The 905,490-nt window shown below is 69.8% G+C and carries 866 protein-coding genes, 10 tRNA genes, 1 other RNA gene, 5 pseudogenes and 3 riboswitches (2 of these 885 running past the window's edge); of the genes and pseudogenes, 332 read left to right on the forward strand and 550 right to left on the reverse strand.

Annotated features, from left to right (window positions below; genetic code table 11):
* From ruvB to pdxS, 6 genes are all read right to left on the reverse strand, one after another.
* Positions 1 to 620 carry the 5' portion of a Holliday junction branch migration DNA helicase RuvB gene (gene ruvB / locus SB754_RS08505; RefSeq protein ID WP_410781892.1) on the reverse strand. Its footprint begins 418 nt before the window's first position, so 620 of the gene's 1,038 nt are visible here — the first part of the coding sequence; its start codon is at positions 618 to 620; its stop codon lies beyond the left edge, outside the window.
* Positions 617 to 1,240: a Holliday junction branch migration protein RuvA gene (ruvA, locus tag SB754_RS08510; protein ID WP_410781893.1), complete on the reverse strand. Its 624-nt coding sequence runs from the start codon at positions 1,238 to 1,240 to the stop codon at positions 617 to 619. Before ruvA ends, ruvB begins: the two co-directional genes overlap by 4 nt.
* Positions 1,237 to 1,827, reverse strand: coding sequence for a crossover junction endodeoxyribonuclease RuvC (gene ruvC, locus SB754_RS08515; protein ID WP_410783291.1), 591 nt, complete (start codon positions 1,825 to 1,827; stop codon positions 1,237 to 1,239). Before ruvC ends, ruvA begins: the two co-directional genes overlap by 4 nt.
* A 15-nt stretch (positions 1,828 to 1,842) precedes the next feature.
* Positions 1,843 to 2,607, reverse strand: a complete 765-nt coding sequence (locus tag SB754_RS08520) for a YebC/PmpR family DNA-binding transcriptional regulator (RefSeq protein ID WP_410781894.1) — start codon at positions 2,605 to 2,607, stop codon at positions 1,843 to 1,845.
* Between the two features lie 88 nt (positions 2,608 to 2,695).
* On the reverse strand, positions 2,696 to 3,307 hold the full coding sequence (gene pdxT, locus SB754_RS08525; RefSeq protein ID WP_410781895.1) for a pyridoxal 5'-phosphate synthase glutaminase subunit PdxT: 612 nt from the start codon (positions 3,305 to 3,307) through the stop codon (positions 2,696 to 2,698).
* Positions 3,297 to 4,202 (reverse strand): pyridoxal 5'-phosphate synthase lyase subunit PdxS, encoded by a 906-nt coding sequence (gene pdxS / locus SB754_RS08530; protein WP_410781896.1) that lies wholly within the window; start codon positions 4,200 to 4,202, stop codon positions 3,297 to 3,299. Before pdxS ends, pdxT begins: the two co-directional genes overlap by 11 nt.
* A gap of 88 nt (positions 4,203 to 4,290) precedes the next feature.
* Between pdxS and SB754_RS08535 the strand changes: the two genes are divergently transcribed.
* Positions 4,291 to 5,601 carry an aminotransferase class I/II-fold pyridoxal phosphate-dependent enzyme gene (locus SB754_RS08535; RefSeq protein WP_410781897.1) on the forward strand — a complete coding sequence of 437 codons (1,311 nt, stop codon included), beginning with the start codon at positions 4,291 to 4,293 and terminating at the stop codon, positions 5,599 to 5,601.
* Positions 5,602 to 5,653: 52 nt separating this feature from the next.
* Positions 5,654 to 6,505: a pyridoxal kinase PdxY gene (gene pdxY, locus SB754_RS08540; RefSeq protein ID WP_410781898.1), complete on the forward strand. Its 852-nt coding sequence runs from the start codon at positions 5,654 to 5,656 to the stop codon at positions 6,503 to 6,505.
* 198 nt (positions 6,506 to 6,703) lie between these two features.
* Here the strand turns inward: pdxY and SB754_RS08545 are convergent, their stop codons facing one another.
* Together SB754_RS08545 and thrS are read right to left on the reverse strand one after the other, a co-directional pair.
* Positions 6,704 to 7,315, reverse strand: coding sequence for an HIT family protein (locus SB754_RS08545; RefSeq protein WP_410781899.1), 612 nt, complete (start codon positions 7,313 to 7,315; stop codon positions 6,704 to 6,706).
* Positions 7,303 to 9,285: a threonine--tRNA ligase gene (thrS, locus tag SB754_RS08550; protein ID WP_410781900.1), complete on the reverse strand. Its 1,983-nt coding sequence runs from the start codon at positions 9,283 to 9,285 to the stop codon at positions 7,303 to 7,305. The genes SB754_RS08545 and thrS overlap by 13 nt, the downstream gene beginning before the upstream one ends.
* Positions 9,286 to 9,516: 231 nt before the next feature.
* Between thrS and SB754_RS08555 the strand changes: the two genes are divergently transcribed.
* On the forward strand, positions 9,517 to 11,745 hold the full coding sequence (locus SB754_RS08555) for a GH25 family lysozyme (RefSeq protein WP_410781901.1): 2,229 nt from the start codon (positions 9,517 to 9,519) through the stop codon (positions 11,743 to 11,745).
* An 81-nt stretch (positions 11,746 to 11,826) separates the two neighbouring features.
* Here the strand turns inward: SB754_RS08555 and SB754_RS08560 are convergent, their stop codons facing one another.
* Together SB754_RS08560 and SB754_RS08565 are read right to left on the reverse strand one after the other, a co-directional pair.
* Entirely contained in the window at positions 11,827 to 13,023 is a 1,197-nt protein-coding gene (locus tag SB754_RS08560) for an RNA polymerase sigma factor (protein WP_410781902.1), read from the reverse strand.
* Complete coding sequence (locus SB754_RS08565; RefSeq protein WP_410781903.1) at positions 13,008 to 13,382, reverse strand: YciI family protein; 375 nt, start codon at positions 13,380 to 13,382, stop codon at positions 13,008 to 13,010. The genes SB754_RS08560 and SB754_RS08565 overlap by 16 nt, the downstream gene beginning before the upstream one ends.
* 295 nt (positions 13,383 to 13,677) lie before the next feature.
* Between SB754_RS08565 and SB754_RS08570 the strand changes: the two genes are divergently transcribed.
* From SB754_RS08570 to SB754_RS08595, 6 genes are all read left to right on the forward strand, one after another.
* The gene (locus SB754_RS08570) at positions 13,678 to 14,097 is read left to right on the forward strand and encodes a hypothetical protein (RefSeq protein WP_410781904.1); all 420 of its coding nucleotides are present in this window, start codon (positions 13,678 to 13,680) and stop codon (positions 14,095 to 14,097) included.
* 204 nt (positions 14,098 to 14,301) lie between these two features.
* Entirely contained in the window at positions 14,302 to 14,457 is a 156-nt protein-coding gene (locus SB754_RS08575; RefSeq protein WP_410781905.1) for a hypothetical protein, read from the forward strand.
* A 147-nt stretch (positions 14,458 to 14,604) separates the two neighbouring features.
* Positions 14,605 to 17,658, forward strand: coding sequence for an FtsX-like permease family protein (locus SB754_RS08580; RefSeq protein ID WP_410781906.1), 3,054 nt, complete (start codon positions 14,605 to 14,607; stop codon positions 17,656 to 17,658).
* On the forward strand, positions 17,655 to 20,348 hold the full coding sequence (locus SB754_RS08585) for an FtsX-like permease family protein (protein ID WP_410781907.1): 2,694 nt from the start codon (positions 17,655 to 17,657) through the stop codon (positions 20,346 to 20,348). The genes SB754_RS08580 and SB754_RS08585 overlap by 4 nt, the downstream gene beginning before the upstream one ends.
* Positions 20,345 to 21,256: an ABC transporter ATP-binding protein gene (locus SB754_RS08590; protein ID WP_410781908.1), complete on the forward strand. Its 912-nt coding sequence runs from the start codon at positions 20,345 to 20,347 to the stop codon at positions 21,254 to 21,256. Before SB754_RS08585 ends, SB754_RS08590 begins: the two co-directional genes overlap by 4 nt.
* Positions 21,243 to 22,001: an ABC transporter ATP-binding protein gene (locus tag SB754_RS08595; RefSeq protein ID WP_410781909.1), complete on the forward strand. Its 759-nt coding sequence runs from the start codon at positions 21,243 to 21,245 to the stop codon at positions 21,999 to 22,001. The genes SB754_RS08590 and SB754_RS08595 overlap by 14 nt, the downstream gene beginning before the upstream one ends.
* Before the next feature lie 45 nt (positions 22,002 to 22,046).
* Here the strand turns inward: SB754_RS08595 and SB754_RS08600 are convergent, their stop codons facing one another.
* Positions 22,047 to 22,469, reverse strand: a complete 423-nt coding sequence (locus SB754_RS08600) for a hypothetical protein (protein WP_410781910.1) — start codon at positions 22,467 to 22,469, stop codon at positions 22,047 to 22,049.
* Positions 22,470 to 22,526: 57 nt separating this feature from the next.
* Between SB754_RS08600 and SB754_RS08605 the strand changes: the two genes are divergently transcribed.
* Together SB754_RS08605 and SB754_RS08610 are read left to right on the forward strand one after the other, a co-directional pair.
* The gene (locus tag SB754_RS08605) at positions 22,527 to 22,973 is read left to right on the forward strand and encodes a GNAT family N-acetyltransferase (RefSeq protein WP_410781911.1); all 447 of its coding nucleotides are present in this window, start codon (positions 22,527 to 22,529) and stop codon (positions 22,971 to 22,973) included.
* A gap of 38 nt (positions 22,974 to 23,011) precedes the next feature.
* Positions 23,012 to 23,542 carry a LysM peptidoglycan-binding domain-containing protein gene (locus SB754_RS08610; RefSeq protein ID WP_410781912.1) on the forward strand — a complete coding sequence of 177 codons (531 nt, stop codon included), beginning with the start codon at positions 23,012 to 23,014 and terminating at the stop codon, positions 23,540 to 23,542.
* Position 23,543: 1 nt separating this feature from the next.
* Here the strand turns inward: SB754_RS08610 and SB754_RS08615 are convergent, their stop codons facing one another.
* Positions 23,544 to 24,080 (reverse strand): hypothetical protein, encoded by a 537-nt coding sequence (locus SB754_RS08615; protein WP_410781913.1) that lies wholly within the window; start codon positions 24,078 to 24,080, stop codon positions 23,544 to 23,546.
* A 172-nt stretch (positions 24,081 to 24,252) separates the two neighbouring features.
* Between SB754_RS08615 and SB754_RS08620 the strand changes: the two genes are divergently transcribed.
* On the forward strand, positions 24,253 to 24,441 hold the full coding sequence (locus SB754_RS08620) for a hypothetical protein (RefSeq protein ID WP_410781914.1): 189 nt from the start codon (positions 24,253 to 24,255) through the stop codon (positions 24,439 to 24,441).
* Between the two features lie 76 nt (positions 24,442 to 24,517).
* Here SB754_RS08620 and SB754_RS08625 read toward each other — a convergent pair whose 3' ends face one another.
* A complete protein-coding gene (locus SB754_RS08625) occupies positions 24,518 to 24,784 on the reverse strand; it encodes a hypothetical protein (RefSeq protein WP_410781915.1) in 267 nt (88 codons plus the stop codon).
* Positions 24,785 to 25,167: 383 nt separating this feature from the next.
* Between SB754_RS08625 and SB754_RS08630 the strand changes: the two genes are divergently transcribed.
* The 4 genes from SB754_RS08630 to SB754_RS08645 all read left to right on the forward strand — a co-directional run bounded on the left by SB754_RS08630 (position 25,168) and on the right by SB754_RS08645 (position 27,408).
* Positions 25,168 to 25,593, forward strand: a complete 426-nt coding sequence (locus SB754_RS08630) for a hypothetical protein (RefSeq protein WP_410781916.1) — start codon at positions 25,168 to 25,170, stop codon at positions 25,591 to 25,593.
* Between the two features lie 431 nt (positions 25,594 to 26,024).
* Entirely contained in the window at positions 26,025 to 26,372 is a 348-nt protein-coding gene (locus SB754_RS08635) for a hypothetical protein (protein WP_410781917.1), read from the forward strand.
* A gap of 269 nt (positions 26,373 to 26,641) precedes the next feature.
* Positions 26,642 to 26,896, forward strand: a complete 255-nt coding sequence (locus SB754_RS08640) for a hypothetical protein (protein ID WP_410781918.1) — start codon at positions 26,642 to 26,644, stop codon at positions 26,894 to 26,896.
* 62 nt (positions 26,897 to 26,958) lie between these two features.
* Positions 26,959 to 27,408, forward strand: coding sequence for an HIT family protein (locus SB754_RS08645; RefSeq protein ID WP_410781919.1), 450 nt, complete (start codon positions 26,959 to 26,961; stop codon positions 27,406 to 27,408).
* 120 nt (positions 27,409 to 27,528) lie between these two features.
* On the opposite strand, the gene SB754_RS08650 is transcribed toward SB754_RS08645, so the two are convergent.
* The gene (locus SB754_RS08650; protein ID WP_410781920.1) at positions 27,529 to 28,158 is read right to left on the reverse strand and encodes a nucleotidyltransferase domain-containing protein; all 630 of its coding nucleotides are present in this window, start codon (positions 28,156 to 28,158) and stop codon (positions 27,529 to 27,531) included.
* Positions 28,159 to 28,234: 76 nt separating this feature from the next.
* Between SB754_RS08650 and SB754_RS08655 the strand changes: the two genes are divergently transcribed.
* On the forward strand, positions 28,235 to 28,651 hold the full coding sequence (locus tag SB754_RS08655) for a hypothetical protein (RefSeq protein ID WP_410781921.1): 417 nt from the start codon (positions 28,235 to 28,237) through the stop codon (positions 28,649 to 28,651).
* A gap of 204 nt (positions 28,652 to 28,855) precedes the next feature.
* Here the strand turns inward: SB754_RS08655 and SB754_RS08660 are convergent.
* The 3 genes from SB754_RS08660 to SB754_RS08670 form a co-directional block, all read right to left on the reverse strand.
* A tRNA-Val gene (locus tag SB754_RS08660) sits at positions 28,856 to 28,930 on the reverse strand.
* A 26-nt stretch (positions 28,931 to 28,956) separates the two neighbouring features.
* Positions 28,957 to 29,027 (reverse strand) — tRNA-Cys (locus SB754_RS08665).
* A 67-nt stretch (positions 29,028 to 29,094) separates the two neighbouring features.
* A tRNA-Gly gene (locus tag SB754_RS08670) sits at positions 29,095 to 29,167 on the reverse strand.
* 157 nt (positions 29,168 to 29,324) lie between these two features.
* Here SB754_RS08670 and SB754_RS08675 point away from each other — a divergent pair.
* Positions 29,325 to 29,397: transfer RNA gene (locus SB754_RS08675), tRNA-Val, on the forward strand.
* A gap of 177 nt (positions 29,398 to 29,574) precedes the next feature.
* On the opposite strand, the gene SB754_RS08680 is transcribed toward SB754_RS08675, so the two are convergent.
* On the reverse strand, positions 29,575 to 29,811 hold the full coding sequence (locus SB754_RS08680; protein WP_410781922.1) for a hypothetical protein: 237 nt from the start codon (positions 29,809 to 29,811) through the stop codon (positions 29,575 to 29,577).
* Positions 29,812 to 30,263: 452 nt separating this feature from the next.
* On the opposite strand from SB754_RS08680, the gene SB754_RS08685 reads away from it, so the two are divergent.
* The gene (locus SB754_RS08685) at positions 30,264 to 31,238 is read left to right on the forward strand and encodes a LuxR C-terminal-related transcriptional regulator (RefSeq protein ID WP_410781923.1); all 975 of its coding nucleotides are present in this window, start codon (positions 30,264 to 30,266) and stop codon (positions 31,236 to 31,238) included.
* Positions 31,239 to 31,249: 11 nt separating this feature from the next.
* Here SB754_RS08685 and SB754_RS08690 read toward each other — a convergent pair whose 3' ends face one another.
* The 5 genes from SB754_RS08690 to SB754_RS08710 all read right to left on the reverse strand — a co-directional run bounded on the left by SB754_RS08690 (position 31,250) and on the right by SB754_RS08710 (position 36,165).
* Positions 31,250 to 31,858 (reverse strand): GNAT family N-acetyltransferase, encoded by a 609-nt coding sequence (locus tag SB754_RS08690; protein ID WP_410781924.1) that lies wholly within the window; start codon positions 31,856 to 31,858, stop codon positions 31,250 to 31,252.
* Positions 31,859 to 31,892: 34 nt separating this feature from the next.
* Positions 31,893 to 33,179 (reverse strand): ammonium transporter, encoded by a 1,287-nt coding sequence (locus SB754_RS08695; protein WP_410781925.1) that lies wholly within the window; start codon positions 33,177 to 33,179, stop codon positions 31,893 to 31,895.
* A gap of 128 nt (positions 33,180 to 33,307) precedes the next feature.
* Positions 33,308 to 34,591, reverse strand: coding sequence for an ammonium transporter (locus SB754_RS08700; protein ID WP_410781926.1), 1,284 nt, complete (start codon positions 34,589 to 34,591; stop codon positions 33,308 to 33,310).
* Between the two features lie 205 nt (positions 34,592 to 34,796).
* Complete coding sequence (locus SB754_RS08705; protein WP_410781927.1) at positions 34,797 to 35,231, reverse strand: SufE family protein; 435 nt, start codon at positions 35,229 to 35,231, stop codon at positions 34,797 to 34,799.
* Between the two features lie 34 nt (positions 35,232 to 35,265).
* Positions 35,266 to 36,165 carry a sulfurtransferase gene (locus tag SB754_RS08710; RefSeq protein ID WP_410781928.1) on the reverse strand — a complete coding sequence of 300 codons (900 nt, stop codon included), beginning with the start codon at positions 36,163 to 36,165 and terminating at the stop codon, positions 35,266 to 35,268.
* A gap of 160 nt (positions 36,166 to 36,325) precedes the next feature.
* Here SB754_RS08710 and zapE point away from each other — a divergent pair, with 160 nt between their 5' ends.
* Positions 36,326 to 37,381 (forward strand): cell division protein ZapE, encoded by a 1,056-nt coding sequence (gene zapE / locus SB754_RS08715; RefSeq protein ID WP_410781929.1) that lies wholly within the window; start codon positions 36,326 to 36,328, stop codon positions 37,379 to 37,381.
* Here the strand turns inward: zapE and SB754_RS08720 are convergent.
* Positions 37,347 to 38,546 carry an alpha/beta hydrolase family protein gene (locus SB754_RS08720; RefSeq protein ID WP_410781930.1) on the reverse strand — a complete coding sequence of 400 codons (1,200 nt, stop codon included), beginning with the start codon at positions 38,544 to 38,546 and terminating at the stop codon, positions 37,347 to 37,349. The two genes, zapE and SB754_RS08720, sit on opposite strands and share 35 nt — an antisense overlap.
* A 101-nt stretch (positions 38,547 to 38,647) precedes the next feature.
* On the opposite strand from SB754_RS08720, the gene SB754_RS08725 reads away from it, so the two are divergent.
* From SB754_RS08725 to SB754_RS08740, 4 genes are all read left to right on the forward strand, one after another.
* Positions 38,648 to 39,259 carry a DUF3000 domain-containing protein gene (locus SB754_RS08725; RefSeq protein ID WP_410781931.1) on the forward strand — a complete coding sequence of 204 codons (612 nt, stop codon included), beginning with the start codon at positions 38,648 to 38,650 and terminating at the stop codon, positions 39,257 to 39,259.
* A complete protein-coding gene (locus SB754_RS08730) occupies positions 39,252 to 40,448 on the forward strand; it encodes an HRDC domain-containing protein (protein ID WP_410781932.1) in 1,197 nt (398 codons plus the stop codon). The genes SB754_RS08725 and SB754_RS08730 overlap by 8 nt, the downstream gene beginning before the upstream one ends.
* 74 nt (positions 40,449 to 40,522) lie before the next feature.
* Positions 40,523 to 41,731 carry a thiolase family protein gene (locus SB754_RS08735; RefSeq protein WP_410781933.1) on the forward strand — a complete coding sequence of 403 codons (1,209 nt, stop codon included), beginning with the start codon at positions 40,523 to 40,525 and terminating at the stop codon, positions 41,729 to 41,731.
* 3 nt (positions 41,732 to 41,734) lie between these two features.
* Positions 41,735 to 43,873, forward strand: a complete 2,139-nt coding sequence (locus SB754_RS08740; RefSeq protein WP_410781934.1) for a 3-hydroxyacyl-CoA dehydrogenase NAD-binding domain-containing protein — start codon at positions 41,735 to 41,737, stop codon at positions 43,871 to 43,873.
* Between the two features lie 71 nt (positions 43,874 to 43,944).
* Here SB754_RS08740 and SB754_RS08745 read toward each other — a convergent pair whose 3' ends face one another.
* The 3 genes from SB754_RS08745 to dxs all read right to left on the reverse strand — a co-directional run bounded on the left by SB754_RS08745 (position 43,945) and on the right by dxs (position 47,503).
* The gene (locus SB754_RS08745) at positions 43,945 to 44,925 is read right to left on the reverse strand and encodes an aldo/keto reductase (RefSeq protein WP_410781935.1); all 981 of its coding nucleotides are present in this window, start codon (positions 44,923 to 44,925) and stop codon (positions 43,945 to 43,947) included.
* Entirely contained in the window at positions 44,922 to 45,323 is a 402-nt protein-coding gene (locus tag SB754_RS08750; protein WP_410781936.1) for a MerR family transcriptional regulator, read from the reverse strand. Before SB754_RS08750 ends, SB754_RS08745 begins: the two co-directional genes overlap by 4 nt.
* 122 nt (positions 45,324 to 45,445) lie before the next feature.
* On the reverse strand, positions 45,446 to 47,503 hold the full coding sequence (dxs, locus tag SB754_RS08755; protein ID WP_410781937.1) for a 1-deoxy-D-xylulose-5-phosphate synthase: 2,058 nt from the start codon (positions 47,501 to 47,503) through the stop codon (positions 45,446 to 45,448).
* 71 nt (positions 47,504 to 47,574) lie between these two features.
* Between dxs and SB754_RS08760 the strand changes: the two genes are divergently transcribed.
* Positions 47,575 to 48,285, forward strand: coding sequence for a DUF1345 domain-containing protein (locus SB754_RS08760; RefSeq protein WP_410781938.1), 711 nt, complete (start codon positions 47,575 to 47,577; stop codon positions 48,283 to 48,285).
* A gap of 65 nt (positions 48,286 to 48,350) precedes the next feature.
* Positions 48,351 to 49,949, forward strand: a complete 1,599-nt coding sequence (locus SB754_RS08765) for an MFS transporter (protein ID WP_410781939.1) — start codon at positions 48,351 to 48,353, stop codon at positions 49,947 to 49,949.
* Here SB754_RS08765 and SB754_RS08770 read toward each other — a convergent pair.
* Genes SB754_RS08770 through SB754_RS08780 form a run of 3 tightly spaced genes read right to left on the reverse strand, consistent with a single transcriptional unit; the run spans position 49,946 to position 52,631 of the window.
* Positions 49,946 to 51,682: a SulP family inorganic anion transporter gene (locus SB754_RS08770; protein ID WP_410781940.1), complete on the reverse strand. Its 1,737-nt coding sequence runs from the start codon at positions 51,680 to 51,682 to the stop codon at positions 49,946 to 49,948. The genes SB754_RS08765 and SB754_RS08770 overlap by 4 nt on opposite strands.
* A gap of 47 nt (positions 51,683 to 51,729) precedes the next feature.
* The gene (locus SB754_RS08775; protein WP_410781941.1) at positions 51,730 to 52,197 is read right to left on the reverse strand and encodes a DoxX family membrane protein; all 468 of its coding nucleotides are present in this window, start codon (positions 52,195 to 52,197) and stop codon (positions 51,730 to 51,732) included.
* Positions 52,194 to 52,631, reverse strand: a complete 438-nt coding sequence (locus tag SB754_RS08780; protein WP_410781942.1) for a DM13 domain-containing protein — start codon at positions 52,629 to 52,631, stop codon at positions 52,194 to 52,196. Before SB754_RS08780 ends, SB754_RS08775 begins: the two co-directional genes overlap by 4 nt.
* Before the next feature lie 145 nt (positions 52,632 to 52,776).
* On the opposite strand from SB754_RS08780, the gene SB754_RS08785 reads away from it, so the two are divergent.
* Together SB754_RS08785 and SB754_RS08790 are read left to right on the forward strand one after the other, a co-directional pair.
* Positions 52,777 to 53,508, forward strand: a complete 732-nt coding sequence (locus SB754_RS08785; protein ID WP_410781943.1) for a response regulator transcription factor — start codon at positions 52,777 to 52,779, stop codon at positions 53,506 to 53,508.
* A complete protein-coding gene (locus SB754_RS08790) occupies positions 53,502 to 54,656 on the forward strand; it encodes a sensor histidine kinase (protein ID WP_410781944.1) in 1,155 nt (384 codons plus the stop codon). The genes SB754_RS08785 and SB754_RS08790 overlap by 7 nt, the downstream gene beginning before the upstream one ends.
* A 651-nt stretch (positions 54,657 to 55,307) precedes the next feature.
* Here the strand turns inward: SB754_RS08790 and SB754_RS08795 are convergent.
* The 4 genes from SB754_RS08795 to SB754_RS08810 all read right to left on the reverse strand — a co-directional run bounded on the left by SB754_RS08795 (position 55,308) and on the right by SB754_RS08810 (position 59,640).
* On the reverse strand, positions 55,308 to 56,090 hold the full coding sequence (locus SB754_RS08795) for a hypothetical protein (protein WP_410781945.1): 783 nt from the start codon (positions 56,088 to 56,090) through the stop codon (positions 55,308 to 55,310).
* A complete protein-coding gene (locus SB754_RS08800) occupies positions 56,087 to 56,656 on the reverse strand; it encodes an RNA polymerase sigma factor (protein WP_410781946.1) in 570 nt (189 codons plus the stop codon). Before SB754_RS08800 ends, SB754_RS08795 begins: the two co-directional genes overlap by 4 nt.
* 841 nt (positions 56,657 to 57,497) lie before the next feature.
* The gene (locus SB754_RS08805) at positions 57,498 to 57,944 is read right to left on the reverse strand and encodes a hypothetical protein (RefSeq protein ID WP_410781947.1); all 447 of its coding nucleotides are present in this window, start codon (positions 57,942 to 57,944) and stop codon (positions 57,498 to 57,500) included.
* 988 nt (positions 57,945 to 58,932) lie between these two features.
* On the reverse strand, positions 58,933 to 59,640 hold the full coding sequence (locus SB754_RS08810; protein WP_410781948.1) for a hypothetical protein: 708 nt from the start codon (positions 59,638 to 59,640) through the stop codon (positions 58,933 to 58,935).
* Positions 59,641 to 59,865: 225 nt separating this feature from the next.
* Here SB754_RS08810 and SB754_RS08815 point away from each other — a divergent pair, with 225 nt between their 5' ends.
* A complete protein-coding gene (locus SB754_RS08815) occupies positions 59,866 to 60,474 on the forward strand; it encodes a hypothetical protein (protein ID WP_410781949.1) in 609 nt (202 codons plus the stop codon).
* Between the two features lie 224 nt (positions 60,475 to 60,698).
* Here SB754_RS08815 and SB754_RS08820 read toward each other — a convergent pair whose 3' ends face one another.
* The gene (locus SB754_RS08820) at positions 60,699 to 60,959 is read right to left on the reverse strand and encodes a hypothetical protein (RefSeq protein ID WP_410781950.1); all 261 of its coding nucleotides are present in this window, start codon (positions 60,957 to 60,959) and stop codon (positions 60,699 to 60,701) included.
* Positions 60,960 to 61,169: 210 nt separating this feature from the next.
* Between SB754_RS08820 and SB754_RS08825 the strand changes: the two genes are divergently transcribed.
* Both SB754_RS08825 and SB754_RS08830 read left to right on the forward strand, forming a co-directional pair.
* Positions 61,170 to 61,670 carry a hypothetical protein gene (locus SB754_RS08825; RefSeq protein WP_410781951.1) on the forward strand — a complete coding sequence of 167 codons (501 nt, stop codon included), beginning with the start codon at positions 61,170 to 61,172 and terminating at the stop codon, positions 61,668 to 61,670.
* Positions 61,671 to 61,723: 53 nt separating this feature from the next.
* Positions 61,724 to 62,131: an ASCH domain-containing protein gene (locus tag SB754_RS08830; RefSeq protein ID WP_410781952.1), complete on the forward strand. Its 408-nt coding sequence runs from the start codon at positions 61,724 to 61,726 to the stop codon at positions 62,129 to 62,131.
* Positions 62,132 to 62,187: 56 nt separating this feature from the next.
* Here the strand turns inward: SB754_RS08830 and SB754_RS08835 are convergent, their stop codons facing one another.
* The 6 genes from SB754_RS08835 to SB754_RS08860 form a co-directional block, all read right to left on the reverse strand.
* Entirely contained in the window at positions 62,188 to 62,643 is a 456-nt protein-coding gene (locus SB754_RS08835; protein ID WP_410781953.1) for an NUDIX domain-containing protein, read from the reverse strand.
* A 37-nt stretch (positions 62,644 to 62,680) separates the two neighbouring features.
* On the reverse strand, positions 62,681 to 63,178 hold the full coding sequence (locus tag SB754_RS08840) for a GNAT family N-acetyltransferase (protein WP_410781954.1): 498 nt from the start codon (positions 63,176 to 63,178) through the stop codon (positions 62,681 to 62,683).
* A 52-nt stretch (positions 63,179 to 63,230) separates the two neighbouring features.
* Positions 63,231 to 63,674 carry an NUDIX hydrolase gene (locus tag SB754_RS08845; protein WP_410781955.1) on the reverse strand — a complete coding sequence of 148 codons (444 nt, stop codon included), beginning with the start codon at positions 63,672 to 63,674 and terminating at the stop codon, positions 63,231 to 63,233.
* A gap of 143 nt (positions 63,675 to 63,817) precedes the next feature.
* Complete coding sequence (locus SB754_RS08850; protein WP_410781956.1) at positions 63,818 to 64,864, reverse strand: hypothetical protein; 1,047 nt, start codon at positions 64,862 to 64,864, stop codon at positions 63,818 to 63,820.
* Between the two features lie 104 nt (positions 64,865 to 64,968).
* Positions 64,969 to 65,244 carry a hypothetical protein gene (locus tag SB754_RS08855; protein ID WP_410781957.1) on the reverse strand — a complete coding sequence of 92 codons (276 nt, stop codon included), beginning with the start codon at positions 65,242 to 65,244 and terminating at the stop codon, positions 64,969 to 64,971.
* A 246-nt stretch (positions 65,245 to 65,490) separates the two neighbouring features.
* Positions 65,491 to 65,937, reverse strand: a complete 447-nt coding sequence (locus SB754_RS08860; protein WP_410781958.1) for an HTH domain-containing protein — start codon at positions 65,935 to 65,937, stop codon at positions 65,491 to 65,493.
* A gap of 169 nt (positions 65,938 to 66,106) precedes the next feature.
* Here SB754_RS08860 and SB754_RS08865 point away from each other — a divergent pair, with 169 nt between their 5' ends.
* The 3 genes from SB754_RS08865 to SB754_RS08875 all read left to right on the forward strand — a co-directional run bounded on the left by SB754_RS08865 (position 66,107) and on the right by SB754_RS08875 (position 68,829).
* Complete coding sequence (locus SB754_RS08865; protein ID WP_410781959.1) at positions 66,107 to 66,811, forward strand: ASCH domain-containing protein; 705 nt, start codon at positions 66,107 to 66,109, stop codon at positions 66,809 to 66,811.
* Between the two features lie 242 nt (positions 66,812 to 67,053).
* Positions 67,054 to 67,812, forward strand: a complete 759-nt coding sequence (locus tag SB754_RS08870) for a nucleotidyltransferase domain-containing protein (RefSeq protein ID WP_410781960.1) — start codon at positions 67,054 to 67,056, stop codon at positions 67,810 to 67,812.
* A gap of 66 nt (positions 67,813 to 67,878) precedes the next feature.
* Positions 67,879 to 68,829 (forward strand): NAD-dependent epimerase/dehydratase family protein, encoded by a 951-nt coding sequence (locus tag SB754_RS08875; RefSeq protein ID WP_410781961.1) that lies wholly within the window; start codon positions 67,879 to 67,881, stop codon positions 68,827 to 68,829.
* A gap of 85 nt (positions 68,830 to 68,914) precedes the next feature.
* Here SB754_RS08875 and SB754_RS08880 read toward each other — a convergent pair whose 3' ends face one another.
* A complete protein-coding gene (locus SB754_RS08880; RefSeq protein ID WP_410781962.1) occupies positions 68,915 to 70,003 on the reverse strand; it encodes an epoxide hydrolase family protein in 1,089 nt (362 codons plus the stop codon).
* Between the two features lie 19 nt (positions 70,004 to 70,022).
* Here SB754_RS08880 and SB754_RS08885 point away from each other — a divergent pair, with 19 nt between their 5' ends.
* Positions 70,023 to 70,511 carry a hypothetical protein gene (locus SB754_RS08885; protein WP_410781963.1) on the forward strand — a complete coding sequence of 163 codons (489 nt, stop codon included), beginning with the start codon at positions 70,023 to 70,025 and terminating at the stop codon, positions 70,509 to 70,511.
* Here SB754_RS08885 and SB754_RS08890 read toward each other — a convergent pair.
* Positions 70,463 to 70,909, reverse strand: coding sequence for an HTH domain-containing protein (locus tag SB754_RS08890; protein WP_410781958.1), 447 nt, complete (start codon positions 70,907 to 70,909; stop codon positions 70,463 to 70,465). The two genes, SB754_RS08885 and SB754_RS08890, sit on opposite strands and share 49 nt — an antisense overlap.
* Before the next feature lie 536 nt (positions 70,910 to 71,445).
* On the opposite strand from SB754_RS08890, the gene SB754_RS08895 reads away from it, so the two are divergent.
* Complete coding sequence (locus SB754_RS08895; protein ID WP_410781964.1) at positions 71,446 to 71,604, forward strand: hypothetical protein; 159 nt, start codon at positions 71,446 to 71,448, stop codon at positions 71,602 to 71,604.
* A 260-nt stretch (positions 71,605 to 71,864) separates the two neighbouring features.
* Here the strand turns inward: SB754_RS08895 and SB754_RS08900 are convergent, their stop codons facing one another.
* The 3 genes from SB754_RS08900 to SB754_RS08910 form a co-directional block, all read right to left on the reverse strand.
* Entirely contained in the window at positions 71,865 to 72,491 is a 627-nt protein-coding gene (locus SB754_RS08900; protein ID WP_410781965.1) for a hypothetical protein, read from the reverse strand.
* An 86-nt stretch (positions 72,492 to 72,577) separates the two neighbouring features.
* Positions 72,578 to 73,237, reverse strand: a complete 660-nt coding sequence (locus SB754_RS08905) for a histidine phosphatase family protein (RefSeq protein ID WP_410781966.1) — start codon at positions 73,235 to 73,237, stop codon at positions 72,578 to 72,580.
* A gap of 63 nt (positions 73,238 to 73,300) precedes the next feature.
* Positions 73,301 to 73,735, reverse strand: a complete 435-nt coding sequence (locus SB754_RS08910) for a MarR family winged helix-turn-helix transcriptional regulator (protein ID WP_410781967.1) — start codon at positions 73,733 to 73,735, stop codon at positions 73,301 to 73,303.
* A gap of 45 nt (positions 73,736 to 73,780) precedes the next feature.
* Here SB754_RS08910 and SB754_RS08915 point away from each other — a divergent pair, with 45 nt between their 5' ends.
* A complete protein-coding gene (locus tag SB754_RS08915; protein WP_410781968.1) occupies positions 73,781 to 74,692 on the forward strand; it encodes an NAD-dependent epimerase/dehydratase family protein in 912 nt (303 codons plus the stop codon).
* A gap of 59 nt (positions 74,693 to 74,751) precedes the next feature.
* On the opposite strand, the gene SB754_RS08920 is transcribed toward SB754_RS08915, so the two are convergent.
* Complete coding sequence (locus tag SB754_RS08920) at positions 74,752 to 75,438, reverse strand: TetR/AcrR family transcriptional regulator (protein ID WP_410781969.1); 687 nt, start codon at positions 75,436 to 75,438, stop codon at positions 74,752 to 74,754.
* 89 nt (positions 75,439 to 75,527) lie between these two features.
* Here SB754_RS08920 and SB754_RS08925 point away from each other — a divergent pair, with 89 nt between their 5' ends.
* Together SB754_RS08925 and SB754_RS08930 are read left to right on the forward strand one after the other, a co-directional pair.
* Positions 75,528 to 75,962, forward strand: a complete 435-nt coding sequence (locus tag SB754_RS08925) for an SDR family oxidoreductase (RefSeq protein WP_410781970.1) — start codon at positions 75,528 to 75,530, stop codon at positions 75,960 to 75,962.
* 14 nt (positions 75,963 to 75,976) lie between these two features.
* Positions 75,977 to 76,363, forward strand: coding sequence for a hypothetical protein (locus SB754_RS08930; protein ID WP_410781971.1), 387 nt, complete (start codon positions 75,977 to 75,979; stop codon positions 76,361 to 76,363).
* Between the two features lie 49 nt (positions 76,364 to 76,412).
* Here the strand turns inward: SB754_RS08930 and SB754_RS08935 are convergent, their stop codons facing one another.
* Positions 76,413 to 76,871, reverse strand: coding sequence for a MarR family winged helix-turn-helix transcriptional regulator (locus SB754_RS08935; protein ID WP_410781972.1), 459 nt, complete (start codon positions 76,869 to 76,871; stop codon positions 76,413 to 76,415).
* 70 nt (positions 76,872 to 76,941) lie between these two features.
* Here SB754_RS08935 and SB754_RS08940 point away from each other — a divergent pair, with 70 nt between their 5' ends.
* Positions 76,942 to 77,319 (forward strand): cupin domain-containing protein, encoded by a 378-nt coding sequence (locus SB754_RS08940; protein WP_410781973.1) that lies wholly within the window; start codon positions 76,942 to 76,944, stop codon positions 77,317 to 77,319.
* A gap of 73 nt (positions 77,320 to 77,392) precedes the next feature.
* Here SB754_RS08940 and SB754_RS08945 read toward each other — a convergent pair whose 3' ends face one another.
* The 6 genes from SB754_RS08945 to dut form a co-directional block, all read right to left on the reverse strand.
* Entirely contained in the window at positions 77,393 to 77,746 is a 354-nt protein-coding gene (locus SB754_RS08945; RefSeq protein WP_410781974.1) for a hypothetical protein, read from the reverse strand.
* A 115-nt stretch (positions 77,747 to 77,861) separates the two neighbouring features.
* Positions 77,862 to 80,675 carry an aconitate hydratase AcnA gene (gene acnA, locus SB754_RS08950; protein WP_410781975.1) on the reverse strand — a complete coding sequence of 938 codons (2,814 nt, stop codon included), beginning with the start codon at positions 80,673 to 80,675 and terminating at the stop codon, positions 77,862 to 77,864.
* 140 nt (positions 80,676 to 80,815) lie between these two features.
* The gene (locus SB754_RS08955; RefSeq protein ID WP_410781976.1) at positions 80,816 to 83,191 is read right to left on the reverse strand and encodes an HAD-IC family P-type ATPase; all 2,376 of its coding nucleotides are present in this window, start codon (positions 83,189 to 83,191) and stop codon (positions 80,816 to 80,818) included.
* A 31-nt stretch (positions 83,192 to 83,222) separates the two neighbouring features.
* A complete protein-coding gene (locus SB754_RS08960) occupies positions 83,223 to 84,029 on the reverse strand; it encodes a DUF3159 domain-containing protein (RefSeq protein ID WP_410781977.1) in 807 nt (268 codons plus the stop codon).
* 9 nt (positions 84,030 to 84,038) lie between these two features.
* Complete coding sequence (locus tag SB754_RS08965) at positions 84,039 to 84,710, reverse strand: DUF3710 domain-containing protein (RefSeq protein WP_410781978.1); 672 nt, start codon at positions 84,708 to 84,710, stop codon at positions 84,039 to 84,041.
* Positions 84,707 to 85,165: a dUTP diphosphatase gene (dut, locus tag SB754_RS08970; RefSeq protein WP_410781979.1), complete on the reverse strand. Its 459-nt coding sequence runs from the start codon at positions 85,163 to 85,165 to the stop codon at positions 84,707 to 84,709. The genes SB754_RS08965 and dut overlap by 4 nt, the downstream gene beginning before the upstream one ends.
* A 39-nt stretch (positions 85,166 to 85,204) precedes the next feature.
* Between dut and SB754_RS08975 the strand changes: the two genes are divergently transcribed.
* Positions 85,205 to 85,651: a DUF3093 domain-containing protein gene (locus tag SB754_RS08975; protein ID WP_410781980.1), complete on the forward strand. Its 447-nt coding sequence runs from the start codon at positions 85,205 to 85,207 to the stop codon at positions 85,649 to 85,651.
* 25 nt (positions 85,652 to 85,676) lie between these two features.
* On the opposite strand, the gene SB754_RS08980 is transcribed toward SB754_RS08975, so the two are convergent.
* Positions 85,677 to 85,970 (reverse strand): DUF4193 domain-containing protein, encoded by a 294-nt coding sequence (locus SB754_RS08980; RefSeq protein ID WP_285116440.1) that lies wholly within the window; start codon positions 85,968 to 85,970, stop codon positions 85,677 to 85,679.
* A gap of 204 nt (positions 85,971 to 86,174) precedes the next feature.
* Between SB754_RS08980 and sepH the strand changes: the two genes are divergently transcribed.
* Positions 86,175 to 87,293 (forward strand): septation protein SepH, encoded by a 1,119-nt coding sequence (gene sepH / locus SB754_RS08985; RefSeq protein WP_410781981.1) that lies wholly within the window; start codon positions 86,175 to 86,177, stop codon positions 87,291 to 87,293.
* A 138-nt stretch (positions 87,294 to 87,431) separates the two neighbouring features.
* Here sepH and SB754_RS08990 read toward each other — a convergent pair whose 3' ends face one another.
* On the reverse strand, positions 87,432 to 88,553 hold the full coding sequence (locus tag SB754_RS08990; protein ID WP_410783292.1) for an alkaline phosphatase family protein: 1,122 nt from the start codon (positions 88,551 to 88,553) through the stop codon (positions 87,432 to 87,434).
* A gap of 128 nt (positions 88,554 to 88,681) precedes the next feature.
* Here SB754_RS08990 and SB754_RS08995 point away from each other — a divergent pair, with 128 nt between their 5' ends.
* On the forward strand, positions 88,682 to 91,168 hold the full coding sequence (locus tag SB754_RS08995) for a DNA topoisomerase (ATP-hydrolyzing) subunit A (protein ID WP_410781982.1): 2,487 nt from the start codon (positions 88,682 to 88,684) through the stop codon (positions 91,166 to 91,168).
* A gap of 123 nt (positions 91,169 to 91,291) precedes the next feature.
* Here SB754_RS08995 and SB754_RS09000 read toward each other — a convergent pair whose 3' ends face one another.
* Positions 91,292 to 93,391, reverse strand: coding sequence for a type IIA DNA topoisomerase subunit B (locus SB754_RS09000; protein ID WP_410781983.1), 2,100 nt, complete (start codon positions 93,389 to 93,391; stop codon positions 91,292 to 91,294).
* Between the two features lie 205 nt (positions 93,392 to 93,596).
* Between SB754_RS09000 and SB754_RS09005 the strand changes: the two genes are divergently transcribed.
* The 3 genes from SB754_RS09005 (at position 93,597) to SB754_RS09015 (ending at position 95,683) form a co-directional block, all read left to right on the forward strand.
* A complete protein-coding gene (locus tag SB754_RS09005; RefSeq protein WP_121261337.1) occupies positions 93,597 to 93,833 on the forward strand; it encodes a hypothetical protein in 237 nt (78 codons plus the stop codon).
* A gap of 67 nt (positions 93,834 to 93,900) precedes the next feature.
* A complete protein-coding gene (locus SB754_RS09010; RefSeq protein WP_410781984.1) occupies positions 93,901 to 94,590 on the forward strand; it encodes an alanine racemase C-terminal domain-containing protein in 690 nt (229 codons plus the stop codon).
* A 10-nt stretch (positions 94,591 to 94,600) separates the two neighbouring features.
* Positions 94,601 to 95,683 (forward strand): alanine racemase, encoded by a 1,083-nt coding sequence (locus SB754_RS09015; RefSeq protein WP_410781985.1) that lies wholly within the window; start codon positions 94,601 to 94,603, stop codon positions 95,681 to 95,683.
* Positions 95,684 to 95,775: 92 nt separating this feature from the next.
* Here the strand turns inward: SB754_RS09015 and SB754_RS09020 are convergent, their stop codons facing one another.
* The 5 genes from SB754_RS09020 to SB754_RS09040 all read right to left on the reverse strand — a co-directional run bounded on the left by SB754_RS09020 (position 95,776) and on the right by SB754_RS09040 (position 101,714).
* Positions 95,776 to 96,492 (reverse strand): type 1 glutamine amidotransferase, encoded by a 717-nt coding sequence (locus tag SB754_RS09020; protein ID WP_410781986.1) that lies wholly within the window; start codon positions 96,490 to 96,492, stop codon positions 95,776 to 95,778.
* Positions 96,489 to 97,763 carry a MurT ligase domain-containing protein gene (locus SB754_RS09025; RefSeq protein WP_410781987.1) on the reverse strand — a complete coding sequence of 425 codons (1,275 nt, stop codon included), beginning with the start codon at positions 97,761 to 97,763 and terminating at the stop codon, positions 96,489 to 96,491. The genes SB754_RS09020 and SB754_RS09025 overlap by 4 nt, the downstream gene beginning before the upstream one ends.
* 4 nt (positions 97,764 to 97,767) lie before the next feature.
* The gene (locus SB754_RS09030; RefSeq protein WP_410781988.1) at positions 97,768 to 99,117 is read right to left on the reverse strand and encodes an RNA polymerase sigma factor; all 1,350 of its coding nucleotides are present in this window, start codon (positions 99,115 to 99,117) and stop codon (positions 97,768 to 97,770) included.
* Positions 99,118 to 99,355: 238 nt separating this feature from the next.
* The gene (locus tag SB754_RS09035) at positions 99,356 to 100,687 is read right to left on the reverse strand and encodes an MFS transporter (protein WP_410781989.1); all 1,332 of its coding nucleotides are present in this window, start codon (positions 100,685 to 100,687) and stop codon (positions 99,356 to 99,358) included.
* Between the two features lie 97 nt (positions 100,688 to 100,784).
* Positions 100,785 to 101,714, reverse strand: a complete 930-nt coding sequence (locus tag SB754_RS09040; protein WP_410781990.1) for a proteasome assembly chaperone family protein — start codon at positions 101,712 to 101,714, stop codon at positions 100,785 to 100,787.
* A gap of 92 nt (positions 101,715 to 101,806) precedes the next feature.
* Between SB754_RS09040 and SB754_RS09045 the strand changes: the two genes are divergently transcribed.
* The 3 genes from SB754_RS09045 (at position 101,807) to sucB (ending at position 106,379) form a co-directional block, all read left to right on the forward strand.
* A complete protein-coding gene (locus SB754_RS09045) occupies positions 101,807 to 103,309 on the forward strand; it encodes a leucyl aminopeptidase (protein WP_410781991.1) in 1,503 nt (500 codons plus the stop codon).
* Positions 103,310 to 103,412: 103 nt separating this feature from the next.
* Complete coding sequence (gene lpdA / locus SB754_RS09050; protein WP_410781992.1) at positions 103,413 to 104,786, forward strand: dihydrolipoyl dehydrogenase; 1,374 nt, start codon at positions 103,413 to 103,415, stop codon at positions 104,784 to 104,786.
* Between the two features lie 78 nt (positions 104,787 to 104,864).
* The gene (gene sucB, locus SB754_RS09055) at positions 104,865 to 106,379 is read left to right on the forward strand and encodes a 2-oxoglutarate dehydrogenase, E2 component, dihydrolipoamide succinyltransferase (RefSeq protein ID WP_410781993.1); all 1,515 of its coding nucleotides are present in this window, start codon (positions 104,865 to 104,867) and stop codon (positions 106,377 to 106,379) included.
* Positions 106,380 to 106,384: 5 nt separating this feature from the next.
* Here sucB and SB754_RS09060 read toward each other — a convergent pair whose 3' ends face one another.
* Positions 106,385 to 107,962, reverse strand: a complete 1,578-nt coding sequence (locus tag SB754_RS09060; protein WP_410781994.1) for a hypothetical protein — start codon at positions 107,960 to 107,962, stop codon at positions 106,385 to 106,387.
* A 115-nt stretch (positions 107,963 to 108,077) separates the two neighbouring features.
* Here SB754_RS09060 and lipB point away from each other — a divergent pair, with 115 nt between their 5' ends.
* The 3 genes from lipB to SB754_RS09075 all read left to right on the forward strand — a co-directional run bounded on the left by lipB (position 108,078) and on the right by SB754_RS09075 (position 110,481).
* A complete protein-coding gene (gene lipB, locus SB754_RS09065; RefSeq protein WP_410781995.1) occupies positions 108,078 to 108,737 on the forward strand; it encodes a lipoyl(octanoyl) transferase LipB in 660 nt (219 codons plus the stop codon).
* Positions 108,734 to 109,723 carry a lipoyl synthase gene (gene lipA, locus SB754_RS09070; protein WP_410781996.1) on the forward strand — a complete coding sequence of 330 codons (990 nt, stop codon included), beginning with the start codon at positions 108,734 to 108,736 and terminating at the stop codon, positions 109,721 to 109,723. Before lipB ends, lipA begins: the two co-directional genes overlap by 4 nt.
* A 62-nt stretch (positions 109,724 to 109,785) precedes the next feature.
* Complete coding sequence (locus SB754_RS09075) at positions 109,786 to 110,481, forward strand: DUF4191 domain-containing protein (protein WP_410781997.1); 696 nt, start codon at positions 109,786 to 109,788, stop codon at positions 110,479 to 110,481.
* Positions 110,482 to 110,571: 90 nt separating this feature from the next.
* Here SB754_RS09075 and SB754_RS09080 read toward each other — a convergent pair whose 3' ends face one another.
* A complete protein-coding gene (locus SB754_RS09080) occupies positions 110,572 to 110,994 on the reverse strand; it encodes an RDD family protein (protein WP_410781998.1) in 423 nt (140 codons plus the stop codon).
* 160 nt (positions 110,995 to 111,154) lie between these two features.
* Here SB754_RS09080 and glnA (SB754_RS09085) point away from each other — a divergent pair, with 160 nt between their 5' ends.
* From glnA (SB754_RS09085) to SB754_RS09095, 3 genes are all read left to right on the forward strand, one after another.
* Positions 111,155 to 112,579, forward strand: coding sequence for a type I glutamate--ammonia ligase (glnA, locus tag SB754_RS09085; protein WP_410781999.1), 1,425 nt, complete (start codon positions 111,155 to 111,157; stop codon positions 112,577 to 112,579).
* Between the two features lie 172 nt (positions 112,580 to 112,751).
* Entirely contained in the window at positions 112,752 to 113,180 is a 429-nt protein-coding gene (locus SB754_RS09090) for a YciI family protein (RefSeq protein ID WP_410782000.1), read from the forward strand.
* 25 nt (positions 113,181 to 113,205) lie between these two features.
* Positions 113,206 to 114,447 carry an RNA polymerase sigma factor gene (locus SB754_RS09095; RefSeq protein ID WP_410782001.1) on the forward strand — a complete coding sequence of 414 codons (1,242 nt, stop codon included), beginning with the start codon at positions 113,206 to 113,208 and terminating at the stop codon, positions 114,445 to 114,447.
* A gap of 99 nt (positions 114,448 to 114,546) precedes the next feature.
* Here the strand turns inward: SB754_RS09095 and SB754_RS09100 are convergent, their stop codons facing one another.
* Both SB754_RS09100 and glnA (SB754_RS09105) read right to left on the reverse strand, forming a co-directional pair.
* Positions 114,547 to 117,570 carry a bifunctional [glutamine synthetase] adenylyltransferase/[glutamine synthetase]-adenylyl-L-tyrosine phosphorylase gene (locus SB754_RS09100; protein WP_410782002.1) on the reverse strand — a complete coding sequence of 1,008 codons (3,024 nt, stop codon included), beginning with the start codon at positions 117,568 to 117,570 and terminating at the stop codon, positions 114,547 to 114,549.
* Between the two features lie 10 nt (positions 117,571 to 117,580).
* Complete coding sequence (gene glnA, locus SB754_RS09105) at positions 117,581 to 118,918, reverse strand: type I glutamate--ammonia ligase (protein ID WP_410782003.1); 1,338 nt, start codon at positions 118,916 to 118,918, stop codon at positions 117,581 to 117,583.
* A gap of 99 nt (positions 118,919 to 119,017) precedes the next feature.
* Between glnA (SB754_RS09105) and panB the strand changes: the two genes are divergently transcribed.
* Entirely contained in the window at positions 119,018 to 119,869 is an 852-nt protein-coding gene (gene panB, locus SB754_RS09110; RefSeq protein WP_410782004.1) for a 3-methyl-2-oxobutanoate hydroxymethyltransferase, read from the forward strand.
* A 30-nt stretch (positions 119,870 to 119,899) separates the two neighbouring features.
* Here panB and SB754_RS09115 read toward each other — a convergent pair whose 3' ends face one another.
* The gene (locus SB754_RS09115; protein WP_410782005.1) at positions 119,900 to 120,109 is read right to left on the reverse strand and encodes an SPOR domain-containing protein; all 210 of its coding nucleotides are present in this window, start codon (positions 120,107 to 120,109) and stop codon (positions 119,900 to 119,902) included.
* A gap of 12 nt (positions 120,110 to 120,121) precedes the next feature.
* Here SB754_RS09115 and map (SB754_RS09120) point away from each other — a divergent pair, with 12 nt between their 5' ends.
* From map (SB754_RS09120) to SB754_RS09135, 4 genes are read left to right on the forward strand one after another with little or no spacing between them, the layout of a single operon-like run.
* Positions 120,122 to 120,988 carry a type I methionyl aminopeptidase gene (gene map, locus SB754_RS09120; protein ID WP_410782006.1) on the forward strand — a complete coding sequence of 289 codons (867 nt, stop codon included), beginning with the start codon at positions 120,122 to 120,124 and terminating at the stop codon, positions 120,986 to 120,988.
* A gap of 59 nt (positions 120,989 to 121,047) precedes the next feature.
* Positions 121,048 to 121,881: a polyphosphate--glucose phosphotransferase gene (ppgK, locus tag SB754_RS09125; protein WP_410782007.1), complete on the forward strand. Its 834-nt coding sequence runs from the start codon at positions 121,048 to 121,050 to the stop codon at positions 121,879 to 121,881.
* A 5-nt stretch (positions 121,882 to 121,886) separates the two neighbouring features.
* The gene (locus SB754_RS09130) at positions 121,887 to 124,433 is read left to right on the forward strand and encodes an ATP-binding protein (RefSeq protein WP_410782008.1); all 2,547 of its coding nucleotides are present in this window, start codon (positions 121,887 to 121,889) and stop codon (positions 124,431 to 124,433) included.
* On the forward strand, positions 124,430 to 125,137 hold the full coding sequence (locus tag SB754_RS09135; protein ID WP_410782009.1) for a response regulator: 708 nt from the start codon (positions 124,430 to 124,432) through the stop codon (positions 125,135 to 125,137). Before SB754_RS09130 ends, SB754_RS09135 begins: the two co-directional genes overlap by 4 nt.
* Positions 125,138 to 125,160: 23 nt before the next feature.
* Here the strand turns inward: SB754_RS09135 and rnpB are convergent.
* The 4 genes from rnpB to SB754_RS09155 all read right to left on the reverse strand — a co-directional run bounded on the left by rnpB (position 125,161) and on the right by SB754_RS09155 (position 129,080).
* Positions 125,161 to 125,531: RNase P RNA component class A (rnpB, locus tag SB754_RS09140), an RNA gene on the reverse strand.
* A gap of 70 nt (positions 125,532 to 125,601) precedes the next feature.
* Positions 125,602 to 126,336: a zinc ribbon domain-containing protein gene (locus SB754_RS09145; RefSeq protein ID WP_410782010.1), complete on the reverse strand. Its 735-nt coding sequence runs from the start codon at positions 126,334 to 126,336 to the stop codon at positions 125,602 to 125,604.
* A gap of 28 nt (positions 126,337 to 126,364) precedes the next feature.
* A complete protein-coding gene (locus SB754_RS09150; protein ID WP_410782011.1) occupies positions 126,365 to 127,183 on the reverse strand; it encodes a Nif3-like dinuclear metal center hexameric protein in 819 nt (272 codons plus the stop codon).
* Positions 127,184 to 127,193: 10 nt separating this feature from the next.
* Positions 127,194 to 129,080 (reverse strand): purine-cytosine permease family protein, encoded by a 1,887-nt coding sequence (locus tag SB754_RS09155; protein WP_410782012.1) that lies wholly within the window; start codon positions 129,078 to 129,080, stop codon positions 127,194 to 127,196.
* A 70-nt stretch (positions 129,081 to 129,150) separates the two neighbouring features.
* On the opposite strand from SB754_RS09155, the gene SB754_RS09160 reads away from it, so the two are divergent.
* Positions 129,151 to 129,957, forward strand: coding sequence for a thymidylate synthase (locus SB754_RS09160; protein WP_410782013.1), 807 nt, complete (start codon positions 129,151 to 129,153; stop codon positions 129,955 to 129,957).
* Positions 129,954 to 130,436, forward strand: coding sequence for a dihydrofolate reductase (locus tag SB754_RS09165; protein WP_410782014.1), 483 nt, complete (start codon positions 129,954 to 129,956; stop codon positions 130,434 to 130,436). The genes SB754_RS09160 and SB754_RS09165 overlap by 4 nt, the downstream gene beginning before the upstream one ends.
* A 45-nt stretch (positions 130,437 to 130,481) precedes the next feature.
* Here SB754_RS09165 and SB754_RS09170 read toward each other — a convergent pair whose 3' ends face one another.
* Positions 130,482 to 131,126: a DUF1345 domain-containing protein gene (locus SB754_RS09170; RefSeq protein WP_410782015.1), complete on the reverse strand. Its 645-nt coding sequence runs from the start codon at positions 131,124 to 131,126 to the stop codon at positions 130,482 to 130,484.
* Positions 131,127 to 131,188: 62 nt separating this feature from the next.
* On the opposite strand from SB754_RS09170, the gene SB754_RS09175 reads away from it, so the two are divergent.
* Entirely contained in the window at positions 131,189 to 132,487 is a 1,299-nt protein-coding gene (locus SB754_RS09175; protein WP_410782016.1) for an aminotransferase class I/II-fold pyridoxal phosphate-dependent enzyme, read from the forward strand.
* Between the two features lie 2 nt (positions 132,488 to 132,489).
* Positions 132,490 to 132,996, forward strand: coding sequence for a GNAT family N-acetyltransferase (locus SB754_RS09180; RefSeq protein WP_410782017.1), 507 nt, complete (start codon positions 132,490 to 132,492; stop codon positions 132,994 to 132,996).
* A gap of 7 nt (positions 132,997 to 133,003) precedes the next feature.
* Here SB754_RS09180 and dhaM read toward each other — a convergent pair whose 3' ends face one another.
* The 4 genes from dhaM to trpD form a co-directional block, all read right to left on the reverse strand.
* A complete protein-coding gene (gene dhaM, locus SB754_RS09185; RefSeq protein WP_410782018.1) occupies positions 133,004 to 133,693 on the reverse strand; it encodes a dihydroxyacetone kinase phosphoryl donor subunit DhaM in 690 nt (229 codons plus the stop codon).
* Positions 133,690 to 134,331: a dihydroxyacetone kinase subunit DhaL gene (dhaL, locus tag SB754_RS09190; RefSeq protein ID WP_410782019.1), complete on the reverse strand. Its 642-nt coding sequence runs from the start codon at positions 134,329 to 134,331 to the stop codon at positions 133,690 to 133,692. The genes dhaM and dhaL overlap by 4 nt, the downstream gene beginning before the upstream one ends.
* A gap of 71 nt (positions 134,332 to 134,402) precedes the next feature.
* Positions 134,403 to 135,401 carry a dihydroxyacetone kinase subunit DhaK gene (gene dhaK / locus SB754_RS09195; RefSeq protein WP_410782020.1) on the reverse strand — a complete coding sequence of 333 codons (999 nt, stop codon included), beginning with the start codon at positions 135,399 to 135,401 and terminating at the stop codon, positions 134,403 to 134,405.
* A 23-nt stretch (positions 135,402 to 135,424) separates the two neighbouring features.
* Positions 135,425 to 136,474, reverse strand: coding sequence for an anthranilate phosphoribosyltransferase (trpD, locus tag SB754_RS09200; RefSeq protein ID WP_410782021.1), 1,050 nt, complete (start codon positions 136,472 to 136,474; stop codon positions 135,425 to 135,427).
* 132 nt (positions 136,475 to 136,606) lie between these two features.
* Here trpD and SB754_RS09205 point away from each other — a divergent pair, with 132 nt between their 5' ends.
* The 5 genes from SB754_RS09205 (at position 136,607) to SB754_RS09225 (ending at position 142,110) form a co-directional block, all read left to right on the forward strand.
* Positions 136,607 to 137,251: a heme-copper oxidase subunit III gene (locus tag SB754_RS09205; RefSeq protein WP_410782022.1), complete on the forward strand. Its 645-nt coding sequence runs from the start codon at positions 136,607 to 136,609 to the stop codon at positions 137,249 to 137,251.
* Between the two features lie 23 nt (positions 137,252 to 137,274).
* On the forward strand, positions 137,275 to 138,129 hold the full coding sequence (locus SB754_RS09210) for a c-type cytochrome (RefSeq protein WP_410782023.1): 855 nt from the start codon (positions 137,275 to 137,277) through the stop codon (positions 138,127 to 138,129).
* Positions 138,130 to 138,177: 48 nt separating this feature from the next.
* Positions 138,178 to 139,245 carry a Rieske 2Fe-2S domain-containing protein gene (locus SB754_RS09215; RefSeq protein WP_410782024.1) on the forward strand — a complete coding sequence of 356 codons (1,068 nt, stop codon included), beginning with the start codon at positions 138,178 to 138,180 and terminating at the stop codon, positions 139,243 to 139,245.
* On the forward strand, positions 139,242 to 140,858 hold the full coding sequence (locus tag SB754_RS09220) for a cytochrome b (RefSeq protein WP_410782025.1): 1,617 nt from the start codon (positions 139,242 to 139,244) through the stop codon (positions 140,856 to 140,858). Before SB754_RS09215 ends, SB754_RS09220 begins: the two co-directional genes overlap by 4 nt.
* Positions 140,859 to 141,060: 202 nt before the next feature.
* A complete protein-coding gene (locus tag SB754_RS09225; protein WP_410782026.1) occupies positions 141,061 to 142,110 on the forward strand; it encodes a methyltransferase domain-containing protein in 1,050 nt (349 codons plus the stop codon).
* Positions 142,111 to 142,732: 622 nt separating this feature from the next.
* Here the strand turns inward: SB754_RS09225 and SB754_RS09230 are convergent.
* From SB754_RS09230 to SB754_RS09250, 5 genes are all read right to left on the reverse strand, one after another.
* Positions 142,733 to 143,155 carry a cytochrome c oxidase subunit 4 gene (locus SB754_RS09230; RefSeq protein ID WP_410782027.1) on the reverse strand — a complete coding sequence of 141 codons (423 nt, stop codon included), beginning with the start codon at positions 143,153 to 143,155 and terminating at the stop codon, positions 142,733 to 142,735.
* A gap of 2 nt (positions 143,156 to 143,157) precedes the next feature.
* Positions 143,158 to 144,906 carry a cytochrome c oxidase subunit I gene (ctaD, locus tag SB754_RS09235; protein WP_410782028.1) on the reverse strand — a complete coding sequence of 583 codons (1,749 nt, stop codon included), beginning with the start codon at positions 144,904 to 144,906 and terminating at the stop codon, positions 143,158 to 143,160.
* Positions 144,907 to 144,915: 9 nt separating this feature from the next.
* Entirely contained in the window at positions 144,916 to 145,812 is an 897-nt protein-coding gene (gene coxB / locus SB754_RS09240; protein ID WP_410782029.1) for a cytochrome c oxidase subunit II, read from the reverse strand.
* Positions 145,813 to 145,966: 154 nt separating this feature from the next.
* Complete coding sequence (gene erpA, locus SB754_RS09245) at positions 145,967 to 146,323, reverse strand: iron-sulfur cluster insertion protein ErpA (protein ID WP_410782030.1); 357 nt, start codon at positions 146,321 to 146,323, stop codon at positions 145,967 to 145,969.
* A 76-nt stretch (positions 146,324 to 146,399) separates the two neighbouring features.
* Positions 146,400 to 147,878, reverse strand: coding sequence for a dipeptidase (locus tag SB754_RS09250; RefSeq protein ID WP_410782031.1), 1,479 nt, complete (start codon positions 147,876 to 147,878; stop codon positions 146,400 to 146,402).
* Positions 147,879 to 147,919: 41 nt separating this feature from the next.
* Between SB754_RS09250 and SB754_RS09255 the strand changes: the two genes are divergently transcribed.
* A complete protein-coding gene (locus tag SB754_RS09255) occupies positions 147,920 to 148,513 on the forward strand; it encodes a DUF3043 domain-containing protein (RefSeq protein WP_410782032.1) in 594 nt (197 codons plus the stop codon).
* Between the two features lies 1 nt (position 148,514).
* The gene (locus tag SB754_RS09260; protein ID WP_410782033.1) at positions 148,515 to 149,471 is read left to right on the forward strand and encodes an RNase H family protein; all 957 of its coding nucleotides are present in this window, start codon (positions 148,515 to 148,517) and stop codon (positions 149,469 to 149,471) included.
* Here SB754_RS09260 and SB754_RS09265 read toward each other — a convergent pair.
* From SB754_RS09265 to hisD, 3 genes are read right to left on the reverse strand one after another with little or no spacing between them, the layout of a single operon-like run.
* Positions 149,439 to 150,482 carry a quinone-dependent dihydroorotate dehydrogenase gene (locus tag SB754_RS09265; RefSeq protein WP_410782034.1) on the reverse strand — a complete coding sequence of 348 codons (1,044 nt, stop codon included), beginning with the start codon at positions 150,480 to 150,482 and terminating at the stop codon, positions 149,439 to 149,441. The genes SB754_RS09260 and SB754_RS09265 overlap by 33 nt on opposite strands.
* Before the next feature lie 43 nt (positions 150,483 to 150,525).
* On the reverse strand, positions 150,526 to 150,996 hold the full coding sequence (gene nrdR / locus SB754_RS09270; protein ID WP_410782035.1) for a transcriptional regulator NrdR: 471 nt from the start codon (positions 150,994 to 150,996) through the stop codon (positions 150,526 to 150,528).
* A 16-nt stretch (positions 150,997 to 151,012) separates the two neighbouring features.
* Positions 151,013 to 152,323 carry a histidinol dehydrogenase gene (hisD, locus tag SB754_RS09275; RefSeq protein WP_410782036.1) on the reverse strand — a complete coding sequence of 437 codons (1,311 nt, stop codon included), beginning with the start codon at positions 152,321 to 152,323 and terminating at the stop codon, positions 151,013 to 151,015.
* Positions 152,324 to 152,382: 59 nt separating this feature from the next.
* Here hisD and SB754_RS09280 point away from each other — a divergent pair, with 59 nt between their 5' ends.
* Positions 152,383 to 152,913, forward strand: a complete 531-nt coding sequence (locus tag SB754_RS09280) for a flavin reductase family protein (RefSeq protein WP_410782037.1) — start codon at positions 152,383 to 152,385, stop codon at positions 152,911 to 152,913.
* Between the two features lie 31 nt (positions 152,914 to 152,944).
* On the opposite strand, the gene dnaE is transcribed toward SB754_RS09280, so the two are convergent.
* From dnaE to SB754_RS09385, 21 genes are all read right to left on the reverse strand, one after another.
* Entirely contained in the window at positions 152,945 to 156,460 is a 3,516-nt protein-coding gene (dnaE, locus tag SB754_RS09285) for a DNA polymerase III subunit alpha (protein WP_410782038.1), read from the reverse strand.
* 35 nt (positions 156,461 to 156,495) lie between these two features.
* Complete coding sequence (locus SB754_RS09290) at positions 156,496 to 157,416, reverse strand: RluA family pseudouridine synthase (protein WP_410782039.1); 921 nt, start codon at positions 157,414 to 157,416, stop codon at positions 156,496 to 156,498.
* A complete protein-coding gene (gene lspA / locus SB754_RS09295; RefSeq protein WP_410782040.1) occupies positions 157,417 to 157,989 on the reverse strand; it encodes a signal peptidase II in 573 nt (190 codons plus the stop codon).
* A gap of 31 nt (positions 157,990 to 158,020) precedes the next feature.
* On the reverse strand, positions 158,021 to 158,842 hold the full coding sequence (locus SB754_RS09300) for a DivIVA domain-containing protein (protein WP_410782041.1): 822 nt from the start codon (positions 158,840 to 158,842) through the stop codon (positions 158,021 to 158,023).
* A 148-nt stretch (positions 158,843 to 158,990) separates the two neighbouring features.
* The gene (locus tag SB754_RS09305; RefSeq protein WP_410782042.1) at positions 158,991 to 159,287 is read right to left on the reverse strand and encodes a YggT family protein; all 297 of its coding nucleotides are present in this window, start codon (positions 159,285 to 159,287) and stop codon (positions 158,991 to 158,993) included.
* Between the two features lie 90 nt (positions 159,288 to 159,377).
* Positions 159,378 to 159,905, reverse strand: coding sequence for a cell division protein SepF (locus tag SB754_RS09310; protein ID WP_410782043.1), 528 nt, complete (start codon positions 159,903 to 159,905; stop codon positions 159,378 to 159,380).
* 64 nt (positions 159,906 to 159,969) lie between these two features.
* On the reverse strand, positions 159,970 to 160,671 hold the full coding sequence (locus SB754_RS09315) for a YggS family pyridoxal phosphate-dependent enzyme (RefSeq protein WP_410782044.1): 702 nt from the start codon (positions 160,669 to 160,671) through the stop codon (positions 159,970 to 159,972).
* Positions 160,637 to 161,824, reverse strand: a complete 1,188-nt coding sequence (gene ftsZ, locus SB754_RS09320) for a cell division protein FtsZ (RefSeq protein WP_410782045.1) — start codon at positions 161,822 to 161,824, stop codon at positions 160,637 to 160,639. Before ftsZ ends, SB754_RS09315 begins: the two co-directional genes overlap by 35 nt.
* A 144-nt stretch (positions 161,825 to 161,968) precedes the next feature.
* On the reverse strand, positions 161,969 to 162,913 hold the full coding sequence (locus SB754_RS09325; protein WP_410782046.1) for an FtsQ-type POTRA domain-containing protein: 945 nt from the start codon (positions 162,911 to 162,913) through the stop codon (positions 161,969 to 161,971).
* Between the two features lie 12 nt (positions 162,914 to 162,925).
* Positions 162,926 to 164,371 carry a UDP-N-acetylmuramate--L-alanine ligase gene (gene murC, locus SB754_RS09330; RefSeq protein WP_410782047.1) on the reverse strand — a complete coding sequence of 482 codons (1,446 nt, stop codon included), beginning with the start codon at positions 164,369 to 164,371 and terminating at the stop codon, positions 162,926 to 162,928.
* 66 nt (positions 164,372 to 164,437) lie between these two features.
* Positions 164,438 to 165,508 carry a UDP-N-acetylglucosamine--N-acetylmuramyl-(pentapeptide) pyrophosphoryl-undecaprenol N-acetylglucosamine transferase gene (locus tag SB754_RS09335; RefSeq protein WP_410782048.1) on the reverse strand — a complete coding sequence of 357 codons (1,071 nt, stop codon included), beginning with the start codon at positions 165,506 to 165,508 and terminating at the stop codon, positions 164,438 to 164,440.
* Positions 165,505 to 166,767: a putative lipid II flippase FtsW gene (ftsW, locus tag SB754_RS09340; RefSeq protein ID WP_410782049.1), complete on the reverse strand. Its 1,263-nt coding sequence runs from the start codon at positions 166,765 to 166,767 to the stop codon at positions 165,505 to 165,507. The genes SB754_RS09335 and ftsW overlap by 4 nt, the downstream gene beginning before the upstream one ends.
* On the reverse strand, positions 166,724 to 168,295 hold the full coding sequence (murD, locus tag SB754_RS09345) for a UDP-N-acetylmuramoyl-L-alanine--D-glutamate ligase (RefSeq protein WP_410782050.1): 1,572 nt from the start codon (positions 168,293 to 168,295) through the stop codon (positions 166,724 to 166,726). Before murD ends, ftsW begins: the two co-directional genes overlap by 44 nt.
* Positions 168,292 to 169,407 (reverse strand): phospho-N-acetylmuramoyl-pentapeptide-transferase, encoded by a 1,116-nt coding sequence (gene mraY / locus SB754_RS09350; protein WP_410782051.1) that lies wholly within the window; start codon positions 169,405 to 169,407, stop codon positions 168,292 to 168,294. Before mraY ends, murD begins: the two co-directional genes overlap by 4 nt.
* Complete coding sequence (locus tag SB754_RS09355) at positions 169,404 to 170,846, reverse strand: UDP-N-acetylmuramoyl-tripeptide--D-alanyl-D-alanine ligase (protein WP_410782052.1); 1,443 nt, start codon at positions 170,844 to 170,846, stop codon at positions 169,404 to 169,406. The genes mraY and SB754_RS09355 overlap by 4 nt, the downstream gene beginning before the upstream one ends.
* Positions 170,847 to 172,391 carry a Mur ligase family protein gene (locus SB754_RS09360; RefSeq protein WP_410782053.1) on the reverse strand — a complete coding sequence of 515 codons (1,545 nt, stop codon included), beginning with the start codon at positions 172,389 to 172,391 and terminating at the stop codon, positions 170,847 to 170,849.
* Positions 172,392 to 172,402: 11 nt separating this feature from the next.
* Complete coding sequence (locus SB754_RS09365) at positions 172,403 to 174,145, reverse strand: peptidoglycan D,D-transpeptidase FtsI family protein (RefSeq protein ID WP_410782054.1); 1,743 nt, start codon at positions 174,143 to 174,145, stop codon at positions 172,403 to 172,405.
* Positions 174,146 to 174,161: 16 nt separating this feature from the next.
* Entirely contained in the window at positions 174,162 to 174,818 is a 657-nt protein-coding gene (locus tag SB754_RS09370) for a hypothetical protein (protein ID WP_410782055.1), read from the reverse strand.
* Entirely contained in the window at positions 174,815 to 175,801 is a 987-nt protein-coding gene (gene rsmH / locus SB754_RS09375) for a 16S rRNA (cytosine(1402)-N(4))-methyltransferase RsmH (protein ID WP_410782056.1), read from the reverse strand. The genes SB754_RS09370 and rsmH overlap by 4 nt, the downstream gene beginning before the upstream one ends.
* Before the next feature lie 118 nt (positions 175,802 to 175,919).
* Positions 175,920 to 176,351: a division/cell wall cluster transcriptional repressor MraZ gene (gene mraZ, locus SB754_RS09380; RefSeq protein WP_410782057.1), complete on the reverse strand. Its 432-nt coding sequence runs from the start codon at positions 176,349 to 176,351 to the stop codon at positions 175,920 to 175,922.
* Between the two features lie 259 nt (positions 176,352 to 176,610).
* Positions 176,611 to 176,991, reverse strand: coding sequence for a DUF3040 domain-containing protein (locus SB754_RS09385; protein WP_410782058.1), 381 nt, complete (start codon positions 176,989 to 176,991; stop codon positions 176,611 to 176,613).
* 78 nt (positions 176,992 to 177,069) lie between these two features.
* Here SB754_RS09385 and SB754_RS09390 point away from each other — a divergent pair, with 78 nt between their 5' ends.
* Positions 177,070 to 178,209, forward strand: coding sequence for a polyprenyl synthetase family protein (locus SB754_RS09390; RefSeq protein ID WP_410782059.1), 1,140 nt, complete (start codon positions 177,070 to 177,072; stop codon positions 178,207 to 178,209).
* 9 nt (positions 178,210 to 178,218) lie between these two features.
* Here the strand turns inward: SB754_RS09390 and SB754_RS09395 are convergent, their stop codons facing one another.
* Complete coding sequence (locus SB754_RS09395; RefSeq protein ID WP_410782060.1) at positions 178,219 to 178,560, reverse strand: Rv2175c family DNA-binding protein; 342 nt, start codon at positions 178,558 to 178,560, stop codon at positions 178,219 to 178,221.
* Positions 178,561 to 178,711: 151 nt separating this feature from the next.
* Here SB754_RS09395 and SB754_RS09400 point away from each other — a divergent pair, with 151 nt between their 5' ends.
* Complete coding sequence (locus SB754_RS09400; protein ID WP_410782061.1) at positions 178,712 to 179,845, forward strand: LysM peptidoglycan-binding domain-containing protein; 1,134 nt, start codon at positions 178,712 to 178,714, stop codon at positions 179,843 to 179,845.
* A gap of 87 nt (positions 179,846 to 179,932) precedes the next feature.
* Positions 179,933 to 181,834, forward strand: a complete 1,902-nt coding sequence (gene pknB, locus SB754_RS09405; RefSeq protein ID WP_410782062.1) for a Stk1 family PASTA domain-containing Ser/Thr kinase — start codon at positions 179,933 to 179,935, stop codon at positions 181,832 to 181,834.
* 103 nt (positions 181,835 to 181,937) lie between these two features.
* On the opposite strand, the gene SB754_RS09410 is transcribed toward pknB, so the two are convergent.
* From SB754_RS09410 to SB754_RS09420, 3 genes are all read right to left on the reverse strand, one after another.
* Entirely contained in the window at positions 181,938 to 183,266 is a 1,329-nt protein-coding gene (locus SB754_RS09410) for a class II 3-deoxy-7-phosphoheptulonate synthase (RefSeq protein ID WP_410783293.1), read from the reverse strand.
* Positions 183,267 to 183,374: 108 nt separating this feature from the next.
* Positions 183,375 to 184,064, reverse strand: a complete 690-nt coding sequence (locus tag SB754_RS09415) for a lysophospholipid acyltransferase family protein (RefSeq protein ID WP_410782063.1) — start codon at positions 184,062 to 184,064, stop codon at positions 183,375 to 183,377.
* Between the two features lie 28 nt (positions 184,065 to 184,092).
* Positions 184,093 to 185,043: an ROK family glucokinase gene (locus SB754_RS09420; protein WP_410782064.1), complete on the reverse strand. Its 951-nt coding sequence runs from the start codon at positions 185,041 to 185,043 to the stop codon at positions 184,093 to 184,095.
* A gap of 146 nt (positions 185,044 to 185,189) precedes the next feature.
* On the opposite strand from SB754_RS09420, the gene SB754_RS09425 reads away from it, so the two are divergent.
* Entirely contained in the window at positions 185,190 to 187,019 is a 1,830-nt protein-coding gene (locus SB754_RS09425) for an AMP-dependent synthetase/ligase (protein WP_410782065.1), read from the forward strand.
* Position 187,020: 1 nt separating this feature from the next.
* Here the strand turns inward: SB754_RS09425 and SB754_RS09430 are convergent, their stop codons facing one another.
* From SB754_RS09430 to SB754_RS09450, 5 genes are all read right to left on the reverse strand, one after another.
* On the reverse strand, positions 187,021 to 188,058 hold the full coding sequence (locus SB754_RS09430; RefSeq protein ID WP_410782066.1) for an endonuclease domain-containing protein: 1,038 nt from the start codon (positions 188,056 to 188,058) through the stop codon (positions 187,021 to 187,023).
* A 260-nt stretch (positions 188,059 to 188,318) separates the two neighbouring features.
* Complete coding sequence (locus SB754_RS09435; protein WP_410782067.1) at positions 188,319 to 189,164, reverse strand: NAD-dependent epimerase/dehydratase family protein; 846 nt, start codon at positions 189,162 to 189,164, stop codon at positions 188,319 to 188,321.
* Positions 189,165 to 189,187: 23 nt separating this feature from the next.
* A complete protein-coding gene (def, locus tag SB754_RS09440) occupies positions 189,188 to 189,679 on the reverse strand; it encodes a peptide deformylase (protein WP_410782068.1) in 492 nt (163 codons plus the stop codon).
* Between the two features lie 36 nt (positions 189,680 to 189,715).
* Positions 189,716 to 191,083 (reverse strand): AAA family ATPase, encoded by a 1,368-nt coding sequence (locus SB754_RS09445; RefSeq protein WP_410782069.1) that lies wholly within the window; start codon positions 191,081 to 191,083, stop codon positions 189,716 to 189,718.
* A 95-nt stretch (positions 191,084 to 191,178) separates the two neighbouring features.
* Entirely contained in the window at positions 191,179 to 194,583 is a 3,405-nt protein-coding gene (locus SB754_RS09450; RefSeq protein WP_410782070.1) for a pyruvate carboxylase, read from the reverse strand.
* 79 nt (positions 194,584 to 194,662) lie between these two features.
* On the opposite strand from SB754_RS09450, the gene SB754_RS09455 reads away from it, so the two are divergent.
* On the forward strand, positions 194,663 to 195,472 hold the full coding sequence (locus tag SB754_RS09455) for a ParA family protein (RefSeq protein ID WP_410783294.1): 810 nt from the start codon (positions 194,663 to 194,665) through the stop codon (positions 195,470 to 195,472).
* 143 nt (positions 195,473 to 195,615) lie between these two features.
* Here SB754_RS09455 and SB754_RS09460 read toward each other — a convergent pair whose 3' ends face one another.
* From SB754_RS09460 to SB754_RS09490, 7 genes are all read right to left on the reverse strand, one after another.
* Entirely contained in the window at positions 195,616 to 196,167 is a 552-nt protein-coding gene (locus SB754_RS09460) for a MerR family transcriptional regulator (RefSeq protein ID WP_121261500.1), read from the reverse strand.
* A 134-nt stretch (positions 196,168 to 196,301) separates the two neighbouring features.
* Positions 196,302 to 196,991, reverse strand: a complete 690-nt coding sequence (locus tag SB754_RS09465) for a MerR family transcriptional regulator (protein WP_410782071.1) — start codon at positions 196,989 to 196,991, stop codon at positions 196,302 to 196,304.
* Positions 196,991 to 197,497 (reverse strand): FHA domain-containing protein, encoded by a 507-nt coding sequence (locus tag SB754_RS09470; RefSeq protein ID WP_410782072.1) that lies wholly within the window; start codon positions 197,495 to 197,497, stop codon positions 196,991 to 196,993. The genes SB754_RS09465 and SB754_RS09470 overlap by 1 nt, the downstream gene beginning before the upstream one ends.
* The gene (locus SB754_RS09475; RefSeq protein WP_410782073.1) at positions 197,490 to 198,122 is read right to left on the reverse strand and encodes a CDP-alcohol phosphatidyltransferase family protein; all 633 of its coding nucleotides are present in this window, start codon (positions 198,120 to 198,122) and stop codon (positions 197,490 to 197,492) included. Before SB754_RS09475 ends, SB754_RS09470 begins: the two co-directional genes overlap by 8 nt.
* A gap of 27 nt (positions 198,123 to 198,149) precedes the next feature.
* Positions 198,150 to 198,980 carry a DUF72 domain-containing protein gene (locus SB754_RS09480; RefSeq protein ID WP_410782074.1) on the reverse strand — a complete coding sequence of 277 codons (831 nt, stop codon included), beginning with the start codon at positions 198,978 to 198,980 and terminating at the stop codon, positions 198,150 to 198,152.
* Positions 198,980 to 199,369, reverse strand: a complete 390-nt coding sequence (locus SB754_RS09485) for an RNA-binding S4 domain-containing protein (RefSeq protein ID WP_410782075.1) — start codon at positions 199,367 to 199,369, stop codon at positions 198,980 to 198,982. Before SB754_RS09485 ends, SB754_RS09480 begins: the two co-directional genes overlap by 1 nt.
* A 1-nt stretch (position 199,370) precedes the next feature.
* Positions 199,371 to 199,847, reverse strand: a complete 477-nt coding sequence (locus tag SB754_RS09490) for a hypothetical protein (RefSeq protein ID WP_410782076.1) — start codon at positions 199,845 to 199,847, stop codon at positions 199,371 to 199,373.
* A 32-nt stretch (positions 199,848 to 199,879) separates the two neighbouring features.
* Between SB754_RS09490 and SB754_RS09495 the strand changes: the two genes are divergently transcribed.
* Positions 199,880 to 200,386: a hypothetical protein gene (locus tag SB754_RS09495; protein WP_410782077.1), complete on the forward strand. Its 507-nt coding sequence runs from the start codon at positions 199,880 to 199,882 to the stop codon at positions 200,384 to 200,386.
* Here the strand turns inward: SB754_RS09495 and SB754_RS09500 are convergent.
* The 3 genes from SB754_RS09500 to SB754_RS09510 all read right to left on the reverse strand — a co-directional run bounded on the left by SB754_RS09500 (position 200,308) and on the right by SB754_RS09510 (position 202,632).
* Complete coding sequence (locus tag SB754_RS09500; protein ID WP_410782078.1) at positions 200,308 to 201,147, reverse strand: DUF1295 domain-containing protein; 840 nt, start codon at positions 201,145 to 201,147, stop codon at positions 200,308 to 200,310. The two genes, SB754_RS09495 and SB754_RS09500, sit on opposite strands and share 79 nt — an antisense overlap.
* Before the next feature lie 38 nt (positions 201,148 to 201,185).
* Complete coding sequence (locus SB754_RS09505; RefSeq protein ID WP_410782079.1) at positions 201,186 to 201,575, reverse strand: VOC family protein; 390 nt, start codon at positions 201,573 to 201,575, stop codon at positions 201,186 to 201,188.
* Positions 201,576 to 201,687: 112 nt separating this feature from the next.
* A complete protein-coding gene (locus SB754_RS09510; RefSeq protein ID WP_410782080.1) occupies positions 201,688 to 202,632 on the reverse strand; it encodes a DnaJ domain-containing protein in 945 nt (314 codons plus the stop codon).
* A 137-nt stretch (positions 202,633 to 202,769) separates the two neighbouring features.
* Between SB754_RS09510 and SB754_RS09515 the strand changes: the two genes are divergently transcribed.
* Positions 202,770 to 203,150 carry a glyoxalase superfamily protein gene (locus SB754_RS09515; RefSeq protein WP_410782081.1) on the forward strand — a complete coding sequence of 127 codons (381 nt, stop codon included), beginning with the start codon at positions 202,770 to 202,772 and terminating at the stop codon, positions 203,148 to 203,150.
* 38 nt (positions 203,151 to 203,188) lie between these two features.
* Here SB754_RS09515 and SB754_RS09520 read toward each other — a convergent pair whose 3' ends face one another.
* Genes SB754_RS09520 through SB754_RS09545 form a run of 6 tightly spaced genes read right to left on the reverse strand, consistent with a single transcriptional unit; the run spans position 203,189 to position 208,379 of the window.
* Positions 203,189 to 204,070 (reverse strand): prenyltransferase, encoded by an 882-nt coding sequence (locus tag SB754_RS09520; RefSeq protein WP_410783295.1) that lies wholly within the window; start codon positions 204,068 to 204,070, stop codon positions 203,189 to 203,191.
* Complete coding sequence (locus SB754_RS09525; RefSeq protein WP_410782082.1) at positions 204,064 to 204,402, reverse strand: lycopene cyclase domain-containing protein; 339 nt, start codon at positions 204,400 to 204,402, stop codon at positions 204,064 to 204,066. The genes SB754_RS09520 and SB754_RS09525 overlap by 7 nt, the downstream gene beginning before the upstream one ends.
* Positions 204,399 to 204,725 (reverse strand): lycopene cyclase domain-containing protein, encoded by a 327-nt coding sequence (locus tag SB754_RS09530; RefSeq protein ID WP_410782083.1) that lies wholly within the window; start codon positions 204,723 to 204,725, stop codon positions 204,399 to 204,401. The genes SB754_RS09525 and SB754_RS09530 overlap by 4 nt, the downstream gene beginning before the upstream one ends.
* A complete protein-coding gene (gene crtI, locus SB754_RS09535) occupies positions 204,722 to 206,314 on the reverse strand; it encodes a phytoene desaturase family protein (RefSeq protein ID WP_410782084.1) in 1,593 nt (530 codons plus the stop codon). Before crtI ends, SB754_RS09530 begins: the two co-directional genes overlap by 4 nt.
* A complete protein-coding gene (locus SB754_RS09540) occupies positions 206,311 to 207,282 on the reverse strand; it encodes a phytoene/squalene synthase family protein (protein WP_410782085.1) in 972 nt (323 codons plus the stop codon). The genes crtI and SB754_RS09540 overlap by 4 nt, the downstream gene beginning before the upstream one ends.
* Positions 207,279 to 208,379, reverse strand: coding sequence for a polyprenyl synthetase family protein (locus tag SB754_RS09545; protein WP_410782086.1), 1,101 nt, complete (start codon positions 208,377 to 208,379; stop codon positions 207,279 to 207,281). The genes SB754_RS09540 and SB754_RS09545 overlap by 4 nt, the downstream gene beginning before the upstream one ends.
* A gap of 75 nt (positions 208,380 to 208,454) precedes the next feature.
* On the opposite strand from SB754_RS09545, the gene SB754_RS09550 reads away from it, so the two are divergent.
* Positions 208,455 to 209,099 (forward strand): MarR family winged helix-turn-helix transcriptional regulator, encoded by a 645-nt coding sequence (locus SB754_RS09550; RefSeq protein WP_410782087.1) that lies wholly within the window; start codon positions 208,455 to 208,457, stop codon positions 209,097 to 209,099.
* Between the two features lie 33 nt (positions 209,100 to 209,132).
* On the opposite strand, the gene SB754_RS09555 is transcribed toward SB754_RS09550, so the two are convergent.
* Positions 209,133 to 210,644, reverse strand: a complete 1,512-nt coding sequence (locus tag SB754_RS09555) for an SDR family oxidoreductase (RefSeq protein ID WP_410782088.1) — start codon at positions 210,642 to 210,644, stop codon at positions 209,133 to 209,135.
* 93 nt (positions 210,645 to 210,737) lie between these two features.
* On the opposite strand from SB754_RS09555, the gene SB754_RS09560 reads away from it, so the two are divergent.
* A complete protein-coding gene (locus tag SB754_RS09560; protein ID WP_410782089.1) occupies positions 210,738 to 211,079 on the forward strand; it encodes an ATP-dependent DNA ligase in 342 nt (113 codons plus the stop codon).
* Positions 211,080 to 211,148: 69 nt separating this feature from the next.
* Here the strand turns inward: SB754_RS09560 and SB754_RS09565 are convergent, their stop codons facing one another.
* Complete coding sequence (locus SB754_RS09565) at positions 211,149 to 212,060, reverse strand: sigma-70 family RNA polymerase sigma factor (protein WP_410782091.1); 912 nt, start codon at positions 212,058 to 212,060, stop codon at positions 211,149 to 211,151.
* A gap of 303 nt (positions 212,061 to 212,363) precedes the next feature.
* Here SB754_RS09565 and SB754_RS09570 point away from each other — a divergent pair, with 303 nt between their 5' ends.
* Positions 212,364 to 213,785 carry an MFS transporter gene (locus SB754_RS09570; protein WP_410783296.1) on the forward strand — a complete coding sequence of 474 codons (1,422 nt, stop codon included), beginning with the start codon at positions 212,364 to 212,366 and terminating at the stop codon, positions 213,783 to 213,785.
* 64 nt (positions 213,786 to 213,849) lie between these two features.
* Here SB754_RS09570 and SB754_RS09575 read toward each other — a convergent pair whose 3' ends face one another.
* On the reverse strand, positions 213,850 to 214,815 hold the full coding sequence (locus SB754_RS09575) for a DNA topoisomerase IB (RefSeq protein ID WP_410782093.1): 966 nt from the start codon (positions 214,813 to 214,815) through the stop codon (positions 213,850 to 213,852).
* On the reverse strand, positions 214,812 to 215,693 hold the full coding sequence (locus SB754_RS09580) for a Ku protein (protein ID WP_410782094.1): 882 nt from the start codon (positions 215,691 to 215,693) through the stop codon (positions 214,812 to 214,814). Before SB754_RS09580 ends, SB754_RS09575 begins: the two co-directional genes overlap by 4 nt.
* An 88-nt stretch (positions 215,694 to 215,781) precedes the next feature.
* Here SB754_RS09580 and SB754_RS09585 point away from each other — a divergent pair, with 88 nt between their 5' ends.
* Complete coding sequence (locus SB754_RS09585; protein WP_410782095.1) at positions 215,782 to 218,202, forward strand: ATP-dependent DNA ligase; 2,421 nt, start codon at positions 215,782 to 215,784, stop codon at positions 218,200 to 218,202.
* A 35-nt stretch (positions 218,203 to 218,237) separates the two neighbouring features.
* On the opposite strand, the gene SB754_RS09590 is transcribed toward SB754_RS09585, so the two are convergent.
* The gene (locus SB754_RS09590) at positions 218,238 to 219,542 is read right to left on the reverse strand and encodes an MFS transporter (protein WP_410783297.1); all 1,305 of its coding nucleotides are present in this window, start codon (positions 219,540 to 219,542) and stop codon (positions 218,238 to 218,240) included.
* Between the two features lie 89 nt (positions 219,543 to 219,631).
* Complete coding sequence (locus SB754_RS09595; protein WP_410782096.1) at positions 219,632 to 220,075, reverse strand: hypothetical protein; 444 nt, start codon at positions 220,073 to 220,075, stop codon at positions 219,632 to 219,634.
* Positions 220,076 to 220,134: 59 nt separating this feature from the next.
* On the opposite strand from SB754_RS09595, the gene SB754_RS09600 reads away from it, so the two are divergent.
* Positions 220,135 to 221,685, forward strand: coding sequence for a bifunctional phosphatase PAP2/diacylglycerol kinase family protein (locus SB754_RS09600; protein ID WP_410782097.1), 1,551 nt, complete (start codon positions 220,135 to 220,137; stop codon positions 221,683 to 221,685).
* A 16-nt stretch (positions 221,686 to 221,701) separates the two neighbouring features.
* Here the strand turns inward: SB754_RS09600 and SB754_RS09605 are convergent, their stop codons facing one another.
* Together SB754_RS09605 and SB754_RS09610 are read right to left on the reverse strand one after the other, a co-directional pair.
* Positions 221,702 to 222,214: a mycothiol transferase gene (locus SB754_RS09605; protein WP_410782098.1), complete on the reverse strand. Its 513-nt coding sequence runs from the start codon at positions 222,212 to 222,214 to the stop codon at positions 221,702 to 221,704.
* A 103-nt stretch (positions 222,215 to 222,317) separates the two neighbouring features.
* Positions 222,318 to 223,490 carry a citrate synthase gene (locus tag SB754_RS09610; RefSeq protein WP_410782099.1) on the reverse strand — a complete coding sequence of 391 codons (1,173 nt, stop codon included), beginning with the start codon at positions 223,488 to 223,490 and terminating at the stop codon, positions 222,318 to 222,320.
* A gap of 6 nt (positions 223,491 to 223,496) precedes the next feature.
* Between SB754_RS09610 and SB754_RS09615 the strand changes: the two genes are divergently transcribed.
* Positions 223,497 to 224,855 (forward strand): citrate/2-methylcitrate synthase, encoded by a 1,359-nt coding sequence (locus tag SB754_RS09615; RefSeq protein ID WP_410782100.1) that lies wholly within the window; start codon positions 223,497 to 223,499, stop codon positions 224,853 to 224,855.
* Positions 224,856 to 224,957: 102 nt separating this feature from the next.
* Here the strand turns inward: SB754_RS09615 and SB754_RS09620 are convergent, their stop codons facing one another.
* Genes SB754_RS09620 through SB754_RS09630 form a run of 3 tightly spaced genes read right to left on the reverse strand, consistent with a single transcriptional unit; the run spans position 224,958 to position 227,604 of the window.
* Positions 224,958 to 225,617, reverse strand: coding sequence for a methionine ABC transporter permease (locus SB754_RS09620; RefSeq protein WP_410782101.1), 660 nt, complete (start codon positions 225,615 to 225,617; stop codon positions 224,958 to 224,960).
* On the reverse strand, positions 225,614 to 226,657 hold the full coding sequence (locus SB754_RS09625; protein WP_410782102.1) for a methionine ABC transporter ATP-binding protein: 1,044 nt from the start codon (positions 226,655 to 226,657) through the stop codon (positions 225,614 to 225,616). The genes SB754_RS09620 and SB754_RS09625 overlap by 4 nt, the downstream gene beginning before the upstream one ends.
* The gene (locus tag SB754_RS09630; protein WP_410782103.1) at positions 226,657 to 227,604 is read right to left on the reverse strand and encodes a MetQ/NlpA family ABC transporter substrate-binding protein; all 948 of its coding nucleotides are present in this window, start codon (positions 227,602 to 227,604) and stop codon (positions 226,657 to 226,659) included. Before SB754_RS09630 ends, SB754_RS09625 begins: the two co-directional genes overlap by 1 nt.
* 220 nt (positions 227,605 to 227,824) lie before the next feature.
* On the opposite strand from SB754_RS09630, the gene SB754_RS09635 reads away from it, so the two are divergent.
* Genes SB754_RS09635 through SB754_RS09645 form a run of 3 tightly spaced genes read left to right on the forward strand, consistent with a single transcriptional unit; the run spans position 227,825 to position 230,387 of the window.
* Positions 227,825 to 228,082 carry a BatC protein gene (locus SB754_RS09635; RefSeq protein ID WP_410782104.1) on the forward strand — a complete coding sequence of 86 codons (258 nt, stop codon included), beginning with the start codon at positions 227,825 to 227,827 and terminating at the stop codon, positions 228,080 to 228,082.
* Positions 228,082 to 229,461, forward strand: coding sequence for a cupin domain-containing protein (locus SB754_RS09640; RefSeq protein ID WP_410782105.1), 1,380 nt, complete (start codon positions 228,082 to 228,084; stop codon positions 229,459 to 229,461). The genes SB754_RS09635 and SB754_RS09640 overlap by 1 nt, the downstream gene beginning before the upstream one ends.
* A complete protein-coding gene (locus tag SB754_RS09645) occupies positions 229,458 to 230,387 on the forward strand; it encodes a sucrase ferredoxin (RefSeq protein ID WP_410782106.1) in 930 nt (309 codons plus the stop codon). The genes SB754_RS09640 and SB754_RS09645 overlap by 4 nt, the downstream gene beginning before the upstream one ends.
* 16 nt (positions 230,388 to 230,403) lie before the next feature.
* On the opposite strand, the gene SB754_RS09650 is transcribed toward SB754_RS09645, so the two are convergent.
* From SB754_RS09650 to SB754_RS09700, 11 genes are all read right to left on the reverse strand, one after another.
* Positions 230,404 to 230,826, reverse strand: coding sequence for a VOC family protein (locus tag SB754_RS09650; protein WP_410782107.1), 423 nt, complete (start codon positions 230,824 to 230,826; stop codon positions 230,404 to 230,406).
* Between the two features lie 133 nt (positions 230,827 to 230,959).
* Positions 230,960 to 231,364 (reverse strand): helix-turn-helix transcriptional regulator, encoded by a 405-nt coding sequence (locus SB754_RS09655; RefSeq protein ID WP_410782108.1) that lies wholly within the window; start codon positions 231,362 to 231,364, stop codon positions 230,960 to 230,962.
* A 33-nt stretch (positions 231,365 to 231,397) separates the two neighbouring features.
* A complete protein-coding gene (locus SB754_RS09660) occupies positions 231,398 to 234,949 on the reverse strand; it encodes a TM0106 family RecB-like putative nuclease (RefSeq protein ID WP_410782109.1) in 3,552 nt (1,183 codons plus the stop codon).
* Positions 234,950 to 235,047: 98 nt separating this feature from the next.
* Positions 235,048 to 235,614, reverse strand: coding sequence for an HhH-GPD-type base excision DNA repair protein (locus SB754_RS09665; RefSeq protein WP_410782110.1), 567 nt, complete (start codon positions 235,612 to 235,614; stop codon positions 235,048 to 235,050).
* A 4-nt stretch (positions 235,615 to 235,618) separates the two neighbouring features.
* On the reverse strand, positions 235,619 to 235,837 hold the full coding sequence (locus tag SB754_RS09670) for an SCO4848 family membrane protein (protein ID WP_410782111.1): 219 nt from the start codon (positions 235,835 to 235,837) through the stop codon (positions 235,619 to 235,621).
* A gap of 25 nt (positions 235,838 to 235,862) precedes the next feature.
* On the reverse strand, positions 235,863 to 236,774 hold the full coding sequence (locus SB754_RS09675) for an SseB family protein (protein ID WP_410782112.1): 912 nt from the start codon (positions 236,772 to 236,774) through the stop codon (positions 235,863 to 235,865).
* Entirely contained in the window at positions 236,758 to 237,504 is a 747-nt protein-coding gene (gene priA / locus SB754_RS09680) for a bifunctional 1-(5-phosphoribosyl)-5-((5-phosphoribosylamino)methylideneamino)imidazole-4-carboxamide isomerase/phosphoribosylanthranilate isomerase PriA (protein ID WP_410782113.1), read from the reverse strand. The genes SB754_RS09675 and priA overlap by 17 nt, the downstream gene beginning before the upstream one ends.
* A 62-nt stretch (positions 237,505 to 237,566) precedes the next feature.
* Entirely contained in the window at positions 237,567 to 238,208 is a 642-nt protein-coding gene (gene hisH, locus SB754_RS09685) for an imidazole glycerol phosphate synthase subunit HisH (protein WP_410782114.1), read from the reverse strand.
* Positions 238,205 to 238,807: an imidazoleglycerol-phosphate dehydratase HisB gene (gene hisB / locus SB754_RS09690; RefSeq protein ID WP_410782115.1), complete on the reverse strand. Its 603-nt coding sequence runs from the start codon at positions 238,805 to 238,807 to the stop codon at positions 238,205 to 238,207. The genes hisH and hisB overlap by 4 nt, the downstream gene beginning before the upstream one ends.
* Positions 238,804 to 239,952 carry a histidinol-phosphate transaminase gene (locus SB754_RS09695; protein ID WP_410782116.1) on the reverse strand — a complete coding sequence of 383 codons (1,149 nt, stop codon included), beginning with the start codon at positions 239,950 to 239,952 and terminating at the stop codon, positions 238,804 to 238,806. Before SB754_RS09695 ends, hisB begins: the two co-directional genes overlap by 4 nt.
* A gap of 71 nt (positions 239,953 to 240,023) precedes the next feature.
* Complete coding sequence (locus SB754_RS09700) at positions 240,024 to 240,404, reverse strand: LysM peptidoglycan-binding domain-containing protein (protein ID WP_410782117.1); 381 nt, start codon at positions 240,402 to 240,404, stop codon at positions 240,024 to 240,026.
* Positions 240,405 to 240,651: 247 nt separating this feature from the next.
* Here SB754_RS09700 and lexA point away from each other — a divergent pair, with 247 nt between their 5' ends.
* Positions 240,652 to 241,329, forward strand: a complete 678-nt coding sequence (gene lexA / locus SB754_RS09705) for a transcriptional repressor LexA (RefSeq protein ID WP_410782118.1) — start codon at positions 240,652 to 240,654, stop codon at positions 241,327 to 241,329.
* Between the two features lie 6 nt (positions 241,330 to 241,335).
* Here the strand turns inward: lexA and SB754_RS09710 are convergent, their stop codons facing one another.
* The 4 genes from SB754_RS09710 to hflX all read right to left on the reverse strand — a co-directional run bounded on the left by SB754_RS09710 (position 241,336) and on the right by hflX (position 246,927).
* Complete coding sequence (locus SB754_RS09710) at positions 241,336 to 241,686, reverse strand: metallopeptidase family protein (protein WP_410782119.1); 351 nt, start codon at positions 241,684 to 241,686, stop codon at positions 241,336 to 241,338.
* Between the two features lie 89 nt (positions 241,687 to 241,775).
* On the reverse strand, positions 241,776 to 244,124 hold the full coding sequence (gene metE, locus SB754_RS09715) for a 5-methyltetrahydropteroyltriglutamate--homocysteine S-methyltransferase (protein ID WP_410782120.1): 2,349 nt from the start codon (positions 244,122 to 244,124) through the stop codon (positions 241,776 to 241,778).
* Positions 244,121 to 245,101 (reverse strand): methylenetetrahydrofolate reductase, encoded by a 981-nt coding sequence (locus tag SB754_RS09720; protein WP_410782121.1) that lies wholly within the window; start codon positions 245,099 to 245,101, stop codon positions 244,121 to 244,123. The genes metE and SB754_RS09720 overlap by 4 nt, the downstream gene beginning before the upstream one ends.
* Positions 245,102 to 245,391: 290 nt before the next feature.
* On the reverse strand, positions 245,392 to 246,927 hold the full coding sequence (gene hflX / locus SB754_RS09725; protein ID WP_410782122.1) for a GTPase HflX: 1,536 nt from the start codon (positions 246,925 to 246,927) through the stop codon (positions 245,392 to 245,394).
* 64 nt (positions 246,928 to 246,991) lie between these two features.
* On the opposite strand from hflX, the gene SB754_RS09730 reads away from it, so the two are divergent.
* Entirely contained in the window at positions 246,992 to 247,603 is a 612-nt protein-coding gene (locus SB754_RS09730) for a class I SAM-dependent methyltransferase (RefSeq protein ID WP_410782123.1), read from the forward strand.
* 134 nt (positions 247,604 to 247,737) lie between these two features.
* Here the strand turns inward: SB754_RS09730 and dapF are convergent, their stop codons facing one another.
* From dapF to dapA, 13 genes are all read right to left on the reverse strand, one after another.
* A complete protein-coding gene (gene dapF / locus SB754_RS09735) occupies positions 247,738 to 248,616 on the reverse strand; it encodes a diaminopimelate epimerase (protein WP_410782124.1) in 879 nt (292 codons plus the stop codon).
* 10 nt (positions 248,617 to 248,626) lie between these two features.
* The gene (gene miaA / locus SB754_RS09740) at positions 248,627 to 249,547 is read right to left on the reverse strand and encodes a tRNA (adenosine(37)-N6)-dimethylallyltransferase MiaA (protein WP_410783298.1); all 921 of its coding nucleotides are present in this window, start codon (positions 249,545 to 249,547) and stop codon (positions 248,627 to 248,629) included.
* 101 nt (positions 249,548 to 249,648) lie between these two features.
* Positions 249,649 to 251,289: a tRNA (N6-isopentenyl adenosine(37)-C2)-methylthiotransferase MiaB gene (gene miaB / locus SB754_RS09745; protein ID WP_410782125.1), complete on the reverse strand. Its 1,641-nt coding sequence runs from the start codon at positions 251,287 to 251,289 to the stop codon at positions 249,649 to 249,651.
* A gap of 61 nt (positions 251,290 to 251,350) precedes the next feature.
* The gene (locus tag SB754_RS09750; RefSeq protein ID WP_410782126.1) at positions 251,351 to 252,166 is read right to left on the reverse strand and encodes a regulatory protein RecX; all 816 of its coding nucleotides are present in this window, start codon (positions 252,164 to 252,166) and stop codon (positions 251,351 to 251,353) included.
* Positions 252,167 to 252,197: 31 nt separating this feature from the next.
* The gene (gene recA, locus SB754_RS09755) at positions 252,198 to 253,271 is read right to left on the reverse strand and encodes a recombinase RecA (RefSeq protein ID WP_410782127.1); all 1,074 of its coding nucleotides are present in this window, start codon (positions 253,269 to 253,271) and stop codon (positions 252,198 to 252,200) included.
* Between the two features lie 173 nt (positions 253,272 to 253,444).
* Complete coding sequence (locus tag SB754_RS09760) at positions 253,445 to 253,669, reverse strand: DUF3046 domain-containing protein (protein WP_410782128.1); 225 nt, start codon at positions 253,667 to 253,669, stop codon at positions 253,445 to 253,447.
* Positions 253,670 to 253,751: 82 nt separating this feature from the next.
* Complete coding sequence (locus SB754_RS09765) at positions 253,752 to 254,063, reverse strand: helix-turn-helix domain-containing protein (RefSeq protein WP_410782129.1); 312 nt, start codon at positions 254,061 to 254,063, stop codon at positions 253,752 to 253,754.
* Between the two features lie 159 nt (positions 254,064 to 254,222).
* Positions 254,223 to 254,744: a CinA family protein gene (locus SB754_RS09770; RefSeq protein WP_410782130.1), complete on the reverse strand. Its 522-nt coding sequence runs from the start codon at positions 254,742 to 254,744 to the stop codon at positions 254,223 to 254,225.
* Complete coding sequence (pgsA, locus tag SB754_RS09775) at positions 254,731 to 255,354, reverse strand: CDP-diacylglycerol--glycerol-3-phosphate 3-phosphatidyltransferase (RefSeq protein ID WP_410782131.1); 624 nt, start codon at positions 255,352 to 255,354, stop codon at positions 254,731 to 254,733. Before pgsA ends, SB754_RS09770 begins: the two co-directional genes overlap by 14 nt.
* Before the next feature lie 5 nt (positions 255,355 to 255,359).
* Positions 255,360 to 258,197, reverse strand: coding sequence for a DNA translocase FtsK 4TM domain-containing protein (locus SB754_RS09780; RefSeq protein ID WP_410782132.1), 2,838 nt, complete (start codon positions 258,195 to 258,197; stop codon positions 255,360 to 255,362).
* Positions 258,198 to 258,267: 70 nt separating this feature from the next.
* Positions 258,268 to 258,759, reverse strand: a complete 492-nt coding sequence (locus SB754_RS09785) for a GNAT family N-acetyltransferase (RefSeq protein ID WP_410782133.1) — start codon at positions 258,757 to 258,759, stop codon at positions 258,268 to 258,270.
* Between the two features lie 75 nt (positions 258,760 to 258,834).
* Entirely contained in the window at positions 258,835 to 260,511 is a 1,677-nt protein-coding gene (locus SB754_RS09790; protein ID WP_410782134.1) for a ribonuclease J, read from the reverse strand.
* A gap of 74 nt (positions 260,512 to 260,585) precedes the next feature.
* Entirely contained in the window at positions 260,586 to 261,563 is a 978-nt protein-coding gene (gene dapA, locus SB754_RS09795) for a 4-hydroxy-tetrahydrodipicolinate synthase (protein ID WP_410782135.1), read from the reverse strand.
* A 79-nt stretch (positions 261,564 to 261,642) separates the two neighbouring features.
* Here dapA and SB754_RS09800 point away from each other — a divergent pair, with 79 nt between their 5' ends.
* From SB754_RS09800 to SB754_RS09815, 4 genes are all read left to right on the forward strand, one after another.
* Positions 261,643 to 262,083 (forward strand): TlpA family protein disulfide reductase, encoded by a 441-nt coding sequence (locus tag SB754_RS09800; RefSeq protein ID WP_410782136.1) that lies wholly within the window; start codon positions 261,643 to 261,645, stop codon positions 262,081 to 262,083.
* Positions 262,070 to 262,549, forward strand: a complete 480-nt coding sequence (locus SB754_RS09805; RefSeq protein ID WP_410782137.1) for a DUF4395 domain-containing protein — start codon at positions 262,070 to 262,072, stop codon at positions 262,547 to 262,549. Before SB754_RS09800 ends, SB754_RS09805 begins: the two co-directional genes overlap by 14 nt.
* A 172-nt stretch (positions 262,550 to 262,721) precedes the next feature.
* A complete protein-coding gene (locus SB754_RS09810; RefSeq protein WP_410782138.1) occupies positions 262,722 to 263,147 on the forward strand; it encodes an OsmC family peroxiredoxin in 426 nt (141 codons plus the stop codon).
* Between the two features lie 14 nt (positions 263,148 to 263,161).
* Positions 263,162 to 264,058 carry a TIGR01777 family oxidoreductase gene (locus tag SB754_RS09815; RefSeq protein ID WP_410782139.1) on the forward strand — a complete coding sequence of 299 codons (897 nt, stop codon included), beginning with the start codon at positions 263,162 to 263,164 and terminating at the stop codon, positions 264,056 to 264,058.
* A gap of 25 nt (positions 264,059 to 264,083) precedes the next feature.
* On the opposite strand, the gene SB754_RS09820 is transcribed toward SB754_RS09815, so the two are convergent.
* A complete protein-coding gene (locus SB754_RS09820; RefSeq protein ID WP_410782140.1) occupies positions 264,084 to 264,551 on the reverse strand; it encodes a tetratricopeptide repeat protein in 468 nt (155 codons plus the stop codon).
* A gap of 46 nt (positions 264,552 to 264,597) precedes the next feature.
* On the reverse strand, positions 264,598 to 265,404 hold the full coding sequence (locus SB754_RS09825; protein ID WP_410782141.1) for a 4-hydroxy-tetrahydrodipicolinate reductase: 807 nt from the start codon (positions 265,402 to 265,404) through the stop codon (positions 264,598 to 264,600).
* A gap of 109 nt (positions 265,405 to 265,513) precedes the next feature.
* Here SB754_RS09825 and SB754_RS09830 point away from each other — a divergent pair, with 109 nt between their 5' ends.
* Positions 265,514 to 266,008 carry a GNAT family N-acetyltransferase gene (locus tag SB754_RS09830; RefSeq protein ID WP_410782142.1) on the forward strand — a complete coding sequence of 165 codons (495 nt, stop codon included), beginning with the start codon at positions 265,514 to 265,516 and terminating at the stop codon, positions 266,006 to 266,008.
* A 19-nt stretch (positions 266,009 to 266,027) separates the two neighbouring features.
* Here the strand turns inward: SB754_RS09830 and SB754_RS09835 are convergent, their stop codons facing one another.
* On the reverse strand, positions 266,028 to 266,630 hold the full coding sequence (locus SB754_RS09835; RefSeq protein ID WP_410782143.1) for a histidine phosphatase family protein: 603 nt from the start codon (positions 266,628 to 266,630) through the stop codon (positions 266,028 to 266,030).
* Positions 266,631 to 266,669: 39 nt separating this feature from the next.
* The gene (locus SB754_RS09840) at positions 266,670 to 268,028 is read right to left on the reverse strand and encodes a M16 family metallopeptidase (protein ID WP_410782144.1); all 1,359 of its coding nucleotides are present in this window, start codon (positions 268,026 to 268,028) and stop codon (positions 266,670 to 266,672) included.
* A 139-nt stretch (positions 268,029 to 268,167) separates the two neighbouring features.
* On the opposite strand from SB754_RS09840, the gene SB754_RS09845 reads away from it, so the two are divergent.
* Positions 268,168 to 268,752, forward strand: a complete 585-nt coding sequence (locus SB754_RS09845) for a TetR/AcrR family transcriptional regulator (RefSeq protein WP_410782145.1) — start codon at positions 268,168 to 268,170, stop codon at positions 268,750 to 268,752.
* A 344-nt stretch (positions 268,753 to 269,096) separates the two neighbouring features.
* Here the strand turns inward: SB754_RS09845 and SB754_RS09850 are convergent, their stop codons facing one another.
* The 8 genes from SB754_RS09850 to SB754_RS09885 form a co-directional block, all read right to left on the reverse strand.
* Positions 269,097 to 270,269 carry an aldo/keto reductase gene (locus SB754_RS09850; protein WP_410782146.1) on the reverse strand — a complete coding sequence of 391 codons (1,173 nt, stop codon included), beginning with the start codon at positions 270,267 to 270,269 and terminating at the stop codon, positions 269,097 to 269,099.
* 146 nt (positions 270,270 to 270,415) lie between these two features.
* Positions 270,416 to 271,240 (reverse strand): HpcH/HpaI aldolase/citrate lyase family protein, encoded by an 825-nt coding sequence (locus SB754_RS09855; RefSeq protein WP_410782147.1) that lies wholly within the window; start codon positions 271,238 to 271,240, stop codon positions 270,416 to 270,418.
* Complete coding sequence (locus SB754_RS09860; protein ID WP_410782148.1) at positions 271,237 to 271,779, reverse strand: MaoC family dehydratase; 543 nt, start codon at positions 271,777 to 271,779, stop codon at positions 271,237 to 271,239. Before SB754_RS09860 ends, SB754_RS09855 begins: the two co-directional genes overlap by 4 nt.
* Entirely contained in the window at positions 271,779 to 272,426 is a 648-nt protein-coding gene (locus SB754_RS09865; RefSeq protein WP_410782149.1) for a CoA transferase subunit B, read from the reverse strand. The genes SB754_RS09860 and SB754_RS09865 overlap by 1 nt, the downstream gene beginning before the upstream one ends.
* The gene (locus SB754_RS09870) at positions 272,423 to 273,199 is read right to left on the reverse strand and encodes a CoA transferase subunit A (protein WP_410782150.1); all 777 of its coding nucleotides are present in this window, start codon (positions 273,197 to 273,199) and stop codon (positions 272,423 to 272,425) included. The genes SB754_RS09865 and SB754_RS09870 overlap by 4 nt, the downstream gene beginning before the upstream one ends.
* A 52-nt stretch (positions 273,200 to 273,251) precedes the next feature.
* Entirely contained in the window at positions 273,252 to 274,457 is a 1,206-nt protein-coding gene (locus SB754_RS09875) for an acyl-CoA dehydrogenase family protein (RefSeq protein WP_410782151.1), read from the reverse strand.
* Complete coding sequence (locus SB754_RS09880) at positions 274,454 to 276,592, reverse strand: acetyl/propionyl/methylcrotonyl-CoA carboxylase subunit alpha (RefSeq protein ID WP_410782152.1); 2,139 nt, start codon at positions 276,590 to 276,592, stop codon at positions 274,454 to 274,456. The genes SB754_RS09875 and SB754_RS09880 overlap by 4 nt, the downstream gene beginning before the upstream one ends.
* Before the next feature lie 5 nt (positions 276,593 to 276,597).
* The gene (locus tag SB754_RS09885; protein WP_410782153.1) at positions 276,598 to 278,205 is read right to left on the reverse strand and encodes a carboxyl transferase domain-containing protein; all 1,608 of its coding nucleotides are present in this window, start codon (positions 278,203 to 278,205) and stop codon (positions 276,598 to 276,600) included.
* 134 nt (positions 278,206 to 278,339) lie between these two features.
* Here SB754_RS09885 and SB754_RS09890 point away from each other — a divergent pair, with 134 nt between their 5' ends.
* Positions 278,340 to 278,963, forward strand: coding sequence for a TetR/AcrR family transcriptional regulator (locus SB754_RS09890; RefSeq protein WP_410782154.1), 624 nt, complete (start codon positions 278,340 to 278,342; stop codon positions 278,961 to 278,963).
* Positions 278,964 to 279,113: 150 nt separating this feature from the next.
* Positions 279,114 to 281,711: a penicillin acylase family protein gene (locus SB754_RS09895; RefSeq protein ID WP_410782155.1), complete on the forward strand. Its 2,598-nt coding sequence runs from the start codon at positions 279,114 to 279,116 to the stop codon at positions 281,709 to 281,711.
* A gap of 119 nt (positions 281,712 to 281,830) precedes the next feature.
* Here the strand turns inward: SB754_RS09895 and SB754_RS09900 are convergent, their stop codons facing one another.
* From SB754_RS09900 to SB754_RS09915, 4 genes are all read right to left on the reverse strand, one after another.
* Complete coding sequence (locus SB754_RS09900; protein ID WP_410783299.1) at positions 281,831 to 283,129, reverse strand: citrate synthase; 1,299 nt, start codon at positions 283,127 to 283,129, stop codon at positions 281,831 to 281,833.
* A 220-nt stretch (positions 283,130 to 283,349) separates the two neighbouring features.
* Positions 283,350 to 284,468 carry a succinyldiaminopimelate transaminase gene (dapC, locus tag SB754_RS09905; protein WP_410782156.1) on the reverse strand — a complete coding sequence of 373 codons (1,119 nt, stop codon included), beginning with the start codon at positions 284,466 to 284,468 and terminating at the stop codon, positions 283,350 to 283,352.
* A gap of 2 nt (positions 284,469 to 284,470) precedes the next feature.
* Entirely contained in the window at positions 284,471 to 284,791 is a 321-nt protein-coding gene (gene fdxA, locus SB754_RS09910; protein WP_121261659.1) for a ferredoxin, read from the reverse strand.
* A 38-nt stretch (positions 284,792 to 284,829) separates the two neighbouring features.
* On the reverse strand, positions 284,830 to 285,219 hold the full coding sequence (locus tag SB754_RS09915; protein WP_410782157.1) for a hypothetical protein: 390 nt from the start codon (positions 285,217 to 285,219) through the stop codon (positions 284,830 to 284,832).
* A 98-nt stretch (positions 285,220 to 285,317) separates the two neighbouring features.
* On the opposite strand from SB754_RS09915, the gene efeU reads away from it, so the two are divergent.
* Genes efeU through efeB form a run of 3 tightly spaced genes read left to right on the forward strand, consistent with a single transcriptional unit; the run spans position 285,318 to position 288,747 of the window.
* Positions 285,318 to 286,181, forward strand: coding sequence for an iron uptake transporter permease EfeU (efeU, locus tag SB754_RS09920; RefSeq protein ID WP_410782158.1), 864 nt, complete (start codon positions 285,318 to 285,320; stop codon positions 286,179 to 286,181).
* Positions 286,182 to 286,216: 35 nt separating this feature from the next.
* On the forward strand, positions 286,217 to 287,398 hold the full coding sequence (gene efeO, locus SB754_RS09925) for an iron uptake system protein EfeO (RefSeq protein WP_410782159.1): 1,182 nt from the start codon (positions 286,217 to 286,219) through the stop codon (positions 287,396 to 287,398).
* On the forward strand, positions 287,395 to 288,747 hold the full coding sequence (efeB, locus tag SB754_RS09930; RefSeq protein WP_410782160.1) for an iron uptake transporter deferrochelatase/peroxidase subunit: 1,353 nt from the start codon (positions 287,395 to 287,397) through the stop codon (positions 288,745 to 288,747). The genes efeO and efeB overlap by 4 nt, the downstream gene beginning before the upstream one ends.
* Positions 288,748 to 288,751: 4 nt before the next feature.
* Here the strand turns inward: efeB and SB754_RS09935 are convergent, their stop codons facing one another.
* The 3 genes from SB754_RS09935 to SB754_RS09945 form a co-directional block, all read right to left on the reverse strand.
* Complete coding sequence (locus SB754_RS09935) at positions 288,752 to 289,213, reverse strand: hypothetical protein (RefSeq protein WP_410782161.1); 462 nt, start codon at positions 289,211 to 289,213, stop codon at positions 288,752 to 288,754.
* A 190-nt stretch (positions 289,214 to 289,403) separates the two neighbouring features.
* Positions 289,404 to 291,329, reverse strand: coding sequence for a translational GTPase TypA (typA, locus tag SB754_RS09940; RefSeq protein WP_410782162.1), 1,926 nt, complete (start codon positions 291,327 to 291,329; stop codon positions 289,404 to 289,406).
* A 117-nt stretch (positions 291,330 to 291,446) separates the two neighbouring features.
* Complete coding sequence (locus SB754_RS09945) at positions 291,447 to 293,300, reverse strand: ABC transporter ATP-binding protein (RefSeq protein ID WP_410782163.1); 1,854 nt, start codon at positions 293,298 to 293,300, stop codon at positions 291,447 to 291,449.
* Positions 293,301 to 293,365: 65 nt separating this feature from the next.
* Between SB754_RS09945 and SB754_RS09950 the strand changes: the two genes are divergently transcribed.
* Complete coding sequence (locus tag SB754_RS09950; protein ID WP_410782164.1) at positions 293,366 to 293,995, forward strand: PH domain-containing protein; 630 nt, start codon at positions 293,366 to 293,368, stop codon at positions 293,993 to 293,995.
* A gap of 32 nt (positions 293,996 to 294,027) precedes the next feature.
* Here SB754_RS09950 and SB754_RS09955 read toward each other — a convergent pair whose 3' ends face one another.
* The 3 genes from SB754_RS09955 to SB754_RS09965 all read right to left on the reverse strand — a co-directional run bounded on the left by SB754_RS09955 (position 294,028) and on the right by SB754_RS09965 (position 298,552).
* Positions 294,028 to 295,038 (reverse strand): ABC transporter permease, encoded by a 1,011-nt coding sequence (locus SB754_RS09955; RefSeq protein WP_410782165.1) that lies wholly within the window; start codon positions 295,036 to 295,038, stop codon positions 294,028 to 294,030.
* Positions 295,038 to 296,570, reverse strand: coding sequence for an ABC transporter permease (locus tag SB754_RS09960; protein WP_410782166.1), 1,533 nt, complete (start codon positions 296,568 to 296,570; stop codon positions 295,038 to 295,040). Before SB754_RS09960 ends, SB754_RS09955 begins: the two co-directional genes overlap by 1 nt.
* 191 nt (positions 296,571 to 296,761) lie before the next feature.
* The gene (locus SB754_RS09965) at positions 296,762 to 298,552 is read right to left on the reverse strand and encodes an ABC transporter family substrate-binding protein (protein ID WP_410782167.1); all 1,791 of its coding nucleotides are present in this window, start codon (positions 298,550 to 298,552) and stop codon (positions 296,762 to 296,764) included.
* 231 nt (positions 298,553 to 298,783) lie between these two features.
* On the opposite strand from SB754_RS09965, the gene SB754_RS09970 reads away from it, so the two are divergent.
* Positions 298,784 to 299,593, forward strand: a complete 810-nt coding sequence (locus tag SB754_RS09970; RefSeq protein WP_410782168.1) for a CPBP family intramembrane glutamic endopeptidase — start codon at positions 298,784 to 298,786, stop codon at positions 299,591 to 299,593.
* Positions 299,594 to 299,739: 146 nt separating this feature from the next.
* Here the strand turns inward: SB754_RS09970 and gcvP are convergent, their stop codons facing one another.
* From gcvP to gcvT, 3 genes are read right to left on the reverse strand one after another with little or no spacing between them, the layout of a single operon-like run.
* A complete protein-coding gene (gene gcvP, locus SB754_RS09975) occupies positions 299,740 to 302,655 on the reverse strand; it encodes an aminomethyl-transferring glycine dehydrogenase (RefSeq protein WP_410782169.1) in 2,916 nt (971 codons plus the stop codon).
* Between the two features lie 15 nt (positions 302,656 to 302,670).
* Positions 302,671 to 303,045, reverse strand: coding sequence for a glycine cleavage system protein GcvH (gene gcvH, locus SB754_RS09980; protein ID WP_410782170.1), 375 nt, complete (start codon positions 303,043 to 303,045; stop codon positions 302,671 to 302,673).
* A 2-nt stretch (positions 303,046 to 303,047) separates the two neighbouring features.
* Positions 303,048 to 304,253 (reverse strand): glycine cleavage system aminomethyltransferase GcvT, encoded by a 1,206-nt coding sequence (gcvT, locus tag SB754_RS09985; protein WP_410782171.1) that lies wholly within the window; start codon positions 304,251 to 304,253, stop codon positions 303,048 to 303,050.
* Positions 304,254 to 304,315: 62 nt separating this feature from the next.
* Positions 304,316 to 304,419: riboswitch (glycine riboswitch) on the reverse strand.
* Positions 304,420 to 304,514, reverse strand: a riboswitch (glycine riboswitch).
* A 146-nt stretch (positions 304,515 to 304,660) separates the two neighbouring features.
* On the opposite strand from gcvT, the gene SB754_RS09990 reads away from it, so the two are divergent.
* From SB754_RS09990 to SB754_RS10030, 9 genes are all read left to right on the forward strand, one after another.
* Positions 304,661 to 305,392 (forward strand): NUDIX hydrolase, encoded by a 732-nt coding sequence (locus SB754_RS09990; protein ID WP_410782172.1) that lies wholly within the window; start codon positions 304,661 to 304,663, stop codon positions 305,390 to 305,392.
* 2 nt (positions 305,393 to 305,394) lie between these two features.
* Positions 305,395 to 306,684 (forward strand): quinolinate synthase NadA, encoded by a 1,290-nt coding sequence (gene nadA / locus SB754_RS09995; RefSeq protein ID WP_410783300.1) that lies wholly within the window; start codon positions 305,395 to 305,397, stop codon positions 306,682 to 306,684.
* Between the two features lies 1 nt (position 306,685).
* Positions 306,686 to 308,266, forward strand: a complete 1,581-nt coding sequence (gene nadB / locus SB754_RS10000; protein ID WP_410782173.1) for an L-aspartate oxidase — start codon at positions 306,686 to 306,688, stop codon at positions 308,264 to 308,266.
* Positions 308,260 to 309,114, forward strand: coding sequence for a carboxylating nicotinate-nucleotide diphosphorylase (gene nadC, locus SB754_RS10005; RefSeq protein ID WP_410782174.1), 855 nt, complete (start codon positions 308,260 to 308,262; stop codon positions 309,112 to 309,114). Before nadB ends, nadC begins: the two co-directional genes overlap by 7 nt.
* Positions 309,111 to 310,253, forward strand: a complete 1,143-nt coding sequence (locus SB754_RS10010; protein ID WP_410782175.1) for a cysteine desulfurase family protein — start codon at positions 309,111 to 309,113, stop codon at positions 310,251 to 310,253. Before nadC ends, SB754_RS10010 begins: the two co-directional genes overlap by 4 nt.
* A 204-nt stretch (positions 310,254 to 310,457) precedes the next feature.
* Positions 310,458 to 311,942 (forward strand): MDR family MFS transporter, encoded by a 1,485-nt coding sequence (locus SB754_RS10015; RefSeq protein WP_410783301.1) that lies wholly within the window; start codon positions 310,458 to 310,460, stop codon positions 311,940 to 311,942.
* 10 nt (positions 311,943 to 311,952) lie between these two features.
* A complete protein-coding gene (locus tag SB754_RS10020; protein ID WP_410782176.1) occupies positions 311,953 to 313,017 on the forward strand; it encodes an ADP-ribosylglycohydrolase family protein in 1,065 nt (354 codons plus the stop codon).
* A complete protein-coding gene (locus tag SB754_RS10025) occupies positions 313,010 to 313,939 on the forward strand; it encodes a PfkB family carbohydrate kinase (RefSeq protein WP_410782177.1) in 930 nt (309 codons plus the stop codon). Before SB754_RS10020 ends, SB754_RS10025 begins: the two co-directional genes overlap by 8 nt.
* A gap of 44 nt (positions 313,940 to 313,983) precedes the next feature.
* The gene (locus SB754_RS10030) at positions 313,984 to 314,379 is read left to right on the forward strand and encodes a DUF488 domain-containing protein (RefSeq protein ID WP_410782178.1); all 396 of its coding nucleotides are present in this window, start codon (positions 313,984 to 313,986) and stop codon (positions 314,377 to 314,379) included.
* Positions 314,380 to 314,426: 47 nt separating this feature from the next.
* Here SB754_RS10030 and SB754_RS10035 read toward each other — a convergent pair whose 3' ends face one another.
* The 5 genes from SB754_RS10035 to SB754_RS10055 form a co-directional block, all read right to left on the reverse strand.
* A complete protein-coding gene (locus SB754_RS10035) occupies positions 314,427 to 316,367 on the reverse strand; it encodes a glycoside hydrolase 5 family protein (protein ID WP_410782179.1) in 1,941 nt (646 codons plus the stop codon).
* A complete protein-coding gene (locus SB754_RS10040) occupies positions 316,364 to 317,203 on the reverse strand; it encodes a carbohydrate ABC transporter permease (protein ID WP_410782180.1) in 840 nt (279 codons plus the stop codon). Before SB754_RS10040 ends, SB754_RS10035 begins: the two co-directional genes overlap by 4 nt.
* Positions 317,196 to 318,179: a carbohydrate ABC transporter permease gene (locus SB754_RS10045; RefSeq protein ID WP_410782181.1), complete on the reverse strand. Its 984-nt coding sequence runs from the start codon at positions 318,177 to 318,179 to the stop codon at positions 317,196 to 317,198. Before SB754_RS10045 ends, SB754_RS10040 begins: the two co-directional genes overlap by 8 nt.
* A gap of 93 nt (positions 318,180 to 318,272) precedes the next feature.
* Complete coding sequence (locus SB754_RS10050) at positions 318,273 to 319,577, reverse strand: ABC transporter substrate-binding protein (RefSeq protein WP_410782182.1); 1,305 nt, start codon at positions 319,575 to 319,577, stop codon at positions 318,273 to 318,275.
* A gap of 256 nt (positions 319,578 to 319,833) precedes the next feature.
* Positions 319,834 to 320,865, reverse strand: coding sequence for a LacI family DNA-binding transcriptional regulator (locus tag SB754_RS10055; protein ID WP_410782183.1), 1,032 nt, complete (start codon positions 320,863 to 320,865; stop codon positions 319,834 to 319,836).
* Positions 320,866 to 321,113: 248 nt separating this feature from the next.
* Here SB754_RS10055 and SB754_RS10060 point away from each other — a divergent pair, with 248 nt between their 5' ends.
* Complete coding sequence (locus SB754_RS10060; RefSeq protein ID WP_410782184.1) at positions 321,114 to 322,529, forward strand: NAD(P)/FAD-dependent oxidoreductase; 1,416 nt, start codon at positions 321,114 to 321,116, stop codon at positions 322,527 to 322,529.
* A gap of 164 nt (positions 322,530 to 322,693) precedes the next feature.
* Here the strand turns inward: SB754_RS10060 and SB754_RS10065 are convergent, their stop codons facing one another.
* Positions 322,694 to 324,358, reverse strand: a complete 1,665-nt coding sequence (locus SB754_RS10065) for a PucR family transcriptional regulator (protein ID WP_410782185.1) — start codon at positions 324,356 to 324,358, stop codon at positions 322,694 to 322,696.
* A 92-nt stretch (positions 324,359 to 324,450) separates the two neighbouring features.
* Between SB754_RS10065 and SB754_RS10070 the strand changes: the two genes are divergently transcribed.
* From SB754_RS10070 to SB754_RS10085, 4 genes are read left to right on the forward strand one after another with little or no spacing between them, the layout of a single operon-like run.
* Positions 324,451 to 325,950 (forward strand): CoA-acylating methylmalonate-semialdehyde dehydrogenase, encoded by a 1,500-nt coding sequence (locus SB754_RS10070; RefSeq protein WP_410782186.1) that lies wholly within the window; start codon positions 324,451 to 324,453, stop codon positions 325,948 to 325,950.
* Positions 325,951 to 325,965: 15 nt separating this feature from the next.
* Entirely contained in the window at positions 325,966 to 327,381 is a 1,416-nt protein-coding gene (locus SB754_RS10075) for an aspartate aminotransferase family protein (RefSeq protein ID WP_410782187.1), read from the forward strand.
* Between the two features lie 40 nt (positions 327,382 to 327,421).
* Complete coding sequence (locus tag SB754_RS10080) at positions 327,422 to 328,549, forward strand: NYN domain-containing protein (RefSeq protein WP_410782188.1); 1,128 nt, start codon at positions 327,422 to 327,424, stop codon at positions 328,547 to 328,549.
* A gap of 41 nt (positions 328,550 to 328,590) precedes the next feature.
* Positions 328,591 to 329,526: an NADP-dependent oxidoreductase gene (locus SB754_RS10085; RefSeq protein ID WP_410782189.1), complete on the forward strand. Its 936-nt coding sequence runs from the start codon at positions 328,591 to 328,593 to the stop codon at positions 329,524 to 329,526.
* A gap of 12 nt (positions 329,527 to 329,538) precedes the next feature.
* On the opposite strand, the gene SB754_RS10090 is transcribed toward SB754_RS10085, so the two are convergent.
* The gene (locus SB754_RS10090) at positions 329,539 to 329,862 is read right to left on the reverse strand and encodes a hypothetical protein (RefSeq protein ID WP_410782190.1); all 324 of its coding nucleotides are present in this window, start codon (positions 329,860 to 329,862) and stop codon (positions 329,539 to 329,541) included.
* 1 nt (position 329,863) lies between these two features.
* On the reverse strand, positions 329,864 to 330,241 hold the full coding sequence (locus SB754_RS10095; protein ID WP_410782191.1) for a hypothetical protein: 378 nt from the start codon (positions 330,239 to 330,241) through the stop codon (positions 329,864 to 329,866).
* Positions 330,242 to 330,326: 85 nt separating this feature from the next.
* Here SB754_RS10095 and SB754_RS10100 point away from each other — a divergent pair, with 85 nt between their 5' ends.
* The 4 genes from SB754_RS10100 to SB754_RS10115 all read left to right on the forward strand — a co-directional run bounded on the left by SB754_RS10100 (position 330,327) and on the right by SB754_RS10115 (position 333,821).
* Entirely contained in the window at positions 330,327 to 330,572 is a 246-nt protein-coding gene (locus SB754_RS10100) for a hypothetical protein (protein ID WP_410782192.1), read from the forward strand.
* Between the two features lie 31 nt (positions 330,573 to 330,603).
* Complete coding sequence (locus SB754_RS10105) at positions 330,604 to 332,004, forward strand: MFS transporter (RefSeq protein ID WP_410782193.1); 1,401 nt, start codon at positions 330,604 to 330,606, stop codon at positions 332,002 to 332,004.
* A gap of 69 nt (positions 332,005 to 332,073) precedes the next feature.
* Positions 332,074 to 332,760, forward strand: a complete 687-nt coding sequence (locus tag SB754_RS10110; RefSeq protein WP_410782194.1) for an MgtC/SapB family protein — start codon at positions 332,074 to 332,076, stop codon at positions 332,758 to 332,760.
* A 389-nt stretch (positions 332,761 to 333,149) separates the two neighbouring features.
* Positions 333,150 to 333,821, forward strand: a complete 672-nt coding sequence (locus tag SB754_RS10115) for an alpha/beta family hydrolase (protein WP_410782195.1) — start codon at positions 333,150 to 333,152, stop codon at positions 333,819 to 333,821.
* A 1-nt stretch (position 333,822) separates the two neighbouring features.
* Here the strand turns inward: SB754_RS10115 and SB754_RS10120 are convergent, their stop codons facing one another.
* Positions 333,823 to 334,284, reverse strand: coding sequence for a phage tail protein (locus SB754_RS10120; protein WP_410782196.1), 462 nt, complete (start codon positions 334,282 to 334,284; stop codon positions 333,823 to 333,825).
* A gap of 86 nt (positions 334,285 to 334,370) precedes the next feature.
* On the opposite strand from SB754_RS10120, the gene SB754_RS10125 reads away from it, so the two are divergent.
* Positions 334,371 to 334,712, forward strand: coding sequence for an antibiotic biosynthesis monooxygenase family protein (locus SB754_RS10125; RefSeq protein WP_410782197.1), 342 nt, complete (start codon positions 334,371 to 334,373; stop codon positions 334,710 to 334,712).
* A gap of 9 nt (positions 334,713 to 334,721) precedes the next feature.
* Here SB754_RS10125 and SB754_RS10130 read toward each other — a convergent pair whose 3' ends face one another.
* The gene (locus SB754_RS10130; protein WP_410782198.1) at positions 334,722 to 335,606 is read right to left on the reverse strand and encodes a formylglycine-generating enzyme family protein; all 885 of its coding nucleotides are present in this window, start codon (positions 335,604 to 335,606) and stop codon (positions 334,722 to 334,724) included.
* A gap of 141 nt (positions 335,607 to 335,747) precedes the next feature.
* On the opposite strand from SB754_RS10130, the gene SB754_RS10135 reads away from it, so the two are divergent.
* Together SB754_RS10135 and SB754_RS10140 are read left to right on the forward strand one after the other, a co-directional pair.
* Positions 335,748 to 338,051 (forward strand): arylsulfatase, encoded by a 2,304-nt coding sequence (locus tag SB754_RS10135; RefSeq protein WP_410782199.1) that lies wholly within the window; start codon positions 335,748 to 335,750, stop codon positions 338,049 to 338,051.
* 49 nt (positions 338,052 to 338,100) lie between these two features.
* A complete protein-coding gene (locus SB754_RS10140) occupies positions 338,101 to 338,943 on the forward strand; it encodes a hypothetical protein (protein WP_410782200.1) in 843 nt (280 codons plus the stop codon).
* A 13-nt stretch (positions 338,944 to 338,956) separates the two neighbouring features.
* Here SB754_RS10140 and SB754_RS10145 read toward each other — a convergent pair whose 3' ends face one another.
* The 4 genes from SB754_RS10145 to SB754_RS10160 form a co-directional block, all read right to left on the reverse strand.
* Positions 338,957 to 340,168, reverse strand: a complete 1,212-nt coding sequence (locus SB754_RS10145; RefSeq protein ID WP_410782201.1) for a toxic anion resistance protein — start codon at positions 340,166 to 340,168, stop codon at positions 338,957 to 338,959.
* Positions 340,169 to 340,292: 124 nt separating this feature from the next.
* Complete coding sequence (locus tag SB754_RS10150) at positions 340,293 to 340,937, reverse strand: hypothetical protein (RefSeq protein WP_410782202.1); 645 nt, start codon at positions 340,935 to 340,937, stop codon at positions 340,293 to 340,295.
* A gap of 160 nt (positions 340,938 to 341,097) precedes the next feature.
* A complete protein-coding gene (gene ychF, locus SB754_RS10155) occupies positions 341,098 to 342,171 on the reverse strand; it encodes a redox-regulated ATPase YchF (RefSeq protein WP_410782203.1) in 1,074 nt (357 codons plus the stop codon).
* Positions 342,172 to 342,195: 24 nt separating this feature from the next.
* Complete coding sequence (locus SB754_RS10160) at positions 342,196 to 342,942, reverse strand: class I SAM-dependent methyltransferase (RefSeq protein WP_410782204.1); 747 nt, start codon at positions 342,940 to 342,942, stop codon at positions 342,196 to 342,198.
* A 143-nt stretch (positions 342,943 to 343,085) separates the two neighbouring features.
* Here SB754_RS10160 and SB754_RS10165 point away from each other — a divergent pair, with 143 nt between their 5' ends.
* On the forward strand, positions 343,086 to 343,667 hold the full coding sequence (locus SB754_RS10165) for an exonuclease domain-containing protein (protein ID WP_410782205.1): 582 nt from the start codon (positions 343,086 to 343,088) through the stop codon (positions 343,665 to 343,667).
* 139 nt (positions 343,668 to 343,806) lie between these two features.
* Positions 343,807 to 345,207 (forward strand): DNA recombination protein RmuC, encoded by a 1,401-nt coding sequence (locus SB754_RS10170; protein ID WP_410782206.1) that lies wholly within the window; start codon positions 343,807 to 343,809, stop codon positions 345,205 to 345,207.
* A gap of 90 nt (positions 345,208 to 345,297) precedes the next feature.
* Here the strand turns inward: SB754_RS10170 and glpX are convergent, their stop codons facing one another.
* A complete protein-coding gene (gene glpX / locus SB754_RS10175; RefSeq protein ID WP_410782207.1) occupies positions 345,298 to 346,299 on the reverse strand; it encodes a class II fructose-bisphosphatase in 1,002 nt (333 codons plus the stop codon).
* Positions 346,300 to 346,513: 214 nt separating this feature from the next.
* Between glpX and fbaA the strand changes: the two genes are divergently transcribed.
* Together fbaA and SB754_RS10185 are read left to right on the forward strand one after the other, a co-directional pair.
* A complete protein-coding gene (gene fbaA, locus SB754_RS10180; protein ID WP_410782208.1) occupies positions 346,514 to 347,542 on the forward strand; it encodes a class II fructose-bisphosphate aldolase in 1,029 nt (342 codons plus the stop codon).
* 68 nt (positions 347,543 to 347,610) lie between these two features.
* The gene (locus SB754_RS10185; RefSeq protein ID WP_410782209.1) at positions 347,611 to 348,255 is read left to right on the forward strand and encodes a DUF6264 family protein; all 645 of its coding nucleotides are present in this window, start codon (positions 347,611 to 347,613) and stop codon (positions 348,253 to 348,255) included.
* Between the two features lie 66 nt (positions 348,256 to 348,321).
* Here SB754_RS10185 and SB754_RS10190 read toward each other — a convergent pair whose 3' ends face one another.
* The 3 genes from SB754_RS10190 to SB754_RS10200 all read right to left on the reverse strand — a co-directional run bounded on the left by SB754_RS10190 (position 348,322) and on the right by SB754_RS10200 (position 351,813).
* Entirely contained in the window at positions 348,322 to 349,527 is a 1,206-nt protein-coding gene (locus SB754_RS10190) for an MFS transporter (protein ID WP_410782210.1), read from the reverse strand.
* A complete protein-coding gene (locus SB754_RS10195) occupies positions 349,524 to 350,621 on the reverse strand; it encodes an L-tyrosine/L-tryptophan isonitrile synthase family protein (RefSeq protein WP_410782211.1) in 1,098 nt (365 codons plus the stop codon). The genes SB754_RS10190 and SB754_RS10195 overlap by 4 nt, the downstream gene beginning before the upstream one ends.
* A 160-nt stretch (positions 350,622 to 350,781) precedes the next feature.
* Positions 350,782 to 351,813 (reverse strand): 4-hydroxy-3-methylbut-2-enyl diphosphate reductase, encoded by a 1,032-nt coding sequence (locus tag SB754_RS10200; protein WP_410783302.1) that lies wholly within the window; start codon positions 351,811 to 351,813, stop codon positions 350,782 to 350,784.
* Positions 351,814 to 351,925: 112 nt separating this feature from the next.
* On the opposite strand from SB754_RS10200, the gene xseA reads away from it, so the two are divergent.
* From xseA to SB754_RS10225, 5 genes are read left to right on the forward strand one after another with little or no spacing between them, the layout of a single operon-like run.
* Positions 351,926 to 353,209 carry an exodeoxyribonuclease VII large subunit gene (gene xseA / locus SB754_RS10205; RefSeq protein WP_410783303.1) on the forward strand — a complete coding sequence of 428 codons (1,284 nt, stop codon included), beginning with the start codon at positions 351,926 to 351,928 and terminating at the stop codon, positions 353,207 to 353,209.
* Position 353,210: 1 nt separating this feature from the next.
* Positions 353,211 to 353,498, forward strand: coding sequence for an exodeoxyribonuclease VII small subunit (locus SB754_RS10210; RefSeq protein ID WP_410782212.1), 288 nt, complete (start codon positions 353,211 to 353,213; stop codon positions 353,496 to 353,498).
* Positions 353,495 to 354,154: a DUF4245 domain-containing protein gene (locus tag SB754_RS10215; protein ID WP_410782213.1), complete on the forward strand. Its 660-nt coding sequence runs from the start codon at positions 353,495 to 353,497 to the stop codon at positions 354,152 to 354,154. The genes SB754_RS10210 and SB754_RS10215 overlap by 4 nt, the downstream gene beginning before the upstream one ends.
* A gap of 35 nt (positions 354,155 to 354,189) precedes the next feature.
* Entirely contained in the window at positions 354,190 to 354,786 is a 597-nt protein-coding gene (locus SB754_RS10220; RefSeq protein ID WP_410783304.1) for a carbonic anhydrase, read from the forward strand.
* Between the two features lie 36 nt (positions 354,787 to 354,822).
* Complete coding sequence (locus SB754_RS10225) at positions 354,823 to 356,229, forward strand: class II fumarate hydratase (protein ID WP_410782214.1); 1,407 nt, start codon at positions 354,823 to 354,825, stop codon at positions 356,227 to 356,229.
* A 108-nt stretch (positions 356,230 to 356,337) separates the two neighbouring features.
* On the opposite strand, the gene SB754_RS10230 is transcribed toward SB754_RS10225, so the two are convergent.
* The 3 genes from SB754_RS10230 to SB754_RS10240 form a co-directional block, all read right to left on the reverse strand.
* Positions 356,338 to 357,657 carry a PhoH family protein gene (locus SB754_RS10230; protein ID WP_410783305.1) on the reverse strand — a complete coding sequence of 440 codons (1,320 nt, stop codon included), beginning with the start codon at positions 357,655 to 357,657 and terminating at the stop codon, positions 356,338 to 356,340.
* A 270-nt stretch (positions 357,658 to 357,927) separates the two neighbouring features.
* On the reverse strand, positions 357,928 to 359,046 hold the full coding sequence (locus SB754_RS10235) for an aminotransferase class V-fold PLP-dependent enzyme (protein ID WP_410782215.1): 1,119 nt from the start codon (positions 359,044 to 359,046) through the stop codon (positions 357,928 to 357,930).
* Between the two features lie 25 nt (positions 359,047 to 359,071).
* The gene (locus SB754_RS10240) at positions 359,072 to 359,857 is read right to left on the reverse strand and encodes an isoprenyl transferase (protein WP_410782216.1); all 786 of its coding nucleotides are present in this window, start codon (positions 359,855 to 359,857) and stop codon (positions 359,072 to 359,074) included.
* An 88-nt stretch (positions 359,858 to 359,945) separates the two neighbouring features.
* On the opposite strand from SB754_RS10240, the gene trhA reads away from it, so the two are divergent.
* On the forward strand, positions 359,946 to 360,791 hold the full coding sequence (trhA, locus tag SB754_RS10245; RefSeq protein ID WP_410782217.1) for a PAQR family membrane homeostasis protein TrhA: 846 nt from the start codon (positions 359,946 to 359,948) through the stop codon (positions 360,789 to 360,791).
* Positions 360,792 to 361,261: 470 nt separating this feature from the next.
* Here the strand turns inward: trhA and greA are convergent, their stop codons facing one another.
* Positions 361,262 to 361,753 carry a transcription elongation factor GreA gene (greA, locus tag SB754_RS10250; RefSeq protein ID WP_410782218.1) on the reverse strand — a complete coding sequence of 164 codons (492 nt, stop codon included), beginning with the start codon at positions 361,751 to 361,753 and terminating at the stop codon, positions 361,262 to 361,264.
* 110 nt (positions 361,754 to 361,863) lie between these two features.
* On the reverse strand, positions 361,864 to 362,265 hold the full coding sequence (locus tag SB754_RS10255) for a DUF4307 domain-containing protein (protein ID WP_410782219.1): 402 nt from the start codon (positions 362,263 to 362,265) through the stop codon (positions 361,864 to 361,866).
* Between the two features lie 116 nt (positions 362,266 to 362,381).
* Between SB754_RS10255 and mca the strand changes: the two genes are divergently transcribed.
* The 3 genes from mca to SB754_RS10270 are packed head-to-tail and all read left to right on the forward strand — an operon-like array spanning position 362,382 to position 364,005.
* Positions 362,382 to 363,236, forward strand: a complete 855-nt coding sequence (gene mca / locus SB754_RS10260) for a mycothiol conjugate amidase Mca (RefSeq protein ID WP_410783306.1) — start codon at positions 362,382 to 362,384, stop codon at positions 363,234 to 363,236.
* Entirely contained in the window at positions 363,233 to 363,529 is a 297-nt protein-coding gene (locus SB754_RS10265) for a hypothetical protein (protein WP_410782220.1), read from the forward strand. The genes mca and SB754_RS10265 overlap by 4 nt, the downstream gene beginning before the upstream one ends.
* Positions 363,526 to 364,005: a hypothetical protein gene (locus tag SB754_RS10270; RefSeq protein ID WP_410782221.1), complete on the forward strand. Its 480-nt coding sequence runs from the start codon at positions 363,526 to 363,528 to the stop codon at positions 364,003 to 364,005. Before SB754_RS10265 ends, SB754_RS10270 begins: the two co-directional genes overlap by 4 nt.
* Positions 364,006 to 364,009: 4 nt before the next feature.
* Here SB754_RS10270 and SB754_RS10275 read toward each other — a convergent pair whose 3' ends face one another.
* Positions 364,010 to 366,118, reverse strand: a complete 2,109-nt coding sequence (locus tag SB754_RS10275) for a cell wall-binding repeat-containing protein (protein WP_410782222.1) — start codon at positions 366,116 to 366,118, stop codon at positions 364,010 to 364,012.
* Between the two features lie 142 nt (positions 366,119 to 366,260).
* Entirely contained in the window at positions 366,261 to 366,890 is a 630-nt protein-coding gene (locus SB754_RS10280) for a LysE family translocator (protein ID WP_410782223.1), read from the reverse strand.
* A 110-nt stretch (positions 366,891 to 367,000) separates the two neighbouring features.
* Here SB754_RS10280 and SB754_RS10285 point away from each other — a divergent pair, with 110 nt between their 5' ends.
* Complete coding sequence (locus tag SB754_RS10285) at positions 367,001 to 367,513, forward strand: Lrp/AsnC family transcriptional regulator (protein ID WP_410782224.1); 513 nt, start codon at positions 367,001 to 367,003, stop codon at positions 367,511 to 367,513.
* Here SB754_RS10285 and ilvA read toward each other — a convergent pair.
* The 6 genes from ilvA to SB754_RS10315 all read right to left on the reverse strand — a co-directional run bounded on the left by ilvA (position 367,486) and on the right by SB754_RS10315 (position 374,191).
* Entirely contained in the window at positions 367,486 to 368,745 is a 1,260-nt protein-coding gene (ilvA, locus tag SB754_RS10290) for a threonine ammonia-lyase (protein WP_410782225.1), read from the reverse strand. The genes SB754_RS10285 and ilvA overlap by 28 nt on opposite strands.
* A 50-nt stretch (positions 368,746 to 368,795) precedes the next feature.
* Positions 368,796 to 370,058 (reverse strand): AI-2E family transporter, encoded by a 1,263-nt coding sequence (locus tag SB754_RS10295; protein WP_410782226.1) that lies wholly within the window; start codon positions 370,056 to 370,058, stop codon positions 368,796 to 368,798.
* Between the two features lie 90 nt (positions 370,059 to 370,148).
* Positions 370,149 to 371,231: an ABC transporter ATP-binding protein gene (locus tag SB754_RS10300; RefSeq protein WP_410782227.1), complete on the reverse strand. Its 1,083-nt coding sequence runs from the start codon at positions 371,229 to 371,231 to the stop codon at positions 370,149 to 370,151.
* A 1-nt stretch (position 371,232) separates the two neighbouring features.
* Complete coding sequence (locus tag SB754_RS10305) at positions 371,233 to 372,090, reverse strand: ABC transporter permease (protein ID WP_410782228.1); 858 nt, start codon at positions 372,088 to 372,090, stop codon at positions 371,233 to 371,235.
* Positions 372,078 to 373,076 (reverse strand): ABC transporter permease, encoded by a 999-nt coding sequence (locus tag SB754_RS10310; protein ID WP_410782229.1) that lies wholly within the window; start codon positions 373,074 to 373,076, stop codon positions 372,078 to 372,080. Before SB754_RS10310 ends, SB754_RS10305 begins: the two co-directional genes overlap by 13 nt.
* Positions 373,055 to 374,191, reverse strand: coding sequence for an ABC transporter substrate-binding protein (locus SB754_RS10315; RefSeq protein ID WP_410782230.1), 1,137 nt, complete (start codon positions 374,189 to 374,191; stop codon positions 373,055 to 373,057). The genes SB754_RS10310 and SB754_RS10315 overlap by 22 nt, the downstream gene beginning before the upstream one ends.
* 139 nt (positions 374,192 to 374,330) lie before the next feature.
* Between SB754_RS10315 and SB754_RS10320 the strand changes: the two genes are divergently transcribed.
* From SB754_RS10320 to SB754_RS10330, 3 genes are all read left to right on the forward strand, one after another.
* A complete protein-coding gene (locus SB754_RS10320) occupies positions 374,331 to 375,542 on the forward strand; it encodes a winged helix-turn-helix domain-containing protein (RefSeq protein ID WP_410782231.1) in 1,212 nt (403 codons plus the stop codon).
* Positions 375,543 to 375,552: 10 nt separating this feature from the next.
* Positions 375,553 to 376,002 carry a hypothetical protein gene (locus SB754_RS10325; RefSeq protein WP_410782232.1) on the forward strand — a complete coding sequence of 150 codons (450 nt, stop codon included), beginning with the start codon at positions 375,553 to 375,555 and terminating at the stop codon, positions 376,000 to 376,002.
* A gap of 64 nt (positions 376,003 to 376,066) precedes the next feature.
* Positions 376,067 to 376,846, forward strand: coding sequence for a hypothetical protein (locus SB754_RS10330; RefSeq protein ID WP_410782233.1), 780 nt, complete (start codon positions 376,067 to 376,069; stop codon positions 376,844 to 376,846).
* Positions 376,847 to 377,092: 246 nt separating this feature from the next.
* On the opposite strand, the gene SB754_RS10335 is transcribed toward SB754_RS10330, so the two are convergent.
* From SB754_RS10335 to SB754_RS10345, 3 genes are read right to left on the reverse strand one after another with little or no spacing between them, the layout of a single operon-like run.
* Entirely contained in the window at positions 377,093 to 377,827 is a 735-nt protein-coding gene (locus SB754_RS10335) for an ABC transporter permease (protein WP_410782234.1), read from the reverse strand.
* Positions 377,824 to 378,639, reverse strand: coding sequence for an ABC transporter ATP-binding protein (locus SB754_RS10340; protein WP_410782235.1), 816 nt, complete (start codon positions 378,637 to 378,639; stop codon positions 377,824 to 377,826). The genes SB754_RS10335 and SB754_RS10340 overlap by 4 nt, the downstream gene beginning before the upstream one ends.
* Positions 378,640 to 378,672: 33 nt before the next feature.
* Positions 378,673 to 379,299: a TetR family transcriptional regulator gene (locus SB754_RS10345; protein ID WP_410782236.1), complete on the reverse strand. Its 627-nt coding sequence runs from the start codon at positions 379,297 to 379,299 to the stop codon at positions 378,673 to 378,675.
* Positions 379,300 to 379,472: 173 nt separating this feature from the next.
* Here SB754_RS10345 and SB754_RS10350 point away from each other — a divergent pair, with 173 nt between their 5' ends.
* Positions 379,473 to 380,039, forward strand: coding sequence for a LemA family protein (locus SB754_RS10350; RefSeq protein WP_018191575.1), 567 nt, complete (start codon positions 379,473 to 379,475; stop codon positions 380,037 to 380,039).
* Between the two features lie 7 nt (positions 380,040 to 380,046).
* Positions 380,047 to 380,934, forward strand: a complete 888-nt coding sequence (locus SB754_RS10355) for a M48 family metalloprotease (protein ID WP_410782237.1) — start codon at positions 380,047 to 380,049, stop codon at positions 380,932 to 380,934.
* A gap of 111 nt (positions 380,935 to 381,045) precedes the next feature.
* Here SB754_RS10355 and SB754_RS10360 read toward each other — a convergent pair whose 3' ends face one another.
* From SB754_RS10360 to SB754_RS10375, 4 genes are read right to left on the reverse strand one after another with little or no spacing between them, the layout of a single operon-like run.
* A complete protein-coding gene (locus SB754_RS10360; protein ID WP_410782238.1) occupies positions 381,046 to 382,359 on the reverse strand; it encodes a D-arabinono-1,4-lactone oxidase in 1,314 nt (437 codons plus the stop codon).
* Positions 382,356 to 383,648, reverse strand: coding sequence for an amino acid deaminase/aldolase (locus tag SB754_RS10365; RefSeq protein WP_410782239.1), 1,293 nt, complete (start codon positions 383,646 to 383,648; stop codon positions 382,356 to 382,358). Before SB754_RS10365 ends, SB754_RS10360 begins: the two co-directional genes overlap by 4 nt.
* A complete protein-coding gene (locus SB754_RS10370) occupies positions 383,648 to 384,904 on the reverse strand; it encodes an MFS transporter (RefSeq protein WP_410782240.1) in 1,257 nt (418 codons plus the stop codon). Before SB754_RS10370 ends, SB754_RS10365 begins: the two co-directional genes overlap by 1 nt.
* The gene (locus SB754_RS10375; protein WP_410782241.1) at positions 384,901 to 385,542 is read right to left on the reverse strand and encodes a TetR/AcrR family transcriptional regulator; all 642 of its coding nucleotides are present in this window, start codon (positions 385,540 to 385,542) and stop codon (positions 384,901 to 384,903) included. The genes SB754_RS10370 and SB754_RS10375 overlap by 4 nt, the downstream gene beginning before the upstream one ends.
* 152 nt (positions 385,543 to 385,694) lie before the next feature.
* On the opposite strand from SB754_RS10375, the gene SB754_RS10380 reads away from it, so the two are divergent.
* On the forward strand, positions 385,695 to 387,944 hold the full coding sequence (locus SB754_RS10380) for a hypothetical protein (protein WP_410782242.1): 2,250 nt from the start codon (positions 385,695 to 385,697) through the stop codon (positions 387,942 to 387,944).
* A 10-nt stretch (positions 387,945 to 387,954) separates the two neighbouring features.
* Here the strand turns inward: SB754_RS10380 and SB754_RS10385 are convergent, their stop codons facing one another.
* Positions 387,955 to 388,326 (reverse strand): YchJ family protein, encoded by a 372-nt coding sequence (locus SB754_RS10385; RefSeq protein WP_410782243.1) that lies wholly within the window; start codon positions 388,324 to 388,326, stop codon positions 387,955 to 387,957.
* Between the two features lie 345 nt (positions 388,327 to 388,671).
* Here SB754_RS10385 and SB754_RS10390 point away from each other — a divergent pair.
* Positions 388,672 to 388,745: transfer RNA gene (locus tag SB754_RS10390), tRNA-Leu, on the forward strand.
* A 77-nt stretch (positions 388,746 to 388,822) separates the two neighbouring features.
* Here the strand turns inward: SB754_RS10390 and SB754_RS10395 are convergent.
* The 10 genes from SB754_RS10395 to SB754_RS10440 all read right to left on the reverse strand — a co-directional run bounded on the left by SB754_RS10395 (position 388,823) and on the right by SB754_RS10440 (position 399,077).
* A complete protein-coding gene (locus SB754_RS10395) occupies positions 388,823 to 390,232 on the reverse strand; it encodes an FGGY-family carbohydrate kinase (RefSeq protein ID WP_410782244.1) in 1,410 nt (469 codons plus the stop codon).
* Positions 390,229 to 391,740 (reverse strand): FAD-binding oxidoreductase, encoded by a 1,512-nt coding sequence (locus SB754_RS10400; protein ID WP_410782245.1) that lies wholly within the window; start codon positions 391,738 to 391,740, stop codon positions 390,229 to 390,231. The genes SB754_RS10395 and SB754_RS10400 overlap by 4 nt, the downstream gene beginning before the upstream one ends.
* Before the next feature lie 43 nt (positions 391,741 to 391,783).
* Positions 391,784 to 392,560, reverse strand: coding sequence for an SDR family oxidoreductase (locus SB754_RS10405; RefSeq protein ID WP_410782246.1), 777 nt, complete (start codon positions 392,558 to 392,560; stop codon positions 391,784 to 391,786).
* A 3-nt stretch (positions 392,561 to 392,563) separates the two neighbouring features.
* On the reverse strand, positions 392,564 to 394,042 hold the full coding sequence (locus SB754_RS10410; protein WP_410782247.1) for an NAD-dependent succinate-semialdehyde dehydrogenase: 1,479 nt from the start codon (positions 394,040 to 394,042) through the stop codon (positions 392,564 to 392,566).
* Positions 394,039 to 394,971 (reverse strand): NAD(P)-dependent oxidoreductase, encoded by a 933-nt coding sequence (locus SB754_RS10415; RefSeq protein WP_410782248.1) that lies wholly within the window; start codon positions 394,969 to 394,971, stop codon positions 394,039 to 394,041. Before SB754_RS10415 ends, SB754_RS10410 begins: the two co-directional genes overlap by 4 nt.
* Before the next feature lie 41 nt (positions 394,972 to 395,012).
* Entirely contained in the window at positions 395,013 to 395,579 is a 567-nt protein-coding gene (gene fae, locus SB754_RS10420) for a formaldehyde-activating enzyme (RefSeq protein WP_410782249.1), read from the reverse strand.
* Positions 395,579 to 396,517: a glycine betaine ABC transporter substrate-binding protein gene (locus SB754_RS10425; protein WP_410782250.1), complete on the reverse strand. Its 939-nt coding sequence runs from the start codon at positions 396,515 to 396,517 to the stop codon at positions 395,579 to 395,581. Before SB754_RS10425 ends, fae begins: the two co-directional genes overlap by 1 nt.
* A gap of 61 nt (positions 396,518 to 396,578) precedes the next feature.
* Entirely contained in the window at positions 396,579 to 397,352 is a 774-nt protein-coding gene (locus SB754_RS10430) for an ABC transporter permease (RefSeq protein WP_410782251.1), read from the reverse strand.
* On the reverse strand, positions 397,349 to 398,362 hold the full coding sequence (locus SB754_RS10435) for an ABC transporter ATP-binding protein (RefSeq protein ID WP_410783307.1): 1,014 nt from the start codon (positions 398,360 to 398,362) through the stop codon (positions 397,349 to 397,351). The genes SB754_RS10430 and SB754_RS10435 overlap by 4 nt, the downstream gene beginning before the upstream one ends.
* Positions 398,363 to 398,408: 46 nt before the next feature.
* Positions 398,409 to 399,077 carry an ABC transporter permease gene (locus SB754_RS10440; RefSeq protein WP_410782252.1) on the reverse strand — a complete coding sequence of 223 codons (669 nt, stop codon included), beginning with the start codon at positions 399,075 to 399,077 and terminating at the stop codon, positions 398,409 to 398,411.
* Between the two features lie 120 nt (positions 399,078 to 399,197).
* On the opposite strand from SB754_RS10440, the gene SB754_RS10445 reads away from it, so the two are divergent.
* A complete protein-coding gene (locus SB754_RS10445; protein WP_410782253.1) occupies positions 399,198 to 400,046 on the forward strand; it encodes an IclR family transcriptional regulator in 849 nt (282 codons plus the stop codon).
* 79 nt (positions 400,047 to 400,125) lie between these two features.
* Here SB754_RS10445 and SB754_RS10450 read toward each other — a convergent pair whose 3' ends face one another.
* The 8 genes from SB754_RS10450 to hisS form a co-directional block, all read right to left on the reverse strand.
* Complete coding sequence (locus tag SB754_RS10450; RefSeq protein ID WP_410782254.1) at positions 400,126 to 401,544, reverse strand: NAD(P)/FAD-dependent oxidoreductase; 1,419 nt, start codon at positions 401,542 to 401,544, stop codon at positions 400,126 to 400,128.
* Between the two features lie 39 nt (positions 401,545 to 401,583).
* On the reverse strand, positions 401,584 to 402,906 hold the full coding sequence (locus tag SB754_RS10455; RefSeq protein WP_410782255.1) for a S8 family serine peptidase: 1,323 nt from the start codon (positions 402,904 to 402,906) through the stop codon (positions 401,584 to 401,586).
* Positions 402,907 to 402,910: 4 nt separating this feature from the next.
* The gene (locus SB754_RS10460) at positions 402,911 to 403,426 is read right to left on the reverse strand and encodes a DUF501 domain-containing protein (protein ID WP_410782256.1); all 516 of its coding nucleotides are present in this window, start codon (positions 403,424 to 403,426) and stop codon (positions 402,911 to 402,913) included.
* 4 nt (positions 403,427 to 403,430) lie between these two features.
* Positions 403,431 to 403,964: an FtsB family cell division protein gene (locus tag SB754_RS10465; protein ID WP_410782257.1), complete on the reverse strand. Its 534-nt coding sequence runs from the start codon at positions 403,962 to 403,964 to the stop codon at positions 403,431 to 403,433.
* A gap of 123 nt (positions 403,965 to 404,087) precedes the next feature.
* A complete protein-coding gene (locus tag SB754_RS10470) occupies positions 404,088 to 404,336 on the reverse strand; it encodes a hypothetical protein (protein WP_410782258.1) in 249 nt (82 codons plus the stop codon).
* A 224-nt stretch (positions 404,337 to 404,560) separates the two neighbouring features.
* On the reverse strand, positions 404,561 to 405,841 hold the full coding sequence (gene eno, locus SB754_RS10475; protein ID WP_410782259.1) for a phosphopyruvate hydratase: 1,281 nt from the start codon (positions 405,839 to 405,841) through the stop codon (positions 404,561 to 404,563).
* 74 nt (positions 405,842 to 405,915) lie between these two features.
* A complete protein-coding gene (locus SB754_RS10480; RefSeq protein WP_410782260.1) occupies positions 405,916 to 406,506 on the reverse strand; it encodes a DUF1349 domain-containing protein in 591 nt (196 codons plus the stop codon).
* A complete protein-coding gene (hisS, locus tag SB754_RS10485) occupies positions 406,503 to 407,795 on the reverse strand; it encodes a histidine--tRNA ligase (RefSeq protein ID WP_410782261.1) in 1,293 nt (430 codons plus the stop codon). The genes SB754_RS10480 and hisS overlap by 4 nt, the downstream gene beginning before the upstream one ends.
* Positions 407,796 to 408,267: 472 nt before the next feature.
* Here hisS and SB754_RS10490 point away from each other — a divergent pair, with 472 nt between their 5' ends.
* Genes SB754_RS10490 through SB754_RS10505 form a run of 4 tightly spaced genes read left to right on the forward strand, consistent with a single transcriptional unit; the run spans position 408,268 to position 412,277 of the window.
* Complete coding sequence (locus tag SB754_RS10490) at positions 408,268 to 409,323, forward strand: iron-siderophore ABC transporter substrate-binding protein (protein WP_410782262.1); 1,056 nt, start codon at positions 408,268 to 408,270, stop codon at positions 409,321 to 409,323.
* Positions 409,324 to 409,331: 8 nt separating this feature from the next.
* Entirely contained in the window at positions 409,332 to 410,390 is a 1,059-nt protein-coding gene (locus tag SB754_RS10495; protein ID WP_410782263.1) for a FecCD family ABC transporter permease, read from the forward strand.
* Between the two features lie 20 nt (positions 410,391 to 410,410).
* Positions 410,411 to 411,460 (forward strand): FecCD family ABC transporter permease, encoded by a 1,050-nt coding sequence (locus tag SB754_RS10500; protein WP_410782264.1) that lies wholly within the window; start codon positions 410,411 to 410,413, stop codon positions 411,458 to 411,460.
* Between the two features lies 1 nt (position 411,461).
* Complete coding sequence (locus SB754_RS10505) at positions 411,462 to 412,277, forward strand: ABC transporter ATP-binding protein (RefSeq protein WP_410782265.1); 816 nt, start codon at positions 411,462 to 411,464, stop codon at positions 412,275 to 412,277.
* 114 nt (positions 412,278 to 412,391) lie between these two features.
* Here SB754_RS10505 and SB754_RS10510 read toward each other — a convergent pair whose 3' ends face one another.
* Positions 412,392 to 413,105, reverse strand: coding sequence for a MazG family protein (locus tag SB754_RS10510; RefSeq protein ID WP_410782266.1), 714 nt, complete (start codon positions 413,103 to 413,105; stop codon positions 412,392 to 412,394).
* Between the two features lie 111 nt (positions 413,106 to 413,216).
* Between SB754_RS10510 and nhaA the strand changes: the two genes are divergently transcribed.
* The gene (gene nhaA, locus SB754_RS10515) at positions 413,217 to 414,374 is read left to right on the forward strand and encodes a Na+/H+ antiporter NhaA (protein ID WP_410782267.1); all 1,158 of its coding nucleotides are present in this window, start codon (positions 413,217 to 413,219) and stop codon (positions 414,372 to 414,374) included.
* Between the two features lie 52 nt (positions 414,375 to 414,426).
* Here nhaA and mfd read toward each other — a convergent pair whose 3' ends face one another.
* From mfd to SB754_RS10535, 4 genes are all read right to left on the reverse strand, one after another.
* Positions 414,427 to 418,044 (reverse strand): transcription-repair coupling factor, encoded by a 3,618-nt coding sequence (gene mfd / locus SB754_RS10520; RefSeq protein ID WP_410782268.1) that lies wholly within the window; start codon positions 418,042 to 418,044, stop codon positions 414,427 to 414,429.
* 58 nt (positions 418,045 to 418,102) lie between these two features.
* A complete protein-coding gene (locus tag SB754_RS10525) occupies positions 418,103 to 418,807 on the reverse strand; it encodes an alpha/beta fold hydrolase (protein ID WP_410782269.1) in 705 nt (234 codons plus the stop codon).
* 340 nt (positions 418,808 to 419,147) lie between these two features.
* Positions 419,148 to 419,762 carry an aminoacyl-tRNA hydrolase gene (gene pth, locus SB754_RS10530; RefSeq protein WP_410782270.1) on the reverse strand — a complete coding sequence of 205 codons (615 nt, stop codon included), beginning with the start codon at positions 419,760 to 419,762 and terminating at the stop codon, positions 419,148 to 419,150.
* 9 nt (positions 419,763 to 419,771) lie between these two features.
* Positions 419,772 to 420,380, reverse strand: coding sequence for a 50S ribosomal protein L25/general stress protein Ctc (locus SB754_RS10535; protein WP_410782271.1), 609 nt, complete (start codon positions 420,378 to 420,380; stop codon positions 419,772 to 419,774).
* Between the two features lie 245 nt (positions 420,381 to 420,625).
* Here SB754_RS10535 and SB754_RS10540 point away from each other — a divergent pair, with 245 nt between their 5' ends.
* Together SB754_RS10540 and SB754_RS10545 are read left to right on the forward strand one after the other, a co-directional pair.
* Positions 420,626 to 421,063: an SRPBCC family protein gene (locus SB754_RS10540; RefSeq protein WP_410782272.1), complete on the forward strand. Its 438-nt coding sequence runs from the start codon at positions 420,626 to 420,628 to the stop codon at positions 421,061 to 421,063.
* Positions 421,056 to 421,586 (forward strand): MarR family winged helix-turn-helix transcriptional regulator, encoded by a 531-nt coding sequence (locus tag SB754_RS10545; protein WP_410782273.1) that lies wholly within the window; start codon positions 421,056 to 421,058, stop codon positions 421,584 to 421,586. The genes SB754_RS10540 and SB754_RS10545 overlap by 8 nt, the downstream gene beginning before the upstream one ends.
* Here the strand turns inward: SB754_RS10545 and SB754_RS10550 are convergent.
* The 4 genes from SB754_RS10550 to SB754_RS10565 all read right to left on the reverse strand — a co-directional run bounded on the left by SB754_RS10550 (position 421,583) and on the right by SB754_RS10565 (position 425,027).
* Entirely contained in the window at positions 421,583 to 422,089 is a 507-nt protein-coding gene (locus SB754_RS10550) for a gluconokinase (protein ID WP_410782274.1), read from the reverse strand. The genes SB754_RS10545 and SB754_RS10550 overlap by 4 nt on opposite strands.
* A gap of 108 nt (positions 422,090 to 422,197) precedes the next feature.
* Positions 422,198 to 423,061 carry a sugar phosphate isomerase/epimerase family protein gene (locus SB754_RS10555; protein WP_410782275.1) on the reverse strand — a complete coding sequence of 288 codons (864 nt, stop codon included), beginning with the start codon at positions 423,059 to 423,061 and terminating at the stop codon, positions 422,198 to 422,200.
* Positions 423,058 to 424,188 (reverse strand): Gfo/Idh/MocA family protein, encoded by a 1,131-nt coding sequence (locus SB754_RS10560; RefSeq protein WP_410782276.1) that lies wholly within the window; start codon positions 424,186 to 424,188, stop codon positions 423,058 to 423,060. The genes SB754_RS10555 and SB754_RS10560 overlap by 4 nt, the downstream gene beginning before the upstream one ends.
* Positions 424,185 to 425,027: a sugar phosphate isomerase/epimerase family protein gene (locus SB754_RS10565; protein WP_410782277.1), complete on the reverse strand. Its 843-nt coding sequence runs from the start codon at positions 425,025 to 425,027 to the stop codon at positions 424,185 to 424,187. The genes SB754_RS10560 and SB754_RS10565 overlap by 4 nt, the downstream gene beginning before the upstream one ends.
* A gap of 209 nt (positions 425,028 to 425,236) precedes the next feature.
* Here SB754_RS10565 and gndA point away from each other — a divergent pair, with 209 nt between their 5' ends.
* Positions 425,237 to 426,694 carry an NADP-dependent phosphogluconate dehydrogenase gene (gndA, locus tag SB754_RS10570; RefSeq protein WP_410782278.1) on the forward strand — a complete coding sequence of 486 codons (1,458 nt, stop codon included), beginning with the start codon at positions 425,237 to 425,239 and terminating at the stop codon, positions 426,692 to 426,694.
* Positions 426,695 to 426,803: 109 nt separating this feature from the next.
* Positions 426,804 to 427,154 (forward strand): hypothetical protein, encoded by a 351-nt coding sequence (locus tag SB754_RS10575; RefSeq protein ID WP_410782279.1) that lies wholly within the window; start codon positions 426,804 to 426,806, stop codon positions 427,152 to 427,154.
* Positions 427,155 to 427,237: 83 nt separating this feature from the next.
* Here SB754_RS10575 and SB754_RS10580 read toward each other — a convergent pair whose 3' ends face one another.
* The 3 genes from SB754_RS10580 to SB754_RS10590 all read right to left on the reverse strand — a co-directional run bounded on the left by SB754_RS10580 (position 427,238) and on the right by SB754_RS10590 (position 429,790).
* Positions 427,238 to 428,215 carry a ribose-phosphate diphosphokinase gene (locus tag SB754_RS10580; RefSeq protein ID WP_410782280.1) on the reverse strand — a complete coding sequence of 326 codons (978 nt, stop codon included), beginning with the start codon at positions 428,213 to 428,215 and terminating at the stop codon, positions 427,238 to 427,240.
* Positions 428,216 to 429,688, reverse strand: a complete 1,473-nt coding sequence (gene glmU / locus SB754_RS10585; RefSeq protein WP_410782281.1) for a bifunctional UDP-N-acetylglucosamine diphosphorylase/glucosamine-1-phosphate N-acetyltransferase GlmU — start codon at positions 429,686 to 429,688, stop codon at positions 428,216 to 428,218. It abuts the gene before it with no gap.
* A 30-nt stretch (positions 429,689 to 429,718) separates the two neighbouring features.
* Positions 429,719 to 429,790, reverse strand: a tRNA-Gln gene (locus SB754_RS10590).
* 68 nt (positions 429,791 to 429,858) lie between these two features.
* On the opposite strand from SB754_RS10590, the gene SB754_RS10595 reads away from it, so the two are divergent.
* Both SB754_RS10595 and SB754_RS10600 read left to right on the forward strand, forming a co-directional pair.
* Complete coding sequence (locus SB754_RS10595; RefSeq protein ID WP_410782282.1) at positions 429,859 to 430,362, forward strand: MarR family winged helix-turn-helix transcriptional regulator; 504 nt, start codon at positions 429,859 to 429,861, stop codon at positions 430,360 to 430,362.
* A gap of 73 nt (positions 430,363 to 430,435) precedes the next feature.
* The gene (locus SB754_RS10600; RefSeq protein ID WP_410782283.1) at positions 430,436 to 432,934 is read left to right on the forward strand and encodes a CDP-glycerol glycerophosphotransferase family protein; all 2,499 of its coding nucleotides are present in this window, start codon (positions 430,436 to 430,438) and stop codon (positions 432,932 to 432,934) included.
* Between the two features lie 118 nt (positions 432,935 to 433,052).
* On the opposite strand, the gene SB754_RS10605 is transcribed toward SB754_RS10600, so the two are convergent.
* Together SB754_RS10605 and SB754_RS10610 are read right to left on the reverse strand one after the other, a co-directional pair.
* The gene (locus SB754_RS10605; protein WP_410782284.1) at positions 433,053 to 434,708 is read right to left on the reverse strand and encodes an acyl-CoA dehydrogenase family protein; all 1,656 of its coding nucleotides are present in this window, start codon (positions 434,706 to 434,708) and stop codon (positions 433,053 to 433,055) included.
* 40 nt (positions 434,709 to 434,748) lie between these two features.
* Positions 434,749 to 435,609, reverse strand: a complete 861-nt coding sequence (locus SB754_RS10610) for an Abi family protein (protein WP_410782285.1) — start codon at positions 435,607 to 435,609, stop codon at positions 434,749 to 434,751.
* Between the two features lie 167 nt (positions 435,610 to 435,776).
* Here SB754_RS10610 and SB754_RS10615 point away from each other — a divergent pair, with 167 nt between their 5' ends.
* Positions 435,777 to 437,573 carry an ABC-F family ATP-binding cassette domain-containing protein gene (locus SB754_RS10615; protein ID WP_410782286.1) on the forward strand — a complete coding sequence of 599 codons (1,797 nt, stop codon included), beginning with the start codon at positions 435,777 to 435,779 and terminating at the stop codon, positions 437,571 to 437,573.
* A gap of 124 nt (positions 437,574 to 437,697) precedes the next feature.
* Positions 437,698 to 440,547 carry an AAA family ATPase gene (locus tag SB754_RS10620; RefSeq protein ID WP_410782287.1) on the forward strand — a complete coding sequence of 950 codons (2,850 nt, stop codon included), beginning with the start codon at positions 437,698 to 437,700 and terminating at the stop codon, positions 440,545 to 440,547.
* Between the two features lie 162 nt (positions 440,548 to 440,709).
* Here SB754_RS10620 and SB754_RS10625 read toward each other — a convergent pair whose 3' ends face one another.
* Genes SB754_RS10625 through metG form a run of 4 tightly spaced genes read right to left on the reverse strand, consistent with a single transcriptional unit; the run spans position 440,710 to position 445,061 of the window.
* On the reverse strand, positions 440,710 to 441,645 hold the full coding sequence (locus SB754_RS10625) for a 4-(cytidine 5'-diphospho)-2-C-methyl-D-erythritol kinase (protein WP_410782288.1): 936 nt from the start codon (positions 441,643 to 441,645) through the stop codon (positions 440,710 to 440,712).
* A gap of 52 nt (positions 441,646 to 441,697) precedes the next feature.
* On the reverse strand, positions 441,698 to 442,549 hold the full coding sequence (gene rsmA / locus SB754_RS10630; protein WP_410782289.1) for a 16S rRNA (adenine(1518)-N(6)/adenine(1519)-N(6))-dimethyltransferase RsmA: 852 nt from the start codon (positions 442,547 to 442,549) through the stop codon (positions 441,698 to 441,700).
* Positions 442,546 to 443,475, reverse strand: coding sequence for a TatD family hydrolase (locus tag SB754_RS10635; protein ID WP_410782290.1), 930 nt, complete (start codon positions 443,473 to 443,475; stop codon positions 442,546 to 442,548). The genes rsmA and SB754_RS10635 overlap by 4 nt, the downstream gene beginning before the upstream one ends.
* A complete protein-coding gene (gene metG / locus SB754_RS10640) occupies positions 443,472 to 445,061 on the reverse strand; it encodes a methionine--tRNA ligase (RefSeq protein WP_410782291.1) in 1,590 nt (529 codons plus the stop codon). Before metG ends, SB754_RS10635 begins: the two co-directional genes overlap by 4 nt.
* A 190-nt stretch (positions 445,062 to 445,251) precedes the next feature.
* On the opposite strand from metG, the gene SB754_RS10645 reads away from it, so the two are divergent.
* Both SB754_RS10645 and SB754_RS10650 read left to right on the forward strand, forming a co-directional pair.
* A complete protein-coding gene (locus SB754_RS10645; RefSeq protein WP_410782292.1) occupies positions 445,252 to 445,497 on the forward strand; it encodes a hypothetical protein in 246 nt (81 codons plus the stop codon).
* Positions 445,498 to 445,541: 44 nt separating this feature from the next.
* Positions 445,542 to 445,934, forward strand: a complete 393-nt coding sequence (locus tag SB754_RS10650; protein WP_410782293.1) for a type II toxin-antitoxin system VapC family toxin — start codon at positions 445,542 to 445,544, stop codon at positions 445,932 to 445,934.
* A gap of 37 nt (positions 445,935 to 445,971) precedes the next feature.
* On the opposite strand, the gene rsmI is transcribed toward SB754_RS10650, so the two are convergent.
* Entirely contained in the window at positions 445,972 to 446,790 is an 819-nt protein-coding gene (rsmI, locus tag SB754_RS10655; RefSeq protein ID WP_410782294.1) for a 16S rRNA (cytidine(1402)-2'-O)-methyltransferase, read from the reverse strand.
* A 58-nt stretch (positions 446,791 to 446,848) separates the two neighbouring features.
* Here rsmI and SB754_RS10660 point away from each other — a divergent pair, with 58 nt between their 5' ends.
* From SB754_RS10660 to SB754_RS10670, 3 genes are all read left to right on the forward strand, one after another.
* Positions 446,849 to 448,462 (forward strand): dolichyl-phosphate-mannose--protein mannosyltransferase, encoded by a 1,614-nt coding sequence (locus SB754_RS10660; protein ID WP_410782295.1) that lies wholly within the window; start codon positions 446,849 to 446,851, stop codon positions 448,460 to 448,462.
* Between the two features lie 67 nt (positions 448,463 to 448,529).
* Positions 448,530 to 450,122, forward strand: a complete 1,593-nt coding sequence (locus SB754_RS10665) for a protease pro-enzyme activation domain-containing protein (protein WP_410782296.1) — start codon at positions 448,530 to 448,532, stop codon at positions 450,120 to 450,122.
* Positions 450,123 to 450,162: 40 nt separating this feature from the next.
* Entirely contained in the window at positions 450,163 to 451,188 is a 1,026-nt protein-coding gene (locus SB754_RS10670) for a YeiH family protein (RefSeq protein WP_410782297.1), read from the forward strand.
* 128 nt (positions 451,189 to 451,316) lie between these two features.
* Here the strand turns inward: SB754_RS10670 and SB754_RS10675 are convergent, their stop codons facing one another.
* Complete coding sequence (locus tag SB754_RS10675) at positions 451,317 to 451,898, reverse strand: class I SAM-dependent methyltransferase (protein WP_410782298.1); 582 nt, start codon at positions 451,896 to 451,898, stop codon at positions 451,317 to 451,319.
* A 51-nt stretch (positions 451,899 to 451,949) separates the two neighbouring features.
* On the opposite strand from SB754_RS10675, the gene SB754_RS10680 reads away from it, so the two are divergent.
* The 7 genes from SB754_RS10680 (at position 451,950) to SB754_RS10710 (ending at position 460,611) form a co-directional block, all read left to right on the forward strand.
* Positions 451,950 to 455,342 carry an AfsR/SARP family transcriptional regulator gene (locus tag SB754_RS10680; RefSeq protein WP_410782299.1) on the forward strand — a complete coding sequence of 1,131 codons (3,393 nt, stop codon included), beginning with the start codon at positions 451,950 to 451,952 and terminating at the stop codon, positions 455,340 to 455,342.
* A gap of 160 nt (positions 455,343 to 455,502) precedes the next feature.
* Positions 455,503 to 455,742: a helix-turn-helix domain-containing protein gene (locus SB754_RS10685; RefSeq protein ID WP_410782300.1), complete on the forward strand. Its 240-nt coding sequence runs from the start codon at positions 455,503 to 455,505 to the stop codon at positions 455,740 to 455,742.
* A complete protein-coding gene (locus SB754_RS10690) occupies positions 455,735 to 456,244 on the forward strand; it encodes a Clp protease N-terminal domain-containing protein (protein WP_410782301.1) in 510 nt (169 codons plus the stop codon). The genes SB754_RS10685 and SB754_RS10690 overlap by 8 nt, the downstream gene beginning before the upstream one ends.
* Before the next feature lie 225 nt (positions 456,245 to 456,469).
* Positions 456,470 to 457,492 carry an ATP-binding cassette domain-containing protein gene (locus SB754_RS10695; RefSeq protein WP_410782302.1) on the forward strand — a complete coding sequence of 341 codons (1,023 nt, stop codon included), beginning with the start codon at positions 456,470 to 456,472 and terminating at the stop codon, positions 457,490 to 457,492.
* Complete coding sequence (locus SB754_RS10700; RefSeq protein WP_410782303.1) at positions 457,489 to 458,307, forward strand: ABC transporter permease; 819 nt, start codon at positions 457,489 to 457,491, stop codon at positions 458,305 to 458,307. Before SB754_RS10695 ends, SB754_RS10700 begins: the two co-directional genes overlap by 4 nt.
* Before the next feature lie 351 nt (positions 458,308 to 458,658).
* On the forward strand, positions 458,659 to 460,044 hold the full coding sequence (locus SB754_RS10705) for an L-serine ammonia-lyase (protein ID WP_410782304.1): 1,386 nt from the start codon (positions 458,659 to 458,661) through the stop codon (positions 460,042 to 460,044).
* 78 nt (positions 460,045 to 460,122) lie between these two features.
* The gene (locus SB754_RS10710; RefSeq protein WP_410782305.1) at positions 460,123 to 460,611 is read left to right on the forward strand and encodes a glutathione peroxidase; all 489 of its coding nucleotides are present in this window, start codon (positions 460,123 to 460,125) and stop codon (positions 460,609 to 460,611) included.
* 25 nt (positions 460,612 to 460,636) lie between these two features.
* Here the strand turns inward: SB754_RS10710 and SB754_RS10715 are convergent, their stop codons facing one another.
* A complete protein-coding gene (locus SB754_RS10715; protein WP_410782306.1) occupies positions 460,637 to 460,927 on the reverse strand; it encodes a hypothetical protein in 291 nt (96 codons plus the stop codon).
* Positions 460,928 to 461,027: 100 nt separating this feature from the next.
* Here SB754_RS10715 and SB754_RS10720 point away from each other — a divergent pair, with 100 nt between their 5' ends.
* A complete protein-coding gene (locus tag SB754_RS10720; RefSeq protein ID WP_410782307.1) occupies positions 461,028 to 461,441 on the forward strand; it encodes a TraR/DksA family transcriptional regulator in 414 nt (137 codons plus the stop codon).
* Positions 461,442 to 461,482: 41 nt separating this feature from the next.
* Here SB754_RS10720 and SB754_RS10725 read toward each other — a convergent pair whose 3' ends face one another.
* Together SB754_RS10725 and SB754_RS10730 are read right to left on the reverse strand one after the other, a co-directional pair.
* Entirely contained in the window at positions 461,483 to 464,419 is a 2,937-nt protein-coding gene (locus SB754_RS10725; protein ID WP_410782308.1) for a helix-turn-helix transcriptional regulator, read from the reverse strand.
* A 52-nt stretch (positions 464,420 to 464,471) separates the two neighbouring features.
* Complete coding sequence (locus SB754_RS10730) at positions 464,472 to 464,720, reverse strand: hypothetical protein (protein WP_410782309.1); 249 nt, start codon at positions 464,718 to 464,720, stop codon at positions 464,472 to 464,474.
* Positions 464,721 to 464,834: 114 nt separating this feature from the next.
* Between SB754_RS10730 and SB754_RS10735 the strand changes: the two genes are divergently transcribed.
* Positions 464,835 to 465,437 (forward strand): NADPH-dependent FMN reductase, encoded by a 603-nt coding sequence (locus SB754_RS10735; RefSeq protein WP_410782310.1) that lies wholly within the window; start codon positions 464,835 to 464,837, stop codon positions 465,435 to 465,437.
* Positions 465,434 to 465,871 carry a hypothetical protein gene (locus SB754_RS10740; protein ID WP_410782311.1) on the forward strand — a complete coding sequence of 146 codons (438 nt, stop codon included), beginning with the start codon at positions 465,434 to 465,436 and terminating at the stop codon, positions 465,869 to 465,871. Before SB754_RS10735 ends, SB754_RS10740 begins: the two co-directional genes overlap by 4 nt.
* A 30-nt stretch (positions 465,872 to 465,901) precedes the next feature.
* On the opposite strand, the gene SB754_RS10745 is transcribed toward SB754_RS10740, so the two are convergent.
* On the reverse strand, positions 465,902 to 466,933 hold the full coding sequence (locus tag SB754_RS10745) for an aldo/keto reductase (RefSeq protein ID WP_410782312.1): 1,032 nt from the start codon (positions 466,931 to 466,933) through the stop codon (positions 465,902 to 465,904).
* A gap of 48 nt (positions 466,934 to 466,981) precedes the next feature.
* On the opposite strand from SB754_RS10745, the gene SB754_RS10750 reads away from it, so the two are divergent.
* A complete protein-coding gene (locus SB754_RS10750) occupies positions 466,982 to 467,485 on the forward strand; it encodes a metallophosphoesterase family protein (protein ID WP_410782313.1) in 504 nt (167 codons plus the stop codon).
* 34 nt (positions 467,486 to 467,519) lie between these two features.
* Here the strand turns inward: SB754_RS10750 and SB754_RS10755 are convergent, their stop codons facing one another.
* Complete coding sequence (locus SB754_RS10755) at positions 467,520 to 469,064, reverse strand: methyltransferase (RefSeq protein ID WP_410782314.1); 1,545 nt, start codon at positions 469,062 to 469,064, stop codon at positions 467,520 to 467,522.
* 222 nt (positions 469,065 to 469,286) lie between these two features.
* Here SB754_RS10755 and SB754_RS10760 point away from each other — a divergent pair, with 222 nt between their 5' ends.
* From SB754_RS10760 to SB754_RS10775, 4 genes are all read left to right on the forward strand, one after another.
* Complete coding sequence (locus SB754_RS10760; RefSeq protein WP_410782315.1) at positions 469,287 to 469,562, forward strand: acylphosphatase; 276 nt, start codon at positions 469,287 to 469,289, stop codon at positions 469,560 to 469,562.
* A gap of 112 nt (positions 469,563 to 469,674) precedes the next feature.
* A complete protein-coding gene (locus SB754_RS10765; RefSeq protein ID WP_410782316.1) occupies positions 469,675 to 470,586 on the forward strand; it encodes an aminodeoxychorismate lyase in 912 nt (303 codons plus the stop codon).
* 132 nt (positions 470,587 to 470,718) lie between these two features.
* The gene (locus tag SB754_RS10770) at positions 470,719 to 471,054 is read left to right on the forward strand and encodes a hypothetical protein (protein WP_410782317.1); all 336 of its coding nucleotides are present in this window, start codon (positions 470,719 to 470,721) and stop codon (positions 471,052 to 471,054) included.
* A gap of 13 nt (positions 471,055 to 471,067) precedes the next feature.
* Positions 471,068 to 471,679, forward strand: coding sequence for a dihydrofolate reductase family protein (locus SB754_RS10775; protein WP_410782318.1), 612 nt, complete (start codon positions 471,068 to 471,070; stop codon positions 471,677 to 471,679).
* Here the strand turns inward: SB754_RS10775 and SB754_RS10780 are convergent.
* From SB754_RS10780 to SB754_RS10845, 14 genes are all read right to left on the reverse strand, one after another.
* Positions 471,657 to 472,436: an alpha/beta hydrolase gene (locus SB754_RS10780; protein WP_410782319.1), complete on the reverse strand. Its 780-nt coding sequence runs from the start codon at positions 472,434 to 472,436 to the stop codon at positions 471,657 to 471,659. The genes SB754_RS10775 and SB754_RS10780 overlap by 23 nt on opposite strands.
* Complete coding sequence (locus SB754_RS10785) at positions 472,433 to 473,233, reverse strand: HpcH/HpaI aldolase/citrate lyase family protein (protein WP_410782320.1); 801 nt, start codon at positions 473,231 to 473,233, stop codon at positions 472,433 to 472,435. The genes SB754_RS10780 and SB754_RS10785 overlap by 4 nt, the downstream gene beginning before the upstream one ends.
* Complete coding sequence (locus SB754_RS10790) at positions 473,230 to 474,417, reverse strand: CaiB/BaiF CoA transferase family protein (RefSeq protein WP_410782321.1); 1,188 nt, start codon at positions 474,415 to 474,417, stop codon at positions 473,230 to 473,232. The genes SB754_RS10785 and SB754_RS10790 overlap by 4 nt, the downstream gene beginning before the upstream one ends.
* Positions 474,414 to 476,438 carry an SUMF1/EgtB/PvdO family nonheme iron enzyme gene (locus SB754_RS10795; RefSeq protein WP_410782322.1) on the reverse strand — a complete coding sequence of 675 codons (2,025 nt, stop codon included), beginning with the start codon at positions 476,436 to 476,438 and terminating at the stop codon, positions 474,414 to 474,416. The genes SB754_RS10790 and SB754_RS10795 overlap by 4 nt, the downstream gene beginning before the upstream one ends.
* Complete coding sequence (locus SB754_RS10800; RefSeq protein ID WP_410782323.1) at positions 476,413 to 477,357, reverse strand: ribokinase; 945 nt, start codon at positions 477,355 to 477,357, stop codon at positions 476,413 to 476,415. Before SB754_RS10800 ends, SB754_RS10795 begins: the two co-directional genes overlap by 26 nt.
* Positions 477,354 to 478,733: an ADP-ribosylglycohydrolase family protein gene (locus SB754_RS10805; RefSeq protein ID WP_410782324.1), complete on the reverse strand. Its 1,380-nt coding sequence runs from the start codon at positions 478,731 to 478,733 to the stop codon at positions 477,354 to 477,356. The genes SB754_RS10800 and SB754_RS10805 overlap by 4 nt, the downstream gene beginning before the upstream one ends.
* On the reverse strand, positions 478,733 to 479,887 hold the full coding sequence (locus SB754_RS10810) for an ADP-ribosylglycohydrolase family protein (protein ID WP_410782325.1): 1,155 nt from the start codon (positions 479,885 to 479,887) through the stop codon (positions 478,733 to 478,735). The genes SB754_RS10805 and SB754_RS10810 overlap by 1 nt, the downstream gene beginning before the upstream one ends.
* Positions 479,888 to 479,928: 41 nt before the next feature.
* On the reverse strand, positions 479,929 to 481,221 hold the full coding sequence (locus SB754_RS10815) for an ABC transporter substrate-binding protein (protein WP_410782326.1): 1,293 nt from the start codon (positions 481,219 to 481,221) through the stop codon (positions 479,929 to 479,931).
* Positions 481,222 to 481,244: 23 nt separating this feature from the next.
* On the reverse strand, positions 481,245 to 482,120 hold the full coding sequence (locus SB754_RS10820) for a carbohydrate ABC transporter permease (RefSeq protein ID WP_410782327.1): 876 nt from the start codon (positions 482,118 to 482,120) through the stop codon (positions 481,245 to 481,247).
* Positions 482,117 to 483,067: a carbohydrate ABC transporter permease gene (locus SB754_RS10825; protein ID WP_410782328.1), complete on the reverse strand. Its 951-nt coding sequence runs from the start codon at positions 483,065 to 483,067 to the stop codon at positions 482,117 to 482,119. Before SB754_RS10825 ends, SB754_RS10820 begins: the two co-directional genes overlap by 4 nt.
* On the reverse strand, positions 483,064 to 484,107 hold the full coding sequence (locus SB754_RS10830) for a LacI family DNA-binding transcriptional regulator (RefSeq protein WP_410782329.1): 1,044 nt from the start codon (positions 484,105 to 484,107) through the stop codon (positions 483,064 to 483,066). Before SB754_RS10830 ends, SB754_RS10825 begins: the two co-directional genes overlap by 4 nt.
* A gap of 127 nt (positions 484,108 to 484,234) precedes the next feature.
* Positions 484,235 to 486,094 (reverse strand): thioredoxin domain-containing protein, encoded by a 1,860-nt coding sequence (locus SB754_RS10835; protein ID WP_410782330.1) that lies wholly within the window; start codon positions 486,092 to 486,094, stop codon positions 484,235 to 484,237.
* Positions 486,095 to 486,227: 133 nt separating this feature from the next.
* The gene (locus SB754_RS10840) at positions 486,228 to 486,638 is read right to left on the reverse strand and encodes a hypothetical protein (RefSeq protein ID WP_410782331.1); all 411 of its coding nucleotides are present in this window, start codon (positions 486,636 to 486,638) and stop codon (positions 486,228 to 486,230) included.
* A 9-nt stretch (positions 486,639 to 486,647) separates the two neighbouring features.
* On the reverse strand, positions 486,648 to 488,219 hold the full coding sequence (locus SB754_RS10845) for a long-chain-fatty-acid--CoA ligase (RefSeq protein WP_410782332.1): 1,572 nt from the start codon (positions 488,217 to 488,219) through the stop codon (positions 486,648 to 486,650).
* 187 nt (positions 488,220 to 488,406) lie between these two features.
* Between SB754_RS10845 and SB754_RS10850 the strand changes: the two genes are divergently transcribed.
* A complete protein-coding gene (locus SB754_RS10850) occupies positions 488,407 to 488,859 on the forward strand; it encodes a YbjN domain-containing protein (protein WP_410782333.1) in 453 nt (150 codons plus the stop codon).
* A 52-nt stretch (positions 488,860 to 488,911) separates the two neighbouring features.
* Positions 488,912 to 492,778 (forward strand): ATP-dependent RNA helicase HrpA, encoded by a 3,867-nt coding sequence (hrpA, locus tag SB754_RS10855; protein WP_410782334.1) that lies wholly within the window; start codon positions 488,912 to 488,914, stop codon positions 492,776 to 492,778.
* 134 nt (positions 492,779 to 492,912) lie between these two features.
* Here the strand turns inward: hrpA and SB754_RS10860 are convergent, their stop codons facing one another.
* The 7 genes from SB754_RS10860 to SB754_RS10890 all read right to left on the reverse strand — a co-directional run bounded on the left by SB754_RS10860 (position 492,913) and on the right by SB754_RS10890 (position 501,119).
* Complete coding sequence (locus SB754_RS10860; protein ID WP_410782335.1) at positions 492,913 to 493,692, reverse strand: SDR family oxidoreductase; 780 nt, start codon at positions 493,690 to 493,692, stop codon at positions 492,913 to 492,915.
* Between the two features lie 62 nt (positions 493,693 to 493,754).
* A complete protein-coding gene (locus SB754_RS10865; RefSeq protein WP_410782336.1) occupies positions 493,755 to 494,528 on the reverse strand; it encodes an amino acid ABC transporter ATP-binding protein in 774 nt (257 codons plus the stop codon).
* The gene (locus SB754_RS10870; protein ID WP_410782337.1) at positions 494,525 to 495,508 is read right to left on the reverse strand and encodes an amino acid ABC transporter permease; all 984 of its coding nucleotides are present in this window, start codon (positions 495,506 to 495,508) and stop codon (positions 494,525 to 494,527) included. The genes SB754_RS10865 and SB754_RS10870 overlap by 4 nt, the downstream gene beginning before the upstream one ends.
* A gap of 5 nt (positions 495,509 to 495,513) precedes the next feature.
* Positions 495,514 to 496,413, reverse strand: a complete 900-nt coding sequence (locus SB754_RS10875; protein WP_410782338.1) for an ABC transporter substrate-binding protein — start codon at positions 496,411 to 496,413, stop codon at positions 495,514 to 495,516.
* A 203-nt stretch (positions 496,414 to 496,616) separates the two neighbouring features.
* On the reverse strand, positions 496,617 to 497,528 hold the full coding sequence (locus SB754_RS10880; RefSeq protein WP_410782339.1) for a sulfurtransferase: 912 nt from the start codon (positions 497,526 to 497,528) through the stop codon (positions 496,617 to 496,619).
* Between the two features lies 1 nt (position 497,529).
* On the reverse strand, positions 497,530 to 498,519 hold the full coding sequence (locus SB754_RS10885) for a ribonucleotide-diphosphate reductase subunit beta (RefSeq protein WP_410782340.1): 990 nt from the start codon (positions 498,517 to 498,519) through the stop codon (positions 497,530 to 497,532).
* A gap of 113 nt (positions 498,520 to 498,632) precedes the next feature.
* Complete coding sequence (locus SB754_RS10890; protein WP_410782341.1) at positions 498,633 to 501,119, reverse strand: ribonucleoside-diphosphate reductase subunit alpha; 2,487 nt, start codon at positions 501,117 to 501,119, stop codon at positions 498,633 to 498,635.
* Positions 501,120 to 501,383: 264 nt separating this feature from the next.
* On the opposite strand from SB754_RS10890, the gene SB754_RS10895 reads away from it, so the two are divergent.
* Both SB754_RS10895 and SB754_RS10900 read left to right on the forward strand, forming a co-directional pair.
* The gene (locus SB754_RS10895) at positions 501,384 to 502,595 is read left to right on the forward strand and encodes an MFS transporter (protein WP_410782342.1); all 1,212 of its coding nucleotides are present in this window, start codon (positions 501,384 to 501,386) and stop codon (positions 502,593 to 502,595) included.
* A 315-nt stretch (positions 502,596 to 502,910) separates the two neighbouring features.
* Positions 502,911 to 503,801: an endonuclease domain-containing protein gene (locus SB754_RS10900; protein ID WP_410782343.1), complete on the forward strand. Its 891-nt coding sequence runs from the start codon at positions 502,911 to 502,913 to the stop codon at positions 503,799 to 503,801.
* Positions 503,802 to 503,878: 77 nt separating this feature from the next.
* On the opposite strand, the gene SB754_RS10905 is transcribed toward SB754_RS10900, so the two are convergent.
* Positions 503,879 to 504,859, reverse strand: a complete 981-nt coding sequence (locus SB754_RS10905; protein WP_410782344.1) for an aldo/keto reductase — start codon at positions 504,857 to 504,859, stop codon at positions 503,879 to 503,881.
* 28 nt (positions 504,860 to 504,887) lie between these two features.
* Positions 504,888 to 505,532 carry a TetR/AcrR family transcriptional regulator gene (locus tag SB754_RS10910; RefSeq protein WP_410782345.1) on the reverse strand — a complete coding sequence of 215 codons (645 nt, stop codon included), beginning with the start codon at positions 505,530 to 505,532 and terminating at the stop codon, positions 504,888 to 504,890.
* Positions 505,533 to 505,589: 57 nt separating this feature from the next.
* Here SB754_RS10910 and SB754_RS10915 point away from each other — a divergent pair, with 57 nt between their 5' ends.
* From SB754_RS10915 to SB754_RS10925, 3 genes are all read left to right on the forward strand, one after another.
* Positions 505,590 to 506,345, forward strand: coding sequence for an SDR family NAD(P)-dependent oxidoreductase (locus SB754_RS10915; protein WP_410782346.1), 756 nt, complete (start codon positions 505,590 to 505,592; stop codon positions 506,343 to 506,345).
* Between the two features lie 75 nt (positions 506,346 to 506,420).
* On the forward strand, positions 506,421 to 507,587 hold the full coding sequence (locus tag SB754_RS10920; RefSeq protein WP_410782347.1) for an acyl-CoA dehydrogenase family protein: 1,167 nt from the start codon (positions 506,421 to 506,423) through the stop codon (positions 507,585 to 507,587).
* A gap of 61 nt (positions 507,588 to 507,648) precedes the next feature.
* Positions 507,649 to 508,761, forward strand: coding sequence for a M24 family metallopeptidase (locus SB754_RS10925; RefSeq protein WP_410782348.1), 1,113 nt, complete (start codon positions 507,649 to 507,651; stop codon positions 508,759 to 508,761).
* 56 nt (positions 508,762 to 508,817) lie between these two features.
* Here the strand turns inward: SB754_RS10925 and SB754_RS10930 are convergent, their stop codons facing one another.
* Complete coding sequence (locus SB754_RS10930) at positions 508,818 to 509,237, reverse strand: DUF3054 domain-containing protein (protein ID WP_410782349.1); 420 nt, start codon at positions 509,235 to 509,237, stop codon at positions 508,818 to 508,820.
* A 234-nt stretch (positions 509,238 to 509,471) separates the two neighbouring features.
* Between SB754_RS10930 and SB754_RS10935 the strand changes: the two genes are divergently transcribed.
* The gene (locus SB754_RS10935) at positions 509,472 to 512,345 is read left to right on the forward strand and encodes an aminotransferase (RefSeq protein ID WP_410782350.1); all 2,874 of its coding nucleotides are present in this window, start codon (positions 509,472 to 509,474) and stop codon (positions 512,343 to 512,345) included.
* Here the strand turns inward: SB754_RS10935 and SB754_RS10940 are convergent.
* Positions 512,284 to 513,246, reverse strand: coding sequence for a LysR family transcriptional regulator ArgP (locus SB754_RS10940; RefSeq protein WP_410782351.1), 963 nt, complete (start codon positions 513,244 to 513,246; stop codon positions 512,284 to 512,286). The two genes, SB754_RS10935 and SB754_RS10940, sit on opposite strands and share 62 nt — an antisense overlap.
* Positions 513,247 to 513,315: 69 nt before the next feature.
* Here SB754_RS10940 and SB754_RS10945 point away from each other — a divergent pair, with 69 nt between their 5' ends.
* Positions 513,316 to 513,915, forward strand: a complete 600-nt coding sequence (locus SB754_RS10945; protein WP_410782352.1) for a LysE/ArgO family amino acid transporter — start codon at positions 513,316 to 513,318, stop codon at positions 513,913 to 513,915.
* A 77-nt stretch (positions 513,916 to 513,992) separates the two neighbouring features.
* On the opposite strand, the gene SB754_RS10950 is transcribed toward SB754_RS10945, so the two are convergent.
* The 4 genes from SB754_RS10950 to galU all read right to left on the reverse strand — a co-directional run bounded on the left by SB754_RS10950 (position 513,993) and on the right by galU (position 516,992).
* Positions 513,993 to 514,068: transfer RNA gene (locus SB754_RS10950), tRNA-Ala, on the reverse strand.
* Between the two features lie 58 nt (positions 514,069 to 514,126).
* Positions 514,127 to 515,206, reverse strand: a complete 1,080-nt coding sequence (locus SB754_RS10955; protein WP_410782353.1) for a hypothetical protein — start codon at positions 515,204 to 515,206, stop codon at positions 514,127 to 514,129.
* A gap of 124 nt (positions 515,207 to 515,330) precedes the next feature.
* Positions 515,331 to 515,993, reverse strand: a complete 663-nt coding sequence (locus SB754_RS10960) for a GNAT family N-acetyltransferase (RefSeq protein WP_410782354.1) — start codon at positions 515,991 to 515,993, stop codon at positions 515,331 to 515,333.
* Positions 515,994 to 516,014: 21 nt separating this feature from the next.
* Positions 516,015 to 516,992 carry a UTP--glucose-1-phosphate uridylyltransferase GalU gene (gene galU / locus SB754_RS10965; RefSeq protein ID WP_410782355.1) on the reverse strand — a complete coding sequence of 326 codons (978 nt, stop codon included), beginning with the start codon at positions 516,990 to 516,992 and terminating at the stop codon, positions 516,015 to 516,017.
* Positions 516,993 to 517,051: 59 nt separating this feature from the next.
* Between galU and SB754_RS10970 the strand changes: the two genes are divergently transcribed.
* Positions 517,052 to 517,636 (forward strand): 5-formyltetrahydrofolate cyclo-ligase, encoded by a 585-nt coding sequence (locus SB754_RS10970; RefSeq protein WP_410782356.1) that lies wholly within the window; start codon positions 517,052 to 517,054, stop codon positions 517,634 to 517,636.
* A gap of 15 nt (positions 517,637 to 517,651) precedes the next feature.
* Positions 517,652 to 517,792 (forward strand): annotated as a pseudogene (locus SB754_RS10975) (FmdB family zinc ribbon protein); the annotation flags it as partial.
* A 14-nt stretch (positions 517,793 to 517,806) separates the two neighbouring features.
* On the opposite strand, the gene SB754_RS10980 reads toward SB754_RS10975, so the two are convergent.
* Complete coding sequence (locus SB754_RS10980; protein WP_410783335.1) at positions 517,807 to 518,022, reverse strand: hypothetical protein; 216 nt, start codon at positions 518,020 to 518,022, stop codon at positions 517,807 to 517,809.
* Between SB754_RS10980 and mscL the strand changes: the two genes are divergently transcribed.
* Positions 518,015 to 518,452, forward strand: a complete 438-nt coding sequence (mscL, locus tag SB754_RS10985) for a large-conductance mechanosensitive channel protein MscL (RefSeq protein WP_410782357.1) — start codon at positions 518,015 to 518,017, stop codon at positions 518,450 to 518,452. The genes SB754_RS10980 and mscL overlap by 8 nt on opposite strands.
* A 342-nt stretch (positions 518,453 to 518,794) precedes the next feature.
* On the opposite strand, the gene SB754_RS10990 is transcribed toward mscL, so the two are convergent.
* The 5 genes from SB754_RS10990 to SB754_RS11010 form a co-directional block, all read right to left on the reverse strand.
* The gene (locus tag SB754_RS10990) at positions 518,795 to 519,109 is read right to left on the reverse strand and encodes a hypothetical protein (protein ID WP_410782358.1); all 315 of its coding nucleotides are present in this window, start codon (positions 519,107 to 519,109) and stop codon (positions 518,795 to 518,797) included.
* 19 nt (positions 519,110 to 519,128) lie between these two features.
* The gene (locus SB754_RS10995; protein ID WP_410782359.1) at positions 519,129 to 522,884 is read right to left on the reverse strand and encodes an AAA family ATPase; all 3,756 of its coding nucleotides are present in this window, start codon (positions 522,882 to 522,884) and stop codon (positions 519,129 to 519,131) included.
* Between the two features lie 156 nt (positions 522,885 to 523,040).
* Positions 523,041 to 523,610, reverse strand: coding sequence for a hypothetical protein (locus tag SB754_RS11000; protein WP_410782360.1), 570 nt, complete (start codon positions 523,608 to 523,610; stop codon positions 523,041 to 523,043).
* Between the two features lie 54 nt (positions 523,611 to 523,664).
* Positions 523,665 to 524,966 carry an MFS transporter gene (locus SB754_RS11005; protein ID WP_410782361.1) on the reverse strand — a complete coding sequence of 434 codons (1,302 nt, stop codon included), beginning with the start codon at positions 524,964 to 524,966 and terminating at the stop codon, positions 523,665 to 523,667.
* On the reverse strand, positions 524,963 to 525,631 hold the full coding sequence (locus tag SB754_RS11010; RefSeq protein ID WP_410782362.1) for an ArsR/SmtB family transcription factor: 669 nt from the start codon (positions 525,629 to 525,631) through the stop codon (positions 524,963 to 524,965). Before SB754_RS11010 ends, SB754_RS11005 begins: the two co-directional genes overlap by 4 nt.
* An 86-nt stretch (positions 525,632 to 525,717) precedes the next feature.
* Here SB754_RS11010 and SB754_RS11015 point away from each other — a divergent pair, with 86 nt between their 5' ends.
* Positions 525,718 to 527,163, forward strand: a complete 1,446-nt coding sequence (locus SB754_RS11015; RefSeq protein WP_410782363.1) for an MDR family MFS transporter — start codon at positions 525,718 to 525,720, stop codon at positions 527,161 to 527,163.
* Between the two features lie 258 nt (positions 527,164 to 527,421).
* Here SB754_RS11015 and SB754_RS11020 read toward each other — a convergent pair whose 3' ends face one another.
* A complete protein-coding gene (locus SB754_RS11020; RefSeq protein ID WP_410782364.1) occupies positions 527,422 to 528,192 on the reverse strand; it encodes a class I SAM-dependent methyltransferase in 771 nt (256 codons plus the stop codon).
* 155 nt (positions 528,193 to 528,347) lie between these two features.
* Between SB754_RS11020 and SB754_RS11025 the strand changes: the two genes are divergently transcribed.
* Both SB754_RS11025 and SB754_RS11030 read left to right on the forward strand, forming a co-directional pair.
* On the forward strand, positions 528,348 to 529,250 hold the full coding sequence (locus SB754_RS11025; RefSeq protein ID WP_410782365.1) for a DsbA family protein: 903 nt from the start codon (positions 528,348 to 528,350) through the stop codon (positions 529,248 to 529,250).
* Positions 529,251 to 529,476: 226 nt separating this feature from the next.
* Positions 529,477 to 529,800 carry a hypothetical protein gene (locus tag SB754_RS11030; protein ID WP_410782366.1) on the forward strand — a complete coding sequence of 108 codons (324 nt, stop codon included), beginning with the start codon at positions 529,477 to 529,479 and terminating at the stop codon, positions 529,798 to 529,800.
* A 74-nt stretch (positions 529,801 to 529,874) separates the two neighbouring features.
* On the opposite strand, the gene SB754_RS11035 is transcribed toward SB754_RS11030, so the two are convergent.
* Positions 529,875 to 530,495 carry a TetR/AcrR family transcriptional regulator gene (locus tag SB754_RS11035; RefSeq protein WP_410782367.1) on the reverse strand — a complete coding sequence of 207 codons (621 nt, stop codon included), beginning with the start codon at positions 530,493 to 530,495 and terminating at the stop codon, positions 529,875 to 529,877.
* A gap of 142 nt (positions 530,496 to 530,637) precedes the next feature.
* Here SB754_RS11035 and SB754_RS11040 point away from each other — a divergent pair, with 142 nt between their 5' ends.
* From SB754_RS11040 to SB754_RS11050, 3 genes are read left to right on the forward strand one after another with little or no spacing between them, the layout of a single operon-like run.
* Positions 530,638 to 531,234 (forward strand): DUF6230 family protein, encoded by a 597-nt coding sequence (locus tag SB754_RS11040; protein WP_410782368.1) that lies wholly within the window; start codon positions 530,638 to 530,640, stop codon positions 531,232 to 531,234.
* Complete coding sequence (locus SB754_RS11045; protein ID WP_410782369.1) at positions 531,225 to 531,713, forward strand: DUF6114 domain-containing protein; 489 nt, start codon at positions 531,225 to 531,227, stop codon at positions 531,711 to 531,713. The genes SB754_RS11040 and SB754_RS11045 overlap by 10 nt, the downstream gene beginning before the upstream one ends.
* Complete coding sequence (locus tag SB754_RS11050; RefSeq protein ID WP_410782370.1) at positions 531,710 to 532,441, forward strand: hypothetical protein; 732 nt, start codon at positions 531,710 to 531,712, stop codon at positions 532,439 to 532,441. The genes SB754_RS11045 and SB754_RS11050 overlap by 4 nt, the downstream gene beginning before the upstream one ends.
* Positions 532,442 to 532,639: 198 nt before the next feature.
* On the opposite strand, the gene SB754_RS11055 is transcribed toward SB754_RS11050, so the two are convergent.
* Positions 532,640 to 533,260: a DUF1992 domain-containing protein gene (locus SB754_RS11055; RefSeq protein ID WP_410782371.1), complete on the reverse strand. Its 621-nt coding sequence runs from the start codon at positions 533,258 to 533,260 to the stop codon at positions 532,640 to 532,642.
* Positions 533,261 to 533,496: 236 nt separating this feature from the next.
* Here SB754_RS11055 and SB754_RS11060 point away from each other — a divergent pair, with 236 nt between their 5' ends.
* Positions 533,497 to 534,150, forward strand: coding sequence for a class I SAM-dependent methyltransferase (locus SB754_RS11060; RefSeq protein ID WP_410782372.1), 654 nt, complete (start codon positions 533,497 to 533,499; stop codon positions 534,148 to 534,150).
* Between the two features lie 24 nt (positions 534,151 to 534,174).
* On the opposite strand, the gene SB754_RS11065 is transcribed toward SB754_RS11060, so the two are convergent.
* Positions 534,175 to 534,516, reverse strand: coding sequence for a YciI family protein (locus SB754_RS11065; RefSeq protein ID WP_410782373.1), 342 nt, complete (start codon positions 534,514 to 534,516; stop codon positions 534,175 to 534,177).
* Positions 534,517 to 534,597: 81 nt separating this feature from the next.
* Positions 534,598 to 536,046 carry a rifampin monooxygenase gene (rox, locus tag SB754_RS11070; protein WP_410782374.1) on the reverse strand — a complete coding sequence of 483 codons (1,449 nt, stop codon included), beginning with the start codon at positions 536,044 to 536,046 and terminating at the stop codon, positions 534,598 to 534,600.
* Between the two features lie 251 nt (positions 536,047 to 536,297).
* Here rox and SB754_RS11075 point away from each other — a divergent pair, with 251 nt between their 5' ends.
* The gene (locus tag SB754_RS11075; RefSeq protein WP_410783308.1) at positions 536,298 to 537,368 is read left to right on the forward strand and encodes a restriction endonuclease; all 1,071 of its coding nucleotides are present in this window, start codon (positions 536,298 to 536,300) and stop codon (positions 537,366 to 537,368) included.
* Between the two features lie 25 nt (positions 537,369 to 537,393).
* Here SB754_RS11075 and SB754_RS11080 read toward each other — a convergent pair whose 3' ends face one another.
* The 6 genes from SB754_RS11080 to SB754_RS11105 form a co-directional block, all read right to left on the reverse strand.
* Positions 537,394 to 538,824 (reverse strand): HNH endonuclease signature motif containing protein, encoded by a 1,431-nt coding sequence (locus SB754_RS11080; RefSeq protein WP_410782375.1) that lies wholly within the window; start codon positions 538,822 to 538,824, stop codon positions 537,394 to 537,396.
* 288 nt (positions 538,825 to 539,112) lie between these two features.
* Positions 539,113 to 540,138, reverse strand: a complete 1,026-nt coding sequence (locus SB754_RS11085; protein ID WP_410782376.1) for a C-terminal binding protein — start codon at positions 540,136 to 540,138, stop codon at positions 539,113 to 539,115.
* Entirely contained in the window at positions 540,135 to 541,094 is a 960-nt protein-coding gene (speB, locus tag SB754_RS11090; RefSeq protein ID WP_410782377.1) for an agmatinase, read from the reverse strand. Before speB ends, SB754_RS11085 begins: the two co-directional genes overlap by 4 nt.
* Positions 541,095 to 541,104: 10 nt before the next feature.
* Positions 541,105 to 542,751 carry a thiamine pyrophosphate-binding protein gene (locus SB754_RS11095; protein WP_410782378.1) on the reverse strand — a complete coding sequence of 549 codons (1,647 nt, stop codon included), beginning with the start codon at positions 542,749 to 542,751 and terminating at the stop codon, positions 541,105 to 541,107.
* Positions 542,741 to 544,414 carry an amidohydrolase gene (locus SB754_RS11100; RefSeq protein WP_410782379.1) on the reverse strand — a complete coding sequence of 558 codons (1,674 nt, stop codon included), beginning with the start codon at positions 544,412 to 544,414 and terminating at the stop codon, positions 542,741 to 542,743. The genes SB754_RS11095 and SB754_RS11100 overlap by 11 nt, the downstream gene beginning before the upstream one ends.
* Positions 544,415 to 544,417: 3 nt before the next feature.
* The gene (locus SB754_RS11105) at positions 544,418 to 545,764 is read right to left on the reverse strand and encodes an MFS transporter (protein ID WP_410782380.1); all 1,347 of its coding nucleotides are present in this window, start codon (positions 545,762 to 545,764) and stop codon (positions 544,418 to 544,420) included.
* Between the two features lie 200 nt (positions 545,765 to 545,964).
* On the opposite strand from SB754_RS11105, the gene SB754_RS11110 reads away from it, so the two are divergent.
* Complete coding sequence (locus tag SB754_RS11110; RefSeq protein ID WP_410782381.1) at positions 545,965 to 546,918, forward strand: Lrp/AsnC family transcriptional regulator; 954 nt, start codon at positions 545,965 to 545,967, stop codon at positions 546,916 to 546,918.
* 119 nt (positions 546,919 to 547,037) lie between these two features.
* On the opposite strand, the gene SB754_RS11115 is transcribed toward SB754_RS11110, so the two are convergent.
* The 3 genes from SB754_RS11115 to SB754_RS11125 all read right to left on the reverse strand — a co-directional run bounded on the left by SB754_RS11115 (position 547,038) and on the right by SB754_RS11125 (position 548,800).
* Positions 547,038 to 547,181 carry a hypothetical protein gene (locus tag SB754_RS11115; protein ID WP_410782382.1) on the reverse strand — a complete coding sequence of 48 codons (144 nt, stop codon included), beginning with the start codon at positions 547,179 to 547,181 and terminating at the stop codon, positions 547,038 to 547,040.
* Between the two features lie 234 nt (positions 547,182 to 547,415).
* Entirely contained in the window at positions 547,416 to 548,048 is a 633-nt protein-coding gene (locus SB754_RS11120) for a hypothetical protein (RefSeq protein ID WP_410782383.1), read from the reverse strand.
* A gap of 275 nt (positions 548,049 to 548,323) precedes the next feature.
* Complete coding sequence (locus SB754_RS11125) at positions 548,324 to 548,800, reverse strand: hypothetical protein (protein ID WP_410782384.1); 477 nt, start codon at positions 548,798 to 548,800, stop codon at positions 548,324 to 548,326.
* A gap of 156 nt (positions 548,801 to 548,956) precedes the next feature.
* Here SB754_RS11125 and SB754_RS11130 point away from each other — a divergent pair, with 156 nt between their 5' ends.
* Positions 548,957 to 550,657, forward strand: coding sequence for an esterase/lipase family protein (locus tag SB754_RS11130; RefSeq protein WP_410782385.1), 1,701 nt, complete (start codon positions 548,957 to 548,959; stop codon positions 550,655 to 550,657).
* A gap of 15 nt (positions 550,658 to 550,672) precedes the next feature.
* Here SB754_RS11130 and SB754_RS11135 read toward each other — a convergent pair whose 3' ends face one another.
* The 4 genes from SB754_RS11135 to SB754_RS11150 form a co-directional block, all read right to left on the reverse strand.
* On the reverse strand, positions 550,673 to 551,020 hold the full coding sequence (locus tag SB754_RS11135; protein ID WP_410782386.1) for a LysR family transcriptional regulator: 348 nt from the start codon (positions 551,018 to 551,020) through the stop codon (positions 550,673 to 550,675).
* A gap of 10 nt (positions 551,021 to 551,030) precedes the next feature.
* Complete coding sequence (locus SB754_RS11140; protein WP_410782387.1) at positions 551,031 to 551,258, reverse strand: RNA-binding S4 domain-containing protein; 228 nt, start codon at positions 551,256 to 551,258, stop codon at positions 551,031 to 551,033.
* A gap of 28 nt (positions 551,259 to 551,286) precedes the next feature.
* On the reverse strand, positions 551,287 to 551,781 hold the full coding sequence (locus tag SB754_RS11145; protein ID WP_410782388.1) for a peptidoglycan-binding domain-containing protein: 495 nt from the start codon (positions 551,779 to 551,781) through the stop codon (positions 551,287 to 551,289).
* Between the two features lie 119 nt (positions 551,782 to 551,900).
* Complete coding sequence (locus SB754_RS11150; RefSeq protein ID WP_410782389.1) at positions 551,901 to 552,125, reverse strand: hypothetical protein; 225 nt, start codon at positions 552,123 to 552,125, stop codon at positions 551,901 to 551,903.
* 175 nt (positions 552,126 to 552,300) lie between these two features.
* On the opposite strand from SB754_RS11150, the gene SB754_RS11155 reads away from it, so the two are divergent.
* From SB754_RS11155 to SB754_RS11165, 3 genes are all read left to right on the forward strand, one after another.
* Positions 552,301 to 552,939 (forward strand): class I SAM-dependent methyltransferase, encoded by a 639-nt coding sequence (locus SB754_RS11155; RefSeq protein WP_410782390.1) that lies wholly within the window; start codon positions 552,301 to 552,303, stop codon positions 552,937 to 552,939.
* Between the two features lie 79 nt (positions 552,940 to 553,018).
* Positions 553,019 to 554,215, forward strand: a complete 1,197-nt coding sequence (gene dinB, locus SB754_RS11160; RefSeq protein WP_410782391.1) for a DNA polymerase IV — start codon at positions 553,019 to 553,021, stop codon at positions 554,213 to 554,215.
* A gap of 167 nt (positions 554,216 to 554,382) precedes the next feature.
* Positions 554,383 to 555,432: an FRG domain-containing protein gene (locus SB754_RS11165; protein ID WP_410782392.1), complete on the forward strand. Its 1,050-nt coding sequence runs from the start codon at positions 554,383 to 554,385 to the stop codon at positions 555,430 to 555,432.
* Positions 555,433 to 555,570: 138 nt separating this feature from the next.
* Here the strand turns inward: SB754_RS11165 and SB754_RS11170 are convergent, their stop codons facing one another.
* From SB754_RS11170 to SB754_RS11200, 7 genes are all read right to left on the reverse strand, one after another.
* Positions 555,571 to 556,698 (reverse strand): hypothetical protein, encoded by a 1,128-nt coding sequence (locus SB754_RS11170; protein WP_410782393.1) that lies wholly within the window; start codon positions 556,696 to 556,698, stop codon positions 555,571 to 555,573.
* Between the two features lie 47 nt (positions 556,699 to 556,745).
* Positions 556,746 to 559,751 carry an SIR2 family protein gene (locus tag SB754_RS11175; RefSeq protein ID WP_410782394.1) on the reverse strand — a complete coding sequence of 1,002 codons (3,006 nt, stop codon included), beginning with the start codon at positions 559,749 to 559,751 and terminating at the stop codon, positions 556,746 to 556,748.
* Between the two features lie 176 nt (positions 559,752 to 559,927).
* Positions 559,928 to 562,465, reverse strand: coding sequence for a restriction endonuclease (locus SB754_RS11180; RefSeq protein ID WP_410782395.1), 2,538 nt, complete (start codon positions 562,463 to 562,465; stop codon positions 559,928 to 559,930).
* Positions 562,458 to 564,044, reverse strand: a complete 1,587-nt coding sequence (locus tag SB754_RS11185; protein WP_410782397.1) for an Eco57I restriction-modification methylase domain-containing protein — start codon at positions 564,042 to 564,044, stop codon at positions 562,458 to 562,460. Before SB754_RS11185 ends, SB754_RS11180 begins: the two co-directional genes overlap by 8 nt.
* Positions 564,041 to 564,682, reverse strand: a complete 642-nt coding sequence (locus SB754_RS11190; RefSeq protein ID WP_410782398.1) for an N-6 DNA methylase — start codon at positions 564,680 to 564,682, stop codon at positions 564,041 to 564,043. Before SB754_RS11190 ends, SB754_RS11185 begins: the two co-directional genes overlap by 4 nt.
* Before the next feature lie 209 nt (positions 564,683 to 564,891).
* Positions 564,892 to 565,680: a hypothetical protein gene (locus SB754_RS11195; RefSeq protein ID WP_410782399.1), complete on the reverse strand. Its 789-nt coding sequence runs from the start codon at positions 565,678 to 565,680 to the stop codon at positions 564,892 to 564,894.
* A gap of 210 nt (positions 565,681 to 565,890) precedes the next feature.
* Positions 565,891 to 566,346, reverse strand: a complete 456-nt coding sequence (locus SB754_RS11200) for a phage integrase central domain-containing protein (RefSeq protein WP_410782400.1) — start codon at positions 566,344 to 566,346, stop codon at positions 565,891 to 565,893.
* A 974-nt stretch (positions 566,347 to 567,320) separates the two neighbouring features.
* Between SB754_RS11200 and SB754_RS11205 the strand changes: the two genes are divergently transcribed.
* The 3 genes from SB754_RS11205 (at position 567,321) to SB754_RS11215 (ending at position 574,976) form a co-directional block, all read left to right on the forward strand.
* On the forward strand, positions 567,321 to 567,641 hold the full coding sequence (locus SB754_RS11205; protein WP_410782402.1) for a trypco2 family protein: 321 nt from the start codon (positions 567,321 to 567,323) through the stop codon (positions 567,639 to 567,641).
* A 1,074-nt stretch (positions 567,642 to 568,715) separates the two neighbouring features.
* Positions 568,716 to 570,725 carry a tetratricopeptide repeat protein gene (locus SB754_RS11210; protein ID WP_410782403.1) on the forward strand — a complete coding sequence of 670 codons (2,010 nt, stop codon included), beginning with the start codon at positions 568,716 to 568,718 and terminating at the stop codon, positions 570,723 to 570,725.
* A 1,668-nt stretch (positions 570,726 to 572,393) separates the two neighbouring features.
* Complete coding sequence (locus SB754_RS11215; RefSeq protein ID WP_410782404.1) at positions 572,394 to 574,976, forward strand: AAA family ATPase; 2,583 nt, start codon at positions 572,394 to 572,396, stop codon at positions 574,974 to 574,976.
* A 13-nt stretch (positions 574,977 to 574,989) separates the two neighbouring features.
* Here the strand turns inward: SB754_RS11215 and SB754_RS11220 are convergent, their stop codons facing one another.
* Entirely contained in the window at positions 574,990 to 575,496 is a 507-nt protein-coding gene (locus SB754_RS11220; RefSeq protein WP_410782405.1) for a hypothetical protein, read from the reverse strand.
* Here SB754_RS11220 and SB754_RS11225 point away from each other — a divergent pair.
* Positions 575,495 to 576,658, forward strand: coding sequence for a tyrosine-type recombinase/integrase (locus SB754_RS11225; protein ID WP_410782406.1), 1,164 nt, complete (start codon positions 575,495 to 575,497; stop codon positions 576,656 to 576,658). The genes SB754_RS11220 and SB754_RS11225 overlap by 2 nt on opposite strands.
* A 279-nt stretch (positions 576,659 to 576,937) precedes the next feature.
* Here the strand turns inward: SB754_RS11225 and SB754_RS11230 are convergent, their stop codons facing one another.
* Positions 576,938 to 577,531 (reverse strand): nuclease-related domain-containing protein, encoded by a 594-nt coding sequence (locus SB754_RS11230; protein WP_410782407.1) that lies wholly within the window; start codon positions 577,529 to 577,531, stop codon positions 576,938 to 576,940.
* A 553-nt stretch (positions 577,532 to 578,084) separates the two neighbouring features.
* Between SB754_RS11230 and SB754_RS11235 the strand changes: the two genes are divergently transcribed.
* On the forward strand, positions 578,085 to 579,782 hold the full coding sequence (locus SB754_RS11235; RefSeq protein ID WP_410782408.1) for a DUF262 domain-containing protein: 1,698 nt from the start codon (positions 578,085 to 578,087) through the stop codon (positions 579,780 to 579,782).
* 77 nt (positions 579,783 to 579,859) lie between these two features.
* Here the strand turns inward: SB754_RS11235 and SB754_RS11240 are convergent, their stop codons facing one another.
* The 7 genes from SB754_RS11240 to SB754_RS11270 form a co-directional block, all read right to left on the reverse strand.
* Positions 579,860 to 581,065 (reverse strand): hypothetical protein, encoded by a 1,206-nt coding sequence (locus tag SB754_RS11240; protein WP_410782409.1) that lies wholly within the window; start codon positions 581,063 to 581,065, stop codon positions 579,860 to 579,862.
* Positions 581,066 to 581,556: 491 nt separating this feature from the next.
* Positions 581,557 to 581,721 (reverse strand): hypothetical protein, encoded by a 165-nt coding sequence (locus SB754_RS11245; RefSeq protein ID WP_410782410.1) that lies wholly within the window; start codon positions 581,719 to 581,721, stop codon positions 581,557 to 581,559.
* Between the two features lie 254 nt (positions 581,722 to 581,975).
* Complete coding sequence (locus SB754_RS11250; RefSeq protein WP_410782411.1) at positions 581,976 to 583,829, reverse strand: DUF4209 domain-containing protein; 1,854 nt, start codon at positions 583,827 to 583,829, stop codon at positions 581,976 to 581,978.
* Positions 583,830 to 584,141: 312 nt separating this feature from the next.
* Positions 584,142 to 584,213 (reverse strand) — tRNA-Arg (locus SB754_RS11255).
* A 24-nt stretch (positions 584,214 to 584,237) separates the two neighbouring features.
* Positions 584,238 to 584,753 carry an HNH endonuclease gene (locus SB754_RS11260; RefSeq protein WP_410782412.1) on the reverse strand — a complete coding sequence of 172 codons (516 nt, stop codon included), beginning with the start codon at positions 584,751 to 584,753 and terminating at the stop codon, positions 584,238 to 584,240.
* A 380-nt stretch (positions 584,754 to 585,133) separates the two neighbouring features.
* Positions 585,134 to 586,045, reverse strand: a complete 912-nt coding sequence (locus tag SB754_RS11265; protein ID WP_410782413.1) for a C40 family peptidase — start codon at positions 586,043 to 586,045, stop codon at positions 585,134 to 585,136.
* 223 nt (positions 586,046 to 586,268) lie between these two features.
* On the reverse strand, positions 586,269 to 586,961 hold the full coding sequence (locus SB754_RS11270) for a metal-dependent transcriptional regulator (protein ID WP_410782414.1): 693 nt from the start codon (positions 586,959 to 586,961) through the stop codon (positions 586,269 to 586,271).
* 131 nt (positions 586,962 to 587,092) lie between these two features.
* Here SB754_RS11270 and serC point away from each other — a divergent pair, with 131 nt between their 5' ends.
* Positions 587,093 to 588,208: a phosphoserine transaminase gene (gene serC, locus SB754_RS11275; RefSeq protein ID WP_410782415.1), complete on the forward strand. Its 1,116-nt coding sequence runs from the start codon at positions 587,093 to 587,095 to the stop codon at positions 588,206 to 588,208.
* An 8-nt stretch (positions 588,209 to 588,216) separates the two neighbouring features.
* A pseudogene (locus tag SB754_RS11280) lies at positions 588,217 to 588,372 on the forward strand (DUF2530 domain-containing protein); the annotation flags it as partial.
* On the opposite strand, the gene SB754_RS11285 reads toward SB754_RS11280, so the two are convergent.
* Positions 588,301 to 589,251 (reverse strand): DUF3027 domain-containing protein, encoded by a 951-nt coding sequence (locus SB754_RS11285; RefSeq protein ID WP_410782416.1) that lies wholly within the window; start codon positions 589,249 to 589,251, stop codon positions 588,301 to 588,303. The pseudogene SB754_RS11280 and the gene SB754_RS11285 overlap by 72 nt on opposite strands.
* Positions 589,244 to 589,624, reverse strand: a complete 381-nt coding sequence (locus tag SB754_RS11290; protein WP_410782417.1) for a cold-shock protein — start codon at positions 589,622 to 589,624, stop codon at positions 589,244 to 589,246. The genes SB754_RS11285 and SB754_RS11290 overlap by 8 nt, the downstream gene beginning before the upstream one ends.
* A 52-nt stretch (positions 589,625 to 589,676) precedes the next feature.
* Between SB754_RS11290 and SB754_RS11295 the strand changes: the two genes are divergently transcribed.
* The 3 genes from SB754_RS11295 to SB754_RS11305 all read left to right on the forward strand — a co-directional run bounded on the left by SB754_RS11295 (position 589,677) and on the right by SB754_RS11305 (position 593,738).
* Positions 589,677 to 589,976, forward strand: coding sequence for a hypothetical protein (locus SB754_RS11295; RefSeq protein WP_410782418.1), 300 nt, complete (start codon positions 589,677 to 589,679; stop codon positions 589,974 to 589,976).
* 24 nt (positions 589,977 to 590,000) lie between these two features.
* Entirely contained in the window at positions 590,001 to 591,932 is a 1,932-nt protein-coding gene (locus SB754_RS11300) for a helicase-associated domain-containing protein (protein ID WP_410782419.1), read from the forward strand.
* A gap of 162 nt (positions 591,933 to 592,094) precedes the next feature.
* Positions 592,095 to 593,738, forward strand: coding sequence for a DNA repair helicase XPB (locus SB754_RS11305; RefSeq protein WP_410782420.1), 1,644 nt, complete (start codon positions 592,095 to 592,097; stop codon positions 593,736 to 593,738).
* A gap of 329 nt (positions 593,739 to 594,067) precedes the next feature.
* Here the strand turns inward: SB754_RS11305 and SB754_RS11310 are convergent, their stop codons facing one another.
* From SB754_RS11310 to SB754_RS11325, 4 genes are read right to left on the reverse strand one after another with little or no spacing between them, the layout of a single operon-like run.
* A complete protein-coding gene (locus SB754_RS11310; RefSeq protein WP_410782421.1) occupies positions 594,068 to 594,946 on the reverse strand; it encodes an aminoglycoside phosphotransferase family protein in 879 nt (292 codons plus the stop codon).
* Entirely contained in the window at positions 594,933 to 595,706 is a 774-nt protein-coding gene (locus SB754_RS11315) for a pyrimidine reductase family protein (protein WP_410782422.1), read from the reverse strand. The genes SB754_RS11310 and SB754_RS11315 overlap by 14 nt, the downstream gene beginning before the upstream one ends.
* On the reverse strand, positions 595,699 to 596,610 hold the full coding sequence (gene folP / locus SB754_RS11320; RefSeq protein ID WP_410782423.1) for a dihydropteroate synthase: 912 nt from the start codon (positions 596,608 to 596,610) through the stop codon (positions 595,699 to 595,701). Before folP ends, SB754_RS11315 begins: the two co-directional genes overlap by 8 nt.
* On the reverse strand, positions 596,597 to 597,817 hold the full coding sequence (locus SB754_RS11325; protein WP_410782424.1) for an NAD(P)/FAD-dependent oxidoreductase: 1,221 nt from the start codon (positions 597,815 to 597,817) through the stop codon (positions 596,597 to 596,599). The genes folP and SB754_RS11325 overlap by 14 nt, the downstream gene beginning before the upstream one ends.
* Positions 597,818 to 597,943: 126 nt before the next feature.
* Between SB754_RS11325 and SB754_RS11330 the strand changes: the two genes are divergently transcribed.
* Positions 597,944 to 598,636 (forward strand): response regulator transcription factor, encoded by a 693-nt coding sequence (locus SB754_RS11330; RefSeq protein ID WP_410782425.1) that lies wholly within the window; start codon positions 597,944 to 597,946, stop codon positions 598,634 to 598,636.
* Positions 598,637 to 598,712: 76 nt separating this feature from the next.
* Complete coding sequence (locus SB754_RS11335; protein WP_410782426.1) at positions 598,713 to 600,431, forward strand: ATP-binding protein; 1,719 nt, start codon at positions 598,713 to 598,715, stop codon at positions 600,429 to 600,431.
* Here the strand turns inward: SB754_RS11335 and SB754_RS11340 are convergent.
* Positions 600,428 to 601,003: a TetR/AcrR family transcriptional regulator gene (locus SB754_RS11340; RefSeq protein WP_410782427.1), complete on the reverse strand. Its 576-nt coding sequence runs from the start codon at positions 601,001 to 601,003 to the stop codon at positions 600,428 to 600,430. The genes SB754_RS11335 and SB754_RS11340 overlap by 4 nt on opposite strands.
* A 110-nt stretch (positions 601,004 to 601,113) precedes the next feature.
* Here SB754_RS11340 and SB754_RS11345 point away from each other — a divergent pair, with 110 nt between their 5' ends.
* Positions 601,114 to 602,364 carry an amidohydrolase family protein gene (locus SB754_RS11345; RefSeq protein ID WP_410782428.1) on the forward strand — a complete coding sequence of 417 codons (1,251 nt, stop codon included), beginning with the start codon at positions 601,114 to 601,116 and terminating at the stop codon, positions 602,362 to 602,364.
* A 6-nt stretch (positions 602,365 to 602,370) separates the two neighbouring features.
* On the opposite strand, the gene SB754_RS11350 is transcribed toward SB754_RS11345, so the two are convergent.
* The 8 genes from SB754_RS11350 to SB754_RS11385 form a co-directional block, all read right to left on the reverse strand.
* On the reverse strand, positions 602,371 to 604,335 hold the full coding sequence (locus tag SB754_RS11350; RefSeq protein ID WP_410782429.1) for a hypothetical protein: 1,965 nt from the start codon (positions 604,333 to 604,335) through the stop codon (positions 602,371 to 602,373).
* A 234-nt stretch (positions 604,336 to 604,569) separates the two neighbouring features.
* Positions 604,570 to 604,791, reverse strand: a complete 222-nt coding sequence (locus tag SB754_RS11355; protein ID WP_410782430.1) for a hypothetical protein — start codon at positions 604,789 to 604,791, stop codon at positions 604,570 to 604,572.
* Between the two features lie 112 nt (positions 604,792 to 604,903).
* Complete coding sequence (locus SB754_RS11360) at positions 604,904 to 605,170, reverse strand: hypothetical protein (RefSeq protein ID WP_410782431.1); 267 nt, start codon at positions 605,168 to 605,170, stop codon at positions 604,904 to 604,906.
* A gap of 59 nt (positions 605,171 to 605,229) precedes the next feature.
* A complete protein-coding gene (locus SB754_RS11365; RefSeq protein WP_410782432.1) occupies positions 605,230 to 605,433 on the reverse strand; it encodes a hypothetical protein in 204 nt (67 codons plus the stop codon).
* 150 nt (positions 605,434 to 605,583) lie between these two features.
* A complete protein-coding gene (gene groL / locus SB754_RS11370; protein WP_410782433.1) occupies positions 605,584 to 607,203 on the reverse strand; it encodes a chaperonin GroEL in 1,620 nt (539 codons plus the stop codon).
* Positions 607,204 to 607,383: 180 nt separating this feature from the next.
* Entirely contained in the window at positions 607,384 to 607,587 is a 204-nt protein-coding gene (locus SB754_RS11375) for a cold-shock protein (protein ID WP_115695343.1), read from the reverse strand.
* A 169-nt stretch (positions 607,588 to 607,756) separates the two neighbouring features.
* A complete protein-coding gene (locus tag SB754_RS11380) occupies positions 607,757 to 608,317 on the reverse strand; it encodes a LytR C-terminal domain-containing protein (protein ID WP_410782434.1) in 561 nt (186 codons plus the stop codon).
* 21 nt (positions 608,318 to 608,338) lie between these two features.
* On the reverse strand, positions 608,339 to 608,644 hold the full coding sequence (locus tag SB754_RS11385; RefSeq protein WP_410782435.1) for a DUF3263 domain-containing protein: 306 nt from the start codon (positions 608,642 to 608,644) through the stop codon (positions 608,339 to 608,341).
* 191 nt (positions 608,645 to 608,835) lie between these two features.
* Between SB754_RS11385 and msrB the strand changes: the two genes are divergently transcribed.
* Both msrB and SB754_RS11395 read left to right on the forward strand, forming a co-directional pair.
* A complete protein-coding gene (gene msrB / locus SB754_RS11390) occupies positions 608,836 to 609,258 on the forward strand; it encodes a peptide-methionine (R)-S-oxide reductase MsrB (RefSeq protein WP_410782436.1) in 423 nt (140 codons plus the stop codon).
* On the forward strand, positions 609,258 to 609,854 hold the full coding sequence (locus SB754_RS11395; protein WP_410782437.1) for a nitroreductase family protein: 597 nt from the start codon (positions 609,258 to 609,260) through the stop codon (positions 609,852 to 609,854). The genes msrB and SB754_RS11395 overlap by 1 nt, the downstream gene beginning before the upstream one ends.
* Before the next feature lie 12 nt (positions 609,855 to 609,866).
* Here the strand turns inward: SB754_RS11395 and SB754_RS11400 are convergent, their stop codons facing one another.
* Genes SB754_RS11400 through SB754_RS11420 form a run of 5 tightly spaced genes read right to left on the reverse strand, consistent with a single transcriptional unit; the run spans position 609,867 to position 614,519 of the window.
* The gene (locus SB754_RS11400) at positions 609,867 to 610,817 is read right to left on the reverse strand and encodes a DMT family transporter (RefSeq protein ID WP_410782438.1); all 951 of its coding nucleotides are present in this window, start codon (positions 610,815 to 610,817) and stop codon (positions 609,867 to 609,869) included.
* Between the two features lie 37 nt (positions 610,818 to 610,854).
* Positions 610,855 to 610,977, reverse strand: a complete 123-nt coding sequence (locus SB754_RS11405) for a hypothetical protein (protein WP_410782439.1) — start codon at positions 610,975 to 610,977, stop codon at positions 610,855 to 610,857.
* A 10-nt stretch (positions 610,978 to 610,987) separates the two neighbouring features.
* Positions 610,988 to 612,352, reverse strand: a complete 1,365-nt coding sequence (locus tag SB754_RS11410) for a dihydrolipoamide acetyltransferase family protein (RefSeq protein ID WP_410782440.1) — start codon at positions 612,350 to 612,352, stop codon at positions 610,988 to 610,990.
* Positions 612,349 to 613,410 carry an alpha-ketoacid dehydrogenase subunit beta gene (locus tag SB754_RS11415; protein WP_410782441.1) on the reverse strand — a complete coding sequence of 354 codons (1,062 nt, stop codon included), beginning with the start codon at positions 613,408 to 613,410 and terminating at the stop codon, positions 612,349 to 612,351. Before SB754_RS11415 ends, SB754_RS11410 begins: the two co-directional genes overlap by 4 nt.
* Positions 613,407 to 614,519 carry a thiamine pyrophosphate-dependent dehydrogenase E1 component subunit alpha gene (locus SB754_RS11420; RefSeq protein WP_410782442.1) on the reverse strand — a complete coding sequence of 371 codons (1,113 nt, stop codon included), beginning with the start codon at positions 614,517 to 614,519 and terminating at the stop codon, positions 613,407 to 613,409. Before SB754_RS11420 ends, SB754_RS11415 begins: the two co-directional genes overlap by 4 nt.
* Positions 614,520 to 614,647: 128 nt before the next feature.
* On the opposite strand from SB754_RS11420, the gene SB754_RS11425 reads away from it, so the two are divergent.
* The 4 genes from SB754_RS11425 (at position 614,648) to SB754_RS11440 (ending at position 618,119) form a co-directional block, all read left to right on the forward strand.
* Positions 614,648 to 615,076, forward strand: a complete 429-nt coding sequence (locus SB754_RS11425) for an Lrp/AsnC family transcriptional regulator (protein WP_410782443.1) — start codon at positions 614,648 to 614,650, stop codon at positions 615,074 to 615,076.
* Between the two features lie 202 nt (positions 615,077 to 615,278).
* Entirely contained in the window at positions 615,279 to 616,463 is a 1,185-nt protein-coding gene (locus tag SB754_RS11430) for a thiolase family protein (RefSeq protein WP_410782444.1), read from the forward strand.
* Positions 616,464 to 616,494: 31 nt separating this feature from the next.
* Positions 616,495 to 617,241, forward strand: coding sequence for an enoyl-CoA hydratase/isomerase family protein (locus SB754_RS11435; protein ID WP_410782445.1), 747 nt, complete (start codon positions 616,495 to 616,497; stop codon positions 617,239 to 617,241).
* On the forward strand, positions 617,238 to 618,119 hold the full coding sequence (locus tag SB754_RS11440; protein WP_410782446.1) for a 3-hydroxyacyl-CoA dehydrogenase family protein: 882 nt from the start codon (positions 617,238 to 617,240) through the stop codon (positions 618,117 to 618,119). Before SB754_RS11435 ends, SB754_RS11440 begins: the two co-directional genes overlap by 4 nt.
* On the opposite strand, the gene SB754_RS11445 is transcribed toward SB754_RS11440, so the two are convergent.
* The gene (locus SB754_RS11445; RefSeq protein ID WP_410782447.1) at positions 618,094 to 618,495 is read right to left on the reverse strand and encodes a PaaI family thioesterase; all 402 of its coding nucleotides are present in this window, start codon (positions 618,493 to 618,495) and stop codon (positions 618,094 to 618,096) included. The two genes, SB754_RS11440 and SB754_RS11445, sit on opposite strands and share 26 nt — an antisense overlap.
* 66 nt (positions 618,496 to 618,561) lie before the next feature.
* Here SB754_RS11445 and paaZ point away from each other — a divergent pair, with 66 nt between their 5' ends.
* A complete protein-coding gene (paaZ, locus tag SB754_RS11450; protein WP_410782448.1) occupies positions 618,562 to 620,637 on the forward strand; it encodes a phenylacetic acid degradation bifunctional protein PaaZ in 2,076 nt (691 codons plus the stop codon).
* A gap of 85 nt (positions 620,638 to 620,722) precedes the next feature.
* Here the strand turns inward: paaZ and SB754_RS11455 are convergent, their stop codons facing one another.
* Entirely contained in the window at positions 620,723 to 621,316 is a 594-nt protein-coding gene (locus SB754_RS11455; protein WP_410782449.1) for a TetR/AcrR family transcriptional regulator, read from the reverse strand.
* A 72-nt stretch (positions 621,317 to 621,388) separates the two neighbouring features.
* Between SB754_RS11455 and paaA the strand changes: the two genes are divergently transcribed.
* From paaA to SB754_RS11485, 6 genes are read left to right on the forward strand one after another with little or no spacing between them, the layout of a single operon-like run.
* Complete coding sequence (gene paaA, locus SB754_RS11460; protein WP_410782450.1) at positions 621,389 to 622,375, forward strand: 1,2-phenylacetyl-CoA epoxidase subunit PaaA; 987 nt, start codon at positions 621,389 to 621,391, stop codon at positions 622,373 to 622,375.
* Positions 622,372 to 622,659, forward strand: coding sequence for a 1,2-phenylacetyl-CoA epoxidase subunit PaaB (paaB, locus tag SB754_RS11465; RefSeq protein WP_410782451.1), 288 nt, complete (start codon positions 622,372 to 622,374; stop codon positions 622,657 to 622,659). The genes paaA and paaB overlap by 4 nt, the downstream gene beginning before the upstream one ends.
* Positions 622,656 to 623,528 (forward strand): 1,2-phenylacetyl-CoA epoxidase subunit PaaC, encoded by an 873-nt coding sequence (paaC, locus tag SB754_RS11470; protein ID WP_410782452.1) that lies wholly within the window; start codon positions 622,656 to 622,658, stop codon positions 623,526 to 623,528. Before paaB ends, paaC begins: the two co-directional genes overlap by 4 nt.
* Positions 623,522 to 624,004, forward strand: a complete 483-nt coding sequence (gene paaD / locus SB754_RS11475; protein ID WP_410782453.1) for a 1,2-phenylacetyl-CoA epoxidase subunit PaaD — start codon at positions 623,522 to 623,524, stop codon at positions 624,002 to 624,004. The genes paaC and paaD overlap by 7 nt, the downstream gene beginning before the upstream one ends.
* A 10-nt stretch (positions 624,005 to 624,014) precedes the next feature.
* Entirely contained in the window at positions 624,015 to 625,103 is a 1,089-nt protein-coding gene (paaE, locus tag SB754_RS11480; RefSeq protein ID WP_410782454.1) for a 1,2-phenylacetyl-CoA epoxidase subunit PaaE, read from the forward strand.
* A gap of 27 nt (positions 625,104 to 625,130) precedes the next feature.
* Complete coding sequence (locus SB754_RS11485; protein WP_410782455.1) at positions 625,131 to 625,901, forward strand: enoyl-CoA hydratase/isomerase family protein; 771 nt, start codon at positions 625,131 to 625,133, stop codon at positions 625,899 to 625,901.
* A 95-nt stretch (positions 625,902 to 625,996) separates the two neighbouring features.
* On the opposite strand, the gene SB754_RS11490 is transcribed toward SB754_RS11485, so the two are convergent.
* Positions 625,997 to 627,334, reverse strand: a complete 1,338-nt coding sequence (locus SB754_RS11490) for a maltokinase N-terminal cap-like domain-containing protein (protein ID WP_410782456.1) — start codon at positions 627,332 to 627,334, stop codon at positions 625,997 to 625,999.
* A 75-nt stretch (positions 627,335 to 627,409) separates the two neighbouring features.
* Positions 627,410 to 628,852: a peptidoglycan DD-metalloendopeptidase family protein gene (locus SB754_RS11495; protein ID WP_410782457.1), complete on the reverse strand. Its 1,443-nt coding sequence runs from the start codon at positions 628,850 to 628,852 to the stop codon at positions 627,410 to 627,412.
* Between the two features lie 128 nt (positions 628,853 to 628,980).
* On the opposite strand from SB754_RS11495, the gene lepB reads away from it, so the two are divergent.
* Positions 628,981 to 629,715 (forward strand): signal peptidase I, encoded by a 735-nt coding sequence (gene lepB, locus SB754_RS11500; protein WP_410782458.1) that lies wholly within the window; start codon positions 628,981 to 628,983, stop codon positions 629,713 to 629,715.
* Positions 629,716 to 629,735: 20 nt separating this feature from the next.
* On the opposite strand, the gene SB754_RS11505 is transcribed toward lepB, so the two are convergent.
* Positions 629,736 to 630,683 (reverse strand): siderophore-interacting protein, encoded by a 948-nt coding sequence (locus tag SB754_RS11505; protein ID WP_410782459.1) that lies wholly within the window; start codon positions 630,681 to 630,683, stop codon positions 629,736 to 629,738.
* 184 nt (positions 630,684 to 630,867) lie between these two features.
* Between SB754_RS11505 and SB754_RS11510 the strand changes: the two genes are divergently transcribed.
* Complete coding sequence (locus SB754_RS11510; RefSeq protein ID WP_410782460.1) at positions 630,868 to 631,212, forward strand: YciI family protein; 345 nt, start codon at positions 630,868 to 630,870, stop codon at positions 631,210 to 631,212.
* Entirely contained in the window at positions 631,209 to 632,762 is a 1,554-nt protein-coding gene (locus SB754_RS11515) for a carboxylesterase/lipase family protein (RefSeq protein ID WP_410782461.1), read from the forward strand. Before SB754_RS11510 ends, SB754_RS11515 begins: the two co-directional genes overlap by 4 nt.
* A gap of 14 nt (positions 632,763 to 632,776) precedes the next feature.
* On the opposite strand, the gene SB754_RS11520 is transcribed toward SB754_RS11515, so the two are convergent.
* Complete coding sequence (locus tag SB754_RS11520) at positions 632,777 to 633,358, reverse strand: alpha/beta hydrolase (RefSeq protein WP_410782462.1); 582 nt, start codon at positions 633,356 to 633,358, stop codon at positions 632,777 to 632,779.
* Positions 633,359 to 633,499: 141 nt separating this feature from the next.
* On the opposite strand from SB754_RS11520, the gene SB754_RS11525 reads away from it, so the two are divergent.
* Positions 633,500 to 633,928 carry a hypothetical protein gene (locus SB754_RS11525; protein ID WP_410782463.1) on the forward strand — a complete coding sequence of 143 codons (429 nt, stop codon included), beginning with the start codon at positions 633,500 to 633,502 and terminating at the stop codon, positions 633,926 to 633,928.
* Here SB754_RS11525 and SB754_RS11530 read toward each other — a convergent pair.
* From SB754_RS11530 to SB754_RS11540, 3 genes are all read right to left on the reverse strand, one after another.
* Positions 633,903 to 634,259: a hypothetical protein gene (locus SB754_RS11530; protein ID WP_410782464.1), complete on the reverse strand. Its 357-nt coding sequence runs from the start codon at positions 634,257 to 634,259 to the stop codon at positions 633,903 to 633,905. The genes SB754_RS11525 and SB754_RS11530 overlap by 26 nt on opposite strands.
* Before the next feature lie 61 nt (positions 634,260 to 634,320).
* Positions 634,321 to 634,393 (reverse strand) — tRNA-Thr (locus SB754_RS11535).
* A 41-nt stretch (positions 634,394 to 634,434) separates the two neighbouring features.
* Complete coding sequence (locus SB754_RS11540; RefSeq protein ID WP_410782465.1) at positions 634,435 to 635,340, reverse strand: DsbA family protein; 906 nt, start codon at positions 635,338 to 635,340, stop codon at positions 634,435 to 634,437.
* Between the two features lie 310 nt (positions 635,341 to 635,650).
* On the opposite strand from SB754_RS11540, the gene SB754_RS11545 reads away from it, so the two are divergent.
* Positions 635,651 to 636,745, forward strand: a complete 1,095-nt coding sequence (locus tag SB754_RS11545; protein ID WP_410783309.1) for an ABC transporter ATP-binding protein — start codon at positions 635,651 to 635,653, stop codon at positions 636,743 to 636,745.
* Between the two features lie 103 nt (positions 636,746 to 636,848).
* Positions 636,849 to 638,150, forward strand: a complete 1,302-nt coding sequence (locus SB754_RS11550) for a DUF4032 domain-containing protein (protein WP_410782466.1) — start codon at positions 636,849 to 636,851, stop codon at positions 638,148 to 638,150.
* 79 nt (positions 638,151 to 638,229) lie between these two features.
* Here SB754_RS11550 and rlmB read toward each other — a convergent pair whose 3' ends face one another.
* From rlmB to SB754_RS11575, 5 genes are all read right to left on the reverse strand, one after another.
* Positions 638,230 to 639,249 carry a 23S rRNA (guanosine(2251)-2'-O)-methyltransferase RlmB gene (gene rlmB, locus SB754_RS11555; RefSeq protein ID WP_410782467.1) on the reverse strand — a complete coding sequence of 340 codons (1,020 nt, stop codon included), beginning with the start codon at positions 639,247 to 639,249 and terminating at the stop codon, positions 638,230 to 638,232.
* Positions 639,246 to 640,679: a cysteine--tRNA ligase gene (cysS, locus tag SB754_RS11560; protein WP_410782468.1), complete on the reverse strand. Its 1,434-nt coding sequence runs from the start codon at positions 640,677 to 640,679 to the stop codon at positions 639,246 to 639,248. Before cysS ends, rlmB begins: the two co-directional genes overlap by 4 nt.
* 25 nt (positions 640,680 to 640,704) lie before the next feature.
* Positions 640,705 to 641,085, reverse strand: coding sequence for a nuclear transport factor 2 family protein (locus SB754_RS11565; RefSeq protein WP_410782469.1), 381 nt, complete (start codon positions 641,083 to 641,085; stop codon positions 640,705 to 640,707).
* Positions 641,086 to 641,229: 144 nt separating this feature from the next.
* The gene (gene ispD / locus SB754_RS11570; RefSeq protein ID WP_410782470.1) at positions 641,230 to 642,387 is read right to left on the reverse strand and encodes a 2-C-methyl-D-erythritol 4-phosphate cytidylyltransferase; all 1,158 of its coding nucleotides are present in this window, start codon (positions 642,385 to 642,387) and stop codon (positions 641,230 to 641,232) included.
* 175 nt (positions 642,388 to 642,562) lie between these two features.
* The gene (locus SB754_RS11575) at positions 642,563 to 643,045 is read right to left on the reverse strand and encodes a CarD family transcriptional regulator (RefSeq protein WP_410782471.1); all 483 of its coding nucleotides are present in this window, start codon (positions 643,043 to 643,045) and stop codon (positions 642,563 to 642,565) included.
* Positions 643,046 to 643,184: 139 nt separating this feature from the next.
* On the opposite strand from SB754_RS11575, the gene SB754_RS11580 reads away from it, so the two are divergent.
* A complete protein-coding gene (locus SB754_RS11580) occupies positions 643,185 to 643,691 on the forward strand; it encodes a hypothetical protein (protein ID WP_410782472.1) in 507 nt (168 codons plus the stop codon).
* Positions 643,692 to 643,790: 99 nt separating this feature from the next.
* Here SB754_RS11580 and SB754_RS11585 read toward each other — a convergent pair whose 3' ends face one another.
* On the reverse strand, positions 643,791 to 644,474 hold the full coding sequence (locus SB754_RS11585; RefSeq protein WP_410782473.1) for a response regulator: 684 nt from the start codon (positions 644,472 to 644,474) through the stop codon (positions 643,791 to 643,793).
* Positions 644,471 to 645,622: a sensor histidine kinase gene (locus SB754_RS11590; RefSeq protein WP_410782474.1), complete on the reverse strand. Its 1,152-nt coding sequence runs from the start codon at positions 645,620 to 645,622 to the stop codon at positions 644,471 to 644,473. Before SB754_RS11590 ends, SB754_RS11585 begins: the two co-directional genes overlap by 4 nt.
* 192 nt (positions 645,623 to 645,814) lie before the next feature.
* Here SB754_RS11590 and phoU point away from each other — a divergent pair, with 192 nt between their 5' ends.
* Positions 645,815 to 646,471, forward strand: a complete 657-nt coding sequence (gene phoU, locus SB754_RS11595) for a phosphate signaling complex protein PhoU (protein ID WP_410782475.1) — start codon at positions 645,815 to 645,817, stop codon at positions 646,469 to 646,471.
* Between the two features lie 92 nt (positions 646,472 to 646,563).
* Here the strand turns inward: phoU and SB754_RS11600 are convergent, their stop codons facing one another.
* Both SB754_RS11600 and SB754_RS11605 read right to left on the reverse strand, forming a co-directional pair.
* On the reverse strand, positions 646,564 to 646,983 hold the full coding sequence (locus SB754_RS11600; RefSeq protein ID WP_410782476.1) for a 2'-5' RNA ligase family protein: 420 nt from the start codon (positions 646,981 to 646,983) through the stop codon (positions 646,564 to 646,566).
* Positions 646,984 to 647,036: 53 nt separating this feature from the next.
* Positions 647,037 to 647,786 carry a phosphoglyceromutase gene (locus SB754_RS11605; RefSeq protein ID WP_410782477.1) on the reverse strand — a complete coding sequence of 250 codons (750 nt, stop codon included), beginning with the start codon at positions 647,784 to 647,786 and terminating at the stop codon, positions 647,037 to 647,039.
* A 78-nt stretch (positions 647,787 to 647,864) separates the two neighbouring features.
* On the opposite strand from SB754_RS11605, the gene SB754_RS11610 reads away from it, so the two are divergent.
* Entirely contained in the window at positions 647,865 to 648,686 is an 822-nt protein-coding gene (locus tag SB754_RS11610) for a class I SAM-dependent methyltransferase (protein WP_410782478.1), read from the forward strand.
* Between the two features lie 27 nt (positions 648,687 to 648,713).
* On the opposite strand, the gene SB754_RS11615 is transcribed toward SB754_RS11610, so the two are convergent.
* The 3 genes from SB754_RS11615 to SB754_RS11625 all read right to left on the reverse strand — a co-directional run bounded on the left by SB754_RS11615 (position 648,714) and on the right by SB754_RS11625 (position 650,970).
* Positions 648,714 to 649,829 (reverse strand): YgfZ/GcvT domain-containing protein, encoded by a 1,116-nt coding sequence (locus tag SB754_RS11615; RefSeq protein WP_410782479.1) that lies wholly within the window; start codon positions 649,827 to 649,829, stop codon positions 648,714 to 648,716.
* A 12-nt stretch (positions 649,830 to 649,841) separates the two neighbouring features.
* Positions 649,842 to 650,450: an FABP family protein gene (locus SB754_RS11620; protein WP_410782480.1), complete on the reverse strand. Its 609-nt coding sequence runs from the start codon at positions 650,448 to 650,450 to the stop codon at positions 649,842 to 649,844.
* Between the two features lie 169 nt (positions 650,451 to 650,619).
* Positions 650,620 to 650,970, reverse strand: a complete 351-nt coding sequence (locus SB754_RS11625) for a hypothetical protein (protein WP_410782481.1) — start codon at positions 650,968 to 650,970, stop codon at positions 650,620 to 650,622.
* A 195-nt stretch (positions 650,971 to 651,165) separates the two neighbouring features.
* Here SB754_RS11625 and SB754_RS11630 point away from each other — a divergent pair, with 195 nt between their 5' ends.
* The 10 genes from SB754_RS11630 (at position 651,166) to pstB (ending at position 662,275) form a co-directional block, all read left to right on the forward strand.
* Positions 651,166 to 651,852 carry a DNA-binding response regulator gene (locus SB754_RS11630; protein ID WP_410783310.1) on the forward strand — a complete coding sequence of 229 codons (687 nt, stop codon included), beginning with the start codon at positions 651,166 to 651,168 and terminating at the stop codon, positions 651,850 to 651,852.
* Positions 651,821 to 652,720, forward strand: coding sequence for a mycothiol synthase (gene mshD / locus SB754_RS11635; RefSeq protein WP_410782482.1), 900 nt, complete (start codon positions 651,821 to 651,823; stop codon positions 652,718 to 652,720). The genes SB754_RS11630 and mshD overlap by 32 nt, the downstream gene beginning before the upstream one ends.
* 81 nt (positions 652,721 to 652,801) lie before the next feature.
* On the forward strand, positions 652,802 to 655,012 hold the full coding sequence (locus tag SB754_RS11640; protein WP_410782483.1) for an RNA degradosome polyphosphate kinase: 2,211 nt from the start codon (positions 652,802 to 652,804) through the stop codon (positions 655,010 to 655,012).
* Positions 655,009 to 655,950 carry an NUDIX hydrolase gene (locus SB754_RS11645; protein ID WP_410782484.1) on the forward strand — a complete coding sequence of 314 codons (942 nt, stop codon included), beginning with the start codon at positions 655,009 to 655,011 and terminating at the stop codon, positions 655,948 to 655,950. The genes SB754_RS11640 and SB754_RS11645 overlap by 4 nt, the downstream gene beginning before the upstream one ends.
* A gap of 202 nt (positions 655,951 to 656,152) precedes the next feature.
* Positions 656,153 to 657,100 carry a hypothetical protein gene (locus tag SB754_RS11650; protein WP_410782485.1) on the forward strand — a complete coding sequence of 316 codons (948 nt, stop codon included), beginning with the start codon at positions 656,153 to 656,155 and terminating at the stop codon, positions 657,098 to 657,100.
* 107 nt (positions 657,101 to 657,207) lie between these two features.
* On the forward strand, positions 657,208 to 658,059 hold the full coding sequence (locus SB754_RS11655) for a L,D-transpeptidase (RefSeq protein ID WP_410782486.1): 852 nt from the start codon (positions 657,208 to 657,210) through the stop codon (positions 658,057 to 658,059).
* Positions 658,060 to 658,216: 157 nt separating this feature from the next.
* Positions 658,217 to 659,311, forward strand: a complete 1,095-nt coding sequence (gene pstS / locus SB754_RS11660; RefSeq protein WP_410782487.1) for a phosphate ABC transporter substrate-binding protein PstS — start codon at positions 658,217 to 658,219, stop codon at positions 659,309 to 659,311.
* A gap of 99 nt (positions 659,312 to 659,410) precedes the next feature.
* The gene (gene pstC, locus SB754_RS11665) at positions 659,411 to 660,358 is read left to right on the forward strand and encodes a phosphate ABC transporter permease subunit PstC (RefSeq protein ID WP_410782488.1); all 948 of its coding nucleotides are present in this window, start codon (positions 659,411 to 659,413) and stop codon (positions 660,356 to 660,358) included.
* Positions 660,358 to 661,449 carry a phosphate ABC transporter permease PstA gene (gene pstA / locus SB754_RS11670; RefSeq protein ID WP_410782489.1) on the forward strand — a complete coding sequence of 364 codons (1,092 nt, stop codon included), beginning with the start codon at positions 660,358 to 660,360 and terminating at the stop codon, positions 661,447 to 661,449. Before pstC ends, pstA begins: the two co-directional genes overlap by 1 nt.
* 46 nt (positions 661,450 to 661,495) lie before the next feature.
* Positions 661,496 to 662,275, forward strand: a complete 780-nt coding sequence (pstB, locus tag SB754_RS11675) for a phosphate ABC transporter ATP-binding protein PstB (protein WP_410782490.1) — start codon at positions 661,496 to 661,498, stop codon at positions 662,273 to 662,275.
* 84 nt (positions 662,276 to 662,359) lie between these two features.
* Here pstB and SB754_RS11680 read toward each other — a convergent pair whose 3' ends face one another.
* The 3 genes from SB754_RS11680 to SB754_RS11690 all read right to left on the reverse strand — a co-directional run bounded on the left by SB754_RS11680 (position 662,360) and on the right by SB754_RS11690 (position 664,572).
* Positions 662,360 to 663,148 carry an anti-sigma factor gene (locus SB754_RS11680; protein ID WP_410782491.1) on the reverse strand — a complete coding sequence of 263 codons (789 nt, stop codon included), beginning with the start codon at positions 663,146 to 663,148 and terminating at the stop codon, positions 662,360 to 662,362.
* Positions 663,145 to 663,705 (reverse strand): ECF RNA polymerase sigma factor SigK, encoded by a 561-nt coding sequence (sigK, locus tag SB754_RS11685; protein ID WP_410782492.1) that lies wholly within the window; start codon positions 663,703 to 663,705, stop codon positions 663,145 to 663,147. Before sigK ends, SB754_RS11680 begins: the two co-directional genes overlap by 4 nt.
* Before the next feature lie 237 nt (positions 663,706 to 663,942).
* Positions 663,943 to 664,572 (reverse strand): DNA-directed RNA polymerase subunit beta, encoded by a 630-nt coding sequence (locus SB754_RS11690; protein WP_410782493.1) that lies wholly within the window; start codon positions 664,570 to 664,572, stop codon positions 663,943 to 663,945.
* A 56-nt stretch (positions 664,573 to 664,628) separates the two neighbouring features.
* Here SB754_RS11690 and SB754_RS11695 point away from each other — a divergent pair.
* The 3 genes from SB754_RS11695 (at position 664,629) to SB754_RS11705 (ending at position 666,224) form a co-directional block, all read left to right on the forward strand.
* Positions 664,629 to 664,701, forward strand: a tRNA-Lys gene (locus SB754_RS11695).
* Positions 664,702 to 664,877: 176 nt separating this feature from the next.
* Positions 664,878 to 666,083 (forward strand): MFS transporter, encoded by a 1,206-nt coding sequence (locus SB754_RS11700; protein WP_410782494.1) that lies wholly within the window; start codon positions 664,878 to 664,880, stop codon positions 666,081 to 666,083.
* 18 nt (positions 666,084 to 666,101) lie between these two features.
* The gene (locus SB754_RS11705) at positions 666,102 to 666,224 is read left to right on the forward strand and encodes a hypothetical protein (protein WP_410782495.1); all 123 of its coding nucleotides are present in this window, start codon (positions 666,102 to 666,104) and stop codon (positions 666,222 to 666,224) included.
* Here SB754_RS11705 and SB754_RS11710 read toward each other — a convergent pair.
* The gene (locus SB754_RS11710; protein ID WP_410782496.1) at positions 666,208 to 667,485 is read right to left on the reverse strand and encodes a chloride channel protein; all 1,278 of its coding nucleotides are present in this window, start codon (positions 667,483 to 667,485) and stop codon (positions 666,208 to 666,210) included. The two genes, SB754_RS11705 and SB754_RS11710, sit on opposite strands and share 17 nt — an antisense overlap.
* A gap of 86 nt (positions 667,486 to 667,571) precedes the next feature.
* Here SB754_RS11710 and SB754_RS11715 point away from each other — a divergent pair, with 86 nt between their 5' ends.
* Positions 667,572 to 668,108 (forward strand): transporter, encoded by a 537-nt coding sequence (locus tag SB754_RS11715; protein ID WP_410782497.1) that lies wholly within the window; start codon positions 667,572 to 667,574, stop codon positions 668,106 to 668,108.
* Between the two features lie 42 nt (positions 668,109 to 668,150).
* Here SB754_RS11715 and SB754_RS11720 read toward each other — a convergent pair whose 3' ends face one another.
* A complete protein-coding gene (locus SB754_RS11720) occupies positions 668,151 to 668,762 on the reverse strand; it encodes a DUF4232 domain-containing protein (protein WP_410782498.1) in 612 nt (203 codons plus the stop codon).
* Positions 668,763 to 668,866: 104 nt separating this feature from the next.
* On the opposite strand from SB754_RS11720, the gene SB754_RS11725 reads away from it, so the two are divergent.
* A complete protein-coding gene (locus tag SB754_RS11725; RefSeq protein WP_410782499.1) occupies positions 668,867 to 669,961 on the forward strand; it encodes a calcium:proton antiporter in 1,095 nt (364 codons plus the stop codon).
* Here the strand turns inward: SB754_RS11725 and SB754_RS11730 are convergent.
* Positions 669,936 to 670,523, reverse strand: coding sequence for a TetR/AcrR family transcriptional regulator (locus SB754_RS11730; protein ID WP_410782500.1), 588 nt, complete (start codon positions 670,521 to 670,523; stop codon positions 669,936 to 669,938). The two genes, SB754_RS11725 and SB754_RS11730, sit on opposite strands and share 26 nt — an antisense overlap.
* Positions 670,524 to 670,621: 98 nt before the next feature.
* Here SB754_RS11730 and SB754_RS11735 point away from each other — a divergent pair, with 98 nt between their 5' ends.
* Positions 670,622 to 671,326, forward strand: a complete 705-nt coding sequence (locus tag SB754_RS11735) for an SDR family oxidoreductase (RefSeq protein WP_410782501.1) — start codon at positions 670,622 to 670,624, stop codon at positions 671,324 to 671,326.
* Here the strand turns inward: SB754_RS11735 and SB754_RS11740 are convergent.
* On the reverse strand, positions 671,305 to 672,240 hold the full coding sequence (locus SB754_RS11740) for an aldose 1-epimerase family protein (RefSeq protein WP_410782502.1): 936 nt from the start codon (positions 672,238 to 672,240) through the stop codon (positions 671,305 to 671,307). The genes SB754_RS11735 and SB754_RS11740 overlap by 22 nt on opposite strands.
* Before the next feature lie 16 nt (positions 672,241 to 672,256).
* On the reverse strand, positions 672,257 to 673,042 hold the full coding sequence (locus SB754_RS11745; protein ID WP_410782503.1) for a DeoR/GlpR family DNA-binding transcription regulator: 786 nt from the start codon (positions 673,040 to 673,042) through the stop codon (positions 672,257 to 672,259).
* Positions 673,043 to 673,125: 83 nt separating this feature from the next.
* Between SB754_RS11745 and galT the strand changes: the two genes are divergently transcribed.
* Genes galT through SB754_RS11760 form a run of 3 tightly spaced genes read left to right on the forward strand, consistent with a single transcriptional unit; the run spans position 673,126 to position 676,341 of the window.
* A complete protein-coding gene (gene galT, locus SB754_RS11750) occupies positions 673,126 to 674,331 on the forward strand; it encodes a galactose-1-phosphate uridylyltransferase (protein WP_410782504.1) in 1,206 nt (401 codons plus the stop codon).
* A complete protein-coding gene (gene galK / locus SB754_RS11755; RefSeq protein WP_410782505.1) occupies positions 674,328 to 675,488 on the forward strand; it encodes a galactokinase in 1,161 nt (386 codons plus the stop codon). Before galT ends, galK begins: the two co-directional genes overlap by 4 nt.
* A gap of 46 nt (positions 675,489 to 675,534) precedes the next feature.
* Positions 675,535 to 676,341, forward strand: a complete 807-nt coding sequence (locus SB754_RS11760) for an MBL fold metallo-hydrolase (protein ID WP_410782506.1) — start codon at positions 675,535 to 675,537, stop codon at positions 676,339 to 676,341.
* Positions 676,342 to 676,442: 101 nt separating this feature from the next.
* On the opposite strand, the gene SB754_RS11765 is transcribed toward SB754_RS11760, so the two are convergent.
* From SB754_RS11765 to glyA, 3 genes are all read right to left on the reverse strand, one after another.
* Positions 676,443 to 676,925 carry a YbaK/EbsC family protein gene (locus SB754_RS11765; RefSeq protein WP_410782507.1) on the reverse strand — a complete coding sequence of 161 codons (483 nt, stop codon included), beginning with the start codon at positions 676,923 to 676,925 and terminating at the stop codon, positions 676,443 to 676,445.
* A complete protein-coding gene (locus SB754_RS11770; RefSeq protein WP_410782508.1) occupies positions 676,922 to 677,803 on the reverse strand; it encodes a bifunctional methylenetetrahydrofolate dehydrogenase/methenyltetrahydrofolate cyclohydrolase in 882 nt (293 codons plus the stop codon). Before SB754_RS11770 ends, SB754_RS11765 begins: the two co-directional genes overlap by 4 nt.
* Positions 677,804 to 677,901: 98 nt before the next feature.
* Entirely contained in the window at positions 677,902 to 679,227 is a 1,326-nt protein-coding gene (gene glyA / locus SB754_RS11775) for a serine hydroxymethyltransferase (protein ID WP_410782509.1), read from the reverse strand.
* A gap of 33 nt (positions 679,228 to 679,260) precedes the next feature.
* Positions 679,261 to 679,358: riboswitch (ZMP/ZTP riboswitch) on the reverse strand.
* Between the two features lie 135 nt (positions 679,359 to 679,493).
* Here glyA and SB754_RS11780 point away from each other — a divergent pair.
* Positions 679,494 to 681,014: a beta-N-acetylhexosaminidase gene (locus tag SB754_RS11780; protein WP_410782510.1), complete on the forward strand. Its 1,521-nt coding sequence runs from the start codon at positions 679,494 to 679,496 to the stop codon at positions 681,012 to 681,014.
* 36 nt (positions 681,015 to 681,050) lie between these two features.
* Here the strand turns inward: SB754_RS11780 and SB754_RS11785 are convergent, their stop codons facing one another.
* Positions 681,051 to 682,295, reverse strand: a complete 1,245-nt coding sequence (locus tag SB754_RS11785) for a hypothetical protein (protein ID WP_410782511.1) — start codon at positions 682,293 to 682,295, stop codon at positions 681,051 to 681,053.
* Between the two features lie 213 nt (positions 682,296 to 682,508).
* Between SB754_RS11785 and SB754_RS11790 the strand changes: the two genes are divergently transcribed.
* A complete protein-coding gene (locus tag SB754_RS11790) occupies positions 682,509 to 683,186 on the forward strand; it encodes an alpha/beta fold hydrolase (RefSeq protein ID WP_410782512.1) in 678 nt (225 codons plus the stop codon).
* A gap of 54 nt (positions 683,187 to 683,240) precedes the next feature.
* Here the strand turns inward: SB754_RS11790 and SB754_RS11795 are convergent, their stop codons facing one another.
* Positions 683,241 to 683,810, reverse strand: coding sequence for a TetR/AcrR family transcriptional regulator (locus tag SB754_RS11795; protein ID WP_410782513.1), 570 nt, complete (start codon positions 683,808 to 683,810; stop codon positions 683,241 to 683,243).
* A gap of 76 nt (positions 683,811 to 683,886) precedes the next feature.
* Between SB754_RS11795 and SB754_RS11800 the strand changes: the two genes are divergently transcribed.
* Together SB754_RS11800 and SB754_RS11805 are read left to right on the forward strand one after the other, a co-directional pair.
* On the forward strand, positions 683,887 to 684,243 hold the full coding sequence (locus SB754_RS11800; RefSeq protein WP_410782514.1) for a DoxX family protein: 357 nt from the start codon (positions 683,887 to 683,889) through the stop codon (positions 684,241 to 684,243).
* Between the two features lie 31 nt (positions 684,244 to 684,274).
* The gene (locus tag SB754_RS11805; protein ID WP_410782515.1) at positions 684,275 to 684,829 is read left to right on the forward strand and encodes a dihydrofolate reductase family protein; all 555 of its coding nucleotides are present in this window, start codon (positions 684,275 to 684,277) and stop codon (positions 684,827 to 684,829) included.
* A 49-nt stretch (positions 684,830 to 684,878) separates the two neighbouring features.
* On the opposite strand, the gene SB754_RS11810 is transcribed toward SB754_RS11805, so the two are convergent.
* Genes SB754_RS11810 through SB754_RS11820 form a run of 3 tightly spaced genes read right to left on the reverse strand, consistent with a single transcriptional unit; the run spans position 684,879 to position 688,003 of the window.
* On the reverse strand, positions 684,879 to 685,787 hold the full coding sequence (locus SB754_RS11810; RefSeq protein ID WP_410782516.1) for a carbohydrate ABC transporter permease: 909 nt from the start codon (positions 685,785 to 685,787) through the stop codon (positions 684,879 to 684,881).
* Positions 685,784 to 686,740, reverse strand: coding sequence for a carbohydrate ABC transporter permease (locus tag SB754_RS11815; RefSeq protein ID WP_410782517.1), 957 nt, complete (start codon positions 686,738 to 686,740; stop codon positions 685,784 to 685,786). The genes SB754_RS11810 and SB754_RS11815 overlap by 4 nt, the downstream gene beginning before the upstream one ends.
* A 21-nt stretch (positions 686,741 to 686,761) precedes the next feature.
* A complete protein-coding gene (locus tag SB754_RS11820) occupies positions 686,762 to 688,003 on the reverse strand; it encodes an extracellular solute-binding protein (protein WP_410782518.1) in 1,242 nt (413 codons plus the stop codon).
* A gap of 369 nt (positions 688,004 to 688,372) precedes the next feature.
* Here SB754_RS11820 and SB754_RS11825 point away from each other — a divergent pair, with 369 nt between their 5' ends.
* From SB754_RS11825 to nagA (SB754_RS11850), 6 genes are read left to right on the forward strand one after another with little or no spacing between them, the layout of a single operon-like run.
* A complete protein-coding gene (locus SB754_RS11825) occupies positions 688,373 to 689,272 on the forward strand; it encodes an SIS domain-containing protein (protein WP_410783311.1) in 900 nt (299 codons plus the stop codon).
* A gap of 59 nt (positions 689,273 to 689,331) precedes the next feature.
* Positions 689,332 to 690,267, forward strand: a complete 936-nt coding sequence (locus SB754_RS11830) for an ROK family protein (protein ID WP_410783312.1) — start codon at positions 689,332 to 689,334, stop codon at positions 690,265 to 690,267.
* Positions 690,264 to 691,175, forward strand: a complete 912-nt coding sequence (locus SB754_RS11835; protein ID WP_410782519.1) for a 1-phosphofructokinase family hexose kinase — start codon at positions 690,264 to 690,266, stop codon at positions 691,173 to 691,175. Before SB754_RS11830 ends, SB754_RS11835 begins: the two co-directional genes overlap by 4 nt.
* 60 nt (positions 691,176 to 691,235) lie before the next feature.
* Positions 691,236 to 692,111 (forward strand): class II fructose-bisphosphate aldolase, encoded by an 876-nt coding sequence (locus SB754_RS11840; protein WP_410782520.1) that lies wholly within the window; start codon positions 691,236 to 691,238, stop codon positions 692,109 to 692,111.
* A complete protein-coding gene (locus SB754_RS11845; protein WP_410782521.1) occupies positions 692,108 to 692,893 on the forward strand; it encodes a DeoR/GlpR family DNA-binding transcription regulator in 786 nt (261 codons plus the stop codon). The genes SB754_RS11840 and SB754_RS11845 overlap by 4 nt, the downstream gene beginning before the upstream one ends.
* A complete protein-coding gene (nagA, locus tag SB754_RS11850) occupies positions 692,890 to 694,044 on the forward strand; it encodes an N-acetylglucosamine-6-phosphate deacetylase (RefSeq protein WP_410782522.1) in 1,155 nt (384 codons plus the stop codon). The genes SB754_RS11845 and nagA (SB754_RS11850) overlap by 4 nt, the downstream gene beginning before the upstream one ends.
* Positions 694,045 to 694,125: 81 nt before the next feature.
* Here nagA (SB754_RS11850) and SB754_RS11855 read toward each other — a convergent pair whose 3' ends face one another.
* The 5 genes from SB754_RS11855 to SB754_RS11875 form a co-directional block, all read right to left on the reverse strand.
* Entirely contained in the window at positions 694,126 to 695,346 is a 1,221-nt protein-coding gene (locus tag SB754_RS11855; RefSeq protein WP_410782523.1) for an MFS transporter, read from the reverse strand.
* A 157-nt stretch (positions 695,347 to 695,503) separates the two neighbouring features.
* Positions 695,504 to 696,052, reverse strand: a complete 549-nt coding sequence (locus SB754_RS11860) for a cysteine hydrolase family protein (RefSeq protein ID WP_410782524.1) — start codon at positions 696,050 to 696,052, stop codon at positions 695,504 to 695,506.
* Between the two features lie 43 nt (positions 696,053 to 696,095).
* Complete coding sequence (locus SB754_RS11865) at positions 696,096 to 697,562, reverse strand: purine-cytosine permease family protein (protein ID WP_410782525.1); 1,467 nt, start codon at positions 697,560 to 697,562, stop codon at positions 696,096 to 696,098.
* 48 nt (positions 697,563 to 697,610) lie between these two features.
* Positions 697,611 to 698,027, reverse strand: coding sequence for a PIN domain-containing protein (locus SB754_RS11870; RefSeq protein ID WP_410782526.1), 417 nt, complete (start codon positions 698,025 to 698,027; stop codon positions 697,611 to 697,613).
* Positions 698,024 to 698,239: a hypothetical protein gene (locus tag SB754_RS11875; RefSeq protein WP_410782527.1), complete on the reverse strand. Its 216-nt coding sequence runs from the start codon at positions 698,237 to 698,239 to the stop codon at positions 698,024 to 698,026. Before SB754_RS11875 ends, SB754_RS11870 begins: the two co-directional genes overlap by 4 nt.
* Before the next feature lie 72 nt (positions 698,240 to 698,311).
* Between SB754_RS11875 and purU the strand changes: the two genes are divergently transcribed.
* The 3 genes from purU to nagA (SB754_RS11890) are packed head-to-tail and all read left to right on the forward strand — an operon-like array spanning position 698,312 to position 700,759.
* Positions 698,312 to 699,175: a formyltetrahydrofolate deformylase gene (purU, locus tag SB754_RS11880; protein WP_410782528.1), complete on the forward strand. Its 864-nt coding sequence runs from the start codon at positions 698,312 to 698,314 to the stop codon at positions 699,173 to 699,175.
* 22 nt (positions 699,176 to 699,197) lie between these two features.
* Complete coding sequence (locus tag SB754_RS11885; protein WP_410782529.1) at positions 699,198 to 699,560, forward strand: YrdB family protein; 363 nt, start codon at positions 699,198 to 699,200, stop codon at positions 699,558 to 699,560.
* Complete coding sequence (gene nagA / locus SB754_RS11890) at positions 699,557 to 700,759, forward strand: N-acetylglucosamine-6-phosphate deacetylase (RefSeq protein WP_410782530.1); 1,203 nt, start codon at positions 699,557 to 699,559, stop codon at positions 700,757 to 700,759. The genes SB754_RS11885 and nagA (SB754_RS11890) overlap by 4 nt, the downstream gene beginning before the upstream one ends.
* Positions 700,760 to 700,865: 106 nt before the next feature.
* On the opposite strand, the gene nagB is transcribed toward nagA (SB754_RS11890), so the two are convergent.
* From nagB to SB754_RS11925, 7 genes are all read right to left on the reverse strand, one after another.
* Positions 700,866 to 701,651 (reverse strand): glucosamine-6-phosphate deaminase, encoded by a 786-nt coding sequence (gene nagB / locus SB754_RS11895; RefSeq protein ID WP_410782531.1) that lies wholly within the window; start codon positions 701,649 to 701,651, stop codon positions 700,866 to 700,868.
* Positions 701,651 to 702,553 (reverse strand): ROK family protein, encoded by a 903-nt coding sequence (locus SB754_RS11900; protein ID WP_410782532.1) that lies wholly within the window; start codon positions 702,551 to 702,553, stop codon positions 701,651 to 701,653. The genes nagB and SB754_RS11900 overlap by 1 nt, the downstream gene beginning before the upstream one ends.
* Positions 702,550 to 704,184, reverse strand: coding sequence for a glycoside hydrolase family 3 protein (locus tag SB754_RS11905; RefSeq protein WP_410782533.1), 1,635 nt, complete (start codon positions 704,182 to 704,184; stop codon positions 702,550 to 702,552). Before SB754_RS11905 ends, SB754_RS11900 begins: the two co-directional genes overlap by 4 nt.
* The gene (locus SB754_RS11910) at positions 704,181 to 705,074 is read right to left on the reverse strand and encodes a carbohydrate ABC transporter permease (protein WP_410782534.1); all 894 of its coding nucleotides are present in this window, start codon (positions 705,072 to 705,074) and stop codon (positions 704,181 to 704,183) included. The genes SB754_RS11905 and SB754_RS11910 overlap by 4 nt, the downstream gene beginning before the upstream one ends.
* Positions 705,071 to 706,030 carry a carbohydrate ABC transporter permease gene (locus SB754_RS11915; protein ID WP_410782535.1) on the reverse strand — a complete coding sequence of 320 codons (960 nt, stop codon included), beginning with the start codon at positions 706,028 to 706,030 and terminating at the stop codon, positions 705,071 to 705,073. Before SB754_RS11915 ends, SB754_RS11910 begins: the two co-directional genes overlap by 4 nt.
* A gap of 128 nt (positions 706,031 to 706,158) precedes the next feature.
* Positions 706,159 to 707,508, reverse strand: coding sequence for an extracellular solute-binding protein (locus tag SB754_RS11920; protein WP_410782536.1), 1,350 nt, complete (start codon positions 707,506 to 707,508; stop codon positions 706,159 to 706,161).
* Positions 707,509 to 707,605: 97 nt separating this feature from the next.
* The gene (locus SB754_RS11925) at positions 707,606 to 708,790 is read right to left on the reverse strand and encodes an ROK family transcriptional regulator (RefSeq protein WP_410782537.1); all 1,185 of its coding nucleotides are present in this window, start codon (positions 708,788 to 708,790) and stop codon (positions 707,606 to 707,608) included.
* Between the two features lie 98 nt (positions 708,791 to 708,888).
* Here SB754_RS11925 and SB754_RS11930 point away from each other — a divergent pair, with 98 nt between their 5' ends.
* On the forward strand, positions 708,889 to 709,683 hold the full coding sequence (locus SB754_RS11930) for an SDR family NAD(P)-dependent oxidoreductase (protein ID WP_410782538.1): 795 nt from the start codon (positions 708,889 to 708,891) through the stop codon (positions 709,681 to 709,683).
* Between the two features lie 43 nt (positions 709,684 to 709,726).
* Here SB754_RS11930 and SB754_RS11935 read toward each other — a convergent pair whose 3' ends face one another.
* Entirely contained in the window at positions 709,727 to 710,752 is a 1,026-nt protein-coding gene (locus SB754_RS11935; RefSeq protein ID WP_410782539.1) for an aldo/keto reductase, read from the reverse strand.
* Between the two features lie 133 nt (positions 710,753 to 710,885).
* Between SB754_RS11935 and SB754_RS11940 the strand changes: the two genes are divergently transcribed.
* Positions 710,886 to 711,497, forward strand: a complete 612-nt coding sequence (locus SB754_RS11940) for a TetR/AcrR family transcriptional regulator (RefSeq protein WP_410782540.1) — start codon at positions 710,886 to 710,888, stop codon at positions 711,495 to 711,497.
* A gap of 162 nt (positions 711,498 to 711,659) precedes the next feature.
* Here the strand turns inward: SB754_RS11940 and SB754_RS11945 are convergent, their stop codons facing one another.
* Positions 711,660 to 712,874, reverse strand: coding sequence for an NADP-dependent isocitrate dehydrogenase (locus tag SB754_RS11945; protein WP_410782541.1), 1,215 nt, complete (start codon positions 712,872 to 712,874; stop codon positions 711,660 to 711,662).
* 145 nt (positions 712,875 to 713,019) lie between these two features.
* On the opposite strand from SB754_RS11945, the gene SB754_RS11950 reads away from it, so the two are divergent.
* From SB754_RS11950 to SB754_RS11960, 3 genes are all read left to right on the forward strand, one after another.
* On the forward strand, positions 713,020 to 713,472 hold the full coding sequence (locus tag SB754_RS11950) for a GNAT family N-acetyltransferase (RefSeq protein WP_410782542.1): 453 nt from the start codon (positions 713,020 to 713,022) through the stop codon (positions 713,470 to 713,472).
* Complete coding sequence (locus SB754_RS11955) at positions 713,456 to 713,818, forward strand: MGMT family protein (RefSeq protein ID WP_410782543.1); 363 nt, start codon at positions 713,456 to 713,458, stop codon at positions 713,816 to 713,818. The genes SB754_RS11950 and SB754_RS11955 overlap by 17 nt, the downstream gene beginning before the upstream one ends.
* A gap of 64 nt (positions 713,819 to 713,882) precedes the next feature.
* Positions 713,883 to 714,305, forward strand: coding sequence for a hypothetical protein (locus tag SB754_RS11960; protein ID WP_410782544.1), 423 nt, complete (start codon positions 713,883 to 713,885; stop codon positions 714,303 to 714,305).
* 63 nt (positions 714,306 to 714,368) lie between these two features.
* Here the strand turns inward: SB754_RS11960 and SB754_RS11965 are convergent, their stop codons facing one another.
* From SB754_RS11965 to SB754_RS11995, 7 genes are all read right to left on the reverse strand, one after another.
* On the reverse strand, positions 714,369 to 716,264 hold the full coding sequence (locus tag SB754_RS11965) for an ATP-binding cassette domain-containing protein (protein WP_410782545.1): 1,896 nt from the start codon (positions 716,262 to 716,264) through the stop codon (positions 714,369 to 714,371).
* On the reverse strand, positions 716,264 to 717,409 hold the full coding sequence (locus SB754_RS11970; RefSeq protein ID WP_410782546.1) for a peptidoglycan-binding protein: 1,146 nt from the start codon (positions 717,407 to 717,409) through the stop codon (positions 716,264 to 716,266). The genes SB754_RS11965 and SB754_RS11970 overlap by 1 nt, the downstream gene beginning before the upstream one ends.
* A gap of 133 nt (positions 717,410 to 717,542) precedes the next feature.
* On the reverse strand, positions 717,543 to 718,454 hold the full coding sequence (locus tag SB754_RS11975; RefSeq protein WP_410782547.1) for a hypothetical protein: 912 nt from the start codon (positions 718,452 to 718,454) through the stop codon (positions 717,543 to 717,545).
* A gap of 68 nt (positions 718,455 to 718,522) precedes the next feature.
* Positions 718,523 to 718,915, reverse strand: coding sequence for a peptidase inhibitor family I36 protein (locus SB754_RS11980; RefSeq protein WP_410782548.1), 393 nt, complete (start codon positions 718,913 to 718,915; stop codon positions 718,523 to 718,525).
* 463 nt (positions 718,916 to 719,378) lie between these two features.
* On the reverse strand, positions 719,379 to 721,205 hold the full coding sequence (locus tag SB754_RS11985) for a sensor histidine kinase (protein ID WP_410782549.1): 1,827 nt from the start codon (positions 721,203 to 721,205) through the stop codon (positions 719,379 to 719,381).
* Between the two features lie 4 nt (positions 721,206 to 721,209).
* The gene (locus SB754_RS11990; RefSeq protein ID WP_410782550.1) at positions 721,210 to 721,893 is read right to left on the reverse strand and encodes a response regulator transcription factor; all 684 of its coding nucleotides are present in this window, start codon (positions 721,891 to 721,893) and stop codon (positions 721,210 to 721,212) included.
* 4 nt (positions 721,894 to 721,897) lie between these two features.
* Positions 721,898 to 722,245: a response regulator transcription factor gene (locus SB754_RS11995; RefSeq protein WP_410782551.1), complete on the reverse strand. Its 348-nt coding sequence runs from the start codon at positions 722,243 to 722,245 to the stop codon at positions 721,898 to 721,900.
* 182 nt (positions 722,246 to 722,427) lie between these two features.
* Between SB754_RS11995 and SB754_RS12000 the strand changes: the two genes are divergently transcribed.
* Positions 722,428 to 723,348 carry a hypothetical protein gene (locus SB754_RS12000; protein WP_410782552.1) on the forward strand — a complete coding sequence of 307 codons (921 nt, stop codon included), beginning with the start codon at positions 722,428 to 722,430 and terminating at the stop codon, positions 723,346 to 723,348.
* A gap of 112 nt (positions 723,349 to 723,460) precedes the next feature.
* Here SB754_RS12000 and SB754_RS12005 read toward each other — a convergent pair whose 3' ends face one another.
* From SB754_RS12005 to sucC, 10 genes are all read right to left on the reverse strand, one after another.
* A complete protein-coding gene (locus tag SB754_RS12005; protein WP_410782553.1) occupies positions 723,461 to 725,275 on the reverse strand; it encodes an ABC transporter ATP-binding protein in 1,815 nt (604 codons plus the stop codon).
* Complete coding sequence (locus tag SB754_RS12010) at positions 725,272 to 727,104, reverse strand: ABC transporter ATP-binding protein (RefSeq protein WP_410782554.1); 1,833 nt, start codon at positions 727,102 to 727,104, stop codon at positions 725,272 to 725,274. Before SB754_RS12010 ends, SB754_RS12005 begins: the two co-directional genes overlap by 4 nt.
* Positions 727,105 to 727,506: 402 nt before the next feature.
* Positions 727,507 to 728,706 carry a dimethylargininase gene (gene ddaH, locus SB754_RS12015; protein ID WP_410782555.1) on the reverse strand — a complete coding sequence of 400 codons (1,200 nt, stop codon included), beginning with the start codon at positions 728,704 to 728,706 and terminating at the stop codon, positions 727,507 to 727,509.
* A 24-nt stretch (positions 728,707 to 728,730) separates the two neighbouring features.
* A complete protein-coding gene (locus SB754_RS12020) occupies positions 728,731 to 729,786 on the reverse strand; it encodes a Glu/Leu/Phe/Val dehydrogenase dimerization domain-containing protein (protein WP_410782556.1) in 1,056 nt (351 codons plus the stop codon).
* Between the two features lie 121 nt (positions 729,787 to 729,907).
* On the reverse strand, positions 729,908 to 731,506 hold the full coding sequence (gene purH / locus SB754_RS12025) for a bifunctional phosphoribosylaminoimidazolecarboxamide formyltransferase/IMP cyclohydrolase (protein WP_410782557.1): 1,599 nt from the start codon (positions 731,504 to 731,506) through the stop codon (positions 729,908 to 729,910).
* The gene (purN, locus tag SB754_RS12030; RefSeq protein ID WP_410782558.1) at positions 731,503 to 732,096 is read right to left on the reverse strand and encodes a phosphoribosylglycinamide formyltransferase; all 594 of its coding nucleotides are present in this window, start codon (positions 732,094 to 732,096) and stop codon (positions 731,503 to 731,505) included. Before purN ends, purH begins: the two co-directional genes overlap by 4 nt.
* A gap of 9 nt (positions 732,097 to 732,105) precedes the next feature.
* Positions 732,106 to 733,416: a DUF6350 family protein gene (locus SB754_RS12035; RefSeq protein ID WP_410782559.1), complete on the reverse strand. Its 1,311-nt coding sequence runs from the start codon at positions 733,414 to 733,416 to the stop codon at positions 732,106 to 732,108.
* Positions 733,417 to 733,471: 55 nt separating this feature from the next.
* Positions 733,472 to 734,860: a hypothetical protein gene (locus SB754_RS12040; protein ID WP_410782560.1), complete on the reverse strand. Its 1,389-nt coding sequence runs from the start codon at positions 734,858 to 734,860 to the stop codon at positions 733,472 to 733,474.
* A gap of 137 nt (positions 734,861 to 734,997) precedes the next feature.
* Positions 734,998 to 735,885 (reverse strand): succinate--CoA ligase subunit alpha, encoded by an 888-nt coding sequence (gene sucD, locus SB754_RS12045; RefSeq protein ID WP_410782561.1) that lies wholly within the window; start codon positions 735,883 to 735,885, stop codon positions 734,998 to 735,000.
* A gap of 16 nt (positions 735,886 to 735,901) precedes the next feature.
* Positions 735,902 to 737,065, reverse strand: coding sequence for an ADP-forming succinate--CoA ligase subunit beta (sucC, locus tag SB754_RS12050; RefSeq protein WP_410782562.1), 1,164 nt, complete (start codon positions 737,063 to 737,065; stop codon positions 735,902 to 735,904).
* A 233-nt stretch (positions 737,066 to 737,298) separates the two neighbouring features.
* Between sucC and SB754_RS12055 the strand changes: the two genes are divergently transcribed.
* Positions 737,299 to 738,813: a hypothetical protein gene (locus SB754_RS12055; RefSeq protein WP_410782563.1), complete on the forward strand. Its 1,515-nt coding sequence runs from the start codon at positions 737,299 to 737,301 to the stop codon at positions 738,811 to 738,813.
* Positions 738,814 to 738,894: 81 nt separating this feature from the next.
* Positions 738,895 to 739,710 (forward strand): oxygenase MpaB family protein, encoded by an 816-nt coding sequence (locus SB754_RS12060; protein ID WP_410782564.1) that lies wholly within the window; start codon positions 738,895 to 738,897, stop codon positions 739,708 to 739,710.
* On the opposite strand, the gene SB754_RS12065 is transcribed toward SB754_RS12060, so the two are convergent.
* The 3 genes from SB754_RS12065 to SB754_RS12075 form a co-directional block, all read right to left on the reverse strand.
* Entirely contained in the window at positions 739,707 to 740,753 is a 1,047-nt protein-coding gene (locus tag SB754_RS12065) for an FUSC family protein (protein WP_410782565.1), read from the reverse strand. The two genes, SB754_RS12060 and SB754_RS12065, sit on opposite strands and share 4 nt — an antisense overlap.
* The gene (locus SB754_RS12070) at positions 740,750 to 743,299 is read right to left on the reverse strand and encodes an ATP-dependent helicase (protein WP_410782566.1); all 2,550 of its coding nucleotides are present in this window, start codon (positions 743,297 to 743,299) and stop codon (positions 740,750 to 740,752) included. The genes SB754_RS12065 and SB754_RS12070 overlap by 4 nt, the downstream gene beginning before the upstream one ends.
* Before the next feature lie 91 nt (positions 743,300 to 743,390).
* The gene (locus tag SB754_RS12075) at positions 743,391 to 744,497 is read right to left on the reverse strand and encodes a glycerophosphodiester phosphodiesterase family protein (RefSeq protein WP_410782567.1); all 1,107 of its coding nucleotides are present in this window, start codon (positions 744,495 to 744,497) and stop codon (positions 743,391 to 743,393) included.
* A 60-nt stretch (positions 744,498 to 744,557) separates the two neighbouring features.
* Between SB754_RS12075 and SB754_RS12080 the strand changes: the two genes are divergently transcribed.
* Positions 744,558 to 745,148, forward strand: a complete 591-nt coding sequence (locus tag SB754_RS12080; protein ID WP_410782568.1) for a hypothetical protein — start codon at positions 744,558 to 744,560, stop codon at positions 745,146 to 745,148.
* 50 nt (positions 745,149 to 745,198) lie between these two features.
* Positions 745,199 to 745,993 carry a Bax inhibitor-1/YccA family protein gene (locus SB754_RS12085; protein ID WP_410782569.1) on the forward strand — a complete coding sequence of 265 codons (795 nt, stop codon included), beginning with the start codon at positions 745,199 to 745,201 and terminating at the stop codon, positions 745,991 to 745,993.
* 74 nt (positions 745,994 to 746,067) lie between these two features.
* Here the strand turns inward: SB754_RS12085 and guaA are convergent, their stop codons facing one another.
* The 7 genes from guaA to SB754_RS12120 form a co-directional block, all read right to left on the reverse strand.
* Positions 746,068 to 747,654: a glutamine-hydrolyzing GMP synthase gene (guaA, locus tag SB754_RS12090; RefSeq protein ID WP_410783313.1), complete on the reverse strand. Its 1,587-nt coding sequence runs from the start codon at positions 747,652 to 747,654 to the stop codon at positions 746,068 to 746,070.
* Positions 747,655 to 747,688: 34 nt separating this feature from the next.
* Complete coding sequence (locus SB754_RS12095) at positions 747,689 to 748,138, reverse strand: DUF3817 domain-containing protein (protein WP_410782570.1); 450 nt, start codon at positions 748,136 to 748,138, stop codon at positions 747,689 to 747,691.
* A 4-nt stretch (positions 748,139 to 748,142) separates the two neighbouring features.
* Positions 748,143 to 748,934, reverse strand: a complete 792-nt coding sequence (locus SB754_RS12100) for an SURF1 family protein (protein WP_410782571.1) — start codon at positions 748,932 to 748,934, stop codon at positions 748,143 to 748,145.
* Between the two features lie 56 nt (positions 748,935 to 748,990).
* Complete coding sequence (locus SB754_RS12105; protein WP_410782572.1) at positions 748,991 to 750,379, reverse strand: cation:proton antiporter; 1,389 nt, start codon at positions 750,377 to 750,379, stop codon at positions 748,991 to 748,993.
* Between the two features lie 6 nt (positions 750,380 to 750,385).
* Positions 750,386 to 750,919 (reverse strand): cation:proton antiporter regulatory subunit, encoded by a 534-nt coding sequence (locus SB754_RS12110; RefSeq protein ID WP_410782573.1) that lies wholly within the window; start codon positions 750,917 to 750,919, stop codon positions 750,386 to 750,388.
* A gap of 113 nt (positions 750,920 to 751,032) precedes the next feature.
* The gene (locus SB754_RS12115) at positions 751,033 to 752,865 is read right to left on the reverse strand and encodes a glycerol-3-phosphate dehydrogenase/oxidase (protein WP_410782574.1); all 1,833 of its coding nucleotides are present in this window, start codon (positions 752,863 to 752,865) and stop codon (positions 751,033 to 751,035) included.
* Between the two features lie 41 nt (positions 752,866 to 752,906).
* Positions 752,907 to 754,025 (reverse strand): GuaB3 family IMP dehydrogenase-related protein, encoded by a 1,119-nt coding sequence (locus SB754_RS12120; RefSeq protein WP_410783314.1) that lies wholly within the window; start codon positions 754,023 to 754,025, stop codon positions 752,907 to 752,909.
* A 91-nt stretch (positions 754,026 to 754,116) separates the two neighbouring features.
* Here SB754_RS12120 and SB754_RS12125 point away from each other — a divergent pair, with 91 nt between their 5' ends.
* Positions 754,117 to 755,274, forward strand: a complete 1,158-nt coding sequence (locus SB754_RS12125) for a MalY/PatB family protein (RefSeq protein ID WP_410782575.1) — start codon at positions 754,117 to 754,119, stop codon at positions 755,272 to 755,274.
* A gap of 100 nt (positions 755,275 to 755,374) precedes the next feature.
* Here the strand turns inward: SB754_RS12125 and guaB are convergent, their stop codons facing one another.
* From guaB to groES, 3 genes are all read right to left on the reverse strand, one after another.
* The gene (gene guaB, locus SB754_RS12130; protein ID WP_410782576.1) at positions 755,375 to 756,877 is read right to left on the reverse strand and encodes an IMP dehydrogenase; all 1,503 of its coding nucleotides are present in this window, start codon (positions 756,875 to 756,877) and stop codon (positions 755,375 to 755,377) included.
* A 91-nt stretch (positions 756,878 to 756,968) separates the two neighbouring features.
* Positions 756,969 to 757,910, reverse strand: coding sequence for an EamA family transporter RarD (rarD, locus tag SB754_RS12135; RefSeq protein WP_410782577.1), 942 nt, complete (start codon positions 757,908 to 757,910; stop codon positions 756,969 to 756,971).
* A 276-nt stretch (positions 757,911 to 758,186) separates the two neighbouring features.
* On the reverse strand, positions 758,187 to 758,483 hold the full coding sequence (groES, locus tag SB754_RS12140; RefSeq protein ID WP_018191921.1) for a co-chaperone GroES: 297 nt from the start codon (positions 758,481 to 758,483) through the stop codon (positions 758,187 to 758,189).
* A gap of 132 nt (positions 758,484 to 758,615) precedes the next feature.
* On the opposite strand from groES, the gene SB754_RS12145 reads away from it, so the two are divergent.
* The gene (locus SB754_RS12145) at positions 758,616 to 759,803 is read left to right on the forward strand and encodes a THUMP-like domain-containing protein (RefSeq protein WP_410782578.1); all 1,188 of its coding nucleotides are present in this window, start codon (positions 758,616 to 758,618) and stop codon (positions 759,801 to 759,803) included.
* Between the two features lie 25 nt (positions 759,804 to 759,828).
* On the opposite strand, the gene SB754_RS12150 is transcribed toward SB754_RS12145, so the two are convergent.
* From SB754_RS12150 to glmS, 8 genes are all read right to left on the reverse strand, one after another.
* Positions 759,829 to 760,452 carry a DUF4190 domain-containing protein gene (locus tag SB754_RS12150; RefSeq protein ID WP_410782579.1) on the reverse strand — a complete coding sequence of 208 codons (624 nt, stop codon included), beginning with the start codon at positions 760,450 to 760,452 and terminating at the stop codon, positions 759,829 to 759,831.
* Between the two features lie 124 nt (positions 760,453 to 760,576).
* On the reverse strand, positions 760,577 to 761,662 hold the full coding sequence (tsaD, locus tag SB754_RS12155; RefSeq protein ID WP_410782580.1) for a tRNA (adenosine(37)-N6)-threonylcarbamoyltransferase complex transferase subunit TsaD: 1,086 nt from the start codon (positions 761,660 to 761,662) through the stop codon (positions 760,577 to 760,579).
* Positions 761,659 to 762,093 (reverse strand): ribosomal protein S18-alanine N-acetyltransferase, encoded by a 435-nt coding sequence (rimI, locus tag SB754_RS12160; protein WP_410783315.1) that lies wholly within the window; start codon positions 762,091 to 762,093, stop codon positions 761,659 to 761,661. Before rimI ends, tsaD begins: the two co-directional genes overlap by 4 nt.
* Positions 762,094 to 762,167: 74 nt before the next feature.
* Positions 762,168 to 762,788: a tRNA (adenosine(37)-N6)-threonylcarbamoyltransferase complex dimerization subunit type 1 TsaB gene (gene tsaB / locus SB754_RS12165; protein WP_410782581.1), complete on the reverse strand. Its 621-nt coding sequence runs from the start codon at positions 762,786 to 762,788 to the stop codon at positions 762,168 to 762,170.
* 9 nt (positions 762,789 to 762,797) lie between these two features.
* Positions 762,798 to 763,328 (reverse strand): tRNA (adenosine(37)-N6)-threonylcarbamoyltransferase complex ATPase subunit type 1 TsaE, encoded by a 531-nt coding sequence (tsaE, locus tag SB754_RS12170; RefSeq protein WP_410782582.1) that lies wholly within the window; start codon positions 763,326 to 763,328, stop codon positions 762,798 to 762,800.
* Positions 763,325 to 764,452 (reverse strand): alanine racemase, encoded by a 1,128-nt coding sequence (alr, locus tag SB754_RS12175; protein ID WP_410782583.1) that lies wholly within the window; start codon positions 764,450 to 764,452, stop codon positions 763,325 to 763,327. The genes tsaE and alr overlap by 4 nt, the downstream gene beginning before the upstream one ends.
* Positions 764,440 to 764,796, reverse strand: coding sequence for a holo-ACP synthase (locus SB754_RS12180; protein WP_410782584.1), 357 nt, complete (start codon positions 764,794 to 764,796; stop codon positions 764,440 to 764,442). The genes alr and SB754_RS12180 overlap by 13 nt, the downstream gene beginning before the upstream one ends.
* 4 nt (positions 764,797 to 764,800) lie before the next feature.
* Entirely contained in the window at positions 764,801 to 766,651 is a 1,851-nt protein-coding gene (glmS, locus tag SB754_RS12185; protein WP_410782585.1) for a glutamine--fructose-6-phosphate transaminase (isomerizing), read from the reverse strand.
* Between the two features lie 66 nt (positions 766,652 to 766,717).
* Between glmS and coaA the strand changes: the two genes are divergently transcribed.
* Both coaA and SB754_RS12195 read left to right on the forward strand, forming a co-directional pair.
* Positions 766,718 to 767,656 carry a type I pantothenate kinase gene (coaA, locus tag SB754_RS12190; RefSeq protein WP_410782586.1) on the forward strand — a complete coding sequence of 313 codons (939 nt, stop codon included), beginning with the start codon at positions 766,718 to 766,720 and terminating at the stop codon, positions 767,654 to 767,656.
* A gap of 78 nt (positions 767,657 to 767,734) precedes the next feature.
* Positions 767,735 to 768,043, forward strand: coding sequence for a helix-turn-helix domain-containing protein (locus SB754_RS12195; RefSeq protein ID WP_410782587.1), 309 nt, complete (start codon positions 767,735 to 767,737; stop codon positions 768,041 to 768,043).
* Positions 768,044 to 768,156: 113 nt separating this feature from the next.
* On the opposite strand, the gene glmM is transcribed toward SB754_RS12195, so the two are convergent.
* The 3 genes from glmM to rplM are packed head-to-tail and all read right to left on the reverse strand — an operon-like array spanning position 768,157 to position 770,543.
* A complete protein-coding gene (gene glmM, locus SB754_RS12200; protein WP_410782588.1) occupies positions 768,157 to 769,518 on the reverse strand; it encodes a phosphoglucosamine mutase in 1,362 nt (453 codons plus the stop codon).
* Positions 769,519 to 769,545: 27 nt separating this feature from the next.
* Positions 769,546 to 770,043, reverse strand: coding sequence for a 30S ribosomal protein S9 (gene rpsI, locus SB754_RS12205; protein WP_410782589.1), 498 nt, complete (start codon positions 770,041 to 770,043; stop codon positions 769,546 to 769,548).
* 53 nt (positions 770,044 to 770,096) lie between these two features.
* On the reverse strand, positions 770,097 to 770,543 hold the full coding sequence (rplM, locus tag SB754_RS12210) for a 50S ribosomal protein L13 (protein ID WP_410782590.1): 447 nt from the start codon (positions 770,541 to 770,543) through the stop codon (positions 770,097 to 770,099).
* Positions 770,544 to 770,798: 255 nt separating this feature from the next.
* Between rplM and SB754_RS12215 the strand changes: the two genes are divergently transcribed.
* Together SB754_RS12215 and SB754_RS12220 are read left to right on the forward strand one after the other, a co-directional pair.
* Entirely contained in the window at positions 770,799 to 772,013 is a 1,215-nt protein-coding gene (locus SB754_RS12215) for a sensor histidine kinase (protein WP_410782591.1), read from the forward strand.
* Positions 772,010 to 772,645, forward strand: a complete 636-nt coding sequence (locus SB754_RS12220) for a response regulator (protein ID WP_410782592.1) — start codon at positions 772,010 to 772,012, stop codon at positions 772,643 to 772,645. The genes SB754_RS12215 and SB754_RS12220 overlap by 4 nt, the downstream gene beginning before the upstream one ends.
* A gap of 9 nt (positions 772,646 to 772,654) precedes the next feature.
* Here the strand turns inward: SB754_RS12220 and truA are convergent, their stop codons facing one another.
* The 37 genes from truA to SB754_RS12405 all read right to left on the reverse strand — a co-directional run bounded on the left by truA (position 772,655) and on the right by SB754_RS12405 (position 797,609).
* A complete protein-coding gene (truA, locus tag SB754_RS12225) occupies positions 772,655 to 773,521 on the reverse strand; it encodes a tRNA pseudouridine(38-40) synthase TruA (protein WP_410782593.1) in 867 nt (288 codons plus the stop codon).
* Positions 773,511 to 774,536 carry a GNAT family N-acetyltransferase gene (locus SB754_RS12230; RefSeq protein WP_410782594.1) on the reverse strand — a complete coding sequence of 342 codons (1,026 nt, stop codon included), beginning with the start codon at positions 774,534 to 774,536 and terminating at the stop codon, positions 773,511 to 773,513. The genes truA and SB754_RS12230 overlap by 11 nt, the downstream gene beginning before the upstream one ends.
* A gap of 107 nt (positions 774,537 to 774,643) precedes the next feature.
* Positions 774,644 to 775,243 (reverse strand): 50S ribosomal protein L17, encoded by a 600-nt coding sequence (gene rplQ / locus SB754_RS12235; RefSeq protein ID WP_410782595.1) that lies wholly within the window; start codon positions 775,241 to 775,243, stop codon positions 774,644 to 774,646.
* A 74-nt stretch (positions 775,244 to 775,317) separates the two neighbouring features.
* Positions 775,318 to 776,316: a DNA-directed RNA polymerase subunit alpha gene (locus tag SB754_RS12240; RefSeq protein ID WP_018191943.1), complete on the reverse strand. Its 999-nt coding sequence runs from the start codon at positions 776,314 to 776,316 to the stop codon at positions 775,318 to 775,320.
* A 120-nt stretch (positions 776,317 to 776,436) separates the two neighbouring features.
* On the reverse strand, positions 776,437 to 776,835 hold the full coding sequence (gene rpsK / locus SB754_RS12245; RefSeq protein WP_018191944.1) for a 30S ribosomal protein S11: 399 nt from the start codon (positions 776,833 to 776,835) through the stop codon (positions 776,437 to 776,439).
* A 38-nt stretch (positions 776,836 to 776,873) separates the two neighbouring features.
* The gene (gene rpsM, locus SB754_RS12250; RefSeq protein ID WP_018191945.1) at positions 776,874 to 777,248 is read right to left on the reverse strand and encodes a 30S ribosomal protein S13; all 375 of its coding nucleotides are present in this window, start codon (positions 777,246 to 777,248) and stop codon (positions 776,874 to 776,876) included.
* 150 nt (positions 777,249 to 777,398) lie between these two features.
* Positions 777,399 to 777,512 carry a 50S ribosomal protein L36 gene (gene rpmJ / locus SB754_RS12255; protein WP_018191946.1) on the reverse strand — a complete coding sequence of 38 codons (114 nt, stop codon included), beginning with the start codon at positions 777,510 to 777,512 and terminating at the stop codon, positions 777,399 to 777,401.
* Positions 777,513 to 777,594: 82 nt separating this feature from the next.
* Positions 777,595 to 777,816: a translation initiation factor IF-1 gene (infA, locus tag SB754_RS12260; RefSeq protein WP_011186713.1), complete on the reverse strand. Its 222-nt coding sequence runs from the start codon at positions 777,814 to 777,816 to the stop codon at positions 777,595 to 777,597.
* 178 nt (positions 777,817 to 777,994) lie between these two features.
* A complete protein-coding gene (gene map / locus SB754_RS12265) occupies positions 777,995 to 778,825 on the reverse strand; it encodes a type I methionyl aminopeptidase (protein WP_410782596.1) in 831 nt (276 codons plus the stop codon).
* Between the two features lie 34 nt (positions 778,826 to 778,859).
* Positions 778,860 to 779,474, reverse strand: coding sequence for an adenylate kinase (locus tag SB754_RS12270; RefSeq protein WP_410782597.1), 615 nt, complete (start codon positions 779,472 to 779,474; stop codon positions 778,860 to 778,862).
* The gene (gene secY / locus SB754_RS12275) at positions 779,471 to 780,793 is read right to left on the reverse strand and encodes a preprotein translocase subunit SecY (protein ID WP_115697821.1); all 1,323 of its coding nucleotides are present in this window, start codon (positions 780,791 to 780,793) and stop codon (positions 779,471 to 779,473) included. The genes SB754_RS12270 and secY overlap by 4 nt, the downstream gene beginning before the upstream one ends.
* Positions 780,794 to 780,869: 76 nt before the next feature.
* The gene (rplO, locus tag SB754_RS12280; protein ID WP_410782598.1) at positions 780,870 to 781,547 is read right to left on the reverse strand and encodes a 50S ribosomal protein L15; all 678 of its coding nucleotides are present in this window, start codon (positions 781,545 to 781,547) and stop codon (positions 780,870 to 780,872) included.
* Positions 781,547 to 781,732: a 50S ribosomal protein L30 gene (rpmD, locus tag SB754_RS12285; RefSeq protein ID WP_018191951.1), complete on the reverse strand. Its 186-nt coding sequence runs from the start codon at positions 781,730 to 781,732 to the stop codon at positions 781,547 to 781,549. The genes rplO and rpmD overlap by 1 nt, the downstream gene beginning before the upstream one ends.
* Positions 781,732 to 782,445 (reverse strand): 30S ribosomal protein S5, encoded by a 714-nt coding sequence (gene rpsE, locus SB754_RS12290; RefSeq protein ID WP_410782599.1) that lies wholly within the window; start codon positions 782,443 to 782,445, stop codon positions 781,732 to 781,734. Before rpsE ends, rpmD begins: the two co-directional genes overlap by 1 nt.
* Entirely contained in the window at positions 782,442 to 782,813 is a 372-nt protein-coding gene (rplR, locus tag SB754_RS12295) for a 50S ribosomal protein L18 (protein WP_410782600.1), read from the reverse strand. The genes rpsE and rplR overlap by 4 nt, the downstream gene beginning before the upstream one ends.
* Before the next feature lie 2 nt (positions 782,814 to 782,815).
* Positions 782,816 to 783,352 carry a 50S ribosomal protein L6 gene (rplF, locus tag SB754_RS12300; protein WP_410782601.1) on the reverse strand — a complete coding sequence of 179 codons (537 nt, stop codon included), beginning with the start codon at positions 783,350 to 783,352 and terminating at the stop codon, positions 782,816 to 782,818.
* A gap of 6 nt (positions 783,353 to 783,358) precedes the next feature.
* Positions 783,359 to 783,757, reverse strand: a complete 399-nt coding sequence (gene rpsH, locus SB754_RS12305) for a 30S ribosomal protein S8 (RefSeq protein WP_410782602.1) — start codon at positions 783,755 to 783,757, stop codon at positions 783,359 to 783,361.
* A gap of 100 nt (positions 783,758 to 783,857) precedes the next feature.
* A complete protein-coding gene (gene rplE, locus SB754_RS12310) occupies positions 783,858 to 784,445 on the reverse strand; it encodes a 50S ribosomal protein L5 (RefSeq protein WP_410782603.1) in 588 nt (195 codons plus the stop codon).
* Positions 784,445 to 784,804, reverse strand: coding sequence for a 50S ribosomal protein L24 (gene rplX, locus SB754_RS12315; protein WP_374009690.1), 360 nt, complete (start codon positions 784,802 to 784,804; stop codon positions 784,445 to 784,447). Before rplX ends, rplE begins: the two co-directional genes overlap by 1 nt.
* Before the next feature lie 3 nt (positions 784,805 to 784,807).
* Positions 784,808 to 785,176 carry a 50S ribosomal protein L14 gene (gene rplN / locus SB754_RS12320; protein ID WP_018191958.1) on the reverse strand — a complete coding sequence of 123 codons (369 nt, stop codon included), beginning with the start codon at positions 785,174 to 785,176 and terminating at the stop codon, positions 784,808 to 784,810.
* A gap of 54 nt (positions 785,177 to 785,230) precedes the next feature.
* A complete protein-coding gene (gene rpsQ / locus SB754_RS12325) occupies positions 785,231 to 785,536 on the reverse strand; it encodes a 30S ribosomal protein S17 (RefSeq protein ID WP_018191959.1) in 306 nt (101 codons plus the stop codon).
* Positions 785,536 to 785,865, reverse strand: a complete 330-nt coding sequence (gene rpmC, locus SB754_RS12330) for a 50S ribosomal protein L29 (RefSeq protein ID WP_410782604.1) — start codon at positions 785,863 to 785,865, stop codon at positions 785,536 to 785,538. The genes rpsQ and rpmC overlap by 1 nt, the downstream gene beginning before the upstream one ends.
* Positions 785,865 to 786,284, reverse strand: coding sequence for a 50S ribosomal protein L16 (gene rplP, locus SB754_RS12335; protein WP_018191961.1), 420 nt, complete (start codon positions 786,282 to 786,284; stop codon positions 785,865 to 785,867). Before rplP ends, rpmC begins: the two co-directional genes overlap by 1 nt.
* 2 nt (positions 786,285 to 786,286) lie before the next feature.
* On the reverse strand, positions 786,287 to 787,063 hold the full coding sequence (gene rpsC / locus SB754_RS12340; protein ID WP_410782605.1) for a 30S ribosomal protein S3: 777 nt from the start codon (positions 787,061 to 787,063) through the stop codon (positions 786,287 to 786,289).
* On the reverse strand, positions 787,063 to 787,473 hold the full coding sequence (rplV, locus tag SB754_RS12345) for a 50S ribosomal protein L22 (protein WP_410782606.1): 411 nt from the start codon (positions 787,471 to 787,473) through the stop codon (positions 787,063 to 787,065). Before rplV ends, rpsC begins: the two co-directional genes overlap by 1 nt.
* 25 nt (positions 787,474 to 787,498) lie before the next feature.
* Positions 787,499 to 787,780 carry a 30S ribosomal protein S19 gene (rpsS, locus tag SB754_RS12350; RefSeq protein WP_018191964.1) on the reverse strand — a complete coding sequence of 94 codons (282 nt, stop codon included), beginning with the start codon at positions 787,778 to 787,780 and terminating at the stop codon, positions 787,499 to 787,501.
* A gap of 12 nt (positions 787,781 to 787,792) precedes the next feature.
* On the reverse strand, positions 787,793 to 788,632 hold the full coding sequence (gene rplB / locus SB754_RS12355) for a 50S ribosomal protein L2 (RefSeq protein WP_410782607.1): 840 nt from the start codon (positions 788,630 to 788,632) through the stop codon (positions 787,793 to 787,795).
* 24 nt (positions 788,633 to 788,656) lie between these two features.
* A complete protein-coding gene (gene rplW, locus SB754_RS12360; RefSeq protein WP_410782608.1) occupies positions 788,657 to 788,953 on the reverse strand; it encodes a 50S ribosomal protein L23 in 297 nt (98 codons plus the stop codon).
* The gene (gene rplD, locus SB754_RS12365) at positions 788,953 to 789,615 is read right to left on the reverse strand and encodes a 50S ribosomal protein L4 (protein ID WP_410782609.1); all 663 of its coding nucleotides are present in this window, start codon (positions 789,613 to 789,615) and stop codon (positions 788,953 to 788,955) included. The genes rplW and rplD overlap by 1 nt, the downstream gene beginning before the upstream one ends.
* A gap of 3 nt (positions 789,616 to 789,618) precedes the next feature.
* Positions 789,619 to 790,293, reverse strand: coding sequence for a 50S ribosomal protein L3 (rplC, locus tag SB754_RS12370; RefSeq protein ID WP_410782610.1), 675 nt, complete (start codon positions 790,291 to 790,293; stop codon positions 789,619 to 789,621).
* A gap of 14 nt (positions 790,294 to 790,307) precedes the next feature.
* Positions 790,308 to 790,616, reverse strand: coding sequence for a 30S ribosomal protein S10 (gene rpsJ / locus SB754_RS12375; RefSeq protein WP_018191969.1), 309 nt, complete (start codon positions 790,614 to 790,616; stop codon positions 790,308 to 790,310).
* A gap of 426 nt (positions 790,617 to 791,042) precedes the next feature.
* The gene (locus SB754_RS12380; RefSeq protein ID WP_410782611.1) at positions 791,043 to 792,014 is read right to left on the reverse strand and encodes a hypothetical protein; all 972 of its coding nucleotides are present in this window, start codon (positions 792,012 to 792,014) and stop codon (positions 791,043 to 791,045) included.
* A 561-nt stretch (positions 792,015 to 792,575) separates the two neighbouring features.
* Positions 792,576 to 793,769 (reverse strand): elongation factor Tu, encoded by a 1,194-nt coding sequence (gene tuf, locus SB754_RS12385; protein WP_410782612.1) that lies wholly within the window; start codon positions 793,767 to 793,769, stop codon positions 792,576 to 792,578.
* A gap of 115 nt (positions 793,770 to 793,884) precedes the next feature.
* Positions 793,885 to 795,999 carry an elongation factor G gene (fusA, locus tag SB754_RS12390; RefSeq protein ID WP_410782613.1) on the reverse strand — a complete coding sequence of 705 codons (2,115 nt, stop codon included), beginning with the start codon at positions 795,997 to 795,999 and terminating at the stop codon, positions 793,885 to 793,887.
* A gap of 84 nt (positions 796,000 to 796,083) precedes the next feature.
* Positions 796,084 to 796,554, reverse strand: coding sequence for a 30S ribosomal protein S7 (rpsG, locus tag SB754_RS12395; RefSeq protein WP_410782614.1), 471 nt, complete (start codon positions 796,552 to 796,554; stop codon positions 796,084 to 796,086).
* On the reverse strand, positions 796,554 to 796,928 hold the full coding sequence (gene rpsL / locus SB754_RS12400) for a 30S ribosomal protein S12 (protein ID WP_011186743.1): 375 nt from the start codon (positions 796,926 to 796,928) through the stop codon (positions 796,554 to 796,556). The genes rpsG and rpsL overlap by 1 nt, the downstream gene beginning before the upstream one ends.
* A gap of 384 nt (positions 796,929 to 797,312) precedes the next feature.
* Positions 797,313 to 797,609 carry a WXG100 family type VII secretion target gene (locus SB754_RS12405; RefSeq protein ID WP_374009678.1) on the reverse strand — a complete coding sequence of 99 codons (297 nt, stop codon included), beginning with the start codon at positions 797,607 to 797,609 and terminating at the stop codon, positions 797,313 to 797,315.
* Between the two features lie 154 nt (positions 797,610 to 797,763).
* On the opposite strand from SB754_RS12405, the gene SB754_RS12410 reads away from it, so the two are divergent.
* Positions 797,764 to 798,534: a hypothetical protein gene (locus tag SB754_RS12410; protein ID WP_410782615.1), complete on the forward strand. Its 771-nt coding sequence runs from the start codon at positions 797,764 to 797,766 to the stop codon at positions 798,532 to 798,534.
* Here SB754_RS12410 and SB754_RS12415 read toward each other — a convergent pair.
* The 4 genes and pseudogenes from SB754_RS12415 to SB754_RS12430 form a co-directional block, all read right to left on the reverse strand.
* Positions 798,491 to 799,123, reverse strand: a complete 633-nt coding sequence (locus SB754_RS12415; protein ID WP_410782616.1) for a hypothetical protein — start codon at positions 799,121 to 799,123, stop codon at positions 798,491 to 798,493. The genes SB754_RS12410 and SB754_RS12415 overlap by 44 nt on opposite strands.
* Entirely contained in the window at positions 799,120 to 799,740 is a 621-nt protein-coding gene (locus SB754_RS12420; protein ID WP_410782617.1) for a hypothetical protein, read from the reverse strand. Before SB754_RS12420 ends, SB754_RS12415 begins: the two co-directional genes overlap by 4 nt.
* A 29-nt stretch (positions 799,741 to 799,769) precedes the next feature.
* Positions 799,770 to 801,146, reverse strand: a pseudogene (locus tag SB754_RS12425) (putative T7SS-secreted protein); the annotation flags it as partial.
* Complete coding sequence (locus tag SB754_RS12430; protein ID WP_410782618.1) at positions 801,128 to 801,433, reverse strand: hypothetical protein; 306 nt, start codon at positions 801,431 to 801,433, stop codon at positions 801,128 to 801,130. The pseudogene SB754_RS12425 and the gene SB754_RS12430, both read right to left, overlap by 19 nt.
* A gap of 138 nt (positions 801,434 to 801,571) precedes the next feature.
* On the opposite strand from SB754_RS12430, the gene SB754_RS12435 reads away from it, so the two are divergent.
* The gene (locus tag SB754_RS12435; RefSeq protein WP_410782619.1) at positions 801,572 to 806,086 is read left to right on the forward strand and encodes an FtsK/SpoIIIE domain-containing protein; all 4,515 of its coding nucleotides are present in this window, start codon (positions 801,572 to 801,574) and stop codon (positions 806,084 to 806,086) included.
* Between the two features lie 32 nt (positions 806,087 to 806,118).
* Here the strand turns inward: SB754_RS12435 and SB754_RS12440 are convergent, their stop codons facing one another.
* From SB754_RS12440 to SB754_RS12535, 20 genes are all read right to left on the reverse strand, one after another.
* Complete coding sequence (locus SB754_RS12440) at positions 806,119 to 806,613, reverse strand: hypothetical protein (RefSeq protein ID WP_410782620.1); 495 nt, start codon at positions 806,611 to 806,613, stop codon at positions 806,119 to 806,121.
* 14 nt (positions 806,614 to 806,627) lie between these two features.
* Complete coding sequence (locus SB754_RS12445) at positions 806,628 to 807,806, reverse strand: hypothetical protein (RefSeq protein ID WP_410782621.1); 1,179 nt, start codon at positions 807,804 to 807,806, stop codon at positions 806,628 to 806,630.
* 106 nt (positions 807,807 to 807,912) lie between these two features.
* Positions 807,913 to 808,656, reverse strand: coding sequence for a hypothetical protein (locus tag SB754_RS12450; RefSeq protein WP_410782622.1), 744 nt, complete (start codon positions 808,654 to 808,656; stop codon positions 807,913 to 807,915).
* Positions 808,657 to 808,658: 2 nt separating this feature from the next.
* Positions 808,659 to 809,387 (reverse strand): hypothetical protein, encoded by a 729-nt coding sequence (locus SB754_RS12455; protein ID WP_410782623.1) that lies wholly within the window; start codon positions 809,385 to 809,387, stop codon positions 808,659 to 808,661.
* Entirely contained in the window at positions 809,384 to 810,433 is a 1,050-nt protein-coding gene (gene pilM, locus SB754_RS12460; protein ID WP_410782624.1) for a type IV pilus assembly protein PilM, read from the reverse strand. The genes SB754_RS12455 and pilM overlap by 4 nt, the downstream gene beginning before the upstream one ends.
* Positions 810,434 to 810,455: 22 nt before the next feature.
* A complete protein-coding gene (locus SB754_RS12465) occupies positions 810,456 to 811,295 on the reverse strand; it encodes a prepilin peptidase (protein ID WP_410782625.1) in 840 nt (279 codons plus the stop codon).
* Positions 811,296 to 811,300: 5 nt separating this feature from the next.
* A complete protein-coding gene (locus tag SB754_RS12470) occupies positions 811,301 to 813,061 on the reverse strand; it encodes a hypothetical protein (protein ID WP_410783316.1) in 1,761 nt (586 codons plus the stop codon).
* On the reverse strand, positions 813,061 to 813,795 hold the full coding sequence (locus tag SB754_RS12475; protein ID WP_410783317.1) for a prepilin-type N-terminal cleavage/methylation domain-containing protein: 735 nt from the start codon (positions 813,793 to 813,795) through the stop codon (positions 813,061 to 813,063). Before SB754_RS12475 ends, SB754_RS12470 begins: the two co-directional genes overlap by 1 nt.
* On the reverse strand, positions 813,795 to 815,189 hold the full coding sequence (locus tag SB754_RS12480; protein ID WP_410782626.1) for a prepilin-type N-terminal cleavage/methylation domain-containing protein: 1,395 nt from the start codon (positions 815,187 to 815,189) through the stop codon (positions 813,795 to 813,797). The genes SB754_RS12475 and SB754_RS12480 overlap by 1 nt, the downstream gene beginning before the upstream one ends.
* A gap of 103 nt (positions 815,190 to 815,292) precedes the next feature.
* Positions 815,293 to 815,745: a type II secretion system protein gene (locus SB754_RS12485; protein WP_410782627.1), complete on the reverse strand. Its 453-nt coding sequence runs from the start codon at positions 815,743 to 815,745 to the stop codon at positions 815,293 to 815,295.
* 176 nt (positions 815,746 to 815,921) lie between these two features.
* Complete coding sequence (locus tag SB754_RS12490) at positions 815,922 to 817,136, reverse strand: type II secretion system F family protein (RefSeq protein ID WP_410782628.1); 1,215 nt, start codon at positions 817,134 to 817,136, stop codon at positions 815,922 to 815,924.
* Between the two features lie 11 nt (positions 817,137 to 817,147).
* On the reverse strand, positions 817,148 to 818,278 hold the full coding sequence (locus SB754_RS12495) for a type IV pilus twitching motility protein PilT (protein WP_410783318.1): 1,131 nt from the start codon (positions 818,276 to 818,278) through the stop codon (positions 817,148 to 817,150).
* Positions 818,279 to 818,763: 485 nt separating this feature from the next.
* Positions 818,764 to 820,428 (reverse strand): GspE/PulE family protein, encoded by a 1,665-nt coding sequence (locus tag SB754_RS12500; RefSeq protein WP_410782629.1) that lies wholly within the window; start codon positions 820,426 to 820,428, stop codon positions 818,764 to 818,766.
* Positions 820,429 to 820,731: 303 nt separating this feature from the next.
* Positions 820,732 to 820,956: a hypothetical protein gene (locus SB754_RS12505; protein ID WP_410782630.1), complete on the reverse strand. Its 225-nt coding sequence runs from the start codon at positions 820,954 to 820,956 to the stop codon at positions 820,732 to 820,734.
* Between the two features lie 200 nt (positions 820,957 to 821,156).
* Entirely contained in the window at positions 821,157 to 825,032 is a 3,876-nt protein-coding gene (gene rpoC, locus SB754_RS12510) for a DNA-directed RNA polymerase subunit beta' (protein ID WP_410783319.1), read from the reverse strand.
* A 51-nt stretch (positions 825,033 to 825,083) separates the two neighbouring features.
* Positions 825,084 to 828,581 (reverse strand): DNA-directed RNA polymerase subunit beta, encoded by a 3,498-nt coding sequence (gene rpoB / locus SB754_RS12515; protein WP_410782631.1) that lies wholly within the window; start codon positions 828,579 to 828,581, stop codon positions 825,084 to 825,086.
* Positions 828,582 to 828,869: 288 nt separating this feature from the next.
* Entirely contained in the window at positions 828,870 to 829,961 is a 1,092-nt protein-coding gene (locus tag SB754_RS12520; RefSeq protein WP_410782632.1) for an SDR family oxidoreductase, read from the reverse strand.
* Positions 829,962 to 830,118: 157 nt separating this feature from the next.
* Positions 830,119 to 830,790: a response regulator gene (locus SB754_RS12525; RefSeq protein WP_410782633.1), complete on the reverse strand. Its 672-nt coding sequence runs from the start codon at positions 830,788 to 830,790 to the stop codon at positions 830,119 to 830,121.
* 49 nt (positions 830,791 to 830,839) lie between these two features.
* The gene (locus SB754_RS12530; protein ID WP_410782634.1) at positions 830,840 to 831,973 is read right to left on the reverse strand and encodes a sensor histidine kinase; all 1,134 of its coding nucleotides are present in this window, start codon (positions 831,971 to 831,973) and stop codon (positions 830,840 to 830,842) included.
* 7 nt (positions 831,974 to 831,980) lie between these two features.
* Positions 831,981 to 832,511: a hypothetical protein gene (locus SB754_RS12535; RefSeq protein WP_410782635.1), complete on the reverse strand. Its 531-nt coding sequence runs from the start codon at positions 832,509 to 832,511 to the stop codon at positions 831,981 to 831,983.
* 151 nt (positions 832,512 to 832,662) lie between these two features.
* Here SB754_RS12535 and SB754_RS12540 point away from each other — a divergent pair, with 151 nt between their 5' ends.
* Positions 832,663 to 833,544 (forward strand): spermidine synthase, encoded by an 882-nt coding sequence (locus SB754_RS12540; RefSeq protein ID WP_410782636.1) that lies wholly within the window; start codon positions 832,663 to 832,665, stop codon positions 833,542 to 833,544.
* Between the two features lie 37 nt (positions 833,545 to 833,581).
* On the opposite strand, the gene SB754_RS12545 is transcribed toward SB754_RS12540, so the two are convergent.
* From SB754_RS12545 to SB754_RS12560, 4 genes are read right to left on the reverse strand one after another with little or no spacing between them, the layout of a single operon-like run.
* Positions 833,582 to 834,484 carry a biotin-dependent carboxyltransferase family protein gene (locus SB754_RS12545; RefSeq protein ID WP_410782637.1) on the reverse strand — a complete coding sequence of 301 codons (903 nt, stop codon included), beginning with the start codon at positions 834,482 to 834,484 and terminating at the stop codon, positions 833,582 to 833,584.
* Entirely contained in the window at positions 834,481 to 835,098 is a 618-nt protein-coding gene (locus tag SB754_RS12550; protein ID WP_410782638.1) for a 5-oxoprolinase subunit B family protein, read from the reverse strand. Before SB754_RS12550 ends, SB754_RS12545 begins: the two co-directional genes overlap by 4 nt.
* A complete protein-coding gene (locus tag SB754_RS12555) occupies positions 835,095 to 835,856 on the reverse strand; it encodes a LamB/YcsF family protein (RefSeq protein WP_410782639.1) in 762 nt (253 codons plus the stop codon). The genes SB754_RS12550 and SB754_RS12555 overlap by 4 nt, the downstream gene beginning before the upstream one ends.
* Before the next feature lie 10 nt (positions 835,857 to 835,866).
* A complete protein-coding gene (locus SB754_RS12560) occupies positions 835,867 to 836,523 on the reverse strand; it encodes a CGNR zinc finger domain-containing protein (RefSeq protein WP_410782640.1) in 657 nt (218 codons plus the stop codon).
* 249 nt (positions 836,524 to 836,772) lie between these two features.
* Here SB754_RS12560 and SB754_RS12565 point away from each other — a divergent pair, with 249 nt between their 5' ends.
* Positions 836,773 to 837,381 carry a GNAT family N-acetyltransferase gene (locus SB754_RS12565; RefSeq protein WP_410782641.1) on the forward strand — a complete coding sequence of 203 codons (609 nt, stop codon included), beginning with the start codon at positions 836,773 to 836,775 and terminating at the stop codon, positions 837,379 to 837,381.
* Positions 837,382 to 837,498: 117 nt separating this feature from the next.
* Here the strand turns inward: SB754_RS12565 and SB754_RS12570 are convergent, their stop codons facing one another.
* The 7 genes from SB754_RS12570 to SB754_RS12600 all read right to left on the reverse strand — a co-directional run bounded on the left by SB754_RS12570 (position 837,499) and on the right by SB754_RS12600 (position 841,959).
* Positions 837,499 to 838,104, reverse strand: a complete 606-nt coding sequence (locus SB754_RS12570) for a C39 family peptidase (protein WP_410782642.1) — start codon at positions 838,102 to 838,104, stop codon at positions 837,499 to 837,501.
* A gap of 5 nt (positions 838,105 to 838,109) precedes the next feature.
* Complete coding sequence (locus tag SB754_RS12575) at positions 838,110 to 838,622, reverse strand: SprT-like domain-containing protein (protein WP_410782643.1); 513 nt, start codon at positions 838,620 to 838,622, stop codon at positions 838,110 to 838,112.
* A 66-nt stretch (positions 838,623 to 838,688) separates the two neighbouring features.
* The gene (locus tag SB754_RS12580; RefSeq protein WP_410782644.1) at positions 838,689 to 839,129 is read right to left on the reverse strand and encodes a hypothetical protein; all 441 of its coding nucleotides are present in this window, start codon (positions 839,127 to 839,129) and stop codon (positions 838,689 to 838,691) included.
* A 174-nt stretch (positions 839,130 to 839,303) separates the two neighbouring features.
* Positions 839,304 to 840,470 (reverse strand): PQQ-dependent sugar dehydrogenase, encoded by a 1,167-nt coding sequence (locus SB754_RS12585; RefSeq protein ID WP_410782645.1) that lies wholly within the window; start codon positions 840,468 to 840,470, stop codon positions 839,304 to 839,306.
* A 15-nt stretch (positions 840,471 to 840,485) separates the two neighbouring features.
* Complete coding sequence (locus SB754_RS12590) at positions 840,486 to 840,788, reverse strand: DUF427 domain-containing protein (protein WP_410782646.1); 303 nt, start codon at positions 840,786 to 840,788, stop codon at positions 840,486 to 840,488.
* Positions 840,789 to 840,829: 41 nt separating this feature from the next.
* Entirely contained in the window at positions 840,830 to 841,465 is a 636-nt protein-coding gene (locus tag SB754_RS12595) for a 2-phosphosulfolactate phosphatase (protein WP_410782647.1), read from the reverse strand.
* Complete coding sequence (locus SB754_RS12600; protein ID WP_410782648.1) at positions 841,462 to 841,959, reverse strand: EVE domain-containing protein; 498 nt, start codon at positions 841,957 to 841,959, stop codon at positions 841,462 to 841,464. The genes SB754_RS12595 and SB754_RS12600 overlap by 4 nt, the downstream gene beginning before the upstream one ends.
* Positions 841,960 to 842,059: 100 nt before the next feature.
* Here SB754_RS12600 and SB754_RS12605 point away from each other — a divergent pair, with 100 nt between their 5' ends.
* Genes SB754_RS12605 through SB754_RS12620 form a run of 4 tightly spaced genes read left to right on the forward strand, consistent with a single transcriptional unit; the run spans position 842,060 to position 845,146 of the window.
* Positions 842,060 to 842,434 (forward strand): hypothetical protein, encoded by a 375-nt coding sequence (locus SB754_RS12605; RefSeq protein WP_410782649.1) that lies wholly within the window; start codon positions 842,060 to 842,062, stop codon positions 842,432 to 842,434.
* Positions 842,431 to 843,816: an RNA polymerase sigma factor gene (locus tag SB754_RS12610; protein ID WP_410782650.1), complete on the forward strand. Its 1,386-nt coding sequence runs from the start codon at positions 842,431 to 842,433 to the stop codon at positions 843,814 to 843,816. The genes SB754_RS12605 and SB754_RS12610 overlap by 4 nt, the downstream gene beginning before the upstream one ends.
* A gap of 53 nt (positions 843,817 to 843,869) precedes the next feature.
* Positions 843,870 to 844,463, forward strand: a complete 594-nt coding sequence (locus tag SB754_RS12615) for a hypothetical protein (RefSeq protein ID WP_410782651.1) — start codon at positions 843,870 to 843,872, stop codon at positions 844,461 to 844,463.
* On the forward strand, positions 844,460 to 845,146 hold the full coding sequence (locus SB754_RS12620; RefSeq protein ID WP_410782652.1) for a DUF1684 domain-containing protein: 687 nt from the start codon (positions 844,460 to 844,462) through the stop codon (positions 845,144 to 845,146). Before SB754_RS12615 ends, SB754_RS12620 begins: the two co-directional genes overlap by 4 nt.
* 19 nt (positions 845,147 to 845,165) lie before the next feature.
* Here the strand turns inward: SB754_RS12620 and SB754_RS12625 are convergent, their stop codons facing one another.
* Positions 845,166 to 847,403: a HelD family protein gene (locus tag SB754_RS12625; RefSeq protein WP_410782653.1), complete on the reverse strand. Its 2,238-nt coding sequence runs from the start codon at positions 847,401 to 847,403 to the stop codon at positions 845,166 to 845,168.
* A 264-nt stretch (positions 847,404 to 847,667) separates the two neighbouring features.
* Here SB754_RS12625 and SB754_RS12630 point away from each other — a divergent pair, with 264 nt between their 5' ends.
* Positions 847,668 to 849,278: a DEAD/DEAH box helicase gene (locus SB754_RS12630; protein WP_410782654.1), complete on the forward strand. Its 1,611-nt coding sequence runs from the start codon at positions 847,668 to 847,670 to the stop codon at positions 849,276 to 849,278.
* A gap of 241 nt (positions 849,279 to 849,519) precedes the next feature.
* Here SB754_RS12630 and SB754_RS12635 read toward each other — a convergent pair whose 3' ends face one another.
* Positions 849,520 to 850,101 carry an NUDIX hydrolase family protein gene (locus SB754_RS12635; RefSeq protein WP_410782655.1) on the reverse strand — a complete coding sequence of 194 codons (582 nt, stop codon included), beginning with the start codon at positions 850,099 to 850,101 and terminating at the stop codon, positions 849,520 to 849,522.
* 115 nt (positions 850,102 to 850,216) lie between these two features.
* Here SB754_RS12635 and SB754_RS12640 point away from each other — a divergent pair, with 115 nt between their 5' ends.
* From SB754_RS12640 to SB754_RS12650, 3 genes are all read left to right on the forward strand, one after another.
* Positions 850,217 to 850,867, forward strand: a complete 651-nt coding sequence (locus tag SB754_RS12640) for an alpha/beta hydrolase (protein WP_410782656.1) — start codon at positions 850,217 to 850,219, stop codon at positions 850,865 to 850,867.
* A gap of 63 nt (positions 850,868 to 850,930) precedes the next feature.
* Positions 850,931 to 855,685 carry a DEAD/DEAH box helicase gene (locus tag SB754_RS12645; RefSeq protein ID WP_410782657.1) on the forward strand — a complete coding sequence of 1,585 codons (4,755 nt, stop codon included), beginning with the start codon at positions 850,931 to 850,933 and terminating at the stop codon, positions 855,683 to 855,685.
* A 12-nt stretch (positions 855,686 to 855,697) separates the two neighbouring features.
* Positions 855,698 to 856,474: a DNA-formamidopyrimidine glycosylase family protein gene (locus tag SB754_RS12650; protein WP_410782658.1), complete on the forward strand. Its 777-nt coding sequence runs from the start codon at positions 855,698 to 855,700 to the stop codon at positions 856,472 to 856,474.
* Positions 856,475 to 856,511: 37 nt separating this feature from the next.
* On the opposite strand, the gene SB754_RS12655 is transcribed toward SB754_RS12650, so the two are convergent.
* On the reverse strand, positions 856,512 to 857,120 hold the full coding sequence (locus SB754_RS12655; RefSeq protein WP_410782659.1) for an NADPH-dependent FMN reductase: 609 nt from the start codon (positions 857,118 to 857,120) through the stop codon (positions 856,512 to 856,514).
* A 78-nt stretch (positions 857,121 to 857,198) separates the two neighbouring features.
* Between SB754_RS12655 and SB754_RS12660 the strand changes: the two genes are divergently transcribed.
* The 3 genes from SB754_RS12660 to SB754_RS12670 all read left to right on the forward strand — a co-directional run bounded on the left by SB754_RS12660 (position 857,199) and on the right by SB754_RS12670 (position 860,160).
* Entirely contained in the window at positions 857,199 to 857,744 is a 546-nt protein-coding gene (locus SB754_RS12660; RefSeq protein WP_410782660.1) for a hypothetical protein, read from the forward strand.
* A 22-nt stretch (positions 857,745 to 857,766) separates the two neighbouring features.
* A complete protein-coding gene (locus SB754_RS12665) occupies positions 857,767 to 858,297 on the forward strand; it encodes a MarR family winged helix-turn-helix transcriptional regulator (RefSeq protein WP_410782661.1) in 531 nt (176 codons plus the stop codon).
* Positions 858,298 to 858,417: 120 nt separating this feature from the next.
* Entirely contained in the window at positions 858,418 to 860,160 is a 1,743-nt protein-coding gene (locus tag SB754_RS12670) for an LCP family protein (protein WP_410782662.1), read from the forward strand.
* A 15-nt stretch (positions 860,161 to 860,175) separates the two neighbouring features.
* Here SB754_RS12670 and poxB read toward each other — a convergent pair whose 3' ends face one another.
* Positions 860,176 to 861,909 (reverse strand): ubiquinone-dependent pyruvate dehydrogenase, encoded by a 1,734-nt coding sequence (gene poxB / locus SB754_RS12675; RefSeq protein WP_410782663.1) that lies wholly within the window; start codon positions 861,907 to 861,909, stop codon positions 860,176 to 860,178.
* Between the two features lie 132 nt (positions 861,910 to 862,041).
* Between poxB and SB754_RS12680 the strand changes: the two genes are divergently transcribed.
* Both SB754_RS12680 and SB754_RS12685 read left to right on the forward strand, forming a co-directional pair.
* Positions 862,042 to 862,671, forward strand: a complete 630-nt coding sequence (locus SB754_RS12680) for a ScbR family autoregulator-binding transcription factor (protein ID WP_410782664.1) — start codon at positions 862,042 to 862,044, stop codon at positions 862,669 to 862,671.
* 251 nt (positions 862,672 to 862,922) lie between these two features.
* A complete protein-coding gene (locus SB754_RS12685) occupies positions 862,923 to 863,303 on the forward strand; it encodes a DUF3566 domain-containing protein (protein WP_410782665.1) in 381 nt (126 codons plus the stop codon).
* On the opposite strand, the gene SB754_RS12690 is transcribed toward SB754_RS12685, so the two are convergent.
* Positions 863,284 to 863,802 (reverse strand): TetR/AcrR family transcriptional regulator C-terminal domain-containing protein, encoded by a 519-nt coding sequence (locus SB754_RS12690; RefSeq protein ID WP_410783320.1) that lies wholly within the window; start codon positions 863,800 to 863,802, stop codon positions 863,284 to 863,286. The two genes, SB754_RS12685 and SB754_RS12690, sit on opposite strands and share 20 nt — an antisense overlap.
* Before the next feature lie 152 nt (positions 863,803 to 863,954).
* On the opposite strand from SB754_RS12690, the gene SB754_RS12695 reads away from it, so the two are divergent.
* The 4 genes from SB754_RS12695 to SB754_RS12710 are packed head-to-tail and all read left to right on the forward strand — an operon-like array spanning position 863,955 to position 866,243.
* Positions 863,955 to 864,611: a biotin transporter BioY gene (locus tag SB754_RS12695; RefSeq protein WP_410782666.1), complete on the forward strand. Its 657-nt coding sequence runs from the start codon at positions 863,955 to 863,957 to the stop codon at positions 864,609 to 864,611.
* The gene (locus tag SB754_RS12700) at positions 864,608 to 865,318 is read left to right on the forward strand and encodes an energy-coupling factor ABC transporter ATP-binding protein (protein WP_410782667.1); all 711 of its coding nucleotides are present in this window, start codon (positions 864,608 to 864,610) and stop codon (positions 865,316 to 865,318) included. Before SB754_RS12695 ends, SB754_RS12700 begins: the two co-directional genes overlap by 4 nt.
* On the forward strand, positions 865,312 to 865,923 hold the full coding sequence (locus SB754_RS12705) for a CbiQ family ECF transporter T component (RefSeq protein ID WP_410782668.1): 612 nt from the start codon (positions 865,312 to 865,314) through the stop codon (positions 865,921 to 865,923). The genes SB754_RS12700 and SB754_RS12705 overlap by 7 nt, the downstream gene beginning before the upstream one ends.
* Positions 865,920 to 866,243, forward strand: a complete 324-nt coding sequence (locus SB754_RS12710) for a CHY zinc finger protein (RefSeq protein WP_410782669.1) — start codon at positions 865,920 to 865,922, stop codon at positions 866,241 to 866,243. The genes SB754_RS12705 and SB754_RS12710 overlap by 4 nt, the downstream gene beginning before the upstream one ends.
* A 141-nt stretch (positions 866,244 to 866,384) precedes the next feature.
* On the opposite strand, the gene SB754_RS12715 is transcribed toward SB754_RS12710, so the two are convergent.
* Positions 866,385 to 871,157 (reverse strand): ExeM/NucH family extracellular endonuclease, encoded by a 4,773-nt coding sequence (locus SB754_RS12715; protein ID WP_410782670.1) that lies wholly within the window; start codon positions 871,155 to 871,157, stop codon positions 866,385 to 866,387.
* A 165-nt stretch (positions 871,158 to 871,322) separates the two neighbouring features.
* Here SB754_RS12715 and SB754_RS12720 point away from each other — a divergent pair, with 165 nt between their 5' ends.
* Together SB754_RS12720 and SB754_RS12725 are read left to right on the forward strand one after the other, a co-directional pair.
* Positions 871,323 to 872,198: a LysR family transcriptional regulator gene (locus SB754_RS12720; protein WP_410782671.1), complete on the forward strand. Its 876-nt coding sequence runs from the start codon at positions 871,323 to 871,325 to the stop codon at positions 872,196 to 872,198.
* Between the two features lie 117 nt (positions 872,199 to 872,315).
* Positions 872,316 to 872,801 (forward strand): DUF805 domain-containing protein, encoded by a 486-nt coding sequence (locus SB754_RS12725; protein ID WP_410782672.1) that lies wholly within the window; start codon positions 872,316 to 872,318, stop codon positions 872,799 to 872,801.
* A 16-nt stretch (positions 872,802 to 872,817) separates the two neighbouring features.
* Here SB754_RS12725 and SB754_RS12730 read toward each other — a convergent pair whose 3' ends face one another.
* On the reverse strand, positions 872,818 to 873,300 hold the full coding sequence (locus SB754_RS12730) for a hypothetical protein (RefSeq protein WP_410782673.1): 483 nt from the start codon (positions 873,298 to 873,300) through the stop codon (positions 872,818 to 872,820).
* Between the two features lie 87 nt (positions 873,301 to 873,387).
* On the opposite strand from SB754_RS12730, the gene SB754_RS12735 reads away from it, so the two are divergent.
* On the forward strand, positions 873,388 to 873,738 hold the full coding sequence (locus SB754_RS12735; RefSeq protein WP_410782674.1) for a DUF2200 domain-containing protein: 351 nt from the start codon (positions 873,388 to 873,390) through the stop codon (positions 873,736 to 873,738).
* 3 nt (positions 873,739 to 873,741) lie between these two features.
* Here SB754_RS12735 and SB754_RS12740 read toward each other — a convergent pair whose 3' ends face one another.
* The gene (locus SB754_RS12740) at positions 873,742 to 874,008 is read right to left on the reverse strand and encodes a hypothetical protein (protein ID WP_410782675.1); all 267 of its coding nucleotides are present in this window, start codon (positions 874,006 to 874,008) and stop codon (positions 873,742 to 873,744) included.
* A 142-nt stretch (positions 874,009 to 874,150) separates the two neighbouring features.
* Between SB754_RS12740 and SB754_RS12745 the strand changes: the two genes are divergently transcribed.
* Together SB754_RS12745 and SB754_RS12750 are read left to right on the forward strand one after the other, a co-directional pair.
* Positions 874,151 to 875,335, forward strand: a complete 1,185-nt coding sequence (locus SB754_RS12745; protein WP_410782676.1) for a toxic anion resistance protein — start codon at positions 874,151 to 874,153, stop codon at positions 875,333 to 875,335.
* A 31-nt stretch (positions 875,336 to 875,366) separates the two neighbouring features.
* Positions 875,367 to 875,540, forward strand: coding sequence for a hypothetical protein (locus tag SB754_RS12750; RefSeq protein ID WP_410782677.1), 174 nt, complete (start codon positions 875,367 to 875,369; stop codon positions 875,538 to 875,540).
* Between the two features lie 7 nt (positions 875,541 to 875,547).
* Here SB754_RS12750 and SB754_RS12755 read toward each other — a convergent pair whose 3' ends face one another.
* The 3 genes from SB754_RS12755 to SB754_RS12765 all read right to left on the reverse strand — a co-directional run bounded on the left by SB754_RS12755 (position 875,548) and on the right by SB754_RS12765 (position 878,642).
* The gene (locus tag SB754_RS12755) at positions 875,548 to 876,213 is read right to left on the reverse strand and encodes a class I SAM-dependent methyltransferase (protein WP_410782678.1); all 666 of its coding nucleotides are present in this window, start codon (positions 876,211 to 876,213) and stop codon (positions 875,548 to 875,550) included.
* Between the two features lie 271 nt (positions 876,214 to 876,484).
* Positions 876,485 to 877,492, reverse strand: a complete 1,008-nt coding sequence (locus SB754_RS12760) for an alpha/beta fold hydrolase (RefSeq protein ID WP_410782679.1) — start codon at positions 877,490 to 877,492, stop codon at positions 876,485 to 876,487.
* Between the two features lie 82 nt (positions 877,493 to 877,574).
* Positions 877,575 to 878,642, reverse strand: a complete 1,068-nt coding sequence (locus SB754_RS12765; protein WP_410782680.1) for an NAD(P)H-dependent flavin oxidoreductase — start codon at positions 878,640 to 878,642, stop codon at positions 877,575 to 877,577.
* 79 nt (positions 878,643 to 878,721) lie between these two features.
* Here SB754_RS12765 and SB754_RS12770 point away from each other — a divergent pair, with 79 nt between their 5' ends.
* Positions 878,722 to 878,931 carry a hypothetical protein gene (locus tag SB754_RS12770; RefSeq protein ID WP_410782681.1) on the forward strand — a complete coding sequence of 70 codons (210 nt, stop codon included), beginning with the start codon at positions 878,722 to 878,724 and terminating at the stop codon, positions 878,929 to 878,931.
* Positions 878,932 to 878,975: 44 nt separating this feature from the next.
* Here the strand turns inward: SB754_RS12770 and SB754_RS12775 are convergent, their stop codons facing one another.
* Complete coding sequence (locus tag SB754_RS12775) at positions 878,976 to 879,839, reverse strand: helix-turn-helix transcriptional regulator (protein WP_410782682.1); 864 nt, start codon at positions 879,837 to 879,839, stop codon at positions 878,976 to 878,978.
* A 101-nt stretch (positions 879,840 to 879,940) separates the two neighbouring features.
* On the opposite strand from SB754_RS12775, the gene SB754_RS12780 reads away from it, so the two are divergent.
* Positions 879,941 to 880,624, forward strand: coding sequence for an SDR family NAD(P)-dependent oxidoreductase (locus SB754_RS12780; protein WP_410782683.1), 684 nt, complete (start codon positions 879,941 to 879,943; stop codon positions 880,622 to 880,624).
* Between the two features lies 1 nt (position 880,625).
* Here SB754_RS12780 and cls read toward each other — a convergent pair whose 3' ends face one another.
* On the reverse strand, positions 880,626 to 882,095 hold the full coding sequence (gene cls / locus SB754_RS12785; RefSeq protein ID WP_410782684.1) for a cardiolipin synthase: 1,470 nt from the start codon (positions 882,093 to 882,095) through the stop codon (positions 880,626 to 880,628).
* Positions 882,096 to 882,282: 187 nt separating this feature from the next.
* On the opposite strand from cls, the gene SB754_RS12790 reads away from it, so the two are divergent.
* The 6 genes from SB754_RS12790 to SB754_RS12815 all read left to right on the forward strand — a co-directional run bounded on the left by SB754_RS12790 (position 882,283) and on the right by SB754_RS12815 (position 887,646).
* Complete coding sequence (locus tag SB754_RS12790; RefSeq protein WP_410782685.1) at positions 882,283 to 883,401, forward strand: hypothetical protein; 1,119 nt, start codon at positions 882,283 to 882,285, stop codon at positions 883,399 to 883,401.
* Between the two features lie 116 nt (positions 883,402 to 883,517).
* Positions 883,518 to 884,660 carry a glutathione-independent formaldehyde dehydrogenase gene (locus tag SB754_RS12795; protein ID WP_410782686.1) on the forward strand — a complete coding sequence of 381 codons (1,143 nt, stop codon included), beginning with the start codon at positions 883,518 to 883,520 and terminating at the stop codon, positions 884,658 to 884,660.
* Positions 884,661 to 884,837: 177 nt separating this feature from the next.
* Positions 884,838 to 885,749: an ABC transporter ATP-binding protein gene (locus tag SB754_RS12800; RefSeq protein ID WP_410782687.1), complete on the forward strand. Its 912-nt coding sequence runs from the start codon at positions 884,838 to 884,840 to the stop codon at positions 885,747 to 885,749.
* Positions 885,746 to 886,567, forward strand: coding sequence for an ABC transporter permease (locus SB754_RS12805; RefSeq protein ID WP_410782688.1), 822 nt, complete (start codon positions 885,746 to 885,748; stop codon positions 886,565 to 886,567). Before SB754_RS12800 ends, SB754_RS12805 begins: the two co-directional genes overlap by 4 nt.
* A 49-nt stretch (positions 886,568 to 886,616) precedes the next feature.
* Entirely contained in the window at positions 886,617 to 886,997 is a 381-nt protein-coding gene (locus SB754_RS12810) for a hypothetical protein (RefSeq protein ID WP_410782689.1), read from the forward strand.
* 211 nt (positions 886,998 to 887,208) lie between these two features.
* Positions 887,209 to 887,646, forward strand: a complete 438-nt coding sequence (locus SB754_RS12815) for a VOC family protein (protein ID WP_410782690.1) — start codon at positions 887,209 to 887,211, stop codon at positions 887,644 to 887,646.
* A 6-nt stretch (positions 887,647 to 887,652) separates the two neighbouring features.
* Here the strand turns inward: SB754_RS12815 and SB754_RS12820 are convergent.
* Positions 887,653 to 887,844: pseudogene (locus tag SB754_RS12820) on the reverse strand (DUF4287 domain-containing protein); the annotation flags it as partial.
* Between the two features lie 25 nt (positions 887,845 to 887,869).
* Here SB754_RS12820 and SB754_RS12825 point away from each other — a divergent pair.
* From SB754_RS12825 to SB754_RS12870, 10 genes are all read left to right on the forward strand, one after another.
* Positions 887,870 to 888,040 carry a TetR/AcrR family transcriptional regulator C-terminal domain-containing protein gene (locus tag SB754_RS12825; RefSeq protein WP_410783321.1) on the forward strand — a complete coding sequence of 57 codons (171 nt, stop codon included), beginning with the start codon at positions 887,870 to 887,872 and terminating at the stop codon, positions 888,038 to 888,040.
* A 48-nt stretch (positions 888,041 to 888,088) separates the two neighbouring features.
* Positions 888,089 to 888,553 carry a GNAT family N-acetyltransferase gene (locus tag SB754_RS12830; protein WP_410782691.1) on the forward strand — a complete coding sequence of 155 codons (465 nt, stop codon included), beginning with the start codon at positions 888,089 to 888,091 and terminating at the stop codon, positions 888,551 to 888,553.
* A 51-nt stretch (positions 888,554 to 888,604) separates the two neighbouring features.
* Positions 888,605 to 889,189 (forward strand): cyclodeaminase/cyclohydrolase family protein, encoded by a 585-nt coding sequence (locus SB754_RS12835; RefSeq protein ID WP_410782692.1) that lies wholly within the window; start codon positions 888,605 to 888,607, stop codon positions 889,187 to 889,189.
* Positions 889,186 to 890,115, forward strand: coding sequence for a bifunctional methylenetetrahydrofolate dehydrogenase/methenyltetrahydrofolate cyclohydrolase (locus SB754_RS12840; protein WP_410782693.1), 930 nt, complete (start codon positions 889,186 to 889,188; stop codon positions 890,113 to 890,115). The genes SB754_RS12835 and SB754_RS12840 overlap by 4 nt, the downstream gene beginning before the upstream one ends.
* Complete coding sequence (locus SB754_RS12845) at positions 890,115 to 890,528, forward strand: hypothetical protein (protein ID WP_410782694.1); 414 nt, start codon at positions 890,115 to 890,117, stop codon at positions 890,526 to 890,528. Before SB754_RS12840 ends, SB754_RS12845 begins: the two co-directional genes overlap by 1 nt.
* A 145-nt stretch (positions 890,529 to 890,673) precedes the next feature.
* Positions 890,674 to 891,351 (forward strand): flavin reductase family protein, encoded by a 678-nt coding sequence (locus SB754_RS12850; RefSeq protein ID WP_410782695.1) that lies wholly within the window; start codon positions 890,674 to 890,676, stop codon positions 891,349 to 891,351.
* A gap of 60 nt (positions 891,352 to 891,411) precedes the next feature.
* A complete protein-coding gene (locus tag SB754_RS12855) occupies positions 891,412 to 892,059 on the forward strand; it encodes a DedA family protein (protein ID WP_410782696.1) in 648 nt (215 codons plus the stop codon).
* Positions 892,056 to 893,303: a sensor histidine kinase gene (locus tag SB754_RS12860; RefSeq protein ID WP_410782697.1), complete on the forward strand. Its 1,248-nt coding sequence runs from the start codon at positions 892,056 to 892,058 to the stop codon at positions 893,301 to 893,303. The genes SB754_RS12855 and SB754_RS12860 overlap by 4 nt, the downstream gene beginning before the upstream one ends.
* Positions 893,300 to 893,971, forward strand: a complete 672-nt coding sequence (locus tag SB754_RS12865; RefSeq protein ID WP_410782698.1) for a response regulator — start codon at positions 893,300 to 893,302, stop codon at positions 893,969 to 893,971. The genes SB754_RS12860 and SB754_RS12865 overlap by 4 nt, the downstream gene beginning before the upstream one ends.
* A 119-nt stretch (positions 893,972 to 894,090) precedes the next feature.
* Positions 894,091 to 895,539, forward strand: a complete 1,449-nt coding sequence (locus SB754_RS12870) for an acyltransferase family protein (protein ID WP_410782699.1) — start codon at positions 894,091 to 894,093, stop codon at positions 895,537 to 895,539.
* 274 nt (positions 895,540 to 895,813) lie between these two features.
* Here the strand turns inward: SB754_RS12870 and SB754_RS12875 are convergent.
* The 6 genes and pseudogenes from SB754_RS12875 to SB754_RS12900 all read right to left on the reverse strand — a co-directional run.
* Positions 895,814 to 897,208 (reverse strand): annotated as a pseudogene (locus tag SB754_RS12875) (Ig-like domain-containing protein); the annotation flags it as partial.
* 358 nt (positions 897,209 to 897,566) lie between these two features.
* Positions 897,567 to 901,607 (reverse strand): hypothetical protein, encoded by a 4,041-nt coding sequence (locus tag SB754_RS12880; protein WP_410782700.1) that lies wholly within the window; start codon positions 901,605 to 901,607, stop codon positions 897,567 to 897,569.
* 135 nt (positions 901,608 to 901,742) lie between these two features.
* Positions 901,743 to 902,249 carry a hypothetical protein gene (locus tag SB754_RS12885; protein WP_410782701.1) on the reverse strand — a complete coding sequence of 169 codons (507 nt, stop codon included), beginning with the start codon at positions 902,247 to 902,249 and terminating at the stop codon, positions 901,743 to 901,745.
* The gene (locus SB754_RS12890; protein ID WP_410782702.1) at positions 902,242 to 902,904 is read right to left on the reverse strand and encodes a hypothetical protein; all 663 of its coding nucleotides are present in this window, start codon (positions 902,902 to 902,904) and stop codon (positions 902,242 to 902,244) included. Before SB754_RS12890 ends, SB754_RS12885 begins: the two co-directional genes overlap by 8 nt.
* Positions 902,905 to 902,915: 11 nt before the next feature.
* Positions 902,916 to 903,446, reverse strand: coding sequence for a signal peptidase I (locus tag SB754_RS12895; protein WP_410782703.1), 531 nt, complete (start codon positions 903,444 to 903,446; stop codon positions 902,916 to 902,918).
* Complete coding sequence (locus SB754_RS12900) at positions 903,419 to 904,072, reverse strand: SipW-dependent-type signal peptide-containing protein (RefSeq protein WP_410782704.1); 654 nt, start codon at positions 904,070 to 904,072, stop codon at positions 903,419 to 903,421. The genes SB754_RS12895 and SB754_RS12900 overlap by 28 nt, the downstream gene beginning before the upstream one ends.
* Positions 904,073 to 904,498: 426 nt before the next feature.
* Between SB754_RS12900 and SB754_RS12905 the strand changes: the two genes are divergently transcribed.
* A complete protein-coding gene (locus SB754_RS12905) occupies positions 904,499 to 904,624 on the forward strand; it encodes a hypothetical protein (RefSeq protein ID WP_410782705.1) in 126 nt (41 codons plus the stop codon).
* A gap of 295 nt (positions 904,625 to 904,919) precedes the next feature.
* Here SB754_RS12905 and SB754_RS12910 read toward each other — a convergent pair whose 3' ends face one another.
* Positions 904,920 to 905,490 carry the 3' portion of a class I SAM-dependent methyltransferase gene (locus SB754_RS12910; RefSeq protein ID WP_410782706.1) on the reverse strand. 227 nt of this gene lie beyond the right edge of the window, so 571 of the gene's 798 nt are visible here — the last part of the coding sequence; the start codon falls outside the window, past its right edge; its stop codon occupies positions 904,920 to 904,922.

Consider the following 905,490-nt stretch of genomic DNA (forward strand, 5'->3'; position numbering starts at 1 on the left):
GCCTCCCGGTCGATGTCGAACTCGAGCATGGAGGCCGCGCGCGACAGCACTTGCGTCAATTCCGCTTCGTCGTAGAACTCCAGGTGAGCGGTGAATCCGAAACGATCGCGCAGTGGGTTGGGCAGGAGGCCGGACCGCGTCGTCGCGCCGACGAGCGTGAACGGAGCGAGGTCGAGCGGGATGGAGGTGGCGCCCGCGCCCTTGCCCACCATGATGTCGATGCGGAAGTCCTCCATGGCGAGGTACAGCATCTCCTCCGCGGAACGCGCCATGCGGTGGATCTCGTCGATGAACAGCACTTCGCCGGGGGTGAGCGACGACAGCAGCGCCGCCAGGTCGCCGGCGTGCTGGATGGCCGGCCCGCTGGAGAGCCGGAGCGGACGCTCGCTCTCGTGCGCGACGATCATCGCCAGCGTCGTCTTGCCGAGCCCAGGCGGGCCGGCGAGGAGGATGTGGTCGGGCGTCCGCTCCTGCATCCGCGCCGCGGTCAGGAGCAGCTGCAGCTGGCCCCGCACCTTGACCTGGCCGACGAACTCGGCGAGTGACCGCGGCCGCAAGGCGCCCTCGAACGCGAGCTCCGACTCGGACTCCAGCTCCGGCGCGGTCAGGTCGTCGCTCATCGCACACCCTGCGGCGCGGCGGGACCGAGCCGCGCGAGCGTCAGCCGCAGCAGCGCCTGGACGGTGTCGCGCTGCTTCTCGTCGGTGTCGGAGACGACATCGGAGACCGCCTCGGCCGCCACGCGCTCCGGCCAGCCGAGGCCGACCAGCGCGACGAGCACGCTGTCGGGGACGGAGGACGGCGAACCGGACGTCTTCGCGACGGGAGCAGGCCGGCGCACGGCGGCCAGCTTGCCGGTGAGCGAGACCACGATGAGCTTGGCCGTCTTCGGGCCGATTCCGGACACCTTGCGGAAAGGTGCGTCGTCATCAGCGGTGACGGCAGCCGCGATGTCGTCGGGCGAGAGCACCGAGAGGACGCCGATCGCCGATTTGGGACCGACTCCGGACACGCCGTTGAGAAGCTCGAACACCTCCAGCTGCTCCCGGTCGGCGAAACCGAAGAGCTGCAGCGCGTCTTCGCGGACGATCAGGGAGGTGTGGAGGAACGTCTCCTCGCCGACGCGCAGGGAGAGCACGTGCTCGGGAGTGAGCTGCAGGGCGAAGCCGACGCCGCCCACCTCGATCACGGCGGTGCCGCCGCTCGCCGAGAGCACGGTACCGCGGAGGGAGGAGATCACCGTGCCAGCCTACGGGGAGCCGCCGACGCCCGGCTGGAGCGCTCCGCGGCGCGCCACGCCTGCTGCGCGGGAGTGAGGGAGGTGTCCGCTGCGCCGCCTGCGTCCGGAGCCACCGGACCGCCGCGCCAGGCGTGGCAGATCGCGATCGCCAGCGCATCCGCCGCGTCCGCGGGCTTCGGCGCCTCGTCGAGGCCGAGGATCCGAGCGACCATCGCCTGCACCTGCTTCTTGTCCGCCGATCCGTAGCCGGTGATGGCGGCCTTGACCTCGCTCGGCGTGTGCAGGCCGACCGCCAGTCCGCGCTTCGCCGCGGAGTGCAGAGCGACCCCGCTCACCTGGGCCGTGCCCATCACGGTGCGGAGGTTGTGCTGCGCGAAGACGCGCTCGATCGCCACCACGGCCGGCCGGTGCTGGTCGAGCAGCAGCTCGATGCCGGCGCCCACGGCGAGCAGGCGCTCCTCGAGCGCCATGCCGGGCGGGGTGCGGATGACCGTGACATCGACGAGCGTGGCACGGCGGTCCGGACGCACGTCGACGATCCCGACGCCGCAGCGCGTCAGACCCGGGTCGATGCCGAGCACCCGGATCGTCACGGTCGCCGCCTACTCGTCGTCGTCGTCGAGCTGCGCCTGCACCTCGGGGCTGATGTCGAGGTTCGTGTAGACGTTCTGCACGTCGTCCGAGTCTTCGAGCGCGTCGATCAGGCGGAAGACCTTGCGGGCCACCTCGGCGTCGGCGTCCACGTTGACCGTTGCGACGAACTCCGCGTCGGCCGAGTCGTAGTCGATGCCGGCCTCCTGCAGAGCGGTGCGCGCCGCCACCAGGTCGGAGGCCTCGGTCACCACTTCGAAGCTCTCGCCGCGGTCCGTCACGTCCTCTGCGCCGGCGTCGAGCACCGCTGCGAGGACCGTGTCCTCATCCACGCCGTCGGCGTGCGGGACGACGATGACGCCCTTGCGGTGGAAGTTGTACGCGACGCTTCCCGGGTCGGCCATCGTTCCGCCGTTGCGGGTCATGGCCGTGCGGACCTCGGCCGCAGCGCGGTTCTTGTTCTCGGTGAGGCACTCGATCAAAAGGGCGACGCCGCCCGGGCCGTAGCCCTCGTACATGATCGTCGCGTAGTCGATCGACTCGCCGGTCAGGCCGGCGCCGCGCTTGATGGCGCGGTCGATGTTGTCATTGGGCACCGAGGTCTTCTTGGCCTTCTGCACCGCGTCGACGAGCGTCGGGTTTCCGGACATGTCGGCGCCGCCGGTCTTCGCCGCCACCTCGATGTTCTTGATGAGTTTGGCGAAGGACTTCGCGCGGCGGGCGTCGATCACCGCCTTCTTGTGCTTGGTCGTTGCCCACTTGGAATGCCCGGACACTGGTGCTCCCTCATCGTACCTGCTGAAAACTCGTCCATTCTAAGGCGAGCGCGCCCTCCGGTCCCTCACCGTTCCCGGAGGGTCGGAGTCACGCCGCGGTCCGCGCCGCTTGGCGGACCTTCTGCAGGAAGTACTCGTGGAAGCGGGTGTCCCCCGTGATCTCCGGGTGGAACGAGGTTCCCAGCAGGTTGCCCTGCTCGACGGCGACCACCCGGCCGTCGTCGACGCTGGCGAGGGCGGTCGCCCGCTCCCCCACGCTCTCCACGATCGGCGCCCGGATGAAGACGGCGTGCATCGACTCCTCGCCCACCGCGGGGATGTCGAGATCCGTCTCGAAGGAGTCCACCTGCGAGCCGAACGCGTTCCGCCGCACCGCGACATCCAGTCCGCCGAGGCTCTGCTGGCCGGCGATGCCGTCGAGGATGGTGTCGGCGAGCATGATCAGCCCGGCGCACGTTCCGTAGACCGGCAGGCCGTCAGCGATCGCCGCCCGCAGCGGACCCGCGACACCGAACGCGCGCGACAGCTTGTCCATCACACTGGATTCGCCGCCCGGGATGACGAGCCCGTCGATCTCCCCGAGCTCGGAGGCGCGGCGGACGGGAACGGCCGCAGCGCCCAGCGACCGCAGGACCTTCAGGTGCTCCCTGAAGTCGCCCTGCAGCGCGAGGACGCCGACCGTCGCGCCGTTACCAGCCACGCTCGGCGAGGCGGTGCGGAGCCGGCAGGTCGGCAACGTTGATGCCGACCATGGCCTCGCCCAGGCCGCGCGACACCTCCGCGATGACCGACGGGTCGTCGTAGAAGGTGGTCGCCTTCACGATCGCGGCGGCCCGCTGCTCCGGGTTGCCCGACTTGAAGATGCCGGAGCCGACGAACACGCCGTCCGCGCCGAGCTGCATCATCATGGCGGCGTCGGCGGGAGTGGCCACGCCGCCCGCGGTGAAGAGCACGACGGGAAGCTTCCCGGTCTCGGCGATCTCGCGGACCAGCTCGTAGGGAGCCTGCAGCTCCTTGGCGGCGACATACAGCTCGTCCTTCGTCATCGCCGTCAGGGCGTTGATCTCGGACCGGATGGTGCGGATGTGCTTGGTCGCCTCCGAGACGTCGCCGGTGCCGGCCTCGCCCTTGGAGCGGATCATCGCCGCGCCCTCGTTGATGCGGCGGAGCGCCTCACCCAGGTTCGTCGCACCGCAGACGAAGGGAACAGTGAACCCCCACTTGTCGATGTGGTTGACGTAGTCGGCGGGCGAGAGCACCTCCGACTCGTCGATGTAGTCGACATCGAGCGCCTGCAGGACCTGCGCCTCGACGAAGTGGCCGATGCGCGCCTTCGCCATCACCGGGATGGACACCTCGGCGATGATGGCCTCGATCAGGTCGGGGTCGCTCATCCGGGCCACACCGCCCTGGGCCCGGATGTCGGCGGGAACGCGCTCCAGCGCCATCACGGCGACCGCGCCCGCGTCTTCGGCGATCCGCGCCTGCTCGGGCGTGACGACGTCCATGATCACGCCGCCCTTGAGCATCTCGGCGAGGCCGCGCTTGACCCGGCTCGATCCGAATGCGGTGCCCTGCTCGCTGTCTGTCATCATCGCCCTCTCGTGGTACAAAAACGGTTTTGGCCTATGCCGAAGATATCATCCCGTTCCCCGCTCGGTAGACTCGCAAACCGGAGGGGACATGGACCAGCAGACCATCACGGGCACCACCGCGTCCGAGATCGCCGCGAGCGTACGCGCGCTGCACGAGCGCGGCGCGCTGCGGACCGGTGACGCCCTCCCACCCGTTCGGGAGCTCGCGGCGCAGCTCGGCGTCAACCGCAACACCGCGGTCGCCGCATACCGCCTCCTGGCCCAGGCGGGGGTCGTCACCGCCCGCGGCCGGGCCGGCACCGTCGTCGCCGGCGTCACCGCGGTCGCCCAGGAGGGCTACGCGCCCGACAGCGTCCTGCGCGACATCGGGACGGGAAACCCGGACCCTCGCCGTATCCCCGACCTCTCCCGCGCCATCGCCGGTGCGGTCGGCCGGCCGGTCCTCTACGGCGAGCCGGTCATCGATCCGGCGCTCGAGGAGCGCGCGCTGACGTGGGTGCGCGCCGACCTTCCGGACCGCCCGCTCCGCATCACGGTCACCAACGGCGCGGTGGATGCCGTGGAACGGCTTCTCGCGCAGGCGCTGCTCCGCGACGACGCCGTCGCCCTGGAGGACCCGTGCTTCCTGGCGAGCATCCACACCGTCCGGCTCGGCGGCTATCGGGCCGTTCCGGTGCCGGTCGATGCGGAGGGCATGACGGTGGAGGGGCTACGCGGGGCGCTCGAGGCCGGCGTACGGGCGATCATCTGCACGCCCCGGGCGCAGAACCCGACAGGCGCGACCCTCTCCCCCGCCCGGGCCGCGGAGCTGCGCGAGGTGCTCGCCGAGCACCCCTACGTCCTGATCATCGAGGACGACCACTTCTCGATGCTTTCCCAGCGGCGGTACGAGACGCTGATCGGCCCGGAGCACCGGCGATTCGCCCTGGTGCGCTCGGTCTCGAAATCGCTCGGACCGGACATGTGCCTCGCCGTCGCCGCGACGGATCCGGAGACGGCCGAACGGCTCTCCTTCCGGCTGAGCCCCGGGACCACCTGGGTCAGCCACATCCTCCAGCGCCTCGTGCTCGCGCAGCTGGACGACGAGAGCGTCGTCGCGGAGGTCTCCGCCGCCGGACGCCACTACGCCGAGCGGAATGCCGCGTTCGCCGCGCGCCTCAGCGAGCGCGGCCTCCCGACCGAGGCGCGCGACGGCCTCAACCTGTGGGTGCCGCTGCCCCTCCCGGCGAAGGTCGTGGCCGACCGGCTGATGCGCCGCGGCTGGTTGGCGCGGACGGGCGACGAGTTCCTGCTCGGCGAACGTCCGGAGCCGTCGCACCATCTGCGGCTCACCGTCCACGACCTGACCGAGGACGAGGTGGCGCGCCTGATCGACGACCTGGCCGACGCTTCCCGCTGACCGGGGCCGGCCGACGGCTTGTCGTGGCCCGGCGAGGTGAGAGGATCGAAGGATGAAGATCCTCTCGATCCAGTCCGCGGTCGCCTACGGTCACGTCGGAAACTCGGCCGCCGTCTTCCCCCTGCAGCGCATCGGCGTCGAGGTCCTGCCCGTCTACACGGTGAACTTCTCCAACCACACCGGCTACGGCGCGTGGCGCGGTCCCCTGATCTCGCCGGACGACGTCCGCGACGTCATCACAGGCATCGAGGAGAGGGGCGTGCTCGGTGAGATCGACGCGGTGCTCTCCGGCTACCAGGGCAGCGAGGGCATCGGCGACGTCATCGTGGACGCGGTCGCCCGGGTGAAGGCGGCCAACCCCGACGCCGTGTACGCGTGCGACCCGGTCATGGGCAACGCCAAGTCCGGCTGCTTCGTCGCGCCGGCCATCCCGGTACTGCTGCGCGAGCGAGTGGTGCCCGTCGCCGACATCATCACGCCCAACCAGTTCGAGCTGGGATTCCTCACCGAGACCTCGCCGGACACCCTCGAGTCGACGCTGGAGTCGGTGGATGCGGCGCGCGCGATGGGCCCGCGCACCGTGCTGGTCACCAGCGTGGAGCGCCCCGACGCTCCGGAGGACACGATCGAGATGCTGGCCGTCGACGACGCCGGCGCGTGGATCGTTCAGACGCCGCGCCTCCCGATGAAGGCCAACGGCTCGGGCGACGTGACGGCGGCGCTGTTCACGGCGCACTACGTCCGCACCGGCGACGCGGAGCTGGCGCTGCGTAAGACCGTGTCCAGCGTGTTCGACCTGCTGACGCGCACCCTCGAGTCGGGCTCACGTGAGCTGCAGCTCGTCGAGTCGCAGGACTCCTACGCGAACCCGCGCGAGCAGTTCGCCGTAATGCGCGTCCGCTGACGACGCGGCCTCCCGTTCACGATTCGTGACGAATCGGTACTCCGGCGCGGCTGAAGCCCACATTCGTCACGAATCGGCCCCCGCACATTCGTCACGAATCGGTGCTCTGGCTCGGCGAAAGCGCACATTCGTCACGAATCGGGGCTCTGGCTCGGCGAAAGCGCACATTCGTCACGAATCGGGTGAGGCGCGGGAGCGTCAGGGGCGCGGCCAGGCGGCGGCGATGGAGGCGCGGACGTCGCCGAGCAGCTGGGGCAGCGCCTTCGTCTTGGCAATGATCGGCAGGAAGTTCGCATCCTGAGCCCACCGGGGCACGATGTGCTGGTGGAGGTGCGCGGCGATTCCCGCCCCGGCGATCGCGCCCTGGTTCATCCCGATGTTGAAGCCGTCGTTCCTGGAGACGTCGCGGATGACGCGCATCGCCGTCTGGGTGAGGCTGCCGATCTCGGCGACCTCCTCCGGCGTCGCCTCGTCGTAGGTGGCGATGTGGCGGTACGGGCACACCAGCAGGTGGCCGCTGTTGTACGGGAAGAGATTCAGGAGGGCGTACGCGTGCTCTCCGCGCGCCACGATCAGCGCATCCTCGTCGCTCAGGGTCGGGGCGACGCAGAACGGGCAGTCGTCCTTGCCGGGCTGCTGACCATGCTGGATGTACACCATCCGGTGAGGGGTCCACAGGCGCTGGAACTCGTCCGGGACGCCGACCAGGTACGACGGGTTGTCCACACGGACGTCCTCCTCGGGGACGGGTCCGGAATCCGACCCGTCCCCGAGGGCACCGTCATACGAACCGAGGTTCAGTCGAGCCATGCCGTGTCGACCAGTTCGTGGCTCTCGATGCTCCCCACGATCCGCTCGATCGCCTCGTCGACCGTGACGCCGTTGCGCTGCGTGCCGTCGCGGAAGCGGAAGCTGACCGTGCCGGCCGAGGCGTCCTCCTCGCCGACGATCAGCTGGAACGGCACTTTGGCCTTGGTGTGCGTGCGGATCTTCTTCTGCATGCGGTCGTCGGAGTGGTCGACCTCTGCGCGAACGCCGCGGGCTTTGAGCCGCGAGATCACGTCGTCGAGGAACGGCGCGTACTGGTCGGCGACGGGGATGCCGACGACCTGCACCGGCGACAGCCACACCGGGAACGCTCCCGCGTAGTGCTCGAGCAGGATCGCGAAGAACCGCTCGATCGACCCGAGCAGCGCGCGGTGGATCATCGCCGGCTGCTTGCGCGTGCCGTCGGCCGCGTTGTACTCCAGCTCGAACAGTTCGGGCTGGTTGAAGTCGAGCTGGACGGTGGAGAGCTGCCAGGTGCGGCCGATCGCGTCGCGCGCCTGGACCGAGATCTTCGGGCCGTAGAAGGCCGCCCCGCCCGGGTCGTCCACGAGCTCGAGGCCCGACTCGATCGCCACCTCGCGGAGGGTCTCGGTCGCGGTCTCCCAGCTCTCGTCGCTGCCGACGTACTTGTCCGGGTCCTTCGTCGAGAGCTCCAGGTAGAAGTCGGTCAGACCGTAGCCGCGGAGCGTTTCGAGCACGAACTCCAGCTGGCGGGCGACCTCGTCCTTGATCTGGTCCTCTGCGACGTAGATGTGGGCGTCGTCCTGGGTGAGGCCGCGCACGCGGGTCAGCCCGGACAGCGTCCCCGACTTCTCGTAGCGGTACACCGTCCCGAATTCGGACAGGCGGAGCGGGAGCTCCCGGTAGCTACGGCCTCTGGCACGGAAGATCAGGTTGTGCATCGGGCAGTTCATGGGCTTCAGGTAGTAGTCCTGGCCCTGCCGTGTGATGTTGCCCTCCGCGTCGCGCTCCTCGTCCAGGTGCATGGGCGGGAACATGCCGTCCTTGTACCAGTTCAGGTGCTGACTGGTCTCGAAAAGGTGCGCCTTGGTGATGTGCGGCGTGTTCACCATCTCGTAGCCGTTCGCGATCAGCCGATCGCGCATGTAGTCCTCGATCTCCTTGCGGATGATTCCACCACGGGGGTGGAACACCGCGAGGCCCGAGCCGATCTCCTCCGGGAAGCTGAAGAGGTCGAGCTCGGCTCCGAGCTTGCGGTGGTCGCGCTTGGCGGCCTCCTCCATGCGGGTCTGGTAGGCACGCAGCTCGTCCTTGCTCGCCCAGGCGGTGCCGTAGACGCGCTGCAGCTGCTTGTTCTTCTCGTTGCCGCGCCAGTAGGCGGCCGCGACGCGGGTCAGCGCCCAGCCGTTGCCGATCATGCGGGTGTTCGGGAGGTGCGGGCCGCGGCAGAGGTCCTTCCAGACCGTCTCGCCGGACTTGGGTTCGACGTTGTCGTAGATGGTCAGCTCCCCGGAGCCCACCTCGACGCTCTCGCTCTCGTCGAAGGCGTTCGTGTCGCCGTGCTGGGCGCCGCCCTTCAGGCCGATGAGCTCCAGCTTGTAGGGCTCGCCGGCGAGCTCGGCACGCGCCTCTTCGTCGGTGACGACGCGGCGGACGAACCGCTGGCCCGCCCGCACGATGCGCGACATCTCCTTCTCGAGAGCCTTCAAATCCTCCGGAGTGAACGCCTCGGCCACGTCGAAGTCGTAGTAGAACCCGTCGGTGATGGGCGGCCCGATGCCGAGCTTCGCCTCCGGGTTGATCGCCTGAACCGCTTGCGCGAGAACGTGCGCAGTGGAGTGGCGGAGGATGCTGAGCCCGTCCGGCGACTCGATCGTGACCGGCTCGACGCTGTCGGTGGTCGTGACGGTCGTCGCGAGGTCCTTCAGCTCACCGTTGACGCGCATTGCGACAACGGAACGGTCGGTGAAGAGCTCGAAGCCGTCGGCCACCTGTCCACTCCTTGATCGAGGGTCGAAATGAGAACCCTCCAACTCTAGCCGGGTGCGGTTGGCCGCAATCGCGCCCTGTCCGCAAGCGACACGGCGTGTGGCCCATACGGGTGCATGCGCTCGAATGGACCACCGTCGTAGACTGATCGGACTGCCCTGCCCGAACCGCATCCGGACGGACCCGACCGACTGGACACCACACCTCCGAAGATAAGAGCGGATGTCCACCCCATGAGAATCGGTATCCTCGCGACCGGAGCCCTGCTCCTGTCCCTCATCGGCGCCGCGCCGGCCCAGGCGGCGACGCCGGAACCGGGCCCGACGCCGTCCGCGACGAGCACGTCCTCCCCTGCGGCGACCTCCGACTCGACGGACACACCCGCCACGTCGGCACCGACGCCGGCCCCGACGGCCAGCGCTCCGGCGTTCCCATCGGCCGCCCCCGCGGCCGACCCGCCTCTCGCGGAGCAGAACGCTGCGGGCGACCACGCCATGGGTTCGACCATCGCGGCCGCTGAAGGACCCGCAGCCAGCGCCCGCATGGTGACGCCGAAGGCGGCGCTCGGTGTGAGCGGCGTTGCCGGCATGGACATCAGCGGATGGCAGCCGACCGTCGACTGGAACGCGATGTGGGCCAACGGCGCACGCTTCGTGTACATCAAGACGACGGAGAGCACCGACTACCAGAGCTCGCACTTCGCGTCGCAGTGGGCCGGCGCGACGAGCGTCGGAATGATCCGCGGCGCCTACCACTTCGCCACGCCCAACACGACCGACGGTGCGACGCAGGCCCGCTACTTCTACGCGCACGGCGGCAACTGGGCTCCGGACGGCCGGACCCTTCCCCCGCTGCTCGACATCGAGTACGCGACCGACGGCAGCGGCACCTGCTGGGGGCTCTCCACGACCGCGATGTCGGTGTGGATCGCCGACTTCGTCCACACGATGAAGGCGCTCACCGGCATCGAGCCGGCGATCTACTCCACCGCGAACTGGTGGAACCAGTGCACCGGCTCCAACAACACGTTCGGCGCCTACCCGCTCTTCGTCGCCCGCTACGGCACCACCACCCCGGGCGCCCTGCCCGCGAGCTGGCTCAACTGGACGATGTGGCAGTACGCCAGCTCGGGCGTCTTCGCCGGAGACCAGGACATCTTCAACGGCAGCTACGCGCAGCTGCAGGCGTTCGCGTACGGCGCGCAGAGCCACCCGCCGATCGGGTCCTACGACACGGCGACCGTCTCCTCCGGGGCCCCCTTCTCGGTGACCGGCTGGACGATCGACCTCACCAACCTCGCCGCGTCCACGCAGGTCCAGATCACCTGGAACACTCCAGCCGGGATCACGACCACAACGGTCGCGGCCAACGCCAGCCGTCCTGACGTCGGCAACGCCTACCCCTCCGCCGGCAACGCCCACGGCTTCACTGCCCAGGCGCCCTGGAGCGGGTACGGCCAGTACGGCGCCTGCATCACCGCCGTCGCCCTCCCCGGCGACCGGGCCGGCAACGGCGACCTCGGCTGCAAGACAGCGTTCGTCTCGGCGGTGACTTCCTCGATTCCGACCCCCACCCGCATGGCAGGGTCCGACCGGTTCGCGACGGGCGTCCAGGTCTCGCAGAAGGCCTTCCCGACCGCCGGAGTCCCGGTGGTCTACATCGCCTCCGGCCTGGACTTCCCGGATGCCCTGTCCGCAGCTCCGGCCGCCGGCGCTCAGCACGGTCCCGTCCTGCTGACCATGCCGGGCGCGGTTCCCGACACCGTCCTCGCGGAGATCCAGCGGCTCAAGCCGGGGAAGATCGTCGTGGTCGGCGGAACGGCCGCCGTCGCAGACGCTGCGGTCAACCAGCTGAAGGCCCTCGCCCCGGTCACCCGCATCGGCGGCGTCGACCGGTACGACACGTCCCGTCTGGTGGCCGCGTACGCGTTCCCGAACGCCACCTCCGCCTTCGTCGCCGCGGCCAACAGCTACGCGGACGCGCTGTCGGCGGCGCCCGTCGCAGCCAAGAAGAACAGCCCGCTGCTGCTCGTGAACGGCGGAACCATCGATGCGCCGACGCAGGCGTACCTCACCGCGAAGTCGGTCCGGACGCTGACCCTGATCGGCGGCTCGGATGTCGTCGGCGACGTCTGGGTCTCCCAGCCGCAGAGCGCAGGCTCGACGGTTACCCGCATCGGAGGTTCTGACCGCTTCGGCACCAGCTCCCTGCTGGCCGCGTCCGGCTACTCGGCGAACGGCGCCTCGACGGTGTACGTGGCCTCGGGTGTCGCCTGGCAGGATGCGCTGGTCGCCGCCGCGGCGGCCGGCTCCGCCTCCCGCCCGCTGCTGCTGGTCCGCCCGGGCTGCGTGCCCCGGCTGATCGGTGACCAGATGGCGCGCATGGGCACGACCGCGATGAATATCACCGGCGGTACGGCGGTCCTGACGTCCGACGTCGACAGCCTGCAGGTCTGCTACTGACCGCGGCGCTTCGCCACTGACGCGATGCGGCACCCTGCTCCGGCGGGGTGCCGCATCTGCCGGCGGTCTATGTCGGATTGGTCAGGGCAGCCGCGCGCTGAGGTAGTCGCGCACCGCGGGATCGGTCGTGAGGCTCACGGCCTTCGCGAAAGCGTCCGCTGCCGCATCTGTCCGCCCTGCTGAGGCGAGCAGGTGTGCGCGAGCCGCCCAGTAGGGCTGGAAGACCGGCTCGTCGAGCGCGTCGAGAAGCGCGAGCCCGGCGGCGGGGCCATCGAGTCGAGCCACCACCACCGCGAGCGACACCCGACCTCCCAGCGACGGGGCGACCTCCATGAGCCGCAGGTGCAGCGCTCGCAGCGCCTTCCAGTCGGTGGTTCCCGTCGAGGCCCTCGCGCAGTGCACCGACTGGATGGCCGCCTCCAACTGGAAACGCCCCACGTTTCCGAGCGCATGGGCGCGGCGGAGCAGTCCCTCGCCGTGGGCGATGAGGGCGGCATCCCACAGTCGCGAGTCCTGCGACTCGAGCGGCACGAATGCACCCGCCGGAGTGCGCGCCGGGATGCGGGCGATCGAGAGGGACAGCAGCGCGGCAAGACCGAGCACTTCCGGGTCCGGGAGGAGGGTGGCCAAGACGTCGGCCAGATACAGGGCCTCCCCAGCGAGCGAGTCACGCACGGTCGTGCCTGAGACGGTCTGCCAGTCGATCGCGTACGCGCCGTAGACCGCCTCCAGCACAGGAGGCAGGCGGGCCGGCATGTCGTCGCGGGACGGGACGACGAACGGGATGCGGGCATCCTTGATGCGTCGTTTCGCCCGGACGAGCCGTTGGGCCATCGTGGTCGCGGGAATCGCGAAGGCCGTCGCGATATCGGCGGCCTCGAACCCGAGGACGACCTGGAGCATGAGAGGCGTCCGGATGGCGGGGTCGATCGCCGGGTGCGCGCAGACGAACATGAGCTCCAGGCGCTTGTCGGGGATGCGGTCGGGGTCTATCACGTCGAGTTCGGCCTCGGCCGGTACGACCAGGGTGACCGGGGTTGCAGGACGCTTGAGGGCATCCAGCCAGCGGTTCTTCGCGACGGTGACCAGCCAGCCCTCGGGATTGTCCGGGATGCCGGACGTCGGCCACGTCCGCAGCGCGCGTTCGAAGGCGTCGGCAAGCGCATCCTCGGCGGCGGTGATGTCGCCGGTGCGGGCGGCGAGCACGGCGATGAGTCGCCCGTAGGACGACCTCGCCGCCTCCTTCGCCCGCGCGGCGGCCGCTAGGTGCGGTTCCACTGTCCGCCGCTGAAGTACACCGCGGTCGGCCGGATCTCGACGGTGCCCCACTGCGCCGCCGGGCATTTCTCGGCCCAGGCGAGCGCGGCATCCAGATCGGGTACGTCGATGAGGAAGATTCCGCCCAGCTGTTCCTTGGTGTCGGCGAAGGGACCGTCCTGAACCTGCAGCGCGCCGTTTCGCAGGGCGACGGTCGTGGTCGCGGTGACGGACTGCAGCACGTCGGCGGCGACGAGCACACCGGCCGAGTCCAGCGACTTCGCGTAGTCGTCGAAGGCGGCCTGCGCCTCCGCGAGGGCCTCGGCGGACAGTTCTGCACCACCGGCCTCGGAGTAGTTGAGCAGGAGCGAGTATCGCATCAGTCGTCTCCTCCCTCAGCGAGCGGTCGGTCGGTCGCGATGATCACGATATCCCGGCCCGGAGCGTGCGCGACTCCATTGTTATTCATGGTGTTGGCGATGATTCTCGACATCGATGTTCCTTCCGTCAGGTGATGCCTTCAGAAGTGTGACGATCGGGGGACCGCCCGATCGACAGGCGGATCGCGGACCCGAGAATCAGCATCTAGCCAACCGCCAACGATCGGCCGCATCATTCAGCGACAGTGACATGTGGCGCGCATCCCGGATGGCGCGCCGAGGGGGTCGGGTAACGATGACTGGAACGCAGCAAGCGCACAGTGCCACCCAGCGCACCGGCTGGGCCGGCTGGGTGTACTTCGCAGGGATCGTGCTCCTGATCGGCGCAGCGATCGACATCTTCTACGGCCTCATGGCGATCATCGGGCCGGACACGGCGTACTTCGTCGGGCCCCAAGGCAGAGTCGCTTCGTTCAGCGTCGCCGGGTGGGGCTGGTGGTCGCTGATCATCGGCCTGGCCATGGTCGTACTCGCCTTCTTCCTGCTGACCGGCCGCACCTGGGCTCGCATCCTCGTGACCATCGTCGTCGCGATCAACGCGGTGAGCCACGTGATGTCGCTGCCCGCCCAGCCCTGGTGGTCACTGATCATGATCGGGCTCGATGTCCTGGTGATCTACGCGGTCACGGTGCATGGACGGGAAGTGCGAGCCTGATCGTTATTTGATCAGTCTGCTGAGGTCTAGCCAAGCTTGACATCTAGGCGCACACTAGGCGCACTCGGCACTTCCAGCGCACTGACGACCGGTACGGGTGCCGAGTCATTGAGGAGGGGGAACGACGTGGCCGTCCATGCAGCTGTAGAGCACGAACCACGCGCCGACGAGCCGGCGCCTGTCCCGTATCTGCGAAACGGGCAGATGATCTCACTCGTTCGGTGGAACCGCATCGCGGGCGACTGGAAGTACACGACCATCGTGGTCGAGTACGCGGGTCGCGACGCGACCACCTGGCAGGTCGTCGCACAGGGCAAGTCGATCATCCTCGACCGAGCGGAATGGTCGATCTTCAACTGAGGTGTGGCGTGCGCCCCCGCAGATAGGGACGCCTGTCCTCTCGCTGATAGCGTGTCGGCGGGGGGGTGGTCCAATGCGTCGGGCGGAACGAGACCGGTGAGGCGTGGTCCGGCGGACGGGCAGCCCGGTCCAGTTCGCCCGTTCTGGGTGGTTCGGAGCCGGGCCCAGCGCGGAACGCTCGTCTCGACGGGACTCGTCGTCGTCATCGTCGCGTTCCTGGCATCGGTGATGACGGGCCTCGCGCTGCGGTCGCCGGACTCTGCGGTTCGGGCGACGCTGGCGCACGAACCGGCCACCGTGACGTCGCTCGCTGTGCAGACGTCGCAGGGGTCCGACCCGGAGGGGCAGGCGTCAGCCGTCCGTTCGATCCTCCGGCACGAGTTCCGCGGCGTGCCGCTGCGCACCTCCGAGAGCGCATTCGTGCCGGGTGCGAACGTCGCAGGCGGAGGGTCCGCGATGCTCCTGGTGGCGACCGATCAGCTGCGGGAGCGCGTACGCCTGACCTCCGGCCGCTGGCCGGCCTCCGCTCCGGACCCCGCGACGACCGCCGAGGCGGCCATCGACGAGGACTTCGCCAAGACCCACCATCTGACGGTCGGCGACCGCGTCAGATTCGCCGGACCGGACGAACCCGTCGACGTCCTGGTGACCGCGATCTGGCGTCCGTCCGATCCGGCCTCGCCCGATTGGCTGGGCCTCAGTGCAGGGACAGGCGGAACCGACGGCCGGGCTATCGTCGCGGACGACGTGGCGCGTGAAGCGGGCGACGGCACCTCGGTCCAGTGGGTGCTCACGCCGGACGCCGGCCGGGTCACCGCCGCGCAGCTCCCGCGCCTGCACGCTGCGTTCTCCACCCTGGTCGATACGCTGAGCGACGACTCCACCGCAGCCGCGAGCCCGTTCTCCTCGGCGGGCGGAGCTCTGGCCACGACGACGGCGATGCAGCGGTCCGTCGTGGCGCTGCGTGCCGTCATCCCGATCCCGCTGAGTGTGCTGGCGGTGTGCGCGGTGGTAGCCCTGGCGCTGCTCGGGCGTCTGCTGGCAGACGCACGCCGCGCAGAGACCCGCCTGCTCCGCTCCCGTGGCGCGACGCTTCCCGTGCTCGCGGGCGCAGCCGCCGTCGAATCCGGAGTGGTCGCGCTGGTCGGGGTGGCGCTGGGCGCGGCCGGCGCGCAGGCGGCCCTGCTCACGCTGACGGGCGGCCCGGCGGCCGGAATGGCCGGCGTCGTCGACGTTGCACTCCCCCCGCTCGCCACCCTCCTCTGTGCCGTAGCGACGGCCACGGCGACCGCCGTACTGTCGGCTCGTTCGCTGACCGACGCCCCAGGCGCCGTCGAGGCCGGTCGCGGCCGCACGGTCATCTCCGGGGGCCTGGCCGCACTCGCGCTCATCGCTGCGGCGGTCGCGCTGTGGCGTTTCGTGGTCTTCAGCTCGTCCGCCGGTTCGGCCGAGGGCACGGGCGGGATCGATCCCGCCGGTGTCGTGGCCCCTGCCGCCGTGCTCTGCGCCATCGCCCTGCTCGGGCTGTCGCTGTTCGGGCCGGCGGCCGGCGCCGTCGAACGCCTGGCAGGGCGGGGGCGCGGAGCAGCGAGTGTGCTTCCCGCCCGCCAGGTCGGGCGGGGACTCGCGCTGTTCTCGGGACCGGTCGCCCTCATCGTGCTCACCGTCGGCGTACTGACCTTCGCCGCGGGGTACGCAGGAACCTTCTCGGGCTTCCTGCGCGACTCCACGCTGCTGACCACCGGCGCCGCCGCGCGCGCGGACCTCGGGGTGGCAGGCAGCCCGCACGACGCGGGAGACCTGTCCGTCGGCGCCGACCTCGCGGCGCATGGTGCGAAGGTATCCCCCGCCATCGTCGACGACGGCACTGTGGGAGACACGGATGCCGCGGTCGTGGTCGTCGACACCGCCCGGCTGCCCGGACTACTCCCGGTCGGTGCATACCTGATCGACACGAAAGGGCTCGCCGCGACGCTGTCGGAGCGGTCGGATCTTCCTGGGGCGAACCTCCCCGCCGACACGCGCTCCGTCGCGCTGCGGGTCACGACCGCGGTGGACGCGGGCACTGCGACGCCCACCGCCCTCACCGCGTGGATGGCCACCGACGCTGGTGAGGCGGTGCCGGTGACCACCTACGCCTCGCCCTCCGGCGATACCGTGCTCGACCTCCCGAGCCGGGTGGGGCGACGTCTCGTCGCCGTGGACGTCACGACCGACGCAGCGGCCGCCGTCAACCTCACCGTCCGGGTGACAGGCCTCCCGGTCGCGTCGGCCCCGGCCGGCCCGTGGACGACCGCGCCGGAGGCCTTCAGCGCGGATGCGGACTTCCGGCCGTCGGGCGCGGCGTCGGCGACCGCCGCCTCCGCGGACGGGACGGCGACGGTGCGCTTCGTTCCGGAGGCCGACCCGGCGCTCCGGGTGGCCGTCACCGGCGCGCTCGCCGCCGACGATTCGCTCCGCGTCGGTCAGGAGATCCAGGTGAACAGCCCGATCGGCGCTCTGACGGCCACCGTCACCCGGATCGTCGCTGCGCTGCCCGGCACGACCTCAGAGCGCGCCGTGCTCGCCGACTACGGATCGGTGACCGCGCACCTGCTGCGTACCACTCCGTCTGTGGCCCGCGCGACCTCGGTGTGGGCGACAGGGGTGGATGGAACCGGCTCGGGCGGCACAGGCCAGAGCGACGGCGCCGCCCGGGCTCTCGCCGCGATTGCGGGCCGGGACGCCGTCGTCACCACCGCGGACGGCGACTTCGTCGCTCGCTTCCTGAGCGGCGCCGTCCTGAGCACCTGGCTGGGCACCGCAGGATGCGGCCTACTCGCTGTCGCTGCGGTCGCGGCCGCCGTATCGTCCGCTCTGCGCCGCCGCCGAGGCGAGGTCGTCGTGCTCCGCGCCGTGGGGCTCTCGGCGAAGCAACAGGCGTGGACGCGACGGCTGGAGGTCATCGGCGTGGCGACCGCCGCAGCGGTCTTCGGGCTGGCCGGAGGTGTCGTCGTCGTGTTGCTGGTCGGCAACACGCTCGCCCGGCTCTCGGTGGTGACCGCACCGTCGACCCTGTCGGTGCACGGCCAGGTCGATCCGCTCGGGATGGCCGCCGGCCTGCTCGCGCTGGTGGCCGCCCTCTCTGCCGCCGTCTGGGCGTACGGACGAGCAGTGCGCCGCCAGGCGCATGACACCGGTTACCGGGAGGAGACCCGGTGAGCGCCCGACCAGTCTCCGGCCTCCGGCTGTTCCTCCGCTCGCTGCGTGCGTTCGGCGGCGGATTGGCGGTGCTCGCTGTGGTCGCCTTCCTCAGCGCGACGGCCCTCGCTGCGTGGCCGCGGGTCAGCAGCGAGATCGTGGGCGGCGAGCTCCGGCACGAGCTGCAGCAGGCGGGCGCGGGCGGCAGGGACATCACCACCACCGTCCGTACCGGCGCGTTCACCGGCGGGCCGGCCGTCGACCCTGTGCGTCTGTGGGAGCGGCTGCCCGCGATCGCGACGACGGTGCGGGCCGGGATGACGCCCTCCCTTCGCGCCGTCACCGCCTCGGGCGATGTGGCCGCGCGGAGCACCGATGTCGCGATCTCCGGCCCGGCAGGCGCGGCGAGCAACAGCATCTACTCCGTCACTCTGGAGGCGTACCCCCACCTGCGGGGAAGCGCCCGGCTGGTGGACGGCGAGTGGCCGACGACGACCGTCACCCCGGACGGCCCGGTCCCCGTCGTCCTGACCGCGACCGCCGCCCGGTTGCTCGGCTGGCGGATCGGGGAGGTGCGGGAGAGCGCGCCGTCTGCACAGGGGACGATCATGCTCCGCCTGTCTGGCACCATCCGGCCGAGGGATGCGTCGACCGACTTCTGGGACCTCGACCCCGCGCGCGCCCGGGGGCACTTCGTCGATGGCGGCGACTCGGGCAAGCAGTACGGCGGAGTCGCGTGGGTGGCGCCGGAGGCGTGGCCGGCGGTCGCCCCGCGGCTGGACATGACGATCGCGTCGATCTGGTTCCCGGTGCGTCCGGAGCGGTTCACGGCGGAGACGCTGGCGTCGGTCCGCGGGTCGCTCGGCAGCCTCCTGGCCTCGCCGCATTCCGCCGGCGTCGACGGCGCCACCGTCTCCCTGGCGGTCGCCACGGCGATCCAGCGGCCGCTCGACGACTTCGTCGCCCGGGCGCAACCGGCCCAGACCCTGTTCGCGATCCTCGTCAGCGGTCCGCTGGTCGTCGCCCTGACCGTGCTCGCGCAGGGCGCTCGGCTGGTGGTGGAGCGTCGGAGGGGCGGTCTCGCACTCATGACAGCCCGCGGAGCCTCCCCGCTGCGGCTCCGCACCGAGGTGGCCGCGCAGGGGCTGCTGGTCGCCGCGCCGGCCGCAGCTCTCGGGCTGCTGGTCGCCGTGCTGCTCACGCCGCAAGCGGTCCCGCTGGCGTCGCCCGTCTGGCTCGCCCTCCTCTGCGCCGTCCTGCCCGCGGCCGCGCTGGTGCTCGCGGCCGGGCCACTGGCACCCTCCGTCGCGGAGGCGAAGCGCTGGCGCTGGGCGTGGGTCGCCGAGACAGCCGTCGTCGGCCTGGCCGTCCTCAGCGTGGTGCTGCTCGCCCGGCGCGGGCTGGCGCCGACGGCCTCCGGGATGGACGTGGACCCGCTGACGGCGGCCACACCCGTGCTCGTCGCCCTCGCCGCCTGTGTGGTGGTGGTGCGGCTGACCCCATACCCGATCGGGTGGATCGCCGGCGGCCTGCGGCGCGGCCGGGGACCTGTCGCCTTCCTGGGCGCTTCCGGCGCGCAGGGCGCGCGGGCCGGCCTGATGTGGCCCGTGTTCACCCTTGTCGCCGGAGTCAGCATCGCCCTCTTCTCGGTCAGCATGCTGGCCACCGCGACCGCCGGGGTGACCGAGGGGGCACGGGTCAGGGTCGGCGCGGACCTCTCGCTGACTGCCGCCTCAGCTCTCAGCCAGGAGCAGCTGGAGGCTGTCCGCACGACGCCGGGCGTCGATCGCACCGCGACCGTCGACTGGGCCGGTGGGGTCACGTTGACGGCCGGTGGAACGTCCTCGGACGTCTCCGGCTACCTCGTCGACCCGCGGGACCTGGATGCGGTGCAATCCGACCTGCCCGTCGAGGCACGACTGTCCACGGCGCTGAAGGGCGGGATTCCCGGGAGGACCGCGGCCGTGCTCGGCGGCTGGACGAGCCGGATCCCGATCACCAGCGCCCTCGTCGTCACCACCGGGACCAACGTCCATCTGGGGGTGAGGGAGCTCGACTTCGTCCCCGGCGTCTACGTGCGCGACGCCCAATGGGTCTACCTCGATTCGACGATCGTCCCCGCCTCCAGCGGCATCACCGGCCGGCCGCAGACCGTGCTCGTGAAGCTGACGCCGGGGGCGGACGCGTCGCGCGTGCACTCGGCCCTGGCCCGGATCGGAGGACCGAACGCAGTGATCGGCGACGCGACCGCCGAGCGTGATGCCCTGCACAGGTCGCCGCTCGTCTCCGGGACCGAGCAGGTCGCCCTCCTCTCGATCGCCCTGACCGTTGTGCTCTGCATCGCGGCGCTGCTGCTGACCCTCGTGCTCAACACCTCCGCGCGGGTGCGCCTGGTGGCGACCTTGCGCACCATCGGGTACAGCTCGCGTCAGACGGCCGGTGTTCTCGCCTGGGAGTTGGGTCCCGTCCTGGCGGTCGGCATCGTCGCGGGCGCCGTCGTCGGGCTCGCACTCCCGGCGATCGTGCTGCAGCCGCTCGACCTGCGCGGCTTCACCGGGAGCCCGGTGCAGCCCCCGGTCGTCCAGGACCCGGTGCTCGCCTCGGCCGCACTTGCCGGCTTCGTCGTCGTCGCCGCCCTGGCCACTCTGCTGGCCCTCGCCACCGCACGTCGCCGCTCGGCGGCCGCCGTGCTCAGGAACGGAGAAGAATGACCACCGTGACCGCACGCGCCGAGGCCGCCATCGACTGCACCGACCTCGTCCGCATCTTCACAGCCGACGGTGTGGAGGTCCAGGCACTGCAAGGGCTCACCCTGCGGGTCGAGAGCGGGGGGCTCGTCGCCATCGTCGGCGCCTCCGGCTCCGGCAAGTCGACTCTGCTCGGCATCCTCTCGGGGCTCGACAAGCCGACAGCCGGCTCGGTCAGCGTCGCCGGACGGGACCTTCTCGCACTGCGCAACCGCGAACGGGTGGACTACCGCCGCCACACCGTCGGTTTCGTCTGGCAGCAGACCTCCCGCAACCTGCTCGGCTACCTGACGGCCCGCGAGAATCTCGCCTTGGCCATGTCGGTGGCCCGGACCTCCGGTCGCGAGCGGCGTGCGACCGAACTGCTCGACCTGCTCGAGGTGGCCCACTGCGCCGACCGCCGACCGACCGAGATGTCGGGAGGCGAGCAGCAGCGGGTCGCCATCGCGGTGGCGCTCGCGAACGAGCCGCACGTGCTCCTGGCGGACGAACCGACCGGCGAGCTGGACGAGGCCACCAGCGCCGAGGTGCTGGAGGCGATGCGCGGCGTCAACCGGGAGCTCGGCGTGACCACTCTCATCGTCACCCACGACCCGACCGTCTCCGAGCACGTCGCGCGCACCGTCCAGATCCGCGACGGCCGGACCGCGACCGAGGTGCTGCGCCGCACCGGCGTCACCGAGGAGGGTCACGAGCACACGGTGGCCGAGGAGTTCGCCGTTCTGGACCGGGTCGGTCGGCTGCAACTCCCCCCGGAGTACCTGACGACGCTCGGCATGCGCGACCGGGTGCGCTTGGCCCTGGAGCAGGACCACGTCGGCGTGTGGCCGCACGCGGACGACGAGAGGGAGACCGACCGTGACGATCGCTGAGACGGAGCAGGGCACGGCGACCGAAGCGGGCACCCCGCTGCTGGTGGCCGAGGACGTGGCCCGCACGTTCGAGACCGATGCCGGCACGGTGACCGCTCTCGCCGATGCGAGCCTGACGGTGCACCCTGGCGAGCTGGTCGTCGTGAAGGGCCGCTCCGGGTCGGGCAAGACCACCCTCCTGAACGTGCTCAGCGGCCTCGACCGGGCGACGAGCGGGCGCATCGAGCTCGACGGCATCGACCTCTCGACAGCGTCGGAGGCGCAGCTGGTCAAGCTGCGACGCAGGACCACCGGCTTCGTCTTCCAGTCGTTCGGGCTCGTCTCCGTGCTCTCCGCGGCCGAGAACGTGGAGCTGCCGCTCCGGCTGCTGGGGGTGGACCCGGCCACCCGGGACCAGCGCGTCGCGGAGGTTCTGGACAGCGTCGGACTGTCCGGCCACGCCCGGCAGCGGCCGACCGAGCTCTCCGGTGGCCAGCAGCAGCGCGTCGGCATCGCGCGGGCACTCGCGGGCGATCCACGCATCCTCTTCGCCGACGAACCCACCGGCCAGCTCGACAGCGTGACCGGCCGCGCGATCATGGATCTCCTGGTCGACCTGGTCCACGGCCGAGGCATCGCCGCGGTCGTCACCACGCACGACCCGCTGTTGATGGCGCGGGCGGACCGCGTGCTCGAGCTGCACGACGGGCGTCTGGCGAGCGACGCCCGGCGCCGCGGACGCCACGCGGCAGCTCCCGCCGGTTGAGAACGCGCTCGCGGTGTGCTGGCGTGCGGCTGCGGGAACCGTATCTCAGCCCAGCTGGATCTCCACCGGCTCGTACGACCACGGCCCCGGGCACTGGCCCCACAGGCCCGTGCGCTCAGAATGGACGGGGATGTCGTGCACGGCGTCATGGAGCACCGCCGCACTCGTGGCCACGACCACGCGTATGGTCGCCGGCTGCACGGTCGTGCTGTCGAGGAACGGTGCCCGCTGCGGCACTCGATGGCTGCCGTCCCGGCCCGCGCGCACTGCGGCCGGCTCGCAGTTGCTTCCGAAGCACGCCGAGACAGTTGCGTCCGGGGGAAGCGTTCCCTGGAACTCCAATGCGACAGGTGACGTGTCCGCGTAGCCGATCGCAGGGCACGCGTTGAGTGTGCACCCCGACAACGCGAGTGCCGCCACCAGGCCGGCCGCGCTTGCAGCGGTGACTCTTCTCGTGCGTCGTCGCATGCCAGCAGGGTAGCGGTAACGCTCCCCCAGCCGGCCGAAATCGGTAGCGTGATCGCTATGGCCTCCGACCAGCTCAGCATCCACGTCGCCGACTCGCTCTCCGATGACGACCTCTCCGCCATCGAGCGGCTGCTGCCTCAACTGTCGTCGACGGCGACCTTCGACCGGGGTCGCGTCGAGTCGATGCTCGACCACGACGGCACGGACCTCATCGTCGCTCGCGAGGGCAGCCGGATCGTCGGCATGGCGACGCTCGCGTCGTTTCCGCTGCCGACCGGTGTCCGCGGACATCTCGACGACGTCGTCGTGGATCAGGAGCTGCGCGGGCACGGCATCGCACGCCTGCTCCTCGAGGCCGTGATCGAGCTCGCCCGCGAGCGAGATCTGCGAACGCTCGATCTGACGTCACGGCCCAGCCGGGAGTCCGCAATCCGGCTCTACGAGTCGGTGGGCTTCCAGCGACGCGACTCGATGCTCATGCGCTACGAGGGCGAGCTCTCGTAGCGCGCCCTACACTGGCGTTGTCGACGATCGGGGGGATCATGCTACGGCGACTTGCCGCAACGGCACTGGCCGGCGTGCTTCTGCTGGCTGCCACAGGGTGCACCCCGACCTTCAAGACGCCGATCATGCGGCACGTCGTCACGCACGCCGCGACGCCCACACCGGCGGCGTCCCTTCCGCCGACGGCCGCCCCGACGCCCGTGGCAACCGCAGTGGGGTGCCACGGCTGGGGCTTCTGGGCTCGCGACTACTACAGCGAGGCGCAGCAGCCGGTCGACTGCGGGCCGATCGAATACGCCACCGGAACGGCGAAACTCGACGACAAGGGCGTGCCGGTCTCTTACGTCGTCGCCCCGGGCGACATCTGGGAGTTCATCGCCAAGCGCTTCGATGTCGGAACCGCCTATCTCACTGCCATCAACGCGGTGCGACGCGATCCAGCCTCCATCGTCTACGTCGGAGACACGGTCAACCTCGACCCCGCCACCATCACCACCGTGGGCGATCAGAACGGTGTCGTGTTCCATCACGACGATCGCCTTCCCGATCCGCACGTTCCCCAGCACTGACTCAGCCGGCCGGACCGGGCTCCATCGGTGTGACCGTTAGCGTGCCACTGCCGAAGGGGAACGGGAACAGCACGGTCCCGCCCACGGTCGGCATGGGCGAGGTCTGGAACCACAATGACGCGACGAGCATCGACACGACGGCGAGCGCGACCACGACGATCGCCCCACGGTTCATCGTCCGCAGCGCGGCCTCCACATCGGCAGCGCGCGCGGCCCGACTCAGAACGACGATGACGGTCAGGGCGATGGCCAGGTAGATCACCGGGCTCGGCTGCAGCGCAAGCGTCACGCACTGCGGCTGCACGGTGGTCGGGTCGCCGTTGCCATCCAGGTAGCCGCCATCGGTGGTGAAGCCTCCAGGACAGCTGCCCTTCGACCCCACGAGTGCGGAGTACAGAATCGCCGCACCGAGCGCCCACATCACCAGCGCCCGCGCCCGCTTCAGTATCGGGCCGGCCGGACGGCCGGAGGCAGCAGCGGATGATTCCACTCCCGCCGGCGCATCGCTCTCCCGCTCTGCACGCGAATCTGTCTCCATCGACGCCCCCCTCGACTCGTGCTGCCATCCTGGCATGCGGCTGGAGAATCGTCATCTCGGCGACTGAGAGACCGAACGTCCTTCTGCCCGGTAGCCTGGGGTGCATGCGGGGGCGAATAGTGGTGTGGGGGCTGCTCGGGGTAGCGGTGATCTTGCTGGTCAACGTCCCGTGGTGACGTCGATGCTGCTGGTCGCACTCGCGTCATGCGCGAGCCCCCCGCCGGCCGGCCAGATGTGCGACGACACTGTCGAACTCGCGTCGCCGACCCCATCATGGCTTCCGCTCGCCATCACGGCAGCGTTCATCGTGGTCGCTTTCGTCGTGACGTTCGTGCGGGTGCGCAGGCGTCGCCGTTCGTGAGTTGCGATCGCACGTACGACGTGGTTGCTCCGCTGTCCGCGTCAGAGGAGGCCGGTACCGCAACAGTCTCCGACAGTTAGTCCGGGTTGCTCCACGGCACAGCGATCACCTGCACGTCATCCTCGTGAACAATGCGTCCAGGGTCGGACGACTCCACGCGTTCCCACGCCACCTGATGTGAATCCAACAGTTCCGTGTACAGCCATGTCTTCTCGATCAGGTCAATGGCGAAGATTTGAACCAGGCCACCGCTCCTGGATTCACCGCGCGGTCGTAAACGGCCGGGTCGGCCGGCGCGGGCACCGAATACGCGGCCTCGAACCAGTTGTTGCTCCGCCTCCACCGTTCGTACTCCTCGTCGCTCAACGTCCCGGAACGAGCAAGACCGTTGGCTAGCGCGAAGACACCCACGCGCACTCCCCGCACATTCGGTGTCGTCGAGCGGAATCGCACGTAGAGGGCACCGGACATCGAGCTCACCCTAGTCGCACTTCATCGGCGGTCGCACCGCCGCCCGGTAGCCTAGGGCGCATGCGGGGGCGAATCGTGATCTGGGAACTGCTCTGCACATGCTAGGCACCCCAACAGAAATCCACGTGTACCGCGGTGACTCGATCAATGAGGATGGGGCAACCATTGCGTAGTCGGCGCGGAGCGTCCGTTGTGATCGGCGTCCTGGCGGCGGCTCTCCTCGCCGGTTGCGCCCCCTTGTTCCCCGCGTGCTCCATGCCCGACATCCGCCCGCCTCACATCACCGTCGACACGTCGATCTGGCTCCGTCTGCATCCGGGCGGCACGGTCCACGCATGTTACGCCGGCTCCTGCGACCACGAAGACGGAACCAGGCCGACGTTCGAGGTCCTGGTTCCGAACGAGGCGGACCACACCAAGGAGCACAACCTGGCGGTCACGCTGACCGACCAGACGGGCACGACGACCGAGACCGCACGAATGGCGCTCAAGCTCGTCCCAGGGCCGAAGGGTGCGGCATGTCCCATGCCCGACCAGTGGAGCCGCCAGGTCCTCATCGGGACAGACGGACGCATCCAAGTGGGCGGCGCCGACGACGGTCACATCATCGTCCCGACCGCGCAGAGAGACTTGGAGGGCGTGCTCGGTGAGGACCGGTCACGTCATTCCGCCGACGGATGACTCATGAGTCCGCCGCCGATAGCGTCGACCATATGCATCGACGAGTAGCCATGGCTGCGTCCCTCCTGTTGATGGGCGCCCTGCTGACCGGGTGCAGCGCTTTTCACGATCTGACATCGGGCAGCTCACACGACGACGCGGACGGACCTCAACAGACGTGCATCCCTCGAGGCGCCGCGCCGGATCCGTCCCCGACACCAACACCGACGCTCGACCCGCACGTCGCCGAAGAGGTCAGGTCGACGGTCGCCGCTGTTCGCACGCTCCCTGGCGTCGACGACGTATCAGAGAAGGCCGGCAACACTCCGACCAGGTCACCGGACCCTGACCGACCGACCTGCATCCTCGTCGAGAATCACTTCTCGTCGACGCTCTCAGTGGTCATGTCTCCCGACGCAACACCGTCCGAATCTGGATCGGTTCCGTCGACCATGGCAAAGCACCTCGCCTGGACAGGAGTCAGTCTGACGCTTACGGTTCCGGCCGGCACAGGGCATGTGGCGACCGTCATCCACTACAACCGGGCGTTCGACCAGACCATCACCAGTGAAGAGGCCACAGAGATCGCCGAAGGCCTGGCGACCATCGCGGCGACGCCGCAGGTGATGACGGTCGAGGCGTCGATTCCGTACACCATGCGCGTCGACTACGGCACGCTGACCGTGACGGTCGAGCCGTCAGACGAGGCGACGCTCGCAAGCGTGAGAGACCTGATCGGTACGACCGTGTTCCGGGACACGACGCTGCACGGTTCCTTCCACAACGGCGCCAAGCCCTGACCGCGCGGGCGGAGGGCGCGTGCATCCACTGCTGCGCCTCGTCGGTGACCGCATCATCGCCGACGTCTTCCCAACCACACGTGCGGCAGGCCCTCGGTGAAGAGCTCAACGACACCGGCTCGCCGGTCTGAAGCGCTGAAGATTGGGCCCACCGGTGTCCCACGAGCACTCGCTGTCCACGTCGCCGTGGGCGGGGAGAACCATGTGGCGATCGTAGACGCCGGAGTACCATCGGGCTTCGCGATCCGCGCCGTCGCTAGAGTCGTCTCATGGGGGAATCGAAGACCGAGTCGCGATGGTTCCGCATCGCCTTCGGCCGACCGAGGCTGTGGAACGGCGTCGTCCACCTCGTCGTAGCGGTGGTCTGGCTCGTGGTCACCGTCTCAGAGGACCGGAACGGCTGGGGCTATCTGCTAGTCACGATCTGGGGGCTACTTGGAGGGGTCGTGCTGGCGGTCGCCGTGCATGACGCTCGGCATGGCAGGGGTGCCTACGCCCAGCCTGTCTCACACAGCGAGGAGTGAGACCGCGTCGGCACATCGCTGCTCGGGATCGTGAGATCGGGCTCGCCAGGTAAGTTGAAGCCATGTCGGAGAACCGTTCAGCATCCGAACAGCGATGCGTCTTCTGCACAATCGCGGCAGGCGATGTCGACGCCAGCCGGGTCTACGAGGACGAGGTAGTTGTGGCCTTCATGGATACGAACCCGGTAACCCCAGGACACCTGCTCGTCGTGCCACGTGAGCACGCCGTCGGGTTCGAAGACGTCGACGATGCAACGAGCACGCACGTCTGGAGAATCGGCCATCAGATCGCACGAGCCCTCCGCCGTTCGAGCATCTCGAGCGACGGCATCAACATGTTCGTCGCTGACGGCGAGGCCGCTTTCCAGACGGTCTTCCACTTTCACCTCCACGTCATCCCTCGCTCGCCGGGCGATGGCTGGAGCATCAACGCCGTGTCGCATCGGCGCGACTGGTCGCTGCTCGAGAGTGACGCAGCAGCAATCAGGGAAGCAATCCCGTCGATACGCTGACCCCATGACCACGACGCCCCGCGATCTCGAGAACGAGCTGGAAGTGTCCGCCACGACCGTCCGCGCCTCCTTGCGGGAGGAGTGCCGGGAGCACCCACCCGCCGCATGAGCGAATCACCATCAGCTGTTGTGCTGTCGACCGATGCGTTCGATCCACTGGTGCGCGGGGTGCGAGATCGAAAGCCCGTGAAGCAGCCAGTCAAGATCCCCAGCACCCAGTTTCGGAAGACAGCGTTCGAAATCGAAGTCATCCTTCTGCCGTACATTCTTCGCCTTCAGGAGCAGCTGCACCTCCGGCCGAAGGTAGGTCACACCGGAGTGCTCCCAGAGGCAGTCGGCCAAGGGCCGGGTGATGCGCTCATCACGCTTGAAAGTCCAGGTGCCGTTCTCGACCGATTCGAGCATCACGTCGTATTCCCGAGGCTCTGCCCCGCTCGGCCGTAGCCAGAGGTTTCCAGTGCCCACAGGGAGCCGCGTCCTCGAACCCCCAACGAGAGGCGTCAGACTTCCCGCTGCCGCCCAGGCGTCCAGGTGGGGGGAGACGAACTCGATGAACTCCCCGAGCGACCCTCGCGGTATCCCCAGGTCGAGGTCGCCGTGGTTGCGCGATGATCCGACAAACGCGTCGATGGCCCAACCGCCGGCGACCCACCACTGCCCCTCGTAACCCGCCAGCTGAGCCATGGCGTCCTCGGGGCTCCTGCTTCGCCAAGGACCGTGGAGGCGGACAACCTGGTCGTGATCAAGCACGCTGTCATCGTAGAGCTGGGAAATGAAACAGCGATCTGTAGGATCACCGCAGATGTCATTGTCGACAGGGGGAACCATGAACAACCGCTCTCGCGCCTTCAGCACCACAGCGATCGCCGCCTTCGCTCTAGCCATCGGCCTTGCGGGGTGCTCCGCTCTTCCGAGCCAGGAAGCGACCGCATCCGGTGGTGTTGCCTGCTTGAACCTGCGCTCGACCGCCACCAACCTGGAGGCACTCCGAGCGTGGTGCCTCGACCATCATGACGCGGCTCGCGCGGCGGGCTGGGTGACCGGGATCGAGAACTCGCTGGAGGCGGGTGCGTCGCCCGACACGGCGACGTCCTCACGTGTCCGTGACGCCGCTTCTCGGCTCGACGAACAGGTCAAGCTCCTGTCGGGGCCCGACAGCGAGACTGCGATCGCGCAGCTGCCCGATGTCATCAACAGCGTTGTGGACGAGTTGAAACCTGTTCGGGACGCTGTCTGTGGCTGATGCAGCAGCGAGCGAGCAAGCAGCGAGACCGCCTGTACCCCTGCTGGGATGTGCGGGGAGGCGATCACCCCGGCGCCACGCATCACCGTCGATGTGAGTTCCTGGGACACCCCGCCCCGCTACGCCGGCGGCTACCTCCGACGCCGAGTGCAAGGCGGACGCTTCAGGAACGACAAAAACCCCCGATTTCTCGGGGGCTTCTCTTGGTGGGCGATACTGGGATCGAACCAGTGACCTCTTCCGTGTCAGGGAAGCGCGCTACCGCTGCGCCAATCGCCCGAGCCTGAACGTGAAGCTCAGGATCGAGGTGGATACGGGATTCGAACCCGTGTATACGGCTTTGCAGGCCGCTGCCTCGCCTCTCGGCCAATCCACCGAACGCCACAACACGGAAAAAACCGTACCGTACCTGAGAGGCCCGATCCGTAGACCGGGCCGACTCGAGCGGATGACGAGACTCGAACTCGCGACCCTCACCTTGGCAAGGTGATGCGCTACCAACTGCGCTACATCCGCATTTCGTTCCGCAGTTCCCTGCGGCACTTGAAAGACTCTATCCGATCCACGCGCGCTTGACAAAACCGATGACGCCGTCCGGGTGTGTCGATCGACGGGCCGGTGTCGATGTGCATCGGGACCCGTGATTCGGCTAGTATCGAATCTCGCAGCCCACGGGCGATTGGCGCAGTTGGTAGCGCGCTTCCTTCACACGGAAGAGGTCATCAGTTCGAGTCTGGTATCGCCCACAACAAAAAAAACCCCGGTTCGCCGGGGTTTTTTCTTTTGCCGTTGAGGTCGCCGTCGAACGAGGTGCCAACAGCCCCACGACTGTTTCGAGCGGTATCCCCGATCAGCGTCCGAAATCGGGCCGCGGCACCGCCAGGAGGGACCGTGACGGTGCCGCGACCCCTCGACTCCCCCGCTTAGACAGCACCCGTCCCCAAAGGGCACTTCCATCGACCTGGCGCGCAGGGCGTTGGTGGCAGTCCCGGCGCGACGAGGGCTTCGGCCGGTCCGACGAAATCCCTGATCTTCGCAAGCTCGACCACGCCGACTTTGATTTTTGCCTCGGCGGTTACCGGCGCGGCGAGAGTGAGGGTGAGCGCTGCCAACCCCGCCAGGGTGGTCGCCAATGCTCGGGTCCTGATGTTCACAGCCATGATGTTCGCCTCCGGCCTCATGCTGCGGCCGATGCGACGCCTGCGACGATACGCAGTTCTTCCAATGGTGTCCGCGGTGACGCGAAGGCAGGCTCCGGGTGAGAGGAGGTGATTGGGATGCTTCTCGGGATCACCGCGATAGCGGTCGGAGCCTGTTTCTGTCTTGGGCCGACACCACTTCCGGAAGCTGTGCCACTCCCACCGGACACGTTGACAGCGCATGTGGTCGCACCGGCGGATGGGATTCCCACTCGATGCCTGACCGGCTCCCGAGCGTGGGCGCACACCCTTGCCGCATGCCCGCGCATGCCGGACCAGGTTCTCCGGACCGAAAGAGCGAAGCCACTGCTTCTCGGGCGGGCCTGGTGACAGCAGATCGGCGCTCGCGCACGCGGCGCGCGCCTGCGACCATTGTGATGATTCCCGGACGCGTGTCGCGCGCGGGGGCTTTCATGACTGGATTCGACATACAAGTGGGTCACCTCTTAGAGGCACGCACCCGCGAAGAACTGGTGCAGGCGGCGGCCGAGGACGCCTCCTCGCTGGTCAGCGCCGACGGCGCTCGGGTAGCGGCGATCACTCTCGGTGCCGCGGTCGGGTATTCGGTGCTCGCTCAACGCTCCACCGGCGCTGACCCATCCCCGGCGGTTCGAGCAGCGCCTCTCGCGCACCCTCTCATCGAGCACTACTACCGGACGCGTACGACCGGGTGGGTGAGTATTGAGGACCTGCTGCCGGGTCGCGCCTGGACAGAGCATCCGCTCTACCGTGAGGTGTACCGGCCAGCGGGGCTGCGATCCCAACTTTCCGGCGCGCTTCACGTGGACGCCGGCGTGGTCTACTCGTTGTCGCTGAACCGTGCCGGCCGAGACTTCTGCGACGACGAACGGGAGAACATGGACCGGTACCGACTGCTCTGGTCCAGAGCCTGGGCCCGTGTCGACGAGCTGGTCGCGGCCGTGACTGTCCGTGCCGCGCTCGAGCGGGGGCTCACCGAGGACGGCGGCCTACTGATCCTCTTCGATGAGGCGCATGACGGTGTCGTGTACATGAGTGACGGGTTCGCCGCCGTGGCCGCAGACTTTCCGGACGAGTTCGCGCTCATCCGAGACACATCGTGGGCGGGCGGCAGGGAGCGTCGAGTGTTCAGTCTGGGTGCTGGCCGGCAGCTCACACTGACCGCTTCGCGGGCCGACGGGCTGACCCTGGTCCGTGGTCACGTCGGTGAACGGCTCGGGTTGACGAACAGAGAGGTAGAGGTCCTCACAGCTGTTGCCACCGGGGCGACGGCCGCGGCGATCGCCGACCATCTCGGGGTGAGCGTGTCCACAGTGAATAAGCACCTCGAGCACGTGTACGTGAAGCTCGGAGCTCACGACCGCGTCACCGCGGTGGCGACCGCCAAGAGTCACGGGGTCTTCGACTAGCTGCTGCTCCTTCAGGCAGGGACGTCCCGCCACATCGTCGTCACCGGCGCGCCGTCGAGCACCGCGCGGAAGCCTCCGACCGGACGGAAGCCGGCGCGCTCGTAGCGGTGGTCGTTGGCGGGGTTCGTCGATTCCAGGTACGCGGGCACGCCCTCCGCGCCGAAGCGCGCAAGCGTGTCCGCGAGGAGGCGCTGGCCGATCCCGCGCCCGCGGTGGTCGGGGTGCGTCGCCAGGAGGCTCAAGTACATGTGCGGCGTGTCGTGCGGATGGGAGTCCTCGAACAGCGTCCAGAGGCGCTGGTAGGCCTCGAAACGGTCGGGCGTGAGGGTGCGCTCCATCAGGGCGTCCACATCCTCCGCCTGCTGGTCGGTGAGCTCGTCGGTGCCCGGCGGGATCCAGACGGCGACGGTGGCCGCCTCGCCGGCGGGGCCGTCCACGAGCCAGACGGAGCCGTGCGGGATGGCGCCGAGCGCGAAGAACCGCCAGAACGCCTGCAGGTGGTCCGTACCGCCGTCCGGAGCGGCGAGAGCGGGTCCCCAGACGGGGTCGTCTCGGAAGGCGAGCGCGATGGTCGTTGCGACGGCGTCGACGTCGTCCGGTCCCGCGATGCGTGCATCCATACCGGAACTGTAGCGAGCAGGCAGGCGTCCGGACTCAGCCTGCGGCGCCCGGGTCGGCCGTGTCCGCCATCGACGACGCCGTGCTGTCCCGGCGGGCCGACCGTCCGACACCTGCACCCGCACCAGCACCGGCACCCGCACCCTCCCGCACGCCCGCACCCCGACCGCCCGCGAAGCGGACCCGCGTCAGCCCGAGGGTGAACCGCAGCGCCAGCGCCAGGACGGCCGACACCGCCGTGGCGTACAACAGCACGCCCATCCCGGCGATGCCCTGGGCGATGAACAGGTCGAAGTTGCCGCTGTCCACCATCCCGCTCCCGCTCGCGAAGAGGCCGGGGAAGAGCAGCCCGACCAGCCCGCCCACGATCGTCACGACGCACAGGGTCAGGGACGGGCCGAACCGGGCACGGGCGGCGAGGTCGACCATGGTCGCGCAGGCCAGCGCCGACAGCGCACCGACGAGCATCGCCCAGCCCAGCGTGAGCACGCCGGAGGCGGCGGTCACCGAGACGAGGCCGGCGAAGGCGCCCCACAGGGCGCTGCTGAGCGTCGGGCGGCGCAGCAGGACGGCATCCACCAGCATCCACATCAGGACACCGGCCGCGGAGGCGACGAACGCTCCGGCTGCCATCAGCGGCGCGTAGGCGTCGAGGGCGCCCTCGGAGCCGACGACCAGTCCCAGCCAGCCCACCCACAGCGCCCCGCCCCCGAAGGCCACCAGCGCCGGCCGTGGAACGCGGACCGGCTGGTGCTCCCCTCGCCCGCAGGCGAACAGGATGCCCACCGCGCTCCCGCCCGCGGCGACCACCGGAAGCGCTCCCCCGAAGTCGATGACGTGGAGGCCGGCGACCGCCCAGCCGTCGTCGAGCGAGAACACGCCGTACGCGACCGGGAAGGCGACGAGCGGCAGCCAGAGGACGGTGAAGACCGTCCACGCCCGCAGGGTCAGCCGGGAGGCGACGGCGACACCGACGATCGCGACGCAGAGCACCAGCAGAGCGATGAGGTACCCGGCACGGGCGGCGGGATACGGCGACGATGTGGCCGGGTGGATTCCCGCCACCGACGACATCCCGAGGTCGGGCCTCCCGAGCAGGTGCGGGACGAGCGGCGAACCGGTGACCATGCCGTACCCGCCGAGAGCGGCGAGCGGGACGGTGACGGCGAGACCGAGGAGGACGAACCGGAAGGCCCGGGCCGCACGCGCCCGTCCGGCCATCCCCCCGACGTAGAACGCGAGGCCGAAGGCGGCGAGCAGCACCAGCGCGCCGCAGAAGAACAGCAGCAGCGCATCCACCTGGTCCGGTGTCGCCCGCGCCATGTGCTCCCTCGCTCCGATGTCCTGCTTACCCTACCGACCCTGTCGATCCCGAAAGACGAGCGCAGACGCGCCGACGGGGCGCCGCCTCTCGGCGACGCCCCGTCGTTGTGCGGTCGGGCGACGGTCGGTCAGACCGTCTCGAGCGAGTAGCCTTCCTCGCCGTGCACCACGGTGTCGACGCCGGCCAGCTCGTCCTCGTTCTTGATCCGGAAGCCCATGGTCTTCTGGATGACCCAGCCGATCGCGTAGGCCAGGACGAAGGAGTAGATCAGCACAGAGAAGGCGCCGACGGCCTGGACACCCAGCTGCTGGAAGCTTCCGCCGTAGAGCAGGCTGGAGAACTTGTCCGTCGCCTCGCCCTTGCTGTTGTAGACGTGGGTGAAGCCGAAGAAGCCGATCCACAGGGTACCGATGAGGCCGCCGACCAGGTGGATGCCCACGACGTCGAGCGAGTCGTCGAAGCCGAGGCGGAACTTCAGGTCGATGGCCAGGGCGCAGACGGCGCCGGCGACGAGGCCCAGCAGGATCGCGAAGCCGGGGGTCAGGATGTTACAGGCCGGGGTGATCGCGACGAGACCCGCGACCGCACCGGATGCCGCACCGATGGAGGTCGGCTTGCCGTCCTTGAGCTTTTCGACGATCAGCCAGCCGATCGTCGCGGCGGCGGGAGCGGCCAGGGTGTTGACCCAGGCGATCGCGGCGACACCGTCGACCGCGGCCTCCGAGCCGGCGTTGAAGCCGAACCAGCCGAACCACAGCAGCGCGGCGCCGAGGAGCGTCAGCGGCACGTTGTGCGGCTTCGACATCCCCTTCTGGAAGCCGACGCGCTTACCGAGCACCAGAGCGAGCGCCAGGCCCGCCGCACCGGCGTTGATGTGCACCGCGGTGCCACCGGCGAAGTCGTTCACGTGAAGCACGGAGGCGATCCAGCCGTCCTGCAGGTTGAACACCCAGTACGCGACCGGGAAGTAGACGACCGTGACCCAGATGCCGGCGAACACCATCCACGAGCCGAACTTGGCGCGGTCGGCGATGGCGCCCGAGATCAGGGCGACGGTGATGATCGCGAACGTGGCCTGGAAGCCGGCGAACGCGAGACCGCCGAGGTCGGGGGTGATGCCGTCCTTGCCCATCAGGCTGGACAGGAACCAGTCCGGCGTGCCGAGCCAGTGTGGGATGGAGGCCGGGCCGAACGACAGGCCGTAACCGTAGACGACCCAGAGGACGCCGACGAGGGCCATCGCCCCGAAGCTCATCATCATCATGCTGATGACGCTCTTGGCGCGGACCATGCCGCCGTAGAAGAAGGCGACACCGGGGGTCATCAGGAGGACGAGGGCTGCGGCTACCAGGAGCCACAGGGCGTTGACCGTCCCTGCGTCCGCGTAGTCCGCTGCTGTGTGGAGCACCATGCGAATCAACTGCCTCTCTGTGCAAGCCCCGCGGGGTGACGCGATCCCGATCCGGGTGGGGGGCGCTTTCGGGGTGTGGCCAGTTTCGGGCCGACAGGTTTCGACAGAGGGATGGTCGTGTTTCGCGAGTGTTACGCATCCGGTCGACGTGTAAACACTGTGTTTCGGGAGGCTGCCGATGTGCTCGGCAGGCGAATCGGGCGGATCAGGCGGCGAGCTTGGCCCGGACCTGCCGCTTGGCGCGGCCGAGGAGGGCGGACATGCCGCGGATGCGGAGAGGCGACACGGCCTGCGTCAGCCCGAGCGTCTGCGGGTAGTCGTCGGGCACCGCGAGGACCTCGTCGGCGGTCAGGCCGGCGAGGCCCTGCACAAGGATGGAGGCGAAACCGCGCGTCGTCGGCGCTTCCCGCGGAGCGGTGGCGAAGAGGTGCACGACGTCGTCCGCATCCACCTCGACGAAGATGAACACGGGCGCCTGGCACTCCTCCACCCGCTCCAGCAGGTCGGGGTGGTCGCGGTAGCGCTCGGGCAGCTCCGGCAGCTCGTCGGAGAACTCCAGCAGCAGCTGGAGCCGGTCGTTCTGCTCCAGTGCCTGGAAGTCGTCGCGGATCTCGGCGAGCGCGCCCGTCAGTTCGGTCATCCCTTAAGGCTACGTCCGATTCCGGGACGCGCGGTCAGCGCGCAGAGACCTCTCCCGGCTCCGAGCCGATGACGATCGGGACGCGCACGGCCGAGCCCCACTCCGTCCACGAGCCGTCGTAGTTCTTGACGTTCTCGAAGCCGAGCAGGTGGGTGAGCACGAACCAGGTGTGGCTGGAGCGCTCGCCGATTCGGCAGTAGGCGATCACGTCGTCGCCGGGCTTCAGCCCCGCGCCGTCGAGGTAGACCTCTTCGAGCTCCGCGCGGCGCTTGAAGGTCGCGTCGGGAGCGGCGGCCTTGGCCCACGGAACGGACTGCGCCGACGGGATGTGCCCGGCGCGGAGCGCTCCCTCGGTCGGGTAGCCGGGGATCTCGGTCCGCTCGCCGCTGTACTCCTCCGGCGAGCGCACGTCGATCAGGGGCCGGCCCAGGTGGGCGAGCACGTCCTCCTTGAAGGCGCGGACAGTGCGGTCGTCGCGCTCGACGACCGGGTAGTCGACGGCGGGAGGCTGCGGCACCTCGCGGGTCAGCTCGCGGCCCTCCGCGATCCACTTGTCGCGTCCTCCGTCGAGCAGGCGCACGTCCTCGTGGCCGAACAGGGTGAACACCCAGAGCGCGTAGGCGGCCCACCAGTTGTTCTTGTCGCCGTAGATGACGACGGTGGTGTCACGCCCGATGCCCTTGGATCCGAGCAGCTCGGCGAAGCGCTCGGGGCTGACGTAGTCGCGCACGACGGGGTCGTTGAGGTCGGTGTGCCAGTCGACCTTGACCGACCCGGGGATGTGGCCCGTGTCGTAGAGCAGCACGTCCTCGTCCGATTCGACCACCGCGAGCCCCGGTTCGCCCAGGTGCGCGGCGAGCCATTCGGTGGTCACCAGCCGCTCCGGGTGCGCGTATCCGGTGAACTCGGGCGACGGGTCGGTCTCGATGGTCATGCGCGTGTGTCCTCCAGGGATCGGTCGGGGTCCGTGTCCAGGGTCCGTCCCGCCGGGCGGGACTAGGCTGGTGAGCCTGCGACAGCTGCGAACCTACGTCCAGCGTAGGCGGCCGGGAACGGCCGCGGTAAGACTTCGACACAAAGGTGCACACCCCGCCATGACCCTCGAGCAGACCGGCGCCCTCCCCCGCCTCGCCGACCGTTCGCCCCAGATCACGGGCGCCGAGATCGCCGCCAGCCTGGTCCCGCCGTCGCAGTTCGAGCGGGCGACGTTCGAGTCGTATCGGCCCGACCACGACTACCCGTCGCAGGCGGAGGCCGTCTCCACCCTGAAGCTGTTCGCCAAGACCTGGGAGCCGCAGCGACCCGCAGGGCTGTTCAGCCGCAACCGGCGCAAGGTGGAGGCGATGAAGCCGGGCGTCTACCTCGACGGCGGGTTCGGCGTGGGCAAGACGCACCTCCTGGCCGCCCTCTGGCACGAGGCGCCCGGACCGAAGTACTTCGGCACGTTCATCGAGTACACCGCGCTGGTCGGCGCCCTCGGCTATGCCGGCGCGGTCGACCTGCTGCGCGGCTCCACCCTCATCTGCATCGACGAGTTCGAGCTCGACGACCCGGGCGACACGATGATGATGACCCGGATGCTCGGCGAGCTGGTCGCCTCCGGAACCCGCATCGCCGCCACCAGCAACACGCCGCCGAACGCGCTCGGCGAGGGCCGCTTCGCTGCGAGCGACTTCCTCCGAGAGATCCAGTCGCTGTCGTCCAACTTCGAGACCATCCGCATCGACGGTCTCGACTACCGGAGGCGCGACACGACGGGCAACGCCGTCACGGTGGAGCCGGGAGAGTACGAGCGCGTCGTCGCCGCCATCGCCGGGCGCGGCGAGACGGTGACGAGCGACGCGTTCCAGGACCTCATCGCCCACCTGGCGACGGTCCACCCATCCCGCTACATCAAGATGCTCGACGACGTGGACGTGATCGGCTTGACCGGCGTGGAGGTTCTGCACGACCAGATGGCGGCGCTCCGGCTGGTGGCGTTCATCGACCGCGTGTACGACGCCGAGATCCCGATCGTGCAGACCGGCGTGCCGCTCAGCGAGGTGTTCGACGACGAAATGCTCGGCGGCGGCTACCGCAAGAAGTACCTGCGATCGACGTCGCGCATGATCGCGCTCACCGCCGGGGAGCTGCCACCTCACGACGAGTGAGCCAGGCGGCGATCGAGGCGGTCCACTTGGCCTCGTCGTAGTTCCACAGCTTGGTGTGCAGGGCGACGTCGAACGGCACCAGCGTGACGATGTCGCTGCGCGCCTCGGCGAGCGCCCGCGACCCGGTGGACGGCACGAACGCGTCGTCGTCGCTGTGCAGGATGAGCATCGGGAGGCTGAGCTCCGACGCCCGCGCGACGAAATCCATGCTGCGCAGGTCGATCGGTGCGCCCTGCCCGGTGATGGGCCCGCTCCATTCCGCCTCGATGAGGCGCATGGCGGCGCGGGTCATCGCGTCGGGCAGGCGCAGGAGGTTGCCCTGGTACTCCAGCGTGTCGACCCAGTCGATCACGGGCGACTCCAGGACGATCCCGGTCACGTGCTCCATCGCGTGCGACCGCGTGATGGTCTGCAGCACCACCGCTCCGCCCATCGACCACCCCATCAGGACGATCGAGCGCGCCCCGTGGTCGACGGCGTAGCCGATGGCCGCCTCGATGTCGCGCCACTCCGTGCCGCCCAGGCCGTAACGCCGGTCGACGCTCTCGGGGGCGTCCCCGTCGTTGCGGTAGGAGGCGAGCAGGGAGGTGAACCCGGAGTCGTGGAAGACGCGGACCGCGCGCAGTCCCTCCTGCCGGGAGGCGCCCCAGCCGTGCACCTGGATGACCCAGCGTCCGCTCTCGGCGTCGTCGGGCGCCGGGAAGACCCAGGCGGGCGCCTGCCCGAGCTCGGTCGGAATCTCCACGCTCATCACCGGGAGGCCGAGCTCGTCCGGCCGCAGGTAGTAGTAGCCGCTGATCCGGGCTCGGCCGGTCCGCAGCTCGCCGAACTCGACCCGCTCCAGCTCGCGCGTGACCGTGCCGTCGCCGCGCTCGATCAGGCCGCCGAGCTTGGCGTAGCCGGTGTCGCCTCCCCACCACATCCCGAAGCGGCCGGGCATCGAGGCGTCCGGCGTCTGCCGCAGGGTCACCGTCCCGAGCGTCTCGTCGAAGCCCCGGATGGTCTGGTTCTGCGGGCGGCGCCGCACCGGCGTGATCACGGTGCGGGCGACCCGTGTCGTGGCCCAGGCGGCGAGTCCGGCTGTCGCCAGCACCAGTCCCCCGGCGACCACCGCCGCGGTGCCGAATGCCCTGCCGACCGTCGATCCCGCACTGCTCTCCGCCATAGTGTGCAGCGTACCGGCGGCCGCCCGGAGCCGCCCCCAGGACTTCCCCAGGCGGCGTGCCGTACTGACAGGACACGCCAAAGGCTTCTAGTGTTCGAAGCGTGCCGACACCGACATCCCCACCGCAGCAACCGGCGGAGTTCGCCACGGCGCTGCAGTCCATCCGTGCCGCAGTGTCGCGACCCGAACTCGTGATCGAGGAGATCCCCGCGCCCGCGCAGCTCGCCCCGTACTCCGTGGCGCTGGCCGCCGACGTGCGACCGGCCCGGCACGGCAGCGACTCGGACCTCGGCACTGGGCGCTTCATCCTCCTCTACGACCCCGACGAACCGGAGGCGTGGGGCGGGCCGTTCCGCATCGTCTGCTTCGCCCAGGCCCCGCTGGAGACCGACATCGGGCTGGACCCGTTCCTCGCCGACGTGGCCTGGTCCTGGCTGGTGGATGCCCTGGATGCGCGCCAGGCCCGCTACACCGCCGCGAGTGGTACCGCTACCAAGATCATCTCCACCGGCTTCGGCGAGCTCGCGGCGCAGGGCGACGGCTCGCAGATCGAGCTGCGCGCATCCTGGAGTCCGCTCGAGTCCGACGTCTCGGCTCACGTCGAGGGCTGGGGCGAGCTGCTGTGCATGCTCGCAGGACTCCCGCCGACCGCCGAGGGGGTCAGCCTCCTCAGCACGAGGGGCACGACGCCGAAGAAGGCGACGCGTGGCTGATCACACCGTCATCGACAGTCGCGACGCGTACCTCTCGGCTGTCGACCGCATCGTCGCGGGCAACGGTCCGATTGCCGTCGACGCCGAGCGGGCCAGCGGCTTCCGGTATTCGCAGCGTGCGTACCTCATCCAGGTGTTCCGCCGCGGCTCCGGTACGTTCCTGTTCGACCCTCCGGCGATCGGCCGCTTCGACGAACTGAACGATGCCATCCACGACGACGAGTGGGTGCTGCACGCGGCCACGCAGGACCTCACCTGCCTGCGGGAGGTCGGCCTCGACCCCTCCATCGTGTTCGACACCGAGCTGGCGGCACGACTTCTCGGCATGCCGCGCGTCGGGCTGGGAACCGTCGTGGAGGAGCTGCTCGGCATCCACCTCGCCAAGGAGCACAGCGCGGCCGACTGGTCGACGCGTCCCCTGCCCGAACCGTGGCTCAACTACGCAGCCCTGGATGTGGAGCTGCTGCCCGACCTGCGGGACGCCATCGCGCAGCTCCTCGAGGAGGCCGGCAAGACCGACATCGCGCGGCAGGAGTTCGCCGACGAACTGGTCCGCGAGCTCGTCCCCGTGCGCCACGAGCCGTGGCGCCGGCTGTCCGGCATCCACTCCATCCGCGGGATCCGCAACCTGGCCGTCGCCCGTGAGCTGTGGCTCAGCCGGGATGCGCTTGCTCGCGAACTCGACACCGCACCCGGACGGCTCGTGCCGGACGCCTCGCTGACCGCCGCCGCGAAGGCCATGCCCGAGAGCAAACGCGCCCTCGCAGCCCTCCGCGAGTTCACCGGGCGGGCCAGCCGCTCCGAACTCGACCGCTGGTGGGCCGCCATCGAGGCCGGCCGCACCACCGAGGACCTTCCCGTGCTCCGCGGGAACGGCGACAGCCTCCCCCCGCCGCGCGCCTGGTCGGACCGCAACCCGGAGGCCGACGCCCGGCTGAAGGCCGCGCGCGCCGCCCTGACGGCCCTGTCGGAGGAGCGGTCCATCCCCGTCGAGAACCTGCTGACGCCGGACACGCTGCGCCGTGTCGCGTGGACCCCTCCCGCCGAGATCACCGCGGAATCCATCGCCGAAGCCCTCAGCGCGCACGGCGCCCGCCCCTGGCAGGTTGCCGCAACCTCACAGGTGATCGCCCAGGCTTTTGTAGATGGCACCCAAAGCCCCGACGAGGGGTCCGCGCCCGCTTCGTAGGAAGGATCAAACGATTCTTTTCGTGCACAGCGGTGTACCTAGGATCGTTCCCGACCTTGATTTGGGAGGGCACTGTGGCCGATAGGAACGAAGTCGTGTTCGTCGACGGAGTCCGTACTCCGTTCGGACGAGCCGGCGAAAAAGGGCAGTACTGGAACACCCGCGCGGACGACCTCGTCGTGAAGGCGATGATCGGACTGCTCGAGCGCAACCCCCAGGTGCCCAAGGACAGGATCGACGACGTGGCCATCGCCGCCACGACGCAGCAGGGCGACCAGGGCCTCACCCTCGGCCGCACCGCCGCGCTCCTCGCCGGGCTGCCGAAGTCGGTCCCCGGATTCGCCATCGACCGGATGTGCGCCGGAGCGATGACCAGCGTCACCACTCTCGGCTCCGGCATCGCCTTCGGCGCCTACGACCTGGTGATCGCGGGCGGCGTCGAGCACATGGGCCGCCACCCGATGGGCTTCGGCGCCGACCCGAACCCGCGCTTCCTCTCCGAGAAGATGGTGGCGGAGGACGCGCTCAACATGGGCATGACGGCCGAGCGCATCCACGACCGCTTCCCTGCGCTCACCAAGGAGCGCTCCGACCGGTTCGCCATGCGCAGCCAGCACAAGCTCGCCGCCGCGTACGAGGCGGGCAAGATCCAGCCGGACCTCGTACCCGTCGCCATCCGCTCGGAGTCGGGCTGGGGCCTCGCCACGCAGGACGAGGGGATGCGCCCGCAGACCACGCTCGAGGGCCTCGCCACGCTGAAGACCCCGTTCCGTCCCCACGGCCGGGTCACCGCCGGCAACTCGTCGCCGCTGACCGACGGCGCCACCGCCTCCCTGCTCGCGTCGCACGACGCCGTGAAGGAGCTGGGGCTCACGCCGAAGATGCGGATGGTCAGCTTCGCCTTCGCCGGTGTCGAGCCGGAGGTCATGGGCCTCGGGCCGGTGCCGTCGACCGAGAAGGCGCTCCGCAAGGCGGGCCTCTCCATCGACGACATCGGGCTCTTCGAGCTCAACGAAGCGTTCGCCATCCAGGTGATCTCGTTCCTCGACCACTTCGGCATCGACGACGACGACCCGCGCGTCAACAAGTGGGGCGGCGCGATCGGGATCGGCCACCCGCTGGCCGCGAGCGGCGTCCGCCTGATGATCCAGCTGGCGCGCCAATTCGAGGAGCACCCGGAGGTCCGCTACGGCATCACCGCGATGTGCGTAGGCCTCGGCCAGGGCGGCACCGTGATCTGGGAGAACCCCAACTACGACAAGCGCGCCGCGCGGAAGGGCTGACCTGTGACGGACTACAGCACGATCGACTTCTCCCCCCTCGCCGACCTCACCGACGACGAGGTCGTCACCCACTCCTTCGTGAAGGATGTGCGCCTCCCCAGCGGCAAGAACCTCGCCCTGGTCACGCTCGACAACGGTCGCGACCACACCCGCCCGAACACGATGGGACCGGCGACCCTGCTGGAGCTCGGCAAGACTTTCGACGAGCTGACCGCCCGCGCTGCGCGTGGTGAGATCGACGCGGTCGCCGTCACCGGCAAGCCCTTCATCCTCGCCGCCGGGGCCGACCTCAGCCGAGTGAGCGACATCCCCAGCGTGGAGGTCGCGAAGCTCCTCCCGCAGCTGGGCCACTACGTGCTCGGCAAGCAGGCGACCTTCGGCGTCCCGTCGTTCGTCTTCACGAACGGCCTCGCGCTGGGCGGCGGCGTGGAGATCGGACTGAACGCCGACTACCGCACCATCGACCGCAATGCGGCCGCGTTCGCGCTGCCGGAGGTCTTCCTCGGCCTCATCCCGGGCTGGGGCGGCGCCACCATCCTCCCGAACCTGATCGGCATCGAGAACGCCCTGAAGGTCGTCGTCGAGAACCCGCTCAAGCAGAACCGCATGCTGAAGCCGCAGGAGGTCTTCGACCTCGGGATCGCGGACGCCATCTTCGACTCGGTGAACTTCCTCGAGGACTCCCTGCTGTGGGCGGACTCGGTGCTCACCGGCGCGACGGTCGTCAAGCGGCCGAACGAGCCGGGCAAGCTGGAGCGGATGGTCAAGTGGGATGCCGCCATCGGCATCGCGCGCAAGATGCTCGAATCGCGCATCGGCACCGTCCCGAAGTCGCCCTACAAGGCACTGGACCTGCTCAAGGCGGCCAAGTCGAACGACCGCGCGGCGGGCTTCGCCCTGGAGGACGACGCACTCGCGGAGCTCATCGCGGGCGACCAGTTCCAGGCCAGCATCTACGCCTTCAACCTGGTGCAGAAGCGCGCCAAGCGCCCGGCAGGCGCCCCGGACAAGAAGGTCGCGAAGAAGGTCACCAAGATCGGCGTCATCGGCGCCGGCTACATGGCCAGCCAGTTCGCGCTGCTCTTCGTCCGCCGCCTCCGGGTCCCGGTGGTCATCACCGACCTGGACCAGGCGCACGTCGACAAGGGCGTGGCGTACATCCACGAAGAGATCGGCAAGCTGCAGGAGAAGGGCCGCATCTCCCCCGATGAGGCCAACCGCCTGCGCGCCCTCGTCACCGGCACCACCGACAAGGCCGACTTCGCCGACTGCGACTGGGTCATCGAGGCCGTCTTCGAGGAGCTGTCGGTCAAGCAGGACGTCTTCGCCGAGGTGGAGCCGTTCCTCTCCGAGGAGGCCGTCATCGCGACGAACACGTCGTCGCTGTCCGTCGAGCAGATCGGCGCGAAGCTGAAGTACCCGGAGCGGTTGGTCGGCTTCCACTTCTTCACCCCGGTCGCGGTCATGCCGCTGATCGAGGTCGTGAAGACGCCGCACACCGACGAGGCGACGCTGTCGACCGCCATGGTGACCGCGGCCGCGCTCAAGAAGAACGCGGTGATCACCGCCGACACGCACGGCTTCGTCGTGAACCGGGTCCTCGCGAAGATCCTCGGCGACGCCATGCACGCGGTGGACGACGGGACGCCGTTCGAGGTGGTCGACGAGGCCATCGCGCCGCTCGGCCTCCCGATGCCGCCGTCCGTCCTGCTCGACCTGGTCGGCCTGAAGGTCGGCGCGCACGTGCTCGACACCCACCACGCGGCGTTCCCCGACCGGTTCTACCGCTCGGAGAACCTCCACAAGCTCGCCGAGTACGGCACGCTGCTGGAGAAGGACGCCAAGGGCAAGGTGAAGGGCCTCGACAAGGGCGCGGCGAAGATCGTCGCCGGCGGCAAGAACCCGTGGACGAAGGAGCAGATCCTGCGGACCCTGGAGGACGGCCTGGCCGACGAGATCCACCGCATGCTCGTCGACGACCACGTGGTCGAGGCGCCGGAGGACATCGACCTCTGCATGATCCTCGGCGCGGGGTTCCCGTTCCAGATGGGCGGGATCACGCCGTACCTGGACCGCGTGGGGGCGTCCGAGCGCGTGTTCGGGGACACGTTCCACCACCCGCCGATCAAGGGCGTCGCGTAGGCGGACGATCCACTGGTCCCGACATGCCGTCACGGTTTCGATCGTGACGGCATGTCGGGACCATTCGTTTGTCAGCGGTTGAGCGGGGACATGTCCGGGTACCGGTCGCCCACCGGCGCCGCCACGGCATCCAGCCGGGCCAGCTGCTCGGGGCTGAGCTGCAGGTCGGCCGCGGCCACGTTCTGCTCCAGGTTCGCGACCTTCGTGGTGCCGGGGATCGGGGCGATGTCGTCGCCCTTCGAGAGCAGCCACGCGAGCGCCACCTGGCCCGGCTTCGCGCCCACCTCGCGCGCCACGTCGTCCACCTGCTCCACGATGCGGATGTTCGACTCCAGGTTGTCGCCCTCGAAGCGCGGGTTGAACCGCCGGAAGTCGTCCTCGGACAGCTCGTCGAGCGAGCGGATGGTCCCGGTCAGGAACCCGCGGCCGAGCGGCGAGTACGGGACGAAGCCGATGCCGAGCTCGCGCACGGTGGGCAGCACCTCGGCCTCCGGGTCGCGCGTCCAGAGCGAGTACTCGGTCTGGATGGCCGTGACCGGGTGCACCGCGTTCGCCCGGCGGATCGTCGCAGGCGCCGCCTCCGACAGCCCGTAATGCCGGATCTTGCCCTCCTCGATCAGCTCCTTCAGCGCCCCGACCGTCTCCTCGATCGGCGTGTCCGGGTCCATCCGGTGCTGGTAGTACAGGTCGATGTGGTCGGTCTGCAGGCGCCGGAGGGAGCCCTCGACGGAGAGGCGGATGTTCTCAGGCGACCCGTCCATCCCGCGCTCGTCGTTCTCGCGGTGCTTGATCGTGCCGAACTTCGTGGCGATGACGACACGGTCGCGGCGCCCGTCGGCGAACGCCTTCGCGAGCAGCTCCTCGTTCGTGTACGGGCCGTAGATCTCGGCCGTGTCGAAGAAGGTGACGCCGAGGTCCATCGCGCGGTGGATGGTGGCGATCGAGCCCGCCTCGTCGGTGCCCGCGCCCGTGTAGAACGCCGACATGCCCATGCAGCCGAGGCCCAGCTGCGAGACCTCCAGCTTCTCCGTTCCCAGTGCGATCTTCTTCATGCGTGCTTCCCTTCCGTGGCCTCTCCGACCTGCTGCCGGTAGAGGCCGATCTTGTAGTCGATGGCCGCCAGGCTCGCCGTCATCTCCTCCAGCTGCCGGACGACCGCCATGCGGTGCAGCAGGAGCAGCTCGAGCCGCTCCGGCTCCGTCCCCCGGCCCTGCCGCGCGAGCAGGACGTACTCGCGCATGGTGGCGATCGGCATCGCGGTCGACCGCAGCCGGGTGAGGAACGTCACCCACGTGACGTCGGCCTCGGTGTAGCGCCGGTGGGTCGAGGATGCGCGTTCGACGGGCGAGAGCATCAGCCCCTCGCGCTCGTAGTAGCGCAGCGTGTGGGTGGTGAGTCCGGTCCGCTCGGCGACGTCGGAGATCGACATCGCCGTTCGTGTATCGGTCATACCGCCACGATAGAACTTAGAGCGCACTCGAAGTCAATGCGCGCCACCGAGTGGTGAGTCGATGCTCCTATTTCCGTCGAGTGGTGACTCGATGTCGCCACTCGGCGGAGAGGGGGGGTGATTCAGGCGCGGCGCTTCTTGGGGGCGTCGGCCCGCGATTCGTCGGACGCGTCGGACGCGTCGGCCGTTGAGGGGGCGGAGGCGTCGGAAGAGGCGGCGTCCCCGGCGGAAGCTGCAGAATCGGCATCGGCGGAAGCGGCGTCCGCGGGCGCGTCGGCCGGGAGGGGGCGGGCGATGGGGACGCGGCTGCCGAGCACCTGGGCGACGAGGTCGCGGGCGATCTTCTGCGGCGTGAGCCCGGCATCCTCGAGGATCTCGTCGCGGGACGCGTGCTCGATGAAGGCGTCGGGCAGGCCCAGCTCGTCGACGGCGGTGTCGATGCCCGCCTCGCGCAGGTCCTGACGCACCCGGGTGCCGATGCCCCCGACGCGGATGCCGTCCTCGATCGTCACCACGATGCGGTGCTCCGCGGCCAAGGCCAGGATGCTCTTCGGCACCGGGACGACCCAGCGCGGGTCGACGACGGTGGCGCCGATGCCCTGCGCGGCCAGACGGTCGGCGACCTTCAGGCCCAGGTCCGCCATGGGTCCGACCGTCACGAGGAGCACATCTTTGCGGTCGCCCTCGCGCAGCACGTCGACGCCGTCCTCCAGCCGTCGTACCGCGTCGATGTCGGGCTGGACCGCGCCCTTGGGGAACCGGAGGACGGTCGGGGCGTCGTCGACGGCCACGGCCTCCCCCAGCTCCTCCCGGAACCGGGTGCCGTCGCGCGGTGCGGCCAGGCGGATGTCGGGCACGACCTGCAGGATCGCCAGGTCCCAGATGCCGTGGTGGCTCGGCCCGTCCGGGCCCGTCACGCCGGCGCGGTCGAGGACGAAGGTGACGCCCGCCTTGTGCAGCCCGACATCCATGAGCACCTGGTCGAAGGCGCGGTTCATGAAGGTGGCGTAGATCGCGACGACCGGATGCAGTCCGCCGTAGGCGAGGCCGGCCGCGCTGGTGGCGGCGTGCTGCTCGGCGATTCCCACGTCGTGCACGCGCTCGGGGAACCGTTCCGCGAGGCGGTGGAGGCCGGTGGGCCGCAGCATCGCCGCAGTCACGCCGACGATCTTCGGGTCCTTCTCGGCGAGGCGCACGATCTCGTCCGAGAAGACGTCGGTCCAGGCCTGTTTGCTGGAGCTGCCGGTCGGCTCGCCCGTCTCCGGGTCGATCTGCCCGACCGAGTGGAACTGGTCCGCCGCGTCGCGCAGGGCCGGCTCGTAGCCGCGGCCCTTCTGCGTGATGGCGTGGACGATGACCGGGGCTCCGTAGTTCTTCGCCTGGCGCAGCGCCTCCTCCATCGCCTGGAGGTCGTGGCCGTGCACCGGTCCGATGTACTTGATGTCGAGGTTCGAGTAGAGGGCCTCGTTGTTGACGAAGCGGCTCAGGAAGCCGTGGAGGCCGCCGCGGACGCCTCGATAGAACGAGCGGCCGGGGGTGCCGAGCTTGTCGAAGGCGCGACGGGAGGTCAGGTACAGGTTGCGGTAGCCCCTCCGCGTCCGCACCGTGTTCAGGAAGCGCGCCATGCCGCCGATCGTCGGGGCGTAGGAGCGGCCGTTGTCGTTGACGACGATGATGAGCCGGCGGTTGTTGTCGTCGGAGATGTTGTTCAGCGCCTCCCACGTCATCCCGCCGGTGAGGGCGCCGTCGCCGACCACGGCGATGACGTGGCGGTCCTTCTGGCCGGTGAGCTCGAAGGCGCGCGAGATGCCGTCCGCCCAGGACAGCGACGAGGAGGCGTGCGAACTCTCCACGATGTCGTGCTCGGACTCCGACCGCTGCGGGTAGCCCGCCATCCCGCCCCGCTGGCGCAGCTTCGAGAAGTCCTGCCGCCCCGTCAGCAGCTTGTGGACGTACGACTGGTGACCGGTGTCGAAGACGATCGCGTCCCGCGGTGAGTCGAAGACCCGGTGGATGGCGATGGTCGTCTCGACCACGCCGAGGTTGGGCCCGAGGTGGCCGCCGGTCTTCGCCACGTTCGCGACCAGGAACGCCCGGACCTCGGCGGCGAGCTGGACGAGCTCACGGTCCGTGAGGCGGTCGAGGTCGCGCGGACCGTGGATGGTCTCGAGAATGCCCATGAATTCGAGTCTAGGCTCCGATTGCGGTCACGTCGGCTCCGCTGTCCTCTCTGCTCTGGCAGGGTTGCACGGTGCGACGAACATCACGGGGAGCCGGCCGCCGCCGTGCCCGCGGGTGGACCGCAGTGTCCCTGTTGTCGAGCCTGCTCGTCCAGGTCGCGATGGCGGCACTCGGCTGGGTCTTCCTCGCGGCTCCGGATGGACAGTCGGTTCTCGCCTGCCTGCTCCCGTGGTGCCTCCTCGGCACGGGCTACCTGGTCGTGGCGCTCGTCGTCCTGACCGCCCTCAGCCGGCGGACCGGCGCGGTGGAGGCGCGACCCTTGCTGGTGCGGAGGCCGGCTCGCGTCCTGACCGGCGTGATGACGACCACGACGGCGCTCGTGGGGATCGGCGCCGCCTTCCTGGTTCTCGCCGGCAAGTGGGACCCGGCCGTCGCCGCCCTTCTCCAGCTGTCCGGCCAAGAGGCGATGGCGGCCAAGGTGATCGGCGTCTGGGCGATGCTCCTCGCCTGGGGCTTCCTGCATTGGGGCTTCGCGCAGGGCTACTACCAGCGGTACCACGCGACACCGGAGCCGACTCTCGCGTTCCCGCGGACCCCCTCCCCCAGCATCGTGGACTTCGCCTACTTCTCGTACTGCATCGGCGTCAGCTTCGCCGTCTCCGATGTGGAGATCCTCGGGCGGCGGATCCGCTGGCGCGTGACGTGCCACTCGGTGCTGGCGTTCCTCTTCAACGGACTGATCGTCGTGCTCGCCGTGAACACCATCCTCGGGAGCCCCTGACAGGCGTCTGGTGCCTCGAGGCGGCCGCTCGCTACGATCGCCGCAACGGCCGGGAGGAGCACGACATGGCTGGACGATGGGGTGCGGTCACGGTTCTCGGCGCAGCACAGTTCGTGATGGTGCTCGACAGCACCGTGATGAACGTCTCGATCTCGCAGGTCGTGGCCGACCTCGACTCCACCATCGCGGCGATGCAATCGGCGATCACCTTCTACACGCTGACCATGGCGGCGTTCATGCTGCTGGGCGCCAAGCTCGGCGAGCGCTGGGGCCGGCGGCGTGCGCTGGTCATCGGATCGATCGTCTACTCGATCGGATCGGCGACGACTGCTCTCAGTGTGAACGCGACGATGCTGTTCATCGGGTGGTCGATCGTCGAGGGGTTGGGCGCGGTGCTCGTGATCCCGGCCATCGCCGGGCTGGTCGCCGACAACTACAGCGGGCACGCCCGCGTCACCGCGTTCTCCATCATCGGAGCGTCCTCCGGCGTCGCCGTCGCCGTGGGGCCGCTGGTGGGCGGATTCGTGACCACCTACGCCAGCTGGCGGTACGTCTTCGCCGCCGAGGTGGTCATCATGGCCGTGGTGCTCATCTTCAACAAGGTAGTCCGTCGCTCGGGCGACCCGCTCCCCACCCGCATCGACGTGCTGTCCGTGATCCTGTCCGCCCTGGCGCTCATCCTCATCGTCTACGGCCTGCTGCAGACCAAGGTGTGGGGGTGGATCCTCCCGACCTCCGATACACAGATCCTGGGGCTCTCCCCTGTCCCGTTCATCATCGCCGTCGGGGGTGTGCTGCTGTGGCTGTTCCTGCGCCGCCAGGGCGTGCTGCGTCGCAACGGCAGGGCGCCCTTCCTGAACACCGACATCCTGACCGTCCGGCACCTGCGCGCCGGGGTCGGCAGCATCGGTCTGCAGTACGCGGTCACCGCGGGCCTGTTCTTCATCGTGCCGGTCTATCTGCAGTTCACGCTGGGGCTGAATGCGGTCTCCACGGGGATCCGGGTGTTCCCCCTCTCGATCGCACTCGTCCTGTTCTCGATCATCGGCACAGCGCTCGCCCGCCGGCTCTCGCCCAAACGGATCGCGCGGATCGGACAGCTCCTCCTGGTGTTCGCGTCACTGGTCTTGCTGTTCTCGATCGACCCGGAGCTGAAGAACGGCGTGTTCGCGACGGGCATGTTCCTCGCCGGAGCCGCGCTCGGCCTCCTCGCCTCGCAACTCGGCAACGTCACCATGTCGGCGGTGGATCGCAGCGAGCTGAGCGAGGCCGGTGGAGTCCAGGGCGTGTTCCAGAATCTGGGTTCCTCGCTGGGGACGGCGATCCTCGGCTCCATCATGATCGCCGCGCTCGGCTCGCTGTTCCTCGGCGGGGTCGCTGCGAGCGACCTGCCGAACGACGTGCAGACCCAGATCAGCCGGAGCACCGAGAGCGGCGTCCCGATCGTCGCCGTGTCCGAGGTTCCCACGATCGCTCACGACGCCGGGCTGAGCGACCAGCAGGCGCAGCAGCTGGGCGACCTCTACCAACAGGCCCAGCTGCAGGCGCTGCGTCTCTCCTTCGCGGTGCTGACGTTGATCTCGCTCTCGGCGCTGGCGTTCTCCCGCAACCTCCCCGATACGGTCGCCGCCGCCGAGAAGGAGGAGGCGCCGGTCTCGGGTTAGGGGCCCACGTCACCCCGCCTGGCCGCGATCCATGCCTCCGCGTCGTCCACCGCCCGCTGGAGTGCCTCCCGCCGCCACGGCGTACTGCGGTAGACGTCCTCCGGCCCGATCGGAGCGGCGAGGTGAGGCGATCGAAGCTCTGCGGCGACCGCATCCGAGGAGACGATGAGCTTCAGGCGGCAGCGTGCGGCGGCCAGGCCGGCCGCGTACCGGGTGAGCGTCTCCGCCTGTGCGAGCCCGACCTGGTCGACTCCGCGCAACCGGAGGATCACGACCGTGTCGTGAGTGCCCTCCCCGGCGGCGGGGAGCTGCCGCTCGAGCGCCGGCGCGCTGCCGAAGAACATGCTCCCGTACGGCTGGAGGATCACGACCGCACCTGTCGGCAGCACGGCGTCCGGGTCGGTCTCGCGCAGCCGCCCGGCCGGGTCGCCGCGCAGCTGCCGGACGAGCAGCCGGTTGGAGGCCTCCACGACGTACAGCAGCAGCCCGAGGGCGACGCCCGCCAGCACCGCGTACTGGATCGGGATGAGCAGTGTCAGCACGAACGTGGTGACCATCACCACCGTCTGCAGCCAGCCCGTCTTCCACACCGACTGGATGCGGGCGGGGTTGACCGTCTGGACCCCGACGACGATCAGGAGCCCGGCGAGCGCCGGCATGGCGATGTAGCCGACCACGCCGGGCAGCAGCACGATGACGACGGCCATGACGGCGCCCGCCACCAGGAGCGACCGCCGGGTGGCCGCACCCGCCGCCGCGTTGATGGCCGTCGCCGACATCGACCCTCCGACCGGCATCCCCTGGAACAGTCCGGACAGCAGGTTCCCGACGCCCTGACCGACGAAGTCGCGGTTCGAGTTCGACGGGATGCCGGACGGGTTCGGATAGGCAGCGGCCACCGCCGCGCCCTGGACGATTCCGATGAAGGCCAGCGAGACCGCGGAGGCGAGCAGCATCGGCACATCGGCGAACGACGGCAGGGTCGGAGCCGGGAGGGAGTTCGGCAGCTCAACGACGTCGTGGACGAGTGCCACCGGCTGGCCGCCCCACGCCGGGAGGAGCACGGCCACGATCGAGCCGACCGCGATCGCGATGACCATGCCCATGGATCCGAGCCGCGTCCGGCCCAGCAGGACCACCCCGGCGATGGACAGCACGCCGACCAGCACGGTCGGGAGGTGGAACTGGCCCGGCGACAGCAGCAGCGTCACGGCCCGCACGACCCGGTTCGGCCCTGTTCCTGCGTGGCCGGTCAGATTCTCCAGCTGACCCAGGACGATGTTGACGCCGATCGCGCTGATGAAGCCGGTCATCACTGCGGTCGGCACGAACCGCAGCACCCGGCCGGCGCCTGCGAGCCCCGCGACGATCATCACCGCACCGGTCAGCAGCGACAGTGTAAAGAGCGCCGCACCCGGGTCGGGGGTGGACGCGAGGGGCGCGTCGCTCACCACCAGTGCCATTGCGCCCGTGGCCTGCACGGCCAGGAGGCCGCTGGACGTCACGAGCGCCGCCCCCGCCATCCCGAACAGGTAGGCGTAGAGCCCGGCGATCGGATTGACGCCGGCGAGCACACCGGCCGCGAGGCCGTCCGGAACGCTCTCGATTCCGAGCACGAGGCCGGCGACGGCATCCCGGCGGATCGTTTCGGGCCGGACCAGCCTCCGCAGCAGCGCGGCAGGCCCGCGTGCTGGGCGGCGCTGCGGGTGGCGCGGTTCTCGTGTCGCGCTCATGCCTCACCCCCCGCAGCACCGCGCACGGGGCGCCGGTCGGCCAGATGCTATCCCGCGGGAGCTCTCCGCCGAAACCACCCGATGAGCGTCTGAACCGAGAAGCGGGAGGCCGCCTTCGGCCAGATCAGGACCGCGACCGAGAGCGCCGCCATCACCGGGTACTCCCAGATCAGCTGGTCCGAGGACCAGTACAGCAGGAGGGTGAACACGGAGATCACTGCGGCGAGCCGGGTGAATACGCCCAGGACGAGGGCGATCCCGAGCGCCGTCTCCAGCAGGGGGATCATCACGCCGAACAGCCCGGAGGCCGGCTCCATGACCGTCGACGCGAACAGGCGGAAGTACGGCGGCACGCGGGTGTTCGTCTGCGCTCCACCCGCCACCAGGAGGATGTCCTTGCCGGCGAACCCGGCGTGGTACTTCAGCAGCCCTTCGTTCAGCCACAGGACGCCGAGCACCACCCGGGCCAGGCCGGCGAGCGCCGGCCCGGCCCAGGGACGGGGCGTCGCGATCATGACAGCGCGGCCGCCCCGAACACGGCCTTCGCCTTGTCGCAGTGGATGACCACGTCCGTGTACGACCCGGTGTCGATGCCGGCGAGGTCGAACGTCTGCGACGCCTTGTCGAACGCGACGCCCGAGATCTCCTTCCCGGCCGTCACGGCGGCCTCGTCCGTCCCGGAGGTCAGGTAGACGTGCAGGTCGGGTCCCTCGCTGGAGGAGAAGCCGGAGAGGACCAGCTTCCCGCCGCTGATGCTCGCCGTCCCCGCAGCGGACTGCCCGTTGAGGCCGCTGAACGATCCCGAGCGGGAGTCCGTTGCGGCAGCGGTCGAGGACGGCGACGAGCTCGCCGAGGGGCTGGTCTCCGCCGTGCTCTGCGTGGCGCTGCAGGCCGTGAGCGAGAAGGCCATCGCGACGATGGCCGCGCCGGTGATCAGTGTCTTACGCATGTGGTGTCTCCTGTTCGATGCTCCGAGGAGGCTCTCTGCCTCGTCGGCGAGACTGAAGCTAACGAGATCGGTGCGACCGGCGGGGGAAGATATCAATTCCGTAAGAAGTGCCACGCCGGGCTTCGGCAGAGCGGAGACTCATCAGGTGAGAGCCGAACCAGCCCCGATCGTGGTGCTCGTCGAAGACGATCCGACCGTGCGCGACGTGGTCGTCGACTACCTGGGCTCCGCCGGTTTCGAGGTCCGCCCCTACGCCGACGGCCGGACCGCTCTCGTCGCTGTCCGCTCCTCCCTCCCTGATGTGCTCGTCGTCGACCGGATGCTGCCCGGCCTCAGCGGCGACGAACTGTGCCGTGCCGCCCGCTCGATCGCGCCGGCCCTGCCCATCCTGATGCTCACCGCCCTCGACACGGTCGACGACCGGATCGAAGGACTCGAGCACGGCGCCGACGACTATGTGAGCAAGCCGTTCGCTCTGCGGGAGCTCCAGCTGCGCGTGGAGGCCATGCTGCGACGCCGCCAGGCTCCCGGGGCCATCGCCCCGCTGCGTGCCGGTCCGTTCCGCGTCGACCCCGCGCGCCGCCGCATCCACTCCGGCAGGCGCGAGATCGCACTGACCACGCGGGAGTACGAACTCCTGCTCTTCTTCCTGCAGAACCGGGATCGTGTGATCGCCCGCGACGAGATCCTGCGGGACGTCTGGGGCTGGGGCGCCGGCGATGCGTCGACGGTCACGGTCCACGTCCGCCGCCTGCGCGAGAAGATCGAGCCGGATCCGCGTTCTCCCCGCTACCTGCTCACCGAGTGGGGCGTCGGCTACCGGTTCGCCGTGGACGCGGACGCGGACGCCGGCGTGGAGGCGGGTGCGGGATGCTGAGCCTCGCCGACCTGCAGCTGATCGGCTGGACGACGATCTGCTGCACCGCCGCCGTCACCCTCCTCGCGCTCCTCGCGCTCCGCCTGTCCCGGCGCGCACCGATCGCGACGCGCTTCGCGATCGTCGTCGTCGCGCCGGTCCTCGCCATCGCCGCCTCCACCATCGCCATCGCGGCCGAGATGTACTTCTCGCAGCACGACCTCCATGTGCTGCTCTGGGTGGTCGCGATCTCGGCCGTGATGAGCCTGGCCGCCGCCTGGCTGGTGGGGCGCGCTGCGCGACGGTCGCTCCGCGCCCTGCGCGATTCGGCACGGCGGGTCGGGGACGGGCACATCGTCGAGGCACGGACGGCGGAGTCGCGGGAGCTGTCGGAGCTGTCCGGTCAGCTGGCCGACGCCTCCCAGCGGCTGGCCGCAGCTCGGCGGCAGTTGACGGAGCTGGATGCCGCACGGCGCCGGTTCTTCGCCTGGATCTCGCACGACCTCCGCACTCCGCTCACCGGCGTGAGCGCGCTCGCGGAGGCGCTGGACGAGGGCATGGCCGACGATCCGGCGGCCTACGTCCTCCGCATCCGCCAGCAGACGGCCGCGATGACACGGCTGGTCGACGACCTGTTCGAACTGTCGCGCCTGGAGAGCGGGGCGATGCGTCCCTGCCGCGAGCCCGTCGACCTCGGCGACATCGTCTCCGACGCGGTGGCGGATGTGCGCCACCTGACGGCGGGCAGCAGCGTAGGGATCGTGCAGGGCGAGGTGGAGTCGGCGACCGTCAACGTGGACCCGCACCTCGTCAATCGCGTGATGGTGAACCTGCTGACGAACGCCCTGCGCCATGCGCCTCGCGGCACATCGGTGTCGGTCGCCACCCGGCGCACCGAGGACACTGTCGTGCTCAGCGTGACCGACGAGGGTCAGGGGGTGCCCGCAGAGGACCTCGCCCGGATGTTCGAGGTGGGATGGCTCGCCGACAGCGCGAGGACGCCGACGGAGGCCGCACCCACCGGCGGTTCCGGCCTGGGGCTCGCGATCGTCCGCGCGATCGCCGACGCGCACGGCGGCCGGGCCTGGGCGGAGCACACGCCCGACGGTTTCCGGCTCGCGGTCGCGCTGCCCGCGGCGGCTGCTGTCGCCGAGATCCGGCCGGCGTAGCCGAGGTCGTCGGTGCTCTGTCGCGTCCGCGCCGAGTAGTGCTTTTTCGGCGACATCGTGCGCCCTGGTGGAGCTGCGGATGCGGCCGGCGAGCCCGATTCGGGTTGTAGCGATTGAGGCACCATCAGCGGGCATATCTGCGGGCGGGTCTTACGGGAATCGTCGGCCTGGGGCGATTCCGCCTCCGTCGAAACGAGGACGGCATCCGTTTGGGGGGCCCGTTGATCGACCGGCTTGCGGGCGGTCCGCTTGGGACGGTCGAGGACCCAAGCGCAGGCTTAGTGACGGTGGGTGAATCTGGCGTAGCTTTGCGTGCGTGGAGAGCCCTTCAGAGCGACACGACTTCGCCCTTCAAGCACGAGCTCTGCCGTCGGTTCGCAGGTGTCGCCGTGCGGCGGTTCTTGTTGGAGTCGTCGGCGCGTGTGTTGCGCTTGTCTGGCCGCTGGTCGCCGGCCTCCTTGGGCTCCCTGGGTGGGTGTTGGGGATAGCCTCCCCCGGGGCGGGCGCAGTCATAATCAGCGCGGGAGGTTTATGGGTCGCTGCCGAGGCCATTCAACGTCGCGCGATCGCTACATGGGTTTCGGCCACGGAGACTCGTCGATCGGATAGGGATTAAGATGCCCTCCGAACGATCCGCTTGCGGGCGTGTTCCTATTGGCCAACGTGAAAGGTGCCGACCTTGGTGGTGCCGTCTGATTTGAAGACGGGGATGTCGCCGCCGTGGTGTGTCTCCTGCCAGTCGAGCGCCTGTTGGGGACTTGTGAAGCTCCTCGAGGCCGTGGTCCCGTCGATGTCCTCGAGGTCTTTGCGGTACACGTAACCGTCTTTGCCGTTCGTGGCCGTGACGGCGATCAGATCTGGTGTTCCCTTCTCGTTCTGCACGCCGTAGCTCTGCCCCGAGGCGTTCTTCGCCCATGCGGTGGTACTCACGCTGACCCAGGTGAGTGTCGCTGTCCAGCGCAGCGTTGGGGTCGACGTCGTGATCGTGAAGGATGTGCCGCCTTGGTCGAGTTGTGACATTTCGAGGCACGCGGTCGTCCGGTTCGAGCCGGAGGTGGTTGTGGCCGTGAGATCCGCCGGCGAAATGGTCACAGAGGAGCCGCCGCGACCGAGTTCGATCGACCCTGCGTCGAACGCGGTCAGGCTGAGGGACACTTGGGTTGCTCCTTCCGGCTTCGGGCCGAGTTGAATCGTGGCCGTTCCGGTATGCGTTACCGTGACCGGCGAAGCAAGGTCGAAATGCGCCGGTGCGCCCGGCAGTAGATCCAGCTGCGCCGCCAGCGCCGTGCCCCCACCCAGCAGCCCCAGGGCGAGCACAGCGCCTACGCCCCACCGCCACTTCAACCGGCGTCGCCACTGCGGCGCGGATTCAACCTGCTGGATCAGCACATTCCGAAGCCCGTCGGAGAAAGTCGAGGTCATCAGCTCGGTCACCGCCTGGTCCCTTCTTCCGTCACCGCAAGCTGTCGCGACACGGTGTACGCCTCCTGCAGCCGGGCACGCATCCGTTGCAAGCGTGTTCGCGCGGCACCCGCACGGATACCCAGAGCCTCAGCGGCCGCGGCCACTGAATAGCCCTCGATCGCCGTCAGCACGAGCAAAGCGCGATCCGCGTCCGGCATCCTCCGCAGCTCTTGAACGAACCCGGCGTGGTCGACCGAATCGTCGACAGCCTCGAAACCGGCGGCGCCGTCGTCGCTGCCTCGGGGCAGCGCGTCGATCAGCTTGCGGTAACGACGGACGCTCCGCGCATGGTTCTTCGCCGCGTTCGACGCGGTCACCAGCAGCCACGGCAGCACGGAACCGCCCACCAGACGCACCTGTCGGCGACAGCGCCACAACTCCAGAAATGCTGACGCCGCGACATCCTCCGCATCGTGCCGATTCCCACTCAGCCGTAACCCGAGACGAAAGACCCGCTCGCGATGACGGTCGTACACGACCGCGAACGCGCCGGAGTCGCCGGCGCATGCATCCGCCCACTCGTCGGCCTCGCTCATAGAACCCCCACACCAAGAAGTGTCCGGCAAAGGCCAAAACGTCACAGATACGCCCCGCCGGGTCATGTGCGGTTAGGGATCCGTCTATGGGCGCGGCTGGCTTACTCGACGATCCATAGACATAGACCGCTAAGTGGTCTGATTACATAGACCGCTAAGTGGTGTGATGCGATTTAAGAAGGTGGGAAAAGTACCGACCGAACTCGCTGTCGTCTGCGAACTGTGAAGGGTCTAAACCCTCAGATCGCCTGTACTCCGCCCACAAAGTATTCCCTGCTGGCCCCCACGAAGCAGGTCCACATCCGCAGCACCAGGGAAACTCCTTCGTCATCCAGCCGAGGACGAAGCGCACACGTGCGTCGATCACGGCCGGTGATGCGAGGTAAGCGAACAGCTCGGGGAAGAGCGAGTTGTCGTCATCGTAAGCCGGTAGGCCCGTCAGAAAGTCCGGCTCGCTGCAGGACCACCACTCGATAAATGCGAGGCGGAGTGCCGTTTCCTTATCGTGGGGCGCCGTTTTCCATCGCTCAATTAGAGCGTGGCGCGACGCGGCCAGAGCGCCAGGACGCTCAAGCGCGATCGCGTCGATTAGCGACAACGGTTGATTTCCCTGCATTTCCTGATCCTAGGGTGTTGCGCGCGAATCGGACCGCCCGCAAGCCGGGCTGCTACCGGACACTTCGGCGAGCCATTGCGAATGCGACGCCAGCCATGATGAATCGAATCGTCCCTGCCGGCGCCGGGCCGGTGACATCGGGGGCTTCGGGCATCGGACGGTGTTCGGTCACCGGGCGTGCCTCGAAACCGGTCTGAAGCCGATCCGCGACCGTCTGGCGGGCCATCAGTCCAGTTCCGCCGGCTGGCGGAGGAGTGCGGCGTCCCAGATGATCCCCATACCTGTGATCCAGATCGCCATCCCATAGCCGCCCCACGCGTTCGGCCGGAGCCCCGGCTCTGACCCGAACGTGACGGAGAGGACAATGTTGAGGACGGCTGCCAAGAAGACGGCGACGCTCACGGCGAGCGGCCGGCCCGAGAGCGACCTCGTGTACTTCCGAACCGTGCGATAACCGGACGCGGGGCCCCTCATCTGAAAAAGTCGGCGCGATCCCCACACCCGAAGGATCACGACGAACTGCACCGCCCAGTAGGCCAGCGCGACGAGCACGACGGCCAGACCGACGTACTGGTTTCGAAGGGGTGGGACAGCCAGGGCGAGCAGCCCCAAAACCGCAGCCACGGTGACGATTACCGCCCCTACCCGGCGGAATGCCGTTTTGCGGGTCATGGAACCTCCGAGCTGATTCTAGGGATCATGGGCGCGGTCACCAGCCGGTGTCGCAGGTCCGTGAGCTCCCCCAGCTGTCGCCGGGGGTCTGGAACGTGGCACTCACACTGAGCGCGTTCGTCGGGACGACGAGGTTGCTGGTCCAGTTCCCGCTCGCGCTGCTGCGAGATCCGGAGCAGGTTCCTCGGCGGACGATGGAGCCTCGTGAGCGAGTAGCTGGCACGCCGCCGCCCGTTGACCCGGCCCCGGGGAGCGCTCACCGATCGCTCACCGGGCATCTTGGCTAGTGAGCCAAGGCGAGACGGATTGCGTCGCGAACCCGACTAACTTTCGTTTGCCAGTAACGCCCACACGACGATCCAGGCCAACGCTGCGGCCCCAAAGATTGACAACCACAGGGTCGGAGGCGAACCCGGGACAAGAACCGCAAGGATCCATCCAGCGATGAACGCCGCTATGGCGAAGGCCCCGACGAACACGGCGGCCCTTACCTTTGTGGTGTCTTTTTGGGGAACGATGCCCTGCAACCATTCGACAATCGGTTCCCGGAATATCACAACGAGTACGGCCCCTAGAAGCGGACAGGCGATGCTCAGTACGTTGATGAAGGGGTTTGTTGCATCGAACAATCGCACTCACCAAGTCCCTATCATGTTGTCTTAACCGGCCGACCGCGGTCCGGCGGCTATACCGCTTGCGTTGAGGGTTCTCTTGATCAGCGCCGCTGTGGATTCGGCCTCTGAGGTACCTCACCGATTATGGCGGTTCCGGGACCTTCCCAAAGGTAAGGAGCACAGAGGGACTGGATTCGTTCGTGCCGGTCGGTCATCGCACGCCCGCAGGTGGATGGGTCTGCGGGCGGTCCGCTTGGGACGATCGTCGACGTAGGCGAAGCCTCAGTGGCGGTGGGTGAATCTGGCGAAGCTTTGCGTTCGTGGAGAGCCCATCAGAGCGACACGACTTCGCCCTTCAAGCACGAGCTCTGCCGTCAGTTCGCAGGTGTCGCCGTGCAGCGCTTCTTGTTGGAGTCGTCGGCGTGTGTGTTGCGCTTGTCTGGCCGCTGATCGCCGGCCTCCTTGGATTTCCCTGGGTGGGTGTTGGGGATAGCCTCCCCAGGAGCGGGCACGGTCATCATCAGCGCGGGAGGTTTATGGGTCGCTGGTTGACCTGGCCCCGGCGAGCTTTCACCTGCTGCGACCGTGAAAGTCAGAAATAGGTCTGCCGCGTCAGCGTTGGCTTCATCCTTGGTCTTTCGCCTCACTGCGCGTTGCGCGCCAACGAACCGAGTAGACGGGGGCAGCCAGGTGAGCACCGCCGCAGCAAATTGAAGAAGCGCCGATAGTGCTACCGCCAGGTCTCGGAGCAACGGGAACGAGGAGGCCAGATACAGAATGGCGATGACACTGAGGAACGCGCGGGCTACGTATGAGCCTCGGATGGTCAAGAACATCAGCAACACCGGCAAGCTCAGCCAGGCCGCTTCCACCACGATGAATATCGTCAGCAGTGTCGCCATTGTGGGAAGAGGAGGCACGTGCCCTTGAGGTGTGCCTGTAAAAATGCTGGCCCCAGTAAAACCGTGAACCGACAGCGCGACAACAACCGTAATCACACCCATGACGGCGTCGACAACAATGAGACAGCCTGCCGCGAGCAGCGTCCGTGGTGCCCGCGCCAGCCCCAATGCATTGAGCACGGTTGACCCCCTTCCTCAGTGTGCGACTGCAATCAGCGCGGTGAAGACACCCATCGTCAGCAGTTCAGGGCCACCCAATCAAACCATCACCGCGCTGCGCTGCGTCGCGCAAAGCGGACCCCCGATCCTAGGGGCGCCGAACGAATGAGCTGTTGGCCGATAGGCCAGCCATCACCGGACATTGAGCGACGGCTAAATCCGATCGAGCGGAGGTAGCCATCGTTGATGGCTGTTGGGGTCAACCAGTTGGAGTTTGATCAGGACCCGAGCCCCAACCATCGCCACTTGGCCGGCAAGAGGCCGCCATATCAGTACGGTGGCCATGTGGCTGAGGGAAACGACCTGAGCCCGGAGGAGAGCGATCTGCTCGCGGGCACTGGGTACGACGACGTCTCGTTTGTCTGGGCGCTGATCCATCTCGGCATCATGACGAACCCGCCGCCGACTCCCCACTGGCGACCAAGCGACGAAGATATTGCGGCGGCCTTTGCCGCCTTTGAAAAGCTCAGCGACATGGGTCTGATCAGCGTCGGACGAATGGATTACATCGACGGAGGCCGGCCCGGTCTTCCCTTACCCCTTCGCCACGTTCCCGAAACTCTTGAGGCCGTCAGAGCACGGGTTCAGACCGCCGTGTCAACCGCCAAGGAGGCGACCGATTGGGAATTCGCTTGCTGGATAGTCGCGACAGACGAAGGTCTAGCCGTCGCCGGAGCTAGCAAAGCGAATCGGCCAGACGAAGGTCAGTCCGTCATCGAAGCCAGCCAAGGGAGTCGGCCCGCACGAAAGTGCTCGGTCAGGACTATCTTTTCCGGACGCCTTTTCAATCGTTGAACTCGAGAATCGGCCGGAGTGCCCGATGCTGAGACACCCGTACGGAGCCTCGAACAGGGCTGAACCCACGGGACGGCCGCCCGGTAAACGATCGTTGAACGTGCCTCGGCGAAGGTTGACTTGAGGTATCGGTGGCTGTCTATGTGAGGCCGGATCGGACTACACCGTCGGAAGATCGCTCGCTGGGACTGCTTGTCGAGGCCGCGACGCCCCGACGATCATGCTCAACAGCCCCAGGCAGCGATGCCGTATGTAGCCGCCGTGAGCGCGTCGTTACCTACCTGCGACCGGACCGATCCGGCGCCATCGATGCGCTCCCAGTCGCAAACGGTGCCGATCGGCCACCAGCTTCGGGTTTCGCGCACAGACCCTCCGACGTCGGTCGGAATTGCTGCGGCCGGCGAGGGGCCAAAACGAGCACATGAGTTCTTCGACGCGTAGCCGAGCTGGGCCATGATCATCAGGATGAAGATGACGAGCAGCAAGCTCCCCACTGGAAGCAGCGCCGCGCTCTCTCGACCCCTCCCCAACCAACGGCTCACGTCGTCCACGCTAATCACAACCACGCCGCTAAGCGTCCGCCGAGCGGATGACCCGCCCCAGATAGCCACGCCGTCCCGTTCGCGGATCGGCTTACGCACGCTGTCTGCCTCATCTGACGGTCCATCACCGCAACGATGTGAGAGGGCACTGGCATGATCGCTCTTGTGGACACGTCCTACTTCCTCAACTCTGCGCATGACCGTGTACTGCGTCTGGGCTTAGAACGGTCAGTAATCGTCGCTCTGGCGAGTGCCCAGCAGCTCTCCTTAGCCGCAGGCAACGCAGATCCGGAGATCTCGGCCGCCTTGGCGATGGGCTGGGATCGGGACGTCGAAGCGTCGGCGCGGGCTTCGGTGGCGAGTGACTTGGGGCGGCGTCCCGACGTGGATGACGACGTGGTTGCGGCCACGATCTATGCTCTCGGCGCGTCCCTCGGCTCGCTCGATGACGCATGGTGGGCCGTCGCCCGCTTTATCGACGCGGCATTTGACCGTGTGCAGTACGACCAACACGAAACGACATTTCGTTCATTGGACGAAGACGCTTCCCAGCCGGAGGTTCGTAGAGAGCTTGACTGGTTGGACCGGACTCTCACCATCGCGGAAGCCTCCGCAGATTCCCTCGAGCTCACCCGTCAGCTCCGGGTGTCTTGACTGCCCGCAAGGGATCGGCTATCGGACAGAACCAGAGCTGCTTAGCTGTTGTGATGGACGACGAGCTCCCCTCAATCGAATTCGCCTTTCCTGGCCCACTCCGTGATTCCCTGATCAGCGCCATCGAGTCGGGAGCAAAGACCTCCACAAGCTCACTCATGCGTGAGTACGAGGTCGGTGCTGAGGCTCTGCCTGCCGTCGGAGGCCGAGGCGCGGTCGTCGACTCAAACGGCCAGCGCGTAGCCGTGATCGAGACCACGGCAGTCGAAATCGTCCTCCTACAAGACGTTCCGCTAGAGCACGCCCTTGCGGAGGGCGAGGGATACTCTTCCGTGTCGGACTGGCGCGAAGGTCACACCCGCTTTTGGACCTCAGCGGCCATGCGCGCCGAACTCGGCGAGGATTTCGAGCTGACCGGTACTTCGCTGGTGGTACTCGAGCGGTTCGTCATAGTCCAATAGCCGATCCCACAGGGGGGCACGGTAGTCCCACCGGCTATGGTGGGCGCCCCAGAGGGTCAGTTTGAGTTGGGGCTGTCGGCTATCACCCGGTCGATCCAGTGACGGCGCACAAGAGTCTGGATCGCGTCGCGCTCGAACCAGCCCAGCTCCAGCAGTTCTTCCGGATCAGGGGTGGCCGGGCTCAGCAATTCGCAGTCGTAGGCGGTGGTCACATACCCGACCTGATCGCCGTTCGGATAGGTGACCATCATCGGCTGACCCCCGTACACGCCAACGATCCCGCGGACCCGAATATGGGCTCCAGTCTCCTCCAACACCTCGCGCAAGAGTGCGTCGGACGGCTCCTCGCCCGGTTCCACGCCGCCCCCGATGAGACTCCAGTCCCCTGAGTGACGATGCCGGGCGAGCATGAATCGGTCGCCCTGGCGGATAACGGCGGTAACGCCCGGCAGGAGCAGGAAGGCGTTCCCGATCCGCGAGCGAATCGAGGCAACGTACTCCGACATGGGCATCCCGAAGAGTCTACGGATGCGGGCCCCGTTATGTACGTCAGGGTACGGCAGAGCGCACCATGCGGAGTTCGCGGATACCGCCGTCGATTTGAACGGTGCCGTCGAATTCGAATCCGTTTTTGCGGTAGAACGCGTGTGCTCGCGGGTTGGGGTCGGCGACCCACAGCTGCGCCGGTTTCTTGCTCAGCACGGCCTCGAGCAAGGCGGCGCCAGCGCCCGAGCCGTGATTCATGTTGAGGACGTAGAGCGTGTAGAGCTGCAGCGCAGGTTCCATAAGCTCACCCATGCTCGGCCCCGAGGACGCCAGCCCGATCAGCTCGCCGTCCCGTTCTGCAATCGCGATCGTCGTCGAGTAACGCGGGTCGGTGATGAGCGCGGTCCACATGCGCTCGCGACGCGATACGAACTCCGGGTCGTCCAGCACGTCGTCGGGAACGACACCTCGATACGTCTCTTGCCAGGAACGGACGTGCAAGCGAGCCATAGCGGCCACGTCCTCAGCCACCGGCACTCGAATGGTGAACGGCAAGGTCATCAGCCGATCGTACAGATTGGATAGCTCACCCGCGGCGACCGCTAGTCGATGGCTAGTGGGTATCGAAGACCTCCATCAGCAGAGCGGCTAGATTTTCCGGGTACACAGTCTCGTCCGTCGTTTCGATCTCTCGCAGCGACCACCAACGGGACTCCCGCATCACGGCCCGCTCGAGGACTGTCCAGCCGCGCGTGTCGATTTCAAAGGTCGGCACGACAACGTAAAAGTAGACCTCTCGCTGCTGAAAGGTCTCGCCGGTGAACTCGAACGTAGTCGCGCGCCGGTGGATAGGCCCGAGCGGCTGCTCGACCTCCAAGCCGGTCTCCTCGCGGAGTTCTCTGCTTGCAGCCTCGATCACGGTCTCGTCGCCCTCGACACCGCCGCCTGGCGTGAACCACCACGTCCCCGCCTCGGGGCGCGCCGGGTCACCGCCGCGGAGGAGGAGGGTCTGGCCCTCCTCGTTCACGACCACCACGCGGGCTGCCAAGCGTTGCACAAGGAGAGGCTACCCGGGCCAAGCGGCGCTGTCAGGGCGACGCCAAGGTCCTTCTCTGTCGCGTCCGCGAAGCGCCCGTTGGGGGCTCGGCAATTGACGCACCCCGCTATCGGTCGGGGAGCACTGAGGGCCCGATCGGGTCGTTAAGGTTTGGGCTTCACCTCGAGGCGCCAGCGCAGCCAAGAGCGGTCGCTCAACCGATTGAGTTGGCTCCCACGCGAAACGAAGACCGGCCCCAGGTCGCCCTCGGGAAGTCTGTCTAGTTGTAGCTTTCCCGCACCGCGCTCGTCGAAGCCGCCTTCGTGAAGTTCGCCGATGGCGACGCGGTCCTGGTCGCCTCCGTAACCGCCGAAAAGCGCGCACACCTGGCCGCTAACGAGAATGTTGTCGGCGCCTTCCATGCCAACGCGGTGAACGGTCACGTCGCCGCCGCGGTCAATCTGGACTATCGGAAAGTCAGTGTATGTGCACGCTATGGCCCGGTCGTCAGTCACGTTGAGCGCGTAGCACTCGGAGATAACGTCCTCCGGTGCATCCGGGTCCTGGAGCGACCTAGGCGCGTAGTCCCAGACCTTGGTCAGCGAAGTATCGAACCGCGCGATACCCCAACACCCAGGTGTCTCGGGTCCAGGGTGGTTCCATCCATAATTTCCGTAGACGCCTTCATCGGAGTAGCCGACCCAGATTTCTCCAGTGCTCGTGGCCTGAAGATGCCGAATTCCCCCGCCAATCGTGTCCGCGACAATTTCGTGTCCGTGGTCGTCGATGATGACGGCATTGCGGTCTGCGCCGCTGGAGCGCCACTCACAGTCGGAGGTTGCGATCACAAAACCGCCTAGTAGTGGTTGAACGAATAAGGCGCCGCCGCGCCACGTTCGAGCCGCGGTTTCTACGACCTCGAACACCTCTCGCTCACGCTGGCGGGAGACGTACCATCGATCGGGTCTTCTTCCCGAAGCCCACACCACAGTCGCATGGTTGTCAACATCGATGGAATAGCCGACCGTGGAGCAGTCGTCCGTGGGTGGGACGAGGGTAACAGGGTCAAGAGGGACGATTTCGGCGTGGCGGCCGGAAGAGAGGGCGGCCCCGAATGAACGATGCGAGTCTGACAGCCGTGCGGCTTTCACCGCGGACTCAAGATGGAACCCTTCTACGTGTCGTCGGAACGGCACCTCACTGTCAGCCATATTGGCAAAATCCTGTCACAAGCGGATTCTCAAAGCACGGCAGCCGAGAGTGGCACTCCTGACTGCTCGGCGGCACCGACGGGCGAAGCTACCCACTGGCGGGATTACCGGCGTGCGTCTTCCGGCTGGTCGCGGCGACCGGCTCGGAGGCCGAGCACCCACCCGCCGACACCGGCGACCAGGAGTAGGCCGACGATCGCCAGGACAGCGCCGCCCACGCGCTCCGGCCTCAGCGGTGTCACGCACTGCATCCCGCCCATCCCGCCGACGCAGGCGAACCATCCGTTCGGCGCAGGCGAGGTCATCAACAGCCCTCCACCGACGAGCACCATGACCGCAGCTGCGCTAAGCAGCACCCACATCCAGATTCGCCCCCGCATGTGCCTAGGCTACCGGGATGCTCCCTGGAGAAGCAGAGCAGAACCACTGAGCCGGCGAACGAACACCGCACGTAGCAGGATCGCCTGCGCACGCGCGGTGGGCTCTGCTCACTGATTTCGGTCGAGGAGTGAGTGATTTCTTTGTGCCAGGCAGCTGGCGCAACCACGACGCGATTGAGGAGCCTAGTGGCCAGGCCACCGCATCACCACGAAGGCAGTCCATCGATCGGCCCAGGTTCGGGCTCATTATCGCTCCCCGTCGGGTGCGGCGTTCAACACGGCGTGGAACAGGTAGTAGGCCCGCACGGCAAAGTGAAACGTGAACTCCCATGGAGCGGTTGCCGGGTCGGCGAGGAAGGATTGCACGTCTTCCACACTGGTCCGCGTCAGGAGAGCGATGTTCTCGTGACTTAGCTCGAATTGAGCGGACAGTGTCTCGATGATCGCGCGGAGGCGCTCATAATCGCCGATCTCTGCTCCCCAAGTCAGCTGCCCGGCGAGAGTGGACACCCGCCGGATCTCATCTTCCGAGAATTCGCTTGCAGCCGTTGAGAGGCCCGGCTGGAGATCCAAGAGCCTTTGCAGGCGGCCTGGCGCGATGCCAGTGATTGCTGCAAGAGCTCCCATGGAGATGCACCCGTCCGCAACGAGCCGCCGCAGTTCGTGCCCGACGTCCATTGCCTGCACTGTCACGACGATGATCCTCCTGGTCGATTGCTCGGTGTGGTTATGGGGGCGGGGCCGACGCTACTCGTGCGTCGACCCTGCACCCAGGTTCTTTTTACGGACAGAAGTGGCCGGATCGTCCAAACGGGCGGGGACGACGACAGCGCTTCATCTGCGTGCCTGCCAGTATTGAGCCGTGCAACCGCTTCAGTCTGAGCTTCGCGTCATCGAGACCGCCGAAGCGCTCGCAAGCACTCTCGGAGGGGACCCGAACCACACGGTGGCCGCGGCCGCACTGGACACACAGGGGCGCATCCACTCCGCCGTGAACGTGCACCACTTCACGGGGGGCCCGTGCGCGGAACTCGTTGTTCTCGGCGTGGCCGCCGCGGCCAACGCCGGCCCACTTGTCGCAATGGCGGCAGCAGGCGATCGTTCTCGCGGGTTGATCCCGCCGTGCGGACGTTGCCGCCAGGTGATGCTCGACCTTCACCCGGACCTTCTGGTCGCTGTTCCTAGTGATGTGGGGCCGCAGATGCAGCCGATCGCCAAGCTCCTGCCCGACACGTACTTCTTCCCCGACTCGGATGCCGAGCGAGTCTTACGGTTCAATAGGCGCTACTACGAGGCTGTCGCGGAGGGCACCAAGACCTCGTCTGTGCGCTGGGAGGAACTCATACCCTCCGGTCCAGCAATCTTCTATTTCGAGGACGACGACCGCCCGGCACTCAAAGGCGAGGTGCTCGCGGTCAATAGGTATCGTCTCGACGAGCTGACTCCTGAAAGGCTGCGCCTGAGCGACGGCGACACCGTCGAGAGGTACATCCGGGGCCTCCGCCAGCACTACCCCGCCATGCCCGACGATGCCCGGGTCGACGTCGTCGACTTCGAAGTGCGCTAGCGAGGGCCATCCTCAGCGGTCAGCTCGATACGGGACGGCGGCCAGTCACGGTAAAGCCGGCGCCCTCCAGCTGGTCCAGCAGGTCGCGTGTTTGCCGACCGAGGAGGATGTCAACACCCGAGCCGCCAGCCGCCCCACCCCGGATCCTATTGGTGCGAAAAAACCGCGTCCACGGCGCACGCACGATGCCCGATCGGTTTGCCGGCGTCGACTATGACGTTCGCTTGCGCTTGGCTTGAGTCATGTTCACTCCTGCCGAGCGCGAGGGAATCCGGGCCGCTCTGATTGATTGGGCCGCCGAAGATCCGGCCATCGCCGGTGCAGCCTTGGTGGGCTCCGCTGCGCGCGATGCGGAGGACAACTGGTCCGACATCGATCTGGTGTTGCAGTTGACTCCCGGCGCGGACGAACCTGCGGTCGCGCGCGCGTGGACGGACCATCTCAGGGCACTTGCGCCGGTGGCCGACACGTTCGACCTGTTCGCCGGTGGTGTGCGGTATCGCGCGTTCCTCCTCGAGTCGTCACTCCAGGTAGATCTGTCGTTTTGGCCCTTCGAGCAGTTTCGTGCCACCGAGGGACCGTTCCGGCTGCTCTTCGGGACGCCAGGGACAGCTTCGGAGCCCGCCCCTCCTGACCTGGACGGCGTCATCGGCATGGGCTGGCTCTACGTGCTCCACGCCCGTTCGGCAGTGGCGCGGGGCAGGATGTGGCAGGCCACGCTCATGCTGGACGAGCTGCGCGACACGGTCGTGACGCTCATGTGCCTGCGGAACGAGTTGCCGTACCGGCACGGCCGGGGAGTCGATCACTTGCCTGATGATGACCGATCGAAGCTTGAGTCCAGTAGGGCGGCCCACATCAACAGCGCGGATCTCGATACCAGCCGGCGCAGGCTCACGAGGCTGTTCCTCGAAGAGATTCAGCTCATCGACCACGAGCGCGCCGGACGGCTCCAAGGCGCATTCGATCAACTCCTGACCCCGCTTCGGGTTGCGCGCTGAGGGATGGGCTGCCGTGCGCCGGCATCTGTTCTAGGCCGGTGATGTGCGTTGGTAGGCTCCGTCCTTGTGTCTTCAACATCTCGACGCGCAGTCATTCTCGGCGGGACCGGCGCGATAGGCGGTGCGACAGCGCAACGTCTTGTCGAGCGCGGCTGGAGTGTCGATGTCACCGGGCGCACCCCTGACGGAATGCCCGACGAGCTTGCGGAGCTCGGGGTCCGCTTCCATGCCGTGGATCGCTCGGATACGCGGGCGCTGTCCCGGCTCGTCGGCGCCGGGAGTGACCTTCTGGTCGACCTCGTCGCGTACACGGGTTCTCACGTCGTGGACGCGCTTCCCTTTTATCGCGATAGCGGCTCGATAGTTGTTGCATCTTCCCGCGCGGTATACGTGGACGAGGGCGGGCGACACATCAACGGGGACGAACCACCACGGTTCCCCGTCCCCATTCTCGAAACCAATTCCACGCTGGCGCCGGCGGCGCCAGGCACGAACCCGTATTCCCGGGAAGGCTACGCGCCGTGCAAGGTCGCCATGGAGAGGATGGCGCTAGACAGCGGGCTGCCGGTAACAGTCATTCGCCCGTCGAAGGTTCACGGTCGGTGGGCGCGCAACGCCCGCACCCGCGCCATCATCGAGCGGATGCTCGCCGGCGATGACCGCATCGAGCTCACCCGGCGCGGCGAGTCCGTCGACCACCTCACGGCAGCGGTAAACGCGGCAGCCCTCATCGAGGCGGTTGCGGATGCCCCCGGAGCCCGCATCCTCAACATCGCGGACCCGGACCCGCTGACCGCGATCGAGATTGTCGAAGCGATCGCAGCCGCGATCGGCTGGGAAGGCCGCATCGTCGGCCTCGATGTCGGAGCACCCGGCGGCGAACATCCATGGAGCGCAGTTCACCCCATCGTGCTTGACACCACGGCTGCTACAAAGCTCGGCTACCGGCCCATCGCTCCCGGGCGCGCGTTACTCGCCACGGAAGCAAGCTGGGTCGCAAACACTCACCGAAGGTGACCCGGTCACGCCATCTATCGATGGCTGTCCGCGGACTCCATTCGTCGATGCTCCAACTGGCGTCCGCACCGGCGGGCACGCAGCGTCACGAGAACATTCCGAAGAAGTCCCGCAGTTCCTGCGCGTAGAGCTCGGGCACTTCGAACGGAGCGAAGTGACCGCCGCGTTCCGGCCGCGTGTATCGCACGACGTTGCTCGTACGCTGGGCCCACTCCCGCGGCGGCTGGATGATGTCACCGGGGAAGATCGAGTAACCGGTGGGAACTTCGATGCGGCGCAGGGCCTGCTCCGGCGGGGTCTGCGTCATCGCCTGGTACATGCGCATCGAAGCGCCGATTGTGCCGCTGAACCAGTAGATCGAGACGTTCGTAAGGACTTCGTCCATCGTGTACGTGCTGATGCCCTGCTCGCTCCAGCCATTGAGCTTCTCGACAATCCAGGCGGCAAGGCCGACCGGCGAATCCGTGAGCGCGAACGCCGGGGTGTCCGGCTTTGTGCGGTGCAGCTGCGCGTACGCTCCCTCGGCCGCATTCCACGCGAAGGCTGAGGCGAGCCATTCACGCTCGGCAGGGCTGAGCGCGGACGGATCGATCCCAGGCGCGGGCAGCCCGGCGCTCATACGGTGCACAGCGGTGACCCGTCCCGGGTGATCGAGCGCGAGGAACCCGGCCACGCCCGACCCGATATCGCCGCCGGCAACGAAGAACTTCTCGTAGCCGAGCCTGGTCATGAGGCGGCCCCAGAGCGCCGCGACCTGGCGCGCGTCCAACGGCTCCCCGACAGGGGCATCCGAATACCCGTAGCCCGGCATGTCGGGGACGACGAGATTGAAATCGGCTGCCAGCAGCGGAATGACCTTGAGATAGCGCCAGAACGAGTCCGGCCAGCCGTGAGCCAACAGCAGCGCAGGCGCGTCAGGGCCGGCAACGGAATGAATCACATGGATGCCCTGCCCGTCGAGCTCGACAAACGTGCGCGGCAAACGGTTCAACTCGACCTCCTGCGCTTCCCAATCGAAGCCGTCCGTCCAGTAAGTGACGAGCTCACGAAGATAGACCGGGTCGACGCCGAGCTTCCACTCGGGATCGCCCGGCAACGCGGGCCAACGCGTGGCGCGAAGTCGGCGACGCAGATCTTCGATGGCTGCAGGGTCAGTGCGCGGGGCATATTCCACGGCACTCACCCTAGGCCCAGTGATCAGCGCGACGCTGGCAGATGGTGACCTCAAGATCGAAGACGCGTGCCGCGACGGCATAGCCGGCCGAGGTCACCATCGCCAGTCGCACAGTACCCCGGCGCTCGAAGTCGAGGCAGGCAGCTGGCGCAACCGTGACGCGATTAAGGAAGTTCTCGTCGCGATTGAGGAAGTTCTCGTCCCGGTCCACGAGATTGGCGCGAGCCACTATAGCTTCGTGCGCGTCCGATACTCGGAGGCGGCAGCGGCGCTCGCAAGCCTCGGCGGTGCGGATCAGGTGTCACTGAACAGTACGGCCGTACGGGAGTTGCTCGAGCAGGATCTTGAGGCCCTGCGAGCGGCGGACCTCTTCCTACTCGTGCTGCCTGCGGGGCAAGCCGCCCACATGGAGGCGGGAATTGCGTTCGGCCTCAGCAAGCCCTGGCAGGTTCGGGCTCATTATCGCTCCCCGTCGGGTGCGGCGTTCAACACGGCGTGGAACAGGTAGTAGGCCCGCACGGCAAAGTGAAACGTGAACTCCCATGGAGCGGTTGCCGGGTCGGCGAGGAAGGATTGCACGTCTTCCACACTGGTCCGCGTCAGGAGAGCGATGTTCTCGTGACTTAGCTCGAATTGAGCGGACAGTGTCTCGATGATCGCGCGGAGGCGCTCATAATCGCCGATCTCTGCTCCCCAAGTCAGCTGCCCGGCGAGAGTGGACACCCGCCGGATCTCATCTTCCGAGAATTCGCTTGCAGCCGTTGAGAGGCCCGGCTGGAGATCCAAGAGCCTTTGCAGGCGGCCTGGCGCGATGCCAGTGATTGCTGCAAGAGCTCCCATGGAGATGCACCCGTCCGCAACGAGCCGCCGCAGTTCGTGCCCGACGTCCATTGCCTGCACTGTCACGACGATGATCCTCCTGGTCGATTGCTCGGTGTGGTTATGGGGGCGGCGAGGATGGCCCGTCTCGGCGTCGCCGGCTTGAGCAGCAAGACCATGCCGAACATAGCCGCAGCTGAGCTTGCGAGCCATACAAATGTCGCGGGCCAGTTGCTGTTGACGACGGTCTGTGGGCCGACCCGATCGTCGGGCGAGTCATAGGTGCAATTGACGCCGAGAGGGAACCATGTTCGCTCTCCCGTGGTGACGGTCGATTCGAAGTAGGGCCCTCCGGCATCCGGGCGCGGAGCGGACCTAGTGCATTGGATCGCAGGCGCTTCCTTGCCATCGAGCGTCACGCCGACCACTAGAGCGCTCAGCGCAAGGACTCCGAACGCCAACGCTAAAACCAATCCCAGCAATCGTCGGAGTATCGGCCTCATCGTCTCAACAGTAGCTTTCGCAGCGAGCATGAGCGCCTGAAGACCGGTCGAAGTCGTGCACGATGAGCGATGGGCGAGCGGCCCTCCCGAACGCCGTCGGCCGCTCGGTAGCGTGGCGGTATGGACTTCCTCTTCCTCGGCGCCACCCTTGTCTTCGTGCTCGCGACCATCAGCATCACAGGCGCACTGCGAACGATCCGGGACGCAGCAGTGCGGACAGCAGCCGCGACCGAGTCCCTATTGGAGCTGGAGCGTTCGCGGGAGGCGACACGCCCCTGAGGCGGTCGGCAATCGGCATTCGCGCGGTGGCGGCGATCGACATCGCCGGGAAGGGTGCCTCTGATGCACTTTGGCCAGGTCGCCCCGTCATCGTGGACGACCTTCTACGGTGGATGGGTGAGCGAAGTTCTTCTCAGCGGCCAGCTCGTCTGCAAGAACCACGATGAGGCACGAATCGTCACCGTTCATCTGCCTGAGCACATCGAACGTACTCGAGCCGAGACCGGGTGTGTCCCCCCGTATCAGGTGTCCGTATCTTGTCAGCCGGTCGCAGAGTGGCGCCGGGCGAACTCGATGCGGATGTGCTGCAGTGCGTCACGAGGGACGACCGCGGTAAGGACCGTGTCGCTTGAGAGCTCTGCCCCGATGGCGTACACGAACGGATCGGTGTCGATTTCCAGTGCTGGCATCTCGACACCTTCGACCGTGACGACCGCATCCCGGTTGACAGTCTTCTCGGTGAGCGGCGAGATGAAGCGGTCGATGCCCATGTCACCCAGCCCGAGTTCTTCGCGGAACTGGTTCATCAGGATGTGATCGGCGTGGTCGATGAGCAGGCGCGTCGGGGTAGAGAACTCGGATGCGTCTCGCGTCCACGTGGTCCGCACGGCTTCCCACAGCATCGGGTATCGCCTCCGTTCGGCCATCTCGATCAACCAGGCCGGCCGGGGTTGCGGAGCCGGCTCGTCGAGAGCGCGGCGAGTCGGTTCGTCGAGTTCGGCGAGGTTCACCGGGTCGGATCGATCACCGGGATTGCGCCACAGCGTGTAGTTGATGCTCACCGACAGCTGAGAGAGCCCCGTCATTCCGTGCTGTGACATGGTGTTCTCCATCTCGGCATCCTCGAGGGTCGGCTGTGGCACGAACCCGATGATGGGGACGGGCATGAGCTTCACCTTCTCCGCCTGTGCAACACGCGGGTCGGGAGCATCTTCCGGAAGGAAACCCCCGAAGTGCATCGGCGCAGTCCCCATCAGCTCCACCAATCCGACGCTCGGAACCCACCGGGCTCATGAGCTGCATCGTGCTGACCACCCGCACCGTGCGATGCCGCGGCAGTTCCTCTCATGCTGAACCTCCGATCGGACGCCACGACGAGAGAGCTCGCCACGTGCGGGCGTCGAACGTGAAATAACTCCCCATGCCGGGTTGGTCGAGGTCTCGATTGATCGGCGTCGCGCTTGAGGCTGGCCAGCAAGAGCCCGCCCACGCCGCCGTGCGCAATGAACGCGATGGTCTCATCCCCCGCCAGGTCGGTTTGTCTTCGCACGGCGCTCTCGATTCGGCGCTGTGCGTCGATCGCGCGCTCCCAGCCGCGAACCGACTCATGTGGGCGGTCGAAGAACGCGTCGACCGTCGACTGGAACTCGCGCGGTTCGAGGTACCCGGTCGCACTGCGGTCCAATTCGCCCAGGTCACCATCCACAGAGACGTCGACTCCCCACGCCCGAGCGACAATACCGGCGGTATCCAGTGCTTTCCCCTCCGAGCTGCTGACGACCCGCGTGAAGCCGGACTGCACGTTCGGAACACGTGCAGCGCGTGCTCTTCCCGCTGGCGACAGGGCCCAGTCCTCGATCCGGGCGGTCGGGTCGATGAGCACTTCCGGATGAGTGATGACCGAGCACCGCATCGGACGACAATACACAACCGGGCAACCGGTCGGCATCCCCTATCGGCGCTGCAGCCGCGACAGCTACCGGGTACCGAGCGAGCCGCTCCGGTTGTCGATGATGGCGTGTAGTGCCGTCCTGAACGCCGCTCGGTCGCGCGGGTCTATAGGAGAGAGGAACTCTCGGTCCATCTCCTCGCGAACGCTTCGGTCGCGGGCCAGCAGTTCGTGTCCGTCGGTCGTGAGCGAGACCACGTTCTTTCGGCGGTCCGTGGAGAGTGGGACGCGAGAGACCAGGCCGCGTTGTTCGAGAGTTTCGAGGAGTTGCGCCATCGTGGTGCGGTCTACACCCAGTTCGGCCGCGAGCTCCAGTTGGGAGCCGCCGACGACCTCCTGGATCTGGGCAAGGACTCCGCACTCCCGGGCGGTTGCACCGATGGCCTCATATTTCTCGGCCGCCAAACCCTCGTATGCCAGGTATGCGTGCTTGAGCAGGAAACCGATTCGATCGAGAGCCATGGCGCAATCTTACAGGCCTCCTGATCGTCAGCTAGAGTGACGACTGTGATTCTCGTAACCAGCGGCCTCGGCTTCATCGGCTCCCATCTCACCCACGCCCTCCTCGAGGGCGGGCACCACGTCCTTGCCACTACGCACAGCCGCCGGCAACCCGTTTCCTTCCTGAGTGGGCGAGAGGGACTGACGGTCGCTCAACTTGACGTGCTCGATCAGGATCAGTGGGATGAGCTTGGATCACGTTTCCAGGTCGACGCCGTCGTGCACCTCGTCGCGACACATGGTGTCGGCGACCCGCTCGATGACCTGGCAGCGGACTTACGGGGTTTCGCCAACGCGATCCGCTTCGCGCGCAGCGCTAGCGTCAGCCGCCTCGTCTATGCAAGCTCGATCGGGGTCTATGCAGGAGTGGAACCGCCCTACCTCGAGGACATGCCACTGCCCCCGCTCGCGCCCCATGGGGTCGCGGCGGCGAAGAAGTCGCTCGAGCTCGCCGCAGACCTCGCTCGCAACAGCGGCGCTGTAGAGCTCGTCGGGCTGCGCATCGGAGGAGCGTGGGGCCCGCTGGGCAACCCCACCTCGCGCTTCATCGGACTGCCGCGGCTCCTGCACGCCGCCATTGCCGGTAAGCCGCTGCATCTGGACGCCGACGTGTCCTGCGACCTCATCTACATAGAGGACGCTGCACAGGCGATCGTTTCGGTGCTCACTACACCGAAGTTGAACCACTCGATATACAACATCGGCAGCGGATCTGTCGTCTCGGATCAGGAAGTCGCAGATGCCATCCGCCAGTTGATTCCCAGGGCGTCGCTGTCGATCTCGCCCGACGCACCCCGCTACCACGTCGGGCCGCTCAACATCGACAAGCTAGCCGCCGATACCGGGTTCACTCCCCGAATCACGACGCAAGACGGGCTCAAGACGTATACCGAGTGGCTGCGTACGGCAGCCCGCTGACCGGCCCGCATTGGCGCCGGTGCCGCTGTCGGCCGTGAGCGGCCGGGTCGCACTCACCGTCAGACGCGGCCGTGCCTCTTCGCGGTCAACCCGGAGATGATGACCTGTATCGCGAAGTCGCGGCGGCGGTGCTCGTCGGCTGCAGTGAGTGCAGGCGCAAGCCGCCTGACCCGGGGGAACCGCTCGGGATCGGCCGTCGCATAAGCGGCGAGAACGTCATTCTCCTGCCCGCTCGTACCCCTGCCTTCCCGGTGGCGCACGGTGCGTTCCACGGCCGTGGCAACGGCGAACTGGGCGATGAGGTCGATCGCGAGCGCCGCATCCTCATCGCTGATACCACCGGCCTCCATGAGCGCCAGTTCGTGCTCGGCCAAGCGCAACGCACCGGGCAAGGTCGGGACTGTGCCGAGCGCGACGACGCCGATGCCGGGATGGGACTCCAGGGCGTGGATCGTATTCACGATCGTGGCCGACAGCGCCGCTTCCCAACCCCCAGCTGCGACCTCGACGAGCTCGACAGTGCCATAGACCTCGTCGAGCGCGTGCTCCAACAGTGCGTCCCGGCTGGCGAAGTAGGCGTAGAGCGAGGCCGGACCCGTGTTCACCGCCGCAGCGACATCGCGGAGCGTCACAGCGTCGACACTCCGCTCCCGGATCAGCGCCAATGCCGCGTCGAGAATCGATCGCCGCGACAGCGGCGCCTTCGCGGGGCGGCCGCGACGAGAAACCGGCTCGGGGAACTGCATCCTCTCACTATAGCGAATTGACACGAACAGCGTTTTTGACGAACAATGTTCGCGAACGATGTTCGTGAATACGTGTCCGAGGAGGATTCATGTCGGTGCGGGTGGTCGGTGCAAGTGGTTCAGTGGGCAGTCGGGTCGTCGCCGGCCTCCTGGAACGCGGAGAACGCGTCCGGGGAACGAGCCGTGACCCGCAGAAGGTGAGGCTTCCGGACGAGGTCGAGGTGGTGCGCGCCGACCTCGACGACCCGACATCCTTCGCGTCCGCGCTGAACGGGGTGGATCGCGTGTTCCTCTATGCCGACCTCGATGAGCCCGACCCGTTGATCGCCCAGTTGACGCGCTCAGGGACACAGCACGTGGTGTTGCTGTCTTCCTCGGCTGTGACGTTCCCCGGCGCAGAGGAGGACTTCAACGGATCCCGATTCTTGCGTGTCGAGCGAGCCATCGAGGCATCCGGACTGGGTTTCACTTCCTTCGAGCGGGCGGATTCGCCAGTAACGCTGCCCGCTGGAGTTGGAGCGTGAAGGGACAGAGCGCGGTGGCGCTGCCGTATCCGGACGCAGTTCAGGCGCCCATCCATGAGGCAGACATCGCCGACGTCGCGGTGGCGGCGCTCACCGGGGACACGCTACTGAACGCGAAGCCCGTGCTCACCGGTCCGGAGCGGTTGAGCCTCCGTGAACAAGTGGCGACGATCGGCGCCGTGATCGGTCGTGAGCTCTCCGTCATCGAGCAGAGCGAAGCGGAATCGGCCGCGATGCTCTCTCAGTACGTACCAGAGGTCTGGGTTCGTCAAATCATCACGGACTGGCGTGAGGCGGTTGGCGCCACGCCGGATATCTCGGATGAATACACCCGGATCACGGATCGGCCGTCCCGCACGTTCCGGGAATGGGTCATCGACCACGCCGACCTCTTCCGCTGAGATTCCGGGCGGCCGGGAAAGCCGATCGCGGCATTATCGACCTGCTCACTCAGAGCCAATCGGACACGTCGGTCATCGATCGTCTTCCGTGATCGGTGGCCGCAAGCGTGCGGATGGTGATGTCGACATTGTTGTCGCCGACGGTTTCGCGCCAGCTCCCTACCAGCTTCGTCAAGATCCGTCCGGACTCGGCCAACATCGCGTTTCCGCGCGCGGTGGGTTCCAGGCGCCGCTCACGTCGGTCGTGAGGATTGATCTCGCTGCGCAGCAGACCGAGCGCGCCGAGGGCCTGGGCGGTCTTTGCAGCCGCCTGCTTGGAGACACCGAGCCGTTTGGCGAGTTCGGTCGCCGTGCATCCCCTGCCCACCGCCTGCATGGCCATTCCGTGGATGGCCCGCACATCGCCGAACCCCCGCTCGGCCAGGCGGCGATGCAACTCGTCGATCAACCCTCGGAAGCTCGCCAGAAGCAGAAAAGGAACCACGTTGTCAGGCAGGTCGTCTTCCACGAAGCCACTCTATCTTGACGGTCAACGTCATTGACCATTATCGTCAACCTTATTGACCGATTGGAGCGACATGCTTCTGACGAAGCCAGACGATGCAGAAGAATTCACCGTGCACGGCGTCCTATTCCGTTCATACGCGCGCTCGGCAACCGGCGCCAGCACACTCGGGGCATGGCAGGCGACCTTTCCTCCGAATACGCCCGGCGTTCCGCACCGCATGTCGGTCGAGGAGGTGTTCCGCGTTCTGTCCGGCAGAGTGCAGGCGGAAATCGGCGACGAGCGTGCCGAATTGCTTCCCGGCGACGCCGTCACCATTCCGGCAGGATCCCGCTTCCGCGTCAGCAACGAGACCGACGAACCCGCGACCGCTTGGATCATCACCCCACTCGGAATGACATTCACCCTCGAAGGGACCACGGATACGGTCCGTCCGCCATGGGCCCAGTGACCGCTGGGCGTTGCCCACGTCCTTTCGGACGCACGACGCCCCTATCGTCCGCCGAGCGACGCGAAGAGACCAGTCACCGGAGCAGGGGCCGAAGCCGATCTTCCGTCACAGGGAACGACACCGTGTAGAAGATCTGGGTTGCGTTCATATCGCCCCAATCATCCTTCTTCACACGAACCGCAGACGGCGATACCTCGGCGATCCGCACCCGCAGCCAGGAGCCGTCATCCAGCCGCAACTCGTGCGGGTCGGCAAGATAAGCCAACCCGAGTTCGTCGAGAGTCTCTTCCGCGAGCAGCCAGTCCACGACGCCCGTCCGCGGACGGCCCAACACATCGATCGCGACGAACCCCGAATCCACGGGCTTCATCCAGCCCACTCGCTCTCCATCGTCTGGGCGTCGATGTTCGATCCAGTCCTCTTCCACGTCTCAACAGTAGCGATCGCTGTTCGAAGCTCGCCCCCGGGCGATCTCGTTCCGCGAGTGCACGGGGGAGGCCCGGGACCCGACGGTCCCGGGCCTCCCCCGTGGATGCTCGACCTCAGACGAGGCTGCGCAGCACGTACTGCAGGATGCCGCCGTTGCGGTAGTAGTCGGCCTCACCGGGGGTGTCGATCCGGACCACCGCGTCGAACTCGACGGCCTTCTTGCCCGCGGGCGACTGCTCGCTCGGCTCGGCCACGACGTGCACGGTCTTCGGCGTGACGCCCTCGTTCAGCTGCTCGAGGCCGCTGATCGAGAACACCTCGGTGCCGTCGAGTCCCAGCGAGTCGGCTGACTCGCCGGCCGGGAACTGCAGCGGGACCACGCCCATGCCGATCAGGTTCGACCGGTGGATGCGCTCGAAGCTCTCCGTGATGACGGCGCGCACACCGAGGAGGCTGGTGCCCTTCGCCGCCCAGTCGCGCGACGACCCGGAGCCGTACTCCTTGCCGCCCAGGATGACGAGCGGGGTGCCCTGCGCCTGGTAGTTCTCCGAGGCGTCGTAGATGAACGACTGCGGGGCGTCGGGCTGGGTGAAGTCGCGGGTGTAGCCGCCCTCCACGCCGTCCAGCAGCTGGTTGCGCAGACGGATGTTCGCGAACGTTCCGCGGATCATCACCTCGTGGTTGCCGCGGCGCGAGCCGTAGGAGTTGAAGTCCTTGCGCTCGATGCCGTGCTCGGTCAGGTACCGGCCGGCCGGGGTGTCCGCCTTGATGGAGCCGGCGGGCGAGATGTGGTCGGTGGTGACCGAGTCGCCCAGCTTCGCGAGCACGCGGGCCCCGACGATGTCGGTGACCGGCGTCGTGTCGAGGGTCATGCCCTCGAAGTACGGGGGCTTACGGACGTAGGTGGACTTCTCGTCCCACTCGAAGATGGAGCCGGTCGGCGTGGGCAGCGACTTCCACCGCTCGTCGCCTTCGAACACGGACGCGTACTGGTGGACGAACATCCCCTCGTTGATCGACGAGTCGATGGTCTCCTGCACCTCTGCTGCGTCGGGCCAGATGTCCTTGAGGAAGACGTCGTTGCCGTCGGAGTCGGTGCCCAGCGGGTCGACCTCGAAGTCGAAGTTCATCGAACCGGCGAGCGCGTACGCGATGACCAGCGGCGGGCTCGCCAGGTAGTTCATCTTCACGTCGGGGTTGATACGGCCCTCGAAGTTCCGGTTGCCCGAGAGCACCGCCGTGACGGCGAGGTCGTTGTCGTTGACCGCCTGCGAGATCTCGTCGAGCAGCGGGCCCGAGTTGCCGATGCAGGTGGTGCAGCCGTAGCCGACCGTGTAGAAGCCGAGGGCCTCCAGGTCTTTCGTCAGTCCGGCCTTCTCGTAGTAGTCGGTGACGACCTTGGAGCCCGGGGCCAGCGTGGTCTTGACCCACGGCTTCGCCTTGAGGCCCTTCTTCGCCGCGTTGCGCGCCAGGAGGCCGGCGGCGAGCATGACCGACGGGTTGGAGGTGTTGGTGCACGAGGTGATCGCCGCGATGGCGACCGCGCCGTGGTCGAGGACGAAGCCCTCGCCGTTCTCCGCCAGCGTGACCGGGGTCGGGTTGGAGGCGACCTTCGGAGCGTGGCTGTGGTGGGTGTGCACGTGAGTGCTGTTCGAGTCCTCCGGCGAGAGCTCGCCGGGGTCGGAGGCCGGGAACGACTCGGAGATGGTCAGGTCGACCAGGTCGTGCGAGACGTCGGCGTAGTCGACGAGGTCCTTCTCGAACTGCTCCTTGGCGTGGTCGAGCTCGATGCGGTCCTGCGGGCGCTTCGGGCCGGCGATCGACGGCACGACCGTGGACAGGTCGAGCTCCAGGTACTCGCTGTACACGGGCTCGATGGACGCGTCGTGCCACAGGCTCTGCGCCTTCGAGTACTCCTCGACCAGCTGCACCTGCTCCTCGCTGCGGCCGGTGAGGCGCAGGTAGTCGAGGGTGACGTCGTCGATGGGGAACATGGCGGCAGTGGAGCCGAACTCCGGGCTCATGTTGCCGATAGTGGCGCGGTTGGCGAGCGGGACCTCGGCGACACCGGCGCCGTAGAACTCCACGAACTTGCCGACGACGCCGTGCTTGCGCAGCATCTGCGTGATGGTCAGCACCACGTCGGTCGCGGTCACACCGGTCGGGATGGCGCCGGTCAGCTTGAAGCCGACGACCTTCGGGATGAGCATCGAGACAGGCTGGCCGAGCATGGCCGCCTCGGCCTCGATGCCGCCGACGCCCCACCCGAGCACGCCCAGGCCGTTGACCATGGTGGTGTGCGAGTCGGTGCCGACGCAGGTGTCCGGATAGGCGAGAAGCTCGCCATCGATCTCGCGCGTCATGGTCACGCGGGCCAGGTACTCGATGTTGACCTGGTGGACGATGCCGGTTCCCGGCGGGACGACCTTGAAGTCGTCGAAGGCAGTCTGACCCCAGCGGAGGAACTGGTAGCGCTCACCGTTGCGCTCGTACTCGAGGTCGGTGTTCCGCTCCAGAGCGTCGGGCTGGCCGAACAGGTCGGCGATGACGGAGTGGTCGATGACCATCTCGGCCGGCGCGAGCGGGTTGATCTTCTTCGGGTCGCCGCCGAGGGCGGAGACGGCCTCGCGCATGGTGGCGAGGTCGACGATGCACGGGACGCCGGTGAAGTCCTGCATGATCACCCGGGCGGGCGTGTACTGGATCTCGGTGTTCGGCTCTGCCGCCGGGTCCCACTCCCCCAGAGCACGGATGTGCTCTGCGGTGATGTTCGCGCCGTCCTCGGTGCGGAGCAGGTTCTCGAGCAGCACCTTGAGGCTGAACGGAAGCCGCTCGTAGCCCTCCACGGTGTCGATCCCGAAGATCGTGTAGTCGCGCGATCCGACCGTCAGGGTCTTCTTCGCACCGAAGCTGTTCACTGCAGACACAATGGCCTCTCCTTCATTGGCAGGCGATGTTCACGCACGCCTCGTCCATCCTCGTCGTCCGTCGAAGCGCCTTTCCAGCAAGGTAAGCCTAAATGAGCACCAGGGGAAAGTATCTTGACGTCGAGATAAATCTACCACGTTCACTGCCTGTCGAAGACCAGGGCGCGCCGCTTCGCGAAGCGGTAGAACAGCTCGATTCCCGCCGCCCCCACCGCACCGACCGCGACCCCCCAGGCGAGTGAGGCATCCAGCCGCACGTGCATCTCGAAGAACGAGGAGGTGAACGGGATGACGCACACCAGCACGAAGGCCGCGGCGACCGCGGCGAGCAGCAGCCAGCGGATGCCCGTCAGCGGCCTCGTCAGCACGCACAGGATCCACAACGAGACGCAGAACAGGGCGACCGTCGTGACGCTCCTCGCCTCGTGCAGCGGGATGCTGCGATACAGCGGCGCATACGCCACGATCGCGGTCACGCCGGCGATCAGGCCGGTCGGCACCGAGTACTTGAGGATGCGCCCGAGCACGCCGGGCGTGTAGATCCGCTTGTTCGGCGCCAGCGCCAGGAAGAACGCCGGGATGCCGATGGCGAGCGATGACACGAGGGTCAGCTGGCGCGGCAGGAACGGGAACGGCCAGAGCAGCACCGCGCTCACCAGGGCCAGCAGGATGCCGTAGGTCGTCTTCGCCAGGAAGATGTTGGAGACCCGCTCGACGTTCGCGATGACGCGACGCCCGGAGGCCAGGACGTCGGGCAGCCGGTCGAACCGGTCGTCGAGCAGCACCACCTTCGAGACCGCCTTGGTCGCGGCCGTACCACTGCCCATCGCGATCCCGAGGTCTGAGTCCTTCACCGCCATGGCATCGTTGACGCCGTCGCCGGTCATCGCGACGGTCCGGCCGCGGTCCTTGAGCAGCCGGACGGCGGTGCGCTTCTGGTCGGGGCTGACGCGACCCAGCACGGCGGCGCGATCCAGCGCCTCCGCGAGCTCGTCGTCGGTGGTGAGGGTGGACGCGTCGATCGCCTCGCCCTCCAGCTGCAGCTCGCGTGCGATGGCCGCCACGGTGACGGGGTTGTCGCCGGACATGACGACGACACGCACCGACTGGTCGCGGAAGTAGGCGAGTGCCGCGCTCGCCTCCGGTCGCAGCGTCTCAGCGAGCAGGACGAGCAGCGCCGGTTCGACACGCGTACCGGTGAGCGGCGTGTGCAACTCGGCGGGCAGCGGGTCGACCGCGCGCGCGAGCGCGAGCGTGCGGAGACCCGTCGCCGCGAGTTCCATCGCGCGCGCCGACTCCTCCGGATGCCCGTCCAGCACACGCTCGGGCGCTCCGAGCACCCAGCCGCTCTCCTCACCCTCGACGGTCATGACGAGACCGCTGTACTTGGTCACCGAGCTGAACGGGATGCGGCGCGTCACGCGGAAACGGTCGCTCCGGAATCGCGAACCGAGGATGCCGGAGGTCGCGTTGCCCGCCTCGTCCGACCCGAACGCGGCGAGCGCCGTCTCGGCGAGTTCCGCCTCCACCCGGTCGCCCAGAGCTTCGGTGCCGTGCAACGAGAGCTCACCCGTCGTGAGCGTCCCGGTCTTGTCGAGGCACAGCACGTCGACACGGGCGAGCACTTCGACGGCGGCGAGCTCCTGCACCAGCACCTTGCGGGTCGCGAGCTGGATCGCGGCCACCCCGAAGGCCAGGCTCGTCAGCAGCACCAGCCCCTCCGGGATCATGCCGACCACGGCCGCGACAGCGTCGACGAGCGCCCGGCGCCAGTGATCGTCGTGGAAGAGGTCCGCGAAGCCGCCGTAGGTCAGCACTCGGCCGACCAGCGTCACGATGATCAGCGGCCCGAGGATCCACGAGAGGTAGACGAGGATGCGGTTGGTCGCCTCGCGCAACTCCGAGCGGACCAGGGAGTGCTTGCGGATCTCGCTGGTGAGCTTGCTGGCGTAGGAGTCGGCGCCGACGGCGGTCACCACGGCGAGACCGGTTCCGGTGACGACGTGCGACCCGGAGAGCAGCGGCGCTCCGTCGTCTTTGAACATCGGGTCGGACTCGCCGGTCAGCATCGATTCGTCGAGCGACAGGCCGGTGCTCTCGACCACCACGGCGTCTGCGGGCACCTGGTCGCCCGGGCGCAGGACGAGGAGGTCGTCGAGCACGACGTCTTCGAGTGCCACGGTCGTCACCTCGCCGTCGCGGCGCACCCGGCTGTGCGGGGCGGCGAGCAGCGCGGCCCGGTCGAGGACCCGCTTGGCGCGATACTCCTGCACGATCCCGATCAGCGCGTTGACGACCACGATGCCGAAGAAGAAGCCGTCACGGAGGTCGCCGAGCAGCAGCACCGCGACGAAGCAGGCGGTGAGGATGCCGTTGAACAGCGTCAAGATGTTCTCGCGCAGGATGTCGCCGAGCGACCGCGAGCTGGGCTGGGTCTGCGTGTTGGCGCGACCCGCGGCGACGCGTTCGGCGACCTGTGCGGTGGTCAGCCCCTCCTGCGTACCCGCGTCCAGCATCCGTCCCCCTCCGTCGCCTCGCGCGATCGTTCTACTTGGTAGGACGCGCCGCCGCGCCCTTCGTGACGGGTTTCTGCGGGAACTGGCCCTTCACGACGAACCAGGTCACGAGCAGCAGCGGCGCGTACAACGGGACGCCCATCAGAAGCTTCGTCAGCGCGAGCGCGCTCGTCGCGGCGTCGGTGTGCGCCAGGTAGAGCGGCACCTGCACGACCAGCCGGGCAGCGAAGAGCAGGAACCACAGGAACGTCAGCGCCTGCATGACCCGGAACTTCCGCTTGTCGCGACGCCAGGCGACACCGTCGCCCATCAGGTACCCGGCGGCCAGGCCGATCACCGGCCAGCGGACCAGGATCGAGATCAGGATGCCGGCAGCGTAGGCGGCATTGGTCCAGATCCCGAGCAGGAAGTTGTCTTCACCGCGCCCGGTGATGAGCGCCAGGATCGCCGAGATGCCGACGCCGATCAGCCCGGCCATCGCCTGGGTGACCGGAGTCTTCCCGATGACGCGCACCACCGTGAACACGACTGCCACGGCGACCGAGCTGACGATCGAGACGGGCACGTTCTGCGTGAACGTGAAGAGCACGAGGAAGACCAGCCCGGGCAGGATCGTCTCGCACAGCCCGCGGATGCCGCCGAGCGCGCCGAGGAGCGCTGCTCCCGTCGAGGTGTCCGTCTCGGCGAGCTGCCCCAGTCCGGACCGGCGTGCGGCCGCCGCGATGCTCTCGCCGAGCGCGGGAGCGGGTGCCGGGCTCGCCCCGTCCGACGGCGCCTCAGTGTGCGCCCCGGTGTGCGCGTCCGGCGCTTCCGCCCCCGGACGGTCCTGATCGGTCATGGCGGCGCCCTAAAGAGAGGAGTAGTCGTTCTCTGTGCCCGCAGTGGGTGCGGCGGGCATCCGGAGCGGGATGAGGTCGCGCGGCGGCATCGGCACCGTCCCGCGGACGACCACGATGCTCCGGAACAGGTCCTCGACGAGGGCAGCAGCCTCGGGCTGCACCGCAGCGTCTCCCGCGATGACACCGCGGAGGAACCAACGCGGGCCGTCCACGCCGACGAACCGTGCGACGCGCGTCTCCACCGGACCGCCCTGCGGGGCGGCGACCGGGATCTCGGCGACGAGCTCCGGCCCGAAGGCGCCGTCGCGCTCGGTGACCCGGCCGCCCTGACGCTGGATCTGGTCGGTGATCTGGTCGCGGATCTCGTGCCAGAGCCCGGACGAGCGTGGGGCCGCGAACGGCTGCACCTGGAGGGTGGATCCGGCGTAGTCGAGGCCGACGGCGACGACCCGCTGGGTCTCCTCCTCGACCTCCAGGCGCAGGTGCAGGCCCTCGCGCGGGAGGATCTTCACTCCCCCGAGGTCGACGTAGGGGCGGACCGGGTTGGCCTCGCTCTCGTCGAGCGGCCCCTCGGTCGCACGGTCCTCCGGAGCCGACTTCTCGAACTCCGGGGCGTCGCCCTGCTGCTCGAGTTCGACGCCCTCGTCGGACCCGCGCGGGGTGTCGCTGATGTCGCTCACGCGTGTTCTCCTGCCTCGGTCACGGTGTACCCGGACGAGCCGAAGCCCGCTGTGCCGCGGTGGCTGTCCGGGAGGGTGTCGACGGGGATGAACCGGGCACGCGTGACCGGCATGACGATCAGCTGGGCGATCCGGTCGCCGACGGCGATATCGTACGGCATCGACCTGTCCGTGTTGAGGAGGGTCACCCGGATCTCGCCGCGGTACCCCGCATCCACCGTGCCGGGCGCGTTGACGATGGTCAGGCCGTGCCGCATGGCGAGACCGCTGCGTGGGACCACGAAGCCCGCGTACCCCTCGGGCAGGGCGATGGAGACCCCGGTCGGCATCGTGAAGCGCTCCCCCGGTCCCAGCACGGCGGCCTCGGCCGCGCACAGGTCGGCCCCGGCGTCATCCGGGTGGGCGTAGGTGGGAGGGAACGAGGCGATGATCGGGACGTCGACGGTATCGGTCACGTGTCGAGGGTAGTGCAGAAGTCTGATCGAATAGAGGTCATGGACCTGTACCGAGAGCGACTGTGGGCGACCCCCTGGCTGTTCATCTCCACCCTGCTCGTGATCCCCGCCATCATGCTCGTCTTCGCACCGATCAACTTCGCCGTGGGAGTGGTGCTGGCGATCGTCGTCTACGCCGCGTGGGCGATCTTCCTCGTCGTGACGGCGCCGGTGATCCGGGTGACCGAGGACGAGCTGGTCGCCGGGCACGCCCGCATCCCGCTCGGTCTCGTCGGCGCGCCCACCGCGTACCAGGGCGACGACGCCACGCAGGAGCGCGGTCGCCGGCTCGACGCCCGCGCCTGGCTGCTCATCCGCGGCTGGATCAAACCCGTCGTGAAGGTCCCGCTCCTCGACCTGGACGACCCGGCGCCCTACTGGCTGCTCTCAACAAGAAACCCGGACCAGCTGGTCCGGGTTCTCGGTGAGGCTCGACCCGCCTCCTAGGCGGTGTCGTCGGGAGGGCGTCGCGTCAGGCGGCGCACTCCACGCAGATCGGTCCGAGCTTGGTGTCGTGATCGATCTGCGAGCGGTGCTTCACCAGGAAGCAGTTCACGCAGGTGAACTCGTCCGCCTGGGGAGGCAGCACGACGACGTCGAGATCGAGGTCAGAGAGATCGGCACCGGGGAGCTCGTAGCCGCCGGGATTGTCGGCGTCCTCGACGTCGACGACACCCGACATCTTGTCCGGGACACGCTCCTTGAGGGCCTCGATCGACTCGGAGTCGTCCTCGGTCTTCCGCGGTGCGTCGTAATCCGTTGCCATGCCCATCCACTTCTCGTCGTAACGGCCGATTCTCGCAATCGGCGGCCATAGTTTGCATCAATCACCCCCGAATAGCAAAACCGCTCGGGGGCTTCTCAGCGATTGCTCGGTGTGCAACTTCCGGCACGCCCGTTGTATTCCCCGGATTGCCTTGTTCCGCGTGCGATCCTGGGGCGGTACGAACGAGCTCGGAAGGCAGTCCACATGCAGGATCTGAAGGTCATCGGGGTCGAGAACGGCGCACTCGTCGCCGTCGGCGACGACGGTGAGCGTTTCCGCATCGCCGTCGACGAAACGCTGCAGTCGAAAGTCAGGCAGGTGCGCCAGGAGGCGCCCGCCGACGCCCCCAAACTCTCTCCGCGCGAAGTCCAGGCGCACATCCGCTCCGGCATGTCCGCAGAGGACGTCGCGGCGGTCACCGGCGCCCCGCTGGAGTACGTCCAGCGCTTCGAGGGACCGATCCTCGCCGAGCGCGAGCACATCGTCGCCAGCGCCCTCAGCGTGCCCGTGCACACCACCGATGCCGTCGACCCGCTGGGCGAGGCCGAGACCTTCGGTTCGGTCATCCGCGACCGGCTCGCGTCGCTCGGCGTGTCCGGTGAGCGCTGGGCGAGCTGGAAGGATAGCGAGACCGGCTGGATCGTGAAGCTCGAGTTCACGGCCGACACGATCGACCACGACGCCCGCTGGTCCTACGACGCCCGCAAGCACGGACTCGCCCCCCTCAATTCGGAAGCGACCACGCTGTCGCAGGCGGGCGAGCTGCGCGGAGGCGCTCTGATCCCGCGGCTGCGCGCCGTGCTGCCCCACGAGGGCGAGCCGGACAGCTCCCGCTTCGACAGCGGTGCCTTCACCTTCCCCGCTCCGACGCCCGACCTGCTCGGCCCGGAGATCACGGCGCCCATCGAGCCGCTGACCCAGACCCGCGCACCCGGCGCCAACAACTCCATCCAGGTGTCGGCCATCAAGCGCGCCGACGACGGAGCGCCCCGCGACCTGCACCAGACGGCCGACCTGCTGGAGGCGTTGCGGCGCCGCCGGGGCGAGCGCGAGGCCGCCACATACGACGACCGGCCGTCCGCCGAGGATCCGATCCCCGTCGAGCCGCCCGCCACTCCGGCTGCTCCCACGTCGCCGTTCCGTGTCGTCGACGAGCGCCCTCCGGTCTCCGAGCAGCCGCCGCTCCCCCTCGACGTTCCGGCGCCCCCCGCGTCGCAGAACGACTCCGGCCCGCAGCCCTCCGGCCGCAAGAAGGGCCGCACCGCGATGCCGAGCTGGGACGAGATCGTCTTCGGCGCGCGCACCGACGACGACCTGGCCTAACCCCCTCCGCTCTCTCCCATTTCGTCGAAGTGCACCTTGTTGCGCACCCATACGGCGTGTCGCACGCAACAACGCGCACCTCGACGAAGCGGGATGGGACGGGGACGGCGGGGACGGCGGGGACGGCGGGGATGGAGGCTACGCGGCGGCGCCGAAACGGAGCAGCGGGACCCGCGTCTCCTCGGCGGTGAGCGAACCGTGCTGGCCGACCATGTTGCGGCCGGTGCGCTGCGGATCCCGGCCGTCGTAGTAGGCGATGCGTTTACGCGCGGCGACCAGCACGTCGCCGATGCGCGGGACGACCTCCGCGTCGACCGCCGGGCCGAACCAGCCGGCCTCGATGGCCTCCGCGCGCGTGGCGACCCAGGAGCGGTCGCCCTCGGCGGCGCGCCAGCGCTCGGCCACATCCGTCGGCGAGGCATCCTGGGCCGTGTAGAGGTGCAGCAGCCGCGGCTCGCCCGCGATGTCGGCCACGCCCTCCAGAAGTTCGGGCGCGGTGTCGTACAGGATATGGCCGCTCTCCGGCACGTCGACGACGCCGTGGTCGGCGGTCAGCAGGGCGCCGCGTCCCGGTCCGAGCCGGCGGGCGAGGGAGGCGACCTGGGCGTCGAGCGTCTCCAGTGCGGCCGTCCAGTCGGCCGACTCCCACCCGCGGGCATGCGCGAGCTGATCGAGCTCCGCCACGTACAGGTATGTCAGCCCCGGACCCGCCGCCACGACGTCGGCGGCCACGGCGAACCGGCCCTCCAGGGACTGAACGCCGACGAACTCCGCCCCGCGCAGCACGGCCGCCGTGAAACCGGACCCCGCGAACTTCGGCAGACCGATCGCGCGGGCAGGGATGCCCTGCTCGACCGCGCGCTCGAAGACCGTGCGCGACCGCTGCCAGGTCGCCGGATCCATCCGCGCATCCCAGCCGGACAGCTGGTTCGTCAGCCGGCCGGCGGCATCCCGCACCCGGTAGCCGACCAGCCCGTGCGTGCCGGGCGTCGTCCCGGTGGTCAACGTCGCCAGCGCGGCGGCCGTCGTCGTCGGGAAGCCCGCATCGATCGTCGTGGTCTTGCCGAGCATCGGCGCGAGCGTGCGTGCATGGCCGGCGCGGGCCCGCAACGACGCGGCGCCCAAACCGTCGACGACGATCACGACGAGGTGCTCCAGGCGCGGGAGGCCGAGGTCGTTCTCCGCGCCGCCGAGAGCCGCCAGCGAACTCGGCAGAACCGTGGCGAGGCTCGCTCGGCTGGTGAACGCGGCCGGTAGCATGGGGGGCATCCGGCCCAGTCTGGCACAGGCCGCGCACGACCGGATGAGCCGCCCCCGCGCTCCACCCGAGCCGCGCTTCACCCGACGCACGCGCTCCACCCGAGCCCCGACCTGCACAGAATGCACGAATGACACCAGCAGACGACCAGCCCGCCGCCGCGACGACGGAACGCATCGAAGACGTCGACGTCACGACCGAGATGCAGGGCTCCTTCCTCGAGTACGCCTACTCGGTGATCTACTCCCGCGCCCTCCCGGATGCTCGCGACGGCCTGAAGCCGGTGCAGCGCCGCATCCTGTACATGATGACTGAGATGGGTCTGCGGCCAGACAGAGGTCACGTCAAGTCGGCCCGCGTCACCGGCGAGGTGATGGGAAAGCTGCACCCGCACGGTGACAGCGCCATCTACGACGCGCTCGTGCGGATGGCGCAGGACTTCACCCTCCGCGTTCCGCTGGTCGACGGGCACGGCAACTTCGGCTCCCTCGACGACGGCCCCGCCGCCGCCCGCTACACCGAGGCGCGCCTCGCGGCGGCCGCGCTCGCCATGACGGAGGACCTCGACGAGGACGTCGTCGACTTCGTTCCCAACTACGACAACCAGTTGATGCAGCCCGATGTGCTGCCGGCGGCCTTCCCCAACCTCCTGGTGAACGGCGCGAGCGGCATCGCGGTCGGCATGGCCACCAACATGGCGCCGCACAACCTCATCGAGGTCGTCGGCGCCGCCCGCCACCTGCTCGCCAACCCGGACGCCACCCTCGACGACCTGATGGAGTACGTGCCCGGCCCCGACCTTCCGGGCGGCGGGACCATCGCCGGGCTCGCCGGCGTACGCGACGCGTACGCGACCGGGCGCGGCAGTTTCCGGATGCGGGCGAAGGTCACGGTGGAGTCGATCACTGCGCGCAAGAGCGGCCTCGTCGTCACGGAGCTCCCGTACCTCGTCGGCCCCGAGAAGGTCATCGAGAAGATCAAGGACGGCGTCAACGCCAAGAAGCTGAACGGCATCTCCGACGTCACCGACCTCTCGGACCGCCAGAACGGCCTCCGGCTCGTCATCGGCCTCAAGACCGGGTTCAGCCCGGAGGCCGTGCTCGAGCAGCTCTACCGGTACACGCCGCTGGAGGAGGGCTTCGCGATCAACAACGTCGCCCTCGTCGCGGGCGGCCCGCAGACCCTCGGCCTGCGCGAGCTCCTCCAGGTCTACCTCGACCACCGCGTCAGCGTGGTCACCCGGCGGTCGCAGTTCCGTCTCGCCCGGCGGCAGGAGCGGCTGCACCTCGTCGAGGGCCTGCTCATCGCCATCCTCGACATCGACGAGGTCATCCAGGTCATCCGCACCTCCGACGACACGGAGCAGGCGCGCGGACGGCTCATGCAGGTGTTCGACCTGAGCACGCTGCAGGCCGACTACATCCTCGAGCTGCGGCTGCGGCGGCTGACCAAGTTCAGCCGCATCGAGCTGGAGACCGAGCGCGACCAGCTGCGCGCAGAGATCGCCGAGCTGGAGGCGCTGCTCGCGTCGCAGCAGCGCATCCACGACCTGGTATCGGACGAGATGGAGCAGGTCGCCGCCCGCTTCGGGACCCCGCGTCGCACACTGCTGACCGAGGCGAAGCCCTCCATCGCGGGGGCCTCGCGCAGCAAGGCCGCGACCGTGCAACTCGAGGTCGCCGACGTGCCGACGCGCGTCTACCTCTCGACGACCGGGCGCATCCTGCGGGTGGATGCCGTCGTGGGCGCCGCCGACGGCGAGGGCGGGCTGGACCGCATCCAGCCACCGGCCCGCCGCAGCAAGCACGACGCGATCCTGTCGCAGCTCGACACGACCAGCCGCAGCGAGATCGGCGCCGTGACGAATCGTGGCCGGCTGATCCGCTTCTCCCCCGTCGACCTCCCGGGCGTGCCGGCGAACTCCATCCAGCTCGGCGCCGGCGTGAAGATCGGCGACTACCTCGCCCTCGCCGACAAGAAGGAGCGCATCCTCGCGATCGTCGGCCTCGACTCGGAGCGCACGATCGCGCTCGGGACGAAGCAGGGCGTGGTCAAGCGCGTCACCGCGGGCGACTGGGCGAACAAGCCGGAGTTCGAGGTCATCGGGCTGAAGGCCGGCGACGAGGTCGTCGGCGCGACGACGGTGACGGACGAGGACGAGCTGGTGTTCGTGTCCAGCGACGCGCAGCTGCTGCGCTTCGCGGCCTCCAGCGTGCGGCCGCAAGGACGCGCGGCCGGCGGCATGGCGGGCATCAACCTCGGCTCAGGCGCTCGGGTGATCTACTTCGGCGCTGTCGCCGCGGGTGAGGCGGAGGAGGCGGTCGTCGCGACGATCGCAGCCAGCGACGCCACGCTGCCCGGCGCGGACCCGGGGACCGCCAAGGTGAGCGACTTCTCCGAGTTCCCGGCGAAGGGGCGCGCCACCGGCGGCGTGCGCGCGCAGCGGTTCCTGAAGGGCGAGAGCGAGCTCGTGCTGGCGTGGGCCGGCCGCGGACCGGCGCTGGCCGTCGCGCCCGACGGCGTCGCGCGCACCCTCCCCGAGGGCGGTTCGCGTCGCGACGGCTCCGGCACCCCGCTCGACACCGTCGTCGGCTCCATCGGCCGCCGCATCGCCTGACCTGCTTCGCCCCGCCCCCGCCCCCGCCGCCGCCGTCGAGTCCTCAAAAACTGCACGCGACACGCCGTGCGGCCGTGCACTTTGTGAGGACTCGACGGTGGGGGCGAACCCCGCAGGCGCGGGTCAGGCGTCGATGCGGGCGCGACTGAGGTCGTCGGCGCCGGCGATGATGAACTCCTTGCGCGGGGCGACGTCGTTGCCCATCAGGAGCTCGAACACCCGGTTCGCCGCCTCGGCGTCGGGGACGCGCACCCGGCGCAGCGTGCGGTGGGCGCGATCCATCGTGGTGGTCGCCAGCTGGTCCGCATCCATCTCGCCGAGTCCCTTGTAACGCTGGATGGGCTCCTGGTACTTCTTTCCGCGCTTCTTCAGGTCCGAGAGCACCGCCTGCAGCTCGGCCTCCGAGTACGTGTAGATCGTCTCGTTGGGCTTCGACCCCGGGTTCACGACCACGACGCGGTGCAGCGGCGGGACGGCGGCGAACACGCGGCCCTCCTCGATCATCGGGCGCATGTACCGGAAGAACAGTGTCAGCAGCAGCGTGCGGATGTGCGCGCCGTCGACATCCGCGTCGGACATGATGATCACCTTGCCGTAGCGCGCCACCGACAGGTCGAAGCTGCGCCCCGAGCCCGCGCCGATGACCTGGATGATGGCCGCGCACTCGGCGTTCGACAGCATGTCCGAGATGGACGCCTTCTGCACGTTGAGGATCTTGCCCCGGATCGGCAGCAGCGCCTGGTACTCGCTGTCGCGGGCGCGGCGAGCCGTGCCGAGGGCCGAGTCGCCCTCCACGATGAACAGCTCGCTGTTGGCGACGTCGTTGGAGCGGCAGTCCACCAGCTTGGCCGGGAGGGAGGACGTCTCGAGCGCGTTCTTGCGACGCTGTGTCTCCTTGTGGGCGCGCGCGGAGATGCGCGACTTCATCTCGGCGACGACCTTGTCGAGTACGAGTGCCGACTGCGCCTTGTCATCGCGCTTCGACGACCCGAACCGCTCGGCCATCGCCTTCTGCACCACGTTGGCCACGATGGCGCGAACGGCGGGCGTGCCCAGGATCTCCTTGGTCTGACCCTCGAACTGCGGTTCCGGGAGGCGGACGGTGAGCACGGCGGTCAGCCCAGCCATCACGTCGTCCTTCTCGAGCTTGTCCGTTCCCGCCTTCAACCGCCGGGCGTTCAGCTCCACCTGCTGGCGCAGGAACTTCAGGAGGCCCTGGTCGAATCCCGCCTGGTGGCTGCCGCCCTTCGGCGTGGCGATGATGTTCACGAAGCTGCGCATGACGGTGTCGTACCCGGTCCCCCAGCGCAGCGCGATGTCGACCTGGCAGTCGCGCTTCAGCTCGGTCGGCACCATGGCGCCGGTGTCCGACAGCACCGGAACGGTCTCGGTGAACTGCCCCTCGCCGGTCAGTCGCCACGTCTCGGTGATCGGGCTGTCCGGCGCGAGGAAGTCGACGAATTCCGAGATCCCGCCCTCGTAGCGGAAGGTGGCCAGCCCGGCCGGCTCGGCGCCGGCAGCGCCCGGGCGCTTGTCGTCGATGGAGAGCGACAGCCCGGGGACCAGGAACGCCGTCTGCCGGGCGCGCCCGATCAGGTCGTCGGTGGAGAACTCCGCGCCCTTGGTGAAGATCTGGCGGTCGGCCCAGTAGCGGATGCGCGTACCGGTGACGTTCTTGCCGACCTTGCCGACGACGCGCAGCTCGCTGCCGCTGACGAACGGCGAGAACGGGCTGTCCGGGCTGGGAGCGCCCTTCTTGTCGTCGAAGATGCCGGGTTCGCCGCGGTGGAACGACATCGCCCAGGTCTTGCCGTCGCGGTCGACCTCGACGTCGAGGCGCTCCGAGAGCGCGTTGACGACCGACGCGCCGACGCCATGCAGGCCACCGGAGGCGGCGTACGAGCCACTGCCGAACTTGCCGCCCGCGTGCAGCTTGGTGAAGACGACCTCCACGCCGGAGAGTCCGGTCTTCGGCTCGATGTCGACGGGGATGCCGCGAGCACTGTCGCGCACCTCCACGCTGTCGTCGGCGTACAGGATGACCTCGATGCTGGAGCCGTGCCCGGCCAGCGCTTCGTCGACCGAGTTGTCGATGATCTCCCAGAGGCAGTGCATGAGACCCCGGGAGTCGGTGGAACCGATGTACATGCCGGGTCGTTTGCGGACGGCCTCCAGCCCCTCGAGCACCGAGAGGTGCCTGGCCGAATAGTCCGAACTCGCCACGAGCGCTCCTTGTGGATCGGTGCGCCCATCCCGCGGGCGCGCGTGCTCTCCCAGCGTACGTGGCCGACGGCGAACCATACGTCACGACACCCGTCGGGCCGGGAGGCTACGCGTTGAGCGAAATAGCAGGCGATACGCCACGACTTGCCGGGTATCCGTGGTTCTATAGACGTACCGAGTCCGGTTGCGACGGAAGGAGCATCACATGTCGACAGTAACCTCGGAGAACGGGGCCGTTGACGAGCTCGCATCGGGGCCGCAACTGACGGCCGCGGATCGTTGCGACAGCTGCGGAGCCCAGGCGTACATCCGGGTCGTCGTGAACAACGGCGAGCTGCTGTTCTGCGCTCACCACGGCAAGAAGCACCAGGAGAAGCTCTCCCAGATCGCCCACAGCTGGCACGACGAGACCGCCCGTCTCTTCGAAGAGCAGCGCGCGTAACGCGCAGCTCGCGAAGCGCGGGGCTGACCGGAGGATGGCGACCAGTACAGGTGTGCCCAGCAGAGGCGTGCGCCGACGCGCTCACATCGACCTCGACACCATCCGCCTGACGGCAGCCTCCACCGCTTCGCCGCTCCCCGACTGCACCGCCGATCTCCGCGCCGACGCGTACGGCCACGGGCTCATCCCCGTGGCACGTGCGCTGACGGATGCGGGGGTCGGCGGTTTTCTCGTCTCCCGGGTCGAAGACGCTGCGGCCATCGCCGACGAGGCCTGGCCCGTGCGCCTGGAGGTCGGAGCGGCAGAACCCGGGCGCACCCTTCTCGGTCCCGAACTCTTCGGCCTCGACCCCGCACGCCCCACGCCGCCGGCGATGCGCCTGGAGGGCGAGGTCATCGCCGTGAAGCAGGTCCCTGCCGACCGGGGCGTCTCTTACGGCTACACGTACCGCACCTCCCGCCCCACCACCCTGGTGCTGGTCGCGCTCGGCTACGCCGACGGCATCCTCCGGGTGGCGTCCAACAAGGCCCCCGTGAAGGTCGGGGACACCGTCGGGCGGATCACCGGCCGAATCGCCATGGACCAGTTCGTCGTCGACGTCGGCGATCCGGGAGCCCAGCCTGGCGATCCTGTCGTGCTCTTCGGCGACCCCGCGCTCGGCGAGCCGACCGTGCTCGACTGGGCCGACGCCCTCCGCGTCGCCGCGCCGGTCATCACCAGCCGCCTCGGCCGCCGCATCGAGAGGACTTACCCGTGAGGACGCCCGCATGACCATCGTGGACGCCGTCGCCGAGCCGCTCCCCCGCGCGGTGATCGACCTGACCGCGCTGCGGCACAACGTCGCGCACCTCACCGATCTGATCGCCCCGGCCGAGACCATGCTGGCCGTCAAAGCGGACGCCTACGGCCACGGCCTCCTGCCCGTCGCCGAAGCGGGACTCGCCGCCGGTGCGACCTCCCTCGCTGTGCTGGAGATCCCGGCGGGCCTCGTCCTGCGGAGCGCCGGCATCACCGTCCCGCTGCTCGCCTGGCTGCACGGGCGTGACACCGACTGGCGCGCCGGCATCGAGGCCGACATCGAGCTCGGCATCTCGGCGCGCTGGCAGCTGGAGGCCATCGCCGCAGCGGGCGCCGACCGCTCGGCGGTCGTGCACCTCAAGGTCGACACCGGACTGAGCCGCAACGGCGCCACCCGCGAGGAGTGGCCCGGACTGGTGCAGGCCGCGCTCGACCTCGAGCGGAACGGCGTCGTCCGCATCCGCGCCGCCTGGTCGCATCTCGCGGACGCCTCGATGGCCGACGACGAGGCGGCGCTGGCCGAGTTCCGCGAGGCCGTTGCGGAGGCGGAGGCGCTCGGCGCACGGTTCGAGGCGCTCCACCTCGCCGCCAGTTCCGCGGGCATCCGGATGCCGGAAGCCCGGTTCTCGTTCGTCCGCTTCGGCATCGCCGCCTACGGCTTCTCGCCCTTCGACGACTCCACCGGTGCGGAGCTCGGCCTCATCCCGGTGATGCGGCTGGAGGCTCCTGTCACCGAGGTCCACGTCGGCGGCACCACGCACGCCCGGCTCGGGATCGGCTACGGCGACGGCGTCCCCACCCTCGGCATCGCCAAGACGTCCGTCCAGCTGGGCGGCCGCCGGTGCCCCGTCATCGACGTCTTCGCGAACAGCATGCTGGTGGATGCCGGACCGCACCGCGTGGAGGTCGGCGACACCGCCATTCTGTTCGGCCCCGGCACGGACGGTGAACCCACCGCCGAGAAGTATGCCGACTGGGCCGAGACGATCGCCGACGAGATGGTCACCGGCGTCGCCGCCCGAGTCCCCCGCGTCTACGTCAACGTCGAGTAGCGACATCTCCTCACCACTCGACGTGGATAGGAGCAACGACTCACCACTCGCGGGACGGACGGGAGCGCGACGGACGGACGGGAGCGGGACGGTCAGAGGGAGACGTTGAGGCGATCGGCGATCGCGCGGCGCGCGTTCGTCGCGTAGCGGTCGACGCGCTCGGTCTGCGGGACGGGCGCCGGCTCGCCGCGCAGAGCGGTGCCGAGCAGGCGGTCGGCCAGCGCAGGGTTCATCGGGAGGATGGGACCGTGCAGGTGGGTGCCGATCGACGACCCGACAACCACGCCCTCCGTCTGATCGCCGTTGCCGATCCCGCTGACCACGCGGCCCAGCGGCTCGGCGCCGTCGAGGACCGTCCGGGCGGAGTGGTTCTCGAACCCGGCGATCGTGCTCCCGTCGGCCAGCCGGACCACGATCTCACCGACGTGGCGAGCCGAGCCCAGCGCGGCCCGCGTCGGAAACACGGCAGCGCCCGCCAGCACCTCACCCTCCGGCGTCTCCAGCTCCGCGCCGAGCAGCTGCCAGCCGCCCGCAATGGCGAGGAACGGCACCCCGGCGTCGCGCCAGTCGCGCAGCCGCGACGCGATGCGCAGCACGTCGTCGTGGACGGCGCGCTGGGCCGAGAGCGGCCCGGATCCGATGTGCACGATATCGGCGCTCGCGGGCAGGTCGTCGCCGACCGCGTGGGCGACGACGTCCACGTCGATGCCGCGCCAGCGGGCGCGCTCGGCCAGCGCCAGCACGTTGCCCGCGTCGCCGTTGATGCCGAGCTCGGCCGGATAGAGGTGCAGGATGCGCAGGACGGTCATCGCTCTCCGCCCTCCAGGTCGAGGAAGCCGAGCTGCTTGCGGATGAGCATCATCTGCTCGTAGTTCACGATCATGGTCTTTGTTCCGCGCGACGGCTTGGGGAGGGCCAGGAACGCCTGCAGCGCCGGCTTCAGCTCCGGGACCACCTGGTCCACGTCGATCCCGGCGTAGGCGAAGCGGGTCGCGAACTGCCACGCCTTCGTGCCGGAGACGACATCCACGTGGCTGAGCTTGGAGAGGTCGATGTCGTACACCCAGGACGGATCGGGCGTGCCCTCGTCGACCGCTACGAACACCTGCTCCGGCGACTCCGCCAGATAGTCCAGGTTGAGCTGCAGGCTCGGCGGGTTCTTCATCATGATGATCTCGACGTCCTCATCGCGGACCTTCAGCGTCTCGCCGCGGCCGTAGACGGTGCGCAGGGCCGCCATGGCCGCCACCACCCGGTTCGCCTCGAACCGGTCGCCCAGCAGTCGCCGGGCCATCGCCGTCGCGCCCGCCGCATCCACGGCGTAGTGCAGACCGCGCGCGGGCAGGCCGATGCGGAGGCTCTCGCCGCCGATGGTGAGCTGGGCGCTCTGCACCTCGAGCTTGCTGACGAAGACCGACGGGATGGGGAGGCTGCCCTCGGCCCGCCCGGCCAGGTCCTTGACGTTCGCCAGGCCGTTCGGGGACGCCTCGATGAGGGAGGGCGCGACGGCGAACGTACTGACGTCGCCGCCCTGCGCGCTCAGCTCGGCGCCCACGCGGGCGAGGCTGTCGTCGTCGGCGTTCACCACGACGAAGTCGGAGGAGCCCTCAGCGATCGAGCGCAGCATCCCGATGACCCGGGTCGGCTCGTAGAACCGGTTGAGCTGGTCGATCTGCACGTTGAGCAGCAGAGAGCCGCGGGGCTTCAGCACGCGCGCCAGGTCGACGCCGTAGGCCTCGTCCACCTCGATCACGCCGACATCGCCGCGGACGTAGCCGTCGAGCGGGACGTCCGCGAGCAGCGCGGACGCGATGCCCTGGGGCAGGTTTCCGCCCGACGGGTTGGTGAAGACCTCCAGCCCGTGCTCCCGCAGGATCGCGGTGAGCATGTTGGTGGTCGTCGATTTGCCGTTGGAGCCGGAGACGAAGACGACGCCGAGCGGAAGCCGGCTGACCGCGCGCTCCAAGAACTTCGGGGCGATGGCCAGGGCGACACGGCCGGGGACCGCGGAGCCGCCTCCCCGCAGGCGCAGAAGCCAGCGGGCGAGGCGGCCGGCGAGGACCGCCAGTCGGTAGCGCACCGGCTTACTCGAGGTAGTCGCGCAGCGACTGCGAACGCGACGGGTGACGCAGCTTCGCCATCGTCTTCGACTCGATCTGGCGGATGCGCTCGCGCGTCACACCGAAGGTGTCGCCGATCTGGTCGAGCGTCTTCGGCATCCCGTCGCCGAGGCCGAAGCGCATGCGGATGACGCCGGCCTCGCGCTCGGAGAGCGAGTCGAGGAGGCTCTCCAGCTGCTTCTGCAGCATGGTGAAGCCCACCGCGTCGGCCGGCACGACCGCCTCGGTGTCCTCGATCAGGTCGCCGAACTCGCTGTCGCCGTCCTCGCCGAGAGGGGTGTGCAGCGAGATGGGCTCACGGCCGTACTTCTGCACCTCGATGACCTTCTCCGGGGTCATGTCGAGTTCCTTCGACAGCTCCTCGGGGGTGGGCTCGCGGCCCAGGTCCTGCAGCATCTGGCGCTGCACGCGGGCCAGCTTGTTGATGACCTCGACCATGTGCACCGGGATGCGGATGGTGCGGGCCTGGTCGGCCATGGCGCGGGTGATCGCCTGACGGATCCACCAGGTGGCGTAGGTGGAGAACTTGAAGCCCTTCGTGTAGTCGAACTTCTCGACGGCACGGATGAGGCCCAGGTTGCCCTCCTGGATCAGGTCGAGGAACTGCATGCCGCGGCCGGTGTAGCGCTTGGCCAGGCTGACCACGAGGCGCAGGTTGGCGCCGAGCAGGTGGCTCTTGGCGCGCTGACCGTCGCGGGCGACCCACTTCAGCTCGCGCTCCAGCTCCTTGGTGAGGTTGGGCGTGTTCGCGAGCTTGTCCTCCGCGAACAGACCGGCCTCGATGCGCATGGCGAGCTCGACCTCTTCGGCCGCGTTCAGCAGCGGGACCTTGCCGATCTGCTTCAGGTAGTCCTTGACCGGGTCGGCCGTCGCACCGGTGATGGTGGTCGAGTAGACCGGGATGTCGTCCTCTTCGTCGACGGCGCGCAGAACGAGCGCGTCGGTCGGCAGCGGGATCTCGACGGCCGGGATGGCAGCCGTCGGGGTCTTGTCGTCGGCGTCGCTGTCGTCAGCGTCCGCGTCTTCCGTCTCGGCCTCGTCGGTCTCGGTGTCGTCGGCCGCAGCCACGACCTCCTCCTCGTCGATCTCGACCTCGGCGTCGTCGGTGAGCTCGTCGTCGTCTGCGCCGGCCTTGCCCTTGGTGGAGGCGCCCTGCTTCTTCGCAGTCGTCGCCTTGGCCGGGGCCTTCGCCGCCGTCTTCTTCACGCCCGCCTTCTTGGCTGCGGGCTTCGCCGTCTCGTCCGCTGCGACGATCGTGGTCGTGTCGACCTCGACCTCCGCTTCGCGGGTCTTCGTTGCTGCACGGGTTGCCATGTGAACACCTTTCATACCAAGCGGAGAGGGCCGGGATCCTGACGGCCGAGCCTGGCTCAGGGTTTGCGTGCGGACACTACTAAGACCCATGTCAAGTCCGGGATGAGGCGCCGGGCATCGTCGAATGCTCCAGCCCCGGGACATGAACGGGTCCAGACGTCAATTATTGCACGTTCCACGCGTTCCCCCGACCAGTTCGGCCAGTTCTGATGGATCCGCTCGGCATCCCCCACGCCCGCTACAACGCTTCGTCTCCGCCGCGCCTTCTCCACGCTCCGACAAGTGCAACCCACAGAGGGGCCACTTCTATTCCCTCTTCCTCCAGCAGACGGCGCCGTGTGCGCCTCCTCGCCCGCACCAGGAAGCCCACGCCGACGCCGACGATCACGTACTGGATGGCGAACGCCCAGCGGAAGTGATCCAGCTGGTAGAGCTGTGCGTCGGCGTCCGAACCGTGCGCCTGGACGTCGAGCGAGACCCCGATCAGGAACATCATCACGAAGCTGGCGAGGAAGCCGCCGACGTTGACGATGCCGTTCGCCGATCCGAGGCTGTGCAGCGGGTTGAAGGTGCGCGCGAAGTCGAAGCCGATCAGCGAGCCGGGGCCGCCGATCCCGATCGCCGCGATGAGGACGATGACCGTCCAGAGCGGCGGCTCCCCCGGCCAGAGCAGCACCAGCGTCCACGCGGCGGCCATCAGCGCGACGATGCCGAGCACCAGGTTGCTGCGCCGCATCGGGAATCGCGCGGTCAGGATGCCCAGGATGGGGCCGGAGATCAGCCCGGCGCCCACGAGCACGGTGAGGAGGGCGGAGGCTTCGGCCGGCTCGATCCCGATGGCGAAGACCAGGAACGGGATGCCCCACATCAGGCTGAACACGGTGCCGGAGGACTGGGTCACGAAATGCGACCAGAAGCCGAGCTGCGTCCCCGGGCGGGCCAGGCTGATCCGCAGCTGCCGGAGCGAGTCGGCCCAGGTCGCCGGGCGCGGGCCCTCGCTCGCGCCGACCGGTCGGTCGGAGACCGCCACCGCGATTCCGATGAGTGCTACGACGGAGAGGGCAGCAGCCGACAGGAACGCGACCGTCCACCCCGACAGGTGCAGGAGGAGCGCGAACGGCACGGCAGACAGCACCTGGCCGAGCTGGCCCACGTTGCCGATCCACTGCGAGAGCTGCGGCACGATCCGGCCGCGGAACCAGGAGTTCACGAGCCGCATCAGCGAGGTGAAGACGGTGGCGTCACCCGCGCCGACGAGGATGCGGCCCACGATCGCGATGGCGATGCTCGGCGCCAGCGCCACGGCGACCTGGCCGACGACCATCAGCGCGGTGCCGACCAGCATCAGCACCCGCGAGCCGATCCGGTCGATCAGCACGCCGACCGGGACCTGCATGCCCGCGTAGACGATGAGCTGCACGACCGCCAGGGTGGAGAGGATGGACGCGGAGACGTGGAAGCGGTCGGTCGCCGCGACCCCGGCGACGCCGATCGTCGTGCGCTGCATCACCGCGATCAGGTAGGCGAATACGCCGATCCCGTAGACGACCCAGGAGCGACGCGAATTCACCGCACGATCCTACGCCCGACCCGGAGGCCGCCCCAGCCGCGGCAGGCCGCGCGCGCGGCCGCTGTGCGCTCAGCGCTCGCCGGTCAGCGCTCGCCGGTCAGCGGTCGCCGCGCCCGTTCTCCTCGTCGCCGTGACGGCGGAACGCGAGGAAGTTCTCCAGTTCGGCCGCGATCTCGTCGGCGCTCGGGAGCTCTCCGTCGCTGTCGGTCAGCGGCGAGCGCAGCTGCGTGTCCTCCATATAGGAGTCGTGCCGCTCCTCCAGCGTGCCCACCAGCCGGCCGAGCTCCGGGTTGCCGGCGACCTGCTCGTCGATGTTGGCGATGAAGTCGCGGTCCTCCTGCCGTAGCCGGTCGGTCGGGAAGATGAGCCCGGTGGCCGCGCTGATCGAATCGAGGGCCGCCACCGCCGCAGCGGGGTACTCCGTGTCGGCGAGGTAGTGCGGGATGAGCAGGATGAACCCGGCGATCGGGTACTCCAGCTTCTGGAGGCGGTACTCCAAGAGGTGCAGGGCGTTGGCCGGCACCTGGGTGTGGGGCTTCCAGATCGACATCGAGTCGATCAGCTCCGTGCGGTTGCCGCTCACGGTCACCCCGATCGGGCGGGTGTGCGGGACCGGCATCGGGATGGAGTGCACCCAGGTGATGCTCTTCACCTTGTAGCGGTCGATCAGGCCGAGGACGGCCTCCGTGAAGGCCTCCCAGCGGAAGTCCGGTTCGAACCCGGAGAGCAGGAGGAACGGCTGGCGCAGCTCGTCGTACGCGAGGTACAGCTTGAGCGTCGCCGGCTGGTAGTCGGTCAGGTGATCCTGGTCGAAGTAGATGATGGGGCGCCGGGCGCGGTAGTCGAGCAGGATGTCCGCGTCGAAGGTCGCGACCACCTGGTTGTCGAGGGTGCCGAGCAGATAGGTGCCGAGCTGGCTCACGCCGGAGCCGGCGTCGGCGAAGCCGGTCAGGCCCGCCACCAGCGGCAGTCCCTCGGGCACCTCCGGTGCCGGATCGAGCTCGTACAGTTCGCCGGGGTCACGCATACTCCAACTCTAGAGCGGACCCCGCCGACCGAGCCCGGCCGACGGCCCGCTGCGGGAACGCCCACAGCGAACACCCGCGTTAGGGTCGAGTCATGACCGTTCCAGCGCTGACCGTGACCACTTCCACCGCCCCAGCGACCACCGCCGACGTCGTCGTGGTGGCCGCCCGCATCTCTCGGGACACCGTGTCCGTCCTGTCCGGGTCGCGGCGCGAGGAGCTCGGTCGGCAACTGCACGAGGTGGGTTTCTCCGGCGGCAAGGACGAGCTGGTGCGGCTGCCTGGAAGCGGCGACGGGCCCTCCCTCGCCGTGATCGGGCTCCCGGAGGGCGGCGAGGACGCGCTTCGTTACGCCGCGGGAAGCGCGGTGCGGCAGCTGGCCGGCACGACGGCCGTCGTGCTGGACCTGCCCGTCGGAACGGCCGGCGAGCTGGGTGCTGTGCTGGAGGGCGCCGCCCTCGGCGCGTACGCCTTCACCGAGTACCGCGAGAAGAGCAGAGCGGCCGCCAAGGATCCGGTGGCTTCGATCGAGGTCGTCGCAGCGGACGTCGAGGGGGACGTGGACGCGGATGCGGACGCGCTCGTCTCGCGCGCCGTCGCCGTGGCGGAGGCCGCGGCGCTGGTGAAGGACCTGGTCAACATGCCTCCGCTCGACCTCTACCCCGAGACGTTCGCGGAGCGTGCCCGCTCGGCCGCCGCCGACCTGCCCGTCGCGGTCGACGTCTGGGACGAAGAGCGGCTCGCCGCTGACGGCTTCGGCGGCATCCTCGGCGTCGGGCAGGGCTCCACGCGTCCTCCACGGCTCGTCAAGGTCACCTACGCACCGGAGGGCGCGTCGCGGCATGTCGCCCTGGTCGGCAAGGGCATCACGTTCGACTCGGGCGGACTGTCGCTCAAGCCGCCGACGGGGATGGTCGGCATGAAGTACGACATGACCGGCGCGGCCACCGTGCTGGCCGTGGCGCTGGCCGCCGCCCGGCTCGCCCTGCCCGTGCGGGTCACCGCCTGGCTGTGCCTTGCCGAGAACATGCCGTCGGGGTCGGCGATCCGCCCGAACGACGTGCTGCGCATCCGTGGGGGCCGCACCGTGGAGGTGCTGAACACCGACGCCGAGGGGCGCCTCGTGCTCGCCGACGGCCTGGTCGCAGCGAGCGAGGAGCGTCCCGACGCGATCGTCGACGTCGCCACTCTGACCGGCGCCGCCATGGTCGCGCTGGGCACCCGCTACGCCGCCGTCATGGGCTCCGACGATCTGGTCGACGACGTGCTCGATGCGGCCAAGGCGACCGGCGAGCTGCTCTGGCCGATGCCGCTGCCGGGCGAGCTGCGAGCCACCATCAACTCCGACGTCGCGGACATCGCCAACGCCAACCCGGGCAACACCGCGGGCGGCGCCCTGCTCGCGGGAGTCTTCCTGCAGGAGTTCGTCGGGCGCACCGGCGACGAGGACGACGCTCCGCGCATCCCGTGGGCACACCTCGACATCGCCGGCCCCGCGAAGAGCCCCGCTGCCCCATACGGGTTCACCGGCAAGGGACCGTCCGCCGTCAGCGTAAGGGCGCTCATCCGTCTGGCCGAGAGCTTTTCCGGGAGGTAGTAGGGTCGTATGGGCGGGAAATCCCGCCCATCAACGCGCCCCCGGAGCCATCATCTCTGGGCGGCTTCGTGTCACATGATCTGATGCGCGAGGGAGTAGCTGGGTGTCTGAGCAGAACTTTGACATTGTGGTGCTCGGCGGTGGGAGTGGAGGCTACGCAGCAGCGCTGCGTGCGGCCGAGCTCGGTTTCACCGTCGGCATGATCGAGAAGGACAAGGTCGGCGGCACCTGCTTGCACCGCGGCTGCGTCCCGACGAAGGCGCTGCTCCACGCGGCAGAGGTCGCCGACTACTCGCGCGAGTCGTCGAAGTACGGCATCGTCACGCAGCTGCAGGGCATCGACATCAACGGTGTGACCGAGTACCGCCAGGGAATCGTCGCCAAGAAGTACAAGGGCCTCCAGGGCCTCGTGAAGGCCCGCGGCATCACGGTCATCGAGGGCGAGGGTCGTCTGACCTCCCCCACCACCGTGCAGGTCGGCGACGACACGATCGTCGGCAAGAACATCATCCTCGCCACCGGCTCCTACTCGCGGTCGCTTCCCGGTCTCGAGATCGGCGGCCGGGTCATCACCAGCGAGCAGGCCCTCGAGCTCGACTTCGTCCCGAAGAAAGTCGCGGTGCTCGGCGGCGGCGTGATCGGCGTCGAGTTCGCCAGCGTCTGGAAGTCCTTCGGCTCCGAGGTCACGATCATCGAGGCCCTCCCCCACCTGGTCCCGAACGAGGACGAGTCGATCAGCAAGTCGCTGGAGCGCGCGTTCCGCCGCCGTGGCATCGACTACCGCCTGGGCATCCGCTTCCAGGGCGTCACCCAGGACGAGAACGGCGTCGTCGTCACCCTCGAGAACGGCGACACCGTCGAGGCCGACCTGCTGCTCGTGGCCGTCGGCCGCGGCCCGCTGACCCAGGGTCTCGGCTTCGACGAGGTCGGCGTCACCATGGATCGCGGCTTCGTCATCACCGACGAGCGCCTGCACACCAACATCCCGGGCGTCTACGCCGTCGGCGACATCGTCCCCGGCCTGCAGCTCGCGCACCGCGGCTTCCAGCAGGGCATCTTCGTCGCGGAGGAGATCGCGGGTCTCAACCCGATCGTCATCCCCGACGTCAACATCCCCAAGGTGACCTACTGCGACCCGGAGGTGGCCTCCATCGGCCTCACCGAGGCCAAGGCCGCCGAGAAGTACGGCGCCGACAGCGTGTCCAGCTACGACTACAGCCTGGCCGGCAACGCCCGCAGCGAGATCATCGGCACCAACGGAAGCGTGAAGGTCGTCCGCCTGAACGACGGCCCCATCCTGGGCGTGCACATGATCGGCGGCCGCGTCGGCGAGCTGATCGGCGAGGCGCAGCTGGCCGTGAACTGGGAGGCGTACCCGGAGGACATCGCTCCGCTCATCCACGCGCACCCCACGCAGAACGAGTCGCTCGGCGAGGCCTTCCTGTACCTCTCGGGCAAGCCGCTGCACACGCTCTAGGACCATCAGCCGGGTCCGCCGCGCGCGGACCCGGCTGCAATAAGCTACTGAACGATCAGGTTTGAAGGAGAAAAGCTCATGAGCGAATCCGTCAGCCTCCCGGCGCTCGGCGAGAGCGTCACGGAAGGCACGGTCACCCGCTGGCTGAAGAACGTTGGCGACCGTGTCGAGGTGGACGAGCCCCTGCTCGAAGTCTCGACCGACAAGGTCGACACCGAGATCCCGTCGCCGATCGCCGGCGTCATCGAGGCGATCCTGGTGCAGGAGGACGAGACGGTCGAGGTCGGCACTGCGCTCGTGACCATCGGCGACGGTTCCGGCGCCGGCGCCGAGGCACCGGCCGCGCCGGCCGCTGAGGCCGCACCGGCGGAGGCTGCTCCCGCCGAGGCCGCGCCCGCCGAGCAGGCTGCTCCGGCTGAGGCTGCTCCCGCCGAGGCCGCGCCCGCTGAGGCTGCGCCTGCCGCGGCTCAGGAGGCTGCTCCCGCTCCTGCCGCCCCCGCTCAGGAGGCCGCCCCGGCCCCGCAGGCCGCTCCGGCTCCCGCCGCGACGGCTCAGGAGGCCGCACCGGCTCCTGCCGCTCCCGCCCCTGCTGCTCCCGCAGCACCGGCCCCGCAGGCCGCGCCGGCTCAGCAGGCTCCCGCTCAGCAGGCCCCGGCCGCGCAGGCTCCGGCCTCCTCGGGCGCTCACGCCGGCAACGCCGGCTACGTCACGCCGATCGTCCGCAAGCTCGCGAACGAGCAGGGCGTCGACCTGTCGACCGTCACCGGCACCGGTGTCGGCGGGCGGATCCGCAAGGAGGACATCCTCCAGGCCGCCGCTCCCGCTCTGTCCGAGTCCGGCGCCACGACGGCTGCCGCTCCGGCTCCGGAGGTGTCGCCCCTCCGCGGGACCACGCAGCCGATGTCGCGCCTCCGCAAGGTGGTCGCCGAGCGTGCCGTCGTCTCGATGCAGTCGAGCGCGCAGCTCACGAGCGTCGTCGAGGTCGACGTGACCAAGGTCGCCGCCTTCCGCGACCGCGTGAAGGGCGACTTCCTCGCCAAGACGGGCACGAAGCTCTCCTTCCTGCCGTTCTTCGCCCTGGCCGCCGCCGAGGCGCTGAAGACGTACCCCGTCATCAACGCGACGGTCGACGGCGACAGCATCGTCTACCCGGACCACGAGAACATCTCGATCGCCGTGGACACCGAGCGCGGCCTCCTCACCCCGGTGGTGCGCAACGCGTCGGACCTCGACATCGCGAGCCTCGCGACCGAGATCGCCGACCTGGCGCAGCGGACCCGCGACAACCGCCTCAAGCCGGACGAGCTCGCCGGTGGCACCTTCACGCTGACGAACACCGGTTCGCGCGGCGCCCTGTTCGACACCCCGCTCGTCTTCCTCCCGCAGGTCGCGATCCTGGGCACGGGCATCGTCACCAAGAAGCCGGTCGTCATCTCGGCCGACGGTACGGATTCGATCGCGATCCGCTCGACCGTCTACCTGGCGCTCTCGTACGATCACCGCATCGTGGACGGCGCCGACGCGGCCCGCTTCCTGGTCGCGGTGAAGAACCGCCTCGAGGGTGGCAACTTCGAGGCCAACCTCGGAATCTGACCCCCTCACGGGTACACCGCCCGTAATCGCCAGCCGGCCTCGCTCCTCACCAGCAGGAGCGAGGCCGGTTCGCTGTGCGGGGTGCGGGCGGTGTCCGGCACCACGCTCACCAGCGCGGCGTCGCCCCAGCGCTCGACGAGACTGAGCGCCGCCCCCCTGTAGTCGCGTGCCTGTGCTGCTGTTGCGCTCCCCGTCGCGGCCGCCTCCTCATCCATCAGGGCCGCATCACCGTCCAGCAGGCGGCTCAGGCAAGCGGGGAGCACGGGTCGCACGGCGAAGCACGCATACCGGGCGTCGAGCACCGCCCGAGCGGCGTCGACCGGGTCGTCCGAACCGAGCTCCTCCCCCGGCCGAGCACCGTCCTGCCGTGAGGTCGCTGCCGGCGCAGCCGCAGACGGCGACCCAGCGCCGGTCGGCGACGCAGCGCCAGCCGACGGCGCAGCCGTGGACGGCGACCCAGCGCCGGTCGGCAACTCAGCGCCGGTCGGCAGCCCAGCCGCGGACGGCGACGCAGCGCTGGAACGCGGCGGATGCGACGAAGCGGTCGGACCCGCGGGCGCCGCGGCTGCGCGCTCCGCCGGCGCCGCGGGCAGGAGCGCGACGATCGCCAACCCCACCCCCGCGGGCACGAGCGCCGCCACGACGAGCGCCGGGCGACGACGAGCCCAGCCCACCAGCCGACGGGTCAGCTCACGCACCGGCTCGCCGTCCAGTAACTCGAGCAGCCTCCCCGCCCTCGCGGCGCCTCGGCCGCCCGGCGGGCGCCGCAGGGCCGGTCCACGGGCGAGCCCCGCATCCTGATCCGGTTCCGCCACGAGCCCGACGTCGACGGGCTCCGGCGGAACGGCGGCGAGCACCGCCTCCTCGACGGCCGGCCAGCGCCCTCGCCGCAGTCCCGACTCCACTGCCGAGAGCAGCAGCATGCCCGAGCCGTCGCTCACCCGGAGACACACCACCCGCGCAAGAGAATGGAACGCCTCCGCGTCGGCGATGGCGGCGTCGGGCCCGAAGGGACGGACGTCGTCCATCCCGTCGAGGGCCGGGCAGCCGTCGCGGGCGAACACCACACCATCGACGGAGAGGTCCGGGCCGGCCCATCCGCTCCGATGCAGCGCAGCGACACCGGCGGCGACGCCCAGCAGCACTGTGACGGCCTCACCACCGCGAAGACCGGATTCACGGTCGAGCAGCGCGTGCAGCTCACCGCCGCCCGAGTGCTGCAGCAGGACGCCTTCGACCTCCCTCCCCCGCACCGGATGGCACGGCAACTCCCGAACGACTCCGATCACATGCTCCGACTCGGCAGCACGCCGAGCAGTGATCTCCTGCCCGTTCGATCCGGGCGGACGCTCCCGCACGCGCAGCGAGAGAGTCCCGGGAAGGCCCGCTCCGCGAACGACGAGACGCACCTCGGGAGGGGCCTCAACCGCTCGGGACGATTCCGCCATCGGCTCTGTCCTCCACCCTTCGTCGCGCGCCAGCGCGGAGGCGGCGCGCCTCAACTCGACGAGGGTGAGGGCCTGCGAGCGGGATGCGGTGGAGCGGGATGCCCTGGAGCGGGACGGCTGACTGGTTCGGTTCACCCGTCCATCCCATCCCGAACCCACCGCTCGACCGCCCCGGCCCGAAAATCCGTGCAGAAGTCCCCGACGACGCGCCGTGTGAACGACTCCGTCCGCACGTGCATAGACTGAGCGGGTGACCACGTATGACGTCACGGGGCTAAGCGCCAACTCCGTGCCGTATCTCGAGGCCCTTCACCAGCAGCGTGCCCTGCACGCCGCTGTCGTCGCAGGCCGGGCGCCCGATACCGTCATCCTCCTCGAGCACTCCCCCGTGTACACGGCTGGGAAGCGCACTGCTCCGGACGAACGCCCGAGCGACGGAACCCCCGTCGTCGACGTGGACCGGGGCGGAAAGATCACCTGGCACGGGCCGGGGCAGCTCGTGGGGTACCCGATCCTCCGTCTCCACGACCCCATCGACGTCGTGAGCTACGTCCGCGCCCTCGAACGGGTGCTGATCGACGTGCTCGCGCGCCTGGGCGTCACCGGCGTCCAGATCGAGGGCCGATCCGGGGTGTGGATGCGTCCGGAGCACAATCCGGGAGCGGAGCGCGACGAGAAGATCGCCGCCATCGGCATCCGCGTGGCCGAGGGCGTCACCATGCACGGCTTCGCCCTCAACTGCTCCAACGACCTCGACGCCTACGAGCGGATCGTCGCCTGCGGCATCCGGGATGCCGGCGTCACCACGATCTCCCGCGTGCTCGGACGAACCGTGACGCCGCAGGACGTCGCGCCACTCGTGATGGACGCCTTCGATCTGGAGTTCACCGCCGCGGAGGTCATCGCGTGAGCGCCGTGCCCGAGGGGCGCAGGATGCTGCGCCTCGAGGTCCGCAACGCCCAGACGCCGATCGAGCGCAAGCCCGAGTGGATCAAGACGAAGGCGAAGATGGGACCCGAGTACCGCCAGCTGCAGAGCCTGGTGAAGTCCGAGGACCTGCACACCGTCTGCCAGGAGGCCGGCTGCCCCAACATCTACGAGTGCTGGGAGGACCGCGAGGCGACCTTCCTGATCGGCGGCTCCCAGTGCACCCGCCGGTGCGACTTCTGCCAGATCGACACGGGCAAGCCGGCCGAGTTCGACCGTGACGAGCCGCGCCGTGTGGCCGAGTCGGTCCAGCGCATGGGTCTCCGGTACGCGACCGTCACGGGTGTCGCCCGTGACGACCTGGAGGACGAGGGCTCCTGGCTCTACGCCGAGACCATCCGCGAGATCCACCGCCAGTCCCCCGGCACCGGCGTGGAGATCCTGGTGCCCGACTTCTCGGGAAATCCCGAGTACCTCGGAGAGGTCTTCTCGGCCCGTCCGGAGGTCTTCGCGCACAACGTCGAGACCGTTCCGCGGATCTTCAAGCGCATCCGCCCGGCCTTCCGGTACGAACGCTCGCTGGATGTCCTGACTCAGGGCCGCAACGCCGGGCTGATCACGAAGTCCAACCTCATTTTGGGCATGGGCGAGGAGCGTCAGGAGGTCAGCACGGCCCTCCGGGATCTGCACGACGCCGGGACGGACATCATCACGATCACGCAGTACCTTCGGCCGAGCCCGCGGCACCTGCCGGTGGCTCGGTGGGTGCACCCCGACGAGTTCGTCGAGCTGAAGCAGGAGGCGGAGGAGATCGGCTTCCTCGGCGTTCTCGCCGGACCTCTGGTGCGCTCGTCCTACCGTGCGGGGCGCCTCTGGGCGCAGTCGATGCAGGCGAAGGGACGGCCGGTGCCAGACGAACTGCGGCATCTCGCGGACGCCTCCCTCGGCTTCGCGCAAGCCGTCTCCTGATACCGCTCTCCCGGCAGCGAACGGGTCGTCTGGAACACCGCCGAGCCGGTATCCTTGGTGCTATGGCAAAGGACAAGTCCACCAAGGAGCCCGGCCGTCTGAAGCAGATGTGGCAGGTGTTCCAGATGACCCGCCGGTACGACGACCGCGCGGTGCTCTACATCGCCCTCGGGGCTGTCCTGCCGATTATCCTCGGCGTGGTGGTCGCGGTGTTCCTCTCCGGAGGCAACGTCTTCACCATGGTGCTGTGGATCCTCGCGGGCGTCCTCGCCGGCGTGCTGATCGCACTGATCATCCTCGGCCGCCGAGCGGAGCGCGCCGCCTACTCGCAGATCGAAGGCCAGCCGGGCGCGGTGGGCGCCGTCCTGCGCTCCTCGCTGAAGCGCAGCTGGCGCGGGTCCGAGATGCCGGTGGCAGTCAACGGAAAGACTCAGGATGCGGTCTACCGGGCGACGGGCCGCGGCGGTGTGGTGCTGATCAGCGAAGGGCCGATCACACGCACCAAGCGCATGGTCGACGAGGAGCGGCGCAAGGTCAACCGCGTGCTCCCCAACGTCCCCGTGACGATCATCAGCGTCGGCCCGGACGCCGACTCGGTGGCGCTGCACAAGGTGCCGCGCACGCTGGCGAAGATCAAGCCGACCCTCACCAAGGCCGAGGTGCTGGCGATCAGCAACCGCCTCCAGTCCATGGAGAACCAGATGCCCATCCCGAAGGGCATCGACCCAATGAAGGTCCGGGCGCAGCGCGCCCGCTGACCCCGGGTCCTCCGACCTCCATCGAGTACACGAAAACTGCACGGAATTCAGCCGAATCCGTGCAGATTTCGTGTACTCGACGGTGGTTCGTCAGGCGCGGATGAGGACGGTTCCGGCGATCTTGTCGTGGAAGCCGCGCTGGTCGGAGTCCCAGACCAGCGCCGGGATGGCGATGCAGAGCAGCAGCGTCCGGACGATCGGGCGCCACACGCCGACCCACCCTCCCTGGAGGGCGACCACGCGCATTCCGAAGACGCGGTGGCCGATGCTGCCGCCGATGGTCGGGATGAAGACGATCTGCAGCAGCGCGAACAGGCCGATCGTCGCCCAGGAGTCGTAGCGGAAGAACGCGAACGACAGGAACGACGCGATCGCCCAGTCCACGGCGATCGCCCCGATGCGGCGCCCGACGCGCCCCACCGACCGCGGACCCGCCTCCGGGAGCCCGAGGCGCTCGCCCGGGTAGCGGCTGGGGGCGATGTCGCCGGGGCGACCAGCGGAGTTCTGCGGCACCCGCCGAGTCTACCGAGCGCCGCCTGGGCATCCCGGCCGGGGGTACACGTAACATGCCGGAAACATTTGCGTCACCCCGGGGAAACGGCCTCCCCCTACCGTTGACGGGTGGGCTGCATGCGCAGTCCGGTCACCCGCAAAGCCATTGGGAGTCGTCCGAATGTTCCGTGATTCTTCCGAGGTGCTCAAGTTCATCAAGGACACCGACGTCAAGTTCCTTGATATCCGCTTCACCGACCTTCCCGGTGTCCAGCAGCACTTCAACATCCCCGCCGCAACCGTCGACGAGGAGTTCTTCTCCGTCGGCCAGCTGTTCGACGGCTCCTCGATCCGCGGATTCGCGTCGATCCACGAGTCCGACATGCAGCTCATCCCGGACGTGTCGACCGCGTACATCGACCCGTTCCGTGCCGAGCGCACGCTGATCATGGTGTTCGACATCTACAACCCGCGCAACGGCGAGATCTACGCCAAGGACCCGCGCCAGGTCGCCAAGAAGGCGGAGAAGTACCTCGCCTCCACCGGCATCGCCGACACCGCGTTCTTCGCCCCGGAGGCGGAGTTCTACATCTTCGACGACGTCCGCTACGAGGTGAAGCAGAACTCGAGCTTCTACTCCGTGGACTCGGAGGAGGGCGCCTGGAACTCGGGCCGCGTCGAAGAGGGCGGCAACCTGGGAAACAAGACCCCGTACAAGGGCGGCTACTTCCCCGTCAGCCCCGTCGACAAGCAGGCCGACCTGCGCGACGACATCTCGCTGAAGCTGATCGACGCCGGCCTCATCCTGGAGCGCGCGCACCACGAGGTGGGCACCGGCGGCCAGGCCGAGATCAACTACCGCTTCGACACGATGGTGCACGCGGCCGACGACATCCTGAAGTTCAAGTACATCGTCAAGAACACCGCCAACGAGTGGGGCAAGACCGCGACCTTCATGCCGAAGCCGCTGTTCGGCGACAACGGCTCGGGCATGCACACTCACCAGTCGCTCTGGAACGACGGCAAGCCGCTGTTCTACGACGAGGCGGGCTACGGCGGGCTCTCCGACATCGCCCGCTGGTACATCGGCGGCCTGCTGAAGCACGCCCCGGCGGTCCTGGCGTTCACCAACCCGACCGTGAACTCGTTCCACCGCCTGGTCCCCGGCTTCGAGGCCCCGGTCAACCTGGTGTACTCGGCAGGCAACCGCTCGGCGTCGATCCGCATCCCGATCACGGGCAGCAACCCGAAGGCGAAGCGCATCGAGTTCCGCGCGCCCGACGCCTCCGGAAACCCGTACCTCGCGTTCGCCGCCCAGCTCATGGCGGGCCTCGACGGCATCAAGAACCGCATCGAGCCGCACGAGCCCGTCGATAAGGACCTGTACGAGCTCCCGCCGGAGGAGGCCCGCAACATCCCGCAGGTGCCGGCGTCGCTCGGCGAGGCCCTCGACGCGCTCGAGGCCGACCACGACTTCCTCACCGCGGGTGGCGTCTTCTCCCCCGAGCTGATCGAGACGTGGATCGAGTACAAGCGCGAGAAGGAGATCAAGCCGCTCGCGCAGCGTCCGCACCCGTTCGAGTACGAGCTGTACTACGGCGTCTGAGCCGCGTCCGCGCACCCACGGAAGGGCCGCATCCCCACTCGGGATGCGGCCCTTCCGCTTTTTCGTGAACGCTCCAGAAATCTTTTCGAGAGCCTGTCGACCTTTTCGTCCGCCGTTCGACACGATGGTAGGAAGGTGCGAGAGAAGCACCCCGCGACTGAGGGAGACACCCATGAAGTACATGCTGATCATGCGCTCGGACGACACCGCCAAGGCGGCCTACGAGGAGATGGACTTCAACGAAGTCATCACCAAGATGGGCCAGTACAACGAGCAACTGATCTCAGCGGGCGTACTGCTGGCCGGTGACGGGCTCGCGGACGACGTCGCCACGACCGGCTTCGTCGTCGACTTCTCGACGACGCCGCCCGCAATCACCGACGGCCCCTACGGCGAGACGCACGAGCTGTTCAACGGCTTCTGGATCCTCGAGGTGAGCTCGAAGGAGGAGGCCGCGGAGTGGGCGAGCCGCTGCCCGCTCGGCCCCGGCTCGAAGCTGGAGGTGCGGCGGGTGACCGACGAGAGCGACTTCGCCGCCTTCGCCGACAACGAGTACATCCAGAAGGAGGCCGAGTGGCGCGCGGCCGCCGACAAGGCCTGAGCGCGGCCACCGAGGTCTGCGCCCTATGAACGGGATCCCGGCACGGGTCGACGCCGTCTGGCGCATCGACGGAGCGCGCGTCGTCGCGACTCTGGCGAAGCTGACCGGCGACGTCGGCCTCGCCGAGGATCTCGCCCAGGAGGCTCTCGTCGAGGCGCTGAAGCAGTGGCCGAGGGATGGCGTGCCCGAGAACCCGGGCGGCTGGCTGACAGCGGTCGGCAAGCGCCGGGCGATCGACCACTGGCGGCGGCGCGAGCGGCTCGACGATCGCTACCGGGCGATCGCGGCGACGCTCGACGAGGCGGCCGACGATCGCTGGGAGCCGATCGACGATGATGTGCTGCGTCTCGTCTTCACCGCGTGCCATCCTGCGCTGTCGCGGGAGGGGCAGGTCGCACTGACCCTGCGCATCGTGGCGGGGCTCAGCACCGCGGAGATCGCGCGGATGTACTTCGTCCCGGTCGCCACGGTGCAGCAGAGGATCGTGCGGGCGAAGAAGACGATCGCCGAGGCGCGCATCCCCTTCGCCTCCCCCGAGCCGTCGGAGTGGAAGGAGCGGCTGGCCGGTGTGCTCGGTGTCGTCTACCTCGTCTTCACCGAGGGGTATGCAGCGACCAGCGGACGCGAGTGGATGCGTGCGGACCTGGCGAACGAGGCCCTGCGGTTGGGCCGCATGGTCGCCGCCCTGCTGCCGCGGGAGCCGGAGGCGCACGGCCTCGTCGCGCTCATGGAGCTGCAGGCCGCGCGTTTCCCCGCCCGCACCCGTCCCGATGGCACGCCGGTGCTGCTCACGGAGCAGGATCGCACCCGGTGGGACCGGGCGCAGATCACCCGCGGTCGGGCAGCGCTGGCGCGGTGCGACAGCCTGGGCCGTGGCCGAGGCCCGTACGCCCTCCAGGCGGCGATCGCGGAGTGCCACGCGGTCGCACCGAGCGCAGCCGAGACCGACTGGGACCGCATCGTGGTGCTGTACGAGGCCCTCGGGCGGATCGCACCCAGCCCGGTGGTGGAGCTGAACCGGGCGGCGGCGGTATCGATGGCGACCGGACCCGCCAACGCGCTGCGGATCGCCGACGACCTGGCGGCCCAGGGCACCCTCCGCGGGTCGCACCTCCTCCCGAGTGTCCGCGGCGAGCTGCTCGCCCAGCTCGGCCGCACCGACGAGGCGGTGGCAGAGCTCACCGCGGCCGCCCGCCTCACCGCCAATGAGCGCGAGCGCGACGTCCTCCTCGCGAAGGCAGCCCGCCTCCGCACCCCCCACGCCTGACCGCCCCCCACCGTCGAGTACACGAATAGTGCACGTCTGAGCCCGGAAATCGTGCAGTATTCGTGTACTCGACGGTGGGCGGAAGCGGGTCGAGGGCGGTCAGCCGGTGGGGGCGGGGCGCTGCGGGAGGCCGTAGAAGGCGCGCTCGAAGACGGCCCGGGCGCGACGGGTGACCGCGAGGTAGTCCTCCTCGAGGCGGGAGGCCGAGCCGGGCGGGTACTCCAGGAGCCGGGCCACCCCGTCGAGGGCGACCCGGTCCGACGGCAGTACGTCGGCCGTCTTGTTCGTCCACAACGTCATCGCCGAGCGGGTCCGCGACGCGAACACCCAGGCGTCGCGCAGCCGGGCCGCATCCTCCTCGGTCACGAAGCCGTGCGCGGTCGCGGCGGCGAGGGCATCCAAGGTGGAGGGCGTGCGCAGCTCGGGCACGGACGCCGCGTGCTCGAGCTGGATCAGCTGCACGAACCACTCGACGTCGCTGAGCGAGCCCCGGCCGAGTTTGAGGTGGCGCGACGGGTCGGCGCCCTGCGGCAGCCGCTCGTTCTCGACGCGCGCTTTGATGCGCTTCACCTCGCGCACCTCCTGCTCCCCGATCGCCGCGGGGTAGCGCACCTCGTCGGCCAGCCGGTCGAAGTCGGCGAGCAGCCCCGCATCCCCGGCGACGCCGCGTGCCCTCAGCAGCGCCTGCGCCTCCCAGGTGAGCGACCAGCGCCGGTAGTAGGCCCGGTACGACTCGAGCGAGCGGACCGGCGGCCCGTTCTTCCCCTCCGGGCGGAGGCCGATGTCGAGGTCGAGGGGCAGCCGGTTGTCCTCGGTAAGCCGGTTGAGCTCGGACACGATCGCCAGGGCACTGCGGTTCGCTGCCTCCTGTTCGGCGGCGAGCGGACGGAACACGTACATGACGTCGGCATCCGATCCGAAGCCGAGCTCCCGTCCGCCGAAACGTCCCATCCCGATGACGGCGAACTCCAGCTGGTCGGCGTCCGCCCGCGCGGCCCGGATGGCCTCCAGGACACCGCCGATGATGTTCTCGGTGACGGCTGTCAGCCCCTGCGCGAGCTCCTCGATCGTGGCGAAGCCGAGGATGCCGGAGACGGCCAGCCGCAGCACCTCGCGACGGCGCATGGCCCGCAGTGCGGCGGCCGCCGTGTCCACGGACTCGTGGCGCGCCAGGATCGCCGCGGTCTCTTCCCGCAGCAGGGCGGCGGGTCGCGGGCGCAGCTCGTCCTCGGTCTCTAGCCAGGCCACGGATTCGGGGATGCCGCCCAGCAGCTCGCCGGCGAACCGGGAACCGGACAGCACGCGAGTGAGGCGTTCGGCCGCGCCGGTGGAGTCGCGCAGCATCCGGAGGTACCAGTGCGTTCCGCCCAGGTCTTCGCTCAAGCGGCGGAAGGTCAACAGCCCATAGTCGGGGTCGGGGCCGTCGGCGAACCACTGCAGCATGACCGGCAGCAGGTGGCGCTGGATGGTCGCCCTCCGCGAGACGCCGGAGGTGAGTGCCGCGATGTGGGCGAGCGCACCACGCGGGTCGCGGAATCCGATCGCCGCGAGGCGCGCCTCGGCCTGTTCGCTGGTGAGGCCGACTCCCCCGGCCAGCCGGGCGTCCTCGGTGGACGTCGACGCGACGGCGCTCAGCAGCGGACGGTAGAACAGGCGCTCGTGCAGTCCGCGCACGCGGTGCTTGATCTCGTTCCAGACGACGAGCAGCTGGTCCGCGTTCGGCGCGAGCCCGGTGGCACGGGCCAGGATGCGGACGTCGGCCTCGTCGCGGGGCATCAGGTGCGTGCGGGTGAGCCGGCGGAGCTGCAGCCGGTGCTCCATCAGGCGGAGGGCGCGGTAGTCCTGCGAGAAAGAGGCGGACTCCTCGCGGCCGATGTAGCCCTGGGCCCCCAGGGCGGCGAGAGCCGAGAGCGTGTCGCGCTGCCGCACCTGATCGTCCGCCTGGCCGTGGACGAGCTGCAGCAGCTGCACCGTGAACTCGACGTCGCGGAGGCCGCCCGGCCCGAGTTTCAGCTGGTAGTGCACCTCGTCGTCGGGGATGTTGTCGGTGACGCGCTCGCGCATCCGCTGCACGGACTCGACGAAGTTCTCACGGGAGGCGCTGCTCCACACCTTCGGGGCGAGCGCGGCGACGTAGCGGTCGCCCAGCGTCAGGTCGCCGGCGAGCGGCCGGGCCTTCAGCAGCGCCTGGAACTCCCATCCCTTCGCCCAGCGGTCGTAGTAGGCGATGTGGGAGTCGAGGGTCCGGACGAGCGCGCCGTCCTTTCCCTCCGGCCGGAGGTTGGGGTCGACCTCCCACAGCCCCGGCTCGATGGCCGGCTCGTGGATGCCGCGCATGGTCAGCATGGCGAGCCGCGTCGCGATGTCGACGGCGCGGCCAGGCTCGAGCCCCGCCTCCTCGACGCCGTCGGTGACGAAGATGACGTCGACGTCGCTGAGGTAGTTGAGCTCGCGGGCGCCGGCCTTGCCCATCCCGATGACGGCGAGCGGGGTCGCGCGCACCTGCTCCTCGGGGAAGCGTCCGGGGCCGGTGCCCGCCGTCATGCGTCGGGCGACGGCGAGGGAGGCGTCGAGCGCCGCGGCGGCCAGGTCGCTGAGCGTCGCGGCGACGGCGTCGAGCCCGGCGACCGGGTCGGCCTGCTCGAGGTCGAAGCTCGCCAGCTGCACGAGACGGCGGCGGTAGCGGATGCGCAGCGCGGTCCAGGCGCGCTCGTCGGCCTCCGCGGCCAGTCCATCCACCGCACCCACCGCCTCGAGCAGGTCGTCGCGCAGCTCGTCGGCAGACGGGAGGGTAGTGACGGGATGCGCGAGCGCCGCGAGCTCGTCCGGCTGCCGCAGGAAGAACTCCGCGGCGCCCTCCGATGCGCCGATCACGCGGAAGAGTCGCCGAGCGTCCTCCTCGGCGCCGAACGCGACCGGCGCCTGCGCTGGAGCCTGGCGGAACAGCCGGAGCGCCGAGGAGAGCGCAGTGTCCGGGTCCGCGGCGACCGAGATCGCGCCGATGAGCGCCTCCGGGTGAAGACCGGTCAGCTCGCCGAGCTCGTCCAGCTGGTCCCTGACCGAACTCAGCCCCACGAACCCGGCACGCGCCAGGGCCGTGAGGGAGAGCTGCTGCCGGTTCACGACGGAACGGTCAGAGGATCTCGAGGTTCGACCGCAGCTCGTACGGGGTGACCTGCGCCCGGTACTCGGACCACTCGCGGCGCTTGTTGAGCAGGACGTAGTTGAAGGCCTGCTCCCCCAGCGTCTCGGCGACCAGTTCCGACTCCTCCATCAGAGAGATGGCGTGGTCGAGGCTCGCCGGCAGCTGGCTGTAGCCGAGCGCCCGGCGCTCCCCGTCGGAGAGGGCCCAGACGTTGTCCTCGGCCTCGGGGGGGAGCTCGTACTGCCCCTCGATGCCCTTGAGACCCGCCGCGAGCAGCAGCGAGAAGGCCAGGTACGGGTTCGCCGCGGAGTCCATCGCCCGGTACTCGACCCGCGAGCTCTGGCCCTTGTTGGGCTTGTAGAGCGGGACGCGGACCAGCGCGGACCGGTTGTTGTGGCCCCAGCTGACGAAGCTCGGGGCCTCGTCGCCGCCCCAGAGGCGCTTGTAGGAGTTGACGAACTGGTTGGTCACGGCCGTGATCTCCGGGGCGTGGCGGAGCAGCCCGGCGATGAAGTGGCGGCCGATCTTCGAGAGCTGGTACTGCGCTCCTGGCTCGAAGAAGGCGTTGGTGTCGCCCTCGAAGAGCGACATGTGGGTGTGCATCCCGGAGCCCGGGTGGCCTGAGAGCGGCTTCGGCATGAAGGTGGCGTAGACGCCCTGCTCGATGGCGACCTCTTTGATGACCGTGCGGAAGGTCATGATGTTGTCGGCGGTGGTGAGCGCGTCGGCGTACCGCAGGTCGATCTCGTTCTGGCCCGGTCCCGCTTCGTGGTGGCTGAACTCGACGGAGATCCCGAGGTCTTCGAGCATCCGCACGGAGCGGCGGCGGAAGTCGTGCGCCGTGCCGCCGGGGACGTTGTCGAAGTACCCGGCCGAGTCGACAGGCTCCGGGCCCTCCTGGCCGAACGCCGACGACTTGAGCAGGTAGAACTCGATCTCGGGATGCGTGTAGAAGGTGAAGCCACGATCGGCCGCCTTCTCGAGCGTCCGCTTGAGCACGTTGCGCGGGTCGGAGACGGCGGGCTGGCCGTCGGGGGTCGTGATGTCGCAGAACATGCGGGCGGTCGGGTCGACCTCCCCGCGCCACGGCAGGATCTGGAACGTCGTCGCGTCGGGGAGTGCGAGCAGGTCGGACTCGTACGCGCGGGTCAGTCCCTCGATGGCGGAGCCGTCGAAACCGAGGCCCTCGCTGAAGGCTCCTTCGACCTCGGCGGGGGCGATGGCGACGGACTTCAGCGTGCCCACGACGTCGGTGAACCACAGCCTCACGAACTTGACGCCACGCTCCTCGATCGTGCGAAGAACGAAGTCGCGCTGCTTGTCCATCCTGCCCCTTTCCTCGGCCGCTCCCAGACTACTGGTTCCCGCCCCCTCCGCCCGCGACGCCGTCCCGTACCGTCACCGCGCCGTCACTAGACTGACGGCATGAGTGAGCAGTCGCCTGTGCCCTCCGTCCATCCCGCCACGTCGTCGATGCAGGCGCTGAAACGGGTTCGGACCCGGCACTTCCAGGCTGCGAAGGAGGAGGGCTCCCCCTTCACCGGCCTCACCAGCTACGACATGCTGACGGCGCAGATCTTCGACGAGGCTGGGATCGACTTCCTGCTGGTCGGCGACTCCGCCGGCAACAACGTCCTCGGTTACGACACCACGCTGCCGGTCACGGTGGACGACCTCATCCCCCTCACCCGCGCGGTCGCGGGAGCCGTCAAGCGGGCGTTCGTCGTCGCGGACATGCCGTTCGGCTCTTACGAGACCGGCCCGTTGGAGGCGCTGCACACCGCCGTGCGGTTCATGAAGGAGACCGGCGCCCACGCGGTGAAGCTGGAGGGCGGCCGACGCAGCGCCGAGCAGATCCGGCGCATCGTCGACGCGGGCATCCCGGTCATGGCGCACATCGGCTTCACGCCGCAGAGCGAGCACGGACTGGGCGGCCACCTCGTCCAGGGCCGCGGCGACGCGGCGGATCAGGTGCTCGCCGACGCGCACGCGGTCGAGGAGGCCGGCGCGTTCGCCGTCGTGCTGGAGATGGTGCCCGCGGAGGTTGCCAAGCGGATCACCGCCGAGCTGCGCATCCCGACGGTCGGCGTCGGAGCGGGCCCCCACGTGGATGGGCAGCTGCTTGTGTGGACGGACTGGGCCGGGTTCACAACCGGCCGGGTGCCGCGCTTCGTGAAGCAGTACGCCGACCTCAAAACAGTGCTGTCGGACGCCGCCCGGGCCTACAAAGCGGACGTGCAGGGCGGGACCTTCCCCACCGAGGAGCACAGCTTCTAGGGGGCGAGCCGTGCAGGAGGGGCGGGGAACCTAGCGGTTGTCGGCCGCGTCCTCCTCGGCCCACTTGGCGGAGTTCTCGCGCAGCTTCTCGAGCGCGTGCTCGGCCTCGTCACGGGTGTCGAACGGGCCGACCCGGTTCGGCGCCGGGGACAGGAAGCCCTGCTCGACCTCGCCGGTCTTCATGTTGTACCAGTACTTGTGCTCAGCATCCTGCGTGATGCCGTACTCGTCGCTCGTCATAGAGTTGATGGTATGCCCAAGGATTCCGCCGGTCACCTCCTCCCGGGTCGGGTCACCGCGATGCGTCCGGTGCCGAGCCGCATCCCGCGCCCGGAGTACGTGGGCCGTCCCGGGCCCGCGCCCTACACGCGCGGCGACGTCTACACGCCGGACGAGGTGGAGTTGATCCGCGAGTCCGGCCGGATCGCTGCTCAGGCCATCCAGGCGGTCGGCGACGCGGTCCGCCCTGGTGTGACGACCGAGGAGCTGGACGCGATCGGTCACGAGTTCCTGCTCGCCCACGACGCCTACCCGTCGACGCTGGGCTACCGCGGCTACACCAAATCGATCTGCAGCTCGATCAACGAGGTCGTCTGCCACGGCATCCCGGACGACACCGTCATCGACGACGGAGACATCGTCAACATCGACATCACCGCGTACAAGAACGGCTTCCACGGCGACAGCAACCAGACGTTCATCGCAGGGACCGCCTCCGAGGAGGTCGCACTGCTGGTCGAGCGGACCCGGGAGGCGCTGAACCGCGGCATCAAGGCCGTCGCACCGGGCCGCCAGGTGAACGTGATCGGCCGCGCCATCGAGTCGTACGCGAAGCGGTTCGGCTACGGCGTGGTCCGCGACTTCACCGGGCACGGCGTGGGCGCCGCGTTCCACTCGGGGCTGATCATCCCGCACTACGACGCCGCTCCGGCCTACGACGACGTGATGGAGCCCGGGATGGTGTTCACGATCGAGCCCATGCTCACCCTGGGAACTCACGAGTGGGAGATGTGGCCGGACGATTGGACGGTCGTCACCCGCGACCGCAGCATCACCGCCCAGTTCGAGCACACCCTCGTCGTGACGGAGCGCGGTGCCGAGGTGCTCACGCTCCCCTGACGGCCGGGGCGGCGCCGACGACGACACCGGATGGCGGCGCGGAGCGGTAGATTCGACCCATGACTTCGCAGAAGCACGCGATCGGCATCGACATCGGCGGCACGGGGATCAAAGGGGGCCTGGTCGACCTGACGACCGGCGAGCTGGTCAGCGACCGGGTCAAGCTCCCCACTCCCGCGGGCGGCAAGCCCGACGACATCGTGGAGACCACGAAGGAGATCGTCGAACAGCTGGCGAAGGAGGAGCCGGACGCCCCGGTCGGCGTCTGTTTCCCCGCGATCGTCAGCCACGGCGTCACCCTCTCCGCTGCCAACGTCGCCAAGGACTGGATCGGGCTGCACGCCGAGAACCTGTTCGAGAAGGCCCTCGGCCGCGACATCCACTTCGTCAACGACGCCGACGCCGCCGGCTACGCCGAGACGCGCTTCGGCGCAGCGAAGGGCAAGGACGGCCTCGTCATCATGACCACGCTGGGCACCGGAATCGGTTCCGCCCTCATCTACGACGGCATCCTCATCCCGAACGCCGAGCTCGGCCACCTGGAGGTCGACGGCCACGACGCGGAATCGCGTGCGGCCTACTCTGCCAAGGAGCGCGAGGACCTGAGCTGGGAGAAGTGGGCCAAGCGCCTGCAGAAGTACTACTCCACTGTCGAGTTCCTCTTCACGCCCGACCTCTTCATCGTGGGCGGTGGCGTCTCCAAGAACTACCAGGAGTTCCTCCCGCTGCTGAAGCTGAAGACGCCGATCGTCCCCGCCGTGCACCGCAACAACGCGGGCATCCTCGGTGCCGCGGCGCTGGCCGTCCGCGGCGAGCGCCGTGACCAGGGCGAGCGCGGACGCAGCGGCGAGGTAGCGACGCCCGACGACGCGCCCGCGCCCACCCCGGCCTGACGCTCATGGCTCGCGGCCGCCTGCGGGTGATGCTCGGAGCGGCCCCCGGCGTGGGCAAGACCTTCGCGATGCTCGAGGAGGGCGAACGCCTGCGCGAGCTGGGCACCGACGTGGTGGTCGCCGTGGTCGAGACCCACGGGCGGACGGCGACGGCCGCGCTGCTCGACGGGCAGGAGGTCGTACCGCGCCGCCTCGTGGAGCACCGCGGCGTGACGCTCAGCGAGCTCGACCTGGATGCCGTCCTCGCGCGGCGCCCGCAGCTGGCGCTTGTCGACGAGCTCGCGCACACCAACGCCCCCGGCTCCGGGCACGACAAGCGCTGGCAGGACGTCGAGACGCTGCTGGAGGCCGGGATCGACGTGATCTCGACCGTCAACATCCAGCACATCGAGTCGCTCAACGACGTCGTCGAGCAGATCACCGGCGTGCCGCAGCGGGAGACCATCCCGGACGCCGTCCTGCGCCGGGCGGACAGGATCGAGCTGGTGGATCTGGCGCCGCAGGCGCTGCGCGACAGGCTGGCCGAGGGCGTCGTCTACCCGGCCGCGCGGGTGGACGCGGCCCTGTCGAACTACTTCCGTCTCGGCAACCTGACGGCGCTTCGCGAGCTCGCGCTGCTGTGGCTCGCCGACGAGGTGGACAGCGCACTGCAGCAGTACCGGGCCGAGCACGGCATCGCCGGCACGTGGGAGGCGCGGGAGCGCGTCGTCGTCGCGCTGACCGGCGGGCCGGAGGGCGAGACCCTGCTTCGGCGCGGAGCCCGGATCGCCTCCCGCAGCTCGGGTGGCGAGCTGCTCGCCGTCCACGTCAGCAGCCAGGACGGCCTCCGCGAGGCAGCGCCGGGCGTTCTCGCCGCCCAGCGCGCTTTGGTGGAGCACCTCGGCGGCAGCTACCACCAGGTGGTCGGGGACGACATCCCGCGCACCCTGGTGGAGTTCGCGCGCGGCGAGAGCGCGACGCAGCTGGTGATCGGCGTCTCGCGGCGCAGCCGGCTGAACGCGCTCCTGACGGGCCCCGGCATCGGCGCGACAGTGATCCGCGAGTCGGGCGACATCGACGTCCACATCGTGTCGCACGCGCGCGCAGGAGGCCGCTTCTCGCTCCCGCGTCCGCGCGGCGGCCTCACGGTGCGACGCCGGGTCTACGGCTTCCTTCTCGCCCTCATCGCCGGCCCGCTGCTGACGTTGCTGCTGACCAGCGTCCGCTCCGGCGAGTCCATGACCGCCGACGTGCTCAGCTACCAGCTGCTGGTCGTGCTCGTGGCGCTCGTCGGCGGCATCTGGCCCGCCCTGTTCGCGGCCCTGCTGTCCGGTCTGACTCTCGACTTCTTCTTCGTGGACCCGCTCTACACGATCACGGTGGGCGAGCCCCTCCACCTCCTCGCGCTCATCCTGTTCGTCGTGATCGCCGCGCTGGTCAGCCTGGTCGTCGATCAGGCGGCACGCCGCTCCCGGGCGGCGCTGCGGGCAGCGGCGGAGGCGGAGCTGCTCGCCACGGTGGCCGGCGGTGTCATCCGCGGCGAGGATGCGGTGCAGGCGCTCGTGACCCGCACGCGCGAGGCGTTCGGGCTGACCAGCGTGCGCCTGGTCGCGACCGGCGCCGACGGCACGGAGGAGGTGCTGGCGTCCGACGGGGAGGTGTCCGAGTCGACGCCGGCGCAGCGTCTGCCCGTTCGCACCGGCCAGGAGGCGCGCGGCGGTCAGGACGCGCGAAACGCACCGGCTCCCCTGGGCTCGCTGGAGCTGCGCGGCCGAGACCTGGAGGCCGGGGACCGGCGGCTGCTCTCCGCGATCGTGGCCCAGCTGGAGGCTGCACTCGAGCACCGGGAGCTCTCGGCCGCCGCCGCGGAACTCGCGCCCCTCGCCGAGGCCGACCGGGTGCGCACCGCGCTGCTCGCCGCCGTCGGCCACGACCTGCGGCGTCCGCTCGCGGCGGCGACGGCCGCGGTCACCACCCTGCACCAGTCGGACCTCGGCCTCAGCCCGGACGACCGGGAGGCGCTGCTCGAGACCGCCGAGGACAGCCTCCAGAGCCTCGCGTCCCTCGTCACCGACCTGCTCGACGCCAGCCGCGTGCAGGCCGGAGTGCTGGCGGTGTCGCTCGCGCCCACCGAGCTGGACGACGTGATCCTCCCGGCTCTCGACGAGCTCGGGGTGGGGCCGGGCGACCTGGAGCTGGACCTCTCCCCCGCGGTGCCGCCGGTCCTCGCCGACGGGGTGCTCCTGCAGCGGGTGATCGTGAACCTGCTCGGCAACGCGCTCCGCTACAGCCCGGCGGGAACCCGGCCGGTGCTCGCCGCCAGCGAGTTCGCCGGCATGGTGCAGCTGCGGGTGATCGACCGCGGGCCGGGCATCCCGGCGGAGCGTCGGGAGGCGGTGTTCGCGCCGTTCCAGCGGCTCTCCGACACCGACAACGACTCCGGGATAGGGCTCGGCCTCGCCCTGTCGAAGGGCTTCGTGGAGGGGATGGGCGGCACGCTCGACGTGGAGGACACGCCGGGCGGCGGCCTCACCATGGTCGTCTCCCTCCCGGAGGCTGGAAGGGACGCATGAAGATCCTGATCGCCGACGACGACCCGCAGATCCTCCGGGCGCTCCGCATCCTCCTGACCGCACGCGGCTACCAGGTGCTGACGGCGAGGACAGGAGCCGAGGCGCTCTCGGTCGCGGTGGACGAGCACCCGGACCTCGTCATGCTCGACCTCGGGATGCCCGAACTGAACGGCATCGAGGTCATCGAGGGTCTGCGCGGCTGGAGCAGCGTGCCCATCCTCGTCGTCTCCGGCCGCACAGGGTCCGGCGACAAGGTGGACGCCCTGGACGCGGGCGCCGACGATTATGTCACCAAGCCGTTCGCGGCCGACGAGCTGCTGGCGCGCATCCGCGCCCTCACCCGGCGCCAGACGACCGCGACGGACGAGCCCGTCGTGGTCTTCGGGGACGTCACCGTGGACCTCGCCGCACGCCAGGTCACCCGGCGCGACGGCGACCAGGGAGGCGACTCGAGGCCTGTGCGGCTCACCCCGACGGAGTGGCAGATCCTCGAGCTGCTGGTGCGGAACCCGCGCCGCCTGGTGACCCGCCAGTCCCTCCTCACCGAGGTGTGGGGGCCGCAGTTCACGAAGGACACCGGCTACCTGCGGCTCTACCTGGCGCAGCTGCGCAAGAAGCTCGAACCGGAGCCGTCGCGCCCGCGCTACCTGCTCACCGAGCCCGGGATGGGCTACCGGTTCACGCCCGACGGCGACGCGGCCTGACCAGCTCTGACGAGCCGAGCGAGGGAATGGGCCGGCTGATACGCCGGGTTCTGTCACGGTGCCTCAGGCACCGCGGACGGCCATCTATCTCGGGACGACGTTGCCGCCGCCCTCCAGCGGTCTACCCGGGGACGAGACGAGCAGCCTCATGGTCCCCTGTCCGACCTTGCTCCGGGCGAGGTTTACCCAGCCGGCCGGGTCGCCCCGGCCGCTGGTGGTCTCTTACACCACCGTTTCACCCTTACCGCAGGCTTGCGCCTGAGGCGGTCTGCTTTCTGTTGCACTTTCTCGCGGGTTGCCCCGGGTGGGTGTTACCCACCGCCCTGCTCTGCGGAGCCCGGACGTTCCTCGGCGGCCCGCTGACGCGGACCGACGCGACCGTCTTGCCGACCCATTCCGGCCTCAACCCTAGCGCAGGCGGCTCACGCGGCCAGCAGCAGCGAGAAACGGTCGGCGCAGCAGGCTCAGAGCCCGGAGTCCTCCCCGCGGACCAGGATCGCCCCGCTGTCCGGGCAGAGCACCACATCGTCGGCCGCCGCGCGGCGGATCTCCGACAGGTCGGACCCGGTGAGCTTCACGTTCGAGCCCATCGAGACTCCGCGGATCAGGGCGGCGGCGCCGATGCCGTAGCGGGCGCGCTGCCGCTCGTACAGCTCGATGAGGTCGGCCGGCAGCGCTTCAGCGATCGTCGCACGGTCGGCGGCGGCGGCCTTCCGCTGCGCGTCCAGCTTGCCGCCCTCCTCGTCGCGCTGCGCTTCGAGCGCCTTGACTCGTTCGCCCAGCTCGGCGCGCTCGGACTCCACGCGGCCGAGCGCCTCCTCCAGGCCTTCGACCCGCTCCATGACGGTCAGCTCGATCTCTTCGAGGTCGTCCTTGCGCTTGGCGAGCGAGGCGAGCTCGGCTTCGAGGGCCTGCACGTCCTTCATGGATGCGCTCTGCTGCACGCGGTCGCTGTCTCGCTTGACCCGCGCCTCCACGATCTCGACGTCCGACTCCACGCGTTTCAGTTCTGCGCGGGCGTCCTCCAGCTCGCCGGTGGCGGCGATCCAGCGGGCGCGCAGCGCCTCGACCTCCGGCTGGAGCTTCGCGAGCTCGGCATTCTGCGGGAGGTTCTTGGTGGCGTGCGCGAGCTGCGCCAGGCGGGTGTCGGCGGCCTGCAGGCGCAGGAGCTCGTTCTGGTCGGCGGGGCTGGCTTTCACGATGCGGTGCTTCTTTCGTGCGGGGCGGTCATTGCAGGATGGCGAAGTCCCAGGGGTCGGTGCGCAGTTCGCTCACCACGACCTCCACGTCGGGAAGGGCGGCGCGCAGCTGGTCGGCCGCGGTGTCGAGCCACAGCCACTCGCTCGCCCAGTGGGACACGTCGAGCAGAGCGGGGCCGCCGCCGAGGGCGGCCTGCTCCCGCGCTTCGGACGCCGGGTGGTGGCGGAGGTCCGCGGTGATGTAGACGTCGGCCTCCCGGACGGCGGGCGACCCGAGCAGCGAGTCGCCTGCGCCTCCGCACACCGCGACGCGACGGACGGGCTGGTGGTAGTCGCCGGCCGCCCGGACACCGCCGGCGGTCGGCGGGAGGAGGTCGGCGACGGCACGCGCCAACGCGCCGAGTGTCGTCGGCTGGGCGAGGTCTCCCACCCGACCGATGCCGGTGACACCGTCGGAGGCCGGAGAGATCGGGGCCGTATCGTTCAGGCCCAGCCGGGACGCCAGCACAGCGCTGGTGCCGCCGGCGACCACGTCGGCCGTCGTGTGGGCCGCGTACAGCGCGACGCCGCCGCGGATCAGCGCCGCGAGCAGGGCGCCCTTGTAGCGGTCCTCCGCGATGCTGGTCACCCCCCGCAGGAGCAGCGGATGGTGGGCGATCAGGAGGTCGGCGCGCAGCTCGACGGCTTCGTCGACGGTCGCAGCGACGGCGTCGACCGCGAGCAGGATGCGCTCGACCTCGGCCGCCGGGTCGCCCGCGACCAGTCCCGGCGCATCCCACCCCTCGGCACCCGAGAGCGGCCAGAGCTGCTCGATGGTGTCACGGACGGAGGCGAGGGTGTGCGGCACGTCGATCAGCCTACGGGATCTGCTCCTGACGGCGGATGGCGGGCGACGCCGAGACCAGCGCCCCGAGCAGGCCGATCGCGAGCGCGACCAGCACTCCGATGTTGCTCGTCGCGATGCCCGCCTGCGGATCGACGCCGATCAGCCGGAACAGGTACCCCTCCCAGGCGAGCCAGCGGAGGGGCGAGCTCACCATCCCGAGCCCGACGACCGTCCCGGCCAGCAGCAGTGCCAGGTTCGTCCAGCGCCAGTCCGGGTACGCGCCGCCGCGCGTGAGCAGCGACTGCTGGTGGAACCGTCGGGTGCGGAGCATCATCTCCCCGGCGAAGACGCCGACCCAGGCGGCGACGGGGACCGAGATCGCGGTCGGGACCCCGCGGACGACGGCCGAGAGATCGGTCACCGTGGCGGCGAGCACCCCGCCCACGACGGCGATGGCCACACCGGCGATCAGCGTGTTCCCGCGTCGGCCGAATCGCGCGCCGGCCGCATCCAGTGTGAAACCGGTCGAATAGAGGGTGAGCACCAGGGCGGAGATGAGCGACAGCATCACCGCGAGGAGGAGCGGCACAGGGAACCAGTCCGGCAGCCCGAGGGAGGTCAGCGCGCTCACCGGGTCGCGTGCGAGCTCCCCGGCCAGCGCCGGCTGCGATGCGGCGAGCAGGCCGCCGTACGACACCAGGACGAAGGGCGGAACACCGGCGCCGAAGGTCGCCCACAGCATCGCGGCACCCCCGGACGACAGCGGACGCTGGTACCGGGCGACCTCCGCGCTGCTCATCGCCCAGGCGAGGCCGACGTAGCTGAACACGAGGACCGCTCCGGTGACGACGTGCGTCCACAGCGCATCCGGCACGGCCAGCGCCCGCGTCATGTCCACATGCCGCCAGGTCGCGGTCACCATGAGGACGATCAGCACGGCGGAGGCGATGGTCAGGACGAGTTGCACGCGGGCCACCAGCCGGTAGCCGACGTAGGCGACGCCGACGGCGACCAGGATGGTCACGGCGAGCGCGATCGTCGTCGCGCCGGCACTGTTGCCCGGCCACCGCTCCGGGGTCATCAGCGCACCGGCCGCCGAGCCCGCCAGCCAGAGCAGCACGGACCCCCAGAACAGCTTCACCACGAGCGCGAGGACCGTGGGGACGATGTTGCCGCGGATCCCGAAGGACGCGCGCGAGACCACCAGGGTCGGCTGCCCGCTCCACTTGCCCGCCAGCGTGCCGACCCCCAGCGGCAGGAAGGACAGCGCCACACCGACCAGGGTCGCGACGAGCAGCTGCCGCAGGTTCAGACCGAGGACGAAGAGCGTGGCGCCGACGCCGATGCTGATCAGGGAGGAGGTGCCGGCGAACCACAGCCAGAACATCCGGGAGGCGCCGCCCACCCGGCGGTCCACCGGTGTGGGCTCGAGGTCGGTCAGCTCGGGGGCGAGGAGGGAGCTGCCTGCGTGGCGGCCGCTCGTCGCGGTGGCCGCGTCATCGGCGGAGGCCGCGTCATCGGCGGAGGCGGGCCGTTCCCCTGTGGGCGGGGACGGCGAGGCGGGCGGCGCGGGCGGGGCGGGATCCGTGGGCGCGACCTCCGCCTCCCCATCCGGCGGTGCGACGGCCGAGTGAGGCGGGGCCACCGGAAGAAGGGGGACGGGCTCGGAATCGCGCGGGGCGAGGTCGGCGGGGACGAGATCCAGCGGCTCCGCCCGGGCGACGGTCTGAAACGTGGGAGGGGCGACGGGTTCGGGCGCAGGCTCCGGCTCGGTGTCCGCGTGACTGTCCGCAACCTGCGCCTGGGCCTGCGGTGTCCCGACGATCGGGATGGCGGTCGTGATCCGCGCCACTTCGGCCTCCAGAGCGCTGGCGAGCTCCTCGTCGCTGTGCCGCTCGCCGCGCCCGTGCCGCTCCATGACGCCACACTACGACGCGCCGCACCCGCGGCAAGAGAGGCGGACCACGCAATCGAAGTACCATCGGAGCGTGACCCCGACAGCGACCCCGTACGAGGACCTCCTGCGCGACGTGCTTTCCACGGGCGCCCACAAATCGGACCGCACCGGGACGGGGACGCGCAGCGTCTTCGGCCGCCAGCTGCGCTTCGACCTCTCCGAGGGATTCCCGCTCATCACCACCAAGAGGGTGCACTTCAAATCGATCGCGTACGAACTGCTCTGGTTCCTGCGCGGCGAGAGCAACGTGGGCTGGCTGCGTGAGAACGGGGTCACCATCTGGGACGAGTGGGCCGATGAGGAGGGCGAGCTCGGCCCGGTCTACGGCGTGCAGTGGCGTTCGTGGCCGACGCCCGACGGCCGCCACATCGACCAGATCCAGCAGGTCATCGACACCCTGAGGACCGATCCCGACTCGCGACGCATCATCGTCTCGGCGTGGAATGTCGCGGACATCCCCGACATGGCCCTCGCACCGTGCCACGCGTTCTTCCAGTTCTACGTCGCCGACGGCCGCCTCTCCTGCCAGCTCTACCAGCGCAGCGCGGACATGTTCCTCGGCGTCCCCTTCAACATCGCGAGCTATGCGCTGCTGACGATGATGGTCGCGCAGCAGGTCGGCCTCGAACCGGGAGAGTTCGTCTGGACCGGCGGCGACGTACACATCTACGACAACCACGTCGAGCAGGTGACGGAGCAGCTGACCCGCGACCCGTTCCCCGCGCCCCGCCTGCGGTTCGCCCGGAAGCCGGACAGCATCTTCGACTACCGCTTCGAGGACTTCGTCGTCGAGGACTACCAGCACCACCCCGCCATCCGCGCGGCGGTCGCCGTATGACGCTTGCGCTGATCTGGGCCGAGGCGCACGACGGCGTCATCGGCGCAGGCGGGGTCATGCCGTGGCACCTCACCGAAGACCTGAAGCACTTCAGAACGCTGACCGGCTCGGATCCGGTCATCATGGGCCGCCGCACCTGGGAGTCCCTCCCCGAGCGCTACCGCCCCCTCCCCGGCCGCCGGAACGTCGTCGTGACCCGGCAGACCGGATGGGAGGCGCCCGGCGCCGAGGTCGTCCACTCCCTCGAGGAGGCGCTGTCCGCCACCGGTGACGCCCCGACCGTCTGGGTGACCGGAGGGGCCGAGCTCTACCGGCAGACCCTCCCCCGTGCCGACCGGCTCGAGGTGACCGAGATCGACCTCGACGTCGACGGGGACACCCGGGCTCCGCAGCCGGGCGACGGCTGGACCGTCGAGACCGGCGACTGGCTGACCGGATCGAACGGGATGCGCTACCGCTTCGTCACGTACACGCGCTGACGCGCGGGCGCACTGACGCGCGGGCGACGATCGGCCCCCGGCGCCTCAGCCCAGTCCGGCGACCAGGTTCACCGTCGCCGCGACGATGACCGTCCCGAACACGTACGACAGCAGGGTGTGCCGCAGGATCGCCCGCCGGATGTACGAGCTCCGGATGTTCGTGTCGGAGACCTGGAACGTCATCCCGAGCGTGAACGACAGGTAGGCGAAGTCGCTGTAGCGCGGCGACTCCTTCTGGTTGAAGTCGATCCCGCCGCCCGTCCGGTAGTACATCCGGGCGTAGCGGAGGGCGTACAGCGTGTGCACCAGCGTCCAGGAGAGCGCGACGCTCAGCACCGAGAGCAGTGCGACGCCGAGCTGCTTGCCGCCGCTGAGGTGCTTGGCGTCCACCAGGATGTAGACCACGGCGAAGATGCTGGCTGCGGCGGCGAGGAGCAGGACGAAGTCCGCGGTCCGGCGACCCGGGTCCTCCAGCGTCGCGTGATCCTTCGTGGCCTGGCTGTCCAGCCTCCACACCGCCAGCCAGACCCAGGTGATGTACACCAGGCAGGCGGCGGCCCATCCGGCGATGATCGCGTAGTGCCAGGCGTTCAGCAGGCCGGCGGCGATGCCGACCACCACGCCGGCGGCGATCGCCGTGGTCATCCTGGCGCCGGTCCGGCCCCGGCCGCGGTTCAGTTCGTCCGTCACACTCCGGATGCTCGCACACCCGGCTGAGCGGACCGGTGCGCACCGCCGGTACGATCGATGACGTGACCTCCGCACCGCTCTCGCCGTCCCCCCTGGCCGACCTCGACGCCGCGTCGCTCCGTGAGGCGCACGCCTCCTTCGCGCGCGCCTACGACGAGCTGAAGGCCGCAGGCCTCTCGCTCGACATCACGCGCGGAAAGCCGTCAGCCGAGCAGCTCGACCTCTCGAACGACCTGCTCCACCTGCCGGACGGCGCCTTCCGGGATGCCGCGGGCACCGACCTCCGCAACTACGGCGGCCCCAACGGTCTGCCGGGGCTCCGCGCGATCTTCTCGGACGCGCTGCGGGTGCCGGTCGCCCAGCTGCTCGCGCTCGGCAACTCCAGCCTCACTGTCATGCACGACACCATCGCGCAGGCGCTGCTGCACGGCGTCCCGGGCGGCGAGCTGCCCTGGGCGAACCAGTCGATCAGCTTCCTGGCGCCCGTTCCGGGCTACGACCGGCACTTCACCATCCTCGAGCGCTTCGGCATCCGGATGATCCCGGTCCCGATGAACGAGAACGGACCCGACATCGAGGCGGTCGCCTCTCTGCTGGCAGCGGACGACAGCATCAAGGGCATGTGGTGCGTGCCCGTGTACTCGAACCCGACCGGCGCCGTCTACAGCGAGGAGGTCGTCCGCGCCCTCGTCTCGCTGCCCGCGGCGCCCGACTTCCGCCTGTTCTGGGACAACGCCTACGTCGTGCACCACCTCAGCGACGACAGGCCCGAGCCGATCGACGTGCTGGCGCTGGCCGCCGAGGCCGGCAACCCGGACCGCCCGCTGATCTTCGCCTCCACCTCCAAGGTCACGTACCCAGGAGCCGGCGTCGCGTTCTTCGGGGCGTCGGAGGCCAACGTCGCCTGGTTCCAGCACAACTCGGCCGCGCAGAGCATCGGCCCGGACAAGATCAACCAGCTGCGCCACGTGCAGCTCCTGAAGGACGCCGACGGCCTGGTTGCACACATGGAGAAGCATCGCGCGATCCTCGAACCGAAGTTCGCCGCCGTCGACGCGGTCTTCGGCGAGCGACTGCTCCCCTGGGCCGCCGGCGCGTGGAACGCGCCGAAGGGCGGCTACTTCGTGAGCCTCGACGTCGTCGACGGCTCCGCGAGGCGGGCGATCCAGCTGGCGAAGGAGGCCGGCATCGCGGTGACGCCGGCGGGGTCCACCTTCCCCTACGGCGACGACCCGCGGGACGCGAACATCCGCATCGCTCCGACGTTCCCGCCGCTCGGCGAGCTGACGACCGCGCTCGACGGGCTCTGCACGGCGATCCTCCTCGCCGCGGCGGAGACCCTGCTCGACGGCCAGGAGTAAGAGTGACGAGCTGGGTCGTCCGGCCGAGCACCGAGGACGACTGGCAGGCGTACCGCGCGCTGCGGTTCGAGATGCTCGAGGATGCGCCGATCGCGTTCCTCGAGACGCTGGAGCAGGCACACCGTCACCCCGACGAGCACTGGAAGCGTCGCGCAGCCAACACGTCGGCGACCTCCCGGCTGTTCGCCGCGGTCGCCGACGACGGCCGGTGGCTGGGCAGCATGGGCGGCTACCAGTCCACGCCCACGTCCGACCCGTACCTCGTGGGCGTCTACGTCAGCCCCGCCTGGCGCGGCCGGCACCTCGGGATGACGGGCGCCCTGCTCGACGCGGTCATCGACTGGGCGCGCGGGAGAGGTCCGCGCCTGCTCCTCGAGGTGCACGAGGACAACCAGGCGGCCATCCGCTCGTACCTGAGCCGCGGGTTCGTCTTCACCGGGCGCACGCAGCCGTACCCGCTCGACCGTACGGCGGACGAGCGGGAGATGGCTCTCCCGCTCGTCCCGTGACGTCCGGTCAGACCTCGCCGAAGCCGGTGTCGACCAGGTCGGCGAGGGCGTCCACAGCCGGGCGGCCCTCCGGATCGTCGGTCGCGATCCGCGCGGTCGACCCTGCCGTGAGCCCGAGGGACATGATGCCGAGGAGGCTCTTCGCGTCCTTGCCGTTGACGGTCACCTTCGCGGGGAAGGTGTTGGCCAGCTTGACGAACTCGGCCGCAGGCCGGGCGTGCAGCCCCTCCGGGTTGCGGACGAGGACTTCGCGCTCGTAGGGGCCGGAGGCGGCGGGCTCCGCTGTTGCGGCCGACGCAGCCCCGCCCCACGCGTCGACCGCACCCCGCGCCGCAGCGACGACCGCATCGAGGTCACCGCCGGACTCGGCGGCGACGGCGGCCGCCACACCGCCCTCCACGAACGGCACATCCACGACGCGGACCTGCGCCCTCTGCCCCTCGTCGAGCATGTCGAGGACCGTCTCGGCGGTCAGCAGCGCGGAGCCCAGGTCGCTGACGACCACGACCCCGTCACCGCTGTCGGCCTCCGAGACGCCGGCCATCACCTTGGTGAAGCTCGTCCCGATCCCGCCGTCGTCGGTCCCTCCGGCGGCGACCAGACGGACTGAGCCCGCCATCTGCCCGGCGAGCTGGACCATCCCCGCCGCGATCTGCTCGCTGTGCGAGACGAAGACGATGCCGACCTTTCCGGTCATCCCGCGCTCTCCGCGGTCTCCGCCGCCGCACGCAGCAGCAGCGCCGTCGACTGTGCGCCGGGATCCCGATGACCCGCGGACCGCTCGCCGAGGTAGCTCGCCCGTCCCTTTCGGGCGACCAGCGGCTCTGTCGCCTGGGCGCCCTTCTCGGCGGCCTCCGCCGCAGCGGCCAGGATGCCCGGAGCCGAAGCCCCGGACTCCTGTGCCGCACGCGCCGCATCCACCGCAGGCGTCCAGGCGTCGATCATCGTCTTGTCGCCGGGCTCCGCCTTGCCGCGCGACACGATCCCGTCGCGCGCCGCAGCCAGGGAGGCCACCAGAGCGCTCTCGTCGATCGCGTCCGCGTCGCCCAGCGGCTCGGCCGCCTTGAGGAACGCCGTGCCGTACAGCGGGCCCGACGCACCTCCGACCGTCGAGATCAGGGTCATGGCGACCGACCGGAAGGCGGCGTTCGGCGTCGCGTCGTCCGGGAGCTTCTCGAGGGCGGCCACGGACGCGCGCAGACCGCGGTCCATGTTCTCGCCGTGGTCCCCGTCGCCGATCTCGCGATCGAGCGTGTTCAGCTCCTGCTTGCGCCCGCCGATGGAGTCCGCGGCCGCGGAGATCCATGCTCTGACCCAGTTGGTGTCCAGCGTCATCGACGCCTCCCTGTCATCATCGGTTCGTCACTGTCGATTCGTCACTGTCGGTTCGCGGTCGCCGGTTACGGCTACAGTCCCCAGCGGAGCGCGGCGGTGTGGACCGGCGCGTCCCAGAGCTGCGTGAGCTCGTCGTCCAGCTTCAGCAGCGAGATCGACGCGCCCTGCATCTCCAGCGAGGTGACGAAGTTGCCCACCAGCGACCGGCTCAGCGTGATCCCGCGCTCGTCGAGGACCTCGGCCGCACGCCGGAACAGGATGTAGAGCTCGGACAGCGGGGTCCCGCCCATCCCGTTGACGAACAGCAGCACCGGGGAGCCGTCGAACGAGAGGTCGCTGAGGATCGCATCCATCATCCGGTCCACCAGCCGGTCGGCCGGCTCCAGCTTGATGCGCTCGCGGCCCGGCTCGCCGTGGATGCCCACGCCGAACTCGATCTCGTCCTCCGGGAGCACGAAGCCCGGCTCGCCGGCGTGCGGCACGGTGCCGTCCGTGAGCGCCAGGCCGATCGACCGGACGTTCGCGTTCACCCGCTCGGCGACGGCGGTCACCGTGTCGAGGTCGTCTCCGCGGTCGGCCGAGGCCCCCGCGATCTTCTCGACGAGGACCGTGCCGGCGACGCCACGGCGGCCCGCCGTGTAGAGGGAGTCCTGCACGGCGACGTCGTCGTTCGTCACGATCGAGCGCACAGTGATGCCCTCGGCGGCGACCAGATCGGCGGCGGTCTCGAAGTTCAGGACGTCGCCCGTGTAGTTCTTCACGATGTGGAGCACGCCCGCTCCGCCGTCGGCGGCCTTCGTCGCCTCGACGATCGGCATCGGGGTCGGCGAGGTGAAGACCTCGCCCGGTACCGCCGCGTCCAGCATCCCCGTGCCGACGAAGCCGGCGTGGAGGGGCTCGTGACCGCTGCCTCCGCCGCTGACCAGACCGACCTTGCCCTGTACGGGGCCGTCGGCCCGTGAGACGAAACGCGGTTCCTGGGACACCCTCACGATGTCCGCGTGAGCCCTGCCGAACCCCGCGAGGGACTCGGCGACGACGTCGGGTACGTCGTTGATGAGCTTCTTCATCGAAACCCTTCCTTCCACTGCTGTCAGTGCGTCGCCGCAACCCATTCGTCGAGCTTCGAGGCCGCGGCCCCGGAGTCGATCGCCTGAGCCGCGACCGCCATTTGCGAACGGAACCGATCCAGGATGGATACCTGGACCCTCGACGGGTCGGACGCGAGCTCGTAGGACACGAGCCCGGCTGCCGCGTTGAGCAGGACGATGTCGCGCACGGGGCCCTCTTCGCCCGCCAGCACGGCACGTACGACCGCCGCGTTGTACGCGGCGTCCTTCCCGAGCAGATCGTCGATCCTCGCGCGTGGGATTCCCAGATCGCGCGGGTCGATGTCGTGCTCGGTGACGAGGCCCCTCGAGACCTCCCAGACGTGGCTGTGACCGGTCGTCGACAGCTCGTCGAGCCCGTCGTCGCCCCGGAAGACCAGCGCGGTCGCGCCGCGGGTCTGGAACACGCCGACGATGAGCGGGATGCGGTCCAGGGTCGCGACGCCGACGGCCGACGCCTCCGGCCGCGCCGGGTTGCACAGCGGGCCCAGGTAGTTGAAGACGGTCGGCACGCCCAGCTGGGCGCGCACCGGTCCGGCGTTCGCGAAGCCCGGATGGAACGCGCTCGCGAACGCGAAGGTGATGCCGGCGCGGTCGAGCACCTCGGCGACGCGCTCCGCCGACAGCGTCAGGTCGATCCCGAGGGCCGCCAGCACATCCGACGAGCCCGACGAGGAACTGGCAGCGCGGTTGCCGTGCTTGATGACCGGCACACCGGCGGCCGCGGCGACGATGGAGGCCGTGGTCGACACGTTCACGGTGCCGAAACGGTCGCCGCCCGTGCCGACGATGTCGAGCGCCATCGGGTCGACGGGGAGCGGGACGGCGTGGTCGAGGATGGCGTCGCGGAAGCCGACGATCTCGTCGACGGTCTCGCCCTTCGCGCGCAATGCGATGAGGAAGGCGGCCAGCTGGGCGTCGGTCGCCTCGCCGATCATCACCTGATCCATGGCCCAGGCCGCGTCCGCCACGCTCAGGTGCTCCCCTGCCAGGAGAGACGTCAGCACGGACGACCAGGACTGCGTGTGGACCATGCTGCGATCCTATCGGCGGGCGACACGCCACGGCGATACCGGCCGGTTGGGCACGAATGAGGCTGCCCTAACCGGAAATCCGGTCGATTCAAGCCCCCTGAGTGGGAAAACCATGGGTTCTTTTCAGCCATAATGGGTTACGTGACGAGCACCTCCCTTTCTCCCTCAGCGAGTGCGCCGGCGATCAACCGGCCCAATGTCGTGGCCGTCGGCACGATCGTCTGGCTGGGCTCGGAGGTGATGTTCTTCGCGGGCCTGTTCGCGATCTACTTCACCCTCAAGTCCACGTCCCCCGATCTGTGGGCCGCTGAGACGCAGCACCTCAACATCCCGTACGCGGCGACCAACACGCTGGTCCTCGTGCTCAGCTCGGTCACCTGCCAGTTCGGCGTGTTCGCCGCCGAGCGCATGCAGCCGCGCCGGTCGGGCTCCGTGGTCCAGTTCTGGCGCTGGGGAATGGTGGAGTGGTTCACGCTCACCTATCTGATGGGCGCGGTCTTCGTGTCGGGCCAGGTCCTCGAGTACGCGACCCTGGTCTCCGAGGGCATCTCGCTCAGCGCCAACGCCTACGGTTCGGCGTTCTACCTGACCACGGGCTTCCACGCCCTCCACGTGACGGGCGGCCTCATCGCCTTCCTGCTCGTCATCGGCCGCGCTTTCGCGGTCAAGATCTTCGGCCACAAGGAGGCGACCAGCGCCATCGTGGTCTCCTACTACTGGCACTTCGTCGACGTCGTGTGGATCGGGCTGTTCGCGGTCATCTACATCATCCGATAGGAAACAGGAGCGTACTTCACCCCATGCGTCCCCCTCTCCGCGGCACAGCACAGTCCCGCAGCACCGCCAAGCCGGCCCGGAAGGCGAAGGCCTCCCGCAAGGCCGGCCGTCGTCATCCCCTGGCCACCGTCGCGCTCCTCGCGATCGGCCTCGGGCTGACCGGCGGCGCCTACGCCGCGTTCACCACCACGACGGCGTCCGCCGACGAGCCCGTCGCCGCCGCGAGCCAGAGCTCGGTCGACCAGGGCAAGAAGCTCTTCCAGTCGAACTGCGCCACCTGCCACGGCCTCGACGCGCAGGGCACCTCGGTCGCGCCGAGCCTCATCGGCGTCGGCGCGGCGGCGGTCGACTTCCAGGTCGGCACCGGACGCATGCCCATGGAGATGCAGGGCCCGCAGGCCCAGGAGAAGCCGGTCCAGTTCACCGACGACCAGGTCAAGGCACTCGCCGACTACGTCGCCTCGCTGGCTCCCGGCCCGTCCATCCCCGAGCAGAAGTACCTCGACGGCAAGGGCGACGCCGCCCACGGCGCCGAGCTCTTCCGCATCAACTGCGCGATGTGCCACAACGTCGCAGGCGCCGGCGGCGCGCTCACCGAGGGCAAGTACGCACCGCCGCTCACCGGCGTGAGCGCCCAGCACATCTACGAAGCCATGGTGACCGGTCCGCAGAACATGCCCGTGTTCAACGACCTCAACATCACGCCGCAGGGCAAGGCCGACATCATCACGTACCTGAAGTACATCCAGAAGAACCCGTCCCCGGGCGGCTTCGAGCTGGGGAACCTCGGCCCGGTCGCCGAGGGACTCTTCCTCTGGATCTTCGGTCTGGGCGCCATCGTCGCCCTCACCGTGTGGATCACGGCGAAGTCCAACTAGGTCCGACGAGCCGGCACACAGGCACGACACAGCGTAAGAAGGAGAGCAATGGCACAGGACGACAACGGCGGTCACGAGCTGACGCCCGCGCGTTCGTCTGAGGAGCACCGGACCGGAGACCCCGGTACCGCGGTGATCATCCGCGACGCGGTCGAGAACCCCGGGTTCCCGCCGCACCGACCGCGCGTCACCGACCTCGACCCGCGTAAGGAGCGGCGCGCCGAGCGCACCGTCTACACGCTCTTCTACCTGTCGATCGCGGGTTCCGTCTGGGCGGTCGCCGCGTACCTCGCCTTCCCGATCGTCGACGGCGACCCCGGCTCCGTGCGTCTGAACAACCTGTTCATCGGCATCGGCGGCGCGCTCGCCCTCCTCGCCCTCGGCATCGGCGCGGTGCACTGGGGCAAAGCCCTCATGCACGAGAAGGAGGGTGTCGACCTTCGCCACCCCGTCCGGGGCAGTGAGTCGACCACCGAGCGGGCGGCGGAGATCTTCCGCCAGGCCGACGAGGAGTCCGGCTTCAACCGCCGCACCCTGGTGCGCAACAGCCTGATCGGCGCGCTCATCGCCTTCCCGCTTCCCGCCGTCGTCCTCTTCCGCGGCCTCGCGCCGGCGAACGTAGACCCGGTGGAGGCGCTCTCGCAGACCATGTGGGCCAAGGGCGTCCGCCTGACCCGCGACCCGACCGGCACCCCGATCAAGGCGTCCGACGTGACGCTCGGCAGCGCCTTCCACGTGATCCCCGAGGGCCTGAACGAGTCCTCGGACAAGTTGGAGCAGAAGGCCAAGGCGGCCGTGCTGCTCATGCGCCTCAAGCCCGAAGACCTGCACGTCTCCAAGGGCCGTGAGAACTGGAACTACGACGGCATCGTCGCCTACTCCAAGATCTGCACGCACGTCGGGTGCCCTGTGGCGCTCTACGAGCAGCAGACCCACCACCTGCTCTGCCCGTGCCACCAGTCGCAGTTCGACATCACGCACGAGGCGCAGGTCATCTTCGGACCGGCGAAGCGGCCGCTGCCGCAGCTGCCGATCACCGTCGACGCCGATGGCTACCTGGTCGCCCGCAGCGACTTCCACGAGCCCGTCGGCCCGAGTTTCTGGGAGCGCCATTGAGCACCACGACCGCCGCACCCGCGGCAACGACTCAGGCCACGAAGGGTGGCTTCACGGCGGCAGCCGCGAACTACCTCGAAGACCGCACCAGCATCTCGGGCGCCGTCAAGGAGTTCGGTCGCAAGATCTTCCCTGACCACTGGTCCTTCCTCCTCGGTGAGATCGCGCTCTACAGCTTCATCGTCATCCTGCTGTCCGGCACCTTCCTGACGTTCTTCTTCCAGGCCTCCATGGCCGAGGTGGTCTACAACGGCTCGTACGTGCCGCTGAAGGGCATCGAGATGTCCTCCGCCATGCAGTCGGCGCTGAACATCTCGTTCGAGGTCCGCGGCGGCCTCCTGGTCCGCCAGATCCACCACTGGGCCGCGCTGCTGTTCGTGGCGGCGATCGGCCTCCACATGCTGCGCATCTTCTTCACTGGCGCCTTCCGCAAGCCGCGCGAGCTGAACTGGGTGATCGGCTTCGTGCTGTTCATCCTGGCCATGGCCGAGGGCTTCACCGGGTACTCGTTGCCGGACGACCTGCTCTCCGGCAACGGCCTCCGCATCATCGACGGCCTCGTCAAGGGCCTCCCGGTGGTGGGCACCTGGATCTCGTTCCTGCTCTTCGGCGGCGAGTTCCCGGGCAACGCGATCGTGGGCAGGCTCTACACGCTCCACATTCTCCTGCTGCCCGCGTTGGTGGTGGCCTTCATCGCACTGCACCTGATGTTCGTGGTCATCCACAAGCACACGCAGTACGCGGCCCCCGGGCGCACCCAGGGCAACGTGGTCGGCTACCCGGTCCTCCCGGTGTACGCGGCGAAGGCCGGCGGCTTCTTCTTCATCGTCTTCGGTGTCGTCACGCTGCTCGCGTCGCTCTTCACGATCAACCCGATCTGGCTCTACGGCCCGTACGACCCCTCCCCGGTGTCGGCCGGTACCCAGCCGGACTGGTACATCGGCTTCGCCGACGGCGCGCTGCGTCTTGTCCCGCCGGGCTGGGAGTTCGTCTGGCTCGACCGGACCTGGTCGTTCAACATCATCGTCCCGGTGGCGATCCTCGGACTGTTCATCGTGACGGTCATGTTCTACCCCTTCCTCGAGGCGTGGATCACAGGCGACAAGCGCGAGCACCACATCCTGGACCGTCCGCGCAACGCGGCGACCCGCACCGCTGTCGGTGCGGCCGGCGTCACGTTCTACGCGGTCTTCTGGGCGGCAGCGAGCTCCGACATCATTGCGACGCACTTCAAGCTCACGATGGAGGGCGTCATCCACACCCTCCAGGCGCTGCTGTTCATCGGCCCGCTCATCGCCTACGTGGTGACGAAGCGCGTCTGCCTGGCGCTGCAGAAGAAGGACCGCTCGATCGCCCTCCACGGCTATGAGAGCGGCCGCATCGTGAAGCTGCCCGGCGGCGAGTTCATCGAGGTGCACGAGCAGCTGAGCGACTACGAGCGCTGGCGTCTGGTCTCCTTCGAGAGCTACGAGCCGCTGATGCTGCGCCCGAACCGGCGCGGCAAGATCACGGCCACCGAGCGGATGCGCGCTGGCCTGTCCCGCTGGTTCTTCGAGGACCGCCTCGTTCCGCCGTCCCGCGGCGAGCTCGAGTCGGGACACGATCACCACTGAGCACCCACCACGCGGTAAGCGCCGGCGCGAACGAACGCGCCGGCGCTTTCGCATATCCGCCGATCGCGTGCTTTCTGTGACCGCTGAGTCCGTCGGTCGTGCCCGTCGGTTGTCCCCGTCCGCTGTCCCCGTCCGCTGTCTCCGCCCGCTGTCTCCGCCCGCTCCTTCGTGACACGCCCATCCACTAGCTGAAAGGTCCGCCATGTCCGTCGACCTGCCGCGTCTCGCATCGTGGCTGCGCTGCCCCGTCTGCGGGGCCGACCTCGAGCCGGTGGACCGCCTCACCATGGGCTGCAAGAACGGCCACCGCCACGACGTCAACAAGCGCGGCTACGTCTCCCTGCTCGGCAGCGGCACCAAGCTCGTAGGCGACACGGCCGAGATGCTGGACGCTCGGGACCTGGTGCTCGAAGGCGGCGCCTACTCCCCCATCGCCGAGGCGGTCGCCTCGACCGTGGCTGCGGCAATCGGAGGCGCCGAGGCGGTCGCGTCGACCGTGGCCGCGGCAATTGGAGGCGCCGACCCGATCTCAGCCGCCTCCGGTGTCGCCCCCGGCGCCGCCGGTGTCGCTTCGAGGGCGACCGGCTCCAGGCCGGGGACGCGCATCCTGGACGCTGGTGCCGGCACCGGCTACTACCTTCGCGCCGCGCTGGCGGCTGTACCGTCGGCTGCCGGCCTGGCGCTGGACCTCTCCCCGCAGGCCGTCGCCCGCGCCGTCCGGTCCTCCGGCCGGGTGGACGGCGTCGTCGCCGACACCTGGCGCCCGCTGCCCGTGCGCTCATCCATCGCGGACGCCGTGCTCGACGTGTTCGCCCCCCGGAACCTCCCCGAGTTCCACCGCGTCCTCCGCCCGGGCGGCGCCCTCGTCGTCGTCGTACCGCGCGCCGACCACCTCGCGTCGCTGCGCGTCGACGGCACCATGTTGGACATCCCGTCCGACAAGGCGGAGGACGTCATCCGCGCTTCAGAGCCCCTGTACGCCCTCCACAGCCGCGAACCGGTCGCTTACGACCTGGCAGTTCCCGGAGCCCTCCGAGCGGCTCTGGTGGGCATGGGGCCCTCCGCCCGTCACGCCGACGCCCACCACGTCGACGCCCGTGACGCCGACGCGCGCCACGCCGAAGCGCGCCACGCCGCCGCGCACCACGCCGACGCCCGTGACGCCGACGCGGAGTCGCCCTCGGCTGACAGCGACCTCGCTGCAGACAGTACCCGCGTCTCCGTGGATGTCCTGCGCCTCACCCGCCGCTGACCGACGCCCGCCTCGCCCGCATCCATGGGACGCAACACACCGCTACGCAAAGCGGATAGCGGCGTGTTGCGACCCACAGATCGGGCCAGCAACGCCAACTACTGGTCCCGACACGCCGCTATGCCCGCCCCCGTAACGGCATGTCGGGACCAGTAGGTTGCGCCGCGCGTGCCGCGCCCGCAATAGGCGCACCGCCTTGCCCGCATCCATGGGACGCAACGCGCCGCTACGCGAAGCGGATAGCGGCGTGTTGCGACCCACAGATCGGGCCAGCAACGCCAACTACTGGTCCCGACACGCCGCTATGCCCGCCCCCGTAACGGCATGTCGGGACCATTAGGTGATATCCGGCAGATACGGAGCGCGGACTGCACCACACGAAGGGCGGGCACCGGCCGCAGGGCGGGCACCGGCCGCAGGGCGGGCACCGGCCGCAGGGCGGGCACCGGCCGAACGGCGGGCACCGGCCGAACGGCGGGCACCGGCCGAACGGCGGGCACCGGCCGAACGGCGGGCACCGGCCGCAGGGCGGGCACCGGCCGCAGGGCGGGCACCGGCCGGGGACGCCGCGAGGGCCGCCTCCCGGTGGGAGACGGCCCTCGGCGTGGTGCGGGGAGGTGGGTCAGCGGGCGAAGTAGCCGCGGTAGTACTCGTAGACCCAGCCGACGATGCAGACGAGGCTGAAGGCGACACCGATGAAGCAGATCCAGATGCCGACCGCGAGGCCGAGGATCACCAGCGCGGCGCCGAGCGCCAGCGAGAACGGCCACCAGCTCCACGGGCTGAAGTGCCCGAGCTCGGGGTCGCCGTCGTCGATGTTGGCGTCGAGGCGGTCCTCGGGCAGCTCAGCACCCTGCGCGGCGTGCGAACGACCCACGTAGAAGGCGATGAACGCGGACAGGATGGCCGCGAGCAGCATGCCGATCGTGCCCACCCACTCGACGTTCTTGTGCATCGCGTCGAGGAGGTTCCACAGCGTGTAGACGATGGAAGAGAGGAGGAAGAAGATCGAAAGGATCCAGAACATCACCGCATTGGCGCGCATGGTTACCTCACCTCGTCATTCGCGACATCGTGAACGGGGGCGTCGGGGGCGTCCTTCGCAGGACCCACACCGATCGGGATGCCCGCCTCGGGGTGGTTCAGGTCGAACGCCGGCGACTCGGAACGGATCCGCGGGATCGACGTGAAGTTGTGCCGCGGCGGCGGGCAGCTGGTCGCCCACTCGAGCGAACGGCCGTAGCCCCACGGGTCGTTGACCATGACCTTCGGAGCGTTGCGCGCCGTGAGGTACACGTTCACGAAGAACGGGATCATCGAGATCGCGAGGATGCCGGCGCCGATCGACGACACCTGGTTCATCCAGGTGAACCCGTCGGACGGCAGGTACGTCGCATAGCGTCGCGGCATGCCGACCACGCCCAGCCAGTGCTGGATGAGGAAGGTGGTGTGGAAGCCGATGAACAGCAGCCAGAAGTGCCACTTGCCCAGCCGGTCGTTGAGCATCTTGCCCGTCCACTTCGGCCACCAGAAGTAGAATCCGGCGAACATGGCGAACACGACCGTGCCGAACACCACGTAGTGGAAGTGCGCGACCACGAAGTACGTGTCGGACACGTGGAAGTCGAGCGGCGGCGAGGCGAGGATGACACCGGTCAGACCACCGAAGGTGAAGGTGATCAGGAAGCCGATCGACCACAGCATCGGCGACTCGAACGTGAGCGAACCGCGCCACATCGTGCCGATCCAGTTGAAGATCTTCACGCCCGTCGGGACCGCGATGAGCATCGTCATCAGCGAGAACCAGGGCAGCAGCACCGAGCCGGTGACGTACATGTGGTGAGCCCACACCGTGACCGACAGGGCGGCGATCGAGATCGTCGCGTAGATCAGGGTCTTGTACCCGAAGATCGGCTTGCGGCTGAACACCGGGAAGATCTCGGACACGATGCCGAAGAACGGCAGCGCGATGATGTACACCTCGGGATGGCCGAAGAACCAGAACAGATGCTGCCAGAGCAGGGCTCCGCCGTTGGCCGCGTCGTAGATGTGGGCGTCGAACACGCGGTCGGCCGCCAGGGCGAACAGCGCGGCAGCCAGCACCGGGAAGGCCATCAGCACGAGGATCGACGTCACCAGGATGTTCCAGGTGAAGATCGGCATGCGGAACATGGTCATGCCCGGTGCACGCATGGTGATGACGGTGGTGATGAAGTTCACCGCGCCGAGGATGGTGCCGAAGCCGGACAGGCCGAGGCCCAGCACCCAGAGATTGCCGCCGATTCCTGGCGAGAACGTCGTACTCGACAGTGGCGCGTAGGCGAACCAGCCGAACGACGCCGCACCCTGCGGGGTGAGGAAGCCGGCGACCGCGATCAGCGAGCCGAACGAGTAGAACCAGTAGGCCAGCGCGTTCAGTCGCGGGAAGGCGACGTCGGGCGCGCCGATCTGCAGCGGCATGAGCACGTTGGCGAAGCCGGCGAAGAGCGGCGTCGCGAACATCAGCAGCATGATCGTGCCGTGCATCGTGAACAGCTGGTTGTACTGCTCCTTGGTCTGCACGACCTGAAGGCCGGGCTCGAACAGCTGGGCGCGGATGATCAGCGCCATCACGCCGCCGATGAGGAAGTACACGAACGACGAGATCAGGTACATGTACCCGATCGTCTTGTGGTCCGTCGACGTGATGTAGTTCACGAGGATGTTGCCCTTGCGCTCCACACCGTTCGCGGTGAGGAACGTGGGCGCAGGCCGGGGAGCGGTGGTGGCTCCCGGCGCCGGTGCTGTCGTCGTCATCAGTGCGTCCTACTCGTTGCCCTGGGCGCCCGAGGGGGCGACCGTTCCTGGCAGGTTCTGGTTGCGGTCGTACTCGGAGCCCAGCTGGCCGGTGTAGCCCTGGTCCTTCAGGCTCTGGATGTGGGCGTCGTAGTCGGACTGCGACACGATCTTCAGGTTGAAGAGCATGGCCGAGTGGTACTCGCCGCAGAGCTCGGCGCACTTGCCCACGAAGGTGCCGGTGCGGCTGGTGGTCTCGAAGTAGAGGTAGTTGGTCTTGCCCGGGATGACGTCTTTCTTGTACAGCATCGCGGGGACCCAGAAGGAGTGGATCACGTCGCGCGAGTCGAGCTGGATCGTGATCTTCTTGTTCTCGGGCAGGTACAGGGTCGGGATCTTGCCCTCCTGGACCGAGCCGGGGGTGGCGCTGTTGTCATCCGGCTGGACCTGGACGCCCGGGTCGTACACGTTGTCGGTCACGTAGTTGAAGTCCCACGCCCACTGCTTCGCGTAGACCTGGATCTTGAGGTCCGGGTTCGCGTACGGCTTCTCGATCGCTGCCTGGTCACGCGCCGTGAAGGCGAAGAAGCCGAGCACCAGGATGAGCGGCACGATCGTGTAGAAGATCTCGATCGGCATGTTGTAGCGCAGCTGCACCGGGAGGCCGGTCTGGCCCTTGCGGCGGCGGTAGACGATGACCGCCCACAGGATCAGACCCCACACGACGATGCCGACGATGAGGAGGACGATCCAGCTGGTCACCCACAGGCCGCTGATGCGCTCGGTGTGGTTCGTGACGGGCGGCTCGCCCTCGACGAAGCCCGGGAGGAATCCGTGCAGCTGGGCCTGAGTGCAGCCCGCGAGCGCCACGACGAGCGTCGCGGCGATCGGGATGGCAGCCCATCGGAGACGGCGATTGTGACGCACCGGTGACCTTTCGAGTGACTACTGGGACAGTTCACATGCAACTGTATGTGGCTGTCTCTACCCTACTCCGACTGACACCCTGATCCGAACAAAAGGGCCGCCCACGGAGGGGCGGCCCGTTGTCGATTCCTGTGTTATACGACTGCTTCTCGACTCAGTGGAACGAGTCTCCGCAGGCGCACGAACCGGTCGCGTTGGGGTTGTCGATCGTGAAGCCCTGCTTCTGGATCGTGTCCTCGAAATCGATGGACGCGCCGTCGAGGTAGGGAACGCTCATCTTGTCGACGATGACCTCCACACCGTCGAAATCGACGGTCGCGTCTCCGTCGAGCATCCGCTCGTCGAAGTACAGCTGGTAGATCAGACCCGAGCAACCGCCGGGCTGGACGGCGACGCGCAGACGCAGGTCGTCGCGGCCCTCCTGCTCGAGCAGGCTCTTGACCTTGGCGGCCGCGGTGTCGGTCAGGCCGACTCCGTGGGCCTTGGTCGCGGTCAGCGTTGTGTCGGTCATGGGACTCCTCACAAGGATGGTTCGGACTTCGGAAGGAAATCTGCGTCGATTGTACGACCTGCAGCCGCGAATCCGCTCAGTTTCCGCTGCGCCCGTTGAGGCGCGCCAGCAGGAGCGCCTCGCTGAGCACGGCACGCTTCAGCACGCCGAGGTGGAGGGACTCGTTCGGGCTGTGCGCCCGGGTGTCCGGGTCCTCGACGCCGGTGACCAGGATCTGCGCGTCCGGGAAGTCGCGCACCAGGTCGGCGATGAACGGGATGGAGCCGCCGATGCCGGTCTCGACGGCCTCCGTGCCCCAGCCGTCGGTCATGGCGCGCTTCGCCTCGGTCGCCGCCCAGCCGGCGGTGTCGACGAGGAACGGATCGCCGAGGTCCACGTCGTCGATCTCGAGGTGCGCACCGAAGGGGGCGTGCGCGGTGAGATGGCGTTCCAGAGCCTCGTAGGCCTGCCGCGCGGGCTGCCCGGGCGCGACCCGCGAGCTGATCCGGACGGCGACGCTCGGCAGGAGCGTGTTGGAGGCGTTGGCGACGGTCGGCGCGTCGATCCCGGTCACCGTGATGGTCGGCTGCGACCACATCCGGGAGAGGATCGGCCCGGTCCCGATGCTGGTCACGCCGGGGAGGAAGGCGGCGTCCGCCGCCAGCTGCTCCTCGGTGAACGCCGGCGGCTCCGCGGCCTCGGCGTAGGAGGTCAGGCCGTCGACGGCGACGGAGCCGGCGTCGTCGTGCAGCGTGGCGAGGAGCCTGACCATCGCGAGCATCGCATCCGGTGCCGCGCCGCCGTACATCCCCGAGTGGGAGGCGTGCTCGAGCGTCGAGACGGTGAGCTTGAAGGTGACGTTGCCGCGGAGGGAGACAGTGAGCGCCGGGGTGTCGATGTCCACGTTGTCGGAGTCGGCGACCACGATGACGTCCGCGGCGAGAGCGGCGGTGTTCTGCTCGAGGAAGTTCGCGAACGACCGCGATCCGAACTCCTCCTCGCCCTCGATGAAGACGGCGAGACCGAGGTCGAGGTCGTCGCCGAACGTCTCGCGGAGCGCACGCACGGTCGCGACGTGCGTCATGACCCCGGCCTTGTCGTCGGCGGCTCCCCGCCCGTACAGGCGGTCGCCGCGCACGGTCGGCTCGAACGGCGGGGTCTCCCAGTTCGCCTCGTCGCCCTCGGGCTGCACGTCGTGGTGCGCGTAGAGCAGCACCGTCGGGCGGCCGTTGCGCGCGGCCCGGGTGGCGAGCACGGCCGGCTGACCGAGCGTGTCGCCGTCGCCGATGGGCGCCTGCTTGATCTCGACCCGGTCGAAGACGGCGGTGTCGGTGAGGAGCGCTGCGACGGCCTCGGCGCTGCGGCGGACGTTCGCCGGATCGAAGGCGGACCACGACACCGAGGGGATGCGGACCAGCTGCGAGAGGTCGGCGATGGTCGCGGGCAGTCCGGCCTCGACCGCGGCGCGGACAGCCTGCTCGGCTGCGGCGGACGTCTCGGTGAAGGTGTCAGAGCCGGCTGAGGCGCCGGTCGGCGCGTCGGCGGGCGAAACGGGGGTCTGCTGGCTCTCTGTCATGCGGGTAATCTTAAGCCGACCCCACTAGCGAAGGCTCGAAGTTGGCAAAGCGACAGAACCCGGCCGAGGCGGAGACGCCCGCGACCGAGACCCCCGAAGAGACGGCCGCCCGGCTGAAGCAGGGCAAGGGCGCTCCGACGCCCTCGCGCCGCGAGCAGGAGGCCGCCCGCAAGCGCCCGCTCGTGCCCACCGACCGCAAGGAGGCCGCGCGCGTGGCCCGCCAGAAGCAGGCGGAGGCCCGCGAGAAGGCGCGTATCGGGATGGCCGCCGGCGATGACCGCTATCTGACCGCACGCGACCGCGGCCCGCAGCGCCGGTACGTGCGCGACTACGTCGACGCCCGCTTCTCGATCGGCGAGTTCCTCATCCCGGTCATGCTGATCGTCATCGTCCTGACCTTCCTTCCGGTGGCAGCGCTTCAGGTCTACGGCCTGTTCGCGCTGTGGGGCTTCTTCCTCATCGCCGTGATCGACTGCATCGTGCTGGGCTTCCTCGTCCAGCGGCGCATCGGCGACAAGTTCGGCAAGACGAAGGTGGAGCGCGGCCTGCGCTGGTACGGCGCGATGCGGGCCCTGCAGCTGCGGATCATGCGACTCCCGAAGCCGCAGGTCAAGCGCGGCCAGTTCCCGAGCTGACGTGACGATCGTCGCAGCGGCGGACGGCTCCGCTCTGGGCAATCCCGGGCCGGCCGGCTGGGCCTGGTACGTGGACGACGACCACTGGTCGGCAGGCGGCTGGCCGCACGGCACCAACAACCAGGGCGAGCTGATGGCCGTCATCGACCTCCTGGAGGCGACGGCGCACCTCGGCGAGGACCTGCACATCTTCTGCGACAGCCAGTACGTCATCAACGCGGTGACCAAGTGGATGCCCGGCTGGAAGAAGAAGGGCTGGCGCAAGGCCGACGGCGCACCGGTGCTCAACCGCGAGCTTCTGGAGCGGCTGGACCGCGCACTGCAGGGCCGCCGTTACCGGTTCGAGTGGGTCAAGGGACACGCCGGACACGACCTGAACGAAGCGGCAGACTCGCGCGCCCGGGCTGTGGCGACCGCCTACCAGAAGGGCGATCCGATCCCGATCGGCCCTGGCTGGCGCGGCTCCGCTCCGGCACTGGATGTCGCCGAGCCGGAAACCACGGCCGCGACACCGCCCGCGCCCGAAACAACGGCCGCAACCGAAACCACGCCCGCGCCCTCCGCTCCCCCGTCCGACGCCCTCGAACTGGACCTGTTCGACGCGCTTCCCGCCGATGAGACCGACGAGCAGCTCGTCGCCCGCCTGGAGCGCGAGCTGCTCGAGCCGGCCATCCGCTCCGACGCCTCCCGCCTCGCCGAGCTGCTGCATCCCGCGTTCGAGGAGATCGGCCGCTCGGGTCGCCTGTGGGCTCGGGATGCGATCATCTCCGAGCCGGCCGTCGACGACGCTCCGGCCGGAGACATCGAGGTGCTCGGCGTCGACCGTGTGGCCGACGGTGCGCTGCTCCTCACCGCCCGGACGACGGATAGCCGCGGTGCGACGCTGCGCAGCTCGCTCTGGGTGCGCAGCTCCGGACGCTGGCGCCTACGCTTCCACCAGGGCACGCCGGAGGCGTAGCAGCCCGCGGTTGATCTGCCGGGCCCACAGCGGTCCGCGGTAGAGGAACGCCGTATAGCCCTGCACGAGCGTCGCCCCGGCGTCCAGCCGCTCCTGCACGTCTTCGGCCGTGTCGACGCCGCCGACGGAGATGACGCACAGCTCGGGCGGGACGACGGAGCGGATGAGCCGCAGCACCTCCAGCGACCGCGCAGCGAGCGGCGCACCGCTCAAACCGCCCGCGCCGGCGGCAGCGACGACCGCGGAGTCGGTGCGCAGGCCCTCCCGCGCGATGGTCGTGTTGGTGGCGATGATGCCGGCGAGGCCGAGCTCGACGGCCAGCCGCGCGATCCGCTCCACCTGCTCGTCGGTCAGGTCGGGGGCGATCTTGACCAGCAGCGGCGTCTCCCCCGCCGCACCCGCAACGGCCGTGAGCAGCGGGGCGAGCAGCTCCAGCTCCTGGAGGCCGCGAAGGCCCGGAGTGTTCGGCGAACTGACGTTGACCACCAGGTAGTCCGCGACGGGAGCGAGCGCCCGGGCGCTGGTCAGGTAGTCGTCGGTGGCGTCCTCGACAGCGACGACGCGCGACTTGCCGATGTTCACGCCCAGAACCGGACGCCGCCGCGCGCGGCGGACGCGCAGCAGGCGGTTCGCCGCCTCTCCCGCACCACGGTTGTTGAAGCCCATCCGGTTGATCACTGCGCGATCCGGGATGAGGCGGAACAGGCGCGGCTTCTCGTTTCCGGGCTGGGCGAGGGCGGTGATCGTCCCGACCTCCACGTGGCCGAACCCGAGGGCGCCGAGGCCGAGCACGGCCTCCCCGTCTTTGTCGAAGCCGGCCGCGACGCCGAACGGCGAGTCGAACCGCAGGCCGAGAGCCTCCACCGCCAGCGACGGATCGGGCGCCGTGAAGCGCCGCGCCAGTCCGCCGAGACCCACCGCCGGGAGGGCGCGGATCACCACGAAGGCGAGGTGATGGGCCCGCTCGGGGTCGAGCCGGGACAGGATGAGGTCGAACAGTGCGCGATACATGCCGGTTCGAGAATACCGGCTGGACGGCCCGGCCGCTTCCTCGCTAGTTCGCCTCGACCGGCTCCGGGTAGTGCGCCAGGCGCAGCGAGCGGATGGCCTCCTCGAAGTCGTCGAGGGAGTCGAAGGCCTGGTAGACGCTCGCGAAGCGCAGGTACGCGACCTCGTCGAGTTCGCGCAGCTCGGGCAGGATGGCCAGCCCGATGTCGTTCGCCTCGATCTGCGACGCGCCGGTGGAGCGGATGGTCTCCTCCACCTTCTGGGCCAGAACGGCCAGGTCGGAGTCGGTGACCGGGCGCCCCTGGCACGCCTTGCGGACACCGAGGACGATCTTCTCCCGGCTGAACGGTTCGGCCACACCGCTGCGCTTGATCACGCTCAGGCTCGCGGTCTCGGTGGTCGAGAAGCGGCGGCCGCACTCGGGGCACTGCCGCCGGCGGCGGATCGAGAGCCCGTCGTCGCTCGTCCGCGAGTCGATCACGCGGGAGTCGGGGTGGCGGCAGAAGGGGCAGAACATGGACGAATTCTATCGCTCAGCGGGTGCGGAACCGCTGGGTGACCGCTTCTCCGTGCGCGGGGAGGTCCTCCGCCGTCGACAGGGCGACGATCCGGTCGGCGACCTCGCTGAGCGCCTCGCGGTCGTAGCGGACGACCTGCTGCGGCCGGAGGAACGAGTACGCGCCGAGACCCGGCGAGAATCGGGCCTGGCCACCGGTCGGGAGCACGTGGTTCGAGCCGGCGAGGTAGTCGCCGAGGCTCACCGGCGAGGTCGGGCCGAGGAAGATGGCGCCCGCGTTGTGGATGGAGCCGAGCAGCGCATCCGGGTCGGCCGTCTGCAGCTCGAGGTGCTCCGGCCCGTACGCGTCGCTGAACGCGGTGGCGGCGGCCAGGTCGTCGACCAGGACGACGGCGGACTGCGGTCCGCCGAGTGCGGTGCGAACGCGCTCAGCATGCTTGGTCGCATCGGCCAGCCGGGCGACCTCGGCGACGACGCGCTCAGCGAAGGCCGGGCTGTCGGTGACGAGCAGGGAGGCGGCCGCCTCGTCGTGCTCCGCCTGGCTGACGAGGTCGGCGGCCACATAGCCGGGGTCCGCGGTCTCGTCGGCGATGACCAGGATCTCGGTGGTGCCCGCCTCCGAGTCGATCCCCGTCTGCCCGCGGATGAGGCGCTTCGCGGCGGCCACGTAGATGTTGCCGGGGCCGGTGATGACCTGGACGGGCTCCAGCCCCAGCTCCTCCACGCCGTACGCGAGGGCGCCGATCGCACCGGCGCCGCCCATGGCGTAGACCTCGTCGATGCCGAGGAGTCCCGCAGCGCCGAGGATGGCCGGGTGGACCGCTCCCCCGAACTCGCGCTGCGGCGGGCTGACCAGGGCGACGGAGGTGACGCCCGCCACCTGCGCGGGCACGGCGTTCATGACGACGCTGGACGGGTAGGCCGCCTTGCCGCCCGGCACGTAGAGGCCCGCGCGCTCGACCGGCTGCCAGCGCTGCACGATCGTGGCGCCCGGGCCCAGGACGGTCTCTGCACCGGACGGGACCTGCGCGGCGGTCGCCTCGCGAACCCGCTCGATCGCCTCCTCCAGCGCCTCCCGCACGTCGGCGGGCAGAGCCGCGACGGCCGCGTCGATCGCGGACTGCGGCACGCGCAGCTCGGAGGGGGCGCCGCCGTCGAAGCGGTCGGCCTGGTCGCGCAGGGCGGCGACCCCGCGCTCGCGGACGTCGGCGATGAGGTCGGAGGCGACCGACATAGCGACCTGCACATCCACCACCGGGCGGGGGACGAGGCGCTGGAAGGCTGCGCGAGTAGGCTGGACGCCGCGGAGGTCGATGGTCTGGATCATGGCCCGACCAGCCTACCGAAAAGAAATCTTCCAGCCCGACTGGAGCTTGTAACCCACATATGAACAGCGCATCCCCCGACCCCACCGATGGCGCCGTCACCGACGCGACGCCCGACCTCGCCGCCTTCCGCCAGACGTTCCGCCGTCATGCGGCCGGGGTCGCGATCGTGACCGCCCAGACCGCGGACGGGACCCCCGTCGGCTTCACGGCGACCTCGCTCGCCTCGCTCGCCGCCGTCCCGCCGCTCGCGACGTTCAACATGGCGCTCTCCGCGTCGAGCTGGCCGGCGATCGCAGAGACCGACCGGGTCGTCATCCACACGCTCGGGGTGCGCAACCGCGGGACGGCGCAGATCCTGTCCGGCGACAACCACCAGCGTTTCATCGGCGACCACTGGTACCGCGGACCGCACGGGCTCCCCGTGATCAAGGACACGACGGCGTGGATGGTCGGGCGGATCATCGAGCGGGTGCAGGTGCACAACAGCGCGGTCGTGATCGTGCAGATCGAGCAGGGCGAACTCGGCGAGGACGACGCGCCGCTCGTCTACCACGAGCGCACGTACTGGCGCCCCGGCACCGCCGTCTGACGCGACCGGCGCGCGCCGAGTGGTTCAGGCGTCAGACCAGGCAGTTGGGGCCGAGGAGGCCCTTCAGCTCGCCGTAGAGGTCGGCGCTCACGGTGACCGGCTTCGGGACCTCGAAGACGCGCGCCACCTGCCCCTTCACCAGACGCAGCCGCACTTCGCTCTCACCGGGGTGACGGGCGAGGACCTCGCTGAGCGACAGCACCGTCTCGGTCGTCGCGCGCTGGTCCGGCATGGTGATGGTGAGCGGCCCCGTGTCGTTCGCCTGGCCCAGATCCGGTGTCATCAGCGAGAACGCGTGCAGGTTCATGCCGTCGTCGCGCAGGCTCACCCGGCCGCGGACGACGACGATGGCGTCGCCCTGCAGCATCGAGGAGTACTCCTGGTACGCCTTGCCCATGAACATGACGGTCAGCTCGCCGCCGAAGTCCTCGACCTGGATCATTCCGTACTGGTTGCCCGACGCCTTCGCCACGCGGTGCTGCACGCTCGTCACGAGCCCGGCGATGGTGACCGTCTCGCCGTCCTGGATGCTCTCAGAGCCGACCAGCTCGGCGATTCCGGTGCTCGCCAGTTTGGCCAGCTGCAGCTCGAGTCCGGCGAGGGGATGGTCGGAGACGTACAGCCCCAGCATCTCGCGCTCGAACGCCAGCTTGTCGCGCTTGGCCCACTCCGGCCGCTGCGGGATGTGGTGCTGCGTCTGCGCCGCCTCGTCCTCGCCCCACAGGCTGTCGAAGTCGAACCCGACGTCGCCGTTGGCCTCGTTGCGCTTGATCTTGACGGCGGACTCCACGGCATCCTCGTGCACTTCGACGAGCGACCGCCGGGTGTGGCCCAGCGAGTCGAACGCGCCGGCCTTGATCAGCGACTCGACCGTCCGCTTGTTGGCGGCGTGGATGGGCACCTTGTTCAGGAAGTCGTGGAACGACTCGAAGCGGCCCTTGCTCTCGCGGGCCTCCCGGACGCCCTCGACGACGTTCGCGCCGACGTTGCGCACCGCGCCCATGCCGAAGCGGATGTCCGTGCCGACCGCGGCGAAGTACAGGTTGGACTCGTTGACGTCCGGCGGCAGCACCTTGATGCCCATCCGGCGGCACTCGTTGAGGTAGAGCGCCATCTTGTCCTTCGAGTCGCCGACGCTGGTCAGCAGCGCGGCCATGTACTCCGCCGGGTAGTGCGCCTTGAGGTAGGCGGTCCAGTACGAGATGACGCCGTATGCGGCCGAATGGGCTTTGTTGAACGCGTAATCCGAGAACGGGAGCAGGATCTCCCACAGCTTGTTGACGGCGTCCATCGAGTAGCCGTTGGACTGCATGCCCTCCGAGAAGCCGGCGAACTGCTTGTCCAGCTCGGACTTCTTCTTCTTGCCCATCGCGCGGCGCAGGATGTCGGCCTGGCCGAGCGAGAAGCCGGCGACCTTCTGCGCGATCGCCATCACCTGCTCCTGGTAGATGATGAGGCCGTAGCTGGTCGAGAGGATGTCGGCCAGCGGCTCGGCCAGCTCCGGATGGATGGGCGTGATCGGCTGGAGGCCGTTCTTGCGGAGCGCGTAGTTGGTGTGCGAGTTCGCGCCCATGGGACCGGGGCGGTACAGCGCGATGAGCGCCGAGATGTCCTCGAAGTTGTCCGGCTTCATCAGGCGCAGGAGGGAGCGCATCGGCCCGCCGTCGAGCTGGAACACGCCCAGCGTGTCGCCCCGCGACAGGAGTTCGTACGCGGGCCGGTCGTCGAGGGCCAGGTCTTCGAGCACCAGCTCTTCCGCGCGGTTGTCGCGGATGTTGTCGAGGGCGTCGTTGATGATGGTGAGGTTGCGGAGCCCCAGGAAGTCCATCTTGATCAGGCCGAGCGACTCGCAGGCCGGATAGTCGAACTGGGTGACGATCTGGCCGTCCTGCTCCCGCTTCATGATCGGGATGACGTCGATCAGCGGGTCGGACGACATGATCACGCCGGCGGCGTGCACGCCCCACTGGCGCTTCAGGTTCTCGAGCCCGAGCGCGGTGTCGAAGACGGTCTTCGCCTCCGGGTCGCTCTCGACGACCGCGCGAATGTCGACGGCCTCCTTGTAGCGCGGGTGGTCCTTGTCGAAGATCCCGGTGAGCGGGATGTCCTTGCCCATGACGGGCGGCGGCATCGCCTTGGTGAGCTTCTCACCCATCGAGAACGGGAAGCCGAGGACGCGGCCGGAATCTTTGAGCGCCTGCTTGGCCTTGATGGTGCCGTAGGTGACGATCTGGGCGACGCGCTCCGAACCGTACTTCTCGGTCACATACTTGATGACCTCGCCGCGACGGCGGTCGTCGAAGTCGACGTCGAAGTCGGGCATCGAGACGCGGTCGGGGTTCAGGAAGCGCTCGAAGATGAGGCCGTGCTGCAGCGGGTCGAGGTCGGTGATCCGCATCGCGTACGCGGCCATGGAGCCGGCGCCGGAACCGCGGCCCGGTCCGACGCGGATGCCGTTGCGCTTCGACCAGTTGATGAAGTCGGCGACGACGAGGAAGTAGCCCGGGAAGCCCATCTGCGAGATCACGCCGATCTCGTAGTCGGCCTGCTTGCGGACCTCGGGGGTGATGCCGTTCGGGTAACGCTGGTTCAGGCCCTTCTCGACCTCTTTGACGAACCAGGTCTGCTCGGTCTCGCCCTCGGGGACCGGGAAGCGAGGCATGTAGTTGGCGGCGGTGTCGAACCGCACGTCGCAGCGCTCCGCGATGGCGAGCGTGTTGTCGCAGGCGTCGGGGTAGTCGCGGAAGAGCTGGCGCATCTGCTCCGGCGTCTTCAGGTAGAACTCGTCGGCGTCGAACTTGAACCGGTTGGGGTCGTCGAGCGTCGAGCCGGACTGCACGCAGAGGAGCGCCGCGTGGCTCTTGGCGTCGGCGGCATGCGTGTAGTGGAGGTCGTTGGTCGCGACCAGGGGCAGGCCGAGGTCTTTCGCGAGCCGGATGAGGTCGGACATGATGCGGCGCTCGATGCCGAGCCCGTGGTCCATGATCTCGGCGAAGAAGTTCTCGGGGCCGAAGATGTCGCGGAACTCGGCAGCGGCGTCCCGTGCCGCCTCGTACTGGCCGAGCCGCAGCCGCGTCTGCACCTCGCCCGACGGGCATCCCGTCGTCGCGATGATGCCCTTCGAATAGCGGCTGAGCAGTTCGCGGTCCATGCGGGGCTTGAAGTAGTAGCCCTCCATCGACGCGTAGGACGACAGCCGGAAGAGGTTGTGCATGCCCTCGGTGGTCGCGGCGAGCATCGTCATGTGGGTGTACGCGCCGGAGCCCGAGACGTCGTCTCCCCCGCCGTCGCCCCAGCGGATGCGCGTCTTGTCGGTGCGGTGCGTGCCCGGCGTAAGGTAGGCCTCCGTGCCGATGATCGGCTTGATGCCGGCGTCGGTGGCGGTGCGCCAGAAGTCGAACGCGCCGAACATGTTGCCGTGGTCGGTGACCGCGACGCCCGGCATGCCCTGCGCGGCCGCGGCCTCGACCAGGGGCTTCACGCGTGCCGCGCCGTCGAGCATCGAGTACTCGCTGTGGACGTGGAGGTGGACGAAGGAGTCGGACATCGCTCTAAGCCTACGGCCGACGTCCGACGTCGCGGTCACGACTCTCGGAGGATGTCCAGCGCGTGCTGCAGGTCGGCGGGATAGGTCGTCGTGAAGGTGACCCACTCCCCCGTCGCCGGGTGGTCGAAGGCGAGCTGCACGGCGTGCAGCCACTGCCGGGTGAGGCCGAGTCGTGCGCTCAGCACGGGGTCGGCGCCGTACATCGCATCGCCGACGCACGGGTGGCGCTGCGCGGCCATGTGCACGCGGATCTGGTGCGTGCGCCCGGTCTCCAGGTGGATCTCCAGGAGGCTCGCGGACGGGAACGCCTCGATCGTCTCGTAATGGGTGACGGAGGGCTTGCCGCCGGCGACGACGGCGAACTTCCAGTCGGAGCGGGGGTGGCGTCCGATCGGGGCGTCGATCGTGCCGGTCAGCGGGTCGGGGTGGCCCTGGACGACGGCGTGGTAGATCTTCTCGACCGTCCGGTCGTGGAAGGCGCGCTTGAGAACCGTGTAGGCGTGCTCGGACTTGGCGACGACCATGAGGCCGCTGGTGCCGGCGTCCAGCCGGTGCACGATGCCGGCGCGCTCGGCGGCGCCCGACGTCGAGATGCGGAACCCGGCGGCGGCCAGCGCACCGAGGACGGTCGGCCCCTCCCACCCCACGGAGGGATGTGCGGCCACGCCGACCGGCTTGTCGATCACCACGATGTCGTCGTCGTCGTGCACGATCGTCAGCTCGGGCACCGCGATCGGGACGATCTCGACGTCGGACTTCGGCTGCCACGTGACCTCGAGCCACGACCCGGCGCTCAGCCGGTCGGACTTGCCCGCCTTGCGGCCATCCACCGTCACTCCGCCCGCCTCGGCGATCTCGGCGGCGAAGCTGCGCGAGAAGCCCAGGAGCTTGGCGAGCCCCGCATCGACGCGCGAGCCCTCGAGCCCGTCCGGGATGGGGAAGCTCCGTGACTCCATCTACGCCTGCGGCTTGTCGTCGTGCGGTTCGGGGGCCGGCTCCTCGGCAGTAGCCGGGTCGCCCTCCTCGGCGGTCGCCGCGTCGCCCTCCTCCACCTCGTCGTGCGCACGCCGCCCGTCCAGTCCCACACCGCGCAGGGTGAGGATGAGGAACAGCACCATGCTCGACACGATGGCGACATCGGCCAGGTTGAAGATCGCCGGCAGAAGCGGGATCTGCAGGAAGTCGACCACGTGCCCGACACCGAAGCCCGGCGAACGGAACAGGCGGTCGGTCAGGTTTCCCAGCAGACCCCCGAGAAGGAGGCCGAACAGCACCGCCCACGCCGTCGAACGGATGCGCGGGGCGTACCAGATGACGAAGCCGAGCACGCCGATCCCGACGATGGAGAAGATCCACGTGGATCCGCTGCCGATCGAGAAGGCGGCGCCGGCGTTCTTGACGAAATGGAACTGGAGCAGCTGGCCGAGGACCTCCAGCTGCTGGCCCTCGTACAGGTTCGAGACGACCAGGACCTTGGCGATCTGGTCGATGAGGTACACGCAGAGCGCGACCACCGCCAGGACCGCCAAGGCCCTGATGCTGACCTTGGGCCGGGAGGGACTAGCCTCCAAAACCGGGGAAGACCGGGGGCTGGCCCTGGTTGCTCGAGTCGTCGGAGCCGCCGGCCGAGACCGGGGCGGGGACGGCGTTGGCGGAGGCGGGCGACGCGGCGCGTGCTCCCGCGTTCTGGCCGCTGCCCTGGACGGGCGCGTCGAGGTCGCGCAGCTGGCCCTCGATGTAGCTCTTGAGGCCCTTGCGGTAGTCGCGCTCGAAGGTCCGGAGCTCGTCGATGCGGCGCTCGAGGCCCGTGCGCTCCTGGTCGAGGGCGCTGATCTGCGCGCGCTGCTTCGACTCGGCCTCTGCGACGATGCGGGCGGCGGTGGCGTGGCCCTCGGCGATGAGCTGGTCGCGCTTCTCGACGCCCTCGCGCACGTGCTCCTCGTGGAGACGGCGGGCGAGCTGGAGGAGGTTGTTGGTGGCGTTCGGGTCGTTGGCGTCGTCGGTCGGCGCCGGAGCCTGGTAAGCGGGCGCCGCCTGGGCCTGCTGGGCGGCCTGTGCGGCCTCCTGCTGGGCCTGGGCGAGGCGCTGCTTCAGCTCTTCGTTCTCGCGCTGCAGACGCTCGGTCTCGCCGTTGTCGGACGCGGGGACGGGAACGGGTGCCGCGGCGGGGGCGCCGCCCTGGCCGGCGCTGCGCTGCAGCTCGGCGATCCGCGAGTCGGCGGCCACGAGGCGCTGCTTGAGCTCCTCGTTCTCCTGGTTCAGACGACGCAGCTCGACGACGACTTCATCGAGGAAGTCGTCGACCTCGTCCTGGTCGTAGCCCTCGCGGAACTTCGTCGGCTGGAACCGCTTGTTGACTACATCTTCCGGAGTCAGCGCCATGGCAAGCCACCTTAGATCGTGAAATTGGAACGGGAACGCGTGCTGCCAACGCTAGCAAAGCGGGTGGCGGTCGCGCACTCCGCCGCACGGTCCGCGCGTCGGCTCGTCAACGATACAACGAGGCATCCGGCCAGACCGGGAGCGACGCTCAGCGGAATCCCAGGGTGACGTACAAGCCGATGATGACCACGAGCATCGTCAGGCTCCACCCGAAGTCGATCGCGACGGGGCCCATCGACAGCCGCGGGATGATCCGGCGGAAGAAGCGGATGGGCGGGTCCGTCACCGCGTAGGTCGACTCCGCCAGGACCAGGCCGAAGCCGCGCGGACGCCACTGCCGGGCGAACACCCGCACCAGGTCCAGCACGAAGCGCGCCCACATCACGAAGAAGTAGATGAGCAGCGCGTAATAGAGCACGGTCGCAAGGATCGAGACGACAAACACCCTCCCAGTATGGACGAAAGCGCACCGGCTCCCCTGGGAGGGTGCCGGTGCGCTTCGAGCGTCGAGTCGGGAGGGTGTCCCTGGCGGAGGTCAGGCCTGCGCGAAGAACGACGCGTCGACCTCGGCGTCCTGCCCGCCGTGCTCGCCGGAGACGACGACGTGGCTGGGCGAGAGCAGGAACACCTTGGGGGTGACCCGCTCGATCTTGCCGTAGAGGCCCTGCGACAGGCCGCTGGCGAAGTCGATGAGGCGGCGCGCGTCTCCCTCGCTCATCTGCGAGAGGTTGATGATCACCGGGATGCCCTCGCGGAAGGACTCGGCGATCGCCTGGGCGTCGCGGTACTGGCGGGGGTGGACCGTGAGGATCTCGTTCATTTCCTGTACCGATGCATTCCGTGCGGTGGACGACTTGCGCAGCGGCGTGACCGGAGCGCGGCCGGCCGCAGGCGCGACCGGAGCGGGGTGGGGGACGGCCTGGACCGGCGAGGCGGCCGGGGTGTGGACAGGGGTCTCGCGCCGGGGCTGGCTGTGGGCCTGCTCCTGCTGCTGCTCCTCGTACTCCAGCTCCTCGTCGGCGAGGCCCAGGTAGACCATCGTCTTCTTCAGCGGGTTGGCCATCGCTTCCTCCGTACAGACCTGCGCGCCGACGCCTCGCCACGCGTTTCGAACTCTTGTTTCGAGATTAACGAAGCTCCGGCCGATTCCCGGTAATGGCGGTCCCGATCCGAAGGTGTGTCGCGCCCGCCGCGATGGCCTCGCGGTAGTCCTGCGACATGCCGGCGGAGATCGCTGTGGCGTCGGGAGCGAGCGCGCGGACGCGGTCGGAGGCGGTGCGGACGCGGTCGAACGCGCGAGCGGGCTCCTCGCCGAGCGGGGCGACGGCCATGACCCCGAGCAGACGCAGCCCCTGCGTGGCGAGGACGTGCTCCACCAGCGTTTCGAGGTCGCGGTCGGCGACGCCGCCGCGCGCGGGATCGTCGGTCAGATTGAGCTGCACGAAGGCGTCGATGTCGCCCTCCTCGGAGGCCAGAGCGTCCACCAGGGACACCCGGTCGACCGAGTGGATGACCGAGGCGTAGCGCCGCGCCTGGCGCGCCTTCTTGCTCTGCAGCTGCCCGACGAAGTGCCAGCGGAGGTCGAGGTCGGCGAGCTCCGCCGCCTTCTCCTGAGCCTCCTGGTGCCGGTTCTCCCCCACGTCGTGCACGCCGAGCCCGGCGAGCTCGCGCACCAGCGACGCCGGGTGGAACTTCGTCACGACGATCGTGGTGAGCTCCTCCGGGCGACGGCCCGCGGCCCGGGCGGCGTCGGCGACGCCCTCCCGGACCGCGGCGAGCCGCTCGGCGAGCCCGTTACTTGAGGAAGTCGGGGATGTCGAGGTCGTCATTCTCGTCGTCGAACGCCGGGTCCTTCTGGGGTGCGGTCTCGGCCACCGGGTTCTCGCCGGTCTGCCAGGCGTCGGTGGAGGCCGGGGCGGGGATCTCGCCGGCCTCGACCTCGGCGGAGGACTGGAGCTGCGACTGCTCGGAGCCCGCTTCGACGAAGCTGGCTCGGCGCGCGTCCGCGGCCGCGACTGCCGTGCGGGAGTTGGGCTCGCCGCCGTCGAATCCGGCCGCGATCACGGTCACCCGCACCTCGTCGCCGAGGGTGTCGTCGATCACCGCACCGAAGATGATGTTCGCCTCGGGGTGCACCGCCTCCTGGACGAGCCGGGCCGCGTCGTTGATCTCGAAGATGCCGAGGTTCGACCCGCCCTGGATGGAGAGCAGCACGCCGTGGGCCCCGTCGATGGAGGCTTCGAGCAGCGGAGAGGCGACCGCCAGCTCCGCGGCCTTGATGGCACGGTCGGCGCCCCGCGAGGAGCCGATGCCCATGAGCGCGGATCCCGCGCCCTGCATGACCGACTTGACGTCGGCGAAGTCGAGGTTGATCAGACCGGGGGTCGTGATCAGGTCGGTGATGCCCTGCACACCGGCGAGGAGCACCTGGTCGGCGGTGGAGAACGCCTCCAGCATGCTGATGCCGCGATCGCTGATCTCGAGGAGGCGGTCGTTCGGCACCACGATGAGGGTGTCGACCTCTTCTTTCAGGCGCTGCACGCCCGACTCCGCCTGCTGCTGGCGGCGCTTGCCCTCGAACGAGAACGGCTTGGTGACGACACCGATGGTGAGCGCGCCGATCGACTTGGCGATGCGGGCCACGACGGGCGCGCCGCCCGTGCCGGTCCCGCCGCCCTCGCCCGCGGTGACGAAGACCATGTCCGCGCCCGCCAGCGCCTCCTCGATCTCCTCCGCGTGGTCCTCGGCGGCGCGTCGGCCGACTTCCGGGTCCGCGCCGGCGCCCAGGCCGCGGGTGATCTCCCGGCCGACGTCGAGCTTCACGTCGGCGTCGCTCATGAGCAGCGCCTGCGCGTCCGTGTTGATGGCGATGAACTCGACGCCGCGGAGGCCGAGCTCGATCATGCGGTTGACGGCGTTCACGCCGCCTCCGCCGATGCCGACGACCTTGATCACGGCGAGGTAGTTCTGTTGTGCTGTCACGTCCGGCCTCCACGGGAACCTTCAACCTCAAGTTGAGGCTTAAAGTCTTGCTGAGTATGCAATTCTCGATCCGACGTTAGGTGCGCGCGCGCTCCGCCCGGGGAACCCGGTAGGCGTGTCGGAAAAGTGCCGTTCAAACGCGCCCTAACCCGTTGTCACACTGTGCGGCGACGAGACGTCGTAGCGGGACGATCCGGCCGCGCTCTTGAGCAGCGCTGCGAGGTCTGCGGCCTTCAGACCCGAGTCCTCCGCGCTCCCCCAGACCACTGTCGCACCACTGCCGCGCAGGGTGAAGCTCACGTCGTCCTTCGTCTTCGCCGCGATGGTGTCCACCTGCGCCCGCACATCGGCGGGAAGCGCGCTGAGCACACCGGCCGCGGCGGCGAAGCCCGAGTCGGCGTCGACATCCGCAGCCCCGCCGCTGGCGGCGATGAGCGGGTAGCCGTCCGGCCGCTTCTCGCTGCTCGAGATCGGCACCTTCGCCGCATCCACCAGCGTGTAGGCGTTGCCACGCTGGATCACTCCGACGGGCTGGCGCTCGACCACGCGCACGACGATCGAGTCCGGCGGGTGGCTCTCCACTGTGTAGCTGCGGATCAGCGGGAAGGCCGCGAGATCGCTCGAGATCCCCGCCTGGTCGAGCAACGGCAGCGGCGTGCCGAGCTGGTCGTCCAGCTTCTTCTCGACCGCTGCCGCATCCAGCCGGGAGGTGCCGGTGACCTGGATGTGCCGCAGCGCGAGCAGCGGAGAGAACGCGATCAGCACCACGGCCAGCACCAGCGCGGCGACGACGCCTGCAGCGCCCAGCCAGGCGAGCCGGCGGCGGCGGGAGCGCTTGGTGAAGCGGCGGACCTCGCCCTTCTCCACGCGCTTCCGCTCGCGGCGGGCCGCGCGGAGGGCGCGGTCGATCTCGCGGTTGGTGGGAAGGCGCGAATACGGGGAGGCGTCCGTGCGCCGGGCGGTCTCCGCCTCGGACGGGTGTGCGGGCGCCACGATCGGGATGGGCTCGGTGACCGTTCCGACCGATCGCGACGGCGCGGGTTGCGGCGCCCGGTCAGCCGTGCGGTCGTACCCCTGGGGTCGCTTCACCGAAGGTCCTCGTCACTCCGTCGCAGCGGCGGTCGCGGCAGCGGTGTCCGGGTGCTCCCGGCGGAGCGCATCGAGCAGCTGCGGGACGATGCGGTAGACATCGCCGCAGCCGAGGGTAATCACGTAGTCGCCCTCGCGCGCGATCTGCGCCGTGTGGTCGGCCGCCTGCTGCCAGTCGGCGATGAAGGCGACGTGCTCGGGATGCTCGAACCGGTCCGCGACCAGGGCGCCGGTGACACCCGGCTCCGGGTCCTCCCGGGCACCGTAGACGTCGAGCACCACGGTCTCGTCGGCGTAGCGTTCGAGGGTCTCGGCGAACTCCTTGGCGAACAGCCGCGTGCGGCTGTACAGGTGCGGCTGGTGGACGGCGATGATCCGGCCGTCGCCGACGACGGTGCGCGCGGCCGAGAGCGCGGCGGCGACCTCGGTTGGGTGGTGGGCGTAGTCGTCGTACACGCTGACGCCGGCGACCATGCCGTGCAGCTCGAACCGGCGCTCGGTGCCGCCGAACTCGGCGATGGCCGCCAGAGCGGCCGCCGGCTCGAATCCCAGGCCGGTCAGCACGGCGAAGGCGCCGCCCGCGTTGATGGCGTTGTGGCGGCCCGGCACGCGCAGGCGTGCCGTATAGTCGTCGCCCTGGTAGCGCACGGCGAACGACACCGGGCCGTCGGTGACGATCGAGTGGACGCGGACGTCGGCATCCTCGGCCTCGCCGAAGGTGATCACGCGCTTCTCCGGCGCCTGCTCGCGGAGCCTGCCGGTGACGTGCACGGCGCCCGGGTCGTCGGACGACACGACGACGAACTCGTCGGCCTCCCGGGCGAACGTCACGAAGGCGTCCTCGAAGGCCTGCAGCGACCCGTAGTGGTCCAGGTGGTCGGGGTCGACGTTCGTGATCAGGGCGACCGCCGTGTCGTACAGCAGGAACGAGCCGTCCGACTCGTCCGCCTCCACGACGAACAGCTCCCCGGTGCCGGTCTGCGAGCTCTTGCCGAGGGAGGCGATGACGCCGCCGTTCACGAAGCTCGGGTCCTCCCCCAGCCCGAGCAGGCCGGTGATGATCATGCCCGTGGACGTCGTCTTGCCGTGGGCGCCGGCGACGGCGACCAGGCGGGAGCGGTTGATCAGCCAGGCGAGGGCCTGCGACCGGTGCAGCACAGGAAGCCCCTTCGCGAGCGCGAGCTGGTACTCGGGGTTGTCCTGCCAGAGTGCACCGGTGACCACGAGCGTGTCGGCGTCGCCGACGTTCGCGGCGTCGTGCCCGATCGCGACGGTCGCGCCCAGGCTCCGCAGCATGTCGATGTTGGCGGAGTGGCGCACGTCGGAGCCGGTCACCGTGTAGCCGGCCTCCAGGAACAGGCGGGCGATGCCGCTCATCCCGGAGCCGCCGATGCCGACGAAGTGGAGCGAGCCGAGCTCCTCCGGAAGGGCGAGGGTCAGGTCGGGCTTGATCGTCACGGGTGCAGCTTTCGGTTACGCGAGAAGGTCTCCATCAAGTATCAGGCTACGCGGCGAAGGTCCGGATCAGCCGAGGGCGCTCCGGACGAGCGCGACCATGCGGTCCGAGCCGTCCCGGACGCCCGCGGAGGCGGCCCGGCGGCCCATCTCGGCCACCCGGTCGCGGTCGGCGAGCAGCGGGAGCAGCTGCGCATCCACCCAGGCGGGCTGGAACTCCGCGTCGTCGACCAGCACGCCGCCGCCGGCGCCGATCACGCCGGCCGCGTTGTAGCGCTGCTCGCCGTTCCCGATCGGGAAGGGGACGTAGACGGCGGGGAGGCCGAGCGCGGCGAACTCGCACACGGTCGCGGCTCCCGCCCGCGCGACGGCGACCTCCGCCAGGGCGAGGGCCAGATCCATCCGGTCGCAGTAGTCGAGCAGGCGGTAGCCGTCGACGCCGGGGTCGGTCAGCTCGCCGCGGCCGCCCTGGATGTGCAGCACCTGCCAGCCGGCCGCCGTCAGCTCTTCTGCTCGGGCGGCGATGGTCTGGTTGATGCGGCGGGCGCCGAGCGAGCCTCCGGTCACCAGCAGTGTGGGGCGGTCCGTGGACAACCCGAACTCGGCGGCGGCCTGCGGACGGGCGGCCGCCCGGTCGAGCTGCTCGATCTCGGCGCGCAGCGGCATGCCGACGAACGTTGCGTGCGGGAGCGGGGTGTTCTCGAAGGCGACGCCGACCCACGGGGTGTAGCGGGCGCCGAGGCGGTTCGCGAGCCCGGGCCGGGCGTTGGCCTCGTGGAGGATGAGTGGCACCCCCTCGCGGCGAGCGGCCGAGTAGGCGGGCGCCGCGGCGTAGCCGCCGAAGCCGACCACGGCGTCGATGCCGCGGGTGCGGATCAGCTCGCGGACCGACGCGATCGACCGGCGGTACTCCCCCGGGAACCGCAGGGCGGCGGCATTCGGACGGCGTGGGAACGGCAGCTTCGGGATGGTCGCCAGCTCGTAGCCGCGCTGAGGCACGAGCCGCGCCTCCAGCCCCTCCTTCGTGCCGAGGACGAGGACTTCGGCGGCGGCATCGTCACGACGGAGCCGGTCGGCGACGGCGAGCAGCGGATTGACGTGGCCGGCGGTGCCACCGCCGGCCAGGAGGTAGCGCGTCACCGGCGCGCACCCGCCTGGTCCGCCTCCTGGGCGGCGAGCGAATCCCGGTGGGACTGGCGCGCGAAGGACAGCACGATTCCGATGGCGATCATGGAACTGATCATCGCAGTTCCTCCTGCAGAGATCAGTGGGAGCGGCACCCCGAGCACCGGGATCACCCCCAGGACCACGGCGATGTTCACGAACGCCTGTCCGATCAGCCACACCATGATCGCCGCCGTCGTGATGCGCGCGAACGGATCGGTGGACGCGTGGATGATCCGCAGGAAGACGATGGCGAGCATGACGAACAGGAGCAGGACGACGACGGCGCCGATGAGCCCGAGCTCCTCGCCGATGATCGCGAAGATGAAGTCGGTGTCGGCCGCGGGCAGCCACGACCACTTGGAGTGGGAGTTGCCGAGGCCGACGCCGAAGATTCCGCCCGACGCGAGGGCGTAGAAGCCGTTGTTGATCTGCCAGTCGACATCAGGGTTCGCCACGCTGGCGCCACCGAAGTAGGCGGAGATGCGCCCCACACGACTGGCACTGGACAGCGCCACGAAGATTGCCGCCACAGCGACGAATCCCACGCCCGTCGCCAGGTAGCGCAACCGCACGCCGGCGAAGAACAGCGCGCCGAGGATGAGGGCGGCCATGATCATCGTCGTGCCCAGGTCGCCGCCCAGCGTCACCAGGGCGACCGCGCCGCCGGCGACAGGAACGACCGGGATGGCGACGTGCTTCCACTGGTCCAGAACGTCGCGCTTGCGGGCCAGCACGACGCCGAGCCAGACGACCAGGGCCAGCTTGATCGCCTCCGACGGCTGCACAGTCAGCGAGCCGATCTTCAGCCAGTTGCGGTTGCCGCCGATCTCCATGCCGAGCGGCGTCAGCAGAACGAGCACCTGCAGGAAGCAGGCGGCCGCCAGGAAGAACCAGATGGACTTCTTCCAGAAGGTGCGCGGGATGCGCGACACCACGAACATGAGCGGGAGGCCGACCAGCGCGTAGGCGCCCTGCGACCAGAACCGCGTGAAGAAGTTGTCGCTGTCGGTGTGCGACTCGACAGCGGAGGAGGACAGGACCATGACGAGCCCGAAGACCACCATGAACAGCGTGACGCCCAGCAGCAGGAAGTAGTTGGCCGACTCGGACGTCATCGCCCGGCCGAGCTGGATGCGCGTGGTCAGCGCGCTGAGGCGCTCGCTCCTGCCGGGGGTTTCGGGCTTGCCGTCAGTCCTGCCCTGGACGCGGACGCGAGGCGGACTCGTCGTCATCCGCCTCACCTCCCAAGTACTCGTGGACGGCCGCCTGGAAGCGGCGGCCGCGTTCTGCATAGTCGGCGAACTGGTCCATCGACGCCGCCGCCGGAGCCAGCAGCACGGTGTCTCCCTCGCGGGCGAGACCGCCGGCCAGCCGCACCGCCGTCGGCATGACCTGTTCAGTCTCGTCGGCCTCCACCTCGAGCACCGGAAGGTCCGGCGCGTGTCGCCGGAATGCGGAACGAAGCGCCTCGCGGTCGACGCCGATCAGCACCGCTCCGCGGAGTCGGCCGACGTGTGCGCCGACGAGGGCATCCACATCCACGCCCTTCAGCAGGCCCCCCACCAGCCAGACCACCGACGGGTACGCGCGCAGCGAGGCATCGGCGGCGTGCGGATTCGTCGCCTTGGAGTCGTCGACCCAGTTCACCCCGGCCTCCGCCCGCACCAGTTCGATGCGGTGGGCGTCGAGCCGGAACGCGGTGAGCACGTCGCGGATGGTCTGCGGGAGCACGCCGTAGGACCGCGCCAAGGCGCTGGCGGCGAGGATGTTCGCGACGACGTGCGGCGCGTCGAGGCCCGCCTCGTGCAGCTCGTCGAGAGTGGTCAACTCGATGGCCGAGTTCGCCCGGTCGTCCAGGAACGCCCGGTCGCACAGGATGCCGTCGACGATCCCGAAGTCGCTGGGGCCGGGGACGCCGAGCCCGAAGCCGATCGCGCGGGCGCCCTCGACGACCTCGGCCTCCTCGACCATGCGGAGGGTGTTGTCGTCGGCCTTGTTGAAGACGCAGGCGACCTGCGTGTTGTCGTAGACCTTCGCCTTGGCGGCGATGTACGCCTCGACGGAGCCGTGCCAGTCCAGGTGGTCGTCGGCGATGTTCAGGCACGCGGCCGAGAAGGGCGACAGCTCGCCCCCGGCGTTCCGGTTCACCCAGTGCAGCTGGTAGCTGGACAGCTCCACCACCAGCACGTCGAATCCCTCGGGGTCGCGGATCGCGTCGAGAACCGGGACGCCGATGTTTCCGCACGGCGCGACCCGGTTGCCGCCGGCCAGGATCATCGTCGCGGTGAGCTGCACGGTGGTCGTCTTGCCGTTGGTGCCGGTGACGCAGATCCAATCCGCCGGTCCCTCAGCGCCGTCCGGGCGCGCGACCTTGTCGCGCAACCGCCAGGCCAGCTCGATGTCGCCCCAGACGGCAGTGCCGCGCTCCTGCGTCCACAGCAGCAGCGGGTGGTCCCAGTGGAAGCCGGGCGACACGATGACGAGCTCGGGGTCGAAGGCGACGAGGCGCTCGGGCGGCGTGCTCAGCTCCGGCTGCTCGACGAGTTCCGCGCCGATGACCTCCAGCAGCATGCGTCGTTCGTCGTCGGCCTTCGCCGCGACGACCAGCACCTGGGCGCCGAGCTCTGCGAGCGTGTCGGCGACCGAGAATCCGGTCACTCCGAGGCCGTAGACGGCGACGCGCAGGCCGCTCCAGTCCGCACGCCAGCTGGTCAGAGCGGCGAGCCGCTCTGCCACGGAGTCGTTGCGCGGGTCGGTCACGTGGCCAGCCACTCGAGGTAGAACGAGCCGACGCCTGCGGCGACGAGGAGGCCGCCGATGATCCAGAAGCGGACCACGACCGTCACCTCCGCCCAGCCCTTCAGCTCGAAGTGGTGGTGGATCGGGCTCATCAGGAAGATGCGCCTGCCGTGGGTCAGTTTGAAGTACGCGCGCTGCAGGATCACCGACCCCGCCTCGATGACGAAGAGGCCGCCGATCAGGACGAGCAGCAGCTCCGTGCGGCTGAGGATGGCAAGGGCCGCGACGGCGCCGCCGAGGGCCAGGGAGCCGGTGTCGCCGAGGAAGATCTGCGCGGGAGACGTGTTCCACCAGAGAAAGCCGACGACGGCGCCCACGATCGCCGTCGCCACGATGGCCAGGTCGAACGGGTCGCGGACGTCGTAGCACTTGGCCACGTTCTCGACGCTCAGCTTGACGCTCGCGCACGACTGGATGTTCTGCCAGAAGCCGATGATGATGTACGCGCCGATCGCGAGGATCGAGGCGCCGGAGGCCAGCCCGTCCAGACCATCGGTGACGTTGACGCCGTTGGAGGTTGCGGCGACCAGGAAGTTGATCCAGATCAGATAGAGCCCGTAGCCCACCAGCACGCCGATGACGCCGAACTTGGTGATCGACCCGAAGTCGATCGCCGGCAGGTCCCGGATGAACGACACGGTCATCGTCGCCGGGGTGTACCCGTTGCCGTTCGGGAACCGGATCGCCAGGAAGGCCCAGACGGTCGCCACGATCACCTGACCGGCGACCTTCGCCCAGCCGGTCAGGCCGAGGCTCCGCTCCCGCCGGGTCTTCAGGAAGTCGTCGATGAAGCCGACGACGCCGAGCCCCACCATCAGGAACAGCACCAGCAGCGAGGAGACGCTCGTACTGTCCCCGGTCAGCAGCAGCGCGGTGAAGTAGCCGAAGAGCGTGCCCAGGATGACGACGATGCCGCCCATCGTGGCGGTGCCGCGCTTGGCATGGTGGCTCTGCGGACCATCGTCGCGGATGAACTGCCCCCACTGCAGGCGACGGAACAGCCGGATGAACAGGGGCGTCAGGAAGAGCGTGAACGCCATCGACAGCGCTCCGGAGGTCAGGAGGGCTTTCACGAGAACGTTTCTCCCAGTCGGTCGCCGAGGAATCGCAGCCCGGCCGAGTTCGAAGACTTCACCAGCACGGTGTCGCCCGGTCGGAGGTCGGCCGCCAGGTGGTCGAACGCGGAGTCCTGCGACTCGAAGTAGAGCGACTCGCCGTCCCACGAGCCCTCGTTGATGGCCGAGATGTGCATCCGCCGCGCCGCAGGCCCCACGATGACCAGCTGGTCGATCCCGAGCCGGACGGCGAGCAGACCGATGCGGTCGTGCTCCTCGCCGGAGAACTCGCCCAGCTCGCTCATCTCGCCGAGCACGGCGATCGTCCGGCCTTCGGGCTCGGCGATCTGGGCAAGCGTCTTGAGCGCGGCGGCCATGGAGTCGGGGCTGGCGTTGTAGGCGTCGTTGATGACGGTCACGTCGCCGTTGCCGAGGACCTCCATGCGCCACCGCTCTGCCGTCTCGACCGTCTGGAGGGCGGCGACGATGGTGTCGATGTCGACGTCGAGGACGTGCGCGGAGGCCGCGGCCGCCAGCGCGTTCATGACGTGGTGCTCGCCGAGCACCTGGAAGCGCACGGGACGCGACGGACCCTCTCCGCCGTCGCGCGACGGCAGGTGCAGCGTGAAGGACGTGCCTCGGCGATCGGAGGCGATGTCGGTCGCACGCACGTCGGCGCGCTCGTCGAGACCGAACCACAGCACGCGGGCGACGGTCTTGTCGGCCATCGTGGCCACCCGCGGGTCGTCGATGTTGAGCACTGCCACATCCGAGTCGAGAAGGTCGGTGACCATCTCGGTCTTCGCCTGCAGCGTCTTCTCGATGCCTCCGAACTCACCAGCGTGCGCGAGACCGACCTTGAGCACGACGCCGACGTCCGGACGGGCCATGCGCACCAGCCGGGCGATCTCGCCGATCCCGCTCGCGCCCATCTCGGCGACGAGGAACTGCGTCTCCTCGGTCACCTGGATCATGGTCACCGGAGCGCCGACCTCGTTGTTGAACGAGGCGCGCGGAGCGATGGTCGGGCCGACCTGCTCGAGCACGGCGCGCAGCAGGTTCTTGGTCGTGGTCTTGCCGTTGGAGCCGGTGATGCCGACGATCTTCAGGAGGCCGAGGGCGCGGACCCGCGCGATCACCTCGGTTGCGAGGTCGCCGAGCGCCACGACGGTGTCGTCGACGAGGAGCTGCGGCACGGGAAGGTCGAGCGGGTGGTCGACGACGAGCAGCGCGGCGCCGGCCTCGACGGCCTGCGGGGCGAACAGGTGACCGTCGGTCACCTCGCCCGGTTTCGCGAAGAACACGGTGCCGGAGACGACCTCGCGCGAGTCGGTGGTCGAGAGTCCGGTGATGACCGTCTCGGGGGTCGCGTCGGTGCCGTCCGGAAGGCGGGCGCCGTCGAGCAGCAGCGTGCCGCGGGTGGCCGATGCGATCTCGGCCAGGGTGAGGGCGATCATCTACAGCCACCCGGCCTCTCGCAGGGCGAGACGCACGTCTTCGCGGGCGGAGTAGGGAAGCCGCTGTCCGGCGACCTCCTGGTAGTCCTCGTGGCCGGGGCCGGCGTAGAGGACGACGTCGCCCTCCCCCGCCAGGGACAACGCCGTGCGGAACGCGGCGCGCGGGTCGGGGACCTCGTACAGCTCGAGGTCGGGAACGGCGGTGCGGGCTCCGTCGAGGAGGGCGGCGCGGATCGTCGCCGGGTCCTCCCAGCGCGGGTGGAAGTCCGTGATGACGACGGCGTCGGAGCCACGGGCCGCGATCGCGCCCATGTCGGTCCGCTTCGTGGTGTCACGGTCGCCGTCGGCGCCGAACACCATCACGATGCGGCCGTCGGTCACCTTGCGCAGAGCGCCCAGGGTCGACAGGAACGCGTCGGGGCTGTGGCCGTAGTCGATGAAGACGACGGGACCGCGGTCGCCCGAGAGGCGCTCCGCACGGCCGGGAATGTATGCGTCGATGCCTCCGTCGCGCTCCAGCGCCGCTCCGATCGCGTCGAGGTCGTAGCCGGACTCGACCAGCATGACGATGGCGAGGGCGGCGTTGGCGGCGTTGTACGCGCCCAGCAGCGGGATGCTCGTTTCGAGGCGGCGCCCGTCGGGGCCCTCGAGGGCGAACGCCGTACGGGCGATGGTCTCGTCGAGCACGGTCAACATCCACTCGGCGTCCGAGCCGGGCGAGCTGGACAGGGTGGCCACCGGGATGCGCGACTGCTCCACGAGCTGGCGCCCCCAGTCGGAGTCGACGGTGACGACGCCGCGGCGGGCGCGGTCGGGCTGGAACAGCTCCAGCTTGGCGGCGAAGTAGTCGTCCATCGCCGCGTAGTCGTCGAGGTGGTCGTGGCTGAGGTTGGTGAAGCCGACCACGTCGAAGACGATCCCGTCGACGCGGTGTCGGCTCAGGGCCTGCGCCGAGACCTCGATGGCCGCGGCGCGGACGCCCTCCTCGCGCATCCGGGCCAGCAGAGCGTGCAGCTCGCTCGCCTCCGGAGTCGTGAGCTTGCTCGTGATGACCGTGTCGCCGATGCGGCGCTCGGCGGTCGAGCTGAGACCTGCGACGACCCCGAGCTGGCCGAGGATGGCGTTGAGCAGGTACACCACGCTGGTCTTGCCGTTGGTGCCGGTCACGCCGAACAGCGTGGCGGAGTTCTCGTCGGTGCGGTAGATCCAGGCCGAGACGGCGCCGAGGGCGGCGCGCGGGTCGGGCGTCACGATGACGGGCAGGCCGGAGTCTGCCGCGAGCTCCGCGCCCTCCTCGTCGGTGAGCACCGCGACGGCCCCCGCCTCGGCGGCGGCCGAGGCGTAGCCGGCCCCGTGCGCATTGCGGCCGGGGACCCCGACGTAGAGGTCGCCGGGCTCGACCGCGGAGCTCGCCAGGGCGGCACCGGTCACCTCGACACCGTCGAGGTCACCACGGCAATCCAGCCCGAATTCCGCTACCAGCTGGGCGAGCGGACGGGCGACGGGATGCTCGGGGCGCAGAGAAGAGGGCGCCGGTCCTGTCACGAGGCTCACTTTCAGTAGTAGGGCGGATAGCCGGCCGGGCTGGACGTCGAGGGCTTCACCCGGTAGGTCTTCAGCACCTGACTCATGATCGTGTGGAACAGCGGAGCGGCGGCTGCCGACGAAGTAATGGTAGTCGGGTATCCGAGGTTGACCGAAACGACGTACTGCGGATCGTCCACCGGAGCGACGCCCATCACGGACACGTAGTACGACGGCAGGTACCCGCCTTTGCCGTCCGGCTGCTGGGCCGTTCCGGTCTTCGCGGCGATGCGGTAACCGGGGATCTGCAGCTGCTTCTTCAACTCGCCGTCGGTCACCACCGACTCCATCATCCCGAGCGTCGTGGCGGCCGCCTGCGGGGACACGACCTGCGTCGGCTTGGTGTTGGGGACCTCGGTCACCGAGCCGTCCGGGTGCTCGCAGCCCTCGACCATCGACAGCGGGATGCGAGTGCCGCCGTTGGCGAGCGCCTGGTACGCGTCGACCATCTGCAGCTGGGTCGCCGAGAGGCCCTGGCCGAACATCGTCGCGTACTTGGTCTGGTCGTCCCAGTCCTTCACCGGGTGGAGCACACCGTCGGACTGGTCGGGGTAGTCGAGGCCGGTCGACTCGCCGATGCCGAACTTCTTGAGATAGTCGTAGCGGGTCTGGTCGCTGAGCGCCTTGCCGAGCTGCGACATGCCCGTGTTGGAGGACATCATCAGCACACCGGTGAGGGTCAGGCGCAGCGGGTCGTGATAGCCGGAGTCGTGCAGGTCGGCGCCATTGCCCGACTTCCACTCGTAGGGGGCGAGCACCGGCGTGCTGGGCGACGCCTTGCCCTGGTCGATCAGCATGGAGGCGGTGAGCGCCTTGAACGTCGACCCCGGCTCGAACGGGTCGGTGAAGGGCTGGAGGCGCCAGAACGACGGATCGGTCGCGTTGATGTTGTTGGGGTCGAGGGCCGGCCACTGGGCGATCGCCTTGATCTTGCCCGTCTTGGCCTCGGCGACGGTGACGTAGCCGAACTTGGAGCCGGTGGCGCTCACCTGCTGCGCGAGGGCCTGCTCGGCGAACCATTGCAGGTCTCCGTCGATGGTGAGCTTCAGCGTGCCGCCGTCCTTGGCCTGCTTCTGCACCACGGTGCTGCCCGGGATGGCCACGCCGTCGGCGCCGCGCTGGTAGGTCTCCTCGCCGTTCTCGCCCGCCAGGCAGCCGTTCTCGCTGGCCTCGAGCCCGGCGTCGCCGCCCTCGGACAGGAAACCGACGAGGTTGCCGGCGACCGCGCCGTTCGGGTAGCTGCGCGCCTGCTTCTTGGTGAAGGTGAGCCACGGGTACGGGAGTTTGTCGAGCTTGTCGAAGGCTGCGACGTCCATCCCCGATTTGATCAGCACGTACTGCGACTTCGGGTTGTCTTTGACTGCCGCGTCGATCAGCGCGACGACAGCGTCGCCGCCCTGGCCGGTGATGGCGCCGATCTTGGCCGCGGCCTCGACCATCTTGTCGCGGCCTCCCGCGATCGCGTCCTTCGGCGAGGCCGCGGCGGTGTACGTGTAGATCGTGGTGGCCAGCACGGTGCCGTCGCTGTCGACGATGTCGCCGCGATTGCCCAGCAGCGGAGTCGTCACCTCTTTGGCCGTCACCGACTGCTTCTGCAGCTCGTCGGCCCGGACGACCTGGATGTCGACGAGCTTGGCTCCGAGGATGCCGACGGTGGCCGCGACGGCGAGCACCGTCACGGCGGTCCTCCGCCGCAGCATCTTCCTGCTGACCATGCTCCTCGTCCCGTCGTCAGTGCGTCACCGGGGTCGGCAACGCTCCCTGCAACGGTACGGTCGGGGCGGTCGTGGGCGCGGTCGCCGCTCCCGAAGTCGTGGAATTCCCAGCCTGTCCGGTCGCTGTGGAGGAGTTGTTCGGTTGCTGAGCCTGCGTCACGAGCGGCACACCCGCCAAGAGCGAGTTGGGCACCAGGTTGCCCTGGGTGCCGGTCACGGTCCCTGCGGCCCCGTTGGCCGGCAGCGGCGCTCCGAGCACGGCCCCGTCGGACAGCCGCAGGTACGCCGGGCTGCTGTTGCTGACCATGCCGAGCGCGTTCGCGTTCGCCGCCAGGTTCTGAGGCGAGGACACCCGGTTGAGGTCCTCCGACACCGCCTGGTACGAGCGCTGCAGCTCGGTCTGCTTGTCCTGCAGCGAGTTCAGCTGGTACGCACCCTGCGAGATACCGATGCTGAGGAGCAGCTGCGCCACCACGATCGCGAGCAGCGCGCCGACCGCGATCGCGGCATACAGCGCGCGCGGACGCGCCCGCCTCTGCGCCCGGGTGGGGACGACCTCGAGGTGGGTGCGGGCCGGCTCGTCCACCGGGGACGGGAGGGCGCCGCCGTGCCACAGCGCGGACGGACGCTTGCGGGTGGGCGCCGGAACGGCCTCTGCCAGGGTGGTGCTCACGGGCGCCTCCTCGTCTGATCGGTGCTGGATGTGGCGGGGCGGACCCGCTCGGCCGCGCGCAGGCGCACGGGGGTCGCTCGCGGATTCGCTGCCTTCTCGTCGTCGTCCGCGAGCTCGGCGCCGCGGATCAGGAGCTTCAGTTCCGGTCGGTGCTCGGGGAGCTCGACCGGCAGGCCGGCGGGAGCGCTGGAGACCGACCGGGCCTGCAGCTCGCGCTTCACGATGCGGTCCTCGAGCGACTGGTACGCCTCCACGACGATCCGGCCGCCGACGCTCAGGGCATCGATGGCAGCGGGGATGGCGCGCTGCAGCACCGAGAGCTCCTGGTTGACCTCGATCCGCAGCGCCTGGAACACGCGCTTCGCGGGGTGCCCCTGCCGCTGCAGCGCGACCGGCGTGGCCTTGATGATCAGGTCGACGAGCTGTCCTGAGCGCTCCAGAGGCTCACGCTCGCGCGCCTCCACGATGCGGGAGGCGTAGCGGCCGGCCAGCTTCTCCTCCCCGTAGTCCCGGAAGATCCGGCGGAGGTCGGCCTCCGAGTACTCGGCCAGCACGGTCGCCGCGGTCAGCTCGCTCGTGCTGTCCATCCGCATGTCGAGCGGCGCGTCCTTCGAGTACGAGAACCCGCGCTCCACGCGGTCGAGCTGGAGGGACGAGACGCCGAGATCGAACAGCACCCCGTCGATCGCGTCGAAGCCGAGCCCCTCCACCGCCTCCCGGATGCCGTCGTAGACCGTGTGCACCAGGTGGACGCGGTCCCCGAAGCGCTCGAGGCGCTCCCCCGCTATCGCCAGAGCCTCTGGATCCCGGTCGAGACCGACGAGCGTGATGTCGGGGAAGCGCTCCAGGATGCCGGCGGAGTGGCCGCCCATGCCGAGGGTCGCATCGACGAAGACGGCGCCCGGCTTGGCCAGCGCGGGTGCCAGCAGCTCGATGCAGCGCTCGAGGAGGACCGGGGTGTGGATTCTGTCGTTGTCGCTCATGACGTTTCCGGTTCGGCCGCCCCGCCCCTGGTTCCGGATCCCCATCCATCCCGACCTGACACCGGGGAAGTGGCGTCAGGGCGTATGGCTGGGAGTCCGGCGTCAGGGACGCGAACGGTCAGAACAGACCGGGGATCACCTCCTCCTCCGTTGTCGCGAACGCGGCCTCCTGCTCGGCCAGGTAGGTCTCCCAGGCGGTGGCGTCCCAAATCTCTGCGCGGCTGCCCGCGCCGATCACGACCAGGTCGCGATCGAGTCCCGCATACGAGCGAAGCGCGGAGGGGATGGTCACCCGGTTCTGCTTGTCCGGGACCTCTGCGCTCGCCCCCGAGAGGAAGACGCGCAGGTAGTCACGGGCCTGCTTGCTCGTCACCGGCGCCTGACGGATCTTCTCGTGGAGCGATTCGAACTCCGCCTTGGAGAACACGTAGACGCAGTGCTCCTGGCCGCGGGTCAGGACGAGGCCGGACGCGAGTTCATCCCGGAATTTGGCCGGCAGGATGATGCGCCCCTTCTCGTCCAGTTTGGGGGCATGCGTACCGAGGAACATCGGCTGCCACCCCCACTCTCCCGGCCCAGGTTGCGGTGTGCCTCCACTTTACTCCACTCTCATCCACAAAGCACCACATTTGCGCCGAATTGCCCCGAACTGGGCACGTTGTGCCCCGGAACGACGCGGAAGAACCCGGTGGAGGGAAATGGAGAGGCCGGGAGGCATCGGGGGCGGACCGAGGCACGAAAAAAGGGCCGATCCGAAGATCGGCCCTGCGTTGGAGAGCTGGTGGAGGGCTGTGGAAGCTGCCCGGGGGCTAGCTCTCGCCGCCGTCGTTGCGCTTGTCCCAGCGGTCGTTCATGCGATCCATGAAGCCCGGGTGGCCACCGCGCGCCTTCGCGCCCTTGGTCTCGGTCGTGCCCGGCTCGACGGCGACGCGTTTGCCCGGCGCGATCGCCAGCAGCACGCCGGCGAACATCACGATGAAACCGAGGATCCCGACCAGTGGCTGGCGGAACCACACGCCGACGACCAGGACGATCACCCCGACCACGGCGAGCAGGATTCCGAGAACGATCGAGCGGTAGGCGGGACGAGCCCGCTTGCCTCCGACCTTCGCTACGAAGTCTGCGTCGTTCTGATAGAGACTGCGTTCCATCTCTTCGAGGAGGCGCTGCTCATGTTCCGAAAGCGGCATCCGATTCCCCCTCTTTCTCGCGGGTTCGAGGCTTAGTGTGCCTGATTCTAGCCTCGCCGGTCTGGCTAGGCTAGGCGTGTGTCAGAAAGCATCCGATTCGTCGACCTCATCCAGTCCAGAATCGATGGATTCTTCGATACGCGCGCCTCCATTCTCGTCTCCATCGCCGATGAGCTCTCTCCGGTGGCGGCGTTCTCAAGGGATTTTCTCAGCGGCGGGAAGCGCTTCCGGGCGCTGTTCTGCTTCTGGGGGTGGCAGGCCGTCCGGACGTTCGGGGAGGACGCGGGGACTGCGCCCGATGGTTCCGAGGCCGGAGCGGTGATCGCGGGCGGCCCTCTGGACGCCGTGGTGTCGGTGGCGAGCGCGCTCGAGCTGTTCCACGCCGCAGCGCTGGTCCACGACGACCTGATCGACAACTCGGACACGCGGCGGGGAGCGCCCGCCGCGCACAAGCGGTTCGAGAGACTGCACGACCAGGAGGGGTGGGGCGGCTCCGGCGCCTCGTTCGGGACCGGCGCGGCGACGCTCCTCGGCGACCTGCTCCTCATCCTGAGCGACGAGCTGTTCGACGAGGGCCTCACCCAGCTCGTCAGCGCAGCGGCCCGGCGTGCGGCGCGTGCGGAATTCAACCGGATGCGACTGGATGTGACCGCCGGGCAGTACCTCGACATCTTCGAGGAGATCGGCTGGGCCGGCCGGCCGGACGCCGATCAGCTGGCCCGTGCGGAACGGGTCATCGTCTACAAGTCGGCCAAGTACTCCATCGAGTCGCCGTTGCTCATCGGAGCGAGCCTCGCCGGCGCGACGATCGGTCAACTGGACTCCCTGCGCTCCTTCGGCCTCCCGCTCGGGATCGCCTACCAGCTGCGGGACGACCTGCTCGGGGTCTTCGGCGATGCGGAGGTCACCGGTAAGCCGAGCGGCGACGACCTGCGCGAGGGCAAGCGGACGGTGCTGATCGCGCTCACGCGCCAGGCCGTCCCGTCCGGCGCCCGGGCGACTCTCGACGAGCTGCTCGGGGATCCGGACCTGACACCCGAGCAGATCCGGACCATGCAGCTGACGATCCGCGAGTCAGGGGCGGTGGAGACGGTCGAGCGGATGATCGCCGACAATGTCGAGCGCGCCATGGCCGCCCTCGACCGATCACCGCTCGGAGCTGCGGCCAAGGCGCAGCTGCGTGAGCTGGCGATCGCGGTGACGCGCCGCAACGCGTGACGCCGTCGGTCAGGCGAGAGCCTGGGCGACCCGGCGGACCTCGGCTTTGCGGCCGGCACGCAGCGCTTCGATCGGCGACGTGCCGAGACTCTCCTCCACCTCGAGCAGCCAGTCGACCGCCTCGTCGTCACTGAAGCCGTCGTCACCCAGCACGATCAGCGTGCCGTGCAGCTCGCTGAGCGGCTGACCGTCTTTCAGGAACAGGGCAGGGACCTTGAGGACCCCGTCGATCCGCTTGGCGCCGAGGTGGCGGTCCTCGATGAGACGACGGACCCGGCTCACGCTCAGGCCCAACTGCTCGACGAGGTCGGGGACGGTCAACCACTCCGTGGTCTGGACGTTCTCGCTCACCCCTCCAGCGTGCCATGAGTCGCGCGGCAGTGCACGCACGAGCAATTGTTACGATCAGGTAAACTCACATCACATGCGTCACTTCTGTTGACTCCTTTTATCTTCTGTGTCAGCGTGGGGAGTCGTCGTGCCACTCAAACAGGGGGTTCCCATGGCCTTGGCAGACACCGGCAGGATCCGCGGAGTCCTGGGCACCGTGCCGATCGCGATCGCGAGCTCGCTCGCGGTCACGCTCAACCTCGTCACCCCCGCCCAGGCGGCGCCGCCCGCCGAGCGCTCCACGGACCGCGGCGGCGACACCGGGGATGCCGCCGGATCCTCCCGCTCGACTCTCGTGAGCACGATCGCGCCGCACGCCGGGACATCGGAGGCGGACACCCGCCTCGCCGCCGCCCCGGCCGTCTACCGGGTGCAGTCGGGCGATACGGTCTCCGGAATCGCGACACGCTTCGGCCTCTCGACGGCCGCCGTGCTGGCCATGAACGGCCTCAGCTGGAAGAGCCTGATCTTCCCCGGTCAGGTCCTCGCCCTCGCGGGACCGGCCGCAGCACCTGCTCCCGCTGCGCCGGTGCCCGCTGCGCCGGCCCCCGCTCCCGCCGCACCGGCTGCTCCGTCCGCCGGCACGACGTACACCGTCGCCCGCGGAGACACCGTCAGCGGGATCGCCGGTCGTTTCGGCGTCACCACGCGCGCCGTGCTCGCCGCCAACGGCCTCAGCTCGTCGAGCCTCATCTTCCCGGGGCAGAAGGTCCGCATCCCGGGCATGACCACCGCAGCGCTGAACACACCGGTCGCCGCTGCACCCGCGGTCGCCCCCGTGGTGGCGCCCGTGGTGGCGCCGGCGCCCCTCCCCTCGGCCACAGCCGGGCAGGTCATCGCACTCAGCGACGAGATGCGCGCCAACGCTCAGCTGATCGTGCGCATCGGACGGCAGCAGGGAGTGCCGGACCAGGGCATCGTCGTCGCCCTCGCTGCGGCCGCGCAGGAATCGGGCCTCCGCAATGTCCGCTACGGTGACCGCGATTCGCTCGGACTGTTCCAGCAGCGGCCGAGCACCGGATGGGGAACGCCGGAACAGGTGCTCGACCCGACCCGTGCGACGCTCGCGTTCTACGGCGGGGCAGGAAACCCCAACCCCGGCCGCACCCGCGGACTGCTCGACATCCCCGGCTGGAGCCGGATGAGCGTCACCCAGGCCGCGCAGGCCGTCCAGCTCTCCGCCTTCCCCGACGCCTACGCCAAGTGGGAGACCTCCGCGCGCGCCTGGCTCGCGCAGCTCGGCTGACCCGCGAATGTCACAGCCGGGTCACAGCCCTCGCGCCCACCGGTGTTTTGCAGGGTTCCCGCATCCCTCTTTCTCTAGACTCGATTTGTGACCACGAGCCAGACCGACCCGATGATCGGCCGTCTCATCGACGGCCGGTATCAGGTGCGCTCACGGATCGCCCGCGGCGGGATGGCCACGGTCTACCTGGCGACCGATCTGCGCCTGGAGCGCCGCGTCGCGATCAAGATCATGCACGGCCACCTGGCCGACGACTCCACCTTCAAGAGCCGCTTCGTGCAGGAGGCGCGCTCGGCCGCGCGGCTCGCGCATCCCAACGTCGTGAACGTCTTCGACCAGGGCCAGGACTCCGACATGGCGTACCTGGTCATGGAGTACCTGCCCGGCATCACCCTCCGCGACCTGCTCAAGGACTACGGCAAGCTGACGCCAGAGCAGACCATCGACATCATGGAGGCGGTGCTGTCCGGCCTTGCCGCCGCGCACAAGGCGGGCATCGTGCACCGCGACCTCAAGCCCGAGAACGTGCTGCTCGCCGACGACGGCCGCATCAAGATCGGCGACTTCGGCCTGGCCCGCGCCGCCAGCGCGAACACCGCCACCGGCCAGGCCCTGCTCGGCACCATCGCCTACCTCTCCCCCGAGCTCGTCACCCGCGGCGTCGCGGACGCCCGCAGCGACATCTACGCGCTCGGCATCATGATGTACGAGATGCTGACCGGCCAGCAGCCCTTCCAGGGCGAGCAGCCGATGCAGATCGCCTACCAGCACGCGAACGACGCCGTGCCTGCGCCCAGCGCCAAGAACCCGGCCGTGCCGGCAGAACTCGACGAGCTCGTCCTCTGGGCGACCGAGAAGGACCCGGAGCGCCGCCCGCGCGACGCCCGCGAGATGCTCGACCGGCTCCTGGAGGCCGAGAAGTCGCTGCGCGGCGAGGCGGTCCTCCAGCCCACCATGGTGCTTCCGCCCGCGTTCGAAGTGGATGCCGGCGACACTCAGATCATCAACCCGGCCATCCGGCAGCAGGTCGCCTCCAGCACCCCGGCGGCGACCGCGACGCTGACGGCCGCCGCTGCGAAGCGCCGCTCCAAGGGCTGGTGGCTGTTCGCACTGGTCATCGTGCTCGCCGGCGTGGCGGCCGGGACCGGCTGGTACTTCGGTGCGGGCCCCGGATCGCTGGTGGCGGTGCCCAACGTCGTCAACGCCGCACCGGATGCGGCCACCGCCCAGCTGACGAAGCTCGACTTCAAGGTCGCCCAGGCTCCCGAGTACAGCACAACGGTGGCCAAAGGGATGGTGTCGAGCACCGATCCCGGCGCCGGTGCGCCCGCCGGGCGGGGCAGCACGGTCACCCTCCGCATCTCGCAGGGCCCGAAGCCGGTGACCATCCCTGCCCTGGCCGGTCAGAGCGTCGACGCCGCTAAGAGCGCGATCACCGGAGTCGGCGCGAAGGTCGGCGACATCGCGCAGCAGTTCGACGCGAAGGTCCCCGCGAATACGGTGATCTCGGCCACGCGGGCCGACAACGGCGCCGACATCTCGGGTGGCGGACCGTACTTCGAGGCCGCCTCGGTCAACCTTGTCGTGTCGTCGGGGGCCATCCCGGATGTCGCAGGAAAGTCGGTGAAGGATGCGTCCAGCATCCTCAGCAAGGCCGGGCTCCTGACCTCCGCCGGCCCGGAGAGCTACAGCGACACGGTGTCCGACGGCGACGTCATCTCGGCCCAGCCGCAGCACGAGCCTGTGCGCCCCGGCGACACGCTGCTGCTGGAGACGTCGAAGGGGCCGGAGCCGGTCACGGTTCCCGATGTGGTCGGCAAGAACTGGGCGGATGCCAAGAAGGCGTTGAGCGACGCCGGCTTCCAGCTCAAATACAGTGCCATCGCCGATGTCGCACCGAGCGCGTTCGTGGTCTCCAAGATCTCCCCGGGCGCGGGCACCCAGCAGCCCAAGGGCTCCACCATCACGGTCAACTTCGCCGGCTTCTAGCCGCGGCCGCGTCTCAGCACCGGCGATGCGTCGATGGGACGCAACACGCCGCTATCCGTGTCGGATAACGGCGTGTTGCGTCCCATAGATAGGGCGACGCGGGTCAGGCCTGCGAGAGCTCCTCGGCGACCAGGAAGGCCAGCTCGAGCGACTGCATGTGGTTGAGGCGAGGGTCGCAGAGCGACTCGTAGCGCGTGGCCAGGGTGGCCTCGTCGATGTGCTCGGAGCCGCCCAGGCACTCGGTCACGTCGTCCCCGGTCAGCTCCACGTGGATGCCGCCCGGGTTGGTGCCGGCGGCGCGGTGCGCCTCGAAGAAGCCCTTGACCTCATCCACGACGTCGTCGAACCGCCGCGTCTTGTAGCCGGTCGGCGTCGTCAGCCCGTTGCCGTGCATGGGGTCCGTCACCCAGAGGGGCTTCGCGTCCGACCGCTTGATGGCTTCGAGCAGCGGCGGCAGCGCATCCCGGATCGTGCCGGCGCCCATGCGCGTGATGAAGGTCAAGCGCCCGGGCTCGCGCTCCGGGTCCAGCTTGTCGATCAGGCGCAGCATGTCGTCGCGCGAGGTCGTCGGGCCGAGCTTCACGCCGATCGGGTTGCGCACCCGCGACAGGAAGTCGACGTGCGCCCCATCGAGGTCGCGCGTCCGCTCGCCGACCCAGACGAAGTGCGCCGACGTGTTGTACGGCGTCCCGGTGCGGGAGTCGATCCGCGTCATCGGCCGCTCGTAGTCCATCAGCAGCGCCTCGTGGCTGGAGTAGAACTCGACGCGTTTCATCTCTTCGAAGTCGGCGCCCGCCGCCTCCATGAACTTGATGGCACGGTCGATCTCACGGGCGAGGCCCTCGTAGCGCTGGTTCGCCGGGTTCGCCGCGAAGCCCCTGTTCCAGCTGTGCACCTGCCGCAGGTCTGCGAAACCGCCCTGCGTGAAGGCGCGGATGAGGTTCAAGGTGGAGGCAGCCGTGTGGTACCCCTGCACGAGCCGTCGCGGGTCGGCCTGGCGTGACTCCGGCGTGAAGTCGTAGCCGTTGACGATATCGCCGCGGTAGGCGGGAAGGGTGACCCCGTTGCGGGTCTCGGTGTCGCTCGAGCGCGGCTTGGCGAACTGGCCGGCCATGCGACCCATCTTGATGACGGGCACGGAGGCGCCGTAGGTCAGGACGACGGCCATCTGCAGGACCGTCTTCACCCGGTTGCGGATGGCGTCGGCCGTCGCACCCGCGAAGGTCTCGGCGCAATCGCCGCCCTGCAGCAGGAACGCCTCGCCCTGCGCCGCGCGCGCCAGGCGGGTGCGCAGCTGGTCCACCTCGCCGGCGAACACCAGCGGAGGCAGAGTGGCGATCTCGGCCGATGCGGCGGCCGCGGCCTCGGCATCCGGCCACTGCGGCTGCTGCTTGATGGGGAGCGTGCGCCAATACTCCAGGCCCTCGATCACGGACTCGTCAGGTCGCACGACGGGCTCTGTGGTCTGTAGCACTGGTCTTCCGCTCACTCGAGGATGGATGGGATATCCGAGCCTATCGCGAAAGGCTGAGGGGCCGTCCTACTGTGACAGCGTCGCCCGCTTCTCCTTGACCGTGCTGGCGTACACGTCGACGTACTCCTGGGCGCCCAGGCGCTGCAGCTCGTACATGATCTCGTCGGTGACGGAGCGGAGGATGAAGCGGTCGCCCTCCATCCCGTCGAAGCGCGAGAAGTCGAGCGGCTCGCCGACGATGATGCCGATCCTGCCGACCTTGGGGAGGCGCGTGCCGATCGGCATGATCTTGGCGGTGTCGACCATGGCGACGGGCACGACCGGGACGCCGGCCTCCAGGATCATCCGGGCGACGCCGGTGCGCCCCCGGTACAGACGCCCGTCCGGACTGCGCGTGCCCTCCGGGTAGATGCCGAGGATCTCGCCCCGCGCCAGCACGCCGAGGCCCGTGTTCAGCGACGCCTCGGACGCCTTGCCTCCCGAGCGGTCGATCGGCAGCTGTCCGGTGGCGTTCATGAAGGCCTTGGTCGCCCAGCCCCTCAGGCCGCGCCGGGTGAAGTAGTCGCTCTTGGCGAGGAACGAGACGTGCCGCTCGACCTCGAGCGGCAGGAAGATCGAATCGATGAACGAGAGGTGGTTGCTGGCCAGGATGACGGCGCCGTCGGCAGGGATGTTCTCGAGGCCGATGACCCACGGCCGGAAGATGCCGCGCAGGATCGGCCCCACGACCACGTACTTCATCAGCCAGTAGAACATCGCTCCGAAGCCTATCCCCGCCGGTCGCCTAGATGGAGGAGGCGTGGAGGCGCGCCAGGTCGGCCGCACCGACCACCCCGGCGTCGTTGACGAGCTCGGCGATCGCGAACTCCGGCTCCGGGTGGAACCCGCGCGCCGGCAGGTTCTCGAGGTACGCCTGGCGGATCGGGTCGAGCAGGAGCTCACCGGCCTGCGCGACACCGCCCCCGAAGACGAAGAGCTGCGGGTCGAGGATGGCTCCGAGGCTCGCGCACGCCTGGCCCAGCCAGTCGCCCAGCTGCCGCAGAGCGGCCAGCGCGCCGGGGTCGCCGGCGGTGATCAGGGCGCTGATGTCGAGGCCGCTCAATGCCCCGGTGCGCGCCCGGACGTCGGCGAGGCCCTGACCGATTCCGCCGGCGTCGGCGAGCTCGTTCGCCATCCGCTGCAGCGCTCGCCCCGAACCGTACTGCTCGATGCAGCCGTGCGCCCCGCACCCGCAGGGCAGCCCGCCGGGGACGACGCGCATGTGCCCGATCTCTGCGCCCGCTCCGAAGCCTCCACGGAACAGGCGGTCGTTGCTGACGATCGCGCCGCCCACGCCCGTGCCGATGGTGAGGACCACCATGTCCGAGACGAGACGGCCCGCGCCGTACCGGAACTCGGCCCAGCCGGCGGCGTTCGCGTCGTTCTCGATGAGGACCGGGAGGTCGATCCGCTGCTCGAGCTTCTCGCGGAACGGCTCGTGGCGCCAGCTGATGTTCGGCGCGTAATAGACGGTGGACTGCGCGGCGTCGATGAAGCCGGCGGCCGCGACCCCGGCGCCCGCGATCTCCTCCGGACCGTCCGACAGCCGTTCGATCATCTCGACGACGGCGTTCTCGATCTCCTCCGGCCGGCTCGCGTCGGTCGGGACCCGGTCCTCGCGGACGATCGCGCCGAGCTCGTCGACGACGGCTCCCGCGATCTTGGTCCCGCCGATGTCGATGCCGATCGCGTGCACGTAATGCCTTCCTGCAGGATGCGGGCTGAGGGGGTGAGGTCGCCGGCGCAGAGGAGCCTCCCGGCAGGACCATCTAGAGTGTAATCAACCCCTCCGGCCGAAGCCATTCGGCCGGACGCCCGCCCGCCGGTATCGAGGGAGCTACCGTGAAACAGATCGACACACCCACACTCGTCCCCGCCGACCCGGAGGCCAACGCCACCGACCTGCTGGTGCAGCGGCTGGCAGAGACCCCCGACGCGCCGCTGTTCAGCCTGCCGGACGGAGACGGGTGGAAGGACATCACGACCGCCGAGTTCCACCGTCAGGTGATCGCTCTGGCCAAGGGACTGGTCGCCGCGGGCATCCAGCCGGGCGACAAGATCGGGCTGATGTCGAAGACCCGGTACGAGTGGACGCTGATCGACTTCGCGACCTGGTTCGCCGGAGCGGTGCTCGTCCCCATCTACGAGACGTCCTCCCCCACGCAGATCCAGTGGAACATGTCGGACTCCGGCGCCATCGCGGTGTTCCTGGAGACCGCCGAGATGCACGCCCGCTTCGACGAGGTGCACCCGGAGCTCCCGCTGATCGAGACGGTGTGGCAGCTCCACCTGGGCGACCTCGACAAGCTCGCTGCGGCCGGCGTCGACGTGCCCGACGACGAGATCGAGCGCCGCCGCCGGATCGCGAAGGGGTCCGACATCGGCACCCTCATCTACACCTCCGGGTCGACCGGCCGGCCGAAGGGCTGCGTGCTCACCCACTCCAACTTCGTCGAGCTGTCGCGCAACTCGGCCGAGGCGCTGAAGGAGGTCGTGCAGCAGCCGGGCGGAGCATCCACGCTCCTGTTCATCACGACCGCGCACGTCTTCGCGCGCTTCATCGCCGTCCTCTGCATCACCGGCGGCGTGAAGGTGGGCCACCAGGCCGACACCAAGCAGCTGCTCCCCGCGCTCGCCAGCTTCCGCCCGACGTTCCTGCTCGCCGTGCCGCGGGTGTTCGAGAAGGTCTACAACTCGGCGGAGCAGAAGGCCGAAGCGGGCGGCCGCGGCAAGATCTTCCGCGCGGCCGCCGAGGTGGCCGTCGAGCACTCCAAGGCGGTCGAAGCGGGCTCCGTCCCCTTCGGCCTCAAGCTGAAGTTCGCCCTGTACGACCGGCTCGTCTTCTCGAAGCTCCGGGCCGCCATGGGCGGGCGCGTGAAGTACGCCGTGTCGGGATCCGCGCCGCTCGGGTCGCATCTCGGCCACTTCTTCCACAGCCTCGGCATCAAGGTGCTGGAGGGCTACGGACTGACCGAGACGACCGCTCCTGCGACCGTCAACCGGCCCGACCTGTTCAAGATCGGGACTGTGGGCCCGGCCCTCCCCGGTGTCGACCTGCGCCTGGCCGACGACGGCGAGATCCAGGTGCGCGGCATCAACGTCTTCCAGGAGTACTGGAAGAACCCGGAGGCGACGGCGGCGGCGTTCGACGACGGCTGGTTCCGCACGGGCGACATCGGATCGTTCGACGCGGACGGCTTCCTGACCATCACCGGCCGCAAGAAGGAGATCATCGTCACCGCCGGCGGCAAGAACGTCTCCCCCGCGGCCCTCGAGGACCCGATCCGGGCGAATCCGCTGGTCGGGCAGGTGATCGTGGTCGGCGACCAGAAGCCGTTCATCTCCGCGCTGGTGACCCTGGACACCGAGATGCTGCCGACCTGGCTGGCGAACAACGGCGAGGACAAGGACATGACGCTCGCGGAGGCGTCGGTCAACCCGGCCGTGCACGCCGAGATCCAGCGCGCCATCGACCACGCGAACGCCGGCGTGTCTCGCGCGGAGAGCATCCGCAAGTTCGTCGTGCTGGCGACCGAGCTGAGCGAGGCGAGCGGGCACCTCACCCCCAAGCTGAGCATCAAGCGCAACGTCATCCTGGCCGACTTCGCGGACGTCATCGACGGCCTCTACAGCGACAACCCGCGCACCGAGGGCTTCTCGCTCGCGCACTGAGTCACCGCCACACGGGTTTCGCCGATTCGTGACGAATGTCGCGAATCGCGCGCTTCCCGCCCGCCGATTCGTGACGAATGTTGCGAATCGCGCGCTTCCCGCCCGCCGATTCGTGACGAATGTTGCCTTTCGCCGGCGCATTGGCCAGATTCGGCACGAATCGGACGAGGCGCGCGAGGAAGGCGTCCCTGTCGGCGAAGAGGTCGGTTGCCGTGACTCGGACCACGCGCCAGCCCTGAGCCTCGAGGAGTTCCCGGCGCTCGATGTCACGATGCCACTGCCTCCGGTCGGAGCGGTGCCCGTCACCCTCGTACTCGAACGCGATCCGCCTGGTCGGGATGCTGAGGTCCGGGTGGAGCGTCAGGCCGGTTCCCTGGATCGGCACCGGCCTGTTGACCTCGAGCTCGTCGGCGATGCGGTCCTCCAGGAACAGCCTGAGCAGCGTCTCGGGGCGCGAATCCGCCCCGAAACGGATGCGCGGCAGCGCCCACGCCCGGGCGGGCGCTCCTTTCGTCCGGAAGAGTTCGCGGGAGAGAGCCTCCAGCTCCTCCAGTTCGGCCAGCGCGGGACGCGTCCGGGCCCCGACCAGATGGTCCCCCGCCGCGACCAGATCCTCCCGGTCGATCGCGCCCGAGAGCTGGCACCACACGTGCGCGGGCGCACTGACCGGCAGGCCATCGATCATCCGGCCCGAGACGCGACGGAGAGTGTGGCCGGTCATCCCGCGGCCGCGCGGAGGCCTGCGCGGAAACTCGACCGAGACGTGCAGTCCGTCCGGCGGCTGCGGGGCGGGGAGCGGCACACCGAGCAGCGCCGCGGCGGTCCCGTGGCTGAAGAACGCTCGCTCAGGAAGAAGGGGGAGAGCCGCCTCGCACAGCTGACGAAGGCTGCTCGGCGCCACCGAGACGTGGATGGAGTGGAACGGATGGTGCAGGTCGCGAGCCCGGAGCCGATCGGCGGGGACGCCGTGGCGCCGCGCGTCAGCGGGAGTGAACGGGACTCCGACGAGAGCCGCAGGCAGGGGTTGTGGGGTGCGCATCCCTCATGGTCGCGCCCTGCTCGAACCCGCGAGCGCGCTCGTTCGAATCTGTGGAGACAGCATCGTTCTCCACATCCCCTCCCCTCCCGATTCGTGACGAATCCGCCGTATCGCGCCGCCGAGGCGCCGATTCGTCACGAATCGGGAACTCGCCGGGTGCGCCCTGATTCGTGACGAATGTGCGGAAAGGGGGCACGATAACGCGGATTCGTCACGAATCGGGAGAAGACGGGGAGGGACGGAGGGAGGAGAGAGGAGGCTCAGACCTCGTCGCGCCAGGAGTGCTCGGGGGCGTAGCCGAGGATGCGGCGGGCCTTGTCGATCGACAGGAGGGTGTCGTTCGTGCCCAGGGCGCGCTTCAGCGGGACGCCGGGGAAGACCTCCGCGACCAGCTCGTCGTTGGGGCGGCTCATGACGGTGTCGGCGGCGGCGATGATAAAGCGGTCGAAGCCGGTGGTGTCCCACTCGAGGGCACGGCGGATGGCCTGGGCTCCGTCGCGGCCGTCGATGTAGCCCCAGAGGTTCCACTTGCGCGCCTGGGCGTCCTCGTCGAACGCGGGGAAGGCGGCGTAGTCCTCCGGGTCCATCACGTTGGAGAACCGCAGGGCGACGATCTTCAGCGCCGGGTCCCAGCGCACCAGCTCGATCGCCATCTGCTCCTCGAGGTGCTTCACCAGCGAGTAGGTGCTCTCGGGACGTGCGGGATAGTCCTCGTCCACCGGTATGTAGGGCGGCGGCACGTCGAACGGCAGCCCGAGGACGGTCTCGCTCGAGGCGTAGACGACATTGCGGATGCCCGCCCGGCGCGCAGCCTGGAACACGTTGTAGGTGACCCGGATGTTGTTGTGGAAGGTCGCCACCTCGCTCAGGATGCCCGGCGCCGGGACTGCGGCCAGGTGCACGATGGCGTCGAACCCGTCGTGCTGGTCGTTCACCCCGAGGATGGCGTCCACCGTCTGACCGAAGTCGGTCAGGTCGACCCGGACGAACCCTGGACCGCGTTCGCCCGTCGCATCGAGGGAGACCACCTGGTCGCCCGCCTTCCGCAGCTCGCGCACCACAGTGCGCCCGAGCTTGCCCGATCCTCCGGTGACCGCGATTCGCATACGGCCAGTCTAGGCGTGTGCGCCTAGAACCAGTCGGACTCGCGGATCTGCTTCATCGCCTCACGGCGGCTCTCCTTGTCGAGCCGGTCCAGGTAGAGCTTCCCGTCGAGGTGGTCGGTCTCGTGCTGCAGCGCCTGGGCCAGCACTCCGGTCCCCGACACTTCCACCGGCTCGCCGTTCAGGTCGATCCCGGTGACCCGGGCGAACGGGTAGCGCAGGGTCTTGAACCAGAGCCCCGGCACCGAGAGGCAGCCCTCGTCGATCAGCTCCGGCTCCCCCGACACCTCGACGAGGACGGGGTTGATGATGTAGCCGACCTCGCCATCCACGTTGTAGCTGAAGGCGCGCTCGTTGACGCCGATCTGCGGGGCGGCGACGCCGGCGCGGCCGGGCGGCAGGACGCTGTCCACCAGGTCTTCGACCAGCCCGCGCACACCGTCGTCGATCTCGCTGATCGGGTCGGACGGGGTCTTCAGCACGGGATCGCCGAACAGGCGGATCTGACGTTCGGTCACAGGTACTCCTCGAGAGAACGGGGACGGTCGGGCGGCTCAGTCGCGCTCGGCGGGCAGGCCCTCGACCACGAGGGCGGCCAGCGTGCGCGCCGAGAGGCGGGTGAGCGGCTTGAGGTCCTTCCACGACACCACGGAGCCGGCGGCGAGCTGCGGGTCGTACGGCACCCGGACGATCTCGCGCACCCGTGAACGGAAGTGCGCCTCGATCTCCTCCAGCTTCACCAGGTTGGTCGCGTGCGTCGCGGTGTTCAGCGCGACGATCGCGTTGCGCACCAGCTCGCCGTAGCCGTTGGCCTCCAGCCAGGTGAGGGTCTCGGAGGCGAGCCGCGCCTCATCCACACTGCCGCCGGAGACGATGACGAGGGAGTCGGCGCGCTGGAGGGTCGCCCGCATGACCGAGTGCACGATTCCGGTGCCGCAGTCGGTCAGGACGATCGAGTAGAACCGCGCCGACAGGTCGGCCACGACGTTGTAGTCGTTCTCGTCGAACGCTTCCGAGAGCATGGGATCGGTGTCCGACGCGAGGATGTCGAGGCGCGTCTCGTCACGCGAGACGAGAGCGGAGAAGTCGGTGAAGCCTCCGATGCTCGCCGCCTTGTGCACTACATCGCGCACCGTCGACCGGGTCTGCCGGGGGACGCGCTCGGAGAGGGTGCCGCGGTCCGGGTTCGCGTCGATCGCGATGATGCGGTCCTCGCGGGCGGAGGCCAGCGCCATCCCGAGCAGCGTCGTCACGGTGGTCTTGCCGACGCCGCCCTTGCGGGTGAGCACGGGCACGAAGCGGGCGCCGCCCTCCAGTTGCTTCTGGATGCGGTGGTCGAGCTCCTTGCGGGCGCGGACCTTGGCGGAGTCACCCAGGTTCACGGTGCGGAAGGTGACGTTGTAGACGAAGCGCTGCCACGGCCCTTCGGGGCCCGGCCGGGTCTTGCGGTTGACCTCCAGGAGGCGATCGGCGGTCAGCATCGCGGCCGGTTCCGGCTGGACCGACTGCTCGCCGCGCAGGCGATCGCGCCGGGAGCCGGCGAACGGCTCGCTCGAGGGCAAGGGCGGCGCATCCTCGGCCACGGCCGCGGCGGCAGGACCGTCGCCGGCCTCACCCGCGGACGCGGCCGGCGTGGTCGCCAGCCGGGACGCGACGATCGCGACCGACATGGTGGTCGGCTCGCTCGGAGAGGCGACGAAGCCCGGGTCGACCGGGACCTCGTCGATCGCCACCGCCGCCTCGTCCTCCGGGATCTCGGGCGGAGGCGCCGGCGGCAGGTCCACGGCGATGCTGAGAGTGGATTCCACGTCGAGCGACCCGGCCGGCTCGAAGGCGGCGGCCGGCGTCAGCTCGTCGTCGGCCGGCACCAGCTCGCGCGGTGCGCGCGGCTCCGGGGTGTCGGCGTCATGACCATCTGCCACGTCGTGCGTTCTCCTTCTGCTGCGGGCGGGTCCCGCGAATCGTCATTGTAGGCCGTCGCGCCGTTCGGCGTCGCGACGGGGGTCGTGAGCCCGTCTCAGGACGGCTGGATGACCACGATCAGGTCGCCCGCGTCCACCTGCTGCGTCTTCGGGATGGCCAGCCGTTCGACCGTGCCGCCGACGGGTGCGGTGATGGCCGCCTCCATCTTCATGGCCTCGATCGAGGCGACGGCCTGGCCCGGTGCGATGGTGTCGCCCACGGCCACCTGGAGGGTCACCACGCCCGAGAACGGCGCCGCGACCTGACCGGGCTTCGCCGTATCCGCCTTCTCGGCCGCTTTCGACTCGACGACGATGCTGCGGTCGCGCACGAACACCGGCCGCAACTGGCCGTTGAGCGTGGTCATGACCGTCCGCATGCCCTTTTCGTCGGCCTCCCCGATGGCCTCCAGGCCGATGTACAGCCGCACGCCGCGGCTGAACTCGATCACGTGCTCGCCGCCCTGCGCCAGCCCGTACAGGTAGTCGAGGGTGTCGACGACGGACAGGTCGCCGAACAGCTCGCGCATCTGCTCGTAGATGCGCGTCGGCGCGGGGAACAGCAGGCGGTTGAGGGTCGCGCGACGCTCCTCGCTGTCGCCCTCGAGGGCGGAGGCGTCGTCGGCGGACAGGTCCTCCACGCCCACCTTGACGGTCTTGCCGGCCAGCACCTTGGTGCGGAACGGCTCCGGCCAGCCACCGGGCAGCTCGCCCAGCTCGCCGGCCATGAAGCCGACCACGGAGTCTGGAATGTCGTAGTTCTGCGGGTTCTCGGCGAAGTCGTCCGGGTCCGCCTTGACGGCGGCCAGGTGCAGCGCCAGGTCGCCCACGACCTTGGACGAGGGGGTCACCTTCGGGATACGGCCCAGGATGCGGTTGGCGGCGGCGTACATGTCCTCCACCAGCTCGAAGTCCTCGGCCAGGCCGAGGGCCTTCGCCTGCTGACGCAGGTTGGAGAGCTGGCCGCCGGGGATCTCGTGCTTGTAGACGCGACCGGTGGGGCCGGGAAGTCCCGACTCGAAGGGCCGGTAGACCTGGCGCACGGCCTCCCAGTAGGGCTCGAGGTCTTCGACCGCGGCCAGCGAGATGCCCGTGTCGCGCTCGGTGTGCGCGAGGGCGGCGACGAGGGCGGAGGCGCTCGGCTGGCTGGTCGTGCCGGCCATCGGCGCGCTCGCGACGTCCACCGCGTCGGCACCGGCCCGCGAGGCGGCCAGCAGCGTCGCGAGCTGACCACCCGGGGTGTCGTGCGTGTGCACGTGCACGGGCAGGTCGAACCGCTCGCGGAAGGCCGCGACCAGCTTCTCGGCGGCGGACGGCCGCAGCAGCCCCGCCATGTCCTTGATGGCGAGGATGTGCGCGCCGGACTCGACGATCTGCTCGGCGAGCCGCAGGTAGTAGTCCAGGGTGTACAGGTCTTCTGCCGGGTCGAGCAGGTCGCCCGTGTAGCAGACGGCGACCTCGGCGATGGAGGTGCCCGTGGCGAGCACGGACTCGATCGCGGGTCGCATCTGCGAAACGTCGTTGAGGGCGTCGAAGATGCGGAAGATGTCGACACCGGTGGCCGCGGCCTCCCGGACGAAGGCGTCCGTCACCTGCGTCGGGTACGGCGTGTAGCCGACGGTGTTGCGGCCGCGCAGCAGCATCTGGATGTTGATGTTCGGCAAGGCCTCGCGCAGTGCCGCCAGGCGGTCCCACGGGTCCTCGCCGAGGAAGCGGAGGGCGACGTCGTAGGTCGCCCCTCCCCAGGCCTCGACGGAGAGCAGCTCGGGGGTCATCCGTGCGACGTAGGGGGCGACGGCCAGCAGATCGCGCGTGCGGACGCGAGTCGCGAGCAGCGACTGGTGGGCGTCGCGGAACGTCGTCTCGGTGACCGCCAGTGCCGTCTGCGCGCGCAGGGCCTCGGCGAACCCGGCCGGGCCGAGTTCGAGCAGGCGCTGACGCGAGCCCGCGGGCGCCGGGGCGGCGAGGTCGATCGCGGGCAGCTTCTCCGCCGGGTCGGCCAAAAGCGGGCGCGGGCCGTTCGGCTGGTTGACGGTGACGTCGGCGAGCCAGTTCAGCACCTTGGTGCCGCGGTCCTTCGACGCGCGGCCCTTGAACAGCTCCGGGCGCTCCTCGATGAAGGAGGTCGAGACATTGCCCGCGATGAAGTCCGGGTCCTCCATGACGGCCTGCAGGAACGGGATGTTCGTGGCGACGCCGCGCACGCGGAACTCGGCCAGCGCGCGGCGGGTGCGCAGCACGGCGGCCGGGAAGTCACGGCCTCGGGTGATGAGCTTCGCGAGCATGGAGTCGAAGTGCGGGCTGATCTGCGCACCCGGGTTGATCGTGCCGCCGTCGAGGCGGATGCCCGCTCCGCCCGGCGAGCGGTAGGTGGTGATCTTGCCGGTGTCGGGTCGGAAGTTGGCGGTCGGGTCCTCGGTGGTGATGCGGCACTGCAGCGCCGCGCCGCGCATCTGCACGGTCTCCTGGCTGAGGCCCAGGTCTGCAAGCGTCTCGCCGGCCGCGATGCGGATCTGCGACTGCACGAGGTCGACGTCGGTGATCTCCTCCGTGACCGTGTGCTCCACCTGGATGCGCGGGTTCATCTCGATGAACACGTGCTGGCCGGCGCGCTCCCCCGCGGTGTCGAGGAGGAACTCCACGGTTCCGGCGTTCTCGTAGCCGATGGAGCGGGCGAAGGCGATCGCGTCGCGGTACAGCGACTGGCGGATGTCCTCCGACAGGTTCGGGGCCGGAGCGATCTCGACCACCTTCTGGTGGCGGCGCTGCACGGAGCAGTCGCGCTCGAACAGGTGCATGGTCTCGCCCGTGCCGTCGGCGAGGATCTGCACCTCGATGTGACGCGGGCGGAGCACGGCCTGCTCCAGGAACATGGTCGGGTCGCCGAACGCGCTGTCGGCCTCCCGCATCGCCTCCTCGAGCGAGGCGCGCAGGTCGGCCTTGCTGTTCACGCGGCGCATTCCGCGCCCGCCACCGCCGGCGACGGCCTTGGCGAAGATCGGGAAGCCGATGTCGTCGGCGCCGGCGATCAGCTCGTCGATGTCGCGCGACGGCGGCGTGGACTTGAGCACGGGGACGCCGGCGGCGATGGCGTGCTCCTTGGCGGTCACCTTGTTGCCGGCCATCTCGAGGACCTCTGCGCGCGGGCCGATGAAGGCGATGCCGGCCGCGCGGGCGGCCTCGGCGAGCTCCGGGTTCTCGGAGAGGAAGCCGTAGCCCGGGTAGATCGCGTCCGCACCGGACTCCTGGGCGACGCGGATGATCTCCTGCACGTCGAGGTAGGCGCGCACCGGGTGCCCCGGCTCGCCGATCTGGTACGCCTCGTCGGCCTTGAGGCGATGCATCGAGTTGCGATCTTCGTACGGGAACACGGCGACCGTCTGGGCGCCGAGCTCGTACGCGGCCCGGAAGGCTCGGATGGCGATTTCACCGCGGTTGGCAACGAGGATCTTTCGGAACATGGGGACCTTTCGAGCAGGGGTCGACACCACACAGCAAACGGTTAGGTTCTCTAAGACTAGTGAAGGTAACGTGGCTCTCGTGCACGTACTCAGCGTTAGCTCCCTCAAGGGCGGTGTCGGAAAGACGACGGTGACGCTCGGGTTGGCGTCGGCGGCGTTCGCGAAGGGACTCCGGACGCTGGTGGTCGATCTCGACCCGCAGTCCGACGTCTCCACCGGCATGGACATCCAGGTCGCCGGTCACCTCAACGTCGCCGATGTGCTGGCCTCCCCCAAGGAGAAGATCGTGCGTGCCGCGATCGCTCCGTCGGGCTGGACGAAGGGCCGTTCCGGCACCATCGACGTCATGATCGGGAGCCCGTCGGCGATCAACTTCGACGGCCCGCACCCGAGCATCCGCGACATCTGGAAGCTCGAGGAGGCGCTCGCGAACGTCGAGCACGACTACGAGCTCGTGCTGATCGACTGCGCGCCCTCCCTGAACGCCCTCACGCGCACCGCGTGGGCCGCCAGCGACCGTGTCGCGGTGGTCACCGAGCCCGGCCTGTTCTCGGTCGCGGCCGCCGACCGCGCGCTGCGCGCGATCGAGGAGATCCGCCGCGGACTGTCGCCGCGCCTCCAGCCGCTCGGCATCATCGTCAACCGCGCGCGTGTGCAGTCGCTGGAGCACCAGTTCCGCATCAAGGAGCTGCGCGACATGTTCGGCCCGCTCGTGCTCTCACCGCAGCTGCCCGAGCGCACCTCGCTGCAGCAGGCGCAGGGCGCGGCGAAGCCGCTCCACGTCTGGCCGGGCGAGAGCGCCCAGGAGATGGCGCACAACTTCGACATGCTGCTCGAGCGCGTGCTCCGCACCGCTCGCCTCGGCGAGTACGCGACCGCCCAGTCCTGACGCTCCGCACCCTCACGCCCCCGCCGTCGCTCCTCCGTCGCCCGCTGGTGGTCCCCCGCCGTCGAGTACACGAATTCTGCACGCGACACGCCGCGCAGGCGTGCAAAAAGTGTGGACTCGATGGTGGGCGGGATGCCCCGAGGTCAGGAGGCGCGGGTGCGGGCTGCGCGGCGAGCGGCGAGCTCGTCCATCGCGTCGGACTGCGTGTCCAGCTCGACCAGGCTCGTCTCGACCTCGCGGAGGACCTTGCCCACGGCGATGCCGAAGACACCCTGGCCGCGGCTGACCAGGTCGATGACCTCGTCGTTGGAGGTGCAGAGGTACACGCTCGCGCCGTCGCTCATCAGGGTCGTCTGCGCGAGGTCGTTGACGCCGGACTCACGCAGCTGATTCACCGCTGTGCGGATCTGCTGCAGCGAGATGCCGGTGTCGAGGAGGCGCTTCACCAGCTTGAGCACGAGGATGTCGCGGAAGCCGTAGAGGCGCTGCGAGCCGGAACCGGCCGCGCCGCGAACCGTCGGCTCGACGAGACCGGTGCGCGCCCAATAGTCGAGCTGGCGGTACGAGATGCCGGCCGCGCGCGCCGCGACGGCGCCGCGGTAGCCGTTGACGTCGTCCATCTCGGGCAGGCCGTCGGTGAACAGGAGACCGAGGTCGTACCGGGAGGCGCCATCGTCACGACTCAGTTCGCTCATGATGTTCGCCTCTCACCCGGGATAGTGGATCGCGCGCCGCAACCGCGTCGCTTCATCCACGGTACCCATGCGGCGGTCGCCGGGCAACGACATCCGCTCTTTCGATCTCGGCGTGTCGAGGTGATCGTCGGTCGTCACGGACGCAACCGGGCGATGGACGACCGGATGATGCTCCCGCGCACCACGTCGAGCTGCGCCGCGATCTCGCGGGCCAGCTCGGCCGTTCGCGCCTTGCTGCTGACGTCGTTGCGCCGCGCGATCGGCACCAGAGCGGTCTCGATCAGGCCGATCTCGCGCTCGGCGGCGGCCCGGAACCCGCGGAGGTGGCGCGGCTCGATACCGCTCCTCCGCAGTTCGGCCAGCGCCCGCAGGACGGTCAGCGCCTCGTCGCCGTAGACGTCGGAGGCGGGAAGGAGCGACGCGCTCACGGCATCCTGCAGCAGGTCGGCGTCGGCGCCCGCCTCGCGCAGCAGCTCATCGCGACGATACCGGCGCGAGCCCAGGATGGACCCGGCCGGCGCGCTGCCCGGGAACACCGGGTCGAGCCCGGCGTCGAGGTCGGCGAAGTACTTCTTGATCACCTTCAGCGGGAGGTAGTGGTCGCGCTGCATGCCGAGCACGGCCCGCAGCCTGTCCACGTCGGCCGGCGAGAACTTGCGGTAGCCCGAAGCGGTGCGCGACGGCGACACCAACCCGCGCTCCTCGAGGAAGCGCAGCTTCGAGGACGACAGGTCCGGGAACTCGGGCGTCAGCCGAGCCAGCACCTGGCCGATGCTGAGGAGGGCCGGAGCATCGCCGGCGGCCCTCTGAGCCGGCCGCGCCACTAGCCGTTCGCCGCTGCGGCGAGGTCGTGACGCGACGCGTAGAAGGTGAGACGGAACTTGCCGATCTGCACTTCGGCGGCGTCGGCGAGCTGCGCGCTCTCGATCCGGACGCCGTCGTAGTACGTGCCGTTCAGGGACCCGAGGTCGCGGACCTCGAACGAGGTCCCGCGGCGCGTGAACTCCGCGTGGCGGCGGGACACGGTCACGTCGTCGAGGAAGATGTCGGCGTTCGGGTGGCGGCCCGCGGTCGTCACGTCGGCGTCGAGCAGGAAGCGCGCACCGGCGTTCGGTCCGCGGCGCACGATCAGCAGCGCGGAACCGGTCGGCAGCGCCGCGATGGCTTCCTGCTCCTCCGGCGACACTTCGCCGGAGGGGTACATCTTCGAGATGAACTCCTCGCCGAAGCGCGCGGTCGTGTCCTCGTTGGCCGCCGCGTCCCGCAGGGGGTTCCGGGCGGCGTCGTCGGCTTCGCTGTTCTCAGCGTTCGGGTCAATGTCTTCAGGCACCGTCAACCTCCTTGCGGTCCAGCGTATCCGATGCAGCGCCGCTGTCATCGGCCGGAAGTCGGATGACACGTGCCGTCTCGCGGATATAGACGACTCCCGCCCACCAGTAGAGGAAGGCGCCCCACAGCGCGAAGGCCCAGCCCAGGGGCAGCGAGAACGGCGCGACGGGCGCGAACGCCTCCCCCAGCATTAGCAGCGGGAGGGCCCAGAACAGGCAGAATGTGGCGACTTTTCCGAGGTGGTGCACCGGGAGCGGGCCGAAGCCGTGGTTGGCGAGGATGACGCCGAGCACGGCGAGCATCACATCCCTCGCCACCACCACCAGGAACAGCCACCAGGGGATGACTTCGCGCCAGCACAGGCCGATCAGCGCGGCGAAGATGTACAGCCGGTCGGCGGCGGGGTCGAGCAGCTGCCCGAGACGCGACACCTGGTTCAGCGTGCGCGCCAGCCAGCCGTCGAGGAAGTCGGTGATGCTCGACACCACGAGCACCAGCAGGGCGAGCCCGTCCTGGCCGGTGATGATCAGCCAGAGGAAGACCGGCACGAGGGCCAGCCGGAAGAAGCTGAGCACGTTCGGGACGGTCCAGACCCGCGAACTCACCACCGCGCTTCCACCCTCCACGCTGACGAGTCTAGTGAGCGCCCTCTCTCAGTGCGGACGGGGTGTCCACATGGCGAGCCGGTCGCGCAGGCCCATCGCGTCGTACGGCGCGCGCACCTTCACGTCGTTGTCGAAGTAGGCGTACACGTCCATCCCGCGCGACAGCCAGCCGCCCAGCTCCTCCGCCCACCGGTCCAGGGACTCGTCGGTGTACCCGCTGGTGTAGAGCTCCTCGTCGCCGTGCAGCCGGACGTAGGCGAAGTCGGCGGTCAGGTCGCGGATGACCGGGTAACGCCCCGCGGTGTCGGCGAGCACGATCGCGACGCCGTGGGCACGGGCGAGCTCCGCGAAGGCGGGGACGTCGAAGGAGGTGTGGCGCACCTCCACGGCATGCCGCAGCGGCCGGTCGGCGTCGGCGGCTGCGTGCGTCCTGTCCTCGTCGAGCGTGGCCTCTCCGGCGAGGACGGCGGCCTGTGCGGTCGTCCGCGGCAGCATGGCGAGGAAGGCGTCCACCTCGCCGGCGTCGAACTGGAGGGTCGGCGGGAGCTGCCAGAGCAGCGGTCCGAGCTTCGGCCCCAGCGCGAGGACGCCGGAGGCGAAGAAGTTGGCGAGGGCCGTCCGCGCGTTCCTCAGCCGCAGGATGTGGGTGATGTAGCGGCCGCCCTTGACCGCGAAGACGAACTCCTCCGGCGTGTGCTCGGCCCAGGTACGGTAGCTGGAGGGGCGCTGCAGCGAGTAGAAGCTGCCGTTGATCTCGATGGAGTCGAGCCGCTCGGAGGCGTACTCGAGCTCCAGCCGGTGCGGCAGCTTGGGCGGGTAGAAGACGCCGCGCCACGGGGCGTAGGTCCAGCCCGAGATGCCGATGCGGGCGAGCGCCATCAGCGGCCCCTGAGCTGGTCGAGCAGCCGCCGTTCCCGTTTGGTCGGGCGCCCGGCTCCGCGTTCGCGGACGACGGTGGCGGGCGTCTCTGTGCGCTCCGGCGGCGGTGGAGTCCGGTCCTCGAAGCAGTCGGCGGCGATGGCGGCGCCGACGCGTTTCACGATCAGCCGCCGGGCGATGTAGATGTGCTCGGTCCCGCCCACGAACGCGCGCACCTCGTCGCCCACCTTGACGGGCTGGGCGGGTTTGGCGCGTTCGCCGTTGACTTTCAGGTGGCCGGCCTTGCACGCGTCGGAGGCCGCCGAGCGCGTCTTGAACAGCCGGACCGCCCAGGCCCAGGAGTCGACACGGACGCTCTGCGGTCCGCCCGTCGCCGCGGTCCCCGGCATGTCAGACCGCCGCGGGCGCCTTCGGGGCGCCGGTCGTCTCCTCGGACAGCGACGCCTTCCACTTCACCAGGCTGCGCACGGTGCGGCTGCGGTCGGAGGCGAGCTTCTCCATGACGTCCGCCGGCACGAAGTAGTTGACCGCGACCCAGCCGCGAACGATCTCCGACCGGTCGTCGGCGAGCATCCGCAGGATGTCACACGGGGTCGCCTCGTTCTTCGCGACGCAGCCGCGCACGCCCTCGTCGGGGTCCTTCGCCAGGGTGAGGAAGAGGTCCTCCGGGGTGTTGTAGCTGCTCGCCACCGCCTCCCGGATCTTGGGGTTGGCCTCGGAGGCCAGCAGCCGGAGCCGGCGGAGCTTGCTTTCGGTCACCTCGGGCGCCGGATGCAGGGCTGCGGCCTCCTCGGCGGTGAGCATCGCCGGCCGGTGGGTCCGCATGGCCTGACGCTGGGCGGGGGTGTTGAACCGGATGCACGACATATTCCCACCGTAGCCCGGGTTACCGTGTTTCTATGGAAACACTCCTCGCGCGGCTGGACCGCATCGCGGGAGGCCGTCACGCGGGCTACACGGTGCCGGATGAGGGCCGCACGCACCCGCGCACGCGCCGGGCGTTCACGGTCGTCGGCTGGCTGCTCGCCGCCGAACTGGTGATCGGGCTGTCGGCGGTCGTGGTCGCGGTCGTCCTGACCCTCGACGGCGTCGCCGTGGCGTTCCCGGTGTGGATGCGGTCGGTCATCGTCCTCGGAATGACGGCCACGCTGTTCTACTTCGCCTGGCGCGCCGCGAAGGGCTACTACTGGGCCTACTCGCGACTGCGGCTCTTCGCCAAGATCTTCCCGGTGGTCACCCTCGTGATCGCCGCCATCCCTGGTCTCTACCCGCTGTGGATGGTGACGGAGCAGATCGTCTTCAGCCTGATCCTGATCGGGGTGGCCGACTACCTCGACTCCGACCACATGCGCGCGGTGTTCCCGCGGCCCGGGAACCAGGGCACGACCGGCGACGTCCGCGCCTGATACTCCGCGTACTCCGGGTACCGCGAGCGCGTGATGCTCTCGGTGAACACCGTGGAGCCGATGAAGAGGCCGGTCAGCAGCAACGGACCGATGACCGTCCACTGCAGCACCGAGCCCGCGGCGACGCAGCCGATGAGGAACAGCACCCACCACTGCGCCTGCTCGAAGAAGAAGTTCGGGTGCCGTGAGAAGCGGAACAGGCCGGTCTGCAGGAACCGCGGCGAGGGCGTGCGGCCAGCGGCGGACTCCGCCTTCTTCCACTGATGGAACCGCCACTGCTGCTGGTCGGCGATGGTCTCACCGGTGAGGAAGGCGACGAACACCGCGGCGAGCACGATGTCGAGCGGGTTGAGGGGCGAGCGGTGCTGGTACGCGGTCCAGGCGGGCAGCGCGATCAGCAGCAGGAGGATGTTCTGGTAGACGACGATGAAGAACAGGTTGAACAGCTGGAAGGCGGCAGGGTGCATCCGGCCGCGCAGCACCTCCCACCGGTAGTCCTCGCCGCCGGGCTTGTAGCCGCCCTTCCTGGCGAAGTTGAAGGTGAGCCGCGCGCCCCACAGGGTCACCAGCACGGCCATGAGGTCGAGCCGCGGGTCTGCGAGTCCGGCCGCCCCGGCGAAGACCCACACGTAGACGACCGGCACGATCGACCAGATCCGGTCGACCCAGGAGTGCTCCCCCGTGATGAGCGACAGCACCCAGGTGGCCGCGCAGGCGGCGGCGAGGATCCACAGACAGACGATGAACGGCTCCACGACCACATCCTAGGGCGAGGAGAGGACGTGCACCCGGCGCGACGTCAGTTCTGGAGCACGGAGAGCACGTTGCCGGCGGGATCGCGGAACCAGGCGATGTCCGGCCCGCGGTTCGCGGCGCGCCCGCGCAGCACGCCCTTCTCGTCGGTCGGCAGGTTCGGGTCGTCGTAGATGGCCGTCGCCACGCCCGCCGCATTCAGCTCGTCGACCGCTGCGTCGATGTCGGCCACCACCAGGTTCAGGATGGTGAAGCTCGCCGGCTCGTGGTCGGGCTTCGGGTAGATGAAGACGTGACCGCCCGTTGGGAGTTCCAGGTCGAGGTTGCCCATGGAGCCGTCCGAGACGGACAGCCCCAGGGTGTCGCCGTAGAACGCCTTCGCCGCGGGGATGTCGTCGACGCTGAAACCGCTGAAGATCTCGAGTGGAGTGACCATGGGCTCCACTCTGCTCGGGGAGGCGTCCCCGCGTCTAGAGGTTTCGGTGCCCTGGGGAGAAGCGCCAAGGGGAGAAGTGCCCTGGGGAGAGGTGCCCTGGGGAGAAAGGGGCTCAGACGAAGCGGACGGCCTCCTGAAGCCGGGTGCGCAGTTCGAAGGCCCGATCGACGCTCTCCCGGCCCGCGGCGTTGGCCCCGTCGCGCAGCACCCGTGGCAGGAGCGAGCGCCGGACGACCATCGAACCGGCCAGCCGCCCGCGGCGCACGACGTCGAACGGCACGTCGAGGTCGCCGTCGGGCACTACGACGATCAGGCCGGTGAACCGGACGCCCGCCTGGCGGCCGAAGCTCTTGGCGGCCCGGTGCAGCTCGTGGAACGGCTCCTCATCCGGCCCGATCCCCGCGCCGACGAGCTCGCCCTTCGCCAGCTTCACCGGGCCGCCCCAGTCGGCCGAGCGGACGGCGAACAGCCCGGCCGGGCCGAGCACGATGTGGTCGAGCTTGGCGTCGGTGGAGGGATGCACGGCGACGTCGTTCCAGATGGTGAAGCCGATGCCGAGCCCTGTCACCGCGCGGGCGGTCGCCTCCTCGGCGAGCGCCCCGGCGAGCAGCCGGCGGATCTCGGGAGGCGCCGAGCGCACCAGGGCGGGATCGTACGGGTCCGGATCGCCGGCGCCGCGCCCCATCCACTCGCGCATCAGGCCCAGGAACCGCTCCCGGGAGCGCCCGCCGGGGTGGCCGTAGCTGCGGGCGCGTACCGTGGCGCCGGAGGACGGGCGCGCGCTGTGCATGGTCGCGCTGAAGCCGCCACCCGCCGAGTCGCCCGCGACGGCATCCACGGTGATGCTCTCTCCTCGGTCGTAGCGGGCGCGGTCCTCCGGGTCGCCGATGAGCTCCCACGCGTGCTGCACGGACTGGAAGGCGGCGGCGGTCCCTCCGGTGTCCGGATGCGTCTCACGCAGCAGGCGCCGGTACGCCCGGCGCAGCTCGTCGTGGCTCACGTCGGGGTGCACGCCGAGGACCTCGTACGGGGTGGGCGAGGCCGGGGAGTCGCTCATCGCGCGGTGATCTCTTTCGGTCGGTGGATTTCCGACCCTAGCGCGCGGATCCGCGAAATCGCCGAATTCCCATTGCGGCCGGAAACTGACCGCATGCCCGGATAGCGTGAAAGCAACCGATCAGGAAGGCACAGACCATGACCATCAGCGACTGGCGCATCGAGCTCATCATCCTCCCCGTCACCGACGTCGACCGCGCGAAGGCGTTCTACGTGGACACGCTCGGCTGGAACGCCGACCACGACCACCGCGTGTCGCCGACCGTGCGCTTCGTCCAGGTGACGCCTCCTGGGTCCGCCTGTTCGATCGCGTTCGGCGAGAGCCTGACTGAGATGACGCCAGGCACGATGTCCGGCCTGCAGGTCGTGGTCCCCGACGCGGATGCGGCGCTCGCCCACCTCCGGGAGCACGGGGTCGACGCGCGGGGCGTCGCCGATCTGGCGTGGGGCCGGTTCGTCGACTTCGCCGACCCCGACGGGAACGCCTGGACTTTGCAGGAGCTGCCCCAGCGCGGCTAGCAGGTCGCGGCCGGCAGGGCGTGGAGAGCAGGGCGCGGCTAGCGCACCTGCGCCCACAGGATCAGCAGCAGCGTCACGGCGAAACCGCACGCGTAGTTGATCCACAGGAAGCGCCGCCAGCCGCGGTTGGCGCTGGTCGCCTGCGCGTCCGGAACGCTCCAGAAGGGCGCCGCCGTCGCGATGTACGGGAGGGCGAGCACCGCCGCGAGCGGTCCGGGCCACGGGGTGAGCAGCATCGCCGCTCCGGCGAGCGCCCAGGCGGCGATCGCCAGGCGCACGGTCGCTGCCGCGCCGATCGCGGTCGCCACGGAGGCGATGCCGGCCTCCCTGTCGGGGATGACGTCCTGCACGGCACCGAAGGCGTGGCTGCCGACACCCCACAGGAAGAACGCCAGGAGCACCAGCCAGAGCCCTGGCGTGAACACCGCACCGGCGAGGACCAGGCCGTACACCGCGGGGCTCACGAAGTGGATGCTGGAGGTGGCGGAGTCGAGGAACGGGATCTCCTTGAAGCGGAGCCCCTTCACCGAGTACGCGACCACCGCGAACAGGGAGACCGCGAGGACCAGCCAGGAGAGCGGCGAGCCGACGATCACCAGGTAGACGACGAACGGCAGCGTGGAGACGACCGCGGCGACGAGCGTGCGCCGATGCGCCGACCGGTCGAGCAGCGCCCCCTCCGCTCCGCCCTTGCGCGGGTTGCGCAGGTCGGACTCGTAGTCGAAAACGTCGTTGATCCCGTACATCGCCAGGTTGTACGGGATGAGGAAGAAGACCGTCCCGACGACGAACGTGGCGTCGATCCGTCCGGTGGTCAGCAGGTACGCGGCGGCGAACGGGAAGGCGGTGTTGATCCAGCTGAGCGGGCGGGAGGCGAGCAGCAGCTGGCGGACGGGTGAGGGGGCCACGGCGGTCACGATCCGGTCCCCCGCCGCCGTCCGGGCTGCCGGCGGGTCAGCAGCCACAGCGCCGGCAGGAGCAGCACCGCAGCGAGCGGGTAGGCGAAGTCCTCCACCGGCACGAGCCCCAGCTTGGCGCCGGTGATGTGCGCGTCGGCGTAGGTCATGAAGCCGGCGATGATCATCAGGTTATCGAAGACGGCCGTCAGCACGAGCACGATGGCGGCGGCGATCGTCACCGGCAGCCACCAGCGCCGCAGTAGCCGGCGGCGGTCGGGCGCCACGGCCAGAGCCACGGCGAGCACGACGCCGGCGACGAGGAGGAACACGAGGCTGAGCGGGGCGTACGTCATCCGTCGCTCCCCCGGCGGTCGAGGACGGTCCGCGCGCCGAACACCAGGACGAGCGTCAGGTAGCAGAGGAACAGCAGGAAGAAGACTTCCTCCAGCGGCAGCTCCGGCGCCAGGACGATTCCCGTCATCAGCCGCGAACCGCCGCGGGCGAAGACGCCGAGGGCGATGCCGGCCGCATCCCAGATCAGGAAGAAGACGAGGCCCAGTCCGAGCACGAGGGAGGCGCGGCGCGCGTCCCTCCAGAACACCAGCCGGAAGCGGGCGTCCAGCAGCACCATCGCCCCGAGCGCGACCAGCAGGCACGCCAGGTAGACGATGCTCACGACACGCGCTCCGCCTGCGGACTGGGGAGCGGCTCCGGAAGCGGACCGGCTCCGCCGTCGCCGCGGAGGCGCTTCACGACGAGCTCCGCGCTGATCAGGCACATCGGGAGTCCGATGCCCGGGATGGTCGAGCAGCCCGCGTAGAACAGCCCGTCGACCGTCTTGGAGGCGTTGCCGGGGCGGAAGAAGGCGCTCTGCCGGAGGGTGTGCGCCGGCCCGAGTGCGCCTCCGCGCCAGGCGTTCAGGTCGGTGGCGAAGTCCTCGGGTCCGACGGTGCGGCGGACGACGATGCGTTCGGCGAGGTCCGGGATGCCCGCCCAGGCGGCGATCTGTGCGATCGCGGCATCGGCCGCGTGCTCGATGGCGCGGTCGCCGGCGCCGTCCAGGCCACCGGCGCCGAGCGACACGTCGGCCGGCACCGGGATGAGGACGAACAGGTTCTCGTAGCCCTCTGGGGCGACAGTGGGATCCGTCTCGCTGGGCATGCAGACGTACAGCGAGGCCGGGTCCGGGATCCCGGGATCGGGCCCATAGATCGTCTGGAAGTTCGCCTCCCAGTCGGTCGTGAAGAAGAGGTTGTGGTGGGTCAGCTGCGGCAGCCTCCCACGGACCCCGAGCATCGCGAGCACCACGCCGGGGCCCGGGTCGCGCCGATCCCAGGTCTCCTCGGGATGGGTGCGCAGCGCCAGCGGCAGCAGCGCGGTCTCGGTGTGGTGCAGGTCGGCGCCGGAGACGACGATATCGGAGTGAAGGGTGTGCGGCCGGCCCGCCGCATCCCGGTAGTCGACGCCGGTCGCGTGGGCCCGCCCCGAACGCTGCGCGGTCCGGATCGCCGTGACGCGTGCGCCCGTGATCAGGTGCGCTCCTGCCCCGGAGGCGAGCGACGCGATCCGCTCGATCAGCCCGGCGAAGCCGCCGAGCGGGTACCGGACGCCGTCGTCGAGGTCCAGGTGGCTCATCAGGTGGTACATGCTCGGAGCCCGGCCGGGAGAGGTGCCGAGGAAGACCGCCGGGTAGCCGAGCACCTGGCGCAGCCGGTTGTCGCGGACGAATCCGGCCGCGTAGCGGTCGAGAGGTTCGAGCAGCAGGCGTGCCAGGCGCGGCAGACGACGCAGCAGGTCGGGCGCCAGCAAGGGCCGGAGGTCGGCGAACGTGCTGTACAGGAAGCGGTCGACGGCCATCCGGTAGGTGTCGGCGGCGCCCTCCAGGTAGCGGTCGAGGGCGGCGCCCGCCCCGGGCTCCACGCTCTCGAACACCGCGCGGTTGGCCGCCCCGTCGGCGTGCAGGTCGAGCGGCGGACGGCCATCCTCAGAGAACAGGCGGTAGCCCGGGTCGAGGGTCACCAGCTCGAGCTGCTCCTCGGCGGAGGTGCCCATCAGCCGGAAGAAGTGGTCGAACACCTCGGGCATGAGGTACCACGACGGCCCGGTGTCGAAGCGGAAGCCGTCGTGGTGCAACGACCCCGCCCGGCCGCCGAGTCCCTCGTTCTGCTCCAGCAGCGTGACGGCGTGGCCCTCGCGCGCGAGCAGAGCGGCGGTGGCGAGCCCGGCGATCCCGCCGCCGATGACCGCGACGCGTCGCCCGGTCATGGCCGGGACCCGTTCCGGGCGGCCGAGGCGGGGACGATCGAGGGTGCGCCCGCACTCGCCACGGACCCCCGCTGCACGGCCGCGACCGCGGTCGCGCGGGCGAGGATGGCCAGCTTGACCCGGGTCGGGACGCTGACGCGCCGGCTCAGCAGCTCGCTCGCCGGCGTCTCGCGGATGCGGTCGCTGAGCTCGGCGAAGAGCCCGTGGGCGGCCGTGATCGCCCGGCGGCAGTTGGCCGGCAGCTCCGGGATGACGTCGGCGGCGGCTCCCAGATCGCAGTCGATGTCGACGACAAGGGCGAGCTTCTCGCGCTCGGTCAGCCGCGCCGGGTCGATGCCCGGGAAGTAGCTGCGGCCGAGCTCGGCCCAGTCCACGGCGAGATCGCGGAGGAAGTTGATCTTCTGGAAGGCCGCGCCGAGCCGGCGGGCGCCGGCCTCGAGCCGGAGCCGCACATCGTCCGGGACGGGCGCGTCGGCCAGGAACACCTTCAGGCACATCAGCCCGATCACCTCGGCGGACCCGTAGATGTACGCGCGCAGCTCGTCGGCGGCGAAGTCCACCGGGCTGAGATCCCGCCGCATCGAGGAGAAGAACGGCCGGGTGAGCTCGACGCCGATCCCGGAGGCTCGCGCGGTGACCGCGAAGGAGTGGACGACCACGTTCGCGCTGTAGCCGGTGCGCATCGCCCGCTCGGTGTCGGCCTCCAGAGCGTCGAGCAGTTCGCGCTGGTCATCGACCCCGAGACCCGCCTCCGCGGCCGCGCCGTCGACGATCTCGTCGGCGACCCGGACGAGCGCGTACACGTCCTCCACCTGCCCTCGCACCCGCTGGCCGAGGAGCCGCGTGGCCATCCCGAACGACGTCGAGTACGCATTGATGATCGTGGCCGCGCCCGCGTGGGCGGCCCCGGTGTAGGTGGCGAGGTCCGTCGGCGGTGTGCCGGTCGGAGCCTCCGGTGCGCGAGTCATGCGATCCTCCCGATACACGAGCGTGCCACGTCGGTCAGCGGTTGGGATAGGGCTGCCGGGATGGCGGGATCGTCGAGCAGGGCGACGGCGCCCTCCACATGCTGCGTGAGGAGATCCTCCACGAAGCTGCGTGCCCCGCACGCCTCCAGGACCGCGGCGAGTGCGGCCGCCTCGCGCGGGGCGAGGTCGGCGCTCCCGAGCGACGGCGCCACCTCCTCCCAGCGCGATGTGCCGCGCGCGTAGGCGATCAGGGAGGTCTCCTTGCCCTGCCGGAGGTCGCTGACGATGCTCTTCCCCGTCACGTCCTCGCTGCCGAACACGCCCAGCAGGTCGTCGCCGAGCTGGAAGGCGATGCCGACCAGGCGACCGTACTCCGCCAGCGGGGCCAGCAGCTCCTCTCCTCCTCCGGCCAGCAGGGCCCCCGTCATCAGAGGCCCGGAGACCGAGTACGCGGCGGTCTTGTGCTCCGTCATGGCGAGGACGTCATCCAGTGTCGGCGCATCGGGGCCGAGACGTTCGGCCAGGGCGACGTCGGCGAGTTCGCCCGCTGCGGTCACGAAGACCGCGTGGTCGAGGATCTCGAGCAGGCGCTCGCGGGTCCACTCGTCGGCGTCGACCCGGGCGAGCACGGAGGAGGCGGCGTGCAGCAGCAGGTCGCCGGCGAGGATCGCGCCCGCCTCACCCCAGCGGCGGCCGCGGGCGGAGTCGGCCCCGCGCGCCACCGCGTCCGACGAGAAGGAGCCGGTCACGTTGGGACGGCCGCGGCGGACGGTGTCGCCGTCGATCACGTCGTCGTGGAGCAGGAACGCGGTGTGCAGCAGCTCGTAGGCGACTGCGGCGGTGCACGCGCTGTCGTCGTCCGCGCCGCCGAGGCCGCGGTACGCGGTGAGCACGAAGCGCGGGCGGATCCGTTTGCCGCCCTCAGCGGCGTCGCGCGCGCTCTCCCACAGCCGGCGGTAGGAGGGGGCGTAGGCCGAGGCCGCGGAGATCCGCTCTGCGAAGAACTGCGAGAGCCGGGCTTCGACGGCGGCCAGGGCGATGTCGATTCCGGGGCGGACCGCCACGGGAGTCCGTGTCTCGGAGTGCAGCTGTGTCATGCTCGGCGCTCCCTTGCCTAGCTTGGATAGCAAATAACTTAGCACGATTCTTACATTCGGGAATAGGATGTTCCCATGACTCCGGCCCGGAACGACGCGCACACCGATGCGCGGCGCGACGCACGACGCATCTCCGCTTCGCTGACCGACCCCCGGATCATCGACCCCCGGCAGGAGCTCGTCCGCCACGACGACCTCAGCGAGGAGGAGCTCGCGCAGATCGTCCGCGTGCTCACGGCGATGCGGGAGTGGCGCGAGGCCGACCAGCGGCTGAGCTTCGCCTCCCGGACCCACATGAAGCTCAACGAGACCGACATGCGCGCGCTGCGCTACATCATCGCGTCGATGAACAGCGGAGTCCCGGTCACCGCGGGCGCGCTCTCCGACCACCTCCACATCTCCACCGCCTCCACCACCAAGCTGCTGGATCGGCTGGAGCGCGCCGGACACGTCGAGCGGCGACCGCACCCCACGGACCGTCGCGCCGTCACGGTCGAGATCACCCCGGAGACCCACCGCGAGGTGCGCCGCACCATGGGGCTGCAGCACGCCCGGCGGTTCGAGGTGGTGCGGTCGCTGACCCCGCAGGACCGCGACACCGTCACGCGCTTCCTGCAGGACCTGAGCGCGACGACGCTGGCCCAGGCCGCGGAACCGGCATCGGCATCGGCATCGGCATCGGCCGAGCTCGACGGACACCGCCCGTCGAGTGGTGACTAGCTGTCGCAACTCGTCCGAAATAGGCGCATCTGCTCACGGCTCGACGGATGACGGATCGGGCCGGGTCACGCGGCTGGCCGCCTTCGGGTTCTCCGCCTCGTAGACGATGCGGTTCGCCATGCCGTTGAAGGTCACGCCGTGGAACGGCAGGATCGAGAACCAGTACAGCCGGCCCGAGAGGCCGCGCGGGAAGAACACCGCCCGCTGACGGTACTGCGAGCCGCCGCCCTCCCGGGGCCGGACCGCCAGCTCCAGCCAGGCACGACCGGGGACCCGCATCTCGGCGCGGAGCCGCAGGCTCCTTCCCCGCTCGATGCGCTCCACCCGCCACCAGTCGAGCGCGTCGCCGGTGTTGAGGTGGTCGGCGTCACGGCGCCCTCGGCGCAGCCCGACGCCGCCGACGAGCTTGTCCGCCCAGCCGCGCAGCGCCCAGGCGAGCGGGAATGAGTACCAGCCGCGCTCCCCGCCGATGCCCTCGACGACGCGCCAGAGGAGCTGCGCGTCGGCGGTGGAGTCCCGCTCGCGCAGGTCCGTGTACACGGTGTGACCGGACCAGTCCGGGTCGCTGGGCAGTGGGTCGCTCGGCGCGCCGGCGACGGACGCGTCCTGCCAGCTGGTCTCGACCTGGCCGGAACGCTCGCGCGCCAGGGCCAGCCGGACCGAGCGCCGGTAGCCGGTCAGACCCTCCGGAGGCGGCGGGATGACCGTGTCGATGGCGTGCTCGCGCATCACGCAGTCGTACTGCAGCGACTCGATGATCGGCACGGCCAGACTGCGAGGGATGGGAGTCACGAGGTTCACCCACTGCGACGCCAGCCAGGGCGTGAACACCGGCAGCGCTGCGATCGGGCGCTGCGGGAGCCCGGCCTCGAGCGCGTACGCGTTCATCATCTGCCCGTAGCGGAGGATGTCGGGACCGCCGATGTCGAAGGCGCGCGACACCTCCGGCGGCAGGTCGGCCGCGGCCAGCAGGTAGTGCAGGACGTCGCGGATGGCGATCGGCTGGATCCTGTTCCTCACCCAGCGCGGCGCGGGCATGTACGGCAGCACCTCGGTGAGGTGGCGGATCATCTCGAAGGAGGCCGAGCCGGAGCCGATCACGACGCCGGCCTGCAGCACGACCGTCGGCACACCCGAGTCGAGCAGGACGCGCCCCACCGCGACGCGCGAGCGCAGGTGACGCGAGAGCTCCCCGTCCGGGTGGAGGGCGCCCAGATAGACGATGCGCCGCACCCCCGCAGCTCGCGCGGCCTCCGCGACGGTGCGCGCTGCGTCGGACTCCTCCTCGTCGAAGTCGCCGCGCGCCCGCATCGAGTGGACGAGATAGTAGACGACATCCACGTCGGCGGCCGCCCGCTCGACCGCCGCAGGATCGTGGAGGTCGCCCTCCACCACCTCCACGTCGCCGGACCAGGGCACGTCGGTCAGCTTCTGCGGCGAGCGCGCGAGCACCCTGACCGCGTGCCCGCGGGCGAGCAGCCGGGGTACGAGCCGACCGCCGATATAGCCGGTCGCACCGGTGACGAGGACGCGGGAGGGAGCCATGGCGCCGAGGGTACGCCCGGATGCTGCGGCGCGGATGTTCGTGCAACGAATGCGGGTACGAGGATTCCGCGAACGTCATGTACGTTTTTGCGCATGGGCAAGCTCATCTACGGCGGAACCACCGAGATCGGTTTCGAGGACCGGGTCCTGGCGCACCTGCAGATCGTGATCGGGCTGAAGCTGCGGCGCAAGGAGGGGTTCTTCTTCTCGTGGCGCGACGAGCAGAACGTCGGCGACGGCCGCAGCGCCATCTGGATCGATCCCGCCATCCCCCTGCTGTTCCGCTACAGCGGAGGCCGTCATCCCCGCATCAACAAGAGCTGGCTGGAGCAGTTGACCCTCTCGTCGAACAGTTCGCAGGGCCTGCAGCTGACCGAGGAGATCGGCGCGCTCGGAGCCGACGAGGTCGACGCCGACTCCCCGCCCGGCCGCTGACCTCCCCCTGGACACGGAACGGCCCCGCACCGGATGGGTGCGGGGCCGTTCGCCGTTCGTACTGGCGGCTCAGCGGAGGTATTCGAGCAGCTCCGGGCAGCGCAGGCGCTTCAGGCTGCGGGTCTCGAGCTGGCGGACGCGCTCGCGCGTGATGCCGTAGACCTCGCCGACCTCGTCGAGCGTCATCGGCTTCTGCCCGTCGAGACCGAAGCGCATCCGCACCACCTTGGCGTCGCGCGGCGGGAGCTCCCGGAGGCGCTCCTCCAGGTCGCGGTGGCGGAACTCCACCTCGACGGCCTCCGGCGGGCCGGGGAAGTCGTCGTCCTCGATCAGGTCGCCGAGCTCGGCGCCCTCGTTCTCGCCCACCGGCACGGCCAGCGAGACGGTTTCGGAGTCGCTCATCTGCAGCTTGTGCACCTCGGCGGGGTCGAGGTTCGACGCCTCGGCCATCTCCTCCAGCGTGGGCGTGCGGCCCAGCTCTCCGCCCAGGTCGCGGCGGATGCGGTCCAGCTTGTCGATCTTCTCCACGGTGTGCACCGGGATGCGGATCAGGCGGGCCGTGTCGGCGATCCCGCGCAGGATCGACTGGCGGATCCACCAGGTGGCGTAGGTGGAGAACTTGTTGCCGGTGCGGTAGTCGAACTTCTCGACGGCGCGCACCAGGCCGAGGTTGCCCTCCTGGATCAGATCCATGACGGGGAGGCCGCGGCCGGCGTAGCGCTTGGCGATGCTGACCACCAGGCGCAGGTTGGCTTCGATGAAGCGCTCGAACGCACGCTTGCCGTCGTCGGCGAGGTACTGCAGTTCGCGCTTCTCGCGGGGCGTCAGTCCGGGGCGGACGGCCAGCCGCTCTCCGGCCAGCACTCCCACCTCGATCCGCTTGGCCAGGGCGACTTCTTCGTCGGCGGTCAGCAGGCGTGTCCGGCCGATGGAGTTGAGGTAGTCGCGTACCGGGTCGTTGGTCACTTCGAGCGTCGTCATCGTGTCATCCCATTCAGCCCGCGTACTCACGGGCACTGCCATCGTTGGTGCTCTCAGTCGGGTGTCCCGCAGACCATTTCTGGTCGGTGGGTCGTTAGCAACGATAAGCAGTGGCCCCTATCCCCCAACAAGGGGTTGACAGCAATGCTCGGGGTACGCTAATCGCGGTTCGGTGTGCGAAAAACGCATTTGTCAAGGCTCTGCCGGGGTACACACAGCACTCGTACAGTCCACCGGGTGACTGCTCACACGGACAACAAGGCGGCGTCGCTGAAGACGATCCGCACGACCATACCCGCACGCTTGGACCGTCTCCCCTGGTCCAAGTTCCACTGGCTCGTCGTCGTCGGGCTCGGGACGGTGTGGATCCTCGACGGGCTCGAGGTCACCATCGTCGGGGCGATCGGCAGCCGGCTCACCGAACCGGACAGCGGCCTCGGCCTGACCACCGCGCAGGTCGGTCTCGCCGCCGCCATCTACGTCTCCGGAGCCTGTGTCGGCTCCCTGGTGTTCGGCTACCTGACCGACCGATTCGGCCGGAAGCGGCTGTTCATCATCACCCTCGGCCTCTACCTGGTCGCGACGGTGCTGACGGCCTTCTCGTTCGCCCCGTGGATGTTCTTCCTGTTCCGGTTCCTCACCGGAGCGGGCATCGGAGGCGAGTACGCGGCCATCAACTCCGCCATCGACGAGCTCATCCCGGCCCGGCGCCGCGGCATGGTGGACCTCGCCATCAACGGCTCCTACTGGCTCGGCACGGCGTTCGGCGCGGTGCTGACCGTGTTCCTGCTGAACACGGCCATCTTCCCGCCGGACATCGGCTGGCGCATCGCGTTCGGCCTCGGCGCGGTGCTCGGCCTGGTCATCCTGCTGGTGCGCCGGAACGTGCCGGAGTCGCCGCGCTGGATGTTCATCCACGGCCGCGACGAGGAGGCCGAGAAGCTGGTCGGCGAGATCGAGGAGGGCGTGGAGGAGGAGACCCACGACCACCTGGAGAAGGTGCCGGACGACCGCGGCATCGAGATCCACCAGCGCCGCTCGACCGGTTTCGGGGAGATCGTCCGGGTGGCGGTGACCCAGTACCCGAAGCGGTTCGTTCTGGGCCTGTCGCTGTTCATCGGCCAGGCGTTCCTGTACAACGCCGTGTTCTTCACATACTCGCTCGTGCTGACCAAGCTGCTTCACGTGCCGGACGACGTGGCGCCGTGGGCGCTCGTCCCGATCGCGGTCGGCAACTTCCTCGGGCCGTTCCTGCTCGGCCGGCTGTTCGACTCGGTGGGCCGCCGCTTCATGATCACCCTGTCGTATGTCGGAAGCGGCGTGCTGCTGGTGGGCACGGCCATCCTGTTCGACGCGGGTGCACTGGACGCGTTCTGGCTGACGGCCTGCTGGATGGTCGTCTTCTTCTTCGCCTCGGCCGGAGCCAGCGCCGCCTACCTGACGGTGAGCGAGATCTTCCCGATGGAGACGCGGGCCATGGCGATCGCGTTCTTCTACGCGGTCGGGACCGGCATCGGCGGCATCATCGGCCCGATCCTGTTCGGGAACCTGATCGGCGGCGGCATCTCGGCGGTCTGCGTCGGCTACTTCATCGGCGCAGGGCTGATGATCGCGGCGGGGCTCGTGGAACTGTTCCTCGGCGTAGACGCGGAGGGCAAGTCCCTGGAGGACATCGCCGCTCCCCTGTCGGCCTCGACGAAGGCGCAATCGCCCTCCCGACGCTGACGAACTGCTGGTCCCGACATGCCGTTACGCCGGGAGGGTAACGGCATGTCGGGACCAGCAGTTCTCAGGAGAGCAGCTCCAGGAGGGCCGGCTCGGGAGCACGGCCGCCGGAGACGTCGATGACCTCGCCATTGCGGTAGCGGTCGAAGATGCGCGGGTCGATGTAGCTGTTGCGGGCGATCGCCGGCGTGTTGCCGAGCGCGGCGGCGGCCTCGTTGACCGCCGCACTGATCCGCTTCTTGCGCTGGCCGTCGGAGCCCGCGACACCCAGCTCGGCGAGGGCCTGCGCGGCGACGATGGTGCCGTGCAGCGTGCGGAAGTCCTTCGCGGTGAACTCGCCGCGCGTCTGCCGCCGGATGTACTCGTTCAGCGACGCCGGGCGGATGGTGTGCCAGGTGCCGTCCTTCCACGACAGCAGGCGGGAGCGCTGGCCGCGGAGCGCCTGGATCTGCCGGAGCAGCTCGGCGAGGTCCTCGTCGCTGATCGTGCTCGTCCAGCGCTGCGCCGACTTGGCCGGGAAGGTGAGCGTGATCTCGTCCCCGTCGATCCTCACATGCCGGCAGAGCAGCGTCGTGAGGCCACGGCTTCCGTTCGCGTGCAGGTACTCCTCGCTCCCGATGCGGACGCTGCCCAAGTCGATGATGCGGAACGCGGCGGCGAGGATGCGGTCGCGCCCGAACCCCTCCTGGCGCAGGTCCATCGTGACCTTCCGGCGGGCGGAGGGCAGCGTCTCGGCGAGCTGCGCCGCCCGCTCGAACTTGACGCGGTCCTGGTGCAGCCTCCAGGAGTCGTGGTAGCGGTACTGACGCCGGCCCGCTCCGTCGGTGCCGACGGCCTGGATGTGCCCGCGGGCGTCCGGCGAGATCCACACGTCCTGCCAGGCGGGAGGGATCACCAGCCCCCGGATGCGCTCCAGCTCGCGCTCGTCGACGATCCGGTTTCCCGCCTCGTCCTCGTAGACCGGCCCCGAGTCGGTCATCCTCCGGTGGTAGCCGGGGCCGGACGGGTTGCTGCGTTTCAGCCGCGTCACGCGGGCTTCTTCGCCGACTTCTTGGCCGGCTTCTTCGCTGCGGGTTTCTTCGCGGCGGGTTTCGAGGTCGACTTCGAGGTCGACTTCGACGACCGGCTGCGTTCGACGCTGCGCTGCAGCGCCTCCATCAGGTCGATGACCTCGCCGCCGCCCTTCTTCTCGGCCTCCTCCTCGCCGAAGGTGGCAGCGGTGTCGACGCTGTCGCCCTCCTCCAGCTTCGCGTCGATGAGCTTCTTCAGCTCCACCTGGTACTCGTCGGTGAACTTCTCCGGCTCGAAGTCGCCGGCGAAGCTCTCCATCAGGGCGCTCGACAGCTGCAGCTCGCGGTCCGAGATGCGCGGGGACTGGTCGAGCGACGGGAAGTCGGCCTCGCGGATCTCGTCGTGCCAGAGCAGGGTCTGCAGCACGAGCACGTTGCCGCGGACGCGCAGCGCGGCCAGCCGGGTCTTCTGGCGGAGGGCGAACTCCACGATGGCGGTCCGCTCCTCGTCCTCCAGCGTCTTGCGCAGCAGCGCGTACGCCTTCAGCGACTTCGAGTCCGGCTCCAGGTAGTAGCTGCGGTCGAACATCAGCGGGTCGAGCTGGTCGTTCGGCACGAACTCCACCACGTCGATCTCGCGGCTGCGCTCAGACGGGAGCGACGAGAGGTCCTCCGGCGTGAGGATGACGGTCCGCTCCCCGTCGTCGTACGCCTTGGCGATGTGCTCGTACGGGATCACCTTGCCGTCGATCTCGCAGCGACGCTGGTAGCGGATGCGGCCGCCGTCCTCGTCGTGCACCTGGTGCAGCGGGACGTCGTGATCCTCGGTTGCGCTGTACACCTTCACGGGCACGTTCACGAGTCCGAAGGTGATGGCGCCCGTCCAAATGGCCCTCATGTGCCCATCGTGTCCGGACTCAAGCCGCTTTTCAAGCAGCGATCAGGGAATCCACCGGTCGGAGACGCCCCGGGCGTACGGTGTGCCTATGGCCGCCCAGGACACCGAGGTCGTCGAGATCGACGGCCGCCGCCTCAAGCTGACCAACCTCGACAAGGTGATGTACCCGGAGACCGGGACCACCAAGGCAGACATCTTCGCCTACTACAACGCCGTCGCCGACGCCATGATCCCGCACGTGCGCGACCGCATTGCGACCCGCAAGCGCTGGGTGCACGGCGTGGGAACGCCCGACGACCCGGCCGAGGTGTTCTTCCAGAAGAACCTCGACCCCGCCTCCACGCCCGACTGGGTGCGCACGGCTTCCATCACCCACAAGACCAGCACGAACACGTACCCGCTGGTGAACGACCGCGCGACACTGATCTGGCTCGCGCAGATCGCTTCGCTGGAGATCCACGTGCCGCAGTGGCGCATCGACGGAAGCGGCGAGCGCGCCAATCCCGACCGGCTCGTCCTCGACCTCGACCCGGGCGAAGGCGTCACCCTGGCGGACTGTGCAGAGGTCGCCCGGCTGGCGCGCCCCATCCTGACCGGAATGGGGCTGGAGCCGTTCCCGGTGACCTCGGGCTCGAAGGGCATCCACCTCTACGCCGCACTGGACGGGTCGCAGACCAGCGACCAGATCTCGGCCGTCGCCCACGAGCTCGCCCGGGCGCTGGAGGCCGACCACCCCGACCTGGTCGTCAGCGACATGAAGAAGTCGCTGCGCGCCGGCAAGGTGCTGGTCGACTGGAGCCAGAACAACGGCGCCAAGACGACCATCGCGCCGTACTCGCTGCGCGGCCGCTTCGAGCCGACGGTCGCAGCGCCGCGCACCTGGCGGGAGCTGGCCGCGAAGGATCTGCACCACCTGGACTACCGCGAGGTGATGCAGCGGCTGAAGCGCCGGGGCGACCCGCTCGCCGAGCTGGACGGGCACGGCTCGCACGCGTCGCAGCCGGACCGGCTGTCCACCTACCGGTCCATGCGCGACGCCGGGAAGACGCCGGAGCCGGTGCCGGAGGAGCGACCGGAGGCTCGCGAGGGCCGCTCGTTCGTCATCCAGGAGCACCACGCCCGGCGCCTGCACTGGGACTTCCGGCTGGAGAACGACGGCGTCCTGGTCAGCTGGGCGCTGCCGAAGGGCACGCCGACCGACACGAAGCAGAACCACCTGGCCGTGCACACCGAGGACCACCCGCTGGAGTACGGGAGCTTCGCGGGCGACATCCCGCACGGCGAGTACGGCGCCGGCCACGTCGAGATCTGGGACCAAGGCGACTACGAGTTGGAGAAGTGGCGCGACGACGAGGTGATCGCGACGCTGCACGGGCAGCCGGACGGCGGGCTCGGCGGCGTGCCGCAGAAGTTCGCGCTGATCCGCACCGCACAGGGCGGAGACCAGAAGAACTGGCTGATCCACCGGATGAAGCCGGACCACGAGGAGGCGCACGCCGCCGCACCGGCCCGGGCGGAGCGGACCCCTGGACCGCCCATAACGGACGCACCGGTCTCCCCCATGCTCGCCACCCTCGGCTCGGCGGCCGACATCGCGGACGAGGACGAGTGGGCCTTCGAGATGAAGTGGGACGGCATCCGAGCGATCGCGGAGATCCGCGGCGGCCGGCTCCGCCTCACGACCCGCAACGGGAACGATGTGACCGTCACCTACCCCGACCTGGAGGGCCTGGTCGGCCTGGCAGGCGAGCACGACCTGGTCCTCGATGGCGAGATCGTCACCCTCAACGCGCAGGGCCGCCCCGACTTCGGCCTGCTGCAGACGCGGATGGGGCTGACCCGCCCGGCGGACGTGCAGTCCGCGCTCAAGCGCGCGCCCGCGCACTACATGGCCTTCGACGTGCTGGAGGTCGACGGGCAGAAGCACACGCGAGACCCCTACGACGAGCGACGCGCGCTTCTCCGGGAGGTGCTGCAGCCGGGACGCGGCGACCCGGTGCAGGTCCCTCCCGCGTTCGACGGCGACCTGCAGCACGCCATCGACTCCAGCCGGCAGCTCGGCCTCGAAGGGGTCATGGCCAAGCGCCGCGACGGCACGTACGCCACCGGCCGCCGCTCGCGCACCTGGATCAAGATCAAGCACCACCTGACCCAGGAGGTCGTCATCGGCGGCTGGACGCCCGGCAACGGCCGCCGCGCGAACACCATCGGCGCCCTCCTGCTCGGCATCCCGGACGGCGACACGCTGCGCTACGTCGGCAAGGTCGGCACGGGGTTCAGCGACCGCGCCCTCGACGACCTCACCGCGAAGCTCGCGCGGCACGAGCGGAAGACGAGCCCGATGGAGGGCGTCCCGTCGGCGGACGCGCGCGGCGCTCACTGGGTACGGCCGGACATCGTCGGCGAGGTGGAGTTCGCCGAGTGGACGGGACCCGGCAGGCTGCGGCAGCCGTCATGGCGGGGCCTGCGGCCGGACAAGCAGGCCGAGGAGGTCGTGCGCGAGAGCTGAGGCGACGCGGCCGGCCTGCGAGAGTCTGCGCGCGGCTACGGCGTCGGCGCGAGCGCGTCGTAGCGCCGGAACGACCCCTGGATGCGCACGACGACACCGACCAGCACCACGATCAGCAGACCGCCGAGCAGCGGAGGGAACCACAGCGCGCCGGTGAGCGCCAGCACGCCGATGTAGAGGTCGCCGAGCCGCGGACCGCCGGTCACCACGACGGTGAACACCCCCTGCAGCCGCCCGCGCATGACGTCTGGCGCGGACGCCTGCAGGATCGTCATCCGGAAGATCGAGCTGACGTTGTCGGCCGCGCCCGAGGCGGCCAGCATCACCGTCGCGACCAGCAGGGCCGGGAGGTTCGCCTGCGCGAGCGAGGCGCCGCCTCCCGCCGTGCCGGTGAAGGCGACGACCGCGAGCACGATCCCGAAGCCCAGGACGCTGGCGCCGTAGACGGTGATGGCCCGCTCGACCGCGCGGCCCTGCCAGCGCACGCCGCCGAGGCGACCGGAGAAGACGCTCGACACCAGGGTGCCGACCGCGCCGGCCGCGGTGAGGATGCCGACCGTGATCGGGCCGCCGCCGATCAGCAGGGCGCCGACAGCCGGGAACAGCGCCCGCGGCTGTCCGAAGGTCATGGCGATCACGTCGAGCACGAACGTCATGCTGAGGTTGGGCGCGGTCCGCAGGAACCGCAGCCCCTCCAGCACGGAGGCCAGGCCCGCGCCCTTCCGCTCGCCCTCCGGGACGATGGCGGGCAGCGTGAAGATGCCGAGGAACGCGGCCGTGAAGAGCACCGCATCCACCGTGTAGGTCCAGGGGATGCCGACCGTCGCGACGAGCAGACCGGCCAGGGCCGGACCGACGGTGACCATGACCCCCATGCTGATGCCGCCGAGCGCACTGGCGGCGGGAAGCAGGCGGACGGGCAGGAGGCGCGGGGTGATCGCCTGACGGGTGGCCCCGATCATCACACCGGCGACGGCGTTGACGGTCGTGATCACGTACAGCGGCCAGACGACGGACACGTGCGTCCAGGCGAGCAGCGCGAGCGACGCCGTCGACAGCCAGGCGACGATCGCGGTGATCAGGGCGACCTTCCGGCGGTCGAACGCGTCGGCCAGCACGCCGCCGTACAGGCCGAACACGATCATCGGGACGAGCGCGAACAATGCCACCAACGCGACGGCCAGCGTCGAGTGCGTGAGATCGAAGATGTGGAGCCCCACGGCCACGACGGTCATCTGCGTGCCGATGCCCGAGATCGCGCCGCCGAGCCAGAGGCGCGCGAACGCGGGTGACTCGCGCAGCGGCGAGAGGTCGACGAAGTGCCGGTGGTGCTCGGGCAGCGTCGGACCACTCGCCGCCGACGGAGTCGCCGGAGCGCTCGGGTCGGCGGAGGCGGTGGGGTCGGCGGTGCGGTCCGCCGGCTCCGCGGTCAGAACCGCGGCTGCTTGCTGAGGCGGACCGCCGCGGTGGAGAACACCACGCCCGCCAGCATGATCACGACGGTGATCGCCTGGAGCAGCACCTGGAAGAACGGAGCGAACGGGGTGACCGAGACCCAGAGCCAGAGGATGGCGCCGATCAGGGTGACCACGTAGCTGAACGTGCGACGGGCATACAGCGCGTTGAGCGACACCACGGTCGCAGCGACGGTCACCTGGAAGAACGGCAGGAACGCGTCGGCGTTGCCCGACCAGGTCGCGACCAGGCTGATGATGCCGATGACCAGCGACACCAGCACGACGAGAGTGGCGAGGAGGTTGCCCAGCGCACTCGGCAGGGTGGTGCTCAGGCTGCGGACCAGCGTGCCGTGCTCGTCGCTGCCGACGGCGTCGCGCTGCTGCTCATTGGGCTGGGAGATGACGTGCGTGCTCACGCCGTCGATCCTACCGCGGGCCCGCGGGGTCTGCCGGACCGGCAGCGTACATTTGCGGCATGGCCGCCTCCCGTCGCCGAGCCCGCTCGCGCCTCCCGCTCCCCGACCGCATCCGGCGCATCGATGCGGACGTCGCCGCCCGCATCAACGCCCGGACGACCGGGCCGGCGTCCGACCGGTTCTGGCGGGGCCTCACCCTCTTCGCGAACCACGGAAAGCTCTGGTTCGCGGCGGCCGCCGTGCTCCTGGCTCTCGGCCGGCCGCGCGCCGCCGCACGCGGACTCGCGTCGCTCGGTCTCGCCAGCCTCGTCGCGAACCTGGTCGGCAAGCGCCTCGTCGGCGGCGAGCGGCCGGCGCTGACCTCCATCCCCCTCGCCCGCCGCCTCCAGCGCTCTCCCACCTCGCCGTCGTTCCCGTCGGGCCACACGGCGAGCGCCGCCGCGTTCGCGATCGGTGTCGCGCTGGAGTGGCCCGCGGCCGGGGCCGCGCTGGCGCCGCTCGCCGCCGGGGTGGGCTACTCGCGGCTGCACACGGGCGCGCACTGGCTCTCCGACGTCGCGGGAGGTGCGGCGATCGGAGCGGGCGCCGCCCTGGCGCTCAAGGCGCTCGCACCGGCCGTGAAACGGGGCGTCCCGCGCGACCCGCCCACGGCCCGCATGGTCGAGCTTCCCGCGACCGAGACCGGCGAGGGCGTCTTCATCGTGGTCAATCCGGGCTCTGGGCGGGGTCTCGGACGCCCGGAGGCCGGTCCGCTGCTGCGCGAGAAGCTGCCGCGGGCGCGCATCCACGAGCTCGCTGAGGGGGACGAGATCGCGGAGCTGGTCCAGCGCGACCTCGGCTCCGCCACTCCCCCCGCGGTGCTCGGCGTGTACGGCGGAGACGGTACGGTCGCCGCCGTCGCCCGGCAGGCGATCGAGGCAGGGCTGCCCCTGCTGGTCTTCCCCGGCGGGACCTTCAATCACTTCGCCAAGGCTGCGCTGCTCGACTCGGTCGACGCCGCCCTCGACGCCCTGGCCGCGGGCAGCGGACGGGAGGTCGACGTCGCCGACCTGACCTTCGCAGACGGGCGCGAGGTCACGGTGCTCAACACGGCCTCCGTCGGCATCTACCCCTCGTTCGTCGAGGAGCGCGAGAAGCACGAGAAGCGCCTCGGCAAGCCGCTCGCGGCCCTGCTGGCGGCGATCCGTGTCGTCCGGCGCGGCGACCCGCTGCAGGTGCAGATCGACGGTGAGCCGCGCGCCGTCTGGTCGGTCTTCGTCGGCGTCGACCGGTACTACCCGGTCGCGGTGGCCCCGATCGAACGCCGTCGGCTGGACGACCACCTGCTCGACGTGCGCATCCTGTTCGCCGGCGGGACGCCGCGCACCCGTGGCGCGGTCGCCCTCGCCTTCGGAGGAAGGACGGACGCGCTGGCCGCCCGCCTGCCGTTCCTGCAGGGGCCGCCGGCGCTGGAGGCGCGGACCGTGCGCGAGATCACGATCGCGGCGGACGGCGACGACCCGGGCTACGCGCACGACGGCGAGGCGTCCACCGAGACGCCCGGGGAGCCGAAGCGGCTGACGATGCGGATGCGGCCGGCCGCTCTTCGGGTTTACTCGCCGCGGGCGTGAACCGGGGCCCGCGCGGTCAGCGGCGCTCCAGGACGCCCTTCACGTAGGCGGCCTGGCCGGCGTGCTGCAGGTCGTCGGAGATCACGCTGACCAGACGCACGGCGAGGGTGACGGGCGGATCCCAGTTCGTGTCGACGACGCGGCCCAGGTCGTCGTCGCCGATCGTCCGCAGGAACTCCTCCGTCCGACGGTGCACGGCTTCGTGGTAGCCGATGAGGTCGGTGGCGCTCGCACGCGCGAGCTCCGCCACGTCGTCGGAGCTGTGGCCGTACCCGGTGTCCGAGACGTCGAAGGGGAGGCCGAAGCGCTCCGCCCATCCCTCCTCCGTCCAGGCTTGCGGGCGGCCGGCGACGTCGGCGACGTGGTCGTCCTGGATCCGGGTCAGGTGCCAGACCAGCCAGGCGATGGAGTTGGCGTCCGGGTCCACCCGGCCGCCCAGCATGTCCGCGTCGAGCCCGCGGACGGTGCTCCGCACCAGGCCGGCGATCCGCCCGAAGGCGTCGATCAGAAGTTCGCGGCTCGCGGTCACGTGTTCTCCTCTCCCCTGCGCACCGTGCGTCTTCGCACCATACGCCGCCGCGAGCGCGCTTGCGGGTGCCGCCACGCGTGCCGCAGTGCGTGCCGCCGCAGCGTCAGGAGGTGGCGGGCACCCGCGCAGGCAGCGGCTGCGGCGCCGCCGGACCGACGTAGCGCGACGACGGGCGCAGGATCTTCCCGTCGGCCGCCTGCTCCAGGATGTGCGCCGTCCAGCCGACGACGCGAGCGGCGGCGAACGTCGGCGTGAACATCGAGCGTGGGAGGCCGCACAACTCCATAACGACGCCGGCGTAGAACTCGACGTTGGTGTGCAGCTCGCGGCCCGGCTTGAGCTCCGCGAGCAGCTCCTGCACCCGCCGCTCCACCTGGACCGCGAACTCGACCCGCGGTCCGCCCAGGCCTTCGGCGAACTCCCGCAGCATCCGTGAGCGGGGGTCCTCCGTCCGGTACACCGCGTGCCCGAACCCCATCACGCGGCCGCCCTCCGCCAGGGTCCGGTGCACCCACTCGTCGGTGCGGTCGGGCGTCCCGATCTCGTCGAGGGTGTCCAGCGCGCGGCTCGGCGCGCCGCCGTGGAGCGGTCCCGATAGGGCGCCGAGCGCTCCGCCCACCGCCGAGGCCAGATCGGCGCCGGTGGAGGCGATGACGCGGGCAGTGAACGTGGAGGCGTTGAAGCCGTGGTCGATGGCGGCGGTCATGTACGCACTCAGGGCCCGCTCGTGCTCACGGTCGGGCACACGCCCGGTGACCAGGTACAGGTAGCCGGCGACGGAGGCCAGGTCGTCATGGGGCGCGAGCGGCTCGCGTCCCTCGGCGAGCGCATGGAGGCTGGCCAGCAGCACCGGCGTGACCGCGGCGGCGCGGACGGCGTCGTCCAGGCGTTCCACCGGGCTCTCGTCGTACAGCGGCCGGATCCGGTCGGAGGCCGCGACCGCGGCGAGCGCCATGCGCAAGCCTGCCAGCGCGTCGCCCGCGGCCGTCAGCCGGGCGATCGACGGCAGCAGCGCCCGGACGTCCTCGGGAATGGTCCGGGCCGCGGCGATCCTGGCCCGGAACGCCTCCAGCTCGTCGGTGCCGGGCAGCGCGCCGAACAGCAGGAGGTGCCACGCCTCGTCGAAGGTGCGCTCGCGCGCCAGGTCCACCGCCGAGTACTGGCGGTAGTGGTAGAAGCCCTCGTGCCCGCGAACGTCCCCGAGCTCCGTGCGCGCGGCGACGACGTTCGTGAGGCCGCGCGGAACGTCGATGAGAGTGTCGTCCATCCTGTCCATATCGGTATGGTGAACTGGATTGAACACATCGTCAACGTTGATCGGATCAACATGGATGTCCTCCCGCGACTCACCGCCGAGCAGACCGCGGAACGTCTCGGCGTCAAACTCGAGACGCTGTACGCCTACGTGGCGCGCGGACGCCTGAGCCGCGAGCGGACCGCCGACGGGTCGAGCTTCGATCCGCTCGAGGTGGAGCGGTTCGCCGCAGCACGGCGGCGGCGTCCGGCGGTCGGCGGCGGCCACTCCGAGGGGCGGCCCCTCATGGTCATCGAGACGGGGTTCGCCCTGATCGAGGACGGCGAGCTGTACTACCGCGGCCGTCCGGTCGCCGAGCTTGCGGACGAGCCGTTCGAGACGGTTGCCCGCTGGGCGCTGGCCGGGGAGTGGGATGCCGGGGCGCGGTTCTCGCCGCCGGCCGGGATGGAGGCGGCACGCGCGGTCGCCGCCGCCCTGCCCGCTGCCGCCGGGGATCGCGACCGGCAGCTGGTCGCCGTGACCGCGTTGGCCTCGGCGGACCCGCTGCGCGCCTCCCTCGACCCGGCGACGGTGGCCACGGCCGCGGAACGGCTGGTGGCCGCGATGGTGGAGGTGCTGCCCGGGCGGGCGGGCGGAGGGGGCGGAGCGGACGTTGCAGACGGTGTTGGCGGCGCAGACGGCACAGACGGCGCAGACGGCGAAACTCACAGGAGTGCGTCCGCCGATGGCCTCCATCCGCTCCCGAAACGGCTCTTCTCGCGCCTCGCCACGCCCGCCTTCCCCACTGCAGGCGACCATCCCGACGACGGGGATGTCGCACTGCTCAACGCCGCCCTCGTCCTCCTGCTCGACCACGACATCGCGGTGTCGACGCTGGCGGCCCGAGCGGCGGCCTCCGCCCGGGCGACACCCTACGGGGTGGTGGTCGCGGGGCTCGGGGCGCTCGACTCCCCGCTGCACGGCAACGCCAGCCGGGCGGCGTACCGGCTGCTGGAACGGGTGCGCAGTGGCGAGGACGCGGCGCGAGCCGTCGCCGACACCGTGCTGACGGCGCACGGACCGGTCCCCGGCTTCGGGCAGCCGCTGTATCCGCAGGGAGACCCGCGGGCGCGCATCCTGCTCGGGATGCTCGCCGCCGACTCACGGCACGCCGCCGTCACCTCCGCCGTGGAGGCGGTGACCCGCGTGCTGCGCGACCGGACGGGCGCGCGTCCCAACGTCGACCTCGCCCTCGGCGCGCTGGCGCTGGCCTGCGGGATGGGCGACGACGCCGGCGAGGTGGTGTTCGCCACCGCCCGGACGGTGGGCTGGCTGGTGCACGCCCTCGACGAGTACGGCCGCCCGCCCCTCCGCCTGCGTCCCGTCGGCCGCTACGTCGGCCCCTGACCGCGGGCTCGCGCGCCCGGGCGATCGAGTGGTGACTCGATGCTCCTATTTCCCGCGAGTGGTGACATGATGTCACCACTCGCGGGAAGGATGGACGTCGCGTCAGCGGCGCAGGGCCTTGCGGGCCAGCCAGTTGCCGAGGAACTGCGCCGCCTGCACCAGCACCACGATCGTGATCACGGCGATCCACGTGACGGCCCAGTTGTAGCGCTGGTAGCCGTACGAGATCGCGAAGTCGCCCAGGCCTCCGCCGCCGATGCTGCCCGCGATGGCGGACAGGTCGACGATCGCCACGAAGATGAACGTGTACCCGAGGATCAGCGGGCCGAGCGCCTCGGGGATCAGCAGCGTCGTGATGATCCGCCACGGACTCGACCCCATCGCCCGGGCCGCTTCGATCACGCCGGGCTCGATGGTGACCAGGTTCTGCTCCACGATGCGCGAGATGCCGAACGTCGCCGCGATGGTCATCGGGAAGATCGCGGCCGGCGTGCCCAGGAAGGTGCCCAGCACCAGCTGCGTCAGCGGCGCGATCGCGGTCATGAAGATGATGAACGGGATGGGCCGGATGAAGTTCACGACCACGTTGAGGACCGTGAACAGCGCGCGGTTCTCCAGCAGCCCGCCGCGCCGCGTCGTGTACAGCAGCACACCGAGCGCGAGCCCGAGCACGCCGCCGAGCACGAGGGTCGCGACGACCATCCACAGCGTCTGCCCGATGGACTGCAGGTACACCGGCCACAGCGTCGACCAGTCGGTCATGCGGCCACCTCCTCGACCTCGGTGACGGCGCGGAGCTCGGCGATCAGCGCATCCACGTCGGCCGGCTCACCGAGCAGCTCGAGCGTCAGACTGCCGAACGAGCGGCCCTGCAGCGCCGAGATGCCGCCGTAGACGATCTCGAAGCGCACGTTGTGGCGGCCCACCGCGTCGGAGAGCACCGACCCGAGCCGGCCGTCGTCCTGGATGCGCGCCGAGACGATCCGCCCCGAGTGCTTGCCGCGCAGGCGCTCGATGTCCGCCTCCCCCGGCTGGTTGCGCAGCACGGTGCCGACGAAGCGCTGAGCCGTGGGGGTCTGCGGGTTCGAGAAGACCTCGAAGATGCTGCCCGACTCGATCACCCGTCCGGCATCCAGCACAGCGACGCGGTCGGCGATCGACCGCACCACCTCCATCTCGTGCGTGATGACCACGATGGTGACGCCGAGCTCCTCGTTGACGCGTTTCAGCAGGGCGAGCACGTCGGAGGTGGTCTCCGGGTCGAGGGCGCTGGTCGCCTCGTCGGCGAGCAGGATGTCCGGGTTGGTCGCCAGAGCGCGGGCGATGCCCACCCGCTGCTTCTGGCCTCCCGACAGCTGGTCGGGGTAGCTCCACGCCTTGTCGGTGAGCCCGACGAAGGCGAGCAGCTCGGCCACCCGCTGCTTGCGCTTGTCGGCCGGCCAGCCCGCGACCTTGAGCGGATACGCGACGTTGCCGAACACGGTCCGCGAGCGGAACAGGTTGAACTGCTGGAAGATCATCCCGATCCCGGCGCGGACCCGGCGCAGGTCCCGCTCCTTCAGCGTGGTCAGGTCTCGGCCGTCGACGATCACCGACCCGGAGCTCGGATGCTCCAGTGCGTTGATCAGCCGCACCAGCGTGCTCTTGCCCGCACCCGAGTAGCCGATGATGCCGAAGATCTCGCCGCGGCCGATCGTCAGGTCGAGATCGTCGACCGCCGGAACCGCGGCGTCACCGGAGCCGAAGCTTTTGGTGACGCCGCGGAACTCGATGATCGGCGCTGCGCTGTCGCGAACCGCCACTACTGGGCCGCCCGGATGGTCTTCTTGAGCCCGTCGAGGATGCCGGTCAGGTCGGAACCGCTGCGGTCGACGATCACGGCGGTGTTCTTCGACTCCGCGAGAACCGAGTCGGTGACGGCCTTGCTGTGGTAGAGCTTCACGATCTTCTGGTAGGTCGCGTTGTCCTTGTCCTTCGCGCGGGCCACGAACGCGTTGATGTACGGCTCGGCGGTCTTCGACTTCGGGTCGTCCTGGAACAGCGCCGACTTCGGGTCGATGCCCGCGGTGAGGGCGAAGTTGTTGTTGATGATCGCGCCGTCGGCGGAGCCGAGCGCCGGAGCCGTCTGCTCTGCGGCCACGGGGATGACGGTCACCGTGGAAGCCGAGGCGTCGATGTCGGCCGGCGTGGCGAGCGTGTTGCCGCCGTTCTTCAGCTTCAGGAGGCCGGCCTTCTGCAGCACGAGCAGCGCGCGCGCCTGGTTGGTGGCGTCGTTCGGGATGGCGATCGTGCCGCCCTGCGGGATGTCCTGCAGGCTCTTGTGCTTGGTCGAGTACAGCGGCAGCGGAACGACCAGCGTGGAGCCGACGGGCACCAGGTCCTGCTTGGCCTGCACGTCGTAGTTGGCGAGGAACTGCAGGTGCTGGAACAGGTTCAGGTCGAGCTGGCCGTCGGCGAGCGCCGGGTTCGCCTGCGTGTAGTCGCGGAAGTTCACCGTCTGGATGTCGATGCCCTCCTTGGCCGCCGCCTTCTTCAGCACGCCCCAGTACGGCGAGGACGCTTCGGTGGTGCCGATCTTGACCGTGACGGTCTTCGCGGTGGCGGCTCCGGAACCGGTCAGGTTCACGACGACGAGGACGACCGCGACGATGACCGCGACGACGGCGATGCCGATGCCGACGAACCAGCCGGTGCGGGAGCGCTTCGGCTTCTCCGGCAGCGCGGGGGTGGACGGGGTGGCGTCGGACATGGCTGTGCCTCTCGTGAAGGTGGGGGTGGGGGTGGGCCGGCGCTCGGTTGGCGGCTCCTTCGAGCCTCCCCCGAGCGGCCAGGCGCGTCAAAACGTCTTGCGAAATATGACGCGCGCCGTTCACCCGGGCACTCTTACGACGGGCGTGGGCCGCGCGTAGTGTGAGTCGCGTCGGCGCGCCTGCGGGCGCTCTGCGGACGACGGAACGACGGGAGACGGCATGAGCGACATCAACGACGACGACATCAGCACCGAGGCGGTCGGCGGCGGCGAAGGCCCCGCGGACGGCGGAGCCAGCGCGGGCGGACACGACGGCGGAGCCGACGGCTCGGCCGGCGGCGGCGGGGAAGGCCCTGCAGATGGCGGAGCCAACGCGGGCGGACACGACGGCGGAGCGGACGGCTCGGCGGGCGAAGGCACCGCCGACGGCGGCGCGAACGCCGGCGGACACGACGGCGGAGCCGACGGGTCCGCTTAATGACGACGGACGGGCGCGGACCGGGCGACCGGTCCGCGCTTTCGCGTTGCGTGCCGGTCGACCGGGAGCGGTTCGCCACCGAGAAGTGGGGGCGCAGTCCGGTGTTCACCCGCGCCGCTGACCTGTCCGGAGGGTTCTCCGACCTGTTCAGCCTGGATGCGGTGGATGAGCTGGTGTCGTCCCGCGCCCTCCGTACGCCGTTCGTCCGGATGGCGAAGGAGGGCGCCGTGCTCCCGCCGTCGCGGTTCTCGGGGCCGGGAGGTTTCGGCGCCGAGGTGGGCGACCAGCTCGACTCCGCGAAGGTGCTCACCGAGTTCGCGGACGGCGCCACGCTCGTGCTGCAGGGGCTGCACCGCACCTGGCCTCCGATCGCCGAGTTCTCGCGGCGTCTCGCGTCGGAGCTCGGGCATCCCGCCCAGGTGAATGCGTACATCACCCCGGCGTCGTCGCGCGGATTCGACCCGCACTACGACGTGCACGACGTCTTCGTGCTGCAGATCGCCGGCGAGAAGCACTGGCGGATCCACGAGCCGGTGCACACGGATCCCCTGCGCGACCAGCCGTGGAGCGATCACCGCGACGAGGTGGCGGCGCAAGCTGCGGGTACCCCGGCGATCGACGAGACGTTCCGGCCGGGCGACGCTCTGTACCTGCCGCGGGGCTGGATCCACTCCGCCGAGGCGCTGGGAGGCGTCTCCGTTCACCTGACCATCGGCGTGGCGGCGTACACGCGGAACGACGTGGTGCAGGAGGCGGTGGCTCGCGCCGCGGACACCGCTGCACTCCGCGCTTCGCTCCCACTGGGTTTCGACCCGTCGGATCGCACCGCGGTCGAACCCGTGGTGGAACAGACGGTGGAGGCGCTCATCGCAGCGCTCGGCGATCCCGCGACCCGCTCCGCGATCGTGGATGCTGTGGCGGACAGCCTGCGCCGACGCGGTCGTGCCGACTCGCCGCCCGCACCCGTGCGGCCATTGGCGACCCTCGCCTCCGCCGACGCGCTGGGTCCGCAATCGAGGGTCGTCGCCCGTCCTGGGCTCTCCGCCGACGTGACCGTCGAGGTGGAGACGGTGACCGTCCGGCTGCCCGCCAAGCGGGTGGCCCTGCCGATCGCCGCCCTGGGGGCCGTCGACCGGCTGCTCGACGGTCGCCCCGTGGCGATCGCGGAACTGCCGCTCGACGAACGATCGGCGGTGGTGGTGGCCCGGCGGCTCCTGCGCGAGGGGGTGCTCGTGGTCGCGGATGGCGCCGTCGCGGGTGCTGATGCGGATGCCGATCCCGACACATACGCCGCCGGGGATGCCGCGGACGATGCCGGTGTGTCGTCGGACGGCGAGCGGAGCGCCACGGCCGACTTCGGGACCGCGACGGCCACGTGACAGACGCAGCTCCCTCCGGTGATGCCGGCGCGCTGCCCGGCTGGCTGCCGTGCAGCGATCGGGCGGTCGACCGGCGCGACCCGCTGCCCGGTACGGCGGGGTTCGGCGAGCGGTGGCTGCTCGTGGAGATCGAGAGCGCCTGGGGACGCCACGCGTTCTTCGACTCCGCCCTGGACCCCGCACTCGGCGCCGCGATCGTCTCCCGAGCAGAGGAAGCAGGGATCCGGCCCCTGGCCATCCGCCGCACCCGGCTGCGCGCCCCGCTCCGGAGGGAGCAGTCGTCGTGGCGCTGGGCGCTGGTGGACTGCCGCCCGGGGCGCGAGAGCATCCGCTGGGGGCGCGTCGACGACCCGGAGGAGCTGCGGGCGCTCCCCCTCGACGGCTCCGCCGGCGAGCCGAGCGACGCTCCTCTCTACGCCGTCTGCACGCACGCCCGGCACGACCAGTGCTGCGCCGTCCGCGGCCGCCCGGTGGTGGAGACCCTGGCCGCAGCGCATCCCGAGCTGACGTGGGAGTGCTCGCACCTCGGTGGCGACCGGTTCGCCGCGACGATGATCGCCTTCCCGCACGGGCTGCTCTACGGTCGCCTCCTGCCCGACGAGGCGCTGACGGTGGTGGAGCGCCACGCCGAAGGACGGGTGGTGGCGGACCGGCTCCGCGGCCGCACCTCCCTCACCACGGTGGCGCAGGCAGCGGAGGCGTTCGCGCGGACAGCGACGGGCGATGATCGGATCGACGCCTTCCGGGTGGCGGGCGAGCACCCGCATCCCCACGGCTGGAGGGTCGAGCTGGCCCATGGCGCCGACCGGCTCACGGTCGAGGTGGGCGAACAGCTGTCGGAGCCGATGCTGAGCACCTGCACCGCGACGATCGCCCACCCCGTGCGCGAGTTCGTGCCCGTCTCGGTCTCAGCGGCCGGAGTGTGACGGACGTGGGGTCTGCTCAGGCGTTCTGAGGAGCAGGCGCCGACTGCAGGATCCGCACCATGTTGCCGGACGGATCGCGGAAGGCGCAGTCGCGCGGACCCCACGGCTGGTCGATCGGCTCCTGGAGGACTTCGGCTCCGGCCGCGCGCACGCGCTCGAATGCGGTGTCGAGGTCGTCGGTGCGGAACACGATCGGGCTCATCGAGCCTTTCACGACGAGTTCCTGGAGGGCGTCGCCGTCGGCCTTCGAGCGGCCGGCATGCGGGTCGCTGAGGACGACGGCGGCGCCTTCGTCGCCGGCGACGCCGAGGGTGATCCAGCGGTGTTCGCCGGAGTGGACGTCTTGGATGACGTCGAGGCCGAGGGCGTCGCGGTAGAAGGCGAGCGACTCCTCGGGGTCGAGGACGGTGATCTGCGAGTACTGAAGTGAAACGGTCATGATTCGACTCTAGGAACGACGCAACGGGCGCGCTTCTCCAAAACTGCTTTGTCTGGAGAAGTCGCCGAATGAGCCTTCTGTGGAGGGAATCGGCCGCACCGGCCGCATCGGCCCCATCGGCCGCACCGGCCGCTCAGGCGCGCGAGCGCACCGGCCGGGTCCGCTGCTTCGCGATGCAGTCAGGCATGGCCCGCACGGCATCGTGCTCGCGGGTCCTGTACTCGGTCGGCGTCATCCCGACGACCTCGGTGAATTTGGAACTGAACGAGCCGAGTGAGGTACAGCCGACGGCCATGCAGGCGTCGGTGACGCTCATCCCGCCGCGCAGCAGGGCCATCGCCCGTTCGATGCGCCGGGTCATGAGGTAGCTGTAGGGGGTCTCGCCGTACGCGGCCCGGAACCGGCGGGAGAAGTGCGCAGGCGACATGAACGCGCGGGAGGCCATGGTCGGCACATCGAGCGGCTTGGCGTAGTCGCGGTCGATCAGATCCCGTGCTCGGCGCAGGTGAACGAGCGTCTGCAGCTCCTCCGGTGACACGGGTCGAGCGTAACACCGGCGCGCGAGGCCCGGTCAGCCCCCGATCGGCAGCGCGGCCCGCGCGTCGAGGGACTGGTCGACGGTCTCGACCAACCGGATGAACGCGCTCAGCTCCCCCACCCCGGCAGGCGTGGTCGGGAGGAATTCGGTCAGCTCCGGCGAGTGCACCAGGTAGGCCGCCCACTTGGCCCGGGAGATCGCGACGTTGAGGCGATTCTTCATCAGCAGGAACGACATCCCGCGCGGGACGTCGGCCGCCGAGGATGCCGCCAGGCTGACGATCGCCACCGCCGCTTCCTGCCCCTGGAACTTGTCCACCGTGCCGACGCGCACCTCCCGGAAGCCGGCGGCGTCGAGGAGCGCCCGGACTTCGGCGAGCTGGGCGTTGTAGGGGGTGACGACGATGACGTCCTCGCCGGAGAGCGGGACGTCGTCGCGACCGACCGCGGGGTCGCTCCAGGAGCGGCCGATCAGGTCGGCTACGAGATCCACGACCGCACGGGCCTCCTCCGGCGACGCGGTCGAGTTGCCGACGTGCAGCACCGGCACGGGATGGAGCCCGGGGGCCACGCCGGTGAGCTCGCGCTCCGACGCGCACGCGTGGGCGCGCAGCTTGCCCTCGTAGGACAGCGCGGACACCGCCGCCGCGAGAGCCGGATGCATGCGTCGTGTCTCGGCGAGGAAGTACCCCAGCTCGGGCGGAAGCACGTCGTGGCCGTCGCTGACCCAGCCGAGAGCGGATCCGTCGACGGGCTCGGGATGCCTGCCCTGGCTCACCTGCGGCAGCTGCTGCGGGTCGCCGAGGAGCAGGAGGTTCTTCGCCGCGACGCCGACGGCGACGGTGGATGCGAGCGAGAACTGCCCGGCCTCGTCCACGACGAGCAGGTCGAGGCTGCCGCGGGGGATGCGCGCGGTGCTGGCGAAGTCCCAGGCCGTTCCCCCGACGACGAAGCCCCGCTCCTCGTTGACGCCGGCGAACTCCAGGTGACCGTTCGTCGGAAGGGCAGTGAAGCGGTGAGCGGAACCGGCGTCATCGCCGTCGTCGGGACCGGCGGCGGTGCCTGCAGCGGCGCCGGCACTGGGCGTCTTCCCGACCATCGCGGCGTCGAGCCCGGCGTCGACCACGCGGTCGAGCAGGTTCTCGACCACGGCATGCGACTGCGCGACCACGCCCACCTTCCACCCGTGGTCGGCCACGAGCCTCGCGATGACGTGCGCGCCGAGGTACGACTTGCCTGTCCCGGGCGGCCCCTGCACCGCGAGGTACGACCGGTCCAGGTCGAGCAGGCTGGCCACCACGGCGTCGATCCGGCCCTCCCCTTCTCCTCCGTGCTCCGTCGGGTCGGGGACCAGCGATCCGGACCGCGTTCGCGGCGGCGTGCGGCGCAGCAGGTCGACGGTCGGGTCGACCGGCCAGGTCTCGTGATGGCGCGCGATGAGCAGCGCGGTCCCCCACTCGCGGATCGCCTCCGCCAGCCGGCGCGAGTCCGGCGGAGCGGACGGCGTGAGCGCACTGGGCAGGTCGGCGTACGGCGCAACCTCGGGGGGAAGCGTCTCGCGCACGACGATGGAGCCGTCGTCGAGCGCGTCGATCACGGCGACGGTGCGCGCGGCGCGGGCCCCGGGCTGCGCCCGCGGCTGCCGGAACGGCCCGGGGTACTCGTAGAGCAGGTAGGGGCCGCTGCGCTCGCTGAGCCGCACGGAACTCCCCGCTCCCCACGGGCCGCTGAGCAGAAGCTCGCGGCGCTCCACACGCTGGCCCTCATCGAGGTACCAGTCGCGCAGCACGGACGCGCGTTCGACCACGAGCACGTCCCGGGTCTCGCCCCACTCCTCGATCGGCTGGATCAGCCGGGCGAAGTGCGACTGCCAGAACGTCTTCTGCTCACGACGATGGAAGTCGATCGCAGCAGCGGCAAGCGCCATCGCCCGCCGATCCGCGGAGCGGTGCGGGTCGAGCGGGTCTCCGGCGAACGCCAGCAGCCCGGCGCGCAGCGGCGATTCGTCCGGCGCGAGCTCGGCCTCTTCGGCCGGTGCGGCACCGATCGGGATGCCGTTCTCGCTTGCGCGCGCGAGCAGCCAGTCGCGCAGTCGCAGCGTGGAGACGCAGTCGTAGCGGTTGTAGTCGCCCAGCTCGTCGAGCAGCCGTTGCGCCTCGTCGAGGCGCCCGAGCGCGAGCAGGTCACGGGCGTTCGCGTACTCGGTGATCGAGTCGGCGCCGTTGGTCACTTCGCTCTCGCGCAGGCGGTCGCCCATGTAGAGCGGCTCGAGCTTCTTGATCGAGTACGACCGGGATCCGACGCGGACCGCCTTGCGCACGAGCGGGTACAGGTCGACGAGAACATTCTCGCGCAGGAGCCCGTCCACCTCCTCTTCGCCGACGCCATGCCGGGCCGCGAGCGCGAGCAGGTGCGTCTGCTCGTAGGCGGCGTAGTGGTAGATGTGCATGCGGGGGAAGCGCGCGCGCCGCTCACGGACGAACTCGAGGAAGGCCTCCAGCGCAACCCGCTCTGCGGCGAAGTCGTGCGCCCAGAAGGCAGTGAACCGCTCCTCCTGGTCGACCATCCCGAACAGGTAGTCGAGGTTCCAGCGCTCTCCGGCGCCTTCGGTGTACAGCGGGTCGCCCTCGAAGTCGAAGAAGAGATCGCCCTCGTCGGGATGCGGCAGCACGGCCAGCACTGGCGCATTGAACACGCGGACGGGAGGCGGGCCGCCCGGCTCCGCCTGCAGCTGCAGGCGGGCCTGCTCGCGCAGTCCATCGAGGGTCCCCTCCGGGACACCCTCCACCGGACCGGTGGAGGCCGCCAGAGCGTCGATCGTGCCGAGCCCCGCCGCGAGCAGGTGCTCGCGCTGGGTCACCCGCATGCCGGCGACGAGCAGCACATCACGCGTCGTCTGCACCTCGGCGTCGCACGTGTCGCAGCGCCCGTCGACGGTGAACCGCGGATCGCCCCACGCCACCGGTCCCTCGTCGGCCGCGTGCTCAGCGACGATCGCGAGCAGGCGCTCGCGCCGCTTGCGGTACACGGGCTCGATGTCGTGCAGCGCGTGTTCGCTGACAGAGCCGTCGCCGAGGAGCAGTTCGACCGTCTCGTCGACGTCGACGCCCATCCGGCGCAACTGGTCTGCGTAGGCCGCCAGCTGCAGTAGAGCGGTGACGCGCGCGCTGCGCGCCAGCTTGGAGTCTTGCACCCGGTAGCGGCCATCCGGCAACCGGACGACGAAGTCGGCGAACCCGACGAAGGCGCCGTCGAAGAACGTGGCCTGAAAGACGACGTCGGCCCCGCGCTCGAACGCCTCGGCCGTGCGCCGGACCGCCTCGGTCAGCGTCTCGGCGGTCAGCTGCGCTGGCCGCTCGATCTCGGCGACGCCGCTGCCGAACTGCTCGCGGTACCGCTCCAGGATGCGGTGCTCGTGCTCGTCGCCCATGCGGGACGAGCGCACGTACATCGGGTCTTCGATCTCTTCGGTCTTCTCGAGCCGCCCGAGCTTGACGTCGAGGGTGCGCAGAAACGCGAACTCGCACTTCGACGCCTCGGTGAGGTCGCTGGCGCTCGTGACGATCACTCCGTCGAGCAGGAACACGGCGACCTCCTTTCAGCGCGGATTCTTCGGCCTACCGGTTGTCTGGCATCCCGGCTCTGACGAGAGTATCGGCGACCACCGACACGGGAGATCGGCCGTCAGTGCCCCTTCGCCGCCGCCTTCGCCGCGCGCTTGTGCTCGCGCACCCGCGTCAGCGAGTCGGCGTCGACGATGTCGGCGACCGAACGGTGGCCGGGCAGTCCGTAGTCGCCGGCCGCCGCCTCCCATCCGGCCGGATGCACGCCCTTCTGCTTGCCGAGGAGCGCGAGGAAGATCTTGGCCTTCTGCTCGCCGAACCCGGGCAGCGCCTTGAGCCGGCGCAGCACCTCGGGCCCGTCGGGGTCGTCCCTGGTCCAGATCGCTGCGGTGTCCCCGCCCCAGTCGGAGACGATGGCCGCGGCGAGCGCCTGCACCCGGCCCGCCATCGAGCCGGGGAACCGGTGCACGGCCGGGGTCTGCTTCATCACCTCGGCCAGCTTCTCGGGGTCGATTGCGGCGACGGTCGCGGGATCGAGCGCACCGAGCCGATCGCGGAGCTTCGCAGGACCGGCGAACGCCGTCTCCATCGGGATCTGCTGGTCGAGCAGCATTCCGGTCAGGAGTGCGAAGGGCGACTCGTCGAGCAGCGCGTCCGCCTCGGGGTCGCCGGTGATGTGGAGGGCCATGCGCTCAGCCTGCCACCAGCAGGAGCACGCCCGCCACTGCGGACAGGACCGCCAGGAGGAGGGCGACGCCGAGCAGGACGCCGTGGACGATCAGGAAGGGGGTCGCGCGCCCCGACGCGTCCCGTGCCCGCTGATCCTTCCGCACGCGCGTGAAGAATCGCGGCCAGGCGAAGACGTTGAAGACGGCGTTCAGGAACAGGACGATGGCGGCGAAAGCGGTCATGATGCGTCCAGCCTAAGCACACCCGTCAGTCGGCGGAGGCGACCAGCTGCACCCGCAGCGAGTCCACCCGAGTGGCGATCACGTCGTCCGCCGCCCAGCGCTGCGCGAGACGGCCGAGGATGGCGTCGAGCTCCTCGCGCGTCAGTCCGGCGGCCAGCGACAGCCGCACCACCAACTCCTCCCCCGCCAGCCGGCTCTGCGGGTCGCCCGCGATGAGGTCGACGTCGTGCACGCCGAGCTCCGAGCCGATGGAGGCGCGGAACGCCTCGAGCACAACAGGGTCGCGATCGCTGGGCACCCAGGTCACGCCCTGCGCGAGCGCCCAGACCGCCGGTCGTCGCACGACGAACTCGGTCTTGGAGGTGGGGTCGAGCACGATCAGCTCCGTGCCCTCCGAGGCGGCCGCGAGCGCCGCCCTCCGTCCTTCCGCCGGCACCGGACGGGCCGCCGGGTTCCACGCCTGCAGCGCCGTGACGGACGAGAACACCGGCTGCACGTTCCGCCCGTCGGGGCCGGCGACCGTCACGATGGACAGCTCCTGCGTCTTGTCGACGATCATCCCGGCGTCGTTCGCGCCCTCCTCGCCCAGCTCGGCGACCAGCGGGATGAGCAGTCGCGCGTCGCGCAGCGCATCCACCACGACCTCCGCGCCCACCTCACCCGCGCGAAATGCCGCCAGCGCGCCGAGGAGGGCCGCCGGCGCGGAGCCGTCGTCCTCGCCGAACGGGTTGTCGTCGAAGGCACGGCCCTCCCAGGGCTGGCCGGCAGAGTCCGCGAGGGAGGCTGCGAAGCCGGCCAGGCGTGCAGCGCCGGTCTCGCTCGGTCCGCCCGACGTGCCGTCGTGGCCGCCCGGCGTGCCGTCGTGGCCGACTGCGCCGTCGCCGTCGTGGCCGACTGCGCCGTCACCGGTCTGGTCGCTGTCAGCGTCCCGCGACATCCAGCGCCTCAGGGAGGGTGAACGCGCCCGCGTACAGCGCCTTGCCGACGATCGCACCCTCGAGCCCGAGCGGCACGAGCTCGCGCAGCGCCGCGATGTCGTCCAGGTTCGAGATGCCGCCGGAGGCGACCACCGGACGCTCCGTACGGTCGAGCACCTGACGCAGCAGGTCGATGTTGGGGCCGCGCAGCGTGCCGTCCTTCGTCACGTCGGTGACCACGTAGCGGGCGCAGCCCGCGTCCTCCAGCCGGTCGAGCACCTCCCAGAGGTCGCCGCCTTCACGGGTCCAGCCGCGTGCGGCGAGCGTCGTGCCGCGCACATCCAGGCCGACGGCGATCGCCTCGCCGTACTGGCTGATGGCGCTGGCCGCCCACTCCGGGTTCTCCAGCGCAGCGGTGCCGAGGTTGACCCGGGTCGCGCCCGCCTCGAGCGCCTGCTCCAGCGAGGCATCGTCGCGGATCCCGCCGGAGAGCTCGATGCTCACCCCGTGCACCTGGTGGATGACGCGCTTGAGAATGGACCGGTTCTCACCGCGCCCGAACGCCGCGTCGAGGTCGACGAGGTGGATCCACTCGGCGCCGGCATCGGCCCACTCGGCCGCCGCGTCGACGGGGTCGCCGTAGCTGGTCTCACTGCCCGCCTCGCCCTGGGTGAGGCGCACGGCCTTGCCGTCGGCGACATCCACCGCGGGCAGGAGGACGAGTCGGGGCGTGCTGATGAAGTCGGTCATGTGCTTCCTCGTGTCGGTCCGCGACGTGCGGACGGCTAGGGCGGACGGCTGGGCGGTGTCCGTCAGAGCGAGCGGACCCAGTTGCGCAGCAGCTGGATGCCGGCGCGCCCCGACTTCTCGGGGTGGAACTGCGTCGCGCTGAGCGGCCCGTTCTCGACGGCGGCGACGAACGGCGCGCCGTGCTCGGCCCAGGTCACCTTCGGCTTCGGGAAGGGCGGCTCGGGGTCGAGCGTCCAGTCCTGCGCGGCGTACGAGTGGACGAAGTAGAAGCGCTCGTCCTGCAGCCCCGAGAACAGCACGGAGTCCTGCGGCGCGCGCACGGTGTTCCATCCGATGTGCGGCACGACGTCGGCGCGCAGCAGGTCGACCGTGCCCGGCCACTCCCCCAGCCCGTCGGTCGTCAGGCCGTGCTCGACGCCGCGCTCGAACATCACCTGCATCCCGACGCAGATCCCGAGAACCGGTCGCCCGCCCGCGAGCCGGCGGTCGACGACCTCGTCGCCGTGGGACGCGCGCAGCGCCTCCGCGACCGCCGTGAACGCTCCGACGCCGGGCACGAGCAGGCCGTCGGCCTCCTGCGCGCGGCGGCGGTTGCCGGTCAGCTCGACGTCCGCGCCCGCGGCTTCGAGGGCCTTGACGGCGGAGTGGACGTTCCCCGACCCGTAGTCGAAGACGACGACACGTGGAGTGCGGCCCTCGGTCACAGCGCACCCTTGGTGGACGGGATGCCCTGCACAAGCGGATCCAGCGCCTTGGCCTGGCGGAACGCGCGCGCGAACGCCTTGAACTCCGCCTCGGCGATGTGGTGCGGGTCGCGGCCGCCGAGGACGGTGATGTGCGTCGTCAGGGCGGCGTTGAACGAGATCGCTTCGAAGACGTGACGGACCATCGAACCGGTGAAGTGGCCGCCGATGAGGTGCAGCTCGAAGCCGGCCGGTTCGCCGCCGTGCACCAGGTACGGCCGCCCGGAGATGTCGACGACAGCCTGCACGAGCGCCTCGTCGAGCGGCACCAGGGCGTCGCCGTACCGCGAGATGCCGGACTTGTCGCCCAGAGCCTCCCGGATCGCCCGGCCCAGGACGATGCCGATGTCCTCCACCGTGTGGTGCACGTCGATGTCGGTGTCACCGGTGGCGCGGATGCGCAAGTCGGTGAGCGAGTGCTTCGCGAACGCCGTCAGCAGGTGGTCGTAGAAGGGGACGCTCGTCTGGATGTCGGACGCTCCCGTCCCGTCGAGGTCGAGGCTCAGCGCGATACTGGACTCGCTCGTCTCCCGCGTGACCGTGGCGGTGCGATTCGTCATGCGTCCGAGTCTACCGGGGCGGCCTGGGACCGTTCGGGGGCCTGCTCCTCGCGGACGGCGGCGGTCGAGGGCCGGCCCAGCGCCGCCAACGCGTCGAGGAACGTCGTGGTCTCCGCCTCCGTGCCCGCCGTCACGCGCAGGTGGTGCGGGATGCCGACGTCGCGGATCAGGATGCCGCGCTCGGCGAGCGCCTCGAAGGTCGCGTGCGGGTCGTCCACCCCGCCGAAGAGCACGAAGTTGCTCCCGGAGCGGTGCGGCGTGTAACCGAGACGATCGAGCTCCGTGACGAGCCGGTCGCGCTGCGCGCGGATCTCGCCCACCATGGCCAGCATCTCGTCGGAGTGGGCGAGGGCGCCCAGAGCCGCCGCCTGCGTCAGGGCCGACAGGTGGTACGGCAGCCGGACCAGGCGCAGCGCGTCGATCACGGCTGGGTCGGCCGCCAGGTAGCCCACTCGGGCGCCGGCGAACGCGAACGCCTTGCTCATCGTGCGGGAGATGAGCAGGCGCGGGCGCCCGGGCAGCAGAGTGAGCGCGGAGGGCACGCCGTCTGGCAGGAACTCGGCGTACGCCTCGTCGACCACCACGATGCCGCGGGCGGCGGCGTAGGCGGCCTCGATGGTCTCGAGCGCCAGCGGGGTGCCGGTCGGGTTGTTCGGGGAGCAGAGGATGACGATGTCGGGATCGAGGGCGCGGATCTGCTCCGCGGCCGTCTCGGGCGACAGCTCGTAGCCCGCGTCCCGCGTGCCTGCCAGGTACTCGGTGCCTGTTCCCGACGCCAGGAGCGGGTACATGGAGTAGGTGGGGGCGAACCCGAGCAGAGTGCGGCCCGGACCGCCGAAGGCCTGGAGGATGTGCTGCAGCACCTCGTTGGACCCGTTCGCCGCCCAGATCTGCTCGGCGGTGAGGCCGTGCCCGAGGTAGCGCGCGAACGCCTCCCGCAGTTCGGTGAACTCGCGGTCGGGGTAGCGGTTGACTCCGCCGACGGCGGCGGCGACCCGCGCGACGATATCGGCGGCAACATCCTCGGGAACCGGATGAGTGTTCTCGTTCACGTTGAGCGCGACGGGCACCGGACGCTGGGGAGCGCCGTACGGCGAGCGACCACGAAGGTCGTCCCGGATCGGCAGCTCGGAGAGAGAAGTCACCGTTCAATCGTAGTCAGCGCGAGAGCCCTGACGTCCCTGGATGACGAACGTGGAGCCTTCGTGAGGTCGGGCTACTTCGCGTACTTGGTCGGCACCGCGAGCTGCTGCCCGGGAGAGACGACAGCCGACTCCAAGCCGTTCAGCGACACCAGGTCGGCGATCACGTCGCGCGGATCGGCGTTCGGGGCGACGCGCTCGGCGACCGACCAGAGAGAGTCGCCCGACTCCACGGTGACGTACTGGAAGCTGACGTGCGTCTGCTCGCCGTTGGCGACCGCGCCGCCGCCGTTCAGGGCGAAGACGAGCGCGCCGATGACCAGCGGCAGGGCGACGAGCGCCGAGAGGACAGCGCGACCGCGACGGGTGAGGCGCAGGCGTACGCGCGCTCCCTCGGGCAGCGGCGGTACCGCACGCAGGGCGGGAACCGACTCGCTCATCAGTACTGCACTCATGGCCGTGACCTCCTCAGACTCGCGGGTGCGAAGCTGTGTTCCGAATGTATCTTCGAATGTCTGAATCCGCAAGGTACCCTCCACTGAGGAAATACCCGAGGAAATCGGCGACACGCTCGAACACATGTTTGTCTTCCCCTTCTGACGCGGATACAGTTTCGACTGTCTGAGAACATCAGATCAGGTACCACCGACATTCGTGCCGGGGAGCGATCCCGGACGACGCCGACGCCAGGAGAGGACGCCCGTGTCGAATGAGAACCAGGCCCGCGGGGGCACCCGCCGCCGGAAGAACCTCAGCGACAAGCAGCTCGCCATCCTGGATGTGATCCAGCGGTCGGTGAGCCAGCGCGGCTATCCGCCGAGCATGCGCGAGATCGGCGACGCGGTCGGGCTGTCCTCGCTCTCCTCCGTGACCCACCAGCTGAACCAGCTGGAGCTGAGCGGCTATCTGCGGCGCGACCCCAACCGGCCGCGCGCGCTCGAGATCCTGATCGACCTGCCCTCGGCGGGCCCGACGCCCGACTACGAGAACCAGACGCCCGTCGGCGACGCCGCCATGGTGCCGCTCGTCGGCCGGATCGCCGCGGGCATCCCGATCACGGCGGAGCAGCAGGTGGACGAGGTGTTCCCGCTCCCCCGCCAGCTCGTCGGCAACGGCGAGCTGTTCATGCTGAAGGTCGTCGGGGAGTCGATGATCGACGCGGCGATCTGCGACGGCGACTGGGTCGTCATCCGCGCGCAGAACACCGCCGAGAACGGCGACATCGTCGCGGCGATGCTCGACGAGGAGGCGACGGTCAAGGTGTTCCGTCAGCGCGACGGGCACACCTGGCTGCTGCCGCGCAACTCCAACTTCGAGCCCATCCTCGGCGACTTCGCGCAGGTGCTCGGCAAGGTTGTCGCGGTCCTCCGCGCCGTCTGACTGCTCCTACGCCCAGCCGAGTTCGCGCAGGCGGTCGTCGGAGAGCCCGAAGTAGTGCCCGATCTCGTGCACGAGCGTGACGTGCACCCGCGCCCTCAGCTCCTCCACGGTGGAGGCCGACGCCTCCAGGTTGTTGCGGAACAGGGTGATGCGATCCGGCAGCTCGCCGAACCCGTACACCGAGCGCCGGGTCAGCGGCCGGCCGCTGTACAGGCCGAACAGCCGCGGCCGTGCCCCCCACGGCTGGTCCTCGATCAGGATCGCGACGTTCTCGAGCGGGCCCACCATGTCGTCCGGCAAGGACTCGAAGATGTCGTCGACCATCCGCTCGAACTCGTCGTCCGCGATGCGCACCATGGGCTCATCCTCACACGCCACGGACGCCTCCGGCCCCGGTTCGCTGTACGCGTACCGGGGCCGGAGGCGGGCGATGAGCCCGAAGAGGGTCAGGCCGTGACGGAGGCCCGCTCCCGGACGCCGCGCGTCGCCTCGATGATGTTGCGGAGCGATGCGACCGTCTCGTCGTAGCCGCGGGTCTTCAGGCCGCAGTCCGGGTTCACCCAGAGCTGGCGGCCGGGGATCGCGTCGAGCGCGGTCTCGAGCAGCTCGGTGACCTCCTCGACCGACGGGACGCGCGGCGAGTGGATGTCGTAGACGCCCGGCCCGATGCCGTGCTCGAAGCCGGAGCGCTGGATGTCGTGCACGACCTCCATGCGGCTGCGTGCCGCCTCGATGCTGGTGACATCGGCGTCGAGGTTGCGGATCGCGTCGATCACCACGCCGAACTCCGAGTAGCAGAGGTGCGTGTGGATCTGGGTGCGGTCCTCGACGCCCGACGTGGCCAGGCGGAACGAGCCGACCGACCACTCCAGGTAGTCGTCCTGCGCGGCCTTCTTCAGCGGCAGCAGCTCGCGCAGCGCCGGCTCGTCCACCTGCACGACGCGGATGCCCGCCTCCTCCAGGTCGGCGATCTCGTCCCGCAGCGCGAGGGCGACCTGCCGGGCGGTCTCGCCGAGCGGCTGGTCGTCGCGCACGAACGACCACGCCAGGATGGTCACCGGACCGGTCAGCATCCCCTTCACCGGCTTCTCGGTGAGGCTCTGCGTGAAGGCCGACCAGTCGACCGTGATCGGCGCCGGCCGGGACACGTCTCCCCAGAGGATGGAGGGGCGCGTGCAGCGCGAGCCGTACGACTGCACCCAGCCGTTCTGCGTCACCGCGAACCCGTCGAGGTTCTCGGCGAAGTACTGCACCATGTCGTTGCGCTCGGGCTCGCCGTGCACGATGACGTCGATGCCGATCTCCTCCTGCAGGTCCACCACGCGCTTGATCTCGTCGCGCATGCGGCCCAGGTACTCCGCCTCGCTGATCAGTCCCTTGGCGAGCTGCGCGCGCGAGCGGCGGATGTCCGCGGTCTGCGGGAACGAGCCGATGGTCGTCGTGGGGAGGAACGGGAGGCCGAGCGCCTCGTCCTGCGCCGTCTGCCGGTCGGCGTACTCGCCACGGCGGAAGTCGGCTTCGGTCAGCGCCGCCTCGCGCTCGCGCACGGCCGGCACCCGGACGCCCGGCGCGGACGCGCGATCGGCCAGCGCCGCGGTCGCAGCGGTCAGCTCCTCCTGGATGGCCTCGTGGCCGTCCACGATGCCGCGCGCGAGCACGGCCACCTGGGCGACCTTCTGGTCGGCGAAGGCGAGCCAGGTCTTGAGGCGAACGTCCAGCTCCGGCTCGTCGTCCACGTCGTGCGGCACGTGCAGCAGCGAGGTGGAGGTGGAGACGGCGACATCGGGGCTGAGCGAGAGGAGCTCGGTCAGCGCGCCGAACGCAGCCTCCAGGTCGCCGCGCCAGATGTTGTGGCCGTCGATCACGCCGCCGACCAGGGTCTTCGTGGCGAGGGCGGAGGCCGTCGCCGCGTCGAGCCCTGTGGGGATCGAGCCGCGCACCAGGTCGAGCGAGATCGCTTCGACCGGGCTGGCCGCAAGCGGCGCGAGCGCGTCGTCCAGACTGCCGTACGGCGCCGCGACGAACAGCGCCGGACGGTCGGCGGAGCCACCCAACGTGCCGTAGGCGGTGGTCACCGCGGCGAGCACGGCCTCCCGCGACTCGTCGATGCTCTCGCTGACCAGGGCCGGCTCGTCGAGCTGCGCCCAGGGCGCGCCGGCGGCGGCGAGGCGGGACAGCAGCTCCGCGTAGACGGGAAGCAGGTCGGCGAGGCGGGACAGCGGACGGAAGCCCTCCGGCGCGTCGTCGCTCGGCTTGCTCAGCAGCAGGAACGTAACGGGGCCGACCACGACAGGGCGGGTCACGAAGCCGGCAGCGCGCGCCTCCTCGAACTCGCGCACGATCCGGTCGGAGGCCAGACGGAAGCCCGTCTCCGGGCCGATCTCGGGCACCAGGTAGTGGTAGTTGGAGTCGAACCACTTGGTCATCTCGAGCGGCGGGTTCTCGCCCTCGCCACGGGCGATCGTGAAGTAGCCGGCCAGGTCGACGGAGCCGTCCGCGGCGGCGAGGGAGGCGAAGCGCGACGGGAGGGCTCCGACGGTGACCGCCGCATCCAGCACCTGGTCGTAGAAGCTGAAGCTCTCCGGGATGGATGCGTCGGCACGGCCGAGGCCCAGCGACGCGAGGCGCTCGCGGGTGGTCGCGCGCAGCTCGGCGGCGGTCGCCTCCAGCTCCTCGGCGGAGGTGGAGCCGGCCCAGAACGCCTCGACGGCCTTCTTCAGCTCGCGGCGGCGCCCGATGCGCGGGTAGCCGATGATCGTGCCCGCCGGGAAAGGCGTGCGGGTGGTGTCGGTCATGCTGGTTCCTTTTCGGTGGCCGATTTCTCGGGGGTGGGACAGGCAGGACGGTCCGGGGACGCCAAGGCGCCGATCCGGTCGAGCACGGACAGGACCGCCTCGTGCTGGTTGAACGTGTACAGGTGGAGTCCGGGAGCGCCGCCGTCGAGCAGGCGCTGCCCGAGACGCGCGGCCCAGGCGATGCCGATCTCGCGACGGCCCTCGTCGGTCGGCTCGACCTCCAGCTCGATGGCCAGGTCGCTGGGGAGGTCCTCGCCGCTGAGCTCGAGCATCCGCTTCAGACGGGCGGGGCTGGTGACGGGCATGATGCCCGGCAGGATGGGGAACGCCACGCCCGCTTCAGCGGCGCGCTGCGCGAAGTGGAGGTAGTCCTCCGCGTGGAAGAAGAGCTGCGTGATCCCGAGGTTCGCCCCGGCCGCCTGCTTGGCGAGCAGCGCGTCGATGTCCTGCGAGACCGACCGCGACGACGGGTGCCCGTTCGGGAAGGCGGCGACGGCGATCTGCACGTGCTCGCGGTGCTCCAGGACGGCGCGGGCAGGAAGGCCGGGAACCGGGAGCTCGCCGTACGGCACGCGCTCCGCCTGCACCCGGTGGATGAGCTGCACCAGCTCGGCCGTGGTGCGGATGTCGCCGATCGGGTCGACTCCCTCGGGCAGGCCGACGGGAGGGTCGCCGCGCACGGCCAGGAACCGGCGCACACCGGCATCCAGGAACTCGCGGATCAGCCGGTTCGCCTCCTCATGCGACGAGCCGACGCAGGTCAGGTGCGCCATCGGGCTCACGTCGGTGTGCTCGATGATGTACCGGAGCACCTCCAGGGAGGCCGTCCGCGAGGAGCCGCCCGCGCCGAACGTCACCGAGATGAAGTCGGGGTGCGCGGCCGCCAGACGGTCGATCGTGGCGGGAAGAGCGGCGGCGGCGCGCTCGTTGCGCGGAGGGTACAGCTCGAAGGAGTACCGGGCCTCGGTACAGCTCATGGGCTCCTCGAATGGTCGGACAGCGGCACGGGACGTCCCGCGCACTGCGTCGGAACACAGTGCGGGGTCGCACGGGCGGGTGCCGGGCTCGGCTGTCGCACCACGTCAGCGGTCGCCCGCTGCGGTTGAGAGGAAATCTAGCAACGCGAAAGGCCGGACGGAATCGTCCGTGTCATGCTTCGACACATCGATCCCGTCCGGCCTTCGTTCACATTCGTGACGAATGTGGCCTCCCGCTCACTGATACCCCACATTCGTGACGAATCGGGGGGCGACCTCGGAGGGTACGGCTAGGTGGTCGCCGTCACCTCGAACGGCTCGAACGCCGCGTGGTACTCGGGCATGATCCGCGCGGTGACGCGGGTGCCCTCCTCCACATACTCGGTCGAGATCACCCGGCCGCGCTCGTGGAGGGCGGAGATCAGATCTCCGCGGTCGTACGGAACGACCAGCTCCACCTCCAGGGACGGATCGGGCAGCAGCCGCGCGATGGCGGCGAGGATCTCGTCGATCCCCTCGCCCGTCCGCGCCGAGGCGAAGATCGCCCCCGGCTCGAGACCGCGCAGCACCAGGCGCTCGTCCTCGGGGATCAGGTCGGCCTTGTTGAAGACCACGATCTCCGGGATGTCGCGGGCCCCGACCTCGCCGATCACGTCGCGGACCGTCGCCAGCTGCGACGCCGGGTCCGGGTGCGAACCGTCGACGACGTGCAGGATGACGTCGGAGTCGGCGACCTCCTCCAGCGTCGAGCGGAACGCCTCCACCAGCTGGTGCGGCAGGTTGCGCACGAAGCCGACGGTGTCGGCCAGCGTGTACAGACGGCCGTCGGCGGTGACCGAACGGCGCACCGTCGCATCCAGGGTCGCGAACAGCGCATTCTCGACGAGCACGCCCGCCTTGGTGACGCGGTTCAGGAGGCTCGACTTGCCGGCGTTGGTGTAGCCGGCGATCGCCACCGACGGCACCGAGTTGCGGTTACGGTTGGCGCGCTTCGCCTCGCGGGCGGGCTTGAAGCCGGCGATCTGCTTGCGCAGCCGGGCCATCCGGGTGTGGATGCGGCGGCGGTCCAGCTCGATCTTCGTCTCACCGGGACCACGGGAGCCCATACCGGCGCCCGCGCCGCCCACCTGGCCACCGGCCTGGCGGGACATCGACTCGCCCCAGCCGCGGAGGCGCGGGAGCAGGTACTCGAGCTGTGCAAGCTCTACCTGCGCCTTGCCCTCACGGCTCTTGGCGTGCTGGCTGAAGATGTCGAGGATCACCGCGGTGCGGTCGATCACCTTCACCTTCACCACGTCCTCCAGTGCGCGGCGCTGGCTCGGCGCGAGCTCGGTGTCGGCGATCACGGTGTCCGCTCCGAGAGCGGCCACGATTCCGGCCAGTTCCTCGGCCTTTCCGCGGCCGAGGTAGGTGCTCGCGTCCGGGTGCGGTCGGCGCTGCAGCATCCCGTCGAGGACCGCCGCGCCGGCGGTCTCGGCGAGTGCGGCCAGTTCGCGCATCGAGTTCTCTGCGTCCTGCAGGGAGCCCTGCGAGTAGACGCCGATGAGCACCACGTTCTCCAGCCGCAGCTGCCGGTACTCCACCTCGGTGACGTCCTGCAGCTCGGTCGAGAGACCGGAGACGCGGCGCAGCGCCGCGCGCTCCTCCCGGTCGAACTGCTCTCCGTCATGCGAGCCACCGTCCACGGCGTCGCTCTGCAGTGCCTGGGCGCGAGCGCCGGCGCTTCCGCCGAACAGCGTCACCGCTGCGTGGTTGCGCTCGGTCGCGAGCACACGTGCGACCACGTCGTCTGCGTCGTGCTCGCGGATATCGGTCTTATCAGTCATTCATTCCCCTGATCCGGGTCAACCCTAGTTCGTCTTGTACTTCTGTGTCCTGTACGGTCTGCATATGGCCAGCGGAGATCACTACTTTTCCCCGGCGCCCGAGAGCGAGGTGAACCTGCGGCCGTTCACCGTACGCCTCGCCGGGCAGACGTACGAGCTGGTGACGGCCAACGGGATCTTCAGCCCCGAACGCGTCGACACGGGTACGCGAGTGCTGCTGGACCATGTCCCCTCAGCGCCGCCCGGAGGTCAGCTCCTCGACCTCGGCTGCGGCTGGGGGCCGCTGGCTCTCACACTTGCTCTCGAATCCCCTCATGCGACGGTCTGGGCCGTCGACGTCAACAACCGAGCGCTGGATGTGGTGCGCAGGAACGCGCAGAAGCTCGGCCTCACCAATGTAAACCCGGTGACGCCCGAAAATGTTCCCGCCGACGTGCGCTTCACGACGATCTGGTCGAACCCGCCGATCCGGGTCGGCAAGAACGAGCTCCACAACCTCCTGGAGCGCTGGCTGCCCCGGCTGGAGCCGGGATCGGACGCCTGGCTGGTCGTCCAACGGAACCTGGGAAGCGACTCCCTGCACCGCTGGATGGACACGACGTTCCCGGACCTGACGACGACCCGCGCCGCCACCTCCAAGGGCTACCGCGTCCTCCGCGCCCGCGCCCACCCCTGACCCGCACCGCGCCGCCTCCGCCCGCGCACCGCTCCCGCCCGCGCGCCCCTTCCGCCCTCCGTCGAGTACACAAAAACTGCACACGACACGCCGCGCAGGCGTGCAGTTTTTGTGTACTCGACGGAGGGCGGAGGTCAGGCGAGGGTGAGGGTGCCGGTGAAGGTGAGCTCGGCGGGGCCGGAGAGGCCGACGTGCTCGCCGTCCTCGGTGGGGAACATGCGGACGCCGACGGTGCCGCCTGGCACGTCCACCCGCCACTGGTTCGGCGCGCCCTCGCCCGCCCAGTAGCGGACTGCCAGCGCGGCCGCGGCGGCGCCCGTTCCGCAGGACAGGGTCTCGCCGCTGCCGCGCTCGTGCACGCGCATGCGGATGCGGCCGACGCCGTCCTTGACCAGCGGGTCGTGCGGGACGACGAACTCGACGTTCGCCCCGTGCTCCGGCGCAGGTTCGAGGTGCGGGATGTACGTCAGGTCGGCGGCGTCGAGCTCCGAGTCGTCTGCGACGGCCACCACGACGTGCGGGTTGCCCATGTCGATGCCGAGGCCCGGTCGCGCTACCGGCAGTTCCTTCGCACGCACGAGCGGCTCGCCGCCTGCGAGGTCCCACCGGCCGAGGTCGACCTGGAAGCCGTTGGTGCTGCGCTGGACATCCCGCACTCCGGAACGCGTGCCGATCGCGAGCGTCCCGCCCTCGGGGAGCTCGGCGAGGCCGGTCTCGAGCAGGTAGCGGACGTAGACGCGGATGCCGTTGCCGCACATCTCGGCGGGAGACCCGTCGGCGTTGAAGTAGTCCATGAACCAGGTGGCGCCGTCGTCCTCGGCCAGTGCGGCCTCCCCCTCGGGGAGATGTGCCGAGCGGACTGCACGGATGACGCCGTCGGCGCCGACGCCGAAGTGGCGGTCGCAGATCTCGGCGATCTGCGTCGCGGTCAGCGGCAGGCGCCCCTCCGGGTCGGAGTACAGCACGAAGTCGTTGCCGGTGCCCTGGCCCTTGGTGAACTGGAGTGTCGCCATGCGTTCCAGCCTAGCGATCGGCGGCAGGGAGACCGTCGACCAGGGCCAGCGCGGACTCCACCAGCCCCGGGTCGTCGTAGTCGAGCCAGTGGATGCCCGGGTAGCGCTTGAACCAGCTGACCTGCCTGCGTGCGTAACGGCGGGTGAGCTGCTGCGTCTGCGCGATCGCCTCCTCCCGGCCGACCTCGCCGCGGAGCTCCGCCAGCGCCTGGGCGTAGCCGATGGCGCGGCGGGCGGTCATCCCGCGGTCCAGCCCGCGCGGGAGCAGCTCGGAGACCTCGCGGAGCAGACCGTCCGCCCACATGCGCTCGACGCGCGCGTCGAGGCGCTGGACGAGTTCGTCGCGGGGAGCCGCGAGGCCGATGATGACGGTCGGTTCGTGCCAGGGCGAGGGCTCCTCCGGCAGCGCACCGGTGACGGATGTACCGGTGAGCTGCGCGACCTCGAGCGCCCGGACGATGCGGCGGCCGTTGCGCGATCCGATCCGACGTGCCGCCTCGGGGTCGAGTTCGGCGAGGCGCTCGAAGAGCATCCCGGGCCCGTGCTCGGCGAGTTCTGACTCCAGGCGCGCGCGGAGTTCGGGATCCGTGCCCGGGAACTGCAGGTCGAAGACGACGCTGGACACGTAGAGTCCGGATCCCCCGACGAGCAGGGGAACAGCGCCCCGCTGCAGGATGTCCGTGATCGTGGCGCGCGCCTCCGGCTGGTAGCGGGCGACGGTGGCCTCGTCGGTGACGTCGAGCGCGTCGAACAGGTGGTGCGGGATGCTGCGCCATTCCGCGGGAGGGAGCTTGGCCGTCCCGATGTCCATGCCGCTGTACAGCTGCATGGCGTCGGCGTTGACCACCTCGGCACTCCGGCCGCGCTCGCGAAGCGCCTCGGCGAGAGCGAGCGAGAGGTCGGTCTTGCCGGTCCCCGTCGGCCCGACGATCGCGACGAGCGGCGCGGCGGGTGCGCCAGATGCAGCGGGCGCGGCGGGTGCCGGCTCTGCGGGCGCCCGCTCGCGGGGCGGCGGCTCGGCGGGCGCCGGGTTCAGCGTTGCCCGTCCGTCGGGTCGTAGATCGGCATGGTGCCGACGCCGGGCGAGGTCAGCGGCTCGCGGCTGCGCGGCGACGGGAGGCCGACGCGGAGTTCGGGCAGGCCCAGCGGCACCCGTCCGGCCGCTGCACCGGAAGCGCCCGCGGCGCCTGCGCCGTGCGCGGGTACGGCGCACGAGTCGGCCTCGGCGCGGTCCCAGGCGTCGCCGGCACGGGTCCGGCGGATGCGGAGGGGAGCTCCGTCACCGGAGTCGGCGAGGAGGTAGTGCGGTGCTGCGTGCGTAACGCGAACGGTCACGACATCGCCGGGGCGCGGAGTCTCCGACCCGGCCGGGACGTCGAAGTGGACGAGCCTGCTGTCGCGCGCCCGGCCGCTGAGACGGCGGGTGTCCGCGTCTTTGCGGCCTTCGCCGTTGGCGACGAGGAGTTCGACCTCGCTGCCGACGAGCTTCTGGTTCTCTTCGAGGGAGATGCGCTCCTGGAGGGCGATGAGCCGGTCGTAGCGGTCCTGCACGATCTCTTTCGGGACCTGGTCCGCCATGGTGGCAGCCGGTGTGCCCGGGCGGATCGAGTACTGGAAGGTGAACGCGGAGGCGAACCGGGCGGCTTCGACGACCCGCAGCGTCTCCTGGAAGTCTTCCTCGGTCTCGCCGGGGAAGCCGACGATGATGTCGGTGCTGATGGCCGCGTCCGGCATCTTCGCCCGGACCCGGTCGAGGATGCCGAGGAACTTCTCGGACCGGTAGGAGCGGCGCATGGACCGGAGGATGCGGTCGGAGCCGGACTGCAGCGGCATGTGCAGCTGCGGCATGACGTTCGGCGTCTCGGCCATGGCGTCGATCACGTCGTCGGTGAAGGCGGCGGGATGCGGGCTGGTGAAGCGGATGCGCTCGAGACCGTCGATCTGACCGGCGGCGCGGAGCAGCTTGCTGAACGCCTGGCGGTCGCCGAACTCGACGCCGTAGGAGTTGACGTTCTGGCCGAGGAGCGTGACCTCGATGGCCCCGTCGTCGACGAGCGCCTGGATCTCGGCGAGGATGTCGCCCGGCCGACGGTCCTTCTCCTTGCCGCGCAGCGACGGGACGATGCAGAAGGTGCAGGTGTTGTTGCAGCCGACCGAGATGGAGACCCACCCCGAGTAGGAGGAGTCGCGCTTGGTCGGCAGCGTGGAGGGGAACGTCTCGAGCGATTCGAGGATCTCGATCTCGGCGGCGTCGTTGTGGCGCGCACGCTCGAGGAGGCTCGGAAGCGCGCCCATGTTGTGGGTGCCGAAGACGACGTCGACCCAGGGCGCCTTCTCGAGGATGACGTTCTTGTCCTTCTGGGCGAGGCAGCCGCCGACGGCGATCTGCATGCCCTCGTGGCGCCTCTTGACCCCGGCGAGGTGACCGAGGTTGCCGTACAGCTTGTTGTCGGCGTTCTCGCGGACCGCGCAGGTGTTGATCACGACGATGTCGGCTTCCTCGCCGTTGGCCGGAACGTAGCCGGCCGCCTCGAGCGACCCGCTGAGTCGCTCGGAGTCGTGGACGTTCATCTGGCAGCCGAATGTGCGCACCTCGTACGTGCGTGCCCGGCCGTCGGAACGGACCGCCGCCTCGGACGGCTGGATGACGCTGCGCTGTTCCACGATGCTCATGATGGCGACAAGTCTACGTTTTTTGGACTACGGGGTTTTCCGGCCTCACGGGTCGCTGCGGCTACTGGAACCGCACGCCCGATCCGCCCCGGGACCGACGACCGGCGAACGCCGCATCCATCGCCTGGCGCACGATGTCGGACGCGTAGCCCTTGCGCGCAAGGAACCCGTGCAATCGCCGACGCGCCGTCTCGTCGTCGTAGGTCGACAACTGCCCCATGCGTTTCACGGCAAGCTCGGTCGCCCGTTCCAGCTCATCGTCCTGCCCGATGTCGGCCAGCGCGGCCTCGATCAGTTCGGGCGCGACGTGCCGGCGCTTGAGCTCCTGCTCGATCGCCGTGCGGCCGAGGCCTTTCCGGCTGTGCTGCGTGAACGCGAGGCTCACCGCGAGGGAGGCGTCGTCGATCACACCCAGCGCTTCGAGCCGGTCGAGCTCAGGGCCGTAGACCTCCGGCTCGATTTCACGGCGAGTGAGCACCTGCTCGAGCTCCCACCGCGACATACCGCGGCGGGCGAGCTGCCGGATGGCGAGACCGCTCGTCTTGCGAGTCTGCCGCGCGGCCTCTTCATCGACCTCGTCTGGAAGGCTCGCCGCTGTCTGCCGTTCGGCGCCCCACGTGTTGTTCCACCCGCCGTCGGTGACGACGGGCAGCACTGCCGCCGGCTTCGCTGTGCCAGCCTTCGGTGTGCCCGCCTTCGGTGTGCCCGTCTTCGCAGTGGCAGCCTTCGCTGTGCCCGTCATACCTGCGCCGCGACGAGACGGGTGGTCCTCGCCGCCGCGACCGCGATCGGCCGCGGGTCGCCGAAGCGGCGTCACAGGAGCGAGTCGCTCCCCCTCGGCCGCTCCGTCGCCGGACGAATCCGCAAATCTCACCACGCGAAGCTCCTTTGGGAGGCGACGGGCACGATCAGGCGCCCTTGCGAGCCTGCAGCTTGTCTTCGATCGACCCGACGTTCGACGGAGCCTCGGCAACGGCGTTCGGATCGGCCACGATACCGAGCTTGATCTTGATCTTCTGCTCGATCTCGGCGGCGATGTCCGGGTTGGCGATGAGGAAGTTGCGCGAGTTCTCTTTGCCCTGACCGAGCTGGTCGCCCTCGTAGGTGTACCAGGCACCCGACTTCTTGACGATCGCGTGCTCGACACCGAAGTCGATCAGGCTTCCCTCGCGCGAGATGCCGACGCCGTAAAGGATGTCGAACTCCGCCTGCTTGAAGGGCGGCGCCATCTTGTTCTTGACGACCTTGACGCGGGTGCGGTTGCCGACCGCGTCGGTGCCGTCCTTCAGGGTCTCGATCCGGCGGATGTCGAGTCGGACGGAAGCGTAGAACTTGAGCGCCTTGCCGCCGGCAGTCGTCTCGGGGCTGCCGAAGAACACGCCGATCTTCTCTCGCAGCTGGTTGATGAAGATCATCGTGGTGTTCGTCTGGCTGAGACCACCGGTCAGCTTGCGCAACGCCTGGGACATGAGGCGCGCCTGGAGGCCGACGTGCGAGTCGCCCATCTCTCCCTCGATCTCGGCGCGCGGCACCAGCGCTGCAACGGAGTCGATGACGATGATGTCGATGGAACCGCTTCGCACGAGCATGTCGGCGATCTCGAGAGCCTGCTCACCGGTGTCCGGCTGCGAGACCAGGAGGGCGTCGATGTCGACGCCGAGCTTGCGGGCGTACTCCGGGTCGAGCGCGTGCTCCGCGTCGATGAAGGCAGCGATGCCGCCCGCACGCTGCGCGTTGGCGATCGCGTGCAGCGTCAGAGTGGTCTTACCCGACGACTCCGGGCCGTAGATCTCGATGATCCGGCCGCGTGGAAGGCCGCCGATACCGAGCGCGACATCGAGCGCGATCGATCCGGTGGGGACGACCTCGACGGGGGCGCGCTCGTCGCTGCCCAGTCGCATGACGGAGCCCTTGCCGAACTGACGGTCGATCTGCGCGAGTGCGGTCTCTAGGGCCTTCTCGCGGTCTGCGGGTGATGGCATTGCGGTTCTCCTTCGTGGGCTTCGCTACGGTTCGACTCTAGGAGTGACGTCCGACACTCGAAGCGAGGGACGCGCGATCTGTGGACAACCGGTTTTCGACTGCCGTTGTGAAGAAGTGTAACCAGTTCCGAACATATCTTCGAGAGTCGGGAACCGGCGTGTCGCACACGCGATCAGCGCTGCGGAGCCGGCTTCCCCGCGCCATACCAGCGCGACGACGGGACGCCCGTCTCTTTGCACAACGCGATCCAGACCTCCCGCGGCGGGAGTCCGGCCGCGATCGCCTCGTTCGCGGTACGGCCGCCGAGTTCGGCCAGGACGAGATCGGTCAGCAGGGTCTGACCGTAGGAGCTGCCGAATTCGTCGGAGACGGCACGCTGGAACTCGCTGAGCTTCATGGTTCCTTAACTTCGGAAGAACGGATGAGTGGGTAAACGAAAGGCGCCCCGCGAATCGCGGGGCGCCCTCAGAGTATTCGAATCAGCGGGCGACCAGGTCGGTGTCCATCGCGTGGACGAACTCGTCCGGAACCGTGTCCGGGATCACCGGCTCGAGGCCCTCGAGTACCGCGATGCGGTCCCCGACCTCGCGCATGATGACCGAGACCGGCGTTTCGAGCGCATCAGCCACGGAGGCGAGGATCTCACTCGACGCCTCCTTCTGTCCGCGCTCGACCTCGCTGAGGTAGCCGAGCGCAACGCTCGCCTTGCTTGCGACCTGGCGGAGCGTACGACCCTTTTGCAGGCGGAAGTCCCTGAGCACGTCGCCGATTTCCTGACGTACAAGAATCATTCGGAGCCTCCCTCTCTATCCCTGCCGACGTATCGATGGGATACGAACTGTACCGCATCCCTGACCTTCACGATATCGAGGGCTACTGGGCTTTTCTTGTGAATGCAGCAGGTGTAACCAGACCGAAACACCGCGTATTCCCGCGGTAATACGCCATCTTCAGCCAGCCGTTATGCCGAGCTCGGCGGCCAGGGCCGCGACGGCTTCGCGGACGGTGCGGCGACGGATGGCCTCACGGTCGCCGGACAGCTCCAGAGCGAGCGAACGCGTGCCCTCTGTCGTCGCGATACCGACGAACACCGTGCCCACCGGGCGCCCTCCCTGCGGGTCCGGACCGGCGACTCCCGTGGTCGAGAGACCGAGATCGGCCGCGCGCCCGCCGACGGCCAGGCGCTCACGGACCCCGGACGCCAGCTGCCTCGCCACCTCGGGATGGACCGGTCCCTCAACAGCCAGCAGGTCGCCGTCCACGCCGAGCAGAGTGTGCTTGAGCTCGGTCGCGTAGACCACCGCTCCGCCCAGCACGACGGCGGAGGCGCCGGGCACGCTTGTGAGTTCGGCCGTCAGCATCCCGCCGGTCAGCGACTCGGCGACCGCGATCGTGAGCCCTCGGTCGATCAGCGCCCGGACGACGGAAGCCGTCGGCGAGTCGACCGCTGCCGGCACGTCAGGCGACGGCATGCTTGGCCCTCCGCCCCTTCCACGCCTGCCAGAGGTAGTCGATGCCGGTCCAGACGGTGAGGATGACTGCGGCCGTCATCAGGACACCGTTCACCCAGAAGATCCAGTCGCCGAAGACGGTCCAGAGCGGCACGAGAGCGAACGAGATCGCGACGGACTGGACGATGGTCTTGATCTTGCCGCCCCGCGATGCGGCGATGACGCCCTGGCGGATGACGACGAAACGGTAGATCGTGATGCCGATCTCGCGGACCAGGATGACGACGGTCACCCACCACGGGAGTTCGCCGAGGATCGACAGCGCGACGAGCGCTCCCCCGGTCAGCACCTTGTCGGCGATCGGGTCGAGCAGCTTGCCGAGGTCGGTGACCAGACCGTTGCGCCGGGCGAGTGCGCCATCGACGCCGTCGGTCGCGATGGCGAGGATGAACAGTACGGCGGCGGCCCACCGCAGCCAGCCGTCGTCTCCGCCGTCGGCGAGCAGCATCCAGACGAAGAGCGGGGCGAGCAGGATGCGCACGATCGTGATCGCGTTGGGCAGGTTCCAGTTGCTCACGCGCTTCGCTCCGCCGTCCGCCGCTGCGGGCGGAGGCGTGTCGGGCACCGACATGCGGTCTACTCCCTGTCGGTCAGCTGCCAGGCGTCCTCATCGGAGTCGCCCTCGACCTCAGGATAGCCCGCCGTCATCTCGGCCACCGGGTCGGCGCCGTAGCGGTCGTCGGGATCGCCGGCGGGTGCCGCCGTGGGAGCAGGCGCGGTCGTCGGGAGCCCGGCCGGCGCTGCGGATGCGGGAGCGGACGCCGCCGGTTGCGCCGGCGCGTCCCCGCCGCGCAGCCGCGCGATCACCTGGGGCAGCTGCTCGGCGGTCACCAGAACGTCTCGCGCCTTCGATCCCTCGGACGGGCCGACGATCTCTCGCGACTCGAGCAGGTCCATGAGCCGCCCCGCCTTGGCGAAGCCGACCCGCAGCTTGCGCTGCAGCATGGAGGTCGAGCCGAACTGCGACGACACGACCAGCTCGGCGGCCGCGAGCAGCAGCTCGAGGTCGTCGCCGATGTCCGAGTCGATCTGCTTCTTCTCGGCGCCGACGGTGACATCCTGCCGGTATTCGGGGCGCGCCTGGCGGGTGACGTGCTCGACGACCTTCTGGATCTCGTCCTCGTTGACCCAGGCGCCTTGCACGCGGAGGGCCTTCGAGGCGCCCATCGGGAGGAACAGCGCGTCGCCCTGCCCGATCAGCTTGTCGGCGCCCGGCTGGTCGAGGATGACGCGGGAGTCGGTGACGCTCGTCACCGCGAAGGCCAGCCGGGACGGGACGTTCGCCTTGATCAGTCCGGTGACGACGTCGACGGAGGGCCGCTGCGTCGCGAGCACCAGGTGGATGCCCGAGGCACGCGCCAGCTGGGTGATCCGGACGATGGAGTCTTCGACGTCGCGCGGCGCGACCATCATCAGATCTGCGAGCTCGTCCACCACCACCAGGAGGTACGGGTACGGCTTCAGCTTCCGCTCGCTTCCCGCGGGCAGCACGATCTCGTTGTTGACCACGGCGCGGTTGAAGTCGTCGATGTGGCGGAACCCGAAACTGGCCAGGTCGTCGTACCGCATGTCCATCTCCTTCACGACCCACTGCAAGGCCTCCGCGGCCTTCTTCGGGTTCGTGATGATGGGCGTGATCAGGTGGGGGACGCCGCCGTAGATGGTCAGCTCCACCCGCTTCGGGTCGATGAGGACCATCCGCACCTCGGACGGCTTCGCGCGCATCAGGAGGCTGGTGATCATCGAGTTGACGAAGCTCGACTTTCCGGATCCGGTCGAGCCGGCGACGAGCAGGTGGGGCATCTTCGCGAGGTTGGCGACGACGTAGCCGCCGCCGACGTCCTTGCCCACCCCGATCGTCATCGGGTGGACGCTCTTCGTCGCCGCGGGCGAGCGCAGCACGTCGCCGAGCGACACGATCTCGCGGTCGGTGTTCGGGATCTCGATGCCGATCGCGCTCTTACCCGGGATGGGCGACAGGATGCGGACCTCGTTGCTCGCGACCGCGTACGAGAGATTCTTGCTGAGCGCGGTGACCCGCTCGACCTTGACGCCGGGGCCCAGCTCGATCTCGTACTGGGTGACCGTCGGGCCGCGCGAGTAGCCGGTGACCTTGGCATCCACGCCGAACTGCGTCAGCACCTCGGTGATGGCGGCGACGATCTCGTCGTTCGCGCCCGAACGGGTCTTGGCCGGCGTGCCTGCGGACAGCATGGAGGCCGACGGGAGGTTGTAGGGCGCGGCGGGTTGCGGGAGGACCGGCGCACCCGCTGCCTCCTCGTCGAAGTCGTCCGCGCCTGCTTGGAAGCCGGGCAGCACGGCGCCCGCGCCGGGCACGCCGGCCGACGGAAGCGGCGCCACCGCGGTCGGGGGCTGCTCGCCGGTGAAGCGCTGCAGCGCGTCTTCGGCGTGCGCGAGCTCGCTCAGCACCTCGGTGTTGTAGTGGTCGCTCGCCGGGTCCGGCTCGAGGGCCGTGGCGAACTCGCCCTTGCCGCGCTCCGGCGTGCCGAAGACGTCGGTCAGGGCGTCGGACGGCGCTTCGTAGTCCGGGTCCTCTTCGCGCTGGGACTTGTTGCGCCGCCACCAGGGCAGGTTGCCCTGCGCCTCCGGCTCGTCGTCGACGCCGTCGAGCTCCACCTGCTTGGAGCGGGTGTCCTTGGCGGCCTCCTTGGCCTCCTGACGCTCGTCTTCGGTCGGCAGCTGCGCACCGAAGAGGTACGCGTAGAGCTCGCGGACGCGCGCGGGCAGCTTGTTGGGCGGGGTCTTCGTGATGATGAAGAGGCTGAGGACGAGCAGCACGATGATCACGGCGCCCGCCCCCCACGGCGTGATCACCAGCGACAGCGGTGCGGCGATCAGCCAGCCGAGCACACCGCCCGCCTGGGCGAGTGCGGCCATGCCGTCGCTCGGCGACGGATGCGGACTGAACAGGTGGCACAGCGCCGAGACCATGAGTAGCAGGATGCTGAGGCCGATCCCGATCCGGGTGTTGTCGTGCACCGAGCTGGGATGGCGGAACAGCCACGCGGCGAACAGCACCATCACGACGGGGAGGGCGAAGGCGACCCGGCCGAACAGGCCGCCGAACGTCCAGGCGTCGAGCATCCGGGCGACCTGGTCGTTGATCAGGAACCACTCGACGACCGCTCCGACGATCGCGAGCAGCACGAGGAAGAACGGGAAGCCGTCTCGGCGCTCCTCTTTGCTCAGCTTCTCGGGACCGAGGGCGCGGAAGGCGGCGCCGGTCAGGTGCGCCAGGCCCATCCAGGCACGGATGAGCGGGCTGGGCCCCGCGTCGGCGGCCGGGTAGGCGACCGTCTTCTGCTGAGCGGTCTTCGACGCCGGCTTGCGCGCGGTCGACCCGCCGCGACCGGAGTTCCGGGCGCGGGAATTCGACTTGGTGCTCGTGGCCATGGGCACAACGGTACGTCGTGCCCCCGTCATCTCCGGGGATACCGCGCCAGCTTGTGGAAAATCCGGTTGCTCAGCGAACGGTGCGCACCATCGTGTCGGCGTCGTCGCCCGAGGCGACCGTGACGAAGCCCTCGCTGACGTAGAGGCGCTGGGCGAAGTTCGCGCGCTCCACGCTCAGGCTGAGCCGGGCGTGCCCGCGTGCAGCCGCTTGCCGGGCGAGCTCCCGCAGGAGCGCCCTCCCGACGCCCTGCGCCCGCCACGGCGGGTAGACACCGAGCGTGAGCTCGGGAACGCCGGATGCGACGAAGCCGTAGCCCGGCTCGTTCGCCGGGAACAGCCGGGCCCAGGTGGCCCCGACCGCCACTCCTCTGGCGTCCTCCGCGACGCAGCCGAAGTCGCTCGGCCGCTGCCAGCCGGCGATGTAGCGCCGCACGGACGCGTCTTCGAGGACGGTCACACGGGTGCGGGAACGCACCGGATTCCAGTTCGACGCCTCCACCAGCATGTCGGCGAGCACGCGCGCGTCCGGGCCGACGGCCGGGCGGATGTGGAACGCGTTCATGGACGAACGCTACCCGCCCCGGTGTTTCGGGCGGGTAACGATCGGGACGGCATCCCGTGCACTACCTCGGTTCGGCTACGCCTCGATGACGAGCGGGACGATCATCGGGCGGCGGCGGTAGCTCGTGTTCACCCAACGGCCGACGGTGCGGCGGACCACCTGCGAGAGCGCATGCGAGTCGCGGACGCCGTTGTGGGCGGCCTCCGACAGCGCGGCGGCGATCTTCGGCTTCACGTCGTCGAACACGGCGTCGTCTTCGGCGAAACCGCGCGCGTGCACCTCCGGGCCGGTGACGATGCGGCCGGTCGCGGCCTCCACGACGACGATGATGGAGATGAAGCCCTCCTCGCCGAGGATCCGGCGGTCCTTCAGGTCGGCATCGGTGATCTCGCCGACGCTCGACCCGTCGACGTAGACGAAGCCGAGGTCGAGCTGTCCGACGACGCGGGCGACGCCGTCGCGGAGGTCGACGACCGAGCCGTCCTCGGCGAGGATCGTGTTCTCCTCCGGAACGCCGGTGTCCATGGCGAGCCGCGCGTTCGCAACCAGGTGGCGGTACTCGCCGTGCACCGGCATGACGTTCTTCGGCTTGAGGATGTTGTAGCAGTAGAGCAGCTCGCCGGCGGCTGCGTGACCGGAGACGTGGACCTTCGCGTTGCCCTTGTGGACCACGTTCGCGCCGAGCTTGGTCAGGCCGTCGATCACGCGGTAGACCGCGTTCTCGTTGCCGGGGATGAGGCTCGACGCCAGGATGACGGTGTCGCCGTGGCCGACCTCGATCTGGTGGTCGAGGTTGGCCATCCGGGCGAGCACGGCCATCGGCTCGCCCTGCGAGCCGGTCGACATGTAGACGATCTCGTCGTCAGGCAGGTCGGCGGCCTTCTTGTAGTCGATCAAGACGCCATCCGGCACCTTGAGGTAGCCGAGCTCGGCGGCGATGGTCATGTTGCGGACCATCGAGCGACCCAGGAGGGCGACCCTGCGGCCGTTGGAGGCGGCCGCATCCAGAACCTGCTGGACGCGGTGCACGTGGCTGGAGAAGCTGGCGACGATGACGCGGCGCGGGGCGCGCGCGATGACGGTGTCGAGCACCGGCCCGATGGACCGCTCCAGCGGCGTGAAGCCGGGGACGTCGGCGTTCGTGGAGTCGGCCAGGAAGAGGTCGACGCCCTTCTCGCCCAGCCGGGCGAAGGCGCGCAGGTCGGTCAGCCGGTCGTCGAGCGGCAGCTGGTCCATCTTGAAGTCGCCGGTGTGCAGCACGACGCCGGCCGGCGTGGTGATGGCGACGGCGAGCGCATCCGGGATGGAGTGGTTGACCGCGACGAACTCGAGCGAGAACGGCCCGAGCTGCTCGACCTGGCCCTCTTTGACCGTGAGGCTGTACGGCTGGATGCGGTGCTCCTTGAGCTTCGCCTCCACCAGGGCGAGCGTCAGGCCGGACCCGATGAGCGGGATGTCGCGCCGCAGCTTCAGCAGGTACGGGACCGCCCCGATGTGATCCTCGTGGCCGTGCGTCAGCACGACGCCGACCACGTCGTCGAGCCGGTCGCGGACCGGGGCGAAGTCGGGGAGGATGAGGTCGACGCCCGGCTGGTCCTGCTCGGGGAACAGCACGCCGCAGTCGACGATGAGGAGCTTGCCCTCGTATTCGAAGACCGTCATGTTGCGGCCGATCTCTCCGAGACCGCCCGTCGGGATGATGCGGAGCGTTCCGGGTTCGAGTGCAGGCGGCGCTGCGACGGGATTGGGCATGTGCCCTCCTCTTTCTGTGTTTCGAGTGCGGGGCTTCACGCTCCCGCGATGTCATCGGCCGCCCGAGGCGGCCGTCAGCGTGTGGTCCCGGCGATCTTCGGGAGCGCGCCGCCCGCTGCCGCATTGCGGTCGGGGCGGAAGTTCGAGAAGTCGACGCCGGGGATGTCCTTGACGAGGTCGAGCTCGTCTTCGATCTGGGCGGCCTCCCACTCCTCCGGCCCGACGAGCGGCAGGCGCACGCGCGGGCTGGAGATGCGGCCGAGGCCGTGAAGGATGTACTTCGCCGCGACCGTGCCGGGCACGTGGGTCATCACCGCGCGCACCAGCGGTTCGAGCTTCATGTGGGCGGCGGTCGCGGTGGCGAGGTCGCCGGCGTTCACCGCATCCACGATCTGCCGGTACGGGGTCGGGGCGATGTTCGCGGTGACGCCGATGAGGCCGCTCGCGCCGATCGCCAGGTGCGGGAGCACGTTGGCGTCGTCGCCCGAGAAGTACATCAGGTCGGTCTGGTTCAGCACGCGGCTGACCTCGCTGAAGTCGCCCTTCGCGTCCTTGATCGCGAGCACGTTCGGGTGCTTCGCGATGCGCAGGATCGTCTCGTACCTGATGGGCACGCCGGTGCGGCCGGGGATGTCGTACAGGATGACCGGGAGGTCGGTGGAGTCGGCGATCATCCGGAAGTGGGTCAGGATGCCCGCCTGCGTGGGCTTGTTGTAGTACGGCGTGACGACCATCACCCCGTCGGCGCCGGCCTTCTCGCTCTGCTGGTAGAGCTGGATGGCGTGCGCCGTCTCGTTCGAGCCGCCGCCGGTGATGATCTTGGCGCGGCCGTCGGCGACCGACTTGCCGACCTCGACCAGCCGCAGCTTCTCGTGGTCGGTCAGTGTCGACGTCTCTCCGGTGGTGCCGGTGACGACGATGCCGTCGGCGCCGGCCTGGATGACGTCGTCGATGTGCTTCTCGGTCGCGGCCCAGTCCACTTCGCCGTCGGCGGTGAACGGTGTGACCAGGGCGACGAGCACCTGACCGAACGGGTTCGCGGAGGAAGACATGGCACCAGGCTATCGGGTCGCCGTCACGGGGAGACACAATCCGTGCGCTGGGGATGACTCGCCGCGTAGCGTCTCGCCTGTGAACGGATTCGCAGCGCTCGGCGTCCTGCTCGGGCTCATCGCCGTCGTGACGGCCGCGGGCCTCGCCTGGCGCGCGACCACGGGTCGCGTGCGCACGCGAAGCAACGGGGAGATCGTCGAGCCCGCCGACGTCGACGCCGAGGCGTTCGGCCGGCGGGCGACGCTCCTCCAGTTCTCGACCGACTTCTGCGCCCCCTGCCGTTCCACCGCTCGCGTGCTGGGCGGCACCGCGGACCAGCTCGACGGCGTGCGCCACGTGGAGGTCGACCTCACGCACCGGCCGGAGCTCGCCGGTCGCTTCGGCATCCTGCAGACCCCCACCACGCTCGTGCTCGACGCCGGAGGCGCCGTCCGTGCCCGGATCGGCGGCGCCGTCCGCCCGGACGCCGTCCGCGCCACCCTCCACACCATCCTCGGGAGCGACCATGCCTCAGCCTGAACCTGCCGGACCCGCTCGCGGGATCGACCCGCGATCCCCCCGCTTCGGCGCGGGGATCACCGCCGTGCTCCTCCTCGTCGACCTGTTCCTCTCCCTGGTCGGCGCGACCGCCGCGGCGTTCGTGCTGCTGCTCGCCATCGCCCTGCTGTTCGCCTGGGGCGCCTTCGCCGGCGTGCAGCGGCATCCGTACGGCCTGCTCTTCCGCAGGATCGTGCGGCCCCGGCTGGCCCCGCCGTCCGAGCTGGAGGACCCCGCCCCGCCGACGTTCGCCCAGGCGGTCGGCCTGCTGGTGACCGGCCTCGGCCTCGTCCTCCACCTGGCCGGCGTGCCGCTCGCCCTCCCCATCGCCGCTGCACTGGCGTTCGCCGCTGCGTTCCTCAACTCGGCCTTCGGGTACTGCCTCGGCTGCCAGCTCTATCTGCTGCTGGTGCGGGCGCGCCTGATCCGCCACCGCGCCGACGCCTGACGCCATCACGGCTGACGCCATCACGCCTGACGCCATCACGCCTGACGCCATCACGCCTGATGCCCGCGCTCAGCAGGGAATCCGCCGAACGCCGGGTGACGCTGTCGGACCCCGTCAGTAGTGTGGATCGGGCCGGCCGCGCACGGCGGTCGTGCATTTCGAGGAGGTCTCCATGGCAGTCACCAGCGAATCCACCACCGTCTGGAACGGCGATCTGACGAGCGGATCCGGCACGGTCACGCTCGACTCGTCGCACGCCGCCGAGCTCTCGGTGAACTGGAAGGCGCGCTCGCAGGGCGGCGCCGAGGTCACCACGTCGGAGGAACTGCTCGGTGCCGCGCACGCGGCCTGCTTCTCGATGGCGTTCTCCAACGTGCTGGCCCAGTTCGGCAACGCGCCGGAGAGCATCCAGACGACGGCCGCAGTGACGTTCGACCCGGCCGAAGGCATCACCGGCAGCCACCTCCGGGTCAGCGCAACGGTGCCCGGCCTGTCCGAGGAGGACTTCCAGCGCCTTGCCGACGAGGCGAAGAGCACCTGCCCGGTCTCGCGGGCGCTGGTCGGCATCCCGATCACCCTCGACGCGTCACTGGCCTGAGCGGCGATCGCGCGATGCGGGTCCTCCTCGCCGGCGCGTCCGGCATGATCGGCGGCGAGCTGCGCGCGCAGCTCGACGCCGCAGGTCACGAGACCCGGCGGTTGGTCCGGCGCGAGCCGTCCGGTCCGGACGAGTTCGCGTGGGATCCGACGGAGCGGACGATCGACGTCGCGCTGTTCGACTGGGCGGACGCCGTGATCAACCTGTCCGGCGCCTCCCTCCAGCGGCTGCCGTGGACCCGTGCGACCAAGCGCCGCATCCTCTCGTCCCGGCTGCAGGCCACCGGGACGCTTGCCGATGGGATGCGGGCAGCCGCGGAGCCGCCGTCCGTCTTCGTCAGCGGTTCGGCGGTCGGGTATTACGGCGACCGGCCGGGCGTCGAGCTGACCGACACCGCGACCAAGGGCACGGGGTTCCTCTCGGACGTGGTCGACGCCTGGGAGGCGGCCGCGCGTCTCGCGCCACCCGCGACCCGCGTGGTGTTCGCCCGCACCGGCGTGGTGATCGGCAACGGCGGCGCGCTGAAGCCGCTGCTTCCCCTGGCCAAGGCCGGGCTGGCCGGACCACTCGGCACCGGACGCCAGCACTGGCCCTGGGTGAGCCTCCACGACGAAGCCGCAGCGCTCGTGCACCTGCTCGACTCCCGGCTCGACGGGCCGGTCAACATCGCGGGTCCGACGCCGGCCACGGCCGGCGAACTGGTGCGGGCACTCGCCGAGGCGGTGCGACGGCCCTACTTCGTCCCGGTCCCCCGCTTCGCGATCGAGCTGGCGCTGCAGGACGCCGGCCGCGAACTGCTCCTCGCCGACCAGCTGGTCGTTCCGCAGAAGCTGCTCGACGACGGGTTCACGTTCCGCGATGCCACCGTGCAGGATGCGATGGACCGGCTGGTGGAGGTGCGCGCGGCCTAGGAGGTGCGCGCCGCGTAGGCGCCGGTCACGGCGTGGGCTGCCGCCCGGCCTTCGCGTCGGCGCGCTCGAGCCGGATCGCCTGGCGGAGCGCCTCGCGCGCACGCCGACGGTCCCCCGAGGCGTCGTAGGCGAGCCCCAGCCGGAACCAGGCGCGCCAGCTCTCGGGCGCAGCCTCCACCTCGGCGCGGTACTGCGGGAACTGCTCGTCGGCCGCGTCGCGCAGCGGGCGTCCGCTCGCCCGGGTCGGCAGGTCCTCCACCGGGAGGTTGCCCTCCGCATCCAGCTGCCGCACCATGCGCTCGGTGCGGACGCCGAACAGCAGCTCCCGGCCGATCGCCCACGCTGCGACGAACGGCAGCACGAACAGGGCGACGCCCATCGCGATGCCGATCGGCTCACCGGTCGCGATGAGCAGCACCGCCCGCTGGGTGACGAGCACGAGGTACACGAGCAGGAGGACCGCCATCAGCACGGCGGCCAGGCGGTTCCTCATCGCAGCCCGTTCCTCATCGCGTCGGGTTCCGCGTCGGCTGGCTTGCTCATCGGGTCGGGTCGGTGCCGTCGTCGCCGGCGTCGCGGACGGTCGGTCGCGGCGGCTCGCCGTCCGGTTCGGCGATGCCGAGGTCGATCAGGCTGTCGAGCCCGACCGTCACACCGGTCGCCGTCGCGGCGGCACGCAGGGCGAGCAGGATGCCCGCCTCGTACGCCTGGGGGCCGATCACATCGTGCCGGATGGTGAGCTGCTCCCCCGGGCCGCCGACGATCACCTGCTGCTGCGCGCCGGCGCCGCGCATCCGGAGGCTGTGGATGGGCACGCTGGCGACCTGCTGGCCGCGGGCGCGCTGGTCGGAGTGGGGGGCCTCCACCGGACCCTTCGCCGCACGGGCCGCGCCGATCAGCTCGGCCGTGCGCACCGCGGTTCCGGACGGCGAGTCGACCTTGCCCGCTCCGTGCATCTCCACGATCTCGATCGAGTCGAAGAACCGGGCGGCGACGGTGGCGAACGCCGTGCCCAGCGCCGACCCGAGCGAGAAGTTGGGGATGACGACCGCACCGCGGCCCTCGTGCTGGGCGACGCGGCGCTCCAGGTCGAGGATGCGGTCCGCCGACCATCCCGAGGTGCCGACCAGGACGTTCAGGCCGTGGTCGACAGCGAAAGCGACGATCCCCGGACTGACCTGGGGCAGGGTCATGTCGACCAGCACGTCGGCGCCGAGCATGTCGTCGAGCGCCGAGTGGGAGCCGAGACGTGCGACCAATTCGAAGTCGTCGGCCTGCTCGATCAGGCGAACCGCGACGCTTCCCAGTTTTCCGCTCGCCCCGGCGACGGCCACGCGTATGCTCACTCCCCCAGCCTACCGTCGGCCGCATCCACGCCCGCCGTGGATGCGCGGCAAGGGCTACGCGGCCAGGGCTACGCGGCCAGCGATACGCGGCCGGGGATACGCTGGGGCGATGGTGTCTTTCGCAGACGTCGCCGTCACCGACGCGACCGCCCACCGCATGCTGTCCGACTACTTCGCCGAGCGGGCGGAGACGTTCCCGACCGCGCAGGGCGCATACCGCACGTCGTTCCCCGACCCCGGCCAGTTCGTGGCGCCGAACGGGGTGTTCCTGCTCGCCTACGACGAAGGCGTCGAGGTCGGCTGCGGCGGCATCCGGGAACTCCGGGTCCCGATCGACGAGACCGAGGACGGCGCACAGGTGGTGCGCTACGAGATCAAGCACCTGTGGGTCACGCCGTCGCGGCGCGGCAACGGGTACGGCCGCGCCATCCTCGTAGAGCTGGAACTGCGTGCCCGCGGGTTCGGGGCGACGGAGGTCGTGCTCGACACGAACGAGAGCCTGGAGGCCGCGGGCGGCCTGTACCGCTCGCACGGCTACGAGAGCATCCAGCCCTACAACGACAACCCCAACGCCACCGACTGGTTCCGGAAGCCCCTCACCTGACCGCGAGGACGGAGAGCGCTCAGACGGGCTGGAGCTCGGGGAGGCCGGTGCGCAGCTCGACCGGCAAGTGCCCGAGGTCGTTGTGCACGACGAGAACGGGCGGCTTGGCCGAGCGCACACGGATGATGGTCAGACCGCAGTTCGCCTGATTCAGCCCCAGCCAGCGCCAGTCCGGAGCATCGAAGACGTGCCGGACGAACCATCCGATGACGAAGTTGTGCGTCACCAGCAGATCGTGCCGGTCGCCCATGGCCGGTGTCAGGAACTCGTGGACGGCGTCGTCCATCTGGGCGTGACCGGCCTCGATCTCGGCCTCCGTCACCGGGCCGAAGAACGACTCGAACGCCTTCGGCATGTCCGGCGTCGGCCCCGACGGGATGCAGTCGAAGAGCAGGCTCGACGGCTGCGGGTCGAGCGCGGGCATCCGCTCGGCCATGATGGCGGCGGTCTCGGCGGCCCGGTTGAGCGGCGAGTGGTACATCGAGGTGAACGGGATGCCGCTCAGGCGCTCCGCGATGAGCTGTGCCTGGCGCTTGCCGCGCGGCGACAGCGGGCCGTCCGGCAGGCCGTGCTCGGCATCCTGCTGCTCGCCGTGACGGACGAGGTAGAGGTAGTGGGGCACGAGGTGGACCTTTCAGGGGTGGAACAGGGAGGAGGCGGATCAGGGAGCGAGACCGGCGAACGTGTCGTCGGTGACGCTCCCGACCGCAGCGACGGAGACCGGCCGTCCCGCCAGATCGGCGGCGAGGGCCCGCACATCGTCGGCGGTGACGAGGTGCAGGCGGCGGAGGCTCTCATCCAGGTCGGCGAATTCGCCCAGGGTGATCTCGGCCCGTCCGAGCCGCGACATGCGGGTGTCGGAGTCCTCCAGGGCGAGGGCAGCGCCGCCCGACAGCTGGCCGACCGCGCGCCGGAGCTCGTCCGGTGTCACGCCGCCGTCGGCCAGACGGCGGAGCTCATCGAGCATCAGCTCCGTCACCTGGCGCGCCTTCGCGGGCGCGCATCCCGCGTACAGGCCGAAGACGCCGGCGTCGGAGTAGGAGCCGGAGAACGAATAGACGGCATAGGCGAGGCCGCGGCGCTCTCGCACCTCCTGGAACAGGCGGCTCGACATCCCCCCGCCCAGGACCGAATTGAGGACGCTCATGGTCGTCCGCCGTTCGTCGGTGGCGACGATCCCGGGCATGCCGACGAACACGTTCGCCTGCTCGGTCGGGCGCTGGACGGTCACGATGGCGCTGCCGCGCTCGATGGAGGCCGACCCCGCAGCCCGGCGATCCACCGGCTGCGCGGGACGGTCGAGGTCCCAGCCCGCCGCGACCAGTGCGCGCTCGACGCCGGCGACCAGCAGGTCGTGGTCGACCGCGCCGGCGGCGGTGACGACCAGGTCTTGTGGCCGGTAGTTGGCCTGATAGTGCTCCCAGACGCCGTCGCGTGTTGCGGCGCGGATGGTGTCCGGGCGGCCGCCGATGGGACGGCCGAGGGGGTGGTCGCCGAGCACGGCCTGGAACATCCGCTCGTTCGCCACATCGCCCGGGTCGTCCTCCGCCATGGAGAGCTCCTCCAGGATGACCCCGCGCTCGTTCTCGAACTCGGCCGGGTCGAGGACGGACGACGTCAGCATGTCGCCGATCACCTCCACCGCCATGGCGAGGTCGCGGTCCTGCACCTTGGCGTAGTAGCAGGTGTACTCCTTGGCGGTCATCGCGTTGTGCTCGCCGCCCACCGAATCGAACGAGACCGCGATGTCGAGCGCTGTGCGGGTGCGCGTGCCCTTGAACAGCAAGTGCTCGAGGAAGTGGGTCGAGCCGAGGGAGCCCGGGTGCCCCGGGATCCCGTCGCTCTCGTCGCGCGAGCCGACGGCCACCCAGTAGCCCAGCGTCGCGCTGCGGGCCCCAGGCACCTGCTCGCTGAGGATGCGGATACCGCTCGGCAGAACCGTCCGGCGGACCAGCGCATCACCGGAAGCGGCGAACGAGAGGTCGGCCAGACCGAGGGGGAGGTCGACTGCGCTGTTCATCCCCTCCACCCTACGCCAGAGCGGCGGCGGCCCCATGTTGGCAAAAAGAGGACAAACAGACTCTTCTGTCTACTGTTATACTCTGAGAACCACACAGCCTGGAGGCTGCCCCGCCTCCCCAGCAGAAGGAGTCGTCCGGATGGTCGTAAGTGCCCGAGCGACCATCCGGCCACCCGCGCCGTCGAAGGTCAAGATCCTCGCCACGGCGGATCAGCTCTTCTACCAGGAGGGCATCCACACCGTTGGCGTCGACCGCATCATCGCCGGTGCGCGCGTGACCAAGGCGACGTTCTACAAGCACTACCGGTCGAAAGACCTGCTGATCATCGCCTACGTGGAGGGCCGCGACCGCCAGGTGCGCGAATGGTTCGCCGAGCAGGAGGCCAAGCACCAGGACCCGCGCGACATCGCCCGCGCCCTGGTCGACGCCATCAACGAGGAGGCGGTGGACCCCGGCTTCCACGGCGACCCGTTCATCAACGCCGCCGCGCAGTTCTCGGACGAGAACGATCCGGTGCGCCTCGCCGTCACCGCCCACCGCGACTGGTACGCCGACCGCATCGAGGAGCTGTTCCGCCAGATCGGCCACCCGCGGCCCGGCGACGCGGCCGACGACCTCATCCTCGCCCGCGACGGAGCGCTCGCCGGCGGCTACGTGGGCGACCCCATCGCGGCAGGCGCTGCGCTGCACCGCGCGCTCGACCGCATCCTCGCCGAGGCGTAACCCCGCGCGCGCCGACCGCGCGCCCGGCGGCCGCCGCCGCGTCCACGCGCGCCCGTCGCCCGCCGCCGTGTCCACGCGCGCCCGTCGCCCGCCGCCGTGTCCACGCGCGCCCGTCGCCCGGCGCCCCGTCCGCGCGCCCTCCGCTCCGCATCCATGGGACGCAACACGCCGTTACGTCTCGCGCATAACGGCGTGTTGTGTCCCACGGATCGAACGAGTGGTCCCGACATGCCGTTACGGCGCATGTTGTGGCGGCATGTCGGGACCAGTAGATGGAGGGAAGCGGCGCCGCGGCGCGGCGGCGCGCAGCGGCGGCGCGCAGCGGCGGCGCGCAGCGGCGCGCGCTACTCGGAGACGCGGTCGAGGTCGAGCATCTGCGCGCGGGTGAGGCGGATGCCCGCCGCCGCCATCAGCGCGTCGACCTGGTCGGGGCGGCTGGCGCTCGCGACGGGTGCGGCGATCGTGCGCTTGGCGAGCAGCCAGGCGAGCGCGATGCTGGCCGGCGCGACGTGGTGCTCCCCTGCGATCCGGTCGAGGACCGCGAGCACGCGCTGCCCGCGCCGGTTGACGTAGGCGGACGCGCGGACGCTGCGGGCGCCCGCGGTGAGGTCGCTCTTGGTGCGGTACTTGCCGGTCAGGAACCCGTTCGCGAGCGCGTAGTACGGCATGACCGCCAGCCCCTGCGCGGCGGCCACGATCCGCGGCGCGCTCTCGAACTCGGTGCGGTGCATCAGGTTGTACTGGTTCTGGATCGCCACGAACTTCGGGAGACCGGCCGAGGCCAGGATGCGCGCCTCGATCAGGCGGTCCGCCGTGAAGTTCGATGCGCCGAGGTAGCGCACCTTGCCGCTCTCGATCAGCCACTCCGCCGTGGCGAGGCTGTCCTCCAGCGGCGTCTCGGGGTCGTCCTCGTGGAAGTACAGCAGGTCGATGTGGTCGGTCCCCAGCCGCTCCAGCGACGCCTCGACGGCGCGGACGATGCTGACCGAGCCTAGCCCCGGATTCTCCTGGTGGCGGCCGACCTTGGTCGCCACGACGACGCGGTCGCGGTTGCGGCGCTCGCGCATCCACGAACCGATGAGGAGTTCGCTGCGGCCGCCGACGTAGCTGTCGGCCGTGTCGATGAAGTCGCCGCCGAGCTCCGCGAAGCGGTCGAGGATGGCGAGGGAGGTGTCGCCGTCGGCCGTCCAGCCGAACACGCTCGCGCCGAGGGACAGCGGGTACACCGCGAGGTCGCTCTCGCCGATGCGGCGGCGGGCGATGATCGACAGCGGACCCGTGCTCTCGATGGCCGGGTCGATGTCGACGACGCCGGTGGGAGGATCCGCGGTGCCCGCGCGAGCGAGGTCGCGGGACGCGTCGGCCGGGCGCCCGGCAGCGGGCGCGACCGCGGGATCGACAGCAGGCTCAGCGGCCGGCGAGGCGGGTCGCTCCGTCGTCCGCGCTGCGGCCTGGCGCGCCTCGGCGCTGCGGAGGCCGACCGACTCGAGCAGACGCAGGGGAAGCAGCTGTGGCATCTCTCCCCCTCCCCTCGGAACCGTGCTCACTCGAATCGATTCGAGAACGGTCGATTCCCTAGTGAACACTTGCAGATTACGGCATGCCCCCGACTCTCTCGTGACGAAACGGGTGAACCTCCGGGGAAACCTTGGTCACGGTTTCATCACGATCGCCGGAGTACCGCCCGGGCGTGCGCGAGCACCGGTCCGTCGACCATCTTCCCGGCGTGCCGGAACACTCCCCCGCCCGCCGCTTCGGCCGCCTCGAGCAGTTCTCGGGCGGTCTCCACCTCCTCCGGAGAGGGCCGGTAGGCGGCACGGATCGTCTCCACCTGACCCGGATGGATGCACGCGGTCGCCGCGAAGCCGACAGCCACCGCATCCTCCGCTTCTGCCGCGAGCCCGGCCTCGTCCGCGATGTCGAGGTGCACCGTGTCGATCGCGTGCGCTCCCCCCGCAGCCGCTGCCAGCAGCACAGAGGATCGGGCATGGCGGGCGACGTCCCGATACGTGCCGTCGGCATGCCGGCTGGAGGTTCCACCGAGCGACGCGACGAGGTCCTCCGCGCCCCACATCAGCGCGAGGACGTCGGGATGCCGCGCGAGCTCCGGCGCGGCCAGCACACCGGCCGCCGTCTCGCAGAGCGCGATCACGGAGTACCCGGCGAGCGCCGCCAGGTCAGCCACTCTCTCCGCCTTCGGCAGCATCACGACCCGATACGGCGTGGAGGCCAGCGCCGACAGGTCCGCCCGGAAGTCGTCAGAACCCGCCGCGTTTACCCGGACGATCACGCGCGCGGGATCCAGGTCCGACGCGGTGAGCGCCTCCCGGGCCGCCGGGCGACGGGACGGGTCGACCGCATCCTCCAGATCGAGGATGACCGCGTCCGCCCGCTCCAGCGCCTTGCCGTAGCGCTCGGGCCGGTCGGCCGGGCAGAACAGCAGCGCAGGGCCCCACGGAAACAGCCGCACCGAGTCCGCGTCGCTCACAGGATCCCGTCCGGCGCGTCGGCCCCGGGGTCGAGCGCGTCGCCGTCCGCGCCCGGGTCATCGGGGACGGCGTGCGCGTCCCGGCACCACACCATCACCTGGCGCGTCGCCGTCGCGACGACCACGCCGTCCTGGTTGCGGCCGGTGTGCTCCAGGGTGACGATGCCCTGTCCCGGACGGGAGGCGGACAGCCGCTTGCCGAGCACCACGGTCTCCGAGTACAGCGTGTCGCCGTGGTGCAGCGGGTGCGGGAACGCCACCTCGCTGAAGCCCAGGTTCGCGACGATGGTCCCCTGCGTGAGCTGCGTCACCGATGCGCCGACGATGGTGGCGAGCGTGAACATGGAGTTCACCAGCCGCTCCCCGAAGGGCTGCCGGGCCGACCACGCCGCGTCGAGGTGCAGGGCCTGCGTGTTCATGGTGAGCGTCGTGAAGAGGACATTGTCGGCCTCCGTCACCGTCCGCCCCGGCCGGTGCAGGTAGCGCGTGTCCGGCTCGAACTCTTCGTAGTACAGGCCGCGCTGCTCGATCTCGCGCATCAGGCCGCCTCCTCGAGCTCTACGTGGAGGGGCGCGCCGGTTGCGGCGACCACCTCGTCGACGGTGACCCCGGGGGCGACCTCCCGCAGCACCAGCCCCTCATCGGTCACGTCGATGACGGCGAGGTCGGTGATGATCCGGTCGACGCACCCGGTGCCGGTCAACGGGAGGGTGCACTCGGTCAGGATCTTCGGCCGGCCCTCCTTGTCGACGTGCTCCATCATGACGATGAGCCGCTTCGCGCCGAACACCAGGTCCATTGCCCCGCCCATCCCCTTCACCATCTTGCCGGGGATCATCCAGTTGGCGAGGTCGCCCTTCTCGGACACCTCCATCGCGCCGAGGACCGCGACATCCACGTGACCGCCGCGCACCATCCCGAACGACAGCGACGAGTCGAAGAAGGCGGCGCCGCGGTTCACCGTCACGGTCTCCTTGCCGGCGTTGATGAGGTCGGGGTCGACCGCATCCTCGCCCGGGTAGGGCCCGACGCCGAGCACGCCGTTCTCGGAATGCAGGATGACCTCGACGTCCTCCGGGATGTAGTTCGGGATGAGCGTGGGCATGCCGATCCCGAGATTGACGTACTGGCCGTTGACCAGCTCGCGCGCGACCCGGGCGGCGAGTTCGGTGCGGGTGAGGCTCATCGTGCGCTCCCTTCCGTCGACGGCGCCGCAGCGACCGTGCGCCGCTCGATCCGCTTCTCCACGCCCGGCGCGTGCACCACCCGCTGGACGAAGATGCCCGGGCAGTGCACCGTGCCGGGGTCGAGCTCGCCCGGCTCGACCAGCTCCTCCACCTCGGCGATGGTGACGACGCCGGCCATCGCGGCCAGCGGGTTGAAGTTCATCGCCGCCGCATGGAAGACCAGGTTGCCGTGCCGATCGCCCTTCGCGGCGTGGACGAGGGCGAAGTCGGGGCGGAGGGACCGCTCCAGCACGTACTCAGCGTCGTCGAAGGTGCGCACCTCCTTGGGCTCGCTGGCCACGGCGACCGAGCCGTCGGCCGCATACCGTCTCGGGAGGCCGCCGGTCGCGATCTGGGTCCCGACGCCCGCGGGCGTGAAGAACGCGGGGATGCCCGCTCCGCCCGCCCGCAGCTTCTCGGCGAGCGTGCCCTGCGGGGTGAGCTCCACCTCCAGCTCGCCGGAAAGGAACTGCCGGGCGAACTCCTTGTTCTCCCCCACGTACGAGCTGATCATCTTGCGGATGCGGTGCTCGGCGAGCAGCAGGCCCAGACCCCAGTCGTCGACTCCGCAGTTGTTGCTGACCACCTCCAGGTCGGTCGTGCCGTCATCGAGGAGCGCCTGGATCAGCGCACTCGGGATGCCGCACAGCCCGAACCCGCCGACAGCGAGCGTGCTCCCGTCGGGGATGTCGGCGACCGCCTCCGCGGCCGTCCGCACCGTCTTGTCGATCATCCGTCCTCCTCCTCGAGGTCGCGTGCCGTCGGTCCGGTCGTCTCCCGTCAGGCTAGGCGGTGAAGCCGAGCGCGCGCGAGATCACCATGAGCTGCACCTCGGTCGTGCCCTCGCCGATCTCCAGGATCTTCGAGTCGCGGTAGTGCCGCGCCACCGGGTTCTCGTTGAGGAAGCCGTAGCCTCCGAAGATCTGGGTCGCGTCGCGGGCGTTGTCTATCGCGGCCTCGCTGGCGACGAGCTTGGCGATGGAGGCCTCCATCTTGAACGGCTTGCCGGCCATCAGCTTGAAGCAGGCGTCGTAGTAGGCGAGGCGCGCGGTCTGCACGCGGGCCTGCATCCGGGCGATCTTGAAGGCGATGTGCTGGTTGGATCCGATCGGCCGGCCGAAGACGTTGCGGCTCTTCGCGTAGCGGATGGCCTCCTCCAGGCAGCCTTCTGCGGCGCCCGTGCACAGGGCGGCGAAGGCGACGCGGCCCTCGTCCAGGGTCTGGACGAAGTTGGCGTAGCCGCGGCCGCGCTCCCCCAGCAGGTTCTCCTCGGGAACGTGCACGTCGGTGAGCGTCAGCGGGTGCGTGTCGGAGGTGTGCCAGCCGACCTTGTCGTACACCGGTTCGGCGACGAAACCGGGCGTGCCCGACGGGACGATGATCGCCGAGAGCTCCTTCTTCATGGAGCCGTCGGCACGGCGCTGCTCGCCGGTGACGGCGGTGATCGTGACCAGCCGGGTGATGTCGGAGCCGGAGTTCGTGATGAACTGCTTGGTCCCGTTGATCACCCACTCGCCGTCGCGCAGCTCGGCGGTCGTCTTGGTGCCGGACGCGTCGGAGCCGGCCTCCGCCTCCGTCAGGCCGAAGCCGGCGAGCGCCTCACCGCGGGCGAGCATCGGCAGCCACTGCTGCTTCTGCTCCTCGGAGCCGCTGCGGAAGATGGGCATCGCACCCAGCCCGACGCCCGCCTCCAGGGTCACGCCGATCGACTGGTCGACTCGGCCGAGCTGCTCGACCGCGAGGCAGAGGGACAGGTAGTCCTTGCCCTGGCCGCCGTACTCGACCGGGAACGGGAGGCCGAACAGGCCCATCCGCCCCATCTCGGCGATGATCTCGTACGGGAGGCTGCGCTTCGTGTCGTACTCGTAGGCGGCGGGAGCGACGACGGTGTCGGCGAAGTCGCGCACCTGGTCGCGCAGGCGGCTCTGCTCCTCGGTGAGCCCGTATCCGGCGACCTCGGTGTCGCTTCGGCTCTCCAGCTGAATGCTCATGGTGTTCCTCTCTCTGGGCTGCTGATCCCGCCCACCGTCGAGTCCTCACTTTCTGCACGCTCCGACGGCGTGTCGTGTGCAAGAAGTGCGGACTCGGCGGTGGGTGGGAGGTCGGTGGGTGGGAGGTCTACGCGCGCGACCAGCTGGTCGAGGCGGACGAGGTCGCCGGGGGCGACGTGGAGCGTGACGGTCCCGGCCACGGGGGCGACGAGGCGGTGCTCCATCTTCATGGCCTCGACCACGACGACGGTGTCGCCGGCCTCGACGGAGGCCCCAGGGGCGACGGGCACGGCGACGACGGTGCCGGGCATCGGCGAGCGGAGCTCGGGATGCGCGGCGGCGTCACCGAGGTCGAGGGCGGCGAGGCGCGCGGCGAGCCGCTCGGCGCGGTCGCGGAGGCGGAGCGGACGGGCACGGCCGTCACGGGCCAGCCACACGGTGGCGCCGTCGCGGGCCGTGTCGAAGCGGATGGTGCTCCCGTCGAGTTCGAGGAGGGCGACGGCCGGCTCTCCGGCGCGCTGCGGAGCGCGGAGTCGGAGGGAGGCGGCCACCGCCGCGCCGTCCGCGACGCGCACCTGGGCGGCGTCGGGCGGCCCGGTGACGGTCACCGTGACGCCGTCGACGTCGTACCGGACGGGGCGCGCGCGGCCGAGCCGCCATCCCGACGGGGTCCCCCACAGCGACGAGACGAGCGACGCCCCCTCCTCCCACCGCTCCGCATGCGCCAGCAGCGCCGCCGCGATCAGCTCGTCCTCGCCGGCCGGCTCGGGCGAGCGCTCGGAGAACCGCCGGTCGATGAGCGTGGTGTCCATCCGTCCGGCGACGACGTCCTCGTCCGAGATGAGGTCGACCAGCCAGGAGACGTTGGAGGCCGAGCCGAGGATGCTCGTGCCGGCGAGCGCCGCACGCAGCCGCGCCAGCGCCTCCGCCCGGTCGTCGCCCCAGGCGATGACCTTGGCGAGCATCGGGTCGTAGTCGGTGACGATCGGGATGCCGGCGGCGATCCCGCTGTCCACCCGCACGCCCTCGCCGGACGGCTCGCGCAAGGCGAGCACGCGACCGGCGGCGGGCAGGAAGCCCCGCTCCGGGTCCTCCGCATAGACGCGGGCCTCCACGGCGTGGCCGCGCAGGTGAACGTCGTCCTGCCCGAAGGAGAGCGGCTCTCCCGCGGCGATCCGCAGCTGCTGCTCGACCAGGTCCAGCCCGGTCACCAACTCGGTGACGGGATGCTCGACCTGGAGGCGGGTGTTCATCTCCATGAAGAAGAACTCGTCCGGCGACTCCGCCGACACCAGGAACTCGACCGTGCCGGCCCCCGTGTAGCCGACGCTGGCGGCGACCCGGCAGGCGGCCTCGCCGATGCGCGCGCGGGTGGCGGCGTCCAGCAGCGGAGACGGTGCTTCTTCGACGACCTTCTGGTGGCGGCGCTGCAGCGAGCACTCGCGCTCCCCCAGGTGGACGATGCCGCCGTGGCGGTCCGCCAGCACCTGCACCTCGATGTGCCGCGGGGAGGACACCAGCCGCTCCAGGAACAGCGTGTCGTCGCCGAACGCCGCGGCAGCGACGCGGCGTGCCGTGCGGAGCGCCTCGGGCAGATCGCCGGCAGCGGACACGGCCTGCATGCCCTTTCCTCCGCCGCCCGCCGACGGCTTGACCAGCACCGGATAGCCGATGTCGGCCGCCGCGGCGATCAGCTGCTCGTCGGTCAGTCCCGGCTCGGCGATCCCCGGGATGGTCGGCACGTCGTATTCGGCCACCGCGTGCTTCGCGGTGATCTTGTCGCCCATGACCTCCAGCGCGTGAACCCCCGGGCCCACGAAGACGATCCCGGCGCGCTCGCACGCCTCGGCGAGCGCCGGATTCTCGGACAGGAAGCCGTACCCGGGATGGACGGCCTCGGCGCCGGTGCGCCGCGCAGCCTCCACGATCGCGTCGACGCTCAGGTAGCTCTCCCGCGCGGGCGCGGGACCGATGCGGACGGCGACGTCCGCGAGCGGGACGTGCGGCGCATCCCGGTCCGCGTCGCTGTAGACGGCGACAGAGCGGATGCCGAGACGCCGGAGCGTGCGGATGACGCGACACGCGATCTCGCCGCGGTTGGCGACGAGCGCGGTCCGGAAGGGGGTGGCGGTCATCGCGGTCACATCCGGAAGAGGCCGAAGGCCGTGTCAGGGAGCGGCGAGCGCGAGACGACGTCGAGGGCGAGGCCGAGCACCGTGCGGGTCTCTGCGGGGTCGATGACGCCGTCGTCCCAGAGCCGGGCGGTCGAGTAGTAGGGGTTGCCCTGCTCCTCATACTGCGCGGCGATCGGGGCGCGGAACGCGGCCTCCTCGTCGGCGGGCCACTCCTCGCCGCGCCCTTCGAGCTGGTCGCGCTTGACGGTCGCGAGCACGCTTGCGGCCTGCTGGCCGCCCATCACCGAGATCCGGGCCGCCGGCCACATCCAGAGGAAGCGGGGCGAATACGCGCGGCCGCACATCGAGTAGTTGCCGGCGCCGAAGGAACCGCCGATGACGACCGTCAGCTTCGGCACCCGGGTGGTGGCGACGGCGGTGACCATCTTGGCGCCGTTCTTGGCGATGCCGCCCGCTTCGTAGTCGCGGCCGACCATGAAACCCGAGATGTTCTGCAGGAAGAGCAGCGGGATGCCGCGCTGGTCGCACAGCTCGATGAAGTGGGCGCCCTTCAGCGCCGACTCGCTGAAGAGCACGCCGTTGTTGGCGACGATTCCGACGGGATACCCGTGGATGCGGGCGAAACCGGTCACGAGCGTCGTCCCGTACTCGGGCTTGAACTCCTCGAAGCCGCTGCCGTCGACGATCCGGGCGATGACCTCGTGCACGTCGTACGGCGCCTGCACGTCCACCGGGACGACGCCGTACAGCTCGGCGGGGTCGGCGGCCGGCTCCTGGGTCGGCCGAACCATCCAGGCCGGAGCGGCCGGCGCAGGAAGGGTGGCGATGATGTCGCGGACGATGGACAGCGCGTGCTCGTCGTCCTCCGCGAGGTGGTCGACGACGCCGGAGGTGCGGGCGTGGAGGTCGCCGCCGCCGAGCTCCTCGGCCGTCACGACCTCCCCGATCGCCGCCTTCACCAGCGGCGGGCCGCCCAGGAAGATCGTGCCCTGGTTGCGGACGATCACGGTCTCGTCGCTCATCGCCGGCACGTACGCGCCTCCCGCGGTGCAGGAGCCGAGCACGGCGGCGATCTGCGGGACCTTGGCGGCGGACAGCCGGGCCTGGTTGTAGAAGATGCGGCCGAAGTGGTCGCGGTCGGGGAACACCTCGTCCTGCATCGGGAGGAAGGCGCCGCCCGAGTCCACCAGGTAGATGCAGGGCAGCCGGTTCTCGAGGGCCACCTCCTGCGCGCGGAGATGCTTCTTGACCGTCATCGGGTAGTACGTGCCGCCCTTGACCGTCGCGTCGTTGCAGACCACCATCACGTGACGGCCGGCGACCAGGCCGATGCCGGCGATGACGCCGGCGGCGGGGCTCTCGTCGCCGTACATCCCGGTGGCGGCGAGCGGTGCGAGCTCGAGGAAAGGGCTCCCCTCGTCGAGGAGGGCGTCGATGCGCTCGCGGGGCAGCAGCTTGCCGCGGGCGATGTGCCGCTCGCGGGCCCGCTCCGGGCCACCGGCCGCGGCGGTCGCGAGCCGTCGTCGGAGGTCGGCCACCAGCTCGCGCTGGGCCGCGTCGTTCTGCTCGAACCGGGCGTCCGTGGCGGACGCCTCGCTGGTCAGGGTCGGCATTCTGCTCCGTGTCGTCATCGACAGTCGGTTAGTGGTCACTAACTCGGTTTTTAGGTTAGTGTTCATTAACCGAAAAGTCCAGCGCTGCGGCGAGGACACAGACAGCACCGAGGACACAGACAGCACCGAGGACGATGACCCAGACCGGACCCGCCACTCCCCTGGAGCGGCCCACCCAGCGCAGCCAGGCCAAGGCCGACCGCCGGGCGGCGCTCCTGGCCGCCGCCGCGACACTGTTCGCCGAGCGCGGCTTCAACGGCGTCTCGATCGAAGACCTGGGCTCGTCCGTCGGCGTCAGCGGACCCGCCGTCTACCGCCACTTCTCCTCCAAGCAGGCCGTGCTGGAGGCGCTGCTCGTCGGCGTCTCCGAGCGCCTCCTCGCCGGCGGTCAGGACGTGGAGCAGGCCGGACCCGGCGCGGACGACGCCCTGCGCGCGCTGATCGGCTTCCACATCGACTTCGCCCTCGGCGAGCCGGACACCATCCGCGTGCAGGACCGCGACCTCGACGCGCTCCCCGATCCCGCCCGCCGCCAGGTGCGGCGACTGCAGCGCCGCTACGTCGAGGTGTGGATGCGCGTGCTCGGCGAGCTGCACCCCTCCCTCACCGACGACGAGCTGCGCGTGCGGGTGCAGGGCACGTTCGGCCTCCTCAACTCCACTCCGCACACCGCCCGCATCGGCTCCGCGCAGGTCGCGCCCGACGCCGTCCGCCCCGTCCTCGAGCGGATGGCCTGGGCCGCGCTGACCTCCGCCTGAGCGCCTGCTCTTCCCGTCGAGTGGTGACATGATGTCGCCACTCGGCCCGGCTTCGAGCATCCACTCACCAGTCGGCCCTCGGCGACGCTCCGTCACCTGCATGGGCTACAGTCCCAAGGAACGGCGGCACCGGCCCGACGAAGGAGCGATGTGGGCGACGACACCCCCCGGCTGAGACGGCACCACCGGGTCCTGCGGGTCGTCGGTCTCGTCGTCGCGGTTCTGCTCGTGCTCGTCGTGATCGCCGGTGGTGTCGGGATCTGGACGGTCACCCGGTCGTTCCCGCAGACGTCCGGGACGGTGGACGTGCCCGGCCTCACCAAGCCGGTGACCGTGTCCCGCGACGACGCGGGCGTCCCGCAGCTCACGGCCTCCACGGCCGACGACCTCTTCCGGGCGCAGGGCTTCGTGCACGCGCAGGACCGGTTCTGGGAGATGGACTTCCGCCGCCATGTCACAGCCGGCCGGCTGTCGGAGATGTTCGGGGCGAGCCAGGTGCCGACGGACACGTTCATCCGCACCCTGGGCTGGCGGACGGTGGCCGAGCAGGAGGTGAAGCTCCTCGACCCGACGTCGCTCCGCTACTACCAGGACTACGCCGATGGGGTGAACGCCTACCTGACGTCGCACTCGGGCGCCGAACTGTCGCTGGAGTACGCGGTACTGGGGCTGCAGAACCCGTCGTACAAGCCGGAGCCGTGGACGCCCGCCGACTCGGTGGCGTGGCTGAAGGCGATGGCGTGGGACCTGCGGTCCAACCTCGACGACGAGATCGACCGCGCGCTGCTCGCCACCAAGCTGAAGCCGCAGCAGATCGCGGAGCTGCACCCCCGCTACCCGTACAGCACCCACCCGACGATCACCGACCAAGGCGGCGGCAACCCGCGCACGGTCACGCCGGACGCGAAACAGGGCGCGACGGCGGCCGCCGACGCGTCCTCGGCCTCGTCGACGGACCCGGCGGCGTACGCCTCCCAGCTGGAGCAGGTCGCGGCCAGTGTGGATGCCCTCCCTCAGCTGATCGGCCCGGCCGGTGACGACATCGGCTCGAACTCCTGGGTGGTGGCCGGATCGCACACCGCGAGCGGCAAGCCGCTGCTGGCGAACGACCCGCACCTGGGTGCCGCCCTCCCCTCGGTCTGGTACCAGATGGGGCTGCACTGCGAGACGGTGAACGCCGCCTGCCCGTTCGACGTGGCCGGCTTCAGCTTCTCCGGGTTCCCTGGCATCATCATCGGGCACAACGACCGCATCTCCTGGGGCTTCACCAACCTGGGTCCGGATGTCGCCGACCTGTTCGTCGAGAAGGTCACCGGCAACACCTACGAGTACGACGGCAAGCAGCTGCCGCTGCAGAAGCGCACAGAGCGGATCCGCGTAGCCGGCGGCGCGGACGTCACGATCACCGTCCGGTCGACTCTGCACGGACCCATCGTCACCGACATCGGGGACGACTATGCCGTCATCGCGAAGGACCAGGCCGGCAAGCTGGGCGTTCCCGCTCAGCAGTACCAGCTCTCGCTCGCCTGGACGGCGCTGACCCCGGGGAAGACCGCGAACGCGATCTTCGCCTTCGACGCCGCTCGCGACTGGGCGGGCTTCCGGGCAGCCGCGGAGCAGTTCCAGGTGCCGTCGCAGAACCTGGTCTACGCCGACGTAGACGGGCACATCGGTTACCAGGCGCCGGGCCTCATCCCGGTCAGGGCCGGGGGCGACGGCACCATGCCGATGCCGGGATGGACCAGCCGCTACGGGTGGACGGGCACCATCCCGTTCGACCAGCTGCCGTCGGTCCTCGACCCTCCCGCCGGCTACATCGTCACCGCCAACAACGCGGCGGTGGGACCGGCCTACCCGGTGCTGCTCACGGCCGACTGGGACCACGGCTACCGGGCCAACCAGATCGAGCTGCGGCTGGCTCGCCTGTTCGGTCAGGACAAGAAAGTCACCGCTGCGGACATGTCGGCCACCCAGGGCGACACCTATGACGCCAACGCGGCGAACCTGGCTCCGGTGCTGCAGAAGGTCGCCACAGGTCCCACCGCATCCAGCGACCTGCAGCAGGCCGGGCGTCTGCTCGACGGCTGGGACCACCGGGACACCGGCGACAGCGCAGCGGCCGCGTACTTCGCCGTGTTCTGGAAGGAGCTGCTGCACGACATGTTCGGCCGAAAGCTCCCGGCCGGCACCGCCCCGACCGGGGGAGACCGCTGGTTCGCCGTCGTGCAGTCGCTGCTCTCGCAGCCGGACTCGGCGTGGTGGGTCGACTCCGACCTGGGGACGACCGACCGTGACTCGATGATCGCCTACGCGGCCGACCGCGCGTGGGGCAAGACCCGCACCCTCCTCGGCGGCGACCCCGCGTCGTGGCGCTGGGACACCCTCCACACGCTGACGCTGAAGAACGCCAGCCTCGGCGAGTCGGGCGTCGCTCCCGTCGAGTGGCTGTTCAACCGCGGACCGTGGCACGTCGGGGGCGGCTCCAGCGTCGTGGATGCGACCGGCTGGGACGCCACCGTCGGGTTCACCGTCGACCGCCTCCCGTCGATGCGGATGGTGGTCGACATGAGCGACTTCGACAAAAGCACCTGGGTCAACCTGACCGGAGCCTCCGGACACGCGTTCGACGCGCACTACACCGACCAGACGGACCTGTGGGCCACCGGCCGGACGCGCCCCTGGGCGTTCTCGGCCGCCGCCATCCGCGCCGCCGCCACCCAGACCCTCACCCTCCGCCCGCCCCGCTGACCGCGCATCCGCCTCCACTGGATCGACTGGTGAGTGGATGCTCGAATCCGGGCCTAGTGGCGACATCATGTCACCACTCGGCGGGAGGAGGGCGGAAGAGGGCGGGAGAGGCGGGAGGGTCAGCGGTCGAGCGTGCGCTCCGGCGAGCCGACGTACAGCTGCTGCGGACGGCCGATTTTCGTCTGCGGGTCGAGATTCATCTCGCGCCAGTGCGCGATCCAGCCGGGAAGGCGCCCGATGGCGAACAGGACGGTGAACATCCGCGTCGGGAAGCCCATGGCCTTGTAGATCACGCCCGTGTAGAAGTCGACGTTCGGGTAGAGCTTGCGGTCGATGAAGTACTGGTCGGCCAGCGCGACCTCCTCCAGCTCCTTCGCGATGTCGAGCAGCGGGTCATGCACGCCGAGGGCTTCGAGCACCTCGTCGGCCGACTGCTTCACGAGCCGGGCGCGCGGGTCGAAGTTCTTGTAGACGCGGTGCCCGAAGCCCATCAGCTTGACGCCGGACTCCTTGTTCTTGACCCGCTCCACGAACTTCTGGACGCTTTCGCCCGAGTCGCGGATGCCGGCGAGCATCTGCAGCACCGCCTCGTTGGCGCCGCCGTGCAGCGGGCCGTAGAGGGCGTTGATGCCGGCCGAGACCGATGCGAAGAGGTTCGCCTGGGTGGAGCCGACGAGGCGGACCGTCGAGGTCGACGCGTTCTGCTCGTGGTCCTCGTGGAGGATGAGGAGGCGCTCCAGCGCGCGCGACAGCACCGGGTTCACCTCGTACGGCTCGGCGAGCGTGCCGAAGTTGAGCCGCAGGAAGTTGTCGACGAAGCTCAGCGAGTTGTCCGGGTAGAGGAAGGCCTGGCCGAGGCTCTTCTTGTGGGCGTACGCCGCGATCACGGGCAGCTTGGCGAGGAGGCGGATGGTCGACAGCTCCACCTGCTCCGGGTCGCTGACGCTGAGCGAGTCCTGGTAGAAGGTCGACAGCGCCGACACCGCGCTCGACAGCACCGACATGGGGTGCGCGTCGTGCGGGAGCGCGTCGAAGAAGCGGCGCAGGTCTTCGTGCAGGAGGGTGTGGCGGCGGATGCGCTCGTCGAAGTCGGCGAGTTCGCTCTCGGACGGCAGCTCGCCGTGGATGAGCAGCCACGCCACCTCGAGGAAGGTGGACTTCTCGGCCAGCTGCTCGATCGGGTAGCCGCGGTAGCGCAGGATGCCCTGCTCGCCGTCGATGTACGTGATCGACGAGCGCGTGGCGGCCGTGTTGACGAAGCCGTAGTCGAGGCTGGTGAACCCGGTCTGCTTGGTCAGCGTCGAGAAGTCGATGCTCGACGCGCCGTCGACGCTCGGCCGGACCGGGAACTCGGCCGTGCCGCCCGGGTAGCTGAGCGACGCCGTCACCGTCTCCGGCTGAGCCGTCGCCGGCTCCACCGGGGCCTCCGCCCTCTCGGTGCCCGTGCTCTCGGTGCCCGTGCTCTCGGTGCCGAGTCCGCTCACAACGCCTCCTGGTGGGATTGTCGCCTAATGGCTGGTCGATGGGCGCGCCGGTTGTGGCAGCGCTGCGTCAGATCCCCCCGGTGGGCGGCCTGCCGATACAGCCTAACGAACCTCAGCGACAACTGTGGCATCGGGCAAAGGGCCCGGGAAGCCCTTAGAGGGAGTCTCCAAAGGCGCGCAGCCGGTCGGCTGCGGCCGCCACGCGTTCGTCGGTCGCCGTCAGCGACAGCCGGACGTGCTGCGGGAAGAACTCGCCGTAGAAGTGCCCCGGCCCGGCGAGGATGCCGATGCTCGCGAGCCGGCCGATGCTCTCCCAGGCGTCGCGCCCCTCGGTCGCCCAGAGGTACAGGCCGCCTTCGCTGCGGTCGATCCGGAACCCGGCCGCCTCGAGCGCGGGCTTCAGCACCTCGCGCCGCGCGCGATACAGGGCCCTCTGCGCCTCCACGTGATCCTCGTCTCCCAGGGCGGCGACCATGGCCGCCTGCAGCGGGGCGGGAAGCATCAGGCCGGCGTGCTTCCGGACGTTCACCAGCCGCGCGATGTTCGCACTGCATCCCGCCACGAAGGCGGCGCGGTAGCCCGCCAGGTTCGACTGCTTGCTGAGCGAGTAGACGGCGAGCACGTTCTGCCGGTTCTGCCCGATCACCCGGGGGTCGAGGATGCTGGGCACGCGCTCGGCATCCCACGGCGCGTCCCAGCCGAGCTCGGCGTAGCACTCGTCGCTCGCGATGTAGGCGCCGAGCTCGCGGGCGCGTGCGACGGCGGCCCGCAGCTCGGTGACCGACAGGATGCGGCCGTCCGGGTTGCCGGGCGAGTTCAGCCAGACCAGGCGCGTCCCCTCCGGCCACGCGGCCGGGTCGTCCTCCGCCACCGCAGTCGCGCCGGCGATCGCGGCGCCGATGGCGTACGTCGGGTAGGCGGCACGCGGGTGCACGACGATGTCGCCCTCCCCCAGCCCCAGCAGGAACGGCAGCAGGGCGACGAGCTCCTTGGAGCCGATGGTGGGCAGCACGTTGTCGACCGTCAGCCCGCGGACGCCGCGGCGGCGCCCGAACCAGTCGACGATGGCCTCGCGGAGCGCCGGCGTGCCGACCGTCTGCGGGTAGGCGTGGGCGTCGGTCGCGCGTGCCAGCGCCTCCCGGATCACATCGGGCGTCGGGTCGACCGGCGAACCGATCGAGAGGTCCACGATGCCGTCGGCGTGGGCGCGTGCCTGCTCGGCGTACGGCGCCATGAGGTCCCAGGGGTAGTCCGGGAGCTCCTGCAGCGCCATCGTCAGTGGGCCTGGGGAGGCAGCGCGGCGATGACCGGGTGGTCCTTCTGGATCACGCCGACCTTCGAGGCGCCGCCCGGTGAACCGATGTCGTCGAAGAACTCCACGTTGGCGCGGTAGTAGTCCTTCCACTCCTCGGGCAGGTCGTCCTCGTAGTAGATCGCCTCGACCGGGCAGACGGGCTCGCAGGCGCCGCAGTCGACGCACTCGTCGGGGTGGATGTACAGCGACCGTTCGCCCTCGTAGATGCAGTCGACAGGGCATTCGTCGATACAGGCCCTGTCTTTGACATCGACGCACGGGAGAGCGATGACATAGGTCACAGTGGTTCGGATCCCTTCACGAGAGCTACCCTGCTAGCTTATGCCGTCGCGCCAGGGGTGGAGTCCGCGGAGCGGCGTCCGCGCACGTCCGGCCAGGCGACGGCGACAGCCGCGATCAGGATGGGCCCGACCAGCCAGATCTGCCCGGCGAGGTTGTTCGGGATCAGCACCGAGCCGCCGGCGCTCTGCTGGGTGAAGAGCAGGATGACCGCGATCGCGCCCAGCGCGGCCAGCAGCGCGGGCAGGCGGCTGTGTCCGAGCAGCCGCAGCCCGACGAGCAGCGCGGCGAACGCGAGGAGCGCGCCGATCAGCCCGAGAGGGATGGGGATGCCCCAGGTCACGGAGCTCTGGTGCGCGATCGTGCCGATCGCGCCGAATACAGCGCCCGTGAGCACAAGGAGGATGCCACTGACGATCCGGCTGAGCATTCTCGCATCCTAGCTGGACACTTTCCGGGTCGTGTCATACGCTCGATGGGTAAGGTTAGCCTTACCAACCTCCTCCCCCGATATCGACAAGGTCCCCCGTGCTCGCGAACTATCTGATCGGCCTCCGCGAAGGCCTGGAGATGGCGCTCATCGTCACCATCCTGGTCGCCTACGTCGTCAAGGTCGGCCGGTCCGACGTGCTCTCGAAGCTGTGGATCGGCGTCGGCATCGCCCTCGTCGTCCCGCTCGGCATCGGCGCAGCGCTCACCTGGGGCCCCTACGGCATGAGCTTCGAGGCGCAGGAGATCCTGGGCGGCTCGCTCTCGCTCGTCGCGGTCGGCTTCGTCACCTGGATGGTGTTCTGGATGGGCAAGGCCGCCCGCACCATGAAGTCCACCCTCCACAACCGCCTCGACTCGGCGCTCGTCGGCGCGGGCTGGGGCGTCATCCTGCTCGCCATGCTCAGCGTCGGCCGCGAGGGCATCGAGACCTCGCTCTTCGTCTGGGCGACGGTCGCGAGCACCGGAGGCACTTGGGAGCCCGCCGTCGGCGCACTGCTCGGCCTGCTCACGGCTGCTGTGCTCGGCTTCCTGCTCTACCGGGGCATCGTCAAGATCAACCTCGGCGCGTTCTTCACCTGGACCGGGGCCTTCCTGATCCTCGTCGCCGCCGGCGTCTTCGCGTACGGGCTCGGCGACCTCCAGGAGGCCGGACTGATCCCGGGAGGCGGCGCGCACGCCTACGACATCAGCGGGCTCATCCCCTCCTCGAGCTGGTACGGGACGCTCGCCGCGGGCATCCTCAACTTCAACCCGTCGCCGACCTGGCTGCAGGTCGTCGGCTGGGTGGCCTACCTCGCCGTCGTCGGCTTCTTCTACGTCCGACAGCACCGCGCCTCGGGCAAGCCGGCCGCGGCCGCACCGAAACCGTCCGCCGCGGCCCACACGCCGATCGCGTCCTGACGCCCGTCACCCTCCCGAGAAAGCACAGCACACCCATGCCCCGACTCCGTCCGCTCGCCGCCGTCACCGGGACCGTCGCCGGAGCCGCCGCCCTGGCGCTCGCGCTCACCGGCTGCGTCCCCAACAAGGCCGACGCGACCGCAGAAGCCATCGCCGTGACGCTGTCCGACACGGCCTGTACGGTGTCGACGAACACGGCGAAGGCCGGCCCGATCACCTTCCAGGTGACCAACACCGGCGCCGACGTGAACGAGTTCGAGCTGCTCGCCACCGACAAGCTGCGTATCGTCGGCGAGAAGGAGAACATCGGCCCGGGGACGACCGTGAACTACGTCGTGCAGCTCGAACAGGGCGACTACTTCTCGGCCTGCCGGAAGGGCATGGTCGGCAACCCTACGCACGTCGCCGCGTTCACGGTCACCGCGGGCTCCGGCACGACCGTCTCCCAGAGCGAGAGCAAGCAGGTCGCGCAGGCCGTGAGCGACTACACCGGCTACGTCAAGGACCAGTCGGGCGCGCTGCTCACCGCCACCAAGGCGTTCGCCGCCGCGTACGCGGGAGGAGACGACGCCGGAGCGCGGTCCCAGTACGCCTCGGCCCGCTCCTACTACGAGCGGATCGAGCCGACGGCCGAGCAGTTCGGCGACCTCGACCCGGCGCTCGACCTCCGCGAGGCCGACCTCGCGCAGGGCCAGACGTGGACCGGCTGGCACCGCATCGAGAAGGACCTCTGGGCCCCGGCCGGCTACACCCCCGCCGACGCCGCCACCCGGACGCAGCTGGCCGACCAGCTGGTCGCCGACACGCAGAAGCTGTACGACCTGGTTCACGCGAAGGGCTTCACCCTCACCATCGACCAGATCTCCAACGGCGCGATCGGCCTGATGGAGGAGGTCGCCGGCTCCAAGATCACGGGCGAGGAGGAGGCGTTCTCGCACACCGACCTGGAGGACTTCCAGGCCAACCTGGAGGGCGCCCAGGTCGCCTACGGCGTCGTGCGCGACCTCGCGTCGAAGAAGGGCGGCGCGGGCGCTGATGTGGTGAGCAAGCTCGACAGCGAGTTCGCCACCGTCGCGAAGACCCTCGCCCAGTACAAGAGCGGCGACGGCTTCGTCAGCTACACCACGCTCAGCACCGACCAGGTGAAAGAGCTCTCCGACCAGGTCAACGCGCTCAGCGAGCCGCTGAGCCGGCTGACCTCGATCATCGTCAAGTGACGCAGCACCCCAGCGAGGAGGCCGGGCTCCCGGAGGTGGAGGAGGCCTCCGGTCGTCCGGCGCGCCCGGCGCGTCCGTCCGACTCCCGCCCCGGCCTGTCCCGCCGCGGGATGCTGGGGATCGCCGGCGCGACCGTCGGCGCCGGGCTGGTCGGCATCGGCGCGGGCGTCGCCGCCGACCGCGCGGTGCTCGGCGCCACCGCTCCGGCCTCCACCACCTACCCCTTCTACGGCGCCCACCAGGCGGGCATCACGACGCCCGCGCAGGACCGCCTCCACTTCGCCGCCTTCGACACGTCGCCCGGACTCGACCGCGCCGGCCTGATGGAGCTGCTTCAGGACTGGACGGTCGCAGCCGCCCGGATGACGCAGGGCCGCCCGGCCGGGAAGTACGGGCCTGCCTCGGGACCCTCCGACGCTCCCCCGGACGACACCGGCGAGGCGCTCGACCTGCCCCCCGGAGGTCTGACGCTCACGTTCGGCTTCGGTCCGACGCTGTTCCGGACGGCCGCGGGCGAGGACCGCTTCGGCATCGCCTCCCGCCGCCCGGAAGCGCTCGTCGACCTGCCGCGCTTCCCCGGCGACGCGCTCATCGACGCGATCAGCGGCGGCGACCTCTGCGTGCAGGCGTGCAGCGACGACCCGCAGGTCGCCGTGCACGCCATCCGCAACCTGTCGCGGATCGCCTTCGGCCGCGCCGCCATCCGCTGGTCGCAGCTCGGCTTCGGCCGCACCTCCTCCACCTCGCGCGCGCAGGCGACCCCGCGCAACCTGTTCGGCTTCAAGGACGGCACCGCCAACATCAAGTCGGAGGACCAGTCGGTCGTCGAAGACCAGGTGTGGGCGTCCGGCGGCGACGGCGCCGGGTGGATGGCCGGCGGCTCGTACCTCGTCGCGCGCAAGATCCGCATGATGATCGAGACCTGGGACCGGCAGCAGCTCGGCGAGCAGGAGCGCATCGTCGGCCGCGACAAGGGCGAGGGCGCCCCGCTCTCCGGCGGCAGCGAGTTCACGACGCCCAACTTCCTCGCGCTGGCGAAGGACGGCGGCACGAAGATCGACCCCGACTCGCACGTCCGCCTCGCGCATCCCACCATGAACGACGGCGCGCAGCTGCTCCGCCGCGGCTACAACTTCGTCGACGGCAACGACGAGCTGGGCCGGCTCAACGCCGGGCTGTTCTTCATCGCGTTCCAGCGGGACCCGCGGAAGCAGTTCATCCCCATCCAGCAGCGACTCGCCGGGAACGACCTGATGAACGAGTACCTCCGCCACGTGGCATCGGGAGTGTTCGCGGTGCCGCCGGGGGCGAAGGACGGGTCGTTCGTCGGGGCGGGGCTGTTCGCGTAGGTCCTTACGGGGTCGGTGACGGGCTGGGCGCCTTGCCCTTCGAGACCGAGTAGTTGGCGACCCAGCCGTTGCTGCCGGCGTCCGTGACGACGACGAGCACGCCGTAGGTGCCGTTGCTGAAGGTGCCGGTCCCCCCGCCGTTCGACCCCTGGGCACCGAAGTCACCGCTGAAGCCAGCGTCAGTGAGCTGCTTCGCGATGCCGGTATACGCCTCCCCGCCCGGCACCTTCACCGTGACGTTCCACACCTTGTCGTCGCCGGAGCCGAGCGCGGCCGCGAACACGACGTCGCCGCTGGCGAGCGGCACGTCCTTCGGGAAGTCGGACGGGATGTTCGTCCCGCCGACGTCGACGTTGCCGCCGGACACGTCCTTGACGACGCTCTGGAAGCTGCACCCGCTGAGGGCGGGAGCGGCGCCGAGGAGGAGCACAGCGAGGACCGGGACCGCGAGCAGACGACGTTTCATGCCTCCCATTCTCCCGCCCGCCATCCGCGCCCGGGTTGCGCGATCCCTCCATTCGCCGAAGTGCACCGTGTTGCGGGTGACACGCCGTGGAGGTGCGCAACAAGGTGCACCTCGGCGAAACGACCCCGGAAACGGGAACGGCGCCCGGACGGAACGGATCCGTCCGGGCGCCGTGGGGCGCGGGGGCGCGTCAGACGGCGGCCGCGTCCTGACGCTTCAGGCGGGCCGCAGCGCGGCCGCGGGCGGTCGCGTCGAGCTCCACCTTGCGGATGCGGACGGCCTCCGGGGTCACCTCGACGCATTCGTCGTCGCGGGCGAACTCCAGGCACTCCTCCAGGGTCAGCTGACGCGACGGAGTCATCGACTCGAAGTTGTCGGCCGTCGACTGACGCATGTTGGTCAGCTTCTTCTCCTTGGTGATGTTCACGTCCATGTCGTCGGCACGCGAGTTCTCACCGATGACCATGCCCTCGTAGACCTCTTCTGTCGGGTTCACGAAGAAGGTCATGCGCTCCTGGAGGGCGATGATGGCGAACGGGGTGACCACGCCGGAGCGGTCTGCCACGATCGAGCCGTTGCTGCGTGTCACGATGTGACCGGCCCACTCGTCGTAGCCGTGCCCGATGGCGTTGGCGATGCCGGTGCCGCGGGTGGTCGTCAGGAACTCGGTGCGGAAGCCGATGAGCCCGCGCGACGGCACGATGAACTCCATGCGGACCCAGCCGGTGCCGTGGTTCGCCATGTTCTCCATGCGGCCCTTGCGCGCGGCGAGGAGCTGCGTGATCGCGCCCAGGTACTCCTCCGGCGCGTCGATGGTGAGGTGCTCGTACGGCTCCTGCAGCTTGCCGTCGACGCGCTTGGTGACGACCTGCGGCTTGCCGACGGTCAGCTCGTAGCCCTCGCGGCGCATCTGCTCGACCAGGATGGCCAGCGCGAGCTCGCCGCGGCCCTGGACCTCCCACGCGTCCGGACGGCCGATGTCGAGCACGCGGAGCGATACGTTTCCGATCAGCTCGCGGTCGAGGCGGTCCTTCACCATGCGGGCGGTGAGCTTGTGGCCCTTCACCTTGCCGACGAGCGGCGAGGTGTTGGTGCCGATGGTCATCGAGATGGCGGGCTCGTCGACGTGGATCGCGGGAAGCGGGCGCACATCCTCCGGGTCGGCCAGCGTGTCGCCAATCATGATGTCGGCGAAACCGGCGACGGCGACGATGTCGCCGGGGCCGCCGGACTCGGCCGGGTAGCGGTCGAGCGCCTTGGTCATCAGCAACTCGGTGACGCGGACGTTGTGCACGTCGCCGTCGTGGCGGACCCAGGCGACGGTCTGGCCCTTCTTCAGGGTGCCGTTGAAGATGCGGAGCAGCGCGAGGCGGCCGAGGAACGGCGAGGCGTCGAGGTTGGTGACGTGCGCCTGCAGCGGCGCCTCCGGGTCGTAGCTCGGCGCGGGGATGTGCTCGAGGATCGCCTCGAACAGCGGCTCGAGGTCGTCGTTGTCGGGCAGGTCGCCGTTGGCCGGACGGTTGTGGCTGGCGGCCCCTGCACGACCGGACGCGTAGACGACCGGCACGTCGAGGATCGCGTCGAGGTCGAGGTCGGGCACGTCGTCGGCCATGTCGCTGGCGAGGCCGAGCAGCAGGTCCTGGCTCTCGCCGACGACCTCCTCGATGCGGGCATCGGCGCGGTCGGTCTTGTTGACGGCCAGGATGACCGGGAGCTTGGCCTCGAGCGCCTTGCGCAGCACGAAGCGGGTCTGCGGCAGCGGGCCCTCGGACGCATCCACCAGCAGCACGACGCCGTCGACCATGGAGAGACCGCGCTCGACCTCTCCGCCGAAGTCGGCGTGGCCGGGGGTGTCGATCACGTTGATGGTGATCGGGCCGTTGGGGGCGTGGACGCCGTTGTACGAGATCGCCGTGTTCTTGGCGAGGATGGTGATGCCCTTCTCGCGCTCCAGCTCGTTGGAGTCCATGGCGCGCTCTTCGACGTGCGCATGCGCGTCGAAGGAGTTCGTCTGCTTGAGCATGGCGTCGACCAGCGTGGTCTTGCCGTGGTCGACGTGGGCGACGATCGCGACATTGCGCAGATCATCGCGGCGGGCGACGGCGTTCTCGGACATGCTTAAGGACTCGACTCTCGTCAGAAGGAAGAAGGGGAACGGTCCATTCTATCGTGGATCCGCTCCCCTTCTCCTGTGTCCGCTGTCAGCGAGCGCGTCGCGCCCGCCCAGCGAGGCCTACAGCCCGCGCGCCGCGGGCGGCTCCGGGTCAGGCACGACGGTGGTCGGCGCGGTCTCGTCGGCGCCGGCGGCGAGCAGTTCCAGCCGCAGGGCGCGGCGGGCGCGCTGCTGGTCCGGGTCGGGGAGCGGGACCGCGGCGAGGAGGCGCTGTGTGTACGCCTCCTTCGGGTAGCGGAGGATCTCGTCGCGCGTCCCCACCTCGACCAGACGGCCGTGGTGCATCACGGCGATGCGATCGGCCAGCACGTCGATGACGGCGAGGTCGTGCGTGATGAACAGGCACGCGAAGTTCATCTCCTTCTGCAGCACCTGCATCAGCTCCAGGACGCGGGCCTGCACGGAGACGTCGAGCGCGCTCGTCGGTTCGTCGGCGATGAGCACCTGCGGCTTCAGCGACAGCGCGCGGGCGATGCCGACGCGCTGCTTCTGGCCACCGGAGAGCTCGTGCGGGAACCGGCTGCGGTAGGCGCGCGGCAGCTCGACGCTGTCGAGCAGGCGGTCGACCTCCTTCGAGAGCTCAGCGCCCTTGAGACCCTTCGCGAGCCGCAGCGGCTCGCCGATCGAGTCGGAGATCTGCAGACGCGGGTTCAACGACGACGACGGGTCCTGGAAGACGATGCCGACGTTGCGGTGCAGCTTCCGGATCTCGTCGCGGCCGGCGTTGCTGATGTCCTGCCCAGCGACCACCAGCTGACCGGAGTGGATCGGCAGGAGGCCGATCGCCGCGCGGCCGAGCGTCGTCTTGCCGGAGCCCGACTCGCCCACCAGGCCGACGACCTCGCCCTCGTGGATCTTCAGGTCGATGTTGCTCGCGGCGCGGAAGGCCGGCACGCGGCCGTGCTTCGGGTACTCGATGGCGACGTCGCGGAAGTCGACCACGACCTCCCGCTTGTCCATCTCGGACTTCTCGTGCTCGGCCTGGGCGGCGCGCTCGTTGGCGCGGATCCGCTCGGCGAAGGCGGCGTCCGGGTTCTCGGTGCCCGCGGCGAGGGCCGCGGTGGTGTCAATCTCCTCGTCCTCGCGCTGACCCAGGTGGGGCACAGCGTCGAGCAGCGCGATGGTGTACGGATGCTGCGGCGCGGCGAAGACCTCGGCGACCGTCCCGGACTCCACGATGTCGCCCTTGCGCATCACGACGATGTTGTCGGCCAGGTCGGCGACGACGCCCATGTCGTGGGTGATGAGCAGGATGGCGCTGTCGAGCCGGTCGCGGAGGCTGCGCAGCAGCTCCAGGATCTCGGCCTGCACGGTCACGTCGAGGGCGGTCGTGGGTTCGTCGGCGATCAGCAGCTTCGGGTCGCACGAGATCGACTGGGCGATCATCGCGCGCTGGCGCTGGCCGCCGGACAGCTGGTGCGGATAGGAGTTGAACGCCTTCTTCGGATCGGGCAGCTCGACCATGGCGAGCAGCTCGAGCGCGCGTTCCTTCGCCTCGTGCGGCGACATCCCGAAGTGGATGCGGAGCGTCTCGACGATCTGGAAGCCCACGGTGTACACCGGGTTCAGCGCCGTCATCGGCTCCTGGAAGATCACCGCAACCTGGCGACCGCGCACCCGGCGCATCTGCGGCTGGCTCAGGCCGGTCAGCTCGCGACCGTCCAGCTTGATCGACCCGCGCACGCGGGAGTTCTGCGGCAGGAGGTCGAGGATCGCCATCGAGCTCGCGCTCTTGCCGGAGCCGGACTCACCGACGATGGCGAGCACCTCGCCCGCCTTGATCTGGTAGTTGAGCTTCTTCGCGGCCGGCACCCACTCGCCGTCCACACCGAAGTCGACGGAGAGGCCGGTCACCTCGAGGACGGGGCCGCCGGTCGCAGGCGTCGTCCGAGCCGGGTTGGTCTCAGGTCTCATTCGTGGTTCCTTTCGGGGGCGCGCTCTGCGTCGGAGGAGAACATCGGGAATGAGAGCATGGAGCCATGCCCTACGTCTCCCCCGCCGAGCGCGAGATTTTCGTGTCCCGGTTCAACCGGGTCCTTGCCGTGCTGATCTGGGCGGCCGCTGCCGCCCTGACCATCGGCCTGCTGGTGAGCGTCCGCGACGCCCGGCTGCTGTACATCGTCCCGGTCGCGCTCTTCGCGTTCATCGCCTGGGCCATGCTGTGGCGCCCACTGCTCGTCGTCGGTGACGACGACGGCCTGACGATCGTCAACGTGACGCGTACGATCCGGATTCCGTGGGAGGCGCTGATCGCGGTCGACACCAAGTACGCCCTCACGCTCTACACGCCCGGGCACAAGTTCCCGGTGTGGTCCGCGCCGGCCCCCGGCACCACCCGCACGCTCCGGGCGACCCGCAGCGAGACGAAGGGCCGCGTCGGCCGGCCGGGCGTCGAGGACAGCCTGCGCCGCCCCGGCGACCTGCTGGCGACCGAGTCGGGCGCCGCTGCCGAGGTGGTTCGCCGTCGCTGGGCGGCCCTCCAGCAGTCGGGAGCGGTCGAGGCCGGCCGCGCCGACGAGACGCCCGTGGGCATCCGCTGGCACATCGGTTCGCTCGTGGCGCTGGTGCTGCTCGCGGCGGGCAGCGTCGCCGCCCTGCTCCTGGCCTGAGGCGGCCAGGAGCAGCGCGGCGGGGGCGGTGGTCACAGCACGTCCTCCGCGAGGGCCGCTCCGGTCCTCGGCGCGCGGTCGTCGCCTTCGCCCTCCTCCGGCTCCTGCTCGCGCATCTTGCGCAGGTTGAAGCGGCGGTGGCGCGGGTCGAACGCGTCGCGCAGGCCGTCTCCGACGAAGTTGACGAGCAGCGCCAGGGTGACGATGAACCCGCCCGGCCACCAGAACAGCCAGGGCCGCGTCTGGAACGCCGACTGGTTGGAGCTGATCAGGAGGCCGAGCGAGACGTCCGGCGGCCGGATCCCGTAGCCGAGGTACGACAACGCGGTCTCGAGCAGGATGGCGGAGGCCATGATCAGGGTCGAGGCGACGATCACCACGCCGATGGCGTTCGGCAGGATGTGCTTGAAGATGATGCGGGCGTCCGAAGCGCCGGCGACGCGCGCCGCCTCCACGAACTCCCGCTCGCGGAGCGACAGGAACTCGCCGCGGACCAGTCGGGCGATGCCCATCCACGAGAAGAACCCGAGCATCAGCGCCAGGAAGAAGGCGCCCAGTCCGCCGAATGCGTGCCCGACGACCGAGCCGATCACCAGCGCAGGGATGACGATGAAGACGTCGGTGATGCGCATCAGGATGGCGTCGACGACACCGCGGAAGTACCCGGCTACGGCGCCCACGACGACACCGGCGACGCTCGCGATCAGGCCGAGGACGACCATGACCAGGATCGAGTTCTGGATGCCGCGCATGGTCAGCGCGAAGTAGTCCTTGCCGATGCGGTCCTGCCCGAACGGGTGCTCCCACGTCGGCGCGCCCTGCTTCACCTGGTCGTTCAGCTCGACGTAGTTGTACTTCCACCACCCGTGGATCGGCCCGAGGCCGATCGCCGAGATCGAGAAGAGCAGGATGAGGATGAACAGGATGGCGCTGCCGACAGCGACCTTGTTCGAAAGGAACCGCTTCCAGACCAGCTTGCCCTGACTGACCGGAGGCGCGGTGGGCGCCTCCAGCTCGTCGGCGATACGTGTGTTGTCGGACATTATCGGACCCTCACTCTCGGGTCGAGTGCGGCGTACGCGAGGTCTGCCAGGAAGTTGAACAGGATCGCCATGGCGGCGATCACCAAGAAGTAGGCCATGACCGGATTGAGGTCGCCGCGCTGCAGTCCGGCGTTGAACAGCGAACCCATCCCGGGGATCGCGAACACCCTCTCCGTGATGACAGCGCCACCGAGCAGCGCGCCCACATCGAAGGCGACCAGGGTCGTGATCGGGATCAGCATGTTGCGGAAGGCGTGGCGCACCACGACCGTCCGCTCCGGCAGGCCCTTCGCGCGGGCGGTGCGGATGAAGTCCTGGTTCAGGACCTCGAGCATCCCGGCCCGCGAGTAGCGGGTGTACGAGGCGAACGAAATCAGCAGCAGCGCGATCGTCGGGAGCACCAGGTGCGTGAACGTGTCGAGCCCGGTGACCCACATGTCGCCCTCGAGGCCCGGCGTCGAGGAGCCGACCGTCGCGATCGGGCGGCCGTTGGTGTCCTGGAAGTACTGCGGCCAGGCCTGCATGAAGCGGTCGACGATGATCAGGAACCCGGACACCAGCGTGACGATCACGGCTACGCGCATGTTCTGGCCGCGGTCGTAGCCACCGACGAACCACCCGATCGCGAGGGTCACGACGATGGCGACGATCGCGAGGATCACGATGGTGGCGACGGTCGAGACGTCGAACAGCGGCTGCAGGGCGAAGTAGCAGACGAGGCTGACCGCCCCGGCGATGGCCGCCGAGATGAGGGCGCGCCTGTTCTGCAGCCCCGAGATGAGCGCGGTCGCGCCGACCACGGTCGCAGCGATCAGGAGGATCATCACCACCGGGCCGAGGCCGGGGACGAGGAACCAGTTCATCGCCGACATCAGCAACAGGACGCCCGCCGTCGCCACGCCGGAGATGACGAAGGTGAGCAGACGCCGCCTCCGATCACCGCCGACGAGCGACTGCCAGATGAGGCCGGCGACCACCCCGATGATGACCGCGACCCACCACGGGATCGTGGGATGCGCGAGGAAGTTGTTGAAGCCGATCGCGACGAACTCCTTGAGGAGCACGGCCACGAGGAACGCCGGGAGCGAGTACAGGAAGAAGCTGAGGAACGTGACGACGTTGTCGAGTCCGCTGTACTGCCGGAGGGCGGTGACGATGCCGATGGTGACACCGAGGAGGATGGCGAGGATCAGGGCGAAGGTGACCAGCTGCACCGTCGAGCCGAGCGCCTGAGGCAGGATGTCCGTCACCTGGGCGTTGGAGACCGTCGATCCGAGGTCGCACGCGTTGGCGAACGGGATGAGGCACTTGGCGGCGCCGCCGAGCCACAGCAGCCAGCGCAGCGGCGGCGGGACATCGAGCTGGAGCAGCTGGATGCGCGCATTGATCAGCTGCGTCTTGTTGGGGGAATTGCTGCTTCGCAGGTCCTGGAGCGGGTCGGCACTGTAGGCCACCAGCATGTACATCAGGAACGAGGCGGCGATGATGATGAGCACTGAGACCAGGAGGCGTCTCAGGATGAAACTCGCCATAGGTTCAAAACCTTCACTGACAGGACGCGCCGATCGGGGGTGCGGCGGAGGGGGGTTGCCGCCAGGCGCGTATCTCACGGGGTGGACGGATCGCGTCCACCGACTACATGATACGGGGCGTCGGCCGAGACCGACGCCCCCCGCAGGCAGAGTGCCCGGGGTTCACCCGGGCACTCTGTCTTACGGAGCTGTTACTTCGAGGAGGACGACTTGACCGACCACTCCCAGAAGTTCCAGAACGGGCCGGACTGCCCGCCGTTGTACTTGACGCCGTCGACGCGCGACGTGGCGCCGAAGACACCCGGCAGCTGGAACAGCGGGAGCCCGTAAGCGTCGCTGAACGTCTGCTTGTCGATCTGGTACTCGATCTTCGTCAGAGCATCCTTGTCGAGGGTGGTCTGCGACTTGAGGGCCAGGTCGTTGGTGCCGGTGTAGCGGTTGTAGTTTCCGCCACCCTGCGAGGAGAACACCTGCGGCAGCTGCGAGGTGCCTGCGCCCGGGCTGATCCAGCCGAAGAGCGAGGCGTCGTAGTCGCCACCCGGGAGCAGCTTGCTCCAGTCGGGCGAGCCGGCGTCGACGACCTTGAAGCCGGCCTTGGCGGCCGAGGCCGAGATCGCCTGGAACTCGTCGACACGGTTCGGGTTGTTCGTGTTGTACAGGATGCGCACAGTCGGGGTGGCACCGGCGAGAAGCGCCTTGGCGCCATCGATGTCGACCTTGCTGTACTTGTCGGAACCGTTCTGCTTGACGCTACCGGCGTACTCCGACTGGTTCGGCAGGAAGATCTGCGAGTCCAGGACCTTCGCCTTCGGGTCGACCGGGGTGACGATCGAGTCGAGGATCTGCTGACGCGGGATCGTCTTCAGGAACGCCTCGCGGACCTTCGGGTCGGCGAACACCTGCGAACCGAAGTTCAGGTCGAGGTGGTCGTACGACACCTGGGCGCCGGTCAGGACCTTCGCGCTGGTCTGCTTGAGCGCGGTGATCGTGTCGGCGGACGCCTGGGGGTTGATGACGTCCACTTCGCCGTTCTGGAGAGCGGTCACCTGGGCGTTCGCGTCCGGGATGATGCGGAACACGATCTTGTCCACGCTCGGCTTCAGACCGCCGGCGTAGTACTTGTTCTGCGTCATGGTGAGCGACTGGCCCGGGGTCCACGAGGAGACGACGAACGCGCCGGAGCCGACCAGGAGGTCCTTGTCGGTCGGGAACGCGGTCACGTCGTAGCCCGTGTTGACGAAGTCCGCCGCCTTCTTCAGCGAGGCGTCAGGGGCGGCCGGGTTCGCCGGGTCGCCCTTCGGCAGGCCCTTGAGCAGCTTCGTCAGGTCGGCGGCCGACGACAGGCCCGCCTTCTTGGCGACGATGTGCGCGGGCTGCGCGATCGGGTTGACGAGCTCCCAGTCGACGTACGGGGTGCCGTACTTCAGGGTGATCGTGCGGTTGTCGTTGCTGATCGTCGGGAAGTCGGTGGTGTCGAGGCCAGCGGTCGACCCTGCGTACGTGAAGTACTGGGTGCCGGTGGTGACGTTGCCGTCGCTGTCGAACTTGGCCGAGTCGTAGTGGCCGGACTGGATCGCCCAGGCGAGCACCATGTCGTCAGCGGTGACGGGCTGGCCGTCGGACCACTTGTCGTCCTTGTTGAGCGTGTACTTGACGGTCAGCGGGTCATCCGAGGTCTTCTCGAACGTGCCGAACTTGTCGTCGTGGACGATCTTGTAGTTGTTGTCGAGGTACTGGAAACCCGTTCCGTACGACCCGTCGAGGTACGCGACCTGTCCGTTCGTGTCGAGGTTGCCCTGAGGCGTCTGCGAGTTGAACGAGGTGAAGTCGTTGACGACCGCAACCGTCACGGTGCCGCCCTTGGCAGCGGACGAGGTGCTGGTGCTGCCGGACGTGGTGCAGGCCGACAGTGCGAGTGCTGCGACGCCTGCGACGGCGACCGCGCTGACCGCGTACCTCACCCTTCTTCCGTTGATGTGCAATGTTCCTCCTGTGCGAAGTGTGCGTCGGGCCAGGCGTGCGAGAGTGCCTGTCCCGCGCGGGATAAGAATGACCCTAGGTATCGTGGGGAGCGATTGCAAAACAGCGCGGCAAAACGTTACATAGTGGTAACTCAGTCGCCGGATTCGTGCACGAAGCGCACAAAAACGATGGATTCGGCCGTGCAATGCAACGATCCGTCCGATTCGCCGCGGGCCTGGCAGGATGCTCCTATGAGCGAGACGCGGACGTGGTCCGGCGAGACCCCGGTGAGCCGCGAGAGCCGTCCGCGGCTGTGGTGGGAGATCGCCATCGTGCTCGGGCTGTCGCTCGGGCAGTCGGCCGTCTACTCCATCATCACCATCGTCGACCGTGCCACCCAGAGCACCCCGCTGTCGCAGCAGAAGGCGGAGGTGAACCCGAGCCAGTCGCCGCGCGAGGTCTTCGACTTCCTCTACCAGGTGCTCGGGAACCTTTTCCCGCTGTTCGCCGTGGCACTCGTGATCTACCTGCTGTGGCAGCCGCAGCGGAGCGGCTTCCGCAGGATCGGCCTCGACCTCACGCGCCCCGGCAGCGACCTGGGCGGCGGGGTGCTGCTGTTCTTGGTGATCGGCGTGCCGGGCATCCTGTTCTACGCGCTCGGCCGTGTGCTCGGGCTCACTGTCACCGTGGAGGCCTCGACGCTGAGCGCCCACTGGTGGACGGTTCCGGTGCTGATCCTGGCCGCGCTCCGCGCCGGGCTGCAGGAGGAAGTGATCGTCGTCGGGTACCTGTTCACCCGCCTGCGGCAGGTCGGCTGGGGGCAGGGCGCCTGGGGGAAGTGGACGATCATCCTCGCGGCGGCCCTGCTGCGCGGCAGCTACCACCTCTACCAGGGCTTCGGACCGTTCGTCGGCAACGCCATCATGGGCGTCGTCTTCGGCTGGTGCTACACGCGCTGGGGCCGGGTCATGCCGCTCGTGATCGCCCACACGATCATCGACATCGTCTCGTTCGTCGGCTACCCCCTCGCCGTCGCCCTCTGGCCCGCCATCTTCGCCTGAGCCTCCCTCCCGGGCCGCTGCGCCCACCGTCGAGTACACAAAAACTGCACGGATTTCGGCGGATTCCGTGCAGTTTTTATGTACTCGATGGTGGGCGGCTGGATGGTGGGCGGCTCGATGGTGGGCGGCTGGGGCGCGGGAGGGGGTCAGGCGAAGGCCTCGGGGGGCGGGCAGGCGCAGAAGAGGTTGCGGTCGCCGTAGGCCTGGTCGATGCGGCGGACGGGGGGCCAGTACTTGTTCCGCACAAGGGACGGGACGGGGTAGACGGCCTGCTCGCGCGAGTAGGGGTGGCTCCAGTCGGAGGCGACGACAGACTCCGCGGTGTGGGGCGCGTTGCGCAGCGGATTGTCGTCCGAAGGCCAGTCCCCCGCCGCGACGGCGTCGGCCTCTTCGCGGATCGCGATCATCGCGGCCACGAAGCGGTCAAGCTCCGCCAGGTCCTCGCTCTCGGTCGGCTCCACCATCAGCGTGCCGGGTACCGGGAACGACATGGTCGGCGCGTGGAAGCCGTAGTCGATCAGCCGCTTGGCGACATCGTCCACGGTCACGCCGGTGCGCTCGGTGAGCAGACGGAGGTCGAGGATGCACTCGTGCGCGACCAGGCCGTCCTCCCCCGCGTAGAGCACCGGGAAGTGCTCCCGCAGGCGGGCCGCGACGTAGTTCGCCGCGAGCACGGCCGCACCGGTGGCGTCCTTCAGCCCCTCGGCCCCCATCATCCGGACGTACGCCCAGCTGATCGGGAGGATGCTCGGGCTGCCGTACGGCGCCGCCGAGACCGGCGCGCCGCCGTGCTCGATGCGATCGCCGCCGGCCAGCGGGTGCGTCGCATCCTGAGCGAGCGGATGCCCGGGCAGGAACGGCGCGAGGTGCGCCTTCGCCGCGACCGGGCCGACCCCTGGACCGCCGCCGCCGTGCGGGATGCAGAACGTCTTGTGCAGGTTCAGGTGACTGACGTCGCCGCCGAAGTCGCCGAACCGGGCGTAGCCGAGCAGGGCGTTGAGGTTGGCGCCGTCGACGTACACCTGACCGCCGGCGTCGTGGACGGCTTGAGTGATGGCGACGACCTCGTGCTCGTAGACGCCGTGCGTCGACGGGTACGTGATCATCAGCGCCGCCAGCGTGTCGGCGTGCTCCGCGATCTTGGCGCGGAGGTCGTCGAGGTCGACGTTGCCGAGCTCGTCGGTCGCCACGACGACGACGCTCATGCCGGCGAGCACCGCCGAGGCGGCGTTGGTGCCGTGGGCGGACTGCGGGATGAGGCACACCGTCCGCGCGAGGTCGCCGCGGGAGCGGTGGTAGCCGCGGATCGCGAGCAGTCCGGCCAGCTCGCCCTGGCTGCCCGCGTTGGGCTGCAGGGAGACGGTGTCGTAGCCGGTGACGTCGGCCAGCCAGCGCTCCAGCTGGTCGATCAGCTCCAGCGAACCGGCCACATCGGCGGCCGGGGCGAAGGGATGCAGCGCCGCGAACTCGGGCCAGGTGACGGCCTCCATCTCGGTGGCCGAGTTGAGCTTCATGGTGCACGAACCGAGCGGGATCATGCCCCGGTCGAGCGCATAGTCGCGGTCCTGCAGCAGCCGCAGGTAGCGCATCATCGCGGTCTCGGAGTGGTGCGTGTTGAACACCGGGTGCGTCAGGTACGCCGACTCGCGGGCGAGCGCCGGGTCGAACGCGGCGTCCGCGCCGAACATCAGGGTGGCCTCCCCCTCGACCGTTCCGCCGAGGACCCGGATCAGGTCGGCCAGCGGGAACGTGCCGTCGCGCAGGTCGGCGGCCGACTCCTCGTCGAGGCTGAGGGAGACGAGGCCCGCGTCGGTGGCGTGCAGCAGCAGGCCGCGGTCGTGCGCCCGGGCGACGACCGTCGCTGCGTCGTCGACCTCCACCTGGAGGGTGTCGAAGAACGAGCGGGAGACGACCTCCACGCCGGCCTCGCGCAGCGCCTGAGCGACGGCGACGGCTGACAGGTGCACCTGGCGGCCGATCGCGCGGAGCCCGGCGGGGCCGTGGTAGACCGCGTACATCGCCGCCATCACCGCGAGGAGGACCTGCGCCGTGCAGATGTTGGAGGTGGCCTTCTCGCGGCGGATGTGCTGCTCGCGGGTCTGCAGGGTGAGCCGGTACGCGGGCTTGCCCACCGCATCCTGGGAGACGCCGACCAGGCGCCCGGGCAACTGGCGCTCCAGCCCCTTCCGGACGGCCATGTAGCCGGCGTGCGGCCCGCCGAAGCCCATCGGGACGCCGAAGCGCTGGCTGGTGCCGACGGCGACGTCCGCCCCCAGCTCGCCCGGAGCGCGCAGCAGGGTCAGAGCGAGCAGGTCGGCGGCGGCGACGATGACCGCGCCCGCCTCCTTGGCCGTGCGGATGGCGGCCGACGGATCCCAGACCCGCCCCGACGCACCCGGGTACTGGACGAACAGCCCGAACGCGTCCGACAGCTCCGGCGCATCGGCCGGGAGGGAGGCGAGGTCGAGCACGACGAGTTCGATGCCTACCGCCTCCGCCCGGTTCCGGAGCAGCGCGAGCGTCTGCGGGAACGTGTCCGCGTCGACCACGAACTTCGCCGACTTCGCCCGGGAGGCGCGCCGCGCCAGCAGCATCCCCTCGACCACCGCGGTCCCCTCGTCGAGCATGGACGCGTTGGCCGTATCCAGGCCCGTCAGGTCGGAGACCATGGTCTGGAAGTTGATCAGCGCCTCCAGCCGGCCCTGCGAGATCTCCGGCTGGTACGGCGTGTACGCGGTGTACCAACCCGGGTTCTCGAGCACGTTCCGCTTGATCACGGCGGGCGTGATCGTGCCGTAGTAGCCGAGGCCGATCAGGCTGCGGTTGACCGTGTTGCGCGCAGCGAGGGCACGCAGCTCGCGCAGGGCGGCACGCTCGCCCAGCGGAGCGGGCAGGACGGAGGTGCGGTCGCCGTCCACGCGGATGGAGTCGGGGACGGCCGCGCCGACGAGATCGTCGACGGATGCCCACTCGCGGGAGGCCGCCGCACCGATCGCAGACAGCATGGTGCTCTGCGCGTCGCCATCGGTGCCGATGTGACGCGAGGGGAAGAGGTCGGTCATGAAGGGGTCGGAACCTTACTCGCCGGTGAGGGCGGCGTACTCGTCGTAGCTCAGGAGGTTGTCGGGGAGCTCGGTGAAGCGGACCTTGACCAGCCAGCCCTCGCCGAACGGGTCGGAGTTCACGAGCTCCGGGGCGTCGACCACGGCGGAGTTCGCCTCGGCGACGGTGCCGTCGACCGGAGCGAACAGCTCGCCGACCGACTTGGTCGACTCGATCTCGCCGACCACGCGACCGGCCGTCACGTCGCTGCCCTCCTCCGGGAGCTCGACGAACACCACGTCGCCCAGCTTCTCGGCGGCGTAGGAGGTGATGCCGACGGTCGCGACGTCGCCCTCGACCAGGAGCCACTCGTGCTCGGGGGTGTACTTCAGGTCTCGTTCTGCGGCCATGGCTAGCGCTTCTTTCTGCTGTAGAAGGGGAGGGCGGTGACGGTGAACGGGAGGCGCATGCCGCGCACATCCACGTGGAGCACGGTGTTCTCTCGGGCGACCTGCGGCGCGACGTACGCCATCGCGATCGGCACGCCGAGCGTCGGCGACAGGGCGCCGGAGGTGACGACGCCGACCTCGGCGTCGTCGCCATCCGCGACGTCCTTCGCGAAGACCGGGTAGCCGGCGCGGGCGGCCCGTTTGCCCTCTCCGGTCAGGCCGACGAGGACCCGCGCCTCCGGGTCCGGGCCCTCCTCGCTGGCGGCGCGACCGACGAAGTCGGTGTCCTTGCCGAGGTTGACGACGCGTCCGAGACCGGCCTGCGCCGGCATCGTGCCGAGGCCGAGCTCGTGGCCGTACAGCGGCATCCCCGCTTCGAGGCGGAGGGTGTCGCGGCTGGCGAGACCGGCGGGCACCAGGCCCTGCGCGGCGCCCGCCTCGAGCAGAGCGTCCCACAGGGCGCCGGCGTTGTCGGGGGCGACGTACAGCTCGAAGCCGTCCTCGCCGGTGTAGCCGGTGCGGGCGATGAGGACGGGATGCGTCTCGAACTCGGCCGGGAGCGACCAATAGTACTTGAGCGCGGAGAGTCGCTCGCCGAAGTCGCCGCCGCCGAGGGCACCGTCGTCGGCCGCGAGCCCGGACGTCGCGAGCAGGATGGAGAGCGCGGCGGGACCCTGGACCGCGATCAGGGCGATGTCGTCCGACTCGTCGAACACCTCGACGTCGAACGGCGCGGTGCGGTCGCGCAGCTCCTGGGCGACTGCGTCGCGGTTGGACGCGTTCGCGACCACCATGTAGCGGTCCTCGCCGGTGCGGTAGACGACGAGGTCGTCGATGATCCCACCCGAGCGCGACAGCAGGAGGCTGTACTTGGCCTGGTCCTCGGCGAGCGCAGAGAGCTTGCCGGCGAGCGCGTAGTCGAGCGCCTGTCCGGCCTCCGGTCCGAGCAGGACGATCTCGCCCATGTGAGAGAGGTCGAAGAGGCCGGCAGCGGTGCGCACGGCGTGGTGCTCCGCCAGGTCGGACGAGTAGCGGACGGGCATCTGCCAGCCCGCGAAGTCGGTGAAGGAGGCGCCGGCCGCGACGTGCGCGTCGTGGAGCGGCGAGGTCCGGTCGCCGGGCTGCTGGTCGGTCGTCTGCCGGTTCGGGGGCAAGCTCTGGGAGGTCATGAGTTCTCCGATTCGCCGGCCGAGCGGCCGGGGGCTGCGGGGGCGTTGTCGCCCCCGGGAAGAACTCCCCCTCTGTCATCCGGCCTGAGAGTTTCACCGCGGCCCGGGGGTCGCGGCTTTCACCGTGGGCGAGGACGGCGGGCGCCGTCCTGCTTTTCAGAGTGGCCAGTCCGATGCGGTACGCGTACCTGAGAGATTGTCGGGGAGGATTGCTCCTTCGGTGCCGCCCGCTCGCGCGTGCGACTCTCCCGCATCGACCTGATTGGCCCGGTATTCAGTTGGATGTCCGGCCAGCATATCCGGTTCCATCGCGCCGCGCGCCTCCCGCCCCGTTTGGTGTTCGGGTGGAGGCGACACTAAGATGGACGCAGAGTTACAGTCAACATGACCATTAGTTCGGAGCGACCATGACGGAACGGCACGAGCACGCGAGCGCGATGCTCGCGGTCTCGACGGTCATCTTCGCGCTCCGCAGCGACGAGGAGACCGGCGGAGAGCCGCAGATCTGGCTGCCGCTGGTGCGCCGCATCCGCGAGCCCTTCGACGGCCGCTGGGCCCTCCCCGGCGGCCCGCTGCGCGTCGGTGAGGACCTCGCCTACGCCGCCGCCCGAACCCTCAACGACACCACCGGACTCGCCCCGAGCTACCTGGAGCAGCTGTACGCGTTCGGCGACGCCGACCGCTCCCCCGGCGCCGAGCGCGTCGTCTCCGTCGTCTACTGGGCCCTGGTCCGCAGCGACGAGGCGGAGCGCGCGAGGGTCGGGCAGAACGTGCGCTGGTTCCCCGCCGACGAGCTCCCGGAGTTGGCCTTCGACCACAACACCATCGTCGAGTACGCGCTCTGGCGGCTGCGCACCAAGATGGAGTACGCAGCGGTAGCTCTCGCGTTCCTCGGCGAGCGCTTCACGCTGGCCCAGCTGCGGGGCGTGCACGAGGCCGTGCTCGGCCGTCCGCTCGACCCCGCCAACTTCCGCCGCACCATCGAGGCGTCCGGCACCGTCGTCGCCACCGACGAGTACCTGACCGGCACACCGCACCGTCCGCCGCGGCTGTACCGCTACAACGACCGGATCGACCTCGCCGATGCGGGGCCGCTCCCCCGGCAGCAGCATCCGTTCGAAGGAAGAAGCGAATCATGACCATGGCTTCGGTCGACACCACCATCCGCCTCATCGCCGCCGGGCAGCTGGACGGCGAGACCTGCACGCCCGAGCTGGCCGAGGCGCCCTGGGAGTTCGACGCGCTCGCCCCCTCGTACGGGCCGGGGGCCTCCGTCGCCGACCCCATCCCGGCGAACGCGCCGCGGCAGGGCGAGCTGCCCGAGGAGTACCGCACGGCCACCGCGCAGGAGCTCGGCGACCGCATCCGCGCCGCCAAGCAGACCCTGGGCGACCGGGTCGCGGTGATGGGCCACTTCTACCAGCGCGACGAAGTGGTGCAGTACGCGGACTTCGTCGGCGACTCGTTCCAGCTCGCGAATGCGGCGAAGGCACGGCCGGAGGCGGAGGCGATCGTCTTCTGCGGCGTCCACTTCATGGCCGAGACCGCCGACATCGTGTCCCGCCCGGAGCAGCGGGTCATCCTCCCGAACCTGGCGGCCGGATGCTCGATGGCCGACATGGCCGACCTCGACTCCGTGCAGGAGTGCTGGGAGCAGCTCGAGGAGCTGTACGGCACAGAGCCGGACGCGGACGGCCGCGTTCCGGTCATCCCGGTCACCTACATGAACTCGTCGGCGGCGCTGAAGGCGTTCTGCGGCGAGCACGGCGGGATCGTCTGCACCTCCTCCAACGCTGCCACCGTGCTGGAGTGGGCGTTCGAGCGCGGGCAGCGCGTCCTCTTCTTCCCGGACCAGCACCTCGGCCGCAACACCGCGAAGGCGATGGGCGTGCCGATCGAGCGGATGCCGCTGTGGAACCCGCGCAAGGCCTGGGGCGGCACCGACGCCCAGACGCTGCAGGACGCGCGCGTCATCCTCTGGCACGGCTTCTGCTCTGTGCACAAGCGCTTCACGGTCGGCCAGATCGAGCACGCGCGTGCCGAGTTCCCGGACGTCCGCGTGATCGTGCACCCCGAGTGCCCGATGGATGTGGTGGACGCCGCCGACGAGTACGGCTCGACCGACTACATCGTGAAGGCGATCCAGGCGGCGCCGGCAGGGTCGACCTTCGCGATCGGCACCGAGATCAACCTGGTGCAGCGACTCGCCGCGCAGTTCCCGCAGCACACGATCTTCTGTCTCGACGCGGTCGTCTGCCCGTGCTCGACCATGTACCGCATCCACCCCGGCTACCTGGCCTGGGTGCTGGAGGGGCTGGTGCGCGGCGAGGTGCTCAACCAGGTGACCGTGCCGGAGGCCGTCGCCGCGCCCGCACGGGTGGCGCTGGAGCGGATGCTGGCGGCACGACCCGACACGACGATGGCGGCCTGACATGGGCCGCGTGGTCGTCGTCGGGAGCGGGATCGCCGGGCTGTCCGCGGCCCTGCGGGCGAACACCCTCGGCCACGACGTGACAGTCGTCACCAAGGCCGGGGCGAGCGACGGCAGCACCCGGCACGCGCAGGGCGGGATCGCCGCTGCGCTGTTCCCGGACGACAGCGTCGACGCGCACATCGCCGACACCGTTCGCGCCGGCGCCGGGCTGAACGTCCGGGAGGCGGTCGAGGCGCTGTGCTCCGACGGCCCGCTGCGGGTCGGCGAGCTGATCGCGCTGGGTGCCGAGTTCGACCGCGACGGAGACGCGCTCGCCCGCGGACTGGAGGCCGCGCACTCGTCGGCCCGCGTCCTCCACGCCGGTGGGGATGCGACGGGCGCCGAGCTGGAACGGGCGCTGATCGCCGCGGTGCATGCCGCGGGCATCCCGGTCGTCGAGGGGGCATTCCTCGACGACGTGATCGTGGAGGACGCGCGCGCGACCGGGGTGTCGCTGCGGATCGGCGGGGCGCCGCTTCGGCTCGCGGCCGACGCCGTGGTGCTCGCGACGGGAGGCTGGGGCCGGCTCTACGCGCACACCACGAATCCTCCGGTCGCCACCGGCGACGGGGTCGCGGCCGCCTGGCGGGCCGGAGCTGTCCTCGCCGATCTCGAGTTCACCCAGTTCCACCCGACGGCCCTGTACAGGCCCGACGCCGGCTCGGCGGGCGCCTTCCTGGTGTCCGAGGCCGTCCGCGGTGAGGGAGCAGTGCTGCGCAATGCCCGCGGCGAGCGCTTCATGACCGACGTGCATCCCGACGCCGAGTTGGCGCCGCGCGACGTGGTCGCCCGCGGTATCGCGGTCGAGATGGCGGCGCAGGGCGGCCGTCCCGTGCTGCTCGACGCCACCGCGCTCGGCGGTGCGTTCCTCGCCCGCCGCTTCCCCACCATCGACGCCGCCACGCGTGCTGCGGGCTACGACTGGGCGGCGCATCCCATCCCCGTCACGCCCGCCGCCCACTACGCCATGGGCGGCGTCGCGACGGACACCGAGGGCCGGACGACCGTGCCCGGGCTCTTCGCCGTCGGCGAAGTCGCCTGCACCGGCACGCACGGCGCGAACCGGCTCGCCTCGAACTCGCTGCTGGAGGGACTCGTGTACGGCCACCGGGCTGCGGAGGCCGTCGACCTCCCGTGGACCGACGAGCCGCCCGCGTGGGTGCGGGAGGCCGCGGTCGCGAGCCCGTCGCCGGCCACGCGCGCCGCCTCCCGGCCGTTCGACCGCGCCCGTCTCGGCGACCTGCTCTGGGAGGCTGCTGGAGTGCATCGTGAAGGCGCACGCCTTTCCGCGGCGGCTGCCGAGCTGGCCGCAACGGCCCTTCCTGAGCCGGGCGAGGATGCCGACCTGCTCACTCTCGGCCGTCTCGTCGTCGCCGCCGCGCTCTCCCGGGAGGAGTCGCGCGGAGCCCACTTCCGCTCCGACTTCCCGCTGCCAGCCGAGGGCGCAGCGGCGCACACGGTCCTGATCCCCTCCTCTTCTTCTGCTCCGTCCGCGGCCCTCACCCGGCCGACCCGATCCGAGGTTCCCGCCGCATGCTGACCCGCCACATCATCCACACCGTCGTCCAGGCCGCCCTCGTCGAGGATGCGCCCTGGGGCGACCTCACCAGCGGGCTGCTCATCCCGGAGGAGGCGGTCGCGACGGCGCGCCTGGTCGCCCGCGAGCCGGGGACCTTCGCCGGCGGCGAGGTGTTCGCCGCCGCGATGACGCTCACCGACCCGGCGATCGAGGTCGAGCTGCACGTCGCCGACGGCGCCGTCTTCGCCGCCGGGGACGCCCTGGCGACGGTGAGCGGCCCGGCGCGCTCCGTCCTCCAGGGCGAACGCGTCGCCCTCAACTTCGTGCAGCGGATGAGCGGCATCGCCACCCTGACCGCCGCCTTCGTCGCCGAGGTCGCCCACACCTCCGCCCGCATCGTGGACACGCGCAAGACCACTCCGGGGCTGCGCGCCTTCGAGCGCCACGCGGTCCGGGCGGGCGGCGGGCACAACCACCGCTACTCGCTCTCGGACGCCGTCATGGCGAAGGACAACCACCTGGCCGTGCTCACCGCGCAGACCGGCCTGTCGGTGACGGAGGCCCTGCTGCGGGTGCGCGCGGAGCTCTCGCACACCACCCATCTGGAGGTGGAGGTCGACCGGATCGACCAGATCGGGCCGGTGCTCGCCGCGGGAGTCGACACGATCATGCTCGACAACTTCAGCGTCGACGAGCTGCGAGAGGGCGTCGCGCTCGTCGGCGGCCGCGCCATCGTGGAGGCGAGCGGCAACGTCAGCCTCGCCACCATCCGGAGCATCGCCGAGACCGGCGTGGACGTGATCTCCGCCGGGGCGCTGACGCACAGCGTCCGCTCGCTCGACCTGGGTCTGGACGTGGTGGTCGAGTGATCTACCTCGACGCCGCCGCCACCTCCCCGGTCCGCCGGGAGGTGCTGGAGGCGATGTGGCCGTACCTGACGGGCGACTTCGGCAACCCGTCCAGCCACCACACCGTCGGCGAGTCTGCTGCCCGCGGTCTGGCGGACGCGCGGGCGGGCGTCGCCGCGTGGCTCGGGTGTCGGGCCTCAGAGGTGATCTTCACCTCCGGGGGGACGGAGGCCGACAACCTCGCCGTCAAGGGGATCGCGCTGGCGAACCCGCGCGGGCGGCACATCGTCACGACGCGCATCGAGCACGAGGCGGTGCTCGAATCGGTCGATCAGCTGGTGCGGCTGCACGGGTTCACGGTGACGTTCGTGCCGGTGCGACGCGACGGGCTGGTGTCGCCCGACGACTTCGCCGCGGCGCTGCGACCGGACACCACGCTCGCGTCCGTGATGCTCGCCAACAACGAGGTCGGGACGGTGCAGCCGGTCGCCGCGCTGGCGGCGCTCGCGCACGAGCGCGGCATCCCGTTCCACACCGACGCGGTGCAGGCGGCGGGATGGCTGCCCCTCGACGTCGGCGCGCTGGGGGTGGACGCGCTCAGCGTCTCCGGGCACAAGATCGGTGCGCCGAAAGGCGTCGGGGCGCTGTTCGTGCGTGCGCGGATCCCGCTGGAGCCGCTGCTCAGCGGAGGGGGGCAGGAGCGCGGCCGGCGGTCGGGGACGGAGAACGTGGCCGGCGCTGTGGCACTGGCCACGGCCGCGCGGCTCTCGTCGGACGGGCTGACTGCCCGGGCGGACGCCGCGGCTGCAGCCCGGGACGCGTTCGTGGCGGCGGTGCAGGCCGCGGCGCCGGGCGCCTCCCTGACCGGGCATCCGACCTCGCGGCTGCCGGGAACGGCGTCGTTCGTGTTCCCGGGGACGAACGGGGAGGCCGTACTGCTCGAGCTGGAGCGGCGCGGCGTGATCTCGTCCAGCGGATCGGCGTGCGCGGCCGGAAGCGAGGACGCCTCGCACGTGCTGCTGGCTCTGGGCTACCCGGAGGATGTGGCGCGGACCGCTGTGCGGTTCTCGTGGGGGCCGGAGGTGTCCGCAGAGCAGCTCGCCGCGGTCGCGCCCGCCGTCGGCGAGGCCGTGCGGGCGGTGGCGGGTCTGGCGGGCTGAGGCCTCCCCGGGTCACGAGTGCGGTGCGGCGTCACGACTGCGGCGGGGCGCCGCGGCGCACTCGTTACGCGACGTAGCAGTCAGGGTGTGTGGATGGCCTCCACCGTTCTGCGGAGAGCGAACTTCTCCACAGTTCACACGCGGGACACCCACGGTGTCGGCGGCCATCGATACTGTGGACCGGTGACTGAGAAGACCTCACCAGTGCCTTCCGTCGACGCCGCCGCGCTCGACCGATCAGCCGCGCCGTCCGCGCCCGTCCGCATCGCCCCGCGCGATCAGCGGGTGATCTGGCTGCTGCTCGCAGCCACGTTCGTCGTGATCCTCAACGAGACGATCATGACCGTCGCCATCCCGAAACTGATGGACGACCTCCACGTCGACGCCCTGGCCGCCCAGTGGCTGTCGACGGCGTTCATGCTGACGATGGCGGTCGTCATCCCGATCACGGGCATCCTGCTGCAGCGCTACACCACGCGGCAGATGTTCATCGCCGCCATGTCGCTGTTCTCGCTCGGCACGCTGTCCGCTGCGCTCGCTCCCGGATTCGGCGTGCTCGTCGCCGCCCGCGTGGTGCAGGCCTCCGGCACAGCCATCATGATCCCGCTGCTGATGACGACGCTGATGACCCTGGTCCCCCCGGCGCTCCGCGGGCGCACGATGGGGAACGTCTCGATCGTCATCTCCGTCGCCCCGGCGATCGGCCCGACCATCTCCGGGCTGATCCTCAACTTCCTGGCCTGGCGGTGGATCTTCCTCATCGTGCTGCCGATCGCGCTCGTCATGCTGCTGATCGGCATGCGCTTCGTCGAGAACGTGAGCGAGCCGCAGAAGGTCCGGATCGACGTGCTGTCCGTGATCCTGTCCGCCTTCGGATTCGGTGGGCTGGTCTACGGACTGACGCTCTCCGGTGAGTCCGGCGCCGCCTCGGCGAGCCCGCTGATGCTGTGGGGCTCGCTCACGGTCGGCGTGATCGGACTGGCCGCCTTCATCACACGGCAGCTGATCCTGCAGCGGAAAGACCGGGCACTGCTCGACCTGCGGACGTTCCGCTTCCCGATCTTCACGGTGTCCATCGTGCTCATGGCGATCACCACCGCGTCGATGTTCGGCGTGATCATCGTGCTGCCGCTGTACCTCCAGCACGTGCTGCACCTCGACACGCTCGCCACCGGTCTCATCCTGCTTCCCGGTGGCCTGATCATGGGACTCGCGGCCCCGTTCGTCGGGCGACTGTACGACCGGTTCGATCCGCGCGTGCTCGTCGTGCCGGGCTCCATCCTGGTCAGCCTGGTGCTGTGGGGACTCACCATGGTGACCGAGCACACGCCGGTGGGCATGGTCATCGCGGCTCACGTGACGATGAGCCTCGGGCTCGCGATGATGTTCACGCCGCTCTTCACCGCCGGTCTCGGGGCGGTGCCGCCGCACCTGTACTCGCACGGCAGCGCCATCCTGGGCACCATCCAGCAGGTGGGAGGCGCGGCGGGGACGGCGCTGCTCATCGCCGTGCTGACGCTGCAGTCCACCGCGCTGGCGGCAAGCGGAGCCTCGGTCGATGCCGCGCAGGCCGGAGGGATCCGGGCCGCGTTCGTCGCCGGGGCGATCATCTCGCTCTTCGCGGTGGCGGGGTCCTTCTTCCTGCGCAAGCCGGCTGACGTGCCCTCCGAAGCGGTTTTGGCGCACTGAGGCGGGCCCGGTGAGAGACACCGCGCGCGCCCGGGCGCTCGCCGCACTCCAGGGGCTGGCGCTCGGCGACGCGCTCGGCATGCCGACGCAGTCGATGTCCCGCGACCGCATCGCCGCCGACCACGGACGCATCCGGGGCCTCGTCGCCGCCGGACCGCACCAGCAGATCGCGGTCGGGATGCCCGCCGGCTCCATCACCGACGACACCGAGCAGGCGATCCTCCTCGCCCGGCTGCTGATCGACGGCGACGGGACGGTCCGGCCCGGTGCGCTGGCCGGTGAGCTGCTCGCCTGGGAGCGGGCGATGGATGCCCGCGGCTCGCTCGACCTCCTCGGCCCCAGCACCCGGGCGGCGTTGCAACGTCTCCAGGACGGTATGCCACCCGAGGAGGCCGGCCGCTTCGGCGCGACCAACGGCGCGGCCATGCGGATCGCCCCGCTGGGCATCGCCGTCGCCGTCGAACCGCTGCGCGACTTCGTCGACGCCGTCGTCGCCGTCAGCGCCCTCACCCACAACACCGGCATCGGGATCGCCGCCGCGGCCGCCGTCGGCGCGGCCGTCAGCGCGGGCGTCGACGGCGCCGAGACCCCCGAAGCGCTCGACGTCGCGGTCGCGGCCGCCCGAGAGGGCGCGCGCCGCGGCCACTGGGTGGCCGGTGGCGACATCGCCGCGCGGCTGGAGTGGGCGGTCCCCTACCTGCTCGGGCTGCGACCGGACGAGCAGGACGACGCCCTCGCCGACGTCATCGGCACCTCCGTCGCCGCGCAGGAGTCCGTCGTGGCGGCACTCGCGCTCGTCGCCGTGACGGCCGCGAACAGCGGCCCCGCGAACAGCGGCCCCGCGCGACCCGACCCGACGCATCCCGACCCCGACGCGGCGTGGGACACCCTGTGCCGCGCAGCCTCCCTCGGCGGCGACACCGACACGATCGCCGCCATGGCCGGCGCCGTGCTGGGCGCGACGGGGGCCGCCGACTGGCCCCGGACGGCGCTCGACACCGTCGTGCGCGTCAACTCCCTCCACCTGGAGCCGCTCGTCGACGGACTCCTCCGCGTACGGAGGCGGCATGCCTGACGGACGCCTGCTCTTCACCGGGACCGTGGTGGTCGACCTGCTGCTGCGGGTGGATGCGCTCCCCGAGCGCGGCGGCGACCTCCTCGCCTCCGAGGCGCGCATGGCGGCGGGCGGCGGCTTCAACGTGATGGCCGCCGCCGCTCGGGACGGCGCCGAGGTCGTCTTCGCCGGCCGCTCCGGAACGGGCCCCTTCGGCGAGGTGGTGGCCGAAGCGCTGTGGCGAGAGGGCATCTCCGTGGCGAACCCGCCGCACGAGACGGCGGACAACGGCTACTGCGTCGTCCTGGTCGACGACGAGGCGGAGCGCACCTTCGTGACAGCCCCCGGCGCCGAAGGGATGCTCAGCCGCGCCGACCTCGATACGGTCCGGCCGCGGATCGGCGACATCGTCTACGTGTCCGGCTACAGCCTCGCCCATGCCACGGCCGGTCCCGCCGTCGCGGGCTGGATCGGCGACCTCCCCACGGAGACGACGGTCGTCTTCGACCCGTCCCCGCTGGTCGGCTCGCTCGACCGGGAACTGCTCGAGGCGGTTCTGCGCCGCACGGACGTCCTGAGCGCGAACTCCCGGGAGGCGCGGCTGCTACGCGCCCACGCCCATCCCGCCCCCGCCGCCGGCGCCCTGCGCGGGATGCTGCGCGAGGGAGCGGTCGCCGTCGTCCGCGACGGCGCCTCCGGCTGCTGGCTCGCCGGCGACGACCCCGCGCCCACGCACCTCCCTGCGTTCACCGTCGACGCGGTGGATACAACCGGAGCCGGCGACACCTTCGGCGGGGTGCTCGCCGCAGCCCTCGCCCGAGGCGCCAGCGCACTCGACGCCGCCCGGCGGGCGAACGCGGCCGCCGCCATCTCCGTCACACGGCAGGGTCCGGCGACGGCGCCGACGGCCGCCGAGACCGACGCCCTGCTGTCCGGGGCCTGATCAGCAAGCGCCGGCCGTCCGTCGCACGCGAACGAAGGAGCCTCATGATCACCGTGAAGCGCATCTACGAGCCCGCCGAGCCGGACGACGGCTACCGCATCCTGGTCGACCGCCTCTGGCCGCGCGGCATCAGCAAGGAGCGCGCCCGCCTCGACCTGTGGCTGAAGGAGGTGGCGCCGTCGACGGAGCTGCGGCGATGGTTCCACCAGGACACCTCCGCCGAGGCGCAGACCTTCGACGAGTTCCGCACCCGCTACGAGCACGAACTGGACAGCAACCCCGCAGTGGCCGAACTCCGGGAGCTGGCCAACGCCCACCCCCGGATCACCCTCCTCGTCGCGGCCCGCAACCCCGACCTCGACCACGGCACCGTGCTCAAGCAGTATCTCGCCTCCCGCCCCGCCGTCGAGTCCTCAAAAAGTGCACGCAACACGCCGTGAAGACGTGCACTTTTTGAGGACTCGACGGTGGGGCGGAACGGGCGCGGTCAGTCGAGGGTGAGAAGGCGGAGGGCGGTGCCGTAGGGGGCGAGGGTGAGCGTGGCGGACGGCTCGCCGTCCAGCGTGCTCAGCGCGCCGGCGGGGACGGACGGGGTCACCGTCGCCTCGGTCTCGTGCTGCGAGACGAAGACGACGAAGCGGCGGCCGTCGTCGTGCACCAGCGTGTCGGCGAAGACCCGCGGGTCGTCGACCAGGACGTCCCGCTCCGCGTCGGCCAGGACCGCGAGCGCGTCGTACAGCCGCCAGGTCTCCTCCGGGTTCACCCGGGCCTGCACCGACGCGAAGAACTCGAGCGGATACGCGCACAGCACCGCGCGCCCCGGACCGTGGTCGTTCACCACGATCGCCGGGCGGCCGTGCGCGTCGACCGCCACCACGCGGCCGGACGTCGCCCGCACCGGGAGGTACGTCCGCCCGTTCTCGTTGCCCGCCACCGCGAACCGCAGCTCGGCTCCGGCCTCGAGCGACCCGAACGCCTCCGTGAACCGCAGGACGACCGTGTCGTCCGTCACCGGCTCGGCCAGCCCGTAGACGCTGTCCATCCGCACGCCGAACAGCTCCTCGGTGTGCGCCCACCACGGCCCGCGCTGCACGCCGCTCGGTCCATGCGAATAGGACGCGTACACCGTCGCGCCGTCGCGAGCCAGCGCGACCAGCTGCTCCCACGATGTCGCGCAGAGCTGCTTCACCGACGGCAGCAGGTACAGCCCGTAGCCGACCGGCAGACCGCCGTCCTCCTTCTCGCGGACGACCGCGACCGGGATGTGCGCCTCATGCGCGGCGACGTACGCCTGCTCGCCGGTCGCCACGATGTGCGCCCGCTCCTCCTCCTGCGTGAAGGGGTAGTCCTCCGCGAGGTGCGAGGGGACGACGAGGGCAGCATCCACAGGGGCGCGCCGCACGGACGGGAGGTCGATCGCCGCGAGGTCCGCCGCGAACCGCGCCAGCTCCCGCAGCGGGGGCTTCGGCGCGCCGTGCCGGTCGGTGATCCCGAAGTGCATCTCGAAGGGATGGTGCGAGTACGGCCGCTGGTCGGCGAGGTCGTCGTAGTCGGTGTTGTTCCAGGCGATCCACCCCGTCGCTCCCGCCAGCAGCGTCGAGTACAGCAGCTGCCGGTAGTAGGAGGCCGCACCCTCGTCGGACACGAAGTCGCTGGTCAGCCCGAACTCCTCCATGATCATGGGGAGGCCGTTGGTCGCGGCGAGCTCGGCGATGTACGCGGCCTTCAGGTGCTGGCGGATCCGGTCCGTCTCCATCCGGTACACGTGCGGGCCGATGAAGTCGGTGTACTCCGCCAGGTCGCGCACCGAGAACCCGTTGTCGTGCCCGGTGGTCTCGATGCCCCAGGCGCCGTCGCCGACCGCGACCGGCTGCGTCCCGCCGCCGGCGCGCACCGCGTCCACCAGCAGCGACGCCCACGCGTCGACGATCGGGCGCGGAGCCTCCCCGCCGTAGATCGGCACCTCGTTGGTCAGCAGCCAGCCTGCGACGGCGGGATGCGCGGCGAAGCGCGACGTCAGCTCCCGCACGTACCAGGCCTGCCGCCCGACGAACCAGACGTCGCGGTACAGATCACGGCCGTCACGCCAGGCCGGGTCCCAGTTCTCCCCCGACATGTGCCCGACCAGGAAGGTCGGCACCGTCGTCATCCCGGTCTCGATGTGCGCGTCGAGGAAGTCCGCGAAGTTCGCGACGCACTGCTCGTCGAGCGAGTCCGGGGTGGGATGGAAGTCCGGCCAGTAGAAGAAGGAGCGGGTCATGTTCAGCCCGTGCTCGGCCAGCACCCGCAGCTCCTCGCGCACGACCTCCGGGTCGTAGCGCGTCCACATCAGCGGGCCTCCGGTGCGCGACCAGAAGTTGGCGCCCAGCCACACCACGGGCGCCTCGCCGACCTGGAGCACCGGCGAGGGACGGGCGATCCGCGTCACTTGACCGCGCCTGCGGTCAAGCCTGCGACGAAGTTGCGCTGCAGCAGCAGGAACGCCACGACGATCGGGATGGACACCACCAGCGAGGCGGCCATGATCTGGTTCCAGTAGACGTTGGTCTGCGTGGAGTACAGCTGCAGGCCGACGGCGAGCGTCCTGTTCTCGTCCGTGGTCATCACCGACGCGAACAGCACCTCGCCCCAACTGGTCATGAACGAGTAGATCGCCACAGCGATCAGCCCTGGCCGGGCAGCGGGGAGGACGACGTGCCAGAGGGCGCCCATCGGGCCGGAGCCGTCCACCTTCGCGGCCTCGTCGAGGTCGCGCGGGATGCCGTCGAAGTAGCCGGCGAGCATCCAGATCGAGAACGGCAGCACGAACGTGAAGTACGTGATGATGAGGCCCCAGCGGGTGCCGACCAACTGGATGCCGGTCGCCTGGTTGATGTTGACGAAGATGAGGAACAGCGGGAGCAGGAACAGCACACCCGGGAACATCTGCGTCGAAAGCACCGTCGTGGTGAACACGTTCCGCCCTTTGAACCGGTAACGGGACACCGCGTAGGCGGCGAACACGGCGATCACCAGCGAGATCAGCGTGGCCGCACTCGAGACGATGAGGCTGTTCACGAAGTACGACGCCAGCGGAACGGTCGACCACATGTCGATGAACGGCTGGAAGGTGATGTTCTGCGGCCACCAGGTGAAGGACGCCTGGACCTCGGACAGCGGCTTCATGGACGACGTCACCATGACCCAGAGCGGGACGACGGTGAAGACCGTCAGGACGGCGATGACGACCCAGCGGAAGACATGGGAAGAGGCTGTTTCACGCATCGCGGTTCCTCCGATTCACGGCGAGCAGGTAGATTCCGGTGACGATCAGCAGGAAGAACAGCAGCAGCACGCTCATCGCCGCTCCCGAGCCGAAGTTCCAGGTCAGGAACGAGGCGTTGTAGATGTGGAACGAGATCAGGTCGCCCGACGCCGGCTGGGCGGTGCTCCCGAACAGGACGTACGGAGTGTTGAAGTCGTTGAACGTCCACAGGAACATCACGAGCAGCAGCACTGAGTTCACCGGGCGCAGCATCGGGAGGGTGATCGCCCGCCACTGGCGGAACGGCTTCGCCCCATCCACAGCGGACGCCTCGTACACCTCGGCGGGGATCGACTGGAGGCCGGCCATCAGCATCAGGAACGCGAACGGCCAGAGGCGCCAGATCGCGACGATGACGATCGCCCAGAAGGCGTTGTTGCCGATCAGCCAGAACGGCTTGTCGCCCGAGAACCCGAGCGTGTCGAAGAAGAAGTTGTTGACCGCGCCGGTGTCCTTCTGGAACATGAATTTCCAGGTGATGATGCCGGCGTAGAGCGGAAGGGCGTACGGCACCAGGAACAGCGTGCGGAAGAAGGCGCGACCCCGGAACCGGCCCTGCAGGGCGACGGCGGCGGCCATCCCGAGGACCCAGGAGAGGCCGACGACGAGGATGGTGAAGCCGACGGTCACCATGAACGAGTGCAGCAGGCCCGCACCGACGGAGCCGCTGAAGTCGAGGGCGACCGCGTAGTTCTTGAGGCCGACGAACGGCGCCTCGCCCCAGTTCGCGATGTAGAACTTGGTGAGCTGGAGGAAGCTGATCCAAATGCCCGTGAGCATCGGGATGACGTGGATGAGCAGCTCGAAGACGATGGCCGGGGCCAGCAGGATGAACGGCAACCACCATCCCTTCGGGCGGCGGCGCTTGGGCGCGGGAGGGGCGGCGGGCGCCGGCACGGTCTGTGCGGGGCCTCGGACGTCTGTCGTCGTCGACATGGGTCTCCTTACAGGTGGGGCTGGTCACCGGGCGGGACGCGGCGGCCGCTGTTCGGCCTCCGCGCCCCGCCCGACGAGCGGAGCATCAGGGGATCAGCCGCCGAGCGACTGCTTGACCTGGTCCTGCGCGTTCTGCAGCGCCGTCTTGATGTCGGCGTCGGAGACCGTGCTTCCGGTGGCGATCTTGGCGAACATGTCGTTCATCGCCTTGCCCACCGTGTTCTCGAACTGGTCCTCGGCCGGCACCAGAGGCAACGGCTTGGACATGTCGTTGTAGATCTTCTGGAAGGTCGCGGCCTCATCGGCGTTGTCCGTGAAGGTCGGCTTGACGCCGTCCAGAACGGGGAGGGTCGCGTACGGCTTCGCCAGCTTGCTCTGGGTCGACTCGCTCGTCATGTACTTGACGAACTTGAGGGCCGCATCCTTGTTCTTCGTGTTCTTGAAGATCGACAGGTTGATACCGGCCGGGAAGGTCGCGATCTTCTTGGCGCCGTCCGGAGCCGGGAACGGCACCACGCCGTACTGGTCGCTCTTCATGCCGTTGGACACGATCGACGCGTCGGCGTTGTTCTGGCTGAGGATCATCCCCACCTTGCCCGTGGCGAAGTCGTTGACCGCCTGGACGCCGTTGTCGTACTGGGCGTTGGACGGGTTGACGACCTTGTCGGTCTGCATCAGGTCGAGGTAGCGCTTGATGCCGTCGACGTTGGCCTGGCTGGTGAACGTCGGGTTGCCCTTGCTGTCGAACCACTCGCCGCCGTTCTGCGCCGAGTTGATGAAGGCGAAGTGGACGTTCTCGGTGTAGCTGCCCGCTGCGAGCGAGAAGCCGTAGGTGGTGCCGTTGGTGATCTTCTTGGCGTCGGTGACCAGCTCCTCCCAGTTGGTCGGCGGCTGCACGCCGGCGTCGCTGAACATCTTCTTGTTGTAGTAGAGGCCGTAGGCGAGGCCGTACAGCGGGACGCTGGTGACGGGCTTGCCTTCCGCGCCGCCGGTCTTGAGCGCCGTCGGGACGAACTTGTCGCTGCCGCCGATGGCCTTCATGTTGGTGTCGTCGAACGGCAGGAAGGCTCCGGTCGCCTGCAGGGAGGCGGCCCAGGTGTTGCCGATGTTCAGGACGTCGGGACCCTGGCCGGAGGTGACCGCGGTCTGGATGCGCGTCTGCAGGTCGTTCCAGCCGATGACCTCGAGCTTGACCTTGACGCCGGACTCCTTGGTGAACTCGTCGAGGACCGGGGTGAGGACCTGCTTGTCGTTGTCGAGGCTGGTCCCCTGGTTGCTCGCCCAGTAGGTGATCGTCGAGCCGCTGGCCGACGACCCGGATCCCGAGCTGCTGCAGCCCGCGACCACGAGCGAGACCGCTGCGGCTACTGCCGCTGCGGCGATGGCGCGTTTCCTCATTGTGACTCCTTCGTCTCTTGATGGGGGCGCTGCCGGTCTGCTGCGAGGGCCTGCGGCGGTGCGCCAGGGGAAGCCTAACTTAACCGGTTCATCTGTCAAGACCGACTTCGCCTCGTTCGAGGGTATACCGTCCGGTACCCCTCCCCGACCGCTTGAACTCCCTTCGCCGAAGTGCACGTCGTTGCGCACTCGTACGGCGCGTCGCACGCAACAAGGTGCACCTCGACGGGGACGGGGGCGGACGGGACGGGACCGGTCAGCGGGCGGCGGGGGCGGGTGCCGGGGTGCTCGTGGCGCGCGGGACGAGGCGGCTGGCGCGGGCGCGGCGGTCGAGGGCCGGCGTCCCGGCGAGCTGGTCGAGCAGGAGGCGCGTGGAGCGGCGGCCCTGCTCCTCCGGGTACCGGTCGAGGGCCGTGATCGGGCGGATGCCGAGCCGGCAGAGCAGCGAGTCGTCCCAGCTGACGATGGCGACGTCGTCCCGGCCGGCGCGCGTCAGCACCGACTGGGCCCCGAGCGCCAGGAGGTCGTTGGAGGCGAGCACCGCGGTGATCGACGGATCGTCCGGCAGCAGCCGCTGCGCGATCCGTTCGCCGGACTCCATCGAGTAGTCCGACACGGCGAAGACGAACTCCAGCCCGACCTCGCGGCCGCGCGACGCGACCGCGTCGCGCCGGTCCTGCTCGTGCTCGAACTCGGAGGGACCGGCGATGTGCAGCGCGCGCCGGTGGCCGAGCGACGCAAGGTGGTCGACCAGCAGCTCGGCGTCGGAGCGCGCGTCGTAGACCAGCACCTTCCCGGGAGCGAGCTCTTCGCGATTGCCGTGCAGCACGAAGGCGAGGCCGAGCTCGTCGAGCAGCGCCGGCCTCGGGTCGTCGAAGGTCAGGTCGAACAGCATCACGCCGTCCACCCGCGCTTCGGCGCTCCACCGGCGGTACGCCGCGACCTCCTGGCCGGCGTCCGCACCGACCACGCGGAGCAGCAGCGACTGCCCCGTCTCGGCGAGTTCGCCCTCCACACCGGCGAGCAGGCCCATGTAGTACGGCTCGGCTCCCAGCAGGCTGGGGTCCCGGCGGAGGACGATGCCGATCGTGTCGGAGCGCGCCCGCGAGAGTGCACGCGCCGACGAGCTGGGATGCCATCCCAGCTGCTCGGCGAGCGCCAGCACCCGCTCGCGCGTCTCGTCGCTGACCCCGGGGAGGCCGTTGAGCGCATAGGACACCGACGCCTTCGACAGACCCAGCCGGTCGGCCAGCCCTGCGATGGTCACGCGTCCAGCTCCGTTGCTCACGGCCGCCTCCTTCATGCTGCGCGGCCAACAATACTTGTTCGCGCGTCCGGCGCATCCCGAGGTTCTCGGCAGAGGCACGGCAGAGGCGCGGCCGAGGCACGGCAGAGGCGCGGCCGAGGCACGGCCGGCTGCGCGGCCGAAGCACAGCCGGCGGCGCGGCCGGCGGCGTCGCTGCCGCCGGACGGAATGGACGGCCCGGCAGCTCTTTTGCGACGAACGGGAGGCGCCACTTCGGGCAGAATGACGGCGTGAGCCCCTCCCCGACCAGCACCGTGTTCGAGCGACAGCAGCCGGACGAAGCGGTCGTCCGGCGCGCCCTGGCCCCCACCCGGCAGGCGGTGTTCTGGACGGAGGACGCACCCGGTGATCCGTACCCCCGCCTCACCGGCGACCACAGCTGCGACCTGGCCGTCGTCGGTGGCGGCTACACCGGACTCTGGACCGCCCTCCTCGCCAAGCGGGAGGACCCGTCCGCTCGGGTCGTGCTGCTGGAGGGCCGGCGTGTCGGCTGGGCAGCCTCCGGCCGCAACGGCGGGTTCTGCGAGGCCAGCCTCACGCACGGCGAAGAGAATGGCCGTACCCGCTGGCCCGGCGAGTTCGACGAGCTGCAGCGGCTCGGGATGCGGAACCTGGACGAGATCGAGTCGACGGTCGACGAACTGGGCCTGGATGCCGAGTTCGAGCGCAACGGCGCCCTCGATGTGGCGACCGAACCCCACCAGGTGGAGTGGTTGCGGGAGGCCGAAGGACCGGAGGCGACCCTCCTCGACCGGGAGGCGGTGCGCGCCCTCGTGCACTCCCCCACCTACGAGGCGGGCCTGCTCCGGCGGCGCGACTCGGCGCTGGTGCACCCGGCGAAGCTGGCCAGGGCGCTGGCCCGCGCGTGCGTCGCGGCCGGGGTGGAGATCTTCGAGAACAGTCCGGTGCAGAGCATCGGCGACGGGACCGTCCTGGAGACGCCGACCGGCACCCTCCGGTCGCAACGGACCGCCCTCGCGACCAACGTCTTCCCGAGTCTGCTGCGGCGGAACCGCCTCTCGACCGTGCCGGTCTACGACTACGTGCTGATGACGGAGCCGCTCAGCGCGGCGCAGCGGGCCTCCCTCGGCTGGGAGGGCAGGCAGGGCATCGGCGACTCGGCCAACCAGTTCCACTACTACCGGCTGACCGCGGACGACCGCATCCTGTTCGGCGGCTACGACGCGGTGTACCACTACGGTGGGCGCGTCCGGTCGGCGTACGAGGACCGGCCGCAGACGTTCCGGCGCCTGGCGAGCCACTTCTTCACGACCTTCCCGCAGCTGGAGGGCGTGACCTTCACGCACCGCTGGGCCGGCGCGATCGACACCTCCAGCCGGTTCTGCGCGTTCTTCGGCTCGGCTCGGCAGGGCCGGGTGGCCTACGCGCTCGGGTACACCGGACTGGGAGTCGCGGCCACGCACTTCGGCGCGCAGGTGATGCTGGATCTCCTGGCCGGCCGCAGCACCGAGCGGACCGAGCTGGAGATGGTGCGGACGCGGCCGATCCCGTTCCCGCCCGAGCCGGCGGCCTCCCTCGGCATCAACCTCACCCGGTGGTCGCTCGACCGGGCCGACCACCGCGCCGGGGACCGCAACGCGTTCCTCCGCACGCTCGACGCCGTGGGCCTCGGCTTCGACTCCTGACCCGCCGCGTGCCGCCCGGCGGACCCGCTCACCGCTGCCGCCCACCGCTGCAGCTACGTCTGCTGGTCCCGACATGCCGTTACGCCCCGAGGCGTAACGGCATGTCGGGACCACTAGACGCATCCGTGAGACGGGCGGGAGCGGGCGGGCGGGCGGGGGCGGCGTCACGCGCCGGTGCGGCCCCGGGCGAGCACGGCGGCGTGGAGGGCCGCGACGGTCTCGCCGTCGTCCAGGTCCATCCCGAGCAGGTCCTCGATGAGGGCGATCCGCTGGTAGAACACCGACCGGGAGAGGTGGCTCGCCGCGGCCGCACGGGTGCGGTTGCCGGGGTGCGTCAGGTACGCGCGCAGCACCTCCACGAGGTCGCCCCCGGTGGCCAGGTCGTGCTCGATCAGCGGCCGCAGCAGCTGCTCGGTGTGCTCCAGCAGCCGCGGGTCGCTCCCGAGCGCGTTGACCAGCCGCAGCAGCGGGCGGTGCTGCACGCGCTGGACCACGGGCCGGCGGCCGAGCCGCGTGTCGGGAGGCGCCGCCGTGCCGGACGCCAGCTCGACCGCCTCCTCCAACGACGACAGGAGGCCGGTGATCCCGCGGGCCTCGGAGCCGACCGCGACGACGGCCGCCGGTTCGTCGAGCCGCACCGCCGCCACCGCCTCGGCGATGGCCTCGAACAGCCCGTCGGCGAGCGACCGCCCCTGCCGGGCGGACACCGCGACGACGAGCGTCCCGGCCTGCTCGGGATGCCGCCCGGCGACCGCGTCAGCCCCTCCCGCCCGCGCCGCCTCCACCGCGCGGACCGCCGCCGGGGCCGGGAGGGTGCCCGACCGCAGCCGGACCGCCGCGCCCGCCACCGTCCGGTCGGCGAGCGGGAAGCCGGCCGCCTCGAACCGCGCGGTGACCCCGCCCTCCCCCGCGAACCGCCGCCCGAGCAGCGCGGACAACAGGGCGTCGTGGCTGCGCCGGGTCCACTCGTCGCCGTCCCGGTCGGAGAGCCGGCTGAGGGCCAGAGCGACCGCGGCCTGTTCGAGCACGTTGGAGCGTCCGGCGGGATGGGCGTCGCCGGGCAACGCGACGAGATGACCCCAGCGCATGCCGCGCGCCTCCACCGGGACGATGGTCCAGCCGTCGCCGGGGCCGCGGTGCGCCGCCCGGGACCGCTGCTCCCAGTCCGCCAGCTCCGCCTCGCCCTCGCGGTGCCCGGCGTCGAGGCCGGCCGCAGCGATCACGCGGTGGCTGGTGTCCTCGAGCACCACGGGCGAGTCGAGCACGCGTGCCGCCTGCTCCACGATGAAGTCGGCCGGGCTTCCGCGCAGGCTGAGGTCGGTGAACAAGGCATGGATGTCGTCGCGAGCCCGCAGCGCGCCCATCTGCTCGGCGATGATCCGGGCGTGGACCGCCTCCGTGATCGCGACGAACCGCGCCTCACGGTGGAGCACCACGAACGGCAGCCCTGCCGTCTGGAACTCCCCCACGAGCGCCGCGGGCGCGGCCGGCATCGGCGGCCCGAGCTCGAGCACCAGCCCGGCGACGTCTGACTCCACGAGCACGCGTCCGAGCCGCCGCAGCGCCGCCTCGTCGGACGGCCAGCCGACCCCGGTCGCGAGCAGCAGCTCGCCTCCGGATCCCAGCCGGGCGGCCTCCTCCGTCTCGGCGACGTGCACCCACCGCACCGGCGCGTCGAGCCGCTCGCGGCCGGTCAGCACCTCCGGCAGGGCGCGCGCGACCGGTTCCATGCGGAGGATCTCGCGCACCGTCGGCAGCACGGAGACCGCCGACGACCGGCTCTCCGGACGAACTGTTCGGCCCGGCTCCGGGTCCCGACGATCTGGCATCGCTCTCAGCGCCTCCGCTCTGTGATCATGGGGAGACCAGCCTACTGTCACCACCGGGCAGAACGTCCGGACCGATCCACCTGGAGGACCCCGTGGCCCTGATCCGCCACTTCATCGCCGGCGAGGACTTCCCCGCAGACCCGTCCGTGCAGCCGGACCGCACGGGCCCCGTCTTCAACCCGGCCACCGGCGAGCGCCAGCACGAGGTCGCCCTGGCCGATGCGGACCAGACCGCGCACGCCATCGCCGCAGCGAAGGCCGCCTTCCCCGCCTGGCGGGCGACCAGCCTGACCAAGCGCGCCGACGTGATGTTCCGCCTCCGTCACCTCCTCACGGAGCGCCGCGACGAACTGGCAGCGATCGTCACGTCCGAGCACGGCAAGGTGCTCTCCGACGCCGCCGGTGAGATCGGCCGCGGACTCGAGAACGTGGAGTTCGCCTCCGGGCTGATCGACAAGCTGAAGGGCGAGTACAGCGAGCAGGTCTCCACCGGCGTCGACGTGCACAGCGTCAAGCAGCCGGTCGGCGTCGTCGGCTGCATCACGCCGTTCAACTTCCCGGTGATGGTGCCGCTGTGGATGGTCGCGAGCGCCATCGCGTGCGGCAATACGGTCGTACTGAAGCCGAGCGAGAAGGACCCGGGCGCCTCGGTGTTCCTGGCCAAACTGTTCCGCGAAGCCGGTCTGCCGGACGGCGTGCTGAACGTCGTGCACGGCGACAAGGAGGCGGTGGACGCCCTCCTCGACTCCCCCGATGTCGCCGCGGTCAGCTTCGTCGGTTCGACCCCGATCGCCCGCTCGATCTACCAGCGCGCCTCTGCCAACGGCAAGCGCGTCCAGGCCCTGGGCGGCGCCAAGAACCACATGGTGGTGCTGGAGGATGCGGACATCGACGCCGCCGCCGACGCCGCCGTCTCCGCCGCCTACGGTTCGGCCGGCGAACGCTGCATGGCCGTGAGCGTCGTCGTCGCGGTCGGCGACGTCGCCGACCGGCTGGTGCCGGCCATCCACTCGCGTCTCGACGCTCTGCGCATCGGCCCCGGCACCGACGCGGCCAGCGAGATGGGCCCGCTGATCACCCGGGAGCACCGCGACAAGGTCGCCTCCTACGTCACCGGAGCCGCGGCCGAGGGCGCGACGGTCGTCGCCGACGGCACCGAGCGCTCCTTCGAGGGCGACGGATTCTTCGTCGGTGTCAGCCTCCTCGACCACGTGAAGCCGGGCATGAAGGCGTACGACGACGAGATCTTCGGCCCGGTCCTGTCGGTCGTCCGCGTCGACTCGTACGAGGAGGCGGTGGAGCTGGTCAACGCCAACCCGTACGGCAACGGCGTCGCGCTGTTCACGCGCGACGGCGGCGCGGCCCGCCGCTTCGAGTTCGAGGTGGAGGTCGGGATGGTCGGCATCAACGTGCCCATCCCCGTCCCGGTCGGCGCATACTCGTTCGGAGGCTGGAAGAACTCGCTGTTCGGCGACTCCCACATCTACGGGCCCGAGTCGTTCCACTTCTACACGCGCAGCAAGGTGGTCACCACGCGGTGGCCCGACCCGGTGCACTCGCGCATCGAGCTGGCGTTCCCCGGCAACGCCTGAACGAAGGGGCACACCGTGACCGACACCATCCACACCTCCACCCGAACCGGATACACCGATCGGCACGGCGTCGAGCATCCCTTCGGCGACGAGGCCGCCGAGCGCCAGGTGCGCGCCGACGACCGCGGGCACGTGTTCCACTCGTGGAGCGCTCAGGCGAAGATCGACCCGCTGCCGATCGCCGCGGGCCAGGGCTCGACGTTCTGGGACTACCAGGGCACCGTGTACCTCGACTTCAGCTCGCAGCTGGTGAACCTCAACCTCGGCCACCAGCATCCCGACCTGGTCGCGGCCATCCAGCAGCAGGCCGGCCGGCTGGCCACCGTGCAACCGTCGATGGCGAACGACGTGCGCGGCGAGCTCGCCCGCCGGATCGCCGAGGTCGCGCCGGGGACCCTGAACTCGGTGTTCTTCACCAATGGAGGCGCGGACGCGAACGAGTACGCGGTGCGGCTCGCGCGACGGGTCACCGGACGCCGGAAGGTGCTCTCGATGTACCGCTCGTACCACGGCGGCACCTCGACCGCCATCGCGCTGACCGGCGACCCGCGGCGCTGGGCGAACGAGCCGAGCGACCCCTCCGTCGCCCACTTCTTCGGCCCCTACCCGTACCGCTCGGCGTTCCACGCGACCACCCCCGAGGAGGAGACGCAGCGCGCTCTCGAGCACCTCGAGAATGTGATCGTCCTGGAGGGTGCCGGCACCATCGCCGCGCTCATCCTGGAGACCATCGTCGGCACCAACGGCGTGCTCGTCCCGCCGCCCGGCTACCTCGCCGGCGTGCGCGAGCTGTGCGACCGCTACGGCATCGTCTACATCGCCGACGAGGTCATGGTCGGCTTCGGCCGGGTCGGCGAGTGGTTCGCGGTCGACGCGTTCGACGTCGTCCCGGACCTCATCACCTTCGCGAAGGGCGTCAACTCGGGCTACGTGCCGCTCGGCGGCGTCGTCATCTCGGATGCGATCGCGTCGTTCTTCGACGACGTGGCGTTCCAGGGCGGCCTGACCTACTCCGGCCATCCCCTCGCCTGCGCCGCCGGCGTCGCGACCTTCGAGGTGTTCGAGCGCGACGGCATCCTGGAGCGCGTCCGCGATCTCGGCGAGCGCGTGGCCGAGCCGGAGATCACGTCGTGGCTCGACCACCACCCGTCGCTCGGAGAGGTGCGCGGCCGCGGCCTGTTCTGGGCGCTGGAGCTGGTGCGCGACCGGGAGACGCGGGAGCCGCTGGTGCCGTTCAACGCCGCGGGCGCGGACGCCGCCCCCATGGCGGAGGTCGCGGCGGCCTGCAAGGCGGCCGGAGTCTGGCCGTTCACCCACTTCAACCGGATGCACATCGCGCCGCCGCTGGTGATCGAGGAGGACGAGCTGCGCCGCGGTCTCGCCGCGATCGACGCCGCCCTCGACGTCGCCGACCGCTACGCGGTCAGCTGATCGGCGGCCGGCGTGCACCTGCCCCGGCTATCGTGGCAGCATGAGTGAACCTGGAGACGGCCGCGTCGCGGTCTACATCGACTTCGACAACATCGTCATCTCGCGTTACGACCAGGTCCACGGCCGCGGCAGCTATATGCGCGACCGGCCGAAGTCCAGCTCTACGCCGCCGAAGGCCACCTTCGCCGAGAAGCTGGCGGAGGCACGCGTCGACCTGGGTGCGGTGATCGACTTCGCCTCCTCGTTCGGGACGCTCGTGCTGACCCGCGCCTACGCCGACTGGTCGTCGGCGGTCAACGCCGAGTACCGCGGCCAGCTGGTGGGCCGCGCCGTCGACCTGGTGCAGCTGTTCCCGGCCGCCGCCTACGCCAAGAACGGCGCCGACATCCGGTTGGCTGTCGACTCCGTGGAGGACCTGTTCCGGCTGCCCGAGCTCACGCACGTCGTGATCGTCGCGGGCGACTCCGACTACATCCCGCTGGCCCAGCGGGTGAAGCGGCTCGGCCGCTACGTGATCGGGATCGGCGTGGCGGGATCGACGGCCAAGTCGCTCGCCGCGGCCTGCGACGAGTTCGTCAGCTACGACGACCTGCCCGGCATCGCCCGGGACGAGGCCGCCGACGCCGAGGAGGCGGAGGTCGAAGCCGAGGAGGCGGAGCTGGATGCTGCCGCCGCCACCGCGCAGCCCGCGGCCGAGCCGTCCGCTGCGGCGGGCTCCGAGACGGGCTCCGAGACGGCAACGGTCGCGGAGGGACAGGGCGACGGCGACGCCGACGGCGCGCCGGCCGGGACGAAGCGGCCCACCCGGCGCGGCGGCCGCAAGCGCGCCCCGGCGTCGGAGGCCGTCGCCGATCCCGCCGAGGAGCAGCAGGAGGACCCTCAGCACGTCGCCACGCGGCTCCTAGCCCGTGCGATGCAGCTCGGCCACGAGAAGGACGACTCGCCGTGGCTGCACAGCTCGACGGTGAAGGGCCAGATGAAGCGGATGGACCCGTCCTTCAGCGAGAAGGCGCTCGGCTACCGGTCCTTCAGCGACTTCATCAAGTCCCGCAGCGACCTCGTCGAGCTGGACGACAGCTCCACCGCCCAGATGCTGCGCCTGGCGCCGACCCGGTCCCGCCGGGCGCGCCACAGCGGCCGCGCGGCCGACCCGGTGTCCGCATCCTGACCCTCTTGAGCAGCCACAGCACGGGGAGTTGACTGCCGAACATGGCACGACAGTGGACAGCAACGCAGTGGGGCGGACCGGAGACCTGGGAGTTCAGGGAGGTCGACGTCCCCGAGCCGCAGCACGGTGAGGTGACCATCCGGGTCACCGCGGCCGGTGTGAACCCCGCCGACTACAAGCACGTCTCGGCGCCGCGGGAGGGCCTCGAGCTCCCTGTGCCCATCGGCTACGAGGTCGCCGGGGTGATCGCGGCGATGGGCCCCGACACCGAGCTGGCGTCCGGTGGAGGCGCCGTCGGCGACCCCGTGGTCGCGTTCCGCATCCAGGGCGGGTACGCCACCGAGGTGACCGTCCCGGCGAAGGACGTGTTCGCCAAGCCGCCTCGGCTCGCCGACGAGGAGGCCGCCAACCTGCTCCTGGTCGGCACCACCGCCTCCCAGATGCTGTCCGTCACCGATGTCCGCGCCGGGGAGACCATCCTGGTCCACGGCGCGTCGGGCGCGGTCGGCGTGAGCATCCTCCAGCAGGCGGCCGAGATCGGCGCACGGGTCATCGGGACGGCCAGCGAGGCCAGCTTCGCGCGTGTGCGCCGCTTCGGCGGCCTCCCCGTGGCGTACGGTCCGGGGCTGGCGGAGCGGGTCGCGGAGGCCGCCCAGGGCAGGATCGCGGCCGCACTCGACACCGTGGGCACGGACGAAGCCGTCGACGTCTCGCTGCAGCTCGTCCCCGACCGCATCCGGATCGTCACCATCGTCGCGGCACAACGTGCCGAACAGGAGGGCTTCCACGCCGTGTTCGGCGCCCAGCCGGAGAGCCAGGCCTACCGCGACTCGGTGCGGGCGCACCTCCTCGAGCTCGCCGGAACCGGCCGGCTGCAGGTGCCCGTCGCGCGGACGTACCCGCTCGCGGAGGCGCCGGACGCGCTGGCGTTCCTGAAGGAGGGCCACCCGGGCGGGAAGCTGGCGCTGATCCCCTAGCGCCCGGTTCCCCTAGCGCTTGGCGAGGATGTCCTCCGCCTCCTCCTCCGAGACGACGACCATGCCCCCGGTCCGCTGACTGCTCTGCAGCAGCACCTCGAGCCAGCGCTCGTTCAGCCGGGGAGGCGCTGGCCGGGAGAACACGAAGGCCATCGGCACTTCGCGACTGATCCAGAGGCTCACCCGTCCACCGCCGAGATCGACGGGGATCTGCCAGTTCAGCAGGAAGCTCTCGTGCCGGCGGAGCTTGGTGACCACCGCGATCTTGACGTGCGAGAGTGTTCGCTCATCGAACTCGTACTCCTGGGCGGCGTGTCCGTAGATCAGGCGGGCCATGTCAGTCGGCCTCTGGCCGCCTGGCGCGTTTCGCCTTGCTGTCGCGATAGCTGCCGGCCGGGACCTCCTCGCGGATCTCCGCACGCAGGGAGTCCTCCAGGACGAGCCCGACGTTGCTGTTCGCCCGCTCGCTCAGCATGGTGAGCCAGTCGCGGTTGAGCTCCGGGAGCTCCGGGCGGGCGAACACGAACTGGACCGAGATCGAGGGGTCGAGCCAGATGGAGCGGAGGATGCCCTCCGAACCGGCCGTGCGGTCCGTCCAGATCAGGAGGAAGCCTTCACGCCGGCGGAGCTTGGCCTGAATGACCGCCTGGAGGTGGGCCAGCACCCGGTCGTCGAATGTGAAACCATCCGCACCGTCGTAGATCAAGGTTCCCACGGGTGTCCCTTCTGTCGACATCACTTTCCCGAACGTGCCGCGCGCCGTCAAGCCATTCTCTCCCGGTCCGCCGTAAAGTCCGGTCATGGACGCTCTCACGCGAACCATCAAAGCGGCCCTCCTCTACGAGGACGGCCGGACCCTCGACAGCGTCGTGGTCGTGCCCCTGATCGGCGGGTGCCCGCCCGGCGAGATCCGCGTGGCCACCACCTTCGCCGGCGCCCTCGCCTACGACGTGTACGAGCTGGCGGACGAAGAGCAGTACTCCTCCATGCCGGCCTACCCCTACCGCTCCACCGTCCCCGTGACAACCGAGGACCTGAAGGACTGACCTCTGGCGACTTCCGGGTAGCGTGGATGGAGTGACACGCTCCGACGACCGCGCCCGGCCGCGCACGGGATGGGCGGTCGGAGCTCTGAGCCTCGGCACCCTCCTCAACCCCCTCAACTCGTCGATGATCGCCGTCGCACTCGTGCCTCTGCAGCACGACTTCGGCGTGGATGTGACAGCCGTCACCTGGGTGATCACCTCCTTCTACCTGGCGTCGGCGGCCGGGCAGCCGCTGATGGGCCGCCTCGCCGACCGGTTCGGGCCTCGACGACTGTTCCTGTTCGGGATGGTCGTGGTGGCGCTCGCCTGTGCCGCAACGCCGTTCTCCGGGTCCTTCGTGGCGGTGTGCGCCGGCCGCGTCGCGCTGGCCATCGGAACGGCGACCGCGTTCCCCTCGGCGATCGCGATGCTCCGGCCGCTGGCCGCGCAGTCCGGGGTGGGGACCCCACGACTGCTCGGGCGCATCCAGATCGCCAACACCTCCGGCGCTGCGATCGGCCCCGTGCTGGGCGGGCTGCTGGTCACCTTCCTCGGCTGGCAGGCGATCTTCTGGGTGAACGTCCCGCTCGCAGTGCTGACCTTCTTCGGCGTCAGCCTGTTCGCGCCGCGCGACGCCGAGCGGGAGAGGACGCCGCTGGGCCGGACGCTGGCCGAGTCGGACATCCCCGGCATCCTGCTCTTCATCGCCACGCTCACCTCACTGCTGGTGTTCCTGCTCGACCTGCACCCGCAGCCGTTGTGGTGGCTGCTGCCGGTCTGTGTGATCGCCGCCGGCCTGTTCGTCTGGCGGGAGCTGCGCACCGCGCACCCGTTCCTGGACCTGCGGCTGCTCGCCGCCAACCGGCGGCTGCTGATGGTTTACCTGTGCTTCGCCATCTTCAACGTCGTCTACTACTCGGCGTTCTTCGGCCTCCCCCAGTACCTGCAGACGCATGACGGCTACTCGGCCGGCGTGGCGGGGCTGCTGATGTTCCCGCTGGCGGCCGTGACGATCGTCGTCACGCCGCTCGCCGCGCGCGCGATCGAGTCCGTCGGGCTGCGACCGACCCTGATCTCCGGTGCGATCGCTCTGGTGATCGGTGCGGCGCTGCTGGGCGTCGCCGCGCTGACGCCCGCGCCGTGGGCGGTGCTGCTGCTCACCGCAGCCCTCGGCATCCCGTACTGCATCGTGAGCATCGCGATGAACCAGGCCCTCTACTCGTCGGCCCGCCCGGAGGACAGCGGCGTCGCTGCGGGCATCTTCCAGACGTCGCGCTATGTCGGCGCGATCGTCGCGACCACCCTGCTCGGCCTGCTCTTCAGCGGCGGGACGACGGCGAGCAGCTGGCTGACGGCCGTCGCCGTCGCGACGGGGCTCGCGGTCGTGCACCTGGCGCTGCTGGTGTTCGTCCGTCCGGGCCGCCGTCGCGACGAAGCTGCCGCCACGGGGTAGTCCCGCGGGTAGTCCCCCGGGTAGTCCCGCGGGTAGTCCCAGGAGGGTCGCTGATCCTAGACTCCGCTCATGACGCTCTGGCTGGGCGGGACGCAGCTGGTGACGCAGCTGCTGCTGCTCGCTCTGGCCTTCGCGCTCTCGGCGATCATCGGTGTCGAACGGGAGAGGAGGCTGAAGAGCGCAGGACTGCGCACGCACATCCTCGTGGGGCTCGGGTCTGCGCTGTTCACCCTCGTGTCGGCCTACGGCTTCGTCTCACTGGGGCTTCCCGCGACCGACCCATCGCGCATCGCCGCGCAGGTCGTCACCGGGATCGGGTTCGTCGGCGCCGGCGTGATCTTCGTGAACCGCGGCAACGTCGTCGGGCTGACCACCGCAGCGTCCATCTGGGTGACGGCGGCCGTCGGGATGGCGTGCGGCGCCGGCCTGCCCCTGCTGGCCGTCGCCGGAGCAGCACTCCACCTCATCGCCGTCGGAACGCTGCCGATGGCCGAACGGGTGCTCCGCGGGACCTCCTGGAACACCGTGATCGTGCTTGCCCGGCCCGAAGGCGACACGCTGGCGCGCGTGCTCGACGCGTGCGACTCCGCCGGCGCCCGTGCCCGGGTCGACGGGCTGCGGCACATCGCGCAGCCGGACGGCATCGAACTGCGGATGGGCGTCCGGGCGAGCCCCGCCGCCACGCAGCGGCTCATCTCAGCGGTCGCAGCCGTGGACGGGGTGTCGTCGGTCCAGGTGGACCGGCCGCTGTCTTGAGCCACGCGTGCTGAGCCCGCGCGTCCTGAGCCCCCGCTTGCTGAGCCCGCGCGTCCTGAGCCCCCGCTTGCTGAGCCCGCGCGTCCTGAGAGCCGGGGACTGCGTCAGGCGACGAGCGTCGTCGCGCCGGGCGGAGCCTCCCTGCGCCTCGTCGACGACCGTGGGCACAGCGGGTTCGTGCAGCCCACCGGGACCGCGACGACCGCCCACGCCCCGCGTGACGTCGGGACCAGCCTCTTCTCCGCGGAGATCGGCGCTCCGCATTCCGCGCACACCCGTGCGTCCATCACCATATCGATCAACCCCATCCGAGCAACGGCGCCCGCATCACCACCTCCATGGTCCGCCGAGCGGCGAGCGGAAGCAAGGGCTGCGGTAGCGTCGATGCCATGCGACTCGACGGTCTGCGACTCGACGTTCCGACCACGGTCGGCCCCGGGAGGCTGACGGTGGCCGAAGCCGAGGATCCCGTCGCGGTCCTCTGGCTCGGCCACGGCGCCGGCGGAGGGATCGAGGCGGTGGACCTGGCGGCGCTCGCCGCAAAGCTGCCTGCGCTCGGGGTCACCGTCGTGCGCTACGAGCAGCCCTGGCGGGTGGCCGGGAAGCGCGTGGCGGCGCGCCCGGCGACGCTCGATACGGCATGGCTGGAGACCGCCCTGCGTGTTCGGGAGCTGGCGGACGGCCTGCCGCTCGTCGTCGGCGGGCGCAGCGCCGGAGCCCGCGTCGCCTGCCGGACCGCCGCCTCCACCGGTGCCGCCGGCGTCGTCTGCCTGGCCTTCCCGCTGCACCCGCCCGGCACTCCCGAGAAGTCACGGCTGGACGAGCTGCGACAGCCGTCGGTCCCGGTGCTGGTGCTGCAGGGCGGACGCGATCCGTTCGGGTCGGCGTCCGATCTGAGCGCCGAGCTCGGAGCTGCCGACGGCATCCGGGTCGTGGAGGTGCCCGGCGCCGATCACGGCATGAAGGTGGCCGCCGCGGCGCCTCTCCGCCCGGCCGGCGTCCGCGAACTGCTGATCGATACGGTCGCCGGGTTCGTACGCGACCTCGGCCAGCGGCGTTGACTCAGTACTGGCCCTTGACCACGAAGTAGGAGCCGCGGATCGTCCCGGCGAGCTTCGACTTCTGGCGGGCGAACTTGAAGGCGGACAGCTCCTCCGGCACCTCCATGCCGTCGGAGAGCTTGAAGCCGACCGCGCGCTTTCCGGCGTCGGCGACCGTCCAGAGCAGGTTGATGGAGAGCCCGGACTCGTAGAACACGTACGTCCAGTCGATCCCCTCGACCTCGAACCGCGTCGCCTCGAGAGCCGGCGACGCGATGACGATGTCGCGCTCCTCCTTCAGGACGCGGGTCACGCGCTCGACCGCTTCGGCCTCCTCCTGCGCCGTCCCCACCGTGAACTCGTGCTGGTACTTGTTGCGGAAGTAGCGCGCCTCGTTGGCCCGCAGGCCGGCGAGCGCGTCGGCGACAGGAGACGACTCCAGTCCGACGGTGGACACGTTCTCGAAGTCGACGACGTACGGCATAGACCCTCCCGGTTCGCGGTGCTCGCACCAACCTAGCGCGACCGGTGGCGCCTCCGCACGGGCCTGGCCGCAGCTAGGATGCGGGCATGAGCGCCGCCCCCGTCTACACGTCGACCTTCATCTTCGACACGAAGGAGTACGACGACGACTTCCACCGGCTCAACGACGAGATCGCGGAGCGCGCCCGCAGCATCCCCGGCTTCCTCGGCGAGGAGGCGTGGGAGAACCCGGAGACCGGACTCCACTCGGAGGTCTACTACTGGGACAGCCTCGACGCGCTGCAGCAGCTGATCGGCATGGAGACCCACCGCGAGGCGAAGCGCCTCCACGAACGCTGGATCGGCCCCTACCGCGTGGTCATCGGCCAGGTGCTCAGCACGTACGGGCAGCCCGGGCTCGGGCTGGAGCACGTGCCGGCCGAGGCGTGACAGCTCGCGTCACCGGGCGCAGCGGAACCCGATGTGCGTCATCGACGTGTCCTCGGTCTGCGGCGAGCGCGCGGCGGGACGGTAGCGCAGGCAGTAGTCCGGCGAGCACAGGTGGGAGCCGCCCTTGAGGGCGCGGCGGGGAGGATCGGCCGCCGGGTCGGAGGCGAACAGCAGCGGGCGCGCCCCGGCGTCCACGCTCCCCCGGCCGGCCGGGAGGTGCCGCGGCGTGAAGAAGCTGCTCGTCCACTCCCAGACGTTGCCGGTCATGTCGACGAGGCCGAAGGCGTTGGCCGGGTAGGAGCCGACGGGACTCGTGCCGCCCCAGCCCGCCTTCTCGTAGGGGAACCGGCCCTGCCAGTGGTTCGCGAGCGGCTCGGCTGCGTCGTCCTCGTCGCCCCAGCTGAACGTCGCCTGGTCGAGCCCACCCCGTGCCGCGAACTCCCACTCCGCCTCGGTCGGCAGGCGCTTCCCCGCCCAGTGGGCGTAGCTCGCGGCATCCTCGAAGCTCACCTGCACCACCGGGTGGTCCGCGCGCTCGTCGACCGACGACCCCGGGCCGGAGGGGTGCCTCCAGTCGGCGCCGGGGACCCACCTCCACCACTGCCGCCAGTCGCGCAGGTCGACCGGGCCCCGCGTCATCGTGAACACCATCGAGCCCGGGGCGCGCTCCTCCTCGGGGAGCTCCGGGAACTGCTCCTCGCTCAGCGGACGCTCGGCGGTGGTGACGTAACCGGTGGCGTCGACGAAGGCGGCGAACTGCGCGACGGTGACCGGCGTCGCATCCAACTCGAACGGCTCGACGGCGACCTCGTGGACCGGGCCCTCCTCCGGGTAGAAGCGGTCGGAGCCCATCCGGAAAACGCCGCCGTGGATCGAGATCATCTCCGGGGCCATCCGCTCCTCCTTCGTCTGCCTTCAGCCATCATGGACCGGCCGCACCGCTGTTGTCGCCTCAGTGAATGCTGTCTGGTGCCACCGGACGTACCCGCCCTACCATGTGGCTGCTTCCACCCCGACGACGGCAAGGAGCCCTCGATGAGCGACACTGATGCACTTCCCTTCCCGCCGACGCCGTCCGCCAGCGTCGCCGGACCGACGCTGGCCGAATCGACGTACCAACGGCGGACCACCCCGCGCCGGCTGCCCGCGGATGCGCCCAACTTCCTCATCGTGCTGATCGACGACGCCGGACCCGGCCTCCCCGACACGTTCGGCGGCGAGGTCCACACACCCGCGCTTTCGCGGGTCCTGGAGACCGGTGTCGGCTTCAACCGCTTCCACACCACGGCCATGTGCTCCCCCACTCGGGCGTCGCTGCTCACCGGACGGAACCATCACCGCATCGGCAACGGCCAGATCGCCGAACTCGCGAACGACTGGGACGGGTACGCGGGCGAGATCCCGACCAGCAGCGCGCTCTGCGCCGAGGTGCTGACCCAGTACGGGTACGCCACGTCGGCCTTCGGGAAGTGGCACAACACCCCCGCGCTGGAGACCAGCGCCACCGGGCCGTTCCACAACTGGCCGTCGGAGCGGGGCTTCGAGTACTTCTACGGCTTCCTCGCGGGCGAGGCGTCGCAGTACGAGCCGAATCTGGTCCGCAACACGACCTCCGTCGCACCGCCCAAGACGGCCGAGGAGGGCTACCACCTCAGTGAGGATCTCGCCGACGACGCCATCCACTGGCTTCGCAACCAGAAGGCGCTGCAACCGGACAAGCCGTTCTTCATGTACTGGGCGTCGGGCTGCCTGCACGGCCCGCACCAGGTCATGCAGGAGTGGGCCGACAAGTACGCCGGGAAGTTCGACGACGGCTGGGACGCCTACCGGGAGCGCGTCTACACCCGGGCCAAGGAGCTCGGCTGGATCCCCGAGGATGCTGAGCTCACACCGCGTCACGAGACGATGCAGGCGTGGGAGGACGTTCCGCTCGACGAGCGGCCCTTCCAGTCCCGGTTGATGGAGGTCGCGGCCGGCTTCGCCGAGTACACGGACGTGCAGGTGGGTCGCCTCCTCGACGAGCTCGACGAGCTCGGATACGCCGAGAACACCGTGGTCATGTACATCTGGGGCGACAACGGGTCCTCCGCCGAGGGGCAGAACGGGACCATCAGCGAGCTTCTGGCGCAGAACGGCATCCCGACCAGCGTGCCGATGCACATCCAGGCGCTGGAGGGACTGGGCGGACTGAGCGCCCTCGGCACGCCGCGCGTCGAGAATCAGTACCACTCCGCGTGGGGCTGGGCCGGGAGCACCCCGTACAAGGGGACGAAGCTGCTCGCCTCCCACCTCGGCGGCACCCGCAACCCGCTGTGCGTGTCCTGGCCGGCCCGGATCGCGCCGGACCGCACGGCACACACACAGTTCACCCACTGCGTCGACATCGTGCCCACCGTGTACGAGCTGGCCGGCATCCGCCCGCCCCGCACGGTCGGCGGCGTCCCGCAGCTGCCCATCGACGGCTCCAGCTTCGCCGACGCGCTCTTCGACGCCGACGCCCCGACCCGCCACCGCACCCAGTACTTCGAGGTGATGGGCAGCCGAGCGATCTATCACGACGGGTGGATGGCGTCCGCATTCGGCCCGCGCGTGCCCTGGCTGCCCGGCCTCCCGGAGGGCATCAGGGAGTGGACGCCCGACCACGACACCTGGGAGCTCTACGACCTCGACCACGACTGGAGTCAGGCGCACGATCTCGCAGAATCGCACCCCGACAAGCTGGCGGAGCTGCGCGAACTGTTCGCGGCCGAGGCGGCCAGGAACAGCGTCTTCCCGATCGGCGGCGGCCTCTGGATCCCCATCTTCCATCCTGAGCTGCGGATCTCGACGCCGTACCGGGAGTGGAACTTCACCGGGGATGTGGAGCGGGTCCCCGAATTCATCGCACCGGCGCTCGGCAACCGGGCGAACACCGTCGACATCGACGCCGTGGTCGGCGACCCCGCCGAGGGGGTGCTCTACTCCCTCGGCGGCGTGGGCGGCGGACTCGCCTGCTACCTCGACGACGGCCACCTGGTCTACGAGTACAACCTCTTCCTCATCCAGCGGACCAGGATCCGGTCGGGGGGCCGCATCTCGCCGGGCGCCCACCGCATCCGGATCGAGACGACCGTCGTCGAGCCGCGGCCGGCCAGCCCGCTGGGGATCGCCGTGACCCTCGACGGGGAGGAGTTCGCGTCCGGCGTCGTACCGGTGAGCGCGCCGCTGATCTTCACGGCGAACGACTGCCTCGACATCGGACGCACCCTCGGCGGCTCGGTGTCCACCGCGTACGCCGAGCGTGCGCCGTTCCCGTTCACCGGGCGGATCGGGAGGGTCGGAATCCGGTACACGTCGTGACCTTCGTCACGGGCTCCCCATCCCCAGGTTCGAGTGTTTGGATGAGCGCGTGGGGCTGGACAGGCTGAGCAGTGCGGGAACGGACTCCGATGCGGAGGCGCTCCTGCGCGAACTCGTCGACAGCGTCACCCGTTCGCTCCCGGCCGACGTCGCCGCGAGCGCGCTCGTCGTCGAACGCACCCGCTCGCTCTCCGACCGGGTGGCCCACCGACCCGGCGCCATCACCCGGATACGGCTGTCCGGCCCCTCCGAGACGCTGTCCCTGAAGCGGGAGCCCGGACCTCGCTGGACGGCCGAGGTCGAGCAGCACTACGGCACCGTTTCGCTCTCGACCCGCACGATCACCCTCCCTCACTGGCTGACGGCGTTCGCCCAGCTCGTCGCCCGGCTGGCGGTGCGCGCCGCGGAAGAGTCAGCGGATTCGGCGCGTGCGCTGCAGACGCTGGGGATCCTGCCGCCCGGCTCCGAGATCCACGTCGACGACGCGAACCTCGCACAGGACCTGCTGACCCTCGCCGCCCGTATCGGCCGTCGCGTGCCGGACGAGGCCGTGGCGGCCGTCGGGCGCATCGGCGGACTGCTCGCCGAGACCCTTCCGCGGGTGGCCGGGACGGGCGAACCGGAGGTGATCGTACGGGTGGCGGCGACCGTCTACCTCCCCGACACGCTTCGGGCGTACCTGGCACTGCCTGCCGAGTGGGCTGCCGAGCATGTGCTGGCCGGCGGACTCACCCCGGCTCAGGCGCTGATTGCCCAACTCGACGCGCTCGAATCCGCTGCTCGCACGATGAGGGACGCAGCGGTCGAGCAGGACGCGTCGGCCCTGCTGATCAACGGCCGCTTCCTGGCGGACCGGTTCGCCGGGTCGAGACTGAAGCTCGACCTTCCCTGACGGGCGCCGGCAGTCAGCTCGTGCCGGAGCGCGACCGGTCCAGGTAGCTCTGCGACCGGGCCACCTGCTGCTCGAGCGCATCCACGGTGACGGCCATCGCCTCCACCGCCTTCGCGCGGTACCCGTCGATGGCGTCCATCGTCGCGAACACGTTGTCGAAGGCGCGCTGCAGAGTGGCGACGCTCACGCCCGACGACGAGGCCTGATCGTGCACCATCGCGGTCTGCTGCTTCAGCAGCTCGCTCGTGCTCTCGATCATCGAGTCGGTTGTGTCGTTGAGGGCGGCGATCTGGTCGAGCACCAGCCGCTGGTTCTCGAGGCCGTCGGCGACGACGACGGCGGTCCGCAGAGCCGAGACGGTCGTCGTGCGCGCGCGCTCGACAGCCTTGATGAGCTCCGCGTTGTTCTTGCGCAGCACATCGAGCGCGAGGTAGCCCTGCACCGATACGGCGATCTGCCTGGTCAGGTCCTCCCGGCGCTGACGGATGGGGAACAGGGCGTCCGCGGTCATCGCGTCGGCCCGCCCGGGGTCGGACGCTCTCAGCTCCGCGATGCGGGCGGCGGTGGCGACGTCGAGCGCCGCGGTGAGGGCGTTGTACTCGGCGAGCGCACCCATCGTCGTCCAGAGCGATTCGCGCTCGTGCTCGATCGCGGCGTTGTCCTTCAGAAGCTCGTCCTGGCTGGAGATCAGGGCCCGGATGATGGCGTCCAGCTGCTTCTGCGCCGACTGGTACCGCTCGAAGTAGCGCGTCAGCTTGCGCCCTCCCGGGATGCGGATCAGCGCACGCTTGGGCGCGCTCAGGTCGGCCCGGCCCGGGTCGAGGTCGGTGACGGTCGTCCTGAGGTCCTGAAGCGCGCGTGCCACCTGCGCCTGCGGATCCGCCGCTGCGCCACGACCGCGGGCGGCGGCGAGCGAGGACGCCGGCCGCTCCAGCATCCGGTTCGCCATCTCCGCCGACGAGCGGATCTCCCGGTCCCCCAGACGCGTGATGTCGACGACCTTGCGGGTGAACTCCGGGCTGCCGGGCTGCAGCTCAGCCAGCTCATCCACGAAAGACTGCGCTTTGTCCTGCAGTTCGGCGCGCTTCCCCGGTGGGACCGCGACCATGCCGATCGCCTGCTCCTCCTGGATCTCCGGGACGGCAGCGGGCGGAGTGAGCACGATGTCGGTGCCGTCCGGCGCCTCCAGCGGCGTGGACGGCTGGTTCTCCTCGAGTTCGGACATGCGCGCCTCCTCCCGGGAGCGGCAGCGCCCCCTGGTCAAGAGTAGAACGGGAAGGCGTGCCGGCCGTGGGGGAATTGTCTCGGCTACTTGGGCATCGGCACCGACGGGTGCGCCACCCTCCCGGTCAGTCGCAGACGTCGATGACGTCGTTCCTGCTCGTCGAGAGCATGCTGATGACGGTTCGCGCGCCAGACGGTGCCGCGGCGACCTGGAACACGAGGTAGCGTCCACCGGACGGTCCGTCCGCATACGTGGTGTAACCCATCGAGTCGTCGTACCTGGAGTGGGTCTTCTGAATGCTGGGGTATGCAGCCAGGAGATCGGACTCCGTCGACCCGATCCGGATCCCCGCGTCGGTGGAGGGTGACGACGAGACAACCGTTTCCGACGGTTCACGCACCGCGAACTGCGCGTACGAGAAGGTCGGGTCCGGCACCGCAGTCCCCCGCGAATCCTCTTGCATCACCGAGATGTTGATCGCAGCGGGCGGCGCCTCCGGGTCAGTCCAATACCCGGGCGGGCAGTCGACCGTGTCTTCCACGGGCACAAGGCCGGCCGCGGACGCAAGGGCGGCCAGCGACTGACCGACACGGACGTCGGCGACCCGGTCGAACCCCAGAATCCAGGTGCTCGGGTCGGCAGGATTCTGAGTCGGTGCCGGAGTCGCGGACTCGATGGCAGTGGGGGTGGGATCTTGTGTCACCGTCGCGCTGGGGCTCACCAGCACGGCCGGGGCCGCTGACGCACATCCGCCGAGAAGCAGGACCATGGCGATCGATGCTGCTCCAGCAACTGTTCGTGGCTTCACGTTTCCTCCGATAGGCGTTTACCTACTGATGTCCGGTCGGGTCGACATGGTTCCATTTCACGTTCGCCGCAGAACGACCCCTGCATCCTGTGCTCAGGAGTAGCAGGAAACCCCAGATCAGCTACACGTTGAAGCGGAACTCGACCACGTCGCCGTCCTGCATGACGTAGTCCTTGCCCTCCATGCGGGCCTTGCCGCGGGAGCGTGCCTCTGCGACGCTTCCGGCCTCCATCAGGTCGTGGAAGGAGATGACCTCCGCCTTGATGAAGCCCTTCTCGAAGTCGGTGTGGATGACGCCGGCCGCCTGGGGGGCCTTCCAGCCCTTGTGGATGGTCCAGGCGCGCGACTCCTTGGGGCCCGCGGTGAGGTAGGTCTGCAGGCCGAGGGTGTCGAAGCCGATGCGGGCGAGCTGGTCGAGGCCGGACTCCTCCTGGCCCGTCGAGGCGAGCAGCTCAGCGGCGTCGGCGGCCTCCAGGTCGATCAGCTCGGACTCCAGCTTGGCGTCCAGGAAGACGGCCTGGGCGGGGGCGACGAGTGCGGCGAGCTCGGCGCGACGGGACTCGTCGTTGAGCACGTCCTCGTCCACGTTGAAGACGTAGATGAACGGCTTCGCGGTGAGCAGGCCCAGCTCGCGGACCGGCTCCAGGTCGATCGACGACGTGGAGAGCGGCTTGCCCGAGTTGAGGTACTGGATCGCCTCGCGCGCGGTCTCGAGCACGATCGGCTCCAGCTTGCGGCCCTTGACCTCCTTCTCGTAGCGCTGCTCCGCCTTCTCGAGGGTCTGCAGGTCGGCGAGGATGAGCTCCGTGTTGATGGTCTCCATGTCGCCCGCCGGGTCGGTCTTGCCCGCGACGTGGACGACGTCGGCGTCGCTGAAACCACGCACCACCTGGGCGATCGCGTCGGCCTCGCGGATGTTCGCCAGGAACTTGTTGCCCAGGCCCTCACCCTCGCTCGCGCCCTTCACGATGCCCGCGATGTCGACGAACGACACCGGCGCGGGGACGATCCGCTCGCTGTGGAACAGCTCGGCGAGCTGATCCAGCCGCGGGTCGGGCAGGTTCACCACGCCGACGTTCGGCTCGATGGTCGCGAACGGATAGTTCGCGGCGAGCGCGTCGTTCTTGGTCAGCGCGTTGAACAGGGTGGACTTGCCCACGTTGGGCAGTCCGACGATTCCGATAGTGAGAGCCACGGTCGTCCATTCTACGGGCCGGGCTCAGCCCTCCCGGGTGGCGCGGTAGGAGCGGGTGACATACGGCAGCTCGAACGTCTCGCGACCGGCCAGATCCGGATGCTCGCGCATCAGACGCCGCAGGGACTGGATCACCGCGGCCTGACCGTCCGCATCCTTCGTGATGAAATAGCTGCGGGACCGGGCCAGATCGAGCAGGCCGTCATGGCTGAGCGCCTGCACCCAGTGGGTCTCGTGCTTCTCCAGCGGGCCGAACGGCGGCGCCAGGACGGGGTCGCCCTCGTCGTCGAATGCCGCCGATCCTGCGTCCATCAGCTCGCCCAGCTCGCGCACCCAGCCGACGCTCTCGTCGCGTTCGTTCCAGCTGAGGCCGAGCCGGCCGCCGGGCCGGAGGACGCGGGCCACCTCCGGGATGGCGCGGTCGGCATCCACCCAGTGCCACGCCTGAGCGACGAGGACCAGGCCGAAGGCGGCGTCCGCGAACGGGATGCGCTCGGCGGTACCCTCGTGCGCGTCCACCTCGGGCAGACGCTGGCGGAGCACGCGCAGCATTTCGGGCGACGGGTCGACGGCAGCGACGTCAAGCCCGCGTTCCGTGAGGTCGGCTGTGAGCTTGCCGGTGCCCGCACCGAGGTCGAGAACAGGACCCTCGACGCCGTCCGTGAGCCAGCTCACTGCGTCGGCCGGGTAGGACGGCCGGGCGGCGTCGTACACGTCGGCGGCCCGGTCGAAGGAGGCCGCGTGGAGGTCGAGCTGTCGACGGGAGCGCATGCCGCCGATGGTACGCGGGCCGGGTCGCCGCCGCCCGTCCTTCTCGCCGAAGGCGGGGACGAGGGAGGGGTCGGAGGGGGCGGATGGGGCGGCGCGCGGGCGGGATGCGGGGCGGCGTCGGTGGGCCGTGTCAGCATGACGACGTGACCCTGGATTTCACCGCCATCGACTTCGAGACCGCCAACTCCTCCCCCGCATCGGCCTGCTCGGTCGGGCTGGTGAAAGTGCGGGACGGCAAGGTGGTCGACCGAGCGGGGTGGCTGATCCGGCCGCCGCTGGGGCACGACCACTTCCAGGAGTGGAACGTCCGCATCCACGGCATCCAGGCCCACGAAGTGGCCGACGCGGCCGGCTGGGTGGACCAGCTGGCCGACCTCGTCGAGTTCGCGGAAGACGACCACCTGGTCGCGCACAACGCCGGGTTCGACATGGGCGTGATCCGTGCAGCCTGTGCCGCCACACTGGTCGCCTGCCCCGAATACAGCTACCTCTGCAGCCTCCAGGTCGCACGGCGGACCTACTCGCTGGAGTCGTACCGCCTCCCGGTCGCGGCGATGGCGGCGGGCTTCGAAGGGTTCCACCACCACGACGCGCTCGCGGATGCGGAAGCCTGCGCGGCCATCGTCATCCACGCCGCCCGCCGGCACGAGGCCGCGACGATCGCCGACCTGTCCGCGCTGACCGGGGCGCGGCTCGGGCGCATCGGCGTCCCCGTCGCCGCCTGAGCGGTCCGGCACCAGCTCCGCCTCCGGTTGGCCGCCGAGTGGTGACATGATGTCGCCATTCGCGCCGGATTCGAGCATCCACTCACGACTCGCGGCCCTGGCGGAGTCCAGTGTCGGAGGGCGCTGACACACTGAGGACATGGACATCCTCGCCCTCCTCCTCGGCCTCCTGATCGGGCTCGTCGCCGGCGCCGTCGGCGCGGGCATCGCCGTCATGCGGCTGATCCGCACCCGTGCTGCGGCCGAGCCGGCGACCCCGGTGATCGACCCGGCCGTGCTGGCCGCTCAGCACCAGGCCGAGCTGGCGGAGCTGCGGGCGGCGGAGGCCGCGGTGCAGTCCGAGATCCGCGCCGACCTGGCCGCGGCGCACGGGCGCGTCGATGCACTGCAGGAGCAGCTGCTCACCGCCCAGCTGCAGTACCGCGAGGCGGTCGAGCGGCACCGGGCGGAGGCCGAAGCGCGCGCCGCGCAGGAGCGCGCGGAGAGCAAGGTGCTGCAGGCGCTCGCTCCTGTCCGCGAGAGCCTCAGCGACATGCAGCGCAAGGTGGTCGAGCTGGAGACGCAGCGCAACCAGCAGCACGGCCAGCTCGCACAGCAGCTACGGTCGGCGGCCGAGTCGGAGGAGCGGCTGCGGAGCACGGCCGAGGCGCTGGCCTCAGCGCTCCGCTCCAACAGCACCCGTGGTGTCTGGGGCGAGACGCAGCTGCGCAGCGTGGTGGAGGCCGCCGGCCTCCTCGAGCGGGTCGACTTCGACGTGCAGTCGAGCATCCACTCCGAGTCGGGCGCAGGGCGTCCCGACATGATCGTGCGGCTGCCGGGCGGCAAGAGCATCGCGCTCGACGCAAAGGTCCCGTTCAACGCCTACCTGGAGGCCAGCCAGATCCCGGCGACCGCGACCGGATCCGAGGGGGCACAGCGGGAGGCGCTGCTCAAGCAGCACGTGAAGGCGGTGCGCGACCACATCACGGCCCTCGGCAACAAGGCCTACTGGACCGGCCTCGAGTCGTCGCCGGAGCTCGTGATCGCCTTCATCCCGAGCGAGTCGCTGGTGTCGTCGGCGCTGGAGGCGGACCCGTCCATCATGGAGTTCGCGTTCGGCAAGCGGGTGGCGCTCGCGTCGCCGGTGACCCTGTGGTCGGTCCTCAAGACGGTGGCGTTCAGCTGGCAGCAGGATGTGCTCACGCAGGAGGCCAAGCAGCTGTTCGACCTGAGCCGCACGCTGTACAGCCGCCTGGCCACGACGGCCGGCCACATCGAGAAGCTGGGCCGGTCGCTGGAGCGGACGGTCAAGGACTACAACGGCTTCGTCGGCTCGTTCGAGCGGCAGGTCTTCCCCGCTGCCCGCAAGCTCAATGCGCTCGACGAGACGAAGGTGATCGGCGTCCTCGACGGCATCGAGGAGGCGCCGCGCGAGCTGACCGCCTTCGAGCTGGTCAGCGAACTCGAACCGCGCGACATGCACGGCATCGACAAGCTGGCGATCGAGGAGCAGGAGCGCGCCCACGCGCTGGAGGCCGAGCAGAACTCCGGCGCGGCGTAACCCCTGCTCCCGATTCGTCACGAATCCTGCGAATGCCGCGCCGAAAGGCCGCATTCGTCACGAATCGGGAGGCTCTTGACGCGGAGACCGTCAGAGCTGGTGCGGCTCCAGCCACTTCTCCGCCAGGTGGTCGGCGATCACGCGGCGAGCGGTGCCCGACTTCGAGCGCAGCACGATCGACTCGGTGCGGATGATCGGCCCCTTGCGGCGCACACCCTCGACCAGCCCGCCGTCGGTCACGCCGGTCGCGACGAAGAACGTGTTGTCGCCCTTCACCAGGTCGTCCGCGCCGTACACCTTGTCCATGTCGAGACCGGCGGCCTCCCCGGCAGCGCGCTCCGCCGCATCCTTCGGGGCGAGCCGCCCCTGCATGAATCCGCCCAGCGCCTTGATCGCACACGCCGTGGTGATGCCCTCCGGGCTCCCACCGATCCCCACGCACATGTCGATGCGCGACTCGTAGCGTGCAGCATTGATCCCGCCCGCGACATCCCCGTCGAGCAGCAGCCGCGTCCCGGCGCCGGCCGCGCGGATCTCCTCGATCAGCCCTTCGTGGCGCGGCCGATCCAGCACGGCGACCCGGATCTCCCCCACCGGCTTGCCCTTCGCCTTCGCCAGCTCGCGGATGTTGTCGCCGATCGACTGCGACAGGTCCACGACTCCGCGCCCCTCCGCGCCGGTGACGATCTTCGACATGTAGAACACGGACGACGCGTCGAGCATGGTGCCGCGGTCGGACACGGCGATCACCGAGAGCGCGTTCTGCCGGCCGGCCGCGGTGAGCGACGTCCCATCGATCGGGTCGACCGCGATGTCCACGGCAGGTCCGCGGCCGTTGCCGACGTGCTCGCCGTTGAACAGCATGGGCGCGTTGTCCTTCTCGCCCTCGCCGATCACGATCACGCCGTCGAAGTTGACCGTCCCGAGGAACTTGCGCATCGCATCCACCGCAGCGCCATCGGCCGCGTTCTTGTCGCCGCGCCCGATCCACGGGGTGGCCCGGATGGCCGCCGCTTCTGTCGCGCGCACCAGCTCCATGGCCAGGTTCCGGTCCGGGTGCGTGAAGTGGGGTGCGCTGTCGGTGCTGGTCATGATGGGTCCTCCCGGACGGATTCGGAACGTCGTCGTCGATGCCGGCGCGGTCGGTCCGTCCGGACGGTGCCAGTGTATCCGCCGCCCCTCGCCCCGTCAGCGGATGTGCACGGATGTCCACGGCCGCTGCGCGCACACCGACACCGCCGCGTCCGGGCTCCGGGCGCCTCGGTATGATGAGGGCGTTCGACACCCCGAATCACAAGGAGCTGTAATGCCCATCGCCACGCCGGACCAGTACGCAGAGATGCTCGACAAAGCGAAGGCCGGCGGCTTCGCCTACCCGGCGTTCAACGTGTCATCGTCGCAGACGATCAACGCGGTGCTGCAGGGCCTGACCGAAGCGGGCAGCGACGGGATCATCCAGGTGACCACCGGCGGCGCGGACTACTTCGCCGGCCAGACCGTCAAGGCACGCGCGACCGGCGCGCTCGCCTTCGCGAAGTTCGCCACCGAGGTGGCCAAGAACTATCCCGTCACCGTTGCGCTGCACACCGACCACTGCCCGAAGAACGCGCTCGACGACTTCGTCCTACCGCTCATCGCCGCCTCCGAGGAGGAGGTGCGCGCCGGCCGCAACCCGATCTTCCAGTCGCACATGTGGGACGGCTCGGCCGTGCCGCTGGACGAGAACCTCCAGATCGCGCAGGAGATGCTGAAGCGCACCAAGGCCATCAATGCCATCCTCGAGGTCGAGATCGGCGTCGTCGGCGGCGAGGAGGACGGCGTCCGCCACGAGGGATCGAACGAGGCGCTCTACACGACCCTAGCCGACGCCGAGAAGGCCGTCGACGCGCTGGGTCTCGGCGAGAACGGCCGCTACATGGCCGCACTCACCTTCGGCAACGTCCACGGCGTCTACAAGCCGGGCAACGTGAAGCTGCGCCCGGAGCTCCTCAAGGAGATCCAGGACGGCCTGACCGAGAAGTACGGTCACGGCCCGAAGCCGCTCGACCTCGTCTTCCACGGCGGCTCCGGCTCGACCGACGAGGAGATCGCCGAGGCTGTCCGCAACGGCGTCGTGAAGATGAACATCGACACCGACACGCAGTACGCGTTCACCCGCTCCGTCGCCGGCTACATGTTCGCCAACTACGACGGCGTGCTCAAGATCGACGGCGAGGTGGGCAACAAGAAGGCATACGACCCGCGCGCCTGGGGCAAGGTCGCCGAGACGGGCATGGCCGCCCGGGTCGTCGAGGCGACCCAGCAGCTCGGCTCGGCCGGACACTCCGGCAAATAGCCGCACCGGGCGGCGGTCGTCAACGACGCCCGCCGCCCGCTCCACCACCGATGAGGAGGCCGCCCGGGATGGCCGAGCAGGAACCGCAGCCGGACGACCGGCCGCGGCCGCAGTATGGGGAGCTGGCCCCGCCCGGTTGGGTGTGGCACCCGCCGGCGGACGCCGACCGCTTGGACACGTCCCGGCCGCTGGAGCGGGAGGACGAGTTCTCCGAGGCGGCGCCCACCGGGGTTCCCGTTCAAGGGTTGCGCCCACCGACCGGAGCGCACCCTGTGGGAGCACCGGAGCAGACCGCGCACGGGAACGTCCCGCCCGGCGCCGCCCAGCCGGCGCCCACCTGGAACCTGACACTGACGATCCTGCTCGGCGTCTTCGGCTTCTTCGGGATGTCGTACTCGATCGCGACGTTGCAGGCCATCCCGGCATCCATGCAGCTGCTGCACAGCACCAACGGCCTCGGCGATTACACACCCGCCCCTGTCGTCGGCACGCTCGTCCTCGTCGGCTCGATCCTGATGGCCGTCATCTGGGTCGTCTCGGCGGTCATCACCGCACTGCTGCTGGTCCGGCGCCGCCTGGCCTTCTGGGTGCCGCTCGTCGCGGGCATCATCGCGATGGTCGTGCTGCTGATCTTCGCGGGAGCGGTGCTCGCGACCGACCCTGTACTGCTCGGGTTCTACAGCGGCACGACGGCGCCGACGCAGACGCCGTAGGACCGCTGATGCGGTCAGGCGCAGGAACCGTAAGCTCCCACTGATCTGCGGCTCGGACCGACTCTCTCAGACCATGGTGCGGGACGGAGCGTACCGCCGGACCACGATCAGAGCGACTGTGACGCCCGCGGCGACCAGAGCGAGCACGGCAGCCGCCACGAACGCCAACCTCTCGTACCCGAGCGCGGCCACAGTTAAGCCGGCGACCGCGCTCGCCAGACCTCCCCCCACGTTCAGCACCAGGTCGCCTCGGCCCTGGGCACGTAGTCGGCTCGATCGCGCAACGTTCGAAAGGGCTACCGACGACGAGACCATACCGATCGACCAGGCGAGCCCCAGGCATGCTAGGCCGACTCCGAAGCCGACGAGATCCTCTCCGGCGAGGATGAGTATCCCGCAGGCCATCGAACCGAGGACCAGTCCCACGACGCCTGCCGCCCCGCTGCCGACCCGGCGTACCAAGACGCCGAACACCGGGCTCGCAGCGTACATGGCGACAAGGTGCGCGCTCATCACCGCTCCGACCCCGGCGCCCCCCACACCGACGTGTTGGAGGTGGACGGGGGCCATGCCCATCAGCGCGATCATCGCCATGTGACCCGCGGCGAGGACTGCGATGGGAATGACGGTGGCAGCAGGTCCGGCGGCTGCTGCACGCGGAGTCGGCTGCGTTTGAGCGCTCCCTTCGGCGAGGACCTCGCCGACTCGAGGCATCCGCAGTTGAGCCGCGACGAGGGCGGCGCATCCATAAAGCACGGCAACAACGACGAAGGGGATGGAGGGGCGGTCCTGTCCACCGACGACAGCGACCAGGTTCGGTCCGATCAGCGATCCGAGCGTCGCGCTCGCCAGCACGATGGCGACCTTCCGTGGTCGCGCTGCTGACGTTTCGGCCATGTCGGCCGCCGCATATCGGAGCGCAAGCGCCGCCACCGTCCCGGCTCCCACGCCGGCCAGCCCGAACAAGAAGAGGGCGAGCGCATGGGTGGCCGCTCCCGCGGCCGCGACGCCTGCTCCGACCGCTGCAAAAAAGAATGCGGTCACCAGTGAAGCTCGGCGTCCCCGCCGGGAGGCGAGACCAGCAACGGGTACGGACAACGACGCTGCGCCGATGATCGCGCTGGTTTGTCCCCACCCAGCGACCGACTGCGACCCGGCGATGACCGTCGCCGCGGGGCCGCTGACCGTGAGGATCAGTCCCGCGGCGGCGGAAGCGAGCACCTGGGCGAGGGTAAGACCGGCAAGACCGTGAAGCCGACGGGATGCGCTCACATCTCCTCGTAGTAGAACGGCGCGTCATCCCCCGCCACGAAGACGGCGCGATACTTCTCGAAGTCCTGATAGACCACGGCTTCATATTCGGTGATGATCCGCCCATCCTGCCGCGCGATGCCGACTCCATGCCAGGGAGAGATCGTGGTGGCAGGATCCGCGATCCGAGGAGAATACTGCGACGGCTTGGGGTGCACAGTCCCACGGAGCGCACCCCAGAACGCTGAGCCGATCACATCTGCGGCTTTGAGCTTCGTCATCAACACCGCGTACTCGAAAGCCGTGTGCTCGGCGCGCTCCCTGGTTATGTCCTCCGCTTCTGCGAAGAACGCCGCCAGGTCGACGTGGGACCACCGACCACTTTTGTACAGTTCGGAGAGCGCCGAGGATATCGCGACGGTGTTGGTTCCCTGCCGCAACGCTCGCACAAGGTCGGAACGAGCGGCGAAAGACGGCGAATCCCAGAGGGTGCGGACAGCGTGCCGCGCTTCTGTATCCATCGCCTCCAACTCAGACGATCGGGCAGCGATCAGGTCTTGGAGGTCGACTGTGCGGATTTGCCCGCGCGCGCCCAGTAGTCCGATCAGCTTCTCCAGGTCCGCACCATACGTCATGGCCTCGTCGTCGCTGTATCCGTAGAACGGGCGATAGGCCCGACCATCAAGGATCAGCGTGAACAGCAGCCCCGGAGGGTAGACATGTTTAACCGCGTCTAAAATGTTCTTCAGCAGCTGCAACGCATACAGCTCACCCAAGTCCGGGCTCACGCGCCGATGAGCCGCAGGATTGTGGGGACGGCCCGCAAACGAGGGCAGCACGATCTCAACGGGTGCTCCAACGCGTAGGACCCGATCGAGCTTGCGCAAGGCATCCCCCGCCGGATCGAGCAGATCCGCTTCCTTACCTTTCCTGAAGCGTGGATGGTTGAGCACACCGACGATCTCGTTCGCTGTCGCGGACCCCGAGACGCTGAAATCCGCCAGCCCGTGCTGAGCCTGAAACGCGTCGACATCGAAGCGTGGGATCGTCCGCGAAGGGATGGACGTCCATCGTCGTGCGGCCTCGAGGAGCTTCCACGGGTCTGTTCTCTCCAACCCGCTGGCGTGTACGAGATGTGAGCGAATGTGTCGACGGGAATGCAGTCGAGGTGCAGAGCAGGTGCGAGTGCCATGCCAGCACGTTAGCGAACGGACGATTTCTCAAACAAGCGTATGCATTAAAAGTAGTGCATCTATAGCGGACGCAGGAGCGCGCTCAGCGCCCGCGGCCGCCGAGCGCCCGCGCGTCCTGCTTGCCCGTGATGTCCTTGCGCAGCTCCTTCGGCAGCGAGAACATGAGGTCCTCCTCCGCCGTCTTGACCTCCTGCACGTCGAGGTAGCCGGCGGCCGCGAGGTCGTCGAGCACCTCCTGCACGAGCACTTCGGGCACCGAGGCGCCACTCGTCACGCCGATGGAGGCCGCGCCGTCGAGCCACTCCTGCTTGATCTCGCTGGCATAGTCGACCCGGTAGGCCGCCTTCGCGCCGTACTCGAGGGCGACCTCGACGAGGCGGACCGAGTTGGAGGAGTTCGCCGAGCCCACCACGATGACGAGGTCGGCCTGCTCGGCGACCTTCTTGATCGCCACCTGGCGGTTCTGCGTGGCGTAGCAGATGTCGTCGCTGGGCGGGTCCTGGAGGTTGGGGAAGCGCTCGCGGAGGCGGCGCACGGTCTCCATGGTCTCGTCCACGGACAGCGTCGTCTGCGAGAGCCAGACCACCTTGTCGGGATCTTTCACCTCGATCGAGTCGACGTCGTCCGGTCCGTTCACGAGGGTGACGTGGTCGGGCGCCTCGCCCGCGGTGCCCTCCACTTCTTCATGACCGGCGTGACCGATCAGCAGGATCTCGAAGTCGTCGCGTGAGAACCGCACGGCCTCGCGGTGCACCTTGGTAACCAGCGGGCAGGTCGCGTCGATCGCACGGAGCCCGCGCTCGGAGGCCGCGTTGACGACCGCGGGCGAGACGCCGTGCGCCGAGAAGACCACGTGCGAGCCGGTCGGGACCTCATCCACCTCATCGACGAAGATCGCGCCCTGCTGCTCCAGCTCGGAGACGACGTGCACGTTGTGGACGATCTGCTTGCGCACGTAGACCGGCGCACCGTAGAGGTCGAGCGCCTTCTCGACGGCGACCACGGCGCGGTCGACGCCGGCGCAGTATCCCCGGGGTGCGGCCAGCAGGACCTTCTTATGTCCGACGACCGGGTTATCCTGAAGCCGTCGCCTGGCGCCGGGAATGCGCGGCATCGGGAGGCTGATGGTTGCGTCGCTCACACGTCGATCCTACGTGAGCGCGCTGAGCACGGAATGGGAGCACCCGGTGAGCCAGACGACGGCGGGGCCGACCGCCACGGTCGCCATGCAGGCCGCTCCCCCGACGGCCGACGCTCCGTGGCCCGTCGCGCTGCTCAGCAGCAAGATCAAGGGATGGATCGACCGGCTCGGCACGGCCTGGGTCGAGGGCGAGATCACCCAGTGGGGCGTATCGGGCGGCAACGTCTACGGCAAGCTGAAAGACCTGAACGAAGACGCCACGATCAGCTTCACCATCTGGTCCTCGGTGAAGGCGCGCATCCCGGCCGACCTCAAGCAGGGCGACCGGGTGGTCGCCGCGATCAAGCCGAACTTCTGGGTCAAGGGCGGCACCCTGACCATGCAGGTCTACGACATGAAGCACGTCGGCCTCGGCGACCTGCTCGAACGGCTGGAGCGCCTCCGCCAGCAGCTCTCCGCCGAGGGTCTGTTCGCCGTCGAGCGCAAGAAGCGCCTCCCCTTCCTCCCGCACACCATCGGGCTGGTGACCGGCAAAGACTCGGACGCCGAGAAGGATGTGCTCCGCAACGCGCAGCTGCGCTGGCCGCAGGTGCGGTTCCGGGTCGTCCACTCGGCCGTGCAGGGCGAACGGACGGTGACGGAGGTCGTCTCCGCGATCCGGACGCTCGACGCCGACCCCGAGGTGGAGGTCATCATCGTCGCGCGCGGCGGAGGAGACTTCCAGAACCTCCTGGGTTTCAGCGACGAACGGCTGGTGCGCGCAGCGGCCGCCGCCCTGACGCCGATCGTCAGCGCGATCGGGCACGAGGCCGACCGGCCCCTGCTCGACGAAGTGGCCGACCTGCGCGCCTCCACCCCGACCGACGCCGCGAAGCGCGTGGTGCCGGACGTCGCAGAAGAGCTGGCACGCGTGCAGCAGGCCCGGTCCCGGATCGGGATGCGCGTCACGCACCTGATCGCGCACGAGATCGACAGGATCGGGCACCTCCGCACCCGGCCGGTCCTCGCCTCCCCCTCCTGGATCGTGGATGCGCGGGCGCAGGAGCTGACCCGGTACGTGGCGCGCGGGACCGAGCTGGTCGACCGGTGCGTCGAACGCGAGACGACCAGGGTCGCCGAACTGCGCGGGCAGTTGCGGGCCCTGTCGCCGCAGGGCACGCTCGATCGCGGGTACGCGATCGTCCAGACGTCCGCCGGCCACGTCGTGACCGAGCCCTCCGAGGCGCCGGAGGGCAGCGCACTGCGGCTGACCGTCTCCGGCGGCTCGCTCGCCGCGACGGCCGGCCGAGAACTGTCCTCACCTGCCGGGCATCCCGAACTCTCCACAGGTGACGGCGCACGACCAGCGGGCGCCCAGCGAGCCAAATAGAATGGACGGCATGCCCACTTCCGAGACGACCCCCGCGGGGGATCCGCTCAACTCCCTCAGCTACGAGGAGGCGCGTGACGAGCTGATCCGCGTCGTCACCGAGCTGGAGCAGGGCGCCACCACACTGGAAGACTCGATCGCGCTGTGGGAGCGCGGCGAGGCCCTGGCACGGCACTGCGAGGAGTGGCTGATCGGCGCGAAGGCACGGCTCGACGCCGCCCGCGCCGGAGCAGGCGCGGCCACGACCACGTCGACGCCAGCGACTTCGGGAGCGTTCGACGGCGAATGAGCCCCCGCACCAAACCTCCGGCGGTCGTCGCGGAGCTCGGCCGGCCCGAGACTCCCGAAGAGACGGCCGCCCGCAAGGCCCAGAACTCGGCCAACCACCGCAACCGCCAGACGATCAACAACCTCGTCTACTCGCTGCTGGCCACGCTCGCCCTCGTCGCGGTGATCGTCCTCGTCGTGCCGCGCGGCAATCCCGTCGCGAGCACACCTCCGGTCGACTACGCATCCATCGCCCAGCAGGGCCAGGGAAGCGAGCCGGACGCCCTCCTGGTGCCGAAACTCCCCTCCGGCTGGAAGTCGAACAACGCGGAGCTGCGCACCAAGACGCCCGACAAGGTCGACTCCTGGTACATCGGGTTCGTCACGCCGAAGACACAGTTCATCGGCATCACGCAGGGCTTCTCGGCGAACGACAGCTGGGTGTCCGACCAGGTCAACAAGTCGGTGATCAAGGGGACGCGCGAGATCGGCGGGGTGACCTGGGATGTCTACGACAACCGCACGTCGAGCAGCGACAACGGAAACGTCGACTATGCGCTCGTGACGCAGTCCGGCGACAGCACGATCATCCTGTTCGGCACCGCAGACGACACCGAGTTCCGCACGGTGGCGTCGTCGCTGGCCGACCAGATCCATTCAGTCGGAGGAGGACAGTAGTGCCCACGACACGCCCTGGTAAGGTCTGGAGCTCGATGCTCGACGGCAACGCCCGCTTCATCGCCGGCGAGCCACAGCATCCGCACCAGGATGTGGCGCGCCGCGAGCTGGTCGCCGAAGGCCAGGAGCCGGTCGCCGCGGTCTTCGGCTGCGCCGACTCCCGCCTCGCCGCCGAGATCATCTTCGATATGGGGCTCGGCGACGCCTTCGTGGTCCGCAATGCCGGGCAGGTCGTCTCCGACTCCGTGGTGGGCTCGCTGGAGTACGCGGTCGCCGTGCTGCATGTGCCGCTCATCCTCGTGCTCGGCCACGACAGCTGCGGCGCCGTCGCCGCCGCGATCGGCTCGCAGGCCCACGACGCCGACCCCCTCCCGCCGCATATCGCTCAGCTGATCGCCCCGATACTCCCGGCGGTCCATCGCGTCGCCGGTGAGGGGGCAGTCGACCCCGCAGCGGTCGACGCGAGCGAAGTCGGGCGCGAGCACCTGCGCGACACCGTCTCCGAGCTGCTCGCGCAGTCCGAGATCATCAGCTCCGCGGTCGCCGAGAACACCCTCGCGATCGTGGGCGCGAACTACCGGCTCGCAGAGGGCCGGGTCGTGCCCGACGTCGTCGTCGGTTTGCGCGACTGACCCCAGCTCCCGCTGACAAGAGAGGAAATACACACCGTGGTGGACACCCAGGCGGACGCCGAATACCGCATCGAACACGACACGATGGGCGACGTGCGCGTCCCGAAGAACGCCCTGTACGGCGCGCAGACCCAGCGTGCTGTCGAGAACTTCCCCATCTCGGGCTCGGTGCTCGAGTCGGCCCAGATCGCCGCGCTCGCCCGCATCAAGAAATCGGCCGCTCTGGCGAACGCCCGCCTCGGCGTGCTCGACCAGGACGTCGCCGACGCGATCGCGTCGGCCGCCGACGAGGTGGCCGCCGGAGCGCATGACGCCGAGTTCCCGATCGACGTGTACCAGACGGGGTCCGGAACATCGTCGAACATGAACATGAACGAGGTGCTGGCGACCCTCGCCTCCGACCGCCTCGGGCGGCCGGTGCACCCGAACGACCACGTCAATGCGTCGCAGTCCTCGAACGACGTCTTCCCCACCTCCGTGCACATCGCCGTCACCGGCGCGCTCACCGACGACCTCATCCCGGCGCTCGACCACCTCGCGGTCGCGCTGGAAGAGAAGGCGGAGCTGTGGGCGGAGGCCGTCAAGAGCGGCCGCACCCACCTGATGGACGCGACGCCGGTCACCCTCGGGCAGGAGTTCGGCGGCTACGCCGCGCAGATCCGGTACGGCATCGAGCGCATCCGGGCCGCCCTCCCCCGTGTCGCCGAGGTGCCGCTCGGCGGCACCGCGGTCGGCACCGGGATCAACACGCCGCTCGGCTTCCCGCAGCTCGTCATCGAGCTGCTGACCCAGGAGACCGAGCTGCCGATCACCGAGGCGCGCAACCACTTCGAGGCGCAGGCCAACCGGGACGCGCTGGTCGAGGCGTCCGGCGCGCTGCGGACGATCGCCGTGTCGCTGACCAAGATCTCGAACGATCTGCGCTGGATGGGCTCCGGCCCGAACACGGGCCTCGGCGAGCTGCACATCCCGGACCTGCAGCCGGGCTCGTCGATCATGCCGGGCAAGGTCAACCCGGTCATCCCGGAGGCCGTCCTCATGGTGGCCTCGCGGGTCATCGGGAACGACGCGACGATCGCCTGGAGCGGCGCCTCCGGCCTGTTCGAGCTGAACGTCGCCATCCCGGTCATGGGCACCGCGCTGCTGGAGTCGATCCGCCTGCTCACGCAGGCCAGCCGGGTGCTCGCCGACAAGACCATCCGTGGTCTGGAGGCGAACCTCGACCGGGCGCGCGCCTTCGCCGAGTCGAGCCCGTCGATCGTGACGCCGCTCAACCGCGTCATCGGCTATGAGGCCGCCGCGAAGGTCGCGAAGCACGCCGTCGCGAAGGGCATGACCGTCCGTGAGGCCGTCATCGACCTGGGCTTCGTCGATCGCGGCCAGGTCACGCTCGAGCAGCTCGACAAGGCCCTCGACGTCCTCTCGATGACCCACCCCGGCTGACCCCACTCGGGCCTCCGCCCACCGTCGAGTACACGAATTCTGCACGCGAATCGCCCGGTTCGCGTGCAGTTTTCGTGTACTCGACGGTGGGCGGATGACCCGAGCGGGTCAGGCGAGCTCGTTGGCCTCCAGCATCTCGGTGACGAGGGCGGCGATCGCGGAGCGCTCCGAGCGGGTCAGGGTCACGTGGGCGAAGAGCGGGTGGCCCTTCAGCGTCTCGATGACGCTGGCCACCCCGTCGTGCCGGCCGACGCGGAGGTTATCGCGCTGCGCGACGTCGTGCGTCAGGATCACTCGCGAGTTCTGCCCGATCCGGCTGAGCACCGTGAGCAGCACGTTGCGCTCCAGCGACTGCGCCTCGTCGACGATCACGAACGCGTCGTGCAGCGACCGCCCGCGGATGTGCGTGAGCGGCAGCACCTCCAGGATGCCGCGGTCCAGCACCTCGTCGAGGACGTTCTGCGACACCAGCGCGCCCAGCGTGTCGAAGACGGCCTGGCCCCAGGGGTTCATCTTCTCGCTCGCGTCGCCGGGCAGGTAGCCGAGCTCCTGGCCGCCGACCGCGTAGAGCGGGCGGAAGACCATGATCTTCTTGTGCTGCCGCCGCTCCAGCACCGCTTCGAGCCCGGCGCAGAGGGCGAGCGCCGACTTGCCGGTCCCGGCGCGGCCGCCGAGCGACAGGATGCCGATCTCCGGATCCAGCAGCAGATCGATCGCCAGCCGCTGCTCCGCCGAACGCCCGTGCAGCCCGAAGACATCGCGGTCGCCGCGCACCAGCTTCACCTCGCCGTCGGCGACGACGCGGCCGAGCGCCGAGCCGCGGTCCGAGTGGATGACGAGGCCGGTGTTCACCGGGAGACCGGCCGCCAGATCGGTGCGCATCCACTCGTCGTCGTACAGGGCGGCCATCTGGTCGCTGCCGAGGCTGATGTCGGCCATGCCGGTCCAGCCCGAGTCGACGACCTGCTCGTGCCGGTACTCCTCGGCCGCCAGACCGATGGAGGCCGCCTTGACGCGCAACGGGAGGTCCTTGGAGACGACGGTGACGTCGAGCCCGTCGTGGGAGAGGTTCAGGGCGACGGCGAGGATGCGCGAGTCGTTGTCCCCGAGCTGCATCCCGCTCGGGAGCACCGACATGTTGGAGTGGTTCAGCTCCACGCGGAGCGAACCGCCGTCGCCGACGGGGATCGGGAAGTCGAGCCGTTCGTGCTCGACCCGGAGCTCGTCGAGGTTGCGCAACGCCTGCCGCGCGAAGTACCCGATCTCGGGGTCGTTGCGCTTGCCTTCCAGCTCGCTGACGACGATGACCGGGATGACGACAGCGTGCTCGGCGAAGCGGAAGATCGCCTTCGGGTCGGAGAGCAGGACGGACGTGTCGAGCACGTATGTGCGCTCGCTCGTCTTCGCCGCTTCCGCCGTCGAGCCGATCGACCGGCTTTCGGTCTGCCGGGTTGCTGCCTGTCGGGTTGCTGATTCCGCCACGACCACTCCCACCCCGCCGCTCCCTCGGGAGCCGGCGGATCTACTGGCGAGACGGCCGCTGGTTTCGAAACGAACGTATGTGGCCGTCTCGATCGGGCGCGGTGCCCGATGCGTCGAACCTACGCCCGGCCGCCGACACCCTTCGTCCCCGTGACCGCGTGTCGTGTTTCGTTCCGGTGAACAGTTGCCCCCACTTCGGGAGACGGCGGCAGACGATCAGACGACCGACGCGTAGGAGGTGAGCGCCGCCTGCAGCATCTCGAGCGTCTCGTCCGTCGTCCCGGCGTGGACGCTGACGCGCACGTTCGTCGACCGCACCGATGCGGTCACGCCGTGGTTGTGGAGGGATGCGCTCAGCGCGGTCAGCTGCTCGGGAAGCGGCTGCAGGACGACGATCCCCGCACGTTCGTTGGGGCTGCGGGAGGACGACACGGGCACGGCGAACTCGTCCGCTAGTTGCAGCACGCGCTCGACGGCGTCCGACACGGCCTCCGCGACGGCGGCGACACCCACCTCGGCCAGCTCCTCCAGGGCGGCGGCGAAGCGCGCCTCGGCCACCAGATCCGGGTTCGAGATCGAGAACGCCCGTGCGCCGCGGACCGGGTCGAGCACCTCGTCCCACGGCTGCTCCGGCCCGGACCCCGTCCAGCCGCTGAAGACCGGCGTGAGGTGGTCGATGGCGCGCTCGCTCAGCGCGAGGAACCCGGTTCCCCAACCGGCGCGCATCCACTTCTGGCCGCCGGAGACGACCACGTCGGCGACCTCCCAGGGCGCGTCCACCACCCCGAAGCCCTGGATCGCGTCGACGATGAGCAGCCGGTCTCCGATGACCTGGCGGATGCCGTCGATGTCGGCGAGGTAACCGGTGCGCGAGTCGACCAGGCTCACCATGACGGCGGAGGTGGAGTCGGTCAGCTGCTCGCGGATGCGGGCCGGCGTGACGCGGTCGTGGTCGGTCTCCAGCCACACCGGCGTCACGACGCGGAGAGCCTGCGCGGCGCGCTCGGCGGCGTACGTCACCGAGGGGAACTCCGCCGGCGACACCAGCACGTCCCCTCCCGTCAGGCCGAACGCGGCATGGAGGAGGCCGCTGGACGCGTTCGGCTGGAAGACGATGTGATCGGCCGGGAAACGCGTGAGCGCGCTTACTGCGCTCCGGAGGCGCTCGTCCTCGCCGCGCATCCGCTCGATCGTCCCGTAGCGCGCCCGCGACAGGATCTCGTACTGCCCGAGCGTCTCTGCCTTCGCCGCCCGCGACAGCGGACCCACCCGTCCATAGTCCAGGTAGCCGGGCTCCTCGTCGAACCCGCGGGCGAACTCCTCGAACGTCGTCACCCTCCGATTCTGCCGGATGTGGTGGTCAGCCGCCGAACCGGCGCTGCCGGCGCGAGTAGTCGCGGACGGCGCGCAGGAAGTCGACCTCGCGGAGGTCGGGGCCGAGCGCCTCCACGAAGTAGAACTCGCTGTGCGCGCTCTGCCACAGCATGAAGTCGCTGAGCCGCTGCTCCCCCGACGTGCGGATGACGAGGTCGGGATCGGGCTGGCCGCCGGTGTACAGGTGCTCGCCGATGAGGTCGGGCGTGAGGAGGTCGGCCAGCGTCTCGAGGCTGCCGCCTTCGGCATGGTGCGCGGCGACGATGCTGCGCATGGCGTCGGTGATCTCTTTGCGGCCGCCGTAGCCGACCGCGAGGTTGATGTGCATGCCGGTGTTGCCGGCCGTGCGCTCCTCGGCGGCGGCGAGGGCCTCCACCAGCCGGGCGGGGAGGCCGGTCGTCGTGCCGACGTGCTTCACGCTCCAGTCGCCGTACCGGGAGAGGTCGTCGGCGAGCTGAGCGATGATGTCGATCAGGTCGCCCAGCTCGCCGCTCTCGCGGTTGGTGAGGTTGTCGGAGGACAGCAGGTAGAGGGTGACGACCTCGATGCCGAGCTCGTCGCACCACTCCAGGAACTCGCGCATCTTCGCGGCACCGGCGCGGTGGCCGTGGGCGACCGTGGACATCCCGGCCTGTCGCGCCCAGCGCCGATTGCCGTCGATGATCATGGCGACGTGCTTGGGCAGCGAGTCGCGGTTCAGCGCACGCCGGAGGCGCTTCTGGTAGAGCCCGTAGAGCAGCCCGCTGGCTCCGGGGGATGCTCGTCTGCTCACGCTGCTACGTTAGCGCGGACGCCGACGACGCGGCTCGCGGCGGACGGCTTCACAGCATCCCGGCACCCGTCTCCTCTACGCTGGGCGCATGTCGTCCCGCAACTCCTCGAACCCCTCCCGCCCGGACCGCGTCCGTGACGGGGAGGACGTCGCCGAGCGCCTGAACGAGCCGACGTCCCACCTCGACGCGTCCGACGCCGCCGTGCAAGCGGATGAGCGCGAGACACGCGACGGCGGCCCCGAGCTGCCCAACATCCCGCTGCTCGATGCCTCCCCTGCGAACCCCGCAGAGATCAAGCCGACCTGGCGCGGCTGGATCCATGCCGGAACGTTCCCGGTCACCATCGCGGCCGGAATCGTCCTGATCTGCCTGGCCGAGGGCGCGCCGGCCAAGTGGGCGTCGGCGGTGTTCATGCTGACCTCGATGCTGCTCTTCGGCAACTCGGCGCTCTACCACCGCTTCAACTGGCGGCCGCGCACCAAGGTCATCCTGAAGCGGATCGACCACGCCAACATCTTCCTGCTGATCGCGGGAACGTACACGCCGCTCGCCGTACTGGCGCTGCCGCCGGCCAAGGGCATCCTGCTGCTGACGCTGGTCTGGGCGGGCGCACTGCTGGGCATCGGCTTCCGGGTGTTCTGGATCACCGCCCCGCGCTGGCTGTACGTGCCGGTCTACATCGCGCTCGGCTGGGGCGCGCTGGCGTACGTCGTCGACCTGCTGCACGCGAACGTGGCGATGATGGTCCTGGTGCTCGTCGGCGGCATCCTGTACACGGTCGGCGCGGTCATCTACGGGATGAAGCGGCCCAATCCGTTCCCGGGGCGCTTCGGCTTCCACGAGATCTTCCACACGCTGACCGTGCTGGCGTTCCTGTGCCACTGGACGGCGGTGCTGCTGATCGCGATGCACCCGGCGTACAACGCGGGCTGACGGGCGCGGGCTGGCGGGCGCGGGTTGACGGCGCGGGCTGACGGGCGCGGGTTGACGGACGCGGGCTGACGGGCGCGGGCGCACGGGCGCGTTCGGCGGCCTGCGTCGCGAGGTGGTGGCGTTCCGTTTTCAGGAGGCCGTAGCGCGATCCTGAATTCAGGAGATCAGAGTGGCGCGGTGCTTCTCCGTCCCGTATTCAGGAGATGCGGCCACCCTCAGACGCAAATCTCCTGAGAAAAGGAGGGCCATTCTCCTGAGAACGGGAGGCCGGTTCTCCTGAAAAGTGAGCAACCTCCCGAAAGCCGCGGTGCGATCTCCTGAAAACAGGAGCCGACCTCCTCAGAACAGGACCCGACCTCCTGAAAACAGGACCCGATCTCCTGAAAACAGGAGCCGCGCACCCCGCGCACGCAGAAGGCCCCGGGTCCGCGGACCCGGGGCCTTCGTGGAGTCGCCTGCCGGCCGATCGCCTACGCGCCGGTGTACGTCTCGACCTTCGTGACCTCGACCGGGATCGTGCGGCCGTTCGGCGCCGTGTACTCGGTCTTGTCGCCGACATTGAGGCCCAGGATGGCCGCGCCGAGCGGGCTCTGCTCGCTGTAGACGGGGAGGTCGGTGCCGGCCGCGATCTCGCGGTTGCCGATCAGGAAGACGCTCTCGTCGCCCGCGATGGTGGCGGTGATGACGGTTCCCGGCTCGACCACGCCGTGGCTCTCGGGCGCGGCGCCGACGGTGGCGCTGCGCAGCAGGTTGGTGAGCTGGACGATGCGGGCCTCGATCTTGCCCTGCTCGTCTTTGGCCGCGTGGTAGCCGCCGTTCTCTTTGAGGTCGCCCTCCTCGCGGGCCGCCTCGATGCGCTTCGCGATCTCGTTTCGGCCGTTCACGCTGAGCTCCTCGAGTTCGGCCGAGAGACGGTCGTACGCGTCCTGGGTCAGAAACGTGACCTGAGACTCCTGAGACATGATGAACTCCTTCGCGCCGCTGCGACGGTGTGCCGCCTCGGCAGATGGGCCGGTTCGGAACCGGTGCTAAAGTCGACGCCCCGGCGATGCCGGGGCGTATCCGCACAATTCTAGGTCAGCCAGCAGCTGTTGATCAAACCCGTGTTGGGCTTCATGATCGTGCGGATCGGCTCGGTGTACGAGGTCACCCGGGAGTCGGATCCGGGGTACTGCACGATGCGCCAGCCCACGATCGCGAAGTCCTCGTTGAGGGCCTGGATGGCGCAGGTCACCGGAGTGCCGGGAGGCGCGTTGATCGTGAACGAGATGTCGACGTGGTGGTCGTCCGGGATCGTGTACGCCGTGTCCGTCGTCTCCAGGTTCGCCTGGTCGCCGTCCCAGCCCGCCCAGAAGACCCAGGCCGTGACGACGGCCACCAGCCCGACCAGACCGCCGATCAGCAGCCAGCGCTGGCGCCGCCTGCGCTGGGGGGTGCGTCCGTATCGGGTGTCGAGCGTCGGGGTCGCCGTCATGCGTTCACCGCCATGCCGTCCTGCTCCGCCTCCCGCTCGTGGGACCTCCCGCCGGGCGACGGTAGGCTGAGACCAGACTAGGAGAGAAAGCTGTGAATGCTGCCGCCCGCCGGTTGATGGCCGTGCACGCGCACCCGGACGACGAGTCCAGCAAGGGAGCGGGGACCTACGCGCACTACGTGAGCCGTGGTGACGAGGTGATGGTCGTCAGCTGCACCGGCGGCGAGCGTGGAGACGTGCTCAACGACCGTCTCCCGGCCGACGCGCTCGCCATGGCGCAGCGCGACCTCCCCGGTCTCCGCCGGAAGGAGATGGCCGCAGCGCAGGCCGCCCTCGGCATCCAGCACCGCTGGCTCGGCTACGTCGACTCCGGCATGGCGAGGGAGGACGGCACCCTTCCGCTCAACTCGTTCGCGTCCATCCCCGTCGACATCTCGGTCCGCCCGCTCGTGAAGCTGATCCGCTCCTTCCGGCCCCAGGTGCTCGTGACGTACGACGAGAACGGCGGGTACCCGCACCCGGACCACATCCGTGCGCACGTGGTGGGGGTGGCCGCGTACCGGGCGGCCGCCGATCCTGCGCTGTTCCCCGAGCTGGGTGCTCCCTGGCAGGTCTCGAAGCTGTACTACGACCGCATCTTCAACGGGGAGCGCATCCGGGCGGTGCACGAAGCGCTGCTCCGGGCCGAGCCGTCGTCGCCGCTCCTCGAACAGCTGACGCAGATGCGCTCCTGGATGGACGACCAGCCGGCCCTCGCCACCACGCGCGTGCCCGTGGGAGACCAGCTCGAGACCCGGGATGCGGCCCTGCGCTCGCACGCCAGTCAGGTCGCGCCGGACAGCACCTTCTTCTTCTGGCCCAACGACATCCTCCGCACCGCCTGGCCGACGGAGGAGTTCCAGCTCATCGACTCGAAAGTGGAGACCGAGATGCCCGAGACCGACCTGTTCGCCGGGGTGGTGGCCGAGTGATCGCGGACGCCCTGCTGCGCCTCTCCGTGCACCTCGCCGCGACGCCAGCCCCGACTCCGTCCGGAACGCCTGACGACGACTCTGTGACGCCCGGCGTGCTGGGCTTCGCCGTCACCTTCGCCATTGCGGTGGTCGTGGTGCTGCTCGTGATCGACATGGTGCGCCGGATCCGCCGGGTGCGGTACCGGGCCGAGATCGCCGAGAAGCTGGATGCCGAGCAGGCCGGCCGTCCGGGCACGGTCGGCGGCGCCGGCCACGACGACCTCGACGCGCCGGACGACCCCGTCCGGTGAAGACCCGCACCGCCCTCGTCGTCGGCGTGTGCGCTCTCCTCGCGATCGGCGCCGCGACGACCGCCGCCGTGGTGGCCACGCAGCACACGGAGGCCGGCGCGACGCCGACCACGTCGGCCGGCACGACCACAGGGACCACGACCACAGGGACGCCGTCGCGCACACCGGCCTCCACGCCGTCCCTCTCACCCGCCGACGACAGACTCCTCGACTACGTGCGGACCTTGCCGGGTGTGAACGATGTGACGGCGGACACGGTCGGCGAGTTCACCGAGCTCACCTGCGCGACCCTCCGCTCCCCCAAGATGTCACCGGCCTTCTACGGCCAGGTCGTCGCGGTGGAGCGGAAAGGGTACGGGCTGACGGCCGACCAGGTCGACGGGCTGCTCGCCGCCACCGCGCGTTCGGGATGCCCGGACGCTCAGCGCGTGGTGGACAGCCACGGTGCAGAGGCGGCCACGGCGCCGGTCGGCTGACAGGTCAGCAGGTTCCGCCGCGGATCACGCCGTCGCCCACCACGTTCGGACCGCCCAGGATCGTCGCCGACTCGACCCCCAGAGTGTAGAAGTTGTCCGCCTCCGCCTTGCTGAGGCAGGAGCCGTGGGCGAGCAGCAACGGGAGGTGCGCGTGTCCTCCCCAGGCCGCGCCGGTGAGCGCGTCCGGGAAGTCGAGGCCGGAGGCGATGAGCGCGGTGGGCGCGTTGGTGAACGCGAACGCCGTCACGGCGGCGTTGGTGGCGAACCGGTCCATCCCGGCCAGTCGCTTCACCGGTGCGATCGGGGTCAGCGCCCGGTCGAGCGCCGACGGCACCGCGTTCGCGCCTCCCACGACCGCGATGCGCTGCGGCGCGAGTCCGGCGAGAGTCGGTCCGACGGTCGCTCCCGTGGTGTCCCCGGCCGGAGTCAGGAGGACCGGGCCGCCCTGGCTGCCTGCCGCTCCGGTCGCCGAGAGGGCGTCCGGGAAGCTGGACCCGCTCGCGACGTACGCGATGGGCGCGGTCCCTGGCGCGAAGGCGTACTGGGCCACGATACGGCTGGTGTCGTACCGGTCGCCTCCCGCAAGCCGGACGACGTCGGGGACGATCCCGCTCAGCGCGTCGACGACGGCCGGCGTGACGGCATTGACACCACCCACGACCACGATCCGGGCGGGATGCAGTCGGGCGATCTCGTTCGCGATGGTGGCCGGCAGCATCCAGGGTGCTGTCAGCAGGAGCGGTCCGCCCTGGTGCGCTGCAGCCGCGCCGGCCGAGAGCGCATCCGGATAGTTGGTCCCGGAGGCCACATACACGACGGGGGCGCCGTCCGGGTAGCTCGCCTGCGAGATCGCGACCGACGTGAAGTAGCGGTCGGCGCCGCTCACCCGCTGGTCGGGCAGGTGCTGGTGCCGTACGTCGAAGCTCTGCACGCCCATGAACAGAGAGCTCTGGTCCGTGCGCGAGATCACCGGTGTCTCCAGCCAGGCGTAGCTGGCCGCGAAGGCGCCGACGGAACCATCGGCCGGATACGCCGCCTCGAGCTCGTCCGCCGGGACCGTCAGGGTCGCGCTGGCGCCGGGATCGTTGCGGCAGGTGGCGACCGCCTGCAGCCGCAGGCCGAAGTCGGTGTCGCGCAGGGCGTCATCCACCGCCGCATGATCCGTATGGGTGTAGATGAAGCATCCGGAGGTGGACGGGTTGCTGTAGGCGCCCACTACGCCGTAATCCGGCAGCGCGGTGTTCAGCCCCAGCGCGGCCTTGCCTGCGAGCACGGTGCGCATCGCCCAGCCGACCTTCGCCGGGGTCAGGTCGCCATCGCCGAGATTGAAGTTCACGAGGGCTCCGCGGCCCTGCTTGTCCGTCCAGACGCGCGCGGACGAATCGGTGAAGGCTGCCCCCTGCACCGCGTTCGCCCGCTCGGGCTGCCGCCCTTCGCGGGTGAGGTTGGCGCCCTTCGTCGGGAAGGCCGAGGTGGTGACCGGGAGGCCGAAGTCGCCCGGGAGGCTGGGGTCGCTCTTCGAGACGGTCGTGAAGTAGTTGACCCAGGAGTTCAGCCGCGCCTCCTCGCAGGAGGCGGTGCCCCTGCCCTGGGGTGTGGGCGTGACGGGCGCGACGCCGTCGAGCACGCTCAGCGCGTACCCGACCGGGCTGCAGTGGTACGTCGATTCGCCGCGCGTCATGAGGACGAAGACCTTGTAGAGGTCGGGCCGGTCCGCGTAGAAGGAGGCCGCCTCGAACTCGTCGTCCGGGTGCGGGATGGCGATGTAGAGGATGCGGGAGGGCGTCGCCGACGTCTGCGGCGCGGGGCTCGTGGGGGTGCCGGACGGGTCCGGTGCGGGTGTCGGCGTGGTGGGGTCGCCGGTCGGGTCCGGGCTCGGCGTGGGGGTGCTGTCCGCTGGGTCGGGCGTGGGGGTGTCCGTGACCGAGGTCGGGTCTCCGGAGACGGGGGCGTCACTGTCCGTGCCGCTGCCGCTGCCCGGCTCGGGCGAGGCCGTCGCGGTCGGCGCCGGCGACGCGGGGTCGTCGGCGGGCAGCGCGGCGAACCCGGTGGTCGTCAGGGCGATGACGGCGAGCGCGACGAATACGCGCGCGCGGAGGACGGCAGAAGACAAGCGGGTTCTCCGACGGGTCGAAACGGGTTCGGAGACCGTCTCGTTCGGGTTGCGGTGACCGGCGGGCCACCGGCTCCTTCAGACTAAAGCCCGCAAGGGATAACGGTCGACCGCCCGGATCCCCCCAGTTCTGGGGAGGCCGTCAGCGACCGGACAGCGCCTCCAGCGCCCGCTCGATGAGCAGTGCCAGGCCGATCGCGGTCATCGCCGCACCCGAGATGCGGGCCACGACGGCCGCGCTGCGCGGCCGGGAGACCAGGACGAACCGGGACAGCAGCGCCACGCCCGAGTAGACGACCGCGCAGGTCACCACGAACAGCCCGCCCAGGAGCAGCATCTGCGCCGCCGGTGGCCACGCCGACTCCCGCGTGGTGAACTGCGGCACCAGCGCGACCAGGACGAGCAGGCCTTTCGGGTTGAAGCCGGAGACGCCCGCTCCGCGCAGGAAGCTGCTCCACCGCGATCCGTCCCGCTCGGTCGCCTCCCCCAACGGCGCCGGTCGGCGAAGCAGACCGTTCAGGCCGATCCACACCAGGTACAGCGCACCGCCGACAGTCAGCACCGAGAGCAGCGCAGGGCTCGCGGCGACCAGCGCGCCCACACCGACGGCGACCGCGATCACCACCAGGGCGTACCCGCTCAGGATGCCGGCGACCGACGACACCGCCCGGCGGCCGGCTCCTGCCGCGATGGCGTACGCCCAGTCCGCTCCGGGGGTGAGCACCAGGAGGGCTGCCACGCCCCAGAACCCGAGGATCGCCGTCGTCGCCATCTGCCGCCTCCACTCGTCGTCCGCCGATGAGCGGAAATCTATGCCAGACGGCGGCGAAAGTGCTTGCTTCTTCTGAGCGTTAGAGCCCGATACGTGGAAGAATCCATCGTATGGATGCCCTTGACCGCGAAATCCTTTCGGTGCTGCAGGAGGACGGCCGGATCAGCCTCACCGACCTCGCCGACCGCGTCGGCCTCACTCTCTCGCCCTGCCACCGCCGGGTGCGCGAACTGGAGCGCTCGGGAGCGATCGAGCACTACCGCGCCGTGGTCTCCCCCGCCGCCGTCGGGCTCGACTTCGAGGCCATCGTCTTCGTGCGCATCGACCGGACCGACCCGGAGACGGTCGGCGCGTTCGAGGCGGGCGTGCTCGCCATCCCGGCCGTGATCCAGGCGGAGCGCCTGTTCGGCGACCCCGACTACATGCTGCGGGTGCTCACCACCGACCTCACGGCCTACCAGGAGCTGTTCGACGGACCGCTCGGAGCGCTCCCCGGGGTGCGGAAGCTTTCGTCGACGCTGGTGATGAAGCAGGTGACCGGTCCGCGTGCGCTCCCGATCGGAAGCCGCACGGCGGGAGGGACGGCCCGCTCCCCCTACTCGTCGTCCACGACCGGGTCGTAGCCGGCCGCGCGGAGGGCGTCGATGACGTGACGCCGGTGGTCGGTGCCGCGCGTCTCCACGCTGACGTCGAGTTCGACCTGGCTGAGCTGCATCCCGCGGCCGTGGCGGGTGTGCAGCACCTCGACGACGTTGGCGTTCACGCCGGCGAGGATCTCCGCGATGCGGGCCAGTTGGCCCGGACGGTCGGGGAGCATGATCCGGAGCTTCAGGTAGCGATCGGAGGCTGCGAGTCCCTGGCTGATGACGCGCTGCATCAGCAGCGGGTCGATGTTGCCGCCGGACAGGATGGCGACGGTGGTGCCATCGGCGGGCACGGAGCCGGCGAGGATGGCGGCGACCCCCGCTGCGCCGGCAGGCTCGACGACGAGCTTCGCCCGCTCGAGCAGCATGACCATGGCGCGCGCGATGTCGTCCTCGGACACCGTGACGACCTGGTCGACGGCGTCGCGGATGATCTGGAAGTTGAGCGCACCCGGCCGGCTGACAGCGATACCGTCCGCGATGGTCGCCACCGTCGCGATGTCGGTCGGCTCTCCGGCCGCCAGCGAGGGCGGGTAGGCGGCCGCGTTCGCCGCCTGGACGCCGATGACGCGCACCTCACGGCCCTCGCTCGCCGCGCGCTGCTTGACCGCGCTCGCCACGCCGGAGATCAGCCCCCCGCCGCCGATCGGGACGACGATGGTCCGCACGTCGGCGACGGCGTCGAGGATCTCGAGCCCGAGCGTGCCCTGGCCGGCCACCACATCCACATGGTCGAAGGGCGGGATGAGCACCGCGCCGGTCTCTGCGGCGAAGTCGGCAGCAGCGCGCAGCGTCTCGTCGACGATGCTGCCGCTGAGCACCACATCCGCCCCGTAGGCGCGCGTCGCCTGGAACTTCGGGATCGCCACGCCGACCGGCATGAAGATCGTCGCGTGGATGCCCAGCTCGCGCGCCGCGAAGGCGACGCCCTGGGCATGGTTGCCCGCAGACGCGGCGACGACGCCTCTGGCGCGCTCCTCGGCGGTCAGCTTGGACATCCGGTTGTACGCGCCGCGGATCTTGTAGGAGCCGGTGCGCTGCAGGTTCTCGCACTTCAGGAGCACGGGCGCGCCGAGCAGGTCGGTCAGGTAGCGCGAGGTCTCCATCGGAGTCGCCTGCGCCACCCGGGCGACGACGGCGCGCGCAGCCTCGAACTCGTCCAGGCTGGGCCCGGCGAACGGGGTGCGCGTGTGGTCGGTCGCGGTTGACACGGGCTCAGCCTACCGGCGCTCGTATTCTCCGTACCGCATGAGGCGGTCGGTCACGCCCGCCCCGGCGGTTTCCGCACAGGGCGCGGGACGGTCTCCCAGATCGCCCACTGCGGCGTCTCCCAGCTGGTCGCGGGCGCGGTGCGCCAGGCGCCGCTGGAGATGTAGTGCACCATCACGTTGAGCACGGCGACGAACGGAACGGCGAAGAGCGCCCCCGGGATCCCGGCCAGGAGCGATCCGGCGGCCACCGCCAGCACGACCGCGAGCGGGTGGACCTTCACGGCGCTGCCCATGATCAACGGCTGGAGGACGTGCCCCTCGATCTGCTGCACCAGCAGCACGACGCCGAGCATGATCAGCGCGAACACCCAGCCCTTGAACACCAGCGCGATCAGGACCGCCAGCGCACCGGTCACGACCGCGCCGACGACGGGGATGAACGAGCCGAGGAACACCAGGACGGCGATCGGGAGGACCAGCGGCAGGCCCAGGAAGAAAGCCCCGAGGCCGATCCCGAGCGCGTCGATCGACGCCACCAGCACCTGCACCTTGGCGAAGTTGCGCAGGGTCACCCAGCCGGCCTTGCCCGCGCCGTCGATGGCTGCGCGCGCGTCCTTCGGGAAGACCCGGACGATCCAGCCCCAGATGCTCCGGCCGTCGATGAGGATGAACAGCGTGCTGAACAGCGTCAGCAGCGCGCCGGCGAGCACGTGCCCGAGCGTCGAACCCACCGACAGGGCGCCGGAGAGGAAGACCTGGCTGTCCTGCTGGACAGATTGGCCGATCGACGAGAACGCGTTCCCGATCTGGTCCTCCGTCAGCCCGAGCGGCCCGCTGGTCAGCCAGGAGCGGAGGCCGTTGAAGGCGTCGACCGTCTGCTTCTGCAGCGTGCCGCTCTCGCGCGTGATCTGCCAGATGGCGAGGTAGAAGAGGCCGCCGACGACGACGACCAACGCGATCAGCACGGTCAGGATGGCCAGCCACTTCGGCCAGCGGAGCCGCAGCAGCACGTCCTTGAACGGCACGAGCAGGCCCGAGAGCAGCACAGCGATCAGCACGGGGATGACGATCAGCTTCAGCTGGATGATCAGGAAGATCAGGACCGCGATGACCGCGCCGATGACCAGCAGGCGCCACGACCAGGCGCCGGCCAGGCGCATCCCGCGCGGCAGGGCCTCGTCGATCGGCTCAGCGGGCTCGCCGAGGTCGCGGCGGCGGCGCTGGAACCACGAGCGCGCCGGGGCGCGGTTCGACTCCGGGCCGATACCGGGCGCAGCTGCGGGCGGTGGGACGGGGCGGTCGGTGTCGGCCATGCCCGTCAGTGTAGGCCGCGCGCCCGGACGGATGCAGGGATCCGCGCCGAGTGGCGACCTCGTGTCACCACTCGGCGCGGATACGGACATCTACTCACCACTCGGCGAGCCCAGGGAGCGGGGCGCGACCGTTACAGGAGAGCCGGTCAGCGAGACGGCGACGCGGTCGCCGGGCTCCGGGCGCTCCCGGGCGCCGTGCTGCAGGGACAGTTCGCTGCCGTCCTCCAAACGGACCCGGGTGCGGCGCACAGCACCGAGGAAGCTGGTCGTCAGCACGACACCGGGGATGCCGTCCGCAGCCAAGAGGACATCTTCCGGCCGCACGTACGCCGTCACCGGGCCGTCGTCTGCGGGCGACGCGAGCGGCACCTCCCGGCCGAGAGCCGTCAGCCGGGCGCCCGTCACCACCCCGTCGACCCGGTTCGTCAGGCCGACGAACTCCGCCACGAACGCCGTCGCCGGCCGGTGGTACAGCTCCTCCGGGCTGCCGATCTGCTCGATCCGGCCCGCCCGCATCACGGCGACCCGGTCGGCGACGGCGAGCGCCTCCTCCTGGTCGTGCGTGACGAAGAACGTCGTGATGCCGAGCTCGGTCTGGATGCGGCGGATCTCATCCCGCAGCTGCACCCGCACCTTCGCGTCCAAGGCGGACAGCGGTTCGTCGAGCAGCAGCACACGCGGCTCGGTGACGAGCGCACGGGCGAGGGCGACGCGCTGCTGCTGGCCGCCGGAGAGCTGGTGCGCGTAGCGGTCGGCGTGGTGGTCGAGGCCGACCAGCTCCAGTGCGGCGGCGGCGCGGCGGCGGCGCTCGGCGGGCGCCACCTTCCGCATCCGGAGGCCGAACTCCACGTTCTGCCCCGACGTCAGGTGCGGGAACAGCGAGTACGACTGGAACACCATCCCGAGGTCGCGCCGGCTCGTCGGCTCGTCGGTGACGTCGCGGCCGTCGATCAGGATGCTGCCGCTGTCGACGCGCTCGAGCCCGGCGAGCGAGCGGAGCGCGGTGGTCTTGCCGCAGCCGCTCGGGCCGAGCAGGGCGATCAGCTCGCCGGGGGCGGCGGCCAGGTCGAAGCCGGAGAGCCCGGCGCCGCCGCCGAAGTCCCGGACGAGGTCGTGCAGCTCGACCGTGGAGCCGGTGCGGGAGGAGAGGACGGGGGTCTCGAGGGCGGTCATGTCAGCCTTTCGCGGGGCGTCGGCGTCGCGCGCTCACGAGGCGGTCGACGACGACGAGGAGGACGAACGCGAACACCAGCGCGAGGAGCGCGAAGATGACCGCGACGAAGGGGTCGGACTGCGACACCAGCAGCAGGGAGGTCTGCAGGTTGACGCGGGAGAGCAGCGAGGCGATGGTGAACTCGCCCAGCACGACGGCGACCGAGAGTGCCGAAGCCGCGAGGATGCCGCGACGCAGGTTGGGTACCAGGACGCGCCAGAACACGGTCCGCCACGGGGCGCCGAGGGAGCGCGCGGCCTCGCTCAGCGTGATCATGTCGACGGCCGCGACGTTGCTCTGGATGGCGCGGTACGCGTACGGGAGCACCGTGATGCCGTACGCGAAGGCGAGCGTCCAGGCCCCGGAGCCGAAGACCTGCGTGACCACCGCGTAGGTCGGCGCGAGGCCGACCACCATGACGATCGCCGGGATCATGATCGGCATGAGGCAGACCGCCTCCAGCAGCCTCCGCAGTCTCGGGAAGCGCAGCTCGACGAGCACGATGGTCGGTAGGAGGACCAGCAGCACGATCGCCACCGTGACCACGGCGAGCACGAGCGAGTTGCCCAGTCCCTGGTACACGCGGTCGTAGCGGGTGGTCTCTCCCGAGAAGACGGCGACCCAGCGGTCGAGGTTGTACACGCCCGGCTTCGCGGTGCGGAGGGTGAACTCCACCATCGAGAACAGCGGGATGAGGAAGAAGAGCCCGAGCACCGTCCAGATGATCGCGCGCACCGTGGGTCCAGGCCCGAGGCGCAGCTCGGGAGCGCGGCGGCGGCGAGCCGGACGGGCGTCGACGGCGCGGCTCATCGCTGCCACCGCGCCGTCCGGCGGACCAGCGCCGAGTACGCGACCATCACGACGACCATGACCAGCAGCATCCCGAGCGCCATCGCCCCCGCGAGGTTGGAGCGACCGAGCACGGTCTCGCTGATCAGCGCCTGCCGGATCTGCAGCGAGACGATGTTGTTCGCCTGGCCGACGAGTGCTGCGGCCGTCGCGTACGACGAGAACGCGTTGGCGAACAGCAGCAGCAGGCTGCCGAGGAACGACGGCAGGAGGATGGGCCCGCCCACGCGCGTCCAGTACGTCCAGCGACTCCCGCCGAGCGTCGCCGTCGCCTCCAGCCACTGCGGGCGCAGACCCTCCAGCGCCGGCATGAAGGTGATCACCATGAGCGGAATCTGGAAGTACAGGTACGGGAGGATCAGCCCGGGCACCGTGTAGAGCCACACGCCGTTCTCGTAGATGTTGATGTGCGCGACCGTCCGGAGCAGCACCGTGACGAGTCCCTGGGCGCCGATGGTGGCGATGAAGGCGAACGCCAGCATGACGCCGCCGAACTGCGCGAGCACGCTGCTGGCCGAGTCGACCAGCGAGCGCGTCACGCCGCCCGGACGGGAGCGGAGCATCGCGAAGCACAGCGCCGCTCCCGCGATCGCGCCGACGACCGCCGTGACGGCAGAGAGCCAGAACGCGCCGAAGAACGACCCGGCGATCGCCGGCTCGGCCAGCCCGGTCAGGTTCGCCCAGGTGAAGCGCCCCTCCCCGTCCACGAAGCCGCTGCCGACGGCGACGACCGTCGGGACGGCGAGGAACACCACGACGTAGAAGGCGAACGGGGTCAGTCCGAGCACGGCGGCGAGGCCGCTGCGACGCCTGCGCCCGGCTCGCTCACCCGCTGGGCCGGCCGACGACGGCTGCCGCCGGGTCTCCGAGGAGGAGACTCCGGCGGCAGCGCGCTCGACCGCAGGCGCCGCGGCGCCCGTGACGGTCTCGGTCATCAGCCGACCGCGTTCGCCCACTTGGCGTTCAGCAGCGTGCCGGCGTCGGTCGCCTGCTTGTCGCTCATCACGGCCGTCTTGTCCAGCTTGCCGGGGAAATCGGCCGTGTCCAGCGTGCCGGCCTTCTCCATCGCGTCCACGCGCGCCGGGTAGGCGCCGCCCTTCAGCCAGGCGTTCTGAGCGGCGTCGCTGTAGAGGTACTCCTCCCAGAGGCGCGCGGCCGCGGGGTGCGGGGCGTCCTTGTTGATGGCCTGGTTGTAGTAGCCGACGTACGCGGTGCCGGGAAGCACGACGTACTTCCAGTTCACGCCGCCGCCCTTGATGGTGTCGGAGGTGGCGTAGCCCTTCTGGTTGAACGACCAGTCGAGCAGCACGGGGGTCTCACCGGAGGCGATGGTGTTCGGCTTGCCGTCGGCGGCGTTCCAGTTGCCCGCCTTCTTCAGCTTCGTGAACCAGTCGACGCCCGGGGTGAGGTCGTCCAGCGTCCCGCCGTTCTGCAGCGTGGCATAGGCGACGGCGCCGGCCGCCGCGGCCGCCTGCGTCGGGTTGCCGTTGAGCGCGACGGCGCCCTTGAACTCCGGCTTCAGCAGGTCGTCGAACGACTTCGGAGCGGTCTTGATCTTGTTCGCGTCGTAGCCGACGGCCATGACACCGTAGTAGCCGACCTTCCAGAGGCCGTCCTTCTCCTTCTGGTTGTCCGGGATGTCGGCCCAGCCGGTCGGCTTGTACGCGGCGAAGTACTGGGTGTTCGCGAGTGCGACGGACGAGCCGATGTCGAAGGTGTCGGGAGCCGTGTCCTGGCCCTTGAGCTTCTTGGCGGCGTCGATCTCCTCCTGGCTGGAGGCGCTGTCCTGGCTCGGGTTGATCGTGATGCCGTACTTCTTGGTGAAGCCGTCGAAGATCTCCTGGTAGTTCGCCCAGTCGCCGGGCGTCGCGATGATATTGAGGGAGCCCTCCTTCTTCGCGGCGGCGACGAGCGCATCCATCCCGCCGGCCGACGCGGCGTCGGTGGCGGTGGCGATCGAGGCGTTGTCGGTGGAGCTGGCGCTCGCGCCGCCGGAGCAGGCGGACAGCGAGAGTGCGACGACGGCGGCCGCGGCCGCGAGGCCGGCGACACGTGCGCGCTTGTTGATCACGGGTTTCCTCCAGTGCAGGTGTCGACCGGGCGGTGCGCCCGGACGTGGCCACGGTAGAAAGGCCAGGCATCCGCGCGGTCGCCGGGCGGTGACGGACCGGTGAACGTCCGGTGTCCGGGGTTGTCGGTAGGGTCGTTCCGTGGTCGAACAGGTCTCCCCCGCGCTCGCTCGGCGCATCGCGCTGGCCGCGCAGGGGTTCGGGAGGCCGCGGCCGGCCTCCGTCGGCACCCGGCAGCTCAACGGGCTGATCGACCGGCTCGGACTGCTGCAGATCGACTCGGTGAACGTGTTCGAGCGCAGCCACTACCTCCCGGCGTTCGCGCGGCTCGGGCCGTACGACCGCAGCCTCCTCGACCGGCTGACCTTCGACGCCCGCAGCCCGCACACCGAGTACTGGCCGCACGAAGCGGCCTTCATGCGCAAGGAGGACTGGCCGCTGTTCGCCTGGCGGATGCGCGAGTATCGCGAGCGCTACAGCGGAGCGGGCAGCTGGTTCGACGTCAACGCGAGCACGGTGGAGTGGCTGCGCGGCGAACTCGCCGCGAACGGTCCCCTGCTCGCCGGCGAGATCGAGCACGACGCCAATCACCGCACGGGGCCGTGGTGGGGATGGTCCGAGGTGAAGCGCGCACTGGAGCGGATGTTCCTGTTCGGCGAGGTCGCGATCGCCGGCCGCACGCGGTTCCAGCGCCGCTACGCGCTGGCCGAGCACGTGCTGCCGTCCAGCGTCCTGGAGCGGACGGTGAGCGACGAGGACGCCATCCGCGAACTCCTGCGACGGGCCGCCGTCGCGTACGGGATCGGGACGGCGCGCGACTTCGCCGACTACTACCGCATCAAGGGCCCGCGCGTCGGCGTGGCGCTCCAGGAGCTGGAGGATGCGGGCGAGCTCGTCCCCGTACAGGTGCCCGGCTGGGAGAGCGCCGGGCGGCCCATGCGCGCGTGGATGCACCGGGATGCGCGCAAGCCGCGGGCGATGGAGGCCACAGCGCTGCTGTCGCCGTTCGATCCGGTCGTCTGGTTCCGCGACCGGGCACTGAGGATGTTCGGCTTCCACTACCGGATCGAGATCTACACGCCCGCGCCGAAGCGCGTCTACGGCTACTACTCCCTCCCGATCCTCATCGACGACGCCCTCGTCGGGCGCATCGACCTGAAGAGCGACCGGCAGGCGGGGGTGCTCCGGGTGCAGTCCGCGTGGACCGAGCCGGGCCTCCCACCCGTGCCGCTCGACCGCCTGGGGCCACTGCTCGCCGAGACGGCCGCGTGGCAGCGGCTCGACCAGGTGGAGGTCGCCGACGGCGCCCGCGGCGACCTCGCGCCTCTGCTCGCCGCCGCGCTGCGGGGGTAGGGTGCGGGGCATGACGTCACCGCTGGACTACCTGGATCAGGACGGGGCCGACGAGGCCGACTACGAATCCCCGATGCGCGAGCTCTACGCCTACCACGACGGCGACACCTGGATCGACGGGATCGTGACGGGCGTCCGCCCGCACGCAGCCGCCGACGGAGGGGCGCTCGTGCAGTTCGACGAGCGGCTGTGGGTTCCGGCCCGCGAGGTGCGGCGCTCCAACCACTACATCGCCGTGCTGCTGAACCCGGACTCCGAGGTCTACGACGAGGTCATCCAGTCACTCGTCGACGGCGAGCCCAAGGAGACCATCCGCGACATCTCACTGGTCGGCGCGGACAACGCCGGTACCGAGTGGCGCCGCCTCGACGAGCCGGCCACTGGCACGCGCGTCCGCTACCGCTACACCGGAACCGCGGAGCTGCCGACGCCCGACGAGGACGCCGCCGCGACCGCGTAGGCCGCGGGACCCTGGGCTGTCCCTCCGGGGCATCGGTGACGGTGGTCGCCGGTAAAGTTGAAATGTGTCCCAGAAATCTCGTATCGCCATCGATGGCGGGCGCCTGTTCTTCTGGAACATTTTGCCGATCCTGCTCACCGCCGCCGCGTCGATTCTGAGCGTCCTGGCGGGCGGAGACACTCGGGGCGCTGCCGCACTCCGACTCTGGGCGATTGTCGTGGCGGTGGCTCTGGGGGCCCTACTCGTCGCAAAGGGAATCAGAGACTTCCGGTGGGGTCGCTCCCTCGAACGAGCCCGGTACGACGCAGTCCGAGAGCTCCATAACACGCTCGGTCCAGCGCTCGACATGATGACGAAGATGGCCATCGTCGACCCTGCCGAGGGCATCGCTCGGCGAGCGCTGCTCGAGAAGATCGCCGAGGTCTGCTGCGGAGCCCTCGTGGCGATGACTCCGAAGAGCGCAGAGGTCCGTGCGGTCGTCTTCGAGCTAGCGCCCACTTCTGGTCTTCTCGAGCCGATCGCCCGATTCGGGCGCCGCGACGTCCCGCGCACGTTCGACCTCTCTACGACAGCCGGAGGCGAGATCCTTTCGTACCTCGAGAACGCATCCACCACGGGTGCGGAGCTGTACCGGGACATCAGGAAGGACGCCCCGACCGGCTACGGCGGCGATCGCGACCGCTATCGGACTTTCATCCGTGCACCCATCTGGGCCAACGATGTGGTGTTCGGCATGATCGCGGTTGACGCTCCACAGCAGAACAGCCTCCTCAGTGGAGACAAGCTGCTCGCCGAGCTCGTGGCTGCGGAACTGGCGACCGCCTTCGCGCTCGCCGCGTCGTAGCTTCGGTCAATTGTCGGCGACGAGGCCTACACTGAAATCATGAGCATCCACGTGGAAGTCTCCCCCAACGGGATCGGATTCATTCGCGCCGTCGCGCGGAAGTCCATTCCAGGTGAGCCCGCCGCGGCGAAGGACGCCCCCCTGCGTGCTTGGTTGACGTCCCGAAACGACAGCATGAGGTCGACCGCCACGGATTCTGAGGGCAGCACGGCGGAATAGCGCACGCACCTCCCGCGGGCCCGGTCCTCACGCCGTGCGGCGCTGCAGAGTGAGAGCGCCGAGCACGACCGCCGCCACCGCGAAGGCCGCGATGATGAGCAGCTGCCCGCCGACGTAGGCCGCGTCGTGGGTGTCCCCGGCGACCGCGTTGAGCGCATCCACGGCGTGCGACAGCGGCAGCCAGTCGCTCAACTGGCGGAGGCCGTCGGGCAGCTGGTCGCGCGGGAGGAAGATCCCGCCGAGCAGGATCTGCGGGAAGATCAGCAGCGGCATGAACTGCACCACCTGGAACTCGGTGCGCGCGAAGGCGCTGGCGAACAGCCCGAGCGTGCTTCCCAGCACCGCATCCGTCACGGCGACGGCGACGAGCAGCCAGGGGTCGCCCTTCACGTCCAGCCCGCACACCCAGATCGCGTACGCCGACGCGATCAACGCCTGCAGCACGGCGAGGAGGCCGAACGCGAGCGTGTAGCCGAGGATGAAGTCGCCGCGCCCGAGCGGCATCGACAGCAGACGCTCCAGGGTGCCGGTGCGCCGCTCGCGCAGCGTCGTGATGGACGTGACCAGGAACATCACGATGAAGGGAAAGAGCGCCAGGATGGCCGGCCCGATGGTCTGAAAGACCGGGGTGTCCGTGAAGATCCAGGCGACCAGACCGACCAGCAGCGCCGGGACGACGAGCAGCAGCACGACGGTGCGCGGGTCATGACGGATCTGGTTCAGCACGCGGCCGGCCGTGGAGAGCGTGCGCACGGGGTTCATCGGACGTCCTCCGGATCCACGATGGTCGCCTCGCCGGCCTCCGCGCCTGCGTCCGCGTCCGCGCCCTCCACCGCATGGCGCGCGCGATGGCGGCGCAGCAGCGCCAGGAACGCTCCCTCCGCATCCGCAGCACCGGTCTCGGCGAGCAGCTCGTCCGGGGTCGCGTCGGCGAGCACCGCACCCTCCCGCATCAGGATCAGCCGGTCGCAGCGGCTGGCCTCATCCATCACATGACTGGAGATCAGGAGGCTGGTGCCCGACTCGGCGAGCCGGTGGAACAGCCCCCACAGCTCGACGCGCAGCAGCGGATCGAGCCCGACGGTCGGCTCGTCGAGCACCAGCAGGTCGGGCGAGCCGAGGAGCGCGGCGGCGAGGGAGACGCGGCTCCGCTGACCGCCGGACAGGCTGGAGACGAGCCGCCCCGCCTGATCGCCGAGGTCGGTGGCGGCGATCGCGCGGTCGACGTCCGCCCTCCCCGCGCCGAGCACTCGACGGAAGTAGTCCAGGTTCTGCCGGATGCTGAGGTCGTCGTACACGCTGGCCGCCTGGGTGACGTAACCGACCCGGTGGCGCAGCGCGGAGGAGCCGGCGGGCTGACCGAGCACCGAGACCGTCCCGCTCTTCACCCTCTGCACCCCGACGATGGAGCGCATCAGGGTGGTCTTCCCGCATCCGCTGGGGCCGAGAAGTCCGACCACCTGCCCGCGCGGGATGTGCAGGTCGAGCCCATGGAGGATGTCGGTGCGACCCCGCCGCACCCGCAGTCCCTCGATCATCACGGCGGGCTCCACCGCCTCCGACAAATTCATCATGTGCTGAATTATTCGCGCAGAGGACGCGGTGCGTCAAGAGACAGGTGAACCGGGCTCCCCGAAGAGGTGCCACTGGATCACCGGTCCGACCCTCCTGGCCAGTTCATCCGCGGACGCGCCGGCGATCGGCTCCAGCCGCAGCCCGTAGCGCGTGACCATGACGCCGACCAGCTGCGACGCTGCGAGTTCCGCCCGGAGGTGGGGCTCGGGCGCGTCCGTCAGCGCGGCGAGCTTGGCGAGCACCTCGCGCGTCAGGAACTCCCGCATCATCCGCGCCCCCGGCCCGCTGCTCAGCGCCGTCCGCAGGATGACCACGATCCGCCGCGCGGACTTCTCGTCATCCAGCTGCTCCAGCAGGTAGCGCACGAGCGACTCTCCCACCGCCTCGCGGGGCCCGGCCAGCACCACATCCAGCACGCGGTCCGGTCGCAGGGGCGCCTCGAGGGTCGCGGCGAACAGGTCGGCCTTTCCGTCGAAATAGTGGTGGACCAATGCGGAGTCGACGCCCGCGCGCCGGGCGATCGCACGCAGCGAAGCGGCCTCGTAGCCGCGCTCGGCGAACTCGTCGGCGGCGGCGTGGAGGATGCCGGCACGCGCCGAGCCCTCCCCCCGCTGCTTGCGCGGGCGGCCGGGACGGCGGCGTTCGGCGAGTTCGCTCACGAGGACATTGTCCACCCGGCGGACGGACGTCCGGCCACCGGTCGCTCGCCTTTCCGTCGTCCAGGCGGTTGCTTCGAGTGTGATGGGAACGCGGTCGGAGCCGGACGGCCGAAGCTAGGATGTGAGCTGCGCATCCACTCGACCCTGCGCCTGGCACAAGGAGTTCTGCGAACATGGAATGGCTCATTCCGGTCATCATCGTCGTCGTCATCGTGGCGATCATCGGGATCTATCTGTGGGCCACCTACAACTCGCTGGTCACCCTCAAGGTCCGTGTCGACGAGGCGTGGAGCGACATCACGGTCCAGCTGAAGCGCCGCGCCGACCTCATCCCCAACCTGATCGAGACGGTCAAGGGGTACGCCGCCCACGAGCGCGGCGTCTTCGAGTCGGTGACCCAGGCGCGCGCCGAGACGCTCTCGGCGCAGACGCCGGGTGAGGCGTCCGTTGCCGAGAACCACATGCAGACCGCGCTGAAGAGCATCTTCGCCGTGGCCGAGGCCTACCCGCAGCTGCAGGCGAGCCAGAACTTCCTCCGCCTCCAGGCCGACCTGGTCGACACCGAGGACAAGATCCAGGCGTCGCGCCGGTTCTACAACGGCGGCGTCCGCGAATTCAACACCAAGATCAAGGTGTTCCCGAACAACCTGTTCGCCCGCCGCCTGGGGTTCACCGAACGCGAGTTCTTCGAGGTCGACAACCTCGCCGCGATCGCCGAACCTCCGCGCGTTCAGTTCTAGGGCGTCGATGTACAGGGCTATCGCCAGGAACAAGCGCAACACCGTCTTCATCATCCTGCTGTTCCTGGTACTCATCGGTGCGCTCGGCTGGCTCGCGTCGTTCCTCTACCAGAGCTATACGATCCTCGTCGTGGTGCTCGTCGGGGCCATCCTCTACGCGCTGTTCCAGTACTACCTGGCGAGCAGCCAGGCACTGAGCATGTCGGGCGCGATCCCGATCCAGAAGGCCGACAATCCGCGGCTGTGGAACGTGGTCGAGAACCTCTCGATCACCACCGGAACGCCGATGCCGGCCGTCTACATCGTCAACGACCCGGCTCCGAACGCGTTCGCCACCGGCCGCGACCCGCAGCACGCTTCTGTCGCCGCGACCACGGGGCTGCTCGACATCATGACCGACGCGGAACTCGAGGGCGTGATGGCGCACGAGTTGGGGCACGTGCGCAACTACGACATCCGGCTCAGCATGATCGTGTTCGGCCTGACTGTCGCGATCGGCTTCATCGCCGACATCTTCCTGCGCATGGCCTTCTTCGGCGGCAACCGCAACAACAACAACAACGGCGGCGGCAATCCGGTCGTCCTGGTCTTCGGCCTGATCGCCGCCATCGTCGCGCCCCTCGTGGCGACTCTGGTCCAGCTCGCCGTGTCGCGCCAGCGCGAGTACCTGGCCGACGCGACCGGCGCGATGACGACGCGGCACCCGGATGCGCTCGCGAGCGCCCTCCTCAAGCTGGAGGCGTACGGCCGGCCGATGCAGAAGCAGAACTCGTCGATGGCGCACCTCTGGATCAACGACCCGCTGAAGCCGGGCCTCATGGCGCGCCTGTTCTCGACCCACCCGCCGATCCCGGAGCGCGTGGAGCGCCTCCAGGAGATGGGCAGCACCTTCTAGCCGCCTCCCCTCCCCTCCGCTCGGCTGCGATCGAGTGGTGAGTCGTTGTCCCTATCCGCGCCGAGTTGCGACATCTACTCACCACTCGGCGCAAGCGAGAGGCGCCGCGCGTCAGGGACCGAGGACGCGGCGGAGGTAGGCGTTCTCGAAGCGGCGCTCGGGGTCGAGGCGGTCGCGCACGGCCAGGAAGTCGTCGAAGCGCGGATAGACCGTCCGCAAGGCTTCCGCATCCCGGCCGTGCAGCTTGCCCCAGTGCGGGCGGCCGTCGTGCTCGACCATGATCTCCTCCACCGCCGCGAAGTACTCGCGCTGGTCCTCTCGGTAGTAGCGGTGGACCGCGATGTACCCGGTCTCGCGCCCGTACGCCGTCGAGAGCCAGTTGTCGTCGGCGGCCGCGCTGCGCACCTCGATCGGGAAGGAGATGCGCCATCCGCGCCGCTCGATCAGCGCCTTCACCTCGCCGAGCGCGGCCGGCACGGCTTCGCGCGGGAGGGCGTACTCCATCTCACGGAACCGCACCCCGCGGTTGGTGACGAAGACGCGGGGCGCGTGGTCGGTGAAGTCGCGGTTCCCGGTGACGCGCTGCGCGAGCCGGCTGAACGGCGGGATGATCGCCGGGGCGACCGTTCCCAGAGCGCAGACCCAGCGATAGAGGCCGTTGGCCAGCAGCTCGTCGTCGACCCACCGTCCCGCGCGGGTCAGCGGATTCCGCTCCGCGGTCAACGGGAGCCGCGTGTTCGTCTTGGTGAGCGCAGTCTCGGTGTGCGGGAACCAGTAGAACTCGAAGTGGTCCTCGGCGGCCGACCGCTCCAGGTACGACTCCATGGTGGCCGCCAGGGGCTCCGGCCGCTCCACCGCCTGCAGCAGGAAGGCGGGCACGCACTGCAGGGTCACGTCGACGATCACGCCGAGCGCGCCGAGCCCGAGTCGCGCCGCCGGGAGCAGCCCGGCGTTCTGCGTCTCGTCGATCCGCAGCAGCTCGCCCTCCCCCGTCACCAGGGTGAGGCCGACGATCTGGGTGGCGAGCCCGCCGAACGAACCGCCGGTCCCGTGCGTGCCGGTCGACGTCGCTCCCGCGATGCTCTGCCGGTCGATGTCGCCCATGTTCTCGAGCGCGAGGCCATGCTGGCGGAGGAGGTGCGGGAGCTGGTGGAGGCGCGACCCGGCGGCGAGCGTGACCCGTCCGCGCTCGAGGTCGACATCCACGATGCCACTGAGGTCGTCGAGGTCGAGCTGCACTCCCGGCGCGACGGCGATGCCCGTGAAGCTGTGGCCGGCGCCGACCGCTTTGACGCGCATCCCGGTGCGCGCCGCCGCCTGCACGGCCCGCTGCACGGCCTCCGCGCTCGACGGCCGCTCCACGCGCTGCGGCCGGATCGCTTCGGTGCGGCCCCAGTTGCGCCACACGCCGCCGACAGCCGTCACAGGAACACCGTGCCGTCGCCGCGATACGACGCCACTTCCCCGACGACCCGCGCACGGCCATCCACCCCATCCACCAGGTGGAAGCCGTCGACGTGTTCGCTGAGCTCGCCCGACTTGGTGTGCCGGAGCCACACCCGGTCGCCGATCCGCATCACGCCCGCCGCGGCGCCGGTCACCGGGGTCTGCACCTCGCCGGCCATCTCGCGCGCGACCATCGAGAGGCCCGTCGGCCACTCGATCTTCGGCATCCGGTCGGGTCCGGGCGGTCCGGAGGCGATCCAGCCGCCGCCGAGCAGGGTGGCCGTCTCCGGGCCTGGCCTGCGGACCACCGACAGGGCGAAGGAGGCCGCAGGCGCCGGGCGGAACCCCCGGTACGTGTCGAACAGGTGTCCTCCGAGGAGGCCGCTGCCCGCGGCGACCTCGGTCACCGAGTCGTCGGACACCGTGAACTCCAGCGACCCTGTGCCGCCGCCGTTCACGAACTCCAGGTCGGCGATCGCGCGCACGGCGGCGACGGCCTCGCCGCGGCGGCCGAGCAGCTCCTCGCGCGAGTTCTTCTGCACCCAGCGCAGCGTCGCGCCCCACGCCGGTTTGCCCGGCGGGTTGTCTCCCTGCCCGGCGATCTGAGCCTCGTAGCCCATCATCCCGACCAGGGCGAAGCCGGGGCGCTTCACGATGGCGGCGGCGACCTCCCGAACCGCCGCGGCCGAGTAGAGCGGTGAGCGGTACACGCCGACGTGGCCGAGCACCGGAGCCTGCCACGACGAGTCGAGCTCCAGGCACAGCCGGATGGTCTCCCGCCCGCCGGGCGGGACGACCGCGTCGATGAAGTCCAGATGAGCGAGCGAATCCACCATCAGCGTCACGCGGGAGGCCAGTTCCGGCGAGGCGGCGAGGCGCCGGATCGCGGCACGGTCTGCGGTCGGGTACCCGACCACGACATCCTCGATCGGCGGGTGCTCGGCGTCCCCCTCGGCCAGCCAGAGCGCCTCCGGCAGCGTGTACGCGAGCACGCCGGCATAACCGGGGAGGGCGAGCACAGCATCCATGACCGAGCGGATCCGGACGGACTTCGAGGCGACCCTGATCGTCTTCGCCGGCCGACTCTCTGGCACCGCTGCGCGGCGCAGCATGTCGTGCGCGTTGTGGCGGAGCGCAGGCAGGTGCAGCACGGCGAGCGGCGGGTCGAGCTGCGCCGTCGCCGCGGACAAGGACGGCCAGAACACGTCCGGCGTGGTCCAGGTCCGCTCGGCGGCGGACGGAGGAGTGGCGAGGTGGAGGTCGGTCACTAGCGCACCGCTTTCACTCGGGCGACCGCGAGCGCACCCGCGAACGCGAACAGGGCGGACAGGACGAAGAGCCCGGCGAAGCCGCCCAGCGCGGCGACGATCAGAGCGCCGAACAGCGGCGCCACCGCCTGCGGCACGGCCAGGGCGATGTTCATGATGCCGAGGTCCTTGCCGCGGGTCTCCGGATCGGGCAGCACCTGGGTGGCGAGCGCCTGATCCACGCTGAGGAAGCAGCCGTAGCCGACGCCGAGCAGTGCCGCCGCGACGAAGGCCACGGACAGGTCGGGCACGAAGGCGAGCAGCAGCGCCGCGACGCCCTGCACGGCGGACGACGCCCAGACGAACGCCTTGCGCCGCCCGAGCCGGTCGGAGAGCCGGCCGAGGACCAGCGACGCGACGATCACGAACACCGTATAGATGAGGATGAGGATGAGCAGGTCGTCGTCGGCGTGCGGATCCTTCAGGCCGAACTCCAGGAAGTACAGCAGCAGCGACGTGCCGAAGGCGTTGCCGAAGTTGACCAGCACACGGCTGAGCAGGGTCCAGCCGAAGTCGGGATGCGTGCGCGGGCTGATCCAGAGCCCTTCGACGACGCCGCGAACCGACATCCGCTCCCGCAGCTCGGGAGCCAGCACCGCATCCGGCAGGAACAGGAACGGCAGCACGAGCAGGACGAGGAGCACCGCCATGGCGGTGTAGCCGAGGAGCGCCCCGACGAAGACGTACGTCACGAGCGCGACGCCGAGGATGATGCCGATCGCCTGCGGCGCGCTGATCCAGCCGCTGACGTACCCGCGCTGATCCACCGGGACCTGGTCGCTGATCGTCGCTGTGAGGGCCGCGGTGAGGATGCAGAACCCGGTCAGGGCGAGCGACCAGAACACGCCCATCCCGACGATGCTGGTCTGGAGCCCGAGGAGCACCAGCGAGACGGCGAAGACCACCGCGCCGGCCGCGATCCACGGCCGCCGGCGGCCGAACCGGCTCGTGGTCCGGTCGGAGAGGGCGCCGGTGAGCGGGTACGCGACGATCGCGCACACCCCGGAGATCCCGGAGATCACGCCGAACGCGAGCACGTTGTCCACCCAGAACGTCGTGTGCAGCTGGGTCTGGACCTGGTCCGGCAGGAGCTTCTGGATGGGCGCGAGCTGTGCCATCCACACCCCCAGCCAGGCGATGGCGAACAGGGCGATCCACCGGCCCGGGACCTTGCGGACCGGTTCGGCGAAGACGGCCGGAGTGGAGGTGTTCGTCATCGACTGCCTGCCTTCTGCGGGGGCGTGAGGGTGGGGAGAGGTGTCGCCAGGGTGGCGAGGGCGTCGGCGGCCGCATCCATCGTGGCGGCCGCGGCGGCGTCGTCGCGGCTGACCAGCCAGGCGATGGTGAGACCGTCGGTGAGGGAGACGAGAATGCGGGCGACCTCGTCGATCGGGCGGGTCCACGAGCTTCCGGTGAGTCTGGCCGCCTGGACGGCGGCATGCGCGGCGACCTCGTGGTATCGGGCGTACTGCCGGCGGGCGAGCGGCTCGAAACCCGGCTCGCGGAGAGCCCACTGGGTCAGCTCGAACATCGCCTTCTCGCGGTCGGGGTCGGCGCGGACACCGTCGAAGTAGTGCTGCAGCCCGGCGCGGAGGGCGTCCCGCATGGCGATCCCGTCCGGCTCCCCGGTGAGGACGGGCGCGAGGTCGCGCTGCTCGCCCTCCACCGCGGCCTCGATCAGTTCGCCCATCAGCTCGTCGCGCGACGAGAAGACGTAGTGGAAGCTGGCCAGCGGCATCCCGGCCTCTGCCACGATCCGGCGCGTGGTCGCGGCGGCGACACCGTCGCGGGCGATCAGGCGGAGCGCAGCCTGCACCAGCGCCATACGCCGGTCTGCCACCGGGATGCGCGTCATCCGGACTCCTGAGGCTCTGCCGCGCTCCGTCGCGCGGGAGAAAGTGGGACACTCGTCCCAGTTGTCAGTATGCCGCAAATCCCGGCGATCCGTTTGACACGGGCCTGCGACACCCCCTGGAATAGGGGTGAATGCGGGGATTTTCGAGTGACATGCCACCACCAGTCCGGCCACGGGGGTCGATCGGGCTGGTGTCGTTCGCGACCGTCGCCGCCCTGGCCGCACTGCTGCTCAGCGCCATCGGACTGATCGGGAACGCCCCTCCCGCCACCGCCGCATCGAGCGCCACCGCCTCACCGAGGGCCACCGCCTCACCGAGCGCCACCGCCTCACCGAGCGCCACCGCAACCGAACCGCCGTCCTCCTCACCCGCCGACACACAGCCTCCGTCGAGCACACCGTCGCCGCCGCCGACCGCGCAGCCGCTGACGCTCGACGATCTTCCCTCCGGTCTGGTGACCTCCTTCCCGCTCCGGATCTCCGGCACCGGCACGCCCGGCGACGTCGTCGCCGTGTCCGGTGGTTCCACTCCCAGCGCCGCCGAGAGCTGCCAGGCGATGGTGGACGACGCCCAGCGCTGGAGCTGCGGCCTCGCCTCCCTGCCCGACGGCCGGGGCGTCGCCGTCCGCGCCGAGTCCCGCTCGTCGGGCGGATCCGCCGGCGGCCGCGTCGACGTCCTCCACCCGCCGGTCATCGCGGGCGACGGGGTCGTGTCGACCACCGGGGCTGTGCACGGCACGGCCTACCCCGGCGCCCAGGTGACGATGACAGCCGACACCGGCGCGACCTGCACCTTCCCCGCCGATTCCGGCGGCAACTGGGGATGCGTCCTGAGCGAGGACCTCTCCGACGGCCGCCACACTGTCACCGCGACCCAGGTCGCCGGTTTCTCCGCGCAGCGTTCCGCCGCCAGCAGACCGGTCACGGTCGCCGTGGACCGGACGGCGCCGGGAGCGCCGAGCATCACCGTGCCGGTTGCCGGCACGGCCGAGCCGGCCGGCTCTCCCGTCGTCTTCGGCGGAGCAGGCGAGACCGGCGCGCACGTGACCCTGTACGCCCAGACCGGCCGCGGCGCGGCGGTGGTCTGCACGGCGGAGGTGGTCGCGGGCGCATGGTCGTGCCCCGGGGTCCTCGATGCCGGCGCCTACACGCTCTCCGCACTGCAGCGGGACGCGGCCGGCAATGTCAGCGCCGGCAGCAATCAGGTGGCGGTGACCGTCGCCGTACCGGGCGTGGCGACGACCCCCTCGCCCAGCCGGACACCGAGCCCGGAGCCCACGCCGACCGCTCCCGCCCCCGCGGCGCCCGGAGCGGTCCCGCCGGCGGGACCGACGCACCCCGATACCAGAGGGTGGATCGACGCACCGTTCACCTCCGCCGTCGCGCCGACGGTGTCGGTGGCCGCTTTCCCGGAGTGGGTGCGCTCCGCCGGCCTTGCTGCCGCGGCCCTCCTGCTTCTGGTGCTGCCCGGCCGGCTGCTGGCCGCGGCGCTCGCCCGCGGACGGTCGGAGCGCGGGACCCACGGCCGGTCGTCCCTGTTCGGACGCAACCGGCCGCGATCGGACGTCTCGGACGCCTCGGCGCTGTTCGGCCGCACGCCCGAGCCGGCCGGGTCCGCGGCACGGCCGTCCTCCCTCCGCGGCGTCGCCTCTGCGGTGACCGGTGTCCGCTTCTGGTCCATGGCCGCCGCGGGTGCGACCGCCGCGCTGCTGATCACCCTCTCGACTCCGGTGCCCGACGCGGCGATGTATCCGGTCGTCCTGCTGGCGGTCGCGATCGCGGTCGTCGCCGTCAACGCCGTCTGGCTGCTCGCCGGGCGCGGGCTGGCGACGCACCTGCGCCTCCCGGCGCCGCGACTCGTCCTCCGCCCGGGGTTCCTCGTCGTCGTGGCGGTGGCCTCCGTCGGCTCCCGCCTCCTCGGGCTCTCCCCCGCGCTGCTGTTCGCCCTGGTGCTCGGGCTCGCCGCAGTGCCGCACGCCGGTCGCGTGGCGCGCGGCCGGATCGCCGCCCTGCAGGTCTCCGCCGTCGCCGCCCTCGGCGTGCTCGCGTGGCTCGCCCTCGCCGTGGTGGGAACCCCCTCCACCGTGTCCGGCGTCTTCCTGGTCGAGCTCGTCACCCTGCTCGCTCTCACCGGGATCGGGTCGGCGTCCGTGATGCTTCTGCCGATCGGCGGCCTGGCCGGACGGGCCATCGCCCGGTGGTCGCGCTGGGCATGGGCCGGTCTCAGCCTGGTCGTCTACACCGTCCTGTTCGCGCTGCTCCTGCCGGTGGTCTCCCTGATGGAGCGGGGAGTCGGGGTCATCGTCATCGTCGGCGTCGCCGTGGGGTTCGCGGCGACGAGTGTCGCGGTGTGGCTGTGGGAACGGTACGTGGCGCCCGCGCTCGACCGCAGCCTCCCGTAGCCGTCGTGAACTAGGCGACGGCCTCCACATAGAACCAGTCGCGGCCCTCCCGGACGAACCGGGACACCTCGTGGAGGCTGCCCCGTTCGGACCCCGTGAAGTGGGCGGTGAACTCGACCACGCCGTCGCGGTCGAACGGGCCCCCGCGCTCCGTCCGCTCGATGTCGAGCCGGTACCAGCGCAGACCCGGATCGAGCACGAGCTCGGACGGCCGGGTCGACGGATGCCAGCTCCGCATCAGGTAGGCCTCGTCGCCGAGCGCGAACGCACTGAAGCGCGACCGCATCAGACGCTCGGCGGTCGGGGCGGGTTCTCCGCGATGGACGGGGCCGCAGCAGGCGTCGTAGGTCTCGCCGCTGAGGCACGGGCACCGGGTGGTCACCGGTCGAGCCTAACCCTCGCCGCGAGGCGGAACGTGAAGACCCGGCCGGGCGCCGCGTCGGGGGGATCTCGGGCACCGGCCGGGCCGGGGGGACACCTCACCAGAAAGGGTGTCCAGATCAGTGTGGGACACGAGGTTGGGCGAGCACTTGGGATGGGCTGAGGGTCTTCGCAGACGCGCCGCGCGGCCGCGACAGTGTAGCGTTGAGGGTATGGAAGGTCTGCTCATCGGCTTCATCGGGCTCGTCGTCGTCGTCGGGGGCATCATCGCCCTGGCGGCCATCGTGCAGATGATCAGGTCGCCGTACCGCGACCGCTGACCGGTCGCCGACCGCGCTCGCCGCTCGCCCCCATAGCCCAATCGGTAGAGGCAGGCGACTTAAACTCGCCCGAGTGTGGGTTCGAGTCCCACTGGGGGTACTGGTCGGTGCATTCGCCGCCAACCTCCGGAGCTCATTATCTCCGACTGGACCGCCGGCGTCTCCCGATGCTGCCCGCTATTGCGCGGCCAGCTGCTCGCTGAGCGCGCGCACCCCGGCCCGGGCCCGCCGGTGGGCGCCGCGGAGACGGGCGTAGGCGGGCGCGTCGGCGGACGGCTCGACCGGGTCGCCCAGGCGGACCATGGCGGCGAGCGCCGCATCCCATCCGGGGTGCATCCCCGACCCGACCGCCGCGCAGACGGCCCCGCCGAGACCGGCGGCGTCGTCGATCGCAGCACGACGCACCGGGAGCCCGGTCGTGTCCGCGACGATCTGCGGGAGGATGCCCGAACGCGCCCCTCCCCCGGTCACGATCACTTCGCTGAACCGGAGGCCCAGCTCGGCGGCCATGTCGTCCGCGTTGTCCGCCATCTCGAAGGCGATGCCCTCGAGCAGGGCGCGGTAGATGTGGGCACGGCCCTGCGGTCCGCCGAATCCGAGGAGCGCGCCGCGGCGGGTGGGCGCGTCGGCCGGTGCCAGCCAGTCGAGCACGGCACGCACGCCCTCGCTCCCTGGCGGCAGGGCTGCGGCCTCCCGGTCCAGACGCGCCTCAAGGTCGTACATGGCGTCGTCGCGGACGCCGGCGCCTTCGAGCAGCGACCGGAACCAGCTGACCGTCCACATTCCGCGGCGGATGCCCGCACTCTCGGCCAGGTACTGCCCGGGCCGCGACCCGAAGTTCACCCAGTGCCGCTCCCCCGCCCCCGGCTCACCTGCCACGGTCATCGACGAGATGTAGGTGCCCAGCGAGAGCAGGAGCTGGTCCGGCCGCGAGAGGCCGGCGCCGAGCGCCTCCACGGCCTTGTCGTTGGCGGTGGCGAACACCGGAAGGCCCGCGGGGAGGCCGGTCGCGTCGGCCGCCTGCGGGGTGACCGCGCCGAGCAGGTCGCCGGGGTCGACCAGGTCGAACAGCAGCTCGCGGGGCATCCCCGTCGCGGCATACGCCTCCGGGTCCGCCGACCAGCGCCACGTCGCCTGGTCGATCGGCCAGACGCCCTGGTAGTTGGCGGCCGTGTCGACGAAGCGCCCGGTGAGGCGGTGCGCGATGTAGCCGGAGGAGGTGGTCAGCCGGGCCACGCGGTCGTCGTCGCGCTCGTACGGCCGTCCGACGCGGTCGTCCATCCAGCTCAGCATCGGCTCCACGAGCTCGCCGTCGGCCGTGAGCATCGCCCGGCAGAAGCGGATGGTGCAGAGCCCGACGCCGACGATCCGGCCGCGGTCGCCGGTGAACCGGTCCAGCGCGATCCGGCAGGCGGCCCGGATGGAGTCCCAGACGTCGTCGCCCGGATGCACCGCGCGTCCGGGGGACGGATGCGCGTACGGCAGCAGCCCGACGCGGGCGGAGGCGTGCACGGCGCCCTGCTCGTCGACGATGAGCACCTTGGTGCTCTGCGACCCGTTGTCGATCGCGACGACGTAGGAGGTCACGCGCGCTCGTTCTGTAGCGCGCCGTCCCGGTCCGCCTCCACCTGCACAGCATCGAGGGGCAGGATGGTGCCCGGGTTCATGATCCCGTTCGGGTCGAGCGCCGCCTTCAGCCGGACCAGCAGCTCGTAGGCGGAGCCGTGCTCCTCGGCCGTCCAGTCGGTGCGGTACTTGCCGATTCCGTGGTGGTGCACCATCGAGCCCCCTAACCGCAGCGCCTCCTCCACGATGATGGCATTGAGCGGCTTGTGGTAGAGCTCGATCTCGTCGCGCGGGTCGCAGTGGATGTCGTAGTCGTAGACGAAATACAGGTTGGTGCCGGTCTGGTAGCTGTGCGACGAGTGCGCCCCCAGCATGGTGAGGTCGCCGGCGCGGTCGAACGACGTCCGGACCCGGTCCATGACCGCCCGGTACAGGTCGTCGACATGGGACCAGTCGACCGACACCTCGGTGGTGTAGCCGAGGTGCCGGGTGTGGAGCATCTGCTGCTTCTCGGCGTCGATCTTGTCCTGGCCCCAGTTGAGGTCGTCGAACCAGGCGCGGATGCGGTCGTCGGGGACCCGGGTGAAGGTCGGGGCCGTGAAGAGGTCCTCGATCCCGGCGGCGGTCGCGTCGGCGATCCGCTCCGGGCCCTCGGCGACGAGCACGACCACGTTCCTCCCGTCGAAGAAGTCGGCGAAGTGCTGGCGGGCGTCCTCCGGCGAGTACAGCCGGCAGACGGAGGGACGGTAACCCTGCGTGATCAGCTCGCGCAGCGCCTCCACTCCCGCCGCGAAGTCGTCGACCAGGAAGCCGAAGAAGCGGTAGTTTTCCGGCTGGAAGCGGAACACCTTGACGGTGACCTCGGTGATGAAGAACAGGGCGCCCTCGTTGCCGATGACCAGGTGCCGGATGTCGGGGCCGGCGGCGCGGCGGGGCACGTTCTTGATCCGGGTCACCGTGCCGTCCGCCAGCACGGCCTCCAGCCCGACCACCATGTCCTCGATCCCGCCGTAGAGGGTCGAGAACTGGCCGATCGACCGGGTCGCCGTGAGGCCGCCGTACTGCGCGAGCGGCTTCGACTGCGGGGAGTGGCCGGTGGTCAGTCCGCGCTCGCGGAGCCGGTCCTCCAGCTCCTGCAGCGGCACGCCGCACTGCACGGTGACCATCATGTCGGTCTCGTTCACGTCGAGGACGGCGTCCATCCGGGACCCGTCCAGCACGATCGAGTCGGCGACCACCGTCTCCAGCCCGCCCTCGGTCGCGGTGCGGCCGGTGCGCGGGACGACGGCCACGAGGTGTTCGTCGGCGAACCGGAGGACGGCGGCCGCCTCCCCGGTCGACCGCGGGTAAGCGATGGCGGCGGGGAACGGTCCGTCGAAGATGCCGTGGACGGCCGTGTACTTCTTGAACCGGTCGACGCTCGCCTCGCGGAGCGCGGTGTCGTCGGTGTCGACCTGGTCAGCGCCGAGCAGCTCGACGAGCCGTTCGGCGATCTGGTCGCGGGAGAGGTCGGAGCGGGAGGCAGGCATGGGTCGGTCCCTTGGGTCGAGTCGTGAGGAGGAGGAGGTGCGGTCAGCGGAGGAGGTAGCCGCCGTCGACGACGAGCGTGTGCCCGGTGACGTAGTCGGCGGCGGGACTGGCGAGGAAGACGAGCGCGCCCATCAGATCTGCGGGGTCGCCCCAGCGTCCGGCGGGCACGTGGTCGACGATGCGCGCGTTGGCGGCGGCGTCCGACCGGGTGCGCTCGGTCAGCGCGGTGGCGAAGTAGCCGGGCGCGATCGCATTGACCTGGATGCCGTACTCGCCCAGCTCGTCCGCGTACGCCTTGGTGAAGCCGACGATGCCGGCCTTGGAGGCGGCGTAGGCCGGAGACTGCTTGCCGCCGAGGAACGAGAACAGCGAGGCGATGTTGACGATCTTGCCGGAGCGTTGCGGCATCATGCTGCGGGCGGCGGCGTGGGCGAACTCGAAGGCGGCCGTCAGGTTCACGGCGAGCATCGGGTCCCACTTGTCGCGCCCGAAGGAGGCTACGTCGTCGAGCAGGTTGATCCCGGCCGAATTGACCAGAATGTCGAGGCCGCCGAGCGTGGCGACGCACTCGTCGACCATACGCTGCGGCACGCCGGGCTCGGTGATGTCGGCGGCGGCGAAGGCGTAGCGGCGTCCGCGCTCGGTGACCAGGCGCTCGGTCGTCCCGTCGTCGTCGGCCAGGCTGGGCACGAAGACATCCGCGCCGGCGGCCGCCAGCGCGACCGTGAACGCGCGGCCGAGGCCGCCGTTGCCGCCGGTGACCATGGCGCGCTTGCCCTCGAGCGAGAACAGCGCCGTGCTGAAGTCGGTGAGCTCCACCGGCTACGCCTCCTTCGTCGCGAACGGGTCGGCGATGCCGACGTACCGGGTCTCCAGGTACTCCTCGATGCCCTCGAAGCCGCCCTCGCGGCCGAGGCCGGACTGCTTCACGCCGCCGAAGGGCGCTGCGGGGTTGGAGACGACGCCCGCGTTGACCCCGAGCATGCCACTGTCGAGCTCCTCGGCGAGACGCAGCCCGCGGTTGAGGTCGCGGGTGTAGACGAACGCGACGAGCCCGAACTCGGTCGCGTTCGCCAGCCGGATCGCCTCCTCCTCGGTGCGGAAGGTGGTGATCGGGGCGACCGGCCCGAAGATCTCCTCGCCCAGGATGCGGGCGTCGGCGGGCACGCCGGTCAGCACGGTCGGCTGGTAGAAGTAGCCAGGGCCGGTGACCCGGGATCCGCCGACCGTCACGGTCGCACCGTCGGCGACGGCCTCCTGGACCAGCGACTCGACCTTGTCGCGCGTCGCGGCATCCACCAGCGGGCCCATGGTGACGCCCTCCTCGGTGCCGCGGCCGACGCGGTAGCCGGCGATCCGCTCGGCGAACGCTGCGGTGAACTCTGCGGCGACCGACTCGTGCACGAGGAAGCGGTTGGCCGCCACGCACGCCTCCCCCCCGTTGCGCATCTTGGCGAGCACCGCGCCGTCGACGGCCGCCGGGAGGTCGGCGTCCTCGAAGACCAGGAAGGGCGCGTTGCCGCCGAGCTCCATGGAGACCCGGAGCACCTGCTCCGCCGAGTCCGCGATGAGACGCCGGCCGACCTCCGTCGAACCGGTGAAGGACAGTTTGCGCAGGCGAGCGTCCCTGATGAGCGGCCCGGTCACCGCCCCGGCGCGGGTGGTCGGGATGACGTTGAGCACGCCGGCGGGGAGTCCCGCCTCTTGCAGGACCGAGGTCAGCAGGAGCGCGGTCAGCGGGGTGAGCGCGGCCGGCTTCAGGACCATCGTGCAGCCGGCAGCGATCGCCGGGGCGATCTTCCGCGTCGCCATGGCGAGCGGGAAGTTCCACGGCGTGATGAACAGCGACGGCCCGACCGGGCGCTTCACCACGAGGAGGCGGTTCGCGCCGTCCGGAGCGGTGGCGTACCGCCCGGAGACGCGCACGGCCTCCTCGGAGAACCAGCGCAGGAATTCGGCGCCGTACGCCACCTCGCCGCGCGCCTCGGCGAGCGGCTTGCCCATCTCCAGCGTCATGGCGAGCGCGAAGTCGTCGGCGCGCGCGGTGACCAGCTCGAACGCGCGGCGCAGGATCTCGGCCCGTTCGCGGGGCGCCGTGCGTGCCCACTCGCGCTGGGCGGAGTCCGCTGCGGCGAGCGCCGCGTCGCCGTCCTCCGGCGTCGCGTCGGCGACCCGGGCGAGCACCTGCTCCGTGGCGGGATCCGTCACGTCGAAGGTGGCGCCCGAGGTCGATGCGCGCCACTCGCCGCCGATGAACAGCCCGGTGGGGATGCGGTCCAGCAGGTCGCGCTCGGCGGTCATCGGACGACCTCGTCGGCGGTCGCGAGACGCAGGGGCGTGCCGATGAGGTCCTCGTACAGCTTGAACGGCGCCATCTCGCCCGCGCGGTCCCCGTACTGGGCGCGTCCGCGACGGAACACCTGGTCGACCAGCGACGACAGCTCCACGGGCACGCCGACCGACCGGGCGAGGTCGATCGACAGGCCGAGGTCCTTGCAGGCGAGCGCCAGCGCGAATCCCTCGTCGTAGTCCCCGTTCTCGAGGATGGACAGCACGTCGTTCTGCACGAAGTTGCTGTTCGCGGGACTCGCCACCAGGGAGTCGCGCAGCACGGCCAGGTCGACCCCGGCCTTTACGCCCACCGCGAGCACCTCCGCCGTCGCGACGAGGTGCGAGAACCACAGCTGGTTGATCATCAGCTTCACCGCGTACCCGGCGCCGTGCCCGCCGACGTGGAGGATGCGGTCGGGGTCGCCCATAGCCTCGAAGACTGGGCGCAGCCGCTCCACGTCCTCCGCCTCCCCGCCGACGAAGATCTGGAGGGTCCCGGTCGCAGCGCCCAACGACATGCCACTGACCGGCGCGTCGAGGATGCGCAGCCCGCGGCCGGCGGTGGCCACGCGGACGGCGTTCGCCACCTCCGGCACGGAGGTCGACATGTCGATCCACGTGCCGCCGTCGGCGATGCCCGCGAGCACGCCGTTCTGACCGTTCACGGCGTCGTCGACATGGCGCGGCGTCGGGAGCATCGTGATGACCAGGTCGCTCTCGCGGGCCACCGCGGCGGCGCTCTCCGCCCAGCGGGCGCCGCCGGCGATCAGTTCGGCCGCGGCCTCCGGTCGCAGGTCGGTGACGACCAGCGGGAAGCCGGCCTTCTGGAGGTTGCGGGTCATCCCGCTTCCCATGCTGCCGAGGCCGATGAAGCCGACCGTGGGGTTCTGTGCTGTCATGTTCCTTTTCCTTGGTGAACGGCCGCGAGGTGGCGGCGGCCTCAGGCGGGAGCCGTGTAGAAGGGGTTGGCCGGCCGATCGCGTGCGGCGAGCACGTCGTCGAGCGACGGGAGGCCGGCCACGCCGTTGCGCAGCGCGTTGGCGGTCGCCGCGCGGTTGTTGCGGTAGACGGTGTCGGCGTCGTCTGCACCCGGGTTCACCCAGACGGCCGCGATGATGACATCCGTGTCGGCCGTCTCCGCCGGCACGACGCCCTGGGCCACCGCGTCGGCGACGCCCGCGGCCACACCGGCCTGCGCCGGGCCCCAGATCAGGAGGCCGTGCTCGTCGCCGGCGGGCGCCGACTTGGTGACGAACAGCGTGAGCGGCTTCACCGGGAGGGAGGGCGCCAGAACGGCCACGAAGGGCACGTGCCCCGCGCTCGGCGAGGCGAGGGCGGAGGCCCAAGCCGCGCCGGCAGGACCCGAGCGCGGTCCGGCCACGGTGTTGATGTGGGCCGCGTTCACGCCCTCTCCGACGAAGCTCTCGCCGATGCGCAGGTCGGAACCGGCCAGCGGGGATGAGGACAGCGGGGATCCGGACGGGGATGCGGACAGGTCCGCCGCCATCAGATCAGCCCCTCGTCCTGCAGGAACTTCTTGGCGACGTCCGCCGGCTCGTCGCCGTCGACATCCACCTTGGCGTTCAGCTCCTGCATCTTCTCAGTGGTCAGCTTCGACGAGACCTTGGCGAGGATGTCCGCGATCTCCGGGTACTTCTTGAGGATCGAGTCCTGCATCGAGAAGGCGCCCTGGTAGACGGGGAAGAACTTCTTGTCGTCCTTCATGACGGTCAGGTCGAGTGCCTTGATGCGGCCGTCGGTGGCGAAGACCTCGCCGAAGTTGCAGTCCTGCCCCTTCTGGGTGGCCGTGTAGATGATGCCGGTGTCGAGCATCTTGACGTTCGAGTCCGGCACGTCGAGGTTGTACGCCTTCTTGAGCCCGGGCCAGCCGTCGTCGCGGGTGGAGAACTCGCTCTCGATACAGAACGTCTTGTCGCTGGTCTTCAGCTTCGCCACGTCGCTGAGCGTCTTCACGCCCAGCTTCTTCCCCTCGGAGGCGCGGATGGCGAAGGCATACGTGTTGTTCAGCGGCGCCGGGTCGAGCCAGGCGATGCCCTTGGCCGCGTCCGCCTTCTTCACGGCGTCGAACTGCTGCTGCGGGTCGGTGATCGGCGCCGTGTTGCCCTGGTAGGTGATCCAGGCGGTCCCGGTGTACTCCCAGTAGCCGACGAACTGCTTGTTCTCGAGCGCCTGGCGGACGTTCTGCGAGCCGACCAGCTTCGTGTTGGCCTCCAGCTTCGCTCCGTGGGCGTTGAGCAAGTCCGTGGTGATGTACGCGAGGATGTACTGCTCCGAGAAGTCCTTCGAGCCGATCTGGCCCGTCAGACCCTTCAGCTCGTCGCCCTTGCTGCCGGACGCTCCGGCGCCTCCGGCGGAGCATCCGGTCATCAGCAGTGCCGCTGCGGCGGCGACCGCCACGATCGAGAGGTGCCTCTTGGTGGACATGGTTCTCCTTAGGGATGCGGGTTCGTGCAGGTGTTGTGGTGAGTGGGGAGGGGTGGCGCGGTCAGATTCCGCGCGGGCGGACGAGGTCCTCGACGAGCCCCGCCAGCCAGTCGATCAGGATGGCGATGGCGGCGACGAGGACCGCTCCGGTGAGCAGCACGGGGAAGCGCTGCAGCTTGAGGCCGTTGACGATCATGTCGCCGAGGCCGCCGGCGTTGATGAACGTCGCGACGGTGGCGACGCCGACGCAGAAGACGAGCGAGGTGCGCAGCCCGGCGAGGATGGTCGGGGAGGCCAGCGGCAGCTCGATCTGCCGCAGCACCTGGCCGGGCGTCATACCCATCCCGCGTGCGGCCTCCTTCGCGTCGCCGCTCACCTGTTCGAGCCCGATCAGCGTGTTGCGCAGCACCGGGAGGAACGAGTACGCGACCAGGGCGACCAGCGCGGTCACGAAGCCGGTCTGCCAGACGATGGCGAGCAGGATCACCACGCCGACCGCCGGCGTCGCCTGACCGATGTTCCCGAGGCCGAGGACGACGCCGCGGAACCAGCGCGAACGCACCCGGTGGACGGCGATGCCCGCCGGGATCGCGAGGAGCGCGACGAGTGCGGAGGCGACGATCGTGAGCACGAGGTGCTCCCGGATGCGCGCGCTGATGTACTCCGGGTTGAGCGTGCGCTGCTCGATCGAGTCCAGGTGGAGGGTGGAGAGCCAGAGGAACAGGAGGCCGACCAGCACAACGACCACCACCGGGGCGGCCGATCTGCGGGCGACGGTGCCCACGCGCTTCCCGGCACTGACCCGGGTCGTGCTCCAGTCGAGTGCGGCGGTCATCGCGACGCCCCCGGCCGCGCAGGCTCGCCGACCGCCGGAACACCGAGCACGGCCGAGATCGCGGCATGGTCGAGGGCGCCGATGGCACCGGCCGGGTCCACGACCGTGACGGTGCCGCTCCCGGTCAGGACGATCAGGTCGAGGGCGTCGCGGAGGGTCGCCGTCGCGTCGATCCGCGGGGCGCGCTCGTCGACCGCGTTCGACAGCCGCGCATCCGTCACGGGGATGAGCGACAGCCGTTTGATCGCGGCGCCCTGCCCGATGAACGAGGCGACGTAGTCGTTCGCCGGCCGGGCCAGGATGTTGGCCGGCGTGTCGAACTGCTCGATGCGGCTGCGCTCGCTGAGTACGGCGATGCGGTCGCCGAGCCGGACCGCCTCGTCGAAGTCGTGCGTGACGAAGATGATCGTCTTCCCGATGTCCGCCTGCAGCCGCAGGAACTCGGCCTGCAGCCGCTCGCGGGTGATCGGGTCGGTGGCCCCGAACGGCTCGTCCATCAGCATCACCGGCGGGTCCGCGGCGAGGGCGCGGGCGACTCCCGCGCGCTGCTGCTGGCCGCCGGACAGCTGGCGCGGGTAGCGCCGGGCGAAGGTCGCCGGGTCCAGCTGCACGGTCCGCAGCAGCTCGTCCACCCGCTCGGCCGTGCGGTCCTTCGACCAGCCGAGCATGCGCGGGACGGTCGCGATGTTCTCCGCGATCGTGCGGTGCGGGAACAGGCCGATCTGCTGGATCACGTACCCGACGTGCCGGCGGAGCTGATTCGGGTCGAGCGACAGGACGTCCTGGCCGTCGATCCGGATGCTGCCGGACGTCGGCTCGATCAGCCGGTTGATCATCTTCATGGTCGTGGTCTTGCCGCAGCCGCTCGGGCCGACGAACATGACCAGCTCGCCCGGCTCGACCCGCATCGAGAAGTCCTCGACGGCGGGCGCCTCCTGGCCGGGATAGTTCTTGGTGACGCCGTCGAGTTCGATGGCGACGCCGGCGGACTGGCGCGAGAGGGCGGACAGGAAGCCGGTGTTGGTGACCTCGGCCGGCGCCGGGGTGTTGGTGAGCTCAGACACGGAGTCCCCTCGAGGTGGTGTAGCGGGAGATGAGGATGAACGCCCCGTCGACGAGGAGCGCGAGGATGATGATCGCGACCGTGCCGGCGACGGCGTAGTTGATGGCGTTCCGGGAGCCGATGGAGGACAGCCCCTGGAAGATGTACTGGCCGAGTCCGGGACCAGCCACGTACGCCGCGATGGCGGCGATGCCGATGGTGAGCTGGGCGGCGACCCGGACACCGGTGATGATCACCGGCCAGGCGATGGGCAGCTGGGTGGTGATCATGATGCGTGCGCGGCCCATGCCCATCCCGCGGGCCGACTCGACGACCTCCGCCGGGACCTCCCGCAGGCCGACGACGGTGTTCCGGATGATCGGCAGCAGCGAGTAGAAGACGAGGGCGACGACCGTCGGGCCCCAGCCGAGGCCGAGGATCGGCGAGAGCAGGGCGAGGAGGGCCAGCGACGGGATCGTGATCGCGATACCGGCGGCGGTGAGTGCGGTCGCCCGGGACACCGGGCGGTTCCAGACGACGACGCCGATGAGGACGCCGACGGCCATGGCGATCACCAGGGAGATCAGGACCACGGCCAGATGCTGACCCGTGAGGTCGAGGATGTCGCTCCAGCGTTCGCTGAGGAATTCTGCGAACGAGCCGAAGCTGAAGCCTGCGTTCATGCATCGTCCCTTCTCTTCGTTGAGGGGCTTCGGGGTGGTACCCGCTCACCATAGAGCGAGCGGATGCCATTTCGCCAATGGTGGTTGTGCATATGGCAACAAGAGTTTTAGGGTGCGGATATGACGTCAGCAGCAGAGCCGCGCCGGAACGCCTCAGGGCTGGCCAGGGACATCGAGATCCTGGAGCTGCTGGGAGGGTCGGAGGCCATGCAGAACCGCGGTCTCGGGGTCCTGCGGATCGCCCAGCTCACCGGGCGCGACAAAGCGGTCGTCTCGCGGACACTGGCGACCCTCGCCGACGCCGGGCTGCTCGAGCGCGACGAGTCCAGCCTGACCTACCGACTCGGCGCACGGCTGTTCGCCCTCGCCGCGCGGACCGCCGAGAGCCGCCTCGTCAGCGAGTCGCGCGCCTCCCTGCGGCGCATCGCCCAATCGACCAGGGAGACCACCCACCTCTGCGTGCTCCGCGGGGGGAATGTGCTCACCATCCTCAGCGAGCTCAGCCCGCACGAATTCCGGACGACGGGGTGGGAGGGGGTGACGACCGCCGCCTGGCGCACCCCCTCCGGGAGGGTGCTGCTCAGCGACTGGGACACCGGCTCGCTGGAGCGCTGGTACGCCGAGCACGGGCAGGACCTGCCCATCGTCGGACCGGCCGACCCCGTGATGGCGGCCTCCGGCTTCTCCGTCCTCAGCGCACCGCCCGAGGACAAGGCCGTGGTCACGGACTTCGACAGCCTCCTCGGCGAGCTCGGCCGCATCCGCTCGCGCGGCTACGCCCTGCTCGACGAGGAGCTCGAGCAGGGAGTGGTGGGGGCGTCGGCGCCGGTGCGCGACCTCAACGGCCGCATCGTCGCCGCCGTGAACGTGAGCGCGCCCAAGGCCCGCATCGGAGATCGGCTGGAGGCGCTGGGCCGCTACGTGGCGGCGGCGGCCTCCGACCTGTCCCGGCAGCTCGGCGCGGCCTGACGGCGGAAGCGCCCGCCCCGCAGGACGCACGAAGGCCCGGCCCCCTCGGGGACCGGGCCTTCCTCGCTCAGAGCGGACGCTACTTCGCGCTGACCTCTGCGGGCTGCTTCGTGGCCGGCTCCGCCTTCTTGCGGGCGGGGGCCTTCTTCGCCGGCTCCTCGGGCGCGGCCTCGACGGCCGGCTTCGGGCGGGCGGCGAACTCCTCGAAGTTGGCGCGCGGGTTCTGGACGGCCTGCAGCGACACGATGTCGCGGCCGAGCCACAGGTTGTTCCACCAGCCCCAGATCACGCGCCACTTGCGCTCCCACGACGGCATCGCCAGACCGTGGTAGCCGCGGTGCGCGACCCAGCCGAGGACGCCCTTGACCGCGAGCTTGCCGGACTGGAGCACGCCGATGCCGAGGCCGAGGCCGGCGACCGCGCCGAGGCTCTTGTGGTAGTACTGGCGCGGCAGCTCGCCGCGAAGGGAGGCGACGATGTTCTTCGCCAGCAGCTTGCCCTGACGCACGGCGTGCTGGGCGTTCGGGACGCAGTAGCCGCCGACGCCCGCGCCGGTCAGGTCGGGAACGGCCGACACGTCGCCGGCGCCCCAGGCGTCCTCGATGATCTCGTCCTCGGTACCCACCCGCAGGTCGGCGCGCACGCGCAGGCGGCCGCGCTCCTCGATGGGGAGGTCGGTGTGGCGGACGATCGTCGGGTTCGCCATCACGCCGGCGGTCCAGACGATCAGGTCGGTCTCGAAGCTCTCGCCGGTCGACAGCTGGATGACGCCGTCCACTGCGCTCGACAGCTGCGTGTCGAGGTGGATCTGCGCACCGCGCTCCGCCAGGTTCTTGATCACCCAGTGGCTGGTCTTGAGCGAAACCTCCGGCATGATCCGGCCCATGGCCTCGATCAGGTGGAAGTGCGTGTCGTCGAACGACAGCTCCGGGTAGCGCTTCAGCAGCGCGCTGGCGAACGAGCGCAGCTCGGCGAAGATCTCGATGCCCGCGAACCCGCCACCGACGACCACCACGGTGAGCAGGCGGTCGCGCTCCGGACCGGCCGGCAGGGTCGCCGCCTTGTCGAAGTTCGTCAGGAGGCGGTCGCGGATGTACACGGCCTCCTCGATGTTCTTGAGCCCGACGGCCTGGTCGGCGACGCCCGGGATCGGGAACGTGCGGGACACGGCGCCGGCCGTGACCACGACGATGTCGTACTCCAGCTCGTAGGACTCGCCCACCGGCGGCTGGATGGTCGCGACCTTGCGCGCGTGGTCGACGTACGTGACCTTCGCGGTGATGATGTTGGTCGTCTTCAGGTGACGGCGGTGGGCGACCACCGCGTGACGCGGCTCGATGGAGCCGGCCGCGACCTCCGGAAGGAACGGCTGGTACGTCATGTACGGCAGCGGGTCGACCATGGTGACCTCGGCCTCGCCCGGGCGGAGCTGCTTCTCGAGCTTCCACGCGGTGTAGAAGCCGGCGTACCCGCCGCCGACGATCAGGATTTTGGGCACAGTGATGCGTCTCCTCTAACCGATAAGTTTGGGCCTACATTACTCCCTGCTGCGCGTTCGCCTGAAATGCAGCCACGCGCCCGTGCCGCCGAGGGCGACGAGGACGAGGAAGCCGGCGATCAGAGCGAACGGAAGCCAGAAAGCGGTGAGGACGCTCCATTGCGGCCACAAGATCCGACTCCATGGTACCGCGTGCTCGGGGGCGAGTTTCGCCGGGGCCGGAGCCGGCTGCGCATTCCCGTTCGAGGGCGGCGCGGTGGCCTGCGGCGACTCGGCCCGGCGGTGGATGCGGATCCAGTCGCCGAGGTCGCCCATCGGATTCGCCGTGACATGCGGCACGGTTGCGGTCACCGCGGCCGCCGCATCCAGCAGGCCGTAGCCGTAGATCGGGCTCGGAACCGTCCCGCCCGCCGGCCGCGCGGTGCGGATGACGCGCTCGATGACATCCGCGGCCTTCAGCTCGGGATGCGCGGCGCGAACCAGCGCGACCGCACCGGCGACCAGAGGCGCTGCGCCGCTCGTGCCCGCCCACTGCACGTAGCCTCCACCCGGGTTGGCGCCGACGAGCTGCTCGCTCGGTGCGGAGACTCCGATCGTGATGCCCTGCGCCGAGGCGTCGAAACTCGCCTTCCCGGCGCGATCGACGCCGGCGACGGTGAGTACGCCAGGGATGGTCGCCGGCGCTCCCACCTCACTGGTGCCGCTGCCGCGGTTGCCGGCCGCGGCCACGATGACGACGTCATGGGCGAACGCGTACTGGAAGGCCTCGTCCCAGCTGGGCGGCCAATCCAGAGTGTTGCGGGTCAGCGACATGTTGATGACCTTCGCACCGTTGTCGACCGCCCAATGGATGCCCTGCGCGATCTGCTCGTCGCTCCCCACCGGGCCCATCGCCTTGCCGAGGGCGACGGAGACCGGGAGCACGCTCGCCGCGGGCGCCGCTCCGAGCACGCCGTTCCCGGGTCCCGTGCCGCGGCCGGCCAGCAGGGAGGCCACCCACGTGCCGTGGGCGGAGCTCTCCCCGTCGCCCAGCGGCTTCTGGCCGTTCGGGGAGCCGACGCCCGACACATCCGTGCCGCCGACCACTGCGCCGGCCAGGTCGGGCACGGAGCCGTCGACGCCGGTGTCGATCACGGCGACGGTCACACCGGCGCCCTTGGTCGTGTTCCACGCCTGCGCGAAGCCGTAGTCGTTCAGCCAGTACTCCAGGTCGCGCACCTGATCGGCGCGGGCGGCTGTCGCCGGCACGATCGCGGCGGCGAAGGCCAGGGCGGCCACCGACAGGGTGGCGGCGAGCCGGCGTACCGTCGCCGAGACGCCCCTCCTGCTCACGCCGTGCGTCGGCGCGCCGCTCGCTGGCATGGTGCTATCCGGCGACGTCGATGCGGCACTCGCACACCGCGGGAGACCACCCGCCGCGTTCGAGCGCGAGGTCGCCGATCGGGTTCACGCCCGGTCCGGCGGCGAGCGCGTGCGCGGCGAGCGCGTGAAGGCACTTCACGCGCGCGGGCATCCCGCCCGCCGAGATCCCCGTGATCTCTTCGACGACGGCGATCGACTCGCGGTCGGCCAGGTACTGCTCGTGTGCGGCCCGGTACTGCTCCGCGATCTCGCCGTCGGCGGCGAGGAGCTCGTTGTACTCGGTCATCACCTGGGTCGCCTCCAGGGCCGACATGGCCGCCGTCGCCGCCGGGTGGCTCAGGTAGTAGAAGGTCGGGAACGGCGTGCCGTCGTCGAGGCGGGGCGCGGTGGAGACGACCGTCGGGCGACCGCAGACGCAGCGGGCGGCGATGCCGACGACGTTGCGCGCCGGACGGCCGAGCTGCTCGGAGACGACGGCGATGTCCTCGTCGGTCACGGGGTCGAATGGTGGTCTGGTCATACGGTCACTTCTTCGGTGCGGGTGCGGTCGGGGCCGTGGTGGCCGGCGTGGGGGTCGGCGTTCCGTCGAGCTGCTGCGGGGTCGCGTCGGTCAGGCCGGCGCCCATGAACGAGCCGAACAGGGAGCCGACCCAGTCGGTGCGGGTCTTCTGCAGCTTGGAGCTGACCGGCGTGCTGTCCTGCTTCGCCGCGGGAGGCCGGTCGTCGATGACGAGGTAGCTGACCTCCCCAGGCATCACGTAGTAGAGCCGGTCGCGCGCCTGGGCGCGGAGGTAGCTGGGGTCGTTCCACCGCGCGCGCTGGTCCTTCAGGGTGTCCACCTGGGTGGCGAGCTGATCGACGGCGTGCTGCTGGTCGGCGATCTGCTGCCGCTGGGCGAGGAACGCCTGGACGGTCGGCGCGAGGATGACGACGGCGAGCACCAGGACGCCCATCATGACGAGCGAGAACGCCGAGAAGTGGAGCTGACGCAGCCACTGCCCGCTGCCCGTCGGCCGGGACATGCGCACCGGGACCCGGCGCGTGCGCGGCTTCGCCATGGGCCCTCCCGGTCTCGGATCGTGCGGCGTCTCGGGACGCATCGTCTGGAGCCGTCCGGCCCCCTCCCATCGTAGGCGATGGGCCGGATCGCGGACGCGGCGCGACGGGGTGTCGGGATGCGCTCAGCCGGCGCTCAGCAGGCCGACCAGCCGGATCACTCCCAGCGCGACGAGCACCACGCCACCGAGTGCGAACACCGCGCCGATCGCCCGGGCGTCGCGCTCCCGGAGCCGCTTGCGCGCATCCTCGTCCGCGAAGAAGGCCGCCGTCCGCGCCGGTCGCGCCAGGAACAGCACCCCGAGCACGCCGAACAGCACCGCCAGCGCTAGGAACAGCACCAGCGGAACGACCTCCGACCCTCCCTGCCACATCCCCCCATTCTCCCCCGCCGCCCCTCCCGCGTCCCTCCCGCCCCTTCTCGTCGAAGTGCACGTAGGTGCGCCCGACACGCCGTGCGGGTGCGCAACAAGGTGCACTTCGACGAAAGGGGGGCGGACGAACCGGCGATCAGATCGCTGGAGACGCGGAACGGCCCCCGGGAGGACCCGGGGGCCGTTCGGTGGAGCGCAACGCGCAGCGCGGAGGGCGCGGCGCGTTACGCGGTGAAGCGCGGGAAGGCGCTGCGGCCGGCGTAGACGGCGGCGTCGCCCAGCTCCTCCTCGATGCGGAGCAGCTGGTTGTACTTGGCGACGCGCTCCGAGCGGGCGGGGGCGCCGGTCTTGATCTGGCCGGCGTTCGTGGCGACGGCGAGGTCGGCGATCGTGGTGTCCTCGGTCTCGCCGGAGCGGTGCGACAGGACGGCCGTCATGCCGCTGCGCTGCGCCAGCGACACGGCGTCCAGCGTCTCGGTGAGGGTGCCGATCTGGTTGACCTTGACCAGGATGCTGTTCGCGGCCTTCGCCGTGATGCCCTGGGCGAGGCGCTTCGGGTTGGTGACGAACAGGTCGTCGCCGACGAGCTGCAGCTTGGTGCCGAGCTCGGCGGTGAGGTGCGCCCAGCCCTCCCAGTCGTCCTCGGCCAGCGGGTCCTCGATGGAGACCAGCGGGTAGTTGGCGGCGAGCTCCTGGTAGTAGGCGCTCATCTCGGCCGCGGTGCGCTCCTGGCCCTCGAAGCGGTACACGCCGTTCTCGAAGAACTCGGTGGAGGCGACGTCGAGGCCCAGCGCGATGTCGCGGCCGACGGTGAAGCCGGCCTTCTCGATCGCCTCGGAGATCAGGTCGAGTGCCGCGCGGTTGTGCTCGAGTTCGGGGGCGAAGCCGCCCTCGTCGCCGAGGCCGGTGTTGAGGCCCTTCGACTTGAGCAGCGCCTTCAGGGAGTGGTAGGTCTCGACGCCCCAGCGGAGGCCCTCGGAGTAGGTCTCGGCGCCGAGCGGCAGAACCATGAACTCCTGGATGTCGACGCCGGTGTCGGCGTGCGCTCCACCGTTGATGATGTTCATCATCGGGACGGGGAGGACGTGCGCGTTGGGGCCGCCGAGGTAGCGGAACAGCGGGAGGTCAGCCGAGTCGGCGGCGGCCTTGGCGACAGCGAGGCTGACGCCGAGGATGGCGTTGGCGCCGAGTCGCTTCTTGTTGTCGGTCCCGTCGAGGGTGATCATGGCCTCGTCGACCAGGCGCTGGTCGGCGGCGTCGAAGCCCTCGATCTCCGGCCCGATCTCGTCGAGGACCGCATCCACGGCCTTCTCGACGCCCTTGCCCTGGTAGCGCCCGCTGTCGCCGTCGCGCAGCTCGTAGGCCTCGAACGCGCCGGTGGAGGCGCCGGACGGGACGGCGGCGCGGCTGACGGTGCCGTCCTCGAGGAGCACCTCGACCTCGACGGTCGGGTTCCCTCGCGAGTCCAAGATCTCGCGAGCGCCTACAGCTTCGATTGCAGCCACAACTGTCTCCTTGCGTGGTTTTTTCGTGGGATTCCGAAGTCAGTCTAGTGAGGCCGCCGCCGCACGGAATGCGCCTAGTGGATGGACGCGTCCGCAGGTCCGAGGGTCCATGAGGTGAAGCGGACGGTCAGGTCCGCACGGCTGGGCGCGCACACCATCGGTCCGGCCTCGGCCGTCGCGGCGGGGTCGAGGTAGGCGAGGCGGACGAGCCGGAACGCCTCCTCCCCCGCTCGTGCACGGACCGTGATCGCGTCGCCCGAGCGGCTCACCCGGACGGTGAGAGGCCGGCCCGCCCACTCGGGCACCGGGGCGACCGACCAGTCGGAGAACCTGTGGGTGACCACCGCTCCGAGCTGGAGGGCCCCGTCGGCGTACTCGACGCCCGCCTTCGCCCACTCCTCGTCGGAGACCCGCACGAAGACGCCCGCCTGGTCGAACTCGCCGGAGAAGTCGCCGGTGAAGGTCACCTCCATCGCTGTGCCGTCCGTCAGCGGCGCGAGCAGCGCGTGCTCGGTGTCGTGCACGAAGCCGTACGCGGTGCTGCGCCAGGCGTCGCTGGACTCGACCGCCGTGACGAGCAGGGCGTCACCGTCTTCCGACACGGCAGCAGGCGGTGTCGTCCAGCGTCCCTCGCTCCAGGCGATCGACCGGGTGGCCGCGCTCATGCGAGGGCCTTCAGTTCGAGCGCTGCCGCGTCAGCGGTGTCGGCGCCGACGAACGCGAACGAGCGGAACCCGGAGGATGCCGCCCGGTCGAGGACCGCCTTCATGTTCTTCGCCCGCCGATCCAACCGGACCCGGCTGCCGCGTGCGATCAGCTCGGACTTGATCGCGATCAGCCGGTCGAGCGGCACGGCGTCGTCGTACACGAGCACCACGGACTCCGCGGAGGCGTCCTCCGGCACCTCGACCAGGTCGACGACGCGCTCGAAGCCGATCGAGAACCCGGCGGCGGGGACGTCGGTGCCGAGGAAGCGCCCGATCATCCCGTCGTACCGGCCACCGCCACCGACGGAGCTGCCGGAGCCGGGGTGAGCGATCTCGAAGATGGTGCCGGTGTAGTAGCCCATCCCGCGCACCAGGGTCGGGTCGAAGCGCAGGGCGACGCCGGCCGGGAGGGTGTCGAGCGCGTGGGCCAGCGCCTCCAGGTCCGCGACGGCGTCGGTGTCCATCCCCCCGGGCAGGATGCCCGTGATCGCCTCGACGGTGAGCTCGACCCCGCCTTCGGCGAGGTGCGGCTCGAGGTCGGCGAGGATGCCGCCGAGCACGGCCGCGGAGTCGGCTCCACCCTCCGCGAGTTCGGCGACGACGCCGGCCGCGCCGATCTTGTCGAGCTTGTCGATGGAGATCAGGACCTGCGGCCAGCGCGCCTCGTCGAACCCGCAGTACTCGAGCAGGCCGTTGAGGATGCGGCGGTCGTTGATGCGGATGGTGCAGTCGGTGAGGCCCAGCGCCTCCAGCGCCGCCGCCGTCGCCGTGATCAGTTCGACCTCGGCCAGCTGGGTCGGCTCGCCGATGATGTCGATGTCGCACTGGACGAACTGCCGATAGCGGCCCTTCTGCGGACGCTCGGCGCGCCAGACGGGTGCGATCTGGATGCTGCGGAACACGGGAGGAAGCTCGGCCCGGTGGGAGGCGTAGAAGCGCGCGAGCGGAACCGTGAGGTCGAATCGCAGCCCCAGGTCGGCGAGGCCGAGCAGGTCGCCGGAGTCGATGGCCGCGGTGAGGTCGTCGCCGCCGAGGCCGCGTTTCAGGATGCTGAACGACAGCTTCTCGTTGTCGCCGCCGAGACCCGAGTGGAGGCGCCCCACATCCTCCACGACCGGGGTCTCGATCTCGTCGAAGCCGTGGGCCGCGAAGCTGCGGCGGATCACCCCGAGGGCATGTTCGCGGCGGGCCTTCTCGGCGGGGAGGAAGTCGCGCATGCCGCGGGGAGGGGTGATCGGTGAGGCCATGCACCGATTCTTCCATGCCGGTCGCCGCGGGCGCCCGCCGGCCCCGCTCGCACCGGCAGACACCTCCCGGGGGGATGGTGCCGGCGGGAGGATCGCGCGTAAGATCTGGGGCGTTGCCACCCTGATGCCGCGCCGCGTGCGCGACTCGGTGGCGTCCCCCCAGGGGGCCTGGCATGAGTCGCATCCGTCCGACCACGGCGCTTGCTCGCTGCCAGACATGAGGCCGACAACGCGTCCGCCGGAGACCAGGAGCGCGCCGCCGCGAGGCGCCGCCTCACCCGAATGGCGAACGGACCTCCGAAGGACGCGCTGCCGGCCATCCCTCTGCTCGGCGTCGATCCGTGCTGGCCGCACGCGATGAGTGCGATGCGCTGAGCGCTTGGCCCGGATCGCTGTGTAAGGTTAGGCTTGCCTAAGAAGGCCGCTCGTTCTGAGCCGGCCCGCATCCCATCCCCGACGCCCGAGGAGAACCATGCTTCCTGTCCCCCGCGCCTCCCGCCGCCGATCGCGGCTCGCCCTGATCGCCTCCGCGATCGTGGCCTCCGCCGCCCTGGTGCTGACCGGCTGCAGCGCCGGCGCCCCCGCCGGCCAGAGCTCCACCGGCGGAGACACGGGAGCCTTCCCGGTGACGGTGAAGAGCGCGCTCGGCTCCACCACGATCGATGCGAAGCCGAAGCGCATCGTCACCTGGGGCTGGGGAGCGCAGGACATCGTGCTCGCGCTGGGGATCATCCCTGTCGCCATGCCGAAGTTCACCTACAGCGGGACCGCCGACGGCGTGCTGCCGTGGGACGCGGAGCGGATCACGGAGCTCGGCGGGAAGACCCCCCAGCTGCTCACCTTCGACACCGGCGAGGTGCCGTTCGAGGAGGTCGTCGCGGCCAAGCCGGACGTCATCCTGGCGCCGTACTCCGGCCTGACGCAGACCGAGTTCGACACCCTCAGCAAGGTCGCGCCGGTCGTGGCATACCCGGAAAAGCCGTGGTCGACCAGCTGGCGCGACCAGACCGCCATCGTGGGCAAGGCGCTGGGCATGACGAAGCAGACGGATGCGCTCGTGAAGAAGACCGAGGACTCGGTCTCGACCTTGGCCGCGAAGTACCCGGTGCTGAAGGGCAAGACCTTCTACTACGCCGCGGCGAACGAGCCGGGCAAACTGAACGTCTACCGCGCCGACGACCCCCGCGTGCAGCTCCTCAACGACCTGGGCCTGAAGAACTCCCCCAGCGTCGCCGCGCTCGACTCCTCGAAGGGCGACGGCAGCTTCTTCTACCAGCTGAGCTACGAGAAGCTCTCGCAGATCGACACCGACCTGCTGGTGATGTACTTCGACAAGCAGTCCTCGGTGGACGCCTTCACCTCCGACCCGTTGGTCGCCGCGATGCCCGCCGTGAAGGAGGGACGCCTCGCCGCGATCGTAGGCGAATCCCTGGTCATGGCCACCAGCGCCCCGAGCGTGCTCAGCATCCCGTGGTCGCTCGACCGCTACGTGCCGGTGCTGGCCGCGGCCGCCGAGAAGGTGAAGTAGCCGCAGGCATGACCGCGAGCGTCACCGTGCCGGACGCCGGCCGGGTGGGGACCATCCCGCCCGGCCGGCGACGCCGGCGACTCCTGTGGGGGTTCGTCGTCGCCGCGCTCCTGCTGGTCGCGGTGTCGGTGCTGAGCCTGATGGTCGGCGCCAGGACGATCGCGCCCGCGGATGTGGTGCACGCCCTCCTGCACTATTCGAGGGCGGATGCCGACTCCCTGGTGGTGGTCGACAGCCGGCTCCCCCGCACACTGCTGGGGCTCGCCGCCGGGCTCGGCCTGGGGCTCGCCGGAACGGTCATGCAGGGTCTGTCCCGCAACCCACTGGCCGACCCCGGCATCCTCGGCGTCAACTTCGGCGCCGCCTTCGCCGTCGTGCTCGCGATCGCCGTGCTCGGCGTCACCACGCCCTCCGGCTACCTGTGGTTCGCATTCGCGGGCGCGGCGTTCGCCTCCGCGGTCGTCTACGCGGTCTCCTCGCTCGGCCGGGAGGGCGCGACGCCGGTGAAGCTGGCCATCGCGGGAGCGGCGGTCTCGGCCGCGCTCGGCTCCCTCATCACAGCCGTCGAGCTGACGAGCCGGGCCTCCCTCGATGCCATGCGCTTCTGGCAGGTGGGTTCGCTCGCCGGCCGGGGCTTCGGCATCCTGTGGCAGATCCTGCCCACACTGGTCGCCGGCGCCGTGCTTGCGCTGCTGCTCGGGAGGCTGCTCAACGGCCTCGCACTCGGCGACGACGTCGCCCGGGGCCTGGGGCAGCGGGTCGGAGTCACCCGCGTGCTGTGCGGCGTGGCGATCGTGCTGCTCGCCGGATCGGCGACCGCGGGCGTGGGGCCGATCGCGTTCGCGGGGCTGATCGTGCCGCATATCGCGCGCAGGGTGGTCGGCGCCGACTACCGCTGGATCCTCGCCTACTCCGCACTGATCGCGCCGACCCTCCTGCTCGGCTGCGACATCATCGGACGGGTGGTGGCTCCCCCGGGCGAGCTGCAGGTCGGCGTGGTGCTGGCCCTCATCGGCGCGCCGGTGTTCATCGCGCTGGTGCGCCGCCGCCGGCTGGTGAGCCTGTGAGCGGCGGGATGGGCGAAGCGGTGACGAGGGCCCCGCACGCCGAGACGCTGGCCGCTGTGCGCCGCGACCGCCGTCACGGACGCGCCCGCGCCCTCCGCGTCTCCCTCGTGCTCGCGGTCCTTCTGCTGCTGGTCGCCGCGATCTCCTTGACGCTCGGCGCCGCCGCAGTCGCCCCCGCCGACGTGCTGGCCGCCCTCGTCGGCCGCGCGGACCGCCTGACGTCGTTCGTCATCCTGGAGCTGCGCCTCCCCCGGCTGATCGCCGGCGCCCTCGTCGGGGCCTGCCTCGGACTCTCGGGCGCGCTCATCCAGTCGATGGCGCGGAACCCGCTGGCCAGCCCGGACATCATCGGCATCACGGCTGCGGCGAGCGCCACCGGTTCCATCGCGCTGGTCTGGTTCGGGATCACCGGGCTCGCGCTGTCCGGGATCGTCCTCGGCGGAACGCTGATCGCGGCCGCCCTGATCTACGTGCTGGCGTGGCGGCGCGGGGTGAGCGGCTACCGGTTCGTCCTGATCGGGATCGGGATCGCTGCGTTCTGCGGAGGCATCGTCTCGTACGTGCTCACGCGGGCCGACCTCTCCGACGCGCAGCAGGCCCTGGTCTGGCTGACCGGGAGCCTCAACGCCGTCGACCCGGCTGCGCTGCTGGTGCTCGGCGTCGGGACGACCGTCCTCCTGCCGTGCGCCCTGCTGGTCGGCCGGCCGCTCGGCGCGTTGTCCCTCGGCGACGACCTGGCGTCGGGTCTCGGCGTCCGACCGGAGCGCACGCGCCTCCTGGTCGTCGGCACCGCCGTCGCCCTCGCGGCCATCGCCGTCGCGGTGGCCGGGCCCGTGTCGTTCGTGGCGTTCCTCGCCGCGCCCATCGCACGCGGCCTGGTCGGCCGGGGCTCGCTGGCGCTCGTGCCGTCGGCGCTGCTCGGCGCGCTCATCCTCGTCGTCTCGGACATCGCGGCCCAGTTCGCGATCCCGGGCGTCGTCCTGCCCGTCGGGGTCGTCACCGGCATCGTCGGCGCGCCCTACCTGCTCTGGCTGCTGGCCAGAACCAACCGCATCGGCCGGGGAGGCTGACATGACACTCGAGACACCGACCGCCGTCCCGGAGCTCGCCGCCCGCGCCCTGTCCCTCGCCTACGAGGGCCGGACCGTCGTCGACTCCCTGGACCTCGACATCCCGGCGGGCGAGGTGACTGCGATCGTCGGGCCGAACGCCTGCGGCAAGTCGACCCTCCTCCGCGGGCTGTCGCGTCTGCTGACCCCGGCGAGCGGGACGGTCCTGCTCGATGGAGCGGACATCCACGCCCTCCCGACGAAGCGGGTCGCGCAGCGGCTGGGGCTCCTCCCGCAGACGCCGACCGCGCCGGACGGGATCACGGTCGCCGACCTGGTCTCGCGCGGACGGTACCCGCACCAGGGCTGGTTCCGGCGCTGGACCGCGGAGGACGACGAGGCGGTCGCCGAGGCGATGACCGCCACCGGCGTCGCCGACCTGGCCGACCGTGCGGTCGACGAACTCTCCGGCGGTCAGCGGCAGAGGGTCTGGATCGCCATGGCGCTGGCGCAGCGGACCGACATCCTGCTCCTGGACGAGCCGACCACGTTCCTCGACATCAGCCACCAGCTGGAGGTGCTCGACCTCCTGCTCGACCTGAATGCGGCGCGCGGGACCACGGTCGTCATGGTGCTGCACGACCTGAACCTCGCCGCACGCTACGCCGGGCACTTGGTCGCGATGCGGCAGGGGGCCGTCGTCGCCGCGGGCGACCCGGCCGAGGTGGTCACGGCCGACCTCGTGCGCGACGTGTTCGGTGTGCAGTCCGTCGTCACCGCCGACCCCGTGACCGGCACCCCGCTCGTGGTTCCCCTCGGGCGCCACCACACCCGCTGACGCGCGGCGACTGCAGCGCTGCGACTGCGGCGCCGCGACTGCGGCGCCGCGACTGCGGCGCCGCGTCACGAGTGCGGCGCGGCGCGCAGCCGCACTCGTGACGGGACGCCGCAGTCAGTCGGAGGCGGTCGCCGCGGGGGACGACTCGTGGTCGCGGATCTCCCCCTGCAGGTCGCGGAGGGTGGAGCGCAGCGCGCGCTCCGCATCCAGGCCCTGCGCTTTGGCGGAGGCGACGATGGCGAGCAGCAGCGGGCCGAGTTCGTCCTCGCTTTCGACCCGGACCCCGCCCTCCTCGTGGAGGTCGAGCAGCCCGACCTTCTCGGCGCGGCCGAGCAGCTTGTCGGCGAGCGCGAGGGAGGGCATGCCCTGCGGAATGCCGTCGAGCACGCTCGTGCGGTGCGGCTTCTCCTGCTGCTTCAGCTCGTCCCAGAAGCCGACGACGTCATCCGCCGTCTCCGCCGTCCGCGCGTCCGCCGCGGCGCGGTCGCCGAACACGTGGGGATGGCGGCCGACCATCTTCGCGGTCATGTGCTCGGCGACATCCTGGATGTCGAAGTCCTCCCCCGGAGTGTGCGCGGCGATGTCCGCGTGGAACAGCACCTGGTAGAGCACGTCCCCGAGCTCCTCGAGCAGCTCGTCACGGTCGCCCGACTCGATCGCGTCGATGAGCTCGTAGGTCTCCTCGATCAGGTACCGCACGAGGGACTCGTGGGTCTGGTCGGCATCCCACGGGCAGCCGCCCGGTGCGCGGAGTCGCGCCATCACGGCGACCAGCTCGTCGAGCTTCGTGGCGGCCTCCGGAACCACCGCACGCTCCGTCTCGCCCATGCGGACCTCCTCGCTCTACGATGCACCCATCCTGCCACCCGCTAGACTCGGCTGCGGTGTGCCGGGAAGTCTGGTCGGCGTCGATGTCCGCGACCCCAGAACGGTGAACCCATGAGCATCATCCGATCCGAACGCACCGCCGCTGGCCTCCTGCTCGGGGCGGCCGCCCTCGGGCTGCTGCTGGCCAACACGCCGATCGGCGGCGCGCTGCTCGACGTGCAGCACGCCTACGTCGGCAGCGGACCCCTCTCGCTCAGCGTCGGGCACTGGGTCAGCGACGGGCTGCTAGCGATCTTCTTCTTCATCGTCGCCGTCGAGCTCAAGCACGAGCTCGTAGTCGGTGAGCTGAACAGCGTGCAGAAGGCCATCCACCCGGCGATCGCCGCGATCGCGGGCGTCCTCGTTCCGGCGGGGCTGTACCTGGTGGTCACCGCCGGGAGCGATCTGCACCAGGGCTGGCCCATCCCGACGGCGACCGATATCGCGTTCGCGCTGGGCGTGCTCGCCGTGTTCGGACGGGGCCTCCCGAACCGGCTGCGGGTCTTCCTGCTCGCGCTGGCGGTGCTCGACGACCTGATCGCGATCCTCATCATCGCGGTCTTCTTCACCCAGGACCCGAACATCCTGGAGCTGGTGCTCGCCGCCGTCTGCGTCGCGGTCTTCGGCGTCCTGAGCAGGATGCTGCGCGGGCGTCTGCGCTGGCCGCTGGGCGTCCTCATGGTTCTGCTCGCGGCGCTGACGTGGTGGCTGGTCTACGACTCCGGGGTGCACGCCACCATCGCCGGCGTCGCCCTCGGGCTGGTCATGGCGCGGCAGCCGGCCGGGCGGGTCACCCACGTGCTGGAACCCTGGTCGAACGGGCTGATCCTCCCGCTGTTCGCCTTCTCGGCGGCCCTGGTACCCATCCCGAACGTCGCACCGTCGCAGCTCTCCCCCGCCTTCTGGGGGATCCTCGTCGCGCTGCCGGTCGGCAAGCTCGTCGGAATCACGCTGGGAGGCTGGCTCGGGTCGTTCACCAAACGCGGCGCCGAAAAGGGTCGGATCTCGCTCTTCGGTCTGATCACGATCGCGGCGCTCGGCGGGATCGGGTTCACGGTGTCCCTGCTGATGAACGAGCTTGCCTTCGTCGGCTCCGAGGAGGTGCGGGCGGAGGGGACGCTCGCGGTGCTGCTCGGCTCGGCCGTCGCGATCGTGGTGTCCGGCTTCCTGGTGAGCGCCCTGGCGCGGCGGAACCGCCGGCTGCACCCGCACCCGCAGCCGCACCACTGAGCGAGGGACGGCGCCCAGCGTCGGAGATCGCGCGGGAAGCAGCCCGGAGGCGTCAGCCGGCGCGTTCGGCGGCGGGCTCCTTCTCGGGGAACAGCGCCCCGAGCAGGTCGCCGGCCCACTCGATCAGGGCGGCGTCGTCGAGCGCCTCGCCGTTGACCCGCGGCAGCGGAACCGTCGCGACTTTGGGCGCCGCGTGGTATTTCGACCCCGGATACATGCGCTGCAGCCGCACCTGGAGGGAGTCCGGCAGCACGGCGGGCGCGAGGCGCAGGTTGGAGCCCATGGCCACGACCTCGCCCAGGCCGGCCTTCTGCGCCGCGCGGCGCAGCCGGGAGACCGCGATCAGGTTGGTGACCGGCTCCGGCGGCGCACCGTAGCGGTCGGTGAGCTCCTCGAGCACGAGGTCGATCTGGCCGTCCTTGGAGTTCGGCGAGCTCGCGGTCGAGAGCTTCTGGTATGCCTCCAGCCGCAGCCGCTCGCTGTCCACGTACTCCTCGGGGATGTGCGCGTCGACCGGCAGTTCGAGCCGCAGCTCGGTCTGGCCCTCGGCGACCTCGCCGCGGAACGTGGAGACGGCCTCCCCGATCATCCGCAGGTAGAGGTCGAAGCCGACCCCCGCGATGTGACCGGACTGCTCGCCGCCGAGCAGGTTGCCCGCACCGCGGATCTCCAGGTCTTTCAGGGCGACCTGCATACCGCTGCCGAGGTCGTTGTTCGCGGCGATCGTGGACAGCCGGTCGTGGGCCGTCTCGCTCAGCGGCTTGTTCTCATCCCAGAGGAAGTACGCGTACGCGCGCTCACGTCCGCGCCCGACCCGGCCGCGCAACTGGTGCAGCTGGCTCAGGCCGTACTTGTCGGCGCGGTCGATGATGATCGTGTTCGCATTCGCGATGTCGAGCCCGGTCTCGATGATCGTCGTCGAAACGAGGACATCGAACCGGCGCTCCCAGAAGTCGACGACGACCTGCTCCAGCGCGTGCTCGTTCATCTTGCCGTGCGCGACGCCGATCCGCGCCTCCGGCACCAGTTCGGCGAGCTTCGCCGCCATGCTGGTGATGGAGCCGACCCGGTTGTGGACGAAGAAGACCTGCCCCTCGCGGAGCAGCTCGCGCCGGATCGCCGCGGCGACCTGCTTCTCGGAGTACGGCCCGACGAACGTCAGAATGGGGTGCCTGTCCTCCGGCGGGGTGGCGAGCGTCGACATCTCGCGGATGCCCGTGACCGCCATCTCCAGCGTGCGCGGGATGGGCGTGGCGCTCATCGCGAGGATGTCGACGTTGGTCTTGAGCTTCTTCAGCGCGTCCTTGTGCTCGACGCCGAAGCGCTGCTCCTCGTCGATGATGACGAGACCCAGGTCTTTGAAGGTCACGCCGTCGGCGAGGATGCGGTGCGTCCCGATCACGACGTCGACCGTGCCGTCGGCCATCCCCCGCAGGGTCTCGCGCGCCTCCTTGTCGCTCTGGAACCGGCTGAGCTGACGGAGGTGGATCGGGAAGCCGGCGAAGCGCTCCTGGAAGGTCTCGGCGTGCTGCTTCACGAGCAGCGTCGTCGGGACGAGCATGGCGACCTGCTTGCCGTCCTGGACGGCCTTGAACGCGGCGCGCACAGCGATCTCGGTCTTGCCGAAGCCGACGTCGCCCGAGATCAGGCGATCCATCGGGATCGGCCGCTCCATGTCGGCCTTCACCTCTTCGATCGTCTGCAGCTGGTCGTGCGTCTCGACGAACGGGAACGCCTCCTCCAGCTCGCGTTGCCAGGGGGTGTCCGGGCCGAAAGCGTGACCCTTGCTGGCCATCCGCGCGGAATAGAGCTTGACCAGCTCCACGGCGATGTCGCGGACGGCCCGGCGGGCACGCCCCTTGGCCGCGGCCCAGTCGCTTCCGCCCATCTTGGACAGCTGCGGCGCCTCCCCGCCGACATAGCGGGTCAGGAGGTCGAGCTGGTCGGTGGGGACATACAGCTTGTCGCCCGGGTAGCCGCGCTTCGACGGAGCGTACTCGAGCACCAGGTACTCGCGCTTCGACTTGACCGCATTGCGGCCGCCGCTCGACACCTCGCGCTGGGTGAGCTCCACGAACCGGCCGATGCCGTGCGTCTCGTGCACGACGTAGTCGCCGGGCTTCAGCTGCATCGGGTCGACGACGTTCTTACGGCGGGCAGCCAGCTTCTTGACCTGCCGGGAGTCGTACCCGACGGCGCGCCCGTAGAACTCGGCCTCGCTGATCAGCGCGAGCTTGGACTCCGGGATCTCGAAGCCGTGCTCGGCCGTCGCCTTGATCAGGTACGCGATGCCCGGCTCCGGGTCGAGCGGGAACTCGTCGACGGGCCGGCCCGGCAGCTCCGCCTCGCCGAGGACGTCGGCCGCACGCTCCACCAGCCCGGCGCCTGCGGCGACGATGGCGACCCGCCAGCCGTCGCGCAGTCGGGCGGCGACGTGGTCGATCGCACCGGAGACGTTGCCCTGGAAGCTCGGGACCGCCTCCCCGCGCACGCGCACCTGGAGGTGCTCCTCCAGCTCGCGCTCCTCGGGAAGGACCTCGTCGGCCTGGAAGCCGCTCATGGTCCACCAGGGGTGGTCGGGGTTCTGCACGCCCGGCCTGCTGAACTTCACCGAGTCCTTCAGCTGCTGCAGGGTCATGAAGTCGCCGGCGGCGAGGTCGATCGGCGCCGCAGCGCCCACGGTCGCGGCGCTCCACGCCGCGGTGAGGAACTCGCGGTTCGTCTCGGCGAGGCTCACCGCGCGGGAGGCCACCCGCTCCGGGGAGAGCACGGCGACGGCGGTGCCGTCCGGCAGGTAGTGGGTCAGCGGCACCAGCCGGTCGACCAGCGCAGGAGCCAGTGACTCCATCCCCTCGACCGGGATGCCCTCGCCGATCTTGGCGAGCATCGCGGACAGGCTGGGGAACTCGTGCTCCATCTCGCGGGCCCGCTGGCGCACCGACTCGCTGAGCAGCAGCTCGCGGCTCGGCGGCAGCGCGACCGACAGGATGGGCTCGGGCAGCGACCGCTGGTCGGCCACCGAGAAGGCGCGGATCTGATCCACCTCGTCGCCGAAGAAGTCGACGCGGTAAGGATGCTCGGCCGTCGGCGGGAAGACGTCGAGGATGCCGCCGCGGACGGCGAACTCGCCGCGTCGCGTGACCATGTCGACGCGCGCATATGCCAGGTCGACCAGCTGCGCGGAGAGTCCGCCGAGGTCGAAGCCCCGGCCGCCGGCCGCCAGCTCGACCGTCGCGTAGTCGGTCAGATTGTCGGCAAGCGGCTGCAACGCGGCGCGGACGGAGGCGACCAGGATGAACGGCGTGCGCCGGTCCCCTTCGGCCCAGTCGGTGAGCCGGCGCAGCGCGGTGAGCCGTTTGCCCACGATCTCGGCGCTCGGGCTCAACCGCTCGTGCGGCAGCGTCTCCCACGCGGGGAACTCCACGATCTCGGCGTCGGGCAGCAGGCAGGGCAGCGCTCCGCGAATCGATTCGGACTCGCGCCCGGTCGCCGTGATGAGCAGGACCGCCTGCGAAGCGCCCTGTTCGGCGCGACGGCGGAGCAGCCCGGCGAGGAGCGGCGCGCGCAGACCGTCGGTCAGCGAGAAGTCGGCGTCGCGCGCCGCGTGGGCGAGAGCGTCGCTGAAGGAGGACTCGCGTGCGAGCGCGGCGACCAGACCCTGGAGTATCACTCGGTCGATTCTACGTGGGGCCGCCGACAGTTCCAGGGGCCCGCGGTGATCGGGAGGGTCAGATCCAGCCGTCGAGGGCCTTCATGAACCCGTCGTGGTCGTCGCGGTTGATGACGTGGCCCGAGCCCGGCACGATCCGCACCTCGTAGCCCTCGCCGCGGAGGCGGTCCGCCAGCTCCGGTTTCACCAGCTGCGAGTTGTCGGCCAGCATGACGAGAGAGGGCACGGTCATGAGCTCCGGGGCGCGCATCGCGGAGGGCGTGACGACGACCGGCAGGACCGCCCGGTCGAAGGCCCTGAAGGTCTCCACCTCGATCGCCACGTCGGCGGGATCCCAGCGCGGGTTGCGCTTGGCGATGCGGGCGGCGGACTGCCGGGCGAGGGTCCGCAGGAACGCCGGGGCGAGCATCCGCTGGAAGCCGTTGGTGGCGGGGCAGGAGAACGCCGGGTCGACGTAGATGACGCGCTGCGGATCCAGCCGCTCGATGGCGAGGCTCACGGTCAGGCCGCCGAGCGAGTGGCCCATCATGACCTCCGGTCGCTCGGGCACGGTGTCGACGATGTCCTGCGCCATCAGCTCGGCCGAGTACTCCCCCGCCCGCGGGCTGCGGCCGTGACCGCGCAGGTCGACGGCGATGACGTGGTACCCGCGGTCGGCGAGCACCGGGCCCACCCGGCGCCAGTTGCGCGAGTCCGACATGACGCCGTGGACGAGGACGGCGTAGCGGTCGCCACTGCCCCACTCGCGCGAGTACAACTTCATGCGCCTCACCGTACGCGCGCTCCCTGTCCCGCGCCCGTGCACTCCCTGCGCTCCTCCTGACCGCGCCCCGTGCATCCGCCTCGTGCCCTCCCCGGCATCTCGCGGCGTGCAGATTGGTGACGAATGTGCGGAATCGACGCCGGGGAGCGCGCATTCGTGACGAATCGGGCCCGGCGGGTAGCGCACCAGCGTCCCCCGATTCGTCACGAATCGGGGGAATCGAGGCGCGAAAGGGCACATTCGTCACGAATCGCGAAGCTGGCGCGGCGCGAGGCCGCGTTCGTCACGAATGTGGCGAGACGAGGAGATGGGGGCGGAGAGGGCGCGAGGGCGCGGAGGGTCAGCGGGCGTGGAAGCGGTTCTGGGCAGGGGTGAGGCCCTCGCGCGCGACCTGCTCGACGGCGTCTGCGGCGTCGGCGACGAGGATCGGGAGGTTCTTGCGCTCGGCAGCCGAGAACGCCTTGAGGACGTGATCGGCGGCGGCGGCGGATCCGGGCGGCCGTCCGACGCCGACCCGTACGCGCGTGAAGTCGCCGGTTCCTATGGCCGCGATCACATCCCGGACGCCGTTGTGGCCGCCGTGGCCGCCGCCGTGTTTGAGGCGGAGGGTGTCGAACGGGATGTCGAGCTCGTCGTGCACCACGATCAGGTGCGACGGGTCGAGCGAGTAGAAGCGCAGCAGCTGCGAGACCGGGCCGCCGGACACGTTCATGTACGTGTTCGGCTTGGCCAGGACGAAGCGAGGGCCGCCGGGGGCCAGCCGGCCCTCGGCGACCGTCGCGTTCGTCTTGTGGGTCTTGAAGGTGAGACCGCCGCGCGAAGCGAGCTCGTCGAGCACCATCTGACCCACGTTGTGACGCGTGGCGGCGTAGCCGGGCCCGGGGTTACCGAGCCCGACCACGAGCCACGGCCCGTCGGACGGCCCGGGGGGCGACGCCTGACGGGTGGATTCCATGGGTGGGGACTACTCCGCGCCCTCGCCGGCGGCGGCAGCCTCGGCGGCGGCGTTCTCCTCGTCCTCGGCGCGCGCGGAGGCCGGCACGGCGATGTTGACGATGAGGAGGTCCTCGTCTTCGGCGAGCGTGGAGCCGGCCGGGAGCTGGAAGTCCTTGGCGAGGTACTGGGTGCCCTCCGCAGCGTCGGTGACGTCGAGGACGACGCGCTCCGGGATGTGGGTGGCCTCCGCCTCGAGGCGGATCGTGCTGACCTCGAGCATGGCGATGGTGCCCGAGTAGGGCTCTCCCTCGATGTGCACGGGGACCTCGACGACGACCTTCTCACCGCTGCGGATGAGGATGAGGTCGAGGTGCTCGATCAGCTGCGACACCGGGTCCTTCTGCACGTCCTTGACGAGCGCGAGCGACGGGGTGCCGGCGATGTCGAGGTCGAGGACCGCATTCGCCTTGCGGAGCAGCAGGGTGACCTGGTGCGCCGGGAGGGTGATGTGCACCGGGTCGGTGCCGTGGCCGTAGATGACCGCGGGGATCTTGCCGACGGCGCGGATCTTGCGTGCCGCGCCCTTGCCGAAGCTTTCGCGCAGCTCGGCTGCGACCTTGTTGGACTCGTCTGCCATGGTGTCTCCTCGCCGGACGGGGGTCCGGCTGTCGGGGCGAGCCGCGAGGCCCGCAGTGTGGTTGTTGTTCGACTCGAACGCATCGAAGTGCGCGAGGAAAGACTGCGTAGCCTGCTCCACCGCGTCGATCACGGATGCCGGAGCATCCCTCGCCGAAGTTCAGTTGACGAGTCTACCGGATCGCGATATGCTAAGCGCGCTTAGTAGTTGTGAAGCGCCGAACGGCACGAAGAATGGAGACCATCATGTGGACCACCGAATACACCGCAGGCACCAACGCCACCGCGTCGGACGTCTGGTCGGCGCTGCGCGACCTGCACAGCGGCACGCCGCTGGGGCCGGCGAGCGACAGCTTCGAACTGCACGGCCCGTTCGCGGTCGGCACCACGCTCACCGTGACCCCGCAGGGTCAGGAGGCGATGACCTCCGAGATCGTCGAGCTGGAGCCTGAGCGCATCTACGCGGACCGCACCGCGTTCGGCGAACTGGCCCTCACCTTCCGGCACACCCTCACCACGCGCGCCGACGGCGGCACCGACGTGACGCACACGCTCGAGATCGACGGAACGGACGCCGACGCCGTAGGCCCCGAGCTCGGCCCGCAGATCGCCGGAGACTTCCCCGTCGCCATGGCGGAGCTGCTCGCCGCGGCCGAGGGACGGGCGGCCACCGGGCGTGACTGACCGCGGTCTCAGCAGCCGGTTTCCGGCCGAAGCCAGCCCCGGCCTCCTGCTCTGGCGGGTCACCAACCGCTGGCAGGCGGCGATGCGGGCGGCGCTCGCCCCGCACGAGCTGACCCACGTGCAGTACGTTCTGCTCGCTTCGCTCACCTGGCTGAACGACCAGGAACCCGACCGCCTCGTTACACAGGTCGACCTCGCCGGCTTCGCGGCGACGGACCCGATGATGACCTCGCAAGTGGTCAGGAGCCTGGAGCGTGGCGGCCTCCTGGAGCGGCTGCCGCATCCGACCGACGGGCGCGCCCGTGTCCTCCGGGCGACGCGTGAGGGAGCGGCCGCAGCCCGGCGCGCGACGGCCGATGTCGAGGCCGCGGACGTCGCGTTCTTCGCTCGGGTGGATGCGCGGGCCTTCGCCGGCGAGCTCTCGGTCCTCGCCGAAACCGACACTGAAACCGACACCGAAATCGACACCGACACCGAAAACGAGAGGGAGGCCGAAGCCGGCGACGACGCCCGTGCCGATTAGGCCGAACGGGCGCGGAGCTGCGCCGCAATCGCGTCGGCGAGCTCCGGCGCGGCGGGTCCGACGTCCACCCGCAGCCCGGCTTCGTCGACCTCCAACGGCTGCAGCGTGGCGAGCTGCGAGTCGAGCAGCGACACCGGCATGAAGTGGCCCGGCCGCTCCGCCATCCGTGCCGCCAGCAGCTCTCGCGAGCCGTCGAGCTCGGCGAACACGGCGCCGGGGGCCTCCGAGCGGATGAGGTCCCGGTAGGCGCGCTTCAGCGCCGAGCAGGCGACCACCACCCCCTTGGGGGCGGTCGTCTCGAGCACGCGCCCGACCTCGCGCAGCCAGGGGATGCGGTCCTCGTCGGTGAGCGGCACTCCGGACGCCATCTTGGCGACGTTGGCCGCGGGATGCAGCGCGTCCCCGTCGACGAACGGCACGCCCAGCCGCTGCGCGAGCAGCTCCCCCACCGTGCTCTTGCCCGAACCGGACACGCCCATCACCACCACCTGCTTTCGCCGCACGCCGCCTCCTCGCCCATCACCCGTCGGTCTCGGACCGTCGGGCGGACGGTCCACCGGCAAGTATGCCGCGCTCCTGAGGCCGCACCCGCCGGGTCACGGTTCGCCGCGTCACGCGCCGGCCTGAACGCGCGTCCGCTCGCCCACCGCGCGCAGGTAGGCGAGGTCGTCGCGGGTGCGCTCGGCGAGCGGCAGTTCGGTGGAGAAGTCCTCGCACGTGACCCAGCCGTCATAGCCGAAGGCGTGCAGGGCACGGAAGTACGCATCCACATCCCCGGTGCCGGTGCGCAGTGGCGCCCACTCGTGGTGCCAGCGCACGGTGCCGTCCGCCTCCGGCTCGCCCGGAACCCACGCCACGTTCTTCACGTGCACGTGCGCGAAGTACGGCCCGAGCAGCTGCAGTGACGCGAGCGTCTCCTCGCGCCCCTCGATGACGAGGTTGCCGAGGTCGTGGATGACCCCGATCCGCTCCGGATCGAGCCCGTCGAGCAGCCGGAACGCCGCCGATGCCGAGGCGGTGATCGTCTCGTGGTGCAGCTCGACCAGCGCCTTCACCCCGTGGTGCGCGGCACGCTGGGCGGCCCACTCGACGTCGCGCCGGGCCGCCGCGAACAGCGAGCGGTAGTCCCCCGAGTCGGTCCGCGGCATGGTGACGCGCACCTGGCCCGCGCCGAGTCGCGCGGTCGCGGCGAGCATCCGCTCCACATCGTCGTGCTGGTCGCAGCGGGCGTACCCGCCGATGCCGGAGTAGGCGAGCCCGGACTCGCGGGTGACGCGCGCGATGTCGTCGAGCCGTTCCTCCAGGCCGGTCAGCGGCCAGGTCGCTCGGTTGCCCACCCAAAATCCCGGCTCCGCGGACTCCTTCTGGTCGGTGATACGCCACTCGATGCCGTCCCAGCCCTGCGCGGCGAGGTTCCGCGCGGCCTCCTCGGGCGTCCATTCCGGCGTGGAGGCGGTGAAGACGGAGAACCTCATGCCGGCACTCCCGTCGTCACCGTGACCCCGTCGAGCTCGCCGTCGACTACCTCGTCGAAGCGGATCGGCCGGCCGAGCGTCGCCGACAGGTAGAGGGCGCGCACGACGCACAGCGACAGGAACGCATCCTCCACCCGGACCCCGGGGGCGCGACCCTGATCGATGGCCTCGACGATGTCGTCGTACTGACGAAGATGCCCGACGACGAAGGCGTCCGGGCCGCGGACGCCGCCCCGCAGCTCGGCCGGGGGGACGGCCCGCGCCGCGCGGTCCTCCGTCTCGCCATCCGCGAAGAACGACTCCAGCTGGTCGTCGTGGATGACGGCGGAGCCCCGGTCGCCGTGCACTTGCAGCCGAACGGCGAGACCGGGGAACGCGGCGGTGGTCGCGTGGACCACGGCGAGCGGGCTGGAGGCGAACCGGATGGTGGCGACGGCGATGTCCTCCACCTCCACCCGCTCGTGGGCGAGCAGCGCCGTGTGGGCGGAGATCTCCACAGGGCGACCGAGCAGCCAGACCAGCAGATCGACGGTGTGGACGCCCTGATTCATCACCGCACCTCCCCCGTCGAGCTCCCAGGTGCCGCGCCACTGCCCGGAGTCGTAGTACTCCTGACTGCGCCACCAGGCGACGGAGGCGAGCCCGCTCGTGATCCGGCCGAACCGTCCGGAGTGCACAGCCTCTGCGACGACCCGGGAGGCCGGATCGAAGCGGTGCTGGCTGATCACCGAGACCACCAGACCGTCGCGCTCGGCGGCGCGGGAGAGCTCGAGGATCTCGCGTGCACGGGTCATGTCGGTGTCGAGAGGCTTCTCGATGACCACGTGCCTGCCCGCGGCTATGGCCTCCCGCGCCACCGCGACGTGCAGACCGCTCGGCGTGCAGATGACCACGATGTCGATCGGGACTGCCGCGAGCGCCTCGGTCAGGCCCGGGAACTCAGCCGGGCGGGCCGCGCCGGATTCGGCCACGATCGTATCCGCGAGCGAGCGGGCGGCCTCGGGCACGGCATCCACCAGGGCGGTGATCGCGAGCCGTGGATGCCGCAGGATCGCGCGGGCGTGGTTGAGCCCGATGATCCCGCAGCCGACGATGGCGACGTGCAGGGGACGCTGGGTGTCTGTCATACGAGGGTCACTCCGATCCGGTCGGTGAGGAGGCGGAAGGCCCGGCCGGCCCTCCCGAAGGCCGCCGGCCCCGAGAAGCCGCCGAGCGCGTTCACGTCGGTGAGGTGGGGCTCGAGGGACGCGAACCCGCGGTAGCCGTCGTGGCGCAGGGCGGTCAACGTTTCGAGCAGCTGGCCGTCGCCCTCCCCCGCCGGCAGCACCTCGCCGGTGGCGCTCAGCGCATCCTTCACCTGCAGGTACTCCAGGTGCGGCCGCAGCAGCGCGTAGCCGTCGTCGAAGGGATGAGCGACGCCGACCTGCACGAAGTTGGCGCTGTCCCAGGCGAGCCGCAGCGCTGGCGAGCCGACCGTCTCGACGATGTCGAGGCAGCGCTGCGGGGTGTCGCCGTAGATGTCCTTCTCGTTCTCGTGGAGCAGGACCACCCCGGCCGCTTCGGCGCGTTCGGCGAGCGCACGCATCCGGACCATCACGTCGTCGCGGATGCTCTCCACGGGCACGCCCTCGCCACGGAAGAACGAGAACAGCCGGATGTACCGCGTCCCCAGGTGCTTCGCCGCGGCGATGGCGCGACCGAGGCGATCCACTTCGTGCGAGACGGGCAGAGCGACATCCACCTTGCCCACCGGGGAGGCGATGGCCGAGACGCCCATCCCACGCTCCTCCAGGACGCCCGCGAGGCGGTCGAGCTGCGCCGGGTCCAGGTCGACGATGTTGACGCCCCATGCACTCCGCACCTCGATGTGCCGTGCGCCGAGGGCCTGGAGCACCGTCGCCTGGATGGCCGGGTCGGGGTCGATCTCATCGCCGAAACCCGACAGGGTCCAGGTCGCACCGCTCACGTCACTCGCCCTTCGATCCACTCCGATGCCGCCAGTTAACTCCACCGGGCGGGCTCACGCGTCCGACATGTCGGAGTTCGTCCTCCCCGGTCGCGATAGTCTGGGAGCGCTGCTCGATTCTTGCCACCCGCGGGAGAGCTGATCCCCTGACTACACCTCGTCGCGGCGGACGGCCCTTCGTCTGCCCCGGCACCACGAAGGAGCATGACGTGCCACAGGAAGCAACGGCCAACATCGGAGTCGTCGGTCTGGCGGTGATGGGCTCGAATCTGGCCCGCAACCTCGCCTCCCGCGAGGGCAACACGGTCGCGGTGTTCAACCGCACCTACGCCCGCACCGAGGAGCTGGTGAACGCGCACCCGGAGGCCGGGTTCGTGTCCTCCGAGCAGATGGACGACTTCGTCGCCTCGCTCTCCAAGCCCCGCACCGCGATCATCATGGTGCAGGCCGGGAAGGGCACGGATGCGGTCATCGATCAGCTGGTGGAGCGGTTCGAGCCGGGCGACATCATCGTCGACGGCGGGAACGCGAACTTCCACGACACCATCGAGCGGGAGAAGCGGATCGCGCCCACGGGCATCCACTTCGTCGGCGCGGGCATCTCCGGCGGCGAGGAGGGCGCGCTGAACGGCCCCTCGATCATGCCGGGCGGTTCGGCCGAGTCGTACGAGACGCTGGGCCCGATCCTGGAGTCCATCGCCGCGGTCGCCGAGGGCGAGCCGTGCGTGACGCACGTCGGCACCGACGGCGCCGGCCACTTCGTGAAGATGATCCACAACGGTATCGAGTACGCCGACATGCAGCTGATCGCCGAGGCGTACGACCTGCTCCGCACGGTCGGAGGCCTGTCGCCTGCCGAGATCGCGGACGTGTTCGCCGAGTGGAACAACGGCTACCTCGAGTCCTACCTGATCGAGATCACCGCCGAGGTGCTCCGCCAGGTGGATGCCGAGACCGGCAAGCCGTTCATCGACATCGTGCTCGACCAGGCCGGGTCGAAGGGGACCGGCGTCTGGACCGTGCAGAACGCGCTCGACCTGGGCGTCCCGGTCGGGGGCATCGCGGAGGCCGTCTTCGCCCGCGCCGTCTCCTCCAAGCCGAACCAGCGCGCCGCCGTGCAGGCGACCGTGCAGTCGCGGCCCGAGGTGCAGAAGGCGTCGGATGTCGCCGCCTTCGCCGATGATGTGTCCAAGGCCCTGTACGCCTCCAAGGTCGTCGCGTACGCGCAGGGCTTCGACGCGATCATCGCCGGCGCCGAGAAGTACGGCTGGGACATCAAGAAGGACCGGATCGCGAAGATCTGGCGCGGTGGCTGCATCATCCGCGCCCAGTTCCTGAACCGCATCGCCGACGCGTACGACGAGAACCCGGACATCGCCACGCTGCTCGAGGCGCCGTACTTCGCCGACGCCGTCCGGGAGGGCGAGGCCGCCTGGCGCCGCATCGTCGCCACCGCGGCGCTGTCGGGTGTGCCGGTCCCTGGTTTCGGCGCCGCGCTGTCGTACTACGACTCGCTCGCCTCGAAGCGCCTCCCGGCCGCCCTGGTGCAGGGCCAGCGCGACTTCTTCGGCGCCCACACGTACAAGCGCGTCGACAAGGAGGGCGTCTTCCACACCCTGTGGTCCGGCGACCGCACCGAGATCCCCACGGAGTCGTCCTCCCACTGACCCTCTCGGGGAGCCGCCCACCGTCGAGTACACAAAAACTGCACGCAGATCCACGGATCTGCGTGCAGTTTTTGTGTACTCGACGGCGGGGGCGAGAGAGGATGGGAACGTGACGTACGAGGACCATCCGGAACTCGCCGAGTACGAGCCGCTCGGGGAGCGACCGCTGCGCGGGCGCACGATGACGGTCGCGAGCCGGGTCTTCGTCGTGGTGGCGCTCAGCGCGCTGCTTCTGCCGGGCATCCTGCTGACCGTCAGCATCCAGACGCAGACGGCCGACTACACCTGCGCCGTGTACGCGCGGCAGTACCAGCCGGACGCCCTCAGCTCCTCCGCCCGGTTCGAGTTCTCGGGCCTGCTCGGCCCCGGATGGCAGTGCTACGCGCTCAACACCGAGGGCGACGCCACCTGGGTGGCACCGCTCGGGCTCATCCCTTCGGCTCCGCACCAGCTCCCGTGATCAGGGCGCACCGGGTTCAGAAGGCGGCGCGGCGCGTCTCCTGACACGTCGGCGGACCCGCAGGTCGGGTCAGACCGAACCGGTCAGGCGGCGCCGTCGAACATCGACGTCACCGAGCCGTCGGTGAACACCTCGCGGATGGCGTTGGCGAGCAGCGGCGCGATCGGCAGCACGGTGAGGCCCTCCCAGCGCTTGTGCTCCGGCAGCGGGAGGGTGTCGGTCACGACCACCGAGTCGATCGCGTCGCTCTGCAGCAGCTCGACCGCCGGGTCGCTGAACACGGCGTGGGTCGCCGCGACGACCACGCCGGTCGCGCCGCTCGCCTTCAGCGCCTCCGCGGCCTTCACGATCGTGCGGCCGGTGTCGATCAGGTCGTCCACCAGCAGGCAGACGCGCCCGTTCACGTCACCGACGATCTCGTGCACCGAGACCTGGTTCGGGATGAGCGGGTCGCGGCGCTTGTGGATGATCGCCAGCGGCGCGCCCAGCTTGTCGCTCCAGATGTCGGCCACGCGGACGCGGCCCATGTCGGGCGACACCACGGTCAGGGTCGACGGGTCGAGCTCGCGGCGCATGTGCTCCAGCAGGACCGGCATCGCGAACAGGTGGTCGACCGGTCCGTCGAAGAAGCCCTGGATCTGAGCAGCGTGGAGGTCGACCGACATGATGCGGTCCGCTCCCGCCGCCTTGAACAGGTCGGCGACCAGCCGGGCCGAGATCGGCTCGCGGCCGCGGCCCTTCTTGTCCTGGCGCGCGTACGGGTAGAAGGGGGCGACGACGGTGATGCGCTTCGCCGAGGCGCGCTTGAGCGCATCCACCATGATGAGCTGCTCCATGAGCCACTCGTTGATCGGCGACGTGTGCGACTGGATGACGAACGCGTCGGAACCACGGACGCTCTCGTCGAACCGCGCGTAGATCTCGCCGTTGGCGAAGGTGCGTGCGTCGGTGGGGATCAGCTCACTGCCGAGGCATTCTGCGATCTCCTGCGCGAGCTGGGGATGCGCGCGGCCGGAGATGAGGACGAGTCGCTTCTGGCCGGTCGTGGTGATCCCTGACACTTACTCTCCGCTCTTGTGACCGGCGCCGATGTCGTCGGCACCGTCGTCAGACCCGTTGCTCTCCCGGGCAGCCCGGTCGGCTTCGGTGCCCGGCCGCTTCTCTGCGACCCAGCCTTCGATGTTGCGCTGCGGAGCGACCGTGATGGCCAGGGCTCCGGCGGGGACGTCCTTCCGGACGACCGTGCCCGCTCCCGTGTACGCTCCGTCACCCATCCTAACGGGCGCGACGAGCACCGTGTTCGTGCTGATCCGCACGTGGGAGCCGATGACCGTCCGGTGCTTGTTCACCCCGTCGTAGTTGGCGGTGATGACGCCGGCGCCGAGGTTGCCCTTCTCGCCGACCTCCGCGTCGCCGACGTAGTTGAAGTGCGCCAGCTTGGTGCCCGCACCGATGACGGCGTTCTTGGTCTCGGTGAACGTTCCGATCTTGCCCCGCTCGCCCAGGACGGTGCCGGGCCGCAGATAGGCGAACGGTCCGACGGTAGCGCCGGCGCCGATGACGGCGAGCGTGGCGTCGGTCCGTGTGACCGTCGCGCCCTCCCCCACCTCGGTGTCGGTGAGCGTCGTGTCCGGGCCGATCGTCGCGCCGGTCTCGACCACCGTGGCGCCGCGGAGCTGCGTGCCGGGGAGGACGGTGACGTCGGGCGCGAGCTTCGCCTTCACGTCGATCCAGGTCGTCGCCGGGTCCTGCACGGTCACGCCGGCGAGCTGCCAGGTGCGGACCAGGAGGGCGTTCAGCTTCGCTGCCGCGTCGCTCAGCTGCGCGCGGTCGTTGATGCCCTCGACCAGCCACGACTCGGCGACGGGGAGCGCATCCACGTCGAAGCCGGCCTCGCGCAGCAGGCCGATCACGTCGGTGAGGTACTTCTCGCCCTGGGCGTTGTCGGTCGAGACGAGCGCCAGCTTGTCGCGGAGGGCGGCCAGACCGAAGAGGTAGATGCCGGCGTTGATCTCGCCGATCGCCCGCTCGGCCTCCGTCGCGTCCTTGTGCTCGACGATGCGGTCCAGGTGCCCCTCGGGCGTGCGGACGATCCGGCCGTACCCGGTGGCGTCGGCCGGGAACGACGAGAGGATGGTGGCCGCGGCCTCGCCGGAGCGGTGCCGCTCGATCAGCTCGCGCAGCGTCCCGGCGTCGAGCAGCGGGACGTCCCCGTTCACGACGAGGACGTCGCCGCTAAAGCCCTCTGGGAGAGCCGCGACGGCCTGCTCGACGGCGCGCCCGGTGCCGGGCACCTCGTCCTGGTCGACGATCACGGCCTCCGGCATGTCCGCGCCGATGACCTCGGCCAGCCGGTCGCGCTCGTGCCGCACGACCGCGATGACGTGCTCCGCATCCAGCTCACGGGCCGTCGCCAGCACGTGGGAGACGATCGGGATGCCGCCCAGCGGGTGCAGCAGCTTCGGGGTGGCGGACTTCATCCGCGTGCCCTGCCCCGCCGCGAGAACGACGATGGCGAGATTCTGGTCGGTCATGGTGCTCCAGGGGTCGGGGCCGTCGATTCGCTCCGCCTCCAGGACTCGAACCTGGACCTAACAGCTCCAAAGGCTGTCGTGCTGCCATTACACCAAGGCGGAACACACGCTTTCGCGCAGATGACAGTCTGCCAGACGGTCCCCGCCCGATCCCCCAATAGCATGGGGGGATGGCCGACGCACGTGACGAGGTGGACCGCATCGTCGACGCCTGGCTGCGCGAGCGGCCGGACCTCGACTTCGCGCCGCTGCAGGTGCTGTCCCGAGTCGACCGGCTCTCCCGCCACCTCGACCGCGCGCGCCGCGGCGCCTTCGAGCGGTCGGACCTCGACTCCTGGGAGTTCGACGTGCTGGCCGCATTGCGCCGCGCTGGCGCGCCGTACCAGCTGAGCCCGAAGTCCCTCCTGCAGCAGACCCTCGTCTCCTCCGGAACGATGACGAACCGCATCGACCGGCTGGTCGCCCGCGGCCTGGTCGAGCGCCGCACCGACCCGAACGACGGCCGCGGCATCCTCGTGCAGATGACCGCGCAGGGCCTCACCCGGGTGGATGCGGCGATCACCCGCCTGGTGGACGCGGAGGCCGAACTGCTGGAGGGGCTTTCCGCCGCCGACGCCGAACGGCTCGCCGCGCTGCTCCGCAAGCTCAGCCTCGGCTTCGACGCCGAGGGCTGATCGGTCCTGCTCGTAGCCGCCGCATACCGGGCTCCCAGGTGGCCGTTATGCCGCTCTCATAAAATCGGGAGCGATGAGACTCTCCCGACTGAAGCGACTCCCGTCCCGGGTCAAGCGTGCGGCGCGCTACGAGATCCACGCGCACTGGCGCCGCCAGCCGATCGTGCAGGGCTCCGTGCTCTACGAGTCGTTCTCCGGCAACGGGATGCTCGACAACCCGGAGGCGGTCTTCCGGGAGCTGCTCGCCGCGCCCGACCTCGGGCACCTCACCCACATCTGGGCGCTCTCCGACCTCCACCAGTACCGCGCCGCCGTCGAGGAGTTCGCCGGCGACCAGCGGGTGAGCTTCGTCCGCTACGGCTCCGCGGCGTACTACCGGGCGCTCGCGACCAGCCAGTACCTGGTGAACAACGCCACCTTCCCGCCGGACTTCTCCAAGCGGCCCGGCCAGGTCTACCTGAACACCTGGCACGGCACGCCGCTGAAGCGGATGGGCTACGACATCGCCGACGGCGCGCTCGGCACCGCCAACATCATCCGCAACTTCGTGCAGGCGGACTACCTGCTCTCGGCGAACCCCTTCATGTCCGAGCAGATGTACGAGACCGGCTACAAGCTGACCGGTGTCTACCGCGGCACCCTCGTCGAGGAGGGCTACCCGCGCATCGACCGGCAGTTCCTCGACGACGCCGGGCGTGACGACGTTCGCCGTCGGCTCGTCGCGGCGGGCATCCCGCTCGGCGACCGCAAGATCGTCCTGTACGCCCCGACTTGGAAGGGCCAGACGTTCGGGCGCCCGGAGGACGACCTGGATGCGCTGCTCGCGCACATCGGCCAGATCGAGGAGCGCATCGACACTAGCCGGTACGCCGTCCTGCTGAAGACGCACCAGTCCGTCCACGCGCTCGCCGCCCACCGGCCGGAGCTCGCCCGGATGCTGGTGCCCAACGAGATCCCGACCAACCTTGTCCTGGGTGCGACCGACATCCTGATCTCCGACTACTCGAGCATCTTCTTCGACTTCCTGCAGACCGGCCGGCCGATCGTGTTCTTCACGCCCGACCTGGCCGACTACGCGGGAACGCGGGGCCTCTACTTCGAGCCGGACGAGTGGCCCGGGCCCGTGCTGATGTCGGCGCGGGAGGTCGGCGACGAGCTGCACACCATGGCCGAGAACGACGATGCGGTTCCCGTCGAGTCGCGCGATCGGTACCTCGACATGCAGCGCCGCTTCACCCCGTACGAAGACGGAGGAGCGTCCGGCCGGGTCGTGGACATCGTCTTCCGCGGGGTCCGCGACGGCTACCGGTTGCGCACCGACCTCGCCGACGACGGCCGCGAGAAGGTGCTGCTCTACCTGGGCGGCATGCGCCCCAACGGCATCACCACCTCCGCGCTGAACCTGCTCAACAACATCGACCACGACCGGTACGACGTCTCGGCGTTCTTCGCCCAGAGCCGCTCCCGGGTCATCATCGGGAAGCAGCAGCAGATCCATCCCGCCGTCCGGCAATTCCCCCGGGTCGGCGGGATGAACGGCGCGAAGCTGCTCCACCTCGCCCGGCACCTCGACTTCCGGAGGGGCCGCATCGCGCAGCACGCCGACATCCCGGCGCAGAACCGGCTCTGGGACGACGAGTGGTACCGCTGCTTCGGCGAGAGCCGCTTCGACTACGTGGTCGACTTCTCCGGCTACGGTCCGTTCTGGGCGACGCTGCTGCTGCACTCCCCCGACGCACAGCGGGCGATCTGGCTGCACAACGACCTCGCCTCCGACGCGCACCGCGAGGTGAACGGCGAGAAGCGGATGCTGCACAGCCTCACGCAGATCTTCACGCTGTACCGGCAGTACGACCACCTGGTGTCCGTGTCGCCGACGCTGTCCGAGATCAACCGCGCGTCGCTCGCCGAATACGCTCAGCCTGCGAAGTTCGTGTCGGCGCTCAACACGGTCGACGCGGACCACATCCTCGAGAACGCGGCGGCCGACCTCCACGAGCTGACCTTCGACGAGGAGGTCGGGAGCATCCCGGACTGGGCGGAACTGCTGCTCGCGGAGGACGACGTGACGACCTTCGTCAACGTCGGGCGGCTGTCGCCGGAGAAGAACCAGGCGCGCCTCATCCGGGCGTTCGCCGCCGTCCACTCGGAGAACCCGCGGACCCGGCTGGTCATCGTCGGCTCCGGACCGCTGGCCGCCGAGTTGGAGGGCCTGGTCGCCGAGCTGGGGCTGACCGGATCGGTGTTCCTCACCGGCATGCAGCGCAACCCGCACGCGATCATGGCGAAGGCCGACTGCTTCGTGCTCTCCAGCGACTACGAGGGCCAGCCGATGGTGCTCCTGGAGGCCCTGGTGCTGGAGCTGCCGATCATCACGGTCGAGTTCGCCTCGGCGAAGAACGCCCTCCCCGAGGGCAGCGGCCTGGTCGTCCCGCAGACGGTGGACGGCGTCGCCGACGGCTTACGCGCCTTCCTCGCCGGCGACGTCCCCGACAGCCACTTCGACCCGCACGCCTACAACCGCAAGGCCGTCGCCGAGTTCTACCGAGCCATCGGCGCCACCCCCCTCTGACCCGCCCCCGCCCCACCGCCCCGCCGCCCCACCGCCCCGCCGTCGAGTCCGCACTTTTTGCACGCGCGCACGGCGTGTCGCGTGCAGAAATCGTGGACTCGACGGTGGGCAGTGGGGGTCAGGCGCGAGCGACGAGGGCGCGGAGGTCGAGGCCGGAGGGCAGCTCGCCGAAGAGGGAGCCCCGCTCGGGGCCGAGGCGGGCGGCGACGAATGCGTCGGCGACGGCGTCGGAGGCGTCACGGATCAGCAGCGAGGCCTGGAGGGCGAGCGCCAGCGAGGCGACGAGAGGCCGGACGGAGGCCTCGGCGGCAGCCCCGGCAGAAGTCGACGCTTCGCCGACGTCGCCGGCGTCGCCCGCTACGCACGACGCCACCCGGGCGCGCAGGCGGTCGTGGTGGGCGTCGAACGTGCGGTAGACCCCGCGGGCCAGCGCGAGCTCGGCGTCGAACGCGTCCCAGGCCGCCGGCTCCCTCCGCAGCGCGCGCAGCACGTCGAGCGCGATCACGTTGCCCGAGCCCTCCCAGATCGCCATCACCGGCTGCTCGCGGTACCGCCGGGCCAGCGGGAACGCCTCCGTATAGCCGTTGCCGCCGAGACATTCCAGCGCCTCGTACGCGTGCCCGGGCCCGCGCTTGCAGACCCAGTACTTGGTCACGGCGGTGGCCAGCCGGCGGAATGCCACGTCCGCGTCCGGCGCGTCCACGTCGTGCGCCCGCGCCAGCCGCAGCGCGACCGCAGTCGCCGCCTCCGACTCGAGCGCCAGGTCGGCGAGCACGGCGGTCATAGCCGGCTGGTCGACCAGTCGCGCACCGAAGGCCGACCGGTGCCGGACATGCCAGGCCGCCTCGGCGACCGCCTGCCGCATCCCGGCCGCGCTGCCGTACACGCAGTCCAGCCGGGTGCGGTTCACCATCTCGAGGATGGTTCGGACGCCCCGCCCCTCCTCCCCCAGCAGGTAACCGACCGTCCCGTCGAACTCGACCTCGCTGGAGGCGTTGGAGCGGTTGCCGAGCTTGTCCTTCAGCCGCTGGATGAGGAACACGTTGCGTGAGCCGTCCTCCAGCACCCGCGGCACGAGGAAGCAGGAGAGCCCCACCGCCGTCTGCGCGAGCACGAGGAAGGCGTCAGACATGGGAGCGGAGCAGAACCACTTGTGCCCGGTGATCAGCCACCGGCCGTCGCCATCGGAGAGCGCGCGCGTGGTGTTCGCCCGCACGTCGGAGCCGCCCTGCTTCTCGGTCATCGCCATCCCGAACAGCGCAGAGCTCTTGCCCGCCCGTAGAGTGCCGTCGTACTCGCGACTGAGGAGGCGCGGCATCCACTCGGAGGCGAGCGCATCGGAGGCGGCGAGAGCCGGAACAGCGGCGTGCGTCATCGACACCGGGCAGGCGTGTCCGGATTCGACCTGGGCGAACAGCATGAACGCGGCCGCGCGGGCGACGTTGGCGCCTGGGCGCGGCTCCGCCCAGGCCGAGGTGTGCGCGCCGGCCGCCACGGCGGCGGCGATCACCCGGTGGTACCCGTCGTCGTACTCGACCTCGTCGATCCGGTTGCCCCACCGGTCGAACGCGCGGAGCTGCGGTTCGTGGAGGGTGGCGAGCTCCGCATCCCGCTGGAACGCGGCGGACCCGACCAGCCTCCCGACCTCGCCGAGCGCCCCGGTCGCCCACCCGGCGTCGTACCGCTCCACCCCCTCCCGCAGCGCTGCGTGCGCCGAGAACTCGTCGACGTCGACGCGCGGAGGGGGCTGGTTCACGACGGTGTGGGTGACCATGGCGGGAGTCTAGTGCGGCCGCACAGCGACGCCGCGGGTCTCACCGGGGTTGCGGGAGCAGGATCCCTTCTCGGAAGCCAGGGTCGGAAGCGAGAAGGGCATCCACGCGTTCGCTCCAGTCGTCGTCGCGTCCCATTGCCCTGAGAAAACGCTTGGCAGCGACGATACCGCTGTAGGTGCTCGCCGGCGCGTGCGGCGATTCACGTCTCTTCTCCTTGGCGAGAGTGGAGAACATGACGTCGAACGACCGATGCCACAGTTGCCCATGATGGGAACAGACGTTTCGCAGCACCGCGAAGCTGTGCACAGTGGAACCGAACCCGCTCCGCTGCACGCCGAGGGCGTCGGCGGTCCGGAGCGCGGGCACGGGCGTCGCCAGATACCAGAGCGTTTTGGCCAACGCACCGAAGGTCATGTGCTCGATGGCGACCCAGATCGGAACCGCGGAAAGGTCGTCACCCACGCGATATCGCTGCACGGTGCGGAGCCTCGGGCGTGACAGCTCCCGTTCGATCTTGGCGATATGACCCCGCAGCCCCGGTGTGATGTCGAGATACGACGCTTCGTCGAGATAGAAGGCGTACGGACCCGATTCACGCCCGGCTTCATAGGCGAATCTCGAACGCACGCCGATCTCGATCTCGACCAATGCCTCGGTGAGGAGGGCGCGCAGCTGCGCGTCCAGCTCGGCCATCTCCTGGATGCGGCTCAACGAGCTCCCTGTGTCGAAACGGTCGTCTCCGCGAGATGGCGCGCGTTGGAATTGTCGCCCGTACCCACTGACCCGGTAGTAGTTCAGCCGGTGAAGCAGAGCCGCCGCCTCGTCCGGGTCGCCGATGTGAAGGCCCCGGGAGCGCAGAAGGATGACTTGATGGTCGAGGGTGAGGAAGGGCTTCAGCACGCGACGATGCTAGGGGCCATAGTGGACAGAAAAAGGCCCCCCGCATGTGAGGAAGCCAGTGGCTCGAGCCTTGGAGGGGCGCTGATAGCAAAACACTAGCAGTCGGGGCCGGCGGGGATGGGAGAAGCGGTCAGCCTGCGGCCGCCGCCGGTAGGCTGGGGAGTCTCATGGCTCACCTGCTCGGCGCCGAAGCGCTGCACCTGGAGTACCCGACGCGAACCGTCTTCGACTCCGTCACCCTCGGTATCGCGGAGGGGGACCGCATCGGCGTCGTCGGGCGCAACGGCGACGGCAAGTCGACGCTGCTGCACCTGCTCGCCGGGAGCTTGGAGCCGGACTCCGGACGGGTCACCCGGCGGCGCAGCGTCACGGTCGGGATGCTGGACCAGCGCGACGAGCTGCCGGAGCAGCTGACGGTCGGCCGGGCCATCGTGGAGGACCGCGAAGAGCACCTGTGGGCCGGCGACCCGCGCGTCCGCGACGTGCTCGCCGGACTGGTGTCCGACATCCCCTGGGATGCGACGATCGGCGAGCTGTCCGGCGGTCAGCGCCGGCGCGTCGCCCTGGCGGCCCTGCTGGTGCACGACCACGACATCCTCTTCCTCGACGAGCCGACCAACCACCTCGACCTGGAGGGTGTCGCCTGGCTCGCCCAGCACCTGAAGTCCCGCTGGGCCGCAGGTTCCGGCGCGCTCGTCGTCGTGACGCACGACCGGTGGTTCCTGGACGAAGTGTCGACGGCGACCTGGGAGGTGCACGACGGGATCGTCGAGCCGTTCGAGGGCGGCTACGCGGCGTACGTGCTGCAGCGGGTGGAGCGCGACCGGATGGCTTCGGTCGCCGAGACGAAGCGCCAGAATCTGATGCGCAAAGAGCTCGCCTGGCTCCGTCGCGGCGCGCCGGCACGCACCTCGAAGCCGAAGTTCCGGATGGATGCCGCAGCAGACTTGATCGCCGACGAGCCGCCGCCCCGCGACACGGTCGAGCTGACCACCCTCGCCACGTCCCGTCTCGGCAAGGATGTCGTCGATCTGCTCGACGTGTCCGTCTCGTACCCGCCGAAGACCGTGCTGCGCGACATCGAGTGGCGGATCGCCCCCGGCGAGCGCACCGGCATCCTCGGGGTGAACGGCGCGGGCAAGTCGACCCTCCTGGGCCTCGTGGCCGGGACCGTGCAACCGGACTCCGGGCGCGTCAAGCGCGGCAAGACGGTGCGGATCGCGACCCTGACGCAGCAGCTCTCCGAGCTCGACGACATCGCCGACGAGCGGGTCAGCGCCGTCGTGGCCGGCAAGAAGTCCACCTACCTGGCCGGCGGCAAGGAGGTCTCCCCCGGGCAGTTGCTGGAGCGGCTCGGCTTCACCAACGCGCAGCTCTCCACCCCGGTGAAGGACCTCTCCGGCGGTCAGAAGCGGCGCCTCCAGCTGCTGCTCATCCTGCTCGACGAGCCGAACGTGCTCATCATGGACGAGCCGACGAACGACCTCGACACCGACATGCTGGCCGCGATGGAGGACCTGCTCGACTCCTGGCCGGGGACCCTGCTCGTGGTCTCGCACGACCGGTACCTGCTCGAGCGCGTCACCGACCAGCAGTACGCGGTGCTGGAGGGACGGCTGCGGCACCTGCCCGGCGGCGTGGACGAGTACCTGCGGCTGCGGAAGGCGCAGAGCGCGGCGGAGGGCACGGTCGGCGGCAGCTCCCCCGCGACGGCGGGCATTACAGCCGCCCCCGCGCTGGCCGGCGCCGCCCTGCGCGCGGCCGAGAAGGAGCTCACCGCCCTCGACCGGCGCCTCGCCAAAGTCACCGGCCAGGTGGCGGCCAAGCACGACGAGCTGGCCCGCCACGACCAGAGCGACTACGTCGGCCTCGGCCGGCTCACCGACGAGCTGCGGGCACTCGAAGGCGAGATCGCGGATCTCGAGACCCGCTGGCTCGAACTGTCGGAGCAGCTGGAGGGCTGACCCGGGCAGACCGGGCTGGCCGCACCCCCGGACTGGGGAACGAAAGCACCGCCTCCCTGTGCGATGATCCTGAGGATCGGTCGCGTACCCGACCCGACGCGGCCGATGGGGACAGGAGCGGCACGTGAGTGACCAGAGGCGGGCCGTGAACGAGCGGCCCCTGTTCGGACGGGATCGCGCCCGTGAGACGATGCTGCTCGTCGCCCACCGCGCCCGCGATCACGGCGGCGCCCTCCTGGTGACCGGGGAGGCGGGGCTCGGCAAGACCTCCCTCCTGGCCGATGTCGCGCAGCGGCTGGAGGGGTGGACGGTGCTCCGGGTCCACGCGGACTCGTTCGAGTCCGACCTCGCGTACGCGACGGTCGAGACTCTCGTCCGCGGGCTGAACGGTCTTCGGCGTGGCACCGCCAGCGCCGGCGGAGGCCGGAGCGCAGGCGCCGGCGGAGCGCGCGCCGCCATCCGTCCCCCGGAGCCCGGGGACGACCCGCTCACGGTCGGCCGCCTCCTGCTCGACGCGATCGACGCCTTCGACGGACCCGTCTGCCTCATCGTGGACGACGCACAGTGGGTGGATGAGCCCTCCGCTCGCGCGCTGCGCTTCCTGGTGCGGCGGCTGATCGACCAGCGCTTCCTGTTCCTCGCCGCGACGCGTCCGCAGCAGAGCCCGTTGACCGCGCTGTTCGACGACGTCGCAGCAACGACCGCCAACCACGCCAGGATCGACCTCGCACCGCTGACCGTGGGCGACACGCAGGAGCTGGCCCGTCACTTCCTCGGCCATCCGGTGTCGCGCCGCACCGCCACCCGCCTCACCGAGGCGACGCAGGGCTCCCCGCTGCTCCTCAGCGTGCTGCTCGGGCAGCTGAGCGAGACGTTCGCGCAGGCGCTGCACCCGGCGGGCTGGGACCTCCCGGCCACGGCCATCACCCCGCTCTCCTCGGCGATCTCCGCATCCTTGAAGGGCACCCTCCCTCCCGTGCGGGCGGCCGCAGAGCTGGTGGCCGTGCTGCGGGATCCGCTGCCGATGCCGGTCGTCGGGACGATCGCCGGACAGCTCGGCGCCGACGTCGACGTCCACGGCGCCGTGGCGCGCGGCCTCGTGCTCGCCGAGACGCGCGACGGCGTGCTCCGGGTGGAGCCGGCGCACGCGATCCTCGCCGACGCCCTCGCGGCCGAGGTTCCGCTGGACCGCCGGGTCGCCATCCACCGGGTCGCCGCCGAGGTGCTGTCCGGTCACCGTGCCCTCCGTCACCGGGTGGAGGCCGCCGACCGCACCGACCCGACCCTGGTCGACGAGCTGCTCGTGGCGGCCCTGACGGTGTCCGATCTCGGCCAGGCCGAGCAGGCGCTCAGCTACGCCCGCTCCGCCGTCGACCTGGCGTCCGGCGCGGAGGCGGACCGTGCCCTCCGTGAGCTGGGCCTGATCGCCATGCGCTTCCGGATGCACGAGCGCATCCTCGAACTCCGGCCCGCCTTCGAGGCCATGAAGCCGTCACCGACCCGCGACGCCGTCCTCCTGGAGCTGAGGACGCTGTCCGGCGACATCCCCGGCGCGCTGGCGCTCGCGCTGCAGTTCGAGAGCCGGCCGGCGACGACACCGGACGAACGGGCGCTGCGATCGCACGCGGCGGAGGCGCTCGCCAAGGTGCTGATGGCGATGGGCGATTTCCCCGCGGTCCTCGACCACCTGGATGCCGCACGGGCGCACATCGCGGAGAGTCCCGACCCGTCCGAGGTCGCCGACCCGGCGCTCCGCTGGCTCGCGGCGCCGCTGGACGACCTGACCCGGGTGCTCGGCTGGGCCGTCAACTCCGCGGCGCACGCACGCCGATCGGAGCTGTTCGCACCGCTCGCTGCCGAGCTCGACGAGCTGGTCGTCGGCCACGAGTCCCCCGCCGCGGTGGATGCGCTGGTCAGCCGGTCGCGGGTGTTCATCCTGAGCGGCGACATCGAGCGGACCCGCGCCGATCTGGCGAGGGCCAATGACCTCGTGCGGCGGTTCCCCACCAGCTGGACGGCGGGATTCGCGCGCACGATGTATGCGCACATCCTCTACCTCACCGGCGAGTGGGAGGAGTCGGTCACCCTCGCCGACACGGCCGTCGCGCTGGCACTCGACGAGACAGACCTCTCCTGCTGGCCGCTCGCCCTCTGGACCTCGGCGCTGGTGCGCGCGGGCCGCGGCGAGGCGGAGGCCGTCGACGAGCGACTCCGGGCGGCGGCCCAGGCGGACCCGCGGATCACCGGCTCCTACGACGGCGACCTGCCCTACCTCGCGCAGGCGGAGCTGGCGCGCGCCCTCGGCCGTCCTGAGGAGCAACTGGCCGCGACCGAGCGGGCGGAGGCCGCCGCCTCCCGCGGCTCGACACTCGGCTGGCTGACCTACCGTGTGGATGCGCTGGCGACGTTGGGCCGCGCTGAGGAGGCGCGGTCCGCCTACGAGCGATGCGCTGCTCCGGGGATGTGGCGGCCGTACTACGGGTCGCTCCGCTGGCTGGAGGGTCGCGTGCTGGAAGCGGAAGGACGGGAATCGGTGGCGCTCGCCGCGTACCGGTCCGCCGTCGACGAACCCGCCGCGGACCGGTTCCCGTTCCCGCGCGCCGTGGCGGCGCTGGACGCCGGCCGGGTCGCGGTGTCACTCCGTCAGACCGCGGACGCCCGTGAACTGCTGGACGCAGCGGCGGCCACGTTCCGGGCTCTCGGCGCCTCCGGGTACCTGGGCCGCTGCGTTCACCTGCTCGACGAGACGGCTGTGCAGACCCCGACGGCCGACCCGCTCGCCACGCTGACCACGCGCGAGCGTCAGGTGGCCCACGCGCTCGCGGCCGGGATGACCAACAAGGAGATCGCCGAGCGGCTCTACGTCTCGGTGACGACCGTGAACTTCCACGTCCGCAACATCCTGTCGAAGCTCGGGCTGCGCTCCCGGCGCGACCTGCGGACCCTCTCGCGGAGGAGACCCGTCAAGTCTTGACGGTTTCGACCGCGGGGTGGCGAAGGTCGGAAACGGCCTGGGTAGTGTGAGGACTCCTGGGATGCCCGGCCCAGCAGACGGATACGTTTCCCGCATTCGACGAATCGTCTCAACCCGACGTCGGCTGCCGGCCGGGCATCCTCGGGACTGCTCCCGCCTCGCTCAGTCTCCGACGATGCGCGCGCCGTGGACCGGTCCGGTCGCCCGGACCGCGCGCACCCGGGCCGCGCTCAGCGCGATCTGCAGGTCGAGCGCGGAGTCGAGGTCCGACGTCAGGAATGCGACCGTCGGGCCGGAACCGGACACGATTCCGGCCAACGCGCCGTTCATCTCGCCCAGCTCGATGACGTCCGCGATCTCCGGGACGAGGTGGATGGCCGGCGCCTGCAGGTCGTTGGTGAGCGCTTCGGCGAGCATGGCCGGCTCGCCGGCACGCAGCGCCTGCAGGACGGCGGAGTCGACGGTGGGCGTGAGCTGCGCCGGGGCGATGTCGTGCGCGTGGCGCTCGCGGTGGCGATCCAGCTCGCTGTAGACGAGCGGAGTGCTGAGCTGGCCCTCCGGCAGCGCGAGGACCCACTGGAACTGGCCCGTCGCGAGCGCCGGGCTCAGCTGGTCGCCCCGCCCGGTGCCGATCGCCGTTCCGCCGACGAGCGCGAACGGGACGTCGGCGCCGAGCCGCGCGGCCAGGCCGAGGAGCTCCTCGCGCCCGACGTCCGTGCCCCAGAGGGCGTCGCAGGCGACCAGGGCGGCCGCTGCGTCGGCCGATCCGCCGCCCATGCCACCGGCGACGGGCACGTGCTTGTCGATCTCCAGCCGGACGCCGCCGCTGAACCCGGTGCGCTTGGCCAGCAACCGGGCCGCCTTGATCGCCAGGTTCGAGCCGTCGACGGGGACGGTGCTCGTGTCGACGCTGCCCGCGAAGCTGACCGAGAAGTCGTCCGCCGCGTACGCGCGGACGTCTTCGTACAGGGAGACGGCCTGGTACGCGGTCGCGACGTCGTGGTAGCCGTCCTCCATGACGGCGCCGACGCGCATGAAGACGTTGATCTTGCCGGGAGCGCGAACGTGCACGCTGTCAACGTCCCACCCGTCCACCATGCTTCCAACCTACACACCCGGCGGCCCGGCCGCTGTGCGTCGCCTGGGCGCGCTACGCGGAGGGGACGGAGGCGAGCCGCGCGAAGTCGGCGAGCGCCAGCTGCTCGCCGCGGAGGCTCGGGTCGAGACCGGCCGCCTGGAGCGCCGTCGCGGCCGCCGACGGGTCGCCGAATACGGACGACAGGGCCTGGCGAAGCGTCTTCCTGCGCTGCTGGAAGGCCGCATCGACGAGCGCGAACGTGCGCAGCCGGAGCTGTTCGTCGCCCGGCTGCTCATCGCTCCGCTCGAACCCGACCAGGACGGAGTCGACATTGGGCACCGGCCAGAAGATCTGTCTGCTCACCGTTCCGGCGGTGCGCCAGGCCCCGTACCAGGCGGCCTTCACGCTCGGGGCGCCGTAGATCTTCGAACCCGGTGTCGCCGCGATGCGGTGGCCGACCTCCGCCTGCACCATGACGACGCCGGAGCGGAGGCTCGGGAAGTGCTCCAGGAAGTGCAGCAGCACCGGCACGGAGACGTTGTAGGGCAGGTTGGCGACCAGGCGGTCGGGGTCGGCCGGGAGCTCGGTGATCGCCAGGGCGTCACGGTGGACCACGATCAGGCGGGAGGCTGCATCGGGTGCGAGCTGCTCTACCGTCTTCGGGAGCTGCTCGGCCAGGCGACCGTCGATCTCCACGGCGATGACGTCGGCTCCGGCCTCCAGGAGGCCGAGGGTCAGCGATCCGAGTCCCGGACCGATCTCGACGACGCGATCGCCCGGCTGCACCTCGGCGACACGGACGATGCGCCGCACGGTGTTGCCGTCGATGACGAAGTTCTGGCCGAGCTTCTTGGTGGGCGTGACGTCGAGCAGTTCGGCGAGGTCGCGGATCTCTGCGGGGCCGAGCAGCCGGAGCTCGCTCACGCGATGATCCCGATGGGTCGCGTCGGCGGCGGCCCGACGGGCTCGCTGTCCCAGCGGCCGTAGACGAGCTCGGTGTTGGAGTTGATCTGGGCGGCGAGGGTGGAGGCGTCTGTGCCGAGGACCTCGGCCATCGCACGCAACGTGTGCGGGATCAGGTACGGCGCGTTCGGCCGGCCGCGGAACGGGGTCGGCGTGAGGAACGGCGCATCCGTCTCGACCATGATCAGGTGGCGGGGAGCCGCGGCGAGGGCCTCCCGGAGGTTCGGCGCGTTCTTGAAGGTGACGGTGCCGGCGAAGGACATGTACCAGCCGTTCTCGGCGCAGATGCGGGCCAGCTCCACGTCGCCGGAGAAGCAGTGGAAGACCGTCCGCTCGGGGGCGCCGACGCGCTTCAGCGTGGCCACGACGGCGGCGTGCGCGTCGCGGTCGTGGATCTGCAGGGCGATGTCGTTCTGCTTGGCGATCTCGATGTGGGACTCGAAGGACCGGAACTGCGCGTCGCGGCGGGGTCCCTCCTCCGTTCGGAAGAAGTCGAGCCCGGTCTCGCCGACGGCCCGCACGCGCGGGCGGCCGGCCAGCTCGGCGATCACGGCGAGCGCATCGTCCAGCTCGCCGCGCTCGTCGTAGTCGGGCGCGTCGTTCGGGTGCAGAGCCACCGCCGCGAGCATGCGCGGTTCGATCGCGGCGGTCTCGGCGGACCAGCGGGACGTCTCGACGTCGTTGCCGACCTGGACGACGCCGCGGACGCCGACACTGGACGCGCGGTCGAGCTGCTCCCGGTAGTCGAGCGGCTCGACACCGTCGGCCATTTCGAGGTGCGTGTGGTTGTCGTAGACGGGAACGGTGAGCGCCTCGGGGAGCGGAGGGTACGCCAGGTCGCGGCCGTCGGTGACGTGCCGCTGCCGGACGAACGACGGGTCCGTCATACCGCGGCGACCGCCTCCGCATCGATCCGCGGGAACAGCGCCGCCAGGCCGTTGACCTCGGTGCCGGCGGGGAGCCGGCCCCAGTGGCCAGCGGTGCGCAGCGGCTGCGCGGTGAGTGCACCGAGCTCGCCCTCGACGCCCAGCGCCTCCCACAGCTTCGCCGTGGCGCCCGGGATGACCGGCGACAGCAGCACGCCCAGGGCGCGCAGCCCCTCCGCCGCCGTGTACAGCACGGTGCCGAGCCGCTCGCGCTGCGCGTCGTCCTTCGCCAGCGACCACGGCTCCTGCTCGGTGATGTAGCCGTTCAGCTCGTCGACGATGCGCCAGATGGCGGTGAGCGCGTCGTGGATCGCCAGGCGCGAGATCGCCGCGTCGGCGTCGTCCGCCGCCGTTCGCACGACCTCCTGCACGGCCAGGTCGACCGGCTGGTACTCGCCTGCGGGAGGCACGATGCCCTCGAAGTAGCGGGTCACCATCGCGATCACGCGGGATGCCAGGTTGCCGAAGCCGTTGGCGAGCTCCGCCTGGTAGCGCGCGGCGAGGTCCTCCCAGCTGAACGAGCCGTCCTGCCCGAAGTTGATGGCCCGCATGAAGTAGTAGCGGAACGCGTCCGAGCCGAAGGTGTCGGTGATCTGCGTCGGCGCGATTCCGGTCAGCTTGGATTTGGACATCTTCTCGCCGCCGACCAGCAGCCAGCCGTGGCCGAAGACGCGCTTCGGCACGTCGAGCCCTGCGGCCATCAGCATCGCCGGCCAGATGACCGCGTGGAACCGGAGGATGTCTTTGCCGACCAGGTGGTTCGCCGGCCAGCGGCGGGCGAACTCCTCGTCGTCCTGCCCGTAGCCGACTGCGGTGATGTAGTTGAGGAGGGCGTCGAACCACACGTAGACCACGTGCGACTCGTCCCACGGCACCTTGATGCCCCAGTCGAAGCTGGAGCGGGAGATCGAGAGGTCGCTCAGCCCCTGTCGCACGAAGCTGACAACCTCGTTGCGGGCGGACTCGGGCTGGACGAAGTCGGGCCGCTCCTCGTAGAGGGCGAGCAGGCGGTCGGCGAACTGGCTCATCCGGAAGAAGTAGTTCTTCTCCTGCAGCAGCTCGAGCGGCTTCGAGTGGATCGCGCAGACCTTCTGGCCCTCGTACTCCCCTGTTCCGTCGACGATCTCGCTCTGCGGCTTGAACTCCTCGCAACCGACGCAGTACAGCGCTTCGTACTCGCCGGCGTAGATGTAGCCGTCGTCGTACAGCTTCTGCAGGAACTTCTGGACGTTCACCTCGTGGCGCTCGTCGGTGGTGCGGATGAAGTCGTCGTTGGCGATGTCGATGGTCTTCAGCAGCGGCAGCCACTCTTCTGTGACCAGCTTGTCGGCCCACTCCTGCGGCGTCGTGCCGTTCGCCGTCGCGGTGCGGAGGATCTTCTGACCGTGCTCGTCCGTCCCGGTCAGCAGCCAGGTGTCGTCGCCGGCCTGGCGGTGCCAGCGCGCGAGGACGTCGGCCGCGACCTCCGTGTAGGCATGCCCGATGTGCGGGACATCATTCACGTAGAAGATCGGCGTGGTGATGTAGAAGGAGGAGCCATCGGACATGGTGACTATCCTACGGGCGCGCAACACACCGATCCCGCGTGTTACTGCGCCTGTGGAGAACCGCCCGACCGCCCGCCGCTGGGACAGCTGACGCCCGTGCAGGGTTGGGTCCGATAGGTCTAGAATGGCTCCGAATGCAAGAGAAAGGAGCCGAACGGTGATAATCAGCTCGGCGGACGATCTTCCCCGCGTGTCCATCAGCGCTTTCAAGTCGAACCCGGTGCGCTACCTGGAGACCGGAGCACTCATCACGAACCACGGTCGCGTGCGGGCGGCCTTCACGCCCGTCGAAGACGCGACGGAAGACGATCGGCTCGACAGCATCAAGGCTCAGCTCGCCCTGCTCATGCGTCTTCAGTCCCCCGAAGACGTCGCGGAGGAACTCGCCGCCCTCTCTGCCGACCGCGATGCCGACACAGTGGGCGAAGCTCGATGACCTCCCGAGGCGCCTCGCCGACGCGCGCTATCTCGGCCACGTCGATGGTGGACACCAGCGTGATCGTCGCCGGGCTGACTCCGGAGATCATCGCCCACATCGAGGACTACGTGTCCTCGGCGATCTGCCGGGCAGAACTCGCCCGTGGGCTCGCGGTTTTCCACCAGGACGCAAGCCGTCCCCTTCGCGCGACCATCCGGCAGGAACTCCTCGAGCTGCTGGACTCCATCCCGGGATTCTGGCTCGACTTCGACGCGCGAGCCGCCGACGGCTACGGCCGACTCACGTCGCAGCCGCGCAGTGCCATGCGCCTGAAGGATGCTCTCATCGCCGGTCACGCCTATGCCCATGATCTGACGCTCGTGACCCTGGACAGTGGCTTCAGCCGCTTTCCTTCCGTGCGCCTCGAGGTTCTGGAACCCGCCGGAGCTCGCTGACCGGCGTCCAGCCCGATGCCACCCAGACCGAGCGCAGTCAGGCGCGACGGGCCAGCGCGGCCTGGTAGAGGTCGCGCTTGCCGAGGCCGGTGACCTCCGCCACCTCGGCCGCCGCCTCCTTCAGGCGGGTGCCTGCCGCGACCAGCGCGAGCACCTGGTCCACCGCCGCCTCCGGATCCGCCTCGCGCGCCGGCGCCCCGGCGACCACGATGACGATCTCGCCACGCACGCCCTCCGCGGCCCAGGCGGCCAGCTCGGCGGCCGTCCCGCGGCGCACCTCCTCGTAGAGCTTGGTCAGCTCCCTACAGACGACGACGCGGCGGTCGTCGCCCAACGCCGTGGCGAGGTCGGCGAGCGACGCGGCCAGCCGGTTGGGCGACTCGAAGAAGACCATGGTGCGCGGCTCCGCGGCCAGGGCCCGGAACGTGGACAGCCGCTCGCCCTGCTTGCGCGGCAGGAAGCCCTCGAACGTGAAGCGGTCGGTCGGGAGGCCGGCCACGGCGAGCGCCGTCAGCACCGCCGACGGCCCGGGCAGCGCCGTGACGCCGACTCCTGCTGCAGCAGCCGCCTCCACCAGGTGGAAGCCGGGGTCGGACACGGTCGGCATCCCCGCGTCGGACAGCAGCACCACATCCTGGTCGCGGGCCAGCTCCACGAGCTCGCCGGCCCTGTCGCGCTCGTTGTGGTCGTGCAGCGCGATCAGCCGCGGCCGGTTCTCGACGCCCAGGCCCGCCAGCAGGCGCTGCGCCACGCGGGTGTCCTCCGCAGCGACGACGGTGGCCGACCCGAGCACCTCGACCAGCCTCCGGGAGGCGTCGCCGAGGTTGCCGATGGGCGTGGCGGCGAGGATGATCATGGCTCTTAGTCTGTCAGCCGAAAGGCGACATGGAGCCTGGCGCCCCTAGCATGGCCTGGTGACTTTCGCTCCCGCCACCGACGTCGCCGCCGCCCATCGGGCTGCGGAACGCGTCGGCACCCGTCTGGACGACTGGTGGGCGCGCGTGCTCCGCACTCCCGGCAGACTGCGGCTCTGGTACTGGGGCGCTCCCGTCGGTGTGACGCTGCTCGCCGCGATCCTCCGGCTCTGGAACCTGGGCCAGCCGCACTCCCTCGTCTTCGATGAGACCTTCTACGTGAAGGATGCGTGGACCACCTGGAACCTCGGCTACGAGGGCAGCTGGCCGGACAAGCCGGACCCGCAGTTCGCGGCCGGCCACACGCAGATCTTCTCGTCGGACCCGTCGTTCGTCGCCCATCCGCCGCTCGGCAAGTGGCTGATCGGGCTCGGCATGGCGGCGACCGGCCCCGGCAACTCGTTCGGCTGGAGGGTGTCGACGGCGATCGCCGGAACTCTGGCGGTCCTGCTCGTCTTCCTGATCGCGCGGATGCTGTTCCGCTCCACCATGGTCGCGACGATCGCCGGCTTCCTGTTCGCGATCGACGGCCACGCCATCGTGATGAGCCGGGTCGCGCTCCTCGACGGCTTCGTGATGTTCTTCGCTCTGCTCGCGTTCTTCTGCATCCTGCTCGACCGGAGGTGGTCGGCCGACCGGCTGGCGGCGAAGGTGGCGGCTGCGCGGTCGGCGGGCAGGGACCCGGCGTGGGGACCCGTGCTGTGGTGGCGTCCGTGGCTGATCGCGGCGGGCATCCTCTGCGGTCTGTGCGCGGGCGTGAAGTGGACCGGCTTCTACTTCCTCGCCTTCTTCGCGGTCTACACCGTGGTGGTGGATGCGGTCGCCCGGCGCCGCGAGGGGATGCCGTTCTACGTCAGCGGCGCCCTGCTGAAGCAGGCCCCCGCGACGTTCGTGCTGATGGTTCCCCTCGCGTTCGTCAGCTATGTGGCCACCTGGGCGGGCTGGATCTTCACCGGCAACGGCTACTACCGGCACTGGGCGCAGGCCGTGCACATGCAGTGGACGGGCGCGCTGAGCTGGGTGCCGCTGTGGATCCAGAACCTCTGGCACTACCAGACCGAGATGTACAACTACAGCATCAACCTGCACACGCCGCACCCGTACCAGTCCAACCCGTTGACATGGACGCTGATGCTGCGGCCGACGAGCATGTACTACGTCGGGACGACGCAGGGCCAGGGAGGGTGCACCGCGAGCTCCTGCTCGGCCGCCATCACCTCGCTGGGCAACCCGCTGATCTGGTGGGCAGGGACCGCGGCGATCCTGTTCCTGCTGTACTGGCTGGTGCGGAGCCGCGACTGGCGGATCGGGCTCATCCTGACCGGGCTGGCGGCCGGCTACCTGCCGTGGTGGCTCTACATGGGACGCACGATCTTCACCTTCTACTCGATCGCCTTCGAGCCCTACCTGATCCTCGCCCTGACGGCGGTGATCGCGATGGTGCTCGGCACCCGGGCGGATCCCGAGCACAGACGGAAGCGCGGCATCGTCTGGGTGGGCGGCTTCCTCGCCGCCTGCGTGGTGGTGAGCGCCTTCTTCTGGCCGATCTGGACGGGCCAGCAGGTGCCGTTCTGGTTCTGGCAGATCCACATGTGGCTGCCCAGCTGGGTCTGAGGATCGCCTCAGGCGCTGCCCGGTGCGGCACTGTCCCGTGTCAGCGGCCGGTGGTAGACCGAGGGGTATGACCGATGCCGAACAGCCCCTCGATCTCGTCCCCCTGGCCGGGAGCGAGCGCCCCGACCGACCCGGCTTCCAGGCGCACGGCGGGCTCTCCCCCGACGCGCGCGTGGACGCCACGCTCGTGCTCCGTCGCCGGGCGCCGCTGCCCGAGAGCGCCTTCGCGCAGCCGCTGAGCCGCGACGAACTGGCGGAGCGGTACGGCGCGTCGCCTGCGGACGTCGAGCTGGTGCGCAGCACGCTCGAGGGTCTGGGGCTCACCATCGACGAGGTGGATGCGGGGGCGCGGCGGGTCCGCGTGTCCGGCCCGGTGGAACAGGTGGCACGGGTCTTCGGAACCGACTTCGCGGAGTCGACACCGGAGGACGGCGGCGACGACGCGCCGACGTACCGGCAGCGGTCCGGGGGCTTGAGCATCCCCGCGGCACTCGAAGGAGTCGTCACGGCGGTCCTCGGCCTCGACGACCGTCCGCAGGCGCGGGCGCAGTTCCGCTACGTGCCGGCCGCCGCGGTCAACACCAGCTACACGCCGCCGCAGCTCGGCGCCGTCTACTCCTTCCCCGAGGGCACGGACGGCAGCGGCCAGACCATCGCGATCGTCGAGCTCGGGGGCGGCTACGTGCAATCCGACCTCGACACCTACTTCGCCGGGCTCGGCATCCCGACGCCGTCGGTCACCGCTGTCGGGGTCGACGGCGGCTCGAACAAGCCGGAGGGCAACGCGAACGGCGCGGACGGCGAGGTGATGCTCGACATCGAGGTCGCCGGCGCGCTCGCCCCGAAAGCGAAGATCGTCGTCTACTTCGCGCCCAACACCGACGCGGGTTTCCTGGATGCGGTGGCCACCGCCGCGCACGCGGACCCGACTCCGGCGGCCATCAGCATCAGCTGGGGCCAGGCGGAGGACCAGTGGACGGCGCAGGCCAGGACCGCTTTCGACCAGGCCCTGCAGGATGCGGCGGCGCTCGGGGTGACGACGACCGTCGCGGCGGGCGACGACGGCAGCAGCGACCGGGTCGGCGACGGCAAGCCGCATGTCGACTTCCCCGCCTCGTCCCCGCATGCGCTCGCCTGCGGCGGGACGCGGCTGGAGGCGGACGGCTCGACGGGGACGGTGCAGTCGGAGACGGTGTGGAACAACGGAACGGGCGGAGGCGCCACCGGCGGCGGGGTGAGCGCCGTATTCCCCCTGCCGTCCTGGCAGAAGGGTGTCGGAGTGCCCTCCGGGGCCGACGGGACCGATGCGGGCGGCGCGGCCAACGGCCCGGGCGGCCGTGGAGTCCCCGACGTGTCGGCGGTCGCCGACCCGCAGACCGGCTACCAGGTGCGCGTCGACGGTCAGGACATGGTCATCGGCGGGACCAGCGCCGTCGCGCCCCTGTGGGCGGCGCTGGTAGCACGCCTCGCCCAGTCCACCGGCAAGCCGCTCGGCCTCGTACAGCCCGCGCTGTACGACACGGCTCCCGCGGGCCAGGTGGCGGACGGCTTCCGCGACATCACGATGGGCGACAACGGCGCCTACCAGGCGGCCCCAGGGTGGGACGCCTGCACGGGGCTCGGCGTTCCGGACGGGACGAAGCTGCTGTCGGCGCTCTGACGGCGCCACGCCAGAGTGGACGCCCCGCCAGAATGGAGGGGTGAGCTCGCCTTCCGCCGTCGTCCGCCCCTCCCTCCCCTGGCTGCCCGGGCTCGTGGTGTGCGCGGTCGCGACGGCGGTCGCCTGGGGCGTGCATTGGCTCGTACCGGCGGTCCCGCTGCTCACCGCCGCGGTCGTGCTCGGAATCGTCGTCGGCCAGCTGCCCGTCGCCCGCCCGGCGGTGACCGGCCGCCTCGCGCCGGGACTGTCGCTCAGCGCAAAGCGGCTGATGCGCATCGGCGTCGTCCTGCTCGGTCTCAAGCTCAGCCTGGGTGACATCGCGGCCCTGGGCTGGGTCGCCATCCTCACCACTGTCGCCGTCGTCCTCGTCAGCTTCGCCGGGACGTTCTGGATCGGCAGGCTGCTCGGTCTCCCCGGTCACCAGCCGCTGCTCATCGCGACGGGCTTCTCGATCTGCGGAGCCTCGGCGATCGGCGCGATGAGCGGGGTCGTCAAGCCGAAGGACGAGGAGGCCGCGACTCCTGTCGCGCTCGTCACGCTCTGCGGGACGCTCGCGATCTTCGTCCTGCCGCTGCTCTGGCATCCCCTAGGCCTGGATGCGCAGCAGTTCGGCCACTGGGTGGGCGCGGGCGTCCACGACGTCGGGCAGGTGGTCGCGACAGCCCAGCTCGCCGGGGCCGCCGCGCTGTCCGTCGCGGTCGTGGTCAAACTGACCCGGGTGCTGATGCTCGCGCCGATGGTCGCCATCGCCGCAGTCGTCGAGCGCCGGCGTCATGTGGAGGGCGACCCGGCGGTCAAGCGTCCGGCGATCGTCCCGCTGTTCGTCGCGGGCTTTCTGGTTGCGGTGCTGATCCGGACGTTCGTTCCGCTCGCGCCCGCGGTGACCGACGGCGCGGACACCCTGCAGACGATCCTGCTCGCGATGGCGCTGTTCGGGCTGGGCACCGCGGTTCGGCTGCGCACACTGCTCGGGACCGGCTGGCGCGCACTCGTGACGGCGCTCGCCTCCTGGGCTCTGATCGCCGCTCTCGCCCTGGCCGCCGTCTGGATCAGCGCGACCGCCTGACCCTCGCCCCTTCTCGTCGAAGTGCCCCTTCTCGTCGAAGTGCCCCTTGTTGTCGCCGACACGCCGAGTAGCTGCGCAACAAGGTGCACTTCGACGAAACGGGACGAAACGGGAGGGGACGGGACAGATCAGGCGCGGGCCACGATGTGGAAGACGTGCCAGTGCTTCGGGCCGTCGAACGACATCCCGCGGCGGTCGTCCTCGACCAGCTGCAGCACGTCCATCCCGGCGAGCATGCCCTCCACCTGGGCTCGCTCGTGGAAGCTCATCCCCGGTCGCCCGGCCCACTCGTCGTGCGGACCGAACAGCTCGCCGGCGAACAGGCCGCCGGGGCGCAGCGCCTCGCGGAGGTCGGCCCAGAGGTAGGGAAAGTGGCTCTCGTCGCAGAACGGCAAGGCGAAACCCGCGTAGACGAAGTCCGCCTGCGGCAGCTCCCCGAGCTGCTCGAACGACGCCCGGCGGACGGTCACCCGCCCGGACGCCTCCGGAGTGAGCCCGCCGAGTACCCGCTGCTCGACGCCCGGGTCCGCATCCACGGCCAGGACCTGCCAGCCGTGCTCGGCGAGATGACGCGTCTCGACGCCGTCGCCGCAGCCCAGGTCGATCGCGTCGCCGGGCGGCCCGTCCCAGGCGGCGAGGGCGCTCTGGAAGGTGGGCCGCACGCCGCGTCCGCCCTGCTTCTCGTAGAACTGGGACCAGTCGAACGCCATGGGGCCGAGCCTACACACGCGGTGTCGGGCGCACTGGCTATGATCGGGCGGGTGCAGACCGCGCCCCCGTCCCCCCGCGTCGCCGTGCTCGGGCCGGTGCTCGTGGAGGACCGGCGCGGGTCGCTGACCGAACCGTCCGGCGCGCTCGGCAAGAGCCTGATCGTCGCCCTGGTGCTCGCCCGGGGCGCTGCGACCGTCCCCTCGCTGGTCGAGGACCTGTGGGATGACGCCCCGCCCCGGCAGGAGCGCGCGGCGCTGCAGACCCTGGTCTCCCGGGTCCGCACCACGAGCGCCGACGGGCTGCTGGAGTCGACGCCCAGCGGGTACGCCCTGGCCGTCCCGCACGAGCAGACCGACCTGGGGCTGGCCCGCTCGGCGGCGCGCCGGGCGTCCGCCGCTCTGAGCGCCGGTGACGCGGCGGCCGCTGCGGCCGAGGCGACCGCCGGTCTGGCCCTCTGGCGCGGCGAACCCGGCGCCGAGCTCGGCGGCACGCCGCTCGCCGAGGAGTTGCAGCGTACCGCCGCGGAGCTGCGCGACGAGCTGCTGCTGCTGCGGGCCCGTGCCCTGCGAACGACGGGCGATCACGCGGGGGCGCTCGCCGACCTCCAGCCCCTGCTGGAGCAGCGTCCCCTGGACGAGACGATCCGGCTGGAGCAACTGCAGACATTTGCCGACGCCGGGCGGCGCAGCGACGCGCTCCTGGCGTTCGCAGAGCTGAAGGAGGCGCTCCTCGACCGCCTCGGCACTCGTCCCGGCCCGGAACTGGTCGCGCTGAACGCCCGTCTCCTCGCCGACGACCAGGAGGAGCGGCCGTCGGCGCCGCGCCGCGTGCGCATCGGCCTCCGCTCGGCGCCGAACGCTCTCGTCGGCCGCGAGTACGACCTGGAGGCGGTCGAGGACCTGGTGGCGACCTCCCGGCTCACCACCATCCTGGGCGCCGGCGGCCTCGGCAAGACCCGCCTCGCGCAGGAGATCGGCAACCGGGCGGTGCACACCCCGGCGGTGATCGTCGTCGAGCTGGCCAGCGTCCGGTCGGGCGAGGATGTGGAGCTCGCTTTCGCCTCGACGCTCGGCATCCGGGAGGCCCGCGCCGCCCGCCCCGCCGACCCGGGCTCCCAGCTCGACCTGCGCTCGCGCATCCTGGGCCTGCTGTCCGAGCGCGAGACCCTCCTCATCGTCGACAACTGCGAGCACATCGTGGATGCTGCGGCCGGCTACGTGCAGGACATCCTCGATTCGACCAGCAACGTCCGAGTGCTCGCGACCAGCCGGGCCCCGCTCGCCATCGGCGCAGAGCGGGTGTATCCGCTCGACTCGCTGAAGAGCGGCGACGGCGAGGCGGCGACCGCTGGCGACGCACCCGCCTCCTCCTCCGGCTCGCCCGGCTACGGGCCGGCCGTCGCCCTGTTCGTGGATCGCGCCCGCGCGGCGCGCCCCGGCGCCGTGCTCCCGCTCGACGTGGTGGCGCGGTTGTGCGACCGGCTGGACGGACTCCCGCTCGCCATCGAGCTCGCCGCGGCCCGCACACGCTCACTGTCGGTCGACGAGATCGAACGCCGCCTGAGCAACCGTTTCGCCCTCCTCACCGGCGGTGAGCGCACCGCGCCGGAGCGGCACAGGACCCTGTTCGCCGTCATCGAGTGGAGCTGGAACCTCCTCGGCACCTCCGAGCAGGCGCTGCTGCGGCGGCTGTCGCGCTTCCCGGACGGCTTCAGCGCGGAGGCGGCGGAGGCGGTCTCGGGGAGCCGAGCCTCCAGCGTGCTCGACGACCTCGACGCCCTGGTCGCGCAGTCCCTCGTCACCGTCACCGAGGACGGCTCGACCGGTCTGCTGCGCTACCGGATGCTGGAGACCGTCCGCGAGTTCGGCGACCACGAGCTGGTGGCCGCCGGCGAAGAGGACGACGTCAGGACGGGTATGGACGCCTGGGCTGTGACGTTCTGCCGGGATGCGCTCACCGTCATGCACGGCCGGGAGCAGGTGCCGACCTTCCAGCGGGTGACCGCGGAGCAGGACAACCTGGTCGCGGTGCTCCGTTCGGCGATCGAGGGCGGCCGGCGGGAGACTGCGGCGGTCGTCTTCGCCACGCTCTCGTACTACTGGTCGTTGCGAAGCGCTCACTCGGAGGTCCTCGGCTTCGGCACGGCCGTCATGGAGGCGCTGGCGGGGTGGGAACCGGACGGCGAGCTCCGCGAGGCGGTCGCCGCCTGCTACACCGTCATCGGCGGCACCTTCCTCTTCGTCGACCTGCGGACGTCGGCCCGCGCGATCTCGCGGTTGCGCCGGCTGCGCCGGCTGCGGCCCTTCGCCGACTCCCGCCTGGAGGCGATGGCGGCGCTCGTGCTCCACGCCGGCCGGGCCGACACCGGCCTCGAACTCCTGCACGCGTACGCCGACTCCGACGATCCCGAGCAGGCATCGATCGGCAACCTCCTTCTCGCCCAGCTGCACGAGAACTCCGGCGAACTGGATGAGGCACTCGCCCGCGCGACGCGCGGCTGGGAGTCCGCTCAGCGGGCGGGCGACGCCTGGTCGCTGGCGTCCGCGGCGCAGTCCATCGCCCAGTCGCACAGCCAGCTCGCGCATCCCGCCGAGGCGCTGGAGTGGGCGCAGCGGGCGTACGACCAGATGGCGCAGTTGCAGGCCGACGGCGACCTGCGCCAGCTCGACTGGCTCATCGCCATGAACGCCATCTCGAGCGGCGACACCGTCGGCGGCAAACGCCTGCTGGAACGGTACCTGGCGGTGGAGCTGGACCGCACCGGATTCGACTACGCCGACTACTACGCGGTCGGCTACGCCGGGATGGCCGAGATCGCCCTCGCCGAGGGAGACCCGGCAGAGGCGGTGCGGCTCTACGACCAGGCGCTGGGCGCTTTCGGCGACGCTCCGACGGCGGGCCAGCGCATCCTCAACCCGTGGACGATCATGCTCGGGGCGGCGGCCCTCGTCGCCCGGCTGCGCGTGCACGCCACGGACCCGACCGTCATCGAGCCCGACGAGACGGATGCGGCTGCTGCCACCCTGCGGACCCGCATCCTGGTCACCTCCCGGCTCAACCCTCCGTCCCTCGACCGGCCGGTGATCGGCGCCGGCCTGGTCGGGTTCGCCACGTGGATGCTCGACCCGCGCACCGCGGAACGGCACGCCGGCTCCGGCGTGGTCCGCGGGTCCGGGCGCGAGTCGGAGCGCACACCCGCCAAAGAATCCAGCGCGTTGGCGGGCGGGGTCTGGGTGGAGGCCGGACTCACCCTGTTCGCGCTCGCCGGCCGGGCGAACTCCCGGCAGGACGTCGCGAGCCTGCACCGCGACGCGCTGGCCGCCCGGGTCGTGGAGGCGTGGGGCGGCGACCGGCTACGGGCCGCCCTCGCCGGGGTCGCGTCGGTCACGCCGGGCGACGCCGTCGCCCGCGGGCTCGCGCTCCTCGCCGATCTGCGCCCCTGACGCGCCCGCCTCCGCCTCCGCCTGGTTCACCACCCGCCACCCGCGAACTACTGGTCCCGACATGCCGTTATGGATGGAACCAAGCGGCATGTCGGGACCAGTAGATCCTGATCTAGCAACTTCGGTTGACAAATCGAGATAAGCAACTATGGTTGCTTACATGAACCCAACGCCCTTTCCCGATCCGGTCGGAGGCGTCGCCGACGGACTCGCGGCGGTCGTCGCCCTGCGCGAGCTGGCCGACCGCCTCGAAGACGCCGAAGTCGAGCGGGCCCTCCGCGACGGCTGGACCTGGACGCAGATCGCCGACGCTCTCGGCATCACGCGCCAGGCCGTCCACAAGAAGCACCTGCGCCGGGTCGCCGCGGCCGGCGTCGAACTGAGGAGACGCAATGTCTGAGACCAACGCAGCACTCCCCGCCGACCCGCCCGGGCAGCCCCTGTCCCGAGCGCTCCGGCCGATCATCATCCGTGCGGTCGCGGAGGCGCAGCAGCGGTCGTCCGCGCTCGTCGAGGCCGAGCACCTGCTGCTCGCCCTCGCCCGCGACGGCGCCCCGCAGGTCCGCGCCGCCCTGGCCGGCGCCGGCCTCGACCCCGACGGGCTCACGGCCGCCCTCGCCGCCGAGCGCGCCGCAAGCCTCCGCGTCGCGGGCGTCACCCCTCCCCCCGCCGAGCGCCTCGCCGCCGCGCCCCGCATCGCCCGCCCGCGCTGGGGAGCCTCCGCCCGGGAGGCGCTGGTCCGCGCCCACCGGGTCGCCGCCCACGGCCACCGGCACAGCTCGGGCGAGGTCGATCTGCTCATCGCCGTGGTCAATCTCGACCTCGGAACCGTCCCCCGCGCCCTGACCATGGCCGGAGTCGACCGCAACGCGCTGATCGCCGCCGTCGGCCGCGCGGCCTGACGGCCCCATCCACTCACACATCCCGCCAGTCCCCTCCATCCATGGGACGCAACACACCGCTATCCGCGCGCGATGACGGCGTGTTGCGACCCATCGATGGCGCTTCGCACACGCGCACTTACCGGTCCTTACAGCAGCACCCGCGCGCTGTAAGCGGCACGTAAGGGCGGTGTAAGCGCGCCCCGGCACCATCGGAGCATCACCAGTCCACAAGAAAGGACCATCATGACTCGAAGCTCGGAGTGGGCCGTCGAAGCCCACGGGCTCGTCAAGGTCTTCGGCGACAACCGGGCGGTCGACGGCGTCGACCTCACCGTCCGCGCCGGGGCCGTCTACGGCGTCCTCGGCCCCAACGGCGCCGGCAAGACCACCACCATCTCTATGCTCGCCACCCTGCTCCGACCGGATGCGGGCGAGGCCTTCATCTTCGGCCACGACATCCGCAAGGAGCAGCAGGTCGTCCGTCAGCTCATCGGCGTGACCGCCCAGTTCGCTTCCGTCGACGAGACCCTGTCGGCGAACGAGAACCTCATGATCTTCTCGCGCCTCCTCGGTCTGAGCTCCAAGGAGGCACGGCGCAAGACCACCGAGCTGCTCGAGGAGTTCGGGCTGACGGATGCGGCCAAGCGCCCGCTGAAGAAGTTCTCCGGCGGCATGCGCCGGCGCCTCGACCTCGCCGCGAGCCTCATCGCCCAGCCGCCGCTCATCTTCCTCGACGAGCCGACCACCGGCCTCGACCCGCGTACACGCTCGCAGATGTGGGATACGATCCGTCGCCTGGTCGCCACCGGCTCCACCGTGCTGCTGACCACGCAGTACCTGGACGAGGCCGACCAGCTCGCCGACCGCATCGCGGTCATCGACCGCGGCCGCGTGGTCGCCGAGGGCACCGCCGACGAGCTGAAGGCGTCGGTCGGAGAGTCGTCGCTGCAGCTGCGCCTGGCCGACGCCGCCGACATCGAGGATGCCCGCCGCGCCATCCAGACCGTGCTCGGAGTGGATGCGGTGGTGTCGCCAGAAGGCTCCCGCATCACCGCCCCGATGCGCGACGCGAACGCGGTCACGGACCTCTTCGTGACCTTCCGGGAAGCCGGCATCCACCTCCAGGAGATGTCCGTGCAGAAGCCGACGCTCGACGAGGTGTTCCTCACCCTCACCGGCCACGGCGTCGAGGAGGACGACCAGGCGGGCGAGGAGTCCGCCGAAGAAGAACAACCGGCCGAGACCGCAGAAGGGATCCGGGCATGACCGCCATCGCCACGATCACCCCGCCGTCGGAGCGGCGGCTGAAGAACCACGTCAGCGTCCGGCAGACGCTCGCCAACACCGTCACCATGGCGTACCGCGGCCTGCTCAAGATCAAGCGGACGCCCGAGCAGCTGATGGATGTGACGCTGCAGCCGATCATCTTCACGGTGATGTTCGCCTTCCTGTTCGGTGGCGCGATCGCCGGTGACGTCCAGTCGTACCTGCCGCAGCTGATTCCCGGCATCCTGGTGCAGACCGTCATCACGACCTCTGTCGTGACCGGTGTGCAGCTGCGCGAGGACATGGACAAGGGCGTGTTCGACCGCTTCAAGTCGCTGCCGATCGCCCGCATCGCACCGCTCTCCGGAGCGCTGCTGGCCGACACCCTCCGGTACACGATCGCCACCACCATCACCTTCGTGGTCGGCTTCCTGATGGGCTACCACCCCGCAGCCGGTCTCGGTTTCGTGGTGCTGGCCGGCCTCCTCGTCATCGCCTGCGCCTGGGCGATCAGCTGGATCTTCGCGTTCTTCGGCGTCATCGCCCGCACGGCGGGGTCGGTGCAGGGCATCTCGTTCCTGGTGCTGTTCCCGCTGACGTTCTTCTCGAACGCGTTCGTCCCGGTCGACACGCTGCCGTCGTGGCTGCAGTGGTTCGTGAACGTGAACCCGGTCTCGCACCTCGTCACGGCTGTGCGCGACCTCGCCAACAGCGGCACCTTCGGCGCCGACGGCTGGATCGCCCTCGCGGGGGCCGCGGTCATCGTCGCGGTGTTCGCGCCGCTCACGGTCCGCGCCTACATGCGGAAGGCCTGACCGGAACCGGGCCACCCCGGCTCCCCCTGAACGGCGGCCGTCGCATCCTGCGGAGGGATGCGGCGGCCGCTTCCGCGTGCCGCCGCCCTCCCCGCTGCTGGGCCCGTCCCCGCCGCCATTCCCGACTGCAGATTCGTGACGAATGTGGCGAAAACGGAGCGCAAAGCCCACACTCGTCACGAATCGGGGAGAGCCCAGACCGCAGCGGCCGCCGAGCGGTGAGTCGTTGCCTGAATTCGGGTCGAGTTGCGACATCGTGTCACCGCTCGGCGCGGCAACGGCGGCGGAAACGTGCGCGGATGCGCGCAGAGACGACGGAATGCTGCGCGAAGTGCGACATACACTGGAGAAGTGACAGCGTACGTCTCGGCCTTCGACCTGTTCTCGATCGGCATCGGTCCCTCGAGTTCGCACACCGTCGGACCGCTCCGGGCCGCAGCCGCATTCGCCGCCCGGCTGGAGGGCGAGGGGATGCTCGACCGCATCGACCAGGTCACCTGCACGCTGTACGGATCGCTCGGCTCCACGGGCATCGGGCACGGAACGCCGGATGCCGTGATCGCCGGCCTGCGCGGCTTGCAGCCCGAGACGTGCCGGCCGGAGGACGTCCACGGCGCCTGGTCGGACCTCCACCCCGGGGCGACGCTGCTGCTCGCCGGCCGCCGCAGCGTCCCGCTGGCGAAGGACGACATCGCCTTCGAACCGCGGACGCGGCTGCCCGGCCACCCCAACGCCCTGACTTTGCGCGCCTGGGGCCGTGACGAGGCGGGCGCGAGGTCGCCGCTCCCGCTGCTCGAGGAGACGTTCTACTCGATCGGCGGCGGCTTCATCCGGCGCGAGGGCGAGGAGGCTGCGCTCGCGGCGCGCCACGCGCATCCACTCCCCTACGACAGCGCCGAGGAGCTGCTGGCGATCTGCGAGCGGGAGGGCATCCCGATCTGCGAGGTCGCCCGCCGCAACGAGGTCGCCCTGCACGGCGCCCAGGCGACCACCGAACGGCTCGACCTGATCTGGGAGGCCATGGCCGAGTGCGTCGCGCGCGGCCTCGCAGGCGACGGGACGCTGCCCGGCGGGCTCGGCGTCCGCCGCCGCGCAGCCGCGATGCGCGAGCACCTGGAGTCCGTGCAGGACGACCCCGGCCGCGCGACCGCCCTGGAGTGGCTGCATGCCTTCGCCCTGGCCGTGAACGAGGAGAACGCGTCCGGTGGCCGGGTCGTGACGGCGCCGACCAACGGCGCGGCCGGGATCGTGCCGGCCGTCGCCCACTACTACCTGCGTTTCGTTCCAGGCGCGTCGGTGGAGGGGATGCGTCAGTACCTGCTCACAGCGACGGCGATCGGTTCCCTGTTCAAAGCGAACGCGTCGATCTCGGGTGCTGAGGGTGGCTGCCAGGCGGAGGTCGGCTCGGCCTGCGCCATGGCGGCCGGAGCGCTCTGCGCGGTTCTCGGCGGCACCCCGCGCCAGGTGGAGAACGCGGCGGAGATCGCCATGGAGCATCACCTCGGCCTCACCTGCGATCCGGTCGGCGGCCTGGTGCAGATCCCGTGCATCGAGCGCAACGCGATCGCCTCGTCCACCGCGGTCTCTGCGGCCCGGCTGGCCCTGCACGGCGACGGGCGGCACCTCGTCTCGCTCGACACGGTGATCGAGACGATGCGGCAGACCGGAATCGACATGTCGACGAAGTACAAGGAGACCAGCGAAGGCGGTCTCGCCGTCAACGTCATCGAGTGCTGACCGGCGCCTCCGTGGCCGCGCGCAGCGACCTCCGGAACTAGCAGCCGGTTCGGAGCGTCGGGCAATACGCTCGCGAACATGACCGTGATGGATATTCCGTTTCACACCATCGACGGCGAGTCGACCGCCCTGTCCGCGTACGCGGGCAAGGTCATCCTCGTCGTCAACGTCGCTTCCCGCTGCGGGCTCGCGCCCCAGTACGAGAAGCTCGAGAAGCTGCAGGAGACCTACGGGGAGCGCGGCTTCACCGTCGTCGGCTTCCCGAGCAACCAGTTCCTGCAGGAGCTCAGCACGACCGACGCCATCAAGGAGTACTGCTCCACCACGTGGGGCGTCACATTCCCGATGATGGAGAAGGTGCGCCTGAACGGCCGGAACGCGCACCCGCTCTACCAGGAGCTGACCAAGGCCCCGGATGCGGAGGGCAAGGCCGGGCGGGTGAAGTGGAACTTCGAGAAGTTCGTCATCACGCCCGACGGAGCCGTGCACCGTTTCCGGCCGCAGACCGAGCCGGACGACCCGGCCATCCTCGCCCTGATCGAGGAGTCGCTGGCCGCTGCTGCGTAGGGCCCGAGTGGATGCTCCGCTGCGCTCAGGCGCGGCGGAACCAGCGGCCGCCGACCCGCTCGGTGAGCCGCCAGGCTCCCGTCTCGGCGAGCCGAGCGACCCCGGCGACGGTGTGCTCGGCGACCCGCAGTGCCGTGCGCACGTTGTCCTCCGTGAAGCGGATGGTGAGCCGCGCCTCGCCGGCCACCACGTCCACGCTGCTGGCCTCGACGACGGCCAGCTCGCGGGCCGCGTCGGCGGCAGCGGGTTCGACGGCGCGGGGGTCCACGCCCGGGTGGAGGCGCCCGACGGCGACGATCACGCGGAAGGAGGGCACCCGTCGAGCCTACGCGCGTCGCTGAGCGGGCATTCAGCCGCCGGGGCGTACGCTGCCCGAATCGGGGAAGCACGATCGGGGGATCGGAAGGGGTGCACCTGTGCACGAAGCGAACACGGACCAGCTGGAGGCTGTGACGGGCGAGGACGCCCTCGACACGGCCGAGCTCGCTGAGTTGGAGGCGCTGCTGCGGCAGCGGCGCGAGGGCGACGTCGCCGAGGCGCAACGGATGGCGGAGTCGCTGGGCGTGCTGCTGGCGTCGCGGTCGGAGTCGACGGCGGACGACGAGCACGACCCGGAGGGGCCGACGCTGTCGTCGGAGTGGAGCCGGCTGCAGGCGCTGCGGTCGGATGCGGCGCACGACATCGTGGCCGTGGATGCGGCGCTGGAGCGCCTCCACCGCGGCACGTACGGCGTCTGCCTGCACTGCGGGGAGGGCATCGGTGTCGACCGGCTCCGGGCGCGGCCGACCGCCGAGTTGTGCATCCGGTGCGCGGTGGCCGTCGAGAGCTGACCCCGCGAGGCGAGCGGCGGTGGCCTGCAAGCCGCGGGCGCTCAGGTCGTGGTGCGCGCCGCGAGGTAGACCGCCTCGGTCCGGCTGGACGCGCCGACCTTGCGCAGGATGCTGGACACGTGCACGCTCGCGGTCTTTGCACTGATGTACAGGCGTTCGCCGATCTGCTTGTTGCTGAGCCCCTGCTCGATGAGGGCGAGCACCTGCTCCTCGCGCTCGGTGAGCGGAGCGCCGTGGGCGGCCGCCGTCGGCGCCGACCGTCCGGCGGGCTGGGCGCCCAGCGCGTCGGCGGCCTCGACGAGGAGACGGATGCCGCCCTCGTCGGCAGCAGCCCGGCCTTGTGCGAGCAGCGCGTCGGCCCGTGACCGGTCGCCGGCAGCGAGGGCGACGCGCGCGCCGCGAAGCAGCGCATACGGATACAGGTGGATGGGCGCGACCGGCCCGATGGCTGCGGCCGCCGCCTGCTCCCACGCCTCCTGGGCACCGGCGTTCCGCTCCCCGCGCTCCGGTACGCCGGACACCGCGGCGCGTGCGGTCGCGAGTTCGGCGTGGACGAGCGGACCCCACGCGACCGCGGTCGGCCAGCCGCGCAGGCCCCCGAGCACGGCCTCCAGCCGTTCGGTCTCGGCCGCGAGGTCGATCGTCGACCCGGCGGAGGTGACCGTGGCCGCTCCCCCGCTCCGCATGGCCAACTCGGCAAGGGCGCGGGCCGCAGCCGCGAGAACCGGGAGGTCGTAGCCGGGCATAGACCGGAACGGCGGCGCGCCGAGCCCTCGCGCTTCCGCCCAGGCCCGGTCGTAGTCGCCGAGTGCGATGGCCGTCTCGGCGGCGATCCGGGCGAGGGAGAGGCGCGTCTGCTGCTCCAGCTCGGCGAGCGCTCGTAGCGGTGAGCGGAATCGGCGCAGGAGCGCATCCGCGCGCTCGGGCTCGCCGTGCCAGACCCACAGCCGGGCCCGCTGCAGCTGCGCGCAGAGGCCGGCGCGGTCGTCGAAGCCGAGAGCGATGCGAAGCAGATCTTCTGCCCGGTCGAAGTGGCCGAGGGCGATGAGCGGCTCTGCCGTGTTGGCCGCCAGCCAGATCCCGGAGGTGCGCTCCACCCCGCGCTCCCGCGCACGGGCGACGCCGGATTCGGCCAGGCTCACCGCTTCGGCGTACAGGCCGACCGAGTTGAGCGCATCGGACGCGTTCACGGCGTACCGCAACGTCGCCCCCGCGTCCCCGGCGGCGAGGGCTTCCGCGCGGTCGAACTCGGCGAAGCCCTCGTCGATCCGGCCCGACGCGACGAGCGACGCGGCCAGGATGTTGTGCCCCACCGAGCGGAGGGCAGCCGGCGCCGACTCGGCCTCCGCGAGTGCAGCGCGCGCGGTGGGGATGGCCGCGTCGAAATCCCCCGCGAGCATCCGCTGCGCGGCGAGCTCCGTCAGCAGATGCGGGCGCAGCGGGTCGCCCGGTGCGACAGCGCCGGGTGGCACCAGCGCGAGCGCCTCCTCCAGCAACCCGGCCGACCCCGCGCGGTTCAGGTTGGACAAGTACTGCCCCTTGTCGCGCAGCAGCCGCGCGTGCCGCGAGGGCGCCAGTCCGTCGGTCTCGGCGAGCGCCGCCTCCACCAGGGCCAGCGCGCGTTCGTTGTTCCCGGCGTTCCGCAACGCGGAGGCGGTCCGCGCAATGACGGCGATCCGGTCGCGTCCGCTCAGCTCGGCGGCGTCGGGGATGCTGTCCCACAGTTCGAGGACCCGGTCGCCCATCGCCGCAGCCGTGGCATAGGCGTAGGAGCGCTTCGCCTCCTCCATCGCCTCCAGTGACGCGAGGAACGCGCGGCGCATGTCGTGCGCGGCCAGCCAGTGCGCCGAGAGCTGCACCGCGGATCGCTGCGGGCTCGCCTCCAGAGCCTCCGCGTAGCGCGTGTGGAACCGCGTGCGCTCCCCCGGCAGCAGGTCGGCGTGCAGCGCCTCGCGCACCAGCGCGTGGCGGAACGAGTACTCGGTCGAGTCGGCGGCGAGGATATTCGCCGCGATCGCTTCGCGGGCCGCGGCGTCGAGCTCGTCCGGCGTGCCGTCGAAGACCGCCGCCAGCAGCTCATGCGTCACGCACACACCGCCCGCGGCCAGGATGCGCAGCAGCCGCTGGGCCGGGTCGCTGAGCCGTTCGAACCGCGCCAGGACGAGTTCGCGCAGCGTCTCGGGGAGATCGTCGCCCGAGCGCAGCCCGTCGATCCCCACCAGCTCCTCCACGAAGAAGGGGACGCCCTCGCTCAGCTCGGTCACGCGTTCGAGCGAGCCGTCGTCCGGCACGCGCCCGAGCAGCTGCTCGACCAGCTCGGCCACCTGCTCGCGGCCGAGGCGGGCCAGCTCCCAGCGCGTCACCCGACGGGTGCGCTCGAGCTCGGGAAGCCAGGACCGGAGGACGTGGCCGCGCGGCACCTCGTCGCTGCGATACGTCAGCACCACCAGCAGCCGACCGCCCTCGGCCATCCGGACGAGGAATCGCAGCAGTTCGAGCGTCGACCGGTCGGCCCAGTGCACGTCTTCGATCGCGAGGACGACGGTGCGCTCCGCCGAGAGCTTCTCGAGCAGGTCGGTCACCAGTTCGTACAGGCGCTCGACCCCGGTGCGCGGTGGGACCGCCGAGTCGTCCGCCAGCTCCGGCAGCAGGACCGGGAGCACGCCTGCGCTGGGACCCGCGACCTCCAGCACCCGCTCCAGACCGACCACCTGGATGAGGCGCCGCAGCACGGCCGCGAAAGGCGCGTAGGGAGCCCCGTCGTCGCCCAGATCGGCGCACCGGCCGAGGAGAACGGTCGCCGTCGCCTCCTGCTCGGTCAGGAACTCTTCGAGCAGCCGGGACTTGCCGATGCCCGCTTCTCCCCCGATCACGACGGCCCGCGGCTCCCCCGCCGCGGCCGCCTGAGCCTCGGCGCGCAGAGCCGCCAGATCGGTCTCTCGACCGATCAGAGTGGTGCTCGACGCCGGTGCTCGCATGGCCTCATCGTGCCACGCACCACCGACATCCGTAGCTGCCGGCAACGACGCCTCAGCGGGCGGCGTGGGTCAGCTCCGCCGCCGGCGCCGCACTGCCCGGACGTGCCGCTGCGCCAGCCGGGCGCGCCCGGCCGCGCACAGACCGCGCAGCGCTCTCGCCCGCTGCAGCGGCCTCCCGCGACCGTCGTCCCCGCTCCCGCTCGATCTCCCGGCGCGATGCCTCTCCGGCCCGGATCCGGAAGTCCACGAACTCGTCCAGCAGCATGATCCTGCTCCCCTCCTGCTCGCCGTGCGTCCGCATCGGCGATGACTACAGCCTTCTCGCTAAGGCCCCCCGCCAGCATCGGGAGGATGCCCTATTCCGGTCCCCGGGGGCGGCTTAAGGGGCTTCACGGGATGGCGGGGCGGGGGCAGCATGGGCCCCATGGCGACGATCAACCAGCTCCAACCTCCCTACTCCGTCGGCTACTTCGTGGGCAGCCTCTCGGCCCAGTCGGTCAACCGCACGCTCTCGCGGGCGCTGATCCGGCTGGCTCCCTCCGAACTGGTCTTCACCGAGATCCCGATCGGCGGCCTCCCGCTCTACAACCGCGACCTCGACGCGGACTACCCGCCGGAGGCCCGCGAGTTCAAGGCGCTGATCGCCCAGCAGCAGGCTCTGCTCTTCGTCACACCGGAGTACAACCGCTCCATCCCGGGCGCGCTGAAGAACGCGATCGACTGGGCGAGCCGCCCGTACGGCGAGAACGTGATCGCCCGCAAGGCCACCGCCGTCATCGGGGCATCGCCCGGGCAGATCGGCACGGCCGTCGCCCAGCAGCAGCTGCGCAGCGTCCTCAGCTTCCTGCAGGCGCCGCAGATGAACGCGCCGGAGGCCTACATCTGGATGCGCCCTGGCCTGGTCGAGGAGGACGGCACGGTCACCGACCCGGGGACCGAGGAGTTCCTCCGCGGCTACATGAACTCGTTCTTCGAGTACATCGAGCGCGTGCTCACGGTGGTGCCGAGCGCATCGTGAAGCTGCAGGACGAGGACGGGACGCGCTCCGTCGAGTTGCGGCCCGCCGGCCCGGTCGACGCGGACGACCGCCTCGTGGTCGACGCGATCGTCCACGACGACACCCGCCGCTGGACGTTGACGGAGTCGTGCCTGACGACCGATGAGGCACGGGATCTCGCCGCCTGGCTGGCCGGCCTCGCCGAGGACGACACGGCAGGGGCGGACGAGTGGACCTCCCTCACGTTCGCCGCCAACACCGTCTCGATGAGCGGCCACCGCATCCCGGGCGGCACGGTGGAACTGCGGATCGCGGTGCTCAGGATGCGCGCCGAGGGGACGCGGACGACGGACGTGGTCGTCGGCCTGCGTGCACCCCAGGCCGAGGTGACCGCGGCAGCACGGGAGTTGATCGGCGAGCTGGATGCGGCCGGCCGGGAGCCCGGAGCGACGTAGCCGGCGACCAGCGCGCCCGTGGAGCCGGAGCTACCGCCCGCCCTCGCGCTTGCGGTGCCGCTGCTGCACCGCCTGCTCCCCGTACGGGTAGATGTCCGTCCGCGGTGTGCTCGCCTCGTCCAGGCGGGTGCGCTGGGCGTCCGTCAGCTCGAGGTCCGCCGCGCCCAGGTTGTCCTCCAGCTGCTCGACCGTCCGCGCGCCGAGGATGACGGAGGTCACCGCCGGGCGATCGCTCAGCCAGGCGAGCGACACCTGCGACGCCGACGCCCCCGTCTCCTGCGCGATGGCGTTCACCGCGTCGATGATGTCCCAGGTGCGCGGGTCGGCGTTGCGCGCCTCCCACGCCTCCATCCCGCGGGTCGGGTTCTCGCCCAGCCGGGTCGCGCCGGTCGGCGGCTCGTCCCGACGGTACTTGCCGCTCAGCCAGCCGCCCGCCAGCGGCGACCACGGCAGCAGGCCGACGCCCGCATCCAGAGCCGCCGGCACCACCTCGTGCTCGATGCCGCGCACGATCAGGCTGTACTGCGGCTGCAGCGTCACCGGGGGCGCCCAGCCGTGCGCCTTCGCGACGTGGACCGCCTTCGTCAGCTGCCAGCCGAGGTAGTTCGAGAAGCCGTAGTACGAGATCTTGCCGGCCGTCACCGCGTCGTCGAGGAACCGCAGCGTCTCCTCGATCGGCGTCAGGGCATCCCAGGCGTGCATCTGGTAGAGGTCGATGTGCTCGACGCCGAGGCGGCGGAGGGAGGCGTCCAGCGCGGTCCGCAGGTGTGCCCGCGACAGTCCGAGGTCGTTCGGTCCCGCTCCCATCGGGAACCGGCCCTTGGTCGCGATGACGACGCCGTCGCGGCGTCCGGGGTTGCGCGACAGCCAGCGGCCGATGATCGACTCCGACGCGCCGGACGAGTAGACGTCGGCCGTGTCGAGGAAGTTCCCCCCGCCCTCCAGGTAGCGCTCCAGGATGGCGTGCGAGGTCCGCTCGTCCGCCTCCGCTCCGAAGGTCATGGTGCCGAGGGCGAACTCCGACACGATCGTTCCGCTGTTTCCGAGGTTGCGTAGCTCCATAGCCGCGAACGTAGCCCCGTATCCCGGTCTTGCGTACTGTGTCGAGTCGTGAAGCTGCTCCTGATCTCCGACACGCACGTCCCCAAACGCGCCAGAGCTCTCCCCGTCCAGGTGATGGAGGCGGTGGACGCGGCCGACGTCGTCATCCACGCCGGCGACTGGGTGGATGCGGCAACGCTCGACCTGCTGGAGCAGCGGTCCCGGCGGCTGGTCGGCGTGTACGGCAACAACGACGGACCGGAGCTGCGGAGCCGGCTGCCGGAGGTCGCGCACGTCGAACTCGACGGCCTGCGGTTCGTCGTCGTGCACGAGACGGGACCGGCCACCGGGCGCGAGGCGCGGGCCGACCGCGACTTCCCGGAGGCCGACGTGCTGGCGTTCGGGCACTCCCACATCCCGTGGGACACGGTGTCGCCGCGCGGCCTCCGCCTGCTCAACCCCGGCTCGCCGACCGACCGGCGGCGGCAGCCGGTCGGCACCTATCTGACCGCCGAAGTGCGGGAGGGGCGGCTCGAGGCGGTCGCGCTGGTTCCGGTCGACCGGTCCCGCTGAGGCGACTCGTTTCCGGGGGCGGCCACGGGCGCCGTCAGGCGCGCAGGAAGCCGTCCACCAGCATCCCACGCACCGCAAAGAGCAGCTCACTCCGCAGCGCCTGCTCGTCCACCTCCAGCAGCTGGGCGAGGGCGGCGACGATCGCGCCGACGCTGAGCCCGCCGTCGCACGCGCCCACGAGCGCGGCCAGGCCCGTGCCCGCCGAGACGACGCGCCCGAAGCCGCCGCCCTGACGGAGAAGGATGGCCGTCGGCGCGTCGGCGCCCGGCCAGAGGTGCCGTTCCTCGGTGACGTCCCCGGCGACGACCGGCCGCAGCCGGGACAGCTCGTCGTCGGACAGGGCGGCCTGCAGGTCGTGTGCGGCCAGCGCCTCGCCCAGGTGCACGCCGAGTCCCGCCTCGTTCGCGCCCAGCGACGCCTGCAGCCGCTCGAAGCGCCGAAGCGTCGGGACGCCCTCCGCGCGGCGCAGCAGCAGGTAGCCGAACCCGACCGAGCGGACGCCGCGGGACTCGAAGTCGTCCAGCCAGGCTCCCAGCAGGCGCTCGAACTCGGGGGTTCCCGGGCGGGTGCCGCCGTCGCGGATCCAGGTCTCGGAATAGCGGACCGCGTCCTCCACCTCCCGCTCCACGACCCAGGCGTCGAGGGGTTCCGCGGACGCGTCCACCCAGTCCCGCACCCGGTCGAGGCCGTCGGCGGCGCCGCGGTACTCCCAGTTGCCGAGCAGCTGGGCGACGCCCCCCGCCGTCAGGTGCTCGGCGCATCCGGCCACGAAGGAGGCGACAAGGCCGTCGCCGACCATCCCGCCGTCGCGGTACTCGTACGCGGGGACGCCCTCCGTCCGTGGCGTGATGACGAACGGCGGGTTGGAGACGATGTGGTCGAAGCGCTCGAAGCGCTCGCCGGAGACCGGCTCGAACATGCTGCCGAGGCGCAGCTCGACGCCGTCGATCTCGTTCACTGCCAGATTGAGGGCGGCGAACCGCAGCGCCCGCGCCGAGATGTCGGTGGCGACGACGCGGCGGGCGTGCCGGGCGGCGTGCATGGCCTGGATGCCGCATCCCGTCCCCAGGTCGAGCGCCGACCCGACCGGCGTCTGCAGCATCAGCCCGCTGAGGGTGAGCGAGGCGCCGCCGACGCCCAGCACGTGGTCCTCCGGCAGGGCGTGGCGGAGGGCGAGCTCGCCGAGGTCGGAGGCGATCCACCACTCGGCGGGACCGGCCGCATCCACGAAACCGTACGGGCGGAGGTCGACGGCCGGTTCGACGACGCCGGTCGCGTCGTCGACCGTCACCAGCTCGAGCGCGACGGCTCCGTCGACGCCGAGGGCGGGCAGCGCCGCGGCGGCCTCCTCGGCGGTCACCGGAAGGCCGAGCACGAACATCCGGGCCAGGGTGGCGAGGGCGGACGGCTCCCGACGCGCGAGCGCCCGCTCGGCCGGAATGCGCTGGCCGCGATGCAGGGCCTCCGCCGCTTCGTCGCCCCACAGCCCGGTCAGCGCGTCGACGCCGAACCCCGCCGCGAGCAGGTCGGACCGCAGGTCCGGGATGCGGTCGGCGGCCGGGACCAGGGATGCGCTCATCCCTCCATTCAAGCCCATGCCGCCGGGCGTCGCCCACGACTGCGCCGGGCGTCGCCCACGACTGCGGTGCCGCGTAGCGACTGCGGTGCGGCGGAACGACTGCGGTGCGGCGCCCCGCCGCAGTCGCTACGCGGCACGGCACTCGCGGCGCGGGCGTCGGCTCCGACGCACCGCGGTCGCGGCGCGCGTGGCGTCCTCGCCGAGCGGGGGCACAATGGGGGCGTGATCCGTAAGAGGGCGATCGTGACCGGGCGCGTGCAGGGCGTCGGCTTCCGCTGGGCGGCCCGCGAGGCCGCGCAGCGCTTCGGGGTGACCGGCTGGGCCCGCAACCGCCTCGACGGCAGCGTCGAGGCCGAGATCGAGGGCGAGCCCGACCGGGTCGACCGGATGCTCGACTGGCTGCGCCAGGGCCCGCCCGGCGCCTCGGTCGCCGCCGTCAACACCTCCGACGTCCCTCCCGTTCACGACGACGCCTTCCGCATCCACGAATCCGCCTGACCCCACCGTCGAGTACACACTTTCTGCACGCGAATCGCCGTCGCAGCGTGCAAAAAGTGCGGACTCGACGGCGGGGCGGACGGGCGCGGAGGCGGACGGGCAGAATGGGGGGATGACGCGCGCGACATTGCTGACGATTACGGCTCCGACCGGCACCCGGGAGGGCGGGGATCCCGGGTACGTGGTTGCCGACTTCGACGCTCCGCAGGTGCGGGTGACCGACCTCGCCGTCACCCGCGGCGACGGCGTCTTCGAGACGATCGCGGTCATCGGCGGCCACCCGCAGGCCCTCGAACCGCACCTCGCCCGCCTGGCGCATTCCGCCGAACTGCTCGACCTGCCGGCTCCCGCGCTGGACGTCTGGCGGGAGGCCGTGCACGCCGGCGTCGCCGACTTCCTCACCCGGAACGGCACGGCGGAGGCCGGAACCGGGCCCGGCGCCGAGCTGTACGCCAAGCTGATCTACTCGCGCGGCGTGGAGGGGTCGGGCGCGCCGAGCGGCTGGCTGTTCGTCGACCTCGGCGAGGACTTCACCGAGGCGAGGAAGGGCATCCGCGTCGTCACGCTGGACCGCGGCGTCCGGCACGACGTCGCCGAGACCTCGCCGTGGCTGCTCGCCGGCGCGAAGACGCTCTCGTACGCGGTCAACCGCGCCGCCCAGCGGGAGGCCGTCCGCCGCGGCGCGGACGACGTGCTGTTCGTGAGCAGCGACGGCTTCGCCCTGGAGGGTCCGACGTCGAACGTGGTGACTCTCACCGACGGTGTCGTCCGCACACCGAACACCGACCACGGCATCCTCGCCGGCACGACGCAGGCGGCCGTCTTCGACTTCTTCACCGCCCGCGGCCTCCGCACCGAGTTCGCCCCTCTCACCCTGGACGAGGTGGTGGCCGCCGACGCGATCTGGCTGGTCTCCAGCGTGCGTCAGGCCGCGCCCGTCACGCACCTCGACGGGCGCGAGTACCCGGTGGATGCGGACCTCACCGCGGAGCTCAACGCGTACCTCCTGGGTCGCACCGAGTGAACGGTAGACGAATCGTGTCACCCCGATTCGCGACCGTCGGCGGCACCGCCTAGGCTGTTCCCACTGCGCGGGCGAGGGTGCCGGCGCGATGGCCGAGGAGGCGACCAGGACCCCGGGGAAGGGCGGTGCGGGATGAGCGAGCAGGTGCCCCGCAGCATCGAGCTGCTACGGCAGCAGGCGCGCGACGAACTGTCCGCGATCATCGAACATCGCTGCCGTGCGGGCGAGGACCCGTGGCAGTTCATTCCGGAGCTTCCCAGCGTGGATGAGCAGGTCGTCATCTCGCTGCGGGCGGGCGCGATCGAGGCGTTCGACCTGGCCGAGGAGCAGTCCCGGGCGCACCATCCCGCCGCCGGGCGCGAGATCTTCACCCGCTTCGAGTATTCGGTGCTGCGGCGCATCGCCCTGGAGCATCCGGAGCTCAGCGAAGCCGTCTGGGGCATGCTCGACAAGGTCGAGCGCGCCTGACTACGCTGCGGCCATGGGAATCGTCACCGCCGACATCGGCATCTCGCTGGACGGCTTCGCGGCCGGACCGAACCAGTCGCTCGAGAAGCCGATGGGCGAGGGCGTCGACGGGCGGCTGCACACCTGGATGTTCCAGTACGAGGAGGAGCACCGCGCCGAGATCGAGGCGATCACGACCGCCGGCGCCTACGTCATGGGCAGGAACATGTTCGGCCCGGTGCGCAACGAGTGGCCCCGCGAGGACGAGCCGCTCGGCGACTGGACCGGCTGGTGGGGCGATGAGCCGCCGTATCACGCCCCGGTCTTCGTGCTCACGCACTTCGCGAGGGAGCCGCTGGAGCTGACCGGCACGACGTTCCATTTCGTGACCGACGGCATCCATGCGGCCCTCGATCGGGCACGGGAGGTGGCCGGCGGCGCCGACGTGTCGATCGCCGGCGGAGCAGAGACACTGAATCAGGCCCTGTGGGCCGGGGTGGTGGATGAGCTGCGGCTGCACGTCGTGCCGCTCACCCTGGGCGCCGGCGAGCGCGTCTTCGACCGCGTGCCTCCGCTCGACCTGGAGCTTCTGCGGTCGCGGGTGACGCCGGAGGTGGCGCACCTCACGTATCGCGTGCTGCGCTGAGCGCCCAGCGGAACGCCGGTTCCCAGGTCTCCCAGCCGTGGCCGCCGGGAAAGGTCCGGAGCGTCGCGCGGATTCCCGGGACCGCCCGTGCGGTTCCCACGAGCGTTGCGGCCTGCGCCGCCACCGACTGGCTCTCCGCCGCGCCGGGATGCGCCGGCTCCCGGTCGCCCACCGCGACCTGCAGGCGGCTCAGCTTCCCCGGCGGATACGCCGCCAGGGCCGCACGGTACCCGAGCCGCTCGTACACCCGAGGGTCGTAGCGCGCCTGCGCCGTCCCGAAGGCCCCGGAGTCCCGGGCCGACGATCCGGCGGGAGGTTCGGGGTCGTAGACCGCGGGGCTCAGCGCGATGACCGCGCCGAACACGTCGGGGTGGGCCAGCCCGAGCCGTACCGCGCCGGCCCCGCCCATCGAATAGCCGGCGACCGTCCTGGCTGCGGTGTCCGGAAGCAGGGCGAACCGCGCGCCGAGCGACCCGACGAGGTCGCAGACGATGGCGGTCTCGAGCGCTCGGCCCTCGGGGTGGGCGGAATCGACCCAGTACCCCGCGCGGTCCAGCCAGGGCGCGTCGGGGATCGCGACGACCCCGTCCGGCATCGCGTCGAATAGCGGCTCCCAGCTCTCCGCGCTGTCGCCCCGACCGTGCAGCAGGATCGTCAACGGGTGCGGGCCGGGTCCGGCCGGGGCGTTCAGCAGATACCGCAGGTCCTCGCCGAGCGCCGCGCTGCGGAGCGTTTCCCAGCCCGGCCGAGCGGTCATCGTCCGAGGATGCCGCGGGCGCGCACCGCCATCGCCGCGTCCACCATCTGCCCGTCGGCAAGCGTGGCGACCCCGCCGGAGGCCAGCGCGTCGAGCACGGCACGCGCCCAGCGCAGCTCCTCGTCACGCGGCTCGAAGACCGAGCGGATCACGGGAAGCTGGGCGGGGTGGACGGCCGACCGGCCGTACCAGCCGAGGCTCCGGCCTCTCTCCGTGTCGGCCCGCAGACCGTCGAGGTCGCGGATCCCGGAGTAGGCGGCGAGCATCGGCGCGGGCAGACCGGCGGCGCACGCTGCGATGAGGAGGCGGATGCGGATGTGGTCGACCACGGCCTGATCGCGGGTCCGGAGTTCGGCGGCGAGGTCGGACTCCCCCGCGCCGAGCGCGACGACCGCGGGATGCGATGCGAGCTCGAAGGCGCGCTCCAGCCCCAGCGCCGACTCGATGAGCGCGGTGAGCGGATGCCCGGGGGCCCGCTCGGCGATCGCATCCAGGTCGGCGGCCGACTCGACCTTGGGCACGCGCAGGCCGAACCCGGCACCGGTGCCGACGAGGGCGGCCAGCTCGTGGTCCGCTCCCGGGTTGATGCGCACCTGGACGACCGGGCCTTCGTCCGGCCCGTCCTCCCCGCCGCGCTCGGCCAGCCACTGCGTCACCGCATCGAGAGCTGCCCTTTTGGCGTCGGCGGCGACCGCATCCTCCAGATCGAGGATGACGATGTCGGGCCCAGCGGCCACCGCCTTCTCGAAGCGGTCAGGGCGGTCGCCGGGCACGTACAGCGCGGTGGTCGCGGTCATACGACGCCCCGCTCCCGCAGCGCCGCGAGCTGCTCGGGGGTGACGCCCACCTCGGCGAGCACCTCCGCGGTGTCCGCACCGTGCCGTCGGCCCGGCCAGCGGACGGCGCCGGGCGTCTCGGAGAGCCGGAAGAGCACGTTCTGCATCTTCACCGGACCGAGCTCCTCGTCGTCGACCGAGAGAACCGTCCCGAGCGCGCGGTACTGCGGGTCGTCGAGGATGCCGCGGACGTCGTACACCGGGGCGATGGCCGCCTGAGCCTGCTCGAAAGCGGCCAGCACCTCGGCCGTGGGCCGGCCGGCGATCCAGGAGCCGACGGCGGAGTCCAGCTCGTCGGCGTGCTCGGCCCGGGAGTGGCCACTGCCGAACCACGGCTCGGACACGACGTCCTCGCGGCCTACGAGCCGCATCACCCGCTCCGCGATCGACTGCGAGCTGGTGGACACCGCCACCCAGTCGCCGTCGCGGGTGCGGTAGACGTTGCGCGGCGCGTTGTTCACCGAGCGGTTCCCGGTGCGCGGCTGGACCACCCCGAGCTGGTCGAACGCGGTGATCTGACCGCCCAGCAGCATCAGGATGGGCTCGATGATCGCGAGGTCGATGACCTGGCCGCGGCCGTCGCGCTCCGCCGCCCGCAGCGCCACCGTGACGGCGTACGCGCAGCTGAGGGCGGCGATGCCGTCGGCGAGCCCGAAGGGCGGCAGGGTCGGCGGCCCGTCCGGTTCGCCGGTGAGCGCGGCGAACCCGCTCATCGCCTCGGCGAGGCTGCCGAACCCCGGCCGCGACGCGTAGGGACCGGTCTGCCCGAAGGCCGTGACGCGGGCGACGACGAGCCGCGGGTTGACCTCCTGCAGGCGCTCGGGCGCGAGACCCCAGCGTTCGAGCGTCCCCGGGCGGAAGTTCTCGATCAAAATGTCGGCCTCGGCGGCGAGCGCGAGCAGGAGTTCGGCGCCGGCCGGGCTGCCCAGGTCGATGGTGACCGTCCGCTTGTTGCGGCCCAGCGTCTTCCACCACAGGTTCACGCCGTGCTTGGCCGGTCCGTGACCGCGGGCGGCGTCGGGCCGGGTCGGATGCTCGACTTTGATGACCGACGCGCCGAAGTCGCCCAGGAAGGTCGCCGCGAGCGGTCCGGCGAACAGGGTGGAGACGTCGAGCACGCGGACGCCGTCGAGCGGCGCGGTCATCGGCCCTCCTCCAGATCCCAGGCGACCCGGAAGCCGACGCTCGGCGATCGGTCGACGCCGAGGCCGGGGAGCAGGTACTTGAAGGTGAAGGACGCCGGCCTGACTCCTCCATCGGCGTACCAGTCGGAGCCTTCGGAGCGGTGATCCGCTCCACCCTTCAGCATGACGAAGCGGGTGATCCCGTCGTCGTGCTCGCTCTCGGTGAGGTTCCAGACCGCAGGGGTGCGTCGCCCAGCGCCCTGTTCGGCCGCGCACTGCCACTCGAACTCGTCGGGCAGGCGGGCGCCCGCCCAGGCGGCGTAGGCGCGCGCGTCCTCCAGGGAGACGCCGGTCACAGGAGCGTCAGGGCCTGCGTCCTCGGTGCCGACCAGGAAGCGGTGCTCAACCGTCGGCCGGTACCCGCTGCCCTCCAGGAACGCGCGGAACTCGGCGACCGACACCTCCCGATCGGCTACGGCGACCGGCCGCTCGAGCGTCACGGCGATCGTCTCCGATCGGGCGTCGTGCAGGCGCGGCGGCAGCGGCTTCCACTCCTCGACGTAGGGTGCGCCCTGGTAGAAGCCGGTCTCGCGCCGGCGGTACGTGACCTCCACGTCGCGGCTGCCTGCCTCGACGACCACGGCGCCGGGCGGAACGGCGGAGACGATGGCCGGCCGGGGCCGAACGCGGACCGCCTCCCGCTCGAGGAACCGGGCGTCGGTGGAAGCCGGATCGTCGGCGGCCACGGCGAGCAGTTCGTCCAGCCCGTCGGGCTCGGAAGCTCCGGGCGCGAGTTCGAGGACACCGGCGATGCCGCGAGCGGGCACGCTCACCTCGGTGACATCGCGCAGCCCCGCGGTGACGTCGTGGCGGCGGGCGCCCTCAACGAGAGGAGCGGCCAGAGGGTCGCCGCGCCACTCGACGGCTCCGCGGTTGACGATGGTCCAGAGAATCCGGCCCTCGTGCTCCCAGCGGGAGACATACACGCCCGCGGCGATGGCGCCGGCCGCCGCGCCGTCGAGTGGAGACCAGTCGCCCTCCACGAGGAGGTCGCTCAGCGCTCGCTGGACGCGCAGCATCCGCCGCAGGGTGGACTCGTCGCGCGGATTCCAGCCGACCCAGACGCCGAACACGGCATCCCAGACGAGGATGCCGGTCCCGTTCATCCAGGCCGCCTGCAGCTCGTCGCTGTGGTCCCGGTTCCAGCGACGCACCCCGTGCATCATGTGGCGCCGCTCGAACCAGTGCGCCCGCATGACGCCCGGAGCGGCCGAGTCGGCGAACCACTGCGCCCAGCTCAGCTGGTGGTCGCGGATCCGCTGGTTCGGCACCCGCGACTCGCCCTCCAGCACCTGGGGCGGCTGTGCCCCGAGGAGCGCGTCGACCAGGGTCGAATCGCCCTCCTTCATCGTGTCGAGGAACACCCCGTCCACGCCGAACTCCCCCACCAGCGCGGCGAGCTCGTCTGCGTCGGACCGCCCGGTCCGCCGGGTCCCGACATCCCACGGGTTGTAGTCGACGAACACGCGCAGGCCGCGCTCGTGGAACCGGTCCACGACCTGCTGGAGGCCGGGGACGTCGCGGTAGAAGTCGAACTGGTTGCGGTCGTCGATGCCGATCACCGGATAGGCGTGCCAGAGCACGACTCCGTCGAGGCCGCCCTGACCGGCGACGGCGTCCAGGAAGGCGTCGACCGTGAACTCCTGCCGGCTGTGGTCGAAGAGGCGGTCGTCCCAGAGCCACACCTGGGCGACCGCGTAGGCGGTCTGCGACCACCGGGTCATGGGCCGGTCGTAGAGCTCGCCGGTGTAGTCCAGCCGCTCGCGCGCCTCCCGGCGCCAGGCGCCCAGGTCGGCGCGCCACGCGGGCCAGTCGGCCGGATCGTCCGGCGCGGCGAACACCTTGACGATGTCGCCGACCTCCGGAGGGAGCGCCCCTCCTCTCGGCAGCGCGGTCGGCCGGTCGATCGGCCGCGGCACGAGCGGGTCGAACTGGTTGGTGCTGGCCTCGTCGGGGTCAGCGGCGGTCGGCGACGAAAGCACGGATCTCCTCGAGCGTGGGAATGGATGGGACGGCGCCCGGCCGCTGCACGGACAGCGCGGCCGCGGCGGAGGCGAATCGGGCGGCGGCCACCAGGGCTGCGGTGAGGTCCGGCCCCGGCCGCTCTGCGGCACCCCGGCGGACAACGCCCGAGCGATCGAGCTCGGCGGCGAGCGCACCGCAGAACGTGTCGCCCGCGCCGGTGGTGTCGACGACCTCCACCCGGTGCGCCGGGACGAGGACGGGTGACCCGCCCGCGGCGAGAACGAGCGACCCGGACCCCCCGAGCGTGAGGACCACGGACCGGCCGGCGGAGGCCAGCTCCGCCGCCGCTGCCTCGGCAGACGAGGCGGCCGGAGCGAGCAGCCCGGCCTCGTGCTCGTTGACGATCAGGAGGTCGACGTGCTCCAGCAGAGCGGCCGGGAGGTCGCGGACCGGAGCCGCGTTGAGCACCACCAGCGTGCCCGCCGCATGGGCGGCGACGGCCGCGGCGAGGACGGTGTCGAGCGGGGTCTCCAGCTGCAGGAGGAGCACATCCGCCGCGGCGACGGCCTCCCGCTCCCCCTCGGTCAGCGAGATGAGCGACGCGTTCGCCCCGGAGTCCACCACGATGCTGTTCTCGCCCGCGGCGTCCACCGTGATGACCGCGGATCCGGTCGGCGCGTCGACGCGTCGGTCCAGCACACGGACTCCCGCCTCCCGTGCCTCCTCAGCGAGTCGGTCCCCTGCCGTGTCGCGGCCCAGTGCGACGACGAAGGTCACGTCGGAGCCCGCGCGCGCCGCGGCGACCGCCTGGTTGTTGCCCTTGCCCCCAGGCACCGCGGTGAACGAGGTGGCGAGCACGGTCTCGCCCGGCGACGGGATGCGGTCGACGCGGTAGACGAGGTCCAGATTGGCACTGCCGACGACAGCGGTGCTCATGCCGCCACCTCCTCGGTGCGGCGGGCGAGCGCGCTGAACCGCACGTCGGAGAAGCCGGGCACGGACGTGGCGAGCCGGTCCTGCAGCGGGTCGATCCAGGCCGCAGGGAGGTCGGCCGCGCCCGTCAGGGCTCCGGCGATCGACCCGGCCGTCGCGCCGACGGAGTCGGTGTCCCAGCCTCCGGACACGGCGAGAGTGATCGTGCGCTCGAAATCCCCGTCGCCGCGCACCAGAGCGAAGGCGAGGAGGGCGGCGTTGTTCAGCACGTGCACCCAGTGGAGGTGGCCGAACTCCGCGTGCAGCGCATCCACCGCCGCGATGTCGTCGAGGTCGGAGGCCGCCAGAGCCGCGCCGCGGCCGATCGCAGCCGCGTAACGACTGTCCACCGGCACCACCGACAGCCCGGTCCGGACGACCTCGTCGATGCCGGCCCCGGCGACGGCCGCACTGCAGGCGGCCGCGACGAACATGGCGCCGTAGACGCCGTTGCGCGTGTGACTCAGGCGCGCGTCGGTCCAGGCGAGGCGCGCGGCGGCGACCGGGTCGCCGGGCGAGGCCCACCCGTAGACGTCGGTGCGGATCTGGGCGCCGATCCAGTCGCGGAACGGGTTGCCCACCCGTGCCGCGACCTCGGGCTCGTAGCCGTCCAGCAGGTTCCGGTAGACGACCCGCTCGGCCGTGAAGACGCGGCCACCCGGCAGCGAGTCGAGCCAGGCCTGCGCGACGTCGTCCGTGGTGAAGCCCCGGCCCCGCCGCTCCAGCAGCTGCAGCGCGATGAGCGGGAAGTTGAGGTCGTCGTCCTCGGGCATCCCGTCGATGTTCTCGACCAGGCTGGTGGGGCGGCTCCGCCGGTTCCAGGGATGGCGGGCGGCGATCTCCGGGTCGAGTCCGACCTCGGTGAAGTACGAAGCGAGGGGCCAGTTGCCCGTCGACCGGGCGATGGCGCGGATGCCCTCGAGCGTGATCTTCTCGACCGGCTTGCCGAGCAGGCAGCCAGCGGCCCGGCCCAGCCACGCGCCGAGCAGGCGGTCCGGGTAGCGGCCCGCCTCGTCGTCGACGAGCATCCCGGGCGGAGCGGCGATCCCGGGCGTCCCGGCGGGAGCCGCATTCAGGATCTCGTCCAGGTCGTCCGGCTCGGCCGCCACCAGCGGTGCAGGGTCGGGACGCGCATCCATTTCGGCGAGCAGTTCGCGCGCCAGTCGCCTCCGTTCCTGCGGTGCGGGCTGCGGGGTGGCGCCGCTGACCGGCGCGGTCGGCGATCCGCCCGCGGCGGACCAGCGCTCGCGCAGGTCGGCGACGGGCCGCCCGTCGAGCTCGGCCGCGACGAACGCGTGCGGCACCAGGTCTTCCGGTTGGCTCCAGCTCAGGCGCAGCATCACACCGCCTCGACGGCGACGGGCGAGAAGACCGACCGTGCGGAGGCGACCGCCTCGGCCCGCGCGGCATCCTTCGCCCAGACGTCCCGGGCGACGCCGGCGATCACCGGTCCGGTCGCCGTGACGTCGATCCGGCTTCCCTCGGACACGGCGGCGATCCACTCGGCGGGAACCGCCTCCACACCACCCAGCGCGCCCGCGACGGAACCGGCCATGACGGCGATCGAGTCGGAGTCCCGGCCGTAGTTGACGGCGCCGAGCACCGCCTCCCGGTAGTCGCCGCCCGCGGCGATCAGCATGCCGAGCGCGATGGGCAGCTCCTCGATGGACTTCGTACGGCTCGGGATGCGCGCATCCTTCGCCGGTGCCCGGTAGTGCGGTCCGACGGTGTCGAACGGCTCGACGGCTGCGCGCAGCGCCGCCAGTCCGCTCCGCCAGTCGGTGACCCGCGTCGCCGCCTCGGCGACGGCCTCGATGGCGTCGCGCGTGCCGTCCTTCGCCAGCCGCAGCGCGGTCGCGACCACGCTGTCGACGTCGGCTCCCGGCCGCATCGCCTCGGCGACTGCGGCGGCGAACACCCCGGCCGCCTCCCGTCCGTAGCTGGACTGGTGGGCGCCGGCCACGTCGATCGCCTCGGCGTACGCGGCCTCCGGAGCCCCGGCGTTCACGATCCCGATCGGACCGACGTACATCGTCGCACCGCAGTTCACGATGTTGCCGACGCCGGCCTCGCGCGGGTCGATGTGGCCGTAGTGCAGGCGCGCGACCATCCACTTCTCGGCGAGGAAGATGCGCTGCAGCAGCAGGGCCTCCGACTCGAACTCCGGGATCCAGCGCTTCTCGCCGATCAGCAGCGGGACGAGGTGGTCGGCGACCGCGTAGGCGTCGAGGTGGTCCCGCACCCGGTCGTACACCTCGACGAGTACCGTCGTCATCAGAGTGTCGTCCGTGATGTGGCCGTCGCCCTTGTGGTACGGCGCGATCGGCCGGGCGTTCCGCCAGTCCGCGAGGAACGGAGGGACGACGCCCTGGACGAATCCGCCGTAGCGCTCCTGGATGGCTTCGGGGGTGTTCCCCTCCGCCGCTCCGCCGAGCGCGTCTCCCACCGCCGCGCCCGCGAGCGCGCCCGTGCTCGAATTCACCAGGGCATCCATCGTGTCTCCTTCTGTTCCGTGTCTCTCGCTGGCGGGGCCGGTCAGCCGACCGAGGACCAGCCGTCGGTCAGCTGCTTCTTCAGGTCGTCCAGGCTGATCGAGTTCGCCAGGTACTTCTGCAGTGCGGGTGTCGCGTACTGGTCCTTCCACTGCGGGTAGCCGGTCGCCGACTGGAACGGAGCGGCGGTGAGCTCGTCGCCGGACTTCAGGATGACACTCCAGCCGTTCTTGCCCGAGGTGTCCTTCGCCACCTGGTCGCGCGCCGCGGTGGACGCAGGGATCAGCCAGTCGCCTTCTGCGAGCTTCGCCTGGTTGTCGGCCTTCATGAAGTAGTCGATGAACTTCGCGGCCTCGGGGATGTGCTTGCTCTGCGCCGAGACCGACATGGTCTGCGGGTTCGCCGCCTGCTCGGCGCCCTTACTGCCCGCGAGCGGCGGGAGGACGACCCAGTCGAATCCGCTCGGAGCGGACTCGGTGATCTGCTGGGCGACATAGTTGCCGCCCACGTACATCGCGTACTTGCCGCCGAAGAAGCCCGGCAGCACGTCGCTGCCGCTCTGAGTCAGCGACACCGGATCCAGCGACTTGTCCGTGTACGCCATCTCGTTGATCCGCTTCGGCACCTGCAGTTCGTCGTCGCCGACGTGGATGGTGGACGTGCCGTCCTTGTTGTCGAAGAACGTCCCCCCGAAGCCGAGGGCGAGGTTCATCACGGTGGCGGTCGGGGACTTCATGCCCCAGCCGGTCCCGAAGTTCCCGTTGGCGGTCAGCTTCGTGGAGAGGTCCTGGAAGTCCTGCCAGCTGAGGGTCTTGCCCGTGGGGACCGCGACGCCGGCGTCGCTGAACGCCTTCTTGTTCGCGAACACCACGTAGGACTGCAGCAGGGTGGGCGCGGCGACGATCTTGCCGTCGCCGGTCGTCACCGACTTCCAGATGTCCGAGGACACAGCCTTCTTGGTGTCGGCGCTGAGCGCTCCGCTCAGGTCGGCGAGGTAGCCCTGCTGGGCGAACCCCATGATGTCGGCCGACTCGTCGTGGATGATGTCCGGAGCCGTTCCGCCCTGGAACTGGGTGACGAGCTGGTCGTGGACGTTGTCCCAGCTGCCCTGCTGGAGCTTGACCTGGATCGTGGGGTTCGCCGTGTTCCACGAGTCGACGATCTGCTTGGTCGCTGCGACCGTGGTGTCCTGGTAGGCGAGCGACTGGAAGGTCAGCGTGACCTTCCCGCCGCTGGCGTCGCTCTGGCTGCCCGAGGACGAGCAGCCGGCGAGGGCGAGCGTCGCGGCGGCGATGCCGGCGACGAGGGCGCCCACGCGGAAGGTGCCTTTGCGCATGGTTTCTCCTTTGTTGGGGTGTCTCAGCCCTTCACGGCGCCGCTGAGCAGGCCGGAGGTGAGACGTTTCTGGATGAGCAGGAAGAAGACGAGGCTCGGGATGGTCGCCAGCAGCGACGCCGCGGCGAGCTGCCCCAGCTGCACCTGGCCCTCCGCGCCGACGAAGCGGGCGAGCGCCAGCGGAAGGGTCTGCAGCTTCGGATCCTGAATCAGGACGAGGGCGAAGAAGAACTCGTTCCACGAGTTGATGAACGTGAACAGGCTGGTGGCGACGAGACCGGGCGCGAGCAGCGGAAGGACGATCGTGTGCAGCGTCCGCAGCCGGCTCGCGCCGTCCATCGCGCCCGCCTCCTCCAGCTCGACGGGGATGGCGACGATGTAGCCCTGCAGCATCCACAGTGCGAACGGCAGCGACCAGACCGTGTAGACCAGCACCAGCCCGGCCAGGTTGTTGATCAGGCCGATGTTCTTCAGCACCAGGAAGAGCGGGATGATGATCAGGATGAACGGGAAGACCTGGCTGAGCAGGATCCAGCCGGTCGCGAGACCGCGCAGCCTCGTCCGGAACCGGGCCAGCGCATAGGAGGCCGGAAGCGCGATCAGCGTGACCAGCACGGTCGTGCACACCGCGACGATCAGGCTGTTCCCGGCGGCCGTGAACAGGTCGGCCTTCTGGATGGCCTGGGTGAAATTCGAGAGGTCCAGGCTGGTTGGCAGGAATCCCGGGTTGGGCGACTGCAGCTCCCGCGACGACTTGAAGGCGGTCGTCAGCAGGAACAGCAGCGGGAAGCCGAGGAAGATCATGTACAGCACCAGTGCGAGGTACTGGAGCGGGCGGGCGATCCTGCGGGACCGCTTGACGGAGGCGCCGACGACGGGACGGGAGGCGAGGGTGGTCATGCGTTGCGGCTCCTCATCTGTCCGCGCAGGTACAGGAACAGGAACACCGCGATCACGACGACCATGACGTTGCCCATCGCGGCCGCGTACCCGAAGTTGCCGTACCGGAAGGCCTCGTTGTAGGCGAACAGCATCGGGAGCATCGTCGTACCGCCCGGTCCTCCCGCGGTGAGCACGAACACGAGCGCGAACGAGTTGAAGTTCCAGATCAGGTCGAGCGTCGTGATCGCGACGATCACCGGGCGCAGGGCCGGGAGGGTCACATGCCAGAACCGGCGCCACGCGCTCGCCCCGTCGATCGCCGCCGCCTCGTGGAGCTCCGCCGGGACGGACTGCAGGCCGGCGAGGAGGGTGATGGTGGTCTGGGGCATCCCCGCCCAGACGCCGACGACGATGACGGCGGGGAGAGCGATGGAGGCGTTGCCCAGCCAGTTGATGTCGCCGGGCAGCCCGAGTGCCCGGAGACCCTGGTTGATCGGCCCGTAGCCCGGGTTCAGCATGAGACGCCACATGATGGCGATGATCACCGGGGGCATCGCCCACGGCACGAGCGCGAGGGTGCGTGCGAGCCACCGCAGCCGGAGATTCAGGTTGAGCAGGAGCGCGAGCCCGAGTGAGGCCAGGAACTGCAGGATCGTCACGCTGAACGCCCACAGCAGGCCGATCCCGAACGAGTTCCAGAACAGTGTGTTGCTCGCGAGCTTGCTGTAGTTGTCGATGCCGTTGACGTTGATGGGCAGGTTGTAGCCGGCGCGTGCGTCCGTGAAGCCCAGCAGGATGCCCTGGACCAGCGGGTACACGCTGAAGATGACGATCGGGATGAGGGCCGGCAGCACGAGCAGCCAGGCGTCGCGGCCGCTGCCGCCCGCCGGACCGCCCGCGCGCTTCCGCCGGCGGCGCGGCGGCGGAGGCGTGGTGGGCCGCGGTGGGGCGATGGTGGTCGTCATGCGCGCGCCTCCCCTCCGGCTGCGAGCGTCGACTCCCGGACGGTGAGCGTCGGTTCGATGGTGACGGTCTGGGCGTCGGCGCCCGGATTCTCCAGCCGGCGGATGAGCAGCTTCGCCGCTGTGCGTGCGCGCTTCGCGGAGCCGAGGTTGACGCTGGTGAGGCCAGGATCGGCGAGCTCGGCCGCTTCGCTGTCGTCCATCCCCACCACCGCGACGTCTTCGGGGACCCGCAATCCGCGGGCCGCGAGCTCCTTGAGCGCAGCAACGGCGATCAGGTCGTTGGCGCAGACGATCGCATCCGGCGAGCACTGCTGCAGGAGCCGCGACGCCGCCTTGCGGCCGGCCTTGTAGGTGAAGTCGGAGGCCGCGATCTGCAGGTCGGCCGTCGTCGCGAGCCCGAGCCGGTCGATCGCGCGCAGGTAGCCTTCGAGCCGCGCCGCGCCGGGGACCGTGTCGACGGGACCGTTCACGAACGCGATCCGGTGTCGACCGGCGGCAACGAGGTGCTCGACCGCGAGCCCGACACCCGCGACGGAGTCGGCGCGCACGCTGTCCACTCCGGCCTCGGGCGGCAGCGATCCGATGACGACGGCGGGGATGCGGCTGGCCTGCAGCGCAGCCACCAGCTCGTCGGTCACCCGTAGCGGGCTCAGCAGCAGCCCATCCGCGAAGCCGCGGTTGAGGCTGTTCAGGAGTTCGATCTGGTCGTCCGCGTCGCTGCCGGTGGACGAGAGGACGAGGCGGTAGCCGTTCTTGGCCGCCACGCGCGCGACCTCGTGCATCATCTTGACGTAGACCGGGTTGCCGAGGTCGGCCACCGCGAGCGCGAGCTGGTCGGTGCGGCCCGTCTTGAGGGTGCGCGCGCTGGCGTCCGGCACGTAACCCAGTTCGTCGGCCGCCCGGCGGACCCGCTCGGCGAGCTGCGGAGACGCGGGCTGGCCGTTGAGGACCCGGGAGACGGAGGCGATCGAGACGCCCGCGCGCTCCGCGACGAGGACGAGCGTCGAACGTCGGGGTTCGGTCGTCGGCTGCTCAGGCATGCGCTGCTCCTGCTTCATCGGAGGGAGGCGATCTGGAAACGTTCTTGAGAACGTTTACAAGAACGTTTACAGGGAGACTAGCACGACGGACGGGCGATCGCACCGCCAGTGCGTATTCGGCGAATCCTCAGAGCGCTGCGGCGAACTCGCCTGCGTCGGTCACCGGCAGCCGGCACACGAAGTCGCGGCACAGGTACGCCGTCGGCTTCTCGTCGCGGACCGTCCGCGCGGCGAACAGCTCGAAGCCCGCCGCCGCGAACTCCGCGGCCTGCCGTTCCGTGGCGAGGGCCACGAGCGGGGCGTCGTGCCGCCGTGCGGCCGCCACCAGCTCGGAACCGCCGGCCGCCGCATCCGGGAGCACCACGACCAGCTGCCCCACCTCCCCCGCGAGGCGCGACATCAGTGCGAGCGACGTCCCGAAGGCGCTCGGCACCCGGACCGCCTGGACCGCCACCATCCGCATCGCTTCCCGCGCCGCCCGCTCGTAGCGGCGCTCCCCCGTCATCAGGTACAGGGTGTGCGCCGCCTGCGCCATCGACGACAGCCCGGAGGGATAGGCGCCCTCGGAGGGGTCGACCCGCACAGACAGCCCGGTCGCCGTCAGCACCGGATCTCCGCCGCCGGGGGTCTCGAACGGGCAGTCGTCCGCGCCTGCGGCGTCGAGGCAGAGGTCGACGAGGTCGCGGGCCGCGACGGCCGCCTCCGTGTCGCCCGCTGCGAGTGCCAGCTCCAGCAGTCCACCGGCCAGCCCGCCGTAGTCCTCGAGGGTCGCGCCCGCTTCGGACCGGAGGTCGCCGAGCGACGCACGGAGCAGCGTCCCGTCCTCCCGCCGGTGCCGGGTCAGCACCGCATCGGCGGCTTGCCGGGCGGCGGCCAGCCACGCCGGACGGTCCAGGATGCGCGCAGCGCGGGCCAGCGCGCCGATCGCCAGCCCGTTCCATCCGGTGAGCACCTTCTCGTCCAGCGGAGGAGGGTCGAGCTGCGCCCGCTCCGCGGGAGGGACCGTGTAGTACGTCCCCTCCACCCGGGCGCCGTCGATCGTGCTCTCCGAGTCCTGGGCCGAGGCGAAACCGCCGGACGGACGGCGCAGCACGCCGAGCAGGAACGCGGCGATGCCGTCCGCCGTCCGCTCGGCCCACTCCTCGCCGGTCTGCTGCCAAGCGCGGGCGTAGGCATCCAGCAGCAACGCGTTGTCGTAGAGCATCCGCTCGTAGTGCGGTTCGCTCCAGTCGCGGCGGGTCGCGTAGCGGAAGAACCCGCCGTCGATCGGGTCGCGCAGGGGCGACGCCGCCATCCGCTCGAGCGTCCGGGCCGCCAGCCCATGCCCGGCCGGGCGCGCCAGCAGGAAGTCGAGGAGGGGCGCCACCGGGAACTTCGGCGCCGTCCCGAAGCCGCCGAAGTCGGCGTCCTCCGCCTCCGCCAGCTGGGCGATCGCCGCATCCAGCTGCCGGCCGTCGGGCAGATCGGCGACCGATGTGGCCGCCTCCGCCGCCGCGGCGAGTGCCGCCGCCACCTTGCCGGCGTCCGCCTCCACCTCGTCGCGCCGCGCCGTCCACGCGTCCCACACGGCGTCGAGCACCTGGCGGAACGAGGCCCGGCCGGCCACCGGCTGCGGCGGGAAGTAGGTGCCCGCGAAGAACGGCCGCCCCTCCGGCGTGGCGAAGACGGTGAGCGGCCAGCCGAGGTTGCCGGTGAAGGCGCTCGCCGCGGACAGGTAGGCGGCATCGACGTCGGGATGCTCCTCCCGGTCGACCTTGATGGCGACGAACCGCGCGTTCAGCTCGTCGGCGGTCGTCGGATCGCTGAAACTCTCCCGCGCCATGACGTGGCACCAGTGGCAGGTCGCGTACCCGATCGACACCATCGCGGGCACATCGCGTCGGCGCGCCTCCGCGAACGCCTCGGCGCCCCAGGGGAACCAGTCCACCGGGTTGCCCGCATGCGCCCGCAGGTACGGGCTGATCGCGTCGCCGAGCCGATTCACCATGCGCTCACCCTACGACCGGCCGCGGCGAACGGAACCCCGGCCGGTGGGTCCTCCGTCGACTGGTGAGTAGATGTCGCCACTCGGCACGGATTGGCGCATCTACTCACCAGTCGACGCCGAATATGGCCCGGAGTCAGCCCGCGGTGTCCATCCCCTGCAGGCGGATGGACGAGTTCAGGTAGAACGCGGCGAGCGCGGCGTAGGTGAGGCAGGCCAGCGCCGGGATGAACGCGTCCTCCGGCTTGCTCGAGAACGCGCCGACTCCGGAGATGAACGCCAGCACCACCAGGAAGGCGCCGATCCAGAAGCCCGCAGCCGGCCGGGCGGTGGCCCGCCACCAGGGCCGCGGGTCGGCGCGGTTCTCGCCCTCGCCGCGGAAGATCCGCACGCCGACGATCACGTAGGCGACGTTCAGCACCGCGACGATCAGCACGTCGAAGGTCGGATTGACCAGCCGGGCGATCAGAAAGATGTTCAGCAGGAGGATGAGCGCGAAGACGCCGACGATGTAGCTGATCTTCCCCGTGACCGACGTGATCCTCACCCTGCGAGCCTAGCCCGGGGATCCGACGCCCGCCTCGAACCGCGCCACCAGCTCCCGCTTCAGCACCTTGCCGCTGGGGCCGAGCGGCAGCACCTCCAGGATCTCCACCCGCCGCGGGTACTTGTACGCCGCGACCTTCTCCTGGGCGAACACCACCAGCTCGTCGGCCTCGGCGCTGCTTCCGGGCATGAGCGTCACCGCTGCCATGATCTCCTGACCGTGCGTCTCGTGCGCCACACCGAAGACCGCGACCATCGCGACGGCCGGATGCGTCGACAGCACCTCCTCCACCTCGCGCGGGTAGACGTTGTAGCCGTTGCGCACGATCATGTCCTTCTTGCGGTCCACGATCGTGATGTAGTCGTCTTCGCTCTTGGTGCCGAGGTCACCGGTCCGGAACCAGCCGTCGACCACCGCCTCCGCGTTCGCCTCCGGCAGGTTGAGGTAGCCCTTCATCAGGTTGTGGCCGCGCACCACGATCTCGCCCAGCTCGCCGCGCGGGAGCAGCTCGATGCGGTCGTCGAGCTCCGGGTCGGCGATCTCCACGTCCACGCCCCAGATCGGCGTGCCCACCGTGCCGACCCGGGTGGGCCGTCCGCGGTGGTTGAAGGAGGCGACGGGAGACGTCTCGGTGAGGCCGTAGCCCTCGTGCACGTCGATGCCGTAGACCTCCTTCATCCGCTCGATCACGGCGACCGGGATGGCTGCGCCGCCGCTCATCCCGTAGCGCAGCGGCGGACGGTCGGGGTTCGACTTCGCCGCCTCCAGCAGCGCGATGTACATCGTCGGGACGCCCGTCATGATCGTGCAGGCGTGCTCGTTGAGCAGCTGCAGGGCCGTCGCGCCGTCGAACTTGGGGACGAGAACCACGGCCGATCCCGCCCGGAACCCCATGTTCATCACGCAGGTCTGCCCGAACGTGTGGAACAGCGGGAGGCAGCCGAGGATGCGGTCCTCCGGCGTCAGATCCAGCGTGGTCTGGATCAGAACGTTCACCTGCTCCACCAGCGAGAAGTGGCAGCCCTCCGCACCCTTCGGCTTGCCGGTCGTGCCGCTCGTGTAGAGGATGGTCGCCGTGTCGAGCGGATGCCGGGGCACGTAGGTGTCGATGGGCGCCGCGGCGGCCGCCAGCTCCTCCAGCCGGGGGAACGGCGCCTGCTCGAGCAGCTCGTCCGGCACAAGCACCGACACGGTCGGGATGCCCGCCAGCCCCGCACCGCGCGCGCCCTCGCCCAGCAGCGGGGCCGCGCAGATCAGCAGCGAGGCGCCGGAGTCGCGCAGCACGTACGCGATCTCCTCCGCCTTCAGCAGCGCGTGGATCGGGACCACCACCGCGCCGAGCGCCAGCGCCGCGTAGTACGACCGCGGGAAGTCGGGGACGTTGGGCAGCATCAGGGCGACCTTGTCGCCCGGACCGACGCCGAGGTCGCGCAGGGCGCCGGCGTAGGCGCGGGTCTGGTCCCACAGCTCGCCGTAGCGGATCTCGCGGCCGGCGAAGATCAGCGCGACGTTGTCGGGCATGCGGTGCGCGGTCTCCGCCAGGATGCTCGCGACGGACATGGTCGCAAAGCCGTGACTCATGGGTTCTCCTCGTCCTCATCGACACAGGACCCGATCGGGTTGAGGCGAACCTACGTCACGCGGCGTCGCGGGGCAACGCCCCCGTGTGGGACGCGTGCGGGATGCGTGCAGGATGCGAGCGGGATGCGTGCGCCGGACGCACGGTCGTAGGGTGAGAGGGAACCCCCGAAAGCGACAGGAGAAGACCGTGCCCCTGCTCAGACGTCCGGCCGCCCGGCCCGCGGAGACACCGCCCCTGACGTCCGAGCGGATCGCCGCCTGGCTGCGCTCGGAGGGCTACGTGTTCGCCACCGACGACGACGGCGACCAGACCGCGAAATGGGACGGCCACGACGTCTGGTTCTACCGCCACGGCGAGCGCAACGAGGTGCTGAATGTGCGCGGCATCCACAAGCGCCTGTTCTCGCCGGCGTCGAAGGACGAGATCCTGCTGCTGATCAACGAGTGGCACCGGGACCGGCCCTGGCCGAAGGCGTTCGCCACGGTAGACGACGTGGGCGACCTGCGCATCCAGGCGTCGCACTCGTACGACCTGGAGCACGGCGTCACCGACGAGCAGCTGGCCCAGTTCCTCGACTGCAGCCTGTCGACGATCCTGCAGTTCTTCCAGTACATGGATGCGGCGGTCACGTCCACCTGAGGGCCGCCCGCACACACGCGGCCCGCTCCCTCGCGGGTAGACTGGAGGGCTCATGTCTTCGACCGCGACCCTCCCCCGCATCGTCTTCCCGCCCGAGCTGCCCGTCAGCCGGAAGCGGGAGGAGATCGCGCGCGCCATCCGCGACAACCAGGTCGTCATCGTGGCCGGTGCGACGGGGTCCGGGAAGACGACGCAGCTGCCGAAGATCGCGCTGGAACTCGGCCGCACCAGCATCGGGCACACCCAGCCGCGGCGGATCGCGGCGCGCACCATCGCGGAGCGGATCGCCGAGGAGCTGGGCCAGTCGGTCGGCGAGCTGGTCGGCTACCAGGTCCGCTTCACCGACCGCGTGTCGAAGGCGACCCGCATCAAGCTGATGACCGACGGCATCCTGCTCAACGAGCTGCGCCGCGACCGGATGCTGCGCCAGTACGACACGATCATCATCGACGAGGCGCACGAGCGCAGCCTCAACATCGACTTCCTGCTCGGGTACCTGAAGCAGCTCCTGCCGCAGCGTCCCGATCTCAAGCTCATCATCACGTCCGCGACCATCGACCCGCAGAGCTTCGCGGAGCACTTCGCGTCGGCGGACGGCACTCCGGCGCCGATCGTCGAGGTCTCCGGCCGCACCTACCCGGTCGAGCTCCGCTACCGACCGCTGGTCGCGGAGGCGATGGAGGACGACGACGAGGACCCGGATCCGGTGCCGTCCGCCGACCGCGACTACCTGCAGGGCATCAACGACGCGCTCGACGAGCTGGCCAGGGAGGACCGCGGCGACGTGCTCGTCTTCCTCTCCGGCGAGAACGAGATCCGGGATGCGGCCGACGCCATCCGTGGCCGCAATCTACCCGGAACCGAGGTGCTCCCGTTGTACGGCCGGCTGTCGGCGGCGGAGCAGCACAAGGTCTTCCAGCCGTCCAGCGCCGCGGGTGTCCGCCGCCGCGTGATCCTGGCCACCAACGTCGCCGAGACCAGCCTGACCGTGCCCGGCATCAAGTACGTGGTGGATGCGGGAACGGCGCGCATCAGCCGGTACAGCACCCGCGCCAAGGTGCAGCGCCTGCCGATCGAGGCCATCTCGCAGGCCAGCGCCAACCAGCGCTCCGGCCGCTCCGGACGAACCAGCGACGGCATCGCCATCCGCCTCTACTCGGAGGAGGACTTCGCGAAGCGGCCGGAGTACACCGAGCCGGAGATCCTGCGCACCAACCTCGCGGCCGTCATCCTGCAGATGATCTCGCTCGGGCTCGGCGACATCGCGGCGTTCCCATTCCTCACCCCGCCGGACTCGCGCGGGATCAAGGACGGGCTCGACCTGCTCACCGAGCTCGGCGCGATCACAGCGGGAGGCGCGGGGACGGAGGGCACCACGCTGACAGCGGTCGGCCGCCAGCTCGCCCAGCTCCCGATCGACCCCCGCTTCGCGCGGATGGTCGTCGAGTCCAAGCGCCACAACACGTCCCGGGAGGTCATGGCGATCGTCGCCGGCCTCACCATCCAGGACCCACGCGAGCGGCCCGTGGAGAAGCGCGGCAGCGCCGACGAGAAGCACGCCCGGTTCGCCGACCCGACCAGCGACTTCCTCACCCTCCTCAACCTCTGGAACTATCTGGAGGAGCAGCAGAAGGAGCTGTCCTCCAGTGCTTTCCGGAGGCTGTGCAAGGCCGAATACCTCAACTTCCTCCGGGTGCGGGAGTGGCAGGACGTCTACCGCCAGCTCCGTCAGCTCGCCAAGCCGCTCGGGCTGACCGTCGGCGAGCCGTCCGTGAATCCGGACGGCATCCACCGCTCGCTGCTCGCCGGCCTGCTGTCGCACCTGGGGTTGAAGGATGTGCGGGAGTCGGGCAATAAGGGAGGGGCGCGCGGCGCCCGGCAGTCCGAGTACCTCGGCGCGCGGCAGACCCGGTTCGTGATCTTCCCCGGATCCACCCTCGCCAAGAAGCAGCCCAACGCGGTGATGAGTGCAGAGCTTGTGGAGACCTCCCGGCTGTTCGCTCGGATGAACGCCGCCATCGACCCGGCCTGGGCCGAGCCGATCGCCGGTGACCTGTGCAAGCGGCAGTACAGCGAGCCGCACTGGGAGAAGAACCAGGGCTCCGTCGTCGCGTACGAGCGGGTCACCCTGTTCGGCGTGCCGATCATCCCGCGGCGGCGCATCCAGTACGCGCGGATCGACGCCGCGCTGTCGCGCGAACTGTTCATCCGGCACGCGCTTGTGGACGGCGAATGGGACTCCCACCAGGCGTTCGACCGGGCCAACCGGGCGCTGCGCACCGAACTGCGCGAGCTGGAGGAGCGGACGCGGCGCCGCGACATCCTCAACGACGACGAAGCCGTCTACGAGTTCTACGACCGGCGCATCCCCACTGACGTGGTGTCCACGCGCTCCTTCGAAGGCTGGTGGAAGAAGGCCAGGCAGGAGACGCCGGACCTCCTCACCATGACGCAGGAGGCGTTGCTCGACGACGAGGCGGCGGAGGTCGACGAGGAGTCGTTCCCGCCGGTGTGGCGGCAGGGCGACCAGCAGCTGACCCTCCGCTACAAGTTCGAGCCGGGGGCCGAGGACGACGGCGTGACGGTCCAGGTGCCGCTCCCGCTGCTCGCAGGGCTGCTGCCCGACGGCTTCGACTGGCAGGTTCCCGGACTCCGGCACGAACTGGTCACGGCGCTGATCAAGTCGCTCCCCAAGGCGATCCGCCGCCAGGTGGTCCCCGCCGCCGACTGGGCGCAGCGACTCCTCGGCGAGCTGTCCGGCACCGCCGGGATGCGGGCGCACGAGGGCGAGCGGCCCGCGGCCTCCCTCGTCGACACGCTTGCGGCGACGATCTCGCGGCTGACCGGTTCCCGCGTCAGCGGCACGGACTTCGACCTCGAGCGCCTGCCGTCGCACTTGCGGCCGACCTTCCAGGTGATCGGCGAGCGCGGCCGTCCGCTCGCCGGCGGCAAGGACCTGAGCGCGCTGCAGGACCGCCTCCGCTCGCGCGCTCGCGACTCGGTCGCCGCCGTCGCGGAAGCCCGAACGCCGAACGCGATCGAGCGGTCAGGCCTGACGACGTGGGATTTCGACGAGCTGCCGCGCTTCGTCGACTCTACGCACACCGGGCCGGGAGGGACGAAGAACGTGATCCGCGCCTACCCGGCGCTGGTCGACGACGGCGGCTCGGTCAGCATCCGCTTGATGGGGACGCCCGCCGAGCAGGCTCGCGCCATGCCGGGCGGCGTGCGTCGCCTGCTGCTCGCCAGCGTCCCGTCACCGGTCGCCTACGTGCAGCAGCATCTGACCTCCACCGAGAAGCTGACGCTGGCGGCCAGCCCGTACCCGAACACGAAGGCGCTGTTCGACGACTGCCTGCTGGCGGTCGTCGACTCGGTGCTGTACCGGATGAAGCCGGACGGGCAGCTCTTCATGCGCGCCGAGTTCGAGGCGGTGCGCGACCGGGTCTCCGGGATCGTGATGGACTCGATGTTCGAGACGGTCGCGCTCGTCACGCGCATCCTCACCGCCGCCCGCGCCGCCGAGAAGGCGATCTCGGGCGTGACGGCGCTGACCTACCTGGCCGCGCTCAACGACGCGAAGGGGCAGCTCTCCGGGCTCGTCTTCCCTGGTTTCGTCTCGCGCACCGGTCTGGAGCAGCTGCGGCACCTCCCCCGCTACCTGGCCGGCATCTCGCAGCGGATGCAGGCCCTCCCCACCAACCCGGGCCGCGACCGCGCCTGGCAGACGCAGGTGGAGACCGCCGTCGCGCTGTACACCGACGCGGGCGGCCGCATCCCGCTGGCTCCGGACGCGTCGCCCTCCCTCGTGCACGCCCGGTGGATGCTGGAGGAGTTCCGCGTCTCGCTCTTCGCCCAGTCCCTCGGCGCAGCCGAAACCGTCTCCCTCCCCCGCATCCGCAAGGTCCTCGCCTCCTAACGCGCCCTCCCCCCACCGTCGAGTCCACACTTTTTGCACGCTGCGGCGGCGTGTCGCGTGCAGAAAGTGTGTACTCGACGGTGGGGCGGCGGGGCGGAGGGCGCGGGGGGCGGCGGCGAAGGGCGCGGAGGCGGTCAGACGCCGAGGTTGAAGCCGCCGTTCGAGTGGAGGAGCTGGCCGTTGACCCAGCCGCCGGCGGGCAACAGGAGGAACGCGACCAGGTCGGCGGTGTCCTGCGGGGTGCCGAGGCGGCCGAGGGCGGTCTCGGCGGCGAGTTGCTGGGCCAGCTCGGGCGTCATCCAGCCGGTGTCGATCGGGCCGGGGTTCACCAGATTGGCCGTGATGCCGAGGTGCGCGAGCTCGACGGCAGCCGCCTTCACGATCCGGTCGAGGGCGCCCTTGCTCGCGCCGTACGGCACGTTGTGGGCGGTGTGGTCGCTGGTCAGCGCCACGATGCGGCCGAACCCCGCGGGTCCCTCGTACTGCTCCGCGAACGCCCTGATCAGCAGCCACGACCCGCGCGTGTTGACGGCGAAGTGCCGGTCGAAGGCCTCCACCGAGGTGTCCAGGATGCCGCTGTCGACCGAGTGCGCGTGGCTCATCACCAGCGCACGGATCGGGCCCAGCTCCGCGCGCACGCGCGCGATCGCCGCGGCGGGAGCCTCCGCATCGGACAGGTCGACCGAGACCGGCAGGGCGCGCACGTCGAACGCGCGCAGCTCCGCGGCCAGGGCCTCATGCTGAGCGGGATGCGCACCCCACGGCATCTCGGCGTCGTAGCCGTCCCAGTAGCCGAAGGCGACGTCGAAACCGAGCGACGCGAGGTTCCGGGCGATGGCTGCGCCGATCGTGTTCGGCCGGCTGGCGCCGGTGATGAAGACAACGGGACGGGCGGAGCGGGCGTCGTTATCCATCCGACGATTCTGTCAGAAGGCGACGCCCGCTCGACGCGAGCCGTTGAAGCGGGCCCGGGAGGCTAGAGCACCTTCGAGAGGAACGCCTGCGTCCGCTGGTGCTGCGGGTTGCTGAGCACCTCGCGCGGGTCGCCGGCCTCGACGACCACGCCGCCGTCCATGAAGACCAGCTCGTCCGCGACCTCGCGGGCGAAGCCCATCTCGTGCGTCACGACGACCATCGTCATGCCGCTTGCGGCCAGCCCCTTCATCACGTCGAGCACCTCGCCGACGAGCTCGGGGTCGAGTGCGGAGGTCGGCTCGTCGAACAGCATCAGCTTCGGGTCCATCGCCAGCGCCCGGGCGATCGCCACGCGCTGCTGCTGCCCGCCGGAGAGCTGGGACGGGTAGTGGTCGCCCTTGTCGGACAGCCCGACCCGGGCGAGCAGCTCCGTCGCGCGCTCCACCGCCTTCGCCTTCGAGAGGCCCTTCACGCGGATGGGCGCCTCGATGATGTTCTCCAGCGCCGTCATGTGCGGGAACAGGTTGAACCGCTGGAACACCATCCCGATCTCACGGCGCTGGCGGGCGGCCTCCTTCGGCTTGAGCTCGTACAGCTTGTCGCCGTGCTGGCGGTAGCCCACTACCTCGCCGTCCACCGCGAGCCGGCCGGCGTCGACCCGCTCCAGGTGGTTGATGCAGCGCAGGAAGGTCGACTTGCCTGAGCCCGACGGGCCGATGATGCAGAGCACCTCGCCGGGGTTCACCTTGAGGTCGATGCTCTTGAGCACCTCGTTCGAGCCGAAGCTCTTCGAGACGCCCTCGGCCAGGACCATGGGAGTCTTCGTGTCGGTCATCCCTTGCCTCCGAGGTCGTTTCCGTCGGGTGCGCCGGCGGCGGGCAGGGCGCCCGTCGCCATCGCGGTGTCGTTGCGGTCGGGGCGGCGCGCGTTGACGCCGCGGGAGAACCGCTTCTCGAGGAAGTACTGCCCGACCATCAGCAGCGAGGTGAAGAGCAGGTACCACAGCGACGCGACGATGAGCAGCGGGATGGGCGTGTACGTCACCGCCGAGATGTCGCGCGCGACCCCGTACAGGTCGGTGGTCAGCGGGATGGCCGCCACCAGCGACGTCGTCTTCAGCATCGAGATGACCTCGTTGCCGGTCGGCGGGATGATCACCCGCATCGCCTGCGGGATCACGATCCGCGTCATGGTCTGCCACCACGACATGCCGAGCGCGGTCGCCGCCTCCTCCTGACCCTCGTCGACCGAGAGGAGTCCTGCGCGAACGATCTCCGCCATGTAGGCCGCCTCGTTCAGCGCGAGGCCGATGACGGCGATGATGAACGCGTTCTGCATGAACCCGAGGTTCAGGTCGAAGCCGACCTGCGTCCACGGCACGCCGAGGAAGATCTGCGGGTAGATCAGCGAGAACAGGCCCCAGAAGACCAGCTGCACGTAGACCGGGGTGCCGCGGAAGATCCACAGGTAGAGCCAGGCGACCGACTTCACGACCGGGTTCGGCGAGAGCCGCATCACGGCCAGGATCAGGCCGAGGACGACGCCGATGATCATCGAGTAGACCGTCAGCTGGAGGGTCACGAGCGCAGCTGCACTGATGCGCTTGTCGAAGACGTACTTGCCCACGTACTGCCAGCCGTAGGCGTCGCGCTGGGAGGCGTCGACGATGAACCACACCAGCAGCAGGATCAGGATGGCGGCGAAGACGATCCGCCACGGGTGCTTGAGCTTGATCGCCTTGATCGGCTCGGAGCGGGTGCCCCCCGGCGACGGGACGGATCCCGTCGCCGGGCGGGCGGCGTTGCTCTGGGACATGAAGGTCAGCCCTTCGCGGCCGCGTTGACCTCGGCGGATTGCACCGCGCCGTCGGCGACGCCCCACTTGTCGAGGATCTTCTTGTAGGTGCCGTCGTCGATCAGCGCCTGGACCGCCTTCTGCAGCACGGGCGTCAGCTTCGAGTCCTTCTTGACGGGGAGGCCGTAGGGCGCCTCGTCGAAGGTCTTGCCTGCGGCCTCCAGCTTGCCGTTCGACTTGGAGATCGCGTACAGGGTGACGGGCGAGTCGGCGCTGAGGGCGTCGGCCTTGCCGAGGATCACGGCGTTCGTCGCGTCGTCCTGCGTGTCGTAGCGGAGGGCCTGGATGGCGGGCTTGCCGGCGTCGGTGCACGTCTTGGACTTCGCGGGAACCTCGTCGGTGTCCTCGTACGTGGTGGACTGGACGGCGACCTTCAGCCCGCAGGCGTTGTCCGGGTCGATGCTCTTGCCCTTCTGGGCGGCCCAGAGGATGCCGGCCGAGTAGTAGTTGACGAAGTCGACCTGCTGCTCGCGCTCGGTGGTGTCGGTGAAGGACGACATACCGTAGTCGTCCTTGCCGCCGGTGATGCTCGGGATGATGTTGTCGAACTTCGCGATGGCGAAGCTGGTCTTGAGGCCCAGCTTGGCCGAGATGGCGTTGGCGAGGTCGACCTCCCAGCCGACGGGCTGGCCGTTGTCGTCCTTGAACTCGTTCGGCGGGTACGTGTTGTCCATGCCGACGACGAGCTTGCCGGCGGACTTGATGTTCGCGGGCAGCTGGCCCGCGAGGGTGTCGTCCTTCTTCACGTCGGCGGCGGCGCTCGACGTTGAGCTGCCGGACGGGGTGGAGTTGTCGACGCAACCGGTGAGCGCGAGCGCTGCAACGGCGGCGACAGCGGCGATGGGGGCCGCAGATCGGATGCGCATAGTGTCGTTGTCCTTCTTCCTGGTGCAGGAATGTGTCGATGCGTATTGCACGGGTAAGGGGAGGATACCCCAGCGGCGAGGCCGTGCTTGAACACTAATTCGCGTAGGCAACGGCGTTTTTCACGCACGTTTCCGCCATGTTTCGGCCGTTCGGCAGCGGAATCCGCGCTTTTGGGGTGCGGGTGAGCCGGGATGCGCGCGCGTCAGGCCTCTGTCGCGGCTGGTCCTGTGGCGGCGGGTCCTGTGACGACGGGTCGCGCCGGGTCGTTCGACCACGCCGAGTACGAACCCGGGTAGAGCGAGGGCATCGGGAGGCCGGCGACGACGAGCGCGAGCGCCTCGTGCGCGGCGGTGACGCCCGATCCGCAGTAGACGCCGACAGGGGTGCCCGCGCCGATGCCGAGCTCGGCGAACCGCTCGCGCAGAACGGCGGCAGGCAGCATCCTGCCCTCGGCGTCGAGGACGGCCGTGGAGGGCGCGCTGACCGCGCCGGGGATGTGCCCGGGCCGCGGATCGACCGGCTCGACCTCGCCGCGGAAGCGTTCGCCGGCGCGGGCGTCCAGCAGCACGCTGTCGCTCGCCTCGGCGAGAGCCGCCGCGCCGTCGGCGTCGATGGTCGGCAGCTCGCCGAAGCTCAGCTCGAGGTCACCGGGAGCCGTCAGCACCGCCCCGGTCTGCAGCGGCAGGCCGGCCTCCCGCCAGGCGGCCAGTCCGCCGTCGAGGACCCGCACGTCGCGGACGCCCGCATGCCGCAGCAGCCACCACGCGCGCGCCGCGGAGCCGCCGAACACGTCGTCGTAGACCACGACGGAGTCGCCCTCGTGCAGGCCCCACCGCCGTGCGGCCTCCTGGAAGTCCTCGATCGCGGGGAGCGGATGCCGCCCATCCGTCGGCGCGCCATGGCCGGCCAGCTCGGTGTCGAGGTCGACATAGACGGCGCCGGGGATGTGCCCGCGCTCGTACTCCTCGCGGCCGGGCGGACCGCCCAGCTTCCAGCGCACGTCGAGCACGCGCCACGACGAACGCCGCCGGCCGGCGCCGCTCCACAGGGATTCAGCCCCGAGAGCGACGTCCAGCGCGGCGGCGGTGATCAGCGGAGGAACCTCCGTCGTCATCTCAGCGACCCGTGGAGGCCTTGGCGTTCGACTCGTACGACGTGTTGGTGGACTCGAAGAAGTTCACCAGCTCGAGCGTGTCGTTCGCCGTCGCCATCCACTTCGCCGGGTTCGACACCTTGTACTCGGCCTCGAAGCCCAGCTCCTCCAGGCGACGGTCCGCCAGGTAACGGACGTACTGGTTGATGTAGTTGGCGTTGAGGCCCAGGATGCCGCCGGGGAGGAGGTCGCGGTTGTACTGCTCCTCCATCTCAACCGCATCCAGGATCATCTGGCGGATCTCGTTCGCGAACTCCGGCGTCTGCAGGTCGGGGTTCTCTTCCAGAACCGTGAGGATGAGGTTGATGCCGAACTTGAGGTGCAGCGACTCGTCGCGCACCACCCAGTCGATCAGCGAGCCGAAGTTGCGGAGCAGGTTCCGCTGACGGAACGACAGCGCCACCATGAAGCCCGAGTAGAACCAGATCCCCTCGAGGATGACGTTGTACGCCACCAGGTTGCGGATGAAGTCCTGCTTGCCCTCGGTCGTGGTGATGTCGAGGGTCTGCTCGGTCATCCGCTTGATGAAGGAGACCTCGAACTCCTCCTTCTTCGCCATCGACGGCACGTCGACGTGCGAGTTGTACGCCTGCTCGCGGTCGATCGGGAACGTCTCGAGGACGTACTCGAACGACATGCAGTGGTTCGCCTCCTCCCACATCTGCTTGGCGAGGTAGAGGTGCGCCTCGGCCGCGTTGATGTAGGGGTAGACGCCGAAGGCCAGCGCCTTGTTGACGAGCAGCTCGTTCGGGTTGAAGTAGCTCATCAGGAAGGTGACGGCGTGCCGCTCCTCGTCCGTCATCTTCTTGAAGTCGGCGATGTCTTCGCCCAGCTGGATCTCGTTCGGGAACCAGGTGTTCGCGACGGCCTGGTCGTACAGGTCCATCGCCCACTGGTACTTCACCGGCTTCAGCAGCAGGCCCTCTTCGATTCCGGTACCCAGAATCCCCATGGTGTTTCTTCTCTTTCTACTGTCGACGCGGCGCGCGGGTTACTGGCAGGACTCGCACTGCAGGTCGTCCATCGGGTCGACCGGCACGTAGTATTCCTCGATCTTGGTGCTGTTCACTTGCTCTCACCACCCGTCGCGAGACCGCCGAAGCCGAAGCCGCGACGCGCAGGAGCCGCTGCAGGAGCGGTCTCGGTGACGGCGGGGGCCGCGGCCGGGGCCGGGGCGCCGGCGCCGACGGAGGCGAAGCCCGTGCGGCCGCCCGAGATCTCTTCCGCCTTGTTCACCTTGACGGTGGACTGCTCCGCCTGGTGACGCGGCTTCATGTGGAGGTAGTACGTCGTCTTGACGCCCTTCTCCCAGGCCGCGTAGTAGATGTCCATCATGTCGCCGAGATCGCGCGTCTCGAGGTACATGTTGCGGCTGATCGCCTGGTCGATCCACTTCTGGGCGCGGGCCGCGACCTCGATGAAGGCGTAGGGCGAGAGCTGGAAGCTCGTCTTGAACGTCTCCTTCACCTCATCCGGGATCTCGGCGATGTTCTGGATGTCGCCCTGCGACCGCAGGATGGCCTCCCGCACGTCCTGCCAGATGCCGCGCTCCTGCAGCGTCTCGACCAGGTTGCGGTTGACCTCGAGGAACTTGCCCGACGAGGTCGACCGGCTGAAGATCTGCGAGAACTGCGGGTCGAAGCCCGGCGTGGTGCCGGCGACGAGACCGATGGAGGCCGTCGGCGCGATGGCCATGAGCGTCGCGTTGCGCATGCCGCCCTTGACCTTCTCGCGGAGGCGGTCCCAGTCGAGGCGGATCGTGCGGTCCACCGTGATCGGGATGCCGCGGTCGGCCTCGGTGAGGGCGATCGAGTCGTAGGGCACCAGGCCCTGCGACCAGCGCGAGCCCTCGAAGTTCGGGTATGCGCCGCGCTCCTGCGCCAGGTCGGCGCTCTCGTCGATCGCCGCGTACGAGACGTGCTCCATGATCTCGTCGATCAGGGCGTACGCCTCCTCGCTCTCGTAGCTGAGTCCCAGCTTCTCGACCACGTCGGTGAAGCCCATGACGCCCAGGCCGATCGCGCGGTTCTGCTGGTTCGAGAAGTCGGCCTCCGGAACGCTCGACACCGTGATGTCGATCAGGTTGTCGAGCTGGCGCACCGCCTGGCGGGCGCTCGCCTCGATGCGCTCCCAGTCCATCCGGCCGTCGATCAGGTGACGCGACAGGTTGATGGACGCGAGGTTGCAGACGGAGACGTTGTCGCGGTCCTGCGGCAGCGTGATCTCGGTGCACAGGTTCGAGAGGTGGATCGTGCCCGTGTTGTTGTTGAGGGCACGGTTGTTGATGGTGTCCTTCCACGTCAGCCACGGGTGGCTGGTGGTCTGCAGGCTCATCAGGATGTCCTTGAACTGCGCGCGGGCGCTGATCTTCTTGAACATCCGCAGGTTGCCGGCCTCGGCCTCGGCGACGTAGTGGGCGTAGCGCTCCGAGAAGGCCTTGCCGTACAGCTCGTTGAGGTCGGCGACCTCCAGCGGGTCGAAGAGGTACCAGTCCTCGTCGTTCTGGACGCGCTTCATGAACTCGTCGCTGATCCAGACGGCGGTGTTCGCCGTGCGGGTGCGGCGGTACGGGTCGCCGGAGTTCTGGCGCAGGTCCAGGAACTCCGGGAAGTCCATGTGCCAGTTCTCCATGTAGAAGCACAGCGCGCCGAACTTCTTGCCGCCGCGGCTGACCGCGCGCAGCACCGAGTCGATCGTGTGCATGAACGGGATCGGGCCGGTCGAGGTGGTGTTGTTCGAGCGGATGGGCGAGCCCTGCGCGCGCAGCTTGGTCACGGCGAGGCCGATGCCGCCGGTGCCCTTCGTCAGCCACATGACGTCGCGGACGCTCTTGGCGATGTGCTCGATGTCGTCCTGCATCTCCATGACGAAGCAGTTGGAGAGCTGCGGGTACGCCGTGCCGGCGTTGACGAGGGTGGAGCCGGCGGCCAGGTACTCGAGCTTCGACATCTTGTCGTAGAACGCGATGGCGTGGCTGGTCGGGTCGGCCTCGTTGAGGGAGAGGCCCATCGCGATGCGCATCCAGAAGAACTGGGGCACCTCGAGGGAGTCGCCGTTGCGCGCCTTGATTCCGTAGCGGTTGTTGAGGGTGACGACGCCGATGTACTTGAGCAGCTCGTCGCGCGACGGGTCGAGGTAGCCGGCCAGTCGGTCGAGGTCGAATGCGGTCGTGAAGCGGCCGTCGAGGAGGGTCTCGGCGACGCCGCGCTCGATGTACGAGCGGAAGCGGGAGGTGTGGAGTTCGACGAGCTCATCGTGGCTCTGGTAGTCGCCGAGGACGCGCTTGTAGATCGTCTTCAGGAGGAGGCGTGCGGCGACGGTGTCGAACGCGGGGTCGTCCTTGACGTTCTGGAGGGCGACCTGGATGACCGCCTCGTCGAGCTGCTGGGTCGTGATGCCGTCGAACAGCGTGAGCTCGAGCTCGCTCGCGATCTGCGTCACCCACGTGATGTTCTCGTCCAGTCCCTGGGCCGCATTCTCGATGGCCAGGTTGATCTTGTTGGCGTCGTACGGCTCGCGCTCGCCGTTGCGCTTCACGACTGTGATTGCCACTGTCTCTCCCTCTTCGATGTGCCGTCTGAACGGCGTGAATTCCCCGCGGAACCGTGCCCTCTCTCATCGCGGGAAGGCTGACCGGCTCTGTGTGCTCGACCACTATATAGCGGGCCTCGGACATTTCCACGCCCCCATATCTAGTGGGCGTGTCGTCCACAGATGGGGACAAGTTATGCACAGTTTCCACACCCCGCGAAGGGGGGACGGCAGACTGTGCACACCCCCTCGACGTGGGCTCCGCGACCGATAGTGTGGATGGTTGTGAGCAGCTACTCGAGCCTTCTGAAGACGCCGGGCGTCGCCCGCATCATCGCGGCCCAGCTCACCGCGCGCTTCCCGTTCGGGATGCTGTCGCTGGCGTTCCTGCTCCACATCGAGCGCGTCCACCACTCCTACGGCGCGGCCGGCCTCGTCCTCGGCGCGATGAGCATCGGGCAGGCGATCGCCGGTCCGATGACGAGCCGCCTGATGGGCGTGCTCGGGATGCGGGTCGTGCTGTGGACGACGCTCCTGTTCTGCTCCGCGGCGGTGGCGGCGATCGGCCTGTTCGTCATGCCCATCCCGGTCACGATGGCCGTGGCGTTCTTCGCCGGGCTGAGCATGCCGCCCATCCAGCCGGCCGTGCGGACCATCTACCCCAAGATGGTCAACTCGCGGCAGCTGACCCCGCTCTTCTCGCTCGACGCCTCCGCCCAGGAGATCATCTGGATCGCCGGGCCGGTGGCGATCACGTTCGTCTCGACCCAGATCGGCACCGTCGAGGGCATCCTGATGTCGGTCGCCATCATGCTCGCCGGCGGCTTCTGGTTCATCGCGTCGCCGGAGGTCGGGCGGGTGCGCATCCCGCGCAGCAAGCGGCGGTTCGGGACCGTGCTGGCCCGGCCTCCCGTGCTGCTCGCGACCGTCGTCGGTTTCCTGCTCATCGGCTCCTGCGCCGCCGTGGAGGCGGGCGTCGTCGCGAACTTCGGGGAGGGTTCGCCGCTCGCCGGCATCGTGCTCGCCATCTGGTCGCTCGGCTCGCTGGTCGGCGGCCTCGCGTTCGGGCACGTCCCGATCGGGCCGTGGGCGACCGCGCGCCGCATGCTGATCGTCTTCGTCGGCATCGTCATCTCCACCTTCATGCTGTGGTCGTGGTGGGGCCTGTCGCTGACGCTGCTGGTCGCCGGCCTCGGCATCGCGCCGGCCCTCGCAGTGCTGTTCGCGATCGTCTCCGCCAGCGTGAAGTTCTCGGACACCGCGGAGGCCTACGGCTGGGTCGGCACCGGGCAGCTGATCGGCGCCGCGCTGGGCTCCGCGGTCGCCGGCTTCCTCATCGACGGCGTCGGAGCGGTCGGCGCCTTCTGGATCGCTGGCGCGTTCGCCCTGGTCGGCTTCGTCGTCCCCGCCCTGGCGTACCGGGTGCACCCCGACCTCCGCGGCCGCGACGCCTCCCCCATCCCCGACACGGAGCCCGTCCCCGTCCAGCCCTCCTGACCGTCCCGTCCCGTCCCCGTCCCGTCCCATCCCATCCCGTCCCATTCCGTCCCCGTCCCGTCCCCGTTTTCTCGCCGAGTGGTGACTTGATGTCGCAACTCGACGCGAATAGGAGCAACAACTCACCACTCGGGCCGCGGCCGAAGCTCGAAGGGGACCTCCTGCGCGGTCAGCCCGGGCGACTCCGAGACGACCCACTGGCGAGTGGTGACACGTTGTCCGAAATCGAGACGAATTAGGTACAGGACTCACCACTCGATCGGCGCCTGTGGATAACTCGGGGCGTGATATCGCGCCGGGCGGCAAGGTAGTGGCATGGGTCGTCATGCCGCTCCTCTGCCGGGACAGTTCGCCTGGGCGCCGTTCCGCGTCGCCGACGCCAGCGAGCGCGACATCGGCCCGGGTCGGCTCCGCGGGCGGGACCTCATGCGCCCGGTCCGCGGCGTCCGCGCTCCAGCGGATGCCGACCTCCACACGCGGTGCCGTGCGCTCCTCCTGCACCGCCCGCACGGGATGTGGTTCAGCCATCTCACCGCCGCTCGCCTCTACGAGATTCCGCTGCCGTCCCGTCTCCGGTACGACGACCGCATCCATCTCAGCGTGGCAGCTCCCTCGCGTGCGCCGCAGATCGCGGGAACCACCGGTCACGTCGCCGCTCGATCCGAGACCGCGGTGCACCGTGGGCTTCCGGTGTCGCAGCCGGCGGCCAACTGGCTGGAACTCGCCGCCTCGTTGCATCGCGAGGAACTCGTGGTTGCGGCCGATTTCCTGGTCGGCGCATCGCTGACGACGATCGAGCGCCTCACCTCCATCGTCGAGGAGGCTCGCGGCCGTCGCGGCGTAGGGGCTGCGCGACTCGCCGTCGCCTTGGTCCGCCCGGGTTCGGAGTCACCTGCTGAAAGCGCGCTTCGCGTACTGCTCCACGATGCGGGGATCGCCCCGCCGGAGCTCAACTACCGCATCCATGCCCATGACGGCTCATTCGTCGCGCGGGTGGATATGGCATACGCGGATCAGCGCCTGATTCTCGAGTACGAGGGTGACCACCACCGCGTCGACCGCGAGCAGTGGCATAAGGACATCCGACGGCAGGCGCAGCTCGAGGATCTCGGCTGGCGCGTGATCCGCGTAACCGCCTCCGACCTGACCTCCCCCGCCGCCCTGATCGCCCGCATCCTGCGCGCGTTGGCGACGAGTCGTGAGTAGATGCTCGAATTCCCGCCGAGTTGCGACATCTACTCACCACTCGGCGGAAATGGGGGACGGGGACGGGACGGGACGGGCTACCAGCGGGGGTGGACGGCCGCGCGGAAGTGCGTGTCGTAGATGCGGTGCACGGCGGCGTCGAGGTCGGCGGGGAGGCGGACGGAGGCCGCGGCCGCGTTCGCGCGCGCCTGCTCGGGAGAGCGAGCCCCCGGGATGACGGTGGTCACGCCGTCCTGCGCGATGATCCACGCGATCGCCGCCTGCGCCGGAGTCACGCCCTCGGGCACCAGTTCGGCGAACTCGCGCGCCGCCTCCACGCCCTCCTCGTAGTCCACGCCGGAGAACGTCTCGCCCACGTCGAACGCCTCGCCGTGGCGGTTGTACGTGCGGTGGTCGTCGGCCGGGAACGTCGTCTGCGAACTGTACCGGCCGCTCAGCAGACCCGACGCGAGGGGGACGCGCGCGATGATGCCGACTCCGGCCTCCCGAGCCGCCGGCAGCACGCGGTCCAGCGGCTTCAGCCGGAACGCGTTCAGGATGATCTGCACGGTCGCCGTGCCGGGATGCGCAATCGCGGCGAGCGCCTCATCCACCGTCTCGACGCTGACGCCGTAGTTCTCGATCGCGCCCTCCTCGACGAGGGTGTCGAGTGCGTCGTACACCGCGTCGCTGGAGAACACGGGCGTGGGAGGGCAGTGCAGCTGCACGAGGTCGAGCCGGTCGACGCCGAGGTTGCGGCGGGAGCGGTCCGTCCACTCCCGGAACTTGGCCAGCGTGAAGTTCGCCGGGTCCTGCTCCTCGCGGCGCCCCATCTTGGTCGCCACGGTGAGCGGGAGTTCGGGATGGGCGCTGACGAACCGCCCGATGATCTGCTCGCTGCGGCCGTCGCCGTACACGTCGGCCGTGTCGAAGAAGGTCACTCCCGACTCGGCCGCCGCCTGCAGCACGCCGAAGGCGTCGTCTTCGGTGACGTCGCCCCAGTCCGCTCCCAACTGCCAGGTGCCGAGTCCGACGACCGACACCTCCCGTCCCGTTCCTCCGAGGATGCGCTGTTCCATGCCACCAGACTAGGCGCACGAAAACGGCTCAGCCGGCCGCCTCAGCGCCCTCCGCCGCCGCACCCTCCGTCGCCGCACCCTCCACCTCCGCGCCCTCCACCGGGGCGCCGGGCCACCAGGCGGGCGTGAGCCGTCCGACGAGCGCGAGGAACGCATCCACGTCGCGTGGCCGCGGACGCGTGAGCCAGACATCGATCGCACCGATCGTGCCGTCGGCGAGGTACCGGGCGATGGCGTGGCGGTCGGTGTCGTCGCTCGCGGGCACGGCGAGGCTGTGCTGCTCCAGCAGCAGCTCGACCGATCCCTGGAAGTGCGCGCTGAGCATCGGGTGGAGGCTGGCCTCCCCGCTTTCGGGCCCGAGCCCCCGGCGGTAGATGGTGTCGTGCTCGTCGACGTGCCGCAGCACCGCCCGGGTGACGTCGATGACGGCCGCTGCCGCGTCGGCCGGTTCCACGTCGACCAGGTACTGCGCGCGGAGGGCGTCGAGCTCGCTGCGGAGGACGCGCTCCAGGAGTCCGGCCGGCGACGGCGCGTACTCGTACACGGTCGACCGGTGGACGCCGGCGGCTGCGGCGAGCGCCGAGACCGTCACCTCGGTGACCGGTCCGCGCGTCGCGAGGTCGAGCACGGCGGCGCTCAGGCGGGCGAGGGTCTTCTGCTGGCGGGCATCCACCGGACGATCGTACAATGGAGTTATCCGACATGTGTCGGATAACGAAAGGAGATTTTCATGGCTCAGTACGACGTCGCCGACCGGTCCGCGATCGTGACCGGAGGCGGCTCGGGCATCGGCCGCGCCATCGCCCTGACCCTCGCGGCGAGTGGCGCCTCCGTCCTCGTCACGGACCTGAACGAGGAGAACGCGCAGAAGGTCGTCGCCGAGATCGAAGCAGCGGGAGGCCGTGCCGCGGCGCTCGCCGGCGACGTGACCGACCCGGACTTCGCCGTGGCCAGCGTCGCAGCGGCGAACGACCTCGCCCCGCTGCGCATCGCCGTCAACAACGCCGGCATCGGAGGCGCCGCCGCGCCCGTCGGCGAATACCCGCTCGACTCCTGGCGGAAGGTGATCGAGGTGAACCTCAACGCCGTCTTCTACGGGATGCAGCCGCAGCTCGACGCCATCGCCGCGAACGGCGGCGGCGCGATCGTGAACATGGCGTCCATCCTGGGCAGCGTCGGCTTCGCGAACTCGTCGGCCTACGTGACGGCCAAGCACGCGCTCCTCGGCCTCACCCAGAACGCCGCGCTGGAGTACGCCGGCCAGAACGTGCGCGTGGTCGCCGTCGGTCCCGGCTTCATCCGCACTCCGCTGGTCGCCGCGAACATGGATGCCGACGTCCTGTCGTTCCTGGAGGGCAAGCACGCTCTCGGCCGCCTCGGCGAGCCGGAGGAGGTGGCCTCGCTGGTCGCATTCCTCGCCTCCGACGCCGCCAGCTTCATCACCGGCAGTTACCACCTCGTCGACGGCGGATACACCGCTCAGTAGTCCACAGCCGACCAGTTCTCCACAGATCCGCGAGACGCCTGCCGCGCCCGGTCACGCTCCCCTAATGTGAGGAGCGTGACCGAGCACGACACCCCCGAACCCCTCTCCGACGAGCTGCTGGAACGCATCCGGCAGCGCGCAGACGGCTACGACCGCGAGAACCGTTTCTTCACAGAAGACTTCGCCGAGCTGGCCGACGCCGGCTACCTCCGCGCCCTCGTGCCCACCGAGTTCGGCGGTCTGGGCTTGAGCCTCCAACAGACGGCGCGGCTGCAAGCGCGGCTGGCGGGAGCGGCACCGGCGACGGCTCTGGCCGTCAACATGCACCTGGTCTGGACGGGAATCGCCAAGACGCTGCGCGACCGCGGCGACGATTCGCTGGAGTTCGTGCTCCGGGAGGCCGGGGCCAGCGAGGTCTTCGCGTTCGGGCTGAGCGAGGCCGGCAACGACCTGGTGCTGTTCGGCTCCACGACGGAGGCGCGGCCCGAGCCGGACGGCTCGTACCGCTTCCACGGCCGCAAGATCTTCACCTCCCTCTCCCCCGCCTGGACGAGGCTCGGCACGATGGGACTCGACAGCACCAGCCCGGATGCTCCCAAGATCGTCTACGGGTTCATCGAGCGCACCGGAGGCGGCTTCGAGATCCGCGAAGACTGGGACACGCTCGGGATGCGCGCGACGCAGAGCAACACCACCGTCCTCGACGGCGCGCGCTCTCCCGCCGACCGGATCGTGCGGCGCCTCGACCCCGGCCCGAACCCGGACCCGCTCGTCTTCGCCATCTTCGCGAACTTCGAGATCCTGCTCGCGGCCGTCTACACCGGCCTCGGCGCCCGAGCGCTCGAGCTGGCGGTGGCCTCGGCCCACCGGCGCACCAGCCTCAAGAACGAGGGACGCACCTACGCGAACGATCCGGACATCCGCTGGCGTGTGGCCGACGCGGCGATCGACCAGGATGCCCTGCTGCCGCAGCTCGACGCGCTCGCCACGGACGTCGACTCGCTCGCCGACCACGGGCGACTGTGGTTCCCGAAGCTGGTGGGTCTGAAGGTCCGGGCCACCGAGACGGCGCGTCGCGTCGTCGACCAGGCCATCCGCGTCTCGGGTGGGTCGACCTTCTTCGCCGGGAACGAGCTCGGCCGGTTGTACCGGGATGTGCTGGCGGGCATGTTCCATCCATCCGACGACGAGTCGGCGCACAGCACGGTCGCGAGCGCATGGCTGGGGCCGATCGAGGAGTAGGACGCAGGCGCGCGATCGAGCAGGCCGCGCAGCGGGTCGAGTAAGAGAAGAGGGAGCGACGATGCAGGAGATCACCGCGCGGCACTTCGCCGAGCGACTGGACCGCGGCGCACGGCAGGCGGCCGCGGCGGGCTTCGACGGCCTCGTCGTCGCGCCCGGCCCCGACCTCGCGTACTTCGCCGACTACCTGCCCGTCGCGACGACGGAGCGCATCACGCTGCTGGTGATCCCGGCCGACGGAGAGCCGACGATGCTGGTCCCGGCGCTGGAGCACGGCGGGGCGGCGGAGACCCGAGCAGCGGGCGCCCTCCGCCTGATCGACTGGGCGGACGGCGACGACGAGTACGTCCCCGCCGCAGGAATGCTGCGACCGGACGGGCGGTACGCCATCTCCGACGCGACATGGGCGATGCACCTGCTCGGCCTGCAGCAGAAGCTGCCCCGGGCACGATTCGAGGCCATCTCGCACGCACTCCCCCTGCTGCGGGCCGTCAAGACCCCGGACGAGGTCGACCGGCTCGCCGCCGCCGGCGCCGCAGCCGACGCGACGTTCGACGACGTGCTCAGGCTGCCGTTCGCCGGCCGGACCGAACTGCAGGTGGCCGCCGACCTCGACCGCCTCCTGCGCGAGCACGGACACGACCAGGTCGACTTCACCATCGTCGCGGCCGGTCCGAACGGGGCCGACCCGCACCACGAGCCCGGCTCCCGCGTGATCGCCGACGGCGACATGATCGTCCTCGACTTCGGCGGACTTCTCGACGGCTATGGGTCCGACACCACGCGCACGGTGCACGTGGGCGAGCCGACCGACGAGGAGCACGAGGTCTTCGACGTGGTCCGGCGAGCGCAGCAGGCGGCATTCGAGGCCGTCGCGGTCGGAATCGCCTGTCAGGAGGTCGACCGGGCGGCACGCGCCGTGATCGCGGATGCCGGGTACGGCGAGTTCTTCATCCACCGGGTCGGACACGGCATCGGCGTCACGACGCACGAGCCGCCGTACATGGTGGAGGGCGAGGAGCGGCCCATCGAGGCCGGGATGTGCTTCTCGGTCGAGCCCGGAATCTACCTGCCCGGGAGGTTCGGCGTCCGCATCGAGGACGTCGTCGTCGCAGCGGAGGACGGCGCCCACCGGCTCAACAACTCGAGCCACGACCTCCACCTGGTCGGCTGAGACCGGCTACGAGCTGAGACCGACGACGGCGACCTGCGGCCGGCTGCGACGACCGGCTACGCCTGGGCGTGCGCCTGCGCTTGCCCGTCCTGACGGGCGATGCGCGCCGACCGGCGGCGCGCGAACGGCAGCGTGATGAGCCGCCAGCCGACGAGGAACACCCCGAGCACGACCGCGGCGACCGCGATGAACGACGGCTCCACGCCCTGCCCGGCGGAGGTGCGGATCAGCATCCCCACTGCGACCGTCATCAGCCACACAGGGATCCCGGGCCACACGATCGCGAGCGGACGATGCCACGCCCAGGTGACCAGCCAGCCGACGATCAGCCCGACGAGGAACGGCCAGAGCGTGTCGAAGACGCCCACTGCGCTGTTCGCCTCGCCGTGACTGCGACGGCCCACGAGCACGAAGACGACCACGAACGCCACGTCTACGACGAAGGCGACGACGGCGGTCCTCCAGGGCTTCAACACCCCATCAGGTTACGCGGGGTCCCCCGAGCATTGGCTGGGCGCAACCCGTGTTGATACTGGCTGTTATGCGATCGGCTCGTGCATTTCCGGCGGCCATCGCAGCGACCAGCCCACGCCGATTCTCCACAAGCGGCAGGTTGTCCACGAAGCCGCCGACCGCTCGACACCACGTCGAAATCGGCTCATAGACTGGCCCCACATCGCCGCCATACCCTCGCCAGTCCTGGAGCCCCGTTGCCGAACTTCGACTTCCTCACCCAGCCCGCGCTTCCCCGCCCGGAGGTCACGAGCGACGATGCCGTCGCCATCGCGGCGGAGCATTTCGGCCTCGACGGCCGGATCACCGAGCTGGGCAGCAACCAGGACCGCAACTTCCGCATCGACACCGGCGTCGAGCGCTTCGTCCTGAAGCTGGCGAACCCCGTCTTCTCCGCCGACGAGCTGCGTGCCCAGAACGCGGCGCTCGCCGCCCTCGCGACCGTCGGCATCCGCATCCCCGAGGTGGTCCCGACGCTCGACGGCGCAGAATTGGTCGAGGTCGACCTCCGCGGGGTGACCCTGCTCGCGCGCGTCCTCCGCTATCTCGACGGCGATCCGCTCACCGACGTCGCGCGTCCCACCCGGGAGCAGCTGCGCACGCTGGGGGCGCTCGCCGGGAAGGTGGCGGCCGGCCTGTCCGACCTCCGCCACCCCGGCCTCGACCGCACCACCCAGTGGGATGCGCGGATCAGCGGGGAGGTCGTCGACCTCCTGCTGGAGCACGTCGGTCAGCCCGCCAAGCGTCAGGTGGTTCGGGAGGCCGCCGACGCGGCACTCGCGCGCCTCCAGCCGCTGCGCGACCGCCTCCGCGTGCAGGCGGTGCACGGCGACGTGACCGACGACAACATCGTCCTGGGCGATGACGGCCCCGGCGTCATCGACTTCGGCGACGTCTCGGACGGCTGGCTGGTCGCCGAGCTGGCAGCGACGGTGACGAGCGCGCTGCACCACGTTCCGGACGAGCCGCTCGCGGTGCTCGACGTGGTGGAGGCCTTCCATGCCGAAGCGCCGCTCGACGACGCCGACCTCGCCGCGCTGTGGCCGCTGGTGGTCCTGCGCGGCGCCGTGCTGGTCGTCAGCGGCGAGCAGCAGGTGGCGCTGGAGGCCGACAACGCGTACGCCGACGAGAACCGCGCCCACGAGTGGGTCGCCTTCGATGTCGCCAGGCGGCTGGAGGCGACCGAGGTGGAGACGCTGATCCGCTCCCGTCTCGCGAGCTCTCCGCTGCGTCCGCCTACCGCCCCGGGCCGCCTCGTCGCGCTCGATACGACGCCCGCCCACCTCGCCGATCTCTCCGTGAACGCGCGCGACCTCGACTCAGGCGCGTGGCTCCGCGGCGGCGTCGAGAACGCCATCCTGGCACGCATCTGCCGCGAGCACGGCCACGCCGTCACCCGGTACGGGGAGGCGCGCCTGACGCGCGCCCGCACCGACCGCTCCCTGCCCGACCCCACCATCGCCCTCGCCGTGACCCTCGAGGCGCCCAGCGGCGTGGAGGTGACCGCGCCGTTCGCCGGCGAGCTCTCGCTGGCCGGCGGCTCCTGGCTGCTGCGCGGCGACGGCGTCGATCTGTGGCTCGACGGTCTGACCCGGCCGCTGACCGCGGCCGGCGTGACGGCCGGCGAGCCGATCGGACGGGCGATCCGGCTCACGGTGCAGCTCAGCACCCTCCCGGGCCACCGGCCACCCGCCTTCGTCACGCCGACGCTCCCGTTCTCCGAGTGGGAAGCGATCTCCCCCGACCCGTCCGAACTGTTCGGCGCCGACCTGACCGTCGACACGCCCGACGCCGCGGAGTCGCTGGCGCGCCGGGATGCCACCTTCGCTCCCGTGCAGGAGCACTACTTCGCGCATCCACCGCTCATCGAGCGCGGCTGGCGGCACCACCTCGTCGACACGCGCGCGCAGACCTACCTCGACATGGTCAACAACGTGACGCAGATCGGCCACGGCCACCCGCGGATCGTGGAGGCCGTGCGCGACCAGTGGGCGCGCCTCAACACGAATTCCCGCTTCCACTACGACGAGCTGTCGCGCTTCACGGAGCGCCTCGCCGAGATCGCACCGGAGGGACTCGACACCGTCTTCCTGGTGAACAGCGGCAGCGAAGCGGTCGACCTCGCGCTGCGACTGGCACAGATCCACACGGATCGCCGCACCATCCTCGCCGTCACCGAGGCGTACCACGGCTGGACGATGGCCTCCGACGCCGTCTCCTCCTCCCTCGGCGACAACCCGCGCGCGCTGGAGACCCGGCCCGACTGGGTGAAGCTCGTCGCCGCTCCCAACTCCCTGCGCGGCACGCACACCGGGCCCGACTCGGGTGCGGCGTACCTGGCCGACCTGGATGCCGACCTGGCCGACCTCGACGCCGCCGGTGTCCCGGTGGCCGGGTACATCGCCGAGCCCGTCTTCGGCAACGCGGGCGGGCTGATGCTGCCGGACGGCTACCTGGCCGGCGTGTACGAGCGGATCCGCGCGCGCGGCGGCGTCTGCATCGCCGATGAGGTGCAGGTCGGCTACGGCCGCCTGGGGCACTACTTCTGGGGCTCCGAGCAGCAGGGCGTGGTGCCGGACGTCATCACGATCGCGAAGGCCATGGGCAACGGCCAGCCGCTCGGCGCGGTGATCACCCGGCGCGAGATCGCCGAATCGTTCGCCGCAGAGGGCAGTTTCTTCTCGTCCGCCGGTGGCAGCCCGGTCTCGGCCGTGGTCGGCCTGACCGTACTCGACGTGATGCGCGACGAAGGGCTGCAGCAGAACGCAGCGATCGTCGGCGACCACCTCGCCGCACGCCTGCGCGCCCTCGGCGCTCGGCACCCGCTCGTCGGCGCGGTGCACGGCATGGGCCTCTACCTCGGCATGGAGCTGGTCCTCGACCGCGAGACGCTGGCCCCGGCGACCGCGGAGGCGAGCCAGGTCTGCGACCGCATGCTCGCCGAGGGCTGCATCGTCCAACCGACTGGCGACTACAAGAACGTGCTCAAGATCAAGCCGCCGCTCTGCATCACGCGGGAGAGCGCCGACCGCTTCGTGGATGCGCTCGATCTGGTGCTCGCGACCCTGTAGGACGGCGCACTGTAGGACGCAGCACGGTGGGGCGGAGGACGCGCCCCGCCTCCTCGGCGATCGCCCCCGCCACGGCGTCGAGCGTCGCCGAGCGCAGCGACCACTGGTGCCAGTACAGCGGCACCTCCTCCACCCGCCGCTCGTCGAGGACGACGAGTTCACCGGCCGCCACCAGCTCCTCCGCCTGCAGGTCGGGCAGCATCCCCCAGCCGAGGCCGAGGAGGGCGGCCTCCACGAACTGGGTGGAGGCCGGGATGAAGTGCTGCGGCGGCCGCGCGCCCGGCGCGAAGGCCGCGAGGTACCGGTGCTGGAGCGCGTCCTTGCGGTCGAACACCAGCATCGGCGCGGCAGCAGCGGCCTCCGGCGTCCAGCCGCGCGGGCACCAGCGGTCCGCGAACGCCGGGCTCGCCATCGCCCGGTAGAGCATCGAACCGAGTGGATGCGCGGTGCAGCCCTGCACGGGCTCCGGATCCGATCCGATCGCGGCCATAGCGGTGCCGTCGCGCAGCCGGTCCAGGGTGTGCTCCTGATCGTCGAGGACGAGTTCGAAGGCGATGTGCTCCAGGCGGGCGAGAGCGGGCAGCACCCAGGTGGCGAGGGAGTCGGCGTTCACGACGAGCGGGATGGCCGGCGCGTCGACCGCTTCGTCGCCGGCCAGCGCGGAGTCCGCCTCCGACTCCAGCATCACGAGCTGGCGCGCGAGGCGCAGCAGGACACTCCCCGCCTCCGTCACCTCGACCGGGCGGCTGCGGCGCACCAGGACGCGGCCGCTCCGCTCCTCGAGCGCCTTGATGCGCTGACTGACGGCCGACGGTGTGACATGGAGGGCGGCCGCGGCGGCCTCGAACGTCCCGTCGTCGACGACCGCGGCGAGAGTGCGCAACTGCTCGATGTCAGCCATGAAGCGATCCTAATGTACGGTAACGAACCTGAGCTGTACTTACGATTACATGACCCGTAGCGTCGTACCGTGCTCGCAACGTTCTTCACCGGTCTCGGCTCGGCCGCCTCCCTCATCATCGCCATCGGCGCGCAGAACGCATTCGTCCTGCGGCAGGGATTGCGTCGCCAGCACGTGCTCCCGGTGGTCGTGATCTGCGTGCTGAGCGACGCCGTGCTCATCGCGGCGGGCGTCGCCGGGATCGGCGTGCTGGTGAAGAACGCCCCTGTGGCCCTGCAGATCGTCCGCTGGGCGGGGTTCGCCTTCCTCGTGGGGTACGCGGTGTTCGCCGCCCGACGCGCCCTCAAGCCGGAGTCGCTGACGGCCTCCGGAGCGGTCGCCGGCTCGCTCGCCGCTGCCATCGGGACGTGCCTGGCGATCACCTGGCTGAACCCGCACGTGTACCTCGACACGGTGCTCCTGCTCGGCTCGCTGTCCGCCTCGCACGGCGACCCCGGCCGCTGGGTGTTCGGCGCGGGCGCCGCCGCGGCCAGCCTGCTCTGGTTCGGGCTGCTGGGATTCGGCGCGCGCTTCGCCGCACCCGTGTTCGCGAAGCCGGTCGCCTGGCGCATCCTCGACGGCGGCATCGCGGTGCTCATGGTCGTGCTCGCGGTGCTGCTGGTGGTGTGAGGCGGGCGAGCCGCGCGGCTCCGACTCACCCTCCAGACATGCAGAAGGGCCGCCCCGCGGGGCGGCCCTTCTGGTGGTGGTGGAGCTAAGGAGATTCGAACTCCTGACCTCTTCGATGCGAACGAAGCGCGCTACCAACTGCGCCATAGCCCCGGGGAACTGCTTAGAAACAATAGCACTCCGAGCAGGTCGAGTCGAAATCGAGGGGCGCTCAGCTGGCGGCCCGGCGGCGGCGCAGGACCGCATCCAGATCCATGCTGCCGGTGTCCACATCGTCGAGCACACCCATGCTCGCGTAGCGGCTCGGAACCGCGACGGACGAGACCGGCGCGACCGACGCTGCGCCGGCTTCCGCGACAGCAGCCACCGCGACCGGACGCAGCGGCACCGGAGCGGGCACGGCCTCCACCGGCGCCACCTCCGCGGCCTTCCGCTCGAACTCCGCACGTGCGGCGGCTCGACGCAGCTCGGCGGCGGCATCCACCGACGCCATCGCCGCAGCGGCGACGGTTCCGGGCGAGAGATGCAGCGGCTTCGGCAGCGGACGCGGCGTCCAGCTCTGCCGCAGCCGCTCCTGCACCGGGAGGTCGTGCTGCGCGTCGTCGTACAGCTCGGGGGCGATCGGCGAGGTGCGCACGATCGGCTGGGCGGCGACGGACGCGCCCTGCGGACGCGCCAGCCGCGCGAGCATCCAGCCGGCGAGCGCCACGGCACCCGCGGAGGCTCCGGCGAGCAGCCACGCGCCCGTCTCGAACATCACGACGAGCCCGCCGACGAAGCCGGCCAGCCCGGCGACGAGGACCAGGGTCGACAGCGCCCGCGTGCGACGCACCCGGCGCCGACGCTGGGCAGAAAGAGGAACCGTCGCCGCGGCGGTCGAGAGGGCGCGAGCCCGCTGGGCCGCAGCCGCCCGCGCGGCGCGCTCGACCGCGATCGCCTCGGCGGCCGCACGCTCGGCCTCCTCGGCCGCGCGGCGGCGCTCCTCCGCGATGGCCTGCTCGCGGCGGGCATGCGCTGCGGCTTCCGCGCGGGCCTCCGCCAGGGTCTTCTGCTCGGCCCGGCGCAGGATGCGCTGCTGCTCCGCGACCGTGCGCGCCGTCGCCTCCATCCGGACCTCGTCAGGGAGCTCGCTCGTCTCGGCGAGGATGCGCAGCGTCTGCTGCAGTCGCACGGCGTTCCGCTCGGTCGCCAGGTACTCGCGGCGCCGCAGCCACACCGGGACAAGATAGGCCAGCCAGAGGGCGGCCGCTATGGCGACGACGACCCCACCGCCCATCACATCCCCGTTCATGCCTCTACGGTAGGGGCGGTGGCGGTCCCGGCCCGGTCAGGCGCGAGGGTGTGTCACGCGATCCAGAGTTCTTTCAGGGGATGCGCCGGAGCGACTCAGCGACGCCGGGCGACGGCGATGCGACTCACCGATGCCGCGCCACCGGCAGCGGGATGGCCGCGGCCGCACGATCCTCCGCCGGGATGATCGCGGCATCCGCCGGTACGTTCCCGTCGAGCCAGCGGCGCAGCACACCCTGGGTCAGCTCCTCCGTCACCAGGCCGAAGCAGAAGTGGTCGCGCCAGTCCCCATTGATGTGGATGTAGCGGCGGCGCAGTCCCTCGTAGCGGAACCCGAGCTTCTCCACCACGCGCAGGCTCGGCGCGTTCTCAGGCCGGATGCAGATCTCCATCCGGTGGAGGCCCAGCTGGTAGAAGCAGTAGTCCGTCGCCAGGGCGACCGCGGTCGGCGTGATGTTGCGCCCGGCGAACTCCTCGGCGATCCAGTAGCCGATCGTGGCGCTCGAGAGGGATCCGTACGCGATCGACGAGACGTTCAGCTGGCCGGCGAGCTGGCCGTCCCACTCCACGATGAAGGGGAGGCCGTGGCCCGCCCGCGCATTGCCGAGCAGCGAGCGGATGCTCGCCCGGGTGTCGAACGACCCCGGCGAGTACGGGCTCGTCGCCTCCCACTGCCGCAGCCATCCGCGGTTGTCGAGCAGCGAGCGCTCCAGGCCGCGCGCATCGCGCAGCCGGATGGGGCGCAAGCTTACGCGGCCCTCGGTGAGGGTGGGGACCACGATCGCCAAGACTCCTCCTTCAGCCGGCCGTCAGCGGTCCCGCGCGGAGAGCGTCTGGATGGGGCCGGTCGGGTCGGCCGGCATCTCCTCGACGATCTCCACCGGCTCGTCCTCCAGGCCGGACGCGAAGTCGCGCAACCACGGACGCAGGCCCGGGCCCAGGTCTTCGCGGTCGACGGCGAGCTGGATGATGGCCTTGATGTAGTCGAGGCGGTCGCCGGTGTCGTAGCGGCGTCCACGGAAGACGACGCCGTACACGCCGCCGGTCCACGACGGAGCCTCGGCCATCGACTGCAGAGCGTCCGTCAGCTGGATCTCGCCGCCGCGGCCCGGCTCGGTGCGCTCCAGGACGTCGAAGACCTCCGGGCGCAGGATGTAGCGGCCGATGATGGCGTAGTTGGAGGGCGCGTGCTCCTTGTCCGGCTTCTCCACGAGGCCCGTGATGCGGACCACGTCGTCCTCATCGGTCTCTTCGACGGCGGCGGCGCCGTACAGGTGGATGGAGTCGGGGTCGACCTCGAGCAGGGCGACCACTGTGGCGTTCCGCTCGGCCTGGACCTTCAGCATCCGCTTCAGGAGGTCGTCGCGCGCGTCGATGATGTCGTCGCCGAGGAGCACGGCGAACGGCTCGCGGCCGACGTGCATCTTCGCACGCAGGACGGCGTGGCCGAGACCCTTCGGGTCGCCCTGGCGCACGTAGTGCATGTCGGCGAGGGCGGTCGAGTAGTTGACCTTCTCGAGGCGGTCGGTGTCGCCCTTCTTGGTGAGGGTCTCCTCCAGCTCGGCGTTGCGGTCGAAGTGGTTCTCGAGGGCGTTCTTGTTGCGGCCGGTGATCATCAGCACGTCGTGCAGGCCGGCATCCACGGCCTCCTCGACGACGTACTGGATGGCGGGCTTGTCGACGACGGGCAGCATCTCCTTGGGCATCGCCTTCGTCGCCGGGAGGAAGCGGGTGCCGAGTCCGGCTGCGGGGATCACTGCTTTCGTAACGCGGTCGTGATTTGCCATGCCGCCTACAGTATCCGCATTTCCGCGGCGCACAGGATGGCATCTCTTAGGATTGCCGTATGGACTCGGACACTGCCGCACATCGCAAGCGCGCCCTGCGGGCGGAGCTGCGCGAGCGCCGGCAGAACCTCACCACGACCGAGCGCCAGGCCGCGACAGCCGGCATCACCCGCAACCTCGTCGACCTCGCGACGGACCTCTCGGTCCGCTCCGTCTCCGCCTACCTGTCGACGCCGATCGAGCCGGACACCCGGCCGTTCCTCAACTGGGCGCACGCGCAGGGCCTCCGGGTGCTGCTGCCCATCTCGCGGGAGGACGGCCTCCTCGACTGGACGACCGGCGACGGTGAGACCGAGACGGAGGGGCTGTACGGCCTCCCCGAGCCGGTCGGCGAGCTGCTCGGACCGATCGCGATCAACGACGTCGACCTCATCCTGGTGCCCGCCGCAGCGGTCGACGCGACCGGGATGCGGATGGGCTGGGGCCGCGGCTACTTCGACAAGACGCTCGGGAGCATGGAAAAATGTCCCCCGGTGTACGCCGTCCTGTTCGACGGCGAACTCGTGGACGAGGTTCCCCGCGAACGCCACGACCAACCGGTGGATGGCGCGGTCACCCCCACCCGGATCGCCCAGTTCACCTGACGCAGCGGAAGAAGAATGCCCACCTACTCCTACTCGTGCCGTGACTGCGGCCACGCCTTCGACATCCAGCAGGCCTTCACCGACGACGCCCTCACGGTGTGCCCGAACTGCGGCGGCTCCCTCCGCAAGGTGTTCGGAGCGGTCGGCGTGACGTTCAACGGGTCCGGGTTCTACCGGACGGACTCCCGCGGCGGGGCGAAGAGCGGGGCGGGGGCGGGGGCGTCGTCGTCCGGTTCGTCGTCGTCTTCGTCTTCCTCTTCTTCGGGATCCGGCTCGTCGTCTTCGTCGTCCTCGTCGGATTCCGGCTCGAAGTCGGGTTCATCGTCCTCGTCCTCCACTCCGTCCTCCGGCTCCGCCGCGTAAGAGAGGGATCGCTCAATGCTCAAAGGCTTCAGGGAGTTCATCCTCCGCGGAAACGTGATCGACCTGGCGGTCGCCGTCGTCATCGGCGCGGCGTTCACGGCCGTGGTGTCGTCCATCGTGACAAACCTGATCAACCCGGTGATCGGCGCGTTCGCCCAGACGCAGGGGCTGGAGAATGCACTGGAGCTGCCGATCGGCGCGGCGCACATCAAGTTCGGAGCCGTGCTCGCCTCCATCCTCAACTTCCTGATCATCGCGGTCGTCGTCTACTTCGTCTTCGTGTACCCGATCAATCACCTGAAGAACCGGATGGACCGCCTGCGCAAGAAGGGTGTCGTCGAACCCGACGCTCCCGTCACCGAACTCGACCTCCTCACCGAGATCCGCGACCTCCTCCAGGCGCAGCAGTCTCCACCGCAGCCCTCCGGCAAGCACGCCGACCCTCTCCCCTAGTCCCGCTCCGCCCCCTCCGCGCCCGCCCGCCTCCGCTCCTCCGCGCCCGCCCGCCCGGCTCCGCTCCGCTCCGCTCCGACATCGACTCGTGAGTCGTTGCGCCTATCCGTCGCGAGTAGCGACATCTACCCACCACTCGGCGGAAGTGGGAGGGTGAGTCCCGCTCGCGGACGATGGCTACGGCCCGAACTCCTCCCGCTCGCCGGCCCACCCTCCCCGACCTCCGGACCTCCGGACCTCCGGACCTCCTGCCCTCCTTGGAGGTCGAGTGGTGAGTCGTTGCTGCTATTCGGCGCGAGTTGCGACATTTAGTCACCACTCGGCGGGAATGGGAGGGGCGGGTTACCAGTGGGGCGGGACGTCTTGGCGGAGGCGGTCGTCGTTGGAGGACCAAGACGGGGCGTTGTCGGAGTCGGGGCGCGCAACGGATTCGGGGCGTGGAGCGGAGTCGGGGCGTGGACCGGAGTCGGGACCGGTGCCAGGAGCGGCGGGACCGGTGCCCGGAGCGACGTGACCGGTGCCAGGAGCGGGTGCGGCAGACGCAGGCGCAGCAGGCGCGGGCGCAGCACCGGAGGGGAGGCGCGGCGCCGGGTCCGTTCCGGGCGCGCCGGGGCGCTGCGCGCGGCGGTGGCGCCGCTTCCCGGGGGTGTCGCTCATGCCCCCAGTTTAAGCCGGGCTAGAGCTGCGGGAGCGTGATCGGCGCCGTCTCGGCGTCGGGCTCGCGCTTGCCGATCAGCTGGGAGATGCGGCCGGCGACCGCGTCCGGGTCGGCGAACAGCTCGAAGCTGTGCACCCGAAGGTAGTGCCACCCGAGGCGGCGGAGCACGTCGGGGCGCAGGCGCAGCGACTCGCGGAGGCTGCCCTTCGACACGTCCTGGTCGGTCTCGACCACCACGGCCCGGCCTTCGTGCGAGGCGACCAGCGTCAGCTTCCCGCGGTAGCCGAGGTGCACCTCCAGCCCCCGTCGGGCGAGGCGCTTGGCGAGGTCGAGCACCATCGGGTCCGCGTCGGGGCTCAGGTATTCGGGGGCCGCCGTCTGGATCTGGTCGGCCTCCCCCAGCACCTGCGCCAGCGCGGCGATGCCGTGGCGCATCCGGGTCTCGTCGATGTCGTCCGGCTTGAAGCAGGAGACGATGTCCATCCCGCGGCGTCCGCGCGTCATCCCGACGGCGAGGAGTCGGTCGCCCCCCGGCTCCGCGAGCGCGCCGAAGTTGGAGAGCAGTCGGCCGTGCGGCGTGCGGCCGTAGCCGATGGAGAAGATGACGCGGTCGCGGCTCTGCCCGACCGACTGGTCGAGGGTGACCACCGTGAACGGCTCTGCGCGGTCGCCCAGGATGAAGTCGGCCAGCTCGGTCCGCTTGGCGAACGCGGCGAGCACGGCCTGGTTGACCCGGACGGCGTGCCGCTCGCTCGCGGTGATGACCATGAGGGATTCGCGGGGCCGCTCTGTGGCGTGCGCGAGCACCAGCTCGACCACCTTGGCGACCTCGGCGTCCGTCGACTCGACCGCTCCCGTGTCACTGTCCGGCATGCCCTGGCCGCCGGTCACGTAGTGCAGCGCCAGGCTGCCGTGGCCGAGGTAAGTCCCGGCCCACGGGAGGGAGTCGATCATCCCGCCGTAGAAGCGACGGTTGACGAGCTCGGCGAGGTCCTCGCCGCCGGCGCGGTAGCTGCGGCTGAGCGTGTAGACCGGCAGCAGCTCGGAGAGGCGGCTGAGCGCCGAGTCCGCGTGCAGCGCATCCACGTCGGCGTTCTCGACCGTCGTGCCGTACTCGTGCACGCCGATGTCGAACCGCGACGGCGTCTGCGTCACGGGGTCGCCGAACGCGACGACCTGGCGGGCGCGGCGGATGACGGCCACGTTCTCGGCGAGGCTGGAGGCGCCCGCGTCCACGAGAAGCACCGCGTCGAAGCTGAGCTCGCGGCCGATCGACGGGATCTCGTACGGCGACACCAGCCACACCGGCGCGAGCGGGCGGGCCAGGTGCGGCGCGGTCTCGGTGAGGGAGGTCGCGGTCGGGACGCTGGTCTTCAGGAGGCGCTTCAGCGCCGCCGCCTCGTCCGGCCAGTCGACGATGCCGATCTTCCACGTCTCGGCGAGCATCCACGCGAGCTGCTTGCCGGTGGCGGAGGCGTGGGCCTCGTCCACGAGCCGGAAGTCGGCCTCCAGGCGGTCGAGCACGCCGGTGTTCGCGCTGAGCAGGGCGCGGTCGGAGGCGAGCAGCGACTCCAGCACCGACTGCCACCAGGCGAGCTCCAGCTCGGCGCTGACCTGGCTCTCGGGCACGTGGCGGATGGAGAGGTCCGAGATCAGCGGGTCGAGTTCGAGATCGCGCAGCTGCGTCAGCAGCGCCGTGCGCTCCTGCAGATTGGACAGCACCTCCGACTCGGCGGCGAGCCCGGCGATCTGGCGGGTCAGCTCCTCCACCGGAAGCGCGGCGAGCGACTGCGGCGTCCCGGTGCGGCGCAGCGGGATGTCGAGGCGGGCGAGGTCTTCTGCGACGCGCTGGTAGGCGACCTGCACGTCCGCGATGCCGACCGGCACCTCCGGCACAACACCGGCCACGGCGAACCGGTTCCAGAGGATGCGCTGCTGCTGGATGCGCCGCAGGCTCTCGTTGAGGTCGGTGACGTGCACGCCCGGCCGGACGTACTCGAGCGCATGCTTGCGCAGGCGACGGCGGTTGGCGCTCGACATGGAGGGCGACTCGCGACGGGAGGCGGTGGCCGCGATCAGCTCGGTGAGCGACCGGTCGAACACCGACGGCGTGAACTTGTCGAGCGTCTCGCGGATGTCGAGCAGCAGCCGCAGGTACACACCGAGTTCGGCGATGGAGGCGAACGGCCGCATCCGGGTCTGCCCGATCAGCGCCTGCGCGCGGTCGATCAGTCGCGGCAGCTCGGCGCGGTTCAGCTTCTTGGCGAGCTCGTGGGCGGCCTTGCCCTCCTCCGTCGTGTTGAAGGAGGCGCCGTACCAGGGCGAATCGTTCGGTCCGTAGCGGAACTCGCCCAGCCGGGCGGCGCGGATCAGCGCGTCGGCGGAGGAGGCGCGGTCGCGGGCGAGCGCCTCGATGGCGTGCCGGCCGAGCCGCGCGGTGGTCGACGGCGGCGACGGCAGCAGCGACAGGCGCGACAGCTCGCGCAGCGCATCCAGCACCGACACCCGGAGGATGGAGTCGCGTCGCGTCAGCGCGGCCCGGTAGTCGACGAGCACCTTGCGCAGCCGGACCAGCGCCTCGTCGACGTCGGTCACCTTCGGCTGCGTGGCCTTCTCGTTGCGCGCGATGGACTGCACGAGGTCGCGGCGGAGGGTGCGCGGGGTGACGGCGAGCCCGGGCAGCCCGGCCTTGCTCAGCCGCTGGGCGATGTCGTCGAGGCTGGAGCGACGCGGGCTGACGACGAGCACGCGCTTGTGCTGCGCGACGAGCGCGCCGATCGCGTTGACGATGGTCTGCGTGCCGCCGGTTCCGGGCAGCGTCTTCACGACGAGGGAGTTGCCGGCCGCGATCTGCGCGACCACGTTCTCCTGCGCCTCGTCGGCGTCGAGCAGGAGGGTGTCGGTCGCGGGCGGGCGCTCGTCCTGCCGGATGGGCTCCACCGGATTGAAGGCGCCCTCGACCGTGGTGCGCGCGGTCGGGTTGCCGGCCAGCGCATCCAGCAGCACGGTGTCGAGGTCGCGGGCCTCCTCGCTGAGGGCGGGGGCGACGTCGGCGAAGGAGGAGGCGACCAGGCGCGGCTGCACGTTGAACCACGGCAGGTGCGAGGTCAGGCCGCGCAGCCGGTCGATCACCGGCTGCGGCTTGAACACGCCGTTGGACACGGCGAGCGCCACGAACGCGTCGGCGTCGAGCGTGATCTGGAACTGCTCGTTCAGCGCGCGGGCGAGCTCCGGGTTCAGGAACGTCTGCCCTTTGAGCTTCAGCTCGAAGTCGCGGCCATAACGGCGGATGGCGAGCGGACGCAGCAGGATCGGCGCGAAATACTCCTCGGCGCCGTGCCGCCACTGGGCGAGGCCGATCGCCAGGTGCACCGACTCGATGCCGCGCACGGAACGCAGCTCGATGCCCTTCTGCGTGATCGCGTTCGCGGCCGCGCGTGCTGTACGCAGCGCAAGCTCGTCGCGGATGAGGCTCGACAGGAGGGTGCTCTGGCCGGTGATGAACTGGGGAAGACCGCCCGGATGCGTCGTGCTGAGCTCGATCCGCGTCCGCGGGCTGTCCTCGAAGTGGAGCAGCGGCGAGTCGCCGCCGATCGCCGCGATTTCCTCCCGCCAGCGCCGCCAGACCGGCTCGGCGATGTTGCCGGCGACCAGCGCCGGGTCGCCGAGACTGAGGGCGTGCGGGGAGGTCGTCGTGCGCGGGTTCAGGGCGTCGTCGTCTGCGATGTCCGACGTCGCGTCGTCATCGTCGGTCTTCCTGTCCAGTCGCCACACACCGACACCCTACGTTCACTTCCGCGGAATCCTCGGGAAATCGCGGGGGTTTCGCGCCAATATCACGTCGGGATGCGTCGGCGCGAGCCTTCTGTGCAGCCGCGCGGGTCCGCGCGGGTCCGGCGCGTGCTCAGCGGCCGCCCTCAGTGGGAGAGCTCAGCGCGAGGGCGTCGGTGATGGAGTCGGTGAGGGCGTTGCCGGGACCATGTCGCCCGTCGTGGACGACGACGACGGCAATGACGTCGACTCCGGCGACGGCGTCAGCGTCCCGTAGGGCGGAAGAGCCCCGGTGACCACCGGCACCTGCAGCCCGACCGAGTTGCCGCCGCTGGTCACCGTGACCGTGCTCAAGCCTCCTGGCTTCGTCCCGAGCCCGGTCACCAGCGTCTTCTCCGACGGCGGATCCCCGAACTGCCTGGTCTGCCGCGGCTGCAGCGACACCTCGAACTGCTGTCCGCCGCTGGGCTGAACGGTCACCTGCTGCGTGTCGTTCCCCTGGTTCACCAGGGTGACGACCAGGTTGGCCGTGTCGCCGCTCCCGCTGACCAGCACCGCGTTGCCGACGTAGACCTGGCCGACCGTGGCGCTGGCGCCGACGCTGGCCTCCTCGATGTGGAGGGTGTCCTGCGGCGCCAGCAGGTCGCAGGCGGTGAGCCCGGCGAGCGCCGCCACCGTGACGGCCGACGCGGCGAGGGTGCGCCGCACCAGGGGAGATCGGAACGACATGCCCACCACCTCCGAACGACCGGCGTGGCGCCACCATAGCGTCCCGGCCGGTCGTTATGGAAGGTGCTTCGTGCCCCGCAGCGCAGCGATTCCGATGACGCCGCAGAGCAGGTAGAGCGACGCCTGGAAATCGAGGATCGGGACGATGTCGGTGGAGTCCGCCAGCAGGCCGCCGACCAGCAGCCCGACTGCCTGGGCGGCGCCGTCGAGGGTCGTCATCGCGGCGATCACCCGGCCGAGGGCGCGGGCGGGCACCGCGGTCTGGACGAGCGTGATCTCGCCGGTCGCCGTCGTCACCCCGGGAAGGCCCATCGCGATGAACAGGCCCGCGTAGACCCAGAGGGCGGTCGTGTACGGCGCGAGGTTCCAGGTGAGCAGCGACAGCATCCCGAACACGAGGTAGCCGCCGCCGATCAGCGACCGCGGCCCGAGTCTGCGGGCCAAAAGCCCGGTCACCAGCCCGCCGAGCACACCCCCGATCGCCTGCACGCCGCGGATCACCCCGGCTCCCGTGTCGCCCGCGCCGAGATTCTGCGTGACGTAGACGAGGAACAGCACCAGGAACAGGCCCTGCGCGACACCGCCGAGCCCGGCGATCACCGCCAGCGTGCGCAGCGTGCCGGAACGGACGATCAGCGCCAGCCCCTCCCCCCACTCGTGCAGGAGGCGGCGCTCCACGACGACGGCCGGCTGCTCGGCGTCGGCGGCGGCCTCGGCGTCGGCGGCGGCGTCGGCGTCGTCGGCCTCCTCGGCAGGGGCGAGTGGATGCGGCCGGCTGATCGCGACGAGAGCCGCGGTGATCAGGTAGGAGGCCGCATCCGCGATCACCACGCCCGGCAGCCCCCACAGCGCGAACGACAGACCGCCGAGCGGCGAGCCGATCAAGCGCGCCAGGCTGTCGCTGACCGCGAGGAGGGCGTTGCCTCGCGCGAGCTGGTCGGCGCCCACCAGCTGCGGGATCATCGCCTGCCGAGCGGGGTTGATGATCGCGCCGAGCACGGCCTCCACTGCGGCGACCGCGTAGACGATGCCCATGGTGTCCGCGCTCGCCGCCAGCAGCGGAAGCAAGAGGACGCCCTGCAGCAGCGCGACGATGACGATCGTGCGGCGGTGGTCCCAGCGGTCGACGAGCACCCCGAGAAAGCTGCCGAGCAGCAGCATGGGGACGAGCTCCACGAGGAACACGGTGGAGGCGCCGAGCGCCGAGCCGGTCGCCGACAGGGCGAACAGCGGCAGCGCGATCATCAGCAGCCAGTCGCCGGTGTCCGAGACAAGCCCGGCCGTCCAGACGAGGGCGAAGTCGCGGCGGAGAAGAGGGGAGGGGCTCCGCTTCTTCTGCGGCTGCGTGGCGGTCACGATGCGTCCTCGGTGTCGGAGGCGGGGGTCGGCGCGGAGCCGGGTGCGGCGGTCGCGGCCGCCCGCTCCACCGCCAGCGCGTCCGGGTGCCGGAACGCGTTCAGGTGCAGCGCCACCACGTCGCTTCCGGCCGGCGGGTCCACCCGCGTCAGAGCGATGTACGGGCGGATGAGCGCATCCAGCTTCTCCCCCAGCTCGCGCAGCTCGGCCGGGGTCAGCTTCAGCGCGTACCCGTTCAGGAGGCTGGCCTCGCGCCACTCCACCGGCTGCTCGTCGCGCTGGGCGATGGCCCGGTGCACGAGCGCGCCCTCGTCGTCGACCTGCCGGTCGGCGAGCGCCCGCTCGACCGTGTGCGACCCGATCTCGAACTCCGGATCGTCGGAGCGGCCGAACACCAGCCCGGTCGCGGCCGACCGCCATGGGCGCTCCCGGCCGTCCTCAGCCTCCACCGCCTCCACCAGCCCGACCTTGGCGAGCGCGCGCAGGTGATAGCTGCAGTTGGAGGCCGTGGAGCCGATCACCGCGGCGCACTCGCTCGCGGTGCGCGGACCGAACGACATCAGGTGGTCGAGCAGCGCGAGGCGCAGCGGATGCGCCAGCGCCCGCAGCGCGCGCGGATCGGTGACCGTCGTGCGGCGCTCCGGCTGACTCGATGTGAAAGACATGTTTCAGATTGTCGCGCTCCTCTTCTTTCACGTCAAGTTCTTCCGGATCCGGGAATGCGCGCACAGCCTCCACGTTGTTGATGGGTATGAACGAACCCACCCATGCGAGTGTCGGCTTCCGGTCGGAGCGCGGTCCCATCCTGATCGCCCTCATGCTGACGACCGGCCTCGTCGCGATCGACTCGACGATCCTCGCCACGGCGGTGCCCTCGATCGTGCAGGACCTGGGCGGGTTCGCGCAGTTCCCGTGGCTGTTCTCCGTCTACCTGCTCGCGCAGGCGGTGTCGGTCCCCGTGTACGCGAAGCTGTCCGACACCGTCGGCCGCAAGCCGATCGTGCTGATCGGCATCGCGCTGTTCCTGCTCGGCTCGATCCTCTGCGGCTTCGCGTGGAGCATGCCCGCGCTGATCGCCTTCCGCGCCCTGCAGGGTCTCGGCGCCGGGGCCATCCAGCCCATGTCGATGACGATCGCCGGCGACATCTACACCGTCGCCGAGCGCGCCAAGACCCAGGGGTACCTGGCGAGCGTGTGGGCGATCTCGTCCGTCGTCGGTCCGACGCTCGGCGGCGTGTTCTCGCAGTTCCTGTCGTGGCGGTGGATCTTCTTCGTCAACGTGCCGCTCTGCATCCTGGCGGCGTGGATGCTGATCCGCGCGTTCCACGAGAGCATCGAGCGCAAGCGGCACCGCATCGACTACGCCGGGGCGGCCCTCCTCACCGGCGGCATGACCCTCCTGATCCTGGCCGTTCTCGAGGGTGGTCAGGCGTGGGCCTGGAACTCGGTCTGGAGCATCGGGGCGTTCGTGCTCGGCGGCCTCCTGCTGGTCGCCTTCGTGCTGGTGGAGAAGCGGGCGGCCGAGCCGATCCTCCCGCTCTGGGTGTTCTCGCGGAGGCTGCTGGTCACGACGACCCTCATCTCGCTCGGCGTGGGCGGCATCCTGATCGGCCTCACCTCGTACGTGCCCACGTATTTGGAGGGGACCGTCGGCGTCGCGCCCATCGTCTCCGGCCTGGCGGTCGCCGCGCTCACACTGGGATGGCCGATCGCCGCCAGCCTGTCCGGGCGCTTCTACCTGCGGATCGGCTTCCGCAACACCGCGCTCCTCGGCACCGCGATCGCGATCGTCGGCGCCATCGCCCTCGCGCTGACGTCGCTGACGCCGTCCGTCCTGTTCGTCGCGGTCAGCTGCTTCGTCGTCGGCCTCGGGATGGGCTTGATCGCGACTCCGACGCTGATCGCCGCGCAGTCCAGCGTGCCGTGGAACGAGCGCGGCGTCGTCACCGGCAGCAACATGTTCGCCCGCTCGATCGGCAGCGCGGTCGGCGTGGCCGTCTTCGGCGCGATCGCCAACGCGATCATCGCCGGCTCGCCGGAGGGGACGCACTCCCCCGCGACCATCCAGACGGCGTCGACGGCCGTGTTCGTGGCGGTGGCGATCGCGGCGGTGCTGACGATCGTGGCCGGCCTCGCGATGCCGCGCTCCCGCGTCGAAGACGTGGAGCTCGGCCGCGCCCCCGCGACCGCGGAGTAGGCGCCGCTCCTCCCCATCGCCGGCTGTGCGCCATCGCCGCCTGCCGCGCCTCCCCCTGCGCATGCATCTGCTGGTCCCGACATGCCGTTACGCGACGCGCCATAACGGCGTGTCGGGACCAGCAGTTTCGAGTGGAGGCCGCCGTCGGCGCGGCAGCGACGCCGCCGCTTCATCCAGTGGTCCCGACATGCCGTTACGCGGCGCGCCATAACGGCGTGTCGGGACCAGTAGATGGCGCGGGAGGCGGCTGGCCGCGGGTCAGGCGGGGATGCGCGTCAGCACCACGAACTCGTTGTACGTGAACGCCTTGCCCGCAGCCCGCGGCAGCGGGAACGAGTACTCGCGCTCGACCGTCAGCCCCACCCGGTCGGCGAGACGGTGCAGGCCGGCGAAGTCGGTGAAGGTGATGTGCGTGGAGTCGCTCGCGTAGCCGCGCTCCTGCGGCGTGATGAAGACGACGCGGCCACCCGGCTTGATGTACGGGAGGTACATGCGCACCAGCTCCACGGCGAAGTCCGCGTCGACGTGCTCGACCACGTGCGCCATCAGCATCGAGTCGAACGCGCCCGGTTTCGCGTACTCGGTCGTCGGGAACTCGTCGCTCGTGAACGACGTCAGCCCGCGCGCCCGGGCGATCGCCACAGACTCCGCGTTGTGGTCCACCCCCACGCCGTTGTTGCCGAGGTGCGCGAGGTTGCGGCCGAGACCGCTCCCCACATCCAGGACCCGGCCGAGGTGGAGGCGGCGGATGTTCCACCGGTACGGCGCCTGCACGTTCAGGGTCCGGCGCCACCAGGAGGTGTCCAGCCGGTGGAGGCGCGCGGCGTACTCCGCTCCCGCGGTGTCGCGGCCCGCGTTGGGGCCGTCGGCCGCGCTGCCCGCGGTGTCGCGGCCCGCGTTGGGGCCGGTGCCCGCGCTGCCCGCGGTGTCGCGGCCCGCGTTGGGGCCGCCGCTCGCGCCGCCGTCAGACCCGCCGACCGCGCCGCCGTCGGCCTCCTTGCCGTCGCCGTCGGCGCTCGAGTCGGACATCAGCTGGCTCGATCCGTGAACTGCATGCCTCCACGGTAGGCCACCCGCCTCGTCGGCACAGTACCCGCCGCACCGCAACCACGGCACAGCGCCTTCAAAGCAAAGTGCCCCTACGATCATGGAGGAACTGTCCACTCTTCGATGGGATGAGCTGAATGGCAACTGGCAGGGGAACGACTCCCACCAAACGCGACCGCCGTGAGGAGGCGCGCGAGACCGCCAGGAGGATGCGCGAAGAGGCCGCCAAGAAGGCCAAGCGGCGCAAGGTCGTCGTCCAGAGCTCGGTCATCGTCGGCATCATCGCGGTGCTCGCCATCATCGGCGTCGTCATCTTCACCAGCATGGGTCCGGGTGCCAGCGCCGCGAACCCGAAGAACATGGCGAGCGGCGGCATCCTGCTGACGTCCCCGACGAAGGCGGTCACGACTCCGGCCATCGCGAGCGGCGGCAAGGCCACGCCGACGAAGATGGAGCTCGACGGCAAGACGGCGCACATCCAGATCTGGCTCGACTACCAGTGCCCCTACTGCGACCAGTTCGAGACGACGAACAACGCGCAGATCAAGCAGTGGCTGCAGGAGGGTTCGGCGACGCTCGAGGTCCACCCGGTCGCCATCCTGGACAGCAGCCAGAACAAGCAGTACTCGACTCGCGCCGGTGCTGCGGCCTCCTGTGTCGCGAACTCCGACCCCAACAAGTTCTTCGACGTCAACGCGGCGCTGTTCGCGAAGCAGCCGGACGAGCAGACCGGCGGCGGGCTCAGCAACTCCGAGATCCTCTCGATCCTGAAGAGCGCGGGCGTCGACTCGAAGGCCGTGACCGACTGTGTGAACAAGCAGACTTTCGCGTCGTTCGTCACCACGCAGACGCAGAACGCGACCGCGAACTCGCAGCTGAAGAACCCGACCCAGGGCGGCTTCGGCACCCCGACCGTCTTCGTCAACGGCGAGCGCTACCAGGGCGGGTTCACCGACGCCGCCCAGTTCGCCGCCTTCAAGGACGCCGCCCTCAAGGACGCCGGCTCCGGCAAGACGATCACCTTCCCGACCGCCTCCTAGCGCCCTAGCGCCCTCGCGCCCACCGCCCCACCGCCCCACCGCCGAGTCCACAAATACTGCACACCGCTCCGGCGTGTCGCGTGCAGTTTGTGCGGACTCGACGGTGGGGCGGCTGCGTGCGGAGGGGTACGGTCGGGAGACGGAGCCGCGAAGCACGAGCACGAGCCGCGAAGCACGCGCCACGAAGCACGCGCACGAAGCACGCAGAGACGGAGAGGGGCCTCGCATGGAGCGCATTCCGGAGGACGGCGTCGACGACGTCGAGATCGGTGAGACGGACGCGGGCGAGACGCCCGGCTGGGCCGACACGGAGTCGGGGGACACCGACTACGCCGTGAACGACGTGGAGGCCGAGGCCGACTTCGCAGACGAGCTCGTCACCAACGACGGGGTCGCCGGCGAGACCATCTGGGACGGACCGGGCGACGGCAACAACGGCCCCACCGGCGGCAACGCCCGCGAGGCTGAGCCGGTGTACGACGAGCACGGCGACGACTCCGAAGACGACGGCGTACTCACGGAGGACGACGTGGAGGAGGAGGGCATCTAGCCCTCGGCGTCACGCCTCGCGGCCACGCCTCGCGGCCACGCCTCGCGCTCACACCTCGCGGCCACGCCTCGGCGTCACCCCTCGGCGGCCGCAGAGCCGCCCGCGGGCGCGCCCAGCGCATCCACCACTCCCCGCGCGCTGCGCTCGAGGAACCCGACGATCTCCTCCGACGGCAGGTCGGTCCCGATCGCGCTCTCGACGAGCGCCTCCTCGGCGAACGCGATCCACGATCGCAAGGCGATCCGCAGCAGCGGCGTGTCCGGCACGCCGAGCTCGAGGAACACGGCGAGCACCCGTTCCGCCTGCTCGCCGCGCGCCTCCTCGACGACCGCGCGCACCTCCGTGTCGCCGGAGGCCACACCGCGCACCAGCGAGTAGAACGTGCCGCTGTGCTCGCGCACGAACGCGACGATCCGGGCGAGCGTGTCGTGGAGGCGGTCCAGCGGCGGAAGCCCGCCGATCGGCTCCGTCGCGTGCAGCATGCTGTCGCGCGCCGTCCGCACTACATCCCTGTGGAGGCCCTGCTTCGACCCGAAGTAGTGGAACAGGAGGCCGCGGGAGACGCCCGCGCGCGCCGACAGTTCCTCGATGGACAGCTGGTCCAGCGGGTTGTCGGCCAGGAACGCCACACCCAAAGCGACGAGCTGCGCCCGGCGTTCGTCCGGCGTCAGCCGGGTCCGCCGGTCGCTCTCCATGGTTCGAGCCTAACCGCCGCTCTCGCCGCCGTGAGGGCACGGGATGCGCTGCCGCAACTATTGACACGCGGTCAATAACGTCTAAGCTCACTTCTGGGCCTGACCGCGACGAAGCTGTCAAGTCCCCCGAACAGGAGGATCGATGAAGTTCCGAAAGCTCGCCGGGTCGCACACCGGACGGATCGTGCTCGCCGCCGTCCCCGTGGCCGTCGTCTCCACGCTGCTGATGACCGGTGTGGCGCAGGGCGCGGTGCCCGTATCGTTCGCGGTCTCCGGCAGCCAGTTCCAGATCAGCGCCTCGAAGCTCGACGGCTCCGGCTTCTCGCAGTACGCCGGCGTCGCGCCGGACACCGCCGGCAAGGACCACCAGGTGGCCATCGCGAACATCAAGACCGCCACGCTCGCCGACCTGTGCCAGTCCGTCGTGACCGACACCCCGCTCGGCAAGGTCGGGATGCTGATCACCGCCGGCGGCGGCGGGAACCCGGCCAGCGCCTCCGACCTGCAGATCGGCATGACCGACCTCAAGGGCGACTCCGAGTTCCACAACATCCGCATCGGCGTCGACGCCTCCACCGTGAACACGGCGGCCAAGGGCGGCGCGGGCGACTTCGCGCAGGACGCGGACGCCGTGACGATCGACAACCTCCAGCAGACCGCGTGGAGCACGCAGGCCTCCGTCTTCACCCTCACCGGGATGCACGTGCAGCTGACCGACGGCTCGAAGGGATGCTTCTGATCGTGGAAGCGCACACGACCGGCGGGTGGGCGCGGTTCCGCGCCTGGCGGCGGCGCCGTCCCTTCGTCGGCGGCGTGCTGACCGCCCTGGGCGGCGTCGAGCTGTTCTTCTCGGGGCAGCTCGACATCGGCAAGATCCACGTGCAGCTCGGCATCGAGGGACTCCAGGCGACGATCATCCCCGTCCTCCTGGTGCTGCTCGGAGTGCTCGTCATCGCGATGCCCGCCCACCGCATCTTCTACGGCGTGATCGCGCTCACGGTCGCGGTGTACTCGCTCGTCGGCGTCAACCTGGGCGGCTTTTTCATCGGGATGCTGCTGAGCACGGTGGGCGGCATCCTCACGGTGGCGTGGATGCCGAAGAAGGAAGCGGCACACGTGGCGGACGGGGATGTGGAGGCTGAGGCAGACGCTGAGGCCGACGGTGACGTGGATGCCGACTCCGCCGCCCCGGCCCGGCACGAAGGCACGACCGCATGAGGCGCGGAGGCTCCGGCGTCGTCGCCGGCGCGCTGATCGCGTGCGTCGCCGCCGCCCTGGCCGGGCTCGGCGCCGCGCGCGTGCCGTCCGCCGCGCCCGCGGCCCTGTGCATCCCGATCATCATGCCGTGCAACGCTCCGTCGCCGACCCCCATGCCGACGCCCACGATCCCCGGCGTGCCGGGCATCCCCGGCATTCCGTCGCTCCCGGTCCCGGGCGCACCCGGCTCCGGAACCCCCGCCCTCCCCGGCTCGACGGCGACACCTGCTCCGGCCCCGACCGCTCCCCCGGCTCCCGCCGGACCCGACGCCGGCGCGCCCGTCTTCACGCAGCCGGCGGCGCAGCTCGGCAGCCAGTCCCTCTCGTTCTCAGGACTGAAGGGGGTCGCCGTGGTGACCGTCCCGCTCGCTGACGGCAGTCGCATCCCGGTGTTGAAGATCTCCGCCGACAGCATCACCATCGACGGCTTCAGCCTGACCGTCCGCAAGGACACCGGCCCCAAGCTCGCCACGACCGCCGACCAGATGGCCCTGCGTGGCAACGTGCAGGTCTACGTGGATTCGGTGACCGCCACCGGCTCGGACGGCAAGAGCATCACCCTGGGCGCCGCGACCCCTCCGCCCGCGGACGGACTGCCGCCCCAGCTCCTGCGCGTCACGCTCGGTCTCGTCGGGGTGACCGCGGACAGCATCCACTTCACCAACCCGCACCAGCACCTGACGGAGTAGGTGCGGGGGCGCGTGCCGGCCATCCATGGGTCGCGACACGCCGTTACGCCGCGCTCGTAACGGCGTGTTGCGACCCATGGATGCGCTGCGGCGGCGCGGCCGCGACGGCACCCGCCATCTGGTGGTCCCGACATGCCGTTACGTAACGGGGCATAACGGCATGTCGGGACCACCAGATGCACGCCGGGCGCGGGCGCGTCAGCCGCGCGAGGCCCGGCGCAGGCGGCGCCGCTCGCGCCAGGTCAGCGCCTCCCACGCCTCGCGCTCGGCGCGGCGGCGGGCGTCGGCCTCCCTGATGCGCTGCTCGCGGCGTTCCCGCCAGCTCGCGACCTCCGCATCCACGTCGCGCGTCGGCGTGATCACGGGAGGCCCGCCTTGCAGCTGCCGCCGCGCCTCCACGATGCGGCGGTTGAACGTCTCCAGGTGCTCCCGCACCGCGCCCTCCGACCCCAGCCGGTCGAGCGTCGCCTCGAGTTCCGCGTCCTCCGTGCGGAGCCGCAGCGCGGGAGGCCCGAGCCCGGTGAGCTGCTCGCGCTCGATCTTGCGGCGGATCCACCAGTCCGGGTCGTGCGTGCCCGTCAGCCCCGGCAGCGGCTTGCCCGCGCCCGGGAGGTTGTCGAAGTCGCCGCGCCGCATCGCCTGCTGGATGGCCGTCTCGACGATCTGCGCGCGCTGCTCCATCGACGGCTGGCCGGCGTTCGCCTCCTCCACCTGCTCGCCGCGGGCCTCGGCGTCGCGTCTCAGGCGGTAGCGCGCGGCCTCCACGAGCGGGTCGGACTCGCGTGTCGCGCGACGGTTCTCGTCACGGTTGCCAGCCATGCTTCCACCCTACGCCGGGCGTTCCGCCCGCTGGGCCCGCGAACATTTTCTGTGGAGGCCGGTTGACTTTCCCCAGAACCGAATTACTGTGTGCACTAAGCAACCGGATGGCAGGCTGGACCGCAGGGGGCGGGCAGCTGTACTGCATTCCCGGTGCGCGGCGGTCGGCGTTCGGGTGAGCCGACCGCCGCACCATTTAAGGCGAGCCCCGCACGAACGCTCGCTACGCTGGCCGTGTGACCGACGACGAGCACGTGCGGATGGTGCGCGAGCGTTTCGACGACCGCGCCCCCACCTACGACGACAGCGCCATGCACCGCGGCCTGGCCGCGGCCGTCGCCGCCTTCATCGACCTGACCGACGTGGAGGCCATGCTCGACATCGCGACCGGCACCGGCTTGGTCCTGCGCGCCCTCCGCGACCGCGGCTTCGACGGGCCCCTGACCGGCGTGGACCTCTCCCCTCGGATGATCGACGAGGCCCGCCGCCACCTCCCCGACGCCGAGCTCCTGGCCGCGGACGCGACGAGCCTCCCCTTCCCGGACGCGTCGTTCGACCTCGTGACGTGCGTGACGGGGCTGCAGCTGTTCCCGCATCCCGACGCCGCGATCCGAGAGTGGTCGCGCGTGCTCCGCCCGGGGGGCCGTGCCGTGACCGCGACCTTCCTGTCCGTCGACCCGACACGGCACGGCGGCGCTCCGTCACCCGGATCCGCGGCGGGCTCGACACCCGGATCAGCCCCAGGCTCGTCCAACCACATCCCGTTCGCGTCGGTCGAGCGCCTGGCGGAGACCGTCGGCCCCGCCGGCTTCACTATCGCGCGGTCCGAGACGTGGAGGGATGGCGCCGACGAGCTCCTGATCGCCGAGCTGACAGCCTCCACCCGCTGACCGGGCCACTCCCCGGCGGACCCGCTAACTCTCCGGGTCGTACATGAACACCTGCAGCTGCTGCGGGCACCGGCACGCCTTCGCCGTCTTCGCCGCCCACTCCACTGCTTCGTCCCGGCTGTCCACCGTGATGACCGTGAACCCGCCGTCGAACGGCCGCCACCCCGGGTAGGTGCCGGTCGTCACTCCCCCGTCCGCGTCGACCACAACGGAGTCGACAGCCTCGTCGATCCCGCCGCCGAACCGGTAGACGCCCGCATCCTTCATCTGCTGGATGAGCGCGTGCGATTCGAGGACGACCGTCGGGAAATCCTCCTCACTCACCTGCATGGCGTCGCTCGGGAACCAGATCAGGTAGTGCGTCATCGCGGTGCTCCTCCGTCAGGCCGGTCGGGCCGGGGCCGGCCCCGCGGGTCGCGGCGCCTCGGTGCCCGTTCACCGGCGACCCTAGCGACCGGCCCGGCGCATGTCACCCCCGAACCAGCGCGCGAGGTGCCGCTCGAGGTCGTGCTGGTCGTCGCCCGTCCACACGATGTGGCCGTCGGGACGGAGAAGCACCGCGGGCGCGGCCAGCCCGTCGCTCGTGTCCGCGACGGCGTCGACCCGGTCCGCCCATCCCTCCACAGACAGCGTGCCGGTCTGGTCGACCAACAGCCCCCTCCCCTCGTGCATCAGCTCGTACAGCCGCCCGCGGTCCAGCGGGATGTCGCGCTGCCGCCGGCCCAGCGGCTCCCGCCCGTCGCCGACGTCGTAGCGGACCGCGATCCCGGCGACCCGCTCCCCGAAGAAGCGGCTCACGTCGTCCAGCTCCATCAGCTCCGTCAGCAGCCGCCGGACCGCCTGCGGCCCCGGCTCCGGCGAGATCAGCTCGCTCTGCGCCCGCGTGATGGTGAGCACCGCCTCCCCGGCGGGCCGCCGCTCGCTCTCGTAGCTGTCGATGAGGTTCTCGGGCGCCCATTCTGCGATCTCGGCCGCGAGCTTCCAGCCGAGGTTGAAGGCGTCCTGGATGCCCAGGTTGAGCCCCTGCCCGCCGAGCGGCGGGTGGATGTGCGCGGCATCCCCCGCGAGCAGCACCCGCCCCACCCGGTAGCGTTCGGCGAGCCGGGTCGCGTCGGTGAACCGGGTGAGCGACCGCGGCGAGTGCACCCCGAAGTCGGTGCCCGCGTACGCCCGCAGCTGCGCCCGGAACTCCTCCCGTGTCGGCGGCACCGACCGGTCCTCCGACACGGAGGCCGCCGGCACGACCGCCCGGTACAGCCCCTCCCCGTTCGGCCCGATCCCGAACCCGCGGTGCGTCTGCCGCACCCGCTCGGACACCGCCGCGATCTCCTCCGCGGACGCCGTCGCCTCCGCCTCGCCGAGGATCCACTCCGTCGTCGCCGCCTCCCCTGGGAACCCCACCCCGAGCGTCCGCCGCACCAGGCTGCGCCCGCCGTCGCACCCGACCAGCCAGCGCGCCCGCAGCCGCTCCCCGTCGACGAGCTCGACCGTGACACCCTCGCCGTCCTGCTCGAAACCCGCCACTTCCCGCCCCCGCTGGATGCGCGCCCCCAGTTCCGCGGCCCGCTCGGCGAGCAGCCGGTCGGTGATCGGCTGCGGCATCCCGAGGAGGTAGTCGTGCGCGGTGTCGAGCGCCACCTGCCGCGGGCTCGGGATACCGGCGAACCGCCCGCCGCCCGGATACTTGGTCCCCACCGCGAGGAACCGGTCGAGCAGCCCCCGCTGGTCCACGATCTCGATGCTGCGCGGATGCAGCCCGAGGCTACGTACGGCCGTGGTGGGCTCGGCATCCCTTTCGAGGACGAGGGTGTCGACGTCGTGCAGCCGCAGCTCGCCCGCCAGCATCATGCCGGTCGGCCCGCCGCCGATGATGATCACGTCCGCGTCGAAGCGCATGGATGGCCTCCCCCGCCCGGAGGGTCGGTGAAATCCGGGCGCGACCAGCCATTCTGGTGGATGGGAGGGGGCTTGCGGCAAGAGGTGGGGTGGTGGGTATCCTGGAAATGCGGGGAGGGGGGATGCCCTCGTCAGGCGTTGCTGGATGACCAGCCATAACGCTGGCCGTGGTACCGGCTTCACCGCTACCCTGCGGTGCTCTGCCTCGAACTGCCTTACGGAGTGTCCACAGTAAGCTGCGAGACGTGCAGATGGAATCAACGGCACCCAGGGCCTGGCTGGTGCGCGGATCGAAAAACTACGCATTCGACCAATGGATGCTCGACAGCGGATACACCGCCGTGGATTTTCACGAGGTCGGGGACCTTGGCGTCGCTCGCGACTTGCCGGCCATGCGAGCGCTGTTGGCGCCGCTTATGCCTGAGAAATCCGAGAATGCCGTCGGCAACTACGCCGCGCAACTGAATGCGTTTGCGAACCGCATCGAGATCGGCGACATCGTTGTCCTACCCCTCAAGAGCTTGGGGCGACTGGCTTTTGGAGTCATCACGGGCGACTATCGGTATCTGCCGGGGACCGGCGTGTTGAATCATGTTCGTTCAGTTGACTGGAAGCGGCCGGACGTGGCGCGAACAGCAATCAATCAGGACCTCCTCTATTCGCTCGGGGCCTTCAGCACAGTCGTTCAGATCAGCCGCAACGATGCGGCACACCGCCTCGGCAGGATTCTTGAGGGTGCTGAAGTTGACCCGGGGGCTCGTGCGGGGGTGGCCCTATCTCTTCCGAAGGCACAGGACGACGTCGTCGACACCGACGAAGCGATCGCTAGCGACGGTCAAGACATCATTCGATACTCGAGGGACCGCATCCTCAGTCGGATCAAGGAGCGCTTCGCCGGCTACGAGCTTCAGGACCTTGTCGCCGAAATCCTCCGGGCTGAGGGGATGACTTGCAAGGTTCCGCCGAAGGGTGCTGACGGCGGCATCGACATCATCGCGGGTTCGGGCGTACTCGGCATTTCGGCCCCCACCATAATTGTGCAGGTCAAGTCCCAGGCCAGCCGGATCGGCTCGGAGGTCCTCGATCAGCTCGGCGGCGTTGTTGGCCAGCACCAGGCCGACCACGGTCTGCTCGTGGCCATGGGCGGGCTTACAGCTCAAGCCCAGGCGAAGGTCGACGCTCAGCGCCTTCGAGTCGCAGTTTGGGACGCCGAGGAGGTAGTCGACAGGCTACTCAAGCACTACGAAGTGTTGCCGAACTCAATCCGCGATGCCATTCCGCTGCGTCGCACTTGGCTCATTGACGAGAGCGAAGCATCCTGAGCTGCAAGGAGCCGCCGTATCGCGCTCAGCTACTGAGTCTGAGGAATTGCTCGTGAAGTGCTAAGGCGGTCTTCGCCAGAGCCTTCCTGAGCCTCGTCGCTTCCTTGCCGCGAGTTTTCACCGCGTGACAGTTCGGACATAGCGCAATCATGTTGCCTGGATGATCGTCTCCACCAAGCGCGAGGTCTTTGATGTGATCAACCTCAAGAATCGGCTCCCCACTCCGGGAGAGCTGACTCGGCATACCCGTGCAAAATGGACTTTCACATCGGCCCGCGGAACGCAAAACGACGGCACGACGCGCGGTCGTGCTCCTCTGAAAATCCCGGCCACCGGGGCGCTCACGGCGAACAGCTGGGAGTGCCGGTCCGACGCGGTTGCACAGATCAACGTAGCTTGCACTAGCCAGCGCGGCTGGCTCAGTCTCAGCGTCGTTCGGGACAACAGCTTCGCGCTGCCTTACACGGATCTCCTGTCCCCAGCTACTGGGCTCAGGAGATGGAACTGAGGTGAACCACCACTCGATCTCCTGCCGCTCGACACCCTTAGTGTCATTGCCCAGGACCCAGGCGCGCCCGAGGACGGCGACCCAACACCAGAATCGGAAGCTCCCGCCTTCGGGCCGGTACCAGTACCGGACAGCGGAGGAGGAGAGCCGCGCCTGCTCCAGCAACGCATTGCCTGGTGATGCCAGTTTCTGATGACCTTCGAGCCCCTCGCCCCTGTAACTGAACTCGGTGGACACCGACGGCGGCTCGTCTGCATATGGCCCTTCCTCATCGGAGAAGGCGTTCACCACGCCGTCCCCAGGGAAGCGGTTTATGCCCTGTATGTGCTGGCCCCCGTAGGCCTCCTGGATGGCGGTCCTAGAGGGGAACTCATCGCCAAGCGCCGGCGGTTGAAGTTGCGCACGGGTGACCACTTCAAAGCCGAGTCGCCTGAGAGTTCTGACTGCTCCATCAATACCTCCGGAGAAATCGGCACTCTTTAGCGGGCCAAGATCAGGGTGCGCAAAGCCGAATGCCGCGGCCACGAGCGGTTTGGAGTCGTAAAGGTTGCCGTCGTGCCGAACAAAGTAGTCACGGGATTCCGCAAAACCGTATTGGTCGAGAAACGCTGTCCGCCCGACGCTTCGGTACTCATCGAGTGCCCGGTGAACGAATTCGGATCGATTTAGCTGCGACAGTTGAGCCACGATTCTCGTTGTTTCTCTAAAGAAGGCAATGACGGCGATGCTTGCATTTGATGTTGCCAACCTATCGCCTTCTTCACCGCTCGAAGATGCGCGGCCAGAATCCGCTAAATTCAGCTTCCTTCGAGCCGTTGAGATCGACAAGAAGCCGTTTTGATGGGATTGGAGAACTTCAACATGGACTGACGGGTGGAGTTCAGCGGGGAGTACGACGACAAGCACCTTGTCCACGAGGGCGACACCCTGATTCGGGACGGATGGCATGGCTTCTTGCAAGCGGAGCTGCCCCTACTGGCGCCGAGCGGCACGTGGGCGACTGCTAACGAGTCGTTCGATGACGAGGCGGTCACGCGCTTCATCGCTGCTAAACGAAGAAGGGCTACGTGTGCGTTATGTCGCGAGACGAAATCCGGCTATTTGGTGGCGCACCGTTGATTGGCCCACTTGGCAGTCCTACGCGCAGCCGAAATTGCTGCTCGCCGACGTCAAGGATCGAATCGAAATGCATGCAGCGACCGTGCGCGCAACTGACGACAATCACATGCATTCGCTCTAGCGAAGCTTGGTGTTGCCAACTGTCTCCCGCGCCGGGACCACCCGATTCACCGCCGCCCCCGGCACCCCACCCAGCACCGCCTCCACCGCGCTCTGCGCCTGCACGCGCACGTACTCCACCTCCGTGAACCGGGAGAAGTACGCCACGTGCGGCGTCAGCACCACATCCTCCCGCCCGACCAGCGGATGCCCGTCCCGCGGTGGCTCCTCGTCGAGCACGTCGAGCGCCGCCCCCGCCAGCCGCCCAGAATCTAGCGCCGCGACCACCGCCGCATTGTCGAGAAGCCCACCCCTCGACACGTTCACCAAGTACGACCCCGAAGGCATCTCCGCCAGGAACGCCGCATCCACCATCCCCGCCGTCTCCGCCGTCAACGGCAGGTGCAGCGACAGCACCTCCGACCCACGCTGGACCTCCGAAAGCCCCACCCACGACACCCCGAGCCCCTCAAGCGACGCCCGCACCGAAGCCGTGTCCGGCAGCATCGGGTCGTAGCCGAGCACCCGCCCGAACAGCGGACCCGCGACCCGCGCGAACTCCTGCCCGATCTTCCCCAGCCCGACGATCCCCAGCGTCAGCTCGCTCAGCCGTGGAGGCGCGAACGGGGCCCGAGAGTTCCACCGCGACGTCGTGGCCGACGCCCTGTAGAAGGGGAGCTGCCGCACGCTCGCCAGCATCAGCGCGAGCGCGTGCGTCGCCACTTCCTCCGTCGCGGCACCCGGCACGTTCGTGACCCAGACACCGTGCGAGGTCGCAGCCGAGACGTCGACGTAGTCGAAGCCCATCGACATCAGCGCGATCACCTTCAGCGACGGGAGTGCCGCGATCACCGAGCGGTCGATCGGCGCATACCCGGGGAGCAGCGCGTCCGCGTCCCGGGCGCCGGCGATGATCGCCCCAGGGTCGCGCGTCCCCAGCACCCGCACCTCGAAGCCGGCCGCTTCGAGCAGCGCGACGCCGGGAGCCGGGTCCGTGTCATCCACGTCGGTGTAGACGGCGAGCGGGCGGCGGGAGGCGTTCACGACCGCGACCGCACGATCACCTGTGCCATCGCCGTCATCAGCTCGTATGCGACGTGGCTCGCCGCAATGCCGGTCACCTGCGCGTGGTCGTACGCAGGCGCGACCTCCACCACGTCCGCGCCGACGATGTTCAGGTCGGTGAGGCCGCGCAGCAGGCGCAGCAGCTCGCGGCTGGTCAGGCCGCCGGCCTCCGGGGTTCCGGTGCCGGGGGCATGCGCGGGGTCGAGCACGTCGATGTCCACCGAGATGTACAGCGGGCGGTCGCCGATGCGTCCCCGGATCCGCTCCAGGGCGGCCGGGATGCCGTGCTCCTCGATGAACTCGCTCGAGACGATCGAGAAGCCGAGGCGCTCGTCGTCCTCCAGGTCCTGCTTGCTGTAGAGGGGGCCGCGGGTGCCGACGTGGACGGACGCGGTCCGGTCCAGGTAGCCCTCCTCGGAGGCGCGGCGGAACGGGGTGCCGTGCGTGATCGGCTCGTCGAAGTAGGTGTCCCACGTGTCCAGGTGCGCGTCGAAGTGCAGCACGGCGACCGGGCCATGCTTCTGGCTGATCGCCTTCAGCAGCGGGTAGGCGATCGTGTGATCGCCTCCGATCGTGAGGATGCGCTCCACGCGGCTGCCCAGGTCGGCCGCGGCCTCCGCGATCTGCCGGACGGCCTCGTCGACGTGGAACGGGTTCACCGCGATGTCGCCGGCGTCCGCGACCTGCACGGCCTCCCAACCGGAGAAGTCCTGCGCCGGGTTGTAGGGGCGCAGCAGCCGGCTGGAGGCGCGCACGTGCTCGGGGCCGAAACGCGCGCCCGGGCGGAAGCTCACGCCGGTGTCGAACGGGATGCCGACGACGGCCAGGTCGACGGACGGGACGTCCTCCAGTCGCGGCAGCCGGGCGAAGGTGGACAGGCCGGCGTAGCGAGGGGTCTTCGACGCGTCGGCCGGGCCGATCGGTGGGGTGCTCATGAAAACGTCCTTACTTCGTGAAATCGGACTGCAGGAGGTGGATCAGCTGCAGGCCGCCCGCCTCGCCTGCTGCGGCGACGGCGTCGGTCAGCTCCGCTGCCGAGCGGACCCGACGGCCGGCGCCGCCGAACGCCGCGGCGAGCGCGACCCAGTCGGGCTGCACCAGGTCGACGCCGACAGGCGCGATGCCGGCGTCCGCCTCGTTCTGCTTGATCTCGGCGTAGCCTCCGTTGTCGACCACGATCACGGTGACGTCGAGGCGCTGCTCCACGACGGTGATGAACTCCTGCAGCGAGAACATGAGGGCGCCGTCGCCGACGACGGCGAACACCGGGCGGTCCCGCACGGCGAGCCGGGAGCCGATGGCGGCGGGGAGGCCGTAGCCGAGCGTCGCATAGGTCGGCATGTAGGGGGTCGAGTTGGGCGTGGAGACGCGCAAGCGGTTCAGGAGGCCCCAGTAGCCGATCTGCGAGGAGTCGGTGGTGACGATGGCGTCGTCGGGCAGCGCGGCGACGAGGGCGTCGGCGATGGCCGTGTTGACGGCGGACAGCTCGGCGCACTCGGCAGCCACGGCGTCGAGGGTCTCGGCGACGCGAGCGACACGTGCGACGCGAGCCTCGCGCGCATCACGTCCCGCCTCCCCCGCGCCCAGCGCCTCCACCAGAGCGTCGAGTCCGGCTCGCGCATCGGCCACGATCCCGACCTCCGCGGGCTGGTTCTTGTCGAGCTGCGACTCCACCAGGTCGATGCGGATGACGTGGCCGCGGGCCTCCAACTTGTCCACCCAGAGCTCGGCCTCGCCCAGCTTCGAGCCGACGACGAGCAGCACGTCGGCGTCACGGGCTCGGTTGCGCGCGGCCGGAAGACGGAGGTTCGCACCGAGCGACAGCGGGTGGTGCTCATCGAGCACGCCTTTGGCGTTCAGCGTCGTGACGACGGGGGCGCCCAGGCGCTCGGCGAGGATACGGAGCGAGTCACCGGCCCGACGGGATCCCCCGCCGGCGAGGATGACGGGGTCGGCAGCAGCCTCCAGCAGCCGGGCGGCGTCGGCGATCGCACCCGAATCAACCGACTGCGGCGCAGCGAAAGACCGCGCAGCAAGCGACGCAGCAGCCACCGCGGCCTCCTGCTCCAGCAGGTCCAGCGGCACCTCGATGTAGACGGGCCGCGGCCTCCGCGTCGCGAACAGCTCGAACGCGTCGTGGACGGCCTCCACCGCCTCCTCGGCCGACTGCACGCGGCGCCCCCACTCGACGATCGCCGACGCTGCGGCCAGCTGGTCCTTCGTCTCGTGGAGGGTGCCGACGTCGGCGAACTCGCTCCCCCGCGCCGGACCCGGCGACAGGACGATCATCGGCCGCGACTCGCAGTACGCGGTGCCGGCCGCCGACAGGGCGTTCAGCAGGCCGGGTCCGCTCGTCGTGATCACGATGCCCGGCTTGCCGGTCTGCAGCGACCAGCCGTCGGCCGCGTAGCCGGCGCCCTGCTCGTGGCGGGTGGTGACGGGATGCACGCCCAGCGCGGCCAGCGGCCGGTAGAACTCCAGGTTGTGGGTTCCCGGGATGCCGAACACGGTGTCGATGCCGTAGTTGCGGAGGGTCTCGATGAGCACCCAGCCGGTCGTCCGCTTCTCCTGCGTCTGCACGTCAGCGACCATCCGCGTGGAACCTCGGGACGCCGTCCACCCACGTCTCGCGGACCGGGATCGCCGCGATCTCCTCCGCCGCGACCGTCAGGGGGTTGCCGTCGAGCACCACGAAGTCGGCCCGCTTGCCGGGCTCGAGCGAGCCCAGCTCCTTCTCCCGTCCGAGGGTGATCGCGCCCTCCAGGGTGTGACCTCGCAGCGCGGCCTCCGCAGTGATCCGCAATGAGTCGGCGCCGAGCTTGTGGCCGCGGCGGGTGACCCGCGTCACCGCTGCCTGGATGGCCTCCAGCGGCCGCGGCTCAGCCACCGGGGCGTCGGACGAGATGGTCACCGGCACACCGGCCTCCACGAACTCGCCCAGCGGGTTGAAGCGCTCGCCAGGGGTGCCGATGGCCTGCTCGACGCCCTCGCCCCAGTTGTAGTAGTGCTGCGTCTGGTTGACGGGACGGATGCCGAGCCGGGCCATCCGCTCGATCTCGACCGGGTCGGGGAGGCCGCAGTGCTCGATCCGGTGGCGCGCATCCGGGTCGGGACGCTCGGTGAGAGCCTGCTCCAGCGCATCCACCACCATGGCGATCGCGGTCGGGGACTGCGCGTGGGTGGCGGTCTGGAGGCCGGCGCCGTGCGCCTTCGCGACGAGCTGCGTGTACTCGGCGGGCTCGTGGTAGAGCTGGCCGGTGCGGCACGGGTCGCCGAGGTAGCCCTCCGGGAAGTAGGCGGTCCAGCCGCCGAGCGTGCCGTCCGCGTACAGCTTGATGCCCGCGGCGGAGAGGAACGCGTTGCCGAACGGGCCGGTCAGGCCCAAGTCGACGACCTGGTCGAGCAGGTGCGACAGGAAGTACATGGAGACCCGCACCGACAGCTCGCCGCGGTCGGCCATCGCGAGGTAGGCGGAGAACTCGCGCTGCGAGACCTGCGCGTCGCCGAGGGCGGTCACCCCGGCCGACAGGAACTCCCGCTGCGCGATGTCGAGCTGCCGCTGGTGCTCGGCCGGCTCGTCCCCCAGATGGAAGTTCGGGCCGTGGTGGCCGATCTTCACGCCGTGCAGGCCGGTGAGCACGTTGCAGGCGGCGTCGGACAGTTCGCCGGTCAGCTCGCCGTCGGAGTCCCGGAAGAACTCGCCGCCTTCCGGGTTCGGCGTGTCCCGCGTGATGCCGTACTTCTGCAGGGTGAAGCTGTTCACCACGCCGCCGTGGCCGGAGGCGTTCATGACGTACACCTCGCGGTCCTTGGCGACCTGGTCGAGCTCCTCCTTGGTGGGGTGGCGCCGCTCGGCGAGGTTGCGCTGCTCGTACCCGTAGCCGCGCAGCGGGACGCCGGCGGGGAGCCGCTGGGCGCCCTCCCGCATCAGCTCCACGATCTCCGGGATGGAGGCTGCGCGTGCCGGGCTGACATCCACCCAGGTGAGCAGCTGCCCGTACATGAGGGGATGCGCGTGCGCGTCGATGAAGCCGGGGACGATCGTGGCGCCCGGAAAGTCGGTGCGACGCGGATCGAGTCCGGCCCGGTCGGCCGCCTCCTCCACCTCGGCCCGAGAGCCGACGGCGAGGATCTTCCCGCCCGCGGTGAGCAGGGCCTCCGCGTGGAATGCGCTCTCGTCGACAGTCAGGATGACGTCCGCCGTCACGATCGTCGGCGCCGAGTCCCGGTCGTCGTAGGTTGCCAGCTGTCGCACGTGTCAGATCCTTGTCGTCTTGATGGCCGTCGTCTCGAGGCGCGGGTTGAAGGAGGCCGTGACCGGCGCGGCGTCGGAGTGCTGCGGCGCGAAGTACGTCCCGATCAGGGCGATCAGGGCGAGGCCTCCGAAGAACCAGATGGCCGACCAGAAGCTCCCGGTCGTGGCGATGAGCGCGGTGGCGATCGCCGGGGACAGGCCTCCCCAGACCGCGGCGCCGATGCCGTACGAGAGCGACATCGAGGTGTAGCGCGCCTGCGGCCGGAACATCTGCGTCATCACCGTGGACAGCGGCGCCCACGCACCGCTCAGCGTGATGCGGATGACGCTGACGAAGATGTAGATCAGCGTCACCTGGTGGTTCTGGATGACCAGCACCAGCGGGATCACCGCCAGGAACGACAGGAAGGAGCCGAGCATGATCACCCGCTTGCCGCCCCACTTGTCGCCGAGGATCGCCAGCGGCAGCGTGACGAGGGCCTCGATGAAGGAGGCGACCGTCATCGCACCCAGGATGACGCCGGCGGGGAGGCCGACCTCCGGACTGGTGGCGAAGTTCTGCACGAAGGTGGTCGCGATGACGTAGCCGCCGGACGACATCGCGATGATGCAGAAGCCGAGCAGGATGGGCAGCCAGTTGTTCCGCAGGGCGAAGACGATCGGGGTGGACTGCGTGTGGCCCTCGATCTTCTCCTCGAAGACGGGGGTCTCCTCCACCCGGAGTCGCACCCAGATGCCGACGCCGATCAGCACGATGCTGAACAGGAACGGGATGCGCCAGCCCCAGGTCAGGAGGACGTCGTCGCCCATCCCCGCCAGGATCCAGAACGCACCGGAGGCCAGCAGGGCGCCCAGCGGGTTGCCGAGCTGCGTGAAACCGCCGTAGAAGGTCTTGAACTTCGCCGGCGCGCTCTCCACCGACATCAGGCTCGCTCCTCCCCACTCGCCGCCGACCGCGAGGCCCTGGGCGACGCGGAGCAGGATGAGCAGGATGGGGGCGACGATGCCGATGGAGGCGTACCCGGGCAGGCAGCCGACCAGCACGGTCGCGATGCCCATGATGAACAGGGTGAGCGTCAGGGCGCGCTTGCGGCCCAGCTTGTCGCCGATGTGGCCGAAGATGATCCCGCCCAACGGACGCATGAAGTAGGCGACCGCGTAAGTGCCGAAGGAGGCGATGGTGCCGAGGGCGTGGTTGACCTCGGGGAAGAAGACCTGGGGGAAGACGAGGGCGGCGGCGGTCGCGTAGACATAGAAGTCGTACCACTCGATGGTCGTGCCGACGACCGAGGCGAGACCGGCCCTCAACGCGCGGGCGTGCCCTCGGGGGTGCGTTGCGGAATCAGACACACGAAGCTCCTTTGCTTGGTAATGACGTGAAGTCTGGCGCGATAGTGGTGGATTGTCCAAGGGCACTTCGGCGTCTGGGGATGGGCTAGGCCGCGCTTTTGCTGCTTGTTGATGGTATTTGCTGCGCGGTTCGTCATGTTCGTGCTCGCGTTGCCGCCGATGTGCGGTCCGGTGGATGCGATTCCGGGTATTCTGCCGATATGCCGATCCGTCGCGAAACGGGCTCGCCGGAGCGCGACCTCGACTCCCTCGACAGCAGCCTGGTGCGCGCCCTCCATGAGGACGGCCGCGCCAGCATCCAGGATCTCGCACGGACGCTGGGCGTTTCGCGCGACCTGGTCTCGCGTCGGCTCGGGACGCTGATCGGCCGGGACGGCCTCCGCGTCGTCGCCGCGCTCGACCCCGGTTTCGCTGGGCTGAACGTGCTCATCCACGCCGCCGTCGCCGTCGACGGGCCGGCGCGACCGGTGGCCGCGCAGATCGCGAACCTGCCGGACACGGTGTTCGTGTCGCTGGTGGCGGGGGCGTTCCCCCTGGTCTTCGAGTCGCGGCACGGCGACCTGGAGGAGCTGCACGCGACCCTGGACGCCATCCGCCGGATCGACGGGGTGCGGCAGGTCCGGGTGAGCACCTACGACGCGCTGCTGAAGGAGTTCATCACGGCGGGGTCGGTCACGGCCGATTCGGTTGCGGATGTGCGCCTGGACAGCCTCGACCACGACCTCATCGCGATCCTGCAGGACGACGGCCGCGCCAGCTACCGCACGCTCGCCGACGCGGTCCGGCTCTCCCCCTCCTCCGCGCGCGCCCGCGTCCGCCGCCTCCTCGACGCCGGCGTCATCCGCATCGCCGCCATCGACGCGGGAGGCCTCTCGCGAAACCGGCTGGCCGTCGGCGTCGGGATCGCACTGCGCGGCGCCGCCGACGAGGTGCGGGAGTACCTGGTCGCGACGCAGGCGGTCGACCTCGCGGCGGACGCCCACGGCGCCTACGACGTGATCGCGACGATCGTCGGAACGTCGTCGGCGAACGTGCTGGCTGTGATCGAGCGGCTGCGGTCGTTCCCGCAGGTCGGGTCGCTCGACACGTGGGCGCACCTCGACATCATCAAGGAGGACTACACGCGCACGCTCGGGCGGATCGTCGGCGTGTAGGGCCGCGCCGATGGGCCGCGCGGGTCGCCGACCGGTGAGAAGATGCGCCAATCCGCGCCGAGTGGCGACATCTTCTCACCAGTCGATGGCTGGACACCGGCCTGGGCGGTAGCAGCCCGTCAGCGGTTGAGGGTCGCCTCGTACTCGTGCCCCGCCTGCCGCATCTCTTCCTCGGTGACGTGAGGGGAATCCGGGAGGAGCACGGGCCGAACTGACTCGGCGCCGCGGGTGCACAGGACGTCGTCGTGCCAGTCGCGGTTCATGGTCGGCGACCAGTCGCACGTCCATGACGCCTGGGGGCCGACTCTCGACGAGGATGCCGGGACCGGTATCCCATGATCAAGCGCCGGATCGGCATCGAGAAATCCGCCAAAAGGACGGAGGTGACCGGTCGCCCAGAGGATCGCAACCACTACTCCCGTGCCGACGACGAACAGGGCTGCGCGACGCAACCCCCGTCCTCTCCGCCTACGCATCATCGCGTTCCCGGCCACCCACTAGCGATCGACTATTCGATTCGTCGACGAGTCGACTCCGACAGCCATCCCGCTCACTGTGTCTCGAACGGTGAACATGAAGGACCCGGGTGTGAGCCCGTACTCGATCGACATGTACGGAGCGATCTTGGAGTACGTGGTGCCTGGGGAAGTCACGGTTCCGTCCGATTGAACGGCCAGCATGGATGGCAGGGTTCCCTGCGACTGCTGGTACTGGAGGACGGCACCGAAGGCTATCGCCACATGCACGAGATTCGCGTGGAGCTGGTTGCCCGGTACCACATCCGCGCCCTCGAACGGCGGCACCATCCGAACAGCTGGCGCCTGAACCTGACCGGGCTGGGCTCCGGCGATGGGGAACGCTTCGGTCGTCGACGCGCTGACCGGCTTGAGGTTCGGCACTGGCGGCACGGATCCCGGCACGTAGAAGGCGGCCAGAGACCACACGCAGAGGATGGTCCCGATGACGCCCAGAGTGCCGCCGGTAATGCTCAAGAACGCCCCGCCTCCCGAGCGGCGATATCGGACAGCGAGGAACACTGCAGACACGCCAAGGGTGGTGATCACCCAACCGGTGTAGCCGGGTCGCGAGACGGCGGCCAACGGAAGGAACACCGCGATCAGGCCGAACATGACCGAAACGAGCCCGTTCAGTGGGCGGGGCCGGCTCCGAGTCACTGGGCTCGAAGAGCCTCCGCTCCCACTGCCGTGAGCCTCCCAATATCCGGCCGGCGACCAGTCTCTCGGACCGCTCACTTCATCCCCCTCACGCCCCCACCTGTCTACCGGTGCCCTTACACGCCGATCGACCCCCAATTCGAGGAGGCATACCCGGGCCGTCTCACAGACAGAGAAGCCCCGACGAGCACAAAGCTCGCCGGGGCGTCAGAGGGATCGGGGAGTTAGCGTCAGTTCTTGGTGAGCTTGATCGTCGTCGTGGTTCCGAGAGCGCTGGCGGTGTAGCTGATGGTGTCGTCCTGGAACGTGAAGTCCTTGGTGTCGTCCTGAGACGCCAGCATCGCGGACTCGGTCGCAGCCTTGTCCCGCGTGGATGTCCACTTGTAGGGCGTCGTACCGTCGGTCGGCGCGGCGAACGTGCCCACCCAGTAGATCGACTTCGTGTCGCCGCTGTCGCCGACCCAGTTGATCGTGATGACGTCTCCGGAGATCTCGGCCTCCTGGTAGCTGTCGGCCGCCGAAGAGTTGGACTGCTTCCACGTTCCGGTGAGGTCAGGGGCCTTCGCGGCTTCCTTGGTCGGCTGGGCGGACGAGCTGCTCGCAGAGTCCGATGAGACGGAGGCCGCGGGCGGCGTGGCACTGCACCCGGCGAGAGTGATGGCTGCGGACATGGTGAAGGCGAGTGCGAAAGGTGTGAATTTGTTCATGATCCCTTCGATCGTGACAGATCGCGGCCGAGCATGAAGAACCGTTCCGGGCCCCAGTTGGAGGCACTCGCTGGAACGAGATCACTAGTGACGATTCGTCACTTTCCTGTCATCCTGGCCACAACACCTCCAGACGCCGCAACGAGGGGAACCGTCATGGATGCGCTTCCGATTGTCTACTGCCGCGGCTACGCCGGGCCCACCAGCAACATCGACTCGACGGTCGACGACCCCTTCTACGGCTTCAACGAGGGCGCCACCCACACCCGCGTCGACGGTGACGGCGATCCTCGCTTCTACCAGTTCGAGGGTCCGCTGCTGCGCCTGATGGGTGAGCACGACTACAAGCTGCTGGTCCGCGGGAGCCAGGCCGAGCTGCTGGCCGATGCCGTCGACGCGAGCCTCGACCCCAAGACGATCTGGGTGAGCCGCTTCTACGACGTGGCAGCGACCACCTTCGTCCCCGACCCCACCGAGCACGAGAACCCGGTCGAAAGGTTCATCGACCGGGTCAAGCACGGCATCCACGACCATCTGACGGCCGACGGCTTCGACATCGAGCGAGCCGCGACGGAGCTCTACAACCTGATCACCACGGTGATCGACAAGACGGAGGGTCACCCGAAGGTCAACCTTGTCGCGCACTCCATGGGCGGGCTCGTCGCGCGCTGCATGATGCAGAAGATCTGCGAGACCCCGGACGAGCACGGCAACCCGCGCCGCCATGCCACGGACATCGTCGCGCGGCTCTTCACCTACGCCACACCGCACGGCGGGATCAACTTCACCGGCGGCCTCCTGAACTGGGCGATGGAGACCTTCGGTCCGGATGGATCCCAGATCTTCTCGCCGCCCAAGATGTACGGGTACCTCACCAAGGGGGCGAAGTTCGGCGACACTCCCCCGGCGGGCCTCACGCCGCCCTGGGACCCGCGCATCATCCCTGCGGACATCTTCGACACCGACAACGTCTTCTGCCTGATCGGGACCGACCAGCAGGACTACGGCATCTCGAAGGACCTGGTCGGACCACAGAGCGATGGCCTCGTGCAGATCCAGAACGCGTACGTGAAGAATGCGCACCGAGCCTTCGTCTACAAGTCGCATTCCGGGCGCTACGGCGAGGTGAACTCTGAGGAGGGGTACCAGAACCTGGCGCGCTTCCTCTTCGGCACGTGGGCGGTGAAGGTGGAGTTGTCCGGGATGCCGCACAGGGACGACCTCGCGAACGGGGTCGCGTGGCAGGCGGACATGCGGCTGGCGATCCGCGGACTGTCGGTGCTGATGACCGAGCAGACGGCTGCCCACTACTGTCCCATCCAGTTGAACGAGGTCCGCGATCCCAGCGCGACGGACAGCATCGACACACCGGTGCCGCTGGTCGGAACGTTCCTGCTGCAGAAGGAACCGCCGGACGACCTAGGCCCAACCCTTGTCGCCGAAGACGGCGACGCCACCACCCCCGCGGACGCCCCTGCGCCGGCCCTCGCGGCGACCTCCGACCAGCTCTCCCGCTACGCGCTGAGCCTCAAGGTCTACCAGGTGGAGACGAGCCGCCGTACCGGCGCCTTCGACTTCAGCGACCACCTGGAGCAGGTGGGCGACTGGAACGACGTGCTCATCGTGGATGTCGGACGCCCCTCTCCCGATGCACCCTTCGGCGTCTGGACCGGCTGGAACACCGAAGTCGCGGGCCCGATCGCGGAACGGGCGCAGATGCCGAACCTCCTCGACCTGCCCCAGCAGGCGAACGGCGCGGTCCGAGTCGGCCGGGTGCCGCTCCCGCAGCGAGCCCTGACGCTGCCGATCTTCGACGGGAACACGGAACTGCTGATCACGATCTCGGAACGGGGTTGACCCTCCGCTCCCGCGCTAACGCCCCTGACGCTTCTTGTACGGTTTCGGCTGGCCTTTCACCGCCGGGGCACGTCCCTTGCCCTTCGACGCCTTGGCTTTGCCGCCCGCCGGCCTGGCCGGCTTCTCGGCTGGGGCGGGTGCCGCAGCGATCTCGTCCCGCGCCGTGACAAGAAAGAGGTCTCCGGCTTTGGTCAGCCGGGTTCCGCTGGGGTCGCGGACGAAGAGTGGAGTCCCCACCTCCTCTTCGAGCTTCGCGATCGACGAGTAGAGGGAGGCGAGGGGTATGCCGAGCCGGCTCGCGGCACGCGGGAAATGGAGTTCCTCGGCGACCGCGACGAACCGGACGAGCAGGTCGATATTCATGACGTCATCCTCACGGGCAGACGCGGACGCTGCGGCCCTCGAAGGTGACGATGTCGCCGACCTGCAACTGGCGTCCCCGACGGCGGTCGACCTCGCCGTTCACGGTCACGTACCCGTCGATGATCGCCTCTTTCACGTCTCCACCGGACTCGAGGACTCCGGCGAACTTCAGGAACTGCCCGAGGCGGATGCCGTCACCGCCGATCGAGACGTCATCGATGGGAGCCGAGTTCGTCATCCCCGAATGCTAACCCACCGACGTCGGCTCAGCCCTCCACGTACTGGAGGCCGACGGCCGACTCGAGGGTCGCGCTGGCCGCATGTAGCGAGACGCCCCAGGTCTGGTCGCCCACGATGCCGTCGGAAGTGACACCGCCCCAACTCTGGAACGCCTCCACCGAGGCGCGGGTGTGTGGACCGAAGATCCCGTCGATCCCTTGAGGAGTGACCCCTCCCCACTGGTCGGCGCCATTCGTGAGGATCGTCTGCAGACTCGACACGACCGGCCCGGTCGATCCTTCCTGGAGCACCGGCATCGGGCCGCCGTCAGGGAGCGCCGCCCACGTGAGCGGGCCGACGATCCCGTCAGCAACCAGTCCGGCACCCTGCTGGAACTCGACGACGGCCGCATGGGTCGCCGGGCCGAAGATCCCGTCCACGACGATGCTCAAGTTCGGTGTTCGCCGCAGTGCTCGCTGCAGCCTCCGGACGGCGTTGCCGCTGTCGCCCTGCTGCACAGTGGGTTGCCCTGGATTCGACATGATCGCGTTCCTCCCCCGAGCGCGGTGGCGAAGTCCGGGCGGAGGTCGGTGCACCGGCGTTCTGCGTGAAGTGTCCCAGACCGCGCTGTCTACGGCAACGCGTCAGCGGCGATTGCCGGTCACAGTGCCGATCGCTCTGCGAGGAGACTGTTCCGGTAGCGGTACATCACGAATCGGGTGGTCCGGGAGCCGGGGACCAGGTGGAAGATGTCCACCAGTTGCGGATCTGCGGCGGCGCGGATCGCGACTCGTTCTGGAGGGTCGGATCCGTCAGCGAAGACGTCGACGAGGACGTCGCCGATCTCCGCGGCGTCATAGGTCAGCAGTGCCCGGAAGGTGAACACGGTGGATGGCTCCTTGGTCCACACGAATTGCCGGGGTCCGGGGCATGTGCACACAGTTTCCCACCTGCCGGCCGGATTCGCTAGCAGTAGCGAACACCCACGCGCACCTCACCGACGCTCTGAACGTTGCCGAGCGCATCTGGCGCCGGTGGTCGGGAGCCAGCAGACTGTATTGGTGACCACTTCAGCGGCCTCGCGCGAGACCCGACGCCAGCTGCGTCATTGGGGCCGGCACGCCGAGAGCTACGACACCAAGATCGCGAAGGTCGAGGGGACGATGCTCGCCGGCACGCGAGAGTGGATCGGCGAGCGGGCCACCGGCCGCGTGCTCGAAGTGGCCATCGGGGGCGGCCGCAGCCTCCCGTACTACCGGGACGACGTGTCGCTGGTCGGGGTGGACCTCAGCCCGGAGATGCTCACGATCGCACGCCGCCGAGCCGACGAGCTCGGCCGCGACGTGGACCTGCACGAGGGCGACGCCGAGAACCTCCCATTCGCCGACTCGTCATTCGACACGGTGGTGTGTGCGCTCGCGCTCTGCTCGATTCCCCGCCCGCAGATCGCTGTGGCCGAGATGGCGCGCGTCGTCGTGCCGGGAGGCTCGGTGGTCATCGTCGACCACGTCCGCAGCAGCGTGCCCGTGATCCGGGCCGGGCAGTGGATGCTCGAGCGGTTCACCATCCCGCTGCAGGGCGAGCACCTGACGCGACGGCACCTCGATGAGGTCACGGCGGCGGGTCTGTCGGTCGTGGAGGACGAGCGGCTCCGTTCAGGCTCGGTGGAGCGCATCCACGCCGTGCGGCCTGCACGGTAGAGACCGGACCGCTTCCGCGGCACCGCCGGTGTCCGAGGTGCGTGCGACCCTTCTCTCGACGAGCGGGAACGGAGGGCGGATGCGAGGCGAGGCGACCGTGCTGCATGCCGACCTTGATGCGTTCTACGCCTCGGTCGAGCAACGGGACGCGCCCGGACTGCGCGGCCGTCCCGTCATCGTCGGCGGCGGGGTCGTGCTGGCGGCGAGCTACGAGGCCAAAGCGCGCGGCGTGCGCACCGCGATGGGCGGCCGGCAGGCACGGGAGCTGTGTCCGGACGCCGTGGTCGTTCCGCCGCGGATGGATGCCTACTCCACCGCGAGCAAAGAGGTGTTCGCGATCTTCCGCGACACCACCCCGCTCGTCGAGGGGCTCTCGATCGACGAAGCATTTCTGGAGGTCGGAGGGCTCAGACGTATCGCCGGCACGCCGGAGCAGATCGCGACGCGACTGCGGGAGCGGGTACGTGCAGAGGTAGGTCTCGCCATCTCCGTCGGAATCGCACGCACGAAGTTCTTGGCAAAAGTCGCCAGCGCGGTGAGCAAGCCGGACGGACTACTTGTGGTCGAACCGGAGAGGGAACAGGAATTCCTGCTCCCTCTCCCCGTGGAGCGGTTGTGGGGAGTCGGCGCCGTCACAGCCGACAAGCTGCACCGGCTCGGCATCCGCACCGTCGGTCAGCTCGCCGAACTCGAAGAGTCCGCGGCCGAGAGGCTGCTCGGGAGGGCGACCGGGGCGCACCTCCACGCCCTGGCCCGGCTGCGCGATCCGCGCCCGGTGAACGCGACGCGGCGACGCGGATCCATCGGCTCTCAACGTGCGCTCGGAAACCGCCCACGCTCGAGCGAAGAACTCGACCTCATCCTCACTCAGATCGTCGATCGGCTCGCCCGCCGGCTCCGTGACGGCGATCGCACCTGCCGGACGGTCGTGCTGCGCCTCCGGTACGGCGACTTCAGCAAGGCCACGAGGTCGCGCACCGTCGGCCTGCCGACGGACCGGACCTCCGTGCTGCTCACCATCGCCCGAGGCCTCCTCGCTGCCGTTCAGCCGGAGATCACGGAACGCGGAATCACACTCATCGGTGTCTCGCTCTCGCACCTGGGGCGAGCCGACAGCTTTCAGCCGGAACTGCCCATCGACTGGGAAGACGGGGCGCGCCTGGACACCGTGCTCGACGCCGTCCGCGACCGCTTCGGCGCCGCCTCGGTCGCTCGGGCAGCGCAACTCGGTCGGGATCCGGGCTGGTCGGCCCCGCTGCTGCCCGAGCACGAATGACACGAGGACGCCCTGCCGGGCGCCGGGTGGTGCCCCTGGAGGGACTCGAAAACTGCGACCACCCTTTAAGCACCGTTCCCGTGATGCCAAAATCCGCGGAATTCCGCGCTCTTTGAGGGCTCAGTGATGACTGCGATCACATGTGAACTCGCCCGATTGTGGGCAAAATGTGGGCAAAAACCGTTGCGTCGATCCACGTGCAGAATGCCAGCCCACGACTTGCCCATTGGACGTGGGCACCGGCCCGGCAGATCCGCACTAACCTACGACCTGGAACCGGTCGATCGACCGACGTGGGACGGAGAGACGTGACCGCTGAGGCTGCCCATCAACTCTACGGTCCGTGGGAGGACCATATCGACTCTTGGATCGAGCTACAGCGCTGGCTGAACGACGTAACAGAGGGTTATCCCGGGCTGCAGTTAGTGTGGCGTGGTGCACGTCGAGCAGAGTGGGGCATGACGAACTCGCTTTATAGGGCCCTTCAAGATGTGCTCAAGGCGGCACCTACCGAGGACGATATGGTGCTCGCTGAGGCGAACACCCTCAAGCTTGCCCGACGCGAGTGGCGCTTTGATCACTTGGCAGCTCTGGAGTTGATGGCACATCTGCAACACCTGGGTGGTCCCACACGGCTTCTCGATGTCAGCGTCAATCCTCTTATCGCGACCTGGTTCGCCGTGGAAAGAAATGAAGCCGACGATCGATTTGACGGGCGGTTGTTCGCATTCAGCGTTGACCGCAGAATCGAGCTGGCTCCAGAGCACAACGGTCGTTTCCCGCGGTGGCACACGTATAGAACGGAATCCACGAGGCGCCAACGCCGTTGGGGCACCGGGGATGGACGTCGCTTATGGCTACCTCCCGCGTACAACACGAGAATTTCTGCACAGAACTCGGCATTCGTACTGGACGGTGTACCGTCTGCCGACGCCACACCTCCGCGCCTCCAGACAGGTGCGTCGGAGAAGTGGGACGCCCAGACGCTCCGAAGCGTCTCATCGTACAACTTTCGTCCCAGCTCACGTCACGGAACACGTACCGCTTCTCCGGTCTTCACCGCCAGGGTCAGCAAGAGCTGTAAGCAGGAAATACGTAGAGCGATCGAGGACCGATACGGATACAACGCGGCAAGTCTGTATTCGGATTTGGGTGGGCTTGCAACTTATGTCGCAAGACGGCCCGAAGTTCTTCTCGACAGGTCGAAGACAACGTAGAAGGTAGGTGCGCCAGGATGATGCAGCTGCCACTGCTGGCCCAACCCTCGGCTCTTCGCAACCGTTAGGCCCGCAACGGGCGCGACTCCTTCGCTATCTGGGCACGGCAGAGGGCGCGATCCGATACTGCGGTCGCCACTAGAAGGGGAGACCAGAAGCCTTGTGGAGCAACTCAAGTAGCTCCCCCGCAAGGGACTTGGTTCCTTCCGTTACCGCATTAGACACGCCCGCCACGAAGGGCGCGAGAACACCCTTCAAGGTTGTGAAAGTCCTTCTCAGAAATGCAGGACGAACTGAGTCCGTGTCGAGTTCGTGGCGAATTTCGTTGACCTGTTGTTCCACGAGTTCCGCATCTTCAGGAGAGAGGGGCAACTGCGCGAACTTCACCGAGATTTCTGTGATTGCTCGCTGGAGAGCCTCCAAAGTGTGTGCATCAAGACCCACGTGGTTTTCTTGGGTGACGTGCTGATTCCTGTTGGCAAAGTTGGTCACAGTTCCAGAGACATTGATCGCGTCTCCAATGTGTACAACCGAGAATGGCCGGCTCGCCTCCTCCGATACATTCGTCATCCTGTGCTCTTGCTCCATCCGTCGTACCACCGCTTTCCCGAGTACCTCCCAGTAGTCTGCTGGACTGGCGACTGACCGAAAGGCGCGCAGCCGACTCTTTCCTAAGTCGACGTGTCGTCCCTCGTCCTGAAACCAGACCGGAGTGCCGTGCTCCTGCCGCAACATCTGCACGAACATCAGCCGCGGAAACCAGAGGTCGGGTTTCGAAGGCACGACCGCATTGTCCGGAAGCAGCGAGTGTAGGTCGACGATCGAGCTCTCGCTGAGGGTTTCAGATTTGGCTGCCAGGTCGCTAAGCCATGACATGAGCTCTTCGAAGAGCATCAGCGCTACTTGGTCCGTACTGGCTACGGTCGCTAGTCCCGCAAACGTCAACCCAACCACGCTTTCGTGATGAGGAAACCGATTTGGCTCGGGCCACCACAGCCTGCCGTATCCGATCTCGTAGTGTGTTGCGACCCTGCCACCATCGGACGCCCTCGGGAGTTCCCTAAAGATCGACTCAGCTGCATCTTCGTCGAGTGAAGGGTAGCTCTGATAAAGAGACCGTAGGAGCATCCCGGCTCTAGGCCAAGGCAGCATCCTTCTCGAGTAGGAGTGCAGGCGAACGTGACGCCATACAGTCGATAAGAGATGCGCCTCGTATTCAGCCGGCGGGGCAGTAAGCGGGCTGTCGAACAGTAGCTGCCGGGACATCTGCATTTCCTTCAAGAGGATATCGGTCTGTCCGCCTCCGCGCTGCTTCAGCTTAGAACCCCGATTGCTCGCGTCGGCCGTCGCTCTTCGCGGAGTCGTGCACTACGTAGGTCAGCCTCGAAGTTGTTCATCGCTGTGTTCTTCTGGTCGATAGAAGCAAATTTGTACCTGGCGCTGATTACCTCTCGAAGGTACGCGCGTATTTTCGACCGTTGTTCGTCCTGCAATCGATCATCGACGATGTAGGCGTAGCGAGCGAACGTGGCGATGAACGACGCCGAGAACCAGCTCTTCACGGCTAGTTCATCGAAGTCAGCCAGAGTGTCGATCCACTTTGTGGATCGACCCGCGAAGAGCGTAACTGTACGCATCATCGCGGCCCACGCGCCGAGCTCGACACTATCTGTCTTGAACTCCATCAGGAGGCGATCCAGGGTGGGCGAGCTTAGGCAATAACTTAGGCCGCTATATGTCACGTGCGCCGGCACCACCCGCAGGACGGAGTGCTTGAAAGCTTCAAGATCCTCAGGCTTCGCATCTGGGTCGTCGTATAGCTTCTCAATGACCTCATCGAGGTAGGGCTCAGCGGCGAGTTCCGCCTGCCACAGGTCGAGAAACATAACCCAAGCTTGGAGCAGGCGACCGAGGTAATGGCGCTTGGCGTCCTGGTCGCGGATCTCGTCGGAATCGCGTAAGACCCGAGAAGCGAGGTCCACAACGAGCATGGCGACCCGGGCGGGTGAAAGGTCTTCGAGCCGAGCTGCAAGGAACGCGGGCCGGTCCGAATCGTCTGACCCGTCGTAATAAACAGTGCGTTCCGAATCGCGATCCACTGCCGTGTCAGTCGCCGCGGGCTCCTCGTCCTCCTGCTCCACCGCCAGCATGTCGCGGAACAACGTACCCGGGGCGTCTTGCCTGCGAACGCTGGCAAAAATAGACCCGGATGGTTGCTGAACCACGATTCGATCGAGCTCCTTCGCAACGATGTCGAGCACCTCGGTGTCGTTGCGCGCCATAGCCGCATACATTCGGACGATTGAGGCCAGCTCAAGCGGCGACGCGAAGATAAGGTTCCGGAACTCTGGATCGTCTTTAGCAGCTATCCCGGCGAGCAATTCAAGATAGATCGCTCGTTGGAAGCGGATGGTGTTGCCCGGACCGGTACTTAGGATGCGGCGTTGCTTCAGGTCGTCGAGGACAACGTCAACCGCGTACGACCATCCAAGGTCATCGAACAACTTCGTGATCCAGCGCGCTACCTCGTCATATGGCGCCTTATCCTCGCGCGCCTCGACAAGTTTGCGGGCGAGATGCTCGATGACCACACGCTTGTTGCGGAGGCTCATGCCTGACGAGACTGTCACGCGATAGAACTCCCCGTGCAGGAGGAGGTTCAGGTACTCATCAAGCACGGCCATCTCTGAGTCCTGGTTCTTCAAAGTCTTGCCGCTGCTTAGCAGCTCGAGCAACAAAGTGATAGTGAACGGGGTGCGTGGCAAGTGCTTGTCCCTGATGATGACCATTACCGCGCTGACATAGCGCTGCTCCTGACCTGGAGCAACGCGACGTGCAATTTGTGCCGCCTCGGCGTCGCTGAAGCGGCCTAGATAGACGATCTCAATGTCGTTGACACCGTTTTCTGTAAGCGCCTTCGCGATTTCAACGGCGTCGGACTGAGGAACACCAACCACCTTGAGGCAAGCCTCGTTGCGTGCCAAATCGGCGATGGACTTGTCGAAGCGAGCCGAAGACTCGTACGAGAGGTTGTCGACGCCGAGGACGAGTGTGGCCTGTTCTTCTCCCTTCGACACCCCCCAGTCGGCATATACCCGCAGAACCTCCTTCGTGATGGGGGAAGGGCCCGATCCGAAGGGGCGATCAATCAGCACGCCGTGGGTTCCGGCCCGCTCCTCGACGGCTTCGTGAATCAGCCATTCGAGGGCCGTGGTGATGCCGCTGTTCTCTACGCCGGCGACGAGAACGACCTTGCCTGATGCGATGAGCGCCTTCATGTCGAGGGGCTCGAGCTGCTTGGATTCTGGTTCGACCACTGCGTTCGTCGCGTACTGGTCGTGTGGTTCCGGCAGGAAGACCGGAGGGATGATGAGATCTTCAAAACGCTTCTCGTCGAGCACTTCGTTCTCACGCCACAGCGTGGAATTGTCTCGCACCTGTCGGAGCAGGCGCTCTTGACCGCGAAGTCGCCGATCGACTTGACCGATGGTGATCGTTTCGGGCGCCAGGCGTTTGAGGAAGGTCGCTAAGTCTTCGTGCTGCTCTCCATAAGGCACGTCCACAATCGCATCGAGTTCGCTCTCCGGCCGATACTCGTCGGCTCTGCAGAGTTTGAAGTGCGCAAACGCGGCGGTGGCGTTTGTTGTGGCGAACCGCTCCACCATCGGCTTGAAGTTCGGATCATCGAGCCCTGCACCGAAGCCGACGAACAAGAAATTCTTCATCGCAAAAGCGCTGCTTTGTAGCGCTTGAGCCGCTGGATCGCTGACGACCCGGTGATAGTCGATCTCGTCGAAGATCACGCTGTCGGGCGCGTTCCAGAGCCCGTGCAAATGACCAACTGCGTTGGAGGTGCCCATAGCGATGTCTCGCATCTGTGCGGGGGTCTGCCAAGTGGACGAGCCTCGGTTCAAAGCCCGCTCAAGTAGGTCATCGTAGTTAGTCGTGAACAGCGGTACGGCCAGGGCGCCGAGCGCGTCGGCAACATCACTGTTCGTCGGCTCTAATTCCCCAACGGTGGTTGCGAGCCATCGACCATACCTGTCAACTGAAGCACGTTTGAGCTCAACTCTGATCGCCGACGCAATCGCCAGCAGGTCCTCCACCCGACCGTCCTCGTGATACAACTCAAGCTGTTGACTGAGCAGCGCAGCTCGACGTTCGTCGACGTTCTTCACATGATGGATTCCGTGCTCGAGGAGGCCGATCCACGAGCTAGTCGGAGCACTTCCCGAAAGAGCAGAGCTCACGCCGGTACCGGTAACGACCACAAGCTGACGACGGTGTACGGCTTCGGCCAACTTCTCTGCTGCAAGCATGCTTCATCCTTTCGTGAGCCGCGTGGAATCAGCGAGGCCCCACTTCAGGGTGGGAATCGGGATAACTCCTGTGCGCACTCGACCGATTTCGCCTCAACGCACACGGTCGACGAGCGGCGGCAATGTCCGCTGTAATCCGACTTCGTCGATCGGAAACTCTGGCGGCGATGCGGTCTCTAGTCCAAGGCGACCACGGTGTCGTACAGCCCGTATTGCCGCAGACCTTGGTGGGATGCGATGCCCGTATAGGACAGGGACGCATCTTCGTACCTACGGAAGGCAAAGACGGCTGCGTTCATGTGGGCCGCGTTGAAGACCCCAAGGGAAACAAGAAGATCAAAATCCTCGACGGTGAGACCCGTCACCGTTTTGAAGAGTGCCGGCTCGAGCTTAGTAATTACGTCCTTTAGCGTGTTCTCGCGGTAGTCGGTCAAGTACATAAACGCTGGAATGCGGGTGGCGAACTTGATCAGCTTTTCTTGAATCAGCTTGCGCTTGGACTTGTACTCCTTCTCCTCGTCGGTGAGTTGCTTCTTGCGTTCACCGTCGAGGCCGTCACCTTGACTCTTCTTCGTTGCCTTCACCGACTCCGAGAGGTTGACTACGGTTTCGAAGACGTCGGCACCGAGCTTTCTGAAACCCTCGATGTTCATGACGGCTTCCATCGCCGCATTGCTACTCATGATCCGCCGGAGGGTGTCGTTGTCCACATTCACGAGAATCGCGGACTCCCACTTCCGAGCGAGAAGTGTTGCCGAGGTTCCTGCCATCGCAATATCGAGAATGCCTCCTGCATCCACCTGCCGCATCTGAGCGCCGTCATACGCAAGAACGGGCAGAAACGACACCAATTCCTCGACGGCCCTTTCCGGATTTGGCTCGTCGGGCGACAGCCCGATCCCGTACTCAGACAGCTGCTGCAGAGCCCTTGTGGGGGCAAAGTCAAAGACAAAACAGGCCGGCTTTACGACCTCCTGCTCTGTTGGGTTATCTCCATTCGGGTTGCGAATGGCCCAAGGAGATTGAACGCGAAACGCCGCCTGGAAGTACGTCTCAGGCGATTTGAGGTTGCGGAGCATCAGGATCGACGACCATTGGGGCACAGTAACGCCCGTTGTGAGCTTTCCGCACGACAATGTGATGGTCTTGGTATCTACCCCATTGCCAATCGCATCCCTCACCGGTCCGAGAGCCTCGATGCCTACGCCCGCGCCCGCACCTGCGACTACGAGCACCTTGTAGTCGTGCCAGAAGGCATTTTGCTTCTCAGCGAGCAGATTTGCCATCGCGTAGCACGCTGCGACATTCGGTAGGAACCAAAACGAGTGTTGTAGATATGGCAAGAGGCGAACGTCAGAGTAGGGGAATGGCGGGCGCGTTCCGCTTTTGAGCGCGTCGATCGAGGAGGGTAGGTGCTGACCCCGAATGATGTCTAGCCACTTCTGGACGTCGCCTTTGTGTTCAAACTCGGCTTCGGAGGTGTGGCCTTTGGCGGAAAAGAACGAGTTAAGGTCGAATTCGTCGAATTCACCTTGGTTGGCTACGGCGATGAGCTCGTCGGGCATCTGGTAAGTCAGAAGTCGCATCTCGGGCAGCGCCGAATATGGGTTCAACTTGGATGGGTTCTGCTCGGCGAATCGACTCTTCGCCTTTTGCTCGTCGGTGTACGTCCAGTTGAAAATCTGCTCTTCGATGAATTCCCCGGATGCCAGAGCCTTGAACGGCGTCCCGGAGAGGTAGAGGTACGCGCGCGTAGTGATTGGAAGGAAGTCGTCCTCATTCCCGCTCAACTCGTCAAGAGCCTCGTCGAACACTGCGAGACCCTCGCCAAACTCGCCCTGCAACTCCTTCTTAGCCTCTGTGGACTCTTCGCCCTCGAAGAGCTCCTTCGCACTGTCTCGCCAGGCGCCATAGTGATACTCGTCAAAGATGACCAGATCCCAGGGGATGCCATGGATCCATGCGTTTTTTGGTTTGATCGTCCCGGTGACCTTGTCGCGGCCGAGCAAGTCCTGGAAAGACCCGAAGTAGACGAGTGGACGCTTGAGGTTGACGGTGCTCGGATCCACGCCTGAGGAACGGGATAGATATTGCCAGCCGTCGAAGTCCTGGTGCGACAACAAATCGGTTGCCCACGCATCTTCAACCGCTGGCTTAAACGTAACCACGAGTACGCGCGTCGCACCGAGACGCTTGGCCAGCTGATAGCTGGCGAAAGTCTTACCGAAGCGCATTTTCGCGTTCCAGAGGAACCGAGGCACGGCATGAATATCCTCCTTCCAAATGGAATGGAAGTAGTCGTGCGTTTTATCGACCGCCTCGCGCTGCTCCCGCCTCATCTGGAAGTTGTCGTGATGCGTACCTTCGAGCAACTTGCCCTCTCGGAGCTCCGCGATCGCCGTCATCACATCTGCGACCGAGCATTCCATCCACTCGAGCATCGGATTCGCGAATCCTTTGGACTTGAGCCGTTCCCGAACGTCGAAGTCCCGGAAGTACGAGCCGTCGTCGCGGATTGCTGATTCGTCGACCTCAATCGCAAAATTTGTTACAGCAGCCGTCTTGAGTTGTTGAGCAACTCTCTTGGTCACTGCTTGAGTGGTCTGTCCCACCTTCAGCCAGCCGGCATGCAGTTCATCATTAATCGAGTACGCGTATATCCGCAGTTGCCCGTCTGGTTTGGGCGGAAGCAACTCATCGAGCGGCCTACTCATCGGTGGCTACCGTTTGAGCATCATCGTGCTCTGCCACCTGCGACTCAACGAAGGCAATCTCCGCTTCAGTCAGGCCATATCGCTTGTACAGCTTTGCGTCTGTCCACTCGACGTCGACCGGCAAATCCGGCACAAACGAATAGACGTCCCGATTTGCGTGTTGAGTGGATTTCCTCAAGGACACCAGGAACCGCACGAAACGAGTCCGGAGGTACGTGGCAAAGCGGAGAGCCTCCGGCTCTGAGGCGAACCTGCCTGCGACCAAATAAGTCTCGGTGCACGCCGTCTCTGGCCCAGCGATGATCGGCTTGCTGAGGAACTTGGTCTCTACCGCGGCACTGGTCCCCTGGACCGCGGTCATTAGGACTTTCCAGTCATCGACCCAACCAACGTTCTGCGGGATATCGTTCCGTTCGACCCAAGAGATCTTCTGCGAGCCGAAAAGCTTGACCGGATCCTTCAAGCCCACATCGGTCGTATTGCCGTGGAAAAACGTACGCAATCCGAAAGGCTTACCAGCTGACACGGTCGCTTCGAGCGTCTTCTCATGCCTGGCTTTCACCTTTTCGAGAATGGATACTGCTTCGTTCCGGCGTACGAGCACGTCATAAGCATCGAGGTAACGTTCCGCCGGTTCACCGAGGGGTTTTCCATCCCACATAGTTTGGATGGTGCACGGGCCGTCGTAATCCCGCTCCCAAAGGAAATATGAGATGCCCCCGCGAATCTTGACGCCGGGGAACCCGTCGTACAACTTCGGGTAATCCACGATGTTTCGGATCTTGTGTGACTTGAGCATGCGATCCCGATACTTGTCGAGACCTCGGCCCCCCGCGAACCAACGTGAGGGCGTGACCATGACAACGTACTTCGGGTCTAGGGCGAAAGCGTTCTCGACAAAGTGCTGGTAGATGGGGGTCGCGGAGTTGTTATGGCCGCCGTCGTCGAGTTGATAGGGAGGGTTTCCGATGATGACGTCGAAGTGCACGCCGGCTCCAAATAGTTTGGCCACTAGGGCTTCTGTGTTCTTGGTATGGATGAACGCATACGCGTGAGTCTCTAGGGCGTCCCCCCGGGCGTATTCATTCTTGTTTGCGCCGCAGTAAGCGCAACGATCGCCGACCCACGTGTGCTCGGTGCGCTCGAACCACACGTTTCCGTCGGAAGATTCGAAGCTCGTTGCGATCGAATGCGGCCCATTTGCGGCCTTTGAACAGTAGAGGCTTCGCCTCGCGAGCATTGCGGTGAGCTGGGTAATGCCGATGCCATAAACCTGCTTGGTAAGGATGTGGTCAATGCGATCCAGCAGATTTGGAATTTCGGTGGCGAGGCCGCGATTTAGGCGAGACGTAATCTCCCGCAAAAACACGCCTGACTTCGTGGACGGATCGAGAAACGTGACCGTGGGATCCGCCCAAAGACTCGCCCCGCCGTGCGATTCGGCCCACGCCGTCTCCAAGGTGTCCAACATGAGGTTGGCGAATTCGGGCGGAGTGAAAATCTCGTCGCTTGAGAGGTTCGCGATACAACTCAGGACGTCTGGGTTACGTCCCTTGGCGGCCAATAGTGCGTTGCTCACGCTGCCATCTCCTCAACCGTCATTGGTGGATAGGTCCGGGCCGGGCTGAAGACTTCCTGTTCTTCCAGGTGATCCCAGAGGGTGCCCTGGAATGACGCTCGCTGCGTGAGGCTGTCGTAACGAAAATCACGGCGCTGGAAGCGACCTTTACCGAGATAGCTCCACTCCGGAAAGACAATGGGAGCTTGGTCGGCCATGCTCATGCTTAGCGCATCGGCTTGGACAATATTGGACGCGACCACCCGTTCAGCGGCGCGATACAGCGGATCCGAGGGCTCGAGCCTGAGGAAGCCAGCGAAAACGCTGAGGAGGTTGGCTCGGCACTCCTCGGCGTTGTCGGAGAGTAGCTCGATACCGTAGATGCACATCAGACCCAACAATGCGTAGTGACGCTTCTCGAACTCGCTGCGCCCGTACCGGGCTTCAACCGTACGAAGCTTGCGGGTGAGGACTGGCACGAGGAAATTGCCGCTGCCCGAAGCCGGCTCGAGTACACGAGAGTCGATGCGCTCAGCCTCGGCTTTCACCAAGTCGAGCATGTCTTCGACCATGCCAGCGGGAGTGAACACCTCCCCGTGGTCGGCGACTCGCTGCTTCGACCTCACAATCGGCGCTCCGGGGTGGTCTTCCGACGTCATCTGATACTCCTCCCGACGAGCCGTTCCTAGCGTAGTGCGGTCTCGAGACATTCCAGCAATCGAAAGGTCACCGGATCGATGCCGGTCGGAGCCACCAAGAAAACCCCCGGTCCAATGCGGACTCCGGGGGTTTTTCGTTGCTGCGACGAGGCCGCCGAATGCCGTTTGACTACGTTTTGACTACAACTTATTTCGCCACGGGAGCGAATTCAGCGATGCGCGTCAGCTGAGGCCCCGCGGACGAGCGCGTCGTAGATCGGCTTCAGTTCCATGACCGGGATCTTGTCGAGTTCCATGAAGTCGTACAAGAGCAGCCCTAGTCTTCCTCGTTGAATGCTTGACATCCGCAAATCAAAGCGTGGGATGCGGGGCCCTTCGGCGCTCTTCTCGCGCGGAAATATGATCAAGCGACTCCCGTTGAGCATGGTCGTAAAAGCTTCGGTTACCGCCCAATCGTTCCAGTTCTCTGCCGTCCCAACGTAATCAGCGTCGGGCAGGCCTAGCTCCTCGGGTCGACCCACAATCGATAGAAGCTGCATATCGAGCCAACTCATCGATTCGGCCGCCCCGATCAATTCGTTCAGGACATAGACATCCATGCCCTGAAGGAACGGCATTCGAGCCAGGAGGTTCGCGTAGTAGGGAAGCTTTCGTTCCTGGTGCTCGTCCTTTGCAGCAATAAGAACGCCCTCAACTACTTCATCGGCATCCGAGCGTTCCCCATCGAAGAATCCGTCCGTGCGCAGCTCCATGCCCAGCGCTTGGTTTGCCATCACCCCGCCAGCGGCCATGACCAGAACCGCTCCTACGCGTTCCTCCTGTCTGGGGCTTAGCGCACGTCTCGCAAGCTCGTTGCCGATCTGAGCGAAAGACTCGCCAGCGACAGCGCCCGCTACGGGGTCACCGAGCAGCCCAGACATGGCACCAGCCACGCCAGCACCAACAATTGCGACGGCGGATTGGGCGAAGCGCGTCCAGCCAGTTTGCTCATCGGTCACAACGTGCAATCTATCCGTCGAGCCTCGCTTCTGATCGCAAGGACGACGGCGACAGGTGCCGCTGGCCGGCTGTCGACGATCGAGCAGCCTGAGCGTCTAGGGCGTTCGCGACGTCGTCAAGGTCATCGTCGAAGAGGTCCGCGTAGACTTACAGGGTCATCGCTGCGGATGGGTGGCCGAGCATCCGCTGAACCGACTTCACATTCGCTCCTACAGAGTGTTCGTCAGGCGACCGTCGCGAATGGCATACCTGAGAATCCCCGCCACCACGAGATGAATCTGTCGAACCATTGACGGCCCCAGCACCTGCGAGAGATCTCCGATCCACGCCTGGACGTCACCATGCCGGACATCGACGAGCCGCGTACTGCCCCAGCGCGGCAGGACGTACTTGTCCAGGTGAAAGCGATAACCGGAGCGGGTCGTCGGCTTCACCTGCACTTGGGCGCTGAACCACTCCTCTGCCACCGCAGAGAGAGGCGTGCGAGCTTTGCTCGGATCGACCCACTCCCCCTTGACCTTAGAAATCTCGACCGACGCGAGGAACAGTTCGGCTGCACGTTTCGTCGTGAAGCCGCGCTTCATCGTGTTGCGGTGGTCGGGCGTGCGGTACTGAACGCGATATCGCTTGCCGGCGGCCGTTTCGTAGGACTTGACCGAACCCACTCGGCATCACCTCGTTTCCCAATTCGATTGTCCGCCGAGCTACCGACCTAAGCTTGCGCGGCGACCGATGTGCCAACCACGGCCGTCGTCGGCAGGGTCACCTCTTGTCGCACCTGAGGCAGCCGACTCAGTGACACGAACGGGACGCACGCCGCCTCTCCGCGGACAACGCGGCCAGCCGGCCGATCAGTGTGCGGGTCCGCGGCGATCGGCCACCCGTCCGCCGCGTACCGGATCACCGTCTCCACACATTCCTTCTACTTCTCCGCCGTCGGAAACACTGACCCGACCACCCCGATCAGTTCGCCCTGCAGCTCCGGACCCATGGTGCTCGCATCGTCAACGAATACCCGCATCACACTCACTCCCTACGTCGGTCGTTCTTGTTTGCCTTCCGGCGGAGAGATCGATGGCGAGCGAGAGAGGCGGGAATGCCGGGACCGTGGAATACCGGAGCGAGCGAAGCGAGTGAGCATATGCCGTGAAAGCCCGGCACGGACGCACCGGGAACGAGCTACGATCGGCAGCCGCAAAGACAGACAAAACGGGCAAGAACAGTGCCGCCGCAGGCGGCTCCGCCCAAACAGCATGCGGCCATCTCGGGCGCGGCGAACACCGGGTAAGGTGACTCGGACCTGTCTGCGCGGCTTGTGGCATAACCGAGAACGGCTGCGCTTTCTCAGTGCAGTGTGGGCTGTCCGATCGTTCATCGTAGGTCGCTGACGCACCTTGCCGTTTCCAACCGCGCTCTGACGCGCCCTCCGGGTTTTACCGCTTGGCCGCCCCGTCGCCGACCAAGCGAAGCGAAAGGATCGCGCGGAAGCCGCGGTCGTGCCGTCAAGTGAGCCCCAGAAAACCTCGCAACTAGGACTCATTGACGCCGTCTCCGCGATGAGGCACCCTAGCCTCGGGCTACGATCTGCCGAAGTCGACCACACCAGCGGCAGAGCAGCGTTGTTTGGAGGGAATTGTCCATGGAGTTGGGTAGCGACGTATCAGATGCGATTGAACAATTACGAGCGGATTTGCAGAGCGCGCTTGAGCAAGGGGCAAGCGCGCCACTCCATTTTGCCCTCGGCCCAATCGAGTTGACACTCGAACTCGTTGCGTCGCGACAGGCCGGTGGAAAGATCGGATGGTCGATTCTCGGAGTTGATGGCTCTCGCAGCGGATCAACTACCCACTCAGTGAAACTAACCCTGCAGCCAATGCTGCAGGATCAAACCGGACACTTCACTCCTGACTTCACCGTTGCCTCCGAAGTTGACGAAGCCGCTCCGCGATTTGGTCCTTAGCGCCGTCGCAGTCAAGATGCGGAGGAATTGGCGAGCCAAATGAGTGGCGTTCGGGCTGATCGAGTTGTCGGAGTGGTCTCCACACTTCCCTCGGGCCGGCGAATCGTCGGCGCAGGTTACCTTCTGGATGAGCGCCGAATTCTCACCGCTGCACATACTCTGCGCGGCCGAGGGTTGCGTTACAAGCCAACATCAATCGAGGTCACCCGCTTGAGCGATGGGGCCCGGTGCACAGCGCAAGCGGGTCCTTTTTCGGGTGCGTTAGACATCGCTCTGGCCATAGCACCAGCCAACGCGTGGCCCTCTTGGACGCCAGGAAGTTCGCCGACATTCGGAATGGTCCGTCGCGACCAAACGGAGCTCCTTCGCGATTGTCATGCTGTCGGTTTTCCCGATTGGCAGGCCGAGCAGGGGTCCCCGAGCAGGCCGGCCGCCGAGGTGCATGGAGAAATTCGAGCGCTTGAGGGAGCCGAAATGGGTCGACTAGTGCTCCGAGACCTCGCGCTAGCTGGTGTCGGCAACCTCACCGACGCACGCGACACCGCGCAGCCGGGAGCGAGCACGGTTTGGAAGGGATTCTCGGGCGCGGCGGTGTTCCATCGAGGGCTATTGCTCGGAGTCGTGGTTGAACACCATACGAGTCAGGGAGCATCGGCTCTCCAAGTGGCCCCAGTGGTATCCCTGACGTCCTCTGCTGCGCCTGCGGACAGCGCGGAGTTGACTGCCGAATTGGGGCTATTAGGTATCGATCACCTAGCCGTCGCTGGAGCCGAGCGGCTAGATCTACTTGCAGACTTCACCGTCTCAGGACGACTCCCGTTCGCAGGCGAGCTGAACCCGTATAGCCTCGGCAGTTCCCCGTCTCGTCATGGGAACCGCCTTACATACCACCAGAACGACCCATATGTCGTTCGTGATGCAGACTCCCGACTTGCGGCCGCGCTTACTAAGGGTGGCTTTGTAGTCGTCGTGGGTCCCTCGAAAGCTGGCAAGACTCGCACGGCATTTGAAGCTCTCACCTCCACAGAGTGGGCCGATGCTGCGATTCTTATACCCTCAACGAAGGCCGGATCCTTGGCGGCCCTTGCCGAACACACGACTGTAAACGACCATCAGCGACTGGTCGTTTGGCTCGATGATCTGCATCTGTACTTGCCACCCTCGGGTGATCTCACACTTTCAACGCTCGACCGCTTCACGTCACGGCCTGGGCAAACGGTAGTCCTGGCAACCCTTCGCACTGAACAGCGCGATACCTTGCGAAAAGAAGCCGGAGGGGAACTGACACGAGATCAGCGCTTGGTAATGGAGAGTGCGACCGAAATTCGTCTACCTTCGACGCGCGCGAACGCGGGCGAGCAAGCGCGAGCACGAGAGGCTTATCCTGACGATCTCGATGACGCTAACGGTCTAGGGGAAGTTCTAGCAGGCGCGCCCACCCTTTTGCAGATATACCGCGACGCTGAAGACGCCAACCCGGACTTGTTTGCCACCGTTCGGGCTGCAATCGATTGGCAGCTATGCGGCCTGACCGCCGCGATTCCGGAACAAGACCTGCTGCGGCTTGCGCGCTATGAACTCGGTCAGTTCCGCCCGGATCTCACGTCTTCATTCAGCGCTCTTCCACTGTCGGAGGCCTGCAGACCGGCGGCTGGCGGCGGACAGGCTGCGTTGCTCTCTCGCTCCACCACCGAAGACGGCACAATCGGATACCAACCATTCGCCTATCTGGTGGCCGAGGATGCGGGACAAAGCGGTAATCCACGACCGTTCGACCCCGGCTTTGCAAATGAGATTTTAGGTACCTGCAAGTTGTCTCCCAGCGATCGCAATTCGATTGGGCTCGCGTGTTACCTTCGCGGCGAGCTCGACCTTGCCCGAAGGTCATTCACTTCCGCTGCGGAAGATGGAAACACGGCTGCTCAGTTCAACTTGGGGTCGCTTCTGCTGAATGACATCAGGCCGCCCGAATTGGAGGAAGGTCGCCGATGGTACGAGATGGCGGCCGAATCCGGCCGCCCGGAAGCGCAATACAACCTCGCAGCGCATCTTATGGAACTGAATCCGCCGGATCTCGACGGCGCCCTGCGCTGGTACACGGCGGCAGCCGAGTTCGGCCTGCCAGAGGCTCAGTTCAACCTCGGCCTACTCATGAGTAGGCTCGATCCACCTGACCTAGACGGGGCGGAGCGTTGGCTCCGCCGAGCGCTTGAGAACGGTCACAAGAGCGCGCGCGGTGCGCTCGGACTGCTGCTAGCGCAGTTGGATTCACCGCGGTCCGAGCAAGGCTTTGCGTTGCTGAGGGCCGCTGCAAAGCAGGGCGACGAAACAGCTGTCCAAGACCTGGGCGTACTCCTCGCTCAGCGAGGACCGTCTCACTTCGAAGAGGCTCGAACTTGGCTGACGTCCGCGGCCGAGGCAGGAGACTCTGGTGCGCAGAGGAGCCTTGGCGTACTCCTGACTATGCTCAATCCCCCCGCACTGGACGAGGCGCGAAGCTGGCTCACGGCCGCAGCTGAGTCGGGGGATGTGAAGGCGCAACTCTTCCTAGCTATGTTCTATTTGCGTCACGGGTCGGCGGACCCGGACGAACCGACGAGGTGGCTCACGTTGGCGGCGGAGGGCGGTGACGTCCAAGCTCAGTATCGACTCGGTTTGCATCTAGCCGAGCGGGAACGCGGCCGAGGCGAAGAAGCCCGCCACTGGCTGGTTTCCGCAGCCGAAGTAGGACATACAGAGGCACAATCTTATCTCGGTGTCTTGTTGGCAAATTCAGATCCGCCCGACCTCGAGGCTGCACAACACTGGCTTGAACGGGCCGCCAAGCAAGGACAGACCGAAGCACAAAGAAACCTCGGCATTCTCCTAGCCCAGTCAGTTCCCTCAGATTTTGCGGCAGCTCGACGGTTCTTGACCGAGGCAGCCGAGGCTGGTGACTCTGCTGCTCAGTACAGTCTCGGGGTCCTGTTGAGCAACCTCGCCCCGCCCGATCTGGCCGGGGCGAGACGATGGTACGAGGAGGCTGCTCGACGAGGCAACCTCGACGCCCGGCACAATCTGTCTCTGCTTCGGGGCCACGACTGACCACCACACGGGGCTACCCGATTAGTCCATAGGGCTGTCGGCGCTCCTATCGACCCGGATATGCATGTTGGCCGCTGTCCTCATTACAACACAACCGTCGGGACAACACAGCGCGAGCGTGAGGCAGACGTGAGCTGGGCCAAACGTGTCTCGGCCGCCAAATTGCTGCCGGTCCAACCGCGAGCGCAACGCCTGATAGTGGCTGGCCTCTCTCTGGCCGACAGGCTTAGAGACCACCGGAGCGCGGTCCAGCTGGATGGTGCTCTGGCGGATGCAGTTCGAGCAGTGAGGGCCCAAGCGGCCGAAACAACGAGAAGAGACCATGCAGGTAGCCCGAACTAAGAACGGACAGAGAACAACAAGGGATGCAATAACAAGAAAGACAGAAAGACATCGCGGAGACGAGGCGAATGGAGATCGATGCAAGAGAGGGATGCAAGAGAGGGATGCACGCAGGCACTTAGGTGGCACGGCGCGCATTCGCCCGGTTCCGGAGGGTTCCCCTGTCAACCTGGTTGCTGCGATTTGCGCAACACCCGGCGCTAAAGATCGGCGTTGCGAGACCATCCGCGTGTAGACGAAGGCGTCTGCTCGCGGCCTTGGAGCTTTCACCTAGCCGGGCGGTCGCCGCTGCTTGCGCGGACTGAAAGTGAATTTCATTCCCGCCCCGCGTTCTGGTCGATGACGCCGCTCGCGGCGCAGCGCTGATGAGGTTTGAGGGCCTTTCCGCCGCCCGATCGTAGCTCCCTCCCGGTGCTCCGTGCCGGGCTTTCGCGGCGTATCCTCCTCCGCTGCGCTCCCCCGGTACTCCACGGTCCCGGCACTCCACACCTCCCACTCGCTCTCGATCACTCGCCGGAAAGGCACTCAAAACGATCGACCCTAGAGGGGATGAGCGGGATGCGGGTATTCATCATCGACACCGGAGACATGGTTCCGGAGCTGCAAGGCGGACTCGTCGGCGTGGAAGGATCCGCCAAGCCGACTGCCGCAGAGAAGAACGAATGCGTGGAGACCGTCAGCCAATACGTGATGGATGGGTGGGCGATCGCCGCCGACCCGCACACTCCAATCGGGTGGCTCGCTGCTCGCATCGCGGAGACAGCTTGCGTCCCCTTCGTCAACCTGACCAGACTCGCCGCATACGCACAGGCCGAAAGAGAACCGGCACAGGCCTCGGCGGCATCCGGCCGGAGTCTCTGCCTTAGCAGGGGACCAAACGATTTTAGGTTTTGCGCGTCAAAACCGGCTCGGAAACACAACGTGTAGGTATGAGGGCATTCGCTTCAGAGGCAGCGCCCCGGCGCAACTCGCCTGCACGGTCGTGGGCGTGCCGCATGCCGTCGTTCGTCGCCGTTCCGGGAGGGAGCGGATTCGGGGAAAAGCAGCAGCGCGCGCCAAATGCGCGCCAAAACACCCGCCGAACCGGAAGTAGTAAGTAGAGGAAGTTTTCGAATCAAGGACAAGACTGTCCAGTTTCGGAAGCCCCTACGGGTGCGAGGGAGGTGAGTGTAGGTGCGAGGTGGAGTAGCCAGGTGGAAGCGGGGACAGTCCTCCCACGGCGTCAAGCAAGCGGTCAACTACGCCTTCTCCGGTGTCTGTGATGCCACTCTCACCGCCAAGACCGCCGACGGTGTCATCGCCGCCGCCGGATACGCCGATGCCGTCATGACCAGGTATATCGTCGGGAACGGTGCCATCCGCGACGACCTCCTCACCCGCGACCAACTCAAAGACTGGGTTGACGGGATCGACCCGCTCACCGGGCAGCGCCGCGGCCGTAACCTCGAGTCCCCGGTCGCGGACCTGATTCTGGATGCGACGATCAACGCGCCGAAGTCGTTCTCGATCGCTGCCATGCTAGACCCCGACCTGGCCGCCGCGTACGAAGACCTCCAAGACCGGCTCCGCGACCGGATTGTGAAGCTGTGGCAGACCGAGCTCAACGCCCGCCGCGGCAAAGGCGGAACCATCCGGGAGGACCTCGCGCGGATCGAGGTCGTCGAGCTCCGCCATGAACGCTCTCGGTCGTTGGATCCGCACAAGCACCGGCACCTGTGGCTGAACGTCAAAGTTCAAGGCCAAGACGGGAAATGGTCGAACATCGACACCCGGGTGGCGTTGCGGTTCCAGAACGTCATCAACGCCGAGGGCGACCTCGCCTCCCGCACCGACCCGGCATGGATTCGCACTCTCGCCGCGAAAGGCTTCACCCTCAACGACGACGGGGAGATTGCTCAGCTGCAGCACCTGGTCCGGCCGTTGTCCAAACGATCCGCTCAGATCGAAGCCAACAAGATCACCCGCGCGACCTGGTGGAAGCAACGGCACCCCGGACAGGAACCCTCACACGATGTGCTTAGCCAGATCGACCGATGGGCATGGGCCGCCGGCCGACCTGACAAGCCCGGCGAGGTCGACGAGCAAGAGTGGGAAGCACTCATGCGGCAGGAACTCCTCGCGTGCGACGCGCGGCTCGGGCGCGAACGCCGATCGGTCAACGCTGGAGGGGTAGCCGTCGGGAACCTCGACATGGAGCTAATCGCTGCCACAGCCGTAGTTGACGCGGACGCGCGATCGACGGGCACCGGCGGCCGCTTCAGCGAATGGGACATCCGCGCGGGCGCGATTCGCGCCATCGCGGCGGCCGGGCTCCGCGCCCCTCGCGAGCGACTAACTGAGGTGATCGATACTGCGATCGAGCTGGCCAGCACTCACACTGTCACCCTGCTTTCCGAGCCGGATATTCCGGCGCACGTCAAACGCCTAATGGCCACCAACACCGCGACGCTCAAGGCCACACTTGCCCTCCGGATCGAGATGCTTGCGACGCCCGGAAGCCGCCTGAAGGAAGGAGCGGTTTTGGCGCTCGCGCAGCTCGTCGAGCCCGCCCGCATCCTGGACCCCGGACAGGTCGATGGCGCTGCCATAATCGCCGGAACCGCACGTATCGTGGCTATCTCCGGCGCGGCCGGCACCGGCAAGACGACCATGCTCAAAGTTGCGGTCGCTGGACTGCGGCGCCAAGGCCGCAACACGATCGTTGTCGCTCCGACCAAGAAGGCATCCGAAGTCGCAGGACGCGAGACGCTCAGCGCTTCGTCGTCGCTGCACCAGCTCTTGTTCGACTACGGATGGCGCTGGGCCACCAACGAAGCGGGGGCCACAGAGTGGACATGCCTCCAGGTCGGTGCCGCAGACCCGGTGACCGGCCGCAGCTATCCCGGCCCGCGCACGCGGATTCGCCCACAAGATCGCATCGTCGTCGACGAGGCCGGAATGCTCGACCTCGAAACCGCCCGCGGCCTAGTCGATGTGCTGGAACGAACCGGCGCCGCCATCGCGCTCGTCGGCGATGAACACCAGGCCCTCCCTGTCGGACATTCCGGAGCAATGGCCCTCTTCTGGCGGCGCGCGAATTACACCGTTGAAATGACTGAAAGTCATCGATTCAAGGATCCCGACTGGGCTGCCCTAGCGCTGCGGGTACGTGAACTCAGGGGACCGGACACCGCAACCGATGTCGCCAGCGATCTGATCACCACAGGCCACATAATCTTCGCGGACAGCGATCGCGCAGCTATGGACAAAATGGTCAACGGTTGGTTCGATGCCAACGCGACGCACCGGACGATTGCGCTGGTTACCTCTACGCATGCGGAAGCCATGGCCGTGAGCGAATCTGTCCAAGCTCGACGCATCGCCTCAGGCACCTTGCGAACAGACGTCGTCGCCGCTGGCCAATCTGGCCAAGCGATCCTCGTTGGTGACGTCGTTCAAACCCGTCGTAATGACGGGGCGGTCGACGTCCAAAATCGGCAATCCTGGGTCGTCAAGTCGATTGGCAACGGCGATATCGTGCTGGCTGCACCGGGTGACGCGTCAGATCTCCGCAGGATTACCGCCAGCTACGCCGAGTCGCACCTACACCTCGCTTACGCCACCACCGTCTACGGCGTCCAAGGAGAAACCACTGATCTATCAATCGTCGGGCCAGGAGTCGACTCCGCCGGACTCTATGTAGGACTCACTCGTGGGAAGGAAAACAACACCGCCATCGTCGTTGCTGCCAGCGAAACATCGGCACGAGCTGCGCTCACAGAGTCCCTGAATCGTCAGGTCATCGAACCCACCGTCGAAGACTCGCGGGCGGCAGCCTTGGCAGAGCTTCGCAGCACGGCTCGCGGTCACACAGCCCCCACGGTATCGAGCCCGAACTCCCAAGCCGCGGCACCCTTGGTCATTCGTTGACGGGACTCAAATGCTAACCCCCAGCCAAGCCATCGTCCCGGACTCTCCACCCGAGCGAATTCACACCATCCAGCGTCGCATTCACCGGGTGGAACCTGAGTACTGCCACCCGCAAGACATCAGCTCGCTCTTGCGCAACAGGACGAATTCCGCCCGGCACGAAGATCAGAGGTTGGCGACCGTCAGAGAACGCGACGGACGCGGCCTGTTCCACAACGTCGACATCGACATTCCCGCGTTGGTTGCACACCCACCCCAAAAAATAGGAACTGTAGAGGTCACACGCCCGCCGCGCATCGCCCGAGGCGACTACCGCGTCGCTTGCGCCGAGGTAAACCATCCACCGGCGGCACAGCTCAACAGCCTGATCGTCATTCGCGCCCCAACGCATCGGTTCCGGGTGCAGCATCTCTCTGTCCACGGCTCCAGACTGCACCCGACCGCCGAGATACCTAAGAGCCCCTTCGCTGCAATGGAATTTCACGCCGTCGTCGGTAGTGACGGTTAGGTTCACCGCCATGGGGAGCATCGACGCCTACGAGTCGGCCAAAGGCCGGCGATATCGAGTGCGCTGGCGCGACCCCGAGCACCAGCAGCGCGAGAAACGAGGTTTCCGCACCAAACGCGAAGCGGAGCTCTACAACGCAACAGTCGAGGTAGCGATGGCGAGTGGTACTTACTTCGAGGCGTCACAATCCAAGATCACTGTCGGCGAGCTCGCTGCGGAGTGGCTCGCCAACAAGGAGCAGGCACTCAAGCCATCAAGCTTCTCGCCCATTCGCATCGCGTGGCGCGTGTATGTTGAGCCGCGGTGGGCGGCGACACCGATCGGCGCAATCCGCCCATCCGCTGTAGAGAAGTGGATCCGCGAGCTCAGCCAGGGCAAGGCTGTCACGGTCCGGGTCCGTCAAGGCAACGCCGGTAAGCCGCGGTCGGCGGGTGTCGTCCTCCGCGCGGTCGGGATCCTCGCCGGGATCCTTGATGTCGCGGTACGCGATGGCAGAATTCCGGCGAACCCGGCTCGGGGTGCGAGCAACCTTCCGCGTAAGGGGACGAAGAAGCGTCGCCGGTACTTGACCAACGAGGAGGTTTTCCGCTTCGCGCGAGCGGTGCCCGATGACAAGCGCAGCGTCCTCGTGCTTACTCTCGCCTACACCGGTATCCGGTGGGGCGAAGCTGTCGCGCTCACCGTAAACGACATCGACCTCAACCGCTGCCGCCTCGCCATCCACCAAACCGCCACCGAGGTTGACGGACTCATCCACGTCGGACCGCCCAAGAGCTGGGAGGCGCGGTCCGTACCCTTTCCCGCGTTCCTCGCGCCCCGCCTCCGGACACTCATCGACGGGAAAAAGCGCGGCGACCTCGTCTTCGCTGCCCGGGCGGGCGGTTACCTGGCCCGTCCCGATACCGCCAAAGGACGGCAGTCGTGGTGGCTGACCGCACTCCAAGATGCGGGACTCGAGCATATGACCCCGCACGATCTCAAACACACAGCGGCAAGCCTGGCCGTGAGCGCCGGCGCCAACGTCAAAGCGCTCCAGCGCATGCTCGGACACAAATCGGCAGCGATGACGCTGGACACCTACGCCGACCTATTCGAAGACGATCTCGGGTCCGTCGCGGATCGACTCAACGAGCGGGTCATGTCGGAAAGCGGTGGCAGCTTATGGGACGACTAGCCCGACGCGTTTCCCCTGTTTGACGGGCTTAGGTTCCCTCGACGAGTATTTCTGCAATTCGCGAACGCCATTGCTCCGAGCGGGCGCTATCGGAGGATCGCGATAGACGCTCGTTCAGCCGAAGCAGATCTGAAGCTGACAACGTATCGAGGTCCGCGAATGCCACCTCGTTGAACGCCGAGTCGTTGGCTGTAGTCATTTCGCAATAGTGAATCCGAGTGCACCAATGCCGCTATTCTCCCCTTCGTGGGCGGCACAAGCCAAGCACGTAGCGGCGAGTTACGACTGTGCGATGGGAAAGGCTTGCGCGATCGCGCGGTAAGTCCGGCGTCCGACATCTGGATCGGCTGGTGAGCACGCGGCAATCTCCGAGGCCGCCTTCTTGGGCCAAAGAACGCGGATGCCCATGATGCTGAAGTCTCCGCCGAAAAGCGGCCAGTCGGCTTCCACGAAGCAGAGCATTCCCGTGACGGGCACGTCCCCTAAGTCCGCTGCCGCCAGAGCAGCACGTACTTTGCTTACCTGCCCGTTTATCCCGTCGACGAGCTTCGTCTGGTCGCGCGACCCCACCATTAGCCTCTCCACACGCGGTCGAAACAGGCCACCGTCAACGCGGAGACTCGGGCGACCCTTGTACTTTTTCGCGTCGATCACGAAAACGCCCGACGACGAGACCACAATGTGATCAATGTTTGCTTTCGTCGGAGGTATCCGGCGGTCATGGAGCACGAACGTCGAGTCATTCAGGAGGCTATCGAGCCGGCGACCGAGCAGAATCTCGCCCGCGGCGCCCGTCGCCCATGCTTTGGTGCTCTGTGGTTCATCCGTAATTGCAAGGAGGAGGCCTCCGATACGCGGGTGTGCCTCGCGCACCCGCTCCTCGCGTTTACGCTTCCGACGCTCATACTCTCGCTGAGCTGACGCGCCCGCCGATCCAGAGTCGACGAGGGAAGACTCGGGCTGTCGCTGCGGACTTAGGCTGCTCCATCTGTTTGGAACCGTCTCCGTCCGCCCTCCGCTCGTTGCGGAGGCAGCTCCCTCGGTCGGCTGAGCTCGGAAGCACGAAGCGCATACGACACTCCTCGAAGCGCGAAAGTAGACTGCCCGGCTCCCCGCGGGAACTGTGGCCCCGCATGTTCGGCATCGCCCTTCGTACCGAAGCGCCATCTCCTTGAATGCGCTGGGGGAATCCGAGCTCATCCATTCTCCTAACGCCTCGTTGTTCATTACGCGAAACTATTGGTGTCATCGCGTCGCTGCTTAGTCCCAATTCGGGGTGGCCGCCCGTTTCACGCCGCGACCGAGCACTGACATGCCCCACGACGGGAGGCCACAGCGGGCGTCGTCGGCGAAACCGTCGCCTCGCGCAAGACGCACACCCCGATGGGGGCCTGCTGTAGCACGTCGCTCTAGCTAGGCTCGAAGCATGGCGACCACCGGGCTTCACGCCGCCGAATATTCCCTTGACAAGGTGTTCTCGGACGACTTCAATTTCACGATTCCTGATTACCAGCGGCCATACCGTTGGGGAGTCGAGCAAGCCGTGCAGTTACTGGAGGATCTCGAAGAGAGCCTCAATCGCGGTGCCGACGACGAGTACTTTCTTGGTTCACTTGTCCTCATCGAGCGCGGTGGCACTACGTACGATGTAGTCGACGGGCAGCAGCGCCTAACTACGCTTACGATGCTCTTCGCTGTCCTGCGAGACCTTGCTGAGGACGACAAAGAAGCTCGCGAACTCGGCGACCTCGTATACGAGCCCGGCTCCCGCATCCGCAATATTCCACCCAAAGCACGCCTCGCTGTGCGCAAGGACCTTGCCGATTTCTTCCGCATCTACGTGCAGGAGCCCGAGAAGATTGCCGAACTCGTGGCGGCGAGCAAGGCGATCGCGGACCTGGAACCGAAGCTAGCAGTGCGTGACAACGCGAAGGCGCTTTACGCGCGCCTGTCCGTGTGGCCAGTGGAGGCTCGACAGGCACTCGCCACCTTTCTCCTCACAAAGACGTTCCTCGTCGTCGTTAGGACGCCAAGTCTCTCCAGCGCCCACAGGATCTTCTCGGTGATGAATTCGCGCGGCCTTGACCTTTCTCCAGCCGACATTTTCAAGTCCATGGTTATAGGCGAGCTGCCCGAGCACTCCCCGCTCGCTGAGAGCTGGGAGGACAAAGAAGAGGATCTTGGCGCAGACGACTTCACGGAGCTCTTCCGTGATATGCGTACGGTCGAGACCGCCCAGCGGGCACGATACGAGCTCCTGCAGGAGTTCCCGGACCAAGTCCTCAACGGATTCCTGAAGAACGGGAAGGCTGCGGAGTTCGTCGAGAAGATGCTTGTGCCCTATGCCGACGCGTTCCTCCGCACCGTCCATGCTGATTTCCCGGACGACGCCGAATGGCAGCCGGTGAACCGTTGGCTGAAGCGGTTTGCTCGTATCGATAACAAGGATTGGCGACCCACCGCGATCTGGGCGCTCTACAACCACGGCGACGATGCCGCATTCCTCTCGGAGTTCTTCGCGAAGCTTGAGCGGCTCGCCGCAAGCTTCTTGGTGCGAGGGACATACACGACGCCACGCATACAGCGCTACCTGGAGCTCCTAACAGAGCTCAAGGCCGGGAAGGGCCTCGATGCGCCTTCGTTCCAGCTGAGTCGGGAGGAGATCACCGAGACCCGGCGCGCAATCGACGGTGACATTTATGGCATGCAAAAGCGACGCGCCCGCTACGTGCTATTGCGCCTCGACGAGCTACTTACTACCGATGGCGCTGTCGAATACTCCGAGCCGCTGATCCAGATCGAGCATGTGCTCCCCCAGACGCCCACCGCAGAGTATTGGCTGGATCGCTTTGATGAGGACGAGCGGGACGAATGGACAAACCGTCTCGGCAACCTGCTTCTACTCAACGGACGCAAGAACAACGAGGTCAAGAACTTCTCCTTCGATGTCAAGAAGTCGAAGTACTTCAAGGGTTCCGCAATCTTCCAACTCACGTCGCAGGTGATCGAAGAGCCCGACTGGAATCTCGACGTCGTAGAGCAGCGACAGCAGAAACTGACGGGCACACTGTACGACGCCTGGGCGCTGCACTCGCACACGTCGGCTGTCGGCGAGGCGGTTTAAAATTCGCGTGCCGATGGGTGGCAAGCGGATCGCCTGCGATTTGGGCGAGAGTCAACGGGCCGACCCCAGATAAACAGTTACGCCGCCCGAATACTCTCCGTTGCGAACGAGTGCTCCCCTGTCTCATCCTGCCAGTAGACGAGAGTCGGCGACGTGGCCGATCCAAGATCAGGATGTTCGAGCGCCTTCAGGGTGTGCTTAGCGGACCGAATCAGGTCGTGGAAGCCTTCGATGATGTCGCGCTCGCTCTCCATGGTGGTCGTATAGGCCTCCTTGAGAACCTTCAGTTCCTTCTCGGTGGCGGACCGACGACCCGCCGGAAGGGCCCGCTCAGCCCAGTTCATGTCGTTCAGACGAGATTCGCGCTCACGAATGGCGGCGCGTACTCCCTCGGAGCGATTCAGGAGCTGCTGCCAGAAGTCGGTGACGTTTCCAATCTTGCTTTTGAGCCGGTCCACCGATGATTGCACCGATTTGGGATTCTCCTGCATGTCCACACAGACGCGGAGGTAGGCAATCCGCAAGTCGAGGAACGAAGCTAGAGCGGCGCTGTAAGCGTCATAGTTCGCTTGCTGGACATCCGAGAGGTCCTCGATTGGTGCGGCGGCGTGGGAACCAACTAGCAGTTGGAACCGCTCGGCCAGACTGCGCACTCTGTGCTCTGCAAGGCCGAGGCGGATTAGCATGTCGTTCGAAAACGCGCCGGCCAGCTCGTACTGGCCATATAGCTCATCCACGACATTGGAGGCGGTCAGCAGTTCGCCGACGTGGGTCGCCTCAGATCGCGCGATGGCCTCGTCCAGGGTCGTCTTGATCGCGTCGAGCTTGCGATCCACCTCCTGAAACTTTTGCAGCATGATCACTGTTGTGAGCGCCTGCATCGCCATGATCGGAGCGACCACCGGCAGCGCGCTCGGCACCGCAATGAACGGCGCTTGAGCGGCGAACCCCTGCGCGCCCATGACCGTGCTTCCGACTCCCGACCCGAGTTTCATCAGGGTCGACGGATCGGCCGTCGCCATGTACAGAGTGGACGAGAGTGCGCTAGCCACCGTCGTACCGGCGACGGCAGCTCCGGATACGGCCAGCGAAAGCACGCCCTGCGAGGACAGCGTCCGCGCATCGTCAGTGAAGCTACCGGTCGCTAGGTAGCTGTTCCGCAGGCTAGAGACCATCAGGTCGCGTAACTGTCCTTGAAACTCGAATAGGGCGATCTCGCTGCCTCCTGCATGAAAACGCCGCACGGCGACTTCGTTGGCATCGGTCGGTTCGGGGAATGTCATGGTTTCCTTCCAGAGCGCTAGCGCGCCCGGGCACTGTGATCAACGCTCTCACACCATAGTGAATCTTCAGCTTGCCTTTTCAGTCCCAGAATGCGGGGAGAGTCAGCCCGCGTGGGTCGGGCAACTCGCCTGCGATGGAGCACACCGGAACAGATCCCTTGGCTGGCAATCCCTGCCGCGCGACCGGCGGAAGCTTCCCCTTGAGTTGCCATCGGCACGGGACCGCACCGCTCGGCTCATGTTGGAGTTGATCGCTCATGGCGACGAGTGCTTCGGAGAACCAGCCAGGGGCTCGGTACTGTTTGAAACTTTCTGCGACTTGATGCGGTCCAACGGTGCGCGGCTTAGGGAGCGCGGTTGCGGAGGATGCGGGATTACGCGCACGCTCACTGAGCGAGTCAACGGGAAGGTGAACTGTCGCCACCGCTATAGGCGAGCACGCCAAAGGAGCTTGTGATGGTTGCGGGAACCTCAGCAACGCTGAGCGCGCACTATCCGGCGGGAGTCGGCTCTGTCAGCGTGAAGGGGACGACGAGGGCAACCACCCGTCCGGGTGCCGGCCTCAGCAGCACCGCCGAGGTGGAAGGCACAGCCGCGTTGCGGGTGGTCTGGATCGTCGCCCCGTCGGACGGGTTGAGCATGTAAGCGGTGGGCACGAACCCGAGATCGGACCAGGAGGTCCTGCTCGGTGCGGAGGGCGATGAGCCAGCGGTAAAACGCCTGCGACTGCGTGCCCGGGGTGGTGGGATGCCGTCGAAGCCGGAGCCGTGTCCTGAACTTGAGACCCAACTCGTCGGTGGATTGAATTCGCCGCCATGAGCTCGTCTCCTTACGGAGCCGTTTCGCCGGCCTGAGCATGTGCAGCCATCGCTTGGCCATGACTCAATCCTTTTCGGCTCGCGCCGGACTTCTAACGGAAGTCCGCATCAGCGATAGGAACCGGCTTCGAATCGTGTGCTGGAGTGGCCGGCTCCCGGGCTTCCGCTGCATCTACATCGTGCAGCGCATTCCAATACGGCATGAACACGAGCTTCAGGGTGAGCCACCAAAGATAAACCGCGGCGCTTGATGAGAAAACCGAGTCGCCGATGAGGCCGTGCGCGACTTCGTTCCGGAGGTTCGGGCCGATGGGTCCACACAACAGAGCCCGAAGCTCGAACGCAACATCCTCTCCGAAGATGTCGACCACGCGCTCGTTCTCCATGAGCGCAGACAGTCCGACCTCGTTTTCGGTTCCTTCCGCGCTGATCACGCTCGTGCGTTGGCCAGCGTTCGCGAGATGGTGTCGCACCAGCGCTTCCAGAGCAGGGACGAGGAGATGGAGTGCGGTGCCAAAGTCGCCGCTGTATCCGTAGTGAAGGCCGCGTGCGAAGATCCCTTCGTACGCGCTTGGGACAATGGCGCTGCCCGCCGCTAGGGCATGGAAGTCACCGATGTGCAGCCGATGATCCGTCGACAGTTGTCTCCAAGCGTTAAGCACCACGATGCCGCCGAGGAGGTTGACGCGCATCTGATAGTGCTGGATCATCCCTTCCCATGTAGATGCCTTCTCGCCGTAGATGGTGTCGTCGCTCGCGGGCGAACGGTATACGGTGCGCCCGTCGGCGCTAAGGGTCCGCCGACCGAACAGTGACGAGAGCGGAAAGTCGTGAGCACGCTGCTCAGCTCCCGATCGTGCCTCAGTCAGGCTAGCGAAGGCCTGTATACCAGCGAAGCGACGAAGAGCCTCAAGCGGGTTGTCGCTTCGGATGGTCGCAAGCAGCTGGGTGACGTGTTCGCCGATGTCGCCGCCTTCCAATGTGAAAGCCTTCATCTGACCGATCGCCGCGGCACCTTGCTCCCGGATCCGGCGCGCGAGCTCGGCTGGTAACTCGGTAATGCCCAGTCGCTCGCGAGCTCGGCGGGGCAGGGTGCGCAGTATCTTGAGTGCCGTTTCTAGATGGACTGAAGCGCGGAACGCCTCAGAAGCATCAGCCTCGGCCACTAACCGCTCGACGATAGCGTAAGTCGCGTCCTCAGCAGCTTCCGGGTCTCCAGCACGGCGATGCCAGTCGGCCGCCACCTCCAGAGTGTGGTCAGCAGCGATCGACTCGATTCCTTCGGCTAGCATCGCGAGATGCTCGGCGATGGCAGCCGCATGTTGGCTCCCAAGCCGATGCTCACTGAGCATGTGCGCCGCTCGTACGGCCAATCGATCGTCGGCGGAGGTGGTGGCTGCTTCCACAAGCTGGCGCTCGATCTCGTCGAGCTGCTCCGACGCGACCCCACGAAAGCGAACTCCCACCGCGAGTCCACGATCCCACTGCTCAGCGGAGTAGGTCATGGCCTCACTCGTCACCCCGTGATCAGCGAGCGCCTTAAGCTGCGCGAGGTGTCGAGCCGGGCGAAGAGCAGGGTCCCCAGCGACTGCTGCGACGTCGAACAGGCGGCTCTGAAGAATGAGATTAGGAACCGCATCGGCGATCGCGGCGAGCACCGAGATGTCTGCCTCCGAGAAGTCTGCCGGTATGGCGCTGCGCCGGTCGGCGAATGACGCAAATGGGCCGTAGGGATTGGACCAGTCGTTCCCGTTCGGCATGAACCAGGCGACGGACGCTAGCAGCCCGGCGACGTAACGGACGTCCTCGTCGACAGTGCCGTCCTCTGCGATCGCCCTCAGGCCACTGCCGATACGGAGCGTTCCCGTCGGATCTTCCGCAAGGGCGGCCTGGAGACTTGAATCTCGCGCTGCGGTCAGCCAGCGGGAATCATCGGTCAAGGTCATTCGCCCAGACTAGGGGGCCAGGCGCGACTCATTCTGATCGAGCAACGTCGATTGCGGTGGAACTGCCATTTACAGGTGTTGCGCAGCCACCATGCTCAAGCCAACCGCCCCGCCACTTCAGCCCGGAGGTTGCTTAGACCGGGTCGGGTCGAGTCCGGCCTGACAGCATCACTGTGATCACCGCGGCGCCCATAGAGTTCCGTAGAGTTTACGGACGCTTGTGTGGGCAAATTGTGGGCAAATAATGGATAGCGATCGTTATCCATGGCTAAAATTTCGCCCTTGACCAGGTGTTTTTCTGCAACCCCAAGGTGCCCCTGGAGGGACTCGAACCCCCAACCGTTTCCTTAGGACGGAACTGCTCTTCCATTGAGCTACAGAGGCTGGCGTCCCAAGTCTAGCGAAGGGTCAGCCGGCGAGTTGCAGCTCGTGGCGGCGCCACGGCTCGGTGTACTCGTCCCAGTTGGGGTCGTTCCAGCGCATGCTGATCAGCGACGCCATGTTGAGGTGCGGCTCTTTCAGCTCGAAGGGGAGCTTCCAGCCGAGCTCGTTGAGGAGGCGGTCCGACTTGACGTTGTTGCAGCGGAAGCAGGCGATGACGACGTTGTCCCAGGTGTGCGTGCCGCCGCGGGCGCGCGGGATGACGTGGTCGAGGGTGTCGCCGAACTTGCCGCAGTAGGCGCACACGTGGCCGTAGCGCTCCAGCGCCGATTTGCGGGTCAACGGGATGCGGCGATTGGGCACGCGGATGTACTGGTTCAGGAGGACGACGCTCGGCGCATCCAGGACCAGGGAGCGGCTGTGCAGCTGCGCCCCGCTCCCTGCGACGGTGGACGCTTTGCCGGCGAGGACGAGCATCACTGCCCGCCGCGTCGAGATCACGCCGAGCGGCTCGTAGCTGGCGTTCAGAACCAGAGTTTTCATCTGCGACCTTCCGGGAAAAGGCGAGAACCGGTGTTCAGGCAAACAAAAAGGGCACTGTCCGTGCGGACAGCGCCCAAGGTGACGGCGGCATGGTGGTGGCAGGCCACATGGTGGCGCTGGCAGGCCTCCACGTGGTGGCGGCAGGCGAGGAAGTCGAGGCCGCGCTCGTCCCACCCGGTCGCCCTCAGCGACCCGGCGGAACGTGTTCCGGCCATCGGATCCTCCGAATCTGCGGCTGCGCGAGGCAGCTCAGAACGCAAGGGTAACCCAAAAGCGGCGCGCCACCTATTCGGGGCGCGCCGCTTGCGGGCTGTGGTGCGGAGTGTTAACCGTCCGGAAACCGGGCGGTCAGGACTGCAGGAGCGACTGGAGGCTGACGCTCAGATGCCGAGGCGGACGATGTAGTAGTCGCTCGTCCAGATCGGGCGGATGGAGATCGAACGGCCGGTGTCGGGCGCATCCATGATGTTGCCGTTGCCGGCGTAGAAGCCGTCGTGGCCGTTCATGATGACGATGTCGCCGGGCTGGGCGTCGTTGATCGAGATGCGCTTGCCCATGGCGGCCTGGCCGGACACGGAGTGCGGCAGGTTGATGCCGAACTGGGCGTACACGTACATGACGTAGCCGGAGCAGTCGAAGCCGGCGGGGCTGGCGCCGCCGTACACGTACGGGGTGCCGATGTACTGCTGGGCGACCGAGAAGACCTGCGAGAGGCTGAAGTTCGGGTACGGCGGGTTCGCCAGGAAGTCGGACACCGACGGGCCGGTCGACGACTTGGTCGCGTAGGTGGCCAGCTCGACGGCGGCCTGCTTACGGGCGGCCTCGGCAGCGGCGGCGGCCTCCTGGGCGGCCTTCTGCGCGTTCAGCTGCTCCTGGGTCGTCGCGGAGGCTGCTTCGCGGGTGACGGACGCGGAGGCCACACCGCCGACCTCGACGGTCTGCGACTGCGCCTTCTTCATGGAGTCCGCGGCGCTCGGGCCGAAGCCGGCCTTGTCGGCGCCGTTCGGGTTGAACGCGAACGCGGGGAGCGACATCGTCGCGATGAGGCCCGTTGCGACGGTGATGACACCGGCGTTGACGATCCAGCCGCCCTTGCGCTTCTTCTTGGGCTGCTGAGCGGATGACGAGCCGGTGGCCGTCGACGCCGCAGCACGCGCCGGCGTCGCTGCCGGGTGGGCGGACGCGGGCGCCGCACCGGTCGTGCGCAGGGCACGACGGGAGACGGCGGAAGAGCGGCTCTGGTTCGGGTTCGTGCGGTCCTCGTCGGGACCGGGCGTGCTCGACTGTGCCAAAGTTTGACCTCCAGCGCTCCGGCAGCACTAGGGAGCTGCCCCCGTCCAAAGCTGGGTGGCTTCGGCTTCACGGATCGCGAGACGGGTGACAGGGGGGTGGAGCGTCACGATCCAGGGTCCTGATGGGCCGGCTTCTGGCCCGTTCGGACTCGTAAGAGACTACGGGACGGAATGCCGTTTGTCACACCGATTCGGCCACTTTTTAACGAATCGGTAACGGGACTCAGGCGTCGACGAAGATGTGCGCCGCGAGTTCGTTGGGCAGTTCGAGGCCGGGCTCGAAGCCGTCGATCTGCACGACCACGTACGATCCGGCGGGAGAGAAAGTGCCGGTCGAGCCGGGGAAAACGCCGGCCTGCTTGAGCTGCAGCAGCAGCTCGGGGTCGACCTGCGCGGGCTCGCCGAGGCGGCGGATCCTGGCAGTCACCCCGGAATCCGCTCCGCGGACCACGTCGACCAGGTTGATCAGGTTCTCAGTGGAGGGTGCGCCCTCCGGAGCGCCGAGCTCCCCCAATCCGGGGATCGGGTTGCCGTACGGCGACACGGTCGGGTGGCCGAGCATGGTGAGCAGCTTGCGCTCGACCTGCTCACTCATCACGTGCTCCCAGCGGCAGGCCTCTTCGTGGACGTACTCCCACTCCAGCTCGATCACGTCGCTGAGCAGGCGCTCGGCCAGGCGGTGCTTGCGCATGACGTGCACGGCCTTGCGGCGGCCGTCGTCGGTGAGTTCGAGGTGGCGGTCGCCCGAGACGACGACCAGGCCGTCGCGCTCCATGCGCCCGACGGTCTGCGAGACGGTCGGACCGGAGTGCCCGAGACGCTCCGAGATGCGCGCACGCAGGGGGACGATGTTGTCCTCCTCCAACTCCAGGATGGTGCGGAGATACATCTCGGTCGTATCGATCAGATCGGTCATGAACCCCTCCACGTGACGGCGCGCGAACGTCGGATATCAGCCTACTTGCTGCGGCTGACAGGCCGGCGCAGGCCGGGACGGGGACACCGGGCGCGCCGTCCTTGCAGTGCAACAGCCAATACACTTCAGTTATGCCGGACGTCACGATCCCCTCTGAGCTGCTGCCCGCCGACGGTCGATTCGGATGCGGACCCTCCAAGGTCCGCCCGGAGCAGGTCGCCCACCTCGCCGGAGCGGGCGCCGCGCTGCTCGGCACCTCCCACCGCCAGGCGCCGGTGAAGAACCTCGTCGGCCGGGTGCGCGAGGGGCTGGGCGAGCTGTTCCGCCTCCCCGAGGGCTACGAGGTCGTCATCGGCAACGGCGGCTCGACGGCGTTCTGGGATGCTGCGGCGTTCGGCCTGATCGAGAAGCGCAGCGAGAACCTGGTGTTCGGCGAGTTCGGCGGCAAGTTCGCCAAGGCGGCGAAGACGCCGTGGCTGGAGGCTCCGCACGTTCTGGAGGCGCCGGGCGGCTCCCGCAGCGAGGTCCAGGTCGTGGATGGCGTGGATGTGTACGCCTGGCCGCACAACGAGACCTCGACGGGCGTCATGGCGCCGGTGCGCCGCGTCCACGGCGACGACGGAGCGCTGACGGTGATCGACGCGACCAGCGCAGCCGGCGGCGTCGACCTCGACGTGAGCGAGTCGGACGTCTACTACTTCGCCCCGCAGAAGAACTTCGCCTCAGACGGCGGACTGTGGCTGGCGCTGTTCTCCTCCGCCGCCCTGGAGCGCGTCGAGCGCATCGCGGCGAGCGGGCGGTACATCCCCGAGTTCCTGAGCCTGAAGAACGCGGTCGACAACACGCGCCTCAACCAGACGCTGAACACCCCGGCCATCGCGACGCTGGTGCTGCTCGAGAACCAGCTCGAGTGGATGAACGGCAACGGCGGTCTGGCCTGGGCGGATTCGCGCACCCGCGAGTCGTCCGGCGCGCTCTACGAGTGGGCCGAGAAGGTCGACTACGCGACGCCGTTCGTCGCCGACCCTGAGCACCGCTCGCAGGTCGTCGTCACGATCGACTTCGACGAGCGCATCGACGCGGCCGCCGTCGCGAAGACGCTCCGCGCCAACGGCGTCGTCGACACCGAGCCGTACCGCAAGCTCGGCCGCAACCAGCTCCGCGTCGCCACGTTCACGGCCATCGAGCCGGCGGATGTGCGGGCGCTGATCGGCTGCATCGAATACGTGGTCGAGCGGCTGGGCTGAGCCGCAGTATGCGCCTCTGGCTCCGAGACGACGAACGACGGCCCGACCCGGTCGCCGCGAAGACGGACGACCGGCGGGCCGTGCTCGTCGGCCTAGTGCTGTGGGTCGTCGCCCTCGTCGTCGTCCTCATCGTCGGAGCGCCCGACGGCACCTGGCTCTGGACCGTCGTCGTCGGACTCGTCCTCGGCGTCCTCGGACTCGGCTACCTCACCGTCCGCCGTCGGCGCTGACTCCAGCGCCGCGGCCTCCTCGGCCTCCAGGTCGAGGTCGGCGTCGACGTCGGTGTCCTCGTCGAAGTCGACGTCGACGCTGTCGATGTCCACGCCGTCGAGGTCGTCGTCGCCGTGCAGGTCGCGCACGTCGCGGTCGTCCTCGTCGTCGTCATCATCTTCGTCGTCGTCCGTGTCGTCCTCGTCGAAGTCGTCGTCGGAGTCGTCGTCCAGGTCGGTGTCGTCGTCGTCGTCATCCGCATCACCGGACTCCCCCGGCTGCACGGCCAGTGCCTCCTGAGCAGCCTGGTACTCGGCGAGACGATCGGACCACGGCACCCACTCCGGCGCGAGCAGCGCGCCCTCTCCGGGCATCAGCTCCGCCTCGAGGACGGTCGGCTCGGCATCCTCGTCGGCGCGGCCGACGGTGACGCTCCAGTGCCAGCCGGGGTAGCCGGACATGCGGGTCTCGAAGAGCAGGGAGAGCACGCGAGGACCCTCGACGACGTGCCCCAGGGGCGCGCCGATGGTGGCCTCCGGGGTGATCTCGGCGAGCGCGGCGCGGGCGAGCGGGACGGCGGCGAGGAGCTCCTCATCGGCGACGACCTCGCCCTCCTCGACCGGGGCCGAGGTCGCGACGGGAGCGACGGCGAGGTCGGGCTCCGCCTCTGCCGGGGCCTCGACGACCGCCACGGCGTCCTCCGTCAGCTGCGGGGCGGCGCTCGGAGTCGTCGGCTCGGCCTGCTCGGCCGGCGTCGTCGGCTCGGCGTCGGCCGGCCTCGCCTGCTCGGCCGGCGTCGCGACGTCGGCCTCCGAATCGTCGCGCTCAGGCATCCAGGTCGTCCGCGACCTTGCGCAGCACGGCGGCGATCTTCGCGCCGTGCGCCTTGTCGGGGTACTTGCCGCGGCGCAGGTTGGAGCCGATGCCGTCGAGAAGCTTGACCAGATCCTCCACGATGATCGCCATGTCGTCTGCGGACTTGCGCTTCATCTTCGCGAGGCTCGGCGGAGCCTCCAGCACACGCACCGACAGGGCCTGCGCACCGCGCTTGCCGTCGGCGATGCCGAACTCGAGGCGAGTCCCCGCCTTGACGACGGCGCCGGCGGGGAGCGCCGAGGCGTGCAGGAAGACTTCTTGGCCGTCATCGGAGCTGATGAAGCCGAAGCCTTTCTCGTCGTCGTAGAACTTGACCTTGCCGGTTGGCATGGGAACCTCACTTCGCATGGGGGATGGGGCTTACTCAATTATCCTTGATTCTGTGACCCAGCAGACCCCTCCGCCGGCTTCCCGGCTCCAGCGCATCCTCGCCTACATCGTCGCAGCGCTCGTCATCGTCTCCCTGGTCTGCATCGCGGCCATCCTCATCGGCACCGCGGCGGGCCAGTTCGCCGAGCAGGGATCGGGTGAGGGCCTCTGGCCGACCGTGTTCCTGTTCCCCTACGCGGCCCTCCCGATCGCGTTCATCCTGATCATCGTGCTGCTGATCGTCAGCGCCCGGCGCAACCGGGCGGCGAACCGCGCGAACAACCCGGCGGGCGACGCCAAAGGCCGGCGCTAGGCCGGACGGCCGGCGGTTCGGCGGATGACCACCACCCTCGCTCTCGCAGCCCGGCTGCGCGAGCTGGACGACGCCGTGCTCGTCCCGGCGCTGCACGCGCGGACGTATCGGCGCACCGGGATCGCGGACTTCTTCGACCTCGCGGACGCGCTACTCGACGGCGACTCGGTGCAGCGGGCGCTCGCTCCGCTGGACCGGCCGCGGCTGGCGGCGCTCGTCGTGCTCGGGCGCGGGGGCGCCGGGGACGGGACAGGCGGCGCAGGCGGCACGGGCGGCGGCGCAGAGGGCGCGGGCGGCGCGCTCACTGTGGAGGAGGTGACCGCGCGACTCGCCGATTCCGGGGCCACCGCCGGGATCGAACGGGAGGCCGTGGCGGCCGCGCTGGACGACCTCTCCGCATTGCTGCTCATCGAGGTCGACGAGGACGCCCCGGTTCCGACGTACGGCGTCTACGACGCGGTCGTCACGCAGCTGGACGCCTGGCCCGGTCAGGGACTCCCGTCGGCCGACGACCTCCTGAGCACTCCCCCGCCTCCCGCGCTCGCGCCCGTTCCGGACACCGAGCGGCGCTTCACCGACCGGCTGGCCGCCGAGCGGGCGTTCGAGGCGGTCGCCGCGGTGTCCGAACTGCTCGCCGAGCTGGCCCGCGAGGGCGCACGGCGACTGCAGAAAGGTGGCCTCGCCCTCCCGGCCGTCAAGCGTCTCGCCGAGGCTCTGTCGCTGGAGGCCGACTTGGTTCCGGTGGCGCTGTCGGCCGCCGAGCGGGCGGGCCTGGTGGGCGTGGAAGACGGGATGTGGCTCCCGACGGACGACGCAGCCGGGTGGTCGCACTCGGCCACCGCCGAGCGCTGGCAGGCCCTGGCGGCCGCATGGCTGGCCGCATTGCCGGCCGACGTGCGGACACTGCTCGCACTGCGCAGCCGGGCCGCCTGGGGCGAGAGCCTCCGTGAGCACGTCGCGTGGCTGCATCCTGCCTCCGTCGAGGAGGCGCAGCGTCGAGTGGAGGCGCACACGCGCCTTGCGGAGTGGCTGGGCGTGACCGCGCACCAGGCGCCCAGCTCGGCGGGCGCCGCGCTCGTGGACGAGGGCCCGGAGGCCGCCACCGCGGTCATGGCGGCGCAGTTCCCGGCGGAGGTGGACCGGGTCTACCTGCAGCACGACCTGACGATCGTGTCGCCCGGGCCGCTGGCGCCCGAGATCGAGGGACGGCTGCGCGGGATCGCGGAGCTGGAGTCGCGCGCGCTGGCGTCGACGTTCCGCATCTCGGCCGCGTCCGTCGATCGCGCACTCACGGCCGGGGAGACGGCGGACGGGATCCGGGAGTTCCTCAGCACGATCTCGCTGACGGGGCTGCCGCAGCCGGTCGACTACCTGATCGCGGACGCAGCGGAGCGGCACGGCCGCGTCCGGGTGCACGACGTCGCCGGGGAGGCTGGCCCGCGGGCGGCGGTGCGGTCGGAGGACGCGACGCTGCTGCGCACCATCCACGTGGACCAGTCGCTCGCCTCGCTGCGGCTCGCTCCGGGGCCCGACGGGGAGCTGCTGAGCCGGTTCCCGCGGGATGTCGTGTTCTGGGCGCTGAGCGACGCGCGCTACCCGGTGGTCGCCGAGGACGCGGACGGGAACGAGGTGACGCTGCGACGTCAGCGGGTCGCCCATCCACGTGCTGCCCAGGAGGAGGACCGCGACGCCGAGCTGGTGCGACGGCTCCGGATTGCGGAGGAGGAGGCGGGCGACGACACCGGCGAGCGCTGGCTGGTGCGGCAGCTCGACCTGGCGGTCCGCGCCCGGCAGCCGATCGTCGTCGAGGTGGCGATGCCCGACGGCCAGGTCGTCGACTACCTGCTGGAGCCGACCGGCGTGGGCGGCGGCCGCCTGCGCGGCCGCGACCGCGCCGCCGACATCGAGCGCACCCTCCCCCTCTCGAGCATCCAGGGCCTCCGCCCCGCCCCCTGACCCCGCCTCCCTCCGCACCCTCCGTCGCTCGCGGGTCTCCGCCCACCGTCGAGTACACACTTTTTGCACGCCCGCACGGCGTGTCGCGTGCAGAAAGTGTGGACTCGACGGTGGGGGGGTAGCGGAGAGGGCGCACAGGCGCAGGGCGTAGGCTAGGCAGTTATGTCGGATGGGCCCCTGATCGTTCAGAGCGACCGCACTGTGCTTCTCGAAGTCGCACACGAGGACGCAGAGGATGCGCGCCACGACCTCGCGGTGTTCGCCGAGCTGGAGCGGGCGCCCGAGCACATCCACACCTACCGCATTACGCGGCTCGGGCTGTGGAACGCGCGCGCCGCCGGCCACACGGCCGAGGACATGCTGGGGACGCTGGAGCGGTACTCGAAGTTCCCCATCCCGCAGACAGTGACCGTCGATGTCAGCGAGACCGTCGCACGCTACGGCCGCCTGGTCATCGAGCGCGACGACGAGGGCACCCTGCTGCTCCGCTCCAGTGATCTGGCGGTGCTGACGGAGGTCGCCAACGCCAAGCGCATCTCCCCGCTGCTGCTGGAGCGACGCGACGACGCGACGTTCGTCGTGGAGGCGTGGGCGCGCGGGCAGCTCAAGCAGGAGCTGGTCAAGCTCGGCTGGCCCGCGGAGGACCTCGCCGGCTACACCCCCGGAACTCCGCACGAGATCGGCCTCAAGGAGGACGGCTGGGCCCTTCGCGACTACCAGCGCAAGGCGGTCACGAACTTCTTCGACGGCGGCTCGGGAGTCGTGGTGCTGCCCTGTGGCGCGGGCAAGACGCTGGTCGGCGCTGGCGCGATGGCGACCGCCAAGACGACGACGCTCATCCTGGTCACCAACACCGTCTCGGCCCGGCAGTGGAGGGACGAGCTGCTGCGCCGCACGACGCTGACGGCGGAGGAGATCGGCGAGTACTCCGGGCAGGTGAAGGAGGTCAAGCCGGTCACGATCGCGACCTACCAGATCCTCACCGCCAAGCGGAAGGGCGAGTACGCGCATCTTGCGCTGCTGGACGCGCTGGACTGGGGCCTCGTCGTCTACGACGAGGTGCACCTCCTGCCCGCCCCGGTGTTCAAGCTGACCGCCGAGCTGCAGGCGCGGCGCCGCCTCGGCCTGACGGCGACGCTGGTGCGCGAGGACGGCCGAGAGGGCGACGTCTTCAGCCTGATCGGCCCCAAGCGCTTCGACGCGCCGTGGAAGGAGATCGAGGCGCAGGGCTTCATCTCCCCCGCCGCCTGCTACGAGGTGCGGGTCGACCTCCCGCCGTCCGACCGGCTCAGCTACGCCGCCGCTCCCGACGACGAGCGCTACCGGCTGGCGGCCACCGCCCCGGCGAAGCTGGACATCGTGCGGCAGCTGGTGGCACGGCACGACGGCGAGCGCATTCTCGTCATCGGCCAGTACCTGGACCAGATCGACGAGCTGGCGTCAGCGTTGGATGCGCCGCAGCTGACCGGGGCGACCCCGGTGGACGAGCGCGAGCGGCTGTACCAGGAGTTCCGCGATGGGCGCACGAAGGTGCTCGTCGTGAGCAAGGTGGCGAACTTCTCGGTGGACCTTCCGGAGGCGACCGTCGCCATCCAGGTGTCGGGCTCGTACGGCAGCCGCCAGGAGGAGGCGCAGCGTCTCGGGCGACTGCTCCGGCCCAAGGAGTCGGGCCTGTCCGCGAACTTCTACACCCTGGTCGCGCGCGACACCGTCGACCAGGACTTCGCGCAGAACCGGCAGCGGTTCCTCGCCGAGCAGGGCTACTCGTACACGATCCTCGACGCCCACGCCCTCCAGGCCGCCTGAGGCCCCTCCTCCTCCTCCCCCTCCTCCTCCCCTCCCCGATTCGTGACGAATCGGGGCTCCGGCGCGACGTAACCCCACATTCGTCACGAATCGGGGAACCCTCCGCAGACTGCGCGGGGCGCATTCGTGACGAATCGGGGCTCCGGCGCGACGTAACCCCACATTCGTCACGAATCGGGGAACCCTCCGCAGACTGCGCGGGGCGCATTCGTGACGAATCGGGGCTCTGGCGCGACGTAACCCCACATTCGTCACGAATCGGGGGTCGACGGCGGGAGGCGGCGGGAGGGGGCGGGAGGAGGCAGGAGGGGGCAGGAGGGGGCGGGACGTCAGGCGAGGAGGCGCGCGAGGGTCGCGCGCGACTCGGGGTCGCGGGGGCGGTCGCGGACGGTGATCGCGGCCTTCCAGAGGGCCCAGCCGCGGGCGCGGGACCAGGTCGCGTCGTCGAGGCCGACCGTCGAGCGGAAGACGTCGCGCGCGCGGCCGACGAACATGGTCCACGCCGGCACCAGGTCGCAGGCGGGGTCGCCGACGCCGCACGTGCCGAAGTCGATCACGCCGGACAGGCGGCCGTCGGTGGTGAGGAGGTTGCCCGGCGCGACGTCGCCGTGGAACCACACCGGCGGGCCCTCCCAGCGGGATGCGGTCGCCTCCCGCCAGAGCTCGCGGGCGCGCGAAGCAGCAGCGGTCCCCAGCACGGGGAACGCGGCGAGCGCCTCCTCGCCGTACACCTCGGGCGGCGCGCCGCGGAAGAAGTTGTGCGTCCCGGGGCCGGGTGCGCCGTCGACCGGCACCGCCCGCAGCGCCACCAGGAACCGGCCGATCGCTTCGGCCAGCGCCGCATCCTGCGACACGTCGCCGAGCAGCACGACCGGCCGCCCGCGCAGCCAGCGGTACACCGACCATGGCAGCGGATAGTCGTCGGTCGGCGCTCCCTCGGCGACCGGCTGCGGGATGGGCAGCGGCAGCAGCGGGGCGAGCCGCGGCAACCAGGCCTGCTCTTTGGCGACCTGCTCCCGGTACCCGGCGGCGCTCGGCAGCCGGACGCTCAGCTCGTCGCCGAGCCGGAAGGTGCGGTTGTCCCACCCGTCGTGCTCGACGGGACGGAGCGGGAGGCCGCGCCACTCCGGGAACTGCGCGTCGACGAGCCGGCGGACCAGACCCGCGTCGATGCGGGGGCGGAGTTCCGGCGCGTCACCCGCGGACATACCGCAGCAGCAGCGTGTCGTCTCCCGCGAGGGTGTGCGCGAGGCGCAGGCCGAGCGGGACGATGGGCGCGGCGCCGGTCGCGATGCGCGACGCCGTCCCGCCCTCCAGCCGCGGGCTGATCGTCAGGCACAGCTCGTCGACCGCGCGCGCGGCGATCAGGTCGGCGAACAGGTGCGGGCCTCCCTCGCAGTGGATGCGCGTCAGCCCGCGCTCGTGCAGCACGGCGAGCCCGCGCTCGGCCTGCACCCTGTCCCGTCCGCACACGACGACGTCGGCGACCTCGGAGAGCGCCTCCCGCGCCTCCGGTCGTGACAGCTCCGTGGTGAGCACGATGGGCCGCTCCGGCGCATCCTGGAAGATGGGGCTGCGCGGGTCGAGGTCGAGCCCGGCCGAGACGATGGCGAACACGGGATGCGGGGTCATGCCCGCCCCGCTGCGCACCTGCGCCGAGGCTGGGGCGACGCGCATCGCGCCGTACCCTTCGGCGCGGACCGTCCCTGCGCCGACCAGCACGACATCGCACAGGCGGCGCAGCAGCTCGAACACGCGGCCGTCGACGTCGTTGGACAGCCCGCCGGACAGCCCCTGGTGGGTGGCCGCGCCGTCCACGCTGGCGATGAAGTTGACCCGCAGCCATGGGTCGCCCGCGCCCTCCTGGTAGAGCGCGACGATGTCGTCGTCGCTCAGCCCGGTCTGCGAGGGCAGCGGCGAGAGGCGATGCACGGCAGGGGCAGGGGTGGGGTTCGGGGCGTCAGTCATTCACGTCTCCCATGTTGTGGCGGAGGTAGGCGGGCGCGCGGAGCCCGAGCACGGCCTCCGTCATCCGCACGGCGGCGACGGAGGCGCGCACGTCGTGCATCCGCACGATCCTGGCGCCGTTCATCACGCTGATCACCGCTGCGGCGAGGGAGCCCTCCAGCCGCTCCGAGCGCGGGGCGTCGAGGGTCTCGCCGATGAAGTCCTTGTTCGACACGGCGGCGAGCGTCGGGTACCCCAGGTCGGCGATCTCGCTCAGGCGGCGGGTGATCTCCAGCGAATGGAGGGTGTTCTTGTTGAGGTCGTGCCCCGGGTCGACGATGATCCGCTCCTCCGGGATCCCGGCCTCCCGTGCCCGCTGCACGCGGTCCAGGAGGAACGCGGACACCTCGGCGACCACGTCGTCGTACTGCGGCCGCGGGAAGGGTCGGCGCGGCTCCGCGAGGCTGTGGGTGATGACGAGCGTGGCCTCGCTGTCCGCGACCACCGGAGCGAGCTGCGGGTCGCGCAGGCCGGTCGTGTCGTTGATCACCGTGGCTCCTGCCGCGATGGCCTGCCGGGCGACCTCGGCATGGAAGGTGTCCACCGAGATCACCACGTCCGAGCCGGCCCGGAGCGCTGCGACGACCGGCACCACCCGCTCCACCTCCTCCTCGACCGGCACGGGCTCACCCGGCGCGAACGGCGCGCCGCCGATGTCCACCCAGTCGGCCCCCAGCGCGACGGCCTCGAAGCAGGCGTCCACCGCGCGGTCGAAGGCGTAGGTGCGGCCCTGGTCGAAGAACGAGTCCGGCGTGCGGTTGACGACCGCCATCACAGCCACCTGGCGCGAGAAGTCGAACGTGCGCGCACCGATCCGCCGGACCGGCACGCGCAACGGCGGCAGGTACGGCTCAGAGCGCGGCAAGATCGACGCCCTCGTCGGCGAGGCGGTCGGCCTCCACGCGCTCCCCGGACCGGATGAGGCGCTGGATGTCGTCCTGCACGTCCCACACGTTGACGTTCATTCCGGCCACCACCCGGTCGTTGCGCAGCCAGAAGGCGATGAACTCGCGGGACTCCACGTCTCCGCGGAACACGACGCGGGAGCCGGCGGTGAGGGGCGCGTAGCCCGAATACTCCATGCCCAGATCGTATTGGTCCGAGTAGAAGTACGGGATGTCGTCGTACGAGGCACGCTCGCCCAGGATGGCGTGGGCGGCGACCGTGCCGCTCGCGATGGCGTTCGCCCAGTGCTCGCTGCGCAGGTGCCGCCCGATGGCGGGGAGGAAGGGGTTCGCGACATCGCCGACCGCGTAGACGTCGTCGATGCTGGTCCGCATCCCCTTGTCGGTCAGGATGCCGTCGGCGACGGCGACGCCGGCGCGCTCGGCCACCAGGGAGTTCGGCGCAGCGCCGACTCCGGCGACCACCACGTCGGCCGGGAGGCGCTCCCCCGTGGCGAGGACGACGAACTGCTCGCCACCCCCATCGACCCCGACCACCGTCGCGTCGTTGCGGAAGGCGACGCCGTTGTCGCGGTGCAGACGCTCGAACATGCCGCCGAGCTCGCGGCCGATCGCCTCGCGCAGCGGCACCTGCGCACGGCCGACGACGGTCACGTCGTTGCCGTAGCCGCGCGCCGCGGCCGCGACCTCCATCCCGATCCAGCCGGAACCGACCACGACCACGCGGCGGCCACCGACCTCCAGGGCGGAGCGCAGGGAGGTGGAGTCCTCCTGGGTGCGCAGCGGGAAGACGGCGCCGTGTCCGCTGCCCGGGACCCCGAGCTGCCGTGCGCGCGCCCCGGTCGCGATCACCAGACTGTCGTAGGTGATGCGGCCGCCGTCGGACACGAAGAGCTCGTGCGCGGACGCCTCGAACGAGCCGGCCTCCACACCGGGAACGAACTCCACCGCGTTTTCGGCGTACCACTCGTCGGGATGGACGGCCGCGTCCTCCAGAGGACCGTCCCCTTTCAGGTACTCCTTCGACAACGGCGGACGGATGTACGGATGGTGCTCCTCGAGTCCGAGCAGCAGGATGCGGCCGCCGAAGCCGCGCTCGCGCAGCTCGGTCGCGACGGTCGCGCCGGCGAGTCCGGCGCCTGCGATGACGACGGTCGGATTGCTCATGATCTCAGCATCCACTCTTCACACGGCGAGCGCCAGACGCCCGCACCACCGGTGCACCACCGGTGCACCAAGCGCGCACCGACGGCTCACAGGTAAGAGTCAGCCGACGCGCAGATAATGTTTCTCATGAACGCCGGACCTCGCATTCTCATCGTCGACGACGAGCCGAACATCCGTGACCTCCTCACGACCAGCCTCCGCTTCGCCGGGTTCGCCGTCCGCGCGGTGGGCAACGGCGCACAGGCGATCTCCGCGGTCCTCGAAGAGGAGCCCGACCTGATCATCCTCGATGTCATGCTGCCCGACATGAACGGGTTCGGCGTCACCAAACGCCTCCGCGGCGCCGGCTACACGGCGCCCATCCTGTTCCTCACGGCCAAGGACGACACCGAGGACAAGATCACCGGCCTCACCGTCGGCGGCGACGACTACGTCACCAAGCCGTTCAGCCTCGACGAGATCGTCGCCCGCATCAAGGCCATCCTGCGGCGCACGATGCAGGCCGACGAAGACGCGGTCATCCGCGCCGGCGAGCTGACCATGGACCAGGACACGCACGAGGTCTTCGTCGGCGACACCCCGATCGAGCTCAGCCCGACCGAGTTCAAGCTGCTGCGCTACCTGATGCTCAACCCCAACCGCGTGCTGTCGAAGGCGCAGATCCTCGACCACGTCTGGGAGTACGACTTCAACGGCGACGCCGGCATCGTCGAGTCCTACATCTCGTACCTCCGCCGCAAGGTGGACGCGCACTCGACCGAGCCGCTCATCCAGACGAAGCGCGGCTTCGGCTACATGCTCAAGGCCGCCAAGGCCTGAGATGCTCCGCCGGGCGGAGTTCAGCACGACCGCACACATGCCCGGCACAGCATCCGCTGCATAGACTGACGGCCTGATGCACTCACGCCTGCTCGACCGCTGGAACGCGATCTCCCTGCGCACGAAGATCACGGGCGTGACCGTGCTCATGCTGACGCTCGGTCTGCTGGTGACCGGGATCGGCACGATGTCGATGCTGAAGCCGGTCCTGCTCGACCAGCTGGATGCACAGCTCTCCGCGGCGTCCGGCGCGTCGTACCTGAACACGTACCTGTTCAAGACGACGGCGGACGCGGACCAGATCGCGACGGACGCCAGCCCGTCCGACTACTTCGCCGCGCTGTACGACTCCAGCGGCGCGCTGCTGAAGTACAACTGGCACAACATCCCGTTCGCGCAGCGTCCCGCCATCCCGCACACCCTCACCGTGGCGGAGGGCAAGTCCATGCCCGCGGGCGGCTACAACATCCCGAGCAACGACGGGCGGACCACCTACCGCGCGCTGACCCAGACGGTCACCTTCAACGGTCCTGACGGCGAGCTGGGCACGGCGATCGTCGCCACCGCCACCTCGCAGATCGACACGGTGATGGCGAGCTTCCTCGCGATCTTCCTCGGCTTCGGCGTCATCGTCATCGTGGTCGGCGCCGGGCTCACGCGCATGCTCGTCACGACGACGTTCGCGCCGCTGCGCGAGGTGGAGGAGACCGCGGCCGCGATCGCGGACGGCGACTTCAGCCAGCGCCTCGGCGGCGCGACGCCGAACACCGAGGTCGGCCGGCTGAACCGCTCCCTCAACACGATGCTCAACCGGATCGACCGCGCTTTCACCGACCGCGCCCGGACCATCGACCAGATGCGCCGGTTCGTCGGCGACGCCTCCCACGAGCTCCGCACGCCGCTGGTGTCGGTGCGCGGCTACGCCGAGCTGTACCGGATGGGCGCACTGCAGACGCCAGAAGACGTCGCCCAGGCGATGGACCGCATCGAGAAGGAGGCGATCCGGATGGGCATCCTCGTGGAGGACCTGCTCGAGCTGGCGCGCCTCGACGAGACGAAGCCCCTGGACCTGCACCGCGTCGACCTGGTGAAGATCGCCCAGGATGCGGCGATGGATGCGATGGCCGGCTCCCCCGGCCGCGTCGTCAGCGTCGTCCTGCCCGAACCGGTCGCCCCGGACGAGGACGAGCTGGAGGAGCCCGGCCTCGACACCGTCCCGATGTCGGTGACCGATGCGGCGGGACGGCCCTCGAACGCGACCGGGCCGATCGCGTTCGCCGGCTCCGCCCTCGCTCGCCTGCGCCGCGGCCGTGGGCGTCGCCCGGCGACGACGGGACCTCTGCCGGTCACCACCGGCGAGCGGGTCGTGCTCACCCGGCCGACCCACTCCGAGCCCGCGATCGTGCTGGCGGAGGAGAACAAGCTGCGCCAGGTGGTCACCAACCTGATGGGGAACGCCCTGCGCTACACGCCGGAGGGCAGTCCGATCGAGATCGCCGTCCAGGTGGACCACCGCACGGAGCGGGCCTCCCTCGAGGTGCGCGACCACGGCGAGGGCATCCCGCCGCAGATCCGGGAGAAGATCTTCCAGCGCTTCTGGCGCGCCGACACGTCCCGCGCCCGCGAGACCGGCGGCAGCGGCCTGGGCCTCGCGATCGTGTCCTCCATCGTCGCGGCGCATAACGGCACCGTGGAGGTCGTCGACACGGAGGGCGGCGGCGCCACCTTCCGCGTGTCCCTGCCGCTGGCGCCGTCCGCCGGCGCGCCCGCCTCGCCGATGTCGGCGACGCTCTAGGAGTCCGTCCTCCAGCCGCGGCGGAGGTTCGCGAAGACGATTCGCAGCGCCTCCCCTGGCGATGGTTCGCGGGCGGCGAGGTCGGGCGTCTCGAGGATGAAGCGGGCGAGGGAGCGCAGGGCCACGCCGTCCTCCGCGCGCCATTCCTCGGCGAGGGTGGACACCAGCGCATCCTCGCAGTCGGTCCACTTCTTCCGCACGTAGTCGCGGAGCTGCGGCGTGGAGAAGATCAGGTCGAGGAGTTGCTTCGACGCCCGATCGCCGGTCTCGAAGGGGAGCCTGCTCTCCATGAAGGTCTGGACGGCGCTCAACGGGTCCGTCTCCGGAGCGCGATCGCGGATCGCCTGCACCAGCGCCGCAGCGCGGTCCTCTTCGTGTTCGAAGACCAGTCCCACCTTGCCCGCGGGGTAGTACGTGAACAGCGTCGTGAGGGCGACGTCTGCGTCGTCGGCGATCTCGGCCACCGTGACGTCGTCGAATCCGCGCTCGAGGAACAGCCGGACCGCAGCCTGGTGGAGCGCCCGGCGGGTCTGGGCCCTCTTGCGCTCGCGGAGTCCCGTTCCTGCTGCCATGCGACGATCCTAGGGGATTCATCCAACCGTTTCCAGTTATGGTATTACTAGTTTTCTGTAGTGACTACAGAAACACGAACCCTGGCTCGGCCAGACGCGAAGGAGAAGCGATGAACACGACGGCCATCGTCAACGCACGGATTTTCGACGGCGAGGAGGTCATCCCCGAGACCTCGGTGCTGATCGAAGGAGCACGGATCGTGTCGATCGGCGGCCAGGCACCCGACGACGCGCAGATCGTCGACGGCCGTGGAGCCACCCTCCTCCCCGGCCTGATCGATGCGCACGTCCATACCTCCCTCGAGGCGCTCGAGCTCGCGCTCACTTTCGGCGTCACGACGGAGCTGGAGATGCAGGGGATGTTCACCCGCGACCGGAGGGGCGCCGTGACGGACGACGATCGGCTCGCCGATGTGCGGTCGGCAGGGTTCGGGATCACCCCGCCCGGAGGCCACCCCAGCGAGCTGATGGGCGACGGCGGCGGCGATGACGACGACGCCCCGTGGGAGGCGGAGGATGCGGACCCGGAGCAGTGGTCCGACATCGTGATGCCGTTCTCGAGCACGCCGGACGAGGCGGTCGCGTTCATCCCGCGGCTGCAGGCCACCGGCTCGGACTACATCAAGTTCATGATCGACGACGGAGCCGTCGAGGGCGCCCCTGGGCTGCCGCTGCTGGACGATGCGACGATCGCCGCCGGCGTCGAGGAGGCCCACCGGCGCGGCCTCCTGACCGTCGCCCACACGCTCACGGTCGACGCGACCGCGTCGGCCATCGCCGGCGGCATCGACGGGTTCGTCCACCTGTTCATGGACCGTCCCTCTACACCGGAGATCATCGACTCCATCGCGGCGTCCGGAGCCTTCGTCGTCCCCTGCGTGGTGCTGAACGCCTCCATGATGGGGATCCCGGCCACGGAGTTCGCGGCGGATCCCCGAGTCCGCGCCCGGCTGGACGACGCCTGGATCGCCACCCTGGAGAGCAGCTACGATCGGTACCCGCAGGGCGACCTCGACGATGTCCTCGCCTCGGTGCGCGCCCTCCACGACGCGGGGGTCGACCTCCTCGTCGGCACCGACGTGTCGTTCCCGCTGCCGACACTGGGCGGGATGGCGCACGGCGCGAGCGTCCACCACGAGCTCCAGCTCCTCGTCCGGGCAGGGCTCACGCCCCCCGAAGCGCTCCGCGCGGCCACTGCGACCCCCGCGCGCCGGTTCGGACTCGCCGACCGCGGACGGATCCGGGAGTCCCTGCGGGCCGACCTCGTCCTCGTGGACGGCGACCCGACCGCCCGGATCTCGGACACGCTCAACATCCGCCAGGTGTGGCGGCGCGGAACGCCGCTCTTCGCCCGCCAGTGATCGGACTCACCGCTCGAGGGCGTCAGGTGGAGGTGCGGGCGTACGGCGGCGGGCGAGGAGGATCGCAGCGACGATCGCGGCGACGACCAGCAGCACGGCGAGGGCGACGGTGAGGATGCCCGGCAACGTCTGGATCCAGGGCGTGGCGGCCGTGATGCGGACGTCGTGCGAATAGGTGTCCGCGAGGGTCGTCCCGGAGCCGGACGCGCGGTTGACCTGGTCGAGGTACGCCTCGAAGGACAGCTGGGGGGTTGTCGTCTTCACCGGCACCGAGGCGGCGGTGGTGAGGTGGAACGTGATCGTGGTGGTCGAATGCGGCGCGAGCTTCAGGGTGCCGCCGTCGCCGATGATGCCAACGATGTTCCCGTCCTTCGTCGAGCCGCTGAGGTGGACGGCAGCGGGCGCCGCCGAGGAGCCGGCGACGGTGTAGGTGAGGTGCAGCCGGCCGGCGTCGACCGCCGTCGTCGCATGATCGGCGCGGTACGCGTCGAACTCGACCTGCGCGTTCGTGATCGGGTCGGCGGACGGGTTGCGGAACGCGACGGAGAAGTCCTCGGCCGGCGCTCCAGGATGCACCGCATCCGGGAACGCCGCCTTCGCGGTCGGAGCGGCAGCGGCGGCATCCCCCTGGTACACGCGCGTCAGTGCCGAGTGCCCGCCCCGGGCATCCAGCGCGACGAGCGCGCACGTGACGGAATCGGAGCTGCCGGTGTAGGTCACCACGACGCTGCCGTTCGCGTCGGTGAGGGCGGAGTCGTGGTCGAAGGATCCGCAGCTCCCCTGATCCGAGACGGCGTAGCTGCTGAAGCTGACGCGGTCGCCGACGACCGGGTCGCCTGCACGATCCGTCACGATCGTCTGGACGCTGGACGTCTCACCCGAGCGGAGGTCGTTCGGTGTCGCATCCGTGAACACCTCGGCGATGTCGGTCGGCTCCGCTGAGGGATCCGTGGTGGCCTGGCTCTCGCTCTGGGCGCAGCCGAACCCCGGTCCGAAGCTGCCGTACGCGGCGTCGCTGAACTCGGTCTGCGTGTAATACGGGTGGCCGTCGATCAGCTGGTTGTACTCCGTCGTGAAGGGATGCGCAGGATCGACGGATCCGAGCGCCGTCCCGTAGTCGTCGGCGCACAGGTCGCCGATCTCGTGTCCGGTCGCGTCGAACCAGGCGGGATTCTCGCCATCCGGATCGGTCATCGCCTCGGCGAGTTCGTGGCTGAGCGTGCTGATGGCGCCGTCGGTGGCGCGGCTGCCGTTGGGCGCCTGGCCGCCGTCGCAGTTCGCGTCCTTGTACGGTTCGTCGCCGTACACGATGCGGGCGTCGGCCGGCCCGAACACCCGATGGTAGCCGCAGAAGGACGACACGGAGGTGGTCCCGTCGCGATCCTGGGTCTCCACCTGCGGGGGAAGGAAGACCGGGTAGAACCGGCCCAGTCCCGTGGGCAGCCCCAGGGAGTCGACCAGCCGGCTCAGCTCGGCGCGCAGCTGGTCGTCGGTCAGGCACGCCGTGACGGCCTCGCCCCCCGGGGAGCATCCGTCCGCGGGGAAGGCCGCATCGTCCATCACGGGCGTCCCCGCCGCCACCCGGTACGTCAGCGGGACGCGCTTCCCCTGGCTGGTGTCGTAGTACTCGGACGCGACGGAGTACACGTTCCCGTCCGTGCCGCTGGCCGTCGCGACGTCGTCGACGTACCGGTCGATGGTGTCGACGTAGCCGGGAGGGAACGCCGCCGAACCGGGAGGCGCCCAGAAGATCGGAGTGACGAGCAGCCCGTCGGCCTCTCCGGTGTCCATGGTGGGACCTCCCGAATACGACATCGGCGGTTCGCAGCCGTCGCAGTAGTGACCGTCGTCTCCTGACGCGTGGACGGTCGCTCCCCCGGCTGCGGGTGCTGCGGGTGCTGCGGGTGCTGCGGGCGCTGCGGCCACGGCCAGGGCGAGGGCGATGACCAGGGAGGCCACTGCGCTGGGCAACCTCAGTGCGTGCATCGACCTGGCTCCCCTCCGGCGGCGCGATCGCACCTCCTACCTGAAGCCATACACGCCGCGGAGTTCATCCCGATATACAGTGCTCGCATCACGATTCGGCCAGCGGCCCGTCTTCATGAGTGAGCCGCCGCCGTTCCAACCGGAATGGGTCCACAACGGCCGGCTCGCCTGCGGTGGACCGGCGCCCCCGCGCCGGTTCACCGCACGGCTCACTGGCGCTCAGGGCTGGAACGGCGCCCAATCAGCGAGGTCGTACTCGAGCTCGATGCCGTTGTAGAGCCGCACGACCCAGGCATGGGAGTCTCCACCGGCGAACTGACCGCGCACGGTCTCCGCCGTCCACTCGCCTCCCGCGCCGCGCTCCCAGTGGATGAGACCGATGTGCTCGCGCAGGCGCGGCGGGTGCGGTGGGTGTATGTAATCTTCAAGCTTGTCGGACATGAGAAACCTCCTTTGATCCCAGCCTGATCAAGGGTCCACGCGCACATCATGCATCCCGAACGATCGCGAGTGACACCGGGCTTCTACCCCCAGTTCGGGTGACACGGCGAGGTCAGTCGGCCTGCCCCTGCTCGGGCAGTTCGGCGCTCGACGGCGAGCGAGGCACCGTCGACGTCAGCCGGTACTGAACACTGTCCGGCCACTGGCGGGCGTCCATCAGCTCGAACACCTCGAACACCGCCACCCCCGAGATCTCTGCGGGCACGCGGATCCGCCGCGGTGGGAACGACACGTCCGCCGGCAGCGTCAGTCGCTGGAGCGGCGCCCCGTCGTCGCGAAGCAGCAAGGCGGTGAAGAGCCTCTCGCCGAACTCGGTCATAGCCGTCAGCGTAGGCCCGGTCGCCGGAATCGTCACCCTCCCTCACGGGGGTCACCACGTCAGCGCGGCGGCGCCAGGCCGCTCCAGGCATGAGCTTCGTATTCGAGCTCCACCCCGGTGATCAGGCGGACGATCCGCGTCCCGTCGGCGAAAGTCAGGATGCGGGACACCGACGGCTCGTCCCACGCCGGAGAGCCGTTCGGAAGCCACGGCTCGTCCCGGCGTGGGGGCGCCAACCCATCGCCATCACTGGTGTCGGTCATCGTTTGCCCCTCCCCATCCCCCGGCGCAACACCCCTCCATGGTGGCGCTCCCACACGCGGCGCGCACCACTGAAGTTCTGAGAATCCATAAAGAAGAAGGCGCCCCCCGCTACGCGAGCGGGAGGCGCCTTCTTCAGGGAATGGCTGGACTCAGAAGTCCATGCCCGCACCCGGGTCGCCCACGGGCGCCGGGTTCTTCTCGGGCTTGTCGGCCACGACGGCCTCGGTGGTGAGGAACAGTCCGGCGATCGACGCGGCGTTCTGCAGCGCCGAGCGGGTGACCTTCACCGGGTCGTTGATGCCGGCGGCCAGCATGTCGACGTACTCGCCGGTCGCGGCGTTGAGGCCGTGTCCGACGGGCAGGTTGCGGACCTTCTCGACGACGACGCCGGCCTCGAGGCCCGCGTTGATCGCGATCTGCTTCAGCGGAGCCTCGATGGCGACCTTGACGATGTTCGCGCCCGTAGCCTCGTCACCGGTCAGCTCCAGCTTCTCGAACGCGGTCTTGCCGGCCTGGATGAGGGCCACGCCACCACCGGCGACGATGCCCTCCTCGACGGCGGCCTTCGCGTTGCGGACGGCGTCCTCGATGCGGTGCTTGCGCTCCTTGAGCTCGACCTCGGTGGCCGCGCCCGCCTTGATGACGGCGACGCCACCCGCGAGCTTGGCGAGGCGCTCCTGCAGCTTCTCGCGGTCGTAGTCCGAGTCGGTCGACTCGATCTCGTTGCGGATCTGCTGCACGCGGCCGGCGATGGCCTCGGAGTCACCGGTGCCCTCGACGATCGTGGTCTCGTCCTTCGTGATGACGACCTTGCGGGCCTGACCGAGCAGGTCGAGGGTGACGTTCTCGAGCTTGAGACCGACCTCCTCGGAGATGACCTGGCCGCCGGTGAGGATCGCGATGTCCTGCAGCATGGCCTTGCGGCGGTCGCCGAAGCCCGGAGCCTTGACGGCGACGGACTTGAAGATGCCACGGATCTTGTTGACGATCAGGGTCGCCAGGGCCTCGCCGTCGACGTCCTCAGCGATGATGAGGAGCGGCTTGCCGGCCTGGATCACCTTGTCGACGATCGGCAGAAGGTCTTTGATGTTGCTGATCTTCTGGTTGGCGATGAGGATGTACGGGTCTTCGAACACCGCCTCCTGGCGGTCCTGGTCCGTCACGAAGTACTGCGACAGGAAGCCCTTGTCGAAGCGCATGCCCTCGGTCAGCTCGAGCTCGGTGCCGAAGGTGTTCGACTCCTCGACGGTGACGACGCCCTCCTTGCCGACCTTGTCGATCGCCTCGGCGATGATCTCGCCGATGGTGGTGTCGCCAGCGGAGATGGATGCGGTGGCCGCGATCTCCTCCTTGGTCTCGACCTCCTTGGCGGACGCGACGAGCTCCTCGGTGACCGCCGCGACGGCCTTCTCGATGCCGCGCTTCAGCGTGATGGGGTCGGCGCCGGCCGCGACGTTGCGCAGGCCCTCCTTGACCAGGGCCTGAGCCAGCACGGTCGCGGTGGTGGTTCCGTCACCCGCGACGTCGTCGGTCTTCTTCGCGACCTCCTTGACGAGCTCCGCGCCGATCTTCTCGTACGGGTCGTCGAGCTCGATCTCCTTCGCGATCGAGACGCCGTCGTTCGTGATGGTCGGGGCGCCCCACTTCTTCTCGAGGACGACGTTGCGACCACGCGGGCCGAGGGTCACCTTGACGGTGTCCGCCAGGGTGTTCAGGCCGCGCTCGAGGCCGCGACGCGCGTCCTCGTTGAAAGCAATGATCTTTGCCATGTGTTTCTCGTCCCTCCCGGACGTGTGCGAAAGATTCCGATTTTTAGCACTCGATCAGATGGAGTGCTAAAGCGATTCTGGCACTCGTGGCTGTGGAGTGCAAGACGACTTCGCTGCGGGGGAACGACGAAGCGCCGCCCCTCGGGGGACGGCGCTCCGTGTGGTGCTGCTGGATCGGTGTCAGGCCAGTCGGACCGACTCGGCCTGCGGGCCCTTTTGCCCGGAGCCGACCTCGAACACGACCTGCTGGCCCTCTTCGAGAACCTTGTATCCCGCCATGTCGATCGCGGAGTAATGAACGAAAACGTCCTGTCCCCCACCTTCGACGGTGATGAAGCCGTAGCCCTTCTCAGCGTTGAACCACTTCACGGTCCCGTTCGCCATGCATTACTCCCATTGCTGTGTCGCTCGCGCGATCCGACGCCGCACGTTGAATCCCGATCCTAATGCGTGGAATACCGGGCGGCGCCAGCGATTTCGTGAATCCGTATCGAAATGTGGCCGAAGTTAAACACGTGCGTAACAAAGAGGAGAAGGGCGCTCCTCCGCGGGCTCACCCGGGGTAGTTCGCCCCGATGACGACGGTGATGTCCGCGCCGGTGTCCGAGAAGGCGGTGCTCTGCTGGATGGTCGCCCCCGGGAGGGACTGCGCGACGCCGAGGGCGGCCGCCTGGTTCGCCGGGTCTCCGTAGTAGATGATGGTGGCCGCGAGGTCGGTGCGGTCGGCATTCGCCAGCGCTCCGACCTTCCAGCCGGCGGCCGTCAGCTTGTCTCCTACCGTGCTCGCCAGCCCCTCGCGAGTGGTGCCGTTGAGCACGTTGACGCTGAGTGCCGGGTTCACCGTCGGCACGATGGTGGGCGTGGGGGTGGGGGTGGCCGTGGGGGTCGGCGTCCCGGTGCGGGAGGCGGAGGCCCCTGCGCCGTGGAACGAGATGCTGCCGTTCACCAGGGAGAGCCCGACGATGCCGGCGCCCACGAGCACGATGGTGGCGAGCGCCGCCCAGCCCACGGCCATCCAGCCTCGTCCTCGGGGACGCGGAGCCCGGTGAGCGCCGACGCGCTTCAGGTCGTCCGGGATCTCGTCGAACCGGTCGCGGGGGAACTTCTCTGCCATCGGGGGATGCGGTCCTTGGGGTCAGTCGCCGGACGGGAGGGTCCGAGCGTGTCGTGCGGCCAGCCTCGCCTCGCGGAGCCGCAGCAGCCTCTTGACGAGCATGGGGTCGTGGCGCAGCGCCGCCGGACGGTCGATCAGCGCACCGAGCAACTGATAGTACCGAGCCGCCGAGAGACCGAACTCCTCGCGGATGGCCTGCTCCTTGGCTCCGGCGTGCCGCCACCATTGGCGTTCGAACGCGAGGATCGCGGCATCCCGCTCACTCAGCTGTTCCGTGTCAGAGGGCTCGCGGTCGGCGGCCGGCCGTCCGTCTGCTGACCGGGCCACGCGCACCGCCTTCCCTTGTCACGGTTGCCGGGCCCGGCCGGCATGCCGGCCGCGCCCCGCGCTCGCACGTCATCCTAGGGCGCGTGCCCTGTGTGTTGCCCGTTTCGGTGCGGCACGTCGCGGTTCACCGGTCGGGAACAGTCCGTTCAGGTGCGCCGTTTAGTGTTGTGACGCAGAGAGTAAGGAGTGGCATGGCACACGACACGACGAGAGATGGCTACGACGTCACCAAGAGCGAGGACGAGTGGCGCCGCGAGCTCACCCCCGAGCAGTACGCGGTGCTCCGCCAGGCCGGGACCGAGCGTCCGTGGACCGGCGAGCTGCTCGACGAGAGCCGCGCAGGCCTGTACACGTGTGCCGCGTGCGGTGCCGAGCTGTTCCAGGCCGGCACGAAGTTCGACTCGGGATGCGGCTGGCCGAGCTTCTACGAGTCTGTGCGCCCGGAGGCCGTCGAGCTCCTGGAGGACGACAGCCTCGGGATGGTCCGCACGGAGGTCCGCTGCGCCAACTGCGGTTCGCACCTGGGCCACGTCTTCCCGGACGGATTCGGGACTCCGACCGGTGACCGCTATTGCATGAACTCGCTCTCGCTGAACTTCACCCCGGAGGCCTGATGAGCGATTCCCGCCGGAGCGATGTCGCGGTGCGCGATGCGGCCGTGAGCGATCTCGCCGCCCGGGTCGCCGCCCGCCGCTCGTACTCGCGCGTGACGGCCGACGCTCCGACGCACGACGAGCTGCTGCCCCTGGTGGCCGCGGCGGGGCGGGTGGCGGACCATAGCGCGTTGCACCCCTGGCGGATCATCGAGTTGCGCGGCGAGGCGCGGAACCGTCTCGGCGACGCGTTCGTGCGGGATGCGAAGGCCACGGGGTCGGAGGCCGAGAAGCTGGCGGCGAAGCCGTTGCGCTCGTCGCTGCTGCTCGCTGTGGTCTCCGTGCGGACGAAGAGCGAGAAGGTGCCCGGCTGGGAGCAGGACGCGGTCGCTTCGGGCGTCGCGCACATCCTGAGCCTGCTGCTGCATGACGCGGGCTGGGGTGTGATGTGGCGCACCGGTCACCACACCCGCTCGAAGGCGGTGCACCGGATGCACGGCCTGGAGAAGAACGAGCGGCTTCTCGGCTGGCTGTACGTGGGCGGGATCCCCGCGGACAGCAAGGAGGGCCACCGCACATCGCTCGACCCGAAGCGGTTCCTGACGACGCTGGACTGATCAGGAGTCCGCTCAGGCGGGCGCGCGCCGCCAGCTCCAGCGGACGCTCGCCACGGCGACCGCGACGATCGCGAGCAACGTGCCGCCGATGGTCGAGAACGCGAGAGCCGTCCCGGAGGTCGGCAGGAGCAGATCGAGCAGGAGCGCGGCCACCAGCTGGCCTGCGACCGTCGCGAGGCCGAGCAGCAGCACGCCGGTGATCCGGACGAGCAGCGCGGTGACGCCGATGAAGACGCACCCGAGCGCGCCGCCGATGTAGAGCCAAGGCTCCGGCGGCAGCTGCTTCGGGAGGCCGGCGAGCGCCCAGTGCCCGAGCATCAGCACCAGCAGCACCACGGTCCCGACGGCGAAGTTGATGAAGGTCGCGGTGAGGGCGCTCTCGGCCACCGCACGCACCTGGCCGTTGACCGCCTGCTGCCACCCGGTTCCGAGGCCTGCGATGAACGGCAGGATCAGGAGCAGCAGCGGGGCGGAGCCGCCGAACTGCGCAGAGACCGCCCAGGTCACGGCCGCCAGTGCGAGGAGCGCGCCGACCAGGCGCGCGGCGGTCAGCGGCCGACGGCCGCCCGGGCCGATTCCGACCCGATCGAGCACGAGACCGCTGATGGTCTGACCGGCGACCACCGCGACGGTGAACAGCGCGACGCCGAGCGCGGCGGCCGAGAGGCCCTGCGACAGCACGAGGAACGAACCCGCCGCTCCGCCGCAGACGTACCACCAGCGGATGCGCCGGTCGCGGAGCGCCTCGCGCACGCGGGCGAGGCCGCGACGTCCGGCCGGGGCGATGGCGAGCGCGACCGAGAGGATGATCAGGCCGGAGCCGAACGAGATGGCGGCGGCCGTGAAGCCGTCGCTCAGCCGGCTGCCGAGCTCGCCGTTGATGCGGGACTGCACCGCTACCAGGCCTCCGCACACCACGGCGAAGATCAGCGCGAGCCAGAGCGGGAGGGAGCGGGGAGTCACTCCCCCTACCCTAGGCCCGGGGCGCGCCTGTCAGCGATCAGGGCGCGGGCGCCCCGCCGTCGGTCGGCTCGGGGGTGGGCAGCCAGTCCACGTCCTCCTCGGGCGCGACCTCCTTCTCCTCGGTGAGGTCGTCGTCGTCGTCGTTCTTCTTGTCGCTCATGCCGGTCACATTACGCCCGCGCCGCCAGCGGTCCAGGCGTGTCCGCGAGCACGCCGAGCGGCGATTCGATGGCGTCGGCGACCTCGCGCAGGAAGCCCGCGGCGACCCCGCCATCGGTGACCCGGTGGTCGAAGACGAGGGAGAGCTGGAGGATGCGACGCGGCGCGATCGCACCGTCCACCACCCAGGGTCGCTCGATCGCACGGCCGAGGCCGAGGATGGCCACCTCCGGATGGTTGATGATGGCGGCGCTCCCGTCGACGCCGAGACTGCCGTAGTTGTTGATCGTGAACGTGGAACCGGCGAGCTCGACCGGGGGCAGCGTCCCCTCGCGCGCGGCCGTGGCGAGACGGTCGAGCTCCGCGTCGAGTTCGCGCACCGACAACCGGTCGGCGCGACGGACGACCGGCACCAGGAGGCCGCGGTCGGTGTTCGCCGCGAAGCCCAGGTTGACGCCCTCGAAGGTGACGAGCCCGTGGCCGTCGGGCGTGACGCGGCCGCCGAGTTCGGGATGCCGCGCGAGCGCGGCCAAGGCGAACCGGGAGACGAACGACAGGAACGAGGGCGCCCGGCCATCGCGGGCGAGCCGACGGCGTCCCTCCCACAGCTCGGTCGCGTCCACGTCCACCCAGACGGTGGCCTCCGGGATCTCCGCCCGGCTGCGCGACATCGTCTCGGCGACGGTGCGGCGCAGGCGGGAGAACGGGGTGGTCGCGTCGATGGTGAGGCCGGTGCGCGGGTCTGTGCCGGCGTCCGCGGCGGCGGCAGCGGGCCGGGCGCCGGCCGAAGCGGGAGCGGAGGCGCGCGGGAGGCCGACGGGCGCGGTTGCGAAGGCAGCCTCCACGTCGCGCCGGGTCAGCACTCCATCCGGGCGCGTCGGCCGCAGGGTCGCGAGGTCGATGCCGTGGCTGCGGGCGAGGGCACGGACCACCGGGGAGACGACGGGCACGACCCGGGGCGGGGCGGTCGGGCGCGGCGATGCGGTCGTGGTCGCCGTCGCGGCACCCGACCGGGCGACGCGATTCCTGCGCCCGGCGTGGGAGGTGGTGCCGTAACCGACGAGGACCTGGCCGGAGCCGCTCCCCTGTTCGGCCGAACGCGGTTCGGCTGGCCGCGCGGCGGCCTGCTCGACCGCCACCTCCTGCACTTCGATCAGCGGCGCACCGACCAGGATCGTGTCGCCTTCGCCGCCGTGCAGCGCAGCGACGGTCCCGGCATACGGCGACGGCACCTCCACCACCGACTTGGCGGTCTCCACCTCGGCGATCGGCTGGTCGGTCGTGACCGTGTCGCCGACCGCCACCAGCCAGCGGACCAGCTCCGCGTCGGTCAGGCCCTCCCCCAGGTCCGGGAGGGTGAACACCTTCGCGGTCATGCGTCCTCCCACTGCAGCGCATCCACCGCGTCGAGCACGCGGTCGACGTCGGGCAGGTAGAACTTCTCCAGCTTGGGAGGCGCGAACGGGGTGTCGAAGCCGGTGACCCGGCGGATCGGCGCCAGCAGGTGGTGGAAGCAGCGCTCGGAGACGCGGGCGGCGACCTCCGCGGCCACGCCGGCGAAGCCGGGCGCCTCGGCGATCACCACCGCGCGACCGGTGGCGCGGACGGCCGCGCACACGGTCTCGTCGTCGAACGGCACCAGAGAGCGGAGGTCGATGACGCCGAGCTCGCGGCCCTCCTCGGCCGCCGCCTCCGCTGCGGCGAGCGCCACCGGGACGGACGGGCCGTAGGCGATCAGGGTGGCGTCGCGGCCCTCCCGGGCGACCCGCGCGCGACCGATCTCGGGGAGCGGTGCGCGGGTGTCCACCTCGCCTGTGGTCCAGTAAAGCTTCTTCGGCTCGAGGAACACGACCGGGTCGTGATGCGCGATCGCCGCGCGCAGCATCCCGTACGCGTCCTGCGGGGTCGCCGGGGACACGACGGTGAGGCCGGGCGTGTGCACGTAGTAGGCCTCGGAGGAGTCGGAGTGGTGCTCGACGCCGCCGATCCCGCCGGCGTACGGGATGCGGATCACCATCGGAAGCCGCACGGCGCCCTTCGTCCGGTTGCCCATCTTCGCGACGTGGTCGACGATCTGCTCGAACGCGGGATAGGCGAACGCGTCGAACTGCATCTCGACGACCGGGCGCATCCCGTTCATGGCCATGCCGACGGCGGTGCCGACGATACCGGCCTCGGCCAGAGGCGTGTCGAAGCAGCGGTTCTCGCCGAAGCGCGCGCTCAGGCCGTCGGTGATGCGGAAGACGCCGCCGAGGGGGCCGACGTCCTCGCCGAAGACGAGCACGGAGGGGTCGGCGGCCAAGGCATCGGCGAGGGCGCGGTTGAGGGCCTGCGCCATGGTCAGGGTGACGGGGGCTTCGGGGGCTTCGGGGGCTTCGGGCGTCGTGTCGGCGTCCGCGGGTCGTTCTGCGGGCGCGTCGTGCATGAGCGTCATCGGGTGGCCTCCATCGTCGGGGATGCGGTCGCTCGGGCGGCGGCCAGCTCGGCGTCGAGCTGCTGCGCCTGCTCGCGGAGCTGCGGGGTGGGCGTGGCGTAGACGTGGGCGAAGAGGTCCTCGGGGTGGGGCTCGGCATCCGCCATGATCGCTGTGCGGAGGTCGGCGGCCACGCGCTCGGCGTGCGCCTGCGCCTCCGCGTCATCGCCGGCGTCGAGCGCACCCTCTGCGGTGAGCCAGGTGCGGAGGCGGAGCAGCGGGTCGCGGGCGAGCCACGGCTCCACCTCGCCGGCCGTCCGGTAGCGGGTCGCGTCGTCGGCGTTGGTGTGCGACTTGATCCGATAGGTGCGTGCCTCGACCAGGGTCGGGCCTCCCCCCTCCCGCGCCTCTGCCACCGCGTCGCCGAGCACCGCGAGCAGCGCGGCGAGGTCGTTTCCGTCGACCAGTCGGCCGCGCATCCCGTACCCGATGCCCTTGTGCGCGATGCTCGGCGCCGCGGTCTGCCTGCTGAGCGGCACGGAGATCGCGTAGCCGTTGTTCTGGACCAGGAAAACGACGGGGAGGTGGAACACCGCCGCGAAATTGAGCGCCTCGTGGAAGTCGCCCTCGCTGGTCGCGCCGTCGCCGCACATCGCGAGGACGACGGTGTCCTCACCGCGCAACCGGGCGGCGTGGGCGAAACCGACGGCGTGGAGCAGCTGGGTCGCCAGCGGCGTCGCCTGCGGGGCGACGTGGTGCACAGTCGGGTCGTAGCCGGAGTGCCAGTCGCCGCGCAGCAGGACGAACGCCTCGAACGGGTCGACGCCCCGTGTGATGACCGAGACGGTGTCGCGGTAGGTCGGGAACAGCCAGTCCTCGTCCGCCAGCACCATCGCGGCCGCGACCTCGCAGGCCTCCTGGCCGTGCGACGACGGGTAGACCGCCAGGCGGCCCTGGCGGACCAGCGCATCCGCCTGGTCGTTCAGCCGGCGGGCCAGCACCAGACGGCGGTAGCCGTCGAGCAGTGCGGCCGTGGACGGGAACGGGTGGCGGTCGTCCGGGTGGGACCCGCCGTCCTGGTCGATGAGCCGCAGCGGGGTGTCGCCGGGCAGCAGATCGTCCGCGTGCATCTGTTCTCCTTCGAAAGACGTCGCTCACTCTCATGGTGACTTCGTGGGACGGGAAACTCTATGGGTCGTCCGGAACCGAGACGGAACGGATGCGGCTGCGCGCCTGGCGTGCCAGACTGTCCAGCACCATGGACGACATCGACGTACGCATCCTGGACGCTCTGCGCGCCGACGGCCGCGCCTCCATCACCGCGGTCGCGGAGACGGCGCACGTGTCCCGCGCCAACGCCTACGCGCGGGTCTCCCGGCTGATGTCCGACGGCGTGATCACCGGGTTCACGGCGAAGGTCGACCCGCGCCTGTCCGGCCGCGCATCGTCGGCGTACGTCACCCTCCGTGTGGAGCAGGCCGACTGGCACGACCTGCGGGAACGGCTGCGACAGATCCCGGAGGTGGAGCACTTCGCGCTGGTCGGCGGCGACTTCGACGTCATCCTCCTGGTGCGCGCCCGGGACAACGAGGACCTGCGGCGGGTGGTGCTGGAGGAGCTGACCAGCATCCCGTCGGTGCGCGACACGAAGACGTCTCTCGTCTTCGAGGACCACGACCTCCGCTGACCCCCGCCCCTCCCAGCCGCTCCTCCCCGGATGCGTGTGCCGTCGTTTGTCACGTTCGCCCCTGCGCGCCCCGCCGCAAACGTGACGAACAGCAGCAGTCGGCAAGCGGGGCGCACGCGCGCGGGTTGCCCGGGGGCGGCGATTCTGCGACGATGCAATTGCTGAACGTTCGTTCGGTAATTCGGGTTCGAGGGAGAGCACGATGGCAGAGGCCTACCTCGTCGGCGGGGTGCGCACCCCGGTCGGCCGCTACGGCGGCGCGCTGGCGGGCGTGCGTCCGGACGACCTCGCCGCGCTCGTCGTCGCGGAGGCGGTCCGGCGCTCGGGGGCGCCCGGCGAGGCACTCGACGAGGTGATCCTCGGCGCCGCCAACCAGGCCGGCGAGGACAACCGGAACGTCGCGCGGATGGCCGTTCTGCTGGCGGGTCTCCCCGACGAGGTGCCCGCGATGACCGTCAACCGGCTGTGCGCCTCTGGGCTGACCGCGGTCATCCAGGCCGCGCAGGCCATCCAGGCCGGGGATGCCGACCTCATCGTCGCGGGCGGCGTCGAGTCGATGACGCGCGCGCCCTGGGTGCAGGCGAAACCCGACCGCCCGTGGGCCAAGCCGGGGCCGCAGTACGACACGTCGATCGGGTGGCGGTTCCCCAACGCGCGCCTCCTCTCCCGCGACAAGGCCACGTACACGATGCCCGAGACCGCGGAGGAGATCGCCCGCCTCGACGGGATCGGCCGCGAGGAGGCCGACGCCTTCGCCCTGGAGAGCCACCGCAGGGCGGCCGCCGCCGCGAACGCCGGCAGGTTCGACGACGAGCTCGTCTCCGTGGACACACCGGGAGGACGGGTCGGCGCCGACGAGGGCATCCGGCGTGACAGCAGCATGGAGGCCTTGGCCCTGCTCAAGCCCGTCGTCGCCGGCGGCAGCGTGGTCACGGCGGGCAACGCCTCCCCGCTCAACGATGGGGCGTCCGCGATCGTCGTCGCGAGCGCCGCGGCGGTCGAACGGTACGGCCTGCATCCGCGGGCGCGCGTCGTCGCCTCGGCGAGCGCCGGGGTCGCGCCCGAGGTGATGGGGCTGGGTCCGGTCCCCGCCACGCGGAAGGCGCTCGCCCGCGCCGGGCTCGACGTAGCCGACCTCGACGCGGTCGAACTGAACGAGGCCTTCGCCAGCCAGGCGCTCGCGTGCATCCGGCGGCTCGGCCTCGACCCGGCGACCGTCAACGCGGACGGCGGGGCGATCGCCCTCGGCCACGCCCTCGGATCGAGCGGGACCCGCATCCTCGTCACCCTGCTCGGCCGGATGGAGCGCGAGGGCGCGCGGCGCGGCCTCGCCACCATGTGCGTCGGGGTCGGGCAGGGCACCTCGCTCATCGTGGAGGCGGTATGAGCGGCGAGCACGGCAGGATCGGGGAGGCGGCATGAGCGACGAGCACAGCCTCGTCGTCGAGGAGCGCGCCGACCGCATCGTGGTCACCCTCGACCGGCCGGAGCGGCGCAACGCGATCGACCAGCGGATGGTCGACGAGCTGCACGCGGTCTGCGCGCGGCTGGAGGTGGCGCCGCGCATCCTCATCCTTGTCGGAGCGGGCGGCGTCTTCGCGTCCGGCGCCGATATCGCCGAGCTGCGCGACCGGACCGCGGCCGACGCGGCGCACGGCATCAACGACACGATCTTCTCCCGCATCGCGGCCCTCCCGATGCCCGTCATCGCCGCGCTCGACGGCTACGCGCTGGGCGGCGGAGCCGAGCTCGCCTACGCGGCCGACCTCCGGATCGGCACGCCGCGGCTGCGGATCGGCAACCCCGAGACCGGCCTGGGCATCATCGCGGCCGCCGGCGCACTCTGGCGGCTGCCCCGGCTGGTGGGCCTGCCGCTGGCGACGGAGCTGGTGCTGACCGGGCGCATCCTGACCGGCGAAGAGGCGCTCGCGGCCGGGCTCGTGAGCGACCTGTTCGAGCCGGCCGAGCTGCTCGACGCCGCCCACGCGCTGGCCGACCGGATCGCCGCGAACGACCCGCTCGCGACGCGGCTGACCAAGCGCGTGCTCAACGCCCCCGCGGAAGCGCATCCCGGCGCGGAGCGCGAGGCGCAGGCGCAGCTGTTCGAATCGCCCGAGAAGCACCGGCGGATGACGGAGTTCCTGCAGCGGAGGGTGGCCCGATGAGCGCCCTCCCCGAACGCGTCGCCGTGATCGGCGGCGGCCGGATGGGCGCCGGGATCGCCCACGCGTTCCTCATGGCGGGCGCTCACGTCGCGGTGGTGGAGCAGAACGCCTCGGCGGCGGCCGAGGCACGGGAGCGCATCCTCACCGCTGTGGAGGGCAGCATCCGCCGCGGTGCAACGGCCCCCGACCCGGCCTGCCTGCTGGTGACCGTGACCTGGGAGGCGCTCAGCACCGCCGGCTTGGCGATCGAGGCCGTGCCGGAGCTCGTTGGGCTGAAGCGGGAGACGCTGCGCCGCGCGGAGGACCTCCTCCCGCCGGACGCGGTGCTCGCCACGAACACCTCGTCACTGTCCATCGACGCGCTGGCGGAGCGGCTGCAGCGGCCGGGCGCGTTCCTCGGGCTGCACTTCTTCAACCCGGTCCCAGCCTCCTCGCTGGTCGAGGTCGTCCTCGGCACGGCGACCGCGCCCTCCACCGCCGACGCTGCGACCGGCTGGGTGGCCGGCCTGGGCAAGACGGCGATCACCGTGCGGGACTCCCCCGGTTTCGCGTCCTCGCGGCTCGGCGTGCTGCTCGGCCTGGAGGCGATCCGGATGGTCGAGGAGGGCGTCGCCACCCCCGACGACATCGACACCGCGATGGAGCTCGGCTACAAGCATCCCGTCGGGCCGTTGCGCCTGACCGACATGGTCGGCCTGGATGTCCGGCTCGACATCGCCGAGTACCTCGCGCGCGAGCTCGGGCCCCGCTACGAGCCTCCCGAGCTGCTACGGAAGATGGTCGCCGAGGGGATGCTCGGCCGCAAGACCGGCCAGGGGTTCTTCTTCTGGGACGACGACGGCAACTCCGTGCCTACCGCCCTGGGGCGTCGACGATGAGGTTCGTGATGCGCGCCGTGCAGAGCCGGTTGCCGTCCTCGTCGCTGATGACGACCTCGTGCGAGGCGATCGTGCGGCCCAGCCGGATCGCGGTCGCGACCCCCGTCACCACTCCCGACCGCGCGGCCCGGTGGTGGGTCGCGTTGATGTCCACGCCGACTGCGCTGCGCCCCGGACCCGCGTGGATGACGGCCGCCCACGAGCCGAGCGCCTCCGCGAACGCGACCGACGCGCCGCCGTGCAGCAGCCCGAACGACTGCCGGTTGCCCTCGACGGGCATGGTCGCCACGACGCGCTCCGCGGACTGCTCCAGGATGCGCACCCCCATCTTCACGTCGAGCTCGCCCAGTTCGATCGTCCAGTCGCCGTCGGCCATTCGGCCAGCATACGCATCCACATTCGCATCCATCTCCACGTTCGCGTCCACTCGAGGAGGCCACTCATGATCCTGCCCAGCTACATCCGTGACGAATGCTGGACGCCGGAGTCGGTCACCGGCATCGGCACCGACGACGCCGAGGCCGGCGCCGCCGAAGTGCTCGACGCCTCCACCGGGGCTCCGATCGTCCGGGTCAGCACCGCCGGGCTCGATCTCGCCGGAGCGCTGGAGCACGCCAGGACGGTCGGCCAGCGATCGCTCGGCGAGCTGACCTTCCACCAGCGCGCACTGCTGCTCAAGCAGCTGGCGCAGGCGCTCACCGAGCGGAAGGACGAGCTGTACGCGCTGTCCGCCCAGTCCGGCGCGACGAAGGCCGACTCGTGGATCGACGTGGACGGCGGCATCGGCGCCCTGTTCACCTACGGGTCGAAGGGACGGCGCGAGCTGCCCAACGCGCAGGTCGTGCTCGACGGGCCTGCGGAGCAGCTGTCGAAGGACGGCAGCTTCCTCGGCCGTCACGTCTACACGCGGCTCCCCGGCGTCGCGGTGCAGATCAACGCCTTCAACTTCCCGGTCTGGGGGATGCTCGAGAAGTTCGGGCCGTCGTTCCTGGCCGGGATGCCGACCCTGGTGAAGCCGGCGACTCCCACCGCATTCATCGCGGAAGCCGCAGTGCGGATCATGGTCGAATCCGGCCTCCTTCCCGCCGGCACGCTGCAGCTCGTCTCGGGAGGCGTCCCCGACCTATTCGAGCACCTGCGGCTCGGCGACCTGGTCGCCTTCACCGGGTCGGCCTCCACCGCAGAGCGGCTGCGCGCGAACGACTCGGTGCAGACCGGCGGGGTGCGGTTCACGAGCGAGACCGACTCCATCAACGCGTCGGTGCTCGGACCGGATGCGGTCACCGGCACCCCCGAGTTCGACGCGTACGTGAAGGGGCTGGTCGTCGAGCTGACGGCCAAGTCGGGGCAGAAGTGCACGGCGATCCGCCGGGCGATCGTGCCCGCGCCGCTGCAGGACGACGTGATCGCGGCCGTGCGCGACCGCATCGCCTCCCGCGTCGTCGTCGGCGACCCGCGCGCCGAAGGCGTGACGATGGGGCCGCTGGCGTCGCGGACCCAGCGCACGGAGGTCCTGCGGCAGGTCGCGCGGCTGGTCGCGGCGGGCGGCGAGCTCGTGCTCGGCGGCCTCGACCAGCCGACCGTGCGGCTCGCCGACGGCTCGACGGGCACGGCCCCCGACGGAGCGTTCGTCGCGCCGCTGCTGCTCCGGTTCTCCGACGCCTGGACGCCGGAGGCGCACACGGTGGAGGCGTTCGGACCGGTGGCCAGCATCCTCCCGTACGGGTCGCCCGAGGAGGCGGTCGCGCTGGTCGCGCGCGGCGGCGGGTCGCTGGTCACGAGCGTCGCGACGCACGACCCCGAGTTCGCCCGCACGCTGGTGCTCGGCTCCGGCGCGTACAACGGCCGCATCCTGGTGCTCGACCGGGACGACGCGCGCACCTCCACCGGGCACGGCTCGCCGATGCCGCACCTGGTGCACGGGGGCCCGGGACGCGCGGGCGGCGGGGAGGAGCTGGGCGGCATCCGGGCGGTGTTCCACCACATGCAGCGGACGGCGCTGCAGGGCTCGCCCGACCTGCTGACCGCGATCACGGGCGTCTGGCACCCGGGGGCGGCGACGGCGTCGGGCGCACAGCATCCGTTCCGCAAGTCGCTGGCGACCCTGCGGATCGGCGACCGGGTGGAGGCCGGCCCGCGGCGGATCACGCTCGACGACATCGAGGAGTTCGCGACGTCGACCGGCGACACGTTCTACGCGCACATGGACGAGGAGGCCGCGGCCGCGAACCCGTTCTTCCCCGGCCGGGTGGCGCACGGCTACCTGCTCGTCTCGTGGGCGGCCGGCCTGTTCGTGGACCCGGCGCCCGGCCCCGTGCTCGCCAACTACGGCCTGGAGGACCTGCGGTTCCTGACCCCCGTCGTCCCCGGCGACAGCATCCGCGTCGCCCTCACCGCGAAGCAGATCACCCCGCGCGAGACCGACGACTACGGCGAGGTCCGCTGGGACGCCCGCATCCTCAACCAGCGCGACGAGCTCGTCGCCACCTACGACGTCCTCACCCTCGTCGCCAAGTAACCCCCCACCGTCGAGTCCACACTTTTTGCACGCGACACGCCGGTGGGGCGTGCAGAATTCGTGTACTCGACGGTGGGGGGAGGGGTCAGCGGAGGGCGAGGGCGAGGATGGTGTCGGCGAGGTCGTCGGGGGTGAGCGGGCCCGCGGGGGTGTACCACTCGGTGAGGGAGTTGATCATGCCGAAGAGGAGACGGGCGACGACCGCTGGGTCGGCGTCGGTGCGCAGCGAGCCCTCGGCACGCGCCTCGGCGACGAGTGCGGCGACGGCGTGGTCGAAGGTGCGCCGGCGGGCCAGCGCCGCCCGCTCCACCTCCGTGTTGCCGCGCACGCGCAGCAGCAACGTCACGTAGGGCAACCGGTCCGCGAGCACCCGCACGGCGCCGCGCAGGACGAAGGCCAGCCGGTCGGCGGCGGGGCCGTCGACGGCTTCCGGCGCTCGCAGCACCCCCTCCAGACCGTCGAGCGCCTCGTCGAGCGCCAGCCCGAGCAGCTCGTCCTTGGAGGCGACGTGGTGGTAGATCGCCGACTTCGACAGGCCCAGCCGCTCGGCGAGCATCCCGATCGAGGTGGCGTCGTAGCCGTGCTCGTTGAAGGCGGCCACGGCGACTTCGAGGATGCCGCGCTGGTCGTACCCGGGCCGCCCGCGCCGCAGCGTCTCCGAATCCGCCGTCTCGGTCATCCGCTCAGTCTGGCATGTCGCACCCCTCGCGGCATATACTGACCGAACGATCAGTAAGTAAAGGGGAGGTCGATGGAGACCACCACGGAGCCCACCACCGCGAGCGCCGATACCGCCGCCGAGCAGGCCCGGTTCGACGAGCTCATCGCCACCGACTCCCGCGTGGAGCCGCGCGACTGGATGCCCGACGACTACCGCCGCACGCTCATCCGCCAGATGTCCCAGCACGCGCACTCGGAGATCATCGGGATGCAGCCGGAGGCCAACTGGATCTCGCGCGCTCCCAGCCTCAAGCGCAAGGCCATCCTGATGGCCAAGGTGCAGGACGAGGCCGGTCACGGCCTGTACCTCTACTCCGCCACCGAGACGCTCGGCATCACGCGCGATGAGCTGACCGAGCAGCTGCTGTCGGGACGCGCCAAGTACTCCTCGATCTTCAACTACCCCACGCTCAGCTGGGCCGACATCGGCGCGATCGGCTGGCTGGTCGACGGCGCGGCGATCTGCAACCAGGTGCCTCTCTGCCGCTGCTCGTACGCTCCGTACGGCCGCGCGATGGTCCGCATCTGCAAGGAGGAGTCGTTCCACCAGCGGCAGGGTTTCGAGATCCTGCTGTCACTGATGCACGGAACCCCCGAGCAGCAGCGCATGGCGCAGGATGCGGTGAACCGCTGGTACTGGCCGTCGCTGATGATGTTCGGCCCGCCGGACGGCGACTCCCCCAACTCGGCCCGCTCGATGGGCTGGAAGATCAAGCGGTTCTCGAACGACGACCTCCGGCAGCGGTTCGTCGCCATGCTCGTCCCCCAGGCGGAGGCGCTCGGCGTCACCCTCCCCGACCCGGACCTCCGCTGGAACGACGAGCGCCAGGCGTACGACCTGGGCCCGATCGACTGGTCGGAGCTGCAGGAGGTCATCGCCGGCCGCGGCGCCTGCAACGCGCAGCGACTGCAGCGCCGGCGCGAGGCGCACGAGGACGGCGCTTGGGTCCGGGAGGCCGCGGCGGCCTATGCCGCGAAGCACCATGCCACCCGTGAGAAGCGGGAGGCGGTCGCATGACCGCCGAGCCGTGGCCGCTCTGGGAGGTCTTCGTGCGCGCCTCTCGCGGTCTCAGCCACGTCCATGTCGGCTCGCTGCACGCACCGGATGAGGAGCTCGCGGTGCGCAACGCACGCGACCTGTACACGCGTCGCGGCGAGGGCGTCTCGATCTGGGTGGTCCGCTCGGACGCGATCACCGCGAGCGACCCCGACGCGAAGGACGCCTTCTTCACCTCCCCCGAGGGCAAGAACTTCCGGCACGCGACGTATTACACGGCTGCGGAGGGGGTGAAGCACCTGTGACGGATGCGCACCTCGACCACACGCACACCGACGACACGCACATCGAGCCCGGCCACATCCAACTGAGCGCCGTCACGCTCTCGGACGAATTCGTCACTTCTGAGGTCCCGCCCACCCCCGAGGTCGCCGAGTACGCGCTCTGGCTGGGCGACGACTCCCTCGTGCTCGCCCAGCGCCTGGGCGGCTGGATCACCCGGGCCCCCGAGCTGGAGGAGGATGTCGCGCTCGCGAACATCGCGCTCGACCTGCTCGGCCACGCTCGCTCCCTGCTCCGTTACGCCGGCGCGGCGACCGGACGCACCGAGGACGACCTCGCCTACTGGCGCGACGAGGGCGAGTTCCGCTCGGCGCATCTGTTCGAGCAGCCGAACGGCGACTTCGCACACACGATCGTCCGCCAGTTCGCGGCCGCCCACTACCTGTACGCGCTGTACGACCGGCTGCGCGCCTCCACCGATCCGGTGCTGGCCGGCGTCGCGGGGAAGGCGGTCAAGGAGGTCGACTACCACCGCGACCACGCCGACCAGTGGATGCTGCGCCTGGCCCTCGGCACCGACGAGTCGCGGCGGCGCACCCTCCGGGCGCTGGAGGACGTGTGGCCGTACGTCGCCGAGCTGTTCTCCGACGACGCGATCCCCGCCTCCCTCTTCGATGCACTCGAGGCGGAGGGCGTGGCGGCCCGTCCCTCCTCCCTCCGCGCCGCCTTCGACGCCGACATCGCCCCCGTGCTCGCGGAGGCGCAGCTCGACCTCCCGCGCGCCTTCGAGGCGGCGGGAGGCGGCCGCCGCGGCCGTCACTCCGAGCATCTCGCGCCGCTCCTCGCCGAGTTGCAGGTGCTCGCCCGGCAGCATCCGGGGGCATCGTGGTGACGCATCACGCCGACGCGGCACGCGCGTGGTCCGCGGCGGCCGCCGTCGTCGACCCCGAGGTGCCGGTGCTGACCATCGACGACCTGGGCGTCCTGCGCGAGGTGAGCGTCTCGGACGACGGCGTGGAGGTGGTCATCACCCCCACCTACTCCGGCTGCCCGGCGATGGACGCGATCCGGGAGGATGTCGTCCGCACCCTCACCACGGCCGGTTTCGGCGACGTGCACGTCCGCCTGGCCCTGTCGCCCGCCTGGACGACGGACTGGATCAGCGCCGCCGGACGGTCGGCGCTCAAGGAGTACGGCATCGCGCCGCCCTCCGCGGCAGGTCCGGTCAGCCTCCGCCTGTCGGTGAAGTGCCCGCACTGCGGCTCGCTCGACACGCGCGAAGTGGCGCACTTCGGCTCGACCTCCTGCAAGGCGCTGTTCGTCTGCCGCGAGTGCAGCGAGCCGTTCGACCACTTCAAGGCGCTGTGAGGCGCGGCTGATGGCGCGGGCCCGTTTCCACTCGCTCGCGGTCGCCGAGGTGCGGCCGCTCACCGCCGCCAGCGTCGAGGTCACCTTCGCGGTGCCCGAGGAGCTGCACGGCGAGTACGACTACCTTCCCGGACAGCACGTCGCGCTGCGCGCGCACGTCGCGGGGCGGGAGCTCCGCCGCAGCTACTCGCTGTGCCGGCCGCCGTCCCCCGGGCGGATCAGCGTCGCCATCAAGCGCGACCTGGGCGGCGCGTTCTCCAGCTGGGCGACCAGCGAGCTGCGCGCCGGCGACCGGATCGACGTGATGAGCCCGCAGGGCACCTTCACGGTCGACCCTGCGAGCACGGCCGACCGCCACATCGTCGGGATCGCCGCGGGCTCCGGCATCACCCCGCTGATGGCGCTGGCGTCCAGCATCCTGGCCGGGTCCTCCACCTCGCGCTTCACCCTCGTCTACACGAACCGCACGGCGATCGACGTGATGTTCCTGGAGGAGCTCGCCGATCTGAAGGACCGCTACCCCGCCCGCCTCGCTCTGCACCACGTGCTGTCGCGTGAGCAGCGGTCGGCGCCCCTGCTCTCCGGCCGCATCGACGAGGACCGGCTGCGGAGGATGCTGGACACGCTGATCCCGCCGGACTCCGTCGACGAGTGGTTCCTGTGCGGACCGTTCGAGCTCGTGCAGCTGTGCCGCGACGTGCTGGAGGCCTCCGGGGTCGCGCGTCAGCGCATCCACTTCGAGCTGTTCACCACCGGAGAGCCGGGCGAGGCGCGCGGCGACAGCGGACGGCCGGTCGTCGTGCACGAGGGCGAGCGCACGGCGGACATCGAGTTCACCCTCGACGGCCTGACCTCGACGGTGACCACGCCGGTGGACGCGAACGAGTCGGTGCTGAACGCGGCCCTGCGGGTTCGACCGGACGTGCCGTTCGCCTGCACCGGCGGCGTGTGCGGCACGTGCCGTGCCCGGCTGCTCTCCGGCGACGTGCGGATGACGGAGAACTACGCGCTGGAGCCCGAGGAGCTGGAGCGCGGCTACGTGCTGACCTGCCAGTCCCATCCCCTGACCGACCGCGTCGTCGTGGACTACGACGGCTGACCCGACCGCACCAGCCCTGGAGGCACCGTGATCGACCTCGACATCGCCGACAGCGTCGCGCGGGTGACGCTGAACGCGCCGGAGCGGCTGAACGCGCTCGGCGCGGACGACCTCCGCTCGCTGGACTCGGCCGTTGCGGAGGCCGAAGCCGCGGGCGTGCGGGCGCTCGTCCTGCGTGGCGAGGGCCGCGCCTTCTGCGCCGGCCGCGACATCGCCGGAGTCGACCCCGCGACGGATGACGTCAGCGGCTACCTCGACGGTCTGGTGACCCCGCTGCTGCGGCGCATCGCGGACTTCCCCGCGCCGACGTTCGCGGCCGCGCAGGGCGCCTGTCTCGGGGTCGGCCTCGGGTTGCTGGTTGCGACGGACGTGGTGTACGTCGCGGAGGACGCGAAGGTCGGCTCCCCCTTCGCCGCCCTGGGCGCGACTCTGGACTCGGGAGGCCACTGGCTGCTCGTCTCCCGCCTCGGCCCGAACCGCGCGCTCGATCTGATCTACTCGGGGCGCCTGATCTCAGGAACGGAGGCGGTCGCGGGCGGACTCTTCTCGCGGGCGCTCCCGGCCGCGGAGCTCGACGGCGCCGTGGAGGCTGCCGCGGCCGCCGCCGCCGGGGGCGCGACGCAGGCGTTCCTGGCGAGCAAGCGGATCGTCGCCGGCCTCCGCGACGGAAGTCTCGACTTCTGGGGCTCGATCGCCGCCGAGAACGCGGCGCAGGCGGCCCTCCGCGACACGGCCGACTACCGCGAGGGCTTCCGTGCCTTCCAGGAGAAGCGCAGGCCGGGCTTCACCGGCCGCTGACCGCTTCCGTCGAGTGGTGACATCATGCGGCAATCCGGCGCGAATAGGAGCATCTACTCACCACTCGGCGACAGGCGGAGGGCGGAGGGCGGAGCTCAGCCGACGCGGGTGGCGAGCAGGCGCTGCACCGCGGCCAGCGGGATGGGGATCCACGCTGGGCGGTGGCGCGCCTCGTAGGCGATCTCGTAGACGGCCTTGTCGAGCTCGAACGCGTCCAGCAGCAGGCGGAACTCCTCCACCTCGCCGCCCGCGACCGAGGCGTAGCCGTCGAGGTACGCCGCTCGCGCGTCCGTCGCCCAGCCGCTCGCGTCGATCGGCGTGTCCCGCCGGGCCAGCGAGCCGGCGACGTAGTCGAAGGAGCGCAGCATCCCGGCCACATCGCGCATGGTCGCGTCGGGCAGTGCGCGCTCGGCCAGCGGCCGCAGCGGCTCGCCCTCGAAGTCGATGAACTGCCACCCGCGGTCCGGCGAGTGCAGCACCTGGCCGAGGTGCAGGTCGCCGTGGATGCGCTGCAGCAGCGGGAGCGGCGCAGCAGCCGCCTCCTCGTAGACGGCCGCGATCCCGGGCCGGAGCTCCTCCACCTCGGGCACCTCGGTGGTGGTGACCGTGAGCCGTCGGAACATTCCGTCGAGCGCGCGCGCCACATCCTCCCGGGTCGCCGGCGACGTCGGAAGCACGCGCGCCATCATCCGGTGCAGCTCCGCGGTCCCCGCGCCGAGCAGGTGGGCGCGCTCCGTGAAGTCCTCGCCGTGCTCCGCGGCACTGACCGCCAGCTCCCAGCCGTCCTCGGCGCCGGGGACGAAGTCCTGCATCAGGGCGAGCTCACCGGAAGCCGTCGAGCCGTCCGCGGCGGGCCACTCCCCGGTCAGCCAGCCCAGCAGCGCGGGCGTCCGCCGCGAACCGCCGGCCGTGAGCGCCGCCAGGGTGGAGACGTCCGGGTTCTCGCCGTCCTGCACCACCCGGAACACCTTGATCAGGGCCGGGCGCCCGTCGTCGAGTTCACCGACGATGGAGGTGTTGGACTGCTCACCCGTCAGCTTGCGCGAGGAGCGGATGACCAGCCGCTCGCCGAGCGTGTGCCCCTGTGCGTGGGCGTTGCTGCCCTCCGCCCGCTCCTGGCCCGTCATGAGCTGGACCAGCGTCGCGACGTACGCCTCCTCGGTCGGGCCGTCGTACAGGTAGCGGCCCCCGGCCTCGCCGATGAGGGCGGTTTCGTCGCCCTCCCGCTGGACACGAGCGACGACCGGCACCTGGTACACCCGCGGCGTCCGCGGCGCGTCATCTGCGAAGAAGTAGGTGACGATTCGGACGTCGGCGTCGGCCGGCTCGGCGTCGAACGCGGCGAGGAGGCGCAGGCGGGGCTCGACGTTCTTCGTCGAGTACCAGCGCTGGCGCCGCATCCACGTCCCGACCAGCTCGGTGAGTTCGGTCATGCCTGAACCGTACGCCCGCTCCGGCGTTTGCGCGCCGGGCGGTCAGGCGATCGGGAGGATCGGGATTCGGGTGGCTCAGCGGGTCCCGAGGGTGATCCCCCGCGCGGCCATGAACGGCTGCGGATCGATCTGCAGGCCGCCGACGCGGACCTCGAAGTGCAGGTGGCACCCGGTCGACAGTCCGGTCGATCCGACCTGCGCGATCGGCTGCCCTGCTGCGACGTGCTGCCCGACCGTCACGCCGATCCCGCCGTCGCGGATGTGACCGTAGGCGGTCTCCACGCCGCCACCATGGTCGATGAGGATGAAGTTGCCGTAACCGCTGAACGGCCCGGCCCGCTCGACCGTGCCGGCGGCAGCGGCGTACATCGTCGTGCCGCAGGCGGCACCGATGTCGTCGCCGGGGTGAAACAGCGCTGTGCCGAGAGGGCGGGAGGGCCGCGGCCCGAACACGTCGGTGATCGGACCGTGCACGGGGAGCGCCCAGCCGCTCGCCACGAGGGCCGGGTCGGAGGTCAGCACCTGGAAGTCGGAGCCGGCGGAGATGACGGTCGGGGCGGCCGCGAGCGCCTCGGACGCGGCATCCACCTGTGCCTGCGCGTCGGCGACCGCCTGCTGCGGGCTGTCGACGTCGATCGCGGTGACGGCGTCGGCGGCGCCCTTGGCCTGCTGCGTGAGCTTCTGCGCGACCTTCTTCTCGCCGGCGGCGGCGCGGATGGCGGTGTCGCGGTCGGCGGAGAGCCTCGCCAGGCGGTCTGCCGCCCCCAGCTTCGTCAACAGGTCGCCGGGGCCGCGCAGCGCGGCGCTGAGAGGATCCTGCGTCAGGAGGTGCGTGCCCGAGGAGCGGATCAGCGCGGTCGCGAACGCCGCTGCGGCCTGAGACCGCTTGGTCGCCGCCGCCGCCCGCTGCTTCACCGCGTCGGCGACCGCCTGGGCCTGGTCGTGCTCCCGCTGGGCGTTGTCCGCCTCCTGCGTGGCATCGGCGAGCTGCTGCTGCGCCGTGGCCAGGTCACTCGCGAGCTCCGCGGCCTGTGCCAGCTCGGCAGGGTCGACGCTGTCGAACTGCGGCAGGTCGGGGGCGGTGAGGGTGATGTCGTCCGTCGGCGGCGGCGTGGTCGCGCCCGGAGCTGCGGGGGTCCCGGACGGGCTCGGTGTGGGGGTCGGCGTGGGTGTGGGCGTCCCGGACGGGTCGGGCGTAGGGGTCGGCGTGGGCGTGGGAGTCGGCGTCCCCGTGGGGTCGGGCGTCGGGGTCGGCGTAGGCGTCGGCGTGCCCGTCGGGTCGGACGGCGACCCCGTGGGGTCCGGCGTCCCCGTCGGATCCGACGTCGTCGCGGGAGGTGTCGGCGCCGCCGTCTCCGTCGGCGCGGGAGCGCAATTCGCGGTGCACTCGTCGGCCGCGGCCGCCTGCGGCACGGCGAGAAGGCCGCCTGCGACGAGGGCGAGAGCGGCACAGGCGTGAATCAGGCGCGGCCCCGGGGACCGCGTCGCCGCCCTTCGCCGTCCGAATGCTCGCCGCATGATCGCAATGGGCCTGCGACACATGCCGCGAGGCCGTAGTGAGATCGTCTCACTCACGGGGTCGGTGGACAAGAGACCCCGGCCGGTCGGATGCAGCTCACAGGATCCGCACGTTACGGTGGGGGGTTGTGACCGACAGTACCGCCACCGCGCGCCCGCGACGATCCGCCCGGCGCACGTCCAGCTGGAAGACCCTGCTGCGCGATGTGGTGGTCATCTTCGTCGTAGCGGTGCTGGTCTCGTTCCTCATCAAGACCTTCGTCGCGCGGTCCTTCTACATCCCGTCCGGATCGATGGAGAACACCCTCCAGATCAACGACCGGATCATCGTCAACGAGCTGCAGCCGAAGGTGTTCGGGTTGCAGCGCGGCGACGTCGTCGTGTTCAAGGACCCGGGCGGCTGGCTCCCGCCGGCGCCCCCTGCGACCGGGAACGCCCTGCAGCAGGGGGTCGGCGCCGTCCTCGACTTCGTCGGCCTCGGCGCGTCCGACTCCGATCAGCACCTCGTGAAGCGCCTCATCGGCCTCCCGGGCGATCACATCAGCTGCTGCAACGCCCTCGGTCAGATGAGCGTGAACGGCGTACCGCTCAAGGAGCCGTACGTGCTGCTCCCTGCCGGCGTGCAGGCCGTGTCGGAGAAGTCGTTCGATGTCACCGTTCCGGCGGGCACCGTCTGGGTGATGGGTGACAACCGGTACAACTCGGCCGACTCCCGTTACCACATGGACGACCCGGGCAAGGGCTTCGTTCCGCTGTCGGACGTCGTCGGCAAGGCGTTCGTCATCAGCTGGCCGGCCAGCCACTGGACCTGGCTCGACGACTACCCCGACGTCTTCCGCGGCGTCGAGCGCGACGACCAGTAACAGCGACCAGTAGCGCCCCCTCAGTTCTCGGCGCGACCCAGGCGCCAGTAACCCATGAAGGCCACGCGCGAGCGGTCGATCCCGTGTCCGCGCACGAGAAGGCGCCGGAGGGTCTTGACGGCCGCCGACTCCCCCGCGATCCAGGCGTAGAAGCCGGCAGGGACGGCCTCGGCGGTCTCCCACAGGATGTCGTTGTCCACATCCACATCGTCCAGCGCCTGCCTGCTGTGGGCGGACGCGGCGGACACCAGCCGCGGATGCTCGCGCAGCCACTCCTCGACGGCGGGCACGAGGGCGCTTCCGCTGGCCGATCCGCCGCGCGCCAGCCAGGTGACGGTCGCGTGCTGCGGCAGCCGGAGAGGGAGGGCGTCCTCCTTCGACGGCACTTCGATGAACGCCCGCGCGCGGCGGCCGGAGGGCAGGGCCCCCAGGATGGAGGCGATGGCCGGGGCCGCCGTCTCGTCTCCGGCGAGCAGCAGCTCGCGCGCGTCGCCGGGACGCCAGTCGATGCCGACACCGCGGTGCGGGCTCCGCGCGTCCGGCCCGATCACGTACAGTTCGTCCCCCGCCCGGGCCGAAAGCAGCCAGCGGGAGGCAGGACCGCCATCGCCGTGCACCACGAAGTCGACCTCGAGCCGGCATCCCACCGTGTCGATGGACCGGACCGTGTACGTGCGGAACGGATTGCGCCGGTCGTCGGGCAGGGCCCGCCACCGGGCGTACCAGTCGCCGGCCAGCTGCGCCTCCTCGTCGTCGAGACCGAGGTCGGAGAAGCTGCCGCCGGGCAGCGGGAAGAGCAGCTTGATCCGCTGGTCGAGGCATTCCGTGCCGAAGTGCTGGAACTCGTCGCAGCGGAAGGTGACGCGGGTGAAGTGCGGGCTCAGCGTCCTGACCTCGGCGACGCTCGCGCGATACGGCCGGTACGCCGGGCGGGGATGCTCGGTGCGGGTCGGGGCGAGGATGGTCACAGCGGTTCTTCCGGGTCGGGGAGGCGGACGGAGCGAACTAAGGTAAGGCTACACTAACTAGGCTCGCGGCCTCCTGACGATCTCCTGAATTCGGGCAACAGCACGAGTCCCGGTGCAGAATGTCGAAGAGCGGCGCATTCGTTCGACGCCCCCGTGAAGCGTTCGCTATCGAGAGGACAGAACGATGAAGTACATGATGTTCGTGATCACCGACAGCACCCCGGACACGGAGCCGGACGAGACCGACGTCGACGGCTGGGTGGACGAGCTCGACGCCAGCGGCAAGCGGATCATCGGCGAGGTGCTGCAGCCGCTGTCCGAGTCGCGCGTCGTGCGCGTCCGCGGCGGCAAGCGGTATGTCACCGACGGCCCGTTCGCCGAGACCAAGGAGTGGATCTGCGGGTTCGACATCCTCGAGGTCGAGGATCTGGAGGAGGCGATCGACATCGCGTCGAAGCACCCGATGGCGCGCAACGGCCAGCTGGAGCTCCGCCCGTTCATGCAGTGGGAGGAGACCGCGGGGGCGTGAACGAACGACCGGTCGTCGTGACGGCTGCGGGCGCGGTCCGCGGCCGGGACGACGGCCGCGTCCGCGCCTGGCGGGGCATCCGCTTCGCCGAGCCTCCCACAGGTCCCCTGCGCTGGCGGGCGCCGGTCGCCGCACATCCGTGGCCGGGCGTCGCCGAGGCGTCTCGCTTCGGACCGGCGGCGCCACAGCGCCCGAACCCGTCCGTCCCCCTCGCTCCTGGCCAGCCGGGCGGCGCTCGGATGGACGAGGACTGCCTGTTCCTGAACGTGGTCCGCCCGAGCGCCGAACCACGCTCCGGGGGCGCGCGGCCGGTGATGGTCTGGCTCCACGGCGGCGCCTACGCCCTCGGATCGTCGAGCCAGCTCGTCTACCACGGCGACGCCCTGGCGGCCGACGGAGACGTCGTGCTCGTCACCCTGAACTACCGGCTGGGCGCGCTCGGCTTCCTCGACCTCGGCGCGGCAGGCGCAACCGCGACGGAGAGCAATCTCGCCCTGCGCGACGTTCTGCTCGCGCTCCAGTGGGTGCGCGACAACATCGCCGCGTTCGGCGGCGACCCCGGCGCCGTCACGGTCTTCGGCCAGAGCGCGGGGGCCGGACTGGTGACCGCGCTGCTCGCCTCGCCTTCGGCCTCCGGGCTGTTCCACCGCGCCATTGCGCAGAGCCCTCCCGCCGGCTCCATGTACGGGCCCGAGCGCTCCGGCGTCGTCGCGCGCCGATTCCTCGACCTGCTCGGAGTCCGGCCCGGCGACGACCGCGCGCTGACGTCGGTACCGGTCGAGGCCATCGTGGAGGCGGGGGCGGCGGTCTACACGGAGGTCCCGCGCGAACATCCCGGGATGCTCGCGTTCGCCCCGGTGGTCGGCGACGACATCCTCCCGGAGGCTCCGCTCGGGGTGCTCAGCGACGGCCGGGGGATGCCTGTCCCCCTCCTGATCGGGACGAACCGCGACGAGGCGACCCTGTTCCGGCTGATGCGCTCCCCGCTCCTCCCCATCCGTCGGCCGGCGCTCGAGCGCATGTTCGCCGCGATGCGGGAGGAGCAGGAGAGCGAGGGAGGCCCGGCCGGGGTGCGCCTCCCGCCGCGGGAGCGCGTGCTCGCGGCGTACCGGGGCGCTCCGCTCACCCGGAACGTGCGGATCGCGACCGACATCGCCTTCCGGATGCCGGCGCTGTGGCTGGCCGCCGGTCACGCCTCCGCCGCTCCCACCTTCCTCTACCGCTTCGACTACGCCCCACGGCTGCTGCGGCTCACCGGTGTGGGGGCTGCCCACGCGACCGACCTGCCGTACGTCTGGGGAGAGTTCGGCGGGCTCCCCCGCGATCCGTCGTTCCTGCTCGGCGGCCGGCGGACGGCGGCCGCCGTCTCGGAGCGTGTCCGCGCCCGCTGGACGGCGTTCGCACACGGCGGGGCTCCGGGGGATGGATGGCCGGCCTACGACTCGGAGCGCCGTGCCACTCTCGTCATCGCCGAGGAGGATCGGCTGGTGCCCGATCTGGATGCGCCGCTGCGCGCCGGCTGGGGCGAGCAGGTCCTGTCGTTCCGATGACCCGGCCTCGCGGGTCAGGGGGACGTGTGCTGCGCTACGAAGCGCAGGGCGTCCTCCGCCATCGCCGGTGAGATGTCGTGCCCGACTCCCGGGTAGACCCGCTCGACGAGCGTGGAATGGGCGGGCAGGAACTCCCGCATCCGCGCGACGTCGTGCACGCTGATGACGTCATCCGCGGCGCCGTGGCCCCAGAACACTGGAGGCCGCGTCCGGGCGAGCTCCTCGTCGCCGCGCTCCCCGTCGAGCGTCGTGAAGCCGCCGAGCGTCACGACGAACGACAGTCGCTCCGGCGCCCGCCGCATGGCCTGCAGCGCGGTCGCGCCGCCCTGCGACCAGCCGACGGCGGCAACCGGGGCATCCCCGACGTTCGTCTCGATCCAGTCGAGCAGCAGGTCGGCGGCCGGCGCGGCGTCGCTCGAGTGGGCGCCGAGCTTGCCGTCGTCTGCGACCTGGAACCACTCGTACCGGTCGCCGAGCGGCAGAGGCGCCTGCAGCAGCTCCGTCCGCCAGGGACGCGGAGTGCGCTCGGCGATCCACGCGAGGTCGTCGCGGACGCCGTAGCGACCGTGGAGGAACAGCAGCACCGGGGTCGACATGCTCCCATTCAGCCCCGTACGGGGCGACGAGTCCAGTCTCCGGCTGACAGTAACCTCCATACCCGTCATATCGGCGGCCCGGATGCGTCCCTCTGTACGAGGACCGATCAGCGGCTCCGACGGAATGAATGAAAGACGACCATGCCACACCGCCCAACCCAGACGAATAACGCGTGGCTGACGCTTCGCACCGCCGTCGCGGAGGAATACGTCACGAAGCTCCCTGAGCTCCTCCCGATGGACGAGTTCGCGCGACTCACCGGCTTGACGCTCGGGCAGGTGAGGCACGCGACCACAACGGGCGCACTCGTGGTGTCCCTGCGAGAGGGACGGCGCGGGATCGCACCGGCCGACAACATCGCGTTCCTCCTGCGCGAGCGGCTGCTCCGGCTCCCCCTCCCTGCACCTGTCTCCGGTCCGCGCCCGCTCCGAGAGCTGGAGGTCAGCGCGGCCGCCTACGAACGCATCTGGGACGAGGCGGTCCGCAGCAAGACCAGCCCCGAGGAGGCCCTGGACCGTCTCCTGCACTCGGCTCCCGCGAAGATCAGTGCTTCCGGCCGCCACCGCTGAGGGACAGCTCCGTCTGGGCTGAGCCGGACGGGGCAGGAACACGGCCGCGGCGATCCCCCGCCCACGCCCAGACCGCGCCCGCCGTGAGCACGGTCACGAGCAGGCCCGCACCGACCGAGGCGGCCACGACGGCGGCGACCCCCGCCGGCGCGACATACAGCGCGATCAGCAGGGTCGAGGAGGCCAGAACACATGCGGCGCCGACCACCGCGGCGGCCATCGCACCCATGGTGTCCGGCTCCAGCCGTCGGGCCTTCTCGGGTTGCGCGAGAATCTCGGGAACGGTCGGGCGAAGAGCGGCGACAGCGTCGAGCGGAGGTTTGTTGGTCACACCGTAAGAGACGGTGATCTCCCCGGAACTCTGACGCGTTCTCCCGGACTGGACCGGACGGAGCCGGCTGCGGGACTCGAACCCGCGACCGCTCGCTTACAAGGCGAGTGCTCTACCAACTGAGCTAAGCCGGCACGGCGGTCACCCGCCGCCACCATCCTAGGGCAGTGGCCGCCTACGGAGTCGGCGTGGGGGTCGGCGTCGCGGTCGACGTGTACTCGTCGCCCTGGGCCTGCAGCACGAACGCCTTGAAGTCGTCCGCGCTGGTGAGCGAACCCGTATACGGCTTGCCGTTGACCAGCACCAGCAGGGCGTTCGTCATCTTGCTGACGTCGGAGTTCGGGATGGGGCCGCTCAGGGCACGGTCGCTGGCGGTCGTGACCCAGCTCTTGAACCGACCGTCGTCGATGCAGGAGTCGATATCCCCCGTGTGTGCGGCGCCGGCAGCCTCCACCCGCTTCTTCAGCACGTCGTCGCTGAGGCCAGGGCCGCCCTCGGCGGGCTGCTTCTCGAACAGCGACGCGTTGAACTTCCAGAACGCGTTCGGGTCGTAGTTGGCGACGCAGGCCGCGGCGTTCGCGGCACGGAGCGAGTACTTCGTCCCGGCCGAGTGGCTGGTGTAGATGGCGACCGGGTGCATCTCGACGGTCACCGCGCCGTCCTTGACGAGCGGTTCGAGCTGCTTCAGATTGGTCCGCTGGAAGTCGCCGCAGAGCTTGCAGAGGTAGTCCGCGTAGATGCGGATGTCGACCGTGCTGGCCTTGGGGTCTGGAGTGCTCGCGACCGGCTTGGCGTCGGCGGAGAGCGCCATCGTGGTCTTCACCTTGAGGCCGGAGCCGACGACGACACCGTCGCTTGCCATGTTCTTGGGGCCGGGGACGGTGGGCCGGATCGCACTGACGATGACGATCGCGACGATGGCCAGGATCGCCAGGACTCCGATGGTGATGCCTCCGCCGAGGAGGGCGCGACGGCGGCGCTCCTTCTTCTGGTGCGAGGTGCGGAGCTGCCGCGCCTTCTCGCGTGCCGCAGCGCGGACGTCGCCGGGGCGGCTGTCGTCGGACTGGTTCTGTTGGCTCATATCTTCCGGATACTGCTCTCGGGTCGAACGGGCCGCGCGGGGGACGCGGCGGGCGTGGCACCTCCGGCGCACACAACCGGGACAGCTTAAACCGGCAGTCTGGGAATCGACCAGACGGTGGCTGGACGTGCAGGCTCAGCGGAACGATGGCGGTCCGGGCGCACAGCCGGGAGGGGTCCGGTCGAGAGCACGTCCGCCGATGACATATTATGGCCACGTGGCAGAGACGCCATCGGACGTCTACGCCACGTTCATCCATTCACAACGGATCGTCCGGCACGTACCTGCCGGTGAAGGAGACAAGAAGAAGATGGCGACAGTCACCTATGACAAGGCGACCCGGCTGTACCCGGGTTCGACCCGCCCTGCCGTGGACTCACTCGACCTGGACATCGCAGACGGCGAGTTCCTCGTCCTCGTCGGCCCGTCCGGCTGCGGCAAGTCCACGTCACTCCGCATGCTCGCGGGCCTCGAAGAGGTCAACGACGGCAACATCTTCATCGGTGAGCGCAACGTCACCGATGTTCCGCCGAAGGACCGCGACATCGCGATGGTGTTCCAGAACTACGCGCTGTACCCCCACATGACCGTCGCCGAGAACATGGGCTTCGCGCTCAAGATCGCCGGTGTCGGCAAGGAGGAGCGCGCCCAGCGCGTCCTCGAGGCCGCCAAGCTGCTCGACCTGGAGCCCTACCTCGGCCGCAAGCCGAAGGCGCTCTCCGGTGGTCAGCGTCAGCGCGTCGCCATGGGCCGCGCGATCGTCCGCTCCCCCCAGGTCTTCCTGATGGACGAGCCGCTCTCGAACCTCGACGCGAAGCTCCGCGTGCAGACCCGCACGCAGATCGCCTCGCTGACCCGCCGCCTCGGCGTCACCACGGTCTACGTCACCCACGACCAGACCGAGGCGCTCACCATGGGCGACCGCATCGCGGTCCTCAAGGACGGCGTCCTGCAGCAGGTCGGCACCCCGCGCGACCTGTACGCGCAGCCGAACAACGTCTTCGTCGCCGGCTTCATCGGCAGCCCGGCCATGAACCTGTTCTCGGCCGACGTCACCGATGGAGGCGTGAAGTTCGGCACCTCGGTCGTCCCGATCGAGCGCGAGGTCATCGCCAACGCAGGCCCGGCGGTCACCATCGGCGTCCGCCCCGAAGACGTCGTGGTCTCCTCCTCCGAGGGCACCGGCCTCAAGGTGACCGTCGACCTCGTCGAGGAGCTCGGCGCCGACGGCTACCTCTACGGCCACTCCGAGATCGACGGCAAGCGCACCGACATCGTCGGTCGCGTGGACGGCCGTGTCCACCCGAACGCGGGCGACACGGTCTTCATCACGCCGAAGCCGGGCCACGTCCACGCCTTCCACGCGGAGTCGGGCGAGCGCCTGGGCGGCGCGGTCGTCGACTAAAGTTCCAGGAGCGAATCCTCACTCTGCCGCAGTCCGGAGCCGGGCTGCGGCAGAGTGCTTTTCCCCGGGTGTTCGCGCCCGACAACTTCACCGGAGGACCATCGTGGCCGGATCCGTCAACATCACCGCGGCGACCGTCGACCCCGCGCTGCTCGACCTTCCCTGGAACATCCCGCTCGAGGACTGGTCGAACCAGCACATCGCGCTGCTCCCGAAGGGCATCAGCCGCCACCTGGTCCGTTTCGCGAACCTCTCCGGCTACGTCATCGCCATCAAGGAGACGACGGCCGAGATGGCGCAGCGCGAGTACGACATGCTGCGCACGCTGCAGCGGTACGACGTCCCCTGCGTCGACCCGGTCGCCGTGATCAAGAACCGCAGCGACGACAACGGAACCCCGCTGAACGCCGCACTCGTCACCCGGCACCTGAAGTTCTCCCTCCCCTACCGCGCCCTCTTCTCGCAGACTCTGCGCCCCGACACGGCCACCCGCCTGGTCGACGCCCTGGCGGTGCTGCTGGTCCGCCTCCACATCGTCGGATTCTTCTGGGGAGACGTCTCGCTGTCCAACACGCTGTTCCGACGCGACGCCGGCGCCTTCGCCGCCTACCTGGTGGATGCGGAGACCGGCCAGCTGTACGAGGGCGGCCTCTCGAACGGGCAGCGCGAGAACGACCTGGAGATCGCGCGCGTCAACATCGCCGGCGAGCTCATGGACCTGGAGGCCGGGGGCCGCGTCGACGAAGAACTCGACCCGATCAGCCTCTCCGACGGCATCGTCGCCGCCTACCGCTCGCTCTGGAAGGAGCTGACCGGGAGCGAGTCGTTCTCGTCGTCGGAGCGCTGGCGGATCAGCGAGCGCGTCGAGCGCCTCAACGAGCTCGGCTTCGACATCGAGGAGCTGGCGATCAAGACGTCGGAGGAGGGCACCAAGGTGCGCATCCAGCCGAAGGTCGTCGACGCCGGCCACCACCAGCGCCGCCTGCTGCGGCTCACCGGGCTCGACACAGGCGAGAACCAGGCGCGACGCCTCCTCAACGACCTCGACTCCTACGCAGCGACGGTCGGCCGCGAGGGACTGGACGAGGAGGCCATGGCCCACGAGTGGCTGATGCGCGTGTTCGAGCCGGTCATCCGCTCCATCCCTGCCGACTTGAAGGGCAAGCTGGAGCCGGCGGAGGTCTTCCACCAGCTGCTGGAGCACCGCTGGTTCATGTCGCAGGAGGAGGGCCGCGACGTCCCCCTCGCCGAAGCGCTGACGTCGTACATCAACGACATCCTGCGCCATCGGCGCGACGAGGCCACGGTGATCGCCCCACCGACCGAGACCATCAGCATCCCGGTGCTCGGCGGCGGAGCGGCGTCCGCTGACGACGACGAGGACGACTGGCGCTCGAAGGTCTGAGCGCGCGAGTGCGGCCTCCGGTAACAACTGCGGCTGCGCGCGCAGGCGCAGCTGTTACCGGAGGCCGCATTCGCGACGCTCAGGCGCGGGTGCGGCCCTCGGCGCGCAGCTTGGAGATCTCGTAGAGGGTGACGCTCGCGGCGATGCCGGCGTTCAGCGATTCGGTCGTCGCCGTGATCGGGATCGACACGACCGCGTCGCAGGTCTCCGTCACCAGACGCGACAGGCCCTTGCCCTCGCTGCCGACGACGATCACCAGCGGGCGGTCGGCGAACGACAGCCCCGGGAGGCTGGTGTCGCCTCCCCCATCGAGGCCGAGGACGAAGACGCCCGCCTTCTTGAAGTCCTTCAGCATCTGCGTCAGGTTGGCGGCCATCGCGACGGGCGTGCGCGCCGCAGCTCCGGCCGAGGTCTTCCAGGCGGAGGCCGTCATGCCGACCGACCTGCGCTGCGGGACGATGACGCCCTGACCGCCGAACGCGGCCGTCGAGCGGATGATCGCGCCCAGGTTGCGCGGGTCGGTGATGCCGTCGAGCGCGACGAACAGGGGCGTGTCGCCCTTCCGGAGAGTCCGGTCGAGCAGTTCGCCCGGGTGCGCGTACTCGTACGGCGGCACCTTGATCGCGACGCCCTGGTGCACGGCGTCGCGCCCGGCCAGCCGGTCGAGCTCCGGACGCATCACCTCGAGCATGGGGATGCCACGGCCTGTCGCGATGGACAGGATCTCGCGCATCCGATCGTCGAGCTCGGCGCGCGCCGCGACGTACAGGGTCGTGGCCGGGATGTCCGCCCGCAGCGCCTCGAGCACGGAGTTGCGACCGGTGACGATCTCGCTCTCGTCCCCGCTCTTGGCACGACGGGAGGCTCCGGACGCCCCGCGCGGCGCCGCATCCCGGCCACCGCGCTGTGCGGCCTTGGCAGCCGCCCGCTCGCGCAGCGCCTTCGCCTTGCCTGCGGGATGGTAGTCGCGGTCCTCCGCCTTGGGGGTCGGTCCGCGACCCTCGAGCGCCTTGCGGCCGTGGCCTCCTGTGCCGACCTGCGCGCCCTTCTTGCTCTTGCGCACAGCCCCGGCGCGGGGCTTTCCACCCGAGTTCTTCATGATCCGATGCTCCAATGCGACCCCGTCGGGGTGTCTTCGATGGTGATTCCCGCGGCGGTCAGCTCGTCGCGGATGCGATCGGCCGCCGCGAAGTCGCGGGCGGCCCTGGCCTCCTGTCGGTCGGCCAGCAGCCGGCCGATCAGCTCGCCGAGTGCGGACTCCGCCGCGGTCGAGCCTCCCGTGCGCCACTGCGGCGACAGCGGGTTGATGCCGAGCACCTCCGTCATGGCGAGCGCGTGCCCGCGCGCGGTGGCGGCCGCCTCCAAGTCTTCCGCATCGAGCGCCGCGTTTCCTGAGCGCACGGTGTCGTGCAGCACGGCAAGCGCCTGCGGGACGGCGAGGTCGTCGTCCATGGCTTCGGCGAACGCCTCCGGCACGACCTCGACGCCGTGACCGGCGAACCGCGTCCCGGCGACCCGGCGGTCGACCCGCTCGAAGAAGCCGGCGATCCGGTCGAGCGCCGCCTCGGCCTCGCTCAGCGAGCCGTCATGGAAGTCGATGGTCGACCGGTAGTGCGCAGCACCGAGGTAGTAGCGGACCACGAGCGGGCGAGCGGCTCCGAGCAGGTCGGCCGCATACACGGAGTTGCCGAGCGATTTGCTCATCTTCTGGCCGTTCACGTGCACCAGGCCGTTGTGCACCCAGTAGTTGGCGAAGGCGTCGCCTGCGGCCGTCGACTGCGCGATCTCGTTCTCATGGTGCGGGAAGCGCAGATCCAGACCGCCGCCGTGGATGTCGAACTGCGGCCCGAGGTAACGCCGCGACATCGCGGAGCACTCGATGTGCCAGCCGGGCCGTCCATCGCCCCAGGGCGACGGGAACGCGGCGGACTCCGGCTCGTCGGCCTTGCGGCCCTTCCAGAGAGCGAAGTCGCGCGGGTCGCGCTTGGCGCGCGGATCCGCGTCGGCGGCCGCCTCCATGTTGTCGATGCTCTGGCGGGTCAGCTCGCCGTACGAGGGCCAGCTCTTCACGTCGAAGTAGACGTCGCCCGAGCCGTCCGAAGCGACGTAGGCGTGACCCGAGGCGATCAGGCGCTCGATCAGCTCCTGCATCTGCGGGATGCTCGCGGTCGCGCGTGGCTCGTAGGTCGGCGGCTGGATGCCGAGCGCGCGATACGAGTCGGTGAACTCCAGCTCGAAGCGGTACGCCAGCGCCCACCACTCCTCGGTGCCGCCCGCGGCCTGGCCCGCTGCCGCGTTGACGAGGATCTTGTCGTCGATGTCGGTGACATTGCGCACGAGGGTGACGTCGAGCCCGCGGTAGACCAGCCAGCGGCGCAGCTGGTCGTACACCAGCGCCGAGCGCAGGTGGCCGATGTGCGGGGACGACTGGACGGTCGGACCGCAGACGTAGATACCGACCTGGCCGTCCCGCAGCGGGGCGAAGTCGCGCAGGGCGGCCGCCTTCGTGTCGAAGAGTCGCAGAGTCACGCCCACCAGCCTAGAGGGCGGAGGCCTAGCGGGAGGCGCGCTGCGCCAGCTCCTCGTTGACCGGTGCGAAGGCGACCCGGTCGAGGAGCAGCTCGATGTGGGCGATGCGGCCGTCGCGGACGGTCAGCAGCTCGACGCAGCGGACCGCTCCAGCGGCGGTGTCGGTGACGAAGTCGTAGACGACGCAGGCGCGGTCGCCGTCACTGAAGACCTCCCGGATCTCGTTGCGCACGAGCGCGGGGAGCAGGCGGTGCAGGGCAGCACGCCAGCCGTCCTTGTCGAGCGTGGTTCCGGCGAACTCGGCCACCAGAGCCACGTCGAGCAGGTCGTCGAGCGGCTCCTCGTCGTGTGCGCCCACCGCCTGGATGTACCGTCGTGCGACCGTCTCCGCGTCCGTGGCTGCCATGTCGGGCTCCTTTCGCCGCGTCGCCGGTGCGACGCCCCACCGGTCAGCGTAGGCCCGGCCGCCGACGCTGGGCGAGGGAGCGCGCAGGGCGAGGGTGCTGCCGGGCGACGGTGCTGCCGGGCGAACCGCACCGGGCGACGCGGCTCAGCCGAGGAGCAGTGCCGTCGCCTGAGCGGTCACGCCCTCTCCGCGCCCGGTGAACCCGAGCCCGTCGGTTGTCGTCGCGCCCAGCGAGACCGGCGCCCCGAGAATCGCGGACAGCCGCTCCTGGGCCTCCTTCCGCCGGGGAGCCAGCTTGGGCCGGTTGCCGATGACCTGCACGGCGACGTTCCCGATCCGGAAGCCCGCCTCCTCCACCCGGCGCCGGGCCTCCGTCAGGAAGACATCCCCGTGTGCGCCCTGGAACCGCGGGTCCCCCGTGCCGAAGACGCCGCCGATGTCGCCGAGTCCCGCCGCCGAGAGCAGTGCGTCGACGATCGCATGCGCGACCGCATCCCCATCGCTGTGCCCGGCGAGGCCTCGCTCACCCGGCCAGTGCAGGCCGGCGAGCCAGAGCTCAGCGGACGGGTCGAACGCGTGGGTGTCGCTCCCCGTCCCGATCCGCGGGACGGCTGTGCCGGACAGCAGCTCTTCCGCCCGTCGCAGATCCCACGGGGTCGTCACCTTGAACGCGTGCGAATCGCCGGGAACCACATCCACCCGGAACCCGGCGGCCGCGACCAGCCCCGCGTCGTCGGTCTCGTCGCTCTCGGCGAGCGCGTACGCGGTCAGCAGCTGCTCGCGCGGGAAGCCCTGCGGCGTCTGCACCGCCGACAGCGCCGACCGGTCCACGGTGTCGTGAACGGCACCGTCCTCGCCGATCCGCTTGACCGTGTCGCTGACCGGCAGGCCGGGGATCACCCCGTAGCCACGCGCGACCACGGCGTCCACCACCGCGTCGAAGAGGGAGGCCGGAGCCAGCGCGCGCGCAGCGTCGTGCACCAGCACGATGTCGGCGCGGGGGTCGACTGCCGCAAGCCCTTCCGCCACCGAGCGCTGGCGCGTGTCGCCTCCCGCCACCACCGTCACGGGGCGGCGAGATGCATGCTCGGCCAGCTCCACCGCCTCCTCCTGCCGCTCGGCGGGAGCCACCACGATCACGTCCGCAGTGTGCCGCATGCCGCGGACGGCATGGAGGGAGTGCTCGAGCAGCGTCCGCCCCTGCAGGGGCACGAAGGCCTTCGGCCGCCCGGCGCCGAGCCGCGTACCGGACCCTGCCGCGACGATGACGACCGCGACCCGCGGCCCGCTGATGCTCTCCACCCGACCACCGTACCGTCCGCCCGCCGGCGTGACTGCTGCGTCGCGTCACGAGTGCGGGTGCGCGCCCCGCCGCAGTCGTTACGGCGCACCGCAGTCACCGTTCAGCGCCCCCCGGCGGGAACGACGAAGCCCCGCTGCACGAGGCGGCGGGGCTTCGGAAAGCAGCGGGTGGGGCCTAGGAGGCCAGCACCTCGTCGAGAAGGGTGGAGGCCTTCTCGTCGTCGGTCTTCTCGGCCAACGCCAGCTCGGAGATCAGGATCTGCCGGGCCTTGGCCAGCATGCGCTTCTCACCGGCGGACAGGCCGCGATCCTGGTCGCGGCGCCACAGGTCGCGAACCACCTCGGACACCTTGATGACGTCGCCGGAGGCGAGCTTCTCGAGGTTCGCCTTATAGCGGCGGGACCAGTTGGTCGGCTCCTCGGTGAACGGGGCTCGCAGCACCTCGAAGACGCGGTCGAGGCCCTCCTTGCCGATGACGTCGCGCACACCGACCAGATCGACATTGTCGGCGGGGACCTCGATGGTCAGATCGCCCTGAGTCACGTTGAGCTTGAGGTACAGCTTCTCTTCACCCTTGATGATTCTCTTCTTGACTTCGGTGATCGTTGCGGCACCGTGGTGCGGATAGACGACGGTCTCGCCAACCTCGAAAAGCATAGATTTGTTGTCCCTTCAGCAATGAATAGGATACCACATGAGGCACATGCTAAGGTTCGCCCTCACCCCTCCCCAGGGCCCGGAACGCCCCCAGCGATGGGATAGAGTTGCAGGGAGAATTCCACCGGGAGGGTCATCCGTGAAAGCACGAGTCGCGACGTCCGTCGCCCTCGCCCTGGCCGTCGTGTTCGGTACCGCTGGATGCGGTTTCGTCGCCCCGCAGGCCACCACCAAGCAGTACGACGCGAGCGATGGAGTCAGCGGAACGGTCGGCACGATCGACGTCCGCAACGCGATCATCGTGACGGATGCGAAAGACGGCACGGTGGGCAACCTCGTCGTCACCCTCGTCAACTCGGGCGACAAGAGCCACCGCGTGGCTATCAGCGCCGGCGATTCGAGCTCCAGCGCTGCGCACGTGACCGTGCAGCCCGGCCAGGTCAAGCAGCTCGGCAAAGACCCCGAAAACGGCAGCGCGAGCAATGTGCTCATTCCGGAATTCACCGCGAAGCCCGGCGGCCTCTACTCCGTCTACTTCCAGTACGGCGACGAGACCGGTGTGAACCTCAAGGTCCCGGTGCTCGACGGCCGGCTGCCCGAGTACTCCAGCCTGGTTCCGCCGACCATCCTCCCGGCCGCGCCGTAGGCGGAGCCCCACAGACAGCACGAAGCCGCCCGGCGCACAGCACCGGGCGGCTTCGTCGTGTGCGGCCCTGGTTGGACCTGGGCGGACCGGGCGGCCGCTTCAGGCGTTGAAGCGGTACCCCAGCCCGCGCACCGTGACGAGCATCCGCGGCTCCGACGGGCTCTCCTCGATCCGCGAGCGGATGCGCTTGATGTGCACGTCGAGCGTCTTCGTGTCGCCGAAGTAGTCGCTCCCCCACACCCGGTCGATGAGCTGACCGCGCGTCAGCACGCGTCCGGCGTTCCGGAGGAGCAGCTCCAGCAGCTCGAATTCCTTCAGCGGCATGGAGATCTCCGCGCCGTTGACCGCGACGGTGTGGCGGTCCACATCCATGCGCACGGTCCCCGCCTCGAGCACGCCGTCGTCCTGCAGCTCGTCCTCCTCGACGCGCCGCCGCAGCACCGCCCGGATGCGGGCCAGCAGCTCGCGTGACGAGTACGGCTTGGTCACGTAGTCGTCCGCGCCGAGCTCCAGCCCCACCACGATGTCGACCTCGGAGTCCTTGGCAGTCAGCATGATGATGGGCACGCTGGAGCGCGTCCGGATCTCCCGGCACACTTCGGTGCCCGGGATGCCCGGCAACATCAGGTCGAGCAGGATGAGGTCGGCGCCGCTCCGGTCGAATGCGGCGAGGGCGCTCGGCCCGTCGTCCGCGACCTCCACCTCGTAGCCCTCGCGCCTCAGCAGGTAGGCGAGCGGCTCGCTGAGCGCGGCCTCATCCTCGACGAGCAGGATGGATGTCACTGGGTGTCTCCTATCGGGGGTCGTACGGTGGAGGCTTCCGGCAGCCGGATGGTGAAGGTGGAGCCGCGTCCCGGCTGCGACCAGACGCGGACTTCGCCGCCGTGGTTCTGCACGGCGTGCTTGACGATCGAGAGCCCGAGGCCGGTTCCTCCGGTGTTGCGGGAGCGGGCCTGATCCACGCGGAAGAACCGCTCGAACACCCGGTCCAGGTCGTCCTCGGGGATGCCCTCGCCCTGGTCGGTGACCGCGATCTCGACGACGCCGCCGGTGTTGCGGACGCCGATGCCGATGCGGGAGTCGTCGGGCGAGTACTGGATCGCGTTCGCGATCAGGTTGTGGACGGCCGTGACCAGGAGGCTCTCGTTGCCGAGCACCTGCGCCTGCTTGTCCCCGCGCATCGCCAGCTCGATGTTGCGCGTCTCGGCCGCCACCCGGTTCTGGTCGATCGCCGCCTTCACCACCTTGCTGGCGGACAGCTCGGTCGCGTCGCCCAGCGCATCCGTCGCCTGCAACCGGCTCAGTTCGATGATGTCCTGCGTGATGCGGGCCAGCCGCTGTGCCTCCTCGGAGAGGCGGAGGGCGAAACGGCGCACCTGGTCGGGGTCGTCCGACGCGTCGTCCAGCGCCTCCGCCAGCAGGCCGACGGCCCCGATCGGCGTCTTCAACTCGTGGCTGATGTTGGCGACGAAATCCCGGCGCACCGCCTCCAGCCGGAACGACTCGGTCCGATCCTCCGCGAGCAGCAGGATGTAGCGGGAACCCAGCCGCGCCACCCGCACGCTGAGGTGGATGCCGGCGTCCCCGAACGGACCGCGGGACAGCTCGCACTCCTCGGTGATCGAATCGCCGGTCCGGCGCACCTGGTCGACCAGGTCGATGAGGTGCGGGTGCACGAGAGCACCGTTCCAGACGAGGCCGATCGAGTGCGCGCCGGGAGAGGCCTTGATCACGTTGTTGGACGGGTCGAGAACCACCCCCGCGGACTCCAGGGCGTCGAGCACCTGGTCGACCCCGTCCGGCACGGCCGGGTTGACGACCGCGGCCGCATGGTGACCGCGGCGCGCTGCGATGTGCAGGATCCACACGAAACCGGCGCCGACGGCGAGCCCCAGGCCCAGCGACAGCAGCACCAACCAGGTGGAGTCCATGGTCCTCAGCGTAGGTGATGGCGATGCGTGCGCATGGACGGACCCCGCCAGCGCCCGCGTCTTTTCGCGGGTACGTTAGACACTGTTCAGCGAGGAGGCACCGTTTGTTAACCTGCCATCGCGAACATCTATACGGGGCCAGAAGGCTCCGACATCCCGCGTGCGCCCGCACGCCAGGAAGGACCCCATCCCATGCGTGAAGTCTTCCAGCAGGAGCTGGCGGAGGTTCAGGACCGTCTCGTCGAGATCGCCGAGCTGGTCGTCCGCTCCATCCAGAACGCAACGCTGGCGTTCAACGAGTCGGATGTGAGCCTCGCCGAGGACGTGATCGCGAACGACCACCGCATCGACGAGCTCACCGTTCTGCTCGACGAGCTGTCCATCCAGATCCTCGCCCGGCAGCAGCCGGTCGCCCGCGACCTCCGCATCGTGGTGAGCGCGCTGCGCATCAGCGCCTCCCTCGAGCGGATGGGCGACATGGCCGAGCACATCGCGCAGCTCGCGCGGTACCGGTTCCCGGACAAGGTCGTCCCCAAGAGCCTGCGCTCGACATTCTCCGAGATGGGCCGGCTCGACGTCCAGATCGCCGAGAAGCTGTCCCAGCTGCTGCGCACCCAGGACATCCGCCTCGCGGACGAGATCCGCAACGACGACGACGACATCGACGAGCTGCACATCAGCGTCTTCGACAAGGTGCTCGGCGAGACGTGGAAGGGCCAGGCCGTCGACACGGTCGACGCGACCCTCGCCTCCCGCTACCACGAGCGCTTCGCCGACCACGCCGTCTCGATCGCCAAGAAGGTGCAGTACCTCGCCACCGGCGATTGGGCTCCCGAGCTCGCCTCCTGACCTGCTCCTTCCGCTCCCCCGCCGTCGAGTACACAAAAACTGCACGCGACACGCCGTGTCGACGTGCAGTTTTTGTGTACTCGACGGCGGGGTCAGGGGCGGAGGGGGACGCGAGCGGCGATGAGGCGCTGGGAGTGGGGGGCACGCGCGACGACGGAGAGCTCCGTCAGGAGGGCGTGCTCTCCGGGGTGCAGACGGCCGGTGCGCTGGTCGGTGACGTGCGGGCGGAAGCCGTCGCGCAGGTGACGCTGGTCGCGGATGGCGGCGCCGGCGGACTCCAAGGCGTCCACCGTCACGCGGTGGAGGTCGGCGAGCACTGCGGAGTCATGCAGCACGGTCACCGGCACGGTCCGGTGCGCGCCGAAACGCTCGCGGGCGGCGCCGGCCACCGGGATGGGCGGCACCAGCGGGAGGAGGTCCGCCACCGACTCCGCCGACAGCTCCGTCTCGAACGGCGGGACGATGGTGACGTGCAACGGCCAATCAGCGGCCGGGAACCGCTCCGGAAACACGTCGTCGCCGCGCCCAGGGAGGAACGCGACGACGACGAACGTGCTGCTCGTGGCTACTTCTTGCCCTGTGCGGCGACCGCAGCGGCTCCGGCGGCGGCGGCCTCCGGGTCGAGGTAGTACGAGGGCTCGAGCGGCGCGAAGTCCTCATCGAGCTTGTAGACGAGCGGGATGCCGGTCGGGATGTTGAGGCCGGCGATGTCCTCATCCGAGATGCCGTCGAGGTGCTTCACCAGCGCGCGCAGCGAATTGCCGTGCGCCGTGACGAGCACCGTCTTGCCAGCGGCGAGGTCGCTCGTGATGTCCGACTCCCAGTACGGCAGCATCCGGGCGATGACGTCCTTCAGGCACTCGGTGCGCGGCAGGTCGTCGCCGAGGCCTGCGTAACGCGGGTCGCCGACCTGCGAGAACTCGGCGTCGTCGGCCAGCGGCGGCGGCGGCACGTCGAACGAGCGGCGCCACAGCTGGAACTGCTCCGGCCCGTACTTCTCGAGCGTCTCGGCCTTGTCGAGCCCCTGGAGGGCGCCGTAGTGGCGCTCGTTGAGGCGCCACGAGCGCTGCACCGGGATCCACAGCCGGTCCGCCACGTCGAGCGCGTAGTTCGCGGTCTGGATGGCGCGCGTCAGCACCGAGGTGTGCAGCACATCCGGGGTGAGGCCGGAGTCGCGGAGCAGTTCGCCCGCCCGCTTGGCCTCGGCGACGCCGGTCTCGCTGAGACGCACGTCGACCCAGCCGGTGAACAGGTTCTTCTCGTTCCACTCGCTGCTGCCGTGGCGCAGGAGGATCAGGGTGTAGGGAGCGGCCATGCCTCCCAATCTATCGCGTCGGCCGAGGCTGCCGTGCCGCGCGGAGCGGGCGGAGACACACGCTGGCAGACTGGACGCATGGCTTCCGGCGCGGTCGGCACGGTCACGCGTGGCACGACGAACACCAACCGGCTGCGCCGCGTCGACCGGTGGATCGCGGCCCAGCCGGAGTTCCGCCGCACCCCGGATCCGCTGGTCGTCGACCTCGGCTACGGCGCCAGCGGCGTGACTTCCCTCGAACTGCACCAACGGCTGGCGAAAGCACGCCCCGACGTGGAGGTCATCGGCCTCGAGATCGAGCCCGGCCGCGTCCGCACAGCGAACCAGCAGTTGGAGTCCGTGCGGGCGGGCGGCACCGCCTTCGACCCGGAGGCTCGCATCCGCTTCGGTCTGGGCGGCTTCGAAGTGCCCCTTCCCGGTGGCCGCCGGGCGGCCGTGATCCGCGCTTTCAACGTGCTGCGGCAGTACCGCGAGGTGGAGGTGGCGGCAGCCTGGGAACGGATGCGCTCGCGGCTGCAGCCGGGCGGCCTCCTGGTCGAGGGCACCTGCGACGAGATCGGCCGGATCTCCAGCTGGGTCGCGCTCGATCCGAGTGGACCACGGTCGCTCACGCTGTCGCTGCGGCTCCGGGAGCTGGACGCCCCCTCCGTCGTGGCCGAGCGGCTGCCGAAGGCGCTCATCCACCGCAACGTGCCGGGCGAGCGGGTGCACCGGTTCCTCAGCGAGCTCGACCGGGAGTGGCGCATCCACTCGCCGCTGGCCGCCTATGGCCCGAGCCAGCGGTGGATCGCCGTCGCCCAGGGGATGCGTGACGCCGGATGGCCGATCAGCGGAGGCACGCGGCGGTGGCGGCTGGGCGAACTGACCGTCGCGTGGGAGTCCGTGGCGCCTGCGGACTGAACAGGCGCAGCCCGGAGCCGAGCAGCGCTACGAGCGCGGAGTGCGCGTCACCGCGCCGAGCCGCGGCAGACGCGGAACGTGCGCCTCGGCGCCGGCCTCGGGCGGCACCACGATCTCCTGCGCAGCGGCGACGGGGGTGCCGTCCGCGTCGACGACCAGCGTTGCCGACGGATCGGCGGACCGCTTGATCACCGCGAGCGCGATCGGGCCGAGCTCGTAGTGCAGCCCGGCGGACGTCACCGTGCCGACCTCGGAGCCGTCCAGCGACACGACGGCCCCCGCCGAGGGGTGCACGCCTTCCGAACCGTCGAGGTGCAGCATCACCAGTCGACGCGGTGGATGGCCGAGGTTGTGCACCTTGGCCACGGTCTCCTGCCCGCGGTAGCAGCCCTTGCTCAGGTGCACGGCCGTGCGCAGCCAGTCGAGTTCGTGCGGGATGGTTCGCTCGTCGACCTCGGTCGAGAACCGGGGGCGCCAGGCCGCGATGCGCAGGGCGTCCGCGGCCACGGTGCCGGCCGCCGTCAGCTCACCCGTCTGCACGCGCGCGACCAGCGACGGGAGGGCGTCGCGCGGCACGAGGCGTTCGCTCCACGTCCATCCCGCGCCGGGATGCTCACCCTGCGCATACTGGTGACCGCCCGGGGCGACCGCGCGCCACGGGTCGTGCCAGATCAGAGGGACCTCGTTCGGCGCGGCGATCGGGAGAGGCGGATCGCCCAGTGTGCCGATGGTGGCGAAGTCGGCGGTGCGGTCGGCCAGCTCGACCCGCAGCATGAAGCGCATCGAGTTCAGCCAGTCGAGGAGGCCCTGCGCCTCCGGCCTGTCGACGAGCAGCCAGAGCGTCTCTCCGTCATCGAGCACCCGCGCCGCATGCTCGACCCGGCCCGTCACGTCGAGGAGGAGGGTCTCGGACGGCTCGCCCGGCTGGAGGCCGGTCAGCGCCTGACTGGTCAACGAGTTGAGCCAGCTGAGCCGGTCCGGCCCCTGGATGGTCAGCACGGCGCGGTCGGACAGGTCGACGATCGCACCGCCCTCGGCCAGCGCCCGCTGCTCGGCGAGCGGGCTGCCGTAGTGCGACGGCACGCCCGATCCGGTCAGGTCGACAGCGCCGGGCAGCGCGAGGAACGGCGAGCGGTCATCCATGGGCGATGCCTCTCACTCGACCTTGGCGAGACGTGCGGAGGCGTGGGTGCGCAGCTCCTGGCCCAGTGCCGCAATGTCCCACGCCCACAGCAGATGGTTCTCTACCAGCCCGTACAGGCGGGTGGCCGCGGTGTACTCCTTGGCCCCGGCCGTCCGCATCACGGCGTCGGTGGCGAGGTCGATGCGCGGACCGGCGACCTGACCGATGTAGATCTCGCTGACGCCATCGGGGTGGATGATCGACACATCGATGTCGAACGCGCCGTGGGAGTTGCGCAGCGCCTCCACCGACTGGGCCGTGTTGAACGGCCGCACGCCGCTGCCGGGGAGCATCGCCGGTCCGGCGTCGCCCTCCACGAGCTTGCGGTGCAAGCGCCAGTACCCGGTCTCGGCCGCGAGCGGGGTGTTCTCTTCGTCGAGGACCCACGAACTGGCCGAGTAGTTGAGGTAGCCCAGGCCGTCATGGCTGAAGCTGATGCGTTGACCGAACTCCAGCTGGGTGTGCTCCCCATCGTTCTCGCCGTCGATGGCGTAGTCGAGGACGCCCGTCCCCTCCCAGACCCCGATGAGCCACGAGAGCGGGACCAGCTCGGCCGGGAGGTCGGTGGGGATCTCTATCACGATCGCCTCGAGGTCAGCGCTGACCGCGGAAGAGGTTGTAGACCACCAGTCCGGAGACGCCGAGGATGGCGAGAGTAGCCAGGCCAAGAAGGCCGACGAAGAAGAGTTCGAGAGCGACCAGCATGCGACCAGTCTAACCGGGGACCGCCGACAGTCGAGCGGACCCCGCTCAGCGCGCGGCGACGGTGAGGGCCAGCACCGCCCCGATGACGCCGAGGATCACGAAACTGCCCGTCAACGTGGCGGCGAGGCGGCCGATGAAGCCGTCCTTCTGCTGCGTAGACAGCTGGGCGACGAAGGCGAGGAGCGCGCACACGGCGAGTGCGAGCGACAGCCAGGAGGCGATCCCGGCCGGCCGGGTGAGGACGGCGATGAGGATGCCGAGCACGAGCGCCACCACCCAGACGGAGACGATGCTCAGGACCGCAGCCCAGCGGGGGAGCGCAGGCTGCGCGGGCCCCGCGGCGGCCGCGGGGCCGAGCGGGTGCGGCACGGGTGTCTCCGGGGTGTCGTCCGTCACCCTCCCATTGTGCCCTGCTGCGCGTGGGCGGTGGCGGCCGGAAAAGACCGCCCGGGCGTTTCCGGTAGCATTGCGGCACAGACGGCTGAGGAGGAATGGGTGGCGCAACTTCTGATCCTCACGTCCGCGCCGGGTCCGTCCGGGGCGAGCGGCGCCGGGTCGATCGGCTCGGGACTGGGATCGTCGGCTGCCGGCCTGTCCGGGGCGAGCGGCGCCGGCCCTGGCGCCGATGTGCTGCCCGCACTCGCCCTGCTCAGCCACCGCGTCCGCCAGATCCCGGCCGAGCCGGCTGCCCTCGTCAACGCACCCAGCTGCGACCTCATCTTCGTGGACGCCCGGCGCGATCTCGCCAGTGCCAAGTCGCTCTGCAAGATCCTCACCACGACCGGCGTGACCGTCCCGCTGCTCCTGGTGCTGACCGAGGGCGGGCTGACGGCTGTGAGCGCCGACTGGGGCGTCAGCGACGTCGTGCTCGACAGCGCCGGTCCGGCCGAGGTGGATGCGCGCATCCGGCTCGCGATCGGACGGCAGACCCAGGAGCACTCGCAGTCGAAGATCCAGGCGTCCGGCATCACCATCGACGAGGCCAGTTACTCGGCCAAGGCTCACGGCCGCCAGCTCGACCTGACCTTCAAGGAGTTCGAGTTGCTGCGGTTCTTCGCGACCCACCCGTCGCGGGTCTTCACCCGGGAGCAGCTGCTCAGTGAGGTGTGGGGGTACGACTACTTCGGCGGCACGCGTACGGTCGACGTGCACGTCCGGCGACTGCGCGCCAAGCTCGGCGACCTCGAGTCGCTGATCGGTACCGTGCGCAACGTCGGCTACCGGTTCAACGTCTACGAGGAGGACAATGACCGCCTCCCTACGTCTGTCCGTCCCTGACCTCGACGACCCTGCGGAGCGTGCGGTCTTCTTCGACGTCGCCGCGTCCGGGATGGAGGAGGACGGCGCCGACGCCTTCAACGAGCAGACCCGGCTCGACCTCGCAGCGGGCCGCCGCTCGCCCGTCGTCGCCACGGCATCCGGCGGGGCGGCAGAGGGGCGCGTCGTCGCGGCGGCGGTCCTGGGCCGGGGAGAGCTCGACCTGGTCGTGGACCCGCTGTTCCGTGGCCTCGGCTTCGGGGAGGCGGTGCTCGACGGACTGCTGGCGACGGCAGCGGGTCCGCTGACGGCGTGGGCGCACGGCGGCCATCCTGCGGCCGCACGGCTGGCGGAGCGGTTCGGCTTCGAGCCTGTGCGCCGGCTGCTGCGCCTGACCGCTCCCGTGCCGGACGCGCCGTCGACCCCTGCCGGGCCCCCATCTCCCTACTCTCTGTCGTCGTTGCGACCCGGGACCGATGAGGAGGAGTGGGTCCGTCTGAATGCGCGGGTGTTCGCCGGCCATCCCGAGCAGGGTTCGCTCACCCTGGACGACCTGCACGACCGGATGGCGGAGCCCTGGTTCGATGCGGAGGACGTGCTGGTGCTGCGCGACGCGGAGGGGCGCATGGCCGGCTTCGACTGGCTCAAGGTCGAGGAGGGAGCGGGCGAGATCTACGTGCTCGGCGTCGATCCGGAGCTCGCCGGCCGCGGGTTCGGGCGCGCTCTGCTGCTGGCCGGGATGTCGCGGCTGGCGGAGCGCGGAGTCTCCCGCGTCGACCTCTACGTCGAGGGCGACAACGACGCAGCGCTAGGACTGTACCGGTCCGCCGGTTTCGTCGACCGCACGGTGGATGTGCAGTACCGCCGGGAGGTCGGCCTCCAGATGTGAAGATTCTCTCCACAGGCAGCGTTTATCCACCGTTTACGTACGGCCGTCCCCTGGGTCTGCGCGCGGTGACATGATGGAGCAATGGACGAGCGCACGACTCTGGAGAACGGCCTTTTCGACACAGGGCTGGGCGGGAGCCTGGGCAGCGACTTCGACGACGATTTCGCTCCCTTCATCTACGAGCCCGACCCGACGCTTCCGGACAACCGCTACCTCGACCGCGAGCTGAGCTGGCTGGCGTTCAACCAGCGCGTGCTGGAGCTGGCGGAAGACCCGCTGCTCCCCGTTCTCGAGCGGGCCAACTTCCTGGCGATCTTCGCCAGCAACCTCGACGAGTTCTTCATGGTCCGCGTGGCCGGGCTCAAGCGGCGCATCGCGACCGGACTCGCCGTCCCGACGAATGTCGGGCGGGCACCGCAAGAGGTCCTGGCCGACATCTCCGAGAAGGCGCACGAGCTGCAGCTGCGGCACGCCCGCGCGTACCACGACCTCGTCCTGCCCGCTCTGCGCGACGCCGGCATCACGGTGGCGACCTGGGGCGAGCTCGACGACGCCGACCGGGCGCAGATGCGCGACATCTTCTCCCAGCAGATCTTCCCGGTGCTGATGCCGCTCGCCGTCGACCCGGCCCACCCCTTCCCCTACATCTCCGGGCTCTCGCTCAATCTCTCCGTGCGCGTGCGCAACTCGCGGACCGGCAAGGAGCAGTTCGCGCGCCTCAAGGTGCCGCAGATGCTGCCGCGGTTCGTGCGGATCGACCAGCGCGAGGGCCTCGGCCAGGTGCGGTTCATCATGCTCGAAGACCTGATCGCGAACCACCTGGGCGATCTGTTCCCCGGCATGGAGATCCTCGACCACCACGTCTTCCGCGTCACCCGCAACGAAGACGTCGAGATCGACGAGGACGAGACCGAGAACCTCATCCAGGCACTGGAGCGCGAGCTGCTGCGCCGCCGCTTTGGGCCGCCGATCCGGCTCGAAGTGACCGACGACATGGACGCGGTGACCCTCGGTCTGCTCGTCCGCGAGCTCGACGTCACCGAGCAGGAGGTGTACCGGCTGCCCGCTCCTCTCGACCTGGGCGGGCTGTTCGACCTCGCCAAGATCGACCGCCCCGACCTCCACTACCCCAATCACGTCCCGACCACGCCGGCGCAGCTCATGCCGAGCGAACCCAACGCCAAGCCCGACATCTTCGCGGCCATCACCCGGCAGGACGTCCTGGTCCATCACCCGTACGAATCCTTCGCCACGAGCGTGCAGGCGTTCCTCGAGCAGGCGGCGGCCGACCCGCACGTCCTCGCCATCAAGCAGACGCTGTACCGGACGTCGGGTGACAGCCCGATCGTCGAAGCCCTGATCGACGCCGCAGAGGCCGGCAAGCAGGTGCTCGCCCTGGTCGAGATCAAGGCCCGCTTCGACGAGCAGAACAACATCTCCTGGGCGCGCAAGCTCGAGAAGGCCGGCGTCCACGTCGTGTACGGCCTGGTCGGATTGAAGACGCACTGCAAGCTCGCTCTCGTCATCCGCGAGGAGAAGGGCGTCCTGAAGAGCTACAGCCATATCGGCACGGGCAACTACAACCCGAAGACCTCGCGGATCTACGAAGACCTCGGGCTGTTCACCGACGACGACCAGGTCGGCAAAGACCTCACCCGGCTGTTCAACGAGCTCTCCGGGTATGCGATCGAGAAGAAGTTCAAGCGGCTGCTGGTGGCACCGCTCCACCTCCGCAAGGGACTGCTGAAGCGGATCGAGACCGAGCGGGTCAACGCCGAAGCCGGCCGGCCCTCGGGAATCCGGATCAAGCTCAACTCAATCGTCGACGAGGCCATCATCGACGCGCTCTACCGCGCCAGTCAGGCCGGCGTGCCGGTCGACCTCTGGGTGCGCGGCATCTGCGGGGTCGTGCCCGGGCGCGAAGGGCTCTCCGAGAACATCCGGGTGCGCTCCGTGCTGGGCCGCTACCTGGAGCACTCGCGCGTCTTCTCCTTCGTCAACGGAGGAGAACCGCAGGTCTACATCGGCAGCGCCGACATGATGCACCGCAACCTCGACCGCCGGGTGGAGGCCCTGGTGCGGCTCTCCGATCCGGACCACCTGCGCGAGCTGGAGGATCTGTTCGATCTGGCCTTCGATGAGCGCACGGCGACGTGGAAGCTCGACCAGGACGGCGTTTGGACCAGGCACCACCTCGACGACGACGGCAAGCCGCTGGTCGACCTCCAGAACAAGCTCATCCAGCAGTACAGCCACCGGCCCCGCAGCACCCGCACGGGAACGAGGCGGTGAGCGCGGCCATCTACGCCGCCGGTGCGCTGTGCTGGCGGGTCGTCGACGACCGCATCGTCGTGCTCGTCGTGCACCGCACCAAGTACGGCGATGTCACGATCCCCAAAGGCAAGGTCGACCCTGGCGAGACCTTGCCGCAGACGGCCGTGCGCGAGATCCACGAAGAGACCGGGCTGCGCATCGGGCTGGGCGTGCCGCTCGGGGTGTCCACCTACCCCCTGAGCAGCGGGCGCGAGAAGATCGTCCACTTCTGGGCGGCTGAAGTGAGCGACAAGGCGATCGAACGGTCCACGTTCGTGCCGAACAGCGAGATCGCCGCCCTCGAGTGGGTCACGATCAAGAAAGCCCGCGGCTACCTCACCTACGAACGCGACGTGGAGATCCTCGACGCGTTCGACGGGCTGGTCCACCAGGGCATCACGTCGACCTTCGCGCTCATCGCGCTGCGCCACGGGAAGGCGGCGCCGCGCGATCACTGGGACGGCTCCGACGCCTCCCGCCCGCTCACCGAGCGCGGCGTGAAGCAGGCGGCCGGCGACGTCGCGACCCTGCAGACCTGGCGCCCGAAACGCATCATCACCAGCGATGCCGTCCGCTGCGTCACCACGGTCGCTCCGCTCGCCGCCGCGACCGGGATCAAGCCGCACCGCGAGCACGGTATCAGCCAGGACGCGTACGAGGAGGGGGCGGCCGACGTCCGGCGCGTCGTCGGCAAGCGCATCCGCTCACGCAAGTCCGCCGTTCTGTGCAGTCACGGCCCGGTGCTGCCCGAGATCCTGCGCGAGATCGCGCTGGCGACCGGCACGATGCCCGGCGGCTACCTCAACGACGCCGCAGCCCTCGACACCGGCGGCTTCTCGGTCGTGCACCTCTCCGCGACCAACCCGGCCTCCGGGATCGTCTCCATCGAGACCTACGCACCGGTCGAAGACCGCTAGAACCGGCCGCAATCCGCCGGTCGGGCCCCGGTTGGGCCGACCGGCGATTCTGCGTGCAACGACGGAGCCGGCCGGGGACCTCCAGAAGCGGTCGAGGTGTCAGTACTGACCGCAATTGTGCCTAATTTGATCTACTGACATTTCTTCCTGGTAGCGTCGTGGCGTGCCACCCGGCACGTTCCACACTCACCAGAGGATTTGAATGACCAGCTCAACGCGCTTCCGCTTCGGGGCCCTCGCTGCAGCGGCCACCGTCATCGCCGGAGGTTTCTTCGCAGCAGCGCCCGCCAACGCCGCCACCGGCACGCTCACTGTCGCAAGCACCGACATCATCGCCGGCGCCTGGGCCGAGCTCGACGTGACCGGAGCCGGCTTCACCGCCGGAGCCGCCGTCACGCTGACTCTGACCAACGACGTGACCGGCGACTCCGAGTCGTACGACGTCGCCAACCCGGTCGACGACAACGGCGACTTCGAGGAGACGATTCTTCCGCAGCTCGCGGATCCCGTGCTCGACGAGACCCTGACACTGACCGCCACCAGCGACCTGGACGACGAGTCCACCCCCGTGACGCTCACCGTCGTCGATCCGACGCCTCCCGTCGACGAGATGGACCCGCCGGTCGATGAGACCGACCCGCCCGTCGACGAGACCGACCCGCCCGTCGACGAGACCGACCCGCCCGTCGACGAGACCAACCCGCCCGTCGACGAGCTGGAGGACAAGGGCATCACCTCCAACGTGAGCACCATCACGACTGCGGACCTGGTCAACCCCGACAAGGGCATCCAGATCCACGCCGCCGGCTACACGCCGGGTGAGACCCTGACGATCGTCGTCGACTACGCCGGGCAGAAGCTGCCGGTGGTGTTCTCCGTCCCGACGGCCGACGAGGCCGGCACGTACGACTTCGCCTTCTACCTCGCCGGGGGCGTCGCCACCGCCGGGAAGCTGACGGTCACGGTGACCGGCGACACGTCCACGGTGTCCAACTCCATCGACATCGATGTGACCGGCGACGACACCGTCGCCGATGACAACGTCGACCCGGGCGCCGGTCAGGGCGAGGACTTCGTCCCGGCTCCGGACGCGGACCCCTCGACCGAGACCGCGGGCACGAGCAGCGTCCTCCCGATCGTCGCGGGCTGACCTGACCCGACTGCAGCGGCGGCGGTGCGGACTCGACAGTCCGCATCGCCGCCGTCGTGGTTCCCCGACCAGCGCACCTCCCGAACACCTTCCCCGAACGAGAACCGATGACACGCCACCGCCTGATCCCGACAATCCTCTGCACTGCCGCGCTGCTCGTGGGGCTCACCGCATGCTCCCCGGACGCAGGAAACCACGCTGCGACATCCACCGGCTCCCAGGCCGGTCCGTCGCTGCCGCAGCGACTCGCGCGCTCCCAGATCGCTGCCCTTCCCGAAGCGACGTACAACTCCGTCATTCCGGAACTGCTGCCAGCGGCGACCACGGCGACGGTCACGACCACGCACCGGGTTCCCTTCGACACCGCGCTGTACGGGAACGATCTCACCACTCCGATCGCGCGACTCGACGCCAAGAACTTCCTCGGCGACCGGACGGTCGTCGTCCGTATAGCGACCAAGGGCCAATGGTCTCTCGTCCTCACGCCGGCGCGACAGCAGCTCCCGTCGAAGGCCAGCGCGAAGAAGCCGGCACCTGCCCAGAGTGCCGCGTGGATCCCGACGCGTGACCTTCTGCCCGGAAAGACGCTGACCAGGAAGGTCGTGATCTCGACCTCCAAGCAGACTCTCGACATCGTCGACGGAAAAGGCAAGTCTCTGAAGAGCTTCCCGGCCGGTGTGGGCACCGATGCGACCCCGACCCCGGCGGCGACCGGTTACCTGCAGGCACGGTACCTCGACCCGGCCCAGGGCCAGACCAGGCACCGCATCCAGCTCACGTCGCTGCACGCCACAGCCGCAGACGAACCGTACGGCGGCTCCGACGGCGGCCTGATCGGCATCCACTTCCAGTCGTCCGCCCGCGGCGCCGTCTCGCACGGGTGCATCCGGCTCTCGGCCGAGGCGATCGCCGCGGTCGACGCCCTTCCGCTCGGGACGGCGGTGCAGATCACAGGCTGATTCCGCCGCGGATTCACAGGACGTCGGGGACAAGAGAACACCCCGCGTTAACCTCCCGTTTACCGCTGCGGGGGACTCTGGACAGACACCGGGAATAGCGTCACACGCGGGTCGCACCGACCCCGTCCTGTTGTTACTGATCCCCGAAGGGACAACTGTGAATCTCAAGCGCATCGGCGCTCCTGTGGCACTCCTCGCCGCCGCCGCCATCTCTCTGACCGCGTGTGCGTCGAACGAGGGCAGCACCCCGTCGACCACGACGGCCGCTGCAACGAACTTCTCCGGAACGCTCAACGGCATCGGCTCGTCCGCTCAGGGCGCCGCGCAGACCGTCTGGGCCGCCGGCTTCCAGCAGGCCAACCCCAAGGCCACCATCAACTACGACCCGCAGGGTTCCGGCGCCGGCCGCAAGAGCTTCATCTCCGGTGCCGCGGACTTCGCCGGCTCCGACGCCGCACTGAAGACGGAGGAGCTCGCCTCCACGTTCGCCGGCTGCGCCGCGGACAGCAAGGGCATCGACCTCCCGGTCTACATCTCCCCGATCGCGATCGCGTACAACGTGGACGGCGTGAAGGACCTCAAGCTCGACGCCGCGACCATCGCCGGCATCTTCTCGGGCAAGATCACCACCTGGGACGACGCCAAGATCAAGAGCCAGAACTCGGGCGCCACGCTCCCGTCGGCCCCGATCACGGTCGTGCACCGCTCCGATGACTCGGGCACCACCCAGAACTTCACCGAGTACCTCGCGGCCAACGCGCCCGACGTCTGGACGGCCCCGGCCGCGCAGACCTTCCCGTTCCAGGTGGGTGACGCGGCCAAGGGCACCTCGGGTGTCGCGGACGCCACCAAGAACGCGAAGAACTCGATCACCTACATCGACGAGTCGGGCTCGGCGGGCCTCAGCATCGCCCAGCTCAAGGTCGGCAGCAACTACGAGAAGATCAGCGCCGACGGTGCTGCCGCCGTGGTCGCCGCCTCCCCGATCGCCGACGGCCGTGAGGCCAACGACCTGGCCATCCAGATCAACCGCAAGGACACCACGAAGGGCGCCTGGCCGCTCGTCCTGGTCTCCTACGTGATCGCCTGCCAGGAGTACAAGGACTCCGCCAAGGCGGACCTGGTGAAGGGCTACGTCGACTACATCATCTCCAGCGACGCCCAGAAGGCCGCCGCGGAGCAGGCCGGCTCGGCCCCGCTGTCGACCGACCTGGCCGCCAAGGTCACCAAGGCGACCGCCAGCATCAAGTAACACCTGGCCGCTCGGCCTGGGTTGCTCCGGCAGCCCGGGCCGAGCGGTGCTCCCACCCTCAGCCTCCCCCCAGGCGCACCCGATGAGAGAAAGCAAGGAATGACCGCCGGAACCGCAGGAGCCATCAGGCCGAAGGCGAAGATCCGCCTCGGCGACCGCGTCTTCTCGACCAGCACCGTCGTCGCCGGATCCCTGATCCTCGCCACGCTGGCCGCCGTAGCGATCTTCCTGGTCGTCCAGAGCATCCCCGCCCTGTTCGCCGGAGCGGGAGAACTCCCCAACAACGCCACCGACTTCTGGTCCTGGGTGTGGCCGCTCGTCTTCGGCACCATCTGGGCCGCGCTCATCGCCCTGCTGATCGCGACACCGCTGTCCATCGGCATCGCGCTGTTCATCTCGCACTACGCGCCCCGCCGGGTCGCCCAGACCCTCGGCTACATCATCGACCTGCTCGCCGCCGTCCCCTCGGTCGTCTTCGGCCTCTGGGGCATCGCGACGCTGGCCTCCTTCGTCCAGCCGTTCTACGCCTGGCTCGGCCAGTACCTCGGCTGGTTCCCGCTCTTCGCTCCCCCGGTCTCCGGCACCGGCCGCACCATCCTCACCGCCGGGCTGGTACTCGCCGTGATGGTGATCCCGATCATGACCGCGATCTGCCGCGAGATCTTCCTGCAGACGCCGCGCCTCCACGAGGAGGCCGCCCTCGCCCTCGGAGCGACGCGCTGGGAGATGGTGAAGATGGCCGTGCTGCCCTTCGCCCGCAGCGGCATCATCTCGGCCATCATGCTCGGCCTCGGCCGCGCCCTCGGCGAGACCCTCGCGATCGCGATGGTGCTCTCCCCCGCCCTGATCGTGAAGTTCGCCGTGCTGCAGGCGCAGAGCCCGAACACGATCGCCGCCAACATCGCGCTGCAGTTCCCCGAGGCGACCGGCATCGGCGTGAACGCACTCATCGCCTCCGGCCTCGTGCTGTTCGTGGTGACGCTGCTCATCAACATGCTCGCCCGGTACATCGTCAGCCGCCGCAAGGCCTTCTCTGGAGCGAACTGATGGCCACCACCACCGCCACCGCACCGCGCCCGCTCGCCAACTCCTATACGGCCGGCAAGCTGCCCCGCTGGGCGCCCTGGACCATGCTGGTCGCCTCCTGGGTCGTCTTCGGCGCGATCTTCGCCATGCTGGCCGCCAGCGGTGCGACGAAGGGCTTCAACATCGTCGGCGCCATCTTCTTCGGAACGGTCTTCTTCGACATCGCGATCTACACGACCTCGCTGCTGATCGAAGGATCGCGGAAAGCCGTGGACCGGCTGGTCACCTCGCTGGTCGCCACCGCGTTCATCATCGCGCTGCTCCCGCTGATCTCCCTCGGCTGGACGGTCGTCGCGCAGGGGCTCGCCCGCTTCGACCTGACGTTCTTCAGCGAGTCGATGCGCAACGTCATCGGCGACGGCGGCGGCGCCCTGCACGCGATCGTCGGCACGCTGGAGATCACTCTGATGGCCGCCGTCATCTCGGTGCCGATCGGCCTCCTGACGTCGATCTACCTCGTCGAGTACGGCCGCGGAATGCTCGCCCGCGGCATCACGTTCTTCGTCGACGTCATGACGGGCATCCCGTCGATCGTCGCCGGTCTGTTCGCGTACGCGCTGTTCGCACTGTTCTTCGGCCCCGGCATCCGCAACGGCTTCATGGGAGCGGTCGCGCTGTCCGTGCTGATGATCCCGGTCGTCGTGCGCTCCAGCGAGGAGATCCTGCGAATCGTCCCGAACGAGCTGCGTGAGGCCTCCCTCGCGCTCGGTGTGCCGAAGTGGCTTACCGTGCTCAAGATCGTCCTCCCCACCTCGGTCGCAGGACTGGTGACCGGCGTCATGCTGGCCATCGCCCGTGTGATCGGCGAGACGGCCCCGCTGCTCATCGTCGCCGGCTTCACGACGAGCATGAACTACGACCTCTTCAACGACCGGATGATGGCGCTGCCGGTGTTCGTGTACACCCAGTACACGCAGGCCGCCGGTCTGCACGCGCAGGCCTCCATCGATCGCGCCTGGACCGGCGCTCTCGCCCTCATCATCATCGTGATGCTGCTCAACCTGGTCGGTCGCATCATCGCGAAGGTCTTCGCCCCCAAGTACGGCCGCTGACCCGGCACCCGACAAGCTCAGCCCATCTTCTAAGGAGTACCCGGCAGTGTCCAAGCGCATCGAAGTCGACGACCTCAACGTCTACTACGGCAGCTTCCGCGCCGTCGAAGGCGTGTCGCTCACCATCGAGCCTCGCACCGTCACGGCGTTCATCGGGCCGTCCGGCTGCGGCAAGTCGACCTTCCTCCGCACCCTGAACCGCATGCACGAGGTCATCCCCGGCGCGTACGTCGAGGGCGAGGTCATGATCGACGGCAACAACCTGTACGGCACCGGGGTCGACCCCGTGCTCGTGCGGCGCCAGGTGGGGATGGTGTTCCAGCGCCCCAACCCGTTCCCGACCATGAGCATCCGCGACAACGTCCTCGCCGGCGTGAAGCTGAACAACCGGCGGATGTCGAAGAGCGAGGCCGACGACCTGGTCGAGAAGTCCCTCCAGGGAGCCAACCTGTGGAACGAGGTCAAGGACCGTCTGGCCCTCCCCGGCTCCGGCCTCTCCGGCGGCCAGCAGCAGCGTCTCTGCATCGCGCGGGCGATCGCCGTCTCCCCCGACGTGCTGCTGATGGACGAGCCGTGCTCGGCCCTCGACCCGATCTCCACGCTCGCGATCGAGGACCTCATCGAGGAGCTGAAGAACGACTACACGATCGTGATCGTGACCCACAACATGCAGCAGGCCTCCCGCGTCTCCGACCGCACGGCGTTCTTCAACATCGCGGGCACCGGCAAGCCGGGCAAGCTCATCGAGTACAACGACACGAACCAGATCTTCTCGAACCCGACCGTGCAGGCCACCGAGGACTACGTCTCCGGCCGCTTCGGTTGATCCGGCCCGTCGAACACACGCGGAATCCCGCGGCGCCCGGTGCGCCGCGGGATTCGTGCGTGTGCGGGGCCCAGCGATTCGGGCTCAGGAGTTGATGGCGACGATGGGGTCGGTGGTCGGCTTCGATGAGCCTCCCCGCGGCTCGACGGTGACGCCGACGGCGTCTCCCGCGCTCATCGTGCCGGTGAGGACGCGCCAGGTGGAGCCGGAGCCGGAGGGCTCCATGGTGCCCGCCGGGATGGCCTTCCCGTCGCGCATGTACCAGAGCTCGTAGGTCTTGCCGCCGGGAAGCTCCGGGAGGCCAGTGGCGACGAGCGCCGAGCGGCCCAGTTCACCCGACCAGACGAGCGTCGCGGTGCCGCCTCCCGAGACCGGGGCGGTCGCGCGCTGCACGTCGCCGGCCGCGTTGATCTCCGCCAGGGCGGACGCCTGCTGCGACTGGTACGAGTTGTTGCCCGAGAGGGCGGAGCCGACGAACGCCCCGCCGATGAACAGTACGACGGCGGCCGCGGCGGCGGCGAGGATGAGGCCGGGGCGCTGAAACCAGCGCCGCTGGGCGGCGCGCTCGGCGGGGCCCGTGGCGGCGGGTTCAGCTGCGGCGGGTTCGGCTGCGGCGCGTTCGGGGTCGGCAGGCGCGGGAGCGGGTGCCGCGGGAGCGGCCGGCTCGGTCGCATCCACATCCTCTGCAGCGAGCTGCGGGGTGTCGGCCAACCGGGCGAACAGAGCGGCCTTCATATCGGGCCGCGGTTCGACGGGTTCGGCGGAGAGCGCGAGCTCGGCGGCGACGTCCTCGAAGGCGCGCGCCTCCTGCTCGTCGTCCGCGCCCAGGCGGAAGCCGAGTCGGCCGTCCGCGCGGTCGTTCTCGTCGGTCATGTCGTCACCCCCAGTTCCTGTCGCAGCCGTATCATCGCATCGCGCAGCCGAGTCTTGGCTGTGCCCAGCGGGATGCCGAGCTCGGCGGCCACCTCCGACTGGCTGAGGCCGCCGTAGTAGGCGAGGGTGACGGCCCGGCGTTGCGGCTCGCTCAGCTTCGCCATGGCCACCTCCACTCGTTCGTGCTCGACCCGGACCTCCACGGTCTCCGCCACCTCGTCGTAGGCGGTCGGCAGGTCGCGGATGCCCACGGCAGTGTCGCGGTCCCGCGACGCCTGCGACGCACGGATCCGGTCGACGGCGCGGCGGTGGGCCATGGTCAGGATCCACGTCTGCGCTCGACCCTTATTCGGATCGAACCGGGAAGCGGATTGCCACGCCTCGAGGTACACCTCCTGCGTGACCTCCTCCGACTGCGCGGGGTCGATCAGGAGGCGGCGGATGAGCCCAAGCACCCGAGCCGCGGTCGCGTCGTAGAACGCGGAGAAGGCGGACTGGTCGCCGGCGGCGGTGCGGACGAGGAGGGCGTCGAGATCGACCGCAGGGGCGTCCTCCACGTCGTCTCCGCTCGTCCGGTCCGCCCATCGGCCGACAGGCTGCCTGACAGATGAGTGCCGGGCCGCAGAACGCCTCTCGGCGCGAGGCCGCTCGAAGCGGCTAGTTTTGGAGCCCGGGGTTACTGCGGCCCGGCGACATCCAGTGTACAGGAGGCCTAGCGGCCGCCGCCGGGCGTGGCGTTCGCAGCGGGAGAACGCGGGATGGCGAGAGGGGGTTGACCTCTCCGCGGTCGTTGGTCAGTCGAGCGAGCCCGACCGCCACAGTCGCGCGCACACTGCCAGCTCCTCCGCGGTGCGGGTGAAGCGCAGCGCCCGCGTGGTCAGCTCGCTGGCGCGCTCCGGGTCGAGCACGTCCCGGTCGTCGGCGACGGAGGCCGCACCCGCCGCGGCCACGCGGCAGAACGCGGCGGCGCGGTCGAGCGCGACGGCGAAGTCGCCCTCGAACAGCCCACGCAGGATGCGGTCGGCGAGCTCGGTGATCTCGGCCGGCCCGGTGGGATTGGGTGCACCGGCGACCACGGCGTCGATCGACCGGAGCACCTCCGTACCGCGCTGGTACAAGTACGCGGTGCCCTCCGCATCCTGCCGGATCAGCAGGCGCAGCAGGTAGATGCGCCACAGCGCCCCCGGCAGGGTCTTCGCGTTCGACCGCGACCACAGCTCGGCGAGCGCATCGATGCCGTGCTCGTCGGTGAAGGCGACCAGTCGGTCGACCACAGCGGGGTCAGGATCCTGCCGCACCCGCGCGAGGAGCGCCTGTGCGGTCTCATGCGCGACCTTGGTGATCTGGGCGGGGTCCTCTCCCCCGAGGAACGCCTCGAACATGCCGCTCGTGAAGAGCGCGGGCTTGTGGAACCGATCGGACATCCCCCCATTCTGCCCCCGTCCATCCACCACCTGAATCCACGCTAGATTGGAGGTGAGGGCCTGTAGCTCAGTTGGCAGAGCATCGGACTTTTAATCCGCGGGTCGTGGGTTCGAGCCCCACCGGGCCCACCCTTGTTGATTCGCCGTCCATCCCCCCAAGACCGGAATCGGTACGCCATCGCGAAGCAGGGTCCGGTCGGTGCGGGCGTAGGCGTACACAATGAGGCTCCGGCTCCGAGGAGCCCCTTCCATCGGCTGTGATATTCCACTGACGAAGCCCGGCTCCCCGTTCCTAGGCTGGAGGAATGAGCTGGCGAAGCGTCTTCCGGATCCTGTGGATCTCGCAGGCGCTGTCCCAGTTCGGGACGAGCGTGTCGTCACTCGCGTATCCGCTGCTCCTTCTCGACACCACCGGTTCCGCAATGCAGGCTGGTCTCGTCGGCACTGTCGTCGCTGCCACGGGACTCCTCACGCGGCTGCCTGCGGGCGCCGTTTCGGACCGCAGGCCTGCGCGCGGCCTGCTGCTGGCAGCCGACGGCGCGCGGGCTGCCCTGCTCGCCTCGCTGAGCGTGTGCGTCGCATCCGGCGTCGCCGCCACCACGCTCGTTCTCGTGGTCGTAGCTCTGGAGGTGGTGGCCGGCTCCGTCTTCGCGCCTGCGGAGTTCCGGCTGATCCGCGCCATCACGCCACAGGACGAACGAGCGCTCGCCGTCGGGCGCATGCAGTCCCGCGCGCAGTTGGCCGGCCTGCTGGGACCGCTGGCGGGCGGCGCTCTGTACGGGGTCGCGCCGTGGCTCCCGTTCGCCGTCGATGCGGCCAGCTACTTGGTCTCGCTGGTCCTTCTGCTCGCCGTTCCGCCCGCGCACGGCCGGTCCGTTGCGGGCCGCGCCGCCGGGGGCGCCTGGCGGTGGCTGGTGCGGGAACGGTTCCTCTTCGCCTCCGCACTCTGGGTGGCCGCGCTCACGGCGACCTTCGGTGCTGTGGGACTCATCGTCATCGTCCTCGCCCAGGAGCGCAGCGCGACGAGCACCGAGATCGGCCTGATGTACACGATCAGCGGCTTCGGTGGTCTGGTCGGCGCGCTGCTGACGCCCGCCATCCAACGACGGCTGAGACCGGCGGTCGTGTTCCGCTCGGCAGCCTCCGTCGACACCCTTGCGGTCGTCGCACTCCTTCCCCTGCACTCGCCCGTGCTGATCGGGGTGTGCGGGGCCGTGGCGTTCTTCACGGCGCCTGTGGTGTCCGCGAGCCTCTTCGGCGAGCTGTCGAGACGGGTCCCGGATGAACTGGTCGGGCGGGTGCAGGCGTCCGTCGCACTCCTGGTCGGTGCGCTCGCCCCCATCGCGCCCGCCGCAGTCGGCGTGGTCGTGGATCGCCTCGGGGCGACTGCGGGGACCGTCGGCTGCGCCGTGTCGTTCGGCTTCCTGACTGTTGTGTCGTTCGTCCTTCCAGCGTTCCGTGCGCCTGCTGCCGCTGCCCAGCCTCCCCGTATGGGTGGAGATCGGGCCTGAAATCTCCGACGGGCCGCGGTGGGGACGGCGATCTGTGCGGGATCGGGCCAAATCGCCGACGGTAGCGGGCGGATCGCCGACGGTAGCGGGCGGATCGCCGACGGTAGCGGACGGATCCCGCGGGCTACGCGACCCCGGTGACCCGGGTCCGCTCGAGCAGGTACCCGACCGCAACGGCGCCCGCGACGCACAGCATCACGGGCACCAGGAGGTCGGTGCCCTGGCCGGTGAACTCCATCGCGAGGATCAGTGCTGTCAGCGGCGCCCGCATCGTCACGGCGAGGAAGGCGGCCGCACCGATGAGGGCGAACGCGGGGAGTGCGGCGCCGGGCCAGAGGAGGCTCCAGGCCGCGCCCCCGGCGAGGCCGAGGCCGGCGCCGATCGCCAGCGACGGCGTCAGCGTTCCACCGGCCGCGCCCGCGCCGATGGTGGCGATCGTGGAGCCCGCCTTCACGATCGTCGTGACCAGGATGACGACCACCGGCACAGAGGCCGCGAACGCCAGCTGGCCCAGCGCACGCCCGTTGCCGAGGATGGCCGGCAACCAGAGGGCCGCAATGCCGACCGCAATGAAGGTCACCGGCATCACGATGAGGATGGTCCACGACCTCGGACGATGATTCTGCGCGAACCGCGCCGCCCGGACGAAGCCGACCGCCGCGAAACCGACCAGCGGACCGGCCAGCAGCGAGAAGACCACGACCGTCGCCGTCGGGTGCAGCGGCGGCAGCGCGTACAGCGGGTTCGCGGGGACCACGACCCGTGCCACCAGCGCGGCGATGGCCGACGTCGCGAACGCCGGGAGCACCGTCGCGAAGCTCACCTCGGCGAGCAGGATCTCGACCGCGAAGACGGCGCCGCCGAACGGGACGTTGTAGACCGCGGCGAGGCCCGCTCCCGCGCCGCAGGCGATGAGGATGCGCCGCTCCCGCGCCGACACGCCCGCCCGCTCCGCCAGCCAGCCGGCCCAGAGCGCGCCGATCTCGCGCGGCGCGACCTCCCGGCCGATGGAGGCGCCCAGGCCGACGATGACCACCTGCAGCGCCGCGTTGGCGAGCGTGGCGAACGGCGGCATCCTGCGACCGCCCACCGCCTGCTCGACGGACACGACGGCGTGGGCGGGGACGCGCCTCCCCCACCGCCGCAGGAGCCACCAGCCGACGGCTCCGACGACGCCGGCGACGGCGAGCGCCACGACGCGGCTGACGGGTGGCGCCTGCAGCAGACCCTGGTAGAAGTCGCCCTCCGAGTAGCCGAACGCCAGATGCTGGAGCGTGTGGAGTCCGAGGTAGACGAGCCCGCCTCCGATGCCCGCACCGACGCCCACCAGGGCCGTGACGACGACGAGGCGGACCAGCCAGCGCGGAGTCGCGCGGCCGGCCGGCGGGCGTTCGGGAGGCACGGCCCCAGCGTATCGGGCCGATCGCGGACGCGACTCGTGCAGAATGGCGCAACGAAGAGTTCACCCGGTGCCGCTACGGTGAACGAGTGACCTCCTCCCTCCGCGAGCCGCGGGAGCTCGATCGGGCCGCACCGCCGCGGGCCGTCGTGCCGCCCCACCGCAGGGGCCGGTTCTGGCCGGCTCTGATCGGTCTGGCAGTCGGATGCGTCACCGCCGCTCTGCTCCTCGGCACCGCAGTGCGAACGGAGTTCCCGCTGTTCTCCGAGGCGTCGGCCGAGCGGGGACGCGACTGCGCCGCCATCGCGAGCGCCCGGCACGCCCTCGACGCGACCCTGCAGGCGCGGCTCCCGCTGCGGGCGCCGGACGCGGATTCCGCCCGCGCCATCCGCTCGGCCGTCGCCGCCTTCGACGCACGCACGCAGGACCTTGCGACGGACTCGGTCGTGGCAGCGCTCGATCCGGTGCGCGGCAGCCTCGACGCGCTCTCCGACAGCGTCAGTGTGTACGCGGCAGTGCCGCCCGCCCCCGGATCCGCATCCTCCTCGGCCGATAACGCGGTCGAAAACGCTTCCGCGGCCGTCCGGACGGCCTGGCAGGGAGCGATCGCCCGCGTCTGCTCCTAGCCGCGCACAGCCCGCACCCACACACTCTCGAGGGCGGGAGGGTCAGCTCCCGACCAGTGCACCCACCTGCAGCAGCGAGACCGTGTCGGTCGTGCACGCCGTCACGTCGGCGTCGGCGATGAAGAGCGACTCGGTCGACCCGGGCGGGTAGACGCGGAAGCCGTCGGCCGGCTTCGGCTTGCAGTCCGCCTCCGGGTAGTTGAGCGCCTGCGTGATCCTCAGGGGCGCCTGGGCGGTGCCGCCCGGCTGGAGGACCACGGTCGGGTGCGGCGTGCTGCGGTCGAAGTCGGCCGGCTTGCCGAGCTGGGTGCCGTTGTTGTCGCCCACGAAGGACACGCCGGGCCAGCCCTGCAGCGAGCACTCGGTGCTCCCGTTGTTGGTCAGCACGATGGTGACCTCGACGCTGCCTGCAGCGCCGCCGCCGCCCTTGCCGATGGTCCCGGTGAGCTTCGACGTGTCGCACTGGCCCTCGATCGGCACGGCGGTCGACGTCCCGGTCGGCCGCGGCGACGAGGTCAGCGTCGTGGAGGCGGAGGCGGAGGCGCTGTCGCTCGTCGGCGCGGAGTTCGGCGTCGCACAGCCGGCGACGACGAGGGCGAGGGCGAGGGCGAGGCCGGCGGAGCCGGCGACGCGGAGGGTCCAGTTCCCGGTCATGCGCCCATCCCATCACGGGAAGCCCGGCGAATGCCGCAGGCCCGCCGGAAGTCCGGTGCGCGGCCGCCCTGCCCCGCGCCGGACCCGCCTGGCAGGATGGACGCATGATGGCGCTCGGCACCTGGCTCGCACGATGGTGGACGATCGGGGTGCCCGCGATCGGCGTCGTGGTCCTGGTCGCGTTCTGGACGGTGCCGCTCGGTTCGGTCGCGGTGGCGGTGGTCGCCGTGGTCCTCGCCGGCACCGTCCTGGCCGCCGTTCAGCACGCGGAGGTGGTCGCCCACCGGGTCGGCGAGCCGTTCGGCTCCCTCGTGCTCGCGGTGGCGGTGACCATCATCGAGGTGGCACTGATCGTGACCCTGATGACCACGGGCAAGGACTCCGCCGAGCTCGCCCGCGACACCGTCTTCTCCGCGGTGATGATCACCATGAACGGGATCGTCGGGCTCTCCCTCCTGCTCAGCGCCTCCCGCCGCTCCTCGACCGCCTTCAATGCGCAGGGGAGCGGGGCCGCGCTCGCCACCGTCACCGCGCTGGCGACGCTGACGCTGGTGCTGCCGAGCTTCACCTCCACGCCCGGCCCCCGGTTCTCGGCGCCGCAGCTCGTGTTCGCCGCGATCGCGTCCGTCGCCCTGTACGGGATGTTCGTCTTCACCCAGACAGTCGCCCACCGGGACTTCTTCCTGCCGGTCGGCAGCAAGGGCCAGCCGCTGAGCGAGGACGACCACGCGAGCGCACCCTCCGACCGGACCGCGTGGATCAGCGTGGGCCTGCTACTGGTCTCCCTGGTCGCCGTGGTCGGACTGGCGAAGCTGGAGTCCACCCCGATCGAGCGCGCGGTGACCGCGATCGGCCTCCCGCAGTCGTTCGTCGGCGTGGTGATCGCGCTGCTGGTGCTGCTGCCGGAGGGCATCGCAGCCTCCAAGGCGGCCAACCGGAACAGGACGCAGACCAGCCTGAACCTGGCCCTCGGCTCCGCGATGGCGAGCATCGGCCTGACGATCCCTGCCATCGCCGTCGCGTCGATCTGGCTGCCGGGCGAGCTGCACCTCGGGCTCGGCGCCAGTCAGATCGTGCTGCTGGTCCTGACGGTGCTGGTGAGCATCCTCACCATCGTCCAGGGGCGCGCCGTGCGCCTGCAGGGCGGCATCCACCTGGTGCTGTTCGCGGCGTTCATCTTCCTGTCGATCGCGCCGTAGCCGCGTCGAACAGCTGCGCGACGGCGATGCGCGCCGCGTCCGGGGTGCCGCCACGCATCGCGGCGCTGGCGGAGGCGCCGTCGAACAGCAGTGTCAGCTGCACCGCGAGGAGGTGCGGGTCGCGCGCACCCGCCTCCTCGGCCTGACGCTCGAAGTACGCCGTCAGAGCCTCCTTGAAGTGGCGGGCGACGACGGCGGCGGGATGCTCGCGGTCGCGCAGCTCGGTCGCCACGTTGACGAACGGGCACCCGTAGAAGTCGCTGGCCTGGGCCGCTTCGTGGAGGGCGTCGAAGACGTGGAGGGCGCGCTCACGGGGACTGGGTTCCTCATCGCCGACGAAGTATGCGGCCACCACGCTCGGCCCGTACTCCTGCAGCATCGTGGCGACCACGGCATCCTTGCCGTCGAAGTGCTGGTAGAGCGAGCGCTTGGAGACCTGCGCCTCCTGAGCGAGCCGGTCGACGCCCACAGCGTTCACGCCTTCGCGAACGAACAGCCGGGCCGCTGCGGCCAGGACGCGGTCGCGCGGCTTCGGTCGGGGAAGGGTCGTCTCGGTGGTCACGTTGCCATCGTAGAGCGCCACTTGCGAAAAGTAAACCGATCTGTGTACATTGGCATCGCACCGATACACAGATCGGTTTACTTTTGGAAGGAACACCCATGACCGACATCACCGGGCGCGTCGCCCTCGTCACCGGCGCCAACCGCGGACTGGGCGCCGCGTTCGTCGCCGCCCTGCTCGAGCGCGGCGCCTCGAAGGTCTACGCGGCAGCGCGCCGCCCCGAGTCCATCGCCACCGACGACCCTCGCGTGGTGCCGCTGCAACTCGACGTCACCGACGCCGACAGCATCCGGCGCGCCGCCGAGGTCGCCACCGACGTGACCGTCCTCGTCAACAATGCGGGCATAGCTGCCAACCAGTCGCTGGTGACCGGCGACCTCGACGAGATCCGCCGCGAGCTCGACACCAACTACTGGGGTCCGGTGCTCGTCACCCGCGCCTTCGCACCCATCCTGGAGGTTAACGGCGGCGGCGCGATCGTCAGCATGCACTCGGCCCTCAGCTGGTTGGGCGTCGGCTCGTACAGCGCGAGCAAGGCGGCGCTCTGGTCCGCCAGCAACTCGACCCGCGTGGAGCTCGCGCCGGCGGGCATCCAGGTGGTCGGCGTCCACGTCGGCTACGTCGACACCGAGATGGCGGCCGACGCCACCGGAGTGAAGGTGCCGCCGCAGCAGGTGGTGCAGGAGGCGCTGGACGCGGTGGCGAACGACGAGGCGGAGGCCGTGGTCGGCGACACCGCGCAGTACGTCAAGTCGCACCTCCACGAGGATGTGCGCGTGCTCTACCCCCAGCTGGCGAGGTAGGCCTCTCCGCCGAATCCCTCCGGCCGGATGCCCCAGCTCACGGTCCAGGTCTCACCCGGCTCCAGCCAGCGCAGACCACGACCGGAGTTGAGGGCGTTCGCCGGGGCGGTCATCGGTTCGATCGCGAGGGCGACGCCGCCGGGCTTGGTGGCGAACTTCCGGTTCGTGAACACCTGCGCATAGCGGAAGTCCGCATCCCCCCACAGCACGACCTTCCGGCCGTCATCGGCGGCGAGCGAATGCTCCACCGGTCCATCGGGGAGGTCGGCGAAGCCGGTGTCGAGGTCGAGCTCGCTCACGCGGCGACCGGACGACAGGTCGAACGCGGTGCCGGCGACCGGTGCCTCCCCGGTGATGTTGCTGCGGTCGTCCGTCTCGAAGCGCGTCCGGGCGGCCACGGTGACCGTGAGCTGCTCGGGCGGCACGTCGGCGATCCGCAAGTAGGGATGCGCGCCGATGGCGACCGGTGCTGCATCCTCTCCGGCGTTCGTGACCGCGTGGGTCACCGTGAGGCCTTCGGTGTGCAGCTCGTGCATGACGGTGGTGTCGAGCAGGTACGGGTAGCCGGGCTCGGGGTAGATCGTCGCAGCCTGGGTGACCGTCGAGTCCGATCGGTCGACCAGCTCGTACGGCCGCCGGCGCAGGAGGCCGTGGATGGCGTTACGCTTGGCCGGCTCGGTGAGGTCGAGCTGGCGCGTCTGCCCGTCGTGCTCCCAGCGACCGTCGGCCACCCGGTTGGGCCACGGCACGAGCACGATCCCGCACGCCGACGGCGGCTGCTCGCCGGCCGGGTAGGGCTCCGTCAGGTCGGACTCCGCGAAGCGCAGCGACCGGATGCCGGCCCCCACTTGCACGATGGTGGCGCTCAGGTCGCCGAAGTCGAGTTCGTACTGGTCGCCGGTCAGGGGTCGCATGGAACCAGGGTAGGCCTCAGGCCACGATCACCGGGAGTCCCGCATCCCGCAATGCCGTCACGGACTCTCCGGATGCGGACTCGCCGGTGAGGAGCTCCGCCACCTCGTCCACCGCCGCGATCCGGCCCAGGTGCGTGCGGCCGAGCTTGCTGCCGTCGGCGACGACGACCGCCCGCTCCGCCGAGCGCACCATCGCGCGCTTGAGGTCCGCCTCCGGCAGGTTGACGTTGGTGATGCCGCCCGTGGGATGCACGCCGGTGCAGCCGATGAACGCCACGTCGGCGTGCACGCGCTCGAGGAGCAGGGCTGCGAGCGGCTCGACGAGCGAATGCTGGAGCGGGCGCAGCGTCCCACCCGTCACGACGACCTCGAAGCGCGGGATGGCCCGCTCCAGTTCGAGCGCGATGGTGAGGCCGTTCGTGATGACGGTGATGCCCTCCAGGTCGTCGCGCTCCACCAGGGCGCGGGCGATCGCGGCGGTCGTGGTCCCGACGTCGAGCAGCACGCTGCTGCCCGGCACGACCATCGCGGCGGCCGCCTGGCCGATGCGGCGCTTCTCGTCGGCCGACGCCTCCAGAGCCTCTTCGAAGCTCGGCTCCCTGCCGCCCGCCGTGCGGAGGACCGCACCGCCGTGCACGCGCCGGATGCTCTGCTCCCGGTCGAGCGCATCCAGGTCGGTGCGGACGGTCACGTCGGACACCTGGAACGCTTCGCTCAGGTCGGAGACGCGCGCGAAGCCGGCGCGGCCGATCAGGTCGAGCATGCGCTCGCGGCGGAGCGCGGCGGGCAGCGGTTCGCTCATACGCCCCATGCTCTGCGCCTTCCGATTCCTTGTCAATACGAAAGCGAACGCGGTATTCTCGCTTTCGGAAACGAAAGGATGGCATGGCTGCGATCACAAAGCGTCCCACCCGTCTCTCCGACGGCCGGGAGCTCATCTACTACGACGACGCCGACACGGCGCTCGCCCCCGAGCGCAAGCCCGACCTCCGGGAGCCGGCCCCGCGTCCGGCCACCGCCACCATGCGCCAGGACCCGCTCACGGGCGAGTGGGTGTCGATCGCGGCGGCCCGGCAGAACCGTGTCATGCTCCCGCCGGCCGAGCTCGACCCGCTCGCGCCCGCCAGCCCGACCAACCCCTCCGAGATCCCCGACCTCTACGACGTCGCGGTGTTCGAGAACAAGTCGCCGTCATTCGGTCCCCTGCTCCACGACGAGAATGCGCCGGAGGGCCTTCAGGACCTCACCGAGGTGGGCATCGCACGCACCCGTACCTCGGTCGGCCGCTGCGAGGTGGTCTGCTTCAGCCCGGCGACCACCGGCGCCTTCGGCAGCCTGACACCCTCCCGCGCGCGGACCGTCATCGAGGCGTGGGCCGACCGGACGACACAGCTCTCTGCACTTCCCGGCGTCCGTCAGGTGTTCCCCTTCGAGAACCGCGGGGAGGCCATCGGCGTCACCCTGCACCACCCGCACGGCCAGATCTACGCCTACCCGTACATCACGCCGCGCACGACGGCCCTGATCCGCTCGCTCGACGCGTACGGCCCGACCCTCTTCGCCGACATCCTCGAGCGGGAGCGCGCGTCGGAGCGCGTCGTGCTGGCCGGTGAGCACTGGACCGCGTACGTGCCGTTCGCGGCACGCTGGCCGATCGAGATCCACGTCCTGCCCCACCGGCACGTCGCGGACCTGTCCGAGACGACCGCTGCGGAGCGCGACGAGCTCGCCACCTTCTACCTGCGCGTGCTGCGGGGGGTGGACGCGCTCTACGACTCCCCCACCCCCTACATCGCAGCCTGGCACCAGGCCCCGGTCGGCATCCGGCGCGACGAGATCCGCCTGATGCTGCAGCTGACCTCCCCCCGCCGCGGCGCGGATAGGCTGAAGTTCCTGGCCGGCTCCGAGTCGGCCATGGGCGCCTGGATCGGCGACATCCCGCCCGAGCAGGCGGCCGCAGCCCTCCGCGAAGCCGTGGGGCGCGCCGACCAGGAGAACCCCGTCGGCGAGCTGCCGGTCGCCGTCTCCGGACTGGTGACCGTCGATCCGGCCGCCGCAGCATCCACCCCCGACCGAGAGGCTGACCGATGACCGACCTGCGCACCGGCGTCCACGACGACTTCGCCGAGCTGTTCGGCCGCGAACCCGACGGCGTCTGGTCGGCGCCCGGACGCGTCAACCTGATCGGCGAGCACACCGACTACAACCTCGGCTTCGTGCTCCCCCTCGCGATCAACCGCCGCACCGTCGCCGCGGTCGGCGCGCGCGACGACCGCGTCGTGCGGGTGGGCAGCACCTTCACCGACGAGCTGGTGGAGGTCTCCCTCGACGAGCTGACCCCCGAGGCGCTGAGCGGCTGGGCGGCCTACCCGCTCGGCGTCGCCTGGGCGCTCGGCCAGTTCGGGGCGGACCTCGCCGCCGTGCCGGGTGTCGACATCCTCCTCGACTCCAACGTCCCCGTGGGCGCGGGGCTGTCGTCGTCGGCCGCCATCGAAGGCGCGGTCGGCGTGGCGCTCAACGACCTGTGGCGGCTCGGGCTCGACCGGCAGACGCTCGCCCGGGTCGGCCAGCGCGCCGAGAACGTGGCGGTCGGAGCGCCGACCGGGATCATGGACCAGTCCGCGTCCCTCCTCGGCGAGCGCGACGCGGCGGTCTTCCTCGACTGCCGGTCTCTCGAGTCGCAGATCGTCCCGCTCGGACTCGAGGACGCAGGGCTCGAGCTGCTCATCATCGACACCGGCGTCACCCACGACCACGCGACCGGCGGGTACGCCGACCGCCGGGCCTCCTGCGAGGAGGGGGCGCGCATTCTCGGCGTCGAAGCGCTGCGGGATGTCTCGGTCGCCGACCTCGACCGCGCGCGCGCGCTGCTCGACGACGTGACGTTCCGCCGGGTACGGCACATCGTCACCGAGGACCAGCGCGTCCTCGACACCGTCCGGACGCTGCGCGAGCAAGGCCCGACGGCCATCGGCCCGCTGCTGGACGCCTCCCACGTCTCGATGCGCGACGACTTCGAGATCTCCGTGCCCGAGCTCGACCTGGCGGTCGAGACTGCGCAGGCGAACGGCGCGATCGGCGCTCGGATGACCGGGGGCGGGTTCGGTGGATCGGCGATCGCGCTGGTGCCGTCCGACGCGGTCAGCCGCGTGCTGGTCGCCCTCGACGGAGCGTTCGCCGAGCACGGGTTCGGTGCGCCGGAGCTGTTCACGGTGCGCGCGTCGGAGGGCGCCAAGCGCGAGAGCTGAGCGCCCGTTCACCTGCCGGTTACCCGGACGCAGGAGACTGTGACGGATGAGCGAACAGGGCATGAACGAGCCGGAGGTCACCTGGCTCGACCCGGACACCGTCCAGCTGCGGCAGCCGAAGTCGTCGCACTGGGAGGCGCCCTTCCTGTACCTGCTCTTCGGTCGGGAGCGCGCCCTCCTGCTCGACACGGGTGCGACGACCGATGAGTCGGTGTTCCCGCTGCGAGGCACGGTCGAGCGGCTGACGTCCGAGTGGCTGCGCCGGAATCCGGTCGTCTTCGTCCGCCCCTACCCGCTCGTCGTGGCGCACACGCACGCGCACGGCGACCACATCGCCGGGGATGCGCTGCTGCGGGACCGGCCGGGGACGACGGTCGTCGGGGCGAGCCCGGCCGAGGTGATCGGATTCTTCGGCTTCCGGTCCTGGCCGGACGAGACGGTGGAGTTCGACCTGGGACGCCGCGTGGTCGACGTCATCGGCGGACCCGGTCACGAACCCTCCGCCGTGGTGTTCTTCGACCGCCGGACGGGCATCCTCTTCACCGGGGACACGGTGCTGCCGGCGCGACTGTACGTGCGGGACCTGCCGCAGTTCCGGGCGACCATCGAGCGGCTCATCCGGTTCCGCGACGACCCGACGGCTCCGGTCCGCGAGCTGCGCGGTGCCCACATCGAGATGTCCACGTCGCCAGGCGTCGACTACCCCGCCGGCACCGTCGACCAGCCCGACGAGGCCGAGCTGCCGCTGCGCCCGCGCATCCTCGACCGCGTGCTGACCGCCCTCGACGAGCTCACCGGCGCCCCCGGCCAGCGCGTCGTCCGCCGCCGCTTCGTCGTGGTGCTCGACCACTGAGGGGGTCTCCCCCCACCGTCGAGTCCACACTTTCTGCACACTCCAGCGGCGTGTCGCGTGCAGAAATCGTGGACTCGACGGTGGGGGGCCTGGGCGCGGGGTCAGGGGGCGACGGGCGACGGGGTGCCGTGGGTGAGGCGGATGAGGTCGTCGAAGGTGGTCGGGAAGACCGTGTGGGCGTGGCCGGCGGCGGCCCAGACCTCCGGGTAGTCGGCGAGCGCCACATCCACGACGGTGCGCAGCGGCGCGGGATGGCCGACCGGAGCGACGCCGCCGATCGTCTGGCCGGTCGCCGCCTTGACGGTGTCGGCGTCCGCGCGCCGGATGCGGCCGCCCAGACGCTCGCCGAGGAACGCCGTGTCGACACGGTGCGCTCCCGACGTCATCACCAGCAGCGGCTCCCCGTCGAGGGTGAAGACCAGGGAGTTGGCGATCGCGCCGACCTCCACACCGAGTTCCGCCGCCGCGGCGACCGCGGTCGGGGTCGCCGTCTCGAACCAGCGCACCCGCGGCTCGACGTCGGCAGCCAGCAGGGCCGCTTCGACGCGTTCCACGGCGGGATGCGATCGTGCCGTCTCGCTCATGCCGACTCCCTCTCCGCCGCCTCGACCACATTCTGCAGCAGCAGCGCCCGCGTCATCGGGCCCACCCCTCCCGGGTTCGGCGAGACCCAGGCGGCGACCTCCGCGACCTCGGGCGCGACGTCGCCGACGACCACGCTCTTTCCGGTGACCGGATCCTCCACACGGCTGACGCCGACGTCGAGGACGATCGCGCCCGGCTTGACGTCCGCGGCGGTCACCAGCCCAGCGACACCCGCCGCCGCCACGATGATGTCGGCACGGCGGAGGTGCTCGTGCAGCCTCCTCGTGCCGGTGTGGGTCAGCGTGACCGTCGCATCGAACTCGCGACGGGTCAGCAGCGAGCCGAGCGGCCGACCGACGGTGACGCCGCGGCCGACCACCACGACCTCCGTGCCGCGGATGTCGATGCCGTGCCGGAGCAGCAGCTCGATCACCGCGCGCGGGGTGCACGGCAGTGGCGACGTGATCGGGCGGTTGACGTTCAGCACCAGCCGGCCGAGGTTCGTCGGGTGGAGGCCGTCGGCGTCCTTGGCCGGATCCACCAGCTCCAGGATCGCGTCGGCGTCGAGGTGCCCGGGGAGTGGAAGCTGCACGATGAAGCCGGTGCAGTCCGGGTCGGCGTTGAGCTCCTCGACCGTCGCCTCCAGCTCGGTCTGGGAGATGTCGGCCGGCAGGTCCCGGCGGAAGGAGGCGATGCCCACCTCGGCGCAGTCGCGGTGCTTGCCGTCGACGTACCACCGCGAGCCCGGGTCATCCCCGACGAGGATGGTGCCGAGCCCAGGCACGACACCGCGCTCGCGCAGCGCTGCGACGCGCACCGCCAGCTCCGCCTTGATCTCCCGGGCCGTCGCCCTCCCGTCGAGCACCTGTGCCGTCATGCCGTTCTCCTTCCGGTCCCCGCCCGCGAGTACACGAAAACTGCACGCTCCGAGGTGCTCAAGCGTGCAGAAATCGTGTACTCGACGGTGGGACGGGGTCAGATCGAGGAGGGGAGCTCGACCGGGAAGCCCTCCTGGCCGGAGGGGGTCAGGCCGGGGTACAGCGGGAACGCGGCGGTCAGGGCGTCGACGCGGGCGCGGAGGGCGCGGGTGTCGGCTCCGGGGCGCAGCGCCAAGGCGATGATGTCGGCCACCTCGGTGAACTCCGTGTCGCCGAAGCCGCGGGTCGCGAGGGCCGGGGTGCCGATCCGCAGACCGGAGGTCACCATCGGCGGCCGCGGGTCGAACGGCACGGCGTTGCGGTTCACCGTGATTCCGACCTCGTGCAGCACGTCCTCCGCCTGCTGGCCGTCGAGCTCCGAGTGACGGAGGTCGGCGAGCACCAGGTGCACGTCGGTGCCGCCGGTGAGCACGTCCACGCCCGCGGAGCGTGAGTCCTCCGCGGTGAGCCGCTCGGCGAGCAGCTGCGCGCCGCGGATGGTGCGCGCCTGACGGTCCTTGAACTCCTCCGTCGCCGCGAGCTTGAACGCCGTCGCCTTCGCCGCGATGACATGCATCAGCGGGCCGCCCTGCTGGCCGGGGAAGACGTTCGAGTTGAGCTTCTTGGCGAGCTCGGTGTCGCGGCTCACGATGAAGCCGGACCGGGGACCGCCGATGGTCTTGTGGACGGTCGAGCTCACCACGTCCGCGTGCGGGACGGGCGACGGGTGGAGGCCGGCCGCGACGAGACCGGCGAAGTGCGCCATGTCGACCCACAGCTTGGCGCCCACCTCGTCCGCGATCTCGCGGAAGGCGGCGAAGTCGAGCTGGCGCGGGTAGGCCGACCAGCCGGCGATGATGACCTGCGGCTTGTGCTCGATCGCCTTGTCGCGGACGACGTTCATGTCGACGAGGAAGGTCTCCGGGTCGACGCCGTACGAGACCGCGTTGTAGAGCTTGCCGGAGAAGTTGAGCTTCATGCCGTGCGTGAGGTGGCCGCCGTGGGCCAGCTCCAGGCCCAGGATGGTGTCGCCCGGCGTCGCGATGGCCGACAGCACCGCCGCGTTGGCGGACGCACCGGAGTGCGGCTGGACGTTCGCGTACTCGGCGCCGAACAGCGCCTTCGCCCGGTCGATCGCCAGCTGCTCGGCGATGTCGACGTACTCGCAGCCACCGTAGTAGCGCCGGCCGGGGTAGCCCTCCGCGTACTTGTTGGTGAGCACCGAGCCGACCGCTTCGAGCACCGCGCGCGGGACGAAGTTCTCGGAGGCGATCATCTCGAGGTAGTCGCGCTGGCGACCGAGCTCGAGCTGCAGCACCTCCGCGATCTCGGGGTCGACCTCCGCCAGCGGGGCGGTGAAGGTCGAGGGGAGGGTATCGGTCATTGCCGGCTCCTTCATTACAGGGATGGACCAATCTGTGGCGACCCAGGCGCGCGGCCGCATCCATCCGTGTTCTCGAGGTACCGTGTCGCTCCCCGATGGTGACCATCTGAGCGCCAGTCGCGACGGGGCAAGCATAGCAAAGGGCGGAAGGGGCGGAACCCTTGCCTGATTGTTCGGAGCCCTGCGATACTCGCTGTTGGCCGATCCCTCGTGGGGCGGGCGACGTCGGCCTCCTCCGTTCTCACCAGACACTCGAGGAGTGCCCCGTGGTCGTGCCCCGCCCTGTACGCATCGAACCGTCGGATGCCTCCCCGTTCGTCCTCGGCAGCGCGGCGCGCATCAGCGTCGCGGGCACCGGCGCGGACGCGATCGCCCGCCTCCTCAGTCGATACGTGGCCTCCGAGGCCGGACGCGAGCTCGCAGTCGTCGACGAACCGCCCGCGTTCGGCGACATCGCGATCGTGATCGCGCCGGGCGAGGGCCCGCACGACGACGGCTCCGACAGCGACGAGGGCTACACGCTGGAGGTCGCAGCGGAGGGCGTGCGCATCGGAGCGGCGACGCCGGCGGGCGCCTTCTGGGGCGTCCAGACGCTGCGTCAGCTTCTGCCGGCGGCAGACACCGGCGACCTGCTCACGGTCGAGGCGGTCCGCGTGCACGACCATCCCCGTTACGCCTACCGCGGCGCGATGCTGGATGTGGCGCGCCACTACTTCACGCCGGACGAGGTCCGGCGCTTCATCGACGCCATCGCGCTGCTGAAGGTCAACCACCTCCATCTGCACCTCACCGACGACCAGGGCTGGCGACTGCAGATCGAGTCGTGGCCGGAGCTGACCCGGATCGGCGGCTCGACCGGCAGTGACGGCAGCCGCGGCGGCTTCTACACGCAGGACGAGTTCCGCGAGATCGTCGCGTACGCCGCGGCGCGGCACATCACGGTCGTGCCGGAGATCGACATGCCGGGGCACACGAACGCAGCGCTCGCCTCGTATCCCGAGCTGAACGCCGACGGGGTGGCGCCTCCGCTCTACACCGGCGCCCAGGTGGGTTTCAGCACCCTGCGTACCGGCGACCCGACGACGCAGCGGTTCGTGCGCGACGTCGTCCGCGAGGTGGCCGGGCTGACCCCGGGCCCCTACCTGCACATCGGCGGCGACGAGTGCCTGAGCACGACGGAGGCCGACTTCGCCGCGTTCCTGACGGACGCCGCGCAGGTGATCGTCGCGAACGGGAAGATCCCCGTCGGGTGGCAAGAGCTCGGCAAAGTGGAGGGGATGCCCGCCGGGACGATCGGCCAGTACTGGGACTTCACGACGCCGCGCGGCAACTCGGCCGAGCTGGCATTGGCGTTCGTGCGCGGCGGCGGGGCGGTCATCCTGTCGCCGTCGAACGCCGCCTACCTCGACATCGTCTACGAGGACGGCGACCCGATCGGCCTGGACTGGACCGGCACCCCGACCACCCTGGGCGCCTCGTACGTCTGGGACCCGGCGCGTGTCATCCCCGGGCTCGGCGAGGCGCACATCCTGGGCGTGGAGGCGCCGCTCTGGACGGAGACGGTGGCCACCATCGACGAGGTGGAGGACATGGTGTTCCCCCGGCTGGCCGCGATCGCCGAGATCGGCTGGTCCCCCGCTCCGTCCGACACCGAGCCGGTGGAGTCGGCACGCGACCTGGAGGAGTTCGCCGAGCGCGTCTCCCGACTGTCGGAGCACTGGGACGCGGCGGGCACCCGGTACCGGCGGGTGCCCGAGGTGCCGTGGCCGGAGCGCGTCGGGTCCTGACTGGAGCGTCAGCGGACGCCGGTCAGCGCCCGCCGATCACGGATACCCGATGAACCACAGCAGCACCAGCGCCACCGGCTGCAGCGCGATGCAGGTGATCAGCGTCGCCGAACGCGCCCGCCGGTTGCGGGTCAGTCCGCGTGCGCCGGCGAGCGGCGACAGCGGCAGCAGCAGCCGGAAGGTGCTCTGCTGCGGCAGGAACACCGCGAACAGGTACAGGCCGTAGCTCGCTGCGTAGGCGACCATGTCGGTCCCCAGCGCGCGCACGGACGGCCGGGTCAGGATCCAGGTGTAGCCGGCGACGATCCCGATGACGATCAGCGCGCCGAGGATGCTGAGGTAGCGCCAGCTGAGCAGGAACCACGGCGTCAGCGGGATGAACGCGACCTTGCCGATGAACCCGGTCCACCAGGACAGCTCGGTGCTGACGTACGCGTCTCCCGTGCCGGTGACGGCCGCGGCGATGATGGGCCAGGCCATTCCGGCGATCGCCATGAGGCCGCCGGTCAGCACGATCGTGAGCCGCTCCCGCGGGCGGAAAGGGTCTCCTCCGCGCCGCCCCTGCAGGGTGCGGAACAGCAGCATGATGGCCAGCGCGAGCGGGAGGGCGAGCTCGCCGGGGCGCGTGAACGCCGCCAGCACCCCGAACGGCAGCATGAGCCAGTACCTGCGCTGAACCATCGCCAGCAGCGCCGCGAACATCAGGAAGAAGAACATGCTCTCGGCGTAGGCGATCTGCAGCACGAACGACAGCGGGCCGAAGCAGAAGAACGCCGTCGCCCAGAATGCGCTGGAGACGCCGGCGCGCGCTGCGACGAGCCGGAACAGCACAACGCTCGCCGCGGCCCCGAAGGCGATCGCCACGGCGAATCCGGCCGGGTAGAAGCTCAGCCCGGTGACGAACATGAGCGCGCGGACGATGATCGGGAACAGCGGGAGGAACGCCCACGGGTTCTGCTGCACCGAGCCGTCGGCGTCGAGCGGCAGCGACGTCGGGTAGCCCTGCTCGACGATCTGGCTGTAGTAGGAGCCGTCCCAGGATCCGGAGAACGTGAAGAACGTCGGGTCCATCCGGGGGCTCGCATAGTCCCAGTGCGCCACGTTGGCCGTGATGAACAGCGCCAGCATGAGGGAGGTCGTGAGCAGCCGCGAGACGGCGTACAGCACCAGCACGGCGGCCCACCAGGGCACCTCCCGGCCGGCGAAACGCAGCCGCTTCGGTACGCGAAGCGCGACGCCCTGCAGAGCCGGTCGCCTGGTGCTCGTCGTCCCCGCTGTCATCGTCCCATCCGGTAGCCGTCCACCGATCGTCGCGCGATCGCCCCTCGGGAATGGTACCCGCCGGAAAGGGCCGTCGGACACCGGTTGACCGGGGCTGAGAGAGTCCTCAGCGACGCGGTCTGTGGCCCGACCAGGCCTGACACCACGCAAGCGTCGAGGCCACTCACGTGCAGTTCGTCGGTGCCGCCGGCGATGCAGGACTAGTCTTGCGCGATGAATTTCGTGATGATTCCCGGGGCCGGCGGAGCAGCCTGGTATTGGCATCTGGTTGCGCGGGAACTGACCGTTCTCGGTCATGACGTGGTCGCTGTCGAGCTCCCGATGGGCGCCCCCTCTCTGACGGACTACTGCGATGCGGTGGTGGAGGCGGCCGGGACCCGCACCCGGATCGTCCTCGTCGCACAGTCCATGGGCGGCTTCACCGCGGCGATGGTGGCGCCCCGGTTGCCGGTGGTCGGCCTCGCGTTCCTCAATGCCATGATCCCCGTGCAGGGCGAAACGCCGGGAGAATGGTGGGACGCGGTCGGCCAGGCCGACGCTATGCGCGCCAACGACATCGCTTCTGGGCGCGACCCCGGGGCGGGCTTCGATCTGGAGACCTACTTCGCCCACGACCTTTCCGACGAGCTGAAGTCCGAAGTCACGCAGCACGGAGGACAGGACTCGGCCGAGTTCTTCAGTTCCCCGTGCGACTTCACAGCGTGGCCCGACGTGCCGATCCAGGTCCTCGCCGGCAGGGACGACCGCTTCTTCCCTCTGCCCTTTCAGCGCGCCGTCGCTCGCGATCGGCTGGGCCTCGCCGTGCACGATGTACCCGGAGGTCACCTCGCCGCGTTGTCGCACCCGCAGCAGGTCACGGACGCGCTCAGTTCTTTGATTTCCGGAAGCTGACCACACCCACGACGAGGGCGAGAACAACAGCGATAACGAGGGCGATCTCCATGACTACTCCTTGTCTTCGGATGCAAGAGCCTGCTCGCCGACTGCGACTTTGTCAGAGCCCGCCTCGGCCGCAGGAACGGCGGGAATGAGCGCACCCAGGAGTTCGAATACCTCGGTCAGTTCGTCCCCGGTCGGACGGGGGGCGGCAACCGAGGCGCCGATCAGGATCAGATGAGGGATCATCGCCGCCGAGCGAGCGAGCGCTCTGTCCGCGACCATCGACTCCCAGACCGCTGTCAACGCTTCCAGGCGCGCGGTGTCGATCCTCTGCATCGAGGCTTGAGCGAGCTGATCCTGGGACGCCCAACCGCGCATCGCCGCCTCCAAGGGGGCGTCACGGGAGATCTGTGCCGAGGCATCCACCAGGACGTGCTGTGGCGGGATCCGGTCAAGTGATGCGACCGTCCTCCCCATCCGATCGAGGGCGTCGAACTCGTAGCGCTCGAGCAGCGACCGGCGAAAGTCCTCCACGCCGGCGAAGTGGTGGTGGAACGAGCCTTTCGTGAGCCCGAGCCGCACCGCGAGGCGATCTATCCGGACACCGGCAACGCCCTCTTCTCGCAGCACGGTCATGCCTTCTTCGAGCCAACGATCCCTCGATGTCATAAAACCCAGCCTACCATGCCATACCGTATGGTACGGTGATCGCGTGTTGCTTCCCGATCCGATCTGGCCCGTCGCCGCGCTCGCCGTCATCTGCTTGGGCGACGGCCTCCTGTGCCTCAAACCGGTGCGCTTCGTGGCGGAGTGCTACCGCGGGGTGAATTGGCCGAGCAGGTACTGGTGGCTGATGCCTCCGATCAAGGTCGCCGCAGCGGCCGGCCTGGTCGCGGGGATCGGGATCCCGGCCCTCGGCATCGTCACCAACTCCTGCCTCGTCCTCTACTTCGTCGTGGCGATCGCCGCGCACATCCGAGCACGCGACTTCGGGCGCAACCTGTTCGTGAACGCCACCGGCATGCTGCTCATCTGCGTAGCGACCCTGGCCTTCTGCTTTCTCCTGTGATATCCCGCTCTCGCTGACCGAAGGACCCCGCATGACCGATATCCACACCACCTTCCATGCCTTCTTGGGTTGCAGTCTCGATGGGTACATCGCAGGCCCGAACGGCGAACTCGACTGGCTGACAGTGTTCGACAACACCGGTTACGACGAGTTCTTCACCTCCGTCGACGCGCTCGCCATGGGGCGCACCACGTTCGAGGTGATGCGGGAGTCGGCGCCGGACTATTACGAAGGAATGCCGATCCATGTGCTCTCGACGACCCTCGAACCCGGGCCGCATCCACCGATGGGTCGCTCTCGCGTCACAGTTCACGGCGACCTGGCCTCACTCCAGAAGGCCACTGCAAAGGCGGGTGACAGACGCGTCTATGCCGACGGCGGCCGCACAGTGCAGGCGCTTCTCGCCGCAGGGCTCCTGTCCGACCTCGTCGTCACACGAGTCCCCGTCCTCCTCGGCCAGGGCATCCCCCTCTTCGGCCCCCGACCCGGTCCCCGTCGACCACAGCTGCTCGAGTCGCACACGACACGCGACGGCGCAGTTCAGTCTGTGTACAGGTTCCAGGGCATCGCTTCGATGTCCCGGTAGTCAAGGGTGCCGCCGGCCCGCAGCCGGAGCTGGAGCCGCAGCGGAGCGGCTACTTGACGCTTCCCGCGGTCAGACCGCCGACCAGGCGCTTCTCGATCAGCATGAACAGGACGACGACGGGGATCACCGCGACCACCGACACCGCGAACACGTACTGCCAGGCCGCGTCGTACTGACCGACGAATTTGGTGAGCGCGACCGAGAGCGGCTGGTTGGCGTCCGTGGACAGGATCACCAGGCTGGCCGCGAACTCGTTCCAGGAGGCCACGAACGTGTAGATGATCGCCGTGACGATTCCCGGCCACACGAGCGGCAGCTGCACCCGGAACAGGACGGTCCACTTTCCCGCGCCGTCCAGCTGGGCGGCCTCGTCGACCTCCTTCGGGACGCCGGCGAAGAAGCTGTGCATGATCCAGATCGCGAACGCCAGGTTGAACGCGGCATTGACGAGGATCATCGCCAGCCAGGTGTCGTTGATCCCGAGCGCGACCATCTCCTTGAACAGGCCGGTCGCGAGCACCGTCGGCTGCAGCATCTGGGTGACGACGACCAGGAACAGGAAGATCCCGCGGCCCGGGAACCGGAACCGCGCCGTGTAGTAGGCGGCAGGAACGCAGACGAGCAGGACCAGCGCCGTCGCGAAGACGGAGATCACGATGGTGGAGATGAGGTTGAACGGCAGTGGCGTCTCGGGCGTCGACCACATCGTGATGTAGTTCTCGGGATGCCACTGCTCTGGCAGGTAGGTCGGCGGCACGGCGAGGATGTTGTTCCGGCTCTTGAACGAGCCGATCAGCATGATCAGGTACGGCGCGATGAACACCAGCGCGATGACGATGCCGGCGACCGTCTTGCCCGCCGTGCGCCAACCGGAGCCGCGGGAACGGCGGGGACCGCCCGAAGCGCTGCGCCGGGCCTTCGGCGCGCCCGCGATGAGGGTGGGGGCCGGTACGGTCACGAGACCTCCTTCATCGGCTTGACGACCAGCAGGTAGACGCTCACGACCACGAGCACGATCAGGAAGTTGATCACGCTGAGCGCGCTGGAGAGGTCGATGCGCTGCTCGTTCTGCAGCAGCTTGAACACGTAGGTCGTCGTCGTATCGGCCTTGTAGCCGGGGATGGAGCCGGTCATCAACCGGAGGATCGGGAGCGAGTTGAACACGTTGATGATGTTGATCAGCGTGGCCAGGGCGATCGCGTTGCGCAGGTTGGGGAGCGTGACGCTGAAGTAGGTGCGGAACGCGCCCGCGCCATCCATCTTCGCCGCCTCCAGCATGTCGCCGGGGATGCCCGCGAGTCCCGCCAGGATCGTGTAGGTCGTGAACGGCAGCGACACGAACACCGCGATGCCGATGGACGAGATGAACGCCGGGATGGGCTCCTTCGTGAACCCGAAGGGCTGCGCGAGCACGTGGATGTCGACCAGGAACTTGTTGATGATCCCGTAGAAGGGGTCGAGGCCGTACACGAACACGGTGGTCGTCATGACGACGCTCGCCGCCCACGGGACGATGATCGACATCCGCACCCAGCGGCGGCCGGGGAAGTTCTTGTTCAGGAACTGGGCGAGCGCCAGCGAGATCACCACGGTGATGAGGACGACCGAGACGACCCAGACGAGCGAGTTCAGGAGGATGCCGGGCAGCTCCGGCCGCGAGAGCACGGTGACGTAGTTCTGCAGCCCGACCGAGCCGTGGTCCACCCCGGCGAGCGAGATCCTCCGGGTGGAGTTGTAGATCATGTAGCCGGCCGGGAACAGCACGACTCCGAAGATGAGGATGAGGGCGGGCAGCGTCCACGGCACTGCGCTCCAGAGGTCGGAGGCTCCGCCAGCGGGTTTGGGGGACGCCCCGCGGCGGGGACGACCAGTGGCCGCCCCCGCGCGAGTCGTTTCAGTGGTGCTGGTCATTCGTTGCTACGGGTCGCCGGCCTACTGGCCGTCCGCCTTCGCCTGGATGGACTTCAGCAGATCCTCCGGCTTGGCTCCCTGGCCGAGCTGGCCGATCTGGCTCTGGATGGCGCCCTGGGCGGCCGACCAGTTGGCGTTGGTGGACGGGTAGAACTTCGCGTTCGGCAGCAGGTCGAGGAACGGCTTGATGGTCTCATCCGAGGCCATCACATCCGCGCCCGACTTGGTGGTGGGCAGGAAGCCCTCCGCCTTGACCCACTTGGTGTAGACGTCCTTCGAGTAGAAGTAGTCGAGGAACTTCTTGATCGACGCGGTCTTGTCGGTCTTGTTCTTGAAGGCCATCAGGTGGTCCGCGACGCCCAGCGTGAACGCCGAGCCGTCCTTGGTGGGGATCGGCGCGATGCCGTACTGCAGCGACGGGTTCTTGTCCTTCAGCTGGCCGACTGTCGGCGGGAGGCCGACCTGCATGCCGAGCTGACCCTGGATGAAGACGTTCAGCAGCGGCGTGCGGTTCGTCGAGCCGGGGTTCGGCTCGGTGTAGCCCTGGTTGATGATCTTCTGCATCTCGGTCGCGCCTTCGACGTTCGCCGGGCTGTCGATCGTCAGCTTCTTGGCGTCGCCGTAGCCGCCGCCTGCGCCGTAGAACCAGATCGCGGTCTCCGCCTGGGCCTCCTCGCTTCCGAGCGGCATGCCGTACGGCGTGACGCCGGCGGCCTTCAGCTTGGCCGCGGCGTCCTCGAACTCGGCCCACGTCTTCGGCGGGGCCGAGATCCCGGCCTTGCTGAAGTCGTCCTTGTTGTAGAAGAGGGCGCGGGCGGAGGCGATGAACGGCAGGCCGTACTGGGTGCCGTCGATGCTCGCGTTCTTCTTGAAGGCGTCCTGGAAGTCGTTCAGCGTGGAGGCGGAGACGATGTCCTTGGCCGGGTACAGCAGGTCGTCGGCCGCGAAGCCGGCGAACGCGTCGATGTTCAGGATGTCCGGCTGCTTCTGGGCCTGGATGCGCGTCTTGATGACGTTGTTGATGTCGGTCCAGGATTCGACGTCGAGGTTGACCTCGATGTCGCTGTTCTTGGCCTCGAAGTCCTTGATGATCTGCTGCCACTCGGCCTTGGTGTTGTCCGAATAGCTTGCGACCATGAGGTCGAGGGATTGTGCGCCGCCGGACGAGCCTCCGGACCCGCCGCTGAAGCCGCACGAGGCGAGCGTCATGGTGGCGACCGCCGCGGTTGCGACCGCCGCTCCCCACCGCAGTGACTTCTTCATTACTTCCTCACTTCTCGAAGGGAAACACGAACCGTCACTACCGATGGAACCTGCGCGACGATGCGTAGCTGTTGATGCTTAGTGATTTGTTTCTGCTCGAAACAAGCACTTGCACTCATTGGATGGTCGAAATCATGTCGCGTACCGGGGCCCGCGTCAAGCATTCGGAGGGAGATCGTCTGCAATTTGTAACGTGTCGGTTACACCGATGGCCGCATTCCGGCCCGAATTCCGGGGAAACGATTGAAGGTGATTACTAGACACGAGGTTCGATCATCAGCGATCATTGTCATCAGCCAACCTTGCAAACCAGCCGCGACCGCAGAACAGGAGCGATCAGTGACGCACGCATCCCCCGGGGGAGCCCACATGGAGGCCGAGCTCCGCTCCCAGCCGGAGACCTGGGCCGCCGCGGCCGGGCTCCGCGAGGAGCAGGCGCTGCTGCCGGCATCCGGCGAGCGGATCGCCATCGTGGGCTGCGGCACCTCGTGGTTCATGGCGCAGGCGTACGCGACGCTCCGCGAGCAGGCCGGGCACGGCGTCAGCGACGCCTTCGCGGCCTCCGAGGCGCCCGTGCTCGACCGCGGCGCCCTGCTTGCCAGGGATTATGACGCGATCGTCGCGATCACCCGGTCCGGGACGACCACCGAGGTGCTCGAACTGCTCGACGCCGTCCGTTCGGCGGGAGTCCGCACGCGGACGATCGGGATCGTGGGTGACCCGGAGACGCCGCTCGTCGACCTGGCCGACACCGCCATCCGCCTCCCCTTCGCCGACGAGCTGTCCGTCGTGCAGACCCGCTTCGCGACCACTGCGCTCGCACTCGTCCGAGCCTCCCTCGGCCACGACCTCGCACCGGCGATCGACCAGGCGGCCGCCGCGGTCGAGGAGGAGCTCGACGACGAGCTGATCTCTGCCGAGCAGTACTCCTTCCTCGGCGCGGGGTGGACGATCGGGCTCGCGCACGAGGCCGCGCTCAAGATGCGCGAGGCCTCCCAGTCGTGGACCGAGTCGTACCCCGCCAAGGAGTACCGGCACGGGCCCATCGCGATCGCCGCGCCTGGCCGCGTCACCTGGATGCTCGGCGACTCCCCCGTCGGGCTCGCCGACGACCTGGCCGTGACCGGAGCCCGCTTCGAAGACCGGCCGATCGACGGGATGGCGGACCTCGTCCGCGCCCAGCGCGTCGCGCTGGCCCGCGCCCGTCGAGCCGGCCTCGACCCGGACAGCCCGCGCAACCTCACCCGATCGGTCATCCTCCCCTCGTGACCGCCGCGCCCACCGACCAGCAGACACCGGCCGCCGCCCCGCTCGGGAGCGGCGAGCCCGTGCTGGCGTTCGACGTCGGCGGCACCGACACCAAGGCCGCGCTCGTCGACGGCGAGGGTCGCATCGTCGAGCTGCTGCGCATCCCGACCCCGCACGCAGGAGCCGCCACCGGGGAGGCCGTGGTCACGGAGATCGCCGGGCTCGCCGCACGGTTCGCGGCCGAGCATCCCGCCGTCGTCCCCCGGGCGGCCGGTCTGCTCGTGCCGGGCCATGTGGACGACGCCGCCGGTATCGGCGTGTTCGCGGAGAACCTCGGCTGGCGCGACTTCCCGTTCCGTGCACGCGCGGAGGAGGCGCTCGGCATGCCGGTCTCGTTCAGCCACGACGTCCGCGGCGCCGGAGAGGCCGAGCATCGCCTCGGTGCAGCGACGCCGTACCGCGACGTGGTCGTCATGGCGATCGGCACCGGGATCGCCGGCGCGCTCTTCCTGGACGGCCGCCTCTACACCGGAGGCGGACTGGCCGGCGAGATGGGCCACTCGCGCGTGGCCGACGGACCGGTCTGCGCCTGCGGCGGCATCGGCTGCCTGGAGGCCGTGGCCTCGGCCGCCGCCATCGCCCGCCGGTACAACGCTGCGGCCGGAGCCGACGTGCCCGGAGCCCGCGAGGTGCTGCAGCGGGCGCAGCAGGGCGACCCCATCGCGCGGGATGTGTGGGAGTCGGCGCTGGACGCGTTGGCCCTCGACCTGTCCCACACGGTCGCGCTGCTCGCACCGGAGGCGATCGTCATCGGCGGCGGACTGGCGCAGGCCGGCCCTGCGCTGTTCGAGCCGCTGGCCACCAAGCTGGACAGCATCCTCACCTTCCACCGCCGGCCCGTGCTGCTGCCCGCGAGCATCGGCGAGAATGCGGGGGTGATCGGCGCCGCCCTGCGTGCCCGGGACCTCCTCGTGGGTTCGCCGGCGGTCGCTCCGCAACCGGAGCCCGCGTCGTGATCCTCACCGTCACGCCGAACCCGGCCCTCGACCTCACCTACCGCGTGCCCGCCCTGGAGCCGGGTGAGACGCACCGCGCCGCTCCCCCGGCCGTCCGCGCCGGTGGCAAAGGGCTGAACGTCGCCCGAGTCGTCGCCCAGACCGGCTCGGCGGCGTTCGCGCTCGCGACCGCGGGCGGCCCCTCGGGACTCCGGTTCGCGGACGACCTGGAGGCGTCGCAGCTTCCCGCGGAGCTGATCCCGGTCGCCTCTCCCACCCGGAGCAGCGTCGCGATCGTCGACGAGGCGGCGGGCGAGACGACCGTGATCAACGAGACCGGCGGCCCGCTGACGGCTGCGGAGTGGATGGCGCTCCGGGATGCCGCGCGGCGCCTGGCCGTGCCCGCGACCGCGCTCGTGGGCTCCGGCAGCCTCCCGCCGGACGCCCCCGACGACTTCTACGCCGTACTCGTCGCGACCGCCGCCGAGCGCGGCATCCCGAGCCTGATCGACGCCGTCGGTCCGGCACTGCTGCTCGCCGTCGAGGCCGGCGCCGACGTGGTGAAGCCCAACCGCCGAGAACTCGCCGAGACGACGGGCGAGGACGACCCGGTGGAGGGAGCCCGTCGGCTGCTCGACCGGGGCGCCCGGCTGGTCCTCGTCTCGCTCGGCGCCGACGGGTTGCTGGCGGTGCCCCGCACCGGCGCGCCTCTGCACGCTCGCCTCCCCGAGCCGCTGACCGGCAATGCGACCGGCGCCGGGGATGCAGCAGTCGCCGCCGTGGCCACCCTGCTGGCCGCCGGCAACGACGACCCGGGCGCCCTGCTCCGTCGCGCGACCGCCTGGTCGGCCGCCGCCGTGCTCGCGCCGCTCGCGGGCGACCTCCATCCGTCCTACCGGGAGCTCGAGGCGCGCCTCGTGACCGGCTGACCGCCCGCCCGATCACCCACCAACCGCCCGCCCAACCGCCGCCCACCGACCGGAGCCGCCATGCCCCTCGTCCCCACCGCCGACCTGCTGCACGCAGCCGTCGGCCGCCGCACCGGCCTCGCCGCGTTCAACGTCATCCTGCTGGAGACGGCGGAAGCGCTCGTCGACGCAGCCGAGGAGACGGGGCTGCCGGTCATCCTGCAGATCTCGCAGAACTGCGTCGCGTACCACGGCGCGCTGGAACCCATCGCGGAGGCGACCCTGGCGCTGGCCCGGCAGTCGACCGCGCACGTCGCCGTCCACCTGGACCACGCCGAGGACGAGCAGCTCGCCCGCCGGGCCGTCGAGCTCGGTTTCGGATCCGTCATGTTCGACGGGTCAGTGCTCGGCTACGAGGACAACGTGGCCGCGACCGTGAGGGTGGTCGAGCACGCGCACGCCAACGACGTCCTGGTGGAGGCCGAGCTGGGAGAGATCGGCGGGAAGGACGGCGCCCACGCGCCCGGCGTCCGCACGGACCCGGACGAGGCCCGCCGGTTCGTCGAGGAGACCGGCGTCGACGCCCTCGCCGTCGCGGTCGGCAGCTCGCACGCGATGACCGAGCGCACGGCCGCCCTCGACCTCGAGCTGATCGCGCGCCTACGACACGCCGTACCCGTTCCGCTCGTCCTGCACGGGTCCAGCGGGGTCGCGGATGAGACCATCGAGCAGGCGATCCGAGCAGGCATCACCAAGGTCAACGTCTCCACCCACCTCAACCGGTTCTTCACGGACGCGATCCGGTCGTACCTCGCCGCGCATCCCGACGCGGTCGACCCGCGAAAGTACGTCCGTGAGGGGCGGGCCGCGGTGACCGAGGAGGCAGCGCGCCTGATGACCCTGTTCGACGTGGCCCGCGTGGACGGCGCGGGCGGAACGGAGACGGCACACCGATGAACAGAGCGGAACGGCTCAACGCCGTCCTCGACCTGCTGGCCGAGGCCGGCCAGGTCGAGGTGGACGACATCGTCGCGAAGCTCGACGTGTCGGCCGCGACGGCCCGCCGCGACCTGGATGCGCTCGCCTCCCAGCAGCTCCTGACGCGCACGCGCGGCGGCGCCATCGGACAGTCCGTCGCCTACGACCTGCCCATCCGCTACAAGCGCGAGCAGCACGCCCCCGAGAAGCTGCGCATCGCGCAGGCCGCGAGCGCCCTGGTGCCGCGCGGCGCGGTGGTCGGCCTCTGCGGCGGAACGACCAGCACGGCGGTCGCGACCGTGCTCGCCTCCCGGCCCGACCTGATGGAGCCGTCGCCGCATCCCAGCCTCACCGTCGTCACGAACGCCATCAATATCGCCGCCCAGCTGGTGATGCGGCCGCAGATCAAGACCGTGGTGACGGGCGGCGTCGTGCACGCGCGCTCCTACGAGCTCGTCGGTCCATACAGCGACGTCGTGCTCGAGAAGATCACCATGGACATCGCCTTCATCGGCGTGAACGGCATCGACCCGCTCGTCGGGGCGACCGTGCACGACGAGGGCGAGGCGAGCGTCAACTCGCTGATGGCCAGACGGGCCACGCGCGCCGTGGTCGTGGCAGACTCCTCGAAGATCGGGCGGAAGGCGTTCGCCACCCTCGGCGGCCCCAAACTGCTGACAACGCTGATCACCGACGCTGGGATCACCGACGAGCAGCGGTCCGCCTTCGTCGACCAGGGGTTCGAGGTGATCGTCGCGTGAGCGGCGACCACCTCATCCACTCGGCACGACTGGTCGACAGCGGAACGGTCGTCGAGGACGGCTGGGTCCGGTTCACCGGAGGCACGGTCGCTGCGACCGGGTCCGGGACGAGCTGGCGGTCGGAGCCGGCCGTTGCGGACAGGGTGACGGATGCGGCCGGCGCGTGGCTCACTCCCGGGTTCGTCGACATCCACGTGCACGGCGGTGGCGGCGCGGCGTTCGACGACGGCGCCTCGCAGATCGCCCACGGTCTGGATGTGCACCGCCGGCACGGGACGACCCGCGCGGTGATCTCGCTGATCACAGCCTCGGTTCCGGAGCTGGCCGCGCGAGTTCGGATGGTGGCGGAACTCGCCGCGGCCGACCCGCGCATCCTCGGCTCGCATCTGGAGGGGCCGTTCCTCGACGTCGGCCACAAGGGCGCGCACGATCCGTCGCTGCTGCGTGCGGCGACGCGCGCCGACATCGACACGCTGCTGGAGGCCGCGGGCGGCACCCTCCGCCAGATCACGATCGCCCCAGAGCAGCCGGGCGGCATGGACGCGGTGCGCGCATTCTCGGCGGCCGGCGTCGCGGTCGCTGTCGGGCACACCGACGCGTCTTACGACCAAGCGCTGGCGGCGTTCGACGCCGGGGCTACCATCCTCACGCACGCCTTCAACGCCATGCCCGGACTCCACCACCGGGCGCCCGGGCCCGTTGCCGCTGCGGCGCGCACGCCCGGGGTGGCACTGGAGATCGTCAACGACGGCGTGCACGTGCACCCGGAGATGGTGCGGATCGCGTTCGCGAGCGCCCCCGGGCGGATGGCGCTGGTCACCGACGCGATGGCGGCCGCGGGCTCCGGGGACGGCGACTACCTGCTCGGCTCGCTGGAGGTCGAGGTGCGCGGCGGGGTGGCGCGGCTCGCGGGCGGGGGCTCGATCGCCGGCTCGACGCTGACCCTCGACGACGCCCTCCGGCGCGCGGTGGTCGAAGTGGGCATCCCGGTTGAGGAGGCGGTGCTGGCGGTCACCGCCACGCCGGCCGCCGCGGTCGGGCGCGGCGGCGACCTGGGTCGCCTACGGCCCGGCTACGTGGCAGACGCGGTGCTGCTGGACGAGGGGTTCGCGGTGCGGCAGGTGTTCGTGGACGGCGACCCGGTCCGCTGACGGCTGCCGCCTGCATCCACTCGTCCCGACATGCCGTTACGCCATGCGGGGTGACGGCATGTCGGGACCACTAGTTGGGCATCAGGCGGCGGCGCGCTCGCGCGTCATCCGGCCGACGACCATGACCAGCACCACGGACACCACCAGCAGGGCGACGTAGCACCACGGAAGCAGCATGAGCCCGCCCGCGTCGAAGATCAGAGAGCCGACCAGCGCTCCCCCACCGATCCCGACGTTGAACGAGGTCGTATAGAGGGCACTCGCCGTGTCGCGGAAAGCCGCCGACGAGGTGTGCAGGAGACGCGTCTGCAGCAGCGGCGGGAGGGCGCCGAAGGCGAGCCCCCACAGCAGGAACGCGATCAGCGCGGCGACGATCTGGCCGGAGACAAGAGCGAGGGCCGCCACTGCCGCACCGGTCACCAGCAGGGCCAGCACCAGGCCCAGCTGCGGCCGCGGTCCGAACACGGAGCCGGCCAGCAGGAGCCCGCCGGCCCCGGCGATCCCATACAGGAAGAGCAGGGCTCCGACGTTCCCGGCGGGCACGCCCATCGGCCCGGTCAGGAAGGGCACCACGAACGTGTAGAACGCGTAGTGGCCGACCATGGTCACCGCCGCGATCAGGCACACCATGACCACCGCCGAGATGGTGCGATCGCGCGGCTTCGGGATGCTGCGGTCCCGACGGCGCCCACCGACGGCATCCGCATCCCGTTCCACCGCAGGAAGGAACTTCCAGACGACGAGCGCACCGACGGCCATGAGCGCGGCGAGCAGGCCGAAGGACAGCCTCCAGCCGAAGACGTGACCGGCGAACGTCCCGAGGGGGACGCCGAAGACGAACGCGAGCGTTCCTCCGCCGAGGGTGATGGAGACGGCGCGGCCGATCTGCTCCTTGGGCACCAGGTGCCCGGCGTACGCGCCGACGATCGACCAGAACATCCCGTGTGCGACACCGCCGAGGATGCGCGAGCCGACCACGAACCCGTAACTCGGGGCGATCGCGGTGAGGAGGTTCGAGATGCCGAGCACGACCAGGATGCCGATCAGCAGCCCGTGCCGCGGCCAACGTTTGGTCAGCGCTGTCAGCGGGGTGCTCGTCACCACCACGGTGAACGCGAACACGGTCACGAGCAGCCCGATCTGCGCCTCGCTCACGCCCAGGGAGGCGCTCATGTCCGGCAGCAGGCCGGTCGGGATCATCTCGCTCGTGACGGAGAGGAAGGTGGCGGCGGCGAGGGCGATGAGCCCCGTCCAGGGAAATTTCGGCGCGACGCGCGCCGGAGTCGTCGAAGTGGCAGTCATACGGATCTGTCCAACGGATGGCGTTCCCCGGCCATTCCGCCGCGACGAACGGCGATTCGGGACCCGGATGGCCGGGGATCCTCGAGGGAATGACGGGTCGACTACGCGCCGATGTGCGCGCCCAGGGCCGCGCGGGAACCGCCGACCAGTGACGATTCTACCGGAGGTCGCTGAGCACGCCAGTGCTGTCAGTGATCTCGATCAGCGGCGCATACAGCGCCATCGCGTCGAGGGCGCGCTGGTGGTCGGCGTCTGACAGCCCGGCGCAGCCGTCCGCGACGACGCGGATGCGGACCCCCGCGTCGGCGGCGGCGAGCGCGGTGCTCAGCACGCAGCAGTCGGTCGAGACCCCGGCGAGAACCACATCCTGCGACCCGCGGAGCGCCTCCCGCAGATCGGCGCCCCACTTGCCGAATGTCGGCTCGCTGACCACGGCGTGCCCGGTGTCGCGGAAGGCGAGCACCAGGTCGTAGATCGGGTCGTCGGCGGGGACGAGGGCGAACGGCCACTGCTCGTAGTAGGGCACCCAAGCGCCCTCCGGCCGTTCCGGCGCGACGAACCGGGTGAACACGACCCGGTCGCCGAAGGCCGGCACCATCCCGGCGATGACCGCCTCGGCCTCCGCGAACCTCGGGGTGAACCAGGGGCTCGCGGGGGCGCCGAAGGCCTGCTGCATGTCGACGACGACGAGGGTCGGTCCGCTCATCGCTGCGCTCCGGTCAGCTGCTCTCCGGTCAGCTGCACTCCGGTCATCGCTGCTCCTGGCGGCGCACGGCGCCGCGCGAGAACACCAGGGTCCCGACGTAGCCGATCACGAGTGCGGCGAGCACGCCGAGGTTCGCGAACGCCCAGTCGCCCGTCACCCCGCCGATCGGGCCGAGAAGGTAGCCCTGCCAGGCGAGCCACGCGGCGGAGCCGTTGGTGACCAGGCCCCAGCCGATCGCTGTGCCGATGACGATCAGCGCGATCGGGACCCAGCGCACCGCGCCGTAGCGGCCGCGCCGGTCATAGAGGTCGGCCTCGGCGTAGTTCCGCTTCCGCAACTGGATGTCGGCGACGAAGATGCCGCACCACGCCGCGATCGGCACGCCGAGAGTGATCAGGAACCCCTGGAACGGGCCGAGGAAGTCGGTGGCGAAGAACACCACGTAGATGGCGCCGAGGGTCATGATCACGCCGTCGATGCCGGCCGCGGCGTACCGCGGAACCCGGACCCCGACGCTCAGCAGGGCGAGACCGGACGAGTAGATGTCCAGCACGGCGCCGCCGACCAGGCCGAGCACCGCCACGATGACGAACGGCACCAGGAACCAGGTGGGCAGCAGCGAGGCCAGAGCGCCGATCGGGTCGGCGGCGATCGCCGTACTCAGCTTCGAGGACGAGCCGGCCAGCAGGATGCCGAAGATCAGCAGGATGACCGGGGCCAGCGACGATCCGAAGGTCGTCCATCCGACCACCCCTCCGCTGCGCGCCGAGCGGGGCAGGTAGCGCGAGTAGTCGGCCGCGGCGTTCACCCAGCCCAGGCCGAACCCGGTGAGCATGAAGACGAAGCCGCCGATGACGTGCGGGGCGTCCCCCGCGGGCAGGGCGGCGACCGCGCCGAGGTCGATGTGGCCGAGGACCAGGAGGATGTACACGACGGTCAGCACGCCGGTGACGATCGTGATGACCATCTGCATCCGCATGATCAGGTGGAAGCCGACCACCCCTCCCACGATGACGAGGGCGACCACCACGATGAGGGCGACGAGCTTGGTGACCCAGCCGCCCTCCCAGCCCAGCTGCTGGAACACGGTCGCCGTCGCGAGCGCGGCGAGGGACACCAGGACGGTCTCCCACCCGACCGTGAGCAGCCAGGACAGGAACGACGGGACGCGGTTGCCCTCCACGCCGAACACCGCGCGGCTGAGCACCATCGTGGGGGCGGAGCCGCGCTTGCCTGCGAGCGCGATGACGCCGCACAGCAGGAAGGACGCCACGATCCCGACCACGCCGACGATCGTGGCCTGCCAGAACGAGATCCCGAAGCCGAGCAGGAACGAGCCGTAGCTGAGCCCGAACACGGACACGTTGGCGCCGAACCACGGCCAGAACAGGTCGCGCGGGCGCCCCCGCCGCTCATCCTCATGGATTGTGTTGAGCCCGTTCAGCTCGACGTCGAAGGCGGACGCGGGGCCCGTCCGGGTGTCGGGCGCATCCTCACCGGTGCTGGTCATGCTCCCGATCGTGGTGCACCCCGCCGCCGCCGTCAACAGCGACGCGGGTCACGCCGCCCATGGGTTGACGATCGGCAGACCGATATCGGCGAAGTCCTTGTCTCTGGTTGCGAACGCATCGGCCTCCGCCGCGATCGCTGTGGCCGCGATCATTGCGTCCGCCAGACCGATCGGTCGGCCCGCAGACGCGCGGAGGGACGTGAGGTTCGCGCACTCGGATGCCGCCACCACGTCGAAGGAGAGCGTTCTCCGATGGAAAGGGGCGAGAACCTCGAGCACCAGGTCGGCTTTGCGATCGGAACGCCTTCCCTCGTCCATTGTGTTCGTCCCCGTCAGCATCTCCGCCACCGTCACCGCGGTGATGTAAAGGGTGCGCTGGTCACGAGATTCCAGCCACCGGAGGACTCGTTGATCAGGCTCGAACTTCACGAGTTCGGACAGCACGTTGGTGTCGAGAACGATCATTCCCCGAGCGCTTCCACGCGGTTGCGGATGTACTCGACCATGCCGATCTTGCGCACGCCGGGCCGGGGATCCACCGGTTCGCCCACGGCGGCCTGCCCGAGGATGTAGCGCACTTCGTCATCGAAGCTCCGCCGGGAGGCCTCTGCCAGCCGGCCGATGGTCGCGTGGACGTCTTCATCGAGAGTGACCGCGACGGGGAGCTGTTTCATCATCTGAACCTCCAGTAATGCATTCATATTTTATATACGAAGCAAGCCTAACACGCAGCCCGGTACCCTGATCTGGTGACCGACTCCTCCGCCTCCAACCACTGGGTGCTCACCTTCAGCTGCGCCGACCGTCCCGGCATCGTCCACGCGGTCAGCGGCGCGATCGTCGCCGCTCGCGGGAACATCACCGAGAGCCAGCAGTTCGCCAGCACCGACACCGGGCGGTTCTTCATGCGCCTGCAGGTCGAGTCGGCGGCGGGCAGAGACGAGTTCGAGGAAGCGCTGGCGCCCGTCGTCGAACGGTTCGGGATGAGCCACCACGTCGACAACGTCGGCCGCCCGCTGCGCACGCTGGTGCTGGCCTCGAAGGCTGCCCACTGCCTCAACGACCTGCTGTTCCGTCAGCGCGCCGGTCAGCTGCCCGTCGACATCCCGCTGGTGCTCTCGAACCACGACACCCTCCGCGACCTCGCCGGGTTCTACGGGGTGCCGTTCGAGTCGCGCGTCGTCGACGGTCCAGAAGCGAAGGCGGCCTTCGAGGCGCGCGTCCTGGAGGCCGTGGAGGAGCACGACATCGAGCTCGTCGTGCTCGCGCGCTACATGCAGATCCTCTCGCCGGAGCTGTGCGCGCGCCTGGCCGGGCGCGCGATCAACATCCACCACTCCTTCCTCCCCGGTTTCAAGGGCGCGAACCCGTACCGGCAGGCGCACGCCCGGGGGGTGAAGCTGATCGGGGCGACCGCTCACTTCGTCACCAGCGACCTGGACGAGGGGCCGATCATCGAGCAGAACGTGGTCCGCGTGGACCACACCCGCAGCGTGCAGGAACTGGTCGCGATCGGCCAGGACGAGGAAAGCCGCACTTTGACCCAGGCGGTGAAGTGGTTCGCGGAGGACCGCGTGCTGCTCGACGGCGCCCGCACCATCATCTTCCGCTGACCCCCGCGGCTAGACTGTCGAGGTGACTTCCGCGCCCGATCAGCACGCCCCCGTCCGGTTGGGCGTCAACGACGTGCTCCGGTTCGTGCTCGAGCTGTTCGCCATCGTCTCGCTCGCCCTGTGGGGCTTCCTCGCCTGGCCGCTCCCTTGGAACATCGTGGTCGGCATCGGAGCGCCGGTGATCGCCATCCTGCTCTGGGCCCTGTTCCGCTCACCCCGCGCCGTGCTCCACGTCGACGCGTTCGTGAAGGCGATCGTGGAGGTCGTCGTCATGGCCTCCGCGGCCTTCGGCTGGTGGGATCTGGGTCAACCCGTCGTCGCCGTCGTGTTCGCCGTAGTGGCGACCGTGAGCGGCGTGATCAACGGGCGGCGCGAGTTCGCATGACCCGCCTCGTCGTCCACGGCGCCCGCAAAGTGGATGCGGAGGGGCTGGTCGACGACTTCTGGCTCGTCGCCGACGGTGCGCACATCACCGCAACGGGAACCGGGACGGGATGGCGGCAGGCCGCGGACGGCGCGGACGATGGCGCCGACGGTGCCAGCGACTACCGAGCGAACGCAGACCCGGTTGGCAGCCACGTCATCGACGCCCACGGCCAGTGGCTCACCCCCGGCTTCATCGACCTGCACTGCCACGGCGGCGGAGGACACGCCTACGACGACGGAACGGACGAGCTGCGCGCCGCGCTCGCGACGCACCGGGCGCACGGCACGACGCGCTCATTGGTCTCCCACGTCGCCGCCCCGCTCGCGTCCTTGCGCGCGAGTCTCAGCCTCGTCGCGGAACTGACCGCAACGGACCCGCTGGTGCTCGGATCGCACCTCGAGGGTCCGTTCCTCGCTCTGGAGCGGCGCGGCGCGCACGACGCTCGCTTCCTGCTGGAGCCCGGGCCCGAAGCGGTCGAAGAACTGATCGCCGCCGCGCGCGGCACCCTCCGCACGGCCACTATCGCCCCCGAGCTGCCGAACGCCCTCGAAGCCATCGGCGTGCTGACGGAGGCCGGAGCGGTCGTCGGCGTCGGCCACACCGCCGCGGACTACGCGCAGGCATCCCGGGCCTTCGCGGTGGGCGCGCGGCTGCTGACGCACGCGTTCAACGCGATGCCGGGCATCCATCACCGCGCTCCCGGCCCGGTGATCGCCGCGATCGAGAACCGCGACGTGACACTGGAGCTCATCCTCGACGGCCTGCACGTGCATCCCTCGGTCGCTGCCCTGCTGTTCCGGGAGGTGCCGGGCCGCGTCGCCCTCGTCACCGACGCGATGGCGGCGGCGGGCGCCACGGACGGCGACTACCGTCTCGGCGGCCTCAACGTCACCGTGCACGACGGGCTCGCCGTACTCTCCGGAACGGACACGATCGCCGGCTCGACCCTGACACAGGATGCGGCCCTGGGCAACGCGGTCACGCTCGCCGGCGTCGACCCGGTGGCCGCCGTGACGGCGCTGACCCGGACCCCCGCCCGCGTTCTGGGCGAGGAGCACCGACTCGGCCTCCTGCGCGCCGGGTACGTCGCCGACGCAGTGCTGCTCGACCACGAGTGGCACGCACACACGGTCGTCGCCGACGGCTCCGTGCTCTAGCGAGTGCGGTCTCCCGTCACGAATGCGGCTGCGCGCGACACCGCAGTCGTTCCGTGACGCCGCAGTCGCACTGACGCGACGCGAGGACGCGACGAGGCGAGCGACGCTACAGCGTCTGCCAGGACGGCTTGTTCGCGTACGCGTACCGGTAGTAGTCGAGGTTACGCAGACGCGACGCCGCCGGCTCGTCCACGAGCACGGTGACGTGCGGGTGCAGCTGGATGGCCGACCCCGGATTCGAGGCCGACACCGGCCCCTCCACCGCCCCGGCCAGCGCCTCCGCCTTGCCCTCGCCGAACGCGAGCAGCATCAGGTGGCGCGCCTTCAGGATGGTCGACAGCCCCTGCGTGATGCAGTGCATCGGGACGTCGTCCTCCGAATCGAAGAACCGCGCGTTGTCCTTGCGGGTCTGCTCGGTCAGCGTCTTCACCCGGGTGATCGATGCGAACGACGAGCCCGGCTCGTTGAAGCCGATGTGGCCGTCCGTCCCGATACCGAGCAGCTGCACGTCCACGCCGCCGGACTGCGCGATGGCCTTCTCGTAGTCCGCTCCGGCGTGCTCGATGCCGTCCAGCGACCCGTTGGGCACGTGGATGAGCGACGGCGTCAGCCCGAGCGGCTCCACCACCTCGCGGGTGATGACCGCGCGGTACGACTCGGGGTGGCCGGCCGGAAGGCCCACGTACTCGTCGAGTGCGTAGCCGCGCACGTGGGACACATCCACACCGCGCTCCCGGATGCCCTGCTCCAGCGCCCGGTAGACGGCGAGCGGAGTGGACCCGGTAGCGAGGCCGAGCACGGTGTCGGGCTTTGCGGCGATCAGGTCCAGGATGCTGCGCGCGGCGAGCGCGCCCGCGGCCTCCTGGTCGCGGACGACGACGATTTCGGCCATCAGTTCTCTCCTACGAGTGCCGCACCGAGGGCGGCGACGGGGCTTCCTTCTGGGACGAGGCGCACCCTCCCGGGCAGGTCGAGCGACGCCAGGAACGGCGACGTGCGCTCCCAGTCGTGCAGCACCTCGTGGACTCCGCCGAGCAGGCGCTGCCCCAGGTGGCTCAGGCCTCCCCCGATCACCACGGTGGCGGGGTCGACGGTGAGCACGAGGGCGCGCACCGCGGAGGCGATGCCCACGGCCAGCCTAGCGGCGATCGCCCGGGCTGCCGGGTCGCCGGCGGAGGCCGCTGCGAGGAGCGCGCGCACCGGGTACGGGTCGTCGGTCGGCCACTGCCGCGCGACGCCTGAGCCGCTGGCCAGGGTCTCCAGGCAGCCGCGCTGGCCGCAGGCGCAGACGGCGCCCTGCGGGTCGACCGGCAGGTGGCCGATCTCTCCGGCGATGCCCGTGCTGCCGCGCCACAGCCTCCCGTCGACGACGACCCCGGCCGCCATGCCGGTGCCGAGGTTGAGGAACGCCATGGTCCCGGTCAGCCCGAGCAGGTGGTAGGCGCCGAGGGCGGCGGCCTTCACGTCGTTCTCGACCCGGACGCGCACGCCGACGCCGAGACGGCCGGCCAGCATCCCGCCGAGCGCGAGCCGGTCGAGCCCCAGGTTCACCGCGTGCGCGACATCGCCGGAGACGGTGTCGACCATCCCGGGCACGCCGACGCCGATGGACAGGAAGCCGGCCGGCGCGAGGCCCGTCAGCTCGCCGAGCCGCGACACCGCCGCGACGGCGGTCTCGATCACGGCGACATGACCGAAGCCGGTCGGGAGGCGGATGCTCTCGGCGAGCGCACCCCGCTCGTCGACGGCGACCGCGTCGGTCTTGGTCCCGCCGATGTCGATGCCGAGCCTCACGACCCGTGCCCGGGGCCGTCTGCGAGGCCGAGTCCGAGCCCGCGCCGGTCCCCGAGGAAGGCCAGCAGCGCCTTTCCGACCAGCCGGGAGGCGCCGAAGGTCGCGATGTCCGCGTACGCGCGGTCGTCGCTCGGCCAGCCCATGTCGACGACCAGCACCTCCTGCCGCTCGGCCCGGAGGCGGTCGATGGCAGCCCGGGCGAAGGCGTGACGGTGGTTGTCCTTGCCGATGACGAGCACCGGCGACTGCGCGGCGAGGACGAGGTCCGGATGGTCGCCCTCGGTGAAGAGCACGGCCGGGTTGGCGGTGAAGGCGGCGACTGCCGGGGTGGTCGGGTCGGCTTCGATCGCCGAGAACGGCCCCCACGGCGCCGTGCCGACCGCGATGTTCGCCACCGTGTCGATCCGCACCACGGAGTAGCGCCCTCCCCCGTGCCGCAGCACCCACTCCTCCGCGTACGCGCTCACGTCGAACGCCCGCTGCGCCGCCGCCACATCCTCCGCTTCGATCCCCGAACCCCCCACCGTCGAGTCCGCAGAAACTGCACGCGCCGCGCCGTGTGAGCGTGCAGAAATCGTGGACTCGACGGTGGCGGGGACGGGAGCGGAGGAGGCGAGCCCGCGCGCGAGGGTGCGCACGCGGGAGGCCGCGGTCGCGAGACGGGAGGGTGCGAGACGGCCTGCGGCGAGGGCGGCGGCGATCGCGGCCTCGATGGCGGCCAGCTCGGCGTCCGTGTTCTCGGTGCCGATGCAGAGCAGGTCGCAGCCGGCGGCGAGCGCCAGCACGGCGGCCTCCGGGATCCCGCGGTCGCCGCTCGCGCCGTGCATGTCCAGAGCGTCGCTGACGACGACGCCCTCGAACCCGAGCTCTCCGCGCAGCATTCCCTCGATGATGGCGGGGCTGAGCGTCGCGGGAAGGACGGCGTCGAGCTGGGGCAGCAGGATGTGCGAGGTCATCACCGCTCGCGCTCCCGCGGCGATCACCGCACGGAACGGCACCAGCTCCCGCTCCCGCAGCTGCGCCGCGGACAGGTCGACGACCGGCAGCTCGAGATGCGAGTCGGTCCCGGTGTCGCCGTGGCCCGGGAAGTGCTTCGCCGCGACGGCCACGCCGGCGGACTGCAGCCCCCGCGTCCACGCCGCTCCGTGCTCGGCGACGACCTCCGGCGACGAGCCGAAGCTGCGGACGCCGATCACCGGGTTGTCCGGATTGGAGTTGATGTCGATGTCGGGCGCGAAGTCGAGGTTCACCCCGGCGCCCCGCAGCTCCTCCCCCACGCGCCGGGCGACGCTCTCGGTGTAGCCGGGGTCCCCGAGGCGGCCGAGGATCGCGTTCCCGGGATAGGGCGATCCGCTCTCGTAGTACAGCCGGGTGACGTCCCCGCCCTCCTCGTCGATCGCGACGATCGCGTCGGGATTGGCGGCGTAGATCGCGTCGGTGAGCGCCCGGAGCTGCGGGGCCGAGGCGATGTTCTGACCGAACAGGCACACCCCGCCCAGCCCCTCGCGCAGGCGCTGGGCCAGCCACTCGGGCAGTGTCGTTCCGACGAACCCGGGCAGCAGCGTCGCGGCGATGCTGCGGCGGAGCTGCGGGTCGGTCAGGGCGGTGTCGGCGACGGACGCGCCGCTCACCCCTTGACCGCCCCGCTGACGAGACCGCTGGTCATCCGGCCCTGCACGATCAGGAAGAACACGATCACCGGAACCGCGACCAGTGTCGACGCGGCCATGACCTGGCCCCAGTCGGTGGCACGGGAGGCCGACTGCTGCACGAAGCCGCGCAGCCACAGCGGCAGGGTCGCGCTGCTCGACTGCGGCAGGATGACCAGGGCCACGGTGAACTCGTTCCACGCCTGCAGGAACGCGTACACCCCGGAGGCGATGAGCCCGGGCGCGAGCAGGGGGAAGGTGATCCGGAGGAACGCCTGGGTGCGGCTGAGGCCATCCACCATCGCGGCCTCCTCCAGGTCGACCGGGATGCCGGCGACGAAGCCGCGCAGCATCCAGATCGTGAAGGGCACGACAGCGGCGACGTACAGGATGCTGACGCCGATCACCGAGTTGAGGAGGCCGAGCGACCCCATCAGCTTGTACTGCGCGATGAAGAGCCCTTCGGCGGGCAGCATCTGGATGAGCAGCACGGCCAGCACGAACGACCTCCGGCCGCGGAACCGGAACCGGCTGATCGCGAGGGCCGCCAAGAACGCGAACGCCAGGCAGCACACCACCGTGATGAGTGCGACGGCGACGCTCATCCCGAGCGCCGGGAAGAAGGTGCCGCCCTGGACGACGGCGACGATGTTGTCGAAGGAGCCCCCGAACGGCAGCCAGGTGGGCGTGGTGTTCTGGAGGATGACGTTCGGCAGCAGCGCCGAGTTGACCATCCAGTAGACCGGGAAGACCCAGATCAGGGCGAGCACGATCCCGAGCGCGCCGAGCAGCACGCGGGAGGCGCGGATACGGCGGCGGGTCCGTGGCCGCGACGTCGCGACGACGGTCCGGGTGGATGAGGCGGCGGTCACGATTCGTCCTCCTTGAGCAGGTGGCGCACGTAGAACCAGCTGAGGGCGACGGTCAGGACGAGCACGAAGACGCTGACGGCGCTGGCCATCGCGAAGTCGCTCGAGCCGACGCCGAGCTGGTAGATGTAGGTGCCGAGCAGGTTGGTCTCGCTGGCGATGGAGCCCTTGTCCTGCAGCAGCTTGATCTGGGCGAAGACGCGCAGGTCCCAGATGATCTGCAGCAGCAGCACGATCCCGAGCACGGGCCGGATGATCGGCAGGATGATGTAGCGCAGCCGCTGCCAGCCGCGCGCGCCGTCCATCTGGGCTGCTTCGACGACCTCCGTCGACACCTGGGTGAGCCCGGCGTAGACGGAGAACGCGACGAAGGGGACGCTCATCCACGTCACGATGACCATCGCGACGAAGAAGAACGACAGCGGGTTCTGGAGCCAGTTGTGGTCCTGGAAGTCGAGCCCCCAGGAGGTGAGCACGTAGTTGACCACGCCGCGGCGCCAGTCGAACAGCCAGTTCCAGACCGTCATCGCCGCGACCACGGGCATGGCCCAGGCGAGCAGCAGCGCGATCTGCAGGATGACGCGCACGACCCGGTTCACCGCGTTCATCAGCAGCGCCATCCCGACGCCGATGACGACCGTGACGGCGGCGGTCACCAGGCAGAAGGCGATGGAGCGGGCGACGACGACCCAGGTGTACGGGTCGGAGAAGAGGGTGATGTAGTTCTCGAACCAGACGAAGTCGGCCGGCTTGCCGAACTGCTGCGCGAGGCCGAAGTGCTGCATCGAGGTGATGAGCTGCCAGACGATCGGGTAGCCGAGCGCGACGAGCAGGATGACGATCGCCGGGAGCAGCAGCGTGTACGGCGTGAGCTTCCCACGGCGTCCGCGCCGGGCGTCCGGTGCGGGCGCGGGTGGCACTGCGGCGACGGCTATGCGGGTGTCCTCGGTAGCGGTCACGTGCGTCCTCCTTCCGGGTGGTGATGACGAGCAGGGCTCGTGAGGGAAGTCTGCGGGGCAGGGACGAGGGCGCGGAAGGGGTGCCTCCGCGCCCTCGCCCTGCGGGTGATGCGATCTGCCGCTCGGCGTCAGCTCTTGACGTTGAGCAGGGCGTCGATCTTCTTGTCGTACTCCTGCGCCAGCGCCTTCAGGTCGGAGGCGTCGCGGATCTTGGAGAAGAACTCCTCCATCACGTTGCCCGCCTCGACCGACGCCCATCCTGGGGCCGCCGGGGTGAGCTTGGAGTTCGACGCCGACTCGATGAGTGCCTTCGCGAACTGGTCGTCGCCCAGCGAGGAGGTGTACTTCGAGTTGGCCGGGCCGAGGCCGTTCTTGCCGAGCATCTCCTGGTACTCCTTGGAGAAGATGATCTTCAGGAGGGTCTTGGACAGGCCCGGCTCCTTGGTCTTCGCCGAGATGCCGATGTTGGATCCTCCGGCGAACACCGGAGCCGGCTTCCCGTCGTTGCCCGGGAGCACGTAGGTGCCGAAGGTGGCGTCGTTCCAGGTGCGCGTCGGCTTGCCGTCGTCGCCCTTCCCGAGGTCGCCGATCGACCAGTGCGCCCATCCCGGAGCCATGATCGTGGCTGCGGCGAGCGACGTGTCACCGGTCTTGTTGCCGTCGGCGTCGAGCGTCTGGTCGCTGTCGTTCAGGTAGATGTACTGGTTCGAGTCCTTGGCGTCGTTGGGCGCCTTGGATGCGTTCTTGTACAGGTCCTGGAGCTGCTGGAGGCCCTTCAGCGAGTCGGCCGACTCGAGGGTGGCCTTCCACTTGTCCCCCTCCTTCTTGGCGATGTCCCCGCCGTTGGCGAAGATCCAGGAGATGCCGTCGCGCCAGTCCTGACCGCCGAGGAAGAAGCCGGAGAAGTTGTCGATGTTCTTCGGGTTCTTCGCCGTGATGTCGGCCACCGTGGTGTTGAACTGGTCGAGCGTGGTCGGCACGGTCGCGCCCGCTGCCTGGTAGACGTCCTTGCGGTAGAACATGTAGCGCGAGCCGAAGTAGTACGGCAGCGTGTAGTTCTTGCCGTCGACCTTGCCCGCCTCGACGAACGACGGGAGCAGGTCGCTGCCGCCGAGGTCCTTGTACATGTCGGAGATGTCGAGGAACGCGCCGACGTTGGTGAAGGTCGGCGACTGGGTGTTGCCCATCTCCGTCACGTCCGGCGTGTTGTTGGCGTCCGGCAGCGCGGTGGTGAGCTTCGTGACGATGTCTCCCCAGTCCTGCTGCTCGATCTTGAGGGTCGCGCCGGTCTCCTTGGTGAACTCCGTCTTCAGGTAGTTCCGCAGGGCGTCCGGGGTGTCGGAGCCGACGAGCCACAGGGTGACCGTCTTGCCCTTGCCGTCGGTGCTGGCTCCGGTGGAGCCTCCCGAGGCGCATCCGGCGAGCACGAGAGCGGAAGCTGTGGCCACAGCGGCGAGGCCGACGAGCTTTCTCTTCATAGCACTGTCCTTTCGTAGTGGTGTGGGGCATTCGAAGTGGTCGATGTGTGCGCGTGCTCACACCGTCGGTGCAGGGGTCGGGTGGGGCGGTGCTGCGTCATGAGACCCCGAGTCGTCCGGAGAGGACGAGTACGGCCGCGCCGCGCAGGACGATGTCCTGCCCGAGCGTGGTCATCCGGAGGGACAGATCGGCGTGGTTCTCGGCCATCGTCCGGTTCCGGAGCGTGTGGACGGTCGCTGCAGCCAGCGGGCCGTCGAGCAGTTCGGTCGGGCCGCTGAGCACGATCTCCGACAGGTTGAGGGCGCCGACGACCGGCGCGAGGGCGATGCCGAGCCTCTGGCCGGCTTCGCGCAGGATGGGCGTGGCGTCCACGCCCGCTGCTTCGGCCTCCTGCACGCCCCGCTGCAGCTGCGGCACGCTGAGCCAGTGCTCGAGCACCTGATCGCGGCTGTACGTGGCCTCCAGGCCGAGGTCCGTTCCGACCATGACCTGCCCGATCTCGCCGGCGGCGTAGTGGCTGCCGTAGACCAGCGCTCCGGCGACCAGCAGGCCTGCGCCGATTCCGTGGCCGACGCGGATCAGCATCATGTCGCCGGCCGCATCGCCGTAGCTGTGCTCGGCCAGGACCGCCGCGTTCGCGTCGTTGGCGACGACGACGGGCAGGCCGGTGCGCTCGGCGAGGTGCTGCTGCAGCGGAAGGTCGCTCCAGCCCAGGTTGGGAGCCGTGAGGACGGTGCCGCTCAGGTCGACGACACCGGGCGATCCGACGCCGATGCCGAGCACGGGTGCGGTGGTGGAGGCGACCAGCCTGTCGACCAGCTCGTCCACCTTCGCGACGGCGTCCGCTCCTCGGCAGGTGTCGTGGTCGGCTTCGGTGGCGAGCATGACCTCGGCCGAGGTGAGGAGGTGGCCGTCGAGGTCCATGACCGCGCCCCGGAACCGGTCATGGTCGCTGAGGTCGACGCCGATGATCTGGTGGGCGCTGCGGTTGATGTCGAGCAGCACGGCGGGCTTCCCCGGCCGGGCGGATTCGCGCTGGCCCAGCTCGATGACGAGCCCTTCTGCGAGCAGCTCGGCCACCAGATCCGACACGGTCACCCGGGTCAGCCCGGTCTCGCGGGCGAGGTCGGCGCGGCTGCGCTGCCCCGAGCGGTACAGGGTCTGGAGGACGAGCGACCGGTTGTGGCTGCGGGCGTGCTCGGGCAGCACCTTGGCGCGCGGCCGGAGGGCCCGGCCTGGGGCCAGCCCGCCGGTGCTGCTCTGCACCTCGGTCGTCGTCATGTTTGTTAGTAAAGCTTACGAACAAATGAAAGCGCAAGAGGGGAAACCTACTTGTTACATTCGATCGTCGCTCACGGAGGCCGGGCTAGGCTCCCGTCATGACCACTGACTCCGCGCCCGCGGCCGCGACCCGCGCCCCGTTCTCCCTCGCCGGCTCCCGAGCCCTGGTCACGGCGGCCAGCCGCGGACTCGGCCGCGAGATCGCCCTCGAACTCGCCGGTCAGGGCGCCGACGTCGTGCTCGGCGTGCGCGACCCGGACGGCTCTGCGGCGCTCGTCGACGAGCTGAGCACGTTCGGCGTTGCGGCGACGGCGATCCGGATGGACGTGCTCGACCTGGCCGCATGCCGGGACGCGATCGACGCGGTCACCGCCGAGACGGGCCCGATCGACATCCTCGTCAACAACGCCGGCGGGGGCATAGACGCCCCGGCGCTGGAGATCACCGAGGACGACTTCGACCACGTCTGGCGGCTGAACACCCGGTCGACGTTCTTCCTGTCCCAGCACGTGGCGAAGGACATGCTCGCGAACGGGGGCGGATCCATCGTCAACATCGCGTCGCAGGCCGGACTCGTCGCGTTGCCCGGCGAAGCCTCCTACTGCACGGCGAAGGCCGCGGTGGTGCACCTCACCCGGTGCCTCGCGGTCGAGTGGGGGCAGTACGGCATCCGGGTGAACGCGGTCGCGCCGACGTTCATCGAGACCGACGGGACCTCCGCGGCGCTCTCGGACGACGACTTCCGCGCCGACACCATCGAGCGGATCGCCGCGCTGCACCGGATCGGGGTGCCGCGCGAGGTGTCGGGAGCGGTGGCGTTCCTGGCGTCGTCTGCGGCCTCCCTCGTCACAGGCCAGACCCTCGCGATCGATGGAGGCTGGACGGCGCGGTGACGGGGACCGGCGATCGGCGCGGCCCCCGTCGGGTGCTACGCCGCTACTCGGCCGCCCGCTCCGCGACCGGCCGGCGCCGCAGCGACGGCTCCCCCACCTCCGGCCCGCGGTACACCATGTCCATCGCGCCGATGCTCTCCCCCGGCGGGACGATCGCGTCGATCCGGTCCAGCACCTCGTCCGACAGGGACACGCCGACGCCCGCGAGGGTGTCCTCGAGCTGCTCCATCGTGCGCGGGCCCGCGATCGCCGACGTCACCCCCGGGTGCGCGATGACGAACGCCATGGCGAGGTGCGTCAGCTTCACGCTCACCTCGTCCGAGAGAGCGATCAGCTGCTCCACGGCGGAGAGCCGGCGCTCGTCGCGGAAGTGCCGCATCCCGGTGCGGGTCGAGCGGAAGTTGTCGTTCTCCCCGCCCGCCCGATACCGGCCGGTGAGCGTTCCGCCGGCGAGCGGGCTGTAGACCAGGGTGCCCATCCCGTAGCGCTGGGCGACCGGCAGGATCTCGCGCTCGATCTCCCTGTCGAGGATGGAGTAGTTGGGCTGCTCGGTCCGGAACCGCTCGAAGCCGCGCCGTTCCGACATCCACTGCGCCTCGACGATCTCGGACCCGCGCATCGACGACGAGCCGATCGCCCGCACCTTGCCCTGACGGACCAGGTCGGTGAGCGCCGAGAGCGTCTCCTCGATGTCGGTGTCCGGGTCGGGACGGTGCAGCTGGTAGAGGTCGATGTGATCGGTCTGGAGGCGGCGGAGCGACCGCTCGACGGCCTCCACGATCCACCGCCGGGAGGCGCCGCGGTGGTTGATGTCGTCGTCGACCGGCCCCCAGAACTTGGTGGCGAGCACCACGTCGTCGCGGCGGCCCTTGAGCGCCTCGCCGACGACCTCCTCAGAGTCGCCGTAACGGTCGGCGGTGTCCACGAAGTTGATCCCGGCGTCGAGGGCCCGGTGGATGATGCGGATCCCCTCAGCGCGGTCGGGGTTGCCGAGGGAGCCGAGCATCATCGCGCCCAGCGCGTAGGGGGTGACCTTGATGCCGGTGCGGCCGAGGGTTCGATACTCCATGGGTGTCTCCTAGGTCTTATGATCGGGGAATCGGAACATCACTCCGGTTGCGCTGCCGCGCTATCCGGAACGTTGTTCCGTTTACTCCGAGCGTACACCGCTCCACCTCCCGACACCAGAGGAGTCCGCCCCTATGCCCGCCGGATCACCGACCGCCGCGCACGCCGACGCCTCGGCCCGCCCACAGCGCGCCGACGCCCGGCAGAACGTCTCGTCCCTCGTGGAGGCCGCGAAGGCCGTCTTCGCGGAGTCCGGCGTGGATGCCCCCGTGCGGACGATCGCCGAGCGCGCCGGCGTCGGAGTGGGCACGCTGTACCGGCACTTCCCGCTCCGGTCGGACCTGATCTCGGCCGTGTTCCGTCACGAGATCGACGCGTGCGCCGACGCCGCTGTCGCCATCGAGGCCGCCTACCCTCCCGGAGAAGCCCTGGACCGCTGGATCATGCGGTACACCGAGTTCGTCGCCACCAAGCGCGGTCTGGCGGCCGCGCTCCACTCGGGAGACCCGGCCTACGAGCCTCTGGCGGAGTACTTCTCCAGCCACCTCTCTCCCACACTGGGCCGGCTGCTCGACGCCGCACGCGCCTCCGGCGATGTCGTCCAGGAGGTCGACCCCACCGAGCTGCTCGGCGCCGTCGCCAACCTCTGCCACGCCGACGGTCCGCACGGCGCCGGAGCGCCTCCCCGCGCCGGCCGCATGGTGCAGCTCCTCCTCGCCGGCCTCCGCGCCCCCGCCGCGCCGTAGCCCCGCGGCGGCGACGCCGTTCGAGCGGCGACTGCGGTCCCGCGGAACGACTGCGGCTGCGCGCCGCACCGCAATCGTGACGCAGCACCGCAGTCACCCCACCGTGAGAACGCAGAAGGGCCCGGCGGACAGTGTCCGCCGGGCCCTTCGCTGCGTCGGGAGTCAGCCGAGACGCGTCTTGAGGTTCTGCGCGATCGCGTCGAGGAACTCCTCGGTGGTGAGGAACTTCTGGTCGGGGCCGACCAGGAGGGCGAGGTCCTTGGTCATCTTGCCCTCCTCGACCGTCTTCACCACGACGTCCTCGAGGGTGTGGGTGAAGTCGATGAGCTCCTGGTTGCCGTCGAGCTTGCCGCGGTGCGCGAGGCCGCGCGTCCAGGCGAAGATCGAGGCGATCGGGTTCGTCGAGGTCGGCTTGCCCTGCTGGTGCTGGCGGTAGTGGCGGGTGACCGTGCCGTGCGCGGCCTCCGCCTCGACGACCGAGCCGTCGGGAGTGGTCAGCACGGAGGTCATCAGGCCGAGCGAGCCGAAGCCCTGCGCGACGGTGTCGGACTGCACGTCGCCGTCGTAGTTCTTGCACGCCCAGACGTAGCCGCCCTCCCACTTGAGGCTGGAGGCGACCATGTCGTCGATGAGGCGGTGCTCGTAGGTGAGGCCCGCCGCGTCGAACTTCTCCTTGTACTCGGTGTCGAAGACCTCCTGGAAGAGGTCCTTGAAGCGGCCGTCGTACGCCTTCAGGATGGTGTTCTTGGTCGACAGGTACACCGGGTAGTTGCGGTCGAGCCCGTAGTTGAACGAGGCCCGGGCGAAGTCGCGGATGGACGCGTCCTGGTTGTACATGGCGAGCGCCACGCCGCCGCCCGGTGCCTGGTAGACCTCGAACGACTGGGCCTCGCCGCCGTCGTTCGGCTGGAAGCTGAGGGTCAGCGTCCCCGGGCCGTCGAAGACGAAGTCGGTGGCGCGGTACTGGTCGCCGAAGGCGTGACGGCCGATGACGATCGGCTTGTTCCAGCCGGGAACCAGCCGCGGGATGTTGGAGATGATGATCGGCTCGCGGAAGACGACGCCGCCCAGGATGTTGCGGATCGTGCCGTTCGGGCTCTTCCACATCTTCTTGAGCCCGAACTCCTCCACGCGCGCCTCATCCGGCGTGATGGTGGCGCACTTGACGCCGACGCCGTGCTTCTGGATGGCGTGCGCCGCGTCGATCGTGATCTGGTCGTCGGTCTCGTCGCGCTTCTGGATGCCGAGGTCGTAGTATTCGAGGTTCACGTCGAGGTACGGGTGGATGAGTGAGTCTTTGATGGCCTTCCAGATGATGCGAGTCATCTCGTCGCCGTCGAGTTCGACGACCGTTCCGTCAACCTTGATCTTGTCCATGGTTCTCCTGGGGTGTCTGCCGTTTCAGCCGACGACAGCTTACCCGAGCGGGACAACTATCTTGACATCGAGACAGTTTCTCTCGGTGAACGGTCGGCTGCGCCGCGACTATGCTGCGATCGCTCACGCACGTTACCCTTTCGTCATGGCTGAGTTGAGACTGGAAGAGTTGAGTGCGCGGACCGTCGTGGCGGCGAACGCGCTCACACTGAAGCCGGGCCAGGAGCAGTTCGTCGCTCCTGTCTCCTACTCGGCCGCGGCCGCGGTGGCCGACCCCAATACCTCCTGGCAGCGCGTCGTGCTCGACGGCGACGAGGTCGTCGGCTTCATCATGGGCAACTTCGACCCGCAGGCGGAGCACGAAGAGTTCAAGGCCATCCTCTGGCGCATCAACGTCGACGCCGACGACCAGGGCCGCGGAATCGGCACCTTCGCCGTGCGCGCCCTCGCCGACGAGGCGCGGGCCCGCGGCCACGAGCGCCTCTACGTCATCTGGGAGTCCGGCGAGCTGGGCCCCGAGCAGTTCTTCCTCCGCAGCGGCTTCAAGCCCGTGAGCGAGACGCAGTACGGCGAGACGGTCGGTGCGCTCGATCTCTGAGCCGCCATCCGGTGAGGGGGCAGCGGACTCGTTCGTCGAGCGCGTGCTCGAGGTGGTCGACGCCATCCCGCCGGGCCGCGTGATGACCTACGGAGACGTCGCGGCGACGCTCGGTTCGCGCGCCGCGCGCATGGTCGGCCAGATCATGGCGTACTACGGCTCCGACGTGCCGTGGTGGCGCGTCGTGCGGGCGAGCGGCCATCCCGCCGTGAACCACGAGCACCTCGCGCTGCAGCACTACCGCGCGGAGGGGACGCCGCTGCTGGGCGGCGGAGGGAGGCCGTACCGGGTAGATTTACGGGCGGCCCGCTTCGATGACGCGCGGGATCATCCCTCCGACCGATGATTCACCCAGTTCCATAGTGTTCACTCGTTGTCGGATCCCTGTCCTCTTCTCCCTGGAGCTGCCCGTGCCCCGCATCCGAACCGCCGGAGTCATCGCGACGACGTCCGCCCTCGCCCTGGCCCTGTCCGGATGCTCCGTGCTGACCGCGTTCTCGCCGCACGTCTCCTCCGAGATCTTCGACACGACCAAGGACATGAAGGCGGCGAACACGGCCGTCTTCGGCTCCCCGAAGTTCGTCCCGGACGACGCGACGGTCATCCGCGTCGACTACGACACGCAGGACGGCTCCGCGATCATGACGTACAGCTCCAAGGCGCACGTCGCCCCCGGCACCTGCGCCAAGGAGGTCCCGGTGCCGAAGCCGACCATCCAGGACAGCTGGTGGCCGATCGACGGGATCCCCGCCAAGGCCGGCGACTGCGGTGGAGGCTGGTCCGGCTTCGCGATCGGCGACCAGGTGTACGCCGCGAAGGCGCCCACGAAGTAGGTCGATGCGGTCGCCTGTGCGGAGCGACGGTTAGAGAATCCGTTTCGGCCGCCACAACTCTGGTCAGGAGCGGAGCGCCTCATGCGGCGCTATCGCTGCTGCACGCTTCGCAGCTACGAGGCCACCAAGAGCCCCGACAAGCACTCCTCCGCCGACCGCCGCCGGAGCCAGCGCAAGGTCGAAGACGGGAGACCAGTGCTCTGCGACGGTAATTGCCAGGATCCCGGCAAGGCCGACGACCAGCCCACCGAGACCACCCACGGTTCCAGTGATGACAGACTCCGTCAGAACCAAGGCGCCAACATGACGAGACCTGGCACCGACTGCTCTCCTGAGGCCGAGCTCGTGCTTCCGCTCCAGCACGGACATGACCATCGAATTCGTCAAACCGAGCGCCGAGGCAAGGAGCGAAATCGCGGTGAGCGCCAGGAGGGTGGATTGGAGGCCGCCCTGTACATGGTTCCGCAGCGTAACCGGATCCGTCGGTGCGTCTACATCGAGTGCTCCGACGTCGTACGGATTGATGACCAAGGGAGCTTGCCGGGCCACTTGTTGTGCGGCACCGGACTGGGTAAGAAGCACTGCCTGGATATGCGCCCCCTGTATACCGGTCACGGTGCCAGGGCCGTGCATCACGGTTCCCAGAAACTGCGGGAAGCGGGGTGACTGCTCAATGACTCCCACAACGTCCGCGGGATGGTCGTTCACCAGGATGCTCGGCGTCATCTCGAGAGGCCCCAACTGCAACTTGTCGGCCAGCGTCGCGCCGATCAGCACCTCATCTGAATCGAGCTCAGGCCCGTGGCGGGGCGCCCATATTACCTTCATTCGCGCGGCGGCCGGAAGGCTGGTCGTCATGGCATAGCCATCCACATCAAACGACGGCCGTGTATCGGCTGCTCGAACAATCGTCTGTCCCAGCCCGGCGACGAGTCCCGCCTCGTCGACACCATTCAGCGCCTTCAGCCTCGTGGGCAATTCCGCGACCTCGGCCTCACCCTGATTGGAGGGGTCTCCTGAGTTCCAGCTCACCGTCACGTCCCGGTTGGCGACCGCGTCGAAGGCATCAGACACCTGAGCGTTCGCTGTGCCAGAAACACCCAGCGTTCCGACGAACAACGCCACACCGACCCCCACCGCCGCCGCCAGTCCGGCGGTACGGCCCATACGCGAGCGCACGGCCCTCAGAGCGTCCGAGACGAGGTCTCTCCCCCGAAGACGCGACGGCGATCCGGGCGCGGACGTCCGATCGGCACCAGGGGGCTTTCCGACGAGCGCAGCCTTCGACGACCCCTGAGCCTCAATCCGACCGTCTCGCACGACAATCCGTCGAGACGCGACAGAAGCGATTTCAGGAGAGTGTGTGACGAGCACTATCGTCGCACCTGATCGGTGCAGGCGTCGAAGGTTTTCCACGATCTGAGCACTGTTGTGCGAGTCAAGATTGCCAGTCGGTTCGTCTGCGACGACGATCGGCGCCTGAGACGCGAGGGCACGAGCAATCGCCACTCGCTGCCGCTCTCCTCCGGACAGGTTCGCGGCCATGTGGTGAGAACGGTGGCCGAGTCCCACGTCGCCCAATGCCGTCAGCGCACGCTTCCGGCGCTCGGCAGGTGGCACGCCTCGATAGAGAAGACCCAGCTCGACGCTATCGACCACAGGCCTTCTATCGAGCAAGTGGAATCCTTGGAAGATGAACGCGAAGTTCTGAGAACGCATCTTCGCTGTGTCGTCTGAAACGAGTGAGTCAGTGGCGACTCCGCCGATCCGATAGCTGCCGGCGGTCGGCGCGTCAAGCATTCCGATGATATTGAGCAGAGTGGATTTACCGCCCCCGGAAGGCCCTTCGATTGCAACGAAGTCGCCTTCGTCGATCGTGAGATCTACTCCGTCGAGAGCCAGGACCGATCCGCGGCCAGGGTAGCGACGCGAAATGGACTCAAGCTCGATGAGTCGCACTATCCGACCTTCACGGCGTCACCAGGCTTCAGCTCTCCGCCGACGACCGGCGAAATGGCGCTGCGGCCGGACAGGCTGCCGGTCTCGACGACCTCGACCCGCGCGAACGACCCTCCCGTGCCCGACTTCAGCACATACGGTTTCCCATGCCCTGTCGTGATAACAGCGGACGTGGGGACGAGGAGTGAATCGGTCGCGGAAGCCAGAATAGTCACGACGGCGAGTGCGTCCTTTCCTAGCCAGGTGGTTGACGGATCACTCGCGAATATCAATCGCACCGTCCACTGCTCACCACCGCCAGAAGTCGGCGAGCGATCCTCCGGCCTGCTCCCGTCAGTGGGAATCGCGTCCGTGCCTTGCGGCGTCACGGACGGGGGTGAGATCGAGGCAACGGTCGCGTTCACCTTTTCGGGGGCGAGTCCGTCCACCGTCGCTGACATCCCCTCCTTCAGCTGACCCGCTGACGCCGCGTCCACGGTGGTCTCCGCCACTACGCGTCCCGATGCGACGGTCACTTCAGAGGATTCGGTGAGAACAGCTCCAACGCGTGGTATCGAAGTGGCAACGGCGGGAAGGCTGGCGAATACCAGCAGGTCAGCAGCGGGAACCGTGAGCCGGGTCTGGGGAACCGTGAGCGCAGGCGCCTGGTTCGCTTCCGGGCCAGAAGCGGTCTTGTCGCCCGGGTCTGGCTCATCAGCCCGAGGGGTAGGAGAGCCCGTGGCGTCCTCACGATTCGGCTCGTATCCTGCCACTGCGTAGAGGTGTGAAACGGCAGCCTCTGTGCCGGCGCCGAATCTCCCATCGACGCCCACACTCAGGCCAGCGCGGGACAGTCCCTCCTGAAGCTGCCGGACGTCGGGGCCCGTGTCGCCGAACCGCATGTCGCGGTAGAAGGGGAAAGAGCCGGAGAATGCGAACCGGGGCCTGCCATTCACTTCAGCTATCAGAGCGCCCTCTCCGAGGCTCTCGCCGACGGACAGCCCCATTCCGGTCACGACCTCGCGAGGCGCTCCCGCGACAAGCGGAATCGCATACCGATTCTCCTGAACGATCGACACCTTCGTGCTCACGGTCCTCAGGAGGTCGCCTCGTGAGACGACGGCGGTAACCGCTCCGGGTGCGGGAGCTTTCTTGCTTGCTGCCACTTGAGCAGGCGACTGGAACGCGTTGGCTGCTCCCCAACCCGCAGCGAGAAGGGCGACGACTGCAAGCGTCGCCAATGGCCATAAGAAACGACGCCGGAGGACGCCGCCCCTCGGCTCGCCCCCGCCTCTGGCATCAGCGTTCGGCAGGTTTGCTCGGGGCATAGTCGTTGATGACCTTCTGTACAGCCGTGTCGTGCTCGATCAATTGCTGACGTGCCGTTTCCAAGCGTTCACGATTGTCCCGGTAGAGCGTGAGCGATTCGCTCCATCGGATGTCGTAGAAGGTCGACGCGAATGCGCTCGACGTTCGGCACTGAGCATCAGCGACGGCCAGACGTATCTCCGCGGCACTCGCCGGCTCTTCCAGGTGACCAGCGATCTGGTACTCCGTATCCATCGAGTGTGAGGGCATGTCTTCCGGCGTATCGGGAAGGTCGATGACACCCAGGGGCTTCATGCAGGTTCTCCACCGTTTGGCCGCATCGCGCACCTCCGTCGACGCTCGAGCCTTGTCCGAAGCCACGCTCATGTAACTCATCGCCAGGTTCAGGGTGCCGCCGTCGATGTTCACCGCCCGGTGCTCGCGGCGATCCTGGTCAGCGCACTGGGAGAATTGCTGCTGCTCCGCCTCCGGGAGCGCTGCATTGTGGCTTGCCGCGAATGCATCCCAATCCGGATTGAATTCGCTGCGGACGGGTGGAGGAATGCGATATCCATACGAAGAGGCGAGCTCTTGGTCGAAGAGTCGGATACCCACGCCATTCCAACCCGGGCCCGGGTCCGGGTCGGTCTCACGCCAGGGAAGAGCCCAGTTCGAGTACCCAGCCTCCTGCATGCAGTGTGCGTCGAGGAGCAACGACGCATAAGTCGCCGCGACTTCCTTCTTCGGAACGAATCCGTCGAGTGGACTCGTCCATTTCGCCAGATTCTTCTCTGGAAGTTCCTCGGCCGCGTTGGACGAGTCACATCCTGAAAGCAATATGGCGATCCCCAGGGGGATGCCGCACGTGAGGACGATCCGTCGATACAGGGCGCCATGCGCCATCTCATCTACCGTTTCTTTCTTCGCCGGCCCGGACGAAGCGACTCTTCGTCCGGGCAGCGTCCGTACCGTTAGACGAATCTTCCGGAATCAATCGCGTCAGCGAACCCAAGTACCGTGACCACACCGGCGGCGTCGTGCATGTTTCCGTCGCCCTGGCCTCGCGGGATCAGCAGGTTCTCACCGCCGTAGTTCTCGTTCTTGTAGATTCGCGCATTATTCGTGTTTCCATTATTGAAAACGCCCGAGATGTTGTCGTGCATACCGTAGGCGCCGTAGTTGGGAATGTTGAACTGGAACGGCGTCATGAAGACGGAGTACGGAGCATCTCGGTAGTTGCAGAAATAGCCCGCGCCGCAGTTGGCCGGACCAGCAGCCTGCGCGGGCGCTGCACCCGCCACGCCGACTCCGACCGCCGCGACAGTGACCGCTACGCCTACCAATGCTTTCTTCAGTGAAATCAAGACCTACTCCTCGTCGCTATACCAAACAGCGGTCGCCATTTGCGTTTCCTGAACACTAGCACTCTAAAACATTTGTATGCCAAATACGCATTCAACGCCTGTAATGTATGTGCTGTCGATCGCGTCGAGTCGTTGACTTTCGCTGCACGGCGCGTGGAGGGACTCGCTGGTCTGATCCGGTCTGAAGGTCTAGCCCGCCTTCGCCTGAAGAGCGGTCCTGTACCGGATGGTCAGCCACATCCCGTACAGAACCGCTGCCACTCCGATGGCGAGGCACACATACGCGCCTACCGCCGCGGCGAACGGTCAGCGGCCGACGCGAGCCACGGCGGCTGCGCCATCCCTATCCGGCGCCGCCGCATTCTGGCGCCAGGTGAACAATCCATCGACTGGTGAGTAGGTGCGCGAAAGTAGCACGAATTGCGACACCTGCTCACCACTCGGGGGACGACGCGCGGAGGCGTCAGGCGGGCACCGGGATGGTCAGCTCGATGATCGTGCCGAGTCCCTCCACTGAGCGCACCTCCGCCCGGCCGGAGAGCGCCTCCACCCGGTCGCGCATCCCCTCCAGGCCGCCGCCGGGCTCGATCCTGGCGCCGCCCTGGCCGTCGTCCTTGACGACGACCGTCACCGTTCCCTCCGCCCGGGTCACCGCGACGCTGCAGTTGCGGGCGCGCGAGTGCTTCGCGGCGTTCGCGAGGCATTCGGAGACGCAGTAGTAGATCGTCTCCTCCACCACCTCCGGCAGCCGCTCGTTCAGGCCGATGCGGACTTCGACGGGGAGATGGCTGCGCATCCCCAGTTCCTCGACGGCCGAACGCAGGTCGCCGTCGGTCAGGACGGTCGGGTGGATGCCGCGCGCCAGCTCCCGGAGCTCGCGCAGCGCGTCGGCGAGCTGCTCGGAGAGCCGCTGCAGGTCGTCGGCCAGCTCCTCGTCGCCGTGCGCCTCCGCCTTGGAGGTAGCGATGCGGAGGCCGATCGCCAGCGAGACCAGCTGCTGCTGGCTGCCGTCGTGCAGGTCGCGTTCGAGCCGGCGGCGGGCGAGGTAGCCCTCCTCGACGATGCGGAGACGGGACTGGCGGAGCTCCTGGATGGTGCGTTCCAGCCGCGCACGGAGGCGGTCGTTGTCGACCGACAGCAGCAGGGCCGACGAGACGGCGTCGAGGAGGCGGTCGTCCTGCGTCAGCGCCACATCGTGCTCGATCAGCGCGATGGGGCCCTGATCGGAGTCGATGGCGAGGGTGGAGCGGCCGGGTCGCGCTGCGGAGCCGGACTCCGGCGCCGGCTCGCCGTCGCTCGCCCGGTAGCTCTGCAACGGCTCGTCCCACCAGAACACCCGCAGCGAGCTGTCGTGCAGCGTGCGGGCCAGGCTCGACTCCCACAGCGCGCGGTCGACCTTGTCGCGGGCGACGATGACGAGGTCGGCGACGCGCGACCGGAGTCCTCTCGCATAGAGCACTCCCCCGACGAACGCCGGCGGGATGAGCGCGATGGCCACCGGAGGGACGAACTGCAGCCAGCCGCCGTCCCAGTCCAGGGCGAAGCTCAGCGAGTCCTGGAGCGTCCCGAAGCACCACAGCAGGATCGCGAGCGGCATGACGAACGCCACGCGACGCGCCGGAAGGGTGCTGGTGAACCAGCGCACGATCAGGCGCGCCGCCACGATGAGCATCAGCGCGAGGCCGACGAAGCGCCAGCCGAGGCCGAGCCAGAAGTCCGCCGTGTCGCTCGGAATCACGGCGTACGGGTTTGCGGCGCAGCCGCACTGCACGGCGTCCGGCGACGAGAACAGGAGGATGCCGCCCAGCCGGATCGCGAAGGCGATCGCGACGGCGATGACGAGGACACGGTCGAACCGCGCCCGGAGCCGCCCGGTCGGGTAGCAGAGCACCAGAACGCCGACCAGCACGGCCCACAGGTCGGTGACTCCGGCCACCCACGGCCACACCCAGCCCCACTGGCGCACCAGCGGATACCACGCCCCAGCCGACCAGAAGATCGCCGCGCCGACCATCAGCCAGCCGGGCGCGAAGCTCCGCACCAGACGCCAGGCGACGATCCCGCAGATCACGTAGTCGAGGGCGACCGAGACGAAGACGATCGCCCAGCCGGCGCCCGACGGGCGCGGCCCGTAGTCGTCGGTCATCGCGCTGACCACCTGGGCGAGCACGTTGGACGCGACCGCGACGGTCACGGCGAGCGCCCGCAGGGTCAGGCGGATGGCGTGGGGGCGTGGTTCGTCAGCGCGCAGGACGTCTGCACGCTCGAGGTCCGGCCGCGCCGCGACCACGGGCTCAGACGTCCCGGCCGAGGAAGCGCAGCACCGCGAGGACGCGGCGGTGACCCTCCGCGGAGTCCTCCACACCGAGCTTTGCCATGAGGTGGCCGATGTGCGATTCGACCGTCCGGAGGCTGAGGTGCAGCTCGCCGGCGATGCCGACGTTCGACTTGCCCTCCGCCATGAGCCGGAGGACGTCGCGCTCCCGCGACGACAGCGACTCGACCGCCGCCTGCGAGGAGCGGGCGTTGACGAGCAGCTGCACGACCTCCGGGTCGACGACCGATCCGCCGCGCGCCACCGTCCGGACGGCGGTCACCAGCGTGTCCGCGTCGGCGACCCGGTCCTTCAGCAGGTAGCCGGTGCCGCTCCCCGCGCTCATCGCCCGGATCGCGTAGGTCGCCGTGGTGTACATGGAGAGCAGCAGGATGCCCGCCCGGGAGCCGCCCGCCCGCAGCCGCTCCAGAGCCCGCAGGCCCTCGTCGGTGTGCGTCGGCGGCATCTTGATATCGAGGACGATGGCGTCGATGCCGCCGTCCGCCTCGACGGCGCTGAGGAGATCCTCTGCACTCTCGACGGATGCGACGACGTCCATCCCGCCCGCCCGCAGGATCTGGCCGATCCCTTCGCGCAGAAGCACTGCGTCGTCGGCGACCGCCACCCGGAGCGCGCGAGAACTGTCTGTCTGTCCCCCGCTCACGCGCTCACCTTAGCAGGCTGCGGATCGCCTCACCGGTCAGTTCGTCTTTGTTGATGAAGCCCTCGGCGCCGCTGTCCGCGACGCGTCGGCCGTAGTCGGTCGCCGTCCTGCTCGACGTGAGCACGACCACGGCTCCGGTGGCGTGCATCGCACGCACGATGTCGAAGCCGCTGGCGTCGGGCAGCCCCACGTCCAGCAGCACGACATCGGGCGCCAGACGCCTGCTGAGTTCGACGCCGCCGGCAGCGGTGGCGCTGTCGCCGACGACCGTGAACAGCTCGAGACGGAGCAGCTCCGCCACCTGGGTGCGGAACCGTTCGTGGTCGTCGACGATCACAACACGGGGGCCCATGACCCCATCATCACCGCGCCGACCCCGTCGATCATCCGTGCCTCCACGCAATAGGAATGAGGTGACCCCCCGGATGCGGGACATTCGTCACCGGGACGAGCATATGAGACAACCTCATCGACCCGAACGATGAGGTGGCCTGCCCGGGCCGACCGGGCCGAGATCCACCCGAGGAGAGGGCGATGTCCATCGCGACCCGAACCGCCCGCCCGAACGGCGCCACCCCGATGCGGGTGACGACCGGGGCGGTCGCGATGGACAATCCCGCTCAACCGGTCGTCGTCATCGACCTCGCCCGGGTGGCGCGCCGCTTCCACGAACTCCGCACCGCCCTGCCGTGGATGGAGGTGCGCTACGACGTCTGCGCACTGGCGCATCCCGCGCTTCTGACGATGATCGCCGCCGACGGCGCCGGCTTCGTCATCACCCGGGACTCGGCGCTCGGCGCGCTGCAGCGCTCAGGAGCGCAGCTCTCCCGCGTCATCCACGCCGACCCGTGGGCCCGCCGGCAGGAACGCCGCGCCGCGTGGGAGGCGGGCGTCCGGCGCTTCGTGATCGAGGACGCCCGCGATGTGGACGACTTCGCGGCCGCGCCCGACGGCGCCGTCGTGCTCCTCCGGCTCGAACCGGACGCCGCCGTGGAGGCTGCGCGATGGGCGGCGAGGATCGGTGTCGACATTGCGGGCCTCTCCCTGCGCCTCCCGGACTCTGCAGGAGCCTCGGACCTCCTCGACGCCGTGGAGGCCGCCATGCGCACCCGAGCGCTCATCGGGGAGACCGTAGGCAGCCGCCCGAGTCTGCTCGACCTCGGCGACGCCGTCTGCGACCTGCCCGGCGGGCGCCCGGACCAGGTGGCTGCGCTCGGCCGCAGCATCCGCTCGCTGGCGGCTCCCGCCACCTCGCGCATGACCGTGCTCGCCTCAACGGGACGCGCCGTCGCCGCCGACGCGCTCACCGTCGTGACCGGCACCACCGAACGCTACGTCGACCCTGCCACCGCGAGCGACCACATCGACGCCGGTGCGGAGGTCGTCGTGCTGCGGGCACGTCGCCGCCTCCCCCGGCCCGCGCGCGCCCGATCGACCTGGACGCCGGCCGGCTGAACTCGACCCTCGCCGGCCGGAGACGGGAGGCGGGGACCACGGGATGGCTTCCCCGTGGTCCCCGCTGGAACCGCTCTCCTCGCTGCCCGTCCTGCCGCGGGATCTGCTGGGATCAGACCAGCGAGTCCCTCCAGGCGGCGTGTAGCTGCGCGAAGCGGCCGGTGCCCGCGATGAGGTCGTCCGGCGTGCCGTCCTCGACGACGCGTCCGTGCTCCATCACCAGCACGCGGTCCGCGATCGCGACCGTGGAGAGCCGGTGCGCGATGATCACGGCGGTCCGGTCGGCGAGCAGCGTCTGCAGCGCCTCCTGGACCAGACGCTCGCTCGGGATGTCGAGCGAGCTGGTGGCCTCGTCCAGGATGAGCACGGCCGGGTCCGCCAGGAACGCGCGGGCGAACGAGATCAGCTGGCGCTGCCCGGCGGACACCCGCCCGCCGCGCTTGTTCACGTCGGTGTCGTAGCCGTTCGGCAGCCCTTCGATGAACTCGTGCGCTCCGACCGCCTCCGCCGCCCGCACGATCTCGTCGCGCGTCGCATCCGGTTTACCGAGCGCGATGTTGTCCGCAACGGACCCGCTGAACAGGTAGGCCTCCTGCGTCACCATCACGATCGCGCGGCGGAGATCCTTCGGGTGCAGGTCGCGGAGGTCCACCCCGTCGAGCGTCACCTCGCCGGCCGTGGGGTCGTAGAACCGCGAGATCAGCTTCGCGAGCGTCGACTTGCCCGCTCCCGTCGACCCGACGAGCGCGACCGTCTGACCGGCCGGGATGTCGAGCGTGAACTCGGGCAGGATCTCGCGGTCCTTCTTGTACGCGAAGCTGACACCGTCGAAGCGGACGTGGCCCTGTGCCGACCACAGGTCGACAGGCTTCGCCGGGTCCGGAACGCTCGGCTCCTCCTCCAGCACCCCGGAGATCTTCTCGAGCGCCGCCGCGGCCGACTGGTAGGAGTTGTAGAACATCGCCATCTCCTCCATCGGGTCGAAGAACCGGCGGGTGTACAGCAGGACCGCGAGCAGCACACCGATCGCGATCTGACCGTTCGCGACCCGGAAGCCGCCGACGAGCAGCACGACGCCGACGGTCACGTTTCCGATCATCACCAGCCCGGGGTCGAAGATCCCGAACAGCTGGATGACCCGCGCGTTGACGTCGCGGTACTCCTCGACCAGCCCGCCGAACTCCTTCTCGTTGCGCTTCTCCTTGCGGAACGCCTTCACCGCGCGGATGCCCGTCATGGTCTCCACGAAGTGCACGATCAGCTTCGCCGACGCGACACGAGAGATCCGGAACAGCACCTGGGAGCGCTTCTGGAACCAGCGTGTCAGCAGGTACAGCGGCACCAGCGAGACCACCAGCACCACGCCGCTCTGCCAGTCGAGAGTGAACAGCGCGATCGCGATGAACAGCATGTACAGGAAGCCCTGCACCAGCTGGTTGATGCCCGAGTCCAGCAGCTCCCGGATGGAGTCGAGGTCGCTCGTTTGGCGCGAGATGATCCGGCCGGACGTGTACGACTCGTGGAACTCCAGCGACAGCTTCTGCGTGTGCAGGAACACCCGCTTGCGCAGGTCGAGCAGGATGGACTGGCTGATCCGCGCGCTCAGCACCGTGTACCAGGCGATCAGCACGGCGCCGATGACGCCGGTGAGCAGGTACGCGAGCCCGGCCGCCGCCAGCGGGAACCAGTCCTGCTTGAGCAGCGCCGGGAGGCCGCTGTCGATGCCGAACGCGATGATCGCCGGACCGGCCACCTGGCCGGCCGTGCTGACCACCACCACGATCCCGGTCAGGATCAGGCGGGTCCGGAGCGGCCGCAGCAGCGAGCCCAGCAACCGCAGGGAGCGGCGCCGGACCTGTCGGCTCTCGGCCGAGTTGAGGTCGTTGCGCTCTTCTCCCTCGACACCGAGGACAGACGTCGTGCTCACAGGTTCACCTCCTCGAGGATCTCTTCGTTCTCGTCGTCCTCCAGGCTGGAGATGACGAATCGGTAGTGCTCGCTGGTGGCGAGCAGTTCATGGTGCGTTCCGACGGCGGTGACCCGTCCGTCTTCGAGCAGTGCCACCCGGTCGGCGAGCATCACCGTGGACGGGCGGTGCGCGACGATCAGGGCGGTGGTCGATGCGAGGACGCGCCGGAGCGCGGCCTCCACGAGCGCCTCCGTGTCGACGTCGAGCGCCGACAGCGGGTCGTCCAGAACCAGGATGCTCGGGTTGGCCGCCACCGCACGCGCCAGCGCCAGGCGCTGCCGCTGTCCGCCGGAAAGGCTCAGCCCCTCCTCGCCGACCTTCGTCTCGACGCCCTCGGGCAGGTCGTAGACGAAGCCCGCCTGAGCGATCTCCAGCGCCTCCGTGAGGATGCGCTCGGCCTCCGCCGACGCCGGATCGATGCCGTCCCGGCCGAGCAGGACGTTGTCCCGCACGGACGCGGAGAACAGGGTCGCATCCTCGAACGCCATCGCGATCGCCTGGCGGAGGTCGTACCTGGTGAGGTCGCGCACGTCCACGCCGTCCACCTTCACCGCTCCGCCGGTCACGTCGTACAGGCGGGTGGTGAGCGCGGTGAGCGTCGACTTGCCCGAGCCGGTCAGGCCGACCAGCGCCATCGTCTCCCCCGGGCGCACCGTCAGCCGGATGCCGTCGAGCAGGTCGGGGAAGCGCTCCGGCGAGTCCTGGTACCGGAAGTGCACGTCGTCGAAGACGAGCTCGCCGCGCGGCTCCGCGATCTTCTTGGGCTCGGCCGGATCGGTGATCGTGTTGACCTCGTCCATCACCTCGAAGAACCGGTCGGCAGCCGTACGCGTGTCGAAGGTCATCGACAGCAGGAAGCCGATCGACTCCACCGGGAACCGCAGAACGGTCGCCGTCGCGAAGAACGCGACGAGCTCGCCGACGGACAGCTGGCCCTGCGCCGACAGCCACACGCCGACCACCAGGCAGATCGCGAACGCGACGTCCGGGACCAGCAGCAGCCACAGCCAGATGCCCGCGATGGCCTTCGCCTTCTCGATCTCGGTTCCGCGCAACTGCTCGGCCCGTGACTCGAAGCTCTTCAGCGCGTGCTTGCCCCGGCCGAACGCCTTGAGGACGCGGATGCCGTGCACCGACTCCTCGACGGCGGTGGCAAGGTCGCCCGCCTGGTCCTGGCTGCGACGGGCCACGATCGAGTACTTCTTCTCGAACACGAAGCCGTAGATCCAGAGGGGGACCGAGCAGACCAGGAAGATCAGGCCGAGCAGCCAGTTCCACCCGATCAGGATGGCGAAGCCCACGATGATCGTGACGACGTTGACGACCAGCAGCACGATGCCGAAGGACAGCCAGCGGCGGATCATGCTGAGGTCGCTGACGGCGCGCGACAGCAGCTGGCCGCTCGGCCAGCGGTCGTGGAACGCGACAGGCAGGTCCTGCAGCTTCTCGTACAGCGCGTTGCGCATCCGCGCCTCCACATGCGTGCCCGGGGTGAGCACGAACCAGCGGCGGAGCGAGATGAAGACGGCTTCTGCCGCGCCCAGCCCGACGACGAGCAGGGCCGCCGGCACCACCGCCGTCGGATCGCCGGTCGACAGCGGGCCGTCGACCAGCCACCGCAGCACCTGGGGGATGCTGAGCGCGACCAGGCTGGCGAGCAGCGCGGCCACCATCCCGAGCACGATGCGGGGCGCGGCGGATTTGGCGAAGGGCAGGATGCGCAGCAGGGTGCGCGCGGTGCTGCGCCGCGCGGTGTCGTTCTTCTTCTGTGCCGAAGCGACAGACATGGGTCTTCCGTTTTCTGTGAGTGGTCCGACGAGGAGTCGGCGGCGACCACGCGGAGGAGTCGCCGAAGGACTGCCGACGGTGGCAGGCCCTGTGAGGGAGCGAGGGGCGCGAGCGGCGCCGGGGAGGTCGGAGACCTACCGCCCGGACGGTCGGAGCGCCGCGAAGGCGGCGATGGACCCGGGCACGATGCTCTTTCGTGCGGTCTCGATCGTCGTCATGGTGCCCTCCCGGTCTCGATGAATGCGTCCCTAGCGCTGCGACAAGGCAGCCCTACAGCATATTGCCAGGTTCACGAATTCCGCAAGGCTTTTCTCGAATCCCCGCCGTTACCCCGCCGAGTGGCGACATCTGGTCTCCACTCGCCCCGAATAGGAGCAACGACTCACCACTCGAGGCGGAGGCTACCGGATGCGGATGGAGAGGCAGGTGACGCAACCCTCGAGCTTCTCGAACTCCGAGATGTCGACCTGGATCACGGTGTAGCCGAGGCTCTCCACCAGCGCCACCGACTGCGGCGCGGAGGACGACATGAGCACCGTGTCGTCGGAGAGGACGACGACCGCGGTCCCATGGGCCTCCGGCACGGGCAGGAAGCGCTCGAAGAGGCGCGGCTCGTCCACGATGGGCTCGTAGCCTATCACCGTGCCGTCGGGCAGAGCGGTGACGGCGGTCTTCAGGTGCAGCGCCTTGGTCACCGGGACGGCGACCACCGTGTAGCCGAGCTGCTGGGCGATCGCGCGGAGCTGCCGCACGCCCTCGGCGTTGGTCCGGCCCCCTCGGCCCACGTAGACGGTGGAGCCGACCTTGAGGACGTCTCCGCCCTCCAGCGTGCCCGGCGCCTCGATGTGCTGCAGGTGGAGGCCCTGGGCACGAAGCGCGGCCTCGGTGCCCTCCGGCTCGGCCTGACGGGACTCGGCGCCCGGCCGGGTGATCACGGCGGTGTCGCCGAGCACGACGGCCGTGTCCTCGACGAAGACCGAGTCGGCGAGACGGTCGGCGCTCGCCACCTCGACGGTCTGCCAGCCGGCGCCGGACAGGGCCGCGACGTAGGCGTCCCACTGCTTGTCGGCCAGCTCGGTGTCGATGGCCTCGCGCTCGATGTGCGTGATGAGGCCCTCGGCGAGGTTGGCCGCCGGGATGCGCACCAGTGCGATGCGGCGCTCGCCCCGCACTCCGCCGTCGATCGCATGGAAGACGGCGAAACCGGCCGTGGGGAAGGCGATCGCCGTCGACAGCCAGAACGGCAGGTTGATGCCGATGAACGACTGGAACAGCTGACCCCACGCGTCGCCGGACAGGGTCACCTTCAGCACAGTGAAGAGGATGAGGGTGCCGAGCGCCGTGCTCACCAGAGCGAGCACGACGCCCGTCACCACCGCGATCCAGCGCCGGTCCATGGCGCCGAGCAGAGCAGCGACGAAGCCGAGCACCAGCGCAACCAGTGCGTTCCACCCCACGTACGGCGTCGTGCTGGCGAGCGCGGCGGCGTTGAGCTGGCTCGCCACCAGGATCACGAACGTCGAGGCGACGAACGCGATCGCGGCGACGGCGACAGCGGAGGAGATGGATGCGGCGAGCCGGCGGCCCCAGGAAGACGTCATGGGAACCAACCTAGCGGAGCGCTGCTATGCGTTCGCTGGCTCCCGCAGCCGGGCCAGGGCGAGCTCCTCGGCAGCCTGGAGCGTGGTGACCCCACGCTCGTCCGCTGCCCGGAAGATCTCGGCGATGGTGTCGCCGATGCGCTCCACCCGCTCCTGGGTCGCCTCGGCCGTAACGCCGGCCTCCCCCATCATGTCGAGGAAGATCACACCGCCGGCATTGACGACGAAGTCGGGGGCCCAGAGGATGCCGCGGGCGGCGAGCCGCTCGGCGCCCGCCCGCTCGGCGAGCTGGTTGTTGGCCGGGCCGACGACCGCGGCGACCCGGAGCTCGTCGATCACGGTGTCGGTGAGCACTCCGCCGACGCCGGCGGGCACGAACAGGTCGCCCTCCACCCGGTGCGCCTCCGCCGGCTCCACCCAGCGGGCGCCCAGCGCCTCCGCCAGGGCGCGCTTCGCGGGGTTCAGGTCGGTGACGGTCAGCACGGCGCCCTCGGTCGCCAGTCGCATCGCGATGATGGAGCCGACATGGCCGAGGCCCAGAACGGTGACGCGCCGGCCCTCCACCGAGCGCGTCCCGAAGGCGCGCTCCAGGGTGGCGAGCAGGCCGGCGTACACGCCGGCGGCCGTCGCGTCGCTGGGTTCACCCACGCCGCCCTCCGACGGCGGGAGTCCGCAGACGTGCGCGGTGCGGGAAGCGACGACCGACATGTCCTCGGCACTGGTGCCGACATCCTCGGCGGTCATGTAGCTGCCGCCGAGCGTCTCGACGGCGTCGCCCAGGTCGAGCATGGCCTCGAAGCGCTCGGTCGGAGTGAGCACCGTGCCGCGCGGCACGTAGATGACCGCCTTGCCGCCGCCGCGGTTGAGACCGGCGGCGGAGTTCTTCAGGGTCATACCTTCGGCCAGGCGCAGGGAGTCGGCCACCGCCTCCTGCCACGAGTCGTACGTCCACACCCGGCAACCGCCGAGAGCGGGACCGAGGATGGTTGAGTGCACCGCGATGCTGATGGTGAGGCCGCTCCGCCTCCCCTTCACCACGTGCAGTGTTTCGTGCGGTAGGTCAGCAGGCAGGACGGACATCGGTGTCTCCTCGTGGGATCGCGGTGAAAAGTGTGACGGTCTTGTGGACCGCCGTCCATTCTCCCGCGCGCCCCGCTAGGAAGCAACGTCGGTGCGACCTCAGTGTGACCTCAGCGCGACGTCAGTGGAAGAAGTGCCGCTCCCCGGTGAAGTACATGGTCACGCCCGCCGCCCGCGCGGCCTGGACGACCTCCTCGTCGCGGATGCTGCCGCCCGGTTGCACGATGGCCCGCACCCCCGCGTCGATCAGGATCTGCGCACCGTCGGCGAACGGGAAGTACGCATCGGAGGCCGCCACCGATCCTGCCGCGCGGTCACCCGCTCGCGTCACGGCGAGCGTGCACGAGTCGACGCGGTTCACCTGACCCATTCCGATCCCGACGGAGGCGCCGTCGTTCGCCAGCAGGATGGCGTTCGACTTCACCGCGCGGCAGGCCTTCCAGGCGAACTCCAGGTCGGCACGGGTGGCCGCGTCGGCCTCCTCGCCGGCGGCCAACGTCCATCCGGATGAGTCGAAGGCATCGAACCGGTCGCTGTCCTGCACCAGGATGCCCCCGGAGATCTGCCGGAACTCCGTCAGGGAGCGGACGTAGTCCTCCGGGAGCTGCAGGATGCGCAGGTTCTTCTTCGTCTGCAGCAGCTCCAGCGCCTCGGGCTCGTACCCGGGCGCCACCAGCACCTCGGTGAAGATGCCCTTCACGGTCTCGGCCATCGCCAGGGTGACGGTGCGGTTCGCGGCGATCACGCCGCCGTACGCCGACACCGGGTCGCACTCGTGCGCCTTGCGGTGCGCCTCCGCGATGTCGCCCCCGACCGCGATCCCGCACGGGTTTGCGTGCTTGACGACCGCGACGGCGGGCTCGGCGAAGTCGTAGGCGCTGCGCAGGGCGGCATCCGCATCCACATAGTTGTTGTACGACATCTCCTTGCCGCCGAGCTGCGTCGCCTGGGCGATGCCTCGGCCCGCCGGGTCCACGTAGAGAGCGGCCGCCTGGTGCGCGTTCTCGCCGTAGCGGAGGGTCTGCTTCAGCTCGGCGCGGGCCCCCCAGCGCTCGCCGAATCCACCGGAAGAGGGGCCGCCGTCGGTCGAGGGGCCCTCCCCCGCGAACCACGCCGCGACCGCGCCGTCGTAGGCGGCGGTGTGCGCGAACGCCTTCGCGGCGAGGGCGCGCCGCTGGTCGAAGGTGGTGCCGCCCGCGGCGACCGCGTCGATCACGGCGGTGTAGTCACGCGGCGAGACCACGATCGCGACATTGGCGTGGTTCTTCGCCGAGGCTCGGACCATCGCCGGTCCCCCGATGTCGATCTGCTCGACCACGTCGTTCCCGACCGCACCGGAGGCGACGGTCTCCACGAACGGGTACAGGTTGACCACGACGAGCTCGAACGGCTCGATCCCGAGCTCTTTCAGCTGGTCCTCGTGCGATGCGAGGCGCAGGTCGGCCAGCAGGCCAGAGTGGATGGCCGGGTGCAGCGTCTTGACGCGGCCGTCCAGCGACTCCGGGAAGCCGGTGACGCTCGCCACGTCCGTGACCGCGTGCCCGGCGTCGCGGATGGTCTGCGCCGTCGAGCCGGTGGAGACGATCTCGACCCCTGCGGCGGCCAGCGCCCCCGCCAGCTCGAGGAGGCCGCTCTTGTCGCTCACCGAGAGGAGAGCGCGGCGGATCGGGATGAGGTCCCGTTCGCGGTACAGGCTGGCGTCGTGACGGGGTCCGCTCATGCTCGGGCAAGCTCCTCGAGGTCGATGTGTCCGTTGGCGATGTCGAGGACGGCGTCGATGAGCAGCCGTCTCTCCACAGGTTTGATGCGCTCGTGCAGCGCCGTCTCGGTGTCTCCGGGCAGCACCTCCACGCGCTCCTGGCTCACGATCGGTCCGGCGTCCACGCCGTTGTCCACCACGATCAGGCTCGCGCCGGTCTGGGTCACGCCGGCGGCGAGGGCGTCGCGGACGGCATGGGCCCCCGGGAACTCGGGGAGGTACGCGGGGTGCGTGTTGAGCAGCGCGGGCGACAGTGTCTCGACGACCCGGGGCGGCACGAGGCGCATGAAGCCGGACAGGATGGTGAGGTCGGGCTCCCACTGCAGGATCTGCTCGAGGAGCGCATCCCCCCACTCCTCGCGGCTGGGGTAGGAGCTGTACGGCACGGTGAAGCTCGGGATGCCGAAACGTTCAGCGTGCTCCAGGCCGTCGGCCTCGCGATCGGCGCCGACCGCGACGACGCGGGCAGGGAACTCGGCGTCCTCCGCCGCCTCCAGCAGCGCGCGCAGGTTCGAGCCACCGCCGGAGATCAGGACGACAATCGTGAGCACGTTTCCAGCCTAGCGGCGCGCGGTGGCCCCTCTGCGCGCGGGCGTGAGGAGGGCGACGGCGGCGCCGACCGCCACCTCCGCCGCCGCCAGGGCGCCGACGAGCCACGGGTTGGGCCCGACATCGTGCAGCCGCCCCGGGCCGAGCGCGCCGGACGACCACCAGGCGAGCAGCCCGAGCTGGATGCCCGCGACGACGCCGATGCCGAGGGCGAGGAGGATGCGCGTGCGCAGTTCGTGCATCCCGACGGCGAGGGTCCCCAGTCGCGACCGCAGCAGCGCGGCCGCGACGAAACCGGCCAAGAGGGGCACCAGCAGCCCCACGAGTCCCAGCGCGACGCTGCCCGAAGGGATCACACCGAAGACCGGCAGCCCTGGAAGCGGGCCGAGCTGCGTGCCGAGCGGTCCGACCGACGATCCGGTGCCGATCGCGAACCCGGGTCCGATCAGCCACGACGCCGTCCACACGACGAGGTTCGGGAGGACCGCCAGCTGCCCGATGGTGAGCGCGATTCCGCCCGCGACCCCGGTCTGAAGCTGCTCGTACAGGCTGATGATGGTGCCGTAGTGGCCGAAGATGAGCAGCGCGAGGAGGAGCGCGGCGACCCCGATGACGACGGCCGTCGCTGCGGAACCGCCCCGCAGGGCTGCCAGAGCGCCCATCCGCAGCGCTCCGGGATCGGCGAGCGTGGTCGTCCGGCTCCGCAGGGCGGAGAGGACTGCGGAGGTGCCGCCGGCGCCCGCCGTGCCGGTGCCCGCACCGTCCGTCGAGCCTGCGGCCGCTTCTGCGGCGTCCCCTGGGAGTTCTGGCGCCCCTCGCAGCGAGGCGAAGCCGAAACCGGCCGCGATGCCCAGCGCATAGACGAAGGGCGGCAGGATGATCCCCTGCCAGGTCGAGGGCTGCGCCACGGCCGACCCGGCCGAGAGCACGACCACCGTTGACAGCACCGCGAACGCGGCGACCGCACTCGCGGCCCCCACCAGCCGCTGATCCGTCTCGGCAGCGCGCCATCCCGTCCGGACCCCCAGCCCGGCCGTGAGCGCCGCGAAGCCGAGGAGCGCGATGGTCACCTGGAACGGCGTGCCGGCGGCTGGAAGACCGAGCTGCGCGACCGTCTGCGGATCGAGCGTCACGGTGAGGTTGACGCCGTGGCCGACGAGCCAGATGTCCGCGGCCGAGCGCCACACCACCGAGAAGTCCGCCCCCAGCTGGTACTGGGCCGCCCACAGGATCGTGATGGGCACCAGGCAGATGCCCAGGCCGATGGCGGCCGCGATGAGCGCCTCCAGTGCGGCGAGCAGGGCGACGGTTGTGCGACTCATGACCGAATGGAGCCTACCGGCGGCCGAGCCCGTCGGATGGCCGACACTTCGGCGGTCAGGAGACCGTGACCACCGGCGTCTCGTCGTCGGCCGTTTCCGGCACCGTGATGACCGGCCGCTGCACCAGCTCCAGCACGGCGACGACGAGCGCCGCCAGCACGAGGGTCCAGATGATCAGCGCCGGAGTGAGCGGACGGACGAAGAGCACGACGGCGGCGGCGATGACGGCGACGGCCGTGCGCAGCAGGACGCGTTGGGCGTACATCCACTCGCCGACCCGGCCCGTCGTGATGCCGTGGTTCTCAGCCGACTGGCGCACCCAGGCGACGCCGGCGCCGAAGAACCCGCGCAACCGCCGGGGAACGCCGAAAGGCCCGGCGAACCAGCCGACGAGAGCCACTGCGACCGCGAGCACCAGCACCGCCACGGAGGTCGCGATCATCGCATCCGTCACGGTCGAGTACAAGGTCTGCGCGAGGCGGGTGGGCACCAGGGACGGCGATGCGGACGACACGAACACCAGCCGGCCGACAGCGATAGCGGACAGGGTCAGGGCCATCGCCAGGCCGAGCGCCACTGCGGCCCAGATCAGCGCCAGCGCCCTGCGGCGCGCCACGATGACGCCCAGAGCAAGGAGCCCGATCGCGACCCAGGGCAGCCACGCGCCCGCGGCCACCGCCAGCCCGTAGAACAGCTGCAGCGTCGGGATGGACGAGTTCTGCGCGACGGTGATGGTGCGGTCCACAGTGGGTATCTGATTGGCGAAGGTGAGCCCCTGAGCCACCAGCAGCTGCTTCACCCGCTCGATGATCGGAGCGAGCTGAATGCCCACGGATCCGTCGGCGCCCACCGTCACGGCGGCTTTCGGGTTGTTCTGCATCGTCGCGACCAGTTGGTCGTGGCTCGTCCGCAGCGCCTGCTGCCACACCTGGGCGAACGCCGGCGAGGCCACGAACCGCTGGACGGTCGACTGCATGAGCGACACGATCCCCTGCGCGAGCGGGCCTTTCAGCGAGTCGAGCGCCTTCGTGGCGACGGGACCGGTGCCGAGGCCGGTGATGCCGTCGATCACCTGCGAGGTCACCTGCGGGATGTCGACGTGCTCCTGCACCGCTTTCACCGTCTCGTCCGTGATGAACGCCTGCACGCCGGCGTCGTGGACCAGCGGGGCATAGGTCGCGACGAAGGAGTCCGTGTCGGTCAGTTGCACCTTGGCCCACGACGACACCACGGCGAGCGGGGCGAGGACGGACCCGAGCACGATCAGGACCGTCGCGAGCAGCGTCCAGGGCCACCCCCGGCGATGCTTGGAGGTGGCGGGCGCCCCGGCGGGGACCGGATCCGTGGAGGTGGGCTCCTGCGCCGCCTGCACCCGCAGACTCGCGTTCTCCTCTTCCAGCGCGGCGATGCGCTGCAACAGTTCTGCAGTGGTCGGGCGAGCCATCGGAACCCCCTTCCGGCGTCGCGGTGCGCTCACTGTAGCGCCTGGCGTGCCGGTGCGGGCAGGCACGATTTCCGCAGGGCGCACAACGGAAGGAGGCCGGGACCCTGCGGATCCCGGCCTCCTGACGTGGTGGCGCCTTACAGCGCGGCGTAGACCTCGCGCAGCAGGGCGGCCGTCTCGGACGGGGTCTTGCCGACCTTGACGCCTGCGGCCTCCAGGGCTTCCTTCTTGGCCTGCGCGGTTCCCGCCGAGCCCGAGACGATGGCGCCGGCGTGGCCCATGGTCTTGCCCTCAGGAGCGGTGAAGCCCGCGACGTAGCCGACGACCGGCTTGGTCACGTTGGCCTTGATGAAGTCGGCCGCGCGCTCCTCCGCGTCGCCGCCGATCTCGCCGATCATGACGATCGCCTTGGTCTCCGGGTCGGCCTCGAACGCGGCGAGCGCGTCGATGTGGGTCGTGCCGATGACCGGGTCGCCGCCGATGCCGATGGCGGTCGAGAAGCCCAGGTCGCGGAGCTCGTACATCATCTGGTAGGTCAGCGTGCCGGACTTCGACACCAGGCCGATCGGGCCCTTGCCGGTGATCGTGGCCGGGGTGATGCCGACCAGCGACTCGCCCGGCGTGATGATGCCGGGGCAGTTCGGGCCGATGATCCGGGTCTTGTTGCCCTTCTCCTTGGCGTAGGCCCACGCCTCGGCGGAGTCCTGCACCGGGATGCCCTCGGTGATCACGACGAGCAGCGGGATCTCGGCGTCGATGGCCTCGACCATGGCGTCCTTCGCGAACGCCGGCGGCACGAAGATGATCGACACGTCGGCGCCGGTCTTCTCGATGGCCTCGACCACGGTGCCGAACACCGGGAGCTCGACGTCGCCGTGGGTGACGGTGGTGCCCGCCTTGCGCGCGTTCACGCCGCCGACGACCTGGGTGCCCGACTTCAGCATGAGAGCGGTGTGCTTGGTGCCCTCGCCGCCGGTGATGCCCTGGACGATGACCTTGGAATCCTTGTTGAGGAAGATTGACATGTTGTTCGTCCTTCGCTTACTTCGCGGCCAGCTCGGCGGCCTTGTCGGCGCCCTCGTCCATGGTGAGCGCGAGGGTCACCAGCGGGTGGTTCGCCTCGGTGAGGATGCGGCGGCCCTCCTCGACGTTGTTGCCGTCGAGACGCACGACCAGCGGCTTGTTCGCCTCGTCGCCGAGGATCTCGAGCGCCTTGACGATGCCGTTCGCGACCGCGTCGCAGGCGGTGATGCCGCCGAAGACGTTCACGAACACGCTCTTCACCTGCGGGTCGTTGAGGATGACATCCAGCCCGGCCGCCATGACCTCGGCGGACGCGCCGCCGCCGATGTCGAGGAAGTTGGCCGGCTTCACGCCCTGGTGCTTCTCACCGGCGTAGGCGACGACGTCGAGCGTCGACATGACGAGGCCGGCGCCGTTTCCGATGATGCCGACCTGTCCGTCGAGCTTGACGTAATTCAGGTTGGCCTTCTTGGCCTTCGCCTCGAGCGGGTCGGCGGCGTCCTTGTCCTCGAGCGCCTCGTGGTCCGGGTGCCGGAAGTCGGCGTTCTCGTCGATCGTGACCTTGCCGTCGAGGGCGATGATGTCGCCCTCCTCGGTGAGCACCAGCGGGTTGACCTCGACCAGCGTGGCGTCCTCACCGGTGTAGACGTCGTACAGCTTCACGAAGACGTCGGCGACCTTCTCGACCAGGTCGTCCGGGAAGCCGGCGGTGCGGGCGATCTCGACGGCCTTGGCGTGGTCGAGTCCACCGCGGGGGTCGACCTCGACGCGAGCGAGCGCTTCCGGCTTCTCGACGGCGAGCTGCTCGATCTCCATGCCGCCCTCGACGCTGGTCAGCGACAGGTACGAGCGGTTGGCCCGGTCGAGGAGCACGGAGAAGTAGAACTCCTGCGCGATGCGCGCGCCACCGGCGACCATGACACGGCGGACGACGTGGCCCTTGATGTCGAGCCCCAGGATGGCCTTGGCGGCCTCCTCGGCCTCGTCCGGGTTCTTGGCCACCTTCACGCCGCCGGCCTTGCCTCGACCACCGACCTTCACCTGCGCCTTGACGACGGTGACGCCGCCGAGCTTCTCGGACGCCGCGCGCACCTCCTCCGGAGTGTCCGCGACGATTCCCGGAAGCACCGGGACCCCGTACTTCTCAAACAGGTCTCTGGCCTGGTACTCGTATAGATCCACGGTTATCCAATCCGCTGGTGTCCGGTGCGCTCGTGGCTGCCGGCTGATTTCTCCTGGGCGGTCCGACGCGAGAATAGCTCGACGCCGAGATAAATTCGCCAGGAAGAACTTTAGTCCCTTCGCCTGAACGGGCCGAAACCGGGGAAGTGCTCACAGACGCCTCTCGATGGCGGTTGTCCACGGAAGTCGCTGGCGCCGCCGCAGAGTCGCGCCTCCGCCGCGACGGTGGATGCATGACCTATCGACCCTTCTCCTTCATCACCGCGGTGAGCCTCGCCGGGCTCGCCGTCTTCCTCGGAGTGCTGCAGTCGCTCCTCTGCCCCGCAGCCCCCGCACGCGCCCTCACCGGCGACGGCCATGGGCAGGGCTACCTGTCGGCCGACGGCTGGTGGATCGGCGCTTACCACTTCGACGACGGAGCACTCGGCTTCTGCCTGAATCCCGGGAAGACGGCGCCGACCGGGCTGAACTACAGCTACGCCGATCCTGCCGGCATGGGCTGGTGGACTCCGGAGCAGTCCGCCGTTTTGGCGTACATCGCCCGCACCTGGGCAGGCAGCGGCGACCGGCTGACCGCGGCAGCCGGCCAGCTCGCCACCTGGATCTACGCCGGAATGTCGGACGCGGATGCCCGGGCGCACGCCGCTCGGGCTGGGGCGGACGCCGACGCGGTGTACCGGCGCGCGGCGGAGATGCTGGCGGAGGCGGGCGACCGTGCGTCGACCGGCGTCCGGGCGGCTGTCGTCGTCGAGCTCGCGGAGACCGGTCCGGGCCGGGTCCGCGTCGAGCTCACCGTCGACCGGCTCGGCGGGCCGGACCTCCTCCCGCCTGGCGCCCACACCGTCTCGGTCACACTGGACGGAGCCTCCTTCGACGACGGCGCCGAGACGCGGTCCGTGGCATCGGGAACGGACATCCCGATCCAGCCGACGGGCAGGATGGCGAGCGTGACGGTCAGCGCATCGGCGACCGCCGGCGAGCTTCCGTACGGCAACCGGCTCACGGTGGCGCTGCCGACCGTCGACGCCCAGTCGGTGCTGATCGCGGAGCCCGCGACCGCGACCGCGACGGCGAATGCTCGCGCCGCCGGCCCGTCACCGCTCCCGTTCCAGCCCCGCGTCGAGACCGAGACCTCTGCGCCCGAAGCGCACCCCGGCGCCCAGGTCGCCGACACCCTTCTCGTGACGGTGGCGGAGGGCGACGGCCTCCTGCCGACCTGGGGCGTCCGAACGACAGACGCGGGTTTCGAGCCGGTGACGGCGATCGTGGAGAGCACGCTGCACGGTCCGTTCGACCGCCCGATCGCCGAGGCGGAGGTCGCCCCGGCCGATGCACCGAGAGTGTGCTCTGTGGAGACGGAGGTCGACGACGTCGGCGAGTACGTCACACCATCGTGCGCCCTACCGTCCGACGGATACTACGTGTGGACCGAGCGCATCGACCCTGCGAGGACCGACCCCGGCGAAGGCGGCGAGCGGCTCCGCTCCTGGACATCGCGCTTCGGTGTCGCAAGCGAGATCACGCGTGTCGTGCCCGCGAGCGGGGCGCCCGCTGCGCTCCCCGGCGTCACGGAGCTGGCCGAGACCGGCACGAAGGCGGTCGTGCCCGCGCTGCTGAGTGTGGGAACCAGTGCCATCGGGACGATGCTGCTCGTGGCGTCCCGGTTGCGGAGCAGAGGTCCCGGCGGAGTCCGCCTCGTGCGGAGACGGCGTCCCCGGCGGGCGCGCACCACCTGGATGTCGCTGTGAGCGCCCCGGCCGCGCTCACCGCGCTCTCCATCCTTCCCGCGCTCTCCGCGCCTTCGCAGGAGCGACGGGCAGCATATGAGGGTGCGCAGTTCTCGCAGCAGACCGGTCGACGTGCGGGCCATCGCGGCGGAGGCTCTGACTCTGGCCGGAGGTGGCCGGGCCCTCCTGCTGCAGATCGCCCACCCGGCCGTCGGCCGCGGAGTCGTGGAGCACAGCGATTTCGCCACTCGCCTGCTCGAAAGGTTCGACAGCACCATGCTGTACCTGACCGCTTCGATGTTCGGCACGCCGGAGGAGCTCCGGGCGATGCGGCGCGTCGTGAACCGGGCTCACGCCCCGGTCCGCGGGGGCGGGGAGCACGGCGCCTCGTACAACGCCTACGATCCCGAACTGCAGCTGTGGGTGGCGGCCACCCTGTATCAGACGATGATCGACCTGCACGAGCGCATCTTCGGCGCCCTGACCGCCGAGCAGGCGGACGTGGCGTACCGGGAGCTGGTGACGGCACTGTCGAATCTGCAGCTGTCGCCGGATCGCTGGCCGCCCACGCGACACGACTTCGACGAGTACTGGGAGCGCCTGGTCAAAACGCTGTCCGTGGACGACGACGTGCTCGCCGTGTCCCGCCACATCCTGTATCCCCGTGCTGTGCCGTGGTGGCTGCGTCCGGCGCTGCCCGCGACGCGACTGCTCACCGCAGGCCTCCTCCCGGAGCCCGTGCGGCAGCAGTTCCGGCTCCCCTGGGACGCCCGGAGGCAGCGGCGGTTCGACCGGGCGCTGCAGTGGACGGCAATCCTGTATCCGCGGCTCCCCCTCGCGCTCCGGCACCTCCCCCGCGACCGGTACCTCGCCGCTTTACGGAGGACCGTGGCCACGCAGGAGCCGGCGCCCTCCTAGGCGGCCAGCCCGCGCTTGCGCTCCACTGCTCGAGCCAGCAGCACCAGGGCGATACCGATCCCTGCGCCGAGGATCGTCTCCAGCACCCGATCGACGACCAGCGTGCTCAGCGGTGTCGGACTCGCCAGGTGCGAGACGGACAGCGCGAGCGGGGTGATGAAGACCAGTGCGGCGCCGTAGTGACGCGCGACGAGGATCTCGGCGAAGAACTGGCACACCACGATCACGCAGATCACGACGATGGACGGAGGCGACCAGACGAGCAGGACGGCCGTGACGGCGACGCCCACGATCGTGCCCACGATGCGGTGCAGCGACCGCGAGATGGAGTGGGCGGCGCGGGCCGGCGGGATGACCGCGACCAGGCTCACGACCGCCCAGTAGGCGTGGCCGAACCCGAAAGCGAGGGCGATGCCACCCGCCACGAGGACGCCGACCACGTTCTGCGCCACGGTGAGCCACACGCGCGGGTCGCGCAGAGCGGCGAGGTCGGTCTGCGGACGTCGGCGCAGCTCGGTGACGAGGCCGGAGCGGGCCAACAGCCCGCGGTCGACGCCCGGGATGCGGCGGATCGCCCAGCCGGACATGGTCAGCAGCCACGCGAAGGCGGCTGCTGCAGCCGCGAGGCCGATCCGCGGAAAGGCGTCGGCGGCCGGCGTCGGGACGGCCGCGCAGACGAGCAAGGCGAAGACGAAGAACAGCGCCTGCGGCGGCACCATCTGGAAGACCGTGACGAACAGTGTCCCTCCGCCGACGACCAGCACCAGCGCGAGGGCGACGAGCGGCAGCGGCTCCCCGGCGACGGCGAGCGCTACGCCCAGCGAGATGCTGACCAGCAGCGCCAGCGCGGCCACGGTGAGCGTGCGGACACGCACCCGATACGGCTCGTTGCGGCCGTACAGCGCCGTGAATGCACCGAACGTCGCGTACGCCGTGAGATCGAGACGGCCGACGGCGAACAGCAGGAAGAGCGGGACGGCCACGGCGAACGCGGCCCGCAGCCCCACCTCGAGGTTCCGCGGTCCGGAGGCGGGGGCCCTCACAGCTTGTCGATCGGGGCGATCTTGATGAGGAGCTTCTTCGCGCCCACCTTCTCGAACTGCACATGCGCGACCCGCTTGGGGCCCTGCCCGGTCACCGCCGTGACCCGGCCCTCACCGAAGTCCGCGTGGCGGATGCGGTCGCCCGGCTCGAGCTCCAGGTCGCCGTTGTCGCGAACCTTGCCGGTGACCCGGTTCGGCCACTCCGCCTTCGGACGCTCCTGCCGGAACGTCGACGCCGAGAGGCTGTCGTTCCACCCACCCGAGCCGGAGCCGGAGCCCGCGCCGAGACCCGGCCGCCGGGCGTTGAGCGCCCTCGACTGCGTCCCGCCTCGGCCGTTCGCCGAACCAGGAGACTGCCGCCAGTCGATGAGGTCGGCGGGAATCTCTTGGAGATAACGGCTCGGCATGGCCACCGCAGTCTCACCGAACTGCGCACGCGTCATCGCCAACGACAGGAACAGGCGCTTCTTGGCGCGGGTGATGCCCACGTAGAACAGCCGGCGCTCCTCCGCAGGACCGCCCGGCTCGTTGGCCGACATGCGGTGCGGGAGCAGATCCTCCTCGATGCCGGTCAGGAAGACGGCGTCGTACTCCAGACCCTTCGCGGTGTGGAGCGTCATCAGCGAGACCGAGCCGCTCGAGTCGTCGATCTCATCCGCGGCGGCCACCAGGGACACCTCGGTGAGGAAGTCGACGAGTGTGCCGTCCGGGTTGTTCCGCGCGAACTCCCGGGTCACCGCGACCAGCTCGTCCACGTTCTCGGCGCGTGCCTCGTCCTGCGGGTCGCGGCTGTTGCGCAGCACCTCCAGGTATCCGCTGCCGTCGAGCAGGAAGGTCAGCACGTCGGCGACCGGCGAGACGCCGGCCGGGTTCGACGGATCGACCTTCGCGGCCGCCTCGTCGAGAAGGTTCGAGAGCTGCAGGATCGCGTTCGTCACCTTCGGCCCGAGACCCAGCGATCCGGCGTCGCGCATGGCGGCGCGGAAGGTCAGACCGTTGTCCTCCGCATAGCTCGCCAGCTGCGTCTCCGTCGCCGGCCCGATCCCGCGCTTCGGCGTGTTCAGGATGCGCCGCAGAGCGAGCATGTCGGCCGGGTTGGCGACCGTGATGAGGTACGCCATGGCGTCCTTGATCTCGGCGCGCTCGTAGAACTTCGTCCCGCCCATCACCTTGTAGGGCAGGGCCGAGCGGATGAAGATCTCCTCCAGCGCTCGGGTCTGCGCGTTGGTGCGGTAGAAGACTGCGATGTCCTTGTAGTCCATCCCCGCGCTGTGGAGCTTCTCGATCTCGTCCGCCACGAACTGCGCCTCGTCGTGACCGGAGTAGCCGGTGTACCCCACGATCTTCTCGCCGTCGCCCACGGCGGTCCACAGCTTCTTGTCCTTGCGGTCGAAGTTGTTCGAGATCACCGCGTTGGCCGCGCTGAGGATGTTCTGCGTGGAGCGGTAGTTCTGTTCCAGCAGCACCACCTTCGCGCCGGGGAAGTCGCGCTCGAACTCGACGATGTTCCGGATGTCGGCTCCGCGGAAGGCGTAGATGGACTGGTCGGAGTCGCCGACCACGGTCAGCGAGGCGCTCGGGATGAGCCCAGCGGCGTCGCGGAGCGGACGCACGTTGCGCCCGTGCGACTCCAGATCGTCGACGATGTCGGGCGCAACCGGCATGGTGAGCTCGCGGATCAGGGAGTACTGCGCGTGGTTGGTGTCCTGGTACTCGTCGACCAGGATGTGCCGGAAGCGGCTCTGGTACAGCGCGGCCACCCGCGGGAACGCACGGAACAGGAAGACCGTCTCGGCGATGAGATCGTCGAAGTCGAACGCGTTGGCCCGTCGGAGCTCGCGGGTGTACTGCCGAAAGATCTCGAGGAACATGACCTCTTGCGGGTCGCTGAGGTTCGCCGTGCGCGCGTGCGTCTCGAGGTCGGTCAGCTCGTTCTTCAGCTTGGAGATGCGGTTCGCCGCGCTCCCTACGGTGAAGCCGAGGGTGTCGGCATCGAGCTCCTTGATGATCCGCTTCAGGAGGGCGCGGCTGTCACCCGAGTCGTAGATCGTGAAGCTCGGCGTCTTGCCGATCGTCTCCGCCTCACGCCGCAGAATGCGCACGCACGCCGAGTGGAACGTCGAGATCCACATCCCCTGCGCCTTACCGCCGAGCAGCTGCTCGACGCGCTCGCGCATCTCGTTGGCGGCCTTGTTCGTGAAGGTGATCGCGAGGATCTCGCTCGGCCACGCCTCCCGGCTCTCGATCAGGCCCGCGATGCGCCGCGTGAGGACGCTCGTCTTTCCGGACCCGGCACCCGCCACGATGAGGAGGGCCTGCCCGCGGTACTCCGCGGCCACCCGTTGCTGCGGGTTGAGCCCGGCGAACAGCCGCTCGCTCGCGTTCCGCCAGTGGCCGGAGCCGCCTGCGCCCGACGAGCCGCGCGAGCCGGACCGCGACGACCCGCTCTCGGCTGGTGCGTGCTCGCCGCCGTCGCCCTGCCACCCGTCCAGGATGATCGGAACGGATGAAGGGGTGGTCTGCGGGGCGTCGGGGAGGCTCGTCATGTCTCCCACGATTTTAGTCGCTGCCACCGTCATTCAGCCGGGAGCCCCCGAACGAAGGCGAGAGATGCCGCGGGCACGCAGCGCAGACGGGTCAGCGACCGTCGCGGACAGCCACGGCGAGGTCCGGGTGGTCCGCGAACACGCCGTCCACCCCGGAGTGCAGCAGGATGGAGAAGTACCGCCGCCAGTCCCCCCACTCGGAGTCGGGGCCGGCCGTCCGGAATTCGTCCGGCAGCATGCCGTTCTCAGGGCGCAAGGTCCAGCAGAACACTGCGAGGCCCGCCGAGTGGGCGAGGTCGACGAGGTCGGAGGTGACGGCGCCCACGTCTGCGGAGTCGTCCTCGCCGAACAGTGCGACGGAGACGGAGCCCGACGAGAGCACCTGTGTGGTCTCGACGCTGATGCCGTCCATCTTGTTCGCCGCTGAGGCGGCACTGCCGATGGCGTAGAGACCGCGCAGGGTGAGGTCCGTGTCGTAGCCCGGCGCTGCGGAGCCGAGCGCCGCCACCCGGTCCGCCGGGGCCCCGGTGCTCTCGACCAGGTAGACCCGGCGCCCCCGGAATCCCCGCCCGTGGAGCTTCGCCAGCACCGTGTGCTCGAAGCTCTCCACGACCACACCGGAGCGATCCGTCCAGCCCGCATCCGCCAGCTCCGCCGAGAACAGCTCGTCGAGCGGCAGACCCGCCGCCTCGAAGTAGGTGGCGTGCTTGAGCTCGGCGACCAGTCCGGGGCCCGACGCGGCCCGGCCGCCGGCCCCGCCACGTTCGCCGCCGCCGATGCGTCCGCCCTCCGCGGTCCGATCGATCAGCTCAAGCAGATCGCGAAGACGCAGCAGCGGGTAGTGGCCGTCGAACGTCGAACTCGCCTGCCTCAGTGCGGGGATGCGCTCCTTCGCCCGGAGCGTCGACAGCTCGTCCCAGGTGAAGTCCTCGGTGAACCACCCGGTCAGCGGAACGCCGTCGACCTCCTTGGTCGTCCGGCGGTCGGCGAACTCCGCGTGGTCCGCGACATCGGTCGTTCCCGAGATCTCGTTCTCGTGACGCAGCACCAGCACCCCGTCGCGCGTCGCCACGATGTCCGGCTCCACAGCGTCGGCGCCGAGCTGGAACGCCAGCTCATACGACCCGCGGGTGTGCTCCGGCCGGTACCCCGGCGCACCGCGGTGGCCGATGACCACGGGGGCGGTTCGCGCGCGCATGGCCCGATCCTAGCCGTGCCGCACCGCGCGGTCCCGTCGTCCTGGTGCCAGAATCGTCCCGTGCCCGCCGAGCCCCATGCGACGCCCGATGCCACGCCCGACCGCTCCCCGCTGGAGCGCGTGGCGACGACCTGGACCGAGCCCACGTCGCGGCTCGTCCTGCGCTGGGGGTCCTACCGTGCCCGCCTGCTCGCCGGGCTCGCACTGATCGTCGTGGGGAGCGCGTGCGTCCTCGGGACCACGACCTACAGCCTCCCCCTGCTCCTCGTCGGGTCGCTCATGCAGGCGGCCGGATGGGCCGCGCTCCCGTCCACCATCGGCCGTCGCGTCGCCGTCGTCCTCCCCGTGCTCGGCTTCACCTGGCTGATGCTCGGAGGGTCCGGCTTCGCGTGGTGCTACGCGGTGCCCCTCGCCGCCTGGCTTCTCGTCCGGCTGCGCCCGCTCGCCGCGTTCTCCGTGCTGCTCCTGCCGATCGGCTGGAGCTTCGTCGTCCCCCGGTTCGTGAGCTACTACGAGCAGGGCTGGTTGACGGTACTGACCTGCACCGTGATCATCGTGGGGGCCGCGTGGCTGGCGCGATGGATCGCCGCAGGGGTCGATTCATGGCAATCTGTCAGAACTTTCAGAAAAGAAACGAATAGATTGGACTGACACGTCCGCGCGGGTCACCCGCAGCGGTCACTCCATAGAACGAGGAGCTCATGGCACTCAGCAGCAACCCGGCCTTCTCCACGAACCCGGCGTTCTCGCGCAACGGCCAGGCGGCGACCGTCACCGCCGAGAACCTGGAGCAGATGTACCAGGCCCCGTCCGCCTCTGCGGCGGACACGGACCGCATGACGGTCGAGGACTCGATCGTCAAGACGGCGATCTGCTTCGTCCTCCTGCTGGCCGGCGCCGGCGTCGGGTGGTTCGTCCCGGTCCTCGCCATCCCGGCCGCGATCGTCGGTTTCGTCCTGGCGCTCGTCAACATCTTCAAGCGGCGCCCGGTCCCCGCTCTCGTGCTCGGCTACTCCGCCGCGCAGGGCATCTTCCTCGGCGCGATCTCGATGTTCTTCGAGCAGCAGTGGTCGGGCATCGTCATCCAGGCGGTCATCGCCACGTTCGCCGTCGTCGGCGTGACGCTCGCCCTCTTCGCCTCCGGCAAGATCCGCGCGTCGGCCAAGGCGACCAAGGTCTTCCTGATCGCGATGTTCGGCTACCTGGCGTACTCCCTGGTCAACGTCGTCCTGATGTGGACCGGCGCCACCAACGGCGCCTTCGGCCTCAACAGCGTCGAGCTCGGAAACACCGGCATCAAGCTGGGCCTCATCATCGGCATCCTGGTCGTCCTGCTCGGCGCGTACTCCCTCGTGCTCGACTTCGATGCCATCAAGCAGGGCGTCGCGAACCGCGCCCCGCGCATCTTCGGCTGGTCCGGCGCCTTCGGCATCATGGTCACCGTCATCTGGCTGTACCTCGAGATCCTGCGGATGCTCGCCATCAGCCGCGACTGACCGGTTCGGCCACGAACGACGAAGGCCCGGGATGCTTTCTCAGCATCCCGGGCCTTCTGTCGTGAGCGGGGAGATCACTCCCACTCGATGGTCCCCGGCGGCTTGGACGTGACGTCGAGCACGACACGGTTCACGCCGTCCACCTCGTTCGTGATGCGATTGGAGATCTTGGCCAGCAGGTCGTACGGCAGGCGCGTCCAGTCCGCGGTCATCGCGTCCTCGCTGGACACCGGCCGCAGCACGATGGGGTGGCCGTAGGTGCGGCCGTCGCCCTGCACGCCCACCGAGCGGACATCCGCCAGCAGCACGACCGGGCACTGCCAGATCTCGGTGTCGAGCCCGGCGGCGGTCAGCTCGGCGCGGACGATCGCGTCGGCGTCGCGCAGCAGGTCGAGACGCTCCTGGGTGACCTCGCCGACGATGCGGATGCCGAGGCCCGGGCCGGGGAACGGCTGGCGACCAACGATCGCCTCCGGGAGGCCCAGTTCGCGGCCGATCGCACGCACCTCGTCCTTGAACAGGGTGCGCAGCGGCTCCACAAGCTCGAACTGCAGGTCTTCCGGGAGGCCGCCGACGTTGTGGTGGCTCTTGATGTTCGCGGTCCCGGTTCCGCCGCCCGACTCCACGACGTCCGGGTACAGGGTGCCCTGGACGAGGAAGCGGATCGGGTCGCCCTCGCTGGCCGCTTCGGCGATGAGGTCCGACTGCGCCTTCTCGAAGACGCGGATGAACTCGCGGCCGATGATCTTGCGCTTCGTCTCCGGGTCGCTGACGCCTGCGAGCGCGTCGAGGAACTGCTTCTGCGCGTCGACCGTCACCAGGCGGACGCCCGTGGCCTTCACGTAGTCCTCTTCGACCTGGCGCGCCTCGTCCTTGCGGAGGAGGCCGTGGTCGACGAAGACGCAGACCAGCTGGTCCCCGACCGCCTTGTGCACCAGCGCGGCCGCGACCGCGGAATCGACGCCTCCGGACAGCGCGCAGATCACCCGGCCCGATCCGACCTGGGCCTGGATGGCCGCGACCTGGTCCGCGATCACGTTGCCGCTGTTCCACTCGGCCGGGATGCCCGCTGCGCGGTGCAGGAAGTTCTCGAGCACGGCCTGGCCGTAGGTCGAGTGCTTCACCTCGGGATGCCACTGCACGCCGTAGAGGCGGCGCTCATCGTTCGCGAACGCGGCGACGGGGGTGCCGTCGGTGGAGGCGAGCACCTCGAAGCCCTCCGGCGCGCGGGAGACCGAGTCGCCGTGGCTCATCCACGCCGTCTGCTCGGCCGGCTGGCCGTCGAGCAACACGCCGGAGTCGGAGATCCGCACAGCGGTCGAGCCGTACTCGCGCTGGCCGGTCTTGGCGACCTCGCCGCCGAGGACGGTCGCCATCACCTGGAAGCCGTAGCAGATACCGAGCACCGGAACGCCGAGGTCGAAGATGGCCTCGTCGAGCTGGGGCGCGCCCTCTTCGTAGACCGACGACGGCCCGCCCGAGAGAACGATGCCCGACGGCCGCTTCGCGGCGATCTCGGAAGCCGTGACGGTGTGCGGCACGATCTCGGAGTACACGCTGGCCTCGCGCACGCGGCGCGCGATCAGCTGCGCGTACTGCGCGCCGAAGTCGACGACGAGCACGGGGCCGGAGGGATTCGCCGAGTCGGCGCCGCCCAGCATCTCGGTGAACGCCGCGTCCGGTGTCATGGAATCGCTAATTTGTCGCCTCCGCGAGGGTCGTGGCCTCGGCCTCCCGGCCGGCCAGATAGGACTTCACCTGCTTGGTGATGCGGGCCTCCACGAAGAACGAGAGGAACGGCACGACGCCACCGAGGGCGATCATGACGAACTTCGTGAACGGCCAGCGCATGAGACTCCACAGGCGGAAGTCGGAGAACAGGTACACGACGTAGAGCCAGCCGTGCGCGATCAGGATGCCCGTGCTCAGGTCGACCCCGGTCGGCGCTACCGCCGTCGTGACGGGCACGAAGGTGAGGACGCCGTAGTTGCTGAAGGCGAAGAGCTGGTAGCCCATCCCGTACTTCACGACCATCTCGATGCACAGCAGGAGCAGCATGATGCCGGTGACGTACGCGAACACCTGGTAGAACCGGAGCGCCCCGCGGATCTTCGGGAAGTCTTCGAGCTTTGGGGCAAGGGGCATGAGGCTATTCTACGTTCCTCGCCGCAGCCGCTTCCTCCGCTGCGAGCTCTCGCAGCTCGTCCTCCTTCTCCTTCGCGTCCTTGACCAGGCGGTACCAGAGGAACACCGCGAAACCGGCGAAGATCGCCCACTCGGCGGCATAGAAGATGTTGAGCCAGTTGAGCTCCGTCTGGGCGATCGGCGGGGGCGAATCGATCTGGACGAGACCCTGCGGGGCACCGCGCTCGACCACGTACGCCGCATAGACGTCCACCCCGTCCACTCCGGTCCAGAGGTTGTAGAGCTGACCGACACCGAGGGACTTCATGCCCGTCGGGTCCTTCTTCTCGTCGTCGGGGAGCTGCGGCTGCTCGTCGGGCAGGATTCGCCCGACGATCCGCTGCGGCGTCGCCGGCTGCTCGGCCAGCCGCGCGACGGTGGCTTTCGCGGTCGCCTCGTCCGACGCCCAGCCACGCGCGACGGCGAGCGCGACCGGCTTGCCGTCGCCCTGCTCGACCGTGACGTGACCGACCACCCACCAGCCGCTCGTCCCCCTGTTGAGGCGCCCCTCCAGCAACTGGTAGTCGCCAGGGACGAACGTGCCGGTGAGCTCGACGAGCTGGCCGACGGCGACGTCCCGCAGCGGCGCACCCGGGCCGGCGACGGACGCCAGCGGGAGCACCTTCTCGGTGGGAGCCTCGACCGCCTTGCCGGACTCGACGGCGCGTTCGAGTTGCCACTGGCCGAGCCAGGCGAACCCGGCCGCGAGCAGGAGCGCGAACACCAGCGCCCCGATCCAGCGGGGGCGCAGCATCATCTGGAAGAGGGTGGTCGGGGCGTCGGCCGCCGGCCCTCCCGTGGTGGTGTCGATCGTCAGTCCCGTTCCCGTTCGCCGCTCATGTCCTGCTGCATGGCCTGCTCGACCATGCGGTCGACGGCCTGCCGTCTGTCGTCCGTGCCCGTCGCCTCGTGAGGCGGGGCCGCGGGCGCAAGCGGGGAGGGTGCGGGGTCGGCCGTCGCGGCCTCGATCAGCGCGATCTCCTCGTCGAGCATGGGATCGCGCGCCTTCTTCCTCTTCCGTCCGCGCCGGCGTTTCGGGCCGGACCGTAGGATCATCGCACCGATCCTCTCGGAATTCGCTGCGAGGATCGGCCCGATCACGGCCATGATCAGCACGTAGAGTCCGGCGAACGGCTGGATGCGCGGGTCGAGTCCCGCCGCCAGCGACAGTGTCGCCAGGATGAGCGCGAACTCGCCGCGGTTCTGCAGGATGACCGTGGTGTTGATGCCGGCCTGCACGCCGAGCCCGTTGATCCACGCGACGAACTGACCCGCTCCGATGTTCAGGAGGATCGTGAGCAGCACCGCGATGAGCACGGGCACGAGCACGGAGGGGAACTGCGCCGCGTTCAGCGCCAGGCCGAAGTTGAGGAAGAAGAACGCGGCGAACACATCCCGCAGCGGGATGGCGATCTGCTCGATCTTGTTGCGGTACTTCGTCGCGCCGAGCACGAGCCCGATGAGGAACGCTCCGATCGCGTCCGTCACACCCAGCAGCTCGCCGACGCCCGCGAACAGGACAGCGAAGCCGAAGAACAGGATGGTGAACAGCTCGTCGTCCTTGGTGCGGAACAGGCGGGAGACGAAACGACCGCCCCACCGCGCGATCGTGAACATGACGACGAGGAACGCGAACGCGACCGCGAGCTTGCCGACCACCGGCCAGAAGTCCGTCTCGCCGCTCAGGACGACGGACACGATGGCCAGGTAGATGGCGATGAAGATGTCCTCGACGACGGTGACGCCGAGGATCATCGGCGTCTCCGTGTTGGGCAGCCGCCGCAGCTCGATGAGCAGTTTGGTGACGATCGCCGACGAGGAGGTGGCCGTCATCCCCGCGATGATCAGCGCCTCCCGGGTGCCCCAGCCGACCATGAAGCCGAAGATCAGCCCGACGCCCATGTTGATGACGATGTAGGAGCCGCCGGAGACGATCAGCTTGCCGAAGTTGCCGAAGAACTCGTCCTGATCGAACTCGAGGCCCAGGTTGAACAGCAGCAGGATGAGCCCGAAGATCGCGATCAGCTCGATGTACTTGCTGTCGAAATTGAGCGGGAACCAGCCGGTGTGCGGGCTCGCCAGCAGCCCGACGATCATGTAGATGGGAATCGCGGGGAGACTCACCAGCCTGCCGAGGCGCCCGAGCACGTACGCGACGAGCAGGAGGATGCCGAGAACGATGAGGTCTTCGCCGAGATGCATCGCCGATCAGCCTCCGGGCGGAGCGTCGGCGGCGACCCGGGGAGCGACCTCGCCCGTGCGGAAGAACGAGAAGGCCTTCGCGACCTTCTCCGGGGTCCCGGCGACGACGAGGGTGTCGCCGGGGAAGACCTTGAAGTCGGGAGCCGGCGCCGGGTTGGCGGAGTCTCCGCGCACCACGGCGACGACGGTCAGGCCGACGAACCCGCGGTCGCCCGGCGCGCCGAGCTGCTGCCCGGCGATGTGGTCGTCGTAGTCCACGGTGAACCAGTCGATGCTGAGGCCGGGGATCTGGTCGAGCGCCGTCAGCGTCTCGGTGATCTGCGTCCCGCCGAGGAGTTCGGCCAGCGTGTGCGCCTCGTCGTCGTTCAGGCGGAGCGACACCTTGGTGACGTCGCTGCCGTCCTCGTGGTCGGAGAAGGTGATGAGGTCGCTGTGGCCGGACCGGTGCGCGATGACGCCGACTTTGCCGCCATCGTCGGTCACGAAGGTGTGCAGCACCCCGACCCCGGGTAGCTTGACCCGTCGAACGTCTACCATCATCCGTCTCCATCCGCCGGGTTCGCCGGCATAAGGGGGGTGAGCCTCCAGTCTATCGAAAGCACGAGAGGGGCCCTCCGGGATCGCGTCCCGGGAGGGCCCCTCTGCGGTGGTTCTCAGCTCGTCGGCGTCCCGCGCTTCGACGCAGCCGACTTCGGCGCGGCGCCCTTCGCGGCGGCGGCGTCCACGTCGACGATGTCCGGCGCCTCCAAACGGATGCGGTCGGCCGACTCGTCGTCCGGTTGCAGCTGGCTGGAGCGCTCGGCCTCCACGCGCTGCAGGTAGGTGCGGACCTCGCGCTCCTCGCGGCCCTTGTCCCAGCCCAGCACGCGCGCCATCAGGGAAGCGGCGACGGGCGCGGCCGAGGCCCCGCGGTCCCACGCCTCGATCGAGATGCGGGTGCGACGGGCGAGCACGTCCTCCAGGTGCAGGGCGCCCTCGTGCGTCGCGGCGTAGACGACCTCCGCACCCACGTAGTCATCCGCTCCGGGGAGCGGCTCGGCCAGCGTCGGATCCTCGCGGATCAGGGCCAGGATGTCCTCCGCGAACGTCCCGTACCGGTTGAGCAGGTGCTCGATCCTGGCGACATGGAGGCCGGACTCCTTGGCGATCCGGCCGCGCCGGTTCCAGGCGGCCTGGTAGCCCTCCGCTCCGACGAGGGCGATCTCCATCGTCGTGGACTGGGGCGTCTTGCCGTCGAGGGCGCTGACCGCCGCATCCACCGCGTCCTTCGCCATCACGCGGTAGGTGGTCCACTTGCCGCCCGCGATCACGACGAGACCCGGGACGGAGTGCGCCACCAGGTGCTCGCGGGACAGCTTCGAGGTCTGGTCGGACTCGCCGGCGAGGAGGGGCCGGAGGCCGGCGTAGACGCCTTCCACGTCCTCCCGGGTCAGCGGGACGTTCAGCACCTCGTTGACGTGCGCCAGCAGGTAGTCGATGTCGGCCGCTGTCGCCGCCGGATGCGCCTTGTCGAGGTGCCAGTCGGTGTCCGTCGTGCCGATGAGCCAGTGCCGCCCCCAGGGGATGACGAACAGCACGCTCTTCTCGGTGCGGAGCAGGAGGCCCATCGCCGACTGGAACCGGTCGCGCGGCACCACGAGGTGGATGCCCTTGGAGGCGCGCACCTTGAACTGGCCGCGTTCCCCCACCATCGACTGCGTGTCGTCCGTCCACACCCCGGTGGCGTTCACGACCTGCTTGGCGCGGATGTCGAAGCGCTCGTCCGTCTCGAGGTCGTGCGCCCGCACCCCGACGACGCGCTCGCCGACCTTGATGAAGCCCTCGACGCGCACGCGGGAGGCGACGTGGGCGCCGTAGTGCGCCGCCGTGCGGACCAGGTTGGCGACGTAACGGGCGTCGTCCACCTGCGCGTCGTAGTAGGTGATCCCGCCGACCAGCGCGTCCTTGTTCAGCGATGGGATGGCGCTGAGCACCTGCCGCTTGCTGAGGTGACGGTGGTGCGGGACCCCGGGGGGACGGCCTCCGGTGTACGAGAAGATGTCGTACAGCATCATTCCGGCGCCGATGTAGAAGCGCTCCCAGACCCGCTTGTGCAGCGGGTAGAGGAAGCGCACCGGCTTCACCAGGTGCGGCGCGATGCGCTGGAGCAGCAGGCCGCGCTCGATCAGCGCCTCGCGGACCAGCCGGAAGTCGAGCTGTTCGAGGTAGCGGATTCCGCCGTGGACGAGCTTGGACGACCGGCTGGAGGTGCCGGACGCGAAGTCGCGCGCCTCCACCAGCCCCGTGCTGAGCCCGCGGGTCGCGGCGTCGACCGCGGAGCCCGCGCCGACGATCCCGCCGCCCACGACCAGGATGTCGAGTTCGGTGTCCTTGAGCGCGGCGATCGCCGCCGCGCGCTCGGCGGGGCCGAGTCGCGACGGGTACGTCACGGCCGGATTGGAGGCGGGCGTGGCGTGCCGGTTGCCGCCCGGAGCTGAATCGGTCATTCGTTCTCTCCCTCCCCGACCGCCTTCGGCCGGCATTGGTCCTACTGCGTCCGGTAGGGCGCGACGACCACCTCGACGCGCTGGAACTCCTTCAGGTCCGAGTATCCCGTGGTCGCCATGCTTCGGCGCAGGGCTCCCACGAGATTCGCAGAGCCCTCGGCCACGGGGGCCGGGCCGTAGAGGATCTCCTCCAGCGGCGCGATCTGGCCGACCGCGACGCGATTGCCGCGCGGAAGCTGCGCGTGGTGCGCCTCGGCGCCCCAGTGCCAGCCGCCGCCCGGCGCGTCGGTCGCACGCGCCAGGGTGGTTCCGAGCATCACGGCGTCGGCGCCGCAGGCGATCGCCTTGACGATGTCGCCCGAGCTGCCGAGGCCTCCGTCGGCGATCACGTGCACGTAGCGTCCACCGGACTCGTCCATGTAGTCGCGGCGGGCGCCCGCCACGTCGGCCACGGCCGTGGCCATGGGCGCGTGGATGCCGAGCGTCGACCGGGTGGTGGAGGCCGCTCCCCCGCCGAAGCCGACGAGCACGCCGGCCGCTCCGGTGCGCATCAGGTGCAGCGCGGCCGTGTAGGTCGCGGCTCCGCCGACGATGACCGGTACGTCGAGCTCGTAGATGAACTTCTTCAGGTTGAGCGGCTCGACGTTCTTCGAGACGTGCTCGGCCGAGACGGTCGTGCCGCGGATGACGAACAGATCGACCCCGGCGTCCACGACGGTCTCGTACAGCTCCTGGGTGCGCTGGGGCGAAAGAGCGCCGGCGACGGTGACCCCGCCCTCCCGGATCTCGGCCAGGCGGCGGGTGACGAGCTCGGGCTTGATCGGCTCGGAGTAGATCTCCTGCATGCGGGAGGTCGCACGCTCGGCGGGAAGCTCGCGGATCTCGGCGAGCAGCGGCTCCGGGTCCTCGTAGCGGGTCCACAGACCCTCGAGGTCGAGCACGCCGAGGCCGCCCAGCTGGCCCATCATAATCGCCGTCGTCGGAGAGACGACCGAGTCCATCGGGGCCGCCATGAAGGGGATCGAGAACTGGTAGGCGTCGATCGTCCAGGAGACCGAGACGTCCTCCGGGTCACGGGTGCGGCGGCTCGGAACCACCGCGACGTCGTCGAAGGCGTACACACGGCGGGCGCGCTTGGCGCGCCCGATCTCGATCTCCATACTCACGCGCTTCAGTCTAGGCCGCGGGACCGACCCGGCCAGTGCCGGATGGGCCTGGGCCGGTGCCGGATGAGCGTGGGACAGTGGAGGGGTGAGCGTCGAAGCCGAACCCCTCAACCGCCTGCGCCAGCGCACCAGCGAGAAGTGGCGCGCCTACCCGGAGGACGTCCTCCCGCTGTTCGTCGCCGAGATGGACTACCCGCTGGCACCCGCCGTCGCCGACGCCCTGCACGCGGCCGTCGACCGCAGCGACACCGGGTACGTCGGCCCGGACACCCGCACGCAGCGGGCGTTCGCCCAGTTCGCACGGGACCGCTGGGGCTGGGAGGTCGACCCGGCCCGCACGCGGACGACGTCCGACGTGGGCGTCGTCATCGTGGAGTCGCTGAGGATGCTGATCGAACCCGGCGACCGTGTCGTCATCACCCCGCCGGTCTACCCGCCGTTCTTCGATTTCATCCCTGAGGCCGGCGGCGTCGTCGAGGAGGTGCCGCTGCTGGAGGGCGGTGCCGACGGCACCGGGTGGGCGCTCGATCTGGCCGGGCTGGAGCGCGCGTTCGCCGGCGGGGCGCGGGCGCTCCTGCTGTGCAACCCGCACAATCCGATCGGGCTGGTGCATCCCCGTGCCGAGCTGGAGGCGGTGGCAGCGCTCGCGGCGCACCACGGCGTCCATGTGATCAGCGACGAGGTGCACGCGCCTCTCACGCACTCGGACGCGACCTTCACGCCGTTCCTGACGGTGTCCGACGAGGCGCGACGGGTCGGCATCGCAGCGCATGCGGCAACGAAGGCGTGGAACATCGCCGGGCTGAAGTGCGCGCTGTTCGTCACCGGTTCTGCCGAGCAGGCGCAGCGCATCCACTCGCTCCCGATCGAGGTGGAGGTGCGGACGAGCCAGTTCGGGCGCATCGCGACGGAGGCTGCCTACCGCTCCGGCCGCAGCTGGCTGGACGGTGCGCTCGAGGCGATCGAGTCCAATCGCGCCCTGCTGTCGCTGCTGCTGACCGACCGGCTGCCGCGGGTGCGCTACCGGGAGCCCCACGCCGGGTACCTGGCGTGGCTGGACCTGCGGGAGCTGGGCTGGGGCGACGACCCGGCCTCGCGCATCCTGGAGGAGGCGCGCGTCGCCGTGAACCCCGGCACCGACTTCGGCGCGCAGGGCGCCGGCTTCGTGCGCCTCAACTTCGCCTGCTCGCCCGAGGTCCTGACCGAGGCCGTCGACCGCATCGCCGAGCTCACGCGCCGCTGACGCACCTGGCCGAGACGCGACTGCGCCCTCCCGTCACGACTGCGGTGCGGCGCGCAGGCGCAGTTGTGACGGGAGGGCGCAGTCGGTGCGGAGCCGCGGCTCAGCGACGGTAGTTGGGCGCCTCGACGACCATCTGCACGTCGTGCGGGTGCGACTCCTTGAGGCCCGCCGCGGTGATGCGGACGAACTTGCCGCGCGACTTGAGCTCCGGGATCGTCCGCGCGCCGACGTAGAACATCGACTGACGCAGCCCACCGACGAGCTGGTACGCGACGGCGGAGAGCGGACCACGGAACGGCACCTGGCCCTCGATGCCCTCGGCGATCAGCTGCTCGTCGCTCGGAACGTCGGCCTGGAAGTAGCGGTCGCGCGAGTACGAGGTCTTCTTGCCGCGGGTCTGGAGGGCGCCGAGCGACCCCATGCCGCGATAGTTCTTGAACTGCTTGCCGTTGACGAAGACGAGCTCGCCCGGCGACTCGGAGGTCCCCGCGAGGAGCGAACCCAGCATGACGCTGTCCGCACCCGCGACGAGCGCCTTCGCGATGTCGCCCGAGTACTGGAGGCCGCCGTCCGCGATGAGCGGGACGTTCGCCTCCCGGGCCGCCAGCGACGCTTCGTAGACGGCCGTGACCTGCGGCACGCCGACACCCGCGACGACGCGCGTGGTGCAGATGGAGCCAGGTCCTACGCCGACCTTGATCGCGTCGGCTCCCGCGTCGATCAGCGCCTGGGCGCCGGAGCGGGTCGCCACGTTGCCGCCGATCACGTCGACGTGGGAGGCGCGCGGCTCGGCCTTCAGACGGCGGATGATGTCGAGCACGCCGGCGCTGTCTCCGTTGGCCGTGTCGACGACGATCACGTCGACGCCCGCGTCGACCAGCGTCATGGCGCGGTCCCAGGCATCGCCGAAGAAGCCGATCGCGGCGCCGACGCGGAGCCGGCCCTCGTCGTCCTTGGTGGCGTCCGGGTACTTCTCGCTCTTGTCGAAGTCCTTGACCGTGATCAGGCCGCGGAGCTTGCCGTCGGCGTCGACCAGGGGAAGCTTCTCGATCTTGTGCTCGGCGAAGATGGCGACCGCGGAGTCCGGGTCGATGCCCACCGGGGCGGTGATGAGCGGCTGGCGGGTCATCACGTCGCGGACCTTGGTGGTCGACCGCTCGAACGGCGACACGAACCGCATGTCGCGGTTGGTGATGATGCCGACCAGGGTGCCGTCCGGCTCGATGACCGGGAGGCCGCTGACCCGGAACTGGCCGCACAGCGCATCCACCTCTTCGACGCTCGCATCGGGCGTCGTGGTCACGGGGTTCGTGATCATGCCCGATTCGGACCGCTTCACCTTGTCGACGTGCGACGCCTGGTCCTCGATGGAGAGGTTGCGGTGGATGATGCCGATGCCGCCCTGGCGCGCCATGGCGACGGCCATGCGCGACTCGGTGACGGTGTCCATCGCGCTCGATAGCAACGGCGTCGCCATCGAGATCCGCTTGGTCAGGCGAGTGGAGGTGTCCGCCTCACTCGGGATGACGTCGGTATGCGCTGGGAGCAGCATGACGTCGTCGTAGGTCAAACCGATGAATCCGAACGGATCCGCCTGGTCCATTTCACCCCTATCAAGATGCGCGACTGTGGATGCTCAATGGTAACGGCAGAACCTGGCCGCCTATTCCGCCTCTCGGCGGGGCCTCAGCGCGCTACTCCACCGGTGCGAGATCGAGTTCGGCGGCCTTCTTGCCCTGCCGGGCCGCGACGATCATGTCGACGCTCAGGATGATCAGCGCGAGCCAGACGATCGCGAAACCGAGCCACCGCTCCGGCGGCATCGCTTCGTGCAGCACGGCCACGCCGACGACGAACTGGATGAACGGCGCGAAGTACTGGATGAAGCCCATGTAGACCAGCGGAAGCCGTCGCGACGCCGCGGCGAAGAACAGCAGGGGCACGGCGGTGATGACGCCGGCCCCGACCAGGAGGACCGCGTGCCAGACCCCGTCCGAACCGATCGTCAACCCGGCGGTGACTCCGACGACGATCAGCTGGATGATCGCCACCGGTGTGAGCCACATCGTCTCGAGGGTGAGGCCGGAGAGCGCATCCACCCGGCCGCCGACGCGTTTCTTGATGAGCCCGTAGAAGCCGAAGGAGAACGCGAGGATGAGCGCGATCCACGGGACGGACCCGTAGCCGACCGCGAGCACGATGACGGCGACGATGCTGACGCCGACCGCGACCCACTGAGCGACCCGGAGCCGCTCGCGCTGCACGAGAACGCCGAGGAAGACCGTGACGATCGGGTTGATGAAGTAGCCGAGCGCGGCCTCGACGACGTGCCCGCTGATGGTCGCCAGCACGTAGGTCTGCCAGTTGACGTAGATGAACGCCCCGGCGAGCCCCATCGTGAACAGGACGCGCACGTCGGTCAGCAGGGCGGCGAACCGGCGCCACGATCGGGTGACGGTCAGTGCGATCGCGCAGAAGCCGAGCGAGAAGATGACGCGCCAGGCGACGATCTCCCATGCCCCGGCCGGCGCGAGCGCCAGGAAGTAGATCGGGAGGATGCCCCAGAGCACGTACGCGGAGATCGCGTAGACCAGCCCTGAGGAGCGGTGGGTGGTGAGGTCGTCGGAGGGTGCCACTCGCACGACTCTACCGCCGCCCTCCGACACCGGAATCGTGACGAATCGGGCCTTCGCCGCGCGGAAAGCCCCGATTCGTCACGAATCGGTTGGCAGTCACAGCGCACGTTCGTCACGAATCGCGGGTTTCGCGGCGCCGAAATGCACATTCGTCACGAATCGGGAGGTCCGGGGAGCGGTGGTCCGACCGGAGCGGCGGAGCGGCGGAGCGGCCGACACCGGAAACGACGACGGCCCGGCTGCGCAGGGCAGCCGGGCCGTCGGAAGAAGGGTGCGTCAGCGGACGACGACCGCGAGCACGTCGCGGGCCGAGAGGACCAGGTAGTCCTCGCCGCCGAACTTGACCTCGGTGCCGCCGTACTTCGAGTAGATGACCTTGTCACCGACCGCGACGTCGAGCGGGATGCGGTTGCCGTTGTCGTCGATGCGACCCGGGCCCACAGCCACGACCTCGCCCTCCTGCGGCTTCTCCTTGGCGGTGTCGGGGATGACCAGACCGGAAGCAGTGGTCTGCTCAGCCTCGACCTGCTTGATGACGATGCGATCCTCGAGCGGCTTGATGGAGACCGACACGTTGACCCCTTTCCTGTGAAGAACAGTGTCTCGACTAAGACTGATTAGCAAACTCGCAGTGAGAGTGCTAACACGAGTCTAGGGGGTGCGTTAGCAGTCCCGCAACGTGAGTGCCAGGGTAGCCTGGACGCCATGGAACGGTCCGAGCTGGTCGCACTGCTGAGCCCAGAGGGCCTCCGGCTGCTCGACTCGCTCCCGCCCTACCGGAGCGAGCAGGATGTGCTCCGCATCGTCTCCGATCTGCGCAAGCTGGGTCACTCCCCCGCGCTCGTGGCCGCCGTTCTCACCCAGTCCAAGCTGCGCCGCAAGGCCCAGGGGAAGTTCGGCGACTTCGCCAGCAGCATGCTGTTCACGGAGGCCGGGCTTGAGCAGGCGACCCGCCTCCCGGTCGCCGCGCGGCACGCGGGACGGTTCCGCGCCGCGGGTCTGCGCCGGGTCGCCGATCTCGGCTGCGGGATCGGCGGCGACGCGCTGGCCCTCGCAGCGCTGGAGCTGGAGGTGAGGGCCGTCGAGGCCGACGAGGTCACCGCGGCGATCGCCTCCTTCAACCTCGCACCGTTCCCGTCGGCGACCGTCGAGCACGGCCGCGCTGAGGACGTCGACCTCCGCTCGATCGACGGCGTCTTCCTCGATCCAGCGCGTCGTACCGCCGGACACACCCAGACCGAGCGCCTCGTCGACCCCGACGACTACACGCCGTCGCTCGGCTTCGCCTACGAGCTCGCCACCGGTCGATCGGTCGGGCTGAAGCTCGGCCCGGGGTTCGACCGCGACCTCATCCCGTCGAACGCGGAGGCGCAGTGGGTGTCGGCCGACGGCCAGGTGGTCGAGCTGGGGCTCTGGTTCGGCGCGCTCGCACGCCCGGGGATCCGCCGCGCCGCACTGGTCCTGCACGGCGACCAGGCGGACGAGCTCACTGCCGATGCGGACAGTCCCGACGTGGAGACGGGACCGCTCGGGGAGTACCTGTACGAGCCGGACGGCGCCGTCATCCGGGCGCGCCTCATCGGCGACCTCGCCCGGCGGATCGGTGGCCGGATGCTCTCCGAGCAGATCGCATACATCACCGCGGACGCACCGCAGCAGACGCCGTTCGCGGCCGGTTTCCGCATCCTGGAGACCCTGCCCTACGGCGAGAAGGACCTCAAGCGGGCCCTCCGTCAGCGCAGGATCGGCACCCTGGAGATCAAGAAGCGCGGCGTGGATGTGGATCCCGCCGCATTGCGCCGTCGTCTGGGGCTGAACGGTGACCGCCCGGCCACCCTGATCCTCACCAGGGTGGCCGGGCGGCACACGGCGCTGCTCGCCGAGCGGCTCTGAGCCGAGCCGCTGTCAGCGCGAGCGGTCAGCCGTTGTAGTTGTTCCCGTACGTCGCCAGGCTGGCGAAGATGATCGCGAGGAAGATCCAGTAGATGATCGCGATCGCGATCGCGACGAAGCCGAGGATGATGCCGGTCAGCCAGAAGCCGCGCGCCTGGGGCTCCTTGCGCCGGCCGATGAAGCCGAGCACGACCGCGGCGATTCCGAAGAGGAAGCCGATGCCCCACGCGAGGTTGATGACGATGCCGACGATGCCGCCGACGAGTGAGAGGATGCTCAGGATCGGCGACTTGGCGGCCGGCTGTCCGTACGGCTGCGCATAGCCGGGCGCGGGCTGACCGTAGGCGGGCTGGCCGTATCCTGGCTGGCCCTGCGGCTGGCCGTAGGGCTGCTGGTACTGCTGGCCGTACCCGGGAGCCGGCGGCTGCTGGCCGTAGCCCGGCGCGGGCGGCTGCTGGCCATACCCGGGAGCCGGCGGCTGCTGGCCGTAACCCGGCGCAGGCGGCTGCTGGCCGTAGTCCGGCGCGGGCGGCGGCACGGCGTCGGCGTCGCCGGCGGGCGCTGCCGGAGGCACGGGAGGCGGTGGAGGGACCGAGCCGTTCTGGGTGTTCGGGTCCACCGGGTCGGTGGGGGCGTTCGGATCGGTCATGGGACCCATCTCCTTCATCGCTGGAAGCTGGTGGTCGGCGTCCCCCGGGGTCGATTCTTCCTGAGAGAACGCTGTATCGGTTCCATCGTGGCAGGGCCGCCGCGTGAGTGCAACGCAGTACGACTCAGCGGCTGACCTGAATCTCCGTGACGGGGAGAGTCGAATCGGCGGAGAAGGTCAGTTCACTCGGGCCGTGACCCGCGAGGATCAGCTGCGCGCCGAGCGCCGCGATCATGGCGCCGTTGTCGGTGCAGAGCGATAGGGCGGGGATGCGCAGCGCGACATCGGCTTCCGCCGCCCGCTTCACGGCGAGTTGCCGCACCCGGGCGTTCGCCACGACGCCGCCGCCCAGCAGCAGGCGCGGAACGCCGTGGTCCCGGCAGGCAGCGAGGGCTTTCGTCAGGAGCACATCCACGACGGCCTCGCGGAAGGACGCGGCCACATCGGCGACCGGCACCTCCTCGCCCGCGTCCTGCCGCTGCTCCACCCAGCGCGCCACGGCCGTCTTGAGCCCGGAGAACGAGAAGTCGTAGCGGTGGTGCTCGAGGTCCTTCGGCCGGGTGAGACCGCGCGGGAAGCGGATCGCGGTGGGGTCGCCGTCCGCAGCGACGCGGTCGATCTGCGGGCCGCCGGGGTATGGGAGGCCGAGCACCCTCGCCACCTTGTCGAACGCCTCCCCCGCGGCGTCGTCGATGGTCTCGCCGAGCAGCTCGACGTCGGACACCAGGTCGCGCACCAGCAACAAGGAGGTGTGCCCTCCCGAGACGAGCAGGGCGATCGTCGGCAGCTCCACCGGATGGCCCGGGCCGCCCGACGCGTCGAGCAGGTCCGCTCCGACATGGCCCACCAGGTGGTTCACCGCGTACAGCGGCTTGCCGAGGGAGACGGCGAGCGCCTTCGCGGCGCCCACACCCACCATCAGCGCACCCGAGAGCCCTGGTCCGCTCGTGACGGCGATCGCATCCACGTCTGCCAGCTCGATGCCCGCGTCGGCGACCGCCGTCCGCAGTGTCGGTTCCAGTGCCTCGAGGTGCGCACGCGCCGCGACTTCGGGGACCACGCCGCCGTAGCGCGCATGCTCCTCCATCGACGACGCGATGGTGTTCGCGAGCAGGGTGGTGCCGCGGACGATGCCGATGCCGGTCTCGTCGCAGGAGGTCTCGATCCCGAGGACGAGAGGTCCGGACTCGGAGGATGCGGGGCTGTTCATGCGGTCGTGGTCTCCGGGGTCGGGACGGCGAGGCGCATCACGACCGCGTCGACGCCGTCCGGCTGGTAGTAGCGGGGGCGCACGCCGATCTCCTCGAAGCCGAGTTCGCGATACAGCGTCTGAGCGCCCGGATTGTCGGCCCGCACCTCCAGGAAGACCTCGCGGGCGCCGCGACGGCGGGCCTCCCCGATGAGCGCGAGCATGAGCGTGCGGCCGAGGCCGCGGCGCCGTGCGTGCGGTGCGACGGCGATGGTCTGGATGTCGCCCTCGCCTCCCCCGCGCGGCGCGAGCAGCCCCGCATAGCCGTCGATGCGCTCGGGCGTCTCCGGCTCGAAGGCGACGAGGTAGTAGCCGTGCGCTCCGGTGACCTCGGCGAGCATCGACCGCTCCGACCAGGCATCGCTGACGAAGATCGAGCGCTCCAGCTCCATGATCGCGGCCACGTCGTCGGGGTTCGCCCGCCGCAGCTGGTACGCGACATGCCCGCCCTGCGCGCGCGGCTCGGTCACGCGGTCACCCGCTTCGGACCCGCGGACGGCGTCACGTCCGGCGAGCGCAGGTACAGCGCCTCGTCGCGGTCCATCGGGAGGCCGTTGGCGAAGCGCAGCTCCGCGATCATCCCGAGGCGGCCGGCGGGGACCACGTCGGCGTCGATGCGTTCCAGGTCCGGATGCGGGAGGTCGTCGGGCTTCGCGAGCCCGGGGCCGTCCAGCCGCAGCGGGAGACCGAGTTCGTCGACGCCGGAGTAGGCGGTCCAGTAGCGCTCGCGACGGCGCGCGTCGGTGACCACCAGCAACGGTCCGGTGAACCCGTTCGCGTAGCGGTCGTAGGCGACGGCGTCGTGGCTGACGACGGGGACGAGCGGCCGCCCGGCGCCGAGGGCGAAGGCCTTCGCGGCCGCGATGCCGACCCTGAGCCCGGTGAACGGACCGGGTCCCATCCCGGCGACGACGCCGGACAGCGCGCGCACCTCGACGCCGGCGACCGTGAGCGCCTCGTCGATCAGCGTCCCGATCACCTCGGCGTGCCGCATGGTGTCCGTCTCGACGATCTCGGAGAGGACGCCGGCATCCCGGTCGACGACCGCCACACTGGTGCCGGCGGAGGTGTCGATGGCGAGCAGCATGCGTCCAGCTTAAGCGGGATCGGGGGCGCCCGGCCCCGGCAGCCAGCGCGGACCGAAGCCGGTGATGGTCACCGTGCGGGGCTCATCCACCTCGTCGGAATCGACCTCCTCGTCGGTCGGCCCGCTCTCGTCGGCTCCGGTCGGCCGCTCGATCACGACCTCCAGCCACGACTCCGCGACTCCGTCGAGCATCCCGCTGCCCCACTCCACCACCACGACCGACCGGGCGAAGTCGATGTCGAGGTCGTCGAGTTCGAGGGCGCTCGACAGCCGGTACGCGTCGACGTGGACGAGTGGTGCGCCGCCGGTGAGGCTGGGATGCGTCCGCGCGAGCACGAAGGTGGGGCTGGTCACCGGGCCGCGCACGTCGAGTCCCTCGCCGATCCCGCGCGTCAGCGTCGTCTTGCCCGCGCCGAGCGGCCCGGACAGCACGACCAGGTCGCCCGCCCGCAGCTGCCCGGCGAGCTCGAGGCCGAGGGCGTGCATGTCGTCCGCGGTCGCGATGCGGCGCTCAGCGGGCAGAGGGAAGGAAGCGATCACCGGCCGCCGCCCACGAACGTGCGCGTCAGCCGGCCTCCCAGCCTCGTGACGATCTCGTAGTTGATGGTGCCGGCGGCCTCCGCCCAGTCGTCCGCGCTCGGGACACCCGTCGCCGGATCGCCGAACAGGACGACCTCGTCGCCGACCTGCACGTCGAGGTCGCCCACATCCACCACGAACTGGTCCATCGCGACGCGGCCGCTGATCCGGAAGGTCCGGCCGCCGATGGAGACCGGAGCGCGGTTGGAGGCGTGACGCGGGATGCCCTCGGCGTACCCCAGGGGAACCAGCGCCAGCGTCGTCTCCCGCTCGGTGCGGTACGTGTAGTCGTACGAGACGCCCTTCCCGGCGGGCACCCGGCGCACCGCGGCGACCCGCCCCCGGACGGTCATGGCCGGCCGGAGGCCCAGCTCGGCAGCCGAGCCGCCGAACGGGGACAGCCCGTACACCGCGATCCCCAGCCGTACCAGGTTGTAGCGCGCCTCCGGCAGTGAGAGCGCGGCGGCGCTGGCCGCGATGTGACGCAGTTGCGGTGTGAGGCCGGCGTCTGCTGCGCGGGCGAGGGCCCGTTCGAACACGCCGACGGCCGCGCGGTCGTCCTCCGGCGAGGCATTGGACACGTGCGAGAAGATGCCGCGGACCACGACGTCGCCGCTGGACTCCAGCTCGCGTGCTCGTGCGAAGACGGCGTCCCAGTCCTGCTCCGCGACGCCGTTGCGGCTCAGCCCGGTCTCGACTTTCAGCTGCACGAACACGGGCGCTTCGCCCTGGCGTGCGGCCGCGGCGGCCTCCAGCTGCGCCGGCGAGGACAGCCCCAGATCGAGGTCGGCACGGACGGCAGCTGCGAAATCCTCGTCCGGGTCGTGCAGCCAGGCGAGCACGGGGGCGGTGATGCCCGCCTCCCGCAGCGCGAGACCCTCCGCGATCTCGGCGACGCCCAGCCAATCGGCGCCGCCGGCGATGGCGGCGCGAGCGCTCTCCACCGCACCGTGCCCGTACGCGTCCGCCTTGACGACGGCCATGACATGCGGCGTGCCGACGAGCTCGCGCAGCCGGGCGACGTTGGCCGTCACGGCATCCAGATCGACGACGCGCTCCCGGAACGCCGCCGTCACGGCGCGCACTCCGTCACGACGAATGCCGTGGCGATCCCGGCGTCGTGCGACATCGACACGTGGATGCGTACGATGCCGCGCTCGCGGACCTGCGCCTCGACGACGTTGTGCAGCACGAAACCGGGGTTCCTCTCTTCGTCCGGAACGATCTCCATGTCGTGCCAGCGCACGCCCTCCGAACCGCCCAGCGCTTTGATCAGCGCCTCCTTCGCGGCGAACCGGGCGGCGAGGGAGTGCACAGGCAGTAGGCGCTCGGCCTCGGTGAACAGCCGCTCGCGCAGCTTCGGGGTGCGTGCGATCGACCGCTCGAAGCGTGCCAGATCGACCACGTCGACCCCGATGCCGGAGATCACGGCGTCACTCCACGGTGACGGACTTGGCCAGGTTGCGCGGCTGGTCGACGTCGAGTCCCTTGGCCGCGGAGAGCTCCATGGCGAAGATCTGCAGGGGCACGACCGCCAGCAGCGGCTCGAAGAGCGGGGCGGCGAGCGGGATGCGGATGACCTCGTCGGCGAACGGCAGCACGGCGGCGTCGCCGGCCTCGGCGATCGCGATGACGCGTGCGCCGCGCGCCCGGATCTCCTGGATGTTCGACACGACCTTCTTGTGCAGCTCGTCCGACCAGCGGGGGCTCGGAACGACGACGAAGACCGGCTGGCCGGGCTCGATCAGAGCGATCGGGCCGTGCTTCAGCTCGCCGGCGGCGAAACCCTCGGCGTGGATGTACGCCAGCTCTTTGAGCTTGAGCGCACCCTCCAGCGCGATCGGGTAGCCGACGTGACGGCCGAGGAAGAGCACGGAACGGGTGTCCGACATCCACTTGGCCAGCTGCGCGATCTCGGCGTGCGACTCGAGCACGGTCGCGATCTTCTCCGGCACCGCCTGCAGCTCGTCGATGGAGTCGCGCTGCTGCGCCGCGGACAGCGTGCCGCGGACCCGTGCGAGGTGCAGACCGAACAGGTACAGGGCCGTGATCTGGGCGACGAACGCCTTCGTCGAGGCGACGGCGACCTCCGGGCCGGCGTGCGTGTACAGCGCCGCGTCCGACTCGCGCGGGATGGTGGCGCCCTGCGTGTTGCAGACCGAGATCGCCTTGGCGCCGCCCTCGCGCGCGTACTTGACGGCCATGAGCGTGTCCATGGTCTCGCCCGACTGGCTGATCGAGATCACCAGTGTGCCCGCGGTGAGCACCGGCTCGCGGTAGCGGAACTCGTGGCTCAGCTCGACGGTCACGGGGACGCGGGCCCACTTCTCGATGGCGTAGCTGCCGACCAGGCCGGCGTACGCCGCGGTGCCGCACGCGATGATGGTGATGCGGTCGATGCCCGCGAAGTACTCGTCGCCCAGGGCGTCGAGCTCGGGGATGTGAACGGCGTCGTCGACGAGGCGGCCGCGCAGCGTGTTCGCCACGGCATCCGGCTCCTCGGCGATCTCCTTGGCCATGAACGACGACCATCCGCCCTTCTCGGCGGCGGAGGCGTCCCACGCGACCTCGAACGGCTCGACCTCGACGGGTGCGCCCACGAAGTCGGTGACGGTGACGCTCTCCGGGGTGATGGTGACGATCTGGTCCTGGCCGATCGCCATGGCGCGACGGGTGTGCTCCACGAAGGCCGCGACGTCGGATCCGAGGAAGTTCTCGCCATCGCCCAGCCCGATGACGAGCGGCGAGTTGCGGCGCGCGCCGACGACGACGTGCGGCTGGTCCTGGTGGAGGGCCAACAGTGTGAAGGCGCCCTCCAGGCGCGAGACGACGGCCTGGAACGCCTCCGGCAGGTCGCCGGTGCGGCGGTACTCGCGGCCGAGCAGGACGGCGGCGACCTCAGTGTCGGTCTCGGACTCGAAGGCGAACCCGTCGGCGAGCAGCTCGTCCTTCAGGGTGGCGAAGTTCTCGATGATGCCGTTGTGGATGACGGCGAGGCGACCCTCGTCGCCCAGGTGCGGGTGCGCGTTGACGTCGGTCGGACCGCCGTGCGTCGCCCACCGGGTGTGGCCGATGCCGGTCTGGCCGTTCGGGATGGGGTTCGCCTGCAGTTCATCGGTGAGTACCGACAGCTTGCCCGCCTTCTTGGCGGTTCCCAGTGCCCCGTCCGGGCCGATGACGGCGATGCCCGCCGAGTCGTAGCCACGGTATTCCAGGCGCTTCAGACCGCCGAGGAGTACCTCGAGGCTCTTGTCGGTACCGACGTACCCCACGATTCCACACATGGATTCGAGTCTATCGTGGGCCCGGATGAAGCCCGGCTGGGAGGCCGCCCCTAGACTGGGGGCCCTATGCTTCCGAACGGAGACTCCTCCAGCCCCTTCGTCGAGCTGAGCCGGACCGACTGGGCCGAGCTGGCCCAGAACACGCGCCTCCCGCTGCTCGAGACCGAGGTGGTCCAGCTCCGCGGTCTCGGCGATCCGCTCGACATGCGCGAGGTCGAAGAGGTCTACCTCCCTCTCAGCCGCCTCCTCAATCTCTACGTCGGCGGTACGAAGCAGCTGCACCGCGTCACCAACGACTTCCTCGGAGAGCGCGCCGCGAGCACGCCGTTCGTCATCGGCGTCGCCGGCTCCGTCGCCGTGGGCAAGTCGACGATCGCGCGCCTCCTCAGGGAGCTGCTCTCCCGTTGGGACGACACCCCGCGCGTGGAGCTCGTCACGACCGACGGGTTCCTGCTCCCGAACGCAGAACTCGAGCGCCAAGGGCTGATGGAGCGGAAGGGCTTCCCCGAGTCCTACGACCGCAAAGCGCTGCTGCGGTTCGTCACGGCCGTCAAGAGCGGCGCCCCCGAGGTCCGCGCGCCCTTCTACTCGCACCTCAGCTACGACATCGTGCCGGACGCCGAGATCGTGGTCCGCCGGCCGGACGTCCTGATCGTGGAGGGGCTCAACGTCCTGCAGCCGGCCGGCGGAGGCAACCGCCTGGCCGTCAGCGACCTGTTCGACTTCAGCATCTACGTCGACGCCCGCACCCGCGACATCGCGCACTGGTACGAGGAGCGGTTCCTGAAGCTGCAGCGGGGCGCCTTCGCGAACCCGAAGTCCTACTTCCACCGCTTCGCGACCCTCACCGAGGAACAGGCACGGGCCCGCGCCGCCTCCATCTGGACGAGCATCAACGAGCCGAACCTGGTGCAGAACATCCGGCCGACCCGCTCGCGCGCGAAGCTCGTCCTGCGCAAGGACTCGGATCACGCCGTCAGCTCGGTGCTCCTGCGCAAGCTGTAGGGCTTAGAGACCCAGTGCTCAAAAGTGCTGGGCAGTCAAGCTCTGGCCGTGCATGCGCACATCCTCTAGGCATGAGGCATGGCAACTCCACGCTCTCACGCCGCCGAACTGTTCGGCCGACGTGTCCGCGAAGCGCGCATCGCGCTCGGCATGAGCCAGGAGGACATCGCCAACCTGGCCGACATGCACGTGACCAACTACGGCCGCGTCGAGCGGGGCGAAGCCAACTCGGAGCTGCACACCATCGTCCGGCTCGCCACCGCGCTCAACGTCGACCCGGGCGAGCTGATGCGCGGGCTGTACGGCACCGAGATGCTGCCCGATCGCTCCCGCGCCTACTCGGTCGCCGACTTCATCGCCGCCCGCCGCGCACAGGAGTCCCGCTAACCCGCGACGCGCGTCGCCGAGTGGTGAGTGGATGCTCCAATTCCCGCCGAGTGGTGACAAGATGTCGCAACTCGGCGGGAATAGGCGCACCTACTCACCACTCGATGGAGGCGTCAGAAGGCCAGGCGCTCCCGCACGACGTCGGCGAGCTCGCCCGCCAGGCGCTCCGCGGTCTCCTGGTCGGCGGCCTCCACCATGACGCGGACCAGCGGCTCGGTTCCGGAGGGACGCAGCAGGACGCGCCCGCTGTCGCCGAGGGTGTTCTCGGCCGTCTTCACGGCGGCGCGGAGACCCTCGTCGGTGTGAACCGCGTGGTGGTCGACGTTCTTGACGTTCACCATGACCTGCGGGTACACCGTCATGACGCTCGCGAGCTCCGCCAGCGTCTTCCCCTGGCGGGCCATCTCGCTGAGCAGGTGGAGCCCCGTCAGGATGCCGTCACCGGTCGTCGCGAACTCGCGCATGATGACGTGGCCGGACTGTTCGCCGCCGAGCGAGAAATCGTGCTCGTTCATCTCCTCGAGCACGTAGCGGTCGCCGACGGCGGTCTCGACCACGCGGATGCCGTGGTCGCGCATCGCGAGCTTCAGGCCGAGGTTGCTCATCACAGTGGCGACGAGGGTGTCGTCGCGGAGCTTGCCGCGCTGCTTCATGCCGACCGCGAGGATCGCCATGATCTGGTCGCCGTCGACGATGTTGCCGTCGGCGTCGATGGCGAGGCAGCGGTCCGCGTCGCCGTCGTGGGCGATGCCGACGTCTGCGCCGGCCGCGAGCACGGCCTCCGCCAGCTTGTCGAGGTGTGTGGACCCGACGCCGTCGTTGATGTTCATGCCGTCCGGCGCGTCGCCGATGACCGTGACGCGGGCGCCGGCGTCGGTGAAGACCTCCGGCGAGATGCCGGCGGCCGCGCCATGGGCGCAGTCGAGCACGACGTGGATGCCGTCGAGCCGGTGCGGGAGGCTGCCGAGCAGGTGGATGACGTAGCGGTCCTCGGCGTCGGCGAACCGGCGGATGCGTCCGACCGCTGCACCTGTCGGGGTCAGCTTCTCGAGGTCGAGGTGCTGCTCGATGCGGTCCTCGACGATGTCGGGCAGCTTGGTGCCGCCACGGGCGAAGATCTTGATGCCGTTGTCGGGCGCCGGGTTGTGCGAGGCCGAGACCATCACACCGAAGTCCGCGTCGAAGTCGGCGATGAGGAACGCCGCGGCCGGCGTGGGGATGACTCCCGCGTCGTACACGTCGATGCCGGAGCTGGCGAGCCCGGCCGCGACGGCGGCGGAGAGGAACTCGCCCGAGACGCGCGGGTCACGGGCGACGATGGCCGACGGGCGCTTGCCGGCGGCGCGGCGCGCCTCGGCGCTTCGGCCTTGCGTCAGTACAGCAGCAGCTGACTGCGCAAGGCCGAGCGCCAGGTCGGCGGTGAGACTGCCGTTCGCGAGACCGCGAACGCCGTCGGTTCCGAAAAGGCGGGGCATGGACCGAAGCCTAGACGCTCGGGAGCGTCAGCGCTTGGAGAACTGCGACGCCTTGCGGGCCTTCTTGAGACCGGCCTTCTTGCGCTCGGTGACGCGAGCGTCGCGGGTCAGGAAGCCGGCCTTCTTGAGGGTCGGGCGGTTGTTCTCGCGGTCGATCTCGTTGAGAGCGCGCGCGATGGCGAGGCGCAGGGCGCCGGCCTGGCCGGAGGGGCCACCGCCGGTGATGCGGGCGACGACGTCGTAGGAGCCGATGAGGTCGAGCACCTTGAACGGGTCGGTGATGAGCTGCTGGTGCAGCTTGTTCGGGAAGTAGTCCGCGAACTCACGGCCGTTGACCGTGAGGCTTCCGGAGCCGGGGACCAGGCGCACGCGCGCGATGGCCTCCTTGCGGCGGCCCACGGCCGCGCCGGGAACGGAGAGGACGGCGCGCGGGGCGGCCGGGGCCTCAGAGGCCGGGGTCTCGGTCGAGTAGGACTCGACGTTCTCGGCCTGGGCCGAGTCGATGCTGTCTGCGATCTTCGCCACGGTGGTGATAATCCTTTGTCTCTATGAAGTCGTGAAGGTCTGCGTCGCCGGCGTTACTGGGCGACCTGGCCGAGCGTGTACTGCTTCGGCTGCTGAGCGGCGTGCGGGTGCTCGCTTCCGGTGTAGACCTTCAGCTTGCGGAGCTGGGCGCGACCGATGGAGTTCTTGGGGAGCATGCCGCGGACGGCCTTCTCGACGGCGCGCACCGGGTTCTTCTCCAGAAGCTCCGAGTAGGTGGTCGCCTTCAGGCCGCCCGGGTAGCCCGAGTGGCGGTAGGCCTTCTTCTGCGCGGCCTTCTGGCCGGTCAGAGCGACCTTGTCGGCGTTGACGATGATGACGAAGTCGCCCATGTCCATGTGCGGAGCGAAGGTCGGCTTGTGCTTGCCGCGCAGGAGGGCGGCGGTGTGGCTGGCGAGGCGGCCGAGCACGACATCGGTCGCGTCGATGACGACCCAGTCGCGCTGGATCTCGTCTGCCTTCGGGGAATACGTGCGCGTCACAGTAGTGGCTGCTTTCTGTTCGAACGGAGGTGTTCGTGAATCCCGCTCCGTGGAGGTTCCGCATCAGTGAAGAGGGAACCGTACCGGTGGAGGGCTCACGTTCGCATGTCGCGCCGCAGATGGCACGGACACCAAAGAGCAATACTACGGGAGGCCGGTGCGCCCGGTCAAACCGGGTGGATTCCACTCATCCCTGGGGCTGAAACCGGGGGCGATCGCCGCCGGTATCCCCGGACGCACCTTAGCGTGGCCGGTATGAGATCGCTCCTGCTCCGCAGCCGCTGGCTGCTCGAACCGGCAATCGCGGTGGTGTTCTTCGTCTTCTGGGCGATCGCCCTGGTAGGCAGGAACCAGCTGGTCCCCGGTCACCTCCGCTCCGAGGGCCCGTTCTGGGCGGCGCTCCTCCTTCTGGCGTGCGCGATCGGGTTGGCGCGGCTCAGTCCGATCGTCGCCATGGCCACCGCAACGGCGGTGCTGATCGGCCAGCTCTTGTTCCCGGCAGGCATCTTCGAGGACCCACTGGTGTACCTGGGCTACGGGATCGTCGCCCTGGTCGTCGCCGCGACGGTTCGTGGCAGGATGCGCGTCGTCGCCTTCACCTTCGCTGTGGGCGCCGGACTCTCGACCGCCGGGCTCCTCGCCTGGTGGCTGGGCGTCGGCCGCGGCGACGCTGCCGCCAGGGCGCTGTTCTTCGTCCTCTGCGCCGTCGCCGGCGCGGTGGCGTGGTTGATCGGAACGCTCATCGGCGTCTGGGCGCGCTCGCTCCAGAAGGAGGTCGAGTTGGAGCAGGCGACCAGCCGACTGCACGTGGCCGAGGTCGAGGCCCTGGTCAGCGGCGAGCGCGAGCGCATCGCGCAGGATGTGCACGACATCATGGCGCACTCCCTCTCGGTCATCCTCGCCCAGGCCGACGGCGCCCGCCTGCTCGCAGAGGACCGCCCTTCCGCCGTCGCTCCGTCGCTCGCCACCATCGCGGATACGGCACGGTCGTCACTCACCGAGGTGCGGGTACTCATCGAGACCCTGGTCGGTGCTCCGAGCGGGGACGCGCATCCGGGGCTCGAGGAGCTCGATGACCTGGTGAAGCGGCTCTCCGACGCCGGCCTGTCCGTCTCGGTGGAGCGGTTCGGCGAGCCCGGCGACCTCACTGCAGTGCAGCAGCTGGCCGTCTACCGGATCGTCCAGGAGGCGCTGACGAACGCTCTCAAGCACGCCGGCCGCGGTGCGACCGCCCGGCTCGCCCTCGACGCGCGCGACGACGGGGTATCGATCTCCGTCGCCTCGCATCCCGTGGATCCCGCGCACACGCCGCCGGCCGCAGGCGCCGCCGGCCGCGGGCTGATCGGGATGCGCGAACGCGCACGACTCGCCGGCGGCTGGCTCGACGCGGGCCCGGACGACGACGTGCCGGGCGGCTACCTGGTGACCGCGTACATCCCGGCCGCGGGACGCACGGCGGTGACCGCGTGATCCGGGTGGCCGTGGCCGACGACCAGCCGCTGTTCTGCACCGGCCTGCAGATGATGATCGAGTCGCAGGCGGACCTGGAGTTCGCAGGGGCGGCCTCCGATGGCGCGGAGGCTGTCGCGCTCGCGCGGACAGCGCGGCCGGACGTGATGCTGATGGACCTCCGGATGCCCCACGTCGATGGCATCGCCGCGACGACGACCATCCGCGGGGAGGGTTCGGCCGCTCTCCCCCGCATCGTCGTGCTCACCACGTTCGAGCGTGACGAGGCGGTCGCCGCCGCCCTGCGCGCCGGGGCTGACGGCTTCCTCCTGAAGGACGCGACACCCGACTTCATTCTCGCGGCGATCAGGACCGTGCACGACGGCCACTCGGTCATCGCACCGAAGGCGACGAGCGAGCTGTTCCGCACCCTCGCCCGCCGCCGACCCGAAGCGATCGATCATCTGTCCGTGCGCGAGAAGGAAGTGTTCCTGCTGGCGGCACGCGGTCTCTCCAACGGAGAGATCGGCCGCACCGCGTTCATCGCGGAGGCGACCGTCAAGACGCACATCCGCAGCATCCTCGCCAAGCTCTCGCTGAGCTCGCGCGTCCAGCTCGTCGCGTTCGCCTACGAGAACGGGCTGGTCCGCTGAGCCACCGTGCTACAGCTCCCGCAGCGCCCGCGTGCGCTCCGCGCGCAGTGCGAGCTCGGGGCCGTCCGGGTAGCCGACCTTCAGGAGGGTCAGTCCGCGGGCGGGCATCACCGTGAATGCGCTGGTCCGGCGCTTCCCGTCGCGCAGGGCGACCAGGTCGCCTGCACCGAGCTTGCCCTCCCCCACCTCGACGCACGCTCCGACGAGCGCACGCACCATGCTGTGGCAGAACGCGTCCGCCGTCAGGTCGGCGACGAGGACGCCGTCGTCATCGCGGCGCCACGCGAACGCCTGCAGCGTGCGGATGGTCGTCGCGCCCTCCCGCGCCTTGCAGTAGCTGGCGAAGTCGTGGAGGCCGAGCAGCCCGTGGGCGGCCATATCCATAGCGGCGACATCCAGGTCGGACGACACCCAGGCGGTGCGATGCCGCTGCAGCGGGTCGCGGAGCGCGAGGCGGTCCGCCACGCGGTACTCGTAGTGCCGCCAGGATGCGGAGAAGCGCGCGTCGAAGCCCTCGGGAGCGACGGAGGCGGCGAGGACGACGACATCGGACACGGGACCGAGGATGCCGTTCAGCCGGCGAGCCAGGGCCTCCTCCGCCGAGAGCGGCGGACGCTTGCCGTGCGGTTTGCGGAGCACGGCCTCCTGCTCGGCGGTCAGATCGACGTGCGCGACCTGACCGGTGGCGTGGACGCCGGCGTCGGTGCGTCCGGCGACCGTCAGCAGAGGCGGGTCCCCGGCGCGCCGGAAGATGGTCGCGAGCGCGTCCTCCAGCGTCCCCTGCACCGTCCGCAGTCCGGGCTGTCGGCCCCAGCCGTTGAAATCCGTGCCCTGGTAGGCGATGTCGAGCCGGTAGCGGGTGGTCTCAGTAGACACGCACCAGCCCCGTCTCCGACTGCGTCGACACGAACCCCATCCCCGTGTAGAGGCCGAGGGCGCCGGTCGGGTTCTCGGCGTCGACGTCGAGCACGACCTTGTCCCACCCTCGCGCGGCAGCGGCCTGGAGAACCGAACGCAGCAGCGACGGCGCGATCCTCCTGCCGCGGAACGGGCGCGTCACCGCCACGGTCGAGACGTACGCGCCGGTGAAGCCCTGGCCGGGCCAGTCGTCCTCGTTCACGTCGGTGAGCAGCACGCCCGCGACCTCGTCGCCGGACAGCGCGACGAACGACAGCTCGGGGACGAACGTGCCGGAGACCAGGCCGGCGAACTGCTCGTCGCTCAGCGGCTGACTCCCCCAGTGATCCTGGAAGGCATCGTCGCGGGCGGCGTGGACGGCCTCGGCGAACTCCGTGCTGTACGGGACGATGCGGACGTCGATCGTCGGGACGACCTCCGGAATGGGACCCCGCAGGTCCCGCTCCATCGTGTGGAAGTACCGGGCGATCTCGAAACCGCCCGCGACCAGCAGACGTTGGCGGTCCTCCGAGCGGCGGTCCGAGTAGCCGACGAGCCAGCCGGGCAGCGCCTTCTGAACGGCCGCCAGCTTCTGCTCACCGCGTGTCCGCTGCCATGCCAGCAGCTCGCGGCCGATGCCGCGGCCGCGGAACTCGGGGTGGACTCCCCCGTTCATGAACTCCCGCACCAGTGTCTCCTGCCGCGGTGGCTCCATGACGATCCCGACGGCGGCGACCCGGCCGTCTGCGGTGACGGCGAGCAGGCTGTCGGTCTCGAGGTCGATGAAGCTGTAGCCGAGCTCCTCCTCGACCTCCTCGCGCGTGGTCACGTAGTTGGGGTGATCCTGAACGGCGATCGCCCGGTACACCTCGTGCACAGCGTCGACATCGGCCGCCGTTGCCGGCCGCCACTCGGCGATCAGGGGATGCTGCGGGCGGTAGGTCGGCGGCGCGGCCACCCGCTCGCTGAGCGGGCTGAGAGTGTCGTCGGTCATCTCTTCACCCTAGAGCCTGGCCTCCCGCCGCCGCCCGCACATCCGTGGGAACGACGAAGGCCCCGCATCACACGGATGCGGGGCCTTCGTTCGGAGAGGGAAGGGCGTTACGCCTTCTCCGCCTCGGTCTCGGCCTCGGTCTCACCGGCGGCCTCGGAGTCGGCCTTGGCGTCCTCCGCGACCTCGGCCTCAGCGGCGGCGGTCTCGGCGGTGGTCGCCTCAGCGGTCTCGTCGGCTGCGGTCTCGTCGGCTGCAGTCTCCTCCGCCGGAGCCTCGTCGGCGGCCGGCTCCTCGACCGGAGCGGCCTTCGGCGCGGACGACTTCTTGGTCGACTTCACCTTCGGGGTGACGGGCTCGAGCACGAGCTCGATCTGCGCCATCGGCGCGTTGTCGCCCTTGCGGTAGCCGAGCTTGGTGATGCGGGTGTAGCCGCCCTCACGCTCGGCGACCAGCGGCGCGATCTCGGTGAAGAGCTCGTGCACGACGGACTTGTCGCTGATCACCGCGAGGACGCGACGGCGGGCGTGCAGGTCGCCGCGCTTCGCGAAGGTGATGAGACGCTCGGCCACGGGACGCAGGCGCTTGGCCTTGGTCTCCGTGGTCTTGATGCTCTTGTGCGTGAAGAGCGCAGCGGCCAGGTTCGCGAGCAGCAGGCGCTCGTGCGCCGGGCCGCCCCCGAGGCGGGGGCCCTTGGTGGGCTTAGGCATGATCGGTTATCTCCAAAGGTGTTGAAAAGGTCTGATGACGTGGCCGTGTCGGTCGACGATCGGGGCGACGTGCCTCAGATGGTGGTGGACTCGTCCTCGTCGTAGCCGCTGTAGAAGTGGGCGCCGTCGAACCCGGGGACCGAGTCCTTCAGCGACAGGCCCATCTCCGTCAGCTTGTCCTTGACCTCATCCACCGACTTCTGGCCGAAGTTGCGGATGTTCATGAGCTGCGTCTCGGACAGCGAGACGAGCTCGCTCACGGTGTTGATGCCCTCGCGCTTGAGGCAGTTGTACGACCGGACCGACAGGTCGAGGTCTTCGATCGGCATCGACAGCTCGGAGCTGAGGACGGCGTCGACCGGCGCCGGGCCGATCTCGATGCCCTCGGCAGCGCTGTTGAGCTCGCGGGCGAGACCGAACAGCTCGACCAGCGTGCGGCCGGCCGAGGCGATGGCGTCGCGCGGGCTGATCGCGGGCTTGGTCTCGACGTCGACGACCAGGCGGTCGAAGTCGGTGCGCTCACCGGCACGGGTGGCCTCGACGCGGTACGTGACCTTGAGGACCGGCGAGTAGATCGAGTCGATCGGGATCTGGCCCGCCTCGCTGTACTCGTTGCGGTTCTGCTGAGCCGAGACGTAGCCACGGCCGCGCTCGATGGTCAGCTCGACCTCGAACTTCGCCTTGTCGTTGAGTGTCGCGATGACGAGCTCGGGGTTGTGGATCTCCACACCCGCCGGGGCCGAGATGTCGGCCGCGGTGACCTGGCCGGCACCCGTCTTACGGAGGTACGCGGTGATCGGCTCGTCGTGCTCGCTGGAGACCACCAGACCCTTGATGTTCAGGATGATCTCGGTGACGTCCTCCTTCACGCCCGGCACGGTGCTGAACTCGTGCAGCACGCCGTCGATGCGGATGCTGGTGACCGCCGCGCCGGGGATGGAGGAGAGGAGGGTGCGGCGCAGGGAGTTGCCGAGGGTGTAGCCGAAGCCCGGCTCCAGCGGCTCGATGACGAACCGCGAGCGGAACTCGGAGATGTTCTCTTCGGTGAGCGTAGGACGCTGTGCAATGAGCACTATTGATTCCTTCCGGCTAAGTGTCCGCTATATGACACTTGCTTCTACTGAGGGGGTGTTCGTCACGCCGCCAGGCGGCGGCCCGGATCGGACCGCCGCCTGCGGCGTACGCGAAGAGAATTAGACGCGACGACGCTTCGGCGGGCGGCAGCCGTTGTGCGCCTGCGGGGTGACGTCGTTGATCGAACCGACCTCGAGGCCCGCGGCCTGGAGGGAACGGATCGCCGTCTCGCGGCCCGAACCCGGACCCTTGACGAAGACGTCGACCTTCTTCATGCCGTGCTCCTGCGCCTGACGCGCCGCCGACTCGGCGGCGAGCTGCGCCGCGAACGGGGTCGACTTGCGGGAGCCCTTGAACCCGACGCCGCCGGACGAGGCCCAGCTGATGACCGCACCGGTGGTGTCGGTGATCGAGACGATCGTGTTGTTGAACGTGCTCTTGATGTGGGCCTGACCCACAGCAATGTTCTTCTTTTCCTTCTTGCGCGGCTTGCGAGCGGCCGACTTGGGTGCTGCCATTTCTTCTCCTGAATCCTAAGAGCTTGGGGCCGCTGGCCTTAGCGCGCCTTCTTCTTGCCGGCCACGGTGCGCTTCGGACCCTTGCGGGTACGAGCGTTGGTCTTGGTGCGCTGGCCGCGGACCGGGAGGCCCTTGCGGTGGCGGATACCCTCGTAGCTGCCGATCTCGACCTTGCGGCGGATGTCGGCGGCCACCTCGCGGCGCAGGTCGCCCTCCACCTTGAAGTTGCCTTCGATGTAGTCGCGGAGCGCGACGAGCTGCTCGTCGGTCAGGTCCTTGACGCGGATGTCGCCCGAGATCTCGGTCTCGCGCAGAGTCTGGAGGGCGCGGGTGCGGCCGACTCCGTAGATGTAGGTGAGTGCGACCTCGACGCGCTTCTCGCGCGGGATGTCGACGCCTGCTAGACGTGCCATGTGTTGGCTTCTCCTGTGATGAGTGGAGGTCTGCAGCGATCCCGGTGCCCCGGCCTCCTCCGAGGGTGTCCCCCGCGTCCGGCTGGCGGACGTGGGATCTGGGATCGCCTGTGTTCTTTATTCAGTTACTGCGATACTCGGTTACTGCGTTCAGCCCTGGCGCTGCTTGTGGCGCGGGTTCTCGCAGATGACCATGACCCGGCCGTTGCGACGGATGACCTTGCACTTGTCGCAGATGCGCTTGACGGAGGGGTTGACCTTCATGAGTGCTTCTTACCTTTGTTCGCTGTCCTCGTACCTCGCCTGGGGCTACCCGTCGGCGGAGGCCGTTACTTACAGCAGACCTTTACTTGTAGCGATAGACGATCCGGCCGCGGGTCAGATCGTAGGGGCTCAGCTCGACGATCACGCGGTCCTCGGGGAGGATGCGGATGTAGTGCTGGCGCATCTTGCCGGAGATATGGGCAAGAACCTTGTGACCGTTGGTCAACTCGACGCGGAACATCGCGTTGGGGAGAGCCTCGATCACGGATCCTTCGATCTCGATGACACCGTCTTTTTTGGCCATAGCCTCACTGTCGCTAAAAGTAGTGGTTTGCTGGTCGTGCGTAATCGGCGAAAGGCACGTGGGAAACGTGCCTAAGACACCAAGGATCTATCTTATGGGAAAGGGCGCCATTCCGCCAATCCGCGTGTATCATCTGCGCGCGCCGTGAGCGAACGCGTCGTCGGCGTGGGCGAACTGGTCACGGGATGGGCGTCGGCGTCACGCCGAACGGCGCCAGGCCGGCGGCCCCGCCGTCCTGAGCGGTGAGCACCCAGATGCCGTCCGCGTGCACGGCGACACTGTGCTCCCAGTGGGCGGCGGCCGAGCCGTCCTCCGTCGCGACGGTCCAGCCGTCGTCCTTGACGTACGTCTCCTGGCCGCCGAGCACGACCATCGGCTCGATCGCGACGACGAGCCCCGGGCGCACCTCCGGCCCCTTGGCGCGGACCCGGTAGTTGAACACCGGCGGCTCCTCGTGCATGCGACGGCCGATTCCGTGACCGATGTAGTCGGTAAGGATGCCGTAGTCGCCCTGCGACGTGATGTAGTCCTCGATCGCGTCGCCCACCTCGTTCAGGTGGCGGGCCGAGGCGAGCGTGGCGATTCCGCGCCACAGCGACTGCTCGGTGACCTCCGACAGCCGCCGGCGCTCGGAGACGATGTCGGGGTGGGCCGGATCCGGCAGGACGAAGGTCCGTGCCGAGTCGCCGTTCCAGCCCTGGACGATCGCACCGCTGTCGACCGAGAGGATGTCGCCAGGCTCCAGGATGCGGCCGCCCGGGATGCCGTGCACCACCTCGTCGTTCACCGACGCGCAGATGGTGTGGTGGTATCCGGGTTCGAGCTTGAAGTTGGAAGCTCCGCCCGCATCGATGATCGCCCGCTCGGCGAGTCCGTCGAGCTCGAGCGTCGAGACGCCCGCAGCGACCGCTGCGGCCACCGCGTCGAGCGAAGCCGCCGTGGCCAGACCCGGCGCCACCATGTCACGGAGCTGGGCCGGCGTCTTGTAGATCGAGCGTCCGATTCTCATCGAAGGACCAGGGTCGCCGGAAGGAACAGCACCACTACGCGACGGGCCCGCCGGTGGCAGCGCCCTCGACGGGGTGGATGCCGCGCTCGGCCAGGGCCGCCGTGATGCGCTCCGCGACCTCGTCGATCGCGCCGAGTCCGTCCACCGGGACGAGCAGGCCCCGCTCGCGGTAGACGTCGATCAGGGGCGACGTCTCGCGCAGGTAGACCTGCTGGCGGTGGCGGATGGCCTCCTCCGAGTCGTCGGCGCGGCCCTGCTCACGCGCACGCTTGCTCAGCCGTTCGACGATCTCGTCCTGATCGGCCGTCAGCTGGATGACCGCGTCGAGCTTCTCGCCCTGGCCGGCCAGCAGCTGGTCGAGGTAGTCGACCTGCGCGAGCGTCCGCGGGTAGCCGTCGAGCAGGAAGCCGCCCGCGGCGTCCTCCTCCTGCAGCCGGTCGGCGACGAGCTGATTGGTGAGGCTGTCCGGGACGTAGTCGCCCGCGTCCACGATGGCCTTGACCTGCTTGCCGAGCTCGGTCTCGTTCTTGATGTTGGCCCGGAAGATGTCGCCCGTGGAGATGTCGGGGATCCCGTAGGTGGTAGTGATGCGGGAGGCCTGGGTGCCCTTGCCCGCTCCGGGGGGACCGACGATCAGCATTCGGGTCAACGCAGAAGCCCTTCGTAATGCCGCTGCTGGAGCTGGGAGTCGATCTGCTTGACCGTCTCCAGTCCGACACCGACGATGATCAGGATGGACGTACCGCCGAACATGAAGTTCTGACTGGCGCCGATCAACGCGAAGGCGACCAACGGGATCAGCGCGATGATGCCGAGGTAGAACGAACCCGGCAGGGTCACGCGGGTGAGCACGTAGTCGAGGTACTCGGCCGTCGGGCGGCCTGCGCGGATACCCGGGATGAAGCCCCCGTACTTCTTCATGTTGTCGGCGACCTCCTCCGGGTTGAAGGTGATGGCGACGTAGAAGTACGTGAAGCCCACGATCAGCAGGAAGTACAGCAGCATGTAGAGGGGGTGGTCGCCCTTGGTCAGGTAGTTCGTGATCCAGGTCACCCACGGCGCCGGTGCTTTGCCCGCCGCCGGCTGGTTGAACTGCGCGATCAGAGCCGGCAGGTACAGCAGCGACGAGGCGAAGATCACGGGCACGACGCCGGCCATGTTCACCTTGATCGGAATGTACGTGTTGTTGCCGCCGTACGTCCGCCGCCCGACCATGCGTTTGGCGTACTGGACGGGGATGCGCCGCTGCGATTGCTCGACGAACACGACGCCCATCACGATGAGCAGGCCGATCGCGATCACGACCAGCAGGATCTCGATTCCCTGCGACTGGCCGACCGCCCAGAGGGAGGACGGGAACTGCGCGGCGATCGAGGTGAAGATGAGGAGCGACATGCCGTTGCCGATGCCGCGCTCGGTGACGAGCTCGCCCATCCACATGATGAGGCCCGTACCGGCGGTCATCGTGATGACCATCAGCATGATCGCGTACCACGAGTCGTCCGTGATGAGCTGCGTGCACTGCGAGACGGCGGTCGTGCCGAACAGCGCGCCGCTGCGGGCGACGGTGATCAGGGTCGTCGACTGGAGGACGCCCAGGGCGATCGTGAGGTACCGCGTGTACTGCGTGAGCTTGGCCTGGCCGGCCTGACCCTCTTTGTACAGGGTCTCGAAGCGCGGGATGACCACGCGCAGGAGCTGCACGATGATCGACGCGGTGATGTACGGCATGATGCCGAGCGCGAAGATCGAGAGCTTGAGGAGTGCGCCGCCTGAGAACAGGTTGACCAGCGAATAAAGGCCGGATGTGTCCTGATTGGCGTTCAGACAGGTCTGGACGTTGCCGAAATCGACGAACGGCGCAGGGATGAAGGAGCCCAGCCGGAAGAGGGCGATGATTCCCAGCGTGAAGAAGATCTTCCGGCGAAGATCGGGTGTGCGGAAGATCCGCGCAACGGCGCTAAACAAACCTGCGTCCTGCTTTCCTAAGAGTCAGTCGGGTGGCCGGTCTCCCGGCCACCCGACTCGACTGCTGTGCGGGTGGCTACTGGACGGAGCCACCAGCGGCGACGATCTTCTGCTCAGCAGAGCCGGAGACCTTGTCGACCGCAACGTTCAGCTTAACCGCAATGTCCCCGTTCCCGAGAACCTTGACCTTCTCGTTCTTGCGAACGGCGCCCTTGGCGACGAGGTCCGCGACGGTGACGTCACCGCCGGACGGGTACAGCTCGGCGAGCTTCTCCAGGTTCACGACCTGGTACTCGACCCGGAACGGGTTCTTGAAGCCGCGCAGCTTCGGCGCACGCATGTGCAGCGGAAGCTGGCCACCCTGGAACCCGGGCCGGACCTGGTAACGCGCCTTGGTTCCCTTGGTACCGCGGCCCGCCGTCTTACCCTTCGAACCCTCACCGCGTCCCACGCGGGTCTTGTCCTTCTTGGCGCCGGCAGCGGGGCGGAGGTGGTGAACCTTCAGGACCTGCTCGCGGGGCTCCGCGACGTCCTTCTTGGCGGAGGACTTCGCGGCCGGCTTTGCGGCCACGGTGTCGTCCTTCGTCGAGGCGGCGGCCTTGTCGGCGGCGGCCGAAGCCGTTGCCTTCTTGGCCGGAGCCTTCTTGGCGGCGGCCGGCTTGTCGGCGGCAGCCTTCGTGCTCGCGGCCTTGGTCGCGGGCTTCTTGGTGGCCGGCTTCTCGGCGGCCTCAGTGGTGGCCTTGTCGTCAGCCATTAGTCGATCTCCTCAACCTTCACCAGGTGAGCGACGGTGTTGACGTACCCGCGGTTCTGCGGGTTGTCCTCGCGGACGACGACGTCACCGATGCGCTTCAGTCCCAGACTGCGCAACGTGTCGCGCTGGTACTGCTTCTCGCTCACTTTCGACTTGATCTGCGTGATCTTCAGACGCGCAGCCATCAGGCACCTGCCTTCGCGGTCGCGGCGGCCTCGGCCAGCGCTGCCTCGGTGCGAAGCAGGCGCGCCGGGGCGACCTGGTCGTAGTCGAGGCCACGGCGGGCAGCGACGGCACGGGGCTCCTCGAGCTGCTTCAGCGCCTCGACGGTCGCGTGCACGATGTTGATCGTGTTCGACGAGCCGAGCGACTTGCTCAGGACGTCGTGGATGCCCGCGCACTCGAGCACGGCGCGCACCGGACCACCGGCGATAACACCGGTACCGGCGGCAGCCGGACGCAGGAGGACGACGCCGGCGGCGGCCTCACCCTGCACCGGGTGCGGGATGGTGTTGCCGACGCGCGGGACGCGGAAGAAGTTCTTCTTCGCCTCCTCGACGCCCTTCGAGATCGCCAGCGGCACCTCGCGAGCCTTGCCGTAGCCGACGCCCACCAGTCCGTTGCCGTCGCCGACGACCACGAGAGCGGTGAAGCTGAAGCGACGACCACCCTTCACGACCTTCGAGACGCGGTTGATGGTGACGACGCGCTCCAGGAACTGGCTCTTGTCGGCGTCACGGCTGCCACGGTCGCGGTTGGGGTTGCGCTCACGGCCACCACGGCGCGGCTCGCGCTCGCTCCGGGTGTTGTTGTCGGTTCCCGCAGCGGTCTCCACCGGCTGCGTGCCCTCCGTTACCTGATCGGCCACGGTCTGCTCCTTGTTGTTTGCGTCGCTCACAGGTTCAGTCCACCCTCTCGAGCTCCCTCGGCGACAGCAGCGACGCGTCCCGCGTACTTGCTGCCACCACGGTCGAACACGACGGCGTCGACGCCTGCGGTCTTCGCACGCTCGGCGACGAGCTCGCCGACCTTGCGGGCCTTGGCGGTCTTGTCACCGTCGAACGTACGGAGGTCGGTCTCCATGGTCGACGCGGAGGCCAGCGTGTGACCCTTCGCGTCGTCGACGACCTGCACGAAGACGTGGCGGGCCGAACGGGTGACGACCAGGCGCGGACGGACCGCGGTGCCCTCGATCTTCTTGCGAAGGCGGGTGTGACGGCGATCGCGAGCGGCCGCCTTGCTCTTTCCTCTGGTACCCAGAGCCATGATTACTTACCAGCCTTTCCGGCCTTGCGACGAACGACCTCGCCGGCGTAGCGCACGCCCTTGCCCTTGTACGGCTCGGGCTTGCGGATCTTGCGGATGTTCGCGGCGACCTCGCCGACGGCCTGCTTGTCGATCCCTGCGACGGTGAGGCGGTTGTTGCCCTCGACCGTGAAGGTGATGCCGGCCGGCGGCTCCACGGTCACCGGGTGCGAGAAGCCGAGCGCGAACTCGACGGCCGCACCCTTCTGCACGACGCGGTAACCGGTGCCGACGATCTCCAGGCCCTTGGAGTAGCCCTGGGTGACGCCGATGATCTGGTTGTTGATGAGGGTGCGGGTGAGGCCGTGCAGCGAACGCGAAGCGCGCTCGTCGTCCGGACGGGTCACGAGGACCTGGTTCTCCTCGAGCTTGACCTCGATCGGGTTCGCGACGGTGAGGCTGAGCTCACCCTTCGGACCCTTGACGGTGACGGCCTGGCCGTCGATCTTCACATCGACCCCGGTCGGGATGTCGATGGGCAGTCTTCCAATACGCGACATGGCGGATTACCACACGTAGGCGAGGACTTCCCCACCCACGCCCTTCTTCTCAGCCTGGCGGTCCGTGAGCAGACCGGAGGAGGTGGACAGGATGGCGACGCCGAGCCCGCCGAGCACCTTGGGGAGCTCCGTGGACTTCGCGTAGACGCGAAGGCCGGGCTTCGACACGCGCTTGATACCGGCGATGGAACGCTCGCGGTTCGGACCGAACTTGAGGTTCAGGGTCAGGGTCTTCCCGACGCGGGCGTCGGCGACCTCCCAGCCGGAGATGTAGCCCTCGTTGGTGAGGATCTCGGCGATGTGGGCCTTGAGCTTCGAGTGCGGCATCGACACGGTGTCGTGGTGAGCCGAGTTCGCGTTGCGCAGTCTGGTCAGCATGTCTGCGACCGGATCTGTCATGGTCATGGGGATTTTCCTTACTGACACCAGGTTTCGTTCAGCCGTACACGGCTGACGACCTGTGGTGGAAGCGGGCCGGCCACGGCGGCCGGCCCGCAGGTGGGCCTCAGTTGGCCGCGTCGGAGGAACGGAACGGGAAGCCGAGCTGCTTGAGCAGCGCGCGGCCCTCGTCGTCGTTCTTCGCGGTGGTCACCACAGTGATGTCCATGCCGCGGACGCGGTCGATGCGGTCCTGGTTGATCTCGTGGAACATCGACTGCTCCGTGAGACCGAACGTGTAGTTGCCGTTCCCGTCGAACTGCTTGTCGCTCAGACCGCGGAAGTCGCGGATACGCGGAAGCGCGAGCGTGAGCAGACGGTCGAGGAACTCCCACATGCGGTCGCCGCGCAGCGTGACGTGCGCGCCGATCGGCTGACCCTCGCGCAGCTTGAACTGCGCGATGGACTTGCGGGCCTTGGTGACCTGAGGCTTCTGGCCGGTGATCAGGGTGAGGTCGTTGACCGCACCATCGATCACCTTGCCGTCACGAGCCGCCTCGCCCACACCCATGTTGACGACGATCTTCACCAGACCGGGCACCTGGTGCACGTTGGTGAAGCCGAAGTCGCCCAGGAGCTGCTGGGAGATCTCGTTCTTGTACTTCTGCTTCAGGCGCGGCTGGATTTTGCCAGCAGCGGTTGCAGTGTCGGTCATTACAGGTCCTTACCAGACTTCTTGGCGTAGCGAACGCGGACCGTCTTGGTGACGCCGTCCTTCGTGACGCTCTCTTCGCGGAAGCCGACGCGGGTCGGCTTCTTGGTCTCGGGGTCGACCAGCGCCACGTTCGAGACGTGGATCGAGGCCTCGTGGGTCTCGATGCCGCCGGTCTTCGTGCCACGCTGCGTCTGGCCGACGCGCACGTGCTTGGTCACGAAGTTGACGCCCTCGACGATGACACGGTTCTGCTCGACGAGAACCTCGATCACGCGACCCTGCTTGCCACGGTCACCACCGCGGGCCTGCGAGCGGCCCGAGATGACCTGGACCAGGTCGCCCTTCTTGATGTTCGCCATGGGTTACAGCACCTCCGGTGCGAGCGAGATGATCTTCATGAACTTCTTGTCGCGGAGCTCGCGGCCGACCGGTCCGAAGATGCGCGTGCCGCGGGGGTCACCGTCGTTCTTCAGGATGACAGCGGCGTTCTCGTCGAACTTGATGTAGGAGCCGTCCGGGCGGCGGGTGTTCTTGCGAACACGCACGACGACCGCCTTGACGACGTCGCCCTTCTTGACGTTCCCACCCGGGATCGCGTCCTTGACCGTGGCGACGATGACGTCGCCGAGGCCTGCGTAGCGACGGCTGGAGCCGCCGAGCACGCGGATCGCGAGGAGCTCCTTGGCGCCGGTGTTGTCGGCGACCTTGAGTCGGGATTCCTGCTGGATCACTTGACTGTGTCCTTTCTCAAAGCAAGTTGGCTGTTACTCGTCATTGCGTCCTCGCTACTTTGCCTTCTCGAGGATTTCGACGAGCCGCCAACGCTTTGACGCGCTCAGGGGACGGGTCTCGTTGATGAGAACGAGGTCGCCGATGCCGGCGGTGTTGTTCTCGTCGTGCGCCTTCACCTTGGAGGTGCGGCGGATGACCTTGCCGTACAGGGGGTGCTTCACGCGGTCCTCGACCTCGACGACGATGGTCTTGTCCATCTTGTCGCTGACGACGTAACCGCGGCGGGCCTTGCGGTACCCGCGGACGAGGGCCTCGTCGGCCGCCGACTCCGCGGCCGCGGCCTTGGTGGTCTCAGCCATTACTTGGCCTCCTCATTCGTGGTGTCGACCTCGGCCTCGGCGGCCGGGGCCGCCTTCTTGGCACGGGTCTTCTTCTTCTCGGCCGGCGCGGCCTCGGTCGGGACCGGGGTCGCCCGGATCCCGAGCTCGCGCTCGCGGATCACGGTGTAGATACGAGCGATGTCGCGCTTCACGGCGCGGAGGCGGCCGTGGCTCTCGAGCTGGCCGGTGGCCGACTGGAAGCGCAGGTTGAACAGCTCTTCCTTGGCCTTCTTCAGCTCGTCGACGAGACGCTCGTCTTCAAAGGTGTCGAGCTCGCTCGAGGCAAGCTCCTTGGAACCGATCGCCATTATGCGTCGCCCTCCTCGCGCTTGATGATGCGTGCCTTGAGGGGCAGCTTGTGAATTGCACGGGTCATGGCCTCGCGAGCGAGCTGCTCGGAGACGCCCGAGACCTCGAAGAGGACGCGGCCCGGCTTGACGTTGGCGACCCACCACTCCGGCGAACCCTTACCGGAACCCATGCGGGTCTCGGCCGGCTTCTTCGTGAGCGGACGGTCGGGGTAGATGTTGATCCACACCTTGCCGCCGCGCTTGATGTGACGCGTCATGGCGATACGAGCGGACTCGATCTGACGGTTGGTCACGTAAGCGGGCGTCAGGGCCTGGATGCCGAACTCGCCGAAGGAGACCTTCGTGCCACCGGTCGCCTGGCCGCTACGGCCGGGGTGGTGCTGCTTGCGGTGCTTGACTCTGCGTGGGATCAACATGGTTATGCCTCAACTCCTGCTGCGGCCGGCGCGCTCTCGGTGGCGGGGGCGTTGCCCCGGCCGCCACCGCGACGCGGACGGTCACGGTCGTTGCGCTCGCGCGACGGCTTCTGGTTGGCCTGCTCGCGAGCAAGTTCCTTGTTCGTGATGTCGCCCTTGTAGATCCACACCTTCACACCGATGCGACCGAAGGTGGTCTTGGCCTCGTAGAAGCCGTAGTCGATGTTGGCGCGGAGCGTGTGCAGCGGCACACGACCCTCGCGGTAGAACTCGGAGCGGCTCATCTCGGCGCCGCCGAGGCGGCCCGACACCTGGATGCGGACACCCTTGGCGCCGGCGCGCTGAGCGCCCTGCAGGCCCTTGCGCATCGCGCGGCGGAAGGCCACACGTGCAGCGAGCTGCTCGGCGATGCCCTGCGCGACGAGCTGGGCGTCGGCCTCGGGGTTCTTCACCTCGAGGATGTTCAGCTGGATCTGCTTGCCCGAGAGCTTCTCGAGGTCGGCGCGGATGCGCTCGGCCTCGGCGCCACGGCGACCGATCACGATGCCCGGGCGGGCGGTGTGGATGTCGACGCGGACGCGGTCACGGGTGCGCTCGATCTCGATGCGCGAAACACCGGCGCGGTCGAGCGACGTCTTGAGCAGCGTGCGGATCTTGACGTCCTCGGCCAGGTAGTCGCTGTAACGCTGACCCGGCTTCGTGCTGTCCGAGAACCAGCGCGACACGTGGTCGGTGGTGATGCCCAGACGGAAGCCGTAGGGATTGACTTTCTGGCCCATTACTTGCTCGCCTTCTTCACTGTGCTGGCCTTCTTCGTAGCCTTCGCGTCCTCGACCTCATCCGGCGTCGCGAGGACGATCGTGATGTGGCTGGTGCGCTTGTTGATCCGGAAGGCCCGGCCCTGTGCACGCGGCTGGAACCGCTTGAGGGTCGTCCCCTCGTCCACGAAGGCGCGGCTCACGTACAGGTCCTGCTCGTCCAGGTAGGTGTTGCTCTGGTCGGCCTTGACCCGCGCGTTGGCGATAGCCGAGGCGACGAGCTTGTAAACCGGCTCGCTCGCGCTCTGCGGGGCGAACTTCAGGATGGCCAGGGCCTCCTGGGCCTGCTTGCCGCGGATCAGGTTGACGACGCGGCGGGCCTTCATGGGGGTAACGCGGATGTGTCGCACGCGGGCGATCGACTCCACCATTTCTCTCCTCCTTACGCCACCGCGATCAGCGGCGGCGACCCTTCTTGTCGTCCTTCACGTGTCCACGGAAGGTACGGGTCGGCGCGAACTCGCCGAGCTTGTGACCGACCATGGTCTCGGTGACGAACACCGGGATGTGCTTGCGACCGTCGTGCACCGCGATGGTGTGACCCAGCATGGCCGGGACGATCATCGAGCGGCGCGACCAGGTCTTGATCACGTTCTTGCTGTTGGCCTCATTCGCGGCGACCACCTTGCGAAACAGGTGCTCGTCGACGAAGGGGCCCTTCTTGAGACTGCGTGGCATCTTCTCGAACTCCTACTTGCGCTTCTTGCCGGCGTTACGGCGGCGGACGATGAGCTTGTCGCTTTCCTTGTTGGGGTGGCGCGTACGGCCTTCCTTCTGACCCCACGGGCTGACCGGGTGGCGACCACCGGAGGTCTTGCCCTCACCACCACCGTGCGGGTGGTCGATCGGGTTCATCGCGACACCGCGGACGGTCGGGCGGACGCCCTTCCAGCGCATGCGGCCGGCCTTGCCCCAGTTGATGTTCGACTGCTCGGCGTTGCCGACCTCGCCGATGGTGGCGCGGCAGCGCGCGTCGACGTTGCGGACCTCACCGGAGGGGAGGCGCAGCTGGGCGTAGGGGCCGTCCTTCGCGACGAGTCGGACGGACGAACCGGCCGAACGGGCGATCTTGGCGCCGCCGCCCGGCTTCAGCTCGATTGCGTGCACGACGGTACCGGTCGGGATGTTGCGCAGCGGCAGGTTGTTGCCCGGCTTGATGTCGGCGCCTGCGCCCGACTCCACGACGTCGCCCTGCTTGAGGCCGGCCGGCGCCAGGATGTAGCGCTTGGTGCCGTCCACGAAGTGGAGCAGCGCGATGCGCGCGGTGCGGTTGGGGTCGTACTCGATGTGAGCGACCTTGGCGTCGACGCCGTCCTTGTCGTTGCGACGGAAGTCGATCAGGCGGTACTGGCGCTTGTGGCCACCACCGATGTGACGGGTCGTGATGCGGCCCTGGTTGTTGCGGCCACCGGTCTTCGACAGCGGGCGGAGAAGGGACTTCTCCGGCGTCGACCGGGTGATCTCGGCGAAGTCGGCGACCGAGGAGCCGCGACGACCGGGGGTCGTGGGCTTGTAGTTACGAATTGCCATGTCTGTCTTCCTCTAGTCCTTCGCTCAGCCGACGGCCGTGAAGATGTCGATGGAACCGGACTTCAGCGTGACGATGGCGCGCTTGGTGTGCTTGCGCTTGCCGGTGCCGAAGCGGGTGCGGCGGGTCTTGCCCTGACGGTTCAGGGTGTTCACCGATGCGACCTCGACCTTGAAGATCGACTCGATCGCGAGCTTGATCTCGGTCTTGTTCGAGCGCGGGTCCACGACGAAGGTGTACTTGCCCTCGTCGATCAGGCCGTAGCTCTTCTCGGAGACCACCGGGGCGATGATGATGTCGCGCGGGTCCTTGTTGACGGCCATTACGCATCCACCTCTTCCTTGTTGCTCGCAGTGTCGGTCTTGGAGGCGATGAAGCCTTCGAGCGCGGCCTGGGAGAAGACGATGTCGTCGCTCACCAGGACGTCGTAGGCGTTCAGCTGGTCGTACGTCAGGACGTGAACCGTCGGCACGTTGCGGACGCTCTTGAAGGCCAGCTCGTCGTCGCGCTCGAGGACCACGAGGACGTGCTTCGAAGTCGCGATGCCGCTCAGCAGGTCGACGACGGCCTTGGTCGAGGGCACGTCACCGGAGGTGAAGGCCTGGACGGCGTGGAGGCGGGCGCCGCGTGCGCGGTCCGAGAGGGCGCCGAGCAGAGCAGCAGCGATCATCTTCTTCGGGGTGCGCTGCGCGTAGCTGCGCGGCGTCGGGCCGTGGACGATGCCACCACCGGTCATCTGCGGGGCGCGGATGGAACCCTGACGGGCGCGGCCGGTGCCCTTCTGCTTGAACGGCTTGCGGCCGGCGCCGGAGACCTCGCCGCGACCCTTGGTCTTGTGCGTGCCCTGACGCGCGGCGGCGAGCTGCGCCGTCACGACCTGGTGGATCAGCGGGATGTTGGTCTGAACGTCGAACAGGGACTCGGGAAGCTCGACAGTGCCGGCCTTCTTGCCCTTGAGGTCGACGACGTCAATCGAGGTAGCCATGCGTTAGGCCCCCTTCACTGCGTTGCGGACGAAAACGATGCGGCCACGAGCGCCGGGAACGGCGCCCTTGACCAGCAGCAGGCCCTTCTCGGCGTCGACCGCCTGGACCTTGAGGTTCAGGACGGTCACACGCTCGCCACCCATGCGACCGGCCATGCGCATGCCCTTGAAGACACGGCTCGGGGTCGAGGAGGCGCCGATGGAACCCGGCTTGCGGTGATTGCGGTGCGCACCGTGCGAAGCGGAGACGCCCTGGAAGTTGTGGCGCTTCATGACACCGGCGAAGCCCTTACCCTTCGAGGTCCCGACGACGTCGACCAGCTGGCCGGCCTCGAAGGTTCCGTCGACGGTCAGCTCCTGGCCGGCCGCGTACTCGGCGGCGTCGGCGGTGCGGACCTCGGTGAGGTGACGGCGCGGCGTGACGCCGGCCTTGTCGAAGTGACCGGCGGACGGCTTGTTGACCTTGCGCGGGTCGATCTGGCCGTAGGCGATCTGGACGGCGTTGTAGCCGTCGGCCTCAGGGGTGCGGACCTGGGTGACGACGTTCGGCGTGATCTCGATGACGGTCACGGGGATGAGCTTGTTGTTCTCGTCCCAGACCTGGGTCATACCGAGCTTCTTGCCGAGGAGACCCTTGGAGGTCTTGGTGTCGTGCGCTGCACTGTTGGAGTTAGGCATGGTGACACTCCCCCTTAGAGCTTGATCTCGATGTTGACGTCGGCGGGCAGGTCGAGACGCATGAGCGAGTCGACGGCCTTCGGCGTCGGGTCGATGATGTCGATCAGCCGCTTGTGCGTGCGCATCTCGAAGTGCTCGCGGCTGTCCTTGTACTTGTGGGGCGAACGGATGACGACCACCACGTTCTTCTCGGTGGGAAGGGGCACCGGGCCGACGACGGTCGCGCCGGCACGGGTCACCGTGTCGACGATCTTGCGCGCCGAGGTGTCGATGACCTCGTGGTCATACGACTTAAGCCGAATGCGGATCTTCTGTCCCGCCATGTCTGACTCTCTCTCTTGTTATGGCGTCGTACGAGACGGCTCTTTCGAGCCGTTCTTCGCATTGGACGCGGTGCGACGTACGCGTGGGGAACGCCACTATTCTTCTGTCAACTCCCCGACGCATCCGGGCGTTGAGCCCGGTCCGGAGCACAGGGATAGCCCCTGGCTTCGATGGTTGTCGGATTGAGCGTGTCCTGCTGCCTGCGGCCTAACCATCTGCCGCGTATCGGTGACGACTCGCGGTGGGCTATGCACTGCCTGGCAGTGATCCGGTCAGCGCGCGCACATGCACACACGTTCCGAAATGTTGAACTAGACAAGTTTGCCAGATCGGAGCCAATGCTGCAACCCGGGCGTGTCGCGCCGGCGCGTCGCAGCGACTGCGGTGTCCCGTCACGTGAGCTGATGCGCGCCGCACCGCAGTCGTTACGCGGCGGCGCAGTCTCTCCACGGGGTGTTCGCGCGCGGGACGCCGACGGCGCTGAGGGTGGCGGCGAGGGTGCGCTGGTCGCGTGCGGTGGACCAGCGCCAGCGCACGACGCGCCACCCGAGAGCACGGAGGCGGTCCTCGCGGATCTTCTCGTCGAGCACCACCCGCTCGGCGGTGCGACCGCCGCGCACGGCGGCGTCGAGGTACTTCCGATCCCCGTCGGCCTCGCCGATCACCCGCGCGGACGGCCAGGCGAAGTCGACGAACCCGATTCGCCCGGCACCATCTGAGAACGGGGTCTGCAGGTCGGGTTGAGCCAGGCCCGCGGCATGGATGCTTACGCGGCTCACGGACTCCAGTGGGGATTCGGCACGTCCGTCCGCGAATGCGATCACATCGAGTGCGCGGCGATGCCCGCGCATCGGCTGAGCCCGCATCCAGGCGGCGAGGAGCGCGGCCGCTCCGTCACCGCCGATGGCGGCAGCCGTGCGGAGAAAGTGGTCAGCGGCGGCGACGGCATCCGGACGGCGCGTGGTGGCTGCGAGGTCGACGACCGTCCGGGTGATCGATGTGCAGCGGAGACCGGACACGACGGTGAGGTCGGCCGCATCCACCTCGGTGGAGTGGGCGACGACCTCCCGCGCCGAGCGGCCACCACTGGTCCGTCCGACCGTGACATGCAGCTCGCTCGGGATGGGGCCGATGAACGGGAGGCCGTGGATGACGGCGGCGGACCAGTGGGAGAAGGTGGGAGTCCTCACCCGAGTGCGGGCGAAGGCGGACAGTCGCAAAAGGTAGCGCTCGCGTTCGGCGAGTCCGTCCCAGTCGAGGCGGGCGACGTAGGCTCCATGGCCGACCCGGATCTCGGCTCCCGTGCGCGCCGCTCGGGCGTGCTGCTGCCGCGTCTCGCTGCGGTCGCGCAGTTCGCTCACCAGGACCACTCGCGGTTCGCTCGACTCGGGCTTCATGCGTACCGGTCTACAGCCGCGGCCCGTAGTGACGGGCCACGCCCCCGCATCCCGTGGACAACTCCGTCGCCCCGTGGGTTGTGCACGGACCGGCGACTGCGGTGCTGCGTAACGAGTGCTACGCGGCGCGCGGGCGCAGATGCGTCACGGGACCGCAGTCACCGGGCGGGAGGGGTGGGGCGGGAGGGTGGGGACGCCGGGGCGGGAGGGGCAGGCGGGGGTGGCGGGGCAAAAAGGGAGCGGGGCCGGCGCTGCCGACCCCGCTCGAGTGGCGCCTCGCGCCGCCACTCAGCTCGATGTCCACGACCGCTAGGCGGCACCTGAACTTCCGTTACGAGAACCGGTCAGCGGCGTGGGCTGGTTTGCGAGGCCGTGGGTATTCATAGGCGCTCCTCTCGTCGACGGGAACCGTTCGGTGGGAACGGTGCGTCAAGTCTCCGTCGGCGAGGGGCGGGAGTAAAGCCCCAGGGACACGAAAACCTGGAGAGACAGCCCCCGGAGACACGAAAAGAGGGCCGGACCCGAAGGTCCGACCCTCTCACAAGCGAGGTCGCAGAGGACTTACTTGTTGATCTTCGTGACGGTACCGGCGCCCACGGTGCGGCCACCCTCACGGATGGCGAAGCCGAGGCCCTCCTCCATGGCGATCGGCTGGATCAGCTCGACCGACATGTCGGTGGTGTCGCCGGGCATGACCATCTCGGTGCCCTCGGGCAGCGAGATGACGCCGGTGACGTCGGTGGTGCGGAAGTAGAACTGCGGACGGTAGTTCGTGTAGAAGGGGTTGTGACGGCCACCCTCATCCTTGGACAGGATGTAGGCGGTTCCCTCGAAGTTGGTGTGAGGGGTCACAGAACCCGGCTTCGCGACGACCTGGCCGCGCTCCACGTCCTCGCGCTTGGTGCCGCGGAGGAGCAGACCACAGTTCTCGCCGGCCCAGGCCTCGTCGAGCTGCTTGTGGAACATCTCGATACCGGTGACCGTGGTCTTCTGCGTCGGGCGGATGCCGACGATCTCGACCTCGGAGTTGATGGCGAGGGTTCCGCGCTCGGCGCGGCCGGTGACGACGGTTCCACGACCGGTGATCGTGAAGACGTCCTCGATCGGCATCAGGAACGGCTTGTCCTTGTCGCGCACCGGGTCCGGGATGGACTCGTCGACGGCCTCCATGAGGTCGAGGATGGACTGGGTCCACTTCTCGTCGCCCTCGAGGGCCTTCAGGCCGGAGACGCGGATGACCGGGGCGTTGTCGCCGTCGAAGTCCTGGCTGGAGAGCAGCTCACGGACCTCGAGCTCGACGAGCTCCAGGATCTCCTCGTCGTCGACCATGTCGGACTTGTTCAGCGCGACCAGCAGGTACGGCACGCCGACCTGCTTGGCGAGCAGAACGTGCTCACGGGTCTGAGCCATCGGGCCGTCGGTGGCGGCGACCACGAGGATCGCGCCGTCCATCTGAGCAGCACCGGTGATCATGTTCTTGATGTAGTCGGCGTGACCCGGGGCGTCAACGTGCGCGTAGTGGCGCTTCGGCGTCTCGTACTCGACGTGCGAGATGTTGATCGTGATACCACGCTGACGCTCTTCCGGAGCCGAGTCGATCGACGCGAAGTCGCGCTGAACGTTGGTCGCCGACGGGTACTTGTCAGCAAGCACCTTGGAGATCGCCGCGGTGAGCGTCGTCTTGCCGTGGTCGACGTGACCGATGGTTCCGATGTTGACGTGCGGCTTAGTCCGCTCGAACTTGGCCTTAGCCACTGTGGGTCCTCCTCAGGACTCTCGTGCACATCCCCCGGTCGATGGATTTCGACCGGTGGGATCTGCGGATTGGTTTCTTATGTTACGGGATGTTGCCTGGGGTGAGCGACCGAGGTCACTCGCCCTTGCTCTTCTGGACGATCTCGTCGGCCACAGCCTTCGGGACCTCCGCGTAGCTGTCGAACTGCATCGAGTAGACCGCGCGGCCCGAGGTCTTGGACCGCAGGTCGCCGATGTAGCCGAACATCTCGGACAGCGGAACGTTGGCACGCACCACCTTGACACCGCTGGCGTCCTCCATCGACTGGATCTGCCCACGACGGGAGTTCAGGTCGCCGATAACGTCGCCCATGTACTCCTCCGGCGTACGCACCTCGACCGCCATGAGCGGCTCGAGGAGCACCGGGTTCGCCTTCCGAGCGGCCTCTTTGTAGGCCATCGAGCCGGCGATCTTGAACGCCATCTCCGAGGAGTCGACGTCGTGCGCTGCACCGTCGAGGAGCGTCGCCTTGACGCCCACCGTCGGGAAGCCGGCGAGAACGCCGACCTGCATCGCGTCCTGGATACCCGCGTCCACCGAGGGGATGTACTCGCGGGGCACGCGACCGCCGGAAACGGCGTTCACGAACTCGTACGAGGTCTCCGGGGTGACTTCGATCGGCTCCAGGCTGATCTGCACCTTTGCGAACTGACCGGATCCACCGGTCTGCTTCTTGTGGGTGTAGTCGTACTTCTCGACCGTGCGGCGCAGCGTCTCGCGGTAGGCGACCTGGGGCTTGCCCACGTTCGCCTCGACGTTGAACTCGCGCTTCATGCGGTCGACGAGGATGTCGAGGTGGAGCTCGCCCATGCCCTTGATGACGGTCTGGCCGGTCTCCTGGTTCTGCTCGGTGCGGAACGTCGGGTCCTCTTCGGCCAGCTTCTGGATCGCGGTGCCCAGCTTCTCCTGGTCGGCCTTGGTCTTCGGCTCGATGGCGACCTCGATCACCGGCTCCGGGAAGGTCATCGACTCGAGCACGACCTGGTTGTCCGGGTCGCTCAGGGTGTCACCGGTGGTGGTGTCCTTGAGGCCGATCACCGCGTAGATGTTGCCGGCGGTGACGGAGTCGACGGGGATCTCCTTGTTGGCGTGCATCTGGAAGATCTTGCCGATGCGCTCCTTCTTGCCCTTGGTCGAGTTGATGACCTGGGCGCCGGAGTCGAGACGGCCCGAGTAGACGCGCACGTAGGTGAGGCGACCGAAGAACGGGTGAACCGCGACCTTGAACGCCAGCGCCGCGAACGGCTCGGAGGCGTCGGCGTGACGCATGATGACCTGCTCCTCGTCGCGCGGGTTGTGCGCCTCGATGGCGGGCACGTCGAGCGGCGACGGGAGGTAGTCGATCACGGCGTCGAGCATCGGCTGGACACCGCGGTTCTTGAACGCGGAACCGCAGAGGACCGGGTAGATCTCGTTGTTCACGGTCAGCTTGCGGATCGCTGCCTTGATCTCGGGAATCGTGATCTCTTCGCCGCCGAAGAACTTCTCGAGCAGAGCATCGTCGGTCTCGGCGACGGTCTCGAGCAGGCGGGTGCGGTACTCCTCGGCCTTCTCTTTCAGGTCGGCCGGGATCTCCTGGACCTCGTACTTGGCGCCCATGGTGACATCACCCTTTGCGTCGCCGGGCCAGACCAGCGCGCGCATCTCGACCAGGTCGACGACGCCGACGAAGTCGGACTCGGAACCGATCGGGAGCTGCATGACCAGCGGCTTGGCGCCGAGGCGGGAGACGATGGTGTCGACGGTGAAGTAGAAGTCGGCGCCCAGCTTGTCCATCTTGTTGACGAAGCAGATGCGCGGGACGACGTACTTGTCGGCCTGACGCCAGACGGTCTCCGACTGGGGCTCGACGCCCTCCTTCGCGTCGAACACGGCGACGGCACCGTCGAGGACGCGGAGCGAACGCTCCACCTCGACCGTGAAGTCGACGTGACCGGGCGTGTCGATGATGTTGATCTGGTTCTTGTTCCAGAAACAGGTCACGGCCGCGGACGTGATGGTGATGCCGCGCTCCTTCTCCTGTTCCATCCAGTCGGTGGTCGAGGCGCCGTCGTGGGTCTCGCCGATCTTGTGGTTGACGCCCGTGTAGAACAGGATGCGCTCGGTCGTGGTGGTCTTGCCGGCATCGATGTGGGCCATGATGCCGATGTTGCGGACCTTGTTCAGGTCAGTGAGCACGTCCTGTGCCACAGGGTTCCTCCGAAAAGTTGAAAGTGGAAGGTGTGCCGTCCGGGCGCGGCACTATTGGTTACAACACCCGGACGGCAAGATTTATTACCAGCGGTAGTGGGCGAAGGCCTTGTTCGACTCGGCCATCTTGTGCGTGTCCTCACGACGCTTCACCGCGGCGCCGAGGCCGTTCGAGGCGTCGAGGATCTCGTTGGTGAGTCGCTCGGTCATCGTCTTCTCGCGACGGCCCTTGGCGTAGCTGGTGAGCCAGCGGAGCGCGAGGGTGTTGGCGCGGTGCGGCTTGACCTCGACCGGCACCTGGTAGGTCGACCCACCGACACGGCGGGAGCGGACCTCGAGGGTCGGGCGGATGTTGTCGAGCGCCTTCTTGAGCGTGGTGACCGCATCCTGACCGGACTTGGTGGAGACGCCTTCGAGCGCGTCGTAGACGATGCGCTCGGCGAGGCCCTTCTTGCCGTCGAGAAGGATCTTGTTGACGAGCTGGCTGACGACCGGCGATCCGTAGACCGGGTCGGCGACGACGGGACGCTTCGGAGCGGGACCCTTGCGAGGCATTACTTCTTCTCCATCTTCGCGCCGTAACGGCTGCGAGCCTGCTTGCGGTTCTTCACGGCCTGGGTGTCCAGGGCGCCGCGAACGATCTTGTAGCGGACGCCGGGGAGGTCCTTCACACGGCCGCCGCGGACGAGCACCATCGAGTGCTCCTGCAGGTTGTGGCCCTCACCGGGGATGTAGGCGGTGACCTCGGTCCCGTTCGACAGCTTCACGCGGGCGACCTTACGGAGCGCGGAGTTCGGCTTCTTGGGGGTGGTGGTGTACACGCGGGTGCACACGCCGCGCTGCTGGGGGTTGGCCTTCAGGGCGGGAGCCTTGGTCTTGGTGACCTTCGGCGTCCGGCCCTTACGGACCAACTGCTGAATGGTTGGCACTGAACTTCTCCTTTTATGGACTGCACGGTGACAGTTGTTGCTTCTTCCCCGGCGCTCGCACACCCGTCCGCCCGGGTTCGGGCTCGTGGGTGAATGGGCGCTGGGGGAATCGGCCGACAGGCGATGCTCGCCGGCCGATATGCCGTGGGGGCGGGGATTCCGTGCGGTCTCCCTGCCCATCGGATGAGTACGTGCCAGCCCGCTTGTTCCGCGCCCGGAAGTGGGCATGAGACAAGCGCGCGACAGAGCGCACACCCGATAAATACTATCTGCCGGGCCCCTGCCGGTCAAATGAACCAGGGGCTGCGGGGGCCTAGTCCGCGCACGGCGAAAAGGGGCGGCCGTCCATCCGGACGGCCGCCCCTTAGGCGGGTGGGACTCGGCTCAGCCGCCGATGCCCTTCGCGAGCTCGCTGTCGACGTTCTGGAGGGCGTCAGCGGCCTTGGTGAGGAACTGCGACATCCCGTCGAGCCCGTTCACGGCCTCCGTGGTGCCCTTGGTGAACTGCTCGTAGGAGGTGTGGAAGGCGCCGGACGCCTGGTCGGTGACGAAGCCGCCGTTGACGAGCCCGTTCACCAGGTTCTGGAGTTCGTGCAGTTTCGCGGTGATGTCGTCCTTGCCCGCGGTGAGGCGGTTCGCGGCATCGGTCATCTCGCCGTATGTGACGTTCATGTTGGCCATGACGGTCCTAATCCCTTCGTGTTCGAAAGAGGCCGTACCCCCGGGGCCGACCAGCTACGTCAACCTAACCAGGCCCGAACGACGCACGGAATGGGGAGCACTCCCCATCCCACCGGCTTCAGGGGCAGCGGCCCGGCGGGATAGCCTGGCAGCCATGCCCACGTACCGCGCGATGAAGCCGAACCCGAACTCCGCCGCCGCCGCGTCGCAGGGCAGGAGCAAGCGGTTGGGAGCCGATCGCGCGGCGACGCCGCCCACACCGGCCGGACGCGCGCTCCGGCCGTTCGGGTACCTGCTCGTCGCGATCGTCTGGACGGCGATCGGCGCGGTCACGCTGCTGCTGCCCGCTGCGCTCCCGTTCGGGCTGTCGAGCTCGGGCGACGGCTTCAGCTCGCGGGAGTTCGTCACCGGAGGCGACCCCGTCTCCATGATCCTGTTCGCCGTGATCGTCGTGGTGCTGCTCATCCCGTTGCTGGGCTACCTGTTCGTGGCGCTGCCGCTCGCCAGCGTTCCGCTCGCCGTGCTGGCGTGGACGTACGTGGCCCGCAGCCTCCGGCCCGCCTATGCGGGCGAACGTCTGTCGAGCACCGGATGGTCGCGCGATGTGATCGGTCCGGTGACGGTCGGGCAGACCGCGTTGTCGCTGCTGCCCGTCCGCCTCACACCGTGGACGCGGTTCTGGACCGAGCTGATGTTCCTGGGCTGGCGGCCGAGTCGCGGCGTGCTGATCGCCGGCCTCCCCTACGGTCTCGCGTCGTTCCTCGTCGCCGGCTGGCTGCTCTGGCCGGTGGGCGCAGGCGCGGCGATCGTCTGGACGGTCGTCACGGCGGCGCTGGTGGCCGTCAGCGTGGTCCTCGTGGTCCGCGCGTTCCGCCGCCGGGTCAGCGACCGGTCGCCTGCGGCGCGAGCGGTGCCCGGAAGCTGATCGAGTCGATCATCGCGTCGAAGAGCTCCAGGTAGAGGTCGGGCGCGGTCGCCATGGGCGCGTTGACGCGCGCGTGGATGAGGCGGGAGCCGTCCGGCACCGGGAAGCGGTAGTCCGCCACCAGCTCCGGGGCCGACTCCTCGTCGTAGCGCGTCTGCCGCACCGACGAGCGACGGCGCACCGGGCCGATGGAGAGGTCGAGCGCGTCGTCGTCGGGGAAGCACCGGGCCAGGTGCGCGGCCGGGCCGTCCTCACTGATTCCGTCCTCACCCGGCGCAGTGGGCCACTCCTCGCGCGACAGGACGAGGGAGGCCGGGAAGGGCACCCCTGGCAGGATCTCCATCGACAGCGCGAGTGCGAACGCCTCGCTGTCGTTGGCCAGCGCGACGAGACGCTCCAGTTCGGTTTTCGCCGTCCGGCGCACGCGGGCCAGCCGGTCGGCGCGACCGACCCGGTCCGACACCAGCCGGGCGATGCGCTTGCCGGCCGCCTCGTCGTCGTGCAGCGGGATCATCACCCAGGTTCCCGGGAAGACGATCACGAGCTCGTCGAGCGCGGTCACCCGCGGTTCGGCGGTGCCGTCCGTCATGCGGCCTCCCCTAGGCTGACCCGGACCGACTCCGCGATCTCCTGCGTGTCCTCGACCATGTCGTCGAAGCCGCCGATGAAGGCTGAGCGGAAGACGAGCTGGACCGCCTGCGCGGCCCCGACCGGGAAGATGGCGAACACGACACGCTGCTCGAGCAGGGCGTCGCCCGCCTCCTCGTCGTCGAGCGCGGTCAGGTGGGTGAAGCCGACCAGCTCGCCGATGGGATGCGCACTGCGCCACGACCGGTAGCCCCGGATCTCGTAGCCCGGCTCGCGGTGCTCCGCCTCGGCGTCAGTCGCCGCGAGGTAGCTCTCCGGGGTGTCGTCGACCTCCAGCTGCAGCAGCTCGTACGTCTGGTAGGCGGTGATCACGCCCTCGGCCGGGAACGGGATGAACACCCGCGCCTGCGTGGCGCCGCTCGGGTCCTCGGCGTGCAGCACCTGCTGCAGGGCTTGGAGGGCCGGGGCCAGGTTCTTGCGCAGCTCCTCCCCGCCGAAGGTCGCGGCGAGCCGGTCGGGCCAGTCGCCGCGCGGATCCTCGCTCAGCGTCTCGACGTCGTACCAGCCCTCCGGCGCTTCGAACGAGATGTCGGTGATGTCACGTGGACGAAGCGTCATGCTCCGGTCGCTCCTCTGCGGTCGCGGGGTCAGCCGTTGTGGTCCTTGTACGTCGGAACGTACTGGTCCGCCTTGCTCAGCACGAACTTCTGGAGGTCGACGCTGGGCAGCTGACCGTAGTCGGTGTGGTTCGGCCCGCCGTCCAGCTTATTGACGATCGAGTCGACCTTGCCCGGCACGTTGACCAGCCCGACGCCCTTGTTGATGAGCCCGGCGCCCTGGTGGTAGGCGACGCCTGCCGTGAGGAGGCTGAATTCGCGAGCCCGGAAATCGTGCTTGACGGCGGCCACGACGTTGTCGTCGATGCCGGCCAGGGTCTTGAGCGCCGCCGAGCTGTCGCCGCCGACCGTGAAGAGCTCTTTGTATGCGGCCCGCTGCGCGGCGGCGGATTCGCCAGCGGCCTTCCAGATCTTGACGGGGTTGACGTCGTCGAGCGGCTTCGTGAACAGCTTCCTGGTGGCCGACTTCATCAGGCGCTGCCCGATCCGGACCTTGAGCGCGTTCGTCGGCGTGTGGACGGCGCCGGCGGCCAGCTTCGGCACCCGGGCGAGCCCCTTGACCCGCGCCGCTCGGCCGAGGAACGAGAAGATGCGGCCGCCGAAGAGGCTGAGCGCGACGGTGACGGCGGCGCCCAGGATGTCGAGGATGGTGCCCTCGCCCTTCGCGTACTTGATGACCGCATCCACCAGCTTGATGACCGAGGCGACCAGCGCGACGACCACGAGGATCTGGCCGAGGATCGGCACCCAGGAGAAGAAGATCGCGAGGACGCCGGCGATGTCGCCGATCGTCTCGACCACATCCATCACCTTGTCCCAGAAACCCGGGTTCTTGAGGCCGTTGTTGTGGTGGTCGACCACGTCGACGATCGCGGTGACCGCCTTCTCGGCGGCGCGGTTCTTCTTGTCGCGCGCGTCGTACCAGGCCTGGTGCGCAGCCTGCAGCGCCGCGTTCGCGCTGCGGGCGTGGTCATCGGCGGTGGAGGCGGCCTTCTTCGCAGTGGAGGCGTCCTCCGGCTTCGCGCTCTGCGCGTCCGTGTGGGCCGTCGTCGCCGCCTTGTGCGCCGCATCCGCTTCCCCCTGCTTCTGCTGGATGAGGGCGATCGCCTTGTCGGCGTCGTCCTGCGCCTCGCGCAGTTCGCCCGCGTAGGTGAGCAGGGCTGCCGCTGTCTTCGAGTACCGGTCCTTGGCCTTGCCGATGTCGTCGGCGGTGTCCTTCGACATCTCCTGCAGCTTCGAGACCGCCTGCGAGCGGTAGCCGGACATGTCGTGGATCTTGTCGAGCTCCTTCACCGAGCGCTGGATCGCCTCGCCGATCGACTGGTAGTGCTGCGCCTTGGCCTTCAGCACGTCGGGGTCGCCGGTGAGGGGCTGGAACTCCGTGTCGCTCACTTGGTCGCTCCGCTCTTCTTCGTGTCCTCCAGCGCCTTCGCGAGGTCGCCGTCCACCTTGGTGAAGTTGTCGGCGACGGCCGCGATGACCTCCTGCACGTTCTTCACGTTCTCGGTCATCTCCTTGCGCTTCTCGTTCCACTTGTGGGCGAAGTCGCGGACGTGGCTGTGCAGGTCGTCGTGCCCGGTAGCGTCGGCGACGGAGTCGCTGAAGTCGTCGGCGTTGTGGAACTCGCGCACCACGGCGTCGAGGTCGTCACGCAGCTGCACCAGTTCGTCCAGCTTGAGTACGAGATCGGACACTGTTCCTCCCCTATCGGTCCACGGCCACCGGAGTCGTCCGGCCATCCTGCGTTCAGCACGCTACCGGTGGTCCAGCGGGAGGGCGATGGGGAGCGGTCCCCATCCGCTCACGCGGGCGGAACTGGGTATGGTGCAGAAGTGCGACTGAAACTGACTCTCGCCCGGCCCTCCGGCAGCAGCGATGACATCGTCGTCACCGCGGACGCGGCGGCCAGCATCTCGGAGGTCGCCGCGACCATCGCGCGCATCGACCCCCGCCGCACCGGGCCGGTCGCGGCGCCCGGAGCGCTCACGCTGCGCGCCCAGCTCCCCGGACAGGCCGACCCGCTGATCCTGCCGCCGGACGCTCCGGTGGGCGAGGCGTGGATCGGCAGCGGCGCGACGGTCGCCCTCGCCGACGCCGGCCTCCACTACGCGCCGCCGGAACTCGGCGACGTGCCGGTCGTCGCGACCCTGCGGATCCTCAGCGGGCCGCAGGAGGGGACAGCGTTCCCGCTTCGCGCGGGGACCACGGTGCTCGGCCGGGACGAGTCGTGCGACATCGTCCTGGAGGACCCGCTGGTGTCGAAGCGTCACGTGCGGTTCGAGGCCGGGGACGGGGTGGAGGTCGTCGATCTCGGCTCCGCGAACGGCGTCGTGGTCGACGGCGGCCTCGTCACCCGCTTCACCGTGCGCCGCACCGAGACGCTGCTCCTGGGCGATACGGAGGTCTCGCTGGAGGTCGCGGCGGCGTCCGAGCTCCCCACCGCGACGCCCACCGCCGGGCCGGTGTTCTTCAACCGCTCGCCGCGGGTGGAGCGCCGCTACGCCGGTCAGGTGTTCCAGGCGCCCGACGTGCCCGCGGAGAAGGACGACCCGCCCTTCCCCCTGCTGGCGATGATCACGCCGCTGCTGCTCGGCGGCGCGATGTTCGCCCTCACGCACCAGCCGACCACGCTGCTGTTCGTGCTGCTGTCGCCCGTCATGCTGATCGGCAACTACATCAGCGGCCGAACCCGCGGCAAGCGGAAGCTGAAGAAGCAGATCGCGGCCTTCGAGCAGCGTCTGGAGGCGCTCTCCACCAAGCTGGACCAGGAGCGCCGCACCGAGGTCGAGCTGCGGCAGGCCGAGACGCCCACCACCGCGGATGCGCTCTCTGAGGCCGTCCGGCGCGGGCCGCTGCTCTGGACGCGGCGACCCGAGCACTGGTCGTTCCTCAACCTCCAGCTGGGCCGCGGATCGATGCGCTCACGCAACACCGTTCAGGCGGTCGATCGCGCCGAGCTGATCGTGGAGTTCCAGGAGCGGCTGGATGCGGTGATCGCGCAGAACGCGCGCGTCGACGACGTGCCCGTGCTCGACAACCTGTACGAGTCCGGCGCGCTCGGCATCGCCGGCCCAGCCGAGCTGGTCGCCGGGTCCGTGAACTCGGTGCTGGTGCAGCTCACCGCCCTCCACTCGCCCGCCGAGCTCGCGGTCGCTGCGCTCGTGTCGCCGCGCTGGTCCCGAGAGCTGAGCTGGCTCAAGTGGATGCCGCACACCTCCTCCCCGCACAGCCCGCTCGCCGGCGGCCACCTCGCCGACAGCGCGTCGAGCGCTGCGGGCGTACTGAGCGCCCTCGAGGGCCTGATCGAGGAGCGGCTGGCCGCGGCCCAGGCATCCCGGCAGCGGCGCGGAGCGATGGAGCAGGAGCGGGCCGCTCTGGAGCGCGGCGCCGAGGTCGGCCGCTCACAGACCACCGACGGCACGCCGTCACCGGTGCCCGCGGTCGTCGTCGTCATCTCGGACGACGTCGCCGTCGATCGCGCCCGTCTCGTGCAGCTGGCAGAGGCCGCCGCCGACGCCGGAATCTTCCCGGTCTGGGTGTCGGAGGACGTCCACGCGCTGCCCGCCGTCTGCCGCACCTTCCTGCAGCACACCGACCAGCCGCACCGGGCGCGGGCGGGCTTCGTCCGCCTCGGCGAGACCGTGGAGGACGTCGTCACGGAGCCGGTCAGCGCGGCGACCGCGCTCGACTACGCCAAGCGGATGGCGCCGGTCATCGACGCCGGTGCTCTGGTCGCCGACGCGAGCGACCTCCCGCGATCGATCTCGCTGGTCACCCTGCTCGGCCATGAGCTGGCGGAGTCGTCGAACGCGGTGGTCGATCGCTGGCGGCAGAACGCCTCCATCCACGACCGCACGTCGGGTGCGCGGCCCACCCGCCGACGTCCGGGGACGCTGCGCGCGACCATCGGCTCCGCCGGCGTGGATGCCATGCACCTGGACCTGCGCACGCAGGGGCCGCACGCCCTCGTCGGCGGCACGACCGGCGCCGGAAAGAGCGAGTTCCTGCAGGCGTGGGTGCTCGGGATGGCCGCCGAGTACAGCCCGGACCGGGTCACCTTCCTGTTCGTGGACTACAAGGGCGGCTCCGCCTTCGCCGACTGCGTCAGCCTCCCGCACTGCGTCGGGCTCGTCACCGACCTGAGTCCGCACCTCGTGCGCCGGGCGCTCACCAGCCTCCGTGCCGAGCTGCACCACCGCGAGCACCTGCTCAACCGGAAGAAGGCCAAGGACCTGCTGGAGATGGAGAAGCGAGGCGACCCGGACAGCCCGCCGGCGCTCGTTCTCGTCATCGACGAGTTCGCCGCGCTCGTCGGCGAAGTGCCGGAGTTCGTGGATGGCGTCGTGGACATCGCGCAGCGCGGCCGCTCGCTCGGCATCCACCTGATCATGGCGACGCAGCGGCCCGCCGGCGTCATCAAGGACAACCTGCGCGCGAACACCAACCTCCGCATCGCGCTGCGGATGGCCGACGAGTCGGACAGCCAGGACGTGGTCGGCGTGTCCGACGCCGCCCACTTCGACCCCAGCATCCCTGGGCGAGGGATGGCGAAGACGGGCCCGGGACGGTTGGTGCGGTTCCAGTCGGCGTACGCCGGTGGCTGGACCACGCGCGAACCGGAGCGGGCCGGCGTGGAGGTCGCCGAGCTGCGGTTCGGCGGCGAGCTGCGCTGGGAGGAGGAGCGGCCGGCGGAGGAGCCGGAACGCGACCTCGGACCCACGGACCAGCAGCGAGTGGTGGCCTCCATCGTCCGCGCGCACGCCGCCGCGCACATCCCGGCGCCGCGCCGCCCTTGGCTGGACGAGCTCGCCTCCGCGTACGACCTCGGCCTGCTGCGGCAGCGGACGGACGCCGAACTGCTGCTCGGCGTCGCCGACATCCCGGACCGGCAGGAGCAGCGCCCCGTCTACTTCCAGCCGGACGTCGACGGCAACATCGCCGTCTACGGCACCGGCGGGTCGGGCAAGTCGACCGTGCTGCGGACGCTCGCCTCCGCGGCCGCGATCACCCCGCGCGGGGGACCCGTGCACGTCTACGGACTCGACTTCGGCGCGGGCAGCCTCCGGATGCTGGAGAAGCTGCCGCATGTCGGCTCGGTCATCCCGGGCGACGACCCGGAGCGGATCATCCGGCTGTTCCGCATGCTCAAGGAGACCCTGGAGGACCGCGGCCCGCGCTACGCCGAGGCGAACGCCTCCACCATCACCGAGTACCGCTCGCTGACCGGGCGCCTCGACGAGCCGCGCATCCTGCTGCTCGTGGACGGCTTCCCCGGCTTCCGGGAGGACTTCGAGATCCCGGCCGGACGCTCGCAGTGGTACGACGTGTTCCGCGACCTGCTCGCCGACGGCCGCCGCCTCGGGATGCACGTGGCCCTGACCGGCGACCGGGCCGGCGCCGTGCCCACGGCGATCAACTCCCTGGTGCAGCGCCGCGTGGTGTTGCGGCTGACGGAGGACGGCTACGGGATGCTCGACGTGCCGAGCGACATCCTCTCGCCCTCCTCCCCTCCCGGTCGCGCCATCGTCGACGGGTACGAGACCCAGGTCGCCGTGCTCGGCGGATCGCGCGCGGTCTCCGACCAGTCGGAGGCCGTGCGCCGCCTCGCGGAGGCGATGGAGCGCGCCGGCATCCCCCACGCGCCGGTCGTCGGCTCGATGCCCAAGGAGCTGTCGCCGTCCGGCCTCCCGGACAGCACGGGCGGCCTCCCGGTGCTCGGCATCGGCGACCTGGACCTCGGGCCGCTCGGGTTCGAACCGTCCGGGACGCTGCTGGTGGCCGGTCCCCCGGCGAGTGGCCGGACCACGGCGCTCGCTGCGATCGCCGACGCGGTCGCGCGCTTCGACGCCGAGACCCGGCTGTACTACCTCGGCAGCGCCCGGTCGCCGCTCTCCGGCTCAGACCTGTGGACGGACCGGGCGCTCACCCCCGCCGCAGTGGCCGAGCTGGCGAAGGACCTTGCGGCCGCCATCGCCGACCCGGACACGGAGGGACGGATCGCCGTCTTCGTGGAGAGCATCGGGGACTTCCTGCAGACGCCCGCCGACTCCCCCATCGTGGAGCTGGTGCGGGCGGCGCGGCGCAGCGACCACCTGCTGGTGGCCGAGGCGGAGACGAGCGCCTGGGGCAGCTCCTGGCCGCTGCTCGGCGAGGTGAAGAACGGCCGACGCGGTCTGCTGCTGCAGCCGGACTCCATCGAGGGCGACCTGCTGCTCAAGACGCCGCTCCCCCGGCTGAACCGGTCCGAGTTCCCTCCGGGGCGCGGAGTGTTCATCCAGAAGGGCGGGTTCACGCGCGTGCAGGTGCCGCTGGTGGATGCGTCGCTGCCGGTCCGCGTGCGGGTCTGAGGGCGACCGCGGCTCCGTTCGTCCGCCGCGGGTCACTCGTCGTCGTCGTGCTCCCACGGCCAGCGGGGGCGGCCGCGCTGCCGGAAGCGGCCGACGAGCACCAGCTGGTACAGGAGGGTGACCGCGAACGCCGCGAGGGCCGCGGTGATGGCCGGCCAGCGGGCCAGCTGCGAGAACGCGAACAGGAAGTAGTGGAGGGGGTCGCCCGGGTCGCCCAGGGTGCCGGCGACGCCACCCGCGGCGATGAACACCGCGTAGCAGGCGACGGCCACCCCGAACGCGACCCCCAGCGAGACCCGCTGCTGCTCGGGCGGAACGCGGACCCCCAACGCGATGAGGAACACCAGGAGCATCAGGGTCGCCGCGATCACCATGGTCGGACCGACCAGTGGCCCGACCTTCGCGTCGCCGATGACGTCGCTGTCGGTCGCCAACGAGATCAGCCCGAAGGCGGCGACAAGGAGCGCCGCATACAGCCCCGCCGCGAAGAACGCGACGACGGTGGCGTAGGCGCGCTCGTCACGCATCCGTCACTCCCGGATCAGTACCCCTGCTGCGCGTATGCGGCGGCGGCCTGGTTCTGCGCGTCGGCGACCTGCTGCTCGTAGTCGGCCTGGGCCTCCGCGTTGCGCGCCTTGAGCTTGCGCCCGCGGGCGGCCAGCCAGGCTCCCGTCCAGATCGAGATCTCGCGTGCGATGACGCCGGCGAGGACCGCGAACGGGTTGACCCAGGCGCTGCGCAGCAGGATGGCGAACTCGTTGGGGGTGCGGTTCCAGTACTGGGCGTCGATCAGGCCGGCCCCGATGTAGACCAGGTACACGAAGATCGCGACGAAGAGCCCGCCGAGGATGTAGGCCCACCAGCGGGCGCGGTTCAGGATCTGGATGAGGACGACCATCCCGATGAAGAACGCCACCACGGGGGTCCAGCCGCGCAGACCGCCGGTGAAGAACTGGATCAGCGCGGGCACGAACTCGTCGCTCGGCGTCAGCAGGGAGCCGACGACGAGCACCGCGGCCGCCCACAGGATCGCGAACGCGACCGTGCCGACGAGGGCGATCAGGATGCCGACGCCGCGGTTGCTCTTCTTCTTCGGCGGCTCGGGGCGCTGCAGGTAGATCGGCGTGACCGGCTGCGGGCCGGGGGCGGTTGCTGGGGCGGTTGCGGCGGCTGCGGTTGCGCCGACTGCGCCTGCTCCCGCGACGGGGGCGGCGGCCGGGGCGGGTGCGCCGGCAGGGGCGGCATACGCCGTGGTCGGCGCCTCGCCGTTCTGCCGGAGGTTCGCGGCCTCGGCGGCGGCGATGACCGGCGTTGCGGACTCCACCGGCGAGGCGGTGTCGACGGTGGCGGCCCCCGCTGCGGTCGCGCCCGGCTGCGTGCTGTTGCGGGCGACCGCGGCGGCGACGTCGTCATCGGTCGGCACGACAGGCTCCGGCTCCTCGATCGCGGCGGGGCGCACGGGCTCCGGGGTGACCGGAACCGCGGCAGCCGGGGGCTCGGCGTCGCCGCCATCCTCCCCCGCCGGGTGGTTGATGTGGCCGCGAGCGGACACCGGGTTCGACGGCGGCTCCACCACCTCCGGGTCGGTGTCCTGCGGCTCGGCGGCGGCCGACGCGGCGGGCGCGGTCGCAGGCGCGACCTGGTCGGTGCCGACCTGGTCGGTGTCGGGTGCGGGCTCGTAGGTCGCGCGCTTCGGCGCGGTCTCCGGCGTGTCGCTCATCCTGGCTCCTCCATCGGCCCGGCGGGCCCGTTGCGCCCCACTGTAGCAACGGGGGGACAGGAGTCCAGGGAGGCGGGACCGGGGAGAGGTCAGCCGACTCTCGTCGTCATTTGGAAGCCTGAGCAGTGGTTCCTGCCGATGCCGCCGATCCGCCTGGCTGGCCCGTGCCCGTCTGCGGCTCGGTCAGAGAGTAGATGTAGCCGGCGATCTTCGCGTCCAGGGAACCGGGAACCGCGTCCGTCCCGGTCGTAGGGCCGGTGCTGAACGACGTGACCAGGAACAGCCGCGAGCCCTTCTGCAACCCGTTCACGAAGTCGAGGATGTTCGCATACTGGCCCCGGACCGTGATGGTCACCGGCTGTGCGGCGAAGTTCTGGGACGTGATGAGGGCATTCACCACAGGCGGGACAGCAGCAGGGGTCGAGGGGGTCGGGGTCGGGGTCGCTGTGGGGGCGGAGGTCGCGCCTGCAGCCGGCTGTGCGGGCGCAGCCACCGGAAGCGCCGGCTTGTACACGACGGCATCCGCGAACGCCTGATCCACGCACAACACGTTCGCGGTGACGTAGAGGGCGTTGAGCTGGTCGACGAAGGAGGGGATGCTCGCGCCATTCGGCACCGACGCGGACAGCCCCGCGAGCTTCGACTTCAAAGCCGGGAGATCGGCCGAGTCCTTCTTGAGCTGGGCGAGGACCTGCTGGTTGCGCGCGTTGGTGTCGTCGACGGACGCCTTCTGAGTCTCCGCGTCCGCGATCGCCGACAGCTGTGGCTGCACGCCGACGAAATAGCCGCCGGCGAGAACGAGGGCCATGATGAGGAGGCTGCCGATCATCCAGAGCCGGTTCTTGTTCACGGTCACTTCTCCTTCGGGTCGAAGCGCTTGTCGAACGCTGCCTGATTGATGTGCATCGTGATGCTCACCGTGTAGAGCTTCGTGGTCTCGTCGAGGGAGACCGAGCCGGGAGTGGCGTCCGCGAACCCAGGAAGCGTCTCGAGCGACTTCAGCCAGACGGGGACCACCGGCAGGACCGGGCTCGAGGCCTCGAACGTCAGCGTGGCCACCCGCGACCCTTGGAGGGGAGCGGTCGGCTGCTCATACGCGGCGAGGGGCGTCGCCGAATCGACACTCACGGAGGTCATCGAGACATCAGAAGGGAGGGTCGCCTGCACCTTCTGCAGATACGCCTTCCAGTCGATCTCGGTGGACGCGCCGACCTGCTGCGCCGCCTGGGTGAGCGTGACCTGATCCTGAACTTTCCGCACTTCCAGGTACTGGTGCTGCTGCGCCAGCAGCAGGCCGGTCTGCGCCTGGGCGTCGGCCAAGGAGGCCTGGGCTTGGAGGCCGAGAGCAGCGGTGCCCCCGACGGCGACGACCGTGAACGCGACGACGCCGAGGACTCCCCACACCAGCGAGCGGCGGACGCCCTTCGCCTTGCGGTCGGCCAGGATCTCGGGCGGCATGAGGGACGCGCGGGCCTCCGCTCCGACCTCCAGCGGCAGACCGCCCCCGCGGCCGCTCGTGCTCTGCCCCTGCTGCTGCGGCTCGGTGGCGGACGGCACCTCCGGCTTCTTCCTGCCGATCATGCTGCGCGTCCTGTTGTCAGGCCCAGAGCGACGGCGAGACTCGACCGCTTCACCCGGAGTTCGTCGGCGTCGAGCGACCGCGAAAGGCCGAACCCGAGGAACGGGTCACCGGTCACGACCGGAAGGCGGGTCATCTCACCGAGCGCCTCCGGGAGGCCGGGGAGCGCCGCGCCTCCTCCGGTGAGGACGATCCCGTCGATGCGGGCCTCCGGCCGGGTGTTCACGAAGTAGTTGATGGTGTTCCGCAAGCTGGTCAGCAGCTCGTTGGCGTTCTGGTAGATGACCTCGACCGCTCGCTGCTCATCGGGGGACGCGACCCGGGTCGCCAAGCCCAGCGACCGTTTGACTCTCTCCGCTTCGTACCGCTCGACCCCGAGCTCGGCGCACAGGGCGTCCGTGAGATCGGAGCCTCCCGTCGGGATGATGCGCACGAACTGCGGCACACCGTCGGTGGAGACGACGACGGTGGTCGTGTTGCTCCCGATCTGGACGAGCCCGATGCAGCCGTTCAGCCCGGGCCGGGACACCAGGACCCGGTTCAACGCGAAGGGGATCAGATCGACATCGACGGGCGTGAGACCGGCGAGCTCAGCGGTTCTCACGTTCGCGAGGACGGCATCCTTCACGGCTGCCACCAGCAAGCCGTTGATCATGGGGCCGTTCTCCCCCTCTGACTGGGACACCGGGTAGAAGTCCAGGAGCGCTTCGGCAACCGGCACAGGCAGCATCTCCTGCACGTGGAACGGCAGGGATTCCTTGATCCTCTGCAGGGACATGGCGGGTACCGAGAGGTCGCGCGCCAGGACGCGCTGGTTGCCCATCCCCATCATGACGTTCTTCGTCTTGAAGCCACCGGCCGTCCACAGCTGTCTCAGGGCGGCAGCGACCGTGTTCGGCTCGAGGACCTCACCGCGGCTGACAGCGCCCTCCGGGAGGGGCACCTCGGCGTGCCTCAGGAGGGTCGGCTTGGGCTTCGACGGATCCGCCACCTCGACCGCGCGAAGCACCCCGTTTCCGATGTCCACGCCTACGATGCTCGTCGCCATGATGTTCTCCTTCTCCCGGCGCTCAGCCGAGACCGATCAGCGCAAGGTATCCGGCCCACACGGGACCGCCGAACAGGATTCCGAGCCAGCAGCCCGCCAGCATCCACGGTCCGAAGGGAATGCCGCTCCGACGCGTCGCCTTGCGCGCGATGATGAGCACGATCCCGGCGACACCTCCCAGCAGGAACGCCGCGAAGCCTCCGACGGCCAGCTGGGGCCAGCCGAGGGCACCGAGGTAGAGACCGAGCACACCGGCGAGCTTGACGTCTCCGAAGCCCATCCCGTCCGGTCGCACGACTGCGAGTACGAGGTAGAAGGCGAACAGGATGAAAGCGCCTGCTGCCGCCGAGATGAGGTGCGGGACGTCGACGCGAAGGCCCAGAGCGGTGCCGAGCAGAACTGCGCCCACAACGTAGGAGGGCAGCACGATGGCATTCGGCAGGGTGCGGGTGTCGAGGTCGATCAGCGCGAGAGTGACACTGATCGCGGCCAGGTACAGGAACGCGACGAGGAGGAGGATCGCCGAAATCGTGCCCGGCACGGACCCGGCAGACAGGATGGGCGGCCCGAAGACCAGGGCGACGACCACGAAGAGCAGACCGGTGAGCGCCTCCACCATCGGGTAGCGCACACTGATCGGCTGACGGCAGTCGCGGCACCGTCCGGCCAGCAGCATCCACGAGAGCACGGGGATGTTGTCGTAGGCGCGAATGGCGGACCCGCAGTCCGGGCACGCGCTCGGTGGGGTGACCAGGGAACCGCCCACGGGCAGCCGGTATACGACCACGTTGAGGAAGGACCCGATGGCGAGTCCCATCGCAGCTCCGAGCGCGACCACGAGCCAGAGTGCAGGTTCCGTCATGACGTTCATCCCGCGGCCTCCCCGTTCGGCTTGAACGCCTTCGGGACCTCGACGAGGGTGCTTACGCCGTAGGTGGTCGACACGGGCGAGAGAAACTTCGGTGGGGCGGTGTACTTGAAGCGCGGATCATAGTTGTAGTTCTTGATATAGCCGTTGCCCGCCGCTGTGCCGACGGTGCCGCGATACTCCTGAGCGATCGCCCCGTAGATGTTGAGATTGCCGCGCGCAGCGCCGATGTCGTAGTTCTGGACCATGAAGGTGTGCCCCACCGAGAGGATCGCCGCGTAAATCGTGCGGTCCTTGCCGAGCAGCGGCGCCCCGCTGCTGTTGAACGGGTTCCACACCCACACCGCGTTGTTGCCGACGAGGCCAAGCATGTCCTTGGTGCTGTCCTGGTAAGTCAGGTCGCCGGTGATGTACACGTAATTCTGCGCCGCGACGGTGAGCTGACCGTGCATGGTCCCCTGCACGAAGACGTCGCCGTTGCTGCACCCGTAGTGGGCAGGATTGGCGGACGGCACCGTCTCGTTCGCCATGGGGTAGGCCGCCGTTCCGAAGGTCCAACCGTTGCCCGACGACGCACAGGTGAAGTGCGCGGGCCAGGGGGTCGCGGACGGTCGCGCGTTCACATCCGGCGAGGAGGGGACGTTCTGGACGTAGATCAGGTTCTGCGGGATGACGTCGATGGTCGCGCCGGTCACCGATCCGAGCCCGTTGACTACGTCACCGACCTTCCCGCACATGTCGGGTGTCGAACCGCTCGTGGCCGGGTCGCCCGCCACCTGGGTGAACTGCGTGAACGGTGATTTCACGTTCATCTTGCCGTCCCCGGTGAACGTGATGACGGTGGGTCCGGTGTACAGGCAGCCGGGACGCTTCACGGAGTCGCTGAGGTCTGTTCTCGTCTCCGTCTTCATCTGCAGATTCGTCTGCGGCATCCCGATCGAGGAGTCCGGCGTCGGCACACCCTGCGTGAAGGTCGGGTTGCTGCAGCCGCTGACCTTCTTGTAATAAGGGGATTTGGTGCTCGCCGTCGTCACCTTGCCGTTGAAGGTCGAGCCGCAGATCAGCAAGGTGTCATTGGAGTGCAGTGGTCCGTTGATCACGTCGTTCGGGCCGAACTGGATCTCGGTGCATGCGGAGTCGTGACTGTTGCTGGTGTTCATCCAGGCGTAGTTCGGCTTCCCCGTGGAGGTCAGGCACCTCGTGTTCGACTGGGCGGGATCCTTCACCTCGAAGTCCGTGAAGTACAGGAAGTCGATGAAGCCGGTCTGCTTCACGTTGACGACGATGGAGCGCACCTCCGACCCGACCATGCCCGTGGAGCGCAGTCGCACGATGCCGGAGCTCGCGTACTGCGAGTTGTCCACCTCGTAGCGGAAGTAGGCGCGGGATGGGGAGCCACTGTCACCGGGGACCTGCGCCCAGCTGCCTGGCGCCGTGCCGAGTCCGAACGCAGGGTTCGTGGTAGGCGGCAGGTTGCCGGTGCCGGCGGCACTGAACGGCGAGGCCGGATTCCTGTACTGCACGTACGTGGTGTCGTTCGCGAGCCGTGCTTTGTAGTCCTCGAGGCCTGCGTAGGCCGCCGACATGGCCGCATTCCAGTCGTCGTCCGTCCGCGACTTGATCGCGCCACTGCTGGCGAAGGCCGCAGCGGTCGCGACGAGCATCACCAGCACAGTGCCGAAGATGACCACGGTGATGAGGGCCATGCCGTCCGACCGTCCGGCCCGGATGGCGGCGAACCAGGCTCCGATCCGGCGCATCACGTCACCGCTCTGTGCAGGCCGAGGTTCGGAAGGCCGACGGTGTTCTGAAGGGACACGGAATGGGCGGTGATCCCCAGTTGAGAGAGCACCGTCAGAGTGATCTGAACCGACGCGATGCTCGCGAGCGTCGTGCTCACGTTGGCGACACCACCCGTCACCCCCGCGCCTGTCGCGATCGCGGTGTTCGTCGTGTCCAGGTAGGTGAAGGTCCACGGCGTTGTCGTCGTCTTCGGCGCAACGACATCCGCGAGGATCCTCGTCCGCTGCGGCGTCGTGGTCTCCGAGGGGAACGACCAGTAGCCATTCCCCAGGCTCGTCGCCGGCCAGATGTCCTCCATCAGCTTCCGAGTGGAGGCGTCGACGCGCAGTCTGACCTGGATCGGCTGCTGCGCCGTTCCGGTCAGGTTGACGAACGCGTAGAACAGCACCGATTCGTTCCGCGCGTAGACGAAGGCCGGATCGTTCGGCGGCGGGGTGCCGAACCCGGTCGCGGGTACCGGATTGTCCGTCCCGGCGCGCACCATGCGCGCCATCTCGTTCATCGCGTTCGCGGCTGTCCGCGTGTTCTGGTTGGTGTTCTGAGCGTTGTCCATCGCGTTGGTCGTACTGACGTACAGGTTGGCGATCAGGGTGATCACGATGCCGAACACGAACATCGCGACCAGCCACTCGATAAGGCTGATGCCGGCCTCGTCGTCGCGCAGGCGGTGCACAGCGGTGGGAAGGCGCATCACTGGACCACCCGGGGGTCGAGCGTGACGGTTCCTGATCCGGCAGTGCCGACGGTGATGCCGGTCACCCCAGTCGGCGCCGACATCCAGGTCGCCGGGACAGGCGTGGTCGGCGACGAGCTGGTGCCGTACGTGAGTTTCCATGCGCCGAAAGGCAACTGGATCGTCACCTTGCTGCCTGCCGATTTGCCGAGAATGGCGGTCGTGCCGAACGAGAGGCTCTGTGTGAGGCCCGTCCCGAAGCACCCCGGGTCGCCCCCTACCCAGGAAGCGACTCCTGTCGCGGCGATGTAGAGGTCCGAGGTCCTCGCCGACGGGTTGGTGAGGGTGATGGACCCCATGGGGAGAGTGCCGACGCTCTGAGCACCGCCCGGGGTGAAGGAAACAGTCGGAGCCGCGACGGGGACGAGGTTGTGGCCGGGGGTCGTCGGCGTAGTCCCCCAATCGGCCGGGTTCGGCGAGAGGCACCCGGGACTGGCATCCGTCTTGGGTGAGTAGTCGCCGGCGACGATGCCGTACGTGGTCGACGGGAAGAGTTTCACCGAGGCCGGAGAGGTGGCACTCGTGTTGTACACGCCGTAGGTGCTGAGTGCACTGACCGTGAGATTCGTGGGATTCTTCGTGCCGCCGCTCGGATACGCCCAGCCGGCGGTGCCGGCCTGATCGTAGGTGAAGCCCGCCGAAGAGCTTTGCCCCGCCTTGACCGTGATCGTGCTGGACGGAGTCGGGTTCTGGTTCGGATCGACGTAACCCGTTTTGGCAACGGTCACCGTGTAGGAGCCCGGCGGGACCTTCAGAACGTAACTGCACCCCATCGAGTCGGTCGCTGTCGGAACGGAACCCGGATCGGGCGAGACGGCGACGCCGATGCCCGGCATGGGCGTACCACCGGACGACTTGGTCGACACGAGGATGGTGCCGAGCGTATCGATGCTGATCTTGGTCGACGGAGCGATCACAGTGTCGGCGACGACCGCCGCGCCGATCATCTTCGGCCAGGTGATCGACACCCGGATGCGTTTGTAGAGCATGGAGCTCGGGGCAGACGCGTTGCAGTTGACGTCAGTGCCGGTGTTGTAGACGAGATTGACCGTCCGGGAGATGGAGTAGACCACGCCGGTACCGTCGGGGACCTGTACCTGCTTGGGGACCGCGGTGGACTGCAGCGCGAAGAAGTCGGCGGCCGAGCGGTCGAGGTCGACTTCCTGGGCCGCGAGGTTGGTGGCGACCGCCCGTGAGCGGGAGTCACCGGTCAGGGTGAACGCCGAAAGCAGCGAGTAGGCGACGCCGACGGAGATGATCGCGAAGATCATCATCGCGACGAGGACCTCGATCAGGCTGACGCCGGAGTCGTCGGCGGGTAACCGGCGGAGTGCGGAGCGAATGGCTTTCATTGTTCACCTCCCTTGTCGGGTTGGGATGGTGGGCGGTACGGGAGGCGGGGCCTCTAGCGGAAAGGGGCGCCGCTCGCGCGGCGCCCCTTTCGAGGTGCTGGGTTTACGGGCAGGTGCCGGTGGACACACCGGCAGATTCCGTGATGATGAAGGTCTTCGCGCCAGAGCTCTTGCTGACTCCCTGGAGGCAGAACCCAGTTGCCGACGGCTTCGGCGTGATCGACGTGGTGTTGTCGCTGAAGGTTGCACCGTACTTGGACTGGTCAGCAGTCGGTGCAGCGTTGGTCGGCACGACGACCACCGCGTCGGTGTACGTCTTGCCGGGGTTGTCGTTCATCCAGGCGACGATGGCGGTCTTGGCGTTGGTCAGGTCGGACTTGGTGCCCGAGTCCTTGGCGCTGTCCTGGATGCCCAGGTACACCGGGATGGCGATGGCGGCGAGGATGCCGATGATGATGACGACGACGAGGAGCTCGATCAGGGTGAAGCCCTTCTCGCCCTCTTCGAGCAGTCCTTTGCGGCGAGCGTTCAGCTTGCCCATGAGACGGAAGTACATTGCGGTGTCCAATCGGTCGGGAGATTGCGGGGGCCGATCGGAGCGAGTCCCGTCCGGCTGGTTGGATCGTATTTGCCAGGAAATTCCCGGCAGAATCCCGCAAACGGGGGCAATACGTCTGATATCGGACCCCAGTTGTGGGGCGCCCCATTTGAGTGCCAGAGGCCCGAAAGAGGTCATTTGACCAGGCTGGAGATCTGGAAGATCGGCATGTAGAGGGCGATCACCATCCCTCCGATGACGACTCCGAGGAAGGCGATCATGAGGGGCTCGATCATGGCGGTGAGCTGCTCCGTGGCGGCTGCGACCTCCTGGTCGTAGAAGTCGGCAATCTTGTTCAGCATGGTCTCCAGCGACCCGGAGTCCTCGCCCACGGCGATCATCTGCACCACCATGGCCGGGAACACCGGCTGCTCCGAGAGCGGCCCGGAGATGGACTCCCCCTGCCGCACCGAGTCGGCGACCCTGACGAGGGCGTTCTCGATCACCCAGTTTCCGCTGGTCTCCCCCACGATCTTCAGCGCCTGAAGAATGGGGACGCCGGCGCCGATCATGTTCGCGAAGTTGCGACTGAAGCGCGCCACCGCGATCTTCTTCATCAGGGACCCGAACACCGGTAGGCGGAGCTTCAGTGGGTCCACGCGTTTTCGAACGTTCTCGGTGTTCTTGTTGCGCGACCACCAGATCCCGCCGACGATTCCGCCAACGAGCAGGAGCGGCGCCACCCACACCATCTGGTGCGACATCTCCACCAGGATCATGGTGGGAAGGGGCAGCTGACCGCCCAGGCCTTTGAACATGTTCTCGAACACGGGCACGATGAACAGCAGCATCGCGATGACGGCGACCAGCGACATGATGAGCACGATGACGGGGTAGGTCAGCGCGGACTTGATCGTGCCGCGGAGCTTCACCTCCTTCTCGAAGTTCTCGGCGACCGCCTCGAGGGAGGCGTCGAGGAAGCCGCCTGTCTCTCCGGCCCTGATCATGTTGACCATCAGCGGCGGGAACACGTCGCCGTGCTTCTTCATGGCATCCGAGATCGCGATGCCGGCCTCGACCTCATCACGCACGCGTCCCATGATGCCGGCGAGCTTCTTGTTCTCCGTCTGCTCGGCGATGATGTTCAGCGTCCGCAGAATGGAGAGGCCGGATCCGATCATCGTCGCCATCTGGCGGCTCATGATCGAGAGGTCTTTGAGCTTGACGCCAGAGCCGAAGCCGATGTTTATCTCTCGGTTCAGCCCTGTCCCCTCCGGAGCCTCCTCGATCGAGATCGGAGACACTCCCATCGTCCGCAGCCGGGCCGCGACGGCTGCTTCGCCGGGGGCATCGATCCGGCCTTTGACGACCTTCCCGGACCCATCCCTGCCTCGGTAGGCGAACGTCACCGCCCCCGCCATCACCGCACCTGCCCGGAGAAGCTGTCGCCGAAGTCCGGCTCGCTGGCGGCGAACGCCTGCGCTGACGTGTCGCTGTCGGCGCGCTGGATCAGCCGCGTGATGCTCTCCAGGTCGTGCGCCTTCTCCAGGGCGGCCGTGCGGGTGATGGTTCCGCTGTCGACGAGGTCGGCCAGGTGCTGGTCCATGGTGTGCATCCCGTCGCCGGCTCCCGCCTGCATCGCAGAGGCGATCTGGTACGTCTTGCCCTCGCGGATCAGGTTGGCGATGGCGGGCGTCATCATCAGCACCTCCGTGGCGACCACACGGCCCCTGCCGGAGGCGCGCTTGATCAGGGTCTGGCAGACGACTCCCTGCAGCGTTCCGGCGAGCTGTGCGCGCACCTGACCCTGCTGGTGGGGTGGGAACACATCGATGACACGGTCGATCGTCTGCGGGGCGTCCTGGGTGTGCAGGGTGGCGAAGACGAGGTGGCCGGTCTCGGCCGCGGTCAGTGCGACCGAGATGGTCTCCAGGTCGCGCAGCTCGCCGATCAGGATGACGTCGGGGTCCTGGCGCAGAACGTGCTTGAGCGCGTTGTTGAAGCTGTGGGTGTCGTGGCCGACCTCCCGCTGGTTGACGATCGACTTCTTGTGGGTGTGCATGAACTCGATGGGGTCCTCGACCGTCACGATGTGATCTGCCCGGGAGGAGTTGACCAGGTCGATGAGCGCCGCCAAGGTGGTCGACTTGCCGGAGCCGGTCGGGCCGGTCACCAGGACCAGACCGCGCGGGAGGGATGCGAAGCGGCCGATCGACTCCGGCACGCCGAGTTCCCGCAGCTGCTTGATCTCGGTCGGGATCAGACGGAAGGCGGCGCCGACGGAGCCGCGCTGCTGGTAGAGGTTGACGCGGAAGCGGGAGTTGGCGGAGATGGTGAACGCGAAGTCGAGTTCGAGCTCCCGCTTGAATGTCTCCTGCTGCCGCTCCGTCAGCAGACTCATCAGCGCGCTCATCGTGCGCTCAGTTCCCCACGGAGCACTGGCTCCGGCCGGGGTGAGTGCGCCGTCGATCCGCACCATCGGGGGTGCTCCTACAGTGACGTGGAGGTCGGAGGCGCGCTGCAGCACGACCTCGCGGAGCGCGGCCACCAGCTCGGCGTCGGCCCGGTCGAGAGCCTCGCGCTCTGCTGCGGTCAGCGTGCTGGTGTCCTCGTCGAATGTGCGTGATTCCTGACGGCTCGACCCCTCCACCGCGGCAGCCTGCTGGGCGGCGCGGCGCCCGCCGGGCACCAAACGGGTGACGGGCGCGTTGTCGTTGAGGTCCCACACCGGGATGGCCGGGGTGGGCTCCTGCGGAGGCAGGGAGGAGACTGGCTGCGTTTCCACGGGCACAACTGGCACGGCGGGCGCAGGGGGCACCACCGGCGCCATCGGCACATCCGCCACGGGCACCTCCGACATGGGCACCTCCGACACCGGCGGCGGCCCCCACGTCGGCGGTGCGCCGAGCGGGACTCCCGCGCCCGGGGCCCAGCCGGCCGCCGTCGACCCCGGCGGGGTCACCGGGATCTCGTAGACCGGCTTGGCCGTGGGCGGCGGGAAGCCTCCCCAGCTCTCGTCGTTCGTCATGTGCCCTCCTAGGCGACCACTCTCAGGATCTCTTCCACCGACGTCAGGCCGAGCTTGGCCTTCTCCCAGCCGTCCTCGCGGAGCGTCAGCATGCCCTGCTCGCGTGCGGTGCGGGCGATCTCGGCGCTCGACGCGCGCTCCACGGCCAGACGCTCGATGTCCTCCGTCACCGCCATCACCTCGTGCACGGCGATGCGGCCGCGGTACCCGGTGTTCGAGCAGGCCGGGCAGCCGACCGGTGCGAAAAGCTGCGGCGGCGCCGCGTCGACGGGGATGGGGAAGCGCAGGCGGCGCAGGTCGTCGGGCGCGTAGGCTCCCGGCTGCTTGCAGCGGTCGCAGAGGCGTCGCGCGAGGCGCTGGGCGACCACGCAGTCGAGCGCGGAGCCGACAAGGAAGGGCTCGATGTCCATCTCGGTCAGGCGGGTGACCGCGCTCGGGGCGTCGTTCGTGTGCAGCGTCGACAGGACGAGGTGACCGGTCAGCGACGCCTCGATCGCGATCTGCGCCGTCTCGTGGTCGCGGATCTCGCCGAGCAGGACCACGTCCGGGTCCGAGCGCAGGATGCTGCGGAGCGCGCTCGCGAAGGTCAGCCCTGCCTTGGGATTGACCTGCACCTGGTTGATCCCCGGCATGCGGTACTCGACCGGGTCCTCCACCGTGATGACGTTGATCTCGGGGCGGGCGACGGCGTTCAGCGTCGTGTACAGGGTGGTCGACTTGCCGGAGCCGGTCGGGCCGGTGACGAGGATCATCCCGTACGGCTTCGAGTACGATTCGCGGTACGTCTCGAAGTTCCGCTCGAGCAGGTTGAGGTCCTTCAGCGTCATCCCGGTGTTCGTGTTGTCCAGGATTCGCATGACGACCTTCTCGCCCCACACCGTCGGCAGGGTGGCGACGCGGAGGTCGATCTGGCGGCCGCCGTGGACGACCGACATGCGGCCGTCCTGCGGCTTGCGGCGCTCGGCGATGTCGATGTCCGACATGATCTTCAGCCGCGAGATGACGCCGTTCTGGATGCTCTTCGGCGCCGACTGCATGGCGTGAAGCACGCCGTCGATGCGATACCGCACGCGCACGTCGTGCTCGGCGGGCTCGATGTGGATGTCGGAGGCGTGATCCTGGATGGCCTGGCTGACCAGCAGGTTCACGAACCGGACGATCGGAGCGTCGTCGTCCGAGGATTCGGCGAAAGCCGTCTCCTCCTGGGGCGCCGTCTCCTCCTCCAGCGTGGAGGTCAGGTCGCTCAGCTCGTCGTCCGCGCGGATGTAGCGGTCGATCGCCGCTCGCAGGTCGGCCTCGTCGGCCACCGCAGCGGCGACGTTGAGGCGGGAGGCTGCGCGCACGTCGTCGATCGCGAAGACGTTACCCGGGTCGGCCATGGCCAGGACGATCATGCCCTCGGCGGTACCGATCGGGAGGACGGTGTGACGACGGCAGATCGCTCCGGGGATGAGGGCGACGGCGGTGCGGTCGACCGGGTAGTCGGCGAGCTCGACGAACGGGATGCCGGCCTGCGCCGCGCGGGCGCGCGCCAGCTGGGCGGGCGTGATCGCGCCACGCGTGATCAGCTCGCGCACGACGGACTCGTCCGCCGCCGGCTCGGTCGCCACACGGTCGAGGTATTCGATCGGCAGGTGGCCGTGGAGGATGAGGATCTCGGTCATGGACGCCACGGGGACCTCCTACGGAATGCGGCTGCCGGTTCGGGTCGGGGTACGGCAGGCCCGGCCTGCGTGGGCGGGACTCCCCGGACGGCTGGGCGTAGTCACCCTATTCAGCGACAGGATCAGGGCAACAGACCCGCGAGAGGGTGCCCCGCCGGTGGGGGGCACCCTCTCGTGGGGCGTGCATCCATCGTCGAACGGAGGCCGGGTGCGGGGCCAGAGCGCCGGCGCACGATAATGCCGGTGAAGGTCCGGGCCGCTCAGTGACCGCTCAGCGCCCCTCAGCGACCGCTCACCGGCCTCAGCGGACCCTCAGCGCAGCCGCCCGCGGCGGCTCGCCAGGTACACGAGGATGCCGGCGACCACCGCGCATCCCATCGTCGTCATCCAGTACGGCAGGGTCACGGCTGCGTTTCCCGACACCGCCTGCGCGACCCCGACGACGAAGCTGACCACCGCGACGACCAGCACGACCCCCGCGAGCCCGAGCATCACCCGTCCCGCGGTGTCCGTGTACTCGAGAAGCTGCCGCCACATACCCCCATCCTCCCAGACGGAAGCCACCGCCCGATTCGTCACGAATCTGCGGTCTGCGCCGCGCAATGCCCCGATTCGTCACGAATCTGCGGTCTGGGCCGCGCAATGCCCCGATTCGTCACGAATCTGCGAAGCGCAGGCGGAGGCCGGGAACGACGAAGGCCCCCGGCGCGAGCCGGGGGCCTTCGTGGGTACGGACCTTAGTTGTAGGTTCCGGGGGTGTAGTCGTCCGAGCTGAAGCTGTCGAAGTCGACGAAGCTCAGGTCGCTCTCGTTGAACGAGGAGTCGTCGGCGAAGATGCGGTTGGGGTACCGCTCCGCCTTGGCCTCCTCGGTCGCCTCCACCGAGACGTTCCGGTAGCGGGACAGACCCGTTCCGGCCGGGATGAGCTTACCGATGATGACGTTCTCCTTGAGACCGATCAGCGGGTCGGACTTGCCCTCCATGGCCGCCTGCGTCAGGACGCGGGTGGTCTCCTGGAAGGACGCGGCCGACAGCCACGACTCGGTCGCCAGCGAGGCCTTGGTGATACCCATGACCTCCTGACGGGCGGACGCCGTCTTCTTGCCCTCCTGCAGCGCAGCACGGTTGATCTCGTTGTACTTCGACCGGTCGACGAGCTCACCCGGCAGCAGGTCGGTGTCGCCGTGGTCGACGACGGTGACCTTGCGGAGCATCTGGCGGACGATGACCTCGATGTGCTTGTCGTGGATCGGCACACCCTGCGAGCGGTAGACGCCCTGCACGCCGCCCACCAGGTGCTTCTGCACCTCGCGGACGCCCTTGACCCGGAGGACTTCCTTCGGGTCGACGGTGCCGACGATCAGCTGCTGGCCGAGGTCGACGCGCTGTCCGTCCTCCACCAGGAGGGTCGACCGCTTCAGCACCGGGTAGACGTGCGGCTCGTCGCCGCTGTCCGGGGTCAGGATGACCTTACGGGACTTGTCCGTCTCTTCGATGGTGATGCGGCCGGCGGCCTCGGCGATCGGGGACGCACCCTTGGGGGTACGCGCCTCGAACAGCTCCTGGACGCGCGGCAGACCCTGGGTGATGTCGTCCGCGGAAGCGGAACCACCCGTGTGGAACGTACGCATGGTGAGCTGCGTTCCGGGCTCGCCGATCGACTGGGCGGCGATGATGCCGACCGCCTCGCCGATGTCCACCAGCTTGCCGGTCGCGAGCGAACGGCCGTAGCAGGCGGCGCAGACGCCGACCGCCGACTCGCAGGTCAGCACGGAGCGGACCTTGATGTCGGTGACGCCGGCGGCGACCAGCTTGTCGATGAGCACGTCGCCCACGTCCTCGCGCGCCTTCGCGACCACGGTTCCGTCCGTGCCCACCGCGTCAGCGGCCAGGGTACGGGCGAACACCGAGTTCTCGACGTTCGGGTCGCGGGTGAGGGTGCCGTCCGCGCCGACCGTTGCGATCGGCAGGTCGAGGCCCTTGGTCGTTCCGCAGTCGTCCTCACGGATGATGACATCCTGCGACACGTCCACCAGACGACGGGTCAGGTAGCCCGAGTCCGCCGTACGGAGGGCCGTGTCGGCCAGACCCTTACGGGCACCGTGCGTCGCGATGAAGTACTCCGCCACCGACAGCCCCTCGCGGTACGAGGAGATGATCGGACGAGGGATGATCTCACCCTTCGGGTTGTTCACCAGACCACGCATACCGGCGATGTTGCGGACCTGCAGCCAGTTACCACGGGCACCGGACGTCACCATGCGGTTGATGGTGTTGTCCGCCGGGAAGTTGGCGCGCATGGCCTCGGCGACCTCATTGGTGGCCTCGGTCCAGATCTTCACCAGCTCCTGGCGACGCTCGAGGTCGGTCGTGAGACCCTTCTCGAACTCGGAGGTGATCTTGGCGGCCTTCTTCTCGTAGCCGGCCACGATCTGCGCCTTGTTCGGCGGGGTCAGGATGTCGCTCAGCGACACCGTGACGCCCGAGCGGGTGCCCCAGTAGAAGCCGGCGTCCTTGATCCGGTCGAGCGCCGCGGCGACCTCCACCTTCGGGTACCGCTCCGCCAGCGCGTTCACGATCGACGAGATCGTGCCCTTGTCGGCGACCTCCTCCACGTACGGGTAGTCCGCCGGCAGCGTCTCGTTGAAGAGGGCGCGGCCGAGGGTCGTCTCGACGATGGCGGTGATCGGCGTCGCACCCGTGTCGGCGGCATCCGACGGCACGTAGTTGTCGAGGCGGATCTTGACCTTGGCGTTGAGGTGCAGCGAGCCCTGGTCCTTTGCGAGGATCGCCTCGGAGACCGAGGAGAACGCGCGACCCTCGCCCACAGCGCCCTCGCGGACGGTGGTGAGGTGGTGCAGACCGATGATCATGTCCTGCGAGGGCAGGGTGACCGGGCGGCCGTCGGACGGCTTCAGGATGTTGTTCGAGGCGAGCATCAGGATGCGGGCCTCGGCCTGGGCCTCCACCGACAGCGGCAGGTGCACCGCCATCTGGTCGCCGTCGAAGTCCGCGTTGAACGCGGCGCAGACGAGCGGGTGGAGCTGGATGGCCTTGCCCTCGACGAGCTGCGGCTCGAACGCCTGGATGCCCAGACGGTGCAGGGTGGGTGCACGGTTCAGCAGCACCGGGCGCTCACGGATGATCTCCTCGAGCACATCCCACACCTGCGGGCGCGAACGCTCCACCATCCGCTTCGCGGCCTTGATGTTCTGAGCGTGGCTCAGGTCGATCAGGCGCTTGATCACGAACGGCTTGAACAGCTCCAGAGCCATCTGCTTGGGCAGACCGCACTGGTGCAGCTTGAGCTGCGGACCCACGATGATGACCGAACGGCCCGAGTAGTCCACGCGCTTTCCGAGCAGGTTCTGGCGGAAACGACCCTGCTTGCCCTTCAGCATGTCGCTGAGGGACTTGAGGGCGCGGTTGCCGGTACCCGTCACGGGGCGGCCGCGGCGGCCGTTGTCGAAGAGCGCGTCGACGGCCTCCTGCAGCATGCGCTTCTCGTTGTTCACGATGATCTCGGGCGCGCCGAGGTCGAGCAGACGACGGAGGCGGTTGTTGCGGTTGATCACGCGGCGGTACAGGTCGTTCAGGTCGCTGGTGGCGAAACGGCCACCGTCGAGCTGGACCATCGGGCGCAGCTCCGGCGGGATCACCGGAACGACGTCGAGGACCATCGCGGCCGGCGAGTTGCCGGTCGCCAGGAACGACGACACCACGCGCAGTCGCTTGATCGCGCGGATCTTCTTCTGGCCCTTGCCGTTGGCGATCTGCTCGCGGAGCAGCTCGGCCTCGGCGGTCAGGTCGAAGGCCTGGAGGCGGCGCTTGATCGCCTCGGCGCCCATGTAGGCCTCGAAGTAGAGGCCGTAGCGGTCGAGGAGCTCGTTGAAGTCCGCGTCCTCCGGCTTGAGGTCGCCGACCTTGAGGGTGCGGAACGACTCCCACACGCGCTCGAGGCGGGCGATGTCCTCGTCGAAGGACTTGCGGAGCTGGCCCATCTCCTTCTCGGCCGTGTCCTTGACACGGCGCTTCTGGTCGGCCTTGGCGCCTTCCTCTTCGAGCGCCGCGAGGTCGGTCTCCAGGCGCTGCAGACGCTCGGCGACGCGGGCGTCGCGCTGGTCGGACAGCGTCTTGATCTCGAGGCGGAGCTCGTTCTCGAGGCCGGGGAGGTCGGCGTGACGGCCGTCCTCATCCACCTCGATGACCATGTACGCGGCGAAGTAGATGACCTTCTCGAGGTCCTTCGGCGCCATGTCGAGCAGGTAGCCGAGACGGCTGGGCACACCCTTGAAGTACCAGATGTGCGTCACCGGGGCGGCGAGCTCGATGTGGCCCATGCGCTCACGACGGACGGAGGACTTGGTGACCTCCACGCCGCAGCGCTCGCAGACGATGCCCTTGAACCGGACGCGCTTGTACTTGCCGCACGAGCACTCCCAGTCGCGGGACGGTCCGAAGATCTGCTCGCCGAAGAGGCCGTCCTTCTCGGGCTTCAGGGTCCGGTAGTTGATGGTCTCCGGCTTCTTGACCTCGCCGTAGCTCCAACGACGGATGTCGTCAGCGGTGGCCAGGCCGATACGCAGCTCGTCAAAAGTTGTTGCGTCGAGCAATGTGTTCACTCTCTCCTGTTGAAAGATTCGTCAGTAGGTCTGGCTGCCGGGTCAGATCTCGTCGATCGACGAGGACTCGAAGCGGGAGGAGATGTTGATGCCGAGCTCTTCCGCAGCGCGGAAGGCCTCGTCGTCCGAGTCGCGCAGGCTGACAGCCTGGCCGTCGGCCGAGAGCACCTCCACGTTCAGGCAGAGGGACTGCATCTCCTTGATGAGGACCTTGAAGGACTCCGGGATGCCCGGCTCCTGGATGTTCTCACCCTTGACGATGGCCTCGTAGACCTTGACGCGGCCGAGGATGTCATCCGACTTGATGGTCAGGAGCTCCTGCAGCGCGTACGCGGCACCGTAGGCCTCGAGGGCCCACACCTCCATCTCACCGAACCGCTGACCACCGAACTGCGCCTTACCACCGAGCGGCTGCTGGGTGATCATCGAGTACGGGCCGGTCGAACGCGCGTGGATCTTGTCGTCGACCAGGTGGTGCAGCTTCAGGATGTACATGTAGCCGACCGACACAGGGTCCGGGTACGGCTCGCCGGAGCGGCCGTCGAACAGCTGCGTCTTACCGGAGGAGCCGATCAGGCGGTCGCCGTCGCGCGTCGGGAGGGTCGAGTCGAGCAGACCTGCGATCTCCTCCTCCTTCGCACCGTCGAACACCGGGGTGGCGACCTTGGTGCCCGGGGCTGCGCTGAACGCGGCCTCCGGGAGCTCAGCGGCCCACTTCGGCTTGCCCTTGATCTCCCAGCCGTTCTGCGCGATCCACCCGAGGTGGATCTCGAGGACCTGACCGAAGTTCATTCGTCCAGGGACACCCAGCGGGTTCAGGATGACGTCGACCGGAGTTCCGTCGGCGAGGAACGGCATGTCCTCCACCGGCAGGATCTTCGAGATGACGCCCTTGTTGCCGTGACGGCCGGCGAGCTTGTCACCCGCGGTGATCTTGCGCTTCTGGGCGATGTAGACCACCACGCGCTGGTTCACACCGGAACCGAGCTCGTCGTCGCCGTCCTGCGAGTCGAAGACCTTGACACCGATGACGGTGCCCTCCTCGCCGTGCGGGACCTTGAGGGAGGTGTCGCGCACCTCGCGGCTCTTCTCGTTGAAGATCGCGCGGAGCAGGCGCTCCTCGGCCGACAGCTCGGTCTCGCCCTTCGGCGTGACCTTGCCGACGAGGATGTCGCCGGGGCGCACCTCGGCGCCGATGCGGATGATGCCGCGCTCGTCGAGGTCGGCCAGGAGGTCCGGGCTGACGTTCGGCAGGTCGCGGGTGATCTCCTCTTTACCCAGCTTGGTGTCGCGGGCGTCGACCTCGTACTCCTCGATGTGGATCGAGGAGAGGGTGTCGTCCTTCACCAGGTTCTGGCTGAGGATGATCGCGTCCTCGAAGTTGTGACCCTCCCACGGCATGAACGCGACGAGCAGGTTCTTGCCGAGCGCGAGCTCGCCGTTCTCGGTCGCGGGACCGTCGGCGACGACCTCGCCCTGCTCGATGCGGTCGCCCTCGTCGACGACCACGCGGTGGTTGTACGACGTGCCCTGGTTCGAGCGGTCGAACTTGCGCAGGTAGTAGGTCTGGTACGTGCCGTCGTCCGCCTGGACGGTGACAGCGTCGGCCGAGACCTCGCTGACCACGCCGGACTTGTCGGCGATGACCACGTCACCGGCGTCGATGGCCGCGTAGCCCTCCATACCGGTTCCGACGACCGGGCTCTCGGAGCGGAGCAGCGGCACCGCCTGGCGCTGCATGTTCGCACCCATGAGGGCTCGGTTGGCGTCGTCGTGCTCGAGGAAGGGGATCAGCGACGTACCGACCGACACCATCTGGCGCGGCGAGACGTCCATGTAGCCGATCTCTTCGGCGGGGATCAGGTCGACCTCGCCGCCCTTCTGACGGGCGAGGACGCGCTCCTCGACGAAGTGGCCGTTCGCGTCGAGCGGGGCGTTGGCCTGCGCGACGACGAAGTCGTCCTCCTCCGAAGCGGTCAGGTAGTCGATCTGGTCGGTGACCCGGCCCTCGACGACCTTGCGGTACGGCGTCTCGATGAAGCCGAAGGAGTTGATCCGCGCGAACGATGCGAGCGAACCGATCAGACCGATGTTCGGGCCTTCCGGCGTCTCGATCGGGCACATGCGGCCGTAGTGCGACGGGTGGACGTCACGGACCTCGACGCCGGCGCGCTCACGGCTCAGACCACCGGGGCCGAGCGCGGAGAGGCGGCGCTTGTGGGTCAGACCCGCGAGCGGGTTGTTCTGGTCCATGAACTGGGACAGCTGCGACGTTCCGAAGAACTCCTTGATCGCGGCGACGACGGGTCGCACGTTGATCAGGGTCTGCGGGGTGATCGCCTCGATGTCCTGCGTGGTCATGCGCTCGCGGACGACGCGCTCCATGCGGGACAGACCGGTGCGGACCTGGTTCTGGATGAGCTCGCCGACGGCGCGGATACGACGGTTGCCGAAGTGGTCGATGTCGTCGATGTCGAGACGGATGTCGGTCTCGACGCCGTTGCGCAGTCCCCGGAACGTGGTGCGGCCGTCGTGCAGGGCGACCAGGTACTTGATCGTGGCGATGATGTCCTGGACGGTCAGCACCGAGTCCGACAGCGGGGCCTCGAGGCCGAGCTTGCGGTTGATCTTGTAACGGCCGACCTTGGCGAGGTCGTAGCGCTTCGGGTTGAAGTAGAAGTTGTCGAGCAGCGCACGCGCGGCCTCGGCGGCGACCTGCTCGCCCGGACGCAGCTTGCGGTAGATGTCCTTGAGGGCCTCCTCCTTGGTGAGGATGGCGTCCTTCTCGAGGGTCAGCTCGATGGACTGGTAGCCGGCGAACTCGGAGAGGATCTCCTCGCTCGTCAGGCCGAGGGCCTTGAGGAACACCGTGACCGACTGCTTGCGCTTGCGGTCGATGCGGACACCGACCTGGTCGCGCTTGTCGATCTCGAACTCGAGCCACGCTCCACGGCTCGGGATCACGCGGGCCGAGAAGATGTCCTTGTCGGAGGTCTTGTCGGCGGTGGCCTCGAAGTAGACGCCCGGCGAGCGGACGAGCTGCGAGACGACGACGCGCTCGGTGCCGTTGATGATGAACGTGCCGCGCTCGGTCATGAGCGGGAAGTCGCCCATGAAGACCGTCTGCGTCTTGATCTCACCGGTGAGGTGGTTCATGAACTCGGCCTCGACGTAGAGAGGGGCCGCGTAGGTCTTGCCCTTCTCCTTGCACTCGTCGATCGAGTACTTCTTCTCTTCGAGGAAGGGGTTCGTGAACGAGAGCTGCATGGTCTCGCCCAGGTCCTCGATGGGAGAGATCTCCTCGAAGATCTCCTCGAGGCCCGTGTTGGCGGGAAGATCTTGACGACCCTGGGCCTCGGCCTCCGCGACGCGCGCCTTCCACGCGTCGTTTCCGACCAGCCAGTCGAAGCTCTCCGTCTGCAGTGCGAGCAGATCGGGAACCGTGAGGGTGTCTGTGATCTTTGCGAACGAGAGACGAGATGCGGCTCGTCCGTTCTTGGGTGTCTTGTCAGTGTTGGTTGCGTTGCGCGCAGCAGCCAAGGAAATAACCTCCGTGGGCCCGGACGGCCCAGTTACTGTCGGTCGTGTAGTTGTCTGGACGAGAACTCCCAGTCGCGTCGCGCCGCCGTATCTGACCCGAAAGGACGGGACCAGGCGAACGCGGAGATGTCAGAGCCGACCGCAATATGAAGGCAGAAGTTTGACTGGGAGCGCAAAGAACAACTATATGTCAATCAGGCGCGCCGTGTCCAGTCTTTTCTTGACCGGAGGCGCGTACTGAGGTATAACGCGGGCGACTTCCAGGTATTCCCGGGGTTCGAGCGCTGCTCAGCGGTGCCGCGGATGGTATGTCGGGAGCGTGTCGACCGTCGCGAGGACGGCCTCCTCCCGGGTGCGCGGAGACCAGCCCAGCACCGTGCGGGCCTTCTCGGCGGAAGCGCGGCGGACGGTCCCGAGCTCCGGCAGCGACTCGCGCACGCGGCGGCTGAACGGGGCCGCTGCGCGCAGCATCCACTGCGGCATCAGCCTGGTGCTCACCCGCCGGCCGGCCTGGTCGCCGAGATGCCCGCGGATGAGGAGGGCGACCTCCTGCGCCTTCATCACCTCGCCGGCGATGGCGAGGAAGCGCTGCCCGGCGGCCTCCGGCCGGGTCATCGCGAGCAGGTGCAGAGCGGCGACGTCACGAACGTCCACGATGCCGAAGCTGACGTCGGGCAGGCGCGGGAGGCGTCCCTCCTTCACCAGACGGATCAGCTCGACGGAGGACGAGATGTCCGGGCCGAGGACGGGGCCGAGGATGCCGACCGGGTTCACCGTGGCGAGCTGCAGCGCGGCGCCGTCGGTTCGTGCGCCGTTCTGTGCGACGAAGTCCCACGCGGCGCGCTCGGCGATCGTCTTCGACTGCGCGTAGGGGCTGACCGGGCGGCCGCTGTCGAGCTCGGTCCAGTCCTCCTCGGTGAAGGCGCGGTCGGTCGGCTCGTGCCCGTAGCCGATGGCCGCGAAGGATGAGGTGAGCACCACGCGCTCTACGGCGGCGTCGCGGGCGGCGCGCAGCACGCGGAGGGCGCCGTCGCGGGCGGGGACGATGAGCTCGTCCGGGTCCTTCGGCTGGCGGGACGGGAACGGCGACGCGACGTGGAGGACGAAGCGGCAGCCGGCGACGGCCTCCGCCCATCCGGCGTCGGAGGTGAGGTCCGCGATCGCGAACTCGAGCCGGTCGCCCGGGTCGTCGACGCCTCCCGCCGCCAGCTGGGCCCGGACGTCGGCGGCGCGCGCGGGGGTGCGGATCGTCGTGCGGACCCGGTAGCCCGACTGCAGGAGGGCCAGCACGCAGTGCGCGCCGAGGAAGCCGGAGCCGCCGGTGACGAGGACGAGGTCGGGGACGTGGTCGGGGACGGCTGCGGGGTTCGGGTCGGTCACGGCCCCATCCTTCCCCCGGAGCGGCGTTCCCGCTACCGCCGTCGCAGCGACTGCGGTCCCGCGGAACGACTGCGGCGCGGCGCGCAGGCGCACTCGTTCCGCGAGGTAGCAGTCGCGGCCGGGAGGGAGGGAGGGAGGGAGGGAGGGAGGGAGGCCGTCAGGAGCGGGCGAGGGCGATCGCCTGGGCGCGGTCGCGGACGGCGAGCTTTGCGAAGATCGCGTTGATGTGCGTCTTGACGGTGGCCACGCTGACGAAGAGGCTGCGGGCTATCTCGCCGTTGCTCAAGCCCTCGGCGACGAGGGCGAGCACCTCCGCCTCGCGGCGCGTCAGCGCGGGGAAGCGGAGCAGCAGGGCCTGCGCCGGGTCGGCCTCCCGAGCGTCTCCGGGTACGGCGCCGGTCGTGAGCGAGCTCACGATGCGCGCGCCGACCTCCGGAGCGAAGGTCGACTGCCCGCTCGCGACCGCCCGGACAGCGGCGGCCAGCTCCGTCCGTCCGGCGTCCTTGGTGAGGTACCCGCGGGCTCCGGCCCGCAAAGCGCCGAGAATGGATGCGTCGTCCGCGTACGTCGTCAGCACCAGGACCGCCGTTCCCGGCGCCTCGGCGGTGACGCGTGCGGTCGCCGCAGCTCCGTCGAGCACCGGCATCCGCAGGTCCATGAGCAGCACGTCGGGATGCGCAGCGACGGCGAGCGCCACCGCTTCTGCGCCGTCGGCGGCCTCCCCCACCACCTCCATGTCGGGCAGCAGGCCGAGCACGGTCACCAGGCCGTCTCGCACGATCGCCTGGTCGTCGGCGACGGCGACACGGATGCGCTGCTGCCCGTTCACGCGAGCACCAGCTCCGCCGCGACGGCGACACGGATGCGCTGCTGCCCGTTCACCCGAGCACCAGCTCGACCGCGACGATGAAGCGGCCGTCGTGGGCTCCCGCGGTGACCCGTCCGCCGTGCGGGAGGGCGCTGACGCGTTCGCGCATCCCGTCGATGCCGTGGCCGCCGCCGGTCCGGGAGAGGAGCGGATGCGCGGCGTCGTCGAGGGCGTTGGAGACCGTGAGCAGCACACCGTCAGTCTGCCAGTCCAGCGCAGCCTCCACCGAAGCGCTGGGCGCATGCTTGCGGGCGTTGCTGAGTGCCTCCTGCATCGCGCGCTGCAGGGCGACGGCCTGCTCGCCGACGATCGGCCGGCCTGCGCCGCTCACCCGCAGCTCGGCGACGCCCCCGATGGCGCGGTGCGCCGCCACCAGTTCGCGGAGGGCCGACTCCACGTCCTCCGCCGCCACCACCCGGGAGGCTGCTGCCTCCGGGTCGCGCAGAGCCCCGACCGCCCGCCGCGCCTCGGCCAGTCCGTCGGCGGCGAGACTGCGCGCGTCCACCACCCGGGTGCGGGCCGCGTCGGTGTCCCCCGCCTCGAGCAGTGCGTCGACGGCGTCGAGCTGCAGGACGAGACCGCCGAGGCTGTGCGCCAGCACGTCGTGCAGGTCGCGGGCGATGGCGACGCGGGACGCCTCCTCCCGCAGGGCGAGCCCGCGCTCCCGCAGCTCCGCCGCCTGGGCCTCCGACCGACGGTACTGGCGCCGGCTCAGCCCGGCGAACACCGCCAGCAGCGCCCCGGCCATCATCGCCAGCACGGCGATCGGCGGCGTCCCGAACGGCACGGCACCGATCGGGATCAGGGTCAGGACCACCGCAGAGAGCGCCAGCCCGTGCCACAGCGGCCGGAGCGTGTCGCCGATGAGCGCCAGGAGCGAGACCACGGCGGGGACGACGAGGATGCCGTTCGTCGGCGCCGTCGTCACCGCTCCGGCGAGCCCGGCGACGGCACCGAGCCCGAGCACCCAGCGATCGTGCCGGGCGGGGACCGCGGCGCGGGCCACCCACGCCGCGATCGCCACCAGCGCCACCACGAGCACCCAGGCCGGCTCGCCCCCGGAGTGGCTGGTCAGCAGCGACCAGGTGACGACGACCGCCCCGATCACGTTGAGGGAGAGCGCGAGCGGCCTGGACGTGTTCACAGAACCATCATGCGCCGGTGGAGGTCAGCGCCGCGGCATGCCGGTCGAGGCGGGCCGCGAACACCGCCGTCCGCGCGATCCGGTTGGCTGCGAAGACGAGGAGGATGACGCCGGTCGCGGCGACGAGGTGGGCTCCGGCCTGCGTGGCGAGCACGTCGACCCCGATGCGCACCGCGACGACCACCACCCAGAGCACGAGGCCCAAGACGCCGGTCTGCGACTCGTACACGGCCACCTCCCCGGGCCGGCGCCCGGCGGCGATCGGCTCCGGGAGGCGCCGGAAGTGCGCGATGGCCCCCATCCAGGCGCCGATGGCGAGCGAGAGCAGCAGTTCGCCCGCGATGACGGCGAGGTCGAGCGGTGTCACCTGGGCCGGCTTCGTCTGCTGTCCGATGAGCACCACCCCGACCACGGCGAGGATGGCGGGAAAGCGCCACATCCTCGACACCACCACCGGCCGCCAGGTCAGCTGCCGGTACCCGACCCACCCGATCAACAGCACGATCAGGACCGCGTTCGCGAGCGTCTGAATGCTCATGTCATCACCTTTCCCCGGCCGTCCACCGGCCACGACGACAAGCCTCGCCGGACGGCCCGGGCCGAGGGACCGTCCACGGGTGGAACCCGGGTGGAGACCGGGTGGAGATCGGCCGCGGCGGCCTCCGCTGCTGCCGGACTAGGCTGCCGGTGTGCCCCAGAATCCGGCTTCGCAGCATCCCTCCGTCACGCTCTCGGAGAGCGGATACCTGGCGACGGTGGAGCCCGACCGGTTCGTCCCCGGCGCGTACCAGCTGGTGGTGGACGGCACACCGCAGTCGCACGTGAACCTCGACGACCCGACGCAGCTGTTCTTCGAGTACGTGCAACGGATGGGCAACGTCATCGACCTGATCGGCGACCCCGCCGAGCCGATCACGGCGGTGCACCTCGGCGCCGGAGCGCTGACGCTCCCGCGGTACATCGCCTACACCCGTCCGGGATCCCGGCAGCAGGTGATCGAGCTGGAGAGCCGGCTGGTGGACCTGGTGCGCGAGCAGCTGCCGCTCCCCCGCTACGCGCAGATCCGCATCCGGCACGGCGACGCGCGGGAGGTCGTCGGCAAGCTGCCTGCGGGCCTCCGCGGATCGGTCGATCTGCTGGTGGTGGACATCTTCAGCGGCGCCCGCACCCCCGCGCACGTGACGAGCGTCGAGTTCTACCGGTCAGCCGTGTCGCTTCTGAAGCCGGACGGGATCGTGCTGGTCAACGTCGCCGACGGGCCGCCGCTGACGTTCGCGCGCAGCCAGGTCTCCACCCTCGGGTCCGTGGTGGAGAACGTCGCGGCGCTCGCCGAGACGCAGGTGCTGAAAGGGCGGCGGTTCGGCAACGTCGTGCTGGTCGGCTGCAATTCGCCGCTGCCGCTGGAGTGGCTGCCGCGGCTGCTCGCCAGCGGTCCGCATCCCGCGAAGGCCGTGGCCGGGGAGGAGCTGCGGACCTTCGCCGCCGGTGCGTCGATCGTGACGGATGCGACGGCCGTTCCGTCGCCGCCACCTGCGCGCAGCATCTTCCAGTCGGGGACGCGGCGGGACTGACGCTGCGGGGCTGACGCGCCTCGAGGACTGACGTGCCTCAGGCGTGTCGGAACATCACGGGCTGGCCGGGGCGGAGCTGGGCGAAGGCGTCCAGCGACCGGTCCGAGATGACGGCGATCACCGGGTAGCCGCCCGTGACCGGATGGTCGGCGAGCAGCACGGTCGGACGCCCGTCGGGCGACACCTGGACGGCCCCAGCGACCATCGGCTCGCTCGGCAGCTCCCCGACGATGGCGCGCTCGAGGAGCGGAACCGCCGGCTCGGCGACGGCCGTGTGCCGCGCGAGCGGAGGCGGGTCGAGCCGCACCCCCACCCGGTCGCTCTGCGCTCCGGCACGCCACTCGACGGAGAAGAACGCCTCAAGCGCCTGCGGAGTGAACCAGTCCGCGCGGGGGCCGTGATGCGCCTTCACCTCGACAACGCCCACCGAAGGCTCGGCCACGGGGACGAAGTCGAGCAGTGGGAGGTCGGTGCCGGGATGCTCGCCGAGCGGCAGGAGGTCTCCCGCACGCAGCGGCTCGGGACCCAGCCCGGCGAGGGTGTCGCGCGACCGCGAGCCGAGCACGGCCGGCGCGTGCACGCCGCCGCGGACGGCCAGGTAGCGGCGCGTTCCGGCGACCGCCGGCCCGATTCGGAGCACCTGGCCGGCGTCGGCGCGGACGGCGAGGTGCGCATCCACGGGTCGCTCGTCGAGCAGGAGCGGGCCGGTCGCGCCGGTGACCGCGAACCAGGTGTCGCTCTCGAACCGGACCTCGAGCCCGCCGAGCAGCGCTTCGATCCCCGCCTCCCCCTCCGGGTTGCCGAGCAGCCGGTTGGCCAGGCGGAGCGCGCCGCGGTCGAGGGCGCCGGACCGGCCGACGCCGAGCGCGGCGAAACCGGGACGGCCGAGGTCCTGCACGAGTGCGAGCGGGCCGGGATGCAGGATGCGCAGGCCGGTCATGAGGCCTCGCGGAAACGGACGACCGTGCCAGGGCTGAGCAGCGCGGGCGGGTCGGCGGACTCGTCCCACAGCACCGCATCCGTCCGGCCGATCAGCTGCCAGCCTCCGGGGCTCGACCGCGGGTAGACGCCGCTGAACGCGCCGGCCAGGCCGACCGCGCCTGCGGGCACGGAGGTGCGGGGCGTGCTCCGTCTGGGCACCTCCAGGGCGGCGCCGTCGCCGACGAGGTAGGCGAACCCGGGGGCGAAGCCGCCGAAGGCGACCCGCCAGGTCGTGCCGGCGTGCAGGGCGACCACTTCGCGCTCGCTGCGGCCGGACAGCCGGGCGACCTCCGGGAGGTCTTCGCCGTCGTAGCGGACCTCAAGCTCGACGACGCGCTCGGCCGCCTCCTGCGGTTCCCGGGGCACAGCGCGCTCCAGCCAGCCTGCCGCGGCACTCAGAGACAGGAGGGCCGGGTCGACCTCGACAGCGATGGTGCGGGCCGCGGGCACCAGATCGATCACGCCCTCCGGCCGCGAGGAATCGAGGCCGCGGTAGAGGGCGAGGACGGCCTCCAGGCCGTCCAGCTCGACCAGAAGTGCGCGGTCGCCGTACGGGAGGATGCGCCGGTTCACGCGAACGGCTCCACGCCGATCCCTGCCGCGGCGAGCGCGTCCCGGACCGCGCGCGCCATCGCGACCGCGCCGGGGGTGTCGCCGTGCACGCACAGCGAGTCCACCTGCACGGCGATGTCGGTACCGTCGACGGCCGTCACCACGCCGTCGGTCACCATGCGCAGCGCGCGGGAGGCGATCTGTGCGTCGTCGGACAGGACGGCGCCCGGCTCGCTGCGCGAGACGAGGGACCCGTCCGGCCGGTAGCCGCGGTCGACGAAGGCCTCGCGAACGAAGCGCACGCCGGCCTCGGTCGCGGCCTGCTCCACCGCCGACCCGGAGAGCCCGAGCAGGGCGAGCGACGGATCGAAGGCGAGGACCGCATCCACCACCGCCCGGGCCTGTGCGTCGTCGGCCACGATCCGGTTGTAGAGCGCGCCGTGCGGTTTGACGTAGCGGACGCGGGTGCCCGCGATGCGTGCGAGGCCGGCGAGCGCGGACAGCTGGTAGAGGAGTTCGTCGCGCAGCTCGCCCGACGGCACGTCCATCGCCCGGCGGCCGAAACCGGCCAGGTCGCGGTACGAGACGTGCGCCCCGACGGCGACACCGTTCGAGGCCGCCTCCCGGCAGGTGGCAAGAATGGTGGAGGGGTCGCCGGCGTGGAATCCGCACGCCACGTTCGCGCTCGAGACAACGCGGAGCAGCGCGGCGTCGTCGCCCATGGTCCAGGCGCCGAACGACTCGCCGAGGTCGCTGTTGAGGTCGACGGAACGCGTCATGAGCCTATTGTCACGCTCGGGCGGGTTCGGCAGCGGGGGTGGTGTGGGCGGCGCGAGCGGCGCGTGCCCGGTGCGCGCGGACCTTTGCGCGGTTGCCGCAGCGCTGCATGGAGCACCACCGGCGGGTGCCGCTGCGGGAGGTGTCCAGGTAGACCAGGCGGCAGTCGTCGGCGGAGCACTCACGGATGCGTCCGTCGACGTCGGGGCCGAACAGCCGGACGGCGTCACGCGCTATGGTGCCGAGTGCCTGGTGCGGGCGGGCGTTGGTCCGGCCCGCCTGACGGCCGCCGCCGGGGAGGACCGGAGGGATGTCGGGCGTCGCGGCGAACAGGTTGACGACGTCCACGTCGTCCGGCTCCAACGACAAGCCGAGGCTCGCCTGCCGGGCGAGGCGGCCGATGGCGGCGCGGAGGGCGTCGGCGTCGCGGAACTCGCGCTCGCCGGCCGTCGGGGCGACCTCGGGGAAGCGTTCGGTGAGCCAGGCGTTGAGGCCCTCGGGGTCGCGGACGGTCACGCGGTGGTCTGCATCTGCGTCTGCATCCGCGTCGAGGCCGCCGGTGTAGGCGAAGTCGAGGGCCAGCGATCCGGAGTCGAACCACCAGGTCTGCCCGTCGATGGGCTCCATCCACTGCCCGGTTCCCTGGGTGAGTATCGCTTCGGTGGCCATCGGATCAACGATATCCGGTCACAGGTCGGGCTGGATTCCGGGGGCGCCGGGGTGGTCACCTTTATTCAGGAGAATGGGCTCTCTGGATGCTCCCAGGGCCTTTATTCAGGACCCACAGCGCACTGAGGGCCCATTCCTCCTGAAAACAGGAGCGGAGCCGAGCCTGATCTCCTGAAAACAGGAGCGGAGCCGAGCCGCCGCACAAGCCACGGGCCGTCCGGATGGTGGCCGCTTTGGCATACTGGGCGGATGACCGCGACCCGTCCCGACCCGCACGCCGTGCTCGAGGGCGCGACGGTGCGCCTCCGGGCGCTCACCGTCGACGACCTGCCGGACCTCTTCGATGCGATCGGGCATCCCGAGGTCTTCGCCGGCGGCTGGGGCGGCGGACCCGCCGCCTTCCGCGACACCTACGAGGAGTGGCGGGAGTTCATCCTGGGCTACCTGGACTGGGAGCGGAGCAACGTCATGGCCGTTCTGCTGCGCGACGGCGACCGCCTGGTCGGGACGACCACGCTCGGCGACTTCGACCTGGTGAACGACTCGGCGCACATCGGCTGGACGGCATACGCCCCGGAGGCGTGGGGCGGCCGGGTGAACGCCGAGACCAAGCGCCTCCTGCTCGGCACCGCGTTCGACCACGGGTTCGAGCGGGTCAAGCTGCAGGCGGACGTCGTCAACGAGCGCTCCCGGGCGGCCATCCAGCGCCTCGGCGCCCGCTTCGAGGGCGTCCTCCGGCACACCCAGCGCCGCGCCGACGGCACCTGGCGGGACACGGCGGTCTACTCGATCCTCAGTGACGAGTGGCCGGCGGTTCGGGATGCGCTCGACGCGCGCCTCGGCGTCGCACACGCCTGATGAGCTGAAGCGCCGAACGAGCGGGCGCCGAACAAGCGGACGCCGAACGAGCGGGCACCGAACAAGCGGGCACCGAACAAGCGGACGACCGAGAAGCCGACGCCGAACAAGCGGACGTCAGCCGACCCTACGGAGGGTCACACCCCGGCCGGCGAAGAACCGGGCGAACGTGGCGACGTCCAGTCGCGCGTCCTCAGCCGTGTCCCGGACACCGGACGGATTGTGAAAGGTCACCGTCGCACCGTCGAAGCGGTGGGCGAGCACGAGGTGACCTCCACGGCGCAGGTTCGGCCGGTCGGGGTAGCGGATCTCCGGGGACACGGACGCGAGAAACACGCGATCCTCGTCGATCAGCCGCAGGGCCTCCTCCGCCTCCGCGTGCTCGACGACCTCCCCGTCGAGGCCCAGCTCGGCTCTCGCCCACACGAGGAAGGGCCGGTAGTAGAGCCCGTCCACGGTGTCGTCGCGCCGCACCAGTGCCCCGTGGCGCTCCGCAGCCCGGACGAGGTCGTACATCGGCGACGACTCGGAGAACCAGCCGCGCAGGACGGAGCGGAGGGAGGCCAACCCGCAGACGTGGCGGGCCCAGAACCGGTACTCCTCCACCGACGGGTAGCCGTCGGCGCGCCAATCGAAGTACTCGGCGGGGTCGGCGCCGTGCTCGATCAGCGGGGCGTTGCAGGCGAGGTCTCCCCACTGCGACTCGTACGGGAAGACCGCCACCGTCGTCAGGAGACCGTCCGCCGGTCGGCCGCCGCGGCCGCGGCCACCCGGCGCTGCGCCGGGGTGACCTCGCGGTGCTGCCAGGAGATGAGGTTCGCCGCGTCGAAGCGGCGGCTGCACGCGCCGCAGGCGAGAGCGCGGGCGGGCTTGCGGTACCGGTAGTGGGTGTGGCCGTTCGGGCAGACGCCGACCCACGGCGCCAGGTCATCCGCGATGGCGCCGCCGTGCAGGCGCTTGCCCTCGTAGCCGAGCTCGATGGCGATCGCCCGCCAGCGGGGGCCGTGTCCGGCCCGGGAGCCGGCCAGGGCATGGGCCACCTCGTGCAGGAGGATCTGGTGGATCTCGTCGTCCTCGTAGCGGGCGGCGAGGTAGCGCGAGACGGTGATCCGTTTCTCGGTGTAGTTGCAGAGACCAGCGCGGGTCTTCGCGTTGTCGAAGCCGAAGCTCCACACGCCGGGGTCGAGATGCAGGGCGATCAGGGCCTCGGCCCAGTGACGAACGCGGTCGAGTTCGGACATCAGCGCCGGATCCCGTCCGGAGCGCTCCCATCCCCGACGCCGGGCATCTGCTTCATGCCGAGCATCCTACGCGTGATCGCCGTCGCCCTCATCGGATGACGCGGGTGCGCTGCCGCGTTGCGCGTCGAGCGCCGACTGGACCACCGCGACGGCGGTCAGCGCGGCCTGGATCTCGGCAGGGGACGCGCCCAGCTTCTCGCGGAGGAAGACGGCCGCGGTCATGTCGGACAGCGCGTTCTCGTAGTCGCCGGTGTCGAACCACACCTTGCCGCGGTTCTGGATGGCGAACGCCTCCAGCCCCGTCCACTCGCGGCCGCGCGCCTCGTCGACGCAGCCGGTCAGCTCGATGATCGCCTCGTCGGCCTTGCCCTGGTACTGCAGGACCTGGGCGTGCCGGATGCGCGCCCCGAGCAGTTGCTCGCGGTCGCCGGTGAACCTGGCCTGGCGCACGGCCTCGTTGGCGATCTCGATCGCCTCGTCCAGCCGCCCGAGCAGGCGGAGCAGCACCGCCTTCTCGTTGAGCGCGCTCAGGCTGCGAAGGCTGCCCAGTTCGTCCAGCCGCTCGGCGGCAGCGCGCAGATCGACGCGTTCGCGCAGGGTGGTCGGATCGTATCCGAGGATGATGCTCAGGGTTCTGCTCCCGATCGGTGTCTCGCGACCAAGACTACCCGTAGCGGCGGATCAGCCCGGGCGCTTGACTGCCTGGGCGGGGGTGAGAGCGACCTCGAGGAGCCGGTCGTCGCCGCTGCGCGGGGATCCGCGGCTGTCTGTATTGTTCGTCAGCAGCCAGATGCGGTCACCGACGGCCACCACATCCCGCAGCCGGCCGAACTGTCCGACGAAGAACGGGGCGACGGCGACGGGCGCGCCGCCTGCGGTCGGCCAGACCGTCCACAGGCGTTCACCGCGGAGGGCGGCGAGGAAGATCGTGTCGCCCACCACAGCCAGGCCGCTGGGGCTGGCCTCATCGGTAGGCCACTGGTGCACGGGGTCGGTGAACCGGGGGTCGCCGGCCTCACCCTCCACGACCGGCCAGCCGTAGTTCGCCCCCGGCCGGATGATGTTGAGCTCGTCCCAGGTGTTCTGGCCGAACTCGGAGGCCCACATCGTGCCGCGCGAATCCCAGCCGATGCCCTGCGGGTTGCGGTGCCCGTACGACCACACGGGCGAGCCGGGGAACGGGTTGTCCGCCGGGACCTGGCCGGTCGGCGTGATGCGGAGGATCTTGCCGCCCAGCGACGCCACGTCCTGCGCGTTCGCCGGGTTCGAGGCGTCTCCGACCGTCACGTACAGCTGCTTGTCCGGTCCGAAGGCGATGCGGCCTCCATCGTGGTTGGACGCCTTCGGGAGCCCGGTGAGCACCGGCTCGGGAGCGCCGACGGCGTAGCTGCCGGGGACACCGGAGAGCGGCATCCTGACCACCCGGTTGTCCTCGGCGGTCGTGAGATAGGCGTACAGGTCGGCGGGCGCGGACTCCGCCTGCACCGCGAGGCCCAGGAGGCCGCCCTCCCCCTGGTGCACCACGCCCGGCACCGTGCCCACTTCGCGAACGCCGCCCGACGGCAGCCGCTCGAGGATCGTCCCGCTGTCCCGCTCGCTGATGAGGGCCGAACCGCTCGGGAGGTGGACGACGGACCACGGCGCCTGCAGCCCGGTCTCGAGCTCCGTCGTCGCCCCGCTCGGCTGCCACGGGATCGCGGGGACGGCGACGGCCGATCCGGTCGGCCGCGGCGAGGACGTCGGCGTCCTGGTGACGGTCGGGTGGGGAGCGGGGGCCGTGCAGCCCGTGAGAACGAGCGCGGCCGCCGTCAGGGCGAGAAGCCCTGAGCGGCGGCCGGGACGGAACATCGTCGGCTCCGGTCGTCAGTCGACGACGCGGACGTCCTTCCAGAAGGCGACGTAGTTGCTGTAGTCCTTGCCGACGCGGTCGAAGGAGCTCGGGTACGGCGTCGGGTAGCTCCACGCGCGGTCCTGAAGAAGGGCGTCGTCGGACTTCACGGAGAAGTACTGGCATTCCCCCTTCCACGGACAGGTGTACGGGGTGTCGCTCTCGACGAGGTACTCGGACTTCACGCTCGCAGGCGGGAAGTACCAGTTGCCCTCGATGCGGATCAGGTCCTCCTGCGGGGCCTCGGCGATCACGGTGTCGTTCAGCACGGCTTTCATGTAAAACCTCCTGTGGGGGACGAACGTACCCGGGCGCCCGATCATTCCGGCGGTCGCGCACCGCTCTGCCGGGAGGCTCGCAGCACCGTCACAGTGTCGGAGGATCCGAGCCGGCCTCCCGCGGCCACCTCGGCGGGTGCCGCCCCGGCCGCGATGCTCTCCTGCCCGGACACCGACGCGGTGAGCAGGTGCGCGACTGCGCCGCGCAAGCCGGTGAAGGCCGCGCTTGCCGCGGCGGCTTCTGGCGAGCAGTAGTCGATCCCCAGGGAGGCGAGTTCGTCCACCACTGCACCCGCCGCCAGGAGGTCGTCGACCGCGAACCGCGGGGAGCCGTCGGAGGCCGTGGCGCCTGCTCCGACGAGTGCGATCATCGCCCTCCGTCCGAGCCGGACCTGCTCGTCGAGGATCCAGCGGGCGACGGCGGGCGCGTTCGTGAGGCCTGCGGCGAGGACGGCGCCCTCTCCGGGCACGTGCGGTACCGCCGGGTGTTCCGGTTCCGTCGGTTCCGTCGGCAGGGGAAGCGCATCCACCCAGACGACAACATCGGCGTCGGCCGCCACCGCGATGGCACCGGCGGTCCCCCAGTCGAAGCGCACCTGGTACTTGGCCTGGCGGTGTGCGGCCGGGACGGCAGGTGCGCTGGAGGAGGCAGTGTCGCGATCGGTCGGCGGAGTCACCGGGCCATGGTAGTTCGCGAACCGGGCGCGGGCCGCCGTGCCTCCCCGGGCGTCGGCCGCATCTGCGCCCGGATCAGTTCGAAGTCGTGCCGCGACAGCTCGATGACGCCCCGGCGCAGCTGGTAGCCCCAGTCGGGACGGTCGCGTGTGAAGTCGAGCGCGGGCAGGAGCGGCCGGATGGGCGTCGCCACCGCGTCGTGGTCCCAGTCCACCCGGCGGCGCCACGGCTTGAAATCGGAGGCAGGTCCGCTCATCGCAGGGCCCTGCGTCACCTGGAACACCTGGTCGTCGGCGATCCGGCCGACGCCGGTGAACTGCTTGAGCGGCTCGCCGTCGGGATACGACACCCGGGGAGAGTAGAAGACGAAACCGTCTGAGACGCCCATACGTTCGAGTGGCGCGCGCACCCCGTGATTCACCTGTGCGAAGCCGCCTGCGACGCCGCGCAGAACGTGATCGAGCTGCACAACGCCCAGCCAGTAACGGATCGCCATGCTCCCGTTGTAGCGCACACGGCCGTCACTCGTGTCGAAACGGGCCGGTGAGGATCGACGTACCGGTGACGGGAACGGCCCGGCAAGGGAGGATGGCACCATGCGTTTCGTGCTGATGGCGATCGCCGACGGCGGCGGGCAGGCGGATCCGGGCGCTCCGGACCGTGCTGCGCTCGATCGTGCTGCGCTCGATCGCGCTGCGCTCGATCGTGCTGCGCTCGATCGATATGGGGCGGAGCTGGTCCGCGCCGGCGTGCTTCTCGCGGCGGAGGCCCTGGAGCCGGCCGCGGTCGGCGCGTGCCTGCGCTACTCGGGCGAGCAGCGCATCCTGAGCCGTCCAGCCCCCGGCGCCGTCAGCCGGTTCTGGATGCTGCAGACGGCCGGAGAGGACGAGGCGCTGGAGTGGGCCCGCCGGATGCCGCTGACGACCGGCACGGTGGAGGTGCGGCGCGTGACGGACGACGAGGGCCGATGAGCGACGACGTCGACGCCGAAGAGGTCCGCGCCGAAGAGGTCCGCGCAGAAGGCGTGCGCGCCGAAGAGGTCCGCGCCGCCGAGGTCCGCCGCACCGTGGATTCCGTCTGGCGGATCGAGTCGGGACGGCTGATCGCGGGCCTGGCGCGGTCGACCGGCGACGTCGGCCTGGCCGAGGAGCTGGCCCAGGATGCGCTCGTCGCCGCGCTCGAGCAGTGGCCGGAGTCCGGCATCCCCCGCAACCCCGGCGCGTGGCTGACCACCGTGGCGAAGCGTCGCGCGGTCGACGGCTGGCGTCGCCGGGAACGCCTGGACGACCGGTACGCGGCCATCGCCCACCACCTGGAGCAGGAGCTCGGCGACGACGACCCGGCGCGGGCGGCCCAGGAGCCCATCGGAGACGACCTCCTCCGTCTCGTCTTCGTCGCCTGCCATCCCGTGCTGCCGCAGCAGGCCAGGGTCGCGCTGACCCTCAAACTGCTCGGCGGACTGTCGACCGAGGAGATCGCGCGAGCGTTCCTCGTGCCGCCGGCGACCATGGGGCAGCGCATCGTCCGGGCGAAGCGGACGCTCAGCGCGGCCGGCGTGCCGTTCGAGGTCCCCGAGCGCGCCGAATTCGGCGAGCGCCTCGCATCGGTGCTCGAAGTCGTCTACCTGATCTTCAACGAGGGCTACTCGGCCACCGCGGGCGACGAATGGATGCGGCCCGACCTGTGCCGGGAGGCGCTGCGGCTCGGCCGCGTGCTCGCCGAGCTGACGCCACGCGAGCCGGAAGTGCACGGGCTGGTGGCGCTGATGGAGTTCCAGGCCTCCCGGCTCGGCGCGCGCACGGACGCGGACGGGTCGCCCATCCTGCTGCAGGACCAGGACCGCGCCCGCTGGGACCGCCTCCTGATCGGGCGAGGGGTGGCGGCGCTCGAACGGTCGGATGCGCTGCGGACCAGCCGCCGTCCAGCGGTCAGCCGCGGGCCGTACGCCCTCCAGGCCGCGATCGCCGCCTGTCACGCGACGGCGCCCGACGCCGGGGCGACCGACTGGGAGGAGATCGTCGCGCTCTACGGCGCGCTCGGCGAGCTGCGGCCCTCCCCGGTGGTCGATCTCAACCGCGCCGTCGCGCTGTCGATGGCGTACGGACCGGAGGCCGGCCTGGAGGTCGTCGACCGGCTGACGCTCGACGGTGCGCTCGCGTCGTACCACCTGCTGCCCTCCGTGAGGGCCGACCTGCTGCTCCGGCTCGGCCGAACGGTGGAGGCGCGGCAGGAGCTCCGGCGGGCCGCAGCCATGACCGGCAACGCGCGGGAGCGGGAGCTGCTGCTCGCGCGGGCGGACGAAGCTCCCGCGGACGAAGCTCCCGCGGACGAAGCTCCCGCGGACGAACCCTGAGCAGTCGCTGATCCGGGCGGCACCATCCACACCCGGAGCGCGACACTGGAGGCATGCGCGTCCTCCTGAAGCTGCTCCTCGACTGCGACCCCGACGCCGCCTGGCGCGCCCTGCAGAGCCCGACGGCGTTCCGCGAGGTCGCGCTGCCCTGGCTCGACTTCCACTCCGATGAGCCGGGAGGATTCCCGACGACCTGGGGGTCCGAGCATCGGGTGCGCGTGCGGGCGCTGGGCGCGTTCACGGTCGGGACGCAGGCCATCCGGCTCGACACGCTGCGCTCGACGGACCCGCGCGAGCAGAGCACCCGCATCCTGCACGACAGCGGCGGAGGAACGGGCGGCATGCTGGCCGCGATCCCGCACCTGGATCACCGGATGGCCATCGCCCCCGATCCCGCCGGTCCGGACGAGCACGGCCGGCTGCGGACGCTGTACCGCGACCAGCTGATCGTGCGGGCGGGAGCGCTGACCCCCATCGCCTGGTACGGCTTCTGGGCGTTCTGGCAGTGGCGCGGCGTGCGCCTCCGCCGCCTCGCGCCCACCTGGGCCTACGATCCGGAGGTGCGGGAGCGGGACGACGAGCCGGATGCGGCCCAGGATCCCGCAACCCGGACTCAAGCGGTGCAGACGGGAGCAGCGGACAGATGACCAGCACGGAACAGCCCCTCGGGAGCACGGCCGCCGACGGCACGCGGGCGATCAGCGCCGCGCAGACCGCGGACTGGCGCCGGCGGGTCTTCGCCCTGTACGCCTCCGTCCGCCGTCTCGCCGCACACGACCCGGCGGAAGCCCACGCCTACTGGGTCTCGTGCCGCGACGACCTGTTCGCGTCGCATCCCGCGTCGCCGCTCCTGGAGGAGGACCGCGCCCGCTTCACCGGGCTGCCGGTGACCCGCTACGACCCCGACTGGCGGTTCGAGCTGCCGATCCTCCCCGCCGCCGAGGCGGTGCGGATGGACGTGGAGACGGGCACCGACGGCGTCGTGCCGTTCGAGCTCCTCGGCACCGTGCGCGTCCCCCTCGCCGGGACGCTCGACGTCTGGCGACTGTCGTCGTACGGCGGCGGGCTGTTCGTCCCCGTGAAGGATGCGCTGGCCGGTCGGCCGGGCGGCACCTACGGGGGTGGCCGCTACCTGATCGACACGATCAAGGGCGCCGACCTCGGGCTCGACGCGGACGACGGCGAGGCCTCGCTCGTGCTCGACTTCAACTTCGCGTACAACCCGTCCTGCGCCTACGACCCGGCGTGGGCCTGCCCGCTGGCGCAGGCGGGGAACACGCTCGCGATCGAGATCCCCGTCGGCGAGCGCTACGCGGGGGCCGGCGAGTAGCCGGGCCCGGTAGCCACGCTCACCGGGTGACGAGCGTCAGCCGCTGCGTCGGACGCGTCATCGCGACGTAGAGGGAGGCGGCGCCGCGGGGCGACTCGCCCGCGAGCGCATCCGGGTCTGCCAGCACCACCGCGTCGAACTCCAGTCCCTTGGCCTCGTAGCCGGTGAGCACGGCGATCGGCCGGCTCAGTCCTGCCGCCCCGCGGCCCGCGGCGTCGCCGAAGCGCTCAGCGACTGCGGACGACACAGCCGGAAGGTCGGCTGTGGTCGTGATGACGGCCAGAGTCCCCGCATTGTCGATTGAGCGGTCGTGCGCGACCGCGTCGGCAACGGCCCGGCCCAGCGACTCGGGCGCGCCGGAGGCCGCCTCGACCCGGCGGATCGGCCACTCCCCTTCGCGGACCGCACGGGTCGGCGTGATCGGGAGGCCGGCCTCCACGGCCAGCCGCTCGGCCTCGCGCGTGATCTGCGCGGGCGTGCGGTAGTTGACCGACAGCTCCTCCAGCCGCCAGGCGTCCTTGAACACCGGGTTCAGGGCCTCCTGCCAGCTCGACGCCCCGGCCGCCGACGCGACCTGCGCGATGTCGCCCACGATCGTGAACGACTTCATCGGGCAGCGCCGCACCAGCACCCGCCACTGCATCGGCGACAGCTCCTGCGCCTCGTCGACGACCACGTGACCGTACGTCCAGCTGCGGTCGGCCGCGGCGCGCTCGGCGGTCGTGCCGCGGTCGGCCTGCTCGGCGAAGCCGTCCGCGAGCTGCTCCGCGCTGACGAGCCCCTGCACGCCCATGTTCCGGATGGCGGCACGCGCGTTCTCCAGGTCGCGCTTGCGCTGCCGGTCGCGCTCCCTGTCTGCGGGGTCTGCGCGGCCGGGGAAGTCGCCGAGCAGCTCGGCGGCCTCGTCGAGCAGCGGGACGTCGGAGACGGTGAAGGGCGCCGAGCGGTCGCGGAGCAGCGCACGGCGTTCGGCCTCCGACCAGCGCGGGGCCAGCTCCGCCAGCCAGGCCGGACGGGCGTAGAGGTCCTGCAGAAGCTTCTGCGGCGTGAGCGGGAGCCACGCCGTGTTCAGCAGCACGCGGACGTCGTAGGAGGTGCGGAGGTCCTCGCGCAGCACCTTCAGGTCGGCGTCGTCGATGGTCGAGCCTGCGGCCCTGAGCTGTGCGGCCAGCTGGTCGGTCAGCTCCGCCAGGGCATGCTTGACGAACGTGACCCGGGCGACGTTGTGCGGCTTGCCGGTGCGCTGCGCCTTGGCGATGGCCCGGTGCACCAGCTCCGGGTCCACCACCAGCCGCTCGTTGTCGACGACGACCGTCTGCGGCTCGGCCGGGGCCTTCTGGCGGGACTTCACGGCGCGCGAAAGGAGGCGCGCCATCTGCGCGGAGCCCTTCAGCACCGCGGCCTCCGGCGCATCCTCCTCGGTCGCCTCCACGCCGGGGAACAGTTCACCGAGACTCGACATGACCACACCGGTCTCGCCGAGCGACGGCAGCACCGCCTCGATGTAGCGCAGGAACGCCGTCGACGGGCCGACGACCAGAACACCGGAGGCGCTCAGCCGCTGCCGGTTCGCGTACAGCAGGTAGGCGGCGCGGTGCAGCGCGACGGCGGTCTTCCCGGTGCCCGGGCCTCCCTGCACCACGAGCGCGCCGCGGAGGTCCGAGCGGATGATGCGGTCCTGCTCGGCCTGGATGGTGGCGACGATGTCGTGCATCCGCCCCGTCCGCTGCGCGGTGAGGGCCGCCAGCAGGGCGCCCTCGCCCTGAATCCGCTCCCCGGCGCCCTCGCCCTCGCCGTCGAGCAGGGCCTCGTCGAACACCTCGTCGTCGATCCGCGTCACCTGGCGCCCCGACATGGTGAGGTGCCTCCGGGCGCGGACGCCCATCCGCTCGCTCGCGGTCGCCTGGTAGAAGGCGCCGGCCTGCTGAGCGCGCCAGTCGACCAGGAGCGAGCGCTGGTCCTCGTCGCGCAGCCCGACACGGCCGATGTACCGGTGGTCGGATCCGTCGACGGGCTCCTCCAGGAGCAGCCGGCCGAACACGAGGCGCGCATCGACGTCGCGCAGCTGCGTCAGCTGGTCCTCGTAGAGGCGCGCGAACGCGTCCCGCTCGCTGCGGGCCTGATGGTTGCTCCCGACGCTGTCGCGGCGCACGCGGGCGAGCCGTTCCTCGGTCTCCGCACGCAGTTCATCCAGCCGCTGATAGAGGCGCGACACCACGGCGCGCTCGCGATCGAGCTCCGACTCCAGCACGCCCATAGCCACCTCTCGATTCCGGGCCGACAGTCTACGACCTCCGGATGGGAGTGCGCTCCCAGCACTTCTGCGGCCTGATGCCCTATGGTGGAGGGAGCGGGCGACGAATCTGCCCGCGGCGTCGTAGAACGCTTCGCGTCGCGCCGGGCCATGCCCCGCCACGCTTCTCTTCATACGGCGAACGATCGCGCCGCTCGGTGCGCTCGCCACCCCGACCCGCTCCGGCACGACGCCGCCCGGGTCCGATGCCTGAAAGGCACAACCCTTTTGACTCACTCCTTCGCCGAACTCGGCGTACCCGCACCGCTCGTCGCCGTTCTCGCGGCCGACGGCAAGACCGACGCCTTCCCGATCCAGGCCGACACGCTCCCCGACGCCCTCGCGGGCAAGGACGTGCTGGGCCGCGGCAAGACCGGCTCCGGCAAGACCATCGCCTTCGCCCTGCCGCTCGTCGCGCGCCTCGGCACCGTCCTGGCCGGCGGACGCCGCCGCCCGGGCCGCCCGCTCGCCCTCGTGCTGGCGCCGACCCGTGAGCTGGCGACCCAGATCGCCGCGACCTTCCGCCCGCTGGCGGACGCCTACTCGCTGCGCGTCTCGACCGTCTTCGGCGGCGTCTCGCAGAACAAGCAAGTCGCAGAGCTCAAGGCCGGCGTCGACATCCTCGTGGCCTGCCCGGGCCGACTCGAAGACCTGATGAAGCAGGGCTTTGTCTCGCTCGACGCCGTCGAGATCACCGTGCTCGACGAGGCCGACCACATGGCCGACCTGGGCTTCCTGCCCGTCGTCACGCGGATCATGTCCTCCACCCCGGCCGACGGGCAGCGCCTGCTGTTCTCGGCGACGCTCGACAACGGCGTGGACAAGATCGTCAACCGGTTCCTGCACTCGCCCGTGCTGCACTCGGTCGACGACGAGACCAGCCCGGTCGAGGCGATGACCCACCACGTGCTTCAGGTGGACACCCCGGACGAGAAGAAGGACCTGGTGGAGGCGCTCGCGTCGGGCACCAGCCGCCGCATCCTCTTCACCCGCACCAAGCACCAGGCGAAGAAGCTGGCCAAGCAGCTCACCGCCTCCGGCATCCCCGCCGTCGACCTGCACGGCAACCTCGCGCAGGGCGCCCGCGACCGCAACCTGGCAGCGTTCGGCGACGGCAGCGTGAGGGTGCTCGTCGCCACCGATGTGGCCGCGCGTGGCGTCCACGTCGACAACGTCGAGCTCGTCGTCCACGTCGACCCGCCGGCGGAGCACAAGGCGTACCTCCACCGCTCCGGCCGCACGGCTCGTGCGGGCAGCGCAGGCGACGTCGTCACGGTGATGCTCACCGCCCAGGCGGGCGACGTCAAGGCGCTGCTCCGCAAGGCGGCCATCTCGGCCACGCCGCAGCGGGTCACCGCGACCTCGCAGGCCGTGACCTCGCTCGTCGGCGACGTGGCGGCGCGTGTCGCGCCGTCCGCGGCGCCGCAGCAGCGGCCCGCCGGTGGGGGCGGGACGTCGCAGGGCGCCAACGCCCAGCGCAAGCGTGCGCGCCGCAACGGCGCCGGTGGCGCTGGTGGCGCTGCGCCGCAGGGCGGTCGCGGCGGCCAGGCGGCCGGCGGCGGTCGCGGCGGCCAGGCGACGGGCGGCGGTCGTGGCGGCCAGGCGGCCGGCGGCGTTCGCGGCGACCAGGCGACCGGTGGCGGCCGTGGGACCGGCGGCGCGACCGCGGGTGCGGGTGCGACCGGCGGGTCCCGCCGTCGCGGCCAGCGTCCCGCTGCGGCGACGCAGGGCGCCTCCTCCTCGCGTGGCGGAACTGCTCCGCACCGCGGCGGTCAGGCTCCGACGCGCTCCGACGCCTCCACCCGTCGCGGCCAGGGCTCGCGCCGAGCCCACGGCTGACCCTCCCCTCGGCGGACCCCCCTCCGTCGAGTACACAAAAACTGCACGCTGGGACCACTCCCGGCGTGCAGTTTTTGTGTACTCGGCGATGGCTGCTCGCGCACGCGTCGCATTCGTCACTAATCGGGGGTTAGCGCAGCGGTTTCGGCCGATTCGTCACGAATCGGGGGTTAGCGCAGCGGTTTCGGCCGATTCGTCACGAATCGGGGAACGAATGTGTGTGTGGGGGGGGGGGGGGGGGTCAGGGCATGCGGCCGAGGGAGGCCATGGCGGACTTCACGAGGGCGCCGCGGCCGCCCTCCAGTTCTTCGGAGACCGTGAGGGAGGTGGCCTCCTCGGGGGTCATCCAGGTCAGCTCCAGGGCGTCCTGGCGCGGCTCGCAGGTGCCCGTCACGGGGACGACGTAGGCCAGCGACACCGCGTGCTGGCGCTCATCGACGTACTGCGTCACGCCCGGCATCGGGAAGTACTCGGCCACCTGGAACGGCACGGGGCTCGCCGGCAGCTGCGGGAACGCCATCGGCCCGAGGTCTTTCTCGAGGTGGCGGAACAGCGCCTCCCGCAGCGTCTCGCCGTACATCACCCGGCCGGAGACGAGCGTGCGGGTCATCTGCCCGACGGCGTTGGCGCGAAGGAGGATGCCCACCTCGGTCACCTGCCCCAGACCGTCGACGCGGACCGGCACGGCCTCCACGTACAGCAGCGGCAGTCGCCGCCGCACCTGCTCCAACTCGATGTCCGACAGCCAGGCGGGACCCGGCTGCGGACCGTCGCCGGGAAGCGGGTCGGGGGTGGGGTCCGGGTCCGGGGTGCGCACGCTCATGCATGAATCCTACGGAAGCGCGATTCGGGGACCTACGACGCCCGGCCGGATCTGTGGATGAGCGCCACTCCGACGGGGGCTGTGAACGATTCCACATCGGAGCGCAGAATGGAGGGTGCCGTTTCCCGCCCCCGACCTGCGCATCGACCGCGACGCCGTCCTCTGGTCCGCGTCCGAACGCGACCGCGCCGGCCGCCCGCTGCTCGTCCTCCTGCACGGGTACGCCTCCGACGAGGCCGACCTGTTCGGGATCGCCGCCTACCTCCCGCTCGAGCCGGTGATCGCGTCGCTGCGTGCGCCCATCCCCGAGGGGCCCGGGTTCGCCTGGTTCTCGCGCTTCACGAACGTGCCGGGCGACCCGCTGGCCGGCAACGCAGACGCGGCAGCGCGCGCGGTCCTCGACTGGCTGGACGAGCAGCCGGACGTGCCGACCGGCCTACTCGGCTTCTCGCAGGGCGGGGCCATGGCGCTGCAGCTCCTGCGTCTCGCGCCCGAGCGTTTCGACTACGCGGTGCAGCTCTCCGGTTTCGTGGTGAAGGGCGATCAGCCGCGGGACGGCGAGCTGGCGGACGCCCAGGTGCCGGTGTTCTGGGGGCGCGGAACGCTGGACGACACCATCCCGTCGGCCTCCCTCGACCGCACCAGCGACTGGCTGCCGGAGCACTCCGCCCTCGACGCGCGCATCTACGAGGGGATGGGGCACGCCATCTCACCGCTGGAGCTCGGCGACATCTCGTCGTTCATCCGCACGCACCTCCCCCGCTGAGCGTTCTCCGCCGGTCACCCCGCCACCGGCCGAACTGTCGGTGGCGAGGTGCAGGATGGAGGGATGGGCGACGTGCTCGATCGATTCTCCCCCGCGACCCGGGAGTGGTTCCGCGGGGCCTTCGCCGCGCCCACTCCGGCGCAGGAGGGCGCCTGGGAGGCGATCTCGCACGGCAAGCACGCACTGGTGATCGCTCCGACCGGGTCGGGCAAGACGCTGGCGTCGTTCCTCTGGGCGATCGACCGGCTGGCGGCCCAGCCTCGACCCGCCGACGCCAAGCCGGGCACGCGGGTCCTGTACATCTCGCCGCTGAAGGCGCTCGGCGTCGACGTGGAGCGCAATCTGCGGGCGCCCCTGGTGGGCGTGACGCAGACGGCGAAGCGGCTCGGAGCCGAGCCGCCGCACGTGAGCGTCGGGGTCCGCTCCGGTGACACGCCCGCATCCGACCGCCGGGCGCTGCTGAGCAACCCGCCGGACATCCTGATCACGACGCCCGAATCGCTGTTCCTCATGCTGACGTCGCAGGCGCGCGAGACGCTGGCCTCGGTCGAGACGGTCATCGTCGACGAGGTGCACGCCGTCGCCTCCACCAAGCGCGGGGCGCACCTGGCGCTGTCGCTGGAGCGACTCGACCAGCTGCTCGAACGGCCCGCCCAGCGCATCGGGCTGTCCGCGACGGTCCGCCCTCCGGAGGAGGTCGCGCGGTTCCTCGGCGGCCGGGCGGCGGTGGAGGTCGTCGCCCCGCCCGCGGGCAAGCGCTTCGACCTCCGCGTGGTCGTCCCGGTAGAGGACATGAGCGAGCTCGGCACGTCGACGTACGCGAGCGAGAACCCCGGAGACGGCTCCCCGCCGCAGGCCGGCTCGATCTGGCCGCACGTCGAGGAGGCCATCGTCGACCGGGTTCTGGAGAACCGATCGACCATCGTGTTCTCGAACTCTCGTCGGCTCGCCGAGCGCCTCACCGCCCGACTCAACGAGATCTACGAGGAGCGCCTGCTCGGCGGCACGGCCGACGACACGGCGCGGAGAGCGCCGGCCGAGCTCATGGGAGGGTCGGGCCAGACCCGCGGGTCGCAGGCCGTCGCCGACGAGGACACGCTCGTGCTGGCGCGGGCGCATCACGGGTCGGTGAGCAAGGAGCAGCGGGCGCTGATCGAAGACGACCTGAAGTCGGGGCGGCTCCGCTGCGTCGTCGCCACCTCCAGCCTCGAACTCGGCATCGACATGGGCGCCGTCGACCTCGTCATCCAGGTGGAGGCTCCGCCGTCCGTCGCGAGCGGGCTCCAGCGGGTCGGGCGCGCCGGACACCAGGTCGGCGAGATCTCGCGCGGCGTGGTCTTTCCGAAGCATCGCGCCGACCTCATCCACTCGGCGGTCGCGACCGAGCGGATGACGGCGGGGCTCATCGAGTCGCTGAAGGTCCCGGCGAATCCGCTCGACATCCTCGCCCAGCAGACCGTGGCGGCCGCGGCCCTCGAGCCGATCGATGCCGACGAGTGGTTCGATGCGGTGCGGCGCAGCGCGCCCTTCTCGACGCTCCCCCGCAGCGCGTACGACGCCACCCTCGACCTGCTGGCCGGACGCTACCCCTCGGACGAGTTCGCCGAGCTCCGTCCGCGGATCGTCTGGGACCGCGACACCGGCACCGTCACCGGGCGCCCGGGCGCGCAGCGACTCGCGGTCACGAGCGGGGGGACGATCCCCGACCGCGGACTCTTCGGCGTCTACATGGTCGGCGAGAAGGCCAGCCGCGTCGGCGAGCTCGACGAGGAGATGGTCTACGAGTCGCGCGTGGGCGACGTCTTCGCCCTCGGCTCCACCAGCTGGCGGATCCAGGAGATCACCCACGACCGCGTCCTCGTGACACCCGCCTTCGGCGAGCCGGGTCGGCTGCCGTTCTGGAAGGGCGACGGGATCGGGCGTCCCGCCGAACTGGGCCGAGCGGTCGGAGCGTTCACGCGCGAGCTGAGCAGTGCCTCCCCCGCCGACGCAGAGCTGCGCTGCGTGGAGGCCGGGCTCGACGCGTGGGCGACGAACAATCTGCTCTCGTTCCTCCGCGAGCAGAAGGAGGCCACCGGGCACGTGCCGACCGACCGCACGCTGGTGGTCGAGCGGTTCCGCGACGAGCTGGGAGACTGGCGCGTCGTGCTGCATTCCCCGTTCGGCATGCAGGTGCATTCGCCGTGGGCGCTGGCCGTCCAGGCGCGGGTGCGCGAGCGGTACGGGATCGACGCCGGCGCGATGGCGGCGGACGACGGGATCGTGGTGCGCATCCCGGACACGGAGGCGCAGCCTCCCGGCGGCGAGCTCTTCGTCTTCGAGCCCCAGGAGCTGGACGAGCTGGTGACCGCCGAGGTGGGTGGTTCCGCCCTGTTCGCCTCCCGCTTCCGCGAGTCGGCGGCGCGCGCGCTGCTGCTCCCGAAGTACAACCCGGGCAAACGCTCACCGCTCTGGCAGCAGCGGCAGAAGGCGGCGCAGCTGCTGGACGTGGCGCGTAAGTACCCGAGCTTCCCGATCATCCTCGAGACGATCCGGGAGGTGCTGCAAGACGTCTACGACCTGGGCGCACTGACCGACGTGGCGAAGCAGATCGAGCAGCGCAGCATCCGGCTGGTCGAGGCGGCGACCGAGACGGCCTCCCCGTTCGCACGGTCGCTGCTGTTCGGATATGTCGCTGCGTTCATGTACGAGGGCGACAGCCCGCTGGCCGAGCGGCGGGCCGCAGCACTGTCGCTCGACGCCGGCCTGCTGGCCGAGCTGCTCGGCCGCGCGGAGCTGCGCGAGCTGCTCGACCCGCAGGTCATCGAGCGCGTCGAGCTCCAGGTGCAGCGGCTCGCGCCGGAGCGCCGGGTGCGCGGCGTCGAAGGGGTCGCCGACCTGCTTCGCCTGCTCGGGCCGCTGTCGGTCGACGAGGTGGCGGAGCGGCTGGAGGGCGACCAGCCGGGCGCGAGGGAGGCCGCGACGGCCGCTGCGTCGGCCGCAAGCGATGGCCGGACAGAAGGCGACGACGCGGGAGATGCCGACGAGCCGGTCGCTCCGCACGCGCAACGCGAGACGGCCGCGGCCCACCTCTCCACGCTCGTCGACTCCCACCGCGTGCTCGCGGTGACGATCGCCGGCAGCGAGCGGTTCGCCGCCATCGAAGACGCCGGCCGACTGCGCGATGCGCTGGGCGTCCCGCTGCCGATCGGCGTGCCGCTGGCCTTCATCGAGCCCGTCGACGATCCGCTGGGCGACCTGGTCAGCCGGTACGCGCGAACCCACGGGCCGTTCGAGACGGCGGACGTCGCGACGCGGTTCGGGCTGGGTCCCGCGATCGTGCACGACGCCCTGCGCCGGCTCGCGCGCGACGGCCGCGTGGTCGAGGGCGAGTTCCGTCCGCACGCGCACGGGAGCGAATGGAGTGACGCGGAGATCCTCCGGCGTCTCCGGCGGATGTCGCTCGCGGCCCTGCGGCACGAGGTAGAACCGGTCGACACCGCCACGTTCGGCCGGTTCCTGCCCGAATGGCAGCATGTCGGTTCGACGCTGCGCGGCGTGGATGCGGTGGCGTCGGTGATCGAGCAGCTCGCCGGCGCGCGCATCCCCGCGTCGGCGTGGGAGTCGCTGGTGCTTCCGAGCCGGGTCGCCGACTACAGCCCCGCGATGCTCGACGAGCTCACGGCGACCGGCGAGGTCATCTGGGCGGGCGACGGGAGCCTGCCCGGCGACGACGGCTGGATCAGCCTCCATCTCGCCGACTCCGCGCCGCTGACCCTCGCGCCGCCCTCCGATCACGAGCCGGATGAGCTGCAGCGCGGCATCCTCGAGGCGCTCGGCCGCGGCGGCGGGTACTTCTTCCGCCAGCTCTCCGACACGCTGGGGACGGAGCGCGGCGCGGCCATCGACGACCCGGAGCTGGTCACCGCGCTCTGGGACCTGGTCTGGGCGGGCCGGATCACGAACGACACCCTCGCTCCGTTGCGGACGCTGACGGCGGGAGGCTCTGGGGCGCACAAGCGTCCCCGCCAGCCGACCCGTGCGCGGATGTACCGCGGGCGCGTCCCCACGCGCTCCGCCATGGTGACGCGCATGGGTCCGCCCACGGCGGCCGGCCGCTGGTCCCTGCTCCCCGAGCGCGACCTCGACTCGACGGTGCGGGCGCACGGCCAGGCCGAGACCCTTCTCGACCGGTACGGCGTCGTCACGCGCGGCTCGGTGATGAACGAAGGAACTCCTGGGGGCTTCGCGCTCGCCTACAAGGTCCTCAGCGGTTTCGAGGACACAGGGCGCGCCCGGCGAGGGTACTTCATCGAGACGCTGGGCGCCGCCCAGTTCGCGAGCGGTGCGACGGTCGATCGACTGCGGTCGTACTCGCGCGATCACACGCAGGAGCGCGCGTATGAGGCCGTCGCGCTCGCCGCGACCGATCCCGCGAACCCGTACGGCGCCGCGCTGCCGTGGCCGGCCGTCCCCGGAGAGTCGGGGACCGGCCACCGCCCCGGGCGGAAGGCGGGCGCTCTCGTCGTGCTGGTCGACGGGGAACTCACCCTCTACGTCGAGCGCGGCGGCAAGAGCTTCTTGTGCTTCGTCGAGGGCGCGGAGCAGAAGGCCGAAGGCCCCACGGAGGGCGCCGACCGCTCCCCGGGAGCCGGCAACCCGGCGCGCGTTCTGCAGGCTGCCGCACGGGCACTCGCCGTGCTGGTGACCTCCCGTCGGGTGGACAAGCTCGCGGTCGAGACGGTGAACGGCGGCTTCGTGCTCGGTTCGACGCTCGGCGACGCCCTCTCCGAGGCGGGATTCCTCGCCACTCCCCGCGGGCTGCGGATCCGCGGATGAGCGGGGCGGCCCGTGCCTGAGGGGGACACCGTCTACCAGGCGGCGCGCCGGCTCGACCGCGCGCTCGCAGGTCACGTGCTCACCGAGACGGACTTCCGCGTCCCCGCCTACGCGACCGTCGACCTCTCCGGCGAGCGGATGGATGAGGTGGTGAGTCGCGGAAAGCACCTGCTGATGCACGTCGGCGACCAGACCATCCACAGCCACCTCAAGATGGAGGGGTCGTGGGAGGTGTATCCGCCCGACGGCCGCTGGCGGCATCCCGGGTACCAGGCGCGTGTCGTCCTCCGCACCGCGGACGCCCAAGCAGTGGGATTCCAGCTCGGCGTGCTGGAGGTTCTGCCGCGCGAGCGCGAAGAGGAGGTCGTCGGCCACCTCGGGCCCGACCTCCTCGGGCCCGACTGGGACGCCGACGAGGCGCTGCGCCGCCTCTCTGAGCACCCCGAGGCGCCCATCGCAGTCGCGCTGCTCGATCAGCGGAACCTTGCGGGACTCGGCAACGTCTACGCCAACGAGCTGTGCTTCCTGCGCGGCGTGCTGCCCACCCGGCCGGCCGGGGAGACCGACCTCGCCGCCGCCGTGGAGCTCGGCCGCCGGCTCATCACGGCGAACCGCGACCGCCCCCTCCGGGTGACCACCGGGGACACCCGGCGCGGCAGGAACACGTGGGTCTACGGGAGACGCGGGCAGCCCTGCAGGCGCTGCGGCACCCCGATCCGTTCCGGTTCGCTCGGAAAGAACGAGCTCGAGGAGCGCGTGACGTACTTCTGCCCGGTCTGCCAGACGTAGCAGACCGGGCAGAAGCGACCGGTAGGGGAGGGACGGACTAGGCGGCCTCGTCCTCGTCCTGCTCGGCAGCACCCTCGGCAGCGCGAACGGCTCCGGCGCGGACGCTCTGGAGCGCCGTCGACCACGACTCGAGCTGGTCGAACAGCGGGGTCAGGGCGGCGGTCTGCTGCTCCGTCGGCTTGAGCTGCCAGTTCTCGAAGTCGTGCGCGAGGCTCAGGCCGACGAACGCGCTGACCGTGGCGACCTGCAGCTGCGAGAGCACGAGGCGCAGGTGCTCGACCGCGCGTGCTCCGCCGAAGACGCCGTAGCTGACGAAACCGGCGGCCTTGTTGTACCACTCCGCGCCGACGTAGTCGATCGCGTTCTTGAGGGCGCCGGAGGTGCTGTGGTTGTACTCGGGGGTGACGAACAGGTAGCCGTCGAACTCGGCGATCTTCGCCGCCCAGGCCTTGGTGTGCTCGCCGGCGTACTGGCCCATCGCGGCAGGGAGGGCCTCGTCGAGGTGCGGGAGGTCCCACTCCTTCAGGTCGACGAGCTCGTACTCCACGCCGGTGCGCTGTTCAGCGTTCTCGTACACCCAGCGTGCGACGGCCTCGCCGTTGCGTCCGGGGCGCGTGCTCCCGATGATGATCGCGATCTTCGTCATGTCAGCCTTCCTTTTTGATGACGTGTCATCCAGTGGCAACCGGGGGTGCGCAGCATCCATTCCCGCTAGGCTCGCCGCATGTCCGACCAGCGCGCCGACCACCGCAACGACGACACCCACCTCCCCGTCGATGCGACCGAGGAGCAGCGCCGTCAGGCCGGCGACCGGCTGCGCGAGCGCATCTACGTGACGTTCACGGCGCTGGCGATCCTCATGGCGATGAACTCGCACGGCGAGCTCGACTCCCCCACCGTGCTGTGGACGCTGGTCATCTCGGTCGTCGGAGTGCTGCTCGCCGGGCTCGCCTCCGACCTGGTGTCGCACATGATCGTGCACAGCACCCTCCCGTCGATCCTCGAGTTCCGGCACATGGCCGCCGTGTCGTCGCGCGCCCTGGGTGTTCTCGTCGTGCCGCTCATCGCGGTCGGCCTCGCGGTGTTCGACGTCATCGCGGACCGCACCGGCGTGACCGTCGCGATCGTGGCACTGATCATCTCGCTCGCCGTCATCGCGCGGATCGCGGTGTCCCGGACCGGGCTCTCCGGCTGGCGCCAGCTCGCCGTGCTCCTCGTGATCGTCGCTCTCGGTGTACTGGTCGTCTTCCTCGAAGCTCTCGTCCACTGACCGAGGCGTGACAGGATGGCGTATGGCCATCGTGCGCACGCGTCCCGACCCGCGCAAGCTGACGGACGACGAGCTCGAGCTGTTCCGCGAGTTCCACCTCATGCGGCGCGGGTTCGACCGCACGCTCGACGCCCAGCTGCAGCACGACGACGGCATCTCCATCTCGGAGCTGGAGGTGCTCATGGCGCTGGTCCGCTCCCCCGGACGGCGGCTGCGCGTCCGGGATCTGGTCGACGCGACCGGGTGGGAGAAGAGCCGGGTGTCGCACCAGGTCACGCGGATGGCCGCACGCGGGCTGGTGGAGCGGCAGGAGTGCGCGGAGGACCGCAGGGCCACCTGGATCCACCTCACCGGCGACGGCAGGCGGGTGCTGGTCCACGCTCTGCCCGAGCACTCGGCGACGATCCGCCGCGTCCTCTTCGATGCGCTCTCGGACCGGCAGCAGGAGGCCCTGCTCGATATCGCCCGCACGATGAACGCGGCGATCACGGCCGAGGACTGCCCGCCGTGCGACGGCGAGGGCGACAGCGACGCGGGTGCCGACGCCGACTGAACGTTCTCGCAGAGCGCTGACCCGTCCTGGCTGTGAACAGAAGGCGGACTTGCTGGCGATTCGTCGGGAACACCGTCGGAAACCAGGCGGTTCCAAGCCGCGGCCCTCTAGCGTTTCCGTGTGCGACGCCCGAACTTCCCCGCGACAGGACCCGGCGCCGACGGCAGCGACCAGCAGCCGCCCGCGACCGAGGTCTTCGGACGCGTGCCGCCCGCCGACCCACGACGCCCCGTGCGCGCCACCCGACCCGCCTCCGGGGTGCCGACGGGCGGCTCGAGCAGGTCGACCGCTGGGTCGGGCGCACCCTTCGATCCGTTCGGGATCGCCGGCGACGCTCCCGGCCTCGGCGGTGACGGAGCGGGGCGCAGCGGCGGCGGCCGCAGCGGCGGCGGCCGCAACGGCGGCGGCAACGGCGGCGCAGGTGGCGACGGCCCCGGCAACGACGGCGACGGCCCCACCGCTCCCGGCAAACCCCCGCGCAAGCGCCGCCGCACCAAGCGCATCATCGCCTGGACGGCCGCCGCTCTCACGATCGTCCTGGTCGTCGTCGGCGGGTACGCCGCGTACAGCTACTTCCATTTCATCGGAGGCGTGAAGCACGTCGATGTCATCTCCAAGTCCGGGAACGATGTCGACGGGCAGGACCAGAACATCCTCCTGGTCGGCGACGACCACCGGCCGACCGGAGCCAGCCAGGCCGAGCTCGACCAGTTGAGCACGACGGACGACGGCGGCGGCACGAACACCGACACGATGATGGTGCTGCACATCCCCGCCAACGGGAAGTCCGCGACCCTGATCTCCCTCCCCCGCGACTCGTGGGTGGATGTGCCCGGGCACGGCATGAACAAGCTCAACGCCGCCTTCTCGCTGGGCGGCGGGGGAACCGACCCGACCAGCGGGGCGAAACTGCTCATCCAGACGGTGCAGAACCTGACGGGCCTGAGCATCGACCACTACGTCCGGGTCTCGCTGCTCGGCTTCTACACCATCGCCCAGGCGCTCGGCCCGGTGCAGGTCTGCCTCAACAACGCGGTGAACGACCCGTTCTCCGGCGCCGACTTCCCCGCCGGCGTCTCGACGCTGGACGCGAAGCAGGCGCTGTCGTTCGTGCGCCAGCGCCACGACCTCCCGCGCGGCGACCTCGACCGGGTGGTGCGTCAGCAGTACTTCCTCTCGGTGGAGGCGCACAAGTTCCTCTCCGCGGGCACGCTGCTCAACCCGGGCAAGCTGACGAAGGTGCTGGATGCGGTGAGCGGGTCGCTCGAGACCGATCCCGGCCTGAACTTCCTGCAGCTCGGCGCCCAGCTTCAGGGGCTCACCGGCGGCAAGATCCAGTCGGCGACGATCCCGATCTCCGGCACGCCGACGATCACCGTCGACGGGCAGGACGTCTCGATCGTCGAGGTGGATACGGCCGCGATGCCGGCGTTCATCCAGAGCCTGATGGGCACGCCGTCGGCCTACGACAATGCAACGGCCGCCAAGCCCGCCGACACCACGGTGACGGTCCTGAACGGCGGCAGCGCGAACGGTGCGGCCACCACCGCGACGCAGACGCTGGCTGCGGCCGGCTTCAAGACCGGCACTCCGGGCGACGCGGACACGCGCACCACGACGGTGATCCAGTACAAGTCGGGTCAGGAGGCGCAGGCGAAGGCGGTCGCCGCGTACCTGCCGGGCGCATCCGTTCAGCAGACCGACTCGGTGAGCACGGTCACGGTCGTGCTCGGCGACGACGGGATCATGCCGGCAGCCCCGTCGGCCGGCGGCACGACGACGCAGCAGGCGCCCGCTGCGACGCCCGCGCCGACCCCGTCCGGGCCGGCCACCAACTACAGCTCCACGGTCTGCATCAACTAGGAGCGCATCCCGGCCTCAGTCGAACAGCCGCCGGAACACGTTGGTGTCGGCCAGGTCGATCAGCTCGTCCCCGCGCCCGTTCATGATGGTGCGCAGAGCGTAGAGCGTGAAGCCGCCGACCTGCTTCGCGGTGATCGCGGGCGGGATGCTGAGCTCCTGACGCGCCGTCACCACATCCACCAGGGCCGGTCCGTCGTGGGCGAAGGCCGTGCGCAGGGCGCTCTCGAGCTCATCCGGCTTCTCCACCCGCTGCCCGTGCAGCCCCGCGGCCTGGGCGAGCTGAGCGAAGTCGGGGTTCTCGAGGCTGGTGCCGAAGTTGACGAAGCCGGCGGCCTTCATCTCCACCTCGACGAAGTTCAGCGACGAGTTGTTGAACACGATGATCTTCACCGGGAGCTTGTTCTGCCGCAGGGTGAGCAGCTCGCCGAGAAGCATGGCGAGCCCGCCGTCTCCGGCGAGCGCCACCACCTGCCGCCCGGGGAACGCCGTCTGCGCGCCGATCGCCTGCGGGAGCGCGTTCGCCATGCTGCCGTGCGTGAAGGACCCGATCAGCCTCCGCCGGCCGTTCATCCGCAGGTAGCGGGCGGCCCAGACGACGGGCGAGCCGACGTCCGGGATGAACACCGCATCCTCGGAGGCCAGCTCGCTGATCAGCCGCGCGGCGTACTGCGGGTGGATGGGCGTGCGGTTGCGGTCGTTGACGGCCAGGTCGTCGAGGCTCTTGCGCGTCTTGGCGTAGTGGGCCAGCGACGAGTCGAGGTGCTTGCGGTCCTTCCGCTCGGTGAGGAGGGGCAGGAGGGCCTCGATCGTGTCCTTGACGCTGCCGACGAGGCCGAGGTCGAGCGGGACCCGGCGGCCCAGGTTCTCGCCGCGGATATCGACCTGGACGATCTTCGCCTTGGAGGGGAAGAACTGCTGGTACGGGAAGTCGGTGCCCAGCATGAGCAGCGCGTCGCACGACTCCATCGCCCGGTAGCCGGAGGAGAAGCCGAGGAGGCCGGTCATTCCGACGTCGTAGGGGTTGTCGTACTCGATGAACTCCTTGCCGCGCATCGCGTGCACGATGGGCGCCTTGAGCGCCTCGGCGATGGAGACGAGTTCGGGATGCGCGCCCTCGGCGCCCGCACCCGACAGGATCGTCACCTTGCGCGCTCCGTTCAGGATGTCGGCCGCCGCGCGCAGCTCGGGATCGGTCGGCCGCGTCACCCGCGGCGAGAAGGCGATCGGCGCCGACTTGCGGCGGCCCGCGCTGTCGGCGAGGAAGATCTCGCCCGGCACGACGATCACCGCGACACCGCGCCGCTCCACGGCCGTCCGCATCGCGATCTCGAGGATGCGGGGCATCTGGTCCGCCTGGCTGACCAGCTCGGTGTAGACCGCGGCCTCCCGGAACAACTCCTGCGGGTGCGTCTCCTGGAAGTAGCCGCTGCCGATTTCGGCGCCCGGGATCTGCGCGGCGATCGCGAGCACGGGGACCCTGCTGCGGTTGGCGTCGTAGAGGCCGTTGATGAGGTGGGTGTTGCCCGGACCGCAGCTGCCGGCGCAGACGGCGAGCTGGCCGGTCAGGGCCGCCTCCGCGGAGGCCGCGAATGCCGCCGCCTCCTCGTGCCGCACGTGCTCCCAACTGATGCCGTCGCTCCGCCGGATCGAGTCGGTGAAACCGTTGAGCGAGTCGCCCGGGATGCCGTACACCCGGGTCACCCCCGCATCCTGCAGGATCTCGACGATGGTGTCGGCGACGGTGGGCATGGCGTTCCTCCCTCGATGGGCTGGCGGATGCGCCGGTCGGGCCGCGTCGCGCGTCCGGCAGGCCCAACGCTACGCCGCGCCCGGGAATCGTTCACCCCGCGCATAGGAACTGTGCGTTAACGTGAGCCCATCATGGTGAAGCAGGTCAGGGCGCAGGTCACGCGCGAGACGATCGTCGGCGGCGCAGCCGCGGTGTTCGGCCGTCGCGGGTACGGCCTCGCCTCGATCGCTGACATCGCCACGGCCTCCGGGGTCACCAAGGGCGCGCTGTACTTCCATTTCCCGTCCAAGGACGAGCTGGCCCGCGCCGTGATCGCCGAGCAGCACCGCCGGACGATGGCCGCGGCGACCGAGGTCGTCGAGGAGGGACGCCCCGGGCTCGAGACGATGGTGCTGATGAGCGGGATGCTGGCGCGTCAGCTGCTGACCGACCCGGTCGTGCAGGCGGGCATCCGGCTGACGACCGATGTCGCGTCGTTCGACACGCCGGTGACCGACCCGTACCGCGACTGGTTGCGCACCTCGGAGTCGCTGTTCCGCCAGGCCGTCGACGAGGGCGACCTGCGCGGCGATCTCGACCCCGGCGTGCTGGCGAGCGTGATCGTCGCGTCGTACACCGGCGTCCAGCTGGTGTCGGAGACGTTCAGCCAGCGCGCCGACCTGCTGCAGCGGGTCCGGGACTTGTGGACCGTCCTGCTGCCGGGGATCGTTCCCGCCGATCGGCTGCAGCGGCTCTCGGCACTGCCCGAGCTCATCCGCTGAGCGGGCTCGGCCCAGGGTGATCCGCTGAGCGGGCCGGACCGCCGCCTGGGCCCGTCGACCCGGCCGCAGCGCCCCCAATCCGCTACGGCCGTGCCGAGGTTCTGCATGCATTCTACGACAGAACCGGACGATCGGTATGGACTCGATGCACGCCCTGCGCACGTCGCCGCGGGAAGCAGGCGGAGCAGTCCCGTAGACTTGCCCGACGGGGAGCGCCGGTCACGGCGTACGCAGTTCTGGGGAGGAGCGGCATGCCGTCACGGGGCAAGGTGCAGAAGCGCCGTGCGACGATGCGACTGGTCTACATCGACTTCTGGTCGGCGCTGAAGATGTCGTTCCTGGTGAGCATCATCGTCGCCGCGATCACCGTGGTGATCGGCCTCCTGCTCTGGTACGCGCTCGACAAGTTCGGCGTGGTCGGAGCGGCCACCAGCTTCCTGGAGGACATCGCAGGAGCGCAGGGCGCGAGCCTGGTCGCGGGGCTCACCTTCCCGAATGTGATGACGTTCACCCTGGTGGTCGCCCTGCTCGAGGTGATCGTGGTCTCGGCTCTCGGAGCCATCTTCGCTGCGCTCTTCAACCTCGCCGTGCATGTCGTCGGCGGCTGGAAGGTCACCTTCGGGAGCGACTGAGCTCCAGACCGCCGATCAGCAGGCCGACGCCGAATGCGAACGCTGCGGCGGGATCGTCCTCGTCGAGCGGTGACGCCGGCTGATCCGCGAGGACGCCGAGCGAGTCGTACTGGATGCGCTGCTGCTCGTGCGACACGTGCCCGAGCACGAAGTGGAGCAGTGCCGTCGCGGCGCGCCGGGAGGTCTCCGCATCGAATCCGCCGCGGGCGACGGCAGCGGCGAGCCGATCCACGGTCTCGGGAGAGCCGAGGCCGAGCGCCAGAGTGCTGGACACCACCTCTGCGCCGTCCCGGTACGAGAGCAGCGCATCGCGGAGGGCATCGGCCTCGGAGCGGACGGCATCCTGCCAGGGCGCATCGTCGGCAGAGGTCGCGTTCGCCGCCGGCCGGCGCGCGGCCACGATCCGGTCGGCGAGCTCGGCGAGCAACGTCTGCTTGTTGGGGAAATGCCAGTACAGGGCGCTCGGCTGCACGTCGAGGGCGCTTGCCAGTCGGCGCATCGTGAGATCCGGCAGCCCGAGGTCGTCGAGGATGCGGAGGGCCGCCTCCGCCACATCGTCGCGTGAGTGCCGCCGCCCGGTTTCGTTCCCTGCCACCTCATCAGTATAGTGAACACCGTTCAGGTGAACACCGTTCAGGTAAGGATGCATCCGTGACTTCTCCCACCCCCTCCGTCCCGCCCGCCCGTCGTCGGCTCGACGCCACCGACCTCGCCCGCGTCGCCGTCTTCGCGGCGATCGTCGCCGTTCTCGGGCTGCCGGGCGGCCTCAGCGTCTTCGGATCGGTGCCCATCACGGCCCAGACGCTGGGCGTGATGCTGGCCGGCGCCATCCTCGGTCCGTGGCTCGGCGCCTTGTCCATGGCGGTCCTGCTCGCGCTCGTGGCCGTCGGCCTCCCCCTCCTCTCCGGCGGAACCGGCGGGATCGGCGTGTTCGTCGGGCCGAGTGCGGGATACCTGTTCGGCTGGGTCGCCGGCGCGCTCGTGATCGGACTCATCGTCCATGCGGGCAACCGTCGCCCGGTGTGGTGGCGGACGCTTCTCGGGATGGTCGTCGGCGGCATCCTCGTCGTCTACGCGTTCGGCGTCCCGGTGCAGGCACTGGTCACCCGGCTGCCGCTCGACACGACGGCCGCACTCAGCCTGGTGTTCATCCCGGGCGACCTGGTCAAGGCGGTCCTCGCCACGGCGATCGTGATGACCCTGGTCCGGGCGTACCCGCGGGCGTTCCGCCGGACCTGGGGGGCCGCCCGCGGCGCAGCGCCCGTCGAGGAGGTCGCGCCCGAGCCCGTGGAGCCGCGCGTCCCGTGAGCGACTCCCCCGTGAGCGACTCCCCCGCGATCCGGCTGAGCGGCGCCGGCGTCCGCCTCGGCGAGGTGGACGCCCTGCATGACGTGACCCTGGCCCTCGACTCCCGGACGATCGCGGTGGTCGGCGAGAACGGTTCGGGCAAGTCGACGTTCGCCCGCTTGGTCGCCGGCCTGGTGACGGCGACCGCCGGCGAGACGCGCATCCTCGGGCTCGACCCGGTCCGGCAGGCCGCGGACCTCCGCCGCCGCGTCGCCGTCGTGTTCAGCAATCCGGACGCGCAGATCGTGATGCCCACGGTCGCGGAGGATGTGGCGTTCTCGCTCCGCTCGGAGCGACTGGGCCGGGAGGAGACCGCGCGACGAGTGGAGGACGCCCTCAAGAGGTTCGGGTTGAGCGCGCTCCGCGACCGCTCCTCCCACGAGCTGTCCGGCGGCCAGAAGCAGCTGCTCGCGCTGGCCGGAGCCTTCGTCCGACGTCCGGAGCTCGTCGTCGCCGACGAGCCCACCACCCTGCTCGACGCCCGCAACTCGCGGCTCGTGGCCTCCCATCTGCTGGAGGACGCTGGGCACCGTCTGGTGCTCGTCACCCACGACCTCGCGCTGGCCGCCCGCTGCGAGACGGCGGTCCTGTTCTCAGGAGGCCGGGTGGAAGCTGTCGGACGACCCCAGGATGTCATCGCCGAGTACGAGGCGGCGCTCGCGTGCTGAGCCTGTACCGCCCGGGCACAGGCATCCTGCACCGGATGGCGGCGGGGCCGAAGCTCCTGCTGCTGCTGGTGCTCGTGCTCGCCGTGTCGCTGCTGCCGTCGGTCTGGTGGGCCGCGGGAGCTGCGGTCGTCGTCACCGTCGTCGCCTATGCTGCGGCCGGCCTCGGCGACGGGCGGCTCGGGATGCGCGAGCTGGGTCGTCAGGTCGTCGCGCTCCGCTGGCTGATCGTCGTCACCCTGGCGGCGCAACTCCTATTCCTCGGGCCCGAGCACGCGGTCGCCAACACGGCGCGGGTCACCGCCGCGGTGCTGCTCGCCGGGCTGCTGGCGCTGACCACCCGCGTCACCGACCTCTTGGACGCCGTCGAGCGCGGCCTGCGCCCGCTCGACCGGCTGCGTTTCGACTCGGCGCGCGCCGCGGTGCTGCTGACCGTGACGCTCACCACGGTCCCCGTCCTCACCCGCCTCGCCGGAGAGGTGCGGGAGGCACAGCGCGCCCGCGGGGCCCGGCCGGGCATACGATTCTTCGCGGTGCCGTTCCTCATCCTGTCGCTCAAGCACGCCGACCAGCTCGGCGAGGCGCTGTCCGCGCGGGGGCTGCGATGACGGACCGGCCACGCGTGCTCGGGCCGGTCGTCGACGACGAGACCCGCTGCATCCACTACCGCTCGCCGCTCGACGTGGTGGCGATCCGCTTCGCCTGCTGCGGCGAGTACTACCCCTGCCACCTCTGCCACGCCGAGACGGCAGGCCACCCCGCCACGCAGTGGCCGCGCCAGGACCGCGACCGCGAGGCCGTGCTGTGCGGCGTCTGCCGCACCGAGCTGACGATCGCCGAGTATCTCGTCGTCGACGCCTGCCCCAACTGCGCCGCCCCCTTCAACCCCGGCTGCCGCCTCCACACCCACCTCTACTTCGAGCCCTGAGCGCCCCCTCGAAGTGCACCCTGTTGCTGCCGACACGCCGGGCGAGTGCGCAACAAGGTGCACCTCGACGAAAGTGTGCGGGAACGCAGGGACGCCGGGCACGCTCTCGCGCGCCCGGCGTCCGCTACTACTCGATGAGCGTTAGAACCAGCCGAAGATGCGGTCCAGGAGGTCGAGGAGCCAGTCGATCACCGGGATGCCGGTGTGCGGGGTGGCCGCCTTCACCTTCAGCGTCGTCCAGCCGATGACTCCGTTGGAGGCGTTCTGCACGGACAGCTTGTGCTGACCGTTGCCCGCATCCTTCGGAAGGGTCAGCTTCACGACGCCGTCCCCCGGGACCTGCACCCAGCCGCCGCTGATGTTCTGCGGCTTCGAGTACAGCCACACCGAGACCCACTCGCCGGCGTGCGCAGCGCCGACCGTGACCCGGATGGGGTCACCCGGACGGTAGGTGTCCTTGTCGACGGTGACCTTGTCCTCGAGCGCCTTGGTCAGCGCGGACTCCTTGGCCGCCTTCGGGTCGATGCCCGGCTTCGGGTTCGACGGCGCGTCCGCCACGGTGAGCGGCACGCGGACGGTGGTCCCCGAGTCCGGCGCGGTCAGGACGAGCGTGCTCGCCCCGGCCGCGTTCGCCGGGACGGTGAACGTCACGGTCGCGCTGCCCGACGCATCCACCGGCACGCTCCCGATCGCGGTCGAGCCGTTCCAGGAGAGGTCGAGCTTCGTGTTCGCCGGGCTGCCGAGCGAGGTGAGGTTCAGCTTGGACACCTGGAGGGTGACCTGCTGGCCGCGCTGCAGCGTCCCGGTCGGCACGCCGCTGACGCCCACGCCACGCTTCTCGAAGCTGGGCGACAGCGGGCTGTTCTTCTGGATGTAGCCGATCCAGGCGTCCCGGTCGATCAGACCCGAGTCCTTGGTGTTGCTCCCGGCTGCGAACGCCCGGAAGTTGTCACCGCCCTGGATCAGGAACGAGAACGAGCCGATCCGGTACGACGTCGCCGGGTCGATGGGCTTGCCGTTCACCAGGATGCTGGTGATGCGGTCGCCCTCCGGCCGGGAGGCGTCGAAGGTGTAGCTGACGTTCTTCGACAGCCCCAGGTTGAGGAACGGCCGGCTCGGAACACTGCCGTCGGCGTTCCGCTGCCACTGCTGCTCGAGAGCCTGCTTGAACTGCGCCCCGGTGAGGGAGGTGGTCCACAGGTTGTTCACGAATGGCAGCACGGCGTTGGCCTGGGCGTAGCTGACGCTGCCGTCCGTGCCGTAGAGCAGCTCCGCGCGGAGACCTCCCGGGTTGACCACTCCGATCTCGGCCCCGCCCAGCTCCTGGCTGGAGAGGGTCGACAGCAGGGAGTCGGCGACCAGGTTGCCGAGGGTCGACTCGCTCATCCGGTCATCGCGGGCGCCGTTCAGGTAGGCGGTGGTGATGTCCTTCGTCACCGAGCCGACCTTCTGGTTGCCGATCACAGCCGCGTCGGCGAGCGCCTTGTCGACGATCGTCTTCACCGCCGCCACCCGCGGGTAGGCCGCGACGAGCGCGTCATCCGCGTCGGTCGTCCGTGCGACGTTCTTCGCGGTGTACGCGGTGACGGCGTCCGACTCCGGGTCGACCGTGAGGGTCACCTGGCCGATGTTCTCGCCGTAGCTGCCGGTCTGGAGGATCGGGCGGGTCTTGCCGTCGACTCCCGGCACCGGCGCATCCCATGCGTACTGCTTGTGCGTGTGACCCGTGAAGATGGCCGCGACCTTCGCGCTCGTCTTGGTGACGATGTCGGCGAAGGCGCCGCCTGCCGCGACCTCCTGGTCGAGCGTCGCGCCGTCGGGCGTGCCGAAGCCGGCGCCCTCGTGGTACTCCGCGACCAGCACGTCCGCCTCGCCATTGGAGGCGTCGCCGTCGGTGAGCTCACCGGCGACGCGGTTGACCGCCTCCACCGGATCGCCGAAGTCGAGCGTCGAGACGCCGCCGGGCGAGACCAGGGTCGGGGTCTCCTGGGTGACGGCGCCGATGACGCCGACCTTCAGCCCGTCCACGTCGAAGATCGCATACTCCGGCAGCGCCGGGTTCTTGGTGCCCTTCTGGTAGACGTTCGCACCGAGGTACGAGAAGTCGGCCGCATCCTCGACCCGACCGGTGAGGTCCGCGTAGCCCTTGTCGAACTCGTGGTTGCCCACTGCGCTCGTCTTCAGCTCGAGGGCGTTCAGCACGTCGAGCGTCGGGATGTCTCCGGCCGAGGCCGAGGCGAACAGGGAGGCGCCGATGTTGTCGCCGCTGGAGAGGAAGAGCGAGTTCGACTCGCCGCCCTCCGCCCGCAGCTTCTCGATCGTGCCGGCGAACTTCACGGTGTTGGCGTCGATCCTGCCGTGGAAGTCATTGATGTTCAGCAGGTTCAGCGTCACCGGCTTGGCCGTCAGCCCCAGACCCACGACGATCGGGTCGTGGTCGCTCGACCGGTACGGGTCGGCCGCGTAGAAGTTGGTGACGTTGTAGTTGTAGCGGCTGTACTCCAGCGCCACGGACTCGCCGGAGTTGATGTTCCAGACATCCGCTCCGGTGATGGCGGTGTTCGCGGCCGGCGAGGCGAGCACGTGGTCGAGGGAACCGGTGGTCCCGCCGAACGAGTAGGTCGCCTTGGAGGTGCGGGTGCTGACCTGGTCGGTGTAGCCGGCGTCGGTGAGGACCTTGATCGGGTCCTCCTTGAGGTACGCGTTGAAGTCGCCGATGAGGAGCACCTTGTCGGTCTTCAGCGCCGCCTTCCGCTCGTCGGCGAACGCCACGAGGGCCTGCGCCTGCTTGACGCGGGAGGCGTTCGACGCACCCTGCCCGTCGCCCTGGTCGGCGTCCGCACCGGAGCCCGAACCCTTCGACTTGAAGTGGTTCACGATCGCCAGGAACGCGTCGGTGTCCTTCGTCCCGACCTTCTTGAAGGCCTGCGCCAGCGGCTGGCGGGCGTTCGAGAACGCCGGGTCGTCGAGGATCTTCGCATCGCCGACCGGGACGGCGTTCGCCTTCTTGTAGATGAACGCGGTGCGGATGACGTCCTCCGTCGCGGGGAGCTGCGACGGCGACTTCACGTAGCCCCACACCTCGGACCCTGCGGCCGCATTGAGCGCGCCCACCAGGGTGGCGAGAGCGGAGTCGCGGTTCTCACCGAAACGGCTGGAGTTCTCGATCTCCTCCAGGGACACCACATCGGCGCCGAGGCCGGTGATCGCGGCGACGATCTTGTCCTGCTGGCGCTTCAGGTTCGCGGCGTCCGCGGCGCCGCGGGCGTCGCATCCGCTGTTCACGGTGATCGGGTTGCCGTCGCGGTCGGTGTAGAACGTGCAGCCGCTGAGCTGGTCACCGGTGGTGGTGAAGTAGTTCAGCACGTTGAAGGTCGCGAGGCGCAGATCGCCTCCGACGTTCTCGGGAGCCGCGCTGCGGGTGTTCGTGAATGTCACCGGCTGCACGGTCGCGGCGTCGGCCGGGGTGAGCTCGCTGGTGGGCTGGAACTTCCACGCGTTGTTGCGGTAGTCGAGCACGACCGGCTTGGTGAACGTGACGGGCTCGCCGACGCGGACCGGGTTGCTGAGCGACAGGTACGGCAGCGGCTTGGACTTGTTGGCCGCGCTGAGGAAGTTGGTCGACGCGCCGTCGTCGAGCGTGACCGCCCGGGCGGCGTTGTCGGCCACGACCGCGGCGTACTCCGCCGTTCCGGGGCGCGCGGCCTCGGTCGGCTGCACCAGCGTCGTGTCGCCGGCCGCGAGGCCGATCTCGCCGTACTGGTTGGCCGAGTAGACGTCGGTGACGGTGAACGCGCCCTGCGGGGCGACGAGCATGCCCTCCAGGCTCTCGCGCTGCGCGGACGTACCCGGAAGGCCGACCGTGGCGGGCACCGGTGCGGTGACGGTCGAGGCGTCGAGCTTGGTGACCGCCGTCGCGGTGATCTCGGTGAGGCCGCTGAACTCGCTGACCGCGCCGGTGACCTTCACGTAGTCGCCTGCGGCGACCGTTCCCGCGAACGACGAACCGTAGACGAAGACCGCGTCGGAGGCCGTGTGCGTCGCGAAGTCGATCGCGCCGCCGGTGCCCGCAGTCTGCAGGTAGAAGCCGTTGAAGCCGCCGGTCGCGTAGTCCGCGGTCACGACACCGGTCGTGGTGACGGTCGTTCCGGCCTTCGGGCTGGCGTCTCCGGTGCCCTGGATGTCGGCGATCGGGATGATGGTGTCGCCCGGCGTTCCGGGGTCTCCCGTTCCCGGGTCTCCCGTGCCGGGGTCGCCGGGCGCGGCGGCCGCGTTCTGCGGCGTGATGGTCGCGCTCAGCGTGAAGTCGGCGCTGTTGTCATCCGTGTCGGCGGCGTTGGTGCGCACCAGCGACTTGACGTCGGTGTTGCCGGAGGGTGCGGTCGCCTTGGCCTTCTCGAAAGTGTTCGACGTGCCGTAGCCGAGGAGGTCGGCGACGTTCGCGTCACCGGTGACCGATCCGGCCGGCAGCGTGAGCGCGGAGGCGGTCTTCGCCAGGATCAGCGTGCCGGTCGTCCCGCTGGGGTTGAGGGCGTTGCTCGCGACGTCCGGCGTCGGCAGCGCCTGCCCGTTCGTCCCGTTCGACCCTCCACCGATCAGGTAGTAGCCCTTCGCCCCGATCGAGCCGGTCAGGGGCACCACACCGCTGGAGGCGCCCGTCCCGGTGGCCGGACGGTACTGGATGCTCCAGCCGCTCAGGCTGACGGCGTTCGCGCCCGGGTTGTACAGCTCGACGAACTTGTTGGTGTACGCGGCCCCGGCGCTGCCGCCGGAGAGATACGCCTCGTTGATGACGACACCGCTGCCGTCCGGGCTGGCGAAGGCGGGGGACGCGACGAGCGCACCGGCGACGAGGCCGGTTCCCGCGATCGCGGCGGCGGCGGCGCGCGCCAGCCTGCCGAATCTGGTTGACATTGTTCTCCTCGGTCGGTGAGGTGTGGGATGAGTCCGCGGCAACGGTAGGGAAGCCGAGAGACGGGACTGTTTCTCGTGTGTGAACGTACAGAAAACTCGTTCAGGGGTAGACCGCTCATTTGAGCACCGATCGGGGGCGCCAGCGGATGCGCCATGATGAGAGGCATGCGGATCGACGAGATCGCCCAGTTCCGGGCCCTGGCCGCGGAAGGGCATCCCGCCCTCGCCGCGGAGACGCTCGGGGTCTCGCAGTCGACCCTCACCCGCTCGCTCGCCAAGCTGGAGCAGGAGATGGGTGTCGAGCTCTTCGACCGCCGCCGCGGGCACCTCGAACTCAACCAGTACGGCGAGATCCTGCTCGCCCACGCCGTGCGCGCGGAGTCGGAGCTGGAGAACGCCCGCGCGCGGATCGAGGCACTGCGCGACCCCTCGGGCGGGACGGTCTCACTCGCGTACGTGTCCTCCTTCGGCGGGTGGCTCATCCCGCGCGTGATCAGCGAGTACCGCGGGCTGTTCCCGGACATCCGCTTCGTGCTGCAGGGCGGGACCGCGGACACCGTGCTGGATGCCCTGCGCGACGGCGCGGCCGACCTCGCGTTCCTCAGCCCCGACCCCCGCGACGCGGACATCGAGTGGAAGCCGCTCACCGCCGAGCGGCTCGTGCTGGGTGCGCCGGAGGGGCATCCCCTCGCCGGACGTCAGGCCGTGAGCGTTCCGGACCTGGAGCCGTACGACATCGTCGCCCTGCGCACCGGCTCCGGCCTCCGCCACATCGCGGACGCGTACTTCTCGTCGCATGGCGTCGTGATGAGCCCGGTGATCGAGGTCACCGAGCTCTCCACGCTGCGCGGCCTGGTGCGCGACGGGGTGGGCGTGGCGCTCATCCCCGACAACCCGGCGGAACCGGGCATCGTGCCGGTGCCCCTCCGCGACGAGGCGACGCGGATCATCGGCCTCGCGCGCAACCGCAGCCGTTCGCAGTCGGCCGCGGCCGAGCAGTTCGCCCGTTTCGTGCACGAGGAGCTCGACTCGCTGCAATGACCCCCGTGCGGGGCGGTGGATGACACGCCGCGTCACGAGCAACCCACAGGGGCCTCACATGCGCCAGACTGTGCCCGCTCCACCTCACTACAACACGTGTCTTGGAAAGGACTCCTCGTGACGTCTCCGCAGTACCCGACCGCCCCGCCTGCCGCCCCGGCCGGCGAGACCCCGCTGTGGGCCCCCCTGTACGGCGCCTCCCTCGGCCAGGCGGTCCAGCGCTATTTCAAGAAGTACGCCGACTTCACCGGCCGTGCCAGCCGGAGCGAGTACTGGTGGTGGGCCCTCGTCTACACCGTGGTCGTCATCGTGCTCGAGGTGCTCGCGCTCACCCTCGGCAGTGTCGGCGCCACCGTGAACGACGACGGCACGACCTCCGCCGGTCCGCTGTTCTGGCTGCCGGCTCTGCTCATCATCGTCTGGTCGCTGGGCACGATCGTCCCGCAGCTGGCACTGATCTGGCGCCGTCTGCACGACGCGAACCTGGCGGGGCCGTTCTTCTTCCTCGGCTTCATCCCGTTCGTCGGCAGCATCATCGTGCTCGTCCTGACGATCCTCCCCTCGAAGCCCGAGGGCTCCCGCTTCGACCGTCCCCGCGCCTAGCGGGGACAGGGCCGGCTCAGCACGAGTCGGCCCACAGCCGGCGCGGCCGCTCGGGGTCGGTGTCGTCCAGCAGGACGGACGCCACCTCGCGCGGCGCGCCGAGCGGGTCCTTCTGGCCGGTCGTCACGAACGACCAGTCCGGGCTCCGCTCCGGGTCGTGCTCGACCCACACCGAGAAGTTCCAGAAGCCGCGGAACGCCGGCCCGAGAAGGCCGGGACCGTCGACGACGAGCACCGCGTCTCTCGTGCGGAACGGCGCGACGATGTCCTCCCGGAACACGGCGGGATCGGCTCCCGCGTCGAGAGCCGTGCGCTCCGCCTCCTGACCGGCATCGCGCAGGGCGTCCGCGAGACGATCCGCCGCCCTGGCCGGGTCGGCCGCCGGTACGCCGGTCACCGCTATGAAACGCGGTCCACGCCTGTAGTGCTGCAGGAACTCCGCCGCCACCCCCGCATAGAACTCGCGCTTCGACGCCTCCACACGCTGCGTGTCTGTCATCACGTGCCCCTTCCGCCTCCACTCGTCTGAACGCTACGCGTGACGCGACCATTCCGGCAGCGCCGGAGCGACGGTACCGTGGTCTCCATGGCACAGGAGCGACTCTTCGGCATGAGCTTCGCCCGCGTCTACCCGCTGTACGTGGCCAAGGCGGAGCGCAAGAACCGGCCCAAGGAGGATGTGGACCAGGTGATCACGTGGCTCACCGGCTACGACCGGGCGGGCCTCGACACCGCCGTGTCGCGGAACATCGACCTGGAGACCTTCTTCGCGGAGGCTCCGCGGCTCAACCCGAACGCCTCCCTGATCACCGGCGTCATCTGCGGCGTGCGGGTCGAGGAGATCGACGACCCGCTGATGCAGAAGATCCGCTACCTCGACAAGCTGGTCGACGAGGTGGCGCGCGGCAAGAAGATGTCGTCGATCCTGCGCGGCTGACCGTCAGTCGTCCGGCGTGAGCACCTGCTCCACCGTCGACGCGTCGCGCACGGTGCCCGGCACCGTCTTCTCGTACAGGTACGCGGCCGCCTCCGGCCAGGAGCTGGCGTCGGCCAGGCGGAACACATCCACCGCCTGCACCCCCTCGAACGTGGTCGACGCGTGCAGCAGCACGGCCGGCCGGGCGGAGACGACCGGGAGAAGGATGCTGACGGGCTCCCGCGTCTCATCGGGGAAGAGCAGGAGGGCGAGGAAAGTGGGCTGGTCCATCCCGCCCCCAACCGTCGTGGTGCCTGACGCTGGCATGATGCACCCGCCCGGGATGCCGCGGCAATGATCCATCTGCGCACATCGGCGCGCAGGTTCATCTCCACTCTTGGCGAATCCCAGGCTGAGGGAGCACAATCCCGGCATGAGCGACGATGCCACCTCCCCGACCGACGAGACCCTCCGGCCTCCCGATGCCGTGCCCGAGCTTCCGCAGGAGCAGGCGGTCGGCATGGTCAACGTCTCCTCCGAGCGAGAGGAGGAGCTGACGGCGCGCGCCCGCGAGTGGATCGCCGACCTTGCCGCCGCTGAGCCGGATGGCGACGCCTTCCGCCGCAAGATCACCGGGTTCTCCAGCCTCGGCGTCGCCGAGATGCGCGAATCCGGCGACGCCTCCCGCCGGATGCTGAGCCGCCCGGCGTCGTCGCTCGCCGCGGCACGAGGCAAGGCGGTGCGGTCCGACCCGCAGTACGGCGTCATCCGGACCCTGCAGGAGTTGCGGGCGACGGTCACCGATTTCGACCCGCAGCACCTCACCGGCCGGTACCGGATGCTGGCGCGCGTTCCGGGAGGCCGGAGGCTGCGCCAGTACGCGCAGCGGTTCGAGTCGGCGCAGAAGCAGCTCGACGGGATCGTCGGCGCGCTCGACCACGGCCAGGAGTGGCTGCGTCGTGACAACGGCGAGATCGAGGAGGAGCGCGCGGCGCTCTGGAAGACGACGGAACGGCTCAACGAGTATGTGGTGCTGGCCGGCGCCCTCGACCGCGCAACGGTCGAGAAGGCGGCGGAGCTCCGCACCACCGACCCCCTGCGGGCCGAGCGGCTGGAGAAGGAGGCCCTGTTCCCCATCCGGCAGCGCCGCCAGGACCTGACCGCGCAGATCGCCGTCTCTGTGCAGGCGTACCTCGCCCTCGATGTGATCAAGAAGAACAACGTGGAGCTCATCAAGGGCGTCGAGCGGGCGAAAACCACGACGGTGTCCGCCCTGCGCACGGCCGTGGTGGTCGCCCAGGCGCTGGAGAACCAGCGGCTCGTCATCGACCAGCTCGGCGCGCTGCACGACAGCACGAACGCCCTGATCGACCGCACCGGCGCGGTGCTCCGCAGCCAGACCGAGCAGATCCAGAAGGAGCAGACGTCATCGGCGGTCGACGTCGAGGTGCTGCAGCGCGCGTTCGACAACGTCTTCGCGACGATGGACAGCATCGACACCTACCGGGATGGCGCCGTCCAGAGCATGGCCAAGACGGTGGATGCGCTGGAGCAGCAGGTCGCGCGGTCGCGGGAGTACCTCCGGCGGTCGCGACCGGAAGGAACCCGGCGGCCGTAGCCACCATCATCCGAGAAGAGTCGAGGACACCATGGACCACTTGAAGGGCACCGCCGCCGAGCGCCTTGCGCAGCTCGACGCCATCACGGAGAGCGGGGACGCGTCGCCGGAGTGGTTGACGCACCAGTTGCGCACGACCCTCCAGGAGCTCGCCGAGGTCGAGCCCGTCGCGGACGCCGAACAGGACAGGCGCGAGGACTACTGACCGCCTCTCAGACCCGCGCGACCCCGGCGATCTGGGGGTTGAAGGGCAGGAAGGGCGTGTGCAAGCGGTAGTGCTCGACCTCGACGCTGCCGAAACCCGCGGCGCGCACCGCGCCCTCCAGGTCGCGCTCGCACGAGCACCCTTCGAACGTCCACGACCACGGCCGGCGCAGCGCCCGCTGCGCCGCGCGCGTCGGCGTGCCGTCCTGCGCGACGACGTGCTCCACGAAGCGGAAGGTGCCGCCTGGGCGGAGGATGCGGCGGATCTCGGCGAGCACGGCCTCCGGGTCGTGCACCGAGCAGAGCACGAGGGACGAGATGACCGTCCCGACGCTGCCGTCCGGGAGGCCCGTCTGCTCGGCCCCGGCCGGTCGGAGGTCGAGGTGGACGCGGCGCCGGGCAGCCGCCGCGCGCAGGCGGTCGTGCATGTACGGGTTCGGCTCGATCGCCACCAGGGTACTGCCCTCCGCGAGGTACGGGAGGTTGGCGCCGACGCCCGGGCCGATCTCGACCACGTCGTCCGTCAGCCCGGCGTACACGCGCTGCTTGTGCGGCCGCAGCGCGGACTCCAGGTACGGGCCCATCGCGTGGAAGAACGCGGCGTTGAAGGGTCCCCTCCCGCCGTGCGGGCGGAACGCGGGTACCGCTGATTCGCGCGTGCTGCTCTCGGTCATGCTGTCTCTCCTGTCCGGGCCCATCTCGGTGGCCGACCCCACCACTCTGTGCGACGTGCGGACGCGGGTCAGGCGTGGAACCACCCCACTCCGCGCCGGCCCGATTCGTGACGAATCCGGCGAAATAGGCGCGGTGAGCCCCGATTCGTGACGAATCCGGGGAAAGGGAGCGAGCCCGATTCGTGACGAATGTGGCGAAATAGGCGCCGTGAGCCCCGATTCGTGACGAATGTGGACGAGCGGGCACCGGGCGCCGGGCGCCGGGCACCGTTCAGGTGCGGGCCGCGTACCAGGCGGCGATCTGGGCACGGGACCGGAAGCCGAGGCGCAGGAGGATGCGCTCGACGTGGCCCTCCGCCGATCGTTCGTCGATGCCGAGCCGCGCGGCGATCTCCCGGTTGGTGCATCCCTCGCCGATGAGCGCGGCGACCTCGAGCTGCCGCGCGGTCAGCGTCCCGGCGGCGGTGCGGGCGATCGGGAGGCCGAGGAAGCGGCGGATGGTCGTCACCAGTCCCACGCTGTCGCCCGCCCACGGCAGGTGAGAGCGCCCGGGAAGGACGACCAGCCGCGCACCGGGGATGCCCGAGGCCAGCGCCTCGGCCTGTGCGAGCGGTGCTGCACGGTCTTCGGCGCGGTGCACGACGAGCGTCGGTGCGGCCACCCGGCTCAGCAGCGGGCGCATGTCGAGGCGGTAGCTGAGCTCCAGCAGCGCCCGCGCGGTGGCGGGGCTGGACGCCTCGCGCTGGTAGCGGCCGAAGGCGGCGCGGGCGGCCGAGGGGGCGTCGGGGGCGAAGATGTCGGTGAGCACGTCCGATCCGAGGCCCCAGTGGGACTCCACCAGCGGCAGGAGGTGGTCCCTGGCGCTCGGCGGGGACACCTCCGCTCCCGTCGCCCATCCGCCGTAGAGGACGAGGCGCCGGACGGTTGCGGGATGCGCGGCCGCCCATGCGACGGCGGTGAGCGCTCCGAGCGACGTGCCGATCAGGTCGAACGGTTCGGGCAGGCCGGCGACAACGGCCGCCAGTTGCTCCAGCTCGTACTCCTGCGAGGGCGGCCGAGGGGTGGGCGCCGAGAGGCCGGAACCCGCCCGGTCATAGCGCACCAGGCGGCAGCCCTGCGCGAGGCCCTCCAGCCAGGCGCGCTCCTCCGGCAGGTCCCACCCGCGCTCCAGGTGGCTGAGCCAGCCCGAGACGTACACCAGCGGGCGGCCGTCGCCGACCGTGGCGACGGCCAGCTGCGAGCCGTCTGCGGTCGTGACCCCGGTGATGCGCTGCTGCACGGGTCCATTGTGTCCGCCGGCGGCCGCGGCGGCACGGGCCAGCGCCGCACCCGCCCGGCGTGGCGCGTCGCGTCGTGGCGCGTCAGGAGCGTGGCGTCGGCAGGCCCGCCGCCAGCTCGGCGAAGACGTCCGCCGCGTCGTCGAAGCGGGACAGTCCGGCCGCCTGGCCCATCCAGAGGGAGAGCAGTTCCGGCATCCCCTGCTCGGCGGCCCGGCGGCGGAACACCCCGGTCAGGATGTTCTGCAGCGGGAAAGATGCGGAGCCTCCCCGCTCCTCGATGGCCCGCACCGCGTGATTCGGGAGGCCGCGGGCGGCACGACCGCTCATCGCCCGGGTGAGGACGGTGTCGTGGGCGTCGGCGGTGCGGATGCGATCGCGGTGCACGGCCGGCGCGGCCGACTGCCGCGTCGCGAGGAAAGCCGAGCCGACCTGGACGCCGGCGGCGCCCAGCGCGAACGCGGCCGCCACCCCCCTCCGGTCGGCGATGCCGCCTGCCGCGATCACCGGCACGCTTACCGCGTCCACGATCTGCGGGATGAGCGCCATGCTGCCGACGAGGCCGGCCTCCGGTGCGGCCAGGAACGACGGCCGGTGCCCGGCGGCCTCCGAGCCGGACGCGACGATCGCATCCACGCCGCCCGCTTCGAGCGCCCGCGCCTCCGGAACGGTGGTCGCCGCGCCGATCACGTGGATGCCTCGCTGGTGCGCCTGCTCGACGAGCTCCGCAGGCGGCACGCCGAAGATGACGCTGAGCACCGCCGGCCGGGCCGCCAGCACGGCCTCCAACTGTTCGTCGAAGGGTGGGAGGGGCGCGACCGGCCACTCTGGAGGCTGCGCTCCCGCCTCGGCGAAGAGCGGGGCGAGAGCATCGAGGGCGCGGTCGAACTCGGCGCGGTCGAAGCCGTCGCGCGGCGAGCGTTCCCCCGGCCCCTGGAACGGGAGCCACAGATTGAGGGCGAACGGGCGCACGGTTCGCGCCCGGAGCTCCTCCGCAACCGCTGCGATGCGGTCGCCGCCGAGCCCGTACAGCCCGAACGACCCGAGCCCGCCCGCCTCGCTCACGGTCGCGGTCAGGTCGACCGAGGACAGGCCCCCGAAGGGCCCCAGCACGATCGGCGCGTCGATTCCCAGCAGGCTGCTCAGCTCCATGGCCCGATTGTAGGCAGCGGTCACCCTGCGTGTGTCATAATAGTTAGGGTACTAACCAATTTATGGATCCGAGGACACGATGGCCGGCCGCTTCTGGCGCTTCTACGAACGGGCGAACGCGGTCGTGCGCACGTTCACCGGACCGGCACAGCTGGGCGCCGGCCACCCGGAAGAACCGGATGTCCGCCGCGCGGACGCAGCGTGCCCGCTCTGCGGCAAGCCGCTCGACCAGCACCGCATCGAGCGCTCCACGGATTCGCGCACCTCAACGCGCATCCACTGTCCGTAAGCGCCCCCGTTCGTCACCAACGCCGCTGCGCGCCCGGGCGCGCGTTACGACGGGCGTCGCACGCTCGCCTCGAACTGCCTGCTGCCGGTGACGCGGAGGAGGTCCAGCTTCTCATCGTCGACGCTGCCGGGGACGGCCGTGTAGACGACGATCCGCAGGTCGCCTCCCGGCACGCTCAGCACGTCGCAGTCGACCGTGATCTCGCCGACCGGCGTTCCGGTGAGCGTCTTCCGGCTGGCGCGGTGCTCTGCGACCCTGGCGACCGCCCAGCGCTCGGCGAACTCCGGCGACTCCGCGCGAAGGCGGCCGATGAGGTGGGCGAGCGACGGATCGTCGGGGTACCGGCCGTACGCGGCCCGCAGGTCGGCGACGAGGTCGCTCGAGAACTCCTCCGCGTGAACCGCGTCGAAGAGCACGCCCGACGACTCACCCGCCGGCCCGCCCATGAAGTGCCGCCAGACCAGGTTGCGCTCGATGCCCGTGTACCGCGCGGGATCTCCGGTCAGCGCCGTCCAGAGCGGATTCCAGAGGACGATGTCCCAGACGCCGGTGAAGACCGCGAGCGGGACATCCCCGATCCTGTCGAGCAGGCGCTGCACCCCTGGCGTGATGTGGCGCGGCACGACGCGCGCGGACGGCGGCATCGCTCCGGCCACCCGGTACAGGTGGTCGCGCTCCTCGTCGGTGAGTCGGAGCGCGCGCGCCAGCGCGCCGAGCAGCTGCGGGGACGGATTCGTCGCCCGGCCCTGCTCCAGCCGCACGATGTAGTCGACGCTCACCCCGGCGAGCGCCGCCAGCTCCTCCCGGCGGAGGCCGGGCGTGCGACGGCCGGCGCCCTCGGGGAGGCCCGCCTCTGCCGGGCGCACGCGATCCCGCCAGGCGCGCAGGGCCACCGCGAACTCGTCCATCCCGGAAGTCTAGGTCGGGATCCGGCGACCAGGGTGGTACTGCCGGTCCCACCGTCGGCCGAGGCCTGGGGAGGCGGGAGGCTGCAGCCGAGGATGGGTGCATGACCACAACACTCATCACAGGAGCCAACCGGAGTCTCGGCCTGGAGACCGCCCGACGGCTCGTCGACGCCGGCCATACCGTCTACGCCGGGATGCGCGACACCGCCTCCGGGGACGCGGCGCGCGCTGTCGGCGCCGTTCCCGTCCAACTCGACGTCACCGACCAGGACAGCGTCGATGCGGCCATCCGCTCCCTTCCCGCACTGGACGTCCTCGTCAACAACGCGGGCATCCTCGGCTCGTCGCGCGCCGGCCTCGACGACCTGAACTCCGCAGCGATGCTCGAGACGCTCGACACCAACGTCCTCGGCGTCGTACGGGTGACCCAGGCCGCGCTCCCGCTGCTGCGCGCCTCCGATCATCCGGTCATCGTGAACGTCGCGTCGGGTGTCGGCTTCCCGCGCTGGCTCTCCACCGAAGGGCACGACGAGTTCTTCGTGCGAGGAGTGCCCTACGCGGCCTCCAAGGCGGCGGTGATCGCCCTGACCGTGCAGTACGCCAAGAACCTGCCCGAATTCCGCATCAACGCGAGCGACCCCGGCTACACCGCCACGGACTTCAACGGGCACTCCGGGCACCAGACCGTGACGGAAGGGACCGATGCGACGGTCCGGCTGGCGACCGTCGCGCCGGACGGCCCCACCGGCGAGTTCTGGAACCGGGACGGACGCATCGAGTACTGACCTACTGCAGTGCGGAGGTGAGCCGCGCGACGCCGTCCAGGAAGGTGGCGGAGCGCGGCTCCCTGTTCCACTCCTCCAGGGTCAGCTGACGGCCGGCGTCCCGGTACCCCTGCTCCACCGCCCGCATCTGATCGACGAAGGAGGCTCCGCGCACCAGGATGGTCACCTCCGAGTTGAGGGCGAACGAGCGGATGTCCATGTTGCTCGACCCGATCACCGCGACGTCGTCGTCGATCGACAGGTGCTTGGAGTGCAGGATGAACGGCGCCGGATACAGCCAGATCTCAACGCCCGCCCGCAGGAGGCTGGCATAGTACGAGCGCTGCGCGTGCCAGACCGAGCCCTGGTCGCCGATCTCGGAGACGAACAGCTGCACGTCCAGGCCGCGCTGGCACGCCGAGGTGATGGCGTAGACCATCGCCTCGTCGGGGACGAAGTACGGGCTCGTGATGATCACCCGGTGCTGGGCTGAGGTCACCAGGGTGAGGAACTGGCGGAGGTTGTTCTCGCCCTCGAATCCCGGCCCGCTCGGGACCACCTGGCAGACGAGATCCCCGGCCGTCGGCGGCGGCGCGACGCCCGGTCCTGCACCGATCTCCTCCTCACCCAGCAGCTCGCCCTTCTCGAGATACCAGTCGGAGAGGAACACGACATTGATCGCGGACACGATCGGACCCGTGACACGAGTCATGAGCTCCTGCCACTGCAGACCGCGCTTGATGTTCTTCGGCGAGTTGTAGCTGCGGTCGATCAGGTTCTGGGAGCCCATGAAGCCGACCACGCCATCGACGACGAGCAGCTTGCGGTGGTTGCGGAGGTCGGGCCGCTGGTACTCGCCCTTCAGTGGCCGGACCGGCAGCATGTAGCTCCAGCTCACCCCGATCCGGTCGAGCTCCGCGAACGTCTCCTCGTGCTTCGCCACGCGGCGGGATGCGACGTAGTCGGCGAGCAGCCGCACCGTCACCCCCCGCTGCACCGCCCGCTCCATCGCGGCGAAGAACCCCGCGGTGGTCACGTCGAACGAGACGATGTAGAACTCGGCGTGCACATACCTCGTCGCCGTGTCGATCGACGCCGCCATGGCGTCGATCGAGGTCGTGTAGTCGCCGATCAGCTCTGCTGCGTTCCCTCCGAGAGCAGGAAGCGCCCCGAGGTGCTGGTTCTGCCGTGTGAGCGACGCGAACCAGTCCGGCCAGGTCGCCCTCTCGGGCTGGTCCGGCAACCCGGACGCGCGCGCCGCGATGAGCTGGTCGAGACGGTCCTGCTTGGCCCGCCGGGCGGGCGGGAGCTTCGGGTTGCCGATCAGCAGGAACAGCAGCACCCCGATGAACGGGATGAGGAAGATCGCGAGCAACCACGCCATCGCGGCCGTCGGCTTGCGGTCCCGGGGCACGATGATGAGCGCCGCGATCCGGATCGCGAGGTCGGCGAGCACGAGGATGCCGCCGATGAGAGGGAACTGGTCGTTCACGGCGACACCGTAGCAACGCGGCATGCCTCGGTATAAGGCCGCATTGGCAGGACGGTGCCACACGGAGCGGAGGCCGTCACCCGCCACTGGCTGCAAGCCGGGTAGGCCCGCGCCGGCGCTCCGACGTCTACGCTGAGCGCGTCAACGCCGACGTCCGATGCCGGCGCCCGAGGATCGGAGCGCGATCATGGGATGGAGAATCAAGAACCTCACGACCAGTACGGCGGGTGCGCCGCACGCCGTCTACCAGCCGACCGCGTGGCTGTTCGCCCAGTTCACCCGGCACGTCGTCTTCCAGGGGTTCACCTCGACGGCAGGAGGCGACGGCCAGCTCTACGAGCTGTACTGCAGCGACAGCGACGACTGGAACGTCAAGAACCTCGTCTCGGAAGCCGACGGCGCACCCGCGGCCACCAACGCCAACGGCTATATCTGGGCGCACCAGGGCTCGCAGCACGTGGTCTACCAGGGGTCGCGGTTCGACGGGCACGTCCACGAGCTCTGGTACACCGAGGACGACGGCTGGAACTCGAACGACCTGACCGGCGCCGCCCACGCTCCGCTGACGCTGTCGCAGCCGTACGGGTACGAGACCTACTACGACGGAACGCAGCGCGTCGTCTATCACGCTCGCGGCGGCACGCACATCCATGAGCTGAGGAACTCCGGAAACGGCTGGCACGACACCGACCTCACGGCCGCGACCGGGGCGCCGGGCTGCGCAGCGGACTCCGCCCCCACCGGCTACTCGTTCGAGGACCAGCGGACGGCCCACGTCCTCGACCGGACGGAGACCGGCCACATCATCGAGTTCTGGGCGGACGCAGGAGGCTGGCACTGGGGCGACCTCACGGCCACCACCGGCGCACCGGTCGCGAGCGACGCGGAGACCATCTCCGGGTACGTGTTCCGCGGACAGGGCACTCAGCACGTCGACTACGTCGGCGGCGACGGACACGTGCACGAGCTGTGGTGGCAGGCCGACGGCTGGCGGCACGTGGACCTCACCGTCGCTGCTGCGGCCGCAGTGCCCTTCCCGACCTCCAGCGTGGTGGGCTACGCGTTCGAGTCCGGACTCTTCCAGCCCGTCGCCACTCAGCACGTGCTCTACGCCGGGGCCGACAACCAGGTCCACGAGCTGTGGTGGAGCCAGGGGGCCTGGCACGTGAACGACATCGGCTCCAGACTCGGCGCGCCGCCGATCGTCGGCCACCCGGCCGCGTTCGTCGAGGTGGACCACGGTTGGCAGAACGTGTTCTACCTCAGCGACGCGCACGAGATCATCGAGCTGCGCTGGACCCCCTGACGCTCGCCCGCTACGCCGCCGCAGGCGCCGGTCAAGGGGCGGTGACGCCTCCCCGGCGGGCGTAGCGTCCCGGGCGTCCGGGGCACCCCGGCTCCCGGACCGAGAGAGGAGCCACCATGAAAGCCGTCGTGTACAAGGGTCCGCGCGAAGTCGCCGTCGAGAACGTGGACGACCCCCGGATCGAGCACCCGCTGGACGCCATCATCCGGATCACCACCAGCAACATCTGCGGCTCGGACCTGCACCCGTACGAGGGCAGGGCGCCGATGGACGAGGGGATGGTGTTCGGGCACGAGAACATGGGCGTCGTCGTGGAGGTCGGTTCCGGGCTGAACCGCATCTCGGTGGGCGACCGCGTCTCCGTCCCCTTCAACATCGCCTGCGGGACCTGCCGCAACTGCAACCGCGGATACACGTCAGCCTGTCTCCGGGCGAACCCGTCCGGCAACCCCGGCGCCGGCTACGGCTACCCGAAGATGGGCCCCTACTGGGGCGGTCAGGCTGAGTTCCTCCGCGTTCCCTGGGCCGACTTCAACCTCCTGAAACTGCCGGAGGGCAACGAGTGGGAGACCGACTTCACGATGCTGTCGGACATCTTCCCGACCGGGTACCACGGCGTGGAGATGTCGGGGCTCCGCCCCGGCGAGACGATCGCGATCTTCGGGGCCGGTCCCGTCGGCCTGATGGCCGCGCACAGCGCGGTGCTGCGCGGAGCCTCACAGGTGTTCGTGGCCGACAAGGAGCCGGACCGCCTCGCACTCGCCGAATCCTACGGCGCCACGCCCGTCTCGATCGCCGACGGCGACCCGGTGCAGGCGATCGTCGACGCCACCGACGGCTTCGGCGTGGACAGGGGTGTGGAGGCCGTCGGCTTCCAGGCGCACGACGCGACCGGGCAGGAGCATCCCGAGCTCGCCCTCGACAACCTGGTGAGCGTGGTGCGCGCGACGGGCGGGATCGGCATCGTCGGGGTGTACGTCCCGGAGGACCCCGGGGCGGCCGACGAGCGTGCCAAGCAGGGTCGGGTCTCGTGGGACTTCGGCGCAGCATGGGAGAAGGGCATCGCCTTCGGCACCGGTCAGTGCCCGGTCAAGAGGTACAACATCGAGCTCCGCGATCTGATCATCCGCGGCACGGCGCACCCCGGCGCGATCGTGTCGCACGAACTGCCGCTCGACCAGGCGCCCGACGCCTTCGCCCACTTCGACGCCCGCGACGACGGCTGGACGAAGGTGCTCCTCCACCCCGAAGCCGCCTGATCGGGTTCGGCTCGCGAGGAGGGCGCGACACAGCAGGCCGCGTTTTTCGGGCATCCGCGTCATAAAGCCGGTGGTGACACCGTCCAGTACCTATGTGGGGCGTCACGCCCGTCGGGGCACTCCCGATCGTGCACGCCCCGCCGCCGCCCTCCCGGGCGCGCTGACGAAAGGTACAGCTTGATAGAACTGATCGCCCTGAAAAAGCAATACGGCGACAAGGTCGTCGTCAACGGCGTCACGTCGACGATTCAGCCGGGCAGGGTCACCGGGTTCCTCGGCCCGAACGGTGCGGGCAAGTCGACGACGATGCGCATGATCATGGGGTTCGACTCCCCGACCGACGGGCGCGCACTCGTCAATGGTCGCCGGTACTCGGAATCCCGAGCGCCCCTGACGGAGGTGGGCGCCCTCCTCGACGCGAAGGCGGTGCACCCGGGCCGGACGGCCAGGGAGCACCTGTTGTCCGTCGCGGCGACCCACCGGATCGGGAAGAGCCGCGTCGCCGAGGTCATCGAACTCACCGGCCTGGAGGCCGTCGCCGGCCGGCGCGTCGGCACCTTCTCGCTGGGGATGGGGCAGCGGCTCGGCATCGCGACCGCGTTGCTGGGCGATCCAGGGATCCTGATCCTGGACGAGCCCGTGAACGGCCTCGACCCGGACGGCGTGAGGTGGGTGCGCCAGCTGACCAGGAGGCTGGCGGATGAAGGACGAACGGTCTTCCTCTCGTCGCATCTGATGAGCGAAATGGCAGTGACCGCCGACCATCTGCTCATCATCGGCAGAGGCGAGGTCATCGCCGACGCTCCCATCTCCGACATCCTGGCGAAGGCCGGCACGTCGATGGTCCGCGTCCGGACGCCTCGGGCGCCGGAACTGGCCGGCCTGCTGGAGGGCCGCGCCACGGACGTGGAGACGGTACGCGGGGATGGGCTCCTCATCACCGGGCTGGAGGCGGAACAGATCGCCGATCTGGCCGCAGCGCAGGGCATCCCGCTCCACGAACTGACCACGGTCGAGACGTCGCTCGAAGACGCCTACACCGAACTCACCAGGAATCACGTCGAGTACCAGTCGGAGGTGAACCGATGACCAGCACAGCAGTCAGGTCCTACCCGGGACCGCGCACCCAGCACACCGTCAGCGCGGTCGGAGTGATCGCCTCCGAATGGATCAAACTGCGCAGCCTGCGCTCGAGCCGGTGGATGCTGGGCATGGTCCTCCTCGCGGGCCCGGCGATCACCGTCCCGCTCTGCGCCTTCATCGCGGTGTCGGGAGGCGCCGGCCAGGCCGTCGCCCTGATCTCCTCCATCTGGCTCGCGGTCGGACAGATCCTCGTCGCGGTCACCGGCGTCCTCAGCATGAGCAGCGAGTACGGCACCGGAGCCATCCGCTCCTCCCTTGCGGCGGTTCCGGCCCGGCTGCCCGTGCTGTGGAGCAAAGCGGTGATCCTGTTCACGATTTGCTTCGTACTGGGTGCTGTCGCATCCCTGCTCTCGAGGGCCGCCGCGGTGCTGGTGCTCTCCGCACGCGGCATCATCGAGGGCAGCCACTCGCCGGATCTGATCGGATCGGCACTCCTCTGTGCCTGCGGCAGCGGCCTCTACCTGGGACTCGTGGCGGTTTTCGCTCTCGGCGTCGGGACGATCGTCCGCGCCAGCGCAGGTTCGATCGTCCTGGTTCTGGCTGTCTTCTTCGTGCTGCCCCCGGTGGTCAGCATCGTGCAGTCGACGATGCGTATCGACTGGATGAGCCAGGTCGACGGCTACCTGCTCAGCAACGCGGGCAGCGGTCTCGCCAGCCCGACCGACCTCGATCCGACCTTCTGGCAGAACGGCGCCGTCGCGCTCTGCTGGGCGGTCGTGTCAGTGATCGCAGCAGCTCTCACCATGAGGTCCAGGGACACCTGACCGTCGCAAGAACTTCCCCTTCCCACCCCATAACAATAGGAAATCGAATATGAACATCTCCCACAGCAACAAGCTTCGCGTCGCCCTCGCGGCAGGCATCATCGCCATCTCGGCGGTCTCCCTCACTGCGTGCGTCTCGGTCAACACGGGCGAGGCGGCTCGCCAGTCCGCGAGCGTCAAGTCGGCGCCCTTCCCGCTTGCGGACGGGGAATTCGCGTACTCCAGGAGCGACGACAAGTCCGGTGAGGGTCAGATCAGATCCGGCTCGAACGGCCTGAAGAACCAGCGCGACCTCCTCGTGGCCGATGGGTACGACGTCACGGACAAGGCCGGCGCCTCCGACGGCCGGTTCACCGCGAAGAAGTCCGGGACCTCGGTCGACGTCTGGAAGGACGGCGAGACCATCCGCTACAGCTACACCACCGACTGACCGGAGGGCGACCGCCGTGCATCTCACGGCCGCCTGAGAACGCAAAGCGCCGGGGACCGACGGTCCCCGGCGCTTTTGCGCACCTCCCGCGCCGCGCCCGCACCCCCCCCACCGTCGAGTACACGAATTCTGCACGTTTCCGAGCGGAATCCGTGCAGAATTCGTGTACTCGACGGTGGGGATGAAGGCGCGGGGCGGTAGTGTGCGGCGCATGGGAATCAGGCTCGACAATGTAGGAATCGCCGTGCGAGATCTCGAGGAGGCGATCTCGTTCTTCACGGACCTCGGGCTCACGGTGATGGGACGCGACACGGTGAGCGGGGAGTGGGCGGACACCGCTGTCGGCCTCGACGGCAACCACGCCAGGATCGCCGTCCTCCAGACGCCGGACGGCCAGGGACGCCTCGAGTTCTTCGAGTACATCCACCCGGACGCGATCGAGACGTCGCCCACACTTCCGAACGAGATCGGAATGCACCGCGTCGCCTTCGCGGTCGACGATATCGACGAGTCGCTCGCGATCGCCGCCGCGCACGGCTACCACCCGCTGCGCGGGGTCGCCACCTATGAGGACGTCTACAAGCTCACGTACCTGCGCGGCCCCAGCGGGATCCTCGTGATGCTCGCCCAGGAGCTGCAGAGGGGCTGAGCAACGTCAGGCGGGCTTGGTCGCAACGCCGTCGAGCCAGAGGGTCTCGGACTCATCGCTGTGGACGCCGTCCGTTCCGACGTGCTTCGTGCTGATCGTCGGACCCTTCTGGATGACGTGGACCAGCGCCATCCCGTGACCGCGCCCGAGGCCGTAGTCGTCTGAGAGCCAGGTGAGGATCGCGCCCGCCTTCACTCCGCTCGACGAGCGCTCGCTTCTCCGCGTGCCGGACCCGCAGCTCGCCGCTCAGCAGTTCGCCGGGATGCTGTTGTGGATCCCCAGCAACCAGACCATGTTCGCGGGGGCGACCCGACCGGTTCGGCGCGGTGACCTGAAACCGCTGGTCGACGCGACCATCGACGCCTTCGTGCGGTCGTACTCCCCCGCCGGGTGACGCACCCACGACTCGTCGGCGACCACCGCGTTCGGAGATGATGGATGCATGTGGACAGTCACCCGTGAGTCGCCCCGCTCCGAGCAGAGCCTCGAGCTCATCGGCCGCCACCGCGCCTATTCGGCGGAGCACAGCGTCGATCCGGCCGACGACCATGTCCTCGATGTCTCGGATCTGGAGGCCGACTCCGTCGCCTTCTTCGGCCTGCGCGACCCCGACGGCGTTCTGCTCGCGATCGGGGCCGTCAAGCGTGTGTCCGCCGATCACGCCGAGCTGAAGTCCATGCACACGCGGGTCGAGGCGCGCGGCAGTGGGATCGGCCGCGAGATGCTGGCGCGGCTCCTCGACGAAGCCCGCGCCCTCGGCTTCACCCGCATCAGCCTGGAGACCGGCGTCCAGGAAGGTTTCGCTGCCGCACGACGCCTGTACGAGCGGGCGGGCTTCGCCGAGTGCCCGCCGTTCGGCGACTATGTCGCCTCACCGAACAGCGTCTTCTACACGCGTGAGCTCTGAACACCGCAACGGAACGGCAGTGATGTCGGAAGCCCGCTACTGTGGATTCGCGTGAGCGAGAGTTTGTGGGCGGCCCGTACGGACGACCTCCTGAGGAGGACCGCGTCCCCGGATCCGACCCCTGGGGGCGGCTCTGTCGCAGCCGTCGTCGGCGCGCTCGGCGTCGGTCTGATGCTCATGGCCGTGGCCATCACCGGCGAGGATGACGCACTCACGCAACACGAGAGGGTGCTGAGCTCCCTTCGGGAGCGGATCGTGCACGCCGCAGATCAGGACACCCGCGACTTCGAGGCCCTGATGGCCGCGTACCGGCTGCCTGGCCGCGACGACGCCGACCGCAACGCTCGCACTCAGGCGATCGAGGAGGCCAGCATCGCGGCGACCGAGAGCCCTCTCGCCCTGGTCGAAGCCCTCGCGGAGGCCCTGGCTGTCTCGCACGAACTGGAACCCCTCGTGAAGGCGAGCGTCGTCAGCGACGTCCTCGCCGGTCGCGACGTGGCCGCCGGCGCCGCCCGCGCGGCCATCCGCACCGCCGACATCAACCTGCGGGAGCTGGACCGTCTCTCCTCCCCCGCCGCTCCCGGCCTGCGAGCACGCCGGGACGAACTCGCGAACTCCGTGGAGGCTGCAGCGTGACCGCCACCGTACTGAACCCGTCGCCGATCGCGAAGGCCTACCTGGACAAGGTCCGTAAGGACGTCACCGCCCTCGTCGAGAAGGGCCGGCGGCGTCCGCGCATCCTGGGCCTGCTCGGGCAGGAGGACGGCCCGGCGGCGACGTACGCCCGGTACGCCCAGCGCGGATGCGAGGCGGCCGGCATCGAGCTCGACGTCGAGCACGTGCAGGCGCACGAGGTCGAGGCGCGCATCGCCGCTGCGAACATCGACCCGGAGGTCGACGGGATCTTCCTCTACTACCCGCTGATGGACCGCGCCAACGATCGCTGGCTGCGCGAACTCGTCGACCCGCGCAAGGACGTGGAGGGCATGCACTCGTTCTGGGCCCGCCTGCTCTACGAGAACCACCGCCATGTGGATGCCGGTCACGAGCTGCGCGCCATCCTCCCCTGCACTCCGCTGGCCATCCTCAAGCTCCTGCAGCACGCCGGCCTGCCGACCCATCGCGTCGGGGACGAGCCGCCGCTCGCCGGGATCACCGCGTGCGTCATCAACCGCAGCGAGCTCGTCGGCCGGCCGCTCGCGGCGATGCTCGCGAACGACGGCGCCCGCGTGCACTCGCTCGACGTGGATGGGGCGATCACTTTCGAGCCGGCGATCGGCCGCAGGACGTTCGACGTCACCGACTCCGGCATCGACCGCGCCGGCGCGCTCGCGAGCGCCGACATCGTCATCTCCGCCGTACCGTCGCGGGACTTCGAGCTCATCCGCGGCGACGAGATCCGCGAGGGCGCGATCTGCGTCGACGTGGCCGAGTTCACCAACTTCGACCAGTCGGTCCTGGAGCGGGCCAGCGTCTTCGTTCCCCGGGTCGGGCCGCTGACCGTTGCAATGGCCGCGCGCAACCTGCCGCGACTGCTGAGGCTCCGCTCCGAGCGGGCCTGATGGGCGCCGGCCGGCACCGCGGCGCCGTCATTGCGGCTGCCGTCGTCGTCGGCTTCGCCGGGTGCGTCGTGCTGGCGTACGCCCTCCTCAATCCTGCCCCGCGGGGTCCGGTGCCCGGCAGATACGCCGCCATGTCGACCGTCGCGCACGCGTACGTGGAGGCCGCGGAGCATCAGGACTGCGGGCTGACCCGCGCCTTGACGACGTCGAACACGCAAGCCTGGTGCGACGATCCGCGACTCCTCTCGTACAAGCTGGTCGCCAGGACCGGCGACGACGGCGAGTGCATGTCGTACATGCTGACCGTCTCGGCGAGCAGCGACGGCTCGATGGACGGCGGAACAAAGCCGTGGTCGTTCTGCTTCCGTCAGACGAAGGCCGGCTGGCGGCTGTGGGATCAGGGACAGGGGTAGAGCCCTCCACGCCGGCGGCCATCCAGCGGGGCTCAACGTCGTGCCGCCAGCAGCACGGTCCGAAAACCGCCAGTGGAGCGGGGAGCAGAACGGGCAGGCTGAAGCGAGATAACAGTCCGGCCTCCCGCACCGAAGGACCTCATCCGTGGAAAGCTCGCACGTCACGATCGACCCCGCCATCCTCTACTTCGGCACCCCGGTCGCACTGATCAGCACGGTCGACGTCGAGGGGCGGCCGAATCTGGCGCCCATATCCTCCGTCTTCTGGCTGGGACATCGGGCCGTCCTCGGTGTCGCCGCGCGGTCCCAGACCGGCCTCAACCTGGCCGCGACGCGGGAGTGCGTGATCAACCTCCCCGACGCAGCCCTCGCCGGAGCGGTCGACCGTCTGGCCCTGACGACAGGACGGAACCCCGTCTCGGAACGGAAGGCGCAGGTGGGCTACCGCCACGTCGGCGACAAGTTCGCGCACGCCGGCCTCACTCCCCTGCCCTCGGACACCGTCGAGCCGTTCCGGGTCGCCGAGTGCCCGGTGAACATGGAGGGTGCCGTCACGCGCATCCACGAGCTCGAGAGCGACGACCCGGAGCGCGCCGGCGGCATCGTCCTCGCCGAGGTGGCGGTGAGCCGGGTCCACGTCCATCCCGAACTGCGGATGCCCGGCACGGAGAACCGCGTCGACCCCACCCGGTGGCGGCCGCTCATGATGTCGTTCCAGCGGTACTTCACGATCGGGCCGGAACTGCATCCCTCGCGCTTGGCCACCATCCGGGAGGAGTGGTACCGGCCGCGCTCGGCCGCCGCAGAGATACCACCCCGGTAGGGGGCGTACGGTACGACAGGGCGATGTGCGACCGGGTCGTGAATCCGTAGCGTCGGCGGCATGGATGCAGTGAACGAGTTCATCGCGCAGGCCGCGGCCTCGCCCTGGGTGTACCTGGTGGTGTTCGCGGTGGTGCTGGTGGACGCCTTCTTCCCGCCCGTGCCGAGCGAGTCGATCGTCATCGGCGCGGCGGCCGCGAGCGTCGCGGTGGGCGTTCCGAACCTCCCCCTCGTGCTGGCGTGCGCGGCGGCGGGCGCCGTCGTCGGGGACAATCTGACCTTCACCATCGGGCGGGCGGTCGGGTTCGAGCGGTTCCGCATCCTCAAGCGACCGAGACTGCGCCGTGCGATCGAGCGGGCGCGCGCCGGGATGCGCAGCCGGGCCGGGATGCTGGTGCTCTCCGCCCGGTACGTGCCGGTCGGGCGCGTGGCCGTCAACCTGGTGGCCGGCGCCTCGGGGCTCTCCCGTCGGCGGTTCCTGCTGCTCTCGGTGATCGCCGGGGCGTCGTGGGCGATCACCTCCGTTACTGTGGGAGTGCTCGCCGGGCACCTGCTGCACGGCAACGCCGTCCTCGGCATCGTGATCGGGATCGCGCTGGGCCTCGCGCTCGGAGCGGTCGTGGATGCCGTGCTCCGGATGGCGTCCCGGCGCCGCGAGATGGTCCTCGCACCGGCTGCAGCGAGCACGGGGGAAGGAGAGGTCCGATGACCGCCGCAGCACTCACCGGCACCCGGTGGACGGACAGGATGGTCGTCCTCTGGGGGATCACCGCCGTGGCGACTGTCGCACTGTTCGCGGTCTCCTGGGCGCTCGGCTCCGCTCTCTACGGCGTGCCCGTCCCGGTGGCCCTGCTGTTCGCCCTGGTTCAGTCGGGCGCTCTACTGCTGACCCTGGCGGCACCTCGTGCGGGCGCCGCAGCGGCGGTCGCCGGGGCGGTCGGTTTCGCGGCCGTGTCGTCGCCGGCCTCCGGTGCTCCGTGGCCGTTCGCCGTCCCCTCCATGATTGCGTTCGCGTTCGCCGTGGCCCTGGCGGTCGCACGCTCCAGCTGGATCGTCGGCTTCGTGGCCTGGGTCGCCGCTGTCGGAGGGGGCATCATCGTGGCCATCCTGACGCTGCGACCTCCGCAGAGCACCGGCGCGGTGACCGCCGACGTGATCGTGTTCGCCGCGCTCTCCGCGGCCGCCCTGCTCGGCGGCGTGCTGGCGACGCGCTGGCAGGATGTGCGGCGCCAGCTCGTGCGGGAACGCCAGCTGACGGCTGCGGAGCAGGCACTGCGGGAGGTGGCCGAGGAGCGGACCCGGATCGCCCGCGAACTTCATGACGTCGTCGCGCACGGCATGTCGGCCATCCAGGTGCAGGCGTCGAGCGCACGCTACCGGATGCCCGACCTTCCCGCGGATGCCGCGGCCGAGTTCGACGAGCTGGCCGCGACCGCGCGGGCGGCGATGGGCGAGATGCGGAGCCTGCTCGGGGTGCTCCGGGGCGGCGAGGCGGCGGAGACCGCTCCTCAGCCGGGTATCGGCGACGTGAGCCGGCTCATCGACGCCGCACGACGGCGCGGCGAGGTGACGTTCGCCGACGACCTCGGCGAGGACGACGGGATGGCCGCCGACCGGCTGCTCGGTCTGGCCGTCTACCGCATCGTGCAGGAGTCGCTGAGCAACATCGCACGCCATGCGACCGGAGCGCCGTCGCGAGTGCGGCTCGCCCGCCTCGATGGGGCCGACGGCGCGGACGGTGCGACCCTGATCATCGAGGTGGTGAACGACCGCGCCGCCGGACGGCCCGCCTCAGCCCCCGCCCCCGCATCCGGCGGTCACGGCATCCCGGGCATGCGCGAGCGTGCAGAGCTCCTCGGCGGTTCGCTGGAGGCCGGGCCGCGCCCCGACGGCGGTTTCACAGTGCTGGCCCGCCTCCCCCTCCAGCGCACCGGAAGGGACCGTGCCGAGTGAGCATCACCGTGCTGGTGGCCGACGATCAGGCGATGGTGCGCGCGGGTTTCGCGGCCATCCTGCAGGCGCAGGACGACATCGACGTGCTGGGTCAGGCCTCCGACGGCGAGGAGGCGATCGCGCTGGCCCGGCGGCTGCGGCCGGACGTCGTGCTGATGGATGTGCGCATGCCGGTCATGAACGGCATCGACGCCACGCGCGAACTGGTGCATCCGCGCCGCGGTGAGCCGCACCGGCCGCTGGTGCTGATGCTGACCACATTCGACGCCGACGAGTACGTGTACGACGCGCTCCAGGCCGGCGCCAGCGGCTTCCTGCTGAAGGACGCACCGCCCGACGACCTCGTGCACGCCGTTCGGGTGATCGCGGCCGGCGAGGCGCTCCTCGCGCCCCGGGTGACCAAGCGGCTGCTCGAACGGTTCGCGACGCAGCGGCCCGGCGTGAACCGCCAGGAGGCGCGACTCGCCGGCCTGACCGAGCGGGAGCGCGAGATCCTCGTCCTCGTCGGGCGCGGCCGCTCGAACGCCGAGATCGCGGCGGACCTCTTCATCGCCGAGCAGACCGTGAAGACGCATGTCAGCAGGATCTTCACCAAGCTCGGCCTCCGCGACCGCGTTCAGGCGGTGATCCTCGCCTTCGACGCGGGGCTGGTCGCGCCCTCCTCCTGACCGCGTCCACCCCTACTCGAGTAGGGGTGGAGTTTGGTTCCACGGGGTGACGTAGCCCGCGAGGGCTCGTTGGGACGCTTCCCGTGTCGGTCCGCCGGACCGCACGGAAGGAGTCCCGGATGTCCCTCGCCCGCCCGATCGCCCGACCTGAGCCTCCCGCTCCCGCCGCGCGGCCGTCCTCGTCCGCCGCCCTCAGCCACCGCGACTCCGCCGTCGACCTCGTCCGGGCGGCCTGCCTGGTGGTCGTCGTCCTGCTGCACGGACTGATGGTCGGTGTCAGTGCCGGCCCCTCCGGACTGGTGCTCGAGAACGCGCTGGACCGCTGGTCCGGCCTGGCCGCCCTCACCTGGGTCGCACAGGTCATGCCGTTGTTCTTCGTGCTCGGCGGGTTCTCCGGCTACGGGCAATGGATGCGGCTCCGCGAGGGAGGCGTCGGCTATGGCGGCTACCTCCGCCTGCGGGTGCAACGTCTGCTGGCGCCCGCCGCCGCAGCGGTCGCGGCGACTGCGGTGCTCCTGGCGGCGCTGAGCCTGGCCGGTGTACCGGCGGAGGTCGTGGCCGTCGCGGGCTACCGTGCGAGCCAACCGCTGTGGTTCCTCGCCGTCTACCTGCTGTGTGCGGCGGCCCTGCCCCCGCTGGTCGCAGCGCACCGCCGGGCGCCGGTGATCACGGTGGTGGCGCTCGGCGGCGCGGTCGCCGCCGTCGATGCTCTCCGCGGCGCGACGGGAGTCGGCGCCCTCGGATTCGCGAACCTCGCCTTCGTCTGGCTGCTGGTGCAGCAGCTCGGGTTCTGGATCGCGTCGGGCGACCGCCTGCCCGCGGGCCGCCGTGGACGGCTCCTCGTGGCCGGAGCGGCGCTCTCGACGCTGCTGATCGCGTGCGCCTCCGGCGTCTACTCGTTCGACCTGTACGCCGACCTCAACCCGCCCAACGGCGCTCTTGTGCTCCTCGGCGTCGCGCAGGCCGCCCTGTTCCTGGCCGCCCGCGATCGTCTTCGCGCCGTCGCCGCGCGTCGTCCGGTGGCGGCAGTGACGGGATGGATCGGCGCGCGGGCGATGACCATCTACGCGTGGCACATGTCGGCTCTGCTGGCGCTGGCCGGCCTCCTGATCGCCACCGGTGCACCGCTCCCCGAGCCGCTGAGCGGTGCCTGGTGGGCGACCCGTCCGCTCTGGCTGCTCGCGGTGGTCGCCGGAGTCGCCGCTGTTGCGACAGTGGCGTCACGGGTGGAGACCTCCCCCGCGAGCGCAGGGCGCGCTTCGAGCGTCCCCGAGGGGGGCATCCCTGGGTACCGCGCACTCCTGGCAGCCGCCGCAGGGGCCGCCGGTGTCGTCCTCATCCTGCTCGCCGGCGCAACCCTCGCCGGTTGGGTCGGCGGCCTGGCGCTCATGCTCGGCGCGCTCAGGATCGCGCGGTCGCACACCGACGCCCGGACGACTCATGGAGGCGCTCCGCTGAGCGCCTCCATGAGTCGTCCTTCCTCGGACGCGAGCTGGCATACAGGGCCCGACGACGGCGCCCGATCAGCGCCACGATCCCGCCCAGCAGCGCCAGCGCGATCGCGATGATCGTCGGCACCGCCACATCCATCCCGGTGTGAGCGAGCTCAGAGCCCGACGGATCGGAGGGGATCGGCGCCACCGAAACCGCCTGCGGCGTCGCCGACGGGAGCGGAGCCTCCGGAGTGGTGGTGGGCGGCGTCGTGGTGGGCGGCGTCGTGGTGGGCGGCGTCGTGGTGGGCGGCGTCGTGGTGGGCGGCGTGGTGGCCGGCGGCGTCCCGCTGTTCGGATCGGCAGGGACCGATGGGTTGGCCGGGAGTGCCGGGGTGACGAACCCGAAGTCGAGGGTGTCGTCCACCGCCTTGTTGGTGGCCAGGTCGCTGGATTCGGCTGAGCCGGTCGAGCTGTCGGTCGAGCGGTCGCCGACGCCGGCGATCGTCGGCGTCAGGCCTGTCAGAGCCGTTGCTGCGGCATCCTGGTCGATCGTCACCGTGTAGTGCGCGCCGGCCGGCAGGACCGGGAGGCCGGTGAAGGCGTAGTGACCGTTCGCGTCGGTCACCACAGGCGCGACGGGGGTTCCGTTCACTCCGGTGACGGGAGTGCCGTCCGGGCCGGTGAGGACCAGCGTGACTCCGGGGATGCCCTTCTCGCCCGTGTCCTGGATGCCGTCGCGGTTGGCGTCCAGCCACACGTAGTCGCCGACCGAAACGCTCTGGACGCCGTCACCGACCCCGCCTGCGGAGGTGCGCTTGATCGTAGAGGCCTTGGTCCAGCTCGCACCGGGAGCGGTGATGGCGACGCTGTTCGTGTAGACGCCGGCGCGCTGGTCGGTGATGGTGCCCTTGTAGGTGACGTCGATGAACTCGCTCGCCTTCACCCGGTCCAGGACGAGGCGGAAGCCTCCGTCGGTGCACGTGAGGGTGTACCGGCCCGGGTAGACCGCCGTCGTCGGTGTGCCGCCGGCGAGGCTGTTGCGAGTGGTGACCCGGAGCGTCGCGCAGTCGATGATGCTTCCGGAGCCGAGGGTGTCCTCCACCGTGACCGGGCCTTCGTAGCCGGTGGCGTTTCCGGGGACCTCGACCAGCCAGTTGATGTTGTCCGTGCTGTCGCGCGTGCCCTCGTAGGAGCCGTCCGCCCAGCTGGATCCCTTCCAGAGGCCGCGCTCGGTGCGGACCGGCGCCGGCCCGCAGTTAGTGGTGCACGGGGCAGGCGGAGCCGGCTTCGGGTCGACGGTGACGGTCCGTGTCAGGACGCTGTTGAAGGTCAGGGTGACGGGGCCGCCGGTCTCCGTGACGGAGGTGTGGTCCCACTGCGCGGTGAGGAATCCGGACCCGGAGACCGCGTCATGGGACGCCACGTAATCCGTCAGGGTGAAGACGACGCTCTTGCCGTTCCAGTCCGCAGTGGCGACCGTCTGACCGTCCGGGGCGGTCAGCTGGAAGCGGGCGAGGCTCGCGGCGGCCAGTTCGTCCGGGAGGTCCAGCGTGAAGGTGTCGCCGGGCTGGCTCCCGTCCGGCACCGCCCAGCCGAAGGTGAGCTTCAGGCGCTCGTTGTAGCCGTAGGCGGTCTTGTCCGTGGTGACCGAGGTGATCGCGCCGGGGATGGTGGTGGAGGCCAGGGCCGGCGCTGCCGTCACAGCCAGACCGGTGACGGTCAGGAAGGTGGCGATGAGGGCGGCGATGAGCCGGAGGAAGCGCTGGCTGGGGTGCGCGTTCGGGCGCGCGGCATCGGGTTGCATGGTGGTGTGTCTCCGTCGGGTATCCGGTGATGGGGGACACCAGACCGTGGAGCACGCGCACGTCGATCAGCGGCCCACCCGCAAGGCGGGCCGCTGATCGACGATGATTTCGGGTTCACCCGCGGTTCGGGCCGCGGACGGAAGCCGTGCTGTTCGGGCAGCTCGGCCGTGACGCGAAGTTCGGGTCTGGCGTCACCTAAGAGATCAGGGAGTGGCCGGATTATGACGCGGGTCCGCGGAAGAATTTTCTAGGCCGTCGGGCGGTGCGGTGAACGGGAAGGCTTTGCGCCACTGGTGCGCTCGCGATCGCGATCCGCGACTCGTCCGGTCCTGTTCTCAGGAGATCGGTGCGCTCGGCCTACTCCGCGGCACGTCGACGACGGATCAGCAGCAGGACACCTCCTGCGATGACCGCTGCCAGTGCGGCGATGCCGACGCCCCACGCGATCGCCGAGCCAGTGGATGCCAGCGGGTAACCCGGCTCGGATGCCGGTGCCGGGTCTGCCACATCGGTGATCCGTGCAGTGGACGGGTCGGAGGTGATGGGGTCACCGCCCGGAGCCGTGGCGGTCACGGTGGCGGTGTTGCTCAAGGCGTGTCCGGTGAGGTCCGCGGCAACGACCGTGTACGTAGCCGTGCACACGATGGTCTGGCCGGGCAACAACGCCGCGGGGGTCGTCGGGCACACCGGCACGGTCAGCCTTCCGTGACCGGTGAAGGTGCCCTCATCGACCTTCGGGTCGCTCAGGCTGGTGTTACCCGTATTGGTCACAGTGAAGGAGTACTGGATTGTCTGCCCGGCCTGCATGACCTTCGTCGTGTTGGCGGTCTTCAGCACCGTCGCGGCCGGCGCCGGTGGCTCCGGCACGGTGACGGTCGACGGGTCCGAGGGAACCATGACGATCGACCCGGGCGGGGTGCCGATCGCGTCAGCCGTGTTCGTGACCTTCCCCGCGTCGATGTCCGCCTGGGTCACCGTGTACGTGGTGGTGCATACCACCTGCGCGCCCGGGGCGAGGGAGGCTGCAGCGGCCGGGCAGGTCGGTGCTGGCAGGGTGCCGGAGCCCGTGAAGGTGCTCTCCTCGATCGTCACATCCGCCATCGTCACATTGCCGGCGTTCGTCACGGCGAAGGAGTAGGTGATCTGCTCACCGACGGCGAAGTCGGCGGGTGCAGCGGGTGCGGCCGACTTCACCAGGGAGAGCTTGGGCGCAGCGGGCAGCGGCAGGGTGTTGTCGGATCGGGCGGCCGTGACCGGGTCTCCGCCGGGGGTCGTCCCTGTGGCCGTGGCACTGTTGGTCAGCTCTCCGGCGTCGACGTCGGCCTGGGTGAGCGTGTAGCGCGCGCGGCAGGTGACGTCGGCTCCGGGTGCGACCGTCGTGTTCGGGCAGTCGATGGCACTGAGCGTTCCGGTGCCGGAGAACGCGGTGTCGTCGACCGTGATGCCGTGGACGGTCACATTGCCCGTGTTGGACACCTGAAATGCGTAGGTGACGGTATCGCCCGCTGTGGCGGACCCGTCGAGCGTGGACGACTTCACGAGCGTCAGGCTGGGGCCGGCCGTTGCCGAGACGACAGCGGTCGAGGCGTTGGACACCGGGTTCACCGCGTGTGCGGGAGCCGTCGCGGTCGCCGTTGCGGTGTTGCTGATGCTTCCGGCATCCAAGTCGGCCTGTGTGGCCGTGTAGTCGGCGGTGCAGGTCACGCTGTCACCCGGAGCGATCGCACCCGCCGGGCACGTGGCGGCGGGCGCCAGGCCGGTGCCGGAGAAGTCCGTCTCGGTGATGCTCGCATCGTTGACGGAGACGTTTCCGGTGTTCGTGACCAGGAACGAATAGTGGACAACGGCACCGGGCGCAGTGATGGCGGTCGGCGTGGCTGTCTTCGCCAGGGTCAGAGCGGGCAGCGGAAGCAGGAGACGGTTGTCGGCCGGGGAGGAGGCGACGGGAGCGGAAGCGGGGGTGGTCGCTCCCGCGGTCGCCGTGTTCGTCAGCTCCCCCGCGTCCACGTCGGCCTGGGTCAGCGTGTAGGTCGCGGTGCAGGTTGCGGAGGCGGTGGGAGCGAGCGGCGTGGTCGGGCAGGTGATCGCACCGAGGGTCCCCGATCCGGAGAATGCGGTGTCCGAAATGCCGAGACCGGAGAGGGTCACGTTTCCAGTGTTCATGGCCTGGAAGGAGTACAGAACCTCGTTGCCGACCTTCGCCGTCGTGGTCAGCTGCGAGGACTTGACCAATGCCAGCGCCGGGGTCGGAGTGGCCGTCACCGTTGCGCTCGAGGGCGCAGAGACCGGCGCTGTGGCCCCGGCAGGTGCGGCGGTGGTCGCCGTGGCCGTGTTCGTGATGGTGCCGGCGTCGATATCGGCCTGCGCCACTGTGTAGCTGGCGGTGCAGGTCGCAAACTGGCCCGGAAGAATCGAGACGCCGGCGGGGCACGTGACGACGGGCTTCGTGCCGGTTCCCGAGAACGAGGTCTCCGTGATGGCGGGATCGGTCAGCGAGACGTTGCCCTCGTTGGTGACCTGGAACACGTAGTCGATCGTGTCGCCCGCTTGGGAGACCGTCGTCTGCTTCGTGGTCTTGTTCAGCGAGATCGCCGGTGCCGGGTCGACCGGGATCGTGACGGCCGACGGAGCGGTGGTGATCGGGCCGCCGCCCGCGATCGGTGTGCCCGTCGCAGTGGCCGAGTTGGTCAGGTGCTGGGCGTCCACGTCGGTCTGCGTCAGCGTGTAGCCGGCGGCGCAGGTGGTGAACTCGCTCGGAACCAAGGTTGTGGCAGGACACACGATCGGTGACAGAGTGCCGGTCCCCGAGAAGGTCGAGTCGTCAACGGAGATGTTGTCGATCCGAACGTTTCCGGTGTTGCGCACGACGAACGAGTACGAGATCTGCTGGCCGGCGACGTATTGATCGGCGGTGGACGGGGTGGCAGACTTCACGATCGACAAGCCAGGGGCCGGTGCGGCCGCCGACGTGCTGGTGGTGGACGCAGCGGAAGTGACCGGACCAGCGGTGGGGGTCGTCCCCGACGCCGTCGCGGTGTTGTTCACGGCCTTGGCGGAGACGTCGCCAGAGGTCACCGTGTACGGTACTGCGGCGCTGCAGAGTTCCGATGCGCCGGCTGCCAGGGTGGGTTGGGGGCAGATCACTGCACCCACCTTCGGGTCGTTGACGGCGATGTTGTTCACCGTGAGCTGTCCGGTGTTGGTGACGGTGAAGGTGTACGCGATGGTGTCGCCGGCATCGACCAGTCCGTCGCCGTTGACGTCGGCGGGTGTGCCGGCGTGCTTCACCAGCGATAGCCCCGTCGCAGTCGAGGTGGGCACCGCTGCCGACGCCGATGCGGGGGCGCTCGTGTCGTTGTTGTAGCTCGTACCGGTGGCCGTGGCGGTGTTCGTGATAGGCCCGCCGGCGTCCACTTCTTCCTGCGTGACGGTGTGCACCGACGTCGAGGTACAGGTGATCGACGCCCCCTGCTGCACTCCTGGCGCGGTGATCGCCGGGCACGTGACCGGGCCAAGCGACGGATCGGTCACCGCGGCGCTGGCCAGCGCTGCCGTGCTCGTATTGGCGACCGTGAAGGCATACGAGATCGTGTCACCGACCTTCGCACCATTCTGATCCGCTGCCGGGGAAACCGTCGCGGTCTTCGCGAGAGAGACAGTCGGCGGCACGCAGACCGAGCTCGGGAGGATCTGAGCCAGAAAACCCTCGTTTGCCGGGGCGCTCTTGACCTGGACAACGATCGAGTTCGGGCCGGTCTGCCAGTCATGGTTCAGAGTGGTCGTCGGCTGCGGGTTGGCGAGCTTGTATCCGGCGAAGTAGTACGAGCCACTGCCAGCAGGAGTGGGACCGGTGACTGGAGTCTGCGGGATTCCGCTGGTCTTGCCGCTTTGTGCCACACCGTTGACGAACACCTCGGCCACAGAGTTGTCGGCCAGGAAGTTCATCTGCAAAGAGAAGGCCTGCGGCGACACCGCCGAGTCCAAGGTGAACTGGTACCGGTAATACCAGTCACCCGGATTCTGCCCCTGGTTCGGTTGCGCAACCGTCTGCTGGGAAATCCACTGCGCATTCCCGTACGGGCTCTTCGCCCACGCTGCGGGGACGATGTTCGCGACATTCGCAGCGGCCCAGATCGCATTCGCAGCCGGAGGGGCCACCGTGGCGCTGGCGGCCGCCGGGCCCGACACCTGCCAGTTGGCATCTTTCGCATTGTTGGCGAGCACGCCACCGGTGGTGGAGTCGTAACCGGTGTTGAAGATGTTCGCGTTCGTCGAGCAGGTGACGGTGGGCGTAGCCGCTTGTGCGGCGGGAGCGAGAGCAACGGTTCCGAGCGCCAGGCCCGAAACCGTCAGGAGGCCGGCAACCGACGCCGACAACCACCGGTGAATTCGCCCCATCGTGTGCCTCCACATCCTCGCAGGAGGACTGCTGCGATCCTCCGGCCTGCTCATCGTGGCGGACGAAATAGACGCTTGCAATTGCAATCGTGCAATTTCACCCCGGCTTCACCCTGGTTTTGGGGGTGCGATCGGTCATGTCGCCGCCGCAGAGCACGAGAGGGCGATCCCTGCGAGACTCATCGACCAGCTGTAGTCGACGGTCTTCGAGACCCAGCCGCTCGACGCATCCACCGTCGCCAGGTGGATGACGAGCGTGCCGCCGAAGAGGCTGCCGAGGGCGTTCAGGAGGCCGACCGGGATCGTCGTCGTGTAGACGCCTCCCGAGACCGTCGTCGTCGCGCCGGTGATGACCGCCGTGTTGCCGCCCTTCTGCGCCGTGATGCGGATGGAGGTCGAGGCGTACCCGGCGGGCGGAGCCCAGGTGAAGATGACGCTGGTCATGGTCACGACCGAGGTCCAGCTGCAGTACGGGGCGGTTCCGGCGAGCAGCGGCGGCGGGATGGTCTTGGCCTGGAAGGACGCGGTCGTCACCTCCCTGTCGAGCCAGCTGGCATCCACGCGCTGCGCCGTCGTGACGCCGCTGATCAGCGCACACAGCAGTGCGGCGAGCGCGGCGAGGATGCGGATCCGGTTACGCATCGGCCTCCTTGCGGCGTCGCAGGCATCCGGCGATCCAGGCCGTGAGCAGGCCCGTGCCGATCGCGGCGAGGCCGAGCGCGCCGTAGCCGCCGATGCTCCAGCCGGTGTCCGCCAGGGACGCGGAGGAGAGCGCCGGGTCCACTGGATGGGAGCCCGGCGCGTCCTGCCCGGACGCATCCACCTGCAGTGTCGTCGTCAGAGCCGCATCGCCGGTGAGCCGTGCGTCGGACGCCACGTGGATGCGGACCTCCAGGTGTGTGATCCCCGGCCGCGGTTGCGGCGCGGACTGCAGGGCGGCGCGCTCCGCAGGCAGGCGGTCGAGCGGCGTAGCCGGGAGCACCTCGTGCTCCCCCGCGGCGCAGCGGTCGTCCACCCAGGCCGCAGGGCAGCTGACCACCTGGGCGGTGATGTCATCCGAGGTCCCGAGCGCGCCGGCTGCCGTCAGGCGGCCGAGCAACGAGTCGAGCTGATCGACGTCCGTCGTCACCTCGAGCGGCCAGACGAAGGTGGCTCCGGGCACGAGCTGGTGCGTCGGGCCACCTCCGCCGGTCACGACCAGCGGTGCGGGCTGACCACCGGGCGCGGTATCGGCGCGAGCCGCTGCAACCGGCGCACCCGCGGCCACCAGAACGCAGCAGACGGCCGCCGCCGCCATCCCGGCCCTCATCAGGCCGTCCGATGGCGCGCTGGTGCGCGGCGCGGCCAGAACATCCACATCACCAGCGCCGCCGTGCCGAGCGTGAGCGAACCGATGACCGCGGGATGTCCGAGCCACACCACCACCCGGGCGAGACCCGGCTGCGACCAGAGGACGAGGCGGACCGTGGCGACGCGGTACGGCGCCGGGTCCACCGTCGGGTTGGCGTCGCCCTTGAGCACGACCTCAGCCGGGGAGCCCGGGCGGGCGCCGGGAGCCTGCGTGACGCTCACGACACGGTGGGTGACGGGGAGCTGCCCCGGCCTGTCGACCGTGACGACCTGTCCAACGCGCGCCTCGGACGCCGGGATCTGCCGGACGAGCGCGAGAGAGCCCGCCGGGATCCCGGGCGACATCGAGCCGGTACGGAACATGATGAGGCTCAGGTGCAGGACCAGAGCCGCCACCACCCAGGCGATGCACAGCACACCGCCGACCGCTGCGACGTTGAGGAGCGTTGAACGGGTACGGGTCAGTGCGAGACGGCCTGGAACTGCCATGTGGCACTTCCCGTCTGCGACTGCGTGAGTCCGGCGCCGGCGGTGACCACGAAGCACAGGTTGACGGCAGCGCCCGCGGCCGTCGTCGGCGTCCCCGGAGCGAGCTGGAACGTCACGGACCCCGGAACGGAGCCCACGGCGGTCGCTGCCGGAACGAGCGTCGTCCCGGTCGTCGCCGAGCTGCAGCCGAAGGCGGTCGGCTGGATCAGCGAGTAGCTGAGGCCGGTGACCGTGCCGGTCGTCCCCGGCGCCGTGATGGTGACGGTCGCCGGGCTGGTGGTGTTGGCCGCGAGGCGCACGGCGTAGGGCGCGTAGACCACGTCGCCGGGTGACAGGGTGGATGCGTTGACGCTGAAGCCCAGGGAGGAGCCGGGCGCGGACGCGTGGTCGGCGAACGTCGTGCCGTCGGCGGAGCCCTGGAGGTTGAACGTTCCCGCCTGGAAGCTGGCGGTCGCGAACTCGGAGTCGTTCCACGCGGCGAGGGTCACGGTGGCGCCGACGCCGAGGACGAGACCCCCGGCGAGGAGGGCGCGGACGCGACCGGGCACGCGCCGCCGGCGCTTGGTGTCCCCTTGATCGCCGGAATGCCGGCCAGAGGACGAGAGGGATTCGGGTGTGTGTGTCACGGGAGGATCTCCCTAGATGTGTCGGGTGTGAGCGGGTCGGGTGACCGCCTGATCTGCAAACTAGCCAGGTGGAACGGTCTGTTCGCAGGTTTTCACCCTCCGTTCACCCTCCGCGAGCCTCCGTCACCCCCGAAGGAGTGCCGCGTGCTGTTCGCCCAGCGAACATGCGGCTGGGACGGCCGTCCACGTCGTCGATTGACGCGGGTCCCGAAATTCTTCGCAGGACCCGCGTCATGATTCCGGCGGATCCCTATCTCTTAGGTGGCGCATGACCCGAACGTGCGCTTCCGGCAGCGCCCGAACGCCGCCGGCTGGTCGGCGCCGACCGAACGGTGCCGCCAACCGGGAGACCCGAACCCCGAACGCCGCCGAGGGCGCCCGCTACGACGGCGGGCGCCCTCGGTGTGCACAGAGAAAGACGCTCGCATGCCCTACCCGTCCGTCTCGCCGATGACCGGCGAGCTGCTCGCCCTGCTCGACGCCCTCCGCCCCGGCGAGTGGCTGGCGCTCGCCTCGGCCGACGGCCATTTCCCGAGGACACCCCGTCGCTGACGGTCGACACGCCCTTGGAGCACCTTGCCGCGGCAGTGTTCGACATCCTGCCGATCAGTCGCGATACCCCGCAGCCGCTGGCGAGCTGGGCGGCGGACTCCGATGAGGAGCGCTTCCGCGACCTCGGCCGGGCCGTGGAGGGTCTGGCGGCGGACGGCTCCGGCCGCCGCCTGCGGGCCGCCCCCCTCTCGGACGGCGCGCTCAGCGACCGTGTCACCGACACGGTGGCCGCCACGGTGCGCGTGCGCGGGGAGGGCGCGCCGTTCGTCTTCCTGGTTTGCGTCGGCGGGTCCGCTCAGCGGACGAACGCCCGGCAGACGATCGCCTGCACCGGGATGGCCACCGGCGCCCGGCCGTATTCCGCCTCCAGCCGCCCAGCCGTCGCCGCGATCAGCGCGGGCAGGTCGCCCGACCGGCTGCGCACCTGGTCGGCGAGCGGATTGCCGAGGATCAGGCCGTCCGCGAACCCCTGCCAGGATGCCACCTCGGTCTCGTAGGGCAGCACGTCGATGACGACGCGCCCGAACCCTGCCGCCTGTGCCCGCTCGCGGAGCGCCTCGACATCGCTCATCCCGAACGGCACCCGGTAGAAGGGCGGAGGGTCGTCGGGGAACCTCTCCCTCAGCAGCCCGTCCACGATCGCAGCGAACCGGTTGTTCGCGTGGCTGTCCCAGACGCTGAACAGGAAGACGCCGCCCGGCGCCAGCACACGCCGTGCCTCGCTGAAGCCGGCGGCCGGGTCCGGGAGGAACATGACACCGAACTGGCAGGCGACCGTGTCGAAGCTCCCCTCCTCGAACGGTAGCGCCTGTGCGTCAGCCACCTGGATGCGCGTCGATTCCGGCACTTTCGTGCGTGCCAACTCC

The sequence above is a fragment of the Leifsonia sp. SIMBA_070 genome (genome assembly GCF_046534635.1).
In the GTDB taxonomy this organism is placed as follows: Bacteria; Actinomycetota; Actinomycetes; order Actinomycetales; family Microbacteriaceae; genus Leifsonia.

Excerpts from the sequence above, each read along its gene's own strand:
- pdxS (WP_410781896.1), bottom strand. The coding sequence starts at position 4,202 with ATGATGACAGACAGCGAGCAGGGCACCGCATTCGGATCGAGCCGGGTC.
- SB754_RS08535 (WP_410781897.1), top strand. The coding sequence starts at position 4,291 with ATGGACCAGCAGACCATCACGGGCACCACCGCGTCCGAGATCGCCGCG.
- pdxY (WP_410781898.1), top strand. The coding sequence starts at position 5,654 with ATGAAGATCCTCTCGATCCAGTCCGCGGTCGCCTACGGTCACGTCGGA.
- SB754_RS08545 (WP_410781899.1), bottom strand. The coding sequence starts at position 7,315 with ATGGCTCGACTGAACCTCGGTTCGTATGACGGTGCCCTCGGGGACGGG.
- SB754_RS08555 (WP_410781901.1), top strand. The coding sequence starts at position 9,517 with ATGAGAATCGGTATCCTCGCGACCGGAGCCCTGCTCCTGTCCCTCATC.
- SB754_RS08565 (WP_410781903.1), bottom strand. The coding sequence starts at position 13,382 with ATGCGATACTCGCTCCTGCTCAACTACTCCGAGGCCGGTGGTGCAGAA.
- SB754_RS08570 (WP_410781904.1), top strand. The coding sequence starts at position 13,678 with ATGACTGGAACGCAGCAAGCGCACAGTGCCACCCAGCGCACCGGCTGG.
- SB754_RS08575 (WP_410781905.1), top strand. The coding sequence starts at position 14,302 with ATGATCTCACTCGTTCGGTGGAACCGCATCGCGGGCGACTGGAAGTAC.
- SB754_RS08590 (WP_410781908.1), top strand. The coding sequence starts at position 20,345 with ATGACCACCGTGACCGCACGCGCCGAGGCCGCCATCGACTGCACCGAC.
- SB754_RS08600 (WP_410781910.1), bottom strand. The coding sequence starts at position 22,469 with ATGCGACGACGCACGAGAAGAGTCACCGCTGCAAGCGCGGCCGGCCTG.
- SB754_RS08605 (WP_410781911.1), top strand. The coding sequence starts at position 22,527 with ATGGCCTCCGACCAGCTCAGCATCCACGTCGCCGACTCGCTCTCCGAT.
- SB754_RS08610 (WP_410781912.1), top strand. The coding sequence starts at position 23,012 with ATGCTACGGCGACTTGCCGCAACGGCACTGGCCGGCGTGCTTCTGCTG.
- SB754_RS08615 (WP_410781913.1), bottom strand. The coding sequence starts at position 24,080 with ATGGAGACAGATTCGCGTGCAGAGCGGGAGAGCGATGCGCCGGCGGGA.
- SB754_RS08630 (WP_410781916.1), top strand. The coding sequence starts at position 25,168 with ATGCCCGACATCCGCCCGCCTCACATCACCGTCGACACGTCGATCTGG.
- SB754_RS08635 (WP_410781917.1), top strand. The coding sequence starts at position 26,025 with ATGGCAAAGCACCTCGCCTGGACAGGAGTCAGTCTGACGCTTACGGTT.
- SB754_RS08640 (WP_410781918.1), top strand. The coding sequence starts at position 26,642 with ATGGGGGAATCGAAGACCGAGTCGCGATGGTTCCGCATCGCCTTCGGC.
- SB754_RS08645 (WP_410781919.1), top strand. The coding sequence starts at position 26,959 with ATGTCGGAGAACCGTTCAGCATCCGAACAGCGATGCGTCTTCTGCACA.
- SB754_RS08655 (WP_410781921.1), top strand. The coding sequence starts at position 28,235 with ATGAACAACCGCTCTCGCGCCTTCAGCACCACAGCGATCGCCGCCTTC.
- SB754_RS08680 (WP_410781922.1), bottom strand. The coding sequence starts at position 29,811 with ATGGCTGTGAACATCAGGACCCGAGCATTGGCGACCACCCTGGCGGGG.
- SB754_RS08685 (WP_410781923.1), top strand. The coding sequence starts at position 30,264 with ATGACTGGATTCGACATACAAGTGGGTCACCTCTTAGAGGCACGCACC.
- SB754_RS08690 (WP_410781924.1), bottom strand. The coding sequence starts at position 31,858 with ATGGATGCACGCATCGCGGGACCGGACGACGTCGACGCCGTCGCAACG.
- SB754_RS08695 (WP_410781925.1), bottom strand. The coding sequence starts at position 33,179 with ATGGCGCGGGCGACACCGGACCAGGTGGATGCGCTGCTGCTGTTCTTC.
- SB754_RS08700 (WP_410781926.1), bottom strand. The coding sequence starts at position 34,591 with ATGGTGCTCCACACAGCAGCGGACTACGCGGACGCAGGGACGGTCAAC.
- SB754_RS08705 (WP_410781927.1), bottom strand. The coding sequence starts at position 35,231 with ATGACCGAACTGACGGGCGCGCTCGCCGAGATCCGCGACGACTTCCAG.
- SB754_RS08710 (WP_410781928.1), bottom strand. The coding sequence starts at position 36,165 with ATGACCATCGAGACCGACCCGTCGCCCGAGTTCACCGGATACGCGCAC.
- zapE (WP_410781929.1), top strand. The coding sequence starts at position 36,326 with ATGACCCTCGAGCAGACCGGCGCCCTCCCCCGCCTCGCCGACCGTTCG.
- SB754_RS08720 (WP_410781930.1), bottom strand. The coding sequence starts at position 38,546 with ATGGCGGAGAGCAGTGCGGGATCGACGGTCGGCAGGGCATTCGGCACC.
- SB754_RS08745 (WP_410781935.1), bottom strand. The coding sequence starts at position 44,925 with ATGAAGAAGATCGCACTGGGAACGGAGAAGCTGGAGGTCTCGCAGCTG.
- SB754_RS08750 (WP_410781936.1), bottom strand. The coding sequence starts at position 45,323 with ATGACCGATACACGAACGGCGATGTCGATCTCCGACGTCGCCGAGCGG.
- dxs (WP_410781937.1), bottom strand. The coding sequence starts at position 47,503 with ATGGGCATTCTCGAGACCATCCACGGTCCGCGCGACCTCGACCGCCTC.
- SB754_RS08765 (WP_410781939.1), top strand. The coding sequence starts at position 48,351 with ATGGCTGGACGATGGGGTGCGGTCACGGTTCTCGGCGCAGCACAGTTC.
- SB754_RS08770 (WP_410781940.1), bottom strand. The coding sequence starts at position 51,682 with ATGAGCGCGACACGAGAACCGCGCCACCCGCAGCGCCGCCCAGCACGC.
- SB754_RS08775 (WP_410781941.1), bottom strand. The coding sequence starts at position 52,197 with ATGATCGCGACGCCCCGTCCCTGGGCCGGGCCGGCGCTCGCCGGCCTG.
- SB754_RS08780 (WP_410781942.1), bottom strand. The coding sequence starts at position 52,631 with ATGCGTAAGACACTGATCACCGGCGCGGCCATCGTCGCGATGGCCTTC.
- SB754_RS08790 (WP_410781944.1), top strand. The coding sequence starts at position 53,502 with ATGCTGAGCCTCGCCGACCTGCAGCTGATCGGCTGGACGACGATCTGC.
- SB754_RS08800 (WP_410781946.1), bottom strand. The coding sequence starts at position 56,656 with ATGAGCGAGGCCGACGAGTGGGCGGATGCATGCGCCGGCGACTCCGGC.
- SB754_RS08805 (WP_410781947.1), bottom strand. The coding sequence starts at position 57,944 with ATGACCCGCAAAACGGCATTCCGCCGGGTAGGGGCGGTAATCGTCACC.
- SB754_RS08815 (WP_410781949.1), top strand. The coding sequence starts at position 59,866 with ATGGCTGTTGGGGTCAACCAGTTGGAGTTTGATCAGGACCCGAGCCCC.
- SB754_RS08825 (WP_410781951.1), top strand. The coding sequence starts at position 61,170 with ATGATCGCTCTTGTGGACACGTCCTACTTCCTCAACTCTGCGCATGAC.
- SB754_RS08830 (WP_410781952.1), top strand. The coding sequence starts at position 61,724 with ATGGACGACGAGCTCCCCTCAATCGAATTCGCCTTTCCTGGCCCACTC.
- SB754_RS08835 (WP_410781953.1), bottom strand. The coding sequence starts at position 62,643 with ATGCCCATGTCGGAGTACGTTGCCTCGATTCGCTCGCGGATCGGGAAC.
- SB754_RS08840 (WP_410781954.1), bottom strand. The coding sequence starts at position 63,178 with ATGACCTTGCCGTTCACCATTCGAGTGCCGGTGGCTGAGGACGTGGCC.
- SB754_RS08850 (WP_410781956.1), bottom strand. The coding sequence starts at position 64,864 with ATGGCTGACAGTGAGGTGCCGTTCCGACGACACGTAGAAGGGTTCCAT.
- SB754_RS08855 (WP_410781957.1), bottom strand. The coding sequence starts at position 65,244 with ATGCGGGGGCGAATCTGGATGTGGGTGCTGCTTAGCGCAGCTGCGGTC.
- SB754_RS08870 (WP_410781960.1), top strand. The coding sequence starts at position 67,054 with ATGTTCACTCCTGCCGAGCGCGAGGGAATCCGGGCCGCTCTGATTGAT.
- SB754_RS08895 (WP_410781964.1), top strand. The coding sequence starts at position 71,446 with ATGGACTTCCTCTTCCTCGGCGCCACCCTTGTCTTCGTGCTCGCGACC.
- SB754_RS08900 (WP_410781965.1), bottom strand. The coding sequence starts at position 72,491 with ATGCCCGTCCCCATCATCGGGTTCGTGCCACAGCCGACCCTCGAGGAT.
- SB754_RS08905 (WP_410781966.1), bottom strand. The coding sequence starts at position 73,237 with ATGCGGTGCTCGGTCATCACTCATCCGGAAGTGCTCATCGACCCGACC.
- SB754_RS08910 (WP_410781967.1), bottom strand. The coding sequence starts at position 73,735 with ATGGCTCTCGATCGAATCGGTTTCCTGCTCAAGCACGCATACCTGGCA.
- SB754_RS08920 (WP_410781969.1), bottom strand. The coding sequence starts at position 75,438 with ATGCAGTTCCCCGAGCCGGTTTCTCGTCGCGGCCGCCCCGCGAAGGCG.
- SB754_RS08925 (WP_410781970.1), top strand. The coding sequence starts at position 75,528 with ATGTCGGTGCGGGTGGTCGGTGCAAGTGGTTCAGTGGGCAGTCGGGTC.
- SB754_RS08940 (WP_410781973.1), top strand. The coding sequence starts at position 76,942 with ATGCTTCTGACGAAGCCAGACGATGCAGAAGAATTCACCGTGCACGGC.
- SB754_RS08955 (WP_410781976.1), bottom strand. The coding sequence starts at position 83,191 with ATGCTGGACGCGGGTACGCAGGAGGGGCTGACCACCGCACAGGTCGCC.
- SB754_RS08960 (WP_410781977.1), bottom strand. The coding sequence starts at position 84,029 with ATGACCGATCAGGACCGTCCGGGGGCGGAAGCGCCGGACGCGCACACC.
- SB754_RS08975 (WP_410781980.1), top strand. The coding sequence starts at position 85,205 with ATGGACCTGTACCGAGAGCGACTGTGGGCGACCCCCTGGCTGTTCATC.
- SB754_RS08980 (WP_285116440.1), bottom strand. The coding sequence starts at position 85,970 with ATGGCAACGGATTACGACGCACCGCGGAAGACCGAGGACGACTCCGAG.
- sepH (WP_410781981.1), top strand. The coding sequence starts at position 86,175 with ATGCAGGATCTGAAGGTCATCGGGGTCGAGAACGGCGCACTCGTCGCC.
- SB754_RS08990 (WP_410783292.1), bottom strand. The coding sequence starts at position 88,553 with ATGCTACCGGCCGCGTTCACCAGCCGAGCGAGCCTCGCCACGGTTCTG.
- SB754_RS08995 (WP_410781982.1), top strand. The coding sequence starts at position 88,682 with ATGACACCAGCAGACGACCAGCCCGCCGCCGCGACGACGGAACGCATC.
- SB754_RS09005 (WP_121261337.1), top strand. The coding sequence starts at position 93,597 with ATGTCGACAGTAACCTCGGAGAACGGGGCCGTTGACGAGCTCGCATCG.
- SB754_RS09015 (WP_410781985.1), top strand. The coding sequence starts at position 94,601 with ATGACCATCGTGGACGCCGTCGCCGAGCCGCTCCCCCGCGCGGTGATC.
- SB754_RS09020 (WP_410781986.1), bottom strand. The coding sequence starts at position 96,492 with ATGACCGTCCTGCGCATCCTGCACCTCTATCCGGCCGAGCTCGGCATC.
- SB754_RS09030 (WP_410781988.1), bottom strand. The coding sequence starts at position 99,117 with ATGGCAACCCGTGCAGCAACGAAGACCCGCGAAGCGGAGGTCGAGGTC.
- SB754_RS09040 (WP_410781990.1), bottom strand. The coding sequence starts at position 101,714 with ATGCGTGACCCCGGCGAACTGTACGAGCTCGATCCGGCACCGGAGGTG.
- SB754_RS09045 (WP_410781991.1), top strand. The coding sequence starts at position 101,807 with ATGACCGTTCCAGCGCTGACCGTGACCACTTCCACCGCCCCAGCGACC.
- sucB (WP_410781993.1), top strand. The coding sequence starts at position 104,865 with ATGAGCGAATCCGTCAGCCTCCCGGCGCTCGGCGAGAGCGTCACGGAA.
- SB754_RS09075 (WP_410781997.1), top strand. The coding sequence starts at position 109,786 with ATGGCAAAGGACAAGTCCACCAAGGAGCCCGGCCGTCTGAAGCAGATG.
- glnA (WP_410781999.1), top strand. The coding sequence starts at position 111,155 with ATGTTCCGTGATTCTTCCGAGGTGCTCAAGTTCATCAAGGACACCGAC.
- SB754_RS09090 (WP_410782000.1), top strand. The coding sequence starts at position 112,752 with ATGAAGTACATGCTGATCATGCGCTCGGACGACACCGCCAAGGCGGCC.
- SB754_RS09095 (WP_410782001.1), top strand. The coding sequence starts at position 113,206 with ATGAACGGGATCCCGGCACGGGTCGACGCCGTCTGGCGCATCGACGGA.
- glnA (WP_410782003.1), bottom strand. The coding sequence starts at position 118,918 with ATGGACAAGCAGCGCGACTTCGTTCTTCGCACGATCGAGGAGCGTGGC.
- panB (WP_410782004.1), top strand. The coding sequence starts at position 119,018 with ATGAGTGAGCAGTCGCCTGTGCCCTCCGTCCATCCCGCCACGTCGTCG.
- SB754_RS09115 (WP_410782005.1), bottom strand. The coding sequence starts at position 120,109 with ATGACGAGCGACGAGTACGGCATCACGCAGGATGCTGAGCACAAGTAC.
- map (WP_410782006.1), top strand. The coding sequence starts at position 120,122 with ATGCCCAAGGATTCCGCCGGTCACCTCCTCCCGGGTCGGGTCACCGCG.
- ppgK (WP_410782007.1), top strand. The coding sequence starts at position 121,048 with ATGACTTCGCAGAAGCACGCGATCGGCATCGACATCGGCGGCACGGGG.
- SB754_RS09130 (WP_410782008.1), top strand. The coding sequence starts at position 121,887 with ATGGCTCGCGGCCGCCTGCGGGTGATGCTCGGAGCGGCCCCCGGCGTG.
- SB754_RS09135 (WP_410782009.1), top strand. The coding sequence starts at position 124,430 with ATGAAGATCCTGATCGCCGACGACGACCCGCAGATCCTCCGGGCGCTC.
- SB754_RS09155 (WP_410782012.1), bottom strand. The coding sequence starts at position 129,080 with ATGGAGCGGCACGGGCGCGGCGAGCGGCACAGCGACGAGGAGCTCGCC.
- SB754_RS09165 (WP_410782014.1), top strand. The coding sequence starts at position 129,954 with ATGACGCTTGCGCTGATCTGGGCCGAGGCGCACGACGGCGTCATCGGC.
- dhaM (WP_410782018.1), bottom strand. The coding sequence starts at position 133,693 with ATGACCGGAAAGGTCGGCATCGTCTTCGTCTCGCACAGCGAGCAGATC.
- dhaL (WP_410782019.1), bottom strand. The coding sequence starts at position 134,331 with ATGACGCTGGACACCAACTGGGTCAGAGCATGGATCTCCGCGGCCGCG.
- dhaK (WP_410782020.1), bottom strand. The coding sequence starts at position 135,401 with ATGAAGAAGCTCATCAACGACGTACCCGACGTCGTCGCCGAGTCCCTC.
- trpD (WP_410782021.1), bottom strand. The coding sequence starts at position 136,474 with ATGGTCCACACGCAGTCCTGGTCGTCCGTGCTGACGTCTCTCCTGGCA.
- SB754_RS09205 (WP_410782022.1), top strand. The coding sequence starts at position 136,607 with ATGGGTTACGTGACGAGCACCTCCCTTTCTCCCTCAGCGAGTGCGCCG.
- SB754_RS09210 (WP_410782023.1), top strand. The coding sequence starts at position 137,275 with ATGCGTCCCCCTCTCCGCGGCACAGCACAGTCCCGCAGCACCGCCAAG.
- SB754_RS09215 (WP_410782024.1), top strand. The coding sequence starts at position 138,178 with ATGGCACAGGACGACAACGGCGGTCACGAGCTGACGCCCGCGCGTTCG.
- SB754_RS09225 (WP_410782026.1), top strand. The coding sequence starts at position 141,061 with ATGTCCGTCGACCTGCCGCGTCTCGCATCGTGGCTGCGCTGCCCCGTC.
- SB754_RS09230 (WP_410782027.1), bottom strand. The coding sequence starts at position 143,155 with ATGCGCGCCAATGCGGTGATGTTCTGGATCCTTTCGATCTTCTTCCTC.
- ctaD (WP_410782028.1), bottom strand. The coding sequence starts at position 144,906 with ATGACGACGACAGCACCGGCGCCGGGAGCCACCACCGCTCCCCGGCCT.
- erpA (WP_410782030.1), bottom strand. The coding sequence starts at position 146,323 with ATGACCGACACAACGCTGACCGCGACCAAGGCCCACGGAGTCGGCCTG.
- SB754_RS09250 (WP_410782031.1), bottom strand. The coding sequence starts at position 147,878 with ATGACAGAGAGCCAGCAGACCCCCGTTTCGCCCGCCGACGCGCCGACC.
- SB754_RS09265 (WP_410782034.1), bottom strand. The coding sequence starts at position 150,482 with ATGTATCGCGCACTGTTCGACCTCATCCTGTCCCGGCTCGACCCCGAG.
- nrdR (WP_410782035.1), bottom strand. The coding sequence starts at position 150,996 with ATGTTCTGCCCCTTCTGCCGCCACCCCGACTCCCGCGTGATCGACTCG.
- hisD (WP_410782036.1), bottom strand. The coding sequence starts at position 152,323 with ATGATCCAGACCATCGACCTCCGCGGCGTCCAGCCTACTCGCGCAGCC.
- SB754_RS09280 (WP_410782037.1), top strand. The coding sequence starts at position 152,383 with ATGAACAGCGCATCCCCCGACCCCACCGATGGCGCCGTCACCGACGCG.
- dnaE (WP_410782038.1), bottom strand. The coding sequence starts at position 156,460 with ATGTCCGACTCCTTCGTCCACCTCCACGTCCACAGCGAGTACTCGATG.
- SB754_RS09290 (WP_410782039.1), bottom strand. The coding sequence starts at position 157,416 with ATGGAGTCACGGAGCTTCCCCATCCCGGACGGGCTCGAGGGCTCGCGC.
- SB754_RS09300 (WP_410782041.1), bottom strand. The coding sequence starts at position 158,842 with ATGGCGCTGACTCCGGAAGATGTAGTCAACAAGCGGTTCCAGCCGACG.
- SB754_RS09310 (WP_410782043.1), bottom strand. The coding sequence starts at position 159,905 with ATGGCCAACCCGCTGAAGAAGACGATGGTCTACCTGGGCCTCGCCGAC.
- SB754_RS09315 (WP_410782044.1), bottom strand. The coding sequence starts at position 160,671 with ATGACGACCTCGACATCCCCGACTTCCTCAAGTAACGGGCTCGCCGAG.
- ftsW (WP_410782049.1), bottom strand. The coding sequence starts at position 166,767 with ATGACGACGAGTCCGCCTCGCGTCCGCGTCCAGGGCAGGACTGACGGC.
- SB754_RS09355 (WP_410782052.1), bottom strand. The coding sequence starts at position 170,846 with ATGATCGCCCTCACCCTGGCCGAGATCGCATCGGCCACCCGCGGCACG.
- SB754_RS09365 (WP_410782054.1), bottom strand. The coding sequence starts at position 174,145 with ATGGTCAGCAGGAAGATGCTGCGGCGGAGGACCGCCGTGACGGTGCTC.
- rsmH (WP_410782056.1), bottom strand. The coding sequence starts at position 175,801 with ATGAGCGACAACGACAGAATCCACACCCCGGTCCTCCTCGAGCGCTGC.
- mraZ (WP_410782057.1), bottom strand. The coding sequence starts at position 176,351 with ATGTTCCTCGGTACGCATGCCCCCAAACTGGACGAGAAGGGGCGCATC.
- SB754_RS09385 (WP_410782058.1), bottom strand. The coding sequence starts at position 176,991 with ATGCCGCTTTCGGAACATGAGCAGCGCCTCCTCGAAGAGATGGAACGC.
- SB754_RS09400 (WP_410782061.1), top strand. The coding sequence starts at position 178,712 with ATGGCCTTGGCAGACACCGGCAGGATCCGCGGAGTCCTGGGCACCGTG.
- SB754_RS09415 (WP_410782063.1), bottom strand. The coding sequence starts at position 184,064 with ATGTTCTACTGGCTGATGAAGTACGTGGTCGTGGGGCCGATCCTGCGC.
- SB754_RS09430 (WP_410782066.1), bottom strand. The coding sequence starts at position 188,058 with ATGCGCACCCCACAACCCCTGCCTGCGGCTCTCGTCGGAGTCCCGTTC.
- SB754_RS09435 (WP_410782067.1), bottom strand. The coding sequence starts at position 189,164 with ATGCGAATCGCGGTCACCGGAGGATCGGGCAAGCTCGGGCGCACTGTG.
- SB754_RS09450 (WP_410782070.1), bottom strand. The coding sequence starts at position 194,583 with ATGTTCCGAAAGATCCTCGTTGCCAACCGCGGTGAAATCGCCATCCGA.
- SB754_RS09460 (WP_121261500.1), bottom strand. The coding sequence starts at position 196,167 with ATGAGCGAACTGAGTCGTGACGATGGCGCCTCCCGGTACGACCTCGGT.
- SB754_RS09480 (WP_410782074.1), bottom strand. The coding sequence starts at position 198,980 with ATGGCGCTCGCCCGCATCGGCATCTCGGGCTGGACCTACGCCCCGTGG.
- SB754_RS09485 (WP_410782075.1), bottom strand. The coding sequence starts at position 199,369 with ATGCCGGGGACCGCGGCGACGGGCGGACCGCAGAGCGTCCGTGTCGAC.
- SB754_RS09490 (WP_410782076.1), bottom strand. The coding sequence starts at position 199,847 with ATGTCGTGCATCCGGTTCAACACCCCCGCCCAGCGTCAGGCCATGCGG.
- SB754_RS09495 (WP_410782077.1), top strand. The coding sequence starts at position 199,880 with ATGGAAACACTCCTCGCGCGGCTGGACCGCATCGCGGGAGGCCGTCAC.
- SB754_RS09505 (WP_410782079.1), bottom strand. The coding sequence starts at position 201,575 with ATGGTCACTCCACTCGAGATCTTCAGCGGTTTCAGCGTCGACGACATC.
- SB754_RS09510 (WP_410782080.1), bottom strand. The coding sequence starts at position 202,632 with ATGAGCGACTCCCCGGCCTCGCCCACCCCGTACGAGGTCCTCGGCGTG.
- SB754_RS09515 (WP_410782081.1), top strand. The coding sequence starts at position 202,770 with ATGACCATCAGCGACTGGCGCATCGAGCTCATCATCCTCCCCGTCACC.
- SB754_RS09525 (WP_410782082.1), bottom strand. The coding sequence starts at position 204,402 with ATGACGTACGCCCCGCTCAGCCTCGTGTTCCTCCTCGTCGCCGGCGTC.
- crtI (WP_410782084.1), bottom strand. The coding sequence starts at position 206,314 with ATGACCGGGCGACGCGTCGCGGTCATCGGCGGCGGGATCGCCGGGCTC.
- SB754_RS09540 (WP_410782085.1), bottom strand. The coding sequence starts at position 207,282 with ATGACTCGCGCACCGGAGGCTCCGACCGGCACACCGCCGACGGACCTC.
- SB754_RS09545 (WP_410782086.1), bottom strand. The coding sequence starts at position 208,379 with ATGACACAGCTGCACTCCGAGACACGGACTCCCGTGGCGGTCCGCCCC.
- SB754_RS09550 (WP_410782087.1), top strand. The coding sequence starts at position 208,455 with ATGACTCCGGCCCGGAACGACGCGCACACCGATGCGCGGCGCGACGCA.
- SB754_RS09555 (WP_410782088.1), bottom strand. The coding sequence starts at position 210,644 with ATGGCTCCCTCCCGCGTCCTCGTCACCGGTGCGACCGGCTATATCGGC.
- SB754_RS09560 (WP_410782089.1), top strand. The coding sequence starts at position 210,738 with ATGGGCAAGCTCATCTACGGCGGAACCACCGAGATCGGTTTCGAGGAC.
- SB754_RS09565 (WP_410782091.1), bottom strand. The coding sequence starts at position 212,060 with ATGACGACGCTCGAAGTGACCAACGACCCGGTACGCGACTACCTCAAC.
- SB754_RS09580 (WP_410782094.1), bottom strand. The coding sequence starts at position 215,693 with ATGAGGGCCATTTGGACGGGCGCCATCACCTTCGGACTCGTGAACGTG.
- SB754_RS09585 (WP_410782095.1), top strand. The coding sequence starts at position 215,782 with ATGGCCGCCCAGGACACCGAGGTCGTCGAGATCGACGGCCGCCGCCTC.
- SB754_RS09600 (WP_410782097.1), top strand. The coding sequence starts at position 220,135 with ATGGCCGCCTCCCGTCGCCGAGCCCGCTCGCGCCTCCCGCTCCCCGAC.
- SB754_RS09610 (WP_410782099.1), bottom strand. The coding sequence starts at position 223,490 with ATGGACAGGATGGACGACACTCTCATCGACGTTCCGCGCGGCCTCACG.
- SB754_RS09615 (WP_410782100.1), top strand. The coding sequence starts at position 223,497 with ATGGTGAACTGGATTGAACACATCGTCAACGTTGATCGGATCAACATG.
- SB754_RS09620 (WP_410782101.1), bottom strand. The coding sequence starts at position 225,617 with ATGACCGACTGGTCGACGCTGTGGCCGGTGTACCTGCAGTCCATCGGG.
- SB754_RS09630 (WP_410782103.1), bottom strand. The coding sequence starts at position 227,604 with ATGTCCGACGCCACCCCGTCCACCCCCGCGCTGCCGGAGAAGCCGAAG.
- SB754_RS09635 (WP_410782104.1), top strand. The coding sequence starts at position 227,825 with ATGAGCGACATCAACGACGACGACATCAGCACCGAGGCGGTCGGCGGC.
- SB754_RS09640 (WP_410782105.1), top strand. The coding sequence starts at position 228,082 with ATGACGACGGACGGGCGCGGACCGGGCGACCGGTCCGCGCTTTCGCGT.
- SB754_RS09650 (WP_410782107.1), bottom strand. The coding sequence starts at position 230,826 with ATGACCGTTTCACTTCAGTACTCGCAGATCACCGTCCTCGACCCCGAG.
- SB754_RS09665 (WP_410782110.1), bottom strand. The coding sequence starts at position 235,614 with ATGGCCCTCCACATCACCGGCGACCCCGAGGCGGACGCGCTGCTCGAC.
- SB754_RS09670 (WP_410782111.1), bottom strand. The coding sequence starts at position 235,837 with ATGACCGCTTTCGCCGCCATCGTCCTGTTCCTGAACGCCGTCTTCAAC.
- SB754_RS09675 (WP_410782112.1), bottom strand. The coding sequence starts at position 236,774 with ATGTCGCGGGACGCTGACAGCGACCAGACCGGTGACGGCGCAGTCGGC.
- priA (WP_410782113.1), bottom strand. The coding sequence starts at position 237,504 with ATGACCGACTTCATCAGCACGCCCCGACTCGTCCTCCTGCCCGCGGTG.
- hisB (WP_410782115.1), bottom strand. The coding sequence starts at position 238,807 with ATGACGAATCGCACCGCCACGGTCACGCGGGAGACGAGCGAGTCCAGT.
- SB754_RS09700 (WP_410782117.1), bottom strand. The coding sequence starts at position 240,404 with ATGAGTGCAGTACTGATGAGCGAGTCGGTTCCCGCCCTGCGTGCGGTA.
- SB754_RS09710 (WP_410782119.1), bottom strand. The coding sequence starts at position 241,686 with ATGGTGCGCATCGCGGACGACGAGTTCGAGCGGATGGTCGACGACATC.
- metE (WP_410782120.1), bottom strand. The coding sequence starts at position 244,124 with ATGACCGACACCACCCGCACGCCTTTCCCGGCGGGCACGATCATCGGC.
- SB754_RS09720 (WP_410782121.1), bottom strand. The coding sequence starts at position 245,101 with ATGAGCTGTACCGAGGCCCGGTACTCCTTCGAGCTGTACCCTCCGCGC.
- hflX (WP_410782122.1), bottom strand. The coding sequence starts at position 246,927 with ATGACTGATAAGACCGATATCCGCGAGCACGACGCAGACGACGTGGTC.
- SB754_RS09730 (WP_410782123.1), top strand. The coding sequence starts at position 246,992 with ATGGCCAGCGGAGATCACTACTTTTCCCCGGCGCCCGAGAGCGAGGTG.
- dapF (WP_410782124.1), bottom strand. The coding sequence starts at position 248,616 with ATGGCGACACTCCAGTTCACCAAGGGCCAGGGCACCGGCAACGACTTC.
- miaB (WP_410782125.1), bottom strand. The coding sequence starts at position 251,289 with ATGAGCATCGTGGAACAGCGCAGCGTCATCCAGCCGTCCGAGGCGGCG.
- recA (WP_410782127.1), bottom strand. The coding sequence starts at position 253,271 with ATGCCATCACCCGCAGACCGCGAGAAGGCCCTAGAGACCGCACTCGCG.
- SB754_RS09760 (WP_410782128.1), bottom strand. The coding sequence starts at position 253,669 with ATGAAGCTCAGCGAGTTCCAGCGTGCCGTCTCCGACGAATTCGGCAGC.
- SB754_RS09765 (WP_410782129.1), bottom strand. The coding sequence starts at position 254,063 with ATGATTCTTGTACGTCAGGAAATCGGCGACGTGCTCAGGGACTTCCGC.
- SB754_RS09770 (WP_410782130.1), bottom strand. The coding sequence starts at position 254,744 with ATGCCGTCGCCTGACGTGCCGGCAGCGGTCGACTCGCCGACGGCTTCC.
- pgsA (WP_410782131.1), bottom strand. The coding sequence starts at position 255,354 with ATGTCGGTGCCCGACACGCCTCCGCCCGCAGCGGCGGACGGCGGAGCG.
- SB754_RS09780 (WP_410782132.1), bottom strand. The coding sequence starts at position 258,197 with ATGGCCACGAGCACCAAGTCGAATTCCCGCGCCCGGAACTCCGGTCGC.
- SB754_RS09785 (WP_410782133.1), bottom strand. The coding sequence starts at position 258,759 with ATGAACGCGTTCCACATCCGCCCGGCCGTCGGCCCGGACGCGCGCGTG.
- SB754_RS09790 (WP_410782134.1), bottom strand. The coding sequence starts at position 260,511 with ATGCCCAATCCCGTCGCAGCGCCGCCTGCACTCGAACCCGGAACGCTC.
- dapA (WP_410782135.1), bottom strand. The coding sequence starts at position 261,563 with ATGTCTTCCTCCGCGAACCCGTTCGGTCAGGTGCTCGTCGCCCTGGTC.
- SB754_RS09805 (WP_410782137.1), top strand. The coding sequence starts at position 262,070 with ATGCCTCAGCCTGAACCTGCCGGACCCGCTCGCGGGATCGACCCGCGA.
- SB754_RS09810 (WP_410782138.1), top strand. The coding sequence starts at position 262,722 with ATGGCAGTCACCAGCGAATCCACCACCGTCTGGAACGGCGATCTGACG.
- SB754_RS09815 (WP_410782139.1), top strand. The coding sequence starts at position 263,162 with ATGCGGGTCCTCCTCGCCGGCGCGTCCGGCATGATCGGCGGCGAGCTG.
- SB754_RS09820 (WP_410782140.1), bottom strand. The coding sequence starts at position 264,551 with ATGAGGAACCGCCTGGCCGCCGTGCTGATGGCGGTCCTCCTGCTCGTG.
- SB754_RS09830 (WP_410782142.1), top strand. The coding sequence starts at position 265,514 with ATGGTGTCTTTCGCAGACGTCGCCGTCACCGACGCGACCGCCCACCGC.
- SB754_RS09840 (WP_410782144.1), bottom strand. The coding sequence starts at position 268,028 with ATGAACAGCGCAGTCGACCTCCCCCTCGGTCTGGCCGACCTCTCGTTC.
- SB754_RS09845 (WP_410782145.1), top strand. The coding sequence starts at position 268,168 with ATGGTCGTAAGTGCCCGAGCGACCATCCGGCCACCCGCGCCGTCGAAG.
- SB754_RS09850 (WP_410782146.1), bottom strand. The coding sequence starts at position 270,269 with ATGCCACAGCTGCTTCCCCTGCGTCTGCTCGAGTCGGTCGGCCTCCGC.
- SB754_RS09860 (WP_410782148.1), bottom strand. The coding sequence starts at position 271,779 with ATGCGCGAGATCGAGCAGCGCGGCCTGTACTACGAAGAGTTCGAGCCG.
- SB754_RS09865 (WP_410782149.1), bottom strand. The coding sequence starts at position 272,426 with ATGAGCCTCACCCGCACCGAACTCGCCGCCCGGGTCGCGCGCGAGCTG.
- SB754_RS09870 (WP_410782150.1), bottom strand. The coding sequence starts at position 273,199 with ATGATCGACAAGACGGTGCGGACGGCCGCGGAGGCGGTCGCCGACATC.
- SB754_RS09875 (WP_410782151.1), bottom strand. The coding sequence starts at position 274,457 with ATGAGCATTCAGCTGGAGAGCCGAAGCGACACCGAGGTCGCCGGATAC.
- SB754_RS09880 (WP_410782152.1), bottom strand. The coding sequence starts at position 276,592 with ATGACCGCCACCCCCTTCCGGACCGCGCTCGTCGCCAACCGCGGCGAG.
- SB754_RS09885 (WP_410782153.1), bottom strand. The coding sequence starts at position 278,205 with ATGCCGACCCTGACCAGCGAGGCGTCCGCCACGGACGCCCGGTTCGAG.
- SB754_RS09890 (WP_410782154.1), top strand. The coding sequence starts at position 278,340 with ATGACCCAGACCGGACCCGCCACTCCCCTGGAGCGGCCCACCCAGCGC.
- dapC (WP_410782156.1), bottom strand. The coding sequence starts at position 284,468 with ATGGCGCTGCAGGAGCTCCCGGACTACCCCTGGGACCTCATGGCGCCG.
- SB754_RS09915 (WP_410782157.1), bottom strand. The coding sequence starts at position 285,219 with ATGCTCAGCCGGATCGTCAGTGGCATCCTCCTTGTGCTCACGGGCGCT.
- efeO (WP_410782159.1), top strand. The coding sequence starts at position 286,217 with ATGCCCCGACTCCGTCCGCTCGCCGCCGTCACCGGGACCGTCGCCGGA.
- SB754_RS09935 (WP_410782161.1), bottom strand. The coding sequence starts at position 289,213 with ATGAAACGTCGTCTGCTCGCGGTCCCGGTCCTCGCTGTGCTCCTCCTC.
- typA (WP_410782162.1), bottom strand. The coding sequence starts at position 291,329 with ATGTCCGAGAACGCCGTCGCCCGCCGCGATGATCTGCGCAATGTCGCG.
- SB754_RS09945 (WP_410782163.1), bottom strand. The coding sequence starts at position 293,300 with ATGAGACCTGAGACCAACCCGGCTCGGACGACGCCTGCGACCGGCGGC.
- SB754_RS09950 (WP_410782164.1), top strand. The coding sequence starts at position 293,366 with ATGCCCTACGTCTCCCCCGCCGAGCGCGAGATTTTCGTGTCCCGGTTC.
- SB754_RS09955 (WP_410782165.1), bottom strand. The coding sequence starts at position 295,038 with ATGTCCGACAACACACGTATCGCCGACGAGCTGGAGGCGCCCACCGCG.
- SB754_RS09960 (WP_410782166.1), bottom strand. The coding sequence starts at position 296,570 with ATGGCGAGTTTCATCCTGAGACGCCTCCTGGTCTCAGTGCTCATCATC.
- SB754_RS09970 (WP_410782168.1), top strand. The coding sequence starts at position 298,784 with ATGAGCGAGACGCGGACGTGGTCCGGCGAGACCCCGGTGAGCCGCGAG.
- gcvP (WP_410782169.1), bottom strand. The coding sequence starts at position 302,655 with ATGACCGACCTCTTCCCCTCGCGTCACATCGGCACCGATGGCGACGCG.
- gcvH (WP_410782170.1), bottom strand. The coding sequence starts at position 303,045 with ATGGCCGCAGAACGAGACCTGAAGTACACCCCCGAGCACGAGTGGCTC.
- gcvT (WP_410782171.1), bottom strand. The coding sequence starts at position 304,253 with ATGACCTCCCAGAGCTTGCCCCCGAACCGGCAGACGACCGACCAGCAG.
- SB754_RS09990 (WP_410782172.1), top strand. The coding sequence starts at position 304,661 with ATGACGGAACGGCACGAGCACGCGAGCGCGATGCTCGCGGTCTCGACG.
- nadA (WP_410783300.1), top strand. The coding sequence starts at position 305,395 with ATGGCTTCGGTCGACACCACCATCCGCCTCATCGCCGCCGGGCAGCTG.
- nadB (WP_410782173.1), top strand. The coding sequence starts at position 306,686 with ATGGGCCGCGTGGTCGTCGTCGGGAGCGGGATCGCCGGGCTGTCCGCG.
- nadC (WP_410782174.1), top strand. The coding sequence starts at position 308,260 with ATGCTGACCCGCCACATCATCCACACCGTCGTCCAGGCCGCCCTCGTC.
- SB754_RS10025 (WP_410782177.1), top strand. The coding sequence starts at position 313,010 with ATGCCTGACGGACGCCTGCTCTTCACCGGGACCGTGGTGGTCGACCTG.
- SB754_RS10030 (WP_410782178.1), top strand. The coding sequence starts at position 313,984 with ATGATCACCGTGAAGCGCATCTACGAGCCCGCCGAGCCGGACGACGGC.
- SB754_RS10040 (WP_410782180.1), bottom strand. The coding sequence starts at position 317,203 with ATGCGTGAAACAGCCTCTTCCCATGTCTTCCGCTGGGTCGTCATCGCC.
- SB754_RS10045 (WP_410782181.1), bottom strand. The coding sequence starts at position 318,179 with ATGTCGACGACGACAGACGTCCGAGGCCCCGCACAGACCGTGCCGGCG.
- SB754_RS10050 (WP_410782182.1), bottom strand. The coding sequence starts at position 319,577 with ATGAGGAAACGCGCCATCGCCGCAGCGGCAGTAGCCGCAGCGGTCTCG.
- SB754_RS10065 (WP_410782185.1), bottom strand. The coding sequence starts at position 324,358 with ATGCCAGATCGTCGGGACCCGGAGCCGGGCCGAACAGTTCGTCCGGAG.
- SB754_RS10080 (WP_410782188.1), top strand. The coding sequence starts at position 327,422 with ATGAGTGAACCTGGAGACGGCCGCGTCGCGGTCTACATCGACTTCGAC.
- SB754_RS10085 (WP_410782189.1), top strand. The coding sequence starts at position 328,591 with ATGGCACGACAGTGGACAGCAACGCAGTGGGGCGGACCGGAGACCTGG.
- SB754_RS10090 (WP_410782190.1), bottom strand. The coding sequence starts at position 329,862 with ATGGCCCGCCTGATCTACGGACACGCCGCCCAGGAGTACGAGTTCGAT.
- SB754_RS10100 (WP_410782192.1), top strand. The coding sequence starts at position 330,327 with ATGGACGCTCTCACGCGAACCATCAAAGCGGCCCTCCTCTACGAGGAC.
- SB754_RS10110 (WP_410782194.1), top strand. The coding sequence starts at position 332,074 with ATGACGCTCTGGCTGGGCGGGACGCAGCTGGTGACGCAGCTGCTGCTG.
- SB754_RS10115 (WP_410782195.1), top strand. The coding sequence starts at position 333,150 with ATGCGACTCGACGGTCTGCGACTCGACGTTCCGACCACGGTCGGCCCC.
- SB754_RS10120 (WP_410782196.1), bottom strand. The coding sequence starts at position 334,284 with ATGCCGTACGTCGTCGACTTCGAGAACGTGTCCACCGTCGGACTGGAG.
- SB754_RS10125 (WP_410782197.1), top strand. The coding sequence starts at position 334,371 with ATGAGCGCCGCCCCCGTCTACACGTCGACCTTCATCTTCGACACGAAG.
- SB754_RS10130 (WP_410782198.1), bottom strand. The coding sequence starts at position 335,606 with ATGGCCCCGGAGATGATCTCGATCCACGGCGGCGTTTTCCGGATGGGC.
- SB754_RS10135 (WP_410782199.1), top strand. The coding sequence starts at position 335,748 with ATGAGCGACACTGATGCACTTCCCTTCCCGCCGACGCCGTCCGCCAGC.
- SB754_RS10145 (WP_410782201.1), bottom strand. The coding sequence starts at position 340,168 with ATGTCCGAACTCGAGGAGAACCAGCCGTCCACGCCGCTGGAGGCGCCG.
- SB754_RS10150 (WP_410782202.1), bottom strand. The coding sequence starts at position 340,937 with ATGGTCCTGCTTCTCGGCGGATGTGCGTCAGCGGCCCCGGCCGTGCTG.
- SB754_RS10160 (WP_410782204.1), bottom strand. The coding sequence starts at position 342,942 with ATGCGCTCCCGTCGACAGCTCGACCTCCACGCGGCCTCCTTCGACCGG.
- SB754_RS10170 (WP_410782206.1), top strand. The coding sequence starts at position 343,807 with ATGGACATCCTCGCCCTCCTCCTCGGCCTCCTGATCGGGCTCGTCGCC.
- glpX (WP_410782207.1), bottom strand. The coding sequence starts at position 346,299 with ATGACCAGCACCGACAGCGCACCCCACTTCACGCACCCGGACCGGAAC.
- fbaA (WP_410782208.1), top strand. The coding sequence starts at position 346,514 with ATGCCCATCGCCACGCCGGACCAGTACGCAGAGATGCTCGACAAAGCG.
- SB754_RS10185 (WP_410782209.1), top strand. The coding sequence starts at position 347,611 with ATGGCCGAGCAGGAACCGCAGCCGGACGACCGGCCGCGGCCGCAGTAT.
- SB754_RS10200 (WP_410783302.1), bottom strand. The coding sequence starts at position 351,813 with ATGCCGCGCATTCCCGGCGCCAGGCGACGGCTTCAGGATAACCCGGTC.
- xseA (WP_410783303.1), top strand. The coding sequence starts at position 351,926 with ATGCAGGCCGCTCCCCCGACGGCCGACGCTCCGTGGCCCGTCGCGCTG.
- SB754_RS10210 (WP_410782212.1), top strand. The coding sequence starts at position 353,211 with ATGGACGGCATGCCCACTTCCGAGACGACCCCCGCGGGGGATCCGCTC.
- SB754_RS10215 (WP_410782213.1), top strand. The coding sequence starts at position 353,495 with ATGAGCCCCCGCACCAAACCTCCGGCGGTCGTCGCGGAGCTCGGCCGG.
- SB754_RS10220 (WP_410783304.1), top strand. The coding sequence starts at position 354,190 with ATGCTCGACGGCAACGCCCGCTTCATCGCCGGCGAGCCACAGCATCCG.
- trhA (WP_410782217.1), top strand. The coding sequence starts at position 359,946 with ATGTCGTCCCGCAACTCCTCGAACCCCTCCCGCCCGGACCGCGTCCGT.
- greA (WP_410782218.1), bottom strand. The coding sequence starts at position 361,753 with ATGTCTCAGGAGTCTCAGGTCACGTTTCTGACCCAGGACGCGTACGAC.
- SB754_RS10255 (WP_410782219.1), bottom strand. The coding sequence starts at position 362,265 with ATGACGGCGACCCCGACGCTCGACACCCGATACGGACGCACCCCCCAG.
- mca (WP_410783306.1), top strand. The coding sequence starts at position 362,382 with ATGGCCGTGCACGCGCACCCGGACGACGAGTCCAGCAAGGGAGCGGGG.
- SB754_RS10280 (WP_410782223.1), bottom strand. The coding sequence starts at position 366,890 with ATGGCGACGACGGCGATCCTCGGGTTCTGGGGCGTGGCAGCCCTCCTG.
- SB754_RS10285 (WP_410782224.1), top strand. The coding sequence starts at position 367,001 with ATGGATGCCCTTGACCGCGAAATCCTTTCGGTGCTGCAGGAGGACGGC.
- SB754_RS10295 (WP_410782226.1), bottom strand. The coding sequence starts at position 370,058 with ATGGCCGACACCGACCGCCCCGTCCCACCGCCCGCAGCTGCGCCCGGT.
- SB754_RS10300 (WP_410782227.1), bottom strand. The coding sequence starts at position 371,231 with ATGACCGCCCTCGAGACCCCCGTCCTCTCCTCCCGCACCGGCTCCACG.
- SB754_RS10325 (WP_410782232.1), top strand. The coding sequence starts at position 375,553 with ATGACGTCACCGCTGGACTACCTGGATCAGGACGGGGCCGACGAGGCC.
- SB754_RS10335 (WP_410782234.1), bottom strand. The coding sequence starts at position 377,827 with ATGAACCCCGTGCGCACGCTCTCCACGGCCGGCCGCGTGCTGAACCAG.
- SB754_RS10340 (WP_410782235.1), bottom strand. The coding sequence starts at position 378,639 with ATGATGAATTTGTCGGAGGCGGTGGAGCCCGCCGTGATGATCGAGGGA.
- SB754_RS10350 (WP_018191575.1), top strand. The coding sequence starts at position 379,473 with ATGGAATGGCTCATTCCGGTCATCATCGTCGTCGTCATCGTGGCGATC.
- SB754_RS10355 (WP_410782237.1), top strand. The coding sequence starts at position 380,047 with ATGTACAGGGCTATCGCCAGGAACAAGCGCAACACCGTCTTCATCATC.
- SB754_RS10370 (WP_410782240.1), bottom strand. The coding sequence starts at position 384,904 with ATGACGAACACCTCCACTCCGGCCGTCTTCGCCGAACCGGTCCGCAAG.
- SB754_RS10375 (WP_410782241.1), bottom strand. The coding sequence starts at position 385,542 with ATGACGCGCATCCCGGTGGCAGACCGGCGTATGGCGCTGGTGCAGGCT.
- SB754_RS10380 (WP_410782242.1), top strand. The coding sequence starts at position 385,695 with ATGCCACCACCAGTCCGGCCACGGGGGTCGATCGGGCTGGTGTCGTTC.
- SB754_RS10400 (WP_410782245.1), bottom strand. The coding sequence starts at position 391,740 with ATGCCTGCCTCCCGCTCCGACCTCTCCCGCGACCAGATCGCCGAACGG.
- SB754_RS10410 (WP_410782247.1), bottom strand. The coding sequence starts at position 394,042 with ATGACCGCCGAGCGCGACCTGCTGGACCGCATCCCCACCGGGCTGTTC.
- SB754_RS10415 (WP_410782248.1), bottom strand. The coding sequence starts at position 394,971 with ATGACAGCACAGAACCCCACGGTCGGCTTCATCGGCCTCGGCAGCATG.
- fae (WP_410782249.1), bottom strand. The coding sequence starts at position 395,579 with ATGGCGGCGGACCTGTCCGCATCCCCGTCCGGATCCCCGCTGTCCTCA.
- SB754_RS10425 (WP_410782250.1), bottom strand. The coding sequence starts at position 396,517 with ATGTCCACCAAGAGGCACCTCTCGATCGTGGCGGTCGCCGCCGCAGCG.
- SB754_RS10430 (WP_410782251.1), bottom strand. The coding sequence starts at position 397,352 with ATGACCGCCGCACTCGACTGGAGCACGACCCGGGTCAGTGCCGGGAAG.
- SB754_RS10440 (WP_410782252.1), bottom strand. The coding sequence starts at position 399,077 with ATGAACGCAGGCTTCAGCTTCGGCTCGTTCGCAGAATTCCTCAGCGAA.
- SB754_RS10445 (WP_410782253.1), top strand. The coding sequence starts at position 399,198 with ATGACGTCAGCAGCAGAGCCGCGCCGGAACGCCTCAGGGCTGGCCAGG.
- SB754_RS10455 (WP_410782255.1), bottom strand. The coding sequence starts at position 402,906 with ATGCCAGCGAGCGGCGCGCCGACGCACGGCGTGAGCAGGAGGGGCGTC.
- SB754_RS10460 (WP_410782256.1), bottom strand. The coding sequence starts at position 403,426 with ATGACCAGACCACCATTCGACCCCGTGACCGACGAGGACATCGCCGTC.
- SB754_RS10465 (WP_410782257.1), bottom strand. The coding sequence starts at position 403,964 with ATGGCGAAGCCGCGCACGCGCCGGGTCCCGGTGCGCATGTCCCGGCCG.
- SB754_RS10470 (WP_410782258.1), bottom strand. The coding sequence starts at position 404,336 with ATGTGGCAGGGAGGGTCGGAGGTCGTTCCGCTGGTGCTGTTCCTAGCG.
- SB754_RS10480 (WP_410782260.1), bottom strand. The coding sequence starts at position 406,506 with ATGAGCGCGGCCACCCGGTCGATCGCCTGGAGCGAGGGACGCTGGACG.
- hisS (WP_410782261.1), bottom strand. The coding sequence starts at position 407,795 with ATGGCCTCACCGATCACCCCTCCCCGCGGCATGCGCGACTTCCTCCCC.
- SB754_RS10490 (WP_410782262.1), top strand. The coding sequence starts at position 408,268 with ATGCTTCCTGTCCCCCGCGCCTCCCGCCGCCGATCGCGGCTCGCCCTG.
- SB754_RS10495 (WP_410782263.1), top strand. The coding sequence starts at position 409,332 with ATGACCGCGAGCGTCACCGTGCCGGACGCCGGCCGGGTGGGGACCATC.
- SB754_RS10505 (WP_410782265.1), top strand. The coding sequence starts at position 411,462 with ATGACACTCGAGACACCGACCGCCGTCCCGGAGCTCGCCGCCCGCGCC.
- SB754_RS10510 (WP_410782266.1), bottom strand. The coding sequence starts at position 413,105 with ATGGGCGAGACGGAGCGTGCGGTGGTTCCGGAGGCCGCCACGAAGCTC.
- nhaA (WP_410782267.1), top strand. The coding sequence starts at position 413,217 with ATGAGCATCATCCGATCCGAACGCACCGCCGCTGGCCTCCTGCTCGGG.
- SB754_RS10525 (WP_410782269.1), bottom strand. The coding sequence starts at position 418,807 with ATGAAGTTGTACTCGCGCGAGTGGGGCAGTGGCGACCGCTACGCCGTC.
- pth (WP_410782270.1), bottom strand. The coding sequence starts at position 419,762 with ATGGAATCCACCCGTCAGGCGTCGCCCCCCGGGCCGTCCGACGGGCCG.
- SB754_RS10535 (WP_410782271.1), bottom strand. The coding sequence starts at position 420,380 with ATGGCAGACGAGTCCAACAAGGTCGCAGCCGAGCTGCGCGAAAGCTTC.
- SB754_RS10540 (WP_410782272.1), top strand. The coding sequence starts at position 420,626 with ATGTGGACCACCGAATACACCGCAGGCACCAACGCCACCGCGTCGGAC.
- SB754_RS10555 (WP_410782275.1), bottom strand. The coding sequence starts at position 423,061 with ATGAGGTTCTCCGTCTTCACCGCCTCCACGCCGGAATGGACGCCCGAG.
- SB754_RS10560 (WP_410782276.1), bottom strand. The coding sequence starts at position 424,188 with ATGACAGACACCCAGCGTCCCCTGCACGTCGCCATCGTCGGCTGCGGG.
- glmU (WP_410782281.1), bottom strand. The coding sequence starts at position 429,688 with ATGACCGACCAGAATCTCGCCATCGTCGTTCTCGCGGCGGGGCAGGGC.
- SB754_RS10595 (WP_410782282.1), top strand. The coding sequence starts at position 429,859 with ATGGCCGACGCACGTGACGAGGTGGACCGCATCGTCGACGCCTGGCTG.
- SB754_RS10600 (WP_410782283.1), top strand. The coding sequence starts at position 430,436 with ATGAGACTCTCCCGACTGAAGCGACTCCCGTCCCGGGTCAAGCGTGCG.
- SB754_RS10605 (WP_410782284.1), bottom strand. The coding sequence starts at position 434,708 with ATGGTCACCCACACCGTCGTGAACCAGCCCCCTCCGCGCGTCGACGTC.
- SB754_RS10615 (WP_410782286.1), top strand. The coding sequence starts at position 435,777 with ATGGCTCACCTGCTCGGCGCCGAAGCGCTGCACCTGGAGTACCCGACG.
- SB754_RS10625 (WP_410782288.1), bottom strand. The coding sequence starts at position 441,645 with ATGGTGGACGGGTGGGACGTTGACAGCGTGCACGTTCGCGCTCCCGGC.
- SB754_RS10635 (WP_410782290.1), bottom strand. The coding sequence starts at position 443,475 with ATGACGGACCCGTCGTTCGTCCGGCAGCGGCACGTCACCGACGGCCGC.
- metG (WP_410782291.1), bottom strand. The coding sequence starts at position 445,061 with ATGTCCGATGGCTCCTCCTTCTACATCACCACGCCGATCTTCTACGTG.
- SB754_RS10650 (WP_410782293.1), top strand. The coding sequence starts at position 445,542 with ATGGTGGACACCAGCGTGATCGTCGCCGGGCTGACTCCGGAGATCATC.
- rsmI (WP_410782294.1), bottom strand. The coding sequence starts at position 446,790 with ATGATCATCCTCGCCGCCACGCCCATCGGCAACCTCGGCGACGCCTCC.
- SB754_RS10665 (WP_410782296.1), top strand. The coding sequence starts at position 448,530 with ATGACCGATGCCGAACAGCCCCTCGATCTCGTCCCCCTGGCCGGGAGC.
- SB754_RS10675 (WP_410782298.1), bottom strand. The coding sequence starts at position 451,898 with ATGGCGTTCGACTGGTCCCAGTTCTACGAGAAGCAGGGCGGACGCGGC.
- SB754_RS10685 (WP_410782300.1), top strand. The coding sequence starts at position 455,503 with ATGAACCCAACGCCCTTTCCCGATCCGGTCGGAGGCGTCGCCGACGGA.
- SB754_RS10690 (WP_410782301.1), top strand. The coding sequence starts at position 455,735 with ATGTCTGAGACCAACGCAGCACTCCCCGCCGACCCGCCCGGGCAGCCC.
- SB754_RS10695 (WP_410782302.1), top strand. The coding sequence starts at position 456,470 with ATGACTCGAAGCTCGGAGTGGGCCGTCGAAGCCCACGGGCTCGTCAAG.
- SB754_RS10700 (WP_410782303.1), top strand. The coding sequence starts at position 457,489 with ATGACCGCCATCGCCACGATCACCCCGCCGTCGGAGCGGCGGCTGAAG.
- SB754_RS10710 (WP_410782305.1), top strand. The coding sequence starts at position 460,123 with ATGACCGTGATGGATATTCCGTTTCACACCATCGACGGCGAGTCGACC.
- SB754_RS10725 (WP_410782308.1), bottom strand. The coding sequence starts at position 464,419 with ATGCGAGCACCGGCGTCGAGCACCACTCTGATCGGTCGAGAGACCGAT.
- SB754_RS10730 (WP_410782309.1), bottom strand. The coding sequence starts at position 464,720 with ATGCGGACGCACGGCGAGCAGGAGGGGAGCAGGATCATGCTGCTGGAC.
- SB754_RS10735 (WP_410782310.1), top strand. The coding sequence starts at position 464,835 with ATGGGCCCCATGGCGACGATCAACCAGCTCCAACCTCCCTACTCCGTC.
- SB754_RS10745 (WP_410782312.1), bottom strand. The coding sequence starts at position 466,933 with ATGGAGCTACGCAACCTCGGAAACAGCGGAACGATCGTGTCGGAGTTC.
- SB754_RS10755 (WP_410782314.1), bottom strand. The coding sequence starts at position 469,064 with ATGAGCGCATCCCTGGTCCCGGCCGCCGACCGCATCCCGGACCTGCGG.
- SB754_RS10765 (WP_410782316.1), top strand. The coding sequence starts at position 469,675 with ATGACGCGCGCGACATTGCTGACGATTACGGCTCCGACCGGCACCCGG.
- SB754_RS10770 (WP_410782317.1), top strand. The coding sequence starts at position 470,719 with ATGAGCGAGCAGGTGCCCCGCAGCATCGAGCTGCTACGGCAGCAGGCG.
- SB754_RS10775 (WP_410782318.1), top strand. The coding sequence starts at position 471,068 with ATGGGAATCGTCACCGCCGACATCGGCATCTCGCTGGACGGCTTCGCG.
- SB754_RS10780 (WP_410782319.1), bottom strand. The coding sequence starts at position 472,436 with ATGACCGCTCGGCCGGGCTGGGAAACGCTCCGCAGCGCGGCGCTCGGC.
- SB754_RS10785 (WP_410782320.1), bottom strand. The coding sequence starts at position 473,233 with ATGACCGCGACCACCGCGCTGTACGTGCCCGGCGACCGCCCTGACCGC.
- SB754_RS10790 (WP_410782321.1), bottom strand. The coding sequence starts at position 474,417 with ATGACCGCGCCGCTCGACGGCGTCCGCGTGCTCGACGTCTCCACCCTG.
- SB754_RS10800 (WP_410782323.1), bottom strand. The coding sequence starts at position 477,357 with ATGAGCACCGCTGTCGTCGGCAGTGCCAATCTGGACCTCGTCTACCGC.
- SB754_RS10805 (WP_410782324.1), bottom strand. The coding sequence starts at position 478,733 with ATGCTGCGCCTGAGCTGGAGCCAACCGGAAGACCTGGTGCCGCACGCG.
- SB754_RS10810 (WP_410782325.1), bottom strand. The coding sequence starts at position 479,887 with ATGGATGCCCTGGTGAATTCGAGCACGGGCGCGCTCGCGGGCGCGGCG.
- SB754_RS10815 (WP_410782326.1), bottom strand. The coding sequence starts at position 481,221 with ATGCGCAAAGGCACCTTCCGCGTGGGCGCCCTCGTCGCCGGCATCGCC.
- SB754_RS10820 (WP_410782327.1), bottom strand. The coding sequence starts at position 482,120 with ATGACCACCCTCGCCTCCCGTCCCGTCGTCGGCGCCTCCGTCAAGCGG.
- SB754_RS10825 (WP_410782328.1), bottom strand. The coding sequence starts at position 483,067 with ATGACGACCACCATCGCCCCACCGCGGCCCACCACGCCTCCGCCGCCG.
- SB754_RS10830 (WP_410782329.1), bottom strand. The coding sequence starts at position 484,107 with ATGCCTGAGCAGCCGACGACCGAACCCCGACGTTCGACGCTCGTCCTC.
- SB754_RS10835 (WP_410782330.1), bottom strand. The coding sequence starts at position 486,094 with ATGGTGAATCGGCTCGGCGACGCGATCAGCCCGTACCTGCGGGCGCAT.
- SB754_RS10845 (WP_410782332.1), bottom strand. The coding sequence starts at position 488,219 with ATGAGTCACGGCTTTGCGACCATGTCCGTCGCGAGCATCCTGGCGGAG.
- hrpA (WP_410782334.1), top strand. The coding sequence starts at position 488,912 with ATGTCTTCGACCGCGACCCTCCCCCGCATCGTCTTCCCGCCCGAGCTG.
- SB754_RS10860 (WP_410782335.1), bottom strand. The coding sequence starts at position 493,692 with ATGGATAACGACGCCCGCTCCGCCCGTCCCGTTGTCTTCATCACCGGC.
- SB754_RS10865 (WP_410782336.1), bottom strand. The coding sequence starts at position 494,528 with ATGACCGACACGAAGACTCCCATGGTCCTGGCCGAGGGCGTCTCGAAG.
- SB754_RS10870 (WP_410782337.1), bottom strand. The coding sequence starts at position 495,508 with ATGTCCCAGAGCAACGCCGCCCGCCCGGCGACGGGATCCGTCCCGTCG.
- SB754_RS10875 (WP_410782338.1), bottom strand. The coding sequence starts at position 496,413 with ATGCGCATCCGATCTGCGGCCCCCATCGCCGCTGTCGCCGCCGTTGCA.
- SB754_RS10880 (WP_410782339.1), bottom strand. The coding sequence starts at position 497,528 with ATGACGACGGAGGTTCCTCCGCTGATCACCGCCGCCGCGCTGGACGTC.
- SB754_RS10885 (WP_410782340.1), bottom strand. The coding sequence starts at position 498,519 with ATGGGGATTCTGGGTACCGGAATCGAAGAGGGCCTGCTGCTGAAGCCG.
- SB754_RS10900 (WP_410782343.1), top strand. The coding sequence starts at position 502,911 with ATGGGTCGTCATGCCGCTCCTCTGCCGGGACAGTTCGCCTGGGCGCCG.
- SB754_RS10905 (WP_410782344.1), bottom strand. The coding sequence starts at position 504,859 with ATGGAACAGCGCATCCTCGGAGGAACGGGACGGGAGGTGTCGGTCGTC.
- SB754_RS10915 (WP_410782346.1), top strand. The coding sequence starts at position 505,590 with ATGGCTCAGTACGACGTCGCCGACCGGTCCGCGATCGTGACCGGAGGC.
- SB754_RS10925 (WP_410782348.1), top strand. The coding sequence starts at position 507,649 with ATGCAGGAGATCACCGCGCGGCACTTCGCCGAGCGACTGGACCGCGGC.
- SB754_RS10940 (WP_410782351.1), bottom strand. The coding sequence starts at position 513,246 with ATGGCTGACATCGAGCAGTTGCGCACTCTCGCCGCGGTCGTCGACGAC.
- SB754_RS10955 (WP_410782353.1), bottom strand. The coding sequence starts at position 515,206 with ATGAACGGGGATGTGATGGGCGGTGGGGTCGTCGTCGCCATAGCGGCC.
- galU (WP_410782355.1), bottom strand. The coding sequence starts at position 516,992 with ATGGCAAATCACGACCGCGTTACGAAAGCAGTGATCCCCGCAGCCGGA.
- SB754_RS10970 (WP_410782356.1), top strand. The coding sequence starts at position 517,052 with ATGGACTCGGACACTGCCGCACATCGCAAGCGCGCCCTGCGGGCGGAG.
- mscL (WP_410782357.1), top strand. The coding sequence starts at position 518,015 with ATGCTCAAAGGCTTCAGGGAGTTCATCCTCCGCGGAAACGTGATCGAC.
- SB754_RS10990 (WP_410782358.1), bottom strand. The coding sequence starts at position 519,109 with ATGAGCGACACCCCCGGGAAGCGGCGCCACCGCCGCGCGCAGCGCCCC.
- SB754_RS11000 (WP_410782360.1), bottom strand. The coding sequence starts at position 523,610 with ATGTCGTTCCGATCTCCCCTGGTGCGGCGCACCCTCGCCGCGTCGGCC.
- SB754_RS11010 (WP_410782362.1), bottom strand. The coding sequence starts at position 525,631 with ATGTCTTTCACATCGAGTCAGCCGGAGCGCCGCACGACGGTCACCGAT.
- SB754_RS11015 (WP_410782363.1), top strand. The coding sequence starts at position 525,718 with ATGAACGAACCCACCCATGCGAGTGTCGGCTTCCGGTCGGAGCGCGGT.
- SB754_RS11020 (WP_410782364.1), bottom strand. The coding sequence starts at position 528,192 with ATGTCCGACTCGAGCGCCGACGGCGACGGCAAGGAGGCCGACGGCGGC.
- SB754_RS11025 (WP_410782365.1), top strand. The coding sequence starts at position 528,348 with ATGGCAACTGGCAGGGGAACGACTCCCACCAAACGCGACCGCCGTGAG.
- SB754_RS11030 (WP_410782366.1), top strand. The coding sequence starts at position 529,477 with ATGGAGCGCATTCCGGAGGACGGCGTCGACGACGTCGAGATCGGTGAG.
- SB754_RS11035 (WP_410782367.1), bottom strand. The coding sequence starts at position 530,495 with ATGGAGAGCGACCGGCGGACCCGGCTGACGCCGGACGAACGCCGGGCG.
- SB754_RS11040 (WP_410782368.1), top strand. The coding sequence starts at position 530,638 with ATGAAGTTCCGAAAGCTCGCCGGGTCGCACACCGGACGGATCGTGCTC.
- SB754_RS11045 (WP_410782369.1), top strand. The coding sequence starts at position 531,225 with ATGCTTCTGATCGTGGAAGCGCACACGACCGGCGGGTGGGCGCGGTTC.
- SB754_RS11050 (WP_410782370.1), top strand. The coding sequence starts at position 531,710 with ATGAGGCGCGGAGGCTCCGGCGTCGTCGCCGGCGCGCTGATCGCGTGC.
- SB754_RS11055 (WP_410782371.1), bottom strand. The coding sequence starts at position 533,260 with ATGGCTGGCAACCGTGACGAGAACCGTCGCGCGACACGCGAGTCCGAC.
- SB754_RS11065 (WP_410782373.1), bottom strand. The coding sequence starts at position 534,516 with ATGACGCACTACCTGATCTGGTTCCCGAGCGACGCCATGCAGGTGAGT.
- rox (WP_410782374.1), bottom strand. The coding sequence starts at position 536,046 with ATGCGCTTCGACGCGGACGTGATCATCATCGGCGGCGGGCCGACCGGC.
- SB754_RS11075 (WP_410783308.1), top strand. The coding sequence starts at position 536,298 with ATGGAATCAACGGCACCCAGGGCCTGGCTGGTGCGCGGATCGAAAAAC.
- SB754_RS11080 (WP_410782375.1), bottom strand. The coding sequence starts at position 538,824 with ATGCCATCCGTCCCGAATCAGGGTGTCGCCCTCGTGGACAAGGTGCTT.
- speB (WP_410782377.1), bottom strand. The coding sequence starts at position 541,094 with ATGAGCACCCCACCGATCGGCCCGGCCGACGCGTCGAAGACCCCTCGC.
- SB754_RS11095 (WP_410782378.1), bottom strand. The coding sequence starts at position 542,751 with ATGGTCGCTGACGTGCAGACGCAGGAGAAGCGGACGACCGGCTGGGTG.
- SB754_RS11110 (WP_410782381.1), top strand. The coding sequence starts at position 545,965 with ATGCCGATCCGTCGCGAAACGGGCTCGCCGGAGCGCGACCTCGACTCC.
- SB754_RS11115 (WP_410782382.1), bottom strand. The coding sequence starts at position 547,181 with ATGAACCGCGACTGGCACGACGACGTCCTGTGCACCCGCGGCGCCGAG.
- SB754_RS11120 (WP_410782383.1), bottom strand. The coding sequence starts at position 548,048 with ATGTTCGGCCTGATCGCGGTGTTCCTTCCGTTGGCCGCCGTCTCGCGA.
- SB754_RS11125 (WP_410782384.1), bottom strand. The coding sequence starts at position 548,800 with ATGAACAAATTCACACCTTTCGCACTCGCCTTCACCATGTCCGCAGCC.
- SB754_RS11130 (WP_410782385.1), top strand. The coding sequence starts at position 548,957 with ATGGATGCGCTTCCGATTGTCTACTGCCGCGGCTACGCCGGGCCCACC.
- SB754_RS11135 (WP_410782386.1), bottom strand. The coding sequence starts at position 551,020 with ATGAATATCGACCTGCTCGTCCGGTTCGTCGCGGTCGCCGAGGAACTC.
- SB754_RS11140 (WP_410782387.1), bottom strand. The coding sequence starts at position 551,258 with ATGACGAACTCGGCTCCCATCGATGACGTCTCGATCGGCGGTGACGGC.
- SB754_RS11145 (WP_410782388.1), bottom strand. The coding sequence starts at position 551,781 with ATGTCGAATCCAGGGCAACCCACTGTGCAGCAGGGCGACAGCGGCAAC.
- dinB (WP_410782391.1), top strand. The coding sequence starts at position 553,019 with ATGCGAGGCGAGGCGACCGTGCTGCATGCCGACCTTGATGCGTTCTAC.
- SB754_RS11165 (WP_410782392.1), top strand. The coding sequence starts at position 554,383 with ATGTGGGCAAAAACCGTTGCGTCGATCCACGTGCAGAATGCCAGCCCA.
- SB754_RS11170 (WP_410782393.1), bottom strand. The coding sequence starts at position 556,698 with ATGTCCCGGCAGCTACTGTTCGACAGCCCGCTTACTGCCCCGCCGGCT.
- SB754_RS11175 (WP_410782394.1), bottom strand. The coding sequence starts at position 559,751 with ATGCTTGCAGCAGAGAAGTTGGCCGAAGCCGTACACCGTCGTCAGCTT.
- SB754_RS11180 (WP_410782395.1), bottom strand. The coding sequence starts at position 562,465 with ATGAGTAGGCCGCTCGATGAGTTGCTTCCGCCCAAACCAGACGGGCAA.
- SB754_RS11190 (WP_410782398.1), bottom strand. The coding sequence starts at position 564,682 with ATGACGTCGGAAGACCACCCCGGAGCGCCGATTGTGAGGTCGAAGCAG.
- SB754_RS11205 (WP_410782402.1), top strand. The coding sequence starts at position 567,321 with ATGGAGTTGGGTAGCGACGTATCAGATGCGATTGAACAATTACGAGCG.
- SB754_RS11215 (WP_410782404.1), top strand. The coding sequence starts at position 572,394 with ATGACCAGGTATATCGTCGGGAACGGTGCCATCCGCGACGACCTCCTC.
- SB754_RS11225 (WP_410782406.1), top strand. The coding sequence starts at position 575,495 with ATGGGGAGCATCGACGCCTACGAGTCGGCCAAAGGCCGGCGATATCGA.
- SB754_RS11220 (WP_410782405.1), bottom strand. The coding sequence starts at position 575,496 with ATGGCGGTGAACCTAACCGTCACTACCGACGACGGCGTGAAATTCCAT.
- SB754_RS11235 (WP_410782408.1), top strand. The coding sequence starts at position 578,085 with ATGGCGACCACCGGGCTTCACGCCGCCGAATATTCCCTTGACAAGGTG.
- SB754_RS11240 (WP_410782409.1), bottom strand. The coding sequence starts at position 581,065 with ATGACATTCCCCGAACCGACCGATGCCAACGAAGTCGCCGTGCGGCGT.
- SB754_RS11250 (WP_410782411.1), bottom strand. The coding sequence starts at position 583,829 with ATGACCTTGACCGATGATTCCCGCTGGCTGACCGCAGCGCGAGATTCA.
- SB754_RS11260 (WP_410782412.1), bottom strand. The coding sequence starts at position 584,753 with ATGAAAACTCTGGTTCTGAACGCCAGCTACGAGCCGCTCGGCGTGATC.
- SB754_RS11270 (WP_410782414.1), bottom strand. The coding sequence starts at position 586,961 with ATGACCGATCTGATCGATACGACCGAGATGTATCTCCGCACCATCCTG.
- serC (WP_410782415.1), top strand. The coding sequence starts at position 587,093 with ATGCCGGACGTCACGATCCCCTCTGAGCTGCTGCCCGCCGACGGTCGA.
- SB754_RS11285 (WP_410782416.1), bottom strand. The coding sequence starts at position 589,251 with ATGCCTGAGCGCGACGATTCGGAGGCCGACGTCGCGACGCCGGCCGAG.
- SB754_RS11290 (WP_410782417.1), bottom strand. The coding sequence starts at position 589,624 with ATGCCAACCGGCAAGGTCAAGTTCTACGACGACGAGAAAGGCTTCGGC.
- SB754_RS11300 (WP_410782419.1), top strand. The coding sequence starts at position 590,001 with ATGACCACCACCCTCGCTCTCGCAGCCCGGCTGCGCGAGCTGGACGAC.
- SB754_RS11305 (WP_410782420.1), top strand. The coding sequence starts at position 592,095 with ATGTCGGATGGGCCCCTGATCGTTCAGAGCGACCGCACTGTGCTTCTC.
- SB754_RS11310 (WP_410782421.1), bottom strand. The coding sequence starts at position 594,946 with ATGTCCGCGGGTGACGCGCCGGAACTCCGCCCCCGCATCGACGCGGGT.
- SB754_RS11315 (WP_410782422.1), bottom strand. The coding sequence starts at position 595,706 with ATGACTGACGCCCCGAACCCCACCCCTGCCCCTGCCGTGCATCGCCTC.
- SB754_RS11325 (WP_410782424.1), bottom strand. The coding sequence starts at position 597,817 with ATGAGCAATCCGACCGTCGTCATCGCAGGCGCCGGACTCGCCGGCGCG.
- SB754_RS11330 (WP_410782425.1), top strand. The coding sequence starts at position 597,944 with ATGAACGCCGGACCTCGCATTCTCATCGTCGACGACGAGCCGAACATC.
- SB754_RS11335 (WP_410782426.1), top strand. The coding sequence starts at position 598,713 with ATGCACTCACGCCTGCTCGACCGCTGGAACGCGATCTCCCTGCGCACG.
- SB754_RS11340 (WP_410782427.1), bottom strand. The coding sequence starts at position 601,003 with ATGGCAGCAGGAACGGGACTCCGCGAGCGCAAGAGGGCCCAGACCCGC.
- SB754_RS11345 (WP_410782428.1), top strand. The coding sequence starts at position 601,114 with ATGAACACGACGGCCATCGTCAACGCACGGATTTTCGACGGCGAGGAG.
- SB754_RS11355 (WP_410782430.1), bottom strand. The coding sequence starts at position 604,791 with ATGTCCGACAAGCTTGAAGATTACATACACCCACCGCACCCGCCGCGC.
- SB754_RS11360 (WP_410782431.1), bottom strand. The coding sequence starts at position 605,170 with ATGACCGAGTTCGGCGAGAGGCTCTTCACCGCCTTGCTGCTTCGCGAC.
- SB754_RS11365 (WP_410782432.1), bottom strand. The coding sequence starts at position 605,433 with ATGACCGACACCAGTGATGGCGATGGGTTGGCGCCCCCACGCCGGGAC.
- groL (WP_410782433.1), bottom strand. The coding sequence starts at position 607,203 with ATGGCAAAGATCATTGCTTTCAACGAGGACGCGCGTCGCGGCCTCGAG.
- SB754_RS11375 (WP_115695343.1), bottom strand. The coding sequence starts at position 607,587 with ATGGCGAACGGGACCGTGAAGTGGTTCAACGCTGAGAAGGGCTACGGC.
- SB754_RS11380 (WP_410782434.1), bottom strand. The coding sequence starts at position 608,317 with ATGGCAGAGAAGTTCCCCCGCGACCGGTTCGACGAGATCCCGGACGAC.
- msrB (WP_410782436.1), top strand. The coding sequence starts at position 608,836 with ATGGCACACGACACGACGAGAGATGGCTACGACGTCACCAAGAGCGAG.
- SB754_RS11395 (WP_410782437.1), top strand. The coding sequence starts at position 609,258 with ATGAGCGATTCCCGCCGGAGCGATGTCGCGGTGCGCGATGCGGCCGTG.
- SB754_RS11405 (WP_410782439.1), bottom strand. The coding sequence starts at position 610,977 with ATGAGCGACAAGAAGAACGACGACGACGACGACCTCACCGAGGAGAAG.
- SB754_RS11410 (WP_410782440.1), bottom strand. The coding sequence starts at position 612,352 with ATGACCGCGAAGGTGTTCACCCTCCCGGACCTGGGGGAGGGCCTGACC.
- SB754_RS11415 (WP_410782441.1), bottom strand. The coding sequence starts at position 613,410 with ATGACGCTCATGCACGACGCGCCCGCAGAACGACCCGCGGACGCCGAC.
- SB754_RS11420 (WP_410782442.1), bottom strand. The coding sequence starts at position 614,519 with ATGCACGCGGACGATCTGCTGCCCGGCGACACCCCGCTGCGGCTCATC.
- SB754_RS11425 (WP_410782443.1), top strand. The coding sequence starts at position 614,648 with ATGGACGACATCGACGTACGCATCCTGGACGCTCTGCGCGCCGACGGC.
- SB754_RS11430 (WP_410782444.1), top strand. The coding sequence starts at position 615,279 with ATGGCAGAGGCCTACCTCGTCGGCGGGGTGCGCACCCCGGTCGGCCGC.
- SB754_RS11435 (WP_410782445.1), top strand. The coding sequence starts at position 616,495 with ATGAGCGACGAGCACAGCCTCGTCGTCGAGGAGCGCGCCGACCGCATC.
- SB754_RS11440 (WP_410782446.1), top strand. The coding sequence starts at position 617,238 with ATGAGCGCCCTCCCCGAACGCGTCGCCGTGATCGGCGGCGGCCGGATG.
- SB754_RS11445 (WP_410782447.1), bottom strand. The coding sequence starts at position 618,495 with ATGGCCGACGGCGACTGGACGATCGAACTGGGCGAGCTCGACGTGAAG.
- paaZ (WP_410782448.1), top strand. The coding sequence starts at position 618,562 with ATGATCCTGCCCAGCTACATCCGTGACGAATGCTGGACGCCGGAGTCG.
- SB754_RS11455 (WP_410782449.1), bottom strand. The coding sequence starts at position 621,316 with ATGACCGAGACGGCGGATTCGGAGACGCTGCGGCGCGGGCGGCCCGGG.
- paaA (WP_410782450.1), top strand. The coding sequence starts at position 621,389 with ATGGAGACCACCACGGAGCCCACCACCGCGAGCGCCGATACCGCCGCC.
- paaB (WP_410782451.1), top strand. The coding sequence starts at position 622,372 with ATGACCGCCGAGCCGTGGCCGCTCTGGGAGGTCTTCGTGCGCGCCTCT.
- paaE (WP_410782454.1), top strand. The coding sequence starts at position 624,015 with ATGGCGCGGGCCCGTTTCCACTCGCTCGCGGTCGCCGAGGTGCGGCCG.
- SB754_RS11490 (WP_410782456.1), bottom strand. The coding sequence starts at position 627,334 with ATGACCGAACTCACCGAGCTGGTCGGGACGTGGATGCGGCGCCAGCGC.
- SB754_RS11495 (WP_410782457.1), bottom strand. The coding sequence starts at position 628,852 with ATGCGGCGAGCATTCGGACGGCGAAGGGCGGCGACGCGGTCCCCGGGG.
- SB754_RS11510 (WP_410782460.1), top strand. The coding sequence starts at position 630,868 with ATGAAGTACATGATGTTCGTGATCACCGACAGCACCCCGGACACGGAG.
- SB754_RS11520 (WP_410782462.1), bottom strand. The coding sequence starts at position 633,358 with ATGTCGACCCCGGTGCTGCTGTTCCTCCACGGTCGCTACGGCGTCCGC.
- SB754_RS11525 (WP_410782463.1), top strand. The coding sequence starts at position 633,500 with ATGCCACACCGCCCAACCCAGACGAATAACGCGTGGCTGACGCTTCGC.
- SB754_RS11540 (WP_410782465.1), bottom strand. The coding sequence starts at position 635,340 with ATGAGCCAACAGAACCAGTCCGACGACAGCCGCCCCGGCGACGTCCGC.
- SB754_RS11545 (WP_410783309.1), top strand. The coding sequence starts at position 635,651 with ATGGCGACAGTCACCTATGACAAGGCGACCCGGCTGTACCCGGGTTCG.
- rlmB (WP_410782467.1), bottom strand. The coding sequence starts at position 639,249 with ATGAAGAACTCGGGTGGAAAGCCCCGCGCCGGGGCTGTGCGCAAGAGC.
- SB754_RS11565 (WP_410782469.1), bottom strand. The coding sequence starts at position 641,085 with ATGGCAGCCACGGACGCGGAGACGGTCGCACGACGGTACATCCAGGCG.
- SB754_RS11575 (WP_410782471.1), bottom strand. The coding sequence starts at position 643,045 with ATGCTTTTCGAGGTTGGCGAGACCGTCGTCTATCCGCACCACGGTGCC.
- SB754_RS11590 (WP_410782474.1), bottom strand. The coding sequence starts at position 645,622 with ATGGACTCCACCTGGTTGGTGCTGCTGTCGCTGGGCCTGGGGCTCGCC.
- phoU (WP_410782475.1), top strand. The coding sequence starts at position 645,815 with ATGCGTGAAGTCTTCCAGCAGGAGCTGGCGGAGGTTCAGGACCGTCTC.
- SB754_RS11605 (WP_410782477.1), bottom strand. The coding sequence starts at position 647,786 with ATGGCCGCTCCCTACACCCTGATCCTCCTGCGCCACGGCAGCAGCGAG.
- SB754_RS11610 (WP_410782478.1), top strand. The coding sequence starts at position 647,865 with ATGGCTTCCGGCGCGGTCGGCACGGTCACGCGTGGCACGACGAACACC.
- SB754_RS11615 (WP_410782479.1), bottom strand. The coding sequence starts at position 649,829 with ATGGATGACCGCTCGCCGTTCCTCGCGCTGCCCGGCGCTGTCGACCTG.
- mshD (WP_410782482.1), top strand. The coding sequence starts at position 651,821 with ATGACCGCCTCCCTACGTCTGTCCGTCCCTGACCTCGACGACCCTGCG.
- SB754_RS11640 (WP_410782483.1), top strand. The coding sequence starts at position 652,802 with ATGGACGAGCGCACGACTCTGGAGAACGGCCTTTTCGACACAGGGCTG.
- SB754_RS11650 (WP_410782485.1), top strand. The coding sequence starts at position 656,153 with ATGACCAGCTCAACGCGCTTCCGCTTCGGGGCCCTCGCTGCAGCGGCC.
- SB754_RS11655 (WP_410782486.1), top strand. The coding sequence starts at position 657,208 with ATGACACGCCACCGCCTGATCCCGACAATCCTCTGCACTGCCGCGCTG.
- pstC (WP_410782488.1), top strand. The coding sequence starts at position 659,411 with ATGACCGCCGGAACCGCAGGAGCCATCAGGCCGAAGGCGAAGATCCGC.
- pstA (WP_410782489.1), top strand. The coding sequence starts at position 660,358 with ATGGCCACCACCACCGCCACCGCACCGCGCCCGCTCGCCAACTCCTAT.
- SB754_RS11680 (WP_410782491.1), bottom strand. The coding sequence starts at position 663,148 with ATGACCGACGAGAACGACCGCGCGGACGGCCGACTCGGCTTCCGCCTG.
- SB754_RS11690 (WP_410782493.1), bottom strand. The coding sequence starts at position 664,572 with ATGTCCGATCGGTTCCACAAGCCCGCGCTCTTCACGAGCGGCATGTTC.
- SB754_RS11700 (WP_410782494.1), top strand. The coding sequence starts at position 664,878 with ATGAGCTGGCGAAGCGTCTTCCGGATCCTGTGGATCTCGCAGGCGCTG.
- SB754_RS11720 (WP_410782498.1), bottom strand. The coding sequence starts at position 668,762 with ATGACCGGGAACTGGACCCTCCGCGTCGCCGGCTCCGCCGGCCTCGCC.
- SB754_RS11725 (WP_410782499.1), top strand. The coding sequence starts at position 668,867 with ATGATGGCGCTCGGCACCTGGCTCGCACGATGGTGGACGATCGGGGTG.
- SB754_RS11735 (WP_410782501.1), top strand. The coding sequence starts at position 670,622 with ATGACCGACATCACCGGGCGCGTCGCCCTCGTCACCGGCGCCAACCGC.
- SB754_RS11740 (WP_410782502.1), bottom strand. The coding sequence starts at position 672,240 with ATGCGACCCCTGACCGGCGACCAGTACGAACTCGACTTCGGCGACCTG.
- SB754_RS11745 (WP_410782503.1), bottom strand. The coding sequence starts at position 673,042 with ATGAGCGAACCGCTGCCCGCCGCGCTCCGCCGCGAGCGCATGCTCGAC.
- galT (WP_410782504.1), top strand. The coding sequence starts at position 673,126 with ATGGCTGCGATCACAAAGCGTCCCACCCGTCTCTCCGACGGCCGGGAG.
- galK (WP_410782505.1), top strand. The coding sequence starts at position 674,328 with ATGACCGACCTGCGCACCGGCGTCCACGACGACTTCGCCGAGCTGTTC.
- SB754_RS11760 (WP_410782506.1), top strand. The coding sequence starts at position 675,535 with ATGAGCGAACAGGGCATGAACGAGCCGGAGGTCACCTGGCTCGACCCG.
- SB754_RS11765 (WP_410782507.1), bottom strand. The coding sequence starts at position 676,925 with ATGAGCGAGACGGCACGATCGCATCCCGCCGTGGAACGCGTCGAAGCG.
- SB754_RS11770 (WP_410782508.1), bottom strand. The coding sequence starts at position 677,803 with ATGACGGCACAGGTGCTCGACGGGAGGGCGACGGCCCGGGAGATCAAG.
- glyA (WP_410782509.1), bottom strand. The coding sequence starts at position 679,227 with ATGACCGATACCCTCCCCTCGACCTTCACCGCCCCGCTGGCGGAGGTC.
- SB754_RS11785 (WP_410782511.1), bottom strand. The coding sequence starts at position 682,295 with ATGACAGCGGGGACGACGAGCACCAGGCGACCGGCTCTGCAGGGCGTC.
- SB754_RS11790 (WP_410782512.1), top strand. The coding sequence starts at position 682,509 with ATGAATTTCGTGATGATTCCCGGGGCCGGCGGAGCAGCCTGGTATTGG.
- SB754_RS11795 (WP_410782513.1), bottom strand. The coding sequence starts at position 683,810 with ATGACCGTGCTGCGAGAAGAGGGCGTTGCCGGTGTCCGGATAGATCGC.
- SB754_RS11805 (WP_410782515.1), top strand. The coding sequence starts at position 684,275 with ATGACCGATATCCACACCACCTTCCATGCCTTCTTGGGTTGCAGTCTC.
- SB754_RS11815 (WP_410782517.1), bottom strand. The coding sequence starts at position 686,740 with ATGACCAGCACCACTGAAACGACTCGCGCGGGGGCGGCCACTGGTCGT.
- SB754_RS11820 (WP_410782518.1), bottom strand. The coding sequence starts at position 688,003 with ATGAAGAAGTCACTGCGGTGGGGAGCGGCGGTCGCAACCGCGGCGGTC.
- SB754_RS11825 (WP_410783311.1), top strand. The coding sequence starts at position 688,373 with ATGGAGGCCGAGCTCCGCTCCCAGCCGGAGACCTGGGCCGCCGCGGCC.
- SB754_RS11840 (WP_410782520.1), top strand. The coding sequence starts at position 691,236 with ATGCCCCTCGTCCCCACCGCCGACCTGCTGCACGCAGCCGTCGGCCGC.
- SB754_RS11845 (WP_410782521.1), top strand. The coding sequence starts at position 692,108 with ATGAACAGAGCGGAACGGCTCAACGCCGTCCTCGACCTGCTGGCCGAG.
- SB754_RS11855 (WP_410782523.1), bottom strand. The coding sequence starts at position 695,346 with ATGACTGCCACTTCGACGACTCCGGCGCGCGTCGCGCCGAAATTTCCC.
- SB754_RS11860 (WP_410782524.1), bottom strand. The coding sequence starts at position 696,052 with ATGAGCGGACCGACCCTCGTCGTCGTCGACATGCAGCAGGCCTTCGGC.
- SB754_RS11865 (WP_410782525.1), bottom strand. The coding sequence starts at position 697,562 with ATGACCAGCACCGGTGAGGATGCGCCCGACACCCGGACGGGCCCCGCG.
- SB754_RS11870 (WP_410782526.1), bottom strand. The coding sequence starts at position 698,027 with ATGATCGTTCTCGACACCAACGTGCTGTCCGAACTCGTGAAGTTCGAG.
- SB754_RS11875 (WP_410782527.1), bottom strand. The coding sequence starts at position 698,239 with ATGATGAAACAGCTCCCCGTCGCGGTCACTCTCGATGAAGACGTCCAC.
- nagA (WP_410782530.1), top strand. The coding sequence starts at position 699,557 with ATGACCCGCCTCGTCGTCCACGGCGCCCGCAAAGTGGATGCGGAGGGG.
- nagB (WP_410782531.1), bottom strand. The coding sequence starts at position 701,651 with ATGGCCGAAATCGTCGTCGTCCGCGACCAGGAGGCCGCGGGCGCGCTC.
- SB754_RS11920 (WP_410782536.1), bottom strand. The coding sequence starts at position 707,508 with ATGAAGAGAAAGCTCGTCGGCCTCGCCGCTGTGGCCACAGCTTCCGCT.
- SB754_RS11925 (WP_410782537.1), bottom strand. The coding sequence starts at position 708,790 with ATGACGACGACCGAGGTGCAGAGCAGCACCGGCGGGCTGGCCCCAGGC.
- SB754_RS11930 (WP_410782538.1), top strand. The coding sequence starts at position 708,889 with ATGACCACTGACTCCGCGCCCGCGGCCGCGACCCGCGCCCCGTTCTCC.
- SB754_RS11935 (WP_410782539.1), bottom strand. The coding sequence starts at position 710,752 with ATGGAGTATCGAACCCTCGGCCGCACCGGCATCAAGGTCACCCCCTAC.
- SB754_RS11940 (WP_410782540.1), top strand. The coding sequence starts at position 710,886 with ATGCCCGCCGGATCACCGACCGCCGCGCACGCCGACGCCTCGGCCCGC.
- SB754_RS11945 (WP_410782541.1), bottom strand. The coding sequence starts at position 712,874 with ATGGACAAGATCAAGGTTGACGGAACGGTCGTCGAACTCGACGGCGAC.
- SB754_RS11950 (WP_410782542.1), top strand. The coding sequence starts at position 713,020 with ATGGCTGAGTTGAGACTGGAAGAGTTGAGTGCGCGGACCGTCGTGGCG.
- SB754_RS11975 (WP_410782547.1), bottom strand. The coding sequence starts at position 718,454 with ATGGCGCATGGCGCCCTGTATCGACGGATCGTCCTCACGTGCGGCATC.
- SB754_RS11995 (WP_410782551.1), bottom strand. The coding sequence starts at position 722,245 with ATGGGCCCCCGTGTTGTGATCGTCGACGACCACGAACGGTTCCGCACC.
- SB754_RS12000 (WP_410782552.1), top strand. The coding sequence starts at position 722,428 with ATGTCCATCGCGACCCGAACCGCCCGCCCGAACGGCGCCACCCCGATG.
- SB754_RS12010 (WP_410782554.1), bottom strand. The coding sequence starts at position 727,104 with ATGTCTGTCGCTTCGGCACAGAAGAAGAACGACACCGCGCGGCGCAGC.
- ddaH (WP_410782555.1), bottom strand. The coding sequence starts at position 728,706 with ATGACGTCTTCCTGGGGCCGCCGGCTCGCCGCATCCATCTCCTCCGCT.
- SB754_RS12020 (WP_410782556.1), bottom strand. The coding sequence starts at position 729,786 with ATGTCCGTCCTGCCTGCTGACCTACCGCACGAAACACTGCACGTGGTG.
- purH (WP_410782557.1), bottom strand. The coding sequence starts at position 731,506 with ATGAGCGGACCCCGTCACGACGCCAGCCTGTACCGCGAACGGGACCTC.
- SB754_RS12035 (WP_410782559.1), bottom strand. The coding sequence starts at position 733,416 with ATGAGTCGCACAACCGTCGCCCTGCTCGCCGCACTGGAGGCGCTCATC.
- SB754_RS12040 (WP_410782560.1), bottom strand. The coding sequence starts at position 734,860 with ATGGCTCGCCCGACCACTGCAGAACTGTTGCAGCGCATCGCCGCGCTG.
- sucD (WP_410782561.1), bottom strand. The coding sequence starts at position 735,885 with ATGTCAATCTTCCTCAACAAGGATTCCAAGGTCATCGTCCAGGGCATC.
- SB754_RS12055 (WP_410782563.1), top strand. The coding sequence starts at position 737,299 with ATGACCTATCGACCCTTCTCCTTCATCACCGCGGTGAGCCTCGCCGGG.
- SB754_RS12070 (WP_410782566.1), bottom strand. The coding sequence starts at position 743,299 with ATGACGAGCCTCCCCGACGCCCCGCAGACCACCCCTTCATCCGTTCCG.
- SB754_RS12075 (WP_410782567.1), bottom strand. The coding sequence starts at position 744,497 with ATGCGCGCGCGAACCGCCCCCGTGGTCATCGGCCACCGCGGTGCGCCG.
- SB754_RS12085 (WP_410782569.1), top strand. The coding sequence starts at position 745,199 with ATGGCACTCAGCAGCAACCCGGCCTTCTCCACGAACCCGGCGTTCTCG.
- guaA (WP_410783313.1), bottom strand. The coding sequence starts at position 747,654 with ATGCTGGGCGGCGCCGACTCGGCGAATCCCTCCGGCCCCGTGCTCGTC.
- SB754_RS12095 (WP_410782570.1), bottom strand. The coding sequence starts at position 748,138 with ATGCCCCTTGCCCCAAAGCTCGAAGACTTCCCGAAGATCCGCGGGGCG.
- SB754_RS12100 (WP_410782571.1), bottom strand. The coding sequence starts at position 748,934 with ATGATGCTGCGCCCCCGCTGGATCGGGGCGCTGGTGTTCGCGCTCCTG.
- SB754_RS12105 (WP_410782572.1), bottom strand. The coding sequence starts at position 750,379 with ATGCATCTCGGCGAAGACCTCATCGTTCTCGGCATCCTCCTGCTCGTC.
- SB754_RS12110 (WP_410782573.1), bottom strand. The coding sequence starts at position 750,919 with ATGATGGTAGACGTTCGACGGGTCAAGCTACCCGGGGTCGGGGTGCTG.
- SB754_RS12115 (WP_410782574.1), bottom strand. The coding sequence starts at position 752,865 with ATGACCGATTCAGCTCCGGGCGGCAACCGGCACGCCACGCCCGCCTCC.
- SB754_RS12120 (WP_410783314.1), bottom strand. The coding sequence starts at position 754,025 with ATGGAGATCGAGATCGGGCGCGCCAAGCGCGCCCGCCGTGTGTACGCC.
- guaB (WP_410782576.1), bottom strand. The coding sequence starts at position 756,877 with ATGGACCAGGCGGATCCGTTCGGATTCATCGGTTTGACCTACGACGAC.
- SB754_RS12145 (WP_410782578.1), top strand. The coding sequence starts at position 758,616 with ATGGAACGGTCCGAGCTGGTCGCACTGCTGAGCCCAGAGGGCCTCCGG.
- SB754_RS12150 (WP_410782579.1), bottom strand. The coding sequence starts at position 760,452 with ATGACCGATCCGAACGCCCCCACCGACCCGGTGGACCCGAACACCCAG.
- tsaD (WP_410782580.1), bottom strand. The coding sequence starts at position 761,662 with ATGAACAGCCCCGCATCCTCCGAGTCCGGACCTCTCGTCCTCGGGATC.
- rimI (WP_410783315.1), bottom strand. The coding sequence starts at position 762,093 with ATGGAGCTGGAGCGCTCGATCTTCGTCAGCGATGCCTGGTCGGAGCGG.
- tsaB (WP_410782581.1), bottom strand. The coding sequence starts at position 762,788 with ATGCTGCTCGCCATCGACACCTCCGCCGGCACCAGTGTGGCGGTCGTC.
- glmS (WP_410782585.1), bottom strand. The coding sequence starts at position 766,651 with ATGTGTGGAATCGTGGGGTACGTCGGTACCGACAAGAGCCTCGAGGTA.
- coaA (WP_410782586.1), top strand. The coding sequence starts at position 766,718 with ATGCTTCCGAACGGAGACTCCTCCAGCCCCTTCGTCGAGCTGAGCCGG.
- SB754_RS12195 (WP_410782587.1), top strand. The coding sequence starts at position 767,735 with ATGGCAACTCCACGCTCTCACGCCGCCGAACTGTTCGGCCGACGTGTC.
- glmM (WP_410782588.1), bottom strand. The coding sequence starts at position 769,518 with ATGCCCCGCCTTTTCGGAACCGACGGCGTTCGCGGTCTCGCGAACGGC.
- SB754_RS12215 (WP_410782591.1), top strand. The coding sequence starts at position 770,799 with ATGAGATCGCTCCTGCTCCGCAGCCGCTGGCTGCTCGAACCGGCAATC.
- SB754_RS12230 (WP_410782594.1), bottom strand. The coding sequence starts at position 774,536 with ATGACCGACGACACTCTCAGCCCGCTCAGCGAGCGGGTGGCCGCGCCG.
- rplQ (WP_410782595.1), bottom strand. The coding sequence starts at position 775,243 with ATGCCTAAGCCCACCAAGGGCCCCCGCCTCGGGGGCGGCCCGGCGCAC.
- rpsK (WP_018191944.1), bottom strand. The coding sequence starts at position 776,835 with ATGGCAGCACCCAAGTCGGCCGCTCGCAAGCCGCGCAAGAAGGAAAAG.
- rpsM (WP_018191945.1), bottom strand. The coding sequence starts at position 777,248 with ATGGCACGTCTAGCAGGCGTCGACATCCCGCGCGAGAAGCGCGTCGAG.
- rpmJ (WP_018191946.1), bottom strand. The coding sequence starts at position 777,512 with ATGAAGGTCAACCCCTCCGTCAAGCGCATCTGCGACAAGTGCAAGGTC.
- infA (WP_011186713.1), bottom strand. The coding sequence starts at position 777,816 with ATGGCCAAAAAAGACGGTGTCATCGAGATCGAAGGATCCGTGATCGAG.
- map (WP_410782596.1), bottom strand. The coding sequence starts at position 778,825 with ATGAGAATCGGACGCTCGATCTACAAGACGCCGGCCCAGCTCCGTGAC.
- rplO (WP_410782598.1), bottom strand. The coding sequence starts at position 781,547 with ATGGCTGACGACAAGGCCACCACTGAGGCCGCCGAGAAGCCGGCCACC.
- rpmD (WP_018191951.1), bottom strand. The coding sequence starts at position 781,732 with ATGGCTGCGCGTCTGAAGATCACGCAGATCAAGTCGAAAGTGAGCGAG.
- rplR (WP_410782600.1), bottom strand. The coding sequence starts at position 782,813 with ATGGCTCTGGGTACCAGAGGAAAGAGCAAGGCGGCCGCTCGCGATCGC.
- rplF (WP_410782601.1), bottom strand. The coding sequence starts at position 783,352 with ATGTCGCGTATTGGAAGACTGCCCATCGACATCCCGACCGGGGTCGAT.
- rpsH (WP_410782602.1), bottom strand. The coding sequence starts at position 783,757 with ATGACCATGACAGATCCGGTCGCAGACATGCTGACCAGACTGCGCAAC.
- rplE (WP_410782603.1), bottom strand. The coding sequence starts at position 784,445 with ATGACCGACACTGCAACCGCTGCTGGCAAAATCCAGCCGCGCCTGAAG.
- rplX (WP_374009690.1), bottom strand. The coding sequence starts at position 784,804 with ATGGCGAACATCAAGAAGGGCGACCTGGTCCAGGTCATCTCGGGCCGC.
- rpsQ (WP_018191959.1), bottom strand. The coding sequence starts at position 785,536 with ATGGCTGAGACCACCAAGGCCGCGGCCGCGGAGTCGGCGGCCGACGAG.
- rpmC (WP_410782604.1), bottom strand. The coding sequence starts at position 785,865 with ATGGCGATCGGTTCCAAGGAGCTTGCCTCGAGCGAGCTCGACACCTTT.
- rplP (WP_018191961.1), bottom strand. The coding sequence starts at position 786,284 with ATGTTGATCCCACGCAGAGTCAAGCACCGCAAGCAGCACCACCCCGGC.
- rpsC (WP_410782605.1), bottom strand. The coding sequence starts at position 787,063 with ATGGGCCAGAAAGTCAATCCCTACGGCTTCCGTCTGGGCATCACCACC.
- rplV (WP_410782606.1), bottom strand. The coding sequence starts at position 787,473 with ATGGTGGAGTCGATCGCCCGCGTGCGACACATCCGCGTTACCCCCATG.
- rpsS (WP_018191964.1), bottom strand. The coding sequence starts at position 787,780 with ATGCCACGCAGTCTCAAGAAGGGCCCCTTCGTCGACGAGCACCTGTTT.
- rplB (WP_410782607.1), bottom strand. The coding sequence starts at position 788,632 with ATGGCAATTCGTAACTACAAGCCCACGACCCCCGGTCGTCGCGGCTCC.
- rplW (WP_410782608.1), bottom strand. The coding sequence starts at position 788,953 with ATGGCCGTCAACAAGGACCCGCGCGACATCATCATCGCCCCGGTGGTC.
- rplD (WP_410782609.1), bottom strand. The coding sequence starts at position 789,615 with ATGGCTACCTCGATTGACGTCGTCGACCTCAAGGGCAAGAAGGCCGGC.
- rplC (WP_410782610.1), bottom strand. The coding sequence starts at position 790,293 with ATGCCTAACTCCAACAGTGCAGCGCACGACACCAAGACCTCCAAGGGT.
- rpsJ (WP_018191969.1), bottom strand. The coding sequence starts at position 790,616 with ATGGCGGGACAGAAGATCCGCATTCGGCTTAAGTCGTATGACCACGAG.
- SB754_RS12380 (WP_410782611.1), bottom strand. The coding sequence starts at position 792,014 with ATGAAGCCCGAGTCGAGCGAACCGCGAGTGGTCCTGGTGAGCGAACTG.
- rpsG (WP_410782614.1), bottom strand. The coding sequence starts at position 796,554 with ATGCCTCGCAAGGGTCCCGCTCCGAAGCGTCCCGTCGTCGCCGACCCG.
- SB754_RS12405 (WP_374009678.1), bottom strand. The coding sequence starts at position 797,609 with ATGGCCAACATGAACGTCACATACGGCGAGATGACCGATGCCGCGAAC.
- SB754_RS12410 (WP_410782615.1), top strand. The coding sequence starts at position 797,764 with ATGCCCACGTACCGCGCGATGAAGCCGAACCCGAACTCCGCCGCCGCC.
- SB754_RS12415 (WP_410782616.1), bottom strand. The coding sequence starts at position 799,123 with ATGACGGACGGCACCGCCGAACCGCGGGTGACCGCGCTCGACGAGCTC.
- SB754_RS12420 (WP_410782617.1), bottom strand. The coding sequence starts at position 799,740 with ATGACGCTTCGTCCACGTGACATCACCGACATCTCGTTCGAAGCGCCG.
- SB754_RS12440 (WP_410782620.1), bottom strand. The coding sequence starts at position 806,613 with ATGCGTGACGAGCGCGCCTACGCCACCGTCGTCGCGTTCTTCGCGGCG.
- SB754_RS12445 (WP_410782621.1), bottom strand. The coding sequence starts at position 807,806 with ATGAGCGACACGCCGGAGACCGCGCCGAAGCGCGCGACCTACGAGCCC.
- SB754_RS12455 (WP_410782623.1), bottom strand. The coding sequence starts at position 809,387 with ATGATCGGCAGGAAGAAGCCGGAGGTGCCGTCCGCCACCGAGCCGCAG.
- pilM (WP_410782624.1), bottom strand. The coding sequence starts at position 810,433 with ATGGCGACGAGCATCGTAGGCGTGGACATCGGAAACGGGGTGCTTCGC.
- SB754_RS12465 (WP_410782625.1), bottom strand. The coding sequence starts at position 811,295 with ATGACGGAACCTGCACTCTGGCTCGTGGTCGCGCTCGGAGCTGCGATG.
- SB754_RS12470 (WP_410783316.1), bottom strand. The coding sequence starts at position 813,061 with ATGCGCCGGATCGGAGCCTGGTTCGCCGCCATCCGGGCCGGACGGTCG.
- SB754_RS12475 (WP_410783317.1), bottom strand. The coding sequence starts at position 813,795 with ATGCGCCTTCCCACCGCTGTGCACCGCCTGCGCGACGACGAGGCCGGC.
- SB754_RS12480 (WP_410782626.1), bottom strand. The coding sequence starts at position 815,189 with ATGAAAGCCATTCGCTCCGCACTCCGCCGGTTACCCGCCGACGACTCC.
- SB754_RS12485 (WP_410782627.1), bottom strand. The coding sequence starts at position 815,745 with ATGTACTTCCGTCTCATGGGCAAGCTGAACGCTCGCCGCAAAGGACTG.
- SB754_RS12505 (WP_410782630.1), bottom strand. The coding sequence starts at position 820,956 with ATGTGGCGGCAGCTTCTCGAGTACACGGACACCGCGGGACGGGTGATG.
- SB754_RS12535 (WP_410782635.1), bottom strand. The coding sequence starts at position 832,511 with ATGAGCATTCAGACGCTCGCGAACGCGGTCCTGATCGTGCTGTTGATC.
- SB754_RS12545 (WP_410782637.1), bottom strand. The coding sequence starts at position 834,484 with ATGACCGGCCTGCGCATCCTGCATCCCGGCCCGCTCGCACTCGTGCAG.
- SB754_RS12555 (WP_410782639.1), bottom strand. The coding sequence starts at position 835,856 with ATGACGCGTTCCGTCGACCTCAACAGCGACCTCGGCGAGTCGTTCGGC.
- SB754_RS12560 (WP_410782640.1), bottom strand. The coding sequence starts at position 836,523 with ATGGCCACCGAAGCGATACTCACCCAGGGAACCGGGCAGTGGATGGAG.
- SB754_RS12565 (WP_410782641.1), top strand. The coding sequence starts at position 836,773 with ATGACCGCGACCCGTCCCGACCCGCACGCCGTGCTCGAGGGCGCGACG.
- SB754_RS12575 (WP_410782643.1), bottom strand. The coding sequence starts at position 838,622 with ATGTCCGAACTCGACCGCGTTCGTCACTGGGCCGAGGCCCTGATCGCC.
- SB754_RS12585 (WP_410782645.1), bottom strand. The coding sequence starts at position 840,470 with ATGTTCCGTCCCGGCCGCCGCTCAGGGCTTCTCGCCCTGACGGCGGCC.
- SB754_RS12590 (WP_410782646.1), bottom strand. The coding sequence starts at position 840,788 with ATGAAAGCCGTGCTGAACGACACCGTGATCGCCGAGGCCCCGCAGGAG.
- SB754_RS12600 (WP_410782648.1), bottom strand. The coding sequence starts at position 841,959 with ATGGCGATCCGTTACTGGCTGGGCGTTGTGCAGCTCGATCACGTTCTG.
- SB754_RS12605 (WP_410782649.1), top strand. The coding sequence starts at position 842,060 with ATGCGTTTCGTGCTGATGGCGATCGCCGACGGCGGCGGGCAGGCGGAT.
- SB754_RS12610 (WP_410782650.1), top strand. The coding sequence starts at position 842,431 with ATGAGCGACGACGTCGACGCCGAAGAGGTCCGCGCCGAAGAGGTCCGC.
- SB754_RS12615 (WP_410782651.1), top strand. The coding sequence starts at position 843,870 with ATGCGCGTCCTCCTGAAGCTGCTCCTCGACTGCGACCCCGACGCCGCC.
- SB754_RS12620 (WP_410782652.1), top strand. The coding sequence starts at position 844,460 with ATGACCAGCACGGAACAGCCCCTCGGGAGCACGGCCGCCGACGGCACG.
- SB754_RS12625 (WP_410782653.1), bottom strand. The coding sequence starts at position 847,403 with ATGGGCGTGCTGGAGTCGGAGCTCGATCGCGAGCGCGCCGTGGTGTCG.
- SB754_RS12635 (WP_410782655.1), bottom strand. The coding sequence starts at position 850,101 with ATGAGCGTGCGCACCCCGGACCCGGACCCCACCCCCGACCCGCTTCCC.
- SB754_RS12645 (WP_410782657.1), top strand. The coding sequence starts at position 850,931 with ATGGGCGACGTGCTCGATCGATTCTCCCCCGCGACCCGGGAGTGGTTC.
- SB754_RS12655 (WP_410782659.1), bottom strand. The coding sequence starts at position 857,120 with ATGACGAAGATCGCGATCATCATCGGGAGCACGCGCCCCGGACGCAAC.
- SB754_RS12660 (WP_410782660.1), top strand. The coding sequence starts at position 857,199 with ATGTCCGACCAGCGCGCCGACCACCGCAACGACGACACCCACCTCCCC.
- SB754_RS12665 (WP_410782661.1), top strand. The coding sequence starts at position 857,767 with ATGGCCATCGTGCGCACGCGTCCCGACCCGCGCAAGCTGACGGACGAC.
- poxB (WP_410782663.1), bottom strand. The coding sequence starts at position 861,909 with ATGCCCACCGTCGCCGACACCATCGTCGAGATCCTGCAGGATGCGGGG.
- SB754_RS12680 (WP_410782664.1), top strand. The coding sequence starts at position 862,042 with ATGGTGAAGCAGGTCAGGGCGCAGGTCACGCGCGAGACGATCGTCGGC.
- SB754_RS12685 (WP_410782665.1), top strand. The coding sequence starts at position 862,923 with ATGCCGTCACGGGGCAAGGTGCAGAAGCGCCGTGCGACGATGCGACTG.
- SB754_RS12690 (WP_410783320.1), bottom strand. The coding sequence starts at position 863,802 with ATGCGCCGACTGGCAAGCGCCCTCGACGTGCAGCCGAGCGCCCTGTAC.
- SB754_RS12710 (WP_410782669.1), top strand. The coding sequence starts at position 865,920 with ATGACGGACCGGCCACGCGTGCTCGGGCCGGTCGTCGACGACGAGACC.
- SB754_RS12715 (WP_410782670.1), bottom strand. The coding sequence starts at position 871,157 with ATGTCAACCAGATTCGGCAGGCTGGCGCGCGCCGCCGCCGCCGCGATC.
- SB754_RS12720 (WP_410782671.1), top strand. The coding sequence starts at position 871,323 with ATGCGGATCGACGAGATCGCCCAGTTCCGGGCCCTGGCCGCGGAAGGG.
- SB754_RS12730 (WP_410782673.1), bottom strand. The coding sequence starts at position 873,300 with ATGACAGACACGCAGCGTGTGGAGGCGTCGAAGCGCGAGTTCTATGCG.
- SB754_RS12735 (WP_410782674.1), top strand. The coding sequence starts at position 873,388 with ATGGCACAGGAGCGACTCTTCGGCATGAGCTTCGCCCGCGTCTACCCG.
- SB754_RS12740 (WP_410782675.1), bottom strand. The coding sequence starts at position 874,008 with ATGGACCAGCCCACTTTCCTCGCCCTCCTGCTCTTCCCCGATGAGACG.
- SB754_RS12745 (WP_410782676.1), top strand. The coding sequence starts at position 874,151 with ATGAGCGACGATGCCACCTCCCCGACCGACGAGACCCTCCGGCCTCCC.
- SB754_RS12750 (WP_410782677.1), top strand. The coding sequence starts at position 875,367 with ATGGACCACTTGAAGGGCACCGCCGCCGAGCGCCTTGCGCAGCTCGAC.
- SB754_RS12755 (WP_410782678.1), bottom strand. The coding sequence starts at position 876,213 with ATGACCGAGAGCAGCACGCGCGAATCAGCGGTACCCGCGTTCCGCCCG.
- SB754_RS12765 (WP_410782680.1), bottom strand. The coding sequence starts at position 878,642 with ATGGAGCTGAGCAGCCTGCTGGGAATCGACGCGCCGATCGTGCTGGGG.
- SB754_RS12770 (WP_410782681.1), top strand. The coding sequence starts at position 878,722 with ATGGCCGGCCGCTTCTGGCGCTTCTACGAACGGGCGAACGCGGTCGTG.
- SB754_RS12775 (WP_410782682.1), bottom strand. The coding sequence starts at position 879,839 with ATGGACGAGTTCGCGGTGGCCCTGCGCGCCTGGCGGGATCGCGTGCGC.
- SB754_RS12780 (WP_410782683.1), top strand. The coding sequence starts at position 879,941 with ATGACCACAACACTCATCACAGGAGCCAACCGGAGTCTCGGCCTGGAG.
- SB754_RS12790 (WP_410782685.1), top strand. The coding sequence starts at position 882,283 with ATGGGATGGAGAATCAAGAACCTCACGACCAGTACGGCGGGTGCGCCG.
- SB754_RS12795 (WP_410782686.1), top strand. The coding sequence starts at position 883,518 with ATGAAAGCCGTCGTGTACAAGGGTCCGCGCGAAGTCGCCGTCGAGAAC.
- SB754_RS12805 (WP_410782688.1), top strand. The coding sequence starts at position 885,746 with ATGACCAGCACAGCAGTCAGGTCCTACCCGGGACCGCGCACCCAGCAC.
- SB754_RS12810 (WP_410782689.1), top strand. The coding sequence starts at position 886,617 with ATGAACATCTCCCACAGCAACAAGCTTCGCGTCGCCCTCGCGGCAGGC.
- SB754_RS12815 (WP_410782690.1), top strand. The coding sequence starts at position 887,209 with ATGGGAATCAGGCTCGACAATGTAGGAATCGCCGTGCGAGATCTCGAG.
- SB754_RS12830 (WP_410782691.1), top strand. The coding sequence starts at position 888,089 with ATGTGGACAGTCACCCGTGAGTCGCCCCGCTCCGAGCAGAGCCTCGAG.
- SB754_RS12845 (WP_410782694.1), top strand. The coding sequence starts at position 890,115 with ATGGGCGCCGGCCGGCACCGCGGCGCCGTCATTGCGGCTGCCGTCGTC.
- SB754_RS12855 (WP_410782696.1), top strand. The coding sequence starts at position 891,412 with ATGGATGCAGTGAACGAGTTCATCGCGCAGGCCGCGGCCTCGCCCTGG.
- SB754_RS12860 (WP_410782697.1), top strand. The coding sequence starts at position 892,056 with ATGACCGCCGCAGCACTCACCGGCACCCGGTGGACGGACAGGATGGTC.
- SB754_RS12870 (WP_410782699.1), top strand. The coding sequence starts at position 894,091 with ATGTCCCTCGCCCGCCCGATCGCCCGACCTGAGCCTCCCGCTCCCGCC.
- SB754_RS12880 (WP_410782700.1), bottom strand. The coding sequence starts at position 901,607 with ATGGGGCGAATTCACCGGTGGTTGTCGGCGTCGGTTGCCGGCCTCCTG.
- SB754_RS12885 (WP_410782701.1), bottom strand. The coding sequence starts at position 902,249 with ATGCGTAACCGGATCCGCATCCTCGCCGCGCTCGCCGCACTGCTGTGT.
- SB754_RS12890 (WP_410782702.1), bottom strand. The coding sequence starts at position 902,904 with ATGGCGGCGGCGGCCGTCTGCTGCGTTCTGGTGGCCGCGGGTGCGCCG.
- SB754_RS12895 (WP_410782703.1), bottom strand. The coding sequence starts at position 903,446 with ATGGCAGTTCCAGGCCGTCTCGCACTGACCCGTACCCGTTCAACGCTC.
- SB754_RS12905 (WP_410782705.1), top strand. The coding sequence starts at position 904,499 with ATGCCCTACCCGTCCGTCTCGCCGATGACCGGCGAGCTGCTCGCCCTG.